Source organism: Bacillus sp. FSL K6-1284 (assembly GCF_038002625.1).
Classification (GTDB): domain Bacteria; phylum Bacillota; class Bacilli; order Bacillales; family Bacillaceae; genus Bacillus; species Bacillus paralicheniformis.
Genome location: NZ_JBBOCW010000001.1, coordinates 631374 through 1549580 on the forward strand (window position 1 = coordinate 631374; position 918207 = coordinate 1549580).

The 918207-nt window shown below is 46.1% G+C and carries 928 protein-coding genes, 22 tRNA genes, 6 rRNA genes, 22 pseudogenes, 10 riboswitches and 3 other annotated features; of the genes and pseudogenes, 710 read left to right on the plus strand and 268 right to left on the minus strand.

Annotation, left to right across the window (positions count from 1 at the left end; genetic code table 11):
- The first annotated feature begins 8 nt into the window (after window positions 1-8).
- The 15 genes from MHB72_RS03170 to tsaD all read left to right on the plus strand — a co-directional run bounded on the left by MHB72_RS03170 (window position 9) and on the right by tsaD (window position 18438).
- Window positions 9-5921: a SpaA isopeptide-forming pilin-related protein gene (locus MHB72_RS03170; protein ID WP_216921783.1), complete on the plus strand. Its 5913-nt coding sequence runs from the start codon at window positions 9-11 to the stop codon at window positions 5919-5921.
- A gap of 98 nt (window positions 5922-6019) precedes the next feature.
- Window positions 6020-6652: a class A sortase gene (locus MHB72_RS03175; RefSeq protein ID WP_216921782.1), complete on the plus strand. Its 633-nt coding sequence runs from the start codon at window positions 6020-6022 to the stop codon at window positions 6650-6652.
- Between the two features lie 569 nt (window positions 6653-7221).
- The gene (locus tag MHB72_RS03180) at window positions 7222-8643 is read left to right on the plus strand and encodes a sugar porter family MFS transporter (RefSeq protein ID WP_020450321.1); all 1422 of its coding nucleotides are present in this window, start codon (window positions 7222-7224) and stop codon (window positions 8641-8643) included.
- A 607-nt stretch (window positions 8644-9250) separates the two neighbouring features.
- A tRNA-Arg gene (locus MHB72_RS03185) sits at window positions 9251-9327 on the plus strand.
- Between the two features lie 12 nt (window positions 9328-9339).
- A tRNA-Gly gene (locus MHB72_RS03190) sits at window positions 9340-9413 on the plus strand.
- Between the two features lie 98 nt (window positions 9414-9511).
- A 16S ribosomal RNA gene (locus tag MHB72_RS03195) occupies window positions 9512-11061 on the plus strand.
- A 174-nt stretch (window positions 11062-11235) separates the two neighbouring features.
- A 23S ribosomal RNA gene (locus tag MHB72_RS03200) occupies window positions 11236-14165 on the plus strand.
- Between the two features lie 134 nt (window positions 14166-14299).
- Window positions 14300-14415: ribosomal RNA gene (gene rrf, locus MHB72_RS03205) — 5S ribosomal RNA — on the plus strand.
- Together the 16S, 23S and 5S rRNA genes with 4 tRNA genes alongside form the textbook arrangement of a ribosomal RNA operon.
- Window positions 14416-14427: 12 nt before the next feature.
- Window positions 14428-14504 (plus strand) — tRNA-Met (locus tag MHB72_RS03210).
- Between the two features lie 36 nt (window positions 14505-14540).
- Window positions 14541-14617, plus strand: a tRNA-Asp gene (locus MHB72_RS03215).
- Window positions 14618-14813: 196 nt separating this feature from the next.
- A complete protein-coding gene (gene thiL, locus MHB72_RS03220) occupies window positions 14814-15788 on the plus strand; it encodes a thiamine-phosphate kinase (protein ID WP_020450322.1) in 975 nt (324 codons plus the stop codon).
- Window positions 15789-15805: 17 nt separating this feature from the next.
- Window positions 15806-16282, plus strand: coding sequence for a tRNA (adenosine(37)-N6)-threonylcarbamoyltransferase complex ATPase subunit type 1 TsaE (gene tsaE, locus MHB72_RS03225; RefSeq protein WP_020450323.1), 477 nt, complete (start codon window positions 15806-15808; stop codon window positions 16280-16282).
- Window positions 16263-16952 (plus strand): tRNA (adenosine(37)-N6)-threonylcarbamoyltransferase complex dimerization subunit type 1 TsaB, encoded by a 690-nt coding sequence (gene tsaB / locus MHB72_RS03230; protein ID WP_216921481.1) that lies wholly within the window; start codon window positions 16263-16265, stop codon window positions 16950-16952. The genes tsaE and tsaB overlap by 20 nt, the downstream gene beginning before the upstream one ends.
- A 12-nt stretch (window positions 16953-16964) precedes the next feature.
- Window positions 16965-17423 carry a ribosomal protein S18-alanine N-acetyltransferase gene (rimI, locus tag MHB72_RS03235; RefSeq protein ID WP_023855532.1) on the plus strand — a complete coding sequence of 153 codons (459 nt, stop codon included), beginning with the start codon at window positions 16965-16967 and terminating at the stop codon, window positions 17421-17423.
- The gene (gene tsaD, locus MHB72_RS03240) at window positions 17413-18438 is read left to right on the plus strand and encodes a tRNA (adenosine(37)-N6)-threonylcarbamoyltransferase complex transferase subunit TsaD (protein WP_145929757.1); all 1026 of its coding nucleotides are present in this window, start codon (window positions 17413-17415) and stop codon (window positions 18436-18438) included. Before rimI ends, tsaD begins: the two co-directional genes overlap by 11 nt.
- 239 nt (window positions 18439-18677) lie before the next feature.
- Here the strand turns inward: tsaD and MHB72_RS03245 are convergent, their stop codons facing one another.
- On the minus strand, window positions 18678-20603 hold the full coding sequence (locus MHB72_RS03245) for an ABC-F family ATP-binding cassette domain-containing protein (RefSeq protein ID WP_216921479.1): 1926 nt from the start codon (window positions 20601-20603) through the stop codon (window positions 18678-18680).
- Window positions 20604-20749: 146 nt separating this feature from the next.
- Here MHB72_RS03245 and moaC point away from each other — a divergent pair, with 146 nt between their 5' ends.
- Genes moaC through tatC form a run of 4 tightly spaced genes read left to right on the plus strand, consistent with a single transcriptional unit; the run spans window position 20750 to window position 22903 of the window.
- Entirely contained in the window at window positions 20750-21256 is a 507-nt protein-coding gene (gene moaC, locus MHB72_RS03250) for a cyclic pyranopterin monophosphate synthase MoaC (protein WP_216921464.1), read from the plus strand.
- A gap of 3 nt (window positions 21257-21259) precedes the next feature.
- Window positions 21260-21904, plus strand: a complete 645-nt coding sequence (locus MHB72_RS03255) for a redox-sensing transcriptional repressor Rex (protein WP_020450329.1) — start codon at window positions 21260-21262, stop codon at window positions 21902-21904.
- Window positions 21905-21946: 42 nt separating this feature from the next.
- The gene (locus tag MHB72_RS03260; protein WP_020450330.1) at window positions 21947-22120 is read left to right on the plus strand and encodes a twin-arginine translocase TatA/TatE family subunit; all 174 of its coding nucleotides are present in this window, start codon (window positions 21947-21949) and stop codon (window positions 22118-22120) included.
- Window positions 22121-22126: 6 nt separating this feature from the next.
- Window positions 22127-22903: a twin-arginine translocase subunit TatC gene (gene tatC / locus MHB72_RS03265; protein WP_095293002.1), complete on the plus strand. Its 777-nt coding sequence runs from the start codon at window positions 22127-22129 to the stop codon at window positions 22901-22903.
- Window positions 22904-22947: 44 nt separating this feature from the next.
- Here tatC and MHB72_RS03270 read toward each other — a convergent pair whose 3' ends face one another.
- Entirely contained in the window at window positions 22948-23139 is a 192-nt protein-coding gene (locus MHB72_RS03270) for a YdiK family protein (protein ID WP_023855536.1), read from the minus strand.
- Complete coding sequence (locus MHB72_RS03275; RefSeq protein ID WP_026578972.1) at window positions 23139-23873, minus strand: CPBP family intramembrane glutamic endopeptidase; 735 nt, start codon at window positions 23871-23873, stop codon at window positions 23139-23141. The genes MHB72_RS03270 and MHB72_RS03275 overlap by 1 nt, the downstream gene beginning before the upstream one ends.
- A 225-nt stretch (window positions 23874-24098) precedes the next feature.
- Here MHB72_RS03275 and groES point away from each other — a divergent pair, with 225 nt between their 5' ends.
- The 5 genes and pseudogenes from groES to MHB72_RS03300 all read left to right on the plus strand — a co-directional run bounded on the left by groES (window position 24099) and on the right by MHB72_RS03300 (window position 27588).
- Window positions 24099-24383 carry a co-chaperone GroES gene (gene groES, locus MHB72_RS03280; RefSeq protein ID WP_003179248.1) on the plus strand — a complete coding sequence of 95 codons (285 nt, stop codon included), beginning with the start codon at window positions 24099-24101 and terminating at the stop codon, window positions 24381-24383.
- A gap of 44 nt (window positions 24384-24427) precedes the next feature.
- On the plus strand, window positions 24428-26065 hold the full coding sequence (gene groL, locus MHB72_RS03285) for a chaperonin GroEL (RefSeq protein ID WP_216921461.1): 1638 nt from the start codon (window positions 24428-24430) through the stop codon (window positions 26063-26065).
- A 79-nt stretch (window positions 26066-26144) separates the two neighbouring features.
- Window positions 26145-26397, plus strand: a pseudogene (locus MHB72_RS03290) (peptidoglycan-binding domain-containing protein); the annotation flags it as partial.
- A 316-nt stretch (window positions 26398-26713) separates the two neighbouring features.
- Complete coding sequence (locus tag MHB72_RS03295) at window positions 26714-27166, plus strand: hypothetical protein (protein ID WP_216921339.1); 453 nt, start codon at window positions 26714-26716, stop codon at window positions 27164-27166.
- A 20-nt stretch (window positions 27167-27186) separates the two neighbouring features.
- Window positions 27187-27588 (plus strand): DUF1878 family protein, encoded by a 402-nt coding sequence (locus MHB72_RS03300; protein ID WP_216921337.1) that lies wholly within the window; start codon window positions 27187-27189, stop codon window positions 27586-27588.
- A 181-nt stretch (window positions 27589-27769) separates the two neighbouring features.
- Here MHB72_RS03300 and MHB72_RS03305 read toward each other — a convergent pair whose 3' ends face one another.
- From MHB72_RS03305 to MHB72_RS03325, 5 genes and pseudogenes are all read right to left on the minus strand, one after another.
- Window positions 27770-28168, minus strand: coding sequence for an Imm50 family immunity protein (locus MHB72_RS03305; protein WP_216921334.1), 399 nt, complete (start codon window positions 28166-28168; stop codon window positions 27770-27772).
- Between the two features lie 14 nt (window positions 28169-28182).
- The gene (locus MHB72_RS03310; RefSeq protein ID WP_268461037.1) at window positions 28183-28293 is read right to left on the minus strand and encodes an HNH/endonuclease VII fold putative polymorphic toxin; all 111 of its coding nucleotides are present in this window, start codon (window positions 28291-28293) and stop codon (window positions 28183-28185) included.
- A 258-nt stretch (window positions 28294-28551) separates the two neighbouring features.
- Window positions 28552-28965 carry a hypothetical protein gene (locus MHB72_RS03315; protein WP_216921316.1) on the minus strand — a complete coding sequence of 138 codons (414 nt, stop codon included), beginning with the start codon at window positions 28963-28965 and terminating at the stop codon, window positions 28552-28554.
- Between the two features lie 436 nt (window positions 28966-29401).
- Window positions 29402-30344: pseudogene (locus MHB72_RS03320) on the minus strand (T7SS effector LXG polymorphic toxin); the annotation flags it as partial.
- A gap of 168 nt (window positions 30345-30512) precedes the next feature.
- Complete coding sequence (locus MHB72_RS03325) at window positions 30513-30695, minus strand: hypothetical protein (protein ID WP_216921313.1); 183 nt, start codon at window positions 30693-30695, stop codon at window positions 30513-30515.
- A gap of 1258 nt (window positions 30696-31953) precedes the next feature.
- On the opposite strand from MHB72_RS03325, the gene MHB72_RS03330 reads away from it, so the two are divergent.
- Both MHB72_RS03330 and MHB72_RS03335 read left to right on the plus strand, forming a co-directional pair.
- The gene (locus tag MHB72_RS03330; protein ID WP_020450369.1) at window positions 31954-32871 is read left to right on the plus strand and encodes a VanW family protein; all 918 of its coding nucleotides are present in this window, start codon (window positions 31954-31956) and stop codon (window positions 32869-32871) included.
- Between the two features lie 116 nt (window positions 32872-32987).
- Window positions 32988-33437, plus strand: coding sequence for a YfmQ family protein (locus MHB72_RS03335; protein WP_020450370.1), 450 nt, complete (start codon window positions 32988-32990; stop codon window positions 33435-33437).
- A 25-nt stretch (window positions 33438-33462) separates the two neighbouring features.
- On the opposite strand, the gene MHB72_RS03340 is transcribed toward MHB72_RS03335, so the two are convergent.
- Entirely contained in the window at window positions 33463-33729 is a 267-nt protein-coding gene (locus MHB72_RS03340; RefSeq protein WP_216921310.1) for a hypothetical protein, read from the minus strand.
- Between the two features lie 97 nt (window positions 33730-33826).
- Here MHB72_RS03340 and MHB72_RS03345 point away from each other — a divergent pair, with 97 nt between their 5' ends.
- Window positions 33827-34288, plus strand: coding sequence for a GNAT family N-acetyltransferase (locus MHB72_RS03345; RefSeq protein ID WP_216921307.1), 462 nt, complete (start codon window positions 33827-33829; stop codon window positions 34286-34288).
- A 68-nt stretch (window positions 34289-34356) separates the two neighbouring features.
- Here MHB72_RS03345 and MHB72_RS03350 read toward each other — a convergent pair whose 3' ends face one another.
- Both MHB72_RS03350 and MHB72_RS03355 read right to left on the minus strand, forming a co-directional pair.
- Window positions 34357-35031 (minus strand): SOS response-associated peptidase, encoded by a 675-nt coding sequence (locus MHB72_RS03350; protein WP_035337105.1) that lies wholly within the window; start codon window positions 35029-35031, stop codon window positions 34357-34359.
- Window positions 35032-35070: 39 nt separating this feature from the next.
- The gene (locus MHB72_RS03355; protein ID WP_216921304.1) at window positions 35071-35301 is read right to left on the minus strand and encodes a hypothetical protein; all 231 of its coding nucleotides are present in this window, start codon (window positions 35299-35301) and stop codon (window positions 35071-35073) included.
- A gap of 160 nt (window positions 35302-35461) precedes the next feature.
- Here MHB72_RS03355 and MHB72_RS03360 point away from each other — a divergent pair, with 160 nt between their 5' ends.
- Together MHB72_RS03360 and ppsA are read left to right on the plus strand one after the other, a co-directional pair.
- Complete coding sequence (locus MHB72_RS03360; protein ID WP_216921302.1) at window positions 35462-36076, plus strand: TetR/AcrR family transcriptional regulator; 615 nt, start codon at window positions 35462-35464, stop codon at window positions 36074-36076.
- Between the two features lie 15 nt (window positions 36077-36091).
- The gene (gene ppsA / locus MHB72_RS03365; protein ID WP_216921299.1) at window positions 36092-38716 is read left to right on the plus strand and encodes a phosphoenolpyruvate synthase; all 2625 of its coding nucleotides are present in this window, start codon (window positions 36092-36094) and stop codon (window positions 38714-38716) included.
- A 26-nt stretch (window positions 38717-38742) separates the two neighbouring features.
- Here ppsA and MHB72_RS03370 read toward each other — a convergent pair whose 3' ends face one another.
- The 3 genes from MHB72_RS03370 to MHB72_RS03380 all read right to left on the minus strand — a co-directional run bounded on the left by MHB72_RS03370 (window position 38743) and on the right by MHB72_RS03380 (window position 40303).
- Entirely contained in the window at window positions 38743-39027 is a 285-nt protein-coding gene (locus tag MHB72_RS03370) for a hypothetical protein (RefSeq protein WP_020450376.1), read from the minus strand.
- 65 nt (window positions 39028-39092) lie between these two features.
- Complete coding sequence (locus tag MHB72_RS03375) at window positions 39093-39455, minus strand: DUF488 domain-containing protein (RefSeq protein WP_035337100.1); 363 nt, start codon at window positions 39453-39455, stop codon at window positions 39093-39095.
- A gap of 83 nt (window positions 39456-39538) precedes the next feature.
- A complete protein-coding gene (locus MHB72_RS03380) occupies window positions 39539-40303 on the minus strand; it encodes an SDR family oxidoreductase (protein WP_020450378.1) in 765 nt (254 codons plus the stop codon).
- 153 nt (window positions 40304-40456) lie between these two features.
- On the opposite strand from MHB72_RS03380, the gene MHB72_RS03385 reads away from it, so the two are divergent.
- Window positions 40457-41932 carry a carboxylesterase/lipase family protein gene (locus MHB72_RS03385; protein ID WP_080131260.1) on the plus strand — a complete coding sequence of 492 codons (1476 nt, stop codon included), beginning with the start codon at window positions 40457-40459 and terminating at the stop codon, window positions 41930-41932.
- Between the two features lie 20 nt (window positions 41933-41952).
- Here the strand turns inward: MHB72_RS03385 and MHB72_RS03390 are convergent, their stop codons facing one another.
- Window positions 41953-43230, minus strand: coding sequence for an MFS transporter (locus tag MHB72_RS03390; protein ID WP_020450380.1), 1278 nt, complete (start codon window positions 43228-43230; stop codon window positions 41953-41955).
- Window positions 43231-43599: 369 nt separating this feature from the next.
- Between MHB72_RS03390 and MHB72_RS03395 the strand changes: the two genes are divergently transcribed.
- The 5 genes from MHB72_RS03395 (at window position 43600) to MHB72_RS03415 (ending at window position 48395) form a co-directional block, all read left to right on the plus strand.
- A complete protein-coding gene (locus tag MHB72_RS03395) occupies window positions 43600-44280 on the plus strand; it encodes a PspA/IM30 family protein (protein ID WP_039073312.1) in 681 nt (226 codons plus the stop codon).
- 35 nt (window positions 44281-44315) lie between these two features.
- Window positions 44316-45341 carry a TFIIB-type zinc ribbon-containing protein gene (locus MHB72_RS03400; protein WP_026578964.1) on the plus strand — a complete coding sequence of 342 codons (1026 nt, stop codon included), beginning with the start codon at window positions 44316-44318 and terminating at the stop codon, window positions 45339-45341.
- Window positions 45341-46108, plus strand: a complete 768-nt coding sequence (locus tag MHB72_RS03405; protein ID WP_216921297.1) for a TPM domain-containing protein — start codon at window positions 45341-45343, stop codon at window positions 46106-46108. The genes MHB72_RS03400 and MHB72_RS03405 overlap by 1 nt, the downstream gene beginning before the upstream one ends.
- A gap of 21 nt (window positions 46109-46129) precedes the next feature.
- The gene (locus tag MHB72_RS03410) at window positions 46130-47104 is read left to right on the plus strand and encodes an SPFH domain-containing protein (protein WP_101561712.1); all 975 of its coding nucleotides are present in this window, start codon (window positions 46130-46132) and stop codon (window positions 47102-47104) included.
- Between the two features lie 235 nt (window positions 47105-47339).
- On the plus strand, window positions 47340-48395 hold the full coding sequence (locus MHB72_RS03415; protein WP_065643585.1) for an LLM class flavin-dependent oxidoreductase: 1056 nt from the start codon (window positions 47340-47342) through the stop codon (window positions 48393-48395).
- Window positions 48396-48430: 35 nt separating this feature from the next.
- Here MHB72_RS03415 and MHB72_RS03420 read toward each other — a convergent pair whose 3' ends face one another.
- Entirely contained in the window at window positions 48431-49258 is an 828-nt protein-coding gene (locus tag MHB72_RS03420) for a TrmB family transcriptional regulator (RefSeq protein ID WP_020450386.1), read from the minus strand.
- 147 nt (window positions 49259-49405) lie between these two features.
- On the opposite strand from MHB72_RS03420, the gene MHB72_RS03425 reads away from it, so the two are divergent.
- From MHB72_RS03425 to ftsW, 4 genes are all read left to right on the plus strand, one after another.
- Complete coding sequence (locus MHB72_RS03425; protein ID WP_020450387.1) at window positions 49406-50038, plus strand: homoserine/threonine efflux transporter; 633 nt, start codon at window positions 49406-49408, stop codon at window positions 50036-50038.
- A gap of 193 nt (window positions 50039-50231) precedes the next feature.
- Window positions 50232-50876: a helix-turn-helix domain-containing protein gene (locus MHB72_RS03430; RefSeq protein WP_020450388.1), complete on the plus strand. Its 645-nt coding sequence runs from the start codon at window positions 50232-50234 to the stop codon at window positions 50874-50876.
- 15 nt (window positions 50877-50891) lie between these two features.
- Entirely contained in the window at window positions 50892-52049 is a 1158-nt protein-coding gene (gene rodA, locus MHB72_RS03435) for a rod shape-determining protein RodA (protein WP_216921285.1), read from the plus strand.
- On the plus strand, window positions 52046-53188 hold the full coding sequence (gene ftsW, locus MHB72_RS03440) for a putative lipid II flippase FtsW (protein WP_216921283.1): 1143 nt from the start codon (window positions 52046-52048) through the stop codon (window positions 53186-53188). The genes rodA and ftsW overlap by 4 nt, the downstream gene beginning before the upstream one ends.
- Before the next feature lie 318 nt (window positions 53189-53506).
- Here the strand turns inward: ftsW and MHB72_RS22795 are convergent, their stop codons facing one another.
- Together MHB72_RS22795 and MHB72_RS03445 are read right to left on the minus strand one after the other, a co-directional pair.
- Window positions 53507-53593 (minus strand): putative holin-like toxin, encoded by an 87-nt coding sequence (locus MHB72_RS22795; RefSeq protein WP_367304836.1) that lies wholly within the window; start codon window positions 53591-53593, stop codon window positions 53507-53509.
- Window positions 53594-53854: 261 nt separating this feature from the next.
- On the minus strand, window positions 53855-54280 hold the full coding sequence (locus MHB72_RS03445; protein ID WP_023855557.1) for a VOC family protein: 426 nt from the start codon (window positions 54278-54280) through the stop codon (window positions 53855-53857).
- Between the two features lie 94 nt (window positions 54281-54374).
- Here MHB72_RS03445 and MHB72_RS03450 point away from each other — a divergent pair, with 94 nt between their 5' ends.
- The 13 genes from MHB72_RS03450 (at window position 54375) to pgmB (ending at window position 71486) form a co-directional block, all read left to right on the plus strand.
- Window positions 54375-55322, plus strand: coding sequence for a helix-turn-helix transcriptional regulator (locus MHB72_RS03450; protein WP_216921281.1), 948 nt, complete (start codon window positions 54375-54377; stop codon window positions 55320-55322).
- 292 nt (window positions 55323-55614) lie between these two features.
- A complete protein-coding gene (locus tag MHB72_RS03455) occupies window positions 55615-56292 on the plus strand; it encodes a DUF3298 and DUF4163 domain-containing protein (RefSeq protein ID WP_020450395.1) in 678 nt (225 codons plus the stop codon).
- Between the two features lie 71 nt (window positions 56293-56363).
- Entirely contained in the window at window positions 56364-57743 is a 1380-nt protein-coding gene (locus MHB72_RS03460; protein ID WP_105979234.1) for a polysaccharide deacetylase family protein, read from the plus strand.
- 130 nt (window positions 57744-57873) lie between these two features.
- Window positions 57874-59412 carry an alpha-amylase gene (amyS, locus tag MHB72_RS03465; RefSeq protein ID WP_216921279.1) on the plus strand — a complete coding sequence of 513 codons (1539 nt, stop codon included), beginning with the start codon at window positions 57874-57876 and terminating at the stop codon, window positions 59410-59412.
- A gap of 167 nt (window positions 59413-59579) precedes the next feature.
- A complete protein-coding gene (locus MHB72_RS03470) occupies window positions 59580-60530 on the plus strand; it encodes a LacI family DNA-binding transcriptional regulator (protein WP_023855561.1) in 951 nt (316 codons plus the stop codon).
- A gap of 115 nt (window positions 60531-60645) precedes the next feature.
- Complete coding sequence (locus MHB72_RS03475; protein ID WP_216921270.1) at window positions 60646-62409, plus strand: glycoside hydrolase family 13 protein; 1764 nt, start codon at window positions 60646-60648, stop codon at window positions 62407-62409.
- A gap of 94 nt (window positions 62410-62503) precedes the next feature.
- The gene (locus MHB72_RS03480; RefSeq protein ID WP_216921267.1) at window positions 62504-63757 is read left to right on the plus strand and encodes an extracellular solute-binding protein; all 1254 of its coding nucleotides are present in this window, start codon (window positions 62504-62506) and stop codon (window positions 63755-63757) included.
- Window positions 63758-63798: 41 nt separating this feature from the next.
- Complete coding sequence (locus tag MHB72_RS03485) at window positions 63799-65106, plus strand: carbohydrate ABC transporter permease (RefSeq protein WP_095292988.1); 1308 nt, start codon at window positions 63799-63801, stop codon at window positions 65104-65106.
- Window positions 65107-65958: a sugar ABC transporter permease gene (locus MHB72_RS03490; protein WP_023855564.1), complete on the plus strand. Its 852-nt coding sequence runs from the start codon at window positions 65107-65109 to the stop codon at window positions 65956-65958.
- Between the two features lie 4 nt (window positions 65959-65962).
- On the plus strand, window positions 65963-66847 hold the full coding sequence (locus MHB72_RS03495; RefSeq protein ID WP_216921263.1) for a DUF1189 domain-containing protein: 885 nt from the start codon (window positions 65963-65965) through the stop codon (window positions 66845-66847).
- Window positions 66825-69161 carry a glycoside hydrolase family 65 protein gene (locus MHB72_RS03500; protein ID WP_212110067.1) on the plus strand — a complete coding sequence of 779 codons (2337 nt, stop codon included), beginning with the start codon at window positions 66825-66827 and terminating at the stop codon, window positions 69159-69161. Before MHB72_RS03495 ends, MHB72_RS03500 begins: the two co-directional genes overlap by 23 nt.
- Window positions 69103-70809 carry a glycoside hydrolase family 13 protein gene (locus tag MHB72_RS03505; RefSeq protein ID WP_216921260.1) on the plus strand — a complete coding sequence of 569 codons (1707 nt, stop codon included), beginning with the start codon at window positions 69103-69105 and terminating at the stop codon, window positions 70807-70809. Before MHB72_RS03500 ends, MHB72_RS03505 begins: the two co-directional genes overlap by 59 nt.
- Window positions 70806-71486, plus strand: a complete 681-nt coding sequence (gene pgmB, locus MHB72_RS03510; protein ID WP_023855567.1) for a beta-phosphoglucomutase — start codon at window positions 70806-70808, stop codon at window positions 71484-71486. The genes MHB72_RS03505 and pgmB overlap by 4 nt, the downstream gene beginning before the upstream one ends.
- A 215-nt stretch (window positions 71487-71701) precedes the next feature.
- Here the strand turns inward: pgmB and tyrS are convergent, their stop codons facing one another.
- The 4 genes from tyrS to MHB72_RS03530 form a co-directional block, all read right to left on the minus strand.
- Window positions 71702-72955 (minus strand): tyrosine--tRNA ligase, encoded by a 1254-nt coding sequence (gene tyrS / locus MHB72_RS03515; RefSeq protein ID WP_216921257.1) that lies wholly within the window; start codon window positions 72953-72955, stop codon window positions 71702-71704.
- A gap of 42 nt (window positions 72956-72997) precedes the next feature.
- Window positions 72998-73215 (minus strand) — a binding site (T-box leader).
- Window positions 73210-73656 (minus strand): MarR family transcriptional regulator, encoded by a 447-nt coding sequence (locus MHB72_RS03520; RefSeq protein WP_223254891.1) that lies wholly within the window; start codon window positions 73654-73656, stop codon window positions 73210-73212. It overlaps the preceding feature by 6 nt.
- 197 nt (window positions 73657-73853) lie before the next feature.
- Window positions 73854-74420 carry a hypothetical protein gene (locus MHB72_RS03525; RefSeq protein ID WP_216921254.1) on the minus strand — a complete coding sequence of 189 codons (567 nt, stop codon included), beginning with the start codon at window positions 74418-74420 and terminating at the stop codon, window positions 73854-73856.
- Window positions 74417-74818 carry a hypothetical protein gene (locus tag MHB72_RS03530; RefSeq protein ID WP_254122253.1) on the minus strand — a complete coding sequence of 134 codons (402 nt, stop codon included), beginning with the start codon at window positions 74816-74818 and terminating at the stop codon, window positions 74417-74419. The genes MHB72_RS03525 and MHB72_RS03530 overlap by 4 nt, the downstream gene beginning before the upstream one ends.
- 192 nt (window positions 74819-75010) lie before the next feature.
- On the opposite strand from MHB72_RS03530, the gene MHB72_RS03535 reads away from it, so the two are divergent.
- Together MHB72_RS03535 and MHB72_RS03540 are read left to right on the plus strand one after the other, a co-directional pair.
- The gene (locus MHB72_RS03535; protein ID WP_020450411.1) at window positions 75011-75391 is read left to right on the plus strand and encodes an RlpA-like double-psi beta-barrel domain-containing protein; all 381 of its coding nucleotides are present in this window, start codon (window positions 75011-75013) and stop codon (window positions 75389-75391) included.
- Window positions 75392-75447: 56 nt separating this feature from the next.
- Entirely contained in the window at window positions 75448-76467 is a 1020-nt protein-coding gene (locus tag MHB72_RS03540) for a hypothetical protein (protein ID WP_216921248.1), read from the plus strand.
- Window positions 76468-76511: 44 nt separating this feature from the next.
- Here MHB72_RS03540 and MHB72_RS03545 read toward each other — a convergent pair whose 3' ends face one another.
- The 3 genes from MHB72_RS03545 to MHB72_RS03555 all read right to left on the minus strand — a co-directional run bounded on the left by MHB72_RS03545 (window position 76512) and on the right by MHB72_RS03555 (window position 78263).
- Complete coding sequence (locus MHB72_RS03545; protein ID WP_023855573.1) at window positions 76512-77504, minus strand: DUF4003 domain-containing protein; 993 nt, start codon at window positions 77502-77504, stop codon at window positions 76512-76514.
- A 94-nt stretch (window positions 77505-77598) separates the two neighbouring features.
- Window positions 77599-77901 carry a small nuclear ribonucleoprotein gene (locus MHB72_RS03550; RefSeq protein WP_023855574.1) on the minus strand — a complete coding sequence of 101 codons (303 nt, stop codon included), beginning with the start codon at window positions 77899-77901 and terminating at the stop codon, window positions 77599-77601.
- A gap of 122 nt (window positions 77902-78023) precedes the next feature.
- Entirely contained in the window at window positions 78024-78263 is a 240-nt protein-coding gene (locus tag MHB72_RS03555) for a hypothetical protein (protein WP_340901671.1), read from the minus strand.
- Between the two features lie 290 nt (window positions 78264-78553).
- Between MHB72_RS03555 and lepB (MHB72_RS03560) the strand changes: the two genes are divergently transcribed.
- The gene (gene lepB, locus MHB72_RS03560; RefSeq protein WP_020450416.1) at window positions 78554-79102 is read left to right on the plus strand and encodes a signal peptidase I; all 549 of its coding nucleotides are present in this window, start codon (window positions 78554-78556) and stop codon (window positions 79100-79102) included.
- Between the two features lie 136 nt (window positions 79103-79238).
- Complete coding sequence (locus tag MHB72_RS03565; protein WP_023855576.1) at window positions 79239-79883, plus strand: SDR family oxidoreductase; 645 nt, start codon at window positions 79239-79241, stop codon at window positions 79881-79883.
- Between the two features lie 43 nt (window positions 79884-79926).
- Here MHB72_RS03565 and MHB72_RS03570 read toward each other — a convergent pair whose 3' ends face one another.
- On the minus strand, window positions 79927-80799 hold the full coding sequence (locus MHB72_RS03570; protein ID WP_254122234.1) for an AraC family transcriptional regulator: 873 nt from the start codon (window positions 80797-80799) through the stop codon (window positions 79927-79929).
- A gap of 108 nt (window positions 80800-80907) precedes the next feature.
- Window positions 80908-82449 carry a multicopper oxidase family protein gene (locus tag MHB72_RS03575; protein WP_035337064.1) on the minus strand — a complete coding sequence of 514 codons (1542 nt, stop codon included), beginning with the start codon at window positions 82447-82449 and terminating at the stop codon, window positions 80908-80910.
- Window positions 82450-82723: 274 nt separating this feature from the next.
- Here MHB72_RS03575 and MHB72_RS03580 point away from each other — a divergent pair, with 274 nt between their 5' ends.
- A complete protein-coding gene (locus MHB72_RS03580) occupies window positions 82724-83731 on the plus strand; it encodes an acyltransferase family protein (RefSeq protein WP_020450421.1) in 1008 nt (335 codons plus the stop codon).
- Window positions 83732-83767: 36 nt separating this feature from the next.
- Here MHB72_RS03580 and MHB72_RS03585 read toward each other — a convergent pair whose 3' ends face one another.
- Entirely contained in the window at window positions 83768-84268 is a 501-nt protein-coding gene (locus MHB72_RS03585; RefSeq protein WP_025810309.1) for a DUF4352 domain-containing protein, read from the minus strand.
- 75 nt (window positions 84269-84343) lie between these two features.
- Window positions 84344-84688: pseudogene (locus tag MHB72_RS03590) on the minus strand (DUF4064 domain-containing protein); the annotation flags it as partial.
- Window positions 84689-85139: 451 nt separating this feature from the next.
- Here MHB72_RS03590 and MHB72_RS03595 point away from each other — a divergent pair.
- From MHB72_RS03595 to purD, 23 genes are all read left to right on the plus strand, one after another.
- Window positions 85140-86012, plus strand: a complete 873-nt coding sequence (locus MHB72_RS03595; RefSeq protein ID WP_020450423.1) for a cation diffusion facilitator family transporter — start codon at window positions 85140-85142, stop codon at window positions 86010-86012.
- Between the two features lie 412 nt (window positions 86013-86424).
- Complete coding sequence (locus MHB72_RS03600; RefSeq protein ID WP_020450424.1) at window positions 86425-87387, plus strand: AAA family ATPase; 963 nt, start codon at window positions 86425-86427, stop codon at window positions 87385-87387.
- Window positions 87387-88598, plus strand: a complete 1212-nt coding sequence (locus MHB72_RS03605; protein WP_216921241.1) for a DUF58 domain-containing protein — start codon at window positions 87387-87389, stop codon at window positions 88596-88598. Before MHB72_RS03600 ends, MHB72_RS03605 begins: the two co-directional genes overlap by 1 nt.
- A 4-nt stretch (window positions 88599-88602) precedes the next feature.
- Window positions 88603-90828, plus strand: a complete 2226-nt coding sequence (locus tag MHB72_RS03610; protein ID WP_340901672.1) for a DUF4129 domain-containing transglutaminase family protein — start codon at window positions 88603-88605, stop codon at window positions 90826-90828.
- A gap of 188 nt (window positions 90829-91016) precedes the next feature.
- Window positions 91017-92558 carry a glutamine-hydrolyzing GMP synthase gene (gene guaA / locus MHB72_RS03615; RefSeq protein ID WP_216921235.1) on the plus strand — a complete coding sequence of 514 codons (1542 nt, stop codon included), beginning with the start codon at window positions 91017-91019 and terminating at the stop codon, window positions 92556-92558.
- A 40-nt stretch (window positions 92559-92598) separates the two neighbouring features.
- Window positions 92599-93150, plus strand: a complete 552-nt coding sequence (locus MHB72_RS03620; protein WP_020450428.1) for a hypothetical protein — start codon at window positions 92599-92601, stop codon at window positions 93148-93150.
- Window positions 93151-93265: 115 nt separating this feature from the next.
- A riboswitch (purine riboswitch) is annotated at window positions 93266-93367 on the plus strand.
- Window positions 93368-93500: 133 nt separating this feature from the next.
- Window positions 93501-94823, plus strand: a complete 1323-nt coding sequence (locus MHB72_RS03625; RefSeq protein WP_035337056.1) for an NCS2 family permease — start codon at window positions 93501-93503, stop codon at window positions 94821-94823.
- A gap of 217 nt (window positions 94824-95040) precedes the next feature.
- A complete protein-coding gene (locus MHB72_RS03630) occupies window positions 95041-95796 on the plus strand; it encodes a hypothetical protein (RefSeq protein WP_020450430.1) in 756 nt (251 codons plus the stop codon).
- A gap of 108 nt (window positions 95797-95904) precedes the next feature.
- Window positions 95905-96093 carry a hypothetical protein gene (locus MHB72_RS03635; protein ID WP_020450431.1) on the plus strand — a complete coding sequence of 63 codons (189 nt, stop codon included), beginning with the start codon at window positions 95905-95907 and terminating at the stop codon, window positions 96091-96093.
- 153 nt (window positions 96094-96246) lie between these two features.
- The gene (locus tag MHB72_RS03640; protein ID WP_370510518.1) at window positions 96247-96834 is read left to right on the plus strand and encodes a DUF2179 domain-containing protein; all 588 of its coding nucleotides are present in this window, start codon (window positions 96247-96249) and stop codon (window positions 96832-96834) included.
- Window positions 96834-97031, plus strand: coding sequence for an NETI motif-containing protein (locus tag MHB72_RS03645; protein WP_020450432.1), 198 nt, complete (start codon window positions 96834-96836; stop codon window positions 97029-97031). The genes MHB72_RS03640 and MHB72_RS03645 overlap by 1 nt, the downstream gene beginning before the upstream one ends.
- 78 nt (window positions 97032-97109) lie before the next feature.
- Window positions 97110-97212: riboswitch (purine riboswitch) on the plus strand.
- A gap of 136 nt (window positions 97213-97348) precedes the next feature.
- On the plus strand, window positions 97349-97837 hold the full coding sequence (purE, locus tag MHB72_RS03650) for a 5-(carboxyamino)imidazole ribonucleotide mutase (protein WP_020450433.1): 489 nt from the start codon (window positions 97349-97351) through the stop codon (window positions 97835-97837).
- Window positions 97830-98972, plus strand: coding sequence for a 5-(carboxyamino)imidazole ribonucleotide synthase (gene purK, locus MHB72_RS03655; protein ID WP_080131558.1), 1143 nt, complete (start codon window positions 97830-97832; stop codon window positions 98970-98972). The genes purE and purK overlap by 8 nt, the downstream gene beginning before the upstream one ends.
- A complete protein-coding gene (gene purB, locus MHB72_RS03660; RefSeq protein ID WP_020450435.1) occupies window positions 98969-100264 on the plus strand; it encodes an adenylosuccinate lyase in 1296 nt (431 codons plus the stop codon). Before purK ends, purB begins: the two co-directional genes overlap by 4 nt.
- Before the next feature lie 74 nt (window positions 100265-100338).
- The gene (gene purC / locus MHB72_RS03665) at window positions 100339-101055 is read left to right on the plus strand and encodes a phosphoribosylaminoimidazolesuccinocarboxamide synthase (protein WP_035337053.1); all 717 of its coding nucleotides are present in this window, start codon (window positions 100339-100341) and stop codon (window positions 101053-101055) included.
- Between the two features lies 1 nt (window position 101056).
- Window positions 101057-101311, plus strand: coding sequence for a phosphoribosylformylglycinamidine synthase subunit PurS (gene purS / locus MHB72_RS03670; protein WP_003179532.1), 255 nt, complete (start codon window positions 101057-101059; stop codon window positions 101309-101311).
- Window positions 101308-101991, plus strand: a complete 684-nt coding sequence (purQ, locus tag MHB72_RS03675; RefSeq protein ID WP_043054147.1) for a phosphoribosylformylglycinamidine synthase subunit PurQ — start codon at window positions 101308-101310, stop codon at window positions 101989-101991. Before purS ends, purQ begins: the two co-directional genes overlap by 4 nt.
- Window positions 101975-104203 (plus strand): phosphoribosylformylglycinamidine synthase subunit PurL, encoded by a 2229-nt coding sequence (purL, locus tag MHB72_RS03680; protein WP_020450438.1) that lies wholly within the window; start codon window positions 101975-101977, stop codon window positions 104201-104203. The genes purQ and purL overlap by 17 nt, the downstream gene beginning before the upstream one ends.
- On the plus strand, window positions 104179-105609 hold the full coding sequence (gene purF, locus MHB72_RS03685; protein WP_023855588.1) for an amidophosphoribosyltransferase: 1431 nt from the start codon (window positions 104179-104181) through the stop codon (window positions 105607-105609). The genes purL and purF overlap by 25 nt, the downstream gene beginning before the upstream one ends.
- A gap of 124 nt (window positions 105610-105733) precedes the next feature.
- Complete coding sequence (gene purM / locus MHB72_RS03690) at window positions 105734-106774, plus strand: phosphoribosylformylglycinamidine cyclo-ligase (protein ID WP_101561728.1); 1041 nt, start codon at window positions 105734-105736, stop codon at window positions 106772-106774.
- Window positions 106771-107358, plus strand: a complete 588-nt coding sequence (purN, locus tag MHB72_RS03695; RefSeq protein ID WP_020450441.1) for a phosphoribosylglycinamide formyltransferase — start codon at window positions 106771-106773, stop codon at window positions 107356-107358. Before purM ends, purN begins: the two co-directional genes overlap by 4 nt.
- Window positions 107355-108893 (plus strand): bifunctional phosphoribosylaminoimidazolecarboxamide formyltransferase/IMP cyclohydrolase, encoded by a 1539-nt coding sequence (purH, locus tag MHB72_RS03700; protein WP_020450442.1) that lies wholly within the window; start codon window positions 107355-107357, stop codon window positions 108891-108893. Before purN ends, purH begins: the two co-directional genes overlap by 4 nt.
- 13 nt (window positions 108894-108906) lie before the next feature.
- On the plus strand, window positions 108907-110175 hold the full coding sequence (gene purD, locus MHB72_RS03705) for a phosphoribosylamine--glycine ligase (RefSeq protein ID WP_216921231.1): 1269 nt from the start codon (window positions 108907-108909) through the stop codon (window positions 110173-110175).
- A gap of 49 nt (window positions 110176-110224) precedes the next feature.
- Here purD and MHB72_RS03710 read toward each other — a convergent pair whose 3' ends face one another.
- A complete protein-coding gene (locus tag MHB72_RS03710) occupies window positions 110225-110803 on the minus strand; it encodes a TetR/AcrR family transcriptional regulator (RefSeq protein ID WP_216921228.1) in 579 nt (192 codons plus the stop codon).
- 137 nt (window positions 110804-110940) lie between these two features.
- On the opposite strand from MHB72_RS03710, the gene MHB72_RS03715 reads away from it, so the two are divergent.
- The 4 genes and pseudogenes from MHB72_RS03715 to MHB72_RS22800 all read left to right on the plus strand — a co-directional run.
- Complete coding sequence (locus MHB72_RS03715) at window positions 110941-112164, plus strand: cytochrome P450 (protein ID WP_216921225.1); 1224 nt, start codon at window positions 110941-110943, stop codon at window positions 112162-112164.
- 777 nt (window positions 112165-112941) lie between these two features.
- Entirely contained in the window at window positions 112942-113388 is a 447-nt protein-coding gene (locus tag MHB72_RS03720; protein WP_020450446.1) for a DUF6376 family protein, read from the plus strand.
- A gap of 102 nt (window positions 113389-113490) precedes the next feature.
- A pseudogene (locus MHB72_RS03725) lies at window positions 113491-113725 on the plus strand (transposase); the annotation flags it as partial.
- Window positions 113705-113825, plus strand: a pseudogene (locus MHB72_RS22800) (transposase); the annotation flags it as partial. The pseudogenes MHB72_RS03725 and MHB72_RS22800, both read left to right, overlap by 21 nt.
- Before the next feature lie 130 nt (window positions 113826-113955).
- Here the strand turns inward: MHB72_RS22800 and MHB72_RS03730 are convergent.
- On the minus strand, window positions 113956-114186 hold the full coding sequence (locus MHB72_RS03730) for a YgaP family membrane protein (protein WP_020450448.1): 231 nt from the start codon (window positions 114184-114186) through the stop codon (window positions 113956-113958).
- Window positions 114187-114311: 125 nt separating this feature from the next.
- On the opposite strand from MHB72_RS03730, the gene MHB72_RS03735 reads away from it, so the two are divergent.
- From MHB72_RS03735 to nagB, 16 genes are all read left to right on the plus strand, one after another.
- Window positions 114312-116051 carry an adenine deaminase C-terminal domain-containing protein gene (locus MHB72_RS03735; protein ID WP_095292965.1) on the plus strand — a complete coding sequence of 580 codons (1740 nt, stop codon included), beginning with the start codon at window positions 114312-114314 and terminating at the stop codon, window positions 116049-116051.
- A 28-nt stretch (window positions 116052-116079) separates the two neighbouring features.
- Window positions 116080-117066 (plus strand): DUF3048 domain-containing protein, encoded by a 987-nt coding sequence (locus MHB72_RS03740; protein ID WP_230631828.1) that lies wholly within the window; start codon window positions 116080-116082, stop codon window positions 117064-117066.
- Window positions 117067-117068: 2 nt separating this feature from the next.
- Window positions 117069-117380 carry a YerC/YecD family TrpR-related protein gene (locus tag MHB72_RS03745; RefSeq protein ID WP_003179568.1) on the plus strand — a complete coding sequence of 104 codons (312 nt, stop codon included), beginning with the start codon at window positions 117069-117071 and terminating at the stop codon, window positions 117378-117380.
- A 150-nt stretch (window positions 117381-117530) separates the two neighbouring features.
- Window positions 117531-118217, plus strand: a complete 687-nt coding sequence (locus tag MHB72_RS03750; RefSeq protein ID WP_105979214.1) for a heptaprenylglyceryl phosphate synthase — start codon at window positions 117531-117533, stop codon at window positions 118215-118217.
- Window positions 118218-118276: 59 nt separating this feature from the next.
- Complete coding sequence (pcrA, locus tag MHB72_RS03755) at window positions 118277-120496, plus strand: DNA helicase PcrA (RefSeq protein ID WP_025810325.1); 2220 nt, start codon at window positions 118277-118279, stop codon at window positions 120494-120496.
- A 34-nt stretch (window positions 120497-120530) separates the two neighbouring features.
- A complete protein-coding gene (ligA, locus tag MHB72_RS03760) occupies window positions 120531-122534 on the plus strand; it encodes an NAD-dependent DNA ligase LigA (protein WP_023855597.1) in 2004 nt (667 codons plus the stop codon).
- A gap of 15 nt (window positions 122535-122549) precedes the next feature.
- On the plus strand, window positions 122550-123740 hold the full coding sequence (locus MHB72_RS03765; protein WP_023855598.1) for a CamS family sex pheromone protein: 1191 nt from the start codon (window positions 122550-122552) through the stop codon (window positions 123738-123740).
- A gap of 193 nt (window positions 123741-123933) precedes the next feature.
- Window positions 123934-124860 carry a GntR family transcriptional regulator YhfZ gene (gene yhfZ, locus MHB72_RS03770; RefSeq protein ID WP_020450455.1) on the plus strand — a complete coding sequence of 309 codons (927 nt, stop codon included), beginning with the start codon at window positions 123934-123936 and terminating at the stop codon, window positions 124858-124860.
- A gap of 95 nt (window positions 124861-124955) precedes the next feature.
- Complete coding sequence (locus MHB72_RS03775) at window positions 124956-125321, plus strand: PRD domain-containing protein (RefSeq protein WP_020450456.1); 366 nt, start codon at window positions 124956-124958, stop codon at window positions 125319-125321.
- A 12-nt stretch (window positions 125322-125333) separates the two neighbouring features.
- Complete coding sequence (locus MHB72_RS03780) at window positions 125334-125693, plus strand: DUF2620 domain-containing protein (RefSeq protein ID WP_020450457.1); 360 nt, start codon at window positions 125334-125336, stop codon at window positions 125691-125693.
- Window positions 125694-125838: 145 nt separating this feature from the next.
- Entirely contained in the window at window positions 125839-127140 is a 1302-nt protein-coding gene (locus MHB72_RS03785) for a YhfT family protein (protein ID WP_025810329.1), read from the plus strand.
- A gap of 26 nt (window positions 127141-127166) precedes the next feature.
- Window positions 127167-128051, plus strand: a complete 885-nt coding sequence (locus tag MHB72_RS03790; protein ID WP_020450459.1) for a phosphotriesterase family protein — start codon at window positions 127167-127169, stop codon at window positions 128049-128051.
- Window positions 128048-129196 carry an aminotransferase class V-fold PLP-dependent enzyme gene (locus MHB72_RS03795; RefSeq protein ID WP_020450460.1) on the plus strand — a complete coding sequence of 383 codons (1149 nt, stop codon included), beginning with the start codon at window positions 128048-128050 and terminating at the stop codon, window positions 129194-129196. Before MHB72_RS03790 ends, MHB72_RS03795 begins: the two co-directional genes overlap by 4 nt.
- Window positions 129189-130415 (plus strand): phosphopentomutase, encoded by a 1227-nt coding sequence (locus MHB72_RS03800; RefSeq protein ID WP_216921222.1) that lies wholly within the window; start codon window positions 129189-129191, stop codon window positions 130413-130415. Before MHB72_RS03795 ends, MHB72_RS03800 begins: the two co-directional genes overlap by 8 nt.
- Window positions 130415-131566, plus strand: a complete 1152-nt coding sequence (locus tag MHB72_RS03805; RefSeq protein ID WP_026578931.1) for a YhfX family PLP-dependent enzyme — start codon at window positions 130415-130417, stop codon at window positions 131564-131566. The genes MHB72_RS03800 and MHB72_RS03805 overlap by 1 nt, the downstream gene beginning before the upstream one ends.
- A gap of 142 nt (window positions 131567-131708) precedes the next feature.
- Window positions 131709-132437: a glucosamine-6-phosphate deaminase gene (gene nagB / locus MHB72_RS03810; RefSeq protein WP_020450463.1), complete on the plus strand. Its 729-nt coding sequence runs from the start codon at window positions 131709-131711 to the stop codon at window positions 132435-132437.
- A 262-nt stretch (window positions 132438-132699) separates the two neighbouring features.
- Here nagB and MHB72_RS03815 read toward each other — a convergent pair whose 3' ends face one another.
- A complete protein-coding gene (locus MHB72_RS03815; protein WP_020450464.1) occupies window positions 132700-133392 on the minus strand; it encodes an MgtC/SapB family protein in 693 nt (230 codons plus the stop codon).
- 219 nt (window positions 133393-133611) lie between these two features.
- Entirely contained in the window at window positions 133612-135093 is a 1482-nt protein-coding gene (gene putP / locus MHB72_RS03820) for a sodium/proline symporter PutP (protein WP_026578929.1), read from the minus strand.
- Between the two features lie 441 nt (window positions 135094-135534).
- On the opposite strand from putP, the gene gatC reads away from it, so the two are divergent.
- The 5 genes from gatC (at window position 135535) to MHB72_RS03845 (ending at window position 139497) form a co-directional block, all read left to right on the plus strand.
- A complete protein-coding gene (gene gatC, locus MHB72_RS03825) occupies window positions 135535-135825 on the plus strand; it encodes an Asp-tRNA(Asn)/Glu-tRNA(Gln) amidotransferase subunit GatC (protein ID WP_003179590.1) in 291 nt (96 codons plus the stop codon).
- 22 nt (window positions 135826-135847) lie between these two features.
- The gene (gene gatA / locus MHB72_RS03830; RefSeq protein ID WP_039073299.1) at window positions 135848-137305 is read left to right on the plus strand and encodes an Asp-tRNA(Asn)/Glu-tRNA(Gln) amidotransferase subunit GatA; all 1458 of its coding nucleotides are present in this window, start codon (window positions 135848-135850) and stop codon (window positions 137303-137305) included.
- 13 nt (window positions 137306-137318) lie between these two features.
- On the plus strand, window positions 137319-138749 hold the full coding sequence (gene gatB, locus MHB72_RS03835) for an Asp-tRNA(Asn)/Glu-tRNA(Gln) amidotransferase subunit GatB (RefSeq protein ID WP_020450467.1): 1431 nt from the start codon (window positions 137319-137321) through the stop codon (window positions 138747-138749).
- A gap of 167 nt (window positions 138750-138916) precedes the next feature.
- Window positions 138917-139219, plus strand: coding sequence for a DUF2089 family protein (locus MHB72_RS03840; protein ID WP_020450468.1), 303 nt, complete (start codon window positions 138917-138919; stop codon window positions 139217-139219).
- The gene (locus MHB72_RS03845) at window positions 139216-139497 is read left to right on the plus strand and encodes a hypothetical protein (protein WP_020450469.1); all 282 of its coding nucleotides are present in this window, start codon (window positions 139216-139218) and stop codon (window positions 139495-139497) included. The genes MHB72_RS03840 and MHB72_RS03845 overlap by 4 nt, the downstream gene beginning before the upstream one ends.
- A 72-nt stretch (window positions 139498-139569) precedes the next feature.
- Here the strand turns inward: MHB72_RS03845 and MHB72_RS03850 are convergent, their stop codons facing one another.
- Both MHB72_RS03850 and MHB72_RS03855 read right to left on the minus strand, forming a co-directional pair.
- Window positions 139570-140652 carry a glycoside hydrolase family 26 protein gene (locus MHB72_RS03850; protein WP_035399612.1) on the minus strand — a complete coding sequence of 361 codons (1083 nt, stop codon included), beginning with the start codon at window positions 140650-140652 and terminating at the stop codon, window positions 139570-139572.
- A gap of 123 nt (window positions 140653-140775) precedes the next feature.
- Window positions 140776-141624, minus strand: a complete 849-nt coding sequence (locus MHB72_RS03855; RefSeq protein ID WP_216921220.1) for a TetR/AcrR family transcriptional regulator — start codon at window positions 141622-141624, stop codon at window positions 140776-140778.
- Between the two features lie 146 nt (window positions 141625-141770).
- Here MHB72_RS03855 and MHB72_RS03860 point away from each other — a divergent pair, with 146 nt between their 5' ends.
- Both MHB72_RS03860 and MHB72_RS03865 read left to right on the plus strand, forming a co-directional pair.
- Window positions 141771-144929 carry an efflux RND transporter permease subunit gene (locus MHB72_RS03860; protein WP_216921218.1) on the plus strand — a complete coding sequence of 1053 codons (3159 nt, stop codon included), beginning with the start codon at window positions 141771-141773 and terminating at the stop codon, window positions 144927-144929.
- Between the two features lie 131 nt (window positions 144930-145060).
- Window positions 145061-145261, plus strand: a complete 201-nt coding sequence (locus MHB72_RS03865) for a hypothetical protein (RefSeq protein ID WP_020450473.1) — start codon at window positions 145061-145063, stop codon at window positions 145259-145261.
- A 97-nt stretch (window positions 145262-145358) separates the two neighbouring features.
- On the opposite strand, the gene MHB72_RS03870 is transcribed toward MHB72_RS03865, so the two are convergent.
- Both MHB72_RS03870 and MHB72_RS03875 read right to left on the minus strand, forming a co-directional pair.
- Entirely contained in the window at window positions 145359-145901 is a 543-nt protein-coding gene (locus MHB72_RS03870; protein WP_216921215.1) for a GNAT family N-acetyltransferase, read from the minus strand.
- A 13-nt stretch (window positions 145902-145914) separates the two neighbouring features.
- The gene (locus MHB72_RS03875; RefSeq protein ID WP_026578925.1) at window positions 145915-146868 is read right to left on the minus strand and encodes a nucleoside hydrolase; all 954 of its coding nucleotides are present in this window, start codon (window positions 146866-146868) and stop codon (window positions 145915-145917) included.
- A 199-nt stretch (window positions 146869-147067) separates the two neighbouring features.
- Between MHB72_RS03875 and MHB72_RS03880 the strand changes: the two genes are divergently transcribed.
- Window positions 147068-147982: a diacylglycerol kinase gene (locus MHB72_RS03880; protein ID WP_023855610.1), complete on the plus strand. Its 915-nt coding sequence runs from the start codon at window positions 147068-147070 to the stop codon at window positions 147980-147982.
- 48 nt (window positions 147983-148030) lie between these two features.
- Window positions 148031-149419, plus strand: a complete 1389-nt coding sequence (gene rlmD, locus MHB72_RS03885) for a 23S rRNA (uracil(1939)-C(5))-methyltransferase RlmD (RefSeq protein WP_216921213.1) — start codon at window positions 148031-148033, stop codon at window positions 149417-149419.
- 353 nt (window positions 149420-149772) lie between these two features.
- Here rlmD (MHB72_RS03885) and MHB72_RS22805 read toward each other — a convergent pair whose 3' ends face one another.
- The 3 genes and pseudogenes from MHB72_RS22805 to MHB72_RS22815 all read right to left on the minus strand — a co-directional run.
- Window positions 149773-150036 carry a recombinase zinc beta ribbon domain-containing protein gene (locus MHB72_RS22805; protein ID WP_367304835.1) on the minus strand — a complete coding sequence of 88 codons (264 nt, stop codon included), beginning with the start codon at window positions 150034-150036 and terminating at the stop codon, window positions 149773-149775.
- 39 nt (window positions 150037-150075) lie between these two features.
- The gene (locus MHB72_RS22810) at window positions 150076-150195 is read right to left on the minus strand and encodes a recombinase family protein (protein WP_216921488.1); all 120 of its coding nucleotides are present in this window, start codon (window positions 150193-150195) and stop codon (window positions 150076-150078) included.
- Window positions 150196-150209: 14 nt separating this feature from the next.
- Window positions 150210-150290: pseudogene (locus tag MHB72_RS22815) on the minus strand (recombinase family protein); the annotation flags it as partial.
- A 382-nt stretch (window positions 150291-150672) separates the two neighbouring features.
- Between MHB72_RS22815 and MHB72_RS03890 the strand changes: the two are divergent.
- From MHB72_RS03890 to MHB72_RS03940, 12 genes and pseudogenes are all read left to right on the plus strand, one after another.
- Window positions 150673-153705 carry an alpha/beta fold hydrolase gene (locus MHB72_RS03890; protein ID WP_216921211.1) on the plus strand — a complete coding sequence of 1011 codons (3033 nt, stop codon included), beginning with the start codon at window positions 150673-150675 and terminating at the stop codon, window positions 153703-153705.
- A 642-nt stretch (window positions 153706-154347) separates the two neighbouring features.
- A pseudogene (locus tag MHB72_RS03895) lies at window positions 154348-155461 on the plus strand (MrcB family domain-containing protein).
- A gap of 256 nt (window positions 155462-155717) precedes the next feature.
- A pseudogene (locus MHB72_RS22820) lies at window positions 155718-155822 on the plus strand (hypothetical protein); the annotation flags it as partial.
- Window positions 155823-156076: 254 nt separating this feature from the next.
- On the plus strand, window positions 156077-157942 hold the full coding sequence (locus tag MHB72_RS03900) for a beta-glucoside-specific PTS transporter subunit IIABC (protein ID WP_216921209.1): 1866 nt from the start codon (window positions 156077-156079) through the stop codon (window positions 157940-157942).
- 5 nt (window positions 157943-157947) lie between these two features.
- Window positions 157948-159414, plus strand: a complete 1467-nt coding sequence (locus MHB72_RS03905; protein WP_145625451.1) for a glycoside hydrolase family 1 protein — start codon at window positions 157948-157950, stop codon at window positions 159412-159414.
- A 29-nt stretch (window positions 159415-159443) separates the two neighbouring features.
- Complete coding sequence (locus tag MHB72_RS03910; protein ID WP_095292935.1) at window positions 159444-160292, plus strand: PRD domain-containing protein; 849 nt, start codon at window positions 159444-159446, stop codon at window positions 160290-160292.
- Window positions 160293-160540: 248 nt separating this feature from the next.
- Window positions 160541-161653, plus strand: a complete 1113-nt coding sequence (locus MHB72_RS03915; RefSeq protein ID WP_216921206.1) for a Rap family tetratricopeptide repeat protein — start codon at window positions 160541-160543, stop codon at window positions 161651-161653.
- On the plus strand, window positions 161650-161772 hold the full coding sequence (locus MHB72_RS03920) for a PhrK family phosphatase-inhibitory pheromone (protein ID WP_011197633.1): 123 nt from the start codon (window positions 161650-161652) through the stop codon (window positions 161770-161772). Before MHB72_RS03915 ends, MHB72_RS03920 begins: the two co-directional genes overlap by 4 nt.
- A 162-nt stretch (window positions 161773-161934) precedes the next feature.
- Window positions 161935-162693, plus strand: coding sequence for a class I SAM-dependent methyltransferase (locus tag MHB72_RS03925; RefSeq protein ID WP_039073293.1), 759 nt, complete (start codon window positions 161935-161937; stop codon window positions 162691-162693).
- Window positions 162694-162870: 177 nt separating this feature from the next.
- Window positions 162871-165744 carry a DEAD/DEAH box helicase family protein gene (locus tag MHB72_RS03930; protein ID WP_216921203.1) on the plus strand — a complete coding sequence of 958 codons (2874 nt, stop codon included), beginning with the start codon at window positions 162871-162873 and terminating at the stop codon, window positions 165742-165744.
- Between the two features lie 20 nt (window positions 165745-165764).
- Window positions 165765-166418: a hypothetical protein gene (locus MHB72_RS03935; protein ID WP_254122232.1), complete on the plus strand. Its 654-nt coding sequence runs from the start codon at window positions 165765-165767 to the stop codon at window positions 166416-166418.
- Window positions 166411-166686, plus strand: a complete 276-nt coding sequence (locus tag MHB72_RS03940; protein ID WP_268461749.1) for a DUF5655 domain-containing protein — start codon at window positions 166411-166413, stop codon at window positions 166684-166686. Before MHB72_RS03935 ends, MHB72_RS03940 begins: the two co-directional genes overlap by 8 nt.
- A 199-nt stretch (window positions 166687-166885) precedes the next feature.
- Here the strand turns inward: MHB72_RS03940 and MHB72_RS03945 are convergent, their stop codons facing one another.
- Window positions 166886-167773 carry a DMT family transporter gene (locus MHB72_RS03945; protein ID WP_145645325.1) on the minus strand — a complete coding sequence of 296 codons (888 nt, stop codon included), beginning with the start codon at window positions 167771-167773 and terminating at the stop codon, window positions 166886-166888.
- 136 nt (window positions 167774-167909) lie between these two features.
- Here MHB72_RS03945 and pdxR (MHB72_RS03950) point away from each other — a divergent pair, with 136 nt between their 5' ends.
- The 7 genes from pdxR (MHB72_RS03950) (at window position 167910) to MHB72_RS22825 (ending at window position 174315) form a co-directional block, all read left to right on the plus strand.
- A complete protein-coding gene (gene pdxR / locus MHB72_RS03950) occupies window positions 167910-169331 on the plus strand; it encodes a MocR-like pyridoxine biosynthesis transcription factor PdxR (protein ID WP_216921201.1) in 1422 nt (473 codons plus the stop codon).
- An 81-nt stretch (window positions 169332-169412) separates the two neighbouring features.
- The gene (locus tag MHB72_RS03955) at window positions 169413-170330 is read left to right on the plus strand and encodes a DMT family transporter (RefSeq protein WP_216921200.1); all 918 of its coding nucleotides are present in this window, start codon (window positions 169413-169415) and stop codon (window positions 170328-170330) included.
- A gap of 119 nt (window positions 170331-170449) precedes the next feature.
- On the plus strand, window positions 170450-171169 hold the full coding sequence (locus MHB72_RS03960; protein ID WP_216921199.1) for a YebC/PmpR family DNA-binding transcriptional regulator: 720 nt from the start codon (window positions 170450-170452) through the stop codon (window positions 171167-171169).
- A 144-nt stretch (window positions 171170-171313) separates the two neighbouring features.
- The gene (locus MHB72_RS03965) at window positions 171314-171523 is read left to right on the plus strand and encodes a helix-turn-helix transcriptional regulator (protein ID WP_020450493.1); all 210 of its coding nucleotides are present in this window, start codon (window positions 171314-171316) and stop codon (window positions 171521-171523) included.
- Window positions 171507-171830: a DUF2178 domain-containing protein gene (locus MHB72_RS03970; protein WP_223254874.1), complete on the plus strand. Its 324-nt coding sequence runs from the start codon at window positions 171507-171509 to the stop codon at window positions 171828-171830. The genes MHB72_RS03965 and MHB72_RS03970 overlap by 17 nt, the downstream gene beginning before the upstream one ends.
- Window positions 171831-171989: 159 nt before the next feature.
- Window positions 171990-173447 carry an aldehyde dehydrogenase family protein gene (locus MHB72_RS03975; RefSeq protein ID WP_216921198.1) on the plus strand — a complete coding sequence of 486 codons (1458 nt, stop codon included), beginning with the start codon at window positions 171990-171992 and terminating at the stop codon, window positions 173445-173447.
- 466 nt (window positions 173448-173913) lie between these two features.
- Entirely contained in the window at window positions 173914-174315 is a 402-nt protein-coding gene (locus MHB72_RS22825) for a methyl-accepting chemotaxis protein (RefSeq protein ID WP_373367318.1), read from the plus strand.
- 157 nt (window positions 174316-174472) lie between these two features.
- Here MHB72_RS22825 and cyoE read toward each other — a convergent pair whose 3' ends face one another.
- A complete protein-coding gene (gene cyoE / locus MHB72_RS03985; protein ID WP_023855785.1) occupies window positions 174473-175390 on the minus strand; it encodes a heme o synthase in 918 nt (305 codons plus the stop codon).
- 127 nt (window positions 175391-175517) lie between these two features.
- On the opposite strand from cyoE, the gene MHB72_RS03990 reads away from it, so the two are divergent.
- The 3 genes from MHB72_RS03990 to MHB72_RS04000 all read left to right on the plus strand — a co-directional run bounded on the left by MHB72_RS03990 (window position 175518) and on the right by MHB72_RS04000 (window position 179669).
- Entirely contained in the window at window positions 175518-176123 is a 606-nt protein-coding gene (locus tag MHB72_RS03990) for a TetR/AcrR family transcriptional regulator (protein WP_216921197.1), read from the plus strand.
- 147 nt (window positions 176124-176270) lie between these two features.
- Window positions 176271-177695 (plus strand): SLC13 family permease, encoded by a 1425-nt coding sequence (locus tag MHB72_RS03995; protein ID WP_216921195.1) that lies wholly within the window; start codon window positions 176271-176273, stop codon window positions 177693-177695.
- A gap of 84 nt (window positions 177696-177779) precedes the next feature.
- Window positions 177780-179669 (plus strand): ABC-F family ATP-binding cassette domain-containing protein, encoded by a 1890-nt coding sequence (locus MHB72_RS04000; protein WP_216921192.1) that lies wholly within the window; start codon window positions 177780-177782, stop codon window positions 179667-179669.
- 29 nt (window positions 179670-179698) lie between these two features.
- Here the strand turns inward: MHB72_RS04000 and MHB72_RS04005 are convergent, their stop codons facing one another.
- The gene (locus MHB72_RS04005; protein WP_216921189.1) at window positions 179699-180613 is read right to left on the minus strand and encodes a LysR family transcriptional regulator; all 915 of its coding nucleotides are present in this window, start codon (window positions 180611-180613) and stop codon (window positions 179699-179701) included.
- A gap of 125 nt (window positions 180614-180738) precedes the next feature.
- Here MHB72_RS04005 and MHB72_RS04010 point away from each other — a divergent pair, with 125 nt between their 5' ends.
- Complete coding sequence (locus MHB72_RS04010; protein WP_023855781.1) at window positions 180739-181404, plus strand: DJ-1/PfpI family protein; 666 nt, start codon at window positions 180739-180741, stop codon at window positions 181402-181404.
- Window positions 181405-181433: 29 nt separating this feature from the next.
- Here MHB72_RS04010 and MHB72_RS04015 read toward each other — a convergent pair whose 3' ends face one another.
- Together MHB72_RS04015 and folE2 are read right to left on the minus strand one after the other, a co-directional pair.
- Window positions 181434-181709 carry an ArsR/SmtB family transcription factor gene (locus tag MHB72_RS04015; protein WP_216921484.1) on the minus strand — a complete coding sequence of 92 codons (276 nt, stop codon included), beginning with the start codon at window positions 181707-181709 and terminating at the stop codon, window positions 181434-181436.
- A 126-nt stretch (window positions 181710-181835) separates the two neighbouring features.
- Entirely contained in the window at window positions 181836-182738 is a 903-nt protein-coding gene (gene folE2, locus MHB72_RS04020; RefSeq protein ID WP_023855779.1) for a GTP cyclohydrolase FolE2, read from the minus strand.
- Window positions 182739-182870: 132 nt separating this feature from the next.
- Between folE2 and MHB72_RS04025 the strand changes: the two genes are divergently transcribed.
- The 9 genes from MHB72_RS04025 to MHB72_RS04065 all read left to right on the plus strand — a co-directional run bounded on the left by MHB72_RS04025 (window position 182871) and on the right by MHB72_RS04065 (window position 193270).
- Window positions 182871-183983, plus strand: a complete 1113-nt coding sequence (locus MHB72_RS04025; protein WP_216921186.1) for an NAD(P)/FAD-dependent oxidoreductase — start codon at window positions 182871-182873, stop codon at window positions 183981-183983.
- Window positions 183977-185650 (plus strand): nucleoside recognition domain-containing protein, encoded by a 1674-nt coding sequence (locus MHB72_RS04030; RefSeq protein WP_065644546.1) that lies wholly within the window; start codon window positions 183977-183979, stop codon window positions 185648-185650. The genes MHB72_RS04025 and MHB72_RS04030 overlap by 7 nt, the downstream gene beginning before the upstream one ends.
- A 65-nt stretch (window positions 185651-185715) precedes the next feature.
- Complete coding sequence (locus tag MHB72_RS04035) at window positions 185716-186918, plus strand: GTP-binding protein (RefSeq protein WP_216921183.1); 1203 nt, start codon at window positions 185716-185718, stop codon at window positions 186916-186918.
- Between the two features lie 181 nt (window positions 186919-187099).
- Window positions 187100-187870 carry a 6-carboxyhexanoate--CoA ligase gene (gene bioW, locus MHB72_RS04040; protein ID WP_216921172.1) on the plus strand — a complete coding sequence of 257 codons (771 nt, stop codon included), beginning with the start codon at window positions 187100-187102 and terminating at the stop codon, window positions 187868-187870.
- On the plus strand, window positions 187867-189213 hold the full coding sequence (bioA, locus tag MHB72_RS04045; RefSeq protein ID WP_216921170.1) for an adenosylmethionine--8-amino-7-oxononanoate transaminase: 1347 nt from the start codon (window positions 187867-187869) through the stop codon (window positions 189211-189213). Before bioW ends, bioA begins: the two co-directional genes overlap by 4 nt.
- Window positions 189203-190354, plus strand: coding sequence for an 8-amino-7-oxononanoate synthase (gene bioF, locus MHB72_RS04050; RefSeq protein WP_216921168.1), 1152 nt, complete (start codon window positions 189203-189205; stop codon window positions 190352-190354). Before bioA ends, bioF begins: the two co-directional genes overlap by 11 nt.
- A complete protein-coding gene (gene bioD / locus MHB72_RS04055; protein ID WP_020450514.1) occupies window positions 190351-191058 on the plus strand; it encodes a dethiobiotin synthase in 708 nt (235 codons plus the stop codon). The genes bioF and bioD overlap by 4 nt, the downstream gene beginning before the upstream one ends.
- Entirely contained in the window at window positions 191055-192056 is a 1002-nt protein-coding gene (gene bioB, locus MHB72_RS04060) for a biotin synthase BioB (protein ID WP_216921166.1), read from the plus strand. The genes bioD and bioB overlap by 4 nt, the downstream gene beginning before the upstream one ends.
- Before the next feature lie 17 nt (window positions 192057-192073).
- Window positions 192074-193270, plus strand: coding sequence for a cytochrome P450 (locus MHB72_RS04065; RefSeq protein WP_216921164.1), 1197 nt, complete (start codon window positions 192074-192076; stop codon window positions 193268-193270).
- A gap of 37 nt (window positions 193271-193307) precedes the next feature.
- On the opposite strand, the gene MHB72_RS04070 is transcribed toward MHB72_RS04065, so the two are convergent.
- Window positions 193308-194138, minus strand: coding sequence for an ion transporter (locus MHB72_RS04070; RefSeq protein WP_020450517.1), 831 nt, complete (start codon window positions 194136-194138; stop codon window positions 193308-193310).
- A 165-nt stretch (window positions 194139-194303) separates the two neighbouring features.
- Here MHB72_RS04070 and MHB72_RS04075 point away from each other — a divergent pair, with 165 nt between their 5' ends.
- Window positions 194304-194726: a MerR family transcriptional regulator gene (locus tag MHB72_RS04075; protein ID WP_216921162.1), complete on the plus strand. Its 423-nt coding sequence runs from the start codon at window positions 194304-194306 to the stop codon at window positions 194724-194726.
- 59 nt (window positions 194727-194785) lie between these two features.
- Window positions 194786-195970: an MFS transporter gene (locus MHB72_RS04080; protein ID WP_020450519.1), complete on the plus strand. Its 1185-nt coding sequence runs from the start codon at window positions 194786-194788 to the stop codon at window positions 195968-195970.
- A 279-nt stretch (window positions 195971-196249) separates the two neighbouring features.
- Here the strand turns inward: MHB72_RS04080 and MHB72_RS04085 are convergent, their stop codons facing one another.
- Window positions 196250-197806: an ABC-F family ATP-binding cassette domain-containing protein gene (locus MHB72_RS04085; protein WP_020450520.1), complete on the minus strand. Its 1557-nt coding sequence runs from the start codon at window positions 197804-197806 to the stop codon at window positions 196250-196252.
- 137 nt (window positions 197807-197943) lie between these two features.
- Here MHB72_RS04085 and MHB72_RS04090 point away from each other — a divergent pair, with 137 nt between their 5' ends.
- Window positions 197944-199074, plus strand: a complete 1131-nt coding sequence (locus tag MHB72_RS04090; protein WP_216921160.1) for a DEAD/DEAH box helicase — start codon at window positions 197944-197946, stop codon at window positions 199072-199074.
- A gap of 43 nt (window positions 199075-199117) precedes the next feature.
- Here the strand turns inward: MHB72_RS04090 and MHB72_RS04095 are convergent, their stop codons facing one another.
- On the minus strand, window positions 199118-200146 hold the full coding sequence (locus tag MHB72_RS04095) for an NADP-dependent oxidoreductase (RefSeq protein ID WP_095292898.1): 1029 nt from the start codon (window positions 200144-200146) through the stop codon (window positions 199118-199120).
- A 50-nt stretch (window positions 200147-200196) separates the two neighbouring features.
- Window positions 200197-200580, minus strand: a complete 384-nt coding sequence (locus tag MHB72_RS04100) for a YfmB family protein (RefSeq protein WP_020450523.1) — start codon at window positions 200578-200580, stop codon at window positions 200197-200199.
- Window positions 200581-200775: 195 nt separating this feature from the next.
- On the opposite strand from MHB72_RS04100, the gene MHB72_RS04105 reads away from it, so the two are divergent.
- The 3 genes from MHB72_RS04105 to MHB72_RS04115 all read left to right on the plus strand — a co-directional run bounded on the left by MHB72_RS04105 (window position 200776) and on the right by MHB72_RS04115 (window position 203396).
- Entirely contained in the window at window positions 200776-201123 is a 348-nt protein-coding gene (locus tag MHB72_RS04105; protein ID WP_020450524.1) for a general stress protein, read from the plus strand.
- A gap of 110 nt (window positions 201124-201233) precedes the next feature.
- Window positions 201234-202670, plus strand: coding sequence for an anion permease (locus tag MHB72_RS04110; RefSeq protein ID WP_039073282.1), 1437 nt, complete (start codon window positions 201234-201236; stop codon window positions 202668-202670).
- 147 nt (window positions 202671-202817) lie between these two features.
- Window positions 202818-203396, plus strand: coding sequence for a VanZ family protein (locus MHB72_RS04115; RefSeq protein WP_216921158.1), 579 nt, complete (start codon window positions 202818-202820; stop codon window positions 203394-203396).
- A gap of 45 nt (window positions 203397-203441) precedes the next feature.
- Here the strand turns inward: MHB72_RS04115 and MHB72_RS04120 are convergent, their stop codons facing one another.
- Window positions 203442-204224: an MBL fold metallo-hydrolase gene (locus tag MHB72_RS04120; protein WP_216921156.1), complete on the minus strand. Its 783-nt coding sequence runs from the start codon at window positions 204222-204224 to the stop codon at window positions 203442-203444.
- Window positions 204225-204328: 104 nt separating this feature from the next.
- Between MHB72_RS04120 and MHB72_RS04125 the strand changes: the two genes are divergently transcribed.
- The 4 genes from MHB72_RS04125 to MHB72_RS04140 all read left to right on the plus strand — a co-directional run bounded on the left by MHB72_RS04125 (window position 204329) and on the right by MHB72_RS04140 (window position 209250).
- Entirely contained in the window at window positions 204329-205123 is a 795-nt protein-coding gene (locus MHB72_RS04125; RefSeq protein ID WP_216921154.1) for an MBL fold metallo-hydrolase, read from the plus strand.
- Between the two features lie 207 nt (window positions 205124-205330).
- On the plus strand, window positions 205331-206974 hold the full coding sequence (locus MHB72_RS04130; protein ID WP_216921152.1) for a M14 family metallopeptidase: 1644 nt from the start codon (window positions 205331-205333) through the stop codon (window positions 206972-206974).
- A gap of 128 nt (window positions 206975-207102) precedes the next feature.
- On the plus strand, window positions 207103-208200 hold the full coding sequence (locus tag MHB72_RS04135; RefSeq protein WP_216921150.1) for a nitric oxide synthase oxygenase: 1098 nt from the start codon (window positions 207103-207105) through the stop codon (window positions 208198-208200).
- 15 nt (window positions 208201-208215) lie between these two features.
- Entirely contained in the window at window positions 208216-209250 is a 1035-nt protein-coding gene (locus tag MHB72_RS04140) for a glycosyl hydrolase family 18 protein (protein WP_216921148.1), read from the plus strand.
- Between the two features lie 40 nt (window positions 209251-209290).
- Here MHB72_RS04140 and MHB72_RS04145 read toward each other — a convergent pair whose 3' ends face one another.
- The 3 genes from MHB72_RS04145 to MHB72_RS04155 form a co-directional block, all read right to left on the minus strand.
- Entirely contained in the window at window positions 209291-209929 is a 639-nt protein-coding gene (locus MHB72_RS04145) for an SdpI family protein (RefSeq protein ID WP_020450535.1), read from the minus strand.
- Window positions 209926-210210 carry an autorepressor SdpR family transcription factor gene (locus MHB72_RS04150; RefSeq protein ID WP_020450536.1) on the minus strand — a complete coding sequence of 95 codons (285 nt, stop codon included), beginning with the start codon at window positions 210208-210210 and terminating at the stop codon, window positions 209926-209928. The genes MHB72_RS04145 and MHB72_RS04150 overlap by 4 nt, the downstream gene beginning before the upstream one ends.
- A 107-nt stretch (window positions 210211-210317) precedes the next feature.
- Window positions 210318-210590, minus strand: coding sequence for an acylphosphatase (locus MHB72_RS04155; RefSeq protein ID WP_020450537.1), 273 nt, complete (start codon window positions 210588-210590; stop codon window positions 210318-210320).
- A 111-nt stretch (window positions 210591-210701) separates the two neighbouring features.
- Here MHB72_RS04155 and MHB72_RS04160 point away from each other — a divergent pair, with 111 nt between their 5' ends.
- Window positions 210702-211352: an MOSC domain-containing protein gene (locus tag MHB72_RS04160; protein WP_035336959.1), complete on the plus strand. Its 651-nt coding sequence runs from the start codon at window positions 210702-210704 to the stop codon at window positions 211350-211352.
- A gap of 40 nt (window positions 211353-211392) precedes the next feature.
- Here the strand turns inward: MHB72_RS04160 and MHB72_RS04165 are convergent, their stop codons facing one another.
- The 4 genes from MHB72_RS04165 to MHB72_RS04180 form a co-directional block, all read right to left on the minus strand.
- Complete coding sequence (locus tag MHB72_RS04165; protein ID WP_003179731.1) at window positions 211393-211524, minus strand: DUF2639 domain-containing protein; 132 nt, start codon at window positions 211522-211524, stop codon at window positions 211393-211395.
- Between the two features lie 130 nt (window positions 211525-211654).
- The gene (locus MHB72_RS04170) at window positions 211655-211810 is read right to left on the minus strand and encodes a hypothetical protein (RefSeq protein WP_020450539.1); all 156 of its coding nucleotides are present in this window, start codon (window positions 211808-211810) and stop codon (window positions 211655-211657) included.
- Between the two features lie 83 nt (window positions 211811-211893).
- The gene (gene map / locus MHB72_RS04175; RefSeq protein ID WP_216921145.1) at window positions 211894-212646 is read right to left on the minus strand and encodes a type I methionyl aminopeptidase; all 753 of its coding nucleotides are present in this window, start codon (window positions 212644-212646) and stop codon (window positions 211894-211896) included.
- A gap of 124 nt (window positions 212647-212770) precedes the next feature.
- A complete protein-coding gene (locus tag MHB72_RS04180; RefSeq protein WP_023855758.1) occupies window positions 212771-214732 on the minus strand; it encodes an LTA synthase family protein in 1962 nt (653 codons plus the stop codon).
- Between the two features lie 262 nt (window positions 214733-214994).
- Between MHB72_RS04180 and MHB72_RS04185 the strand changes: the two genes are divergently transcribed.
- The 7 genes from MHB72_RS04185 (at window position 214995) to MHB72_RS04215 (ending at window position 224483) form a co-directional block, all read left to right on the plus strand.
- On the plus strand, window positions 214995-215372 hold the full coding sequence (locus tag MHB72_RS04185) for a DnaJ family domain-containing protein (protein WP_020450542.1): 378 nt from the start codon (window positions 214995-214997) through the stop codon (window positions 215370-215372).
- 70 nt (window positions 215373-215442) lie between these two features.
- Window positions 215443-216855 (plus strand): alanine/glycine:cation symporter family protein, encoded by a 1413-nt coding sequence (locus MHB72_RS04190; RefSeq protein ID WP_216921143.1) that lies wholly within the window; start codon window positions 215443-215445, stop codon window positions 216853-216855.
- A gap of 185 nt (window positions 216856-217040) precedes the next feature.
- The gene (treP, locus tag MHB72_RS04195; RefSeq protein ID WP_216921141.1) at window positions 217041-218453 is read left to right on the plus strand and encodes a PTS system trehalose-specific EIIBC component; all 1413 of its coding nucleotides are present in this window, start codon (window positions 217041-217043) and stop codon (window positions 218451-218453) included.
- Between the two features lie 72 nt (window positions 218454-218525).
- Window positions 218526-220214, plus strand: coding sequence for an alpha,alpha-phosphotrehalase (treC, locus tag MHB72_RS04200; RefSeq protein ID WP_020450545.1), 1689 nt, complete (start codon window positions 218526-218528; stop codon window positions 220212-220214).
- A gap of 21 nt (window positions 220215-220235) precedes the next feature.
- A complete protein-coding gene (gene treR / locus MHB72_RS04205; RefSeq protein WP_020450546.1) occupies window positions 220236-220952 on the plus strand; it encodes a trehalose operon repressor in 717 nt (238 codons plus the stop codon).
- A 106-nt stretch (window positions 220953-221058) separates the two neighbouring features.
- Window positions 221059-221751, plus strand: a complete 693-nt coding sequence (locus tag MHB72_RS04210) for an N-acetyltransferase (RefSeq protein WP_025810396.1) — start codon at window positions 221059-221061, stop codon at window positions 221749-221751.
- A gap of 482 nt (window positions 221752-222233) precedes the next feature.
- Window positions 222234-224483, plus strand: a complete 2250-nt coding sequence (locus MHB72_RS04215; protein WP_340901723.1) for an NTTRR-F1 domain — start codon at window positions 222234-222236, stop codon at window positions 224481-224483.
- Window positions 224484-224660: 177 nt separating this feature from the next.
- On the opposite strand, the gene MHB72_RS04220 is transcribed toward MHB72_RS04215, so the two are convergent.
- The 5 genes from MHB72_RS04220 to MHB72_RS04240 form a co-directional block, all read right to left on the minus strand.
- On the minus strand, window positions 224661-225752 hold the full coding sequence (locus tag MHB72_RS04220; RefSeq protein WP_026580666.1) for a DegT/DnrJ/EryC1/StrS family aminotransferase: 1092 nt from the start codon (window positions 225750-225752) through the stop codon (window positions 224661-224663).
- Window positions 225749-226291, minus strand: coding sequence for an acyltransferase (locus MHB72_RS04225; protein ID WP_026580665.1), 543 nt, complete (start codon window positions 226289-226291; stop codon window positions 225749-225751). The genes MHB72_RS04220 and MHB72_RS04225 overlap by 4 nt, the downstream gene beginning before the upstream one ends.
- A gap of 17 nt (window positions 226292-226308) precedes the next feature.
- Window positions 226309-227283 carry an NAD-dependent epimerase/dehydratase family protein gene (locus MHB72_RS04230; protein WP_216921133.1) on the minus strand — a complete coding sequence of 325 codons (975 nt, stop codon included), beginning with the start codon at window positions 227281-227283 and terminating at the stop codon, window positions 226309-226311.
- Between the two features lie 66 nt (window positions 227284-227349).
- Window positions 227350-228723: a glycosyltransferase gene (locus MHB72_RS04235; protein ID WP_340901725.1), complete on the minus strand. Its 1374-nt coding sequence runs from the start codon at window positions 228721-228723 to the stop codon at window positions 227350-227352.
- A gap of 152 nt (window positions 228724-228875) precedes the next feature.
- Window positions 228876-231119, minus strand: coding sequence for a glycosyltransferase (locus MHB72_RS04240; RefSeq protein WP_216921129.1), 2244 nt, complete (start codon window positions 231117-231119; stop codon window positions 228876-228878).
- Window positions 231120-231312: 193 nt separating this feature from the next.
- Between MHB72_RS04240 and MHB72_RS04245 the strand changes: the two genes are divergently transcribed.
- The 5 genes from MHB72_RS04245 to MHB72_RS04265 all read left to right on the plus strand — a co-directional run bounded on the left by MHB72_RS04245 (window position 231313) and on the right by MHB72_RS04265 (window position 237059).
- The gene (locus MHB72_RS04245; RefSeq protein ID WP_216921127.1) at window positions 231313-232395 is read left to right on the plus strand and encodes a glycosyltransferase; all 1083 of its coding nucleotides are present in this window, start codon (window positions 231313-231315) and stop codon (window positions 232393-232395) included.
- Between the two features lie 120 nt (window positions 232396-232515).
- Window positions 232516-233625, plus strand: coding sequence for a DegT/DnrJ/EryC1/StrS family aminotransferase (locus tag MHB72_RS04250; protein ID WP_128822940.1), 1110 nt, complete (start codon window positions 232516-232518; stop codon window positions 233623-233625).
- Window positions 233622-234686, plus strand: a complete 1065-nt coding sequence (locus tag MHB72_RS04255; RefSeq protein WP_216921126.1) for a Gfo/Idh/MocA family protein — start codon at window positions 233622-233624, stop codon at window positions 234684-234686. Before MHB72_RS04250 ends, MHB72_RS04255 begins: the two co-directional genes overlap by 4 nt.
- Window positions 234687-234771: 85 nt before the next feature.
- Window positions 234772-236067 (plus strand): nucleotide sugar dehydrogenase, encoded by a 1296-nt coding sequence (locus MHB72_RS04260; protein ID WP_023855862.1) that lies wholly within the window; start codon window positions 234772-234774, stop codon window positions 236065-236067.
- Between the two features lie 101 nt (window positions 236068-236168).
- Window positions 236169-237059 (plus strand): alpha/beta hydrolase, encoded by an 891-nt coding sequence (locus MHB72_RS04265; protein WP_229030035.1) that lies wholly within the window; start codon window positions 236169-236171, stop codon window positions 237057-237059.
- On the opposite strand, the gene MHB72_RS04270 is transcribed toward MHB72_RS04265, so the two are convergent.
- A complete protein-coding gene (locus tag MHB72_RS04270; RefSeq protein WP_020450561.1) occupies window positions 237056-237448 on the minus strand; it encodes a winged helix-turn-helix transcriptional regulator in 393 nt (130 codons plus the stop codon). The two genes, MHB72_RS04265 and MHB72_RS04270, sit on opposite strands and share 4 nt — an antisense overlap.
- A 130-nt stretch (window positions 237449-237578) precedes the next feature.
- Between MHB72_RS04270 and MHB72_RS04275 the strand changes: the two genes are divergently transcribed.
- A complete protein-coding gene (locus MHB72_RS04275) occupies window positions 237579-238262 on the plus strand; it encodes an NAD(P)H-dependent oxidoreductase (RefSeq protein ID WP_020450562.1) in 684 nt (227 codons plus the stop codon).
- Between the two features lie 41 nt (window positions 238263-238303).
- Here MHB72_RS04275 and MHB72_RS04280 read toward each other — a convergent pair whose 3' ends face one another.
- Window positions 238304-242641 carry a multifunctional 2',3'-cyclic-nucleotide 2'-phosphodiesterase/3'-nucleotidase/5'-nucleotidase gene (locus MHB72_RS04280; protein WP_216921122.1) on the minus strand — a complete coding sequence of 1446 codons (4338 nt, stop codon included), beginning with the start codon at window positions 242639-242641 and terminating at the stop codon, window positions 238304-238306.
- 229 nt (window positions 242642-242870) lie between these two features.
- On the opposite strand from MHB72_RS04280, the gene MHB72_RS04285 reads away from it, so the two are divergent.
- The gene (locus MHB72_RS04285; RefSeq protein ID WP_020450564.1) at window positions 242871-243386 is read left to right on the plus strand and encodes a type 1 glutamine amidotransferase domain-containing protein; all 516 of its coding nucleotides are present in this window, start codon (window positions 242871-242873) and stop codon (window positions 243384-243386) included.
- Window positions 243387-243629: 243 nt separating this feature from the next.
- Here MHB72_RS04285 and MHB72_RS04290 read toward each other — a convergent pair whose 3' ends face one another.
- Complete coding sequence (locus MHB72_RS04290) at window positions 243630-243845, minus strand: DUF1128 domain-containing protein (protein WP_020450565.1); 216 nt, start codon at window positions 243843-243845, stop codon at window positions 243630-243632.
- A 91-nt stretch (window positions 243846-243936) separates the two neighbouring features.
- Window positions 243937-245295: an alanine/glycine:cation symporter family protein gene (locus MHB72_RS04295; protein WP_020450566.1), complete on the minus strand. Its 1359-nt coding sequence runs from the start codon at window positions 245293-245295 to the stop codon at window positions 243937-243939.
- 183 nt (window positions 245296-245478) lie between these two features.
- Here MHB72_RS04295 and MHB72_RS04300 point away from each other — a divergent pair, with 183 nt between their 5' ends.
- From MHB72_RS04300 to MHB72_RS04310, 3 genes are read left to right on the plus strand one after another with little or no spacing between them, the layout of a single operon-like run.
- Window positions 245479-245949 (plus strand): low molecular weight protein-tyrosine-phosphatase, encoded by a 471-nt coding sequence (locus MHB72_RS04300; protein ID WP_128822952.1) that lies wholly within the window; start codon window positions 245479-245481, stop codon window positions 245947-245949.
- 23 nt (window positions 245950-245972) lie between these two features.
- Window positions 245973-246323, plus strand: a complete 351-nt coding sequence (locus MHB72_RS04305) for a hypothetical protein (protein WP_020450568.1) — start codon at window positions 245973-245975, stop codon at window positions 246321-246323.
- Window positions 246320-247135 (plus strand): YihY/virulence factor BrkB family protein, encoded by an 816-nt coding sequence (locus tag MHB72_RS04310; RefSeq protein ID WP_020450569.1) that lies wholly within the window; start codon window positions 246320-246322, stop codon window positions 247133-247135. Before MHB72_RS04305 ends, MHB72_RS04310 begins: the two co-directional genes overlap by 4 nt.
- A gap of 211 nt (window positions 247136-247346) precedes the next feature.
- Here the strand turns inward: MHB72_RS04310 and MHB72_RS04315 are convergent, their stop codons facing one another.
- A complete protein-coding gene (locus MHB72_RS04315) occupies window positions 247347-248525 on the minus strand; it encodes an MFS transporter (RefSeq protein WP_023855869.1) in 1179 nt (392 codons plus the stop codon).
- 100 nt (window positions 248526-248625) lie between these two features.
- On the opposite strand from MHB72_RS04315, the gene MHB72_RS04320 reads away from it, so the two are divergent.
- From MHB72_RS04320 to MHB72_RS04330, 3 genes are all read left to right on the plus strand, one after another.
- The gene (locus MHB72_RS04320) at window positions 248626-249006 is read left to right on the plus strand and encodes an OsmC family protein (protein WP_020450571.1); all 381 of its coding nucleotides are present in this window, start codon (window positions 248626-248628) and stop codon (window positions 249004-249006) included.
- Window positions 249007-249110: 104 nt separating this feature from the next.
- Entirely contained in the window at window positions 249111-250166 is a 1056-nt protein-coding gene (gene cax / locus MHB72_RS04325) for a calcium/proton exchanger (protein ID WP_216921120.1), read from the plus strand.
- Window positions 250167-250232: 66 nt separating this feature from the next.
- On the plus strand, window positions 250233-251024 hold the full coding sequence (locus MHB72_RS04330) for a YfkD famly protein (RefSeq protein ID WP_020450573.1): 792 nt from the start codon (window positions 250233-250235) through the stop codon (window positions 251022-251024).
- A 231-nt stretch (window positions 251025-251255) separates the two neighbouring features.
- Here the strand turns inward: MHB72_RS04330 and yfkAB are convergent, their stop codons facing one another.
- The gene (gene yfkAB, locus MHB72_RS04335; RefSeq protein WP_080131283.1) at window positions 251256-252377 is read right to left on the minus strand and encodes a radical SAM/CxCxxxxC motif protein YfkAB; all 1122 of its coding nucleotides are present in this window, start codon (window positions 252375-252377) and stop codon (window positions 251256-251258) included.
- Between the two features lie 143 nt (window positions 252378-252520).
- Between yfkAB and MHB72_RS04340 the strand changes: the two genes are divergently transcribed.
- The 3 genes from MHB72_RS04340 (at window position 252521) to MHB72_RS04350 (ending at window position 254885) form a co-directional block, all read left to right on the plus strand.
- Window positions 252521-252706 (plus strand): SE1561 family protein, encoded by a 186-nt coding sequence (locus MHB72_RS04340; RefSeq protein ID WP_003179806.1) that lies wholly within the window; start codon window positions 252521-252523, stop codon window positions 252704-252706.
- Between the two features lie 109 nt (window positions 252707-252815).
- Window positions 252816-253607 (plus strand): delta-lactam-biosynthetic de-N-acetylase, encoded by a 792-nt coding sequence (pdaA, locus tag MHB72_RS04345; protein WP_031304965.1) that lies wholly within the window; start codon window positions 252816-252818, stop codon window positions 253605-253607.
- Window positions 253608-253781: 174 nt separating this feature from the next.
- Window positions 253782-254885, plus strand: coding sequence for a glycerol dehydrogenase (locus tag MHB72_RS04350; RefSeq protein WP_023855873.1), 1104 nt, complete (start codon window positions 253782-253784; stop codon window positions 254883-254885).
- 178 nt (window positions 254886-255063) lie between these two features.
- On the opposite strand, the gene MHB72_RS04355 is transcribed toward MHB72_RS04350, so the two are convergent.
- Both MHB72_RS04355 and corA read right to left on the minus strand, forming a co-directional pair.
- On the minus strand, window positions 255064-255660 hold the full coding sequence (locus tag MHB72_RS04355) for a hypothetical protein (protein WP_149169176.1): 597 nt from the start codon (window positions 255658-255660) through the stop codon (window positions 255064-255066).
- A gap of 57 nt (window positions 255661-255717) precedes the next feature.
- Window positions 255718-256680, minus strand: a complete 963-nt coding sequence (gene corA, locus MHB72_RS04360; RefSeq protein ID WP_025810238.1) for a magnesium/cobalt transporter CorA — start codon at window positions 256678-256680, stop codon at window positions 255718-255720.
- 134 nt (window positions 256681-256814) lie between these two features.
- On the opposite strand from corA, the gene MHB72_RS04365 reads away from it, so the two are divergent.
- From MHB72_RS04365 to MHB72_RS04390, 6 genes are all read left to right on the plus strand, one after another.
- Window positions 256815-257678 (plus strand): DNA-3-methyladenine glycosylase family protein, encoded by an 864-nt coding sequence (locus MHB72_RS04365; RefSeq protein WP_026580648.1) that lies wholly within the window; start codon window positions 256815-256817, stop codon window positions 257676-257678.
- 2 nt (window positions 257679-257680) lie between these two features.
- A complete protein-coding gene (rlmD, locus tag MHB72_RS04370) occupies window positions 257681-259087 on the plus strand; it encodes a 23S rRNA (uracil(1939)-C(5))-methyltransferase RlmD (protein WP_206761258.1) in 1407 nt (468 codons plus the stop codon).
- A 49-nt stretch (window positions 259088-259136) separates the two neighbouring features.
- Window positions 259137-259607, plus strand: a complete 471-nt coding sequence (locus MHB72_RS04375; RefSeq protein ID WP_254122346.1) for a DUF6884 domain-containing protein — start codon at window positions 259137-259139, stop codon at window positions 259605-259607.
- Between the two features lie 216 nt (window positions 259608-259823).
- Window positions 259824-260318, plus strand: coding sequence for an RNA polymerase sigma factor (locus tag MHB72_RS04380; RefSeq protein WP_216921999.1), 495 nt, complete (start codon window positions 259824-259826; stop codon window positions 260316-260318).
- A complete protein-coding gene (locus MHB72_RS04385) occupies window positions 260308-260871 on the plus strand; it encodes a hypothetical protein (protein ID WP_216922014.1) in 564 nt (187 codons plus the stop codon). The genes MHB72_RS04380 and MHB72_RS04385 overlap by 11 nt, the downstream gene beginning before the upstream one ends.
- A gap of 1 nt (window position 260872) precedes the next feature.
- Window positions 260873-261598, plus strand: coding sequence for a YfjL-like protein (locus MHB72_RS04390; protein WP_025810228.1), 726 nt, complete (start codon window positions 260873-260875; stop codon window positions 261596-261598).
- A gap of 29 nt (window positions 261599-261627) precedes the next feature.
- Here the strand turns inward: MHB72_RS04390 and MHB72_RS04395 are convergent, their stop codons facing one another.
- Entirely contained in the window at window positions 261628-262203 is a 576-nt protein-coding gene (locus MHB72_RS04395) for a TetR/AcrR family transcriptional regulator (RefSeq protein WP_216922017.1), read from the minus strand.
- A 107-nt stretch (window positions 262204-262310) separates the two neighbouring features.
- On the opposite strand from MHB72_RS04395, the gene MHB72_RS04400 reads away from it, so the two are divergent.
- The 6 genes from MHB72_RS04400 (at window position 262311) to MHB72_RS04425 (ending at window position 268544) form a co-directional block, all read left to right on the plus strand.
- Window positions 262311-263504, plus strand: a complete 1194-nt coding sequence (locus tag MHB72_RS04400) for a macrolide family glycosyltransferase (protein ID WP_145929900.1) — start codon at window positions 262311-262313, stop codon at window positions 263502-263504.
- A gap of 101 nt (window positions 263505-263605) precedes the next feature.
- A complete protein-coding gene (locus MHB72_RS04405) occupies window positions 263606-263926 on the plus strand; it encodes a YckD family protein (RefSeq protein WP_023855883.1) in 321 nt (106 codons plus the stop codon).
- 103 nt (window positions 263927-264029) lie between these two features.
- Window positions 264030-265235, plus strand: a complete 1206-nt coding sequence (locus MHB72_RS04410; protein ID WP_026580644.1) for an MFS transporter — start codon at window positions 264030-264032, stop codon at window positions 265233-265235.
- The gene (locus MHB72_RS04415; RefSeq protein WP_020450589.1) at window positions 265228-265968 is read left to right on the plus strand and encodes a YfjL-like protein; all 741 of its coding nucleotides are present in this window, start codon (window positions 265228-265230) and stop codon (window positions 265966-265968) included. The genes MHB72_RS04410 and MHB72_RS04415 overlap by 8 nt, the downstream gene beginning before the upstream one ends.
- Before the next feature lie 314 nt (window positions 265969-266282).
- Window positions 266283-267659: a sucrose-specific PTS transporter subunit IIBC gene (locus tag MHB72_RS04420; RefSeq protein WP_020450590.1), complete on the plus strand. Its 1377-nt coding sequence runs from the start codon at window positions 266283-266285 to the stop codon at window positions 267657-267659.
- Between the two features lie 42 nt (window positions 267660-267701).
- Window positions 267702-268544, plus strand: coding sequence for a PRD domain-containing protein (locus tag MHB72_RS04425; RefSeq protein ID WP_020450591.1), 843 nt, complete (start codon window positions 267702-267704; stop codon window positions 268542-268544).
- A gap of 34 nt (window positions 268545-268578) precedes the next feature.
- Here MHB72_RS04425 and MHB72_RS04430 read toward each other — a convergent pair whose 3' ends face one another.
- From MHB72_RS04430 to MHB72_RS04450, 5 genes are all read right to left on the minus strand, one after another.
- On the minus strand, window positions 268579-269085 hold the full coding sequence (locus MHB72_RS04430) for a carbonic anhydrase (protein ID WP_035339184.1): 507 nt from the start codon (window positions 269083-269085) through the stop codon (window positions 268579-268581).
- Between the two features lie 11 nt (window positions 269086-269096).
- Window positions 269097-271718: a DUF2309 domain-containing protein gene (locus MHB72_RS04435; protein ID WP_216922020.1), complete on the minus strand. Its 2622-nt coding sequence runs from the start codon at window positions 271716-271718 to the stop codon at window positions 269097-269099.
- On the minus strand, window positions 271715-273247 hold the full coding sequence (locus MHB72_RS04440) for an NADH dehydrogenase subunit 5 (RefSeq protein WP_216922023.1): 1533 nt from the start codon (window positions 273245-273247) through the stop codon (window positions 271715-271717). The genes MHB72_RS04435 and MHB72_RS04440 overlap by 4 nt, the downstream gene beginning before the upstream one ends.
- Window positions 273248-273422: 175 nt before the next feature.
- Window positions 273423-273797, minus strand: a complete 375-nt coding sequence (locus MHB72_RS04445; protein WP_016886253.1) for a DUF2294 domain-containing protein — start codon at window positions 273795-273797, stop codon at window positions 273423-273425.
- Between the two features lie 267 nt (window positions 273798-274064).
- A complete protein-coding gene (locus MHB72_RS04450) occupies window positions 274065-274616 on the minus strand; it encodes a DJ-1 family glyoxalase III (protein WP_016886252.1) in 552 nt (183 codons plus the stop codon).
- 210 nt (window positions 274617-274826) lie between these two features.
- On the opposite strand from MHB72_RS04450, the gene MHB72_RS04455 reads away from it, so the two are divergent.
- The 5 genes from MHB72_RS04455 to MHB72_RS04475 all read left to right on the plus strand — a co-directional run bounded on the left by MHB72_RS04455 (window position 274827) and on the right by MHB72_RS04475 (window position 281340).
- Entirely contained in the window at window positions 274827-275801 is a 975-nt protein-coding gene (locus MHB72_RS04455) for a thiamine pyrophosphate-dependent dehydrogenase E1 component subunit alpha (RefSeq protein WP_216922027.1), read from the plus strand.
- A 21-nt stretch (window positions 275802-275822) separates the two neighbouring features.
- Window positions 275823-276857 (plus strand): alpha-ketoacid dehydrogenase subunit beta, encoded by a 1035-nt coding sequence (locus MHB72_RS04460; RefSeq protein ID WP_216922030.1) that lies wholly within the window; start codon window positions 275823-275825, stop codon window positions 276855-276857.
- Window positions 276858-276879: 22 nt separating this feature from the next.
- Window positions 276880-278007 carry a dihydrolipoamide acetyltransferase family protein gene (locus MHB72_RS04465; RefSeq protein WP_079289350.1) on the plus strand — a complete coding sequence of 376 codons (1128 nt, stop codon included), beginning with the start codon at window positions 276880-276882 and terminating at the stop codon, window positions 278005-278007.
- An 18-nt stretch (window positions 278008-278025) separates the two neighbouring features.
- Window positions 278026-279402 carry a dihydrolipoyl dehydrogenase gene (gene lpdA / locus MHB72_RS04470; RefSeq protein ID WP_216922033.1) on the plus strand — a complete coding sequence of 459 codons (1377 nt, stop codon included), beginning with the start codon at window positions 278026-278028 and terminating at the stop codon, window positions 279400-279402.
- A gap of 102 nt (window positions 279403-279504) precedes the next feature.
- Window positions 279505-281340, plus strand: a complete 1836-nt coding sequence (locus tag MHB72_RS04475; RefSeq protein WP_216922036.1) for a sigma-54-dependent Fis family transcriptional regulator — start codon at window positions 279505-279507, stop codon at window positions 281338-281340.
- Here the strand turns inward: MHB72_RS04475 and MHB72_RS04480 are convergent.
- Entirely contained in the window at window positions 281337-281666 is a 330-nt protein-coding gene (locus MHB72_RS04480; RefSeq protein WP_161513128.1) for a YnfA family protein, read from the minus strand. The two genes, MHB72_RS04475 and MHB72_RS04480, sit on opposite strands and share 4 nt — an antisense overlap.
- A 182-nt stretch (window positions 281667-281848) precedes the next feature.
- Here MHB72_RS04480 and glvA point away from each other — a divergent pair, with 182 nt between their 5' ends.
- The 3 genes from glvA to MHB72_RS04495 all read left to right on the plus strand — a co-directional run bounded on the left by glvA (window position 281849) and on the right by MHB72_RS04495 (window position 285684).
- Entirely contained in the window at window positions 281849-283198 is a 1350-nt protein-coding gene (glvA, locus tag MHB72_RS04485; protein ID WP_020450600.1) for a maltose-6'-phosphate glucosidase, read from the plus strand.
- 107 nt (window positions 283199-283305) lie between these two features.
- On the plus strand, window positions 283306-284076 hold the full coding sequence (locus tag MHB72_RS04490) for a MurR/RpiR family transcriptional regulator (protein ID WP_065644606.1): 771 nt from the start codon (window positions 283306-283308) through the stop codon (window positions 284074-284076).
- A 15-nt stretch (window positions 284077-284091) separates the two neighbouring features.
- Window positions 284092-285684: an alpha-glucoside-specific PTS transporter subunit IIBC gene (locus MHB72_RS04495; RefSeq protein ID WP_025810194.1), complete on the plus strand. Its 1593-nt coding sequence runs from the start codon at window positions 284092-284094 to the stop codon at window positions 285682-285684.
- Window positions 285685-285833: 149 nt separating this feature from the next.
- Here MHB72_RS04495 and MHB72_RS04500 read toward each other — a convergent pair whose 3' ends face one another.
- The 3 genes from MHB72_RS04500 to MHB72_RS04510 all read right to left on the minus strand — a co-directional run bounded on the left by MHB72_RS04500 (window position 285834) and on the right by MHB72_RS04510 (window position 287988).
- Entirely contained in the window at window positions 285834-286412 is a 579-nt protein-coding gene (locus MHB72_RS04500; RefSeq protein ID WP_026580631.1) for a class I SAM-dependent methyltransferase, read from the minus strand.
- Between the two features lie 106 nt (window positions 286413-286518).
- Window positions 286519-287496, minus strand: a complete 978-nt coding sequence (locus MHB72_RS04505; RefSeq protein WP_023855896.1) for a glycosyltransferase family protein — start codon at window positions 287494-287496, stop codon at window positions 286519-286521.
- Window positions 287497-287649: 153 nt separating this feature from the next.
- Window positions 287650-287988: a winged helix-turn-helix transcriptional regulator gene (locus MHB72_RS04510; RefSeq protein WP_020450605.1), complete on the minus strand. Its 339-nt coding sequence runs from the start codon at window positions 287986-287988 to the stop codon at window positions 287650-287652.
- Between the two features lie 230 nt (window positions 287989-288218).
- Between MHB72_RS04510 and MHB72_RS04515 the strand changes: the two genes are divergently transcribed.
- The 4 genes from MHB72_RS04515 (at window position 288219) to MHB72_RS04530 (ending at window position 292805) form a co-directional block, all read left to right on the plus strand.
- Window positions 288219-288677, plus strand: a complete 459-nt coding sequence (locus MHB72_RS04515) for a DoxX family protein (RefSeq protein ID WP_048350624.1) — start codon at window positions 288219-288221, stop codon at window positions 288675-288677.
- A complete protein-coding gene (locus MHB72_RS04520) occupies window positions 288649-289509 on the plus strand; it encodes a VOC family protein (protein WP_216922039.1) in 861 nt (286 codons plus the stop codon). Before MHB72_RS04515 ends, MHB72_RS04520 begins: the two co-directional genes overlap by 29 nt.
- 160 nt (window positions 289510-289669) lie before the next feature.
- The gene (locus tag MHB72_RS04525) at window positions 289670-291268 is read left to right on the plus strand and encodes a glycoside hydrolase family 43 protein (RefSeq protein ID WP_216922042.1); all 1599 of its coding nucleotides are present in this window, start codon (window positions 289670-289672) and stop codon (window positions 291266-291268) included.
- Window positions 291258-292805, plus strand: coding sequence for a glycoside hydrolase family 43 protein (locus MHB72_RS04530; RefSeq protein ID WP_340901746.1), 1548 nt, complete (start codon window positions 291258-291260; stop codon window positions 292803-292805). Before MHB72_RS04525 ends, MHB72_RS04530 begins: the two co-directional genes overlap by 11 nt.
- Here the strand turns inward: MHB72_RS04530 and MHB72_RS04535 are convergent.
- A complete protein-coding gene (locus MHB72_RS04535; RefSeq protein WP_020450610.1) occupies window positions 292802-293647 on the minus strand; it encodes a helix-turn-helix transcriptional regulator in 846 nt (281 codons plus the stop codon). The two genes, MHB72_RS04530 and MHB72_RS04535, sit on opposite strands and share 4 nt — an antisense overlap.
- A 50-nt stretch (window positions 293648-293697) precedes the next feature.
- Between MHB72_RS04535 and MHB72_RS04540 the strand changes: the two genes are divergently transcribed.
- The 7 genes from MHB72_RS04540 to MHB72_RS04570 all read left to right on the plus strand — a co-directional run bounded on the left by MHB72_RS04540 (window position 293698) and on the right by MHB72_RS04570 (window position 301467).
- Window positions 293698-295170: an extracellular solute-binding protein gene (locus tag MHB72_RS04540; RefSeq protein ID WP_216922047.1), complete on the plus strand. Its 1473-nt coding sequence runs from the start codon at window positions 293698-293700 to the stop codon at window positions 295168-295170.
- 128 nt (window positions 295171-295298) lie between these two features.
- Window positions 295299-295892 carry an NAD(P)H-dependent oxidoreductase gene (locus tag MHB72_RS04545; RefSeq protein WP_026580626.1) on the plus strand — a complete coding sequence of 198 codons (594 nt, stop codon included), beginning with the start codon at window positions 295299-295301 and terminating at the stop codon, window positions 295890-295892.
- Entirely contained in the window at window positions 295889-296500 is a 612-nt protein-coding gene (locus tag MHB72_RS04550; RefSeq protein WP_216922050.1) for an NUDIX hydrolase, read from the plus strand. The genes MHB72_RS04545 and MHB72_RS04550 overlap by 4 nt, the downstream gene beginning before the upstream one ends.
- Window positions 296501-296514: 14 nt before the next feature.
- A complete protein-coding gene (locus tag MHB72_RS04555; protein WP_216922053.1) occupies window positions 296515-297045 on the plus strand; it encodes a YfiT family bacillithiol transferase in 531 nt (176 codons plus the stop codon).
- A 180-nt stretch (window positions 297046-297225) separates the two neighbouring features.
- Window positions 297226-299778, plus strand: a complete 2553-nt coding sequence (gene mprF, locus MHB72_RS04560) for a bifunctional lysylphosphatidylglycerol flippase/synthetase MprF (protein WP_216922056.1) — start codon at window positions 297226-297228, stop codon at window positions 299776-299778.
- 112 nt (window positions 299779-299890) lie between these two features.
- Complete coding sequence (locus MHB72_RS04565; protein ID WP_035339170.1) at window positions 299891-300787, plus strand: PhzF family phenazine biosynthesis isomerase; 897 nt, start codon at window positions 299891-299893, stop codon at window positions 300785-300787.
- Between the two features lie 101 nt (window positions 300788-300888).
- Window positions 300889-301467 carry a nitroreductase family protein gene (locus MHB72_RS04570; protein WP_020450617.1) on the plus strand — a complete coding sequence of 193 codons (579 nt, stop codon included), beginning with the start codon at window positions 300889-300891 and terminating at the stop codon, window positions 301465-301467.
- A 33-nt stretch (window positions 301468-301500) separates the two neighbouring features.
- Here the strand turns inward: MHB72_RS04570 and MHB72_RS04575 are convergent, their stop codons facing one another.
- From MHB72_RS04575 to MHB72_RS04590, 4 genes are all read right to left on the minus strand, one after another.
- Window positions 301501-301695 carry a YfhD family protein gene (locus MHB72_RS04575; protein ID WP_020450618.1) on the minus strand — a complete coding sequence of 65 codons (195 nt, stop codon included), beginning with the start codon at window positions 301693-301695 and terminating at the stop codon, window positions 301501-301503.
- A 68-nt stretch (window positions 301696-301763) separates the two neighbouring features.
- Complete coding sequence (locus MHB72_RS04580; protein ID WP_023856002.1) at window positions 301764-301877, minus strand: YfhE family protein; 114 nt, start codon at window positions 301875-301877, stop codon at window positions 301764-301766.
- A 67-nt stretch (window positions 301878-301944) separates the two neighbouring features.
- Entirely contained in the window at window positions 301945-302475 is a 531-nt protein-coding gene (locus MHB72_RS04585; RefSeq protein ID WP_216922059.1) for a GNAT family N-acetyltransferase, read from the minus strand.
- Between the two features lie 266 nt (window positions 302476-302741).
- Window positions 302742-303641: a TIGR01777 family oxidoreductase gene (locus MHB72_RS04590; RefSeq protein ID WP_254122348.1), complete on the minus strand. Its 900-nt coding sequence runs from the start codon at window positions 303639-303641 to the stop codon at window positions 302742-302744.
- A 68-nt stretch (window positions 303642-303709) separates the two neighbouring features.
- Here MHB72_RS04590 and recX point away from each other — a divergent pair, with 68 nt between their 5' ends.
- Both recX and MHB72_RS04600 read left to right on the plus strand, forming a co-directional pair.
- Window positions 303710-304501 carry a recombination regulator RecX gene (gene recX / locus MHB72_RS04595; protein ID WP_020450621.1) on the plus strand — a complete coding sequence of 264 codons (792 nt, stop codon included), beginning with the start codon at window positions 303710-303712 and terminating at the stop codon, window positions 304499-304501.
- A gap of 4 nt (window positions 304502-304505) precedes the next feature.
- Entirely contained in the window at window positions 304506-304820 is a 315-nt protein-coding gene (locus MHB72_RS04600) for a YfhH family protein (RefSeq protein WP_025810180.1), read from the plus strand.
- 29 nt (window positions 304821-304849) lie between these two features.
- On the opposite strand, the gene MHB72_RS04605 is transcribed toward MHB72_RS04600, so the two are convergent.
- Both MHB72_RS04605 and MHB72_RS04610 read right to left on the minus strand, forming a co-directional pair.
- Window positions 304850-305020, minus strand: a complete 171-nt coding sequence (locus tag MHB72_RS04605; protein ID WP_003179922.1) for a YpzG family protein — start codon at window positions 305018-305020, stop codon at window positions 304850-304852.
- Window positions 305021-305046: 26 nt separating this feature from the next.
- On the minus strand, window positions 305047-305196 hold the full coding sequence (locus tag MHB72_RS04610; protein WP_003179924.1) for a small, acid-soluble spore protein K: 150 nt from the start codon (window positions 305194-305196) through the stop codon (window positions 305047-305049).
- 130 nt (window positions 305197-305326) lie between these two features.
- Here MHB72_RS04610 and MHB72_RS04615 point away from each other — a divergent pair, with 130 nt between their 5' ends.
- The 4 genes from MHB72_RS04615 to MHB72_RS04630 all read left to right on the plus strand — a co-directional run bounded on the left by MHB72_RS04615 (window position 305327) and on the right by MHB72_RS04630 (window position 310239).
- Window positions 305327-305596, plus strand: a complete 270-nt coding sequence (locus tag MHB72_RS04615; protein WP_020450622.1) for a YfhJ family protein — start codon at window positions 305327-305329, stop codon at window positions 305594-305596.
- Between the two features lie 731 nt (window positions 305597-306327).
- Complete coding sequence (locus MHB72_RS04620) at window positions 306328-307287, plus strand: glycosyltransferase family 2 protein (RefSeq protein ID WP_020450623.1); 960 nt, start codon at window positions 306328-306330, stop codon at window positions 307285-307287.
- Window positions 307256-307657, plus strand: coding sequence for a GtrA family protein (locus MHB72_RS04625; RefSeq protein ID WP_020450624.1), 402 nt, complete (start codon window positions 307256-307258; stop codon window positions 307655-307657). The genes MHB72_RS04620 and MHB72_RS04625 overlap by 32 nt, the downstream gene beginning before the upstream one ends.
- Window positions 307654-310239, plus strand: a complete 2586-nt coding sequence (locus tag MHB72_RS04630) for a YfhO family protein (protein ID WP_216922065.1) — start codon at window positions 307654-307656, stop codon at window positions 310237-310239. The genes MHB72_RS04625 and MHB72_RS04630 overlap by 4 nt, the downstream gene beginning before the upstream one ends.
- Here the strand turns inward: MHB72_RS04630 and MHB72_RS04635 are convergent.
- Entirely contained in the window at window positions 310236-311219 is a 984-nt protein-coding gene (locus MHB72_RS04635) for a metal-dependent hydrolase (RefSeq protein WP_023855996.1), read from the minus strand. The genes MHB72_RS04630 and MHB72_RS04635 overlap by 4 nt on opposite strands.
- 206 nt (window positions 311220-311425) lie before the next feature.
- Here MHB72_RS04635 and mutY point away from each other — a divergent pair, with 206 nt between their 5' ends.
- Window positions 311426-312511 (plus strand): A/G-specific adenine glycosylase, encoded by a 1086-nt coding sequence (gene mutY, locus MHB72_RS04640; RefSeq protein ID WP_144497577.1) that lies wholly within the window; start codon window positions 311426-311428, stop codon window positions 312509-312511.
- A gap of 25 nt (window positions 312512-312536) precedes the next feature.
- Here the strand turns inward: mutY and MHB72_RS04645 are convergent, their stop codons facing one another.
- The gene (locus MHB72_RS04645) at window positions 312537-312761 is read right to left on the minus strand and encodes a hypothetical protein (protein ID WP_020450628.1); all 225 of its coding nucleotides are present in this window, start codon (window positions 312759-312761) and stop codon (window positions 312537-312539) included.
- Window positions 312762-312843: 82 nt separating this feature from the next.
- Between MHB72_RS04645 and fabL the strand changes: the two genes are divergently transcribed.
- The 10 genes and pseudogenes from fabL to MHB72_RS04695 all read left to right on the plus strand — a co-directional run bounded on the left by fabL (window position 312844) and on the right by MHB72_RS04695 (window position 322339).
- The gene (fabL, locus tag MHB72_RS04650; protein WP_020450629.1) at window positions 312844-313596 is read left to right on the plus strand and encodes an enoyl-[acyl-carrier-protein] reductase FabL; all 753 of its coding nucleotides are present in this window, start codon (window positions 312844-312846) and stop codon (window positions 313594-313596) included.
- An 83-nt stretch (window positions 313597-313679) separates the two neighbouring features.
- A pseudogene (locus MHB72_RS04655) lies at window positions 313680-313829 on the plus strand (gamma-type small acid-soluble spore protein); the annotation flags it as partial.
- 175 nt (window positions 313830-314004) lie between these two features.
- A complete protein-coding gene (locus MHB72_RS04660) occupies window positions 314005-314250 on the plus strand; it encodes a YgaB family protein (protein WP_003179940.1) in 246 nt (81 codons plus the stop codon).
- Between the two features lie 163 nt (window positions 314251-314413).
- Window positions 314414-314944, plus strand: a complete 531-nt coding sequence (gene ntdP / locus MHB72_RS04665) for a nucleoside tri-diphosphate phosphatase (protein ID WP_003179942.1) — start codon at window positions 314414-314416, stop codon at window positions 314942-314944.
- A 75-nt stretch (window positions 314945-315019) separates the two neighbouring features.
- A complete protein-coding gene (locus tag MHB72_RS04670) occupies window positions 315020-316762 on the plus strand; it encodes an ABC transporter ATP-binding protein (RefSeq protein ID WP_020450630.1) in 1743 nt (580 codons plus the stop codon).
- Window positions 316763-316892: 130 nt separating this feature from the next.
- Entirely contained in the window at window positions 316893-317873 is a 981-nt protein-coding gene (locus MHB72_RS04675; RefSeq protein ID WP_023855992.1) for an ABC transporter ATP-binding protein, read from the plus strand.
- On the plus strand, window positions 317870-318826 hold the full coding sequence (locus MHB72_RS04680; protein ID WP_216922069.1) for an ABC transporter ATP-binding protein: 957 nt from the start codon (window positions 317870-317872) through the stop codon (window positions 318824-318826). The genes MHB72_RS04675 and MHB72_RS04680 overlap by 4 nt, the downstream gene beginning before the upstream one ends.
- Window positions 318823-320421: an ABC transporter substrate-binding protein gene (locus tag MHB72_RS04685; protein WP_020450633.1), complete on the plus strand. Its 1599-nt coding sequence runs from the start codon at window positions 318823-318825 to the stop codon at window positions 320419-320421. Before MHB72_RS04680 ends, MHB72_RS04685 begins: the two co-directional genes overlap by 4 nt.
- A 13-nt stretch (window positions 320422-320434) precedes the next feature.
- On the plus strand, window positions 320435-321436 hold the full coding sequence (locus tag MHB72_RS04690; protein ID WP_020450634.1) for an ABC transporter permease: 1002 nt from the start codon (window positions 320435-320437) through the stop codon (window positions 321434-321436).
- A gap of 12 nt (window positions 321437-321448) precedes the next feature.
- Window positions 321449-322339 carry an ABC transporter permease gene (locus MHB72_RS04695; RefSeq protein ID WP_020450635.1) on the plus strand — a complete coding sequence of 297 codons (891 nt, stop codon included), beginning with the start codon at window positions 321449-321451 and terminating at the stop codon, window positions 322337-322339.
- 30 nt (window positions 322340-322369) lie between these two features.
- Here MHB72_RS04695 and MHB72_RS04700 read toward each other — a convergent pair whose 3' ends face one another.
- Window positions 322370-323440: an FUSC family protein gene (locus MHB72_RS04700; RefSeq protein ID WP_020450637.1), complete on the minus strand. Its 1071-nt coding sequence runs from the start codon at window positions 323438-323440 to the stop codon at window positions 322370-322372.
- 252 nt (window positions 323441-323692) lie between these two features.
- Window positions 323693-324991, minus strand: a complete 1299-nt coding sequence (locus tag MHB72_RS04705; RefSeq protein ID WP_216922072.1) for a glutamate-1-semialdehyde 2,1-aminomutase — start codon at window positions 324989-324991, stop codon at window positions 323693-323695.
- A 154-nt stretch (window positions 324992-325145) separates the two neighbouring features.
- Here MHB72_RS04705 and bcp point away from each other — a divergent pair, with 154 nt between their 5' ends.
- Together bcp and perR are read left to right on the plus strand one after the other, a co-directional pair.
- On the plus strand, window positions 325146-325619 hold the full coding sequence (bcp, locus tag MHB72_RS04710; RefSeq protein WP_023855987.1) for a thioredoxin-dependent thiol peroxidase: 474 nt from the start codon (window positions 325146-325148) through the stop codon (window positions 325617-325619).
- 212 nt (window positions 325620-325831) lie between these two features.
- A complete protein-coding gene (gene perR, locus MHB72_RS04715; protein WP_003179961.1) occupies window positions 325832-326269 on the plus strand; it encodes a peroxide-responsive transcriptional repressor PerR in 438 nt (145 codons plus the stop codon).
- A 48-nt stretch (window positions 326270-326317) separates the two neighbouring features.
- Here perR and MHB72_RS04720 read toward each other — a convergent pair whose 3' ends face one another.
- Complete coding sequence (locus MHB72_RS04720) at window positions 326318-326665, minus strand: YgzB family protein (RefSeq protein ID WP_020450640.1); 348 nt, start codon at window positions 326663-326665, stop codon at window positions 326318-326320.
- Window positions 326666-326884: 219 nt separating this feature from the next.
- On the opposite strand from MHB72_RS04720, the gene MHB72_RS04725 reads away from it, so the two are divergent.
- From MHB72_RS04725 to MHB72_RS04820, 20 genes are all read left to right on the plus strand, one after another.
- Window positions 326885-327769, plus strand: a complete 885-nt coding sequence (locus tag MHB72_RS04725; RefSeq protein WP_020450641.1) for a nucleotidyltransferase-like protein — start codon at window positions 326885-326887, stop codon at window positions 327767-327769.
- A gap of 228 nt (window positions 327770-327997) precedes the next feature.
- Window positions 327998-329547: ribosomal RNA gene (locus MHB72_RS04730) — 16S ribosomal RNA — on the plus strand.
- Between the two features lie 233 nt (window positions 329548-329780).
- Window positions 329781-332710 (plus strand): 23S ribosomal RNA (locus MHB72_RS04735).
- A 109-nt stretch (window positions 332711-332819) separates the two neighbouring features.
- Window positions 332820-332935 (plus strand): 5S ribosomal RNA (gene rrf, locus MHB72_RS04740).
- A gap of 9 nt (window positions 332936-332944) precedes the next feature.
- Window positions 332945-333019, plus strand: a tRNA-Asn gene (locus MHB72_RS04745).
- Window positions 333020-333025: 6 nt separating this feature from the next.
- Window positions 333026-333117, plus strand: a tRNA-Ser gene (locus MHB72_RS04750).
- A 14-nt stretch (window positions 333118-333131) separates the two neighbouring features.
- Window positions 333132-333206 (plus strand) — tRNA-Glu (locus MHB72_RS04755).
- A 117-nt stretch (window positions 333207-333323) separates the two neighbouring features.
- Window positions 333324-333399: transfer RNA gene (locus tag MHB72_RS04760), tRNA-Val, on the plus strand.
- Window positions 333400-333420: 21 nt separating this feature from the next.
- Window positions 333421-333497, plus strand: a tRNA-Met gene (locus MHB72_RS04765).
- 21 nt (window positions 333498-333518) lie between these two features.
- Window positions 333519-333595 (plus strand) — tRNA-Asp (locus tag MHB72_RS04770).
- A 10-nt stretch (window positions 333596-333605) separates the two neighbouring features.
- Window positions 333606-333681: transfer RNA gene (locus MHB72_RS04775), tRNA-Phe, on the plus strand.
- A 3-nt stretch (window positions 333682-333684) separates the two neighbouring features.
- Window positions 333685-333757, plus strand: a tRNA-Thr gene (locus MHB72_RS04780).
- 7 nt (window positions 333758-333764) lie between these two features.
- Window positions 333765-333849: transfer RNA gene (locus MHB72_RS04785), tRNA-Tyr, on the plus strand.
- Between the two features lie 7 nt (window positions 333850-333856).
- A tRNA-Trp gene (locus MHB72_RS04790) sits at window positions 333857-333930 on the plus strand.
- A gap of 20 nt (window positions 333931-333950) precedes the next feature.
- Window positions 333951-334023, plus strand: a tRNA-His gene (locus tag MHB72_RS04795).
- Between the two features lie 8 nt (window positions 334024-334031).
- A tRNA-Gln gene (locus tag MHB72_RS04800) sits at window positions 334032-334103 on the plus strand.
- A 53-nt stretch (window positions 334104-334156) separates the two neighbouring features.
- Window positions 334157-334231: transfer RNA gene (locus MHB72_RS04805), tRNA-Gly, on the plus strand.
- Window positions 334232-334245: 14 nt separating this feature from the next.
- A tRNA-Cys gene (locus MHB72_RS04810) sits at window positions 334246-334316 on the plus strand.
- Between the two features lie 12 nt (window positions 334317-334328).
- Window positions 334329-334417 (plus strand) — tRNA-Leu (locus MHB72_RS04815).
- Window positions 334418-334431: 14 nt separating this feature from the next.
- Window positions 334432-334513, plus strand: a tRNA-Leu gene (locus MHB72_RS04820).
- Between the two features lie 160 nt (window positions 334514-334673).
- Here the strand turns inward: MHB72_RS04820 and MHB72_RS04825 are convergent.
- Window positions 334674-334850 (minus strand): hypothetical protein, encoded by a 177-nt coding sequence (locus tag MHB72_RS04825; RefSeq protein WP_340901762.1) that lies wholly within the window; start codon window positions 334848-334850, stop codon window positions 334674-334676.
- A 581-nt stretch (window positions 334851-335431) separates the two neighbouring features.
- Here MHB72_RS04825 and MHB72_RS04830 point away from each other — a divergent pair.
- The 14 genes and pseudogenes from MHB72_RS04830 to MHB72_RS04895 form a co-directional block, all read left to right on the plus strand.
- Window positions 335432-336202 carry a hypothetical protein gene (locus MHB72_RS04830; RefSeq protein ID WP_144498083.1) on the plus strand — a complete coding sequence of 257 codons (771 nt, stop codon included), beginning with the start codon at window positions 335432-335434 and terminating at the stop codon, window positions 336200-336202.
- Window positions 336203-336317: 115 nt separating this feature from the next.
- Window positions 336318-336446: a hypothetical protein gene (locus MHB72_RS04835; protein WP_254122197.1), complete on the plus strand. Its 129-nt coding sequence runs from the start codon at window positions 336318-336320 to the stop codon at window positions 336444-336446.
- Window positions 336447-336463: 17 nt separating this feature from the next.
- The gene (locus tag MHB72_RS04840; protein WP_216920857.1) at window positions 336464-336904 is read left to right on the plus strand and encodes an ArpU family phage packaging/lysis transcriptional regulator; all 441 of its coding nucleotides are present in this window, start codon (window positions 336464-336466) and stop codon (window positions 336902-336904) included.
- Complete coding sequence (locus tag MHB72_RS04845; protein WP_216920859.1) at window positions 336904-337446, plus strand: site-specific integrase; 543 nt, start codon at window positions 336904-336906, stop codon at window positions 337444-337446. The genes MHB72_RS04840 and MHB72_RS04845 overlap by 1 nt, the downstream gene beginning before the upstream one ends.
- A 228-nt stretch (window positions 337447-337674) precedes the next feature.
- Window positions 337675-338478, plus strand: coding sequence for a hypothetical protein (locus tag MHB72_RS04850; protein WP_216920860.1), 804 nt, complete (start codon window positions 337675-337677; stop codon window positions 338476-338478).
- Between the two features lie 397 nt (window positions 338479-338875).
- Window positions 338876-339580: a hypothetical protein gene (locus MHB72_RS04855; protein WP_216920862.1), complete on the plus strand. Its 705-nt coding sequence runs from the start codon at window positions 338876-338878 to the stop codon at window positions 339578-339580.
- Between the two features lie 21 nt (window positions 339581-339601).
- Window positions 339602-340351, plus strand: a complete 750-nt coding sequence (locus tag MHB72_RS04860) for a Panacea domain-containing protein (RefSeq protein WP_216920864.1) — start codon at window positions 339602-339604, stop codon at window positions 340349-340351.
- 126 nt (window positions 340352-340477) lie between these two features.
- Entirely contained in the window at window positions 340478-340678 is a 201-nt protein-coding gene (locus MHB72_RS04865) for a hypothetical protein (protein WP_216920866.1), read from the plus strand.
- A gap of 184 nt (window positions 340679-340862) precedes the next feature.
- Window positions 340863-341171: a hypothetical protein gene (locus tag MHB72_RS04870; RefSeq protein WP_216920868.1), complete on the plus strand. Its 309-nt coding sequence runs from the start codon at window positions 340863-340865 to the stop codon at window positions 341169-341171.
- Window positions 341172-341197: 26 nt separating this feature from the next.
- Window positions 341198-341572, plus strand: a pseudogene (locus tag MHB72_RS04875) (HNH endonuclease).
- A 230-nt stretch (window positions 341573-341802) separates the two neighbouring features.
- Window positions 341803-342318 carry a phage terminase small subunit P27 family gene (locus MHB72_RS04880; protein ID WP_043054220.1) on the plus strand — a complete coding sequence of 172 codons (516 nt, stop codon included), beginning with the start codon at window positions 341803-341805 and terminating at the stop codon, window positions 342316-342318.
- Window positions 342315-342945: pseudogene (locus tag MHB72_RS04885) on the plus strand (terminase large subunit domain-containing protein); the annotation flags it as partial. The gene MHB72_RS04880 and the pseudogene MHB72_RS04885, both read left to right, overlap by 4 nt.
- A 133-nt stretch (window positions 342946-343078) precedes the next feature.
- Window positions 343079-343993, plus strand: a complete 915-nt coding sequence (locus tag MHB72_RS04890; RefSeq protein WP_103749096.1) for a GIY-YIG nuclease family protein — start codon at window positions 343079-343081, stop codon at window positions 343991-343993.
- A 182-nt stretch (window positions 343994-344175) separates the two neighbouring features.
- Window positions 344176-344636 (plus strand): annotated as a pseudogene (locus tag MHB72_RS04895) (terminase TerL endonuclease subunit); the annotation flags it as partial.
- 113 nt (window positions 344637-344749) lie between these two features.
- On the opposite strand, the gene MHB72_RS04900 reads toward MHB72_RS04895, so the two are convergent.
- On the minus strand, window positions 344750-345436 hold the full coding sequence (locus MHB72_RS04900) for a hypothetical protein (protein WP_103749095.1): 687 nt from the start codon (window positions 345434-345436) through the stop codon (window positions 344750-344752).
- A gap of 110 nt (window positions 345437-345546) precedes the next feature.
- Here MHB72_RS04900 and MHB72_RS04905 point away from each other — a divergent pair, with 110 nt between their 5' ends.
- Window positions 345547-345738, plus strand: coding sequence for a hypothetical protein (locus MHB72_RS04905; protein ID WP_103749094.1), 192 nt, complete (start codon window positions 345547-345549; stop codon window positions 345736-345738).
- 126 nt (window positions 345739-345864) lie between these two features.
- Here MHB72_RS04905 and MHB72_RS04910 read toward each other — a convergent pair whose 3' ends face one another.
- From MHB72_RS04910 to MHB72_RS04925, 4 genes and pseudogenes are all read right to left on the minus strand, one after another.
- Window positions 345865-346155, minus strand: a complete 291-nt coding sequence (locus tag MHB72_RS04910) for a contact-dependent growth inhibition system immunity protein (RefSeq protein WP_216920870.1) — start codon at window positions 346153-346155, stop codon at window positions 345865-345867.
- A 38-nt stretch (window positions 346156-346193) separates the two neighbouring features.
- Window positions 346194-346329, minus strand: a pseudogene (locus tag MHB72_RS04915) (polymorphic toxin type 50 domain-containing protein); the annotation flags it as partial.
- 144 nt (window positions 346330-346473) lie between these two features.
- Entirely contained in the window at window positions 346474-346854 is a 381-nt protein-coding gene (locus MHB72_RS04920) for a hypothetical protein (RefSeq protein ID WP_103749092.1), read from the minus strand.
- Between the two features lie 16 nt (window positions 346855-346870).
- Window positions 346871-348361, minus strand: coding sequence for a T7SS effector LXG polymorphic toxin (locus tag MHB72_RS04925; RefSeq protein WP_254122199.1), 1491 nt, complete (start codon window positions 348359-348361; stop codon window positions 346871-346873).
- A 323-nt stretch (window positions 348362-348684) separates the two neighbouring features.
- On the opposite strand from MHB72_RS04925, the gene MHB72_RS04930 reads away from it, so the two are divergent.
- The 3 genes from MHB72_RS04930 to MHB72_RS04940 all read left to right on the plus strand — a co-directional run bounded on the left by MHB72_RS04930 (window position 348685) and on the right by MHB72_RS04940 (window position 354922).
- On the plus strand, window positions 348685-349803 hold the full coding sequence (locus MHB72_RS04930; protein ID WP_023856456.1) for a Rap family tetratricopeptide repeat protein: 1119 nt from the start codon (window positions 348685-348687) through the stop codon (window positions 349801-349803).
- A 764-nt stretch (window positions 349804-350567) separates the two neighbouring features.
- Complete coding sequence (locus MHB72_RS04935; RefSeq protein WP_216920872.1) at window positions 350568-351893, plus strand: TGS domain-containing protein; 1326 nt, start codon at window positions 350568-350570, stop codon at window positions 351891-351893.
- Window positions 351894-352114: 221 nt separating this feature from the next.
- The gene (locus MHB72_RS04940) at window positions 352115-354922 is read left to right on the plus strand and encodes a M14 family metallopeptidase (RefSeq protein WP_216920874.1); all 2808 of its coding nucleotides are present in this window, start codon (window positions 352115-352117) and stop codon (window positions 354920-354922) included.
- 224 nt (window positions 354923-355146) lie between these two features.
- Here MHB72_RS04940 and MHB72_RS22830 read toward each other — a convergent pair whose 3' ends face one another.
- Window positions 355147-355494 (minus strand): HXXEE domain-containing protein, encoded by a 348-nt coding sequence (locus MHB72_RS22830; protein WP_445684627.1) that lies wholly within the window; start codon window positions 355492-355494, stop codon window positions 355147-355149.
- Complete coding sequence (locus tag MHB72_RS04945; RefSeq protein ID WP_340901781.1) at window positions 355473-355661, minus strand: HXXEE domain-containing protein; 189 nt, start codon at window positions 355659-355661, stop codon at window positions 355473-355475. The genes MHB72_RS22830 and MHB72_RS04945 overlap by 22 nt, the downstream gene beginning before the upstream one ends.
- Window positions 355662-355770: 109 nt before the next feature.
- Between MHB72_RS04945 and MHB72_RS04950 the strand changes: the two genes are divergently transcribed.
- From MHB72_RS04950 to ssuD, 7 genes are all read left to right on the plus strand, one after another.
- The gene (locus MHB72_RS04950) at window positions 355771-356340 is read left to right on the plus strand and encodes a TetR/AcrR family transcriptional regulator (RefSeq protein WP_216920879.1); all 570 of its coding nucleotides are present in this window, start codon (window positions 355771-355773) and stop codon (window positions 356338-356340) included.
- Between the two features lie 127 nt (window positions 356341-356467).
- Entirely contained in the window at window positions 356468-357235 is a 768-nt protein-coding gene (aroD, locus tag MHB72_RS04955) for a type I 3-dehydroquinate dehydratase (protein WP_216920881.1), read from the plus strand.
- A gap of 91 nt (window positions 357236-357326) precedes the next feature.
- Window positions 357327-357435, plus strand: a riboswitch (TPP riboswitch).
- 148 nt (window positions 357436-357583) lie between these two features.
- Complete coding sequence (gene thiC / locus MHB72_RS04960) at window positions 357584-359359, plus strand: phosphomethylpyrimidine synthase ThiC (protein WP_216920883.1); 1776 nt, start codon at window positions 357584-357586, stop codon at window positions 359357-359359.
- Between the two features lie 201 nt (window positions 359360-359560).
- On the plus strand, window positions 359561-360328 hold the full coding sequence (locus MHB72_RS04965) for an ABC transporter ATP-binding protein (protein WP_025811874.1): 768 nt from the start codon (window positions 359561-359563) through the stop codon (window positions 360326-360328).
- A gap of 41 nt (window positions 360329-360369) precedes the next feature.
- A complete protein-coding gene (locus tag MHB72_RS04970) occupies window positions 360370-361338 on the plus strand; it encodes an aliphatic sulfonate ABC transporter substrate-binding protein (RefSeq protein WP_216921109.1) in 969 nt (322 codons plus the stop codon).
- Window positions 361335-362171, plus strand: a complete 837-nt coding sequence (locus MHB72_RS04975) for an ABC transporter permease (RefSeq protein ID WP_020450657.1) — start codon at window positions 361335-361337, stop codon at window positions 362169-362171. The genes MHB72_RS04970 and MHB72_RS04975 overlap by 4 nt, the downstream gene beginning before the upstream one ends.
- A gap of 13 nt (window positions 362172-362184) precedes the next feature.
- The gene (ssuD, locus tag MHB72_RS04980; RefSeq protein ID WP_020450658.1) at window positions 362185-363315 is read left to right on the plus strand and encodes an FMNH2-dependent alkanesulfonate monooxygenase; all 1131 of its coding nucleotides are present in this window, start codon (window positions 362185-362187) and stop codon (window positions 363313-363315) included.
- A 30-nt stretch (window positions 363316-363345) separates the two neighbouring features.
- Here the strand turns inward: ssuD and MHB72_RS04985 are convergent, their stop codons facing one another.
- Together MHB72_RS04985 and MHB72_RS04990 are read right to left on the minus strand one after the other, a co-directional pair.
- On the minus strand, window positions 363346-363804 hold the full coding sequence (locus tag MHB72_RS04985) for a hypothetical protein (protein WP_025811868.1): 459 nt from the start codon (window positions 363802-363804) through the stop codon (window positions 363346-363348).
- Window positions 363801-364007, minus strand: coding sequence for a helix-turn-helix transcriptional regulator (locus MHB72_RS04990; RefSeq protein ID WP_020450660.1), 207 nt, complete (start codon window positions 364005-364007; stop codon window positions 363801-363803). The genes MHB72_RS04985 and MHB72_RS04990 overlap by 4 nt, the downstream gene beginning before the upstream one ends.
- A gap of 549 nt (window positions 364008-364556) precedes the next feature.
- Between MHB72_RS04990 and MHB72_RS04995 the strand changes: the two genes are divergently transcribed.
- From MHB72_RS04995 to MHB72_RS05025, 7 genes are all read left to right on the plus strand, one after another.
- Window positions 364557-364769: a hypothetical protein gene (locus MHB72_RS04995; RefSeq protein ID WP_020450662.1), complete on the plus strand. Its 213-nt coding sequence runs from the start codon at window positions 364557-364559 to the stop codon at window positions 364767-364769.
- A gap of 106 nt (window positions 364770-364875) precedes the next feature.
- On the plus strand, window positions 364876-365622 hold the full coding sequence (locus tag MHB72_RS05000) for an ABC transporter ATP-binding protein (protein ID WP_020450663.1): 747 nt from the start codon (window positions 364876-364878) through the stop codon (window positions 365620-365622).
- Window positions 365588-367057, plus strand: coding sequence for a hypothetical protein (locus MHB72_RS05005; RefSeq protein ID WP_031305077.1), 1470 nt, complete (start codon window positions 365588-365590; stop codon window positions 367055-367057). Before MHB72_RS05000 ends, MHB72_RS05005 begins: the two co-directional genes overlap by 35 nt.
- A complete protein-coding gene (locus MHB72_RS05010; protein WP_020450665.1) occupies window positions 367047-367955 on the plus strand; it encodes a PqqD family protein in 909 nt (302 codons plus the stop codon). Before MHB72_RS05005 ends, MHB72_RS05010 begins: the two co-directional genes overlap by 11 nt.
- A complete protein-coding gene (locus MHB72_RS05015; RefSeq protein WP_011197680.1) occupies window positions 367952-368236 on the plus strand; it encodes a hypothetical protein in 285 nt (94 codons plus the stop codon). Before MHB72_RS05010 ends, MHB72_RS05015 begins: the two co-directional genes overlap by 4 nt.
- Before the next feature lie 106 nt (window positions 368237-368342).
- Window positions 368343-368612, plus strand: coding sequence for a 30S ribosomal protein S14 (gene rpsN, locus MHB72_RS05020; RefSeq protein ID WP_023856470.1), 270 nt, complete (start codon window positions 368343-368345; stop codon window positions 368610-368612).
- A 143-nt stretch (window positions 368613-368755) separates the two neighbouring features.
- Window positions 368756-368829 (plus strand) — tRNA-Gly (locus tag MHB72_RS05025).
- Window positions 368830-368937: 108 nt separating this feature from the next.
- Here the strand turns inward: MHB72_RS05025 and MHB72_RS05030 are convergent.
- Entirely contained in the window at window positions 368938-369567 is a 630-nt protein-coding gene (locus MHB72_RS05030) for a hypothetical protein (RefSeq protein WP_023856471.1), read from the minus strand.
- A gap of 80 nt (window positions 369568-369647) precedes the next feature.
- Between MHB72_RS05030 and queG the strand changes: the two genes are divergently transcribed.
- From queG to MHB72_RS05115, 17 genes are all read left to right on the plus strand, one after another.
- The gene (gene queG / locus MHB72_RS05035; RefSeq protein WP_026580012.1) at window positions 369648-370796 is read left to right on the plus strand and encodes a tRNA epoxyqueuosine(34) reductase QueG; all 1149 of its coding nucleotides are present in this window, start codon (window positions 369648-369650) and stop codon (window positions 370794-370796) included.
- A 63-nt stretch (window positions 370797-370859) separates the two neighbouring features.
- On the plus strand, window positions 370860-371762 hold the full coding sequence (locus MHB72_RS05040; RefSeq protein ID WP_023856472.1) for an amidase domain-containing protein: 903 nt from the start codon (window positions 370860-370862) through the stop codon (window positions 371760-371762).
- A gap of 47 nt (window positions 371763-371809) precedes the next feature.
- Window positions 371810-372283, plus strand: coding sequence for a tRNA (uridine(34)/cytosine(34)/5-carboxymethylaminomethyluridine(34)-2'-O)-methyltransferase TrmL (gene trmL / locus MHB72_RS05045; RefSeq protein ID WP_020450670.1), 474 nt, complete (start codon window positions 371810-371812; stop codon window positions 372281-372283).
- 99 nt (window positions 372284-372382) lie between these two features.
- Window positions 372383-372997 (plus strand): YhbD family protein, encoded by a 615-nt coding sequence (locus MHB72_RS05050; RefSeq protein WP_023856473.1) that lies wholly within the window; start codon window positions 372383-372385, stop codon window positions 372995-372997.
- 15 nt (window positions 372998-373012) lie between these two features.
- Window positions 373013-373723: a polymer-forming cytoskeletal protein gene (locus tag MHB72_RS05055; protein ID WP_043054248.1), complete on the plus strand. Its 711-nt coding sequence runs from the start codon at window positions 373013-373015 to the stop codon at window positions 373721-373723.
- A 14-nt stretch (window positions 373724-373737) separates the two neighbouring features.
- Window positions 373738-374439, plus strand: a complete 702-nt coding sequence (locus tag MHB72_RS05060) for a hypothetical protein (protein ID WP_020450673.1) — start codon at window positions 373738-373740, stop codon at window positions 374437-374439.
- Between the two features lie 396 nt (window positions 374440-374835).
- Entirely contained in the window at window positions 374836-376731 is a 1896-nt protein-coding gene (prkA, locus tag MHB72_RS05065; protein ID WP_026580010.1) for a serine/threonine protein kinase PrkA, read from the plus strand.
- Window positions 376732-376897: 166 nt separating this feature from the next.
- Window positions 376898-378064: a sporulation protein YhbH gene (yhbH, locus tag MHB72_RS05070; RefSeq protein ID WP_020450675.1), complete on the plus strand. Its 1167-nt coding sequence runs from the start codon at window positions 376898-376900 to the stop codon at window positions 378062-378064.
- A gap of 307 nt (window positions 378065-378371) precedes the next feature.
- Window positions 378372-379004 carry an HlyD family secretion protein gene (locus MHB72_RS05075; RefSeq protein WP_020450676.1) on the plus strand — a complete coding sequence of 211 codons (633 nt, stop codon included), beginning with the start codon at window positions 378372-378374 and terminating at the stop codon, window positions 379002-379004.
- Window positions 379005-379067: 63 nt separating this feature from the next.
- Window positions 379068-380633 (plus strand): DHA2 family efflux MFS transporter permease subunit, encoded by a 1566-nt coding sequence (locus MHB72_RS05080; protein WP_217626294.1) that lies wholly within the window; start codon window positions 379068-379070, stop codon window positions 380631-380633.
- Between the two features lie 17 nt (window positions 380634-380650).
- On the plus strand, window positions 380651-381181 hold the full coding sequence (locus MHB72_RS05085; protein WP_020450678.1) for an NAD(P)H-dependent oxidoreductase: 531 nt from the start codon (window positions 380651-380653) through the stop codon (window positions 381179-381181).
- A gap of 13 nt (window positions 381182-381194) precedes the next feature.
- The gene (locus MHB72_RS05090) at window positions 381195-381527 is read left to right on the plus strand and encodes a hypothetical protein (RefSeq protein ID WP_039072544.1); all 333 of its coding nucleotides are present in this window, start codon (window positions 381195-381197) and stop codon (window positions 381525-381527) included.
- Window positions 381528-381661: 134 nt separating this feature from the next.
- A complete protein-coding gene (locus MHB72_RS05095) occupies window positions 381662-382429 on the plus strand; it encodes a hypothetical protein (protein ID WP_051303785.1) in 768 nt (255 codons plus the stop codon).
- Between the two features lie 4 nt (window positions 382430-382433).
- Window positions 382434-382808, plus strand: coding sequence for a GntR family transcriptional regulator (locus MHB72_RS05100; RefSeq protein WP_023856479.1), 375 nt, complete (start codon window positions 382434-382436; stop codon window positions 382806-382808).
- On the plus strand, window positions 382805-383506 hold the full coding sequence (locus MHB72_RS05105; protein WP_216920887.1) for an ABC transporter ATP-binding protein: 702 nt from the start codon (window positions 382805-382807) through the stop codon (window positions 383504-383506). Before MHB72_RS05100 ends, MHB72_RS05105 begins: the two co-directional genes overlap by 4 nt.
- 19 nt (window positions 383507-383525) lie before the next feature.
- Window positions 383526-384449, plus strand: coding sequence for an ABC transporter ATP-binding protein (locus tag MHB72_RS05110; RefSeq protein WP_023856481.1), 924 nt, complete (start codon window positions 383526-383528; stop codon window positions 384447-384449).
- A complete protein-coding gene (locus MHB72_RS05115) occupies window positions 384442-385383 on the plus strand; it encodes an ABC transporter permease (RefSeq protein ID WP_216920889.1) in 942 nt (313 codons plus the stop codon). Before MHB72_RS05110 ends, MHB72_RS05115 begins: the two co-directional genes overlap by 8 nt.
- 116 nt (window positions 385384-385499) lie before the next feature.
- Here MHB72_RS05115 and cspB read toward each other — a convergent pair whose 3' ends face one another.
- Complete coding sequence (gene cspB / locus MHB72_RS05120; protein ID WP_003155376.1) at window positions 385500-385700, minus strand: cold shock-like protein CspB; 201 nt, start codon at window positions 385698-385700, stop codon at window positions 385500-385502.
- A 303-nt stretch (window positions 385701-386003) separates the two neighbouring features.
- Window positions 386004-386117: riboswitch (SAM riboswitch) on the plus strand.
- Between the two features lie 99 nt (window positions 386118-386216).
- Here cspB and MHB72_RS05125 point away from each other — a divergent pair.
- The 4 genes from MHB72_RS05125 (at window position 386217) to MHB72_RS05140 (ending at window position 390223) form a co-directional block, all read left to right on the plus strand.
- Entirely contained in the window at window positions 386217-387218 is a 1002-nt protein-coding gene (locus tag MHB72_RS05125; protein WP_023856483.1) for a methionine ABC transporter ATP-binding protein, read from the plus strand.
- Window positions 387219-387220: 2 nt separating this feature from the next.
- Complete coding sequence (locus tag MHB72_RS05130; RefSeq protein WP_020450685.1) at window positions 387221-387871, plus strand: methionine ABC transporter permease; 651 nt, start codon at window positions 387221-387223, stop codon at window positions 387869-387871.
- A 21-nt stretch (window positions 387872-387892) separates the two neighbouring features.
- Complete coding sequence (locus MHB72_RS05135; RefSeq protein ID WP_101560630.1) at window positions 387893-388711, plus strand: MetQ/NlpA family ABC transporter substrate-binding protein; 819 nt, start codon at window positions 387893-387895, stop codon at window positions 388709-388711.
- Window positions 388712-388837: 126 nt separating this feature from the next.
- Window positions 388838-390223 carry an L-cystine transporter gene (locus tag MHB72_RS05140; RefSeq protein WP_020450687.1) on the plus strand — a complete coding sequence of 462 codons (1386 nt, stop codon included), beginning with the start codon at window positions 388838-388840 and terminating at the stop codon, window positions 390221-390223.
- A gap of 45 nt (window positions 390224-390268) precedes the next feature.
- Here the strand turns inward: MHB72_RS05140 and MHB72_RS05145 are convergent, their stop codons facing one another.
- Together MHB72_RS05145 and MHB72_RS05150 are read right to left on the minus strand one after the other, a co-directional pair.
- Window positions 390269-390610: a hypothetical protein gene (locus MHB72_RS05145; protein WP_020450688.1), complete on the minus strand. Its 342-nt coding sequence runs from the start codon at window positions 390608-390610 to the stop codon at window positions 390269-390271.
- 47 nt (window positions 390611-390657) lie between these two features.
- Entirely contained in the window at window positions 390658-392454 is a 1797-nt protein-coding gene (locus MHB72_RS05150; RefSeq protein WP_216920892.1) for a S9 family peptidase, read from the minus strand.
- Window positions 392455-392599: 145 nt separating this feature from the next.
- On the opposite strand from MHB72_RS05150, the gene MHB72_RS05155 reads away from it, so the two are divergent.
- Window positions 392600-393160, plus strand: a complete 561-nt coding sequence (locus MHB72_RS05155; RefSeq protein ID WP_023856486.1) for a YhcN/YlaJ family sporulation lipoprotein — start codon at window positions 392600-392602, stop codon at window positions 393158-393160.
- A gap of 116 nt (window positions 393161-393276) precedes the next feature.
- The gene (locus MHB72_RS05160; RefSeq protein ID WP_216920894.1) at window positions 393277-394170 is read left to right on the plus strand and encodes a hypothetical protein; all 894 of its coding nucleotides are present in this window, start codon (window positions 393277-393279) and stop codon (window positions 394168-394170) included.
- Here MHB72_RS05160 and MHB72_RS05165 read toward each other — a convergent pair.
- Window positions 394164-394811, minus strand: coding sequence for a spore coat protein (locus MHB72_RS05165; RefSeq protein WP_020450692.1), 648 nt, complete (start codon window positions 394809-394811; stop codon window positions 394164-394166). The two genes, MHB72_RS05160 and MHB72_RS05165, sit on opposite strands and share 7 nt — an antisense overlap.
- A gap of 690 nt (window positions 394812-395501) precedes the next feature.
- Between MHB72_RS05165 and MHB72_RS05170 the strand changes: the two genes are divergently transcribed.
- The 3 genes from MHB72_RS05170 (at window position 395502) to MHB72_RS05180 (ending at window position 401819) form a co-directional block, all read left to right on the plus strand.
- A complete protein-coding gene (locus MHB72_RS05170) occupies window positions 395502-397523 on the plus strand; it encodes an ATP-binding protein (protein WP_216920896.1) in 2022 nt (673 codons plus the stop codon).
- Window positions 397524-397635: 112 nt separating this feature from the next.
- On the plus strand, window positions 397636-401238 hold the full coding sequence (locus MHB72_RS05175; RefSeq protein WP_216920898.1) for a 5'-nucleotidase C-terminal domain-containing protein: 3603 nt from the start codon (window positions 397636-397638) through the stop codon (window positions 401236-401238).
- On the plus strand, window positions 401235-401819 hold the full coding sequence (locus MHB72_RS05180) for a class D sortase (RefSeq protein WP_023856493.1): 585 nt from the start codon (window positions 401235-401237) through the stop codon (window positions 401817-401819). Before MHB72_RS05175 ends, MHB72_RS05180 begins: the two co-directional genes overlap by 4 nt.
- 31 nt (window positions 401820-401850) lie before the next feature.
- On the opposite strand, the gene MHB72_RS05185 is transcribed toward MHB72_RS05180, so the two are convergent.
- Window positions 401851-402768 carry an RluA family pseudouridine synthase gene (locus MHB72_RS05185; RefSeq protein ID WP_216920905.1) on the minus strand — a complete coding sequence of 306 codons (918 nt, stop codon included), beginning with the start codon at window positions 402766-402768 and terminating at the stop codon, window positions 401851-401853.
- 112 nt (window positions 402769-402880) lie between these two features.
- Between MHB72_RS05185 and MHB72_RS05190 the strand changes: the two genes are divergently transcribed.
- The 8 genes from MHB72_RS05190 (at window position 402881) to MHB72_RS05225 (ending at window position 410835) form a co-directional block, all read left to right on the plus strand.
- Window positions 402881-403249, plus strand: coding sequence for a DUF5365 family protein (locus MHB72_RS05190; protein WP_026579999.1), 369 nt, complete (start codon window positions 402881-402883; stop codon window positions 403247-403249).
- Window positions 403250-403439: 190 nt separating this feature from the next.
- On the plus strand, window positions 403440-403844 hold the full coding sequence (locus MHB72_RS05195) for a CBS domain-containing protein (RefSeq protein ID WP_373367315.1): 405 nt from the start codon (window positions 403440-403442) through the stop codon (window positions 403842-403844).
- Between the two features lie 139 nt (window positions 403845-403983).
- The gene (locus MHB72_RS05200) at window positions 403984-404646 is read left to right on the plus strand and encodes an HAD family hydrolase (protein WP_101560634.1); all 663 of its coding nucleotides are present in this window, start codon (window positions 403984-403986) and stop codon (window positions 404644-404646) included.
- Window positions 404647-404669: 23 nt separating this feature from the next.
- The gene (locus tag MHB72_RS05205; RefSeq protein WP_020450701.1) at window positions 404670-406208 is read left to right on the plus strand and encodes a bifunctional GNAT family N-acetyltransferase/carbon-nitrogen hydrolase family protein; all 1539 of its coding nucleotides are present in this window, start codon (window positions 404670-404672) and stop codon (window positions 406206-406208) included.
- Window positions 406209-406543: 335 nt separating this feature from the next.
- Window positions 406544-408172: a ribosomal protection-like ABC-F family protein gene (gene abc-f, locus MHB72_RS05210; RefSeq protein WP_216920907.1), complete on the plus strand. Its 1629-nt coding sequence runs from the start codon at window positions 406544-406546 to the stop codon at window positions 408170-408172.
- A gap of 243 nt (window positions 408173-408415) precedes the next feature.
- Window positions 408416-409216 carry a formate/nitrite transporter family protein gene (locus MHB72_RS05215; protein WP_050821050.1) on the plus strand — a complete coding sequence of 267 codons (801 nt, stop codon included), beginning with the start codon at window positions 408416-408418 and terminating at the stop codon, window positions 409214-409216.
- A 513-nt stretch (window positions 409217-409729) separates the two neighbouring features.
- The gene (locus MHB72_RS22835; RefSeq protein ID WP_023856501.1) at window positions 409730-409909 is read left to right on the plus strand and encodes a hypothetical protein; all 180 of its coding nucleotides are present in this window, start codon (window positions 409730-409732) and stop codon (window positions 409907-409909) included.
- 14 nt (window positions 409910-409923) lie between these two features.
- Window positions 409924-410835, plus strand: coding sequence for an AEC family transporter (locus MHB72_RS05225; protein WP_020450706.1), 912 nt, complete (start codon window positions 409924-409926; stop codon window positions 410833-410835).
- Between the two features lie 68 nt (window positions 410836-410903).
- On the opposite strand, the gene MHB72_RS05230 is transcribed toward MHB72_RS05225, so the two are convergent.
- On the minus strand, window positions 410904-411896 hold the full coding sequence (locus MHB72_RS05230) for a quinone oxidoreductase family protein (protein ID WP_216920909.1): 993 nt from the start codon (window positions 411894-411896) through the stop codon (window positions 410904-410906).
- 172 nt (window positions 411897-412068) lie between these two features.
- On the opposite strand from MHB72_RS05230, the gene MHB72_RS05235 reads away from it, so the two are divergent.
- From MHB72_RS05235 to MHB72_RS05280, 10 genes are all read left to right on the plus strand, one after another.
- Window positions 412069-412626, plus strand: coding sequence for a glycerol-3-phosphate responsive antiterminator (locus MHB72_RS05235; protein WP_216920911.1), 558 nt, complete (start codon window positions 412069-412071; stop codon window positions 412624-412626).
- Window positions 412627-412854: 228 nt separating this feature from the next.
- Window positions 412855-413670: an MIP/aquaporin family protein gene (locus MHB72_RS05240; RefSeq protein WP_020450709.1), complete on the plus strand. Its 816-nt coding sequence runs from the start codon at window positions 412855-412857 to the stop codon at window positions 413668-413670.
- Window positions 413671-413715: 45 nt separating this feature from the next.
- On the plus strand, window positions 413716-415206 hold the full coding sequence (gene glpK, locus MHB72_RS05245) for a glycerol kinase GlpK (RefSeq protein ID WP_025811824.1): 1491 nt from the start codon (window positions 413716-413718) through the stop codon (window positions 415204-415206).
- A 146-nt stretch (window positions 415207-415352) separates the two neighbouring features.
- Entirely contained in the window at window positions 415353-417020 is a 1668-nt protein-coding gene (glpD, locus tag MHB72_RS05250) for a glycerol-3-phosphate dehydrogenase (RefSeq protein ID WP_020450711.1), read from the plus strand.
- Window positions 417021-417204: 184 nt separating this feature from the next.
- Window positions 417205-418950 (plus strand): phospho-sugar mutase, encoded by a 1746-nt coding sequence (locus MHB72_RS05255; RefSeq protein WP_216920913.1) that lies wholly within the window; start codon window positions 417205-417207, stop codon window positions 418948-418950.
- A gap of 130 nt (window positions 418951-419080) precedes the next feature.
- Complete coding sequence (locus MHB72_RS05260) at window positions 419081-419539, plus strand: DUF6773 family protein (RefSeq protein WP_025811820.1); 459 nt, start codon at window positions 419081-419083, stop codon at window positions 419537-419539.
- Between the two features lie 21 nt (window positions 419540-419560).
- On the plus strand, window positions 419561-419758 hold the full coding sequence (locus MHB72_RS05265; RefSeq protein WP_026579993.1) for a helix-turn-helix transcriptional regulator: 198 nt from the start codon (window positions 419561-419563) through the stop codon (window positions 419756-419758).
- Between the two features lie 118 nt (window positions 419759-419876).
- Complete coding sequence (locus MHB72_RS05270; protein ID WP_101560639.1) at window positions 419877-421025, plus strand: GAF domain-containing sensor histidine kinase; 1149 nt, start codon at window positions 419877-419879, stop codon at window positions 421023-421025.
- Window positions 421013-421663 carry a response regulator gene (locus MHB72_RS05275; protein WP_033155147.1) on the plus strand — a complete coding sequence of 217 codons (651 nt, stop codon included), beginning with the start codon at window positions 421013-421015 and terminating at the stop codon, window positions 421661-421663. The genes MHB72_RS05270 and MHB72_RS05275 overlap by 13 nt, the downstream gene beginning before the upstream one ends.
- A 4-nt stretch (window positions 421664-421667) precedes the next feature.
- Window positions 421668-422186 (plus strand): NADPH-dependent FMN reductase, encoded by a 519-nt coding sequence (locus tag MHB72_RS05280; protein WP_059230658.1) that lies wholly within the window; start codon window positions 421668-421670, stop codon window positions 422184-422186.
- A 30-nt stretch (window positions 422187-422216) separates the two neighbouring features.
- Here the strand turns inward: MHB72_RS05280 and MHB72_RS05285 are convergent, their stop codons facing one another.
- Window positions 422217-422465 carry a YhdB family protein gene (locus tag MHB72_RS05285; protein ID WP_023856510.1) on the minus strand — a complete coding sequence of 83 codons (249 nt, stop codon included), beginning with the start codon at window positions 422463-422465 and terminating at the stop codon, window positions 422217-422219.
- A gap of 198 nt (window positions 422466-422663) precedes the next feature.
- Here MHB72_RS05285 and MHB72_RS05290 point away from each other — a divergent pair, with 198 nt between their 5' ends.
- Window positions 422664-422990, plus strand: coding sequence for a YqzG/YhdC family protein (locus MHB72_RS05290; protein ID WP_306453675.1), 327 nt, complete (start codon window positions 422664-422666; stop codon window positions 422988-422990).
- Window positions 422991-423020: 30 nt separating this feature from the next.
- On the opposite strand, the gene nsrR is transcribed toward MHB72_RS05290, so the two are convergent.
- Window positions 423021-423452 carry a nitric oxide-sensing transcriptional repressor NsrR gene (gene nsrR, locus MHB72_RS05295; RefSeq protein ID WP_023856512.1) on the minus strand — a complete coding sequence of 144 codons (432 nt, stop codon included), beginning with the start codon at window positions 423450-423452 and terminating at the stop codon, window positions 423021-423023.
- A 258-nt stretch (window positions 423453-423710) separates the two neighbouring features.
- Here nsrR and hmpA point away from each other — a divergent pair, with 258 nt between their 5' ends.
- From hmpA to MHB72_RS05310, 3 genes are all read left to right on the plus strand, one after another.
- The gene (hmpA, locus tag MHB72_RS05300; protein ID WP_216920915.1) at window positions 423711-424925 is read left to right on the plus strand and encodes an NO-inducible flavohemoprotein; all 1215 of its coding nucleotides are present in this window, start codon (window positions 423711-423713) and stop codon (window positions 424923-424925) included.
- Window positions 424926-425020: 95 nt separating this feature from the next.
- Window positions 425021-426430 carry a SpoVR family protein gene (locus MHB72_RS05305; protein ID WP_216920917.1) on the plus strand — a complete coding sequence of 470 codons (1410 nt, stop codon included), beginning with the start codon at window positions 425021-425023 and terminating at the stop codon, window positions 426428-426430.
- A 385-nt stretch (window positions 426431-426815) separates the two neighbouring features.
- Entirely contained in the window at window positions 426816-427652 is an 837-nt protein-coding gene (locus MHB72_RS05310; protein ID WP_101560643.1) for a C40 family peptidase, read from the plus strand.
- Window positions 427653-427700: 48 nt separating this feature from the next.
- Here MHB72_RS05310 and MHB72_RS05315 read toward each other — a convergent pair whose 3' ends face one another.
- Entirely contained in the window at window positions 427701-428579 is an 879-nt protein-coding gene (locus tag MHB72_RS05315; protein ID WP_216920919.1) for a LysR family transcriptional regulator, read from the minus strand.
- Window positions 428580-428689: 110 nt separating this feature from the next.
- Between MHB72_RS05315 and MHB72_RS05320 the strand changes: the two genes are divergently transcribed.
- From MHB72_RS05320 to MHB72_RS05340, 5 genes are all read left to right on the plus strand, one after another.
- Window positions 428690-429781: a citrate synthase/methylcitrate synthase gene (locus MHB72_RS05320; protein ID WP_025811804.1), complete on the plus strand. Its 1092-nt coding sequence runs from the start codon at window positions 428690-428692 to the stop codon at window positions 429779-429781.
- A 121-nt stretch (window positions 429782-429902) separates the two neighbouring features.
- The gene (locus MHB72_RS05325; protein WP_216920921.1) at window positions 429903-430967 is read left to right on the plus strand and encodes a PQQ-dependent sugar dehydrogenase; all 1065 of its coding nucleotides are present in this window, start codon (window positions 429903-429905) and stop codon (window positions 430965-430967) included.
- A gap of 82 nt (window positions 430968-431049) precedes the next feature.
- Entirely contained in the window at window positions 431050-431919 is an 870-nt protein-coding gene (locus tag MHB72_RS05330) for an SDR family oxidoreductase (protein WP_216920923.1), read from the plus strand.
- A gap of 138 nt (window positions 431920-432057) precedes the next feature.
- Window positions 432058-433416, plus strand: a complete 1359-nt coding sequence (locus MHB72_RS05335; RefSeq protein WP_039072556.1) for a sodium-dependent transporter — start codon at window positions 432058-432060, stop codon at window positions 433414-433416.
- A 21-nt stretch (window positions 433417-433437) separates the two neighbouring features.
- Window positions 433438-435066 (plus strand): pyridoxal phosphate-dependent decarboxylase family protein, encoded by a 1629-nt coding sequence (locus MHB72_RS05340; RefSeq protein ID WP_216920925.1) that lies wholly within the window; start codon window positions 433438-433440, stop codon window positions 435064-435066.
- A gap of 36 nt (window positions 435067-435102) precedes the next feature.
- Here the strand turns inward: MHB72_RS05340 and MHB72_RS05345 are convergent, their stop codons facing one another.
- Together MHB72_RS05345 and pdxR (MHB72_RS05350) are read right to left on the minus strand one after the other, a co-directional pair.
- On the minus strand, window positions 435103-435990 hold the full coding sequence (locus MHB72_RS05345; protein WP_216920927.1) for an AraC family transcriptional regulator: 888 nt from the start codon (window positions 435988-435990) through the stop codon (window positions 435103-435105).
- 77 nt (window positions 435991-436067) lie between these two features.
- The gene (pdxR, locus tag MHB72_RS05350; protein WP_216920929.1) at window positions 436068-437480 is read right to left on the minus strand and encodes a MocR-like pyridoxine biosynthesis transcription factor PdxR; all 1413 of its coding nucleotides are present in this window, start codon (window positions 437478-437480) and stop codon (window positions 436068-436070) included.
- Window positions 437481-437592: 112 nt separating this feature from the next.
- On the opposite strand from pdxR (MHB72_RS05350), the gene MHB72_RS05355 reads away from it, so the two are divergent.
- Window positions 437593-438027 (plus strand): GNAT family N-acetyltransferase, encoded by a 435-nt coding sequence (locus MHB72_RS05355; RefSeq protein ID WP_025808232.1) that lies wholly within the window; start codon window positions 437593-437595, stop codon window positions 438025-438027.
- A gap of 28 nt (window positions 438028-438055) precedes the next feature.
- On the opposite strand, the gene MHB72_RS05360 is transcribed toward MHB72_RS05355, so the two are convergent.
- From MHB72_RS05360 to MHB72_RS05375, 4 genes are all read right to left on the minus strand, one after another.
- Window positions 438056-438346 (minus strand): hypothetical protein, encoded by a 291-nt coding sequence (locus MHB72_RS05360; protein WP_003180123.1) that lies wholly within the window; start codon window positions 438344-438346, stop codon window positions 438056-438058.
- Window positions 438334-439404, minus strand: a complete 1071-nt coding sequence (locus MHB72_RS05365; RefSeq protein WP_340901821.1) for an anti-sigma factor — start codon at window positions 439402-439404, stop codon at window positions 438334-438336. Before MHB72_RS05365 ends, MHB72_RS05360 begins: the two co-directional genes overlap by 13 nt.
- A complete protein-coding gene (sigM, locus tag MHB72_RS05370; protein WP_011197692.1) occupies window positions 439397-439888 on the minus strand; it encodes an RNA polymerase sigma factor SigM in 492 nt (163 codons plus the stop codon). The genes MHB72_RS05365 and sigM overlap by 8 nt, the downstream gene beginning before the upstream one ends.
- Window positions 439889-440176: 288 nt before the next feature.
- A complete protein-coding gene (locus tag MHB72_RS05375; protein WP_101560649.1) occupies window positions 440177-440719 on the minus strand; it encodes a cupin domain-containing protein in 543 nt (180 codons plus the stop codon).
- A 155-nt stretch (window positions 440720-440874) separates the two neighbouring features.
- On the opposite strand from MHB72_RS05375, the gene MHB72_RS05380 reads away from it, so the two are divergent.
- The 3 genes from MHB72_RS05380 (at window position 440875) to MHB72_RS05390 (ending at window position 443048) form a co-directional block, all read left to right on the plus strand.
- The gene (locus tag MHB72_RS05380) at window positions 440875-441870 is read left to right on the plus strand and encodes an aldo/keto reductase (protein ID WP_106070790.1); all 996 of its coding nucleotides are present in this window, start codon (window positions 440875-440877) and stop codon (window positions 441868-441870) included.
- 124 nt (window positions 441871-441994) lie between these two features.
- Window positions 441995-442594, plus strand: coding sequence for a lysophospholipid acyltransferase family protein (locus MHB72_RS05385; RefSeq protein ID WP_020450740.1), 600 nt, complete (start codon window positions 441995-441997; stop codon window positions 442592-442594).
- Window positions 442595-442682: 88 nt separating this feature from the next.
- Window positions 442683-443048 (plus strand): DUF805 domain-containing protein, encoded by a 366-nt coding sequence (locus MHB72_RS05390; RefSeq protein ID WP_020450741.1) that lies wholly within the window; start codon window positions 442683-442685, stop codon window positions 443046-443048.
- A 29-nt stretch (window positions 443049-443077) separates the two neighbouring features.
- Here the strand turns inward: MHB72_RS05390 and MHB72_RS05395 are convergent, their stop codons facing one another.
- The 4 genes from MHB72_RS05395 to MHB72_RS05410 all read right to left on the minus strand — a co-directional run bounded on the left by MHB72_RS05395 (window position 443078) and on the right by MHB72_RS05410 (window position 446887).
- Window positions 443078-444355, minus strand: a complete 1278-nt coding sequence (locus tag MHB72_RS05395) for an acyl-CoA thioesterase/bile acid-CoA:amino acid N-acyltransferase family protein (protein WP_216920931.1) — start codon at window positions 444353-444355, stop codon at window positions 443078-443080.
- A complete protein-coding gene (locus tag MHB72_RS05400) occupies window positions 444352-444948 on the minus strand; it encodes a TetR/AcrR family transcriptional regulator (RefSeq protein ID WP_020450743.1) in 597 nt (198 codons plus the stop codon). The genes MHB72_RS05395 and MHB72_RS05400 overlap by 4 nt, the downstream gene beginning before the upstream one ends.
- Before the next feature lie 130 nt (window positions 444949-445078).
- On the minus strand, window positions 445079-446401 hold the full coding sequence (locus tag MHB72_RS05405) for a hemolysin family protein (RefSeq protein ID WP_020450744.1): 1323 nt from the start codon (window positions 446399-446401) through the stop codon (window positions 445079-445081).
- A gap of 60 nt (window positions 446402-446461) precedes the next feature.
- On the minus strand, window positions 446462-446887 hold the full coding sequence (locus MHB72_RS05410) for a MerR family transcriptional regulator (protein ID WP_020450745.1): 426 nt from the start codon (window positions 446885-446887) through the stop codon (window positions 446462-446464).
- A 314-nt stretch (window positions 446888-447201) separates the two neighbouring features.
- Between MHB72_RS05410 and MHB72_RS05415 the strand changes: the two genes are divergently transcribed.
- The 4 genes from MHB72_RS05415 (at window position 447202) to MHB72_RS05430 (ending at window position 450202) form a co-directional block, all read left to right on the plus strand.
- The gene (locus MHB72_RS05415) at window positions 447202-448575 is read left to right on the plus strand and encodes a hemolysin family protein (protein ID WP_003180145.1); all 1374 of its coding nucleotides are present in this window, start codon (window positions 447202-447204) and stop codon (window positions 448573-448575) included.
- 97 nt (window positions 448576-448672) lie between these two features.
- A complete protein-coding gene (locus MHB72_RS05420; protein WP_003180147.1) occupies window positions 448673-449074 on the plus strand; it encodes a hypothetical protein in 402 nt (133 codons plus the stop codon).
- Between the two features lie 200 nt (window positions 449075-449274).
- Window positions 449275-449562 carry a hypothetical protein gene (locus tag MHB72_RS05425; RefSeq protein WP_003180149.1) on the plus strand — a complete coding sequence of 96 codons (288 nt, stop codon included), beginning with the start codon at window positions 449275-449277 and terminating at the stop codon, window positions 449560-449562.
- Window positions 449525-450202, plus strand: a complete 678-nt coding sequence (locus MHB72_RS05430) for an N-acetylmuramoyl-L-alanine amidase family protein (RefSeq protein ID WP_009328972.1) — start codon at window positions 449525-449527, stop codon at window positions 450200-450202. Before MHB72_RS05425 ends, MHB72_RS05430 begins: the two co-directional genes overlap by 38 nt.
- Before the next feature lie 206 nt (window positions 450203-450408).
- Here the strand turns inward: MHB72_RS05430 and crcB are convergent, their stop codons facing one another.
- The 3 genes from crcB to MHB72_RS05445 are packed head-to-tail and all read right to left on the minus strand — an operon-like array spanning window position 450409 to window position 451883.
- The gene (gene crcB / locus MHB72_RS05435; protein ID WP_340901827.1) at window positions 450409-450765 is read right to left on the minus strand and encodes a fluoride efflux transporter CrcB; all 357 of its coding nucleotides are present in this window, start codon (window positions 450763-450765) and stop codon (window positions 450409-450411) included.
- On the minus strand, window positions 450762-451163 hold the full coding sequence (locus tag MHB72_RS05440) for a fluoride efflux transporter FluC (RefSeq protein WP_216920936.1): 402 nt from the start codon (window positions 451161-451163) through the stop codon (window positions 450762-450764). Before MHB72_RS05440 ends, crcB begins: the two co-directional genes overlap by 4 nt.
- Window positions 451164-451178: 15 nt before the next feature.
- The gene (locus MHB72_RS05445; RefSeq protein ID WP_254122200.1) at window positions 451179-451883 is read right to left on the minus strand and encodes a glycerophosphodiester phosphodiesterase; all 705 of its coding nucleotides are present in this window, start codon (window positions 451881-451883) and stop codon (window positions 451179-451181) included.
- 191 nt (window positions 451884-452074) lie between these two features.
- On the opposite strand from MHB72_RS05445, the gene MHB72_RS05450 reads away from it, so the two are divergent.
- The 3 genes from MHB72_RS05450 to MHB72_RS05460 all read left to right on the plus strand — a co-directional run bounded on the left by MHB72_RS05450 (window position 452075) and on the right by MHB72_RS05460 (window position 454220).
- Window positions 452075-452182, plus strand: coding sequence for a YhdX family protein (locus MHB72_RS05450; protein ID WP_003180159.1), 108 nt, complete (start codon window positions 452075-452077; stop codon window positions 452180-452182).
- Window positions 452183-452364: 182 nt separating this feature from the next.
- Window positions 452365-453441: a mechanosensitive ion channel family protein gene (locus MHB72_RS05455; protein WP_023856529.1), complete on the plus strand. Its 1077-nt coding sequence runs from the start codon at window positions 452365-452367 to the stop codon at window positions 453439-453441.
- Between the two features lie 29 nt (window positions 453442-453470).
- A complete protein-coding gene (locus tag MHB72_RS05460; protein WP_216920940.1) occupies window positions 453471-454220 on the plus strand; it encodes an NAD-dependent protein deacylase in 750 nt (249 codons plus the stop codon).
- Window positions 454221-454259: 39 nt separating this feature from the next.
- Here the strand turns inward: MHB72_RS05460 and MHB72_RS05465 are convergent, their stop codons facing one another.
- Window positions 454260-454754: a GNAT family N-acetyltransferase gene (locus tag MHB72_RS05465; protein ID WP_025811792.1), complete on the minus strand. Its 495-nt coding sequence runs from the start codon at window positions 454752-454754 to the stop codon at window positions 454260-454262.
- Between the two features lie 135 nt (window positions 454755-454889).
- On the minus strand, window positions 454890-455801 hold the full coding sequence (locus tag MHB72_RS05470; protein WP_023856532.1) for a polysaccharide deacetylase family protein: 912 nt from the start codon (window positions 455799-455801) through the stop codon (window positions 454890-454892).
- Between the two features lie 293 nt (window positions 455802-456094).
- Between MHB72_RS05470 and dat the strand changes: the two genes are divergently transcribed.
- Window positions 456095-456946, plus strand: a complete 852-nt coding sequence (gene dat / locus MHB72_RS05475; protein ID WP_128822871.1) for a D-amino-acid transaminase — start codon at window positions 456095-456097, stop codon at window positions 456944-456946.
- Window positions 456947-456986: 40 nt separating this feature from the next.
- Here dat and nhaC read toward each other — a convergent pair whose 3' ends face one another.
- On the minus strand, window positions 456987-458345 hold the full coding sequence (gene nhaC, locus MHB72_RS05480; protein WP_216920942.1) for a Na+/H+ antiporter NhaC: 1359 nt from the start codon (window positions 458343-458345) through the stop codon (window positions 456987-456989).
- Window positions 458346-458582: 237 nt separating this feature from the next.
- Here nhaC and MHB72_RS05485 point away from each other — a divergent pair, with 237 nt between their 5' ends.
- Window positions 458583-459563, plus strand: a complete 981-nt coding sequence (locus tag MHB72_RS05485) for an aldose 1-epimerase (RefSeq protein WP_043054255.1) — start codon at window positions 458583-458585, stop codon at window positions 459561-459563.
- Window positions 459564-459578: 15 nt separating this feature from the next.
- Here the strand turns inward: MHB72_RS05485 and MHB72_RS05490 are convergent.
- The 5 genes and pseudogenes from MHB72_RS05490 to MHB72_RS05505 form a co-directional block, all read right to left on the minus strand.
- Window positions 459579-460055 (minus strand): annotated as a pseudogene (locus MHB72_RS05490) (DUF4944 domain-containing protein).
- A 77-nt stretch (window positions 460056-460132) separates the two neighbouring features.
- Window positions 460133-462067: a TOMM precursor leader peptide-binding protein gene (locus MHB72_RS05495; protein WP_216920952.1), complete on the minus strand. Its 1935-nt coding sequence runs from the start codon at window positions 462065-462067 to the stop codon at window positions 460133-460135.
- Complete coding sequence (locus MHB72_RS05500) at window positions 462067-463923, minus strand: putative thiazole-containing bacteriocin maturation protein (RefSeq protein WP_216920955.1); 1857 nt, start codon at window positions 463921-463923, stop codon at window positions 462067-462069. Before MHB72_RS05500 ends, MHB72_RS05495 begins: the two co-directional genes overlap by 1 nt.
- 124 nt (window positions 463924-464047) lie before the next feature.
- The gene (locus tag MHB72_RS22840; protein ID WP_080131300.1) at window positions 464048-464362 is read right to left on the minus strand and encodes a heterocycloanthracin/sonorensin family bacteriocin; all 315 of its coding nucleotides are present in this window, start codon (window positions 464360-464362) and stop codon (window positions 464048-464050) included.
- Window positions 464363-465034: 672 nt separating this feature from the next.
- Window positions 465035-465535, minus strand: a complete 501-nt coding sequence (locus MHB72_RS05505; protein ID WP_023856540.1) for a universal stress protein — start codon at window positions 465533-465535, stop codon at window positions 465035-465037.
- Window positions 465536-466056: 521 nt separating this feature from the next.
- Here MHB72_RS05505 and MHB72_RS05510 point away from each other — a divergent pair.
- Both MHB72_RS05510 and MHB72_RS05515 read left to right on the plus strand, forming a co-directional pair.
- A complete protein-coding gene (locus MHB72_RS05510; RefSeq protein ID WP_216920957.1) occupies window positions 466057-467811 on the plus strand; it encodes an ABC transporter ATP-binding protein in 1755 nt (584 codons plus the stop codon).
- Complete coding sequence (locus MHB72_RS05515; protein ID WP_216920959.1) at window positions 467808-469826, plus strand: ABC transporter ATP-binding protein; 2019 nt, start codon at window positions 467808-467810, stop codon at window positions 469824-469826. Before MHB72_RS05510 ends, MHB72_RS05515 begins: the two co-directional genes overlap by 4 nt.
- A 19-nt stretch (window positions 469827-469845) precedes the next feature.
- Here MHB72_RS05515 and MHB72_RS05520 read toward each other — a convergent pair whose 3' ends face one another.
- The 3 genes from MHB72_RS05520 to MHB72_RS05530 all read right to left on the minus strand — a co-directional run bounded on the left by MHB72_RS05520 (window position 469846) and on the right by MHB72_RS05530 (window position 471010).
- Window positions 469846-470469: an NAD(P)-dependent oxidoreductase gene (locus MHB72_RS05520; protein ID WP_436967736.1), complete on the minus strand. Its 624-nt coding sequence runs from the start codon at window positions 470467-470469 to the stop codon at window positions 469846-469848.
- Window positions 470470-470492: 23 nt separating this feature from the next.
- Entirely contained in the window at window positions 470493-470636 is a 144-nt protein-coding gene (locus tag MHB72_RS05525; protein ID WP_023856545.1) for a hypothetical protein, read from the minus strand.
- 170 nt (window positions 470637-470806) lie between these two features.
- Window positions 470807-471010 (minus strand): alpha/beta-type small acid-soluble spore protein, encoded by a 204-nt coding sequence (locus MHB72_RS05530; protein ID WP_020450770.1) that lies wholly within the window; start codon window positions 471008-471010, stop codon window positions 470807-470809.
- A gap of 233 nt (window positions 471011-471243) precedes the next feature.
- Here MHB72_RS05530 and MHB72_RS05535 point away from each other — a divergent pair, with 233 nt between their 5' ends.
- Window positions 471244-471468 (plus strand): hypothetical protein, encoded by a 225-nt coding sequence (locus tag MHB72_RS05535; protein WP_020450771.1) that lies wholly within the window; start codon window positions 471244-471246, stop codon window positions 471466-471468.
- Between the two features lie 50 nt (window positions 471469-471518).
- Here the strand turns inward: MHB72_RS05535 and MHB72_RS05540 are convergent, their stop codons facing one another.
- The 5 genes from MHB72_RS05540 to MHB72_RS05560 form a co-directional block, all read right to left on the minus strand.
- Window positions 471519-472625 carry an ABC transporter ATP-binding protein gene (locus tag MHB72_RS05540; protein WP_023856547.1) on the minus strand — a complete coding sequence of 369 codons (1107 nt, stop codon included), beginning with the start codon at window positions 472623-472625 and terminating at the stop codon, window positions 471519-471521.
- A gap of 115 nt (window positions 472626-472740) precedes the next feature.
- A complete protein-coding gene (locus MHB72_RS05545) occupies window positions 472741-473622 on the minus strand; it encodes a helix-turn-helix domain-containing protein (protein WP_101560659.1) in 882 nt (293 codons plus the stop codon).
- 18 nt (window positions 473623-473640) lie between these two features.
- A complete protein-coding gene (locus tag MHB72_RS05550) occupies window positions 473641-473859 on the minus strand; it encodes a YheE family protein (RefSeq protein WP_171866274.1) in 219 nt (72 codons plus the stop codon).
- A gap of 143 nt (window positions 473860-474002) precedes the next feature.
- Window positions 474003-475361 carry a YheC/YheD family endospore coat-associated protein gene (locus MHB72_RS05555; protein WP_216920963.1) on the minus strand — a complete coding sequence of 453 codons (1359 nt, stop codon included), beginning with the start codon at window positions 475359-475361 and terminating at the stop codon, window positions 474003-474005.
- Window positions 475358-476443, minus strand: coding sequence for a YheC/YheD family endospore coat-associated protein (locus MHB72_RS05560; RefSeq protein ID WP_216920965.1), 1086 nt, complete (start codon window positions 476441-476443; stop codon window positions 475358-475360). Before MHB72_RS05560 ends, MHB72_RS05555 begins: the two co-directional genes overlap by 4 nt.
- A gap of 329 nt (window positions 476444-476772) precedes the next feature.
- Here MHB72_RS05560 and MHB72_RS05565 point away from each other — a divergent pair, with 329 nt between their 5' ends.
- The 8 genes from MHB72_RS05565 to MHB72_RS05600 all read left to right on the plus strand — a co-directional run bounded on the left by MHB72_RS05565 (window position 476773) and on the right by MHB72_RS05600 (window position 483918).
- On the plus strand, window positions 476773-477903 hold the full coding sequence (locus tag MHB72_RS05565) for a DUF445 domain-containing protein (protein WP_216920967.1): 1131 nt from the start codon (window positions 476773-476775) through the stop codon (window positions 477901-477903).
- 122 nt (window positions 477904-478025) lie between these two features.
- A complete protein-coding gene (locus MHB72_RS05570; RefSeq protein WP_016886435.1) occupies window positions 478026-478379 on the plus strand; it encodes a YlbF family regulator in 354 nt (117 codons plus the stop codon).
- A gap of 446 nt (window positions 478380-478825) precedes the next feature.
- Window positions 478826-479689, plus strand: a complete 864-nt coding sequence (locus tag MHB72_RS05575; protein WP_016886434.1) for a Cof-type HAD-IIB family hydrolase — start codon at window positions 478826-478828, stop codon at window positions 479687-479689.
- Window positions 479690-479832: 143 nt separating this feature from the next.
- The gene (locus MHB72_RS05580; RefSeq protein ID WP_103749107.1) at window positions 479833-481350 is read left to right on the plus strand and encodes a coproporphyrinogen III oxidase; all 1518 of its coding nucleotides are present in this window, start codon (window positions 479833-479835) and stop codon (window positions 481348-481350) included.
- A 136-nt stretch (window positions 481351-481486) separates the two neighbouring features.
- Entirely contained in the window at window positions 481487-482263 is a 777-nt protein-coding gene (locus MHB72_RS05585; RefSeq protein WP_216920969.1) for an enoyl-CoA hydratase, read from the plus strand.
- Window positions 482264-482389: 126 nt separating this feature from the next.
- Window positions 482390-483508, plus strand: a complete 1119-nt coding sequence (locus MHB72_RS05590; protein WP_026579963.1) for a Rap family tetratricopeptide repeat protein — start codon at window positions 482390-482392, stop codon at window positions 483506-483508.
- Window positions 483498-483635 carry a hypothetical protein gene (locus MHB72_RS05595; protein ID WP_167564567.1) on the plus strand — a complete coding sequence of 46 codons (138 nt, stop codon included), beginning with the start codon at window positions 483498-483500 and terminating at the stop codon, window positions 483633-483635. Before MHB72_RS05590 ends, MHB72_RS05595 begins: the two co-directional genes overlap by 11 nt.
- A 4-nt stretch (window positions 483636-483639) precedes the next feature.
- Window positions 483640-483918, plus strand: coding sequence for a hypothetical protein (locus tag MHB72_RS05600; RefSeq protein ID WP_105979107.1), 279 nt, complete (start codon window positions 483640-483642; stop codon window positions 483916-483918).
- Window positions 483919-483990: 72 nt separating this feature from the next.
- Here the strand turns inward: MHB72_RS05600 and MHB72_RS05605 are convergent, their stop codons facing one another.
- Window positions 483991-484176, minus strand: coding sequence for a YhzD family protein (locus tag MHB72_RS05605; protein ID WP_020450786.1), 186 nt, complete (start codon window positions 484174-484176; stop codon window positions 483991-483993).
- A 117-nt stretch (window positions 484177-484293) separates the two neighbouring features.
- Here MHB72_RS05605 and MHB72_RS05610 point away from each other — a divergent pair, with 117 nt between their 5' ends.
- The 6 genes from MHB72_RS05610 to MHB72_RS05635 all read left to right on the plus strand — a co-directional run bounded on the left by MHB72_RS05610 (window position 484294) and on the right by MHB72_RS05635 (window position 492067).
- The gene (locus tag MHB72_RS05610; protein ID WP_020450787.1) at window positions 484294-485190 is read left to right on the plus strand and encodes an ABC transporter ATP-binding protein; all 897 of its coding nucleotides are present in this window, start codon (window positions 484294-484296) and stop codon (window positions 485188-485190) included.
- Window positions 485183-486451, plus strand: a complete 1269-nt coding sequence (locus MHB72_RS05615) for an ABC transporter permease (RefSeq protein WP_095289933.1) — start codon at window positions 485183-485185, stop codon at window positions 486449-486451. Before MHB72_RS05610 ends, MHB72_RS05615 begins: the two co-directional genes overlap by 8 nt.
- Window positions 486452-486570: 119 nt before the next feature.
- Window positions 486571-487797, plus strand: coding sequence for a metallophosphoesterase family protein (locus tag MHB72_RS05620; RefSeq protein WP_216920971.1), 1227 nt, complete (start codon window positions 486571-486573; stop codon window positions 487795-487797).
- A 13-nt stretch (window positions 487798-487810) separates the two neighbouring features.
- Window positions 487811-490771, plus strand: coding sequence for an ATP-binding protein (locus MHB72_RS05625; RefSeq protein WP_216920973.1), 2961 nt, complete (start codon window positions 487811-487813; stop codon window positions 490769-490771).
- 49 nt (window positions 490772-490820) lie between these two features.
- Window positions 490821-491765: a 3'-5' exoribonuclease YhaM gene (gene yhaM / locus MHB72_RS05630; protein WP_216920975.1), complete on the plus strand. Its 945-nt coding sequence runs from the start codon at window positions 490821-490823 to the stop codon at window positions 491763-491765.
- A 68-nt stretch (window positions 491766-491833) separates the two neighbouring features.
- Window positions 491834-492067: a sporulation YhaL family protein gene (locus tag MHB72_RS05635; RefSeq protein WP_020450792.1), complete on the plus strand. Its 234-nt coding sequence runs from the start codon at window positions 491834-491836 to the stop codon at window positions 492065-492067.
- A 44-nt stretch (window positions 492068-492111) separates the two neighbouring features.
- Here the strand turns inward: MHB72_RS05635 and MHB72_RS05640 are convergent, their stop codons facing one another.
- Entirely contained in the window at window positions 492112-492972 is an 861-nt protein-coding gene (locus MHB72_RS05640) for a peptidylprolyl isomerase (protein ID WP_020450793.1), read from the minus strand.
- A 163-nt stretch (window positions 492973-493135) separates the two neighbouring features.
- Here MHB72_RS05640 and MHB72_RS05645 point away from each other — a divergent pair, with 163 nt between their 5' ends.
- Both MHB72_RS05645 and MHB72_RS05650 read left to right on the plus strand, forming a co-directional pair.
- Entirely contained in the window at window positions 493136-493222 is an 87-nt protein-coding gene (locus MHB72_RS05645) for a YjcZ family sporulation protein (RefSeq protein ID WP_003180245.1), read from the plus strand.
- 127 nt (window positions 493223-493349) lie between these two features.
- Window positions 493350-493448 carry a YjcZ family sporulation protein gene (locus tag MHB72_RS05650; RefSeq protein WP_020450794.1) on the plus strand — a complete coding sequence of 33 codons (99 nt, stop codon included), beginning with the start codon at window positions 493350-493352 and terminating at the stop codon, window positions 493446-493448.
- Window positions 493449-493499: 51 nt separating this feature from the next.
- On the opposite strand, the gene MHB72_RS05655 is transcribed toward MHB72_RS05650, so the two are convergent.
- The gene (locus tag MHB72_RS05655; protein ID WP_003180249.1) at window positions 493500-493715 is read right to left on the minus strand and encodes a hypothetical protein; all 216 of its coding nucleotides are present in this window, start codon (window positions 493713-493715) and stop codon (window positions 493500-493502) included.
- 78 nt (window positions 493716-493793) lie between these two features.
- The gene (locus MHB72_RS05660) at window positions 493794-494309 is read right to left on the minus strand and encodes a DUF3267 domain-containing protein (RefSeq protein WP_216920978.1); all 516 of its coding nucleotides are present in this window, start codon (window positions 494307-494309) and stop codon (window positions 493794-493796) included.
- 213 nt (window positions 494310-494522) lie between these two features.
- Here MHB72_RS05660 and MHB72_RS05665 point away from each other — a divergent pair, with 213 nt between their 5' ends.
- Window positions 494523-494870 (plus strand): YhaI family protein, encoded by a 348-nt coding sequence (locus tag MHB72_RS05665; protein ID WP_023856555.1) that lies wholly within the window; start codon window positions 494523-494525, stop codon window positions 494868-494870.
- On the opposite strand, the gene MHB72_RS05670 is transcribed toward MHB72_RS05665, so the two are convergent.
- Together MHB72_RS05670 and MHB72_RS05675 are read right to left on the minus strand one after the other, a co-directional pair.
- Window positions 494867-495487, minus strand: coding sequence for an HTH-type transcriptional regulator Hpr (locus MHB72_RS05670; RefSeq protein ID WP_020450797.1), 621 nt, complete (start codon window positions 495485-495487; stop codon window positions 494867-494869). The two genes, MHB72_RS05665 and MHB72_RS05670, sit on opposite strands and share 4 nt — an antisense overlap.
- A 193-nt stretch (window positions 495488-495680) precedes the next feature.
- Window positions 495681-496037 (minus strand): YtxH domain-containing protein, encoded by a 357-nt coding sequence (locus MHB72_RS05675; protein WP_003180256.1) that lies wholly within the window; start codon window positions 496035-496037, stop codon window positions 495681-495683.
- A gap of 161 nt (window positions 496038-496198) precedes the next feature.
- On the opposite strand from MHB72_RS05675, the gene MHB72_RS05680 reads away from it, so the two are divergent.
- Window positions 496199-496390 (plus strand): hypothetical protein, encoded by a 192-nt coding sequence (locus tag MHB72_RS05680; RefSeq protein WP_020450798.1) that lies wholly within the window; start codon window positions 496199-496201, stop codon window positions 496388-496390.
- Window positions 496391-496481: 91 nt separating this feature from the next.
- Here the strand turns inward: MHB72_RS05680 and MHB72_RS05685 are convergent, their stop codons facing one another.
- The 3 genes from MHB72_RS05685 to MHB72_RS05695 all read right to left on the minus strand — a co-directional run bounded on the left by MHB72_RS05685 (window position 496482) and on the right by MHB72_RS05695 (window position 498844).
- Window positions 496482-497009, minus strand: a complete 528-nt coding sequence (locus tag MHB72_RS05685; protein WP_020450799.1) for a tryptophan transporter — start codon at window positions 497007-497009, stop codon at window positions 496482-496484.
- A gap of 143 nt (window positions 497010-497152) precedes the next feature.
- Window positions 497153-498226 (minus strand): 3-phosphoserine/phosphohydroxythreonine transaminase, encoded by a 1074-nt coding sequence (gene serC, locus MHB72_RS05690; RefSeq protein ID WP_020450800.1) that lies wholly within the window; start codon window positions 498224-498226, stop codon window positions 497153-497155.
- 198 nt (window positions 498227-498424) lie between these two features.
- Window positions 498425-498844, minus strand: a complete 420-nt coding sequence (locus MHB72_RS05695; RefSeq protein ID WP_020450801.1) for an HIT family protein — start codon at window positions 498842-498844, stop codon at window positions 498425-498427.
- 524 nt (window positions 498845-499368) lie between these two features.
- Between MHB72_RS05695 and MHB72_RS05700 the strand changes: the two genes are divergently transcribed.
- The 3 genes from MHB72_RS05700 to MHB72_RS05710 are packed head-to-tail and all read left to right on the plus strand — an operon-like array spanning window position 499369 to window position 502087.
- Window positions 499369-500109 carry an ABC transporter ATP-binding protein gene (locus MHB72_RS05700; RefSeq protein ID WP_020450802.1) on the plus strand — a complete coding sequence of 247 codons (741 nt, stop codon included), beginning with the start codon at window positions 499369-499371 and terminating at the stop codon, window positions 500107-500109.
- Complete coding sequence (locus MHB72_RS05705; protein ID WP_216920982.1) at window positions 500102-501328, plus strand: ABC transporter permease; 1227 nt, start codon at window positions 500102-500104, stop codon at window positions 501326-501328. The genes MHB72_RS05700 and MHB72_RS05705 overlap by 8 nt, the downstream gene beginning before the upstream one ends.
- A gap of 48 nt (window positions 501329-501376) precedes the next feature.
- Window positions 501377-502087: an EcsC family protein gene (locus tag MHB72_RS05710; protein WP_023856559.1), complete on the plus strand. Its 711-nt coding sequence runs from the start codon at window positions 501377-501379 to the stop codon at window positions 502085-502087.
- A gap of 30 nt (window positions 502088-502117) precedes the next feature.
- Here MHB72_RS05710 and MHB72_RS05715 read toward each other — a convergent pair whose 3' ends face one another.
- The 4 genes and pseudogenes from MHB72_RS05715 to MHB72_RS05730 all read right to left on the minus strand — a co-directional run bounded on the left by MHB72_RS05715 (window position 502118) and on the right by MHB72_RS05730 (window position 505670).
- Complete coding sequence (locus tag MHB72_RS05715) at window positions 502118-503278, minus strand: M20 family metallopeptidase (RefSeq protein ID WP_216921111.1); 1161 nt, start codon at window positions 503276-503278, stop codon at window positions 502118-502120.
- A 140-nt stretch (window positions 503279-503418) separates the two neighbouring features.
- A pseudogene (locus tag MHB72_RS05720) lies at window positions 503419-503568 on the minus strand (hypothetical protein); the annotation flags it as partial.
- A 10-nt stretch (window positions 503569-503578) separates the two neighbouring features.
- Entirely contained in the window at window positions 503579-505003 is a 1425-nt protein-coding gene (locus tag MHB72_RS05725) for a recombinase family protein (RefSeq protein WP_340901861.1), read from the minus strand.
- A gap of 295 nt (window positions 505004-505298) precedes the next feature.
- Window positions 505299-505670: a helix-turn-helix domain-containing protein gene (locus MHB72_RS05730; RefSeq protein WP_039072590.1), complete on the minus strand. Its 372-nt coding sequence runs from the start codon at window positions 505668-505670 to the stop codon at window positions 505299-505301.
- 164 nt (window positions 505671-505834) lie between these two features.
- Between MHB72_RS05730 and MHB72_RS05735 the strand changes: the two genes are divergently transcribed.
- The 17 genes from MHB72_RS05735 (at window position 505835) to MHB72_RS05815 (ending at window position 514385) form a co-directional block, all read left to right on the plus strand.
- Window positions 505835-505987 (plus strand): hypothetical protein, encoded by a 153-nt coding sequence (locus MHB72_RS05735; RefSeq protein WP_156125023.1) that lies wholly within the window; start codon window positions 505835-505837, stop codon window positions 505985-505987.
- A 3-nt stretch (window positions 505988-505990) separates the two neighbouring features.
- The gene (locus MHB72_RS05740; protein WP_197063012.1) at window positions 505991-506152 is read left to right on the plus strand and encodes a hypothetical protein; all 162 of its coding nucleotides are present in this window, start codon (window positions 505991-505993) and stop codon (window positions 506150-506152) included.
- Window positions 506153-506155: 3 nt separating this feature from the next.
- Window positions 506156-506323 (plus strand): hypothetical protein, encoded by a 168-nt coding sequence (locus tag MHB72_RS05745; protein ID WP_156125026.1) that lies wholly within the window; start codon window positions 506156-506158, stop codon window positions 506321-506323.
- 15 nt (window positions 506324-506338) lie between these two features.
- Entirely contained in the window at window positions 506339-506902 is a 564-nt protein-coding gene (locus MHB72_RS05750) for a hypothetical protein (RefSeq protein WP_340901864.1), read from the plus strand.
- On the plus strand, window positions 506899-507165 hold the full coding sequence (locus MHB72_RS05755; RefSeq protein WP_340901865.1) for a YqaH family protein: 267 nt from the start codon (window positions 506899-506901) through the stop codon (window positions 507163-507165). The genes MHB72_RS05750 and MHB72_RS05755 overlap by 4 nt, the downstream gene beginning before the upstream one ends.
- Window positions 507166-507216: 51 nt before the next feature.
- On the plus strand, window positions 507217-507618 hold the full coding sequence (locus MHB72_RS05760; protein WP_268015819.1) for a hypothetical protein: 402 nt from the start codon (window positions 507217-507219) through the stop codon (window positions 507616-507618).
- Window positions 507619-507632: 14 nt separating this feature from the next.
- Window positions 507633-508046 (plus strand): hypothetical protein, encoded by a 414-nt coding sequence (locus MHB72_RS05765; protein ID WP_340901867.1) that lies wholly within the window; start codon window positions 507633-507635, stop codon window positions 508044-508046.
- Window positions 508043-509221: a DUF2800 domain-containing protein gene (locus tag MHB72_RS05770; protein WP_340901868.1), complete on the plus strand. Its 1179-nt coding sequence runs from the start codon at window positions 508043-508045 to the stop codon at window positions 509219-509221. Before MHB72_RS05765 ends, MHB72_RS05770 begins: the two co-directional genes overlap by 4 nt.
- A 19-nt stretch (window positions 509222-509240) precedes the next feature.
- The gene (locus MHB72_RS05775) at window positions 509241-509567 is read left to right on the plus strand and encodes a hypothetical protein (RefSeq protein ID WP_039072595.1); all 327 of its coding nucleotides are present in this window, start codon (window positions 509241-509243) and stop codon (window positions 509565-509567) included.
- Window positions 509568-509625: 58 nt separating this feature from the next.
- The gene (locus tag MHB72_RS05780; RefSeq protein WP_340901869.1) at window positions 509626-510192 is read left to right on the plus strand and encodes a DUF2815 family protein; all 567 of its coding nucleotides are present in this window, start codon (window positions 509626-509628) and stop codon (window positions 510190-510192) included.
- A gap of 43 nt (window positions 510193-510235) precedes the next feature.
- A complete protein-coding gene (locus tag MHB72_RS05785; RefSeq protein ID WP_340901870.1) occupies window positions 510236-510475 on the plus strand; it encodes a hypothetical protein in 240 nt (79 codons plus the stop codon).
- Window positions 510476-510500: 25 nt separating this feature from the next.
- Window positions 510501-511043, plus strand: coding sequence for a hypothetical protein (locus MHB72_RS05790; RefSeq protein WP_340901871.1), 543 nt, complete (start codon window positions 510501-510503; stop codon window positions 511041-511043).
- Window positions 511040-512986 (plus strand): DNA polymerase, encoded by a 1947-nt coding sequence (locus MHB72_RS05795; RefSeq protein ID WP_340901872.1) that lies wholly within the window; start codon window positions 511040-511042, stop codon window positions 512984-512986. Before MHB72_RS05790 ends, MHB72_RS05795 begins: the two co-directional genes overlap by 4 nt.
- A 290-nt stretch (window positions 512987-513276) precedes the next feature.
- A complete protein-coding gene (locus tag MHB72_RS05800) occupies window positions 513277-513459 on the plus strand; it encodes a hypothetical protein (protein ID WP_340904208.1) in 183 nt (60 codons plus the stop codon).
- Window positions 513456-513893 (plus strand): hypothetical protein, encoded by a 438-nt coding sequence (locus tag MHB72_RS05805; protein ID WP_340901875.1) that lies wholly within the window; start codon window positions 513456-513458, stop codon window positions 513891-513893. The genes MHB72_RS05800 and MHB72_RS05805 overlap by 4 nt, the downstream gene beginning before the upstream one ends.
- Window positions 513894-513913: 20 nt before the next feature.
- Entirely contained in the window at window positions 513914-514102 is a 189-nt protein-coding gene (locus tag MHB72_RS05810; protein WP_340901876.1) for a transmembrane Fragile-X-F protein, read from the plus strand.
- Between the two features lie 52 nt (window positions 514103-514154).
- Window positions 514155-514385 (plus strand): DUF7667 family protein, encoded by a 231-nt coding sequence (locus MHB72_RS05815; protein WP_340901878.1) that lies wholly within the window; start codon window positions 514155-514157, stop codon window positions 514383-514385.
- Window positions 514386-514443: 58 nt separating this feature from the next.
- Here MHB72_RS05815 and MHB72_RS05820 read toward each other — a convergent pair whose 3' ends face one another.
- Window positions 514444-515301: a hypothetical protein gene (locus MHB72_RS05820; RefSeq protein WP_340901879.1), complete on the minus strand. Its 858-nt coding sequence runs from the start codon at window positions 515299-515301 to the stop codon at window positions 514444-514446.
- Window positions 515302-515329: 28 nt separating this feature from the next.
- Here MHB72_RS05820 and MHB72_RS05825 point away from each other — a divergent pair, with 28 nt between their 5' ends.
- From MHB72_RS05825 to MHB72_RS06000, 35 genes and pseudogenes are all read left to right on the plus strand, one after another.
- Entirely contained in the window at window positions 515330-515797 is a 468-nt protein-coding gene (locus MHB72_RS05825) for a hypothetical protein (RefSeq protein ID WP_340901880.1), read from the plus strand.
- Between the two features lie 10 nt (window positions 515798-515807).
- Window positions 515808-516134: a hypothetical protein gene (locus MHB72_RS05830; RefSeq protein WP_340901881.1), complete on the plus strand. Its 327-nt coding sequence runs from the start codon at window positions 515808-515810 to the stop codon at window positions 516132-516134.
- The gene (locus MHB72_RS05835; protein WP_340901882.1) at window positions 516131-516358 is read left to right on the plus strand and encodes a hypothetical protein; all 228 of its coding nucleotides are present in this window, start codon (window positions 516131-516133) and stop codon (window positions 516356-516358) included. Before MHB72_RS05830 ends, MHB72_RS05835 begins: the two co-directional genes overlap by 4 nt.
- Complete coding sequence (locus tag MHB72_RS05840; RefSeq protein WP_340901884.1) at window positions 516359-516652, plus strand: hypothetical protein; 294 nt, start codon at window positions 516359-516361, stop codon at window positions 516650-516652.
- A 64-nt stretch (window positions 516653-516716) separates the two neighbouring features.
- Entirely contained in the window at window positions 516717-516920 is a 204-nt protein-coding gene (locus MHB72_RS05845) for a hypothetical protein (protein WP_340901887.1), read from the plus strand.
- A 3-nt stretch (window positions 516921-516923) separates the two neighbouring features.
- A complete protein-coding gene (locus tag MHB72_RS05850; protein WP_340901889.1) occupies window positions 516924-517202 on the plus strand; it encodes a DUF5052 family protein in 279 nt (92 codons plus the stop codon).
- A gap of 21 nt (window positions 517203-517223) precedes the next feature.
- Window positions 517224-519635 (plus strand): virulence-associated E family protein, encoded by a 2412-nt coding sequence (locus MHB72_RS05855; RefSeq protein ID WP_340901890.1) that lies wholly within the window; start codon window positions 517224-517226, stop codon window positions 519633-519635.
- 367 nt (window positions 519636-520002) lie between these two features.
- Window positions 520003-520233 carry a VRR-NUC domain-containing protein gene (locus MHB72_RS05860; RefSeq protein ID WP_326848571.1) on the plus strand — a complete coding sequence of 77 codons (231 nt, stop codon included), beginning with the start codon at window positions 520003-520005 and terminating at the stop codon, window positions 520231-520233.
- Window positions 520214-521569 (plus strand): DEAD/DEAH box helicase, encoded by a 1356-nt coding sequence (locus MHB72_RS05865; protein WP_340904063.1) that lies wholly within the window; start codon window positions 520214-520216, stop codon window positions 521567-521569. Before MHB72_RS05860 ends, MHB72_RS05865 begins: the two co-directional genes overlap by 20 nt.
- Window positions 521570-521726: 157 nt before the next feature.
- Window positions 521727-521894 carry a hypothetical protein gene (locus MHB72_RS05870; protein ID WP_224145905.1) on the plus strand — a complete coding sequence of 56 codons (168 nt, stop codon included), beginning with the start codon at window positions 521727-521729 and terminating at the stop codon, window positions 521892-521894.
- Window positions 521895-521931: 37 nt separating this feature from the next.
- Complete coding sequence (locus MHB72_RS05875; RefSeq protein ID WP_039072615.1) at window positions 521932-522180, plus strand: hypothetical protein; 249 nt, start codon at window positions 521932-521934, stop codon at window positions 522178-522180.
- Window positions 522181-522346: 166 nt separating this feature from the next.
- Complete coding sequence (locus tag MHB72_RS05880) at window positions 522347-522646, plus strand: HNH endonuclease (RefSeq protein ID WP_340901901.1); 300 nt, start codon at window positions 522347-522349, stop codon at window positions 522644-522646.
- A gap of 5 nt (window positions 522647-522651) precedes the next feature.
- The gene (locus MHB72_RS05885) at window positions 522652-522804 is read left to right on the plus strand and encodes a hypothetical protein (RefSeq protein ID WP_224145908.1); all 153 of its coding nucleotides are present in this window, start codon (window positions 522652-522654) and stop codon (window positions 522802-522804) included.
- Between the two features lie 104 nt (window positions 522805-522908).
- Window positions 522909-523262 carry a P27 family phage terminase small subunit gene (locus MHB72_RS05890; protein WP_340901904.1) on the plus strand — a complete coding sequence of 118 codons (354 nt, stop codon included), beginning with the start codon at window positions 522909-522911 and terminating at the stop codon, window positions 523260-523262.
- A 25-nt stretch (window positions 523263-523287) separates the two neighbouring features.
- Window positions 523288-524991: a terminase large subunit gene (locus MHB72_RS05895; protein ID WP_445684628.1), complete on the plus strand. Its 1704-nt coding sequence runs from the start codon at window positions 523288-523290 to the stop codon at window positions 524989-524991.
- Between the two features lie 13 nt (window positions 524992-525004).
- Entirely contained in the window at window positions 525005-526204 is a 1200-nt protein-coding gene (locus MHB72_RS05900) for a phage portal protein (protein ID WP_340901908.1), read from the plus strand.
- A gap of 13 nt (window positions 526205-526217) precedes the next feature.
- Window positions 526218-526799: an HK97 family phage prohead protease gene (locus MHB72_RS05905; protein WP_340901910.1), complete on the plus strand. Its 582-nt coding sequence runs from the start codon at window positions 526218-526220 to the stop codon at window positions 526797-526799.
- Window positions 526762-528036 carry a phage major capsid protein gene (locus MHB72_RS05910; RefSeq protein WP_340901911.1) on the plus strand — a complete coding sequence of 425 codons (1275 nt, stop codon included), beginning with the start codon at window positions 526762-526764 and terminating at the stop codon, window positions 528034-528036. The genes MHB72_RS05905 and MHB72_RS05910 overlap by 38 nt, the downstream gene beginning before the upstream one ends.
- Entirely contained in the window at window positions 528036-528725 is a 690-nt protein-coding gene (locus tag MHB72_RS22845; RefSeq protein ID WP_445684623.1) for a head fiber protein, read from the plus strand. Before MHB72_RS05910 ends, MHB72_RS22845 begins: the two co-directional genes overlap by 1 nt.
- A 13-nt stretch (window positions 528726-528738) precedes the next feature.
- Window positions 528739-529026: a hypothetical protein gene (locus MHB72_RS05925; protein ID WP_340901912.1), complete on the plus strand. Its 288-nt coding sequence runs from the start codon at window positions 528739-528741 to the stop codon at window positions 529024-529026.
- Window positions 529013-529327: a phage head closure protein gene (locus MHB72_RS05930; protein WP_340901913.1), complete on the plus strand. Its 315-nt coding sequence runs from the start codon at window positions 529013-529015 to the stop codon at window positions 529325-529327. Before MHB72_RS05925 ends, MHB72_RS05930 begins: the two co-directional genes overlap by 14 nt.
- Entirely contained in the window at window positions 529314-529667 is a 354-nt protein-coding gene (locus tag MHB72_RS05935) for an HK97 gp10 family phage protein (RefSeq protein ID WP_340901915.1), read from the plus strand. Before MHB72_RS05930 ends, MHB72_RS05935 begins: the two co-directional genes overlap by 14 nt.
- Window positions 529664-529993 (plus strand): hypothetical protein, encoded by a 330-nt coding sequence (locus MHB72_RS05940; protein ID WP_340901917.1) that lies wholly within the window; start codon window positions 529664-529666, stop codon window positions 529991-529993. The genes MHB72_RS05935 and MHB72_RS05940 overlap by 4 nt, the downstream gene beginning before the upstream one ends.
- 2 nt (window positions 529994-529995) lie before the next feature.
- Window positions 529996-530583: a major tail protein gene (locus MHB72_RS05945; protein ID WP_340901920.1), complete on the plus strand. Its 588-nt coding sequence runs from the start codon at window positions 529996-529998 to the stop codon at window positions 530581-530583.
- Window positions 530583-530939: a hypothetical protein gene (locus tag MHB72_RS05950; protein ID WP_340901921.1), complete on the plus strand. Its 357-nt coding sequence runs from the start codon at window positions 530583-530585 to the stop codon at window positions 530937-530939. The genes MHB72_RS05945 and MHB72_RS05950 overlap by 1 nt, the downstream gene beginning before the upstream one ends.
- A 229-nt stretch (window positions 530940-531168) precedes the next feature.
- Window positions 531169-532383: pseudogene (locus tag MHB72_RS22850) on the plus strand (phage tail tape measure protein); the annotation flags it as partial.
- 1493 nt (window positions 532384-533876) lie between these two features.
- Entirely contained in the window at window positions 533877-535112 is a 1236-nt protein-coding gene (locus tag MHB72_RS05960; protein ID WP_340901924.1) for a distal tail protein Dit, read from the plus strand.
- A 14-nt stretch (window positions 535113-535126) separates the two neighbouring features.
- Window positions 535127-537817 (plus strand): phage tail spike protein, encoded by a 2691-nt coding sequence (locus MHB72_RS05965; protein ID WP_340901925.1) that lies wholly within the window; start codon window positions 535127-535129, stop codon window positions 537815-537817.
- Between the two features lie 14 nt (window positions 537818-537831).
- The gene (locus MHB72_RS05970) at window positions 537832-538329 is read left to right on the plus strand and encodes a hypothetical protein (RefSeq protein ID WP_340901927.1); all 498 of its coding nucleotides are present in this window, start codon (window positions 537832-537834) and stop codon (window positions 538327-538329) included.
- On the plus strand, window positions 538298-538594 hold the full coding sequence (locus MHB72_RS05975) for a hypothetical protein (RefSeq protein ID WP_340901929.1): 297 nt from the start codon (window positions 538298-538300) through the stop codon (window positions 538592-538594). Before MHB72_RS05970 ends, MHB72_RS05975 begins: the two co-directional genes overlap by 32 nt.
- The gene (locus tag MHB72_RS05980) at window positions 538594-538827 is read left to right on the plus strand and encodes a hypothetical protein (RefSeq protein WP_268343732.1); all 234 of its coding nucleotides are present in this window, start codon (window positions 538594-538596) and stop codon (window positions 538825-538827) included. Before MHB72_RS05975 ends, MHB72_RS05980 begins: the two co-directional genes overlap by 1 nt.
- Window positions 538828-538863: 36 nt before the next feature.
- Window positions 538864-539274 carry a phage holin family protein gene (locus MHB72_RS05985; protein WP_340901931.1) on the plus strand — a complete coding sequence of 137 codons (411 nt, stop codon included), beginning with the start codon at window positions 538864-538866 and terminating at the stop codon, window positions 539272-539274.
- Between the two features lie 62 nt (window positions 539275-539336).
- The gene (locus tag MHB72_RS05990; protein ID WP_340901932.1) at window positions 539337-540233 is read left to right on the plus strand and encodes a peptidoglycan-binding protein; all 897 of its coding nucleotides are present in this window, start codon (window positions 539337-539339) and stop codon (window positions 540231-540233) included.
- Between the two features lie 179 nt (window positions 540234-540412).
- On the plus strand, window positions 540413-541510 hold the full coding sequence (locus MHB72_RS05995; RefSeq protein ID WP_340901933.1) for a Rap family tetratricopeptide repeat protein: 1098 nt from the start codon (window positions 540413-540415) through the stop codon (window positions 541508-541510).
- Entirely contained in the window at window positions 541510-541641 is a 132-nt protein-coding gene (locus MHB72_RS06000) for a hypothetical protein (protein WP_340901935.1), read from the plus strand. The genes MHB72_RS05995 and MHB72_RS06000 overlap by 1 nt, the downstream gene beginning before the upstream one ends.
- Window positions 541642-541774: 133 nt before the next feature.
- Here MHB72_RS06000 and MHB72_RS06005 read toward each other — a convergent pair.
- Both MHB72_RS06005 and MHB72_RS06010 read right to left on the minus strand, forming a co-directional pair.
- Window positions 541775-543028: pseudogene (locus MHB72_RS06005) on the minus strand (hypothetical protein); the annotation flags it as partial.
- 107 nt (window positions 543029-543135) lie between these two features.
- Window positions 543136-543639 (minus strand): antibiotic biosynthesis monooxygenase family protein, encoded by a 504-nt coding sequence (locus MHB72_RS06010; RefSeq protein WP_216920984.1) that lies wholly within the window; start codon window positions 543637-543639, stop codon window positions 543136-543138.
- A 132-nt stretch (window positions 543640-543771) separates the two neighbouring features.
- Here MHB72_RS06010 and MHB72_RS06015 point away from each other — a divergent pair, with 132 nt between their 5' ends.
- From MHB72_RS06015 to MHB72_RS06040, 6 genes are all read left to right on the plus strand, one after another.
- Complete coding sequence (locus MHB72_RS06015) at window positions 543772-545910, plus strand: transglycosylase domain-containing protein (protein WP_216920986.1); 2139 nt, start codon at window positions 543772-543774, stop codon at window positions 545908-545910.
- Window positions 545911-546035: 125 nt separating this feature from the next.
- Window positions 546036-547097 (plus strand): uroporphyrinogen decarboxylase, encoded by a 1062-nt coding sequence (gene hemE / locus MHB72_RS06020; protein WP_059231189.1) that lies wholly within the window; start codon window positions 546036-546038, stop codon window positions 547095-547097.
- A 73-nt stretch (window positions 547098-547170) separates the two neighbouring features.
- The gene (gene hemH, locus MHB72_RS06025) at window positions 547171-548109 is read left to right on the plus strand and encodes a ferrochelatase (RefSeq protein ID WP_003180282.1); all 939 of its coding nucleotides are present in this window, start codon (window positions 547171-547173) and stop codon (window positions 548107-548109) included.
- 15 nt (window positions 548110-548124) lie between these two features.
- Entirely contained in the window at window positions 548125-549537 is a 1413-nt protein-coding gene (gene hemY / locus MHB72_RS06030) for a protoporphyrinogen oxidase (protein ID WP_023856566.1), read from the plus strand.
- A gap of 196 nt (window positions 549538-549733) precedes the next feature.
- On the plus strand, window positions 549734-550306 hold the full coding sequence (locus MHB72_RS06035) for a TetR/AcrR family transcriptional regulator (protein WP_003180287.1): 573 nt from the start codon (window positions 549734-549736) through the stop codon (window positions 550304-550306).
- A 71-nt stretch (window positions 550307-550377) separates the two neighbouring features.
- Window positions 550378-552540, plus strand: a complete 2163-nt coding sequence (locus MHB72_RS06040; RefSeq protein ID WP_216920988.1) for a YhgE/Pip domain-containing protein — start codon at window positions 550378-550380, stop codon at window positions 552538-552540.
- 58 nt (window positions 552541-552598) lie between these two features.
- Here MHB72_RS06040 and MHB72_RS06045 read toward each other — a convergent pair whose 3' ends face one another.
- The gene (locus tag MHB72_RS06045; protein ID WP_216920990.1) at window positions 552599-553594 is read right to left on the minus strand and encodes a ketoacyl-ACP synthase III; all 996 of its coding nucleotides are present in this window, start codon (window positions 553592-553594) and stop codon (window positions 552599-552601) included.
- 106 nt (window positions 553595-553700) lie between these two features.
- Here MHB72_RS06045 and MHB72_RS06050 point away from each other — a divergent pair, with 106 nt between their 5' ends.
- Complete coding sequence (locus tag MHB72_RS06050) at window positions 553701-554738, plus strand: M42 family metallopeptidase (RefSeq protein WP_016886430.1); 1038 nt, start codon at window positions 553701-553703, stop codon at window positions 554736-554738.
- Between the two features lie 78 nt (window positions 554739-554816).
- Here MHB72_RS06050 and MHB72_RS06055 read toward each other — a convergent pair whose 3' ends face one another.
- The 3 genes from MHB72_RS06055 to yhfH form a co-directional block, all read right to left on the minus strand.
- Window positions 554817-555014: a hypothetical protein gene (locus tag MHB72_RS06055; RefSeq protein WP_003180298.1), complete on the minus strand. Its 198-nt coding sequence runs from the start codon at window positions 555012-555014 to the stop codon at window positions 554817-554819.
- A 155-nt stretch (window positions 555015-555169) separates the two neighbouring features.
- Window positions 555170-556456 (minus strand): cation:dicarboxylate symporter family transporter, encoded by a 1287-nt coding sequence (locus MHB72_RS06060; protein WP_003180300.1) that lies wholly within the window; start codon window positions 556454-556456, stop codon window positions 555170-555172.
- Between the two features lie 308 nt (window positions 556457-556764).
- Window positions 556765-556899, minus strand: a complete 135-nt coding sequence (gene yhfH, locus MHB72_RS06065) for a protein YhfH (RefSeq protein WP_003180302.1) — start codon at window positions 556897-556899, stop codon at window positions 556765-556767.
- 156 nt (window positions 556900-557055) lie between these two features.
- Here yhfH and MHB72_RS06070 point away from each other — a divergent pair, with 156 nt between their 5' ends.
- From MHB72_RS06070 to MHB72_RS06080, 3 genes are all read left to right on the plus strand, one after another.
- The gene (locus MHB72_RS06070; RefSeq protein ID WP_020450814.1) at window positions 557056-557790 is read left to right on the plus strand and encodes an MBL fold metallo-hydrolase; all 735 of its coding nucleotides are present in this window, start codon (window positions 557056-557058) and stop codon (window positions 557788-557790) included.
- An 18-nt stretch (window positions 557791-557808) separates the two neighbouring features.
- Complete coding sequence (lplJ, locus tag MHB72_RS06075) at window positions 557809-558798, plus strand: lipoate--protein ligase LplJ (protein WP_003180306.1); 990 nt, start codon at window positions 557809-557811, stop codon at window positions 558796-558798.
- Between the two features lie 159 nt (window positions 558799-558957).
- On the plus strand, window positions 558958-560499 hold the full coding sequence (locus MHB72_RS06080; RefSeq protein WP_059231183.1) for a fatty acid--CoA ligase family protein: 1542 nt from the start codon (window positions 558958-558960) through the stop codon (window positions 560497-560499).
- On the opposite strand, the gene MHB72_RS06085 is transcribed toward MHB72_RS06080, so the two are convergent.
- Window positions 560470-560916: a hypothetical protein gene (locus tag MHB72_RS06085; RefSeq protein ID WP_216920992.1), complete on the minus strand. Its 447-nt coding sequence runs from the start codon at window positions 560914-560916 to the stop codon at window positions 560470-560472. The genes MHB72_RS06080 and MHB72_RS06085 overlap by 30 nt on opposite strands.
- 127 nt (window positions 560917-561043) lie before the next feature.
- Between MHB72_RS06085 and MHB72_RS06090 the strand changes: the two genes are divergently transcribed.
- The 4 genes from MHB72_RS06090 (at window position 561044) to MHB72_RS06105 (ending at window position 563956) form a co-directional block, all read left to right on the plus strand.
- Window positions 561044-561595: a helix-turn-helix domain-containing protein gene (locus MHB72_RS06090; RefSeq protein WP_340901946.1), complete on the plus strand. Its 552-nt coding sequence runs from the start codon at window positions 561044-561046 to the stop codon at window positions 561593-561595.
- 12 nt (window positions 561596-561607) lie between these two features.
- Window positions 561608-562324: an AzlC family ABC transporter permease gene (locus MHB72_RS06095; protein WP_003180314.1), complete on the plus strand. Its 717-nt coding sequence runs from the start codon at window positions 561608-561610 to the stop codon at window positions 562322-562324.
- Entirely contained in the window at window positions 562317-562628 is a 312-nt protein-coding gene (locus MHB72_RS06100; protein WP_009328928.1) for an AzlD domain-containing protein, read from the plus strand. Before MHB72_RS06095 ends, MHB72_RS06100 begins: the two co-directional genes overlap by 8 nt.
- 71 nt (window positions 562629-562699) lie before the next feature.
- Window positions 562700-563956: a M48 family metallopeptidase gene (locus MHB72_RS06105; RefSeq protein WP_020450818.1), complete on the plus strand. Its 1257-nt coding sequence runs from the start codon at window positions 562700-562702 to the stop codon at window positions 563954-563956.
- Between the two features lie 57 nt (window positions 563957-564013).
- On the opposite strand, the gene MHB72_RS06110 is transcribed toward MHB72_RS06105, so the two are convergent.
- Window positions 564014-565150: a S8 family peptidase gene (locus tag MHB72_RS06110; protein WP_023856571.1), complete on the minus strand. Its 1137-nt coding sequence runs from the start codon at window positions 565148-565150 to the stop codon at window positions 564014-564016.
- A gap of 384 nt (window positions 565151-565534) precedes the next feature.
- Here MHB72_RS06110 and MHB72_RS06115 point away from each other — a divergent pair, with 384 nt between their 5' ends.
- From MHB72_RS06115 to MHB72_RS06130, 4 genes are all read left to right on the plus strand, one after another.
- Entirely contained in the window at window positions 565535-566464 is a 930-nt protein-coding gene (locus MHB72_RS06115) for a DMT family transporter (RefSeq protein WP_025811750.1), read from the plus strand.
- 109 nt (window positions 566465-566573) lie between these two features.
- Window positions 566574-567551: an ABC transporter substrate-binding protein gene (locus MHB72_RS06120; RefSeq protein WP_026579952.1), complete on the plus strand. Its 978-nt coding sequence runs from the start codon at window positions 566574-566576 to the stop codon at window positions 567549-567551.
- An 82-nt stretch (window positions 567552-567633) separates the two neighbouring features.
- Window positions 567634-568632: a FecCD family ABC transporter permease gene (locus MHB72_RS06125; protein ID WP_023856573.1), complete on the plus strand. Its 999-nt coding sequence runs from the start codon at window positions 567634-567636 to the stop codon at window positions 568630-568632.
- Window positions 568632-569654 carry a FecCD family ABC transporter permease gene (locus MHB72_RS06130; protein WP_216920994.1) on the plus strand — a complete coding sequence of 341 codons (1023 nt, stop codon included), beginning with the start codon at window positions 568632-568634 and terminating at the stop codon, window positions 569652-569654. The genes MHB72_RS06125 and MHB72_RS06130 overlap by 1 nt, the downstream gene beginning before the upstream one ends.
- Before the next feature lie 30 nt (window positions 569655-569684).
- Here MHB72_RS06130 and MHB72_RS06135 read toward each other — a convergent pair whose 3' ends face one another.
- The 4 genes and pseudogenes from MHB72_RS06135 to MHB72_RS06145 form a co-directional block, all read right to left on the minus strand.
- Complete coding sequence (locus MHB72_RS06135; RefSeq protein WP_020450824.1) at window positions 569685-570257, minus strand: histidine phosphatase family protein; 573 nt, start codon at window positions 570255-570257, stop codon at window positions 569685-569687.
- A 291-nt stretch (window positions 570258-570548) separates the two neighbouring features.
- Window positions 570549-571055, minus strand: coding sequence for a methyl-accepting chemotaxis protein (locus MHB72_RS22855; protein ID WP_370510583.1), 507 nt, complete (start codon window positions 571053-571055; stop codon window positions 570549-570551).
- Between the two features lie 252 nt (window positions 571056-571307).
- Window positions 571308-571841, minus strand: a pseudogene (locus MHB72_RS22860) (protoglobin family protein); the annotation flags it as partial.
- Between the two features lie 106 nt (window positions 571842-571947).
- On the minus strand, window positions 571948-573498 hold the full coding sequence (locus MHB72_RS06145; protein WP_445684624.1) for an FAD-dependent oxidoreductase: 1551 nt from the start codon (window positions 573496-573498) through the stop codon (window positions 571948-571950).
- A 120-nt stretch (window positions 573499-573618) separates the two neighbouring features.
- Between MHB72_RS06145 and MHB72_RS06150 the strand changes: the two genes are divergently transcribed.
- The gene (locus MHB72_RS06150; RefSeq protein ID WP_020450827.1) at window positions 573619-574476 is read left to right on the plus strand and encodes an SDR family oxidoreductase; all 858 of its coding nucleotides are present in this window, start codon (window positions 573619-573621) and stop codon (window positions 574474-574476) included.
- A 68-nt stretch (window positions 574477-574544) separates the two neighbouring features.
- Here MHB72_RS06150 and MHB72_RS06155 read toward each other — a convergent pair whose 3' ends face one another.
- Complete coding sequence (locus MHB72_RS06155; protein WP_020450828.1) at window positions 574545-574778, minus strand: IDEAL domain-containing protein; 234 nt, start codon at window positions 574776-574778, stop codon at window positions 574545-574547.
- Window positions 574779-575050: 272 nt separating this feature from the next.
- Here MHB72_RS06155 and MHB72_RS06160 point away from each other — a divergent pair, with 272 nt between their 5' ends.
- Window positions 575051-575629, plus strand: a complete 579-nt coding sequence (locus MHB72_RS06160) for a competence protein ComK (protein ID WP_020450829.1) — start codon at window positions 575051-575053, stop codon at window positions 575627-575629.
- Here the strand turns inward: MHB72_RS06160 and MHB72_RS06165 are convergent.
- Window positions 575623-575988 (minus strand): hypothetical protein, encoded by a 366-nt coding sequence (locus tag MHB72_RS06165; protein WP_020450830.1) that lies wholly within the window; start codon window positions 575986-575988, stop codon window positions 575623-575625. The two genes, MHB72_RS06160 and MHB72_RS06165, sit on opposite strands and share 7 nt — an antisense overlap.
- A gap of 207 nt (window positions 575989-576195) precedes the next feature.
- On the opposite strand from MHB72_RS06165, the gene MHB72_RS06170 reads away from it, so the two are divergent.
- Both MHB72_RS06170 and lepB (MHB72_RS06175) read left to right on the plus strand, forming a co-directional pair.
- Complete coding sequence (locus MHB72_RS06170) at window positions 576196-576807, plus strand: TVP38/TMEM64 family protein (RefSeq protein ID WP_020450831.1); 612 nt, start codon at window positions 576196-576198, stop codon at window positions 576805-576807.
- 12 nt (window positions 576808-576819) lie between these two features.
- Window positions 576820-577338 carry a signal peptidase I gene (gene lepB, locus MHB72_RS06175; RefSeq protein WP_020450832.1) on the plus strand — a complete coding sequence of 173 codons (519 nt, stop codon included), beginning with the start codon at window positions 576820-576822 and terminating at the stop codon, window positions 577336-577338.
- A gap of 131 nt (window positions 577339-577469) precedes the next feature.
- Here lepB (MHB72_RS06175) and MHB72_RS06180 read toward each other — a convergent pair whose 3' ends face one another.
- On the minus strand, window positions 577470-579245 hold the full coding sequence (locus MHB72_RS06180) for a S8 family peptidase (RefSeq protein WP_216921008.1): 1776 nt from the start codon (window positions 579243-579245) through the stop codon (window positions 577470-577472).
- A gap of 423 nt (window positions 579246-579668) precedes the next feature.
- On the opposite strand from MHB72_RS06180, the gene MHB72_RS06185 reads away from it, so the two are divergent.
- Entirely contained in the window at window positions 579669-580910 is a 1242-nt protein-coding gene (locus MHB72_RS06185) for an MFS transporter (protein ID WP_020450834.1), read from the plus strand.
- A 40-nt stretch (window positions 580911-580950) separates the two neighbouring features.
- On the opposite strand, the gene MHB72_RS06190 is transcribed toward MHB72_RS06185, so the two are convergent.
- On the minus strand, window positions 580951-582564 hold the full coding sequence (locus MHB72_RS06190; RefSeq protein WP_020450835.1) for a PucR family transcriptional regulator: 1614 nt from the start codon (window positions 582562-582564) through the stop codon (window positions 580951-580953).
- Window positions 582565-583141: 577 nt separating this feature from the next.
- Here MHB72_RS06190 and allB point away from each other — a divergent pair.
- The 13 genes and pseudogenes from allB to MHB72_RS06260 form a co-directional block, all read left to right on the plus strand.
- A complete protein-coding gene (allB, locus tag MHB72_RS06195) occupies window positions 583142-584506 on the plus strand; it encodes an allantoinase AllB (RefSeq protein WP_216921011.1) in 1365 nt (454 codons plus the stop codon).
- Window positions 584507-585104: 598 nt separating this feature from the next.
- Window positions 585105-586334, plus strand: a complete 1230-nt coding sequence (gene allC / locus MHB72_RS06200; RefSeq protein ID WP_216921013.1) for an allantoate deiminase — start codon at window positions 585105-585107, stop codon at window positions 586332-586334.
- Between the two features lie 17 nt (window positions 586335-586351).
- Window positions 586352-587140, plus strand: coding sequence for a (S)-ureidoglycine aminohydrolase (gene allE, locus MHB72_RS06205; RefSeq protein WP_216921015.1), 789 nt, complete (start codon window positions 586352-586354; stop codon window positions 587138-587140).
- 15 nt (window positions 587141-587155) lie between these two features.
- Window positions 587156-588184: an ureidoglycolate dehydrogenase gene (gene allD / locus MHB72_RS06210; protein WP_216921017.1), complete on the plus strand. Its 1029-nt coding sequence runs from the start codon at window positions 587156-587158 to the stop codon at window positions 588182-588184.
- A 27-nt stretch (window positions 588185-588211) separates the two neighbouring features.
- Complete coding sequence (gene allD / locus MHB72_RS06215; RefSeq protein WP_340901969.1) at window positions 588212-589261, plus strand: ureidoglycolate dehydrogenase; 1050 nt, start codon at window positions 588212-588214, stop codon at window positions 589259-589261.
- A 17-nt stretch (window positions 589262-589278) separates the two neighbouring features.
- Window positions 589279-591036 (plus strand): acyl-CoA synthetase FdrA, encoded by a 1758-nt coding sequence (locus MHB72_RS06220; RefSeq protein WP_216921021.1) that lies wholly within the window; start codon window positions 589279-589281, stop codon window positions 591034-591036.
- On the plus strand, window positions 591036-592301 hold the full coding sequence (locus tag MHB72_RS06225; RefSeq protein ID WP_216921023.1) for a YlbE family protein: 1266 nt from the start codon (window positions 591036-591038) through the stop codon (window positions 592299-592301). The genes MHB72_RS06220 and MHB72_RS06225 overlap by 1 nt, the downstream gene beginning before the upstream one ends.
- Window positions 592298-593068: a DUF2877 domain-containing protein gene (locus MHB72_RS06230; protein WP_216921025.1), complete on the plus strand. Its 771-nt coding sequence runs from the start codon at window positions 592298-592300 to the stop codon at window positions 593066-593068. Before MHB72_RS06225 ends, MHB72_RS06230 begins: the two co-directional genes overlap by 4 nt.
- A gap of 5 nt (window positions 593069-593073) precedes the next feature.
- The gene (gene arcC, locus MHB72_RS06235) at window positions 593074-594006 is read left to right on the plus strand and encodes a carbamate kinase (RefSeq protein WP_020450847.1); all 933 of its coding nucleotides are present in this window, start codon (window positions 593074-593076) and stop codon (window positions 594004-594006) included.
- 165 nt (window positions 594007-594171) lie between these two features.
- Window positions 594172-595425 carry an MFS transporter gene (locus MHB72_RS06240; protein ID WP_216921027.1) on the plus strand — a complete coding sequence of 418 codons (1254 nt, stop codon included), beginning with the start codon at window positions 594172-594174 and terminating at the stop codon, window positions 595423-595425.
- Between the two features lie 618 nt (window positions 595426-596043).
- Window positions 596044-597141 carry a Rap family tetratricopeptide repeat protein gene (locus tag MHB72_RS06245; RefSeq protein WP_025811723.1) on the plus strand — a complete coding sequence of 366 codons (1098 nt, stop codon included), beginning with the start codon at window positions 596044-596046 and terminating at the stop codon, window positions 597139-597141.
- Entirely contained in the window at window positions 597141-597257 is a 117-nt protein-coding gene (locus MHB72_RS06250; protein WP_020450851.1) for a hypothetical protein, read from the plus strand. The genes MHB72_RS06245 and MHB72_RS06250 overlap by 1 nt, the downstream gene beginning before the upstream one ends.
- A gap of 1006 nt (window positions 597258-598263) precedes the next feature.
- Window positions 598264-598374: pseudogene (locus tag MHB72_RS06260) on the plus strand (hypothetical protein); the annotation flags it as partial.
- A 24-nt stretch (window positions 598375-598398) separates the two neighbouring features.
- On the opposite strand, the gene MHB72_RS06265 reads toward MHB72_RS06260, so the two are convergent.
- A complete protein-coding gene (locus tag MHB72_RS06265; RefSeq protein WP_195536155.1) occupies window positions 598399-599553 on the minus strand; it encodes an AbrB family transcriptional regulator in 1155 nt (384 codons plus the stop codon).
- Window positions 599554-599761: 208 nt separating this feature from the next.
- On the opposite strand from MHB72_RS06265, the gene MHB72_RS06270 reads away from it, so the two are divergent.
- From MHB72_RS06270 to MHB72_RS06280, 3 genes are read left to right on the plus strand one after another with little or no spacing between them, the layout of a single operon-like run.
- Window positions 599762-600004, plus strand: coding sequence for a spore coat associated protein CotJA (locus MHB72_RS06270; protein ID WP_216921029.1), 243 nt, complete (start codon window positions 599762-599764; stop codon window positions 600002-600004).
- A complete protein-coding gene (locus MHB72_RS06275) occupies window positions 600001-600264 on the plus strand; it encodes a spore coat protein CotJB (RefSeq protein WP_216921031.1) in 264 nt (87 codons plus the stop codon). Before MHB72_RS06270 ends, MHB72_RS06275 begins: the two co-directional genes overlap by 4 nt.
- 21 nt (window positions 600265-600285) lie before the next feature.
- Window positions 600286-600855, plus strand: coding sequence for a manganese catalase family protein (locus MHB72_RS06280; RefSeq protein WP_003180413.1), 570 nt, complete (start codon window positions 600286-600288; stop codon window positions 600853-600855).
- A 44-nt stretch (window positions 600856-600899) separates the two neighbouring features.
- On the opposite strand, the gene MHB72_RS06285 is transcribed toward MHB72_RS06280, so the two are convergent.
- Window positions 600900-602519 (minus strand): AMP-binding protein, encoded by a 1620-nt coding sequence (locus tag MHB72_RS06285; protein ID WP_020450861.1) that lies wholly within the window; start codon window positions 602517-602519, stop codon window positions 600900-600902.
- A gap of 74 nt (window positions 602520-602593) precedes the next feature.
- On the minus strand, window positions 602594-603796 hold the full coding sequence (locus MHB72_RS06290) for an MDR family MFS transporter (RefSeq protein ID WP_216921033.1): 1203 nt from the start codon (window positions 603794-603796) through the stop codon (window positions 602594-602596).
- A 115-nt stretch (window positions 603797-603911) separates the two neighbouring features.
- Here MHB72_RS06290 and MHB72_RS06295 point away from each other — a divergent pair, with 115 nt between their 5' ends.
- Window positions 603912-605675, plus strand: a complete 1764-nt coding sequence (locus MHB72_RS06295; RefSeq protein ID WP_025808275.1) for an ABC transporter substrate-binding protein — start codon at window positions 603912-603914, stop codon at window positions 605673-605675.
- A 20-nt stretch (window positions 605676-605695) separates the two neighbouring features.
- Here MHB72_RS06295 and MHB72_RS06300 read toward each other — a convergent pair whose 3' ends face one another.
- The 4 genes from MHB72_RS06300 to MHB72_RS06315 all read right to left on the minus strand — a co-directional run bounded on the left by MHB72_RS06300 (window position 605696) and on the right by MHB72_RS06315 (window position 609574).
- Complete coding sequence (locus tag MHB72_RS06300; protein WP_043054266.1) at window positions 605696-606931, minus strand: cell wall-binding repeat-containing protein; 1236 nt, start codon at window positions 606929-606931, stop codon at window positions 605696-605698.
- Between the two features lie 83 nt (window positions 606932-607014).
- Window positions 607015-608382 carry a sensor histidine kinase gene (locus MHB72_RS06305; RefSeq protein WP_216921036.1) on the minus strand — a complete coding sequence of 456 codons (1368 nt, stop codon included), beginning with the start codon at window positions 608380-608382 and terminating at the stop codon, window positions 607015-607017.
- Window positions 608379-609020, minus strand: a complete 642-nt coding sequence (locus tag MHB72_RS06310) for a response regulator transcription factor (RefSeq protein ID WP_254122219.1) — start codon at window positions 609018-609020, stop codon at window positions 608379-608381. Before MHB72_RS06310 ends, MHB72_RS06305 begins: the two co-directional genes overlap by 4 nt.
- 113 nt (window positions 609021-609133) lie before the next feature.
- Window positions 609134-609574 (minus strand): ferritin-like domain-containing protein, encoded by a 441-nt coding sequence (locus MHB72_RS06315; RefSeq protein ID WP_020450867.1) that lies wholly within the window; start codon window positions 609572-609574, stop codon window positions 609134-609136.
- Between the two features lie 238 nt (window positions 609575-609812).
- Here MHB72_RS06315 and modA point away from each other — a divergent pair, with 238 nt between their 5' ends.
- The 6 genes from modA (at window position 609813) to sbcC (ending at window position 623161) form a co-directional block, all read left to right on the plus strand.
- The gene (gene modA / locus MHB72_RS06320) at window positions 609813-610571 is read left to right on the plus strand and encodes a molybdate ABC transporter substrate-binding protein (RefSeq protein WP_445684629.1); all 759 of its coding nucleotides are present in this window, start codon (window positions 609813-609815) and stop codon (window positions 610569-610571) included.
- 8 nt (window positions 610572-610579) lie between these two features.
- A complete protein-coding gene (gene modB / locus MHB72_RS06325) occupies window positions 610580-611236 on the plus strand; it encodes a molybdate ABC transporter permease subunit (RefSeq protein ID WP_025811698.1) in 657 nt (218 codons plus the stop codon).
- Between the two features lie 109 nt (window positions 611237-611345).
- Window positions 611346-614846, plus strand: a complete 3501-nt coding sequence (addB, locus tag MHB72_RS06330; protein ID WP_145685704.1) for a helicase-exonuclease AddAB subunit AddB — start codon at window positions 611346-611348, stop codon at window positions 614844-614846.
- Window positions 614833-618525, plus strand: a complete 3693-nt coding sequence (gene addA / locus MHB72_RS06335; RefSeq protein WP_216921041.1) for a helicase-exonuclease AddAB subunit AddA — start codon at window positions 614833-614835, stop codon at window positions 618523-618525. The genes addB and addA overlap by 14 nt, the downstream gene beginning before the upstream one ends.
- Window positions 618526-618590: 65 nt before the next feature.
- A complete protein-coding gene (sbcD, locus tag MHB72_RS06340) occupies window positions 618591-619772 on the plus strand; it encodes an exonuclease subunit SbcD (protein WP_039072651.1) in 1182 nt (393 codons plus the stop codon).
- A complete protein-coding gene (gene sbcC / locus MHB72_RS06345) occupies window positions 619769-623161 on the plus strand; it encodes an exonuclease subunit SbcC (protein WP_216921044.1) in 3393 nt (1130 codons plus the stop codon). Before sbcD ends, sbcC begins: the two co-directional genes overlap by 4 nt.
- Window positions 623162-623205: 44 nt before the next feature.
- Here the strand turns inward: sbcC and MHB72_RS06350 are convergent, their stop codons facing one another.
- The 6 genes from MHB72_RS06350 to MHB72_RS06375 are packed head-to-tail and all read right to left on the minus strand — an operon-like array spanning window position 623206 to window position 625145.
- On the minus strand, window positions 623206-623424 hold the full coding sequence (locus MHB72_RS06350) for a spore germination protein (RefSeq protein ID WP_016885923.1): 219 nt from the start codon (window positions 623422-623424) through the stop codon (window positions 623206-623208).
- Between the two features lie 55 nt (window positions 623425-623479).
- The gene (locus MHB72_RS06355; protein ID WP_039072653.1) at window positions 623480-623866 is read right to left on the minus strand and encodes a spore germination protein GerPE; all 387 of its coding nucleotides are present in this window, start codon (window positions 623864-623866) and stop codon (window positions 623480-623482) included.
- Window positions 623863-624042, minus strand: a complete 180-nt coding sequence (locus tag MHB72_RS06360) for a spore gernimation protein GerPD (RefSeq protein ID WP_039072654.1) — start codon at window positions 624040-624042, stop codon at window positions 623863-623865. The genes MHB72_RS06355 and MHB72_RS06360 overlap by 4 nt, the downstream gene beginning before the upstream one ends.
- The gene (locus MHB72_RS06365) at window positions 624039-624644 is read right to left on the minus strand and encodes a spore germination protein GerPC (RefSeq protein ID WP_039072655.1); all 606 of its coding nucleotides are present in this window, start codon (window positions 624642-624644) and stop codon (window positions 624039-624041) included. The genes MHB72_RS06360 and MHB72_RS06365 overlap by 4 nt, the downstream gene beginning before the upstream one ends.
- A gap of 21 nt (window positions 624645-624665) precedes the next feature.
- A complete protein-coding gene (locus tag MHB72_RS06370; protein ID WP_039072656.1) occupies window positions 624666-624911 on the minus strand; it encodes a spore germination protein GerPB in 246 nt (81 codons plus the stop codon).
- A 12-nt stretch (window positions 624912-624923) separates the two neighbouring features.
- On the minus strand, window positions 624924-625145 hold the full coding sequence (locus tag MHB72_RS06375; protein ID WP_096747992.1) for a spore germination protein: 222 nt from the start codon (window positions 625143-625145) through the stop codon (window positions 624924-624926).
- 186 nt (window positions 625146-625331) lie between these two features.
- Here MHB72_RS06375 and MHB72_RS06380 point away from each other — a divergent pair, with 186 nt between their 5' ends.
- Window positions 625332-625625, plus strand: coding sequence for a DUF3784 domain-containing protein (locus MHB72_RS06380; protein WP_035339011.1), 294 nt, complete (start codon window positions 625332-625334; stop codon window positions 625623-625625).
- A gap of 82 nt (window positions 625626-625707) precedes the next feature.
- Here MHB72_RS06380 and MHB72_RS06385 read toward each other — a convergent pair whose 3' ends face one another.
- Both MHB72_RS06385 and MHB72_RS06390 read right to left on the minus strand, forming a co-directional pair.
- Window positions 625708-625890 carry an aspartyl-phosphate phosphatase Spo0E family protein gene (locus MHB72_RS06385; protein WP_020450876.1) on the minus strand — a complete coding sequence of 61 codons (183 nt, stop codon included), beginning with the start codon at window positions 625888-625890 and terminating at the stop codon, window positions 625708-625710.
- Between the two features lie 162 nt (window positions 625891-626052).
- On the minus strand, window positions 626053-627138 hold the full coding sequence (locus MHB72_RS06390) for a CotH kinase family protein (protein ID WP_216921046.1): 1086 nt from the start codon (window positions 627136-627138) through the stop codon (window positions 626053-626055).
- A gap of 165 nt (window positions 627139-627303) precedes the next feature.
- Between MHB72_RS06390 and cotG the strand changes: the two genes are divergently transcribed.
- The 5 genes from cotG to MHB72_RS06415 all read left to right on the plus strand — a co-directional run bounded on the left by cotG (window position 627304) and on the right by MHB72_RS06415 (window position 631227).
- On the plus strand, window positions 627304-627846 hold the full coding sequence (cotG, locus tag MHB72_RS06395; RefSeq protein WP_216921048.1) for a spore coat protein CotG: 543 nt from the start codon (window positions 627304-627306) through the stop codon (window positions 627844-627846).
- 152 nt (window positions 627847-627998) lie between these two features.
- Window positions 627999-628904 carry a fumarylacetoacetate hydrolase family protein gene (locus MHB72_RS06400; protein ID WP_035339009.1) on the plus strand — a complete coding sequence of 302 codons (906 nt, stop codon included), beginning with the start codon at window positions 627999-628001 and terminating at the stop codon, window positions 628902-628904.
- 128 nt (window positions 628905-629032) lie between these two features.
- Window positions 629033-629242: a hypothetical protein gene (locus tag MHB72_RS06405; protein WP_216921050.1), complete on the plus strand. Its 210-nt coding sequence runs from the start codon at window positions 629033-629035 to the stop codon at window positions 629240-629242.
- 441 nt (window positions 629243-629683) lie between these two features.
- Window positions 629684-630736: a ribosome small subunit-dependent GTPase A gene (gene rsgA / locus MHB72_RS06410; protein WP_216921052.1), complete on the plus strand. Its 1053-nt coding sequence runs from the start codon at window positions 629684-629686 to the stop codon at window positions 630734-630736.
- A 134-nt stretch (window positions 630737-630870) separates the two neighbouring features.
- Complete coding sequence (locus MHB72_RS06415; protein WP_011197750.1) at window positions 630871-631227, plus strand: YisL family protein; 357 nt, start codon at window positions 630871-630873, stop codon at window positions 631225-631227.
- A 38-nt stretch (window positions 631228-631265) separates the two neighbouring features.
- On the opposite strand, the gene MHB72_RS06420 is transcribed toward MHB72_RS06415, so the two are convergent.
- Window positions 631266-631832 (minus strand): DUF2777 domain-containing protein, encoded by a 567-nt coding sequence (locus MHB72_RS06420; RefSeq protein ID WP_020450883.1) that lies wholly within the window; start codon window positions 631830-631832, stop codon window positions 631266-631268.
- A gap of 164 nt (window positions 631833-631996) precedes the next feature.
- Here MHB72_RS06420 and asnB point away from each other — a divergent pair, with 164 nt between their 5' ends.
- Window positions 631997-633838: an asparagine synthase (glutamine-hydrolyzing) gene (asnB, locus tag MHB72_RS06425; RefSeq protein WP_216921054.1), complete on the plus strand. Its 1842-nt coding sequence runs from the start codon at window positions 631997-631999 to the stop codon at window positions 633836-633838.
- Window positions 633839-633948: 110 nt separating this feature from the next.
- On the opposite strand, the gene MHB72_RS06430 is transcribed toward asnB, so the two are convergent.
- From MHB72_RS06430 to MHB72_RS06440, 3 genes are all read right to left on the minus strand, one after another.
- Window positions 633949-635328 carry an ammonium transporter gene (locus MHB72_RS06430; protein WP_020450885.1) on the minus strand — a complete coding sequence of 460 codons (1380 nt, stop codon included), beginning with the start codon at window positions 635326-635328 and terminating at the stop codon, window positions 633949-633951.
- A gap of 56 nt (window positions 635329-635384) precedes the next feature.
- Complete coding sequence (locus MHB72_RS06435; RefSeq protein ID WP_020450886.1) at window positions 635385-635726, minus strand: P-II family nitrogen regulator; 342 nt, start codon at window positions 635724-635726, stop codon at window positions 635385-635387.
- Window positions 635727-635928: 202 nt separating this feature from the next.
- The gene (locus MHB72_RS06440; protein WP_095289984.1) at window positions 635929-637269 is read right to left on the minus strand and encodes an MATE family efflux transporter; all 1341 of its coding nucleotides are present in this window, start codon (window positions 637267-637269) and stop codon (window positions 635929-635931) included.
- 121 nt (window positions 637270-637390) lie between these two features.
- Here MHB72_RS06440 and MHB72_RS06445 point away from each other — a divergent pair, with 121 nt between their 5' ends.
- From MHB72_RS06445 to MHB72_RS06460, 4 genes are all read left to right on the plus strand, one after another.
- Window positions 637391-638254 carry a helix-turn-helix transcriptional regulator gene (locus MHB72_RS06445; RefSeq protein ID WP_041817179.1) on the plus strand — a complete coding sequence of 288 codons (864 nt, stop codon included), beginning with the start codon at window positions 637391-637393 and terminating at the stop codon, window positions 638252-638254.
- Window positions 638255-638282: 28 nt separating this feature from the next.
- Window positions 638283-638840 (plus strand): GNAT family N-acetyltransferase, encoded by a 558-nt coding sequence (locus MHB72_RS06450; protein ID WP_020450889.1) that lies wholly within the window; start codon window positions 638283-638285, stop codon window positions 638838-638840.
- Between the two features lie 56 nt (window positions 638841-638896).
- Window positions 638897-639940, plus strand: a complete 1044-nt coding sequence (locus MHB72_RS06455; RefSeq protein WP_048350081.1) for a LacI family DNA-binding transcriptional regulator — start codon at window positions 638897-638899, stop codon at window positions 639938-639940.
- 168 nt (window positions 639941-640108) lie between these two features.
- Complete coding sequence (locus MHB72_RS06460; RefSeq protein WP_216921061.1) at window positions 640109-641137, plus strand: Gfo/Idh/MocA family oxidoreductase; 1029 nt, start codon at window positions 640109-640111, stop codon at window positions 641135-641137.
- Window positions 641138-641287: 150 nt separating this feature from the next.
- Here the strand turns inward: MHB72_RS06460 and MHB72_RS06465 are convergent, their stop codons facing one another.
- From MHB72_RS06465 to MHB72_RS06480, 4 genes are all read right to left on the minus strand, one after another.
- A complete protein-coding gene (locus tag MHB72_RS06465; RefSeq protein ID WP_216921063.1) occupies window positions 641288-642376 on the minus strand; it encodes a Ger(x)C family spore germination protein in 1089 nt (362 codons plus the stop codon).
- Window positions 642373-643491: a GerAB/ArcD/ProY family transporter gene (locus MHB72_RS06470; RefSeq protein ID WP_145654189.1), complete on the minus strand. Its 1119-nt coding sequence runs from the start codon at window positions 643489-643491 to the stop codon at window positions 642373-642375. The genes MHB72_RS06465 and MHB72_RS06470 overlap by 4 nt, the downstream gene beginning before the upstream one ends.
- 6 nt (window positions 643492-643497) lie before the next feature.
- Window positions 643498-644967, minus strand: coding sequence for a spore germination protein (locus MHB72_RS06475; protein ID WP_023856625.1), 1470 nt, complete (start codon window positions 644965-644967; stop codon window positions 643498-643500).
- Window positions 644968-645070: 103 nt separating this feature from the next.
- Window positions 645071-645676, minus strand: coding sequence for a LysE/ArgO family amino acid transporter (locus tag MHB72_RS06480; RefSeq protein WP_023856626.1), 606 nt, complete (start codon window positions 645674-645676; stop codon window positions 645071-645073).
- A 132-nt stretch (window positions 645677-645808) separates the two neighbouring features.
- Between MHB72_RS06480 and MHB72_RS06485 the strand changes: the two genes are divergently transcribed.
- From MHB72_RS06485 to MHB72_RS06515, 7 genes are all read left to right on the plus strand, one after another.
- A complete protein-coding gene (locus MHB72_RS06485) occupies window positions 645809-647248 on the plus strand; it encodes an aminotransferase-like domain-containing protein (RefSeq protein WP_216921067.1) in 1440 nt (479 codons plus the stop codon).
- A gap of 285 nt (window positions 647249-647533) precedes the next feature.
- Window positions 647534-648880 carry an aspartate aminotransferase family protein gene (locus MHB72_RS06490; protein ID WP_216921069.1) on the plus strand — a complete coding sequence of 449 codons (1347 nt, stop codon included), beginning with the start codon at window positions 647534-647536 and terminating at the stop codon, window positions 648878-648880.
- A complete protein-coding gene (locus MHB72_RS06495; protein WP_216921071.1) occupies window positions 648864-650375 on the plus strand; it encodes a pyridoxal phosphate-dependent decarboxylase family protein in 1512 nt (503 codons plus the stop codon). The genes MHB72_RS06490 and MHB72_RS06495 overlap by 17 nt, the downstream gene beginning before the upstream one ends.
- Window positions 650372-652138 carry an IucA/IucC family protein gene (locus MHB72_RS06500; protein ID WP_216921073.1) on the plus strand — a complete coding sequence of 589 codons (1767 nt, stop codon included), beginning with the start codon at window positions 650372-650374 and terminating at the stop codon, window positions 652136-652138. Before MHB72_RS06495 ends, MHB72_RS06500 begins: the two co-directional genes overlap by 4 nt.
- Window positions 652135-652689: a GNAT family N-acetyltransferase gene (locus tag MHB72_RS06505; protein WP_216921075.1), complete on the plus strand. Its 555-nt coding sequence runs from the start codon at window positions 652135-652137 to the stop codon at window positions 652687-652689. The genes MHB72_RS06500 and MHB72_RS06505 overlap by 4 nt, the downstream gene beginning before the upstream one ends.
- The gene (locus tag MHB72_RS06510; protein WP_216921077.1) at window positions 652664-654007 is read left to right on the plus strand and encodes a lysine N(6)-hydroxylase/L-ornithine N(5)-oxygenase family protein; all 1344 of its coding nucleotides are present in this window, start codon (window positions 652664-652666) and stop codon (window positions 654005-654007) included. The genes MHB72_RS06505 and MHB72_RS06510 overlap by 26 nt, the downstream gene beginning before the upstream one ends.
- 16 nt (window positions 654008-654023) lie before the next feature.
- Entirely contained in the window at window positions 654024-655838 is a 1815-nt protein-coding gene (locus MHB72_RS06515) for an IucA/IucC family protein (RefSeq protein WP_197407241.1), read from the plus strand.
- 41 nt (window positions 655839-655879) lie between these two features.
- On the opposite strand, the gene MHB72_RS06520 is transcribed toward MHB72_RS06515, so the two are convergent.
- Complete coding sequence (locus MHB72_RS06520; protein WP_197407242.1) at window positions 655880-656320, minus strand: GNAT family N-acetyltransferase; 441 nt, start codon at window positions 656318-656320, stop codon at window positions 655880-655882.
- A gap of 173 nt (window positions 656321-656493) precedes the next feature.
- Entirely contained in the window at window positions 656494-657327 is an 834-nt protein-coding gene (locus tag MHB72_RS06525) for a dehydrogenase/reductase SDR family member 1 (protein WP_025811665.1), read from the minus strand.
- Window positions 657328-657439: 112 nt separating this feature from the next.
- On the opposite strand from MHB72_RS06525, the gene MHB72_RS06530 reads away from it, so the two are divergent.
- A complete protein-coding gene (locus MHB72_RS06530) occupies window positions 657440-658402 on the plus strand; it encodes a helix-turn-helix transcriptional regulator (RefSeq protein ID WP_026579913.1) in 963 nt (320 codons plus the stop codon).
- A 73-nt stretch (window positions 658403-658475) separates the two neighbouring features.
- Here the strand turns inward: MHB72_RS06530 and metH are convergent, their stop codons facing one another.
- The 3 genes from metH to MHB72_RS06545 all read right to left on the minus strand — a co-directional run bounded on the left by metH (window position 658476) and on the right by MHB72_RS06545 (window position 664474).
- Window positions 658476-661892, minus strand: coding sequence for a methionine synthase (gene metH, locus MHB72_RS06535; RefSeq protein ID WP_216921079.1), 3417 nt, complete (start codon window positions 661890-661892; stop codon window positions 658476-658478).
- A complete protein-coding gene (locus MHB72_RS06540; RefSeq protein WP_035338980.1) occupies window positions 661885-663714 on the minus strand; it encodes a bifunctional homocysteine S-methyltransferase/methylenetetrahydrofolate reductase in 1830 nt (609 codons plus the stop codon). Before MHB72_RS06540 ends, metH begins: the two co-directional genes overlap by 8 nt.
- 79 nt (window positions 663715-663793) lie before the next feature.
- A riboswitch (SAM riboswitch) is annotated at window positions 663794-663905 on the minus strand.
- A gap of 77 nt (window positions 663906-663982) precedes the next feature.
- Window positions 663983-664474: a YajQ family cyclic di-GMP-binding protein gene (locus MHB72_RS06545; RefSeq protein WP_003180528.1), complete on the minus strand. Its 492-nt coding sequence runs from the start codon at window positions 664472-664474 to the stop codon at window positions 663983-663985.
- Between the two features lie 140 nt (window positions 664475-664614).
- Here MHB72_RS06545 and MHB72_RS06550 point away from each other — a divergent pair.
- Window positions 664615-665483 (plus strand): annotated as a pseudogene (locus MHB72_RS06550) (CvfB family protein).
- A gap of 37 nt (window positions 665484-665520) precedes the next feature.
- Here the strand turns inward: MHB72_RS06550 and MHB72_RS06555 are convergent.
- Window positions 665521-665643: a DUF3941 domain-containing protein gene (locus MHB72_RS06555; protein WP_023856637.1), complete on the minus strand. Its 123-nt coding sequence runs from the start codon at window positions 665641-665643 to the stop codon at window positions 665521-665523.
- 155 nt (window positions 665644-665798) lie between these two features.
- On the opposite strand from MHB72_RS06555, the gene MHB72_RS06560 reads away from it, so the two are divergent.
- Window positions 665799-666005 (plus strand): spore germination protein, encoded by a 207-nt coding sequence (locus MHB72_RS06560; RefSeq protein WP_026579910.1) that lies wholly within the window; start codon window positions 665799-665801, stop codon window positions 666003-666005.
- A gap of 41 nt (window positions 666006-666046) precedes the next feature.
- Here the strand turns inward: MHB72_RS06560 and MHB72_RS06565 are convergent, their stop codons facing one another.
- Window positions 666047-666907, minus strand: a complete 861-nt coding sequence (locus MHB72_RS06565) for a DegV family protein (protein ID WP_039072668.1) — start codon at window positions 666905-666907, stop codon at window positions 666047-666049.
- A 163-nt stretch (window positions 666908-667070) separates the two neighbouring features.
- On the opposite strand from MHB72_RS06565, the gene MHB72_RS06570 reads away from it, so the two are divergent.
- Both MHB72_RS06570 and MHB72_RS06575 read left to right on the plus strand, forming a co-directional pair.
- Complete coding sequence (locus tag MHB72_RS06570; RefSeq protein ID WP_020450912.1) at window positions 667071-667913, plus strand: YitT family protein; 843 nt, start codon at window positions 667071-667073, stop codon at window positions 667911-667913.
- Between the two features lie 15 nt (window positions 667914-667928).
- Window positions 667929-668381, plus strand: coding sequence for a BsuPI-related putative proteinase inhibitor (locus MHB72_RS06575; RefSeq protein ID WP_020450913.1), 453 nt, complete (start codon window positions 667929-667931; stop codon window positions 668379-668381).
- 89 nt (window positions 668382-668470) lie between these two features.
- Here the strand turns inward: MHB72_RS06575 and guaC are convergent, their stop codons facing one another.
- From guaC to MHB72_RS06595, 4 genes are all read right to left on the minus strand, one after another.
- Window positions 668471-669451, minus strand: coding sequence for a GMP reductase (gene guaC, locus MHB72_RS06580; protein ID WP_020450914.1), 981 nt, complete (start codon window positions 669449-669451; stop codon window positions 668471-668473).
- A gap of 177 nt (window positions 669452-669628) precedes the next feature.
- Window positions 669629-669817: a DUF3813 domain-containing protein gene (locus MHB72_RS06585; protein ID WP_020450915.1), complete on the minus strand. Its 189-nt coding sequence runs from the start codon at window positions 669815-669817 to the stop codon at window positions 669629-669631.
- Between the two features lies 1 nt (window position 669818).
- Complete coding sequence (locus MHB72_RS06590) at window positions 669819-669959, minus strand: hypothetical protein (protein WP_003180548.1); 141 nt, start codon at window positions 669957-669959, stop codon at window positions 669819-669821.
- A 98-nt stretch (window positions 669960-670057) separates the two neighbouring features.
- The gene (locus tag MHB72_RS06595; protein ID WP_020450916.1) at window positions 670058-670870 is read right to left on the minus strand and encodes a Cof-type HAD-IIB family hydrolase; all 813 of its coding nucleotides are present in this window, start codon (window positions 670868-670870) and stop codon (window positions 670058-670060) included.
- Window positions 670871-670992: 122 nt separating this feature from the next.
- On the opposite strand from MHB72_RS06595, the gene MHB72_RS06600 reads away from it, so the two are divergent.
- The 9 genes from MHB72_RS06600 to argF all read left to right on the plus strand — a co-directional run bounded on the left by MHB72_RS06600 (window position 670993) and on the right by argF (window position 681862).
- Window positions 670993-671760 carry a prolyl oligopeptidase family serine peptidase gene (locus MHB72_RS06600; RefSeq protein WP_003180551.1) on the plus strand — a complete coding sequence of 256 codons (768 nt, stop codon included), beginning with the start codon at window positions 670993-670995 and terminating at the stop codon, window positions 671758-671760.
- Between the two features lie 62 nt (window positions 671761-671822).
- A complete protein-coding gene (locus tag MHB72_RS06605; protein WP_003180552.1) occupies window positions 671823-672131 on the plus strand; it encodes a metal-sulfur cluster assembly factor in 309 nt (102 codons plus the stop codon).
- A 356-nt stretch (window positions 672132-672487) separates the two neighbouring features.
- Entirely contained in the window at window positions 672488-673525 is a 1038-nt protein-coding gene (argC, locus tag MHB72_RS06610; RefSeq protein WP_216921081.1) for an N-acetyl-gamma-glutamyl-phosphate reductase, read from the plus strand.
- Between the two features lie 19 nt (window positions 673526-673544).
- The gene (gene argJ / locus MHB72_RS06615; protein ID WP_216921083.1) at window positions 673545-674765 is read left to right on the plus strand and encodes a bifunctional ornithine acetyltransferase/N-acetylglutamate synthase; all 1221 of its coding nucleotides are present in this window, start codon (window positions 673545-673547) and stop codon (window positions 674763-674765) included.
- A gap of 13 nt (window positions 674766-674778) precedes the next feature.
- On the plus strand, window positions 674779-675555 hold the full coding sequence (gene argB / locus MHB72_RS06620) for an acetylglutamate kinase (protein ID WP_020450920.1): 777 nt from the start codon (window positions 674779-674781) through the stop codon (window positions 675553-675555).
- Entirely contained in the window at window positions 675552-676709 is a 1158-nt protein-coding gene (locus MHB72_RS06625; RefSeq protein ID WP_020450921.1) for an acetylornithine transaminase, read from the plus strand. Before argB ends, MHB72_RS06625 begins: the two co-directional genes overlap by 4 nt.
- Window positions 676710-676777: 68 nt before the next feature.
- Window positions 676778-677842, plus strand: coding sequence for a carbamoyl phosphate synthase small subunit (locus MHB72_RS06630; protein WP_216921086.1), 1065 nt, complete (start codon window positions 676778-676780; stop codon window positions 677840-677842).
- Entirely contained in the window at window positions 677835-680924 is a 3090-nt protein-coding gene (locus MHB72_RS06635; protein WP_216921088.1) for a carbamoyl phosphate synthase large subunit, read from the plus strand. The genes MHB72_RS06630 and MHB72_RS06635 overlap by 8 nt, the downstream gene beginning before the upstream one ends.
- Window positions 680912-681862 (plus strand): ornithine carbamoyltransferase, encoded by a 951-nt coding sequence (argF, locus tag MHB72_RS06640; protein WP_216921090.1) that lies wholly within the window; start codon window positions 680912-680914, stop codon window positions 681860-681862. The genes MHB72_RS06635 and argF overlap by 13 nt, the downstream gene beginning before the upstream one ends.
- 37 nt (window positions 681863-681899) lie before the next feature.
- On the opposite strand, the gene MHB72_RS06645 is transcribed toward argF, so the two are convergent.
- Window positions 681900-682712 (minus strand): undecaprenyl-diphosphate phosphatase, encoded by an 813-nt coding sequence (locus MHB72_RS06645; RefSeq protein WP_020450925.1) that lies wholly within the window; start codon window positions 682710-682712, stop codon window positions 681900-681902.
- 181 nt (window positions 682713-682893) lie between these two features.
- Between MHB72_RS06645 and MHB72_RS06650 the strand changes: the two genes are divergently transcribed.
- A complete protein-coding gene (locus tag MHB72_RS06650) occupies window positions 682894-683073 on the plus strand; it encodes a YjzC family protein (protein ID WP_216921092.1) in 180 nt (59 codons plus the stop codon).
- A 63-nt stretch (window positions 683074-683136) separates the two neighbouring features.
- Here the strand turns inward: MHB72_RS06650 and MHB72_RS06655 are convergent, their stop codons facing one another.
- Window positions 683137-683331, minus strand: a complete 195-nt coding sequence (locus tag MHB72_RS06655) for a YjzD family protein (protein WP_009328851.1) — start codon at window positions 683329-683331, stop codon at window positions 683137-683139.
- Between the two features lie 231 nt (window positions 683332-683562).
- Here MHB72_RS06655 and MHB72_RS06660 point away from each other — a divergent pair, with 231 nt between their 5' ends.
- From MHB72_RS06660 to MHB72_RS06675, 4 genes are all read left to right on the plus strand, one after another.
- Window positions 683563-684297, plus strand: coding sequence for a hypothetical protein (locus MHB72_RS06660; protein ID WP_216921113.1), 735 nt, complete (start codon window positions 683563-683565; stop codon window positions 684295-684297).
- A gap of 86 nt (window positions 684298-684383) precedes the next feature.
- On the plus strand, window positions 684384-684959 hold the full coding sequence (locus tag MHB72_RS06665) for a hypothetical protein (protein WP_216921095.1): 576 nt from the start codon (window positions 684384-684386) through the stop codon (window positions 684957-684959).
- A gap of 85 nt (window positions 684960-685044) precedes the next feature.
- Window positions 685045-685998, plus strand: a complete 954-nt coding sequence (locus MHB72_RS06670; RefSeq protein WP_020450927.1) for a BMP family ABC transporter substrate-binding protein — start codon at window positions 685045-685047, stop codon at window positions 685996-685998.
- A gap of 10 nt (window positions 685999-686008) precedes the next feature.
- Complete coding sequence (locus MHB72_RS06675) at window positions 686009-686194, plus strand: ComZ family protein (protein WP_101560716.1); 186 nt, start codon at window positions 686009-686011, stop codon at window positions 686192-686194.
- A 52-nt stretch (window positions 686195-686246) separates the two neighbouring features.
- On the opposite strand, the gene MHB72_RS06680 is transcribed toward MHB72_RS06675, so the two are convergent.
- On the minus strand, window positions 686247-686489 hold the full coding sequence (locus tag MHB72_RS06680) for a hypothetical protein (protein WP_020450928.1): 243 nt from the start codon (window positions 686487-686489) through the stop codon (window positions 686247-686249).
- 168 nt (window positions 686490-686657) lie between these two features.
- On the opposite strand from MHB72_RS06680, the gene MHB72_RS06685 reads away from it, so the two are divergent.
- From MHB72_RS06685 to MHB72_RS06725, 9 genes are all read left to right on the plus strand, one after another.
- On the plus strand, window positions 686658-687596 hold the full coding sequence (locus MHB72_RS06685; protein WP_003180588.1) for a beta-ketoacyl-ACP synthase III: 939 nt from the start codon (window positions 686658-686660) through the stop codon (window positions 687594-687596).
- A gap of 21 nt (window positions 687597-687617) precedes the next feature.
- Window positions 687618-688856: a beta-ketoacyl-ACP synthase II gene (gene fabF / locus MHB72_RS06690; RefSeq protein WP_003180590.1), complete on the plus strand. Its 1239-nt coding sequence runs from the start codon at window positions 687618-687620 to the stop codon at window positions 688854-688856.
- An 85-nt stretch (window positions 688857-688941) separates the two neighbouring features.
- Window positions 688942-689730, plus strand: a complete 789-nt coding sequence (locus MHB72_RS06695; RefSeq protein WP_216921097.1) for a DUF2268 domain-containing protein — start codon at window positions 688942-688944, stop codon at window positions 689728-689730.
- Window positions 689731-689921: 191 nt separating this feature from the next.
- Window positions 689922-690896, plus strand: coding sequence for an ABC transporter ATP-binding protein (locus MHB72_RS06700; RefSeq protein WP_003180594.1), 975 nt, complete (start codon window positions 689922-689924; stop codon window positions 690894-690896).
- A 42-nt stretch (window positions 690897-690938) separates the two neighbouring features.
- The gene (locus MHB72_RS06705; protein WP_195536434.1) at window positions 690939-691922 is read left to right on the plus strand and encodes an ABC transporter ATP-binding protein; all 984 of its coding nucleotides are present in this window, start codon (window positions 690939-690941) and stop codon (window positions 691920-691922) included.
- A gap of 112 nt (window positions 691923-692034) precedes the next feature.
- The gene (locus tag MHB72_RS06710) at window positions 692035-693666 is read left to right on the plus strand and encodes a peptide-binding protein (protein ID WP_023856647.1); all 1632 of its coding nucleotides are present in this window, start codon (window positions 692035-692037) and stop codon (window positions 693664-693666) included.
- Window positions 693667-693741: 75 nt separating this feature from the next.
- Complete coding sequence (locus MHB72_RS06715; RefSeq protein ID WP_023856648.1) at window positions 693742-694692, plus strand: ABC transporter permease; 951 nt, start codon at window positions 693742-693744, stop codon at window positions 694690-694692.
- A gap of 18 nt (window positions 694693-694710) precedes the next feature.
- A complete protein-coding gene (opp4C, locus tag MHB72_RS06720; RefSeq protein WP_023856649.1) occupies window positions 694711-695625 on the plus strand; it encodes an oligopeptide ABC transporter permease in 915 nt (304 codons plus the stop codon).
- 129 nt (window positions 695626-695754) lie between these two features.
- Complete coding sequence (locus MHB72_RS06725) at window positions 695755-696507, plus strand: YjbA family protein (RefSeq protein ID WP_003180605.1); 753 nt, start codon at window positions 695755-695757, stop codon at window positions 696505-696507.
- Between the two features lie 244 nt (window positions 696508-696751).
- On the opposite strand, the gene trpS is transcribed toward MHB72_RS06725, so the two are convergent.
- Entirely contained in the window at window positions 696752-697744 is a 993-nt protein-coding gene (trpS, locus tag MHB72_RS06730) for a tryptophan--tRNA ligase (protein WP_023856651.1), read from the minus strand.
- A 52-nt stretch (window positions 697745-697796) separates the two neighbouring features.
- Window positions 697797-698018 (minus strand) — a binding site (T-box leader).
- A gap of 461 nt (window positions 698019-698479) precedes the next feature.
- Between trpS and MHB72_RS06735 the strand changes: the two genes are divergently transcribed.
- The 7 genes from MHB72_RS06735 to spxA all read left to right on the plus strand — a co-directional run bounded on the left by MHB72_RS06735 (window position 698480) and on the right by spxA (window position 705443).
- Window positions 698480-700105, plus strand: coding sequence for a peptide ABC transporter substrate-binding protein (locus MHB72_RS06735; protein ID WP_020450931.1), 1626 nt, complete (start codon window positions 698480-698482; stop codon window positions 700103-700105).
- 94 nt (window positions 700106-700199) lie between these two features.
- Complete coding sequence (locus MHB72_RS06740) at window positions 700200-701135, plus strand: ABC transporter permease (protein ID WP_020450932.1); 936 nt, start codon at window positions 700200-700202, stop codon at window positions 701133-701135.
- Between the two features lie 4 nt (window positions 701136-701139).
- Window positions 701140-702057 carry an ABC transporter permease gene (locus tag MHB72_RS06745; RefSeq protein ID WP_023856653.1) on the plus strand — a complete coding sequence of 306 codons (918 nt, stop codon included), beginning with the start codon at window positions 701140-701142 and terminating at the stop codon, window positions 702055-702057.
- A gap of 13 nt (window positions 702058-702070) precedes the next feature.
- Window positions 702071-703138 carry an ABC transporter ATP-binding protein gene (locus MHB72_RS06750; RefSeq protein ID WP_025808305.1) on the plus strand — a complete coding sequence of 356 codons (1068 nt, stop codon included), beginning with the start codon at window positions 702071-702073 and terminating at the stop codon, window positions 703136-703138.
- A 1-nt stretch (window position 703139) separates the two neighbouring features.
- The gene (locus tag MHB72_RS06755; protein WP_105980875.1) at window positions 703140-704063 is read left to right on the plus strand and encodes an ABC transporter ATP-binding protein; all 924 of its coding nucleotides are present in this window, start codon (window positions 703140-703142) and stop codon (window positions 704061-704063) included.
- Window positions 704064-704291: 228 nt separating this feature from the next.
- On the plus strand, window positions 704292-704870 hold the full coding sequence (locus MHB72_RS06760) for a GNAT family N-acetyltransferase (RefSeq protein WP_003180619.1): 579 nt from the start codon (window positions 704292-704294) through the stop codon (window positions 704868-704870).
- Window positions 704871-705047: 177 nt separating this feature from the next.
- Window positions 705048-705443, plus strand: a complete 396-nt coding sequence (gene spxA / locus MHB72_RS06765; protein WP_003180621.1) for a transcriptional regulator SpxA — start codon at window positions 705048-705050, stop codon at window positions 705441-705443.
- A 30-nt stretch (window positions 705444-705473) separates the two neighbouring features.
- Here the strand turns inward: spxA and MHB72_RS06770 are convergent, their stop codons facing one another.
- The gene (locus MHB72_RS06770; protein WP_020450936.1) at window positions 705474-706136 is read right to left on the minus strand and encodes a TerC family protein; all 663 of its coding nucleotides are present in this window, start codon (window positions 706134-706136) and stop codon (window positions 705474-705476) included.
- Between the two features lie 178 nt (window positions 706137-706314).
- Between MHB72_RS06770 and MHB72_RS06775 the strand changes: the two are divergent.
- The 6 genes and pseudogenes from MHB72_RS06775 (at window position 706315) to MHB72_RS06800 (ending at window position 711925) form a co-directional block, all read left to right on the plus strand.
- A pseudogene (locus MHB72_RS06775) lies at window positions 706315-706440 on the plus strand (hypothetical protein).
- Window positions 706422-707060, plus strand: coding sequence for an adaptor protein MecA (mecA, locus tag MHB72_RS06780; protein ID WP_003180627.1), 639 nt, complete (start codon window positions 706422-706424; stop codon window positions 707058-707060). The pseudogene MHB72_RS06775 and the gene mecA overlap by 19 nt, the downstream one beginning before the upstream one ends.
- A gap of 237 nt (window positions 707061-707297) precedes the next feature.
- Window positions 707298-708602, plus strand: coding sequence for a glycosyl hydrolase family 8 (locus MHB72_RS06785; RefSeq protein ID WP_216921099.1), 1305 nt, complete (start codon window positions 707298-707300; stop codon window positions 708600-708602).
- Window positions 708603-708824: 222 nt separating this feature from the next.
- Window positions 708825-709841: a tripartite tricarboxylate transporter substrate binding protein gene (locus MHB72_RS06790; RefSeq protein ID WP_254122203.1), complete on the plus strand. Its 1017-nt coding sequence runs from the start codon at window positions 708825-708827 to the stop codon at window positions 709839-709841.
- A gap of 100 nt (window positions 709842-709941) precedes the next feature.
- The gene (locus tag MHB72_RS06795) at window positions 709942-710397 is read left to right on the plus strand and encodes a tripartite tricarboxylate transporter TctB family protein (protein ID WP_025811638.1); all 456 of its coding nucleotides are present in this window, start codon (window positions 709942-709944) and stop codon (window positions 710395-710397) included.
- A gap of 22 nt (window positions 710398-710419) precedes the next feature.
- Window positions 710420-711925, plus strand: a complete 1506-nt coding sequence (locus tag MHB72_RS06800) for a tripartite tricarboxylate transporter permease (protein WP_003180636.1) — start codon at window positions 710420-710422, stop codon at window positions 711923-711925.
- Between the two features lie 19 nt (window positions 711926-711944).
- On the opposite strand, the gene MHB72_RS06805 is transcribed toward MHB72_RS06800, so the two are convergent.
- Window positions 711945-712664 (minus strand): response regulator, encoded by a 720-nt coding sequence (locus tag MHB72_RS06805; protein WP_020450941.1) that lies wholly within the window; start codon window positions 712662-712664, stop codon window positions 711945-711947.
- 3 nt (window positions 712665-712667) lie between these two features.
- Window positions 712668-714230, minus strand: coding sequence for an ATP-binding protein (locus MHB72_RS06810; RefSeq protein WP_216921103.1), 1563 nt, complete (start codon window positions 714228-714230; stop codon window positions 712668-712670).
- Between the two features lie 170 nt (window positions 714231-714400).
- Here MHB72_RS06810 and MHB72_RS06815 point away from each other — a divergent pair, with 170 nt between their 5' ends.
- Window positions 714401-715549 carry a competence protein CoiA family protein gene (locus tag MHB72_RS06815; protein ID WP_216921105.1) on the plus strand — a complete coding sequence of 383 codons (1149 nt, stop codon included), beginning with the start codon at window positions 714401-714403 and terminating at the stop codon, window positions 715547-715549.
- Between the two features lie 212 nt (window positions 715550-715761).
- A complete protein-coding gene (pepF, locus tag MHB72_RS06820) occupies window positions 715762-717591 on the plus strand; it encodes an oligoendopeptidase F (RefSeq protein ID WP_324250906.1) in 1830 nt (609 codons plus the stop codon).
- 57 nt (window positions 717592-717648) lie between these two features.
- On the opposite strand, the gene MHB72_RS06825 is transcribed toward pepF, so the two are convergent.
- The 5 genes from MHB72_RS06825 to MHB72_RS06845 form a co-directional block, all read right to left on the minus strand.
- Complete coding sequence (locus MHB72_RS06825) at window positions 717649-717816, minus strand: hypothetical protein (protein ID WP_023856663.1); 168 nt, start codon at window positions 717814-717816, stop codon at window positions 717649-717651.
- 411 nt (window positions 717817-718227) lie between these two features.
- Window positions 718228-719130: a protease adaptor protein SpxH gene (spxH, locus tag MHB72_RS06830; protein ID WP_003180650.1), complete on the minus strand. Its 903-nt coding sequence runs from the start codon at window positions 719128-719130 to the stop codon at window positions 718228-718230.
- Window positions 719127-719525 carry a globin domain-containing protein gene (locus tag MHB72_RS06835; protein WP_003180652.1) on the minus strand — a complete coding sequence of 133 codons (399 nt, stop codon included), beginning with the start codon at window positions 719523-719525 and terminating at the stop codon, window positions 719127-719129. The genes spxH and MHB72_RS06835 overlap by 4 nt, the downstream gene beginning before the upstream one ends.
- Window positions 719526-720009: 484 nt before the next feature.
- Complete coding sequence (locus MHB72_RS06840) at window positions 720010-720663, minus strand: lytic transglycosylase domain-containing protein (protein WP_216920306.1); 654 nt, start codon at window positions 720661-720663, stop codon at window positions 720010-720012.
- 12 nt (window positions 720664-720675) lie between these two features.
- On the minus strand, window positions 720676-721248 hold the full coding sequence (locus MHB72_RS06845) for a CYTH domain-containing protein (protein WP_216920307.1): 573 nt from the start codon (window positions 721246-721248) through the stop codon (window positions 720676-720678).
- A gap of 130 nt (window positions 721249-721378) precedes the next feature.
- On the opposite strand from MHB72_RS06845, the gene MHB72_RS06850 reads away from it, so the two are divergent.
- Genes MHB72_RS06850 through MHB72_RS06865 form a run of 4 tightly spaced genes read left to right on the plus strand, consistent with a single transcriptional unit; the run spans window position 721379 to window position 724132 of the window.
- Window positions 721379-721744 carry a UPF0738 family protein gene (locus MHB72_RS06850; RefSeq protein WP_003180659.1) on the plus strand — a complete coding sequence of 122 codons (366 nt, stop codon included), beginning with the start codon at window positions 721379-721381 and terminating at the stop codon, window positions 721742-721744.
- A gap of 31 nt (window positions 721745-721775) precedes the next feature.
- On the plus strand, window positions 721776-722411 hold the full coding sequence (locus MHB72_RS06855; RefSeq protein ID WP_003180661.1) for a GTP pyrophosphokinase: 636 nt from the start codon (window positions 721776-721778) through the stop codon (window positions 722409-722411).
- 18 nt (window positions 722412-722429) lie between these two features.
- Window positions 722430-723230: an NAD kinase gene (locus tag MHB72_RS06860; protein WP_023856668.1), complete on the plus strand. Its 801-nt coding sequence runs from the start codon at window positions 722430-722432 to the stop codon at window positions 723228-723230.
- Between the two features lie 26 nt (window positions 723231-723256).
- Window positions 723257-724132 carry an RluA family pseudouridine synthase gene (locus tag MHB72_RS06865; RefSeq protein ID WP_020450950.1) on the plus strand — a complete coding sequence of 292 codons (876 nt, stop codon included), beginning with the start codon at window positions 723257-723259 and terminating at the stop codon, window positions 724130-724132.
- 16 nt (window positions 724133-724148) lie between these two features.
- Here MHB72_RS06865 and prpE read toward each other — a convergent pair whose 3' ends face one another.
- Window positions 724149-724889 carry a bis(5'-nucleosyl)-tetraphosphatase PrpE gene (gene prpE / locus MHB72_RS06870; RefSeq protein ID WP_216920308.1) on the minus strand — a complete coding sequence of 247 codons (741 nt, stop codon included), beginning with the start codon at window positions 724887-724889 and terminating at the stop codon, window positions 724149-724151.
- Between the two features lie 253 nt (window positions 724890-725142).
- On the opposite strand from prpE, the gene MHB72_RS06875 reads away from it, so the two are divergent.
- The 10 genes from MHB72_RS06875 to MHB72_RS06920 all read left to right on the plus strand — a co-directional run bounded on the left by MHB72_RS06875 (window position 725143) and on the right by MHB72_RS06920 (window position 734217).
- Entirely contained in the window at window positions 725143-726987 is a 1845-nt protein-coding gene (locus tag MHB72_RS06875) for a monovalent cation:proton antiporter family protein (protein ID WP_023856670.1), read from the plus strand.
- A 59-nt stretch (window positions 726988-727046) separates the two neighbouring features.
- Window positions 727047-727155: riboswitch (TPP riboswitch) on the plus strand.
- A gap of 83 nt (window positions 727156-727238) precedes the next feature.
- Window positions 727239-727940: a thiaminase II gene (gene tenA / locus MHB72_RS06880; protein WP_020450953.1), complete on the plus strand. Its 702-nt coding sequence runs from the start codon at window positions 727239-727241 to the stop codon at window positions 727938-727940.
- Window positions 727915-728526 carry a thiazole tautomerase TenI gene (gene tenI, locus MHB72_RS06885; protein ID WP_216920309.1) on the plus strand — a complete coding sequence of 204 codons (612 nt, stop codon included), beginning with the start codon at window positions 727915-727917 and terminating at the stop codon, window positions 728524-728526. The genes tenA and tenI overlap by 26 nt, the downstream gene beginning before the upstream one ends.
- On the plus strand, window positions 728510-729619 hold the full coding sequence (gene thiO, locus MHB72_RS06890) for a glycine oxidase ThiO (RefSeq protein WP_216920310.1): 1110 nt from the start codon (window positions 728510-728512) through the stop codon (window positions 729617-729619). Before tenI ends, thiO begins: the two co-directional genes overlap by 17 nt.
- Entirely contained in the window at window positions 729616-729819 is a 204-nt protein-coding gene (thiS, locus tag MHB72_RS06895) for a sulfur carrier protein ThiS (protein WP_020450956.1), read from the plus strand. Before thiO ends, thiS begins: the two co-directional genes overlap by 4 nt.
- A gap of 6 nt (window positions 729820-729825) precedes the next feature.
- On the plus strand, window positions 729826-730593 hold the full coding sequence (locus MHB72_RS06900; RefSeq protein ID WP_020450957.1) for a thiazole synthase: 768 nt from the start codon (window positions 729826-729828) through the stop codon (window positions 730591-730593).
- A complete protein-coding gene (locus tag MHB72_RS06905) occupies window positions 730590-731600 on the plus strand; it encodes a thiazole biosynthesis adenylyltransferase ThiF (RefSeq protein ID WP_020450958.1) in 1011 nt (336 codons plus the stop codon). The genes MHB72_RS06900 and MHB72_RS06905 overlap by 4 nt, the downstream gene beginning before the upstream one ends.
- Window positions 731601-731623: 23 nt before the next feature.
- On the plus strand, window positions 731624-732442 hold the full coding sequence (thiD, locus tag MHB72_RS06910) for a bifunctional hydroxymethylpyrimidine kinase/phosphomethylpyrimidine kinase (protein WP_025811630.1): 819 nt from the start codon (window positions 731624-731626) through the stop codon (window positions 732440-732442).
- 155 nt (window positions 732443-732597) lie between these two features.
- Window positions 732598-733374, plus strand: coding sequence for an enoyl-ACP reductase FabI (gene fabI / locus MHB72_RS06915; RefSeq protein WP_003180687.1), 777 nt, complete (start codon window positions 732598-732600; stop codon window positions 733372-733374).
- Between the two features lie 363 nt (window positions 733375-733737).
- The gene (locus MHB72_RS06920) at window positions 733738-734217 is read left to right on the plus strand and encodes a CotO family spore coat protein (RefSeq protein WP_003180690.1); all 480 of its coding nucleotides are present in this window, start codon (window positions 733738-733740) and stop codon (window positions 734215-734217) included.
- 36 nt (window positions 734218-734253) lie between these two features.
- On the opposite strand, the gene MHB72_RS06925 is transcribed toward MHB72_RS06920, so the two are convergent.
- The 5 genes from MHB72_RS06925 to MHB72_RS06945 all read right to left on the minus strand — a co-directional run bounded on the left by MHB72_RS06925 (window position 734254) and on the right by MHB72_RS06945 (window position 736827).
- On the minus strand, window positions 734254-734703 hold the full coding sequence (locus MHB72_RS06925; protein ID WP_216920312.1) for a CotY/CotZ family spore coat protein: 450 nt from the start codon (window positions 734701-734703) through the stop codon (window positions 734254-734256).
- Between the two features lie 146 nt (window positions 734704-734849).
- Window positions 734850-735332 carry a CotY/CotZ family spore coat protein gene (locus MHB72_RS06930; RefSeq protein WP_216920314.1) on the minus strand — a complete coding sequence of 161 codons (483 nt, stop codon included), beginning with the start codon at window positions 735330-735332 and terminating at the stop codon, window positions 734850-734852.
- 132 nt (window positions 735333-735464) lie between these two features.
- Window positions 735465-735971 carry a spore coat protein gene (locus tag MHB72_RS06935; protein ID WP_003180696.1) on the minus strand — a complete coding sequence of 169 codons (507 nt, stop codon included), beginning with the start codon at window positions 735969-735971 and terminating at the stop codon, window positions 735465-735467.
- A 67-nt stretch (window positions 735972-736038) separates the two neighbouring features.
- Window positions 736039-736392, minus strand: coding sequence for a hypothetical protein (locus MHB72_RS06940; protein ID WP_003180698.1), 354 nt, complete (start codon window positions 736390-736392; stop codon window positions 736039-736041).
- A gap of 48 nt (window positions 736393-736440) precedes the next feature.
- Window positions 736441-736827, minus strand: a complete 387-nt coding sequence (locus tag MHB72_RS06945; RefSeq protein ID WP_003180700.1) for a spore coat protein — start codon at window positions 736825-736827, stop codon at window positions 736441-736443.
- Window positions 736828-736974: 147 nt separating this feature from the next.
- On the opposite strand from MHB72_RS06945, the gene MHB72_RS06950 reads away from it, so the two are divergent.
- The 5 genes from MHB72_RS06950 (at window position 736975) to MHB72_RS06970 (ending at window position 738422) form a co-directional block, all read left to right on the plus strand.
- Entirely contained in the window at window positions 736975-737331 is a 357-nt protein-coding gene (locus MHB72_RS06950) for a DUF1360 domain-containing protein (RefSeq protein ID WP_003180704.1), read from the plus strand.
- A 77-nt stretch (window positions 737332-737408) separates the two neighbouring features.
- Window positions 737409-737534 (plus strand): hypothetical protein, encoded by a 126-nt coding sequence (locus MHB72_RS06955; protein ID WP_254926386.1) that lies wholly within the window; start codon window positions 737409-737411, stop codon window positions 737532-737534.
- Window positions 737535-737617: 83 nt separating this feature from the next.
- Window positions 737618-737827 (plus strand): hypothetical protein, encoded by a 210-nt coding sequence (locus MHB72_RS06960; protein ID WP_020450964.1) that lies wholly within the window; start codon window positions 737618-737620, stop codon window positions 737825-737827.
- A gap of 79 nt (window positions 737828-737906) precedes the next feature.
- On the plus strand, window positions 737907-738038 hold the full coding sequence (locus MHB72_RS06965; RefSeq protein ID WP_020450965.1) for a YjcZ family sporulation protein: 132 nt from the start codon (window positions 737907-737909) through the stop codon (window positions 738036-738038).
- 126 nt (window positions 738039-738164) lie between these two features.
- Window positions 738165-738422, plus strand: coding sequence for a stage VI sporulation protein F (locus tag MHB72_RS06970; RefSeq protein WP_003180710.1), 258 nt, complete (start codon window positions 738165-738167; stop codon window positions 738420-738422).
- A gap of 38 nt (window positions 738423-738460) precedes the next feature.
- On the opposite strand, the gene MHB72_RS06975 is transcribed toward MHB72_RS06970, so the two are convergent.
- Window positions 738461-740740 (minus strand): ATP-dependent helicase, encoded by a 2280-nt coding sequence (locus MHB72_RS06975; RefSeq protein WP_216920316.1) that lies wholly within the window; start codon window positions 740738-740740, stop codon window positions 738461-738463.
- Between the two features lie 121 nt (window positions 740741-740861).
- Between MHB72_RS06975 and MHB72_RS06980 the strand changes: the two genes are divergently transcribed.
- Window positions 740862-741119 (plus strand): hypothetical protein, encoded by a 258-nt coding sequence (locus MHB72_RS06980; protein ID WP_216920317.1) that lies wholly within the window; start codon window positions 740862-740864, stop codon window positions 741117-741119.
- Window positions 741120-741158: 39 nt separating this feature from the next.
- Here MHB72_RS06980 and MHB72_RS06985 read toward each other — a convergent pair whose 3' ends face one another.
- The 10 genes from MHB72_RS06985 to MHB72_RS07030 form a co-directional block, all read right to left on the minus strand.
- The gene (locus tag MHB72_RS06985) at window positions 741159-741746 is read right to left on the minus strand and encodes a DedA family protein (RefSeq protein ID WP_020450968.1); all 588 of its coding nucleotides are present in this window, start codon (window positions 741744-741746) and stop codon (window positions 741159-741161) included.
- A gap of 95 nt (window positions 741747-741841) precedes the next feature.
- A complete protein-coding gene (gene galE / locus MHB72_RS06990; protein ID WP_023856677.1) occupies window positions 741842-742828 on the minus strand; it encodes a UDP-glucose 4-epimerase GalE in 987 nt (328 codons plus the stop codon).
- Entirely contained in the window at window positions 742825-743721 is an 897-nt protein-coding gene (gene galU, locus MHB72_RS06995) for a UTP--glucose-1-phosphate uridylyltransferase GalU (RefSeq protein ID WP_216920816.1), read from the minus strand. The genes galE and galU overlap by 4 nt, the downstream gene beginning before the upstream one ends.
- 16 nt (window positions 743722-743737) lie before the next feature.
- Window positions 743738-744133: a GtrA family protein gene (locus MHB72_RS07000; protein WP_020450971.1), complete on the minus strand. Its 396-nt coding sequence runs from the start codon at window positions 744131-744133 to the stop codon at window positions 743738-743740.
- 165 nt (window positions 744134-744298) lie between these two features.
- A complete protein-coding gene (locus tag MHB72_RS07005; RefSeq protein ID WP_003180726.1) occupies window positions 744299-744718 on the minus strand; it encodes a GNAT family N-acetyltransferase in 420 nt (139 codons plus the stop codon).
- A 9-nt stretch (window positions 744719-744727) separates the two neighbouring features.
- The gene (locus tag MHB72_RS07010) at window positions 744728-745237 is read right to left on the minus strand and encodes a YjcG family protein (protein ID WP_216920318.1); all 510 of its coding nucleotides are present in this window, start codon (window positions 745235-745237) and stop codon (window positions 744728-744730) included.
- Window positions 745238-745301: 64 nt separating this feature from the next.
- Entirely contained in the window at window positions 745302-746024 is a 723-nt protein-coding gene (locus MHB72_RS07015) for an esterase family protein (protein ID WP_003180731.1), read from the minus strand.
- A gap of 111 nt (window positions 746025-746135) precedes the next feature.
- Complete coding sequence (locus MHB72_RS07020; RefSeq protein ID WP_003180732.1) at window positions 746136-746591, minus strand: helix-hairpin-helix domain-containing protein; 456 nt, start codon at window positions 746589-746591, stop codon at window positions 746136-746138.
- 11 nt (window positions 746592-746602) lie between these two features.
- Window positions 746603-747091, minus strand: a complete 489-nt coding sequence (locus MHB72_RS07025) for a DinB family protein (protein WP_023856682.1) — start codon at window positions 747089-747091, stop codon at window positions 746603-746605.
- A gap of 80 nt (window positions 747092-747171) precedes the next feature.
- Window positions 747172-748119 carry a helix-turn-helix transcriptional regulator gene (locus MHB72_RS07030; protein ID WP_216920319.1) on the minus strand — a complete coding sequence of 316 codons (948 nt, stop codon included), beginning with the start codon at window positions 748117-748119 and terminating at the stop codon, window positions 747172-747174.
- Between the two features lie 127 nt (window positions 748120-748246).
- Window positions 748247-748363, plus strand: a riboswitch (SAM riboswitch).
- Window positions 748364-748428: 65 nt separating this feature from the next.
- On the opposite strand from MHB72_RS07030, the gene MHB72_RS07035 reads away from it, so the two are divergent.
- A complete protein-coding gene (locus tag MHB72_RS07035; RefSeq protein ID WP_003180736.1) occupies window positions 748429-749553 on the plus strand; it encodes a methionine biosynthesis PLP-dependent protein in 1125 nt (374 codons plus the stop codon).
- On the plus strand, window positions 749543-750718 hold the full coding sequence (gene metC / locus MHB72_RS07040) for a cystathionine beta-lyase (RefSeq protein ID WP_101560724.1): 1176 nt from the start codon (window positions 749543-749545) through the stop codon (window positions 750716-750718). Before MHB72_RS07035 ends, metC begins: the two co-directional genes overlap by 11 nt.
- Window positions 750719-750762: 44 nt before the next feature.
- Here the strand turns inward: metC and MHB72_RS07045 are convergent, their stop codons facing one another.
- The gene (locus MHB72_RS07045; RefSeq protein WP_195257796.1) at window positions 750763-751953 is read right to left on the minus strand and encodes a DUF819 family protein; all 1191 of its coding nucleotides are present in this window, start codon (window positions 751951-751953) and stop codon (window positions 750763-750765) included.
- 171 nt (window positions 751954-752124) lie between these two features.
- On the opposite strand from MHB72_RS07045, the gene MHB72_RS07050 reads away from it, so the two are divergent.
- From MHB72_RS07050 to MHB72_RS07065, 4 genes are all read left to right on the plus strand, one after another.
- On the plus strand, window positions 752125-752694 hold the full coding sequence (locus MHB72_RS07050) for a MarR family winged helix-turn-helix transcriptional regulator (RefSeq protein WP_195536183.1): 570 nt from the start codon (window positions 752125-752127) through the stop codon (window positions 752692-752694).
- Window positions 752684-752968 carry a hypothetical protein gene (locus MHB72_RS07055; RefSeq protein WP_216920320.1) on the plus strand — a complete coding sequence of 95 codons (285 nt, stop codon included), beginning with the start codon at window positions 752684-752686 and terminating at the stop codon, window positions 752966-752968. Before MHB72_RS07050 ends, MHB72_RS07055 begins: the two co-directional genes overlap by 11 nt.
- A 161-nt stretch (window positions 752969-753129) precedes the next feature.
- On the plus strand, window positions 753130-754503 hold the full coding sequence (locus MHB72_RS07060; RefSeq protein ID WP_216920321.1) for a serine hydrolase: 1374 nt from the start codon (window positions 753130-753132) through the stop codon (window positions 754501-754503).
- Window positions 754504-754597: 94 nt separating this feature from the next.
- Window positions 754598-755032: an SMI1/KNR4 family protein gene (locus MHB72_RS07065; protein ID WP_216920819.1), complete on the plus strand. Its 435-nt coding sequence runs from the start codon at window positions 754598-754600 to the stop codon at window positions 755030-755032.
- A 94-nt stretch (window positions 755033-755126) separates the two neighbouring features.
- On the opposite strand, the gene MHB72_RS07070 is transcribed toward MHB72_RS07065, so the two are convergent.
- From MHB72_RS07070 to MHB72_RS07080, 3 genes are all read right to left on the minus strand, one after another.
- On the minus strand, window positions 755127-756077 hold the full coding sequence (locus MHB72_RS07070) for a glycoside hydrolase family 43 protein (RefSeq protein ID WP_020450979.1): 951 nt from the start codon (window positions 756075-756077) through the stop codon (window positions 755127-755129).
- A gap of 619 nt (window positions 756078-756696) precedes the next feature.
- The gene (locus MHB72_RS07075) at window positions 756697-756780 is read right to left on the minus strand and encodes a putative holin-like toxin (protein WP_033155145.1); all 84 of its coding nucleotides are present in this window, start codon (window positions 756778-756780) and stop codon (window positions 756697-756699) included.
- A gap of 209 nt (window positions 756781-756989) precedes the next feature.
- Window positions 756990-757062 (minus strand) — tRNA-Val (locus MHB72_RS07080).
- A 173-nt stretch (window positions 757063-757235) separates the two neighbouring features.
- Between MHB72_RS07080 and MHB72_RS07085 the strand changes: the two genes are divergently transcribed.
- Together MHB72_RS07085 and MHB72_RS07090 are read left to right on the plus strand one after the other, a co-directional pair.
- Window positions 757236-757415: a hypothetical protein gene (locus MHB72_RS07085; protein WP_011197793.1), complete on the plus strand. Its 180-nt coding sequence runs from the start codon at window positions 757236-757238 to the stop codon at window positions 757413-757415.
- Between the two features lie 37 nt (window positions 757416-757452).
- The gene (locus MHB72_RS07090) at window positions 757453-758031 is read left to right on the plus strand and encodes a maltose acetyltransferase domain-containing protein (RefSeq protein WP_340902056.1); all 579 of its coding nucleotides are present in this window, start codon (window positions 757453-757455) and stop codon (window positions 758029-758031) included.
- 82 nt (window positions 758032-758113) lie between these two features.
- On the opposite strand, the gene MHB72_RS07095 is transcribed toward MHB72_RS07090, so the two are convergent.
- Both MHB72_RS07095 and MHB72_RS07100 read right to left on the minus strand, forming a co-directional pair.
- On the minus strand, window positions 758114-758473 hold the full coding sequence (locus MHB72_RS07095; RefSeq protein ID WP_023856697.1) for a hypothetical protein: 360 nt from the start codon (window positions 758471-758473) through the stop codon (window positions 758114-758116).
- Window positions 758474-758609: 136 nt separating this feature from the next.
- Window positions 758610-759500, minus strand: coding sequence for a LysR family transcriptional regulator (locus MHB72_RS07100; protein WP_216920323.1), 891 nt, complete (start codon window positions 759498-759500; stop codon window positions 758610-758612).
- A gap of 317 nt (window positions 759501-759817) precedes the next feature.
- Between MHB72_RS07100 and MHB72_RS07105 the strand changes: the two genes are divergently transcribed.
- Both MHB72_RS07105 and cysI read left to right on the plus strand, forming a co-directional pair.
- The gene (locus MHB72_RS07105; protein WP_216920325.1) at window positions 759818-761647 is read left to right on the plus strand and encodes an assimilatory sulfite reductase (NADPH) flavoprotein subunit; all 1830 of its coding nucleotides are present in this window, start codon (window positions 759818-759820) and stop codon (window positions 761645-761647) included.
- 27 nt (window positions 761648-761674) lie between these two features.
- Window positions 761675-763393, plus strand: a complete 1719-nt coding sequence (cysI, locus tag MHB72_RS07110) for an assimilatory sulfite reductase (NADPH) hemoprotein subunit (protein WP_020450993.1) — start codon at window positions 761675-761677, stop codon at window positions 763391-763393.
- A gap of 56 nt (window positions 763394-763449) precedes the next feature.
- On the opposite strand, the gene MHB72_RS07115 is transcribed toward cysI, so the two are convergent.
- The gene (locus MHB72_RS07115) at window positions 763450-764337 is read right to left on the minus strand and encodes a LysR family transcriptional regulator (protein WP_195257790.1); all 888 of its coding nucleotides are present in this window, start codon (window positions 764335-764337) and stop codon (window positions 763450-763452) included.
- Between the two features lie 91 nt (window positions 764338-764428).
- Between MHB72_RS07115 and MHB72_RS07120 the strand changes: the two genes are divergently transcribed.
- Together MHB72_RS07120 and MHB72_RS07125 are read left to right on the plus strand one after the other, a co-directional pair.
- A complete protein-coding gene (locus tag MHB72_RS07120; RefSeq protein WP_023856700.1) occupies window positions 764429-765301 on the plus strand; it encodes a DMT family transporter in 873 nt (290 codons plus the stop codon).
- A gap of 48 nt (window positions 765302-765349) precedes the next feature.
- Entirely contained in the window at window positions 765350-765727 is a 378-nt protein-coding gene (locus MHB72_RS07125; protein WP_023856701.1) for a VOC family protein, read from the plus strand.
- 44 nt (window positions 765728-765771) lie between these two features.
- Here the strand turns inward: MHB72_RS07125 and MHB72_RS07130 are convergent, their stop codons facing one another.
- Entirely contained in the window at window positions 765772-766320 is a 549-nt protein-coding gene (locus MHB72_RS07130) for an IseA DL-endopeptidase inhibitor family protein (RefSeq protein ID WP_023856702.1), read from the minus strand.
- 450 nt (window positions 766321-766770) lie between these two features.
- On the opposite strand from MHB72_RS07130, the gene MHB72_RS07135 reads away from it, so the two are divergent.
- Entirely contained in the window at window positions 766771-767511 is a 741-nt protein-coding gene (locus MHB72_RS07135) for a LysM peptidoglycan-binding and 3D domain-containing protein (RefSeq protein WP_216920334.1), read from the plus strand.
- A gap of 57 nt (window positions 767512-767568) precedes the next feature.
- Here MHB72_RS07135 and MHB72_RS07140 read toward each other — a convergent pair whose 3' ends face one another.
- The 4 genes from MHB72_RS07140 to MHB72_RS07155 form a co-directional block, all read right to left on the minus strand.
- Window positions 767569-768993, minus strand: coding sequence for a DHA2 family efflux MFS transporter permease subunit (locus tag MHB72_RS07140; protein WP_216920336.1), 1425 nt, complete (start codon window positions 768991-768993; stop codon window positions 767569-767571).
- A gap of 16 nt (window positions 768994-769009) precedes the next feature.
- Window positions 769010-769588 carry a TetR/AcrR family transcriptional regulator gene (locus tag MHB72_RS07145; RefSeq protein ID WP_195536209.1) on the minus strand — a complete coding sequence of 193 codons (579 nt, stop codon included), beginning with the start codon at window positions 769586-769588 and terminating at the stop codon, window positions 769010-769012.
- A 110-nt stretch (window positions 769589-769698) separates the two neighbouring features.
- Complete coding sequence (locus MHB72_RS07150; RefSeq protein ID WP_020451001.1) at window positions 769699-769935, minus strand: hypothetical protein; 237 nt, start codon at window positions 769933-769935, stop codon at window positions 769699-769701.
- Between the two features lie 28 nt (window positions 769936-769963).
- Window positions 769964-770377 (minus strand): regulatory YrvL family protein, encoded by a 414-nt coding sequence (locus MHB72_RS07155; RefSeq protein WP_216920338.1) that lies wholly within the window; start codon window positions 770375-770377, stop codon window positions 769964-769966.
- A gap of 467 nt (window positions 770378-770844) precedes the next feature.
- On the opposite strand from MHB72_RS07155, the gene MHB72_RS07160 reads away from it, so the two are divergent.
- Complete coding sequence (locus MHB72_RS07160; protein WP_216920340.1) at window positions 770845-771492, plus strand: poly-gamma-glutamate hydrolase family protein; 648 nt, start codon at window positions 770845-770847, stop codon at window positions 771490-771492.
- A 12-nt stretch (window positions 771493-771504) separates the two neighbouring features.
- On the opposite strand, the gene MHB72_RS07165 is transcribed toward MHB72_RS07160, so the two are convergent.
- Entirely contained in the window at window positions 771505-772161 is a 657-nt protein-coding gene (locus tag MHB72_RS07165) for an ImmA/IrrE family metallo-endopeptidase (RefSeq protein WP_020451004.1), read from the minus strand.
- A 188-nt stretch (window positions 772162-772349) separates the two neighbouring features.
- A complete protein-coding gene (gene xre, locus MHB72_RS07170; protein ID WP_020451005.1) occupies window positions 772350-772703 on the minus strand; it encodes an HTH-type transcriptional regulator Xre in 354 nt (117 codons plus the stop codon).
- 172 nt (window positions 772704-772875) lie between these two features.
- Here xre and MHB72_RS07175 point away from each other — a divergent pair, with 172 nt between their 5' ends.
- From MHB72_RS07175 to MHB72_RS07370, 40 genes are all read left to right on the plus strand, one after another.
- Window positions 772876-773136 (plus strand): helix-turn-helix transcriptional regulator, encoded by a 261-nt coding sequence (locus MHB72_RS07175; RefSeq protein WP_026579871.1) that lies wholly within the window; start codon window positions 772876-772878, stop codon window positions 773134-773136.
- Window positions 773126-773422: a hypothetical protein gene (locus MHB72_RS07180; RefSeq protein ID WP_035399943.1), complete on the plus strand. Its 297-nt coding sequence runs from the start codon at window positions 773126-773128 to the stop codon at window positions 773420-773422. Before MHB72_RS07175 ends, MHB72_RS07180 begins: the two co-directional genes overlap by 11 nt.
- Window positions 773423-774247 carry a phage portal protein gene (locus tag MHB72_RS07185; RefSeq protein ID WP_216920342.1) on the plus strand — a complete coding sequence of 275 codons (825 nt, stop codon included), beginning with the start codon at window positions 773423-773425 and terminating at the stop codon, window positions 774245-774247.
- Window positions 774147-774947, plus strand: a complete 801-nt coding sequence (locus tag MHB72_RS07190) for an ATP-binding protein (RefSeq protein WP_212110453.1) — start codon at window positions 774147-774149, stop codon at window positions 774945-774947. The genes MHB72_RS07185 and MHB72_RS07190 overlap by 101 nt, the downstream gene beginning before the upstream one ends.
- Complete coding sequence (locus tag MHB72_RS07195; protein ID WP_165768809.1) at window positions 774947-775117, plus strand: hypothetical protein; 171 nt, start codon at window positions 774947-774949, stop codon at window positions 775115-775117. Before MHB72_RS07190 ends, MHB72_RS07195 begins: the two co-directional genes overlap by 1 nt.
- A 99-nt stretch (window positions 775118-775216) precedes the next feature.
- Entirely contained in the window at window positions 775217-775558 is a 342-nt protein-coding gene (locus tag MHB72_RS07200) for a hypothetical protein (protein ID WP_216920344.1), read from the plus strand.
- Window positions 775555-775758, plus strand: a complete 204-nt coding sequence (locus MHB72_RS07205) for an XtrA/YqaO family protein (RefSeq protein WP_020451011.1) — start codon at window positions 775555-775557, stop codon at window positions 775756-775758. Before MHB72_RS07200 ends, MHB72_RS07205 begins: the two co-directional genes overlap by 4 nt.
- Before the next feature lie 117 nt (window positions 775759-775875).
- Window positions 775876-776379, plus strand: a complete 504-nt coding sequence (locus MHB72_RS07210; RefSeq protein ID WP_216920346.1) for a sigma-70 family RNA polymerase sigma factor — start codon at window positions 775876-775878, stop codon at window positions 776377-776379.
- Between the two features lie 144 nt (window positions 776380-776523).
- Window positions 776524-777324: a terminase small subunit gene (locus tag MHB72_RS07215; RefSeq protein WP_216920348.1), complete on the plus strand. Its 801-nt coding sequence runs from the start codon at window positions 776524-776526 to the stop codon at window positions 777322-777324.
- Window positions 777321-778619 carry a PBSX family phage terminase large subunit gene (locus MHB72_RS07220; RefSeq protein ID WP_216920350.1) on the plus strand — a complete coding sequence of 433 codons (1299 nt, stop codon included), beginning with the start codon at window positions 777321-777323 and terminating at the stop codon, window positions 778617-778619. Before MHB72_RS07215 ends, MHB72_RS07220 begins: the two co-directional genes overlap by 4 nt.
- A gap of 3 nt (window positions 778620-778622) precedes the next feature.
- Window positions 778623-780137: a phage portal protein gene (locus tag MHB72_RS07225; protein WP_195536212.1), complete on the plus strand. Its 1515-nt coding sequence runs from the start codon at window positions 778623-778625 to the stop codon at window positions 780135-780137.
- Between the two features lie 7 nt (window positions 780138-780144).
- The gene (locus MHB72_RS07230; RefSeq protein ID WP_020451016.1) at window positions 780145-780993 is read left to right on the plus strand and encodes an XkdF-like putative serine protease domain-containing protein; all 849 of its coding nucleotides are present in this window, start codon (window positions 780145-780147) and stop codon (window positions 780991-780993) included.
- 17 nt (window positions 780994-781010) lie between these two features.
- A complete protein-coding gene (locus MHB72_RS07235) occupies window positions 781011-781946 on the plus strand; it encodes a phage major capsid family protein (protein WP_020451017.1) in 936 nt (311 codons plus the stop codon).
- A gap of 115 nt (window positions 781947-782061) precedes the next feature.
- Window positions 782062-782436, plus strand: a complete 375-nt coding sequence (gene yqbG / locus MHB72_RS07240; RefSeq protein ID WP_023856716.1) for a protein YqbG — start codon at window positions 782062-782064, stop codon at window positions 782434-782436.
- Window positions 782433-782789 (plus strand): YqbH/XkdH family protein, encoded by a 357-nt coding sequence (locus tag MHB72_RS07245; RefSeq protein ID WP_216920352.1) that lies wholly within the window; start codon window positions 782433-782435, stop codon window positions 782787-782789. Before yqbG (MHB72_RS07240) ends, MHB72_RS07245 begins: the two co-directional genes overlap by 4 nt.
- On the plus strand, window positions 782786-783274 hold the full coding sequence (locus MHB72_RS07250) for an HK97 gp10 family phage protein (RefSeq protein WP_023856717.1): 489 nt from the start codon (window positions 782786-782788) through the stop codon (window positions 783272-783274). The genes MHB72_RS07245 and MHB72_RS07250 overlap by 4 nt, the downstream gene beginning before the upstream one ends.
- Window positions 783275-783286: 12 nt before the next feature.
- The gene (locus MHB72_RS07255) at window positions 783287-783727 is read left to right on the plus strand and encodes a hypothetical protein (RefSeq protein WP_020451021.1); all 441 of its coding nucleotides are present in this window, start codon (window positions 783287-783289) and stop codon (window positions 783725-783727) included.
- Window positions 783728-783952, plus strand: a complete 225-nt coding sequence (locus tag MHB72_RS07260; protein WP_216920354.1) for a hypothetical protein — start codon at window positions 783728-783730, stop codon at window positions 783950-783952.
- The gene (locus MHB72_RS07265) at window positions 783952-785298 is read left to right on the plus strand and encodes a phage tail sheath family protein (RefSeq protein WP_216920357.1); all 1347 of its coding nucleotides are present in this window, start codon (window positions 783952-783954) and stop codon (window positions 785296-785298) included. Before MHB72_RS07260 ends, MHB72_RS07265 begins: the two co-directional genes overlap by 1 nt.
- A gap of 1 nt (window position 785299) precedes the next feature.
- Entirely contained in the window at window positions 785300-785743 is a 444-nt protein-coding gene (locus MHB72_RS07270; RefSeq protein ID WP_003180830.1) for a phage tail tube protein, read from the plus strand.
- A gap of 164 nt (window positions 785744-785907) precedes the next feature.
- On the plus strand, window positions 785908-786357 hold the full coding sequence (locus tag MHB72_RS07275; protein ID WP_023856720.1) for a phage tail assembly chaperone: 450 nt from the start codon (window positions 785908-785910) through the stop codon (window positions 786355-786357).
- A 41-nt stretch (window positions 786358-786398) separates the two neighbouring features.
- Complete coding sequence (locus MHB72_RS07280) at window positions 786399-786536, plus strand: hypothetical protein (protein WP_095290311.1); 138 nt, start codon at window positions 786399-786401, stop codon at window positions 786534-786536.
- Between the two features lie 3 nt (window positions 786537-786539).
- Window positions 786540-790304 carry a transglycosylase SLT domain-containing protein gene (locus tag MHB72_RS07285; RefSeq protein ID WP_216920359.1) on the plus strand — a complete coding sequence of 1255 codons (3765 nt, stop codon included), beginning with the start codon at window positions 786540-786542 and terminating at the stop codon, window positions 790302-790304.
- Window positions 790297-790953 carry a LysM peptidoglycan-binding domain-containing protein gene (locus MHB72_RS07290; protein WP_216920361.1) on the plus strand — a complete coding sequence of 219 codons (657 nt, stop codon included), beginning with the start codon at window positions 790297-790299 and terminating at the stop codon, window positions 790951-790953. Before MHB72_RS07285 ends, MHB72_RS07290 begins: the two co-directional genes overlap by 8 nt.
- A 56-nt stretch (window positions 790954-791009) precedes the next feature.
- The gene (locus MHB72_RS07295) at window positions 791010-791990 is read left to right on the plus strand and encodes an XkdQ/YqbQ family protein (protein WP_216920363.1); all 981 of its coding nucleotides are present in this window, start codon (window positions 791010-791012) and stop codon (window positions 791988-791990) included.
- Window positions 791987-792295, plus strand: coding sequence for a DUF2577 domain-containing protein (locus tag MHB72_RS07300; protein ID WP_023856723.1), 309 nt, complete (start codon window positions 791987-791989; stop codon window positions 792293-792295). Before MHB72_RS07295 ends, MHB72_RS07300 begins: the two co-directional genes overlap by 4 nt.
- Window positions 792296-792313: 18 nt before the next feature.
- Window positions 792314-792739, plus strand: coding sequence for a DUF2634 domain-containing protein (locus tag MHB72_RS07305; RefSeq protein WP_020451031.1), 426 nt, complete (start codon window positions 792314-792316; stop codon window positions 792737-792739).
- On the plus strand, window positions 792732-793775 hold the full coding sequence (locus MHB72_RS07310; RefSeq protein WP_216920365.1) for a baseplate J/gp47 family protein: 1044 nt from the start codon (window positions 792732-792734) through the stop codon (window positions 793773-793775). Before MHB72_RS07305 ends, MHB72_RS07310 begins: the two co-directional genes overlap by 8 nt.
- The gene (locus MHB72_RS22865) at window positions 793762-794682 is read left to right on the plus strand and encodes a putative phage tail protein (protein WP_216920367.1); all 921 of its coding nucleotides are present in this window, start codon (window positions 793762-793764) and stop codon (window positions 794680-794682) included. Before MHB72_RS07310 ends, MHB72_RS22865 begins: the two co-directional genes overlap by 14 nt.
- A gap of 13 nt (window positions 794683-794695) precedes the next feature.
- Window positions 794696-795082, plus strand: coding sequence for a phage tail-collar fiber domain-containing protein (locus MHB72_RS07320; protein ID WP_020451034.1), 387 nt, complete (start codon window positions 794696-794698; stop codon window positions 795080-795082).
- A 147-nt stretch (window positions 795083-795229) separates the two neighbouring features.
- Window positions 795230-796405 carry a hypothetical protein gene (locus MHB72_RS07325; protein WP_216920370.1) on the plus strand — a complete coding sequence of 392 codons (1176 nt, stop codon included), beginning with the start codon at window positions 795230-795232 and terminating at the stop codon, window positions 796403-796405.
- Window positions 796406-796491: 86 nt separating this feature from the next.
- The gene (locus MHB72_RS07330) at window positions 796492-796752 is read left to right on the plus strand and encodes a hemolysin XhlA family protein (RefSeq protein ID WP_214485528.1); all 261 of its coding nucleotides are present in this window, start codon (window positions 796492-796494) and stop codon (window positions 796750-796752) included.
- Window positions 796753-796766: 14 nt separating this feature from the next.
- The gene (locus MHB72_RS07335; RefSeq protein ID WP_026579849.1) at window positions 796767-797030 is read left to right on the plus strand and encodes a phage holin; all 264 of its coding nucleotides are present in this window, start codon (window positions 796767-796769) and stop codon (window positions 797028-797030) included.
- Window positions 797031-797082: 52 nt separating this feature from the next.
- Complete coding sequence (locus MHB72_RS07340; protein WP_216920372.1) at window positions 797083-798147, plus strand: peptidoglycan recognition protein family protein; 1065 nt, start codon at window positions 797083-797085, stop codon at window positions 798145-798147.
- A 97-nt stretch (window positions 798148-798244) separates the two neighbouring features.
- A complete protein-coding gene (locus MHB72_RS07345; RefSeq protein WP_023856728.1) occupies window positions 798245-798931 on the plus strand; it encodes a GntR family transcriptional regulator in 687 nt (228 codons plus the stop codon).
- 12 nt (window positions 798932-798943) lie between these two features.
- Window positions 798944-799960 (plus strand): zinc-binding alcohol dehydrogenase family protein, encoded by a 1017-nt coding sequence (locus tag MHB72_RS07350; protein WP_023856729.1) that lies wholly within the window; start codon window positions 798944-798946, stop codon window positions 799958-799960.
- Between the two features lie 20 nt (window positions 799961-799980).
- Window positions 799981-801078 (plus strand): mannonate dehydratase, encoded by a 1098-nt coding sequence (gene uxuA, locus MHB72_RS07355; RefSeq protein WP_216920374.1) that lies wholly within the window; start codon window positions 799981-799983, stop codon window positions 801076-801078.
- Entirely contained in the window at window positions 801054-801902 is an 849-nt protein-coding gene (locus MHB72_RS07360; protein ID WP_216920376.1) for an SDR family oxidoreductase, read from the plus strand. Before uxuA ends, MHB72_RS07360 begins: the two co-directional genes overlap by 25 nt.
- 26 nt (window positions 801903-801928) lie before the next feature.
- Window positions 801929-802942 (plus strand): zinc-binding alcohol dehydrogenase family protein, encoded by a 1014-nt coding sequence (locus MHB72_RS07365; protein WP_216920379.1) that lies wholly within the window; start codon window positions 801929-801931, stop codon window positions 802940-802942.
- A 51-nt stretch (window positions 802943-802993) separates the two neighbouring features.
- Window positions 802994-804265, plus strand: coding sequence for an MFS transporter (locus MHB72_RS07370; protein ID WP_216920381.1), 1272 nt, complete (start codon window positions 802994-802996; stop codon window positions 804263-804265).
- 66 nt (window positions 804266-804331) lie between these two features.
- Here the strand turns inward: MHB72_RS07370 and MHB72_RS07375 are convergent, their stop codons facing one another.
- The 5 genes from MHB72_RS07375 to MHB72_RS07395 form a co-directional block, all read right to left on the minus strand.
- Window positions 804332-804463, minus strand: coding sequence for a hypothetical protein (locus MHB72_RS07375; RefSeq protein WP_023856733.1), 132 nt, complete (start codon window positions 804461-804463; stop codon window positions 804332-804334).
- Between the two features lie 93 nt (window positions 804464-804556).
- Window positions 804557-804730 (minus strand): type II toxin-antitoxin system SpoIISB family antitoxin, encoded by a 174-nt coding sequence (locus MHB72_RS07380; protein ID WP_023856734.1) that lies wholly within the window; start codon window positions 804728-804730, stop codon window positions 804557-804559.
- Complete coding sequence (locus MHB72_RS07385) at window positions 804730-805476, minus strand: type II toxin-antitoxin system SpoIISA family toxin (protein WP_023856735.1); 747 nt, start codon at window positions 805474-805476, stop codon at window positions 804730-804732. The genes MHB72_RS07380 and MHB72_RS07385 overlap by 1 nt, the downstream gene beginning before the upstream one ends.
- 109 nt (window positions 805477-805585) lie before the next feature.
- On the minus strand, window positions 805586-806584 hold the full coding sequence (locus MHB72_RS07390; protein WP_075212749.1) for an inorganic phosphate transporter: 999 nt from the start codon (window positions 806582-806584) through the stop codon (window positions 805586-805588).
- A 12-nt stretch (window positions 806585-806596) separates the two neighbouring features.
- On the minus strand, window positions 806597-807214 hold the full coding sequence (locus MHB72_RS07395; protein ID WP_023856737.1) for a DUF47 domain-containing protein: 618 nt from the start codon (window positions 807212-807214) through the stop codon (window positions 806597-806599).
- Window positions 807215-807546: 332 nt separating this feature from the next.
- Between MHB72_RS07395 and ggt the strand changes: the two genes are divergently transcribed.
- From ggt to MHB72_RS07505, 22 genes are all read left to right on the plus strand, one after another.
- Window positions 807547-809304 carry a gamma-glutamyltransferase gene (gene ggt, locus MHB72_RS07400; RefSeq protein ID WP_026579843.1) on the plus strand — a complete coding sequence of 586 codons (1758 nt, stop codon included), beginning with the start codon at window positions 807547-807549 and terminating at the stop codon, window positions 809302-809304.
- 134 nt (window positions 809305-809438) lie between these two features.
- Window positions 809439-810083 carry a YesL family protein gene (locus MHB72_RS07405; protein ID WP_003180888.1) on the plus strand — a complete coding sequence of 215 codons (645 nt, stop codon included), beginning with the start codon at window positions 809439-809441 and terminating at the stop codon, window positions 810081-810083.
- A 13-nt stretch (window positions 810084-810096) separates the two neighbouring features.
- Complete coding sequence (locus tag MHB72_RS07410) at window positions 810097-811833, plus strand: sensor histidine kinase (RefSeq protein ID WP_216920383.1); 1737 nt, start codon at window positions 810097-810099, stop codon at window positions 811831-811833.
- Between the two features lie 2 nt (window positions 811834-811835).
- Window positions 811836-813002, plus strand: a complete 1167-nt coding sequence (locus MHB72_RS07415; RefSeq protein ID WP_003180892.1) for a response regulator transcription factor — start codon at window positions 811836-811838, stop codon at window positions 813000-813002.
- Between the two features lie 145 nt (window positions 813003-813147).
- A complete protein-coding gene (locus tag MHB72_RS07420; RefSeq protein WP_026579841.1) occupies window positions 813148-814443 on the plus strand; it encodes an ABC transporter substrate-binding protein in 1296 nt (431 codons plus the stop codon).
- 34 nt (window positions 814444-814477) lie between these two features.
- On the plus strand, window positions 814478-815395 hold the full coding sequence (locus MHB72_RS07425) for a carbohydrate ABC transporter permease (RefSeq protein WP_216920385.1): 918 nt from the start codon (window positions 814478-814480) through the stop codon (window positions 815393-815395).
- An 87-nt stretch (window positions 815396-815482) separates the two neighbouring features.
- The gene (locus MHB72_RS07430) at window positions 815483-816292 is read left to right on the plus strand and encodes a carbohydrate ABC transporter permease (protein ID WP_243941130.1); all 810 of its coding nucleotides are present in this window, start codon (window positions 815483-815485) and stop codon (window positions 816290-816292) included.
- Between the two features lie 18 nt (window positions 816293-816310).
- Window positions 816311-817345, plus strand: coding sequence for a glycoside hydrolase family 88/105 protein (locus tag MHB72_RS07435; protein WP_023856745.1), 1035 nt, complete (start codon window positions 816311-816313; stop codon window positions 817343-817345).
- Window positions 817346-817390: 45 nt separating this feature from the next.
- Window positions 817391-819676: a helix-turn-helix domain-containing protein gene (locus tag MHB72_RS07440; RefSeq protein ID WP_216920386.1), complete on the plus strand. Its 2286-nt coding sequence runs from the start codon at window positions 817391-817393 to the stop codon at window positions 819674-819676.
- A 13-nt stretch (window positions 819677-819689) separates the two neighbouring features.
- Window positions 819690-820406: a rhamnogalacturonan acetylesterase gene (locus tag MHB72_RS07445; RefSeq protein WP_216920388.1), complete on the plus strand. Its 717-nt coding sequence runs from the start codon at window positions 819690-819692 to the stop codon at window positions 820404-820406.
- Complete coding sequence (locus tag MHB72_RS07450; RefSeq protein WP_023856748.1) at window positions 820393-821085, plus strand: YesU family protein; 693 nt, start codon at window positions 820393-820395, stop codon at window positions 821083-821085. Before MHB72_RS07445 ends, MHB72_RS07450 begins: the two co-directional genes overlap by 14 nt.
- Window positions 821086-821099: 14 nt before the next feature.
- Window positions 821100-821711: a YesL family protein gene (locus MHB72_RS07455; RefSeq protein WP_216920390.1), complete on the plus strand. Its 612-nt coding sequence runs from the start codon at window positions 821100-821102 to the stop codon at window positions 821709-821711.
- A gap of 181 nt (window positions 821712-821892) precedes the next feature.
- Complete coding sequence (locus MHB72_RS07460; protein WP_216920392.1) at window positions 821893-823761, plus strand: rhamnogalacturonan lyase; 1869 nt, start codon at window positions 821893-821895, stop codon at window positions 823759-823761.
- 20 nt (window positions 823762-823781) lie between these two features.
- Window positions 823782-825413: a rhamnogalacturonan acetylesterase gene (locus MHB72_RS07465; RefSeq protein ID WP_254122102.1), complete on the plus strand. Its 1632-nt coding sequence runs from the start codon at window positions 823782-823784 to the stop codon at window positions 825411-825413.
- Window positions 825414-825480: 67 nt separating this feature from the next.
- Window positions 825481-827367: a rhamnogalacturonan lyase gene (locus tag MHB72_RS07470; protein ID WP_216920393.1), complete on the plus strand. Its 1887-nt coding sequence runs from the start codon at window positions 825481-825483 to the stop codon at window positions 827365-827367.
- 122 nt (window positions 827368-827489) lie between these two features.
- Entirely contained in the window at window positions 827490-828548 is a 1059-nt protein-coding gene (gene mgrA, locus MHB72_RS07475; RefSeq protein ID WP_216920395.1) for an L-glyceraldehyde 3-phosphate reductase, read from the plus strand.
- Window positions 828499-829143 carry a rhamnogalacturonan acetylesterase gene (locus MHB72_RS07480; protein WP_023856752.1) on the plus strand — a complete coding sequence of 215 codons (645 nt, stop codon included), beginning with the start codon at window positions 828499-828501 and terminating at the stop codon, window positions 829141-829143. The genes mgrA and MHB72_RS07480 overlap by 50 nt, the downstream gene beginning before the upstream one ends.
- On the plus strand, window positions 829140-831137 hold the full coding sequence (locus tag MHB72_RS07485) for a beta-galactosidase (protein ID WP_216920397.1): 1998 nt from the start codon (window positions 829140-829142) through the stop codon (window positions 831135-831137). Before MHB72_RS07480 ends, MHB72_RS07485 begins: the two co-directional genes overlap by 4 nt.
- Before the next feature lie 177 nt (window positions 831138-831314).
- On the plus strand, window positions 831315-833906 hold the full coding sequence (locus MHB72_RS07490; protein WP_216920399.1) for an exo-rhamnogalacturonan lyase family protein: 2592 nt from the start codon (window positions 831315-831317) through the stop codon (window positions 833904-833906).
- A gap of 86 nt (window positions 833907-833992) precedes the next feature.
- Window positions 833993-835516, plus strand: coding sequence for an extracellular solute-binding protein (locus tag MHB72_RS07495; protein WP_436967734.1), 1524 nt, complete (start codon window positions 833993-833995; stop codon window positions 835514-835516).
- 41 nt (window positions 835517-835557) lie between these two features.
- On the plus strand, window positions 835558-836511 hold the full coding sequence (locus tag MHB72_RS07500; protein WP_216920401.1) for an ABC transporter permease: 954 nt from the start codon (window positions 835558-835560) through the stop codon (window positions 836509-836511).
- 18 nt (window positions 836512-836529) lie between these two features.
- Window positions 836530-837414, plus strand: coding sequence for a carbohydrate ABC transporter permease (locus MHB72_RS07505; RefSeq protein WP_020451072.1), 885 nt, complete (start codon window positions 836530-836532; stop codon window positions 837412-837414).
- Window positions 837415-837450: 36 nt separating this feature from the next.
- On the opposite strand, the gene MHB72_RS07510 is transcribed toward MHB72_RS07505, so the two are convergent.
- Window positions 837451-838779, minus strand: a complete 1329-nt coding sequence (locus tag MHB72_RS07510) for an APC family permease (protein ID WP_020451073.1) — start codon at window positions 838777-838779, stop codon at window positions 837451-837453.
- 318 nt (window positions 838780-839097) lie between these two features.
- On the opposite strand from MHB72_RS07510, the gene MHB72_RS07515 reads away from it, so the two are divergent.
- Complete coding sequence (locus MHB72_RS07515) at window positions 839098-840051, plus strand: ring-cleaving dioxygenase (protein WP_216920403.1); 954 nt, start codon at window positions 839098-839100, stop codon at window positions 840049-840051.
- A gap of 82 nt (window positions 840052-840133) precedes the next feature.
- Here the strand turns inward: MHB72_RS07515 and MHB72_RS07520 are convergent, their stop codons facing one another.
- On the minus strand, window positions 840134-841438 hold the full coding sequence (locus tag MHB72_RS07520) for a S1C family serine protease (protein WP_025812040.1): 1305 nt from the start codon (window positions 841436-841438) through the stop codon (window positions 840134-840136).
- Between the two features lie 158 nt (window positions 841439-841596).
- Here MHB72_RS07520 and proG point away from each other — a divergent pair, with 158 nt between their 5' ends.
- From proG to MHB72_RS07570, 10 genes are all read left to right on the plus strand, one after another.
- On the plus strand, window positions 841597-842409 hold the full coding sequence (proG, locus tag MHB72_RS07525; protein WP_020451076.1) for a pyrroline-5-carboxylate reductase ProG: 813 nt from the start codon (window positions 841597-841599) through the stop codon (window positions 842407-842409).
- A 218-nt stretch (window positions 842410-842627) separates the two neighbouring features.
- Window positions 842628-843452, plus strand: a complete 825-nt coding sequence (locus tag MHB72_RS07530; protein WP_003180943.1) for a M55 family metallopeptidase — start codon at window positions 842628-842630, stop codon at window positions 843450-843452.
- Window positions 843453-843467: 15 nt separating this feature from the next.
- Complete coding sequence (locus tag MHB72_RS07535; protein ID WP_023856763.1) at window positions 843468-844394, plus strand: ABC transporter permease; 927 nt, start codon at window positions 843468-843470, stop codon at window positions 844392-844394.
- 4 nt (window positions 844395-844398) lie between these two features.
- Entirely contained in the window at window positions 844399-845358 is a 960-nt protein-coding gene (locus MHB72_RS07540) for an ABC transporter permease (RefSeq protein ID WP_216920406.1), read from the plus strand.
- Between the two features lie 7 nt (window positions 845359-845365).
- Window positions 845366-846364, plus strand: coding sequence for an ABC transporter ATP-binding protein (locus MHB72_RS07545; RefSeq protein ID WP_146874155.1), 999 nt, complete (start codon window positions 845366-845368; stop codon window positions 846362-846364).
- Between the two features lie 31 nt (window positions 846365-846395).
- Window positions 846396-848021, plus strand: coding sequence for a peptide ABC transporter substrate-binding protein (locus MHB72_RS07550; RefSeq protein ID WP_023856766.1), 1626 nt, complete (start codon window positions 846396-846398; stop codon window positions 848019-848021).
- Window positions 848022-848094: 73 nt separating this feature from the next.
- Window positions 848095-849027 (plus strand): S66 peptidase family protein, encoded by a 933-nt coding sequence (locus MHB72_RS07555; RefSeq protein ID WP_229105316.1) that lies wholly within the window; start codon window positions 848095-848097, stop codon window positions 849025-849027.
- A gap of 18 nt (window positions 849028-849045) precedes the next feature.
- Window positions 849046-850125 carry a mandelate racemase/muconate lactonizing enzyme family protein gene (locus tag MHB72_RS07560; RefSeq protein ID WP_216920407.1) on the plus strand — a complete coding sequence of 360 codons (1080 nt, stop codon included), beginning with the start codon at window positions 849046-849048 and terminating at the stop codon, window positions 850123-850125.
- A 14-nt stretch (window positions 850126-850139) separates the two neighbouring features.
- Entirely contained in the window at window positions 850140-851027 is an 888-nt protein-coding gene (locus MHB72_RS07565; RefSeq protein ID WP_216920409.1) for a C40 family peptidase, read from the plus strand.
- Window positions 851028-851046: 19 nt separating this feature from the next.
- The gene (locus tag MHB72_RS07570) at window positions 851047-852060 is read left to right on the plus strand and encodes an ABC transporter ATP-binding protein (protein ID WP_216920411.1); all 1014 of its coding nucleotides are present in this window, start codon (window positions 851047-851049) and stop codon (window positions 852058-852060) included.
- A 92-nt stretch (window positions 852061-852152) separates the two neighbouring features.
- Here MHB72_RS07570 and MHB72_RS07575 read toward each other — a convergent pair whose 3' ends face one another.
- Window positions 852153-853040, minus strand: coding sequence for a dimethylarginine dimethylaminohydrolase family protein (locus MHB72_RS07575; RefSeq protein WP_023856768.1), 888 nt, complete (start codon window positions 853038-853040; stop codon window positions 852153-852155).
- 190 nt (window positions 853041-853230) lie between these two features.
- Between MHB72_RS07575 and MHB72_RS07580 the strand changes: the two genes are divergently transcribed.
- The 13 genes from MHB72_RS07580 to MHB72_RS07640 all read left to right on the plus strand — a co-directional run bounded on the left by MHB72_RS07580 (window position 853231) and on the right by MHB72_RS07640 (window position 863539).
- Entirely contained in the window at window positions 853231-853749 is a 519-nt protein-coding gene (locus MHB72_RS07580; RefSeq protein WP_023856769.1) for an acyl-CoA thioesterase, read from the plus strand.
- A 118-nt stretch (window positions 853750-853867) separates the two neighbouring features.
- On the plus strand, window positions 853868-854602 hold the full coding sequence (locus MHB72_RS07585; protein ID WP_101561225.1) for a DUF421 domain-containing protein: 735 nt from the start codon (window positions 853868-853870) through the stop codon (window positions 854600-854602).
- 209 nt (window positions 854603-854811) lie between these two features.
- The gene (locus MHB72_RS07590) at window positions 854812-856119 is read left to right on the plus strand and encodes a pectate lyase family protein (RefSeq protein ID WP_216920413.1); all 1308 of its coding nucleotides are present in this window, start codon (window positions 854812-854814) and stop codon (window positions 856117-856119) included.
- 119 nt (window positions 856120-856238) lie between these two features.
- Window positions 856239-856571: a PadR family transcriptional regulator gene (locus MHB72_RS07595; protein ID WP_216920415.1), complete on the plus strand. Its 333-nt coding sequence runs from the start codon at window positions 856239-856241 to the stop codon at window positions 856569-856571.
- Window positions 856572-856575: 4 nt separating this feature from the next.
- Window positions 856576-857325 carry a DUF1129 domain-containing protein gene (locus tag MHB72_RS07600; RefSeq protein WP_020451092.1) on the plus strand — a complete coding sequence of 250 codons (750 nt, stop codon included), beginning with the start codon at window positions 856576-856578 and terminating at the stop codon, window positions 857323-857325.
- A gap of 92 nt (window positions 857326-857417) precedes the next feature.
- A complete protein-coding gene (locus MHB72_RS07605) occupies window positions 857418-857918 on the plus strand; it encodes a small multi-drug export protein (protein ID WP_026579828.1) in 501 nt (166 codons plus the stop codon).
- 4 nt (window positions 857919-857922) lie between these two features.
- Window positions 857923-858444, plus strand: coding sequence for a DinB family protein (locus MHB72_RS07610; protein ID WP_020451094.1), 522 nt, complete (start codon window positions 857923-857925; stop codon window positions 858442-858444).
- Between the two features lie 46 nt (window positions 858445-858490).
- Window positions 858491-858593: riboswitch (guanidine-I (ykkC/yxkD leader) on the plus strand.
- Between the two features lie 59 nt (window positions 858594-858652).
- On the plus strand, window positions 858653-858982 hold the full coding sequence (locus MHB72_RS07615) for a DMT family transporter (protein ID WP_020451095.1): 330 nt from the start codon (window positions 858653-858655) through the stop codon (window positions 858980-858982).
- Complete coding sequence (locus tag MHB72_RS07620) at window positions 858982-859296, plus strand: DMT family transporter (RefSeq protein WP_101560776.1); 315 nt, start codon at window positions 858982-858984, stop codon at window positions 859294-859296. Before MHB72_RS07615 ends, MHB72_RS07620 begins: the two co-directional genes overlap by 1 nt.
- Window positions 859297-859409: 113 nt before the next feature.
- Window positions 859410-860312, plus strand: coding sequence for a formyltetrahydrofolate deformylase (purU, locus tag MHB72_RS07625; RefSeq protein WP_216920417.1), 903 nt, complete (start codon window positions 859410-859412; stop codon window positions 860310-860312).
- Between the two features lie 55 nt (window positions 860313-860367).
- Window positions 860368-860586, plus strand: a binding site (T-box leader).
- A gap of 60 nt (window positions 860587-860646) precedes the next feature.
- On the plus strand, window positions 860647-861744 hold the full coding sequence (gene proB / locus MHB72_RS07630; RefSeq protein ID WP_216920426.1) for a glutamate 5-kinase: 1098 nt from the start codon (window positions 860647-860649) through the stop codon (window positions 861742-861744).
- Window positions 861745-861756: 12 nt separating this feature from the next.
- Complete coding sequence (locus tag MHB72_RS07635; RefSeq protein WP_149169424.1) at window positions 861757-863004, plus strand: glutamate-5-semialdehyde dehydrogenase; 1248 nt, start codon at window positions 861757-861759, stop codon at window positions 863002-863004.
- 112 nt (window positions 863005-863116) lie between these two features.
- Window positions 863117-863539 (plus strand): organic hydroperoxide resistance protein, encoded by a 423-nt coding sequence (locus tag MHB72_RS07640; RefSeq protein WP_216920428.1) that lies wholly within the window; start codon window positions 863117-863119, stop codon window positions 863537-863539.
- Between the two features lie 41 nt (window positions 863540-863580).
- Here the strand turns inward: MHB72_RS07640 and MHB72_RS07645 are convergent, their stop codons facing one another.
- Complete coding sequence (locus tag MHB72_RS07645) at window positions 863581-864033, minus strand: MarR family winged helix-turn-helix transcriptional regulator (protein WP_020451102.1); 453 nt, start codon at window positions 864031-864033, stop codon at window positions 863581-863583.
- A gap of 160 nt (window positions 864034-864193) precedes the next feature.
- On the opposite strand from MHB72_RS07645, the gene MHB72_RS07650 reads away from it, so the two are divergent.
- Together MHB72_RS07650 and MHB72_RS07655 are read left to right on the plus strand one after the other, a co-directional pair.
- Window positions 864194-864607 carry an organic hydroperoxide resistance protein gene (locus MHB72_RS07650; protein WP_020451103.1) on the plus strand — a complete coding sequence of 138 codons (414 nt, stop codon included), beginning with the start codon at window positions 864194-864196 and terminating at the stop codon, window positions 864605-864607.
- A gap of 71 nt (window positions 864608-864678) precedes the next feature.
- On the plus strand, window positions 864679-865341 hold the full coding sequence (locus MHB72_RS07655; protein WP_216920430.1) for a hypothetical protein: 663 nt from the start codon (window positions 864679-864681) through the stop codon (window positions 865339-865341).
- A gap of 33 nt (window positions 865342-865374) precedes the next feature.
- Here MHB72_RS07655 and MHB72_RS07660 read toward each other — a convergent pair whose 3' ends face one another.
- Entirely contained in the window at window positions 865375-865845 is a 471-nt protein-coding gene (locus tag MHB72_RS07660) for a nucleoside deaminase (RefSeq protein WP_023856775.1), read from the minus strand.
- A 146-nt stretch (window positions 865846-865991) separates the two neighbouring features.
- On the opposite strand from MHB72_RS07660, the gene MHB72_RS07665 reads away from it, so the two are divergent.
- Window positions 865992-866624 carry a histidine phosphatase family protein gene (locus MHB72_RS07665; RefSeq protein ID WP_216920433.1) on the plus strand — a complete coding sequence of 211 codons (633 nt, stop codon included), beginning with the start codon at window positions 865992-865994 and terminating at the stop codon, window positions 866622-866624.
- A gap of 160 nt (window positions 866625-866784) precedes the next feature.
- Here the strand turns inward: MHB72_RS07665 and MHB72_RS07670 are convergent, their stop codons facing one another.
- The 4 genes from MHB72_RS07670 to MHB72_RS07685 all read right to left on the minus strand — a co-directional run bounded on the left by MHB72_RS07670 (window position 866785) and on the right by MHB72_RS07685 (window position 871726).
- Window positions 866785-867498 carry a hypothetical protein gene (locus MHB72_RS07670; protein ID WP_026579821.1) on the minus strand — a complete coding sequence of 238 codons (714 nt, stop codon included), beginning with the start codon at window positions 867496-867498 and terminating at the stop codon, window positions 866785-866787.
- Complete coding sequence (locus MHB72_RS07675; protein ID WP_020451108.1) at window positions 867495-867809, minus strand: hypothetical protein; 315 nt, start codon at window positions 867807-867809, stop codon at window positions 867495-867497. Before MHB72_RS07675 ends, MHB72_RS07670 begins: the two co-directional genes overlap by 4 nt.
- 207 nt (window positions 867810-868016) lie before the next feature.
- On the minus strand, window positions 868017-870305 hold the full coding sequence (gene metE, locus MHB72_RS07680) for a 5-methyltetrahydropteroyltriglutamate--homocysteine S-methyltransferase (RefSeq protein ID WP_146874151.1): 2289 nt from the start codon (window positions 870303-870305) through the stop codon (window positions 868017-868019).
- 148 nt (window positions 870306-870453) lie between these two features.
- Window positions 870454-870642, minus strand: a riboswitch (cobalamin riboswitch).
- 130 nt (window positions 870643-870772) lie between these two features.
- Window positions 870773-871726, minus strand: a complete 954-nt coding sequence (locus MHB72_RS07685) for a S8 family peptidase (RefSeq protein ID WP_023856779.1) — start codon at window positions 871724-871726, stop codon at window positions 870773-870775.
- A 292-nt stretch (window positions 871727-872018) separates the two neighbouring features.
- Here MHB72_RS07685 and MHB72_RS07690 point away from each other — a divergent pair, with 292 nt between their 5' ends.
- The 3 genes from MHB72_RS07690 to MHB72_RS07700 all read left to right on the plus strand — a co-directional run bounded on the left by MHB72_RS07690 (window position 872019) and on the right by MHB72_RS07700 (window position 874581).
- Window positions 872019-872174: a transcriptional regulator SplA domain-containing protein gene (locus tag MHB72_RS07690; RefSeq protein ID WP_020451111.1), complete on the plus strand. Its 156-nt coding sequence runs from the start codon at window positions 872019-872021 to the stop codon at window positions 872172-872174.
- 139 nt (window positions 872175-872313) lie between these two features.
- A riboswitch (M-box (ykoK) riboswitch) is annotated at window positions 872314-872478 on the plus strand.
- A 248-nt stretch (window positions 872479-872726) separates the two neighbouring features.
- The gene (mgtE, locus tag MHB72_RS07695) at window positions 872727-874082 is read left to right on the plus strand and encodes a magnesium transporter (RefSeq protein ID WP_020451112.1); all 1356 of its coding nucleotides are present in this window, start codon (window positions 872727-872729) and stop codon (window positions 874080-874082) included.
- Between the two features lie 91 nt (window positions 874083-874173).
- Window positions 874174-874581: a hypothetical protein gene (locus MHB72_RS07700; RefSeq protein WP_020451113.1), complete on the plus strand. Its 408-nt coding sequence runs from the start codon at window positions 874174-874176 to the stop codon at window positions 874579-874581.
- Window positions 874582-874751: 170 nt separating this feature from the next.
- On the opposite strand, the gene MHB72_RS07705 is transcribed toward MHB72_RS07700, so the two are convergent.
- The 4 genes from MHB72_RS07705 to MHB72_RS07720 form a co-directional block, all read right to left on the minus strand.
- Window positions 874752-875891 carry a site-specific integrase gene (locus tag MHB72_RS07705; RefSeq protein WP_340902192.1) on the minus strand — a complete coding sequence of 380 codons (1140 nt, stop codon included), beginning with the start codon at window positions 875889-875891 and terminating at the stop codon, window positions 874752-874754.
- 30 nt (window positions 875892-875921) lie between these two features.
- The gene (locus MHB72_RS07710; protein WP_340902195.1) at window positions 875922-876401 is read right to left on the minus strand and encodes an ImmA/IrrE family metallo-endopeptidase; all 480 of its coding nucleotides are present in this window, start codon (window positions 876399-876401) and stop codon (window positions 875922-875924) included.
- Window positions 876402-876487: 86 nt separating this feature from the next.
- Window positions 876488-877153, minus strand: coding sequence for a hypothetical protein (locus MHB72_RS07715; protein WP_016886662.1), 666 nt, complete (start codon window positions 877151-877153; stop codon window positions 876488-876490).
- A 420-nt stretch (window positions 877154-877573) separates the two neighbouring features.
- Window positions 877574-877966 (minus strand): helix-turn-helix domain-containing protein, encoded by a 393-nt coding sequence (locus MHB72_RS07720; protein WP_268339790.1) that lies wholly within the window; start codon window positions 877964-877966, stop codon window positions 877574-877576.
- 132 nt (window positions 877967-878098) lie between these two features.
- Here MHB72_RS07720 and MHB72_RS07725 point away from each other — a divergent pair, with 132 nt between their 5' ends.
- Both MHB72_RS07725 and MHB72_RS07730 read left to right on the plus strand, forming a co-directional pair.
- Window positions 878099-878350 carry a helix-turn-helix transcriptional regulator gene (locus MHB72_RS07725; RefSeq protein ID WP_268339792.1) on the plus strand — a complete coding sequence of 84 codons (252 nt, stop codon included), beginning with the start codon at window positions 878099-878101 and terminating at the stop codon, window positions 878348-878350.
- Window positions 878351-878361: 11 nt separating this feature from the next.
- Window positions 878362-878493 (plus strand): hypothetical protein, encoded by a 132-nt coding sequence (locus tag MHB72_RS07730; RefSeq protein WP_340902202.1) that lies wholly within the window; start codon window positions 878362-878364, stop codon window positions 878491-878493.
- Here the strand turns inward: MHB72_RS07730 and MHB72_RS07735 are convergent.
- Window positions 878490-878654, minus strand: a complete 165-nt coding sequence (locus tag MHB72_RS07735; RefSeq protein ID WP_340902204.1) for a hypothetical protein — start codon at window positions 878652-878654, stop codon at window positions 878490-878492. The two genes, MHB72_RS07730 and MHB72_RS07735, sit on opposite strands and share 4 nt — an antisense overlap.
- A gap of 82 nt (window positions 878655-878736) precedes the next feature.
- Between MHB72_RS07735 and MHB72_RS07740 the strand changes: the two genes are divergently transcribed.
- The 43 genes and pseudogenes from MHB72_RS07740 to MHB72_RS07950 all read left to right on the plus strand — a co-directional run bounded on the left by MHB72_RS07740 (window position 878737) and on the right by MHB72_RS07950 (window position 905923).
- Window positions 878737-879066: a hypothetical protein gene (locus tag MHB72_RS07740; protein ID WP_268339794.1), complete on the plus strand. Its 330-nt coding sequence runs from the start codon at window positions 878737-878739 to the stop codon at window positions 879064-879066.
- Window positions 879063-879750 (plus strand): annotated as a pseudogene (locus MHB72_RS07745) (ORF6C domain-containing protein). The gene MHB72_RS07740 and the pseudogene MHB72_RS07745 overlap by 4 nt, the downstream one beginning before the upstream one ends.
- 64 nt (window positions 879751-879814) lie before the next feature.
- A complete protein-coding gene (locus MHB72_RS07750) occupies window positions 879815-880378 on the plus strand; it encodes a helix-turn-helix domain-containing protein (RefSeq protein WP_016886656.1) in 564 nt (187 codons plus the stop codon).
- A gap of 1 nt (window position 880379) precedes the next feature.
- Window positions 880380-880637 (plus strand): YqaH family protein, encoded by a 258-nt coding sequence (locus MHB72_RS07755; RefSeq protein ID WP_340902207.1) that lies wholly within the window; start codon window positions 880380-880382, stop codon window positions 880635-880637.
- Between the two features lie 200 nt (window positions 880638-880837).
- Window positions 880838-881029 (plus strand): hypothetical protein, encoded by a 192-nt coding sequence (locus tag MHB72_RS07760; protein ID WP_016886653.1) that lies wholly within the window; start codon window positions 880838-880840, stop codon window positions 881027-881029.
- Window positions 881026-881937 (plus strand): hypothetical protein, encoded by a 912-nt coding sequence (locus MHB72_RS07765; RefSeq protein ID WP_340902208.1) that lies wholly within the window; start codon window positions 881026-881028, stop codon window positions 881935-881937. The genes MHB72_RS07760 and MHB72_RS07765 overlap by 4 nt, the downstream gene beginning before the upstream one ends.
- The gene (locus MHB72_RS07770; protein ID WP_016886651.1) at window positions 881897-882694 is read left to right on the plus strand and encodes a PD-(D/E)XK nuclease-like domain-containing protein; all 798 of its coding nucleotides are present in this window, start codon (window positions 881897-881899) and stop codon (window positions 882692-882694) included. Before MHB72_RS07765 ends, MHB72_RS07770 begins: the two co-directional genes overlap by 41 nt.
- A 185-nt stretch (window positions 882695-882879) precedes the next feature.
- Window positions 882880-883590: a DnaD domain-containing protein gene (locus MHB72_RS07775; protein ID WP_340904077.1), complete on the plus strand. Its 711-nt coding sequence runs from the start codon at window positions 882880-882882 to the stop codon at window positions 883588-883590.
- Window positions 883523-884407, plus strand: coding sequence for an ATP-binding protein (locus tag MHB72_RS07780; RefSeq protein WP_340904080.1), 885 nt, complete (start codon window positions 883523-883525; stop codon window positions 884405-884407). Before MHB72_RS07775 ends, MHB72_RS07780 begins: the two co-directional genes overlap by 68 nt.
- A 2-nt stretch (window positions 884408-884409) precedes the next feature.
- Entirely contained in the window at window positions 884410-884550 is a 141-nt protein-coding gene (locus MHB72_RS07785; protein ID WP_179289486.1) for a hypothetical protein, read from the plus strand.
- A 307-nt stretch (window positions 884551-884857) separates the two neighbouring features.
- On the plus strand, window positions 884858-885124 hold the full coding sequence (locus MHB72_RS07790) for a hypothetical protein (RefSeq protein ID WP_096747903.1): 267 nt from the start codon (window positions 884858-884860) through the stop codon (window positions 885122-885124).
- A gap of 12 nt (window positions 885125-885136) precedes the next feature.
- Window positions 885137-885595 (plus strand): DUF1064 domain-containing protein, encoded by a 459-nt coding sequence (locus MHB72_RS07795; RefSeq protein WP_059231574.1) that lies wholly within the window; start codon window positions 885137-885139, stop codon window positions 885593-885595.
- 205 nt (window positions 885596-885800) lie between these two features.
- On the plus strand, window positions 885801-886007 hold the full coding sequence (locus tag MHB72_RS07800) for an XtrA/YqaO family protein (protein ID WP_016886643.1): 207 nt from the start codon (window positions 885801-885803) through the stop codon (window positions 886005-886007).
- A gap of 34 nt (window positions 886008-886041) precedes the next feature.
- Window positions 886042-886506 (plus strand): hypothetical protein, encoded by a 465-nt coding sequence (locus MHB72_RS07805; RefSeq protein WP_016886642.1) that lies wholly within the window; start codon window positions 886042-886044, stop codon window positions 886504-886506.
- A 36-nt stretch (window positions 886507-886542) separates the two neighbouring features.
- A complete protein-coding gene (locus tag MHB72_RS07810; protein ID WP_016886641.1) occupies window positions 886543-886857 on the plus strand; it encodes a hypothetical protein in 315 nt (104 codons plus the stop codon).
- Between the two features lie 84 nt (window positions 886858-886941).
- Entirely contained in the window at window positions 886942-887151 is a 210-nt protein-coding gene (locus MHB72_RS07815) for a hypothetical protein (protein ID WP_016886640.1), read from the plus strand.
- Window positions 887152-887245: 94 nt separating this feature from the next.
- A complete protein-coding gene (locus tag MHB72_RS07820; protein WP_340902215.1) occupies window positions 887246-887467 on the plus strand; it encodes a hypothetical protein in 222 nt (73 codons plus the stop codon).
- Entirely contained in the window at window positions 887467-887880 is a 414-nt protein-coding gene (locus MHB72_RS07825; protein WP_016886636.1) for a hypothetical protein, read from the plus strand. The genes MHB72_RS07820 and MHB72_RS07825 overlap by 1 nt, the downstream gene beginning before the upstream one ends.
- Window positions 887881-887930: 50 nt before the next feature.
- The gene (locus tag MHB72_RS07830; protein ID WP_340902217.1) at window positions 887931-888128 is read left to right on the plus strand and encodes a hypothetical protein; all 198 of its coding nucleotides are present in this window, start codon (window positions 887931-887933) and stop codon (window positions 888126-888128) included.
- Between the two features lie 247 nt (window positions 888129-888375).
- Entirely contained in the window at window positions 888376-888648 is a 273-nt protein-coding gene (locus tag MHB72_RS07835; protein WP_016886634.1) for a DUF5052 family protein, read from the plus strand.
- A gap of 14 nt (window positions 888649-888662) precedes the next feature.
- On the plus strand, window positions 888663-888929 hold the full coding sequence (locus MHB72_RS07840; RefSeq protein ID WP_016886633.1) for a hypothetical protein: 267 nt from the start codon (window positions 888663-888665) through the stop codon (window positions 888927-888929).
- 260 nt (window positions 888930-889189) lie between these two features.
- Window positions 889190-889627, plus strand: coding sequence for a hypothetical protein (locus tag MHB72_RS07845; RefSeq protein ID WP_016886630.1), 438 nt, complete (start codon window positions 889190-889192; stop codon window positions 889625-889627).
- A 536-nt stretch (window positions 889628-890163) separates the two neighbouring features.
- A complete protein-coding gene (locus MHB72_RS07850; RefSeq protein WP_016886628.1) occupies window positions 890164-890529 on the plus strand; it encodes a hypothetical protein in 366 nt (121 codons plus the stop codon).
- 13 nt (window positions 890530-890542) lie between these two features.
- Window positions 890543-891745 (plus strand): DUF6575 domain-containing protein, encoded by a 1203-nt coding sequence (locus MHB72_RS07855; protein WP_016886627.1) that lies wholly within the window; start codon window positions 890543-890545, stop codon window positions 891743-891745.
- A gap of 167 nt (window positions 891746-891912) precedes the next feature.
- Complete coding sequence (locus tag MHB72_RS07860; protein ID WP_340902218.1) at window positions 891913-892062, plus strand: hypothetical protein; 150 nt, start codon at window positions 891913-891915, stop codon at window positions 892060-892062.
- Window positions 892055-892510 (plus strand): sigma factor-like helix-turn-helix DNA-binding protein, encoded by a 456-nt coding sequence (locus tag MHB72_RS07865; protein ID WP_016886625.1) that lies wholly within the window; start codon window positions 892055-892057, stop codon window positions 892508-892510. The genes MHB72_RS07860 and MHB72_RS07865 overlap by 8 nt, the downstream gene beginning before the upstream one ends.
- Before the next feature lie 141 nt (window positions 892511-892651).
- Window positions 892652-892834, plus strand: a complete 183-nt coding sequence (locus MHB72_RS07870; protein WP_016886624.1) for a hypothetical protein — start codon at window positions 892652-892654, stop codon at window positions 892832-892834.
- A 549-nt stretch (window positions 892835-893383) separates the two neighbouring features.
- Complete coding sequence (terS, locus tag MHB72_RS07875; protein ID WP_016886623.1) at window positions 893384-894112, plus strand: phage terminase small subunit; 729 nt, start codon at window positions 893384-893386, stop codon at window positions 894110-894112.
- Complete coding sequence (locus MHB72_RS07880; protein ID WP_146335247.1) at window positions 894112-895404, plus strand: PBSX family phage terminase large subunit; 1293 nt, start codon at window positions 894112-894114, stop codon at window positions 895402-895404. The genes terS and MHB72_RS07880 overlap by 1 nt, the downstream gene beginning before the upstream one ends.
- A gap of 3 nt (window positions 895405-895407) precedes the next feature.
- The gene (locus tag MHB72_RS07885; RefSeq protein WP_016886621.1) at window positions 895408-896946 is read left to right on the plus strand and encodes a phage portal protein; all 1539 of its coding nucleotides are present in this window, start codon (window positions 895408-895410) and stop codon (window positions 896944-896946) included.
- A complete protein-coding gene (locus MHB72_RS07890; protein ID WP_016886620.1) occupies window positions 896939-897862 on the plus strand; it encodes a phage minor head protein in 924 nt (307 codons plus the stop codon). Before MHB72_RS07885 ends, MHB72_RS07890 begins: the two co-directional genes overlap by 8 nt.
- Window positions 897863-897913: 51 nt before the next feature.
- Window positions 897914-898762 carry a hypothetical protein gene (locus MHB72_RS07895; protein ID WP_340902222.1) on the plus strand — a complete coding sequence of 283 codons (849 nt, stop codon included), beginning with the start codon at window positions 897914-897916 and terminating at the stop codon, window positions 898760-898762.
- Between the two features lie 141 nt (window positions 898763-898903).
- Window positions 898904-899551, plus strand: a complete 648-nt coding sequence (locus tag MHB72_RS07900) for a hypothetical protein (RefSeq protein WP_340902223.1) — start codon at window positions 898904-898906, stop codon at window positions 899549-899551.
- A 50-nt stretch (window positions 899552-899601) separates the two neighbouring features.
- The gene (locus tag MHB72_RS07905; protein ID WP_340902226.1) at window positions 899602-900777 is read left to right on the plus strand and encodes an XkdF-like putative serine protease domain-containing protein; all 1176 of its coding nucleotides are present in this window, start codon (window positions 899602-899604) and stop codon (window positions 900775-900777) included.
- A gap of 12 nt (window positions 900778-900789) precedes the next feature.
- Complete coding sequence (locus MHB72_RS07910; protein ID WP_340902228.1) at window positions 900790-901725, plus strand: phage major capsid family protein; 936 nt, start codon at window positions 900790-900792, stop codon at window positions 901723-901725.
- 10 nt (window positions 901726-901735) lie between these two features.
- Window positions 901736-902149 (plus strand): YqbF domain-containing protein, encoded by a 414-nt coding sequence (locus MHB72_RS07915; RefSeq protein ID WP_340902231.1) that lies wholly within the window; start codon window positions 901736-901738, stop codon window positions 902147-902149.
- Between the two features lie 6 nt (window positions 902150-902155).
- The gene (yqbG, locus tag MHB72_RS07920; RefSeq protein ID WP_340902234.1) at window positions 902156-902551 is read left to right on the plus strand and encodes a protein YqbG; all 396 of its coding nucleotides are present in this window, start codon (window positions 902156-902158) and stop codon (window positions 902549-902551) included.
- Window positions 902548-902904, plus strand: a complete 357-nt coding sequence (locus tag MHB72_RS07925; protein WP_340902238.1) for a DUF3599 family protein — start codon at window positions 902548-902550, stop codon at window positions 902902-902904. Before yqbG (MHB72_RS07920) ends, MHB72_RS07925 begins: the two co-directional genes overlap by 4 nt.
- The gene (locus MHB72_RS07930; RefSeq protein WP_340902239.1) at window positions 902901-903398 is read left to right on the plus strand and encodes an HK97 gp10 family phage protein; all 498 of its coding nucleotides are present in this window, start codon (window positions 902901-902903) and stop codon (window positions 903396-903398) included. The genes MHB72_RS07925 and MHB72_RS07930 overlap by 4 nt, the downstream gene beginning before the upstream one ends.
- Window positions 903399-903411: 13 nt before the next feature.
- Window positions 903412-903852, plus strand: coding sequence for a phage tail terminator family protein (locus MHB72_RS07935; RefSeq protein ID WP_340904081.1), 441 nt, complete (start codon window positions 903412-903414; stop codon window positions 903850-903852).
- Complete coding sequence (locus MHB72_RS07940; protein ID WP_085059470.1) at window positions 903853-904077, plus strand: hypothetical protein; 225 nt, start codon at window positions 903853-903855, stop codon at window positions 904075-904077.
- Complete coding sequence (locus MHB72_RS07945; RefSeq protein WP_340902241.1) at window positions 904078-905478, plus strand: phage tail sheath family protein; 1401 nt, start codon at window positions 904078-904080, stop codon at window positions 905476-905478.
- Between the two features lies 1 nt (window position 905479).
- Complete coding sequence (locus MHB72_RS07950; RefSeq protein ID WP_195536527.1) at window positions 905480-905923, plus strand: phage tail tube protein; 444 nt, start codon at window positions 905480-905482, stop codon at window positions 905921-905923.
- Between the two features lie 289 nt (window positions 905924-906212).
- Here the strand turns inward: MHB72_RS07950 and MHB72_RS07955 are convergent, their stop codons facing one another.
- A complete protein-coding gene (locus MHB72_RS07955) occupies window positions 906213-906299 on the minus strand; it encodes a putative holin-like toxin (protein WP_123032257.1) in 87 nt (28 codons plus the stop codon).
- 140 nt (window positions 906300-906439) lie between these two features.
- On the opposite strand from MHB72_RS07955, the gene MHB72_RS07960 reads away from it, so the two are divergent.
- Genes MHB72_RS07960 through MHB72_RS08020 form a run of 13 tightly spaced genes read left to right on the plus strand, consistent with a single transcriptional unit; the run spans window position 906440 to window position 918201 of the window.
- Window positions 906440-906889 (plus strand): phage tail assembly chaperone, encoded by a 450-nt coding sequence (locus MHB72_RS07960; protein WP_016886606.1) that lies wholly within the window; start codon window positions 906440-906442, stop codon window positions 906887-906889.
- Between the two features lie 29 nt (window positions 906890-906918).
- Window positions 906919-907068: a hypothetical protein gene (locus tag MHB72_RS07965; protein WP_085959894.1), complete on the plus strand. Its 150-nt coding sequence runs from the start codon at window positions 906919-906921 to the stop codon at window positions 907066-907068.
- A gap of 3 nt (window positions 907069-907071) precedes the next feature.
- Complete coding sequence (locus MHB72_RS07970; protein ID WP_340902247.1) at window positions 907072-912321, plus strand: transglycosylase SLT domain-containing protein; 5250 nt, start codon at window positions 907072-907074, stop codon at window positions 912319-912321.
- On the plus strand, window positions 912314-912973 hold the full coding sequence (locus tag MHB72_RS07975) for a LysM peptidoglycan-binding domain-containing protein (RefSeq protein ID WP_268309344.1): 660 nt from the start codon (window positions 912314-912316) through the stop codon (window positions 912971-912973). Before MHB72_RS07970 ends, MHB72_RS07975 begins: the two co-directional genes overlap by 8 nt.
- A gap of 21 nt (window positions 912974-912994) precedes the next feature.
- A complete protein-coding gene (locus tag MHB72_RS07980; RefSeq protein WP_268344875.1) occupies window positions 912995-913978 on the plus strand; it encodes an XkdQ/YqbQ family protein in 984 nt (327 codons plus the stop codon).
- Window positions 913975-914283 (plus strand): DUF2577 domain-containing protein, encoded by a 309-nt coding sequence (locus MHB72_RS07985; RefSeq protein WP_043929393.1) that lies wholly within the window; start codon window positions 913975-913977, stop codon window positions 914281-914283. Before MHB72_RS07980 ends, MHB72_RS07985 begins: the two co-directional genes overlap by 4 nt.
- Before the next feature lie 12 nt (window positions 914284-914295).
- Window positions 914296-914721, plus strand: coding sequence for a DUF2634 domain-containing protein (locus MHB72_RS07990; protein ID WP_268344877.1), 426 nt, complete (start codon window positions 914296-914298; stop codon window positions 914719-914721).
- Window positions 914714-915757: a baseplate J/gp47 family protein gene (locus tag MHB72_RS07995; protein ID WP_268344878.1), complete on the plus strand. Its 1044-nt coding sequence runs from the start codon at window positions 914714-914716 to the stop codon at window positions 915755-915757. The genes MHB72_RS07990 and MHB72_RS07995 overlap by 8 nt, the downstream gene beginning before the upstream one ends.
- The gene (locus tag MHB72_RS08000) at window positions 915744-916322 is read left to right on the plus strand and encodes a YmfQ family protein (protein WP_268344879.1); all 579 of its coding nucleotides are present in this window, start codon (window positions 915744-915746) and stop codon (window positions 916320-916322) included. Before MHB72_RS07995 ends, MHB72_RS08000 begins: the two co-directional genes overlap by 14 nt.
- Entirely contained in the window at window positions 916319-916594 is a 276-nt protein-coding gene (locus tag MHB72_RS08005; RefSeq protein ID WP_268346665.1) for a hypothetical protein, read from the plus strand. The genes MHB72_RS08000 and MHB72_RS08005 overlap by 4 nt, the downstream gene beginning before the upstream one ends.
- A complete protein-coding gene (locus MHB72_RS08010; RefSeq protein WP_268344881.1) occupies window positions 916595-917680 on the plus strand; it encodes a hypothetical protein in 1086 nt (361 codons plus the stop codon).
- A gap of 12 nt (window positions 917681-917692) precedes the next feature.
- Window positions 917693-918022 carry an XkdW family protein gene (locus MHB72_RS08015; RefSeq protein WP_268309328.1) on the plus strand — a complete coding sequence of 110 codons (330 nt, stop codon included), beginning with the start codon at window positions 917693-917695 and terminating at the stop codon, window positions 918020-918022.
- Window positions 918019-918201 (plus strand): XkdX family protein, encoded by a 183-nt coding sequence (locus tag MHB72_RS08020; RefSeq protein ID WP_234112114.1) that lies wholly within the window; start codon window positions 918019-918021, stop codon window positions 918199-918201. Before MHB72_RS08015 ends, MHB72_RS08020 begins: the two co-directional genes overlap by 4 nt.
- Window positions 918202-918207: the final 6 nt, after the last annotated feature.

The window sequence follows — 918207 nt, forward strand, 5'->3', positions numbered from 1 at the left end:
ATCACAATTTGAGATCGAAAAAATATTCGTTCAGCCTCAGCAAAAAAAGAGGGCTGAAACCATTTTTGATCACTTGCCTGGCATTGTATTTGATCTTCAGTCAAGTTGTCGGCTTTACGCTGACGGCAGTGGCTGCCGGCACATCAACAGGGAGCAGCGTGTTTTTTGATTCAGTGACAATCAAAAACAGCGAAGATCAAACGGTTGACGGGTCAAAGGGAGACGACCCGGCATTAAAACCGGGTGACAAAGTGACACTCACATACGAGTGGGCGTTAAAAAACGATGAAGAAGCCGGCACCGAAAAAAGCTTCACTGTAGAGGTGCCTAAAAGCTTCGAATTCGCTCAGGATGCCAAGGGAGATGTGAAATCGGCAGATCAGCAGATCATCGGCAGCTATGAGGTGAAAGCGGACAGCAACATTTTGACCGTAACCTTGAACAGCACTGCAGAGGCAAAAGGGTCCATCACTCTGGAAGCAAAGTTTGCCGCTGCTGTGAAAAGCGGTACAAAAACGGTCACCGCTATCTTTCAACTCGGAGCAGGCAAGACGCAGCAAGCAGTCATCCCTGTAAATACAGGCTCCGAATCGGAAACGGCGAAAAACGATTCTCCGTCATCTGAGGACGATCAGGCAGCAGCTGACGATCAATCAAAATCTTCAGGGGAGCAGGACGAAGAGGAAACGAAGACAAAAGCTGCTGACACTGAGAGCAGCGATTCAAAACCGCCAGCATCTTCAAGACTAGCGGCAGCCGGGAGCCTTGCGTCCGGAGGCAATCAAATCACCCAAAATATTTTAACCGGCGTGACGCTGACAGATGAACACGGAAAGCCTTATGACAAAAGCAACCGGGCTGACACGAATTCTCCGGCAAAAATTTCAATCACTTGGGACATCCCGGATGAGCTCGGAAAGACGATAAATGACGGCGATCGCTATGAATTTGATCTGCCTGAAGCTTTCATTATGTACAACGATATTACGAATCAGCCATTAAGCTCAGGCGGTATCACGTACGGCTATTTTTCAATTGATACAAAAGGCCATGTTGTGATGACGTTTAATGGTGAAGTGAAAACAGATTCGAAGGTCAAAGGGACGTTGTTTGTCAATACGCAGTTCAACGCGCAAAAAATAAAAGGATCGACGACTCAAAAGATTCCCTTCCCGGTGAAATCAGACACTCCGGAGGTAACGGTTTATTTTAAACCAAACGTAAGCAAAACCATCGATAAATCAGGAATTTTTGATAAAGGCATCAATCCGGGGCAAGTCACATGGACAGTCGACCTCAACAAAAAATTGGATCAAGTCAAAAATGCCAAGTTGACCGAGAACTTTCCGGAGGGGCTGATCTATCGTTCTGTCAAAGTTTATCAACTCGATGTCAACATAGATGGTTCAGTCAGCCAGGGAGATGAAGTTCTTTCAGGCTACACTGTAGATGCAAATGGGAATGTCACATTTGACGGTGAGATAGATTCGGCTTATCGCCTGATCTATGTGACGGACATCGATGACTCCGCAAAGCCGGATGAAGGCGGAAATGCTGCATTTACGAACAAGGCGACATTCGGCGGAGACAATCTGGAACCTGCTTCTGCAGAGGCCTCTGTCACAGCCAAATACGGGAAAATGATCGAAAAATCGTCGACAGGTTATAAAAGCGATTCACAGACTTTCAGCTGGACGATTTTATATAACTATGGTGAGAAGAAGATTGACGAATCCAAGGCGAGCATAACAGACTCGTTTGGTTCCGCTGATTTGCAGCTTGTTTCAGATTCCTTGAAGGTGATTCCTATTACCTTCAATCAGAACGGAAGTGAACAGGCGGGAACGCCTCTAACGGAAGGCAAAGACTATACGCTCTCCGATAATGGAAGCGGGTTTGAAATCAAATTTAACCAAAATGTTACCGGAGCTTACAAAATCACATATCAAACCGAGGTCAACAGCGGAGTGATCATCGATAAATCGACAACGTATACGAACACAGCAGTGACCGGAACAGGGGAATCAAAGAAAGCTTCCGGTACAGCCATTCAACAGAATTTGATAAAAGGCTATTCAAACATTGATTACAAGAATAAAACGGTCGATTGGACGATCGCAATCAACAAAAACAACTACACGATGAACAATTGGAAGTTGGATGATAATTTCGAAAGCGGCGGGCTCGCGCTCCTCGACGGATCATTCCGTCTTCAGGATGTGACGAATAACAAAACGCTTCAAGAAGGCAAAGACTATACATTGACAATAAAACCGGATCATGAAGGTTTTCTTCTGGAACTCATCGGAGATTATGCAACAACAAACAGCCAATTTAAGATCACTTATACGACGAATATGAATGCCGACTTTTCAAACGAAAATGTCAAAAACACGGCTGAATCAACCTGGACTGATCACAGCAGCACTGAACGCAAAAATAAGGAAACGAGCAGTTTTACACCGAATCGCCAGACATCCCACAACGGTTTCAAAAACGGCTCATATAACGCGGTTTCAAAAGAAATCACGTGGAAAATCGGCATCAACTATAATGGTGAGCCGTCAAAGAATCCTTATGTTAAAGATGCTTTAGCAGATGACCAGCAATTTGTTAAAGGATCAGTGGTCGTCAAGAGCTATGCAGTCAATAAAGACGGTTCCATCACAGAAGGAGACATCCTGCCCGCTTCACAATATGATGTGGAGGAGCCGTCGGCTGACAATAAACAAACGCTGACTGTCCATTTGAAAACGGATGATTCCGTCCCGTATCTTATTGTATTTAAAACTTCGCTTAAAGGGCAGGTCATTAAGCGTGACCCTTACACCAACAAGGCGACGTACTATAATGCCGGATACTCAGAGCGTGAGTTGACGGCATCCGTTTCGGTCGCCGACGGAGGAAGCCTCGTTTTCAAAGGAGGCAAACAAAACGGAGGTTATGTCGATTGGAGTATTAATGTCAATGCGAGCCAGTCGGTATTGGAGGATGTAAAAGTCACCGATACTCCGGATACCAACCAAATTTTAGCTGAAGATTCTTTTAAAGTTTATCAAGCTAAATACGATGAAAAAGGTGCAGTCAAAGACAGCGGAGGAAATCTTGTCCCGGATGATGTTCAGCTTCAAAAAGGCGAAGACTATACACTGGACATCAAGACCGACAATGCAACCGGTGAACAATCATTTGTCCTGAAATTTACAGGTGATTACAAAAAAATCGACCGCGCCTATGTGATTCAATACCAATCATTAATCAATATTGCCGGCACGAGCGGTCATGTTCACAACAAAGTGTCGATTTCGGGAACGAATGTTCAGGAACAAACCCAGGAAAACAACAGCTCGGTCTTTGTTGCCGTTTCAAGCGGCGGCGGTTCAGGCTCAGGTGAAAGAGGCAGCCTGACAATCCTTAAAACGGGGGAAGGCGGCACACCGCTTTCCGGAGCAGATTTTCAATTGCGGACAAAAGATAATGAGCGGCTTCTGCGGACAGGAACGACTGACGACGACGGCAAGCTGACATTCGGTAATATCCGCTACGGGACTTACATTTTAAAAGAAATCAAGCCGCCTGACGGATATACGATCAGCGACGCTTATGCAGACGGGGTCTCCGTTGAGATTAACAGCAGCTCTTCCAGTGCCAGAGCGCTTTACAAAGTCGTGAATGAAAAGAATAAGGTGACGCTTATCAAACAAGACGAACAAAAGAATCCTTTGGAAGGAGCCGTGTTCAAGCTGGAGAAAAAATCCGGCGATGGCACCTTTACAACAATACGTACGAATATTAAGAGCAATGAAAACGGAAAAGTTGAAATCAACGGTTTACCGCCCGGCAATTATCGTTTGCTGGAAACGAAAGCTCCAGAAGGATATCTCTTAAATACAAAAGAAATCAGCTTCTCCGTCAAAACGAATGATAAGAATCAAGTACCTGACGTTGATTTAGGAACATTGATCAACTATAAAGGCAGAGCACATTTAACGAAAGAAGATGCAGAAGGCCGTCAATTAGAGGGGGCTGAATTCAAGCTCATTGATCATGAAGGCAACACCGTTCATGAAAAGCTCACCTCAGATCAAGACGGGAAAATCGCGGTATCTGGTCTTGCGCCTGGCCGCTATGCCTTTGTTGAAACCAAAGCGCCCGAGGGCTTTGTGATAAACAGCAAGGCAATCGAGTTTACCATATCTGAATCGGCAAAAGAAAAACCGGAATCCGTGGACGCAGGCAAAGCCGTCAACTATAAAGGTTCGGTTTATTTGACAAAAGAGGATGCGGAAGGCCGTACGCTGAAGGGCGCTGAATTTAAGATCGTTGATCATGAAGGCAACACCGTTCATGAAAAGCTCACTTCCGATGAAGACGGAAAAATCGCAGTTTCAGGCCTGGCGCCTGGGCGCTATGCTTTCGTGGAAACGAAGGCGCCCGAGGGCTTTATGTTAAACAACGATCAAATAGAATTCACCATCCCGGGCTCAGCTGAAGGGAAACCGGAGCCGGTTGATGCAGGCGCCGCCGTTAATTATAAAGGCTCGGTTCATTTAACAAAAGAAGATGCGGAAGGCCACAAGCTTGAAGGAGCCGTTTTTAAGATCGCAGATCAATACGGGAATACCGTACAGGAGGAACTGGTCTCAGATCAAAATGGAACCGTTACGGCTTCAGGCCTGGCGCCTGGGCGCTATGCTTTCGTAGAAACGAAAGCGCCTGATGGATTTGTATTGAACAGCGGGAAAATAGAGTTTGTCATCCCGGATTCCGCTGAAGGAAAACCTGCGCATGTAGATGCGGGTAAAGCCATCAACTACAAAGGTTCGGTTTATTTGCAGAAAAAAGATGAAGACGGCAATGGATTAGAAGGAGCCGTGTTTAAAATCATTGACAGCGAAGGCAAAACGGTCAAAGACGATTTGATCTCTAAAGAAGACGGCAAAATCGAGGCTGGCGATTTGGCGCCGGGAAGCTATCAATTTGTTGAAAAACATGCGCCTGACGGTTACCTGCTGTCAACAGATCCGATCCCATTTTCCATTACCGGGAAACACGAAGGTGAGCCGAAACAGGTTAAACTGACGGCTCTCAACAAGAAAAACAGCGTTGTGCTCACAAAAGTCGGCCAGGATGACAAGAGCGCCGGACTTCAGGGAGCGCAGTTCGATTTGACAGATGAAACCGGCAAGGTGCTGAAAACCGGTTTGGCAACAGACACAGACGGCCGGATCACAGTGTACGGTCTTAAGCCCGGTAACTACCAATTTGTCGAAACAAAAGCGCCTAAGCATTATCAATTGGATAAGACGCCAATATCGTTCACAGTCAAAAATACTGATACAAAGCCAATTGAAATGACTGCAGAGAATCAATTAACACCGGGCGATGCGAAACTGACGAAAGTGGACCGCAACGATAAAAAAGCTGTGTTGAAAGGAGCAGAATTCAAGCTGCTCGATGCCAATGGAAAGCCTGTTAAAGCCGCAGGTAACGGGAAAAAGCTGCCGGCTGTCTGGACTACAGATCAAAACGGTCAATTTATTGCGGAAGGTTTGGCACCTGGGCGCTATCAATTTGTCGAAACGAAGGCGCCTGACGGTTATAAGTTGGATGAAACGCCGATTCCTTTTGAAATTAAAAAAGGACAGTCAAAACCGGTCGAGATCACAGCGTCCAATGAAAAGCTGAAAACGCCGGCTGTTGACAAAGGCACATCGAACCCGAATTCGGGAGACCCTAAAACAGATAACAAAGGTACACCGGACCGAAATTCGAACGGAGATCCTAAAGGTCATTTGAAAGATACGCTTCCGAAAACCGGTGATAGAGACAGCATCATTCCGATCATGATCGGCATCCTGCTGATTCTGTCTGGAGGAGTCTTCGCTTTCTACACAAGAAAGAAACAAAGAAAGGCGTAAACGAATCATTTATGCACCTGATCATGAAACCGGTCAGGTGCTTTTTTGAAAAACGGCATTCGTTCATTTGACATAAAGGTTAGAAAGGATTGTGGGACATGTATAAAAAAATGATCGTTGCCGTACTTGTCATATCAGGTATACTCTTCGTCTTGTCTCCTTTTATTAAAGAAAGCATCATCATCAATCTCAGTAAGAATAAAAGTTTTGAATTGACTGCTGAACAGGCGGCACAGAACAATACGCAAAAGGCGTCATTTGATTTTGAAGCGATTCAGCCGCCTTCTTTTATGGAAGCAGTAAAAGCCGGCCTCGATCGTGAATCGAAAGCGGTCATCGGCCGGATCACCATAAGCAGCGTCAATATCAAGCTGCCGATATTGAAAGGCACAACCAATCAAAATCTTCTCTACGGAGCGACAACAATGCGTCCCGATCAGAAAATGGGCGAGGGCAACTACCCGTTGGCCGGACATCATATGAAGCGGGAGAACCTCTTATTCGGCCCTCTTATCCACATTAAAAAAGGGGACACCGTTAAAATCACAGACTTTAAAAAAGACTATATATACACTGTGACATCCAAACAATTCATTTCTGAAACGGACACAGATGTGATTCAAGAGACGAAAGAAAAAGAAATTACGCTGATGACATGTGACAAAGCCGTGAGAACCGAAGGGCGCCTTGCGGTTAAAGGAAAGCTGATTCATGTTGCTGTTCACAGATAATTGAAATGTCCGCTGCAGGCAGGAAAAAATACTGAGGGAAAGCCCCTTGGTATTTTTTTATTGGGACTAAAATTCTACACATCACAAAAAAGTGACAAAAAGATCACTATGAAATGACAATAGTGAAAAAATGCTGTTAAATAATAAAAAAAGAAATGGAATTATGTGAGTTGGATGGAATTCCTATCATAACGCCATTGGTAACGCTTTTTAAAATGAAAAAAAGATAAATTTTCTGAAATTTATGTTGACTGAAAGCGCTTTTAAAATTATGATAATATCAGATCTAACAAAAATGTACCAAAAACATAACTATAATCTAACAATGTATTTAAACGGCATACAAATGAAAGCGATTCCAAAATATTCCGTGGTAGGCAATTGGTTGTGCGGAAGCTCCGGCTTCCATCAAAATAAAATTTTCAATTTTCTGTTAAGGGGGTGGTTGGCGAAACTTTCGAAAGTTGGGAATGAGTCTTTTGGGAAAAGAAATGAGCTCCTATTAAGGATGTTTTCGAAAACCTTTGGAAATAAATCAATTTTTAAAAACAAAGGCGGGGGAAATCAATATGAATGAACAGGGCAATCAGAAATCATTTTTGCGTACTATTATTTTAGTCTCGACGTTCGGCGGACTTCTATTCGGATATGACACCGGAGTGATCAACGGAGCCTTGCCTTATATGTCTGAAGGAGATCAGCTGAACCTGACTGCCTTTACAGAAGGGCTGGTCGCAAGCTCGCTTCTCCTGGGAGCGGCATTGGGGGCGGTATTCGGCGGAAGGCTCTCCGATTATATCGGGCGCCGCAAAAACATCATTTTTCTAGCTGTGCTTTTCTTTTTCTCGACGCTCGGATGTACGCTTGCGCCTGATGTGACGATTATGGTCATCTCTCGGTTCCTGCTTGGAGTTGCTGTAGGGGGAGCATCTGTTACGGTACCGACTTACTTGGCTGAAATGTCTCCTTCAGAGAAAAGGGGACGAATGGTTACCCAAAATGAATTAATGATTGTCTCCGGACAGCTCTTGGCATTTACTTTCAATGCCATCCTCGGAACCACAATGGGGGATAGTTCCCATGTTTGGCGTTACATGCTGGCCATTGCCGCAGTCCCGGCTGTATTCTTGTTCTTTGGTATGCTGAGAATGCCCGAAAGTCCGCGCTGGCTTGTCTCTAAAGGGAAAAATGAAGCGGCGCTGGGCGTTCTGAAAAGAATCCGCGAGGAAAAAAGGGCGCATTCGGAAGTTGCTGAAATCGAAGCTGCGGTCATGAAAGAATCTGAAATGAAAAAAGCGAATTATAAGGATCTGGCTGTTCCATGGGTGCGCCGAATCGTATTTCTCGGAATCGGGATCGCTGTCGTTCAGCAGATTACCGGCGTAAATTCTATCATGTATTACGGTACAGAAATACTCAAAAATGCCGGATTTGAAACAAAAGCTGCACTTATCGGAAATATTGCTAACGGTGTCATTTCAGTTTTGGCGACATTCGTGGGGATTTGGCTTTTAGGGAAGGTCGGGCGCAGACCGATGCTGTTGACCGGTTTAATAGGGACGACCTCAGCTTTGCTGCTGATCGGCATCTTCTCAAACGCCCTTCAAGGTTCAGCTGCTCTTCCGTATGTCGTACTTACGCTGACAGTAACCTTTCTTGCATTCCAGCAAGGTGCTATTTCTCCTGTAACATGGCTCATGCTTTCTGAAATATTCCCGCTTCGCGTTCGCGGTCTAGGAATGGGCGTCACCGTGTTTTGTTTGTGGATCGTCAACTTCTTTGTCGGATTTTCATTCCCGATATTGCTTGATGCGATTGGACTGTCATCGACATTCTACATTTTTGTCGGACTTGGACTTCTTTCCATTGCATTCGTGAAAAAATTCCTTCCTGAAACAAAAGGTCTCACACTTGAACAGCTTGAGCATAATTTCCGCAACTACAAATCGGAAAAAGCACCAAGCGACGCGAGCGCTAAAATCAGCGGATGACAATTTTGCCGAGGGACATACAGGTCGAGTCCCCTCGGTGGAGAATATAGATGAAGGATTTGAAGTTTGCAGGCAGAAATCTTCCTATAACAAGATTTCTGCCTGTATTTTTGTATACGGTGCGGAAAAGCAGGCTATTGGAGGCGCCTTTAGGATATCTTAAAAGCCGTTCGTAAAATAAAAGCTTCATTAAATGATCGTGCAAGAGTGATGTCGAAGTTAACGATTTACAGCTTCGGTTCCGTATATAACTTGATGAAGCAGGGAACATTCAATAAAACATCACATAAGATGAAAAGGGCAGGTAAAACGTCATCTATTATGAATGGCTGTAAGCATAATTTTTTTAGAAGTATAAAAAAACGAAAAAAGTGTTGACAGATGAATTGAAGGCATGATATATTATTATTCGTCGCTAAGACAACGAAGTTACAACTTCGAAATGCCGATATAATATTCATCATTTAAAGGGTGTACAAAAACCTTAAAATGTGTATAATGGATAAAGTCGAAACAAAAAAGCTTCATCCTTTCGGTAGAAAAACTTCAAAAAAACTTCTTGACTTTAACTGATATTCATAGTATTATAGTTAAGTCGCCTGATGAAGCGCCCGTAGCTCAATTGGATAGAGCGTTTGACTACGGATCAAAAGGTTAGGGGTTCGACTCCTCTCGGGCGCGCCATATATTCGCAATGCGGGTGTAGTTTAGTGGTAAAACCTCAGCCTTCCAAGCTGATGTCGTGAGTTCGATTCTCATCACCCGCTCCAATTTTAGAATGATCTTTGAAAACTAAACAAGACAAAACGTACCTGTTAATTCATTTTTTATAAATCGCACAGCGATGTGCGTAGTCAGTCAAACTACTTTATCGGAGAGTTTGATCCTGGCTCAGGACGAACGCTGGCGGCGTGCCTAATACATGCAAGTCGAGCGGACAGATGGGAGCTTGCTCCCTGATGTTAGCGGCGGACGGGTGAGTAACACGTGGGTAACCTGCCTGTAAGACTGGGATAACTCCGGGAAACCGGGGCTAATACCGGATGCTTGATTGAACCGCATGGTTCAATTATAAAAGGTGGCTTTTAGCTACCACTTACAGATGGACCCGCGGCGCATTAGCTAGTTGGTGAGGTAACGGCTCACCAAGGCAACGATGCGTAGCCGACCTGAGAGGGTGATCGGCCACACTGGGACTGAGACACGGCCCAGACTCCTACGGGAGGCAGCAGTAGGGAATCTTCCGCAATGGACGAAAGTCTGACGGAGCAACGCCGCGTGAGTGATGAAGGTTTTCGGATCGTAAAACTCTGTTGTTAGGGAAGAACAAGTACCGTTCGAATAGGGCGGTACCTTGACGGTACCTAACCAGAAAGCCACGGCTAACTACGTGCCAGCAGCCGCGGTAATACGTAGGTGGCAAGCGTTGTCCGGAATTATTGGGCGTAAAGCGCGCGCAGGCGGTTTCTTAAGTCTGATGTGAAAGCCCCCGGCTCAACCGGGGAGGGTCATTGGAAACTGGGGAACTTGAGTGCAGAAGAGGAGAGTGGAATTCCACGTGTAGCGGTGAAATGCGTAGAGATGTGGAGGAACACCAGTGGCGAAGGCGACTCTCTGGTCTGTAACTGACGCTGAGGCGCGAAAGCGTGGGGAGCGAACAGGATTAGATACCCTGGTAGTCCACGCCGTAAACGATGAGTGCTAAGTGTTAGAGGGTTTCCGCCCTTTAGTGCTGCAGCAAACGCATTAAGCACTCCGCCTGGGGAGTACGGTCGCAAGACTGAAACTCAAAGGAATTGACGGGGGCCCGCACAAGCGGTGGAGCATGTGGTTTAATTCGAAGCAACGCGAAGAACCTTACCAGGTCTTGACATCCTCTGACAACCCTAGAGATAGGGCTTCCCCTTCGGGGGCAGAGTGACAGGTGGTGCATGGTTGTCGTCAGCTCGTGTCGTGAGATGTTGGGTTAAGTCCCGCAACGAGCGCAACCCTTGATCTTAGTTGCCAGCATTCAGTTGGGCACTCTAAGGTGACTGCCGGTGACAAACCGGAGGAAGGTGGGGATGACGTCAAATCATCATGCCCCTTATGACCTGGGCTACACACGTGCTACAATGGGCAGAACAAAGGGCAGCGAAGCCGCGAGGCTAAGCCAATCCCACAAATCTGTTCTCAGTTCGGATCGCAGTCTGCAACTCGACTGCGTGAAGCTGGAATCGCTAGTAATCGCGGATCAGCATGCCGCGGTGAATACGTTCCCGGGCCTTGTACACACCGCCCGTCACACCACGAGAGTTTGTAACACCCGAAGTCGGTGAGGTAACCTTTTGGAGCCAGCCGCCGAAGGTGGGACAGATGATTGGGGTGAAGTCGTAACAAGGTAGCCGTATCGGAAGGTGCGGCTGGATCACCTCCTTTCTAAGGATATTATACGGAATATAAGACCTTACGGTCTTATAGACAGGTGCGTTTAGATCTTGTTTAGTTTTGAAGGATCATTTGATTCTTCAAACGTGTTCTTTGAAAACTAGATAACAGTAGACATCACATTCAATTAGTAACACAAGATATCACGTAGTGATTCTTTTTAACGGTTAAGTTAGAAAGGGCGCACGGTGGATGCCTTGGCACTAGGAGCCGATGAAGGACGGGACGAACACCGATATGCTTCGGGGAGCTGTAAGCAAGCTTTGATCCGGAGATTTCCGAATGGGGAAACCCACTGCTCGTAATGGAGCAGTATCCATATCTGAATTCATAGGATATGAGAAGGCAGACCCGGGGAACTGAAACATCTAAGTACCCGGAGGAAGAGAAAGCAAATGCGATTCCCTGAGTAGCGGCGAGCGAAACGGGAACAGCCCAAACCAAGAGGCTTGCCTCTTGGGGTTGTAGGACACTCTGTACGGAGTTACAAAAGAACGAGGTAGATGAAGAGGTCTGGAAAGGCCCGCCATAGGAGGTAACAGCCCTGTAGTCAAAACTTCGTTCTCTCCTGAGTGGATCCTGAGTACGGCGGAACACGTGAAATTCCGTCGGAATCCGGGAGGACCATCTCCCAAGGCTAAATACTCCCTAGTGACCGATAGTGAACCAGTACCGTGAGGGAAAGGTGAAAAGCACCCCGGAAGGGGAGTGAAAGAGATCCTGAAACCGTGTGCCTACAAGTAGTCAGAGCCCGTTAACGGGTGATGGCGTGCCTTTTGTAGAATGAACCGGCGAGTTACGATCCCGTGCAAGGTTAAGTTTGAAAAGACGGAGCCGCAGCGAAAGCGAGTCTGAATAGGGCGCATGAGTACGTGGTCGTAGACCCGAAACCAGGTGATCTACCCATGTCCAGGGTGAAGTTCAGGTAACACTGAATGGAGGCCCGAACCCACGCACGTTGAAAAGTGCGGGGATGAGGTGTGGGTAGGGGTGAAATGCCAATCGAACCTGGAGATAGCTGGTTCTCTCCGAAATAGCTTTAGGGCTAGCCTCAAGGTAAGAGTCTTGGAGGTAGAGCACTGATTGGACTAGGGGCCCCTACCGGGTTACCGAATTCAGTCAAACTCCGAATGCCAAAGACTTATCCTTGGGAGTCAGACTGCGAGTGATAAGATCCGTAGTCGAAAGGGAAACAGCCCAGACCGCCAGCTAAGGTCCCAAAGTATACGTTAAGTGGAAAAGGATGTGGAGTTGCTTAGACAACCAGGATGTTGGCTTAGAAGCAGCCACCATTTAAAGAGTGCGTAATAGCTCACTGGTCGAGTGACTCTGCGCCGAAAATGTACCGGGGCTAAACGTATCACCGAAGCTGCGGACTGTTCTTACGAACAGTGGTAGGAGAGCGTTCTAAGGGCTGTGAAGCGAGACCGGAAGGACTCGTGGAGCGCTTAGAAGTGAGAATGCCGGTATGAGTAGCGAAAGAGGGGTGAGAATCCCCTCCACCGAATGCCTAAGGTTTCCTGAGGAAGGCTCGTCCGCTCAGGGTTAGTCGGGACCTAAGCCGAGGCCGAAAGGCGTAGGCGATGGACAACAGGTTGATATTCCTGTACCACCTCCTCACCATTTGAGCAATGGGGGGACGCAGGAGGATAGGGTAAGCGCGGTATTGGATATCCGCGTCCAAGCAGTTAGGCTGGGAAATAGGCAAATCCGTTTCCCATAAGGCTGAGCTGTGATGGCGAGCGAAATATAGTAGCGAAGTTCCTGATTCCACACTGCCAAGAAAAGCCTCTAGCGAGGTGAGAGGTGCCCGTACCGCAAACCGACACAGGTAGGCGAGGAGAGAATCCTAAGGTGATCGAGAGAACTCTCGTTAAGGAACTCGGCAAAATGACCCCGTAACTTCGGGAGAAGGGGTGCTCTGTTAGGGTGCAAGCCCGAGAGAGCCGCAGTGAATAGGCCCAGGCGACTGTTTAGCAAAAACACAGGTCTCTGCGAAGCCGTAAGGCGAAGTATAGGGGCTGACGCCTGCCCGGTGCTGGAAGGTTAAGAGGAGCGCTTAGCGTAAGCGAAGGTGCGAATTGAAGCCCCAGTAAACGGCGGCCGTAACTATAACGGTCCTAAGGTAGCGAAATTCCTTGTCGGGTAAGTTCCGACCCGCACGAAAGGCGCAACGATCTGGGCACTGTCTCAACGAGAGACTCGGTGAAATTATAGTACCTGTGAAGATGCAGGTTACCCGCGACAGGACGGAAAGACCCCGTGGAGCTTTACTGCAGCCTGATATTGAATGTTGGTACAGCTTGTACAGGATAGGTAGGAGCCTTGGAAACCGGAGCGCCAGCTTCGGTGGAGGCATCGGTGGGATACTACCCTGGCTGTATTGACCTTCTAACCCGCTGCCCTTATCGGGCAGGGAGACAGTGTCAGGTGGGCAGTTTGACTGGGGCGGTCGCCTCCTAAAAGGTAACGGAGGCGCCCAAAGGTTCCCTCAGAATGGTTGGAAATCATTCGCAGAGTGTAAAGGCACAAGGGAGCTTGACTGCGAGACCTACAAGTCGAGCAGGGACGAAAGTCGGGCTTAGTGATCCGGTGGTTCCGCATGGAAGGGCCATCGCTCAACGGATAAAAGCTACCCCGGGGATAACAGGCTTATCTCCCCCAAGAGTCCACATCGACGGGGAGGTTTGGCACCTCGATGTCGGCTCATCGCATCCTGGGGCTGTAGTCGGTCCCAAGGGTTGGGCTGTTCGCCCATTAAAGCGGTACGCGAGCTGGGTTCAGAACGTCGTGAGACAGTTCGGTCCCTATCCGTCGCGGGCGCAGGAAATTTGAGAGGAGCTGTCCTTAGTACGAGAGGACCGGGATGGACGCACCGCTGGTGTACCAGTTGTTCTGCCAAGGGCATCGCTGGGTAGCTATGTGCGGACGGGATAAGTGCTGAAAGCATCTAAGCATGAAGCCCCCCTCAAGATGAGATTTCCCATTCCGCAAGGAAGTAAGATCCCTGAAAGATGATCAGGTTGATAGGTCTGAGGTGGAAGTGTGGCGACACATGGAGCTGACAGATACTAATCGATCGAGGACTTAACCTAAATGTTTGTGAATCGTCTGACCGTTATCTAGTTTTGAGAGAACACCTCTCAGAAAGCCAAAGGCAAGGAAACTCGGCTAAAGGCCCTCACATCCTGTGAGGAACGCTCAGTACCTTCGTCCTGAAGGCAAATAGTTTGGTGGCGATAGCGAAGAGGTCACACCCGTTCCCATGCCGAACACGGAAGTTAAGCTCTTCAGCGCCGATGGTAGTTGGGGGATTCCCCCTGTGAGAGTAGGACGCCGCCAAGCTGTTTATATTATCGCGGGGTGGAGCAGTTCGGTAGCTCGTCGGGCTCATAACCCGAAGGTCGCAGGTTCAAATCCTGCCCCCGCAACCAAATCTAATTTCCATACAAAGAAAATAAATAAAAAGTGGTCCGGTAGTTCAGTTGGTTAGAATGCCTGCCTGTCACGCAGGAGGTCGCGGGTTCGAGTCCCGTCCGGACCGCCATGTTGTACACAAACGAAATCTTTGAGGTTTTCGTTTTTTTTTATGTCTTCTTTCAGGTCTATGCTGAAAACTTGGCTTCATCGGCGTTTTTCACAATGTTTGCCGAGTTTCTTTATTTCTTGGATAATTGGTGAGAATTCGATAAACTAATGATAGTGTTTTGATTGGTTGCAACAGCAAAGGAGCAAATGATCTTATGGACGAATTTGAATTGATTCAAAGGATTACGCCCCGTTCGCTTTTTCACCGAGAAATAGAGATCGGTATTGGGGACGATGCCGCTGTTTATCATACAAAGAACGGTTATCAGGAGATTGTTGCGGTCGATACGATGGTCGACGGTATTCATTTTTTATCATCCCATTCATCGCCTGCCGATATCGGATATAAAGCATTGGCTGTGAATATTAGTGATATTGCCGCGATGGGAGGCAGCCCCAAGTATTATCTTGTGTCCATTGCTGTTCCTTCCGGCTGGCACGCGGTGGATATTGAAGCCATGTATGAAGAAATGAATAAACTGGCGACACTATATCAAATGGACTTAATCGGCGGTGACACCGTATCTGCCAACGGGCCGCTCGTTTTGACCGTAACAGTAATCGGCGAGATTGAAAAGGGCAGAACTTGTTTAAGAAGCCATGCCGAACCCGGGGATGTCGTTTTTGTGACGGGAGAACTTGGCTCATCTGCTGCCGGTCTGGCTTTTATATTGGGCCAAGCAGAGATGAAAGACGAGAAGCAGTCTCAATATTTTATAGAGCGGCACAAGAGGCCTTTGCCGAGGGTTGAGGCAGGTTTGCTCTGTTCAGGCTATCATCATGTGGCACTTAATGATATCAGCGACGGGCTTGCCAGCGAATTAAATGAAATTGCCGAAGCGAGCCGTGTTTCCATTGACATATATAAAGAGATGATTCCGGTCCATTCGGATTTACATACACTGCACACAAAATGGGAAGAGTGGGTCCTTTTCGGCGGCGAGGATTTTGAACTCGTCGGTACGATTTCTAATGATCAATGGGAACGTTTTAGTCAGGAATGCTCTGAACGTCATGTGCCGGTTTATCAAATCGGCCGCGTCACACAACAAGGGCAGGCGGACGTGTTTTATCATAATGGACAGGACCGCGTTCTTCTCGAAAAAAAAGGATATAACCATTTTAAATAAGACAGGTGACAAGTAAAGTGAAAACGTTAGAGTGGAAAACGACAGAGCCTGAAGAGACAAAAAACATTGCCAGACTGGCAGCAAAGTATGTTCTGCCCGGTGATGTCATCACATTGGAGGGCGACCTTGGAGCAGGCAAAACGACTTTTACAAAAGGATTTGCCGAAGGGCTCGGAATCAAGCGGGTTGTCAGCAGCCCGACTTTTACCATTATCAAAGAATACCGGGACGGCTCTCTTCCGCTGTTTCATATGGATGTTTACAGAATGGAAGATGAAACGGAAGATCTCGGATTAGATGAATATTTTGAGGGAGACGGCGTCTGCCTTGTGGAATGGGCGCATTTGATTGAGGAGCAGCTTCCGAAAGAGCGCCTAGAGGTGGTCATTAAGCGGCTTGGCGATGATGAACGAAAGCTGACCTTTACCCCTAAAGGCAGCCGCTACGAAAATCTTTGCGAGGAGATCAGCAAACATGACGATACTTGCGATTGATACATCCAATTTAACGCTCGGCGTGGCATTAGTTAAAGACGGAAAAGTGATAGCCGAGCATATATCCCACTTAAAGAAAAACCATTCAGTCAGAGCTATGCCGGCGATCGACGAACTCCTTAAAGAGTGCGGTTTAGAGCCGAATGACCTGACCCAAATTGCAGTTGCCAAAGGTCCGGGTTCATATACAGGCGTGCGGATCGGTGTTACGATTGCAAAAACGCTTGCATGGTCATTAAATATTCCGATTAAAACCGTTTCAAGCCTTGAAGTGCTGGCGGCAAACGGCCGTTTTTTCCAAGGCTTGATTTGTCCGTTGTTTGATGCCAGACGCGGTCAGGTTTATACGGGACTATACCAGTATAGGGACGGTAAACTGCATGGCTTGGAAGAGGACCAAAACATTCTGCTTGAGGATTGGCTTAAAAAACTGAAAGCCATGGATCAGCAAGTCCTTTTCATAGGAAGTGACACAGAGATTCATCAGGAGATGATCGAACAGATTCTCGGTGAACAAGCGGTCATTTCTGGCCCTGCCCTGCAGCTTCCACGACCTTCAGAATTGGCTTTAATCGGAGAACTTAAAGAGCCCGAGCCTGTGCACAGCGTTGTTCCAAACTATATTCGTCTGGCCGAAGCCGAGGCCGTCTGGCTTGAAAAACAAAAGTAAACGGGTGAAGCCATGAACACGCAAATGGTCATACGCGATATGAATCCAAAAGATTTGGACCAGGTTTTTGAAATTGAAAAAAGCTCTTTTTCTTCTCCGTGGAAAAAAGAATCTTTTCATCATGAGCTTTTTCACAATATGTATGCTCATTACCTCGTTCTCGAAGTTGAGGAGCAAGTTGTCGGCTACTGCGGGATTTGGATCGTCATGGATGATGCCCAGATCACCAACATTGCCGTTTCACCTGCATATCGGGGCCGCCGTTTAGGAGAAGCTCTTTTGAAAGCCGCGATGAAGCTTTGCCGGATGAAAAAGGCGGTTCAGCTTTCTTTAGAGGTAAGGGTATCGAATCATATTGCACAAAGCTTATACAAAAAGCTCGGCTTTGAGCCGGGAGGAATTCGTAAAAATTATTATACCGATAATGGGGAAGATGCATTATTAATGTGGGTGAGACTAAATGAATCATAAAAAAGATCTGTATGTATTAGGAATCGAAACAAGCTGTGATGAGACGGCCGCCGCGATTGTCAAAAACGGAACGGATATCATTTCAAATGTCGTAGCGTCGCAAATCGAGAGTCATAAACGGTTTGGCGGCGTTGTTCCCGAGATCGCATCAAGGCATCACGTGGAACAGATGACGATCGTGCTTGAGGAAGCCTTTGCACAAGCGGACATGACATTTGATGACATTGATGCCATCGCAGTAACGGAAGGACCGGGGCTTGTCGGCGCTTTATTGATCGGCGTGAATGCCGCGAAAGCGCTCAGTTTTGCCCGGGGCATACCGCTCGTAGGCGTCCATCACATTGCCGGTCACATCTATGCCAACAGACTTGTTCAGGACATTCAATTTCCGGCGATTGCCCTTGTCGTCTCAGGCGGCCACACCGAACTCGTGTATATGAAAGAGCACGGCTCATTTGAAGTCATCGGAGAGACGCTCGACGATGCGGCAGGCGAAGCCTATGACAAAGTGGCGAGAACGATGGGGCTTCCTTATCCGGGAGGACCTCACATTGACAAACTTGCGCAAAAAGGCGAGGCAAATGTGCCGCTACCGCGCGCATGGCTTGAAGAAGGCTCTTATCATTTCAGCTTCAGCGGATTGAAATCTGCAGTCATCAACACGCTTCACAACGCTTCACAAAAAGGTGAAACGATAGCTCCGGAAGATTTGTCAGCCAGCTTTCAGGAAAGCGTCATTGATGTCCTCGTCACAAAAACGGAACGCGCTGCGAAAGTTTATGGCGTCAAACAGGTGCTGCTTGCCGGAGGAGTTGCTGCAAACAAAGGGCTGAGAGCGGCGCTCGAAAAAACGTTCAGCAGCCATCCGGAGATTGAGCTTTTGATCCCGCCGCTTTCGCTGTGTACGGACAATGCCGCGATGATTGCCGCCGCAGGTACGGTTGCTTTTGAAAAAGGAATCAGAGGAAAATATGATATGAACGGTCAGCCTGGCTTAGATCTGACGTCTTATTAAAACCTCACGCTCTGTGAGGTTTTTTTGCCCGGGAATAGTTATTAACAGGTTATTAACATATATCCACAGTCTTGTGTATAATGTTAAAAACCTTAATTTACAGACCTTTTTTACCTGTTAATAATGTGTATAAATATTATGTTTTTTGTGGATATTGTGGGTAAATCGCTTTCTTTCTTTTAAATAAAGGATTTTAATTGTGGACAAAAAAACCGCTCCGGCTTGGAGCGGTTCATCCTTTATTCATTTGTAGAGAGTGTTTCCCATTCTGTTAACAGTTGTTCAAGCTCCTCATTCAGCCGTTCATTTTCAGAGTGGATTTCCTGGACCTTCTCATGGTCTTGGAAGACGGCGGGGTCACACAGGAGCTCCTCATTTTTTTCGATCTGTTCTTCAATGTCCGTAATTCTTGTTTCGATTTCTTCAATCCTTCGCTGCCGCTGGCGTTCTTTTCTTTTCAGCTCTTTTTCTTCCTCATAGCTCTTTTTTGCGCCAGGTTTTTCGGAAGCGTTTTTCTGATGCTCTTCCGTCTGTTTTTCTAGTTCTTTCAGTTCAAGCTGCTGCGCTTTTTTTTCTGTGTAATAATCGTAGTCGCCTAAATATTCTTCTGCTTTGTCGCGGGAAAGCTCCAGTACTTTTGTCGCGATCCGGTTGATAAAATAGCGGTCATGGGACACAAATAATATCGTTCCCGGGTAATCGATCAAAGCGTTCTCCAAGACTTCCTTGCTGTCCAGGTCGAGATGGTTTGTCGGCTCATCAAGAATAAGGAAGTTCGCTTTTTGGAGCATCAGCTTGGCGAGGGCAAGCCTTGCTTTTTCGCCGCCACTTAACGCGTGTACAGGTTTTAATACGTCTTCTCCCGAAAACAGGAAGTTGCCGAGGCAGGTCCGGATATCCTTTTCATTCATTTCCGGATAATCGTCCCAAAGCTCGTCAAGCACGCGTTTTGACGACGTCAATTCAGCCTGTTCCTGGTCATAGTAGCCGATTGAGACATGGGAGCCTGTCGCGATTGTTCCCGATACCGGCTGCAGCTTTTGAATCAATGCTTTTAAAAGGGTTGACTTGCCGATTCCGTTCGGTCCGACCAGTGCAACGCTTTCCCCGCGGGTGATGTGAAAGTTCAATGAACGGAGAAGCGGGGGCTGCTCCTGATAGCTTACTGTCAAGTCTTCCACCCGCAGTACATCGTTTCCGCTTTGCCTTGTAATTTCAAAGCGGAAAGACGCCGACTTTTCATCTCCGAGCGGTTTGTCCATGATCTCCATCCGTTCAAGCTGCTTTCGTCTGCTCTGCGCCCGTTTCGTCGTCGAAGCTCTAGCCAGATTCCGGTCGACGAACTCCTGCAGCTTGGCGATTTCGTCCTGCTGCTTTTCATAAAGCTTTGTTTCCTTTTCCAGCTGTTCGGCTTTTAATTGGAGATAAGAGCTGTAGTTCCCGGTATATTTTTTGCTTTGGGACCGGCTGATCTCGTAAACTTGGGTAACCACTTTGTCAAGAAAGTACCTGTCATGGGAAACGATTAAAATCGCTCCGCTGTAATTTTGCAAATATTGTTCAAGCCATGTCAGGGTATCGATATCCAAGTGGTTTGTCGGTTCGTCCAAAATGAGGAGGTCGGGTTTTGTCAAAAGCATTTTTCCGAGGGCAAGCCTTGTTTTTTGACCTCCGCTTAAGTCCTGGACGCGGACGGAGTCGTCAAATCCCGCAAAGCCGAGCCCGTGCATGACGGATCTGACCTCTGCCTCATATTGGTAGCCGCCTTTGTCCTTGAACTCCTGCTGAAGCCTGTCATACGTCTTCATCAATGATTCAAGCATGTCCGGTTCGGCCTGCGCCATCTTTTCCTCGATCGCGCGCATTTCTTGTTCCATTTTTTTCAGAAAATCAAATACCGACAGCAATTCCTCTTTGAGCGTCAGCTTGGAATCGAGGCCGGAATGCTGGTCAAGGTAGCCCATCGTCAAATCTTTCGGCTTGATGATGTCCCCCTTTTCATATGAAAGTTTTCCTGCGATAATCTTTAGAAGAGTCGATTTTCCGGCGCCGTTGCGTCCGACGATCGCAATCCGGTCCCGAGATCTGACTTCGAGTTTTATATTAGTTAAAATCGTATCGGCTCCAAACGATTTTGAAAGTTGGTTCACTTGTAAAATCATCATGATCTTTCACCTCTTGTCTGCTATTTTAAGTGTAGCCTATCACTACGCAGTCAGCAAACAATTAAGTGAAGTCTGGAAGATTTTAGCCAAAGAAAAAGACAGAATGAAAAAAATAGTGTATGATCGTTATAAGGAGAGTTCAGAACATGAATGAGTTTACACATTTTAATGAACAAGGCAGAGCCAGGATGGTTGATATAAGCGAAAAGGAAACTTCAGTACGCACAGCTGCGGCTGTTTCAAGCGTGTCTATGAATCGGACAGTACATGAAAAAATCAAAAACCGGGAAATCGGAAAGGGCGATGTATTGGCGGTGGCGCAAGTGGCCGGAATCATGGCCGCAAAACAGACATCCGCCATCATCCCGATGTGCCATCCGATCGCTCTGAAAGGAGTCGACATCGCCTTTCGCTGGGAGGAGAAAGAACAGAAGAGCATCCTGCATATTCAATCTAAAGTGAAGACCAAAGGGAGCACAGGTGTGGAAATGGAAGCGTTAACTTCGGCCTCCGTATGTGCGCTGACCGTATATGACATGTGCAAAGCGGCGGATAAGGGAATGGTGATAGGACCGACCTTTCTTCTCGAAAAGACAGGTGGGAAAAACGGTGACTATAAAAGGGAAAAAGCTGATGTAGACATGGAGGATTAGTTTATGAACATGGATCATTCAAAAATTCCGCAAGCGACAGCGAAACGGTTGCCATTATATTATCGTTTTTTAAAAAACCTTCATGCATCCGGAAAACAGCGTGTATCTTCCGCTGAGCTGAGCGATGCCGTCAAAGTCGATTCTGCGACCATCCGCAGGGACTTTTCGTACTTCGGCGCGCTCGGAAAAAAAGGATACGGCTACAATGTCAATTATTTGCTGTCCTTTTTCAGAAAGACGCTTGATCAGGATGAAATGACGAACGTAACGCTCATTGGCGTGGGGAATTTGGGGACAGCCTTTCTCCATTACAATTTTATCAAAAATAATAATACAAAAATCGCCATGGCGTTTGACATCAATGAGGAAAAAATCGGAACCGAGGTCGGCGGTGTTCCCGTCTATGATCTGAATAGACTTGAAGAGCATATGACGGATGATATCCCCGTCGCCATTTTGACGGTACCGGCTCAAGCCGCACAGTCGATTACAGACAGGCTGGTGGAGCTTGGCATTAAAGGCATTCTTAATTTCACGCCGGCCCGCTTGAATGTGCCGGAACACATTCGCATTCATCATATAGATTTGGCGGTTGAACTTCAGTCGCTGGTGTATTTCATGAAACATTATTCAATGCAGGAAAAGTAAAACGGAAAACGAAAAATAAATAAAGGAAAGGGGGCAGGCTTTATGCCAATCGGTCCTGGAAGCTTTATTTTAATTGTCGTGGTGGCGCTTTTGATATTCGGCCCGAAAAAACTTCCCGAGCTGGGAAGAGCAGCGGGAAACACGCTGAGGGAGTTTAAGAATGCGACAAAAGGTTTGGCTGACGACGATTCCGATAAAAAGAAAGAAGATCAGTAGGATAGGATGACATTTATGAAGGAAAGAGAAATGTCGCTGATAGAACATATCACAGAACTACGCAGACGGCTTGTGATCACTTTTTTCTTTTTTGTTTTATTTGTTGTGGCAGGCTTTTTATTGGCAAAGCCGCTGATTATCTATCTGCAGCAGACGGATGAAGCGAAGCTGCTGACGCTCAACGCGTTCAAGCTGACCGATCCTTTATTTGTGTACGTGCAGTTCGCTTTCATCATCGGCGCCGTCTTGACTTCGCCGCTTGTTTTATACCAGCTGTGGGCTTTCATCAGCCCGGGGCTGTATGAAAAGGAACGAAAAGTGACGCTCAGCTATATTCCGATATCGATCATTCTTTTTTTAGGCGGCATTGCCTTTTCTTACTTTATTTTATTTCCGTTTGTCGTGGACTTTATGACGAGAGTCTCAGATGATCTGAATGTCAACCAGGTCATCGGAATACACGAATATTTTCAGTTTCTGCTTCAGTTGACGCTTCCTTTTGGCTTATTGTTTCAGATGCCTGTGGTCATCATGTTTATCACAAGGCTCGGCCTCGTGACGCCGATGTTTTTGGCGAAAATCAGAAAATACGCATATTTTGTGTTGTTCGTCATCGCGGCCCTCATTACACCGCCTGAGCTTTTGTCGCATTTAATGGTCTCAGTGCCATTGCTCATTCTTTATGAAATCAGTATTGTGATTTCAAGAATATCCTACAGGCAGGCGCAAAAAACAATGATTCAAGAGGAAAATCAAGCGTTTTTGAACGACCACACAAAATAAGAGCCATTCTTTTTCAGAATGGCTCTTTTCCTTCACAAAAAAGGCTATTGATCTTTTCGTTTCATCTTGCCGGCCAGGGCGAACATTTTAAAGGAAATGCTGATATTATAGGCTGCGAAAAGCATCAGCAGGATCGTGTAAAAAGACCACATGCTTCCGGGCGAGGTTGCCGCCAGATATGTAAACAGCACACCCGTTAATAAATAAATCGCTCCCCAGAATTTAGGGCTTCTCATCATAGAAATCCTCCAATAATCATTTGCATTTTCTCGGCGTGTTTCAAATATTCTTCAATAGGCTCCCGGAACGTCTGCAGTAAGACGACGAGCGTATTCATGGCGACATGGGCGAAAATAGGCACGATAATCCGGTTGGTTCTGACATATAAAAAGGCGAATGTGAATCCCATTGCTGTATAAATGAGCAGATGGCTGAAATCCAAATGGACGACCGAGAAGAGCACCGAACTGAACAAAGCGGCAATAAAAAAATTCGTTTTCTCATAGATTGCACCGAAAATAATCTTTCTGAAAATGATTTCTTCAAGAATCGGACCAAATACAGAAGAGACAAACACCATCAGCGGCAATGCGGTGATGATTTCCATGATCCGCTGCGTATTTTCCGATTCCGGGGTGACCCCGAACAAGTACATTTCGATCGAAGCGGCAATTGACTGCGAAAACAAAGCGAGAAAAACGCCGGCTACCGCCCATCCGATTGATGCTCCAACCGATGCTTTCGGCCGGTTGCGAAGCGTCGTCTTCGGCACCGTCCGCAAAATCAGCAGCACGATAACGAGACAGAGGGTAAACGCGATGACAGACCAGACGCCTGTCAATGTAAGCTGGGCTTCAGCCTTTGGCTGTCCTTTGCCCACTCCCAAAAAGTAAAGAAGAGGCAAGCCGACAGCGGCCGACAATTGCATGAGAACGTATGCCAATATAATAAACCAGTATTGTTTTCTCAAGCTTTATGTACTCCTTTTCTAAAAATCTAATTCAGACTATGTTTATTGTAACACACTCTTTTTAAATTATAGGATGATAAGGACATGCGGAGAAATGTAAGCGCAAAAAAATTTGACCTTATCACTTGAAATTGCCTGGGAGATTCTTTATTATAAGAATTGTGTTAGCACTCACCGAGTGCGAGTGCTAAAATTACATATGAAAATATTGAGGAGGTTGTTTCATTGTTAAAGCCATTAGGTGATCGCGTTGTCATTGAGCTCGTTGAGTCTGAAGAAAAAACTGCCAGCGGAATCGTACTTCCTGACTCCGCAAAAGAAAAACCACAAGAGGGTAAAGTGGTTGCAGCCGGTTCAGGCCGTGTGTTAGAGAGCGGAGAGCGCGTTGCATTAGAAGTTAAAACAGGCGACCGCATCATCTTCTCAAAATATGCAGGTACCGAAGTGAAATATGAAGGTACTGACTACTTAATCTTGCGTGAAAGCGACATTTTAGCTGTTATCGGCTAAGTCATAAATAAAAACGAGACAATTATATAGGAGGTTCGAATAACATGGCAAAAGATATTAAGTTTAGCGAAGAAGCCCGCCGTTCAATGCTGCGCGGTGTAGATGCATTGGCCGATGCTGTAAAGGTAACTTTGGGACCTAAAGGACGCAACGTCGTTCTTGAGAAAAAATTCGGTTCTCCATTAATCACAAACGACGGTGTTACCATCGCGAAAGAAATCGAGCTTGAAGACGCGTTCGAAAACATGGGCGCAAAGCTTGTTGCTGAAGTTGCGAGCAAAACAAACGATGTTGCCGGTGACGGTACAACAACAGCGACAGTTCTAGCTCAAGCGATGATTCGCGAAGGTCTTAAAAACGTAACTGCCGGCGCTAACCCTGTAGGCGTGCGCAAAGGTATCGAGCAGGCTGTGGCTGTAGCGGTTGAAAGCCTGAAAGAAATCTCCAAACCAATCGAAGGCAAAGAATCAATCGCACAAGTTGCTTCAATCTCCGCGGCTGACGAAGAAGTCGGAAGCCTGATCGCTGAAGCGATGGAGCGCGTCGGCAACGACGGTGTCATCACGATCGAAGAATCAAAAGGATTCACAACAGAGCTTGAAGTGGTTGAAGGTATGCAGTTCGACCGCGGATATGCGTCTCCTTACATGGTGACAGATTCCGATAAGATGGAAGCGGTTCTTGAGAACCCGTACATCTTAGTAACAGACAAAAAAATCACAAACATTCAAGAAATCCTGCCGGTGCTTGAGCAAGTTGTTCAGCAAGGCAAACCGTTGCTTCTGATTGCTGAAGACGTTGAAGGTGAAGCTCTTGCAACATTGGTTGTCAACAAGCTTCGCGGAACATTCAACGCAGTGGCTGTTAAAGCGCCTGGATTCGGAGACCGCCGCAAAGCGATGCTCGAAGACATCTCTATCCTGACAGGTGCCGAAGTGATCACAGAAGATTTAGGTCTTGACCTTAAATCAACTCAAATCAACCAATTGGGACGCGCTTCTAAAGTTGTTGTGACAAAAGAAAACACAACAATCGTTGAAGGTGCGGGAGATACAGAGCAAATCGCGGCACGCGTCAACCAAATCCGCGCTCAAGTTGAAGAAACAACTTCTGAGTTCGATAAAGAAAAATTACAAGAGCGCCTAGCTAAGCTTGCAGGCGGCGTAGCTGTCATCAAAGTCGGCGCTGCGACTGAAACAGAATTGAAAGAACGCAAGCTTCGCATCGAAGACGCCCTGAACTCTACTCGCGCTGCGGTAGAAGAAGGAATCGTATCCGGCGGTGGTACAGCTCTTGTCAATGTTTACAATAAAGTAGCTGCCCTTGAAGCTGAAGGCGACGAACTGACTGGTATCAACATCGTTCTTCGCGCTCTTGAAGAACCAATCCGTCAAATCGCGCACAATGCGGGTCTTGAAGGATCTGTCATCGTTGAGCGCCTGAAAGGCGAAGCTATTGGTGTAGGCTACAACGCTGCAACAGGCGAATGGGTGAACATGATCGACAAAGGTATCGTTGACCCTACAAAAGTAACACGCTCAGCTCTGCAAAACGCAGCATCTGTAGCGGCTATGTTCCTGACAACTGAAGCAGTTGTTGCCGACAAGCCTGAAGAAAAAGGTGCTGCAGGTGCCGGAATGCCTGATATGGGCGGAATGGGTGGAATGGGCGGCATGATGTAAAGCCCAGCGTCCGCAAAAAACCTCTTGAGAAATCAAGGGGTTTTCTTTTTTTACAAAAAAAGCTCCTGTTTAAGCGGAAAAAACATCCTCCTACAAGCTACCGTCCGGCATCTATAAAGTGAAAAGCCCGATGATGAAAGGAACGGCTGTCCGGCAGATTCAGTTAGCGCTGGCGAGTCTTTATTTAAGGGGCTAAGAATAACGGCATTGATGGCTATTACGGGCTGAAGACAGCTGATGCAGTCAGACGATTCCAATTGATGAATGGGCTGACTCCTGACGGTATATATGGACCTAAGACTAAGATGAAAATTGAAGCATTATTAAAGTAGGCTCTCTTTTTTTTGATAAGGACTATTTCAGGAAAAATTAAAAGTGTTGAGGGCGAGTTTTTTTCACTTTTCGCCTATATTACGCAGAACGATAGTGAGAGTGGGAATGTCTAAAAATTGGTTATTATGGAGTGATATGGAGATGTTTGTTTTGAATGAAAGAGCAAAAACTATTAATTTAGTTTAATTTTTCGAATGAACTTATAACCATTTTTATTTAAAAATACAAAAATATGTATTTTTGATAAAAAAGTGGTGTTATACTTTATTTAGGCCTAAAAACACTTGCGGATGCATCTGCTGATGGGAGAAAATTATGTTGAAGAAAAAAGTTATAGCAAGTTCTTTAGTATTTACAATGTTGCTCTCAACTGCCCCTATTGCCTCTTTTGCAGCAGAAAAAGAATCGAGTAAGCGACAAGATGTGTCAATTGTCCAAGTTCAAAAAACTGTACTGCAAACTATGTCTGAAACTAAGAATCAAACTGCTGTAAAAACAAGCGGTGAATACACCACTCAGGGTTTGAAAAAGGATGCACTTGTTTGGGCGCTTAGGCACGGGGGCAACCTTGTAGGAGATCTTTTGAGTAATTTGAGCAAGAAAAATGCAAATTACGTCAAAAAGTATTCTAAGCAAATTGCTGATTTTCTTGACAGTGTTTCCAACAGTATTGAAGCAAGATTAATTGATTTCATGATCTTTGAGTTAGGAATACCAGCATCTTCTGCCCGTACGATTGCATGGGCAATTATGTTGATTATTGGTTAAATGATTAAAGGAGTGACTCGATGAATTCAGAAAAAGAAATAGAACTTCTCAAGTATCAAATTTATCTGCTCAAGACAATTATCGATGGGGACGATCATCCATTTTTCATGTTTGCATTGGATCATAACCTAAACGAGAAGCAAGTGAATGCAGTTCTTGAAATTTTAGGTGTATTCTCTAATCGTTTGAGTGGAGAAAAAGAGTCTCTCGAAATTAGGAAAAGCTCTGCAAACAAAAAATTAGAAGAATTCGGGATTGCTGCTGAAGAAGTCTTGAAAGATGAAAAACCAACAAGGAAAGAGTTTGAAAATTATAAGAATAAAATTTTGTCTTCAGAGATTGAAACTAAATACTTATTAATGAGTCTTCAAAGGCAGCATATTCAACCAACTGTTTGTGAATATTTACTGAAAGATATTTAAACTTTGAATCCCCCTTCATTTAATTGAGGGGGATTTTTTTATGATAATTTAATGAAATGGGTGTCTCCTTTCAAATCTACTACATGGCATTTACGGGCCGAAGACAAAGGCGAAAATTGAAGCTTTATTGAAGTAATCAAAAAGGCCCTTTCTTGTGTAAAGGGCCACATACTTTTTTTGCTTATTCCTTTTCCAAAGCTCCATTAATATAACCATTAATTGATTGAATGAGTCCTGCATCTGCTTTTATTTTTGCAGTAATCTCTCCTGTGATATTGATTTCGATTAAACCTTGGTCATCCTTATTTATTTCAATGTTTCCTCTATATGTATCTGATAATGTCTTCATTTCTAAAGAATGGATATTGAAAATATCCACTTCAAGAGCAATTGAATTATATCCTAAGTTAGCCCACTTTTTCAGTGGCTTTTCCGCATAAAACGGCATATCAAAATGCAGAGTTACTTTTCTACCTTCTTCTTTAATATAAATGCCTTCGATACGTATATTTTCTAATTTAGGAATCTCATTATATAGACTTTTTAAAAAATAATTTTCCTCTAAATTTTCGTACCACATAATATCACCTCAAATTATTTTTTGAATGGATAATGATCTTTTGTCCCTGGGACTTTTCCTGTTCGAGGATTATCAAATGGCCTTACATTAAAATGAGGCCCTTGTCTACCTTTTTCATGACCCACGCTATGATCTTATATTATAATTTTTCTGACCCTTGTTATTTGTATAGATATACTCTTTGGTCCAAGTAATTTTACCATTTTCGTCTTTTATTACACGGCCACGTTCATGGGGAGCGGTTCGCATCTCTACACGACGAACTGATTCGGGGTGTTGAAATCTAGTAATGCCCGCATCCTTTTTCGCTTCATTAAGGGTACCGTTTCTGCATTGAATAAAAGAAGGCGCCAGATGTGGCACCCTCTAAAAAATATTTATATTTATTCTAATCCTGAATATGGATTTTCAACGTTTCCTTCTAATTCCTCAATAGTTTCCTCTATAAGCTCTCTAACTTCTACACTAGGGTTTTCTTTAATCATTTCCTGTAATGCTTTAAAGCTTTCTGGAAGTCCCAAATAAGCTATTATTGATGTGGCATTGTCAATTAGATCATAAGAATTTGCATCTAAGATATTTTTTATTAACATATCTATTTTATGTTTAATTTTGTCGTCCAGAATTTTATAAGTATGCCATTGTCTTTCTGAAAGTTGGTATATTGCTTCTGATAATTCAATATAACTGACACTATCCTTTGCACTTTCATAAATATCAACAATCTGATTGAAATACTTCTCTAATGTATCTTCAGGTAAAGAATCTGGTAATTCATCAAACTTAGAAAAATCCATGTTCGTTTCACTCTCCTACAACTGGAATGTGTGTTATGTTACTAGGTTTTTTATGGAGTTTACCATCTTGTCCTAGAAGTTTTTTTTGTATTTTTATTTGGGCAGTCCACATATTTCCGGAATTACTGTCCGGAAATTTCTCTTTTGCGTTTAAATCCGGTGAATGCCACTTTACTTCTACTTTTTTCCATCAATTCAAAGTTGTATTTGTATCCTTTTTTTATAGTTTCACTTGCTTTAAAATTGTTTGGTGTACCCTTTGGTATCATGGATTCTAAATCATTAGCGGTAATTTTTCCATTCTTGAGCTTGCTAGTCGCAAAACTCAGATCAAAATCTTTAACTTTGTCTTTTCCCTCAGAAGATTTTTTGGGCGTTTCCTTTGCTGGTTTAGAAGGATTTTGCTCAACTTTTCCAACATCCTTAGCTGCTTTTGTGCTTTTATCTACCTTCGCAACTTTCTTTCCCGCTTCTTCACCCTTAAATAACTTGAAGCCGCGTTGTCCGTACTTAAATGCCTTTCCGAAAGGTGTGACACTCAATCCGGCGATCAAACGGTCCCCACTATCTTTAACGATTTTGCCTGTCGCAAGGTCATATCCAAACGCTGCTCTTACTGCATCATACACACCTGTAAATTCCATCGCTGTATCGAAATATTTAGCAAAGTCGCTTTTTTCCACATTCTCTGGAAGGGTGTAGGCGGGTTCTATCTTGACGATTGTATCACCATCTATGTATGCCCGGTAAAGCGTATCGTTAAATACTCTATAATCTTTTTTAAGTTTATTCAATTCCTCTTGAGTGTACTCTTTGGTGGAAACCTTTTGCGTAGCCAATTTTTTTAATCGATCTGGGTCGGCGAGAGTGTTAATTTCGGCATCTTCTTTGTCTCCGACTTTTTTCAACATGGTACCCATCGCTGTTTCTTGATTTCCACTCAGGTTATCCATCTCATCCGGCTTTAAAATCGCACCTTTTTGATAACTGGTGATTTCAATTTTGGGGCCGGTATACATCTTTTCGAGCCGCGCCATGTATCTCTGCATCGTCTCAAGATCGTTTTCAGCTGTTTTGAGGGCGTTTGTTTGCTCGCGGTCAAACGCATGCAGCTTTTCAAGAGTCGTGCTGATTTCCTTTAACGCTTTCTGATTCTGTTCATGAAAACCGCTGTCATTCAAATCCGGTAAATCTACGATATGGCTGACTTTTGCGATTGTGGCGTTGGTCTTGGAAACCAAATGTTTCGTTGTTCGATCAGCCGCATTTAAGCCATTCTCCAGTTCGTGTTCGAGAAAGGATTGTGAAATAAATCCGTTGTGGTTAGGTTCCAAGGAATTCAGCGCGCTTTTCATTTTCTTCAGCGCGGTACTGTGTTTTAGTTATTTCCACTGTCAACTTGACAGGGGACAGTTCATAATGAGAAGGGCTTTTCTCTTTAAATTCTTCGTGAATATGTATCACGCCGGATGAGCTTGTATAAATTGTATTTTTTTCGAGATTTGTTTTCATCTTACGTGTGATAAATTTCTTGATTTCTGCTTTTCTCACAGTCTTTCATGATTTGAAACACTTCCGTGTTGTCCTTTTGAATGAGTCTGAAGAATAAACATAGTATCTGTACCCCGAATCATATACACTTTTATGTCGCTTTCATCATTTGGATTTTGTGCCATTTTCATTTTTGCTACAACTTCTAGATGGTCAAGAGTAACGTCTATAAATTTCAAGTTATCGCCTCCTCTGTAAATCAATCATAAGGAGCATGTGTTCTCTTATCGATTCTAAAAAGACCCACCAAATGGCGGGCTACTTGAATAGTTTACCTAATAATTTTCCAGTCGTTTTCCCGGCAGCACGTCGGGCTAACGCTTTCCGATAGTTCCGTTTTTCACCGCGTTAACATCCCCAAAATCTTTGCCGATTTGTATAAAGTTGATCTGATTTTGTTGATACTCATTTATCTGGTCCCTTTTCGTATTAATGGTTTTATTATAACAAGGAAAAAGTGAAAGGCTTGTTTACTTTTTCAGTATATTGCCCACCATTTGCCCACAATGGGTAAAATTTTCGCATATTTTTGCTTGTTTTTAAAAGGGCAAAGACGGGCAATGAAAACACCCGAAACCCCTTGTACTGTAAGGGCTATACGGGGTTAGCAAGGTATTGAAGGGCAACAATAACAGAAATGGGCGGCATGATGTAGCCCAGCGTCCAAACGCTTATATATCAAGGAAAAGAGGCTCTTTTTAGAGGACGTATAAAAACCCTTTTATCCATGGAATGATTTCCTTTTGGGGGATTATGGTATAATTAGATTCTGAGCTTTTTATAGAAAGGCTAAACAATTGATGTCGCACAACAAACTAATGTTTTTGCTTTTATCATTTTCATCTATTATACATCTGCTCGGTACAATTTCTGACCCTGCGTCCAGCTGGAAGTCCTGGTTGGTGAACATTGCTTTCATTTTATTGGCCCTTCTCTTTTTAAATCTCACTTTAAAAGAAAAGAAAGAAAATCAACAGAACAAGTAACGGTACGCTCTTCTCAAAGAGAAGGGCATATATTTTATAAAGAATGAGCAGTCGGCCAGTGCCTCAGAAGTCATTGTTCTTTTCGGGAGGTTTTAAAAAAATGGTCAAAAAAATTGTAAATCGATTGAATTCATTTTCCCTGCTGGGGACAATCTTTTTTATCGGCAGTTATTTGACGTACAAATTTAATGGCATAGAGCTAGTTGGGTTCCTGTACTCAGGCATCACTTTTTTGATAATCCTGATAGCCACCACCATAATGTTAGTCAGGCTAAAAAGAAAAGGAATCAATGAAAATAAACAGGCTTAATGCATGCTTTTTCTTATTTTAGCTTCTCTCCATTAGTGTACCTTTTCAATCCGAAAATATAGATCATCATGAAAGCATCACACGTCCAGTACATCAAATGTCATCTCCTGTTCATACTAATAGCGGGAGGTACATCGACTTATGCTGAAAATTTGGATGACTGGACTTTTATTATTAGCGCAGCCTGCAGGGCATTCTGACAGCTTAACGATCACCCAGCAAGGGAAGAAAGTGGCCGTTGTGAACCGTGAAGATTTTACAATGCCGCTTCCCGGGACACCGTTGATTGATGATAAAAAATACGCCGAGTTCGTTGACAGGCTTGAGCGGAAAGTACACAAGGATCCCGTCAACGCCGTGATCAATGATCAGGGAAGGATCGTTCCCGGCAAGGTTGGCTACAGCCTTTCCAGGAAGGGGGTTAGAGAGCAGTTTTATGCGTATTTTTATGGGGATGGCCCGTCCACGATAGAAGTGCCTGAATTGAACATTTACCCGAAAGTGGACAGCGAACTGCTTTCCCATATCCGGACACAGCGGATCGGTCAGTATGTGACGTATTTTAATTCCGGGAATAAAAGCAGGACGCACAACATTTCACTCGCGGCAAAAGCGATCGACAATCATGTTGTGTTTCCTAATGAGACGTTTTCATTTAACAAAGTTGTCGGTATGAGGACGCCGGACAAGGGGTATATGAAGGCTCCGGTGATCGTGAGAGGCGAATTGTCTGAAGGGGTTGGCGGAGGCATTTGCCAGGTTTCGTCAACATTGTTTAATGCGGTTGACCGGGCAGGACTGGAAATCGTCCAGCGCTATTCCCACAGCCGGCGTGTCCCTTATGTTCCGCCGGGGCGCGACGCGACGGTCAGCTGGGGCGGGCCTGATTTGCGCTTTCAAAATAAATATAACCAACCGGTCTTGATCAGGGCGAAACGGCATGGAGGAACGATGATTGTTACACTTTATTCCTCTGATGTGGTCAATCATCAGCTGCGGAAAGTTCCGAAGGCTCCTTCTGAAATCCCAAAAGAAGAGCATCAGGGCGGGGATCACTGAAGGCGAATGTTCATCTGGGCTGCACTTGTTCACACAATGTACAATAAAATCCTTTAGTCTGTATGATAGGATGAGACAAGGACATCTTTAAATTTCAGACAAGAGGAGATGATCGAGTGACATGGCTTTTTGTAACCTTTTTGGTTATCTTCAGTCTTTTTAAAATATTGGTCACTTGCCTTCCGAGCGGTGTCGTAGAGTGGCTGACCGGCAAATTTCAAGTTCATGTTAAGCTTGAGGAAGCGAATGTTACAGTGACGTTCGGAGGAGAGCGTTTAGAGGGATCTGACAAGAGTCAATTTATTCAAAACTTTAATGAGGCCGTATTTATGGAGCGGTATTACATCTATCCGGGAGACGAGCCGCTTTTTGTAAATCCGAAAAACGCCGGGACACCGTTTGTTATCGAAACAAAAAGAGGAAAAAACGCTGTGAAGCTGTTGGTGTACAGATACGATGATCATATAGACGTTGTTAAACAATATAAGAAAAAGACGGCCGCTTATTGTCTGCGTTCTGACGGTCTGCAAAAATGCAGGGGGCTCAAAACGGCGGATTTGGTTTAAAAAGCAGGGAAAACCTGCTTTTTTATTATGATATGAAATAAAGCCTGACAGCGCTGTAACCGATCAAAAATAAACAAGCAGCGATCGTAAAGATAAATTCTCCTTTTTTATTCTTCTTCAAAAGAACGAATGAACGCACACCGAGGTTCAGTCCAAACAGGGTGAATCCCACATTCAAATAAACGGGATTGAACCCGGATGGAATGATGAGAAGAAATATCCCGGCAAGCGTGATATAATGGAACGCTTTGACAAGCGGCGGTTCTTTTTCCCGCGCTGTACGGCTGTCCATTTCACCATCACCTTTCTTTGGCGATAAAATCCTTGTATTGCATATTATTCTAATTTAAAATGTGGTTGATGAAAAGTCTTGCACAGGGAGAAACGCCATGACCATACATATTCAACAGCTTGATGCCCCTCTGAAGCCTGAGTTTGTTGCTGAACTGATTAATTTGTGGAATGATAATGCATTGGAAACGGCTGATTGCACATTGGATGATCAAGATAGAGAAATGATACAGCAGCAGCTGAAACAATATGTTCAATCTGCATACGGAGCGGTTTTTGCCGTCGTGAATGAGAGGCAAGAAGCGGTCGGATACGGGCTGGCCTCTATTAAGAAAGATTTGGTCAGCGATTGTCTGAGCGGGCACATCGATGAAGTGTACATAGCCCCGGTCTATCGAAGAAACAAGCTGGGAAAGCTTGTTGCAGATCGTATGATGGATTGGTTTGAAAGGCATCAAGTGTCTCACGTTCAAGTATCGGTTGATATCGATAATCAATCGGCGCTGCGTTTTTGGGAAGGCATCGGCTTCAGCAGTGAATTTTACCTTTTGACACAATAAATATTTTTAGAATCATGGAGGCGGTGCCCTCATCATTATGACCCGGCCGCCTCGCTAAAAAGCCCCTTTTAAGGGGCTTTTTTGATGAGCTCAGGAGAATTATGATGTGGTGAATTGACGAGAGGCGCGACTTCATACGCTTCCATCTCTTTTGACGCATATGGTTTTAAAAGGCTTTCTAAGTATGCAAGGTCTTGATTTTTCGGATTCAGCCATTCTTTTTCAGCTTGACGATCAAGAATGACGGGCATGCGATCATGAATATCTTTCATTAAATCGTTGGGCATTGTCGTAATGATTGTGCATGTATAGACGGGCTTGCCGCCGGCAGGCTGCCACTTCTCCCAAAGCCCCGCAAACGAAAACAGTCCATTTGTTTTGAGCTTGATCCTCATCGGCCGCTTTGTCTTTGCATCGGTCCGCTTCCACTCATAAAAACTGTCTGCCGGAATGAGACACCTTTGTCTGATCAGCGGCTTTCGAAAGCTCGGCTTCTCAGCCAAAGTCTCAGCGCGCGCATTGATCATTTTATAACCGATTTTCTCATCCTTTGACCACGGCGGAATCAATCCCCACCGCAGCCGCCCTAACCGGTTATGGGAACCGTCGCTGATGACGGCGAGAATGCGCTGGGAAGGCGCGATGTTATAACTGGGGCTGTAATCTTCAACCGTCATTTGATCAATCTCGAAACGGTCAATAATCTCATCAAATTCAGAAAAGAGCGTAAACCTGCCGCACATCTTAGTCACCCTTGTTTGTTTATTGAAAGTTTGAGGCTTTTATATATAAATGGCCAACAAGGCCGCTGAAACAGCCATGATAAAGCAGTCATCGCCCGTCATGGCCACACCGTTTTTGATGAATACGCTGCAGGTCCAGTTGAGCGCCGATCCTTCTGCGGTCCGGTCAATCAGCTTTTTACCCGCTGTGTAAACACATGCTTTAAATAAAGAAAACGAAATGGAACATAAAATAAAGAGCAAAATAAACTTTACCACCAACATCAGCATTGGCTTTTCACCCCGGAATATTTTGTAAGCTCCACCTTCATTTTACCAATAAATTCATATGTTAAAACCATATTCTTGTTTTATTTTATTGACCGACTGGTCAGCAAGCGCTACAATTTATACTAACCGATTGGTCAATAACGAAAAGGAATGATGATCAATGCCTTTACAGCTTTATGAAAAAGAACAAATACTCGATGCCTGTTTGGAGATTTTTGCCCGGCACGGCTATGCAAAGACTTCGACCGGAATGCTGGCGGAAGCGGCCGGTATTTCAAAGGCGCTGATTTTTCATCACTTTAAAAGCAAAAAAATTCTGTACTTAACTGTGCTCGATTATTGTATTGAAAAGGTAAAGTCGCGCCTTTCCCTTGATGACCTGTCGTCTTATCATGATTTTTTTGAAGCGAAAGAAAAAATAAGTCTGGCTAAGCTTGAGTTTTTCGCGGATTATCCAAATGTATATAAGCTCACGAAAGAAGCCTTTTTTTCGCCGCCTTCCGAATTAAAAGAAGAAATCGCCGCAAAGTATGGGGAGCAATTTGTCGTTAGAAATCGTATTCTAAAACAGCTTTTCGCAAAAGTTCCGTTGAGGAAAGGAGTCGATCGTGAAGAGGCGTTCGAACTCATCATGGTCATGATGGGGCATTTTGAACAAAAGTTTCTAGCGAAAGTAACGGCTGAGAACGATTATGATCCAGCCTGGAGCAGACGTCTTCTTGAAGAACGAAAACGGTTTTTGGATATGATTCGTTTCGGTATTGAAGGCGAATAAAAAGGGGGATTTCTGATGGGACGCTATGTATTGGGCTTTCATGAGGTCGATCGAGCCGATTTGCCGCTTGTCGGGGGGAAAGGGATGAACTTGGGCGAATTGTCCAAAATGGGCGGCATTCAAGTGCCTCACGGCTTTTGTGTAACCACAAAGGCATATGAAAGGATGATTGGCGAAAACGGCAGAGTCAGTGAACTGATTGATCAGCTGTCACTTTTGAAAGTAATCGATCGAGAGCAGATTAACGAACTCGCCCTCCAGATCCGCAATGGTATTGAAAGGGCCGAAATCGCCGAAGAGATCAAAGAAGCGGTTAAAAGCGCTCACTCAAGTGCTGGCGGCGGTGCATATGCCGTCCGATCAAGCGCTACGGCGGAAGATTTGCCTCATGCCTCTTTCGCCGGGCAGCAAGATACGTATTTAAATATAAAAGGAATAGAGGCGATCTTGAAGCATATCAGCAAATGCTGGGCTTCATTGTTTACAGAGCGGGCCGTGATCTACCGGATTCAAAACGGTTTTGACCACCGTAAAGTTCAATTATCGGTCGTCATCCAGCAGATGGTGTTTCCGGATGCGTCCGGCATTTTGTTTACGGCAGATCCCTTTACATCCAACCGGAAGGTCACCTCGATTGATGCGAGCTTTGCTTTGGGGGAGGCGCTTGTATCTGGTACGGTTTCGGCAGACAACTACAAGGTTCGCGAAGGAGAGATCGTTCAAAAAACGATTTCCGAGAAAAAGACGGCAGTCTATTCTTTGGAAAGCGGCGGCACTGAGGCGCGTGAAGTCGAAGCGGGACGCCGGAAAAAGCAAACATTAACAGATGAACAGATCATACAGCTTGAAGCACTGGGAAGGAGAATCGAAGCTCATTTCGGTTTTCCGCAGGATATTGAATGGTGTCTGGCTGATGGCGAATTTTTCTTTGTCCAGAGCAGGCCTGTAACGACATTGTTTCCTCTTCCGAAACAGAGCGATGACAAGCTGCGCGTCTATATGTCTGTCGGGCATCAGCAAATGATGACAGAGCCGATCAATCCGCTTGGGATATCGTTTTTCGGGTTGATCTCGGATTATGAGCTGACTTGTGCCGGCGGAAGGCTTTTTATTGATTTATCACACGATTTGGCATCTTTTGCTGGTCGGAAAGTCGTCCTCAGCACGGCGGGGAAAAATGATCCTTTCATGCATAGCGCTCTTGTGAATTTTTTGAAAAGAAAGGAGCTTGTCAAAACCCTGCCGAAAGGGAAGCGGATGTTTAGATTAGGGGCTGAGGGGCTGTCATGGTCGCTGCCTGGTCATGCGCTGAAGATTTACCGGAAAAACGACACAGGTGTAGTCAAACGGCTCATGTCCAAAGCGGAAGCATCCATTCATGAGGCTGAACAGCGATTGAAAAATGCATCGGGTGAAACGTTATTTGCACAGATAGAAGAGGATCAAAAAAACTTGAAAAAAGTTCTCTATGATTCAGAGAGCATGGCTGTGATTATGGTTGGTTTATATGCGGTATACTGGCTCAATCGAAAAATGGAGAAATGGCTTGGCGAAAAAAATGTCGCCGATACCCTTTCTCAATCGGTATTGCACAATGTCACATCTGAAATGGGATTGGCGCTTTTGGATGTTTCCGATGCTGCCAGAGGATACCCCGAGGTTCAGAAATATTTAGCGCATGCCAATGATGAAACCTTTTTCGAAGATCTCAAACAGCTTGACGGCGGTCCCGCTTTTATCAGCGCATTGCGGGCATTCCTTGAGAAATACGGCATGCGCTGCACCGGTGAGATCGATATGACCAAGACGCGCTGGAGCGAACGCCCTTCCATTCTTGCTCCAGTGATTTTGAGCAACATCAAAAACTTTGAACCCGATGCGCGAACGGTCAAGTTTGAACAGGGGCGATTGGAAGCGGAGCAAAAGGAGAGGGATCTGTTAAGCCGTCTGCAACAACTAAAGGGAGGCAGACAAAAGGCAAAAAAGACAAAGAAGATGATCAGCGTTTTGCGGAATTTTATCGGTTATCGGGAATATCCCAAATATGCTCTGATCAAACGCTATTTTATATATAAGGAAGCGTTGATGAAAGAAGCCGCCGTTTTGCAGCGAAAGAAGCTGATTCAAGCGAAGGAGGATATTTATTATCTGTCTTTTGATGAATTGAGAGAGGCCGTTTGCGCTAATCGTCTCGATGTGAAGAAGATCGAGGAAAGAAAAGCAGAATATCAGCATTATGAAAAATTAACGCCTCCGCGAATGATGACTTCAGAAGGCGAGGTCATCACGGGAGAAGTTTTGGGAGACCACATTCCGGCGGGAGCATTGGCGGGCGTTCCTGTTTCATCGGGAGTCATCGAAGGTAGGGCAAGAGTGATTCTGAAATTGGAAGAAGCCGATATCGAAGAGGGGGATATCCTTGTCACGCCTTTTACAGATCCGAGCTGGACACCGCTGTTTGTCTCAATCAAAGGTTTGGTGACGGAAGTGGGCGGCCTCATGACACATGGCGCCGTCATTGCGCGGGAATACGGGCTTCCGGCGGTGGTGGGGGTTGAGCATGCGACGAAAGAAATTAAAGACGGACAGAAGATCAGGATTAACGGATCGGAAGGCTATGTTGAAATACTCGAATCATAAAAGTGAGCGCAGCTTCAAGCTGCGCTTTACTGTTTATAAAGGTCGGCGGACAACATCCAATCCATCAAATGCTGATACGGATAATAGGTTGTGCCATTTAATTCAATTTTAGGTATGTCAGGATATTTACTCAGCATTTCTTTCGTTTCTACTTTACTTAAACCTAAATAATAATGTAAATCGCCTTCTTTAACTAAATAGGGATAGCCTGAATAACTCCCTTTTGGGTTTTTAAAGTTTTTCAAGCCGTCACCGATAAAATAGCCTAAAGCCGCTAAACCAAGCCCGATCCAAAACAGGTTCATTTCCATGTTTACCATCCTTTTCGCATATTGCTTTATCTGTCATACGAAAAGCGTTGAAAAAAGTTTCAAGGTCAAAGGCTTTGCCGGTTCAGCATCTCATAAAGAACAACGGCATGGTTATGGCGCTCATCCTTTGCACCGTAAAGCAGAATAACGGTTTCGTCCGCAGCCATTTCTTTTAATTCCTTGAAGCTTCTCTGTTTTTCAGGCTGTTGTTTGATTTCATTTTGATAGGCTTCTTTAAACGATTCGAATTTTTTCGGGTCATGACCGAACCATTTTCTTAAATCAGGACTTGGAGCGATTTCTTTCATCCAGCAGTCAAGGTTCGCTTTTTCTTTTGAAATGCCGCGCGGCCACACACGGTCGATTAAAATGCGGCGTCCTTCTGCTTGCTGGTTTTCTTGATAAATGCGCTGGAGAATAAACGGCATTTGGATCACTCCTTCTCATTTTATGATAAAACGGCCGTCTGGAAGGAACAACCTCTATTGAAATGACAATGCCAACATTCCTTTTATTCGATGGAATGTTTTAAAGAACTGTACATTTGGCTGACGCTTTCATCGATTTCATCTCTTGACATCCGCAAGGCTTTTTCCGATCTGGCATAGCCGATTTCTAATCGGCCTTCTTCCAGCCCTTTAAAAATCGCATCGGCAAATTCATCCAAAGGAGCTCCGGAATCATGCAGTCCGACACCGCCCAGATCTGTATTGACCGCGGGAGGAGCGACCTCTATGACCTCAACGCCGGCCTCGGAAAGCTGATGTCTTAAACTCATCGTAAAAGAATGGAGAGCGGCTTTTGTCGATGAGTAGATCGGTGCGATCGCCATCGGTGTAAACGCCAGGCCTGATGTCACATTGATGATCGCTGTTTTCCCCGGTTTTTTGGCAAAGTATTGGCTAAAGAGCATGGCCAGGTGGATCGGCGCCTCCATGTTGACGGTGATTTCTTTTTTGTAGTCAGCCCAATTGTCTATGACATCTGCTTTTAAAATGTGGTAGCGCTGCTGTATACCCGCATTATTCACAAGTACATTTACGCCAGGGTGACGTTCTTTGACCCATTCAAATAATGCCAGTCGTTCCGTTTCATCGGTTACATCGCATACACGCGTGATCAGCTCCGGATATTTTTCCTTTGCTTCTTTCAGCTTGCTTTCCCTTCTCCCGCAGACGATGACCGTATTTCCCGATTTCATAAATCGTTCGGCAAAAGCAAAGCCGATTCCTGATGCGCCGCCTGTGATCAGTATTGTGTGTCCCGACAGTTTCATTGAAACCCCTCTTTTCCGTCAAATTTTTAAACAATAGGTTGAACATCTCTTCTGATCCTATACTAGACCCTTCATTTTCCAAAATGCAAGTATTCCGATTAGACGGTATCGTCCGATTCCATTATCATTGAAAAGTGAAAGGGGTGGAATAAAATGTATGAAACGACTGTCGAAACGTGCTTTGGAAAGCTGAAAGGCAGAACGGAAAACGGTGTCCGTATCTTTAAAGGCGTACCTTTCGCAAAACCTCCCGTCGGCAAGTTAAGGTTTCGGGAACCGCAGCGAATGGAAGCCTGGGAAGGTGAGCGGGAGGCCTTTCAATTTGGTCCGGTTTGTCCGCAGCCTGACAGGGGGTTGCCTGGTGAGTCAACGGGGGTTGAAAAGTCTGAGGATTGCCTTTATTTAAATGTGTACGCACCTGAAGAGGCGGATGGGGATCTGCCTGTTATGGTGTGGATTCATGGGGGCGCTTTTTATCTCGGAGCCGGCAGTGAACCGTTCTATGACGGGACTCAGCTCGCAAAGCAGGGAAAGGTGATCGTGGTCACCATCAATTATCGCCTCGGTCCGTTCGGTTTTTTGCATCTTTCTGCAATTGATGATTCCTACACAAGCAACCTTGGCCTCTTGGATCAAATCGCGGCCCTTGAGTGGGTGAAAGAAAATATCGCTTTCTTTGGCGGAGACCGTCATCATATTACGGTATTTGGAGAATCGGCGGGATCGATGAGCATCGCTTCGCTCTTGGCTATGCCGAAAGCAAAGGGGCTTTTTCAACAGGCCATTATGGAAAGCGGGGCGTCCGCAACATTGTCTGAAAAGCTTGCGAAAGCCGCAGCAGAAAGATTCTTAACGATTCTCGATATTGATCATCATCATCTGGAGCGCCTTTGCGATGTATCTGATCAAGAACTTCTTCAAGCCGCCGATCAGCTGCGTACTTTAATGGGAGAAAATATTTTTGAATTGATCTTTCAGCCTGCACTTGACGAAAAAACCCTCCCGCTGAAGCCGGAGGCCGCCGTCGCGAAGGGTGCGGCAAAAGGAATCGGTCTATTAATCGGAACAAACTGCGATGAAGGCGCTTTGTTTTTTGCCTCTGATTCGGAACTTTTGCCTGAGAGGAAGATTAATGAGATTTTAGAAGAATACATGGGAAAAGAGGCCGCTGAAGCCGCCGCGCCTCTGTATCCGAGATCATTGAAAGGCCATGTTGATATGATGACAGATCTAGTCTTTTGGCATCCGTCCGTTGTGTTCGCTTCGGCTCAATCACGACATGCATCTGTCTTTATGTACCGGTTTGACTGGCATGCCGATTCGGAGCATCCGCCGTTCAACAAAGCGGTGCACGGCTTAGAGATTCCGTTTGTATTTGGCAATATGGACAGTTTGGAACAGCTGACAGGTACGAAGGCTGGGGAGGAAGCGCATCTGCTTGCTAAACAGATCCAGGCTGCCTGGGTGTCTTTTGCCCGCTCCGGAAATCCGAGCACCGATGATGTCAGCTGGCCTGATTATGATGAAGACTCACGGAAAACGCTGATTTTTGATCAAGAGATCGCGATTGAAAACGACCCGTATTCAGAGAAGAGGAAGCTGTTGACAGCCTCAAACCTGCAGGTTTAGAACAAGCGGCTGACCACAGGTCAGCCGCTTTGGTGGTAGCGTTCGCTTTGAATGGCTTCAAGCGATTTGCCGCGCGTTTCCGGCGCCATACGGAGCCCGATGATCATATGAATGACGAGAAATGCAATCATGACGGCGCCGGCTGTTTTAAAGCCCAATCCCGTAATCATCGCAGGAACGATCAATGAGATGAGCCCGACGCCGATGCGGACGATGAAGAACATAAAGCCTTGGGCGAGCGCCCTGTATTTCGTATGAAAAAGTTCTGCCGCCCACAGCCCGTAAAACGCCTGCGCTCCAAATCCCGCAGAAATGCCCCACAGGCATACGAATAATAAAAGCTCCGTGATGTTCATCGTACCGAAGGTGAGGATGACCCATGCGGCGGTTGCCATGGCTGCTCCTATCCCAAAAAGCGTTTTCCGATTGACTTTATCGCCGAGACGGATAAAGACGAAGTATGTGGACGCCACTGTCAAAATCCATAAAAATGCCTGCAGCAGGTTGGCTTGCGCCGCTGTTAAACCGCCGACCGTCTCATAAATATACGGCATGAAATATCCCATTGTTCCGGCAACAAGGTTCCAAAACGCGTAAATTCCGATAAGGAGAATCATGGCGTGGAGGTTCGCTTTGTTGGTCAACAGCTCTTTGATCGATGCCTTTTCTGCAACTCCTTTTGCTTTGTCTTCAGCTTCTTTTCGCTTTTGCTCCTCCCAGATGGACGATTCGTGAATCTGCTGCTGCAAAATCCACGTGATGACCGCGACAACGAATAATTGCGCAAAAATCAACCGGCTTCCCAGCAAACCGAGCGGTGCCAAGGCAACCGATAGCAGCAGCGTAAGCGCCGGTCCGACCGACCATGCCAGCTGCCCCCAGCCGACGCGTCCGGCGCGTTCGTGATCAGGCGCCTCCTCGGCAATATAAGTCCAAGCAGCCGGAATCGCTGCGCCCACCGCAATTCCCGTCACGATGTAACCGGTTAAAAGCATCGGAAAATTAAACGACACGGCAATCAGCAAAACGCCAAGCATATAGACTAATAAATCGTACTTGTATATGAATTTTCTCCCGTAACGGTCGACTAAAAAACCGCCGAGAAAAGCGCCGATCGCCGCGCCGAAACCATTTGCGCTTAAGGCGCCGAGAAGCCCGACCCGGGCGTCGTCCAACCCTAAATATTCAACCCATAACGAAAGCCCGCCGGCCCCTGCGACGATTGATCCCGCCTCCAAATAGTTGGACATGGCAACCGTGATCGTCGACTTCAAACTGCCTTTTTTTCTCCCTGGCATGATTCGCTCCCCTTTCAAATCAGAATTCTTTTCTGACAGAAGCCGGATTGATGCGTTGAATGCTGGATTTTTCTTTCGTGAGTCACGCGAATATGTAAGCGCTGTCATTTTCTGGTGATACCGACCCTGCATCCGTTCCAGCTTGCATGCTGTTCCGAATGTTTTTCATATAGTATTACTTTATTCCGAAATCAAAAATAAATCAACATATAAATCAGAATATTACGTCTGAATATTTTTGTTTTTGTTTGAAAATTTTCCTCGAAAAACTGCCATTATATCAATTTTTTATTAAAAAACCGAAACTTTTCCTCTGGAAAAATAGTATATTTAAACTAAGTATATTTTACTATAAGGAGGAGTTTTTAGATGAGTATATTAAGCAGGTTCAAAGACATTATGGCCAGCAATATTAACGCTTTGCTTGATAAAGCAGAGGACCCGGAAAAAATGGTGGATCAGTACGTCAGGAACTTAAACAGCGACTTAAACAAAGTAAAGGCGGAAACGGCGTCTGTCATGGCGGCCGAGCAAAGGGCAAAAAGAGAACTGGCGGATTGCCGGGCGGAAATCGACAAGCTTGAGCGCTATGCAATGAAGGCATTGGAAGCCGGCAGCGAGGCGGATGCCCGAACATTTTTAGAAAAGAAAGCGGTGCTGGAAACGAAGGGGTCCGAATTAGAAACTGCATTACAAACGGCGTCATCCAATGCGCTTCAAATGAAAAAAATGCACGATAAGCTTGTTTCTGATATCGGAGAGCTTGAAGCGCGTCGGGCCGCGATCAAAGCGAAATGGACAGCGGCGAAAACACAGGAAAGAATGAATAAACTCGGTGCATCTGCAGCGAATGCCAACCATTCAATGTCCGCTTTTGGCAGAATGGAAGAAAAGGCCAACCGGGCGCTTGATGAAGCGAATGCGATGGCTGAACTGAACGCCGCTCCTCAAGATGACGTAGAAGACCTGAAAGCTAAATATGACAGCCCCTCTGGTGTGGATGATGCGCTTGCCGCACTGAAAGCAAAAATGGCGGGTCAAAAGTCATAACAATTTGAAATGAATAAAGTGAGAGGTTAAGAGACATGGTGATTTCTTATAAATGTCCGGGCTGCGGGGATGACATGGCCTTTGACGCTGAATCCGGCACGCTGGCCTGCCGGAGCTGCGGGAGACAGGACAAGATTGAAAACATTCCGGAAGAATTAAAAACAGCGAGATTTACTGAAGACGAAGCAACAGAATATCATTGCCAAAACTGCGGCGCTATTTTGATCACTGAAAAAGAAACGACGGCTACCTCCTGCAGCTTTTGCGGGGGAGCGGCAGTGATCGCCGACCGCCTGTCCGGAAACCTTGCCCCGGCAAAGGTCATTCCTTTTACGATCAGCAAAGAGGAAGCGGCAGACGCGTTTCGCAAGTGGTGCAGAAAAGGGCTGTTAACACCAAAGGGCTTTATGTCGGCGGACCGGATTAAAAGCATCACAGGCATGTACGTTCCTTTCTGGATGTACGATTTAAACAGCAAAGTGCAGGTCAGCGCCCGCTGCACAAAGGTACATAGGTATACACAGGGCGACTACATCTATACGAAGACCGAACATTATGATGCGTTTCGCGATATCAATCTCGACTACATCAAAGTCCCGGTGGATGCATCAGAAAAGATGAACGATGAATTGATGGACAAATTGGAGCCTTATCCGTATGATCAGCTGAAAGATTTTAAAACGGCCTATTTGGCAGGCTACATCGCTGAAAAATATAATTACGATGATGAAGAGCTTTTTCCGCGGGCGAAAAGCAAAATCAGCGGCTACATCGAGTCATATATCGATTCCACCTTATCCGGATACAGCTCCGTCGATGTGAAAACGAAACACGTCGATACGCAAAAAATGAAAAGCTTTTATGTGCTTTTGCCCGTCTGGATGGTCAATTACAACTACAAACAAAAGGATTACATTTTTGCGATGAACGGACAAACGGGAAAAGTCGTCGGCAAGCCGCCGATCAGCTCATTTAAAGAAAAGATGTGGTTTAGCGGACTGGCTGTCTCCATATTTGCGGTCTGGAAAATCATCGCTGCTGTGATGGGAGGCGGGGCATGATGAGAAATTTATTGAGAAGCGCAATGATCCTATGTATGATTTTCCTTGTCTTCATCCCTATAGCCTCCGGTGCGGCAGCCTCTGAACAGAAGCGGTATGTTTATGATGAAGCCGGGCTTCTGACCAAACAGGAAATCGAGAAGCTGGAGACGCTGGCAGCCAAATTGGGGGCCGAACGGGAAACCGACTTTATCATTGTGACGACCGATGATACGAATGACCGCGATGTAAAGAAATATGCGGAGGACTTCTATGACGAAAAAGCGCCCGGCTATCAGAAGAAGCATGGAAATGCAGCCGTGTTAACGGTTGATATGGAGCATAGAGAAGTCTATCTTGCCGGCTTTAAAAAGGCTGAAGAATATTTGAATGACGCCAGACTGGACAAAATTAGAGAAAAAATCACGCCGGATATATCTGACAATCATTATGAGGCCGCATTCGAAATGTTTATGAAGGCGGCGTATGATGATATGGAGAAGAAACCATGGGCGGACAGCATCTTTTTTAAGACATGGTTTCAATTGCTTGTGTCAGCAGTCATCGCGGGAATTGCCGTCGCGATTATGAAATACAATTCAGGCGGCAGAGTGACCGTAAGTGCAAACACGTATATGAACGGTGATACTTCCGGAGTGATCAGAAAGAATGACGAGTACATCAGAACGACCGTCACAAAACAAAGAAAACCGTCCAATAATAAAAGCTCAGGCGGCGGAACGACGAGCGGAGGACATTCGCACAGCGGCAGCCGGGGAAGCTTTTAGAAAGGGAAAGGAAGAGCTCAAATGGTGTTTTTTAAAAATCAATTTGCAAATGTAGTAGAATGGGATGAATTTCGCGATGATATGATTTTCTACAAATGGAACAACCGCGAAATCAAAAAGGGGAGCCGGCTGATCATTCGTCCCGGTCAGGATGCCGTCTTTTTAAACAATGGAAAAATCGAAGGCATATTCCAAGATGAAGGCGACTATGATATCGAATCTGAAATTATTCCTTTTTTATCTACTTTAAAAGGTTTTAAATTTGGCTTTAACAGCGGGATGCGCGCCGAAGTCCTGTTTGTCAATACGAAGGAGTTTACCGTCAAATGGGGGACGAAGAATGCCATCAATATCCCGGCTGCAGGACTACCGGGCGGCATGCCGATCAGAGCGAACGGCACATTTAATTTTAAGGTGAATGATTATGTCGCATTAATCGATAAAATTGCCGGTGTGAAAGATCAGTATGTTGTGGAAGATATCAAAATACGGATCACATCTATCCTTGATCAGCTTTTGATGAAGTGGATCACAAAAGAAGGAAAAGATATGTTCAACCTTCAAGCCAACGCCTTTGATATCGCAAAAGGGATCAAGGAAGACCTTGATATGGAGATTGTCAGCGACGGCATGACGATTACAGGCTTTAACATCATGAGTTTCAATTATCCGAAAGAAATCCAGGACATGATCACGAAGAACGCTTCCCACGGCATGGTCGGCGATCTGAACAGATATCAGCAGATCTCCATGACAGACGGCATGGCGTCAGGAAAGATGACAGGCGGCAGTGCCGCATCCGATATGGCCGGCATGATGATGGGAATGAACGTAGCGAACCAAATGATGAATCAGATGAACCAAAATCAGCAGGCACAGACACCAACGCCCCAAAGCACGCCGCAGGCAGGGGCAAAGCCGAACTTCTGTCCAAACTGCGGAACGAAAACGGGTGAAGCCAACTTCTGTCCGAACTGCGGGCAGAAGCTAGTGTAAGCTGGTATCTTCTTTGTGAATGCATGAATACCAGACCGGCATGATTGCGGCAGACCAAGCTGGAAAACAAATGGAGCAGAAGCTGATCCTGATTCACAAGTCGGATCAATTGCATGATCAGAACGCCCGCCGTATTCTATATATAATAATGTGAGTGCCGGGTGAAAAGAATACGGCATACATCAATCAATGATGTACAGAATAATTAAAGGAAACAATGTGGAGGAAAAGCGACATGGAATTAGGCATCAGCACCTTTGTAGAAACGACCCCTGATATCAAAACCGGAAAAGCCATTAGCCATGCGGAGCGGCTGCGCGAAGTAGTGGAGGAGATCGTCCTTGCCGATCAGGTGGGCTTGGATGTATTCGGAGTTGGAGAGCATCATCGTCAAGATTACGCAGCTTCTTCTCCTGCCGTCGTCCTGGCCGCAGCGGCTGCACAGACGAAGCACATCAGATTAACGAGCGCGGTCACCGTGCTGTCGTCGGCTGATCCCGTCCGTGTTTTTCAGGATTTTGCGACACTCGACGGGATTTCAAACGGCAGGGCGGAAATCATGGCGGGCCGAGGGTCTTTCATCGAATCCTTTCCGCTGTTTGGATATGATTTAGATGATTATAATGAGCTCTTTGAAGAAAAGCTTGATCTGCTGCTCGAGCTGCAAAAGTCGGAAAGGGTCACATGGAGCGGCAAACATCGTCCGGCTATTCAAAATACAGGCGTGTACCCGCGCCCTGTGCAGAATCCGCTGCCCGTATGGATCGGAAGCGGCGGAAACCAGGAATCCGTCGTGCGCGCCGGCCTGCTCGGCCTGCCGCTGGTTCTCGCGATTATCGGGGGGAGTCCGCAGCATTTCGCCCCGCTTGTTGAGCTTTATTACAAAGCGGCGGAACATGCAGGGCATGATGCCTCAAAGCTGACAGTCGCTTCCCATTCCCACGGCTTTATTGCGGAGGATACCGAGACGGCCGCCGATCGGTTTTTCCCTTCCACCCAGCAGGCTATGAATACACTTGCGAGGGAGCGGGGCTGGGGGCCGTACAGCCGGTCGAGCTTCGATGCAGCCAGAAGCTTTGAAGGGGCGCTCTATGTAGGCGATCCCGAGACGGTGGCGGAAAAAATTATTCACCTGCGCAAGAATGTCGGGATCACCCGCTTTTTGCTTCACGTTCCGGTCGGTTCGATGCCGCACGAAGATGTCATGAAGGCGATTGAACTTTTTGGAACAAAAACGGCGCCGCTCGTCAGGGAAGAAGTATCCCGCTGGGAGGCAACCGAAAGATCATAATTATAAAAGGCCCGCGCTTTCTTTGCGCGGGCCTTTTATTTCATATAATGCTTTTTGAAATCCGGATGAATCGAAAATTTTCGGCGCAAATGGATCAGGTTTTCGCCGAAACTTTCCTCCAATACCTCTCTGTGCTTCTTCATGATTTCCATCAGATACAGATCATGAATCATCACTTCGGTAATCGGCATCACCAAGCCTACATGCATCGTCCAGGCTGCGCGGCTGTCTTTCCCGTGCGAGACAATGCCGGCCACGACTTCCGAATCGTCGACGCTGAATACAAGCCAGCGTCCGTCGTACTCTTCTGTAATTTGCGTGCTGCTGTCATGGAGATAGACATTGGCGAAATCAGCTTCAATGTCGCCGTACGCAATGATGGTGACGATGACGCCTTTTTTTGCGGCCTGCTTGAGTTCCGGCTCCAATTCAGGAAAATCCTCTTTCCAAATTTCGAGGAGAATCCTTTTTCCGGCTGATGATATACAAGCCTTTACTTTATCGATAATCTCGCTTCGTCCGGTGATGTTCCAAATATTTTCCCGGTCATTTGCAGTGCGCTCAAACTTCTCGAAATATTTTTCTGCCTGTTCAAAAGTCTCTTCCGCTTTCAGCCGCCGGTTTTTAATCAGTTCCTTGGCGGGAACGGGGATGTACTGCGGTGTGCCGCCGTAGCTGACAAAGATATCGCCGCGGATCACGAGGCTCTCCAGCACTTCGTATATTTTCGACCGGGGAACACCCGATTTTTTTGCCACCGCATAGCCTGTCAGCGGCGATTCTTCCAAAAGCGCCAAGTATGCTTTCGACTCATACTCGGTGAAATTCAGGTTTTTCAGTACGTCTAATATGTTTTCCTTCATAAGCCCTCCAGCTTCAACAAGAGTCGCTACCTTTGTCACTCATATTTTGCTGGATGTATTGATTTATTTCAAGTCCGCTGATACACTTTTTAATAAGTGGTTACTAAAGTAGTCACTATATAAAACCAGTATGGGGGGAGACATCTGATGGATAGCCTGCTGTCATACATATCGATTGCCGCCATGATGGTGGTGATACCAGGAGCCGATACGATGCTTGTGGTGAAAAACACGCTTCGCTACGGGCCGAACGCCGGGCGCTGCAATGTTCTCGGTTTGGCGACAGGGCTTTCTTTCTGGACGCTGATTGCCGTTCTCGGCTTAGCGGTGGTGATTGCGAAATCGGTGATTCTGTTCAATACGATCAAATACTTGGGGGCGGCCTATTTAATATATTTAGGCATTAAAAGCTTTTTCGCGAAAAAAATGTTTTCTTTGGAGGACATACAAGCCGAGAAGAACAAAACCGAAAACGCATCAAGCCGGCATTATAAGGATTCGTTTATGCAAGGATTGTTCAGCAACGTTCTCAATCCGAAAACTGTTTTGGTTTATATCACGATTATGCCTCAATTTATTAATTTAAGAGAAAGCGTCAACCAGCAGTTGATCATCCTCGCTTTAATCCTTACCTTTCTTGCTGTGTTTTGGTTCCTCATACTCGTATATTTGATCGATTTCGCAAAAAAATGGCTGAGAAGCGTGAAATTCCAGAAGGTCTTTCAAAAAGCCGCGGGGCTGGTGCTTGTCGGGTTTGGCGTTAAAACGGGTTTGGATTGATATCGGTGAAGGAGTGAGTTTTGACTCGCTCTTTTTTTGTTTATTTGTCAACGATTATAGGGTGGAATAAGTGAGATAAAACAGAGGTCTATGGTTATTCGTTGACATTTTGACAACGGTTCTATATATTTATACCGACTTGGCCTTTTGGCTGATAGATTGATACATTTTTAGTGTGAGAGGAGAAAGGCTCGTGGATGAACAAAAGAAAAATCAGCTGGGGGCGCTGCTGAAAGAGCATTTGCGAAAAAGATCATTATCTTTAAGAGAATTGAGCGAACGCACTCAAATCGATAAAGCGACCATCTCAAGAATCATCAATGGCAAAAGAAAAGCAAACCTGAACCATTTGCAAAGGTTTTCAGAAAGTCTCGGCGTTTCTTTTGATGAGATGATGACAGCGGCCGGCTATGCGATCGAGAAGACGAGGGAAAGCGAACGTCAGGATATTCACTCGTCAGTTGCCGAAATTGAAGATGTTTTGCAAACCTCAAATGTCTATGATCGGTCCTTTACCACGGAAGAACTGAAAAACAAATTGAATGAGTACGAACAATATTCCCAGACGGAAGAAGGAAAGCGTACCATTCTGGCTGAGTTTGAATCCAAAGTCGAGAAAGTCGCCGGCATTGGTCCTTTTCTGACCCGTTTGCACGACATGTACAGCCGATTTACCTCAGGGCGGGGGACGCCGCGTGAATTGCTGTTGATGGGCGGCGCTTTGCTGTATTTCATCGTTTCTGTTGATGTCATACCGGATTATATTTTTCCAATCGGCTATATTGATGATGCCGCAGCGGTTCAATTCGTTTTCAACCAGCTGTCACATAAATCATGATGGAGCATGTTACAGATGAAAAGAAAGCCTATCAACCTTGACATCAGCCTTCTGCTCATTCTATTTTGTTTGTTTATCATCAGTCTGCTGGCCGTTTACAGCGGGTCCGGCCAGTATGAAACACAGGACCCTTTTTATTTTGCGAAACGGCAGGTTTTTTGGTATCTTGTCGGGTTTGGCGTCATGGCGGGAACGGCCTACATCGACTATGAGCTGCTAGAACGATTGGCGCTTCGTTTATTTGCGGGAGCCGTTTTTCTTCTGATTCTCGTTCATTTTTTTGGAACTTATAAAAATGGTTCACAAAGGTGGATTAGCTTCGGAGTCATCGAAATCCAGCCTTCAGAATTTATGAAGATCATTTTGATTCTTCTGTTGGCTTCGATACTCAACCAATTTCAGCATAAAAGGTTCTCCTTCACGGAGAGCATCATACCGACGGGGAAAATCATGGTGTACACGGTGATTCCGTTTTTCTTCATATTGGTACAGCCTGATTTAGGGTCCGCATTGGTGATTTTGTCGATCGCATTCACGTTGATGCTTGTCTCGGGGATTTCGGGGAGAATGATCATGTCCCTGTCGCTTGGATTCATGGGATTGGTCGCCTTTTTGACGTATTTGCACAATCATTACTTTGAGATTTTTTCAAAGATAATTAAGCCTCACCAGCTTGACCGGATATACGGCTGGCTCAGTCCTCATGAACATGCTTCTACATATGGATACCAGCTGACGCAGGCGTTATTGGGGATCGGATCGGGCCAGATGTCAGGAAGCGGCTTTACTCATGGAACCCAAGTGCAGGGAGGGAAGATTCCGGAGGCTCATACCGATTTTATTTTCGCCGTGATTGGTGAAGAATTCGGCTTTTTGGGTGCCGTCACATTAGTCTGTCTCTATTTTCTGATGATCTACAGAATCATCAGGATCGCGATCTCGTCCAACAGTCTGTTCGGTCTTTATATATGTGCGGGGGTTGCGGGGTTGATTGTATTCCAAGTGTTCCAAAATATCGGGATGACGATCGGGTTAATGCCGATCACAGGGCTCGCTCTTCCGTTTATCAGCTATGGCGGCAGCGCGCTGCTGACCAACATGATCGCCTTAGGTCTCGTTTTCAGTGTGAATATCAGATCTAAACATTACATGTTTGGGAATGACTGGGGATGAAGGTGCACAAAATGATTCTTTCCCATCTAAAGAAACTGGATTATGTATTGATTGCTTCGGTTCTGTTTTTATCCTCGTTTGGCTTGCTGATGGTATACAGTGCCGGCTACCCCCTCGGATATATGAAGTATCATGATGGCAGCTATTTTTTTATGAAGCAGCTGCAGTGGCTGCTCATCGGTTTGACCTTTTTTTCGGCTGCCGTCTTTTTCCCTTACAAAGCTTACAGCAAACTCATCCGTTTTTTGGTGAAGCTTTCTTTTTTGCTGCTGATTCTCGTTTTGCTGCCGGGAATCGGGATGGAGAAAAACAATTCTAAAAGGTGGATTCAACTCGGTTCGCTCATGATCCAGCCGTCCGAGGCTGTGAAGCTTGTGATGGTTATTTATTTCGCCTATGTGTATGCAAAAAAGCAGAGATACATCGCCGATTTTGGAAAGGGCGTCATGCCGCCGCTGATCATTTTGGCCGCTGTGTTTTTTTTGATTTTAAAACAGCCCGACTTGGGCACCGCTGTTTCGATCCTGTTAAGCTGCGGAGCGGTTCTGTTGTGCGCCGGTCTCAGAATACGGCACTTGCTGCTTCTCGGAACAATGGCAGGGGCGGGCATCGCATATTTTGCTATGACAGCGTCGTACCGGTTAAAAAGGCTGACATCGTTCAGCGATCCTTTTCAAAATGAAAACGGAGACGGCTACCAGTTGATCAATTCCTACCTTGCCATTGATTCGGGCGGGGTATGGGGGAATGGATTGGGGAACAGCGTTCAAAAGCTGGGGTTTCTTCCTGAAGCCCATACAGACTTTATCATGGCGGTCATCAGTGAAGAACTCGGCGGTGTCGGGCTGTTGATGATCATCGGGGCCTACCTGTTGATCATGTTCAGAGGTGTTAAGATCGCTGCGCAAATCGATGATCCGTTTGGAAAGCTGCTGGCGGTCGGCATTACATTTCAGATCATGATTCAGGCATTATTTAACCTGGGCGCTGTTTTCGGCCTTCTTCCCATTACCGGAATTCCTCTTCCGTTTGTCAGCTACGGAGGTTCTTCGTTAATGTTCATGCTGACGTCAGCCGGGATATTGGTCAACCTCTCCTCACATGTGCAGCGGGGAGTAAAAAAAGAGGGGCCTTTCTGATGTAGAAAGGCCTTTTCCTGATTTTGAAGTTACGATTGACCAGATGATCCTGTCATCAGGAATTTATCTTCTCATATCGCATTTGACCGTGACTCCATTTTTATATAAACGCATCCATATTGATAAATAAAGGAAATCGTGATATATTCAAGGTGTGAAACAGAATAATCTTTAGATGAATGCGTAAACTGAAAAAAACCGGAAGATGCGGCAACATCTCCCGGAAGCAACAGAGAGGCTCCGTAAAAAGGAGTCGGCTCTATTTTTAGATCCCAATTAAAAAGTAAGATCGTCTTGGTGTGGGAATCAAGGGCGATCTTACTTTTTTTTGTCGTTCGATGACAGAATTGCCACGACAAGAAAGCCGAAAGAGACCATGAGTTGCAACGCCTCTGATACTGTCACATGCTCACCCCCTTTCTCTCCAAGAGATGGAGGGGGAGCCGACCGCCCTTATATAGAACCGAACTGTTGCTACCCCTTATTATACCAAAAAGAAGAGGCGTTTCCATAAATGCCCTTTGTCAAGTGAATTTGAAAAAACGCAGTTTTTTAAATTTTTGCGGTCAAATACCGCTTTTTAGCCAAAAAACCCTGAAAATTTTTCCGTGCAAAAAAGGCCGGTTCATGAAACCCGGCCTTTTTTGATCTGTCTCATTTGTTCATTTATGCGGGACGCGCGGCAAAAATTTGAAAGGTAACGCCGAACGGATCGGTGACAATGCCGTAAGCGGGACTGAAATAAGTCTCCTTCAGCTCAAGCTTGACCTCGCCCCGCTCGCTCAGCTTGCCAAACAGCCGCTTGGCCGAAGAAACGTCAGCTGCCGTTACGCAAATGGACAATTGGTTTCCACTTTGGAAAGGCAGTTCAGGAATGATGTCGGCGATCATCATGACGGCGTCGCCGATTGTCAAAACGGCGTGTGCGATGAAATCCAATTCGTCATCCTTAAAATTCGCCGCCTCATCTGCGGGGCCTTCGCCAATCGTCTGACTGAACTTTACTTCAGCCTCGAGTACATCACGATAATAATCAATCGCTTCCTTTGCTCTTCCATTCATCAGGATGTAAGGTGTAAATTGCGTTTTCATAGAGCGAACATCTCCTTTTTTTGTTGATCTAAGAAGATTGTATATTATAATGGTGACAACTTATGTCATGGTTAAAAAATGATTGGAGGTTTTCATGTCTAAAGCGAAACGATTGAATGAAATGATCATGATGGTAAACCGGAAAAAACGATTTACGGTCGGGGAGCTGGCGCAGGAATTCGGCGTTTCCAAGAGAACGGTTTTAAGGGATTTGCAAGAGCTCAGCGAAATGGGGGTGCCCCTCTATTCTGAAACCGGCCCCCACGGAGGGTATCAAGTGTTAAATGAAAGGATTCTTCCTCCCATCGCCTTCAGCGAGAACGAAGCGATCGCCATCTTCTTTGCGATCGATGCGCTGAAGCATTATATATCCCTGCCGTTTGACGCTCAGTACGACTCCATCAAAAAGAAATTTTATTTGAACCTTACAGGAGACATCCGGGATGCGATTGACAGTATGAAGGATCGCATTGCTTTTTATACGCCTTATGAGCAAAAAGACGACATTCCGGTCTTAAAGGTGCTGCTTGAAGCGGCAGTTCAGCAAAAGGTGTTGATCATCGAATATGAAGCAAACGGTGCAGCAAGCAAGAGAAACATTCAGCCGATCGGAATCTATGCCAATCAAGGGAAGTGGTATTGCCCGGCTTACTGTTTTTTAAGACAAGACTACCGCATCTTCAGGTGTGACCGGATTAAGCGGGTCGAGCTTGATGAACATACGGCCCCGCTTGATTTGACCGATCTTAATTTAAAGAACCGTTTTTCAGCTGTGTCCCGGCCAAGGGAGACATTGGAATTATCAGCGGAGCTGACAAAAAAAGGAGTAGAACGGCACGGTTCACTCAAATGGCCACACCTTGAGCTGGATGTAAAAGAAGACGGGTCCGGCGTGCTGAAAGGAGAAATCGCGCCGAAGGATATTGATTTTTTTGCGGATTATTTCATTTCATTCGGCCGGGAAGCAATTATTCAGAAGCCTTCCGAATTAATCGAAAGGATGAAGCGGACATTATCCGACATGCTGAAACAATACGGCTAAAATGAAGACTCCGGTCAGACTGATCACGAAGACCCCAGCCTGCGTTTTTCCTGCATTGACAGCCCCTCAAAAAAAGCGTGAAGACGCACGTCTCATTCATCATTCCGTTAACGACACTCTCAGGAATTGAGAGTGTCTTATTTTTGCCGTCAGAAGAAATTTTTACCCAAAAAAGTTGACGGGGGATTTAAAAGTGGGTATCATTACAAATATGAAATAAATATTACATTTGTGTTACAAAAGAAAATGATATGTTACGAGTTTAAAAGAAGATTGACAAAGGAGCATGCTTATGAAAAAAGCGATGGCTATTTTAGGATTCCTTGTACTCACAGCATCGCTGCTATTCATCATCAATAAAGGAACATCTCAAATAAACGCTTCACAAAATAGAAAAGCCGCGATTCACACGGAATATTACAAAGACATCAGTTCGCTTTCTTTTCCGGTATTCAGCGATTTGAAGGAAGAAGATGCCCAGCTGGCCAACGAAGCGGTAAAACTTCATTTAAAAAACTCTTATAAAGAATTTCAAAAAATCGTTAAAGATGCCGAAAAGAAGGATAAGGACGAGGAGAACGTCTATGAAACGTCCTACAAAGTCAAATACAACGAGGAAGGCAAACTGAGCTTTTTAATCTATGACTATCAGTTCTCCGGCGGCGCGCACGGCATGTACACCGCTACATCCTACAACTTTGACTTTGACAAGCGCAAACAAGTCGTGCTGACTGACGTATTAAACAATCAGGCAAAAATCGAAAAAGCAAAAAACTATATTTTCAGCTATATCAACGAACATCCGGAACAGTTTTATTCTGATCTTAAAAAGAGCGATATCCGCTTGGATGAACACACGGCTTTCTATTATACAAGCAGCGGAATTTCAATTGTATTTCAGCAGTATGATATCGCCCCGTATGCGGCCGGAAATCAGGAAATAAAGCTTCCGTCGACGCTTTTATATTAGTCCCGGTATGAGAAACAATATTTGTAATAGAAACAGAGAAAGCAAGTCATGAAACAGGAGAGTGAGCAGCGATGTCTGGCAAACCATCATTTCGATGGGTTAAAATGTTGATTTTTTTAACGATATTAATAGGTTTGGCGGGGTACTCTTACAATAAGGTGTCAAGCAACAGTCAAGAGCCCCCTCAACCAAAAAAAGACGGCGGACAATCCGGCCTCGGCGTCGAATCCATGGTCAGCGACAGCAAACAAGAGCGGTATGCCATCCACTATCCGGTATTTCGCATAAAAGAAATCGATGAACAAATAAAAGATTATGTGAATCAAGAATTGGCCAGTTTTAAAGAGGATAATGCAAAGGCCCAGGCTCAGCATGAAGACGGGCCTTTTGAACTGAACATCAAATATAAGGTTGTCTATTACACAAAAGATGCAGCCAGTGTGGTGCTGAATCAATACATAGAGGCCGGGGGCGTTTCGGGTACAACGTCTGTCAAGACGTTTAACGCCGATTTAAAACAGAAAAAGCTGCTGTCCCTTCAAGACCTGTTCGAAGAAAATTCAGATTTTCTGAACAGGATTTCAAGCATTGCCTATCAGGAATTGAAAAATCGGAATCCGTCTGCCGACACGGCTTTATTAAAAGAAGGGACAAGCCCTCAGGAAGAGCATTTCAGCCGCTTCGCGCTCCTGGAAAACGAAGTCGAATTTTATTTTGAGAAAAAACAAACCGGTCTTGAGCAGTCTGTAAAAATAAAAAAAGAATGGGTAAAAGATATTTTAAAAGACCAATATCAGGATATGAAAAAGAGCCGTCTTCAGGCCAAACGAGAGCAGGAGCCTGTCCCCCTTCCGAAACAGGCGAAAATAAATCCTGATGAAAAAGTGATTGCTCTCACATTTGATGACGGCCCGAATCCCGCTACAACGAATAAAATATTGAATGCTTTACAAAAGCATGAAGGGCATGCGACCTTCTTCGTGCTTGGAAGCAGAGCCCAATATTATCCCGAAACGATAAAACGGATGCTGAAGGAAGGAAACGAAGTCGGCAACCATTCCTGGGACCATCCGTTATTGACAAGGCTGTCAAATGAAAAAGCGTATCAGGAAATTAACGACACGCAAGAAATGATCGAAAAAATCAGCGGACACCAGCCGGCACACTTGCGCCCTCCATATGGCGGAATCAATGATTCCGTCCGCTCGCTTTCCAATCTGAAGGTCTCGTTGTGGGATGTTGATCCGGAAGATTGGAAGTACAGAAATAAACAAAAGATTGTCAATCATGTCATGAGTCATGCGGGAGACGGAAAAATCGTCTTAATGCACGATATTTATGCAACGTCCGCAGAAGCGGCGGAAGAGATTATTAAAAAGCTGAAAGCAAAGGGCTATCAATTGGTAACTGTATCTCAGCTTGAAGAAGTGAAGAAGCAGAGAGGATATTGAATAAATGAGAAGAAAGCGCCATATCGGCGCTTTTCTGTTGCAAGAAAATATAGGGAAAACGATATTTGTTAAAAATTCCAAATATTTATACAATAGCATGTGTTTCACTTTGAAAGGGGAGAGGAAAATCATGAAACAACACAAACGGCTTTATGCCCGATTGCTGCCGCTGTTATTTGCGCTCATCTTCTTGCTGCCTCACTCTGCAGCAGCGGCGGCAAGTCTTAATGGGACGCTGATGCAGTATTTTGAGTGGTACATGCCAAATGACGGACAACATTGGAAACGCTTACAAAATGACTCGGCATATTTGGCTGAACACGGTATTACTGCCGTCTGGATTCCCCCGGCATATAAGGGAACGAGTCAAGACGATGTAGGCTACGGCGCTTACGATCTGTATGATTTAGGGGAGTTTCATCAAAAAGGGACGGTTCGGACAAAGTACGGCACAAAGGGAGAACTGCAATCTGCGATCAACAGTCTTCATTCCCGGGACATCAACGTTTACGGCGATGTAGTCATCAACCACAAAGGCGGCGCTGATGCGACCGAAGATGTAACGGCTGTTGAAGTCGATCCCGCTGACCGCAACCGCGTAACATCAGGAGAACAGCGAATCAAAGCGTGGACACATTTTCAATTCCCGGGGCGCGGCAGCACATACAGCGATTTCAAATGGCATTGGTACCATTTTGACGGAACCGATTGGGACGAGTCCCGAAAGCTGAACCGCATCTATAAGTTTCAAGGAAAGGCATGGGATTGGGAAGTTTCCAATGAAAACGGCAACTATGATTACTTGATGTATGCCGACATCGATTATGATCATCCTGATGTCACGGCAGAAATAAAGAGATGGGGAACGTGGTATGCCAATGAGCTGCAATTGGACGGATTCCGCCTTGATGCAGTCAAACACATTAAATTTTCTTTTTTGCGGGATTGGGTCAATCATGTCAGGGAAAAAACAGGGAAGGAAATGTTTACGGTAGCTGAATATTGGCAGAATGACTTAGGTGCGCTGGAAAACTATTTGAACAAAACAAACTTTAATCATTCAGTGTTTGACGTGCCGCTTCATTACCAGTTCCATGCTGCATCGACACAGGGAGGCGGCTATGATATGAGGAAATTGCTGAACGGAACAGTCGTTTCCAAGCATCCTGTTAAAGCGGTTACGTTTGTTGATAACCATGATACACAGCCGGGGCAATCGCTTGAGTCGACTGTCCAAACATGGTTTAAGCCGCTGGCTTACGCTTTTATTTTGACAAGAGAAGCAGGCTACCCGCAAATTTTCTACGGGGATATGTACGGGACGAAAGGAGCCTCGCAGCGCGAAATTCCTGCCCTGAAACACAAAATCGAACCGATCTTAAAAGCGAGAAAACAATATGCGTACGGAGCACAGCATGATTATTTCGATCATCATAACATTGTCGGCTGGACGAGGGAAGGCGACAGCTCGGTTGCAAATTCCGGTTTGGCGGCGTTAATAACAGACGGACCCGGCGGGACAAAGCGAATGTATGTCGGCCGGCAAAACGCCGGTGAGACATGGCATGACATCACCGGAAACCGTTCCGATTCTGTTGTCATCAATGCAGAAGGCTGGGGAGAGTTTCACGTAAACGGCGGATCGGTTTCGATCTATGTTCAAAGATAGAAGAAAAGAGTGATAGGACGGATTTCCTAAAGGAAATCCGTTTTTTTATTTTCTCCTTCTTATAAAATTTCTTTGATTCCATCTTATAATTAATTTTAACAAGGTGTCATCAGCCCTCAGAAAGGACTAGCTGACAGTTTGAATCGTATAGGTAAGGCGGGGATGAAATGGCAACGTTATCTGATGTAGCAAAGAAAGCAAATGTATCGAAAATGACGGTATCGCGGGTGATCAATCATCCTGAGACTGTGACGGATGAATTGAAAAAGCTTGTTCATTCCGCAATGAAGGAGCTCAATTATATACCGAACTATGCAGCAAGAGCGCTCGTTCAAAACAGAACACAGGTCGTCAAGCTGCTCATACTGGAAGAAATGGATACGACTGAACCTTATTATATGAACCTGTTAACGGGAATCAGCCGCGAGCTGGACCGTCACCATTATGCTTTGCAGCTTGTCACAAGGAAATCTCTCAATATCGGCCAGTGTGACGGCATTATAGCGACGGGGTTGAGAAAAGCCGATTTTGAAGGGCTGATTAAAGTATTTGAAAAGCCTGTCGTTGTATTTGGCCAAAATGAAATGGGCTATGATTTTATTGATGTTAATAATGAAAAAGGTACCTATATGGCAACACGCCACGTCATTGGGCTGGGCGTCCGCAATGTCGTCTTTTTTGGAATCGATTTGGATGAACCCTTTGAACGGTCAAGGGAAAAAGGCTACCTTCAGGCGATGGAAGGCAGTCTGAAAAAAGCGGCGATTTTCCGGATGGAAAACAGTTCGAAAAAAAGTGAAGCACGCGCACTGGAAGTGCTGGCATCCCTTGATGCACCGGCAGCCGTGGTTTGCGCTTCCGACCGCATCGCGATCGGGGTCATCCGCGCGGCGCAATCGCTCGGCAAAAAAATTCCGGAAGATGTCGCGGTTACCGGCTATGACGGGGTGTTTCTCGACCGGATCGCTTCGCCTCGCCTGACGACGATCAGACAGCCTGTTGTTGAAATGGGAGAGGCTTGCGCCAGAATCCTGCTGAAAAAAATCAATGAAGACGGAGCGTCGCAAGGCAATCAATTTTTTGAGCCGGAACTTATTGTCCGGGAATCGACTTTGTAAGGGTCTCATTCTGTTACCGGTAACAAGCTGAAAATGATTGTTCCTGTTATGCCGTCATGATAATTTCAGAATAAAAGCCGGTTTATCACAGCCGGACAACCAAAAAGGGGGAAACATGATGGAATATGCAGCGATTCATCATCAGCCTTTCAGCTCTGATGCCTATTCTTACGATGGAAGGACATTGCACATCAAAATCCGTACAAAAAAGAATGATGCCGAACACGTCTGCTTGATTTGGGGAGATCCTTACGAATACACCGGCGGCACATGGAAAGCGAACGACCTTGCGATGGCGAAAATTGCCGCGACAAGCACGCATGATTACTGGTTTGCCGAAGTGGCGCCTCCATTCAGGCGTCTGCAATACGGGTTTATCCTTACAGGCGCTGATGGTCAAGACACTTTTTACGGAAGCAGTGGTGCCTGTCCGTTTGCCGGAAAAGCGGCAGATATGGCCAAGTACTGTTTTAAATTTCCGTTTGTTCATGAGGCAGATGCGTTTAATGCACCCGACTGGGTCAAATCAACCGTCTGGTATCAAATTTTTCCAGAGCGCTTTGCCAGCGGCCGAGAGGATTTGTCTCCGGAAAACGCTTTGCCGTGGGGAAGCAAGGACCCCGAGGTGGACGATTTTTTCGGAGGGGATTTGCAGGGGATCATAGACAAAATGGACTATCTGGAAGACTTGGGGGTAGGCGGCATTTATTTGACGCCGATCTTTGCCGCGCCTTCCAACCATAAATACGATACATTGGACTATTGCTCGATCGATCCGCATTTTGGCGATGAGGAACTCTTTCGCACGCTGGTCAGCCGGCTTCACGAGCGGGGAATGAAGATCATGCTTGACGCTGTTTTTAATCACATCGGCAGCGCTTCGCGAGAGTGGCAGGATGTCGTCAAAAACGGTGAAAAGTCCCGTTATAAAGACTGGTTTCATGTTCATTCTTTTCCTGTTAAAGAAGGCGGCTACGATACATTTGCGTTTACGTCCGAGATGCCGAAGCTCAATACCGCCAACCCGGAAGTTCAGGCTTATTTACTTGATATCGCGCTGTACTGGATACGCGAATTTGATATCGACGGCTGGCGTTTGGATGTGGCGAATGAAGTCGATCATGCGTTTTGGAAGAAGTTCCGTCAAGCCGTTACGGCAGAAAAGCCCGACATTTTTATATTGGGCGAAATCTGGCATCAGGCTGATCCGTGGCTTAGAGGAGACGAATTTCATTCGGTTATGAACTACCCGTTCACAGAACCGATGATTGACTATTTTGCAGACGGATCGATTTCAGCTTCGCAAATGGCGAGCCGCATCAATTCGCATCTCATGAGCGGGATGAAGCAGGTCAATGAGGTGATGTTTAATTTGCTGGACAGCCATGACACGAAGCGGATTTTGACAAGATGCGGAGGAGATGAGAAAAAAGTACGCTCTCTTTTGGCATTTATGTTTGCTCAGACAGGCTCGCCGTGCATTTATTACGGAACCGAAATCGGGCTGGACGGCGGGGATGACCCATTGTGCCGGAAGTGCATGGTTTGGGAAGAAGAGAAACAGAATCAAGAGATGCTCACATTTATGAAACGGCTGATCGCTTTGCGAAAACAAGAAAATGATGTATTGACATATGGAACGCTCGAGTGGAGGCTGGTTGACGACGAAAACGATTTTGTCAGTTTTTCCCGAACGGATGAAGGAAAAGAGCTGATCTACTTCTTCCACCAGGGCAGCGAGGTGCGCCGTGTCAGATTGCGGGATTTGAAGATTGCAAGCGACAAAAGAATATATGATGCGTGGTCGGAAGAAGCGCTCCATCATGATGATGCGGTCGACATACAGCCAGGCGGGTTTTTCATTTTGGGGGCGGTTTAAATTCTGTTACCGGTAACAGAATTTAAACTATTGTAACCGCTTTCTATCGAGGATTACAATTGTCTCAGATTCTAAGATAGAAGGGGGAAAAAAGATGAAACATTTAAAAAAAGGATTTTTAGCGATGCTGGCGACAGTTCTGCTGTTCGGTCTTGCCGCCTGTTCAAGTTCAAAGGAAACGGGAGGCAACGGCGGGAAAAAAGTGCTGACCGTGTCTGTAGAAGAGGTCTATAAACCTTACGTTGAAAGCATAAAGGAACGTTTTGAAAAAGAGAATGATGTGACAGTCAAAATTGTTGAAAAGCCAATGTTCGATCAGCTTGAAGCGCTTCCTCTTGACGGCCCGGCAGGCAATGCGCCCGATGTCATGCTTGCGGCATACGACCGTATCGGCGGCTTAGGACAGCAAGGGCATTTGCTGGAAGTCAAACCGTCTGAGACTAAAAGCTTCGGCGACAAAGAAATGCAGCAAGTAACAGTTGACGGAAAAGTCTACGGAATCCCGCTTGTTATTGAAACTCTCGTACTCTATTACAACAAAGACCTGTTAAAAGCGCCGCCAAAAACCTTTAACGAGCTTGAGGATTTAACAAAAGACAAGAGGTTCGCTTTTTCTTCGGAAAAAGGAAAATCGACCGCTTTTCTCGCAAAGTGGACGGACTTTTACATGTCATACGGTTTAATGGCGGGATACGGGGGATATGTATTCGGAGCTGACGGCACGGATTCCGGAGACATCGGTCTGAACAACAAGGGGGCCGTGGAAGCGGTGGAATACGCCGAGAAATGGTTCAGTGAATATTGGCCGAAAGGCATGCAGGACAATACGAGCGCTGACGATTTTATCCAGCAGACCTTTATGGACGGAAAAGCAGCTGTTGTTATCGGAGGTCCATGGTCGGCTTCCAATTATAAAGAAGCCGGTTTGAACTACGGTGCCGCGAAAATCCCGACATTGCCAAACGGAAAAGAATATGCCCCGTTTGCAGGCGGAAAAGGCTGGGTCGCCTCTAAATATACGAAAGAGGCAGAGCTTGCTGAAAAGTGGCTGCAATATGCCGCAAATGACGAAAATGCTTACCGTTTTTATGAAGATACGAGCGAAGTTCCGGCCAACCTCGCCGCACGAAAAAAAGCAGGGGAGCAAAAAAGCGAGCTGACGTCGGCGGTCATCACACAATACGAAACGGCGACTCCGACTCCGAACATTCCGGAGATGGCCGAGGTGTGGACAGGTGCAGAAAGCCTGATATTTGACGCGGCAGCAGGGAAAAAATCGGCACAGCAATCAGCGGATGATGCCGTCCGTGTAATTAAAGAAAACATTAAAGAAAAGTATGTGAAATAAAACGGCGGTTTTAGCGTCCGGAAGAATAGAGGGCGAAAAAAATGAACAAAGACCAAACACTTGCAAAACGGAGCCGGAAGGCAGCGCTGTTATCGATTATTCCCGGTGCTGGCCAGATTGCAAACCGGCAGTTTTCAAAGGGGATCCTTTTTCTTGTCATCACAGGCTTGTTTATTTGTGAGTTAGCGGTTTTCGGTTATCAGGCGCTGATCGGCCTCGCGACGCTGGGGACTGTCCCGGGAGAAGATCACTCGCTGTTTCTGTTGATAGAGGGCACGCTGCAATTGATATTGACGCTCGTTTTTCTGATGTTTTACATCTTTAATCTGTATGATGCCCGGAAGACCGCCGCGATGAAAGCGGCGGGTTTGAAAATCAGCGAGACGGCCGGGGACATGATCAGAAATGCAGGTGACAAAGGGTTTCCGTATTTATTTACGCTGCCGGCATACCTCATGATGGTGTTTGTGATTATTTTTCCGGTGCTGGTGACTCTGTTTATCGCGTTTACAAACTACGATTTTTATCATATTCCGCCTAACAGTCTCATCGACTGGGTCGGCTTTAAAAATTTCATGAATATCTTTTTCCTTGGCTCGTATCGGCAAACATTCGCCGATGTACTGGGCTGGACGATCATCTGGACGATCTGTGCGACAACGCTGCAAATTGTTCTCGGCATCGTGACAGCGTTGGTCGTCAATCAAAACTTTATTAAAGGCAAGCGGATGTTCCGGATCATTTTCCTGCTTCCGTGGGCCGTTCCGGCATTTATTACGATTATGAGCTTTGCCAACATTTTTAATGACTCGGCGGGCGCGATGAACGTCCAAGTGATCCCGCTTTTGAACCAGCTCCCGTTCGTCGATATCCCGGCTGTCGCATGGAAGACCGATCCGTTCTGGACGAAGACGGCTTTGATTATGATTCAGACGTGGCTGGGTTTTCCATACATTTATGTCATGGTGACAGGGGTGCTTCAGGCGATTCCCGGAGAGCTTTATGAAGCGGCAAAAATTGACGGCGCGACATTTATTCAGCGCTTTAAACACATTACGCTGCCGATGATTTTATTTGCGACCGCACCGGTGATGATTACCCAGTATACGTTTAATTTCAATAACTTCTCGATCATCTATTTATTTAATGAGGGCGGTCCGGGGAGTGTGGGGGCCGGAGCCGGGTCAACCGACATCTTAATATCCTGGATCTATAAGCTGACGACGGGAACGTCGCCGCAGTATTCCGTGGCGGCTGCTGTCACACTGCTCATTTCTTTCATTGTCATCGGGGTTTCCCTGATTGCTTTTAAGAAATCGAATGCCTTTGGCAATGAGGAGGTCATGTAGATGAGAGGGATTTTCAAAAATACGCGGTTCACCGGGATGCTGAACAAGGTTTTGACCTATATATTTTTAACGTTTTTAAGCATCGTGATTATTTATCCGCTTTTGATTACGGCATCATCCGCATTTCGGGTCGGGAATGTAGCGGCTTTTACACTCGATTTTTCGGGCCAATGGACATTGGACCACTTTAAGCGGCTGTTTGAAGAGACGCTTTACCTCAACTGGTACGGGAATACGCTTGTGATCGCGCTGTCTGTCATGGTGTTCCAGGTGACGATTGTGACGCTTGCCGGCTATACGTACAGCCGCTACCGGTTTGCGGGCCGAAAAAAGAGTCTCATTTTCTTTTTGATCATTCAAATGGTGCCGACGATGGCGGCGCTGACCGCTTTTTACGTCCTGGCCATGCTGATCGGAGCTTTGGACCAATATTGGTTTTTAACTGCAATCTATATCGGCGGCGGAATTCCGATGAACACATGGCTGATGAAGGGCTACTTTGATACAGTGCCTAGAGAAATCGATGAAGCGGCGCGGATTGACGGAGCGGGGCACCTGCGGATCTTTGCTTCGGTCGTTCTGCCGCTTGTGAAACCGATGCTTGCTGTCCAGGCGCTGTGGGCGTTTATGGGGCCGTTCGGCGACTATCTGCTGGCGAAATTTCTGCTTCGCTCGCCGGAAAGCCTGACCATCGCCGTCGGTTTGCAGACATTCATCTCCAATCCGCAGCAGCAAAAAGTCGCGCTGTTTGCAGCGGGCGCGATTCTTGCGGCTCTGCCGATTTGCATCTTGTTCTTCTTTCTCCAAAAGAACTTTGTGTCCGGTTTGACATCCGGCGGAACGAAGGGATAAACCGATGAACGACATGAGACACGAAAAGCTGATCGTCCGCTTTCTTAAAGCAGCGGCATCACCGGCGGGCGTCATGCGCTGCAAACATACATTCAGCTGGCTCGAAATTTCTTTTCTGTTTATGTTTTTGACAGCTTGCTTAACGGCGCCCGTGTCGATTGCGTTGATGAAAATGGACCGCTTCAACGCCGGGAATTTGCTCCCAAACGTTGTTCAAAAGGCTGACGCGGCATTCATCAAACAATTAAAAGGTTACCAATTGACAAACGGGAGATTGACAGGCGGAGACGAGCTGTACCGTGTGGAGAAAGAGAAAACCTTGCTGGCGGTCGATTTGAAGCATGAATTGAAAACAAGCGGTGAGAACGGCCGGATAAAGGCGGAAGGCGGCTATCAAAACGCGCTCATCTTTCAGTCAGATCATCTGATCATCAGCGATCAAAGCGGAGCGGGGTTTTCTGTCCGCTATCCGGCAAAGGCTGGGCTGAATGATCTGGATGCCGATCATGTAGGGGATTTTATCGGTGCCATGTGGTTTGCCCAATATAAGCCGCTTATCATCATGCTGGCCTGTTCCGCGGTTTGCATCATTTCGCTTTTTGTAACGGCCGTTCTGACGGGAGGCATCTGGATCTCCAAAAAATCCAACATGACCGGGATAAGGTCGTTTAAGGAAGCGGCCGCAGCGGCGGTGTGCGGATCAGCGCTTCCGGCAGCGGCTGCAATGGCTTTTGGTATGATCCGCTTTGACTTCATCATGATGCTGCTCATCCATTCGTGCGGAAGCGCTTTGATGGTCTCTTTCATCTTCAGGCATATATTCAAAACCCGCCATCACAACGAAAATCTTCAGTCAGGAGGAAATCATGGTAAATCAGCGGCTATTTGAGATCGACCAGTGGAAAATCAAAACAAACCAATTTGAAAAAGAACATAAGCGGCTTCAGGAAAGTCTGACATCCTTGGCGAACGGCTATATGGGGATCAGGGGGAATTTTGAAGAAAGCTATTCAGGCGAAAGTCTCAAAGGCACATATATCGCAGGGGTTTGGTTCCCGGACAAAACGCGTGTCGGCTGGTGGAAAAACGGCTATCCCGAATATTTCGGGAAAGTGATCAATGCGATGAATTTCATCGGAATTGATGTATATGTAGACGACGAAAAAGTCGACCTCAATCAAAACGGCATCGAATCGTTTGAATTGGAGCTCAATATGAAGGAAGGCATCCTGCGGAGAAGCGCTGTCGTTCGTGTGAATCAAAAGGCTGTCAAAATTTCGTCGGAGCGCTTTCTTAGTCTTGATGTCCAGCAGCTGTGCGCGATTCATTATGAAGCGGAATGCCTGACCGATGAAGCTGTTATTACACTTGTCCCTTATCTTGATGGCCATGTCGCAAATGAGGATGCCAATTTCGAAGAGCGGTTTTGGCAGGAAGAAGCGAAAGGCGCCGAATCTCATCGCGGTCATCTTGTGACGAAAACGATTGAGAATCCGTTTGGAACGCCGCGTTTTACGGTGGCTGCTTCAATGTGCAATGTGACAGAAGGATATGTCAGCGAGCATTTTCAAACGGATGCGATGTACGCGGAAAACCGCTTCTGTTACGAAGTGAAGCCGGGAACAAAGGCTTCTTTAAAAAAATTGATCATTGTCACAACGTCCCGGGACTTTGAAGAAGCAGAGCTTTTAGTAAAGGGCAGGGCGCTTTTGGCTGATGTTCTTCAGCAGGGATATGAAGAAGCGAAGCGGAGGCATACCGAACATTGGATGGAAAGGTGGGCAAAGGCTGACATTGAAATTAAAGGGGATGATGAGCTTCAGCAGGGCATCCGGTACAACCTCTTTCAGCTTTTCTCGACATACTACGGAACCGATTCGCGCTTAAACATCGGGCCGAAAGGATTCACGGGCGAGAAATACGGAGGAGCCGCCTACTGGGATACTGAGGCGTACGCCGTTCCTGTGTATTTGGCGACGGCCGAGCCGGAGGTGACAAAGAATCTGCTTTTATACCGATATCATCATTTGGAGGCAGCTAAACGGAATGCGGCCAAACTGGGGCTGAGGGGAGCCCTTTATCCGATGGTGACCTTCACAGGCGATGAATGCCACAATGAATGGGAGATCACCTTCGAAGAAATTCACCGCAATGGCGCAATCTGTTATGCGATCTACAATTATGTCAATTACACAGGCGACCGAGACTATATGAAAGAATACGGGATAGACGTTCTCGTGGAAATCAGTAGATTTTGGGCTGACCGTGTCCACTTCTCAAAACGTAACAACAAATATATGATCCACGGCGTTACAGGGCCGAATGAATATGAAAACAATGTCAACAACAACTGGTATACGAATTTGATTGCGTCGTGGACGCTTGAGTACACGCTCGAAAACCTCGCTGTCCTCCCGGAGGAAAAACGCCGCCGGCTTGATATACGGGAAGCCGAAATCGAGAGGTGGAAGGATATCATTGCGAAAATGTACTATCCATACAGTGAGGAATTAAATGTTTTTATTCAGCATGATACATTCCTAGATAAAGAGCTTCAGGCAGCGGATGAGCTTGAACCGGATGACCGCCCGCTCTATCAGAATTGGTCATGGGACAAAATTCTCCGCTCCAGTTTTATTAAGCAGGCGGATGTTCTGCAAGGCATTTATTTCTTTAATCATCGATTTACGACGGAAGAAAAACGGCGCAACTTTGAATTTTATGAACCGATGACGGTTCATGAATCGAGCCTTTCGCCGTCTGTCCATGCGGTGCTGGCGGCTGAACTCAAAATGGAAAAGAAAGCGCTTGAACTGTATAAGCGTACAGCGAGGCTTGACCTGGATAATTACAATCATGACACAGAGGAAGGGCTTCATATTACATCGATGACTGGAAGCTGGCTCGCGATCGTGCAAGGATTTGCCGGCATGCGGACCCAAGATGAGACGCTGTCGTTTGCTCCGTTTTTGCCGAAGGAATGGGACGGTTATTCGTTCAACATCAATTATCGGAACCGGCTAATCAATGTGCAGGTAGAGGAAAACAGCGTCGCCTTCAACCTTGTAAAAGGAGAACCGCTTTCCATGACAGTTTATGGAGAGCAAATCGCACTGAACGGACGGTATGAAAGGAGGATGCCCGATGAGCCAATGGTGGAAAGAGGCAGTCGTGTATCAAATTTACCCGCGGAGTTTTTATGATTTCAACGGAGACGGATTCGGTGATTTGCAGGGCGTGATTCAAAAGCTCGATTACATTAAAAGCCTCGGAGCCGATGTTATCTGGCTGTGTCCTGTGTTTGATTCCCCGCAAGATGACAACGGCTACGACATCAGCGACTACAGAAGCATATACGAAAAGTTCGGGACGAACGATGATATGTTTCAATTGATTGATGAAGTGCATAAACGCGGAATGAAAATCATCATGGATCTTGTCGTGAACCACACGTCTGATGAACATGCCTGGTTTGCCGAAAGCCGCAAGTCAAAGGACAATCCTTACCGTGATTATTATTTTTGGAAAGATCCAAAGGCGGACGGTTCAGAACCGAACAATTGGGGATCGATCTTTTCAGGATCGGCGTGGACATTCGATGAGCGGACAGGGCAGTATTATCTTCACTACTTTTCGAAAAAGCAGCCTGACTTAAACTGGGAGAATGAAGCGGTTCGCCGGGAAGTATACGATTTGATGACGTTTTGGATGGACAGAGGCGTGGACGGCTGGCGGATGGATGTGATCGGTTCCATTTCCAAATATGTCGACTTTCCCGATTATGAAACAGATGACAGCAGTCCTTATGTCGTCGGCCGCTATCATTCAAACGGCCCCCGTCTGCACGAATTTATACAAGAGATGAACCGGGAAGTGCTGTCCCGTTACGACTGCATGACGGTCGGCGAAGCAAACGGCTCAGATGTTGAAGAAGCGATAAAATACACGGATCCAAGCAGACATGAGCTGAACATGATTTTTACATTTGAACATATGGACATCGATACAAAACAACATTCGCCGAATGGGAAATGGCAGATGAAGCCGTTTGATCCGATCGCTTTAAAAAAGATGATGACGAGGTGGCAGGCCGCTTTAATGAATGTCGGCTGGAACACGCTCTATTTCGAAAATCATGATCAACCGAGGGTCATATCCCGCTGGGGCAATGACCGCGAACTGCGCAAACAATGCGCCAAAGCATTTGCAACGGTCTTGCACGGGATGAAGGGAACCCCGTTCATTTATCAGGGAGAAGAAATCGGCATGACAAACAGTGAAATGCCGCTCGAGATGTATGATGATCTCGAAATCAAAAACGCATACCGCGAACTTGTCCTCGAAAATCAAACGATGACAGAGGAAGACTTTCGAAAAGCCGTGGCGAAAAAAGGGCGGGATCACGCGAGAACGCCGATGCAATGGGATGACGGAAAACACGCGGGCTTCACAGATGGAGAGCCTTGGCTGGCGGTAAATCCCCGCTATCAAGAAATCAATGTGAAGGAATCGCTCTCAGATGAAGATTCGATTTTCTATTATTATCAGAAGCTAGTCGGGCTGCGCAAACAACATAAAGTTATCGTACATGGAGATTACCAGCTGCTGCTTGAGGATGATCCGCAAATCTTTGCGTATATCCGTGAATACCGGGGCGAAAAGCTGTTAGTCGCCGTGAATTTGTCAGAAGAAAAGGCGCTGTTTCATGCTCCGCCGGAATTGCTTGAAGACAAGTGGGATGTGCTGTTATCCAATTACGCCCGCGAGCGGCTTGATATAAGCGGCAGCATGGACATGGAACCCTATGAAGCTTTTATGATGATCAGCCGGGCAAAGGGTTCGACATTATGAAAGCGGTCATTTTTGACTTGGACGGCGTGATCACGGATACGGCCGAGCATCATTATCTCGCTTGGAAACATACTGCCGAACAAATCGGCATTGAGATTGACCGGAGCTTTAATGAACGGCTGAAAGGCATCGACAGAGAGCAGTCGCTTAACACGATTTTGATTCACGGCGGTGCGGCCGGAACGTATCGGGAGGCGGAGAAACAAGAGATCATGCGCCGGAAAAATCAATACTACCAACAGCTGATCCAAAACTTGACACCGCATGACCTGTTGCCGGGAATCGCCGGGCTATTTGCAGAATTGAAAAGGGAAAATGTAAGCATCGCGTTAGCTTCGTCAAGCCGAAACGCGCCCGCTATTTTGCAACGGCTCGGGCTCATGGACGAATTTCATGCTGTCGTTGACCCGGCTGCGCTTGCTCGCGGAAAGCCCGACCCCGAAATCTTTTTGACGGCCGCAGCGCTGCTCGGTGTGCCTCCGTCTCAGTGTGCAGCAATCGAAGACGCTGAAGCCGGGATCGCCGCGATCAAATCCGCAGGGATGTTTGCGGTGGGAGTCGGTGATGAGACATCGCTGAGCGGGGCTGATTTGATCGTGCACAACACAAACGAGCTGACATTTGAGCTGCTGAAGGAAGGATGGCAGCGCTGTTGCTGCATAAGAGAAGACAAATGAATCGTAAAATGGCAGGCCGCCGCTGGCGGCCTTATTTGCAATCAGAGAGGAGAAGGCAAAAATAAGATCAAGGTGTTCGGGAGGCCGTTCGGATATGCTTTTCAAATCGAAACCATCAGGCGATTGAATACCGACCTGTTGCAAATTCTAACGCCTGCGCTTTTCATGAAAAACAGCCTAATCGATCCTTTTAAAAGGATGATTAGGCTGAATGTTTATTGAGGCATTTGCAATTTGACAAACTTCCGTTTGCCGACTTGGATAATCATACCGTGTTCGACCGCCACATCCGCATGAATCGATTCTGCTTTGATGCCGTTGATTTTAACGCCGCCGTTTTGGATCATTCGGCGGGCTTCGCTTTTGGAAGGGAGGAGTCCGAGCGTCACCAATAAATCGGTGACAGGCACCGTTCCGTCACCTTGCCAGTGTACAGACATTATATTGTCCGGCGCGCTGTTTTGCTGAAAAACCTTTTTAAACTGCTGTTCGGCCGCTTCGGCTGCCTCGCTTCCATGATACATGTTGACGATGGTTTTCCCGAGAAGCATTTTCGCATCTCGCGGATGAACGGCCCCCGTTTCCAAATCTTTGACAAGTCGTTTTTTATCTTCCGCCTCCAGGTTGGTCGCAAGATGGATATATTTTTTCATCAAACTGTCCGGAAGCGACATCGTTTTTCCGAACATTTCATGAGGGTCTTCATCAATGCCGATGTAATTGTTCTTTGATTTCGACATTTTTTCAACCCCGTCAAGTCCTTCAAGCAGCGGCATGAGAATGACGACCTGTTTTTCTTTTCCATACTTTTCCTGAAAGTGTCTGCCCATGAGCACGTTAAAATGCTGATCCGTTCCGCCCAGTTCGATATCGCTGTCGAGAACGACCGAATCATATCCCTGCATCAACGGGTAAAAGAATTCATGAAGCGAAATCGGCTTTTGCATGGCAATTCTTTCTTCAAAATCATCGCGTTCCATTAAACGGGCGACGGTAATTTTGCCCGCGAGCGCAATGACGTCTTCCAAGGTTAATCGTTTCAGCCATTTTGAGTTGTAGTGAAGCTCGACTTTGTTCTGATCAAGCACTTTTCCAAACTGTTGAAAGTATGTTTCGGCATTGCGGCGGACTTCTTCGTCCGTCAGCTGTTTCCTTGCGGCGGATTTTCCTGTCGGATCGCCGATTTTTCCTGTGAAATCTCCGATCAGGAGCTGGACGATATGCCCATTTTCCTGAAATTGGCGCAGCTTATTCAAGACGACAGTGTGGCCTAAATGAACGTCAGGCGCCGACGGATCGAGACCAAGCTTAATTTTCAGCGGTTCGCCGGTCAAAATCGATTTTGCCAGCTTTGCCCGCAGTTCTTCCGGGGGAATGACCTCCTCCGCTCCGTTCATATATAAGTGAAGCTGCCTTTCGACTTCCCGCTTCTCGGCAGTTGTCAGTTGATCAAATTGTTGTTGCTGCATGATAACTCCTCCTTTTTTGTATAAAAAAAGAGCCTCATCCCGATAAGGGACGTGGCTCAAATGCACGCGGTACCACCCTGGTTGAAGACCTCCGTCTTCCGCTCTATTTCAGATAACGGTTTCCCGTTCTTTGCTACTTGAAGGTTCACAAAGAAAGCTCAGGGAGGTAATTCGCGTCTGCCTTTGTACCGGCTCGCACCAGCCGCCGGCTCTCTGGAACAGGGAGACAGACCGCTACTTGTTCCCGTCGTTGCTTATGGTTTATGAAGATTGTCGTTCACTTTTCGAAGGAGCTCGATCAATGTATTCTGCTCCTCTTTTGTCATGCCTTTGATCAGCATTGTTTCCCCTTTGTGGAACGCCGGATAGAGCTCTTCAATAGCGGCTTTTCCTTCAGGGGTGATCTCGGCGTATACGTGTCTGCGGTCTCGCGGATCCGTGCTTTTTCCGCAAAAGTTCTTTTTTTCAAGCGTTTTAATGACATTGCTCGCAGTGGCTGTTGAAATGCCTGACAGTTCAGCGAGTTTTCTCGTTTCAAGCCTGCCCCATACCCATAGATCGTAAAGAATCGAAAAAGCCGTCCATGACAATTGATATGAGGAAAGGATCTCGGTCTCCATTTTGACGCGGAGCTTTTGCGCTGACCGGTAAAGGTTGGTGGCAACCGAAATGGCTTCAAGATTCAAGGACTCGATCGGCATGCGTTTCAGCTTGATGAGTGTGTCGTGTTCTTCCTGTCGAAGATGGGGGGATCTATCCAAATCGTGACGCCTGCCTTTTTATTTTCAGAATCATTAGCTATGAAACGAATTTTAACAGATGGTTTTCATCCATGCAAGCCCTTTTTTGATATGACGAGAAAAGCCGGCATCATGATGATGACCGGCACTTGTTTCAGCTATTTTTTGGTGATCTGTTTGCGGCGCACTTCAACCCGATCCCCTTTTTGAATGTTGTCATACTGTTTTTTCGAGACGAGGACGGCATGTTCTTTTCCGTTTTGATCTTCAATCAACAGCCAATATCTTTTTTCTTTTCGTTCAGAGAGCGCTTTTTCTTTGATTCCGGCGGTGCGGAGCATGCTTTTTTGTTCTGCTGTATATCCGCCCGCGTGGAAGATCATCCAGTATGGAAAGTAGTAATTCAAAAAGGCTGATCCAGCAGGATTTTGATTGAGTGTTTGCTTGATGCTCCCTTTGTACAGGGTATTGGACGGCAATGTCCGCTGGATGGCGTTGAACTGACTGCTCTTGTTTAAATATTGTCGGCTCGCAGACTGATTCATATAACTGCGCATTCTCTGGTTGACTGAACCCGGACGTGTTTTTAAAGAGCTGTTATTAGCCGAGGAACTCGCAGCCTTGGTTCCGGATGTTCCATTGCTGCCTGTTGCCTCTGCTTGAGCAAAAGGCAGCAAGAGAGACAGCGCCATGATCAAAATAAGAGGAGCGCTTTTTTTCTTCATTGTTCATCACTGCTTTTTTGTTCCATTTTATCTTTGACGACGCCCTCAAGCGGCTCCTGGTCATATTTGATGTATGGGGGACGGTAGATGAAGGCTTCATGATCGCGGATTTTAATATAAGGCTGTTCGACATTTTCCACATTTTCTACATATTTTTTGAAAGTCTCCGTCTTTTCTTTCCCATTTTTCACGTATGATGCTTTCAGTAAAGGTGCTTTGTCGGATTCGCTGTCATTCACGTAATCAAACCATACGAGATCGTATTTTTGAATGGAATGGTCTTCTGAGACCTCCTGTGAACGGTCTGAAGCGGATGATGAACATCCAGATAGGGGAACGGCGAAAAGCATCGCAGCCGCGGATAACGAGATCAGTTTCGATTTTTTCACTGTGATCATCCTATTCATTTTGGTTTCTCTTTTATATACGAACGATCCTGGCAAAGGTGTCATCTGTTCTTGATAGTTTGGTAGAAAACTGGGCGTAATAATTGCATTTTAAACGTAAACAAACTGTAAAATACCATTTCTATGAAAAAAGGTATAATTTGAATGTCAGAAAAAAATCCCATTCACGGAGGATATTTTTATATGAAGAAGATACTTTTTTCTGTTTTTGTTTTGGCAGGCAGCTTGCTATTGGCATTCAATTTTGCCGGTGAGGCGAGTGCTAAAACGAAAAAAGTCAGCGGCTACATCACTTGGTACAACGGCGTGGGCAAAGTCGGCGCTGACGGCAAAAGGCTCGGCCATTGGGACTGCGCCACAAAGATGGGCTTCGATGTTCCGAGAAAAGGCACAAAAATAAGAGCCTATTCTAAAGCAAAACCAAAGAAAGTCATAACAGTCTATAAATATGATGTCGGCAGAATGCCGGGCGCTGTGTTGGATGTAAGCCCGAAAGCTTTTAGAGCTTTGGGATTTCCGACAAGCAAAGGAAAGGTAGCCGGACATTATACATATAAAAAATAGGAGAAAAGAAGCAAGGAAAATCGTTTTCTTGCTTCTTTCAATTGGCGGGGGCGAATATGAAAAAAGTCTTTGTGTTTTTGTTGGCGGCCGTCATTTTAGCCGCAGGCGCATTTGCGGCCTTCCGCTATTTCGTCCCGGAAAAAGCGGAGCCGGCAAAGGGCAGCGGTTCGGACCTGCTCGTATCGATTACCGATCAGAAGCTGATGACCGCTTACTATGAAAATCAAAATAAGCTGTATGAAGAAAAGATGACGGATTACCCGGCTGCGGCATTAGACCGGAAAAAACGCATTCTTTATTATACGAACACCGATAACAGCAATATGAAGCATTTGATCAGGCTGGATTTGCAGTCGGGCGAAAAAACAACCCTATATTCAGGGGATGAATATGTCGACGGACTCAGTTTATCGGCGGACGGTTCGAAGCTGTTCATGCGATACAACCTTGCGGAGGAGAGAAATTTTCACCTCGCTTCCTTTGATTTAAAACAAAAGGCGTTTCACGTCATTTATCCATCGTTAAACAACAAGGACGAGAGCGTCAGCTACTATCAGTACAACAAAGCGAACAATCAATTCGTTATGCTGCATTATTCATTGAAAGAAGACTATCAAAAAACAGATGAGGCCAACAGCAAAGGAGTGCCGCCCAAACCGACGAATATGAACATTTCCCTGGCGGATGAGAAAGATCAGCACCAGGTGAAAACGATCGCAAAATTTATCAATGACACGGCAATTTCGCCGGATGGCAAAACGATCGTCTTTACAGAATCGGCTGATGATCAGAAGTCGATTTATGCGATGGATGCCGAAACGAAAAAATATAAAGCGATCATTTCAGATCAGCGGGCATTTTCATTAGTCGACTCAGCACAGCCGCAATTCTCGAAAGACGGGAAAAAACTTTACTTTCTCGCTGAAGCAAAAGATGCGAAGCTGCTTGAAGATGAAACGGGGAGCGAAGCAAGGGTGAGAACGATTTATTCGTATGATATGGATACGAAAAAAGTGAGCAAAGCCTGGGAAAAAACAAACGGAATTATCAACACCTTTTCCGTTATTGACGAATAATGAGCATCAGCCGGCACAAACAGTCTGTGCCGGCTGATGTTTTATCATGAGCCGTTTGCCTGAGACGCCGCAGCCGAGCTCGTCATAATGGCGATTGCTGCCGTCTGTTGTGCTTGAATAACGGCTTCAAGCGTTTGATAAAGTCCTGTTTCCAGAAGCGTCGGATCTTCCGTTTTTTCGCTCATGTACAAATTGACAGCCGTTTTCAGATTCATGTCTTTCTGCCACCTGAACAGTTTATCGCTGTTCAATGCGCCTGCCATGATTGTGATGGCATCTATGTCTTTTTCACCGTTCTCAAGCAATGCAAGCAGTCCGATTTCCGGGTAATGGACAGGCTTCGGTCTTCTATGCTTTTTTGTCAATTCATCGTATATCCGAAGGGAGCGGGCGACAAGCTGATCGGCATCCCGCTCCGGCAAAAGCGAGAGGATGTGGCTGAGAAACTGCAAATCGTTCCCTTTGCGAAAACCCGCTTGGTTCAGCTTTTGGTAAAACGCTTCGATATAGTCGATCAGTTCACCTGTTTCCATGTCTGAACCGGCCAAAAGCACGGCGAGCGGGTAATCGCCGGCCGATGTTAAAAAGACGTGCTTGTCCTTCATTCCTTTGTAAATAGACAAAGCCCGATTGATTTTGTCTTCATGATCATGCTCATCAGGATATTTTGTCAAAAGGATAAGTGCGGACAAGTAGGTGAAAATGCTTTTTTTGAATCCGTTGCCGGTCAGTTTTTCGTAAATAATGAAAAAAGGTCTGATATGCGTTTCAGGTTCTTCAAAGCGCACGTCAAACATAGCGGCGAATGTATAGCGATGGGCCGACTTTAACGGCGAAAATGTCCCGGCGGCCTGTTTGACGGCCTCACTAAGCGTTAAAAACCGTTCTTTATTAAAAGGCCGCTTGTTGACGACATACATGGAAGCAATCATCATCAATGTCCGCTGATCTGTGACTTTCCATTTTAAATCGCTTTTTAACTCAGAGTAAATTGCTTTATATTGATCCAATCGCTGCTGCAGTTTAGCAGATGCCATTTTATCTGTCTCCTTCCTCTGTTTGCGTCGTTTTTGTATATACGAAGCAAAGGAAAATAAGTTTCATGGATTTGGCATCATACCGGGCTTTTGCTTAATAATATGGAAAAGGATACAGCGCGGCAATAATAACAAACGGGAAGATCCTGCTCCTGAACCGTCGGAATCGCCGGCGCGGATATCCGTATCCGCCGTAAAACTGCCTTTCATCTGTCACGTCTTCGGGAATGAGGAGAGATGCTTCCTGACGGTTCACCCCTTCAAGGATCCCGTGAACGGAACGGCCGTCCTTCATTTTCAGCACGACGTGATAGTGCATGTATTTGCGGCATAAATCGTGCAAAGACCTTTGATGATCATGGGGCATTGAGCAAACGGCATCTTTCGGAACACTCATATTCATTTCCATCTCCTTTTAGATTTATGGTATTCATCTAATGGATGAATGTTCCGGCTTGGAACGGTGAAGCCGTGGTATATGTAAAAAAGCCGATATGAATCGGCTTTAAAGATCAATGGTCAGCACTTCTTTCTGCGGCACTTGAAACGGTCGTCGTCATCATCAGAAAAACACTTTCTTTTTCTGCATTTGAACCGGTCATCGTCAGAGCTGCGGGTTTTATCCGTATTATTTGTTTTATCCGTTTTATCCGTTTTATCGGTATCCGCCGAACGCAGCGCTTTCCTTGACTGTCTTTCTTTTTCCCGCTCAGGGCTGTATGGATCGTAATTGTCATAGTACTCTTCGTAGCTGCTCATTTTGAGGCAATCACCGCCTTTGGGTCATGATATGATAATGTATTATAAAGAGGGGCGTTTTGCCTGTGCATATGTAATGGTTTGTTGTGCCGTAAATAAGCTGATCAACTGACAAAATTCAACATTGAATAAAAGGATTTTTCGTTTCAACCGCTAATATTATTATGTATCAACTATTTTTTTACGGCTGCGCCTGCCGATGCTTGCGAGAAAGCATTCAGGCGGACAGTCTGATAGGATAGAAGGAGCGGAATGCCGATGAAACGATCCGAAAGTGAAGGAGAGTACTTATGAAAAATAGTAGAAAAAAAGAAATCTTATCGTGGGTGAAAACACTTGTCATAGCCGCCGCGCTTGTCATGGTTTGCCGCTATTTTCTGTTTACGCCGTCAACTGTTTTGGGAGATTCAATGTATCCGACTTTAGAGGACGGCAACATGGTCATGGTTAGTAAAATCAGCGATATTCAGCGCTTTGATAAAATTATTTTTCACGCGCCTGATTCAGATGAAAACTATGTGAAAAGGGTGATCGGCCTCCCGGGGGATACGATCGAAATGAAGGACGATGTCCTTTATATTAACGGAAAAGTATATGATGAGCCTTATTTAAAGAAAAACAAACAAAAGCTGACGCTTCATGAACATTTAACAGATAATTTCACACTGGAGAAATTAACCGGCAAACAAAAGGTGCCGGAAGACCACTTGTTCGTGATGGGTGATAACCGTCAAAACAGCAAGGACAGCCGCTTTTTCGGATTTATTACAATGGACTCCGTTGTCGGCAAAGTTGAGTTCCGTTATTTTCCTTTCAATGAGATCGGCGGAATAGAATAGAAACGAAAAAGGCTTCCCATGATACGAATGGGGAGCCTTTTTAGCATTCGCACATTTTGGAGAGCGGGCGGTTTGAAACATTGTCTGTACAGTGAAATAATGAAAAAAGAAACTGGACAACAAGGAGGATGAGCAGATGAAAGTGTTTGTAGTGGGGGCGAACGGACAAATCGGGCGCCGTTTGACGAAAAGCTTGAATGAGAGCGATGAACATCAAGTCAGAGCAATGGTGAGAAACGAAGAGCAGGCGCAGGCTTTGAAACAATCGGGAATAGAAACCGCGCTCGCTAATTTAGAAGGCACTGTGGAAAGCATCGCAGAAGCGGCGAAAGGCTGCGACGCGATTGTCTTTACCGCCGGCTCAGGCGGCAAAACGGGCGCTGATAAAACGCTTTTGGTGGATTTGGATGGGGCGGTTAAAACGATCGAAGCTGCCGAAAAAGCGGGCATCCGCCGTTTTATTATGGTCAGCACATTGCAGGCACACCGCCGTGAAAATTGGAGTGAAGCGTTAAAGCCGTATTATGTCGCCAAACATTATGCGGATCGGATTCTTGAAGGCAGCGGATTAAACTACACGATTATCCGTCCGGGAGGCCTGTTAAACGAACCGGGTACAGGCCGGGTGAAAGCGGCGGAAAACCTTGAGCGCAGAACGATTCCGCGAGAAGATGTGGCTGATACCATCTTGGCGGCGCTCGCTGAAGAGCATACATTCCGGCGTTCATTCGATTTGGTTTCGGGTGATCAAACGCCCGCCGAGGCGCTTAAATCGATATGAAAGTGAATCGGGGAACCTGTGGTCAGAAGGTTCCCCGGCGTTTTTACAGAAGCGGAATATAGATGGTCATCTTCATCTCGTTGGGCGGCACCGAACGGCACACATCAGTCACTTCAAAGTCCGGTCCTTCTGTTCTCTCGTAATTGGTATTCATCAGCCATGATCCATAGATGTATCTTCTTGTGTTCTGCACGGATTCGGTCGATCCGTGCACATGAAATACGGCGTATTTGCCGCCGGGAATTTTCATATACATAAGCGGCTCCGGCACTTCTCCGGCTGCTGTTTCGCGAACGGCTTCCCCGATGATAAATGAGAAACCTCCGTCATCCTGGAAGCGGCATGACAGCCCGTAACACATATTCGGATCTGTTTTTTGAGGGATTTGCATAAAGTATCCATTTCTGCCGAAATCGTTGTAGAATTTCGGGATATCTTCGAAATACTTTTCCTCGTTTAAATTTGTCCGGTACTCATATCCGATAATATGTATATCGTTTAAATGAGTGATGTGCGGCTTTGGGATGTTCATATCTCCAGTCATCCTTTCTTTATATTCGAGAAAATTCATTTTGGTTTGAAAATCAAGCTTGACCTTTGCTTTGCGGTACTTGGCCGGAGTGATGCCGAAATACTGTGAGAATGCCCTGCCGAAAGCTTCCTGTGAGCTATAGCCGAAATCAATTGCGATATCGAGAATGGAACGGTCCGTTTTCTCAAGCAGAAGCGCAGCTTCAGACAGACGCCGGTTGCGAATGTACTGATAAACGGAAAAACCGGAGATCGCCTGAAAAAGCCTTTGAAAATGAAACGGGGAGAAACATGATTTAGCCGCAATATCCGTAATGTTTAAATCGTTTTGAAGGTGTTCTTCGATAAAATGAACCGCGTTTTGAATTCTTTCGTAATCATCCATATTCATCCACAGCCTTTACGATTTGATGATCCTATTGTACAGGATCAAGCGATGGTTTTTTTGATGATTTGTGCTTTTTTAAAAGCCTCCAAATGCGGAGGCTTTTTCTTATTGATGACGAATATCCGTTACTTCAAGAGGGCGCATCATATCGTAATCTTCGTGCTCCAGAATGTGGCAGTGCCAAACATATCTGCCGCTGTACGGTGCGAAGGTTGCGATAATCCGCGTCACCGAGCCAGGAGGTACTTTGACGGTGTCTTTCAGCCCCTTTTCATTCTGTGCCGGTGGAGCTGCCGGACCTGTAAAGACTAGTTCTCCGTTTTCCTGATACCGTTCGATATCAAACGGCCGGTGGTCGAGAATCAAAAATTGGACAAGATGTAAATGGATCGGATGGATCGCTCTTCCGGCATTGATGATCGACCAGATCTCAGTGCTGCCGAGGGCGGGAGTTTCAGTTACCGGTTCATGCCATTTTGTGTTGTTTAAAAGCAGAACAGGTCTTCCATATTGGTCAAGGGACGCGCCCAACGACAGATTTCTAAGGGTATTGATCTTGTGTCTCCGGTAAAATGGGCGTTTTCTCAATATTCTCGGCAATGAACTTGTATCTTTTTGCTTCAATGGTTTTGAGATGCGGAATTGCATGATGTCGGCATCTGTATCGGGATCCGCGTCTTGTCCGCCGCAGCCGATCCGGTTTTTCAATGTCACGGTTTTTCCTTCAGCTCGTGAAAAATCAACGATGATATCGCATCTTTCAGCCGGTGCGATCACCAGTTCATTGACTTTAACCGGATGCTGCAGAAGACCACCGTCAGTGCCGATTTGGTGAAATGTGATGTCATGATCGAAATACAGCTCAAAGATTCTCGTATTGGAGGCGTTCAGTATCCGAAAACGGTATTTTCGAGGTTCCAGTTCATCATAAGGCCATACCTTGCCGTTGACTAAAATGGTATCACCGCAAAAAGCCGGAACAATCGACGGGTCGGGAAGATCCGGCGAAGGGTTGTCAGGCTGCCGCGGATAAAACAATGAACCATCTTCATGAAAGGACTTATCCTGAATCAAGAGCGGAATTTCATATTCTCCCTTCGGCAAGTTCAATGACCGCTCTTCCCTGTCGCGGATAAAATATAAACCGACAAGCCCCGCATATACATTCAGCCTTGTGATGGCCATTGCATGATCGTGATACCAGAGAGCCGTAGCATCCTGCTCATTCGGATATTCATACACCTCCCTTTCAAAAAAAGGGCCTTTGACTTGAAAATCTTTAGTGTACCAGGCTTCCGGGTAACCGTCGCTATCAGGCGGTGTCCGGCCTCCATGCAAATGAACGACCGTTTTGACTTCATGTTCATGATGGCCGTCGTCATGAATTGTATGGTCGACGGGGAGAAAATGATGATCCGGAAGCTTATTCAACCATTTGACCGCGACTTTTTCGTGTTTTTGCACTTCAAAGGTGGGGCCGGGATAGACCCCGTTATATCCAAACAGCCGGGTCGGCGGCAGATCGCGGTGGAGCTGCTGCTGAAATTCTTTCATCGTGACTTCATAATAGGTCATTTCCTTGCTTTTGCTGTGGGGTTTAAGCACTTTCGGAATGGGGAGTTTGTCAACGAATTTTTCAAGTTTCATGTTTCACCTGTCCTCTTTTGTTCTAATGAAAAGATCATTACATTATAAGACGGGTTGCATGGTCTGGTTCCTCATGATGAGAATAAGAAATGTAATTTGTGATGAGAATGTTAAAAAAAAGAATCGATCATGACAAGAAGATGAACAGAATATTTCCTAACGATTAAAAATCGCCTTAAGGCATGCTTCGCGGAGGAAGAAAGGCGGGGATGATGATACATTATGTGTAAACCCTTTCTTATGGGGCGAAGCGGTCTGAAAGGAGATACCCGTATTGCAGAAAAGAATAGAGTGGATTGATGTTTCGAAGGGCGTGGGAATTATATTGGTCGTGTTGGGCCATACACCGACGCCGGATTGGCTGAAAACGTTCATTTTCGCATTTCATATGCCGCTGTTTTTCTTTCTGTCCGGCCTCGTTTACCATGATGGGAAGATGACTTTTACATCATTTCTTTTTAAAAAAATAAAGACGCTTCTTTTGCCTTACTTCATTTTTTCCGTTCTTGCCTATTTATTCTGGGTTCTCGTTGAGAGGCATTTTACGTTTACGGGGAGTTCGGATGTCGATCCGGTTGTACCGTTTAAAGGCATTTTTTATTCGATGCCTGATGACTACATGCTGACACACAACCCGGCGCTCTGGTTTTTAACATGCTTATTCCTCGTTGAGATGCTTTTTTTTATCGTGAAGAGATGGGGGAAAGGAAGGCTGTTTATCGTCATTGCCGTAATGGTGTCGGCCGCCTTGGGCTATTTGAATGATCAATTTGTGGGCATCAAGCTGCCGTGGAATATTGAAGTGGCCTTGACCGCCATCGTATTTTATTCGGCCGGTTTTCTGTCGAGAAATAGCCTGAGGGAGATGAGAGACAGAAGAACGCTGCTGCCAGCGCTTCTCTTATTCATCGCGGTCGGCTTTTTACAGACCCTGAACGTCAGAGTGGATATGAGGGCCAATGAGTATGGAAACATGGCGGTCTTTTATCTGACCTCATTTCTGGGAACGGCAGGCGTCATTTTCAGCAGTTTTAAACTCGAAAAAATGAAGCTACTCCAATTCCTCGGCAAAAACTCGCTGATCATTCTCGTACTGCACTACCCGGTCATCAGGATGCTGAAAGCCGTCGTCTACTACTTTACCCAGGTTTCCCTTGATGAGACATACGGTTCCCTGTTATGGAGCGCGCTTTACACCGGTATGACATTGCTTGTTATGGTGCCTTGCATCTTTTTATTGAACCGGTATCCGATCGTGCTTGGGCGGAAGAAATGCAATTAAAAAACTTGCAAAGGAGACTTTGCAAGTTTTTTTGAATTATTGAAGGTTAAAAGTGATTTTTTCATCATTCCAAAAATTAGAAGTGAAAATAACTTTATATGTTTTGCTCTTTTTTGTCTGAAAAGCGATAGTTCCAGAAACCTTACCGTCTTTTGTCAGATTTCCAGATGATAATTGGTTATCATCTGAAAGTGCATAAGTATTATGCGTAATTTGTCCATCTTCGTTTTGAATTTGAAAATCAAGCGGGTTGTAAGAAATATCTTTATCGCTTTTATTTTCTATGTTAACTGTTACAATCACATATTCATTACCTTTTTTTGGTTTGATAAATTTATTGCCCATCGATTTTTTAACGTTGGTCACTGTGATTTGGGTGCCATCCAGATCAGCTGTTTCATTTAAACCAAATTCAGTTTTTTCTTCTTTGGCATCGTCATTGCTTTTTTCTTCGCTAGTTTTTGCGGCTGTCGTCTTTGCACTGCTACCGGACGATTTGCTTTCTTGAGAAGAAGAGCCGCTTGAAGCGAATATCATGACGAATACGATGGATCCAATAATCGTGACATAGAACCACCATTTTTTAAAGACAAGGCCTTTATTCTCGCCGCTGAACAATGCTTTACATCCGCCGATTAATAGCAGAATAAGCGGAACGATATATGCCAGGCTGACGCCGACAGTTCCTCCTATTGCAGCCGCGATATAAAAAGTACCCGCTAATTTAGTATGTTTTTTTACGATACATGCACCGACGATGGCCAGTGCAGACAGCAAAATAACCGCCCAGGATGATCCGATAACTTCTCCGGCGCCATCCGCTTCTAAAGCGGCGCCTAATCCTCCGAATAATAAACCTGAAAATCCTGCAAAAATCCCGAAAATACCGCCTAGTAACCCCAGTACAAATTCTGCTGTACGTTTGACAGGGGCTTGAAAATTCGTTTGTTCTGACATGTAATGTCCCCCTTATAAGCTATGTCATAATGTCTAAAACATATTAATCCAAAAAAGGAAAAAAGTCCATATATTTTTAGTGACTATTTTACTATTATTTTATATTGTCAGAGTTTTAAGGACTATTTTCGACTTTTTTTAATATCGTTTAAATTTTGGGTTTGTTTAATGTTTTTTAGAAGAATCATGCAGGGGAACTAAAGAAAAAATATTCAGAAAGAAGATACCGACCTTTTAATCCTATGCAGCGTGAATAAATTGAGGTTTTCGCAAAATCCTTATACAGAGCGGGTTTTACCGGTTTTGACCCAACTGAAATTTGTTTCCTTAAATAAAAAAAGTTCTACTCTGACTATATTTCTGCAAGAAGTGAATCATGTTTCTATAGACTCACTCAAGTTTTGCTTTGTATGATTAAAAGCGAAAACACGGATGGGAAAGGAAGCTTTTTATGGAACGGTATGATGAATTAAAAAAAGGTGAAACCGGGGCATGGGTCAGCATCATCGCTTACATTGTACTGTCGGCTGTTAAATTGGCCGTCGGGCTTCTATTTCACTCCGAAGCCCTCAGAGCCGACGGACTGAACAATACAACAGATATTATTGCCTCAGTAGCGGTGCTGATCGGCCTCAGGATTTCTCAGAAGCCGCCTGATGAAGACCATCCGTACGGACATTTCCGCGCTGAGACGATCGCCTCGATGATCGCTTCATTTATCATGATGGTGGTCGGTCTTGAAGTGCTGTACAGCTCGGGTGAAATGCTGTTTAATCCGAAAGAAACGACACCGGACATGATTGCGGCTTGGACGGCGGCAGGCAGTGCCGTCGTGATGTTTTTGGTTTTCCTCTACAATAAAAGGCTGGCAAAAAAGGTAAACAGCCATGCCCTCTATGCAGCCGCCGCCGATAATAAATCGGATGCCTATGTCAGCATCGGAACGTTCGCAGGCATCTTTGCTTCGCAATTTAACCTTGCCTGGGTCGATACGGCAGCCGCATTTATCATCGGATTGATCATCTGCAAAACGGCTTGGGGGATTTTTAAAGAGGCGGCCCATTCTTTGACGGACGGATTCGATATTAAACATATTTCAACGTATAAAGAAACGATTCGGAAAGTTCCCGGCGTCGGCAAAATCAAAGATGTTAAAGCGCGTTATTTGGGCAGCACCATCCACGTGGAAATCATCGTGGAAGTGAGATCCGACCTCAACATTGCAGAAAGCCATGATATCGCCGATGAAATTGAGAGAAGAATGCAGGAGGAACACTCGATCGTTCATTCCCATGTTCACATCGAGCCATCTGGAGAAAAATAAGAAGCGGTCACTGACCGCTTTCAGCGTGTAGACAAACCCTCGCATTCGTTGTCAGGCCTGCGCGTCGGTGCTCACGAATAGGAGAAGGATCGGCGGCTAACCGCTCAGGCGTCCTGCCTGAACGCCGCCGTCATCACATCCTGTGAAAGTCAGCTTCCGATGCTCGGCCTTCCTAGACTGCAAGGGTTTTCAATCATGCTGAAAGGATGACAAAATCCCAAAACTAAATGCCGTTTTGGGATTTTGTCAACAATCTGGAAGCGGTCACTGACCGCTTTTTTTGTTTTTCACTCTGAAATTCGAAATAAAAAAAGACAAAACTCTATTTTCCTCCAGTTAGTTGTTTTCTGAGAGTACATCGTTTATGGTAAAGTTAAATAAATTCGATTCGTCAGCAATGAGGAGGAAGAGGATGGCATACGAAGAAACGCTGCATCCCGTTTTGGGAAAAGTAGCTGATAATATTGACAAAGTAATGGTAGGAAAGAAAGATATTGCCGTTTTAAGCCTGACTGCCATTCTTGCAAACGGACATGTCCTGCTGGAAGACGTTCCAGGCGTCGGAAAGACGATGATGGTTCGCGCCCTGGCAAAGTCAACCGGCGCTGAATTTAAGAGAATCCAGTTTACGCCAGATTTACTGCCTTCAGATGTAACAGGCGTTTCCATATATAATCCGAAAACACTGGAATTTGAATACCGTTCAGGCCCGATTATGGGAGATATCATTCTCGCAGATGAAATCAACAGAACGTCGCCGAAAACGCAGTCGGCGCTTCTGGAAGCGATGGAAGAAGGAAGTGTGACAGTAGACGGCGTGACAATGCCGCTTTCAAAACCTTTTTTTGTAATGGCCACACAAAACCCCGTCGAGTATGAAGGGACATATCCGCTGCCGGAAGCTCAGCTTGACCGCTTTTTATTCAAGCTGAGAATGGGATATCCGACAGTGCGCGAAGAGCTTCAAGTGCTCGATCTTCAGGAAAACCGCAGCCCGATTGAGGAAGTTGAGCCTGTCATAGAGAAAGAAGAGCTTGCTGCATTTCAAAAAGAGGCTGAAAAGGTGTATGTAGATGCTGCGATTAAAGAATACATTGTTGAGATCGCCCAAAAAACGAGGAGTCATTCCGCCGTTTATCTCGGCGTGAGTCCGCGCGGCTCAATCGCCTTGATGAAGGCTGCTCAGGCGTTTGCATTTTTATATAACCGTGATTATGTCATTCCTGATGATATTCAGTATTTGGCACCTTTTACCCTTGCACACAGAATGATTTTACGGTCAGAGGCGAAATTTGAAGGAAAGCGGCCTGAAGCTGTTCTTCAGGACATTATGTCAAAAACGGAAGTTCCGGTCAGAAGACCGATGAGCAACTGATGAGAGAGCGCATCGGTCTTGTGAAGTACGGATGGAAGCTGTGTATCGTGTTTCTTCTGTTTGCTTCAACGTTTTGCTATGCGATGTTTCAAGGGGGATTTGTCAGCTGGTTTTTGTTCTACTCATTTCTTCCCTTTGTGCTTTATGCTTTCATGCTTGCCTTTTATCCGCTGAAGAACATGACAGCGGAGCGGAGGCTGAGCCGCGGGCAGTATAAAGCCGGTGATCAATTGGAGGCTTTTGTCGTGCTAAAGAGAAAATGGCCCTTTCCGATCATGTTTATGATCGTGGAAGACTGTCTGCCTGATTCGCTGGGGAGAAACGGGCGTTCGGCAGAAGCCAAACAGTTTCTCTTTCCTTGGTTTAAAAAAGAAATTAAGATGACGTACACGATCAATTCGGTCCCGAGAGGAGACCACCGTTTAGCAAAAATCAGGGTCCGCACAGGTGATCCGCTCGGACTGCTGGAAAGAGAATGCGAGATTCAATTGGAAGACTCCTTTCTCGTTCTGCCTTCCTATCAAGAGATTACTTTCCGCGCCAGCGGAAGCTCTTATGATGAACATGCAGGCCGCGTTTCAGAGCTTCGCCGAAAGGACAGCACACTGGCATCAGGTATCAGGGAATACCAGCCGGGCGACCGGTTTGCATGGGTCGACTGGAAGACGTCAGCACGGCGCAGCCAGCTGATGACGAAGGAATTTGAGCAGACGAAAGGGGATGACCTGCTCGTCTTCATGGATCAGTCTCCCTCTGATGCTTTTGAAGAGATCGTCGCGTTTACCGCTTCTATCATTCGTTCTGCCATGAGGAGCGGGACGAATGCAGGGCTTGTTTCCACAGGAAAAGAGCGGAATGTCTTCCCGGTTCGGCAAGGGGAGGAGCATCTGAGAAAGCTGTTTTACTACTTGGCGCTTGCCGATTGCGATGCGGTCCAGCCGTTTCACAGTCTGCTGGAGGGGGAATTTGGCCATCCCGATATGAGAAAAGCCGTTAAATATATTGTGACAAGCCGCATCACCAACGAATTGGTGCAGGTTTTGAAGAAACCGCTCTCCGGCGGACTGCCCGTCATTTGTTTGGTGAAGAAAAAAGGCGGAGCTCTCTCAAGTGAGGAAAGCGCCGCTGTCCAACAATTAAAAGCGTGGGGGATTGAAGTGAACGTCATTTACGGGGAACATTTTTCCCGGGGTTTTGCTGAAGCGAGGTGAGAAAATGTTGTCCGGGGGAAAAAGAAACAGTTTCGGTTTATTGCTTTTTTATGTCCTAACCTTTTTGCTGCTGTGGGAATGGCTGCGTCCTTTGCAGTATTTTACCGATACGGGGCACACCGTCTTTTTTATTTTGTTTATTGCCTTAGTATTCTTGCTTACATTTTTTAAGGTCCCTTGGTTTATCAGATTTCCGGTCAGCCTTGGCTTCGTTCTGTTTGCGCTGCACACGATTTTTTACGAAGGATCGGTGTTTTCACCTTCATGGATTGCCCTGCTTTTTCAGGATTTAAATCAAAATTTCTCCTATATTTTCTCCGGCATGTGGCGGGATATGTCGCCGTTGTTTCGGACGCTGCTCTTTTACGTCCTTCTTTGGCTGCTTGTATACTTGCTGCATTACTGGGTGATCTATCAGCGCAGAATTTTATTCTTTTTTATCATGACCGTTGTTTATATCGCCGTGATCGATACATTTACGCCGTTTGACGCATCATATGCGATCGTCCGGATCGTGCTGATCGGCTTTTTGCTTCTCGGCCTGCTGTATTTGGAACGGATCAGGGAATCAGAAGCGTTAAAATCCTCAAGATCGCGGTTTGCCAAATGGTTTACACCGCTCTTATTGATGACTGTCGCCGCCGTTTGCATCGGCGCGGTCTCGCCGAAAGCCGATCCCGTCTGGCCTGATCCGGTGCCGTTTCTGCAGACGGCTGCGACAGGCGATTTTGCTTCCTCAGGCAAAAGCAAAGTCGGCTATGGAACGAATGATGAGGCATTGGGCGGGCCATTTTCAAAAGACGATACATGGGTATTTACGTGGCAGGGAAATGAACGAAGCTATTTCAGGGTGGAAACGAAAAGCCGCTATACAGGTAAAGGCTGGATTGAAGACGAAAAAACGGGCGCGTCCATCCAGCTTGACAAGGGTGAGCTGGATTACCAGTGGTACGACGAAGGCGTGAAGACCGAAACGCGCAAAGCGATCGTTGATATCGATCCGGCTTATCGGTACGATCACGTCCTGTATCCGATTGGGACGACTGAAATCAAGCTCAACAATTTCTTTGTACCGCTCCGCATGAACTTAAACACAGAGAAAATAAAACCGGCCGGCAAGACAGGCGCGGACATTCAGAACCTGGAAAGCTATTCGGCCACCTATAAATCACCCGTCTTTGATGTTGATCAGCTGAGGAAGGTCAGCTTTGAGTCGGAGGGAAAATGGAGCAGAAGCCATGAGAAGTATCTGCAGCTTCCCACTTCCCTTCCCGACCGCGTGAAAACATTGGCGCACGATTTAACGAAAGACGAAGATAATATATATGACAAAGCGAAAGCGATTGAGAAGTATCTCGGTTCTTCCGAGTTTTCTTATGAAACGGAAGATGTGGCTGTTCCTAAAGGAGAGCAGGATTATGTCGATCAGTTCTTATTTGAGACGAAAATCGGCTACTGCGACAATTTTTCCACAGCTATGATCGTGCTGCTGCGGTCGGCCGGAATACCGGCCCGCTGGGTGAAAGGCTATACATCCGGTGAATATGCAGGAACGACGGCAGACCGGAAACGGACGATTTACGAGGTGACAAACAACAATGCCCATTCCTGGGTTGAAGTGTACTTTGAAGGACAAGGCTGGGTTACGTTTGAACCGACGAAAGGCTTTTTAAATCCGGAGCAGCTCGTTGAAGAGTCCAGCGGCCGGCAATCTGGCGCGGCTTCTGATAAAAAAGAAGATGATAAGAAAAACGACGGAGGTCAGCGTCCGCAGGATGTAAAAGAACAAGACAACAAAGAGAAGCCCGAACCTCAGACAAAGCGTGATGCCAATGGCGGTTCTCATGCCGGCAGCGGGGATGCAGACCGTACCCTTTTGACTGGTGCGGCTGTACTCGGTCTGTTGCTGGCGTTGACAGCGGTGCTTTACTTTACAAGGGCAAAATGGATGCCGCACATCATCATCAACAGGCTGAAAAAACGGCGTGATGGCGCGGTTTTCTTCAAAGCTTACGAAGAGCTGCTCCGCCAGCTGAAGCGCCAAGGCATGCAAAAAGAAGAAGGACAGACGCTGCGCGAGTTTGCGAAGACGGTTGATGAACGCTTTCAAAACGGTGAAATGACAGCTTTGACCCGGCAATATGAACGGGCTTTGTATCGAAAGGAAGACGCCGCAAAGCTGTGGAATGATTCGGCGGAGTTATGGGAAAATTTAATTAAAAAGAGATAGTCTTGACCGCTTTCAGTCGTATTGTTAGAATAAGTGAATATTAAAAACCCTTATATATTCTTGCTGGCAGGCTCGGCGGCTTATCTATCGGACAAGCCGGGCCTTGTCCCGTGAATGGGGGCAGGACGGCCGTGTGTCTGCCGCCATTTTTTCTGTGCAAAAAGACAATTTGATAAAGAGGTGACACCATGACGAAGTTAGTAAATGAAATGATTCTTGTGTTGGATTTTGGAAGTCAGTACAACCAGCTGATTACCCGCCGCATTCGTGAGTTTGGTGTATACAGTGAATTGCATCCTCATACATTGACGGCAGAGGAAATTAAAGAAATGAATCCGAAAGGAATTATTTTGTCCGGCGGTCCGAACAGCGTTTATGACGAAGGATCTTTCCGCTGCGACGAAAAGATTTTCGAACTGGATATCCCTGTTCTTGGCATTTGCTACGGCATGCAGCTGATGACGCATTACCTTGGCGGAAAAGTAGAAGCTGCGAGCCAGCGCGAATACGGAAAAGCGAACATTCATATCGAGGGTGAACCGGATCTGTTTAAAGATCTTCCAAACGAACAGGTCGTCTGGATGAGTCATGGTGATCTAGTTGTTGAAGTTCCAGAAGGCTTTACCGTTGATGCGACAAGCCATCATTGCCCGAATTCAGCAATGAGCAAGAAGGATAAGAAATGGTACGGCGTACAATTCCATCCGGAAGTCCGCCATTCAGAATACGGAAACGACCTTTTGAAAAACTTCGTTTTCGGTGTTTGTGAATGTGCCGGCGAATGGTCAATGGAAAACTTTATTGAGATTGAAATGCAGAAAATCCGCGAAACAGTCGGCGATAAGCAAGTGCTGTGCGCCTTGAGCGGAGGGGTTGACTCCTCTGTCGTTGCGGTCTTGATCCATAAAGCGATCGGCGACCAGCTCACTTGTATTTTCGTAGACCACGGGCTCCTTCGAAAAGGCGAAGCGGAAGGCGTGATGAAGACGTTCAGTGAAGGCTTCAACATGAACGTGATCAAAGTTGATGCGAAAGACCGCTTCCTGAACAAGCTTAAAGGCGTCTCAGACCCTGAGCAAAAACGTAAAATCATCGGTAATGAGTTTATCTACGTGTTTGACGATGAAGCGGAAAAACTGAAAGGTATTGACTTCCTTGCACAGGGAACGCTTTACACCGACATTATCGAGAGCGGAACAGCGACAGCTCAGACGATCAAATCGCATCACAATGTCGGCGGACTTCCGGAAGACATGCAGTTTGAACTGATCGAACCGCTGAATACGCTCTTCAAAGACGAAGTGCGTGCGCTCGGTACCGAGCTCGGCATCCCCGACGAAATCGTTTGGCGCCAGCCGTTCCCGGGGCCAGGCCTCGGCATCCGCGTTCTTGGAGAAGTGACGGATGAAAAGCTTGAAATCGTCCGCGAATCAGATGCGATTCTCCACGAAGAAATCGCCAAAGCTGATCTTGAAAAAGATATTTGGCAATACTTCACTGTTCTTCCTGATATCCGCAGCGTCGGCGTCATGGGAGACGCAAGAACTTATGACTATACGATCGGCATTCGCGCCGTGACATCGATTGACGGCATGACATCCGACTGGGCGAGAATTCCTTGGGATGTCCTTGAGACAATCTCGACACGGATCGTCAATGAAGTGAAGCACATTAACCGTGTGGTTTACGACATTACGAGCAAGCCGCCTGCAACAATCGAGTGGGAATAAGACAAATGCCCCAGCCTTTATGAGGCTGGGGCGTTTTTTATTGGGAGAGGAATCAGTTATATTCATTGCTTTCATCACCGCAACAGCTCTGTTTCTGCTCAAGAAAAAAATAATTTCCCGAATGGCCTTATCAGGCGTCCTCTGTCTGTTCGCCGTACTTGCGTTCATTTTTTATTTTGCTGCAACGGTGAACTTTACATCCGTCAGTCTGGAAAACGAGAGTATTGCAGGCTTAAAAATCGGCGACAGCGTTAAAAATGACCATCGATTTGTAAAAAGTGGAACAGGGGTTGTGGAATATAAAGCCAAAAATATGTCAGGCGTAAAAGCAGAAATAGATAAACAGGAGAAAATTGTGCTATTGTTCAATATTTCTTCCGCTCAAACCGTGACTATTGCAAAAGGCATCAAAATCAACGATACACTTCAAACAGTGGTCGAAGTATATGGAAAAGAATATAAAGAGCTTTGGTTTGTCGAAGGGTATGAAACCGGAATACAATATCAGGATAAAAAAAGAGACGTGGTGCTTGAATTTTATTTCAATGATCACAAGGTGCACTTGATTGAATTGAAGAAAACAGGGAATTAACCCGCTGCAGACTACGGTCAGAATCTGGAAAAAACAACGAACGAAGCGAACATTAAAATCATTAATGTTCGTTTTTTTGTATTGTGTTCAGCGTTAGATATTGCTACAATAGTATAGTAATTCAAAAAAGACTTGTCGTATAATCATGGGGATATGGCCCATAAGTTTCTACCAAGCTACCGTAAATAGCTTGACTACGCTTGTATACAATATTTTGTCCGTGAAAAAAACATTTTTTCAGTATGAAATATGCCGTAGTCAAGCGTCCCGCCAATTGGGGCGTTTTTTGTTTAAAAGCAAAGGTTTTTGAAACAATAAAAGCGACAGACAAACGAGAGGAGTATACCATTTTGAAGCGTTACTTTCAGTTTGAAGAATTGGGTACAAACTACCGGAGAGAAATGATCGGCGGACTTACCACATTTTTGTCCATGGCATATATTTTGATCGTCAACCCGCTAACCCTTTCTCTGGCGTCGGTGGAAAATTTCCCGGATGCATTGAGAATGGATCAAAGCGCGGTCTTTACGGCAACAGCGGTTTCAGCAGCTGTTGGCTGTTTTATCATGGGGCTGCTTGCGAAGTATCCGATCGCCCTTGCGCCCGGAATGGGGCTTAACGCATTCTTTGCATTCTCTGTTATTCTGAACATGCAGATTCCATGGCAGACGGCCCTTTCCGGCGTTATGGTTTCCGGACTAATTTTTATCGCTCTTTCGCTGTCCGGTTTGAGGGAAAAAATTATCAATTCGATTCCTTATGAGCTGAAAATGGCTGTCGGTGCGGGAATTGGTCTGTTTATCGCTTTCGTCGGTTTGCAGGGCTCCAAAATTGTCGTATCCAACCCGGATACCATTGTGTCGTTTGGAAATATTCATTCAGGTCCCGTTCTTTTGACTGTTTTCGGACTGATCATTACTGTCATTTTAATGGTATTGCGCGTGAACGGCGGCATTTTTTTCGGTATGCTGCTCACGGCGATTGTCGGCATGATCTTCGGTCAGATTGATGTTCCTGACAAAATTGTCGGTGCTGTTCCCAGCCTTGCACCGACATTTGGACAAGCCTTTATCCACCTTCACGATATCTTTTCGGTGCAGATGCTTGTCGTTATTTTAACGTTTTTATTCGTCGACTTTTTTGATACGGCCGGTACATTGGTGGGGGTTGCATCACAAGCCGGTTTGATGAAGGATAACAAACTGCCGCGCGCTGGCAGGGCTTTGCTTGCCGATTCTTCCGCAACTGTTGCCGGAGCGATCCTTGGTACATCGACTACGACCGCTTATGTTGAGTCAAGTGCCGGGGTAGCGGCCGGAGCGAGAAGCGGTTTTGCGGCGATCGTAACAGGCGTTTTGTTCTTGCTGTCGCTGTTCTTCTCGCCTGTCCTCAGCGTTATCACTTCGCAAGTGACGGCGCCTGCTTTAATCATCGTCGGCGTGCTGATGGTGGCGAATCTCAACAAAATCGACTGGACGAAGTTTGAGATTGCGGTGCCAGCATTCTTCACGATGATCGCGATGCCGCTGACATACAGCATCGCCACCGGAATCGCGATCGGATTTATTTTCTACCCGATCACGATGATCTTTAAAGGCAAAGCAAAAGAGATCCATCCGATTATGTACGGATTGGCTGTTGTATTCATTCTTTATTTCATTTTCTTGAAATAAGGTGTGCTGTGCGAAAAAGGCTTGTTCATTTGGACAAGCCTTTTTTATTTTCAAATCATTAAAAACGGAACCTTCCGCCTTCGTTTTTCGTCATATATAAGGGCTGCCGCATCTATGATAAAAAGAGGTTTGTCTTGACTGTTTCACACAGCTTATGTAATTTATAAAAGTGCTTTTCATTTATGTAAAGCTTTTGAATAGAATAGGAGTTGCTTATATGATTGAAGAACATCACAAACGAAATGAAGATGATATAGAAGAACCTGCTTCGAGGATGTCGAGGAATTCCCGGAAAAAAGCGAAGAAAAGCAAGGAGACGAATCCGTCTGCGGCGAAAGTCAAATCGGTGATGGAGAGCGTGATTGCCGCTTTGTTCCGCTATTTCAGCTTTGTGCTCGATATTTTAAAATCCCCGGTGCGCAGCGCACTTGATTTTGACCGGTCTTATTTTAAGTATTCCGTTATTTCAATGACGCTTTTAGCCGTTTTCTTTTCGCTCGGCAACTTTTATCAGCTGCTTGCGGGCAGGGGGAGAATTCTCGGGTTCGGCGTGTCAGTGCCGTTCCTGGAAGTGTTTTTGGTTGTGTTTATCTATTGCATGGCTTTCATGTTTTGGATGGCAGCATCGAGCTGGGTTGTATCGAATTTTATGCTCAGGTATAAAGTTTCATTTTTCGATATCACGGCAAAGTACGGTTCTCTATTGGTTCCGTTTATCGTCCCCGCCGCTTTGTGGATGATATTCGCGATTATCAACTTCACGGCCGCGACGGTGATTCTCTCGATCGTCATCTTTATGGGATTGACATTCGGGACTTTTACGCTGATTCAATCGATTTATGAAAAAAGCGAAAAAGCGCGGTTTGACCTGATGTACTGTGTGTTTACCGTCTTTTTGCTTGAATTGGTATTCGTTGCGGCAACATGGAAGCTGGTAGGCGGATACTTGTTGTCGTCGCTTATTCCTGTTTAAGGAGATATTGCCGGTTCTTCTTGAAGAACCGGTTTTTTCTCCGCATTAATTCTGAGTTGACTCATAAGAATAATATATATTTTAACCAATAAGATGGGGGAGTGATCGATGGCTAACTTTCTTCGAAAAGCTGTAAAACAAAAAAAGGAGTATTTAATCAGGCAGCTTGCAAAATCAGGGCGGCTGGACAATTTGAAAGACCTCTCGTCATATACGCTGAGCGATTTGGAAAAGGAGCACCGCAAACTGAGCGAATCCGTTGGAGATCGTCAGCGGGATCATAAGCACCAGCTCTGAAAGACGTTCATTTGAACGTCTTTTTTAATTGCGTTTCAATGCTTTGAAACCGGTAGAAAAAGGGTAAACTGATGGGAGTGAGCAATGTCGAAAAATTTTGTGGTGAAGCAGGGCCATTACAGGATTGTGTATGGAGAATTTCTCTAGTAGAATATGATTGCTTTGCATCTAAAGGAGGGATTTCAATTGCTTCACTCAGCACTATTGAATGGTGTGATCATGGTTGGAATTATTCTGGTTATCAATATTATATACGTAACGTTTTTAACCCTTCGAATGATACTGACTCTTAAAGGCCAGCGGTATCTCGCCGCTTTTATCGGGACAATCGAAATGCTTGTCTACGTCGTCGGGCTGGGGCTCGTTCTAGATAATTTAAATCAAATCCAAAACGTGATTGCTTACGCGGTCGGATTTGGAATCGGAATCATCGTCGGCACGAAAATTGAAGAAAAGCTCGCTTTGGGCTATATTACCGTTAACGCCATTACGAAAGAGCTTGATTTGGATTTGCCGAAACAGCTCAGGGAAAAAGGCTACGGCGTCACCCACTGGGTCGTCGGCGGACTTGAGGGAGACAGAACGGCGATGCAGATTTTGACGCCGAGAAAATACGAACTGCAGCTGTACGAAACGATTAAATCAATCGATTCAAAAGCATTTATCATTTCCTATGAACCGAAGACGATACACGGCGGATTCTGGGTGAAAGCCGTAAAGAAAAGGAGAATTAAAGAATAATGACAAAGCCGAAAAAAAAGCGCTTTGAAGTAACGGAAGGCGAAACGATCGAATCCGTGTTGACGAAGATGCAGGAAGAAGGCTATACACCGGTGCGTCGAATGGAGGAGCCGGTCTTCAAAGAAACAAAGGAAAATGGAACGATTCAGGTTGTTCCGTGCGGAAGAAAAATTATATTCGAAGGTAAATTACTCTAAACCCGAACATTAGAACAACAAAATATACTATCGTTCGATAATGTCGTTGACATTATCACAGTCCGTTGTTAAGATAAACATGACATGAAAACACATCCTCATATAATCTTGGGAATATGGCCCATAAGTCTCTACCCGATGACCGTAAATCATCGGACTATGCAGGAAAGTGGACAATAAACTGACATGGAGATCGCGAGAAGCGGACTAACTGACGATACACGCGCCATGCCCGGTTTGTGTTGCTTCCTACAAATGCAATACATGCCGGGCTTTTTATATGCGAAGAATAACAGCTAAAGGTGGGACAAAAAGATATGCAGCCTCTTCTTGGTGTTATCATGGGAAGCACATCTGACTGGGAAACGATGAAACATGCCTGCGGCATCCTCGATGAACTGGGAATTCCGTACGAAAAAAAGGTCGTCTCCGCACATCGGACGCCTGATTTAATGTTCGAATATGCCGAAACGGCGCGGGAAAGAGGCTTGAAAGTCATCATTGCCGGAGCGGGCGGAGCCGCTCACCTGCCGGGAATGGTCGCAGCCAAAACGACGCTGCCCGTCATCGGTGTGCCGGTTCAGTCAAAAGCGCTGAACGGTCTCGATTCGTTGCTTTCAATCGTTCAAATGCCGGGCGGTGTACCCGTTGCGACCGTTGCCATCGGCAAAGCGGGAGCGGTCAACGCCGGACTGCTTGCGGCGCAGATTTTGTCAGCTTTTGACGAAAAGCTTGCCGGAAGATTGGATGAACGAAGGGAAAGCATCAGAAAAACCGTGTTGGAAAGCAGTGATCAGCTTGTATAAACAAACGATTTTTCCGGGAGCGACAATCGGCATTATCGGAGGCGGACAGCTTGGCAAAATGATGGCGGTCGCGGCCAAACAAATGGGCTATAAAATCGCTGTTGTTGACCCTGTCCCTTCATCACCGTGCGGACAGGTCGCAGACCTTGAAATTACGGCTGCTTATAATGATCGCGAAGCGATACGGAAGCTTGCCGAAGCGAGCGATGTGATTACTTATGAATTCGAAAACATCGATTATGATGCGCTGAACTGGCTGAAAGAGCACGCTTACCTTCCGCAAGGGAGCGAGCTGTTGCTCCTTACGCAAAACAGGGAAACCGAGAAAAAAGCGATTGAATCAGCGGGCTGCAAAGTCGCCCCGTACCGAATCATTCACGACCGGACGGAACTGGAAGCATCCGTAGCGGAGCTCGGTCTTCCGGCGGTGCTGAAAACTTGCCGCGGCGGGTATGACGGAAAAGGGCAGTACGTCCTGAAACAACAAGCACAAATCGGGGAAGCCGCAGCACTTTTACAGCACGGCACATGCATTTTGGAAAGCTGGGTTCCTTTCAAAATGGAATTGTCCGTGATCGTGACGAGATCGGTTCACGGAGAGACAACCGTTTTTCCGGCGGCAGAGAACATCCATAAACAAAATATTTTATTCCAGAGCATCGTCCCGGCACGGGCCGATGAAGCGGTTCAGGAACAAGCGGCAGCACTTGCCCTCAGGCTTGCCGAAAAACTTCAGCTTGTCGGAACACTGGCCGTTGAGCTTTTCCTGAAAGAAGACGGCGAACTTCTCGTCAATGAGCTAGCGCCGCGGCCGCATAATTCTGGCCATTACACCCTTGATCTTTGCGAAACGAGCCAGTTTGAACAGCATATCCGTGCTGTCTGCGGACTGCCGCTCGGCAAAACGGACCTTCTGAAGGAAGGAATGATGGTAAACCTTCTCGGAGATGAAGTGTACATGGCTGAAGAAGATCCCGAACTATTAAAAGAAGCGAAGCTTTATATATACGGAAAGCATGAAGTCAAACCGGGCCGCAAAATGGGGCATATCACATTTTTAAGAACACCCGACAATGAATGGATCGGGAAGATGACAGAAAAGTGGATTGAAAGAGATGGAGGACGAAAACAATGATCGAACGTTATTCAAGACCGGAAATGGCTGCGATTTGGACGGATGAAAACAGATTCCAAGCATGGCTGGAGGTTGAAATACTGGCTTGTGAAGCTTGGGCTGAGCTCGGCGTCATTCCGAAAGAAGATGTGAAGGTTTTGCGGGAAAAAGCGTCGTTTGACATCAACCGCATCTTTGAAATCGAGCAGGACACGCGCCACGATGTCGTCGCATTTACCCGCGCCGTATCGGAAACGCTTGGCGAAGAGAAAAAATGGGTGCACTACGGACTGACATCAACAGATGTGGTCGATACCGCTCTTTCCTATCTATTAAAACAGGCGAACGATATTTTGCTCAAGGACATTGAGAGATTTGTTGACATCTTGAAAGAAAAAGCAAAGGAACATAAATATACGGTCATGATGGGACGCACACACGGCGTGCATGCAGAACCGACGACATTCGGCTTGAAGCTCGCCCTTTGGTATGAAGAAATGAAGCGCAACCTGGAACGCTTCAAGCAGGCGAAAGAAGGCATCGAAGTCGGTAAAATTTCAGGCGCCGTCGGAACGTACGCGAACATCGATCCATTCGTCGAGCAGTACGTATGTGAGAAGCTCGGCTTAAAACCGGCGCCGATTTCAACACAGACGCTGCAGCGCGACCGCCACGCCGATTATATGGCTGCACTGGCGCTAGTTGCGACAAGCATCGAGAAATTCGCCGTTGAGATCCGCGGCCTCCAAAAAAGCGAAACCCGCGAAGTCGAAGAATTTTTCGCAAAAGGCCAAAAAGGTTCTTCTGCCATGCCGCATAAACGCAATCCGATCGGTTCGGAAAACATGACGGGAATGGCGCGCGTCATCCGCGGCTACATGCTGACCGCCTATGAAAATGTACCGCTTTGGCATGAACGCGACATTTCGCATTCATCAGCAGAGCGCATCATTCTGCCTGATGCGACGATCGCGCTGAACTACATGCTGAACCGCTTTGGCAACATTGTGAAAAACTTGACCGTGTTCCCTGAAAACATGAAGCGCAACATGGACCGTACACTCGGATTGATCTACTCTCAGCGCGTTCTTCTCGCTCTCATTGATACAGGCATGGCGCGTGAAGAAGCGTATGACACCGTTCAGCCGAAAGCGATGGAAGCATGGGAGAAACAAGTGCCGTTCCGCCAGCTTGTCGAGGCTGAGGAAAAAATTACGTCCCGACTGTCTCCGGAACAAATTAACGACTGCTTTGATTACAATTACCACTTGAAAAACGTCGACTACATTTTTGAACGTTTAGGCTTAGCGTAGAATCGACCGCCCGCTTTAACAGGCGGGGGTCTAAAAGATGAAATATTTCCAACATTCGGGTTAGGAGGCCTTCTGTGAATATTGTGAAAAATGAACTTTTATATGAAGGAAAAGCGAAAAAGATATACCTGACGGATGATGACAACACGTTGTTTGTCGAATACAAAGACTCGGCGACGGCTTTTAACGGAGAAAAAAAAGCCGAGATTGATGGAAAAGGCCGTTTAAATAACGAAATTTCCAGCCTGATTTTCACAAGGCTTCACGAGAAGGGAATCAACAACCACTTTGTTGAACGAATTTCAGAAACGGAGCAGCTCATTAAAAAAGTGACGATCATCCCGCTTGAAGTCGTTGTCCGCAATGTCGTTGCGGGAAGCATGTCCAAACGGCTCGGCATTTCGGAAGGCACGGAGCTGGAGCAGCCGATTATCGAGTTTTACTACAAGGATGACGCGCTCGGCGATCCACTGATCACAGAAGACCATATCCGGATTTTAAACGCGGCTGAGCCTGAACAGGTGGAGAAAATCAAATCGATTACGAGACAGGTAAACGAAGAGCTGCAGACGATTTTCGCGGCTTGCGGTGTCAGATTGATAGATTTCAAGCTTGAGTTCGGGCGCGATAAAGACGGCGAGGTCCTGCTGGCCGATGAGATTTCCCCGGATACGTGCCGGCTGTGGGATAAAGAAACGAATGAAAAGCTTGATAAAGATGTGTTCAGAAGAAACCTGGGCGGATTGACGGATGCATACGAAGAAATATTCAAAAGACTTGGAGGCATGTAATATGTACAAAGTGAAAGTGTATGTCAGCTTAAAAGAGAGTGTTTTAGATCCTCAGGGGAGCGCCGTTCAGCATGCTTTGCACAGCATGTCCTACAAAGAAGTTCAGGACGTCCGCATCGGCAAATACATGGAGCTCACCATCGAAAAATCGGACCGAGACCTTGACGTTCTCGTCAAAGAAATGTGCGAAAAACTTTTGGCCAACACGGTGATTGAAGATTACAGATACGAAGTCGAGGAGGTTGTCGCACAGTGAAATTTGCGGTGATTGTGCTGCCGGGCTCAAACTGCGATATCGATATGTTCCACGCGATCAAGGATGAGCTTGGCGAAGAAGCTGAATACGTCTGGCATACAGAAACAAGTCTTGATGAATATGACGGCATCCTCATTCCGGGGGGATTCTCATATGGGGATTATTTAAGATGCGGCGCGATCGCTCGCTTCGCAAACATTATGCCGGCCGTCAAAAAAGCGGCTAAAGAAGGAAAGCCGGTGCTCGGCGTCTGCAACGGCTTTCAAATTTTGCAGGAGCTCGGTCTTTTGCCGGGCGCGATGAGACGCAACAAAGATTTGAAATTTATTTGCCGTCCGGTTGAACTTGTCGTCCAAAACAATGAAACGATTTTTACATCTTCCTACAGCAAAGGCGAATCCATCACGATTCCGGTCGCGCACGGCGAAGGAAACTTCTACTGTGATGAAGAAACGCTTGCCGGATTACAAGAAAATAACCAAATCGCTTTCACATACGGAACGGATATCAACGGAAGCGTCGCCGGCATTGCAGGCGTCGTCAATGAAAAAGGCAATGTATTAGGCATGATGCCTCACCCTGAACGCGCAGTCGATTCTCTGCTCGGAAGCGCCGACGGTCTTAAACTGTTTCAATCTATCGTGAAAAATTGGAGGGAAACTCATGTCGCTACTGCTTGAACCAAGTCAAGAACAAATTAAGGAAGAGAAGCTCTATCAGCAAATGGGTGTCAGCGATGACGAGTTTGCCATGATTGAATCGATTCTCGGAAGGCTTCCAAACTATACGGAAATCGGGATTTTTTCGGTCATGTGGTCAGAGCACTGCAGCTACAAAAATTCCAAGCCGATCCTGAAAAAGTTCCCGACAAAAGGCGAACGCGTCCTGCAAGGGCCGGGGGAAGGCGCAGGAATCGTCGATATCGGCGACAATCAGGCGGTTGTCTTCAAAATCGAATCGCATAACCATCCGTCAGCGATTGAGCCTTATCAGGGAGCTGCAACAGGTGTGGGCGGCATCATCCGCGACGTCTTTTCAATGGGCGCGCGTCCGATCGCTGTTTTGAACTCTCTCCGGTTTGGTGAACTCACTTCACCGCGTGTGAAGTACTTGTTTGAAGAAGTAGTCGCGGGCATTGCCGGATACGGAAACTGCATCGGCATTCCGACCGTAGGCGGTGAAGTTCAGTTTGACAGCTGCTATGAAGGCAATCCGCTTGTCAACGCGATGTGTGTCGGTTTGATCAACCATGAAGATATTAAAAAAGGGCAGGCGAAAGGCGTCGGCAATACGGTCATGTACGTCGGTGCGAAAACGGGGCGCGACGGCATCCACGGCGCCACGTTCGCCTCAGAGGAAATGTCTGACCAATCAGAAGAAAAACGCTCGGCTGTGCAAGTCGGCGATCCATTCATGGAAAAGCTGCTTCTTGAAGCGTGTCTGGAAGTCATCAAATCAGACGCCTTGGTCGGTATTCAGGACATGGGTGCGGCAGGACTGACAAGTTCAAGCGCGGAAATGGCATCCAAAGCCGGATCGGGCATCGAGATGAACCTTGACTTGATCCCGCAGCGCGAAACAGGGATGACGCCGTACGAAATGATGCTTTCCGAATCTCAGGAGCGCATGCTTTTAGTCATCGAACGCGGTCGCGAACAAGAGATCATCGATATTTTTGACAAGTATGATCTTGAAGCTGTGGCTGTCGGTCACGTGACAGACGACAAGATGCTGCGCCTTTTCCACAACGGGGAAATGGTTGCCGATCTTCCGGTTGATGCGCTTGCAGAGGAAGCGCCGGTTTACCATAAGCCGTCAAAAGTTCCGGCTTATTATAAAGAGTTCCTTGAAACAGACGTTCCTGCACCAAAAGTCGAAGATGCGAAAGAAACGCTTCTCGAGCTGTTAAAGCAGCCGACTATTGCGAGCAAAGAATGGGTTTATGACCAATATGACTACATGGTCAGGACGAACACAGTTGTCGCACCGGGCTCTGATGCAGCCGTCCTGCGGATTCGCGGCACGAAAAAGGCGCTTGCCATGACAACGGACTGCAATGCCCGCTACTTGTACCTCGATCCGGAAAAAGGCGGGAAAATCGCTGTCGCTGAAGCGGCCCGCAATATCGTCTGCTCCGGAGCAGAACCGCTTGCCGTTACGGATAACCTCAACTTTGGGAATCCGGAAAAGCCGGAGATTTTCTGGCAGATCGAAAAAGCGGCAGACGGGATCAGCGAGGCGTGCAACGTGCTCAGCACACCGGTCATCGGTGGAAACGTCTCTCTTTACAACGAATCAAACGGAAGCGCGATCTACCCGACGCCTGTCATCGGAATGGTCGGACTGATCGAAGATACAGACCATATTACGACCCAGCACTTTAAAGCAGCGGGCGATTTGATTTATGTCATCGGCGAAACATTCCCTGAGTTCGCCGGAAGCGAGCTGCAAAAACTGTCCGAAGGAAAGATTTACGGCAAAGCGCCTGCCATCGACTTGGAAGTCGAACAAGCGCGTCAAAAAGCGCTTCTGAAAGCGATCCGCACAGGGCTCGTGCAGTCCGCGCATGACGTCTCAGAAGGCGGCATCGGCGTGGCGCTGGCGGAAAGCGTCATATCTTCTCAAGGACTCGGCGCCAATGTAACGCTTGCAGGCGAATCTGCATTGTTATTCAGCGAAACACAATCACGGTTTATCGTCTCTGTGAAAAAAGAGCATCAAGAAGCGTTCGAAAAGCTTGTCAAAGACGCCGAGCTCATCGGCGAAGTAACGTCAGACAGCGCGCTGTCTGTTCAAAGCCAGGAAGGACAACAATGGATTCATGCGCAGATAGAAGAGCTCGAAAGCGCATGGAAAGGAGCTATCCCATGCTTGCTGAAATCAAAGGCTTAAATGAAGAATGCGGCGTATTTGGGATTTGGGGGCATGAAGAAGCACCGCAAATTACGTACTACGGCCTTCACAGCCTTCAGCACAGAGGCCAGGAGGGTGCCGGCATCGTGGCGACAGACGGCGAAAAAATGTCCGCCCACAAAGGCCAGGGGCTGATTACTGAAGTTTTTCAAAACGGCGAGCTCAAAAAGGTGACAGGAAAAGGAGCGATCGGCCATGTCCGCTATGCAACGGCGGGCGGCGGCGGCTTCGAAAACGTCCAGCCGTTCCTTTTCCATTCGCAAAACAACGGCAGCCTTGCGCTTGCGCACAATGGAAACTTAGTGAATGCCACTCAGCTGAAACAGCAGCTTGAAAACCAGGGCAGCATTTTTCAAACGTCTTCTGATACGGAAGTGCTCGCCCATTTAATTAAAAGAAGCGGCCACTTCGAGCTGAAAGATCAGATCAAAAACGCTCTTTCCATGCTGAAAGGCGCTTATGCTTTCCTGATCATGACGGAAAAGGAAATGATCGTGGCGCTTGATCCGAACGGACTCAGACCGCTATCTGTCGCAATGCTCGGCGACGCGTACGTCGTCGCTTCTGAAACGTGCGCGTTTGATGTGGTCGGCGCGACATATTTGCGAGATGTAGAACCGGGCGAGATGCTGATCATCAATGATGAAGGCATGAAGTCTGAGCGGTTCTCCATCAACATCAACCGTTCGATCTGCAGCATGGAGTACATTTATTTCTCAAGGCCTGACAGTAATATTAACGGCATTAATGTCCACAGCGCGAGAAAAAATCTCGGTAAAAAGCTTGCTGAAGAATCAGGCATTGAAGCAGATGTGGTGACAGGGGTTCCGGATTCAAGCATTTCAGCGGCCATCGGCTATGCCGAAGCGACGGGAATTCCTTACGAACTCGGACTGATTAAAAACCGCTATGTCGGCAGAACGTTCATTCAGCCGTCACAGTCGCTCAGGGAGCAGGGCGTGAGAATGAAGCTGTCAGCCGTCCGCGGGGTCGTTGAAGGCAAGCGCGTCGTCATGGTGGACGATTCCATCGTGAGAGGCACGACAAGCCGCAGAATTGTGACGATGCTGCGCGAAGCCGGAGCGACGGAAGTGCACGTCAGAATCAGTTCCCCGCCTATTGCCCATCCGTGCTTTTACGGAATTGACACATCAACGCATGAAGAACTGATCGCGTCCTCCCATTCAGTGGAAGAAATCCGTCAGGAAATCGGCGCCGATACATTGTCATTCTTGAGCATTGAAGGACTCCTTTCCGGGATCGGAAGACAGTATGAAGACGAAAACTGCGGGCAGTGCATGGCCTGCTTTACAGGAAAATACCCGACCGAGATTTATCAGGATACGGTTCTTCCTCACGTGAAAGAAGCCGTTTTGACAAAATAAACCGGCCGGCGCTCTTGAAGCGCCGCGCCTCCTGAAATGAATAAAGGGCAGCAGAAGCGATGCGGCTGCTCTTTTGATTTTGAATATTACGAATGGACAAGCGCGGAATAAGGAGTGGATTGTGTTGTCTGAAAGCTATAAAAACGCCGGGGTTGATATTGAAGCCGGATATGAAGCCGTAAAACGAATGAAAAAACATGTGGAAAGAACGAAGCGAATCGGCGCAATGGGCGGTCTTGGCGGATTTGGCGGCATGTTTGACCTGTCAGAACTGCCGTACAAAAAGCCGGTTCTGATTTCGGGAACGGACGGTGTCGGCACAAAGCTGAAGCTCGCTTTTGCGATGGACAAGCATGACACGATCGGCATCGATGCCGTCGCTATGTGTGTCAACGATGTGCTCGCTCAAGGAGCGGAGCCGCTGTTCTTCCTCGATTACCTTGCGGTCGGAAAAGCCGACCCCGTTAAAATTGAAGAAATTGTAAAAGGCGTCGCAGAAGGCTGTGTACAGTCAGGATCAGCGCTAGTCGGCGGAGAAACGGCGGAAATGCCGGGTCTTTATACAGAGGATGAATACGATATTGCCGGGTTCTCGGTCGGAGCCGCTGAAAAAGATGGCATCGTCACGGGCGAAAACATCAGCGAAGGGCACCTTTTAATCGGACTTTCTTCAAGCGGACTTCACAGCAACGGCTTCTCTCTCGTTCGTAAAGTTCTTCTTGAAGATGCCGGTCTGAACCTTGATGAGACGTATACACCTTTTGAACGGCCTCTTGGCGAAGAGCTTTTAGAGCCGACGAAAATTTATGTCAAGCCTGTCCTTGAAGCGGTGAAATCAGGTAAAATCGCAGGCATGGCGCACGTGACCGGCGGCGGTTTTATTGAAAACCTGCCGCGCATGATGCCTGATGGTCTCGGTGTTGAAATCGACATCGGCTCCTGGCCCGTCCCTCCTGTCTTTCCGTTCATTCAGGAGAAAGGCGGCCTGAAGTCCGAGGAAATGTTCAATGTTTTCAATATGGGAATCGGGTTTGTCCTTGCGGTGAAAGAAGAGGATATGACAGACGTGATTCAAACGCTCGAAAACAACGGTGAAAAAGCCTATCTCATCGGCAGAGTGAAAGCCGGAAGCGGCGTTGAGTTTGGCGGTGCCGGTCTTTCATGAGAAAATTCGCGGTATTTGCATCAGGAAGCGGAACGAACTTTGAAGCGATCGCAAGAAGAATGAGAGAAGAGAACTGGGATGCCGAAATCGTCCTTGTCGTCTGTGACAAGCCCGATGCGAAAGTGCTTGAAAGAGCGGAAAAAGCCGGAATTCCATCGTTCGCATTCCAGCCGAAATCGTTCGAAAATAAAGCAGCTTTTGAACAAGTGATCGTTGAACAGCTCCGCCTCCACGGAGCAGAATGGATTGTCCTGGCGGGGTACATGAGACTGATCGGCGATACGCTTCTGTCGGCTTACCGGAATAAAATCATCAACATCCATCCGTCGCTCCTGCCGGCGTTTCCCGGCATCGACGCGATCGGACAGGCGTACAGAGCGGGTGTGAAAGTGGCGGGCATCACGGTTCACTATGTTGACGAAGGCATGGACACCGGTCCGATTATCGCCCAGCGCGCCGTTGAGCTTGAAAAAAGCGAAACACTCGCGTCTCTTGAAGAAAAGATACACAAATTGGAGCATGAGCTTTATCCCGAAGTAATCAAAGAGCTTCTTGAACTAAATGGCAGAGGTGAAAAGGAATGACGATCAAACGCGCATTAATCAGCGTATCAGATAAAACGAACATTGTCCCTTTTGTAAAAGAATTGACAGAGCTTGGCGTAGAAGTGATTTCAACAGGCGGCACAAGCAAACTTCTTCAGGAAAACGGCGTTGACGTCATCGGCATTTCTGAAGTGACGGGCTTTCCCGAAATCATGGACGGCCGTCTGAAAACCCTTCATCCGAATATTCACGGCGGGCTTCTTGCCGTCCGCGGCAACGAAAAACACATGGCGCAGCTCAATGAACAGGGAATTCAGCCGATCGACCTTGTCGTTGTTAATTTATATCCGTTTAAAGAAACGGTTTCTAAAGAAGACGTCACATTCGAAGAAGCGATTGAGAATATCGACATCGGCGGTCCAGGCATGCTTCGCGCAGCAGCGAAAAACCACCAGGACGTGGCGGTCATCGTCGATCCCCGCGACTACAGCCCTGTACTGAACGACTTGAAAGAAAACGGCAGCGTCTCTCTTGAGAAAAAACGCGAGTTGGCAGCGAAGGTGTTCCGCCACACGGCAGCGTATGACGCGTTGATCGCTGACTATTTAACAAAGGTAACCGGCGAAAAAGAGCCTGAACAGTTCACCGTCACTTTTGAGAAAAAGCAATCGCTCCGCTACGGCGAAAATCCGCATCAGGAAGCAGTCTTTTATCAAAGTGCGCTCCCTGTCAAAGGGTCAATCGCTTCAGCTGAACAGCTGCACGGAAAAGAGCTCTCTTACAACAATATCAAAGACGCGGATGCAGCACTTCAAATCGTCCGCGAGTTCACGGAGCCGGCTGCGGTTGCCGTCAAGCATATGAACCCTTGCGGCGTCGGGACGGGCAACACGATCGAAGAGGCGTTTAACAAAGCATACGCCGCTGACGAAACGTCAATTTTCGGCGGCATCATCGCTTTGAACCGGGAAGTGGATAAAGCGACGGCTGAAACGCTTCACAAAATCTTTTTGGAAATCATCATCGCGCCAGCATTCAGCCAAGAAGCGCTTGATATTTTAACATCCAAGAAAAACCTTCGCCTCTTGACCCTTGATGTCAATCAGCCTGTGAAAAACGAAAAGCAGCTGACATCTGTTCAAGGCGGGCTTTTGATTCAGGATCTGGATATGCACGGTTTTGACGACGCCGACATCACAATTCCGACGAAAAGAGAGCCGACCGAACAGGAATGGGCTGACTTGAAGCTCGCTTGGAAAGTTGTGAAGCATGTCAAATCGAATGCGATTGTCCTGGCAAAAGACGATATGACGATCGGCGTCGGCGCTGGACAAATGAACCGAGTCGGCTCCGCGAAAATCGCAATTGAGCAAGCCGGCGGGAAAGCGAAAGGAAGCGCGCTCGGATCAGATGCGTTCTTCCCGATGCCTGATACGGTCGAAGAAGCGGCTAAAGCCGGTGTGACGGCGATCATTCAGCCGGGCGGATCGGTTCGTGATGAAGATTCGATTCAAAAAGCGGATGAATACGGGATCGCGATGGTGTTCACCGGAATCCGCCATTTCAAACATTAAGGGAGTGACCAGCGTGAACGTATTGATTATCGGCAGAGGCGGCAGGGAGCACACGCTCGCCTGGAAAGCGGCGCAAAGCCCTCTTGTCGGAACTGTATATGCGGCGCCCGGCAATGACGGAATGGCCGGGACCGCCGTACTCGTTGATCTTGACGAAGGCAATCACGAAGGGCTTCTCGCTTTCGCAAAAGAAAACAATATCGGACTGACGATTGTCGGTCCTGAGGTCCCTCTAATCGAAGGGCTTGTGGATGCATTTGAAGAAGCGGGCCTTCCGGTGTTCGGTCCGTCGAAAAAAGCAGCGGTGATTGAAGGAAGCAAGCAGTTTGCCAAAGCTCTGATGAAAAAATATCAAATACCGACAGCAGAATACGAAACGTTTACATCTTTTGAAAAAGCAAAGGCGTATGTTGAGGAAAAAGGCGCTCCGATCGTCATCAAAGCTGACGGGCTTGCCGCTGGAAAAGGCGTCACAGTCGCGATGACAGCCGAAGATGCGGTTCAGTGTCTGCATGACTTTTTAGAAGATGAAAAGTTCGGCAATGCAAGCGCCTCTGTCGTTATCGAGGAATTTTTGAGCGGTGAAGAATTTTCGCTGATGGCTTTTGTCAAAGGTGAAAAAGTGTATCCGATGGTGATCGCGCAAGATCACAAGCGGGCATTTGACGGAGACAAAGGCCCGAATACAGGGGGAATGGGCGCATATTCCCCGGTGCCGCAGATTTCGGATGCGGTCGTTGAAGACGCCGTTAAAACGATTTTGGAGCCGGCGGCCGAAGCGATGGTTAAAGAAGGCCGTTCGTTTACGGGAGTCTTGTATGCGGGCTTAATGCTAACCGAAAAAGGAACAAAAGTGATCGAATTCAACGCGAGATTCGGAGATCCGGAAACCCAGGTCGTACTGCCGCGTCTTGAATCAGACCTTGTACAAGTCTTGCTTGACCTCCTCGCCGACAAAGAAGTGGAGCTGAAGTGGAAGGATACGGCGGCAGTCACCGTTGTTCTAGCATCTGACGGCTATCCGGAAAGCTATGAAAAAGGCACGCCGATCGGCACGCTTGAGCCTGATATGGAACAGACCGTCGTCTTTCACGCAGGCACGAAAAAAAGTGGCGGTCAGTTTGTGACAAACGGCGGCCGCGTCGCCAATGTCACGGCGTTTGCCGAGACGTTTGAAGCGGCCAGGGAAGCAGCCTATCAAGCGGTGGAACGAGTAAGAAAACCGGGGCTGTTTTACCGGACGGATATCGGCGCGCGTGCGCTCAAGGCAGCGCAGAAATAACCGGTGAAGAGACAGAGCGGGAGCACCCGTTTTGTCTCTTTTTTTGCCGTCAATTTTTTTGGATCATTTTAATCAACGATTCAGCCATCAATTCGGGCGGATAAGGCATGTCGTTTTCAAGCCACCATGCGGCTGTGCCCGCAAAGGCGGAAATCACAAATCGCCGCTGGATATCAAGAGGCACTGAGCGGTTAGTATCGGCAGCTGCCGTTTTTTTGATTCCCGTCAAAAAGCTGTCATTCCAAAAGTCATTGAGCAGCTCCTTAATGTTCAGCTCATATCTTCTGTTGATGATAATCGCAAAATCATCGCAGTTCTGTTGTAAATGCTGATAAAAGCGCAGCACATACCAGTACGCTTCAGGCTTTTCCCCGCTGCAATCTATATCAAGCGGCGAAAAAATATCCTCTTTCATCGCTTCAAACATGTCTCTCATATTTTGATGAAGCAAATCGTATTTATCTTGATAATGCTGATAAAATGTCGTTCGATTCAAGTTTGCCCGTTGCGTAATATCCTGTACAGAGATTTTTCCCCATTCTTTTTCAGCCAGCAGTTCAAACAAGGCTTTTTTTAAACTTGTTTTCGATTTTGTAATCCGCTTGTCCCCGCGGTAGCTGTCAGCCACTTCAGCCGCCTCCTCAAACACTTTTTCGACACTTCTTTTCCACTTGTTGGTTGAATGATCCGGTGGGTTCTTTTAATTTTAAACTAACATATTGAACTTCATGAATCAGCTGACAAGAACCGAAGGAGTGAAAGCGAATGAGTCAAACAAAACAGCAGAACCCTATTCAGAAAGCGCTGCTTAACGGAAAGAACAGACAAGACCCGTATGATCCGTTTCCATGGTATGAAAAAATGCGCACCGAATCACCGATTCACTATGATGAAGACAGCAAGGTGTGGAGTGTGTTCCGTTATGACGATGTCAAAAGAGTGATCAGCGACAAAGACTTTTTTTCAAATCAGTTCCATCAGCTTGGAACCGGTAATACGTTTGCAAAAACGTTGATCAGCATGGATCCGCCGAAACACACGAGAATCAGATCGATCGTCAACAAGGCTTTTACTCCGCGTGTCATGAAAGAGTGGGAGCCGCGCATTCGCGAACTGACGAATGAACTGCTCGTTCAAATCCGCGGCAGGGAAGAGATCGACCTTGTACAGAATTTTTCATATCCGTTGCCCGTCATCGTTATTTCGGAATTACTCGGCGTTCCTTCAGTGTATAAGCACCATTTCAAAGAATGGTCCGACGTGTTGGTCAGCCTGCCGAAGAGCGACCGGCAAGAAGATGTGAACGAGTGGAAAAACATCAGGGATCAAGGCGAAGAAGAGCTGACCGCGTTTTTTGAAAAGATGATCGAAGAGAAAAGACAAAACCTCGGCAATGACTTGATTTCGCTCTTGATCAAAGCCGAACAAGAAGGGGACAAGCTTTCCCCTGATGAATTGGTTCCGTTTTGCAACCTGCTCTTGATGGCGGGGAATGAAACGACGACCAATTTGATTTCAAATGCGGTCTACAGCATTCTCGAAACACCGGGTGCGTATGACGAGCTCGCCAGGCATCCTGAACTGATTCCGCAGGCCGTCGAGGAAGCCGTCCGTTTCCGGGCGCCTGCGCCGATGATCGTGCGCTTCGTTAAACAGGATACCGAGATCAGAGGAGTAAGTTTGAAAAAAGGAGAAGGCGTCGTCGCTTTTCTTGCTTCTGCCAACCGTGATGAAGCGAAATTTGAGAGGGCGCACGAATTTGATATTCACCGTCATCCGAACCCGCATATCGGATTTGGCCACGGCATCCATTTCTGCTTAGGCGCTCCGCTCGCGAGGCTGGAAGCGGCGATCGCTCTTGAGGCGCTCCTCAAGCAGTATTCTTCGATGGAAAAGCTTGCGATCGCGCCGATGGCGGACAGCAGCATGTACGGCTTGAAACAATTCCGTCTGCGGGTGAAATCAGCGGGGGAAACGGCGCCTAACTAATTAAAAAAGCACCCGTGAAAGGTGCTTTTTTGTTATCGATAGAAAAATCGTACAACCAATTTTATTTAGACAGTGATAGGAAAGGAGATAACATATGAGTCATGTAACCTGCAAAAGGTGTAAAAAACAAATATCAAAAGACGAGACATTTTATTACATAGACAAGCCCGTCGGATTATCAGGAATCACCCATGTCAAAAGGTTTCTGGAGAGCAACGGCTTGATTTTATGTGAAGATTGTATAAGAGAGCATTTGCAAAAATGACATCATTCAATATAAAAAAAGCCCCTATAAAAGATGACGAAATCCTAAAACTTTAAACCGTTTTAGATTTCGTCAACAATCTGCCACTTTCATTCCCAAGAAGGTGTTTTTTTACGGACAGGGCATTTCTTTCATAAGCCGGCCAGCAGGAATTTGACTGGATAAGCCTTGTGCCTTAAAATGAAAGTAATAAAAATGAATACTCCAAAGGGGAGTAGCTGTCACAGTAAAGTCGTCATTACGGGATGTCCTAGATCCTCGGCTTTGCTGGCAATCTAATTGTTAGCGAGACCTTTGCCAAATCTGATTTGGTGAAGGTCTTTTTGTTTATCCACTTCACCAAATCGGTGGAGTTTTTTCATTTTTATCAAAAGGGAAAGGAGACTGACCGTGTCTAAGCTCGGGAAATGGCTGAAGCGTGAATTGGTGAAGAAAGGTCTGCCTTTGGCCAAAGAAAAATTAATTCCGATTTTGAAAGAAAAAATGAAAAAGAAACGATAAGGAGGCAAACAATGAAAAGAATTCTTATAGTTCTTGCCGGAATGGGCCTTTTAGGTGCAGGCGGATGCGGAATGCTTGATCAGGTGAATGACGGATTGAACTATACAAATGAAGCGGCCGGCTATATCCAAGAAGTGAAGACATTTGCGGAGGAGGCGCCTTCCTTGGCTGAACAGGCTGTAAACGACACGGGTGCAAAAGAAAAGCTGGAAACTCAGCTTGAGTCTATCCAGCAGGCTGCAGCCGATTTTAATGAATTAACCCCTCCCGATGCCGCAGCCGAGATTCATAACACCATCGAGAAGCATAATGAAACACTGCAAAAAAGCGCTGAGGATGTTTTGAAAAGTGTTGAGGAAGGAAAATTAACAGTCGAGAAGCTGGAGCAGTCAGAATTGGTGCAAAGCGCTCAGCAGATCAGCGATGTGATGGGCCAGATTGAAAAATTGACCGAATAGAAAAAAGCATCCCGGTTTGGGATGCTTTCAGCTTGTCGACAAAGCATAAAAAGTGTCTTCATCGACAAGCTTTTTTAAAAAAATGTGAGTGGAATCTAGGTTATGTTGTCCAAGCACTCAAAAGATCAACGTGAACAGCTTGAAGTCGTTGCCTTAAGCGAACTTGTCCCTGAAGATCATCTGGTCAGGAAGATGGAAGAAGCCATGGATTTTTCAGGTCGCCCTTCTTTATTCTTCAAAAGGACGTCCAAGCATTGATCCCGTTGTATTGATCAAAATGGTTCTGATTCAATACGTGTTTGGGCATCGCTCCATGCGCGAAACCATCGAACGGGTTTTTTGCAGATTTAAAACACAAGCATGGCCTGCGCTGGACAACCCTGTGGGGAAAGAAAAAATTGTCCATGCAGGCGATGCTTGTTTTCGCTGAGATGAATGGACATGGAAAGGCCCTAACCGCCGTCCTTTTCATCGAAAAAACAAAATAAACTGGACAAAAAATAGGTAGGACCTTAGAAATCCGACCTATTTTGTCAACGGTCTGAAATCACCTATAAAAGGTGCTTTTTACGATTGTTCGCCAGCTTCTCCCTGCTGCTTCATATAAGTTTGGCAAACATATGTCATGGGACAAAATCGCAAGATGCCGGAAGCGGCCTTCATCGCCCCCATAAACATGCAGAAAAGCGTCATTCTGCACCACGGTTTTCTCGTAAACTTTGCCGCTGCCGCCGACAGGATCGTCAGTCCGCAGGCAATGCGAAAAACGGCGTCAAACAGTCCGATGTTTTGCTTCATGCTTCATTCCTCCTATTTAAATAATTAAATAAAGTGTTTTTTCGAAAAATTGTAACGGATTGGTAATGCGTGACGATAGTAAATGTGTTAACATAGGATCATTACATGTAAAGGAGAGTATGTGAATGTCCGAACGCACCTTAATTTGGAAAAACAAACACATCAGATCGCAAGTTGATGTTGTAAGTTCAAGGCTGCAGCCAACGCTCCTTTTACGAAATGCCTCTGTACTGAACCCGTATGTAAAGCAATGGATTCTGGCAAACGTATGGATTCATCATGACAGAATCGTTTACGTCGGCCGTGACTTGCCGAAGACGGCTGTTAAAACTACAATAGATTGTGAAGGAAAATACATTGTACCCGGGTATATTGAGCCGCATGTCCATCCTTTTCAAATTTATAATCCCCAAACTTTGGCTGAATATGTGTCACAGTTTGGAACGACGACATTCGTAAATGACAACTTGTTTCTGCTTTTGCATTGCGGAAAAAAGAAAGCGTTTTCTATATTGGAAGAACTGAAAAAACAGCCTGTCCACTACTATTGGTGGTCAAGGTATGATTTGCAGACTGAAGTGTTGAATGAAGATCAAATTTTATCGATCGATTACCGAAAACGTTGGGGAGAACACCCGGACGTCATCCAGGGAGGAGAAATGACAGGCTGGCCGCGCCTCTTGGACGGCGATGATCTGCTCCTTCATTGCATGCAGTGCACGAAAAGAAGGAGAAAGCGGATCGAGGGTCATTTTCCGGGGGCATCGGAAAAAACGCTCACGAAGATGAAGCTTTTCGGCGCTGACGCAGATCATGAAGCCATGACTGGAAAGGAAGTGCTGAAGCGGCTTGAACTTGGATACCATGTCGGCTTGAGGCAGTCTTCCATCCGTCCTGATTTGCGAAAGATTTTGCGCGAGCTGCACGAAGACGGCTTTCACCATTATGACCATATGTTTTATACAACGGACGGTGCAACGCCGAACTTTTATAAAGAAGGCATGACAAACAAGCTGATTGAAATTGCCATCGAAGAGGGCGTGCCGCTGATCGATGCCTATAATATGGCTTCGTTTAATATCGCTAAGTATTATCATATGGAGGATATCCTCGGTGTGGTGGCACCGGGCAGATACGCAACGCTCAACATTTTGAATAGCCCTGATGAACCGAATCCGGAGACAGTTTTGGCAAAAGGGCGGCTGATCAAATCAGGCGGCGTAAATATGAATGCGTTTACAGTTCCGGATTGGCAAAAAGGGGGTCTTGTCCCTCTGAACCTTTCATATGATCTAACGATGGATGACTTGCAGTTTTCCATGCCGCTCGGCTTAAAAATGAGGAATTCCGTGATTATGGAGCCTTATACGATTGAGATTGACAACTCTGTCAACCAGCTTTCTTTTGACCATGATGAAAGCTATCTCTCGCTGTTCGACAAATATGGAAAATGGCGTGTCAATACGATGCTGAAAGGCTTTGCAACCCGCGTCCAAGGGTTCGTCAGCTCCTATTCGACAACTGGAGATATTATCGCGGTCGGCAAAAACAAGGAAGACATGCTTTTGGCCTTCAAGCGGATGAAAGAAATCGGGGGAGGTATCGTATTAGCGGAAAACGGAAAAATCCTGCACGAAATTCCTCTTCATTTAAGCGGCGGCGCATCAAATGAGATGTATGAAAAGGTGCTTGAAAGGGAAAAGACGTTAAAAGAGCTTTTGTTTGAAAGAGGCTATACGTTTGACGACCCGATCTACACCCTGCTCTTTTTGCAAAGCACTCATCTGCCTTATATCAGGGTGACGCCGAAAGGGATCTTTGATGTGATGAAAAAAACTGTACTCTTTCCATCGATAATGCGTTAAAATATAAAAGAGCGGGAGCTAATCTATGGTGAATCGATATGTAAGAGTACTGCTTTGTTTTGCTTCTCTTTTACTGCTTGCATCGTGCCAGTCGCAGGAACAGCAGGAAAAGGAAAAGAACATTCATCCGCTGACAGGATTGAAGGCGGACGGAGATATTCGGCAGCGGCCCATTGCCGTTGTGGTGAACAATCATTCAAAAGCACGGCCGCAGTCGGGATTAAGCAAGGCTGACATTGTCATTGAAGCTCTCAGTGAAGGACCGATCACACGATTGTTGGCGATCTATCAAAGCGACATGCCTGAAGCGGTTGGCCCAGTCCGCAGCGCCCGGGAGTATTTCATTGATTTGGCTCTCGGTTTTGACAGCCTCTTGGTGCATCACGGCTGGAGTCCGGGTGCAAAAAGCCGCCTGTTGAACGGCGACGCCGATCATATCAATGGGATGGATTACGACGGCAGCCTGTTTTGGAGGGCCGATTTTCGGGAAGCGCCGCATAATTCGTACACGTCATATAAAAATGTAAAGCAAGCAGCAGATGACAAAGGATATGCCATCGAAACCCGCACAGAACCGCTCACTTTTAAAGCAAGCCCTGACAAACCTTCGGATGCGCTTTATTCTATACGGTTAGATTACGGAACAAAATCCGTTACAAACCGTGTCGAATATGGTTATGATAAAAAGGTTGAAGGCTATGTGAGAAAGTCAGACGGTATTTTGACAACAGACCTTGAAACAGAAGAACCGGTTGTTCTTCAAAACATTCTAATAGCGGAAGCCGAACATCATATGAAAGATGCGTACGGGAGAAGGGATATTGACCTTCGTTCAGGCGGAAAAGGACTCCTTTTGCAAAACGGGGAAGTCCATCGGATCAGCTGGAAGAACGAAAACGGCCGGATCATACCGAAGACGGACGGCAAGACCGTTCCGTTTGTGCCGGGAAAAACGTGGATCAATATCGTTCCCGATCTCAGCAAGGTTTCTATTAGCAAAGGAGAAGGTGTGTAAAGATGCAGATCGATAAATTGCGCGGGAGAGAGCTGGACCAGCTTTTTCAATCCATACTATCACTAAAAGATCTCGAAGAATGCTATCGTTTTTTCGATGATTTATGCACAATAAATGAAATTCAGTCATTGGCTCAGCGGCTCGAAGTAGCCAGAATGCTGCGCGACGGTAACACGTATCACAAAATTGAGACGGAAACCGGAGCGAGCACCGCGACCATTTCCAGGGTGAAACGCTGCCTGAACTACGGAAATGACGCTTATATCATGGCGCTGGACCGCGTCAAAGCAAATCAATCTGAATCATCTTCATGATGTCATGAAACCGCCTGGCTCAGGGTACTGAGCATCGGCGGTTTTTTTGTGCTTTCTGCACGTTTATCGTTTATTCGTTATCCGTTTTTCGAAAGGGGCTGAATTTGTTATAATATTTAAATGGTAAGAACGAATGGAGGAGCTTTTTTCATGTACGATATTACCGAGTGGAAGCATGTCTTTAAACTCGATCCGAATAAAGATATTACGGATGATCAGCTTGAACAGCTGTGCGAATCTGGAACAGACGCGGTTTTGATCGGCGGAAGCGATCATGTCACAGAAGATGATGTCCTTCGGCTGATGTCAAAAGTGCGCCGCTTTTTAGTGCCGTGCGTCCTGGAAGTGTCGACGATTGACGCGATCGTCCCGGGATTTGATCTCTATTTTATTCCGACTGTGCTCAACAGCAGAGATACCGACTGGATTGCCGGCTTACATAAAAAGGCGATGAAAGAATACGGCGAGCTGATGTCACCTGATGAGATTGTTGTTGAAGGGTACTGTATTTTGAATCAGGACTGCAAGGCTGCCGCTTTAACAAACGCAGATACCGAGCTTGACATTGAGGATATTAAAGCATACGCCCGCGTGGCAGAACATCTTTTCCGCCTTCCGGTCTTTTATCTTGAATACAGCGGCATGCTGGGGGATTCGGAGATCGTTAAGGAAACAAAAGCGGTGCTTCAGGAAACGACGCTGTTTTACGGCGGCGGCATCAAAGATGCGGAGACGGCGGTAAAAATGGCTGAGCACGCCGATGTGATCGTCGTCGGAAACGCGATTTATGAGAATTTCGAAGATGCGCTGCAAACGGTAAAGGCCGTAAAAGGATGAGCACAACGAACCGGATTGGTTTATAATAGAACATATGTTTGAATAGGCGGTGAACGGAATTGAATTACATTAGCGACCAATTATTAAGCGGATTAAACAAGATGCAGCAGGAAGCGGTCAAAACGACGGACGGTCCGCTTTTGATCATGGCCGGAGCAGGAAGCGGAAAGACGCGGGTATTGACGCACCGCATTGCGTATTTAATGGCGGAGAAGCGCGTTGCCCCGTGGAACATTTTGGCGATTACATTTACGAACAAAGCGGCCAGAGAAATGAAAGAACGTGTGGAACGCATTCTCGGACCGGGAGCGGACGACATCTGGATTTCGACGTTCCACAGCATGTGTGTGAGAATTTTGCGGAGAGACATCGACAGAATCGGCATCAACCGGAATTTCTCGATTCTTGATACGTCAGATCAGCTTTCCGTCATTAAAGGAATCTTAAAGGAAAGAAACATCGATCCGAAAAAATTCGATCCCAGAAGCATACTCGGATCGATCAGCAGTGCGAAAAACGAATTGATCGACCCGGAAGAGTACGAGAAAACAGCCGGCGGTTTTTTTGAACAAGTCGTCAGCGATGTCTACAAAGATTATCAGAAAAAACTGCGGAAAAACCAGTCGCTCGATTTTGACGATCTGATCATGACGACGATCATCCTGTTTGACCGGGTGCCGGAAGTGCTCGAATACTACCAGCGGAAATTCCAATACATTCATGTCGATGAGTATCAGGATACGAACAGGGCGCAGTATTTGCTCGTCAAAAAAATGGCGCAGCGCTTCGAAAACATCTGCGTCGTCGGGGACTCCGACCAGTCGATCTACAGATGGCGCGGCGCGGACATTGCCAACATTCTGTCGTTTGAAAAAGACTATCCGAATGCAAGCGTCATTCTACTCGAACAAAACTACAGGTCGACAAAGCGGATATTGAACGCGGCCAATGAAGTGATTCAGAACAACTCCAACAGAAAGCCGAAAAACCTCTGGACCGAAAATGACGAAGGAGCGAAAATCTCCTACTTCAGAGGCGACAACGAATTTGGCGAAGGCCAATTTGTCGCGGGCAAAATCAGGGAGCTCGTCGGCTCGGGAAAACGATCTTTCTCTGATATCGCGATTTTGTACCGGACGAACGCTCAATCGCGTGTCATCGAGGAAACGCTGATGAAAGCGAACATCAACTACAACATTGTCGGCGGCACGAAGTTCTATGACAGGAAAGAGATCAAAGACATCCTTGCGTATTTGCGCCTCGTCGCAAATCCTGACGACGATATCAGCTTTGCGCGGATCGTAAACGTGCCGAAGCGCGGCGTTGGTGCGACTTCAGTCGATAAAATTGCGGCTTATGCCGATATGAACGGAATGTCTTTATTTGAAGCGCTCGGACAGGTTGACTTTATCGGCCTCAGCGCAAGAGCGGCGAACGCGCTTGACGAGTTCAGACAGACGATCGAAAACCTGACGAACATGCAGGAATACTTATCTGTCACAGAGCTTACGGAAGAAATTCTTGAAAAAACCGAATACCGCGAAATGCTGAAAGCGGAAAAATCCCTGGAAGCGCAGAGCCGTCTTGAAAATATCGACGAGTTTCTCTCCGTAACGAAAAACTTTGAACAGCAAAGCGAAGATAAATCGCTCGTCGCCTTTTTGACGGATTTGGCCCTTATCGCCGATATCGATCAGCTTGATCAGAAGGAAGAAGAGACCGGAAATCAAGACGCGGTCATCTTGATGACGCTTCATGCCGCAAAAGGACTCGAATTCCCGGTCGTGTTCCTGATGGGGCTTGAAGAAGGGGTATTCCCGCACAGCCGCTCCCTGATGGAGGAAGCGGAGATGGAAGAAGAACGGAGACTCGCATACGTCGGCATCACGAGGGCTGAGGAAGAGCTTTATTTAACTAACGCGCGGATGCGGACATTGTTCGGGAGAACGAATATGAACCCGGAATCAAGGTTCATTGCGGAAATACCGGAAGAATTATTGGACAATCTAAACGAGAAGAAAAAAGATCTGAAAACGCCGTTTGGAAGAAAGCCGGAGCGGAGAGGCCCGGTTACCCGGCCGGCTGCATCGTACAGCAAAACCGGCGGCGACGGTGTCAATTGGGCAGTCGGCGACAAAGCCTCCCATAAAAAGTGGGGCGTCGGAACCGTTGTCAGCGTCAAAGGATCCGGCGAATCGACTGAGCTTGACATCGCCTTCCCGAGCCCGACCGGAGTGAAGCGTCTTCTCGCGGCCTTTGCGCCTATTGAAAAGCAATAAATGGCAAAAGACCTGAAATGAAAGGACGAAACCAATGGAAAAAGAAGCAGCTAAACGCCGTGTGGAACAACTGCATGCATTGATTAACAAATACAACTACGAATATCACACCCTTGACGACCCAAGCGTGCCTGATTCCGAATATGACAAGCTGATGAAGGAACTTATTGCTCTTGAAGAAGAGCACCCCGACCTGAAAACGCCGGACTCTCCTTCTCAGCGCGTCGGCGGAGCCGTTTTGGACGCCTTTCAAAAAGTGCAGCATAAAACGCCGATGCTGAGCCTCGGCAACGCGTTTAATGAAGAAGATCTGCGCGACTTTGACCGCCGCGTCCGCCAGGCGGTCGGAGATGTTGAGTACAACGTCGAATTTAAAATAGACGGTCTTGCTGTTTCACTGCGCTATGAAAACGGCGTATTTGTCAGAGGTGCGACAAGAGGCGACGGAACAACGGGCGAGGATATTACGGAAAATTTGAAGACCATCAGAAACATTCCCCTCCGAATGAAGCGCGATCTTTCAATTGAAGTACGCGGCGAGGCTTTTATGCCGAAGCGCTCCTTTGAATTGCTGAACAAAACGCGGCTCGAACGGGATGAAGAGCCGTTCGCCAACCCGCGGAACGCCGCTGCCGGCTCATTAAGGCAGCTCGATCCGAAAATCGCCGCGAAACGAAATCTCGATATCTTCGTCTACAGTATAGCGGAGCTTGACGAAATGGGCGTTGAAACGCAAAGCCAGGGACTTGATTTCCTCGACGAACTCGGCTTTAAAACCAATCATGAAAGAAAAAAATGCAGCACGATCGAAGAAGTCATTGAGATCGTCGAAGAGCTCAAGACAAAACGCGCCGACCTCCCGTATGAAATCGACGGGATCGTCATTAAAGTCAACTCCCTTGATCAGCAGGAAGAACTCGGCTTTACGGCAAAAAGCCCGCGCTGGGCAATCGCCTACAAGTTTCCTGCCGAAGAGGTTGTCACAACGCTTTTGGACATTGAATTAAGCGTCGGCCGGACGGGTGCAGTAACCCCGACTGCGATTCTCGAACCTGTAAAAGTGGCGGGAACGACCGTCCAAAGAGCCTCTCTCCACAACGAAGATTTGATTAAAGAGAAGGATATCAGACTGCTGGACAAAGTCGTTATTAAAAAAGCAGGAGACATCATTCCCGAGGTTGTCAACGTGCTCGTCGAACAGAGGACGGGAGAAGAGAAAGAATTCAACATGCCGAAGGAATGCCCGGAATGCGGAAGCGAGCTTGTCAGAATTGAAGGAGAAGTCGCGCTTCGCTGCATCAATCCGGAGTGCCCGGCTCAGATCAGGGAAGGCCTGATCCATTTCGTTTCCCGGAACGCGATGAATATAGACGGTCTTGGCGAGCGCGTCATCACCCAGCTGTTCCGCGAAGACCTCGTCCACAATGTCGCCGATCTGTATAAGCTGACGCGCGAGCAGCTGATCAATCTCGAGCGGATGGGGGAAAAATCGACCGACAACTTATTGAAGTCGATTGAAAAATCGAAGGAGAATTCATTGGAACGGCTTCTCTTCGGACTCGGCATCCGCTTCATCGGCGCCAAAGCGGCCAAGACACTGGCGATGCATTTTGAAACGCTTGACAGACTCAAAAAAGCGACAAAAGAAGAATTGGTCGAAGTCGATGAAATCGGCGAGAAGATGGCGGACGCCCTCGTCACTTATTTTGAAAAAGAAGAGATTTTAAAGCTGTTGGACGAGCTTGAAGAACTCGGGGTGAACACCGAGTATAAAGGCCCGAAAAAAGCGGCCGCTGAAGCGAGCGATTCGTATTTTGCGGGAAAAACGATCGTCCTGACCGGGAAGCTCAACGAAATGTCGCGGAACGACGCGAAAGCGGAAATCGAAGCGCTCGGCGGAAAAATCACAGGCAGTGTAAGCAAAAAAACCGATCTCGTCATTGCCGGCGAAGCGGCAGGCAGCAAACTGGCGAAAGCTGAAGAGCTGAACATCGAAGTATGGGATGAAGCAAGACTGATCAGTGAGCTAAAGAAATAAGAGGAGTGTTTTCTATTGAAAAAGATATTATGTTTGGCGGCTGCTGCGGGTATGCTCATGCTCTCAGCCTGTGCGCCGAATTTTGGGGGAGAAGAAGAGCAGGAGATGGTGCAGAAAACGGATAAGTCGAAAGAAAAAGCCATCATTCCGAAATACAACATCTCCGATTCTTATTATAAAATGGTTCTTCCTTTCAAGGCGGGGAAAGCCCGCGGCTTGACGACCGAACGCCTGAATACGCGGCTGGATATCGATGAATTTGAGACAGGCATGATGCGCCTTGCGCAAGATTCATTTTCTACTGACGATTACCTTTTTCAAGAAGGACAATACCTGGATGAGGATACAGTTACGAGCTGGCTCGCCCGCAAAAAAACGGGAGACGACCTGAAAAAAGCGGAGAAAGACGATAAAAACTTCAAAAACCTCGGACTGAACCCCGCCCTTTCCGGGAGCGGGTCAACAGAGAAGCAAAACGAAGAAAGCCCGGTATACCTCGCCCATATGCTTGAGCATGACTACCTCGTCCGCAAAGACAAGGATACGATTGAGCTCGGCGGCGTCGTGATCGGCCTTGCGCTGAACTCTGTCTACTACTACCGCGAAAATGTCGGCGACCCGCAAAAAGAAGTGACCATCAGCGACAAAAAGCTGAGGCAGGAAGGCGAAAAAATCGCCGAGGAAGTGGCGAAACGGATCAGAAACATGGATGATTTGAAAAACATTCCGCTGACCATCATGCTCTACAAGCAGGCGCCTAAGTCATCGATCGTCCCTGGAAACTTTATCGCCAAAACCGATGTGAAATCAGGGACAAGCGAGCTCGGCGGCTGGGATAAAATCAATGAAGAGTACACGTTCTTCCCTTCAACAGAAGGTTCAGAGAAACATCCGGATGACGCGGAGCTCTTCAAACGCTTTAAAAACAAAGTCGATACGTATTTTCCAAACTACACAGGGGTTGTCGGCACGGCTCTCTATAAAGACGACCAAATGCAGGACATGAAAATCAACATCCCGATGCAGTTTTACGGCAAAAGCGAAGTCATCGCCTTTACCCAGTTCTTGACCGGTGAAGTAATGGATTACTACGGCAAAAGCGGACTGAACGTTGAGATCAACATTAATTCGTCAGCCGGGCAGGAAGCCGTTATCCTGAAAAAGCCGGGAGACAAGGAACCGACTGTTCATATTTATGATTCATAAAAAAGAAGCAGCCTTCTCGGCTGCTTCTTTTTGTCACGCGGAAACAGGAATAAGGAGACCTATCATTCATTCACGGTGCGCCAACAAAATATTTTTTTATAGTATTCTGAATAAAATACTATTGCAAAATTAGGATACAACTCTTATAATTGATTATACAGAATATAGTATATTGTTTTGAGGAAGATGAATGATGTGGGAAAAATTTTACTCTAAAAATGGTTTGGCTGCTAAAAATATTGCTAAAGAATTGATGAATATCAAAGCAGGTGAAAAAATTCCCCGCATCTCAGACTACTGTCATAAGTTATCCATCGGCAGGGGGACTGTCCAAAGTGCGCTGAATTTATTGGTTGATATGAAAGCGATTCATTTGGAGGCTAGAGGCCATTTAGGAACGTTTTTGGTAAGTAAGGATAACAATTTATTACTTGAGATTGCAGGTATTGCACCATTAATCGGCTCAATGCCACTTCCGTATTCAAGGAAATATGAAGGGCTGGCAACAGGGATTGTGGAAGGGTTTGAATCAACCGGAAAAACAGTTAACTTGATCTATATGCGTGGCGGAGTGAATCGAATTGAAGCAGTCCGAACAAAAAGAAGTGATTTTGCAATTGTTTCTAAGATGACGGCAGATCATATCATAGCAGAATATCCAAATTTGAAAATTTTTAAGAAATTCGGGGAAAGCAGTTATGTATCTTCCCATAAAATCTTCTTAGCTCATCCAGATGAGGAAATAGGTAAGGATGTCGTAAGAGTAGGTGTTGATTTGGAGTCCCTGGATCAGAAACAATTAACATTGGCTGAATTTGAAAATAAAAATGCAGAGTTTGTCAATGTGAATTATATGCAGCTTTTCGATATGCTTCTTTCAAAACAAATTGATGCAGCAGTTTGGAATGCCGATGACAAAAGAATGATTCAAACGTTTAAAGCAATCGATTTTTTTTCACCGAAAGCCAAGAAAATTTCCAAGGATACAACTGAAGCCGTTATTGTTATTGAAGGAGACAGAGAAAAAGAAATAGCAGAAAAGTGGCATTTGGTTAATGAGAAACAAATATTAGACACTCAAAAAAGTGTAGAAAAAGGAGAGAAAATACCGCGCTACTAAAATGCCGGCCCATCCGACTTGTCATTCAATACATGAGGCGATGGGTCAGCATTTGAAATTTAAAATACTAAATACAGTATATTGGAGGGACTGTCGTGAACCAAATACAGCTGGAAGAAAAGTTGTCTATTTTACTAACGAGTCGAGTGATTACAAAAAATGCTTTCAACACAACTTTGAACACATTTGTTTTCTTATCAAAAAAGCTGAAAAAGGAGGTGATCAAAGACTCTGAAATGTTTTGGACGCACATGGCGATGGCTTTAACTAGAATTGAGAGGGGAGAAAGCGAAGAAAGTCCTGCAATTGCCATCATCAATGAAGTGTACGAAACACCATATAAAAATGCTATAGAAGAAGTGATAGATTTTATACATTCATTGGCAGGTTTAGAACTTCCAGAAGGTGAGCGTGTCTATTTTTATCTTCATCTTCATAAAGTCATAGAATCTAATGAATAGGAGGGTTTTATTATGGTGAGAATCGTAATAGGCGGACAGTTGAAAAAACAAGCGATTGAAAAACTTGTTAAAGAAATTGGGGGAAGCAATGTAGAAGTTTTGGTTAAAGGTGATTTGGACGCTGTTATGGCTGTGAAAAACAATAAGGTAGATTATTATATTGGCGCCTGTGAAACAGGATCCGGTGGTGCGCTTGCAATGGCAATCGCATTATTAGGTAAAGATAAATGCGTCACCTTGGCTTCGCCAAGTACCATAAAAAACAAGGAAGAGATCGAGAAGGAAGTAGAAAGCGGCAAAATTGCCTTTGGTTTTACAGCTTCGTCTTCACAAAATATATTAAACATTTTAATTCCTTATTTATTAAAATAAATGAACTTTTTTCTTTATATTTTGTTACACCGGCTTCAACTGTATACATTTTTTTCAATTAAAGAAAGCGCTTTCCTGGATGATTTAAGAAGCACGGATGACATGATGTACAGAAGATGAGAAAAATCATAGAGGTGAATAATGAATGGACCTTTCTTTAATTCAATGTCTTGTCATAGCGGCTGTTGGTGCATTAGGTTCTATACTAGTAAATCGCGGAGTAGCAGTGTTTAATGATGGTTTGCGACCGATTATGCCTGAATACCTTGAGGGGAGAATGACAAGAGGGGAGCTTGCTGCAACAAGTTTTGCATTAAGTTTTGGCTTAATCATAGGGTTTGGTATTCCGCTTTCAATAGGAGCAACAATCATTATTGGACACAGCATTTTATTGGCGTGTGACATTATTGGCATTTGGACTCCGGAAAACAAAATAGGCATGGTAACTGCAGGGGTTATTGGAGCCGTTTATAGTATTGGAATCGTTTTAGGACTGCAATTTGTAGTAGATTTATTTGGCATGTTTCCCGTAAATTTTATAGATTCTTTAAGTCTTATTGGTCAGCCTATTATTATTGCATTTACAGTATTTCCAGCTGTAGCGGTTGGATATCAGCACGGTTTAAAAAAAGCCGCCGTCACTGCAATCGTCACTTTGGCTTCTTATCTCTTATTCGAGAAGTTTGGAACATTTCAAGCTGCAGGATATAAAATTTCGCTCAGTCCTGAAGGAATGGCTTTATTAGCAGGAATGTTAATGATGATTTATTATGCTGCGAGAATTAGAGGCGGAGATGAATCTACTAATGCAAATTTAGTGAATATATTTAATGAGCGTGTAAATCGAATTAAAAAAAACCGCTGGTTATTAGCTCTTATGGGAGGACTTGTTTCTTTAACATCATCCATGCTGATTTTAGCAGTGGATGCAATGCCTCAAGCATTGATTAATAAAGAGCTTTACACAGAGGCGGCAATCGCTACATTTGCACGTGGAATTGGCTTCATCCCTTTAGTTTTTTCAACTGCGATCGTAACAGGAGTTTATGGTTTAGCTGGTACCACTTTGGTATTTGCAATCGGTCTTATTTTCAGGGATATACCGATTTTAGCATTTCTGTTGGGCTTTTTAGTCATGTATTTAGAGGTCGTATCATTATCCGCAGTATCAAAAAGTATGGACAAACTGCCTGGTGTAAGGGAGATGGGGGAGCATATTCGCACTTCGCTGTCAGATGTTCTAGGAATGGCTATATTAATTGGCAGTGCGATGGCAGGGGAAAAAATTGCTCCCGGTATTGGCTTCTTCTGGGTGATTGGATTTTATTTAATAAACCGAATTGCATCAAAACCACTTGTTGAATTGGCTGTCGGCCCTATTGCAGTTATATTGTTGGGGATTGTTGCCAATCTTCTCTATGCAGTCGGTTTATGGCAGGTTGGCTAAATCATCGAAAGAGGGGAAGTTTCCGAATGTTGAAAGACGGAATGACCTATATGCATGAACATACAACGATAGACCTTTCCGAAGTAAAAAACAATGAGGATTGTAAGTTGGATGTATTTTCTGAAACCGTTAGAGAATTTAAAAGTTTATACGAAAAGGGCGTACGCAATATTGTGGATGTCACGAATATTGGAATGGGGAGAAATATTACATACGTTCAAAAAGTAGCAGAAGAAACAGGCATTAATATTGTCTTTTCAACTGGTTTCTACCAAGATACTTTTTACCCGATCCATGTGTTTCGCGAACCAAAAGAAAAGTTGGCAGAAAGAATGGTAATGGAGATTGTTGAAGGAATTAGAGGAACAGATGCTAAAGCCGAGCTGATCGGTGAAATTGGAACAAGTTACAATAAATGGACGGAAACCGAACAAAAAGTATTTGAAGCGGTTGTTGTGGCGCATAAGCAAACAAAAAAACCAATATCAACCCATACTTCCATAGGAACATTAGGGCATGAACAAGTAGAATTTTTCAAAAAACATGAAGTTGATTTAAACCGAGTGGTGATAGGGCATGTTGATTTATCAGGAGATGCCGATTATATATTGAAAATGCTGAGAGAAGGTGTGTATGTAGAATTCGATACAATAGGTAAAGAAAATTATATGCCTGATCGTGTTCGGGCAGAAATGTTGAAAAAGATACAGGCTAAAGGGTATATAGACAAGGTTCTGCTGTCTATGGACATCACCAGAAAATCACATTTGGTATATAAAGGCGGGGTGGGCTATTCATATTTGATAGACACGTTTATCCCTCTCTTGCAAACCTATGGAATAACTGATGAATCAATTGATAAGATGTTGATTAAAAATCCTCGCGCTTTTATGAAAGGGGAGAGTGAATGAGCATGGAAACTTATCCTCTATATAGTCTATCTATTGAAGAAGCCATGCATAGACAATTTAAGTTGGTTGATGTCATCACAAGACATTTTCGAGGAGAGGAATTGCTTTCACTTGGCGATTTAGGCGTTGTAAAAGGAATGAATAAACCGCGGTTCACAAAAAAAATAGAAGAGACACTAGCCGATTTCTTTGGCACAGAGAAAGCAATGTTAGTTCGTGGTGCAGGAACAGGGGCATTGAGATTTGGTTTTATGAGTTTTTTAAAGCCAGGTGACGAGATCCTTGTCCATGATGCACCTATATATCCAACAAGTAAAACAACGTTAGAGTCGATGGGGGTCTTGCCAATATACGCGGATTTTCACGATTCTGAACAAATAAAAAAAGCCATCCTCAAACACCCGAAGTTAAAAGGTGTATTGATTCAGCATACGAGGCAAAAAATAGATGACCATTATGATTTGGCTGAAACGATAAAAAAAATTCGTTCCATTCATTCTAGTCTAGTCATTATTACGGATGACAACTATGCTGCGATGAAAGCGGAAAAGGTTGGAGCGCAAGTCAAAGCCGATTTGTCCACCTTTTCATTGTTCAAGCTACTAGGTCCGGAAGGTATTGGAGTCATTTTAGGCAAAAATGATTTAATACAAAGAATAGAAAATTTAAACTATTCAGGCGGAAGCCAAGTTCAAGGTTATGAAGCTTTAGAAGCTTTAAGGGGCCTGGTATATGCGCCAGTTATGCTGGCAATTCAAGCAAGTGTCAATGATCAGTTAGTTCACTCGCTTAATAATGGAGCCATTAAAGGTGTTAAAAAGGCTTATTTGGCAAATGCACAATCAAAAGTCTTACTTGTAGAGTTTGTTAAACCAATTGCCGAAAAAGTGCTCCATCATGCTAATGAATTGGGAGCGGCACCCCATCCGGTAGGTGCTGAATCAAAATACGAGTTTGCACCAATGTTTTATAGAGTGTCTGGCACTTTTTTATCTGCAGATCCATCACTGGCCAAAAAAATGATCCGCATTAATCCATTAAGAAGCGGTCCTGAGACCATTTTAAGAATTCTAAACATATCCGTTCACCGAGCAACAGAAAATCTTAGTGTAAATCCTTCAATAGGGGATGATATAAATGAATAAAAGAGTCATTATCATAATATTAGACAGCTTAGGTGTCGGTTATATGGCAGATGCAAGCGATTATCACCCTTTAGACGTTGGCGCTAATACTTTCTATCACATACTTGATACGGTGCCTTCTTTAAACATTCCAAATCTCGAAAAATTGGGTATAAACAAAATCTTGCACCATCCTAAATTGAAAAATGTAGACCATATTGCCAGCTATGGTGTTTTGAACCTGATGCATCAAGGAGCAGACAGTTTTGAAGGGCATAATGAAATCATGGGGACAAAGCCAAAAAAGACATATTTAGCTCCTTTTGCAGAACATATCAATCATGTTAAACTCGCTTTGGAAGATCAGGGTTATAAAGTTAACATACCAAATTCAGATTTGCCGTATCTATTAGTAAACGATTTAGTAGTCGTGGCCGATAATATCGAAACAGATTACGGGCAAATTTATAATGTAAGCGCTCCGCTGGATTATATTCCGTTTGATGAAGTGTTGAAAATAGGAAGATGTGTCCGTCATCATGTTAAAGTAAATCGTGTGATTGTTCTTGGAGGAGAAAATGTAACACCCGAACACTTGCAGAGGTCAGTTGAAAGAAGAGAAGACGGATTAGTAGGAGTGAATTCGCCTAAATCTAATGTATACAAGCAAGGGTATCAAGTCCGTCACTTAGGTTTTGGTATCTCTCCCGAGAAGCAGTTGCCAACATTGGCGAAAAATGGGGGAATGGAAGTTTCTCTTATCGGAAAAATGCAGGACATCATTTATTGTAAAGGTGCAAATAGGTTTCCGGGTGTAGATACGGAACAAGTTATGAAGGATATTATACAGGAGATGGACCGTGTCAAAAAAGGAGTGATTGCTGCCACAGTACAAGAAACCGATTTAGCCGGACATGCACAGAATCCTGTGCGTTATGCGAATCGGATTGAAATGGTAGATCAATATTTGCCGGAAATTCTCCGGAAAATGACAGATCAGGATCTGCTGATGATTAGTGCAGATCACGGGAATGACCCTACGATCGGCCATAACCAACACACACGGGAAAAAACGTATTTGCTGGCTTATCACAAAAAGTTATCCCCCGCAAATATCGGGGAAAGAAAAACGCTATCCGACATTGCTGCAACTTCTGCTGATTATCTAGGGCTTCGCAATACTGAAAACGGCAGTTCATTCCTTCATTTAATGCAAAAAGGAAAAGAGGAGACAGACTGATGTTTTTGGAATCTACATTAAAATATAATAAAAAATTAATAGAAGCTGCATTGGATTTTCATCAGCGGGGAATCATTTCACCTAACACTTATGTATTAGATTTGGACACTGTCAAGAAAAATACAAAAGTTTTAAGCGAAAAAGCCAGAAAACAGGATATTGAACTATTTTTTATGACAAAGCAATTTGGCCGTAATCCGTTGGTAGCACAAGCTATCGCCGAAAGCGGAATTGACAAAGCGGTTGCTGTAGACCCGTGGGAGGCAATCACACTCAGCCAAAATGGAATCAAGATTGGGCATGTCGGACATCTTGTTCAAATACCTATTCATATGATTCCGGCTATATTAAAGCTTCATCCTGACTATGTTACGGTTTTCAGTCTTGCAAATGCTCGAAACATTAGTAGAGCAGCTAAGGAAATGGGAAGAAAACAAAAAGTGTTTTTACGTATCGCAAACAAAGAGGATTATATATATAAAGGTCAAGAGGGAGGGTTCACTTTTGAACAAATCGTTAAGGATATCGAATCGATTGAACAGTTAGAAGGAATTGAAATTGCAGGTTTAACAAGCTTTCCTTGTATATTGATTAAAGACGGCCTTCCAACAGTTACTCCGAATGTAACATCCATGCAAACCGTAAAATCTTTTTTAATGGAAAGAGGGTATAAAAGGCTTGAGATGAATATGCCAAGTGCAACATCTTGTGGAACAATCAAATTGTTGAAGGAAAATGGTGCAACTCAAGGCGAACCCGGTCATGCTTTAATTGGAACGACGCCCATTCATGCAACGAAAAAACTCGCAGAAAGACCTGCAATGGTATATGTAACTGAAGTATCCCACATATCTAATCATCATGCTTATGTTTTCGGCGGTGGATTCTATCCGCGTTCACATATGAAAGCGGCGCTGGTTGGAACAAACAAAAATCATCTTAAGAAGGTTCAAGCTATTGAAATGACACCTGATCATATTGATTATTATGGCGCATTAAACACAGTTGAAGCAAAAGTCGGCGATACGGCAATATTTGCTTTTCGTACACAAGTCTTTGTCACGAATGCGCATATTGCAATCTTAAAAAACGTTTCTGAAGATCCTGAACTTATCGGTGTATTTGATTCTAAAGGAAATGTAATCGAGTAAATGATCGTTATCAGCGGAATATCGGAGTTCTTGAATAATGGATTGTCTTACTGAGGTGTAGCGAAGATGCCTTGTCTTTTTGAAGTGCAGTTTAATACAGTAGTCCGTCTTGGACATGTTATTTTGCGGAAAGGAGAACGACGTGAAAATTATTCATGTATCAGGTTATGAAGAAATGAGTGAAAAATCAGCTGATTTAATGACTGAGCTCATTAACAATTCAAAAAATCCTGTTATCGGTTTTGCAACAGGTTCGACACCGCTAGGTTTGTATAAATGCCTGATCAAAAAGTATCGGCAAAAGGAAATATCATTTAAGAATGTTACTGCTTTTAATTTAGACGAGTACGTTGGACTGGCTAAAGAAAATAAAAACAGCTACCATTATTATATGAATGAAATATTATTCAAACATCTGGATATTAGGCAAAGGAATATCAATATTCCAAATGGGATGGCGGAAGATTTGGAACAAGAATGCATCAGTTACGACAGACTTGTTTCCGAAAAAGCAATTGACATACAAATATTAGGGATGGGATTGAATGGTCATATCGGTTTTAATGAACCGGGGACAAGCTTTAAAAGCAGAACCCATATCGTTGATTTGGATAAATCAACCCGGCAGGCAAATTCCCGGTTCTTTCGTTCCTTGGACGAAGTACCGACAAAGGCATTGACCATGGGAATTGAAACAATAATGGAAAGTAAGCGGATCCTTCTGCTCGTGTCTGGAAATGAAAAATCTGAAGCATTGGCACGGCTGCTGAACAGCACCCGTGTCTCCCAAGAGTTCCCTGCTTCAATTTTAAGGAAACATAATGATGTGATTGTGATGGCAGATGATGCGGCCTTAAATAAAATTCAATAACAGACATCGGCTGATGACATTAAAAAAATTTCAAGAGATCTCCTAGCGATCAATCAGTAAAAAACGACTGAATATAGCAAATTTCCACCCTGCTGGTAAGGAATTACATATACGCTTGTCCTCATATTATTTATTCGAACAGTTGAAAAGGGGAGAATAGAGGAAATTGAATAAATCCTCTAGGCGAGAGAAAGCTCCATCCTATAGAACCGACTGTCCATATTTATGATCCACAAAAAAAGCAGCCAAAGGGCTGCTTTTTTTAAAGCGTATCGCATTTTACGCCGACGACGCCGTCGATCGCTTTGATATCGTAATAGACATCGGTGACATACCGTTTCTTATGAACCATGATTTTCGTTTCCATGACCGGAAATTCATTATCGCGCATATCATCGATCCGGACGGAATGAATCCGGATTTTTTTCGCTTTCATTTCCTTGAGGATATCCGTCAGTTTATCCTTGTCATTCAGAGACATGCGGACGCGGATTTCTTTTTCCTGCAAGCGGTTCGGGCCGATTTTGCCGACGATCCATGGCAAAAACTCGACGCTGATTAAAATGAAAATGAGACTGACAAAAGCTTCTTTATAAAAGCCCGCTCCGATGGCGACGCCGAGGCCGGCTGCTCCCCAGATCATCGCTGAAGTGGTCAGGCCGGAAATGACGTCGTTGCTTTTGCGTAAGATCACGCCCGCTCCGATGAAGCCGATCCCCGATATGATTTGTGCGGGAAGCCGCAAAGGGTCCATCATAATTCTGTTCGACTTTGGAAAATGGTATGCCGCATCAATGCTGATCATTGTCAGAACACAGGAACTGATCGCAATCACGATGCACGTTTTTAAGCCGAGCGGCTTGTTTTTTAGCTCCCTTTCGAGACCGATGACCATTCCGATTAATGTTGCGATGCCAAGCTTCAACAGTGTTTCTGTTTCAATATGCCAATCCATGCCCATGATCTCCTTTCCGACAATATCTTATATGATTGATATGATTTTCTCACAGACGCTATGGATCGACAACTGTTTTTGAAGGGGATGTCGCGGAACCATTCATCAGCAAGAAAGCCCAATACTCCTACCATTATATTGCCGGTGTGGCATCAAAAGAATTCCGTCTGAGCAAAAAAGCCGCCGGATATCGCCCGGCGGCTTTCATTGCCTGATCATTTAAGAATGTTCTTCCTCATGCGTCTGTTCCATTTCTTCAAACATATCTCTTGCTTCTTTTGCCGGCTTGTTCGTGATCATGCTGACAGCGTAAACGACAATCAAGCTCAGGAAGAAACCAGGGATCATTTCATAGATTCCCGTCTTCTCCTGCAGACCGGTCAGAATGCAAATCAGCACGGTCACGGCTCCTGTGATCATACCGGCCAATGCGCCCCACTGGTTCATCCGCTTCCAGTACAAGCTGAGAAGGATGGCGGGTCCGAATGCGGAACCAAACCCGGCCCACGCATAGCCGACCAAATCAAGGATCGTGTTGTTCGGTGTCAGAGACAGAAGGATCGCGATGACGGCGACAAGCAGAACGCTCAGACGTCCGACAAGAACGAGTTCCTTATCCGTTGCTTTGCGCCGGAAAAACGTCCGGTAAAAATCTTCCGTCATGGCGCTTGATGTGACAAGCAGCTGGGAAGACACCGTACTCATAATCGCCGCGAGCAAAGCGGAAAGCAAAAATCCGGTAATCAGCGGATGGAATAATACTTTTGAGAACACGATAAAAATCGTTTCCGGATCTTTAAGCGCTGTACCTGTTTCATGGACATACGCTACACCGATCAGTCCGACAAGCAGTGCGCCGATTACGGAGATGATCATCCAGCCCATTGCGATGCGGCGCGCAGGCTTCAGCTCTTTTACGGATGAAATCGCCATAAAGCGGACGATAATATGCGGCTGACCGAAATAGCCCAGTCCCCAGGCGAGAAATGAAATAATGCTAATGACGGTCGTTCCTTTGAAGAAATCGAGCAAGCTTGGATTGATTTCTTCGATCACATTGAAAGTCGGCGTAATTCCGCCTAATTGAGTAAAGGCAACGATCGGCACGAGCACTAAAGCGATAAACATAATCAAACCTTGCACAAAGTCAGTGAGACTGACGGCCAAAAACCCTCCGAACAGCGTATAAGCAATCACGACTGCTGCCGTTAAGAAAAGACCCATTTTATAATCGAGGCCGAACGCCGTTTCAAACAGTCTTCCTCCGGACACCATACCCGCCGACGTGTACAGTGTGAAAAACACCATGATGACGATGGCTGATGCCAGGCGCAAGATTCTCGTCGTATCATTAAACCGATTTTCGAAAAAATCCGGAATTGTAATCGCATCGTTTGCTACTTCTGTATATGTGCGCAGCCGGGGAGCGACAACCAAGTAGTTCACATAAGCTCCGATTGTTAAACCGACGGCAAGCCAGGCGCTCGAAAGTCCTGTCACATACATGGCTCCGGGCAGTCCCATCAGCATCCATCCGCTCATGTCCGACGCGCCGGCCGATAAAGCCGTAACAGCAGGCCCAAGACCTCTGCCGCCGAGCATGTAGTCATTCAAATTGGATGTCTTTCTGTAGGAATACCAGCCGATTAAGAGCATCGCGGCAAAATAAATCCCTAACGAAATAAATATTTCAACACTCACGTTTCATATCTCTCCTCTTTAAAAATAATGTGGCATCACCTCTTTAAAATTTTCGACAATACTGACTTGCGGTACGAAGAAAATTGCAGGGCCCCCTCTTTGAAAAATCAAGTATTGGAATTAAGGCGCTGCCGATTAGATCGTACTTAGTTACCTAACCTATCAAACTATTCCCCATCAATCAACCGTGAAAAACATCCGATTTTATTGAAAAAGAGCGCGATGGTTCTGATAAGCATCATAATGAAAACGCTTACAAATATTATATAAAGTAAAAATATTCTGAATATTAGTGCGGGCTATTTTACTGAATTTTTCATGTGCGATAAAATAAAAGCCGCCTAATGGGGCGAAGATCGTGGTTTTGTTGATTTAGAAGGCTAAAATTTGATATGATCAGTATTATGACTAAGCGAGAATAACCTTGGAGGTGTTTTTAGTATGTCGCGTATTTCTATAGAAGAAGTAAAGCATGTCGCCCATCTTGCCAGACTGGCGATTACGGACGAAGAAGCGGCGATGTTTACCGAACAGCTTGACAGCATTATTTCATTTGCAGAAGAGCTGAACGAAGTCGATACAGAGAATGTTAAACCAACAACGCACGTATTGCAAATGAAGAATATCATGAGGGAAGATGTCCCTGATAAAGGCCTTCCGGTTGAAGACGTCGTCAAAAACGCGCCTGATCATAAAGACGGCTACATCCGCGTGCCGTCAATCTTGGACTGAATAAAGGAGGGAGCGAGAAAACATGTCACTGTTTGACCATAAAATATCTGAATTAAAACGTCTCATACATAATAAAGAGATCAGCATATCAGATTTAGTCGATGAATCTTACAAACGGATTCACGAAGTTGACGGAAAGGTACAAGCCTTTTTGCAGCTTGATGAAGAAAAAGCCCGCGCATACGCCAAAGAATTGGACGAAGCGCTAGATACCCGTGATGAGCACGGCCTTCTTTTCGGGATGCCGATCGGTATTAAGGACAATATCGTAACAAAGGATCTGCGGACAACGTGCGCAAGCAAAATTCTCGAGAACTTTGATCCGATCTATGATGCAACCGTTGTTGAGCGTCTTCACGAAGCTGAAGCCGTCACCATCGGAAAGCTGAACATGGATGAATTCGCGATGGGCTCTTCAACAGAAAACTCAGGCTTTAAAAAGACAAAAAACCCGTGGAATCTCGAAACTGTTCCGGGTGGATCAAGCGGAGGCTCTGCGGCTGCGGTTGCGGCCGGGGAAGTGCCGTTTTCACTTGGATCTGACACGGGCGGATCGATTCGCCAGCCGGCATCTTTCTGCGGCGTCGTCGGCTTAAAGCCTACATATGGACGCGTTTCCAGATACGGTCTTGTCGCATTTGCTTCTTCATTGGATCAAATCGGCCCGATCACAAGATCTGTCGAAGACAACGCCTACCTTCTTCAGGCGATTTCAGGCGTCGACAAAATGGATTCGACGAGCGCCAGCGTGGACGTGCCCGACTATCTGTCAGCGTTAACAGGCGACATTAAAGGACTTAAAATCGCCGTGCCGAAAGAATACCTCGGCGAAGGAGTGGGAGAAGAAGCGAGAAATTCCGTGCTTGAAGCGCTGAAAGTGCTCGAAAGCCTTGGCGCGACATGGGAAGAAGTATCGCTTCCGCACAGCAAATACGCGCTGGCGACTTACTACCTGCTTTCTTCATCTGAAGCGTCGGCAAACCTGGCGCGCTTCGACGGCATCCGCTACGGCTACCGCACGGACAATGCCGACAACCTGATCGACCTGTACAAACAAACGCGTTCCGAAGGATTCGGAAACGAAGTGAAACGCCGCATCATGCTCGGCACGTTCGCGCTCAGCTCAGGCTACTATGATGCGTACTATAAAAAAGCGCAAAAAGTCAGAACGCTGATCAAAAAGGACTTTGAAGACGTATTTGCAAACTATGACGTTATCATCGGACCGACAACGCCGACGCCGGCATTTAAAATCGGCGAAAAAACGAGCGATCCGCTGACCATGTACGCCAATGACATTCTGACGATTCCTGTCAACCTTGCGGGCGTACCGGGAATCAGCGTACCGTGCGGCTTGGCGAACGGCTTGCCGCTCGGCCTGCAAATCATCGGCAAACACTTTGACGAAAGCACAGTATACCGCGTCGCCCATGCATTCGAACAGGCGACAGACCACCATAAAGCAAAACCTGAACTGTAAGGGGTGAAAAAACATGAACTTTGAAACGGTAATCGGACTTGAAGTCCACGTGGAGCTCAAAACAAAATCGAAAATTTTCTCCAGTTCTCCAACGCCATTCGGCGCGGCGGCCAACACGCAGACAAGCGTTATCGACTTAGGCTATCCGGGTGTACTACCTGTGTTGAACAAAGAAGCCGTTAATTTCGCGATGAAAGCCGCGATGGCGCTCAACTGCGAAATTGCGACAGAAACGAAATTCGACCGGAAAAACTATTTCTACCCCGACAACCCGAAAGCTTATCAAATTTCTCAATTTGATAAACCGATCGGCGAAAACGGCTGGATCGAAATCGAAGTCGGCGGAAAAACGAAGCGCATCGGCATCACCCGCCTTCATTTGGAAGAGGATGCGGGAAAACTGACGCATACAGGCGACGGCTACTCCCTTGTCGACTATAACCGCCAGGGAACACCGCTCGTTGAAATCGTCTCCGAGCCCGATATCAGAACGCCTGAAGAAGCTTACGCCTACCTTGAAAAACTGAAATCAATCATTCAGTATACAGGCGTTTCCGATTGTAAGATGGAAGAGGGCTCGCTCCGCTGCGACGCCAACATCTCCCTCCGTCCGATCGGACAAGAGGAGTTCGGCACAAAGACAGAGCTGAAAAACCTGAACTCATTTGCCTTTGTTCAAAAAGGCCTTGAGCACGAAGAAAAACGCCAGGCGCAAGTTCTTTTGTCAGGCGGTGTCATTCAGCAGGAGACGCGCCGCTATGATGAAGCGTCCAAAACGACGATTTTGATGAGGGTCAAAGAGGGATCTGACGACTACCGCTACTTCCCTGAGCCTGATCTTGTCGAGCTTTACATTGACGATGAGTGGAAACAGCGCGTGAAAGACAGCATCCCTGAGCTTCCGGACGAGCGCCGCAAGCGCTACATCGAAGAGCTTGGCCTGCCTGCCTATGACGCGAAAGTGCTCACTTTGACAAAAGAAATGTCCGACTTCTTCGAAGCAGCCGTCGAAAAAGGCGCAGACGCGAAGCTGGCGTCGAACTGGCTGATGGGTGAAGTGTCGGCTTACTTGAACGCTCAGCAACAAGAGCTTGCGGATGTTGCGCTCACGCCTGAAGGCCTTGCAGGATTGGTCAAGCTGATCGAAAAAGGCACGATTTCATCGAAAATCGCGAAAAAGGTCTTCAAAGAATTGATCGAAAAAGGCGGAGACGCAGAAAAAATCGTCAAAGAAAAAGGCCTTGTGCAAATTTCTGACGAAGCGACGCTCAGAAAGCTTGTCACAGAAGCGCTCGACAACAATCCGCAATCGATCGAAGACTTTAAAAACGGAAAAGACCGTGCGATCGGCTTCCTTGTCGGCCAAATCATGAAAGCCTCAAAAGGACAAGCGAACCCGCCGATGGTCAACAAGCTTCTTCTTGAAGAGATTAATAAACGATAAAAAAACAGACTTATGCTACTTAAATGGAGGTCCTCATATTGGGGACCTTTTTTTATTTGTGTAAAGATGTAAATAAATAAAATTAAAATTTATTTGAACTTTATTTAGAGATATATTATCATTAATTTAAGTTTTGTTTTTAAATTTATTGATAAGAGGGGCTGTCTATGGAAAGAAAAGATGTACCCGAATGGATATTGGCTTTAGAAGAAGAGGATGTAGAATTTATTAAAAACTTTACGCTGAAATCTGGTTCGTTAAAAGAAATTGCAAAGAGTTATCAAGTATCCTATCCAACAGTTAGGGTTAGGTTGGATCGATTAATACAAAAAATTCAACTCATTGATGAATTGGAAAATGAGACTTTTGTTCATTTTATTAAACAGTTAGCTATCGATGATCAGATAAGTCTGGAAAATGCAAAGTTAATCATTGAGAAATATAAAAAAGAGCGGGGTGTTCATAAATGAATACTATATATATACTACTGATCGGATTTGCAATACTGGGAATTCAATATTTTTTATCGACCAGAAATCGTACTTTTTGGGGAGCTATACTGCCAACAGCTTATATCATTTTTCTCGTTGCATTATCCATTCATGAAGGAAAATCTTTCGCATCATTCTATCTTCCTCTTATTGGCGGACTGGCTTTATTGCTGGGGGAATGGATTAAAGGCAGAGAAGCTTTGAAAAAAAAGCAGGAAAGAGAAATGAGAGTTATGAAAGCCATGGATATTAAATAACAGGATCAGCCTCAAAAGGACAGAACAAGCTGCTTAAAAACCTTGAAGAATAAATTCTCCAAGGTTTTTTCATTATTCCACGACAGGCGTCAAAGAACCGCCGTCCCAGATGTCTCCCTTATTCAGCGTCCATGGATGAAGATAGAGGGCGCCCGCTCCCTTATTCACAGCAGGGCCCCACTCATCGTTCCACGCCAGGAAGTACGTCGTATTCGGGTATTTCTCTTTGATTGCATGGATAAACCGCGCGTAATCCAGCCCGCCGTTTGTCGTCTGTGGCCCGACCTCTGTAAAGGCAAACGGCTTGTTCAGAGATGTGAGCTGATCGTAGCCATCAATGGCGTACGGGTCATCAAAATAAGCGTCAAGCCCGACGATGTCAACATATGATGCGCCCGGATAAAAGTCTGTTTTAAAGTCTCTGTTGGCGTCAGGCGCATACACCCACAACAGATGATCCAAGCCTCTTGTCTTTGTCATATAGTCATAGATTTTCACATAGAGCCGTTTGTATAAGGAGATTCTCGCGCTGTCTTTTTGATTATATTGCGTCAGCCCCCACCAGAACCATTCGCCGTTCATTTCATGAAGGGGTCTGAACAGAACGGGCACGCCTTCATTTTCAAGCTCCTGGAGGCCATCGGCGATTTTGCTCAGCATCGTCTCAAGCCGTTTTCCTTCGGGTGTGGAAGAATCTAAAATTCTCTCATACTGGCTGTTTGAAATCTGAGTTTTATAATGACCCGAAGTAAACGCGGGGTTTGCGAGGTGCAGGCTGATTTGCGGAATGCCTCCGCTTTTCCAGTATGCGATCAAATCGCTGTTGCAGCTGTATTCAATCGTATCGGCGATCTCCTTCGGCTCCAGCCATCCTCTTGCATAATCGCAGCCGTATACGGCTGGCAGCTGTCCTGTTGCTTGTTTGATCCGGTCGGCTTCAGCCAGCGAAAATGTGTCAAGGCTGTATCCTCCGAATGCCCCGGACATCACTCGGTTTTCCGTCCGATTGGGCAGGTGGGCAAGCCAGTTCATCACCGCTTTCGTCGTCGGCTGGGCATTCGGATTCACCGGAGAAACGGTGTGTGCGTAGCTCGGCTGCGAAACGGCAAAAGCAAGGAGCAGCGCGAAGATGGAGCAAACGATGCTTTTTTTCACTAAGGTAAAACCCCCTAAAAATCTAGATTGTCTTAAGCGATCTTATTATACATGCTGTTTCCAAAATATTCATGGTCAGATCGTCGTATTGTAGGGAAATAAAAAAACAGCCATCAGGCTGTTTTATGAATGAAGGAAACGGGTGATCATTCCATATAGATGCTGGACATTGTCCTGATGCTCCAAATTTGTCAGCATGCCCTGGAGCACGGGGACGCGGGGCGAATCTTTTCTCAGCTCTTCCTCGATCACATCCAGTGTAATGAGAATGTCTTCCGGCAGCGCCGGCTGACGTTTGGCATCTTCAAGCTCCCGCAAAATCGTATGTTTATCGGCCGTACTGCCGGCGTTCCGGTAATAGCTGTACGTCCGTCCGGCCAGGATCGGCTGCTCCCCGTTTTGAACCATGCCATCAATCATGTCATCGATTCTTCTCATAATAAAATCCGCAAGTTCGTAAAAATCGATATCCAGTTCATTAAAGATAAACAAATTTTGATAAGACTGCACGATGCCTTGAACGATCACGGACAAGTCTGACAGATAGGGCTTCACAATGTCCCCGTAGGCTGCTGACAGCGCGTTTTTATACATCTCGTGGAATTTTTGGCTGACATTTTTAAAATATTCTTCGATCTTGCTGTTTTCCGGGATGCTGTGTTCGCTGATCATCACGAGAATAAAGTCGCGGTGCTCCTTGCTCTCACTGAATTGATAAGCAATCTGCTCCTTGAACGTTTCCTTCGGAGGAAAATTCTTTTGCTGAATGATCTTCATATTTTCCATCGTTCGATCGATATAATACTTAATGATCGCAAGCAAAAGCGCTTCTTTCGACTTGAAATGCAGGTAGAAAGCTCCTTTTGAGATGTTGCATTCATTGGCGATGTCCTGAATCGTTGTGGAAGCAAACCCGTTTTTCGCGAACAGGTGCAGGCCTGCTTTAATGATTTTTTCTTCTTTTTCTGTCATGAATGTACCCCTTTAACACTTCTTTAAAATTGAATAAATTTTAACATATATAAGTTGACGCTGTTTACTTTTGAAGTTTATTATTGTATAGAATGACCAGTCAGTCAATCTGTATTCTGAAAATGATATACACAATGGAGGTCGTAATGAATTCTATCATTAATTTTGTACTAAAGAACAAGTTCGCTGTGTGGCTGATGACGATTATTGTTACGGTTGCCGGCATTTATGCGGGTTTAAATATGAAGCAGGAATCAATTCCTGATGTAAACATGCCTTATTTGACCGTCAGCACGACATACCCCGGAGCCACTCCGAGCCAGGTAGCTGATGAAGTCACAAAGCCTGTTGAACAAGCCGTGCAAAACCTGGACGGCGTCAGCGTTGTGACGTCCACTTCGTATGAAAACGCATCATCGGTGATGATTGAATACGATTATGAAAAGGATATGGACAAAGCGAAGACGGAAGCCGCTGAAGCATTGGCGAATCTCGATCTGCCGGACAATGCGAAAGAGCCGAGCATTTCGCGCTACAGCATGAATTCCTTCCCGATCCTCGCGCTCAGCGTGTCCAGTGATAAAGACGATCTTCAAAGCTTGACGAAAAAAGTGGAAGACAGCCTCCTGACGAAGCTTGAAGGCCTTGAAGGCGTAGCTTCCGTTCAGCTTTCCGGACAGCAGGTTGAAGAAGTCGAATTTTCATTTAAAAAAGACAAATTGAAGCAATATGGGCTTGACGAGGATACAGTCAAGCAAGTGATTCAAGGATCTGATGTGACGACTCCGCTTGGGTTGTACACATTCGGCAAAGAAGAAAAATCGGTCGTCGTGAGCGGCGATATCGAAACAATTAAAGACTTGAAAAATATGAGAATTCCAGCGGCGTCTGCCGGAGGCGCAAGCGCGCAAGCCGGAGCGCAAAGTGCGCAAGCGGCCCAGGGCGCGCAGGCTCAAGCCGGAGCACAGAGCACCGGACAAGCTCAGCAAAGCGCGGGAATCCCGACGGTTAAGCTGTCTGACATCGCAACGATTAAAGATGTCAAAAAAGCCGAATCCATTTCACGAACCAATGGTAAAGACAGCATCGGCATCAGCGTCATTAAAGCAAACGACGCCAATACCGTCGAGGTAGCCGACAACGTAAAAGCTGAACTCGAACAATTCAAAAAAGACCACAAAGGTTTCAAATACAGCTCGACATACGATCAAGCCGAACCGATCACCGAGTCGGTCGAGACGATGCTGAGCAAAGCGATTTTCGGAGCGATCTTTGCGGTTGTGATCATTCTCTTATTCCTAAGGGATATTAAATCAACATTAATCTCGGTCATTTCGATTCCATTGTCATTGTTAATCGCACTGCTCGTCTTGAACCAGCTTGATATCACGCTCAATATCATGACGCTCGGCGCCATGACGGTCGCCATCGGACGGGTTGTCGACGACTCGATCGTCGTCATTGAAAACATTTACCGCCGCATGAGGCTGAAAGATGAGCCGCTGCGCGGAAAAGCGCTCGTGCGCGAAGCGACGAAGGAAATGTTCATGCCGATCATGTCATCAACGATCGTGACGATCGCGGTATTCCTGCCGCTCGCACTCGTCGGCGGTCAAATCGGCGAATTGTTCCTGCCGTTTGCCTTAACGATTGTATTCGCGCTTGCCGCATCCCTGCTGATCGCGATCACGCTCGTGCCGATGCTTGCGCACACCCTCTTCAAAAAGTCGTTGACAGGTGCGCCGGTGAAGGCGAAAGAACACAAGCCTGGGGTACTGGCCAACTTCTACAAAAAAGTGTTGAATTGGTCGCTCAGCCATAAATGGATCACTTCGATCATCGCGGTTCTAATGCTGGTCGGAAGCTTGTTCCTCGTGCCGCTAATCGGAGCGAGCTACTTGCCTGCTACAAAAGATAAAATGGTGCAAATCACATACACTCCTGAACCGGGAGAAACGAAAAAAGAAGCGGAAAAAGAAGCGCAAAAAGCTGAAAAAGTCCTATTGGACCGCAAACACGTCGATACGGTTCAATATACGTTAGGAGCGGGAAATCCGCTGATGGGCGGAAGCTCAAACGGCGCGTTGTTCTATATCAAATATGAGGAAGACACACCTGATTTTGATAGAGAAAAAGACAACGTCCTAAAAGACATTCAGAAGCAATCCAAACGCGGAGAATGGAAAACCCAGGATTTCAGCTCTTCAGGCAATAACAATCAGTTAACCTATTATGTGTACGGAGATTCAGAAAAAGAGATTAAAGGCACTGTAAAAGAGATCGAAAAGATTATGAAAGACCAAAAAGACCTGAAGAACGTAAACTCAGGCCTGTCCAGCACATATGACGAATTTACTTTTGTCGCTGACCAGGAGAAATTAAGCAAACTCGGGTTAACGGCATCACAGATTTCTCAGGCGCTCATGAAAGAAACATCGCAGGCGCCGCTTACAACCGTGAAAAAAGACGGAAAAGATCTTGATGTCACGATTAAAACAGAAGAAGAAACATATAAAAGCGTCAAAGATTTAGAAAACAAGAAAATCACAACTCCGACCGGCCAGGAAGTAAAAATCGGTGATGTCGCGAAAGTGAAAGAAGGCACGACATCTGACACGATTTCAAAACGCGACGGCAAAATCTATGCCGATGTCACGGCGGAAGTCACATCGGACAACGTCACAGCCGTATCAGTCGACGTACAGAAAAACATCGACAAGATCGAGCTGCCTGACAACGTCACAATCGATACAGGCGGCGTATCCGCTGATATCGAAGATTCCTTTACAAAACTCGGACTCGCGATGCTTGCGGCGGTCGCGATCGTCTACCTTGTGCTTGTGATTACATTCGGCGGAGCACTGGCGCCATTTGCGATCCTGTTCTCGCTGCCGTTTACGATTATCGGCGCCTTGGTGGGACTATACGTATCAGGAGAAACGATCAGCCTGAACGCAATGATCGGAATGCTGATGCTGATCGGAATCGTCGTCACAAACGCAATTGTCTTAATCGACCGCGTCATCCATAAGGAAGCGGAAGGGCTCTCAACGAGAGAAGCGCTCCTTGAAGCCGGCTCTACAAGGCTCCGTCCGATCCTGATGACGGCCATCGCCACAATCGGCGCCCTGATTCCATTGGCGCTCGGATTTGAAGGCGGCAGCCAGGTCATTTCAAAAGGACTCGGCGTCACCGTTATCGGCGGTTTGATCAGTTCGACGCTCCTTACCCTGCTGATCGTACCGATCGTATACGAAGTGCTGGCGAAATTCCGCCGGAAAAAACCGGGTATGAAAGAAGAGTAAGTCGATAAAACATGAACCCCTTGGAATGCTCCTTTCCAAGGGGTTTTTTCTTTGATGAGACGATCGTCGGTGTTTAACAAATATATCCTGTGTTATGCTTTGTTTAGAAAAGGCAACAGAGGAGGCACTGAATGGAATCGAAAGGAAACAACGAACCAAGCCCCAAAGCCGTAAAGCGGCTTACCTGGATCATACCGATCGTGTTGATCGGAGTCATTTTTCTCTTGAAAAATATAAGAAACCCTGTGACTGATGTTTTATTTTATATTGTATGTGCAGGTGTTATCGCCTTAGTCATTTTCAGCATCATGAAAGAGACAAAAAGCAGATGAAAGCATGTTATGAGCTTGTCGATAAAGGTTGAAATGTCTTCATCGACAAGCTTTTTTAATGCTGCTGATTTCGTTCTCCAGCCCCGCAAAGAAGCGGTTAATCATGCGGATTGATTACCGCCAGCAGCTGATGGTCTTCCCATTTTCCGTTGATCTTAACGTTTTTCCGGGCGATGCCTTCTTTGTGAAAGCCCGCCTTCTCCAGCACCCGGATTGAGGCAAGATTACGGGGCATGACGCCGGCTTCGATGCGATGGAGCTTGAGATCGTGAAATGCGAACTCGACCATCAGCCTGACGGCTTCTGTCGTGTAGCCTTTGCCGTTGTGCTTCTGATCCAAAAAATAGCCGATGAAGGCGCTTTGCAAGGAACCGCGCAGCACTTGGAAAAGGTTGATCGTTCCGATCAGCGCATCGTTTGCAGAATCAAAGATGCCAAAATAGTAATCTTCGTCATTCTGCATATTTTCATATAATCTTTGAAGCCTCTTCTGTTGTCCTTCGATTGTATAAAACTCTTCGTTCCGCTCCATTGAAAACTGTTCAAAAAACGGGCGGTTTGCGTTCTGCAATTCGAGGCAAGCCTCGGCGTCTTCAGCCGTGAGCGGCCTGATGTAAATGTTTGTCCCTTTTTTGATCATGGAAAGTCTCCTTTTATAAAGATGGAATGCGATCGGCTTTTTTCATCAATGCTTCAAAATACGCAAAAAACTGATCCCTATCGACTTGATCGACGACTTTGACCATTCTGCCGCAAGGATGCTCTTCTGTCGTTCCTTGGCGCGGGCTTTCCGTATGGACAACCGCCTTGACGCTGCGCGAGCGTGTCATATCGACTGTGCCGAGCGTCAGTGTTGTCAGCACATCCCAAAGGTAGTATGTCGAATTCGTCTCGTTATGGACAAGCGGCGGACACATCGCATAGCACTGGCCGATAAAATCGATCCCGACATGCTTTCTGAGGCTCGCCCAATGGGAGCGGATATCATTTGTCAATGGCACTTGGTTCGTGCTTTCAAGCGCGACCATTTCGATCTGAATATCGCGTTCGAACACCGTCTTGACGCTGTAAGGGTCCCAAAAGGCGTTCCATTCCGCCGTCCCGTCGTGCTCAGGCTCTTCCACATTTCCTTTCTCAAGGAAAGTGCCGCCCATCCAGACAAGTTTGGCAATGTGCTTGATGATCGCCGGTTCTTCCTCAAGCGCCCTCGCCAAGTCTGTCAGCGGGCCGGTGAACAGCAGCGTCACCGGTTCGGGGCTCTGTTTGACGCATTCAATGAGATGAAGGTGGGCGGGCAGGTCTGACACCGGGGTCCGGACTTCGCCTTTTTCATTTAAAAGCGGCAGGGCGTCGACATAAAAAGCGTGCATGCGCCACTCCTTCGGGAACGGATGCACCCCTCTCGAATCGGATGCCGCAGTCTCGACCTGGTACGAACCGAAGCGGTCAATGATTTTTCGGCTGGCACTGAGAGCCGGCTCCAAATAGCAATCCGCCGGTATGACGGATGTTCCGATCAATTTGACATCTTCCATCTGCAATAGCAGAAATAAAGAGACGAGATCATCGACGCCTCCGTCATGGTTAAAATAAACGGGCTTTTTCACAGCAACATCTCCTTTTTTCTTAATATTAATTATTTTACATCAATTAGATCCCGAAGTCTTTTTTACCATGAATTAGGGCATTTTATCTAAAATTAAACAAATAATAAAACCCATTTTGTTGCGATTTTTTCAACAACTAGTATAATTAAAGGTTGTTGGTAAAGAAATGATACGGATACTCTAATAGGATGATGAAAACATGAAACGTGCACGAATCATATACAATCCGACTTCCGGACGCGAAATTTTCAAAAAAAACCTTGCCCAAGTTCTGCAGAAATTCGAGCAGGCAGGCTATGAAACGTCTTGCCATGCGACAACAGGGGAAGGGGATGCCGTACAGGCCGCCAGAAACGCCGCTGAGCGGGAATTTGACTTGATTGTTGCGGCCGGAGGAGACGGCACATTAAATGAAGTCATCAACGGACTGGCGCCGTTGGAACACCGTCCCAAGCTCGGAGTCATTCCGGTCGGAACGACGAATGACTTTGCGAGAGCGCTCGGCATTCCGCGCGAGGATATTTTAAAGGCGGTAAACACAATACTAGAGGGAGAAGCCCGTCCGATTGACATCGGCCGCGTCAACGGCCAATATTTCATTAATATTGCCGGCGGCGGACGCCTCACCGAACTGACATATGACGTACCAAGCAAATTGAAGACGATGCTCGGCCACCTTGCCTATTATTTGAAAGGAATGGAAATGCTCCTTCCTTCGCTAAGGCCGACCGAGGTTGAAATCGAATACGACGGCAAGCTGTTTGAAGGAGAAGTGATGCTGTTTCTCGTTATGCTGACGAACTCCGTCGGCGGCTTTGAGAAGCTCGCTCCAGACTCAAGCTTGAACGATGGCATGTTTGACCTCGTTATTTTAAAACGGGCAAACCTCGCCGAATTCATCAGACTTGTCGGACTTGCCCTCCGCGGCGAACATATCAATGACGAGCATATCATCTACACGAAAGCGAACCGCGTCAAAGTAACGGTCAAAGACAAAATGCTCCTCAACCTTGACGGCGAATACGGCGGCGAACTGCCGGGCGAATTCGAAAACCTCTACCGCCATATCGATGTCGTCATGTCAAAAGAAAAAGCGAGAAAATTGGATGATTGAACTTGGTCTAAAGAGCTGGCCAAGTTTTTCTTATAGCAGGTGAAAAAGATGAAACAAAAAGCCCCCGTTCAAAAAAATGAATATTACAATGTCGTATTTGAAGATTTAACACACGAAGGAGCCGGCGTCGCCAAAGTCGACGGCTTCCCGATTTTCGTGCCGAACGCGCTCCCTGACGAAAAGGCGCAGATCAAAGTGACCCGGGTTAAAAAAGGCTTCGCCTTCGGCCGTCTCATCGATTTGAAAGAAGAAAGCCGCTTTCGCACGGACGCACCGTGCCCGATCTATAAGCAGTGCGGCGGCTGCCAGCTTCAGCACATCAACTACGAAGGCCAGCTTCTCTACAAGCAGAAGCAAGTCAAAGACGTGCTTGAGCGAATCGGCAAGCTCGATTTAAGCCGGATCACCGTCCACCCGACCCTCGGCATGGAAGACCCGTGGAACTACCGAAACAAAGCGCAGGTCCCTGTCGGCGAAAGAGAAGGCGGTCTGATCGCAGGCTTCTACCAGCAGCGCAGCCATGAAATCATCGACATGAACGAATGCCTGATCCAGCAGTCGGAAAACGACCGCGTCGTTCAGGCGATTAAAGAGATCTGCGGCAAATACGGCATCAAAGCGTACAACGAAGAACGCCACAAAGGCTGGCTCAGACACATCATGGTCAGATACGGCGCCGTCACAGGCGAAATGATGGTCGTCTTCATCACAAGGACAAACGACTTCCCGCACAAAGCGAAAATCGTCGAGGAGATCACCGCGGCATTCCCGCACGTCAAATCGATCGTCCAAAACATCAACCCGAAAAAAACAAACGTCATCTTCGGCGACGAAACAACCGTCATCTGGGGAGAAGAATACATTTACGACACCATCGGCGGCATCAAATTCGCCATCTCCGCCAGATCGTTCTACCAAGTCAACCCCCAGCAAACGAAAGTGCTCTACGACAAAGCGCTTGAATACGCCGAATTGAACGGCGAAGAAACAGTCATTGACGCCTACTGCGGCATCGGCACGATCTCGCTGTTTCTGGCGAAGCAGGCGAAAAAAGTATACGGCGTCGAAATTGTACCGGAAGCGATTGAGGACGCGAAGCGGAATGCCGAGTTGAACGGTATTGAGAACGCTGAGTTTGAAGTTGGCGAAGCTGAGGTCGTGATTCCGAAGTGGTATAAGGAAGGTATCAAGGCTGATACGCTTGTGGTTGACCCGCCGCGCAAAGGCTGCGATGAGGCATTGCTGCGGACGATTTTGGAGATGAAGCCGAAGCGTGTGGTTTATGTGTCTTGCAACCCGGGAACCTTGGCGCGCGATTTGCGGGTGCTTGAGGATGGCGGGTATGAGACGCTTGAAGTGCAGCCTGTTGATATGTTTCCGCATACTAGCCATGTGGAAGTGGTAGTGAAACTGGTTTTTAAAGGTACAGCTAGTTAAACTGTCCTAATAGTTGAATTTTTACAGAGCAAGATTGTGGTGGATGACAATCTCGCTTTCATCAGAGACTTTGATCTTGTCAATCATTCTCTGAAGAGTTTGTTTCATGTCTTGTTGATTTTTCTCATCAAGTTCTAAGAAGTTGTCAACAATTATTTTGAAAGCCAGGATATTCTTTTCCTGGTTCTTTTTTGCTCTATCTGAGATTTTAATTCCATTTTGCGATTTGCTAATGCAGCTGTGTTCTGAGATAGACTGACTTTTTACCTTGAATTGCTTGTTTGTAATGATACCTTCTGCATGCAGCGACATTAGACTATTAAATTGATTACTGAGCTTCTCTGCCTGGTTCTCTATGCTTTTAATCTTTTTAAGAATACAGACTGCTTCAATAATGCTTTTTCCCCTGCAATACCGTACAATTCGTCTATGTTGTTTGCACTTTTCATTAAACTTTGTATGTCATTCTTGACTAATTTTAATAGCTTCTTTTTTTCGATAATATGAGATGAATAGAAAGTGCTCGAATATTTGACATAAGTACCACATACATATGCGCCGTTTCTTCTGTCAGATTTAAAATGCATTCCAGAGCCACAGTCAGCGCAAACAGCAATATTCGCAAATAGACTTTCTCTACCGTTTGATTTTGCTTTTCACTTAGCTTTCATCAGAGCTTGGACCGCTTCAAAGTCTTCTCGAAAAATAATAGCTGGGTGAGCATTCTTTACGACAATATATCTTTCTGGATCTTTTTCGTACTTTATAAGTTTCAGACTTACCTAGGCACTTAGTCGCTTCTACATTGGACTAATTCTCCCGTATAGTTTGGATTCGTCAGAATTCGTTTAATTGTCTGTTGATGCCAACGTGTGCCTGCATTTTTACAGTTAGTGCTGCTCTAGGTGTTGGTACTTGTTGTCTCATAAAATGATTGACCTTTATTATAAAGATTGTTAAAAAATCATGTGTTGATATGTTTGATATGCAGGATTTTTCTTGTTCTACAATCGGGCAAGATTGTAGAATAACATCGAATGACTATTGATTAAATGAGATATATGTTAAGAGAATCTCAAATCGATCAGGGATGATTAATTAAAGGGTAAAGGAATTTATTCAGAAGCTGTCGAATTAAGTAAAATGAGCAAGCATAAGTCAACAGTTATTTTTAAAAAAATAATAGTAAAACTTTGTAAAAAATATCAAGCAGAAAATTTTGTGTTTAAAAGTCGATAAATGAGGGATTGAAATTGGCATTAAATTTATTGTTACATACAAAAAACGAAACGCATAGTGAAAATTTAGTTATTTTAATACATGGACTTGGTGCATCTGAGAGTACGTGGATTCAAAATGGGGTTTCTTGGATAGAGCTTTTACTAACAGATGATAAGTTTAATGACCAAGATGTAGCGGAAATAACTTATGATACTTCCCACTTAGCAAATGGTTTATTAGCTCTAATGGGAATCAAAAAACTTAAACTAGGTTGGTTTAAAAGTTTTACTGTTGGAAAAGGTCCCTTTACCACTATAGAAATTTTGGCTAGAGAGTTAAAAAGAGAAATCGACTCTAAAAAGATTAAGCAATATAAAAATGTATTGTTAATAGGTCATAGTATGGGTGGATTAGTAGCTATTAGATATATTCTTGAGGAAATTGAGAACAATCAAACTCATAATGTAAAAGGAATGATTAGTTTAGCTACACCGTATAATGGTTCATCGTTTGCTTTATATAGTCAATTAATAAAAAACATAAATAAGCATGCTCAAATTCCATCTTTAGAACCTAACAGCAGTTTTTTAGATGAAACGATAAGATTATGGCAAAAGCATTTAGAGACAATGAATTTAGATTTTAAATTTTTCTTTGGAACAGAGGATACTATTGTGCCAGAAAACAGCGCTATTCCACATATTGTTAGTTCAAAATGGACAGGAGGAATTCCTCTTCCAGGAGATCATAGTGGGATCCTGAAAGTAGAAAATCATAGTTCTATAAGTTACAGACATGTTAGTGAAGCAGTAAAAGAGATTTTTGAAAAAGATATTGTATTAAAAAAAAAGACAATAGATGAGCAAAGGAAGCTAACTTTGGCAAAATCTATTGCACGACTTAAGGCAAATGGTTTGGATAGAGATCAAGCTGTATATTTATTAGAAAATAAACAATATGATTTTGAATATTTGAAGCCAACTGACGAAAAGCGATTAGTAGTAATAGAAGGTGAGTTTGGACTAGGTAAATCTTTTGCTATTGATAAGATTTTTTTAGATTTGTTATTAAGAGCAGAGAATGAATTTGAATTTCCTATTCCTATAAGTATAAATGCTGCACAATTAGACATTGATGTTCAAAGGTTTCTAGAAAAAATAGTTCTTGATAAATCAAAAAGATACTGGATTATAGTAGATGGAATGGATGAGGTATCAGTATCAATAGCCTCAAATATATTGGAAAATATGCGTATAGCTAATGAAAGATGGGAAAACCTTCGCATAATCCTTACAAGCAGACCATTAAGTATTTTTGCTAATATCCCTGAAAAAGTAAGAATGAAAGGTTTGAGTGAAGAAGAAGCATTAGAGGTGGTAAATTTTATTAACAATCAAGAAAAGCTTTATCATTTTTACAATCTATCTAAAGACATAAAAGTAGTAATTCAACGTCCTCTTTTCGCGATTTTATTAGGATTATATTTAAGAAAGAAAAATAATTTAATCCCAACTACCAGTGGTGAACTATTATCATATTTAATAGAAAATGCATTAGGGAAAGTAGAAATAAATGAATCAAATACAAATCAGTTACTAATGAATTTGGCTATGCTAAGTACTAGCAGAGGCAATGTGCCTGTTAAAAAGTCTGAAATAGGTGATATTGTCGAAGTTAGGAATCTCTTAAACAGCGGTTTGATTATTGAAGAAAATGGTTACATATCATTTGTTCTTCCAATATTAAATCAATGGTTTGCTGCTAAGGCGTTATCTGGAAATATGATAAATATTAATCAAATAATTGTAAAGGGTATTTTAGATTACTGGAAATATCCTCTTATTATTTTAATCACAATATTTAAGGAAAATGCTATTGACAATATTATACACGAAATTGTAAAAAAGGAACCGGGGTTTGCTTCAGTACTAATAGAGGAAAGTATAAAAAAATGGGGAATTCATAATAATATAACCTCTTTATCAGCACAAGAATGTGGAGAAAAAATTAGAATGACTATGAGTGCTTGGGTAAAATCTTTAGACATCCTAGCTAATATTATCGCACCTGTTGATATACATTTAAATATTCTACCTATTGGAGTAATGAAAGTTGATGAATGGTTATATACATCTTGGTATAGGGGAAGAAAAAAACTGCCTGATATCAATATCCTAGATCGAACTAAGAATGAGTTTGACTGGCCAAGTTATAGAGGTGCTAGACCTGGTGATAGATCGAGTTGGTATTGGAAATGGACATTTGAGGAATTAAGGGATAATTTAACTAAAATAATAAAAAATAAGGCATTGCCCATTTGTACAGAAATAATATATAAAGAATTAATGTGGAGCACTACCTTAAAAATATTAAGGAAAGGCTCTTTATACACAAAGAGTATTTGTTTAAATGATATAAAATCTAGATTAGAAAAAGAATATCAAAATAAATCGGATATAAATGTAGATAAAAAACAAGTCCCAATGTCAATGTATAAGAACTACATTGCTGATTTAGAAAGAGAAGGTATCAAAGTTGTAGAATGTCCAATACCCGGAGGGGATATTGAAAATCCTAAAGACAATTGGGTATGGAGTGTCTACTCCGATGAACAGCTTTATTTAAGAACTTTGAAAATTTACCATGAAGTTATTATTGGATATAAAGAGATAGTTGAAACATTCTTCCCAGTTTTAAAAAATAGGTTAAGGAAATATGTACTTTATCCTTTTACTCTAAAAGGAGATTTTGAAGCACCTAAAGAAACAAAGGGATACTCTGGGGGACCAGGTTTAAATTGGCATTTAGAGCCTTTGCCGTTAGATCATACAGATTTTATTTTGGATATCCAAATGACAACAAAAGATTCAGATGATTTTTTTCTTGATGATAATAATCTCTATGAGATTGGCAAAAAAATTAAAGAATATCGCCCAGATGATTGTATGTGGTTAGGTGTAACTCGTACTGAACAAGTATTGGATATATTTAGAGACACACCTATAACTGACATAATATATAAATGGCTTGAAAGTGATTTAAAAAAGATAAATTGGATTAGTTAAAAGAATCCTACCTTGAATTTATTGAAGATTATTGTGCTGATAATGATGTACAATATATTATTAGTTTAATAGATCCAGATGTGTCTTTAGATAAATTGAATAAACAAGATATTGTATGTAACTTGAACAAAATGATGATGGATCAGGATCTTTGTTCGTATTTAAGTATTAATAATGAATGGCTTTATAAAAAAATCACCTTAATATATAATAATGTGAAGGGTATAGGTACTGGTAATATCTCTAGCCTAGCAGTTGCCGATGAAGAGCGGTCACTGAATATGCTACGGCCATTGGGGTAATTACTTTTTTATCTCACCATCATGATCACAATAGAAATAAACCACCTTTAAGCATAAGCTAAATCTGGTGGTTTATTTTATTTATGTATAATAAAAAATAATGGCAAGTGCTACTCCAAGTTTTATTGTTTTGTATTCACTGTCAACTCAACACATGTGGAGTGTGTGGCTGTACTCGTCAAAAAAGATAAATAAAAATTTAAAAACATAAGCCTCTCCAACCTAGGAGAGGCTTATAATGTTATATGAATGTTCCATTTCTTGCATAAAGTCCTACTGAATAAAGAGGTGTATCAAAATAGAACATAAAATCTTGAACCAACTAACGATTAATGAACAAATGAAGCGCGTTTTATCAACATATCAACAAGCAAAAAATGAGGAGTTTAAGAGGCACCCTTTGTCACGCCTTATTTGTCATGAAATAAAGGATAATCTTTTTAAAGTTGTTGACTTAGATCCTAATATATATCATGTAGCAGTTTCTGTTGGAATTGGCCGTTGGGCTGAGATTCCTTGGGTTTCAATTTTTATAAAGAACTTAACGACTTCGGCGACAAGGGGCTACTATATTGTTTACTTATTTAGTGCAGATGGAAGCGGTGTTTATGTTAGTTTGAATCAAGGATGGACCTACTTTAAAGAAAAGCATGGAACAAAAATAGGTAGGGACAAAATCCAAAAAACAGCTTTTATTATTAGAGAAATACTAAATACCATACCTCAAAATATGAATCTTTCAAATATCGATTTAAAGGGTGAAGGTGATCTTGCGAGGGGATATGAGTTAGGACATGTATGTGGTCGTTTTTATGATGTAAGGAATTTTCCGAGTTCAGAAGACATTATAAGCGATTTACAAGCCTTATTAGTTACATACAAAGAAATAGAAGGTCTTATTGGACATCGATCGATAGAACAGTTTAATGATTTTATTCTGTTGCAGGAAGACGGCCAATTTTTAGAAGACCGGGTTAACGAAGAGGAATATCAGATAGCGGCTCAAACCTTCATCATATCTGAGAATTCGAATATCGGATATGAAATCAATCAAAAGAGAACGTCCGCAACCTATCATTAGTCAAGGTGGTCAAAGGCAATGGACAAGAAATGCAAGTCTTGCCTCAAAAGCTATGAGGCTTTCAAACTATACATGTGAAATTGATTATTCCCACAAAACTTTTATCTCTAAATCTACCAACAAGCACTATGTTGAATGTCATCATCTTGTCCCTATCGCCAAGCAAGAGGGATTCAAATATGACTTAGATCAACTGGCAAACTTGGTAAGCCTATGTCCACACTGTCATCGTCTTATTCATTATGGTCAAGATGAGGAGAAGGAAAAACTGTTGAAAAAATTGTATGATCAGCGTAAGGATCACTTAAAAAAGGTAGGAATTGAAATTACTTTTTCAGAACTTAAACGAATATATGAAATATCGAATATTTAGATTAAAGCTTTGGTCAAGCGTACCAAGGATTTTTGCTGTTTAACCTAATTGACAAAAGGCTATTACAGATCATTTTAATAATAGATTAACAGGGGTTAGGCATGAGCAAGGTCGCTTTAGAGGTGTTGCGGGGGGTTGAACGAATTCCATTTGGCAATTAAAAAGCATATATATTGAACAGACGAAGTTAATGTTTTTCGAGAAGAAAGAAAATTAGAATGTGCTCGTTACTTCTCGTGCTTGATGAACTGTGTCGGATAATGCTTTGCTGCGAACGATGATTGAGATAAAGCCGAAGCGTGCAGATTATGTGTCTTGTAACCCTGTAACCTTGGCGCGCAATTTGCGGGTGCTTAAAGATCTTCATGATCGCTATTAGAAATAAATCGTAGGCCATTCGACCAAGAAATTTCCTTCTTACCAAAAAACCAAAATAAATGTTGACGCTTTCATAAAACCGATATATACTTTAATCAAATCCAATATTGATAAATTAGACATGTGACTGGTCATGCAGGCAGGATCTAAAACCGATAAATTTTTTAATTTGTCGGTTTAGGTCCTTTTTTTATTGCCTAAATATAGGTCTCATGTTTCAGAAAAGGGGGAGAAACAATGAATTACACACAAACAGCAAGCGACGTATTGCAGCATGTAGGCGGTAAAGAGAATATTGCCCACTTGGAGCATTGTTCGACACGACTCCGTTTTACGCTGATTGATCAAAACAAGGCGGATGTACCGGCACTTGAGAAAATACCAGGTGTCATCGCTGTCCGTATGTCGGGCCAATGCCAGGTTGTAATTGGAAACGATGTCATTGAAGTCTATGAGAAATTGACCGGCCTTCTCGGCGGGGCGCTTTCTGGACAAAATGGGTCTTCCCATCAGCCGAAGGAAAAGCGAAAAGCGGGGACTGTACTATTAGACTTCATTGTTGGTGTTTTTCAACCGCTTGTTCCCGCCATTGCGGGTGGAGGGATTTTAAAATCGTTTCTCCTCCTCTTCTCGTTATTCGGATTAATGGATGCCAAAGGGCAAACGTATCAAATTTTAAATATGGTTGGTGATGCGCCGCTTTACTTCCTGCCATTGCTGGTAGCCGTGACGACAGCCAATAAATTAAAAGTGAATCCGCTTGTTGCATTATCGGCAGTCGGCGCTCTTATTCTGCCAAACATGGCGGCTATGCTGACAGAAGGCGCTCAATTATTTTCATTTGATGTGAAAAATATTGCGTATGCCTATCAGGTGTTTCCGGCGATTTTATCTGTCCTGTTGTATGCACAGGTGGAAAAATGGTTTACTCGTATTTCGCCAAAACCCATTCGTATCTTCTTCGTACCGATGATGTCTTTGGTTATGACAGTTCCGATCACTCTCCTGTTGCTGGGACCAATCGGTTTTACAGCAGGGCAAGGCTTCACAGCACTCATCCTTGCTATGTTTGACAAAGTGGGCTGGGTTGCGGTTGCGATCTTGGCAGCAGTCCTTCCATTTATGGTCGCATCAGGGATGCACAAAGCGATGGTGCCGTACGCTGTAACAACAATGGGCAATCTCGGAAAAGAAGCACTCTACTTGCCTGCGTCACTTGCACACAATCTCGCTGAAAGCGGAGCGTGTTTCGCAATTGCCCTTCGCACAAAAGATAAAGTGCTTCGTTCAACTGCCATTTCTGCAGGGATTTCCGCATTCTTTGGCATTACCGAACCAGCATTATACGGGGTGACACTGCAAAATAAACGTGTGCTTAGCAGTGTCATGATCGGTTCTTTCATCGGCGGAATCTTCATTGGACTTGTCGGACTTCAAGCGTTTGTTCTTGTTGGACCTGGTCTTGCAAGTATGTCGATGTTTATATCTGACGAGCTTCCACGCAACTTCATGTTTGCAGTTATCGGTTTTGCCATCTCATTTGTTGTTGCTTTTGCTGCCGCCTTTATTTTAGGAAAAGATCGAAAGACAGAAGAAACGGAAAAAGAAGCAGAGCAAGGTGTTTTCGCTGAAAAACTTGGCGCAGATGAGACATTCAAAAGTCCAGTCATCGGTCAAATGATTTCACTATCTGATGTAGAAGATGACATATTTTCTTCAAAGGTAATGGGAGAAGGAATTGCCATTATTCCTTCAAAGGGTGAACTATATGCACCGGTAGATGGCGAGATTTCACTTCTCTTTGAAACAAATCATGCGCTCGGCATGAAAACAGCAAACGGAGTTGAGGTTCTTTTCCATATTGGGATTGACACCGTTCAGCTAGAGGGCAAGTTCTTTAAACCATTGGTGCAAGCAGGAGACAAAGTCAAAGCAGGTGATCTGCTCATTCAATTTGACCTAGAAAAAATTAAAGAAGCAGGTTATGATCCAGTTACACTAGCAGTTATTACGAATACGGATCAATATGATATAAAAGTAACGCAATTAAAAGAGGTCAATCGTCAAGATACGTTGATGGTTGTTACACAATTAGGAGGGTAATCATGATGACAAAGACAAAAGGATTTCCAAAAGGTTTTTTATGGGGCGGTGCGATTGCCGCAAACCAAGCAGAAGGAGCTTGGAATGTTGATGGAAAAGGACCGTCTGTTGCAGATATTGCCATGTACCGTTCGAATTTGAGTGTAGAAGATTACGAAGGACACCTTGCTGTTACTTCTGAAAACATTGAACGCGCAATGAAAGACCCGGACGTAAAAAAATATCCGAAGCGCAGAGGCATTGACTTTTATCATCACTATAAAGAAGATTTGGCTCTTTTTGCAGAAATGGGTTTTAAAACATTGCGTATATCGATTGCATGGAGCCGAATTTTCCCGACAGGGGAAGAAGCTGAGCCGAACGAGAAAGGTCTTCAGTTTTATGACCGTCTGTTTCAAGAAATGAAAAAACATAACATTGAACCGATCGTGACTCTGTCACATTATGAAATGCCATTAGCACTTAGTGTGAAATACAACGGATGGGTTGAAAGAAAAGTGATCGACCTCTTTGTGAAGTTCGCCAATGTGTGTTTTGAACGCTATAAAGATGTTGTGAAATATTGGCTTACCTTTAATGAAATTGACAGTATACATCGCCATTCTTTCATTACAGCGGGAATCATTCCTGACCGCTGTCCAGAGGGGAAGGTAGAAGAAACCGTTTATCAAGCATTGCACCATCAATTTGTGGCATCCGCTCTTGTGACTGCAGATTGTCATCGCATCATTCCCGGAAGTCAAGTGGGATGTATGCTAACGAAACTTACGACTTACCCGCACACTTGTCATCCGAATGATGTCGAACGCGCACTGAAGCAAAACCTTGATAACTATTTCTATGCAGATGTTCAAGTGTTTGGCGAATATCCGCCATTGATCAAACGCATGCTGGAACGAAAAAATATCAATATTAAGATGGAAGCGGACGATCTTGCCATTTTGAAAGAACATACGGTAGACTTCGTTTCATTTAGCTACTATATGTCCCTGACAGAATCTGCACAAGAAGGGCTGGAAAAAACAGATGGCAATACGATTCGCGGTGTGAAAAACCCTTATTTGCCTTCAACAGATTGGGGTTGGCAAATCGATCCGGTCGGTTTAAAAATTTCGCTCATTGAATTGTATGATCGCTATCAAAAACCTCTCATTATTGTGGAGAACGGCATGGGTGCGAAAGATGTTGTTGAAAGCGATGGATCGATCCATGATGATTATCGTATTAACTATTTCAGAGAACATTTCCGTCAGATGAAAGAAGCCATTGAAGAAGGTGTAGATCTCTTCGGATATACCAGCTGGGGATCCATTGACATTATTAGTGCGGGAACATCTCAAATGTCCAAACGATATGGATTTATCCATGTTGATCAAGATGACGATGGCAACGGGACATTGAAGCGCTCACGTAAAGATTCATTCTACTGGTATAAGAAAGTGATCGAGTCAAATGGAGAAGTATTAGACTAAAAAACCGCATTCATGAAAAGGTGATGGCGATGTTTAAAATAAAAAAGGTTTTAAACTCGAGTGTGGTACTGGCTGAAGATCAGAACCGACAGGAGATGGTTTTATGCGGCAGAGGCATCGGTTACGGACGAAAACCTGGGCATATGATTGAAGAAAAACAAGCTGATCAAGTGTTTATGCCAGTAGACAATATGAAGGCAAAAGAATTTCTTCAACTGTTGGATTCAATACCGCAAGAATTTATTGAATTGACACAGCAAATTGTTCATTATGCAGAAGAAAAATTAAAAACAAAGCTAAATTCCGGCGTTTACTTCACATTAATGGATCACTTAAATTTTGCAGTAGAGCGTTATAAAAAGAACATCAATATTACGAATCGCGTCTACTGGGAAATTAAAAACTACTATACAGAAGAGTTTGAGGCAGGGAATTATGCACTGCAGCTCATCAATGAAAAACTAGGGATCCAATTACCGAAAGAGGAAGCGGCAAATATTGCGTTCCACTTAATTAATGCATTAGGTGAAGAAACAGAATCAAAAAATGGAATGAAGTATGCAAAAATGATCGGGAGCATTGTCAATCTTGTCCGGTACACATTAAATATGAAATGGGATCAAGAAAATATCCATTACAGCCGATTTATCACACACGTTAAATTTTTTGTTGAAAGATTTTACGCTGATAAATTGCTGGCAGATCAGGAGAATGAATTGTTTGAGCAAATTGCAAATTTATATCCGCAAGCAATGGATGTAGCTTTCAAAATCAAAGATTATATCAAACAGGTACACGGAATCGTCATTCCGAACGATGAACTAACATACTTGGGAGTCCATATTCATCGCTTGATTTCTTATCAGCAATTAAAATAAATGAAGAACCACTTGCCTTTGTGGAAGGCGAGTGGTTTCTTGTTTTTGAAAAAGAAGGAGCATTTCTGTTTATAGGCCAGATGAGTTGATTGATCTATACCAACAGTTAAAATTGACAACAAAAGGCTTTTTCAATTGTTGACAAAAACATATCACTAATTGACAAAAGGTCATTACAAAAATTTACACATGTGATAAGATCATTTTACAGATAGAGAACAATCTTAAAGAGAAAGAGGGGGTTCGGCATGAGCAAGGTCGCTTCAGAAGTGGTTGCGGGGGTGTTGAACGAATTCCATTTGGCAATTAAAAAGCATGATATTGAGCAGGCAAAGCATCTTTTTGAAGAGGCGAAGTCGATGTTTTCCGAGATGGAAGAGGATCAGAATGTGCTGGCTTATTTTTCGCTTCTTGAGGAGCGGTATCGGATGATGCTTTATGATGCGAGGGGAGAGCGGCTGCCGCGGGAGTCTTACTTTAATGATTCGCAAATCGAGTGCATCGAGCAGACGGATCATATGATCGATTACTATTTCTACTTTTTTGAGGCGATGCATGAAGCGTACAACAAGAATGTTGAGCGGGCGATCAGCCTGTACAAGGTTGCCGAAAAAAAACTGGCGAAGGTGCCCGATCAGATGGAAGCGGCCGAGTTTTATTTTAAAGTGTCATGGCTGTATATGTCTCTCCGGCAAAATGCGGTTTCTCTCAATTATGCGAGAGACGCGATGAATATTTACAAAATGCATGACGGGTACGAAAAAAAGCTGGCGATATCCCAGGTTGTGATGGGGACAAATTACATGCAGATGCAGCGCTTTAAAGATGCGGAGAAGTATTTCGAAGAATCGATTGAAATTTCCAAAAAGATCGACGATTCGTTTTTAGAGGCGATGCTTCATCACAATATCAGCATTCTGTATTCCAATTCCGGCCGGTCTCAGGAATGCATTCTCGCCGTCCAGCATGCGTTGAGCAACCCCGAATGGTGCGAGTCAAGCTACTATATCAACTCGCTTTACATGCTGATCAGAGAGTTTTTCAAAATCGGCGAAACAGAAGCGGCCCTGTTCTATTATAAAAAAGGACAGGAGGAATTAAAGAAAAACGGGAATAAGCATTATGAAAAGAAAATAAATATTATGTATGAGCTTTATTGCCATGAAAACGTTAAAAGCATCAAAGACGACATCGATTCCTTGGACGCGATGAATGATTTAGACGGTGTCTGTGACCTTTCATTGCTCATCTCAAGCTATTTTGAGAAAAAAGGAGATTTCAAGGAAGCGCTGGAATTTGTTAAAATATTCATGAAAGCCGAAAACAAAATGAGATCATTAGGGAGTGAGGTATTGTCATGAAAAAATTGATTCTTTGCTTATCGTTAACTGCTATGGTCTTAGGCGGAGCTGCTTTATCCCAAAGCCACAATCAGGCGTCAGGCGGCGTTCAAACAGCTGAGCTGCCGGTTGGAGGTTAATATTTGCTGAAGTCCTTTTACAGGCTTCTTTTTTAAAGCCATGAAATGGGGTGCGATTACAGTGAATCTACAAGAGCATGAAATATAAAAACCTTCCAAATTCGCGAGAGGCCCTCCAATCGTTTAAAACATATTTAAACATTAAAATTGGAGGGGGATACTATGAATGACAAAACATTTCTTTCATATTTAAAACACGCAGATAAGCCTTTCAGCGGCTGGGATTTTTCTTTCATTGACGATACGGGAAGAATGAAAAGCGACCTGCTTTCATGGTCATACGGAAGCATGGCTCTGTCTCTTATTCAAGATTCCAAATCCATGCTCGATATGGGGACAGGCGGCGGAGAGTTTTTATCGAAATTGGGGCCGTTTCCTTCGTCAGCATACGCTACTGAATGCTATTTGCCCAATGTGCCAGTTGCAAAGGAACGATTGACGCCTTTAGGGGTTCAGGTCGTCCAAATTGATGATGATGAAGATCTTCCATTTGAATCCGGCCAATTTGACCTGGTCATCAATAAACACGAGTCATATTCAGCACAAGAGGTGAGGAGAATCCTTTCAAAAGGAGGACTGTTTCTCACTCAGCAAGTCGGCGGGCATGATTGCGAAGAAATCAATGAAAAACTTGGTGTGCCGCTAAATGAAGAATTTAAGGACTGGAACTTGGAAAAAGCGTTAAAAGAAATAGAAAAACATGATTTTAAGGTTTTGAAAAGCAGGGAAGAGTGTCCGACTCAAAGGTTTTATGATATTGGGGCTCTGGTCTATTACTTAAAAGCCATTCCCTGGCAGGCGCCCGGTTTTGAAGTGGATCAATACACGGATGAATTGTACGCGATTCATAAAATGATTGAAGAAAAGGGTTATTTTGATGTCACACAGTACCGGTTTATCATTTTAGCGGAAGCGATTTAGAGTTTGATCAAAGATTTGCCTAAGAAGGGTGTCTCATATTATATGATGACATCCTTTTTTATTTTCCTATATTTTTGTAAAGCCAGTTATTTATCCATATATTCATTTAGGATATAATTGTTACTACTTAATGTTATTACCAGTATCATGTTTTTTTACACATCAGGAGGAAAAGCGATGGCATCCCAAACTGTAACCAAGTATTTTCGCGATAGTGTCGCTGCGAAACTAAAAATCAACTTTAAAAACAGTCGTTTTATGATTTCAGATTTGAATAGCCTTATACAAGGAAAGATAGACAGTAAGTACTACGCGGTACTTTCAGACCACAAAAATGTCTCCGGTAAACTCGATGTTATCGTTGTGGCAAAGACGATCAAGACGAAATTCGACGTGCAGCAAAGGGTTGAGACAAATATTGAAGATATGACCGGCATTCTTTATATCCCGGCAGTTTTGACTGCCAATGGTATGTTGTTGCCTTCAGAAGACAAATATCCATGGATTCCGAGAGAGCATCTTCATCCAATCATTGACGAAGAGCTTGCGATCGGCTATGTCAATGACTTTGATGAATATATGAGCAACAATTATCAGAGGTTGGAAAGCAACCTCACTTGGAAAAGCTATTTTGAGTTTGCAAAAGATATGTATGAGTCAGTTACAGAAACCGAAATAACTTCAAATACAGTTAAAGAAATAGAATTAGAGAAAAATGTTTATATCTTTAAGGATGATTCCATCAATGCAACCAGAAATATATTAAAGTTATATGATCACCTTTTATCCAGCCAGCCGAATCATCTGCAGCTTTATCAAAATTTTATCAACCAAAAATTCACTTCTTTATCGCCGCTTATTCCAAACCGGATGTCAGAAATGCAGAAGCATGTCGGACAAATGGGCGGGGAATATCCTTTGTCGCCATCGCAAAGGGAGTGCCTGAACCATTTCAACAATATGGAAGATGGAGAAATTCTTGCAGTCAACGGTCCGCCGGGTACGGGGAAAACGACGTTATTGCAGTCGCTCGTTGCCAATCTTTATGTCGAACGAGCATTAAAAAAGGAAGATCCTCCTGTCATTGTCGCTTCATCAACAAACAATCAGGCAGTAACCAATATTATTGAATCATTCGGAAAGATTAAACCAAAATGGGAAAACAATCATTTAGAGCAGCGATGGATCGAAGGAGTCGACAGCTTTGCTGTTTATTTTCCGTCCGGCAGCAAGGAGAAAGAGGCGCAAGAAAAAGGATTTCAATATACGAACCCTCGGGGAGAAAACTTTTTTGACGAAGTTGAAAGCAACGAGAACATTGAGCGATCAACCGAAAAGATGCTCAAAGAATGCAGTCGATATTTTGAAACAAACCATACTGATATTAAGCAATGTGAGCAAACGATTTCAAATCGGTTAACAGCGCTTGAAGAAATCAGACAAAAAGTTTTATCCTTATTCTCCGAATATGATCAAATAGCTCCCAAAGGCGTTTCTTTAGATACATACATGACGCAATTGACCGAGGAAAAAACCGAGTGGGAAAGCACGTTTCAATCGATACAACAAAGAATAAAAGAGTGGCAGACGCACTTTTCAAACTTGCCGTTCTTTGTTCGCTTATTCAAGTTTCTGCCGTTCTTCAAGAGCAAATTAGTCAGTCGTGTCAGATATTTTATTCAGCCGGATGAAGAATTTATTGATGAGTCAATGAATCTCGATAAAATTCTCTCTCTGTATAGCGAAAAAGCAAAAGAGACGAGAGAAAAAATAAAGCAGATCGATGCGACATACCAACAAGTCAGCAAATTGAACACAAAATATAAACAATTAATGGTGGAACTTATATCACTGAACATTCTTGAGAAATATCCTGGTTCATTTTCTTCTTTAGATAAGGCGAATGAATTTTTAGATACAACCATAAAATACGCCTCTTTTTGGCTAGCAGTTCATTACTATGAGTGCAGATGGCTTTTAGAGAAAAGACTGTCGGAAAAACAAAGAGGCACAAATTTCGATAATGTGTTAAATCAGTTTTATACAAATTTAAGTATGTTGACCCCTTGTTTTGTGATGACTTTTTATCAGCTTCCGCGAATGCTGCTGGCCTATAACAATGGGAAGGAGCATTTTCTCTACAATTATATTGATTTACTAATCGTAGATGAAGCAGGACAGGTGACTCCTGAGATTGCGGCATGTTCATTTTCGCTTGCGAAACGGGCAGTTGTTGTCGGAGATGTTTATCAGATTGAACCGGTGTGGAATATCAACGAAACATTGGATATTTCATTAGCTCTTTCAAATGATGTTATTACTTCGATCGAACAGTTTGAGAAGCTTCGCGAACTCGGCTTGAATACGTCAGAATCTAGTGTGATGAGGGTAGCGTGCAAAAGCTGTAAATACGAAAAACATCAGCAACGCGGTTTGTTTTTGAGCGAACATAGGCGCTGTTATGATGAAATTATTGAATACTGCAACAATCTGGTGTATAGAGGAAAACTTGAGCCAATGAGAGGTAAAGCGGCAGAGGATAAGAAAAATCCGCTTGTTCAATTATCGATTCCACCTCTTGGTCATATACAGGTTGACTCATACCAGTCAAGCAAAAAAGCGGGCAGCCGATATAATGAAATAGAGGCAAGGGCCATCGCCACATGGATCAATGAGCAATTCTACAACATCCGAAATGCATATCATGAAGATGATCCAAAAAGTCTCATTGGCATTATCACCCCTTTTAAAATGCAAGTCGGCATCATCAAGCGTGCGCTATCACCCGATGTTAAACCGTTTATCGACGTAGGAACGGTCCATACCTTTCAAGGCGGCGAAAGAAAGGTCATCATCATGTCGACGGTGTACGGGAAAAATGACGGCTGCTTTTTTATAGACGCCAATAAAAGCCTTCTAAACGTCGCGGTTTCAAGGGCAAAGGACAGCTTCCTTGTCATGGGTGATATGAATTGTTTATCAGACAGCGCGAATAAACCGAGCGGATTGTTGAAGAGGATGCTTTTAGAAAATGACGTTGTTCATTCTTAATGAAGGTAAGGAGCGCAGCCATGAATCTCTTTCAATTACACCATCAAGATATGAAAGAAATCCGGGAAATACCGTTTGAGAAAGAAAAAGACATACAGCACCTATGTGAAAAAAATTTAAAGCAATTATTAGGCCTCAAGTTCATTGCCTCTGAGTTTCGAGTCGCCGGATTTCGGATTGATACGCTAGCATTTGATGACCAGACACAATCGTTTGTTATTATTGAATATAAAAACAAGAAATATTCAAGTGTAATAGATCAAGGCTATGCTTATCTGTCCATCATGCTTAATAATAAAGCTGACTTTATTCTTGAATATAATGAAAATCAAGAGAAGCTTTTAAAAAGGAACAGTGTCGATTGGTCGCAATCAAGGGTCATCTTTATTTCGCCTGAGTTTACTACACACCAAAAGGAATCCATTAATTTTAGAGATTTGCCGATGGAATTGTGGGAAATCAAAAGGTATGAAAATGACCTGCTACAAATGAATCCTATCAGACCAAATGGGGCATCAGGGTCGATAAACACAATTTCGAATCAAAGTGAAGCAATTGAACAAGTGAGCAGGGAAATCAAAGTTTTCACAGAAGAAGATCATCTAGTCCGTAAGCCTGATGAGGTGATTGATCTATACCAGCAGTTAAAAAGAAGAGATTTTAAATGTGGGTGACAACATATCTGTCAAAGCAACAAAGCTGTATATCACATTTACTGTTCATAAGCGTAACATGGTAGACGTTCTTCTCTTAAAAAAGGGCTTAAAAATTTGGATAAATGCCAAAAGAGGCGAGTTAGATGATCCCATGGATTTATTTAGGGATGTCGCAAACACCGGCCACTGGGGGAACGGTGATTATGAAATTCAAATCGATGATGAAAAACATATCGAATATATCGTTGATTTGGTTAAACAAGTTTATGAGAAAAATAAAGTTTAAGAGCCTTTTCCATATAAAAAGGCTTTTTTCTAATGTGAAACCATTCTTTGCCTGACAACTGATCGATTAAAAGATGAAACGAGCGTGCAGCATCCATTAGAAAATTTTCGTTTTCGTAAGCAACGCCCATTCCATTGAAAAAAGATGCCCCCGGGTCCGGACATCCTTTCCGGTTTTTTGGGAGATAAGCAGATTTAAATTATTCGAGTTTGCAAATGGTATTTTTCGTTTTTCTGTATGTAAACAGTACGCCGCCTATCGTTATGATTCCCCCGGCAAGTGATAGGAAAGCGGGAATTTCGCCTATCCATACCCATGATATGAAAAGTGTTGCGGCTGGCGTTAAATAAAGCGAAATCGCGGCCTCTGAAGATCCTCTGTACGAGGTGATATAAGCAAGCGCAAAATATGGGACAACTGTAGGGAGCAATCCTAAATAAACAACACTTGCAGTAGATTGAATGGAAGCATGAGAAAGCTCTTCGAATAGCCCGGGCAAAAAGAACAGCATGGGGATGGTTCCTCCCCAAATCGCGTATGAAACAAAAGGGATAAAACCGTATTTTTGAATGTAGCGCTCTTGAAAAACGAAATAGATGCTTTCACATATCGCGGCCAGTAAAATGAACAACACCCCAGCCGCCGTGTTTTCAAAGTTTCCGACGCCGAGTGATATAAGCATGACGCCTAAAAAGCTGATCCCTGATCCGAGCCATTTCGCTGCACCAAATCGTTCTGCGAAAAACAGCCTCGCTAACAATGCTGAAAAAATAGGCGTTGTCGTGACCAGGAGGCTTGCCATTCCGGCGCTGACCGTTTCCTCGCCTTGATTGAGCAATGTGTGGTAAGCGGAAAATCCTAAAAAACCGAGCAGCAAAATGATGGGGATGTCCTTTGCTTCCGGCAGGCGCATCCGGACGGCAGCAGCCAGCAATATTAGAGCCGAAGAACCTGACAGCAGCCGAAGCAATGTGAGGTGCTGAGGCGTATAATCCTCCAGCCCGACTCGAATCCCCGGAAAAGCCGAAGCCCAAAAGCCGATCATCAGGCAGTATGACAACATGATGTACATCCTCTGTTTCTTCATCATTTTTCAATCTCCTTTTTAAAAAAACCAACCGGTTTAAATGTGTGTATCCATCTTAATGGACGTTTGGTAAAATGGCTTCAACCAGTTTTGAGAATATAAACCCAACCACTTATCGATAAAAGGAGATCCATTTATGCCCCGCGCGCCAAAATACAAACAAATCATTCAATTTATAAAAGAGAAGATTGCAAATGGAGAATGGCCGATCGGCACCAAAATTCCGAGTCAGCGTTCATTGGCCAAACATTTCGCTGTGAACAGAAGCACGGTGATTACAGCTTTGGAAGAATTAATAGCCGATGGATTAATAGAAGGCAGAATGGGGAAAGGCACGATCGTTATAAACAATACATGGACATTGTTGGCCAAACATTCGACCCCTGATTGGGATAAATACGTGGCAGCCGGATTCCAGCAGCCCAGCCGGAAAACGGTTCAGGAGATTAATCAATCTGAATCGAATTCAACATTGATACAGCTCAGCAAAGGCGAACTTTCAAATGAATTGTTTCCGCTGGACATTATGAAGGAGATGATGGAGAAGGTTGCTCATAACATGGATGCCTTTGGGTATGAGGAGCCAAAAGGTTATCTTCCTTTAAGAGAGGCGTTGAGCAGCTATTTACAAACGGTCGGCATCCATGCTTCCCCGTCTTCCATCTTAATCGTTTCTGGCGCGCTGCAAGCATTGCAGTTAATCGCAATGGGGCTTTTGCAAAGCGGATCAACCGTTTTTCTTGATCAGCCGTCTTACCTTTATTCGCTGCATGTCTTTCAATCTGCGGGAATGAGGATGGCCGGATTGCAAATGGATGAAGAAGGCCTCATGCCAGAAAGCATCAAGATGACGCCAAACATGCGGACGAGAGCCATTTTGTACACCAACCCTTGTTTTCAAAATCCGACCGGAGTGTTAATGTCCAAAAAGCGGAGGGAAGAGATTCTGGCTTTCAGCGAACAACAGCACCTGCCTATCATTGAAGATGATATATACCGCGAATTATGGATTGATGCACCGCCGCCTGCTCCAATGAAAGCGATGGACAAAAACGGCCGCGTCTTATACATTGGCAGTTTTTCGAAAACGTTGAGCCCGGGATTAAGAATCGGCTGGATCGTCGGCCCGGAGCCGGTCATTGAACGTTTATCAGATATTAAAATGCAGACGGACTACGGCTCGAGTTCACTGTCTCAGAGAGTCGCAGCCGAATGGCTGACATCTGGGCTTTACCAGAAACATTTGGAAAACGTGAGAGAACAACTAAAAATAAGAAGAAGCTTTGTGTTGCATGTGTTAGAAACAGAGTTGGAAGGACTCGCGGAATGGAGCGTTCCAGCAGGCGGCTTCTTTATTTGGCTGAAGATATTGCCGCCGGTATCGATGAAAACTCTTTATGCCAAAGCACTTTCAAAAGGAATTCTCTTTAATTCTGGGGCCATATACGGGCAGGGAAGGGGCGATTACATGAGGCTGTCATATGCATTTGCTTCCTGTGAAGACCTGAAGAAAGGGATTACGCAATTAAGCGGACTGATTAAAATGCTGTCTGGTTGATGTGCAAGAGTTGAAAATATTTATTCTTATTTTTGTTAAACTTAAAAAGGATTTTAAATACATTATGACAGGAGAAAACTCATGCGGAACCAAATGTCGGTTTATTTTTCTCTGGCTCTCGCCATGGCGATCGTCGGGAGTTCGGTTGTTGTCGGCAAGCTGATGGTGAAGACGATTCCGGTGTTTTTGTCGTCTGGCATTCGTTTTTTTATCGCGGCTGCCGTTTTAATGATCTTGCTTTTTTGGATTGAGAAAGGCATTCCCGCTCTATCGAAAAAAGATGTCTTTGTTCTTTTGCTGCAGTCTTTTACGGGTGTCTTTCTGTTCAGCATCTGCATGCTTTACGGGGTTAAGCTGACGACGGGGATGGAGAGCGGCATTATTACGAGCACGACGCCGATGGCTGTCGGTGTTTTGGCTTTCTTTTTATTAAAAGAAAAAATAGAAAAAAGAATGGCTGCCGGCATCGTACTTGCGGTTATCGGCGTGATGGCGATCAATCTGTTCGGGGCCGGCGGCGAAGCGGGGAGCCCTTATACCTTGATGGGAAATCTGTTAATCGCGGCCGCGGTGATCGGTGAAGCGATGTTTACGCTAATGGCAAAATTATTGTCGCCTCATATTTCCGCATTGGCGATTTCGGCGTTTGTTTCGTTGTTCGGTTTTTTGTTTTTTCTGCCGTTTGCGGTCATTGAGGCTGTCTCGTTTGATTTTAGCGGGCCCGGGCTTCTTGATTGGTCATATGTCCTTTATTACGCGCTGATTGTTACGGTGCTTGCTTTTTACTTATGGTACAACGGCGTGACGAAAGTGCCGGCGAGCGTTTCCGGGATTTTCACTTCGGTTCTCCCCGTATCGGCCGTTGTGCTCTCAGGCGTCATTTTGAAGGAACAATTCACACTGGTTCATTTGACTGGAATCGTGTTTGTAATTGCAGGAATTTTCATTACTGTTTTGAAAAAAGAGCAGAAGAAAGACAGCGGAAAACTCGCATCTTAAGACGGATTTCCAAAAAAATGTCGTAAATTCGATGCATCAATTTGATGAAATCGCCCTGCCCTGCGGTATAATAGATTTTGTGAATGAAAGATTCAATGTTGAAAGAGAGTGGTTACATCATGGGCCGTAAATGGAACAATATAAAAGAGAAGAAAGCGTCCAAGGATGCGAATACGAGCCGAATCTACGCCAAGTTCGGCCGCGAAATCTATGTGGCGGCAAAGCAGGGAGAGCCCGACCCCGAACTGAATCAGAACCTGAAATTCGTGCTAGAGCGCGCCAAAACATACAATGTCCCGAAAGCGATTATTGAGCGGGCGATTGAAAAAGCGAAGGGCGGTTCTGAAGAAAATTATGACGAACTGCGCTATGAAGGCTTCGGGCCGAACGGAGCGATGGTGATCGTTGACGCGTTGACAAACAACGTCAACCGCACGGCTGCCGATGTGCGCTCCACATTTGGCAAAAACGGCGGAAACATGGGTGTGAGCGGATCTGTCGCTTACATGTTTGATCCGACGGCCGTCATCGGCTTTGAAGGCAAAACGGCTGATGAGACGCTCGAATTATTGATGGAAGCGGATATTGATGTCCGTGATATTTTAGAAGAAGACGATGCGGTGATCGTCTATGCCGAGCCCGATCAGTTCCACGCCGTACAGGAGGCGCTGCAAACCGCCGGCATCACAGAGTTCACGGTGGCCGAGCTGACCATGCTCGCGCAAAATGACGTCGCCCTTCCTGAGGATACGCGCGCGCAGTTTGAAAAACTGATTGACGCGCTGGAAGATTTGGAAGACGTTCAGCAAGTTTACCATAATGTCGATTTAGGGGCGTAAAAAGAAATCGTGAAGTAAAAAGATAGATGAACAGGCGAAAGTCTGTTTTGTCTATCTTTTTTTATTTGTAAAGTTAACTTGACACCTGATTTTTTGTTAAGTATACTTTACGTATAGTAAACTTTACATTCCGATGGAGGAAAGATGAAAACGTTAATAAAGGAAAAGCGCACTTCGCTGAACATGACACAAGAAGAACTGGCTAAAAGGCTCGATGTGTCAAGGCAAACGGTGATTTCCCTTGAAAAGGGGAAGTATAAACCTTCACTTGTTCTGGCGCATAAACTGGCTCAAATTTTTGAATGTCTGATTGAAGATTTATTTATTTTTGAGGGGGATGAAAATATTGACTGAAACGATGACAAACACACTGATCGCTTTAGCAGGTTTAGGAATAGGCGTGCTCGGGATCGTAATTATATACAGTGTGAACAAACGGATTGGAAAAAAAGAGAGGCTGTTCGATGAACGCCAGCAGAAAATTAATTATCAGGCTAAGGCGCTCTCCTGGAACATTACAATGGCGGCTATTTTAATGGCCTGGACATTGGCAATTATTTTCCAAGGGATTTCCTTTTCATTTTTCTTAATAACAGGTTTATATATCCTGCAATGTTTATCAATGCTGATCACAACCGTTTACCTTGCGCAGAAAAACTAAGATGGTGCTGTTCCCCTTTGTATCCGGATTTTACCGATTTATCGGTAAAATCTTTTTTTATATCCAAAAGACTCATGAGATTGAATTTTCTTGAAAGACTGCCGATACATAAGATGTAGTCTAACTTTTCCCAAAACTGTTTGATAGGAGATGGACTGAATGATTCAAATGACTGACCTCAACCGTCAATACATAGGAGGGGAATGGAGAGACGGCCAAAGTGAAAGCGTCTTGGCCGATCTGAATCCTTTTACCCATAAAACGATTACCTCTTTTCGGAAAGCGACGCGGGAGGATGTCGATGCGGCGTACAAAGCTGCGCTTGAGGCGAAAAAGAAATGGGATAACGTCAATCCCTATGAAAAAAGAGCGATTTTAGAAAAAGCCGCGGCTTATATTGAAGACAATAAAGAAGCGATCGTGTACCTCATTATGGAGGAACTTGGCGGAACACGGCTGAAAGCGGCTTTTGAAATCGATCTTGTCGTCAATATGATCAAAGAAGCGGCAGGTTTCCCGCTCAAAATGGAAGGTAAAATTCTCCCTTCACCGGTTGATGGGAAAGAAAATCGGATATACCGCATTCCGGCGGGAGTGGTCGGTGTCATCAGTCCGTTCAACTTTCCGTTCTTTTTATCTGTAAAATCGGTTGCACCTGCGCTTGGCGCAGGGAACGGCGTTGTCTTAAAGCCGCATGAAGAAACACCGATTTGCGGCGGCACGCTGATTGCAAAGATTTTTGAAGAAGCCGGTCTTCCGGAGGGACTTCTGAATGTTGTCGTCACGGATATCGGGGAAATCGGCGACAGCTTCGTTGAGCACCCGATTCCGAGAATCATCTCGTTTACCGGATCAACGAAGGTCGGCAGCTATATCGGACAGCTGGCGATCAAACATTTTAAAAAACCGTTGCTTGAACTCGGCGGAAACAGCGCATTGATTGTTCTTGAGGATGCCGATTTGGAATACGCCGTCAATGCCGCGGCTTTCAGCCGCTTCACACATCAGGGGCAAATCTGCATGTCGGCCAACCGGATTCTCGTTCAAAAAGAAGTGTATCCGGAATTTTTAAAGCGGTTCAGCCAAAAAATCTCCGGGTTTAAAACGGGTGATCCGCTGGATCCTGAAACTGTGATCGGCCCTGTCATTAATGAACGCCAAGCTGAACATTTAAGAAAATCGATTGAGAAAGGCATCGAAGAAGGCGCTACACCGTTTCTAAAAGGCGATATTAAAGGCAATCTCGTCGAGCCGACGATTCTTGCGGATGTCACGTCTGACATGTCTGTCGCCAAGGAAGAGCTGTTCGGCCCGGTTGTGTGCGTCATGCCGTTTGAGACCGAAGCAGAAGTGGTTGAGATCGCGAATGACACTTCGTTCGGACTGAGCGGAGCCGTACACACGGGAAATGTGGAGCGCGGCGTTGCCATCGCGAAGCAAATCGAGACGGGCATGATCCATGTCAATGACACAACGATCAACGACGAGCCACATGTCGCTTTCGGCGGTGAAAAGCAATCTGGAATCGGCAGGCTGAACGGTGAGTGGAGCCTTGACGAATTTACAACGTTAAAATGGATTTCCGTCCAGCACCAGAAAAGGATTTTTCCATATTAAAAGGAGGATTTGATACATGAATGAAGCAGTAAAAACGGACATCCACCCGCTGCTGGATGCTTTTGTGAAAGTGGCGCCGTTTCTGAATCAGCTGATTCAGGACGATGTGACAGTGGGGATTTACGATACTGAAAAGCTGATCGTCAACATTCCGGGAAAGACATTTTCCCTTGATGTCAAAGCGGGTGATCCTTTGCAGGAAGGCGATATTATTACAGACGCCATCCGCCAAAACAAAAAGAAAGTGAGCATGGTGCCTAAGGAACTGTTCGGCTTCCCTCTTGCGGCGAGAGCGATCCCGCTCCATGACGAGAACGGAAGGGTTATCGGCGGAGTCGGACTCGGTACGAGTCTTGAAAAATCGGATCAGCTTCACCGCGTCGCGGAAAGCCTGTCGGTCATCGTCGAGCAGACGGCCTCAGCCATTCAGGATATCGCCGAATCTGTCAGCGGGTTTTCCGGACAAATGTCCGACATTTCCAAGCAGGCGAAAGAAGTCAGTGAAAGCGCCGGAGAAATTGAGAAAATTTCAGTTACCGTAAAAGGCATTTCAGATCAAAGCAACCTGCTCGGACTGAACGCGGCGATTGAAGCGGCGAGAGCCGGAGAGTCAGGAAAAGGGTTTTCCGTCGTCGCCGACGAAATCCGCAAGCTCGCCACACACTCAAAAGAAAACGTCGGGCAGATTGACCAAATCACGAAGAAAATCCACGCGTTATTGAAAGACCTTGAGCATTCGATCGAAGTCATCAATGAACATACGAGCGGCCAGGCCGCCGGCGTTGAACAAATTTCCGCCACCATGCAGGAGATCAGCAGCAACGCGCATAACCTCGCCAAGATGGCGGAACATCATTTTGAAGACTAGATATAGAAAAAAACTGCCTGACAATGTGTCGGCAGTTTTTTTACTAACACTACTACACTAGCGATTGAAATGACTGCCGTAAATATGGCTCATGAGTATGCTCTTTCCCGTCACACTGCAATTCCTTCAAACGTGTAAAAGAGACGAAATCAAATAACTATATATTGAAAATAACTCCGATAAGAGAATAGATAATGACAGTCGAAAAAAGAATTGTCATATGAATCAGAGAGTAAATAAACATGGATTTTGCCCATTTCTCTGAATCCATTTTTTTGTAACCATACACACTAAGAACCAACCATATGACACCTAATATAAGGGAAACAAGCATAATGCCGAGGCTCAAAGAAATAAAAAGGAGACTTGTCCCGATAAGGATGATTAAATAAATATTAGTTTGTATATATGTTCTTTTAACTCCTTTGATAACAGGGAGCATTGGAACTTTCGCAGCCTTATACTCATCATTTTTTCGAATGGCTATAGCATAGAAATGAGGCATTTGCCATATCACAGATGTCACAAAAAGACCGAGAACAGCAGGATGTGTGATGTCCGGATAGACAGCTGACCATCCAATAAGAGGCGGCATAGCTCCGCCGATACTCCCGACCTCTGTATTGTAAACTGTTCTTCTCTTACTCCACATGGTATACGGGACAATATAAAAAAACAATCCTAGAAACCCTAGGAGTGCTGCCAGAGAGGTGGTGAAACCAAGGATTATTACACCAAAAATCATCATAAAGATACCGAGCCATAGAACTGTTTTAGGCTTTATTTCTCCTGTAACGGTTGGTCTGTTTTTGGTTCTCTCCATAATAGAATCTATATCCCGGTCATATAAGTTGTTAAAAGCTCCTGCCGCTCCCATTACTAAAATAGACCCAATTAATGCAAAAAATATTTCTGGTAATTTCTCAGAAAGGCTGATTTTATAAGTATATAAAGATAATGTTAATCCAGAAAACATCGGAATAAGGTTAGATTTAATAATTCCTGTTTTAATGGTTTTTGACAATATGATGGACACAGGTCGTTTATCCGTTTTGATATTATTTTCAATTTGCATGATTCTTCTCCTCTTTTTATGGCCACACGTTGATTTAGTGAAGTGCTAGTGATACCTTTTAGAATATACATACTATATGGTATGTTAATTCTGAACAGTATGATTGTCAATAAGAGGAGGAAGAAGAATGCTTAGAAGAAGGCTAACCCAAAAAGAGCGAAAAGAGGAAACACGTCAATTGTTGTTAGAATCGGCTGTTGAGATTTTTTCGGAGCTTGGCTTTCATGGGGCTTCTGTTGAAAAAATTGCTGAACATGCCGGATTTAGCAAAGGAGCGGTTTACTCCAATTTTAAATCTAAGGAAGAGCTCTTTCTGGCCTTATTGGAACAACAAATGAATTTACAAGTGAATAACATCGATCAAATCATAAATAATCAGCATTCACTTTCATATTTTATTGAAACAATGAATGATCATTTTGTCTCAGTGGTGAAAGAAAATCAAAAGTGGATGATTTTAAATATGGAATTTCTTCTTTATGTGATGCGTAATGAGTCAGTGCGCTACAAATGGTCTTGCATGATCAGGGAGTCTGTGGACCGGATCTCCAAGTCTGTCGCGAAACTAATGTTGAAAGAGAATCATGAGGTTACGCTATCTTCGGAAGAAATCGCTTGGACTATTTTTTCACTCGAAAATGGTCTTGCGATATTCAATTTTATTAATGGAGAAAGCGTCCCGATGAATTTATATGGAAAAGTGCTAAAAAATTTGCTTTCAGCCTCTGAGTGACTTTTTAATAGAAAAGTTGTACTTTTCAATTTCTAGGCTCAGTGTCATACATTAATTTAAATTTTATTTTAAATTTTTTAGAGGAATTTTCCCCGGGCGAAGCGAAAGTGATGAATGGGAAATCGCTTTCAAAGGGGGAAGGGGTAAATGAGAGTATATACACCGACTAAACTGACCGGATTGTTATTGGGGCCGATCAGTTTTTTGCTGATTCTCGGCTTGATACCGGAAGCTGAGCTGGCTTACGCGCCGCGGATCGTTCTTGCGGTTACAGCTTGGACGGCCGTCTGGTGGATTACGGAAGCCGTGCCGATTCCGGCGGCATCGCTCTTGCCAGTCATTTTGCTGCCGACATTGGGCGGTTTAGATATGGAAACGACGGCCAAAGCATACGGCGATCCGATTGTGTTTATGTATATGGGGGGATTTATCATTGCGATCGCCATCGAAAAATGGAATCTTCATAAACGGATGGCCTTGCATATTTTAAAGCGGATCGGGGCTGAAAGCCATCGAATCGTGCTCGGCGTGATGGCGGCGACGGCGTTTTTATCGATGTGGATTTCGAATGCAGCCACCGCTTTGATGATGCTTCCCGTAGCACTTGCAGTTATTAAAGAAGTGCAGGAAAAAGAAATTTTAAAAGGCGAATCGCTGCAGAAGTTCAGCAAAAGCATTTTGCTGGCTGTCGCGTATGCGGCTTCGATCGGCGGACTTGCCACATTGGTCGGTTCCGTGCCGAATGCGGTCTTTGCCGCGATGTCAAAACAGATGCTCAATCACGAAATTATGTTTTTTGAGTGGTTTTTATTCGGGTTCCCGGTTTCCATTCTGTTTCTTGCCATTTTATATGTTTATTTAACGAAAATAAAATTTAAAGTGAGCGCCTTTCAAGGAAAAAAGCCTGATTTTATCGATCATGATTTAAAGGCGCTTGGCGCAATGACGAGGGAGGAAAAATCGGTTTTTGCCGTTTTTTTGTTGACCGCATGTTTGTGGATGTTCAAATTCATCCTGCCGTTTCAAATTTCAGATACGTCGATTGCGATTTTCGGAGCGGTTTTGCTATTTTTAATTCCGAGTACAAAGGATGAACGGATTTTGGAATGGAAGGATATGCAGACGCTGCCATGGGGGCTGCTTCTGTTGTTTGGAGGCGGCTTGTCGCTTGCGGCCGGTTTTTCGGCGACCAATCTGACGGCGTGGATCGGCGGCAAGCTCAAGCTGTTGGAAGGCCATCCTTACTTATTTGTACTGATCATTTTGACGGCTGCGATTTTATTTATGACCGAAATCATGTCTAATACGGCTGTCGCCAATATGGTGATTCCGATGACGATCGGTCTTGGCGCCGCGCTTCAGGTCGAGCCGTACGGGCTGATGGCGGCAGCTGCGCTTGCTTCATCATGCGCCTTTATGCTCCCGATCTCCACCCCGCCGAATGCGGCCGTTTTCAGCTCCAATCTGCTGACGATGAAGGACATGGTCAGGGCGGGCTTTTGGCTCAATATCGCAGGTGTCGTCTTGATCGTGATCAGCGTATATTTCTGGCTTCCGGCCGTCTTCCTGTAATGTCCGTGAAAAAGCTCTCACTAGTTTTCTTGCATCATCTGCATTAAAATAAGGTTATGACATTACGTTAGGATTGGTAGACAGATGAGCATTTTTAAAGCGGAAGGTTTATATAAAACTTACGGAGATAAAACATTATTTGACCATATATCGTTTCATATCGAAGAAAACGAACGGATCGGCTTGATCGGACCGAACGGAACGGGAAAAAGCAGTTTGCTGAAAGTGATCGCCGGCCATGAATCGACCGAAAAAGGAGACATCACCAAGCCTGGCAGCCTCCATATCGAGTACTTGGATCAGGATCCTGATTTGGACGGTCCGGAAACCGTACTTGAGCACATTTATTCGGGAGATTCCGTGATGATGCGGACGATGAGGGCGTATGAGCAGGCGCTTCAGGAGCTGAATGCTTCGCCTGATGATCCGAAGAAGCAGGAAAACCTGCTGGCGGCACAGGGGAAAATGGACGAACACGGCGCCTGGGACGCGAATACGGCGGCAAAAACGATTTTAACGAAGCTTGGCGTCGCGGATGTGGCAAAAGAAGTAACCTCGCTATCAGGAGGGCAAAAAAAGCGGGTTGCGATTGCGAAAACATTGATTCAGCCTGCTGACCTCCTCATTTTGGATGAGCCGACAAACCACCTTGACAATGAAACGATCGAATGGCTTGAAGGCTATTTGAGCGGGTATCCGGGCTCCGTCGTCCTCGTCACCCATGACCGCTACTTTTTAAACCGGGTGACAAACAGGATCTATGAACTGGATCGCGGCCGCCTATACACATACAAAGGGAACTACGAAGTGTTTTTGGAAAAGCGGGCCGAAAGAGAAGCGCTCGCCGAACAAAGCGAAACGAAGCGGCAAAACCTTCTCCGCAGGGAGCTTGCCTGGCTGAGAAGGGGAGCCAAAGCCCGTTCGACAAAACAAAAAGCAAGAATCCAGCGGGTGGAGGAACTAAAGGAACAAGATGCGCCTGAAACCGGCTCTTCCCTTGATTTCGCCATCGGCTCCCACCGTCTCGGCAAGCAGGTGATTGAAGCGGAAGGTGTTGACATCAGCCGCGGCGGCAATCAGCTTGTCCGTTCATTCGATGAACTGATTGTGCCGGGGGACCGGATCGGCATCATCGGACCGAACGGGATCGGCAAAACAACGCTTTTAAACGCGCTTGCCGGCCGCGTCAAGCCTGATGGAGGGCAGATCACGATCGGCCAGACTGTAAGAATCGGATACTATACACAGGATCACAGCGAAATGAACGATGCGCTGCAGGTCGTCGAATACATTAAGGAGACGGCTGAGGTCGTCAAAACGGCCGACGGACAAGTGGTCACAGCTGAGCAGATGCTGGAAAGGTTCCTTTTTCCGCGGAGCATGCAGCGCAACTTGATTCGCAAGCTGTCAGGCGGAGAAAAGAGGCGCCTTTATCTTTTGAAAGTGCTGATGGAAGAGCCGAACGTCCTGTTCCTTGATGAGCCGACAAACGACCTTGATACCGAGACGCTCGGAGTGCTGGAAGATTATTTGGAACAGTTTCCCGGCGTTGTCGTGACCGTTTCCCATGACCGCTATTTCCTTGACCGTGTCGTCGACAGGCTGCTTGTATTTGAAGGCAGCGGAAACGTTTCGCGTTTTCAAGGTTCATACAGCGAATATATGGAGAAGCAAAAGGAGACCAGTCGTCAAAAGCCGGCGCCTGAAGCCGCAGAACCTGTCAAACCTGAGAAAAAGAAAAGAAAGAAGCTGTCTTATAAAGATCAGCTGGAATGGGACGGCATCGAAGACAGAATCGCTGCGCTGGAAGAAAAGCATAAACGGCTTGAAGAGGAAATCGCCGCCGCCGGCAGCGACTTCGCCAAGATTCAGACATTGATGGAAGAGCAGGCGCAAACAGCCGCAGAACTCGATGCGGCAATGGAGCGCTGGACAGAGCTGTCGCTGATGATCGAGGAGCTGGAACAATCGTAATGGAAGCTGCCGGGAAATCCCGGCAGTTTTTAATTTGTCGGGCTTTTTTCAGCATCGTTACAAAAATAGCCGATTACTTTTTCCTTTAATAAAGACGCCGCCAGACTCAGCTCTCTGTCTTGATGGACGATGAGCCCGTGAGTGGAGACAATCGGGGCAGTCACAGGCAGCAGTTTGAATTGCTTGGCTTCAAGTTCTTGTTTGACGGCGATTTCAGGAATGAAGGCAAAGCCGATGCCGCATTTTACCGCCTCTTTGATCATGGCGATGCTTGGGTACTCCAGGGCGCTGTTTCCTTCAATCCCGGCATCTTGCAATAATCTGCCCGCTTTTGTGTGGTAGACGCAGCTTGTACCGAAGCTGATGAATGTTTCACGACTAAGAGCGCCAAAGCTCTCAGATTCAACCTTTTCAGCGAGATCATTGGAAGCGATGAACACCAGCTTTTCTTCGAGCAAAGGGGTAAAAAGGATGTCGGGCCTATTCGGATTTTGCGGTACGATTCCGAAATCGACGGCATGGTTTTGCACCTGCTGAACGATATCGTGCTGAAACCCGTTTTCCAATTGCAATCTGATCTTTGGATATTCTTTAATAAAATCCCGGATCAGGAGAGACGTGCGCGTCAGAAAAAACGATTCCTGCATACGGATGTGGACGGTTCCTTGCGGCTGATCCAGTTCATTCATCGCTTCTTCCAAGGTGCTGCCTAAATGAATAAATTGATAGGCATATTTGCTTAGCTTCAAACCGGCCGGTGTCGGCTTCACACCTCTTGACAGCCGGTGAAACAAACGCTGTCCGCAAGCCTGCTCCAAAAGCTGAATATGGCTGGTGACTGTCGACTGTACATACCCCAGCCGATCAGCGGCGCGGCTGAAGTTTTTTTCTTCCATGACGGCGATGAAGGTTTTAAAAAATTTACCCTCTAAAAGCTCAATCATAGCTTGTCATCTCCTTGATATCGGAAATCAAAATGATTTCTATCGTAATCATTCATAAGTAAAATGTCTCTCCCCATGATATCGTAGGTTTTGCAAGAATAAAAGAAAAATTGAGGAGGAAAACAATGAAAAGAACGAGAGGATTCAGACTTGGCGTGTACATTTTCAAGGATGCTGAAATCATCGACTATGCCGCCCCATACGGAGTGTTTTCAGTGGCGAGGAGGCTCGATCCTGAACTGGACGCCTTTCTTGTGGCGGATGCGATGAAACCGGTTCAGACGCAAGCCGGGCTTACCGTTCATCCGAATTACAGCTTCAATGACCAGCCGGATATGGATGCTTTCTTAATTCCGGGCGGTTTCGGTACACGACAGGAGACCAACAACAAACGGCTGCATCAGTTCATCCGTTCCCTGCCTGAGTCGACGCTTTTGGTGAGCGTATGTACAGGTTCATGGATTTACGGGCGCATGGGGCTCTTAGACGGGCTTTCCGCCACAAGCCGGAAAGAGCCGGATCGGCTTGAGGCGTCAGAGATGGGGCAAGTACCGATCGACCGCTTGGCGGACATCGCGCCGGCCTGCCGCGTCAGCCGGGCGAGAATCGTCGACAGCGGACGGATCATCACCGCCGGGGGAATTGCTTCAGGCATGGAAATGGGCTTTCACTTATTGAGAAGAGCGGGCTATGATGAAAGCTTCATAGAAGAAACGGCGCGTGTTATGGAGTATCAAGAGGGGTACAGCCAGTATCGGGATGATATTGAATACGTGCGGAAAGAGAAATAAGTCGAAGCTGCCGGGGAGAACCCGGCAGTTTACAACGGTTCGTCTGCCTGTAAAATGATTTGAAGCAACCCCGGAAAACGGCTGTCCAAGTCCTCTTGGCGAAGCGAAATAAACCGTTGTGTTCCTTCTATTCTTGTATGAATGACTCCCGATTCCCTAAGGACTTTAAAGTGATGAGACAAGGTTGATTTTGGAATGGGAACGTTAACAGCGCTGCACGATTGTTCGCCGGCTTCTGCAAGATTTTTTATGATTTGAAGTCTGATTTGATCACTTAGGGCGTAAAGAACAGCGGATAAACTGATGTCAGGGCGGTTTGTCTGTTTTTATATATTTTTTCAATGCTCCTGTTTAAAAACAGCCGGGCGCTGAATCAATCAAAAACTGCATAAGGATCGAGTCTGCCGGAAAAACCGGCAGCTCTTTTTAATTTATATTTTGGAAAACGACAGCCGCGCCACCGCATCATGCATGTGAATCGATTCTTCGTTCCGGCATTCGATCTCAAAGGCGGAGATCCAGTTCATTTCGTATAAGTCGGCAGCCGTTAAGCGGATGACGTCTTCTACAAATCTTGGATTTTCATAAGCCTGTTCAGTCACTCTTTTTTCGTCGGGCCTTTTTAAGACGGGATGGAGCTTTGCGCTTGCGTTCGTTTCCGCTGCGGCAAGAAGCTCGGTTTTGAAATCGTCCGGCATCTCCGCCTGCTCATTGATATGTGCGGTGATCTTGATTATGCCGCGCTGGTTATGGGCGCTGTATTCGCTGATTTCTTTTGAACACGGGCAGAGCGTCGTCACATGGGCCGTGATGCCGACGGTTTGTGAAAAGCCTTTGTTTTCATGATAAGAGACTGTCATATGGATATCGGCGTGCATCAATCCTGACAGTTTGGTTTCCGGGCTGAGGCGTTCGAAATACCATGGAAAACTGACAGAGACGGATGCGCTTTGCTGTTCCATATTGTCGGCTAAATCCTTTGCAAAATCTTTCAGTGTATGGACATCAATCGTCCAGTTTGCTTCGTGATAGCGCTGCAGCTGTTCTGTCAGGCGGCTCATATTGATTCCTTTGCGGCCGCGCGCAAGGCTCGTCGTAAAGGAAAAAGCGCCGATCGTCGTTTGTGTAAACGGCTTGAGCGAGGATGCAATCAAAATCGGATGCGAAACGTTTGAGACACCGACATGGTCAATGTCAAAAAAATAGTCGTTCGGTGTATTTTGAATATCCTTCATCTGTTCTTTATCGGTCGGTTTTATTCCTTTCACGGCTTCGACAGATCCGAAGCGGCGGTGGCGTTCGGGTTTTGCGGGCAAATGCAGGATACGTTCCATTGATGAGACCCCTTTCTGTAGTAAATCGAAATAGTTCCTATTTATTTTGAGGGAATGCTGTGATAAAATCAAGTGGTCATGTCTAAAGCATGCAAATTAAATCGAAATGATTTCGTTTAGGGAGTGGTTGTTTTGCAGCATAGCGAAATCGTCATTGTTGGAGCGGGGCCCGCAGGTATTGGAATGGGAATCGTTCTGAAAAAACTCGGTTTTCAATCGTTTACGATTTTGGAAAAAGACCGTGCAGGAGCTTCATTTCGAAGCTGGCCTGAAGAAATGAAACTGATAACACCGTCCTTTACCGGGCAGGGATTCGGGGCTTTGGATTTAAATGCTGTTGCTCCGGGAACATCCCCTGCCTTTACTTTTCACCGCGAGCACTTGAGCGGGCAGGAGTATGGAGATTATTTGGCGCTTTTGGCCGATCATTTTCAGCTTCCAATTCAAGAAGGCACATCGGTTCGCAGCGTTCATAAAGACGACGGCGGTTTTTCAGTTGAAACTAATAAAGGCATGATGACGGCCAAAGACGTTATTTGGGGAGCCGGTGAATTCCAATTTCCGAAATATTCGTTTCATGGTGCAGAGATTGGCATCCACAACAGCAAGGTCGCCAGATGGAGCCAATTTGAAAAAGCCCATTATTACGTGGTAGGCGGCTATGAAAGCGCAATGGATGCGGCGGTTACACTGGCGTCCTATGGCAGCGATGTGACGGTTGTGATGCCGAATTCGCTCAGCGAAAACGCTGAAGCCGATCCAAGCCGGTCGCTTTCACCTTATACATGGGAACGTCTTGAAGATGCGTATGAAAAAGGGAAGGTTCAGTTTTTGGAAAAAGCCCTGGTAGAAAAACTGGCGAAAAATGGACCAGCCTATGATTTATATTTGTCAGACGGGAGGAAAATACGCTCGGAAACACGGCCGATTATCGCGACAGGCTTTCATTCCGGGGCAAAACAAATCGAGCATTTGTTTGAATGGGGAGAGAACGGCAAACCGCTTTTAACGAATGAAGATATGTCGACCGTGACGGACGGTCTTTATTTAATCGGGCCGAGCGTTCAGCACCAAAACGCCGTCTTTTGTTTCATTTATAAATTCAGGCAGCGATTCGCCGTCATCGCCGAGCATTTGTTGGAAAAACGAAAGTTTTCGATTGATGAAAAGGTGCTGACAGAATACAGGGAAAATCAAATGTTTCTCACGGATTTGAGCTGCTGTGAGGTGCAGTGTGAATGCTGAAAGAGCCAACGCGGCGGCAGCGCATGCTCTTTATCGGACTCGAATCGGTCGGAAAAACAACGCTTTTTTCCGCGATCACAGATCAGAGAGCAGGCGAAGCAGCCAATGTGAAAGGATCGACGATATTTGCGGCTGAACGGGAGATCAAAAGCCTTCCGGGCTGGCAAGCCATTGATACACCGGGCATTCGGGAGGATGACAGCGTGTCGAAAAGAGCGCTGAAAAAAGAGATCGAAAAGGCCGATGAGGTGGTTGCCGTCTTGCGCGGCACCCATTTTTCAGAAGAGCTGAACGCGGTCTTGGACCTGATTCCGCCGGATGCCAGGCGCGTCTGCTTTATCGTTACGTTTCAGGATAAAATGACGGACGCCATGCGCCGGACGCTTTCTGAGCAAGTGGCTAAGCACAGTCTCCCGGTCCTGTTGGTTGATACGAGAACTGTGACAGACGATAAAAAAGAGCATATCATCGCTTTTTTAAGAAAAGAGGCTGAATTTCATCCGCTGAAACGGAAACGGATGAAACAGATTGAACTTGAAAGTGTGGCTGTTCAGCAGTTTGTGTTTCATCGTCCCGTAGTTGGGCCTGTTGTGAGTACTGCACTTTTATGTTTGTTATTTATGGCGCCGATCATATTGGCTTATCATACATCAGAGTGGATGCAGCAATACGCGGACGAATGGGCGGTTGAACCTCTCCAAAATGCGGTCGGAGGCTTGCCGTCATGGCTGAGCGCGGCATTGGCGGGGAATTATGGCCTGTTATCCCTTGGCATTTACTCGTTTGTTTGGGCGTTTCCTGTCGTTTTGTTTATGTCTATAGCAAATGCGGCAGCAGATGATTCGGGTTTAAAGGACCGGATCGTCGATTCACTGGACCCGCTGATGCGGAAGATCGGTCTGAACGGCCGCGATTTAGTTCCGCTTTTGACCGGATTTGGCTGCAATGTCGTTGCCGTTCAGCAGACGCGGTCGTGCAGCATGTGTACGAGAAAGCGTTGTGTATCATTTATTTCTTTCGGATCAGCGTGCAGCTACCAAATCGGCGCGACGCTGTCGATTTTTCATGCTGCGGGAAGGGAGTGGCTGTTTATCCCTTACCTCGCTGTTCTTGTTGCCGCAGCAGCCGCTCATAACCGGATATGGTATCGCATCGATCAGAAATGGGCCGCTTACTTCGAGCGCCGGCAAACGTTTTTACAGATGCCGTCCTGGAAAGGGATCGTCTTTCGAGTAAAAGAAGTGCTCCAGCAATTTATCTTTCAGGCGATGCCGATCTTTCTCATCATTTGCCTGGCGGCGACAGTATTGAATGAACTCGGTGTCATCCGTCTTGTGACATTGCTTGTCTCGCCTGTTTTAAGCCTGTTCGGTGCTCCGGAAGATGCGGCGCCGGGCCTTGTTTTTTCTCTGATCAGGAAAGACGGTATTCTCTTGTTCAATGAAGGGAATGGAGCGCTTCTTGATGTGCTGCCGGGGGCAACGCTCTTTCTGCTCATTTACTTGGCATCAACCTTTACTCCATGCATGGTGACGGTTTGGACAATTGCCAAGGAACTGGGGATGAAAACGGCGGCAGCCATTATGGGAAAACAGATGGCCACTTCAGTCGTGTCAGTTTTGATCATCATGATCATCTGGAAGCTGACACTTTGCATTTTTAAATAAATTGTGGTGAAATAAAATATAAATCGTAATAATTACGATTTGATAAGAGGAAGGAGAATGAAAAAATGAGTAAAAAGATTCCTGTAACAGTGTTAAGCGGATACCTGGGGGCGGGTAAAACGACGCTGCTGAATCACATATTGCAAAACCGCCAAGGGCTGAAAGTCGCCGTTATCGTTAATGACATGAGCGAAGTCAACATTGATGCCGGGCTTGTCAAGCAAGGCGGTGGCCTGTCGAGGACGGATGAAAAGCTGGTCGAAATGTCAAACGGCTGCATTTGCTGCACACTCAGAGAGGACTTGCTGGTTGAAGTCGAAAAACTGGCGAAGCAAGGAAATATCGATTATATCGTGATCGAATCGACCGGTATCAGCGAACCGATCCCGGTCGCTCAGACGTTCTCTTACATCGACGAAGAATTGGGTATTGATTTGACGCGGTTCTGCCGTTTGGACACAATGGTCACGGTGGTCGACGCCAATCGTTTTTGGCACGATTTTCAGTCGGGTGACAGCCTGCTGGACCGGAAAGAGGCTGTCGGTGAAGAGGATGAACGTGATATCGCCGATCTGCTCATCGATCAAATCGAGTTTTGCGATGTGCTGATTTTGAATAAATGCGACCTTGTCTCCGAGGAAGATCTGGAAAAGCTTGAGAAAGTGCTGAAAACGTTGCAGCCTAAAGCAAACATCATCAGAGCGGTCAAAGGAGAGGTCGATCCGAAGGTCATCTTAAACACCGGTCTTTTCAATTTTGACGAAGCAAGCGGCTCAGCAGGCTGGATCAGGGAATTAAACGAAGGACACCACCAGCATACGCCTGAGACTGAAGAATACGGAATATCTTCGTTTGTATACGAAGCGCGCCGTCCTTTTCATACCGAGCGGTTTTATAACTGGATTCATTCACTGCCGGAAAACGTCGTCAGGGCGAAAGGAATCGCCTGGTGTGCGACGCGCAACAGCCTTGCCCTTTTGATGTCGCAGGCAGGGCCATCCGTGTCGCTGGAACCGATCTCTTATTGGGTGGCCGCGCTGTCCAAGCCGGAACAGGAGCAAATCCTCAGACAGAATCCAGAGCTATTAAAAGAATGGAATGAAGAATTCGGAGACCGCCACACAAAGCTCGTCTTTATCGGATTGGATCTGTCCCCGTCAGAAATTACCGCCGAAGCGGATCGTTGCCTTTTGACAGATTCGGAGATGGCGGACGACTGGTCGCTTTTATCTGACCCGTTCGATTGGCAGATTGAAAGAGCTAGATAAATGAATTTCCACATTAAGACAAAAGAGATAGCTCTTTTGTCTTTTTTTATTTCAAACAAACCGGTGTTTTGTACACCATGTTGACATATCAGGAAAGGAATACTAATATTTTATTGTAATGTTAACTTAAATTATTTATAGGTTAACATATGAGTGCGGTGTTTAGAGGGGGGATGAAAGCATGAAGGGAGAAGCGTATTACAGTGTGAGAATGAGAGCCTCCGAGAACGGTCCCCATGAAGAGGGGGGGAAACACATATCCGGAGGAGAGCGGCTTGCGCCTTTCATCGGTGTAAAGGATGCCGTCAGCGATTTATTGGAAAAAGCATTGTCTCATTCGCGTGGCAAGCCGGACTTTATGCAAATTCGCTTCGATCTTGTAAACGAACCGATAAAGTTTGTCCAGCCTCTGCGCATTGAAACGAATGAAACAAAATCAGCGGAAGAAGGACAAGCGCTTGCCCGTGAGCTGATCAGCCGCGCCGGCGTACCGAAAAACGCGGTAGACAAAGCGTTTCAAGGCATTGCCGAATACTCGGACGTAAGGGGCGCCGTTTTGTTTGACATTCATTCAGGCCGGAGGATTGACGGAAGAAAACAAAAAGGAGTGCGCGTCTCACGGCTCGATTGGCCGGAAGCCGATTTTCAAATGTGGGCGGCTTTGTGCGGAATGCCGCCGAATCCGCGGTTGAAAGAGGCGCTTGCCATCGCTTCTAAGGTATGTGAGCATCCGGCTGTCGTCGCCGAATTATGCTGGTCAGATGACCCTGATTACATAACGGGCTATGTTGCCGCTAAAAAGCTGGGTTATCAGCGGATAACAAGGATGAAAGAGCATGGAGACGAGAGCGGCTGCCGGATTTTTTTTGTTGATGGATTAGCAAATATCAAGAGCTGTATAGACGGCTTGGAAAAACAGCCTGTATTCATTCGGTCGGGAGGTAAAACATGAATCAATCACTCGTTGAAAAAAGCAAAAAATATCTTTGGCTGCCTTTTACCCAAATGAAAGACTATGACGAAAACCCGCTGATCATCGAAAGCGGGGAGGGCATCAAACTGAGGGATATCGACGGCAGGGAGTACTATGACGGATTTTCTTCAGTATGGCTCAATGTCCACGGCCATCGCAAGAAGGAACTGGATGAAGCCATCAAAAAACAGCTCGGCAAAATCGCTCATTCGACATTGCTGGGGATGACAAATGTTCCGGCGACAGAGCTTGCCGAGGTGTTAATCAAGATCACGCCGGAAAAGCTGACGCGTGTTTTTTATTCGGACAGCGGCGCTGCAGCAATGGAAATCGCGCTGAAAATGGCCTTTCAATATTGGAAAAACATCGGCAAGCCGGAGAAACAAAAATTCATTTCGATGAAAAACGGCTATCACGGCGATACGATCGGCGCTGTCAGCGTCGGTGCGATCGAGCTCTTCCACCATGTATATGGGCCGCTTATGTTTGAAAGCTTTAAGGTGAACGTTCCTTACGTGTACCGCTCGAAAAGCGGCAACCCGGACGAGTGCCGCGATGAATGCCTCGCAGAACTCGAACAACTCCTGAGCGAGCGGCACGATGAGATCGCCGCGCTGTCGGTCGAATCGATGGTCCAAGGGGCATCGGGGATGATCGTGATGCCTGAAGGATATTTGGCAGGGGTCCGGGAGCTTTGCACGAAATATGACGTTTTAATGATTGTCGATGAAGTGGCAACAGGATTCGGCCGAACCGGGAAAATGTTTGCCTGTGAGCATGAACGTGTTCAGCCTGACTTGATGGCGGCTGGAAAGGCCATTACCGGAGGCTATTTGCCGATCGCCGTCACGTTTGCGACAGAGGAAATTTATCAGGCATTTTATGATGACTATGACAAACTGAAAACGTTTTTCCACGGCCATTCGTACACGGGGAACCAGCTTGGATGTGCCGTTGCGCTGGAAAATTTGCGCCTGTTCGAATCGGAAAAAATCGTCACTCAAGTTGCGGAAAAGTCGAAAATAGTGGAATCGCTTTTTCATGATCTTGCAGCGCTCCCTCATGTCGGCGACATCCGCCAGCTCGGTTTAATGAGCGGGATCGAACTCGTTCAGTCGAAAGAAACGAGGCAGCCTTATCCGCCTGAAGAGCGAATCGGATACCGGGTGTCTTTGAAAATGAGGGAGCTTGGCATGCTGACGAGGCCGCTCGGGGATGTTATCGCATTTCTTCCTCCGCTCGCCAGCACCGCCGATGACCTGAGCACCATGGTGTCCATTATGAAAGAAGCGATTCAAGAGGTTACAGGCCGTGCCCATTGACGAATGGCTCAGCAGTCGGCTCGCCAGGACGAAGGCAGCCGGGCTTTACCGCTCGCTTAAACCGCCTCAAGCTGTCGCGGAAGCGAAACGTACGAATTGGGCGTCAAACGATTATTTGAGCCTGGCGAACGACAAACGGCTGATTCACGCCGCAGAAACGGCGCTTCGCCGCTTTGGAGCCGGGAGCACAGGGTCAAGGCTGACGTCCGGCAATACCGAATGGCATGAAAAACTTGAGCGGAAAATCGCCGGTTTTAAGCAGACAGAAGCCGCTCTCTTGTTTTCAAGCGGATATTTGGCCAATATCGGCGTGCTTTCGTCTTTGCCTGAAAAAGGAGACGTCATATTAAGCGATCAATTGAACCATGCGAGCATCATCGACGGCTGCCGCCTTTCAAAAGCTGATACGGTTGTTTACCGCCACACGGATATGAATGATCTTGAAGAAAAACTCCGCACCGCACAGAGCCGTGCTCGCCGTTTTATTGTGACAGACGGCGTGTTCAGCATGGACGGCACAATTGCACCGCTTGACGAAATCATGCTCCTTGCCAAGCGGTACCGGGCCTTTGTCATCGTTGATGATGCCCACGCAACAGGGGTTTTGGGAGATGCCGGCAGGGGAACGGGCGAGTATTTCGGCGTCTCCCCAGATGTTGTGATCGGCACGTTAAGTAAAGCTGTAGGCGCGGAAGGCGGCTTCGTCGCGGGCTCTAAAGCATTGATCGATTTTTTGCTGAATCATGCGAGAACGTTTATCTTTCAAACGGCTGTCCCGCCCGCAAGCTGTGCGGCGGCATGCAGAGCTTTAGACATCATTAAAGACAGCCGGGATAAACGCCGGCTTTTGCAATCATCGGTGACCACGATCAAACGGGGTCTCGAGGATATCGGGTTTACGGTCAAGGGAGAAGATACGCCGATCATACCCGTTATGATCGGAGACCCTCAAAAAGCCGTTCGATTTGCAAACGGCCTCAAGGAGAAAGGGATTGAGGCCCCGGCCATCCGCCCGCCGACTGTTGCGGAAGGAGAGAGCCGAATCAGGCTGACCGTCACCGCAGATCGCAAGTTAAGAGATATTGAAGCTCTATTAGAGGGGTTTAAATTAGTGGGAAGAGAGTTGAACTTGGTGAAATGAAGGGTTTTTTTGTAACGGGAACTGATACGGGAGTAGGGAAGACGTTTATCGCTTGCGGCCTTGCCGCTTTGTTGAAAGAGCAGCATGTTGATGTCGGCGTGTTCAAGCCGTTTTTGAGTGGAGAGCTTAGCAGCGATCCGCAGAGTGATACAGCACTTTTGAAGAACAGCTCTGAAACATCTCTCGCTGATGAGGAGATCACACCTTTCGTGTTTAAAGAGCCGCTTGCACCTTACACAGCAGGGAAGCTCGAAGGGAGGACCGTCGGGCTGGAAGATGCCGTGAACCATTGGAAAAAGATTAAGGATCGGCACGATTGCTTCATTGTTGAAGGGGCAGGCGGGATTGCGGTGCCGCTCGGAGAGGATTATTTCGTCAGCGACTTGATCAAAGCGCTCGATTTGCCGGCTGTCATTGTGGCTCGTCCCAATCTTGGAACGATCAACCATACGTATTTAACCGTCCAATACGCGAAACAAATGGGGATACGCGTGATCGGCATCGTGATCAACGGCATCAGCAGCCGGCCCGGACTTGATGAACAGACGAATCCGGACATGATTGAAAGATTTTGCGGTGTGCCGCTCCTCGGCGTTACGCCGAAGCTTGAAGACGTTTCACCAACACAAATTCACCACATGATCAAGGAGCATGTCGATGTTTCCTTGATTATGAATCAAATGCAAATGGGGGCAGAAACATGAATCAGTGGATGGAACTTGCAGAACGGGTGCTGGATGGCGGAGAAGTAACTGAAAAAGAGGCGCTTTCCATCTTGGAATGCTCGGATGACGACGTTCTCCTGCTTATGCATGCTGCATTTCAAATCAGAAAACGCTACTTTGGAAAAAAAGTAAAGCTCAATATGATTATGAATGCAAAATCTGGACTTTGTCCGGAAAACTGCGGCTACTGCTCGCAGTCTTCGATATCAAAAGCGCCGATCGACAGCTACAGGATGGTCGACAAAACGACCCTGCTTGAAGGTGCAAAGCGTGCGCACGATTTAAATATCGGAACGTATTGCATCGTGGCGAGCGGCAGAGGCCCGTCCAACAGAGATGTCGATCAAGTGGTCGGCGCCGTTAAAGAAATTAAAGAAACGTACGGCTTAAAAGTCTGTGCATGCCTCGGACTGCTAAAGCCCGAACAGGCCGAGCGGCTGAAGGAAGCCGGAGTGGACCGGTACAATCACAACATCAATACATCAAAAAGCAATCATTCAAACATTACAACGTCCCACACGTATGATGACAGAGTAAACACTGTGGAAACAGCCAAAAAATCCGGCATGTCCCCATGCTCGGGCGTCATTGTCGGGATGAAAGAGACGAAGCAGGATGTCGTCGATATGGCGAATAGCTTAAAGGCGCTTGATGCAGACTCAATTCCGGTTAATTTTTTACATGCGATCGACGGAACTCCGCTGGAAGGGATCAATGAATTAAATCCGCTTTATTGTTTAAAGGTTTTGGCTTTGTTCCGCTTTATCAACCCGACAAAGGAAATCCGTATTTCAGGGGGGCGCGAAGTCAACCTCCGCTCCTTGCAGCCGCTGGGGCTGTATGCCGCCAATTCGATCTTCGTCGGAGACTATTTAACAACGGCAGGGCAGAATGAAACAGAGGACCATAAGATGCTCCATGATTTAGGATTTGAAGTCGAATCGGTGGAAGAAATGAAAGCCAGTTTACAGCGGTAACACGGGGGAGATATAACATGACGACAGAACTGCACGAGGCAGGGCCGCGTCTGAAATCGGATTCGGATTTTTGGAGAGATCCATATCTGTTTTACGATAAACTGCGGTCCGTTCATCCTGTATATAAAGGAACCGTTTTAAAGCATCCGGGATGGTATGTCACCGGATATGAAGAAGCGGCGGCGATTTTGAGGGACGCGGTATTTAAAAACCGCGTTCCTCTCCCTGAAGCCTCTACAAAATATGAACAACTTCACGAATTGCAGCGGAATATGATGCTGTTTCAAAATGAGTCTGGCCATAAGCGGATGCGGACGATTGTCGGCAAAGAATTCATGCCGCAGAAGACGGCATCTTTCCGTCCTGTTATAGAAGAAATCGTCCATGAATTGCTCGATCAGCTTGAAAACAAGAAGATGGCGGACATGGTATCCGAATTCGCCTTTCCTTTGGCAAGCCTTATCATTGCCGACATGCTCGGCGTCCCCGCAGAGGAGAGATATCAATTCAGGCAATGGACGGCGGATCTCATTCAAACGATCGATTTGACCCGCACACGAAAGGTGCTGGCAAAAGGCGGGGATACCGTTGCCAAGCTGACGGCGTATTTTAAAGATTTGATTGAAAAGCGAAAAGCTCATCCTTCTCAAGACCTGATCAGCACATTCGCCGGTCATGAGCAGCTCGCCGAAGATGAAGTTCTTGCGACGTGCATTCTGCTTGTGATTGCCGGGCACGAGACGACGGTCAACCTTTTGACGAACGGATTGTTTTTGCTCATGAACCATCCCGGCCAGCTCAGCGCGCTGAAAGAAAATCCGCTGCTGATTGAGTCAGCCGTTGAAGAATGCCTGCGCTATGAAAGTCCGACACAGCTGACAGCGCGCACCGCGTCAGAGGACTGTGAAATCAACGGGAAGATCATCAAAAAAGGAGAGCACGTATACATCCTTTTAGGCGCCGCCAACCGCGATCCGAAGAAATTTCAAAATCCGCATGTATTTGACATCACGAGAAAACCGAATCCGCACCTTGCCTTTGGAGCCGGTGCACACGTATGTTTAGGCTCGGCATTGGCGCGGCTCGAAGCGCAAATTGCCATTCCCGTATTGTTGGAGCGGCTGCCTAAGTTGAAGCTTGCTTCAACAGACGTTCCATTTCGCAGGTTAATCGGCTTTAGATCGCTGGCCGAGCTGCCTGTCATCCTCAATTAAAGACAAAAAAGGGCTGGCTTACAGGTGCCGGCCCTTTTTAATCTTTCTTTTCATTTTGCGTGATATAGGTTTCCAGAAGCGCTTTTAATTCTTTAACCTCCGCGCGCAGTTCTTTGATTTCTTTTGTATCCTCTTTCAGCTCGCCTGTCTCATCTTCTATTTCCTGAGAAATTTTTTGTGCATTATTCACGATTTCCCCGACGATCAAGTTGATCATAATGAAAGTCGCAATGATGATAAATGAAACGAAATAGAGCCATGACCAGCCGCTCTCGGCAAAAATCGGCCTGAATATGCCGCTTGCCCACGATTCGAGCGTAAAGGTTTGGAACAGTGTCAGAAGGCTGAGCTGCAGGTTGCCGAAGTATTCCGGCGCGATAGCAGAAAAGAACATCGTACCGATGACGGCGTACACATAAAAAATGATGCTCATCAGAATAATGACGCTGCTGATAGTCGGAATCGCCATAAACAGCGCATTGACGATCCTTCTTAATGAGGGAACGGAAGTGATCGTCCGCAGCACCCGCAGCACCCGGAAGATACGGAGAACGCTGACGAAATTCGTATTGTAAAGAATCAAACTGCCGGCGACGATTACGAAGTCAAAAACGTTCCAGTTGTTTTTAAAAAAGTGCTGTTTTTGAACGAATAGTTTAAGAGATAGTTCGATGACAAATATCGTTAAAAACAAACAATCCACAATAAAAAATACTTTTTGATAAGGTTTAAAGAAAGCGTAAGTTTCCAAACCGATCGAGATGGCATTCAACACAATGACCGTCGTTATGAATGACTGAAACAGCCGGCTTTCAATCAATGCCGAAACTTTACTTTGAACTGAAAATCGATTTTGATGAGTGTTCACTCTGATTATTTGTCCTCCTGTTTAGTTGTCCATTTCTATGATACGTTACAGCAGCAGGATGATGTCAAGTCAGTTCTTTTTTTTGTATCGAAAAAACTTAACGTTTACGTAAAAGTATAATAGTAGTATAATAGAAAAGAAGAAAAATCTCGGGGGGATATGGACGTGGAGTGGATGAAGATTGATCAAATGGCCAAGCGAAGCGGCCTGACGAAAAGAACGATCCGCTTTTACGAAGAAATCGGTCTGCTTTCTTCACCGAAGCGGACGGAAGGCGGTGTCCGTCTTTACTCTGAAGACGATCTTGAAGAGCTTGAAAGAGTGATCAGCGCGAAGGAAGTGCTGGGATTCTCGCTGCAGGAGCTCCAGCAGTTCATGGAAACGGGCAAGCACTTGGAGATGAATAAAGAAGGATACCTTTTATCGCTGGACAAACGGGAACGAAAAGACAAGCTCGAAGACATTCAGAGGATGCTGAATGAACAGATGAGAATGATTGATGAAAAAATTGAGAAATTTCAATCATTCAAGAAGCGCTTGGAGGCTATGCAGGCAAAAGCCGAGAATGCGCTTGAATTAATTGATTAAACAAGAAAAACGCTATTTTTATAGCGTTTCTTTATTTGCAAAGAAAGGTTTGATAGATCATGAATGAACAACCACCTGAGAACTCAAGTATGTTTAAACAGCCAAAAGCGGTCTGGGCCGTGGCCTTTGCCTGCGTGATCTCGTTTATGGGGATCGGGCTTGTCGATCCGATTCTGCCGGCGATTGCGCGGCAGCTGCATGCTTCCCCCAGCCAAGTTTCGCTTTTATTTACAAGCTATCTGCTAGTCACAGGTTTCGCCATGCTTTTATCAGGCGCCGTATCGAGCCGGATTGGGGCAAAGCTGACGTTAATCAGCGGCTTGATCCTGATCATCGTTTTTGCAGGCTTGGGCGGGCTTTCGCATTCCATTTCTCAGCTCGTCGGCTTTCGCGGCGGCTGGGGACTCGGAAACGCCATGTTTATCTCAACTGCGCTTGCCGTCATTGTCAGCGTGGCATCTGGCGGGAGCGCAAAAGCCATTATTTTGTATGAGGCGGCTTTGGGATTGGGCATTTCGGTTGGACCGCTTGCCGGTGGAGAGCTTGGCACAATATCGTGGAGAGCGCCGTTTTTCGGCGTATCGGTTTTAATGGCGGCCGCTCTTTTGGCCATCTTTTTTCTTTTGCCGCCTGTCCAAAAGCCGCGGAAGAAAATTTCCGTCAGCGCGCCGATCAAAGCGCTTCGTTATAAAGGGCTATTGACGCTTTCAGGCGCCGCATTCTTATATAACTTCGGTTTCTTCACCCTGCTTGCATATTCGCCGTTTGTTCTTGACTTAAATGAACGGGGCCTCGGCTACGTCTTTTTCGGCTGGGGGCTGTTTCTTGCGATCACTTCCGTTTTCATCGCTCCGGCCGTACAGCGGATCTTTGGAACCGTCCGCTCGCTGATCTTTCTGTTTATGCTGTTTGCAGCTGATTTGCTCGCGATCGGGATTTGGACGGAGCACATGGCGCTCGTCATCGGGGCGATCATCATAGCCGGAGGGATTCTGGGCATGATCAATACAATTTTGACAACAGCGGTGATGGAAGCTGCGCCTGTCGAACGGTCTGTCGCTTCATCTGCCTACAGCTCCATCCGGTTCATCGGCGGGGCCATTGCGCCTTGGATCGCCGGTGTGTTAGCCGATCATTTTACTGCGCATACTCCCTATTTTGCAGGATGCATCGCCGTGCTTGCCGGCATGGCTGTTTTGACTGGAGGCCGCCGTTATTTGGCAGGCATCAAAGCCGGTCATTAATGAAAACAGCGTGTCGAGAAACCCTCGCATTCGTTGTCAGGCCTGCGCGTCGGTGCTCACGAATAGAGGAAGGATCGGCGACTAACCGCCCAGGCGTCCTGCCTGAACGTCGCCGTCATCACCTCCTGTGAAAGTCCGCTCCGATGCTCGGCCTTCCTAGACTGCAAAGGTTTTCAATCACGCAGAAAGGATGACAAAATCCCAAAACAAAAAGCCGTTTTGGGATTTTGTCAACAATCTGAAAGCTTGTTTCCCTAAAAGGAAACAAGCTTTTTTTGTTTATAAAACTTTCGTTGTCCATGACTCGCAATTCCATGTTTCTGTCGCGATGTCCATATAGAATTCAGGTTCGTGAGAGATGAGCAGGACGGAGCCTTTGTATTCTTTCAAAGCTCTTTTTAATTCTTCTTTTGCTTCAACATCAAGGTGGTTTGTCGGTTCATCGAGTACAAGCAGGTTCGTTTCCGAATTGATAAGCTTGCATAGTCTGACTTTTGCTTTTTCCCCGCCGCTTAATACGGATACCCTGCTTTCGATATGCTTTGTCGTCAGTCCGCACTTCGCCAGAGCCGCGCGGATTTCGTACTGTGTAAAGGACGGAAAGTCGTTCCACACTTCTTCTATGCATGTGTTGTTGTTGGTCTCTTTGACTTCCTGCTCGAAATAGCCGATATGAAGGTGTTCGCCGCGTTCGACTTCTCCCGACAGTGGTGAAATTTCACCCAGAAGGCTTTTCAGCAATGTCGTTTTTCCGATGCCGTTGGCTCCGTACAGAGCGATCTTTTGGCCCCGCTCCATTCTCAAGTTCAGCGGACGGGACAGCGGCTCATCATAGCCGATGACGAGCTCTTTCGTTTCAAAAATCAGCTTTCCGGATGTTCTTGCTTGTTTAAAATGAAATTCAGGCTTCGGTTTTTCCGAAGGGAGCTCGATCATATCCATTTTATCGAGCTTTTTTTGCCGGGACATCGCCATATTTCTTGTGCTGACGCGCGCTTTGTTGCGGGCGACGAAATCTTTCAGCTCCGAAATCTCCTGCTGCTGTTTCTTGTAGGCTGCTTCAAGCTGCTGTTTTTTCACTTCGTATACTTCGCGGAATTGGTTGTAGTCGCCGACATAGCGGGTCAGCTCCTGGTTTTCCACATGGTAGATCAAATTGATGACGCTGTTTAAAAACGGAATGTCGTGAGAAATCAAAATAAAGGCGTTCTCGTACTCCTGCAAATAGCGTTTCAGCCATTCGATATGCTGTTCGTCCAGATAGTTTGTCGGCTCATCGAGCAGCAGGATGTCGGGCTTTTCCAAGAGCAGTTTGGCAAGCAGCACCTTTGTCCGCTGGCCGCCGCTCAAATCCGCGACATCCCTGTCAAGGCCGAGATCGTTAAGCCCGAGGCCGCGGGCGATTTCTTCAACTTTTGCGTCAATCGCGTAAAAGTCGTTGTTGGTCAGGGCGTCCTGGATCGTTCCGACTTCTTCGAGAAGCTTTTCAAGCTCATCGGGGTCAGCCTCGCCCATTTTTGTGTAGATGGCATTCATTTCTTCTTCCATCGCAAATAAATAATGGAAAGCGTTTCTGAGCACGTCGCGGATTGTTTGTCCGCGCTCAAGTGATGTATGCTGGTCAAGATAGCCGACCCGGACCTTTTTGGACCATTCCACTTTTCCTTCGTCAGGCTCAAGTTTGCCTGTAATGATATTCATGAAGGTCGATTTTCCCTCGCCGTTTGCTCCGATGAGACCGACATGTTCCCCTTTCAGCAAGCGAAAGGATATATCATGAAAGATCGCCCGGTCCCCAAAACCGTGGCTCAGCTTTGTGACTGTAAGTAAACTCATGTTTTGCACCTCAAAAAATATAATCTGTATTCTATAAGATTATATCGAACTCAGAGGGAACAATAAAAGAAAAATTGCGCAGCCGCTTTTGTTTTGAGATACTAGGAGCAGAATCAACCTGATAAAAGGAGAAAAACATGACAGAAAGATGGCCATTTTTAAATAAAGCAAAACCGTTTATTCAAGAAAACTGGAAGGCATCGGGCTTTCAAGAGCCGACGAGTGTCCAAAAAAATGCAGTCGATCTGATTTTGGACGGGCGTGACGTGATCGCCGAGTCGCCGACTGGAACAGGCAAAACGCTCGCTTACGTCCTGCCGATTCTGGAAAAGCTGGAGGCGGATCAAAAGAACGTGCAAGCTGTGATTTTGGCTCCGTCCCGCGAGCTTGTCATGCAGATTTTTGATGTGATCGTCGAATGGAAAAAAGGATCGGATATCAGAGCCGCTTCCCTGATCGGCGGCGCCAATGTTAAAAAGCAGCTGGAAAAGCTGAAAAAACACCCGCACATCATTGCGGGCACACCTGGACGCGTATTTGAGCTGATTAAAATGAAAAAACTGAAAATGCATGAAGTGAAGACGATCGTCCTTGACGAAACCGATCATCTGCTTACGCCGGAGCATCGCGGGACGATACAAAGCATCATCAAATCGACGCTCCGCGACAGGCAGCTCCTCTGTTTTTCGGCGACTTTAAAAGACGACGCCGAACGCGAGCTCCGCGGTATGACGACAGAAGCGGAAGTTCTCAGGATCAAGAGGTCGAAAGAAGAATCTGCAAAAATCAAACACCAATTTCTCGTATGCGACCAGCGGGATAAGGTGAAGATCCTGCAAAAATTCTCGCGGCTTCCAGGTATGCAGGCGCTCGTCTTTGTCAAAGACATCGGCAACTTAAACGTGTATGCCGAAAAGCTCAAATTTCATCATGTCGACATCGGCGTCCTTCACAGCGAGGCAAAAAAAATCGAGCGCGCCAAAATATTGCAGGCATTTGAAGCAGGTGAATTCACACTGCTTCTCGCGACCGATATCGCAGCGCGCGGAATCGACATCGAAGATCTCCCTTATGTCATCCACGCCGATTTGCCAAACATTGAAGGCTATATCCACCGGTCGGGAAGGACGGGAAGAGCGGGGAATGAAGGAACCGTGATCAGCCTTGTCAACCGCATTGAAGAGGAAAGGCTGAAAAAGCTGGCGAAGAAGCTTGAAATCCCGCTTCAGCGGATCGTGTATGAAAGAGGACGGATTATTGAAAGATAAGAAAGAGGCCTGCTGCCGGCAGGCCTCTTTTTTATATGAATGCTCAGGCATTGTCGGAATCGGCGACTTTGATCAGCTGTTTGCCGAGGTTTTTTCCTTCAAACAAGCCTAAAAATGCCTCAGGTATCCGCTCGAAACCTTCTGTTATCGTTTCCTCATATTGAAGCTGCCCGCTTTTGACCCATTCGGCGAGCTGTTTGGTTCCTTCAGGAAAGCGGTCCCTGTAATCGTTGACGACAAATCCTTTCATCAGGGCGCTTGTTTTAATTAAGGCCGTTTGTACACGCGGCCCCATATCATCTTCTGCGCTTTTGACGTTATAAGAAGAAATCGCCCCACAAACCGGAATTCGTGCAAACTTATTGAGCAGGGGGAAGACAGCATCTGAAATCGTGCCTCCGACGTTGTCAAAGTAAACATCGACACCGTCCGGACAAGCTTGTTCAAGCGCGGAGGCCATATTTTCCGTTGTTTTATAATTGATTGCTTCATCAAAACCGAGCTTTTCTTTTAAGTATGCCGTTTTTTCGTCAGAGCCTGCAATACCGACGACTCTCGCCCCTTTAATTTTGGCAATTTGTCCGACGGCGGAGCCGACTGCTCCGGCGGCCCCGGAGACAACAACCGTTTCACCGGCTTTTGGCTGTCCGATGTCCAAAAGTCCGAAATAAGCCGTCAAACCGGTCATGCCGAGAATCCCAAGAAAAGCGGTAACAGGCGCGAGGGACGGATCGATTTTCTGCAGATTGTCTTCGCGAACCGCTGAATACTCCTGCCAGCCCAAGCGGCCCAAAACAATGTCCCCTTTTTTGAGCTTGTCTCCTTTTGCAGATATCACTTCGCCGATCACGCCTCCGGTGATTACTTTATCAAGCGGAAATGGCTCGACATAGGATTTCGTGTCCTGCATTCTTCCCCTCATATAAGGGTCCACTGAGACATAAAGCGTTTTTACAAGCACTTCACCGTTTTTTGCTTCCGGAATTTCCGTTTCTTTTATGCGAAAATCGTCCATAACAGGTATGCCCTGCGGACGTCTTGCGAGTTCAATTTGTTTTTGCGACATAATGATTCCTCCTTTTACTTATAACTTACCACGTAAAAAAGAGGTTTAGCAAAAGATCAGCGGGTTGCATGAAAGGTTTTTTTCAGCACAGAATCGGGCAGAAAAAGATGAAAAACATCAGCATTTCTTTCATTTAAAAGATATTGATTGGCATTTTCTCTCGAAAATTGAAACATGTCTTTTGTGATAAAAGGAAGCAATGACAGGAGATATGAAGAGAGGAGGTCTTCGGTGCTGCTTGCCGTTCTCCTTTCTTCCGGATCGCCGATGTTCATGATGATTGAAAAGACGTAATCGATATTAATGCCGAATCGTCTGGCGGCAAAAGATTCAAATCGATGAGTATCAACTTCTTGATGACCTTCCCTTGAAAAAATCTGCTTGACCAAATCGCTAATGATCCATGCGTTATATTGCTGTTCCGGTGAAAAATAATACACGCTTCAATCACCCCATCTCAAAGCCTTGTCTATTTGTAATGTACCTGAATTGGCAATCCTTTCAAACGTTTTATCTGAAAATTTATAACAATTGTAACATTGAAATGAAAATGTCATGACAGAGCATTCATCCGTTTAGCCGCGCAAACAAAGGGTAAGTGTTAAATACAACATGAAAAAAGGGAGGAGATTCATATGAAACCAGTAGTAAGACAATATACTAATGATGAAAAACTGATGAAGGATGTTGAGGAACTCAGGGAAATCGGAGTTGCAAGAGAAGATATTTACGTTCTGTCACATGATGACGACCGTACTGAAAGACTTGCGGACAACGCGGATGCCAATACGATCGGAGCCGAAGAGACAGGCCTTAAAAATGCCGTGGGCAATATCTTCAACAAAAAAGGGGACGAACTTCGCAATAAAATTCATGAGATCGGCTTTTCAAAACAGGAAGCAGAACAATTCGAGAAGCAGCTTGATGAAGGAAAAGTCCTCCTCTTTGTCACGGATCATGAAAGAGTGAAATCCTGGGTATAAATTGAAACTGCCGACAAGGTCGGCAGTTTTTTTAATAAAATAAAATTTGAATGATAGCACGAAAGGAGTAGAATAATAAACAAAAGCGATATGAATAGGAGGAAAAGGTTTTGGCTAAAGAAAAAGATGCAGAACAAAAATCGGCATTGAACATCATTCCTCTTGCGGTCACGATTTTAGTCGGAGCGGTGATTTGGTTTATTCCGTCGCCCGCCGGATTGGACCCGAAAGCATGGCACTTATTTGCAATCTTTGTGGCAACGATTATCGGCTTTATTTCAAAACCGCTGCCGATGGGGGCAATCGCCGTATTCGCATTGGCGGTCACGGCGCTGACCGGAACGCTGTCGATTGAAGAAACGCTCAGCGGTTTTGGAAACAAGACGATTTGGCTGATCGTCATTGCCTTTTTTATTTCACGGGGATTCATTAAAACCGGTTTAGGTGCGCGAATCGCCTATTTATTTGTGCGGATGTTTGGCAAAAAAACACTCGGACTCTCGTATTCACTTCTTGTCAGCGATTTGATTTTGTCGCCGGCGATCCCGAGTAATACCGCACGGGCCGGGGGAATTATTTTTCCGATTATCCGTTCGTTATCCGAAACTTTTCAGTCAACGCCCAAGGACGGCACGGAACGGCGCATTGGCGCTTTCTTGCTGAAGGTGGGCTTTCAGGGGAACTTGATCACTTCAGCGATGTTCTTAACGGCTATGGCGGCAAACCCGCTGATTGCCAAACTTGCCCATGATGTGGCAGGTGTGAATCTGACCTGGACAAGCTGGGCTGTGGCGGCCATCGTCCCGGGACTTGTCAGCTTGATCATCACCCCGCTTGTCATTTATAAACTGTATCCGCCTGAGGTGAAAGAAACACCTGATGCGGCGAAAATCGCAACAGAGAAGCTGAAAGAAATGGGCCCGTTCAAAAAATCGGAACTCTCGATGGTCGCGGTCTTTTTGCTCGTCCTTTTTTTATGGATTTTCGGCGGAAACCTGAAAATTGACGCAACGACAACGGCATTGATCGGTTTAGCCGTCCTGCTTTTGACACAGGTTCTGACGTGGGACGATATTAAGAAAGAGCAAGGCGCATGGGATACGCTGACATGGTTTGCCGCGCTCGTCATGCTGGCGAGCTTCTTGAATGAACTCGGCATGGTCGGCTGGTTCAGCGATGCGATGAAATCGTATGTTTCAGGATTCTCCTGGGTCAGCGCATTTCTCATTTTAATTGCGGTTTACTATTATTCGCATTATTTCTTTGCGAGTGCAACCGCTCATATCAGCGCGATGTACTCGGCCTTTCTCGCCGTGATTATCGCTGCAGGCGCTCCGCCGCTCCTCGCAGCATTAAGCCTTGCGTTTTTCAGCAACCTTTTTGCTTCGACGACACACTACGGAGCTGGAGCGGCACCCGTCTTTTTCGGGGCCGGCTATATCCCGCAAAGCAAATGGTGGTCAATCGGCTTTATCCTGTCGATTGTTCATATTGTGACATGGCTTGTTGTCGGAGGGCTATGGTGGAAATTGTTGGGTATATGGTAAAATGAAGGGCAGGAGAGATCCTGTCCTTTTTTATGTTTATTTTGAAGCAGTTGATTTGAAATTCCACAATTTATGGTCGAAAAAGTGTGCATTTCAGTCAGTTATAACTGGTATGCACTGAACGATGGTGACGTAAGGGGGATATTAATGTTTTGGTCAGTTAATTTAATGCTACTCGGTTTCATGTGCGCAATCGTCTACTTTTTGTACGACATTGTGAAGAATCGAGAAAAAACAAGTTTTTTTAGAAAAATGGTGTTTGCCAGTTTTATTGTTTATTTGAGCATCGTTTATCACTATACGATAGGCGGAATCAACATTCCGCCGCAGCCGGCATACGCTCAAATGAACATTCAGCTCATTCCGTTTTATTTTGTCGCTGAATGGGTGCAAATGCATCAGCAGAGCGGGTTTGATTGGTTTTTTTGGAATTCTGTCAAGCTTACATTTTTTAATGTTTTATTGCTCATTCCTTTAGGTGTGTATCTTTCCGTTCTATGGAGGAAAATTCCGCTGAAAAAAGCGGCGGTTTTTGTTTTTTTGACAAGCTTTTTGATTGAGAGTCTCCAGCTTGTGCTATCTGTGACTGGATTCATAATGGCGAGAACCTTTAATGTGGATGATTTAATTTTAAATACGGCCGGCGGTGTAATCGGTTTCTGCCTGACGTCTTTCATGTTCAGAGCTAAAGGATCAGGTTCCCGCCGAAAAGATCTGCATTTTTGAAGAAGTGCGAAAGATGGTTCCCGCCAGGGCAATCATCTTTTTTAGTTAAAATTGAAAGCTCAGGTTCTTGAATCGGTGCATGCCTGTGCCGTGTTTTGCCAGCCCGTGTTTCTTTAAGTGCAGTGCCGCATGCCCGGCTTCCTGCAAAATGTCAGGGTTAAGACCGAGCTGATGATGCCCGCCGAAAACCTTTTTCACGCGCCCGATAGCCGAGATTTTTTCAAGTGACTGAATCAATTGGACCGGATCAGTCGTCGGGTAGAATGCATAGATGGGGGCTCCGGTATACAGCAGGTCGCCGGTAAACAAGTAGCCTGACGCCGGATCAAAGATACAGATATGCCCCGGGGAGTGTCCGGGCGTATGATAAATAACGAGCGGCCTTGAATCGCAGCCGACTGTGTCGCCGTCTTGCAGCGTTACCGACGGTTCACCTCTGAACGGGGTGTATGTTTCAGCGGAAAAGCCGGCCGGTACAGGTTTAGTGATATCTCGAGAGACATCGCGGCGAATGTGCTCGATCGGAAGCCCTTTGATTCCATCCGTCAGCCAGTCTTTCTCGGCTTCATGAACGTAAATGCGCTGATATTCACCGTGGCTTCCGATGTGATCCCAATGGACATGGGTTGTGATGACGCTGACCGGCAGATCGGTCAGACTATCCGTTACCGTCTTCATGCTGCCGATACCAAGACCTGTATCAATTAAAACGGCTTCCTTCGCCCCAATCAGCAAGTAAGAGTGCACATTTTCCCAATGCCCGTATTCGCTGATCGCATATGTGGATTCATCAAGCTCTGTTACAGTAAACCATTGACCATCTCCCATTGGTTTGTCCCTCCTTCATTTTTTCAAAGGTGCTTATCCATGCATATCCTCAAGTCAAATGTGCAAAGTAATAAAATATATGATAAGTGAGTGTGGTGAACATAATGAGTGATCCTTACATGCCTTTGACATCCATCAACAGCGGGGTCCTGGAAGAGTATGCCGAAGGCGTATTCGGTTTGACGGTGCAAATCGTCAATGTGTATTTTATTTTCGATCCCGATTCGCGGGAAGCCGTTTTAATCGATGCCGGAATGCCCAAGTCCGCTCCATTTATTTTAAGAGAGGCAAAGGAGCGGTTCGGCGATTTTAGCCTAAAAGCAATCGTTTTGACGCACGGACATTTCGACCATGTCGGCGCTTTGGAAGGTCTTCTCGAAACATGGCCGGTTCCGGTTTACGCCCATGAGAAAGAAATGCCTTATTTAACGGGAAAAGCCGATTATCCGCCTGCCAAACCGCAAGTAAAAAGCGGGCTGGTTGCAAAGATGTCTCCGTTGTTTCCGAGGCACTCAATCAACATTTCGTCCCATGTAAAGCAGCTTTCTGAAGATGGTTCGCTTCCGTTTCTTAAAGGGTGGAAATGGATTGAGACGCCGGGACATACACCGGGTCATGTTTCGCTTTTCCGGCAGTCGGACAGAACTTTGATCGCAGGAGACGCCGTTACAACTGTTGAGCAGGAGTCTCTATTTGAAGTGGCGATTCAAAAGCAGGAGCTGAACGGACCGCCGGCTTATTTCACAATGGACTGGACAAAAGCGGCAGAATCGGTTCGGAAGCTGGCAGGATTAAAACCGGCTGCATTGTTGACAGGACACGGTGTACCGATGAAAGGAAGCGATTTTTCTGAAGAGCTCCTTGATCTGTCAGACCGCTTGCCCGCTTCTGATTCGTAAAATGCCATATGCTGCCCTTAAAACATTCAGCCAGGCTGAATGTTTTTTTATAGGGAAAAACTAACTATTTACATGTGATGATGGCCATCCATCGTTCTATATTCCGGATGTTGATGTGTACCAAAGGAATCATTTTCTGAAATTTTAGACAAAAAAGGCTGATATTTCATTTATAATGCAGGTATGCCTGAAAGGAGCTGAGAAAAGATGAAAATTCAAAAAAGGGTCCAAGCTTTGCTGGCAGCTTCGGCAATGTTTGCAGGACTGATGCTGTCCGATGCGGTACACGCTGCGGAAACCCCTTACTATGGAAAGAACTATACTCAGCCAGAGCAAGTGTCATCATTATATCCGGAGCCGGAAGAACCATTCTCAACCCCTGCTTTTGTGAAAGAAGGGGAAGCCTTTACGACACAAGAAGAAATGATGAAGTTTATAACCAGTCTGACAAAGAAAAGCCCGAATGTCAAAATCGGGAATATCGGTTTTTCAATTGAAAAAAGAAATATTCCCGTGCTCTACTTCACAAAGGACAAGCAGATACGTTCCATATCAAAAAAACCGACCGTCTGGCTGCAAGGACAGATACACGGAAATGAGCCGGCAGCGGGAGAATCGGCCCTGGCGATGGCTGAAAAACTGGCTGGACCGTATGGCGACAAAGTGTTGGACAAGATCAATGTTATCGTCGTTCCGCGGGTCAATCCTGACGGCTCGTATCAGTTTAACAGACGGCTGGCGAGCGGAATCGACGGAAACAGGGATCATGTCAAGCTCGAATCTCCAGAAGTCCGCGCCATTCATCAAGAATTCAACAAGTATTCGCCTGAAGTCGTTATCGATGCCCATGAATACGGTGTCGGCCAAAACGAATTTCAAAGCATAGGCGAAAAAGGGTCATTAAAATACCATGATATTTTAATTTTATCAGGAAAAAATTTAAATATTCCCGAATCGATCAGGCATGCGTCTGACAGCCTTTATGTGAACGGTGTCAGAGCTAAACTTGATGAAAAAGGATTTTCTAATGATGCGTATTATACGTCAGGAAAAAGCAAGGACGGAAAAATCGAAATCTATGAAGGCGGTACAGAAGCGAGAATCGGGCGTAATGCATTCGCCCTCCAGCCTGCTCTTTCCTTCCTAGTGGAAAGCAGGGGGATAGACATCGGACGCGAAAATTTTGCAAGAAGAGTCGCGGCTCAGGTTGCTACGCATGAGACGATCATCGACACGACAGTGAAGCATGCAGCCGAGATCAAGCGCCTTGTCGCCAAAGAAAAATTAAAGCTGATAAAAAATGGTGCAAAAGTGAGCGATAAAGACCAAGTGGTCATCAACAGTGAGTTTGCAGGGCCGTATAAAGAAACGCTGAAAGTCGCTGATATCGCTTCAGGACAAGCAGTTGACGTTCCTGTCCAATATTACAGCGCTTCGGAAGCCGTCCCTGTGCTGTCAAGAACACGTCCGACCGCTTACCTTGTCCTTCCGGGCCATCAAGATATTGAGCAGAAGCTGAAGGATCAGGGATTAAAAAGCGTGACACTTCCTTTCAAACAAAAGCTCACCGCTGAAGCGTATGAGGTTTTATCGAAAGAAACATCGGGAGAATCTGAGGGCCGGCCTGTGATCAAGGTGGAAACGAAGCTTAAAAAACAGAAAAAAGAGTTTCCAAAAGGAACAAAAATCTATTTTACAGCACAGCCGCAAAGCAATTTGCTGTCGATTGCGCTTGAGCCGGAATCGGTTGACAGTTATGTAAGCACGGGTTACATCCCTTCTCAAACAGGCAAACAGCTGCCGGTTTACCGCTTCATGCTGAACACCAAAACGCTTAACATTAAGGAATAATCATCAGGCATCCGTCTTTGACGGATGCTTTTTAGCGGTTTTTTGTCTTTTCATACATAATGGTTTTAAACTGAGATTGAAACCTATACAATAAATATCAGTCTGAAATCTGGAAGGAGAGAATCCGGTTGGAATCATATGAAGAATTATGGAGGGAAGCCAAGACCTTCATCAAGCTCTGCTACGGGGAACTGTCGAAGTCCGAAGAAGAAACAAGGATGCGCTTACATAAAATAGACGAAGAAATCAGAGAAACCGGAAGCTATACACATACATTAGAAGAAATCGAACATGGCGCGAAAATGGCGTGGAGAAACAGCAGCCGCTGCATCGGCCGGCTGTTTTGGCACTCTCTTACTGTCATCGATCAAAGAGGCGTTCAAACCGAGGCAGAGGTGCGGGATGCGCTTTTTCGCCATATTCAGCTTGCGACAAACGAAGGGAAAATCAGGCCGTTCATTACGGTTTTCCCCCCGGAACAAAACGGACAAAAAAAAGTGTCCATTTGGAACCATCAGCTCATCAGGTATGCAGGGTATGAAACTGAGCAAGGTGTCATCGGCGATCCGGCGTCATTGGAACTGACAAAAGCGTGTGAAGCGCTCGGCTGGAAAGGCGAAGGTACGCCTTTTGACGTTTTGCCGCTTGTATTTCAAATAGATGGCTGTCCCCCTGTGTGGTATGAGCTGCCTCGTGAAATCGTCAAAGAGGTCCGGATTGAACATCCGGAGATCGAGGGCTTCAAAAGTTTGAGGCTGAAGTGGTACGGTGTGCCGATTATAGCCGATATGAAGCTCGAGGTCGGAGGGATTCATTATAATGCCGCCCCGTTTAACGGCTGGTATATGGGAACAGAAATCGGAGCACGCAACCTCGCGGATACAGACCGCTATAATGTGCTCGGAAAAGTGGCAACCATTATGGGACTTGACACGGAGCGGAATACTTCGCTGTGGAAAGACAAGGCGCTTGTTGAATTAAATACTGCGGTGCTTCACTCCTATAAAAAAGCCGGCGTCAGCATTGTTGACCACCATACTGCCGCAAGCCAATTCAAGCGGTTCGAGGAGCAGGAGGCTGAAGCGGGAAGGGAGCTTTCAGCAAGCTGGACGTGGCTGATTCCGCCGTTATCGCCAGCAGCGACCCATATCTTTCACAGCTATTATGAAAATAAAACGCTTAAACCGAATTACTTTTATCAGGAAAAGCCTTATTCGAACGATTGAGAGGACGAATAGACAATGAGAAAAATCTACTTGCTATGCAGCGTATTCGCTGTATGTTTAACGATGCTTACATATACAGAAACAGAAGCAAAAGCGGCCAAAATCGTACTCGGCTATACAACAGGGGAAGCAGCTTCCTATCAATCGCTGACGGCATACCATCACTATATCAATGCCGCAGCTCTCGACACCTACGCGTTTAATCAAAAAGGAGATATCATCGGAGACACTCCGAAAAAACAATTATCGTTTGCAAAGAAGAAACGCCTCAAGACGTGGGCGGTCATTTCAAACTACAACGAATCCATTCACGATTTTGACGGGAATCTGGCATCAACGGTCATGTCCGACAAAACGGCGCGGCAGCACTTTACAGAACAGCTTATTACGCTTGCGAAGAAGCAGTCGTTTACCGGAATTAATATTGATTTTGAAGCTGTAAAGCCGAACGAGAGAACTAAATACTCAAGCTTCATCCGTCATGTCGCAGCCGCTTTGAAAAAACACAAGATCAAAACGATGGTTTCGGTACCGGCGAAGAGTGCAGATGACCGAAAAGATGGATGGAGCTTGCCGTATGATTATGCGGAAATCGGAAAATCAGCTGACTATGTTCAAGTCATGACCTACGATGAACACGGGATCTGGAGCGAGCCGGGCTCTGTTGCCGGAATGAACTGGGTCAAAAGCTCATTAGCATATGCGGTGAAAACGATCAAAGCCGAAAAAGTCATTATGGGCATCCCCTCATACGGGAATGATTGGGATTTAACATCCCGAAAGAACAGCAAATTGAAGCAGTGGAACGACGTGAAGGCGCTTAAGAAAAAAGTGAAGGCTAAGCCTGTATATGATAAAAGATCGGGGTCGATGAGATTTTCTTATACAGATCAACACAAACACCGCCATGTCGTTTGGTATGAAGATGAAAAAACGATTGCGGCGAAAAGCCGCCTGGCCATGCGATATAAAATCGCAGGAGTTTCCGTCTACTCGATGGGACATGAATCGGCCTCTTTTTGGCAGGCGGTGCGGAAGGGAATAAAATAAAGGCTCCAATTCGGAGCCTTCTTTTTCATTTATTCTCATGTCAGCTTTTCATATTGATTTCTTTCCGGTACAGGACATAAGAATAAATATAGGGCGCGAAAACCGTTGCCAAAATAACCGGAAGCATGATTTCTGGGCTGATAGATAACAATCCGTCCGCGATGATCAGCAGTCCTGCTAAAGTAAATACTTTCGCCGCAAATCTGTGGGTTTTTTTCCAGATTGAATCGCTGCTCAATGTCCAAGGGTTTTTGATCCCGAAAAAAAAGTTTGAGCGGATTCTCGGGAGGTAATTGCCTATGACAATGAGTAGAGCGCCTACTAGAACCGGTACAATGCTGCCAGCGGGCAGATCATACCCGAGCCCTGTCATGATTACAAGCACGTTGATCAGGGAAAATAGAATCAGCATGGCATTGATGAGAAGGTAATAAGTCTTTGAAAAAAGCTGATAGTTTTTTCTGCGCGGATCGATTTTTGGCGTTAAGAACATCAACACATACACAAAAACGAGCAGCCCGGTCATGATAAGCATTGCTTCCATTTTTGAAGCATAACTGTCGACTTCTCCCGAAAATGACCAATGAATTGGAACTTGATCGGAAATGTGCGGATAAGCGATGGCCCACATGATTAGATTTATGGCGATTATAGCGAGTGAAAAGATGTGTTTTCTCATTTGGCATCCCCTTTATCTTTGCCGGCTTGCTCAGTAAAACTGAAAGCCCAGCCGATGATTTCTTGAAATATTGTGGTGTTCAGCGAGTAAATGATGTATTGGCCTTTTTTTTCATCTTGAATTAATTCAGCCTGTTTTAAAATTTTTAAATGCTGAGATATACTTGGTTTAGACATTTGAAACTGGTCAGATATTTCACCGGCGGTCATATCCCGATCCTTCAGCAGATTTAAAATTTTTCTTCTCGTCGGGTCAGCTAGAGCCTTAAAGGTTTGGTTCATATTCAGCATCCTTGGAATTAAGTATTTAGCTATTTAACTAAATACTAAAATAAAAGAGGAATTTAGTCAAGATTCGTTTGAAAAATCCGCCATCTCCGGCGGATTTTTCAATAGCTGATATTAAACTTGTGGAATCCGTCAATCTCTTTTGTTTCTTCGACATTCACGTCCGTTACTTTTGAGAAGGGACTTCCTTTTTGAATCGCTTTTAAAAATGGCTTCAGGCTTTCCTCGGGACCTTCGGCGCGGATTTCAACTGTGCCGTTGTCGCGGTTCCGGACCCAGCCGGTCAATTTGTGCTTATCTGCTTCCATTTGAACAAAATAGCGAAATCCCACGCCCTGAACGCGTCCGTCTACAATGATTCTGTATTGAAGCATCGAGAACACTCCTTTTCTTTTATGCTACCATATTTCTCATTTTGAGATCATGGGATAGACATGTTTCGGATAAATCGTTAAAATATGAAAATAAAGGAAGGGCGTGAGGTTTTGGAGCATCAGGAGTATGAAATTTTATCTATTCATGTAGGCCGTCCGCACACATACGAATTCGACGGAAAACAGGTGGAAACGGCAATCGTGAAGGAGCCTGTCGGCGGACCCGTATATTTGAGCCGTACGAATTTTGAAGGGGACGGGCAGGCGGATCTGATTCACCACGGAGGAGTGGATAAAGCGGTTTGCGTCTATCCGGCGGACCACTACATGTATTGGGAAAGCGTCTTGAAGCGGAAGCTGCCGGAGGCGGCATTTGGAGAAAACGTGACGGTTAAAGGGCTCACCGAAAAAGATGTGTGCATCGGTGATATCTTCAAGCTGGGGGAGGCTCTTGTTCAAGTCAGCCAGCCGCGCCAGCCTTGTTTCAAGCTTGCCAAACGGCTGAATCAAAAAGATATGGTGTTACAGGTGAGGGACACCGGGTTCAGCGGATTTTATTTCAGGGTTCTCGAAGAAGGAATCGTTGCGCCCGATTCCGGGCTGCAGCTCGTTTCAAGAGATGCGCATGAAGCCACAGTTTCGTACGCCAACCATTTGATGTACCATGACAGGGGCAATCACCCCGCCATTCGGAAGATCCTTGAGGTTGAAGCGCTGTCGGAAAGCTGGAGAAGCTCATTTTTAAAGGAGCTGAGCGCATAAAAACAAGCCGTGTCCGAAAAGGAGCACGGCTTTAACATGTTTATTTTTTGACGCTTTCAAGCAGGTTGGCCAAAAAGTGTTTTTTATAGCTTTGAAGTTTTCTTCCTTCATACTTTGTCATTCCCAGCTTTTTCAGTTCTTCTACATACCAGCCTTTGCTTCCGTAATGCATGGCAGAAAACTCCCTTCTATAATTCGATGCAATTGGAATTCTAACATCTATAGAAAAACGCTGAAAAGGGATAGGCGGCAATTTTTAAAAACTGAGTCTTTCGTCGTAGTTTGGAAGTTTGAGGAAGGCTTCAGCCGTGTGTCAAACTGGTGACGATCATCACAATGATCGAGATGCTGAGGACGATTCCGATATATTTTAAGAAGCCGTTCTTTTTTTTATGAGCATATACGATTAACAGGATGCTCTCGATGAAAAAGATCAGCCCGATGATGGCAAACAGCATGCGGTAAAGCTCCTTTCGGCACAGTTTGTCTTTTATTTTAGCATAAAAGCCCGGACTTCTATGAGCCGGGCTTTTTCACGTAATCAGTCAAGCTGTGTTAAAATGATCGGTTCGTTTTTCGTAATGACGATTGTATGCTCGATCTGTGCCACAAAGCTGCCGTCAGGCGTTTTGAATGTCCAGCCGTCTCCGGCTTCGATGGTATGCTCGGCTTTTGTGGAAACAAACGGCTCAAGGGCGATGACGGTTCCGTTTTTAAAGAGCGCATTATCAAACGGGTCATAGTAATTTAAGATATGGTTGGGCGCTTCATGGAGGTTCTTTCCAATCCCGTGTCCCGTCAGGTTTTTAATGATGGTAAATCCGTTTGCTTTTGCTTCATTGTATACGGCTCTGCCGATTTGGTTTTGTTTCTTGCCGGCGCGCGCCTGCAAAAGTCCCTTTTGAAATGCGCTTTCCGCGCTTTGGCAAAGCTTGTGCAGCGTTTCATCGCCTTTTCCGAGTACAAATGAAATGCCAGTATCAGAATAGTAGCCGCCAAATTCAGCGGAGATGTCGATGTTGATCAAATCCCCTTCTTTTAAAATCGTGGATTCGCTTGGGATGCCGTGGGCGACTTCATCGTTCACACTGATGCACGTCGTTCCTGGGAAATCGTATTCTTTTTCCGGAGCCGATGCGGCGCCATGAGCCTCAAGCACTTCTTTACCGATGAGGTCCAGCTCTTTTGTGCTCATGCCGGGTGCTGCTTTTGCCTTCATTTCCTCCCTGGCTAAAGCGACGATTCTGCCTATTTTCTTGAGCCCTTCCAGCTCTTGGTCATTTGTTACAATCACAATTCATTCCCGCTTTCTTTTTTTATATTCTATTTCAAGCTTACCATATCTGCTTGCGAAAAAGGAACAGCGCGGCTTCAAGACCAAAAAAGCACCCGCTTTTAATGAAGCGGGTGCTTTTTGTTTATTGTCCGGAATCTGATTTCGTAGTTTGCGCCGCATCAGATTCTGATGTTTTCGGATTGTGGTTGGTGTAGTCGTAGTCGCTCGGGTTGATCGCTTTAAAGCCTTTCGGTTTATAAAAGCGCAGCAAATCTCCGTCGACGATTTTATCCGACATTTCGAGTTCTTTTTTCACGGACTCATCGATGTTCGGATCGATGTCTTTTTCGTTCAGAAGCTCTCCTGTTTTCGTGTCGTAGTAGTTTCCGTTCGTTTTCGTATATTCCGGAGAAACGAAATCGCCGTTGCGGAACGGAATAATTTCACGGTGTTCCGGTGACAGAAGGTCTGAACCGCTCATCAGGTAATCTTTCGTATTCACGCCCATCAAATGAAGCAGGGTAGGGGCTACATCGACTTCGCCGCCGTATTTATTGGATTTGATTCCCTTGACCCCAGGCGCGTGGATGAACAGCGGAACCCTTTGCAATTGGGCATTTTCATACGGTGTGATGTCTTTGCCCAATACTTTGGCCATCGCTTTGTTGTGATTTTCCGAAATACCGTAGTGGTCTCCGTACATGACGACAATCGTATTATCATACAGTCCGGATTTTTTCAGATCGTTGAAAAATTGTTCAATGGCCTGATCCATGTAGTTGGCCGACTGGAAATAATGGTCAACGACGCTGTCGCCGGTATCGCCGGCAGGGAAGTCTGTATCGCCTTCATCCATCTCGAACGGAAAATGGTTCGAAAGGGTGATAAACTTCGTATAGAACGGTTGTTTCAGGCTTTTCAACAGCGGCATTGATTCTTCAAAGAACGGTTTATCTTTCAATCCGTAGTTTTTCGTTTTATCTTCGCTCATATCGTAATACGTAGCGTCAAAGAATTTGTCATAACCGATGGCTTTATACATTTCATTGCGGTTCCAGAACGTTTTGTAGTTGCCGTGGAATGCCGCTGATGTATAGCCTTGAGACTTCAAAATGGCCGGAGCCGACTGCAGTGTGTTTTGCGCTTTATTAATGAACACTGACCCTTGTGATAAAGGATACAGCGAGTTGTCCATCATAAATTCCGCGTCAGACGTTTTACCTTGTCCTGTTTGGTGGAAAAAGTTATCAAAATAAAACGTTTCATTGTCATGCGCCAGTGAATTTAAGAACGGCGTGACTTCCTTGCCGTCGATCTTATAGTCGATCGCGAACGTCTGAAGTGATTCCAGTGAAATGTAAACCACGTTCATGCCTTTCGCTTTTCCGAAGTATTCGGCATTCGGCTTATCATGATTGGCTTTAATATAGTTCTCTACTTCCGTCACGTCGCTGGAGCTTGCCAGTGCGCGCTGGCTGTTTGACTTGATATTCTGCACCGCATCATAGATTGTGAAGTTGTAGGTCCCCAAATATTTCACAAGGTAGTTGCGGTCAAAAGAACGGGTCAGAAGCTCCGGACGATCAATCTCGGCAACGGCCAGGTTGACGAGGAAGACAAGGATGCTTGTTCCCATCACAATTTTAAACGGGCGCTTCGTTGTTGTTTCAGAAGGTCTGTTATAGAAAACAGCCAGCCCGATTAAAATAAAGGTATCGATGAAATACAAAACATCAAGCGGGTGCATGAGCGAGAAGATGCTGTCCCCGAGCTGCCCCCCGTTTGTTTTTGCCTGCATGATCGTAGGCAGCGTGATAAAGTCGCTGAAAAATCTGTAGTATACGACGTTTGCATATAGCAAAAAAGACATTAAAAAATGAATCACTATAATCGCTGTCTGCTGTATTTTTTTCTTGAACAAGAGTCCTAATCCAAGAAAGAACAAGCTTGAGCTAATCGGATTCACAAAAAGCAAAATCTGTTGTACTGTGTTGGTTATTCCTAAATTAAATTCAATTACATACGCAGCATAAGTTTTCAGCCATAGCAATATGGCGGCTATCAGGAAGAAGGCAAGACCTCTTTCCTTAATAAATCTTTTCAATTGTTACACTCCTTTTTTCCGGATCAGTAAAAAACCATCGGAACGAAAGAAAAAAACGAATGTATAAAATATACCATGAAATACCGATTTAGAAAAGCGGAAATCAACCTTGTGAAAAGAAGCGCAAAACCCCTGGTAAATCAGGGTTTTACAGTTTTCTGAAAAACATTTGGGAATATTTTACGCTTGTCTTGCATTGGCGGGAACGCATCTTTATGGCAGACTGTTGTTAGTATATGAACGAAAGGGGAGGATGTAGACCATGGATTTTTCGAGCATTGTTTCAGAAGATAAGATTAAGCGGGCCATTAAGGACGGCGAATTCGAAGGGCTTCCGGGAATGGGGAAACCTTTGAAAAAAGACGATGCCGCCCATGTTCCAGAGCATCTCCGCATGGCTTACCGGGTGATGAAAAACGCCGGAATGACGGGGGATGAAGGGGCTTTGAAGAAAGAGCTGATGACAATTGACGACTTAATCGCAAAGTGCGCGGATGAAGACGAGCGCGATCGTTTAATTGAGAGAAAAACAGAAACGCGGCTCAGGCTCGACAGGCTCGCCGATAAAAAAGGCATGTTTTCCAAACCTGCCTCAGCGTTTTATAAAGAAAAAGTGTACCGAAGGCTCAGCGGGAAATAAAAAAGCGCTGAGCAGGTTTATTTCTGTCCTATAGTGGTATTGACCCATAAACGAATAAAAGGGTGATAGGATGGAACGATTGTTGAACTGGGTTGAATACATATCAGATTGGCTTTGGGGGCCGCCGCTCATCATACTGCTGACAGGGACGGGAGTCTATTTAACGATCCTGCTGAAATTTTTTCAATTTCGCTATCCTCTCTATATCTTTAAGCAGACGATCGGAAGCGTCGGCAAAAAGCCGAAAGGAGAAGGGACGGTTACACCGTTGCAAGCTTTGACATCGGCTCTCAGCTCAACAGTCGGCGCCGCCAATATCGTCGGTGTGCCTGCGGCGATCATGTTCGGCGGTCCGGGAGCCGTGTTTTGGATGTGGCTGGTCGCTCTGTTTGCCATGGCGATCAAGTTTTCGGAAAGCGTCCTCGCCGTCCACTACAGAGAAAAAAACGAAGAAGGTGAATATGTCGGGGGGCCGATGTATTACATTACAAAAGGACTCTCTATGAAATGGCTCGGCGTCTTTTTTTCGGTCGCGCTGATGATCGAGCTCGTTCCGAGCATCATGGTGCAGGGAAATTCGGTTTCCGCATCATTAGCTGAGTCGTTTTCATTCAATCGTTTATACACCGGAATCGGGATTGCTTTTTTGATCGGTTTAGTGGTGATCGGAGGGATTAAACGGATTGGAAAAGTGACAGAGCTTGCGGTTCCGCTTATGGCAGGGGCGTACATCGGGGCCGGTTTCCTGATTGTCGTCATGAACCTTTCTTCTGTACCCGCATTTTTCTCTCTCATCTTTTCGAATGCGTTTACATCTTCTTCGGCACTCGGCGGCTTTGCAGGTGCGGCGGTTGCTGAAACCGTTCGCTGGGGATTTGCACGTGGACTTTATTCCAACGAAGCCGGGATGGGGACGGCGCCGATCGCCCACGCGGCGGCGATGACCGACCACCCTGTGAGACAGGGATTCTGGGCGGTGATCGGCATTGTGGTCGATACGCTGCTGATATGCACGACCACAGCCTTCGTCGTGCTCGCATCAGGCGTCTGGACCGGTGAAAATGCGGCGAGCAATCCGGGAGCACTGGCGGCAGCCGCATTCCGCAGCTATTTCGGCCCTGTGGGCGGATACTTCGTCTCCGTCTCGCTCGTTTTCTTTGTCTTATCAACGATCACAGTGGTCATTTTTTACGGAGTAAAACAAGCTGAATTTCTGTTCGGACGGCTCGCGGGGCATATGATTAAATTCGTCTATCTGGGCGCCGTCATCATCGGGGCTGCCGGAGGAGCAAAGGCAATATGGGGATTCCTTGATCTTGCGCTCGTTTTCATTCTTATTCCGAATATTTTGGCGGTGCTGCTCTTGAGCAAAAAAGTAAGGTCTTTATATGATGAGTTTTTTACATCAGAAAAGTATTATTTGAAAGACATCGGTCAGCAGGACTGCGCTGATGAACGTGATGAAAAAGTGAACAATTTATGATCTCAGCCGGTTGTTCCCTTCATAAATCGGAGGAAGCCTTGCTGTCCTTCGTTTTATGAAGGGAACGGCCGGGCTTTTTTTATTTTGAAAGCGCTATAAAAATATGTTGACTGCTTGTATATACAAGAATACAATATAGGTATAACATGTATATACAAGTTATAAGAGGAGAAGGAGGGTTTGGAATGACTGATTTAAGTCAATCAGCGCGACGGATTGTCGATGCTGTGGGCGGTGCGGACAACATTGCAGCGGTAACCCATTGTGTGACGCGTCTGCGATTTGCACTGCTCGATGAAAGCAAAGTCAATCAAGAGGTGCTGGAGCAAATAGATGTTGTCAAAGGATCGTTTTCAACGAACGGCCAATTCCAAGTGGTGATCGGCCAAGGAACGGTCAACAATGTATACGCGGAGCTGGTGAAGGCCACAGGAATCGGCGAATCGTCAAAAGATGACGTCAAGAAAGCCTCAGAGAAAAATATGAATCCTCTACAGCGTGCTGTGAAAACGCTTGCAGATATTTTTATTCCAATATTGCCGGCGATTGTCACCGCTGGACTGTTGATGGGAATCAACAATATTCTGACGGCTCAAGACATTTTCTTCAGTGGAAAATCGATCGTTGAAGTCTATCCGCAATGGGCGGATCTCGCCAATATGATTAACTTGATTGCGGGAACGGCTTTCGCATTTCTCCCGGCATTAATCGGCTGGTCGGCCGTCAAGCGGTTTGGCGGAAATCCGCTGCTCGGCATCGTGCTGGGCGTCATGCTTGTGCATCCTGATTTGTTAAACGCTTGGGGATACGGGGCTGCCGAGCAAAGCGGAGAGATTCCTGTCTGGAATTTATTCGGTCTGGAAGTGCAGAAGGTCGGCTATCAGGGGCAGGTGCTTCCCATTTTGCTCGCATCTTATTTGCTTGCAAAAATTGAGCGCTTTTTGACAAAGCGGACGCCTGAGAGCATTCAGCTCCTTGTCGTGGCGCCGATTACGCTGCTTGTCACAGGTTTTGCTTCATTTATTGTCATTGGACCGATTACATTTGCCATCGGAAATGTCTTAACATCAGGCCTTATTGCTGTCTTTGAACAATTTGCCGTACTGGGCGGACTGTTATACGGCGGACTTTACGCCGCTCTCGTCATTACCGGAATGCATCATACATTCCTTGCCGTTGACCTTCAACTGATCGGATCAAAGCTCGGCGGAACATTTTTATGGCCGATGCTGGCGCTGTCCAATATCGCACAAGGTTCAGCCGCGCTTGCGATGATGTTTATTGTCAAAGATGAGAAGCAGAAAGGTCTGTCCTTGACATCCGGCATTTCAGCTTATCTTGGAATTACCGAACCGGCGCTGTTCGGGGTGAATCTCAGATACAGATTTCCGTTCGTGATCGCGATGATCAGCTCGGGGATTGCCGGAATGTTCATTTCCTCGCAAGGGGTTTTGGCAAGCTCTGTCGGCGTCGGCGGTGTACCCGGAATTTTCTCTATCATGAGCCAATACTGGGGAGCGTTTGCAATCGGGATGGCGATTGTGCTGATCGCGCCGTTCGCCGGAACATACCTCTATGCAAAATTAAAAATGAAATAAGAGAGGGAGAGGGGCGCGCATATTTGTCAGCCCTTTTCCCATTTCATAAAGAAGAAAACGGTGGTGTTGAAAATGGAAACGAAAGAAAATCCATGGTGGAAAAAAGCAGTCGTCTATCAGATTTATCCGAAAAGCTTTAAAGATACAACAGGAAACGGTGTCGGCGACATTCGCGGCATCATCGAAAAGCTCGACTATATCAAGGAGCTCGCCTGTGATGTCATTTGGCTGACGCCGATTTATCAATCGCCGCAAAACGACAACGGCTATGACATCAGCGACTATTACAACATTCATGAAGAATATGGAACAATGGCCGACTTTGAAGAGCTTCTAGAAGAGGCTCACAAACGCGGCATAAAGGTGATCATGGATCTTGTCGTCAACCATACATCAACAGAGCACAAATGGTTTAAAGAAGCAGCGTCCGGAAAAGAAAATCCGTATCGCGACTTTTATATTTGGAAGGACATGAAGCCGGACGGTGCCCCGCCGACAAACTGGGAATCGAAGTTCGGCGGTTCGGCGTGGGAGTTTCATGAAGAGACCGGACAGTATTATCTCCATCTCTATGATGTTACACAGGCGGATTTGAATTGGGAGAACGATGAAGTCAGAAAAAAAGTGTACGAGATGATGCATTTCTGGTTTGAAAAAGGAATCGACGGCTTCAGACTTGATGTCATCAATGTCATCTCAAAAGACCAGCGTTTCCCTGATGATGACGAGGGGGACGGGCGCAGATTTTATACGGACGGGCCGAGGGTTCACGAGTTTTTGAATGAAATGAACAGGGAGGTCTTTTCAAAATACGACAGCATGACGGTCGGGGAAATGTCATCGACGACAATCGCAGATTGCATCCGGTATACAAACCCTGAAAGCCGGGAGCTCGATATGGTGTTTAACTTTCACCATTTAAAGGCCGACTATCCAAACGGGGAAAAATGGGCGCTGGCGGATTTTGATTTTCTAAAGCTGAAGAAGATTCTTTCTGAATGGCAGACTGAAATGCATAAAGGAGGCGGGTGGAACGCATTGTTCTGGTGCAACCACGACCAGCCGCGGATCGTCTCACGCTACGGAGACGACGGAAAATACCGCATAAAATCTGCGAAAATGCTGGCAACCGCAATTCATATGCTTCAGGGAACGCCATACATTTACCAGGGAGAAGAGCTCGGGATGACCAACCCGAAATTCGATGACATCTCTCTTTATCGGGATGTCGAATCTCTCAATATGTACCGTCTGCTGAAAGAAGCAGGAAAGCCGGAAGCCGAAATCATCGAAATCCTGAAAGCGAAGTCCCGTGATAATTCAAGGACGCCGGTGCAGTGGAACGGAGAAAAAAATGCCGGGTTTACGACGGGGACACCGTGGATTTCGGTGCCTGCCAACTACAAAGAAATCAACGCAGAAAAAGCGCTCAGCGATCCTGACTCGATTTTCTACCATTATAAAAAGCTGAATAAGCTCCGCAAGGAATTCGATATCATCACAACCGGAGATTATCAGCTGATTCTGGAAGACGATCAAGCACTTTATGCGTATTTGAGAAACGGAGCGGATGAAAAACTGCTGGTGATCAATAATTTTTACGGGAAAGAGACCGAGTTTCAGCTCCCTGATGATATTGATATTGACGGCTATGATGCCAAGGTTCTCATTTCCAATGACACCGATCTTCCCGAGTCATTTACACGCTTTAAAGTGAAACCGTATCAATCGATTGTTTATCATCTCGCCAAACCATGCTAAACTAAGCGTGGTGGTAAAAAAATGAAGATCAACAAGTATATGATGATTTACAAACAAATTGCAGAACAAATCGATCAAAGCATACTGAATGCCGGAGATATCCTGCCGTCTGAAAACGACCTTGCCGAACAGCACGACACCTCGAGGGAAACGGTTCGGAAAGCGCTGAATGTGCTTGCCCAGAACGGATATATTCAAAAGATCAAAGGAAAAGGGTCAGTCGTGCTGCACAGGGAGAAAATGCAGTTCCCGGTTTCCGGTTTGGTCAGCTTTAAGGAACTTTCAGAAACGCTTGGCAAAGAGACAAGCACGACGGTCCACGAGTTCGGCTTGACGCATCCGGATGCATATATTCAAAAGCAGCTTCGCACTTCTGGAGATGAAGAGGTATGGCGGGTCGTCAGATCGCGGAATATTAACGGAGAGCGCATCATCCTGGATAAAGACTATTTTATCCGCAAGCATGTGCCGCTCTTGACGAAAGAAATATGCGAGGACTCGATCTACCAATACCTTGAAGGTGAATGCGGGCTCGTCATCAGCTATGCCCATAAGGAAATTGTGGTCGAGCCATGTACGGCTGAGGATCAAGAATATTTGGATTTGAACGGATACGAACACATTGTGGTTGTGAAGAATTTTGTTTTCCTTGATGATACAACCTTGTTTCAATATACGGAAAGCAGACACCGCTTGGATAAATTCCGTTTTGTCGATTTTGCAAGAAGAGAAAAGTAGCACGGTGCGCCTGACGGCGGCCGTGTTTTTTTATGCAGCCGTTTCTCATCACGTCCGCATTGAATATGCTACAGCAGGTGTAAATGAGAAATGGAGGATGTAATCAATGATTCATGAAACCGTAAAGATCGGAAAGAACGTAGTATTGGGAGAGCACGCTGTCATTGAAGAAAATGTGGTCATCGGGGACAACGTAACAATCGGTCATCATGCCATTATTAAAAAGGATACTCAGATCGGCAGCGGGGTGAAAATCGGAGATTTGGCCGTCCTTGGCAAAGCGGCTTCTTCAAATAAAAAAATGGCCCGCCAGCCGAAGCAGGCGGGAGCGCCTTTGCGGATAGAAGATGATGCCGTAGTCGGTGCGAGTGCTGTTATATACCGGGACGTGCTGTTGGAAAAAGGCGTTTTTGTGGGAGACATGGCGAGCATTCGCGAAAATGTTGCGATCGGAAGAGAAAGCATTATAGGACGCAACGCGATGGTTGAAAACAATACTAAAATTGGAAAGAGAGTGACGATTCAAACGGGCTGTTATATCACCGCTGATATGACGATCGAAGATGAAGTGTTTATCGGTCCTTGCTGTTCCACATCAAATGATAAATATATGGGAATGGGAAACTACCCGTATCAAGGTCCAACTATTAAAAGAGGAGCGAAAATTGGAAACAACGCAACATTGCTGCCAGCGGTCGTCATCGGGGAGCATGCGGTCATCGGAGCGGGCGCCGTCATCACAAAAGATGTTCCCGCAGGCAAAACGGCTGTGGGCAATCCAGGCCGGTTGCTGAAATGACGGTTTTTCAATCTTAGCCGTGTTAAATAATGTGACTGATGGCGGAACAGCCACTTCATATATTGCTCAATTTGTTCCGGCAAGAGGGGGTGAAGGGAAAGAGTTTATAGAAACGGAACTTTATTTCAAATCAGAATATTCAATAGAAGTCTCGCAGCGGATGGTACACAAAGATTTCCATTGGCTAGTAAAATTGTTGATACAGCTCCGCAGCAGCATTAATAGAGATTTAAATCTATTCGGTTCCCTTTAAGGGAAGGGGAAAGCTAAATGGAGCTTTCCCCTTAAGTTTCATATTAAGTAAAAGGACGTTGTTGTTAAAATTAATATATTTTGCTTCTCTCAGATTTAGCTGCTATAAATGTGTTTTAATCATATGGAAAATAACGTGACCGAGCTTAGCAAGGAGACATAGTATATGTTAGCTTCATTCTCGAAAAGGGAATTGAAGCTAATCTAATGAAAGGGAGGTAAAATCCTAGATGTCGATCCAAAATTTGGTTGTAAACGGCAGCTTTGAAAACGGGGCACTTCCACCCTGGGTAGGCCAAAATGCAACCGTCACAACTCAATTTTCCCATTCAGGTTTTTGGTCGGCAAGATTACTGGGCGGGGCTGTTACTTCTTTTATTGCACAATTTGTTCCAGTAGATGCAGGAGAAGGTTTGGAATTTTTAGTTTCTCTAGCTAAAGAAGGTTTTCCTGCTCCATCGCCTCAGGTGCAAATTCAAGTGTCTTATTTTGATAGTTCATTTAATTTTCTAGGCCAAGGTCTCTTTTTAAATATCCCGTTCAACAGACTACCAATTGTTGAGAATAATACATGGCTTGAAGTCTATCAAACGACGACCCCAGCTCCAGCTGGCTCTACTATGGCTTTCATTTTGATTAATACTTTGCCGCAGGCAGGTACAGCGAATGTCATTGTAGATGATGTAGCACTATTAGATGTAGAAGGCGGAGGAACAGGTCCAACCGGCCCGACAGGTCCAACAGGTCCAACCGGCCCGACCGGAGCAACCGGCCCAACAGGAGCAACCGGCCCGACCGGAGCAACCGGCCCAACAGGAGCAACCGGCCCGACCGGAGCAACCGGCCCAACAGGAGCAACCGGCCCAACAGGAGCAACCGGCCCAACAGGAGCAACCGGCCCGACCGGAGCAACCGGCCCAACAGGAGCAACCGGTCCGACGGGAGCAACCGGCCCAACAGGAGCAACCGGTCCGACGGGAGCAACCGGTCCGACGGGAGCAACCGGCCCAACAGGTCCAACAGGCGCAACCGGAGCAACAGGCGCAACGGGAGCGACAGGAGCAACAGGTCCGACGGGAGCAACGGGAGCGACAGGCGCAACCGGAGCAACCGGAGCAACCGGCCCGACGGGAGCAACCGGCCCAACAGGAGCAACCGGAGCAACCGGCCCGACGGGAGCAACCGGAGCGACCGGAGCGACAGGCGCAACAGGTCCGACAGGAGCAACCGGCCCGACAGGAGCAACCGGCCCGACGGGAGCGACAGGAGCAACAGGTCCGACGGGAGCAACCGGAGCGACAGGCGCAACAGGTCCGACGGGAGCAACCGGAGCGACAGGCGCAACAGGTCCGACAGGAGCAACCGGAGCGACAGGAGCAACCGGAGCGACAGGCGCAACAGGTCCGACGGGAGCAACGGGAGCGACAGGAGCAACCGGCCCGACAGGAGCAACCGGCCCGACAGGCGCAACGGGAGCAACCGGTCCGACGGGAGCAACCGGCGCAACGGGAGCAACCGGCCCGACAGGTCCAACGGGAGCGACAGGCGCAACGGGAGCAACCGGAGCGACAGGCGCAACAGGTCCAACCGGAGCAACCGGCCCAACGGGAGCAACCGGAGCGACAGGCCCAACAGGCCCAACAGGCCCAACGGGAGCAACCGGCCCGACGGGAGCAACGGGAGCGACAGGCGCAACAGGTCCGACGGGAGCAACGGGAGCGACAGGCGCAACGGGAGCGACAGGCCCAACAGGTCCGACGGGAGCAACGGGAGCGACAGGCGCAACCGGAGCGACAGGCCCAACAGGTCCGACGGGAGCAACGGGAGCGACAGGAGCAACCGGCCCAACGGGAGCAACGGGAGCGACAGGAGCAACCGGTCCGACGGGAGCAACCGGCCCGACAGGAGCAACGGGAGCGACAGGAGCAACGGGAGCGACAGGAGCAACCGGCCCGACAGGAGCAACAGGTCCAACAGGAGCAACCGGAGCGACAGGCCCAACAGGTCCGACGGGAGCAACTGGCCCGACAGGAGCAACCGGGGCAACCGGAGCAACCGGTCCGACAGGAGCAACCGGTCCGACAGGCCCAACCGGAGCAACGGGAGCGACAGGAGCAACAGGTCCGACGGGAGCAACCGGTCCGACGGGAGCAACCGGAGCAACGGGAGCAACCGGCCCGACGGGAGCAACCGGTCCAACCGGAGCAACTGGAGCGACAGGAGCAACCGGTCCAACCGGAGCGACAGGTCCAACCGGCCCAACAGGTCCGACGGGAGCAACAGGTCCGACGGGAGCAACCGGCCCAACGGGAGCAACCGGTCCAACCGGCGCAACGGGAGCGACAGGTCCAACCGGCCCAACAGGTCCGACGGGAGCAACCGGTCCAACCGGAGCAACCGGTCCAACCGGCGCAACGGGAGCGACAGGTCCAACTGGCCCGACAGGTCCAACTGGCCCAACCGGTCCAACCGGCGCTTAATATTTAACGACTATTAGCAAATATTTTCCGTTTGTTTTTCTGGAACTTCGCTGCAATGCTATGCGAATGATTCAGGGGGCAGTAAACCTATGGTTTACTGCCTTTTTTCTATTGCTTATTTCTAAGAATAAAAAAACATCCCTGTCACTATTTTGTGAAAGGGATGTTTTTGATTGATTAGACTTTACGTTGGCTAAATGATTGAATGGCTGAGACTACCTGCTCCACATTGACTTGGTCATGACAGGGGAGGGTGATCGTATTTTGTTCAAGAAAAATGGAATTGGGTTTAATCTGTCTGTATTTGCGGCGGTAATAGGTAGTGCCGCTTAAGCAATAGGTGCCGAAAGTCGACTCTATATGGCAGTCGCTCAAATATTGAATCAATTCGTCGCGAACGATGTTTTTTGGAATTTTGAAAACGGCGGATTGTGTATTGTGTACAACGTCAGGTCCGATTTTTTGACTTTGGAATCCGAGGGGTTCAAGCTGTTCACTATATGCTTTCTGCTGAAGGTTTCTGCGATGAATGATGTCATCTAGTTTTTGGAGCTGTTTGATTCCAAGAGCGGCTTGGATATCAGATAATCTGTAGTTGTAGCCGAAATCCATAAAATCCAATTGGCCGTCAGAGATAGCGGCGCCATGGTTTAACTTGACTGAAAACCAATCTTTCAACTCTTCCCGGTCGGTTGTAATTGCTCCGCCTTCGCCTGTCGTAAGCAGCTTTCTGGGGTGAAAGCTGAAACAGGTGAGATCGGCAATTTTTCCAGATTTACAACCGTATTCACTGCTGCCGATCGCACACGCGGCATCATCCACGAGTGGTAAGCTATACTCTTTACATATGTGTTTAATGTTGGTGATGCCTGTCGGGTTTCCAAGAGCATCTACAAAAAGAACGGCTTTTGTCCGGGACGTGATTTGACTTTCCAGCTCTTCTGGAAGCATGTTAAATGTTTCAAGATCAACATCGGCAAAAATCGGCTTAGCACCTAAATCTTCTATTACATTGACAGTGGCGGGAAACGAAAAGTCTGAGACGATCACTTCGTCTCCGGGTTGGACGTTAAGGCTTTTAAGGCACATCGATAAAGCCGTTGTAGCCGATGTTGTTAAAAAAGCATGCTTTGCACTTACATACTGTTTAATATGATCAGCAAATGTTCTGACATAAGGGCCTTTTGTCAGCATGCCGGAGGAAAATATTTCTTTTAATTCTGCTTCCACTTCTTCAAACGTAATATACGGCTCAATCAACCTGATCATGAGCGCTCCTCATCTTTCATCCTTCGGTTTTTGATCACCTTTGCCGGCACGCCTACCGCTATGCTGTACGGGGGAATATGACGATTGACGACGGCATTTGCTCCGATTTTGGAGTGGGCGCCTATCGTAACGCCTGCTAAAATAGACGCACCGATCCCGATGTTGCAGTTTTCTTCAATATGAATGGGAGCAAATGTAAGCGGCGAAAACAAAATGGTACTATCGGGTATATCAGGATCGGTATGGTAGGCGGCGTGTATCCGGACATTCGGACCAATTCCCGCAAATTTTCCGATTGTAACCCCGCCGGCACCGTGTATAAAACATTGCTGACCGATCCAGCTGTTTGAGCCGATGATCAGGTCATGCTTATAATAGCCTTTTAAAATCGTGTCATGGCCGATATAAACGTTATCTCCGATATAGATATTTTCCGGATGAAAAATGCGGACCCCGTCTTCAATAACGACATTTTCGCCGCACCCTCCAAGCTGGGAAAGGGTAAATTCACCTTTTCCTTCGCTTTTCCATTGTTTCAACAAAAGCGCCTCCTTTCTTATTGATCCAAATTTTTTTGAATGCTTTCAGCTGTTCTTGTGATCCCTTCTTCCAGATCTACTTTTGCGCTGAAACCGAGTATTTCTTTTGCTTTATTGACCTGAGGGATGCGAAGTTCAATATCGGCTTCTTTTTTCTCTCCAAAGATGATTTGCGATTTTGATCCAAGAACTCTGATAATCGTGCTTGCCAATCCGTATACAGTGATCACAGTCCGTTCATTGCCGATGTTGAAAGACTCTCCGATGGCTTCTTTCATCGTCAAACAGCGCAATATTCCGTCGATCATGTCATCTACATAACACCAGGCCCGGATTTGCGTTCCGTCGCCGTGAATATAAATCGGCTCATCTAACAGAGCTCTGTGAACCATCGTTTTGATGGCGCCTTCCCCGACTTGTTCCGGTCCATAAACATTAAAAGGGCGGACGGTGACGGTCGGGAGCCCCAATTCTTTAAAATAGGCATATGCCATATGTTCCTCGGCGAGTTTGCTGACAGCATATGTCCAGCGAGCTTCTCCCACCGCTCCTAAAACAGTATGACTGGTCTCTCGCGCCCTGAAAGCGATTTGGCCGAACACTTCACTCGTACTGAAACAGACGACCCTTTTGCATTCGGTTAAACCTGCAGCCGCTTCAAGCAGATTGGCTGAACCGATCATGTTGACCTGCATCGTTTTAACGGGATTTTGAATGACCGTGTCAATCCCTGCGATGCCGGCGGCGTGGACAATGTGGCTGGCCCCTTGGATCGCCTTTTTAAGCGTGTTCACATCCAAAATGTCTCCCTGCACCACTTTCAAGTGAGGATGGTCCCGGTAAGGTTTATACCGGAGGGAGTCTCTTGAAAAATTGTCGTATACGGTGACGCTGTTGCGCTCTATCAGCTTTCCTATTAAAGAGGATCCGATAAAGCCTGCTCCGCCAGTTATGAAAATATGCTGGCCGGATAACTCTGTCATATCGCTCATCAATTGTTCACCTGCTTGTTTCGTTTTTTTGAATTACAAATCCCGCGACGCGAAAGGTGTTCAACATCATCCCGAAAGTAGCGCCTGATAAACAGCCAGCGTTTTTTTGCTGTTTTTCACCATATCATGATGAACTTCTGCATACTTTCTTCCTTTCTGGCCGATTTCCGGTAGCATATCCCGGTTTTTCAGCACATTTTCAATCACTTCTGTAATGTTATCGGGATTTGCTCTTATGAGAGGCAGTTCGGAAGGATAGTTCTCCTTCATAAAATCACTGACCCAACAGATAACGGGTTTCCCCATTGCCATCGATTCGACGGCAAATAATCCATAGCTGCCGATATGAAGCTGATCAATGATCAAATCCGCCTTTTGATAGATTTTCTTTGCCTGTTCATGAGAAACCCCTCGTACTAGGTGAAAATGAAAATCGTATTTTTCTTTTAAAGACTCCACCGCCTTAAGGATGTGGCGGGTTCCTTTTATTCCTGGAGAGGTGGGGGCATGAACGATGAGCGGCTTTTCATTTGATCGGTAGTCGGGAATATAGCGGTCAAGCTGGATCATGGTTGGAATCATGTGGATATGCTCATAATAGTCTTTTACATACTCGTATAGTTCCATATCGGCGACGATGCAGTGCTGGACATATTGTGAAATTCGTTTGAGGTGATATCGAATTCGCGCTTCGTTTTTCGTTTTGACAACGGCGTATGGATTTGTTTTAGCCAATGTTGAATAAAGCCTCACATCGCTGCCCCAATGATGCATGATCATTGGTTTACCCGCCTGTTTTAAAATGGGATAATCCGACATGTCCAGCGTAAAGCTTGTGCCAAAATGAAAATGGAACAAATCATAGGATGGCAAGAGATCACTGGCAAGCCTTCTCAGCTTCGCATTCATGGCGGGCGTATTGCGTTCTTTCAGCAATGACCAGGTGTAGTCGGCAGCGTAATTTAAATAATAAGGATAGTAATTTAAGGTGTGGGCAAGCGCGCCATGCTGTAAGAGCCCTTTAGCCAAGGTGTTCATTTGGTTGGCGATTTCCATTGTGCCTTGCAAAACGCGAATTTGCCCAGCCGGAGGCTCGGTTTTTTCATGAACAGGAAGATCAAGCTTTGGCCCGCTTTCGGTTTCTGCTCCATCTCCTTTTTGAAGATAGGCCGCGCTCTCTTGTTCCCTTCCGGTGCGCAGGCACACTTTTCCCATCAGCAGATTTAAAGATCTGTTATCAGGAAAAAGGTAAAGCCCCCTCCAGAGCCATAGCCAGGCGTTATGGTCATGGCCGAGATAGACAGAAAGAGAGGCTTGAAGAAAATAAAAATCGGGCTCGTTATGCGAGCCGTCGGCTTCCCACTCTTTTAAGCGCTTCATGGCTTTGTTCCAATCTTTTTGTTCCAGACAATGAATGATGTCTGACTTGAAATCTTTCATGATGACCTCCCATCGATCACGCTGCTTTCAATTTCTCCTTTTAATGCAGAATAAAAACGCTTTGTGCGCTCTATCATACGTATAAATGAATCTATATGACTGTGTATTTGTGCGAGAGTATAAGAGAAAAACCTTCCACAGAGCGGAAGGCCTTATATCAGCTGGATTTTTTTTATATTTTTCATATATCGTTCATACTGATTGTCTGAAGCGAGGCTTAATTGGAAGTATTCATCCATTTTATCCAGAAGCGGCTGAATGCATTCTTTTTTGGCGTCTTGATCTAAATGCCGGGTATATCCGTTTTGTGCGTATCTCCGGGCCATTCTCCAAAAGGTTTTTCCGATGCTGAAATATTTCAAGGACTGTCTTTGATTTTTCTCAAGCTCCTTCCATTTGATATGGGGAAAATAGACGCTTTCGTCAAATTCTTTCACAATATAGTCGATGACGTACACAAGCGATTGAATCCTTTTATGCAATTGGTAGGAAATATTGTTTTGATGGCGGCGGTAGCACAATACAGGTTTTCTTAAATAGCGGCGCTTCCAGCCGCGCTTCGTGTTGGCCAAACAATTCAGCACATCCCCTGCAAGCGGCTTTTGCGGATCAACCAGCCAAGTAAAGCCTTTTTGCTTATAATAAGATGCTTTAAACATGCCCACCATCGGGACAATGCCTGAGCCGCCCCTTTGAAAAATAGTCCTCACCAGCTCCTCATCGCCATACTCTTGATACGTCCACAGCCCCGCATTTTTTCCGTGTTGATCAACAAGCAAAAGGTCCCCGTACACATAATCTAATCCCTCTTCTTCAAAAAAGCACTGCATAAAGTCATGGAGCACCAAATTGTGCGGAAGGAAATCATCTGCACTTAAAAGCAAAACATATTCGCCTTTTGCCTCCTGGAAGATTTCCTTAAAAGCGAGATCAGGAAGTTTTGTATTTTCGCTGTGGCATATCGTTCGAATGTGCGGATGCGTTTTTTGATAGCTGCTGATTTTTTTCATGGAATCGTCAGTTGAATGGTCATCAATGATCAGAATGTCGATATTAGGGTAGAGTTGATTTAAAACGGATTGAAGGCATTCATCAATGAAATGGCTGTAATTATAGTTGATGATGCCTACCGTAATCAGCGGCGGATTTGGCATAACCGTCAACTCTGACTGCTTTGCAAAGCTTGAAATCATCTCTTCAATTTTGCGCATGCTCACGTCATATGAATAATGCTCTTCAATAAATGACCGATATTGGAGAGGTGTATAATCACCGTTTGTCATCATGGACACGAATTCATCTATCGTATTCCAAACAACCGACTCATCGTATATCGTCTTTGCTCCGTAAAAGTTGTGGATCAGCGGTTTAATGCCTTTAGCCATCGCTTCCATTGCCGACATATGCTGACTTTCAAGAAGGCTTGTGCAAATCAGGTAATGCTTATCTTCCAAGTATTGATTCATGTCATCCTGCCATCCGTCAAATTGGACGCTGTCAGTCAGCCGGAGTTCATCAATCATTTGCTTGAAGTACAACTGATAGCGGGCGTCCTGAAACGTCCCGGCGATGAACAGTTTGTATCTTGGGTCTTTGTCAATCAGTGCCTTGAAAGCCTGCAGCAAAAGCATCGGACCTTTTTTATAGTTGATATAGCCGACATATGCGATATGAAAGCCTTTTTGCCTTTGCTGAAAGGTGTATTCGTCTAACTTGATTCCATTTGGAACGACGGCCGTTTTCTCTTTTTTCAACGATTTAACTTGATCTAATACATATTCCCGCATGTGTTCCCCGTCAAAGATCACTTGATCCACCGCTTGCCAATATACCTTTTTAATATAAAAAGTAAATGCTTCATAGCTGTGGAGCCTGCATATTAATGTTTTGGCCGCTGCAGAAGGGACTTTGCTCCCGTGGATCAATAAATCATCGCACCATTCAAACCAGCAAATATCCGCCCAGTGCATGCCAGTGTCGATTTGATTCAAATCATGAACCGCGATTTTTCTGGTCCGGTAAGTTCCGGAAAGGCGCTCAACGACAGCATTCAAAAACCGGTCTAAATCCGGTTTAACGAAAAAAATGATCTTTGGACGCCTGACCATTTTTTTGAAAAGGTCTTCTTTCTCCTTCATGAGGCGATGTTGATGTTCGCGCCTGACAAACAGTAGGGCATCATCATATAATTCAGACGCTCTCTGAACCTGCTGCTTTTTTTCATAAACAAAAGCAGCGCTTATCAGCAAGCCGGGATCGAAGGGAGCGGTTTCCAGCCTCTCTTCCAGCTTCTGCGCAGCATCGTGCCATTTGTGTTGAAATATCAGTTGGGATATTTCGGTTTCTCTCCAGCTAAACCCAACAGAGTCTAGCAAATATTCCAATTCATTATCCATCTGAAACCTCCTGGTTAAACACATTTTCGCTAGTAGTATCTATATTCAAGCGAGAATAGAAAGTTCTATGAAAAATACTTCGGAAATGGCACAGCCTGAAAAGCTAAAACAGTGACAGCGGCACAAACGCGATCAGCTGCTGGTTCATATTTTATGGGTAGATTTTAAAAAAGAGTCTCAGGGAGTGAAGGCTTTGGTTACAATCAGTCTATGTATGATTGTCAAAAATGAAGAAGAAGTATTGGCGAGATGCCTTGATACAGTGAAAGACATTGTAGATGAAATTAACATTGTGGATACGGGATCGACAGATCAAACCGTAGAGATTGCGAAGTGCTACACAGACCGCGTCTTTTTCTTTGAATGGATCGGCGATTTTGCGGCTGCCCGCAATGAATCGTTTAAACACGCCACAAAGGATTATATTCTCTATCTGGATGCGGACGATGTGTTGCTTGAGGAAGATCAGAAAAAATTAAAAGAGTTGAAGGAAACGCTTGATCCTTCCGTTGATTCCGTGTCCATGTACTATGATGCGGGAACTGACGAATTCGGAAATGTGACATTAAGATACCGCCGCAACCGCCTGGTAAAAAGGGAGAAAAACTTTAAATGGAAAGGCGACTGCCATCAATATTTGGAGGTATTCGGGAACATCATCAATGCCGATATCTCGGTGACGCATAAAAAAATCCGCCACTCTGTCGGACGAAACCTCAATATTTACCAAAAGAAGATCGATCGCGGCGACACGTTTACCCCGCGCGACTATTTTTACTACGGAAATGAATTAAGAGAAAACAGACACTACGAAAAAGCAATTGAAAGCTACAATAAAAACATTGAAATGAAAGAAGGATGGATTGAAGACAAAGTATACGCCTGCATCAACAAAGCCGACTGCCACCGCTTTCTCGGCGACTTGGATAATGAGCTGAGATCGCTCTTCCAGTCATTTGAATTTTCCAAAACGCCTCGTGCCGAAACATGCTCAAGAATCGGCTATAACTTTCAGCGGCGGCGGGAATACAATGCCGCTATCTACTGGTATGAGCTGGCGACAACACTGGTGCCTGATTCGAATAAATGGAGCTTCACCTATCCGGCATATTACACTTGGTACCCTCACTTGCAAATGTGCGTGTGCTACTACAATTTAGGAGACTTTGAAAAGTCGTATCAGCACAATGAAGAGGCGAGAAAATACCGTCCCGATGACAAATCCGTCCTTCATAACAAACAGCTGCTGGAAGGGAAATTAGGCATTAACAAATAGCATGGTCAAGACTTACTGAACAAGTAGGTCTTTTTTTATGAAAAAAATCAAGCCGTGCCAAATTACCGGCAGGCATCATAACTTATTTTGGAACTTTTTGATTTTAGAGGAGGAACAGAGATGATCCCGTTAATCAATTTAAAACGCCAGTTTCAAACGGTAAAACAAGATATTTTACAAGAGTTTGAGCATGTGTTGGACAGCGGCCAATATATATTGGGGCCGAAGGTTGAAGAGCTGGAGAAAAGAATAGCCGAAAAGCTTGGTGTAAAAGAAGCGGTCGCGGTCGCCAACGGAACGGATGCATTAGTGCTGACGCTCGAAGCTTTCGGTATCGGCAAAGGGGATGAGGTCATTACGACGCCGTTCACTTTTTTTGCGACCGCTGAAGCTGTCTCAAGGGTGGGGGCTAAGCCGGTGTTTGCTGATGTTGATCGTGAAACCTGCAACCTTGATCCGGAAAAAATAGAAGAAAAGATCACCCCTGCTACTAAAGCGATCATTCCCGTCCACATTTTCGGACAGCCGGCTGATATGGACGAGATCATGGCGATTGCCAAAAAACACGGACTGCTTGTGATTGAGGATGCCTGCCAAGCGTTCGGCGCTTCATATAAAGGGCGTCCTGTCGGCAGCATCGGGGATGCCGCCTGTTTTTCATTTTTCCCGACAAAAAACTTGGGAACGTTGGGAGACGGGGGAATGGTGACGATTTCAGATCCGGATGCGGCCCGGCAATTAAGAACACTCAGAACCCATGGCACTAGCAAAAAATACTTCCATGACAAAATCGGTTTCAACAGCCGTCTTGATGAATTACATGCCGCTGCTTTGCTCATTCTTCTTGAGAAAATCGACGGCTGGAATGAACAAAGAAGAAAAGTTGCCAGCCGCTACAGGGAAGGTTTGAAAACGGCGGAGCATCTCACACTGCCGGCTGAGAAAGAAGACCGCACACATATCTATCATCTCTATTGTATCGGCGCAAAAGACCGCGACGAATTCATTCAATCGCTGAAAGAGCAGAACATTCATTCTGGCGTGTATTATCCTTGCTGCCTTCATTTGCAAACGGTCTATTCTTCATTGCAGTACAAAAAAGGCGATTTCCCTATAGCCGAGTCCTTGTCCGAAACCCTTTTCGCGATTCCGATGGATCCTTTTCTAGCCGCTGAGGAACAAGAGCAAATTATTTCCGCGCTGCTGAAAAAAGGAGGAGGGGGAAAGTGACGGTTCATTTCGGTTTAATCGGCTGCGGCTATATGTCAAGAAAACATCTTCAAGCACTGGCCGGGTGCGGTGATGCAAAGTTGTCGGCCGTCAGTGATTTGCAGGAAGAACGGATGAAGGAGGCGGAACAATACTATGCTTCCTTCGCCGGGGATGAAAGCCGAATGACCCATTATCAGCAGTATCAAGCGCTGCTTTCAGATTCTAAAATAGAAGCGGTCATTATTGCGGCGGTTTCGGGACTGCACGCCGAAATGGCCAAAGCTGCGCTGCAGGCAAGCAAGCACGTCATCGTCGAAAAACCGATGACCTTGTCATTACAGGATGCCGATGAGCTTATAGAACTGGCGGAACAGAACGGGCTGAAGCTCATGGTCTGCCACCAGATGCGCCACCGGCCGATCATGAAAAAACTGAAGGAAACGATTGAGAGAGGAAAACTGGGAAGGATCTACTTAGGCACAGTATCGCTTCGCTTAAACAGGTCACCCGCTTATTATGAAGCGGCAACCTGGCGGGGAAGCTGGGAAAAAGACGGCGGGATGCTGGTCAATCAAGGGATACATCTGATCGATCTGCTGCAATGGTTTTTAGGTAATGTAAAAGGCGTTTACGGAGATATACTGGGCGGTTCCGGAGCAAAAGAAACGGAAGATGTTGCTATTGGTGTTCTGACGTTTGCCAGTCAGGCGAAAGGAGTAATAGAAGCGAATATCGTCACACAGCCAAACAATATCGGAAGCTCTCTCTCGATTTTTGGAGAACATGGAACGATCTCATTGGAAGGCCCGACCTTAAACCGGATCAGCCGCTGGTATATCCACGGGGAGAAGGATGCTGCTGAAGAAGCGGCGCAGCTGATTGATCTCAGCGGCGAACAAACCGCTATGTATCAAAACTTTATAAGCGCCGTCAAGCGCCAAGACACACTATTGGTTGACGGCTATGAAGGGAAAAAGGCGATTGAAACGATTTTTGGAATCTACCAGTCTGTGCTGCAGAAGCAGCCGGTGCAGCTGCCTCTTTCTTCGTTTCAAACATCTGATATGAAAAATAAATAGGTTTTGATTTGGTAGATCGTCCCTTTCAAAAAAAGATTTAAAACATAGTTTATTAAAGGAATGTACAGAAGGGGCGATTTGATAAATGAGCAAACAGGAAATGCATAACGAAACGATAGCGGTCATCGGCTTGGGGTTTGTCGGTCTGCCCTTGGCCATGTTGTTGATATCAAAAGGAATTCGGGTTATCGGTGTTGATTTGGATAAAAAGAAAGTCGAGGCATTACGGAAAGGGAACAGCTATATTTCAGATATCAACGATCAAGCGGTGCAGGACGGAATAGGCACCGGTTTCTTTCGTCCTGTTTCGGACTACGGTTTAATCGGCGAAGCGGATGCCGTCATCATCTGCGTACCGACGCCGCTGAATGATGATGCGGGTCCTGATTTGACTTATGTGAAAAGAGCGGCGCAATCGATTGGAGGGCACTTGAAAAAAGGGCAGCTCGTTGTGTTGGAAAGCTCGACATATCCGGGTACGACAAGGGACATCGTCAAACCGATCCTCGAAGAAAGCGGCCTTGTATGCGGAAAGGATTTTTATTTGGCTTATTCTCCAGAACGCGTTGATCCGGGCAATCAATTTCCGATTGAAGTCGTGCCGAAGGTAGTGGGAGGCGCGACGGAGGCATGCCTTGAAAAGGTGCATCAATTATACAGCGGCATTTATGAAGAGGTTGTGCCTGTCACATCGCCTGAAACAGCGGAGCTGACAAAGCTGCTGGAAAATACGTACCGGTTTATTAATATTTCATTCATTAATGAATTCGCGATGATATGCGACAAGCTCGGGGTGAATGTATGGGAAGTCATCGAGGCGGCAAGCACGAAGCCGTACGGCTTTGCGGCGTTTTATCCAGGTCCCGGCATCGGCGGCCATTGCATCCCCGTCGATCCGCTGTATTTGCAGTTTGTCATGAAACAAAGCGGTTTATCGAGCGACTTTATCGAGCTGTCGGAAGCGACAAATGATAGAATCGTCCGCTATATCGCAGAGCGTTCCTTGCAACTGGCAGGGAAAGATAAGGCGACAGACGCCCGCATTTTAATCTATGGCGTCACCTATAAACGTAATATAGCGGATGTCCGCGAATCAAAATCGCTTGATATTATAGAGAAGCTGATCGGCATGGGGGCTGATGTTTCCTACCATGATCCGCACGTTCCGGAACTCGACCTCAGCGGCAAAAAAATGGCAAGCATGCCGATAGATTCAGAGATGCTGAAAGCGTACGACTGTGTTGTCGTTTTGACCGATCATGACGCACTTCCGAAAGAGCTGTTACTAAACCATGCAACCGTGATATTTGATACAAGAGGCGTGTTGAGAGAAGCAGCAGGAAAAGCGAAAGTCATCCAGCTCGGAAACGGGTGCTCTTGACGCCAATTTTTTTCCGCGACTCACGCCCAGACCCGTTCGGAATACAATAAGTTAAAACAAGAACGTAAAGGGTGAGGGCCGTGTGGATCGGAGTTTTGTTGATGGTCTTTGGAATTGGGATCAGTATTTTTGCCGTCAGTCTGATTGTCAGCTATTTGTTTGTTATGCCGAACAGGAGCACATATGAAGAAACCTTTTTCAGCGGACTCAAACACGGCGAGATCATCGATGATGTGTTTGAGTCACACGACAAAGAAGAGCTGTTTTTGACGGCGGGGGATGGATGCCGGCTGCATGCGCTGCTTTTTCCCGTTCAAAAGAGCAGGAAAGTCGTCATCGTTTCCCACGGCATCAAGTGGTCGCTGTTTGGAGGGTATAAATACGTCGAGCTGTTCCAGTCCATCGGCTACAATGTTCTGCTTTGCGACAGCAGGTGCCACGGATTGAGCGGCGGTTCACACGTTTCTTACGGATTTTACGAAAAGGACGATTTGGCGAGGTGGGCTGACGAGCTTGAGAACAGGTTCGGCAAAGACCTTTGGATCGGAGTGCTTGGCGAATCGCTAGGAGCCGCGGCTGCCATCGAGCTGATGAAACAGGACAGGAGAATCAAGTTTTGTATTGCCGATTCCTGCTTCAGCGATTTAACAGAGCTATGCCGCTTTCAGCTGAAAGCCGCCGTCAAATTGTCCGTGCCGTTTCTCATCCCGTTGGCAAGCGGGCTGATCAAACGGCGCCATGGCTGGAGCCTTGCCGACATATCGCCGGTCAGCAATCTTGAGCAGTCAGACACGCCGCTGTTTATCATCCACGGCACAAATGATCAGCTTGTTCCGCCGGAAATGGCCAAAAGCCTGTATGACCGGAAAAAAGGGATAAAGAAACTGTATTTGATTGAAGGCGCGGGACATGTCGGCGGATTCCGCCACGATCCTGAAGAATACTTAAGCAGAATCAAAGACTTTCTCTTGAAAATCGAGCCGGCCAATTAGCCTTGCGATTCCAGCATTTCAGCGGCAGCCGATCGTTGGCGCGCTTCCTTGATTTTGCCGGCATAGGAAGCTCCCCAATTCATCATTTGACTGATGATCGGAATCAGCGTCTTGCCGAACTCAGTTAAACTGTACTCGACTTTCGGGGGAACCTGCTTATAAATCGTGCGGCAGACGATGCCGTCGCGCTCAAGTTCGCGAAGCTGGAGGGTCAGCATCCGCTGTGTCACGGCGGGAATTAAACGACGCAGCTCATTAAAGCGTTTTTTATCATCGATCAAATGATACAGAATGACGCTTTTCCATTTGCCGCCGATGATATCGATCGTTGCTTCCACCGGGCATGAATAACCGTCCGGTGTTTCGCATGCCTTCGGATTCTTGTTCATTTTCCTCTCTCCTTAGTATAAAAAATGATACTATGCCACAAAAATGTGCGTACTTTCTTATTGCTATTATAATGATTAGAATGAAATTAAGAAAGGAATATAAACTATAGACAAAAGGAGAGAACAGAACATGACACAGCAATCCAAGAAGCAGGAGATTCTTGACGCATTCCAATTTAGACACGCGACAAAAGAGTTTGATCCGGACAGAAAGATATCAGACGAGGATTTTCAGTTCATTTTAGAAGCGGGCAGACTGTCGCCAAGCTCTGTCGGCCTCGAGCCGTGGAAGTTCGTCGTCGTCCAAAATAAAGAGCTGCGTGAAAAACTGCGCCAGGTCTCATGGGGCGCACAGGGACAGCTGCCGACAGCCAGCCATTTCGTTTTGCTGCTCGGACGCACGGCTAAGGAAATGCGGCATGATTCCGGGTATGTTGCAGATCAGTTAAAGCATGTGAAAAAAATGCCGGAGGACATCATTGAAAATATGCTGAAAGAAGACGGCGTTCTGAAAAGTTTCCAAGACGGCGATTTTCATTTGTACGAAAGCGACAGAGCGATGTTTGACTGGGTATCAAAGCAAACGTACATCGCGCTAGCCAACATGATGACGGCGGCCGCCTTGATCGGTATTGACTCCTGCCCGATTGAAGGCTTTAACTACGACAAAGTCCACGACATCCTTGAAAAAGAAGGATTGTTGGAGGACGGACGCTTTGACATCTCGGTCATGGCCGCTTTCGGTTACCGCGTGAAAGAACCGCGTCCGAAGACGAGACGGGCGCTTGATCAAATCGTGAAATGGGTTGAATAAAAAAAGTGCGGTTCTGCCTTTAGCAGACCGCACTTTTTTATTTAGATTTGGAGTTTGCGCCGCTTCCTTTGGTAAAGGTACAGACCGCTTCCGGATATAAGCAGCAGCAGGCCGAGCATCAGCCAATGATAGGCGTTTGAAGCGGTGTCAGGCAAAAACCCGCCGTTTGAACCATCTGAAGGTTCATTTCCGTCATCTGACCCGCCGCTGCCATGACCGCCTGATCCGTCTCCGCCGCTTCCGGCGCCGGGCGAAGCAGGGGGTTCACCGCCGCTGCCGCCATCCGGACCGTCATCATCGCCTGAACCCGGCGGAAGTGAAGGAGACCCGGCATCTTTGTCATTCATCACGGTATACTCGCTGAAATGGTCGACATAGCCTGCAACGGTACGGCCTTTCGTATAGCCGTTTGTCACTTTTGTGAAGCTGTTGTTTTTGCGGTCGACATAATAGACGCTCAAATGTTTGTCAGGAGCCTCGACTTGGAAAAACAGTCCGACAGGTTCTTTAAATGTGCTGACCGTTTTTCCATTCTGCTGAATGTTGAAATCATATACCTTTGTGACCGCCTGTTTGATATTCTTGGCGATTTTGATGCTGATTTTAGTCTTTTCGCTTGCCAGATTAACGGCTGGAAGCTGCATCGCAATGCGATCGTTTTTCAGGGTGATACTTGGATCATCAGTTCTTTCTTTGACAAGATCAGTCTGTGCTTTTGTCATATTCAGCTTGATGTGGTCTTTTTCTGTGTCAGGGAAATAAGCAATCACCTGATTTGCGTTTTTCGCGTATGTTTCGAACGGTTTATCCGCAAGCGTCCAAGTGCCGTCTGTCTGACGGTCAGGAAGGAACACTTCTGTGATTCTGTTTTCGATGTTCGGTGAAACAGAATCGTACAAGGCAAGCTGCTCTGTAAAAATGTCGTAATCGGTAAAACCGAGATCGACACCGTTTTTCGCTTCTTTAAAAACGGAATAGCCGTCTCCGCCGCCGCCCATGAAGTTATTTGTAGCCACACGGTAGGTTTTGTCCAAATCGAGCGGAACAGCATCCCCTTTGTCATTGACAAGGTTCACATCAAGGATGCGCTCACCTTTTGGCTTGCTCAGTGTAAATGTGAAGGATAAACCCGCGACATGCGGAAACGCGCCTCCGCCTTCTTCGACTTGGCTCACCCCGTGCTCAAGCGCTTCTTTGATTTGCGCACCCGTCAAATCAGCGGCATAAAGGGTGTTGCCGAACGGCATGACCGTCAGCACATCGCCGAGTGTGATGTCGCCTTTGGCAATACCGCTTCTGATTCCGCCGCCGTTTGTGATGGCGATGTCAGCCCCGCCGGCTTGTTTTGCTTTCTTCAGCATGCCGTCCGCGATAAAATTGCCGAGGTTGGTTTCTTTTGAGCGGACATGCTCGCGTTTTCCGTCAAGCGGGACATCGGAATAGCCTACTTTTTTCTTCTTCAGTTCGTCAATATCTTCTTTAAAGCCGTCAAGCACTTCTTTCGCTGGAGGATCTTCGTCCACTTTGCCGTCAATCGCGATCAAATTGAACCTTGATTGATCCGTTTGAACGACGCCTTTCTCATCAAACACAACATCGACCCGTCCTAAAAACTGCCCGTAGTCTTTCACTTGGGCGACGATTGTCGGTTCTTCGCTCTCCACCACTTTTAAATGATCGACGAGTGTATGCGTATGCCCGCCGATAATCAAATCGATGCCCTTCACTTTTTTGGCCAGCTCCAGATCCCGGTTGTAGCCGAGGTGGGTGAGGGCGATGATTTTGTTGACCTTTTCTTTTTCTTTCAGTTCCTTGACCGTTTTCTCCGCTGACAGATAAGCGTCATGGAACGCAATGTTCGGTCCGGGGCTTGACGTATATGACGTATCTTCCGTCGTCAGGCCGAATACGCCGACTTGCTCGCCATTTACATTAAGCAGAATATAAGGATAGATGCCGCTTTCTTTCTTTTCTCCCGCTGTTAAGAGTGCAGGCTCTTTTTGAAAGCTTCGCAGCTGAGGCTCCTTTGATACATCGACATTGGAGCTGACGATTGGAAAATCGGGCTTTTCCAGCTGGTGTCTGTTTAACGGATCGACGGCCGCATTGTTTCCGCTCAGAAAGTCTGCGAGCACTTTCGGCCCTTTATCAAATTCATGGTTGCCGAAGGTCATGGCGTCATAGCCCATCATGTTCATCAGCTTCAAATCGGCGAGTCCGTTCCATTTTGTAAAATACAAGTCACCGGAAAAGACATCGCCGGCATCGAGCAGCACATTGTTTTCTGCTTCACTGCGGATTTCTTTCACTTTGGCAGCGCGCCTTGCCGCTTCATCAAGGTGGGCGTGCGTGTCGTTCGTGTGCATGACTGTTAACGTCCAGTTTCCATTATCAACCGGAGGCTCTGTACCTTCAAAGTTCAGCTTATAGACGCCATATCCGCTGTTTTCGGATTCTCTGACAAAATCGATGTCCTTCGCTTTTTCAGCAAACGGTTTGGCGAGGAGAGAAGATTCGAATGTCACATCGGCTCCTTTAATCGGAGCGATCGACCAGTTGTTATCGGCGGCAGGATTGACCGTTTTCTTTTCCATGATGTAGTTCATGAGCACCTGCCTGTTTTCATCAGCCGCCGCATAAACGACTTTGTCCTGCGTCAGATGCGGGAATCCGCCGCCCCCGGACGCGCGGTAATTATTTGTGACCACAAGGAATTCCTGATCGTCGCGGACGGCTTTTCCGTTGTAAGACAACTGTTTGACGCGGTTGGCCTGCGGATTTTTCACCCCGCCTGACGCATTGTATTTTGCCGGTTGTGTGACATCGACCTGGTAGGTCACACCGTCAATGACATCGAAATTATACGACCTGAAATCGGGGTTGAGGAGCGCCTGTTCACCCGATTTTGAAGGGTCGATCTGGTTGAACTGCCCGGCCGACATTTCGATCCAGTCCTTCACTTCGCTTCCCGTCAGCTTGACGATATAGAGCGTATTGTCGTACAAATACAAATCGCCGATGTTTTTGATCGCAAGGTTTCCTGCTTTAATGTTTGTATAATAATCAGCACCGTTACGCCCTCCTGCTTTAAATGGCGCGCCCGCTGATAAAATCGGCAGGTTTTCGTATTCCGTTCCCTTCATGACATCTTCCGCATACCATTTTTGTGCGTCTGTGACAATCTGAATCGAAGGATCGTCTTTTACTTGTGCGAAAAAGCTGTTAATATCAGCTTCCGTTTGGCCAACCGGCGCCCGGACGTATTCAAGCGTTTTTTCGTGTGTGTCTTTAATCGTGGAAACGACGGTTTCGTGTCGTGACGTCACATATCCGGCAATCGCTTCCGTTTTTGCGCTGGCATCTTTCACTGTCCATTTGCTGCCGTCCTGTTCAAGCTGCATATTGATGATTCCTAAATGGCTGCCCCAGTTTTTCGGCATGACGACAGGGATGCCGTTGATCGTTCCTTTTTGATTGTCGATCACGCCATTTCCTGGATAGTCGGTACCGGGGAACAGACCGTGCTGGTGTCCGGAGATGATCGCATCTATTCCTTCCGTCTTGAGAGCCAGGTCATATACGGCGTTTTCTGCTCCCGCCGCCTGTCCGCCATTTTCAATTCCGGAGTGGGCGATCGCAATGATCACGTCGGCGCCTTCTTGCTTCATTTTCGGAATCGTTTGTTTCGCTGATTCGGTGATGTCCTGCACCGTGATTTTGCCGTCCAGATGCTTTTTATCCCATGTTAAAATCTGCGGCGGAACGAAGCCGATGTAGCCGACTTTAAGCTGGTGCTTTTGGCCGCTTTCATCCGTCAGCGTCCGCTCTTCAATATGATATGGCGTATATTTGTTCTTTCCGTCCGATGTTTTTATATTGGCATTGACAATGGGAAATTCGGCGCCTTTTATCGTGCCGTCAAGGAATTCAAGGCCATAGTTGAATTCGTGGTTTCCGAGCGTGCCGGCGTCATAGTGCAGTTTGTTCATGACATCAATGATCGGGTGTGTTTTCGTTCCGGAGATAATTGCTTCACGTTCATGTTTGAAGATATATTCCCCTAGAGGGTTCCCTTGAATTAAGTCGCCGTTGTCGACAAGAATCGTGTTCGGATTCCGGCTCCGGTGCTTTTCGATCAGCTGAGCCGTGCGGACCAGTCCGAATTCTGCCGTCTCTTTGTCGGCATAGTAGTCATAGTCCATGATATGGGCGTGGATATCTGTCGTACCCAGGATGCTGAGGTTGATCAGCGGGTGTTCATTTGGTTCTTCTGCATATGTCTGGGTGTTTGGAATGAGTAAACTGAGTATCATCACTGAGGTTAGCAGAATACGGAGAATGTTTTTCCTTGAAAACCGTCTTTTCTGTATTCCCACCATTTCTCCACCTTTCAGATTAGAGTAACAATTTCTATTGTAAGAACTTTTTGTAAAGTTTTGTAGAACTTTCGTTGCGAATATTGTAAACACTCAGAAAATGATTCCAAAGTCTGTCCCTGTCTGCCGGGTGACTTAGGTACTTTGTCGCGAGGAACGTGTGGATGTTTTATTTAGTGTGGCAGGGGGAAATGGATTTATGTAGACAGAAGCTTTTGGGAGGGTGATCAATATGAGCAAAAACATTGCAGTTGTTCTGACAGATTACTTTGAGGATTCGGAGTATACCGAGCCTGCGAAAGCGTTCAAAGACGCCGGGCACCAGCTTACGGTTATTGAAAAAGAGAAAGGCAAAACGCTGAAAGGCAAGCAAGGCGAGGCGCAAGTGGAAACAGATGCGTCCATTGATGAAGTCAGCCCGGCCGATTTTGACGCGCTGTTGATTCCGGGCGGATTTTCGCCGGATATTCTCAGAGCCGACCAGCGTTTCGTATCGTTTGCGAAATCCTTTATGGATGACAAAAAACCGGTGTTTGCGATCTGCCACGGCCCGCAGCTTTTAATCACCGCCAAGGCTCTGGACGGACGCAGTGCAACAGGCTACACATCGATTCAAGTCGATTTGGAAAACGCCGGGGTTCAATTTAAGGATGAGGAAGTTGTCGTCTGCCAGAACCAGCTTGTCACAAGCCGGACGCCTGACGACATCCCTGCGTTTACACGCGAATCTTTGAAGCTGCTCGGCTAATGAAAAAGACCGGAATAGATTTCCGGTCTTTCAGCGTGTCGACAAACCCTCGCATTCGTTGTCAGGCCTGCGCGTCGGTGCTCACGAATTACAACATTCGCTCCGCTCCGGTGCTCGGCCTTCCTAGACTGCAAGGGTTTTCAATCACGCTGAAAGGATGACAAAATCCCAAAACTAAGAGCCGTTTTGGGATTTTGTCAACAATCTGAAAAGACCGGAATAGATTTCCGGTCTTTTTTATGTTTATTTTCGGAGTGCAGCCAGTTCCTCTGCGATTGCCTGCATTTCGCTCGGACTGAAAGATTTCTTTTTCATCACCATTTTGTGCAGGTATTCAAGATCTTCAAGCTTTTCATTGCTGAAGGCTTCAGCTTTGATGACGCCGATGTTCAGCATGTTTAGTTTTTGCGAGATCTCTTCGATCATTTTGTTCAACTCGGCTGTTTTCTGCTCTGACAAGAAGGCACATCCTTTCTCACTGATTTTGTAGTCTTTATTGTAACAGAATTAAGCGAGAAGAAAAGGACGGCTGTCAAAAAGCATCTCCGGTTTAAACGGATACGCTGTTTTGCTTTTCCGCTTTTTCGGCTTTGATTTTGGCAAGGATCTGTTTGGACTCATAGATGACAATCCCTGTCAAACCGAGCAGGCCAATCAGGTTCGGTATCGCCATCAGACCGTTCAGCATATCGGCGAGCGCCCAGACAAAGTCATTTTTAAAGACCGCTCCGAAAAAGACGGCGATCACAAAGATGACACGATAGACGATCGCATATTTTTCATTCAGCAGGTAGGTGAAGCATTTCTCTCCGTAGTACGACCAGCCCAAAATCGTCGAATAAGCGAACAGCAGCAGTCCGATCGCAACGATTGTCGATCCCGCAGGGCCGAGAAAATGTGCGAATGTCATCGATGTCAGCGCATCGTTTTTTTCTGTCAGATACATGTTTCCCATGACAATCGATATCCCCGTAATCGAGCAGACAATCAATGTGTCGATGAAAACCTGGGTCATAGAGACAAGCGCTTGGCGAGCCGGCATATCAGTTTTTGCCGCGGCTGCCGCGATCGGCGCCGAGCCGAGCCCTGCTTCATTTGAAAATACGCCCCGCGCCACGCCCCAGCGGATCACGGTTCCGATCGCGCCTCCTGCCACGGCCTGGCCGGTAAACGCGTCAGAAAAAATTAAACCAACCGCGCCTGGGACAAGTTCAAAGTTTGTGACAAGAATGATCAACCCGGCGATGACATAAAATAAAGCCATGATCGGCACGAACAGCGAGGTGACTTTGCCGATGCTTTTAATCCCACCGAGAATAACAAGTGCTGTAAAAATCGTGACAATGATGCCGGTTACCCAGGCAGGCACAGAAAATGTGGAGCTCATGACTCCGGATACAGAATTTGACTGAACCATATTGCCTATTCCGAAAGCGGCAAGCGCCCCGAATATGGCAAATAACACACCAAGCCACTTTTGCTTGAGGCCGTGTTCCAAATAATACATCGGGCCGCCTGACATTTCGCCGTTTTTGTCTTTCACGCGGAATCTGACGGCAAGCACCGCTTCGGCATATTTCGTCGCCATTCCGAAAAAGGCGGCGAGCCACATCCAAAACACGGCACCAGGCCCTCCGGCAATGACCGCTGAGGCGACACCGACGATATTCCCGGTACCGACCGTAGCGGCAAGGGCAGTCATCAACGCCTGAAAGTGGGAAATATCGCCTTCGGAGGATTTATCCTGATGTCTTGAAAAGGCAAGCTTTAATGAGTAAGGCAAAAGTCTGATCTGCAAAAAAGCCAGCCTGAAAGTCAAATAAATACCTGTTCCAACAATGAGGATCAAAAGCGGAGGTCCCCATAAAAAACCGTTCATTGTATCTACAATATGTGAAATAAAATCCATAGGCGAAATATCCCCCTTTAATTTTGTGTCTAACTAGAATATTCTGAAAGTTTGTTAGATTTGTCAATAGCATTGTCATCTTTTCTTCCCAAAGTTGAAAAAAACAAAAAAATCTTTAGTATAAAAGCAAAAGTGTTTTTTCTTTCTGAAATGTGGGGAAAGAATAGAGGAGGCTCTTGTTTGATGATCAAAGTGCTATTTGTCTGCCTCGGCAATATTTGCCGCTCTCCGATGGCAGAAGCTGTATTTAACGACATGCTCAAAAAAAGCGGCCTGGAGGACCGAATTGAAGCCGATTCGGCGGGGACAGGGAACTGGCATGTCGGAAAACCGCCTCATGAAGGCACACGGTCGCTGCTATCTGCAAAAAAGATCAACTGCGAAGGCCTTTACGCGAGGCAGATTACCGACAAAGACCCGGAAGCGTTCGATTATATCATCGCGATGGATGCCGAAAACGCTGGCCATGTGAGAAGCCTTGCCGGCTACGGGAGCAAAGCCGTCATCCGGAGGCTGCTCGACTATGTCGAGGACTGTGAGACGGCAGATGTTCCTGATCCATACTACACCGGGAACTTTGATGAGGTGTACGAACTCGTCGCGAAAGGATGCAGCGAATTGCTAAAGGACATTCGAAAAGAACACAAATTATAAAAAAACGAAGGGAGAGATTTTTTATGAAAAACGACCGCGTTTTCATCAGAAATATCCTCCTCGGCGCTTCGGTCGGGGCGGTTATGTCACTGCTGCACAAACCGACCAGAGAAGCGTGCGGCGCAAAGCTTGACGCGTGCAAAAACAAAGTCCGCCTTTACCGCGCAAATCCCGGAATGTTCACCGAATGCGTGAAAGAAAAAATGGACGAAGCCAAAAAACTGACCGCTTCCATATCGGACGATTTAAGCTTCTTAAATCAACAGATGAAAGAACTGAAAGAGACGACGCCAAAAGTGATCGGTCTGATCGAGGAAACGAGGGATCACTTCACAGCTAAATCCAAAGGGCGTACGGAGCCGGAAAAAGAATGAGCTTTTTGAAAGAGCTGGCTTGGCGTTTTTTCCTTCATGAAGGGCCGAGCAAATCGGCGGAACTTGCCTACTTTTTCCTGCTGTCCCTGTTTCCGTTTATGATTTTCCTATTGACTTTGATCGGCTACCTGCCTGTCAAAACGGGCGATGTCATCGGGCTGATTGAACAGTATGCTCCAGAAGACACGATGTCCGTTATTGAAGAGACGCTCAATACAGGAAACAGGGGCCTGCTTTCTTTCGGGATCATCGCGGCGCTCTGGTCTGCGTCAAACGGATTGAACGCGATTGTCAGGGCTTTTAATCATGCTTATGAAGTGGAGGAAAACCGCTCATTCATCATGGTTCGGCTGACATCACTCCTCCTGACCGCCGCGATGGTTTTCACCATATTGGTCGCGCTTCTTCTTCCGGTATTCGGGAGGGCCATCGGCCATTTCATCGCCAATCTGGACGGTACGCCGGAAATGTTTCTAGCGGCATGGTCAGCGCTCCGCTGGGGAATCAGCCCGCTTGTGCTGCTGATCGTCTTTACGGCTTTATACTTTTTTGCCCCGAATAAGCGGCTGTCATTTAAATTCGTGCTTCCGGGAGCCGTTGCAGCGACAGCCGGCTGGATCCTCGTCAGCATGCTGTTTTCATACTACGTCAGTGAATTTGCAAACTACAGCGCAACATACGGAAGCCTCGGCGGCATCATCGTCCTGATGATCTGGTTTTATTTAAGCGGAATGATGATTATTCTTGGAGGGGAGATCAATGCCCTTTTACATAAACGTAAAATCATTCCTGAAGAAAATCCGCGGAAATGAGCAATCTATAAAAGAACGTTTCATGAGTTCAAAAGCGGAGGGATCATCATGACAAAACACACGAAAAAAGGCGGCAGCCATAATAAACAAAATTCAAAGCAAAGTTCGAAAAACAAAACGAGCGGAAGCGCCAACGGACAAAACGGATATCATTAAAACTGCCTGACGTTTTCGAAAAGGCCGGCTGCCTATAGTAAGCAGCCGGCCTTTTTTACATTGGCGCCGCCTCAGATTGTTCGAGAGCGCCGTTTTTCTTCGTTCTGCCAAAGAGCACCCCGATCCAGATCAACACCATCACGATTGTAATCAAATAAAACAGATTGCTGTTATGAAATGTCTGCATATACCAGCCGCCGGCAACCGGGCCGAAAATGCTTCCGAAGCTGAAGGTGATTCCGCACATCAAGTTTCCGGCCGGGAGAAGGCGTTTTGGAAGCAGGTCGGCCATAAAGCTGATGCCGAGTGAAAAAGTTGATCCAACAGCCATTCCGGCTATGAAAAAACATGCCGCAAGCAAGGGGACGGAATCGGAAAAGCCCGCCGCAAAGAAGCAGCCTGCCCCGACAGCCAATATAACAAGGAGCACATTTCGTCTTCCATACTTGTCGCTCAACACGCCGAGCGGATACTGAAAGACGATGCTTCCGATCGCAAAAGCCGGAAGAATAATTGATAGGCCTTCGACGGAAATGCCCGAGCGGAGCGCGTAGACGGGAAAATTGCCGTTCAGGGCGGTTTCCAAAAAGCCGTAGCCGAATGTTGGCAAAAACGCGACCCATCCTAGCAGAAAGGCTTGGACGAAGCGCTTCAAGCTGTTATCGCTGCGGCTTTCAGAGCCGCTTTTCTCAGGAAAATCGTTTTGAAGGCAAAAAATAAACAGCCACGCCAGCAGGCTGAATGCACCTGAGACGATAAACGGCAATGACGGGGCAATGTTGACAAGCGGCGTTAAAAAAGGACCGGCAGCAAATCCCAAACCAAACGAAAGGCCGTACAAAGAGATATTGCGGCCGCGGTTTTTTTCAGACGATAATGTGGTCACCCAAGTTTGCGTTGAAAAGTGCAGCATATGATCCCCGATTCCAATCAAGAGCCGTAAAAAGAACCAGACGATAAACGACTGAATAAAAACAAAGGCGAACAAACTCGCGCACACCATCACCCCGCCGATGACGATCAGCGGTTTAAAACCGAGCCTGCGAAGCGGTGCTTCCATAAACGGCGAAGCGATCAGGACGCCGATGTAGAGGCCTGTCGCATGAAGACCGTTCAGCGCAGCCGAATGGCCTTCCTGTTCGAAAATAACAGAGATGACCGGAAGGAGCATCCCTTGCGAAAAACCTGATATACTGACAATCAAAACGAGAATGAAAAAGTGAAATCTAGTCATCGGCCGATTCTCCTTATCCGTAATCCTTCTTTGATCGTACAACTTTCACAAGTTTTTAGGCAAGGCGATTTTTCTTTTTCTGTCAAAAGAGGTGTGAATCATGGAAATCGTGTGGAATCAGAACGGCTTTGAGGCCGATCTGGAATATGGAAAGCTTAAGATATCAGGCAATGAAGAAGCAGGATTCAGGCCTTATCAATTGCTGGCCGCTTCGATTGCGGCATGCAGCGGAACCGTTCTTCATAACATATTGGAAAAGAAAAGGATACAGCTGAAAGATATGACCATCGAGACAAAAGAAGAACGCATTTCCGAAGAGGCGGGCCGCATCAAAAGCATTCATCTTCACTTCATATTGAAGGGAGAAAACCTCGGTGCAGAACAAATTCAAAAGGCGCTGAAAGTAGCGATGAAAAATTGTGCCATGGTGAGGTCTGTTGAAAACAGCATCAAGATCATCGAAACATTTCAGATTCGCTGATGTTTAAAAACCTGCGTTAATGCGGAATAGATCAGTATGCTGTATATAAACTGAAAAGTTCGCACAAAAATAACCTACACCAAAAAAGAAAAGAGGAATGAAAAATGGGCCGTTTTTTCTTTTGGATGATGGCTGCGGGAGTTCCCCTTTCTGTCGCAGGGAGCATGTTGCATTGGCCGCAGGTTTTATTGTTCATCATATACTGCCTGACGATTATCGCGCTTGCAAGCTATATGGGAAGAGCCACCGAAAGCCTTGCGATTATTGCGGGTCCGAGGATCGGGGGCCTTTTAAATGCGACGTTCGGAAACGCCGTTGAGCTGATCATTTCGATCTTCGCGTTGCGGGAAGGACTGATCGGCATTGTGCTCGCATCGCTGACAGGATCTGTCCTCGGCAACCTTCTCCTGGTCGCCGGCCTGTCGTTTTTCATCGGGGGCCTGAAATATAAGCGCCAGGAATTCAACGTGTATGATGCGAGACACAATTCAGGTTTGCTCATGTTCGCGGTGATTGTCGCTTTCGTCATCCCTGAAGTATTTTCAGCCGAAATGACAGAGCCGAGGAAGTTGTCGATGAGCGTCGGCATCAGCACCATCATGATTTTGCTTTACCTGGCCGCGCTTTATTTCAAGCTTGTCAGCCACCGCGGGGTTTACCAGACGAATCAAAATGAGCGGGAAGAATCGCATGAAGAGCCGGAATGGTCGGGAAAGAGGGCAACATTGATTTTATTTTTGGCGACCATTGCCGTTGCCTACATTTCCGAGCACCTCGTCCACACATTTGATACGGTGGCCGAACAATTCGGCTGGTCGGAGCTTTTCATCGGGGTCATCATTGTCGCGATCGTCGGAAACGCGGCAGAGCATGCTTCCGCCGTCATTATGGCCTATAAGGACAAAATGGATGTCGCAGTTGAAATTGCGATCGGATCAACGCTGCAGATCGCGATGTTTGTCGCACCCGTTCTTGTGATCAGCTCTTTGTTTTTTCCAGTGAGCATGCCGCTCGTCTTTACCTTGCCGGAACTCGTCGCCATGGCTTCCGCCGTCCTTTTGATGATCGTCATTTCAAACGACGGGGATACGAACTGGTTTGAGGGCGCGACATTGCTGGCTGCTTATATCATCATGGGAATCGGTTTTTTCCTTCTTTAAAAAAATGGGGATAAACGGAGAGCATCCGGAAAACAATAAGAGAAAAGAAACAGAAAGAGTGATAGTATGAAAAAGCTTTTGTGTTTTACGCTAACTGCGTTTTTATCCTTTAGTTTTTTCGCTGTACAGGAAGCTGATGCAGCCAAGCCGATCAAGATTCCAAGCTCTGTCACGAATATTTCCAAAGAGAACACATACCCTAACGCCTCCCAGGATCAGCCGAGGCTGCAGCCGAGCGAACTGGCCGAAGAGCTGCTGAAAACAACCGATATCGCGATTGAAAATCCGCATCTCATCAAAATGCTGAATGAGTCAAGCATTTCCGGCACACCGCTGGCAATCGGCTACAGAGCGACGATCTATTTGGGCAGATGGGCGCTCGGGTATACCTCGAATGAAACCGTTGCGAACTGGGAATACCGCAAAATCAACACAAACCGCTTTGACAACCGGGGCGGGAAAGCACCTGCCGAACTCACGTATTCCCAGGAACAGACGAGCAAAATCAAAGGCGGCTTAACAGCGAAAGTCCCGAAAGCGGACGATGTCAAAAACATGATGATGCTTGAAGCCATGGAAAAAACAAAGCTGCCGCTCGCCTTTGAAACAGTCGTCGGCGCCGGCACAAAACGCGATCAGATTTATAAAGTGCAGCCGAAAAAGCTGGGGAATTTACACGCCTATGCACCTGCCGTCAATGAAAAAGGGAAGGTCACCTACGGTGAAGTGTACATTGTATTAAAAGGCAACAAAAGAAAGCTGGTCGTCAAAAATATCACCTCGCAAGGAATCGGCGCCTGGATTCCTGTACAGGATCACCTCACATTCGGCTTTCAGCTCAGCCATCAGCCGAAATAAAAAAGCAAGCCTTTTGCGGCTTGCTTTCAGCGTGTCGAGAAACCCTCGCATTCGTTGTCAGGCCTGCGCGTCGGTGCTCACGAATTCCAACATTCGCTCCGCTCCGATGCTCGGCCTTCCTAGACTGTAAGGGTTTTCAATCACGCTGAAAGGATGACAAAATCCCAAAACAAAAAGTCGTTTTGGGATCTTGTCAACAATCTGAAAGCAAGCCTTTTGCGGCTTGCTTTTTCATACTCTTGCTGTTCTGGAAGTAAAATCAACATCTTGATAATAGCTGTTTTTGACGAGCACATTCGGCCCGAGGCATCGGACGTGCGGGCAGTGGCAGTTGAGCTCCTTGGCAAGCTCTGTTTTTCTCCACTTCGCATAGGCGCTTGGCAGGCTGTCGGTTTGAATGTTGCCGAGCGGCGGAGTATCTCCGAAATCGGTCACGATGATATTGCCGTCAAAAATATTGACGTTCAGGCGCGATCTGCCGTCAGGGTCGTTTCTGACCGTGACATTTTTCGCTTCGCGCAGCCGCTGTAAAAGAGCGTGGTCTTCAGGATCAGGGCTGCACGCGTAAAACGGCAGGGTGCCGAACAGCATCCACGTATTTTCGTCGCGAATGTCAAGAAGGCGGTGGATCGCTTTCCTCATGTCTTGTAAGCTTAAAGATTCAAGCGCGCTTGCAAAATCGCTCGGATACATCGGGTGAACCTCATGGCGCTGGCATTTCATGTCTTCGACAATTTGCCGGTGAATATGCTCGATGTGAGGAAGCGTCCGTTTGTTGAGCATCGTCTCGGCGGATACCATAACCCCTTCATCAACAAGCGTCCGGCTGTTTTCGATCATTTTTTCGAAATAGCGCGCCCGCTGGGCATACGTCGGCTTTTTATCCATCATGGCGAAGCCGATTTCTGCAAAGTCTTCGACTGTTCCCCAGTTGTGGGAAATATGAAGCACATCAAGGTAGGGGATGATCAGCTCGTAGCGCCCGATATCGAGCGTCAAGTTTGAGTTGATCTGCGTCCGCACGCCGCGTTCATGAGCGTATTTTAATAAAGGAACGACATATTCCTTTACGGATTTTAATGAAAGCATCGGCTCGCCGCCCGTAATGCTTAAAGAACGAAGGCGGGGAATCTCATCAAGCCGTTTCAACAGAAGGCTGACGGGCAGCGCGTCCGGGTCCTTCGTCTGGAGCGTATACCCGACGGCGCAGTGCTCGCAGCGCATATTGCAAAGAGTCGTCGTCGTAAATTCAACGTTCGTCAGTTGTATATCTCCATATTGGTCAACGTCCATGTAGGCTTCCCACGGATCATATTCCGGGGTAATCGGACGAACCTGCGTTTTTTCTGTCATGACATATCTAACTCCTTTATGATAGGACATACTAATATAGCCCAACTATTCATTTTAGACCTGATCCTTGAGGCGTGCAAGTCATGGATGATTGAAAAAATGCCGTTTATAGGCTACGATAAAGGAACAAAAGGAGGAGAATCATGGGTAACGCAGTACATGACAAAGAACAGCAAGTCAATTATTTAAAAAACAGATTGGATATGTTTATGTCAGTCATCGATTCTTTAGACCCGGAATCGACCGACCTTGAAGATATTGACAGACTGATCAGCATGCTCGACGACTTGGAAGCCAAATACGAGCGCTTTAAAAAAGACTGGAAATAAAACCGCCGCATTCTTTGCCGCGGTTTTTTTGTTTTCCAAGTGTTGCTTGGTATGAAAAGCTCAGCCCTTCTGCACAATAAGAAAAAATAAAACTGGGAGCGAGAAGATGATGAAACGATTCTATGCCTTATGCTGCGGATTCCTGCTGATGCTGGCCTTCAGCGGCAATGCTGAAGCGATTTCCAACAAGGCGATCCATTGGGGCTTTTCAAAAAGCAAAAACCATCAGCCGGCAGATGCGGGACAAGAGCTGAACAGCCTTTTGCAGCAGTACGACGCCTTTTATTTGGGCAACACAAAGGAAAAAACGATCTATCTGACCTTTGATAACGGCTATGAAAATGGCTACACCCCTAAGGTGCTAGATGTTCTGAAAAAACAAAACGTCAAAGCTGCCTTTTTTGTGACGGGCCATTTTGTCAAAGATCAGCCGGAGCTGATCAAGCGAATGGCCGAGGAAGGACATATCATCGGGAATCATTCCTATCACCATCCGGATCTCACGACGAAAACAAGCCGCGTGATACAAGAGGAATTGGAATCGGTCGATGAGGAGGTTTACAAAATCACAGGCGAAAAAAACAATCTCTACCTGAGGCCGCCTCGGGGCGTTTTCAGCGAGCGGGTGCTTGAAGAAACGAAAAAGCTCGGTTATCAAACGGTATTCTGGTCTGTTGCTTTTGTCGATTGGAAAATCAATGCCCAAAAAGGGTGGCGCTATGCGTACGACAATATGATGAAACAGGCCCATCCCGGCGCCGTCTATTTGCTTCACACCGTCTCGAAAGACAATGCCGAAGCGCTTGATCAGGCGATCACCGACTTAAAAAAAGAAGGCTATACATTTAAAAGCCTTGATGACCTGATGTTTGAAAAATCTATGATGCTAAAGCCCTTTTGAAAGAAATGCCCCGGACGCTGAGACGGGGTTTTTGCTTTGAGCGGAAAAGTTGATGGTTCAGGCTCTTTTATTTCCCCTAGTCAATTCCATAGAATAAAAATCCATTCTATATACATATATTACTAGATTTAAAAAGAAAATAGGTATATCATTGATAGTGAAGGGGGAATTACCATGTCAAAATTAGTAAAATCAGTCACATCGCCTAAAAAATTTATTACAGGAAAACGACTCCTTGAGAACTTGAACGATTACATTGAAGATTATGGTGATCACGCATATATCATTTGCGATGAATTCATTTTGGAACGCGCTCAAAAAGAAGCGGGGAATTCGATTCAGAAAGCCGGCAATCAAGCTGTTTTTGAAAAATTCAATTACGAATGCACACAGGAAGAAATCGATCGTAACCGGGAGCTTGCACGCAATGCAGGCGCTAATATCATCGTTGGGATCGGCGGGGGAAAAACGCTTGATACAGCAAAGGCCACCGCTTATTACGAGAAGCTGCCGGTTGTGATTTTCCCGACAATTGCTTCAACAGATGCTCCATGTACGGCCCTTGCTGTCATTTATAAACATGACGGATCGTTTGATCGATATCTGTTTTTGCCGACGAACCCAGATGTCGTTCTCGCGGATTCTGACATTTTGGCATCCGCGCCGCCGCGCTTTTTCGCAGCCGGTATCGGAGACGCCTTGGCGACGTATTTTGAAGCGCGCGCCTGCTTTAAAGCAAACGGCGACAACCTCGTGCTGATGAAGCCTTCAACAACTGGATTGGGACTTGCCCGCCTGTGCTATGATACGCTATTGGAAAACGGCGTAAAAGCGATGCAGGCGATCAAGCATGGCGTTTCTACACGCGCCGTTGAAGACACAATTGAAGCGACCATCTATTTAAGCGGCGTCGGCGCCGAATCAGGCGGTCTTGCCGCCGCACATGCGATCCACAATGGAATGACAGCCGTTCCTTCTCTGCACAGAGCTCAGCACGGCGAAAAAGTCACGTTCGGCCTTTTGGCACAGCTCGTTCTTGAAAACGCGCCGGCCGAAGAGCTGGAGACCGTCATTGACTTTATCAAAGGCGTCGGTCTGCCGTTGACATTAAAAGACCTCGGAGTCGACGAATTTATCGAAGAAGAATGGCGCCAAGTCGCTCAAAGCGCTTGCGCAGAAGGCGACACAATGGGCAACATGCCGTTCCCAGTCACCCCTGACGATGTCTACAATGCGATCGTCGCCGCCAACGCGATTGCAGAATCTTATCGCGATTAATAGACGAAAAGCCGCTTCCGTGAAGGAGCGGCTTTTTTCTTTGAGGTTTGTCTATTAGTTTGTGAAGCGGCTGTTTGCAGTTCGTTTTTTCTGTATACCTTTTACTTCTAAACCTTCTCTTCCATGTAATATTTTTAAAAGTTTCCAAAAGCGTGCTGCTTGACTCGAGTGAAGTCGCTCATTTCACCACTTCAACCTTCATCCTCGGCTCTTCTTCTATCCCTGATTCATACACATCCTCATTTCCCGGAGCCTTAAAGGTGACGCTGTACGTCTCTTGTGAATGCGGAGACAGTTCCAGCTCTTCCGGCTGAAAGTCAAATTCGCTCGTTATATCAGGGATGAGCTGGATGCGTTCGGTCTTTTTTCCGTAATTGTTCACTTTCACCTCACAGTCCATGTTTCCTTCCTCCATATCGCTCTGATAGCTGCAAGTGCTTCTCTTTTTCATATATTCCACGGCATCATCGCCTTGTGCATTCCATTTTTGAAAGAGCATCAGCTGTTCTGTGACCAGCGGGTAAAATACTGAAATGCCGATAATAAACAAAAACAGCTTAAAGCGGATCCACGGTACTTCATAATAATGGCGCCACGCCATAATGAAGCCGATGATGAGCATCAACATGCAGATCAGAACCACTAAATTGCGGACAGGCAGTCTGAAAAAGTCCGAAAGCGCGTCTGCAGCAGACACGCTTTGATGATTTTCGGCGCTAATCAACAAGCCGAGAACGATCAAGAAGATGCCAACAAGCCCTGTATGTACCTTCATTTCTTTCCCCCCTCAGTTATAGAAATAGTCGAACAGAGAGGAAAAAGGTTTCCGGTTTTACTTGAAAATGTCAAACCATCCTTTATGCCGGAACCAGAAGATCATGCCGGCGACAACGGCTCCCATCATGACGAGGATGAAAAAATAGCCGTAGCGCCAATGCAGTTCAGGCATGTTGTCAAAGTTCATGCCGTACACTCCGGCAATAAAGGTGAGCGGAATAAAAATCGTTGAGACGATCGTCAGCGTCATCATAATGGCGTTCATCCGGTTGGAGTTGAGCGTCTGGTAGCTGTCCCTTAAATCGGCGGTCATGTCGCGGTTGTTTTCGACGATTTCGGTCAGCTTCAAGAGGTGGTCGTAAATGTCGCTGTAATACGCTTTTCGTTCGCGGTTTTCTTTTGAAATTTCAATGTTTAAAATCCGGTAAAGCAAATCCCGCATCGGAATGATTGTTTTCCTAAGCTTTAGAAGGTCGCTCCGGATATCAAACACTTCATTCATCAGCGTTCCATACGTTTTTCTGCTGTCGCTTTCAGCAATTTCATTGAGGCGGTCTTCTATTTTGTAAAGAATCGGGAAATATTCGTCCACAAGCTGATCCATGACCATATAGGCGATATGGCTCGGTCCTTTTTTCCACAACTCGCTGTTTTCCGAAAGCTGTCTTCTTACTTTTTCAATACCGTCTGAACGATGAAAGTGAAATGTGACGATAAAATCTTTTCCAACGAATAAGTCAACTTCTTCAGACGCCAGCGTCCTTTGATTCAACGCGTGTATGACGAAAAAAAGATATTCTTCGTATTGATCAAGCTTCGGACGCTGCAAATGATGAACGCAGTCCTCAACTGCTAAAGGGTGAAAGTGAAAATGGCTTTTGAGTAAAGAGACTTCTTCATCCGAAGGCTGATCGAAGTCCGTCCAGTACCACTCAATATCTTGATCTGTCAGCCTTTCTGCTTTGATGTCGGTAGATAAAAGTTTTCCGTCCTTTGTCATCGCAAAATGTTTAATCATCGGCACCCCTCCGCTTCCATAGGATGCTGCGATGCCCTGTGATTCATTCGGTGAAAAAATAAAATGTTGTTCTTTTTTAAGAGAATTTGAAACATGGTATACTGTGGACAAAGAAGAAAAAGGGATGGGAAGCGATGTGGAAGGAAACTGTAAGCGTATCACCGCCGTATCATTTTGACCGCGTCTTGGACAGGCTTTCGCTTGATCCGCTCAATGCGGTCAACCTCGACAAAAGGGAGGTCAAGCTGCCGCTCCGCAATCAAAACAAAGAGCCCCGGATTGTCGCTGTGCAGGCGACGGGAACTGTCGAAGCCCCGGCGTTTGCCGTCAGCGGTACAGACGATCGAGACGCCATGATGAAAGAAGTGAAACGGATCTTCAGATGGGAGGAAAGTCTTCAGCCTGTACTGGATCACTTTTCACAATCAAGCTTGTCATCAATTTTCGCAGAGCATGCCGGAACGCCGCTGGTGCTCGATTTTCATTTGTATCATTGCTTGATGAAATGCATGATCCACCAGCAGCTTAATCTGTCTTTTGCTTATACGCTCACAGAGCGGTTCGTTCACACTTTTGGAGAGCAAAAGGACGGGGTCTGGTTTTATCCGCTTCCCGAAACGATTGCACAGCTCGACTATAACGACTTGCGCGAACTTCAGTTCAGCATGCGGAAGGCCGAATACGTCATCGATACATCAAGAATGATCGCAGACGGCCGTTTAAATCTTGATGAGCTTGATCAATTATCAGATGAAGATATTATGGAAAAGCTGGTGAAAATAAGAGGCATCGGCCCGTGGACCGTCCAAAACGTTCTGCTGTTCGGACTCGGCCGTCCCAATCTGTTTCCGGCCGCCGATATCGGCATCCAAAATGCCATCAAACGCCATTTTGGCTTAAACGATAAACCGACAAAAGAACAAATGCTTGAAATGAGCAAAGAATGGCACCCTTATTTAAGCTATGCTTCCTTGTATTTATGGAGGAGCATTGAGTAGAAATGGAGAGAACATCAGTGAAACGTGACAAAAAAGGATCATCAGCAGAATTAAAAGTCGGACAGCAATTTCCGCTGACGATCAAGCGCCTCGGCATCAATGGCGAAGGCGTCGGCTACTTCAAGAAAAAAGTCGTCTTCGTCCCCGGCGCACTGCCGGGTGAAGAAGTCGTTGTCGAGGCGACAAAGGTTCATCCGAAATTTTCCGAAGGGCGGGTCAAAAAGGTGCGCAAGCGTTCAGAGCACCGCGTCAAGCCGCCCTGCATCATCTATGAGCAATGCGGGGGCTGCCAGCTCCAGCATCTGGCTTATGAAGAGCAGCTGAAAGGAAAACGGGACATCGTCATTCAATCGCTCGAACGGCACACCCGTTTTGACATCGGCAAAATGGACATCAGGCCGACGATCGGCATGGAAAACCCGTGGCACTACCGGAATAAAAGCCAGTTTCAACTCGGGCTTTCGAAAAATGGAAAGATGGTAGCAGGGCTGTACGGCCTTGACTCACACCGGCTTGTCCCGATTACGGAATGCATCGTTCAGCATCCGGCGACGAACAAAACGACACAAACCGTCAAGCAGATTCTTGAAGACTTCGGCATTTCCGTCTACAACGAACGGAAGCGAACGGGCGACGTCCGCACGATCGTGACGAGGGTCGGCTTTGAGACGGGGGAAGTGCAGGTTGTCATTGTCACGTCAAAAGAAGACCTGCCGCGCAAGGAGCTCATTGCAGAAGAAATCAAAAAGCGTCTGCCTGAAGTGACATCCGTAATTCAAAACGTCAACAAAGCCAAGACATCGGTTATCTTCGGCGATGATACAAGGCTCCTAGCCGGCAATATGGTCATTCAGGAATTTCTCGGCGAGGTTACGTTTGAGCTGAGCGCCCGCGCTTTTTTTCAGCTTAATCCGATCCAGACGGTCAAGCTGTATGACGAAGTGAAAAAAGCGGCGAAACTGAGCGGGCGCGAAAAAGTCGTCGATGCCTACTGCGGCGTCGGCACAATCGGAATGTGGATCGCCGACGGAGCAAAAGAAATCCGCGGCATGGACGTTATCAAAGAATCGATCGATGACGCCAACCAAAATGCCAAAAAGCACGGAATTGATAATGCGCGTTATGTCACAGGAACGGCGGAGCACTGGCTGCCGAAATGGACTAAAGAAGGCTTCAGGCCTGACGTCGTCATCGTCGATCCGCCAAGAACAGGCTGTGACCGCACCTTCCTTGATACGATCAGGCAGGTTAAGCCGAAGCGGTTCGTTTATGTCTCATGCAATCCGTCAACACTTGCGAAAGATTTGCAGTACTTGGCGAAGGATTACCATGTAGAATACATTCAGCCTGTCGATATGTTTCCGCAGACGGCGCACGTCGAATCGGTCGTATCGCTGAAGCTGAAATAAAACGCCTTTTTAAAGGCGTTTTTTAGCGGAAACAAAAGGGGGATACATGATGAAAAGACTCTGCATCATCCCGTGCGGGGCGAAGAAAATCTGGGATGTCGATCCGGGCGTCGGCCCGTCCGCCGCAAAGGATGTCTATCTGAGTCCGTTTCATCGGGCGTGCCGCGCATATGCGCAGACGTTTTTTGCGGATTGGGTGATTCTTTCAGCAAAACACGGTTTTTTAAAACCGGAAGATATCGTTCCTGAAAACTATGATGTCACATTCGGGATGGACCACCCGGAGATTATGGCGGATGATGAGCTGAAGGCGCAAGGTGAACGGAAAAACTTGATGGATTATGACGAAATCGTTATGCTCGGCGGGAAAAAATACAGGCCTGTTTTGAGGAACGTGTTTGGCAGCCGCCAGCAGATCACTTACCCGCTGGCGGGCTATCGGGGAATCGGCTATATGCTCCAGGCGCTGAAGCGGGCTGTCGATGAAGGCCGGGAGCTTAGTGAACCTGAAAACAACTGAAGAGAAAGTGAGTTTTTTAAAATCGCTGGCGGGTTTGCCTGAATAAGGGCAGGGCATGATCTGGAAGGCATTTGTTTGGTGGCTGGGATATCCGGAGGCAAAATGAAATATTCATTTTTGCCTCTTTTTTTATGCGATTTTTTGTAACAAAAAGAGGTTCAGCGGTACTAATAAGTGAATGGAAAAATAGCGGCAGCCCAGCCGGGGAGGGGCTTTATGAAGCTTGAGGAAGTCTACAAGAGTATTCAGCCTTCCGTTTATGCCTTTTTCTACGTTAAGACATTTCATAAAGAAACAGCGGAAGATTTAACACAGGAAGTATTTTATCAGGCTGTGAAAGGCTATCATACATTTTCGGGAAAGTCGACAATCAAAACATGGGTGTTTGCGATTGCTAAAAATGTGTTGAAAAAACACTTTCGTTCAGGAGCGTCAAAAGCCGGGACAAACACGATATTTCAGCATGAGGAAGCGGCTTGCTTATCTCCTGAAGAACACCTTCTGAAAACCGAGAGAGAGCGGCGGCTTCTCGAGGAAATCAACCGGCTTGATGAGGCTTCAAAGGAAATTGTCACCCTCCGTATCTACGGAGAATTATCATTTAAAGAAATCGGCATGCTCACAGGCAAAACCGAAAACTATGCCAGGGTCGGGTTTCACAGAGCAAAGCTCAAGCTACAGCAAGAAATGGAGGGCTATGATGAAGGATAAGGAACGCAGTGTATTCAAAGATTTGCTTCCTTTATACCATGAGGGGCTGTTAAGCAAAGAGTCGGCTGAATGGATTGAGGAAGCGGCCGAAAACGATGAAGAGCTTCAAAAGCTTTTGAAGATGACGCAGGCCGAGCTTCCGAAGGAACATATCGAATCGACTGTTCATGAAAGTCAAATGTTTAAAAAAATCAATCGGAAGCTCTCCTTGTACCAATTGATGTTTACAGCCATTTCGTTTTTTCTCGCGATTCACACATCCCTGTTAAATGAGAGCTTCGGCTTTATTTTGTGGTACGCCGTGCTTGGGCTTGCGGTGTACTTGTTTTACCGGGATATGAAACTTGTGATTCTCCTCTCCTTTGCGCCGATTTTCATTTGGGGGATGGGGGATATTCTGGCCGGCTGGGATGCAGCCGACGGTACAGGGGTTGTGGAGCACCTGCTGTATTCTGTCTTTGGCGCTTTCATGCTTGCTGTTATTCACTGTTTTTTCGCCGCGGCCGGGATGATGATCGGATGGCTGTTCTTAAAGCTGAAAGAAAGTAGTTGATATGATGAAAAAGAAAATCTTGTATAGCGTATTGATCGTGCTGCTCGTTTCTTTTGTGCTTGCCGCATATAACGCCTTCAACGGAAATCCCGTAAGCAAGAAGCTGTCTCAAACGGCGCTTGAGCATTATTTGACTGACCGCTATCCTGAAAAAGACTTGCGGATCGACAGCGGGCTTTATAATTTCAAGTTCTCCGAATATGTATTTGAAGTCACGGATACCGGCGATCAAAAGCGCAAAGATCCCTATCTGTTTTCTTTGAGAGGGTTTGTTCAACCAGAAGTACACACGGACGGTATCTATGAAGAGAACCTCAACGAACCGCTGATGGAGCGGCTTGGAGAAGAAGCCGGAAAAGAAATCAAAACGTTTTTATCGAAAAACATAAACCATCTGAAAGACGTTGACGTGCATGTGGAAGTATTAAAAGGAAAGCTGAAAGAGGACGCAAAATGGGAGAAAAGCCTCCGCTTAGAGCGGCCGATGGAGATTCATATTTTACTTGATGCCGCAAATGCCGACCGAAAAGACGTATACAAAACGGCGCAAAAGATTCAGCGCCTGTTGAATGAAGAAAGATACGACTATGAAAGCGTGACGATTAATGCCAACATTTTTGAGGGGGAAGATATCAAAGACGACGAGACCGGCTATGTCAAATACAGCACCTTCTTTGAAAAAAATACGGATACCAGGCTGAAGGATGTTGAGGAGCTAAATGAGTAGCGATCCATCCTTCAGTCTGAAAGGTTAGATCAGATGTGCAAACCGCCGCAGAAAGCGGCGGTTATCTGTTTAATATAAGTGTCTTTAGCGACTTTTTGAAACCGGCCGTCAGCCAATGCGCCAGAAGAGAAGTATCCGTATAAAGATGACAGAAAAGCGAAGGCCTGTGAATCCGCATCTCCCTTTTTCATCAGGCTTTTGTCCTGCATCGTTTGAAAGTAGTCTGTTAAATAACGAAGGAGTTCTTCCATATGCTTTAACAGAGAACCGAAAAGATCAGTCATCCTTCCGCCGTCTTGAACAGCGATAAGGTAGAGGGGCTTGTTTTTTTCCATATGAAGCAAATACGATTCTGCAATCAATGTTAAGTCATTCTCCAGGTTCCAAGTGATATCATTTTCAAATACGCGCTGAAAGGCTGGTATATAAGAAAATTGCTGAACGGCCGCTTCCAAAAGTCCGAGCTTTGTGTTGAAGTGGCGATAGACCGTCATCTCGCTGAGGCCTGAATGGAGCGCGATATCCTTTACCGTCACCGACTTGAAACCGTATTTTTGCATTAAGTCTAAAGCAGCAGATATGATCCGTTCGTTCGTCTCTTGCAAAGGTGTTTACCCCCATTTTATGATAGTTAGTAGTAACTAACACCAGTCTAATCAGGCGCTGAATTGATGTCAACCCGTTTCAAAAAGGATAAAAAGGAGTTTTAATCATGAAAAATATTTTAATCGTCAATTTTCCGGCGGAAGGGCATGTCAATCCTACATTAGGGATCACCAAAGCATTTGCTGACAGAGGCGACAATGTGCACTATCTTTCAACAGAAAAGTATAAAGACAGGCTGGAGGGCGTCGGGGCTACCGTCCATTTATACGAAGATCTGGTGAGAAACGCGCATATTGATCCGAATTCACCGTCCGGCCTTCTTGAATTTTTAAAAATTCATCTCAAAACCTCGCTGTATATTTTAGACATTGTAAAAGAGCTGTCCAAAAGCATTTCGTTCGATGCCGTGTATTATGACACATTCGGTGCGGGTGAATTGGTCAGGGATTATTTGAACATTCCGGGAATCGCTTCGTCGGCTTCATTTCTCTTCGGACAAGAACATATGAAGATTCTGCCGCTGCATCCGGATTCAGGTGCGGAGCTGCAATTGGATAAAGAATGTGAAGACATGCTTAGTGAACTGAAAGAAAAGTACGGCGTCTCACCTAGGCATACAGGACAGTTTATGAGCAATCAGGCGGAGCTGACGGTTGTGTATACAAGCCGGTATTTTCAGCCTGACAGCGACCGTTTTGGGGATGATGTGCTGTTTATCGGTCCACGTTTTCCGAAGCGTCTGGACAAGACCGATTTTCCGATAGAATCGTTAAAGAATGAGAAAGTCATTTATATTTCAATGGGAACCGTACTTGGTAAAACTGAGGATTTTTTCAATATGTGCATCGATGCATTCCGTGATTTCGACGGCAAGGTTGTCATCGCCGCCGGCGAAAAGTCAAACTACGCGGATATAAAAGAAGTGCCGGAGCATTTTATCATTGCACCGTATGTGCCGCAATTAGAAGTGCTTAAAGAAGCCGATGTGTTCATCACCCACGGCGGCATGAACAGCGTCAATGAAGGCATTCATTACCGTGTCCCGATGGTCGTGCTCCCGCATGATAAAGATCAGCCGATGATCGCCCAGCGCCTGAAAGAACTGAATGCTGGATATCCGCTGTTTACAGAAGAGGTCAATGCTGAAAGATTAAGGGATGCAGCAGAACAAGTACTCACTGACGAAAAATATCAGGAAGGTATTCAAAAAATTGATGAAAGCTTCAGCAACTGCATGGACATGAAAGACGCATTAGCGCGCATTGATGAATATACTGCGCGGAAATCGCTGCAGCCTTAATAGAAAGCCCAGCCGCTTTACCAAGCGGCTTTTTTTTATGCATAAACTCCGCAAAACAGATAAAAATAGAATGAATCATAGATCAGAAAGGATGTTGCATGATGCGCAAACTGTGCGTTTGCCTGCTTCTCGTCATACCGCTGTCATGTACGGCTGTCATGTCTTCTGCCTACGGGGAAACACGCGTTTATCAAGAGTTGACCGACAAGCAAAAAAATGAACTGGCTTCTTTGCAAAAGGACATTGTGGAAAAGAAAAAACAGCTGATCAATAAGTATGTGGAGTACGGAATTCTTGATCAGGAGAGGGGTAAAGAAATCAAATCTCATATTGAGAAGCGCTATGAAAAAGAGCGGGAAAACGGGTTTCTGCCAAAGTTGAGGCACCAAGAAGAAAAGTTTCACAAGCATCATATTCATTAAACTGAAATAGACGGCGCCTCATTTTCTTCGTGACAAAAGTGTAAAGACAGGTGTAAACTAATACTCATGTAAACTGCTAAGAGAGTAAAGAGGTGTAGTGAGTATGAAGAAGAACCGTCCTGTTTCAGAGCGCAGACTGCTTGGCATCGCCGGTCTCGGCTGGCTTTTTGATGCTATGGACGTTGGCATATTATCGTTTATTATCGCCGCTTTGCACGTGGAATGGAAGTTGACGCCGCAGGAGATGAGCTGGATCGGCAGCGTCAACTCAATCGGCATGGCAGTCGGGGCGTTTGTCTTTGGCCTTTTGGCTGACCGTGTCGGAAGAAAATACGTTTTTATGATTACGCTGCTGTTTTTCTCGATCGGCAGCGGGTTATCCGCTTTGACGACGACATTGTGGGCATTTTTAGTCCTGCGCTTTTTCGTCGGTATGGGGCTTGGCGGAGAGCTTCCAGTCGCATCTACGCTCGTATCCGAAACGGTTGCGCCGGAGCGGAGGGGAAGAGTCGTCGTCCTGCTCGAAAGTTTCTGGGCATTCGGCTGGCTGGCCGCAGCGCTCATTTCGTATTTTATTATTCCGGCCTACGGCTGGCAGGTTGCTTTATTAATAACCGCGATACCGGCTATTTACGCCTTATATTTGCGGATCGCCCTGCCGGATTCTCCGAAATATGAGAAGCTTTCGCAGGAAAGGAAGCCGACCGTCGTGGAAAATGTGAAAAACGTCTGGTCCCGCAAATATGCCCGGCCTACGGCCATGCTGTGGATTGTCTGGTTTTGCGTTGTCTTTTCCTACTACGGCATGTTTCTTTGGCTGCCGAGCGTCATGGTGATGAAAGGATTCAGCATGATCCAGAGCTTTGAGTACGTCTTGATCATGACGCTGGCTCAACTGCCCGGCTATTTCTCCGCGGCATGGCTGATTGAAAAAGCCGGCCGGAAAATGGTGCTTACCGTCTACTTGTTAGGGACGGCTGTCAGCGCCTACTTCTTCGGGTCGGCTGAATCGCTGGCGCTTCTGCTTGCGTCAGGTATGTTTTTATCGTTTTTCAACCTTGGTGCCTGGGGCGCGCTTTATGCTTATACGCCTGAACAATACCCGACATCAATCAGGGGGACCGGCGCAGGAATGGCAGCCGGCTTTGGCCGAATCGGCGGCATCCTGGGCCCGCTTCTTGTCGGCTATCTCGTCGCCCGGGGAACAGAGATTTCAATGATCTTTTTGATCTTCTGCGTCGCCGTTATTGCGGCTGTCGCGGCGATCTTCTTTTTGGGGACGGAGACGAAGCAGAAAGAGCTTGCCTAATGTCCGAATTCTCCTTCATAATGGACGGGACGCGAGAATTTGGAAAGAGTTGATTGAATTGAAAAAGAAAGCCATCATTACTGGTCTCTCGTTGTTGATTCTTGTGACAGGCTGTTATGTGTATAACGCCTTTTACGGAAATCCGTTCAGCCGCGCGCTGGCTGAACAAAAGCTATCGGCATACTTGCAGGAAGCACACGCCGGTGAAACCTTAAATATGAAAGGGAGCTCCTATAATTTCAAGTTTGCTGAATACCTTTTTCGTGTGTCAGATGAGCGGAATGATGAGTACATTTTCAGCGTGAAAGGCGGATTGCACCCGGCTGTCACAAACGATGGCATCAAAGAAGCCAGACAGGAAAAGACGAGAGCCAGAATAAGCAAAGAAGCCTCAAATGAGATCAAGAGAGAGCTTGAAAAAAAGCTGAAAAACGTAATTGACGTCCAAGTTTCTCTATCAGGAAGCTATGATGTCAATACAAATTGGAAAAAACTGAAGCAAACAGAACCGATCGCTGTTACAGTTACCTTGAATTCAGGCCGGGACGGCCGGAGGCAGGTCTATGACCAGGCAAAAGTGGTGAAAAAGTTATTGAGCGGCTACCATTATGAAAACATTGAGATTGACAGTATGGGCTTAGACGGGGAAGACCGGCCAGGCTATGTGAAGTACAGTGTGCATGTTTTAAAGGACCGTGCGATAGCCATTGAAGATGTAGAGAAGACGCTTTAACGCCTTCTCTTTTTTTATACGGGGGATATATAGGCGGTTTGCACTATTGATGTCCAAGGCCGAAGCGAATAGAATCATATTAAGAACAAATATTGACGGGATTGTTACTGGTAAGGCAGGCAAGACCTAAAATGTGCTAAAGGAACTACAGACCTTAGTGTGCTTTTTTTGCGCCTATCGGCTGATGCTTTCGCATGTTTTAGGTCTTTTTTTATTCCTTTCGCCGGAGGTCTTTGGATGTGATGGCACATTTTTCATTTTGATCGTCTTCTGTTGATTTGATAGGATAGAAAAATTGGAGGAGGTAGATCCGGGTGCTGCATAAAGAGATTGCAAGAGTTCTCTTGCCCCTCATTGGAGGCGCGGAGAATATCATCAGCATCAGCCATTGTACGACAAGGCTGCGCTTCAATGTCAGAGATGAAGAAAAAATCGATATAGCTGCTATTGAAAAGATGGAGTCTGTGCAGGGGACTTTTTTCAGATACGGTTTGTTTCAGATCATTTTCGGTACAGGTGTAGTCAATAAGATTTATAAGGAAATGATTCAATACAGCGATCCGGCTCCTCTTGAAGAAGCCCGGCGGGAGGCGCCGCCAAACATGAACGTATTGACGCGATTTGCCAAAACGCTGTCAGACATCTTTGTGCCGATCATTCCGGCAATCGTTGCGAGCGGATTGCTCATGGGTCTCATCAGTGTGCTTAAAGAATTCAGCCTCGGCGCTTATGGCGGCCCGCTGATGAAAATGCTCGATATTTTTTCAAGCTCAGCGTTTGTCATTTTGCCTGTGCTGATCGGGTTCAGTGCGGCTAAACAGTTTGGAGCGAATCCGTTTTTAGGCGCTGTCATCGGCGGAATTCTGACCCATCCCGATTTACTCGATCCTTCATTGCTCGGCAGCCAAAAGCCGGAATCCGTCGAAGTATTCGGCCTTGAAGTCCCTTTGATCGGATACCAGGGGACGGTCATACCGATTCTCTTATCCGTCTACATAATGAGCAAAATCGAAAAATTCTTAAAAAGAATCGTCCCCCGTTCTTTAGATTTGCTTGTCGCACCGTTTATTACAGTCATGGCTTCCGGATTTGCCGCGCTGTTTATCATGGGGCCGCTCTCACTGATCATCGCTCATTTCGTAAGCGACTGTCTCGGGTTTGTTTATCATTTTGCGGGGGCCTGCGCCGGATTTTTATTTGGCGGGCTTTACTCCTTACTCGTTTTGAGCGGCCTGCACCATAGTTTTTATGTGATTGAAGCGTCGCTGCTTGCAGATCCCGAATATGGGGTCAATTTTCTGCTTCCAATATGGTCGATGGCCAATGTCGCGCAGGGAGGAGCGGGGCTCGCCGTATTTTTGAAAACAAAGAATGCCGCTATCAGAAAGATTGCGATTCCGGCTTCTCTCACCGCTTTTTTGGGAATCGTCGAACCTGTCATGTTTGGCGTCAATCTGAAGCTCGCGAGACCGTTTATCGGCGCATCGATCGGAGGCGCCATCGGAGGGGCATACGCCGTCTTCACACACGTTGCGGCAAACTCTTACGGACTGTCCGGCATCCCGATGATTTCAATCATTCTCCCTCTTGGCACCGCCAATCTCATTCATTATTTAATCGCTTTTGCGATTGCGGTGATTTCAGCATTCATTGCGACTTTGTGTCTTGGCTTTAAAGATGAAAAAGAATAATTCCGTTTTCATTCATTAAAACAGGATGAAAGGAAGGCAGCTATGAAAGTAAAAAAAATCTTAAATAACAATGCGCTCGTCGTCAAGGATGGCGGCGAGGAAAAGATCGTATTAGGTTCCGGAATCGCATTTCAAAAAAAGAAGAATGATATTGTCGATAGATCTAAAATTGAAAAAATATTTGTGATGAAAGATTCAACAGAATACCGCCAATTCGAGGAGATCTTAAAAACGTTGCCGGAAGATCATATTCAGGTGGCGGAGGACATTATTTCTCATGCGGAAAAAGAGCTCGGGATCAAAATCAATGAGCGAATCCATGTCGCTTTTTCAGATCATTTATCATTCGCGATAGAACGGTTAAGCAAGGGAATGGTCATTAAAAATCCGCTGCTTCAGGAAGTTAAAGTCCTCTATACGAAAGAATTTCAAATCGGCCGCTGGGCAAAGGCCCTCATTAAAGATAAGCTGAAGATCGATATTCCGGAGGATGAAGTCGCCAATATTGCGCTTCATATTCATACAGCGAAAACAAACGCGGGAGATATGACAAAAACGCTCGATCTCACAACGATGATCAAGGATATTATCGAGATTATCGAAGATAAACTCAACATTAAAATAAAGGATGAGACGATTTCGTATGAGCGGCTTGTCAACCATCTCCGTTTCGCCATTCAGCATATTGAATCGGGAGAGACATTTTACGAAATGGATGGTGAAATGATCAGCCTCATTAAAAAGAAGTTTGGACAAGCGTTTATGTGCGCAGAAGAAATCGGGGCATTTGTGAAGCGGGAGTATGGCTTTGAATTTCCGGAAAAAGAGCTGTGCTATATTACCATGCATATTCAGAGATTTTATCAGCGGTCTGCTGTTGTGTAAAGAATGCCTGTGTTTAAGACAAAACGGAGCCCTGTTATCGGGCTCCGTTTTTGTTTAAGGTTTCAATTTCCGTTAAAACCGAATTTTCGATTAGAAATCCTTTTACATTGACGTGCGAAGGGATTAACGGGTGCTGTCGGATGGCGGCGACGCTTTTTTGGACGCCTTCGGCCGCATTTTCGCTCGGTGACAGCCATTCATCGATGCTGCCGTACGGAAATTCCGGACTGCAGTTTTGGAAAAGGTACTCTAAAGTTTGCATTCTATCGCTTAAATCTTTGTTTCTATTTAAAAGGTCAGAAATATCTTTATCTGCCGTTTGCTCGTATTTATCGCGTACAATCCAAATTTCTTCCGCTTTGTTCCGGTGGACAAGGGTAATGATATCCCTCATCATATCACCGTAGGGCTGTGAAATATCAGGGAAGACGCTTTTTAAAACAAGGGCGTTCTCAGGCTGAATATTCCCTGCCCGGCAGATGGTCTGTTCAAGCTGTTTCTCCATTCCGATAATCATCAGTATTTTTTTGTTTTCTTCCATGACATTTCACCTCATTCATTTATCGTGTTTGTCCAGTTCTTCCATTTTCCCTCCGGGTTAATAGATGCCAGGTGGATCCATCCGTTCTCCGCCTTTTGCCGGAAGCTGTGATCGCGGTCAAGGAGACGTTCGATAGCATCATCCGGTGCTTCGATCACGATCAGGAGTCTGAGAGGCGCATGATATATTTCGTCATCCGACCGCATGACGGACTGCCACGGGAGACCGGCCAAAAGATCGCTTGCATTTCCTTGCATGACGCCGAGGCCTGAAGTGACGGTTTGAGTTGCCTTATTTCCGCTTCCATAATAATGCGGTGCGACGGTTGACGCGTAATATTGCAGATTGATCCATTGGGCTACTGTTCCAGGCCCTGAAATGATGCCGCTGAGGATGGAGCCGTCCTCGTCATTCCGCCAGTCATAGCTGTGCAGAAAAGCTCTTCCTTCAAGATCAGCTTCGCGTGTAAGCCGGCGTGTGCCGATGATGAATGAAGCATTTCGTGCCAGCCCCCATTCTGGACGGACTTCGCTCCAATCTTCGGCAAAGCGCTCAACTTCATTCCGCGGATTTTGGTAGCCGAGCTGCGGCAGCTCTTCCAAGCGTTCGGCTCCGACAGTGCGGCTCACATCGGGAAGCACCGAGTTGATGCGGTCGAACGCTTGTTGAGCTTTAGCCGGAAGCTCAGGTACATAGAGCCACTGCAGTTCATCCAATGTTGTAATGTGCTCTGCGGCGGCGAATACCGTATCATCCGGAATAAAAATGCCGTCGGAGCGGAGCCTCTGTCTGACGCTCGGAAGGTTGCATAAAGCGGCTAGGACGCGTGCGTTAAAAGCGCCTGATGCGCCTCCGCAGGCGCCGCAGTCCAATGCCGATGCATAAGGGTTATTCGTGCTTCTGCTGGCGTGCCCGCAAATGACAACCAGCGGAGCGAACCGGTCGGTGATCCCCATCATCTTTAATGCCTGTCTGGCATAGGCGGCTTTTTCTTCATCCGTAAATCCGACCGGAATACCGGCATCAGATGTTTCCATACGATCAAGCGAGAGCTTTGCCTGAGGCTTTTTCAGCCATGTTTTCCGCGCATTCCGGAAAGTTTGCCCGGCTGTGCGGGGGACCAGGCTGCGCGCGGCCATTTGCAGGCTCAGCCATGGCCCGCTCACTTCGGGAAGGAGCATACCCGCCAATAGATTCTGTTTCATCTTTTTAAAGGCGGAGCTCAGCGAAGCTGCTGCTTTTTTATGTTCTTGATACGATTTAAAGCTTGATTCATCGGCCGTTTCATTTACTCGATGCTGAGGTTTAAGGATGACCGGCAGAGAGCTGTGAGTGTGCTTAGTGCCAAGTTCACACGTTTCGATTGCCAGATTGAAAAAGCCCGCTGTTCCATACGTTTCAAAAGGGCCTGACTTTTCCAATGCCCGTCGGAACGGCTCTGAACGGACATCAATACAAAATGCAAGCTGGGCCAGCGCCGCTTCACTTTTGGCGGCAGCGGCAGGTTTGTTTGCCGTGATGAGGTTCCTTACCTCAGCAGCGTATGATTGTTCCCATGCTTCCAGCCAGATGCGCCTGCGCGTTAGATCATCAAAGCGGCGGGCGAGTGTTAATCTCGCTTTTTGCTCTGCTGCTGAAAGTTTGAGCCATTCGTCAGGCGTCAGGCCGCCCCAATGCAGCCAGGCCGCAATCAAAGGAACGACCTGCATCTCTTTTTCAGGTTTTGGCTTAGACAGCGGCAAATAAGGTTCAATAAGCATCCATTCCATTGAAAGCCGGATGGCCAAATACTCGAGAAGCAGCCCTTGTTCGTCCTGCGATTGCTGGGAACGCCAAAGCATCATCCCGGCCCATCCCGGAAGAGAGAGCAAATGAGCTTCAAGGTATGCCTGAACGTCTCCATCAGAAATATCAAGCGCTCGGAGTGCTCTTTTCATCGCGTCCCGAGGCTCCTCCGGCCACCCTTTCAGTCGTTGGCGTTCCGCTCGCGCCAGGGCGGGATCATGTTCAACAAGCTGCCGCCAAGCGCTGTAAAACCCTTTCTCGCGATGTGGAAGCCGCCATGCCGATTGTGATTCATCGAGAAACAGCTTGCACCATTTAATCACATGATGATCAAGAAGGTGAGCGGTTTTTTGTCCGGCAAAAACGCTGAGCGGTTTGATCAAGCGTGTTTTTTGATCATCGATTGTCCCGCGCGCCGCTTGTTTGGCAAGCTTTTCGACTTGCGGGGATCTCAAGAGCTGTTCAGGGATTTCATCCAGCTTGAGCGTGGCTTTGCAAAACGCTTCCGCTGTTTCCCTCTGCATGCCGGGCTGATGTGAATCGAGCCAATGCGTCAGCTTTTTTTCAAGAATGGCCTCATCGATTTCTCCCCTTTGTTTTGCGGAGCGGAAAATGGAGGACTTTGGGTATATATCAACCTGAAGCTGCTGTTTAAGCTGCCGGGCCGTCTGTTCAAATGTCTGTTCTTCAAGACCCATCCACGGATGGCGCGCGGCAAAGGTTTCAATCGGCCAAAGCGGCGCAATGACTCGTGCTGCTGATTGAACCGATTCATCAATATTAAAGTCCGCTGTCTGATGTTCATATTTGAAGATCAATTGTTTAGACAATGTGGGTGCTGCTTTCATGATTGACGACCTCCTTGAGTAAGATATTGGTCAAGATAATTCGGCCGTTCTTCGACCGATTCAAAATGAGGCTCACCCGTTTTTACAAGACGCAGATAAAGTGCGCCGGACCATGCAAACCGCTGCCGAACGATCAAGGCGCCGGCCGCAGTGCCAGCTAACAAAACGACTACCGTTAAAACGGCCGCCATGACGGGCGGTTGCGCCCCCTGTACAACAGCTTCCTTCAGGAGCCCGTGTAAACCGGAATGAATGATGGCAAACGCGAGTGAAGCCCCCGTTAAAATGAAAAGCCCGGCCATTCGTGTGACGCGACCGTCATTGGCTGTGACAAGCTGTCTCCAAGCAATAAACAATGCCCAGCCTAAAACAAGGGCGCTGATCAATTGATAGCCATCGTCCGCAGCTGAGACCCAGATTCCGATGACGACAGTAAGAGCAAAGGCGCCGCCTATCATGTCCCAGAAAAGAGCCGGTCTGCCCCGTTTAGAGGCGAACGATTCATAACGGCGCACCGCTGATCCGGCTTGCAGGAAAAGGGCGGCTTTGAACAGGCCGTGCAAAATGAGGTGAATAACAGCCGCAATATAGGCTCCTAATGCGCATTGGACGAGCATAAAACCCATCTGCGCGACCGTTGAAGCTGCGAGCTGCCGCTTGTAGTCCGTCTGGACGGTCATCATGCCCGTTCCGAGCAAGACGGAAAAGACGGCGGGAACAAGCAGAATAAGCTGCAGACCATCACCGCTGAACATCGGTGCGAAACGGGTCAGCATGACGCCGCCTACATTTACGAGTCCGGCGTGCATGACCGCGGAAACGGGAGTCGGAGCGATTGCCGAATCGAGCAGCCAGCGATGAAACGGCCACTGTGCCGCAGGAATCATCACCGTTAAAATGATAAGGAGGCCAATCCCGGTTTTCTCCCATGAACTGAGCTGTACAAGGCTTTCCTCCGCTATGGCGGATGATAGCTGCCAGTGTCCTGTCGCGAGAGACAGCCAAAGAGCGGCTGCTGCTATCGCCAGCCAGCTGAGTGCAAAGATTCGGCCCGCATACAAAGCGGCATTTTTGGCCGCTTGCCACGCGCTGTTTAAGCCGATTAGCGCGGTCAAGCCGAAAAGTGTGATACCCCAGCATAAGAGGAGCCAGCGAAGATCATCGTTCAGCCAGGCGCATGAAGCGCCTCCTGTTGTAAGCGTCAGCAGCACAAAAAATTTACGGTAGGAGCGGTCGCCGAACAAATACCGGACAGAGTAGCGCTGGACGATGAAGCCGATTGTCAAGACAAACAAGGCGATCAGCCAAGCCAGCGAATCCAAGCGCCAAGGAGCTTCAGCTTGCCCGGGATTTGCCGTTATCAATGCTGCCAGCGCGGCAAGCGGCGGCAGGGCGATGATCTTGGCGTGAATCCGTACATATGCCAATGGAACCTTTCGATTCAGGACGAGCAGTGCGCTTAACAAACAAAGCGCAAGCGACGCGAAAAATATTTTCAGCCAAAATAAAGAATCTAGCAGATCAAACATCCGGCATCCCTCCGTCGGGATGATGGAAAAGAACATACTGTTTCATGTCTTGCCTTCCTTTCTGAAAACGTAAAAAAAGCCGGTATATTCAGGATCGGCCCATTTCAGCCAATCTTTCTGAATAATACCGGCTTATCTTTAACTCATGTTCATGCTTTAAAGATCTTCCGTTTTTCTATGCCAATTTTTTTTGCAGGTCGTTTGCCAATTTAAATACCATGATCCGCTCGCCAGTGCGGGTGCTGATATCCGTGTGAAAGCTGATCGTCTCTTCACCGGTCAGCTCCTTCATTATGCGGCTCAGTTGTTCTATACCCGATTCCACCAAACCGGAGCGGGTTCTTTTAATTGACAGCAGGCCTTCTTTTGTACTGCAAAGTTCGTATTCGGCGGGTGTCAAAATACCGTTCAGGGAAATGATGACCATATTTCTGAGAATGTCTGTTTTAACAGACACGGAGCCGCGGCCCAAATAGTCTTTTTCCCATTGGGTTAAGGTTTTGCTGATCTCCGCCTCCAGAGACCCCTTTGTCACTTTCTGTTTTTTCAATGTTATATCCTCCTGAAAAACGGTATATTTCTTTTCCTTATACATGAGTATAGGGAAAATGAAATATACCGTCCTATCAAAATGTTAATGTCATACATGGTAAAGGGTGCTTTTTCACGCGACCATAGGGATTATAGCCGAATGCTAAAGCTCTTTTGCATGAGATTACAATTATTGATTTTACGGAATTACTTTTTAAATATCATATCTTTTAAGATTTATGATGTCAATACCGTTCTTTTATGGATAAAAAAGAGGAATGCCGTCTTAGCAGACGAGCATTCCCTTGGCAACTGCATCGGCTTTTTCTTTGCCGTTCAGCAATTCGGCAAGCTTGAGGGCAAATGGAATCGTGGTCGCCGGGCCTCTGGAAGTAATGATGTTTCCATCTACGACAACATTTTCATTTGCAGTGACATCCGCTCCTGTTAAATGTTCTTCAACCCCGGGATAGCAGGTCGCTTTTTTCCCGCTGACAAGCCCCGTTTTTCCGAGCGTCATCGTTGCGGCGCAGATAGCGGCGACATATTTTCCTGCATCCGCCGCTTCTGTCAGCGTCTTGTGCAAAGCTTGGTGTTCCAGCATTTTTTTGCTGCCTACATTTCCGCCCGGAAGAATCAGCATATCCGCTTTTTGAAAATCAGCATCCTCAAACATGACGTCTGCCTCGACGACAATGTCATGCCCGCCTTTCACGCTGCGCGATGGATCAAGCGAGACGGTGACGGTCTCGACTTCAGCCCTCCGTAAAATATCAATCGTTGCTATCGCTTCGATTTCTTCAAATCCGCCGATTAAAAAAACATACGCTTTCTTCATGAAAAAACCTCCTTCGTCTCTACCGTTCATTCTAACTGCGGCAAAGACATTTCCGCAACTGATGAAGTAGACAAATTGAGACACCCGTCTCGTTTTGTCTCTTGTTTTGGAAGGATGTCCGTCTGAAAAGAGCTTCATGTTCGCGTCGGAGAGCTGGCACGATTTTTGCATCATAACGTGTGAGTAAAAAAAGACAGGAGGTTTTTTCATATGGAAGAGGCACTGACAAAGGAAAAGGCGGTATGGATGTATCAAAAAATGCTGGAAATCCGCTATTTCGAAGATCGGGTTCATCAGCTGTTTGCTAAAGGGATACTGCCGGGTTTTGTCCATCTTTACGCCGGGGAAGAAGCGGTCGCTGCGGGCGTCTGCGCCCATCTGAATGATGAAGACACCATCACGAGCACACATCGCGGCCATGGGCACTGCATTGCAAAAGGGTGCGACTTGAAAGGGATGATGGCCGAGATATACGGGAAATCTGCAGGACTTTGCAAAGGAAAAGGCGGATCGATGCATATCGCAGACTTTGACAAAGGGATGCTAGGCGCAAACGGAATCGTCGGCGGGGGATTTCCCTTGGCCTGCGGAGCTGCCCTCACTGCAAAGTATAAAAAGACTAAAAATGTAAGCGTTTGCTTTTTTGGCGACGGCGCCAACAACCAGGGGACGTTTCACGAAGGGATCAACCTTGCCGCCATCTGGAAGCTCCCTGTCATATTTGTCGCCGAAAACAACGGGTATGGCGAAGCGACGCCGTTTTCCTATGCGTCAAGCTGCGAGTCGATCGCAGATCGTGCGGCCGCCTACGGGATTCCGGGCATTCGCGTGGATGGAAAAGATGCAGCCGCGGTTTTCCAGGCTGCGGGCCGGGCGATAGAGCGTGCCAAAAACGGTGAAGGACCGACGCTTATTGAGTGTATGACATACCGGAACTACGGCCATTTTGAAGGAGATGCCCAGCGCTACAAAACAAATGACGAAAAAGCGGTGCATCAGGAAGAGAAAGATGCCATTGCCGTGTTCAAAAGCGAATTGCTGGCAAAAGGGCTGATGAGTGAAGAAGAGCAGTTACGGATTGAAAAAGAAGTTGAAGAAGTGGTCGAGGAAGCGGTTGCATTCAGCGAAAAAAGCGCTTATCCGGAAGAAACCGAACTGCTGACAGATGTATATGTATCCTATTAATTCATGAAGGGGGAAGGAAACATGACGAGGGAAATCAGCATGTCAGCCGCATTGAATGAAGCGATCAAACTTGCGATGAGAAAGGACGATCACGTCATTTTAATGGGGGAAGATGTCGCAGGAGGAGCGAATGTCGATCATCTGCAGGATGATGAAGCATGGGGCGGTGTGCTTGGCGTCACGAAAGGGATTGTTCAGGAATTTGGACGGGAGCGCGTCCTTGATACGCCGATCAGTGAAGCGGGGTACATCGGCGCAGCCATGGCGGCGGCTTCAACAGGTTTAAGGCCGATCGCGGAATTGATGTTTAACGATTTTATCGGCACGTGTCTGGACCAGGTGCTGAACCAGGGAGCGAAGTTCCGCTACATGTTTGGCGGAAAAGCGGAAGTTCCGATTACGATCCGGACGACCCACGGAGCCGGCTTTAGGGCAGCCGCCCAGCATTCGCAAAGCTTGTATGCCCTATTTACAAGCATTCCCGGCTTGAAAGTGATTGTGCCGTCGACCCCGTACGATGCGAAAGGCTTATTGCTCGCTGCGATTGAGGATCAGGACCCGGTTATCTTTTTTGAAGACAAAACGCTGTACAACATGACAGGCGATGTGCCGGAAGAATATTACACGCTTCCGATCGGAAAAGCCGATATCAAGCGGGAAGGCGCTGATGTAACGATTGTCGCAGTCGGTAAACAGGTTCATACGGCGCTTCAAGCGGCGGAACAGCTCTCACTGCGGGGAATCGAAGCCGAAGTCCTTGATCCGAGGAGTCTTTCACCGCTTGATGAGGAGGCCGTCCTTGCATCTGTTGAAAAAACAAACAGACTTGTGATCGTCGATGAAGCCAATCCGAGATGCAGCATCGCCGCGGATATCGCATCATTGGCGGCAGATAAAGGATTTGATTCGCTTGATGCACCGGTTAAAAAGGTAACGGCTCCACATACGCCGGTTCCATTTTCACCGCCTCTTGAAGACCTGTATTTGCCGACGCCGGAAAAAGTGGTGAACACCGTGCTGGAGATGCTCGGAGAAATCTCAACACATACGGTATAAAGATTGGAAAGGAGAGGAGAACATGGCTGTCGAGGTTGTCATGCCGAAATTGGGAATGGCGATGAAAGAAGGTACGGTTTCCGTCTGGAATAAAAAAGTCGGTGAAGCCGTTGAAAAAGGAGAAAGCATTGCCAGCATCAATTCCGAAAAAATCGAAATGGAAATCGAATCTCCGGCAAACGGAACCGTGTTGGACATCAAAGTGTCCGAAGGAGAGGGAGTGCCGCCGGGAACGGTCATCTGCCAGATCGGGAATGAAAACGAACAAACGCCGGAAAGTCAAACAAAACAGCCGGATTCCCCGAAAGAACGGATTAAAATTTCTCCGGCTGCACGCAAAATCGCGCAAAGCGCAAATATAGACATCAAAACGCTGAAAGGCACGGGGCCCGGAGGGAGAATTACGAAAGCGGATGTGCTGCAGGCGCTTCCCGACAGGCCGAACAAGCAGGCGGATAAGGCTGAAGATCGCCCGCCGGCAAGCCCGATGAGGAAAACGATTGCCGCAAGAATGACGGAAAGCCTGCAAAACAGCGCCCAGCTGACGATTACGATGAAGGCGGACATCACGAAATTAACAGCCCTGCAAAAACAGCTTAATGAAACAGCTCAATCCAGGTATGATACAAAGCTGACGATCACTGATTTTGCCGCCAGGGCAGCTGTTTTTTCGCTTTTGGATCATCCGGCTATGAACAGCGTTTATCAAGACGGAAGGCTTGCGACCTTTGAGCATGTTCATTTAGGAGTGGCGGCCGCTTTGGACGAAGGCCTGGCCGTTCCCGTCATCCGTCATGCCGAGCGGCTTCCGCTGATCGAACTGGCCAAGAAAATCAAATGGTACGCCAAAAAAGCGCGGGAAGGTAGGCTTCTGCACGACGAAATAGAAGGATCGACATTTACGATTACAAATCTCGGCGCATATGGTGTCGAGCACTTTACACCGATCTTAAATCCGCCAGAAACCGGGATACTTGGAATCGGCCAAATGTATTCGGCCCCCGTCTATCAAGACGGAGAACTGACAAAGGGCGCCATTCTGCCGCTCAGTCTGACTTTTGATCACCGCGCGCTTGATGGTGCGCCTGCTGCAGCATTCCTTTCAGATGTAAAAAAATATTTGGAAGATCCTGCATCGATTCTTTTATAGAGAGAAGGTGGATAGACTGTGACACTCGCGATTATAGGAGGGGGACCTGCGGGTTACGTGGCGGCGATAACAGCCGCCAAGAATAGCAGAGAAGTCATCCTGATTGAAGATGGCCCCCTCGGAGGGACGTGTTTAAATGAAGGGTGCATACCGACAAAAGCGCTTCTTGAGAGCGCCGATATGTTCGAGAAAGTAAAGTCCGCCGGCGCATTCGGCATCGGGCTGGCAGGCGAAAGCCCGACGGTTCAGTGGGAGGCCGTCCAAAGCCGTAAAAGAGAGATCATTCAGCGGCTCGCCGGGGGTATTAAATATTTGATGAATAAAAACAAAATCAAGGTGCTGCAAGGAAAAGCATCGTTCTTGTCGGAACACGACATACTTGTTGAAAAGGACGGAAAACAGGAGGTCATCAATGCCGGGCATGTGATTATAGCGGCAGGAGCGGAACCTGCCGCACTGCCTTTTGCGTCTTTTGACGGGAGCTGGATCATCGACAGCGGAGATGCCATGTCATTGCCATCCATTCCTGAAACAATTTTTATTATCGGCGGAGGAATCATCGGTTGTGAATTTGCCAGTATATACAGCAGGTTGGGAGCGAACGTAGTGATAGCCGAGCAAGCGGAACAGATTTTGCCTGAGGAAGATCCGGATATTGCCGCCTTTCTGCACACAAGTCTCGAAGAGTCCGGCGTCCGTGTTTTCACATCTGTACAAGTGGAGCGTCTTGATCCTGCGCGGCAGCGCGTCTTTCTGAAAAATGGCGATGACAGCTTTAATATTCAAGCGGATCGATGTCTGGTCGCCGTCGGCCGAAAACCGAGAACTGCTGATTTGAAGCTTGAGCATATCGGAGTCCGATATGACAGGAAAGGGATTCAAGTCAACCAGCATATGCAGACAAACATTCCGCATATTTATGCGTGCGGGGATATCACAGGCGGAGTTCAGCTAGCGCATGCCGCCTTTCACGAAGGAATCGTCGCCGCATCCCATGCCTCGGGCAAAGACATGAAGGTCAACAGTGAAATCATTCCGCGCTGCATCTATACCTCGCCTGAGATCGCAAGCGTCGGCTTAAATGAAAAAAAGGCGAGGGAGCGCTACGGGGATGTTCGTATCGGTGAGTTTCCGTTTTCTTCAAACGGAAAAGCACTTATTTTAAATGAGGCTGCCGGAAAGGTCAAAATCATCACAGAGCCGGAGTATCAGGAAATTGTCGGGGTTTCGATCGTGGGTCCGGGAGCAACCGAACTGATCGGCCAGGCAGCCGTGATGATGCACGCTGAGCTGACGGCAGACGCAATGGAGCACTTCATCGCGGCCCATCCGACTCTTTCGGAAACGATTCACGAAGCTTTGCTGCAAGTCGCAGGCCAGGCGGTTCATTGCTGAATAATGGAAAACTTCGCACAGCAGGTAAGTGCGGAGTTTTTTTTATCGATATTGAAAGCGCTTTTATAATATAATGAGGAAAAAGCATTAGGAGAGGATGGAATGAATCCGACGCCCTGCTATTTAAATACGTGGAAACGTTTTGTTCAGGAGGGGCTCCTTGACCAGGCCCGCTTGAACAAAAGAGTCATGGAATCATGGTACCGCTGCAAAAGCCGAAATGTAAATCCGTATTTAGATAAAGGACAGTCAATTTTAAAAAAGGATTTATTCAACGCTCAAAAAAAGAAACATTCGTTATTCCTCGATATCGCCCTGCCTTATTTACACAATATCAGCCGTGAATTAAAAGAGTCGGAAATGATGGCGCTCTTGATCGATGCCGACGGGTACGTATTGAGTTTGGCCGGATGCCTGAGGACGCTTGAAGAGGCGAAAAAAATCAATTTTGTTGAGGGGGTGCGCTGGACGGAAACAGAAGTCGGCACGAACGCCATCGGAACCGCACTTGAAATCGGCGAAGCTGTCACCATTCACGGGACCGAGCATTTTTCGGTGGCATCCCATCATTGGAGCTGTTCTGCTGCACCGATTCGCGATGATGACGGCACCGTTATGGGTTTGATTGATATTTCCTGTCTCACGGATAGAAGGCATCCCTTTATGCTTGGGATGGCTGCTACTGCCGCACACGCCATCGAGCGCGAGGTCAGCGTACACAAGAAAAAAAACGAAGCCGAGCTCATCAGCCATTGTCTTGAAAAAATCGATTCGGATCAGCCGTTTATCGTCTGCAATGAAAAAGACAAAATCGTAGCTGCGAGCAGATCGGTGCGGGAACGTTTTTCCGACTGGAGGAAAATGGATGTCAATGATCTGTATGAGCGCGGGTTTGCCGGCGTGCACAAGCAGCCGATTTTCTCCGCAAAAGACGGGAGGCCCCTCGGAAAGTCGATGGCACTGGCTGAAGTCTCCCGCAAAAAAACAGCTCCATCACTCGCATCCCGTTTCATCTATCCAGGAGAAACAGGAACAAGCCGGGCGTTTCAGCAGGCGCTTAACGACATGAGGCTTGCGGCTCAGACGGATGCGAATGTATACATATGGGGGGAGACAGGCTCCGGAAAGGAACTTGCCGCAAGGGCCATTCATCAGGCAAGCGCCCGGAGAAACGGGCCTTTTATCGCCGTCAACTGCGGCGCCATTCCTGAAAGCCTGATGGAGAGCGAATTGTTCGGCTATGCCGAAGGTGCATTTACAGGAGCAAAGCGCCGCGGTTCAAAAGGGAAGTTTGAACAGGCTCACCGCGGTACGATTTTTCTCGATGAAATCGGTGAGATCCCTTATCAGATGCAAGTGGCGCTCTTAAGGATCATCGAAGAGCGGAAGGTCACTCCGATCGGCGGAACCCGTGAAGTTCCCCTCGACATCAGAATCATCACAGCAACACACCGTGATCTGAAAGATCTTCTCCAAAAAGGAAAGATACGTGAAGATCTGTATTACCGCCTTCATGTTTATCCGGTAAAAGTACCGCCGCTCAGAGAGCGCAAAGAGGACATACCTGATTTGTTCCGCCACTATCAGCAGCAACACGGGTGGAAGGCCGATTTTCCGCCGATTTTTTTCAATCGGCTTCAAGAATATCACTGGCCGGGAAACGTCCGTGAGCTCTTTAATACGTTTGAAAGGCTCAGGGTTTTATTTCCGGACGGCGGGCTGATCGCCCCGTTCCAATACAGCGCGGTGCTGGACGGACTCCATTGGAAAAGCGGCGCTGCTTCTGAAGAAGACCGGCTCACATTCAGAGAACGTGTTCAAAAACAAACGATGATGGAAGCTTTGCAAAAAACGAAAGGAAATGTGTCCGAAGCGGCTAAGCAGGCCGGAATTCCAAGAAGCACATTTTACAAGCGGCTTCGAAAGTATAACCTTTAACCTCTCGGCGCCCAAAGCATGACGCTGACACCGGCTAAACAGATCACGGCCCCGGCCCAATCATAGAGGTCGGGGGTTTTTTTGTCCACCAGCCAACCCCAAAGCACAGCCAGAATAATAAATACGCCCCCGTACGCGGCATAGACGCGCCCGAACGATGGAAACGCCTGAAAAGCCGGGATTATGCCGTAAATGATTAAAGTCAGCCCTCCGGCTACCCCGTACCACAGCGGTTTGGCTTCCCTCAGCCACAGCCATACGAGATAGCCCCCGCCGATTTCAGCCAAGCCCGCCAGCAAAAATAAACCGATTGCGATCAGCATCAACAACACACTCCAATTCAGTGAATTGCCTTTATTCTACACGACATAAAACGGCCGGGAAAGTTCCCGTTTTTCGGGAAAATAAACAGAACGCGAGTATAGGAACTGTCTTTCCCGAACCTGTTGGAACGGCTCCTTCAGCATGATATAAGTAAATTGTAAACGCTTATAAGGGGGCTTTAAAAATGGATAAAACGTATTCGATTGTCATTGCAGGCGGAGGAAGCACATTTACCCCGGGGATTGTATTGATGCTCTTGGACAATTTGGATGATTTCCCGATCCGACAGCTGAAATTGTATGACAATGATGGGGAGCGGCAAGACAAGATAGCCGGCGCCTGTGAAGTGTTGGTTCGAGAAAGGGCTCCGCACATTCAATTTTTAGCGACAACCGATCCGGAAGAGGCGTTTTCCGATGTTGATTTTGTCATGGCTCATATCAGAGTGGGCAAATATGCGATGCGCGAGCTCGATGAAAAGATCCCTCTGAAATACGGAGTCGTCGGCCAGGAGACGTGCGGACCCGGAGGGATTGCGTACGGAATGAGGTCGATTGGCGGCGTCCTTGAGCTCATTGATTATATGGAAACTTATTCACCTGATGCGTGGATGCTGAACTATTCAAACCCGGCTGCAATCGTTGCCGAAGCGACGAGAAGGCTGCGGCCGACATCAAAAGTGCTGAACATTTGCGATATGCCGATCGGTATCGAAGACAGGATGGCTCAAATTCTCGGGCTGTCATCACGAAAAGAGATGGTCGTCCGTTATTACGGTCTTAATCATTTTGGCTGGTGGACGTCAATTTGTGATAAAAACGGCAATGATCTGATGCCGGCGATTAAGGAGCACGTCGGGAAGTTCGGCTATATTCCTGAACACGAACATGAAAAGGCTGAGGCCAGCTGGAACGACACGTTCAAAAAAGCGAGGGAAGTATATGAACTCGATCCTGAGACGCTTCCAAATACGTATTTGCAATATTATTTTTATCCCGATGACATGGTGAAAAAATCAAACCCTGAATTCACGCGGGCGAACGAAGTAATGGAAGGGCGGGAAAAATTCATTTTCGGCGAGTGTGAAAAAATCGCAAAAGCCCAATCCAGCGCCGGCAGCAAAATCAAAATTGATGATCATGCTTCATATATTGTCGACCTTGCGCGCGCCCTTGCTTTTAATACCGGTGAACGGATGCTGTTAATTGTTGAAAATAACGGAGCGATCCAAAACTTCGATTCATCGGCGATGGTTGAGGTGCCTTGCATTGTCGGCAAAAACGGTCCGGAGCCGATCACAATCGGCAAGATACCGCAGTTCCAAAAAGGGCTGATGGAACAGCAGGTGTCTGTTGAAAAGCTTGTCGTTGAAGCCTGGATTGAAAAATCGTATCAAAAGCTTTGGCAGGCTCTGATTTTGTCGCGCACCGTGCCGAATGCAAGAACAGCTAAACTGATTCTCGATGATCTGATTGAAGCGAACAAAGCATATTGGCCGGAGCTCTCCGCGGAACATCTTCAGCCGTCGCTTTAAGGATGAAAGCGCCTGGGCTCCTGAGCCATACCGGCCAGCCCAGGCATATCTCCCATTTATTCTCGTATTTTATATAATAGAGACAGAGAATAAATGGGGTGAAAATGATGCAGTTGGAAGAATTAATGAACAAGCATTATAAAAAATTGAACGAAAACGACTTTCATGTTTTGAAATATATTTTGAACCATCAAGACACTTGCTACAAGCTGGGCATCAACGAATTAGCAAAGAAATGCAACGTATCCCGCACATCGATTTTAAGGCTTTCTCAAAAATTGGATTTCAGCGGGTACAGCGAGTTCAGGGTGTTTCTGAAATGGGAGGCCGAGAAACGGGAAGAAGAGCGGGAAGATTGCCGTTCCTTTGAAAGCCTCATGAGGGATATGGAAGCAAGCATGAAGTATTTGAAAAATACGGATTTGCGCAAGATGTGTCAGCTCATTGACGAAGCAGACCGCATTTTTGTCTATGGTTCAGGTACGGCTCAGACCACGTGCGCTTATGAGCTGCAGCGAATGTTTGTTTCTCAGCACCGTTATTTGACGGTGATCAAAGATCAAATCGATTTCGACCTCATGTTTCCTGATTTTAGCCCGGCCGATCTGATCATCATCATTTCGCTGTCAGGAGAAACCCCGTCGCTGATTCCGCAGGCACAGTCTCTGTCGGCAAAAGGCATTCCTTTTATCTCTTTGACTAATTTGAAAAATAATCTGCTCGCCCAGCTCACGCCTTACAATCTCTATGCGCCGAGCCAGACGGTGACGGTTTATCCAAAAACGGAGCTGACAGCTTTTGCGCCCTTTTTTCTCGTTGGGGAAGCGCTGTTTCGCAGCTATGTCGACTATGCTGAAGAAAAGAAAAATCAGGAATAACAGGGGGGATTCGCATTGATGCAAAAAGTACAGCGATTCGGAAGCGCCATGTTTGTGCCGGTTTTGCTATTTGCCTTTGCCGGGATCGTCGTGGGCCTCAGCACATTATTTAAAAATGAGCAGCTGATGGGAGCGCTTGCCCGTCAGGACACCTTTTGGTATCAATTCTGGTATATCCTTGAAGAAGGCGGCTGGACTGTCTTCAGGCAAATGCCGCTGCTGTTTGCGGTCGGAATTCCGATCGCACTGGCGAAAAAAGCGCAGGCGAGGGCATGTTTGGAAGCGCTTACTACCTATCTGACCTTCAATTATTTTGTCAGCGCCATTTTGACAGTATGGGGCGATTTTTTCGGTGTTGATATGACACAGGAAGCCGGAGGAACAAGCGGACTTGCGGAAATCGCCGGCATCAAAACCCTTGATACGAACATTATCGGGGCGATTCTGATTTCATCGATTGTCGTTTATATCCACAATCGCTACTTTGATAAGAAGCTGCCCGATTTTTTAGGAATATTTCAAGGCTCTTCATTTGTCGTTATCATTTCATTTGCGATCATGCTTCCGGTAGCGCTTGCGACCGCGTGGATTTGGCCGATGGTGCAGGGCGGCATTGCGTCGCTGCAAAGCTTCCTTGTCGCCTCAGGAGCATTCGGTGTATGGGTTTACACATTTTTGGAAAGAATTTTGATCCCTACAGGCCTGCATCACTTCATCTACACGCCATTTGTTTTCGGCCCGGCCGTAGTTGAAGGCGGAATTGTCACCTATTGGGCGCAGCATCTCAGCGAGTTCTCGGCAAGCTCTGAGCCGTTGAAAGAGCTCTTTCCTCAAGGCGGATTCGCGCTCCACGGAAACTCTAAAATCTTCGGAATTCTGGGGATCGCGCTCGCGATCTATGTAACAGCCAAAAAAGAAAAGAAGAAAATCGTTGCCGGTCTGCTGATTCCGATCACGCTGACAGCGGTGATTGCGGGGATCACGGAGCCGATCGAATTTACGTTTTTGTTCATTTCGCCGCTGCTGTTTTTCGTACACAGTCTCTTGGCCGCGACGATGGCAACCTTGATGTATGCTGCAGGGGTTGTCGGAAATATGGGCGGCGGTTTAATCGAGATTTTAACGCTCAACTGGATCCCTCTGTTTCATCAGCATGGCAGCACTTATATTTTTCAAATTTTGATCGGCTTGTCTTTCACCGCCATTTACTTCTTCGTATTCAGGTTCTTGATTGTAAAATTGGATATCGCCACACCGGGGCGTGAAAAAGACCAGCAGCAGGAGACCAAATTTTATTCGAAAAAAGAATACAAGGCGAAAAAAGAGTCCGAAAAAGAGGTTTCTGCTGCGCAGGAAATGGATGAAACCGATCAGGCGGTTCTTTGCATCAAAGCGCTCGGCGGAAAAGAAAACATAGCTGAAGTGACGAATTGTGCGACAAGACTGAGAGTCAGCGTGTATGATGAATCGAAAGTGGAGCCGGACAGTACGTTTAAGTCATTTGGCGTTCACGGTGTCGTCAGAAACGGAAAAGCCTTGCAAATTATCATCGGTCTTTCGGTTCCGCAAGTCCGTGAAAGGGTTGAGAAGCTGCTGGATCAATCATAATTGTGCCGGGGAAAATAGCATCTCCTGAAACGACAAATGCAAGTTGCGGAGACTTGCATGTACGATTGGGGGATGCTCTTTTGATGCAGAGACAAGCTAACGCTTCACAGGTTATCCGCATTAGCTCGCTGCATGCCAATTCCCGTTTATTATCTTTTTTTGCAGTTCAGCACGTAAATTTCATTCTTCAGCTGTTCAGATGTTTTAATGACGACTTTTTCGCTGCCCTGAAAATCCAATATGCCGTCGTATCTTTCGATGACTTCGTCAATATGTTTGAAGTGGCGGACATGGGCGCGAGAATCATAGTTAGGCACAGAAATCACCATATCGCTCCCTTGAGGAAGACTTGATAAAAACGCCTTGTCTTTCTCGATATGCTCTAATACTTCCAGCAAAACAAAAACATTGTATTTTTGCAGCATCCGGACGATCGCCTCGTCATATACATTCCCTTCGATGAAAGTAAACGAGGGATTATACCTTTTGGCTTCTTCAAGCATTCCTTTGGAAAAATCGATGCCTAAATATTTTCTGTATCCTTTGTCATATAAAAGCTTTGCGAATCTCCCTGTGCCGCAGCCAATATCAACAATCGTTTCATCTTTGGACTCCGGCAATAGACGTGCAGCTTCTTCATACACCTTTTTCCAAGGGCTTTTTTCAAGCGGAATCAGATGTCGGTCAATAAATTGATCATAAAACTCAGCGGGCATTTCCGTTCCCATGTTTTTCACCTCGAAATCTTTTAAATCATCAGTAATAGAAATATATGTCCGAAAAGAAAATGCGTGCGGGAACAATCCCGCCGGATAAGAAAAATGGATCCATTCATCACCGTTTCCGCTGCTCCAAAAAATCTATTATCGCGTCTGCTATTTCTTGTGCGCGCGCATGATAGGTATGCCGCGAATGAACGAGACGGTAGCCGTTGTCTGTGATACGCTGCCTTTCTTTTTCGTTTTGAAGATAGTATTTTGCTTTATCATAAAAGTCTTCAACTTCACAAGCAATGAAATGGGTGCCGTCTTTAAAACCAAGATCGTAAATATCTTGATTTGGTTCCGCCAGCAACAACGTTCTGCAGGCAGGAGCTTCAAAAAATTTCAACAACGGATAGCGAAGGGTGCTTCCGCACGTGAAAAATATCTTGGCCCTGTTCAGTTCCTGGGCATACTTTTCATTCAAAAAAGCCTGCTTGATTTCTTCTTCATCAGTTATGACATTGCCGGGATGGGGGTGGTGAACAAACCCTTCTTCATGCTTCATGGTCTGCAGTACAGCTTCCCTAAAAAGGTATTTTCCTTTTGGGGGGTATCTTTTGTTTCCTTCATGCACGAGCCCCATGAGCAAATAGTCTATCGTTTTTTTCAACTTCCAGTCCTTGAATATTTCTGGATCAACTGCCCATGGAACCCATCTGAATTTTTCTTCATACTGGGGATATTCATTTAAAAAATGCTCTTTTGTCACTGAAAAAATTAAATCAATTTGGTTTTCTTCGAAATAGCTGCTTCTGATCTGTTGATTAAAATGAGAATCGATCACAAACGCGCCGGTGGGGATGTTTGTATCCTTGAGCCCCCTTATGTTTGGGGATAATGAGAAGCCGTAGGCAATGTCGTAGTGGAAAATGAAATCAGGGCGAAATTGGATTTTGTCCAAAATATCCGGAAGATAGCCGTCTGTATGCCAGTACATGACTTCGGCAAACTCCTCCAGAGATTTCATCATTTTATACTTTACTTCATGTTTGGGCATGGTCTTCCAAAACGTTTTAATCAGAACTAATATTTTCAAGCATCTCCGCATTTCTTTCTCCTCTCAGGAAGTAATCTTTCCCTATTTAATATATGAGGATTAAAAATTGATGTTCAGGCAAGCATGAAAAAGGCGGGGATCTGAAAAATATGCGGAATAAAACGGCAAAACAAAAAGGCGATGCACCTGAGATGCACGCCTTTTTTAATGATTTTCCCGTTCATTGGCGCCGTCCGGATCGATCCATTCCTGCGACCATTTTTCCATTCCTTTAAGGACCGATTCGAGCGCCTGTCCTTTTTCAGTCAGGGAGTATTCGATCCGCACCGGAGTTTCTGGATACACGTGCCGATGGATGATGCCTTCGTGTTCGAGTTCTTTTAATCTTTCGGATAACAGCCTTCCGCTGATGGGAAGGGAAGATTCTATATGGCAAAACCGCTGCGGGCCGTTAAGAAGCTGGTGAATGATGAATCCATTCCAGCGCTGACTTATCATTTTCATTCCTTTTTCGAATTTCGGACATAAAGATGATAGGCTCATATTTCTCACCTCTCTAGGTCTATTATAACGGTATATCAATGAATGAGCAAAGCTCATAAAATGTCTTGACGTAAGTTTCTTATTTATATATACTAACTTACACAAAGTAAGTAACGAACGAAAAAAGGAGGACACTGCAGACTTCTTATGCGGATGATATGTTGATAGATGGATAAAGTTGGTGTACGTCATTGGTCTTTCAAATAAAAAATAAACTAGAGGAGAAAATAATGAACAACAAATACGAATTAGGTGCATTTATTTTACGTTTGGTTACAGGTCTTACATTTTTGCTTCACGGTCTTTCAAAATTTCAAGGCGGGATTGAAAATACTGTAGGATTTTTCAGCAGTGTCGGAATTCCGGGCTTTCTCGCCTATATCGTAGCGATTATCGAATTGGCCGGAGGGGCTTTAATGATTCTCGGACTCGGTACGCGTGTGATTGGCCTTTTATTTGCGATTGTCATGCTGGGGGCCATTTTCACTGTTAAGCTATCCGCCGGATTCATGGGAACGGATGGAGGCGCAGGCTATGAATTTGATGTAGCGCTTCTTGCAATGTCTATATACTTGGGCTTGAGCGGAAGCCGCATGCTGTCTCTTGATGGTTTATTCCGTTCCAAAGGGCAGGAGAAACCAAGGAAAGAAGGAAAAACAGATGACGCAGCAAATCCACCCGGGCACTGAGCTCGGATATGTGAAGCTGAAGGTGAGCCGTCTTGAAAGATCGGTTTCTTTTTACAGGGATGTGATCGGTTTTCAAGTATTAAAACGTGACGGAAAAACGGCGGAGTTCACAGTTGACGGGAAAAATCCGCTTCTGATTATTGAGGAAATTCCAAATGCTGTTGTGCTGCCTGAAAGATCGGCAGCAGGCCTTTATCATTTTGCCATTTTGCTTCCAAATCGCAAGCAGCTCGGCATGGCTGTGAAGCATTTGCTCCGCTCCGGCATTGAACTCGGCCAGGGAGATCACCTTGTCAGCGAGGCGCTTTACTTGTCAGATCCTGATCAAAACGGAATTGAAATCTACCGGGACCGCCCGCGCGAGGGCTGGAAGCGTGATGAACAGGGGAACTACGTAATGGGTACGGAGCCGGTTGATGTCCAAGGTCTTCTTGAAGAAGCCGATGGTCAAGAATGGCAAGGTCTTCCCCCTGAAACAAAAATCGGACACGTCCATTTTCATGTCAAGGATTTAAAGCTGGCGAAAGAATTTTACCACTCTGTGCTGGGATTTGATATTACAGGAGATTATCAACACATGTCAGCGCTTTTCGTCTCTGCCGGAGGCTACCATCACCATATCGGCTTAAACATCTGGGCCGGACAACATGCGCCATTTGCTCCACTTAATGCGGCAGGCATGGCATATTACACGGTTCTTCTCTCGAGTCAGGCGGAACTGGACCGCATCGTGAAAAATCTGAAAAGCTCAGGTTATGCCGTTGAGCATCAAGAAAACGCATGGTTTGTTAAAGACCCGGCTTCAGGCATTGATATCAGGTTGACTGCTTGAAAAGGCGAAACTTTAGTTTCGCCTTTTTTTTATGCCATTCAATCAAAGGACAACAATAGCAAAGAATGAGAATAAACAGACATTAATAACAAAGATTCAGGGGCGGCAGCTGTGCTAACATGAATTTAAAAAATTGAAAATGAAACAGGGGTGAAGGTTGATGGCAAAAAGCCTGACTGGCAAGGCGAAACATCCGCCTGTCTGGAATCCGAATGTTGACGGCGGGCGGTTTTGCAATCCCGTTCTTTTCATGGACTACTCAGATCCCGATGTCGTTCGGAAAGGCAGCGACTTTTTTATGGCGGCCTCGAGTTTTTCCTGTTTTCCCGGAATTCCCGTTTTGCACTCGACAGATTTGGTGAATTGGTCTTTGATCAGCCATGTGTTTGACGAGCTCCCCTTCGGCGAATACGAGGCCCCTGCTCACGGCAAAGGAGCATGGGCGCCGAGCATTCGGTACCATAACGGGGAATTCCTGGTGTATTTCGCTACGCCTGATGAGGGAATCTTTATGAGCAAAACATCAGATCCGTTTAAAGGATGGGAGCCTCTCATACACGTCAAAAAGACAAAGGGCTGGATTGATCCTTGTCCATTTTGGGATGACGACGGAAATGCCTATTTGATCCACGCCTATGCCAACAGCAGAATCGGAATCAAGAGCAAGCTGAATCTCTGCCGAATGAAAAAAGACGGAACGGCATTGGAAGACGATGGCGAGATCGTCTTTGACGGTACGCTGAACCACCCTACCATTGAAGGGCCGAAACTGTATAAAAAAGACGGCTATTATTATATCTTTGCCCCGGCCGGAGGGGTGAAGACAGGCTGGCAGACGGTTTTGCGGAGCAAGCAGATTTACGGTCCCTATAAAGATAAGGTTGTCCTCCACCAAGGAAATACAGCGATTAACGGTCCGCACCAGGGAGGCTGGATTGAGCTTGATTCCGAAGAATCATGGTTTATCCACTTTCAAGATCGCGGAGCATTCGGCAGAGTAGTGCACCTTCAACCTGTCCGCTGGATCGACGGCTGGCCGTTGATGGGCGAAGACATAGACGGCGACGGGATCGGCGAACCGGTTTTGCAATGGGAAAAGCCGAAGACAAACGCCAAAGAAGTGAAACAGCCCTTTGACCATGCCAATGATGATTTTTCTTCAGATCGCCTTGCGCTTCATTGGCAATGGGAAGCGAATCCGAAGCAAGACTGGTACTCTCTCAGCGCCAGTCCCGGCCGGCTTCGCTTGTACAGCCGCGGCATCCCGCATCCGTTCAAACTGAGCCGTCTGCCGAACCTTCTGATGCAGAAATTTTCGGGCCCAAGCTTTACAGCAACGGTCAAATTGTCGCTAAACGCCTTCTCGGACACTATGCTGGCCGGCTTGGCTGTAATGGGAGGGGAATACGCCTATCTCGGCTTTTCGAAATCGGAAAACGGCTATCGGCTTTCTGTATACAAAGGCCGTATGGAAGGTGAACAGAAAGATGTCAAAACAGAAGAGTACGGTGTACAGGCGGAAACGGTCTATTTGCGCGTGACTGTTGATGAACAGGCGGTGTGCCGTTTCAGCTACAGCATGGATCAGCGTCATTTCACACAGATTGGGGATTCGTTTCAGGCTGTTCCCGGGCGATGGACGGGTGCCAAGGCAGGTGTATATTGCACGGATACCGGAGAAGCAGACGGACAGGATGGCTGGTGCGATATCGATTGGTTCAGGGTCGAACCGGCAGGAGGCGAATGTCATGAATGGTGAACACACATATACGAACCCGGTGTTGACCGGTTTTCACCCAGATCCTTCAATTATCAGAGTCGGGGAAGATTTTTACATGGTGAACTCAACATTTCAGTATTTCCCGGCAATCGTTATTTCCCACTCTAAAGATTTAGTCCATTGGAAGATCATCGGCCACGGAATTACGGAGAATGACGGATTGGGTCTGTCTGATATCAATGATTCACACGGCATTTGGGCGCCCGATATCTCGTATCATGACGGAACCTTCTACATTTTCGCGACACACAGGCTGAACGGACCGACCGTCATCAACGGACGAGAGCTGATCCGCAGGCAGATCATGATCAAGTCCAGCCGTCCTGAAGGCCCTTATTCAAAGCCCGTTTTCATTGATGAAGGAAGCGGCATCGATCCGTCTCACTTTGTTGATGACGACGGGAAACACTATATGCTGCTCAGTCCTGCTTGCACGCTCTTTCCTTTAAATGACGAGTGCACAGAAGTTTCCGGCGAGCCGGTTCAGATTTGGGAAGGGACCGGCAGAAGGGCGCCTGAAGGGCCGCATGTGCTGAAAAAAGACGGGTATTACTATGCGATATTGGCGGAAGGAGGCACCGGATATTCCCACTCGATCACGACAGCCCGCTCGACGCATTTGTACGGTCCTTATGAGCCCTGCCCGTATAACCCGATATTAACGCAGACAGACCCGGATGCTCCGATTCAAAGAGCGGGGCACGGCAAGCTCGTTGAAACCCAGAATGGAGAATGGTGGGCGGTGTATCTATGCGGGCGGCCCAATGAGGGAAACTATACAACGGTTGGCAGAGAGACCGCTTTGGATCCCGTCGAATGGAAGGATGACGGCTGGTTTGTCATCAACGGCTTGAACGGCCCGAGTCTGATCCAGCGCGCTCCCAACCTTCCTCCGGTCAAATGGGATGAAAAGACTTTCGACGATTTTGACGATGATACGCTCGGTCTTGACTGGCAGTTTGTCAGAAATCCCGACCATTCAGGCTGGTCTTTGACCGAAAGACCGGGATATCTCAGGCTATGGACAGGTGATTGGGATTTACACGACATCCGCGCAAAAAATACGGTCGTCAGAAGGGAAAAGCACCACCAATACAGCGCCGGCGTGAAACTCGACTTTTCACCTGCGGCGTCCGGCGAGCAAGCGGGGATCGTCTGCTACTACAGCACGCATAATTATTTGAAATGCTGTCTGACCTATCAAGAAGGATTAAAGATCAAGGTCATGGAAAATCGCTCCGGCTTCCAAAAAACGCTTGGGGAAAAACATGCCGAAGCCGGCCCGCTGTATTTAAAAGCCGTCATCAATAAGCAAAAGAGGGATTTTTACTACAGTTATGAAGGGAAGCATTGGCATCACGCAGGCGGTACTTATGATGCCCGTTTCTTAAGCGATGAGGGGTCGCGTGACGCAAAAGGACATACGGGAACGATGGTGGGGGTATTCGCCAATAATGGCGGAAGCGGCAGAAAGGCCGTCGCTGATTTTGACTGGTTCCGTTATGCCGCATATTAAATGTCTCTGCTTTTTTTCCTGTATTGAAGCGGCGGGATGCCGACGATTTCTTTAAATACTTTATTAAAGTGGCTGATATGCTTAAAACCGGTATCCGCGGCGATGTCCAATATTTTCTCGTCTGTATCACGAAGCCGTTTTTTCGCTTCTCGGATTCTGATATGCCGGATATACTCCTGAAGATGAAAGCCGGTCACTTTTTTAAACACTCTGCTTAAATATGATGGGCTGATATAAAATTGTCCGGCCAGCCCGTTTAATGTCATCGTTTCTTGAAAGCTGCCATTGATATATGAAGCGATTTCCGAGATTTTTTCATCCATCGGGTGAAGCGGCCGTGTTTGATTGCGTCCGCCGCCCGCAAGGCTCCGGTAAATGGTAAAAAGCAGCTGAAACAGCAGCGCCCTCACGACATCTTCGTGTCCTTCTTTTTTCAGCTTGCACTCCTTCTTCATCTCCATCAACAGATGTTCGACTGCCGCCTGTTCGCGGAGGGAAAATGCGATGAAATTTTGATGTTCCGGAAACGGAAGCAGCCGATAATGGCTGCACTCAAGCAATGGTTCAATGAAATTGTGCGAGAAATTAATCAGGATGCGTTCGAACTCTTGAACTTCCGTGCTTGACGTTCGGTGGAGGTCGTGGGGGTTGATGATGATCATCGAGCCTTTTTCCGCGGTATAGACGCTTTGGTTAATAAAATACGTGCGTTCTCCGCTGAGCAGATAATACAGTTCATAGCCTTCATGAACATGCGGCGCGTTCATCTCGGTAAATCCTTTTCTCTGCATATATTGAATCGAAAAAGAATGCTCGGCTATGAAATATTTAGGATGGAGCATGTCGGGCATTCCTCCTTGAAAACGTTTTCTTATCAAGCGGGAGGGATCATATGAAAAAGTTATGTTGCCTGATCTTGATCTTGGTTTTTTCAGCGGGCTGCACGCAGCAAAAGGCGTCAACGGAAGAGGGCGGGGCGCTTGAAATCGATTGGCTCGTACCGCTCCACACGCCGCAGCCTCCGAAGGAGAAGGCGCTTGATATCATTGAAGACAAAACGAATACAAAGCTGAAGCTCATTTGGGTTCAGGATTCAACAAAAGAAGAGCGGATCAATACAACGCTTGCTGGCGGAAGCATGCCTAAAGTGATGACATTGCCTGATCTTGAAGATTCAGCGGTTGTCAGCGCGCTGCGTTCGGGAATGTTCTGGGAAATCGGTCCGTATTTAAAAGACTATCCGAATTTAAGAACGCTTGATAAAACCATTTTAAAAAATATCTCGGTTGATGGCAAAGTTTACGGGATTTATAGAGAAAGGCCGATGGCCAGACAGGGAGTCGTGATTCGGAAAGATTGGCTCGACAATCTCGGCTTGGAAATGCCGGAAACCGTTGATGACCTTTATAAAATAGCAAAAGCGTTCACAGAACAGGACCCCGATCAAAACGGAAAAGACGATACGATCGGTCTTGCCGACCGCACTGATCTCACCTTCGGAGCGTTTAAAACCTTGGCTTCGTACTTTGGCGCACCGAATGAATGGGGGACCGACAAAGACGAAAATCTGTTTCCTTATTTTAAGCATGAGGCCTATAAAGACACAATGGCATATATGAAAAAGTTTTATGAAGAAGGCCTGATGAACCGGGACTTCGCGGTGACAAGCAAAACGCAGCAGCAGGATTTAGTGATTCAGGGAAAAGCGGGAATCTACATCGGCGCAATGAGCGATGCCATGAACTTGCGTGATCAGGGACTCGCTTTGAATCCCGAATTTCAGCTTGAGATCGCAAACCGGATCAAAGGCCCCGACGGCAAGGAGCGCACATGGGCGCTCGGCGGTCATGGCGGGATGTTCGCCATTTCGAAATCAAGCGTCAAGACTGAAGAAGAGGTCAAAAAAATTCTCGCATTTTTTGACAGAATCGCTGAAGAAGACCTCAACAATTTAATGCTGTATGGAATAGAAGGCGTACACTATGAAAAGAAAGGCGACAGCGGCTATTTTCGAAAACAGGAATACTACCATCTGTGGGAAGCGGAAATTCAGCCGTTAAACCAGCTGATCGGCATCAATAAACAAGCTTTAAAAAGCGCTGAAGATCCACTGCGCGCCAAAAATGAAAAGCTTGAGGAGGACAACCGGGCAATCGCAGTCCAGAATCCGGCCGAACCGCTGTATTCCGCCGCACAGATGGACAGGGGAACAGAATTGAAGAAAATCATCGATGACGCCACATTCAAATTTATTCTCGGGGAAATCAATGAAAAAAGCTTTGACAAGGCAATCGTAAAATGGGAGAAGCATGGCGGCGGAACGATTATGAAAGAGCTGAATGAAGATCTGAAAAAGGCAAACTAAACAGAAAAACCCTTTCCGTTTTTTCAAAAGGAAAGGGTTTTTCATCATATTTGCTCCAAGTTCATTTTCTTTAAATTCTGCAAAATAAACAATATAATTCCATCAAAGGACGAAAAGGAGGAAGCGATATGCAGACTGCCGTTATATATGCACACCCAAATCCAAACAGTTTCAACGGAGCCATTTTAAATCAAGTCATAAAGGCGCTTGAGGACGGTAAGCATTCTTATGACGTCATTGATTTGTATAGAGACCGGTTTGATCCCGTTCTATTATTTGATGAAAAGAAAAGGCGTTCTGATATGAAGCGCGACCCGGAAACCGCCGAATATCGAAGAATTGTCAAAAACGCCGACCATCTGATTTTCATTTATCCGCTTTGGTGGGGCGGGATGCCGGCGATCATGAAAGGATTTATTGACCGCGTTTTTGTAGCCGGAGAAGCTTATACATATCAAGGAAAGCTGCCAAAAGGCCTGCTGAAGGCGCCTACGGCTTCGGTTTACTACACGGCTGACGCCCCATCATGGTATTTGCGGTTTTGGCGGCGGGATGCCGACTGGGTGACGGTTAAAGATGTGATGTTGAAGTTTTGCGGCGTACGGCGGGTAAGGCGACTGCTGTTTGCCGGTGTGAAAGACAGCTCCGACGGAAAACGAACGCAATGGCTTGACCGTGTCTACCGGTCTATAGCTCCTGCAGATCGGGGGATCAGCGAATGAAAAAGAATCTGAAATGGCTGGATTGGGCAAAGGAAATTCAAGCCATCGCCCAGGCGGGGCTTGCCTATACAAAAGATGACTTTGATCGTGAACGTTTTGAGCGGCTTCGCGAGTTGAGCTGTGAAATTATCGCCGATTATGCGGAAACCGATTTCTCAAAAGTGAAAGAGCTTTTTGCCGGAGAATCAGGCTATCAAACACCTAAAGTCGATGTGAGAGCCGTGATTTTTAAAGATCATAAGCTCCTCCTTGTCCAGGAAAAAGCAGACGGTAAATGGGCGCTGCCAGGCGGATGGGCAGACATCGGCTTTACGCCGAAAGAAATTGCGGTTAAAGAAACGCTTGAAGAGACAGGTTTGAAAGTCAAGGCGCACAAACTTTTGGCGGTCATGGATAAAAAGCGCCACAACCACCCTCCTTCCGCCTTCCACATCTATAAGCTGTTTATTGCCTGTCAAATTGTCGGAGGCAAGGCGGAAGCGGGGATGGAAACGCAAAACCTTGGTTTTTTCCCATTGGAGAATCTGCCTGAATTATCTGAAGCAAGGAATACGTATGAACAGATCGAATACCTTTTTGGAAAGCATGATGCAGTGTATTGCGACTAGGGGAGGAACAGACAATGGATCAGTTGAAATATCCGATCGGCACTTTTTCAAAACCGCTTGAAGCGGAAGAAAGGGAACGGAAAAAATGGATCGGGGATCTGAAGCAAGCGCCGCATCTCCTGAGTAGCGCGGTGGCGGGACTAAATGAAGAACAGCTTGATACGCCGTACCGGACCGGAGGCTGGACTGTCCGGCAAGTCGTTCACCATCTTGCCGACAGCCATATGAACGGCTATATTCGAAGCAAATTGGCACTGACTGAGGAGGCGCCTTTGATCCGCACGTTTGACGAACAGAATTGGGCCGGACTTACCGATGCCAGAACGCTCGATCCGGCTTTGTCGCTGGCGCTTTTGAACACGCTGCATCTGCGCTGGACCGCTTTTTTTGAATTTTTAACAGAAGCGGATTTTGAAAAAGCGTACATTTATCCTGACATAGGAGAGGAAATGAAGCTGTATCAAGCGCTCGCTCTCTATGTGTGGCACTCACACCACCATATTGCCCATATTACAGAGCTTCGAAAAAGAATGGGTTGGAACTGAAAAAACGCGCCGCTGCGCGTTTTTTGTTTACCGTTTGTTTTCAGGGGGGATGGTTAACACTAACATAACAGCAGAATCGTTGGTTTTTGCTTTTTCTAGCCGGTAAATTAAGGTAAGATATATGAGTTATCACTCAAAACGTGATGGATTTATCCTGTGATTAGAGAGAAGTGGTTTTTCATGAAAAAAAATGCGCTGGCGATTTTAAGGATTGTAATTCCGGCGGCTGTTCTTTTGTTTGTCTTTTTTCAAGCGAAAAAAGAACTGGCCGGGCTGTCTTTTAAAGCAACATTTTTGATTATCGATCAAATTAATCGGGTTGACCTGTTTATCCTTGTTTTTCTCGGACTTGCCGCCATTTTGGCGATGACATTATACGATTTTGTTCTGGTTCGCTCACTCGGAATGAAGGTTTCGAAATGGAAGACGATCAAGGTGTCCTGGATCGCCAACTCGCTTAACAATGTTCTCGGGTTCGGTGGATTGTCCGGTGCAGGATTGAGAACGATCCTTTACAAAGAGCATATTGATGATGTGAAGAAGCTGATCAGGGGGATCGCATGGCTTGCGTCTTCGATTCTTCTCGGGCTGTCTGTCCTCTGCCTTCTCGTCCTTGCCGGGATTCTGCCTGCCGGAGATCTGTTTACAGAAAAAGCGTGGGTGCTGCTGGCTGTTACCGGTACGGCGATAATCGCTCCCGGTACGGCCATCATTTTAATGATCAAAAAGAGGAGAAGCGCAGGAGCCGAAAAAGGCATGCGGCTTTCGGTCTTCTTTTCTTATTTGGGTGCATCTGTGATCGAGTGGTTTGCCGCTGCAGCGGTTATGTATTATTCCCTTGTAACGATGGGGGTCGATTTAGATGCGAAAACCGTTCTCGGCGTTTTTACAATTGCATCTGTAGCCGGAATGATCAGTCTCGTTCCCGGCGGATTCGGTTCGTTCGACCTGCTTTTTTTGGTGGGGATGAGCAAGCTTGGGGTTGATCAGGAAATCACTCTGACGGCGATTGTGCTTTACAGGCTTGCCTATTCGTTTATCCCTTTTGTATTCGGCCTTATTTTTGTAGCAGCCGATTTGACTGGGAATACAATGAAGAAGCTCGAAGAAAAGCCGATTATTGCCCCGGCAATAGAAACGACCAATATTCTGTTGATTTTACACAGAGCGCTGTTATTCAGACTGCTGAACGGTTCGCTTTCAGTCATCGCGTTTTGCAGCGGAGCGATTGTGATCGCATCCGTGGCGCTGCCGATTGACAGGATTACATTGATACCGAATATTCCGAAGTACATGCTGGTGTTTTTTAACGGCTTGTCCCTCAGTTTCGGCTTGATTTTGCTGATCCTGCCGCTGGAGCTTTATCGGAGGACAAAGAGATCTTATTATATGACGCTGACCGCTTTGGTTCTTGCCTTTCTGTTCACGCTTTTTAAAGGTTTTAATATTAGCGCGGTCTTCATGATTCCTGTGGTATTTGTCCTGTTTGTTCTGCTGAGGGGGCAGTTTACAAGGGAGCGGGCTGTCTACACATTCGGGCAAATCGCATGGGGAGCTTTTATCTTTCTCTTTACTTTGCTGAATTACAATATTATCGCTTCAAACATTTGGGAGGCGCTCGGCCATATTCTCGTAAAAGATTATTTCATTCACAGTGAACGCCATGTCGACTTCGCGACGTTTTTTGCATTATTTTTCGTTCCGCTGTATTTCGTTGTTTTCATCTGGACGTTTAACAGGAAAACGAAAGAGGTCGGTGAAGCTCCTGATCCGGAGAAACTGGAGGCATTCTTAAAAGAAAAAGGCGGAAACGCTTTGAGTCATTTGGGCTTTTTAGGTGACAAGCGGTTTTTTTATTCAAGCGACGGGAATGCGCTGATTCAATTCGCCAAAGTCGGCCAGCGTCTCGTTGTGCTCGGCGACCCGTCCGGCCTGGAAGGCTCGTTTCCGCTCGTGATCAAAGAATTTCTTCATACGGCTGACCAAAAAGGGTATCTTGTCATTTTCTATCAGATCGAACGAGAAGACATGGGGCTCTATCATGATTTCGGATACCGTTTTTTCAAGCTTGGAGAAGAGGCGATTGTCGACCTTGACACCTTTACAATCACCGGAAAAAAGCGGGCCGGGTTAAGGGCGATTCACAACCGCTTTGAACGGGAAGGGTATACATTTCATGTCGAACAGCCGCCGTTTTCGGCAGAATTCCTCAACGAGTTGAGGCAGGTATCTGATGAATGGCTCGGCCGAAAAAAAGAAAAAGGCTTTTCGCTCGGGTTTTTTCATGAAGATTATTTGCAGAAAGCGCCGATTGCCGTTTTAAAAAGCGAAGAAGGCGAGATCGTCGCGTTTATGAATATCATGCCGATGTACCGCGAAGGGGAAATATCCATCGATCTGATGCGCTATTCGAAGAAAGCGCCGAAAGGAATCATGGATGCGCTGTTCATCTATTTATTTCAATGGGGAAAAGAACAGGGCTACACGGCCTTCAATATGGGAATGGCCCCTTTATCGAATGTAGGGACATCGTTTCAGTCATTCTGGACGGAGCGATTAGCCGCTGTGATTTTCAACAATGTCAGCTACATGTACAGTTTTAGCGGACTGCGGTCTTTTAAAGAAAAATATAAACCGGTTTGGCGGGGAAAATATTTAGCCTACCGGAAAAACCGATCTCTCCCGGTGACGATGATCCTTGTGACGAGGCTGATCGGAAGGAGAACGAAGTGAGGCCGTTTTTTAAAACGGTCTTTTTTAGATTGCCATTGTAAGAAGCAATGAAAGGCGGTATACTGCACATGATTGGAAGGAAAGGATCGAACTCGACAAATGGGGGATCAAAATGAAGCAAATTGAAGTATTAAGATATGATGCATTTTCAAAGACGGCGGGTCTGGGAAACCCGGCGGGCATCGTGCTTGAAGCAGACGGATTGACCGATCGTGAAATGCAGAAGATCGCTGAACAGGCAGGCTATAACGAAACGTCTTTCCTGCTGCCGAGCGAGTCGGCCGACATAAGGATCCGCTACTTTACGCCGGGCCATGAAATGAATCTATGCGGACATGCGACTGTTGCTTCACTTTATGCGCTTCTGGAAAAAGGAGCGATCGAAGCCGGGGCGGAGTTGAAGGTCGAAACAAAAGCGGGTGTTCTTTCCGTGTATACCGCCTCTGACGGCAATCAGCGGTTTTTGGTGACGTTGGAGCAGGCGCCACCGAGTTTTCAGTCATTCACAGGAAGCAGAAGCCAACTGGCGGAAACGCTGGGAATCAGCGAAGCGGACTTTCATGAAGCATTGCCCGTTGTTTACGGCAGCACAGGGATATGGACATTGCTTGTGCCGGTGAGAGATTTGGCCGCAATCCGCAGGATGAAGCCCGTTCAAGCTGAATTCCCCAACATTTTAACCGAAATGCCGCGGGCGTCAGTCCACCCGTTTTGCCTGGAGACGATTCATCGGGATTGCCAGCTTCACGGCAGGCATTTTTCATCGCCTTATTCCGGAACGAGTGAAGATCCTGTCACAGGAACAGCATCAGGAGTGATGGGCGCTTATATGAAAACGTACGGAAAGGAATTCTGTGAAGAGGGCCGGACTGATTTTCTAATCGAACAGGGCCAGGAAATGGGAAAAGACGGAAAAGTGAAAATCGAAGTTGCGGAACAAAACGGCATCATGAAAGTGCGGATGACAGGAACCGCTGTATTTGCTGAAAAGCAGAGCTTCGAGGTATAAAACAGATACCGCCTTTTTTAACGAGTGATGATCATTGCAAACGCCAGCGGTAAACATTATAATCAACAATGATAATCATTTTCATTTGAGGGGGCGGCCACATGAACGACACGCTGGAAATTCAAAGTATTCGCGATTGTGTCAGAAATAGAAGAACGATTCGAAAGTTTAAACAGGATCCGGTGCCGAAAGAAGTGGTGCTGGAACTCTTGGAAGATGCGGTTTATGCGCCGAACCACAAGTTAACAGAACCGTGGCGGTTCATTTATATCGGGACGGAAAGCGGGAAAAAGAAGCATGCCGACAATTTAAAAGCGGCGTTTAAAGAGCTCAAGCCGAATATGCAGGAAGAACAAATCAATAAGTTCAGAGAGCATATTCTCAGCGTTCCGGCTTTTCTCTTCGTTATTATGAAAGAAGACGAAAACGAACGGGTCAGAAGAGATGATTTTGCAGCCGTCAGCTGTTTGATCCAGAATCTTCAGCTTCTCGCTTGGGAAAAAGGCATCGGCATGGTATGGAAGAGCGGGGAAGTTCTTTCTCATGAAACATTGCACAGGTTAATGGGGCTGAAGCGCGATGAGCGGGTAGCAGCTCTCTTGCAGATCGGATATCCTGCGGAAATTCCTGAAGCGAAGCATAGGACCCCGGCAGCACAGCTACTGACCGAATTAACTTAAAGAGTGAGGCCCGGGAATCCCGGGCCTCGATTATTATTTTGACTGCCGCTTTTCCGCGCGCTTATCAGCCGCCTGCATGCGGGCTTGTGCTTCGCGGTCATCCTGATCGGCGAGTTCAGCAGAATATTCCTCGTATACTCCGTCAGCTTCTCTCTTATACTGATCAGGAACTTGAGGGAGCTTTTGCTTGTTTTTGTCACGGTTTTTGTGGATTGCATTTCTGCCCATATGATCACTCCTCATCAATAATCGGCCGGTCAAGCTTTATTGTTCGCTGATCAGGCTCCCGCTATGCATTATGATTTTTCCCTTGCGGCGCGCTCAGCCCTTTTAAATTCGCGCGAATATCTGACTTCCTGCGTCTTGTTCAGAGAGGATTTAAAATGCTCCCGTTTTTTCTTGTCAGCCATCTTTTCAAGCCTCCTCAAAACCTCAGTTATTCACAGGCTGTCCGTTTCAACGGCATTTATACAAGTTTTAAGCTTCTTTTAACCGGCGGTTTTCCTCTTCAAATGTTCTCATGCTGTACAGTGTGTACATATCTTTCGGAATTTCATACAGGTGAAATGTATCGCTGCCGGCCCAGTCAAGATCAGTCTTGACGGCATAGGGGAGCTTTTCCGCCGCTTTGAGGGAGCGCATATTTGTTTTTCTGATTTTCATAAAAACGGCTTCGATTTGCTTTTCATAAAAAAGCTCGCAAAAAAACGCGTCTTTCGCCCGTTGATTCAAGCCTTTTCCATGATAAGGTTTGCCGAGCCATGTGCCAAGGAAGCCTTTTTGATCTTCGATTTCATACAAGCTGATGCAGCCGACCGGGTTTTCCCATTCATCAAGTATCGTTCGCGATATCAGCTTTCCCTGTTCTTCCTCTTCGATCATGTTTTTGACATGAAACATATACTCTTCAATCGTCTCCGCTTTATTTCTGACAAAAGGGAAGACATCCGGATTAATCATCAGTTCAAAAAGTGCATAGCAGTCGGTCAGTTCCCGTTTCTTCAGCATGGCAGCCCCTCCTTAGTTTGAGGGCGGCTTTTACAGCAGAACGGGACGCATAAATCCACCCTCGGAATTTTTTAATTTGCGGAAACAGTTGTCCGCGTATCTTGCACATCCATTAAAAAATTCGGGGTGGGAATCGAACCCACTAAAACCAGAGACCTGGTGGCGCACCATTTGCCTTCCCTGTATTGTATGCTGCTAAAAAGATACTTACATTTTACGCAGCTGGGAAAGGAAAAGCTACAAGGCTTTTGTTGGGAAAACAGCTTTTATGTCAAAAGGTGTTGCAGGGCATCTTCCAGTTCGGGATATATGAAATGATAGCCATTCTGAAGCGCTTTTTTCGGGAGGACGCGCTGCCCTTTCAGCACGAGCATGCTCATTTCTCCGAGGATGCCTTTTATTACAAATTCGGGAACCGGAAGCCAGTGGGGGCGCTTTTCTACTTTCGCGACGGTTTGTCCGAAGGTTTCCATCTGAACGGGATTCGGTGCCGTGACATTGACAGGGCCGGACAGCCGAGGCTGCTCAATCGCTGATAATATCATGCCGACGACGTCTTCGATATGAATCCACGGCACCCATTGCTGCCCTGAGCCGACGCGTCCGCCTGCAAACAATTGATAGGGGAACACCATTTTTGGGAGCGCCCCTCCGTCTTTTCCAAGCACCATGCCAAAACGCATCCAGACGGTGCGGATGCCAAGCGTTTCAATTGGTTCGGCTGCTTTTTCCCACGAAGCTGTCGTTCTGCTTAAAAAATCCTCAGCTGAGACGGGAGATTCCTCTGTGAATGTCTGTTCAAGACTCGTTCCGTAAATGCCGACTGCGCTCGCCTGAATGAAGGTGTTCGGCTTCTTCCGAAGACTTTGTATTATGCGGGCCGACTCCTGCACGGAGCGGAGGCGGCTTGCCGCGATTTCCGCCTTCGTTTTTTCATTCCAACGGCCGAAAAGTGATTTTCCGGCTAAATTGATCCAAACATCGATATCGGTCAGCTCTGTTTCAGGGCGGGTGCCGTTTTTTTGCCAGAGAACGTAAGAAGTGTTTTTTTGTTCGGTTTCAGCAGGTTTTCTTGTTAAAATATAGACGTGATGTCCCCGGGCGGTTAAGGCGTTTGTCAAATGCCTGCCGATAAAACCCGTCCCGCCGGAAATCGCAATCTTCATCATGATTCCTCCCTTTCATGATCATTAACCTTATTGTAAAAGAAGAAAACAAAAGAAGGGAGTTATTTATGCCATATATTACAAAGATTTCTGCCCAGAAAAACAATGAAGAGCGGGTCAATATTTTTCTGGATGAAAAGTATGCGTTCAGCGTCGACCTGGACGTGCTCGTCAAGTTTGACCTGCGAAAAGGCAAAGAGCTTGATGAGCTTGATATCATTGAGATTCAGTACGGAGACGACGTAAAAAAAGGGTTCAAAAAAGCGCTCGATTATTTGTCATACCGGATGCGCTCGACAAAGGAAGTCAAAGACCATCTCAAGAAAAAAGACGTCGCAGACTCCGCGATCACAGAAATCCTGCATATGCTTAAAGGTTATAAATATTTGGACGACCGCGAATTTGCGGCTGCATATGTCAGCACCCACAGAAAAACGAGCGGCAAAGGCCCCGATGTCCTATTCAGAGAGCTTAAATTGAAAGGGATCGATGATGAACTGATTCAGGAAGCGCTCAGTTCGTTTTCGTTTTCCGATCAGGTCGAGGCCGCGGTCAAGCATGCGGAAAAAGTGCTGAAAAAAGAAAAAAAGCTGTCCTCCAAAGAGACGAAACAGGCCATCGAACAGCACCTTGTCAGAAAGGGGTTCTCCTTCGATGTCATCTCGGCCGCGCTTCAGGAAACGGATTACGAAAACGACGACAGCGCTGAAAGGGAAGCGCTTGAGAAGCAAGGGGAAAAAGCGATGAAGAGGTGCGGTTATGACGGATCATACGAAACGAAAATGAAGGTCAAACAGCATCTGTTCAGAAAAGGCTTTTCAATCGACATGATTGATCAATTTTTAGATGAAAAGGGATGAGAATATGGAGAAAAGATACAGTGAAATGACTGCACACGAACTGCACCAGGAAATCGCGGGTCTGACCGAAAAGGCAAGAAAAGCGGAACAAATGGGGATTGTGAATGAACTGGCCGTCCACGAACGAAAAATCGCGATGGCGAAAGCTTACCTTCTTGATCCGGCCGATTTTAAAGCCGGCAACGTATACGAAATCGAAGATGGGGGCGATGATTTCCATATCCGCTATATAAACGGCGTGTTCGCCTGGGGATACCGTCTTTCGTCACCTGATCATGAAGAGGCTCTGCCGATTTCTTTATTAAAAGAAAAGGGCTAAGCCAAAAGCTTAAACCCTTTTCGCAAATGTTATCTTGTCCGGATGCGCGTGTTGCGCTGGAGAATGATGAGGTCCTGGGTCTGCTGCGTTTCTCCGTTTACCTGCGCGCGTGCATGCTTTGTGTTTGCCCATGGCTGCGGATAGTTTTGCGTTTTCATCTGGTTAAAATCGTTTGTATACGGTTTGCGATTTGCACACAAAAGAAATCACTCCATCCCAGAAAAGTTTAGCGTTTGCCGGAAGCCCTCATTCTTTCTTGCGGATGAGTATTTGTGCTTCCGTCAGGGCGCTTTGAAGCAAAATCATCTTTGGCCCGGGGCTCGCCTTCAAATTTATTGTTGTTCATGTTCGGAAAGCCTCTTGATTTATTTCGCATCTCTTTTAGGCTCCTCCAATCAAGTCCATAATGTTTGCGTCTTCGGTTCGGAAGACGTAAGGTTAGTATATGAAAAGGACGACGTTTTCAAAAAGAAAGTTTTTTCCTTAGGGAAAGGGGGAAAAGCCAAGTGGAAGAGTACTTTGAAAAGCTGACAAATGCGCTTCTTGAAAAAAATCATATGCTGAGTTACGCACAAGCCAGAACATGGGTTGAACTGCTGTGGGGGGATTTCGAGGCGACATTTGCAAAGGCCGGCCACCCGTACAGAGGAAAAGAGCTGACAGAGCGTGTCGTCAAAGAGTGGATTGAGCACTATGGCAGCAAGTTGCATTTATTTCAAAATGATAAGCCTTCTTACAAGGATCTGTTCTCCGGAGGCCGCGGGCTGCTTCATTAAGCATTTCTTTCGAAAAGAATGATTGGCGTGAAAGCGATTGTCATTGGTTCCGGATTGCCGGTGCCAGCGCCGCATATCAAAAGGAGCCCGGATGGCGTGAAGGCAAGGCGAGGCCGGAGCGGGAGCCGTCTGTCCGTTGAAGCGAAGACTGGTGTAAGCTTGCCTGATCAATGACCATTACATTGTGTCATTCGCCGATTCCCGGGTTGTCGGGAGGAGCCGCAAGAGGAGCGGGGGCGCGGTTTCGACTGCAGCATAACGGCGTGAAGTCATGAAAAAAGCTCTGTCTGCAGCGTTCGGTCTTCCATCATGGAACAGTCGGAGAAATCAAATCCGGTTTTCACCCGATGACAAAGGGCATATTAAGGGGACGGATTTGATTGCGGCGGCGGGCTTTGACCTCCGGTTTGACAATCGGTCCTTACGAGGTTTTCCCTGCGGCTTCTTTTGCTTTTGGTGAAGAGCAGGGGTTTAATTTGGAAAAATATGATTCAATGCGAAAAATGTCGTAAAATGGGAAAAACATTAGGCTATCGTGTTTGATTCTAAAGCAATATCATTTTTTTACCACTTGTTCATAGATGTCTGATATAATGACAAAATAATCTTGTAGAAAATAGTACAGCGTGCCCACAGTTTTCCTTTTGTTGTGTGGGAAGCGGCTAGATGCAAGTATCCTGCCAAACGGATGCCGGATGCAATTTTATTATGTCCAAAAGAGGTGCCTTTAAGTGAAGAGAGGATTCGTTTCAATCATTATTCCTTCATACAATGAAGCAAGCAATATTAAATTGATTTATGAATCGTTGAGGAACGAATTTCAATCCATTGATTATGATTATGAAATTTATTACATAAATGATGGAAGCACTGATCAAACATTGGAGGAAATTAAAAAGCTAGCCGAAAAAAGCGAGCGTGTGAAATATATTTCGTTTTCACGGAATTTCGGCAAGGAGGCAGCCATCCTTGCCGGTTTTCAGCATGCCCGCGGCGATGCAGTTGTGGTGATGGATGCGGATTTGCAGCACCCGACATACCTCCTGCACGATTTTATTAAAGGGTATGAGGAAGGCTATGATCAAGTGGTCGCCCAGCGCAACAGAAAGGGAGACAACCCTGTGCGCTCCTACTTGTCGTCCCTTTATTACCGCTTTATCAATAATGCCGTGGAAGTCGATTTAAGGGACGGCGTCGGCGATTTTCGTCTTTTAAGCAGAAAAGCCGTCAATGCGATGCTGAAGCTGAGCGAAGGCAACAGGTTCTCAAAAGGGCTGTTTTGCTGGATCGGTTTTGACCAAAAGATTGTTTATTACGAGAACGTCGAAAGGAAAAACGGAAAGTCCAAGTGGTCGTTCCGCCACTTGTTGAACTATGGAATCGACGGGGTTGTGTCGTTCAACAACAGACCGCTGAGAATTTGTTTTTACGCCGGTATTTTTATCCTTTTTCTATCGCTTATTTATATCGCTGCGACATTCATCAGAATCTTAAAATACGGTGTGATCGTTCCCGGCTATTTTACGATTATTTCCGCCGTCCTGTTTCTCGGCGGCATCCAGCTTCTCAGCCTCGGAATCATCGGCGAATACATCGGGCGCATTTATTATGAGACGAAAAAGCGGCCTCATTACTTAATACAGGAGGCAAACATCGCTCATGGAGAAACTCATGAAAATCGTGAATCCTGAATTTATTCGCTTCGCCGTCGTCGGTGCAGTGAATACTTTGAATTACTATGCGGTGTATTTGCTGCTGCATGTTTTGCTTCAGTTGAATTATATGGTTTCTCATATTGCCGCTTTTTTCGTCAGTCTTGTGATTTCTTTTTTCTTGAACTGCTATTTTACATTTAAAATCAAGCCGACGCTGGCAAAGTTTTTGCAATTTCCGCTGACACAGCTGTTTAATTTGACGGTATCTTCTTTGTTCGTCTACACGTTTGTGAATTTTTTCAAGATGAACAGTGAGGCAGCTCCGCTTGCCTCCATGTTTTTAACCGTCCCTCTGACATTTTTAGTGACAGGGAAGATTTTGAAAAAAGACAGGGGAAGAGTATGAAGAAAACAGTTTTTTTATTTGTGATCGCAAGCGTTGCAGTTTCCTTGGCCGCCCATTCCTTTTTTCTGTATGAATGGGCGCATGACCGCTACATGACTGGGAACGGCGACGGACTTGCACAAATGATTATTTTTAAGTCGTTTCTTTTTGAACAATACAAACAAGGGAACTTCTTTTATTCGTATTCTTTCGGTCTCGGAGGCGGGATCTACAGCCAGCTTGGCTATTATTTCACGACGTCTTTTGTCTTCATCGCTTCATCCGCAGCCATTTTTCTGATGCAGCTTTTGCATTTGGCCGGGGATGCGGACCCTTTGTTTTGGGCGCAGGCCTCTGTATTCATCAGTGTCATCAAGCTCAGCCTGATCATTTTAGCGTCAGCGTATGCGTTAAACGGCATGGTGAAAAACAAGCTTGCCGCCTTTACGGGTGCGGTCTTGTACGGTACGTCGGTTATCTATTTCAGGCACACGGTGTTCTGGGAATTTTTCAGCGACGCCATGCTGTGGCTGCCGCTGCTTGTTGCCGGAGCCGAGAAAATTATCAGGGAAAAGCGGACAGGACTGTTTATTACGGCTTGTTCTTTAACGCTGATCAATAACTTTTATTTTGCCTATATCAACTTGATTTTCATTGCGATCTATATCATCTTCCGCTGGCTGATCCGGCTAGACCCGGAAAAGGAAGCGCCGAGGTGGAAACAATTCGGGATGTTCGCCGCTTCATGCCTGATTTCTTTCGGAATCAGCGCGGTTTCCTTTGTGCCTGCAGTTTACGGATTTTTAAACAATTTACGGCCGCCGTATGAACAGGCTGTCGCTGTATACGATCTGACGGACAACATTCTGTTTTCCAGCCGCATTGTCTTGCTGCCGGCTGTCTTTATGCTGTTCTTGTTCGCGTTTTCGTTCTATAAAAATAAAACGTTCAGGCTGTTTGCCTCAATCAGTGTGCTGCTTGTGCTTTTGCACTACAGCCCGCTTGCGGCAAGCGCGTTCAACGGTTTCTCCGCTCCGCAGAACCGCTTTGAATACCTGCTCGCTTTTACGATCGGGGGAGCGGCGGCCGCAGGAATGACCGAACTGAAAAACATCAGGCGGAAAGAGATGATATGGTCCATCCTGCTCGCCCTTCTGGTTTATATCGCGGTCATTTGGCGAAAAGACGTGGATTTATCACTGATGCAAAATTGGAGCATGCTTGTGCTTCTGTTCCTGACAATCGCCATCTTTACGGCGGCGGGGTTTCAATATAAGAAATCGCAGCTTTTTTTGCAAGCCTGCATTTTATTATCGTCCGTTCTCGTGGCGAACACGTATCAGAAATATGTTCTGTCTGAGTCAAGCGGCATTAAAGACGTCACAAAAAGCTATTTGACCAGCAATGAGTACAATGGCGAAGAACAGCGCCGCCTCTTAAACAACATTCGAAAAGACGATGATGGTGACCCGTATACAAGAATCGACTGGATGAACGGCGTGCGCAACAATACTCCGCTGATGCAGGATTTTAACGGCTTCAGCGCCTACTCAAGCATTCTCAATCGCGATCTTCTCCTGTTTTATTGGGAAGACCTGCAAATCGATATGGGAAGGGAAAGCGTCAGCCGCTACGCATCGATGGGCGACCGGGCCAATTTGTACAGCTTGCTGTACGGCAAGTATTACATGACGGAAAAAGAGAATGCCGCCAATGTTCCGTACGGGTTTATCAAAACGGATGAATCAGAGCACTACGTGGTCTATAAAAACAAATACACCTTGCCGTTTATCCGGACCGCGCGGACAGTATTTACGGAAAAAGATTTAGCGGATGCGCCTGTTTTAGCGCGGGAGCATGCGATGCTTGAAGGAATCGTGCTTGAGAATGGCGATGATGGAAAAGTGCAGTCGCCGGACGTTCCTGATTTGATGAAGCAGACGAAGCTGAAAACCGAAGGGGCGAGCTATCATAACGGCGTCCTCGACGTCACCGCCGAAAATGGCGGCATCGATCTCATTCCCGAAGGCGGGCTCCTGAAAGAAGGCGACTATTATGTCGGATTTTATTTGAAAAGCCTTGCAAAAGACCAATTCTTTAACTTGCGGGTCAATGATTATGTAACATCAAGAAAATCGAACGAGTCGATTTACAAAACAGGTGTTTACGATTTAACGATCAGGGTCCCGAAAACAGATAAAATTTCAATCAGGCTGCCAAAAGGGAAATATCAATTGGACCATTTGAGCCTGCACCAGGAAGACTATCAATTGCTGAAAAAAGCGGCCGCTCAAAAAGCGCCGGCCGCCGACTTGGACTGGCGGAACAATCAAGTGTCCATCAGCTTTGACAATCAAAATGGAGATCGCTACATGGTCCTGCCGGTTCCGTATGAAAAAGGCTGGGAAGTCACTGTAAACGGAAAACCGCAAACCGTCCATAAGGCAAATTACGCGTTTATCGGATTTTCAATAGAAAAAGGGAAAAACGACATCCGGCTCGTTTATTACCCGCCGTACTTCAAAGCTGCCTTAGCCGTAACAGTCATCAGCCTCATCATCGGAATCTGGTACGGCAGAAGGAGAAAAAAGCTTGGCTCTTAAACAGAGCCAAGCTTTAATTTTTTCTGAAGTTTTTCCTCGCTGAAAATCCATCCCGTATAGGAGGTGATTAATTCGAGCGTGTCTCTGTCGATGTGCGCGATCGCCACGAAAGGGTAGTGTCCTTTGCTGCGGTATCGCAGATCGATAAAGCGGACTTCGTAGTGATCCTTATACGTATCGATCTCCCATTTGTAAACCGGTGAGAATGAAAGAAACGCCGAAATGTTCTTATCCTGTTTCGCCGCTTTCATCACGTTCGTATCCGGCACAGGCACCCTGTTGAAGGTGTCGACGATGACGACGTTTCCGTCCATGCTTCGTCCGACGTAAAAAGCCGATTTTGCTTTGACGGCAATTCGCCACTGCCTGAATTTCATCGTAGGCGAAATAATGATTTCTTCAATATCTTCGATTTTTTCACGGAGCTCATGCTTGATGTTCCTCTGCATGAAATACCTCACCAGATAATAACCGGCCAAGACGATGTAAAGAGCCAAAAATGTATAGCCCTGATGAGCGCCTGCCAGCCAAAAGGCGATGGCTATGAGATGGCTGACGAAAATAAACGGATCAAATGTATTAATCAAGCCGAGCGCTACCCATTTCCTTGAAAAAGGTCTGATCGCCTGTGTTCCGTATGCATTAAAAATATCCACGAACACATGAAGCGCGACCGCGGCAAAGGTCCAAAGCCACAGGTGAAGCAGATTGGCTTCGGGATAAAAGAGCATGAGAATGCCCGGAATCATCAGCGACCAGGCGAGAACAGCGGGGATGGAATGGGTGAATCCCCTGTGGTGCCTAATATAAACAGCGTTGTTTTTCAATTTCAAAACGGTATCGATATCCGGAGCCTGAGATCCGGCGATTGTCGCAATCATCACGGCTTGAGCCATTGATGGGTCCATTCCGACAACTGGATCAAGCGTCGCAATGCCTCCGAGTGCAACGCCCATGACAACATGTGTGCCAGTATCCATTGGTGACCTCCCCTAATGGTGCTAGAAAATCATTTTATTTTCCAAAAACAGAACGAACGACGGACCTTGCCTGAAATATTTAACGCTTTTGCTTTCTTCACTTTTAATGTAACATGTTATCGTATATGCATATAGTTTACAACAAAAAGCCGAAGGAACAAAAGATCGGTATGCAAATGTGACGTGCACAGGCAAGGAGAAGTTTCATGATGGATCTGCAAAAGAAATTAGAGCAAAAAAACATCAAACAATTTCAAGAAGATTTAATTTCTTGGTATGAGCAAGAAAAACGGGATCTGCCATGGCGCTCAGACAGCGACCCTTATAAGGTATGGGTGTCAGAAGTGATGCTTCAGCAGACGAGAGTGGACACGGTGATTCCTTACTTCAACAACTTTATCGAAAAATTCCCGACCGTTGAAGCGCTCGCTGAAGCCGACGAAGAAAAAGTGCTTAAAGCCTGGGAAGGACTGGGATACTATTCAAGAGTTCGGAACTTGCAGAGCGCTGTCAGGGAAGTCCACGAACGATACGGAGGAGTGGTTCCGCCTTCAAAAGAGGAATTCGGCAGCTTAAAAGGTGTCGGCCCTTATACAAGAGGCGCGGTGCTGAGCATCGCCTACAATCAGCCGGTACCCGCGGTGGACGGAAATGTCATGCGGGTCATGTCACGGATTCTTTCCGTATGGGATGATATCGCAAAGCCTAAAACCAAAACCCTGTTTGAAAAAATTGTCGAAGCGTTTATTTCTGAAGAAAAACCGTCCGAATTTAACCAGGGGCTGATGGAGCTTGGCGCTGTCATCTGTACGCCGAAATCGCCATCCTGCCTTCTCTGTCCCGTCCGAGAACACTGTTCCGCTTTTGCAGAAGGCTGTGAAAAAGAGCTTCCGGTTAAAAGCAAAAAGAAAAAACCCTCGGTAAAAACTCTTGCAGCCGTTGTCCTGACTGATGAAGAAGGATACATCTATATCCATAAAAGACCGGCATCAGGCCTTTTGGCAAACCTTTGGGAATTCCCAAACACAGAAACGCAGAAAGGGCTGAAGCACGAGCGCGAGCAGCTTGCGGCTTTTTTGAAAGAAGCAGCTGGAGTAGAGGCCGAAATCGGTCCGCTTGAAGGAATCGTAGAACACGTGTTTACACACCTTGTCTGGAACATTTCTGTCTTTTTCGGGAAAACGCTCGATCAACCGGATGATTCATACTTTAAAAAGGTCACGAAAGAAGAGCTCGCTGAATATGCCTTCCCGGTTTCGCATCAGAAAATATGGAATATGTATATGAAATAGGCAGCTTGACTGTGCATGCTGCCCGTTAGTCGTACTGGATGGTGGTGCCGTGCGTATAATCGGCTTCCTGGCGGCGCAGTCCGCCTCTTGCTTGAATTTCTTTCACAACCTCCAGGTATTCGGCATGCCCTTCTTCATTAAGGAATGGCATGATTTGCTGGAAGGCGCGGTGAAAATAGAGAAGCTCCGCATCTTTCCACTCGTTTTTCGGCGTGTGGTCGAGCTCGCTCATATCGCGTCCTACGTACATAAGGCGAATGCCTCCTTTTTGATCGTGTTATGAGCTATTTTTTATCAGATTTTTAATCACTATACTAGGAGATGAATGACAAATGGAACAAAGAAAATGTGCCCTTATTACAGGAAGCAGCCGCGGCGTCGGCAAAGCAGCCGCCCTGAGGCTTGCCGAAAACGGCTACAATATCGTCATCAACTATGCAAGAAGCAAAAAAGCGGCCCTTGAGACGGCTGAAGAAATCGAAAAGCTCGGTGTCAAAGCATTGGTCGTCAAGGCGAATGTCGGGCAGCCGGCGAAAATAAAAGATATGTTTCAGCAAATCGAGGAAGCCTTCGGCAGACTGGACGTGTTCGTCAACAATGCTGCATCCGGCGTATTACGCCCCGTCATGGAGCTTGAGGAAAGCCATTGGGACTGGACGATGAACATCAATGCGAAAGCTCTGCTATTCTGCGCGCAGGAAGCGGCAAAGCTGATGGAGAAAACGGGAGGCGGCCACATTGTGAGCATCAGTTCGCTCGGTTCGATCCGTTATTTGGAAAACTATACGACAGTCGGCGTTTCAAAAGCTGCGCTTGAATCATTGACAAGATATCTCGCTGTTGAGCTTGCGGCGAAAAACATCATCGTCAATGCGGTTTCCGGAGGCGCGATCGATACAGACGCCCTGAAGCACTTCCCGAACCGCGAAGAACTTTTGGAAGATGCCCGGCAAAATACGCCTGCCGGCCGCATGGTTGAGATTAGCGACATGGTCGATGCGGTGGAATTTTTAACGTCAGGGAAAGCGGATATGATCCGCGGACAGACGATCATTATTGACGGCGGCCGTTCACTGCTCGTGTAAATTTTTCGCGTTCAATGAATAGGATATCATCCTCCTGCACAATCTAATGGTCGTGGAGGTGATATACAATGGCTAACCAACAATCCAAAACAAACGCACAAAAAGTAAGACAACAAAACCAAGCTTCTGCACAAGGTGGTCAGTTCGGCACTGAATTTGCCAGCGAAACTGACGCGCAGCAAGTAAGACAAAATAACCAACAAGCTGAGCAAAAAAAACAGCAAAACAGCTAATCACTGAAACAGGAAAAAGCACTTCACCATCGGATGAGGTGCTTTTTTCTTTTCGTTTTTTTGATCCGACAAAACATCCGAATCTTAGCCAGAATCAGTCAAAGGACATCCGGCATGTATAGAGAAATGTTAGTTAGGCAATAAATGGAGTAGAGCATAGAATGGAGGATCCCGAATGCCGGAATTTGAAAACTTGGTTCAGGGGCAGATGGAGATTATGGATAAGCTGCTGTATCTGCAAGCGGAGATTGAAAGATGCCAGAAAATTGAAAAAGAATTGGCTGCCCTTGAAAAGAAAGCCCAGCTTTTATCGATCCGGGAAGATATATCCCAGAAGCGGAAAGATCTTGCTCAAATTCAGGATTTATTCCAAAAGCAGACGGAGCAGGTGATTCAGGCTTATCAAAGAATCGAAGCATGAGCCTCTCTTTATTGTTTTTAGAAAAGAGCCATTCCTGTTCGGGAGTGGCTGTTTTATTTTCATTTTTTATTTTCAAACGTTATAATAAATAAAAGAACTGTCGGACAGGCGATGTGACACACTGACTTGTAAGGCTTTTGCAAAGAAAGTAGGGGAGAAAAACATGGGCTTTCCCAAGGAAGGAGAAACCATTCAAATTCATAGCTATAAGCACAATGGACAGATTCATCGGATTTGGAATGAAACAACGATTTTAAAAGCAACGGAATTGTGCATCATCGGCGCCAATGACCGGACAATGGTCACAGAATCTGACGGCCGGACATGGGTGACGCGAGAGCCCGCAATTTGTTATTTCCATGCAAAGCAGTGGTTTAACGTCATCGGCATGCTTCGCGAAGACGGGATTTATTACTATTGCAACATCAGCTCGCCGTTTGCTTTGGACGATGAAGCCATCAAATACATCGACTATGATTTAGACGTGAAAGTCTTTCCGGATATGACGTATCATATTCTTGATGAAGATGAGTACGCGGATCATAAAAAGGCGATGAATTATCCGAAGGAAATCGACGGCATTTTAAGGTACCACTTAAATACGTTGCTGCATTGGATACACCAAAGAAAAGGCCCGTTTGCATCTGAATTTATTGATATTTGGTATGAACGGTATTTGCATTATACAAAATAAACCTGAAAAACCTGTTGAGACCAACAGGTTTTTTGCGGTGTACTCACACATCAAGATATAGAGGGGGGAAGACGTGTGGGGGTAATCAGAAGGTACATGGAATTTGTAAAGCCGTATAAATGGAAAATCGTTTTGACGGTTTTAATCGGTATTATTAAATTTTCTATTCCGCTGGTCATCCCGCTTCTGCTGAAATACGTCGTTGACGACATCATCCAGGGGAGCGGAACCACTGAAGAAAAAACATCCACATTATTCATGGTAATGGCGGTTATGTTCGCCATTTTTTTGGTGCTTCGGCCGCCTGTCGAATACTATCGGCAATATTTCGCACAGTGGACGGCAAGCAAGGTGCTTTATGATATCAGGGACAAGCTGTTTGCACACATTCAAAAGCTGAGCCTCAGGTATTATGCAAACACCCGCGCAGGAGAAATCATTTCAAGGGTCATCAACGATGTCGAGCAGACAAAGGAATTTGTCATCATCGGGTTGATGAACGTATGGCTTGACGTGATGACGATTTTTATCGCCATCGCCATCATGCTGACGATGGATGTGAAGCTGACGCTTATTTCGATCGTGCTGTTTCCGCTTTACGGACTGTCTGTTAAATTCTTCTACGGCAGGCTCAGAAAGCTGACGAGAGAACGTTCCCAGGCGCTGGCCGAGGTGCAGGGCCACCTTCATGAAAGGGTTCAGGGGATGCCTGTCATCAGGAGTTTTGCGATCGAGGATTATGAACAGAAGCAATTTGATCACGAGAACGCGAATTTTCTCGGCAAAGCAATCCGCCATACGGCCTGGAATGCCAAAACGTTTGCCGTCGTCAATACGGTTACAGACCTCGCTCCGCTGATCATCATTACGGTTGCGGGTTACCATGTGATTCACGGGTCCCTTACTGTAGGAACGATGGTGGCGTTTTTCGGATATATTGAACGCCTCTACAACCCGCTGCGCCGCCTGATCAATTCATCGACAACATTGACGCAGTCGATCGCATCGATGGACAGGCTGTTTGAATTTATTGATGAACCGTATGAATTAAAAGATAAACCCAATGCTGTAAAAGCAGAGCGGTTAAAAGGAATTGTTGAATTCAAAAATGTTTCCTTCCAATACGAAAAGTCGGAAGAAATGATTCTGCAGAATCTTTCTCTGAAAGCCGAACGGGGCGAAACGGTCGCACTCGTCGGGATGAGCGGAGGCGGAAAATCAACGCTCGTCAGCCTCATTCCGAGATTCTACGATGTCTCAGCCGGAAGCCTGGAGATCGACGGCATCGATGTGCGCGATTACCAGGCGCAGAGCCTTAGAAACCAAATCGGCATGGTGCTTCAGGATACATTTTTATTCAGCGAATCGGTACGTGAAAACATATCGATCGGAAATCCCGAAGCTTCGATGGAAGACATCATTGAAGCGGCAAAAGCCGCGAATGCCCATGATTTTATTATGGAACTGCCGCAAGGCTATGATACAAAGGTCGGAGAAAGGGGCGTCAAGCTGTCCGGAGGCCAAAAACAGCGGATATCAATCGCCAGGGTGTTCCTGAAGAATCCGCCTCTCTTAATTTTGGATGAAGCGACATCAGCGCTTGACCTTGAAAGCGAGCACTATATTCAGGAAGCGATGGAAAAGCTCGCGAAAGACCGGACGACCTTTATCGTTGCCCACAGATTGTCGACGATTACCCACGCTGACAAAATCGTCGTCATCGAAAACGGACGTGTCGCGGAAGTCGGCACACATGACGAATTAATGAGCCGCGACGGCCACTATAAGCATTTATTTACCATTCAAAAATTAAACTAAAACCGCCAAAAGCCTGACTTTCGTTTGAAGCCGAACGATTGTCAGGCTTTTTCTTTCCATGCAAATTTCGTACATATTTCCTATCCCGTCTAAATACAATTTAAAAAATACAAGCTCCGGAGGTGTATAAGTGACAAAAGAAAAATTGCTTGAAGTATCGGATTTGTCGATTTCGTTTCACCAGAAAAAGTCTGAAACCCCGATTGTGCAAGGCATTTCTTTCGATCTCCATCCCGGAGAAATCATGGGAGTCGTCGGAGAGTCCGGCTGCGGCAAGAGCGTCACCTCTTTGGCTTTAATGGGGCTGAACGCAAACACCCGGACGACGGGCCGGATCAAGTTTCAAAACAAAGATCTTCTCATGCAGTCTGAAAAAGAATGGAGACAGATGCGCGGCAATGACATCGCAATGGTTTTTCAAGAGCCGATGACCTCCCTCAACCCCCTTTTCACAATTGGCGATCAATTAACAGAAGCACTCTCCAGCCATACCAATATTCATAAAAAAGAAGCAAGAAGAAAAGCCGTTCAAATGCTGGAAACCGTCGGCCTGCCGAGGGCGGACCAGCTGATGAAGCAGTATCCCCACGAACTGTCGGGAGGCATGAGGCAGCGGGTCATGATCGCAATGGCATTAATTTGCGAACCGAAGCTGCTGATCGCCGATGAACCGACAACAGCTCTCGACGTCACCATCCAGGCCCAGATTCTGTCCCTGCTGAAAAAGCTCAATGCCGAATTTAACACAGCCATTCTCCTCATTACCCACGACCTTGGCGTCGTTCACAATACATGTGAACGCGTGATGATCATGTATGCCGGCCGGATCGTTGAAGAGGGCGGTGTCACCGCTGTTTTTGACAGTCCGAAACACCCTTATACAAAAGGCTTGTTCGCCTCTATTCCGGCATTCACAGACAAATCCGAGCGGCTGTCTTCGATTGAGGGGCAGGTGCCGAAGCCGGGATCGATTAAAAAAGGCTGTATGTTTGCGCCGCGATGCCCCCATAAACATGAACGCTGCATTGAAGAAGCGCCTGGATTGAACAAGCTGAAGGATGATCATGCTGTAAGCTGCTTTCTCTATGAAGAGGAAGGTGTTTTCACATGAATCGCGAACTGCTGAGCGTTCAAGAGCTGAAAACGTATTACCGCGTGTCCCGTAAGAAAATCGTGAAAGCGGTCGATGATGTTACACTGTCAGTTGAAAAAGGCGAAATCTTAGGGGTTGTCGGGGAATCCGGCTGCGGAAAATCGACCTTAGGAAAATCGATATTGCGGCTGACCGAACCGACTTCGGGAAAGGTGACTTTTCTCGGGCAGGAGATGACAGGCCTTGATGCAAAAGATCTTCGCAATATGAGAAGGCATATACAAATGATTTTTCAAGACCCGTACGCTTCGTTAAATCCGCGCATGAAAATAAAGGATATTTTGGAAGAACCGCTGATCGTTCATCAACTCGGAAAGAAGGCGGAAAGGAGAGAGGTCGTGCGCTCGATGCTTGAAATTGTCGGCCTTGATGCTTCATACGGCGACCGGTACGCACACCAATTCAGCGGCGGTCAGAGGCAAAGGATCGGCATTGCAAAAGCGCTGATCACTAAGCCAAAACTAATCATTGCCGATGAACCTGTCTCCGCGCTTGATGTATCCGTTCAGGCGCAGATCTTAAATCTGCTGAATGATTTGCAGGAGGCATTCGATTTAACGTTTCTGTTTATTTCTCATGATCTCGCAGTCGTTCGCTATATCAGCGACAGGGTGGCCGTGATGTATTTCGGAAAGATCGTCGAGATGGCGGACGCCGAATCGTTATTTAGAGAGCCGAAACACCCGTATACAGAAACGCTGTTAGCGGCAGTACCGGTCATCGGCAAAGGCGAAGCGGTTCATACGGCACCGGATATTGCCGCGCCCCGCATGAGTGAAAAGGGCTGTCCTTTTTACAGCAGATGCATGAAGCGGGCAGCGGTTTGTCTAGAAGCGGAGCCGCCTCTTGAAGAGACTGCGAACGGGCATTATGTCGCATGCCATTTTACCAATAAGGAGGCAGTACGATGAAAAAGAAAAGCTGGCTGATCTGTTTGGGAATGATTCTGTCTGTTTCCGCTTTTTTAATGGGATGCTCCGGTAACGAAAGCGGAAAAAACGACGGAGGGACGAACGGGGGAAAAGATACGCTGATCATCGGCAGAGGCGGTGATTCAACATCGCTTGATCCGATCACAACGACAGAAGGCGAAGCGTTTAAAGTGACGATCAATATGTTTGAGACCTTGCTGAATTACGGAGAACAAGACACTACGCTGAAGGAAGGCCTCGCGGTCAAATGGGACGCTTCAGATGACGGTTTGACCTACACACTGGAGCTGAGGCAAGGCGTGAAATTCCATGACGGAACGGATTTTAATGCAGAAGCCGTCAAATACAATTTTGAGCGGTGGATGAACGGGGATGAAGAAAAATTTCCTTACTACGGCATGTTCGGAGGCTATAAGAAAGATGAGGGGCATGTCATCAAAGATATAAAAGTGCTCGACGACCATAAGATTCAGTTCATTTTAAAACGCCCGCAAGCGCCGTTTTTAAAGAATCTTGCCATGACTTCATTCGGGATTGCGAGTCCTGCCGCCATCGAAAAATACGGCGAAAAATTCAGGGAGCACCCCGTCGGCACGGGCCCTTACAAATTTGTCGAATGGAAGCCGAACGACCGGATCGTTCTTGAAAAAAATGAAGACTATTGGGATCAAGGCAAACCGAAATTGCAGAAGATCATTTTCAGAGCCATTCCTGAAAACTCAGCCCGCTTAAATGCGTTGAAGACGGGCGAAATCGACCTAATGGACGGCGTCAATCCGTCTGATATCGAAAGCATCAAAGCAGACGCCAATCTGAAAACATTTGAAAGGCCTTCAATGAACGTCGGGTATCTCGGAATGACGACGACAAGAAAACCATTTGACAATAAGCTGGTCCGCCAGGCGCTGAATCATGCTGTTGATAAACAGGCGATTATCGATTCCTTCTACGGAGGCCTCGCCGAATCTGCCAAAAACCCGCTCCCTCCTTCACTTGAAGGATACAACGATCAGATAAAGGAATATCCGTATGATTTAAAAAAGGCAAAAGAACTCTTAAAAGAAGCCGGATTCCCGGACGGGTTTAAAATGAAGCTTTGGGCAATGCCTGTCCCGCGGCCATATATGCCGGACGGTATGAAAATAGCCGAAGTGATTCAATCAAGCTTCGAAAAAATCGGCGTCAAAGCGGAAATCGTCACTTACGACTGGGCGACGTATTTGGATAAGGTGAGCAAAGGGGAAGCTGACGCGTTTTTGATGGGCTGGACCGGAGACAATGGAGATCCGGACAACTTCATTTATACCCTGCTTGATAAAGATAATATCGGCGGTAACAACTATACGTACTTCAGCAATGACGAGCTTCATGACATCTTAATCGAAGCGCAGTCAGACCCTGACCAAAAGAAGAGAAATAAACTGTATCAAGATGCGCAGGAGCTCCTCCATGAAGAATCGCCTTGGATTCCGCTTGTCCATTCCACGCCGATTTTGGCCGGTTCAAAAGATATCGAAGGATATGCTCCGCATCCGACAGGGAGTGAAGTATTGTCCGGCGTAGAGTTTAAATAGGTGGTGACAGCCATTGCTTGCGTACTGTTTAAAACGGACGGGGATGCTGATCCCCGTTCTCATTGGCATGACACTGGTCGTTTTTTCGATCATCCGCTTTATTCCCGGCAACCCCGCCCAGGTTATTCTCGGTCAGAGGGCGACAAAGGAAGCGGTGCAGCAGCTGACCATCCAGCTCGGCCTTGATCAGCCGTGGTATGTGCAATACGCCAGATATATCGGGGATTTGCTGAAAGGGGATCTCGGGACATCAATCCGCACGGGAGCGGCGATTACGCAAGAAATAAAGCCGTATTTGTTCGCCACTCTCGAGCTTGCTTTTTTCGCGATGCTGATCGCAGTGTTTGTCGGCGTGAATGCCGGAATCATCAGCGCGTGGTTTAAGAATTCGGTATTCGACTATATCGCGATGCTGGTTGCTTTAATTGGCGTGTCGATGCCGATTTTTTGGCTTGGTCTGATGGGCCAGTGGTTCTTTTCGATCGAGCTCGGCTGGCTGCCGACAACGGGAAGGGAGAATGTCAGAAATCCGGTCGAAGCCTTTACTTACATTCATACACTGGACACCCTTTTGCACGGAAGATTTGATCAGTTTGCAGAAACTATCCGCCATTTAATTCTGCCGGGAACCGCTCTTGCCACCATTCCCGCCGCGATCATTGCGAGAATTACAAGGGCCAGCATGATAGAGGTGCTGCAGTCCGATTATATCCGCACGGCAAAAGCAAAAGGCGTGCATATGTTTTTCGTTATCTATAAGCACGGTTTAAAAAATGCGTTCATTCCGGTGTTGACCGTCATCGGCCTGCAAACCGGACTTTTACTGGGCGGCGCGATTTTAACGGAGACGATTTTTGCCTGGCCCGGCATCGGCCGGTACATTTATGATGCGATCAGCTACCGCGACTACCCGGTTATCCAATCGGGCATTCTCGTGATCGCCTTCATCTTCGTCATGATTAACTTCATTGTTGATCTGCTGTACGCCGTCATCGATCCGAGAATTAAATATTAGGAGGCGGGAAATGTGGTTGTGCTTCAAAATGAACAGCAGAGGGAGGACGTGAAGGTGCGTTCGCCTTTGGCGGAACATATTCGGCGGTTCTTTGAGCATAAACTGGCTGCCGCCGGCACGATTTTAGTCGCGCTGTTTATCCTGCTGGCCATCTTCGCGCCGCTCATCGCACCCTATGGAATAAACGACCAGTCACTGTCAGACAGGCTTGCCGCTCCGTCTGCTGAACACCTTTTTGGAACGGACGATTTTGGCAGGGATATTTTTTCAAGGGTGCTGTACGGCGCGAGGCTGTCTTTATGGGTCGGCTTTTTCTCCTGTCTGGCATCGGCCTTGGCGGGGACGCTGTTAGGGCTGATCGCCGGTTTTTACGGCAGATGGGCTGATGCGTTGATTTCGCGGCTGTTTGATATCATGCTCGCGTTTCCCAGCATTCTGCTGGCGATCGCCATTGTGGCGATTCTCGGGCCTTCCCTTGAAAATGCCCTGATTGCCATCGCCATCATCAACGTTCCGACGTTTGGTAGGCTCGTTCGTTCAAAAGTGCTCAGCATCAGGCAGGAGGAATATGTCTTATCTGCGCGTGCTGTCGGGATGTCCAATATGAGGATGATGTTTAAACACATTCTTCCCAACAGTATGGCCCCGGTTATCGTTCAAGCGACACTGAATATTGGAACGGCGATTATAGAAGCGGCCGCGCTCGGATTTTTAGGGTTGGGGGCGCAGGCGCCGAACCCGGAGTGGGGAAAAATGCTTGCAGATGCCCGGCCTTATTTGGCGCAGGCCCCGTGGACATTATTTTTTCCGGGATTTGCGATCATGCTGACCGTGCTCGGCTTTAATCTGATGGGAGACGGCCTGCGCGACACCCTTGATCCGAAAATGAAGGAAGGAAAATAAAAAAACCGGTTAACGTATTCGTTAACCGGTTTACTCTTCCTCAACTTCAAGCTCACTGTCTTTTTTGTGGTACGTCTGAAAGCTTGTGAGCAAGGTTTCCAAATGTTCAAGCTGTTCTCGGTATTCTACGGTGCTCGCCATAATGGTCAGCATATTGTAGTCCAACAGTTCTTCTTTCAATTTGTCCTGGTTTTTCAGGAATGATTCGGTCAAGTGCTGTTTGTACACGTCTCCTTCTTCGTGAAGGTCGACGTGATCCTGCGTTTTAATCCTGCCGACGAATCTCATTAAAATTCGCTCGTGCCAATGGAGAAGATAATCAAGCTCTTCGACCAGCGTTTCTTGAAATTCTTCAGGCATATGACAAAACTCGTTTTCAAGCCGGTGCAGTTTTTTCAAAGCATCAAGCGCGCGGTTTGATGCAATGATCGCCTGTCTGAACAGCACGAGCTTTCGCTGTTTTACATATGTGGAACGTTTTAAATAGCTTCTTTCTTCTTTGTAAAGCAAGTAAAGGTGATCGACCTTCATCATTTTTTCTTTCAGCTTTTCAATGTCTTCTTTCAGCATGGAGTGTTCCGTTGTCTTCCGCGTCAACAATCTGATCCATTTAATGACTTCATCTGTATTTTCAACAACATGGCTGACGAGCTTCGTTTCATATTTAGGCGGCAGAAAAATCAGGTTGACCAGGAACGCAGACAATACGCCCAAAATAACCGTTCCGGTTCTCACCAAGGCAAACCATAAAAAGTTGTCGCCGGAGCTCTCCAATATGGCAATAACGGTGACGAGAGCGATCGAAATTGTATTCTCGATCTTCAGCTTCAGGTTGATCGTAATGACGATTACCGCCGTCAATCCGATGATGATCGGACTGGGTTCAAAAATAAGTCCAAAAATAATGGCTGTGGCAGCTCCGATTATGTTCGCCTGCACTTGATCGACAATCGTCAAAAATGAACGATAGATCGAAGGCTGTATCGCGAAGATAGCCGCGATTCCCGCGAAGACAGGAGTCGGAAGGCCGAGCCAAGACGCGAGGTAAAGCGCAAGCGTAATGGCAATGCCTGTTTTGAAAATACGGGCACCAAGTTTCATTAGGCTGTACTTGCATCCCTTTCTATAATAAAATTCGTTCTTTACAGAAAATGAATTGTATTGAACATTCCCTCTCTGTTAATTTGCCAAACAATAAAGTAATATACAGCGATCTTCCGAAATATTCAACCCATTTTTAAGAAAAAACAAATCATTGACAAAAAAGAAAAACAAGCCGGCGGAAAGTGCCTGTTCACCGCGTTCTCAAAGTGCTCCGCATTTGATAAAAAAGAGAGCGGACCCGCTCTCTTTTTATATGCGTTGTTTCAATTGTTTAAATGAGTCATCCACGGCTTTAAGCGTCGCTTTAATGTCCTCTTCCGTGTGCGCGGTGGTGATAAACCATGCTTCATATTTTGAAGGCGCAAGATTGATTCCGCGCTCAAGCATCAGTTTGAAAAAGGCAGCGAACATTTCTCCGTCCGTATTTTCGGCTTGCTCATAGTTTTCGACTTTTTCGTTCGTGAAGTATACGGTGAGCGCGCCTTTTAGACGATTGACAGTGATATTGATGCCATGGGTCTCGGCATGTCCCAGGATACCTTCTTCAAGCATAGCGCCGAGGCGGTCAAGTTTTTCGTATGTGCCTTTTTCTTTCAGCACTTCAAGGCAGGCGATACCTGAGAGGATAGAAGCCGGATTACCCGCCATCGTGCCCGCTTGATAAGCAGGTCCGAGCGGTGCGACTTGTTCCATAATCTCTTTTTTGCCTCCGTATGCGCCGATTGGCAGGCCGCCGCCGATGATTTTGCCAAGCGCCGTTAAATCAGGTTTGACGCCAAGCAGATCCTGGGCGCCGCCGTACATAAAGCGGAAAGCGGTGATAACTTCATCATAGATGACGAGCGCCCCTGCGTTATGCGTCAGTTCATTGACCTGTTCGAGGAATCCACTCTTCGGTTCAACGATCCCGAAGTTTCCGACAATCGGTTCAACGAGAACTGCCGCAATATCGTCCCCCCATTTATCGAGCGCTTCCTTATAGCTGTCGATATCATTGAAAGGAACGGTAATCACCTCGTTTGCGATGCTTTTTGGAACCCCGGCGGAATCAGGCGTGCCGAGCGTTGACGGACCTGAACCGGCCGCCACCAGCACAAGATCGGAATGGCCGTGGTAGCAGCCGGCGAACTTGATGATTTTCGTTCTGCCTGTATAGGCCCGGGCGACGCGAATCGTCGTCATCACGGCTTCCGTTCCTGAATTGACGAATCTCACTTTATCCAAGGCAGGAATCGCTTCTTTAAGCATCTTGGCAAATGTCACTTCATGCTTTGTCGGCGTGCCGTAAAGCACCCCGTTCTCAGCAGCTGTTTGAATCGCTTTTGTGATATGCGGGTGAGCGTGACCCGTAATAATCGGTCCGTAGGCGGCAAGGTAGTCTATGTATTTGTTGCCGTCCACATCCCAAAAATAAGCGCCGCTTCCCCTCTCCATCGCGACGGGAGAACCTCCGCCGACCGCTTTATAAGACCTAGAGGGGCTGTTGACGCCTCCGACTATATGTTGAAGAGCTTCTTCATGAAGCTTTTCAGATTGAGTATGCTGCATAATATCCTCCTCATTTCTGCACCTTTTATCTATTTCTATATTGTAACACGAGGCGGACAGAGCGCAAAAAGAAGCCGCCGAACATTTGAACAAGACGGCGCTGTTTTTTATAATGGGGGAAAGCAAGCGATTAAACATAACAGGAGGCAAAACAATGACTGTTGAAATTGGACAAAAGGTGCCTGATATTGAACTGCTGGGCGATCACGGAGAAAAAGTAAAGCTGTCGGATTTTGAAGGAAAGTATGTCGTGCTCTATTTTTACCCGAAAGATATGACGCCGGGATGCACAACGGAAGCGTGCGATTTCAGAGACCGACATGAAAGCTTTGCTGAACTTGATGCCGTCATCATCGGAGTCAGCCCTGACGACCAGACAAGACATGAAAAATTCAAGCAGAAACACGATCTGCCGTTTCTGCTGCTCGTCGATGATGAACACAAGCTCGCTGAAAGCTTTGACGTATGGAAGCTGAAGAAGAATTTCGGCAAGGAATACATGGGTGTCGAAAGGTCGACATTCCTGATTGATAAAGAAGGCCGCCTTGTGAAAGAGTGGCGGAAAGTAAAGGTAAAAGACCATGTCGCAGAAGCGCTTCAAGCAGTAAAAGAAATCGCGGAAGCGTAAAGCTCTTGCGGGAGGCCGGACTGTATTTTAGTTTGGTCTCTTTTTACGCTCATATTCGTCTGTCTGACCGGACATGCTGATCATATCGGCCTTTTTCGCCTTAAAAATAGCTTTTTCACAGGGATTGGAATTGACAAAGATTCTGATCAGGAGTTACACTAATTATAAACATTATAATGTAAGAATTTTTTTTAGAAGAGAGGTGCATGACGATGGCTGAACATAACCTGAAAGAAGCGTTGGAAGCGTTGAAGGAAACCGGGGTTCGAATTACTCCTCAACGTCATGCCATTCTGGAATTTCTCGTGAATTCTATGTCTCATCCAACTGCAGATGATATATATAAAGCTCTGGAAGGGAAATTTCCAAACATGAGCGTAGCAACGGTTTACAACAATTTGCGGGTTTTTAAGGAATCAGGGCTCGTTAAGGAATTAACGTACGGAGATTCCTCCAGCCGGTTTGACTTCGTGACATCCGAGCATTATCACGCAATTTGCGAACGCTGCGGGAAAATCGTCGACTTTCATTATCCCGGCCTCGACGAAGTGGAGCAGCTGGCTTCACATGTGACAGGATTCAAAGTCAGTCACCATAGACTGGAGATATACGGTTTATGTCAGGAATGCGACAAAAAAGAAAGCCATTAAAAAGAGCTGGCCGCTTTTTTAACGGTCAGCTTATTTTTATTGCAGTATCTACTGAGACTTTCGATTATACGATTCGTTAAACTCTTTTCCTTCGAGGTTTTTATCCAGTGTCAGAGGCTCCCTGCAATGCATGCACATATCGACCCGGCCTAAAATCTTGGTCGGTTTTTCACAGTTTGGACAGACGACTTGAACCGCTTTCGTTGAAAGCATGCCGATCCAAAAATAAACCGCTGTGCTCAACAAGATAGACAATACCCCCAAGATCATAAACACCGACATCAAGAGGATCGAGGACCTAAAGAAGATCCCGACATACATAATAATGAAGCCTATAAATACAAGGCTTAACGCAAACGTTCTGATTTTGTTGATTTTGCTAGAGTATTTTGCCATATCCATCCCCCTGTCTCTAATATAGCATAGAAAAGATGTGTTATTCTTTAATTAAAACGAATCAATTGGAAAATTTCTATAGAGAGTTTTGGGGAAATTGATTATAATAATTCAATGTGTTTTCAAAATAAAGGAGTTTTTATTGGCTCGTAGAAATAGGTAGAAACAAAGAGAGAAGCTTTTAGAGCAACGCATTTACATCGTATTGGAGGAATGGTGATGGAAAATCTTCTCCGTCCGATTTACCAAGAAAGAGCAAGCCGCCCTGACACACTCGCTGTCATGCTGATTGAGAGGAGAAATCAAACCTCATCTGCGACAGATAATTTTGATGCGGCATTGTTGATTATCGTTAATAAGGCTGAAGACCCTGTATTCGTGAAGCATTATGAGTTCGACGGAAAAACGGCTTCTCTTCATATTATTTCTGTTGAACAGCTTCAGGAATGGATTTTGCTCGGAACAAATAGAAGAATCATAGACTGGGTCCTCAATGGAAAGGTGCTTTTCGACCGAAACGAATTTATCGCCAAGCTGATTGAGCAGCTTAATACATTTCCGTTTTCAGAAAGAAAACTAAAAATCGGACTTGAATATGGGAAATTAATCAGAAGATATATAGAAGGGAAATCGTTTTTTGAGGACGGTCAATTTTTGGACGCCTACAATTCCATCGTACACGCCCTCCATCATTTGGCCAGAATCGAAGTGATCGATAAAGGTTTTCACCCAGAAGTTACGGTATGGAACCAAGTCCGCCACATGGAGCCTCAGGTTTATAAATTGTATAAGGAATTAATTGAGAGCAATGAAAGCTTGCAAAAACGGCTGGAGTTATTATTCCTCGCAAGCGATTTTCTCATTCATTCAAAAGCCGAAATCGGGGCCGCACATATTCTCAATGTCATGGATGAAAAAGAGGTTTGGCAATTTGCCGATCTTCTCAAGCATCCGGATCTCAAGTATTTCACGGCAGACCTGGGAGTCATACTGGAGTTCTTGGCTGAAAAGGACTTAGTTGGAGTCAAGCCGATTGAGACAAAGGGCCAAAAGATTTTTCACCGAGGATATTTTATCAAAAAAAGTGTTGACACTAATTTATAACGGTGATATATTATTAAGCGTCGCTGTTAGCGGAACGGTTTTTGAACTGAAAGCAGCAGCGACGAAAAAACAAAAAAACATTTGACACTCCTTGTTGAAAATGTTATACTAATAAAGTCGCTTCGGGCAGGAGCGGAAATGATCTTTGAAAACTAAACAAGACAAAACGTACCTGTTAATTCATTTTTTATAAATCGCACAGCGATGTGCGTAGTCAGTCAAACTACTTTATCGGAGAGTTTGATCCTGGCTCAGGACGAACGCTGGCGGCGTGCCTAATACATGCAAGTCGAGCGGACAGATGGGAGCTTGCTCCCTGATGTTAGCGGCGGACGGGTGAGTAACACGTGGGTAACCTGCCTGTAAGACTGGGATAACTCCGGGAAACCGGGGCTAATACCGGATGCTTGATTGAACCGCATGGTTCAATTATAAAAGGTGGCTTTTAGCTACCACTTACAGATGGACCCGCGGCGCATTAGCTAGTTGGTGAGGTAACGGCTCACCAAGGCGACGATGCGTAGCCGACCTGAGAGGGTGATCGGCCACACTGGGACTGAGACACGGCCCAGACTCCTACGGGAGGCAGCAGTAGGGAATCTTCCGCAATGGACGAAAGTCTGACGGAGCAACGCCGCGTGAGTGATGAAGGTTTTCGGATCGTAAAACTCTGTTGTTAGGGAAGAACAAGTACCGTTCGAATAGGGCGGTACCTTGACGGTACCTAACCAGAAAGCCACGGCTAACTACGTGCCAGCAGCCGCGGTAATACGTAGGTGGCAAGCGTTGTCCGGAATTATTGGGCGTAAAGCGCGCGCAGGCGGTTTCTTAAGTCTGATGTGAAAGCCCCCGGCTCAACCGGGGAGGGTCATTGGAAACTGGGGAACTTGAGTGCAGAAGAGGAGAGTGGAATTCCACGTGTAGCGGTGAAATGCGTAGAGATGTGGAGGAACACCAGTGGCGAAGGCGACTCTCTGGTCTGTAACTGACGCTGAGGCGCGAAAGCGTGGGGAGCGAACAGGATTAGATACCCTGGTAGTCCACGCCGTAAACGATGAGTGCTAAGTGTTAGAGGGTTTCCGCCCTTTAGTGCTGCAGCAAACGCATTAAGCACTCCGCCTGGGGAGTACGGTCGCAAGACTGAAACTCAAAGGAATTGACGGGGGCCCGCACAAGCGGTGGAGCATGTGGTTTAATTCGAAGCAACGCGAAGAACCTTACCAGGTCTTGACATCCTCTGACAACCCTAGAGATAGGGCTTCCCCTTCGGGGGCAGAGTGACAGGTGGTGCATGGTTGTCGTCAGCTCGTGTCGTGAGATGTTGGGTTAAGTCCCGCAACGAGCGCAACCCTTGATCTTAGTTGCCAGCATTCAGTTGGGCACTCTAAGGTGACTGCCGGTGACAAACCGGAGGAAGGTGGGGATGACGTCAAATCATCATGCCCCTTATGACCTGGGCTACACACGTGCTACAATGGGCAGAACAAAGGGCAGCGAAGCCGCGAGGCTAAGCCAATCCCACAAATCTGTTCTCAGTTCGGATCGCAGTCTGCAACTCGACTGCGTGAAGCTGGAATCGCTAGTAATCGCGGATCAGCATGCCGCGGTGAATACGTTCCCGGGCCTTGTACACACCGCCCGTCACACCACGAGAGTTTGTAACACCCGAAGTCGGTGAGGTAACCTTTTGGAGCCAGCCGCCGAAGGTGGGACAGATGATTGGGGTGAAGTCGTAACAAGGTAGCCGTATCGGAAGGTGCGGCTGGATCACCTCCTTTCTAAGGATATTATACGGAATATAAGACCTCGCGGTCTTATAGACAGGTGCGTTTAGATCTTGTTTAGTTTTGAAGGATCATTCCTTCAGACATAGGAGCACCTGCTAAATGCGCCACATCCTGTGGCAACGCATGTGTTAGCACCTCCTGTGCGTTGTTCTTTGAAAACTAGATAACAGTAGACATCACATTCAATTCGTAATGCAAGATATCACGTAGTGATTCTTTTTAACGGTTAAGTTAGAAAGGGCGCACGGTGGATGCCTTGGCACTAGGAGCCGATGAAGGACGGGACGAACACCGATATGCTTCGGGGAGCTGTAAGCAAGCTTTGATCCGGAGATTTCCGAATGGGGAAACCCACTGCTCGTAATGGAGCAGTATCCATATCTGAATTCATAGGATATGAGAAGGCAGACCCGGGGAACTGAAACATCTAAGTACCCGGAGGAAGAGAAAGCAAATGCGATTCCCTGAGTAGCGGCGAGCGAAACGGGAACAGCCCAAACCAAGAGGCTTGCCTCTTGGGGTTGTAGGACACTCTGTACGGAGTTACAAAGGAACGAGGTAGATGAAGAGGTCTGGAAAGGCCCGCCATAGGAGGTAACAGCCCTGTAGTCAAAACTTCGTTCTCTCCTGAGTGGATCCTGAGTACGGCGGAACACGTGAAATTCCGTCGGAATCCGGGAGGACCATCTCCCAAGGCTAAATACTCCCTAGTGACCGATAGTGAACCAGTACCGTGAGGGAAAGGTGAAAAGCACCCCGGAAGGGGAGTGAAAGAGATCCTGAAACCGTGTGCCTACAAGTAGTCAGAGCCCGTTAACGGGTGATGGCGTGCCTTTTGTAGAATGAACCGGCGAGTTACGATCCCGTGCAAGGTTAAGTTTGAAAAGACGGAGCCGCAGCGAAAGCGAGTCTGAATAGGGCGCATGAGTACGTGGTCGTAGACCCGAAACCAGGTGATCTACCCATGTCCAGGGTGAAGTTCAGGTAACACTGAATGGAGGCCCGAACCCACGCACGTTGAAAAGTGCGGGGATGAGGTGTGGGTAGGGGTGAAATGCCAATCGAACCTGGAGATAGCTGGTTCTCTCCGAAATAGCTTTAGGGCTAGCCTCAAGGTAAGAGTCTTGGAGGTAGAGCACTGATTGGACTAGGGGCCCCTACCGGGTTACCGAATTCAGTCAAACTCCGAATGCCAAAGACTTATCCTTGGGAGTCAGACTGCGAGTGATAAGATCCGTAGTCGAAAGGGAAACAGCCCAGACCGCCAGCTAAGGTCCCAAAGTATACGTTAAGTGGAAAAGGATGTGGAGTTGCTTAGACAACCAGGATGTTGGCTTAGAAGCAGCCACCATTTAAAGAGTGCGTAATAGCTCACTGGTCGAGTGACTCTGCGCCGAAAATGTACCGGGGCTAAACGTATCACCGAAGCTGCGGACTGTTCTTACGAACAGTGGTAGGAGAGCGTTCTAAGGGCTGTGAAGCGAGACCGGAAGGACTCGTGGAGCGCTTAGAAGTGAGAATGCCGGTATGAGTAGCGAAAGAGGGGTGAGAATCCCCTCCACCGAATGCCTAAGGTTTCCTGAGGAAGGCTCGTCCGCTCAGGGTTAGTCGGGACCTAAGCCGAGGCCGAAAGGCGTAGGCGATGGACAACAGGTTGATATTCCTGTACCACCTCCTCACCATTTGAGCAATGGGGGGACGCAGGAGGATAGGGTAAGCGCGGTATTGGATATCCGCGTCCAAGCAGTTAGGCTGGGAAATAGGCAAATCCGTTTCCCATAAGGCTGAGCTGTGATGGCGAGCGAAATATAGTAGCGAAGTTCCTGATTCCACACTGCCAAGAAAAGCCTCTAGCGAGGTGAGAGGTGCCCGTACCGCAAACCGACACAGGTAGGCGAGGAGAGAATCCTAAGGTGATCGAGAGAACTCTCGTTAAGGAACTCGGCAAAATGACCCCGTAACTTCGGGAGAAGGGGTGCTCTGTTAGGGTGCAAGCCCGAGAGAGCCGCAGTGAATAGGCCCAGGCGACTGTTTAGCAAAAACACAGGTCTCTGCGAAGCCGTAAGGCGAAGTATAGGGGCTGACGCCTGCCCGGTGCTGGAAGGTTAAGAGGAGCGCTTAGCGTAAGCGAAGGTGCGAATTGAAGCCCCAGTAAACGGCGGCCGTAACTATAACGGTCCTAAGGTAGCGAAATTCCTTGTCGGGTAAGTTCCGACCCGCACGAAAGGCGCAACGATCTGGGCACTGTCTCAACGAGAGACTCGGTGAAATTATAGTACCTGTGAAGATGCAGGTTACCCGCGACAGGACGGAAAGACCCCGTGGAGCTTTACTGCAGCCTGATATTGAATGTTGGTACAGCTTGTACAGGATAGGTAGGAGCCTTGGAAACCGGAGCGCCAGCTTCGGTGGAGGCATCGGTGGGATACTACCCTGGCTGTATTGACCTTCTAACCCGCCGCCCTTATCGGGCGGGGAGACAGTGTCAGGTGGGCAGTTTGACTGGGGCGGTCGCCTCCTAAAAGGTAACGGAGGCGCCCAAAGGTTCCCTCAGAATGGTTGGAAATCATTCGCAGAGTGTAAAGGCACAAGGGAGCTTGACTGCGAGACCTACAAGTCGAGCAGGGACGAAAGTCGGGCTTAGTGATCCGGTGGTTCCGCATGGAAGGGCCATCGCTCAACGGATAAAAGCTACCCCGGGGATAACAGGCTTATCTCCCCCAAGAGTCCACATCGACGGGGAGGTTTGGCACCTCGATGTCGGCTCATCGCATCCTGGGGCTGTAGTCGGTCCCAAGGGTTGGGCTGTTCGCCCATTAAAGCGGTACGCGAGCTGGGTTCAGAACGTCGTGAGACAGTTCGGTCCCTATCCGTCGCGGGCGCAGGAAATTTGAGAGGAGCTGTCCTTAGTACGAGAGGACCGGGATGGACGCACCGCTGGTGTACCAGTTGTTCTGCCAAGGGCATCGCTGGGTAGCTATGTGCGGACGGGATAAGTGCTGAAAGCATCTAAGCATGAAGCCCCCCTCAAGATGAGATTTCCCATTCCGCAAGGAAGTAAGATCCCTGAAAGATGATCAGGTTGATAGGTCTGAGGTGGAAGTGTGGCGACACATGGAGCTGACAGATACTAATCGATCGAGGACTTAACCTAAATGTTTGTGAATCGTCTGACCGTTATCTAGTTTTGAGAGAATAATTTCTCGAAAAATGCACTTGCATTTTTTCAAATACATAGTATAATGATCTTTGTCACTAAATTGTCTGGTGATGATGGCGAAGAGGTCACACCCGTTCCCATGCCGAACACGGAAGTTAAGCTCTTCAGCGCCGATGGTAGTTGGGGGATTCCCCCTGCGAGAGTAGGACATCGCCAGGCAGGCATTATTCCGCAGTAGCTCAGTGGTAGAGCTATCGGCTGTTAACCGATCGGTCGCAGGTTCGAATCCTGCCTGCGGAGCCATTTATTGGAGAGCTGTCCGAGTGGTCGAAGGAGCACGATTGGAAATCGTGTAGGCGGCCAACGCCGTCTCAAGGGTTCGAATCCCTTGCTCTCCGCCACTTTAAATACATCTGGCCCGTTGGTCAAGTGGTTAAGACACCGCCCTTTCACGGCGGTAACACGGGTTCGAATCCCGTACGGGTCACCATTCTTTTTTGGACAGCACGCTAAAAAGCATCAGGTTTACACCGAAGCTTTTTAAAGGAAGGCATGCTAAGATCGCAACGTCCTGTTGCAACGCATGCACTTGTACGTCCTGTACTTCGGAGGATTAGCTCAGCTGGGAGAGCATCTGCCTTACAAGCAGAGGGTCGGCGGTTCGATCCCGTCATCCTCCACCATTTCTATGAAAATCATATTATCGCGGGGTGGAGCAGTTCGGTAGCTCGTCGGGCTCATAACCCGAAGGTCGCAGGTTCAAATCCTGCCCCCGCAACCAAATTAAATTCATTGCCAAAATGGTCCGGTAGTTCAGTTGGTTAGAATGCCTGCCTGTCACGCAGGAGGTCGCGGGTTCGAGTCCCGTCCGGACCGCCATTTAAATAAAGGCTCGGTAGCTCAGTTGGTAGAGCAACGGACTGAAAATCCGTGTGTCGGCGGTTCGATTCCGTCCCGAGCCACCATTTGCCGGTCTAGCTCAATTGGTAGAGCAACTGACTTGTAATCAGTAGGTTGGGGGTTCAAGTCCTCTGGCCGGCACTGTTTTGGAGGGGTAGCGAAGTGGCTAAACGCGGCGGACTGTAAATCCGCTCCCTCAGGGTTCGGCGGTTCGAATCCGTCCCCCTCCACCATGTTTTTAGGGGCATAGTTTAACGGTAGAACAGAGGTCTCCAAAACCTCCAGTGTGGGTTCGATTCCTACTGCCCCTGCCAATTTTAATTCACAATTTATGGCGGTTGTGGCGAAGTGGTTAACGCACCAGATTGTGGCTCTGGCACTCGTGGGTTCGATTCCCATCAATCGCCCTTCATATTGGGCTATAGCCAAGCGGTAAGGCAACGGACTTTGACTCCGTCATGCGCTGGTTCGAATCCAGCTAGCCCAGTTTTCATCTTTCTTTATCATCCTGCATATGATAAGATGAATATTAGTTAAAATGCGGAAGTAGTTCAGTGGTAGAACACCACCTTGCCAAGGTGGGGGTCGCGGGTTCGAATCCCGTCTTCCGCTCCAATTCTTAAAATGATGGCGGCATAGCCAAGTGGTAAGGCAGAGGTCTGCAAAACCTTTATCCCCGGTTCGAATCCGGGTGTCGCCTTATTTGCCTCGTGCCGGGGTGGTGGAATTGGCAGACACACAGGACTTAAAATCCTGCGGTAGGTGACTACCGTGCCGGTTCAAGTCCGGCCCTCGGCACCATTGATCACACACATGCCGGTGTGGCGGAATTGGCAGACGCGCACGACTCAAAATCGTGTTCCTTCGGGAGTGTCGGTTCGACCCCGACCACCGGTATCCTTAGCTCTTTTTAAGAGCCGATAAGATTTTTCGAAACGCTCATAAATGTTGATATATCAACGTTTATGAGCGTTTTGTATTTTATAAGAACTGGATAGAAAACGGTACGTTTTGAAACTTTTTTGCACAAATTTTGCACAAGCACCTCCTCAATTTCCTATGCAATTTCAGCTTCCTCAATAGCCATTTCCTCAAAAATGTTTACAGTCTCATTTTCATCTCTTTCCCGAAGCTCGTTAATTAAGTGAGCATATGTGCTTGAGGTGGTTTCTATGTCAGCGTGTCCTAACCTTGCACTTACATAATAAATTGACACCTTTCTACAAAGCAGCACGCTTGCATGGGGATGCCTTAATCCGTGGATGTTGTCTGGTGCTTTTTTTGAATAAATGGTGAAAATCTGTCATTGTACGCTTGCTAATTTTTATTATTCGGTGCGGAGTGACACTCACTACTCCATACAATCAAGGCGCATCTGGATAACATGATAACCATTGACGAGCTGCCGAGAAGTATGAACTACATCCGGAATACGTAAGATCAATCGTTGAACGAACAGGCTGTCGATTAAGAGAAATGTCGTATATGCTCCGAAACAGTCTTTACTACTACCTTTACTCGAAATTGCTGGGTTGTTCTTCGCCATCGTGATCCTGCCGCAGCTGATCGGGGGGATCCGGAGAAAGAATGAACTATCTTTAATATGCTTGAATGACCATTACGAGCAAATACACTAGAAAGTTCGATTAAGGAGTAGGTGTCTGTGATCGAATACAGTTGTTGTGAGTGTGATTACCCTATAAATAAAAAGGTCAATGGTTCTTTTACTTTATAATTGGTTAATCATTAACTACCTAATTAAGTGAATCCTTTTAATTATTCTTTTCGTAAGAATGAACAGAGGTGATATACATTTTGATTGATGTTGAAAATGAACTATTCATGCTTTATAAGGAAGTGAGTAGGGTTAAGAAATTTAAATACTTTTTTATTGATTCACCTTTTTTAGAAGAAGAGAAAGCACGAGAAAAGAACAGGGTTTATGTGGTGCTAATATTTAAATTAGTATTTTGTTTAATTGCAGTAATATTGTGTGGTTTTTTATTATATCATTATCTTCATGGGGAAATATTCAAAATTGGAATCGTAGTTGCTTCCTTCTTTTCTTTAATTATTGCTCTAACAAGTATAAGTAAGGCCTTAACTAAGTTTGCAAAGTTATCTGGCTATAGTGAAGTCTATCTTTTAAGAAGAGCAATTATTTATGATGCTTTTAAAAAACATTTAGAAACTCGTAGATTCACTGTAAACCAAATAGAAAAGTATCTTTTACCCTATTTGAAATCAAATAATGAAGATAGACAAGCTGGTTCTATAACGACTTTTTTAAAGATTATCGTTCCCACTATTTTTGTTTCAGTGATTACCAGTTGTTTTACACTTATCATTAATAGTGCTGTTGAAGAGACAAACTTAAAACAAGAAGATTTTAATCAAGCCATGTATTTATGGCTTGCATTAGGTTTGAGTACAATAGCATTGGGAGCTATGGTTTATACAACAATACATTTATTTCAGAACAAATCAAGTTATAATAAAAATTACAAATTGATGGAAACACTTTTTTATAATTATCTGCTAGAAAAGGGTAAACGATCTATAAATAAACCAAAAAGAAAGTCTTAATATTCAAGTCCAAGGCGGAAAGCCTGCGGACACTGAACTTACAGCTTTTACGCTGTTTGTTTGGTGTCCGTTTTTTATTTGTACCGGCTGCGGTCTAGCGAAAGGAGCAGTAGACATGAGACCCACCAAAAGAAAACGCCCTGAAAAAGTGCAGGAGCGCTGTGAGCGTTTTTGGCGAGAGATTATGGGGCAAAACAAGCAGATTCTTAAAAGAGGCAAAGGTGGCGCTTATAAGCGTAAATAAAAGGGAGGAATCAATCAATGTTATTTCAATTACCCGAAATCGATAGAGAAGCAACAAAAAAGAAGGTTGAAGCCATACTTGATAATTACAGGGTGGTTCTTCTGCAAGTGCCAGATGATCTGCTGCCAAAGGTCACGGCAGGATTTAACCTCGTCCCGCCGTCAAATACAAACGCGTTTCATTCATCTACCGAAGATACGGCCATTAAAAGGACCGAAATGGAAGAGAAACGAAATGCCTTTCTCGCAAAAGTACAAAAGGCCGTAAATCGTTTGCCTGTCAATGAACGGCAAATCATCATCATGCGATATATGTCCCAAGATAACCGTTTTGATTATGAGGTTTACAACGAAATTGGGTTAAGCCCGCGCACATACTTCAGAATTAAGTCGCGCGCTTTTTACAACCTGGCTTTTGCATTGAAAGAAGAAGTGTATGTGAAGGGAAGTGCTTCATAATGAATTTTGTGCAGCCTATCCGGGATATGGACCAGATTTATTATATAAAGAAATTCCTGAGAGAACGGAGTGAAAGAAACTATCTGCTTTTCGTTACCGGCATAAACTCAGGCTTGCGTATATCCGATTTACTTCGTTTAAGAGTCCGCGACGCCAAACGAATGTACATCGATTTACGCGAGAAGAAAACCGGTAAGCAGAAACGAATCAAAATAAATAAGGCCCTAAAAAAGGCCCTGGCTGATTACATTAAAGAAAAGGATGACCAGGAATTTTTGTTTAAGAGCCGAGAAGGGCTTAACAAACCAATCAGCAGAAGCACGGCATACAACATATTGAAAGAGGCGGCGGAATACGTCGGGCTTGATGGTATCGGTACCCACACCATGAGGAAAACGTTTGGTTACTGGCACTATAAAAAATTCAAGGACGTTGCTCTGCTGCAAGAGATATTCAACCATTCCAGCCCGGACGTCACGCTTCGATATATCGGGATTACTCAAGACACAATGGACCAGACAATGGACTCATTCAGCTTGTAAGCTCATCTGTCTTCAAAACGGATGAGTTTTTTTCTGCCTATTTTAACGAACTAACCATAATGAGAAAGTGTCCAACTCATTTTGACAAAATGGCTTGAAAATATGCAGGGCAAAGGGTTCAGCGTTTTTGTGAATTGGACACAATATAAGATATGGTTAATTCGTGGATAATGTGGATAAGTGAAACGGACTTTTGAGTTATAATAAGTCTGAATAGGAGTGATGCAGGTGGAACTTGAGATATTTTCAGCAGTTGCGACAATAATTTCTGCCATAGCAACTGTAGTTGCTGCCATAGCAACGGCAAGGGCTGCAATGGCGTCCCGTGCAGCTGTAGATGAAGCAAAAAAAAGCAACGAAATTTCAATAAAAGAAATAAATAAAAGGGAGAGACCAGTCTTAGATTTACCAACAAAACATATTAGTGCAAAGCTTGAATCTAATTTTTTTTCACAATGGGAAGATGGGGATCCTAATCATAAAATAATCGACGCTTCTGATTTCTATCTGGATTTGTATAATATATCGGATACTACTGCGCGTGATGTTGTAATGACTTTTGATGCAAATCACACTAATGAGGAGCTTAAAAAGCTCTTTGGTAGCGAGGAATGGTATTTCAAAGAGGGGCATAACGTACGGTATCTAAATTCAGGGGATAGTTCAGAATTGGAATTTTGGGATGAAGACAATAACAAAGTCATCAAATTAACTATTGATAATATATCGGAAACTTTAGGGAGTATTTATCCTATTAAATACAACTCTGAATCTACGCATGTACATTTACCCTTATACTTTACATATCTAATAAGCTTTATTTCTAACGATGTAAAAATAAATAAAAACGAGAAAAAAATCAGTTTATTATTAACATTGAGTTATAGTAATCCTTCTAATACTAAGCGGTATATCCAAAAAATACGTTTAAAACCTAGAATTATACAGTCAGTAACTGATTCCGAAGTTTCTTTTACTGGGCGTTTAGTAAGTGAAGAGGTTTCTAAAGAGGAATTAAGAATGGCAGAATAATGGCACAATGCTGGCACTTTGTTTTGTTTTAAAACTGTTAATATGGTATTAGGTCAAAATTAAAAAAGGCGCTTTCCCAATAGTGAAGGCGTTTTTTATTTGGGTAGCTACAGACCGCGGAGGGCGTCCGGGTGGACACGGATAGCCGGATGAAAGCAAGTGTTTTTAGGGGAACAACTTTATGTTTTTATGTTCTCTTTAAACCGGGTCAGATAACAAGCAATCATGCTTTCTCACCTTTAAAAACTTTTCTTCGCTAAATTTCATTTGTCGGTATTTGTCGTATAAAATAATAACAAAGTCCCTTCACGTTACGATATAATAAATGAAAAGGGAGGAAGAATATGATGAACAAAAAAAATGTGACTATGTTTTTTAAGGGATAATGCTGTAATTTATGAATTTTAATCAAAAAACCATAAAAACATTGAATTCACAAGAAAACAGTTCTTCCCTTGTTTTAAACAATTATATTAAGGTGTTTCAAATTATAAACGATTTGCATATTAAACATAACTCTTTATGGTTAAGTGAAATTGAGAATTTGGGTTTTAACCATCTAAATTTAAAAAGGTTACAGGTGGAAACGGTTTGTTCTATAGAGGATGGAATTTTAGACGACTTCTATCTTTATATAACTCATTACAAAAATTCCCTTACTAAATTGTATAAGGACCTTTTTTTAATGATTAAACGTGAATGTTTTCCCAATGTACATGGAAGAATAAAAAATGATGAATCAATACTACTGAAACTCCATAAAAAAAGAACGGAACAAAACGGGAAATTTTCTATAAATAAGGTATTAAATGATCTTTTAGGGTTTAGAATAATTGAAGAGGATTTTTCCTTAGATGAAAATTTACCAGATATTAAAAAATTTTTAGAGCAAAAAAAAACTTCTGGAGAGTGGAGAGTTATTCATAAACAGAGGGAAAACGGAGATTATAAAGGATACCATGTATATTTTATGGGACAGAATACAAGCTGTTTTCCGCTTGAACTTCAAATCTGGCATAAAAGAAATGAGAGACGAAATTTAAATTCACATGAGCTATACAAAAAAGAATACACTTTATGGCCAGAGGTTTATAATGAATGATGAAGAGAGGAAGTGATTTTAATGTTTGAACATTTCATCATTCTTTTCAGTGATTACAGAGAAGGAAGAAGAATAGGCTTTCATAAAAGTAGTCCGGACTCATCTGAAATATTTGAGTTTATGGACATTCTAGATGATTTGAAAAGAGAATTCGGTAATTTATCATTTGGTGTTCATACTGTACAGACGATGGATGCTTCCTGGGAATCGGTTGTCGAATATGACAAATTCTTTTCAGATGTTCTTGAAGTTAAAAGCTTAGATCTATTCAAAAAATATATTAGGGAAGACAACAAAATAACTGCATTGGATGTTGCTAATCTTTTTATTTCAAAGAAAGCATGTACACACCTTAAATTGCAGAAGTTGATTTATTTTTTCTACTGTAAATTTGTAAAGAAATATGGAAGTAGACCATTTGATGAACAGTTTATTGCCTGGCAATATGGACCGGTTGTAAGGGAAGTATATGATAAGTATAAGGAATACGGAAGACAGGAAATTACGCTGAATAAAGAAGATGACTCTGAAGATATTCTAAAAGGTGATCCATTTAAAATGTCTGTGCATTCTAAATTTAAAAAAACAGACTTTCACAAAAAAATTGAAGATGTAGTTACTGAAACCCTTGAAGAATTTGGTCATTTATATGCTTCTCAGTTGGTTGATATTACACATGTAAAAAATGGACCATGGGACAAAGTGTACAATGGAATAGGTGCAGGTCAAATAATTCCGGAAGATCTAATTTATTCCGATGTTTTAAGATAACCCCCTTTTTGAAGGGGGTTTTTGTCTTACGGTTCAATATATGAATGATGCTTTTCTTCGACAAATTTTGCAAGGGGGGTTCCATTTAAAATTCTGTTATCCGATAATTGGATAGGGGGTGAATTTATGGACATAGTTATAACAATGAGCAATAAAGATTATTTTACATTAATAGATTACAAAGATATGCAAGCAGTGGAAGAGTTCGTAGATTATTTGCATTATGAATTAGATGGTAAACAAGTTTTGAAAAATCAATTGATTCAATTTAACGAATCAGTTCTCTTTAATCCATCACAAATTACATCTATTGAGATCAAAAAATAAAAAACATAAAAAAAGAGCCATTAAACGATATGGCTCTTTTTTTATGTTCTCCGGGTTCAGTGAATCTCAGAATAAACGATCGGCGGCCAATGAGGGCCTCTGAGTGTGGGCCCGGTTTAGAAAGAATATATCCAAGCGCTTTCCCAAACGGGAGGGTGTTTTTAATTTTAGGGAGATGATCTGGATGGAATCGAAATGCGAGCATTGCGGCGAGGTTCATGGGGTTTTATTGCGGGAGGAGAAAAGGGAGAATGGCGTTGAAATTGGGTATATTCAATGCCCCGCCTGCCAGCGCAGGGCTGTGTTTTCTGTGACTACCCCACAAATTAGAGTCCTCCAAAAGCGTATTAGAGGTGTAAAGAACCAATATGTGAAAACAAAGAGGCTAAAGAAAGCCGAGCGCCTTTTGACAGAGTATTTAAATTTAAAGGAGCGTATTGGCCTACTTATGCAGCCTTTAGTCGAGCAAGCAAATGAAGAGCTGAACCAATAAGTGTTTGACACTGAAGGAGGATTACAATGCCACCTAAGCCGTTAAGGGAGTGTAAGGCCTATGGGTGTAAGGCCCTTACCAGGGAGGGCTACTGCCCTGACCATAAGCACGTCCAGCAGGAGGAAACGAAACATTACAACAAACATTCAAGAAACAAAACAATAACAAGTTTTTATAAATCAACTGAATGGAAACGAACAAGAGAACTTGTTTTGCTTTGAGACAATCGTCTTTGTCAGCGATGCTTAAGAGAACACCGTTTCACGCCTGCTGACATGGTTCATCATATTGTGGAGATAAAGCAGGACTGGTCCAAGCGTTTAGACCTTTCAAATCTTGAAAGTCTCTGTAATGCTTGCCATAACAAGGTTCACGGCGACCGAAGCAAGCCGATCGAGTAGGGATACCCCCCTATAAAAATCCTTGGGAAACCACCGTCTCGGGAACGGCGCCCCCTCTTCTGCAAACAAACACCGCTTTTCAAAGTTCCCGAAAACAAAAAGAACCCTCCCGGCAAATTCGCCGAGAGGGCTTGATATGACTGGTTTTGTTGTTGCTTTCATCATAGCATGAGACTGAGAAAAAACAAGCACAAAATTGCAATTTTTTTAAAGAAATGAGGTGAGAAAACATGCCGAGACCTGCAAAATCCGCAGCCCTTCAATTAATACAGGGCAATCCAAATAAAAAGAATACGAAAGAGCTTGCAGCCAGGGCCAAACATGAAAAAAAGTTGAAAATGCGCTCTGAAAATATCAAACCGCCTACCTGGCTGGATAAGGTGGCTAAAAAAGAATTTAAGCGGATTGCTGCTTTATTATCTGAGGTGGAAATTATGACGGAGGCGGATATCAGCATGTTAGCCGCCTATTGTAACGCCTATTCTCAGTACATCTCTATTACCAAAATTATTGAAGAAGACGGCATCATGATTCATACAGAGGGTCAAGGTGAAAACGGGGAGCCGGTCAAGTTGATTGGAGAAGAACATCCCCTCCTGAAACGGCAGAAAAACTTCTATGATCAAATGAAATCGGCTGCTAATGATTTCGGACTCACACCGTCTGCACGTGCCAAGCTCGCGATTACCAAGACCCAAGAAGAACGCGAAAAAACAGCAGCGGAAAAGGAGTTCAATAATGTATGAATACAATTAAACAGTTTATGATTGACTACTCACGCGATGTGGTATCGGGCGAGATTGTTGCGTGTCAAAAACATATTTGGGCTTGTGAGCGATTTTTAAAAGACATCAAAAGGGAAGGGACAAGAGAATTTCCCTACGTATTCGATGACGAGAAGGCTCGGCGTTTTCTCTTCTGGATGACTCAATTTAAACATACCAAGGGGCCGTTACAAGGACAAAATATTGTACCTGAACCAATACAGATTTTTATTTTCGGTAATGTTTACGGATGGGTTCACAAAGATACGGGATTCCGCCGTTTCAGAAAAGTGTATTGGCAGGTTGGTCGCAAAAATGCAAAAACTCAGAGTTTGGCCTGTGTCGCTTCATATGAGGCTATGGCAAGCGGTGAAAACATGTCAGAGGTATACATTGGAGCCACAAAAACTGAGCAGGCTCAAATATGTTGGAAGGAGATAAAAGCCCAGATAGAAGGGTGCGAACTTCTAAACAAACCGGAGCAAAAATACAGGATTGCATACAGTACCATTGAGCACCCAAAAACAAATTCAATTATCAAAGCTTTATCTAAGGATGCCGGTAAAACAGGGGGGGGGATTCAATCCACAGTGTGGTATTATCGATGAATGATTTTGTCGCCTAACTTAGAAATAAGTTAGTAAAAATCAACCAAATACGGTAAAGTCTAAAAACCATATTATTTATTTATTGATACATTAACGATAAAGTGAAGGTATTATAGTAACTGGAGAGATACCTTATGAAATCGGGAATTTATTCAATAACAAATATTCGTAACAGTAAAATTTATATCGGACAATCAGTTAATGCGAAAAGAAGATTAAATGACCATAAATACCTATTAAGAAAAGGTAAACACCACAATACTTATTTGCAACGAGAGTTTAACAAATTTGGAGAAGATAATTTTGTTTTCGCTATTGAAGTTTTCTGTCCAATAGAAGAATTAGACTTACAAGAACGGAAATACATTAATAATAGAGATTCTATGAACCGAAAAAGAGGTTATAATCTTGAGAGTGGTGGAAATGCCAATAAGAAATTTTCCGAAGAATTAAAAGAAACTCGTCGAGGAAAAGGAAATCCTATGTTTGGTAGAAAGCACTCAAAGGATTTCGTTGAGAAAATCACGCTATCTAACAGAGGGGCGAGTGATTTGTTCAGCGAAAAAGACATAGAGAAAATGAAATTATTGTTTTTAGAGGGCAAAAAACAAAGCGAAATAGCAAAGATATTCAGAGTGGAATTATCGACCATAAACAAAATTATTAAAGGTGTTAATTGGTATTGGGTAAGAGAAGATCTTCAAATCATAATTGAACAAAAAATTAAAACTGATAAAGATATAAAAATGAAAACAAAACGCGATGAAAGAAAACGGATTGACAATTACAAAAAATTTATACAACAGAGAAAAGAAAATGTACGAAAAGATTTTTTGGAGGGTTTAACAAAAGACAAGATAATGAAAAAACATAGTATCTCAAAATCGACTTATGTTAGGATGACATCCGACCTTTATAACAAGCGAAAACAAAGGATTAAAGATAAAGTTTTCGAATTGAAAAATAAAGGATTAATGAATAAGGAGATCGCGGAAAAGTTAGGTCTACACAGGACTACTGTTACAGAGTATTTAAAGAATGGTTCATGATAATACCGTGGTAAGCAATAACATCACTCGCCACCGTAACGCATAGGGGCTAAGCGCTAAGAGAGGAAAAACGCCCACGCGAGTGGTTGACACCTTACTATTTTATTAAAGGTGAAAATGTATGCTGACCTTACAGGAAACTGTAAGAAGTAAAGGATAAAAAGCTTTACGATAACAATGTGGAATATCACGCACATAAAACATCCAAAATTTATGAGTCCTTGTCTCCGGGATGGGAGCAAGAAACCAACCTTTGATGATTATTATTACGACTGCCGGCTTTGAATTAAATAATCCCGCCTATCGTGTTGAATATGATTATGTGTCACGCATTTTGGATCCAAATAAGGTAGAAACAAATGAGCAATATTTTGTAATGGTTAATGAATTGGACAAAGGTGATGACATTAAGGATGAGCGGAACTGGATAAAAGCGAATCCTATTGTAGCAGCAAATGCACACGGGCTCGAATATTTGCGTGGCGAGCTCGAAGTTGCTCTTGCGGTTCCTGAAAAAATGCGTAATTTCCTCACTAAAAATATTAATATCTGGGTCAATATGCGCGAAACCGGCTATATGGATATGCAGGCCTGGAAAGATTGCGGGTCTGATCAATTCCCTAATCTAACCGGCCGCGAGTGTTATGAATGTACAAGCTGAAATTTGGTTTGTACATAATACATAGAAGTAAAGAAAGCTAACTAGACAAAGCTTTTTGAATAATAAAAAGCAGGCCATTTCCGGCCTGCTCTTCTTTAACGGTGTCGCTTTTGATAACTCACAGATGTAGGTCCTATCTTCTTTTTACGTTTCTTGTCTTTATAAAACTTCACTGTTCTCTTGTTGTGTATATACTTTCCAGAATAACATTGAGCATCATTTATTGAATAATAGAGATCGGAGATAGCGCCAACAGCAACACTCGCAACGGCTAATGCTCCACTCCAAGGTGCTGGTGTAATGGTAGATAGATATGCTGCAAACGCAGCAACACCGATTCTAGGCACCCAAGTACTACCATAATGAGTCCCTAAACTCTTATATTTACATGGAGCTTTAGCTAATCTAATAGATGAACTATCAATTTTTTCACCTACAAGATCAAAACTAGAAACAAAGTAACTATTACTGAGTTGTTCCGATGCTGACTCAGAAAGAGCATTAAGCTCCTCTTGTTCTTCTTTGGTCAAATCTACTCCATTAATCTCTACTTTATTAGTTTCTTTATTTATCTTTATTTCAGTGACAAGATTTCCTTCCAAATCTCTTACAGTGGAAGTTATAAAATTATTATCCTCAACTTTTTTAAACACCAGATTATTGCTTATCCCATTGACGACTGAACCACTTTGGTTGCCTGACTTTTCAACCGCAAGCACACCCGAAAACGTTGAGAAAATGAAAATAACCGCGACAAATAGGCTTATCGTTTTTTTGATCAAAACAAACTTCCTCCTTTATGTATTTATTTCCATTGATTTTTTATATTACCATGATTTACACTATTTGCATACCTTGGAAATCTGAATATTATAAAAAAGGATGGGCTTCTATGGCAAACTATCTTAAATCTAGAGTTAAGTCTTATCTCTTCATTCTTTTAGGACTTAGTGTTGGAGTTTTAATTTGTGAGATGTCAATGGAAAATCCAGACTACCTCACAGGGGGGATTCTCTTTTTAATAGGTTTTGGATTTGGAGAATATTCAATGATTAGAAGATGGATGAAAGGAAAAAACAAATAAACCAGCGGTCAAGAATGGTCTGGATGATGACAACATTTACGGGCAGAAGACAAAGGTAAAACTTGAATCCTTACTTGAAGTAATAAAAAAGGCCCTCTCGTAAAAAAAGTGGGCCTTTCAAGTCTTTTAAATAGCTTCTTTTATTTGCTCTATTACACTTTTTAACCATTGTATAGGAGTTAATCCGATAGCAGGAAAATAAATTTCGCAGTGCGATTTTATATAGTCTTCTTTCTCTTGATCAGATATGTCACTATTTAAAAACTCTTGACAAAATTGTATTGTGAAAGCCAAGCATTCTTTGCTGGATTCACTAATAAACTCATTCAGTGCTTGTTCTGGGGACCCCATATCCTGATGAAATGTGCCATCCAAAAAATCGCTTAACTCTTCAAAAATATCATAATTATCTTGCATATTGAAACTCCTTTATTTTATGAGTATCAATCCTTTTGTTATGGTTCTGATGGTTTTGCAGGAACTATATGAGCACCGTCTTTTGAATAATGTATTGTTCCCCTAGTAGTTTCAATATATTTACCAGTTTTCATGTCATCCATATGCTTTACCTATTTTTTGGCCGAAGTCAACAACTGCCCATTCTCTCCACAGATATTACGCTAAATTTTTCCCATTCGCGTATTTATTAGCCAAATTATGAAATATCAATTCTGTATCATTTGTTGATAATTCATTGCTACTTTATTCTTAAATGGTTTCTTGTCAATCTGGTCATTAGTTATTATCAAGAAACTCAACTGCTATTCTGTCGACTAATAACTCTACAGGTTTACCTATCAAATATTTATAATCATTAAAGTATCCGTCGTCATCATAGATTTTTATCCCTGCATCAATATAATTTTCATGTAGTATCCCGCGTATATAATATCTATAACTATCTTCAATTCGTGCTAATTCTTTATTTTCTTCATCTAACTCTAGAAGGTCTAACTGATCTAAAACGGTGAAGCTAATAAAAACAGGATATTCTTTCCCTTCTTCAATGACATAGGGACAGATAGTTGAAAATCCAGTAAATTCAAATCCGTTTATTTCAAGAGTAACCTCTTCCTCTATATGTGGGTGTAACTTTTTTAGTTTTGCATTATACATTACTATCAACCGCCTTTTATTTATCGACTGGATTTATTATAGGAACATTCTTATTATTAATGGTTTTCCAAAATTTCTTTCCGCTTTGAGTATGGTAAGTCGTTATTTGTCCGTCGTGATTTGTGCCAACAAATTCAAATTTGGCATCACCTCTTCGGCTGTTTCCCATAAATCTGACATAACCAGTTCTAATTCCATCTTTATATTTATATTCAACCTTAATACCATTTTTTACTACGTCTCTAGCTCCGTTTAAGTATTCATCAGCATTTCTATACAGACCTTGAAATTCATTTCCGTGCTTATTAAAATGACTCACTAATTTCTCTTTGTCTGCAAAGTTATTAGGGAGTTTTCCAACCTTGGCAACCTTCTTTGCCGCCTCTTCACCTTTAAATAACTTGAAGCCGCGCTTTCCGTACTTAAATGCCTTTCCGATAGGGGTGACACTCAATCCGGCCATCAAACGATCACCATTATCTTTAACGATTTCGCCTGTCGCAAGGTCGTATCCAAACGCTGCTCTTACTGCATCATACACACCTGTAAATTCCATCGCCGTATCGAAATATTTAGCAAAGTCGCTTTGTTCCACATTCTCTGGAAGGGTGTAGGCGGGTTCTATCTTGACGATTGTATCACCATCTATGTATGCCCGGTAAAGCGTATCGTTAAATACTCTATAATCTTTTTTCAGTTCATTCAATTCCTCTTGGGTGTACTCTTTCTTGGCAACCTTTTGTGTCGCCAATTTTTTTAATCGATCTGGATCGGCGAGAGTGTTAATGTCCGCATCTTCTTTGTCTCCGACTTTTTTCAGCATGGCACCCATCGCTGTTTCTTGATTTCCACTTAAGGTATCCATCTCATCCGGCTTTAAAATCGTGCCTTTTTGATAACTGGTGATTTCTATTTTGGGGCCGGTATACATCTTTTCGAGCCGCGCGATGTATTTTTGCATCGTCTCAAGATCGTTTTCAGCCGTTTTGAGGGCGTTGGTTTGCTCACGGTCAAACGCATGCAGCTTTTCAAGAGTCGTACTGATTTCCTTTAATGCTTTCTGATTCTGTTCATGAAAACCGCTGTCATTTAAATCCGGTAAATCAACGATATGGCTGACTTTTGCGATCGTCGCGTTGGTCTTGGAAACCAAATGTTTTGTTGTTCGATCAGCCGCATTTAAGCCATTCTCAAGTTCATGTTCGAGAAAGGACTGTGAAATAAATCCGTTATGGTTTGGTTCCAGGGAATTCAACGCGCTTTTCATTTTCTTCAGCGTGGAACTGTATTCCTCTATAAAAGTATCATAGAACTGTAGAAAAGGGGTGTGACATTCCTCGTAAAAGGCGCGGATCGCGTCGCCGCCTTTTCCTTTTAAAGCATCATCAAGTGATGTGATTCCTTCAACGGCCTTTTTGACCTTGGCGAATTCGTCTGATTGTTGTTTTAATTGTTCGAGCGTTTGATCAATTGCATTGTGCAGCGCTTGAACATCCAGCGTCTTCATGGCATTCTCCTCTAATCCTTTTCGTTACAATCAGTATATAGTTTACCACTTTATAGAAAGGACTTGGTGAATATATCCTGTTCAACCATGAAAATGAATCATTGGACTTAGGTCATTACTTCTATTAATTCATTTCGATTACCGTAAACAAGTTTGTTATAGCATTCTTTAGGCTCTGTGACTAAACCAAAAGCCATTTGTTTTAAATCTGTCTTTCGGTATCACGAAAATCTCATTTTTTGGGATGATAGAAGTTTTACAATTATGAATTGTATGTTAATCTTTACATAAAAAGGATGTTAGCTGGAAGGGAATGATGGCAGTTGGAGACTATCCCGTCTTCTGAAGTTGGAATCAAAATAAACCGCTGGTACAACGAAATTCAAAAATTAAACGTAATAGAAGCAGAACAATTAAAGGCGGAAGTTCACTTAGCTATAGAAAGAATGGAAGAAGATCAAGACTTGCTTTCCTATTATCAGCTTATGAATTTTAGACATGAGTTAATGTTGGAATATCTTTTCCCGGCAGAAAAAAAGCTGAGCAAATCGGATTATCTTAGGGAAATTGAGGGACAGGGAAGAAAATTGTCAGGCTTGCTCGAATACTATTTTTCCTTTTTCACCGGAATGTATCATTTTTCACGAGGAAAATACATAAAGGCAATTAAGGGTTATAGAGCAGCGGAAAAAAAGTTGACGAAAGTTTCAGATAAAATAGAAAAAGCAGAATTCTATTATAAGATGGCTGAAGTGTTTTATCATATGAAACAAACTCATATGTCAATGTATTATGTGTCTCTCGCTTATGATATTTATAAATCCTATGATGCATATGTGATTCGAAGAATCAATTGTCTATTCGTTGTTGCTGGGAATTACATTGATTTATCAACGCATGATCAAGCTTTACCGCATCTTTTAAGCGCTAAGGAATCCGCGGAAGACATTCAAAACAAGGCGATCGTTGCAAAGGCTCTTTTAAATGTCGCATATTGTTATAATGCAATGGAGAGACCAACAAAAGCTATTGAATACTTTCATAAGGCGATTGATGTAGCAAAGGAAATAAAGGCAAAGGAACTGACTCAGGCTTATTATGATTTGGCTTTAATTCACTTTCGAAATAACGAAAATATTGAAGGACGAAAATTTTATGAAAAGGCGCTTGAAAGTGCGCGGGTATTTGAAGATGAATTATTCCTGTGTCTGTTGGACGTTTTAGAAGTACTGTATATAAAATCAGCTAATAAGTCAGAGGTACTAGAAACAATGAAACCATTACGGGATAGTCGTGGTTACCCCTATCTTGAGGAACTGGCATTAGAAGCAGCTCTATTCTATACTAGGAATGAGCGGCCAAATGATTCCATATTTTTTTATGATCAGATGGTGCAGGCTCAGAAACAAATCAAAAGGGGCGACTTTCTGTATGAAATCTAAGCTGTTTCTTTCGCTGACCCTTGCATTGGGCTTGTTGGTCGTGTCGGACGCTTCCATTCACACATCTGTTGAACAACAACATGCAGAATTTTCTGTGGCATCTAGGCTCGCAACATAATTGTGTTTGGGCAGGTCATTTGTTGGCCTGCCTTTTTGGTGAAAGAATTATTTTAGTTTGAAAACGAACCTATGCCAAAATCTTGGACGACTTGTATAAAGCAGAACGAGAACGATTGTGTTGATACTCATTTTTCTTCGCCCCTTGTGTTGGAATTTTCATCATATCAATCTTTGAATATGTACGGTCCGCATTATTAGCAATTTAAAATTTTTCGCGCAAATTTTGTACAAAGGCAGACAAAAACCTTGATATATCAATGGTTCTCTGGGTATATTCACCCTGACCACTGATATCGCTGGAAACCGTATTGCCAAACGACGAAAGAGCGTTCCATATAAAAGGAACGCTCTTTTTGTTTATTCCTCATCAAAAAGGAGAGCCGCCAACATAAACGCAATGACCAATTGTTGTCCGCACTCTTCATTCATCGCACCGTGAAATAAGGCACCTTGTCATCAGCAAGGTGCTTTTCTCTATGCAATGATATGTTCCGATCCTCCGATCGCCTTTTTACGTTTTGTTTACAAGTTGATCAAACTTTAGCGACATCTGCCCGCTATATTGAATACACCAGATCTCATCCAGATATAGACAAAGGAACAAAGAAACACGTAAAGGATTAATTTTTTGAGGAGGAATACAGTTGTCAATTCGCATTAAATTGCCTGACGGGTCCGTCAGAGAATTTGAGGAGGAAGCAAGCATTGAAGATGTCGCTGCTTCTATTAGCTGTGGCCTGGAAAATGCGGTTGCAGGTAAATTAAACGGAAAGCTTGTAGATTTATCAACTCCGCTTCAGGACGGTGCGCTCGTTGAAATTGTCACCCGGGACTCGGCTGAAGGTCAGAAGTTCAAGCGTGAAAAAGCGCGGGGGACAGGGCGTATTGTGGCACTTGATGCAGCTCGGGGGCTGGCGGTCATCGGGATGTATTTGCAGCACTTCGCCTTGAACGAAACGAACGGTTCAATCGTTTCCGGGAATACGACGCTTCTATTTGTGCTTTGCGGCGGCATCTCCTATTCGATCATGGCCGGGCGCATGTTGGATCGAGGAATGGAGCCGGCCGCATTTCGGACGCGGATGCTTGCCCGTGCGGTATTTATCGATATTATAGGATACCTTCTCATCATGCTGAATACTCCGTTCGGGGTGATTTTGCCAGCTTATGCGGCACTGTTTGTGCTGGCGTTGGTGCTGATTCGTCGTTCGACACGTGTGTTAGTTACAACAGCAGTTGTTTTGCTTGCAGTGAGCCCGCCGCTGATGATTCTCGGAGGCAGCGTCCTGTCGAAAGCATACTTACTTGGTGATATGGCAGGCGGCCCGATGTCGGCGCTCGCACTTGCACCCGCTTTTGTCGCCGGTATGGCAATCGGGCGCTTCGATTTGACCAGGATGCGGACCGCACTCTCGCTAGTGGGCAGCGGCACAATCATGGTTATCGTCTCTAAAGTTTTGGGCACTTTCGTTCTTCCGGGGCTGAGCCGTTCATTCGAAGAGTGGCTCGTAAGTGTTCAAGGCACCGCCGGCGCTGAGCCGGATCAGTATGCAATCTGGCCGCACAACGTGGCACCGCCGTTGTGGCACAATCTTCTTTCGATCGCTCCGCACAGTGCGTCAACTTTCCAGACGATGCTGGGGCTTGGGGTTGCCTTTCTGGTGCTTGGATTGGTATGTCTCGTGCCGCAGAAAAACTCTGCCGTGTTAAAGCCGTTCGCGGGAGTCGGACGTGTGGCGTTGACGATGTATGCAGCTCAGTTTGTTGTTATATGGACTCTTGAAATCTCGGGGGCCAAGTATGATATCGGGGCCATTCCATTCAGTGATCTGTTCGTCGCGGCCATGGTGACGGTGACAGGGTGGCTGATTGCACGGCTTCCTGCCGGTCCGCTTGAGACAGCGATGCGCCGCTTTGACCGGGCCTTCAGCACCTTGGGACCCGTCACGGGAACGACGACATCCAGGTAGGCGGTCTTTAACATTTTACCAGAAGAAACCGTCTAAGGAGGCAGTTCCTTCAGGCTGTTAGCCTGTCGGGAGCTCCGGAAGATATCGGAGGAGGAGGGCATGCTGAATCAGAGTGTGAGGCAGGCAAATGAAATGCAGCCAGAACTCCTCACTCTTGTAATGGTTTTCTCTTATCAAGTTTGCAATTTGAAAATATCACGAAATGGGGATGGCATTTTTCTATGTTTAAGAAATCGTTCACAAAGTGTTATCTGATCTTGGTTTTGTCGCTTATGATGCTGCTTGGAGCGATAACCCCCGGTGTTGCTATGGCGCAGACTGGCAAGGGGACGGCGTCCGGTCAGCAGACAAAAGTAAAGACTAAAAAATCTCAGAAGCTAAAACTGGACAACAATGTTGCTTCGATGACAGAGAAACGAACGCTTCATGCTGCGTTTAAGCTTCCGCAAGGTGTTGATGTGAAGAGCTTAAGCTGGACGTATGACGGCAAACCGCTGTCTCAATGGAAAAAATATAAGGTCCGTGATTACAGCGGTGCACCTTTCATTACTGTTAGCCATGTAAAAGTGACCAACGGCAAGGTTCATGCTAACATCAATTTCGATCTTCCATACGATACAGACAACCTGTCAGAGCCGCGATTGCAACGTCCGCTATACGCATCGCTGATGGGCACATATGATTTGGCGGCAACAGTGAACGGACGAGTGGTTGCCCATGCTCCCGTAAAATTGACGCCATATGACAGCTTCCGCACTTACGATGAGCTGAAACCGGAGATCGATGCCGTTACAGCAAAAGCTGCGCAAAAAAACAACAGATATATCAAAACGACTTCTATTGGAAAATCGGTCGAAGGCCGTGATATCTATTTGACAGTGCTTGCCAAAGATAAAGCCGCTGTCGATAAGTATCAGAAGGTGACTCACCCTGCCATGCTCAATGACCCGAAGAAATTGCAGGCCGACATTAAATCCGGCGCATTTGGCGACTATCAGGTGCCGATCTGGTTGAACAATATTCATCCGAATGAAGCGCCTGGCGTCGATGCGATCATGAATTACTTTAAGTCAATGGCATTGGATAAGAGCATGACGTACGATACAGTCCTGCCGAATGGCAAGAAAAGCAAGACAACGTTGAATATAGACGATGCATTGGAACATGTTTTTTTCCTGTTCGTTTATACGGACAACCCGGATGGCCGGGTTCATACAACACGTTCCAATGCTGAGGATTTCGATTTGAACCGGGATAATTCTTATCAAACCCAGCCTGAAACGCGCAGCGTAACGGAACAAATCGCGAAGTGGTCGCCGCTGTCTTTTCTGGATATGCACGGGTTCGATGCCAATTTCCTGATTGAGCCTTCTACTCCGCCTCATAACCCGAATGTTGAGTATGACCTTTTGATTGACCACATGGTGGAACAGGCAAAGGCTATGGGTGAGGCCGGGATTGCTAATACGAAGTATGACTACTATCATATTCCTTATGAAGAACATCGGAAAACTGCGAAAGATCCAAATTATGTGTCAAAAGGCACGGCTTCGGGATGGGATGATGCATCTGCAGCATATACCGCTGCATTCGCCATGTATCACGGTGCGATGGGTCATACGCTGGAAACGCCCGAGTCGAATGAAGAGTCTACCAAAGCTCTGTATTACAGTTCTGCGGCAGCCACAAAATATGTAGCGGAAAAAAAAGAAGAACTGTTTCTGAACCAATTAAAAATATTCGAGCGCGGCGTGGACAATATCGATGATCGCGCTGTCGATCATTACTTGGTCAACGCCAAAAACGAAGAGATCGGCCGTCCGCGGCAGGGCAATCAAAACTTCTTCCCGGAATATTACGTACTGCCGGTCGATAAAAATATTCAAAAGAATGTGTTGGAAACCTATAAGATGGTTGAGTACTTCCTTCGCAACGGCGTAAAGATTGAACGATCAACAAAAGCGGTAACCGTTGACGGAAAAACATATCCGGCAGGATCATTTATTGTAAACATGCACCAGGCAAACCGCGGCCTCGCGAACTTGGTCTTGTATGATGGAATAGATGTATCTGATTATGAAATGATAGCCGGTGAGATGATTCAAAATTTCCATGATATGCGAGGTTTTGACCGTTATGTCATTCGCGATGCCGGGGTGTTCAAAGGCAAGACTTCTGCCATCACCTCCGTGTCGTTTCCGGGGACTAAAATGCCAAAACGCTCAGCTTATGTGCTGATCCAGAACACAAGCAATGATGCGATAAAGGCAGTCAACGAGTTACTGGCAGCCGGCAAGACCGTTACAATGCTCACCAAGAGCGGATCAGGCTATCAAGCGGGCGACTTCGCGGTTGCCTACAAGGACCTGGCCCCATTGGCTTCCAAGTACTATCTCGACGTGAGCGCATCCGGCCATAAGAAACCAAGCGGCAAAGTCCTCAGGGCTTCTACTGTAGGAGCACTGGGTGAAGCGGCATATGTACTGAAAAATCTGGGCTTTAACGTCACCCCAGAACAGGCGGGCGCAGATGTGCTTGTCAATACGTTCGACTCTTCTAAATATGTTAATAAAGGAAAGCCTTACATTGCATTTGGAAACATGGGGATGACGATTGTTCAGAAGTGGATCACCGGATTTTCTTTTAAAGGACCTGAATGGGAGAGATACGAAGGCGTCTTCTTGGCAAATGTCATGCAAGATCATGCTATTACAGCTCCTTACAATAAACAGGAATATTTCTACACAGTCACTGGTTCTTATATTACCGCTGTTCCTAAAACGGCAAAAGTGCTTGCGGTGATTGCTGATGAAGATCACTTCTTCAAGGCAGGCTGGTGGCCTGGACATGATGCTGCCAAAGGAAAGATTATGGCTTTCACGTATAAAGATAACAACAAGAACTTAACTGTTTTCGCTAACGATCTAACCAATGACGATCATCCGCAGCATCAATATCGGTTGCTGGCGAATTCGATTTTCAATGCCGGTCCCGGAAAAACCGAAAATGCTCCATCATCAAAACGATGAGAGGCTGGACAGCTGAAGTGCAAGCGGCTCCCGCAGTGGAGGTGTCTCGTCTAAACAGCTGGATAGACAAGCTTTGGAACGAACATTGAACCATCGTTAGCAGTGCCATGATTTTAGATCATGCTGCCTTTCTTTTGAAGGGCAGTTTTTTCGTGTCTGACGGGTCTTCATCGTTTGCTTTGCTTCTAGTCAAAGGGCCGGAAGCTTCCGTAAGTGCCTGCTTTTCATATGCGGCCATATGCTTCCAGCCTTTCTTGAATCCTCCCCATTTTTTTATGCAGAAACTTAAGGTTAAAAAAGACGATAAGTGTTCCGGATAGGGCTGATAAGATCATTGCAGGAAAACTGAATTTTTCTATCTCTGCGGCAGCGGTCAGCAGATAGCAACAAAATGGCAGCATAAAGATCGACGTTAATATGCCGGGTACATAATGTTTAAATGTGAACCATAGGACGATATGAACAAGGAAATGAACAGTAAAAGCAAAAAAGAAACCAAACCAGATAATATATTGATTAAAATAAATACTGAGAACAGTTACACCAACAGCTAGTATAAATTCTTCGAGCACAGCGCAAACAAAAGAAGCGGTTTTGGCATGTCCAAATGGAGCTTTTTCAGTTGTTTCAGTTTGCTTCGATATCTTTTGCCCCATGCCTCGACCATCACCATCTCTTCAAAATCATGCAGTATAAATAATATCGGCAGCATCCAAGCCATAAATTGCATGTTTTCCATTTACATTCCCCCTCTTATGTGCCACAATTGTGACATTTCATAGAGAACAAAGTCAATGAGCCAACGAAAAGTGCTACATTGCCATAAAAAGTGCGACAGGAGAGAGAATATGAAGCAAGTGCCCTCAAAAACAGCTCAGCAATCTAAAAGCTGGCTGACGCTATCATTGTTGGAGCTTATGAAGGAAAAAAGCTTTTCAGACATCACCATTACAGAGATAGCGGAAAAAGCGCAGCTTGACAGAAGAACATTTTATCGGCATTTCCATTCAAAAAAAGATATATTAGACCGCTATTTTGAGCAGCTTTGCAGTGAGTATTCCAATTACATTGTTCAGGAAAAACATATTGACTTATCCGGTCTTGGACATGCATACTTCAACTTTTGGAGCCGACATGCCGATTTTTTACAAGCCCTTTATCAGAACCATTTGTTTTATTTGATTGTTGAGAAATATAATGAACTTCTACCGGATCTTCATAAAAAATTTAAAGAAGAAACCTTTCATTTTAAAAGCAAAATCGACTTGGAGTACGGGCTTTCATTCAGCGCAGGGGGCTTTTGGAACATCCTTTCAAAATGGTTTGAGAGAGGCCGGAAGGAAACTCCTGAAGAAATGAGTCATATTCTGCAAGGAATAGTAGATTCATTTTTAAACAAGCAAGCTATCGAAAGGTGATCTCATGTTGGTATATAAGTGCTTTAAGTGTTTAGCCTTCTTTCTTAATTTCTGCTTGTGCTTACGGCCAATCTTCGGTACCGTTAATGCAAAGACCCTTGTAATATAGAGAACAGGAGTGAGGCCGTTGTTGAATACGGTGAAGATCAGAGGGGTGGCCATCGGAGAAGGAGCCCCGAAAATTTGCGTGCCGCTCATCGGAAAAACGCATGAACAATTGAAAGAAGAAGCTGCTTTTCTTCTATCGATTAATCCGGATCTTGCCGAATGGCGGGCGGATTTTTTTGAGGATGTCGAAGACGTTGACAAAGTGAAAAAGGTATTGGCTGACATCCGGGAGATCTTAAAGGATATCCCGTTGATATTTACATTTCGCAGCGCGGAGGAAGGCGGCGAAAAAGAAGTCAGTAAGGAATTTTACTTTTCCTTGAATCATGCCGTAGTCAAAACAGGGCTGGCAGATGTGATTGATGTCGAGCTGTTCAATGAAGAGCATCATGTGGAAAAACTGGTTCAAGCGGCTCATATGCAGCATGTCTTTGTCATTATATCCAACCACGATTTCGGGAAGACGCCGAGAGCGGAAGAGATCGTTTCCCGTCTCCGAAAAGCCCAGGATCTTGGCGCCGATTTCCCTAAGATCGCGGTGATGCCTGAAACACCGGCAGATGTGCTGGTGTTGCTTGAGGCGACTCATATGATGCATGAGCGGTATGCGAAGCGGCCGATTATCACGATGTCGATGGCCGGAAAAGGCTTGATCAGCCGGCTCGCCGGAGAGGTATTTGGCTCGGCCGTGACGTTCGGCGCAGCGAAAAAAGCATCCGCACCTGGCCAAATTGAGGCGACGGATTTGAAACATTTACTTGATGTGCTTCATCGCAATTTACAATAATTGGGTGTGCTGCTATAGTGAAAAAGATTCATATATTTTTCCATCCTTTTCACTTGCCAAATCGGTGTGTTACGATAAAAAATGAATTGAATAGCTTTACTAGGGGTGCCCGACTGCGGGCTGAGAGAGAAACATGTGTTTCTTAACCCTTTGGACCTGATCTGGTTCGTACCAGCGTGGGGAAGTAAAAAGGATTCGGGAGAAGATGGGGAAAGGGTATGGTCCGTCTGTCTTCCAGTGATTTTACTGACTGTAAAACCAGGTTCATCATATGATCCTGGTTTTTTTGTGCTGGTGCTGTTCCGGAGTTTCGTCCTGATCAATTTTTTAGAGGGGAAGGATTTTTACATGAAACAGGAGTCAGTACAGCAAAAAAACATCTCGATTATGTCAAGTTTTTCAGGGAGCCGCAAAGTGTATGTCGAAGGGGCGCGACCTGACATTCAAGTGCCGATGAGAGAAATTTCGCTAAGTCCGACGACGGGTTCATTTGGCGCCGAAGAAAATCAGCCTGTCCGCGTCTACGACACGAGCGGTCCCTATACGGACGCGAATGCAGTGGTTGATATTCTTAAGGGGCTGAAACCTTTGCGGGCGACCTGGATCAGGGAGCGCGGCGATACCGAAGAATATGAAGGCAGAGAAATCAGACCGGAGGATAACGGCTATAAAAGCAAAGAGAAAGCGAGCAACAGCTATCCAGGGTTGAAACGAAAACCGCTGCGCGCGAAAAAAAGTCAAAATGTCACCCAGCTGCATTACGCAAGAAAGGGGATCATTACGCCCGAGATGGAATTTATCGCGATCCGAGAGCATGTATCTCCCGAATTTGTTCGTGATGAAGTGGCAAGCGGACGAGCGATTATTCCGTCAAATATCAACCATCCGGAAAGCGAACCGATGATTATCGGCCGCAACTTCCACGTGAAAATCAATGCCAACATCGGCAATTCCGCTGTCACCTCTTCGATTGAAGAAGAAGTAGAAAAAATGACATGGGCCATCCGCTGGGGCGCCGATACGATGATGGACTTGTCCACAGGTAAAGATATTCATACAACGAGGGAGTGGATCATCCGCAATTGTCCAGTTCCTGTAGGGACTGTGCCAATTTATCAGGCGCTTGAAAAAGTAAACGGCGTCGCGGAAGATCTCACTTGGGAGATTTACCGCGATACATTAATCGAGCAGGCTGAGCAAGGCGTTGATTATTTTACGATTCATGCCGGCGTCCTTCTTCGGTATGTGCCGCTGACGGCAAAGCGCGTCACTGGAGTCGTATCCCGCGGCGGGGCAATTATGGCGCAATGGTGTTTGGCTCATCATGAGGAAAGCTTTCTGTACACTCATTTTGAAGAGATTTGCGAGATTATGAAAACATACGATATCGCATTTTCGCTCGGGGACGGCCTTCGGCCCGGCTCGATTGCGGATGCGAATGATGAGGCCCAATTTGCCGAATTGGAGACGCTCGGCGAGCTGACGGAAATCGCCTGGAAGCATGATGTTCAAGTGATGATCGAAGGACCGGGACACGTGCCGATGCATAAAATTAAAGAGAATGTCGACAAGCAGATGGAAATTTGCAAAGAGGCGCCGTTTTACACGCTCGGCCCGCTGACGACCGATATTGCACCGGGCTACGATCATATTACATCGGCAATCGGAGCGGCGATGATCGGCTGGTACGGCACGGCCATGCTTTGCTATGTGACGCCGAAGGAGCATTTGGGACTGCCGAACAAAGACGATGTCCGCGAAGGCGTCATAACATACAAAATCGCGGCCCATGCGGCTGACCTTGCCAAAGGGCACCCCGGCGCGCAAATCCGCGATGACGCGCTTTCCAAGGCGCGCTTTGAATTCCGCTGGCGGGACCAGTTCAATTTGTCGCTCGATCCGGAAAGAGCGCTTGAATACCATGATGAAACCCTTCCGGCGGAAGGCGCCAAAACGGCACACTTTTGTTCAATGTGCGGGCCTAAATTTTGCAGTATGAGAATTTCCCAGGATATTCGCGACTATGCCAAGGAAAACGACCTTGATGAACAAAAGGCTATTCAAAAAGGATTGGAAGAGAAGGCGAAGGAATTTAAAAAAGCAGGCGGCAGCATTTACAGTTAAAAACGGGCAATACTGCAGATGAAAGGGGAACCTTTCATCTGTTTTTTTATAATATGGGGTTGACAGGTCGGAATAATATGAATTAGTATGTTGTTTAATATTTCGGAAAATTCCATCAGCGCTGATCGGTCAACCGAAGGCTCTTATCTCAATTGGGATAAGAGTTTTTTATTTTCAGTTTAGAAAAGAAAGGGGAACAAGATGTCTTTATCAATTCGTGTAAAAGAAAAAGCATTTGGAAACGGCAGCCTTAAAACAAGCGTGCTTCAAGACGTGAAACTGACGGTCGAAAACGGCGAATTTCTGACTGTCATCGGTCCAAGCGGATGCGGGAAAAGCACGCTCTTAAAAATCGCTGCCGGTCTTGACGGGAATTATGAAGGGCGAATCAGCATGAACGGAAGAGAAATCAAGGGCCCGGGGATTCAGCAAGGTTTCATCTTTCAGGAGCATCGGCTTTTTCCATGGCTGACGGTCGAGCAAAATATCGCCGCAGATTTAAGCCTGAAAGAACCGGCGGTGCGAAAAAAAGTCGATGAATTGATTGAAACGGTGCGGCTGAAAGGCGCGGAGAAACAGTATCCACGCGAGCTGTCCGGAGGTATGTCGCAGCGGGTCGCGATTGCCAGGGCTTTGCTCAGGGAGCCTGAGATTTTGCTGCTTGATGAACCCTTCGGCGCCTTGGACGCCTTTACGAGAAAGCATCTCCAGGATGTTCTGACAGACATTTGGCGAGAAAAGAAGATGACGATGATCCTCGTGACGCACGATATTGACGAATCGGTTTATTTAGCCAACCGGGTCGCGATTCTTACCGCAAAGCCGGGGAGAATCCACAAGCTGATTCCGGTCGATCTGCCATTTCCGCGCAGCAGAACATCGCCCGTTTTTCAATCAATCAGACAAAAAGTGCTGAAAGAATTCGAGACAACGGAAACATTCAGCTTTCAGGAAGGTTCAGGGATTTGAGCAGAAAGGAGCGGAAAAACGTGAAAAAATGGCCGTTGTATATGCTGGGCTGCCTGATGCTTCTTGCGGGCTGTTCAGCAGCCCAATCAAGCGGAGGGGGCGGAGATTTAAAAGAGATCAACATCGGAGTGCAGCAAAGCTTAAGCCCGTTGCTCCTTGCAAAAGAAAAAGGCTGGTTTGAAAAAGAGTTCGCAAAAGAAGGGATTCAAGTGAAATGGACAGAGTTTCAAAGCGGTCCGCCGCAGTTTGAAGGTCTTGCCGCAGGTAAACTTGATTTTTCCCAGGTTGGAAATTCACCGGTGATCGCAGGGCAGGCGGCTGGCATTGATTTTAAAGAAATCGGTCTTTCGCAAGACGGTTTAAAGGCGAACGGCATTCTTGTGAAAAAAGGGAGCGGCATCGATGACATAAAAGATTTGAAAGGAAAGAAGGTGGCGGTGGCAAAAGGCAGCAGCGGGTTCGATTTTCTGTATAAAGTGATCGATAAAGCAGGTCTGGAGCCAACAGACGTCAACATCATTCAGCTTCAGCCTGACGAAGCCATGCCGGCATTTGACAGCGGCGCGATTGATGCATGGTCGATTTGGGAGCCGTTTTTGTCCCTTAAAACGATCAAAAGTGACGCGGCAATATTGGTTGACGGGGAACAAATCGACAAGTATTCCCCTGGTTTTACGCTTGTACGAAGCGAATTTGCCGAGAAGTATCCTGATGAGGTGATCCGTTTTCTGAAGGTGTATGACAAGGCCGTGAAATGGCATAAAAACCATAAGAAAGAAGCAGTTGAAGCGTATGCGAAAATTAAAAATCTCGACAAAAAGGTCGTTGAAAACGTGCTGAATAACACCGAACCGTTAAATGAGCCGATCACAGACCGCATTATTGAAACGCAGCAGGAGACTGCCGATTTTCAATTCGAATTAAAAGCGATTAACAAAGAGATTGATGTAAAAGAAGTGGTTGACAATTCATTTATTAAAAAAGCGCTGAAAGGAGGAGATGACAAATGAGGGCTGTTTCATCAAGCACCCCCTCGATCCAGCCGAAAGCAGGCGCAAAACTGAGACCGGCCGCTTTTCGGCTGGCATGGGGGAAGGGAATTGTATTACCCGTGATATTGATTTTATTATGGCAGCTTGTCGGGTCATTTGAGCTCATATCAAAAACCGTGCTTCCGGCTCCTTTAGATATATTGCTTACATTTCGGGATCTCATCGTATCAGGAGAGCTTTTCACTCATTTAGGCATCAGCATTCAGCGCGCCGCGCTCGGCTTTTTCCTGGGAGCCGGACTCGGGCTCCTGCTGGGGCTTGTAATCGGCTTTTCAAAAATCGCCGAGGATTATCTCGATCCCTCTCTGCAAATGCTGAGAACCGTTCCGCATCTCGCCGTCACGCCGCTGTTTATCTTATGGTTCGGTTTCGACGAACTGTCAAAGGTGCTCTTGATCGCGCTCGGCGCCTTCTTCCCGGTATATATCAACACATTTTCAGGAATCAGGGGCGTCGATTCGAAACTGTTCGATGTGGCGAGAGTATTGGAGTTCCATTGGCTGAAGCAGGTGACTAAGCTGATTCTTCCCGCATCGCTTCCGAACATCCTCTTAGGCATCCGCCTGTCGCTCGGTGTTTCGTGGCTGGGCCTTGTTGTTGCCGAACTGATGGGATCAAGCGCGGGAGTCGGCTATATGATTATGGATGCCAGACAGTTTTCACAAACCGATAAGGTGTTTGTCGGAATTTTGATTTTCGCAGCCGTCGGCAAGCTGACGGATTCATTCGTCAGAATTCTGGAGAAAAAGTGCCTTGGCTGGAGAAACAGCTATCAAGGTAATCAAAAGTAAAGGGGAGATCTTTTTGGACATTTTATGGTTTATTCCTACTCATGGGGACGGACGTTATCTCGGCACAGACACGGGAGGCAGAGCCGCAGATCACACCTATTTTCAGCAGGTAGCGCAAGCGGCTGACCGGCTTGGGTATACAGGGGTTCTTTTGCCGACGGGAAGATCGTGCGAAGATCCGTGGATTACCGCCGCCGCTCTGGCGTCAGTCACGAAAAATCTGAAGTTTTTAGTCGCTGTAAGACCCGGTTTGATGCAGCCGTCGGTTGCGGCGCGGATGGCTTCCACATTCGACCGGCTTGCAGAGGGCAGACTCCTCATCAATGTGGTCGCCGGCGGTGATCCGTATGAATTAGCCGGCGACGGCCTGTTTATCAGCCATGATGAACGGTATGAAGCGACAAATGAGTTTCTCGACATATGGCGGTCGCTTTTAAAAGGCGAGACTGTCAGCTATTCGGGGAAACACTTGAAGACCGAAAACGGCCGCTTACTCTTTCCGCCCGCCCAACACCCTCATCCGCCGATCTATTTTGGGGGCTCGTCAAAGGCCGGGCAGGAGACTGCCGCCAAACACGCGGATGTCTATTTAACATGGGGAGAGCCGCCCCATCTCGTTAAAGAAAAAATCCAATCTGTCAAAAGACAGGCTGAAAAAGAAGGGAGGAACGTCCGTTTTGGAATTAGACTGCACGTAATCGTCAGAGAAACGGAACAAGAGGCGTGGCAGGCGGCAAATAGACTGATCAGCCACTTGGATGATGAAACGATTGCCGCAGCCCAAAACGCGATGAAACGGACGGATTCATCAGGGCAAAAGAGGATGGTTCAGCTTCATCAGGGAAACAGAACCAATCTTGAGATCAGCCCGAATCTTTGGGCGGGCATCGGACTGGTCAGAGGCGGAGCGGGGACAGCGCTCGTCGGTGATCCGGAAACGGTGGCCTGCCGGATAAAAGAATATGCTGATCTCGGCATCGAATCCTTTATCTTCTCAGGTTATCCTCATCTTGAAGAAGCGTACCATTTTGCCGAAAAGGTCTTTCCGCTCCTTCCGTTTCGCCCGAAACTTCAAAGAAAAGCGTCTGGCGAAGTCATCGGAAATGACCATTTTCCGACGAGGCAAAAGGAAAAAACGATTTAAATAAAAAAACTCCAGACATTCTGGAGTTTTTTATCTGTTTTTATAAAATGAAAACATATACGAAAGATGCTGAATAATGATCAGCACAAAGATGACGATGATCGGGAAATACGGGATCCTGGCTTGGAAAAACGGGTAAAAGATCAATAGAAGCGCTGCGACTGGCATCGCCACATACAGCACGATATAAGATGTTCTGCATGCTTTTGCGGTAATCATCTGTTCTCTTTCATCCTGTTCTTTAAATTCGTCAGGAACGAGCATAAAGCGCTGCTTGCGTGAACCGCTTTTTTTCTCCAAGTATGTGTAAATCGAAAGCGCGAGCCCAAAGAGAAGGATGGGAATCAGGTTAAAAACAAAATGGAGCTCTGAAGCGTTTGTTTTCAAGCTTTTGGCGATTTGTTCCGATGTGTGAAAAAAGGTTATAAACGTCCAGCATGCGAGTCCGAACAGAAGGATGTGAAAGAAAGTCCGTGTGATCATATTCATTCGTGTTTGCCTCCCTCTAACCAAAATACGTCTTCCATTTTTAATTGAAATTCCTCGCAAATTTTCAAAGCCAAAAGAAGCGACGGGATGTAATTGCCTTTTTCAATGGCCGCAACTGTCTGCCTTGTAACTCCGATCGCGTTTGCAAGGGCTTCCTGTGAATACCCGTACCTTGCTCTCAATTCTCTAACCCTGTTGTTCATCCTACCACCTGCAATTCTTCGTTTATATAGTATATTTGACATATTGTTAAATGGGTTTGACATAATGTTAACTTGATTTTACAATGTAATCAACATCTTTTGATCTAGGATCGGCAGGTTATTAACTGTAACATTTAAATTTATACATAAAATTAACAGAAATGGAATAGAGAAAATAGAATTATCTCACTTTTTGAAAAAAGGGACTTTGGGGGTATTTTGGGGTTCGGATTTCAGGAGAAGGAGGGTCTTATTAGCTGGTTCTTTTTCCTTGACATCCTTGAAAGACACGAGATTTATAAAAAGAAAAAATGAGAGAGAAAGAAGGAGGAGAAATAAGACAAAAAGATTATAAAGACATCATAAAGTGGAAACGGGGCTTTCATCTTCTCTTCCAAGCCGAAAAGCGTGGGCCATTAGATTGAAAAACCGCGAGATCCTTAAATAAATAGTTGGAACGTAGTGTTTATGAAATAGGAAATTTCATAGATTTCAGTATGATTTTGGATATGTTACTCTTTGGTTACTTGATAGAAAGGAGGGGGAAAAATGACATACGCAGCACCTCAGGTTGACTATTCTGTCAATCCGTCGATCGAAGATCAGGCTTGGTTCTTGGTGTTTGTTGCAGTGCTTTTGGCACTTGGCGCAACTGTTGTTCTTGGCGCCGCTGTATGGTGTGTAGTTAACGGAAACGGCAGCTTCACAGGATCCGTCCAATGGGTCAGCGGTTTGAAAGTCAACATTGAATGTAGGAAATAGCCATACTTAACGTATCTGTTCACAACAAGAGACATATTTGATGAGGCTTAACCGTCTGTGGGGGGCGGTTAAGTCTTCCTGACATTAATCATACCCTGGAGGCATTATGTTTATTATAGATAACCTATCTAAAACATATAAAAACAATGTGACTGCCGTTAGCGGGTTTCATATAAAGATTGAAAAAAACCAGATTGTCGCGATAGCGGGTCCGAACGGTTCAGGAAAGACGTCGATTATTAATTCCATTTTAGGAATCATTACGCCTAGTGAAGGAACCATTCTTTTGGATGACCTGCAGAACACGACGGCGGAATTCAAGCAAAAGCTGGCGTATGTTCCCGATGAACTGCTTTTGCCGGATGCCCTTTCAGCTGCCGAATATTTGGATTTTGTTTCTTCTATGTATAATTGTACATCAAATGAAAAGCGGAGACAATTAATTGAGCTTTTCGATATGAAAGAGGCTTTGCAGGAGCCGATTGAAACGTACTCACACGGAATGAAAAAAAAGACGCAGCTGATCGCTGCTTTTATGCTGGAGAGCGAATTTGTCATCATGGATGAGCCGTTTCGCGGGCTTGATATTGAAGCGGTCATCAATACGAAAAAGCTGATGAAGCGCTATGCGGCCACACAAGGATCGATACTGCTTGCGACTCATGACATGCTTTCTGCGGAAGAATTGTGCGATAAGATTGCGATTATTTCAAAAGGCGTCAAGATGGATGAAGGAAAAGTCAAAGAATTAAAGGTTAAATACAGCTGTAATTCGCTTGAAGAAGTGTTCTTGAAAGCTTCGATGCTGAGTGATAGGGGTGCGCATTTTGATCAAATCATTCGAAATTTCTAAAATGATGCTGAAAATGTGGCAGAAGGAAATGGGCAAGCTCTTAAATACCGGCACCAAAAAAATGATCGCCGCCCTTTTTTTAATTTTGGCGGTTGCGATGGGGAGCATCATTGGCTACAGCTTTACGGGGATGTTTTTAAGCGCTTTTCTGAATGGAGAAATTCGCTCACTCGGGTTGTTCGTGATTTCAATGTTCATGAACGTCTCGATTTTTACGTTTGTTTTCTTCATTTTATTTAAAGTAAGGACGCCTGAACAGAACAGCTTCTCCATGCAGCTGAGCTGGTTCCCGCTGACGGCTTTCGAGAGGAGTCTCGGATATTTTATTCCGTTTGCCGGCGCGGTTTCATTCCTTGTCCTGTTTATCATGTCTATTCTGCTGATTCCGAATTTTGTCGCCAGCGGTGTAGGCTTTTGGTTTGCTTTTACGTTTTTTGCCCTGCTTTTTGTGCAGATCATTTTTTTCTTTTCGCTTCTCAACCTTGTTTATAACCTGGTGTATATGGTGATCTTGAAATTCGGTTTTCCGCTGCAAAAATTTTTCTCAATGTTTGTTCTTGTCGTATTAGCTGTTATTTACGGATTCACCTCTTTTGATCTGGGGAAGATTCAGAACGCTTATTCAACCTTTGATTATAATCTGACATATTTTGCAGCGCCGCTGTTTCTCGTGCTGAACGGTCAGTCGGCAGGCGCCGGAATTATACTGGTGGTGCTGATCTTGGCAGCCGCAGTAACTGCTTCGTTTATGTCGCTGAATGTTGTGCCGATCCTCACTGAAAAAAAATCATCCAAACTGTTTTCATTTATTAAAATCCCGTCGTCAAAACCGCTGTCTTTGGCGGTGAAAGAAATAAAATCACAGGCCAGAAATGAAGAAAATATTTTAAACTTCATTTTTTTACTTTTGGCTCTATGCTTTTTAAAATACAAATTTCAGTTCGGATTTACCGGGGAGAGCTATTTGGTGCTTGGAGGCGTGACGGGCATCATCGCCTTCAATTCATATGGGAATGATCTGCGGATGATGCAGGTGTACAAGGCGATGCACTTGAAAATAACAACGGTTTTGTGGTCAAAGTATCTCGGGCTGTGTGTGCTTGGCCTCATTCAACTCTGCTTGTTTTCCGTGTTGACGTGGACTTTTCCTGAGAGCTTTGCGGTCTTTGTAAAGACGATTGCCGTGCTATTAAACGCAATTGCGATGTTCTATTTAGCGGGCATTATTTTTCCGCTTGACCGCAACAACCCTTATATGGGGATCTTCTCTTTCGGAATGCTCCTCATCTTTATGATTCCGCTGTTTTTCATCGTGAATTATGCGGTCGATAAAGTCACGGGCGAAGCGCTGCTGTTTCTCATACCGTGTCTCGAATTACTGCTGATCCTGCTGTTATACGGAGGGTTTAAATGGAGGTACCATTATGATCATTAGGATGTTGAAAGCACTGGTCGGAATCAAAAAAATTCCCTATTTTCCAGAGCATGTGAAGCTGGATCGGAAGCATATTTCAGATCGTGATCTCGATGCGGATTTTCCCATCAACCCGACAGCCTATCAAATGCTGAAAGAAGTCGACGGAAAAAAAGACGAACTGGAGATAGCCGGGGATCTGGCCGGCGTCTTTCGCGTCAGTGAAGAGGTGTTGCTAAAGGATTTGCACCAATTGCTGACAGGGCTCAACCGCAACTATTTAATCAATTGGAAGTACGGTGAACGCCCGTCTTTCCTCGGTTTTCTCTATCAGTTTTTCGGCCAGTACCATATTCGCTACAAGGAAAGGTTTTCAAGCGATTCTGATTCATTTCTGTTTTTGTACATGAAATTTCTTCATGTGATTTCTAAGAAAATTATTGTTTTCTGGCTCGTCTTTTTGATGCTGTCGCTTTCGGCTTACATTTTCGTTCCGGACGGTTCAATCATCAGCATTGCCGCTTATTTTTCCGTCATCTATTTCGGGTTGATCACCGGCACAGCACTTCATGAAGTGGTGCACGGCATCGCGCACCGGAAATTTGTCGGAAAAAACGGGCCTCAAGGGTTTTTAGCGGCTGATATGATGTCCGTCAAATTTATCAGGCCTGTCATATCGCCGTATGATAAAAAGTCGATTTGGATTACGGCGTTGGGGCCGCTTATACCAGGGGCGCTCGGAATAGCCGGCGTGCTGTTTACGATCTTTTTTCTTCAGGAAAACGCGGTCTCGGTCGGCATGCTTCTGTTCTTTTCCACTTATGCTCTGCATATGATGTATCTGCTTCCGTTTATGGGTGACGGAAAGTCGATTATGAAACAGCTGATGATCAGAGGAATTGGAGGTAAATCATCATGAATACAAACTCTTTAAAGCAGGGACTAATCTTTGCCAGTTTCTCAAGCTTTCTCGCATTTCCGATGCTTGCGGCTGCGCTTTTGTTTTATCATCTTTTTTCAAATCAAACGAGCAACGATATCCTGTTTAACAGTTTGTCGTTTGTCATGGAGAGCGAATCGGCTTTTTCATTCCAGGTGAAGCCCAACTTTTTCTTCATTATGATCGGGCTGTTTATCGGCATTTTTATTATAACGGCCGCGATTTCATCAATTTATCAGAAAAAAAAGGGTGAATCTTAAAAGAGCTTGCTACTTGAGGCAGGCTTTTTTTATTTGCATCGGAAGACGGGTTGTGATAAATTTAAATCGTAATCATTACGCTTTATTGAGAAGGAGGATACTCAGAGTGGCCAAGAAATCAAAAATTGCTAAAGAAAAAAAGCGCCAAAAGCTTGTTGAACAATATGCGGAACTCAGAAAAGAACTAAAAGAAAAAGGCGATTACAGAGCTTTGAGCAAGCTTCCGCGCGACTCGGCGCCATCAAGGCTGCATAACCGCTGCGAAGTGACCGGAAGGCCGAGAGGATATATGAGAAAGTTTAAAATGTCGCGGATCGCGTTCAGAGAGTTAGCATATAAAGGCCAGGTACCAGGTGTGAAGAAATCCAGCTGGTAATCTGTCAATGTCCGGAAAAAAGCTGCCGATGTTCATATCGGCGGCTTTTTTTCGACAAATTTTTAATATACCCTTGACGAAATTTTAATAAACGTGTAACATAATAAAAGTCAAAACGATGATGTTGTTTTTAGAGATCATATGCGGGTGTAGTTTAGTGGTAAAACCTCAGCCTTCCAAGCTGATGTCGTGGGTTCGATTCCCATCACCCGCTCCATACATACTGTTTATAACGCAGTGTTTCGTTTCTCAGATTAAACGAAGCATTGCGTTTTTTCATGTATGAAATCATCGTAAAAAACCTGCTCTCTTTAAGAACAGGTTTTTAAGGAAAGACGGTTGAGATATGTTCGCCGCCGTGAATTTGTTCGAACATTTTTGTTAAAGACTCGAGCAGGCGGCGGGATTCTTCTATAGATAATGAGGGCCTGAAAAAGACGAGCTGCAAGGCATCTTTTGTATCCGTTCCTGCATGATGAAGGCTGAGGTTTCCGGTGATCGTGCCGAATGCTCCAGCATCATCGGAGAACGTGATGATCTCGCCAGGACTGCCGGGTTCGATTTTGATCGGACCGTTTAATTTCCGGGCATCATATATATGAACCGGTATCAAATATTTGAGGGAGAAAAAACGGCTCAAATCAATCGCTGAATTTTCCGGCTCAACAAAGCGTTGTTCTTTGATATCTTTCAGCATCCGTTCGAGTCCGCTTTCCCGTCCTGAATAAGACGGGTTCAGCTCACGGAAGGCATCATGCCATTCTTTAACGGCCGATTCATCTTCGGGACTGCGATCGGCATAGTCAAAAAACAGCGATTCCTGAAAAAGGCGGAGCCGGCCTTTGAGCATTTGCGGGGAGCCGGTGATCTCAATATCTTGATATAACACAGCGCCAACCTTAAATGAAGGAATGCGGTTTAAAATAGCAGGCGCGATTTGCAAACGAAGTTCCAATTTAAATTCATCTCCCGTGTCATGGTACACTCTATTATACAGAGAGCGAAAACGAAAACAAAGAAAGGAGGCTCTGCACGATGGATGTGAAAAAACTGAAACAGGATGTTATCGAATTCGCACAGGAAATCGGCATCGATAAAATCCGGTTCGCCAGTGCAGATACTTTTGAAACATTAAAAGAACGATTGATTGAGAACCGGACCCTCGGCTATGAATCAGGCTTTGAAGAACCCGATCTTGAAAAGCGGACGAACCCGGATCTGCTTTTGCCGAAGGCGAAATCGATCATCGCCATCGCCCTTGCTTACCCTTCAAAAATGAAAGATGCGCCGAGAAGCAAGAAAGGCGAACGGAGGGGCATCTTTTGCAGAGCTTCCTGGGGAAAGGATTATCATCATGTTCTGCGGGAAAAGCTTGATCAGTTGGAAGAATTTTTGAAAGCGCAGCGCAGCGATGTCAGAACGAAATCGATGGTTGACACCGGTGAGCTGTCGGACAGAGCTGTCGCAGAGCGCGCGGGCATCGGCTGGAGCGGAAAGAACTGCATGATCATTACGCCTGAATTCGGGTCTTACGTTTACTTGGCGGAAATGATTACGAATATTCCGTTCGAGCCTGATGAGAGAATCGAAGATCAATGCGGCTCATGCAACAAATGTATCGAGGCATGCCCGACCGGTGCGCTCGTCAACCCCGGGCAGCTCAACTCCCAGCGCTGCATCGCTTTTCAGACGCAGACAAAAGGTTTTCTGCCCGACGAGTTCCGTACGAAAATCGGGAATAGGATCTACGGCTGTGATACGTGCCAGATGGTATGCCCGAAAAATAAAGGGGTCGATTTTCATCTGCATCCTGAAATGGAGCCGGACCCTGAGATTGCCAAGCCGCTTTTAAAACCGCTTCTGACGATGTCGAATCGCGAATTTAAAGAAAAGTTCGGCCACGTGGCCGGCTCATGGAGAGGCAAAAAGCCGATTCAGAGAAATGCGATTATCGCACTTGCCCATTTTAAAGAAACGGACGCTCTCCCTGAACTGATTGAGCTGATGCACAAAGATCCGCGGCCGGTCATCAGGGGAACCGCCGCATGGGCGGTCGGAAAGATCGGCGGAGCGGATGTGATGGGTGAATTGGAGCGCGCGCTCGCGCACGAGCAGGATGAAGAAGCAAAAGTTGAAATCCAAAAAGGCATCGGCCTTTTAAAAGAAACGAGTGCGACTAATTAAGGGCTGTCCTGACATATGTTTAATGATGAGAAATGAATTAACAAACATATGGTGGTGTAGCCCTTGAAACAGATCATCGAGCAGCTCCTGAAAGCCAGACTTCATTACTTAATCAACGGCAATGATGAAACAAACTGGCAGGATGCCGGGGGTTTTGAAGTCATTGAACGGAAGCGGAGGCTTTTTCAAAACCGCGGCGTGCAGATCGTGAAGGCCAATATGAAAGCAGCTGTAAAAGAGCACTGGCTTGATGAAGACGGCGCGTCGCATGTGAACTATCAAACCCATACCGCATACTTGTGCAAAGACGGGGATGATATGTATATGGAAGAACATATTGAAGACAGAAGCGCCATTTTGTATGATCAGATGGTCATCAAAGACTCCAAGGCCCCGCGTCCGGCCGCACAGTCTTATCCTGACCCTGAAAGCGGCGATGATGAGATGCGCGAATTGCTGGGAAGGGCGTTCCGCTATGACCGGCTGGCCGCGGTGCGCTATGCAGAAACGTATTGGAATAAACGAAATCCCGCTTACAAAAACTTTGAAGACAATTGCACAAACTTTATTTCCCAGTGCATAAGGGCGGGAGATGCGCCGATGCGCGGCTATCCGAACAGAGGAAAAGGCTGGTGGATGCAAAACCATTCCTGGAGTTACAGCTGGACTGTCGCTCATTCGCTCAGAACCTTTTTGAAGCAGTCAAAAGCCGGCCTCCGAGCGGTTCAAAAGCGGGCCGCGAAAGAGCTGATCGAAGGCGATGTCATCTGCTATGATTTTAACGGAGACGGAAGATTTGACCACGTGGCTCTTGTGACGGCAAAGGATAAAAGCAATATGCCGCTGGTGAACGCGCAAACGCACGACTGCCGGATGAGGTACTGGTCTTACGAGGATTCGCCTGCTTATACTTCATCGATTCGATATGCGTTTTTTCATATATCAGATGATACGACAAAATCGTAATGAGTGGTATAATAAACAGCGGATCAGAAAAACAGAGGTGAATACTTTTGGCATTGCATGTCGTACTATATCAACCAGAAATTCCTGCAAACACAGGAAATATCGCACGGACTTGTGCAGCAACAGATACAACGCTTCATTTAATCAGACCGCTCGGTTTTTCAACCGACGATAAAATGCTCAAGCGGGCAGGTCTTGATTATTGGGAATTCGTCAATGTCGTCTACCACGACTCATTGGACGAATTGTTTAATGCCCATCCTGACGGCCGTTTTTTCTTCATTACAAAATTCGGTCAAAAACCGCACACTTCATTTGATTATTCAGATCAAAACGAAGATCACTTCTTTGTCTTCGGAAGAGAGACGAACGGCTTGCCGAAAGAGCTGATCGAACAAAACATGGATCGCTGTCTGCGCCTGCCGATGACAGAGCATGTCAGATCACTGAACTTATCAAATACTGCAGCAATCCTCGTGTACGAGGCGCTTCGCCAGCAGAATTACAGAGATTTGACTTAAGCTTTATCAGGAAAAGAGCCCTTTTTAACAGAGGGTTCTTTTTTTTACTTTCTAATGTAACAGTGTTATGTTACAATGTGTGTAAAGGAGCTGAAACAGATGGTTCAGGATGATTTAATTTCAAAAAAAGAGCTGCTGGATTTGACTTCGATCTCATACGGGCAGCTCTATAGATGGAAACGGAAAAATTTAATACCGGAAGAGTGGTTTATCCGGAAATCGACGTTCACCGGACAAGAAACGTTTTTTCCGAAGGAAGACATTTTAAAAAGAATCGAAACCATTCAAAGCATGAAAGAAAATCTTTCCCTTGATGAAATGGCGGAAATGTTTACACCCGGTCTGTCCGAACTTAGCGCGAGCCGCGGGGAACTGCTTGAAAAAGGCATCGTTTCACAAGCGGTCATGACGTTTTTTGAAGAATGCACCGGAAAGCGCGATGATCCATTTCATCTGACAGAAGCGCTTGCGGCTTATGTGCTGGAAGGCCTGCTCCAATCCGGCGACATCAGCCTGGATGAAGGAAAAATGGTGCTGGATGTCATCATGTCACATGAGGCGGAGAACAAAGGGAGGCTGATTGTGCTTCGGAAGCTCGGCATTGCAACATGTCTGATCACCGAGGGCAGCATCGTGTTGGAAAAAGGAGTCAAGGTCGCCGCTGACATCAATCTGGCAGCGAGCAGCGAAGAATTGAAAACAAAATTCATGTAAATGGAGGATCAAAAGATGGAGAATTTATTGATAAACGGATTTGGCAGTTCAGGCGGAGGCACGTATCAAACGGTTGAATTAAACGGCAAAGGAACGATTAACGGCGATATTGACTGCGAAAGGTTCAGCTGTAGCGGCACCGGGACTGTAAACGGAGACGTGAAAGCGGGTGAGCTGAGAATCAGCGGCCACGCCAAACTAAACGGCGCAATCGCAGCTTCCAAGGTCAGAATCGACGGTTCTGCAAAGGTGGATGGCGATGTCGAAGCAGAACAGCTTAAAGTCTTAGGCTATGCCGGCATTAGCGGACATGTGAAAGGCGACGAAGCAATCGTTCGCGGAAAAACGTCAATCGGCAAAGACTGCGAAGTGGAACATTTTACTGCGGAAGGCTATTTTACAATCGACGGGCTTTTAAACGCGGAACAAATTGAGATTAAGGTTCACGGCGGTGAAAGTAAAGTGAAAGAAATCGGGTGCCGGCGGATCGTCTGCACTGCACATCAATCGAAGCTGTTCTCGTTTTTAACGCCGCTTATTTCTCCTCCGAGACTGTCTGCCGAGCTGATTGAAGGGGATCAAATTGAACTCGCCAATACGGCCGCGAAAGTTGTCCGGGGCAATTCGGTTATCATCGGCGAAAATTGCGACATCGGCCTGATTGAGTATAAGGAAGATATCCGGGTGGCGGAAACGGCAAAAGTCGGAGAGAAAAGGAAAATATAGCGGAGGGATAGGACATGAAGAAACACGACTTGAAAATACACGGCTCCGGAAATGCCGGAGGCGGGTCATTCCATCATGTTCTCATCAGAGGTGAAGGAACGATCACAGGAAACATTGAATGTGAAAAATTCAGTACACACGGCACAAGCGAATTGTCAGGCGATGCGACAATCAAAAGCTTTAGTGTACACGGGGAAACAGAGATCCGGGGGAGGCTGAAAGCTGACAAAGCCAGAGTGTACGGGACGGCGGATGTTTCTGAGGACGCCGACATCAGCGATGCAGCCGTAAAAGGCATTATCAATATCGGGGGTAATATGGCGGCTGAAACGTGCGATGTCAAAGGCGCACTGAACGTAAGAGGCGATTGTGAGGCAGAGGATTTTACACTGACGGGCAGCTTGGACGTAAAGGGTCTGCTGAACGCCGGCGCGATTGACATCGGCTTAAAGTTCGGAAACAGTTCGATTGGCGATATCGGCGGCACGCATATTAAGATTGTCAAAAAACGCGGGCTCTTGTTTAATAGAAACGGAGGTTTTCTCTCAGCAGGGACAATCGAAGGAGATGATATTTACCTGGAAAACACGGAGGCCCGCATGGTCAGGGGAAACCGCGTGCATATAGGGCCCGGATGCAAGATTGAGAAAGTTGAATACAAAAGCAGCTGCCGGGTATCTCCTAAGTCTGAAGTAAATGAAGATCAACAGGAATAAAACAGTGTTATGTTACGAAAAAAGGATGGCTTCAAAAGTGAGCCATCCTTTTTCCTTTGAATTTTATTTGCCGGGTTTACTTTCGTATCCGGCAGTAAAAATGGATACGAGGAACGCGAGGATGACCCCCATCATGATCAACGTTCTCATTAAAATCCCTCCTCATCCTTATTCCCTTGTTGTCATCTGCACCGATGCCATCAGCCGTACCGCAGGAGCACTTGCGGACGGAACTTTTCTGCTCTTATTATGAATGGTTTGCTCCATCCTTGTCAATTCGAGGAAAGTACATTTCATTTTTTATATGAAAAGCATCTAAAGGGACATCTCCGCATAGATTGAATGTAACAGTGATTCACTTGGCACCTTGCATTTATCATCATATAGGAGGTTCTTATGGATATATTAAAAAAGATTGAACAGTATAGAGAGGAAGAGCAGCGTCTGAAATGGGAAGGAACCTTCGCTGAATATTTAGAAATCGTAAAGGAAAATCCGACTGTCGCGCAATCTGCTCATTCCCGCGTTTACAATATGATTAAAGACAGCGGCATTGAAGAGAAAGACGGGAAAAAAGTATACAGCTTCTTTGACAAAGAGCTGTTTGGTCTTGAAGAGCCTTTGGAACGCCTAGTTGAAGAATACTTTCATCCGGCCGCGAAGCGCCTTGATGTCAGAAAAAGAATCCTGCTTTTGATGGGGCCTGTTAGCGGGGGAAAGTCGACTTTGGTCACCATGCTGAAAAGGGGGCTTGAAGCATACTCTCTTACAGATGAAGGGGCTGTCTACGCCATTCAGGGCTGTCCAATGCACGAAGATCCGCTTCATCTAATTCCTCAGCATCTGCGGGACGATTTTTACAATGAATACGGCATTCGTATTCAAGGCAACCTGTCCCCGTTGAACATGATGAGGCTGGAACAGGAATACGGCGGAAGAATAGAAGACGTGAAGGTTGAAAGAATCTTTTTTTCAGAGGATAAACGGACGGGGATCGGTACGTTCAGTCCGTCGGACCCTAAATCGCAGGATATCGCTGATCTGACGGGAAGCATTGATTTTTCGACGATTGCCGAATACGGATCGGAATCCGATCCGCGCGCATACCGGTTCGACGGAGAATTAAACAAAGCGAACAGAGGAATGATGGAATTTCAAGAGATGCTGAAATGCGATGAAAAATTCCTCTGGCATCTTTTATCGCTTACACAGGAAGGGAATTTCAAAGCGGGCCGGTTCGCGCTCATCTCAGCGGATGAATTGATCGTAGCCCACACGAATGAAACCGAATACCGTTCATTTATATCCAATAAGAAAAACGAAGCGCTCCATTCGCGGATTATCGTCATGCCGATTCCATATAATTTAAAAGTATCAGAAGAAGAAAGAATTTATGAAAAAATGGTCGCTGAAAGCGATGTGTCTGATGTTCATATTGCGCCGCACACGCTAAAAGTGGCTGCGATGTTTTCGATTTTGACGAGGCTGAAAGAGCCGAAGCGGTCAGACATTGATCTTGTCAAAAAAATGAGGCTGTATGACGGAGAGAGTGTTGAAGGCTACAATTCTGTCGATGTCGAGGATTTGAAAAAAGAATACACTGACGAAGGAATGAGCGGAATCGATCCGCGCTATGTCATCAACCGGATCTCGTCGACGATCATCCGCAAAAACATGGAATCGATCAATGCGCTTGATGTCCTCCGTTCTTTAAAAGAAGGGCTTAGCCAGCATCCATCGATTTCGGCAGAAGACCGCGAGCGTTATTTGAACTTTATTTCCGCCGCCAGAAAAGAATACGACGAAATGGCGAAGAAAGAAGTCCAAAAAGCGTTTGTGTACTCTTATGAGGAATCTGCGAAAACGCTGATGGACAATTATCTTGATAATGTCGAAGCGTACTGCAATAAAATTAAGCTTCGCGATCCGCTGACGGGAGAAGAAATGAATCCGGATGAAAAGCTGATGAGGTCAATAGAAGAACAAATCGGCATTTCCGAAAATGCGAAAAAGGCATTCCGCGAAGAAATTCTCATTCGCATTTCTGCCTATGCAAGAAAAGGGAAACGGTTTGACTATAATTCGCATGAGCGGCTCAGAGAAGCCATTCAGAAAAAGCTGTTCGCAGACTTGAAAGATGTCGTCAAAATCACGACATCGACAAAAACGCCGGACGAACAGCAGCTCAAGAAAATCAACGAGGTCGTCGCCCGTCTCATTGATGAGCACGGCTACAACTCGACTAGCGCAAACGAACTCTTAAAATATGTAGGAAGCTTATTAAACCGGTAACTTGAAGACCCGTCCGGAGAAGGGCGGGTCCTTTTGTCCCATTTTCAAAATTGTTTGTCAAAAGTTATTTGCACCTGCATAAGATAACAATAAACATTTTAGACTTGCATCCGCAGGGCTATAAACCGAAGCCATTTAAGGGGATTATCAATAAGGAGGGGAATTCATGTCCCATAAAGACAATGGCCATTTTATTATTTCTCAGGAAGACTGGTCCCTCCACCGAAAAGGGTATGATGACCAACAGCGTCACCAGAAAAAGGTGCAGGACGCGATCAAAAACAATCTGCCTGACCTGATTACAGAAGAAAGCATTATTATGTCCAACGGCAAAGATGTTGTCAAAATTCCGATTCGATCGTTAGATGAGTATAAAATCCGCTATAACTATGATAAAAATAAACATGCCGGCCAAGGAGACGGCGACAGCGAGGTAGGAGATATCGTCGCAAGGGACGGTTCGGATAAACGGGGCGCCGGCAAAGGCCAGGGAGCGGGCGACCAGGCCGGTGAAGATTATTATGAAGCTGAAGTTTCGTTAATCGATTTGGAAGAGGCGCTCTTCAGCGAAATGGAACTGCCGAATTTAGAACAAAAAGAACGGGATGATATCGTTGTCGAAGATATTGAGTTCAACGATATCCGCAAAACGGGTTTGACCGGTAATATCGATAAGAAAAGAACGATGCTCAGCGCTTTTAAGCGAAATGCAATGACGGGAAAACCTTCATTTTATCCGATCTACCCCGAAGACTTAAAATTTAAAACGTGGAATGACTCCGTAAAGCCGGAATCAAAAGCCGTTGTGCTCGCAATGATGGATACGAGCGGATCGATGGGCGTTTGGGAAAAATATATGGCGCGAAGCTTTTTCTTTTGGATGACACGTTTTTTACGGACAAAGTATGAAACGGTCGATATTGAGTTTATCGCCCATCACACTGAAGCCAAAGTGGTATCAGAAGAAGATTTCTTTTCGAAAGGGGAAAGCGGGGGCACGATTTGTTCATCTGTATACCGCAAATCCCTCGAACTGATTGAAGACAAATACCATCCGACACGCTATAACATTTATCCGTTTCATTTTTCGGACGGCGATAATTTGACATCCGACAATGCGCGTTGCGTTAAGCTTGTCGGAGAGATTATGGAGAAAGCGAATATCTTTTGCTATGGCGAAGTCAACCAGTACAACAGACATTCAACGTTAATGTCAGCCTACAAAAATATTAAAAACGAAAAATTCAAGTATTATGTGCTGAAACAGAAAGCCGATGTTTTTCAGGCTCTGAAGAGCTTCTTCAGCAATGAAGAACGGCATCAATATACATGAAAAAACGCGATTGAAACCTCCGGCAGCGGAGGTTTTTTGTTTGGAAAATATTTAAATCAAAATTTTAAGTGCAAGGTTATTGACATTCTTTATTACTTTAACTAATATTTAATCTTGTTAACTATTTATTTTGTTGTGCAGAGGTAAAAACAAATTTACCGCTTCCGATCTTTCTTGCTCAGTTTTGAACAACTTTTTCAGTACACGTCCCGCAAGTTGCTGGGCAGGAAATAGGAAAACGCAAAACCGCGGAAGCCGATCAAACCGGCTTCATCCAAAATATAAGGATATGAAAGGAGAAATAAACATGAGCAAAGGACGTTTAATTGCGACGAACATTATCGGACTCATCATCGTGCTTGCCATCTTAGCAGGAGGTGCGTATTTCTATTATGACAGCATCAGCTATGTGAAAACCGACGAAGCACACGTGACAGGCGAGATGGCCGACATTACGGCGCCTGCATCAGGGAAGCTCTCAGATTGGGATTTGAAAGAAGGATCAAAAGTTTCAAAAGACGAAAAAGCAGCGAAAATCAAAGGGGAACAAACGGTTGACGTGAAGTCGATCATGGACGGAACGATTGTCAAAAACGAAGCGAAAGAAGGCCAGATCGTACAAGCCGGTCAAACGCTTGCGAAAACCATTGACATGGATCATCTGTACATTACAGCTAACATTGAAGAAAACGACCTGAAAGACATCGAAAAAGGGGACAAAGTCGATATCGTCGTTGACGGTGATTCAGGCACTACATTTGAAGGAAATGTCGAAGAAATCGGCTATGCGACAAACTCAACATTTGACTTGCTTTCTCAAAGCAATTCAAGCGGAAACTACACGAAAGTGACGCAGAAAGTACCTGTGAAAATTTCAATTAAAAACCCGTCTGACAAAGTGCTGCCGGGAATGAACGCATCCGTGAAAATTTCAAAATAACCGGGGGAAATAAAAACGAGCGAAAGGAGGATGTCATAAGTGGCTTCTCAGAAAAAAGGAAATATGTCACTGCTCATCATTTTAATGGGCGGCTTGTTTCTGGCCATTTTAAACCAAACGCTACTGAATGTGGCGATGCCTCATCTCATGACAGAGTTCAATGTGAGCGCCACAACGATTCAATGGCTGACAACCGGATATATGCTTGTCAACGGCGTTTTGATTCCTTTATCAGCCTTCCTGATTATGCGGTTCGGCGGACGGAGCTTGTTTTTAACGGCGATGCTGCTGTTTACGGTCGGAACGCTGATATGCGGAATTGCGCCTAACTTCTCGACGATGTTAACCGGACGCCTCATTCAGGCAGTCGGCGGAGGCATACTTCAGCCTTTGGTCATGACCACGATTCTCTTTATCTTTCCTCCGGAAAGCCGCGGGAAAGGAATGGGAATCTTCGGGCTTGCGATGATGTTTGCTCCTGCTGTCGGTCCGACGCTATCCGGCTGGGTCATTGAAAACTACAGCTGGCGGATCATGTTTTACGGCCTTGTGCCGGTTGGTTTGATCGTCATCATTTTCGGTTTTTTCCTATTTAAAAATATGACGGAACCTAAAAAAATCAAATTGGACACAGCGGGCGCGATTCTTTCAATTGTCGGATTTGCGGCGTTGCTGTATGGTGTGAGCGAAGCCGGCTCAGACGGCTGGGATGATCCGCTCGTACTTTCTACAGTTGTGATCGGTGTGATCGGCATTGCCGCTTTTATCATCCAGCAGTTGAAATCGAAAGAGCCGATGCTTGACTTCAGAGTGTTCAAATACGATATGTTTTCACTGTCAAGCGTGATCAACGCCATCATTACAGTTGCTTTGTATGCAGGAATGTTCCTGATTCCGATTTACTTGCAAAACCTGGTCGGTTTTACAGCGCTTCAATCGGGGCTTTTGATGCTGCCGGGCGCACTTGTCATGCTTGTGATGTCGCCGATCTCAGGAATTTTATTTGATAAAGTCGGCCCAAGGCCGCTAGCGATTGTCGGATTATTGATCACTGTTGTGACGACCTACGAATTTACGACGCTTACGATCGATACACCGTATATGCACATCGTGTTGATCTATGCGATTCGGGCGTTTGGGATGTCCATGTTGATGATGCCGATCATGACTGCCGGCATGAACCAGCTTCCGCAGCATTTAAACAGCCACGGAACGGCGATGTCGAATACGCTTCGCCAAATCAGCGGTTCGATCGGAACGAGCTTGATCACGACGATTTATACAAATCGCACGACATTCCACTATGCATCAATGGCCGATCAGACAAATACGGCTGATCCGTCATTTATGAGCACACTGCAGTCAACCATTCAGTCAACAGCGCAATCGATGCATATATCTCTTGAACAAGCACAACAATATGTCGTGAAATATTTGACCGGACAGGCTCAGCTCAACTCGAATGTCATGGGCATCAATGACGCATTTATGTGGGCGGCCGGGTTCTGTGTCATCGGCCTCGTTCTCAGCCTGTTTTTGAGGGATGTCAGAAAAGACAAGCTGCGCAGGAAGAACAAGGCGGAGGAGCTGACATTGCTTCCGGCTCCTAAAGAAGCGAAAGAATCTTAAAATGAGGAGGTTCTGACATGAAAATTTATGTTGTTTACGACAGTGAAGGCGAGCATACGAAAAAGCTGGCTGAAGCCATTGCGGAAGGCGCAGGGGAACATGAGGCTGCAGACGTGCTGATCGATCATGTCAGCCAGGCGGATATTAGAAAGCTCGAAGAAATGGATGCTATCATCTGGGGCTGCCCAGGTCATTTCGGTACAATCAGCTCCGGATTAAAAACTTGGATCGACAGGCTGGGCTACCTTTGGGCGGAAGGGAAGCTGATCAATAAGATCGGCGCAGTCTTCTGCACAACAGCGACAACTCACGGCGGTCTTGAGGCGACAATGCTCAACTTAATAACACCGATGCTTCATCAAGGCATGATGGTCGTCGGCTTGCCTGGAAATGTACCTGAAAATGCTTTATACGGGTCTTATTACGGTGCAGGTATCACGTGTCCTGTCGACAGTGACGAACTGATCGGCGAAGAAGGCCTGGAGCTGGGCCGGGCTTTAGGCAGACGCGTCGCCCAAGTGACAGACCGCTTTACAGCAGGACAGTGAGGAGCGATTTGACATGACCATTATATTGACCATCATCGCTGCTGTCCTCGTCATTATCGGTCTGGTGGTATTTAATGTGCGGTCGGCGTCTTCACAGGATAAACCCGAACATGAGGATAACGCGGCAGCTGAAGCTGGCATTCCTCATGTTCAGGAAGAAGAAGTCGCTGAGCAAGTTGAAGCCGATCAGCAAGATCCGTTCGAAATGAATGATCAAACCTATCGGGCGATTCTGCAAAAACTTCAACATCCAAAAGAGGAAAAAAACCATTCCGAGAAAACGGAAATGGACGATATGGATTACCGAAAAGCATTAAAATCCATGAAAAAGCGGGAACAGGATTAAAGGCAAATTCGCTGGGAACCAGCGGGTTTGCTTTTTTTTTTTTGCATTTTTTTGTAATATTTGATTGCGATTTTCACTGTATCGGTGTACTATTGACGTAGTACACTGATACAGTGACTAGAGGAGGATATGTTTTGCGGTCTTTCAGCGGTTTATTTAAAAAAGATTTTCTCATGGCAAGGTTTTGGTTTTTGGTTTGGATGCTGTGCATGATTTGTGCGATTATTGCAAGCTTTTGGTTTGCTCATTATACAGGCGAATCAATGGCTCTTTTTGGGGCGCTAGTGACCATTTTATTATTTCATAGTCTGTTTTGTCCTTTAATGATCCTAGCTCAGCTCCGTCTGGAAGGGAAGACGCAGCTTTGGTTATATAATCCGAACAACAGTGCGTTATTGCTGGTGTCAAAGCTTGCTTCAGCTGCCGTATACCAATTGATTTCCCACGCTGTTTTATTCATTTTCGGGCTGGTTGTCAGAAGCGTTCTGCTCTCCAGCAGCGCCGGTCTGTTTTCCGTGTCAGATTTGCTTCTCGTCAATATCGCTGTCTTTTTAGGCTCCATCAGTTTTTCCACATGGGTGATGTTTCTGTGGACGGTATATGAAGCGCTCAGAAAATATCCGGCTATCAAAAAAATCCGCTGGATCATTCCCTTGCTAATCTACAGTGCTTACGGATTAATCGAGGCGCTGTTCATCGAGAGCGGCTTATTCCAGGAATTGCAGAAATTGTGGAGCATTTCTTTAAAGGCTGAATTCAAACTTCATTACGAACATTCAGGATGGACTGTTACATTTTCTCAAGTTGATTTGCCGGGTGTTCTCCTGGTGTATTACACAGTCTTAGGCGTCTGTCTCTTCTATCTCTCCTGCAAATTACTGAACAGAAGAGTTGAGGTGTAAAAGAATGGCAAATGAATTTTCTGCTTCAAAGCCGATCTATAGGCAAATAGCCGAACAGCTCTTTAAAAAAATGATCCGCGGAGAGATCAAACCGGGAGAAAAATTGCCTTCGGTCCGTGAGCTGGCTGTTCAGACACAGGTAAATCCGAATACGATTCAAAGAACCTACAATGAAATGGAAAGGATGGGCGTGGTGGAGACCAGAAGGGGACAGGGCACCTTTGTTGTTGAACATACGGAAGTCATCGATGATTTAAAGCGGGAGATGAGGTCGGAAGTTATCGGGCAATTTGTCCAGAGCATGGAAGAGCTTGGCTTGTCTAAACAAGACATGTTGTTGGAACTTGACCGTTTTCTTCAGAAAGGAGATCCCAAATGAAGATTGAGCTGAAAAATGTCACGAAGAAGTTTGGCAAAGAGTATGCGCTCAAAGAGGCCGATCTGTCACTTTCTCCCGGGAAAATTTACGGGTTGACAGGACCGAACGGCAGCGGCAAATCTACGATCTTGAAGCTGATCACAGGGCTCTCGTTTCCGGATTCGGGCTCGGTGCTGATCGGAGGGCGGCCGGCAGCCAGAAAGGAGACGAAGAACATCGCCTATTTAACAGAGCTCGATATGTTCTACGATCCATTTCGGGTCAAGGATATGATTCACTTTTATGAAACCCAGTTTTCCGATTTCCGTATAAATAAAGCGTGGGACCTGTTAAAGGACATGAAAATCAACGGGGATAAAAAAATCGGCAAGCTTTCCAAAGGCAACCGGGGCAGGCTGAAGCTCGCGCTCACATTGGCGCGCGATGCAGCAGTCGTGCTGCTTGATGAGCCGTTTTCCGGTCTTGATCCGATGGTGAGAGAATCGATCGTCAAAAGCCTTCTTACATATTTGGAGCTTGATAAGCAGACAATCGTCATCGCCACCCATGAGATTCATGAAATTGAACAAATTTTGGATGAGGTCGTCGTCGTCTTAAATGGCCGAATTGAAGAAAAAAAGGATGTCGAACAGCTGCGCGAGGAATCCGGAATGTCGCTTTTGGAATGGCTGAAACGGTTTATTGAAGAAAAAAATTGAAAAGGCTGGAGGAGAAACAGTGGAAACACTTTTGGAATTAAAAAATGTATCAAAAACGATCAGGGGGAAAAAGATTATCGACGGCTTGAGCTTTGACGTGCGGGCAGGCGAAATATTCGGCTTCCTAGGTCCGAACGGCGCCGGAAAAACGACGACGATCCGGATGATTGTCGGGCATATGAACATCACCGCCGGTGAAATCGCCGTGTGCGGCGTCAGCGTAAAAGAAAATTTTGAAAAGGCCGCGCGGCATATCGGAGCGATCGTTGAAAATCCGGAACTGTATAAATTTTTAACGGGCTATCAAAACCTTCAGCAATACGCGCGCATGACGAAAGGCGTGACGAAACAGAAAATTGACGAAATCGTCGAGCTTGTCGGATTGAAAAACAGGATCAACGATAAGGTCAAAACGTATTCTTTAGGAATGAGACAAAGGCTTGGCCTGGCCCAAAGCCTTTTGCACGATCCGAAGCTCTTGATTCTCGATGAGCCGACGAACGGGCTTGATCCGGCCGGTATCCGGGAAATTCGCGATCATTTAAGAAAGCTGACGAGAGAAAGAGGTATGGCGGTCATCGTTTCAAGCCACCTGCTTTCAGAAATGGAGCTGATGTGCGACAGGATCGCCATTATCCAGAACGGAAAGCTCCGGGATATTCAGCATGTGCACGGACCCGCTCGGGATGAAAAGAAGCGCTATTATATTCAAGCGGATGACAATCAGGCTCTGATGCGGGAAGCGGCTGCCTTCAAAAAGATGAAGGTTGACGAAGCGGAAGGCGGGATAGAGCTCAGCCTTCAAAAGGATGAAGTGCCTGATTTGATCAAACACTTGTCAGACAACGGTGTCCGCCTATATGAAGTGAAGGCTGTGAACAAATCGCTGGAAGACCGGTTCCTGGAAATCACCGCAGAGAAGGAGGAAGCTCAGCATGTTTAATCTCATCGTAAATGAATGGATCAAAATTTTTAATCGAAAAGGCACATATGTCATGATTGCGATTTTGCTGTTATCTGCCATCGGGCTGGGCGTTCTCACAAAGATGATCGGAGAGACAGACCAAAACCCGGACTGGAAAAAAGAATTGATGCAGGAAAATAAAGATATGAAAGAACAACTTAAAGGGGTCAATAATCCGGCACTTGAAAAAAGCTATGAACGGTCGACCGCCATTAATGAGTATCGAATCAAGCACGATTTGCCGGAAGACGGGGACTATTCGGCCCTGTCGTTCATCAGCGACGCGAGCGGCACCATTCCTCTCCTCGGTCTGTTTGTGATCACGGTGGCTGCGGGAATCGTTGCGAATGAATTCAACTGGGGAACGGTGAAGCTGCTTGTCATCAGGCCGATCAGCCGCTTTAAAATTTTGCTGGCAAAATATTTTACAGTTCTGCTTTTTGCATTGGCTTTGCTTTTCATTCTGTTCGCAAGCGCGGGTATCACAGGCCTTGCTTTATTCGGGGCAGGCGACGGCAGCCAGGTTCACTTGGCGTACGCCGATGGAACCGTTGAAGAAAAAAGCCTGCTGCTGCACTTGGCCGGCAGCTATTTGCTGAATTCAATATCGCTTTTGATGATGGCGACAATGGCCTTTATGATTTCAGCTGTTTTCAGAAACAGCTCGCTTGCCGTAGGTATTTCAATTTTCCTTTTGGCAATGGGCGGAACGGTGACAAACTTGCTCGCAACGAAATTTGATTGGGTGAAATACATCTTATTTGCCAACACTGATCTCACTCAATACTTTGACGGATCTCCGCTTGTTTCAGACATGACGCTGGGATTCTCGATTGTGGTGCTGGCTGTCTATTTTATCGTTTTTCATGTGCTCGCCTTTGGTGCATTCACAAAAAGAGACATCGCTTCATAAGCGGTTTTCGCAAAAAAAGCCTGACGCCGGTTTTCCGGGCGTCAGGCTTTTTTTAAATATAAAAAGACTGCTGACATTCGGTCAGCAGTCCTGTATGAAGATCAGCGGTTCACAGCTTACGCTTTTGTTACGTTAGCAGCTTGTGGTCCGCGGTTTCCTTCAACGATTTCGAAAGATACAGATTGGCCTTCTTCCAAAGTTTTGAAGCCTTCGCCTTGAATAGCAGAGAAATGAACGAATACATCGTCTTGTCCTTCAACTTCGATGAATCCGAAACCTTTTTCAGAGTTAAACCATTTTACTTTACCTTCTAGCATGAAATTTCCTCCTAAAGCGATAACGCTTAAATTCACTATTCTTGCTCTAAAACAAACTTCCAAGACGAAAACTCTTACAAAACTTTCTTCTTAAAGATAGTTCGAACAAAAATAATTACCTTTACTTTACCAGTGTTTAAGCGAAATTACAACTGCTAAACACAATTTTTTTAAAAAAAGTGAAATTTAATAATCAGGGCGAAAAATAAAGCATTAAAAAGCGGGTTTTTGAAATTTTCACAATTCTGATTGACAACATTTCAAAGAAGCTGTAAAGTTAGGTAAAACTTCATGCATCAACACTTCTTATTCAGAGAGGCGGAGGGAATTGGCCCTATGAAGCCTCGGCAGCGGGTTCTGCATACAGCAGAATACTGTGCCACATCCAACAAGCCGTACGGGCTTGGAAGATAAGAAGAGAGCGGACCACTCTATTTACTTCGTGTCGTCTAAGGCTTCTTCTTATTTTTTAAGAGGAAGCCTTTTTTGTTAGCCAAAAAGAGGAGGAAGATCATCATGATTACATTTGAAGGCGTTGAAAAGGTCTATGAAAGCGGCGGACAGAAGGTTCATGCGCTCAATGGAATCGACCTTCATGTAGATAAAGGGGAAATATACGGCGTCATCGGATTCAGCGGCGCAGGGAAAAGCACGCTGATCCGCTGTGTGAACTTCCTTGAAAAACCGACGGCCGGAAAGGTATTCGTCGGCGGAAGAGACTTGATGTCTCTGTCGAAAGCTGAGATTCGAGCTGTTAAAAGGAAGATCGGCATGGTATTTCAGCATTTTAACCTGTTAAATTCAAAGACGATTTTCGCTAATGTCGCTGAGCCGCTCGCGCTTGTCAAAACACCGAAAGCCGAAATCAAGCAAAAAGTGACGGAACTGCTCCATTTTGTCGGACTTGAGGATAAAGCCCGCGATTATCCGGATCAGCTGTCGGGCGGCCAAAAGCAGCGCGTCGGCATTGCCCGGGCGCTGGCGACAAATCCGGAGGTTCTGCTCTGTGATGAAGCGACATCCGCGCTTGACCCGCAGACGACCGGCGATATTTTGAAGCTGCTGAAGCGCGTCAACGAACAATATAACATCACGATTTTGTTGATCACTCATGAAATGAATGTGGCAAAAGAAATCTGCGACAAAGTCGCGGTCATTGAAAAAGGAAGGATCATTGAATCAGGCAGCGTGTTTGACGTGTTTTCCGCGCCGGAAACCGAAACGGCCAAAAGCTTTGTCAAATCAGCCATCGACCACGAGATACCTGAATCGATTCAAAAATTAAATGTGAAGCATCTCTACCAGCTTCAATTTGTCGGCGAATCTTCCGGGAAGCCATTTCTTTCGCAAGTGGCAAAGCGGTTTGACGTAGAAGTCAACATTCTGCACGGAACGATTACAGAGCTTCAGGGAATTCCGTTTGGCAGTATGACGGTTGAACTGCAGGGGGAAGACGGTGAAATCGGGCGGGCGCTCGAATATATCCGCAGAGAAAACATTCGCATCAGGGAGGTATAAGCATGCTTGTTACATATGACCAAATCATTGACGCACTGGTTCAGACGATTCAAATGACGGTTTTCTCGCTTTTATTTTCAAGCGTGATCGGCATTCCGCTCGGCATTTTGCTGGTTGTCACAAGGAAGGGGCATCTGCTTGAAAATCCGGCAGTTTTTACGGTTGTCAATATGATCATTAACATTTTCCGTTCCGTTCCGTTTATCATCTTGATGGTTGCTTTAATTCCGGTGACAAGGCTGATTGTGGGGACGTCCATCGGCACATCGGCAGCGATTGTTCCCCTGACTTTTTATGCGGGGCCTTACATCGCAAGGCTCGTCGAGAACTCTCTGCTTGAAGTCGATCCGGGAGTCATTGAAGCCGCTGAAGCAATGGGAGCGACTCCGCGGCAGATCATCTTCCGGTTTCTGATTCCGGAAGCGCTCGGTTCGCTTGTGCTGAGTTTTACGGTGGCAACGGTCGGATTGGTCGGAGCGTCGGCGATGGCTGGTGCGATAGGCGCCGGCGGTCTTGGGGATTTGGCGATCACATACGGCTACCAAAGGTTTGACACGCTGACGATGATCATCACGGTTGCAATTCTCGTCATCGTTGTGCAGGGATTGCAGACATCCGGAAACGTTCTGTCCAAAAAATTGAGAAGAAGATAAACAGAGAGGGAGACAGCTATGATGAAAAAGTTCACATTTGTTATCATTTTACTGCTGCTTGCGGGAGTGATCGCGGGGTGTGCGGCAGACTCTGATGCGAAAACCATTAAAATCGGCATCAGCGGAACGGATACAAGAATCTGGGACTTTGTGAAGAAAAAAGCCGAGAAAGAAGGCTTAAAGCTTGAAATCGTCAAATATTCTGATTATGTTCAGCCGAACCAGGCTTTGGCGGGCGGTGACATTGACGCCAATGCATTTCAGACGATATCTTACTTTAATGCATTCAAAAAGGAACGCAATCTTGAACTATCGCCGATCGGCACAACGATCATCGCTCCGATGGGCATTTATTCCGAGAAGTATGATTCGCCTGACGATATACCAAACGGCGCGGAAATCGCTGTTCCGAGCGAAGCGACGAACATGGGCAGAGCCTTGCTCCTGTTGGAGTCCGCCGGCCTGCTTCAATTAAAGGACGGATTTGACGGAAACGGAACGCTTGATGCGATTAAAGAAAATCCTAAAAAACTCAAAATCACAACGGTGGCCGCAGAGCAAACGCCGCGCGTGCTTCCCGACGTCGCTGCATCTGTTATCAACAACGGCATAGCGGTTGACGCCGGCTTCCATCCTGTCAAAGATTCGATTAAACTGGAAGACGAAACAGCGACACCGTACATCAACATTATTGCGGCCAGAACAGAAGACCGGGACCGTGAAGATTTGAAAAAGATCGTTGAGCTGTACCAATCAGACGATACCGCTGAATTGATCAAAAAAGAGTTTGACGGTGCACAGCTGCCGACTTTTGTTCCACTGAAAGACATCGGCGAATAAAATGTCAGTCGCGCAATTGATTCCCGGGTCATATATTGAAATACATCGATAATTCCTACTTGACCAATCAGGTTTGTTGTACTATAGTTTTTAAATGTAAAAAATTCTGGGGGTGCTTTTGTTACCATGACATTATTTGTTGTTATTAATATTATCGTCATGCTCGGCCTGATGGCGCTCCTTTATATGATGCAAAAAAAACATGTTTCGTTTTCTAAGCGGGTATTTACCGCTCTGGGAATCGGCATTGTTTTTGGATTCGCTTTGCATTTTATATATGGTTCGTCTTCAGAAACGATTACGCAGACATCTGATTGGTTTAATATTGCAGGCGGCGGCTATGTGAAGCTTTTGCAGATGATCGTTATGCCGCTTGTATTCATCTCGATTTTGGGTGCTTTTACAAAGCTTAAACTGACGCACAATATCGGAAAAATCAGCGGATTGATCATCGGCCTCTTGATCGCGACGACAGCTGTCGCTGCTGCGGTGGGAATCGCGTCCGCACTTGCTTTCGACCTGCAGGCTGTCCATGTGGATCAAGGCCAGGCAGAGTCAATGAGAGGGGCGGAACTCGAACAGAAATCGCAGGACATGGAAGCCAAAACACTTCCACAGCAAATTGTCGAGCTTCTTCCGGGGAATCCGTTTTTAGATTTTACGGGAGCAAGACCGACATCAACGATCGCCGTTGTTATTTTTGCGGCTTTCCTTGGAATCGCGTATCTCGGGGTCAATCGAAAACAGCCTGAACAAGCTGAGCTTTTCAAAAAGATGGTTGATGCCGTGTATGCGATCATTATGCGTGTAGTGACGTTGATTCTGAGGCTGACGCCTTACGGTGTATTGGCGATCATGACAAAAACGATTGCAACGAGCGATCTCGACAGCATTGCCAAGCTCGGCAAATTTGTCATCGCTTCATATGTGGCGCTGATCGTCATGTTCATCATTCACCTGCTGCTCATTACATTCAGCGGTTTAAATCCTGTCACATATTTGAAAAAGGCGTTTCCGGTCCTTGTATTCGCGTTTACATCTAGATCAAGCGCAGGCGCTTTGCCGCTGAACATTAAAACGCAGCGCAGCCTCGGTGTTCCCGAAGGCATTGCAAACTTTGCCGGTTCCTTCGGACTGTCCATCGGACAAAACGGATGTGCCGGAATTTACCCTGCAATGCTCGCGATCATGATTGCGCCGACGGTCGGACAAAATCCGCTTGAGCCGTCATTTTTGTTCACGGTTATCGCTGTTGTTGCGATCAGCTCTTTCGGAGTGGCAGGCGTCGGCGGAGGTGCGACATTTGCAGCGCTTCTCGTCCTTTCGGCGTTAAATATGCCCGTAGCGCTTGCTGGACTGCTGATTTCGGTTGAGCCGCTCATCGACATGGGGCGTACGGCTCTTAATGTCAGCGGCAGCATGACGTCAGGACTTGTCACAAGCAAAGCAACAAATGAACTTGAAAAAGACACGTACCAAGACCGTACTAATATCATTGAAGCAGAAGTGTAAAAGAAGAACGGCCCGCACAGCTTGATTGCTCGTGCGGGCCGTTTTTTATGAATAGTTTTGGTCGTTATCGAACATCGTCTGGTTTGCAGTCTGATCGTTCATGACATTAACCGGGGCAGTCATATGGCTTGATTGATGCTGGTCGTTTGCCGTATGGCCTGACTGGCGATGTTCCTGTGACTGTCCTCCGGAATTGAAAGCCTGTTTGATCATGTCAGCCGGATTCATCATCATCTGGTTTCGGCCGTTACCTTGCTGTCGACCTCCCATGCCCTTCGCGAACATGCCTGTCAATCTTTTGCGGATTTCGGGAGAAAAAGCCGCGGTCAATGCAGCTGATCCTAAAACCAATACAGCGGGATGGATGCCTGATCTTCTTCTAAACAAAGGGTCAACCTCCTTTTTACGTATACCATCCCCAGTCCTGATCGGTTTTATTCTTCAAGCTGTGCCGCGAGATATAAGCGGTTACTTTCGAAAAATTCAAAAATTTTATGGTAGACTTTTATTTTATTTTCTGTTTTAGAAAAACCGTGCCCTTCATTTTCCAAAACAAGATACTCAATATTCCGCCCCATGGCTTTTAACCGATCGACGACCTGATCGGACTCTTCCTTTACGACGCGGGGATCGTTTGCGCCTTGGATGATCAGCATCGGCTGAGTCATATTCTCCAGGTATGTAACAGGAGAATCGGCTTTCAGTTTTTCATAATCCCGCTCAGGGTTGCCGACCCATTTTTCCATCATCGGCTGCCAGAAATCCGGTACGGATTCGACAAACGAAAACAGATTGCTGACTCCGCATATATCGACGACGGCGCGGAAATACTCTGGATGCCTTCCGTGAAGCAATAGCGACATATACCCTCCGTAGCTGCCCCCCATTAAAAAAAGTTTTTCGCGGTCCGCAAGCTTTTGATCGATAAGCCAGTCGATGCCTGCAGTCATATCGAGGCGCGGTCCGTCTCCCCAATCTTGTTCAACCATTTTAAAGAAGGAATAGCCGTAATTCGCTGATCCCCTGAAATTAGGGGCGAATAACTGGTAGCCCATTTTCGCAGCGAGTTGAAAGAGATCATAGAACATAAAGGTTTCTGCATCTTGCGGTCCGCCGTGCGGCCAAATAATCGTCCAGCCGTTCGCTTCTTCCGGGTCCGGCTTAAACAGCAGCCCTTCTATAGCGAGACCGTCAAAAGAAGGATATGTCACAACCTCCGGATATGACAGCTCCTGTTCGGAGAAACCTGGAACCGAATGTTTCGTTAATTGCCGCCATTTCGTCTGTCCTTTCGTTAATACATAGAGATTAGCCGGCCTGGTCGGCGTTGAGCCGAGAATGTACAGCGTGCCCGAAGAGGCGCAGTGTATTTTCGAAATGGATGTGCAAGGGCAGTCCACCTGCCGGCTTCCTCCTGTTGCTGTGTTGTACTCATACATCACCTCTTTGACGCCTTTTTTTCCAATCAGATAAAGGAAAGTTCCACTCGGATCAGCGTGGATGGCTGTTAAATCAGTTTTGTCAATCGAAAGCACCGGCGCAAAAATACCGGATGAAACGTTGTACAAGGCAAGGTATGAAAACTCGGCTTCGTAGTTTGTCGTGACGAATAACCGATCATCAGATGCAAAGCGGGAAGAATAAACCATATGAGGCAGCGTCTCATCGGGGACGATTCCTGTCGTCACACCTTCAGCGGTATGGATCATGCAGACATTGTGGCTGTTGACATAGTAGACATGGATGCTGACGGCTTTCTCGCCCGGGCTTACATCAGCCAGTATTGAAGTTCCGTCTTTTCCTTTAAAAATAAGCTCTTCTTTTTCAGCGAGACAATCGTATCTGTATGTATTTAAAAATGTCGGATTGTCCTTTGTGGAGGAGTAGTAAACGGCGTTTTGGACAGGGATGGGCTCGAAGTGGCGGTCCGTTTGATTTCCGTTTAATGAATGGAACGACCCGTTTTTTGACGAAAGCTTGTACAGTCCGCTTTGTTCGTTTCCGTCATGGTCAAAACCGGCATAGAGAATAGAGCCGTCGGGATTGTAGGCGATTCCTTTTGCATCCTGATTCAAGAATGACAGCTGGTACGGGTATGCATCGGGAAGATCCATCGCCCACAGGTTTGATGTTCCGTTGAGATTTGTATCAAAAACAAGTTGCGTCTCATCGGGATGTACCGCAAAGTCTTTAATTCGCAGCACATGCAAAATGCTTTTTGCTTTTTCCATTTTATATACACCTCCGGATTTATTTGGGTATTTTTACATTCAATAAGATCATAACAAAAGTCGCGTATAAAAAATATGCTTTAGACAAATAAATAACACGAAAAAGAAAAAACCTATACGTCAATCATTAAAGGAGGCAATTTTAATGTTCAGTATGAAAAAAAGCGCGATTGTTGCTTTGCTCCTTCCGTTTTTGTTCACAGCCGGATGCGGCATGGCAAACCAGGGGGCGGATAACAACCGTCGCAACCAGGACAATGCGCTTCAAAATGTAACAAACAGAGATAACGACCGCACGAATGTCAATGACGGCAGAAACGTCAACGACCAAATGAATGTGACAGACAACCGCGATGCCAACCGGGATAATAATAATATGGAAGTGGCGGATAAAGCCGCAGACAAAGTGACGGAACTGAAAGAAGTCAGAAGTGCAAACGTCATTACGACAAACCGCAACGCTTATGTAGCGGTCGTTTTGAAAGGCAATCCGAAAGGCGACGTAACGAATGAGCTGAAAGGGAAAATCTCGAAAAAGGTTAAAGAAGCAGACAATAACATCAACAATGTATTCGTTTCGGCAAATCCTGATTTTGTTGACCGGATGAGAAATTATGGCGACAGAATCCAAAATGGCGAACCGATCGAGGGCATGTTTGAAGAATTCGGTGAAACGATCAACAGAATTTTCCCGAATCAAAGATAATGAAAAGCCGCAATGAGCGGCTTTTTTTGTTGGCTGCTTTTCATACAGGCCACTTCCTGAACCTTCCCGCATAGTGTGTAGTACAGTGAAGCACATTGCGGATGGAGGGATGACATGTGACGGGAGAGATGAAAGCAGCCTTTATTTTAATTATGGCGGGCACTCTATCCGCTTTGTTATTGGCCGTTTTTGTCGTGTTCAGCCAAGAGAGCCCTGAGGCAGCTGTTCTTTCTGGGAAAAAAGAAAAACTGAAAGAATCGCTGAAAATGCTTAAATATGATAGTGTCAGCATTTATTACGCTGAAGAAGATAGGACGATCCTGGAGCTGACAAAGGAGACGCTTCGGGATGCAGCTGACATGAATCGGGAACTGTTTGCGAGTCCTCTTCAAGACAGCGTTGATTTGATCTTTTTTTCAAACCGCGATGATATGGAGTCATTTTCAAAATTAAAGGATATCACCGGATTTTACTCAAATGATATGCGGATGATCGGGCTGTTGCTCGAGGAGAAAAAGCATCTGAATAGCGGCGAGGGATTCGCCGTCTTCCTGTACAAACGGGTGCTGATACATGAGTATACCCATTATGCTTTTCACGTCAAGCTGAGAGAACTGAATGCCGACCCGGCAGCTTATCCGCTTTGGTTTCACGAGGGAGTGGCGGAATGGGTTTCTGCGCATGACGCCGTAGAAATCCGGACTTTGCCGTCAGCCGTTCCGTTGAGCAAGCTGAAGACCGACAGGCAATGGCAAAAAGCACGCATTGGATATGAAACCGATATTTATTTGCAAAGTTATTATTTGATCGAAGAGCTCGCGGAGAAAAAAGGAAGGGGTATCATCCTCGACATTATCGAGGAAACGGCTGCTCGGGGAAGTTTTGAAGACGGATTTAAGGCTGCCGTCGGTCAGTCTTTACCGGGCTTTGAAAAAGAATTCAAACGGAAATATGAAGCGAAAAAAACGGCACGGAACGTTTCTCTTCCGTGCCGTTTTCATTATCAATGAATAGGTCTCTGCTGCCCGTTCGGAGGCATTTGCGGCTGACCTTGCACCGGAGCGAATGCTGAAGTCATCTTCTGCATGTCTTGCGGTGCAAGCTGAGGAACTTGATAGTACCCGTGTTTGTTCTGATAAAGGAAAATTTCATAAGCCATTTCGATATAGTGAGGAATCTGGTCTGCGAGAACCCTTCTGCAGACAGGGTTTGTCACTTCGGGAGCCGCCATGGCCAATGCCGAACAATTGGTTTTCATCAAGCCGAGCATAAAGCTGCTGATACAGGCGTCATCAATCGCCTGCACGGATTGCTTCGGCTGTTTCGGCTGGGCATCTTTTAACCCGTAGACAAATTGACGATCCTCTTTCATCATATATGTTGCCGTTTCCTGGCTCGGCTTTTGCCCCGTTCTGAAACATTCTGTTGTGATGTTGTACTGAGACGAAATAAACCGGTGCTGCCTGTCCAAAATATCGAGCAGCTCCGGATCTTTGACATGCTCTCTGAACATCATATATTGCTCAAGAACGCCGATCATACCGGACAACACTTCATGCATGTCAAACACTTCGTGGCCCCCGTGATTCATATGCTGCATTCCTTCATTGCCTTGATTGATTTGCATTTGCGGCTGGTTTTGCTGTTCCACTCTAACGTATCCTCCTTAAATGTAATTCAACTATTATATTTCGTTTTTGCCGTCATGTTTATTCAAAAAAGGAATAATCGATAAACTGGATTTAAAGGGATTTTATTCTAACCGTCGAATAGTTTAGTTCAGAGAAAATATTATGGGGGTCTTGTGTTCAAAGACAATATATCATCTCATTGGTCGAAAGTGGAAATGAGGTCATTTTAGCGTCAAACTGAAAAAAACTGAGGATCAGGAGAGGAAATTCTGGCCGGTTTTGAGATCCCTCGTACCTTTGTAAACGGAGCACATATCTGCCGGGCGATGATGAAATGTTCATGCATGCTTCCGGCAGTTAAAGGAATTCGGTGAGTGGATGGATGTTTGATATCCAAAAAACAAATGAGCCGAAACAGGTCGGATTCAAATAAAGGCTGCCGGAAGAAGAATAAAAGACGGATGTCGGTCTTGTGTTCATGCACTTTTGTTTAAATATGGACTGAAAAACAATCGATTTGCAATGCCCGGGTGGATATCGGCATGAAGAACTTTGGCATTTAAAGAAGGTGCCTGCAAACTTTTTATTGCCCCTGCGCGATCTGTAAAGGATTCTCCCTCCGTAAATGATTTCAGCTGCCAATCATCATGAAAATGCAAAAAAGGTGTTTTCCTTTTTGATTTTGCACTTAGAAAAGGAGGAGTTTTGTAATGCTGGGCTCAAGTGAGACGGTTGGAAAAATGTCAGGTTTATTTGGTAATGATTCTGTGTATCCGAAGGTGCAAACAGAAGTATATAAAAAAATCAATGAACTGAGTGGTTTTCATAGGCTGGATGATATTTATCTTTCCTTGATCGACCAGTATATGTTTCCTTGTCTGATCCTGAATGACCGGGGAGAAATTGTCGCGTCCTCAGAAAGTGCCGATCAATATTTGAAAAGTTCAAAAGGCAACATTCATCAAGCTTTTCCCGCGAGCTTATCCGTGCAGGTCAATGCCGCTTTACAACGGGCAAAAAAAGAGAAAAAAGTGTCGTTTAAAAACGTTCCGATTTATTTAAGCGGAGAACTATCCTTTGTTCATTTGACATTAAAAAGTTTCTTCCGCCAGTATCACAAGCTTTATGTGCTGTTTATCGAAAAAGCAAAAGAAGAGGCTGCCCGCGCGCCGGTATCCGGCGGAGAGGACGGCCAGCTTCATCTCCAACATCTGTACCGGACGGTAAAAGAGCTCGAAGCGTCCAACGACGCTTTGGTGTCCGCAAATCAAAAGCTTCAGGAAGAAAACAAAAAATTAACAGCGCTAAACAGGGCGTTTGAAAAGAAAGTGAATGAGCTGAACACCCTTAAAAATGATCTGAACAATCTGCTGACGAGCACGAACATCGCCGCCGTTTTTTTGGATCAGGAATTGAAATTGAAATTATTTACGCCAGAAGCCGCCAATATGTTCGACCTGAAAAAGGAGGACCTTTCAAGGCCTGCCGATAAGCTGACAGAGAGGTTCAACTATGAGGAGTATACCGATGACTTAAAGCGGACGCTTTATGAAAACAAGACGGTCGTAAAAGAGTTCGAAATGCCAAACGGCGGCTGGTATGCCGTGAAAATGATGCCTTATTATGCTTCGGGGAAAAAGATTGAAGGCATTGTTGTCACGTTCACGAATGTCACTGAACTGAAAAAGACAAACGAGGCCCTGCACATCAGCTCACAGGCTATTGATCAAAGTCCGGCCAACATATTGCTCACTTCGGTCGACGGTTCGGTTACTTATGCAAACAAACGCTTCTGCCGGATGCTCAGAAAACAACAAGATGACATCATCGGCAGGGATGTATTTGACATTTACCGCAAGCATTTTCACTGTGATGATCTCCATCGCTACTGGAAGCACGTCCTTGATAAGAAACCATGGTCAGGGGATCTTCATTACCAGGATGGGGAGCAGCAGGACAGGTGGGAGCAAACCTCCCTTGTTCCTGTGGAGGACAGCGCAGGGAACGTGCATCAGGTGATGCTGATATCCGAGGACATTACAAACCAAAAGCGGTCTGAAAAAATGCTTATGAAATCGGAAATGCTGTCAGCGGTCGGGCAGCTCGCTGCCGGGATCGCTCATGAAATACGGAATCCCCTCACATCTCTGAAAGGGTTCCTCCAGCTGATGATCCAGTCTAAGAAATATCAAAAAGACTATGCGGAAGTGATGATGTCCGAATTCATCAGGCTTGAAGCGATTATCAACGAATTTCTCGTATTGGCCAAAACAAAATCGACTACATTTGATCCGGTTCAGGTCAACTCGATTGTTGAAGATGTCTGCATGGTATTGGAGTCGCAGGCCGTGCTGAACAATGTGCGGATCGAGAAACAGCTGAGCGGAGATCTCCCTGAGATTCTTGCTGTATCAAATGAACTGAAACAGGTTTTCCTCAACATATTAAAAAATGCGATCGAGGCGATGGAGGATGCTGAAGGCTTTATCACAATACGTTCCTACTTTGAAAAAGACAGCGTATTCATCACCTTTGAAGATCAGGGAAAGGGCATCTCAAAAGATGTGCTTGAAAAGCTTGGGGAGCCATTTTATACAACGAAGGAAAAAGGAACCGGGCTCGGATTAATGGTTACATTTAAAATTATTGAAAATCACGGCGGAAGCATTCATTTTGAAAGCGAGGAAGGAAAAGGAACGACCGTAAAATTGAAGCTTCCGATTAAAGAATGAGAATGCGGTCATCCCTGTTCTCATTCTTTTTTGAAAATTTTACAAAAAAATTATATGTTCTTTATCATCATCAGATAAACTTGACAGGAAGCAAAAAACGGGAGGCGAATATATGGTCAATGTTCTAAAGTGTCGTTTTTTAGCTGGTTTGACGATCACCCTTATGATGATTGCGTCTTTTTTAGCGCCGTTTGCGGACGTATCGCGCGCTTCAGAAACGATTACCGTAGAAGAAGCGATTAAGCACAACGAAGGGCATGCAGCCGTTGAAGGGTATGTCGTCGGGCATACTGTGTCGAGCGGCCATTATCGTTTCAGCGGAAATTTCGCCAACGATTATAACATCGCAATCGCAGATAAAAAAGAGGAAACATCACCTGAGAACATACTCCCCGTGCAGATACCCGCATCTTTCAGAGACCAGTTCGGTTTAAAGACAAACCCTCATCTCATCGGAAAAAAACTCATCATTGAAGGCGAACGCTCTACATATTTTAATTCCCCCGGTTTGAAATCCGTTCAATCCATCACATTTTCCGGAGGCGATGCGCCGCCAGTCCAGCCGGAGATCAAAACGATAGCCGAGGCGCGCAAGCTTTTAAATGAAACGGTCAAAATCAAAGGAATCGTCACTGCGGATCAAGCAGCTGTCGGAGGAGGAAAACTGTCCACATTTATTCAGGACGACACGGCGGGAATCAATATTTATTCCGCTGTACAAGGCGATTTTCCGGAGCTGAAAGAGGGGATGTCTGTCTCGGTCACAGGGAAGATCACGACATTCAAAGGTTTGACAGAAATTGTTCCTGTACCGTCAGGCATTGAAGTAACCGGAGAAGGAGCGGCACTGCCTGACCCTGTTCCGCTGACCATTAAAGATGTGCTCGATCACGGAACGGCAGCTGAATACGAAGGCCGGCTTGTGAAGATGAAAGGCTTTATTGAAACAAAGCCGGATGCGCCGGCAGGCGGCGGCTATAATATCACGATGATCGATGAAAACTATCATCCGCTCACACTAAGGGTGATGGAACAAACGAACGCCGCCGAATCGATAGAACAAGGACAATGGTACGAAATTACCGGCGTGTTAAGCCGTTATGATACGGTGCAGCTTCTGCCGAGAAAGCAGGACGACCTTCAGATATTAGACGGCGTCGCGCATCCTCCCCCCGCTGCTGAAGGGGAATACGAAAGTGTTGTCGAACGAGTTGTTGACGGGGATACGATCCACTTAAAAGAGCCGGTTCTCGGATCTACAAAAGTCCGCTATGTCAACATAGATACAGCCGAAACTTATCATACGCCGAAAAATGAATTAGATGAAAACCAGCTGAAGCATGGAAACAAGGCGAAGGAATATTTGCAGTCTATATTGGCTCCGGGAGACAAAGTCACTGTGAAGGTGGGCAAAGAAGCAAAAGACAGCTACGGCCGCCTGCTTGCCCAAGTCATCACTGAAGACGGCGTCAATACGAATTTGCAGCTTGTCCAAAAGGGGATGGCTGTCACCTATTTCATTTGGCCGATTGGAAGCGATGAAGACTATCAATTGTTTCAAAGCGCCGTCAAAAAGGCAAAAGACGAGAAAATCGGCATTTGGAATCCCGCTGATCCCCTCCTCGAAATGCCGTTTGAATTTCGTGCCAGGGAGCAAGGCAAAGGGCTGACGCGGCACGTCGGAGACTCTGCGGAAAAAACGTATGTTGCGCCTGAAAAGTGGCGAGAGATTCCGGTGGAAAGACGAATTTTCTTTGCGACGGCTGAAGAAGCGGAAGCTGCAGCCTATTCGAAAAAAGAGCAAAGCGGCAATATTCCGCTGCGTCTGTTAAGCATGAATGATCTGCATGGAAAGATCGATCAGCAATATGAGCTCGATCTAAACGGCGATGGCCGGACGGATGGAACATTCGGCAGGATGGATTATGCAGCAGCATTAATCAAAGAAAAAAAATCCGAACGTGAAAATACGCTGATCGTCCATGCAGGCGATATGATCGGAGGAAGCTCGCCGGTTTCTTCCCTGCTTCAAGACGAACCGACAGTTGAAGTCATGGAGGAAATCGGATTTGATGTAGGAACCGTCGGGAACCACGAGTTTGATGAAGGGACCGAAGAGCTGCTGCGCATGTTGAACGGCGGCGAACACCCTGAAGGGAAAGGGACAAGTGGTTATGACGGACAGAATTTCCCGCTTGTCTGCGCCAATTGCAAGTTGAAAACAAGCGGGGACAGCTTTCTTCCTCCATATGAAATCATTGAAGTTGAAGGAGTGCCTGTCGCTTTTATCGGCGTCGTGACACAGGCGGCTGCCAATATGGTCATGCCCGAAGGGATTCGCTCAATTGAATTTACAGATGAAACAAAGGCCGTCAACCAGGCTGCAAAAGAATTGAAAGCGAAAGGGGTCCGGGCGATAGCGGTGCTCGCCCATATGACAGCTTCCCAGGACGGCGGAGTTGTGACCGGTGAATCAGCCGAACTTGCCAAAAAAGCAGATCCCGAGATCGATGTTATCTTTGCCGGCCACAATCATGAAGTGGTCAACGGCCAAGTCAATGATATTTTAATCGTTCAAGCATACGAATACGGGAAGGCAATCGGTGTCGTCGATCTTGAAATCGACCGGGAAACGAAAGACATCGTACACAAGAAAGCGGAAATCGAATATGTGAATCAGGAAAAGCTCAAGCCTGATCCGGCGGTCGGTCAGATACTGGATAAATATGAGCAGATGGTTGCGCCGATCATCGGTGAGAAAGTCGGTGAAGCAGCGCGCGATATGGCAGGAGGCTATTCAAATGACGGAGACACCCCTCTCGGAAATCTGATTGCTGACGGCATGCGGCACGCGATGAATTCAGATTTCGCATTGATGAACGGGGGCGGGATCCGCCAAGATTTAAAAAAAGGAACGATTACATGGGGAGACTTGTTCAATATCCAGCCTTTCGGCAATGTACTCGTCAGGCTTGAAATTAAAGGAAGGGATTTATACGATATTATAGACGCGCAAATATCCCCATCATACGGTCCGGATTACTCGATCAGCGGCTTTACCTACACATGGGACCCGAAAACAAATAAAACCGCGGATATCTTTCTTGAGGACGGAACGCCAATTGATTTAGACCGGACATATACGCTGACCGTAAACAACTTTATGGCATCTGCTTCGGGCAGCAAGTATTCGCCGATTTCCCGGCTTGGAAAAAATTCGGTCACAGGGCCGGAGGATATCGAAGCCACAGTAGAATTTGTCAAAAGCTTTAAAGAACCGATCGCTTATGCTGCCGAAGGACGAATCAAAAAATTAGCAGAAGATGATTCGCGTCCGGGAGAAGAGCCAGCTGATCCTGATGATGAAGAAAAACCCGGAAGCGGAGGCGCTGATCCGAATGACGAAGAAAAACCGGCTGGAGATAAGGGCGATGGAGAAAAGCCCGGCAATGACAGCGGAGAAAAGCCGGTTCATGGCGATACGTCAAAGAGCGGAGCTGCTCCTGTTGCAGGCGTGACGATCGGTGAAGGGGCGGATGCGCCGGAGGAGAAGATGGACGGTCTGTCAAATGATGCGTTTCTGTCAGATTCGCGTGAAGAGCACAAGCTGCCCGATACGGCGGCCTTTTACGGCGGTTTCCTTTTGTACGGCTTCCTGACATTTATGTTTGGAGCGATTCTTTATATGCGGAAAAGGGGTATTGCAAAACTATGAAAGTCAAGATGTTATCGTTTCTGCTTATGACGGCGGGGCTTGCCATTTTTGCATACGGCGGCTGGAAAATATTCGATATGAACAGACAGACCGATATTTCTTTAACTGCAGCAAAAGAAGCCATTGCATCGAGTCAATCCGTCCGTTCAGCAAAGCATCCCTCAGCGCCCGCATCGTTTAAACCCGACAACGGCGAAGCGGCAGGCATCCTCCATATTCCCAGACTGGACGCTGAGCTTCCCATCGTTGAAGGAACCAGTCCCGATGATTTGAAAAAAGGTGTCGGTCATTATAAAGACAGCTATTATCCAAAACAAAACGGGCAAATTGTTCTTTCGGGGCACAGGGATACGGTTTTTCGCAGAACAGGAGAGCTTGAAATCGGAGATAAGCTGAAAATCGAGCTTCCATACGGAAGCTTCGAATATGAAATCACACACACGAAAATTGTTGATCAAGATGATACATCCATCATCACGCTGCAGCACGAAAAAGAAGAACTGCTGTTAACGACATGCTATCCGTTTTCTTATGTCGGAAATGCGCCTGAGCGCTATATTATGTATGCAAAACCGCTTTAAGGCTGTCCTTAATGGACAGCCTTTTTTATGTTTAATCAATCGTGCCGAACAGTCGTCCGATTTCGTCTTTCAAGTCATCCGGCAGTGGTGCTGTGACAGTGACGGGTTCTTTTGTGATCGGATGGGTCACATTGATTTCGATCGCGTGAAGAGCCTGCCTCGGAAAAAGCCCCTCTGAACCGCCGTATAAAGTGTCGCCTGACAAAGGATGACCGATGCTTGCAAGGTGAACACGTATTTGGTGGGTTCGGCCTGTCTCCAGCTGCAGCCTGCATAGTGTAACATCGTGCCGGCTGTCATACTCTTTCGATTCAAAATGGGTCACGGCGGGCTGTCCGGAATCGGACACCCTTCTTCTGACGGGGTGGTACCTGTCTCTGCCGATCGGCGCCGAAATGGTTCCTGTTCTTTTTCTGAATTTCCCTTCCGTTACAGCTAGATATGTACGCGACAGTTCTTTTCTTTGCAGCTGTTCGTCTAAAAGGGCGTGGGCGAGGCGGTGCTTTGCAAAAACGACAGCGCCGCTCGTATCCTTATCAAGACGGTGGACGTGCCGGACTTTCCGCTCCTCGCCGTTCATTTGAAAATAAAACGCCACAAGGTTGCTCAGCGTACCGGTCTGGCCAGCTTCATTCGGATGTGTCGCCATTCCCGCCGGCTTATTGACAATGAGCATATGATCATCTTCAAACAGAACGGGAAGTTCCCCGTATTCAGGGACGATTCCGCTTTCTTCCTCCTCCCTGAGATCGATCATCACGCTGTCTCCGCTCTCCAGCCGAACGTTATGATCTACGGGTTTATGATTCACTTTAATTTTCTCGTTTGCGACCCAGTATTGAATGACAGGCTTCGATGCTTTCGCTTCTCTTTTTAGAAATGCAAATAAATGTTCGCCGTCATGCCGGCTGCCTGCACTAAAGATTAAGCCGTGGTTTTTTTGGTTCATTTTTACTGCTCCTTTCTGTAAAAAGCGTTCAGCCATTAGGAAACACTTACCTTCACAGCCCATTGTTTATGTATGATATTCTGATTGAAGAGATTTGAACAAGGGATGAAGGGTGATCAATTTGCGAATTGTAAAGGCAGCAACTGAAGAACAAGAAATTTATATAGAAGAGCTTGTATCAGAGCTGTATCAAATATTTCCATTGTACTTGAATAAACAAAAAATAAAAGAACTTAAAAAGCAGGGCATGCTTGAATTGAAAGAGGATGAATACAAAGGAACGCTCGATGAGGCGTTTCAGATTATGACAAGCCTGCAATTGATCCATGCCTTATTAACTAAGGCGAAGCGCCGGTGGATGCTGAAAGACCGTGATTTGTTCGATAAAAACTGCCGCAAGCTGAATGACTGCGGTTTGTACTTCCCTCTGACATCCGCCGACTTTCATATCGTGAATACCGAGAATAAAATGCTGATGTAAAATCGGCTTTTGCCTGAATTGAAAGAGCTTGTTCCGTTTTCGGAAAAGCTCTTCTTTTTATGAAAAGATGATATAAGAAATAAGCGGAAAACACAATGAAATGGTGCCAACTTCCTTTTTAGCATGTGCGCGACCTGTACATACTAACAATCGAAAGGGGTGCAGTCTATTGACGACAATCAGCAATGCAATGTCTAAGCAAGTGGCGACAATTTCTTCCAATCAAACGGTTCAAGAAGCGGCTGAGTTGATGAGCCGTCATAATATAGGGGCGATCCCGGTCGTAGATCAAGGCGTGTTAAAAGGAATGATCACAGACCGTGATATCACACTCAGAACGACAGCGGAAGGCCAGGATGGACAGACGCCTGTTTCAAACGTGATGACAACAAATGTTGTTTCAGGGAATCCGAACATGAGCCTTGAAGAAGCATCACAGCTGATGGCTCAAAGTCAAATCCGCCGTCTGCCGATCGTCGATAACAACCATTTAGTCGGGATTTTGGCGCTCGGGGATCTGGCGGTAAACGAAATGTCCAACGAATCTGCCGGACAGGCGCTTACGAACATCTCCACTCCGGCACGGACTCAGTAAGAACCGGAAGAGCTTGCCTCTTACAGCAGGCTCTTCTTCATTTATACATACCGGTTTTTAGTGTCTTCTCTTTTCAAGGGGCGGCAAGAAGGATACAATGAATGGTGCAAACAGTCAAAAGGAGTTGGGCTAAAGCGCGATGATTAAAGCAGTGATTTTTGATTTTGACGGTCTTATTTTAGATACAGAAACGCATGAATATGAAGTGCTCCAGGAAATTTTTGAAGAACACGGCTCAGAGCTGCCTATGTCGGTTTGGGGAAATGTCATCGGCACGGCCGCCGGATTCCAGCCGTTTTCTTATCTGGAGGAACAGCTGCAAAAAAAGCTGGACCATGAGCAATTGACGAAATTGAGGCAAGAGCGTTTTACGAAAAGAATGGAAAGCGAAAAAGCGCGTCCCGGTGTGGAAGCTTATTTGTCCGCGGCGAAAGAGCTCGGTTTAAAAATCGGCTTGGCGTCAAGCTCGGATTATAAATGGGTGTCTCAGCATTTGAAACAAATCGGCCTGTACGATGATTTCGAGTGCATCAGAACGGCCGATGATGTTGAGGAAGTCAAACCGAACCCGGAACTCTATTTAAAAGCGGCGGAGTGTCTCGGTGTGAATCCTGAGGAGTGCATTGCATTTGAAGATTCTGTCAACGGATCAGTCGCCGCGAAAAGAGCCGGAATGAAATGTGTGATTGTACCGAATAAAGTAACGAAAAGCCTGCTGTTCGAGCATTATGACCACCGTTTGGAATCAATGGCGGAAATGGAGCTTGAGCAGCTGATCGAAATAATTTCCAATCCATCATAAAGAAGGCAGAGGAGGAATGGGACGTGTCTGAAAAACTGGATCTTTCCCGCTTTGAAAAAAAGATTGTCATCCGCAATATTGAAGAAAAAGATATCGACAGCATCATCGGGCTTCAAGAGCTATGTTTTCCGGGAATGATCCCATGGAAACGGGAACATCTGGAAAGCCATTTGGAACACTTCCCGGAAGGCCAGTTTTGCGCAGAGCTTGACGGAGAAGTCATCGGTTCCTGTTCAAGCCTGTTGATCAACTTTGATGAATATGATGACAGACACACATGGCAAGATATTACAGACGACGGGTATATTACGAATCACAATCCCGACGGTTTAAACATGTACGGGATCGAGGTCATGGTTCATCCTGAATACAGACGGATGAAGATCGGCCACCGTCTCTATGAAGCGCGTAAAGATCTGGCAAGGCGCTTGAATTTAAAGAGCATTATCATCGGCGGCAGGATTCCGAACTATCATAAGTACGCTTCCGAGATGACGCCGAGGGAGTATGTCGAACAAGTCATCCACCACCAGATCTATGATCCGGTTCTTTCGTTTCAACTGTTGAACGGATTTACGATGATGAGGATCAATCCGAACTATCTCCCGGATGACAGAGCATCAAGCAAATATGCGACATTGATGGAGTGGAATAATGTCGACTACTTGCCGCAGACGAAGCGCTATTACAAATCAGCTTTTCCGGTGAGAATCTGTGTGATTCAATATGAGATGAAGCAGATTCATTCCTTCGAGGAGTTTGCCAACCAAGTCGAATACTATGCAGACGTGGCTTCAGACGCGGGAGCGGATTTTGCCGTCTATCCCGAAATCTTTACGACGCAGCTGATGTCGTTTCTTGAAGAGCGTTCACCGAGCCTGGCTGTTCAGCGGATCACCGAATATACAGAAGACTATATCAGCCTGTTCACAGATCTTGCCGTTAAATACAATGTCAACATTATCGGCGGTTCCCACTTCGTTGAAGAAGAAGGGAAGATCTACAATATCGCTTACTTGTTCAGAAGGGACGGAACTATCGAAAAGCAATATAAGCTTCATATTACCCCGAATGAACGAAAATGGTGGGGCATCAGCAGGGGGGACGAGGTGCGCGTCTTTGACACAGACTGCGGCAAAATCGCGATCCAGATCTGCTATGACATCGAGTTCCCGGAGCTCGGCAGAATCGCAACCGAAAAAGGGGCCAAGATTATTTTCACCCCTTTCTGCACGGAAGACCGCCAAGGCTATTTGCGAGTCAGATACTGTGCTCAAGCAAGAGCGGTTGAAAATCAGGTGTACACGGTTATTTCCGGTACGGTCGGCAATCTGCCGCAAACCGAAAATATGGATATCCAATATGCACAATCCGCGATTTTTGCTCCTTCAGATTTTGAATTCGCAAGGGATGGAATCGTCGGAGAATGCAATCCGAACATTGAAATGGTGGTCATCGGCGATGTCGACCTGGAAATTCTCAGAAGGCAGCGGCAGGACGGAACCGTCCGGCAGCTCAAGGACAGACGCCATGACATCTACCGGATTCATTATCAAAAATAGCAGATTCGTGTGCCGGCCGTTTTAGGCCGGCTTTTTCATGTTGACTTTTATCTTTATTTTTCATATATTGTAACTATTAAAAGGAGGTGGAAAAGATGAATCAAACTGGTAAGCGTATGACGGATATGCAAGCTCATCTGTATATTTGTCGCGCGATTTTTTCCGGGGAATGCGTATTACGGGATCAGTCTGCCCTTTTTTACACATTCAATTGGAAAAAATACCAGTGAGAGACATCTGCCCACAATCGGATTTTTGATGCTGACGGCGGGGTGTAAGCTCTGCCGTCTTTTTTTATGCTCGGTGTCTCTTTACGGAGTGCGGAGGAAAAATAGATGATGATATGCAGTTTGCAACATGTCGGGCAAACATACGGAGGACATACGATTTTCAGCGGGCTGTCATGGGACCTGCACCAAGGGGAGCGAATCGGTCTGATCGGACGAAATGGGGAAGGGAAAACGACGTTGTTGAAGCTGATCGGCGGCCAAACGAAACCTGATGAAGGCCTTGTGACTTGGAAAAAAGGATTATCAACGGGGCTCTTGGAGCAGAATCCCGCATGGGACGGCAGCCAAACGGTAAAAGAGCTGCTGTATGATGTTTTTTCGTCATTATGGGACACACAGCAGAAGCTTTCCCGGATTGAACGGCAATTGGCCGTTGAAAAGGACGAGGAAAAACTCAGTCTTCTTTTGGAAAAGTACGGGGCTTTACAAGATGAATTTCAACGGAAAGGCGGCTACGGCATCAGTGCGCAAATCGAACGGGTAGCGCACGGCTTGAATATCGAGCGGCTACTCGATGCCGAGTGGCGGGAGTTAAGCGGAGGAGAACGGACGAAAGCGGGTCTTGCCAGGCTTCTCTTGGCAGCTCCGGATCTGCTTTTGCTGGATGAACCGACAAACCATTTGGATTTGACAGCGATCGAATGGCTGACGTCTTTTTTAAAGCAGTACAAAGGCACAGCAGTCATTGTATCGCATGATCGCTATTTCCTGGATGAAGCGGTCACCTCAATTCTTGAAATCGACCAGGGAGAGCTTCACTTTTCCAAAGGCAGCTATACACATTATGCCGATGAACGGGAAGAGCGCCTCATGAGAGAATTTCATGACTATCAGGATCAGCAGAAGAAAATCAAAAAAATGAAGGAAACGATCAAGCGGCTGAAGGAATGGGCGAATCGCGCCAATCCTCCGAATGATGGCCTGCACCGGCGAGCCAAAAGCATGGAAAAAGCTTTGGAGCGCATGGAGAAGGTGAAGAAACCCGTACTGGAACGCAAAAAGATCGATTTAGCTTTCAGCATGGATGAACGAAGCGGAAAAGATGTCGTCAGGCTTGAGGATGTCTGCAAAAGCTTCGGTGAGCGGTTGCTTTTTGACAATCTCAGTATGCATGTCCGTTTTCAGGAGCGCGCCGCCATCGTCGGAGAGAACGGCAGCGGCAAAACGACGCTGCTCAACATCATTAGCGGAAAGGAAACACCGGACAGCGGTGACGTGCAGCTTGGCAGCAATTTATCGGCCGCATATCTGACGCAGCATGTCGGCGAAATGGAGGAAGAGCGCACGGTTTTAGCCGAATTCCGTGAACATGTTTCTGCATCAGAAGGCGAAGCCAGAATGTTGCTTGCAAAGTTTTTGTTTTTCGGCCAATCCGTCTTTCAAAAAGTGAAAAATTTAAGCGGAGGCGAACGGATGCGGCTTCGCTTGGCCCAGCTCGTTCACCAAAACCATAATGTGCTGATCCTCGATGAGCCGACAAACCATTTGGACATCGAATCGAAGGAGATGCTTGAAGAAGCATTAAGCCAATTTCAAGGGACGATTATCGCAGTTTCGCACGACAGATACTTTCTTGACCGGCTTTTCAATGTCACCTGGTGGCTTGACGGCAGAAAACTCGTCAAGTATGAAGGGAACTATACATTCGCAAGAGAGAAGCGGCGGCAGGGTTGACACATTTTTATCACATTTGATAGGATATTGCTACAGTTATAGAAGGCAAAAGCAATGGAATGTATGCACGGACTGTATATATTCTCTTTCGATATCTTAATTCTGCTTGATTTTGTTGTATGGGTATGCATACAAGTTAGGCAGCATTCAAACGCCTGGTTGACACAGGTTATTTGAGTGCTGCCTTTTTTATTGTCTTTCTGCCATAACTGTGAGAAAAGAAGAAATAATGGAGGTTTTAGTATGGCTTTTCGAAAACCGGATGAAATAGCGGATGCGGCAATTGAAGCAGGAATGAAAAAAATACAGCTCCCGCTGCCGTCTCTGCTTGTATTGGGGTTTTTAGGCGGCGCATTTATCGCGCTTGGGTACTTGCTTGATATCAGGGTAATCGGCGACCTGCCGAAAGAATGGGGAAGCCTGTCCAGCCTGATCGGAGCTGCCGTATTTCCTGTCGGTCTGATCCTTGTGGTGCTCGCTGGCGCTGAATTGATCACAGGGAATATGATGTCCGTTGCGATGGCTTTATTTTCAAGAAAAATATCACTGAAACAATTGGCGGTTAACTGGGGAATCGTTACGATTATGAACTTAATCGGGGCACTGTTTGTTGCTTACTTTTTCGGACATTTGGTTGGATTGACTGAAACAGGTCCTTATTTAGAAAAAACGATCGCCGTTGCACAAGGGAAACTCGATATGAGCTTCGGCAAGGTTCTCATTTCCGGCATCGGCTGTAACTGGCTTGTATGTCTTGCTGTATGGCTTTCTTTCGGCGCACAAGACGGAGCAGGAAAAATCCTTGGCATCTGGTTCCCAATTATGGCTTTTGTGGCAATCGGATTTCAGCACGTTGTCGCCAACATGTTTGTGATTCCCGCAGCCATTTTTGCAGGCTCGTTCACATGGGGGCAGTTTATCGGAAACATCATTCCGGCTTTTATCGGCAATGTCATTGGCGGATCCGTGTTCGTCGGTCTCATTTATTTTATTGGATACTACAAGAAAGACCGCTCCAGAAAAGAAATGAAGCGGGTATCATAAACAAAGGGCAAACATACAAATGCCGTCCGTTTTTGGAAAAAGATGATGATGAAATGGGATTAGGCGGGTGTACTTCAAAGTAAGAAAAAAGCAACGGAGGCTGAGCAGCATGACAATGAGACAGCAGAATGTGATACACAAGGAAAAGCTCATGGCTCATTCAGCCTGTGGAAGAATTCGTGTCCTTCCTTAACCAATGCTTATCGCACCTATTAAAATCGGAATAGACGGACATCCGCAACTCCCCGCAGGCAGTAGAGACAATGTATGTCTTCTTTTGTCTGCGGTTTTTATTTGCCCGCGGCAGAAAAAATGATGCCCTTTGAAAGGACAGTGAAAAAGACAGTTGCATTCGCCTAAACCAGCAAGACCGAAAGGCTGCCGGTCATATAAAAATCCTGAAACATGCCCATTGCTTGAGCACTGCCAAGATCAAAGAACCGCCAGAAAGTCATCATCCGACATGTACGGGAGGCCCGCAAAATCGTTTGTCTGTTTCAGGGGAAACGGAATGTGAGTGAACAAGTTCTCCTTACAGCCGCATCCCAGTACATGAAGAAGATTGCCGCATACCTAGCCAAGCAGGGCCGGGTATGCGGGATCTCTTTTACTGCAAACGGGCTGGAAACACCGTTGAAAACAAACGGAATTTTCTATATGATTGATAGTATTAATGAGAACGGTTATACATAAAAAGAAGGTGCATCATGGAGTTTGTGCTTGTTTTACTGCCGGTTTTCGGGATATTTGCGATCGGGTTCATCGGACAAAAGCTGCTTCATTTTGATATTCAGAACCTATCTAAAATGTCCCTGTATTTAATGTCTCCGTTTTTAGCGTTTGATACGTTTTATGAGAACAAGCTGACGATGGATTATATCTATATGTCTGTCTATTGTCTCGGCCTCTGTTTCATTTTGATTCTATTTGTCTACCTCATTTCATATGTTCACGGGTATTCCAATCAGGAGCGGTGCGCTCTCGTTTTATCATCCGCTTTCATGAATAACGGAAACTACGGCACTCCCGTCGTCCTGCTTGTCTACGGCACGGCCGGGCTTGATATCGCCGTTGTGCTGATGGTGCTTCAGCAGCTTGTCATGAGCACGATCGGCATATATTATGCAGCGAAAGGAAGCCCTGAAGCGGGCGGATTTAAAATTGTGATGACAAGGGTTATCCGGATGCCGGTCGCATACGGTGCCCTGCTCGGCATATGCTTTCAGCTGGGGCATATTTCGATTCCCGAACAGTTAATGACGGGAATTAAATTGGTGGGGGACGCCGCGATTCCGACGATTATGATTATTCTCGGCATGCAGCTTGCGGTGATTTCCTTTCAACATATCGAATATCGGAAAATTTCTTACTCGCTTTTGCTGAAACTATTCGTGTCTCCGCTCATTGCCTTGGGGTTTGCGCTGATCCTCCCCGTCGACGGGTTGGTTAAACAGATCATGGTGTTGGCGGCGGCCATGCCGACAGCGGCGAATACGACTTTGATGGCGGTTCAGTTTGAAACAAAGCCGGAAATCGTTTCAAGCGCGACTTTTATCAGTACAATGCTCAGCATCGTCACCCTTCCGGTCGTGCTGTGGCTGCTTTCATTATGGGGCTGACCTCGTTTTTCGGTCAAAACCAAAAAACGGCGGCTGATGACATGGCAAGCCGCCGTTCCCCCTGAGTTTTACCCGCCTATTTGCAATGCGATATTTCCAAACTGCTCCCCGTCTTTCATCCGTTTAAAGGCTGCAACCGCTTCTGATAAAGGAAACACTTGATCAAGCACCGGCTTAAGGGAATGGCGTTCGATAAAATCAATCATTTGCCGAAATTCTTCGAGGCTGCCCATCGAAGTGCCGATGATGCTGATCTGCGGGAAAAAGAGCGAGCGCAGCGGAAGCTGGATGCTGTCTCCCGAGCTGGCGCCGAAATTGATGATCCTTCCGTTCGGCTTGATGACATCGAAATAATTCGCAAAAGTTGCCGGACCGATGCTGTCGAGGATTAAATCAACCCGTTCCCCGCCCAAGCTTTCTTTCCACAGACCGCAGCTTTCAATTGCGAGATCCGCCCCATAGCGGAGCGCTTCTTTTCTTTTTTCTTCGCTTCGGGAGGTTACAGTCACCCGCGCGCCTGCTGCCTTTGCCATGAGCACTGCGTTTGTGGCGACGCCTCCGCCGACTCCCGGTATTAAGATGTGTTCGCCTTTTTTTAAATGTCCTTTCGTAAATAAAGCCCTGTAAGCGGTCAGAGCGGATAAAGGCAGGACGCCTGCTTCCTCCCAGGAAAGGTGCGCCGGTTTTTTCAACACGTGCTTCGCCGGGACGATGACATGCTCTGCGAAGGTTCCGTCAGATGGGCCGCCGAGAATGTCGGGTACTTGCGGAACAGAATCCGTATATTCCCAGCCGATGCTCGGATTGATGATCACCTCTGTATGAACGGCGAGGCCCTGAACGCCTTCGCCTGTCTCTTCGATCGTGCCAGCTCCGTCGGAGCCGGGTATAAATGGGGCATCACCCGCCTCCCTGGATTGAAAGAGGAACAAGTCACGGTGGTTCAGCCCGGCCGCTTTCAGTCTGATTTTGACTTCACCCGGACCGGGCGTTTTGTCGGAAACGTCTGTATATTTCAGTCCTGAAAGGCCCTTGATTCCTTCATGGATGATCGCTTTCATAAAAAATTCCCCCATTCGAGTTGGTTGTGTTAAATTATGGACATGACTGAAGGTAAATGTAAAATGATTTGCCCGGGGACCGTGAGAGGCTTCTGTTTATAAAGGATTGCAATGAGGCGGAAATTCCATTAGTGTAATACAGAAGCAAGATAGCAAGTGAAGGAGATGGAACATGAGTTTTCACAATCAAAAAATTTTACCTGCGGTACGTAATATGAAGCAGTTTGATACATTCCTGGACAGCCCGTTTTCATACGGGGTCCTGCTTGACATCCACCTTGGACAGCTGGGAGGCGTCATCAGCGCGGCCAGATCCCATGGGAAAAAAATGTTTGTGCACGTCGATCTGATCCAAGGAATTAAGCATGATGAATACGGTGCGGAATTCATTTGCCAGGAAATGAAGCCGGCGGGCATTCTCTCTACAAGATCAAGCGTTATCGCAAAAGCAAAGCAGAAGAAAGTATATGCGATCCAGCGCATGTTTTTAATAGACACAAGCGCCATGAAGAAGAGTATTGAATTGGTGAAAAAGCACAGACCCGACTATATAGAAGTGCTTCCCGGAGTGGTGCCGGAACTGATCAAGGAAGTCAAAGAAATAACCGGCATTCCGATCTTTGCGGGCGGGTTTATCCGTACTGAAAAAGACGTCGAGCAGGCGCTTGCAGCAGGGGCATCCGCAGTCACCACCTCAGACACTGATCTATGGAAAAAATACTGGAAGTAAAAATTTAAAATGTGAAAAATTATTGACAACGCTTTCACTATACGGTACGATCTTACTAAGTTAATACATTGTGACGGAGACCCGGAGACCACAGCAGTTCTTTACTCAGTATGATGTAAAGAAAGTTTGCTGTGTTTTTTTATGGTCTTATAGACACAGTGGAAAAGGTGAGCCCATGGTGTTCATCTTTAAAATAACACTTCATAATAGATTTTAGGAGGGATAGCCTTGACAGCATTTTGGGGGGAAGTTATCGGAACGATGCTGCTCATCGTCTTTGGAGCTGGAGTTTGTGCAGGAGTTAATTTGAAAAAATCGCTGTCCCATCAATCCGGATGGATTGTGATTGTCTTCGGCTGGGGGCTCGGCGTGGCCATGGCGGTATATGCCGTCGGCGGCATCAGCGGAGCGCATTTAAATCCCGCCGTTACATTGGGACTGGCATTTGTCGGAGATTTTCCTTGGAAAGAAGTGCCTTCCTATATTTTAGGACAGATGATCGGCGCATTTTTAGGAGCGGTGCTCGTTTTTCTTCACTACTTGCCGCACTGGAAAGAAACCGAAGATCAAGGCGCGAAGCTGGGAGTATTTTCGACAGGGCCGGCGATTCCAAATACATTTGCAAACCTGTTCAGTGAAACATTGGGGACTTTTGTTCTCGTTCTCGGACTTTTAGCGATCGGTGCAAACAAGTTTACTGACGGACTGAATCCGCTCGTTGTCGGATTTCTGATCGTGGCGATCGGGCTCTCGCTCGGCGGAACAACAGGCTATGCGATTAACCCTGCCCGCGATTTGGGGCCGAGAATCGCCCACTTTGTCCTTCCGATTGCAGGAAAAGGAAGTTCAAATTGGAAGTACGCGTGGATTCCTGTTTTAGGACCGGCGCTCGGCGGTTCATTTGCAGGCGTTTTTTACAACGCCGCATTCAAAGGGCACATCACCAACACATTTTGGATTGTAAGCGTTATACTAGTTGTGATATTGTTAGGTTTCTATATTCATATGAAAAAACAATCGGTTGATCAATCGGTCAACATTTAAAAAAAACGCAAATCTTAACAGACATATAAGGGGGAGTTTCCAAAAATGGAAAAATACATTTTGTCTCTTGATCAAGGCACCACAAGCACAAGGGCGATTGTTTTCAACAAAGCAGGCGAAATCGTCCATATTGCGCAAAAAGAATTTCAGCAATATTTTCCAAACCCCGGCTGGGTTGAACACAATGCAAATGAAATCTGGGGCTCCGTTCTGTCGGTGATCGCTTCTGCGCTTTCAGAATCGGGAATCGAAGCCGCGCAAATTGCCGGAATCGGGATCACCAACCAGCGGGAAACGACCGTTGTTTGGGATAAACATACCGGTAAACCGGTCTACAATGCGATTGTGTGGCAGTCCCGCCAATCGGCGGAAATATGTCAGGAATTGAGAGAACAAGGCTATGAAGAAACGATCAGAGAAAAAACAGGCCTTTTAATCGATCCTTATTTTTCAGGCACGAAGGTGAAATGGATTTTGGATCATGTGGAAGGGGCACGGGAGAAAGCGGAAAACGGCGACCTTCTCTTCGGTACGATCGATTCTTGGCTGATCTGGAAAATGTCCGGCGGAAAAGCGCATGTGACAGATTATTCAAACGCCTCAAGAACACTGATGTTCAACATCTATGACCTCAAATGGGATGATGAACTTCTCGATATTCTCGGCGTACCGAAATCGATGCTTCCTGAAGTCAAGCCTTCATCGCATGTATACGCTGAAACGGTCGATTATCATTTCTTCGGCAAAAACATTCCGATTGCAGGTGCAGCCGGCGACCAGCAGGCAGCATTGTTCGGGCAGGCTTGCTTTGAAGAGGGAATGGTTAAGAACACGTATGGAACAGGCTGCTTTATGCTGATGAACACCGGCGAGAAAGCGATCAAATCAGAGCACGGCCTGCTGACGACAATCGCTTGGGGCATTGACGGAAAGGTGGAATATGCGCTGGAAGGCAGCGTCTTCGTCGCTGGTTCCGCTATTCAATGGCTCCGTGATGGGCTGAGAATGTTTAAGGACGCCAAAGAAAGTGAAAAATACGCTGTAAGAGCAGAATCTGCCGATGGTGTTTATGTGGTTCCTGCATTTGTAGGTTTAGGCACGCCTTATTGGGACAGCGATGTCCGCGGCGCTGTATTCGGACTGACCCGGGGTACGACGAAAGAGCATTTTGTTAGAGCAACGCTTGAAGCGCTTGCCTATCAAACGAAAGACGTTCTTGACGCAATGATGGAAGACTCCGGGATCTCGGTGAAAACGCTGAGAGTCGACGGCGGAGCTGTCAAAAACAACTTCCTGATGGATTTTCAGGGAGACATTTTGGATGTCCCTGTAGAACGTCCTGAAATCAATGAAACAACCGCGCTCGGTTCAGCCTATTTAGCGGGTCTTGCTGTCGGCTTCTGGAGTGATCGTTCCGAGATCAAAGACCAGTGGCAGCTTGACAAACGTTTTGAACCGAAAATGGAAGAAAAAGAGCGTGAGAGTCTGTACAGCGGGTGGAAGAAAGCTGTAAATGCAGCTAGGGCTTTTAAATAAGCCGCATGTATGTTACAATCTAATTAAGTTAATAGAAACGGTTGGAGAAGAGGAGAGACCGCAGGCACCAAAGCAGTATCAGCGCTTTGGATGTTTGTGGTCTCTTTTTCTATTTTTTTACCGTGACAACAAGGGAGGACATGAACATGGAATCATTATTTTCAAGCCGCAAACGGGACGATATTTTACAGAATATGACGAAGCAGAAGTATGACGTGTTTATTATCGGCGGAGGTATTACAGGCGCAGGGACGGCATTGGACGCCGCATCTCGCGGAATGAAAACGGCGCTTTGCGAAATGCAGGACTTTGCGGCCGGAACGTCAAGCCGCTCCACGAAACTCGTACACGGCGGACTTCGCTATTTAAAGCAATTTGAAGTGAAAATGGTAGCCGAGGTCGGCAAAGAGCGGGCGATCGTCTATGAAAACGGTCCGCACGTGACAACGCCTGAATGGATGCTGCTTCCGATGCATAAGGGAGGCACTTTCGGCAAATTCAGCACTTCAATCGGACTGCGAGTGTACGACTTTTTAGCAGGCGTCAAAAAAGCTGAGCGGAGGAGCATGCTGAATGCCGAGGAAACGCTTCAAAAAGAGCCGCTTGTGAAAAAGAACGGCCTGAAAGGCGGCGGCTATTATGTCGAATACCGGACGGATGACGCCAGGTTGACGATCGAAGTCATGAAAGAAGCGGTTAAATTCGGAGCCGAGGCCGTCAATTATGCGAAAGTAAGCGATTTTATTTATGAAAACGGCAAGGTCACCGGCGTGGTCATTGAAGACGTCTTCACGAAAAAAACGTACCGCGTCCACGCGAAAAAAATCGTGAATGCCGCGGGTCCGTGGGTTGACCGTCTGCGGGAAAAAGACCATTCAAAAGAAGGCAAACACCTTCAGCATACAAAAGGCGTGCATCTTGTTTTTGATCAATCGGTCTTTCCTTTAAAACAAGCCGTTTATTTTGATACGCCCGACGGCCGCATGGTGTTCGCGATTCCGAGAGACGGAAAGGCATATGTCGGCACAACGGACACCGTCTACAACGAGGATCTGGAACATCCTCGAATGACGACTGCAGACAGGGATTATGTCATTAATGCAATCAACTATATGTTCCCTGAACTGGGAATCAAGGCCGAAGATGTCGAATCAAGCTGGGCGGGGCTCAGACCGCTGATTCATGAAGAAGGAAAAGACCCGTCCGAGATTTCCCGGAAAGATGAGATCTGGACTTCTGAATCTGGACTGATCACGATTGCCGGCGGAAAGCTGACCGGCTACAGAAAAATGGCTGAGCATATCGTCGATCTTGTCAGAGACCGATTAAAAGAAGAGGGCGGCAGAGACTTCGGTCCTTGCAGAACAAAAACGATGCCGATCTCAGGCGGCCATATCGGCGGCTCCAAAAATCTGGAGGATTTTATTCAAGTGAAAGCAGCCGAAGGGATCAAAGCTGGACTGTCCGAAGAGACGGCAAAACAGATCGCCGCACGATACGGTTCAAACGCAGACCGCCTGTTTGATCGTGTCCCATCCCTGAAAGATGAAGCAGCAGACCGCCGCATTCCTGTCCATGTACTGGCAGAAATGGATTACGGGATCGAGGAAGAAATGGCTGCCGTCCCGGCAGACTTCTTCGTCCGCAGAACGGGTGCGCTGTTCTTTGATATCAATTGGGTCCGCACTTACAAAGACAGCCTTACCGACTACATGAGCGAGAAGCTGAACTGGGATGGCGAAACGAAGGCCCGGCATGTCCAAGCATTGGAAGGACTTCTTCACGACGCTGTTGTCCCGCTGGAAAGCAGATGATGTATCGGGTCAAATGCCCTTGATGGAATTTCTTTAAAAATCAACCGAATGGCCTAACGTGAGGCTGTCTTGATCAGGCAGCCTCATTTTTTTCGTTCGGCATGCTAAATTTGGACAAAGCGGCTGTTTGTCGATATGATAAAAGAAAAGCTGCAATTACTTAGCTAGAACATTGGAGGTAATCATGAGCTGGAGAACGAGCTATGAACGCTGGAAAAACAAAGAAAACTTAGATTCCGAATTAAAATCGCTTTTTTTGGAAGCTGAAGGAAATGAAAAAGAACTAGAGGATTGCTTTTATAAAAAACTTGAGTTTGGTACAGCCGGCATGCGCGGAGAGATCGGACCCGGTCCGAATCGCATGAACGTTTATACGGTTCGCAAAGCATCGGCGGGCCTTGCCGCATACATAGGAGCGAACGGCAAAGAAGCAAAAAAGCGCGGCGTTGTGATCGCGTACGATTCCCGCCACAAGTCGCCTGAATTTGCAATGGAAGCTGCTAAAACGCTCGCGGAAAACGGCGTTCAAACGTACGTGTTTGACGAACTGCGCCCGACACCTGAACTTTCCTTTGCGGTAAGAGAACTGAATGCGTTTGCAGGTATTGTCATCACGGCGAGCCATAACCCGCCTGAATACAACGGCTATAAAGTCTACGGAGGGGACGGCGCGCAGCTTCCGCCTGCTGATGCCGACAAACTCATCGGCTATGTCAATGCGATTGAAAATGAATTGGAAATCGAAGCAGGCGATGAAGCTGCCTTAACCGAAAAAGGGTTGATCAAAATAATCGGCGAGGAAATCGATCAAGCGTATCTCGATAAACTGACATCGATTTCTGTCAATCCTGATCTGGCAAAGGAAACTGAAGTCAAAGTCATTTTCACCCCGCTGCACGGCACGGCAAATAAATCCGTGAGACGCGGCTTGAAAGCTCTCGGGTATGAGCATGTCACAGTCGTTCCGGAACAGGAGCTGCCTGATCCTGACTTTTCGACCGTGTCTTCTCCTAATCCGGAAGAGCACGCCGCTTTTGAATATGCGATCAGGCTCGGAGAAGAAAAAGGAGCCGATATTCTGATCGGAACCGATCCCGACGCGGACCGCCTCGGCGTTGCTGTAAAGGATCAAGAAGGCCGTTACACGGTGCTGACAGGAAATCAAACCGGCGCGCTGCTTTTGCATTATCTGCTATCGCAAAAACAGCAGAAAGGCACGCTGCCTGATAACGGAGTCGTTCTAAAAACGATTGTGACGAGCGAAATGGGGCGCGACATTGCCGCTTCTTTCGGACTTGACACGATCAACACGCTGACCGGCTTTAAATTCATCGGAGAAAAAATCAAACAATTTGAAGCATCGGGCGAATATGCTTTCCAATTCGGTTATGAGGAGAGCTACGGTTACTTGATCGGCGATTTCGCAAGAGACAAGGATGCCGTCCAGGCAGCACTGCTTGCGGTTGAGGTATGCGCCTTCTATAAAAAGCAGGGAAAATCGCTGTATGATGGGCTCCTCGAATTGTATCAAACGTTCGGCTTCTATAGAGAAGGCTTGAAGTCCCTGACCTTAAAAGGAAAAGAGGGAGCGGAGCAAATCGCAGCCATCCTCAGCACATTCAGAGAACAGCCGCCTCTTTCCATCGCCGGAAAAGACGTTGTATCCGCAGAAGACTATTTGACAGGGAAGCGGACGCTGCTGAAGGAAAACAAAACAGAAACGATCGATCTTCCGACATCCAATGTTTTGAAATATTTCCTTGAAGACGGCTCATGGTTCTGCCTCCGTCCATCTGGCACAGAGCCTAAAGTGAAATTTTATTTCGCGGTCAAAGGCCCAACCAATGAAGACAGTGAAGCGCTTCTCCATCAATTGACAGATGAAGTGATGAAAAAAATCGATGATATTGTAAAAGCGATTTCAAATTGATAATCGCTGAAAACCCGCCTTGCTACACGGCGGGTTTTCAATTTTTATTGATAAGCGGCCATAAATGATGTAATATATATTTAACAATAAGTTAGATATAAATTGCATATGAAAGGGGAAAATGGCTGACATGAAATGGATCAAAACCGGGGATGAATACGTAGAAAAGAAAATGACGCAATTTTTTAGCGAAGCCGGTACGATTGTCGCTGCTATCTTATTTTTGGATATGATCATCCGGGGCCTCATTTTAGGGCGACCGGCATCCGAATACATCGTCAGTGCCATCGGTTTTGCAGTCTATGCAGGCTGGATATTGTTCCGCTATCTTTTGTCGGGGTTTGAATATCCGGAGATTGCAGGTCAAGCGGCGTACAGGAAAAAAAGAAAAGAGATCACGGCTCTCAGCCTCGCTTCCGGCATCATATTTGCCATTTTAGTGCTTATTTTTACCGGCATACCAAAACACCCCGGCAGTTGGTTTGACTTTATTATGATGGTGATGTTGTTTGTATTTTTTCATTTTCTGATCAACTTTATCTCGTTGCGCAAATCCTTTCGGAAAAATCAAGATCTATTAGATGATTAAATGAAAATGGCGGGTGAGCATATGGTTAACCGGGTCAAACTCGCCCGGGTCGAAAAGTCTTTGACACAAGCCCAGCTTGCCGAGCGGGTCAATGTGACAAGACAGACGATCGGGCTGATCGAAAAAAATAAATACAATCCGACATTGCACCTTTGCCTCGCGATCGCAAAGGCGCTGGACAAAACGCTTGATGATTTGTTTTGGGAGGAAGAAGCTTAACGATTCGCTTTGTCCCTTCTCGGTCAAAAGTCTTAGAAAAGTTCATCTCATGAGGTGGCCTTTTTTTTATCAAATATCGATATAATAAAAGAAACTCCGGGTTAAGGGGATGAATTTTTTGCGGGAAGACACGCAGTTTGAAAAATTGAAAACGCTCAAAGAAATAGCGGAAGCTTTAAACGAAGGGAACCATCTAAAAGAAACGCTACATGCTGTTTTAAAAAAGCTGCTCAGCTTAACGGGACTCAAAACGGCGTGGCTTTTTCTGATCGATGAAAAGGGGAGCTTTGAACTGGCCGCTTCGGTCCGCCTGCCTCAGGCGCTTTCTTACCGGCACAACCGTTTATTATGCGAAGGAAGCTGCTACTGTCTTGAACAATATAGGGACGGAAAGCTGGACAGGGCGAAAAATATCATTCATTGCCGGCGAATTACGACGGCCATGAGACAGAAGACCGGAGATCCGGAAGGCATCACACATCATGCAACCGTCCCTCTCAGCGATCAGAAGAAACGGTTCGGTTTGCTGAACGTTGCGGCTCCGGACAAAATTCATTTCAGCCGCGGGGAACTGGCGCTCCTCGAAGCTGTTGCTTTGCAAATCGGGATGGCGATCAAACGGATGCGGCTTGCTGAACAACAGCAAAAACACATGCTGCTGACCGAAAGAAACAGATTGGCTCAGGACTTGCATGATTCCGTCAATCAAATGCTTTTTTCGCTCAGCTTGACCGCTAAAGCGGCGGGGGAAATGACAGACCAGCCTGAGATCAGGGAAATGCTCGAGTTTATGCAACATCTTTCTCATGAAGCACTGCTTGAGATGCGGGCGTTAATATGGCAGCTGAGGCCCCAAGGCCTTGAAGAAGGGTTGGCGGCGGCTCTTGAAAAATATGCGGAAGTGCTCGGCCTTCAGGTGATCTTCACGCTCAGCGGTGTGCTCCGGCTGCCGCCTCCTGCTGAGGAATTGATGTGGCGGCTGAGCCAGGAAGCTCTCAACAATTGCAAAAAGCATGCCAGTGCTAGCCGCATACAAGTGAAAATCGATGTATTCCAATCGTCTGCCGTCTTGGAGATCGAAGATGACGGCAAAGGGTTTCAGTACGATCCTGACGCGGGGCTTCCGACGCTTGGGCTGAAAGGAATGAAGGAGCGGACGGAAAAAGCGGGCGGCACGTTTTTGATCGACTCCGCAATCGGTAAGGGGACGAAAATCCGGGCGGTTTTGCCTTTGAATGAGAAGGGGGAGGCAGGATGGAAAAGGTGAAAATCATCATTGCCGATGATCATCATATTGTCAGAAAAGGCCTCTTATTTTTTTTCAAAACAAAAAGCGATTTTGACGTTGTCGGAGAGGCATCAACAGGAATTGAGGCGCTCGATGTCTTGCGAAGACGGGAGGCAGACATCGTATTAATGGATTTATCAATGCCTGAAATGGACGGAATTGAGGCGACAAAGCGAATAAAAAAGGAATATCCGTCTGTCAAAATCATAGCGCTGACAAGCTATGCGGATGAAAGCTATGTGATTCCCGCCATCCAGGCTGGAGCCTCTGCCTATCAGCTCAAAGACGCCGAACCTGATGAACTTGTCGAGACGATACGTGCTGTTTATGGAGGGAGATATTCCTTGGATCCAAGCATCATGTCCCACGTCTTTCACCATATGTCACAGGCTGATGAGAAAGAAAAAATACATCAATTGACAAAAAGAGAAAAAGATGTTTTATTGGAAATTACAAAAGGGAAAAGCAACAAGGAAATCGCCGCTTCTTTATTTATCAGCGAAAAAACAGTGAAAACTCATGTATCCAATCTGCTGTCAAAGCTTGGCTTATCCGATCGCACGCAAGCCGCGCTCTTTGCAGTTAAACACGGACTACAACAAAATGACGGGAGATGATCAAATGAAAATAACCGTAGTCAGCGGAACCGCAAGAAAACAGGGCAGAACGCGGATCGCCGCTTCCTATATCGCCCGCACGTATCAGGCCGAGCTTATCGATCTAAGCGAGTTCATCCTACCGATTTTCAACGGAGAAGAAGAGCAGAGCTCGCTGGAGAATGTTCAAAAACTGAAAACTTCGGTCAAAGAAGCAGACGCTGTCGTTTTATTATCTCCCGAATACCACAGCGGTATGAGCGGCGCTTTGAAAAATGCGCTCGATTTTTTAAGCAATGAACAGTTCTCGGGCAAACCGGTGGCGCTTTTTGCTTGTGCAGGAGGCGGCAAAGGCGGGATGAACGCGCTCGCCAATATGCGTATTGTCGCGCGCGGAGTTTATGCGAACGTCATCACAAAGCAGCTTGTGCTCGATCCGATTCATATTGATGAGGAACACCATACGGTTACTGAAGCAGCCAAAGCCAATATCAAAAATGTAATGGAAGAGCTTCTGCTCTTTGCCGAATTTCAAAAAGCCTGACGCCGATTAGAGCGCCAGGCTTATTTTATTTTACGTAAAAACGAGCACGCCGTTTTCGTGTTCTTGTCCCGAAAATGAGGCGTGATCAATGTATTGCAGCAGATCATAAAGCCTTTTTTCGACAATGGCGTCATCTCTTTCAAAATTGTAGGCGTGCAAAAAATGCTCGATCCGCTTTGATAATAAATCGTCTTCTGTCCGCACCATCAGGATCAGCAGGTTGTCCCACTGCGAGCGGTGCGTATAATACAAAGCTTTGTCATAGTCAGCGTAATTCAATTTCGCCACTCTCCCTTCTTTCTGAGGAGTCATGATTATTTTATGTGGCGGGGTGTTTTTTTCTCCGGGCAAAACTTGGTCTCCCTTGTTTGACGGCCTAGAAATATGAGGATGGTATACGCTATACCGCGAAAAAATGTCTGCATGACATTCTCCGTTTCCGGTCAAGCTAACGTATGTACAATACATGCGGAGCGAATGGAAATGAAAAAACGATATTGCACGTACTTTTTTTGCATATTAACGCTTTTGTCATTCCCGGCGAAAAGCCACTTTCAAGCAGGTGTTTCCGATGCGCCAGAACGGTGGGAGAGAATCGCCTGGAGCGCCCTTGAAGAAAAATACGAAGGCGCAAAGCTTGAGGATTATGAATATTTAGGGCGCACTCAAGTCAATGATGAAGAGACAAAAGATGTCTTCAGGGTAACCGTCAATCAGGAAGGCAAATCATTTTCGGCGCACGCCGAGGTGTATTTTCACCCGGTGACCAATGCGATCATCAACGTGAATATTTTTACTCTATAACAAAAAAAACGAAGGAAGCAGCTTCCTTCGTTAACTCAATAATTTACGTATATGGTCCTGATTAACGATAATATCCTGCAGAGTGTATTGATCCAATACGTCCAAATAGGCGGAAAGGGCTTTGTTTAAAACATGCTTTAATCCGCAGATCGGAGAAAGTATACAATGGTTTTTTTCTCCGTTAAAACACTCGACAAGGTTAAAATCATCTTCTGTATTTCTTATGACTTCACCGATATTAATCAGTTCAGGCGCTTTTCCGAGACGAATCCCGCCGTTGCGGCCCCGAATCGTTTCAACGTAGCCAAGCTTGCCAAGCTCGTAAATCACCTTCATAAGGTGGTTTTTTGAAATGGAATAAGATTCGGCGATGTCTTTTATATTGACAAGCTCGTTTGAGTTTTTGGTTGCTAGAAAAATCAGTACTCTCAATGAGTAATCCGTATAATTTGTTAATTTCATCGCATTACCTCAATCAAACAAGTTTCCATTATCTTATCACATTTGCCTTCGGTTATGAGGGTGAAGCGGAAATTGTTACAAAAATATAAAACATTCATTGAAAATATTGCTTTAATTCCATTAAAAGTCTAGTATAAAGATGTATTCAAAATACATCTTTAATCAAAAGTAACAGTCCCATTTAAAAAAAGATCTTATTGCACCTTTAAAGATGTATTTGAAATACATCTTTAAAGTGACTGGAGAGGAGAAAGCGTTATGCTATCTGAAAAAACCATGCAAATTGTCAAATCGACCGCCCCTGTTTTAAAAGAAAAGGGAACAGAGATCACCACTTGTTTTTACAAGCGGATGTTTAATGCGCACCCTGAATTGAAAAATATCTTCAACATGTCCCGCCAGCAAACCGGCGGACAGCCGAAAGCTTTGGCTTTTACTGTTTTGCAGGCGGCTGAGAACATCGACCGGCTCGGAGACCTGCTGCCGGTTGTCAAACAAATCGGACATAAACACAAAAGTTTGCATGTGAAACCAGAGCACTATCCTATTGTCGGTCAGCACCTTTTGGAAGCCATTGAAATCGTGCTCGGCGAAGCTGCGACAGAGGACATTCTCCAGGCATGGGCAGAAGCCTATGAAGAGATCGCCCGCGTATTTATTGAAGTCGAAAAACAAATGTATGAAGAAGACAAAAAGCAGGATGGAAACTGGGAAGGATTTAAACCGTTTGTCACCATGGATAAGCGGGTCGAATCCGCTACGATTACTTCCTTTTACTTGAAGCCTGCCGATGGAACGGATTTGCCCGCTTTCAGTCCCGGACAGTACGTATCTGTCCGCATTAAAATTCCCGGCGAACCATATTTCTTAACAAGGCAGTACAGCTTGTCAGATGCCTGGAATAAAGACTACTACCGCATTTCAGTCAAACTGGAAGCGGAGGAAGGGCAACCGGTCGGAAGGGTATCAAGCTATCTGCATGAGAACATGGAGATCGGGGGCAGCTTGGAAGTGAGCGCTCCGGCCGGAGATTTTACCCTTTCCGAAGGAACGGATCGTCCGGTTTACTTCATCAGCGCCGGATCAGGCATCACGCCTGTCATGAGCATGGTGCAAACATTGGCTCAAAAAGAAAGCAGCCGCGAGATCACATTCGTGCACGCTGCGAAATCTGAACAGCACCACGCTTTCAAGGAAGAAACGGAGAAGCTGCTCGTCGCCAATCCGGCGAACCGTCTCCTGTTTGTCTACAGCAGGGATGCTGAAGCGACGGAAGATCATATTGTAAAAGGCCGGGTGAATGAAGAGCTTTTGAAATCGATCGTGAAAGATCCAAATGGCGAATTTTATGTATGCGGTCCGCTTTCATTTATGAAAAGCGTGATTGAAGGATTGCAAAATCTTGGCGTTCAGATGGAAAACATCCGCTATGAGAGCTTTGCTTCATCCCTTGACATGCAAATAGCGAACTAACCAAAGAGGCAGCTGTCAAACCGACAGCTGCCTTTCATCTTTTCAAATCCCGGCTCATACAATAAAGATAAGTCCAACCGGGGGGGATTTGAGTATTGAGCATACGGGAGCAAAAAGAGCTGCAGCGGGCGATAGCAGAAATTACGGAGATCGCGGAAGGATTCGGCCTGGATTTTTATCCGATGAGATATGAAATTTGTCCGGCTGAAATCATTTATACATTCGGCGCATACGGGATGCCGACAAGATACAGCCATTGGAGTTTCGGCAAGCAATTTCACAAAATGAAGCTTCACTATGACTTTGGCTTGAGCAAAATATATGAGCTTGTCATTAATTCAAATCCGTGTTACACGTTTTTGCTGGACAGCAATTCATTGATTCAAAATAAGCTGATTGTCGCACACGTCCTTGCTCATTGTGATTTCTTTAAAAATAACTGCCGTTTTCAAAATACGAAGCGCGATATGGTTGAAAGCATGTCGGCGACAGCAGAGCGGATTAAACATTATGAGACGGTCCACGGCTCAAAAGAAGTCGAGGCATTTCTCGATGCGGTGCTGGCGATTGAAGAACACATTGACCCTTCGCTCGTGAGGCCGAAGCTGTCGTGGAGCATAGATGACGAAGAGGAAGAAGAAACAGACGCGTCGCCCACTCCTTATGACGACCTCTGGGAACTGGATCACAAAGGGTCGAAAGAGAAGAAGAAAAGGACGAAAAAAAAGTTTCCGCCGAAGCCGGAAAAAGACATTCTGCTGTTCATTGAAGAACATTCGCGGGAGCTGGAGCCTTGGCAGCGCGACATCTTAACGATGATGAGAGAGGAAATGCTGTATTTCTGGCCGCAGCTTGAAACGAAAATCATGAATGAAGGATGGGCGTCCTATTGGCATCAGCGAATCATCCGCGAGCTTGATCTGACATCAAGTGAAGCGATCGAATTCGCCAAGCTCAACGCGGGAGTGGTTCAGCCGTCCAAAACGGGCATCAATCCTTATTATCTCGGATTGAAAATATTTGAGGACATAGAGGAGCGCTACAACAACCCGACAGAAGATATGAAGAAGATGGGTGTAAAGCCGGACTCGGGGAGAGAAAAAATATTTGAAGTCAGGGAGATCGAATCAGACATTTCATTTATCAGAAACTATTTAACGAAAGATCTCGTGATGAGGGAAGATCTCTACTTGTTTCAAAAACAGGGAAGGGATTATAAAATCATCGACAAGGATTGGAAGGCTGTGCGCGATCAGCTCGTCAGCATGAGAGTCAACGGAGGATTTCCTTATTTGACAGTTGAGGATGGAGATTACTTAAAGAACAATGAATTATACATTAAGCATTGGTATGAAGGGATCGAACTCGATTTAAAGTATCTTGAAAAAGTTCTGCCTTACCTTCACCAGCTATGGGGTAGAAGCGTGCATGTCGAAACCGTGCTCGAAGATAAGCCCGTCATGTTTTCCTATGATGGAAAGGCTGTCCATCGCAGATATTTATAAAAAGTTTCAGGCTGCATTCGGGCAGCCTTTTTTTATTTTAAAGCGCAGCGACGTCCGTCACTATGCAGTTTTACGAGTTAATAATAAAAATGTAAAATAAAGTATTTAACACGATTTCTAGTATTGTAATTTTGGCTACAGGAAAGTGCGAAAATGTAGTATTTAAGTTACCTTTGAAATGTAAATGAAATATTATCGACCCTTAAAAACTTTTTTTAAAAACGAATAATTAAGGAATTTGACTTAGTAAGTCAAGACTATACCTGATGGAAACCCCTCCTTATAATAGAAGCAGAGGAAGGCTGAAGCAGCCGTTCTCAAAAATCATGAAACTGCTAATTTTTGCCTTTGAAAATATAAAGAATTCTGCTAGTGGGAGGACAACATGAAAAAACAAGTAATAACAGCAGCATCAGCGGTTGTTTTAGGATCGACTTTATTTGCGGGAGCGGCTTCCGCGCAAACCATAACGGTGAAAAAAGGAGATACGTTATGGGGATTTTCGAAGAAGTACGGTACAAGTATCAGCAAGATTAAACAGGAAAACAAGCTGAAATCCGATATCATTTACATAGGGCAGAGGTTGTCGATCAATGGAAGCAGCTCATCGTCTGCAAAAGCGTCGCAAGCTTCATCAGCTACGCATAAAGTGGTCAAAGGAGACAGCCTTTGGAAAATTTCTCGGACATACGGCATGACCGTCAATGAACTGAAGTCTCTGAATGGTTTAAAAACAGATTTAATCCGGATCGGACAAGTATTAAAAGTTAAAGGGACGAAAAGCGTAAAAGCTGCATCAACGACAAAGCCTTCTTCTTCAAGCGGGACAAGCAAAACAAGTAAGGCACCTGCGCAAACCTCTTCAGCGCTGAATACGTCAAAGCTTGTTTCAGATGCAAAAGCCCTTATCGGAACGCCTTATAAATGGGGCGGAACATCTACATCAGGATTTGACTGCAGCGGATTTGTCTGGTACATCCTCAATAAACAGACAAATGTGGCGAGAACGAACACAGCCGGTTACTGGAATTCGATGAAGAGCGTATCAAGCCCTGCAGTAGGTGATTTCGTATTCTTCACGACATATCAGCCGGGACCTTCGCATATGGGGGTTTACATCGGAAACAATCAATTCGTTCATGCCGGTTCTGACGGCGTAACGATCAGCGATATGACAAACAGCTATTGGAAGCCCCGCTATCTTGGAGCAAAACGCTTCTAATGTTGCAGGGACAAGCCCGTTCATCATGATGAACGGGTTTTTTTTCGTTTAGAAACGGAACTCGGCTAAAAACGCTAAAAAGTGTTCGACCTTCTCATTATCTTTCAGACTAATTGCATATCCCCCTGCAACAGGAAGCTTCATGAAATCGCACGGCACCTCTATTAATCTTCCTTCCATCAGCTCGCGGCGCACAGTCGACAGCGGCAAAAATGATATACCGAGTCCTTCTGAAATAAATCGTTTCGTAATATGCGTTTGGCTTACGAGCATTGTTCTGACAAACGGAAATTTGATCCTCAGCTGCCTGACGAGGTCGTCCCAGTATTCGGGGTGATTATGGGTCAACAGCAAATATTCTTCAAGCAAATCTTCGACATCGAGCGGCGGCGCTTGTTCTGAATCGCGGCCGTCATGAGGGGCAACCAAAATCACGGGATCGCTGTACATGGAATAGCAGTTCAGGTTTGACGATTGCACGTTTAAGCAGCTTAATCCGATATCTGCATGGCCGGCTGAAATCAGGGGAGCGATTTCAGCTGATTCGGCGATCTTTACTTTGATCTCCGAATTCGGATGCAGCGCTGTGTATTTTTTTAATACAAATGGGAGAATCGTATCGGCGATAAGCGGTGAAACCGCTAGATTCAATGTCTGCGAATAGCCCTGTCTGATTCTGTGAAGCTCTGTCATGCTCGATTCATAGTCTTCCAGCAGGCGAAGGGCGAAAGGAAGGTAAGCGCGGCCTTCTTTCGTTAAATGAATGCTTCTTCCTTTGCGGGTGAACAGCTGGCACCCGAGTTCTTCTTCAAGCAGTTTAATTTGAACGGTGACGGTCGGCTGAGAAATAAATAAGGTTTCCGCCGTCTTTCTGAAATTTTCGTATTTTGCGGCAGTAACAAAGGTATGAAGCCATTTAAAATCCATTGCAGTCCTCCTGATTAATTTTGTTAATCAAAGACATCAATATAATTCAATATTTTTTAAATATTATATCAACTATAATGATATTTACAAAGGAAAAAGGAGGAATTGATATGGTTTATCATGGATTAAAAGGGATTACTTGTGTTGAAACAGCCATCAGCCGCATTGACGGTGAAGAGGGAAAGCTGATCTACAGAGGGTACAATGCTGATGAACTGGCGCTTACATCCACATTTGAAGAAGTCGCTTATCTGATACTCAACGGGTCATTTCCGACGGAAGCGGAACTCAGCCAATTCAATGAGATGCTCGCTTCATTCCGTGTGCTGCCAGAAGCATGCGAGCGATTGATCCGCAGCCTTCCTGCCGAATTAGACGATATGGCGGTTCTTCGCACGGCCGTTTCTTCATTCGGGGATAAATCGTTTGCGTTCAAGCCAACAATGGAGCAGGCTCTCAGACTGATAGCAGCCGCCCCGTCGATTATCGCCTTCAGAAAAAGGCTGACTGATGGAAAAGAGCCTGTTCAGCCGCTGGATGAGCTTGGCTTTGTGGAACATTATTTTTACATGCTGAAAGGAAAGCGCCCGACAGAAGCTCAGAAAAAAGCGCTCGAAACGTACATGATTCTTGCGATGGAACACGGCATGAACGCTTCAACCTTTTCGGCAAGGGTTACGGTGTCTACGGAATCCGATCTTGTTTCTGCCGTCACATCTGCACTTGGCACAATGAAAGGACCTTTGCACGGCGGAGCGCCGTCAGCGGTTACCGATATGCTGGAAGGCATCGGGGAAAAACAGCACGCAGAAAGCTATATAAGAGAGAAGCTTGAAAAAGGCGAGAGACTGATGGGATTTGGACACCGCGTCTATAAAACGCATGATCCGAGAGCGAAGGCTTTAAGGGTGAAAGCTGAGGAAATTGCCGGGGGCGATCGGGATATCGACCTTGCTCTTCATGTTGAAAATACGGCGATCCGCCTTTTGGAAGAATACAAACCGGGGCGCAAGCTTTATACGAATGTCGAATTTTACGCAGCGGCTGTCATGAAGGCGATCGATTTTGATGCCGCATTGTTTACCCCTACTTTTTCGGCAGCGAGAATGGTCGGCTGGTGCGCCCATGTGCTGGAGCAGGCTGATAACAACATGATTTTCAGGCCGTCGGCTAAATATATCGGGGAATTGGTTTCTCAGTAATGCGGACACACGCCTTCTCAGCGAAGGGCGTGTTTTTTAATAGATTTTTGTATGTTTAAGTAGGGAATTATGCCGGTGTTCTTGAATGTATTCATCAAGAAAATCCTTTAAGGGGGAGACGATGAAAAAAGGATTCCTGATGTTGATCATGCTGTTTTTTCTGAGTGCATGCTCGGAAGGCCGGGATTTTGATGCTGAAAATGAAGCGGCGGCGACAAAAGAAGGCGGAAGCGGTGCCGAGGTCATCGCAGAGCGCTTGGATGTACCTTGGACGATCGCTCACACTGGCGGGATTTTTTTCATTACCGAAAGAAACGGGGGAATCGTATCCATTGCCGAAGGCAAAAAGGAGCGCATGCAGCTTCAGCTGAAAAAGCCCGTTCATCAAGAAGGGGAAGGCGGGCTGCTCGGATTTGTGCTCCATCCTGATTTTAAAAACAATCAGGAGGCATACGTTTACCATACATACAAAGACGGGAGCCGTCTGAAAAACCGGATCGTAAAATTGACGCTTGACCGCCTTACTTGGACGGAAACGGAGGAGCTGCTTGCCGATTTGCCAGGAGGCGTGATTCATAACGGCGGCCGGATGGCGATCGGGCCCGATCAAAAGCTGTACATCACGACAGGTGATGCGGGGGAAAGGGAATGGGCCCAGCAGCCTGAAAAGCTGGCGGGGGTGATTTTAAGGATGGAGCTTGATGGTGCGGTCCCTGCTGATCAGCCTTTTCGCTCGTCTTATGTATACAGCTTTGGACACCGCAATCCGCAAGGCCTCGCATGGATCGGCCGGCAGCTTTACAGCTCCGAACACGGGCAGTCTGGACATGATGAAGTGAACAAAATTGAACCCGGAGCCAATTATGGCTGGCCGGTGATTGAAGGAAGCGATGAGAAGCGGGGAATGAAAGCGCCGCTCATCCATTCGGGAGAAAAAACGTGGGCCCCATCCGGTTTAGCGCAGAAAGGGGATGTCCTCTATATGGCCGGGCTGCGGGGAGAGGGGGTTTTCCGGGTCGATCCTGCGGAAGCCAAAGCGGTCAAGTGGCTTGGCGGATACGGCAGAATCAGAGATGTAAAAGTAATCGGAGATGATCTGTATTTCATTACGAACAATGGCGACGGAAGAGGCGAAAAAAAACAGACAGATGACCGGCTCATCCGCGTGCCTCTGTCTGACCAGTAAACATGTCTCGCTGAGTTCTTGCGTTTAAGGATGCCGGAATCGTGGTAACTGTGCACTAAACAATGGTGAAGAGGTGAGACGAATGAATCCGGCAAACAGACAGACGGATGGACAGAAAGCGCAAAAACAAGAAAAACAACCCGGGGCTGAGCACAAGATGGTGCCCCTTCCGCTCTCGGAAGATCGCGACTACAAAGGAAGCGGCAAATTAAAAGGTAAAACCGCCATTATTACCGGAGGAGACAGCGGAATCGGCAGAGCGGCCGCCATTGCATACGCCAAAGAAGGTGCCGGCATTGCCGTCATGTACTTGGACGAACACAAGGATGCCGAGGAAACGAAAGAACGAATCGAACAGGAAGGCGCAAAATGCCTGTTGATTCCCGGAGATGTCGGGGATGAAGCACATTGCAAAACATCTGTCGAAAAAGCGGTGAATCACTTTGGCGGACTCGACATTCTTGTCAACAACGCTGCCGAACAGCATCCGCAAAAAGGGATCGAAGATATTTCGACCGAACAGCTTGAACAAACGTTCAGAACGAATATTTTCTCCATGTTTCACATGACAAAAGCCGCGCTCCCGCATTTAGGGGAAGGAAGCGCGATTATCAATACCGCATCGATCACAGCTTATGAGGGCAGTCCGGCGCTGATTGACTATTCGAGCACAAAGGGTGCGATTGTCGCGTTTACCCGTTCGATGGCTGCATCCCTTGTCAAAAAAGGAGTACGCGTCAACGCGGTAGCGCCGGGGCCCATTTGGACGCCGCTCATTCCGGCTACTTTTTCGCCGGAAAAAACGGAAAAACACGGTACAAATACGCCGATGGGAAGGCCCGGACAGCCTTCTGAACACGCTGCGGTGTATGTTCTGCTCGCTTCAGACGATTCTTCTTATATGACAGGACAGACGATCCACATCAACGGCGGAAGATATGTGACGACATAACCTTTCAACCGGCTGCTATTGTAAGGCAGTCGGTTTTTTCTGTTTATTTTTTCGGAAAAATAAGAATTTGAAAGATCACTTTCAAAAGAGCTGCCCCGTAAGAGATAATAGAAACAGAAAGAGAAAGGATGTGTATGAATGAGCGATCGCAGAATGACAGCAAAATGGGCATCCAAACTTGGTTTTGTTCTCGCTGCAGGGGGATCCGCCATCGGCCTGGGGGCGATTTGGAAGTTTCCCTATGTGGCTGGAACGAGCGGAGGAGGCGCATTTTTCCTTGTATTTGTCCTATTTACGATCCTGCTGGGATACCCCTTGCTTTTGGGGGAATTTATATTAGGCCGAAAAAGCCAATCGGATGCTATCGGCACCTATCAAAAAATAGCGCCGGGGACGCCTTGGGTGATCACAGGCTGGATCGGAATCGCCGCCTGCTTCCTTGTTCTGTCGTTTTACAGTGTGATCGGCGGCTGGATTTTGCTTTATATCATCAAAGCAGTAACCGGTTCATTGTCGGGTCTCACGCAGGCCGGATACGGGGAGCTCTTCGGTTCGATCATTCAAGATCCGCTGCAGACACTGGCAGCGCAGCTTGCGTTTATCATCATGACGATCCTCGTCGTGGCGAAGGGTGTGCAAAAAGGAATCGAGCGCGTCAGTTCGATTATGATGCCGCTATTATTTATTTTATTTATTGCGCTCGTTTTAAGGGCTCTGACGCTTGAGCATGCGATCGACGGCGTGCGTTTTCTGCTTGTGCCCGATTTTGGCAGCCTGACGCCGCAGGCGATTCTTTTTGCGCTCGGACAAGCTTTCTTTACGTTGACGCTTGGCGTATCTGTGATGGTAACGTACAGCTCCTATTTGTCAAAGTCACAAAACCTTCCGAAGTCGGCGGTCTCGATCGTGATCATGAACCTTGCCGTCACGCTGCTTGCCGGTTTGGCGATTTTTCCGGCCGTCTTTTCATTTGGGCTTCAGCCCGATCAGGGTCCGACTTTATTATTTACGGTTCTGCCGGCAGTTTTTGACCGGCTTCCATTCGGGATGCTGTTTTTTATCGGATTTTTGACGGCCTTTTTATTTGCTGCGCTGACTTCGGCTTTTTCGATGATTGAGATCATTGTTGCCGCTATTACAAAAGGCGATCAAACAAAAAGGGGAAAATGGACGTGGGCGATCGGCCTTTTGATTTTTGCCGTCGGCATTCCTTCCTGCTTGTCTTACGGAGTGCTCGATGAGCCGTTCATTTTTAAGAAGACGTTTTTTGATGCGGCGGATTATGTCGTCAGCAATATTTTGCTGCCGCTTGGCGCGCTTTTTATTTCGATTTTTATTCCGCTGAAATTGTCCAAACACGATCTATATGAAGAAATGAAAAGCGGATCAAAAGCGGGGAAAGGCTTTTTTATCGTGTGGTTTTATCTTCTCCGTTTCCTTGTGCCGCTTGCAATTGTACTTGTCTTTTTAAATTTAATCGGAGTGTTTTCATTTTAAAAGATCAGGAGATGGGTGAATATGGTGTTAGACTTTCAACAGATGTTTCCGAGCGAGGATGGCAATCACGAGGCGCGGTATCAGCTGCTGGCATTGCTTGAAGCGGTATTGGCCGGAATGGACAGGCTGAAGGATCCCGCCCGGATGACGCTTGGCCGCGAGTCTGAAGTTTCCTCTGACTTCTATCAAAGCGTCATTGAGGAGGCCGCCTTGCCGGAAAAAGGCTTCGGGGCGGAAAAAAGCGTTGAAGAGCTATTGAAATTGCTTGACGGCCACCGTTTTTTAAACAGGCATTATGTGGCCAACGCGACACCTTTGCCGAACACCGCCAGCATCGCCGGGAATCTTTTAATGGTTCTTTTAAACGGAAACAATTTATGGGATGTCGACGGCACGGCTGCAGCCAAGGCGGAAGTGCAGATCACGGCGATGCTTTCGGACATTGTCGGCTATGACAGGCACAAGAGCGGCGGTTTTACCACATGGGGCGGGCAGGGAGCTGTTTTTCAGTCGCTCAGGCTGGCGATCGCAAGCGCGTACCCTGAAGCGAATCAGCAAGGAACGCCGCATCACCTGTACGCGTTCTGTTCAGAGCTTTCGCATTTCAGCCTATACAAATCGATGGAAGCGTCCGGAATCGGGACGGACCATTTGATCAAGGTCAAGACGAATCGCGATCATTCGATGGATCTGGCCGATTTGCGGGAAAAAATGCAAGCCGTGATTGAAAAAGGCGGACATCCGATTTATGTATTGGCAACGCTTGGCACAACTGACTCATTTGGCATCGATGATTTGGCCGGTATCAAAAAAGTGACTGAGGAAATAGAGGCCGCCTACGGTTTGCCTCCTGTCTATATTCATGCCGATACGGCGATGGGTGGGATGTACGGTTTTTTTAACGGATACGATTTCATCGGAAACCCGCTTCATCTTGAAGATGAGGTGCTTGAGACGCTTGCCCGCTACAAAAAACATTTTCAGCATTTGCACCTGGCGGACAGCTTGGTCTTTGATTTTCATAAACTTGGACAAACGCCGTATATCACAAGCCTTTTCTTGGTGAAAAACCGTGAGGCACTGAAAGTCGTTGATTTGGATCCGGATGAGACGCCTTATGTCGGTAACAGAGGGTTTGGCAGCTATCATACGAGCTATACGCTAGAGTGTTCGCGAATGGGAAGCAGCATACCGATTTATGCTTCTCTGCTCGCATTCGGAATCGAAGGCTACCAGGAGATCTTGGCCAATTACATCAGAGTTAACCTGGCATTTCGAAAAAAACTCCTGCAGGCTTTTCCGAATGCAGCCGTCACCAATGATGTATCACCTGTAACGACATTCCGCTTCTATCCGGGAAATGTCCGCTATCACGAAGAAATCAGCGGCGCCATCACGGAGGAAGAAGTGCGGAATATTAACAAATTCAATGAAAAAATCGCCGAAACATTGGGAAGGTACCGCAGTCACACCTATTTTGGCAGCACGAAAAAGCAAACATACGTTTATCCTGCTGACAGCCGTTTGCCCGTGCCGCTTTATGTCCAGAAATTCTACAGTGTCTCGCCTTACACGACGGTTGATACAATTGACCATTATATCGCCTTTTTAAAAGCGCATGTTGAACCGTCCGATGTAGCAGCCGGATAAAATTTAAACGGGAGGGTTAAACCTCCCGTTCTTTCTTTAGTCTTTATATGCGGTTCTTTTTTGAACCGGTATCCATATTTCGCTTTTAAACGTTGGGGAGCTGATATCCTGATCCTGATTCCAGAGGATTTCCGGCCCTTTCGTTTGCTCGTAATGTGAAGCCGGGAACCATTCAGCATAAATGCGTCCCCAGACATTTTGAAGGGTGTCCGGAAACGGACCGGCCGCTTCAAAGACAGCCCATGTCGAGGCGGGAACTTCAAGCTGTTCATATCGGTCCGGGCATTCCTTCGTTGTCGCTGCACCGATATAATGGTCAAGTTCTCCCTGCTCTTCCATCCGGCCTTCGGAAAAGTTCCCTGATGCTTGAATCAGTCCAAGCGGCTCGACATTTGACAGCTCTTTTAATTCAGCGATGTTTTCACTGCTTAAAGCTTTCCACATCGAGGCGATTTCCGGATTGATTCCGTGAAAGACGACAGGGACCCTTTTTTTGATTCCGACGATCCGAAATGCCTTCTTTTCTACAATACGGTAGTTCATTTCGTTTCCTCCTCTAATTGTTAACTGGAAGGTCATCGGAGGATATGCTTTCAGTGTGCTGATATCGTGCCTGGCCTCTGTCGGCGTGATGCCGTGCAGCTTTTGAAATGCGCGCGTAAAAGCATCCGGCGAGTGATAGCCGTATTTCACAGCGATATCAATTACTTTTTGATTTGTGTTTTTCAATTCAAACGCTGCAAGGGTAAGCCGCCTGCGGCGAATGTATTCGGACAGCGAAACCCCGGCAAGAAAAGAAAACATCCTTTTAAAATGATATTCAGAGCAGTAAGAAAGCTTCGCAAGCGTTTGAAAGTCGATACTGTCCGCCAAGTGTTCTTCAATATACGCCATGGCTTGATTCATGTTCTTCAGCACATCCATTTGATGACCTCCTCTGTTTACAAAAATAGCAGAATCAGAATCCCGGGATCCGACTTTCCGTGCCCGATTGTGCAGGATCATTCCCGAGACTGTCCGCCGCTCAACCATGCTGTCTTCAGCTTTTTGATGCCGTCTGCGATGCTTTTTTCAGAAAGTCCGCCAAACCCGAGGAGCACCGCGTGGGTTTCAGGAGGAGTCACATACGAGACAGAGGCTGGATATACTTTGACCCCTTTTTCCAGCGCTTTTTGGGTCAGCCACTCTTCACTCGGAGCGCTTTTCACCTCAAGGATGATGTGAAGACCGGCGTTCTCTCCTCTGACTGCGGCATGAGCGCCAAATTCACGCTTGATGGCATCAAGGAGCGTTTTTCGCTTTTTTCGGTAGAGTGTTCTCATTCGGTTCAAGTGTTTTTGATAATCCCCGTTTTTCATAAAAAGAGCAATGGCTTGCTGCACATGGCGGGAAACCGTTTGTTTAAATAAGGATGCCATGTTGAGCCCTTCTTGGACGAGCGGAAAGGGGAGAACCATATAGCTGATCCTGAGGGAGGGAATCAGCGATTTTGAAAAGGTTCCTAAATAGATGACCCGGTGGTTCCGGTCAAGTCCCTGAAGGGAAGGAATCGGCTGTCCTGCATAGCGGAATTCCCCGTCATAATCGTCTTCGATGATATAAGCTCCGGTCGATGTTGCCCAGTCAAGCAATTGCAGCCTGCGGCCGACCGGCATGATCATTCCGAGCGGAAACTGATGGGACGGGGTGGTGTATGCGAGCTGCGGCTGATATTGTTCAAGATCTTGCACGGAAATCCCGCTCTCGTCGACTGCTATAGGCATCACATTGAAGCCGCCGGTTTTCAGGACCGTTTTCGAGCGATGAAATCCGGGATCTTCAAAACCGACGGTTGTGCCTTTAGGAAACAGATGGCACAGCAACTGCAGCAAAACCGGTGTGCCGGCTCCGATGATGATTTGCTCGGGTGAACAGACCACGCCGCGAGACTCTCTGAGATAAACCGCAATCATTTTCCGCAGTGGAATGTCTCCGGCCGGCGGGCCGCTTTGAAAAAGGTCGTACCCTGATTCACCAACAGTTTTGGCGAGCGTTTTTTTCCATTGGGAAACAGGAAATGACGCGAGGTCTACGTGGCCGTGGTGAAAATCGATCATGTTAGCCGCCGTCTCATGTTCTTCCGGTTCTTTTTCGGCAGGGGGAGGAGGCGCAGTCTGTGCAAAGTCTCCTTCCACTTCAGCCGCAAACCAGCCTTTTCTAGGCTTGCTGAGCAAATATCCTTCTGCAGCCAGCTGTTCATACGCGTGTTCTACAGTTGTCAGGCTGACATTTAAGTGTTTGGAAAGCATTCGTTTGGAGGGAAGCTTTGTTCCAGGCTTTATGTGTCTCGAATGAATGCTGCGTTTGAAAAACGTGTACAGCTGCTGATAAAGCGGCTCGCTGCCGCTGCGGTTTAAAAAAGGGGTTATATCCATTCGATCAGCCCTTTCAATTCATCTGGTATGTTTTATTTTATCAAAACTGGTCATTTTAAAAAGGTCAGTTTTCGGGTTAAAGTAGTTTCATAACCAACAGAAGGGAATGACGATGTTGCTTGATTATAGGGAATTGCATTGTGAAACAGAGCTCAAGGAAGTCTATCCGATCATGAAACAGCTCCGGCCCCATTTGGATGAAACGTCTTTTTTGGAGCTCGTCAAAGAAGCTCGGGAGGCTGAAAGCTACACGTTATTTGCGCTGTACGACGGTGATATTCCGGTGGCTTTGGCCGGCTTTTTGCCGAGGGTTTCTTTGAACCAAGGCCGTCATGTTTGGGTAGCGGACCTGGTGACGTGTGAAAAACACCGTTCAAAAGGCTATGGAAAGAAGCTTTTAGGCGCTGTTGAAGAGTGGGCCAAAGGGAACGGATTGGCTTCAATCGCTTTATCATCAGGCTTACAGAGGGCAGACGCTCACCGTTTTTACGAAGAGAAAATGGGGTATGAAAAAGCGAGCTACCTATTTCGCAAGGCTCTGAAATGAAAAACTCCCCGGTATAACCGGGGAGTTATTAAAAGCCGAGCTGCAGATTCGTATCGATGGAGACGATGGTCCATACGCAAACGAGAATGAAAATGTTCAGGACGACGCCGAGAAATCCTAGACCGGTCCGTCCTTTTTTTATGAACAGCTCGATAATTCCGAGCGGAACGGCGGCCATCGCAAAAGGAAGCATCTTATACGAATATGCGATCGTGTCGCTTAAAATGGCCAAGTTTAAGACGAACAGGGACAGAATGGCCGTGCCGACAGACACCCATCCAAATACGTTGTGCTCCTTAAAGATTCTTACCAGTTCCATAATTCCACCTCACCTACTTTAGCTGCTTTGACAGGCCCTTTTTTGATCAGCCGTTCAACCTCTTTTGACGGTCCGGTAATGACGGCTCCATACACGTTCACACCATTCTGTTCCACATAGTCAAGCCGTTTGGAAAGCTTCAGGTCTTTCCTGCCTGAAATGGTTTCAGCCCATTTCTTGTTCTTGATCATGTAGGAAAGCGCCGCTTTAAACTGTTCGTCATCGTTTTCGGCAGGTTGCTGAATTTCAAAAATCCGGTTTGAATCTTTTCCGGGAAATCCGATCGGCTCTGCGTATGGATGATCTTTTAAATCGCCCTCTGTTTCAATCGCATTCCACAGAACGCGAACATCATAGCCTTTTAATTTTTCATACAGCTCCTTTGTCGGGTATGCTTTTTCAAAGGAAAGGAAAGCTTCGGTTACGGTTCCGTCAGGCAGCTGTTTTAAAATCGACTCGGCTTTGGACACTGATTTTTCTTTGATGCCGTCAGGGTAGACAAAATGACGTTCTTCTTTTGAAAGCTCCTGATTGTATTGATGAATCTGCGGAGACTTCAGCTGATCGAAGAACATTTCCACTTCTTCATTTCCAACTACTTTTGTGACGTTTCCGATTTGCTTCTTTAACGGGAACTGTGTTTCGATTCCAAAGAGTTTTACTTTGTTGACAAGGGCTTCAGTATCGACTTGAATATTCGGGTTTGTGACGGCAACTGTCATTGAAGCGGTTTGCACCAGTTCATTCCCTTTGCTTTCATGCCCGCCCAACCCGTAGTATAGATAGCTGCCGAGTGTGCAGATCGGCAGAATAATAAGCGTAGAAATAACAGCAAGGGTGGAAATCCGCATATATGATTTATTTTTTCCGTATCTTAAAATCGCTTTTTGCTTTTCAGGACTGATCGCCAAATCCCAGTCTTCGTCTTTCATTTCCTGTTCCAGCATGTCCTGGTATTCTTCAAGCTGTTCAAGCTCTTCTTCGACCAGGAGCATTTCCGATTCGGAAAGTTCGCCGTTTTTATATTTTTCCCAACGTTTTTTAAAATCTTCATTCATCGTTAACACCTCTGTTGTAAAGTGCTTTCAGCCGCTGTCTGGCACGAAATAAAACACTTTTAAAATTAGCCTCTGAGATATTCATCAAGCTTGACGCTTCCTTGTAGTTCAATTCTTTTAAATAGTACAGCGTAAGCGCTTCCCGGTAGTTATCGGGGAGCTGGTTCATATATAAGGTTAACACTTCCTTGATTTCGACCTGGTGAGCAGGGCTTTGCACCGCGTTTTGAAACAGGTTTCCGATCATGTCGTCAGAAATCGTCACTTCCTTTTTATGCTTTCTGACATAGTCGATAAACGCATTGCGTGCCACTTGAAAAAGCCATGGCTTCACTTTGCTGTGGTCGTAAGAATGGATGTGTATGTAAGCTCTCATAAAGGTTTCCTGAAGCAAATCCTCTGCTAGATGTTTATCTTTCGTCATGGAGAGCAGGAACCTGTAAACATCATTCATATACATTTGGTAAATTTCGTCGATAGTCACTGCCTTTTCTCCCCTCTATGTTATAAACGCATAAGAAAGGTTTGAAGTTGCACTAAATATGCCCACGGCTCATTTTTCCTCCAATTTCTTACCTTTAAAATCATCTACCCTATATAATAACTGAACACGTTCAAAAAAACTAATCTTCATGGCGATTTTAACGACTGAACGGCCGAAATATAAAGCACAGCAGCAAAATAAGCCTTTAAGCATATCAGATCTTTATTATATGCTAAAAGGCTATTTGATTAGAGGATATCCTTCATTATCAGCTGTTTTTATCGTCTGTCAAAAATATTGGCCGTGACCGCGGCGGCCTTCTGCGGCCAGCGCATCGGCTTTCGTTCGATGGACGGTGCCGAATGGGTGGTTGGGCGGAGCATAGATTGAATAGAGTTTCAGCGGAGTATTGCCTGTATTGGTGAGATTGTGCCATGTTCCGGCAGGGACGACGATAGCGGTGTCATCGTAAACATTTCTTTTAAATTGCAAATGATGTTTGCTCGGCCCCATTTGCACGATTCCCCTGCCTTGTTCAATACGAAGGAACTGGTCAACGTGAGGGTGCATTTCCAATCCGATGTCTTCGCCGGGGTTGAGGCTCATCAGGGTAACTTGTAAATGCCTTCCTGTCCATAAAGCGGTCCGAAACGTTTTGTTCTGTTTTGCCGCTTCGTTGATGTTCGCGGCAAACGGCTTTTGTCCATAATCTCTTAATACGATGCGTTCTTCGCTGCCGGGTGTTCGAAAAGCGCCTGCATAGTCTGATTCGTGAAACCAAACCGGGTTATAAGAAAAAGGAATATAATATGGGTATTGATTTGGATGCATTTGTTCTAGGTCCCTTCATTAGCTTTATTGGGATCATCGTATGCAATAGGCATATGAAGTGTCCCGCTGTAAGATGGTTTTTAGTCAAAACACGTTTTTTTAAAAAAGCTTCCGGGAAAATATGATATCAGACTCACAACAGGAGGGAGAGGAGCATGGAATACATCAACATATCCGGTACATCGATCGAATCGTCGCGCATCGGTCTCGGAACATGGGCCATCGGAGGTTTTATGTGGGGCGGAAGCGATGAAAAAGAAGCGATTCAGACGATTCATGCTGCGCTTGATGAAGGAATCAACCTGATTGATACCGCTCCGGCATACGGTTTCGGGCAGTCGGAAGAAATCGTCGGTAAAGCCGTACAGCAATACGGAGAGCGCGACAGAGTCATTCTCGCGACAAAATCAGGACTTGATTGGAAGCAGGAACAGCTGTATCGCGACGGATCGAGGGAGCGGATCATCAAGGAAGTTGACGATTCGCTGAAAAGGCTCAATACGGATTACATCGACCTGTATCAAGTGCATTGGCCCGATCCGCTCGTCCTGATCGAAGAAACGGCGGAAGCGATGAAAGACTTGTATGATGCGGGGAAAATCAGAGCGGTCGGCGTCAGCAATTTTTCCCCGGAGCAGATGGACACATTCAGAGCTGCGGCGCCGCTTCATACCATACAGCCGCCGTACAACATGTTTGAAAGGGAAATCGAGCAAGACATTCTTCCGTATGCGCAAGATCAAGGGCTGACAACGCTATTATACGGAAGCTTGTGCAGGGGGCTCCTGTCAGGAAAAATGAATGAGGACTACACGTTCAAAGGGGACGACCTTCGAAAGCGGGACCCTAAGTTTCAAAAGCCGCGCTTTAAAGAATACCTTGAGGCCGTCAGGAAACTTGATGAGTTTGCAAACGAGCGGTTCGGCAAATCGGTTCTCCATCTGGCAGCAAGATGGGTGCTTGATCAGCCTGGCGCAAGCATTGCTTTATGGGGGGCAAGACGCCCTGATCAAATCCGTCCCGTCAGCGAAATCACCGGCTGGAGTTTAACGGAAAGTGATCAAAAAGCAATTGACGACATATTGGACAATACGATTTCAGAACAGATCGGGCCTGAATTCATGGCGCCGCCGACAAAAGAAAAAGTCTGAAAACCGGGGAGAAAATTCCTCGGTTTTTTTGTGAAAAATCATTTTTTAGTACCAGGTAATAAAAAAAATTGTTATAATAATAAAGGGAAACCTCATACGACTACATCAATAAAGGAAGTGCCATATGTATAAATTTACTGGTTATGCTGCAAAAGCGATTCTTTCTTTGCGCGGCGGAATTAAAGTATACAATAAAGAAAATCTTCCTAAAGACACAGGTTTCGTTATTGCGTGCACACATGCAGGATGGGTGGATGTCGTCGCACTGGGTGTCGGCATTTTGCCTATGGAAATTCATTACATGGCGAAAAAAGAGCTTTTTGAAAATAAATTAAGCGGTTCTTTTCTTTCAAGCATCAACGCATTTCCCGTCGACAGGGAAAATCCCGGGCCAAGCAGCATCAAAACCCCGATCAAGCTGTTGAAAGAAGGAAAAATCGTCGGCATTTTCCCAAGCGGAACGAGATCATCTGAAGATGTTCCATTGAAAAGAGGGGCTGTCACGATCGCCCAGATGGGAAGAGCGCCGCTTGTGCCGGCCGCATACAGCGGTCCTTCCAACGAAAAAGAGCTTTTCAAGAGAGGCAAAATGAAACTGGTCATCGGCGAACCGCTCAATCAGGAAGATTTCGCTCAATATTCGTCAAAAGAAAAGCTGGTCAAGATGACGGAGGCTTTGAATGACAGTATTAAAGCTTTAGAGAAAAAGCTGGAGCAGCTATAATTCAAACATACGCAAGGAAAAACAGCTTCTCACGCACAGAAGCTGTTTTTTAATTTTTTGGGCAGTATTTTAGGTGAGGAGCTTATATATGAAATGGTATTTGAAAGCAATAAAAAACTATGCAGGATTTACAGGAAGGGCGAGACGAAAGGAATTTTGGCTGTTTTGCTTTTTCTCATACATGATTTTGGTCCTCTACGGTTTTTTTAAAGCCATTCTGCATCTTCCGGAATATGAAATAGAGACATTTTTAGGGATGGTTTATTTGCTTGCCATTCTTGTGCCGGGCTTGGCTGTCACGATCCGCAGATTGCATGATACGGGTAAAAGCGGCTGCTGGATCTGCATCGGTCTGATCCCTCTCATTGGGCAATTTATTTTGCTGATCATGCTTTGTCAAAACAGTGTAAAAGAGGAAAATCAATACGGGCCGAACCCGAAGGGAGCTATCTAAGCGAAAACCGCCTGTCCCCAGGCGGTTTTTTAGTTGTTTGGGGCAGTTGCTTTTTCTAAAAACAAAAGCAGTTCCCACCAAAATGTTTGAGCTGCAATGGCATCGGCTTCAGTTTTTCCCCCATAGGCTATTTTTCGGCTTTTCCGCCCGGATGTCGGAAAGTATGGAGGCCTGATATTATGGCCGGCATCTTCGAAATATAGATGTTTAACAGAATAGGGAAATCTCTTCTTTTTCAGTCGTTCAACGATTTTCTCGTTCATAGAGGCGGAGGGCCATACCAAATCATCCGTACCTGAAGTTAACAGAATAGGCCCATTAATATGTTCCGCTTTTATAATTGCTGGATGATCCTCTTTCACTTTCCGCAAAGCTTTTTTGTAAAGATCAGTAAAAGCATGAGGCTGTCTTGTGAGCTTATGTTTCACCATATTCCACAGCTGAGAAAGCGAAAACAATGGCAGCGGGGCAAAGGCGAGCGGTGCGCCGTCCAGACTCCAGGAAGATGTCTGCCGAAATTTTTTTAATCCAACGCCTTGAAAGACGACCCCGCCGCCTACATGAGAAACCGCAAAACGGATTTCAGGAAAATGGGAACCTATCAGCAGCGCCAGTTCGCCGCCTTTTGACCTTCCGCATATTCCGATCTGACGATGATGAAGTCCTTCTTGGCGTCCGAGCCAATCGATCGCTTTCCGGAAATATTCAAGCGGGATTTCAACCAGTTTTTTAGGAAGCTGTTTGTATTGAAAATAAGGGATTGCAAATGTTGCATATCCGTAATTTGCTAACATGCCTGCCATTGTTTCATCAAGACCGCCGTCAGATCCCCCTAATACGATGACTGCGGGAGGCCGGTTGACAGCAAGCGGACGAAAAAATGTGCCGGACAACCCATTTTCGCTTACTTCCTGTCTCTCTACTGTTTCAGAAAGCAGCACTCGTTTTATTTCTTTACTCAGGATCGTGCGTTCTTTTTGCTTCACCTCAATCCTGTAAACGGAGGAATTAACCGATTTTTTATGGAACGAGCAGGAGGATTCAACCGCCTGCATTGACCAAAAAAGCCCCATTTGATCTTTAGACTGGTAGGTTCCTTTTATTGGGGCTGCTGCTGCAGGGTCGACTTCTCCCAATCGATTCGCTTGAAAAACAGCATGTGATCTCCACTCTGCGTCAGCTTCATCTTTCACAGTCAAGATGATTTCAATGATGTCAAACGGTCGGAGTCCGCTTATCTTCAGGTTTATTTTTTCATCCCATTTGGAAACTGCAGGTATGTGCAAAACCGGTTGCAGAGTAATCAAGACGGCACTTCCTTTTCAAGTTTTGTATAAAATAAATCGACGCACTCCTCAACATAGTCATCAATACGATCATCGAACGACTCCTTGAATGCGGGCAAATGTTGAAACATAATGTATTGATTCAGCAAACCGAAAAACATTTGGCTTAAAATTTGAAAATTGCCGCCTGAAATTTTTTTTTCGGCATAGAGGTTCGCAAAATAAGTCTCTAAAAAGCGATTGAGACGGCGGGGAATATCCATGATTAATTCGCAAACTTCCTTATCCTGTACTGCATCATTAAAGTAAAGTAAAAAAACAGTACCTTTTTCCAGGTTTTCTTTTAGATATGCTTTCGCAATGAATGAGAGGTCTTGTCGTAAATCGCCGCTCAGTATTCCTTCAAGTTCTCCAATAAAATCTCCCGATGACACATGTTGAATAACACTTTCCCGAAATAAATTCTGTTTATTTCCGAAGTGTCTAAAAAGGGTCAAATGATTGACGCCTGCTTTTTGGGCAATTTCTCTGGTGGATGCGGCTTGATATCCTTTTTCTTTGAAAAGGGCAAGCGCCGCTTCGATTAATCGATCCCTTGTAGATTGTGCTGACATAAGTCCCTCCTGAAATGTAATCACTTGATTACATGATAATTGAATTTTGCTCTGTAATCAAGTGGTTACATATTTTGAATGCAAAAAAAGAGGATACAAATTCATTGTATCCCCCGGTTTGTTCACAATGTTATTCCGCTTCCTCAAGCAGCGGCGTTTCCGCAGCTTTTTTCACCTCAACGTATGAAACGTGGTGGCCGTCGATTTCGTTGATCGTGAATTCAAATCCCTGATCGGTGATCATGTCGCCTTTTTGGACGTCATATTTTTGCGTCAGGAACCATCCGCCGATCGTGTCAATTTCCTCATTGTCGAGCTGAATGCCGAGCAGATCGTTGACTTGGTTGACGAGCACTTTACCGTCGAGAATGTAATGGTTTTCGCCAATCTTGCGGATTTCATTAATTTCATCGATATCGAATTCGTCACGGATTTCGCCGACGATTTCTTCAATGATGTCTTCGACCGTCACGAGTCCGGCCGTTCCGCCGTATTCATCAGAAAGGATCGCCATATGAACGCGTTCTTTCTGCATTTTCAGAAGCAGATCGTGGATCGGAACAGTCTCGATCACATGAATGATCGGATTGATAAACTGTTCAATCGTGTCTTCTTTGGAGCATTCTCCGCTGATGCAGGCCGTTAGTATTTCCTTGACATTGATGACGCCGACGATGTTGTCCTTATCTCCGTCTTCGACGGGATAGCGGGTATAGCCTTCGACCTTCGTGATGTCGATCATCTCGGCGATTTTCATATCATTTGGAAAGCTGACGACTTCTGTTCTCGGGATCATGATTTCCTTGGCAAGACGGTCATCGAATTCAAAAATTTTGTTGACATATTTGAACTCAGATTGATTGATTTCGCCGCTTTTGTAGCTTTCTGACAGAATAATTCGCAGCTCTTCCTCTGAGTGCGCCATTTCATTTTCAGAAACCGCTTCAAGGCCAAACGCTTTCGTCAGCAGCCTTGCCGATCCGTTCAGCGCCCAGATGAATGGGAACATGATGCGGTAGAACCAGATCAACGGTTTTGCAAAAAGGAAGGAAACGGCTTCCGCTTTTTGGATCGCAAGCGTCTTCGGAGCGAGCTCGCCGACAACCACATGCAAAAACGTAATCAAGCTGAAGGCAATCACGACTGAAACGATGTGTGATACAGAGCTCGGAATGTTCCACTTCACAAATAGCGGTTCAAGCAGCCGGGCAACTGTCGGCTCCCCGAGCCAACCGAGACCGAGAGCCGTCAAAGTGATGCCGAGCTGACAGGCCGATAAATATTCGTCTAAATGCGTAATGACTTTTTTCACCGAAACCGCTGTTTTGTTTCCTTCAGCAATCAATTGATCAACCCGCGAGCTTCTGATTCTGATAATCGCAAACTCAGACGCTACGAAAAATGCTGTTAAAGCAATTAATACAGCAACAAAAACCAAATTAACTATTTCCAATTAGGACCTTCACTCTAGCGTGAGAATGAAGGTAACACCTCCTGTTTAGTAAAAGATTAACTAAAGCAGCAGTAAAAAGGACTGGATGACCGTCATTTTTTCAGGAGAAAGCCGGCTTTTCAGAATCTTCCGTTCATCGGGATTCAGCCGTTTCAATCTGTTTATGAGCACGGAAATATTGTCATTGACATGATCAATTTCCGTTGTCAGGCTTCCAATTTCATCATCATTCACAGTTGAAGAGGGAAACTGGTTTTCCAGCCTTACTTTAATGTCGGACAGGGCCAATCTCTGCTGCTTGCAGTCCATAATAAACTTCAGCCGTTTGAGAGCGGCTTCATCGTAATAACGGTAGTTTGAACATGATCTGTCAGGCGTTAACAGCCCGAGATTCGTATAATAATCGACAGTCCGTTTTGTTACGCCTGCAGCAGCTGCTAATTCGCCAATGCGATATTTCTCTGCCCCATCTGCATCCCTCCTCAACCATCACGTTATAGTTATAAAACATTTTAATATATTAGAAGCTGTTTATACAAGTTAATTGATCAAAAAAAGGCGTAAAATTGATGCGAAAACCTTTATTTATCTAAATATTCGAGAAAATATTGTTAGATTTAAAGTTTAGACATTTGACTGACTCTTTTTTAATAAAGTAAGATAATAGTATATATTTGGCTTGGAGGTGGTTAGATGGGGCCCTCTGCATAGTCATTTTTACAGAACGCACATCAGCCTTATTAAGGGAATTTGAATTCATCAGGAGGTGACTCCTTGTCCTTTGTGAAGGATAAGGTTAAATGGACGATATTGTTAGTCTGATAATCATCGGGATTCTGATTGCATTAACCGCTTTTTTCGTGGCATCGGAATTTGCGATTGTCAGAGTCAGAAGCTCCCGCATTGATCAGCTGATTGCTGAAGGAAACAAAAAGGCGGTTCGCGCAAAACAAGTGGTGTCGGATTTGGATGAATACCTTTCAGCTTGCCAGCTCGGCATTACGATTACAGCACTCGGACTCGGCTGGATGGGGGAGCCGACGGTTAAAAAGGTGCTGCATCCGGTCTTTGAAAGCTTGCATGTTTCTGGCGCTGTATCGCACGCTCTTTCAGTTGCCATTGCATTTTTAGTGATTACATTCCTGAACGTCGTGGTTGGAGAACTTGCCCCAAAAACCATCGCGATTCAAAAAGCCGAACAGATGACACTGTGGCTGGCGGGACCTCTGCACTTTTTCAATGTTGTGATGTTCCCGTTCATTTGGACGCTGAATGCCTCAGCCAGAGTGCTGACCGGGTTATTCGGTTTGAAGCCTGCTTCGGAAAAGGATGAATCCCATTCGGAGGAAGAGCTGCGAATCCTGTTATCAGAAAGCTACAAAAGCGGAGAAATTAATCCGTCTGAATATAGATACGTTAATAAAATCTTTGAATTCGACAATCGGATCGCCAAAGAAATTATGGTGCCGCGCACTGAAATCGCCTCCGTCCCGGTGGATATGCCGATCGATGAGGCCATTTCGGTCATGCTGCAGGAAAAGTATACGCGCTGGCCTGTCTATAAAGGCGATAAGGATCATGTCATCGGCATGATCAATACGAAACAGCTGTTTACGGATATGCTCATGATGTCAGAGGCTGAGAAAAAGCGATTGTCCCTTGAAGCCTATGTCCGTCCGGTTATTGAAGTCATTGAAACCGTGCCTGTTCAAAAGCTGCTGATCAAAATGCAGCGGGAGCGGATTCACATGGCGATCTTAACGGATGAGTACGGCGGGACATCTGGTCTTGTGACGGCCGAGGATATTCTTGAAGAAATCGTCGGGGAAATCAGGGACGAATTCGATGAAGACGAAAAACCGCTTATCGAAAAAGTCTCCGATCATGAATACATCATGGACGGCAAAGTGAGAATCGATCAGGTCAATGAGCTGTTTGAAGACGATCTCGAGGAAGAGGAAGTCGAAACAGTCGGCGGACTTGTGCTGAAAGAAAACATAGATATTGCGGAAGGCCAGGCGGTGCATATCGGCTCTTACACGATAACGGTTCTCGAAATGGAAGGGCGTCTGATTAAGCACGTCGAAGTTAAGCGGGAACAAACAACAGAACATGTAGAGCTGGCACCGGCAAATCCGGTCGTCGTTAACGAAGTCACCTTGAGCGAAAAATAGCTCAAGGTGATTTTTGATTTTAAGAAAAAAGTCATTTGAACAGGAACTTTCGTTCGTATATAATGGGAACAAACGTTCTGTTTGAGAGGTGATTGATTTGCTGTGGTACGAAATCATTTCGGAGGAAGAGAGGAAAACGTATATTAAGCGGATCGAATTTCATTTGCGGAATTGGAAAAATTACAAAGCCGCCGTGCTCAATTTAGAAAGGAGGATGGAGAAGGAGCAAAAGAACGGGCTCACCGTCAAAGAAAGAAACGCTGAATATCAGATCGACGCAGAAAAAAGGCTCTATCAATTTTTGCTTGATTCGATGGAAACGGCTGTCTCCGAATTGGATGAGCTCGAGCGGAAGTTGGTGGAATGCCGGTATATTCATAATTGGAGCATGGGAAAATGCGCGATGGAAATCGGCTACAGCGAAAAAACGCTGTTTTTAATGAAGAAATCGCTGCTGGACAAGCTGCTTGTCAGCTTGGCGGCGATCACGAATATTTAACGGATGCGAGGGCTTGTCTCAAACAAGCCCTTCTTTTCTGCGCCGCTTCAGTTTTTTTTCAGGTTCTTGACGCGATGATGACACGGGAGAGGGCAGCTTTTCTTTTATGATAAAGACAAGCTTTAAACAGCGGGGAGGTTTGACACATGTAATGCCGGTCATTTTTTGAGACAAACGCTTCAGGAAAGGAGAGGAAGAACATGGATTTTTCTGAAATTGCGCTCGTTCCGCTGATTACGGGATTGGTGCATACGGTAAAGCTTGTCGGCATTCAGAAACGATTTCTCCCCATCTGTGCAATTGTCTTCGGCATCTCGATTTCTCTCTTGTTTACCGCAGGGGACTGGAAGGAAGATATGATGATCGGAACATGGCTTGGCTTGTCATCAGTTGGATTTTACTCCGGCTCAAAAAACGTCTTGAAACCATTATCAAAGGAGGAGATTGAACATGAAGATTTATTTGGATCCGGGACACGGCGGAAGTGATCCAGGAGCATCGGGAAACGGTTTGCAAGAAAAGGACGTGACGCTTGCGATTGCTCTCAAAATGAATGACATTCTATTAAAAGAGTATGATAACGCAGAGACGAGGCTGAGCAGAACAACAGACAAAACGGTCACACTTCAGGAGCGCACAGATGATGCCAATTCGTGGGGGGCCGATTTATTTGTCTCCATTCATACAAACGCTTTTGACGGTACGGCGTACGGGTATGAAGATTATATCTACAGCGGCTTGACCGATGAATCAGTTACTGCTCTTTATCAACGGATCATTCACGGCGAAGTGATTAAACAGAACGGACTCAGGGACAGGGGAATGAAGAAGGCGAACTTTCATGTTCTCCGGGAAACAGCGATGCACGCCATATTGACGGAGAACGGCTTTATCGATCATCCCGAAGATTCGGCAAAAATGAAAAGCGCCGCTTGGATCGAACAGACGGCGCGGGGACATGCAGCCGGCATCGCACTCTGCCTCGGTCTGACACACAATGAGTTTCCCCTGTATAAAGTGACGATGGACGGGGGACAAATTGGAGCTTACCAAGAAAAAGACGATGTTTTGAACGTTATTTCTGCGAATTGGGACAGCTTTCAAACAGCGGCCATTGAAAAAGGATAAAAAGGGAAGAATCCATTTTGAAGCATTCAAAATGGATTCTTTAATGTGTTTGTATTTTTTTTAGTTGTCCGTGGTGTTCCTTTCTGAACAATGCCATCCAAATCAGGGCACAGCTTTTGCGACGGCGGGCGCAAGAAAAATGACAACCGGAAGTACATGTGCAAGCACCTGTTCATAGCCGAACAAGCATCATTGTTTCATCATCTTCACAAAATCAGCATGCTGCCGGCCCAGAACCCCCCGAGTGAGCATGCCATTGTAAGCAGCATGTAAACCGCTGAATCCTTTACACGTTTTGTAGCCAAAAGCTGAACCGCTTCGACACTGAATGTGGAAAATGTTGTGAACCCTCCGAAAAATCCAGTTCCGACCACGATAGAGACCGTTTGATTGTCAATGCCGAGGCTGACGAATATGCCGAGGGCGAATGAGCCGACAATATTGACCACCATCACGCTGACAGGAAAGCGCGGGCGCGGAAACATCGCCATGAGCATATTGCCGAGCCAAAATCTTAAAACGGAGCCGAATCCTCCGGCGATCATAAATCCAACTGCCATCATGATTGATACCGCTCCTTTTCTTTCCCTGACGCTCCGCTCATCCTTTTGCCGATCATGATGCCCAACAATGCGAAGCACACCCCACAGGCAAGCGACACGATCAAGTACAGAACCCCGATGTGCGGAGCGGCCGATTGCAGCAAAAATACGGTCTCTTTAGAAAAAGCGGACATTGTCGTATATCCTCCGCAAACCCCCGTTCCTAAACATAACTGGACGAGCGGCTTTTTTGCCCGAGCCGCAAAAAAACCTGTCAAAAGGCCGAGGAGAAGGCTTCCAGACGCATTTTCAATAAAAGTCGGCCAAGGAAAACCGGCGGTGCCGCCATGCAGATTGACGAAGTAGCGCAGCAGCGAGCCGAGGGCTCCTCCGATAAAAACGGCAACAGATGATTTCATACTCTTCCTTCTTTCTCAAAAATAATCCGGGTAGTCGGTAATGATCCCGTCGATTTTCCAGCTTTTCAGGCGGCGTCCCGTTTTCTCCCCGTTGACCGTCCAGGCCAGCGCCTTCAAATCACAGCTGTGAATCGATTTGATCAGAAAAGGGCTGACCATCGTAGCTTTCAGGCTGACGTACCGGGCAAACTCCGCGATTTGCCGCAGCCGGGCGCGCGGCAGCATTCCGAATCGCGGCCTGATCAAAACAGCGGTCGGAATCGAAGGATACATGTGATGAAGCGCCCTCATGGCGCCTGCGTCAAACGACTGGACAATCGCGTTCATCGAATGGCCGAACCGGCTGATCAGTTGTCCGGCCGCTTTTTCGATTCCGGGCTGGGTTTTGGACGACTTGATTTCGATGAGAAGGCCCGTCTTGTTGTGATATTTCCCTAGAACAGCTTCAAGTGAAGGGATTTTTTCGCCCTGAAATTCCGGGCTGAACCAGCTTCCCGCATCAAGCTTTTCGAGCTCATTCATCGTATACTCGCGAACGAACCCGGTACCGTTTGTCGTTCTGTCAACTTTGTCATCGTGGATGACGGCAAGTCTGCCGTCTCTTGTCAGCTGTACATCGAGTTCGATAAAATCAGCCCCGAGCTCCACCGCTTTTTCAAAAGCGGCAAACGTATTTTCAGGGGCGTAAGCCGAGGCTCCGCGATGTGCGATAATATGCAAGCATGTCAGCTCCTCTTGATAAAATCTTTCCATCACAAGGATACCCGATTTTGACGATGCAAGTAAATCATTTGACTGAAGCGGACAAAGGGCAGGGAGAAGAGACAAGCGACAAATTTCGGCAAAATGGTACAAAAGGATCATTTACTAAAGATTCTGATATTTTATAATGGACAAAAGGAGGCGAGATGATGGGTAAAGGGAGAATTAAAGTGGAAGAACGGATTAAGATCGAAACCGATGCTGAAATGTTTAAAGCGACTCTCCTTGATCAAACACAGTCTCAGAAGAAGAAATAGCGGTGTTGGCCCGAATCACGTTGTCTCTGGAACAATAAAATATGATGATCATCAGGCTGCCGAAGTGTTCGGCAGCCTTTTATGCGTGTCGACGGTTATTTTTGGTGCACAATAAAGTGAGAAATTTTTTTCTCGTTTTAGTATAATTAAAGCTTGATGAGTGAAATAAGGGAGAGAAAGCAATGTTCGAAAAGTATATGACAATGGATTTCGCTGTCGATATCGGAATCAGCATCGGTATCCTTCTTTTATTTTTCGCGTTTCGAAAAATATTTACGAAGTACTTGTTCAACTTAATACTGAAATTGACGAATAAGACGAAAACAGACTTTTTCAATCAGGTGGTGCTGGCGTTTGAAAAGCCGGCCCGGTGGTTTTTTGCGATACTCGGTATTTATCTGGCCATCATATATTCCCCGTTTTTTGATGGGCATATGGCGATCGTTCATAAACTGTACAGAGTGTCCGTGATTTTGGTTATTGTAAGCGGCCTATACAACTTAACGGCGGCTTCGTCGGTTTTATTCGATAAAATCAATAAGCGGCTTGAGCTTGATATGGATGATATTCTTGCGCCTTTTTTGTCCAAGATTCTCCGCTTTATCATTGTAGCGCTCGGAATCAGCGTCATCGCCGGAGAGTTCAATTATGATGTCAACGGATTTGTTGCCGGACTCGGGCTCGGCGGCTTCGCTTTTGCTCTTGCGGCAAAAGACACTGTCGGCAACTTTTTCGGCGGAATTGTCATTATTATGGAGAAGCCCTTTACAATCGGCGATTGGATTGAAACAAATATCGTCACCGGATCTGTTGAAGATATATCGTTCAGAAGCACGAAAGTCCGCACAGCCGGAGAAGCTCTCGTGACCGTCCCCAACTCGGTGCTGGCTAACGAAGCGATCATGAACTGGACGAAAATGCGAAAGCGTCAGGTCACCTTTACGCTCGAAATCGATCCATCCACCCCGCGCGAGAAAGTCGAACGATGTGTGGAGCGTTTCAAAGAAATGCTCAAGTCGCACGAAGGGGTCAACCCGGATGTCATTATGGTCAATTTTGACGTCCTGAAGGATACGCATTTAAGCATCTTCTTCAACTACTATACCAATACGACGGTCTGGGCCGAAAACTTGGACGTCAGACAGGATGTCAACTACCGCATTCTTGATATTATGAAAGAGGAGCAGGTTGATTTTGTTTCTCCGGGTCACAGCCTCTTTGAGTTGAAGAAAATGAAAGATCAGCAAGGAGATGCTTAGGTAACGCTTTTGGAAGGGAGACAAGCCAAATGGAGGAAAAAGCCCTGAGATTTGTGGAGATGATCGAAAATGCCGAGCGCATTACCGTTTTGACAGGCGCCGGTATGAGCACGGAATCAGGTATTCCCGATTTTCGTTCAGCCGGCGGCATATGGACGGAAGATCTGTCGAGAATGGAAGCGATGAGTCGTGATTATTACGAACGATATCCAAAATTGTTTTGGCCGAAGTTTAAAGAGCTTTTTCAAATGAAAATGACCGGAACTTATCAGCCGAATGACGGGCACCTTTATTTAGCCGATCTCGAGAAAAGCGGTAAGGATGTCAAGGTATTCACGCAAAATATCGACGGACTGCATTTTAAAGCGGGAAGCCGGCATGTATATGAACTGCACGGTTCGATCCAAACAGCCGCATGCCCAAAATGCGGGGCGCGCTATGGTCTTGACCACATTCTTCAAGAAGAAGTGCCAAGATGCCATCGCGTCAATGGCAAGGGGAGAGAATGCGGATTCATATTAAAAACGGATGTCGTGCTGTTCGGCGATGCCGTTCAGCATTTTGACACGCTTTTTGAAGTCCTCAACGAATCCGACCTGCTTTTGGTGATCGGCACTTCACTTGAAGTGGCGCCTGTCAGGTTTGTTCCTGAAGAAGCGCACTTGATCCCAGGCTTGAAGAAAGCGATGATCAATCTCGATAAGACACCTTACGATCATTTATTTGATATTGTCATCCATCAAAAAATCGCCGAGTTTGTTCGGAAGCTTAACTGTTAAAAAGGCGCTCCAGACCGGAGCGCCTTTTTCTGAGCTTCATCACAATTTTTTATAATAAAAAACGGATGTATCGAAGCTGCCGTCTGCAGATTCCGCGTATGCGGGAATGCGGCCGGCTTCGGCAAAGCCGAGCGAAGCGTAAAGAAGGTTGGACGGGTCTTTTTCCCTTGTATCTAGCACGAGAAGAGATCTGCCTTCCTGTTTCGCCCTGTCGATCGCTTTTTCCATTAATGATCTGGCGACGCCCTGCCGCCTGAAGGCGGGATCTGTCATTAACTTGCAGATTTCCGCTCTGTGGCGGCCGTTTTGTTTTGTGCATAAGTGCAATTGAACACTTCCTGCGATCCGGCCGTTTTGTTTGGCAATCCATAACACCGAATCCGGTGTGACGGCTGTTTTCCAATAAGCCTCCGCCAGCTGCTCATCAAGCGGGGGCAGAAAGCCGATCGATGCCCCGTCATCGACGACCCGGATGAGAAGCTCGGCCAATTGATTGGTATATTCGGCAGTCGAATGCAGCTCTTCAATTTTCATTTATTCACCCCATGATATAAAGATAACTGCATCATAATCAGAAAACGGTTTGTTTGGCAACAAGTGTGTCAGATAATCACACTTGCGGGAGGAAATAAAAAAAATCCCCTTCAGCAGGGGATCAGGCATGGGGTGTTATTCATGAACGGGTGTCATCGATTCATCAAGCGTTGCAAATGAATACCCCATGTTTTTTAAATTTGTCAGCAATAACGGCAACGATTGAACCGTTGAAGGAATATCGTGCATCAGGATCACGATCGGCTGTTTTGTCTGCCGCTTTTCCAGCGTATTCAGCTGGTTCATGACTTCCGGAACGAATTTTTGGCTTCTGTATTTCCAGTCCATGCTGTCAATATTCCAGTCCCAATAAACAAATCCGTTCTTTTTCAGCACTTTTTTCTGCGCTTCGGTCAGCGAAGGTTTGCTCCCGTAAGGCGTTCTGATTAAATGGGTTTCAACCCCGGTGATAGACTTCAGCGTTTTTTGAGCCTGCTTCATTTCCAGCTGAGGAGAATTGGCGCCTTTATAAAATTGCTTTTGGTCATGGGTCACTCCGTGAAGTCCAAGTGCATGGCCCTGCTGCTTCATATTGAGAACGGCTTTTTTGTGAAGCTTCATGTTCGGTTCGAGCATGAAGAACGTCGCTTTAGCGTCATGTTCGGATAAAATTTGCAGCAGCCTTTGGCTTACGGCTGAAGGCCCATCGTCAAACGTCAAATAAACCGTTTTTTCCTTCAATTTTTCTTGCTTTTTTTCCGCGGCAGCTTTTTGCTTCTCTTTTTCCTGCTTGCGCTTTTCGATCTGCTGTTTTGTGCTCAAGTGATCGAGAAGTTCGCCTTGCGTTGCTTTTTTGAGCGGAACGCTGTCTCCTTCATGCCTCATTTGGCTGTTTTCCGACACCGTAAGCTCTTTTTTCTCAGCGGCGGCAGAGGACTGTGAAAGGTCCCATACGTACAGGAGAATCAGACACAAAACAAAAAAGCACGCTGCTTTCGTCAACAGATAAGCTACAGATGGGGCAGTTTTTTTTGATACTTGGCGCATGTCACTCTCTCCGTATCATTTTTCTCGTTCCAATGCCATTATAGAATGCTAGTCTCATAAAATAATGGATCACAATGTTTAAGTATACAGGATTGGAAAGAAGATGAATACAGGATGAAGGGAAAAATATATCAAATTTTAATAGAAAATGCTGAACGATGGGGAATGCTGTTTTTTTGATCATGAAGGCGGAGAAAAGTTTTTGGAAATATTGCACTATTTTGAAGGGCAGGGTCGTGTTAGAATGGAATGGAGAAAATTCAGAAGTCAACAAAAAACAAGGGGATGGAGAAATGAAAGTTCTTTTTAACGGCCGGCTGATGGAACGGAGCGAGTGTGCGGTTGATATTGAAGACAGAGGCTACCAATTTGGAGACGGCGTCTATGAAGTCATCCGCATTTACAATGGAATCTTGTTCACGCTTGATGAACACATTGCCCGCTTATATAAAAGCGCAGCCGAAATCGGAATCGACTTGTCTTTTTCAGAAGCCGAGCTGAAAAGCCAGCTGAAAGAGCTCGTCGACATCAATCAAATGCGGGACGGCGGGCTGTATCTTCAAGTGACAAGGGGAAAAGCCCCGAGAAAGCACCAATACGGGGCAGGGCTTACGCCTCAGGTGACGGCTTATACATTTCCTATTCAAAAGCCTGAAAAAGAACAGCAAAACGGCGTTTCAGCTATTACTGCGGACGACATGCGCTGGCTGAGATGCGACATTAAGAGTTTAAATCTGTTGTACAATGTAATGATCAAGCAAAAAGCGCATGAAGCTTCTTCATTCGAAGCGATCTTAATTCGCGACGGGTTGGTGACGGAAGGGACGTCCTCAAATGTTTACGTCGTCAAGAAAAACGTTATCTACACCCATCCTGTGACAACGCTCATCTTAAACGGCATCACGCGGATGAAAGTGCTTCAGCTGTGTGAGCAACACGGCTTGAACTATGAAGAAAAAGCGGTGACAAAGGATGAATTGCTGAATGCGGATGAAGTGTTCATCACGTCAACGACAGCCGAAGTCATTCCGGTCACATCGATTGACGGGCAAACAATCGGCTCCGGAGCGCCCGGACCGCTCACCAAAAATGTGCAGACCGCTTTGCAAAACAGCATTTTGTCCGAGACCGCCAAACCGGTTTAACAAAAGAAAAACGCCGCTTCCAAGGGGAAACGGCGTTTTTTTACTTGCGGAAACCGAACAAAATTGAAAAGAGCGGCGATAAATATAGGAAAAACACAAACGGCAAATATTCAATAACGGGAACGCCGAGCGCGCTGGACATGAACGCGCCGCTGACTCCCCAAGGAATCATCGGATTGATCAATGTCCCTCCGTCTTCAAGCGATCTCGACAAATGTTTCCGGTCGATTCCGAGCTTGTCATACAGCTTTTTAAAGGACTGTCCGGGAATCAAGATCGATAAATACTGTTCGCCTGTCGCCAGGTTCATGCCGATGCTTGATGAAACGGTTGAGAACACAAGCCGGCCTTTCGTATGAATGCCCTTGATCACACCTTCAAGCAGGCTTGTAATCAGGCCGATCTTTTCCATGAGACCGCCGAGCGCGAATGCGATGATAATCAGGGAAACAGAGCCCATCATCGATTGAAGGCCGCCGCGGTTTAAAATTTTCTCAACGGCTTCAGTGTCGGCTGAGAAAACAGGACCATTCTGCATCGCTGACAAAAACGATGAAATGCTGGCGTCAGGCTGTATCAACGCGGCAAGAATTCCGGCGGAAACGATCCCCGCTGCAAGCGACGGAATGACGGGCGTTCGTCTGACAGCAAGTACAATCACAAGAAGAGGCGACAGAAGCGCCCAGACGCTAATGTTGACTGAACCTTCTATTCCGTTTATGATCGCTTGAATGTTTTCGGTAGAAGCTGGTGCCGCCGTTAAAGAACGGCCCATGAAAAAGAAAAGCAAAATCGTGATCAAAAGAGCGGGGATCGTCGTTCCCGCCATATGTCTAATATGCTTGAAAATGGGAAGCTCTCCGACTCCTGCGGCAAAATTAGTCGTGTCAGACATCGGAGACATTTTGTCACCGAAACAGGCGCCGCAAATCACAGCTCCCGCCGCCCATGTCAGTGGAACGCCGGCCGCCGCGGCCACGCCGATGAGGGCGACGCCGATCGTGCTGACCGTCGTAAAGCTGGAGCCGACCAATGAACTGATCACAAGACAGCTGAAAAGTGCGGTGAGCAGCAGGTGCTGCGGTTCAATCAGATTCAACGCGTAAACCGTTACCGTCGGAATCGCGCCGCTGTACTCCCAGACTCCGATTAAGATGCCGATTAAACAAAGGACGATAATCGGCTGAACACCATTCCGGATGCCTGAGACAATGCCGCTTTCAAGGTCTTTCCAGGAATGGCCTTTCACCGCGCCGACCGCAGCTAAAAAACCAACGCAAATCAACAGCGGTATGTGCGCTTCTGCTTTAAATATGAATAAGCAGGTGAAAATAATGAACAATATGGCTAAAAACAATAGAGCCGATATGGAAAACGATAGACGTTTTTCGTTTGACAAGTCACACACCTCATTAGAAGAAATATCTCTCTTTAATACTTTGATGCTTTTGTGCATAAACGTATTATAACAGAAAAATAGATTATATACTTAAATTAAAATATTTCAAACATTTTTCAAAGGTTCGCCCATTCTCTTTTGAAAGCGCTGACTTTTTTAAGATATAATAGATTGGAGATAGGCATGTACTTGATACACGTTTCACTGATCCTTTAGCCAAAATAGGGGGAAATGCGAATGTCTTACACTGTTCAGAAAAGCCGGTTTTTAGATGAGGAAGCGATCTGGTTGGAAAATGATGATTTAGAGGCTGTACTTGTGCCCGGGTGGGGAAGCAATTTAATTTCACTGAAGTGGAAGCCGAGCGGTTTGAAATTGTTGAAAACGCCTGAAACAAAGGAAGAATATAACGCGAATCCGTTTTTATTCGGAATTCCTGTTCTTTTTCCTCCCAACCGGATCGACCACGGAAGATTTACATATGCGGGAAGAACGTACGAGCTGCCGATCAATGAAAAGCCGCTCGAAAACCACCTGCACGGATTTCTTTACGATAAAAAATGGACGGTCGAAAAAGTGGAGGCAACAGAAGAGAGGATCATCGTGCAGACGAAGCTGGACTCTGATGATCATCCCGATATTAAAGCGATCTTTCCGCACTCGTTTTCCATCACCATCACTTACACGTTAGAAGGACAGCATCTGAAAATCGATGCATCGGCTGTCAACCGCGGTCAAGACCCGATGCCGATCGGATTGGGGTACCACACATCTTTCCGCTATCCTTTAAACGAAGCAGGAGATAAAGAAAGGTGTCTGTTTACTCTTCCTGCCTCAAAGCGATGGACGCTGACAGACCGCATGCTGCCGACAGGCGAGTATCGGGTGACAGAGGAGTTCAAAGCGGGAAAAATGGCAGCGGGAGAAAGGCTTGACGATATATTGGCAGCTGAACAAGACCAGGAAGGAAACAGCGCGGCCGTCATTGCGGACAGCCTCGCCGGCATTCGCGTCCGCTACCAATGCGACGGTCATTTTAAGCACTGGGTTGTGTTTAACGGTACATCTGATCAGGATGACCTGCTTTGTATAGAGCCATATACTTGGATGACGAATGCACCGAACCTCAACCTTCCGAAGGATGTGACCGGATTTCGGGATTTGGGGCCGCAGGAAGAGCTGACGATGCGAAGCAAAATTGAGGTGGGCGGAATATAATCGATATTCCGCCTTTTACCATGAGCTTTTATCAAGCGTAAATGCTGTATGGGACGCTTGTTTGCCCTCTCTCCAATCCAATTGAACCGTGATCTTGCGGCCGGCGAATTCGGCTTCTTCAAGCTCTTCCAAAAAAGAAACGGATTGTTCTTTTGACCCTCCGCCGGGGAATTCGCCTCCCGCGTAATCTTTCATCGGCGTTTCGATTTAGGAGTTCAAAACGATTTCATCACCAAACTTTACGACCAATTTTTCCAAATATGTATCGTCCAGCCGCTCCCGGTTACCTGTCCAATACAGGTTCCCGCTGAATTCGCGGCCTTCATCGCCTTTTTTAATCACGGCCTCCCAATTTCCGTCAGCGCTTTGTCCGTTCCATTTCGGGTATTCCGTCATATAGAAGCTTATCAGTCTGCCGCCGAGATAAACGGCGCAAAAGGCCATGAAGAGGGAGGAGATGAATAGAACCGGCCGCTTGTATTCCTGTTTCATATTAACCACCGCCTAAAAAGTTCTGCTTTATGATCATAAAGCAGAACAATCGGAAAAAAAAGCCGCTCTCTTAAATTTTAAGGGAACGGGTGCGGGTGCAGGTTCAGCTGTTCTGGTGTTAACGGCTCTTCTGCAAAGCCGAGCTCCTTCGGCACCGTGAAAATTCTCTCAAGTCCTTCCAGGCGGATGAAGCGCTGTCCGAATGTCATCGGAATCAGGCCCGGGATAAGCACTTTCACACAGTAAAGTCCGTTCCGTTTGATAACAGGGGAAGTCTGGTCAACGACAATCACTTCAAGATTGAGACTCCGGAAAGCTTCAAGCAGGTCGCAGAGATCTTCGGTTAAATCAAGGTGTTTCTTTCTTTTTTTAAAGGCATCGTCGAATGTTTGTAGAGGCCGGCTTTGATTCAGCAAAAACCGGAGTCGCTCTTCAGCTTCAGGCAGTCCGTACATGAAGCTGTGATCCTCCATTTCCTGCACTAAAGCAGGATTGCGGAGCATCTGGTGATATTTGCTCCTTTCAGATTCAAATTTGCGGTCGTGCTTCAACATCATGCCTGCCAGCTCATGAAGGGCGCTTTTCACCGCTTTTACGGGATCGGGGTGGGCCCCTGCGGAACAAATCAGATTCAATCCTTCCCGTTTTCTGTTTTTGGCGATCGCCCAAACGCTTGGAATGCCGTATTCCATCGTTGAATTAAAGACATGCAGATCATATCCCGCCACACTTCGCACCCTCTCTGTCATGAGGCGTAATTCCGGATCTTCTGAAGAGCCGAGATCCAGCTGCCGAAGTGGGAGCCTGGCGTACCAGGCAAGCAAAAATGAATCGCGCTCAGCGGCTTCTAGTATGGCATGGAAAATCGCTTCCTCCAAACTCCCTCCAAGTGCACAGCCGTTCGATGTTTCATAGACGAAGCTGTCTTCGCGCCCCAGGCTGTAATAGGCGAGCGATTCAGGAATGAGAATCGGCCGTTTCTGCAAAAATGAATAGCCCCATACCCAGTGAAGAGGACGGGCCGGGTGAAATGGCTGAAAAGGAAAATCGGGATGCATGTATTGTTCCGCTTGATGGAGCCCGACTTTTGCCGGGTTGAGCGCACGATCCTTTACATTTTCATAGGTGTCATGTACGACCGTCCGTTTGCCGCGCGGTTCAATTCCGGAATAACGTTCCAAACCCTCTAAAATGGCGGTCAATTCGCTGTCTTCATACGAATGGCTCCGCCCTCCGACACCTTCATTTCCCGTCCATAAAGGCATATTGACGATCATATCGGCGAACGGCAGAATCGCGTCATAAATTTTGGTGTTGAATATCCCCGTTCTATGATCCAGATAGTCTTTGGCGAGCGTTTGTTTTAAATCGTCCGTGTTTCGCACGCGAAAGCTGTCCGGGTTCGTTTTCAGACTGGGCCGAAGCGATATCCGTGCGGATTCCGCTCCGTCTTCAGGCAGACTGCCGCATATAGGGCATGTCGGTTCCGGGATGAAAGCGTGGAGCGAACTTTCTAACGTTTTCAAATTGACGATGTATAGGTTTTTTTTCAACCGGCCGCACCCGCCGTTCATGATGTTGTCGACTTCTGTGCAGATCAGGCTGACAATTTGGCGGCAGCCGGTCTTTGAAACCCACGGATCGCGGCTTATGCCATTGCTTTTTTGTTCCAGTTCAAGGGTCTCTCTGCTGTCGGGGCCGGAGATATACCGCCTCATATCGGCGCATTGGGAACATCCTGACGCTGACGGAATAACGAGCGGTCCGATGACCCCTTCGCCAAAAGATGCAAACCCGCGAAGCCACGGAATCCCTGCTGCCCTTAGCACCTTTTCCGCCTCGCGGTATAATAAAGGCCGCCAAGCATCGTGCAGCACAAGAGCGAACGCAGTCTCCTCCGGTATGCTGTTCTCAAAATCAGACCTTCGGATAATGTTATATTCAGCAGATAATTGTTGTGATGCGTCTTCTGCCATCAATCCTTCGCCAATGACCAAAATGCAGCGGTTCATCAAGATTCCTCCTTTCGCAACTGCACGCAGTAAATGCCTGCCAGTTTTTCTTTGAAAAATGGTTCAGCAGGCAGCTCATAGACATAAAGCTGCAAGTCGCAGTTGTTTTTCAAGGCGGAAAGCAGTGTTTGCTGCAAATCAGCGGAAACGGGGGTAGCAAGCTTCAGGTCACTAGACTCCAGCAAAACATCCGCGCCTTTCACAGGGTCTTTGTCTGTCAGCGCCCGTTCGAGCGCTTTTCTGAGAGCGAATGTGATGTTGAGTCCAGAACTTCCGTACCAGCGGCCGCGAATTCCCGCCCATGCGACAGGGAAGCCTTGTATGTTTTTTCCTAAACCGATTTCCGGTTTGCCGTACAAGACTGTCAGCGTTTTTAAATAAAATGCGGTATGCCGGTCTTCCATTCCGCCTAGCTGAACGAGGGAAATCGTTTCTTTTCCGCTTTTGATCCGTTCTCGCAACCGGTGTTCCAAGCATTTCTCCAATCCCCTTAATACGCCTTCAGCCAGCGTTTCCCCGGCGGCGATCGCGAACAACTCCCCGTTATTCGGATAAGAACGGTTCAACCTTGATGCATACATTTCAATACCCGTCAGCCCGGCTTCCCGCCGCGCCTCTTGATGGGTCAAACCGACCGACACCGTCTCGGGCAAAAGCTCCGCAGGTCCGGAAGAGAGCGGGTCTGCTGTCTGAACAAAGCATTGTGCTAAAGGAAGCTGCCGCAAATGTTTCTCTTCCCACAGATGAAAAATGCCCGTTACAGGTGAGGTCAGTTCACTGAAACATTGAAATAACCTGCTTTCTGCTTCTCTTCCGGGGCGCTCCGAAAGTTTCGCTTCAAGGTCGCAGATGAGTTCAGGCGAATCCTTGCCGCAAGCGAAGTCCGGATGCGGAAGAAACATATGCCAGCCGCCTTCGAGCGTTGCCAAATCAATCAGATACACTTGATTCTTCTTAGATAATTGTGCAATCTCAGCAGTTGCTTTCATCAATTCGAACACAATAACGTTTGCCAGCATGTCTTTCCCTGCCGAAGGAAAAGTTCGAAGAGCCCGTTCTTCATGGAGCGCAGGCCGATGGAGGCGCCTCCAGGCATCCTTCAGGCAACCGTCTCCTTGTTGATGAAAGACAGGGCCTGCCAGTCCGACTTGTTTCAGGCAGATCCCGGGTATGAAGCCTTTGTTCTCTTCGAGGCAAAACGTTTGAAGATCGCGGAGCTCATCTGTGAAGCCGCGGTCAGAGACATACAGAACCCAATCGGCAGATCGCACCGCTTCCCGCCAGTGTTGCGTTTCGGCGCAGCCAATCTCCAGTCCGCTTTCGGTTTGCCCTGATATTTCTGCCAGTTCGTCTAAAGCGCGCCCGGATGCATCCGTCACGATCGCACGGATTCTTGAAAAACCGGAATCGATCAGCGACCGGACCAATTTTGTGAGAAAGGAGCCGGCCCCTATAGCCAATATTTTGGTTTGACGCGACAGCTGAAAGCGGTAAGCGCCGGAATCGGCAAAGCTCTCAATAAATTCGATTTGGGCTTCAAACGTTTGAAGCACTGAGCTTTCCAGTTTGTGCGGGTGATCCCGGCTTACGTCGCGAACGAACCCGTTTTTATAAAGCATTTCTCCGATTTCATATACTCTCTTTTGGTACGGAGCCTGCAGCCCTTTTGTCAAGTCTTCAAGCGAATGTTCCCCGTTGAACATCGGCAGAAGTTTTTCGATCCATTGAGCAATCGAAGATCCTTTTATGCGAAACGACCCGGAATTATTTCTAAAATATGCGCCGCCGTTCGGATCAGGAAGAAACCATGTATCCTGGTTTACTTTCAGGCGAGCGGAAGCAGTCAGGTGTGTCATGCTCTTCCTCCTTCAATGTTTTAAAAACAAGGCATACCATTATATGTAATTTTGTTTGTCCTTTATGCAATAGAAGACCCCTGCGGCAAAAGAGGCAGGGGAAGTCTTCTTTTTTATAAAAAAACTACATGCCTCCGCGCCAACAGCTCCAACAGCAATGGCCCGCGCAGCTCCAACAACTGTGGCCCATGCAGCTCCAACAGCTGTGGCCCATACAGCTCCAGCAGCTGTGGCCCGCACAGCTCCAACAGCTGTGACCCGCGCAGCTCCAACAGCTGTGACCCATGCAGCTCCAACAGCTGGCACAGCTTCCGCAGCTCCAGCAGCTTGCGCAGTGTTTAACATTGGCGTGATGACGGTCCGCATCCCAATGCGTCATATCTTCTGCCTGGAATTGATCCATCTCCAACGACTGCAGTTCATCATGGAATGGTTGCATTTAATATCCCCCTCATCGATAAAATTTTTTGACCAAAACACAATAAAAAAAGAATGAAACATAAGCAAAGTCAGATTAAGTCAAATACCCCGGGTACTCACAAGATCAAATTATGAGGTCTGTTAGGTGGTTGTTACTAATTTGAACGCCTATTTTTCCTGTTATTGGATTTCGCTGGAGAGGGGCTTTTATTTTGCGGCAGTTTATTGATATAAAGATCGTTGGGACTGAAGAGAGGGGGGATACTAAGTAAAACCAAGAATGCGGGGCAAGGCGGAGAAAGAAATCAATTGTAAGTCATGTGGAGTGAAAGTCAAATTTCAAGGGAAACGTCTAAAGTGAAGAAAGCCTAGAGGATAAAGGTAACCATTCGGCTTAGCAGGAAAAATCAATTGGCGTTGTATATAGCAGTAGAGGATCATTCGCGGGAACAGTGCCCTTGCAGTTTTATACTGATGCAAATGCTTATGTATGACTGCAAAAACAGGTTCTTTCTACAAGTATGTTTTCATAGAGAAGGAGAGATTGCTTTGATCAATTTTTCAATAATAAATGCGGTCATAGTATTAGGAGTCTTCCTATCCATTGTGTGGGGCATGATCTATATTATGAACAGGAGAAGATCGTAACATGATGAGAGGCCGGACATTTGACCGGCCTCTTTTAAAATCGTTATTTTACAATTAGCACAGGGATCTCCGATTTTGTCGATATCTTGTCACTGACACTGCCAAACAGGAGCTTTTTCAGGCGGTTTTGGTCGCGCGTACCCGTGATGACAAGGTCAGCGCCGATATTTTCCGCATGTTGTAGAACTGCGTTGGCCGGGTCGCCTTCCAACACCTCTATTTCCGCGTCGTACTGGTTTTCGCTCAATATGATTTTCGCTGCCGCAATCGCTTCTTCCGCGCTGTCCTCATAGATCATGGGTTCACCGGCCAAGTCTGAATCGTGGGGGACCCGGGGCGCGGCCGGGAAGCCGCTGTAAAGGTATGGCGCGCCGGCAGCGGGTCTTTCAGTCGCAGCCTCTGTTCTCACTTGCCTCGGTTCATGGACATGGGCGACGGTCAATTGCGAGCCGAGCCTTTTCGAGAGGTCGATCGCTTTTTTCAGCGCTTTTTTGCTTTCCTCTTTTCCGTCAAACGCGACAATGATCCGGTCAGCTTTAAACAAATTGATCATTCCTTTCAGAATGGATTTACTTTTATATTACCCGTTTTCCCAACAAATCTAACGAAATATGAGAATATGAATCAAAAGCCCGCCATTCGCCAAAAAAACAAATTGACAAATAAAGGGCCGTGCTATAAGATGGAAAATATTAATAAGATTGGAGGGTATCGTCATGTTTAGAAATATCAAAGCATCAGTTCAACAACAAAAGCACCTTAACGTGACATTTTTATACCTTCCTTACGATCAGGGCTCTGTTTCACTTTAACAATTTTCAAAAGGAAGGCGCATGTCGCGTGAACAAGCGTACATGCGCCTTTTTATATGAAAAAAGGCATGCTGGTACACAGTGTGCCTTTTTTTTCTGAGAAAAAACATTCTGTTCCCGATGCGGAGCAGCATGTTTTTCTAATAAATAAACCGCACATAAGGAGGAATTTTTTATGCCGAGTATCAGAAAAAACGAAATCAAAGATTGTAAGGAAAAACTTGAAGGCGGCTAAAAAAGGAGAGGATATTAGATGTTTTCTGTTTTATGGAAGCTGGGCTGGTTTTTTAAAGCCTCTTGGCGGCGCTACACGATAGCAGTCGTCCTATTGATTATTGTAAACGTATTGGAAATGTTTCCGCCGAAGCTGCTTGGCAACGCGATTGACGACATGCAGGCAGGCACTTTTTCAAAGGCCGGCATGCTCGGCTATATCGGTTTATTTCTCGCGCTTGGCGCAGTTGTTTATATCTTGTCCTATTATTGGATGTATCAGCTGTTTGGGGGAGCGAACCTGGTCGAAAAAATCCTCAGATCCAAGCTGATGGGCCATTTGCTGAAAATGACCCCGTCTTTTTACGAGAAAAACCGTACAGGGGATTTGATGGCGAGGGCGACAAATGATTTAAAAGCGATTTCCATGACGGCGGGCTTCGGCATTTTGACCTTGGTCGATTCGACGATGTATATGCTGACGATTCTTTTGACGATGGGTCTTTTGATCAGCTGGAAGCTGACGCTTGCTTCGATCATTCCCCTTCCGCTGATGGCGGCTGCCATCAGCATCTACGGGAAAAAAATTCATGAGCGTTTCACGGAAGCGCAGGATGCGTTTGGCGCTTTAAATGATCGAGTGCTCGAGTCCGTGTCAGGGGTAAGGGTGATCCGGGCCTATGTACAGGAGAAAAATGATGTCAGCCGGTTCAACAGCATGACGGCTGATGTGTACAAGAAAAATATGAAAGTCGCTTTGATCGATTCGCTGTTCGAACCGACGGTGAAGTTTTTGGTCGGGATCAGCTATTTAATCGGTCTTGGCTACGGCGCCTATCTTGTTTTCCGCAGCCAGCTGACATTGGGTGAACTCGTCTCTTTCAACGTGTACCTCGGCATGCTGATCTGGCCGATGTTTGCGATCGGAGAACTGATCAATGTCATGCAGAGGGGAAATGCTTCGCTTGACAGAGTAAATGAAACATTGGCATATGAGCCTGATGTGAGAGAGCCCGCCGAACCTGAAGCAGCGGAACCGGGCGATATTGTGTTTGACGGGGTCGCTTTTACGTACCCGAGCTCCGCGTCGGAAAACCTGGCCGATATTTCATTTACCGTATTAGAAGGACAGACGGTCGGAGTCGTCGGAAAGACGGGAAGCGGCAAAACGACGTTAGTCAAGCAGCTGCTGAGGCAGTACCCGAAAGGAAAAGGAACGATCACCATTTCGGGCGTGCCGATTGACCGCCTGCCGCTTGATCAGCTTCGCAGCTGGATCGGGTATGTGCCTCAGGACCACGTGTTGTTTTCAAAATCGGTGAAAGACAATATTTTGTTCGGCGGACGACTCGCCGAGGAACGCGATTTATACGATGTCATCTCTGCAGCACATCTGAAAAAGGATATTGAGATGCTTTCAGACGGCTTGGAGACAATGGTCGGAGAGAAGGGCGTCGCTTTATCCGGGGGGCAGAAACAAAGGATTTCAATTGCGAGAGCGATGATTGCGGAGCCCCATATTTTGATCTTGGATGATTCGCTGTCCGCCGTCGATGCGAAAACGGAAGCGGCGATTATTGAAAACATCCGCAGCAGGCGGAAAGGCAAAACGACCTTTATTACATCACATCGGATGTCGGCCGTCGAACACGCCGATTTCATTCTCGTCATGGAAAATGGAAGGATCGTTGAAAGAGGGACGCATCAGGAACTGATCGGCCGGAAAGGCTGGTATTTTGAACAATACGAAGCACAGCAGCTTCCTTCGGGAGAAGAAGGGGGGACTGTAGCATGACAACAGGAAAAAGGCTTTTCCAATATGCGCTTCTTTACAAAAAAATTCTCATCTGGGCGCTCGTCATGCTGACGATTGCCGTCACAGCCGAGCTGACGGGACCGATGATCGCCAAAAAGATGATCGACGATCATATTCTCGGAATTGAAAAAACGTGGTATGAAACGACAGAGAAGACGAAATATACCGTTTCCTATAAAGGAAAGGAATATATCAGGGAGGACAGGACAGACTCTTCAGCTGAAAAGCTGCAGGAAGTTCACATCTTTCAAGTCGGCATGAACTACTACTTTGTGGAGGAACCGGTTTCCTTTGACGGAGAGCGGACGGTATCCGGAGAAGAGCTGAGAATGACAAGCGGAGACCGGACGGAAACCTACAAGGCCGATCGCCTGTCTTTGTCAGAAGTGTATGCTTTTTACGAGCCTGAAATAGGAGGGCTGATTTCACTCGTTTCTATTTATTTCGGCCTTCTCGTCTTCTCGATCTTTTTCCATTACGGCCAATTCTACCTCTTGCAGATGAGCGCAAACCGCATCATTCAAAAGATGAGGCAGGATGTATTCGCCAACATTCAAAGGCTACCTATCCGCTATTTTGATAATTTGCCGGCAGGAAAAATCGTTGCAAGGGTGACGAATGATACCGAAGCGATCCGCGACCTGTATGTGACCGTTCTTTCGACGTTTGTCACAAATATCATTTATATGGCCGGAATATTCGCCGCGCTGTTTTTCCTTGATGTCAGGCTGGCCGGCGTCTGTCTGTTGATTTTGCCCCTGATTGTCATTTGGGCGGCCGTTTATCGAAAATTCGCTTCTGGCTACAATCATAAACTCAGGTCAATCAACAGCGAGATCAACGCCAAAATGAATGAATCGATTCAAGGCATGCCGATTATTCAGGCATTCCGTCGCGGACAGGACACAAAAGAAGAATTTGAACAGCTGAACGAGAGCCACTTTCATTACCAAAATAAAATGCTGAAATTGAATTCGCTTATGTCCCACAACTTGGTCAACATTCTCAGAAATGTGATGTTCACCGCTTTAATCTGGTATTTCGGGGGAGCTGCCCTGAACGCGGAAGGAATGATTTCAATCGGCGTCCTTTATGCATTCGTTGATTACTTGAATCGTTTATTTCAGCCGATTACGGGCATTGTCAACCAGTTTGCCAAGCTTGAATTGGCTCGCGTATCATCGGAGCGGGTTTTCCGCCTGCTGGATGAGCCAGGCGTCGACGTCAAAGAGCCGGGCAGCGAAAGAGCGCGGGGGCGAGTCGTATTTGAAGATGTATCTTTTCGCTATCATGACGGTGAAGATGTGCTGAAAAACATCTCATTTGAAGCGCAGCAAGGGGAGACCGTTGCATTGGTCGGCCATACAGGCTCAGGAAAAAGCTCCATTTTAAATGTACTTTTCCGCTTTTACGATATTGAAAAGGGCGATGTCAAAATCGACGGCAGAAGCATATACGATATGTCAAGGCAGGAAATCAGAAAGCAGATGGGCATCGTTCTCCAGGATCCTTACTTATTTTCCGGCACGATTGCTTCAAATGTCAGCCTTGACAATGCTGATTTGACCAGAGATCAAATAGAAGCCGCCTTGAAACAGGTTGGGGCACTTGAAATGCTCGCCCGCCTGCCGAAAGGTCTTGACGAGCCGGTCATCGAAAAAGGAAGCACCCTTTCGTCAGGGGAAAGACAGCTGATCTCGTTTGCGCGTGCGCTGGCATATGATCCGGCTATTCTTATTTTAGACGAGGCAACGGCCCATATCGATACGGAAACAGAAGCGGTCATTCAAAAAGCGCTTGATGTTGTTAAACAAGGGCGCACGACCTTTATCATCGCCCACAGGCTGTCAACGATCAAAAACGCCGACCAGATTCTCGTTCTTGAAAAAGGCCGGATTATCGAAAGGGGAAATCATGAAGAGCTGATGAAGCAAAAAGGACAATACTATCAAATGTATGAACTGCAAAAGGGAAAAGGAACCCTGACAGGGTAAGCCGGATCTTCACCCGGCTTTAATAAGCAAGCCCCACCCTTGCCTTGACAAACTGGTCTGATTCAAGCTGTTTGAAAAGAAAATGGGCGGTGTCGCCGGTCGATATTTCTTTTCCGCCGTCCGGCAGAACATCCTGTTCAAAACGGTATGTCTTCAATGCCGGCCCGTCGGGGAGATATGTCGGGCAGACGATCGTCCAATCCAATTCAGACTCGCGGAGACGTTCGTACACACGGGCATGTTCTTGCGCTGCGCGCGCCGAGCGCCGTTTTGATTCGTTTGTTTCAAAGCGGTAAAGGTCCGGGTTCTGCCTCGCGTTTAAAATACCGGCCGTTCCGATGGTAATCAGCCGTTTAATCCGATGTGCGTTCATGGCATTTATCATATGTTCGATGGAGACGGTCAATGTATCGTCTCCATCTGTGTTTAAACAGCTGACAACGATATCCGAATCTTTTATTAAAGACTCGACGTCATGCTGGTTCCTGGCGTTCCCTGTAAGCGCTTGGCAGCATTTATCCGTAATGCGGGCGCCTTCCGTCCTCCTAACAAGTGCGTAAACGGAATAACGCCCATCCTCTTCAACAAAATTGAGAAAGGCCTGTCCGACACGGCCTGTACCTCCAAAAAGCGCAATTTTCAACATAATCACTCCCATCGGATCTATCATACGTCAGATCGTCCGGAAGAAAAAGCCCCGCGAAAGCAAAAAGTTCCATGATAAGGGTGGACATTTGAGACATACTCATTCAATAGAGAAATCCCGACAAATTGAATCAATTCCCAATTGATGCTCAACATCAGCTGCATGCCGACTCCTCCTTTATATCAGCATATGAAAAAAGGAGAAGCGGGTGCGGGCTTTCATAAGATATGCCAGAGGTGCGGGCCGCCGCCCCGGCAATGAATGTGAAAGTTTGTCGACACGCTAAAGAAGGTGCAGGATATGCACCTTCTGTTATCCATGAATATGAAGTTGTTTAAAATTGTTGACCGCCCATAGATGCTTGAGCTTGGGAAACTAAACGTTTTGTAATTTCTCCGCCGACAGAACCGTTTGCACGGGAAGTCGTGTCAGCGCCGAGGTTTACGCCGAATTCAGAAGCAATTTCGAATTTCATTTGTTCGATCGCTTGAGCTGCTCCTGGGACAACCAGTTGATTTGAAGAATTTTGATTAGCCATTTGTATCAAACTCCTTTATAAAAATGGTATGGTTGGGCTGACTGGAGTTGCACCAGCTGCCGGCTTTCACCAAAAGAAAACCGCTGCCTTCTCGGCTAAAGCCCAATGTTGGTTTGTAATACGTATTATGGTGGATTCGATAAAATAAATGCGTGCTTCAATCTGGTAAATGTTGAAAGGCGAAAAGGCCGGGAATGGGGCAAGCTAAGGAAAAAAGCAGGAGGATGAAGCAGATGATGTGTCCAGTGTGCAATGGGATTCTCGTCCAGACAAGGCATTGTCCGAAGTGCGGCGGGGAAATGGCGGACGCGGGGAGAGCAACCGATTTTTTCGGTCCGTACAGTCCGTATATGGAGTTTGATTCATTTAAACAAACGCAAACCGTATGCGTTCATTTATATACTTGCCAGGACTGTACTTATGAAGAAACCGTTGAAATTGAAACGACCGAAGCATAGCAGCACGGAGGGCCGCAGCATGCTTCGGTCATGGAGAGTGTTTAAATCCGCTATTCTTCAGAACGGATGCGAAGCTCCGTTTCTTTATCAAAGAAGTGGGCTTTATTCATGTCAAGCGCAAGAGGGAGCGTATCGCCGGCCTGGACGTCGGTTCTTGAATCGACTCTGGCGATGAACGGCTGCGTGCCGGCTTGCGAATAAAGCATCGTTTCGGCGCCCATCAGCTCAGCTACCTCAATTTTCGCATCGATTTTTGAGTCTTTTGACGCTTCAATGAAAACAGGCTCGTCATGGATATCCTCAGGTCTGATTCCCATGATGATTTCCTTGCCGGCATAGCCCTGGCTGCGCAGAACTTTCATTTTTCCTTCCGGCACGCGAACCGAAACGCCGTCAAATGTAAACAAGTCTTCTTTTAGAGTGCCGGTGAAAAAGTTCATTGCGGGAGAACCGATAAAGCCGCCGACAAACACGTTTTCCGGATTTTCATAGACTTCCTTCGGCGCGCCGACCTGCTGGATGATTCCGTCTTTCATGACGACGAGCCGCGTAGCCATCGTCATCGCTTCAGTCTGGTCGTGGGTGACATAGATGGTCGTCGTCTGCAGGCGCTGATGAAGCTTTGTGATTTCGGCGCGCATTTGTACGCGCAATTTGGCATCAAGGTTTGATAACGGTTCATCCATCAGAAACACCTTTGCGTCCCGAACGATTGCCCGGCCTAAGGCAACGCGCTGGCGCTGTCCGCCGGAAAGCGCTTTTGGCTTTCTGTCCAAATATTGTTCAAGGCCCAGAATTTTGGCCGCTTCATGGACGCGCCGTTTGATTTCATCCTTCGGAAACTTCCTCAGCTTTAAGCCGAAAGCCATATTGTCATAGACGTTCATGTGCGGATAAAGGGCATAGTTTTGGAATACCATCGCAATGTCGCGGTCCTTGGGAGCGACATCATTCATCCGTTTCCCGTCGATTGTGAATTCGCCATCCGTAATTTCCTCAAGTCCTGCGATCATTCTGAGCGTTGTCGACTTGCCGCAGCCTGACGGTCCGACAAAGACGATAAATTCCTTATCATCGATATGAAGATTAAAATTATCCACAGCCGTGACTTTGTTGTCATACACTTTGTATATCCGATCGAGCACGAGTTCCGCCATTTTTTCTCCCCCTCTTTTATGTAAGCGCTTTATCTGGTCTTAGTTTATAAAAAACGGCAGGTCGGTGTAAATGGACATGGTGCACAATTTCTTTTCGTGCAAGTTGCTAAAGCCGCTAAAGGAGATACATCATCAAATAAACAGCGGCTGCTTCTTCAAACTGTCTGATGTCAATCCCGGTCCGTTCGATGAATTTATCAATTCTGTACTGCAGGCTGTTTCGGTGGATAAACAAACGTTTTGCTGTAAGAGAGGCATTCAGGTTGCATCTCATATACGTTTTGATGGTCAGGGATGTCTCGGGATCAGACAGCGCCTCTCTTACGGCGTCCGAAAACGAAGAAGCATGAACCCGCTCGGGTTTTGCCGTCAAAAAAGACGGGAGACACTGGCAAAACGTGGCGACGTTTCCGATGTCACCCGCTTCCAGCATATAATGAAACATTTGTTTTTCAAAGCGGATTTTGCCTTGAAGCGATCCGTTGACTGGATGAAGCTGGCCGCTGAAAAACACAGGGTTTGCCATGAAATCGCTTGTCAGTGCATGCGCAAGCTCGGACAGCTCTTTTTTGGCGAGAAACGGCGAAGGATTTTCGTGGACGATGACAGCTTCGTGCCGGTCGTACCATACCACAAGCGGGTCTTTAAAAAAGCCGCTGACCGCTTCTTTGATCGCCTGTCTTTCTTCAGGTACATGCTCCATTTTAAAAAAATGTCCTTGCATCAGCTGAATGTTCCCCGGGTTTGGAAGGGGGGCATTGCGAAAAAAATATTGATGCCATTCTTTCTCCCGCTTTGACAGCTGCTGTTCGGGACGCGGTTCTGAGAAAGGCCGGAACAGGCAATGGAGCAGCTCTTTTTCCCGGTCGGTGACCGCGTTTTTCAAAACGCCGAAGGTCTCGCCTTCGTCCGTTTGAAACCATAATGCATCGTGTTTTGAAACAGCCTCAGATACAATCATCCGTTCACCGTAAAGCGTCTTTAATTTCTCCAGCATACGACAACGTCCTTTTCTTTATTCGTAAATATGGAAGAGCATTAATTCATGAATTTCGCTTTTCAGGGAAGGCTCGTCATCGTGCGGGGGATAGGTGCTGCCCCACTCGATTTCCCCTGATTTATGATAGATTCCTTCATAGTGAATCCCTTTATGATAAAACGATATTTTCCAGCCGGGAAGCCTTTCTTTTTTAAACAGCGGCTTCCATTGAAAATGAGAAATCATAAACGCCACGCTCCTTCATTGATTTCAGGTGGGTCAAATCCAGCGAGCTGTCTACACGTTGATTTGTTATCATTGTATCTCATTCACAGAAAAGATCATAGATTCTTTTCAAGTGGAGCTTTTCAAAAAAATACCGTGAAGAAGCAGGTTCTTCACGGCTTGAGGTCATGCCACATGTCCTCCGGATTAAGGATGGACTGTTCAGTTAAATAAGAAGCATATTCGAAGCTTCTTTTCTTCGTTAAGCGGCTGACAGATGCCAGACGGGGATGGGAGAAGATCCCCCTGCCGGGCCGGGAATTGGCTTCAAACAGCCACACTTTTCCCGAACGGTCCAATCCGAGGTCAAAGCCGATTTCCCCGATGAAACCGTCAAGCTTTTCGTCAAGGACCCGGCTGAGGAGGAGCGCCGCTTTTGTCAGTTTTTGCAGAGTGTGAAGCCTTTCCTGAGGATCATCATATAGCTCTGCAAGCGTTTTGACGGCACCGCCGCTCGACATGTGGGTTGTAATTCCGTCTTTTCCAGCGATTTTGACCGCGATGGCTGTGACGGTCCATTGGCCTTTTCCGTTTTTGTTTGTATGAACCCTGAAGTCTGCCGGATGATGATCCACTTCGATCCGTTCGATGCCCTGCTGGGCGAGATAAGAAGTATGTTTGTGCAGTCTCTGCCATTCATCTAAACATTCAGCAGCGGACGAATAAGATGTGACGCCTTCGGCATGTCTGGCGAGAATTCCGTTTTCTTCCCGTTTTGAAAGCTGGAGTATGCCTTTGCCCAAACTGCCGCCGGCGGGCTTTACATAAATGAAGCCGTATTGACCGATCATGTCTTCGATTTTACCGGCATCGGGCTCCAATGCCGAAAATGGAAGCAATTCCGCTGTCCTCTCGTCTTGCTGCAGACATTTATAGATCTCCCATTTGTTAAAGAAGCCCGGGTTGAACCACGGAATCCGGTATTCATCCATAAGGCGGGTTTTTGTTTCCCGCAGAGCGGCGGATTCTTCCGCTTTGCGGTTCGGCAGTCTGTCGTAAACGACGTTGGGAAGGGGGACTGTGGCCTCCTCCCAGCCATTTTCCCTGAAAATGAGAGCCTGCACTGTACCTTCTTCCCAATCTATCTGGTGCGCTCCGAACAGATAGCTGTAGCCTCCTGCCGGGAGATCCATTGTCAAAAGCTTCGAAAAAAATAAAGACCTCCCTCTGACAGGGTCCAGCTGCGATTTTGTAAAACCGGCCGTGAAAATCCCGATTAAAGGTCCGATATAGACGGTATTGTCGCGGAAAATCAGGGAGGCTTTGCCGCGGTACGGAATCCGCAGGTTTTTGTACAGATTTTCAGATAATAAAACGGTGCGCTTCAAATGGCTGTCAAATGAGACGTGGCAACGTTCAACACTTGTACCGAAAGCCGCGAATAACAAACCGTCCTGTTTAAAAGAAGCGGGCAGGAGCATCGTGTTTTCGCTCGTCTGGTGGATGCCGACGGTCAGCGGTTGACCGGTCATCTTTTCTCAGCCCCTTTCGCGCCGGCTGAAGCCGTTAAGAATGAGCAGTACTCCAAAGGACCTTTATACAAAAGCTCCCTTTTTTCAGGAGAGTGCTTAATAAAAGCGTGCTTTCCGGGCTTTGAATTGACATCCAGAAGCCAGACTTTTCCGTCTTTCGTCAGGCAGATATCAAGGCCGAGCTCGAATAATGGTCCGTGATTTGATTCAAGCACCAGGGGTACGGCCTGCGCCATTGTCTCTAAATCATCGAGAAGGACGGCCTGGCGCTTTTTCGGCACGGATAAAAGCCAGCTGTCAAAGCTCACCGCCTCTGAGCCCCCGGCCAGGTTTGCAAGCAGTCCGTGCTGATAGCTCCGCCTTACCGTTTTGCCGGCTGTTTCCCATTCTCCACTGCCGTTTTTCTGAAGCAGCAGCCTGATATCGCACGGAAAACCGTCTTTGTCTTGAATATCGAGGAACGATTGCAGCAAATAGCGGTGCTGAAGAACTTTCTGACACCACGTTTCAAATGAAGCCTGTTTCGAAAATGACTTCAGCTGTTTGTGTTTTCCGGTTTGGTAGGCGGCCTTGACCGTTTTTCCCGTAAGCTCGAGGTGAATGATGCCGCGGCCTCCTGATCCGGATGCAGGCTTCAAGATGCACGCTTTTTCTTTTGCAAGCTTGCGCAGGATATCCTGGGCGTTTTCTGCAATCGATGTGGCAGGAAGGTAGGACTTGATGACGGGATCGGCATTCAATGCTTTGAAAACCGTCCATTTGTCAGGAAGTCCGAGTCCTAAAAATGTTGTTTTAGGATACTTTTTGAGCCATTCGACAATCGGTTTTGCTTTTTTCGATTGCTGATCTCTGCCGTAAAAGCAGCGGTCATAGATCCATTCCGGGATTTCTCTTTCAATTTCATTCCACTGTCCTGACTTCGGGTGAAAGGAGAGCCCTTTCACAAGCAGGGAACCGGGGGAAATATCCAGGGGCGTGAAACGGATAAACCGGATTCCATAGTCCGAAGCCATTTTGGCCAGTTCTTCGGCATAGGCTTTTTCATGTTCGTGCGACAGCGACATAAATCCAAGCGTCATCATGATTATACCTCCTTCATGAAAAACAAGGCTTAACAGGCTGAGACTGTCAAACTTCGGGCAAACTTTAATATATAGACTTCTGTTTCATGATACGCTTGAGATTGCAGAAATAGGCTTTTGTAAATTGGAAATGATTAAAAATTTTAGAGCGCCCTTCATACAATTGCCATCTGACCCATTGTATTTTGAAGCGGCTTGCTCCATTCCGTTATTTGCCCGTCTTTTATTCAGCTACTATAATAACGTTAGGCAAGACGGTGAGGATCGACCATAAGGCCCACGCTGTGCAGCTAAGATGTCAGGTAAAAAGGAAGGCAGTTGAAAAGAACATGTATGTATTTGGGGTTTTTGCCGTTATGATTGCAGTCGGTGCACTTATCGGCGCTGTAACGAACCATTTTGCGATTAAAATGCTTTTTCGCCCATATAAAGCCGTCTACATATTTGGAAAGAGGGTTCCTTTTACACCCGGATTAATTCCGAAAAGGCGCGATGAATTGGCGAGACAGATGGGACAGATGGTCACAGGCCATCTGCTGACAACAGAAGGGATCAAAAAAAGGCTTGCATCCGATGCGGTTAAAAGCCAGGCGGTGCAGGTTGGGGAGCGGATCTTGGCGCACCTCTCGCAATCAACGGCCACCGTTGAAGAAGCATTGGAAAGCATCGGAATTTCAAATCCCGCCCAAAAAGCGGATCGGGCGGTATCCAGATGGACGGATGAGAAGCTGTCCGCATTGTTAGAGGCACATGAAAATGAACCGCTCAAAGAGCTTATCCCTCTTGAGGCCCAGAAAAAGCTGAAAGAGAAAATTCCGATGGTGTCCGGCTATATTTTAAGCCGGGCTGTCACCTACTTTGAAAGCGGCGAAGGAAAGGAACGCCTCGGACATATGATTGACGATTTTTTGAAAGAACGGGGCATGCTCGGCAGCATGGTGCAGATGTTTTTAGGCAACAGCAGTCTGGTTGACCGCGTTCAGCCGGAGATTGTGAAGTTTTTAAAGAACGGCGAGACCGCGCGTCTTTTAACGGATCTGCTTGAAAACGAATGGGACAAGCTGAAAGAATATACGTTCAAGGAAGCGGATGACAAATGGAATCTCAAATCTCTCATTTTCTATTTGAAGGAAAAGCTTTTGAAACGATTCTCGTTTCAGCCGTTTTTCGAAAAAACGATTGGCTCCTCTATTGCCAGTGTTGAGCGGGAGATCGCTTTGCGCCTGCCGCAGATTGCCGACCGGCTTCTCGAAGAGGCGGGCCGCCGCCTGGATCAAGTGCTCAAGCAGCTGGAGCTCGAGCAAATCGTCAAGGAACAGGTGGACAACTTCCCTGTTGAACGTCTTGAAGAAATGGTGCTGTCCATTTCCAAGCGGGAGTTCAAAATGATCACGTATTTAGGCGGTCTGCTTGGCGGAATTATCGGAGCCGTGCAAGCCATCTTTGTAATTTTGATCTGAGGCTGAAGACGGCCTGTTCAAACGGAATTATCGTATAACTGTGAAAAACGCTCCATAGTTTGTTATAGTGGAGTGGTGCCGATTCCATAAGAAGAATACAGGCAGGAAAGGAGCGGATTAGGATGACGGTCAATTTACATGACTCGGCTTATGACTTGGGGCAAGCCTTGCGACAAAGCGATGAATATTCCCGATTGAAAAATCTTTATGATGAGGTGAATGGCGACCCATCTGCTAAAAAGATGTTTGATAACTTTCGCGATATTCAAATGAACCTTCAGCAAAAACAGATGAACGGCGAAGACATCACACAGGAAGAAGTCGAACAAGCGCAAAAATCCGTGGCGCTCGTCCAGCAGCATGATAAAATCTCGCAGCTGATGGAAGCGGAACAGCGGATGAGCATGCTGATTGCTGAATTAAACAAAATCATCATGAAGCCTTTGGAAGAGCTTTACGGAAACCCAGAGAGCTGATAAAAAATCCCCCCTTGTCAAGGCAAGAGGGGATTTTTTCACTAAGTGAACAAATAACGTTCATAAAGATTTAAAAAAAGACTTGTCAATTCATGAAATAGTTGCGATAATACTAAATGTAAGTGCTTTCATTTTTTGCCGGGATACGATCATGAAAAACGGACTGGCGGCAAAATGATAAGGGGTATAGAGGAAATTAACAGACTGAAAGCACGTCTGCTGGTCAAATAAAGGGGTTATCAATATACGGTGAATTGAACGAAAGGGGCGTTGAATTCACTGTTTTGAATATGAGGGAGAATCATGATCGTATCCACAAGATGCGAAGTAAAAAGTCTGTGAAAACAGGCTTTTTTAGTATGTGCATCAAGAGGGCTGTTCTAAAAAAAGAGATCGGGACATATCCTCTATAACAGATTCAGTCATCAAAGAAGGGGGACCTCCTGGTGTCAAAACAAATGCTTGCGCTGAATATAGACGGAACGCTGCTTCGGACAAACGGACGGCTTCATCCCGCAACGAAGGAAGCGATCGAATATGCAAAGAAGAAAGGTGTATATGTTACGCTTGTGACGAATAGACATTTTCGCTCCGCTCAAAAAATCGCCAAATCTTTAAAGCTGGATACGAAGCTGATTACGCACAGCGGAGCCATCATAGCGGACAAAATCGACGATCCTTTATTAGAAAAAAGGATTTCCGAAGAACAGACATTTAACCTTGTTCAAATACTGGAAAGCTATGATTGCAATATCAGAATCCTCCATGAAAAATATTCGATTGGAAACCGGAAAAAAACGAATTCAAACCTGCTGGGGAAAACGATGATTCACCCGTCTGACCCGATTTTTTATCCCGTCCAGTTTGTCGATTCGCTGAGCGACATGCTGATGGATGAACCGGTCAGCGCACCGGTGATCGAGGTTTATTGCTCAACAGGACAGTCCGAAGAAATCAGGCAGACGATCACAAATGCATTTCCTCTCGTCGACATCATTGGAGCGGGGGAAAAAATGCTGATTGTCCATAAAGGGGTTTCCAAAGAAGCAGGCTTGACGATGCTCGCCGCCGACCTCGGTCTAAAAATGGAAGATGTCGTTGCGATCGGCCATGAAATCGACGACCTCCCGATGATCGAGCTTGCCGGACTCGGAGTCGCAATGGGCAATGCTCCTCAGAAAGTCAAACAAAAAGCGGATTGGGTGACGCGCTCCAATGATGAACAGGGCGTCGCTTATATGATTAAAGAATACTTCAGAATGCAGCAAAGCAAAGGGTTTCTTAAAAAATTCCATATTAAAAAAGTCTGATTCTGATAGAATCCCCGCTTTCAACTCGAATGCGGGGATTATTCATTCATCGCTGCCACGTAGGAATGTTTGTTTCCCGGATTGATTTTGGCCATTTATTTTTGTACACTAAAGAAAGTTTTGAAACGAAAAAGGTGATGACATTGCGCATTTATATAGAAGGGCTCCAAGATGAAAGGTTCCAGAGACCGCTTGAGCATATAGCCAACTTATTCTTTGAAGAAAGCGAAGTCGCTTTTGGCGAAGAAGCGCCGGCAGACCTTGCGATCGTTCTCGGCTACGACCGGGAAGAGAATGGCGTCAAGGCTTCGGGTATGATAAAAGATACGGACATTAGAGCGGAATATGCAAAAAACATTGACCCCAAACTGACGGAAAAGGAAGCGTTTAAGCAGGTGAAAAATACCGTTTCCTACGTTTTTTTGAGCATGCTTCAGGAGCATACCGGAATCATTCAGAAATGGGGGATTCTCACCGGTGTTCGTCCGACAAAGCTGCTTCATAAAAAGCTGGAGAGCGGCATGCCAAAGGAAGAGGCACATGCCGAGCTGAAACGGGATTATTTAATTCACGACGAAAAAATCGAACTGATGCAAAACATCATTGACCGTCAGCTGAAAGCGGTACCCGATTTGTATGAGCTGAGTCAAGAGGTCAGCATTTACATCGGCATCCCGTTTTGTCCGACGAAGTGCGCCTACTGTACGTTTCCGGCGTATGCGATCAGAGGACAAGCCGGACGGGTCGGCTCATTTTTGTGGGGGCTTCACTATGAGATGCAAAAAATCGGCGAATGGCTCAAGGAGAACGATGTCAGAATAACGACCGTGTATTTCGGCGGCGGAACGCCGACAAGCATTACCGCTGAAGAAATGGATCTATTGTATGAAGAAATGTACCGTTCATTTCCCGATGTAAAAAACATCCGCGAGGTCACAGTTGAGGCTGGACGGCCCGATACGATCACAGAGGAAAAGCTCGCAGTCTTAAAAAAATGGAACATCGACCGAATCAGCATTAATCCCCAGTCTTACGAGAATGAAACGCTGAAAGCGATCGGACGCCACCATACGGTCGAAGAAACGATCGAAAAGTATCATCTGTCGCGAAATGCCGGCATGTCGAACATCAATATGGATTTAATCATCGGCCTTCCGGGCGAAGGGGTAAAAGAATTCAGAAACTCTCTTTCCGAAACCGAAAAATTAATGCCCGAATCATTGACCGTCCATACGCTGTCATTTAAGCGCGCGTCTGAAATGACGAAAAACAAACATAAGTATAAGGTGGCTGACCGCGAGGAGATTGTCGCGATGATGGATGACGCTGTCTCGTGGACGAAACAGCACGGCTACCATCCCTACTATTTGTACAGGCAGAAAAACATTCTCGGCAACCTGGAGAATATAGGCTATTCCCTTCCCGGCCAGGAAAGCATCTATAACATCATGATCATGGAGGAAAAACAGACGATTATCGGGATCGGCTGCGGAGCTGCGAGCAAATTCGTCGATCCGGAAACGGGAAAGATCACACACTTCTCCAACCCGAAAGACCCGAAAACGTACAATGACAGATTTGAACACTATACAAACGAAAAAATCCGCTACTTGTCTGAGCTTTTTCAGAAGGAGGCAAAAAGCGGTTCTCAACAGGAATAGAAGCTGCTGCCGGTATCGCCGGCAGCTTTTTTATTGCGGAATCAAAACCGGAATCGGCAGCAAAAAAAGGTTTTAAAGGGCGAAGGTGGAATAGTTTAAACAGTATCAATTGTAAACGTATTCACGGAGGTGCAAGATGGAGTATATCAAATGGAAAGACGAAGACGGGATTTTTGAAATTGTACTAAATCGCTCTGACGCGTACAATGCCTTGAATGAAAAAATGCTTGAAGAACTGAATGAAGCTTTGCGTATTGCAGAGGAAAGCGAATCGCTGCTTCTCCTTGTAAGAGGCAGCGGCAAAGGATTTTCGGCAGGCGGAGACATTAAGATGATGCTGTCTTCCGGAGATCAAGACAGCTCCGCCCGCGTCATTGACACAATTTCTGAAATTGCGGTGAAGCTTTACAGCATGCCGAAGATGACGACAGCGGCTGTCCACGGGGCGGCCGCAGGTCTGGGATTGAGCCTCGCGCTCAGCTGCGACCATGTGCTGGTCGAAAAAGAGGCGAAGCTGGCGATGAATTTTATCGGCATCGGGCTTGTTCCCGACGGAGGCGGACACTTCTTTTTAGAGCGGAGAATCGGTGAAGCTGCGGCCAAAGAATTGATTTGGAGCGGGAAACAATTGACGGGGGCCGAAGCGCACGAACTTCGGATCGCAGACGCCGTGTTCAGCGGGGACTCCGGCCGTTTTGCGCGCATCTATCTTGAAAAGCTTCTGCACGCTCCGCTGGCAGCGATGATTGAGACAAAAAAGATCTATCAGGCGCTGAATGGCGGGCGGCTGCAAAAAACGCTCGAACTCGAGAAAGTGGCCCAGATGAAAATGCGGCTGACGAGTGACCATCAGGAAGGAATCCGCGCATTTTTAGAAAAGCGCCAGCCGCAATTTAACCGTCAGCAAGTATAACAAGAGGGCCCGACAGGAAATTGACCTTGGGAAATGATGTGCAGAAGCAATTGTAAAAAAATTTAAGTTTCTATAAAATGATTCATAAGGACACAGGTCTGTACGAAGTCTTGGGAGGCGGGGAAATTGAAACAGAAGATTCCATCTGAATACGTTGCTAGTAAGCTGAATGATTGGTACAACGCCATTCGGAAAAATCAGATCGCCGCCAGTGAATCATTGAAAGCGGAAATTTTAAATGATTTTCAAGACATGGAAGAAAATCAGGACGTCCTGCTCTACTATTCGCTGCTCGAATTCAGGCATAAGCTGATGCTCAGCTATTTGAAACCACAAAAGACTGAAAATATTGAAAAAAACCTCCGCGACTTAGAAGAGAAAAAGGACCAAATGACAGGTTTACTAAACTATTATTACTGGTTTTTTAAAGGGATGTATGAGTTCAAACAAAAGCGGTTTGTCAAAGCAATCGGCTGCTATAAAACGGCTGAACAAAAAGTCAGCGCCTTGGAAGACGAGGTTGAAAAAGCGGAATTTTATTATAAGCTGGCGGAAATCTACTATTATATCAGTCAGAGATATTTATCGATCAACTATGCGACGCTCGCTTCCGACATTTTTAACCGGTATGAGACGCTAAAAGAAAAAAAGATTTTCTGCGATTTTATCATTGCCGGCAATTGGGTTGAATCGATGACATACGGACCAGCGCTGAAAAGCCTGGCCAACGCGCTTGAAGACGCCGCGAAAATCAAAAACAGCCATTTGACGGCAGCCGCTCATTTTAATTTGGGAAATTGCTATTTCCATCAAGAATCGTACCGGGAAGCCTCAGATCATATGGAGAGCGCCCTTTCCATTTTTGAACAGGAAAGTTCATCATATATTCCAAAAGTGCTGTACAACTTAATGTACGTCCGTCTAAAACAGGGAAATCATGTCGGAGCGGCCGACTGTTATGAAAAAGGCATCCGAAGTGCGGCATCGCTCGGAGATGAAGAACACGCGGCCAAGCTTAACATTCTATCCGGGTTGTATTTGGACGGCGGGGATCGGAAAGCCGTGGAAATCGGATTTGATTATTTGGAGTCAAACCATTTATATGCCGCTGTTGAAGAGCTGGCTTTAGACGCAGCCCAGTACTATAATCAAATGGAGCGGCTTGAAGATGCCATTTTTTACTATGAGAAGTGCGCTCAGGCAAGACGAAAAATCAAAAGGGGAGATGCGTTGTATGAAAGCTAAACTGTTGTTCGTCGCGGTGTCGCTGGCTGTTGTGTTAACGTCTTCAGGCTTTTTGGCAGATGCGGGAAAAGCTCCTTCCTTGTACGCGGACAAAATGATCACGACTGACAAGGAGGCCCGAGTTTAAGAACATGATTTCATCTGAGAATGAGCGGGCTGACGCAGCGAAAGAATGGACGATGTATATTACAGTTTCTTGCCTTTTCATCCTGATCGTCTCTGTGATTTGTTTATTCGCTCCGGCCTACAGCTTGCAGGATCTGCTGTTTCGACTGTTTGATGCCGTCATCATCTGTGTGCTGGCGGTCAATGGCCTTTATTTTCTGCGAAAAAATAAAGGCGTCGCTTGCTTATCGTTTTTACTCTGTTTCATCAACATGGGACTGCTCATTGTTATGATGATCCACTAGTGTTTGGCGGATTAAAGGGCAGGCGGCAGCGGGAGACCTTCCCCAAAAGAGCCGCCTTGCCCCGTATTTTAGTCAGCTCCGGAAAACAATGATTTTACCGGACGAATGTACTACCCGGTGTGTATGCTCCAAAAATTGCTTTTCCTTCAGCATTCCTCTTCCTTTCTCTTTCGCTTCTTCATCATCGGCCGCTTCAAATCGCTCATTCAAAAGCGTTTCTCCACCAGTATCGAAAACGGTTACATAATAACTTTCCATTTCTCTTCCCCTTTCTCAAAATATGATCTATTTGTTTAAAATTATATAAAAATCAAAAAAATCCTTTTTAAAATGGTATGACTAACGTATGATTGTAAATTGGAAGGAGGAGTTATTATGCTCAAAATCGATCACGTCACGAAAAAGTTCGGTTCATTTACAGCTGTAAACGATCTGACGCTGGAGATTCCAGACAAGCAAATGTTCGGTCTGCTCGGCGCCAACGGAGCAGGGAAAACGACGACATTCCGAATGATATTAGGCCTTTTGAATGCGACAGAGGGTACTGTCACATGGAAAGGACAGCCGATTAACTACGGTATCACAAACAGCATCGGCTACTTGCCCGAAGAGCGCGGACTGTATCCGAAGCTGAAGGTGAAAGATCAGCTCGTATACCTTGGCCGCCTGAAAGGCATGACAAAGCAAAATGCGCTCAAGGAAATGGAGAAGTGGCTCGAACGGTTCCATATTACGGAATACGCCGACAAAAAGGTTGAGGAGCTCTCCAAAGGGAACCAGCAAAAAATTCAATTCATCACGGCCGTGCTGCACAAGCCGGAGCTTTTGATTCTTGACGAGCCGTTCAGCGGTCTCGATCCGGTGAATGTCGAGCTATTAAAAGACGCGGTCATTTCTTTGAAAGACGACGGCACTTCGATTGTATTTTCAAGCCACAGAATGGAGCATGTCGAAGAGCTGTGCGAACACGTCTGCATTTTGCAGCGCGGGACGCCTGTCGTTCAAGGGAAATTAAAAGAAATCAAACGTTCTTTTGGCAGAAAGAATGTCACGATTCACGCAGACGGTGACTTGAGCTTCTTGAAAGAGGCGGACGGTATCGTCAAATGGCGCGATCATTCCGAAGGAGTCCGCCTGCAGGTCGAAAATGAAGAAGTCTCTCAAGAGCTGTTTACAATGCTTCAAGGACGCGGGTTTATCAGAAAATTTGAACTTGAAGAGCCTTCTTTGCATGATATTTTCGTCGAAAAGGTAGGTGCCCGTTATGAATAAGTTTTGGATTGTTCTTTTTCATACATATCTCAGCAAGCTGAAAACAAAGTCGTTCATTATTTCAACGGTGATCACGCTTGCGCTTGTCGTGCTCGTCACAAATCTGGGATCGATTATTTCCATGTTTGATGACGGCGGAGAGGGTGATAAAATCGCCGTCATTGACCGTTCAAATCAGCTGTACGACACGTTTGCCCAGCAAGTGAAAGCACTCGACACTGATGAAGCGCTGGAAGTCGAAAAAGCAGATAAACCGGAAAAAGAGCTTGAAAAAGACGTCAGAGACGAAAAGCTCGAAGGCATTTTAATCCTGGACAGAGATAAAAAAGGCGTGCTGAAGGGAACGTATAAAGCGCTCGAAATCGCTGATTCCACAGCTGTCTCCACGATTGAACAGGCGCTCTCACAAGCAAAGATTGCCGTTGGAACGGCTGAATTGAACGTACCACAGGAAAAGCTGAGTGAACTGTTTACACCGGTAAAAGTCAACAGTGTCGCCTTGAAAGAAGGCGCGAAAACCGAGGAAGAGCTTCAAAAGGCGACAGGGCTTGTATATGTTGTGCTGTTTGTCATCTATTTTTCGGTTTTGACGTACGCGTCAATGATCGCGACAGAAGTTGCGACGGAAAAGTCTTCCCGCGTGATGGAAATTTTAATTTCCAGCGTGCCGCCTGTCCAGCAAATGTTCGCCAAACTGTTCGGCGTCGCTCTGTTGGGATTGACACAGATTGCCGCGCTGTTTCTTGTCGGCTATCTTTCGCTCCAGTCCAGCCAGGAAAAGGGAGGGGATGCAGCCGATATGATTAAAGGATTTCTTGACATTTCCGGCGTACCTACTGCAACGCTTGTGTACGCGGCCATTTTCTTGATGCTCGGCTACTTCCTCTACGCAACTCTTGCGGCATTTCTCGGAAGCGTCGTCAGCCGGATTGAAGATGTTCAGCAGATGATTTCGCCGATGATTCTGCTGGTCGTCGCAGGATTCGTAATTGCCATGGTCGGGCTAAGCACACCGGATTCAACGTTCATTACCGTTACTTCATTCATTCCGTTCTTTGCGCCGATGATCATGTTTCTCAGAGTCGGCGTGCTTGATATTCCGTTTTGGGAAGCGGCACTCGGCATCGGCATTACCGCTCTCACCATTGTGATTCTCGCCGTCATCGGGGCGAGGGTGTATAAAGGCGGCGTGCTCATGTACACGAGCGGCGGCGGATTGAAAAATATCAAACAGGCGCTTCGTCTGTCAAAAGATCGATAATGAAAGAGAAAAGCAGCTTGAAAGAAAAGCTGCTTTTTTCGTGCAAAGAGTAGAACGTGCATTCGCTTTCAACCCGTGATAGAATGGGAGCAGAATATTTTATGAAAAGGAGCAGAAGATTGACAAACATCACTTTCATTCATGCGGCCGATCTGCACCTGGACAGTCCGTTTCACGGCATCAGCCGGCTACCTGAAGAGGTTTACCGGCGGATCAAAAACAGCACATTTAAAAGCGCTGAAAATGTGTTTAAGCTTGCGATTGATGAAGAGGCCGACTTCATTTTGCTTGCCGGCGATCTTTTCGACGAAGCAAACCGCAGTTTAAAAGCACAGATGTTTTTGAGAAAGCAATTTTTAAAGCTGAAAGAGAACAACATCCAAGTCTATGTGATTTTTGGCAATCACGATCATCTGGGCGGCGATTGGACGCCGATTGAATGGCCGGACAACGTCCACATTTTCTCGTCGGAAGACATTGAAGAAAAATCGTTTTACAAAGATGGCCGGCTCGCCGCAAGCATCTACGGCTACAGCTATCCCGAGCGCTCTGTTTATTCCAATAAGGCTGCTGAAATCAAAAAAACGACCGACGCGCCCTTGCATATCGGCATGATTCATGGGACGCTTTCCGGGGAGAGCGGCCATGATCCGTACTGTCCTTTTTCCCTTCAAGATTTAAAAAACGGCCGGATGGATTACTGGGCGCTTGGTCATATACATAAAAGACAGGTCATTTCAGCCTCCGAACCGGCGGTGATTTATCCGGGAAACACACAATCGCGGCACATGAAGGAAACGGGAGAGAAAGGCTGCTATCTCGTCAATGTTTGCGGCGGAGAACTGTCCTTCGAATTTAAAGCCTTATCGGATGTTCTGTGGGAAACGGCCAGCATCGATATCTCAGAGACAAAGCAGATGACAGAGCTGATCAGCCTGATGCAGGATGCCCTTCAATCTTTCAGAAACAGAGGCAAGCCGGCATGCGTCAAGATGGTATTGACAGGAGAAACACCCTCTTATTTGGCGGAAGGACAGGCCGGCATCGTGGACGAGATCCTTGACATCTTCCATGAAGAAGAGCGGGAGGAAGACGCGTTCATCTGGCTTACCGCGATCGAAGATCAAACAGATGCCGCCTTGTCTGGAATTGAGCGGGACGCTTTTTTTCAGGAGCTATTGCAAGAAATGCAGGAATTTCAGGATTTCAGCCTGATTTTTGACGATTTGGAGCGGCATCCGGTCTTTAGAAGGCACGGAGAGCGGTTTCATGAAGAAGGCTTCCGGGACATTCGCGCGCAGGCGGAAAAACTGCTGCTTCATGAACTGAAGACATTGAAAAGATAAGGGAGGGTGCAGGGTGAATATACATGCGATACATATATACGGATACGGTAAATTTGCCAATCAGACATTTCGCCTGTCTCCTTCAAATCTGCATTTGGTCTACGGGCTCAATGAAGCCGGGAAAACGACGCTCATGTCGTTTATTGAAAGCGTGCTGTTCGGTTTTCCGAAGACGAAACGGTATGAGCCGAAAACGGGCGTCATTTACGGGGGGATGCTTGAGGTCGGGCACCCTGATTTGGGGCAGATCCGGATCGAACGAACGGCCGGAAAGCCTGAGCGGGTCACCGTTTATCTGGAAGACGGCAGCACGAAGCCGGAAGGTTTTTTAAATGAGCTGCTGTCAGGCGTCGACAGACAGCTGTATAAAGCGATCTATTCATTTGACGTGTTCGGCCTTCAGGAAATTCATAAATTCAACCGCGACAAAATCGGCCGTTTTCTGCTGTTTTCGAGTCTGTTCGGCTCTGATGCGATTTCAAAGATGGATGCCGGCCTCGTGAAAAAGCAGGAAGAGCTGTTTAAACCGAACGGCCGGAAACCTGAACTGAATCAGGAGCTCGACCGGTTAAAAAAGCTTTCCGAAGATTTGAAAAAAGCGAAAGCGCGGGAAGGCGACTACCACCGCCTGTTAAACGAAAAAAAAGGCGCTGAGGCCTCAATAAAGGACAGCGGACAACTGCTAAAAGATCTTGAGCACCTCGTCTCACAAATCGAGCAGGCGATTGAGATTCTGCCGGCGGCCGCGGAAAAACGCCAGCTGGAAGAGCAGCTCGCATCTTTCGGCGGCTCAGGAGAAAGCCGTTTCCCCGAAGGCGGACTTTTTGAGCTCGAAAAGCTCGAATCCCACCTGCATCCAAAAGCGGCCCAGCTGAAGGCGCTGGAAGAGAAAAAGCGCCGTTTGGAACAGCGCGCCGCCGCTTTTGCACCGGCTGAAGACTTTCTCGAGCACGAAGCGGAAGAGCTTTTAAAAGCATATCCGTTTTACCAGTCGTATTCCGAAAAAATCGCGTCTTTGACTGATCAGCTTCACCAGATTAACGGACGGGTTCAAGCGGGGCTTGGGCGCCTGAAAATCGAGGAATGCGATATCCTCAATGCGGACACCGCGTATGAATATGAGTGGAAGCTGCAGGAAACCGCTCAGGCATACATCGAGCTGCGTGAACTGAAACGGTCGCTTGACGAACGCTTTGAGCAGGCGAGAGCTGATCTGGAGGAAGCTGAACAGGCCCACGCCGCTCTCAGCAATGAAGTGATGCCGGAAGATGTCCGCAAGCAAAAGGAGGAAACCCTCAGCCGGCTTGCGTCCGCCGGCGGCCATGCCGGAAGGCGGGAAGAGCTGCTCCTTCAGCTGTCCTATCTGAAGCAAGAACAAAAGGTTCGGATGAAAAGAAGAAAGACCGCTTTTGTAGTAGCGCTTTGTGCTGCTTTCGCGGCAGCTTGTGCGGCGCTCTTTTTCAAGGAGTGGTTCCCGGGCGCTTTACTCGTGCCGATCTTGCTCATATTTGCCGCTGTTGTTCTAAAAAAGCCCGAGCCTTCCGCGGCAGCGGCTTTTATTCAAAAACAGCTGGACGACATTGATCGCAGCGGTACAAAAAGCGGAGTGAGTGACAACGCTTTGAGGGAAGAGCTGTGGAAGGACGACCAATCCCGGCAGCTCCTTATCGCAAAACAAGCAGAGCTCAGACAGAGAGAAGCGGAATATGAAAGAGCGATTCAGAAGTTCGAAGCGTGGGAAAAGGATATCCGTCCGTATCAGGAGAAGACCGAACGCTATTTGAGAGAGCTGAACCTGTCAATCGACCCGTCATTTTTAGCCGATGCGTACGCTTTGATCAAGGAACTCCGAGAGGAAATGTTGAAAAAGCGGGATATCGAGCAAGAGCTGAGCCGCCTTCAGGCTAAAAAAGCATCCTTTGAATCGGAATTGAGAAAGCTTGTCTCATCTCTCGGCCGCGCTGGCGAAAGCGTCCAAGAGCAGGTGTTTCTACTGAAAAGCGCGCTTGGTTCCCAAAAAGAAAAACTTCGGCAAAAACAGGAAGCGGACGTGTCTTTAAAGCATACCGCCGAACAAATCAAAGAGCTGACAAAAGAGACGGAATACTTCCAATCCCAAATTGGCGAACTCTTTCAAAAAGCAGGGGCGGACGGCCGTGAGATGTTCATCGGTCTGGCGAAGCGCGACCAGGCCAAAAAAGAATTAACGGCAAGGCTCGGGCAGCTCAAAAGAGAGCTCGGCAGGCAGGACGAGAAGGCCGTCATGCTTGCATCAGAACACTCTCTTGCAGAACTGAAAGGAAAGCTGGCCGAGGCGCAGGAAAAAAGAGCCCGTATAGAAAATAAGCTTGCAGAAGAAAGACAAAAGGCGGCGAATGTCCATGCGGAACTGGTCAGACTTGAGGAATCGGGAGCGGTATCCGAGCTCGCCTATCAGACCGGAATGCAAAAAGAGCGGGTCGCCGAACTGGTCAAAAAGTGGGCAGCCGTCAAGCTGATCCGGCAGGCGGTCAAAAACAAGATCGATGAACATAAGAAGGTTCGGCTTCCGAAGCTGTTACAAACGGCTGAAACATTACTGAACCCATTGACTGCCGGGCAATACGAAAAAATTTATTTTTCTGAAACAGATGAATCCATGATGGTCATGAGGAAAGATGGGGCTGTTTTTTACGCCCACGAACTGTCCCAGGCAACTTGTGAACAGCTCTATTTAGCGATCCGATTCGCTCTGGCCCTCTCCCATCAAAAGGAAGTCAAATTGCCGTTCCAGCTGGATGACAGCTTTGTCCACTTTGACCGGGAGAGGTTTAAACAAGTGTTGAACATCTTAAAAAAGCTTTCAGGCGAAGATCAGCAAATCTTGTATTTTACGTGTCATGAACATGTAAGAGAAGCTTTTCACGACGAAGATGTGATTCTGCTGCCTTCCGTCATGAAAAAGGTGGAAGTAAAGGGTATAACTAACAAATAAAAGTGTGTGCTATAATGATTTTATGTAGGAAAACGGAGGGAGCTTTATCATGGCAAAAGGTATCATGCTGCACGAAGTTGGCGAGCAGGTTGATTTGTATTTGCTCATTAAATCGTCAACGAAAGGAATCGCGAGCAATGGGAAACCATTTTTAACGCTGATGCTCCAGGATCAGTCCGGAGATATAGAAGCGAAGCTTTGGGACGCCAAACAGCAGGACGAAGTGACCTACGGCCCGCAGACGATCGTGAAAGTGGTCGGTGACATTCATCATTACCGCGGGCGGAATCAGCTGAAGCTGAGAAACATCAGACCTGCGGGCGACAATGACAATGTCAAAATCGATGACTTTCTTGAGACTGCACCGATTCCCAAAAACGAAATGATGGATGCGGTCACTCAATATATTTTTGAAATAAAAAACCCGAGTATTCAGCGAATCACGAGGCACCTCGTCAAAAAATACGGCAAGGAATTCATTGATTATCCAGCTGCGACGAAAAATCACCACGAGTTCGTATCAGGTCTCGCATACCATGTTGTCTCCATGCTGAACCTGGCCAAATCGGTCGCAGACCTGTATCCGTCGCTCGATCGCGACCTATTGTACGCAGGTGTTATTTTGCATGACCTTGGAAAAGTAAAAGAACTATCCGGACCGGTGTCCACGACCTATACTGTCGAAGGGAATCTGCTGGGGCACATTTCGATTATGGTGACAGAAATTGCAAAAGCAGCCGAAGAGCTTCAAATTGATTCAGAAGAAGTGCTGATTCTCCAGCATTTGATTTTAAGCCATCACGGCAAACCCGAATGGGGCAGTCCAAAGCCGCCGATGGTCAAGGAAGCGGAAATTCTTCACTATATCGACAACCTTGACGCGAAGATCAATATGATGGACAGAGCGCTCGAACGGGTCAAGCCGGGAGAGTATACCGAACGCGTCTTTGCATTGGATAATCGTTCCTTTTACAAGCCTGTTTTTCACAAATAAGCGTCATAACTTGTCTCCCTTTTGCATAATGTCTGATATACAGTTTATTCAAAAAAGGGGGAAAAGCCGTGCTGCTGTTTCCGTGGTGGGTGTACCTTTGCATCGTCGGCATTATTTTCAGCGCCTATAAGCTGATGACGACGGCAAAGGAAGAGGAAAAGATCGATCAGGCTTTTATCGAAAAAGAAGGCCGCATTTATATCGAACGGATGGAAAAAGAAAAAGCACAGCGCATGAAGCGTTCATTGGATGAAGATCAAGAACAGCATGAAAAATCGGCTGACAGTCATTCCATCGCATAAAAAAAGCTGTCCGGCCCCGCGAGGGGAGGACAGCTTTTTTGGCGTCAGCTGCTGCTGCTTGTCTGAGCTTGGCGCTGGTCGACTTGTTTTTTCAACTCTTTGTCTTTTACTTTTAGATCAGCATCTTTGACAAGTTTGTCAATGACAGATTGCAGTTCAGTTTGATCGTTTTGTTTTTGTTCTTGGACCTCTTTTTTGAGATCTTTTTTCATGTCTTCATATTTGCCGCGCTCTTCGTCTTTCTTAATGATGTGATAGCCGAATTGCGATTTCACAGGGCCGCTGATTTCGCCGGTTTTCAAAGCAAACGCAGCTTTGACGAAATCCTTGTCCATGTTATCTTCCTTGCCGACCCATCCGAGGTCGCCGCCTTTTTCGGCTGTTCCGTCAGTTGAATACTCTTTTGCAAGGTCTTCGAATTTTTCGCCTTTTTTCAGCTTTTTCTCAACTTCTTCAGCCGTTTTCTTTTCCTTCACAAGAATGTGGCTCAAGTGGATTTTGCCTTTCAGGCCGTCATAATATTCTTTTACGTCATCATCGGTTACTTTTATGTTATCCTTTGCGGCTTTTTTCATGAGAAGTTCGTATTTGATCTGTTCTTTGACGAAGTCTTCGCCTTTCTGCTCAATGAGCTGGTTGAGCTGGTCACCCATCGACTTTTTGTACTCGTTCAGCTTTTTGTCGATTTCTTTGTCGGAGACATTGTATTTATCATCGAGTACTTTTTGCTGAACGAGCATGTTCAGTGCGTCCGCTCCGGCATTGTCTTTTAATGTTTGATAAAGGTCTTCTTTTGTAATATTTCCAGCTTTTGTTTCTGCAACAACCTCAGAGTCTCCTCCGCTGCATGCGCTGAGAGCCAGCACACTTGTCGCTGTAATCGCCGCAATTGCAATCTTCTTCATAAATGCAAACACTCCTAATCATAACAGTTTAAACTTTCCTTTGAATTGTATCATATCATATTCTGACATGCTGTAAAAAGATTTTCAACAGAGGGGCATCCGTCTAGTCAAATTTTCTTTCCGCTCATACAAATATATTGATCAAGAAAAGGAGGTCAATAACATGAGCGGAGGATACTCAAGCGGTTTTGCTTTATTGGTCGTGTTGTTCATTTTATTAATCATCGTTGGTGCAGCTTATCTGTACTAAAACCTTAGAAAATGAGAAAAGAACCGTCATTTTTTCAGGCGGTTCTTTTCTTTTGGACGATAGCCTAATCGTTTCATGACATTCGTGCATACACTAATGTAACGACTGGGGCAGAGGAGGTGTCAATATGGGCGACGGTTATACAGGAGGTTTCGCTGGCGGCTTTGCGCTGCTTGTGGTACTGTTCATCTTATTAATTATTATTGGTGCTTCTTGGATATGCTAATCAACAAAAGGATAGCTGCCGGATCAATACGATCGGCAGCTATCCTTTTTTTTACACCGTAAAGGAAATCTCAATGAATGATGAGATCAATAAAATTAAGATCAGCACATTAATCATTCTAAACACCTTATCCTGCCGTTCTTCAGGAATCTCTCTGACAAGGCATAAAGAGTTTGTAAGCTTGTTTATGTTGAAGACAGTAAAAACCGCAAACAAGATGAAATAAAAAAGGATGATAGGAGATCCCCCTCTCTGTTTCTGCTCCATACTACATTACCAAATATTTATTAAAAAAGATAGAAAATAGACTGAAAAAAAGGATTTTCCAAGTGCCGAGCGGCTGGATTATTTTTGTATTAAAATATCAAAATCGTCGGCTTCCTGATCGACATAGCAGTTTTTAGGCGCTTTGATCAGTTTCCAGGCAAACAGAAAATCAGGCAGACAATAGCCGAAATGAATGCTTGAAATGATGCAGAAATAATGAGCAAAGCTCGGCATCACAGCCCCCGCGTAAAATAAAGCAGGCGTGATGACGAAAAAAGGGCAGAGAAGAGAGACAAGCATCGTGTTTTTTGGAACTTCTCTCCATGTTCTCATTCTCAACCAATAAATCTTTTTTTCTAATTTTTTCTTGCTGATCAACGGCAAGATATGAAGAATTTTATGGGCAATTATAGCCGCAACCAATAGTCCTGCAAACAAAAGGGCATGATCGCCTCTCTGAACAGTTTGCGGATGAATCAACTGCATCGCTAAATATTCGGGAATAAAAAATAAAATCATTAAACTGACGGCAGTAAGCACGATGCGCATGCCTCCATAATCTTTAACGAGATTGATGGTTTTCCAGCAACTCATAAATGACATCCTTCCGTTTCAACAAACTGTTATATGAAATCCTCAGAATAATTTACTCCTCTGGATGAGAAAAATCAATCCCTTTTTCGAAAAAAATTTCGTCATTTTCCAAAGAATTTAGAAGGGTGTAAAAGGAACAGAAATCTCCCGTGTTGAACTTTCATCAGAAGGGAATATCGGCTAAAATAAGAGAAAGGGAGAGAAGGGACAAATATGAACTCTATGGAGCAACGCCTTGAGCGGCTGGAATATTACATCAAACTGTTATTGAACAATGCGGATATGGAAGAGTATCCGTATTATAAAATGTTGATCGAAAAGGGCTTATCAGAGGAAGAAGCAAAGGAAACGGAAAAGCTGTGCGAAGAGCTCTCAAAGGAGCTTGAAGCACAAAAAGCGCAAGGATATGTGATGTTCGATCATCTCCTCACGCTTTTTGCGGGACAGTTAAATGAAAAACTTGAAGTGCACGAAACGATTTTCGCCCTTCACAGACAAGGTCTGTACAAACCGCTGATGAGCGAATTCATCAGCATTATCAGGCAATACGATCTGGCTTAGTTTTTAAGAGGCTCAAGCGGTTTGTCCATCTCTATCGATTCCCCGGCTTCTTTTGCTTCTTGTTTTTTCTTCATTTTGCCCTCTTCGCTCGTAAATTCACTTTCGATGTTTGAAAACGATTTTTCGAAAATTTCCATGAAATCATCGCCGTAAATATGGCGGATGATCGACATCATCTCGACGATTTCTGGAAACTTCCCGTACAGCTGATGAAGGGGCTGAGCGCCTTTTAAGACGGCATTCCGGGTCGGATCGTAAGACTCGAGGATTTTAAGGAAAACGTCTTCACCTTTCGGAGTCAGCTGAATGTAAGTGTTTCGTTTGTCATTCAACTTTTTGGAAAACTCCAGGTAACCTCTTTCCTCAAGTTTTTTTGAAAAATTAAACGCTGTGGATACGTGCATGACGCCGAACTTGGCGATTTCCGAAATGGATGCACCGTTCAGCTGGTAGGCGATCCACAAAATATGATGCTCGTTAATGTTCAGATCATAAGGTTTAATCCACTGCTGCCAATCCTTTTCTATTGACTTCCAAAGCGCCTTGCTAAGCTGTGCCATTCTTTGACTGAATAAAAGGGCTTCTTTCACCGTATAGGGCTCTTCCGCTCGATTCATTCACTTCACCTGCTTCTCTTTATCTTATAATTTCTATTATGCCAATAAAATAAAGATTAATAAAGATGTAAATTTACGAAATTTTTAAAAAATCCAGCTTTACGGTGTGAAATCAGGATTTTACCCAAAAAAAGAGCGTGAAAATTTTCCATTCACACCCCTTTTTTAAGGTTCATTTTTTTCGCTGAGTATATTAGTTTTGTAAGGTTTTCTCCAGCTGTTTTATCTTTTCTTCAATCTCAGCGATTTCCTTTTTTAAGTCCTGCTGGTGAGGTTTGATTTCCTCGCGCCATTCCTGGATGGACGTTTGCAGTTCGCTGCCGACGTCTTTGATGATTTCCGCGCCTTCTATGGCGGTTTTGACGAATTGCTCTTTTAATGCGATTCCGTCGTTTTTCAGCCTTTTGACGGTGTCTTCCCATTTACCGCAGTTGGCTTTTAGCTGTCCTCTCAAGTTTTTTCCTGAAGTCGGCGCGGTCAGCAATGCTGCAACACCGCCAATAACACCGCCTACAATCAGTCCAGCTGCTAAAGATCGGCCTTTTGACATGTACATCACCCCGGTTATATTTTTAAAGATCAGGCTTGGCAGGCACCCGTCTTCTCATGATTAGATACTGGCGTTCGAGCCGGGCCATCCGTTTCTCTTCTTAGAAACTTCTGCATAGCTTGCTTTATTTTAGCATACTTTTAAAAAAAGGAGGGAGAGGGTTGTCTGTCATTATCATTGTTTTGACAATTTTAAGCGCTGTGTTTACCGCCGGCTCCTTTTATTATTTAAGGCTTCTCGGATATTCTGCATCTTACCCGCCGAAACGCATTCTTAAACAAAAAGCGCTTTTTTGCACGGGAAGCGCAGGATTGGCGCTCCTGCTCCTTTTTTTTATTCAGCTTCTTATATAAAATATCGGGCGGATTCCCCTTTTTTTGACCATCAAAATGAAAAAAACCTCTTCAAAAAAAGGATAACCCTTTTCAAGAAGAGGTTCTGGTTTTATTTGACTTGTTCAATCAGCCTTGAGCGCTTCATGATCGACTGCACGATCGGGAAGATGACCGCCATGGCGATCGTGTTGATCAAGGCAGCAGGTAAAACGACAACAGAAAACAGGGTAATGAACCCCTGGTTTCCAGGCAGGCCGACGATGAACAGCGCAGCCGTAAGGAAAATGGTTCCGGAAAGAACCGTTCCTGCAGCAGTTAATCCGGCGGCGGCAAGCGTTTTGCTGTTCAGCTTTTTCACAAGCAGAAATACGCCGAAAAACATCAAGGCTGTTAGCGGTTTGTCGATGATGTTGGGCAGCTGTCCTCCCGGAAAAGCCGTTGTCAACGCGGAAATAACGCCTGTCACGATTCCGATGACAAGAACATTTTGCAATCTAGGGAACAAAAGGATTCCCATAAACATCATGATCAGCATCATATCCGGCTTCATTCCGTAGAAAAAAGGCGGAATCACAGCGTGAAGCGCCGCTCCAATGGCGACAAACAGGGCCATAGCCACTAATTCTTTTGTTTTCATGTCTATTCTCTCCTCATCTAGGCTCTTTTTACGCTTTCCAATAATATGCTCGTCATTTATTGCGAAAGCTTTCTAGTAGTATATCAAACTTTCGAAGGAATGGGGAAGCCTTTTTCGCCATCTTCCATCATCAGGATAAACCATCAGTTTTCTTCGCGGAATTTCTTCATAAAGGCCGCCAGCTTTTCGCAGTCTTCAACAGATACGGCATTGTAAATCGAAGCGCGGCAGCCTCCGACCGAACGGTGTCCGCCAAGCCCTGACATTTTTTCTTCCTTTGCCTTTGCGATGAATGATGCTGTCAGCTCATCATTTTTGAGCGTAAAGGTGACGTTCATGTTTGAGCGGCTGTCTTCTCTCGCATGGCCGCGGTAGAATCCGCCGCTTTCGTCGATCGCGTTGTACAAAATACCGGCCTTTTCTCGATTGCGTTTCTCAATGGCATCGAGGCCGCCTTTTTCCTTGAGCCACTCCAGCACGAGAGACAGCATATAAATCGCAAAAGTCGGAGGGGTATTGTAGAGAGAATCCGCTTTGGCATGTGTTGAGTACTTCAGGATTTTGGCAACTTGCTCGTTTTCTTTGCCGAGCCAGTCTTTTTTCATGATGACAACGGTCACCCCTGACGGTCCGAGGTTTTTCTGAGCGCCGGCATAGATGATGTCAAATTGGGAAACATCGATTTTTCTGCTTAAAATATCGCTGGACATATCAGCGACAACCGGAATCGGAGCGTCAGGGAACTTTTGCCACTGCGTTCCGAAGATCGTGTTGTTGGAAGTCAGGTGGAGGTAAGCACCGTCTAGCGGAATCTCCGGTACTTCGGGAATATAGCTGTACGTATCTTCTTTACTGGACGCGATGATCGATGTGTTTCCGAAGAGCTTCGCTTCGGCGAGCGCTTTTTCAGACCAGGCGCCTGTCATTATGAAGTGCGCCGTTTTGTCTTTGGAGAGGAAGTTCATCGGAATCATTGAGAACTGAAGGCTTGCTCCGCCTTGCAGAAACATGACTTCATAATCATCAGGTATGTCCATCAGTTCCTTTAACAGAGCTTTCGCTTTTTGATGAACGGCGTCATACTCTTTGCTGCGGTGGGACAGCTCCATCACGGACATCCCCGCACCGTTGAAATCAAGAAATTCGTCTTTCGCCTTTTGCAGTACTTCTAAAGGCAGTGCTGCCGGTCCTGCGTTAAAGTTCGTTGTACGTATCATCACAATCGCTCCCTGTTCATGTATAAAAATATAAAACCATCCTATCATAAAAGGTTCCGGTTATACATAAAAAATTTGAATTGTGTGAAATATAGAACAAAGTCTATTTAGTCGTGCCGGGCGATCTGATAAATGTGGAGTTTTTTTGAACGGAAAAAAGACGCCGGCAGCTGCCGGCGCCCTTGGACAATGTCTCGATTACAGGTGCTTGTTGATGGAAGCTGCAATGTTCTGCAAGTCTTCCGGTGAATAGTCGTCCGCATGTGTTTTCCAGACGGCTCCGAATCCGTCTCCTTTGCCGTAGCGGGGGATGATGTGCATGTGATAGTGGAAGACGGACTGCCCCGCTTTTTCGCCATTGTTATTCAGAAGGTTTAAGCCGATCGGCTCGTATTCGTCTTTGATAGCTTGGGCGATTTTCGGAACCGCTTCAAAAAATTCCCTTGAAACATCAGGTGTCATTTCGTAAATATTGGTTTTATGAACTTTTGGAATCACAAGCGTATGCCCTTTTGTGACTTGGCTGATGTCGAGAAAAGCCAGTACATGTTCATTTTCAAATACCTTTGCACAAGGGATTTCTCCGTTTATGATTTTGCAGAAAATACAGTCGCTCATACTTTTCCTCCTTTTTCCATCAGGGAAAGGTTATGTATAAGCAACATATTACCACAATTTGCGCGAAAACACGAAAAACAGGATGAACGGCTCCAACGTTCACCCTGCCTGAAGAAGGTACGCTTTAATGAAGAAACGTTAACTGCCTTTTGCAAGCACCCCATTTTCGTCAAAATGAAAGCTTGTAACGCCTATACATTTCCTGCGACAAACACCTCATTTGATCGTCACACCTTTTTTATATGACGGAGATGTCAAATAAAGCAGGTGCTTTCTCAATTCAGTGGATGAAAGAAATTTCTAAGCTTGACATGTTTCATACTCAGGAACTCTTGCCGATTTTGTCTTTGACAAACACCTCATTCGCCAGAGTTGATAAGCTTTCCCTTCTTCAAGAATTAGAATGTCCTGATGCGCATTCGATTATTCGTTTTATTTTAAGGCCGAAAAGCGAGAGGGAAAACGTTTCAAATACATTCTTGTTTTTGGTACTATTAAGAAAAATGCAGGAAAGGAACGAACGTATGTCACTACTGACTGTTAATGAGTTAACTGGAGGGTATACAAGAAACCCGGTGCTGCGCGATGTTTCATTTGCGATTGAACGGGAGCAGATCGTCGGGCTGATCGGTTTGAACGGAGCGGGGAAAAGCACGACGATCCGGCATATCATCGGCTTAATGGAACCGCACAAAGGATCGGTTGAATTGAACGGCAAAACGTTCATGGACGATCCGGAAAGCTATCGTTCCCAATTTACGTTTATTCCGGAAACGCCGATTTTATATGAAGAGCTGACATTGAAGGAGCATTTGGAGCTGACGGCGATGGCGTATGGCCTTTCGAAGGAAACGTTCGAGAAAAGGCTTCCGCCGCTTTTGAAAGAATTCAGAATGGAGAAGCGCCTGAAATGGTTCCCTGCCCATTTTTCAAAAGGTATGAAGCAGAAGGTTATGATCATGTGCGCTTTCCTTGTCGAACCCGACCTGTACATTATAGACGAACCGTTTCTCGGTCTTGATCCGCTGGCGATCAATGCCCTTCTCGAGCGGATGAACGAAGCGAAGAAAAACGGAGCGGCGGTTTTGATGTCGACGCATATTTTGGCAACGGCAGAGCGGTATTGCGACTCCTTCATTATTCTCCATAACGGCGAAGTGCGGGCGAAAGGAACGCTTGATGAGCTCAGAGAACAGTTTTCGATGGAAGAAGCGAGCCTCGACGACCTGTATCTTGAACTGACGAAGGAAGAGAGCTATGAATAGCATTCTGGGGATTTGGAAGACAAGAATTGAGGAGTATGTCAAAGAAACAAGATCATATTTGAAATACATGCTGAATGACCACCTTGTCATCGTCATGATTTTTTTCCTTGCAGGAGCTGCGAGCTGGTACAGCAAATGGCTGAAAGAGATGCCCGAAGGTTTTCCCGCCTATTGGGTGATGGCCGTCATCTTTTCGTTCATTTTGACAGGCTCATACGTCCGCACGCTAATTAAAGAAGCGGATCTCGTCTTTTTGCTGCCGCTCGAAGCAAAGATGCAGCCGTATTTTCAGCAGGCTTTCCGATTCAGTTTGTTGACGCAGCTTTTTCCGCTGGCCGCCGCGGCCCTCGCTTTGGCACCGCTCTATTTTGAAGCGAGCGGCCAGGCATTTTCCGCGTACTTCATCTTGCTGATTCAGCTGCTCGTCTTAAAAGGATGGAACACAGCGATGCAATGGCGGATGACGTTTTTCGGCGAAAAAAACATGAGGGTCACCGACTGGATTGTCAGACTGCTTCTCAACACGATCGCGATCTATTTCGCTTTAGCGTCTTCATACGGATTTGCAGCAGCTGTCTACCTGATCATGGCCGCTCTGTATGTGTATTTTAAAATGATCGATAAGAAAAAATCGTTTAAATGGGAGCTGCATATTGAAGACGAAATCAGAAGAAAGCAGCGGTTCTACAGAATTGCGAACCTATTCACAGACGTTCCCCATCTTAGAAAGCAGGCGAAAAGAAGAGCATATCTCGATTGGATGCTCCGGTTTATTCCGTATGAACAGCGCCGGACATTTACATATATGTACGGAAGGGCCTTTATCAGATCAAACGACTATTTCGGTATCGTCGTCAGGCTGACCGCAATTTTTGGTATCATCATCGCTTATTTTTCGACATATGAGTGGGTTTCTGCGGCGCTCATCGTCTTTACCGTATTCATTACAGGAATTCAGCTGACACCGCTGTTTGATCATTTTTCACACTTGTCCTTGCAGGAGCTTTATCCCGTCAAAGCTGCAGAAAAGCGGAAGAGCTTTTTCGGTCTGCTTCACATTGTTCTGAGCGTCCAGGCGCTTGTTTTATCTGCCGTTGCCGGAGCCATGATGCAGTGGACCGGGATGCTCGCCGGACTGGCCGGCTCCGCATTGCTTATATTTGTAATTTTGAAGCCTTATTTCAACAGCAGATTGAAGAAAAATGCCAAGAGATCATGAATCCTTTTCTTTTTAAGCAAGTATGATGAAAGAAGAGGTGAGAGGCGCATGAATGAAAACCAGCTTTATTTGGAGGAAGCGATCCGCTGGAAAATGAAGTTTCTCAGAAAGCCGTCGATGGCTGAGCGGATGTCGAAAGGCGTGCAGTCGAAAATCAACGCCCGCATTCCCGCCAAAGTTCATAAAGCGATAACAGAAAGCATTAAAAAGATGGTCGAGGCCACTTTGCTCGGCTCGAATTTGACGACTTTTGACAAGAAAACAGGCACGCTTTCACTAAGGGAAAAAGATGAGCTGGCTCAGAAGACGATCGCCCAGTATCAAAAGGCGGCTGCCGTTGAAGGGATCGGAACAGGCGCAGGCGGGATTTTTCTCGGACTGGCGGACTTTCCGCTTTTGCTCGGCATCAAAATGAAATGCCTGTTTGAATTGGCGTCGATTTACGGATATGATATCAAGGAAAAAGAAGAGCGGATGTTTCTTCTGTATATTTTTCAGCTCGCCTTCTCAGGGGAAGCTCACCGAAAAGAAATTTTCCGTATGATTGAACATTGGGAAACCGAAAAGCGCGAAATCGATTGGCTGGCATTTCAGCAGGAATACCGGGACTATCTCGATCTTGTAAAGCTGTTTCAGCTTGTGCCGGGCTTCGGCGCGGTCATAGGCGGAACGGCTAACTATAAGCTGCTTGGGCATCTTGGGGAAACAGCGAGACACGTTTTCCATATGAGGTTGATACATGAGACAGCCGGATATTGATGATCCGGCTGTTTTTTGCTTTTTCGGTTGTTACATTGCAGGCGTTTCGCGGAGCGACTGCTCTTTCTCCTGATAGGAGACAGCGGCATTTGCCAGCACCTTGGCTGCGATCAGCAGCGCTTTTTCATCAAGATCAAATTTCGGATGGTGGTGGGGAAACACCGCGTCCGGATTTTCAGGACGGGCGCCTGTAAAGAAAAATGTCCCTTTGACGCGCTCTAGGTAGTAAGCGAAATCTTCCCCGCCCATTTGCATGCTGCTTTCCTCAACGTTTTCGACGCCTTCTGTCTGTTTGGCGATTTTTGCGAGAAAAGCCGTTTCTTCCGGATGATTGCAGACAGGCGGATAGCCCCTTTCAAAGGAATAGTCACAGTCAGCACCATGCATGCCGCATATACCTTTTGCAATCTGTTCAATTTCGTTTTCAATCAAGGTGCGGATTTCATCATTGAAGGAACGCGCCGTCCCGATTAAAACGGCTTTATCAGCGATTACATTAAAGGAGTTTTCGGCAACAAATGAACCTATCGAAACGACTGCCGGCTGAGTCGGATCGAGCCTGCGGCTGACAATCTGCTGGAGTGAAGCGACGATCTGCGATCCGATCAACACGGCGTCTTTTGTTTTATGAGGCTGTGCGCCATGCCCGCCTTTGCCTTTAATCGTAATCGTAAAACGGTCCGCAGCGGCCATGATCGGTCCTGTTCGATATTGAACGGTTCCCGTCGGCTCAGTAGCCCACAAATGGGTTCCGAAAATCACGTCAACACCGTCAAGACAGCCGTCTTCAATCATCGGCCTGGCTCCGCCCGGGGAATATTCCTCGGCGTGCTGATGGATGAGGACGATCTTTCCTTTTAAACGGTCGGCATGTTCGTTCAAAATTTTCGCGAGGACGAGCAGGGTGGCCGTGTGCCCGTCGTGTCCGCAGGCATGCATCACTCCCGGCACCGTCGACCGGTAAGGCACATCTTTTTCATCATGAATGGGCAGCGCGTCAAAATCGGCTCGAAGCGCAATGACGGGGCCGGGCGATCCGCCTTCGATGTGCGCGAGAACTCCGCCCCCGCCGACATTGGTGCGGATAGGAATACCGAGCGCTTCATAGTAAGAAGCGATAAATGCGGCTGTTTTCTTTTCTTGAAAAGAAAGCTCCGGGTGCTGATGAAAATGACGCCTCAATTTGACCATTTCATCGTAGTGTGCATCAAGCTGCTCATTAATTTGTCGGATGAATGCGGATGCGCTCAAAAAAATTCCTCCTTTTAGGAATGACAAGTTTTTATAATTTTATGACAACTGAAGCCGCTGTTCAACCTTGCTGTCACGTTTTATAGAAGAAAAATGGCGGCAATCGTTGTGACAGTTAATCCGGCTGCTACAGGAATAAAGTTTTTTCTGGCAAGATCGAACGGGTCCACTTTACAAATCGCTGCTACCGGAATGAGCGCCCATGGCACAAGCGTACTAATACCCATGAAAGACATATCGTTATTTCACGGACAGAATCAGGATCTCCCTCGGCTTTCCCGTACCTCTTTTGTATTCATCTTTTGTATCAATAACCATTTGAGAGAACACGGTTGTCATCATTTGTTTTCGTTCATAATCATTGGCGATATCCCACAGAGAGCTAATGTTTTCCGAAATGTAAGTTATGTCTTCGGACTGATCGGCACTTTTTCTGTAAGCTCTCAATTGTGAAGTGATTTCTTTCTCTTCTTCCCTAAGTTTTTCTGTTTTTGCTACTAATTCATCTATATCAATGATATCTCTTTCATACATATTTTTTTGTTTTTCTAACTTCTTTTCGATGTTCGCCAAGTTATTTTCCAACTCTTTGATTTTTTCCTCTGATGGATTTGTCGCAACGTCTGCCTGCGGGCTTAGTTCGGAAATTAGGTCATCGAAAGACTCGAAAACTTTTTGTACTAAATATTTCTCAAGGATGATATGGCTAGTGCAAGATTTTCCTGCTTTTTTGCCTGAGCATCTATAGGTTTTTCCTGCCGGTGTTTTATGACCAGACATTGAGCTCCCACAGCGGCCGCATTTCAAGATTGATGAAAAATAGTAATCACTTGTCTCTCGTTTTCCGCCGGTGCCCCGCCTTTTATCTAAAATCTCTTGTAGCTGCCAAAATTCATCTCTTGGAACTATTCTTTCGTGCCCGCCTTCATATAAAGACTGTTCCTTTGGCGGTTTTTTAGCTGCTTTGGGGTTATCATTATTTGTAAGGTATCCGGCATATACGGGGTTATTAGCAATCCCTCTAACAGTGTCCACATGCCATTGGCCGCCATTTTTAGTGCTATACCCTGTTTCTGTAAGCCTTTTTGCAATAGTGTAGAAACCGAGGGTCTTTGCCATGTTGAATATTAATTTGACCACTTTGGCTTCCTCTGGATTTATTATGAGCTCATCGTTTTTATAGACATACCCATATGGAGGAAGCCCACCAGGCCATTTACCAAATTTCACTTTTTTCTCAATCCCCATTTTTACACGTTCGGCCAGATTTTCTCTTTCCCATTGAGCTATGGCCGCAATGAGGGTAATAAACAGCCTCCCCATTGCGTTTGTTGTGTCGTAAACTTCTGTGGCACTCTTGAATTTACAGCCATTTTCATCGAGCATTTTTAATATTTCGTACAGATCAATTACAGATCTTGTTAAGCGGTCTAAGCGATAGACAAGCAAGACGTCTATCGTTCCCTTCTTAATAGCGTCTTTCATTAAGTTGAACTTTGGCCGATTTAAATCTTTTGCCGAATATCCATCGTCTATGTAGGTTTCATAGTTTTCCCATCCTTGGGATTTACAAAAAGCCTCAAGTTTTTCTTTCTGAGCATCAAGCGAGTAGCCATGCTTAGCTTGTTCATCCGTACTCACTCTTATATATAGCGCGATTCGCATAATTTATGGGCTCCTTTGTATTTCTGATAAAATCGGAATAGAACATATGTTCTAATTGTGGTAATATAAAGAATATCAAAAGGTATTCGTTTCTTCATCTGCTAAATGGTTTCAAAAGCTTCAAATTTTTTTTCAAGATCAAGGAGGCAGTAAATTGAAAAATGACATGGGGTCTTTAAAAAAAGAATTGCACTTATTAATTGACAAGACCGACTCTGCGGAGCCTTTAAAATTAATACTTGTCTTTGTCAAAAGGATTTTATTAAATGCCTCTTAAAAAAAAGCAGCCTTTTTGCTAGGTTGCTTTTTTGTTTACCAATATTTCCACCATGTCTTTTACAACTTCAAACTCCTTCCCCTCTAATTGAAACAAAGCCATAACCAAATCACGAACTTCTTTTTTATCATCCTTGAGTAAGTCCGCAAGCTTCTCAACAAATAACTCTTCCTCAGTTGTGGAACTATACATTTCTCCTGTGCCGTCCCTCAGCCATTCTTCATTAACATGGAACTGTTTGCAAATTGACTTAATGTAAACATCTCTTGGAGCAACTCTGTTAAGCTCAATGTTTTCTATCACGCCTCTGCTTACTCCGATACGTGCTGCAAATTTTTCGCGGGATAAATTTTCATTCTCCCTGATGTTTCTAATCCTTTCAGCTATCACTTTTTTAACCCTCCTTCACAAAGATTACAAATAACACAAGACAAGTATACATTAGTTGAATTACGTTGACAACGTAAAAAAATAAAAAACTACGTTGACAACGTAAATCAAGGGTGCTAAACTTACGTTGTGAACGTAATTCGAACCGTGAGGGGGTGAAACGTATGGGAAAAGAGCTGACTGAAGTCGATCTGACATTAATTGACAAAATTCGAGAACTAAACGATGTCGAGCTTGGTTATTTGAAGGGCTGGGTCTATGCCAAATTGGACAGCGGGCAACGGCAAAGTCGCCCTACAGAAAAGGAGGTCTCATAAAAAATGACAGTAGGAAAGATTGAGATTACGGAAGAAAAGGTTCGTAAATTGAAGCCTATTTTTGAAAGTATAGTCTCTCGTAAGTATGGAAGGGATATCAGATTCACGACATTAACAATGGGCGGCATTACCATAGAGGCGCCGCCTCCTGGAAAGCGGGTGTAAATGATGAAAATTGTACCTAGGCAATGGCTGGCTTTAAGCCCGGCAGCCAAAGCAAACCTGATCATCGCAGAATTCCGAGAAAATTGCAGGCATGAAAATAGTGAAACAATTCCTATTTCAGGATCATATGAGGCATACACCGTCTGCCATGATTGCGGAGCTGAAATCTAGGAGGGTTGAAGGTAAATGTACAATCCATACGACTACTACATTTCACCGGAAGAGTTTGCAAAAGCCGAAGCCAACGGAATAAGTAAGGATACCGTTGTGGGGAGAATCCGCCGGCAAGGGTGGGATAAACAGCGCGCCCTATCTGAACCAGTTAGATTTGCCGACCGGTCTAGATTCGCCGCAGATTGGGCTATTTATGGGAAGGTTGCTGAAAGAAACGGGGTATCGAGGGCGGCTTTCCGTGTGAGGGTGTATCGAGGATGGAGCGCAGAAAAAGCGGCCTCAACTCCAAAAGTAGAGAAAAAGGAACAAATAAAGCGAATGACTGAACGATCACCAAGAACGAAATATCGTAAATTCCCGGAAGAGATTGTGAAACTGGCTGAGTTAAACGGCATCCGTTACGGGACTTTAAAGAGTCGTGCAGTTCGTAGCGGATGGGATATGTACACCGCCGCGACAACGCCCGTCATGACATGCCGGGAGGCCCAACAGAAAGCCGTCCAAGCACTCAAACGTAAATACGGAGATAACCCGAATGGGATGTTATTCCCGAAAAGTAAGGGGGTGCAGGTATGATACTAGACAAATTTTTAAAGGTTGATCGCGAAAAGGCGCAGGATCTTATAGAAGCCACACATTATCTCGTCACTGAAAGCCTACCCGCTGCCTGGTCGGACGACGATCTTATCAAATGCGTAGCAAAGGCCGTATTAATTATTTCACATTGCCAGGATCTTAAACGTATGGAAACCTGCAAAGCGCTACAAGAGACATTAGATGCTCTTTCAGAAAAAGAAATAAGCCGCCTTGGCAGAGGCGACCTAAAGCAAAACAAATAACGCCGTAATTATACCATGCGGCTAAAACTTACGAAACAGGAGGTTTTACCAATGACAGGGATCATGACGGTATCGCAAGCGAACGCGTATTTTCAGGAACTAAACCAAGCAAAGAAAGACCGTACGGCACTAAGCTCAAATATTAGTACCCGGACTGCAGCCCTTATTGCTTTTCTTAGACAGAGCGGCCCAATTCTTGTCTATCGAGAAGACAAAGCGACCATTATTGAAGCTGTGAAAAAGGTTTCAGTTAAATTTGATAAAGCTCAGCTGGGCGCAGCTGTAGGGCTTCCGGCTTCTGCATTAAACCCTATCAAGATCGCAGAGCTTGTGGAAGCAGGGAGGCTTTCAGCAGCACAAGTTGAAGCCTGCCGGTACGAGGAAGAAGACTACAAGCTGAAAACACGTAAAGCAAAAAAGAAAGAGATTGCGGCATTCCGCAATAAAAAATAGGAGGTTATTAATCTATGGATATTAAGGTGAAAATCGAAGTGCCAGGACTGCCTGACGCTATCCACGCATTAGCCCAGGCCTTATCCGGAACTCAAGTTAGCACAATTAAAGAACCAGCGGTAAGGGCAACAAAGGTTGAACCCGGGTCAACTGTTACGGCGGAAAAAATTGGGCCCCTTCCAGACAAAGCACCAACATCGACAAAGAGTGAAAAGGCAGATGCGGAGCCGGAGAAAACAGAGCCTGCAAAGGTAGATACATCCCAGGAAATTGATATCAAGGTAGTTCGTGAGAAGCTGGCCGCAAAAACGCAAGAAGGCAAACAGGCTGAGATCAAAAAACTGTTTGCGAAGTTTGGTGTCAAGAAGCTATCCGAAGTCCCGAAAGAAAAATATGCGGAATTGCTTGAGTTGGCGGAAGAGCTATGACAAAAGCACACGCTGATAGATCTCATGCCCTACTGTCGGCGTCGGGCTCAAAACGTTGGTTAACTTGCACGCCTAGTGCACGACTAGAGGAGCAATTTGAAGAAGAAACAAGCGCGTATGCAGAAGAAGGAACGCTGGCCCACGAGATATCAGAAGTTTTGCTTGAGTATCACACTGGGCAGATTGCAAAAGCAACCAGGACGCGCCGGCTAAACAAACTGAAAAAGAACGATCTGTATTCTGATGCCATGCTGGAATACGTCACAAATTATGCAGATATTGTGATTGAAAAGTTTAATGAGCTTGCAGCGGAAAAAGGAGAGGCAACGATCCTGCTTGAACAGCGCCTGGATTACAGTAAATGGGTACCTGAAGGTTTCGGGACGGGTGACGCTCTGATCATAGCAGATGGGGTTATAGAAGTAATTGATTTGAAATATGGCAAGGGCGTCCCGGTGGAAGCAGAAGAAAATACGCAAATGATGTTGTACGCATTAGGCGCTATTAATCAATTTGAAATGCTTTATGACATTGAACAAATTCGTATGTCAATTGTTCAGCCGCGCCTAGATAGCGTGTCGTCTTATGAGCTTTCTATTGAAGAGCTTATGACGTGGGCTGATGAATACGTCAAGCAGCGGGCAGAAATGGCCTGGAAAGGCAAGGGAGCGTTTAAAGCCGGTGAACATTGCCGGTTCTGCCGAGCCAAGGCGACATGCGCTGCAAGGGCAGAAAAGAACCTTGAACTGGCAAGATACGACTTCCAAAAGCCGGAGCTCCTTTCTAAAGAAGATCTGGGACAGATACTCCTAGCGGCTGAAGAACTGAAGCGATGGGCCAAGGATGTTCAAGATTATGCCCTAGCCCAAGCGGAACACCACGGGGAGAAAATACCAGGCTGGAAGCTTGTTGAGGGTCGAAGCAACCGGAAATATGCGGACAGAGAATCTGTAAGAAACACCCTTTTGGCTGAAGGTTTTGAGCCAGACCAGATCCTTACACCAAGGGAAGTCTTAGGGGTATCGGCTCTTGAAAAGAGCATAGGCAAAAAAGCTTTCAATGAAATATTGCAAGATCTCATCATTAAGCCGGCGGGGAAACCGACGCTAGTCCCTGAATCGGATAAGCGTCCGGAATTAAATTCAACGGAATCGGCAATTGCTGACTTTCAATAAAAAGACGGAGGGTTAAAACATGTTCACATTAAATATTGAGCGGCGCCCTAAGCTCCGTAAAACAGAATCGACATTAAACGCAGATTTTTGGATGAACGCTGACGGCGAAATCCTTCCGCTTGATGGATTAGAAAAAGACTACTTACGAAACATCTTGCACTTCTTATACAGAAAGCGGGATTGGTATTGGCTTAATTGCAAAGATACAGATCTTATGGAAAAGTTTCGAGACGGTGATGAATTTTTTCAGCATGTTATCAGGAAAAGCAGATTGTGGTCATCTATTATTAATCAATTAAAAGTGCCAGACGATAGTTTCAATTTCAACTTCAGTACACCTGAATAATTCTGATGTCGATCAAAATTGATCTCAATAAAAAACAAAAACAAAGGAGACGTGCAAAATGGCAGTTAACACAAACACAAGCACAAAGGTAGTTACAGGAAAGGTTCGTTTCTCTTATCTTCACGCTTTCGAGCCGCACGCAATTGAGGAAGGCCAGGAGCCAAAATACAGCACATCAATTTTAATTCCTAAAACAGATAAAGAGACTTTGAGAAAAATTAAAGCCGCAGTAGAGGCGGCAAAGCAAGCAGGGGCCAGCAAGTGGGGCGGCAAAATCCCAGCCAATCTTAAAACACCGCTGCGGGACGGCGACGAGGAAAGACCGGATCAGGAAGAATATGCAGGGTGCTACTTCTTGAATGCCTCCAGCAAAACAAAACCAGGCGTTGTTGATAAGCAACTCAACAAAATCATTGACTCAGAGGAACTTTACAGCGGATGTTATGGCCGCGTCTCAATCAACTTCTATCCGTTTAACACGGCCGGAAATAAAGGGATTGCCTGCGGATTGAATAATATCCAAAAGCTTGAGGATGGGGATTATCTCGGCGGACGTTCCCGCGCTGAAGATGACTTTGACGCTGTGGACGACTATGAAGAGGAAGAAGAAAGCTTTTTAGACTAAGAGGGGCTTTGCCCCCTCACTTAATAGAATAGGAGGTTCTAAGATGCGGAAAGTTTGGCTAGTAGAAACTAGATGTAACGATGATTTCGAAGAGAAAGAAGTTTTAGCAACTTTCACTGAGGAAGAAGAGGGAGGGTTACTTCACTATTTAAGTGGACTACTTATAGATAATGACCGTTTCCTTAAAAAGTTATTTGAAATTGACATGCTGAAAGGTGAGCTGTTTGAAATGGAGCCGAAAATCTCCAATGGAAAGTTAAAAATCGAATACGTGGATCAATAAACGGTTTAGCGGGGGAGGCCAATATATGTTTAATCCTTTGGACTGGTATATCACACCTAAAGAATACGAACGTGCAGCACAGAACGGTGTGAGCAAGGAACTGCTTGAGCGGAGGATAAGGCGATCAGGCTGGGATAAAAAGCGGGCTATCACTACGCCAGCATTAAAGCGGATGCCATTATCTGAATGGGCCGATGTAGCAGAATCAAATGGGATATCAAGAAAACGCTTCTCTTGTCGGATCAACAATTTAGGCTGGGATGAAGAAAAGGCCGCAACTGTTCCCGTGGCCGAAACTAAAGAGAATATGAGAAGAGCACAGAAAAAATCTCCGCGAAACCAATACCGAACCTTATCCCGTGAGTTAGTTGAACTTGCTCAGGAGAATGGAATCAAATATGACACTCTGCTTTATAGGGTGAGAAAAAGAGGTATGAACCCGCATGAGGCAGCAACGATGCCGGCCAGACCAAGTGCAGAAGTTGCTCGGATTGCCCTCTCAGCCTATCTCGAAAAATACGGAAATACAAACTCTTTATTTTTCCAAAAAAGGCGGCAAGCGAATTGAACACATTATCAATTGACATAGAAACGTATTCAAGTGTCGATCTATTAAAATCAGGCGTCTACGCCTATACAGAAGCACCGGATTTCGAAATTTTACTGTTTGCCTATGCTTGGGATGATGAGCCTACAAAAATTGTAGATCTGGCCCAGGGTGAAAACCTACCGTATGAAGTCATGACGGCCCTGGTCAGTTCCAAACTGATTAAAAAGGCTTTTAACGCAAATTTCGAAAGGGTTTGTATCGCGAAACACTTCAATTTGTTGCTGCCAATTAATCAATGGCGTTGTACGGCTGTGCATGCGACTACATTAGGGCTACCAGGTAATTTGGACGGGGTTGCTAAAGTGTTAAAACTTGAAGCTCAAAAGGATACATCCGGTAAATCATTGATCCGTTACTTTTCCGTTCCGTGTAAACCGACAAAGACGAACGGCGGACGGACTCGAAACCTTCCTGAACACGATCCGGAAAAGTGGGAGAAGTTTAAAGCGTACTGCGTCCAGGACGTTGAGGTGGAAAGGGCAATAGGTAAGAAGCTTTCAAAGTTTCAGCCTATGGAGTCTGAGCAGCGCCTTTGGGTGCTAGATCAAGAGATAAATGATAGGGGCGTCCGGGTAGACGTTGATCTTGTAAAACATGCAATAGCCTGTGACGCCGCTTATCAAGAAAAGCTCATGACAGAAGCAAAGGAGCTTACCGGTCTTCTCAACCCGAACAGCGCAGCTCAATTGAAACAGTGGCTGGAAGATCAAGGGCTTACTGTCACAAGCTTAGCCAAAGACAAGATCCCGGAACTGATTGAAAGTACGGAAGATGAAGACGTCAAGCGAGTTTTGCAGCTTAGGCAAGAAATGTCTAAAACGTCTGTAAAAAAATATCAGGCGATGGAAAAGGCACTTTGCCCTGACGGGCGCATTCGTGGCCTTCTTCAATTTTACGGTGCAAGCCGTACAGGTAGATGGGCCGGCCGATTGGTGCAGGTTCAAAACCTACCACAAAACAAAATCGCTGACCTGGATACAGCAAGAGAGCTTTTAAAAGGCGGCTATTATGAAGCGATTGAACTTTTATACGGCCAGGTTCCTTTTGTGCTGTCTCAGCTTGTCAGAACAGCCTTTATACCATCGGAAGGCAATGAGTTTTATGTTTCTGACTTTTCCGCCATTGAGGCGCGTGTGATCGCCTGGCTTGCCGGTGAAAAATGGCGCCTGGATGTATTCAACACACATGGGAAGATATACGAGGCATCAGCGGCCCAAATGTTCAAGATCCCGATTGAATCAATTACAAAAGGCAGCCCGGAAAGACAGAAAGGTAAAGTTGCTGAATTGGCGTTGGGCTATCAGGGCGGCAAAGGGGCATTAATTCAGATGGGTGCCCTAGATATGGGGCTTTCAGAAGATGAGCTTCCGGATCTGGTTGAAACCTGGCGGGCAGCAAATAAAAAAATCGTGAAGTTTTGGTATGACGTTGAGGCGGCAGCAATAAGGGCAGTCAACGACAAAACGATTGTAAAGCTTCAGCATGGTCTGTGTTTCTCTTACGAATCCGGCATTTTGTTTATACAGTTGCCATCCGGCAGACGGTTAGCTTACGCAAAACCAAAACTAGAAATTGATAAGAGGTTCGGAAAAAAAGCTCTCACTTACGAAGGAAAAACAACTACAGGGAAATGGGGCCGCCTGAACACATACGGTGGCAAGCTTGTCGAGAACATTGTCCAGGGAGCGGCCAGGGATTGTCTAGCGGTCGCGCTCATGCGATTGGATGAAGCGGGCCATAAAACAGTTATGCATGTACATGACGAAGCTGTCCTGGATGTCCCAAAAGGCAGAAATGAACTTGAACAAGTGGAAACGATCATGGGCCGACCTATTTCCTGGGCGAAAGGGCTCCCGCTTACCGCTGACGGCTTTGTCACTGACTACTATAAAAAAGATTAATAGGGGGCATCAGCATGCAAAAGATAAAAAGGCTCATTTGCCGGATGCGGGGGCACAACTACGGTCTTTTTAATATCTGCGAGACATGCGGGAAGCTGAAAGAAAAGCAATGGTAGAGAGATTGCGGATGACTCGGCGCGTCGTGCAATGGTCGGCTATAGATTCTGATCGGGCGCGTCTACAGGTTATCACCATTTTTGAGGAAGGGTTAAACAAACAGGACGTAAAACGGGAAGTACCATTTAGCAGATGGCACAGCGTGCTATACAGGACGGAAAGGGGTAAACGCTATGAATCCAAATAGAGATGCTATGATGTCGGATAAAAATTCAAGGTTTGATAGTGAAGTAGTTACCTGGAAGATGACGGAGGAAGAGCGGCTGGCCTACATCAAAAAACACCCAATCATTCCGGAAGAACAGCCATCACCTACTTACGAATGGAAAACAAAAGAAGGGAAGTTACTGCCATGAAAAAACTATTAAAAACCATTGTTACACTGTCACTCTTGCTTTCTGGAACGCTTTTATTCTCACAATCCGCGGCGGCTGTTTGGTCGCCGTGGCAAAAGGAAGCATTCGGCCATACAGCGAGGATTTTTACTGATGATTCCTATTACTATTCGGGAGCGAAAACAGTTGACTGGCGGGCGGAAAAGAAAGGTTCTGGATCGCTTTACTACACGGCGGGCGTCTATAAAAAACGTTCTGGCGGCGGCTTAACTGATACAAACCTTGTACAGCGGGGATACTTCAAGCACTCAACGCCGTTAAAGTCTTTCAGTGTCAGCGAGATTCGAAAACGTACCGGTAAAGGGTCATATGTCATTCAGCTTGATTGTTACACGGATGCGAAGAAAAACACCTATGTAGGGACATTTGAATCCAAGACGTTTTATATCAAATAACTTTAAAGGAGCTGTTAATAATGGGCTTTTTGGAACTGTTGACATTAATATTTATTCTTTTGAAGGTGTTTGGGCAAATTGATTGGAGTTGGTGGTTGGTGTTCCTGCCTACCATCGTTTCCTTCTCTTTCTATAGCATTTGGGTCTTGTTTGCGGCCGTCGCCTACAGAAAAGTTAAAAAGCAAATCAATGAAGAGTTTGGAGAGTGAAATTATTGCGGCCGTCGCTCTGGCGGCCTCTAATTGAAAGGGGAAACGTTCAATGTGGGGCGTGCACCAAAGACTTGCGGAGCTGTGGAGCCTTAGCAAACAACGGAGGCTGACAGCCGAGGAAATGAGTGAATTTAGGATCTGCCTGGATGCAAACCTGAACAAGTGTTGGAAGGTGGCCGCCTTAAAAAATCAGTCCTTGATTGCACACATGACAAAGGATGACGATTGGCAGCATGATGTGTGCAGCCAACTTGAAGAAGTGTATGTGGATTTCCATTGATGGGCCACAGCAGAGAAGGGGCAAGAAAATAAGCCATCCTGAAAAGATGGCTTAGTCTCTAGCTCTTCAGTCTGTCAATAGTAGCTGACACAAATTTCTGTACTGAAGATATCTTTTTCTGTTTCTCTTGTTGATGAATTTTTTCATCGAGGATTAATTCAATCGCAAGTTGCACATTGGGGAATAGATCAAGGCATTCTTTTTCAGTTAGCTCATGTATACCTTTACTTAAAATTGCATACAGCTGTCTATTTTGAACAAGAAATTCAGGTAAATAGTTTTTAAGTTGTTTAATTTTCTCATCCATTTTTAGACGATCAAAAATGCTGTTGTCCCATTGGGGCTCTTGCGCTGCCGCAGTTTGTCTGGTTTCTTCAATTAGGTTTTCAAAGATTCTGCGAAGGTACACAAATGAACCGGCACCAATTTCTTGGGAATTCAGTCGTATTGCCTTTGAAAAATCCCGATAGTCGTCACTTAAAATTTTTCGGTATCTATCAATTTTATGTAATTGAAGGTCAGCAAGGGATGGATATTGCCCGATCTTGGTCACTTTATTACCGCGAATAAGTAGCGAAAAATAGAATAAATGAGATCCATCCCTTTGGCATTGAAATAATAAGGTTATGGGAGAGTCAGATTTTATCCTATCTAAAAAATTTGTTGGGCGGTACTCAGGTGGATATGCCGGAATACCCCCTCTTTGTGTAAGAAATTTAAATGTAGACTCTTTTTTGCACTCAATGCAGTAGGAATCAAATTGAAGCTTTTTAGGGGCCTTCATATAAGCTTCAATTTGATCAACGTTTTCTTCATTGATGATGAAAGGTTGATATAAACCTAATTGTAATGCTAAATAATCTGACGTTATCTCATTACACAAACCAAAACAACTCCATTCTATTTTTTTTATCATAATTTTACCACGAAAGTAGGTGATTGGTATGGGCGTTATTGATGATATGGGGTTCACGCCCGCGCAGTATCGGGAATTGAAAGAGACAATGACAGATATGGAAATCGCAGAAGATCATCTTTATTGCTCAATCTATACATTGAAGGCCTGGAAAAGGAGGCATGGGCTGGGCCCTCAATACAACAAATTGGCCAAGAAATTCACGGTTGAGGAATGGAAAGAGATGAAGAAGCATGGCATGACAGAAAAGGAAATTATGAAGGGGTTCGGCTATAGGACATTAAAGCATTATATAAATCATAAACGAAAGATCGGCATTCCTTCTTTGAAAAAGAAGATCGAGCGGACTCCAGAGCTGCTCGACGAAATTAAGGGCTATCTGGACGAAGGCATGACAATTAAAGCATTAACGCCAAAACTCAGTGTGCAAATGACATCAAGTACAGCCGCAAACATTATCAAGGAGGCCGGGCTCATAGAAACCGGGAAAGGGTGAGAAAATTCAAGTGAGGGAGCGAGAAATTGAGTTTTACAATAGGCTATGCGAGAGAATCCGAGAAACCGAAAGAAAGATAGCAGAAACCGATAAGGCTGATCCCTGCACCCCTTACCATCATGGTGCGTTACGCGCCTTTAAATGGAGTGCCGAGCTCTATATCTTGATGTTTCTCGATGGAAAACGGCGCAGACTGACCAAAAAAGCATCAGCTTTTCACGTCCCTGGACACGGGCCGAACTTTGAGAATATGACAGATGGTCAGATCGAGCAGCATATCAACAAGATCGAAGAAACCCTTAAACTAGCTTTTTATGAAAAGGAGAATAGGAAATGAAGGCACGGTGTATGGACTGCGGAAACGAAAGGTTCTTTTATCAGGAAGTATCAGTGCCAGCAAGACGATTGATTGATGCAAACGGCGGCGCAAGAAACGGCAAGATTTTTGCAGCTAGCCGCGACATAATAGATCGCATTTTTAGCGACGGATACATTTGCGACAGCTGCCATTCCGACAATGTTCAAGTACAAGGGGCGAGCCCTGCCGGGAAGGTTGAGTAAATGGACAACAAAAAACGTTTGGAAAAAATAAAAGAATCTTACTCAGATTGCGTTGATATAGCTTTGTCTGCTGGTGAAACATTACCATATTACGATATAGAAGTAGCCGATCTGAATTTTCTTATTGAACAGGCTGAAAAGGGGATGACAGAAAATCCCGCGATTATGCGCGCTTTACATGAATGCATAACACGTATGCAGCTAATTAAATTCATATGCCAAAGGGCAAAGCGCCATCACATCGAGAAAAAGGACATCGATGACATTTTGAAACTGCTTGAAGGGAAAGTATAAGCGGCGGGAGCGTAATTAATCAAAACCCAACATTGGGGGCTGGCCAGTGGAAGGAGTATGAGAAATGCGAAAGAATCACATCAAAACTCTTTATTTCGTATCAGGGGAGGCTGCAGTGGAAGCTGTCCAGGAAGCTTGGAGCTTGGAGTTTGGGGCAGACATCGAGAACGTCCGTCCGGGCCCTGGAGAAGTTGAGCTGTTTGGCGTGCCAGATGAAGAAAAAAGCTTTCGAGTGCATATATTCGAGTTTGTCGAGAAGGAGAAATGAAACATGAAAAAAGCTATCGCAACAATTGCAGTTTTGCTGCTAGTCGCAGTTATAGCCGGCTGCCAGTCAGAGTCATGGGACAGAACAGCAAAGGACATTGAGTCATCCCATAACGGGCTGAATCGAACAGCGACCGTATATGACCAGAAAGGAAATAAGATCAAAACCTACAAAGGGAAATTTGATGTTGAAGTTAACGAGTATGGGAACAAAGTGAAATTTGACCTGGATGGAAAGCGAATCTTAATTAACAACGCCGTTGTGATCGTTGAAGAAAATTGAGGAAGATTGGGGGTGCCGGTGATGGAAACAGCTTTAAATCATAAAGTGCAGCACGACGGGTCTATCACCATAGCAACAGGGCGCAACCGATGGGATAAGGCTTGGAAAAATAAAGATCTGCTATGGTCTGACTTGCTGAAAATGCTATCAACACCAAACTATACCAACGAAACTTACGCAGAGTATAAAAAGATGTCAAAGGCGCAGCAAGATCAGATCAAAGATGTTGGCGGTTTCGTTGGCGGATCTTTAAAAGGTGGGCGGCGGAAAACAGATTCCGTCGCCTGGCGCCAAGTCATCACACTGGACGCTGACTTTATTAAAGGCGACCTTTGGGCCGCTGTTGAAATGATGTATGACTTTGCATGTGCTGCCTATTCAACGCACAAGCACAGCAATAAGACGCCGCGGCTACGCCTAGTGATTCCGCTTAAACGGCCTATTACGCCGGATGAGTACCAGGCTGTATCCCGGCGTTTAGCCGCTGATATAGGAATTGACTTTTTCGATGATACGACCTATCAGGCTCACCGTTTGATGTATTGGCCGTCAACTTCTTCAGATGGTGAGTTTGTTTTTAAGCTACAGGACGCGCCCTGGCTTGATCCTGATGACATACTGGCAAGCTATGAAGATTGGACAGATCCCGTTAATTGGCCTGAATCGTCCAGGATTCAAAAAAGCCGCCAAAAGCTTGCGGACAAACAAGGTGATCCACACGAAAAAAGTGGTATGGTTGGGGCCTTCTGCCGCACATATTCGATCCCGGAAGCCATTGATACCTTTCTGACTGATGTATACGAAGAGGCCGGGCCCGGGCGCTATACGTATAAAGAGGGTTCGACAACCGGCGGTCTAATTCTCTATGATAACGAGAAGTTTGCCTATTCCCATCATGGTACAGATCCGATAGGCGGGCAACTAGTCAATGCTTTTGATTTAGTCCGAATCCATAAATTCGGGATGCGCGATGAGGACGCAGCACCAGGGACGCCGGTTGTCCGGCTCCCTTCTTTTACAGCTATGTCTGATTTTGCGATGGATGACAAAAACGTTAAACGTACAATTGGACAGGAAAAGCTGAACCAAGCCGCTGACGAATTTGGGGCGGTTGTAGACGAAGACATGAACTGGCTTGAGCAGTTAGACGTCAAGAAAAACGGTGATGTCCTTTCTACGGCCAAGAATATTATATTGATACTCAAAAATGATCCGCGGCTTGCCGGGAAGATTGCCTGGAACGACTTTGCACATCGTGCAGCGGTCTTAGGTGATTTACCTTGGCGCAAGCTGTCAGAGGGGGATTATTGGACAGACAGGGACGATGCTTCATTGCGTAACTACCTGGAAACCGTTTATAACATCTCAGGCCAAGGCAAAGTCCATGACGCGCTTATGGAGGTTCAAGGGAAGAACAAATTCCATCCGGTGCAGGATTACCTGAACAGCCTGGAATGGGATGGACTACCGCGTCTTGACACGCTTTTCATTGAGTATCTAGGAGCCGAAGATTCTGAATATGTCCGGGCCGTTACCCGTAAGATTTTCACGGCAGCAGTCGGCCGTGTACTCAAGCCAGGGGTAAAATTTGATAACGTCCTTGTCATGGTTGGGCCGCAGGGTGTCGGGAAAAGCTACATCATCAAAAAGCTTGGAATGGATTGGCACTCTGACTCCATCACAACCGTTCAGGGGAAAGAAGCCTATGAACAATTACAAGGCGCCTGGCTCATTGAGCTGGCCGAGCTGTCCGCAACTCGGAAAGCTGAGGCGGAAGCTGTTAAGCATTTCATATCTAAACAAGAGGACAGCTATCGGGTGGCATACGGCCGGCAAATTTCTGTTTTTCCGCGTCAGTGCGTCTTTTTTGGTTCAACAAATGATGTGACGTTTCTGAAAGACCGAACAGGAAACCGACGTTTTTGGCCCGTTGTTGTAGCAACGCAAGAACGGACTAAAAGCATATGGAAAGACTTGAATCAACATGAAGTTGATCAGATATGGGCTGAGGCGGTTAATTGCTGGATTGAAAACGAGCCGCTTTACCTGTCAGGGGAGCTTGAGGCCGCGGCCAGGGAAGCCCAAGAGGCACACACGGAAGAAAGCGCAAAAGCCGGCTTAATTGAGGAGTATTTAAACACACTATTGCCTGAAGATTGGATGGCTAAAGACATTAGTGAAAGACGCCGCTTCATACACGGCAGCGATTTTGGGGATGCAGAAAAAGGCACCGTTAAGCGTGACAAGGTTTGTGCTATGGAGGTATGGGTTGAATTGTTTGAAGGCGATCCAAAGCAAATGAACCCGATGCAGGCCAGAGAAATCAATGATATTTTGAGACGCATCCCGGGGTGGAAGGCGTACTCAAAAAGTCGAGGGCGGCTGTATTTTGGGAAGAGCTACGGGAACCAAAGAGCGTTTATAAGGGTCTGAAATTCATATGTCCATGACCTGAATCATATGTCCATGTAAAATGTGGAAAATTTAAAAGCGTATGTCCATGTGTCCATGGTTTATGTCCATGTTTTCAGACCATGGACATATCGTAAAGCCAGGCATACCAAGGGGCTATCTATATATATGTCCATGATGTCCATGAATTCTATATAAAAGATATATTAAAGAATATAGCGTATATACGTATGAAAATCTCTATAATCTCTTTATTTCAATAGTCTATATAGGGGCATGGTCATATGGACATCATGGACATAAGCATAAAAGGAGTGAGGCCGTTTTGCAGGAAAGTCAAATAGAGCGATTCTTTAAAAGGGAGGTTGAAAAGCAGGGAGGCAAAGCGATGAAATTCGAATCACCCGGATTATCAGGTGTGCCGGATCGCCTTGTCCTGTTACCGGGAGGAAGAGCCGTCTTTGCCGAAATGAAGGCGCCAGGTGAGCAGCTGCGACCATTACAGGAAAAGAGAAAACGGGATTTAGAGGCTTTGGGCTTTGAGGTTCATGTTTTAGATTCGCATGAATCCGTAAAAGCCTTTGTGGGGAGGTTTTTCAGTGAGATTCACACCGCATAAATATCAAGAACACGCCATCCAGCACATTATTGACAGTGAAGCTGCCGGGCTTTTCCTTGATATGGGTATGGGGAAAACGGTAAGCACATTAACCGCCGTGCAAGATCTACTTTATGATTATTTTGATGTATCAAAGGTTCTTGTCGTAGCACCTTTGAGAGTGGCGGAAGACACATGGGGCCGAGAGACAGAAAAATGGGATCATACGGCAAATTTGAAAGTCTCAAAAGTTTTAGGCCCTGAATCTTCACGGATTATGGCCCTGCATGAGAAAGCCGACATATACGTTATTAATCGGGAAAATGTCGAATGGCTTGTAAACTTCTACGGCAAGAAATGGCCTTTTGACATGGTTGTGATAGATGAGCTTTCGAGTTTTAAATCTTCTAAGGCTAAAAGATTCAGAGCCTTAAAGAAAGTCCGGCCTTTCATCAAGAGAATTGTCGGGCTAACGGGTACGCCGGCACCAAACAGCTTAATTGATCTATGGCCGCAAATGTATTTATTGGATCAAGGTGCGCGCCTGGGTAAAACGGTCACAAAATACAGGGAAACCTATTTCCAGCCCGATAAACGAAACCGAACCATTATTTATAGCTGGAAATTAAGAGAAGGCGCCGAACAGGCTATACATGAAAAGATTTCAGATATCTGTATCAGTATGCAAGCTAAAGACTGGCTGGATCTGCCTGAAAGGATCAACAATATTGTAAAAGTGAAAATGCCGGAAAAAATAAAAGCAAAATATAAGCAGCTAGAAAAGGATTTACTTCTCCCGTTTTTAGATGGTGATATCGTGGCCGACACAGCTGCCGTTCTATCAAATAAACTGCTTCAGCTAGCAAATGGCGCTGTCTACGATGAAAACGGAGAAATTCGAAGGTTGCATGATGAGAAATTGAATGCGCTTGAAGACATAGTGGAAGCAGCAAACGGGAAACCCATCCTAGTTTTCTATAACTATAAGCATGACAAAGACCGCATCCAGCAAAAGTTTAAAAAGGCCAAAACCTTAGAAGATGGCAGCGACATCGAAGCCTGGAACAAAGGGAGAATTGAAATGCTATTAGCCCATCCAGCATCAACGGGTCACGGGCTCAATCTTCAAGATGGAGGGCATATCATCGTCTGGTTCGGCATGACGTGGAGCCTGGAACTGTACCAACAGGCAAATGCGAGATTAGACCGGCAAGGCCAAAAACACAGTGTTATTGTTCATCATCTTGTGACTGAAGGGACAGTGGACGAAGACGCCATGAATGCTTTGGAAGGGAAAGCAGTTGGGCAAAACGCACTGATGGAGGCAGTTAAAGCGAGATTGGAGAAGATCAATTGAATAAGAAAAATTGTGGGCCCCCAATAAAATTGGGGGCCTTTCTTAATTGGAGCTTAAAAGCATATCTGTTGATAAGTTTTACTTATGTTGAATTTACGGGAGAAGCGCCTTTCCCTTATCAAAGGCGAATCCGGATGCGGAACAAAGGTGATGAGGAATGAAGCCGAACGAGAGGAACATTCTGAGCCTGGATAGCAGCCAGTCTGCGGCAGCCGCATCGGGGGATAGTATTTTCGTTTTACCAAGCGATCTTACTATATTTGGCTACCTCTCGGAATATATGAAGATTGCAACAAATAATTTAGTGCAGGAATTAAACCCTTAAATGTTGAAGTGTAGATACAAAAAGGGGGTTTATAGATATGGGAATGTTTAGCCCGAAAGGTAAAAGCTTAACGAGTGAGGAATACATTGAGAGATATGATTTATCTGGCTTGAGTCAGCAAGATGTAGTTCAGAAGATAGCTAACGATCTTACAGCTAGTGGATTAACTAAGGGGAGCTTATCTAAAGCAAATGTTAATTTAGAGGCACAAGTTTTATATCTGGAAACGATAGTAGAACAAAACTGGTTAATCTTGAAACAGCTCGAAAAGCTTAATAGTAAATAAAGCACCCAGTAAAGGGTGCTTTTTATATTGTCTGCAAACTGGCTCCAGTGAATCTCAGACAAGACTATTGGCGGCCGAATGCCTCTGAGTGTGGGGCCAGTTTAGAGACAATAAACTCAGGCGCTTTCCCAATCGGGGAGGCGCTTTTAATTGTGAGGTGGGGGATATGAAACAGACTAACCCATTCTATAAATCAAAGCGGTGGGAGGATAAGAGGAAGAACATCTTGCGCCGTGATCATTATGAATGCAGACAGTGCAGGCGGTATGGGAAGGCCACAGCTGCCACGATGGTTCACCACATCTACCCGCTGGAGCAACACCCTGAATATAGATTATCATCTGTTAATCTGATCAGCTTGTGCAGCAAGTGTCATGAGAAGATGCACACAAGAACCAACAATGAGCTGACTGAACTTGGAAGGCAATGGATTGAAAGAGTAAAAGATAAACTTGAAGGAGGATGAAAGGGATGGAGCCTGTCGATCTGTTTAAAAAATTAAGAGATGTTAGCGATGATATTGTTAAGGTGCTTGAAGGTGAAGGTGCAGATGATGAAAAAGAACTTGAAAGAGTACTTGGGAGATTTTTTATTTTAATGATGGAGATTGAAGGACTCAAGTAACCCCCCACCCTCAAGCTGAAAAAATTTTCGTCTTGGGGACCGAGAGGGGGAACTTTTTCCAAGGGAGCGGCTCTCCAAAAACTTTTTTTGGGAGGTGAAGACGAGTGTCAAAAGTACCGACGAAAGAAACAATCAAAAGGCGCACAATTGCAGACATGAAATCTTTGGGAGTCCACAAAAGCGCGTATAATCGCTTAATTGACATATATTCTGATGCTGTCCATCAGTATTTATTGGCGCAAAAAGAGTTTGAAGAAGGTGGTTACCAATATGAGACGGAAACAGCCGCAGGAGGCACCAAAAAATCTGCAATTGTAGCAACTATAGAAAATCTCAGGAAAGACATTCTGGCATACTCCGACCGTCTTTGCCTAAACCCTAAATCTACCCAGACAGGGAATGGCAGCCCCGGGGAGAAAAAATCAAAATTAGCAAATGTGTTACGCAGACGTGAATGACGAATACAAAAACTATACCGCGGTTATGGAGTATGCTAAAAGCGTTGTATCTGGGGAGAAAATAGCGGGCCGTGAAATTATCCAGGCTTGTGAGAGGTTTTTAAGCGATTTAGAAAATGATAAATATGATTTTAAGCCTGATGATGCTGAATATGTCATCGAGATTATCGAAAATACATTCGTTCATGATAAAGGAGAGCGCTTAGACGGCACGCCATTAAGGGGCGAGCCTTTTTTATTGGAGTCTTGGCAAAAATTCATCATATATAACTTATTAGGGTTCTTTTATAAGGACTCAAGGATTAGGCGCTATAAAGAGGCGTTTATTTTTATACCACGAAAAAACGGAAAGACAAGATTTGTGGCCGCTTTATCCTGGGCGCTTGCACTACTTGAGATGAAATCAGGATCGACCATCTATATTGTAGGTGCTGCATTGCGTCAAGCGCTTCAAAGCTTTGATTTTATCAATTTTAATTTGGCGCAGATGGGTGAGAAAGGTACCTTTCGGGTGCGAGACAATAACCAAGAGCATAGTATAAGTGGCGAGCTGGAGGGCGGGTCATTGCATATTGAAGCGCTGGCCGCTAATCCGGATACACAAGATTCTTTGAACAGTAATATTGCGATTGCGGACGAGCTTCACGCCTACAAAACGCCGAAGCAGTACAACATTATCAAAGAATCGATGAAGGCGTACACGAATAAGCTCATGATTGGCATTACAACCGCCGGAGATGACATGACAAGCTTTTGTTTTCAGCGGCTTCAGTATTGCAAAAAGATATTGGATAAGACGATCACGGCGGAACATTACTTCATATTCATTGCAAAGGCTGATGAAGGGGAGCGCGGTGAAGTTGATTACACAAACCCGATACAACATGAAAAAGCAAACCCAAATTACGGGGTAACAATTAGGCCGCAGGACATTTTAGACGATGCCCTGGAGGCGCAAAACGATCCGCAGCAGCGAAAAGATTTCTTGGCCAAGTCTGTAAATATTTTCACCTCAGCCATGAGAGCTTATTTCAATATCGATGAGTTTAAAGCGTCTGATCAGCAATACAAATGGACGCTGAAGGATTTAGCGAAACTTAAAATTGATTGGTATGGCGGGGCCGACTTATCGAAAATGCACGATTTAACCGCGGCCGCATTGTACGGGACATATAACCATAAGGGAAAAGAGATCGATATTGCTATCACGCATGCCTGGTTCCCCGTAGTTACGGCACACCAAAAGGCTGAAGATGACGGCATACCATTGTTTGGCTGGAAAGATGACGGCTGGCTAACCATGTGTAATACGCCGACCGTAAATCATGACGATGTTATTAAATGGTTTCTAGAAATGAAAAAACGAGGGTTTCGGATTAAACAGGTCGGCTTTGATAGAAAATTCGGTGCTGAGTTTTATCTAGGCATGAAGCAAAAGGGTTTCAAGATTGTGGATCAACCGCAGTATTTTCATAGGAAGTCTCAAGGCTTCCGCAGGATCGAAAAGAAAGTAAAGGATGGGCTTTTCTACTATCTGCATTCCCAGGCCTTTGAATATTGTGTTCAAAACGTACATGCGATAGAAAAGACAGATGACATGATCCAATATGAAAAGGTTATGCCTGAACAACGGATTGACATTTTTGATGCGGCGGTTTTTGGAGCCGTTCGAAAAATAGAAAACATGGAAAGGGCCACGTCTGCTTCTGATTGGCTCGGGAAAGGTTAAAGGAGGTGAGACAGTGAAATGGTTTAAACGGACTTTTGGGAGAATACGGACAAGATCTGAGCCAAGCAGCGTCATGAGCTGGTTTTTAACACAGGATGCCAATGACACGCTATGCGTGCCAGGATATACAAGGCTTTCAGACAATCCAGAGGTAAGAATTGCGGTTGATAAAATCGCAGATCTTATTTCTTCTATGACAATTCAGTTAATGCAAAATACAGATGATGGTGATGTAAGAGTAAAAAACGCACTATCAAAGAAGATCGACATAAACCCATACAGTCTCATGACTCGTAAAGCTTGGGTTTACAATATCGTTAATACGATGCTATTAGAAGGTGATGGGAACTGTGTTGTTTTCCCGAAAATGAAAAGTGGCTTGATAGATGAGCTTGTACCTTTGGCTCCCTCTAAAGTCAGTTTTACGGATACAGACACCGCCTATAAAGTGTTGTATCAAGGCAAGCCTTATAACTATGATGAGGTGCTGCATTTCACCATAAATCCCGATCCGGAAAAGCCCTATATGGGAAAAGGGTATCGAGTGGTGTTAAGAGATATTATTGATAATCTAAAGCAAGCCACAAAGACAAAGAAAGGATTCATGTCTGACAAATGGAAACCAAGCATTATTGTTTCCGTAGACGCCATGACAGAAGAGCTTGCAAGCGAAGAAGGCCGTGAGGAGATACTCCGGAAATATATTTCGGAAACCGGCGGTGGGAAACCTTGGGTTATCCCTGCGGATCTTGTGAAAGTTGATCAGGTAAAGCCTTTGTCATTAAAAGATTTGGCGATTAATGAAGCGGTTGAATTGGATAAAAAAACAGTTGCAGGCATCCTCGGGGTTCCTGCTTATTTTCTTGGCGTTGGCGAGTACAAAAAGGAAGAATACAACAACTTTATTAATTCCCGGATTCTCCCGATCGCTCAGGGAATGGAACAGGAGTTAACTCGCAAGCTGCTAATTAGTCCTGATATGTATTTTAAATTCAATCCGCGGAGCTTATATGCTTATGACTTAAAAGAATTGGCCGATGTAGGATCATCTCTTTACGACAAGGGTCTGATGTGGGGTAACGAGGTTCGGGATTGGATCGGCCTTTCACCAAAAGAAGGTTTGAATGAATTAGTCATCCTAGAAAATTACATCCCAGCTACACAGATTGGGGATCAAAACAAACTGAAAGGCGGTGATGACAATAGCGAATAGAGAGGAAAGGCAAATGCGAAGCATAGCCGCAGATCTCAAGACAAGGGCTGAAGAAGATGAAATGACCATCGACGGATATTTTGCCGTATTTAATTCAGTCACAGAATTGTTTCCAGGAGCTTTTGAAGAAATTGCGCCTGGGGCCTTTGATAAAACTTTAAGTAATGATATCCGAGCTTTAATTAACCATGATACGGCTCTTGTTTTGGGGAGAAATAAAGCGGGGACGCTTGATCTAAAAGTAGATAGCCGCGGCCTTTGGGGCAGCATTCGAATAAATCCGAATGATACTGATGCAGTCAACCTCTATGAGCGTGTTAAACGTGGAGACGTTGATCAGTGTTCATTCGGATTTAACATTTTACAGGAAGAAACAGACTTTCGAGAAGATGGGACGGTTAAATGGATTCTCAAAGATATTGACCTCCATGAAGTGTCTGTGGTCACTTTCCCCGCTTATGACGCTACCGGCGTACAAGCCAGAAAAAAAGAAGTGCAGCAGCATGAAGCCCGCAAAATGGAGCAGCGAAAAAATCAGTTAAAGGAGCGATTAAAAAATGGCGTTAAAGCAGCTAATGATCCAGAAAAAGATTGATCAGAGGAAATCTTTGCTGGATGACTTGAAGAAACAAGAAGAAGAATTTGCAACCCGTTCGGCCGAATTAGAGAAATCCATTAATGAGGCTGAAACGGATGAAGAAGTTAATGCAGTTGAGGAAGAAATCAATAAACTCGAAGCTGAAAAAGAAGATGTAGGCAGCAAGAAAGCAGGACTTGAGGAAGAAATTTCAGAGCTTGAAGGGGAGCTGGAGAGCCTGAATGAAGCTGCACCAACAAATCAAAATGCTGAAGAGAGGGGATCAAAGAGCATGTCAAAAGAGAAAAGAACATTAAATGGCGAATATTTCACTAGAGAGGTGCAGGATTTTTATAGCGAATTGCGTTCACGCTTAGAAGCGCGCGCAAACGGTCAAGTGCTTCCTCCAGGTGAATCCGGGGCCGAGTTAGTCATTCCAGATACTGTTGTAAACCGTATCCGTGAACGTATTGGGGACTTTACAACGCTTTACCCACTGGTTGATAAAGTCAAAGCTGGTGGCCGAGTAAAATTAATTCTTGATGTTGATGCGGGGGAAGCTACTTGGCTAGAGATGCGCGGGCCGCTGCCAGAAGAGGATGATTCAAAACTTACAGCTGTTGAGTTTGATGGGTTCAAAGTTGGCCGTGTGGTTTATATCGACAATTCATTGCTTGAAGATTCAATTATTAACCTGGATGAATACTTAACGAAACGTATCGCGCGATCCATTGCGAAAGCAGTAGATAAGGCGATTGCAATTGGTGAAGGGGCTTCAGCAAAACAGCCAGAAGGGATTATTCCAGCCATTCCAAAGGCTAACAAAGTAACTGCACCACCAACCTACGCTGATATCGTTCCACATCTTGGGAAAATTGATACGGGAGAGGATGCAAGCGGGGAAATTATAGCTGCCATGCACCGCCAAACTTATTATGCTAAGGTTGCCGCGCTCACGCTTCATGTAAATTCAGAAGGCCAAGACGTAGTGCAGCTGCCTAATTTGGCACAGCCCAATTTTCTAGGATTAAAAGTAGTTTTTAACAACTATATTCCAAAAGATAAAATCATTTTTGGGGATTACGAGTATTACACACTGGTTGAACGGGAGAGCACACGTGTTGATATGTCAGGACATTATAAATTTAGAGAAGATCAAACAGCGATTCGCGGCGTTGGCCGTTACGATGGGAAACCTGTTATGCCAAAAGCATTTGTGGAAGTCACTTTACAAGACGGAGGTGTGGAAGGCTAATGGCTACATTTAAAGCAATCGTTACAGAAGATATCCCAGCAAATAGGCTTTTGAATAAAACCAGTGGAGAAGATGGCATTGAAATTGCTGTCGCTAAGGATGGCGACACTCCGGAATTTAGATCTACTGGAGAGTTAACAGCTGGTCAAGAAGTTACAGTGAATGTCTTGGACAGTCCGATCTGGAAAGTGGAAGCCGGAGCCGACATTAAAGCCGGTGAACAGGTAAAGGTTGGCACCAATGGCACGGTTGTCCCTGCGGCAGAAGACACAGGCCTTGGCTATGCAACTGCTGCCGTAAGCAAAGGGGATCTTGCTAGCATTGTATGGGGTGCTGGCGGGTCAGGAGGAAGCGTCGGCCCTGGTACCGTCGGAACCGATGACCTTGAAGATGAGGCAGTCACTCACCAGAAATTAGGAGTTAATGCCGTGCTCAATAAAAATATTGGCGATGGCTCTGTCCAAAACAGAAATATCGGAACGGGAAGCGTGCAAGAAAATAACATCGGTGCCAAGGCTGTGCCTTTAGAAAAGCTGGGGGATGACGTGACAGCCCTTTTAGACAAAAAGCTTACAGCCTCCCAAGCAGCTGCACAAGATGACAGCACGGCGACCGATGTTGAAGGCCTTGTGGCTGATCTCAATGCCTTGCTGGCAAAACTCAAGACGGCAAAGATCATGGCATCATAAAGGATGCGTTTAAATGGACAAGGATCAAGTTTTACAGCTCGTCAAAGCACGCTTGGGCATTAGTACAGCGGTTAGGGATACGTACCTAACCGCTATTATTAATGGCGTTATAACAGAGCTGACAGGTGAAAAGGGCGTCAACCTTCAAGCTGAAAACGCCAATCATCTCATGTTTGTTGTTGATTATTCCACATGGAGGTACCAAAACAAAGACAATACCGCAGGTCTGCCGCGGCACCTCCAGTTCAGGTTGCACAATCTATTTATTCATAACGGTGGTGGCGCTGATGGCGACGTATGATCATGAATTAACGCTAATCCAGCAGGATTTTGATAACGATGAAATCGGTAATCAGATCCCAACTGAAACTAGAACTACCGTTCTATGCAGTAAAAAGTCTGTCACCCGAACTGAGTTTTATAATGCTGCTAACAGCGGGGCGAAACCGGTTTTAGTGTTTACGGTTCACAGCTACGAATACAACGATCAGCAAAAGGTTGAATTTGAGGGCCGGCCATATTCCGTTATTCGAACATACGAGAATGACTTTGAAGAGATTGAATTGACTTGCGAAAGGGTGATCGGGAATGGCAAGAAATGATTTTGCGCGGGAGATTTCGCAAGCCTTGAAAGGATTCACTACGGAAGTTGAAGAGGGTTTGGAGCGGGAGAAAGAAAAAGTGGCAAAAGAAGGAGCCGGAATTTTAAAAAGAACTAGCCCGAAGGATACAGGGAAATATGCCAGGGGCTGGCGGGCAAAAAAATATGGCCGTGCCTGGGTAGTTCATAACGCAACGAAGCCGCAGCTTACGCACCTTTTAGAAAAAGGTCATGCAAAACGGAATGGCGGAAGGGTTGCTGGAAAAGAGCACATCCGTCCAGTTGAGCAGAAAATGATAGAAGAGTTTGAGGCAGCAACAGAAAGGCTGATCAGGGGATGACATTAGCAGAATTAAAGAAATTGCTTGAGGCCACGGGATATCCTGTGGCCTATTCCCATTTCAATGAATCGGCTTCAAAATCGCCGCCTGATCCGCCTTTTATTACGTATTCAGCTCCCGACACATCAAATTTCATGGCTGATAACAAGGTTTATAAAAAGATTACAAACGCTCAGATTGAGCTGTACACAAATATCAAGGATCTGGAAGCGGAAGCAAAACTGGAACAGCTGCTAGACGAGAGCAACATCCCTTATGAAGCGGACGAGACGTGGATTGAATCTGAACAACTGTTTCAAAGAATATATGACTTAGGAGTGATTTAATAATGCCAGAAAATAAGGTTAATTATGGCTTACAAGATGTGCATTATGCACCTTTTACTGTAGAAGATGGCATAGTCACGTATGATAAGCCAATCCCTATCCCGGGAGCGGTTGAACTATCACTAGAGCCACGCGGCGACATGATCGAATTTTATGCAGATAACATGCTTTATTACTCTGCAAGTAATAACCAAGGTTATGAGGGTACGCTCTCTATTGCGAATATCCCTGAACAGTTTGCAATTGATGCCCTGGGCGAAGAAAAAGATCCTGATGATGGGGTCATTAATGAGCTAGCAAACGCAAAACAAAAACCATTCGCGCTGCTATTTCAGTTTGAAGGAGATGTGAAAGCGACAAGGCACGTCATTTATAACTGCACAGCTAACAGGCCAACCGTCTCCTCAGCAACAAAAACGGATTCTGTAGAGCCTACACCAAACGAACTGACATTTGTTTCGGCCCCGCGCCCGACAGATTCAGCAGTTAAAACCAAGACCACGCTATCTACTCCGGCGGAGATTTATGATGCTTGGTACGAAAAAGTTTATCAAAAAGCCGGTACTGGCGGCGGGGGAGTTGAAGGTTAATGGAAAAAACACTGACAATTGATGGCCGTCAGGTTCGATTTAAATCAACGGCGGCTACCGTACTAAGATATAAAGCACAATTTGGCAGGGATTTCTTTGCTGATTTACTCAAAATGGCTCCGTTGACGAAGCTACAGGAACAGGGCGTTACCACTGAAAATATGAATCTTGAAGTTATGAACTTTATTGATTTTGAAGTGCTTTACAATATTGCCTGGGTTTTGGCGAAGACAGCAGATAAAACAATAGCTGAACCGGTTGAATGGCTCGATACATTTGATGAATTCCCTTTAATGGATATTCTCCCGGAACTGCAAGAATTAATTGAAAAAGCTTTAGGCACTAAAAAAAAGTAGAAGATGGAGAATCGGACGGTGAACCTCTCACCACCGATTCTTTTTTGTTTATGTGCAAAAGAGTCGATCTGACTTTACCGGAAATGGAACTGATGACAATAGGCATGTGCCTTGACTATATGGATGAGTTTATTAAACAAAGCAACCCAGACAAAAAACCAAAAGCGCGAAAAACAAGAAAAGCCACCCAAGCAGATTATGACAGCTTCTAAACATAGGGGGTGAGGTGATGGCAAAGCGGATAAAAGGCATCACAATTGAAATTGATGGAGAAACAAGAGGATTAGACAGAGCGCTTCAAGACGTAAATAAACGCTCTCAAGATGTTAACAAGGAATTGCGCGAAGTTGATAGGCTATTAAAATTCAATCCCGGAAATACAGAACTCATCGCCCAAAAACAAAAATTGCTTGGTGATCAAGTGGCTGCAACCAGGGATAAATTAAATCGGCTAAAAGATGCACAAGCGCAAGTACAACGCCAGTTTGAAAATGGTGATATTGGTGCTGAACAGTACCGGGCCTTTCGGCGAGAAATCGTAAAAACAGAAAGTCAGCTTGAAAAATTTCAAAGAGAACTGGCTTCCGTGGATGACGGCCGGGATCTTGAGAATCTACAGCAGGACATGCGAGGTGTTGAAAAGGAGACAGACCAGGCAAAATCAGCAATCGGAGATCTAGGAACCGCTTTAGCCGGTGCTGCTGCTGCTGGTGTTGGCGCAGCGACTGCAATAGATAAAGCCCTGGACTTTTCCACCTTGGATACTCAAATAGATATATCGTTTAACGTTCCGGAGGAATCAAAAAAGTCGGTCAAACAAGCTGTGAAAGATGTATCTGCTTATGGCGTAGACGCAGAAGAAGCGCTGGAGGGTATTCGCAGGCAGTGGGCTTTGAACGCAAAGGCAAGTGACGAATCAAATGCAAAGGTCGTTAAAGGTGCGGCCGCTATTGCGAAAGCCTATGCCGGTATTGATTTCACAGAACTCATTCAAGAGACAAATGAAATATCAAAAGCCTTGAAAATCTCAGATAGTGATGCTTTGGGGCTCACTAATTCCCTGTTAAAGATCGGATTCCCGCCAGAACAGCTTGACATTATTTCTGAATACGGAACACAACTGAAAAATGCCGGTTACGATGCCGAAGAAATCCAAGCTATTATGGCCGCCGGTGTCGAGACTGGAACGTGGAATATTGATAACTTACTTGACGGTTTAAAAGAGGGCCGTATCCGGGTTTCTGAATTTGGGCAAGAAGTGCCGAAAGCCGTTAAGGGGCTTCTTGAAGGAACAAACATATCAGCTAAACAATTGCAGAAATGGGGCCAGGAAGTTGCGAAGGGCGGCGAAGGCGGAGCACAAGCCATGCAAGAAATCGCAAAAGCACTTAATGGCGTAGATAATGAAACGCAAAAAAATCTATTGGGCGTACAGATTTTTGGAACGATGTATGAAGACCAAGGGCAGAACATTATTGATACGCTTTTAAATGCGGAAAATCAAACGGTCAGCCTTAAAGAAAATACAGACGGTTTAAACTCCTCTGTGCAGTCATTAGATTCTTCACCCGCTGTTTTAATGCAGCAAGCCTTTAATGACATTCAAACGGCGCTTGGCCCATTGCTAGAAAAGATTGCGGGTTTTGTTGCAAATGTTGCAAGTTGGGCATCCAAAAATCCGGAACTCACAGCCACCATTGTTGCGGTTGTATCAGCAATTGGAATCTTGCTGGGAGCATTAACGGCAATCACTCCAATCATAACCGCCTTGGCGTCTTTGGCGGGTGTTCTTGGGGTGAGTATTGGAGCAATTTCGGCCCCCGTCCTAATCGTAATCGGAGTCATCACAGCGTTAGTGGCTATATTTGCTACACTTTGGGCGAATTGGGATTCGATAAGTAAATTTTTGGTTAATAGCTGGAATTGGATCGCGCAGCAATCCAGCCAAATTTTTGGCTCCATCGCTAGCTGGTTCAGTTCGATTTGGTCAAGCATAGGCCAAACTTTTAATAATGCTGTCAGCAAAATTAAAGAATGGGTAATTGGTAAATTCCGCGATATCGTTAGAGGGATGCAAGAAAAAATGAACTCGGCCAAAAGTGCGATATCTAGTATTTGGAATGCTATAAAATCCTTCTTTTCCAACACGGTTGGTCAAATTTGGAGCAATACGGTTTCAAAGTTTACAAGTCTTGTATCTTCAATAGGCTCAAAAATGTCCGCAGCAAAAAGTAAAATATCTAGTATTTGGAACTCGATAAAGGGGTTCTTTTCTAGAATCGTCGGAAATATCTGGTCAGTCGTGAGCAGTAACTTTGGAAGAGTTGTCAGCACCATAGGATCAAAAATGGGGAGTGCCTATTCAACTGTAAAGACCATTTTGGGTAATATCAAAAGCTTTTTTAGTGGCATCAACTTATACAAAAGCGGAAAAGCGATCATCCAGAGTGCCATAGACGGCCTTATGGCTATGAAAGACAAGATACTCAGGAAAGTTAACGACATTGTCGGCGCCGTTCGTGATTTCTGGCCCTTCTCTCCTGCAAAAAGAGGCCCGTTAAGTGATATTGACAAAATGGATTTTGCTGGGCCCATTGAGACTTCACTAAAAAAAGCAGAAAGTCCATTAATCAGATCGACAGACAAGCTGGCAAATGATGTTCTTCAGTCCCTTTCTAACATGAACGCTCCCGTCGGAATCAACGGCGAATTGGGCACCGGTTTAGCCGAAGTCAATGCCGCCGGCGACATGTCCGCAGTTGTCCAAGCCATTCAACAGTTGTCAAAAGCTGTTTTAAATCAGCCTGTTGAGGTGGCCGTCCAAAGTGTCCAGGCCAGTTTGGATGTTAATGGACAAAGGCTTGCTCAGACAATCGAAAAAGACGTGACGAAGGCGCAACAGCGGCGAAATTTCAGGGATCTACGGAGGTATAAATAATGTTTACCTTCAATGGAGTAAGTAAACCTTTTGTACGCATGATGTATGACGGAAATCAGCGCCCGATGTGGGCAGAAGTAGACCGGGATTTAATAGAAATTCCAGGCCGTCCAGGAGCCTTCCTGAGACAAACAAAAACCAAGGTGCGAGAACTCTCAATACCCATAATGATTGATGGCGTTTCTGATCTTCAGAAAGCAAAAGAAGAGGTAGCGGAGTGGTTGGTCACAGATAAGCCAGAGGCGTTGATTTTTCCGGATGAACCGGACAGAACATACTACGCCATGGTTAACGGGACGGCAGAGCTGGACGAAATATTTAAATTTGGAAAAGGATCAGTTACTTTTATATGCTCTGATCCATACAAATATGGTGCGGAACAATCATTCACTATTGGCGCGCCTTTAGATCCAGATACAAACCAGATCAAAAACGGTGATTTCAGAGAGGGAAAAGATCATTGGTATTCTACCAACAATATAGGCGAGGCCGTCCCTGTTTCTTCTGATCAGATTGAATTTAAACACGCTTTTGAAATCAAACAACCCGACATTTATCTAATATATTTCTTTGACGATCCGATGTGGTGGGCAGGCAAGCAAGGGTATGCATCATGTTGGGCAAATGTGCAAAATTCTGCTTTTGATACAGGAAACGGCGCCGTTTTGTATTTCAGAGCAAGAAAAAAGTCTGATCAATCCTATATTTATTTTCAAAGTGATCAAAGGCTTAATGGCGACACTAACGGATGGATACAAATTTCTTTTCCTTTCGATTTCTCAACCATCACAGAAGAAATTGACCAGCTGTATTTTGCCATTAGCACGGCCGGAGGATTTACAGTCGTAGAAGCGCAATTTACCGGGTTCATGGTGACTTTCACTGACGAATTAACACCATGGATACCGGATGGGACTGGACATGTCAAGAGTAATGGAACGGCTCCGACTCATCCAATAGTTGAATGTACATTTACAGAAGCGGCTGAAGGGTATGACGTGCAGCTCTTAAATAGCGATACAAGCCTAAATAAAGGGGTGTCCCTGGCTTTTGATTTCATAGAAGGGGACAAACTTGTTATCGACTTTTCAAAGCGCCTGGCGACACTAAACGGTGAAAAGAAAAACACCGCTTTTCTTATAAAATCCGATTTCTATCAGATTCCGCCAAAGAAAGATACGTTAATACGAGCGACGCAGCCAAGCACCATAAAATTTAAAGACAGATACTTATAAAGGCAGGTGATCTCATGGCGGATTTATGGATTTTAGGCAAAAATGATAAAACGCTGGCCGTCTTATCTAGCGAAGCCGAAGGCGCCTGTACTTTTTGGGGAGCTCCGTTTAGAGAAGAATTAAACCAGGGATCAACCTTTAAGTTTACATGTGATCGAACGCATTCTGATAGTAGATATGTTGCGCAAATGAACCAAGTCGTCTTTAAAGATGAGGACGGCTTTTTTCGTCTCTTTAAAATCCGTGAGATTGACCGGGATAGTGGGGCGAACGGGAAAGAGAAGACAGCCCATTGCGAGCCGGCAGAAATGGAATTACTTGAAAAAATTATTGATGATGTGCGGCCGCAGAATACAACACAGCAGGATGCACTTGATCGTGCGTTAGTGGGCACAAGGTGGAAAGGAAATGTAACAGCGGACTTTGGCCTTAACTCAACAAACTTCTATCACATAAGCGTGTATGAGGCTATAACAGAGATCATTAAAGTTTGGGGCGGCGAATTAAGGTTCACTATCAAATTTGATGAAAAATCTAATACTATTACGGAGCGTGTCGTAAACATCGTACCGCGCCGCGGCGAAGATGCGGGCGACCGTTTTGAGGTCGGATACAACATCGACAGAATTCATGAAACGGTCATGTCTTACCCGGTAACTGCTTTATATGGCTGGGGTGCGAGTGAGGAAACGGAAAACGGCGGGCATACTCGATATCTTAACTTTGCTGATGTCGAGTGGAAGGTTTCAAATGGAGATCCAGTTGATAAGCCGAAAGGCCAAAAATGGGTTGAATACCCGCCGGCTAAAGAGGAATACGGAATAGAAGAAGACGGCAGCATTTTAAATTTGGAAGGTCAATGGCAAGATGAAAACATAAAAGATGCTGAGGAACTTCTTCAAAAAACTTATGAACAGCTAGTTAATGCAGCATCAAAAATACAATCAAATTATGAACTAGAAGTCGTTTTGCAACATGAGTCTGTATCATTAGGCGACACGCGTCTTGCACTCGATCGCACCTCTCCTGATCCGATTGAATTTACTGGCCGCGTAATCGCTTTAGAATACGATGTCTCAGATCTGTCCGTGCCGGCCAAGGCTGAAATGGGGCAATTTTTGGACGTTTATGGGCCGGATAAACGCATTGATGAAATTGAAGACCAAATAAAGAATATTGACCGTGACGTGACGGTGACGGATGAAAATTTTCCGAATACAAAGCCACAAACACCTACCAATGTAACGGCCGAAGGACGTTTTGCAAAAGTTTCGCTTTCATGGGATTTTGAACCCTATTCATATATTGCGAAATACGAGGTTTACGGCTCCCAAGTAAAGGATTTCACGCCGGATACCACGAATAAAACCAACCTATTATGGGCCGGTAAAGAGGGCGGATGGGTTCATGAAGCTGATGTAAATCAAGTTTGGTACTATCGTATCCGTGCCGTTAATACTCACGGAACAGCGAGTGATTTTACCGCTCAGTATTCGGCTGCCACAGTACGGATCGGAACGAAACATATTGAATATCAGTCGATTACAAATGCATTAATGGGTGTTGCGGCCATAGATACCGCAAATATAGCTGACGCAGCTATCACTAATGCGAAAATTGATAGTCTGATAGCTGACAAGATCAAAGGTGGCATCTTGTCCGGTGTTATCGTTCGAAGTGATAATGACCAGGGCGACACAATCGAATTAAAGGACGGAACGCTCACATCTAAAATAAACAGCCGAGATATGATAAAAATGGCTAACTTTAACCTTTATTTTTACGATTCTGGCGAGCAAGCACCTTCACCTGATTATAGGGAAGTTGGGAGATTAGCGAACGTTTGGGATACCTCCGACCCCTCAACGCGTGGCTTCGCAGTTAATGGGAGAAAAGATTATTTGAGTCTCGGAAGGCAAACAGCAGAGAGCACTTCTCAACCTGCTTATCGCTTAGATTTTAACGACAGATCTACTATTTTAGCCGGTGCTATTAAAGAAGACGGCAAATGGAATGGAAGGTTATCGCTCCGCTCAACCTATCTTGCTGATTGGGGCAAAATCGGAAAAAATTTATATGTTCCTCAAGTGGCAATAAGCAATTACAATGAAGGCTCAACAAAATGGGGCGGCGTGTACGTTTACACTGGTCGATCTTCTGATGCCCCCGGCGGTTCAAATAAACGTTTTGGTTTTGAGGTTTGGCAATATCAAGGGACAGGGTCTGCTGCGGAGCAACTCTTTAAAATTGATAGGTCGAGCACTGGCCAAGGGAATTTCATGGCATTTTATGGGGATACCGCCTATCTGCCCTATAATGTTCGTTTAGAATCTGGGGATTCGTCAAAAAATGGTGTTCAGGGAATGGGCCTTTCTTTGAGCAATACAACTGCAGATGTGAGGGGGGATCTTACATCCAATGCAACTATGCGTATTTATTATTGGGATGGTTTAACGCTCAATAATGGTAGTGGTTCCACCGCATGGGCGGAGGCAAAGCTTGATATAGGAAGCAACGTTGAAAAGATATATTTTGCTACCGTTATCCCATACGGAAACCTTAATGACGGAATTGTGTGCGGGATCCAAGGGATGTCAGCCGGGAACCATTTTATAAATGCAAGAGTGCGCGGAACTGGCGCGTATAATGTAAAAGGGTATACGGTGACACGTTTGATGTTTCTTTATATTTATGAGCCGAAATAGAAAGAGGGATAGAATTGCTTCATATTATTAATTTGTTTGGCCGAGATCTAAAAACGTCCGGGTTAGAAGTTGAAAGTACAAATGAGACCGTTGTTTTCCATGATTATGCCATAACGCTGAATGGGAAAAGTCAGCAGATGGAGGCTATTGGCTTTAATCTTGAAGGAAGTACAGATAGACGCATTCTATATAAACTGTATTTAATTAAAAAAGATGATGAGCCTTTAAACTACCATTTGACAAGAGTTGAATTAGATTCGGACGGATTTAGCACAATTGATGATCCACCAGATGTCATCTATCTACTGGCTGAAATCTATATTGAACGAGACGGAACAGTGGCCGGCGTCGTCTATAATTCTACAGATGAAGTCCCATATTCCAAAAATGCAGATCTTATGAAGCTGCCGACTCAATTTAACATTAGGGTTGACGAAAGTATTTTTGATCAAAATGATCCAGGACAGGAGCGTGATGAAGATGTTCCGGAAATTAGAACCGGAGAACATTAAAGCAACTGAACCTAGGGAAACAACTAGCGAAAAGTTGATACGGCAAAACATCACATTACAAAGGGTGATGATCAGCCAGCTATTGAATGACGGAAACCCACTTCCTGCTTATGAGTTATTTTGTGATTGTTGGGAGAACGGCACAATAACCACGGCTCAGTTAAATAAAGCTTTGTCTAACGGCCTGATCACCCAAAGCGATTATAACCAAATTACAGCATCCCCGCGCGGCGATGCAATTCCAGATGAAACGGGGCAATTATAATGAGTCAAAACAAACCAACTTATGAGCAATTAGAAGAAAGGGCAAGATTTGTTGAATATAAATGTTTATCCTTACAAGAAGAATTGTCAAAGGCTTACGATTTAATAACGAATGTACAAGCCTTATATAAAATGGAGCACGAGACAGTCGAAAAACTTCAGCAGGAATTAAAACGGATGGAAGATGAACTGATGAAAATTAAACAAAAGTCTAAACCAAAAGCGGCGAAATAAGCGGCTTTTTTATTTTGCCTAAAAGGAGGAAGTAAATTGGATCAATTTTATAAAGGTGTCATTGCTGTTGCGGGTGGAATTGCCGGATTTCTTTTTGGAGGTTGGAGCGTGCTGCTTACTATTTTGTCTGTACTTGTGATCATTGATTATGCAAGCGGTCTGGTGGCTGCCGGAATAAATGGAGAAATGAAAAGTAAAGTCGGGTATATCGGCATTACTCGTAAAGTATTTGTTTTTGCTATCGTTGGGGTTGCTCATATGATTGATTTGCTACTTATTGAAAATGGGATTGAAATGGGCTTTCTTGTCATGACGGTAACAATCGTATTCTACTGTGTCAATGAACTGATTTCCATTACTGAAAATGCGGGTAAAATGGGCGTTTATGTACCGGAGCCGATTACTAAGGCGATTGAAGTTTTAAAACAACAAAATAAATCAAAATAAGGTTGCCCGTGCGGCAGCCTTTTTTATTTAAGAGAATAGGAGTGGTTCAAATGGCAGTTTCCTTGGGAAAATTGATTGATCGTTCTGTCCGTAACATGGGGGCAGGAATCCATCCTGTTGTGAAAGAGACCGCAATTGAAGTGATCAAGCGCGCTTACAAAGAAAAAATTTACGTTCAGATTACATCCGGCTATCGCTCTTTTGAAGAACAAAATAGATTGTACGCCCAGGGCCGGACAGCTCCAGGAAAAATTGTTACTAAAGCCAGAGCTGGGCAATCCAATCATAACTACGGTTTAGCGGTTGATTACGTTCTGCTTTCCTCTGACGGGAAAAAAGCACTCTGGACAGTGAACAGCAAATGGAGGAGGGTTGCTCAGATTGCAAAAGCCCTAGGCTTTGCATGGGGCGGAGATTGGAAAAGCTTTAAGGACTACCCGCATTTAGAAATGATGGGCGGTTTGACTTTGGCACAGTTGCAAGCTGGAAAGCGTCCGAATTTAAAATCAAAGGTAAGCAATCCTACACCGGCAAAGGAACCGAAAAAGAAATCACCTTCCAGCGGCGGGCGGGAAAACGTCAAAACCATCCAGTCCACTTTAAACAAACGATACGGATTAAAAATTAAGGTGGACGGTTACCCAGGGCCGGAAACACGAAAAGCCTTGCTGAAGGGGTTCCAAACCGAATTAAACAAACAATTTAATGCCGGTCTTGTCGTTGACGGACTTTGGGGGCCGAAAACTCGTGCAGCTACCATTAATGTACGTAAAGGGGCGAGAGGAAACCTTACCTGGATTTTGCAGGCGCTCTTGATCTGCAAAGGGTATGACGTGAACGGCCTTGATTCTATCTTTGGTAGCGGACTTCAGAAAGCCGTCAAAGCCTTTCAGAAAGCAAGCGGACTTTCCGCTGATGGTGTTCCTGGAAAGGCAACCTGGACAAAACTATTCAATTAATTGGGCTCTCTGATAGAGGGCCCTTATTTTTTTATGCTCTTTTCTCCCTCCTCTCTTTTAGTAAAATATGGTTGTCAAAAAATGATTCTTTTTGTAAAATAATTACCATGATATCAAGAGGATGTAAAATATTTTAACTTATCTGAAAAATTAAAATCTTGCGAGAGAGGGGAAGAAGGGTGGAAAAAATAGCTTATGAAAAGATGGGGCAAAGGATTAATGATTGGTACAAGATAATTAAACAAAACGACATCCCCAAAGCTACTGAAATGAGGGGGGAAATCAAAAGAAATTTGCCTCGCATGGAAGAGAACCAAGATGTATTAATCTATTTTAATTTGATTGATTCCCGCTATAAGCTTTTAATAGAAAAATATCATGAATCGGGGGAGTTGTTAGCAGAAATCAACCCGGAATCCTTAGAAGCTAAGACCGATCACATGATTCAATATTATTTTTATTTTTTCTCAGGGATGTACGAGTATTACAAAAAGAACTTCACAAAGGCAATCAACTTTTACAGAATTGCTGAAAACAGACTAATTAAAATAGATGATGAAATTGAAAAGGCAGAGTTTCACTATCAAATGGCAATTGCATATTATGAGATAAGACAAAATTTCTTTTCATTAAACCATGCAGAAAAAGCGTTAGAATCATACCAAGCCCATGAATCTTATACAAACAGAGTCCTTAAATGCAAAATGATAATTGCCGCCAATCAGGTTGATTTGGAGCGATTTGAAGAAGCTGAGAAACTTTATAAGGTTGTGTTGTCGGCATCTTCTTCTTCCGGTGATCTCCTGACAGAAAGTTTTGCGTGCTTTAATTTAGGGGTTTGTTATGAGCGCAGAAACTTATTGTCAGAGGCTAAAAGGTACTTTGAGCAAGCAGCGGACATTCATGAACGTGAAAACTCAGTTTTTGGTATCCGCAGCATGTACATGTTGAGTCGGGTTAATTACAAGCTGAATTTAGCTAAGGAAGCCCGAAAATGGTACAGCAAGAGTCTCGAAAGGGCTATTGAAGAAGACGACAATGTTTATAAAGCCAAGCTCAAAATCATACACTCTTTATATGATCAGCATGATTTGCTTTCCATTGAAACTGCATTGGAGCAGTTGAAAAATAAAAAGCTATGGTCAGATGTTGCTGATCTCACGTTTAACATTGCAATTTATTACAAAAAGCAGGGGGATAGCGATATTGCGGCGAAATACTTTGAGGAAGCATGTCATGCTAAGGATCAAATTCTTAAACTAACGGAGGAGTTATGATGAAAAAAGTAAAAGCGTTGATTGCTATTGCTATTCTTGGAAGTGTTGTAGTCTTTGGTCTTTCAAACACCTCAACCCTTACTGACGAGCAGGCAACAATGAAGGTTGCTGAAAATGCAATCTTTGGTTAGATTATAATTAAGTCCCTTCTCAAATTGGGAAGGGACTTTTTCTTTTTTTAAAAAAAACGGCCTTAATGAATGAGAGGGGGAGTTGTGCCCCTTCTCTTATTTAATGTGTTTTTTAAATACATATGTCTATTATCGGTGAAGATGTACCGCCGCCGACCCAAATGGCTGAGATTTGGCCGAGTGCGGTCAGAACAGCCGGGTTGCCGTCAACAGCCGCAGCAAACATCGAAGCAGCTGATCCGGCTAGAGATATTCCTGAAAAACCGGAGCCGTCAAGACCGGTCACCGCTCCCGTGACAGTGAGCGCCACTGCGGCGAGTTCTGGAGAGAGCGGGACGCTGTGGGCAAAAGCTGAACCGAGGTCCTGCACGATCCTATTAGAAAAACCGGGTATCTCGGCTGTCAGTACTTTTTCGAAACCCGCGTCGCCCAAGTAAAAAAAGGCGGCGATCGGAATGACGGGGGCAAACACTTTAAAGCCGAACTGAAATCCGCGAATGAAATAACCGGTGATTTTCTCAAGACGACGGTGTTTGTGGACGATAAAATGAATGAGAATCATCACGAAGACAGCTGTTCCTCCGACAAGCGCCGTCGCTTCGTCTCCTTGCAATTCCAGGATCAGCATCGCGGCGATATCCCCTAAAAAAATGACCGGAATCATCAGTGCGAGCCATTTTCTTGGGGCTGGGGGAAGAAGCCATTCAGGCTCGCTTTGCCGCCGCTCACTGTTTGCGGCTGCTTGATTGTCTTTCTCTTTCCTGAGCATAAAAAAGGCTGCCGCCGTTGTCGAAAAGCCCATGATCAGGACGAGCGGAACGCTTGCAGACATCACTTCTGCAACGGACAGTCCGGCTGCATCTCCGGTCAATTTAGGCGCCGCCTGGATGATGTAATCGCCTGATAGAGCGAAACCGTGGCCGAATAAATTCATGGCGCACGCTACCGCTATCGGGGAGAGGCCGGCTTTTAGCGCGGCAGGCAGGAGGACGGCGCCGATCAATGCGACAGCCGGGGAGGGCCAAAAAAATGAAGAAATGATAAACATTAAAGCTCCGGTGATCCAATAGGCCAAGGCAGGACCTTTCATCCATTTGGCGATCGGAGTGACCATTGCTTCATTAACGCCGGTCTTTGCCAGCAGTTCGCTCATCGAAACGGTAAAGCAGATGATGAAAATGGTCGGGAGAAGTTCTCCGGCGGCGTAGATTAAGCTGTTGAACAGGCCCATCACAGAGGCAATGGCAGAATGGGTCGCCGCTAATGAAATGAAAAAAACCCCGGCAAGCGATATAAAGGTGGTATCAAGACGAAGAAGCATAAATGCAAGAATTGCAGCGATAAAGCCCAAATATATAAAGTGAACGGACGTTAATTCAATTTCCATTTCCCGATCCCCCCGTTAACATAGCCTCATACAGCTTATTCCTGGGCTGTCAGAGTGTGAAGGAAGGGCTCATTTCCTCGGAAATAAAAAACTGCCTTAAAAGGCAGTTATTCGACAGAATGATACGAAGAAATATAGGATGGGCGGGAAAAAATCGTTCCGCCTTGGTTGATTCCAGCTGAAGATTCCTTCTTTTGATGGGCTTCGCCGAACGATTTGGAGCTTTTCCAGTCCTGAAACGACTGTTCTGTGTCCCACAGCGTCAGTACGATATACGTATCGCTGTCTGTCGGCCTCAGCACCCTGAGGGCTTTAAAGCCAGGCTGATTTTCGATTTTTCCGGCTCTGTTTTTAAAACGGGTTTCGAAAAGCGGTCTTCCTTCCGGTGTGACAGGGATGTTGTTGAGGACGGCGAATCCGGAATGTTCCAAAGTTCCCGACTGATCGATGATTTCGTAGCGGTGAGGAGAATGAAAGACGCTTTCTCCGTCGGTTTCGTGAAAGAGAATGGCGGAATCGTGGCTTTTCATAAATAACATGTTTTCAAGACCGTGCTGTTTGGCGAGCTTTTTTAAAAACTCGACAGTTCCGTATGTAATGTAAAAATTCAATTTTATCACCCCTTTTTTGATAGTATAACAAAAGGACGATTTAAAATTCTATCTATTACCCGCTATAAATGCTGCAACATAATTTGAAGAAAAAATTCCCATACTAGCTATAGAAAGGAATGAGGTGACCATATGAGAAAGAGATTTTTCATTCCAATCATCATTACAGCGGCGATATTCCTTTTATCGTTAATCGGATATATTACGATTTTGTTTCTGGGGGATTATGTGATTGATGAAAAGAAACTGATTTTCCATGCTTCTTCTAAAATCGTCGACCAAAATGGAGAAGAAGTCACAAGCCTCTATACTGAAAACAGAAGACCTATTTCAATTGCCGAGGTGCCGGACGGCGTAAAAAATGCCTTTATCGCGGTTGAAGACAAGCGCTTTTATGAGCACCACGGCATCGATTTTAAATCCGTGAGCCGTGCGGTCTATAAAGATATATTAGCGGGAGGAAAAGTGGAAGGTGGAAGTACGATCACCCAGCAGCTCGCAAAAAACACTTTTTTGACACACGACAAAACGTTTTTAAGAAAAACGAAAGAAGTCATAATCGCGATCAACTTGGAGCGGGACTACAGCAAAAACAAGCTTTTGGAAATGTATTTGAACCAGCTTTATTTCGGGCACGGCGTCTATGGAATCCAGGCGGCTGCAAACTACTTTTTTAGCAAAGATGTGAAAGACTTGACGGTCAGTGAGGGAGCGGTGCTGGCTTCCATTCCTAAAGCGCCGTCCACGTATTCGCCCATTCTCAATCCAGAAAAAAGCCGTGAGCGACGCAATGTCATTCTCGGCATGATGAACGAGCAGGGATATATCAGCTCAAAGGAAACCGTCAGAGCCCAAGGCAGTACATTGGGCCTCCACGTGAAAGAAAAATCAAAAAATCCGTGGCTTGACAGCTATATTGATCTGGTCATGAAAGAAGCGGAAGACAAATATTCGATTTCGAGTGAACAGCTTCTTCAAGGCGGATACACAATCAGTGTTCCGCTCGACGTTTCGATACAAAAAGCAGCTTACACGCTGATGAAGCAGGACGGCTATTTTCCAGGAACAGACAATAAAGCTGAAGGGAGCGCCGTTTTTATCGATAACCGGACAGGCGGCGTAGTGGCCGCTCTCGGAGGTCGGGAATACGCTCCGAAAGGCTACAACAGGGCAACAGCCCCGCGTCAGCCAGGTTCGACTTTTAAACCGCTTGCCGTTTACGGCCCCGCTCTTGAAGAAAAGCGGTTTAAGCCGTACTCCATGCTTGAAGATAAACAGCTGTCATACGGCGGCTACTCGCCGAAAAATTATGACGGCCAGTACGAGGGCAAGGTCTCTATGGTGGATGCGCTGACCTACAGCAAAAACGCGCCTGCCGTATGGACGCTAAATGAGATCGGAATCGAAACGGTGAAGCCTTATCTCAGCCGCTTGGGCATGAACGTGCCGGATGAGGGCCTGGCATTGGGGCTGGGCGGCTTAGAGAAAGGAGTGTCGCCGCTTGAGATTGCCGGGGCATACCGGACCTTTGCAAATTCAGGACAATACACCGAGCCATTCTTTATTAAAAAAATCACGGACGAAAACGGGGATGTCATATTCCGCCGCGAGGAAAAATCAGAAAAGGTATTCAGCAAACAAACCGCTTGGAACATGACGCGAATGCTAGAGGAGGTCGTGAAAAGCGGAACGGGAAAAGCCGGTGATTTTTCCGGAGAGATTGCAGGAAAAACGGGCTCGACCACGTATACCGGAAAAGAGGGCGGAACAAAAGATGCCTGGTTTGCGGGGTATACGCCCGAAGTGACGGGAGCTGTCTGGATGGGCTACGATAAAACGGATGAATCCCATTATTTAAAAGGCGGCAGCGCTTATCCGACAAGGCTGTTTAAAGACATTTTAAAACGCTCCAACCATAAGCCTGAACGATTTAAGGCGCCTGAAGGTGTAAAAGATCTGGACAGGCCGATCCGCCTCGAAGATTTGGAAAGTGTTAAAGCAGACTATTCCTTTACGCCGATGGGGCTGATTACGGTGTCATTAAAATGGCATGAACAAGAGGATAAAAGGGTTGAATACCGAATATATGAAAGGAAAAACGGAAAAGAAACGCTCATTGATACGGTTAAGGGGAAAGGAAGCTATTCAATCCCTTATGCAAACATCTTTTCCAATGCTTCCTATAAAATTGTTCCGTACAATCCGCAGACGAAAACAGAGGGGAAAGGGACTGATTATATCGAACCGAAAGTGTTTCCTTCGGGTCATTAGGTACCCGAAATTCATCAATTTCTTGAACAATAAGTCTCATGAGTATACCGTTCAATAAAAAAACGGTATATTGGAAGGAGTAATTTTGCGAACGTATGGTTGCAGCTTGAAAGGTGGATATCATGATGAAAAACGACAAGGCTTTTAATGACACATTCTTAAAAGCGTGCCGAGGAGAAAAAGCCGCCCATGTACCGGTATGGTACATGAGGCAGGCTGGAAGATCACAGCCTGAGTACAGAGCGCTCAAGGAAAAATACGGACTGTTCGAAATTACGCATCAGCCCGAACTGTGCGCTTACGTGACAAGGCTCCCCGTTGAACAGTACGGTGTCGATGCGGCAATACTTTATAAAGACATAATGACACCGCTTCCAGGTATTGGCGTTGACGTCGAAATTAAAAACGGCATTGGTCCTGTTATCGATCAGCCGATCACATCTCTCACAGATGTTGAAAAACTTGGCGAACTCGAGCCGGAGGAGCATATACCATATGTGCTGGAGACGATCAGGCTCTTGACAGAAGAACAGCTGAACGTTCCGCTGATCGGTTTTACTGGGGCGCCGTTTACACTGGCCAGCTATATGATCGAAGGCGGCCCGTCCAAAAACTACAATAAAACAAAAGCGTTTATGTACAGCCAGCCTGCTGCATGGGACCTCTTGATGAAAAAGCTCGGGAAGATGGCGGCTGTATACGTCAAAGCCCAAATCCGCGCCGGCGCCAAAGCCATTCAAGTGTTCGATTCCTGGGTCGGCGCGCTGAATATCGGTGATTACTGCCGCTATATCAAGCCGACGATGGACATTCTTTTCAAAGAGCTGAAAAAAGAAGGCGTGCCGCTGATTATGTTCGGGGTCGGCGCAAGCCACCTCGCGACTGAATGGCACGATCTTGACCTTGACGTCGTCGGGTTGGACTGGCGGATGAGCGTGCAGGAAGCCAGGGATAAAGGGCTGACAAAAACGCTTCAGGGGAATTTGGATCCTTCGATCCTCCTCGCCCCGTGGGAAGTCATTGAAGAGAGGACGAAAGCCATTCTCGATCAGGGCATGCAGACGGACCGGTTTATTTTCAACCTCGGTCACGGGATTTTTCCCGAAGTGAGTCCTGACACACTGAAAAAATTGACGGCATTTGTTCATGAGTATTCCGCCTCAAAAAAATCGAGCCTGATGACATGAGCATTTCAGTTGGTCTTTTCAATATAAACTGTCAAAATACGTATAGATCATGATCTTTAAAGAGGTGTTCACGTTGGGTAAAAAGAAAATGGGGCTTCTTGTTATGGCGTATGGGACGCCGTACAAAGAGGAAGACATTGAACGTTATTATACACACATCAGAAGAGGCAGGAAGCCTGAGCCTGACATGCTTCAGGACTTAAAAGACCGCTATAAGGCGATCGGCGGAATTTCTCCGCTTGCAAAGATCACGCAAGAGCAGACGAAGCAGCTGGAAAAACGCTTAAACGAGCTTCAGGATGATGTGGTATTCAAGTCATATATCGGTCTCAAACATATCGAACCTTTCATCGAGGATGCCGTTCAGGAGATGCATAAAGACGGGATTACAGAAGCCGTCAGCATCGTGCTTGCGCCCCATTTCTCCACCTTCAGCGTACAGTCGTACAACAAGCGGGCGAAAGACGAGGCTGAAAAGCTCGGCGGATTGTCGATCACATCGATCAACAGCTGGTATGATGAGCCGAAATTCATCGCATATTGGGCGGATCAAGTGAGAAAAATCTATGACGAAATGCCTTCGGAAGAAAGGGAAAACGCCGTCTTGATTGTATCGGCGCACAGCCTTCCCGAAAAGATCGTCGAAATGGGTGATCCATATCCTGAACAGCTTAAAGAATCAGCGAAGCTGATTGCCGAAGCGGCGGGTGTAAAAGATTACGCCGTCGGCTGGCAAAGCGAAGGAAACACCCCTGATCCGTGGCTTGGGCCGGATGTTCAGGATTTGACCCGTGACTTGTCAGAGCAAAAAGGGTACAGCGCTTTTGTTTATGCTCCCGTCGGCTTCGTAGCTGACCATTTGGAAGTTCTTTATGACAACGATTATGAATGCAAAGTCGTCACAGACGATATCGGAGCAAGCTATTACAGACCTGAAATGCCTAACGCAAAACATGAGTTTATCGATGCTTTAGCAGATGTTGTATTAAAACAATTGGAGAAAGAACAGTAAAGAAGGCGATTGTAAATGAGTGGAGAACGCAGGCAGATTGTCATCATCGGCGGCGGTATTACCGGATTGGCCGCCGCCTTCTACTTGGAGAAGGAAATCAAAAAGAACGATCTCCCGGCCGAAGTCACGCTTGTTGAAGCAAGTCCGAGACTGGGCGGAAAGATACAGACGGTACACAAAGACGGCTATGTGATTGAACGGGGGCCGGATTCATTTTTGGAACGGAAGCAAAGCGCACCTCAGCTCGTGAAGGATCTCGGGCTGGAGCACTTGCTCGTGAACAACGCGACAGGCCAGTCTTATGTTCTTGTCAGCGAAACGCTCTATCCGATTCCGGAAGGAGCTGTGATGGGGGTGCCGACAAAAATCGGACCTTTTCTGACAACCGGCTTGTTTTCCTTGCCGGGGAAGTTGAGAGCCGGAATGGATTTGCTGCTTCCAGCGAGCAAGCCGCAGGAAGACCAGTCGCTCGGAGAATTTTTCAGAAGGCGCGTCGGCGGTGAAGTGGTGGAGAACCTGATCGAACCGCTTTTGTCAGGCATTTATGCCGGGGACATTGACCGCCTCAGTCTGATGTCAACTTTCCCGCAATTCTACCAGACAGAACAGAAGTACAGAAGCTTGATCATCGGGATGAAAAAATCGCGCGGCGCCCAGAGCGCCAAAAAGCCTGCGAACAAAAAGAAAGGCCAGTTCCAGACGGTGAAAACCGGCCTGCAGACGATTGTTGAAGAACTGGAAAAGCAGCTCGATATCACAAAGGTTTATAAAGGCACAAAGGTCGTCAGCATTGAGCGCGCGGGCTCGGGCTACAGCATGAAGCTTGACAACGGCAAGGTGCTTCACGCTGATTCGGCCGTGGTCACGGCTCCCCATAAAGCAGCTGCCGCGATGTTTCCAAAAGCGGATTGGCTGAAGGGTTTAGAAGATATGGTGTCAACATCTGTCGCCAATGTGGCGCTCGGATTTCCGGAAGAAGCCGTCCAAATGGAGCATCAAGGAACAGGCTTTGTCATTTCAAGGAACAGCGACTTTTCGATTACGGCGTGTACTTGGACAAACAAAAAATGGCCGAGCACAACGCCTGAAGGAAAAGTTCTGTTAAGAGCTTATGTGGGGAAAGCCGGCGATGAGTCCGTTGTCGAACAGTCAGATAACGAAATGGTGAAAATCGTCCTCGACGATTTAAGACGGATTATGAAGATCGACGGCGAGCCGGAAATGACCTGCATCACAAGATGGCATGAAGCGATGCCGCAATACCATGTCGGCCATAAGAAAAGAATGAAAGAGATCAGGGAAGGGTTACAGGCGTCATATCCGGGCGTTTTCATGACGGGGGCCTCTTTTGAAGGGGTCGGCATTCCGGATTGCATCGACCAAGGCAAGCAGGCCGTAGCCGATGTACTCTCACACCTTTTCGAATAAAGAAGAGCAAATAAAGCTGTCCGAATCCATTCGGCGGCTTTTTTTATTTCACTCTTTTTACAGCTTTCATCATTTTAAAGTTTGTTTATGGAAAAGATAACATTTAAATTATTGCATTTTATATTCAGGTGTGTTACATTACTTTTTGTACTTACTGACCAAAATGTTCAAATAGTCAATTTCGGGGTGAGAAACCGTGAGCAAAGATCGAAAAGCACTGATTTTAGAAGCGGCGACAAAATCGTTTACACAATTCGGCTACAAAGCGACGACGATGGATCTGGTGGCGAAGCTTGCCAATGTCGGCAAAGGTACGATTTATACTTTTTTCAAGAATAAAGAGGAACTGTTCGACGACATTTTTTCTTCGCTTCTGATTGAGATGAAGCAAACGGCTGATCAAGCGATTGATCCTGATCTGCCTTTTCACGAAAATGCCCATCGCGCGATGATGGCGATATTGGAGTACAGAAAGAAGCACCAGCTGACCATTAAGATCTTTCAGGAAGGTGCGGAGCTCGGCACACCGGCGGCCCGCGAAGTGATTGAAAAGCTGGAACGCATGGTCATCAGCTATATTAAGAGAAAGATTAAAGAAGCGATTAAAAATGACGATATTAGACCGTGTGACCCCGAGCTGAACGCGTTTGTCATCTTCAAGCTTTACATCGCGCTCATCTTTGACTGGGAAAAAAACCATGAACCGCTGAAAGATGAAGAGTTGGCAGAGATGCTGAAAATGTATATTTTAAAAGGATTATCTCGTTAGATTATCCTTTCTTTGTTTAAAGGGGTGCTTATCCGCATAGAGAGCGGCTACTAACTAGGAGGCGTATCAACATGAATGTTTTCAAAAACCAGTGGAGAGAACTGATAACCAATAAAAAACTACTGATATCCGTGATCGGGGTTCTCTTTATACCGCTGATTTACAGCAGCATATTTTTGGCGGCGTACTGGGACCCATACGGAAACGTCGATCAGCTCCCCGTAGCGGTTGTGAATTCCGACAAGGGAACGACATATGAAGGAAAAGACCTTCAAATCGGCGACGACCTTGTCAAAGAACTGAAAAAAAACGATAAATTCGACTGGCATTTTACGACGAAGGAAAAAGCGCTGAGAGGCTTGCAAAATGAGGAATACTACATGGTTGTAGAAATTCCTGAAAACTTTTCGAAGGATGCCAGCACGGTGATGGATAAACATCCGAAAAAGCTGAATCTGATTTATCATACAAACGCAGGACGAAACTATGTCGGCGCCCAGATCAGCGATAAAGCGATTGAACAGCTTCAGCATTCAGTCGGTTCTGAAATCACGCAGCAATATGCCGAAGTCATCTTTGACAATTTCGGCAAAATCGCAAAAGGTCTCGGTGAAGCCAGCGAAGGTGCCGGAAAACTGGATAAAGGACTGAAAGATGCGAAAGAAGGAAGCGAAAAGCTGAAAAAGAACCTTGAAAAGCTTGCGAAAAGCCAAATTCAGTTCAACAAAGACGGAATGGAGAAGTTCGGCGCGGCATTCAATACGCTGAACGACAAAATTCATGAACTTGATTCAGGGCTTGCGCAATTTTTGGAAAAAAGCGGCCAGCTGCACAGCGGTGCTCAACAGCTCCAACAAGGCATGCCTCAGATTGTGGCGGGATTGGAGCAGATGAATGAAAAAGCGCAGATGATAAGCAAACTCGAAGAAGCCATTTCAAATGAAAAGATTCAGCAGCTTGAAACGGCACTTTCAAACGCCGAAAAGGCGAAAAAAGAAATCAGTCAGATTTCAAAAAATATTGATGAGCTTGAAGCGGCATTGAAAAACCAGCACAGTGAAGTCAAACAAATTATTGAATCCAGCAACATGCTGACACAAGAACAGAAAGCCGCGCTTATGAAACAAGTCGATGAAAAAATGGGAACGGTGAAGCTGCCTGAGTTTGACAAGTTGAAAGCGCAAATTCCCGATGTAAGCGAACTTCCCGATTTATCCGGGCTGAAACAGAAGCTTGAGGAATTGAAGCAAGTTCCTTCAAATGTGAATAAGCTCTATAAAGGATCGCAAAAGATTCAGCAAGGGCTCGATGCGCTGACAAACGGTTTGGGTGCTTACAACGAAAAATTCGCGGAGGCGAAAAGCGGATCATCCAAAATCGCCGAAGGCAGCCAGACGTTAGTCGGGAAGTTCGGCGATCTGCAAAGCGCGGCTGATAAACTGAAGGACGGTTCTTCCAAGCTTGCAGAAGGGGCTAAATCTCTTGATGAAGGTCTTGGCAAGCTGTCTGACGGAAGCGGGGAGCTGTTTGACAAGCTGTCTGACGCTGCTGATCAGACCGGCGATATTCAAGCGGGAGACGAAAACTACAATATGTTCTCAGATCCCGTCGATGTGAAAGGCGATAAAATCGATCCGGTTTCCAACTACGGAACAGGATTAACCCCGTATATTTTGTCGCTCGGCTTATTTGTCGGTGCATTAATGATTACCGTCGTCTTTGATGTGAAAGAGCCGGCTGTCCGGCCTGAATCAGCTTTCGGCTGGTTTATGAGCAAATTCAGCGTACTTTTTGCAGTGGGGATTCTTCAAGCGGCGATCGCCTGCACGATCATTCTCTCTGGCATCGGGCTTGAAGTGCAAAGCGTCTGGAGATTTTATGTGTTCAGTATGATCATGAGCATTACATGTCTTGCGATCATTCAATTTTTGGCTGCGACCATGGGAAATCCGGGACGTTTCATTGCCGTCATTCTGCTCGTGCTTCAGCTTGGAGGAAGCGGAGGAACATTCCCTCTTGCACTTGTTCCTAAGTTCTTCCAAGTCATCCATTCCGCACTGCCGATGACCTACAGCATTGCGGGATACAGAGCGGTGATTTCAAGCGGAGACTACGCGTATATGTGGGAGCAGGCTGCCGTGCTCGGCGGTGTTGCGATCGTCATGATGGCCTTGACGCTGATTTATTTTAAAGTGCTGCTGAGAAAAGGAAAAGTTGCAGAGCAGCACGCATAAAAGAAAAAACATCTTTTCAAGCCCGGCAAGGGCAAGAAAAGATGTTTTTTTTTTGAAATCAGGAAGCTGGCGCGCCCCATTTTACAATCAGTCCCGTATATGTAAGACCCCCGCCGAAACCGAACAGAATCAAGGTATTGCCCTCTTTCAACTTTCCGTTTTTGACGGCTTCATCAAGGGCGAGAACGATTGATACGGATGAGGTGTTGCCAAACCATTCGACGCTCGTCAGCGCTTTTTCGAGTGAAATTCCGGTTTTTTCGCAAATTGATTCGACCATTCGCAAATTCGCGCTGTGCGGGACGAACCAATCGATATCCTTCAGCTCCATTTCAGCTTGGCTAAGCAGCTTTTTGACGCCTTCGGGAATGGACCTGACCGCCCATTTATACACTTCGCGGCCGTTTTGAACCATTTTTCCTTCACCTGAGAGCGGCTCCCCTTTAAGGTCGCTGCGCAAGCCGGTTCTGTATAAATGGCGGGCTCCGTCACCTTTCGTATCCTGGGCAAAAGTAATGAAGCTTGGGGAATTGTCGTCCCGTTCGACAAGCAGGGCGCCCGCGCCGTCGCCGAACAAAATGCAAGACGCGCGGTCTGTGTAGTCGGTTGTTTTGGATAAGGTTTCACCGCTGATCACAAGAATTTTTTTGTGCAGTCCGGAAGTGATCAGGCCGTTGGCGATATGCAATCCGTATGTTAATCCCGCGCAAGTCGCATTTACATCCACCGCGCCGACTTCTTTCCATCCGAAGTGCTCCTGAACCTGGCATGCCGTGCTTGGAAAAGCATAGTCCGCCGATGTGGTAGAGACGATGATCATGTCAATATCGTCCAGCGTGCCGTTGTATCTGCTTTGTAGATTTTCAACGGCCTTTATGCAAAGATCTGATGTGAATTCGTGACTTCCTGCGATTCGCCTTTCTTTCATTCCTGTCCGCTGAACGATCCATTCATCAGAAGTATCGACGATTTTTTCAAAGTCTTTGTTTGTCATGCGCTTTTCGGGAACATAGGTGCCGATGGCGGAAATTCGCGCTTTTGATAAAGTTTTCATGAAGTTCACTCTCCTTTTTTTTATTATAACACCTAGTATTAGTATCTGGTACTAAAATATTGATCTGATGTATACTATAAACATCACAAGTTGGGAGGAATGAACAATGTCAGGACAGAAAACGCTGGAGCTCATCAAGGAGCTCGTCTCCATCCCGAGCCCTACCGGAAATACGTATGACATCATAGACTATATCAATCGCCTATTACAGGAAGAAGGAGTCGAAACAAAGTTTAACCGTAAGGGCGGCCTGATCGCGACGATACCGGGCCGCGACAAAGCCCGGCACCGGATGCTCACCGCTCATGTCGATACCCTCGGAGCGATGGTGAAAGAGATTAAACCGAACGGAAGGCTGAAAATTGACTTAATCGGGGGGTTCAATTACAACTCGATTGAAGGCGAGTATTGCAAAATTGAAACAGCATCAGGGAAAACTTACACCGGCACGATCTTAATGCATCAGACATCAGTGCATGTTTACAAAGACGCCGGAAAAGCCGAGCGGAACCAGAAGAATATGGAGGTCCGCATTGACGAACCGGTCCGCAGTGAAGAAGAAACCCGGGCACTCGGCATCAATGTCGGTGATTTTATCTCCTTCGACCCGCGCGTTGAGATCACACCGAGCGGGTTTATCAAATCGCGTCATCTTGATGATAAAGCAAGCGTCGCCCTCCTTATTGAGCTGATCAGAACGATCAACACAGAAGGGATGACACTGCCTTACACAACACATTTTTTAATTTCCAACAATGAAGAAATCGGTTATGGCGGCAACTCCAATATCCCGCCTGAAACGGTGGAATATTTGGCTGTTGATATGGGAGCGATCGGCGATGGGCAGTCAACCGACGAATATACGGTATCCATTTGTGTGAAGGATGCCAGCGGGCCATATCACTACGGGCTTCGCAAGCGTCTGACCGCTCTTTGTGAAACATACGGAATCGAGTATAAGCTTGATATTTACCCGTACTACGGCTCAGATGCTTCAGCAGCCATCAGAGCGGGCCATGATATCGTCCACGGGCTGATCGGCCCGGGAATTGACGCATCCCACGCGTTTGAAAGGACGCATCAGTCGTCCTTGGAGCAGACGGCAAAGCTGCTGTATCATTATGTCCTGTCTGACATGGCATAAAAAAGCTCCCAAAGGACCCCGGTCCCTTGGGAGTAAAAAAAGAGTGGAAGTCATCCATCCGTAGAGGATGGCGTTTACTTACCAGTAATCATAGTGTTTTTTCTTTTTGCAGTGATCAAAGTGGTCAAACTTCTTGTAGTCATAGTCATAATCATACTTCTTATAGCATGGATAATAGTAGTAATAATAGTAGTAGTAGTATTTCTTGCAGTCGTGGTCTTTCTTGTGGTAGTCAAAGTCATAATCTTTCTTGCAATGGTCATGGTAAAAATACATTAAACTTCCCTCCAGTTTTCTTTTCTAATTTAACTACAGTACATCGTATGTAAACGAAAGGAAGTTGTTTGGACAGGTTTCTTGAGCAAAATGCATATTTTTAAAAAAACGTATGTTTCTCCAAAAGCGGGAAACATACGTTTTTTTGCGGGCTGTCAGCCGGACATTTTCATATCTGCCGGCTCCCTTTGATTTAAGACGGTCTGTCCTTTAACGGCGTCATATTCACCTTCCCATTTTGACATGACCACAGCGGCAAGAGCGTTTCCGGTCAGGTTGACGACCGTTCTCGCCATATCCATAATCCGGTCGACTCCGGCAATGAAGGCCAGCCCTTCAGCAGGAACGCCGATCGTGCCCAGAGTCGCGAGAAGAACGACGAATGATGTGCCGGGAACGGCAGCCATTCCTTTAGAAGTGACCATCAGGACAAGGATGAGCGTGAGCTGCTGCCCAATGGACAGATCGATGCCGTAGACCTGCGCCAGAAACAGCGCCGCGATTGCCTGATACAGGACAGAGCCGTCAAGGTTAAATGTGTAGCCGATCGGAATGACAAACGACACAATGCCTTTCGGACAGCCGATTTTCTCCATTTTTTCCATGACGCGCGGAAGCACAGTTTCAGAGCTTGATGTACTGTATGCAAGAAGAAGCTCATCTTTCATATAGGCCAAAAATTTAAATATATTGATACCGCACAGCTTGCCGACGATCCCAAAAATGACAATCAGGAAGAAAGCAAGAGCAAGATAGACAAGCAAAACGAGCTTTCCCAATGATAAAAGCGAAGAAAAACCAAATTTTGAAACCGTTACACCAATTAAAGCAAAAACGCCGAACGGCGCGAATTTCATGACGATGTTCACGACGTGGAACATGGCTTGAGACGTTGCCTCAAAAAAGGAAAGCACAGGCTTGCCTTTTTCGCCTATGGCTGACACTCCGAGTGCGAACAGAACAGTGAAGCAAATGATCGCAAGCAGATCGCCTTCAGCGAGCGATTGGAAAAAGTTTGTCGGCACAATGTGCAGGAACGTGTCTGCGACAGATTTGGTGCTTGCCTCTTTTTCTGTTTCTACATATTGGCTGATATCCTGTTTTTCAGCACCAGAAAAGTTTACGCCGTGTCCAGGCTGAATGATATTTCCAAGGAGCAGTCCGAGCACGATCGCAAAAGTCGTAATGATTTCAAAGTACAGAATCGTCCGAAAACCGAGCCTGCCGACCTTTTTTCCGCTGCCGGCCCCTGCAACCCCGACAATCAAGCTTGAAACGACAATAGGAATCACAATCATTTTGATTAATCTTAAGAACAAATCACCGACGGGCTGCAGATACGTTGCGACCGCAGGGTTTCCGAACCAAATCGCTCCTGCTGCAACACCTAAAATCAGCCCGAGGAAAATTTGTGTGGCTAATCCGAATTTAAGTCTTTTCATAGATGCCCTCCCAACGCATGCTTAATTTATACTAGAATATTAAACTTGAGATCGTAAATTAAGTATAGCGAAAGAAAATACAGCTCGTCCATTAAAAAAATAACGTCTGAATATATTGAAAATTCAAATATGAGATGATCATCCCAGCTTAAATTCAAATCGGGACGTTCATCGGTGTATATTTCCCTAAGTGAAATAGTAAAATGTTATTAAAATAATGAATTTTGACAAGAATCTCTCTCTTTATAACTAACTTTATGACAAAAAAACGCCCCGGGGAGATCCGCCGGGGCATTTTTTAATGACGTCTATATATCTTTTACATTTAAGCATTTAGAGCAAGTGTTTCCGTAGCATTCGTGCTGCTCATCAATATCGTGGCCGCATTTTGAACATTTTTTGGAAGGCAAATTTCTGAAGAACTCGGTGATTTTAGCGAGCATGTTGATTCCCCCAATTCGTTTGTTGTCATCATTGTATTATAACAGTATCCAGGAAATCAATGTCTGTTTTATGACAAAATATAAAACATGCAATTTTTAAGAAAAATGGGTATATTGAATAGGGGGACGATAGACACAAAAAAGAGGTGTGTATATATGAAGATGACAGTCATCGGCTGCTGCGGAGGATTTCCGGCTGCAAATGAAGCGACTTCAGGCTATCTCTTTCAATCCGGGGATTATTCCGTTTTAATCGACTGCGGCAGTGCCGTTTTATCGAAGCTTCAGCTGTTTCTGCCCGTTGAGGAGCTTGATGCCGTTATATTATCCCATTATCATCACGACCATATTGCGGATGTCGGCCCTTTGCAATTTGCCAAACTGGTCGGCTCATTCCTCGGCAAGGGAGCGAATGCCCTTCCGATATATGGACATCCTTTTGATGAAGAGCAGTTTTCAAAGCTTACATATAAAACGCATACCGCTGGATTGGCCTATGATCCGAAAGAGTCTTTGGCAATCGGACCGTTTACGTTCACGTTTTTAAAGACGGTTCATCCTGTTGACTGCTTTGCTATGAGGGTGACGGACGGTGTTCATTCTGTCGTTTATACAGCCGATTCGAGCTTTCAGGAAGCTTTCATCCCGTTCAGTGCAGGAGCCGATCTGTTGATCTCGGAGTGCAATTTTTATGCGGATCAGGATGGGAGAAGCGCCGGTCATATGAACAGCCTCGAAGCGGGACGCATCGCTGCAGAAGCGGGTGCGGGACATCTGCTCTTGACACACCTCCCGCATTTCGGGGAACATCAAAAACTAGCAGAAGAGGCCAAAACCGTTTATAAAGGCGCGGTTGATCTGGCGCACACCGGTTATGTGTGGGGAGAATAGAAGGAGGAACTGACAAACATGCTGTTTATCGATAATCAAAATATTACAGATCCGAGGATCAACTTGGCGATTGAGGAGTACTGCTTAAAGCACCTCGATCCTGAAGAGACGTATCTGCTGTTTTATATCAACCAGCCGTCGATCATCATTGGCAAAAACCAAAATACGATTGAGGAAATCAACACAAAGTATGTGGATGAAAACGGGATCATTGTCGTTCGCAGGCTGTCAGGCGGCGGAGCTGTCTACCATGACCTCGGGAACTTGAACTTCAGCTTTATTACGAAAGACGACGGCAACAGCTTCCATAATTTTAAGAAGTTTACGGAGCCCGTTGTGGCCGCTTTAAAGCGGCTTGGCGTCGATGCGGAGCTGAGCGGCCGAAACGACTTGATGGCAAACGGCCGGAAAATTTCGGGAAACGCCCAGTTCTCAACGAAAGGGAGAATGTTCAGCCATGGCACGCTGTTGTTCGATTCTGAGATAGAACATGTCGTATCGGCTTTAAAAGTAAAAAAAGATAAAATCGAATCAAAAGGCATCAAATCGATCAGGAGCCGGGTAGCCAATATCAGCGAATTTCTCGATCAGAAGATGACGACAGTGGAATTCCGAAGCATGCTTCTCCGCTATATTTTTGATACCGAAGGGGAAATACCGGAGTATAAGCTGACTGAAAAAGACTGGAAAATCATCAATCAAATTTCAAAGGAACGCTATCAAAACTGGGATTGGAACTATGGGAAGTCTCCGAAATTCAATCTTCAGCATTCAAAACGATTTCAAGCGGGATCGGTCGACATCCGCCTGGAAGTGCAAAAAGGCGTGATCCGCGAGTGCAAAATATTCGGTGACTTTTTCGGAGTCGGCGATGTCAGCGATATTGAAGAGAAGCTGACAGGCGTACAGTATGAAAGAAAAGCGATTGAAGAAGCCCTTCAAGGCGTCGACATCAAGCATTACTTCGGCAATATTCAAAAAGAAGAATTTTTGGATCTTGTCTACTAAAAGAGAGGCTGCGGTTTCCGCGGCCCCTTTTTAACTTGAGAGGAATGGAAGATATTTCCCAACAGCCCTTGAGTGTTTTCTGTTCATTTACTATAATGGGAATAGATTTTGATTATCACAAAATGAATGGTCATTCATTCATTTTTAAGGGGTGGGAGAATGAATTTAGTTTCAAAATTAGGGGAAACAGCTCAATCAAAGCCTGACAGAACCGCTTATATTTTTGGGGAACAGACGGAAACATACGGGGGATTACAGCAGAAAATTGATTGCTTTGCAGAAGGTCTGCGCGAAATCGGGGTGGAAAAGGGAGATCATGTTGCTTTGCTTCTCGGCAATACCCCGCATTTTGTGATTGCGTTTTACGGTGTGCTGAAGGCCGGAGCCGTTGTCATACCGATCAATCCGGCCTATACGCCGACTGAGATCGGCTATATGCTGACAAATGGCGACGCAAAAGTGATCGTGGCTCTGGGACAGCTGCTTCCGCTTTACGAAAAGGTGCATGAATCCCTTCCGAAAGTCAGCTGCGTCGTACTTTGCGAAACGGGAGAGCCGCTTCGCGAACCGGAAAGCACCGAGGTTAAGATGAAATTGAAATCGTTTACAAACATTATGAAACCTCCTGTCCGGCCGTTTCCTGAAATCGACGCCGAAGATACGGCCGCCATCCTTTATACGTCAGGAACTACGGGAAGACCAAAAGGGGCGATGCTCACACATCAAAATCTATTTTCGAATGCAAATGATACAGCCCGCTATCTAACAATGAATGAATCTGACCTTGTCGTCGCCGCCCTGCCGATGTTCCACGTTTTTTGTTTAACGGTCTGCATGAATGCGCCGCTCATGAACGGCGCAGCGATTTTGATCGTGCCGAAATTCAGTCCCGCCGAGGTTTTCAAGCTGATTAAAAAGCATCAGGCGACGATCTTCTCAGGCGTGCCGACAATGTACAATTACCTGTACCAGTATGAAGGGGCGGATGAAACCGGTTTTCGATCCATCAGGATTTGCATCTCAGGCGGAGCGGCCATGCCTGTCGCTCTCCTGAAAAGCTTTGAAGAAAGATTCGGCGTTCTCGTTTTAGAAGGCTACGGTTTGTCGGAGGCTTCTCCTGTTACATGCTTTAACCCGTTCAGCACCGGCCGCAAGCCAGGATCGATCGGCACGAACATTCTCAATGTGAAAAACAAAGTCGTCAATGAAATCGGGGAAGAGCTGCCTGCCGGTCAAGTCGGGGAGTTGATCGTTAAAGGGCCGAATGTTATGAAAGGGTACTACAACATGCCGGAAGAAACGGCCCATACGATTAAAGACGGATGGCTGTATACAGGTGATTTGGCAAAACGGGATGAAGACGGTTATTTTTATATCGTCGACAGAAAAAAAGACATGATTATCGTCGGCGGCTATAATGTCTATCCGAGGGAGATCGAAGAAGTGCTCTACCTTCATCCGGAAATCGCAGAAGCGGTGGTGATCGGAGTGCCCGACCCGAATACGGGAGAAGCCGTCCAGTGCTATGTCGTTCCGAAGAATAAAACGCTGACAGAGGATGATGTCTTGTCGCATTGCAAAAAGCATCTTGCCAAATACAAGCGCCCGGCGGCGATCGTCTTCATGGATGAAATACCGAAAAATTCGACCGGCAAAATTTTAAGGCGCGCTTTAAAAGACATTTTGACAAATCAATCTTGACACGTTAAAAGGGACGCCTGCCGCGTCCCTTTTCTGCAGTTCTCTGAGAAGAGCGTCTTTTTCCTTTTGTCGGAGAACAAAATATGTGCCCTCCTCTTCTTTCAGGATGACGGCTTCATCTTTCTTCAGCCAGACGGTGAAGTGAACGCGATGTGTGTCGGTCATGCTGATGTATCCGTGATACGCCGGAGAAGGCAGGCTATGCGCCGACTTTTCTTTCATTCTTTTCCCTTTGTTAAATGTATCAAGCAGAACGCCTATGTTGTGCCTATCTTTGATGCTGACCGTTTTTTCGCTGTCATTTGCCTGCTTCAAGATGATTTTTTCGGCATTTCTTGAGTCGAAAGGCTCCGCCATCAAGTGGAATACATAAAAGACAGTGATAGATAAAATACCGAAAAAAAGTATGATCCCCATTATTTTTTTCAGAATGATCACCTCAGGCTATTTATTTTCTCCGTTTAATGGCTTTTCATCCTAAAAAATTATGCTATAATGTTCAATAAATTATACAAATGTTCAATTTATTGAGAGGAGGCAGAAGATGAATTCGATTGAAAAACAAGTCGCAGAAAACATAAAGAGGCTGCGAAAAGTCCGCAATTACAGTCTTGATCAATTGTCATCGATGACTGGCGTCAGCAAAGGCATGCTCGCGCAAATTGAAAAAGGCTCTTCAAGTCCGACGATCACAACTTTGTGGAAGATCGCAAACGGGCTGCAAGTATCATTTACTTCCTTGGCAGAAAAGCCCGCGGGGGAGCCGACGGTCGTCAGAAAGCATGAGAAAACGCCCGTTTTGGCCGGAGAAGAAAAATACGCGGCATTTCCGCATTTTCCCTTCGACCAGAAAAAGAAGTTTGAAATCTTTTATATTGAACTTGCGCCCGGCTGTGTACACGAATCAGAGCCTCACCACGGAGGGATTGAAGAGTATGTGCTCGTCTCTAGAGGAGCGATCGCGGTGACGACGTGTGATTACACCTGCAGCCTGAACGAAGGCGATGCGATGCATTTCACCGCAAACACCGTGCATACGTACGAAAACAACACGGAACAAACGGCATCATGTTATACACTCATTTATTATCCGTAAAGAGGTGTCAAGATGGAAAAGCACGATTCACTCAATTTTCTAGACGGGCTTCGTTCAGGGGTTTCCCTTGCCGTCGGCTACATTCCGGTCGCTTTGACATTCGGGCTTTTGGCGAAAACAACGGGGCTGTCGCTTTTTGAAACGTTTTTGATGAGCGCCCTTGTTTTCGGAGGAGCGTCCCAGTATATGTCTTTAAGCATGCTCGCCGTTCAGACGGGAATCATCGAAATCGTTATGACGACGTTCATTGTGAATATCAGACATTTTTTATTTTCGGCGACTTTGAATCAATTGGTAGAAAAAGATTCGCCTTGGAAAAAAGCGTTTTACTCATTTTTCGCGGTGACAGATGAATCGTTTGCCGTCGCTGCTCTAAGAAAGGAAAAGCTGACGACCGGGTATATGATCGGCCTCGGTTCGATCGGATATGTAAGCTGGGTTTTTTGGAGTGCGGCCGGGCATTTTGCAGGGGCCGCCATGCCGGCTGTTCTCCAGGAAAGCATGAGCATCGCCCTTTATGCCATGTTTATCGGATTGTTGGTACCGCCTTTGAAAAAACAGCGAAAAGTCCTGCTGCTGGCGGGGGCGGCTGCACTATTCAATACCGTTTTCCAAATGAACGGAATATTGTCGGCAGGATGGTCGATCGTCTGCGCTACGCTTTTATCCGCCGTCCTGATTGAATGGCTGTACCAATTTAGAACAGAGGGGAAGAGAAACTATGTTTAGCCCGATCATCTGGATGATTATCGGCATGGCTGCCGTTACATATGTGCCGCGGATGGTGCCGCTCATTGCTTTTGAAAGCCTGAAGCTTCCCGGATTTTTGGAGCGCGTGCTGAAAAATGTGCCGTACGCCGTCTTAGGGGCTCTCATTTTTCCGGGAGTTTTTTTGGTGCAAAGCGGTATGCTCTACGGACTTGCCGGCGCTCTTATCGCATTTTTATTTTCCTATTTTGGAGCAAGCGTCATAGTCGTCGTGATGGGGACGATTTTGACGCTCGCAGGCGCCGGCCTCTTGCTCTCATTGTAAGGCTTGGTTCTAACTTTCGCATGAAAAGCTTACAATAGAAGTAACTGCTATGTGAGAGGAAGTGATTCGCCATGCGGAAATGGATCGCGGGAGCCGGTCTCCTGTATGTGCTGTACGGCCTTTTTTTCTATTGGTATCTCTTTATGGCCGGTGAACCCTCCGTTCCTGAGGCGCTGAAAGGGACAAGCGCAGACCCGGCGGCATTTATGAACGAAAGAGAACTCATGCTGACGGAAGAGTACTCGAAAATAAAGGACTTTATGTTTTTTATCCGGATTCCGTTTGAATGGTTTTTATTTTTTATATTGTTGATTGCCGGTTTATCCAGGAAAATGAAAAATTGGGCGGAGCAGACCTCGAAGAGGAGAAGCATTCAAATCACGGCATATGTTTTTGCTTTGTTTCTGATCGTCACGATCGTTTCTTTGCCGCTTGACTGGATCAGCTATCAATATTCGCTTGACTACGGCATATCAACCCAGACAACCGCGAGCTGGATCAAAGACCAGGTGATCGACTTCTGGATCAGTTTTCCGATAACGGCTGCGGCGGTGATCGTCTTTTACTATTTGATCAAAAAGCATGAAAAACGCTGGTGGTTTTATGCCTGGTGTCTGACGGTTCCGGTTACGCTGTTTTTATTTTTTCTCCAGCCGGTTGTCATTGATCCTTTATACAATGACTTTTATCCGCTGAAAAATAAAGATCTTGAACAAAGCATTCTGAAGCTGGCCGATCAGGCGGATATTCCTGCGAATCACGTCTATGAAGTGAACATGTCTGAAAAAACGAATGCGTTAAATGCCTATGTAACAGGAATCGGCGCCAATAAAAGGATTGTGCTCTGGGATACCACGCTGAACAAGCTGGATGAGCCGGAAATTTTATTCATCATGGCGCACGAAATGGGACATTATGTGATGAAGCATGTTTACATAGGACTCGGCGGGTATCTGCTTTTATCCCTTGCTGTCTTTTATGTGATCGACAAGCTGTACAAGCGGATCATCGGCCGCTATGGAAGAAGCCTTCATATTGCGGGAAAATCCGATCTAGCCGCACTTCCGCTTCTTCTGATGCTGATGGGGGTTATCTCTTTCGCGTCGTCTCCATTTACGAACGCAGTTTCGAGGCATCAGGAAAAAGCTGCTGACCAGTATGCGATTGAACTGACGCAAAACAGCGATGCAGCGGTTTCGACGTTTCAAGAGCTCTCAAAAGCCGGGCTGAGCGAGGCAAACCCGCCGTTTCTCGTCAAGATTTTTAAATACGGCCATCCGACGATCATGGAACGGATTCAAAATATTGAACAACCCTCATCAGAATGAAGAAAAAGCTAGTGCTAAAAACACTAGCTTTTTCTATATGCTATTTGTTAGAATATGTTATTGAGCGGCAGCTTCGACATTGATCAGACCTTTCCCATAGTAGAAGGAGCTTCCCAAATAAGTCGCCGTGCTGGAGAGACGGTTGCGGACTTGTGAAGCTGAAAGGTTCGGATGTTTTGACAAGATCAAAGCTGCTGCTCCCGCTACATGAGGAGAAGCCATTGACGTTCCGTTCAATGTTGCATAAGTGTTCGTTGGGTAAGTGCTGTATACGCCTGCGCCAGGAGCCATGACTTCAAGCTCTGCTCCCACACTGGAAAATGAAGCTCTGTTGCTGTTAGAGTCTACCGCACCAACAGCGATGACAGAATCGTATTTCGCAGGATAGCCAATTGTATTCGTGTTTCCTGAAGATCCGCTGTTCCCTGCTGCAGCTACAACGACAACCCCTCTTGCATATGCATTGTCGACTGCCTGTTTCATCGCTGTCGAGCCTGATGCTCCCCCAAGGCTCATATTGATAACATCCATGCCGTTTGTTGTCGCCCACTCGATACCGCTTACAATGCCGCTGTATGATCCGCTTCCGCTTGAATTCAGTACTTTAACCGCGTACAAGGATACGCTTGGCGCAACGCCTAATACACCCGTTGTATTGTCAAGCGCAGCTACTGTACCGGCAACATGTGTGCCGTGTCCGTTGCCGTCGGTGTTATAAGCTTCGCCAGCCACAAAGCTTGCTCCGCCGACTACGTTCAAGTCCGGATGAGAAGCTTGGATTCCTGTATCCAGGACGGCTACTTTTACATTCGCTCCCTTAAAGCCTTGAGCCTGCACTTTGTCCGCTTTAATGAGAGGAATGCCGTAAGGAACGGTTTGCGCCAAGGCATGGGCCACATGATCCTCTTCCACATAAGCGACATCCGGATCATTTTTGACTTCCTTAAGCGCTTCTTTGTCTAGCTTCGCTTTTGCCGCGTTGATGATTCTAAACTGCTTGTCCACTTTTCCGCCGCTCTCTTTGATGATGTCCTTTTTGACAGATGCGGTTTTCACTCCTGACTTAAATCCGACAATATAATCCTTTTCAACATTTTTCGCCGGTTGAGCAGCAGAAGCGGAATCGCTGAATGCCATCGTGAACACGAGCATGAAGGCCGTCAGCATCCCAAGCCAAAAACTCTTTTTCCTCATCATTACTCACTCTCCTCCTCTTTATTCAGAATAATTGAAATAGAAGGATAATATAATCTATTCCAATTATTCTGTTAATTTATTATAGAAAAAAAATGAATTATATGGTAGGCCTATTTTTTTGGAGGACCAATTTAAAATTTTTTGGTTATTAATAACTGTTTTAGAAAAATGTTCAGTTCGAAAGTATGAATAGACCGCTTCAGCCTGGCAGGGAAAGAGGTCCCGAGGGCCGCGAATGACAGGAGATTGCTCCATCTGATTCATTTTATGAAAATACTATTCATTTATTTTATGAGATCATTTTTTGCCGAAGGAGGTTGCGGCCTTGTCGATCATCTATTAAAATATGCAATATATCGCATACAGAAACGGGTGAAAGATATGAAATCAGCTCATGTGAAAGGTGTATTGATGGTGCTTGCAGGGGCTTCATTGTGGGGATTATCGGGAAGCGCTGCACAGTACATATTTGAAAGGGGAGCGGTTGAAGCCGGCTCGCTTGTCTCTGTCAGGCTTCTGGCATCGGGAGTCATTCTCTTGTTATATGTTTCAATGAAAAACGGTTTTCAACATGTGTGTCAGATATGGAAGAAAAAAACAGATATTTGTTCGATTTTAGTATTTTCAATTTTTGGAATGCTTGCTGTTCAATATACGTTTTTTGCTTCAATCGAAAAGGGTAATGCCGCGGCTGCTGCAATTCTTCAATACTTGGCGCCTTTTTTCGTATTGTTTTACCTATATGTTAAAAAAGAACTTCCGCCTAAGTGGAAAGATGCCGTACTTACTTTATTGGCGCTTTTCGGCGTGTTTCTTCTTTTGACAGGCGGAAGGCCGGACAGTTTGTATATTCCGGCCGAGGCCGCCGTTTGGGGCATTTTGTCCGGTGGAGCGCTTGCTTTCTATACGGTTTTTGCAGGAGGATTAATTCAATCGTTCGGTGCTTTGACGGTTACGGGATGGGGTATGCTCGTCGGAGGGGCCGGAATTTCTTTTTTGTTTCCGCCGTTTCGGTTTGACCTTTCGCACATTGGGGCAGGGGAGGCGGCAGCCATTCTGTTTGTTGTATTGTGCGGCACAGCTTTGGCGTTTGCCCTATACATCGGCAGCCTTTCTTATCTTTCCGCAAAAGAAACGAGCTGCCTGAGCTGCGCCGAACCGCTAGCGGCTGTTTTGTCGTCGGCGGTCTGGCTGGGTGTGCCGTTCAATGCCTTTCAAGGTGCCGGTACGGTAATGGTGATCATCACGGTCATCATTCTTTCCCTCAGCAGAGAAAGCAAAGCGGGGGATTCCGTGAATGAACGGGTGTAGAAAGGAGAAGGAGGCTCCTTTCTTTTTTTATAATGATAATGATTATCGTTGTCATTGGTATGAAGTGTTGCTATAATAATTTCGTCTACTACCAGAAAAGGAGATACATATGAAGCACAAGTATTTTGCTATTTTATTCCTATTGATGATATCAGTGTTGACAGCCTGCTCGGGGGGAAGCGAAAGTACGAAAACCTCCAGTCAGGATTCCGTGACAGTTAAGCACGACTTAGGAGAAACGAAAGTAAAGAACAATCCGAAAAAAGTTGTGGTTCTTGAATTGGGTTTTATTGATGCGCTCCTTGATGCGGGCATTAAGCCTGTCGGGATTGCGGACGACGGCAAACCTAAGTTTATTAACGAGAAGGTCAGAGAAAAAATCAAAGGGTATACTTCAGTCGGTTCGCGCGCCCAGCCAAGTTTTGAAAAAATTGCTTCTTTAAAGCCCGATTTAATAATTGCCGATTCGAGCAGGCACAGCGGTGTCTATGATAAACTGGCGAAAATTGCGCCGACAATCGCGCTGAAAAACTTGAATGCAGATTATCAGGACACGCTTGACGCGTCTCTTACGATTGCGAAAGCCGTCGGCAAAGAAAGCGCAATGGAGAAAAAGTTGGCTGAACATAAACAAAAGCTGAATGAATTGAAACAGAAATTCGGGAGCCGGAAACAGAGCATTCTTCTGCTCGGAAACACAAATGAAGCAATCACTGTGCGCGACGAAAACTTTTTCACGTCTCAGCTTCTGACGAAAATCGGCTATACATACGGTGTCAGAGACAGCAGCAAAGGCGATGGCGAAAACGGTGAATCCGTCAATATTAAAATGACGCTTGAGCAGCTGCTTGAGAAAGACCCTGACACCATTGTCCTGATGACGGGAGAAAAAGATAAAGTCGATGAAGACGGGAAAAGACCCATTGAAAAAGACCCTCTTTGGAAAAAGCTCAGCGCTGTCAAAAACGGCAAGGTTTATGAAGCCGACAGATTCGCCTGGTCGCTCCGCCGCAGTATTGACGGAGCAGATGCGCTGATAGATGAAATCGGTCAGCATCTTCTGTCTGAGGATCAAAAGAAATCTTAAGAGCCTGCCGGCTTGCTGAACGGGATGACGCATGCTTTTTACAAAAGCATGCGCTTGTTTTTTTCTAAAGGAGTGACCTGTTTTGATATATATGAAACGTTTTGCACCGCTCATTTTTGTTTTTCTTTTGCTCGCGGGTTTTGCGCTTTCTGTTTCAATCGGTTCGTCAACGATTGCGCTGCCCGACATTTGGGCAGCTGTGTTTATGTACGACGGTTCAAAATTGCACGCGATTATTCAGTCCATCCGAATTCCGCGCGCCTTGGCCGCCGCATTCATCGGCGCGAATCTAGGGGCCGCGGGCGCACTGATGCAGGCGGTGACAAGAAATGCGCTGGCATCTCCGAGCATCTTCGGAATCAATGCAGGGGCCTCTCTTGCTGTCGTATGTTTGACGGTGATGTTTCCTGCGCTTGCCGCTCCCCAGACAGCGATGGGAGCCGCTTTTGCCGGCGGTGCCGCGGCCGCGCTGGTCGTGTACGCGGTTGCCTCAGTATTCAGCGAACACGACAGGGATATCAGCTTTGCCTTGATCGGTGTCGTCATTCAGGCGATCATTGCTTCGATGACGCAAATGCTGCTCATTTTTCATGAAGAGTCGACGGAAACGCTATTGTTTTGGCTCTCCGGTTCTTTAGCGGGGAGCTCGTGGGATAAGCTTCATTTGTTGATTCCGGTGAGCATTGCAGGTTTGTTGACGGCTTTGGCCTTAGGGAGGGCGGCTTCCGTCATGAGTCTCGGAGATGATGTTTCACATGGGCTGGGACAAAATGTATGGCTCAGCAGATTGTTCATCGCTTTCACTGTTGTCGCGTTGGCAGGAGCATCGGTGTCCGCTGCCGGACCGATTGGTTTCATCGGTTTGATGGTTCCTCATATGATCCGGTATCTGATGGGGGCTGACTATCGGTTCGTGATTCCGTATTCGGCATTGCTAGGAGCCGTTCTTTTGCTGTTTGCTGATATTCTGTCCCGCTTTGTCTATTTTCCGTACCAAACGCCGGTCGGAGTTGTCACGGCAATGATCGGGACGCCGTTTTTCATCTATTTGGCGAGAAGACGGAAAAAGGGGGCGGCATGATGAACAATGCGGCAAGAAAAATGAAAAGACGGCGCGGGCAATCGGCGCTTGTCCTCTCTGCGTTATGCGCCTGTTTGTTGATGCTCATTGTGCTCAATTTGGCGATCGGCGATGAAAACATTGGACTGTGGGACGTAATGAAATCACTGGCAGGGCAAGGGGATGCAGGAGTTCGCTTCTTGGTGATGGAATTTCGAATGCCGCGCATCCTTCTCGCCGTGCTTGCCGGAGGGGCGCTTTCAATCGCAGGTGTAGTCGCACAATCGCTGATGAAAAATCCGCTGGCCGCCCCTGACACGCTTGGCATTACAGGAGGAGCGGGATTGGGCGCTGTGATCGTTACGGTCTTGTTTTCACAGCAAAGTCCGCTTCTGCTGACAGGCGCCGCCTTTTCAGGAAGCGTTTTGGCTGCGGCTCTCGTCTATTTATTGGCTTATCGAAACGGGATTTCTCCTGTGCGGCTGGCGCTTGTCGGGATCGCGGTCAATGCTTTTTGCCATTCGGGTATTCAGCTACTCATTTCAAGGGGGAGCCCGAATGTCAACAACGCATTAATTTGGCTGAATGGAAGTCTGTGGGGGAGAGACTGGGATGATGTACTGTCTCTTTTCATATGGTGTTGTCTGGTCATTCCTCCGTTATGGTTTGCGGCAAAACCGCTCGATATCATCAAATCAGGGGACGGGATTGCCGTCGGCCTTGGCATCCGGCTCGAAAGAACGCGATTTCTGCTGCTTGCCGGTGCGGTCCTGCTGACAGCTGCGGCTGTGACCGCCGTGGGAACAATCGGTTTTATCGGGCTGATGGCGCCCCATATCGCAAGAAAGCTGGCAGGGGCTGAAACGAGGATCTTGATTCCCGTTTCAGCTCTCGTCGGCGGCATCGTTCTTTTGATAGCCGATGCCGCCGGAAGAGGCCTTGTTCCGCCGCTTGAAATACCGGCTGGATTGATCGCAGCCATTATCGGCGGTCCGTATTTTATCTATTTACTGCGCCGCGAAGCGAGGCAGGGGAGAGCATAAAAAAGACGGCATCAACCTTGCCGTCTTTTTTTAATTTGACAAATGGTGTGAAAGATTGTAATCCTTCACATGCCATTTATTTTCATGGAATTTGATGTTGCTTAGGCACGCATTGACGAGCTTCGTATTTTCCAGGTTGATGTCGCCGTTTGAGATTTTTGACAGAAGGGCGTGTATCGCGGCTCCGTGTGCGACGATCAGCACTTTTTTGTCCGGATACCGCTCGCTGACCTTTTGAACGCCGGCCATCAGCCGTTCGGCAAGCGCTTCTTTTGATTCCTGATTCGGATATTCTTTATCGGGGTAGAGCCTCGTTCTTTCTTCGAATGGCATCCCTTCTGCATCTCCGTAATTCCTTTCGATGAAATCTTCCATTTCGATGATTTCAAGTCCCAGGTATTGATTGATGATTTCAGCGGTTTCTTTCGCTCTTCTTAAAGGGCTTGTAATGATGACGTCCCAGTCGGACCCTTTCAAAAACGCCCCGGTTTCTTTTGCCTGTTTTTGACCGGTTTCATTTAAAGGGATATCGGTTCTTCCCTGCAGTTTTCCTAAAGCATTCCAGTCTGTCTCGCCATGCCGGATCAAACAAATCGCAGTCATTCTGAAAAATCTCCTTTCGATGTCGGCTTTCGCGTTTTTCGGTGATATGGCTATTATACTAAATTTAAAAAACAGAACCACGAAATATGACTGGCACAGAACAACATTTACACGATTTTTTCAAACAGGAGCGTAGCGCCGATTCTGCGGATTTGAAAACATCACTGAGCGTTGCCATTATGGCTGTGAATATATCTTTGACTTGCATAGCAGACTTTCAAATAACGTAATAGAATCAGGTTGCAAAAGCAAAATACACAGGTCATGAATTGACCTGTGTACGGTAGCGGCTTATTTTTTTGTCAGCTCTACGAGAGAATCGACTGAAACCGCGACTTGTGACACGGCGGCATTCACATCTTGAAGGCCGCTTAAAAATGCCTGCAGATCGCCTTCGATTCGGCCGCTTTGCTCTTTGCTCGTTTTCATATTGGAGACGATATCATCGAATAGATGATTGATCTCCGACATCTTGTCTTTGCTTTCGTTCACGAGCTGGTTTACATCTGTAATATGCTTCGTGACGATCGAGATTTGCGCGTTTGTGTTATTGACGAGCTCAGATACGGTGGAGACGGTTTTTTTCGTATCATCGGACAGCTTTCTGACTTCGTTTGCGACGACTGCGAACCCTTTGCCGTGCTCTCCCGCCCTTGCAGATTCGATCGAGGCGTTGAGCGAAAGCAAATTCGTCTGCTCGGCAATGCCTGTTACGATTCCGAAAATCTTTTCGATCTGCAGCGCGATTTCTTCCAGCTTTTTAATTTCCTGCTCGATTTGCGTCATACTGCTTCCCATTTGATTCAGCTGCTGTTCCTGCTCCTCAAGCTCCTTTTTTCCGCCGATCGATTTTTGTTCGACAGAAACAGCTGTCTTCGTTCCGGCTCTTGACGTTTCGGCGATTTCGGACGATTTGTCGACCAATTCTTGTACAGCGCCCGTTGTTTCGGCAAATAAAGCGGCCAAAGAACCGGAAGTATCTTTGATTTGCCGGTGAAGGTCATTTTTGCTCTCTTCATCAAGTCTTCGGAGCCTTGCATGCTCGTCTTCAAAGGCCTCGAGGACGATCTGCTGTTCGATGTTGAGAATTTTGGTAACGGCTTTGACTGACCGCCTGTATTCTTCATCGGATAATGCGTTTTCAAAGATTGTCAGCATGGAAAGAAGGAGATCTTGAAATGCCCCTAGATACCACTTTGGCAAGAGCCCAATCCGAAGATGAACGTGGGCGATCCGGATTCTTTTTTCTAAAAAGGCTTCGTCGATGACACCTGAAAACATTTCCTGGATGTGGATCGTCAATGTCTTTTTGAGACGGTCAACTGAGCTGTGGTCATGGATGATCTCCATCAAAGAGTTTTCATGCTCAAGGTTTTGGTAAAACCGGGTGACGATGGTTTCGATATGTTCAGTGACTAAAGGCTTCAGCCTGCACAGCACCCAAAGATCCTCATCCGTCAAATCGACCATTGCCAGCTGTTTTTTAAATTCTGCGTGCTGATTGAGCCTGATTCTTTTTGTTTGGTCAGGGCCTTCTTCAGCAAAGAATGATCGTTCTGTCTTTCTATCCTTTTTGAATAACACGATCGTATCCCCCTGTAATCGTTAATGATAAAACTGCCGTATTTATGAAATTTCCAGCATTTATCTTTTTATCGGCAATTTTTCATTACTTTTTAACTTGTACACCTCAGCTTTCCGGATCTTTCAGAGGTTCTACGGCAGGACCCTCGATGACATCGCCGTCGACCGAAAACCTTGAGCCGTGGCACGGACAGTCCCACGTCTTTTCTCCGTCATTCCACTCGACTTCGCAGCCCATATGGGTGCATGTTGTGTCAACCAGATGAAGCTCGCCTTTTTCATCGCGATAAGCACCCGCACGTTTCCCGGCATGTGATACGACCGCACCTTCTCCGTTGACAAGGTCTTCCGGCTTCCTGATCGGCTGTTCGAGTTTTCCTTCGGCAAAGTGTTTTGCAACATCCGCGTTATAGGAAATGACTTTTTTGATGCTTGGATCCGGGTGGAAACGGGCCGGCTGAAAGACGGCTTGAAAAGGATTGTCTTCGCCTGCGATATGGTCTGTCATCAGCTGCGCGGCGAGGGTGCTTGTTGTCATGCCCCATTTTCGAAAGCCGGTGGCGACGAGAATGCGCTTTTCTTTCGGATAGATCGGCCCGATATACGGAATTTTGTCAAGTGTGATTAAATCTTGCGCTGACCAGCGGTAAGGGATCGATTCAATGCCGAACACGCCTTCTGCAAATGATTCAAGCGCCTGATAATGCCTGATTGTATCCTCTCCCTGGCCGGTTTTGTGGCTTTCACCGCCGACAAGCACCATTTCTTCTCCGTCAATCGTCACCGAACGGAGCGAGCGTGAAGGCTGATCTATACTTAAATACATGCCGCCTGGATACGGCGTTTTCGGCTTGACGGCGAGCACGTATGACCGGCTCGGCTCAAGCCTTGCAAAATAGAAGCCTTTTTTATCATGAAACGGAAAGTGCGTGCAGCACGCGATATAATCGCTGAAGATTTGATGCCCGTTTCTTGTCAGCACTTTTGGCCGGTCGCCTTCTTTGATTTCTTTAGCAGCCGTGTTTTCGTAAATTTTTCCGCCGGCTTCCAGGACGGCCTCTGCAAGGTGTTTCAAATAGTGGAGTGGATGAAACTGGGCCTGGTTTTTCATAACAAGTCCTGCTTTCATATCGATTGGAACGGGGAGATCTTTGATGAATTCCCTGTCAATCCCGAGCTTTTGGTATGCCTCATATTCCTTTCTGATTTTTTGTACCGATTGTTCTTCAGTTGTGTAAATGCATGCGTCCTGTTCTTCAAAATCGCACGGGATCTTTTGCTCAAGCACGAGGTTTTTGATAAAGGACAGCGCCTTGAGGTTTGCTTCATAATACAGTCTCGCATTCGGCATTCCGATGTGCCCGATCAGCTCATCATAGATCAGATCATGCTGTGCGGTGATTTTGGCTGTCGTATAGCCGGTTGTTCCGTCGAGTATCCGCCCGGATTCGATCAAGACGACGCTGTAGCCTTTTTTCGTCAGTAAATAAGCAGTCGTCAGTCCGGTCATGCCGCCGCCGATGACGGCGACATCTGTTTTGACATCTTCAGACAGTTCTTCGAATTTAGGAAGATCTGTACTGTTTCTCCAATACGATTCAGGCGAGTCCGGCAGTTTTTGTTCTTGATTGCTCACAAGGTTCCCTCCATCATCCATCTGTTTTGTTCTTAAATTTTCCCAATTGAGAAATATTCATGCATGTGAAACGGCTTGTCATAAAAAAGGGGCGTTTTCATAAAATAGTAAGGTTGAATCGATGTGAAGGAGGGAATCGTTTTGAGCAAACAGCCGAAGAAAGTACTGCCTCCCCAGCACCAAACACAGCGTCCGGGATTGGAGTATTTGATGGATCCCCGGCCCGTTTTCGACCGGCCGAAACGAGAGCGGAAACTGGCCGGGAAAACCGCGATTATTACGGGAGGAGACAGCGGAATCGGCCGTGCCGTATCCGTTTTGTTTGCGAAAGAAGGCGCGAACATTGTCATTGTCTACTTAAATGAACACCGCGATGCAGAAGAAACAAAGGGGTATGTGGAAAAAGAAGGGGTCGGATGCAAGCTGATCGCAGGAGACATCGGAGACGAGGCTTTTTGCAACGATATTGTGCGCCAGGCAAAGGAAGCATTCCCAACGATCGATATACTCGTCAATAATGCGGCTGAACAGCATCCGCAAAAGGGAATCGAAAAAATTACAAGCCATCAGCTGATCCGAACGTTTCAGACGAATATTTTTTCAATGTTTTATTTGACAAAAGCTGTGCTGCCGCATTTGAAAAAAGGCAGCTCAATCATCAATACCACTTCGATTACGGCTTATGCCGGCAATGAAAGGCTGATCGATTATTCTTCGACGAAAGGAGCGATTACATCATTTACGCGTTCGCTCGCTTTGTCGCTCGTCGATCAGGGCATCCGTGTGAACGGGGTGGCACCGGGTCCGATTTGGACGCCGCTGATCCCGTCGACGTTTACGGAGAGAGAGGTCGAAATATTCGGTTCAACAACGCCGATGGAACGGCCCGGACAGCCTGCTGAAGTGGCGCCGAGCTATTTGTTTCTAGCCAGCGACGATTCTTCCTACATGACGGGCCAAGTGCTCCATGTCAACGGCGGAACGATTATTAACGGATAAAAAGGCCGGGACTATTTCATAAGCCGGCTTTTTCCGCGTAAAAAAGCCAATCCGGGAGGGATTGGCCGTTATGCGTGCTTTTTCAGCGCTGTATATTCTCTTGAAAGCTCAAGGAAAGATTGCTTATCTCCTTTGTCTAATGCTTCATTAATCTTCTTGTTCAGCGTGTGCAAACGCCGTTTAAAAAGCGATTCATCAAGGACCATTTGAATGTAGATATCCGTGATGGTTACATCAAGCTCTTTCACCTTTTGGGTATTGCGGGACTTCATGAGCTCAGCGTACGACTTTTTCTCTTTCATAAAGATTCCCCCTGATGCCTTTTTTATAGTATATGGATTACGCAACAAAAAATCAATAAGTATTTATAATTTTTAGATAATTATTCGAAGATGCGTGTTTATGAGAATAAAAGTTTGTATATTTGGACAAAGAAACACGGATTTAATCGAACAAAATATAAAAATTGCATTTTAAAAACATATTTTCAAATTAATTGGAAAAAATCCTGTCGTTTTGTAAAGGATAATGTTAGATTAATAGTATAAATTTACTAACGATTAGGAGGATCAAGATGAGCACAGAGGATATGACAAAAGATACGTATGAAGTAAACAGTTCGACAATGGCTGTCCTGCCTCTGGGAGAGGGGGAGAAACCCGCCTCAAAAATACTCGAGACCGACAGGACTTTCCTCGTCAATATGAAGCCGTTTCAGATCATCGAAAGAAGCTGCCGCTATTTCGGGTCGAGCTATGCGGGGAGAAAAGCGGGCACATATGAGGTCATTAAAGTTTCCCATAAACCGCCGATCATGGTGGATCACTCAAACAATATTTTTCTTTTTCCCACATTTTCCTCAACTCGTCCTCAGTGCGGGTGGCTTTCCCATGCGCATGTTCACGAGTTTTGCGCGGCAAAGTATGACAACACGTTTGTCACGTTTGTCAACGGGGAAACGCTGGAGCTGCCCGTATCCATCACATCTTTTGAAAACCAGGTTTACCGAACGGCATGGCTGAGAACAAAATTTATCGACCGGATTGAAGGAAACGCCATGCAGAAGAAACAGGAATTTATGCTCTATCCGAAGGAAGACAGGAATCAGCTGATATACGAATTCATCCTCAGGGAGCTGAAAAAGCGCTATTGATCGGGAGCGGCTTTGAATAAATAGTGCTCAAGAAGCGCGGATACCTGATTGCGGATGCGGGGATTAAAATAGTTATGCTCTTCTTCGTATCCTTCATATATAAAGGAGTACATCGTAAAGGCTTCGTCCCGTGACACTTCGTGCACCTTGATTTTTCGCCGGCGCAGTTCATTTTTCACGTCGTACAGATCGCGCTGGGCAAGCTTTAACGCCTGTTCGATCAGACGCTGATAGGGGTCTTTCAGCTTGAATGGCCCCTGCTGGATGATTTTCATGTCCCGGTTTAATATGCTGACGGTCATCGGGAGGTAAATCGCCTTTTCAATCATATCCCTGGCTTCAGCGGGAATTCTTGTCATGGCTTTTCTCCTCATTTCTTTTGTTGATAAGGAACGTTTGTTCTGTTTTTATTTTACACGAAAGACGGCCTTTTAATCAAGAACGGGAAAAAATGACTAAAATGATCAAGTTGTTTCAGACTAATACAGAAAACACCGAGACGGATGATTTAAAGTTTTTGATTTAAAGTGTAGAATAGAAGTAGACAACCGCCCTGAGGAGAATCAATGTTGGAGCAATTATTCAGCTATTTTACAGAAGAGAATTTAACAGAGTTTTTTCAGAGCTACAGGGCTTTTGGTCCTTTTGTAGCCGTTCTGCTGCCGTTTATTGAAGCGCTGCTCCCGTTTTTACCCCTGCTCGTGTTTGTTGTCGCCAATGTAAATTCGTTCGGTTTATGGCAGGGGTTCTTGTTGACGTGGATCGGGGCATCTTTAGGCTCTATAGCAGTTTTTCTTTTTATCCGCCATTTCGGCCAGCAAAGAGCACTCGGTTTTATCCGCAGGCATCCATCCGTAAAAAAACTGATGATCTGGGTGGAAAAACGGGGCTTCGGTCCGCTGTTTCTCCTGCTTTGCTTTCCATTCACGCCTTCGGCAGCGGTAAATGTTGTGGCAGGACTTTCGAGAGTCAGCCTGCTGCCTTTTTCACTGGCGGTGCTTTGCGGCAAGTTCGTGATGATTTTTATGGTGAGCTTTGTCGGCCATGATCTGAAGGCGCTTTTTACCCAGCCTTTGCGGACAGCTGCCGTGATCATCGTCATGCTGATCTTATGGTACGCGGGAAAACGGGTTGAACATCGTCTGAACGTGAGATTCAGCCAGAGAGAGAAAGACTAGGGGGACACAGAATTGAAAAAGCGTTTTTTGGTCATAGCCGGGGTGCTGCTTGTCATCGTCGTCGGAATTCAGGTCAAAAATGCCGTTTTCATTGAATATAAAGTAGAAGGCGTCAGCATGAATCCGACCTTTCAGGAGGGCAACGAACTTTTGATCAACAGGTTCGCCCACCACTTTAAAACAATCAGCCGATTTGACATCGTGCTGTTTAAAGGACCTGACAAAGATATATTCATTAAAAGGGTGATCGGGCTTCCGGGCGAAACCCTCCGGTATGAAGATGATCAGCTGTATATCAACGAAGAAAAGATCAAAGAGCCTTATCTGGACGATTTAAAGGCCGTCACTGCCGGAGGGGACTTGACAGGGGATTTTACGCTGAAGGAAGTGACCGGAGAGGAAAAGGTGCCTGAAAATGAGTACTTCGTCCTCGGGGACAACCGGATCCACAGCTTTGACAGCCGCCATTTCGGCTTTGTTTCAGACCGGGACATCGTCGGGATTGTGACGGAAAGAATTGATAAAAAGTGATTGGAGAATGCGGCGGAAAGCAAGCGCCCGGCCGAAAGGAATACGATGTCGCAATTGTCGTGTCCGAGCAGAACAGCATCAAAAAAGACGTATTCGCAAGAAAAGCCCGGGATTCCGGGCTTTTTTTCTTGCTATTTCAGTTTGATCGCATTGATTCGTTTTTGCAGCTTCGTTTTTTCGGCGGATGCTCTCAGCTTGCTGACCGCTGATTGCGCTGCCGATTTTGTTTTTTTCGTTCTCTTTTGTTCGGCCGTTTTAACTTTGGCTTTCGCCGCTGCCACTTTTTTGTTATAGGCTGACGCGGCTTGCTTTTTCGCGGTGTTCAGCTTTTTTTGCAGATTTGATTTGTCTTTTCCGGCAGGCAGCTCATTAATCGCTTTTTGCGCTTTGCCGAGGTTTGAGTCTGTGGCCGCTTTTTCAGCTTTGGCAACGGCCTGCTTTGCGGTGTTCAAGAGGCTTGAGCGGACCGCATTGATCCGTTTTTGCAAATTCGTTTTGAAAGTGCCGCTGTCGAGTTCATTGACCGCTTTTTGGGCTGCGTCGGCATTGGTTTTCTTTTTTTGCTTCTCTGCGAGTTTTACTTTGCTTTCGGCTGTCTTTTTAAGCTGCTCTTTAACAGCATCGAGCCTCTTTTTCAAAGCGGTTTTATCGGCGTTTGCAGGCAGCGGTTCGATCGCTTTTTGCGCGGTTTGAATGTCCGCTTTTTTCTTTGTCTTTTCCGCTTGTCCGACTGCTTTTTGCGCTTTCTCCAACGGCTGTGTGATCTCTTTGAAGCGGATTAATCCGTAGCCGAACAAATGATCACGGCCGGGAGCGCCCAAGTCGCTTGTATAAATCTGCATTTTCTTGCGCAGCTCAGCATTTGAAGCGGTTGGGTACAGCTGTTTCAAAAGAGCAAACATTCCGGCTACGTGCGGCGTTGCCTGTGAAGTGCCGCTTCCGATTGCATAGCCGCGGTCGGAAGATGTACTGATAATCGATGTGCCGGGAGCGGCAAACTCGACGGCGCTGCCGGTGTTGGAAAATGAGGCGATCTGATTTTTTTCATTGGTGGCCGAGACGGCAATGACGCTGCTGTAGGCGGCCGGGTAATAAACGGATTTTCCGTTTCCGGCATTACCGCTCGCACCGACTAGGATCATTCCCCGTTTGTATGCTCTATCTACTGCATCGTGGAGAACTTGACTGTCGCCTGAAACGACGAGGCTCATATTGATGATATCGATTCCGTGCTGGATCGACCAATCGATGCCTTGTAAGATGCCTTTCAGATCCCCCGAACCATTCCGGTCCAGCGCTTTTACGGCATACAGTTGCGCGCCGGGCGCGATGCCGTCGATCCCCCGTCCGTTATGCTTCGCTCCGATGATTCCGGCAACATGTGTTCCGTGGCCGTTATCATCACGGTATGAAGCGGTATAGCCGACCATCGATGCACCGCCTGCGATTGACAGCTCTTCATGGGGGGAAATCCCGCTGTCAATAACCGCAATTTTCACCTGTTTCCCGGTCAAACCTTTATTCCAAGCCAGTGCGGCTTGAATCGGCTTGATGTTCCACTGTGAAAACGCGGAGGCGGTTTGCGCTGTGCTGCTGGAGACAGCTTTTAGAACGGTGCTGTCGGCAGCAGCTACCGGGAGGTTGTCTTCGACATACAGGACGTCGGGATCTTGTTCAAGTTCCCGCACTGTTTTGTCGTCCGCAGTAACAGCAGCTGCGGGAATGTGCCGGTAAACGTGTTCTACCGTGTCTGCTTGTTCGATGACGTTTTCTTTTCCGCTGGCATTTTTATATACGACAATGACTTCGTTTTCCTGCTTATTGCTTTCCGCTTGAATGCGGGGTGAATTTGCGGAAAAACCGACGAACATTGCAGCGGACACCGCGATTTTCCATAACTTTCTCATCCGGCTCTCCTCCTTATTTAGCGGCATTCGCTATATATATCGGAGAATTTTTGGATTTTCAAAGAGAAAGAAAGCCGATCTTAAGGGCGCTCGTCGTGCAACTCAGTTCTTGAAATGTTAAGAACGCTGCTATATCAACGTTTGGGGAGCCTTCCTGTTTATTTGGGAAGTGCTTTTTTTAATAAATTGTAGGTTTGTTTAAAAAAGAGCCATCTTTTTTACCTGATTGCTTTTATAGAAATGAGAGAGCTGGGAAAAATAGGACTAGTTTCTATCGATGAATCTTTCATCGATATTTTTAAGCAGATGCCTTTTGTCTAAAATGTATAATGTTACTTTTGTTTTTGTTGAAAGTGAACAATGTTATTGACTGGCTTATAACCTACAATTTAATTAAATAATAAAAAGGGAGCGTGTCATACCGTGGAAAAAACAAAGAAACATGACCCCGATTATTACAAAAAGATCATTATTGCATTGTGTTTAGGGTGGGTAGCTATTTGGATTTATCGTACAATCCTTACGCCAATATATCCACAGATTCAAGAATCATTAGGACATATTAGTGATACACAAATGGGGTTGGTTGCTTCTATTTATTTCTTTGCCTATACGGGTATGCAAATTCCGTCAGGAGCACTTGTCGATAAATTTGGACAGAAAAAGGTGTTAATTCCTGCATTTATCGTCTTTGCGCTGGCTGCATTTGTAATTGGCACAAGTTCAACTATCATGCAAGTATACATTGGTTCGTTATTGGCTGGTATTTCGACTGGTTCATATTACGGTGCAGCCTTTTCCTTATCAGCCAAACATACGCCAAAAGATAAAAAAAGCTTTTCCAATGCGATAATAAATAGCGGTTCAGCATTAGGAATGGTAATTGGACTAATCGGATCATCGGTTTTAGTAGGCGGTTTTGAAATTCAATGGAATTATATGCTTTTTATAACAGCTATCGTTATCGTAGCTGTAACATTTGTGTTTGTGTTGTTTATTAAACAAGATAAAACATCAGACAAGGAAGTGGCTGAAGAGAAGAAAGACGCCGTACAAAGCACAGAGATTCTAAATGAAAGCTTATTTTCTCCAAGACAATTAGTTGTATATTTTGTGTATTTTGCAACATGCTATGGCTATTATATGATTGTCACTTGGCTGCCATCCTTCCTTGTAGCAGAAAAAGGATTTGCTCAAGGCTCAGTAGGATATGTAGCTGCACTAGTTGCAGTCACTGCAGTGCCTGGTGCTTTGATATTTACTAAATACATAGACAAACATGCACATTTGCGTCTGCGTTTAATTTTATTTCTATTAATTGCTGCAGCAATCACAATTAGTTTGACAGTATTTGCACCAAATCCTGCAGTGCTGTATATTGCATTAATTTTATATGGCTTATTAGGTAAACTTGCGATTGATCCAGTTTTAATAACCTATGTATCTGATTCCGTATCAGGAGATAGAGTGGCCAGAGCATTAACTCTCTTTAACTTCTTTGGAATGAGCTCATCTGTTATTGCACCAACACTTACTGGTTATATTGGTGATGTAACCGGCTCGCAAGTATTAGCATTCTATATTGCAACCATCCTTCTCGCAGCAGCAGCGTTGCTATTTTTCCTTGTGGTTATGTTAAGACAGAATAAAACAGTAGCTAACTAAATAAATAGAAAAGAAAACTTCCGGTGGTTCTACTTTTGATTTACAACGATATTTTCTCTGAAGCAAATAATGCCAATCGAATGCTCAGGGATGTATCAGGAGATTCTACAGATTGACCTAATATTTCTTCGCATTTTTTAATACGATATTTCACAGTATTACGGTGAATGAAAATATCCTCTGAGGTCTTTGTAAGATCACATTGGTTTGCCATATAGACATTTAACGTAAACCTTAGTTCTTTTTCCTTCGTTGTTTGGGGATAAGCTAATGGACCGAGTGTATAAATGATAAATGGTTTTAATTTATTCGTTGGAATGAGTTGTAATAATTCTTCTACGCTTTTAGATTTATAGGGCTCTACAAATTCTATTTCGCCTTGTTCATATTTATTATCATAAGCCTCATTCGCTTCGAAAAAAGACAGTGGTAATTGTGAAAGCTCGGAGACCTCATTACCAATGCCAAATGAAAGGGAGCTATTAAAAAATAGCTGATACTCTTTTTGGATATATCTGCAGTATTCCAAATAATAATGATGTCTTCTTTGTAAAAGTATCGTAAATCTGCGTTCACCCTGAGACATATATATACTAATGGAAGGGTCAATCCCAGTAAACTTATGCGTTAACCACTCAAAAGTCATCTGATATCGCTCATTTAAGTAGGCGCTATTTTCTACATTCTTTTCTTTGTCTATCCCGCAAATCATCACTTGGTAGAATTTAGAGGGTTGAATGTGATATTTTTTTAAAAGGTCGGTGTGTTGTGTTAGTGAAACAAGGTTATCAGGATGTTCGGACATCAGAGATGTAAAAAAATGGTTCGTATCCTGCTGCTCTGCTTCTTTGATTTTACTATTTTTATAAATTGCGAGACTAAGTGTGTTAACTGCTTGTTCTATTGTTAATAAACTAAACGGATAGTTGAGCAAATTAACATTTGAAATCATTAGATAATACGGAAAATATTTAAATGCAGGAACCTTAAATATAGCATATTCTTCCTGGAAAACACCATTGTGATTTGGTTCGATTTGCTCTGAATTTAAATATCTTCGGAAATAATTGAGGTTTTTTTGAACATGTTCTGAGTGTTGATGAAAGTGATGACTCGCTGACTCAACTTGATGAAAAGAATTTAGCAGCATGACAGGAACCTTTATAAGTCTACTTAAACGTTCAATCATCATGTTCAGGCTTAACCCTTGCATAAGCATAGCATTTAACTCTTGTTGGATATCTAATGCGAAGTGTAATTTTTCTGTTTCTTCATCCAGGATAAATGACGATATATGATGAGTAATGGATCCTAAATTCCAACTTTCCGGAATTTCAATAATTGGGAATTTTAATTTGTTTGCAAATGCAATAACCTCATCATCTAATTTTTTTAAAAATCGGGATAGCTTGATACCTAGACCAGCAACTTGTATATCATTTAACTCACTAATAAGACTGATTAGTCCGGATTGATCATCCTGATAGCTCATTCCTGTTGTGACGATAAGTGAGTGCGGCGTTGTAAAATTTTTAATATCAGGCGTTTCTGTAATATCAACCATTTCTACCACTCGTTCCAAATCGCCCTGCTCATTTAGCAATGTTAAATCTGAAAATTGTAGTACAGATAATATTTCTTTTAATGTTGTCATAAAGGCTGCCTCCTTATCTTTGTTAGAAAAAGATAAAATAAAAATGAAATATGTCAGATGTTACAAGGATAACTTTTCAATCTGATCGTACACTGTTTTTGAAGGTAATTATACGTATAATCCTTTAGTTAAAAATATTAAAGGAGAATCATTAATGCTTGAACATGATTCTTCGTTTTTTGAAAAGTGTGATTATAACAAAGATATCATGCCGAAGATCACTTGAACAAAGAATTTCATCCTCATTTACTTTTTTTAACGTTGGGGGTGGGACTAGTGCATAATATTCCGGATTATATAGCTGTTGGTGATGTTTTATATCACCGTTTCAAGCAACGATATCACTTGTCAGATAGCCTTATGACTTGTTGCAAACGGATACACAGGTTCAATTTTCATTGATAGTGGGGCGGGGCTACCATGATCATTAACTTTGCTATCGTGAAACATTAAATAAGTGCTATCTTAAATCTAGTGATTTGCATTTTTTGGTATTTTGGCTATCCGGGGGATTCATGCTGGCGGTTGCGAAAGGCAGTATTTTATATCCAACCATTAAAAGAGGAGGATGATTTTAATGAATTTTGATTCAATTATCAAAAATGGATTAGTCATTCTGGAAAATGGTGAACAAGAAGTCGAAGTAGGGATTAAAGATGGCAAAATCGCAGCAATCGGTCAGGATTTGGGTACAAGTGCAAAAATTATCGATGCAAAAGGATTGATTGTATCTCCGGGTATGGTTGATGCACATGTTCATATCACAGAGCCGGGCGGCGGCTATCGTGATGAATGGGAAGGCTATGACACAGGAACACGTGCCTCTGCAAAAGGCGGTGTCACAACGATCATCGAAATGCCATTAAATCAAGTGCCAGCAACGGTAGATGAGGAATCTATTCAAGAAAAATTTAAAGCTGGAAAAGGAAAATTATCTGTAGACGTTGCGAGTTACGGAGGTTTAGTACCATTTAACTTGGATGGGGGTATTCAAGAGTTAGATAACAATGGTGTTGTTGCATATAAATGTTTTTTAGCAACATGTGGTGACCGTTCTATAGAAGGAGATTTCATGAATGTGGACGACTATTCCCTTTACGAAGGTATGAAACAAATTGCGAAGACAGGCAAAATATTATCTATACACGCTGAAAATGCTGCAATTACGGACAAGTTAGGGGAAATAGCATCTAAAAATGGTGAAACCTCATTACGTGCTTATGTAGATTCTCGACCCGTATTTACTGAAGTAGAACCGATTAGAAAAATAATTCTATTTGCGAAAGAAACGGGATGTCGTGTACACATCGTTCATATAGCTTGTGAAGAGGGCGTAGATGAAATTGTCAAAGCACAACAGGAAGGGGTCGATATTACATGCGAAACATGTACACACTATTTATATTTCTATAAAGAAGAACTAGATCATATCGGACCAGTTGCAAAATGTTCTCCGCCAATTCGTGAACAATCACGCTTAGAAGGCATGTGGAATCGGGTATTAAACGGAGATATTTCATTCGTAACATCAGACCATTCACCATGTACCCCAGACTTAAAAGCTACGGATAATGCATTTGAAGCTTGGGGGGGTATCGCAGGTATACAAAATAATGTTGACATATTATTTGATGAGGGGGTGCAAAAACGTAATATGTCATTATCCAAATTTGCAGACATTATTGCTACAAACCCTGCGAAACGTTTTAATCTATCATCAAAAGGCAGTATTGCAGTAGGGAAAGATGCGGATTTCGTATTTATTAAGAAAGATGCACCTTATGAATTAAAGGCTGAGGACTTAGCATATCGACACAAAATTAGTCCGTATATTGGCCGCAAAATTGGTGCTCAGGTAGTGAAAACAATCCTTCGCGGTGTCGAAATCTATGATAAAGAAAAAGGGATTTTAAATGAAAAAGTAGGAAGATTTATTCCTTGAGTGACGGACTAGCTATCCCGTCAGGAATTTGAGGCATAGGAAGGTGTGAAGGCGACCTGAGATTGTCTTACACTCGCAAATTCAGTGTGTCATCAGCATTTCTTATGGCAGCTAATACAGCTGAAGTGAGCATGGCAAAGTTGACTTCATCACAATCTTTCGCTATTACAGCAGCAGTTGTTAATCAATATGTATCCTGACTCTTGGCATATCATTTATGATGTAATGAAACAGATAAATGACCCTATAAATCAATGTTTTTTATTGATTTATAGGGTCATTTTTTTATTTGCACCTTATTTATTTGATTGGTAAAAGAGAAGTTTCGCTCTTTTGAAGCGAGCAATCTGTGATTTTCTTTAGGAGAAATTCAATGCAAATTTAATTTGTTATAAAGCGTATTTTTTTATGTAATCGAAAGCCAACAGTTTCTTTTTATATCTGGCATTAGCCCATTATTTAGATACCGTAAATTGATTAAAAGGTGTCTTTGTTAAAAGTGCATAAAATGTTTTTCCATTATTGTTGGTTATGTCAATGAATGGTTGTAAATAGGGTTCTATGATGAAAGTAAATAAAAGAAAGGGGGAGAAAAAGAATGGATATTCAATCAACCTTTGAAACGTTGGATAAGAAATTCACAAGTTTTGGCGGTTTAGAAAAAGGGGGAATTACGCGGCTGTTATACTCTCCTGAATGGATTGATGCAGTTCGCGAACTGGAAGCAACATTCAAGGAAGAAGGTTTAGAAGTAAGCTTTGATGATGTTGGGAACTTATCTGGTCGTCTTGTTGGAAGTAAATATTCTGAAGAAACTATTTTAACAGGATCACATATCGACACAGTTGTTGAAGGCGGTCATCTAGATGGACAATTCGGTATCTTATCTGCACTGGTTGCTGTGAAATATTTAAAAGAAAAATATGGTCAACCATTACGAACAATAGAAGTATTATCACTCGCAGAAGAAGAAGGAAGCCGATTTCCATATACATTTTGGGGAAGTAAAAACTTCTTTAACCTAGCCAAAAAAGAGGATGTTGACACAATAGAAGATGCTGAAGGAATTAAATTCGAAGATGCTATGCACGAATCGGGTTTTGATTACCGTAAGACAGATGATGTTCGTGACGATATTAAAGCATTTATTGAAGTACATATTGAACAAGGGAAAGTATTAGAGACGGAAAATAAAGCGATTGGTGTTGTAACTGGGATTGTCGGTCAAAAACGTTACTCAGTTAACTTGAAAGGTGAAGCAAATCACGCTGGCACAACACCGATGTCATTACGAAGAGATACAGTTGTTGCATATAGTGAGATTGTAACAGACTTAACGAAACGAGCTAGAGAAATTGGGGAGCCTCTTGTATTAACATTTGGACATGTCACTCCTGTTCCAAACACGGTAAATGTCGTCCCTGGAGAAATTACTTTTTCGATAGACTGTCGTCATATTGATCAACAACTATTAAATGATTTTGCGAGAGAAATTGAAGATAAAGTTAAAGCGGTGGCAGAAGCAAACAGCATGGCTTATGACATTAATTTATGGATGGATGAAGCACCGTCATTGATGGATAAAGAAATCATCCAAATAATAGAACAAGCAGCTAAGGATAATGTGGGAGACTGCTATAAATTGATGCCATCTGGTGCAGGTCATGATGCACAAATTTTTGCGGATTTTGTCCCTACTGCAATGTTGTTTGTACCTTCTATTGGCGGAATCAGCCACAATACCAATGAAGAAACGAAGATAGAAGACCTTGTGAAGGGGATTGAAGTATTGAAAGATGTATTGTTTGAACTAGCTTATAAAGAATGAAAAGGAGCCAGATACTCATGAGTTACTTAAATCATAATCAAGGATACAGAGAAGGTTTATTAGAAACACGTTCAGTAATAAAAAAGGATAATTATGCGGTAATCACACCTGATGGCTTGGTTAATAATGTTGTACCTGGCTTTGAAGATTGTGATGTAACCATTTTAGGATCCCCGCGTTTAGGTGCAAGGTTTGTAGATTATTTGGTAACAGTTAAAAACAAGGGCGGAAACAAAACCGGTTTTGCCGGTGATGGTATCCAATCATTTGTGTACGTTGAATATGGTAAAATCAACGCTTTTGCGGATGGTAAAAAATACGAATTGGCAAAAGGCGGATTCTTATATGTACCTCCACACTTACAATTGACGTTTGATAATAATAATAATGGTGAGGACAGCCGTTTGTTTTTATACAAAAAGCGTTATCAGCCGCTTAAAGGACATACGCCAGAAATTGTTACAGGTAATGTGAATAACATCAAACAAGAACCCTATGAAGGGATGAAAGAAGTATTAATTCAAGATTTACTGCCAAAAGAAATCGCATATGACATGAACATTCATATTCTTTCATTTAAGCCGGGTGCTTCGCATGGTTACATTGAAACGCACGTTCAAGAACATGGTGCTTATATATTAAGTGGACGAGGTGTTTACAACTTAGACAACGAGTGGATGCCAGTTGACAAAGGTGACTATATTTTTATGGGAGCTTATACGCCGCAAGCAACCTATGCAATTGGTTTAGATGAACCATTCTCGTATATTTATTCAAAGGATGCGAATAGAGATATTAATCTATAAAGAGGGGCAATTTTAATGAGTGAACCATTAGTGTATGTAGAAAGTAATCGTCTCCGGCAGCTAATGAAAGATAAATTATTGAAAGCAGGCTTACCTGAAGAACAAGCGGATAAAACAGCTGACTTACTCATCTTTGCAGATGAACGAGGTGTTCACTCACATGGTGCAGTGAGAATGCAATACTACTCCGAACGTACATTGAAGGGTGGATATAACCTGAACCCCGACTTAAGCTTCGTAAAAACGGGTCCAGTATCAGGGATTTACCATGGAGATAATGCGTTAGGACATTATGTGAGTTATCAAGCAATGAAAAAGGCAATCGAATTGGCAAAAACATCAGGTATCGGTGTTGTCGGTGTAAAAGAAATGGGACACAGTGGTGCGATTGGTTATTATGCACGTCAAGCAGCATTAGAAGGTATGGTGGCATTAACAGTATGTCAATCTGATCCCATGGTTGTGCCATTTGGCGGTACCGAACCGTACTTTGGCACCAACCCAATTGCTTTTAGTGCGCCTCGAAAAGATGGCAGTCCAATACTGTTTGATATGGCAACAACGGTACAAGCCTGGGGGAAAATCTTAGATGCAAGAAGTAAAAACAAATCTATCCCAGACTCATGGGCAGTGGATAAAAATGGAGCACCAACAACAGACCCGTTTAAGGTAAATGCATTATTACCAATGGCTGGGCCTAAAGGATACGGGTTAATGATGCTGGTGGATATTTTATCGGGGAGTTTACTCGGCTTGCCATTTGGCAAGCATGTCACTTCCATGTATAAAGATTTATCAGAGTACCGTCGCTTAGGGCAGCTTCATCTCGTGATCAATCCTGAATACTTTGGCGGGAAGGAGCAATTCCTGGAAAAAATATCTCAAATGGTTGAAGAATTACATGATAACCCGCCTGCTGAAGGATTTGACAAAGTGTATTATCCTGGTGAAATTCAAATAGATGTGATGAAACAGTATAAAAAAACAGGTATCCCAGTTACAAAGGAAATTTTAGATTATTTAGAGTCAGACAAAATTTACTAATCATGTAATGGAAGGGGGGAGGATCAGATGCGAGTATCTAAGCAGGAGCTGTTTCATTTAATCAAACAGAAGCTAATCAAAGCTGGATTAAATGAAGGAGCCGCACACGATGTTTCAGATGTATTGACATTCGCCGATCATAGAGGGATCCATTCCCATGGAGCAGTACGTGTGGAATACTATGCCGAACGAATCGCAAAAGGCGGTATTACAGCAAGCCCAAACTACACATTTGAACAAACAGGACCTGCATCCGCTGTCTTTAGCGGAGATAATGGTCCAGGTCACCAAGCAGCAAAACAAGCGATGGAAAAAGCAATCGAAATGGCAAAAAATTCAGGTGTGGCTGTTGTAGGCATGAAGAATATTTCGCATAGTGGTGCATTGGGTTACTTTGTTGAAATGGCAGCAGAACAGGACATGGTTGCTTTAAGTATGTGCCAATCAGATCCAATGGTCGTACCGTTTGGAGGAACAGAACCATACTTTGGCACCAATCCGATTGCTTATAGTGTACCATCGGCTGATGAACGCATAATCACATTTGATATGGCGACAACTGTTCAGGCATGGGGAAAAGTATTGGATGCCAGAAGTAAAAATGAATCGATCCCGGAAACATGGGCAGTAGATGCAGCCGGTGCACCAACAACGAATGCAAGAGATGTTCATGCACTTGTGCCAATTGCTGGTCCAAAAGGTTATGGATTGATGATGATGGTGGATATTTTATCGGGCAGTCTTCTTGGAGTACCTCATGGCGTACATGTATCCTCCATGTATCAAGATCTGACAAAAGGCCGCGATTTAGGGCAAATTCATATTGTTATCAATCCCGCATACTTCACAGATTTAACTGCTTTTAAACAACAGATTTCGACGATGCTCGATGAATTAAAAGCACAACCGGCAGCTGAAGGCTATGGAGAAATTTATTATCCGGGTGAGCGCGGTAAATTAAGAAGTGCCAAATATGATAAAGAAGGAATTGAAATTGTAGACGATATTTATAACTACCTCGTTTCAGGCGATGTTCATTACAATCGCTATCATGGAAAGAATAGATTTGCAGAATAACAAAATGGAGGATCATTATGTTATACACAATTATAAAAGAAAACACCTATCAAGATTCTATCGTGTTAATGCTTTTATCAAACAAGTTATCTGCAATAGATGGTGTAAACAAAGTATCGATCATGATGGGAACACCAGCTAACAAAGATATTTTTAAATCTTCGGGTTTAGGCACAGATGAATTGGAAAAAGCAAATCCAAATGACATTGTTATCGTTATAGATACAAATCAAGAAGAAAAAGTAGCGGCAGTGAAAGAAGAAGTAGAAGCAGCTTTAAAAGGTGATGCCGCTTCACAAGACACATCTAAAGGCCAAGAAGCACATAACTGGAAGCGCGCAATGGAACTTGCGAACAACCCTAATTTGGCATTGATCTCCATTCCTGGTCAGTATGCAGCAATGGAAGCGGAAAATGCATTGAATGAAGGGTTACATGTATTTGTATTCAGCGACAATGTATCTAAAGAAGATGAGGTTAAGTTGAAACAAAAGGCGCATGAAAAAGGATTATTAGTAATGGGACCAGACTGCGGGACCGGAATTATCCATGGCGTGCCACTTGCATTTACAAATATCGTGAATGAAGGAGATATTGGCGTTGTGGGTGCATCAGGTACAGGGATTCAGGAAGTGACAAGCATCATTGACCGTTATGGTAAAGGTGTAACAAACGCAATTGGTACAGGTGGTCGGGATTTATCGACAGAGGTTGGTGCTATCACGGTTTTAGATAGTATCAAAGCATTGAACCAAGATCCAAAAGTAAAAGTGATTACAGTCATTTCTAAACCGCCTGCAGAGGAAGTGCAGCAAAAAGTATTAAACGTATTAAGAAATATTGAAAAACCGGTTGTTACGTTATTTTTAGGAGATCAACCAACTTATCAGGAAGAAAATATTTATCATGCGTATACACTTGAAGAAGCAGCGGTTGTATCTGTTCAATTATCCAATGGTGACAAACCGAATTTTAAACCGACATTGGCTGAAGATGTAAATGTGTCGTTAAAAGATTCACAAGTTGGTATTAAAGGTTATTACTCAGGTGGTACTTTGGCATCTGAAGCAGCTATGTTATTGAAAGAGGCATTCAAAGAGGAAGTACTTGAAGAGAAGAAAGAAGCCTATATCCTAAAAACAAAACATCATGAAATTATTGACTTAGGCGATGATATTTATACCCAAGGGAAGCCGCACCCGATGATTGATCCTGAAAAGCGTGTCGAAATGCTTGAAACATCGGGAAACGACCCTGAAACAGCAGTCATCATGATTGATAACGTTATTGGCTATGGCAGTCATGATGATATGGCAAGTGAATTAGCACCAGCCATTAAACGTATTTTAGCCAATGCACATCAGGGAGGCCGCGAACTTGCAGTGCTTGTAACAGTTGTAGGTACAGCGAAAGATCCTCAAGGTTATGAAAAGCAAATTGAAACCTTAAAAGAAAGTGGTGCAATCATTTGTGAGACAAACGACCAAATGGTTCGTACAGCGATTAAACTTGCAGGAGGAAAAGTGGAACAGCCAGTCCTTGATATACAAAAATTTGAACATACCCAAGAAGACTTAACAGTAGACGAAAAAATTGTTTCCTTAATTAATAAGAAGCCAAGTGTCATCAATATTGGGCTGAAAAGTTTTACAGCAGCTGTTCAGAACAGCGGATCAGAGTGTGTTCAATTTAACTGGCGTCCAATTGCTGGCGGTGATGAAAAGTTAATGAAAGTACTTCAATTTCTAAACTACTATGAAGGAGAGACAATCTAATGGGGTACAAAACAATAAATGAAGCGAACGAAGCTGTTATCCAGAAAATCATAGCAGCTCAACCATTCTTGACCGATGTTGTACCTGCCAAGTCTGTGATTCCTGAATTGGAAGATTACGTGTTATTACATGCCGGGCCTCCAATTAAATATGAAAATATGACAGATCCTATGCAAGGCTCTTGTGTTGGAGCGATTCTTTTTGAAGGATGGGCAGAAGATGAAGAGGGAGCGCGTGAACTGCTTGAAAACAATAAGATTACATTTATTCCATGTCATCATGTGAATGCAGTTGGACCAATGGGAGGCATTACATCACCTAATATGCCGGTTCTTGTTGTGGTGAACAAAGAGAGCGGCAACGAGGCGTACTGTCAAATGAACGAAGGCATCGGTGCAGTATTACGCTTCGGTGCTTATCATGAGCAGGTAATCAATCGCCTGCACTGGATGAAAGATGTGTTGGGTCCGGTGTTAAGTAAGGCATTAAGAAAAATTGATGGGGGCTTAAACGTTAATGTATTGATGGCTAAAGCTATAGCAATGGGGGATGAATTTCACCAGCGCAATATTGCAGCGTCATTGGTGTTTTTAAAAGAAGTTGCTCCATTAATTGTAGCATTAGATGATGTTGAAAACGAACAAAGTACAGAAGTGATCCAATTTTTAGCTGATACAGACCAATTTTTCTTAAACATTGCTATGGCGACAGGAAAAGCAATGATGGATGCAGCGCGTACAATCAAACATGGTACAGTCGTTACCGCAATGTGCCGAAACGGTGAAAACTTTGGCATCCGTATTGCAGGTATGGGAGATGAGTGGTTTACAGCACCTGTTCATACACCACAAGGGTTATATTTTACCGGCTACTCAGCGGAAGATGCAAACACAGATATCGGAGATTCAGCGATTACAGAAACAATCGGTGTTGGCGGTGTAGCAATGATTGCTGCCCCTGCAGTAACACGTTTTGTTGGAACAGGCGGATTTAATGATGCGCTTGAAACAAGCAATCAAATGGCTGAGATCTGTGTTGGAGAAAATCCGAACTTTGTGATTCCGACGTGGGACTTCAAAGGTGCGTGTTTAGGTATTGATGCACGTAAAGTTGTTGAAACAGGCATCACGCCGGTAATCAACACAGGCATTGCACATAAAATTGCCGGATATGGGCAAATTGGTGCTGGTACAGTTCATCCTCCAATCGAATGTTTTGAGAAAGCAATCACAGCATATGCTGAAAAACTAGGTTTTCAAGGATGATTTTACAGGCAAGTGCGATTGGTTCAATCGCACTTCAGCTATTAATTGAGGGAAAAACATTTACTGTGCACAGCATTTTTGAAAAAGGTATAAATATTGTTGATCAGAATGATGAATTGATATTTATCGGCACAAATGAAAATGGGACCTTTCCATTTGGAATTTTGCTTGGTTCACAAACGAAGCAAACATTAAAAGCAGGTCTTGAGGTGGGAGATTCATTACACGTTCGCAATAACCATCTTTCCCACAACTGCTTTAAACTCAATTTTAATGCGAAAATACTTCCGTTATATACGGATTTTAAACATGCAAACATCAATAAATTAAAAGAAAACGTGAAACAGATTTCATTTAAATCGTATGAATCTACTGATTTTGAATCAGTTCATGTGTCGGACTTGATAAATAAATTACACGATCCAACTGAAAATTTGGAAGAGGAGTTTCGTTACTTTATCGGACGAGGCCAAGGTTTAACGCCAACAGGTGACGATATACTGGTCGGTATATTATATGGACATTTCATCAACTCTTTTATCGCACAAAACCACCTCGAAACATTGGGGAATCTCATCAGAAAACCCTTAACAACCCTTGTTAGCACGCGCTTTTTAACTTGTGCTATAGAAGGTTTATTTAGTTCGAAAATTACAAGATTACAACATGATCCATCTTTGAAAAGTATGAAAAACCTTATAAAAGTAGGTTCTTCTTCTGGGATGGATACTTTATACGGAATTTATATGGCTTTAACAAAGGAGTGAAAGAAATGGGGAAAAGAGTAGTACTGGCACTAGGAGGTAATGCAATTTTACAGCCAAAACAAGAAGCAACTTATGCCAATCAACTCAAAAATGTAATCTCTGCAACACGTCATATGATTGAAATCAAAGAAGCAGGACATAAAATTGTGATTACACATGGCAATGGTCCGCAAGTGGGGAATATTATTGCTCAAAACGAAGCTGCCAAAAATGTCGTTGAACCACTGCCAATCTATGCTTGTAATGCAGAATCACAGGGATTCATTGGTTATATGCTGGAAAAAGCTTTGAAAAACCATATGAAAGAACGGGGCATTGCTGCGAATGTAGCTACATTTCTAACCATGGTCGAAGTGGACAAGGATGACAAAGCATTTGAAAAACCAACGAAACCAATAGGAGTATTTTATTCAGAGGAAGAGGCGAAGCAATTAGAAGAGAAAGGGTTTACGATGTCAGAAGATGCAGGGCGAGGCTACAGACGAGTTGTGCCTTCCCCGGAACCGAAAGTGATCCATGGAATAGAAGAGATTCGGCGTTTAATTGATGAAACGATTGTTATCTCCTCTGGCGGCGGCGGTATACCTGTATATCGTGATGAGAGCGGTCTATTACACGGTCTTGAAGCAGTTATAGACAAAGATCGTTCAGGATTAAAGCTTGCACAACAAGTAAATGCTGACGTTTTCATGATGTTGACAGACGTACCAAATGTATTTATCAATTTTGGCAAAGAAAATGAGCAAAAACTAAGCCGAATTACAGTAGAAGAAGCTGAACAATATGTGGCAGAAGGGCAATTTCCTGCTGGCAGTATGCTGCCAAAGATCCAAGCGGCTATAGAATTTGCAAAGTCAGGTAAAGAGGCAATGATCTGTTCATTGGATCAAGCGGTAGCTGCGCTAGATGGAAAAGCGGGGACACGCATAACAAAATAAGACAATCCGTGTTGTTCATAAGGAGGATAAAAAGCCAAAATTCCTCCTTTTTTCAGATATGACCACAGACAGATTTCGAAAAGATACAATCTATGAAGTCTAAATCGAAAGTCAAAGGAAGAGTAGAAAATAATGGATCATTTAAAAGTTGAAGGAGGAAGTTGGATGACAAAAGAGACGGGATCAGTTGAAGGTAAAGGAAAACAACCACTGATTCCCTATTGGGTTAAAGTTGTTATCGTATTTTTCTTCGGTTGGGTAGCTCTTTATGCAACGCGAACAATATTAAACCCGATTATGGGGGATATTGAATCAGCGTTTTCATTAAGCAAGGCACAACTTGGCTTAATTATGAGTATATTTTTCATCGGTTATGCAAGTATGAACGTTCCTGCAGGAATATTAGGAGATAAAATTGGAAAAAAACGAGTGTTGGTTCCGGGTGTTATTCTATTTGGGTCGCTAGCAGCAGTTACAGGTATGATGCCTACATTTTTTCTATTTATCTCTGCATGGCTTATGGTTGGTATGGCTCAGGGGGTATATTATGGGCCGCAATATGGAATATCATCCGAAATGATCCCGAAGAACCGTTTAACATTAGGTAGTGCTGTAATTAATGCAGGGATGGCTTTCGGTACTTCAATTGGCTATTATATCTCCAGTTATGTTGTAGGAGAATGGGGATTCGAATGGAGAATTCCATTTTTTATCATCGGAGTGCCGGTTGTACTTATTGGTATTGCAATGGCAATTGTAATTAAAGACAAGCCCAAAAATGATAAAGAGGTTAAAGGCACCGCTGAACCGTTTAAGTTTTCATCTTTATTTAATAGAAACTTAATTTTGGCTTATATTATTATTTTCTGCTCTATTTACGGATTCTTTATGATTATTACTTGGTTGCCATACTATTTAGAAACAGCACGCGGTTTAACCGGAGGAAATATCGCCTTTGTTGCATCACTTGTTCCGTGGGCCGCGATTCCAGGTTCATTATTTTTTAGTTGGCTGTCAGATAAGCTAGGCCGGCGTAAACCAGTATTGCTTATGATGTTACCGTTTGGTATTTTATCAACAGCTGCAATTGTTTACTTTGATAGCTTACCAATTCTGTATATGACACTAATTGTGTATGGAATTGTAGGGAAAATTAGCGTTAATCCCGTTTTAATTGCGGTTGTAGCTAATAATGCACCAAAGCAATCATTAAGTACAGCATTTGGATTCTACAACTTTGTTGGAATGTTAGGTTCCATTTTAGCTCCGTATATTACGGGCTGGCTTACAGACGCTACAGGAAGTATGAATATAGGATTTTATTTTGCAGCAGCTCTGTTAGTCATCGCATTGATTGCAACATATTTAATAGATGAAAGTAATTTGCCCTTTGTTGATAAAGCAGCTAAAAATCATTAGTCAGTAAAAGCTTATGACTTCTTCACTGTAATTGTGATTCAAGCAGCATAACAAAGGCGACAGCCAGACTGATAGATGCAAATAATAAACAATTCGGGATCGCGGTATTAAAATTCGGCTGCGTCTGCAAAACAGCATGGGCTAAAATGACGCGACAAAGCAGCGCGCTCAGCTTGGAGGCAAATGCATATGTGAAAAGAAACAAGGCGGGAAAGAACTAAGCCGGCAGCTCAGCTGGAGGAAACGGAAAAGTGCTCCCGGGTCAGACATTCTGTTATAAACCAATGGTTTATGTTCTCGATCCGTGTTCTTCATATGCGATGAGGAAATATTATCATTCATCAAGCGAAACCCTCGCTTATGCCTAGATAAGTTCGTATTTATATTAAAGCAATGAAAGCACCCTTTCAGCAAGGGTGCTTTTTGCTGTCTGATCAGTCCCGGTTTCTTATCTCTTGAAGAGTCATTTGACCTAATGAAGGAGCGGAAATAGCGGAGGATTCAAAAAAACTGTGCAAAATGAACTATTACTATTAATTTATATAAGGGGAAAAATATAGTATGATAAGAAATGAATAAAATACAAAAAAATTGAATATCGGCAGAAAGGAGCTCCATATGAACAAAATCGCCGCGGAAGAAGTCGCCAACATGCTCAATACATGGTACCGCGCCATTAGAAGAAGCGATGCTGAACAGTCGATCAGGCTGTTTGAACAAATCAAACCACTGCTGGCAGACATGGAGGAAGATCAGGAAGTTTTGATCTATTATTCCCTGCTGGAACTGCGGCATAAAATTATGCTCTACGATTCGAGAGGCAAAAAGATAGAGCAGCACGACGTATCGGCCGGCGACAGTGCTGCATCACATATGACATCCTATTACTACTACCTGTTTTCAGGAGCTTATGAAGTGTATAAAAAAAATTATGAGCAGGCAATCAGCTTCTATAAAATTGCCGAGAAGAAGCTTGCTCATGTACATGATGAAATTGAAGTTGCCCAATTTCACGATAAAGTCGGAAAGCTCTACTATTACTTGGGCCAGAATATCGTCTCTTTAAACCATACCCGGCAGGCGATGGAAATTTTCAAAGGACATGGCGACCATGACATGAACCTTGTCTCAACTTATATTACAATGGCCGGAAATTATACCGAGATGGGGAAATATACAGAGGCGGAAGAATATTTAACAGAAGCAATCCATACTGTCAGAAAAGCCGGCGACCATTTTAAAGAAATGCAGCTCCTTCATAATTTTGCCTTGCTTTATGCGGCGATGGACAAATCGGACAAGAGCATTCAATTTTTGGACATCGTTTTGAATGATCATGCATATGCTGCATCGGATTATTATTTCAATGTCGTGTTTTTAATGATCAAAGAGCTGTTTAAAACCGGAGACTATGAACGCGCCGCAGCCTTTTACAAAGAAGGGAAGGAAAGGTCGCAATCTGCGGCGAATGAAATATTTGACGCTAAAATCGATCTTTTATATGCGGCTTATGCTGGATGTGGTGAACAGGCGGTTAAAGACTGCAAAGACAACATAGAAATCCTCTTTCAAGCAAAGCAATACGACAGTGCCAGAGAACTATCTCTCTTAACGGCCAATGTTTACAGATCAAAGTCTCTTTATAAAGAGGCCGCACATTTCTTTTTGGAAGCGATTAAAGCGGAAGAAAAAATGAAAAAAGTGGAGGGAATGTGATGAAAAAACTGTTCATTGTTGCTGCGATTGCTGCCGTCGTATGTTCGGGATGGTTTGCGGCAGAAACTCATTCGCCATCCGGCGACATGCAGATTGCTGAAAAGATGGTCGGTTAAAACGAATACTCGGAACAAATATTGAATATCCGCTCCTCCAGCAACGGGGCGGATTTTTCTTCGGATAAAGGTAAAGGATTGGAGGATATGAACAACACATAAGCTCTAAAATATTTAAAATTATGGCATGATAAACGTGGCTATGGCCTTGAATACCTCTTCACCACTACTTATGGTGATTGAACTTGGGTCAAATTTTATAACAAAATTGTATATTTAAATTACAACAAAAAGAGAGGAATAGTCATAAATGGGTGAAAAAAATAAAGGAAAAAACTACTCTATTGAGGATCATATTTTTTCAATTTTGGTTGTTCTTCTTATGTGTGTATTTCTTATTTCTTCCCCTTTTCTGATATTCTTCGGAGTCTTTAAATTGGTGGCTTTGGCACCAGATGTGTCAATCAATACAAAAGGTACTTTTGATTCTGTGATCGTTTTATTCAAGTTTTTTGTTCTCACTGTGGTAGTCGTAGGGATTGTAGACGTAGTGTTTTCTCAGATTTTATTGAAAAAAAGGAGATTTCTCAATTTTATTATTGAAGCTTTGTTGATGTTTTGTGTTTTTTATCTATATGTATTGATTTATTCAATGAATTCTCAGGAGATTGTTATACGGAATCATGGTGTATTCTTAGTATCTTTATTTTTGTTTATTTTGTATTTGCTAATAAATGTAGCATATATCGTTTCACGACGGCTATATAAGGCAACTATGAAAAACATACAGAAAAAAACAACTAATAGAGCAGGCTACTGTCTGCTCTATTAAAATTTCAATTGCCAATAGTTCCATGTCTTATTTTGAATCCATAAATTGAATAGACTATTAATCCAATTAATAATTTTTTCCTTTGGGTTTGGTGGGTTTGAGGCTATGTCAAGGATGTTAGAATCTAAGTTAATCTATGTGTTCAACCTCTGATGTTTTGGGAAGTAATGTCTGATGAGGCAAGGATTCAGATAAGCAGCTTCAGGAACAGCAGCCGCATCTAGAGAAGTCCTAGCTGCATTGCTTGATCCGCATACAGCTGCGGAGTTATCGATGGATGATATTGTAAGCATGTGCGATGAATTGATCGAAGCACACGGCGACTGGCTGCCGGAATTTGAATAAAAAAATAAAGCCCGAGCGAAGGGATCAGCCTTCAGCTCGGACTTTTTTCATGCGGGGGTGTGAATATTTTTCCGACTTTTGCTGAAGCAATCGGAAGAATGGAGGAAGCATCGCGATCACGAGCACCACCCGCAACACTTGGACGGCGACGACGAACGTAGAGTCGGCGTGAAGCGTGACAGATGTTGTCGCCATTTCCGCGATTCCCCCCGGAGCAAACGCCAATATGGCCGTTGTCAGGGAAATGCCTGCCGCTTTAGCGGTGACGGCGGCGCTTAAAATCATCGCAATGATCAGTCCGACAGAGCTGGCAAGTGCGACGATCAGCGTTTTTCTGACGCCGATAAACATTTCTTTGCTGATTTTTGAACCGATCGTCGCGCCGAGACAAATTTGCGACAGCACTGAAAAGCCGTGGGGCCACCAGGCTGTTGCGCTGAGCCCGGTCATTGAAGCGCCTGCGATTTGCAGAACGGCCGCACCGGTCATGCTTCCGAGCAGCCATGGCGCCGGAAACCGCAATGCTTTCATCGCTTTGCATACCCCGAATCCGCCCAGCATGATCAGCGCAGTCCATGCGATATGAGGCGCTTCAAAAGCCGATGTTCCCGCGGCGATCACTTGGCTGCCGGCAGTATGGGCGTCAGGCTGCTTCGCATTTATGAAAAAAACGAAAAAAGGAATGGTCATGACGACCAGAAGCACACGTATCATCTGCACGAGACTGACGATTGCCGTGTTCGCTCCCACTTCCTGAGCGATGCCCGGCATCGCGGAAAGCCCGCCGGGGGCCGTTCCCACAAAACTCGTCAGCATATCGGTCTTGCTGAACCTCCATAAGACAAAGCCCGACAGCATGGCGAACACGACGGAAAGGAGGAGCATGACGCCGACAATCAGCCAATTTTCCTTAAAAATCGAAATCACGGACATGTTGATTTTCTGGCCGAGCTCAATTCCCAATAGCATTTGGCCGAACTGAAGCCATCCATGATGGATGCCGTTTTGTCTGACAGCAGCCTTTAACGGTGACGGGCGAAACAGCGACAGACAAGCGGCTGCTGTCATTGTGCCGACCATCCAGCCGATCGTCATGCCGGTCAAAGAGAGAAGAAATCCCCCAAAACTGCTGATTAATATCAATAATATATCCCGAAGGAAATCTCTTTTTTCCCTCAAATGAAAAACCTTCTTCCTGATTACTGCAATCATTTTGTTCACTAAGTAAAGTATTTCTATATATCACTATATAATAATTTTAGTGATTGGTAAAATACGAATTTATTTAAAAGATTAATAAGAAAAACTGATCGTTCATTTTTGAACATAACAGATGGAACATATGAATACATTAAATTAGATTCGATCACAAATAGAGGTGAACCATGTGAAGCACACCAAGGAAACATTCACCACAGTTAAATCGTATCGTCCGTTTCACAGCGCTTTTGATCCGTGTCCCCCGATCGGCAAAAGATACTACAGAACCCCTCCAAATCTATATCTAGGATTTCAGCCCCGCGGCCTTCCGCAGTTTTCCCCGATGGAGGCGCTGCAAAAAGGGACGCTTTGGCCCGTGTTTTACGATCCTTATGAAAATCCGTATGAGATCGGAGGTAAGGGGGGATGACACACACTTTGCCGCAAGACTACTATCAAAGGCTTCATGAGATTCAGGCGGTCGATTTTGTCCTGATCGAGCTGATGCTGTACCTTGACACACATCCCGATGATACCGATGCCATCAAACAATACAACCAGTATGCCGGATATTCAAGAAAACTGAAAGCGAAGTTTGAATCAAAATACGGCCCTTTGACGCAAGGGAGCCCGGATCAGACGGAATCCTATTGGAGCTGGAAAAAAAGTCCCTGGCCGTGGCAAGTTTAATAGAGGAAGGGAGTCAGGTTCATGTGGCTTTATGAGAAAAAACTGCAGTATCCTGTGAGGGTGAGAGAATGCAATCCGAGACTTGCCAAATTTTTGATTGAGCAATACGGCGGAGCGGACGGCGAATTGGCTGCGGCGCTTCGCTATTTGAACCAGCGCTACAGCATACCTGACAAAGTCGTCGGACTGCTGACGGACATCGGTACGGAAGAGTTTGCTCACCTTGAAATGATTGCGACGATGGTATATAAATTAACAAAAGACGCGACACCCGAACAGATGAAGGAAGCCGGGCTCGGCGATCATTACGCAGACCATGACAAAGCCCTGTTTTACCATAACGCTGCCGGCGTCCCGTTCACCGCTACATACATCCAGGCAAAAGGCGATCCGATTGCCGATTTATATGAAGATATAGCGGCTGAGGAAAAAGCGAGGGCTACGTATCAATGGCTGATTGACATGTCGGATGATCCGGATTTAAATGACGGGCTGGCGTTTTTACGGGAAAGGGAAATCGTTCATTCACAGCGCTTTCGCGAAGCTGTCGAAATTTTGAAGGAAGAGCGCGACCGTAAAAAAGTATTTTAAACAGCAAAAAGCCGAAAATACGTTTGGTATTTTCGGCTTTTTGTTTACTGCACAGGGCTTGCAAGCAGCTCTTCTGCGCGGTCGCGAAGCACATACTTTTGGACTTTTCCGGAAGCGGTCAGCGGGTATTCGTCGATCAGAAATACGTACTCCGGAATTTTGTAATATGAAAGCTGTCCTTTGCAAAAATCTCTGACATCTTCAAGCGTCAGCTTTTTGCCCGGTTTGCATTTAATAAAGGCCGCCGTTTTTTCCCCGTATTTTTCATCAGGAACGCCGACAACCTGTACATCGACAATATCCTCATGTTCATAAAGGAATTCCTCTATTTCACGCGGGTATATGTTTTCACCGCCGCGGACGATCATATCTTTTAAGCGGCCGGTAATCCTCACGTATCCGTCCCGGTCCATTTCGGCCAAATCGCCGGTATGGAGCCAGCCGTCTTCATCAATGACCTTTTTGGTGGCTTCGTCCATTTTATAGTATCCCTTCATGACGAGGTATCCTCTTGTGCACAGTTCACCTTGCTCGTCCGGGCCGAGCGTTTCCCCCGTGTCAGGATCCACAATTTTCATTTCTACATGCGGATGCACTTTACCGACGGTTTCAACGCGGCGTTCGATCGTGTCGGTGACCGTTGTCTGCGTAATCACGGGTGAAGACTCCGTTTGTCCGTATGCGATTGTGATATCCGTCATATTCATTTGCTTCATCACTTTTTTCATCACTTCTTTAGGACACGGGGAGCCTGCCATGATCCCGGTCCGCAATGAAGATAGGTCATAGTTTGCAAAATCGGGGTGGGTGAGCTCGGCGATAAACATTGTCGGCACACCCTGCAGTCCTGTACATCGCTCTTTTTCGACCGTTTGCAGGACGATGTCCGGTTTGAATTCGATGATCGGCAGCATGGCCGCGCCTGACGCGACACAGGCAAGCGTGCTTAGCACACAGCCGAAGCAGTGAAACAGAGGAACCGGAATGCACAGCCTGTCTTCGCTCGTCAGCCCCATTCTGTCGGCAACGATCGCCGCATTATTGACGATATTGTAGTGAGTCAGCATCACACCTTTTGGAAAGCCTGTTGTTCCCGACGTATACTGCATATTGATCACATCATCGTGTGTGAGTGATTGCTCTCTTTCGAAAAGGTCGGCATCAGAGACCGTTTCGCCCAGTTTGGCGATGTCGGCAAAAGCCGTCATATGTTCAGGGACTTTATTCTTGCCAAGGTAGACGAGATTTTTCAGCTTCGGCAGCTTTTCCGGATTTTTCATGATCTCGTCGACCATATCGATATAGGATGTCCCTTTGTAGCCGTCCATTAGAAAGAGGGTGGTGGAATCGGAATGTTCCAATAAGTACTCAAGTTCTCTCGCCTGATAGCTTGTATTGACGGTGACGAGCACAGCGCCGATTCTTGCCGTCGCAAACTGGAGCAGAATCCATTCCGGTATATTGGATGCCCAGATGGCGACATGCTCTCCTTTTTGAATGCCGAGCGCGAGCAGCCCTTTTGCAATTTTAGAGGTTTCTTCAACAAGCTCCTGATACGAATATCTTAAATCGAGCTCAGAATATACAACCGCTTCATGATTCGGAAACCGGCCGGCGGTTGATTTTAAAAGCCCGCCGATCGTTTGTTTTTTTAATGTAATCATAATGCCTCCTTGCCTCCCGAATAAAAACTGTTTCTATTATAGCACTTTGTTCTAGTACCAGGTACTATAAAGAATTAGTTTTTTCTTAGCCAGGAAGATAATGTTAATACTGTTCGGTATTGTGCAATTCCGCCGGCAGCCACGATTCCTGCAATAGCAAGAAATAGCGCTGCCCCGCCGAACTTGATGAACATCATCCCGCCTAAAAAAGGACCGATTGTCCGGGAAATATCCCAATGCAGGCCGAAAAATGCAAAATATCTGCCCCGCATATGATCGGGAGCAAGGCGCGAGACAAAGGTTTGCATGTGATTCAGCAGCATGCTTTCTGCCGCCGTAAATAAAACGGCAGTCGAGAGCAGCCAAAAGATCGATGATGAAAAAGCGAAACCAATCGCTGCCACAGCGTAGCATACATATGATATGGAAACGACCGTTTGGATGTTCAGTCCTTCCGTCCATTTGACAAGCGGAATTTGCATCGTAATGCTAAGAAGGGCGCGGCACACTGTATAAACAGTCAAGATGAATAGGAAATCTTCAAAAAGAGTTTCGAGATAAAGGCGGTAGTTTGACTCCAGTTGAGCATAGAACAGGCTGACGGGGACCGACAAGAACATCAAGGACAGAACCGGACGGTGCTGAAAAAATACCTTTTTTGCGGAAAGAAGTTTTTCCCTCTCCAAAATCTCCTTTTGCCTTTTTGACCGCCATACCTCGGGCATTTTAAAATAAACAGCAAGCCAATAGAGAAAAAACGCACATGCCTGAAAGCCGAACATCAGGCTTGGCTGATAGGAATAGACTGCAAGTCCGGCGGCCGGACCGACCGCTGCGCCCAACCCTTCAATGGCATGAAGGACAGCGAACGCTTCAGAGCGACGCCCGCTTTCGGTGCTGTCCGTTATTTGGGCCCGCTGCGCAGGGATGTACAAAGCTCCCCCAATGCCGTTCAGCACATAAAAAAGAGCGAACAGCCAAATGTGATCTGCCATCATAAAACCGGCGGCAGAGACGGTCTGAAAGGCGAGCGCCGCCAGGATCACCTTCCGTCTTCCGATCCGATCCGTCAGTCCACCTGCGGCAAGCGTCACCGCGACCTCGGTCAGCGGTCTTGCTCCGATGACGAGCATCACCGGCAATATGCCAGTTCCAAGCACATCATACAGATAAAAAAGGAGGAAAGGGGCCAGCATGGCTCCCGTTATTCCGGTCAGGAACTCTCCGAAGAAGCAAATCAGCACGGGAGAACCGTACCTTTGTTTTAAACGGTTCATTTCATATCCTCCTTCAACATAGCAGTGCAATTAGTGTAAAATGGAAAATCATCAGTAAAAAGGACAGAAAACCAGGGGAGAAATTTCCCCTTTTATAAAGCGGGGGATAACGGAGATGAAATCGATCGAACATTACATGGAACTTACCGCGGGAATTAAATGCGAAAGCGAAGGGGAGGCAGAAGAGATTTCAGTCAGTGAAATCGCGGATATTCTGTATTGTACACCGAGGAACGCAAAACTGATTTTAGCGAAACTTGAAGGTTTGCAGTGGATTGCTTGGAAAAGGGGAAGGGGGAGAGGAAACAAATCAGAAATCCGCTTTTTAAAAGAACCTTGTGAACTGCTGCTTGAAACGGCGAAAAATGATACGAAAGAAGGTAAAATCGACCGGGCGAGACACCTTCTCGAAGCATATCAGCATTCGTGCCCGGACGCTTTGCCGTCATATAAAGAGTGGCTTGAGCGCGTTTTCGGCTTTCAGACCGAATCGGAGGGCAGCAAGCAAAAAGATGTGCTGAGGCTCATGACCGCGATGGAGCCAGAGCATTTTAAGCGTCTTGATCCGTGCCGTATTTATCTGCGTTCAGAGAGCCATGTCGTTAAGCAGGTATGTGATACATTGATCCGTTTTAATGAAAAGGAAGGAGGTTTTATGCCGCATCTTGCCCACCACTGGGAATGTGACGCCGACCAAAAAACGTGGACGTTCTATTTGAGGAAAGGGATCTATTTCCATGATGGCACAACATTGACAGCTGAGGATGTTAAATACTCGTTTGAGCGTTTTATGCTGGATGATGAAAATAAATGCAAATGGCTCGCAGAGGATATCGGAAATGTTGCGGTCAGGGATGAATATAGTTTTGATATTTGTTTAAAGGCAAAAAATTCGCTGTTTTTGCATCATCTTTGCGATGAAAGGCTGTCTATTTTAAACCGCCATCAGAATGACGGACTGTTGATCGGGACGGGTCCTTTCAGACTTGTCCGCCGGGATGACCGGATTCTCGCGCTTGAAGCGCATGAGCGATATTTTCAAGGGCGGGCTTTTTTAGACCGGATCGAACTATGGTATATGGATGGCAATTTTTCTCTTGTCGACTACGGTTTTTATATGGAAAAAGAAGAACAAAGTCGGGTTTTCGATGAATGGCACGAGGAAAGGAATGTTCAGTACATCTCGGTGAATGCAAACAAATCGGGGCCTCTCAAGCATAAGGCGTTCAGGAAGGCTTTGCGGCAAATCATTTCCCCTTCACATATGGTCAGTGAATTAGCCGGACAACGGACGGCTCCGGCGGGAGGCTTTCTAAACCGGGATCTTCCGCCTGAATCCGGGGACGACGACATCGGCAAGCTGCTTATGGAAGGCCATTACAAAGGCGATCCGCTTCGGCTTTATACGTTTTCCGAACCGGATCACCGGGAGGATGCGTCATGGATCCAAAAGAGGTGCAGGCGGTACGGCATCGCACTAGAGGTTTGTTATATGAAAGCGGATGAGCTCATGAAGGAAGAAGTGATCGCAAAAGCCGATTTGATTCACGACAGTGCGACATTCGGACGTTCGGAAGAAATGAGCTGGCTACACCTCCTTTTAACGGAAAACAGCTTTTTACACGTCCATATGCCGGGGGAATGGCAGAGGAAGTCCGCCTTGATGAGGGATCAGCTTCGTTTCATTGATGAACATTCCAAGCGGATCAGCCTTCTGTGTGAGGCGGACCGCGCCTTGGCAGAAGAGGTTTACACGATTCCGCTATATCAAAACAATATTCGCGTTAAAGCGGGGGAAGCCATTCAAGGCATTGTGCTTAACGAAGAAGGATGGATTGATTTTTACGGCATCTGGTACAAAAAAGAGGCTCTTCTGTAAGAGCCCCTCCATTGTGTTTCTTAATGACCGGAATGTCCTCCATCCGCTGACTTAATTTCCAATATGTCATCAAGAACGCCTTGCGTTCGAAATGAAATCTCATTTTCTGATCCGAGAATGAATGCATGGTTATAAGGGCCGTCCTGCGGTCTGTCCCGAAAAGAAGGCTCGATCTCGGATAAATAGCTGTACATCGTACTGTCTGCCTGTCCATTTTTGAGTAAAAGCAGAGGAGCGTGTTTTCCCAAATGGGAAAATGGCGCTCCGGCAAGCGCCAGCTCGGGCGCGGCCGTTGATGCGAAGGACAGTCCGTGTCCCGGATCTGTGATTCCCCACCCAAAACCGGTGTTTTTATCGCTGAATTTCGCAAACGCAATCGAATTTGCGACAGGAGTATCTCCGGAAATTCTTTTGACTGTTCCATATTCCTTTAATGCATCCTCCGTTTTTTCTGAAACGGCTTTTTTAGGGCCGAGAATATAGATGTTTGCTTTGCCGTCCCTTTTCTTTAATGCTGCGGCCGTCTCTTCGGGAATGCCTTTTTTGTTCACGTACAGGATCGGCTCAGGCATGTGGGCGATCCAGTTTACAGCGGGGAGCGAATAAAGTTCCGCATCTTCCTCGGATGATCCGATGATAACGCTTTTCGGATACTCATCGGCTGCATCCGCGTATTCTTTGTCAATCTCTTTTGCCAGATCAGCCTCGTTCTTCCCTTTCAGCTCTTTTATTTTAAAAGAGTTCAAAGCTTGAAGTGAATCGAATTCTCCGACAGCCATGATTTGCGTTCCGTCTGAAGTGCCCGTCGGGTTCAAGCGCTTGATTTCATTCTGAATCTGCCCGGAGATTTTCCCTTTTTCCGCGATTAAAACAGGTCCGTTATTCGGGTGATGGATCAGATCAGCTGATGCAAGAGCTGCCTGCCATGATCCGCCCGAAACTAAAATCACTGCGCCCGGCCTGTTTTGTTTATGAGTGGCCGGCCATATCGTTTGAGAGGTTTTGATGCTCATTTCTTCCGGTGTATTCGCGTCAAGTCTTGTCGTGTTCTTTGTGTTTTTCACCAGAAGCCCTTCTTCCGCTCGCTTATTGAAATCATTCGGAAGAGAAACGGCGTCTTTTTCTTTCATCTCCGAATGATTCTTCGTATGATGCTCCTTATGTCCGTCCGTCTTTCCCGAGCCGGAATTTTGGCATGCTGCGAGCGGAAGCGCGAAAACAAGCATGACAAAAAGTAAACCGGATTTCAATTTCATGGTGTTTTCCTCCTTTTTGGTCCAGATTACTGAGTAGTATACCCGGGAAATGTGCAAAACTGGTGCAGACATCTCGACATTTGTTACATATTAGAAGGCAGCGTGATGATAAATTCGCTTCCTTTCGGGGTTCTGTTTTTTACTGCAATCTGACCGCCGTGAAGCTCGACGATTTCTTTCGCGATGGCCAGGCCCAGCCCGGTACCGCCGGTTTGTCTCGATCTCGACTTATCGACCCGGTAAAAGCGCTCAAAAATATAATCCAGTTCTTCTTCCGGAATGCCGCAGCCTTCGTCCGCTATCGTAATCTTGACCTGATCCTCTGCTTTTGTTGCGGTGACGGACGCTGTTGAATCAGGATCGGAGTATTGGCGGGCGTTGTTCAGCAAATTTGAGATCACTTGTGAAAAACGGACTTCATCGACTGAGACATAAAGATCCGCCGGGATGTCGAACGAAAGGCTGATTCGTTTTTCCGAAAAAGCGACCGCCGCTTTCTGAACTTCTTTTTTTATGAATGTGTGCAGGTGAACCTGTTTCTTACTGATTTGAAATCCAGGCTGTTTCAGTTTTGTCAGCAAAAATAAATCGTCAACAAGGGTGTTTAAATTGTCCGCTTCCTCTTTGATGATCGACAAGTACTGATTTCTGGCTTGTGGATCGAGTTTATCTCTCATCGCGACATCTGTGTAGCCTTTTATATATGTGATCGGAGTCCGCAGCTCATGAGCGACGCTTGACAGAAAATCGTTTCGTTCTTTTTGAAGCCTGCTGAGATTTGAAGAAAGGCTTTCGATTGATGCGGCGAGCTCGCCGAGTTCATCGTTCCGTTTGATATCAAGCGGAATCGAAGCTTGACCGTTTTTGATACTTTCGGTTGCTTCCTTCAGTTTAATAATCGGCTTCGCTAATACACGGCTGAACCAAAGAATAGCTGCGGCAGTTAAGACGCCGGTTAAGCCAAAGCTGAGGAAAAACCGCTTCGTAATGCTTGCCACCAAGGCTTTTATCGAGGAGGTCTCCAAATACATGAAGACGTAGCCGGCCGTTTCCCGTCCGTTCATGATCGGACTGATCGTACAAATATACTTTGATGTATTCCAATGGGACGATAAAACGATCCCTTTCCTCGGGATGTGTTTTTCTTCGAAATGAAGGTGTTCCGTCATGTCTCCCCGGGCAGACTGCGCCAATACGCGTCTATTTTGGTCCGTTATGATTACGTTTGTCCGGGCTTCGGTTTCCATCAGGGTGACGTGGTCTATCGTCCTTTTGTCAAAATGTTTTTCGAGGACGTCTCTGTGGCTGTTGCCCCTTAGTTGGAGCGCGCGGATTTCTTCGTTTATTCTTGTGTTGATAATCGTTGTATACAGCGCCGCAAAAAGGATGGTTTCGATGAAAAGGATTAAAATGAAAAATGAACCTGCGAGCTTAAATGAAATCTTTTTCATGCTCCGGTTCCTTTGCTTGTCCATTTGTAGCCGACGCCGTAGACGGTCCGGAGATGATCTTCAACCGGAAAGCCAGCTTTTTTCAATCGGTTTCGCAAATTTCTCATGTGTGAATCGATGGTGCGGGGCTCGATATCAGAGTTGAACCCCCAGATGTTCTCAATCAATTGGTCTCTCGAAAGCGCTTGATCCGTGTGGTTTAAGAGCGTCCCGAGCAGATCGAATTCACTTGGCGTAATGCCGATTTCCCGTTGATTGACATGCAGGGTATGATGCTGTTTATTCCAGATTAAACCGCGGAACCGGATTTCATGAAACCGACGGGTCCTGCGCAGGACAGTTTCTATTCTGGCAAGCAGCACTTTTTCGCTGAACGGTTTTGTTAAATAATCGTCTGCGCCGCAATTCAATCCGCGCACAATGTCATCCTGCCCGTTTTTGGCGGTGAGCATGATAATCGGAACGTTTGTCAATCTGTGGATCTCTTGGCACACCATCCATCCGTCCATCTCAGGCATCATAATATCGAGAATAACAAGATCAAAATTGTTCATTTTTATTAAATCCAGGGCTTCTTTTCCGGTGGCGGCTTTTGTGCACGAATAATGTTCTAAATAAAGCTCCAGCAGATCGAGCATCCGGATTTCATCATCGACAAGCAGCACGTTCAATGTTTTAGCACCTCTTTAGTCAAAATAAAAGTCCGCTATTTTAAAAATATACCCTATAAGGGTATATTGATCAAGGCGGATCATCTCTTTGTTAAGAAGTATAAAAACCAGACTGCATGGTTTTGTTCGTCAGCTGCCGCCCGCTTGAACGCCTCCCGTATCGCCCGGTCTTTCACATAGTCTGCGATGTCCAAATAAAAATCAACCGTTTCCTGTTCGTCTTTAAATGCGAACTCCAGCGCGTTTCGATACTGTTCCGGACAAGGCTCAGTTATGGAAATGTCAGGCTTTCGGCCGGTAAGAGACGTATAAAATGTTAGGAACGCATTAAAGTGGCGAATTTCATCTTGTCTGATTTCTAAAATCCGCTTTTTTGTTTCGGAATCCGGCGCCTTTTGGGCGATTTTTTGATAGCAGACGACCGCGCTGTGCTCTCCGTTTACCGCTTTTTCAAGATCCTTGATCAGCTTGTCGTTTTGCCTGGCGGGATAGGCGGGAAGATACGGCTGAACATACCACATCTTTTTCACCTCAACACTTTATATTTGACGTCCTGTCATTATATGTATGTGCTTGCATGCATGTGCCTATGGAAGGTTGAGCCTCGAACATGTGTCAAAATGATGTGCGGTGAGCACAATCTATTTTAAAAAAATGAAGTTTGACGTAAAATGGTTGTTAGTGCCGAATTAATGACATACATATCAAAATGGAGTGAGACTATTGAAAAAGGTAATATTGACGGCCGTGGCTTTATTGATGTCGGTTGTTTTGTTCGCCGGCTGCCAGGCGGAAAAAGGGGGATCAGCCAAGGGGAAGTCTGAAAAAGTTCAAATTACGGTTTCCGCGGCTGCGAGTCTCAAAGATGTATTAGCGGAACTTTCCTCCGTATATGAGAAAGATCATCCGAATGTCTCCATAAAGTTTAATTTTGGTTCATCGGGTGCATTGCAGCAGCAGATCGAACAGGGCGCTCCGGCTGAATTGTTTTTTTCTGCCGCCGAGGACAAATTTAATAGAGTAGTTAATCAGGGGTTAATTGACAAAAAAGACTCTGTCAAGCTGGTCGAAAACAGTCTGGTGCTGATCGTTCCGAAAGGGAAAAATCAGCATGTCAACAGCTTCAAAGATTTGGCGGAGGGCAAAATCGAAAAACTTGCGGTCGGCAAACCCGAATCAGTGCCAGCCGGAAAATACGCAAAAGAAACGTTGACGAACCTTGACGTATGGTCTAAAGTGCAATCTAAAATCGTCTACTGCAAAGATGTAAGGCAGGTCCTTTCTTATATCGAAACAGGCAACGCGGATGCCGGAATCGTTTACCGGACGGACGCCCTTTCATCAGATCAGGTCGAGACTGTCGAGACGGCGAAAAGCGATCTGCATACACCGATTGTCTACCCGCTCGGAATTGTAAAAAATACAAAGCACAGGGAACAGTCTGAGGAATTTTATCAATTCCTGCAAAGCGACCAAGCCGTTAAGGCAATGGAAAAGTACGGATTTAAGAAGGGCTGACCGCCGTTATGCTTGAGGAATTCTTTTCCCCGATTGAAATTTCAATTCAAGTATCAGTCGCAGCGGGCATCATCGCAGTTTTGCTTGGAACTGCTGCGGCGAGGCTCCTGGCGAACAGAAACTTTAAAGGCAAGTCCGTTATCGAGACGGTAATGATGCTGCCGCTCGTTCTGCCGCCGACCGTTGTCGGATTCTTTTTAATCGTGATCTTCGGAAGGCAGAGCGTGATCGGACGCTTGATAGAAAACGTATTTCAAGCACCGGTTATTTTTACCTGGTGGGCAGCCGTGATCGCTGCTGCGGTTGTCGCGTTCCCGTTAATGTATCAGTCAGCAAAATCAGGATTTTCGGGTGTCGACCGCGATATCGAGGATGCCGCGAGGGTTGATGGAGCAAGCGAGTGGAGGGTGTTCCTCTTTGTCACCGTTCCCCTCGCATCAAATGGAATCATGACGGGGATTGTGCTCAGCTTTGCGAGGGCGCTTGGCGAGTTTGGCGCAACGCTGATGTTTGCGGGTATCATCCCGGGGGTGACGCAGACGGTGCCTACGGCGATATACTTGGCGATCGATTCGGGAAATATGACGCTGGCATGGATGTGGGTCGCCTCTATCGCGATCATCTCGTTTTTGATGCTGTTTTTTGTGCAGTTCAAGCAAAAATAGCCGTATGGGGTGCAAGTGCCCATACGGTTTTTTCCCAGTTTTGGAGAATGGTTATTTTGTAGATGTTTAGATAGAATAAAGAGTAAGAAACAGAAAGGAGACGAGCTTAGTGGGAGCAGTATTTTTATCAGGCAGATCCGGGAGTGGGAAAACGACCTTTATCCTGAATGAAATCAGAGAAAAACTTCGCGATGAACCGCTCGGAAAACCGATCATTTTTCTAGTCCCGGATCAAATGACGTTTTTAATGGAATACGAGCTTAGCAAAACACCCGATTTGGGCGGAACTATCCGCGCCCAAGTGTACAGTTTTTCAAGGCTTGCCTGGCGAGTGCTCCAGCATACCGGAGGCATGAATCGGCCGTTTTTGACGGGGACGGGCATTCAGATGCTGCTGCGGAGACTGATTGAAGAGCATAAGGGCGAGTTTAAAGTCTATCAAAACGCAAGCGATAAAAGCGGATTTACGGAGCAGGTGGAACGGATGCTGACCGAATTTAAACGGCATTGTCTGCAGCCTGAAAGCATCCGGGACATGATAGAGGGGACGGGCAAATCGGAATACGAAGATGAACGGATTCTTTCCGATAAATTGCACGACTTATATATTTTATACAGCAAGCTTGAGGAAAATCTGGAGAATCAATATGTTCAATCTGAGGATTATTTGACGCTTTTGGCCGAGCAGATTCCGTATGCGGATGAGATTAGAAACGCTGCCGTTTACGTGGACGGATTTCACCAATTTACGCCACAGGAGATGAACGTGCTGGAACAGCTGATGGTACATGCGGAGGAGATCACTTTTTCGCTGACGGCGGATCAGCCGTTTACGGCCAACAGCCCGAATGAGCTCCATCTGTTCAGAATGACCGGGAAGGCGTACTATGACCTTTACCAGAAGGCGAAGGAACTTGGCCTTGATCCGTCAGAAGTGCGGCTGGAAGAAACGAAACGGCACCAGCAACATTCGGAGCTCCGGCACCTTGAACGCTATTTTGACGAGCGTCCTGCAAAACCGTATCGCGGACGGACGGAATCGCTCCGCATCATGCAGGCGTCGAACAGAAGAACCGAGATTGAAGGAATTGCGCGCGAGATTCATTCTTTAATTCGCCAGGGCCGCTTCAGGCTTAGGGATATCGCCGTTATCGCCCGCAATGTTGAAGATTATAAAGATACGATAAAAGAAGTTTTTAAAGACTGCGAACTTCCTTTTTTCATAGACGGCAAGGAATCGATGCAAAATCATCCGCTCATTGAGCTGATCCGTTCGACGCTTGATATCATTAAAGGAAACTGGCGGTATGAAGCGGTGTTCCGCTGTGTCAAAACGGAACTTTTATTCCCGGAAGGACAGCCGAAGGAACGGCTGCGCGAACAGATTGACCAGCTTGAAAACTACTGTATTGCGTATGGCATTAAAGGAGACAGATGGACAAGCAAAGATCCGTTTGTTTACAGAAGGTACGCTTCACTGGATGAGGATTTTGCCAAGACAGACAAAGAGATTGAAACGGAAAATATGCTCAATGAACTAAAGGGCTGGATCGTTCCGCCGATCCACAGGCTGCAGAAGCGCTTGAAAAAAGCTGAAACCGTCAGGGAAATGGCCGAAGCCGTTTACCTTTATCTTGAAGAAGCCGATGTTCCGATGAAGCTTGAACAGGAAAGACGGCTGGCCGAAGAAAGCGGTAGGATTGCAGAGTCGCGCCAGCATGAGCAAGTATGGGATGCCGTTATTCAACTGTTGGACGAGTTTGTTGAAATGATGGGCACAGAGCGGATATCGTTTGCTTTATTTCAGCAAATGATTGAAACCGGCTTGGAGTCTTTGAAATTCGCGCTGATTCCGCCCGCTCTTGATCAAGTGTTTATCGGCAATATGGACCTTTCAAGGATGTACGGCACGAAATGCACATTTCTCATCGGTGTAAACGACGGTATACTTCCGGCGAGGCCTGCGGACGACGGCGTGCTTTCAGACGATGACCGGGAGTGGCTGAAACGAAACGGCGCACAGCTGGCTGCGACGGGTCGAGAGCAGCTCTTGGATGAGAATTTTCTGATCTACATGACGCTTTCCAGCCCGTCTGAAAAGCTCTATGTCTCCTATCCGATCGCAGATTCGGAAGGGAAGACGCTGCTTCCTTCAACAGTAGTGAAACGGCTGAATGAGCTGTTCCCGGACGGCGAAGAGAAGATGCTGATTCATGAACCCGAGCAGCTGGACGACGAAGCCCAGCTTGAATTTCTCGTGAATAAAGGCGCCGCCTTGAGCCATTTGGCAGGACAGCTCGGCATTTGGACGAGGCAGTATGCGATCAGCGATGTATGGTGGAGTACATACAACTTTTTAATGAATGAGCCTGACCGCATCTTTTCTCAAAATATCCTGTCCAGCCTGTTTTTCAGAAACAAGGTCGAAAACTTGAACCGGCATGTGAGTCGCGATTTATATGGGGAGCACATTCAGGGAAGCGTGTCGCGGATGGAGACGTTCAAAGCCTGTCCGTTTTCCCATTTTGCTTCGCACGGTTTAAAGCTGAAGGAACGTCAATTTTTCAAGCTTGAAGCTCCGGATATCGGTCAGCTGTTCCACTCGGCGCTGAAGCTGATTTCAGATCGGCTGCACGAGCTTAAACTGGATTGGCGCGACTTAACGAAAGCCCAATGCGAGACTTTGTCAAGCGATGCAGTTGAACGGCTCGCGCCAAAGCTGCAAAAAGAGATTTTGCTCAGTTCGAACCGTCATCATTACGTGAAGCAGAAGCTGCAAAAAATCATTGCCAGGGTATCGGGCATTTTAAGCGAGCATGCAAAAGCAAGCGGGTTTGCCCCCGTCGGCATCGAGCTCGGATTCGGGGGGAAAGGTCCGCTTCCTCCAATGCGTTTTACCTTGAAGAACGGCTGCACAATGGAGCTTGTCGGCCGGATCGACAGAGTGGATAAAGCGGAGAGCTCAAAAGGGCTGCTGCTTAGGATTGTTGACTATAAATCAAGCGATAAAGGCCTCGATTTGGCCGAGGTGTATTACGGCCTCGCCCTGCAAATGCTGACATATCTCGATTTGTCGATCACACATTCAACCGATTGGCTCGGCATGAAGGCATCCCCTGCAGGCGTGCTTTATTTTCATGTGCACGATCCGATGATCCAGGCTTCGGTGCCGCTCGGCCTTGATGAAATAGAAAAAGAGATTTTCAAAAAGTTCAAGATGAAAGGGCTGCTCTTGGGAGACCAGGAAGCGGTCAAGCTGATGGATACCACGCTGGAACAAGGCAGGTCGAACATGATCAGCGCAGGCTTGAAAAAAGACGGCTCGCTCCGTTCGGATTCTGACGTTATTGCAGAAGAGGATTTTCATGTATTAAGGCGCCATATCCGCCGGACATTTCAGAAGGCCGGTGAGGAGATCACAGACGGTAAAGTGTCGATCGAGCCTTACAAGCTAAAAGACCGGACACCGTGCACATATTGTTCGTACCGGTCATTCTGCCAGTTTGACGAATCGCTTGAGGAAAACGAATACCGGATATTAAAACCCGAAAAAGACAACGTGATTTTGGAGCGGCTGAAAAAGGAGGATGAGACAGATGGAGATTTCTAAACCGAAGGGCAGCAATTGGACTGATGACCAATGGAAGGCGATTGTCTCATCCGGCCGGGACATTTTAGTTGCGGCAGCGGCCGGCTCCGGAAAAACGGCCGTGCTGGTTGAGCGGATCATTCGGAAAATAACGGATCAGGAACATCCCGTAGATGTCGACAGGCTGCTCGTCGTCACCTTTACGAATGCATCTGCGGCTGAAATGAAGCACAGGATCGGTGAAGCGCTCGAAAAAGAGCTTGCCGAAAATCCGGGATCGCTTCATTTGCGCAGACAGCTTGCTTTATTAAACAAAGCGAGCATATCAACATTGCACTCATTCTGTCTTCAAGTCATCCGCAAATACTATTATTTGATCGATGTTGATCCGGCTTTCCGGATCGCCGATCAGACGGAAGGCGAGCTGCTTGGCGATGAGGTGCTGGACGAGCTGTTTGAAGAAGAATACAAAAAGCAAGATCCGGCCTTTTTTGAACTTGTGGACAGATATACGACAGACCGTCATGACCTCGATTTGCAGCATCTCGTCAAGCGGGTCTACGAGTTTTCCCGTTCGCATCCCGATCCTGAGGGCTGGCTTCACACATTTGTTGATCTGTATGACGCGGCTTCAGATACGAAAGTTGAGGCTCTGCCGTTTTATTCTTACATTAAAGAAGACATCGCACTCGTTCTGGAGGGGATGCGGCAAAAGCTGACGCGTGCGCTTGATTTGACAAAGCAGCCAGGGGGGCCTGCGCCGCGCGCCGAAAATTTCCTCGATGATTTAGCGCAGATTGACAGGCTGATTCAGCAGCAGAATGATTTTTCGGCTCTGTACGAGCTTGTACCGGCCGTTTCGTTTCAAAGATTGAAGCCGTGCAAAGGAGATGCGTACGATCCTCGATTGGTTGATGAGGCCGCAGATCTCCGCAACAGCGCGAAAAAGCAACTTGAAAAGCTGAAAAGCGATTATTTTACGCGAACTCCCGAGCAGCACCTTGAGAGCTTGAGGGAAATGAAGCCGGTCATTCAGACGCTCGTCCAGCTCGTGTTGGAGTATGGCAAGCGGTTTGCGGACGCGAAAAAGGAAAAAGCGATCGTCGATTTCTCAGACCTTGAACACGACTGCCTTGCGATTTTATCCGGGAAAAACCAAGCCGGCGAAGCCGTGCCGAGCGAAGCGGCGAAGTTTTACCGCCATCAGTTCCATGAAGTGCTTGTTGATGAATATCAGGATACGAACTTGGTCCAGGAAGCGATTTTAAAGCTCGTCGCCAAAGAAGAGCATGAGGGGAACCTGTTTATGGTGGGCGATGTCAAGCAGTCGATTTACCGGTTCCGCCTGGCAGAACCGCTTTTGTTCCTCTCGAAATATAAACGCTTTACAGACGATGGCTCGGGTTCCGGCCAAAAAATCGATTTAAATAAAAACTTCAGAAGCCGTTCAGATATTTTGGACAGCACGAACTTTTTATTCAAGCAGCTCATGGGAGAAAAGGTCGGGGAAGTCGAATATGACGAACAAGCAGAATTGAAGCTTGGCGCTTCTTACCCGCCGAATGAAGCGACAAAAACAGAGCTTCTGCTCATCGAAAACCAGAGCGGCGCGCAGGATGAAGAGGCTGAAGAGCTTGAGGCGGTCCAGCTTGAAGCAAGAGCGATGGCCGGACAAATCCGCAGGCTGATAACAGAAAAATTTCAAGTATATGATGCCAAAGCGAAAGCGTCACGGAACATCCAGTACCGTGATATCGTGGTGCTTTTGCGGTCGATGCCTTGGGCGCCGCAAATTATGGACGAGTTTAAACAGCAGGGGATTCCGGTATACGCGAACCTCTCAACGGGTTATTTTGAAGCGACAGAAGTATCGGTCACACTGTCTTTATTAAAAATCATCGATAATGCTTATCAGGACATCCCGCTTGCGTCCGTTCTCAGATCGCCTGTTGTAGGTCTTGACGAAAATGAGCTTTCCTTGATCAGAATCAAGGATAAAAAAGCGCCGTTTTACGAAGCGATGAAAGCATACCTTGCTGCAGCAGATGGCGATGAGAGGCTCAGCGAAAAGCTTCGCCGCTTTGACGCCCTGCTCAAAAAGTGGAGAGCGTATGCGAAAAACCACTCTGTGGCAGAGCTGATCTGGGAAATCTACCGGGATACGAAGTATTTGGATTATGTCGGCGGAATGCCGGGCGGAAAACAGCGACAGGCCAATTTGCGCGCGCTTTACGACAGGGCAAGATCCTATGAAGCGACATCGTTCCGCGGTTTGTTCCGCTTTTTAAGGTTTATTGAGCGGATGCAGGAGCGGGGTGATGATCTCGGAACGGCAAGAGCTCTGAGCGAACAGGAAGACGTTGTTCGGCTGATGACGATCCACTCAAGCAAAGGGCTTGAATTTCCTGTCGTATTTACCGCCGGTCTCGGACGGAATTTTAATATGATGGACTTGAACAAGTCTTATCTGCTGGATAAAGAACTCGGTTTCGGAACGAAGTTTATTCATCCGAAGTGGCGGATCAGCTATCCGACGATGCCGCTGATCGCGATGAAGAAAAAGCTCCGCCGCGAGCTTTTATCAGAGGAGCTGCGCGTCTTGTATGTCGCTCTTACCCGGGCCAAGGAAAAGCTGTACCTGGTCGGGACGGCTAAGGATAAAGAAAAGCTGCTTGCCGACTGGCGGTCACAAGCGGCAGGGTCTGAGTGGCTGCTTCCGGATTATGAACGGTTTCAGGCGAAATCTTACCTGGATTTCATCGGACCTGCTTTGATGAGACACAGAGATATGGATGAATCCGGCGCGCCGCTGGTGATTGATGAGATCCGTGAACATCCGGCGCGCTTTCAGGTCAGCTGGCTGTCGGCCGCGGATCTTCAAGCAGAAGATATTGATCAGGCCGGTGAAGAAAGACACGGCCGGCTCTCCCAAATTCAAATGGGGCTTCCGATCGATGGTTCGTTTGAGTATGAGCAACAAGTCAGAGAAAGGCTGACATGGTCATATCCATACAAAGACGCCGCCAAAGTCCGAACAAAACAGTCTGTCTCAGAAATGAAAAGGCAGAAGGAGTATGAGGATGAGTACGGCGACCGCTCGCTGATTCGCCCAACTAAGGATGCTCTCTTGTTTAAACGGCCGTCCTTTATGATGGCAAAAGGCCTGACCGCGGCCGAACGGGGAACGGCGATGCACACCGTCATGCAGCATATTCCGCTGACCCGTGCGCTTGAAATGAATGAGCTCAGCCGCCTCCTAGACAGGCTTGTTGAGAAAGAGCTATTAACAGAAGACCAGCGGGCAGCGATTGAGGAAGACGATATTCTCGCATTCTTTGATACGGAAATCGGACAAAAGCTTCTCGGCGCCCGCCGCGTCGAACGGGAAGTTCCCTTTAACATGACGCTGTCCGCCAAAGAGGTTTATCCTGATCTTGAGTCAGCCGACGAACCTGTATTGATACAGGGAATTATCGATTGTTTATTCGAGACGGAGGACGGTTTTTACCTTCTTGATTACAAAACCGACCGGATACACGGGAAGTACCGAAACGGATTCGAAGGGGCCGAACCGATTTTAAGGAAGCGTTACGAAACACAAATTCAGCTTTATGCACGAGCCGTTGAAACGATGATTAAAATGCCGCTCAAAGGGCGTGCACTGTACTTTTTTGACGGAGGACATGTGCTCTTATTTTAATATGAAACCGGCGTCCCCCTGACGATTTCGGGGGGAGCTTTAATGAAAAGAGAGGTGAGGCACACATGCGAATTTTACATACAGCGGACTGGCATTTGGGAAAAACGCTTGAAGGGAGAAGCCGCCTGAAAGAACAGGCGGACTTTCTTGAAGAGCTCACAAGGATCGTAAAAGATGAAAAGATCGACGCCGTTATCATGGCCGGAGACGCATTTGACACAGTGAATCCGCCTGCACTGGCTGAACAGCTTTTTTATGAAAGCCTCTCCGCCTTGTCTGACAAAGGAAACCGTCCGGTCGTCGTGATTGCCGGCAACCATGATAATCCGGACCGCCTTTCCGCGGCCTCTCCGTTAACGACAGACCATGGCATCCACTTGATCGGGTACCCGAAGACTGAGCCAGTTGATATAGAAGTCGCTTCTAGTGGGGAGATCCTGTCAGTCGCAGCGCTCGCCTATCCTTCCGAGTCCAGACTGAATGAAGTGCTGTCGGAAACATTTGACGAAAAACTGCTGCGCGACCAGTATGATGAGAAAATCAAGCAGACCTTTCAGCGTATGTGCGGCAAGGCGAGAAAGGATGCGGTGCAGATTGCAGCAAGCCATATTTATGTGGCGGGCGGCAGCCAGACGGATTCTGAGCGGCCGATCGAAGTCGGAGGCGCATATACGGTGGCTGCGGAAAGCCTGCCGGAAAACGCCGCCTATGTGGCGCTCGGGCATCTTCATCGCCCGCAGACGATCAAACGGGCCCGCACGCTTGCCAGATATTCAGGTTCACCGCTTGCCTACAGCTTTTCTGAAGCGGGATACGCAAAATCGGTCACCATTGTCGAAGCCGCACCCGGTCAAACGGCATCATGGGAAGAGGTCCATTTGACGAGTGGAAAACCGCTCGTTAAATGGAAGGCGGAAAAAGGGATGTCCCAAGTATACAGCTGGCTGGAGGAAGAGCGGGACAAAAACGCGTGGATCGACCTTGAAATCCATCTGACAGACCAGCTGTCGATTGAAGAAATTCACCGTTTGAGAAAAGCGCATCAAGGCATCATCCATATTCGTCCGGTTTTTGAGGAAGCCGCCTCGGATGAAGAGAAGATCCGGTCCAGAAACGTTCCGATTGAAGAACGGTTTATAGCGTTTTATGAAAGACAAACGGGTGGAGCGGTTCCCGATGAGGAAACCGTCAAACTGTTTCTGGAGCTCGCCGCAGGATCGGAACAGGAAGAGGGTGATGAAACATGAAGCCGATTTCTTTGTCTATTAAGGGGCTGCACAGTTTCAGGCAGGAGCAGGTGATCGATTTTGAGCGCCTGTGCGATGCCGGTGTATTCGGCATCTTCGGGCCGACCGGAAGCGGCAAGTCGTCGATTCTTGACGCGATGACTCTCGCTTTGTATGGGAAGGTGGAGCGGGCCGCCAATAATACGCACGGTATTTTGAATCATGCCGAAGATGAGCTTGCCGTATCGTTTACGTTTAAGCTGCAGACAGGCCATGAGACGGCTTATAAAGTGGAACGGGTCTTTAAGCGGACAGATGCCGTCAAGGTCAAAACATCGATCTGCCGCTTCATTGAAATGAAAGAGGAACAAATCGTTCTGGCCGATAAAGCGAATGAAGTAAACCGGAAAATCGAAGAGCTGTTGGGCTTGACGATCGACGATTTTACAAGGGCAGTCGTCCTGCCGCAAGGTAAATTCGCTGAATTTCTTTCCTTAAAAGGAGCGGAGCGGCGGCAGATGCTTCAGCGCCTGTTCAACCTCGAACAATACGGGGACAGGCTCGTCAAAAAACTGAAGAAACAGGCGCAAACAGCGCAGGCTAGAAAAAATGAGATGCTTGCCGAGCAGGCTGGATTGGGCGATGCGGGGGAAGAGGCGCTGAAACAGGCGGAACAGCATCTCGAAGAAGCTGAAAGCCTTTTGCAAAGCAAGAAGCGCGAACGAGACGCAGAAGCGCAGCGCTTTGCGGAGTATCAGGAGATTTGGAATCTGCAGCAGGAAAAAGAAAGCTATCTAAAAAAAGAGGCGGAGCTTTTAAAGAAACAGGAACAGATTCGGGAAAAAGAAAGCCGCCTGCACCTCGCCGAAACGGCAAATACGCTCAAGCCTTATGCAGACGCCTTGCTGGCAGCGCGGGAAGATGCCGAACGCGCACACCGGGAAGAAAAACAAGCGCGGGAACAATTAGAACAATATGAAGAGCTTCATAAAAAAACAGAGCGCGAGTACGAGGATTTCAGGCGTCTTAAAAATGAAAAGGAACCGGAGCTTCTCAAGCAAGAAGAACAGCTCACCGCTTTGAAGGAAATTGAAAACAAGCGGCTAGCCGCACAGGCCGAGGCCGAGAAGAAGCAGCGCGAACAGCGTTTGAAAGAAGAGGAAATCAAGCATGCGGCAGACGAGCTGGCCAAGGTGAAAAGTCTGCTTGAACGCGGGACAGCCAAGCAGAATCAGCTGAAAGCGGAGCTGAAATCTGTCCAGGTATCTAGCGAAGAGCGTAAAAACTGCCGAAATGCCAATCAGCTTGCTTTTCACATTCAACAGCTTAACAACGATGCCGCTTTAGAAAAGGAACGGCTTGGTCAGCAGGAGACGCTGATTAAAGAGCTCCAGCAAGAACAGCAAGCGGTGGATCAAAAGGTAAAAGCTGAAACCGAACGCATCGAGGCATTGTTTGCCGCTGTCGAACGAGCGTACGCGCTCGTTTGCGAAACAGACAGATCGCTCTCTGAGACCATCCGTGTGGCATCTCAAAAAAAAGAAGAGATTGCGGCAAAACGGGAACAGGCAAACCGTGATCAGCTGGCAATCGAACTGGCAAAGCAGCTCAAAGACGGAGAGCCTTGTCCGGTCTGCGGATCTGTACATCATGAAATGCCCGCCCGCGTCGGCATAGAAAGCCTGTCCTTTAAAGAGGCGGATTCCGAACTGGAGAAAACGGAAGCCATCATCGCTGAAGCCGGTGCGCTGGCTCAGGAGTTTTTCTCGGCCAAAGTGGCACTCGAACAGCAATCCGACCACCTGGTGAGCGAATGCCCGTTTTTAGTCAAGAGCAAACATGAACTGCCTGAAACCGCTGCATCGATAGAAGAAGGCACCATTCCCGAACGGTACAACCGCATCAGCTTTGAATGGAAAGGAATCAGACAGGATCTCGCAGAGACAAAAAGCAGGATGTCCAAGCTCCTTCACACATATAAAGAGCTCTGCAAGAAACGCGACCAAATCAGCGAGCGACTCAGCCATGAAGAAAAGGAGCGTAACAGGCTTCAAAACCGCGTCCGCGAATTAAATGACCAGTTAAATGAACGCCGAAAAAGCTTCGGCGAACAATTCGACGGCCTCTCTTATGAACAGGCTGAAAAATGGCAAAAAACGATTGAAGAAAAAGATCTGGCCGCAGAGGAATTCGAAAAGCGTATCGAAATGAGCGTTGGCTTTCTCACAAAACATGAACAGCAAAAAGAGAAGCTCACCGAGCGCTTGTTTGCGCTTGATAAAGAAAAGCTCGACCTCCGCTATGCAGTCGAAAGCCTTAATAAAGAAATAAACGATTATCAAAAAGAGCTGATGGGCTATCCCGATACAGCTGCGATCGACAAAAAGCTTCAAGACGTGAAAACGGAATTGGCCAAGCTGCATGAGCAGGAACAGACGCTTTACGGACGGCTCAAAGAGACCGAATCCGAAGTCAGCCGTTTAAGAGGACAGACAAAAGGGTGTGAGCTCGCTTTGCGTGAAGCGGAAGCAAGGCTTGCGAAAGCGGCGGACATCTGGCAGGAAAAATCCGGAGGTACACCGTTTGAAAAGGCCTCTGAAGTGAAAGCGAGCATTTTAGACCGCGATGATCTTGCCCGGCTGAAAGAAGACATTCAAATGCATTGGGATCAGACAAAACAGTGCGAGTCCAATATCAAGCGGATTACGGAAAAGCTTGATGGGAGATCGGTTTCTGAGGAGAGTTGGGAAAAAGCCGCCGTCACGAAGGACAAAGCTGAGGAGGCATTCAGCAAAGCCTTGGAAGAAAGGGGCGCGGCCGGCAAAGCTCTCGCCGTCATCCGCGAGAACCATAAAAGGTTTAAGGAACTTGAAGCATCATTGGCTGAATGGCAGACATACATCGACCGTCTTGATAAACTCCAAGCCGTCTTTAAAGGAAACAGCTTTGTTGAATACTTGGCAGAAGAGCAGCTTGAAAGCGTCACAAGAGACGCATCTGCAAGACTCGGCGAACTGACAAGACAGAGGTATGCGATTGAAGTCGACTCAGAAGGCGGTTTTGTGATGAGGGACGATGCCAACGGCGGAGTCAAGCGCCCTGTTACGAGTCTGTCAGGTGGGGAGACGTTTCTGACTTCACTGGCGCTTGCGCTTGCACTTTCGGCACAGATCCAGCTTCGCGGAGAGTATCCGCTCCAATTCTTCTTTTTGGACGAAGGGTTTGGCACGCTTGATCAGGATTTGCTGGATACGGTCGTGACCGCATTGGAGAAGCTTCAGTCTGACAATCTGTCGGTCGGTGTGATCAGCCACGTTCAGGAACTTCGGGCCAGGCTGCCGAAGAAGCTGATTGTCCATCCGGCTGAACCGAGCGGCAAAGGCACAGCTGTATCGCTTGAAATGATTTAACCTGGTAACCAAAAAGCAGCCTTCTTCTAGTGGAAGAGGCTGCTTTATGCATTTCCGACAACATTCTGGTCGCTTACATCCGGGTCTATATAATTTGTCGCGTTTATACCATTGTTGACGATAAGGAAATCTCCAGTATTACCAGCACCAGAACCGAGTGCAGACTTTGAAGAGCTTTTTGGAGATAGATAAAAAGAATCGCCGAAATTCACTACTCCTCCTGAGATTTCATTGATTTTAATGGGTCCGACAATGGCTGGCATGATTGATCGACATCCTTTATAGAAGTCTCTGAACCAGTATATGTCGGCCGGGCGGTTATTGTGAGTTCCTTGCAGGAGGAAGCTTTCTGATATGTTTGACTCTTGAATCGGCATTGATTCGGTGCGTTGAGCCAATCTGAGCAACGGAGGAGGATGATACACCGTTAATTTTAATCGCCCTTACGCGGATGAAGGGGATCTCATGGAAAAAAGCCGAGCAGACGCCGGTTTCGGGAAGAAGTTGCGGGATCGGCTGCCTGAAAAGCTGAAAATCATCCTGTTTAAATGACCCTTCATTTCCGTAAAAAAGAGAAAGGTATCTTTGAACAGCGAGAACTTTTGTTTTGAGGAACTGCTCTTCCGTGTCTCCGATTTGCAACGCGCTGCTTATTCCGACAGAGTGTACTTTTAAAAACTTCACTTTGGACGTTCTAAGAATCATGATTCCGGCGCCAGCGGGACAAACGGCCCGACAATGAGAGATTCAGGCGGTGTATCAAAAATCGATGACAGAGAAATGCAATCCGTATCACCGACCAGGAAAACAGAAGAAGTGGACACACCGGTGATCACAATATTACCCACATCCAAACAGCGGTTCACAACGGTAAAATTCATGTGTTTTCATTTCCTTTCATTTCGTCAGGAATCGATTTGAGAAAGTGTTCGATTGCCCGTGCGATATCACGTTTCACATAATCGGCCAGCCGTTCTGCATGCTCGCGGGGCTGGATGTTTTCGTCAGGCTGCACATGTTTGACGTAATAGCGGATGCGGCTGTCGATTTGCTTTCTGATGTCTTCGATGATATGGTGGCGGTTTGTATCGTCCAGTTTACTGTCATACCGGTCTTCCAGCTGTTCCAGCAAACGAGGGGTTTCTTCGTTTAAGTAGGCATCGACGAGCTGTCTCGTTTGCTGCATCAGCTGGCCGTCGAGTTCCTGCTGCAGCATTCCGATACCTGGCGGCTGCTGGCTGATTTCAAAGTTCTCCACCTGGTCAGGATCTGTCGGATTAAGCCCGATGTTGAGCGTTCCGTCCAAGCGTTCAATTTTTAATTGATCAAATTTGTATTCGATCCGGTCAATCCGGGTACCGGGATTTTCTTTCAGCTGGTTCAATTCCGACTGCAATGCGGCAATCTGCCTTTCGAGGCGCTGGATTTGCGCATCCTGCTGCTGCAAATACCCATACCAGTTCTGTGGATTGCTTTGTTTCATGAGATTACACCCCCGTGTATCCTATGGTACTGTAACAGAAGGAGCATGAAGAGGAACGAGAGTTGGTTGAGTCCCGTCTTCAAAAGCGTCGTCAAAAACTTCGCCGCCGGCGACAGGCGGGGCTGCTTCCGTGTAGCTCCCTGTATTATAAAGGTTAGAAAGTGTTTTAATGGAGCCCGCGCTCCCGATCTGCAAGACGGAAGAGTTGCTGATGCCTTCGACTCTTAAATAGTTGATTTGAATCGATTGGTTGATATAAAAATTCATGCCCCCACCTCCTTACAGGTTGCCTGCGAGCGGCTGATCAATCATATCGTTGTCATATGTGTTGGTGATGCTGTTCTGGTTATAAACGCTGAGTCCGTCTCCGGTATTGAAACTGCCGGCGCCTGCGAATGTTTTAACTTCTGCATAAGGAGAAATCGTAATGCAGTCTCCGACATGAACAACGCCGCTCGTACCGACGGCATTTACTTTAAAAGCTCCGACAATAGCTGGCATGATGGCACACCCTTTAAGTAATCACACGTTTTTTATGGGCTATACACCATATCCTATGTTGATTAGGCGCTTTTGTGATAAAAAAAGAGGTTTTGCCGTGAGTGCTGATCACATGCGGGTGAAACTTATCAGATTGGAAAACGTATGAATAAGAAAAACGGTGCGATAAGGGAAGGGGGAGGAGACATGTATTTTCAATTGAATGCGGTGTCAATCGCTGCAGCCCTGCTGTTCTTTTCAGCAGCCTATGCAGTCGGAATAAAAAAACAAACTTGGATATTGCGGGGATTTCGCCGGGAAAGAGTAAGGGATCAGGATAAGCTGGCCAAAATCGCAGGGTATTTCTTTTTGAACAGCGGATTTTTGTTATTCTTGAACGGGTTTGTTTATATCCCGTATCAAGAGTCCTTTACGCCTTCAGTCATTCTTGCCTACGGTGTGTGCACGGTGATTTATGTTCAAAAAACAATGGCCGAATAGCCAAAGCTGCGACCTGAAATCATTGGATGTGGAAACGGAGGAGAGGGAAGGCCGGGCATCAGGCGCAGCTTGCAGTCGGAGGTCATGACGTATGGCGGCCTTTTCTTTCTTCCGCATGTATCACGCAGTTCTCATCCTTTTGCATTCGTTGGTTCAGCAAGTTGTCCAATTCCTGACTGCATTGAATGGCCTCTTTGGAGTTGATGCCGAATTTTTCGGCAGCTTCAAATAAGGCCAGTCTTTTTGCTTCAATTTTATTGTTCATCATGGCAGTCTCCAACTTTCGATTTGTATTTTGAGTCGGTGATTTCAGGTATTCAGCAATGATGTTCCTTGATATTGCTAGTATACCTTATTTTGTGTTAAAGGGATTTTTTTCGCCAATATGACAAAAAATGTGACATTTTTTTTGAAGGAGAGCGCCCGTTTATAATCGGGAAAGCTCGAAAAGCAGAAACCGCTTCCTCTGTTCGATAAAATGGAAAATTTGTTTTTGCTCATCTTCGAGTCGGCTGTATGTGACGGTTGTATAAGGATCATATTCAAGAAAAGGCGCGATTGTCTCATGCCAGTCTCCCGCAAACCGCGAAAGCCGGCTGATTGTAAATTGGCGGTGCAAGACGTTTTTCATTAAATTGAAGTATTGGGACTGAAAAGCCGGGATGTCGAGCAGTCTCGCAGACAGTGTATTATAGCCTTTCGCCGGAATCCTGTTATGTTCCATTTCTTCCCCGTGAATATTCCGTCCCCATGTCGCGTCATAATCCCATGGAATAATTTGAAACGTTTTTGTGCGATCGTTTAAATAAAGCGCATAGTTATGGACGAAGCCGTCGAAGTTTTGGGTGCAGACGGCGCCGATGAGCCATAGCAAATATTGTTTGACATCGAGATAGCGTTTGATTTCCTTTTCAAATATGTCGTCTTTGGCGGTATTAATAAAGTAGATAAATTCCTGGAGGTAATCATCGTGGCGGCTTGACCCCGTTTTTCTTTCATATCCCTGCATGAGATTTTGCTTAGCCTTTTTATCGAAGGAGCTCAGCAGAGAAAAATTAGCATCGTCATCAACGGCATAATAAATGGCCCCCCTTTCTAAATTTCTCCTCTTTAAGAAATGATCGTCAACAGATTCGATTTTTAAATAGATGCCTTCTTTTTTTTCGTTGATATAAAGGAAAACGTGCGATGCTGCCGGCGCAAGAACGCCGATTTGTTCAAAAAAATGAAAGGATAGCCTGTTTCTGATGAAAGACGGGTCGTGATATTCGGCGTTCAAATGAAACGCAGCTTCTTCAGCCTTTTCTTTTCTGTCCGGATATTGAATGAAATAGGACTTCTTTGTCAGTTTGCGGGTATGGGCCCCTCTGTATGACACTGCGACAGGCGTCTTTGCTGAACCGGTCAAGAGCATGCCCGGAACGGCTTCATCACTCCAGACGTCTTTTTTCAACTCAAGCAGATGCTTCGGATGAATGTGCAGCCTGAAGGCCGGCAAGGCAGTGGCACTCATCATCATTTCCTCCTTTTTCAGCTGACATATCATATGTGAAAACAGCCAGTCCCGGAAGCGGACCGCCTAAGTTTGAACAAAAACAGTCATTTGCCTCAGTACACTTGTCTTTACGGTGCGTATGATAAATCAGGACATAAAAAAGGAAGAACAGGAGGTTACAAGATGAGTGGTGTCCATGATCATGACATTAAAGAGGCGGTAGATCAGCTGAAGAGCGAAGGCAGAGACCATTATTTAGACCGGGAACCCGAAGAATCCGCCGGCTCGGGAAAAGAGCGGCGTCCGCATAACATTTGGGATCTTTGGTGGGGGATCAAGCCGGACAGAAGCAAAAAACATCATAAAAGCAAGAAGCATGACGACCATGAAAAACCGGATAAAAGCAAGAAACCCGACAAAAGCAAGAAACCTGATGACTGCAAGAAACCCGACAAAAGCAAGAAACCTGATGACTGCAAGAAACCCGACAAAAGCAAGAAACCTGACGACTGCAAAAAGCCTGACAAAAGCAAGAAACCTGACGGCTGTAAAAAACCGGATAAAAGCAAAAAGCCTCACGATTGCAAAAAACGGGATAAATGCAGAAGTAAACGCCCCGATCATCATCGCTGCAAGAAGACTCACCATCATAAACGAGGCGGCTATGAAACCATTACAAAATGGTCTGACGGAAATCTGACCGAAGTCATCTACCGAAAAAAATAAGAGAAGCGGCTTACTGCATGGTGAGCCGCCATTTTCTTTTCCGGGAAGGAACGCCCGGGACTTTCGAAGCTGTTTGCTGAAAGCGAAAAGGAATTTTCGTTTTTTTAGAGAATATGTAGAATAGTTTTAAATCATACTGCGGGGGAATATTTATGAAGTTTGCGACAGCAAAGCTACACAGCCGTACATTTGTAGGGCTTGTCATGGATGAGAAGATAATGGATTTGCAAAAGGCGGAAAAAAAGCTGTTTGAGCTTGAAACGATACCTGAAACGCTTATCGAATGCGTATGCGAGGGAGAGAAGTTTGTCCGCCATGTCGAACAGCTAGTGGAATGGTCAAAAAAGAAAAACAGCGAAGAGAGCGGTTCGTATATTTATCCGCTGTCAGACGTTGATTTGCTTGCGCCGATTCCCGAACCGCGGAAAAACGTGATCTGCATCGGAAAAAATTATCGGGATCATGCGATTGAAATGGGAAGTGAAGCAGATATTCCCGAACATATCATGGTGTTTACAAAAGCGCCGACTTCGGTTATCGGCCACATGGAAGGGATTGATGCCCACGAAGGCGTGACAGAGGCGCTCGATTATGAAGGCGAGCTCGCGGTTGTCATCGGCAAAACGGGAAAGAACATCCCGAAAGCTGAAGCCCTCGACTATGTGTTCGGCTATACGATCATCAATGATGTGACGGCGCGCGATCTGCAAAAGAGGCACAAGCAGTTTTTTATCGGCAAAAGCCTTGATACGACTTGCCCGATGGGGCCGTTTCTTGTACATAAATCAATGATTGAAGACGCAGGCGACTTGAGGGTGGAGACGAGAGTGAACGGCGAACTCCGCCAGTCGGGCAGCACAGAGGACATGATTTTTCCGATTGCGGACATGATCGAAACGCTGTCTAAAGGAATGACGCTTGAAGCGGGGGATATTATCGCAACCGGTACGCCGTCAGGAGTCGGCAAAGGCTTTAATCCGCCAAAGTTCCTCCGAAAAGGCGATCAAGTCGACATTACGATCGAACCGATCGGAACGCTTTCCAATCCAGTGAAATAATGAAAATATGCGAGATTGCCAGGGGCTATTTTTCGAATCAACGGCAAGTACACAGCCTGTTTTCGACATGTGTTATGGCTGCTCGCAGATTGTTTATCAATAATGATTGATGTTTGGGAGGAAAGAAATTGTTCTTTAGAAAAATGACGGAAAAGGAAAAGAAAAGTACTGAAAAAGCGACAAAAGTAGGATTTGTTTTTTATATGATTGCTTTATCGGTAAGTTCCGCATATTCATTTTTTATAGAATCAGGATTTAATATTTCATTTTTGATTTTAATGGTTGGTTTAATTGTATTTTTTACCAGTTATTTCATATTCAATAAAATCACTGGCTAAAATGAAAGGGAAGACAGACAATCCGCTCAGCCGATCTGTAAAATGATTGCAAAGGACGGCATGTTTGAGACACTGGGTGAAATGTTATCCCTGCCTGATAAAGGAGGATCTCGAAGGAAGGTTCAGGCAGAGTTTTGGCTGAAACGCTTTCCAATCCAGTGAAATAAAGGATTGTCAAAAGATTGGCTTTAGCATATAATGAAGCTGTCAAACTTTTTAGAAATGAGGGATGTGTGATGAGAATGGATATTGTCTTTTTTGCCCAACAAACGATCATTGCACAGCCCATGTAATATTTCGACTGGTATTCTTCAAATGGATCTGGTGATATTTCCATGGGCTGTCGAAGCGGCTCATGGAGTGTTTATATGTTGAGAGAGCCGTGTATTTGCGGCTCTTTTTTTGTTTGAAAAATCATCAGATCTTTAGGAGGAAACCACATTGAATTTATCTGCATTAGGCATCAAATATATCATGGAAGCTTTAAAGGACGAGGAAGGTCTGATTTTAGGAAGGATCGCCCTTGAGCATAAAAGGTTGTACCGGGTATGGACGGAAGAGGGAGAATGGCTGGCCGAAATCTCAGGCAGGCTGCGGTTTGAAGCGGAGAGCCGCGGAGACTACCCTGCTGTCGGCGATTGGGTGTATATGCGTCCACGCGATGGCGAAAAGAAGGGAATGATCACGGAGGTCGTTCCCCGATTCAGCAAATTTTCGCGCAAAGCGGCGGGGGAGCCTGCGGAGGAACAGATCACCGCAGCAAACGTCAACACGATCTTTCTCGTCAATGCGCTCGGTCTGGATTTTAATGTGAGAAGAATCGAACGCTATTTGCTGCTGGCTTGGGAAAGCGGAGCCAATCCCGTCATTGTCTTGAGCAAAGCCGACATCGCTGACCGGATTGAAGAAAAGGTGCGCCAGGCGGAATCCGTGGCATTCGGGGTGCCGATTCATGTCATCAGCGCTCATGAAGGCAATGGGATGGATGAGTTGAAAGCGTATGTGAAACAAGGAGAAACCGTCGCCCTTTTAGGGTCGTCAGGCGTTGGCAAATCAACGATCATCAACTTTTTTCTGAACGAAGACAGGCAGGCGGTCCAGTCCGTCCGTGAAGATGACGACAAAGGGCGGCATACGACGACACACAGGGAAATGTTCTTGCTGCCTGAAGGCGGACTTTTAATCGATACGCCGGGGATGCGAGCATTGGAGCTTTGGGAATCGGAAGAAGGATTCAGACAGAGCTTCAGCGATATTGACCAGCTTGCAAAAAACTGCCGATTTTCAGACTGCATGCATCAGACAGAACCCGGCTGCTCCGTGCAGGAGGCGCTGGCTGACGGCAGACTCGATGCCGGCCGGTTCCAAAGCTACCTGAAATTAAAAAAAGAGCTCGAATACCTCGAAAGAAAAACGGATAAACGGGCGGCGCAGCAGGAAAAAAAGCGGTGGAAACAGATAACGAAAAGCATGAAAAAGAACAAACGCAAATAAATGAAAAAGGCGCTGATGAATGATCTCAGCGTCTTTTTTGCTGCGGAAATGACAGCGTTCACATTGTTTTGTTTAATGGACCGGTTCATGATAAGATAAGAACGATACCTGATTTGATAGGGGGAAAAATGAATATGACGCATATGCATATCACGTCTTGGGTGATCGCGCTCATTTTAGTGTTCGTTGCTTACGGACTTTACTCATCTGGAAACAGCAAAGGCGCAAAAATTACACATATGATTCTCCGCTTATTCTATATTATCGTTATCATTACCGGGGCGCAGCTCTTTTTAAAGTTCACGGCATGGAACGGAGAATACATAGCGAAGGCCTTGCTCGGCCTCATCACCATCGGATTCATGGAAATGCTTTTAATTCGCAGGAAAAACGGAAAAGCGGCCACCGGGATCTGGATCGGCTTTATTGTCGTTCTGCTCTTGACGGTTGTGCTTGGGCTCCGTCTTCCACTCGGCTTTAAAGTGTTTTAATTAAAAGACATCGGTTCTTTATGAGAACTGGTGTCTTTTTATGTCGGCGGCTTGAAGGTTGAAATCATCACGATTCGTTCCCCGTCTGAAGCGGTCCATTCGAATCTGTCCTTCCATTCCTCTTTTCGTTCGTAATGATGCTGCAGGGCGCATTGTTTCATATCATGAGAAAATTGATAAAACGAAACGCCCTTCACATCCTTTTTCCCGGGCCAAAAGCTCAAGCCGTTATAGGCGAAGACGCAGTCAAAGACGGAAAAGCCGAGGCTGTTCAGCTGATCCAAAAAAGAATAGAACTGTCCGTCTTCCAGATCGTTCAAAAATTCGAGAAATGCCTGTTTTACCGTTTTCAGATAACGGATCGATTCTCCGCCTGTCAGCTTCACGGTCTCCGGCTTTTCCGTGACGGCAAATTGATCAAACAGTTCGGCTTTTTGCCATTCTCCGTCTATGCTGATGAAAACTCCGGGACTGTTCAGGCTTTCAACCAAAAATAAATCTCCTTCTTCGTTTTCAATCAGGCAAATCCCGTCTTCCATTAAAATTTTGCCGTAAATCCATTTGCGCTTTTCGGCGTAAATTCGTTTTTGGCGTTCGGTGTCCATGGGCGGTCTCCTTTCTTATTTCGTTTTTTCCAAAACGGGCTTGTCTCATACAAGACTCTGTTGGACAATTCAACTATTATTTTAAGGTGCATAAAATAGGTAAAGTGACAAAGGAAGTGAAGCCTAAAGCAGAGGAAGAACATTAGAATTGGAGCTGATCGACAATGTGTGGAATAACGGGGTGGGTCGATTTTAAGAAGCCGCTTGTTCAGGAGCAGTCTGTCATGGAGAAAATGACTGATACGCTTTCGAACAGAGGACCTGATGATACGAATATTTGGGGAAAGCGCCATGTTTTATTCGGACATAAACGCTTGGCAGTTGTGGATCTGGAAGGCGGCAGACAGCCGATGACCCGCACACACCAAGGAGACGATTATACGATTTGCTATAACGGCGAACTCTATAATACGGAGGATTTGCGGAAAGAGCTTAGGCAGCGAGGGCATCAATTCAAGAGCCACTCAGATACAGAGGTTTTGCTTCATTCATACATGGAATGGAAAGAGGAATGCATCGACAGGCTGAACGGAATTTTTGCATTTACGGTATGGGATGAAAAGCGCGATCTTCTTTTTGCGGCACGCGACAGGCTCGGCGTTAAACCGTTTTTTTACACCGAACAGGGCTCGTCATTTCTGTTCGGATCTGAAATCAAAGCGATTCTCGCTCACCCTGAAGTGAAAGCAAAGGTCGACCGTTCAGGGCTGGCCGAAATTTTCGGCCTCGGGCCGTCGCGATCGCCGGGGAGCGGTGTTTTTAAAGGAATAAAAGAGATCCGCCCGGGGCATGCGATGATTTTCTCAAAAGACGGTTTAACGGTTTGGCGCTACTGGAATGTAAAAAGCGAGAAGCATACGGACAGCTTTGACGAAACGGTGGAAAATGTGCGGTCGCTGTTTCAGGACGCCGTCACAAGGCAGCTTGTGTCTGATGTGCCGGTTTGCACGTTTTTATCAGGAGGGGTTGATTCGAGCGCCATTACCGCAACGGCTGCCAAGCATTTTGAGGAAGAAGGGAAGGGGCCACTTCATACGTTTTCGATCGATTATGAAGACAATGAGCAATATTTTACGTCAAGTTCATTTCAGCCAAACGCCGACGGCCCGTGGATTAAAAAAATGTCCGATGCATTCGCAACGGTTCACCACAACTGCGTGATTTCCCAGGAGGAGCTGGCCGCTTATTTGGAAGAAGCTGTACTGGTCCGTGATTTGCCGGGGATGGCTGATGTCGATTCTTCTTTGCTGTGGTTTTGCCGCGAGATTAAAAAGGACTTTGTCGTGAGTCTTTCCGGGGAATGCGCGGACGAAATTTTCGGCGGCTATCCTTGGTTCCATTCGGCAGAAGATGTGAAAGGTTTCCCATGGATGAGATCAATGGAAGAACGGATCGCACTTCTGCAGGACGGCTGGCAGAAAAAACTGAACCTCGGCGAATATGTGAAGGCGAAATACGAGGAAACGGTTAAAGAAACACCGCTGCTTGAAGGAGAAACGGGTGCGGAGAAACGAAGGAGAGAGCTGTTTTACTTAAATATGCTCTGGTTTATGACAACGCTCTTGGATCGAAAAGACAGAATGAGCATGGGGGCGAGCCTCGAAGTCAGGGTTCCGTTTGCGGATCACAGGCTTGTCGAGTATGTCTGGAATATCCCGTGGGATGTCAAAATGCATGGCAGCCGTGAAAAAGGCATTTTCCGCAAGGCTCTTGAAGGCATTTTGCCTGATGAAGTGCTGTATCGAAAAAAAAGTCCATATCCGAAAACGCACCACCCGGCTTATACGAAAGCCGTCATTCGTTGGCTGGAGTCATTGCTGGAGCAAAAAGACTCGGCGCTTTATGTTTTCTTAGACAAGAAAAAACTGGAGCGGCTGATTGAGACGGAGGGCGCATCATTTCAAGTTCCCTGGTACGGACAATTGATGAAGGGACCGCAGTTGATCGCACACCTTGCCCAAATCCATACTTGGTTTGAGAATTATCGAATTGATATCGAGGAATAACATAAAACACCCGGCATAAGCCGGGTGTTCTGCGTTTTGGCAAAAGAAACGGCGGCGTTATTTGAACACCGCCGCTGATTTCAATGATCGGCAGACTGGATGGATGAGAGTCAAACCTGTTCTGTTTTGGAAGACGGTCCCGGCTTTAAATTGTTGAGCCGTGAGACAAGATCGGTTCCGAAAGCGGAGCTGACGTCAACATCGCCCTGTTCGATGTAGCTTTCTTTATACTCGTACGCCGAAGAACCGTGTTCGGCATAATCGAGTCCGGATATTTCCTCTTCTTTTGATACCCGGATCGGAGTGAAAGCTTTCATTACTGCAGTGACAGCCGATGTAGCAGCGAGGGTCCAGGCTGCGATCGCCAAAATGCCGACGGCTTGAATGCCGAGCTGTGCGGCTCCTCCTCCGTAAAAGAGACCGCTCGATGTATTGAAAAGCCCGACTGCAAGCGTCCCCCAAACACCGCAAACACCGTGAACGGCAATGGCGCCGACGGGATCGTCAAGTTTCAGCACCTGATCGATAAACTGAACGCCGACAACTAAAATGACACCTGCGATGCATCCGATTAATATCGCGCCTGTAAATGAAACGCCGTCCGCGCCCGCGGTAATTCCGACAAGGCCGCCAAGCGCGCCGTTCAGCGTCAGGGAAGGGTCGATCCTGCCGTAGCGGAAATAAGTGAACAGCGCCGAGCTGACGACTCCGCCCGACGCGGCTAAAAGGGTTGTGGTGATGACATGCGGGACGGCGGCGGGATCAGCCGCAAGCGTGCTTCCGCCGTTGAACCCAAACCAGCCGAACCACAGGATAAAGACGCCGAGTGCGCCCAGCGGAATGCTGTGTCCTGGAATGGCATTGACCTTTCCGTTTGCATATTTTCCAATCCGCGGCCCGAGAAAGATGACAGCCGCAACCGCGCCCGCAGCACCTGTCATGTGAACGATCGCAGATCCGGCAAAATCAACAAATCCGAGGTCATACAGCCAGCCTTCCCCCCAAGTCCAATGGCCGACAACCGGGTAGATGAGACCGGTCATAAACAGCGTCAAAATCATATAGCTGCCAAGCTTCATCCGTTCAGCGACAGCGCCGGAAATAATGGTCGCGCACGTAGCGGCAAACACGGCCTGAAAGACGAAAAATCCGACATCCTGATCACCTGCTAAAGCAAAACCGCTTGTGCCGATGAACCCGCCGGCGCTGTCCCCGAACATCAACGCGTATCCGGCGAAGAAATAAAGGATGGAGCCGATAGAGACCGTCAGAAAGTTTTTCATTAAAATGTTTAACGTGTTTTTAGCTCTCGTAAAGCCAGATTCAACCATCGCGAAACCGGCGTGCATAAAAAAGACGAGCAGAGTGCCGATGGCCACCCATGTCATGTTGACCGAATCATTGACCGATTGCGCCGTCGGTTCGGCGGCCAGAGCTGATGCTGCGAGGAAAAAACTGAGGAACAGGACGAAAGATACCTTGGTTTTCATAAGAATCATCCTTTCTTAAAGTATCGGCAAAAAGAGGCGGGATGGAGCCGGTCGTTTTACACAATCGCTTCTTTTCCGGATTCCCCTGTCCGGATTCGAACCGCATTTTCAATCGGGAGCACAAAGATTTTTCCGTCGCCAACCGTATTTGTCGAACATGTGCTTTCGATGATTTGGATAATTTCATCAACGCTCTCCGATTCAATCACCATTTCGACTTTCACTTTAGGCAGCAGCTTGATTTCGTAGGAGGTGCCGCGAAACAAAGCCTGTTTCCCGCGCTGTTGCCCGCAGCCGGCAACCTCTGAGACCGTTAATCCGTTTATGCCAACCTCTTCAAGCTTTTTGCGGAGGCGGGGAAACTGTTCAGGGCGTATAATCGTTTCGATTTTTTTCACAATGTAAATCCTCCTTTTGGTGTAAGGTTTTATTACGTGTATTGTTATGTTTATTATCATACGTAATATCAAATTGAAAATCAATACGAATTTTCAAAAAAATTAATCTATTAGACCTATTATCAGAGAGATCTGTATTCACAGAATGAAATTCTTGTGATGTTTAATGACATTAAAAAACCTGCTTTCAGTTGAAAGCAGGTTATGCCGCAAAGCCTTTTTGTAGCCACATTTTAGATCTCCATCTTCTGTACATCAAAATTCCCCTGACCCACTCGTCGGCGATGAAGGAAAACCATATTCCTGCCAGGCCGAATCCGAGCTGAATGCCGAAAATATAAGCGATCGGAAGGCCGATTCCCCACATTGAGACAATCGCCATATAAACCGGATATTTCGCGTCTCCAGCAGCTCTGAGAGAATTAATGATGACCACGTTAAACGAGCGGCCCGGCTCCAGGATAATCGTCAAAAGGATCAGTATACTGGCCGTTGCGATAATATCGGGATTGCTGCTGAAAATGCCGATCAGCTGTTTGGAAAACACAGCGAAGAGAACGGAAGTAAATGTTGTAATGGCCAGAGCCCACCAGAGGCTCTTCAGACAGCGGCTGTACGCTTCATCAAATTGTTTCGCGCCGATATGGCGTCCGATTAAGATTTGCGTTCCCTGGCTGATCGCTGTGCCGAAAAGCATGATGAACATCATCAAATTTTGGGTATAGACCTTTGTTGTCAGCGCCTGCGCGCCCATCAGCGTGATAAAATAGGTGACAATCATCTGTGACGCGTTATACGAAAGCTGCTCCCCTGCTGAAGGTATCCCGATTTTCAGCAGTTTTTTCAGATGGCTTTTCTTTAAGACAAACAGCCGTTTGGACAACAATGGCATGCCGACGCGCTTTTTGACGAGCAGAGCGATCGCGAACAGGCCGATGATGCGCGCGATGGAAGTGGACATTGCTACGCCGGCCACGCCTAAAACCGGAAAGCCGAACGGCCCGAATATGACAAGATAGTTGCCGGCGATGTTCAGGATATTCATGCCGATGGTTACCACCATTGTGTCCTTTGTATGCCCGTAGCTTTTCAAAATGGCGCTGAAGGTCATAATGAGCGCTTGAATAAAGGACAGTCCGCCGACGATCTGTAGAAAGATGCCGGCCTCGGCCAGCAGGTTGGCGGACAGGCCCATCATCAATAAAAGCGGTTTGGCAAATATATAAATCACTGCGCTGATGAATAGACTGATGATAAAATTGGCGCTGATGGAAACATAGCCGACTTCCATCGCTTCGGCTTTTTGCCGCGCTCCTAAAAATTGAGAAATAATAACGGTTGTTCCTGTGGCGATAAAACCGAACATCACAATGATCAAGTTCAGCATTTGGTTGCTGACGCCGACGGCTGCCACGCTCTCATCGGAATATTGGCTGAGCATCAGGGTATCTGCGTTGCCCATTAACATATATAATGAAACCTCGATAAATATAGGCCAGGTCAATGCGAATAAAGAGAGGTTTTGAGGTGCTGTTTTTTTCATGGCGTTTGACCCCTTTCTTTTAAAAAATCCGTTTTATAGTGTAACGCCATTTTCTTATAATAAGAAGAGACGAAACCGATACTTCTTGGAGAAATACGACTTGATGAAAAGGGGAGAGAACATGGAACATATCATCTTTACAATTCCGCCGCTCCCTGTGTTGATTACCGGCGGAGAAGGACTGTTCAAAAAAGGGGAAAAGCATGTGAGGCGTGAATATTCCGTGTTTGATCTCTTATATGTAATACAGGGGGAACTATTTTTGACTGAGGACGGCGACCCCCATCAGATCCGGGAAGGGGAATATATCATCCTTGTACCGGGGCTTGAGCATTATGGACACCAAGGCTGTCAAGACGATACCCGCTATTTTTGGCTGCACTTTCAGGAGCCGTCTTATGGCTTTGCACAGCAGGGAGGTGAGAACTGGACCGAGCTCAAGCTGAAGAAGGGGACGTTTGAAACGCCGACATTATATCATTTAAAGATTCCGAGAAAGGGAAAGATCGACCAAAAAGCGTTTATTGAACAGCAGTTTAGACGTTTGATTGACGATTCTGCCCAAAATTCCGACCTGCCTCTTCGGAAGCAGCTCTTGTTCGAAGAGCTGCTGATTCACCTGCAGAAGGAGGCGTTCCACATTCCTTCGGCGAGTGAGCGTGTGGCATCTGAAGTGCAGCATTACATCGACCGCCACTATAAGGAGAAGCTCAGCATGGAGCAGCTCTCGGCTGCCCTTCACTATCACCAGGACTACATTACCCGCTGCATGCAAAAGGCGTTCGGCATCACACCGGGCCAATACGCCAATAAGGCGAAGGTTTTTGAAGCGAAGCGGCTCCTTTCTTCGACAAACGACAAAATGTCATCGATTGCCGAACAAGTCGGAATCGATGATCCGACTTATTTCTCAAAGCTGTTTAAACAAATAGAAGGGATTTCGCCTGTTGAATACAGAAAGATGATGAAGAGAAATATTGAGTGATATTTTCAAAGCATAGGAGGAGAAAAGTTTGGCATCCATCAATGGTGAAAAAGTAAAGCTGCGCACGATCACAATGGATGACCTGCCCGGATTATGGAGAATGATTTACGGAACCCGAAACCCTGAATGGAAAAAATGGGATGCCCCTTATTTTCCGCTTCAGCCCGAACCGTTTCAATATTTTCTCGACTCTTTTGTGCCGGCTTTAAAAGAAAAACCGCCGCGCTATTTGGCGATTGAGATCGAAGGAGAGCTGAAAGGAACCGTTTCTTACTATTGGGAGTGCCGGCCGACACGCTGGCTGGAATGCGGGATCGGCATCTATGATCCGCGGTTCTGGAACGGAGGTTACGGCACGGAAGCCGTAGAATTATGGGTCGGCTTCCTATTTGAAAACGTCGATGTGCCGAGAATCGGAATGACGACGTGGTCCGGCAACAGGCGGATGATGAGGTGCGCCGAAAAAGCGGGGTTTAAGATGGAAGGCCGGATTCGCAAAGTCAGATATTATGACGGAGTCTATTATGATTCAATCAGATACGGAATATTGCGGGAGGAGTGGGAGCTGATTTGCGGCGGTAGCTGACACGCTCTATAATGTAATATTAGATATCTTTCATCAGCGGACTAGAGGGGACCAAAATGAAAAAAACCATTTATGATGTAGCGGAAGCGGCAGGCGTTTCGATTTCCACGGTTTCCCGGGTGATCAACAATACCGGGAGAATCAGCAGGTCGACAAGGCAAAGAGTGCATGCCGTCATGAAAGAACTCGATTATCAGCCGAATGTTCACGCTTCTGCGCTTACCGGAAAGCGCACGAACATTATCGGCCTGTTGACGCCCGATATTGCAAACCCTTTTTTCGGAGAGCTTGCCAAAAGCGTTGAAGAGCGGGCGGGCGAGCTTGGATTCAGCATGATGATATGCAGTACCGACCGCGATCCGAAAAAGGAGGCAACGTATTTCTCGGTGCTCAAGCAAAAAAGCGTCGACGGCATCATTTTTGCGACCGGCATCGAAAATCAGGAGAGCATGGATGCGCTCGAGGATATTGCAAAAGAGGGCATACCGCTCGTGATGATTTCTCAGGACCGCGCCCTTGTTCCGCTGGATGTCGTGGTCATCGACGATTTTATGGGCGGATACTTAGCGACGCGGCATTTAATTTCGCTCGGCCATAAGACAATCGCCTGCATCGCCGGCGACGGATCGACAACCGGAGAAAAAGACAGGCTGAAAGGCTTCCAAAAAGCGATGGATGAAGCCGGCATCAAAGTGAATGAATCGCTCATCGCCGGTACCGGTTTTTCCCTGGAATGCGGCAAAAAAGCAGCCGCTCAGATTTTCGAAAGCAACATTCCGACCGCCGTTTTCGCCATGAATGATGTGCTTGCGTGCGGAGTCATTCAGACTGCAAGGGAATGGGGGCTCCAAGTTCCAACGGATTTATCTGTCATCGGCTTTGATAATACGTTTTTAGCCGAAATGACCGATCCGCCGCTTACGACAGTGTCGCAGCCGATTGAAGAAATGGGCCGCCGTGCGGCCGAGCTGCTGGCCGAAGAAATCAGCGGCGAGAAAAGTTCGAAAAACAAAATCATTCTCATGCCTGAACTTGTCGTCAGACAGTCGACGGCACCTCCATTTAAAAAAGATGCACATGCTGAAAAGAGCGGGTTTTGATAGAAAAAAACGCTCTTTTTTTTAAAAATAAGAGCAAGCGCTTGCTCTCATTAAATCCTAAAAAGGATTGCGGATAAAATAAATACAGGGTAAAATCAGAATTGAAATGAGCAAGCGCTTTCTCTTATTAATAAAGCGCTTTCAATATGTGAGAAGGGAGAGAAGAAAATGACAGAACGAGTGAGATGCGCCGTATTAGGACTCGGAAGGCTCGGCTATTACCATGCGAAAAACCTCAAAACCGAGGTGCCCGGGGTCCTGCTCGCCGCTGTGGCCGATCCGGCAGAGGGGAGGGCGAGGGAGATTGCCGCTGAACTGGGTGTTGAAAAGTGGTTTGAAGATCCGTTTGAATGTCTCCACGATCCAGAGATTGATGCCGTCGTCATCGTTACACCGACATCTACCCATGCCGAAGTGATCAAACAGGCGGCCGAATGCGGCAAACAGATTTTCGTCGAGAAGCCGTTGACATTAAATCTTGAAGAATCGATTGAAGTCATTGCTAAAGTCAAAGAAACGGGCGTGATTTGCCAGGTGGGGTTTATGAGGCGGTTTGATCCTGCTTATGCGGATGCCAAAAGGAGGATCGATGCCGGAGAGATCGGCAAACCGATCTATTATAAAGGGTTTACGCGCGATTTTGGCTCTCCTCCGGCCGAATTCATAAAAAAAAGCGGCGGTATTTTCGTCGATTGTTCGATTCACGATTATGATATCGCGCGTTATTTAATGGGGGCTGAAATTACTGCTGTTTCCGGCCACGGAAGGGTTTTGAAGCACGCGTTCATGCCGGGATGCCATGATGTCGATCAAGCGCTCACCTATATGGAGTTTGATTCGGGGGCGGCGGGTGATGCGGAAGCAAGCCGCAATTCGTCTTACGGCCACGATATACGCGCCGAAATTATCGGGACGGACGGCAGCATCTTCATCGGGACGCTGCGGAACCCGGCGGTTACCGTGCGGACCGGGCAGGGGAGCAGCTATAATATCATTCCGGATTTCCAGGCGAGGTTCCATGAAGCGTACTGCTTAGAGATGCAGCACTTTGCCAAGTGTGTTCGCAACAAAACGAAACCGATTGTGACTGAAGTGGATGCGGCAGTCAATCTGGAAATCGCGCTTGCGGCCACAGAATCCTGGTCAACAGGCAAGAGCGTCAAGATTCAGTATCAGACGAAACAGCTTACGGTATGAAACGGGGCTCATAAACGGGCTGTGATAAAGACAAAGTATGCCGGAGATCATCCTGCGGTCAATAGGATCAACAGAAAGAAGGGCGGAAGAAAGCATTTCTCCGCCCGATGCCGCCCTTTCTCTCAGCGTTTTCAATCAACTGCAAGCCCCTTATTGCACATTCAGATTCGGTCTCAGATTCACCTGATAGTCCACCTCGACATCCATCTTCTCCCAACGATGCAGCCACGCTTTGTCGCTCATCGGCTTCGTAAACGGAAAAAGCGCTTCACCGCCGACTTCAAGCGGATCAACCCGAATGTTTTGCATGTCCTTTATCATGTCCGCTGTTTTCTTTTCCAATTCGGATTCCACATCATGGACAAGTGCGCTGAACTCGCTTTGATCCTGCAGGTTTTTGTCGCCTGTGTATTCTTCAATGCCCGCGTTTATGCTGACTTTCATTGATAAAGCTGTATTGTTTTGATTTAAGTCAAATGTGACGGTTGAGCGGGCTTGGCCGATTATGATTGACAAGTTGGGAATCGTGAGGAACTTCAGATACCTGTTATTGTTGAGCAGCTGAAAAATTTGATCGTCTATGCCGGTCAGTGTCTTCACGAATTTGTCGTTTCGGAAAAGTCCTGTTCCTTCATATGTGAACTGGTTACCATCGGTTCTGAAAACAGGCACGTAAGGATCTGAATAGTGGGTGTACAGCTGGTTTTTGAATTGATGCAGGTTAACGATGCTCATTTCACCCTGGTTGGCTCTTTCAAAATGCCTTAACGTCTGATAAAGATAAAAGTCAAAATTCTCGCTTTGCTTCAATTCGTTCAGTATATATTTGTCAAAATCGCCGTTGACGACGATGAGATAAAGGCGAGGGCCGATTTTCGGGTCTGACAGAAGCGTGTTGATAATCGGAAGTATGCCTTTGTCAGCGAGATTTTCTTCGATCATCACCATTCTCAGCTGCCCGTTTTTCAGCTCGTTGTAATAATTTAAATTAAATCGCTTGCCGACTTGTTTGATCATATCGACTTCGGTGCTGAACAGCCGCTTCTTTTCAAGGCCCACCGGAGGGACGGTGGTGCTCATTGAGATCTTTCCTTTTTTTCCTTCTTTGATATACCAAAAGGTAACCGGTGAGATTTCTTCAATCTCATTGTTTTCAACAAATGGAGAGCAGCCCTCAATCGTCATGAAAATCACAAGTGCGATACAGCCGTTTAATATGAGGCGTTTCCCGCTGATCATTGCATGCGCCCCTTTCGTTTTCCGGCAATGACAAGAATAGCCGGAATCAATGCGTAAGTGACGGCTCCGATGGATACTTCGATCAAAAACCACATATCTTGCTGCTTTCCGGATTGCCAAAACCAGGTGCTTAACACGAGCGAACATCCCATGAGCAATAGGAAGCTGAACAGAAATCCTCTTCGCGTCACAGGCTTGGCCATTCTTTTAAACAAAATGCGGAGGCCTCCGTAAAAGCAGAGTAAAAAAATCGCGATTACAAACGCAAAATGAAACATATGGGCAGACAGTAGAAACGTATCGATCCGCTCCAAAATCGGCGACTGCAAATAGCGGAGCATGTTTATCACCGGAAAAATGGTTTCCAGCAAATAAGAGGAGCCGTAGAAAAATAATGCACCGATAAACAAAAACAAATATTCGAAGAGTGAAATCGCATTACCGACCGATAAACATTTCAGCACATTAGCTTCCTTGCTGAACCATGGAGCCAGACAAATCAAATACTCGGGACTGGAAAAAGAAGACCACATGACGAGCAGCGCCTTCCAAGAATGTTCAGTCCAGTCAAAAGGAATCAACGGATATAAATCGGTCAAGGAAGCGATCGGGGGGATATAAAACCTGATAAAAATGAACACGATCCAAAATGATGACATAAAGGCAATGATGACAAATCGCATCGTATTTTCCATGCCGCGGGAGGCCGCATATCCGCTGATCACCAGAATCAAGATCACAAGCCAGTTGATATTGATGGCGGGAAAGATGAAGTGTCTCACCGTTTCGGCGTAGCTTGTGATCATGATCGCGATCTTTAACGCGAGCTGAATTAAGCCGATCAGGATAAAAAAGCGCAGCTTGCGTTCGCCGAAGAGAGCGGCAAAGCCTTCATAGCCTTTTGCGGCCGCTGGAGAAGACAGCCATTTGGACAACAGGTACAAGTTGAACTGTGACAGCATTCCGACAGCGAGCATAACGAACATCATGTAAGGGTGAACCAGATACATCGGCAGAACCAAGATGAAAAAAAGAACTTGCATACGGTTGGCGATGAGGGCGATGTAAATTCCGCCGAGAGGCCGTGTCTTGTGAAATAATTGAAAAGAACTCAAGCCGCTTCATCTCCTTTTAACGTACCGCCATTTTTGCAAGGTATGCAGATATTCGGGGCGCTTTTTCAGCCAGATCAAAGGACTTCGTATAAAAAGATCGAGCCAATCGCGCCAATATAACGGAGTAATCGGCGCAAAATAAGGCTGCTTGAGAGAAGTAAGCCCGTTCAAATGAACAAACAGTCCGATCATTCCGAAGATCAATCCGAAAAAACCGAGGCAGGCGGAGAACACGAGCATCGTAAAATGAATCAAAGTGTGCCCTTTAGCTACGATGTAGTTAGGCACCAAAAATGACGCGACCGTTGAGATGCCGACCAAAACGATTAGCACTTTGCTGACAAAGCCCGCCTGCACCGCCGCTTCTCCAATCACAATCCCCGAGATAACCCCCAATGTTGAACTTGATTTTGTCGGCATCCGCACGCTGGCTTCCTTAATAATTTCAATGACGAGCAGCATAAGAACCGCTTCCCAAAACGGGGTGAACGGCACTTTGCTCCTTGATTCGATCAGCACATAAAGGATCTGGAGCGGAAACATATGATAATGATGAGTCGACAAAGCCACATAAAAAGGGATGAGCAAAATAGACAGAAAAAAACTGGCGTAGCGCAGCATTCTAAAAAAGCTGGCAACCGGCCAGCGCGTCGTATAATCTTCAGCGGAGTGAAAAAGGTGAAAAAACGTGATCGGTGCATGTAATACAAACGGCGTCTGATCGACCAAAATGGCGACTTTGCCAATGCTTAAATTGTAGGCGGAAATGTCGGGACGCTCGGTCTGCTGGAACTGCGGAAAAATCGAATGATGATGATCTTCAATCAATTCAGTGAGCTGTGCGGAATCGAAGATCATGTCAAAATCGGTTTCCGCGATTTTTTTTCTGGCTTCCTCAATCAATTCCGGATTGGTTAATCCGGCAATATAAACGATAACAACAGATGTTTTGCTGAGCGAACAGACCGTCAGCCTTTCCGCTTTTAAATTGGTTAAAGGCAGCCTGCGCCGCAGTAAAGAAAGATTGACGTCGAGCTGCTCGGTAAAACTGTCTTTCGGACCGTACATCACCGTTTCGGTTTGAGACGGTTCGATCTGCCGGCCGACCCGATTTTCAATGGGAATGGCAAACCACTGCTGCCTGTCCGGATCATGGATGATGATCGAACCGGACATCAGCCACTCCTTTGCGGTTTCTAAAGATACGATCGGTTCAACGTGCAAAACAAAGGTTTTTAAACAGCGATATATTGACTCTTCTTCGGCGCTCATGATCAGAGGCCTGATGATCGACTGTTGCAGCATGACCCGATCAATGATGGTATGTAAATAGTAAAACACTGCTTTTTGTCCGCCTTTTGTTTCATGCTCTTCGATCACCGCATCAGCCATACCGGCGGTGGCGTCAAGAAGGGCATCTTTCGTAATGGGAGCGCTCCGCAATCCGGCTCCCTTTCTTTTATATTTTCGAAACATGGACATCCCTCATCAGCGATTGATCATTGCCGGGTTACCGGATGTCCTTATTGTGCTCGCTGCTTCTCAGGTTTATGCGGACAGAAGCCGCGTTCCCGCAGGATCAGGTAAACAGCGAGGCGCCGAGGTAGGCGGCAAGCCCCCACATGACAGCCGCAGATCCTTTATTGAACAAGGTCATGACGATCCCCTGTGAATCGAGCTGTTTGAGAAGTCTTCCCGCTGCGGCAAGTCCAAGGAACCATAGCCACGAAACGATCATACATGCACAGGTGAACAGCCAAAGATCCGCACCTTCATACGCTAAAGAGTTGGTGCCGATCACGCCGACGATATCGAGCAAGGCGTGCGGATTTAAGAGCGATACGGCTGCAGCAAAAGCGATTTGCTTTTTGGGCGGCATAGCTTCGGACGCGTTTCCTACCGCCGGTTTGCTCCTCCATGTGATCCATCCCATATAAATGAGAAACAAAAATCCTCCGGTCAAAAGGACAAATTTAACTTCAGGAAGGCCGGCGACAGCCGCGGAAATACCTGTGACTGCCAGTATAATCAGGAGGGAATCGCACAACGATGCGGAGATCACAAGCGGCAAGACACGCCAAATGCTCGATGATGCGGCCCCTTGCTGAAAAATCAGGACATTTTGCGCGCCGAGCGGCAAGATCAGTCCAAAAGCGAGAATCATTCCGTGAATAACTGCGTTCATGACTGTAAAAACCCCTTTCATTCAAAACATCCGTTTTATTGTAGAGCAAGAAGCAGGGAATGTCTCCGGCCATTTGGCTGGTCTAATTGCCCAGCCAAATGCTATCTTTTTAAAAAAGGAGCTGAACATGAAGTGCACAGACAGCTGAACAGACATTCAGACATTCCGCTATACCAGCAAATCGAACAGATCATAAAAGAGAAGATTTTACAGGGGGAATGGCCGGCCGGGACGAAAATCCCTTCACAACGCAAGCTGGCCTCCATCTTTCAAGTGAATAGAAGCACGGTTACCGCGGCTCTGGACGAGCTGACAGCCCAAGGATTTCTTGAAGGCAACCGGGGAGGAGGCACAAAGGTGGCCAATCAAACATGGTCACAATTGACGGCGGGGCCGCCGCTTGACTGGACGAGTTATGTACGTTCGGGAATTCACCGTCCCAATTCAATGACGGTTCAGGAAATCAACAGGCAGGAGTTTACAGAAGGGATCATCAGGCTCGGCACAGGTGAATTGGCGCCTGAACTGCTGCCTTATCAACAGATGGAAGAGATTCTTCGCCGCGCACCGTCTGATAGGCTGATGCTCGGGTATGAAGAACCGAAAGGAAGCCGCTATACAAGAGAGGTGCTGGCGGAGCATCTGGGCCGGAAGGGTGTGCGTGTATCGGCCGACTCGATTCTGATTGTCTCCGGAGCGCTCCAAGCGCTGCAGCTCATATCGATCGGTCTTTTGAAGCGGGGAGCCGTCGTGTTGACGGAAAAGCCGTCATACCTATACTCGCTGCACGTTTTTCAATCGATGGACATGCGGCTTTGCGGGCTTCCAATGGATGGCGGGGGATTAGACCCGTCCGTCATTCCGGCGGTAAAAAAACGGCATGGCGCCGATTTACTGTACACGATTCCGTCATTTCACAATCCGACGGGCAAACTGATGTCGGAAAACCGGAAGCGCGAGCTGATTCAAATGAGCAAGCGGCTGTCGCTCCCGGTTATTGAAGATGACGCATACGGCGACTTGCGGCTTGACGGTCCGCCGTCATCGCCGCTGAAGGCCATGGACAGAGAAGGCAGCATTCTTTATGTCAGTACACTATCGAAAACCGTCAGCCCCGGCCTTCGCATCGGCTGGATCGCAGGCCCGGAGCCCGTCATCGAGAGGCTGGCCGATATTAAAATGCAGACTGACTACGGCTCAAGTTCATTGTCGCAATGGGCGGCTGCAAAGTGGCTTTCAAGCGGACTTTATGATGAAAATCTCAGCCGGATCAAAGGCGAACTGAGAGGAAGGCGGGATGAGGCGCTCCGGTGTCTTGAGACCTATTGCAGAGGAATCGCCCGCTGGGAAAAGCCTTCAGGCGGGTTTTACATTTGGGTCACATTTCTAAAGCCGCTCTCGCTCAGCGCTTTGTTCGAACAAGCATTACAGAAAAACATCCTCATCAATCCCGGCACCCTCTACGATAAAGAAGCCAAATACAGCATCAGATTGTCCTATTCGTACGCCTCTTTGCCAGAGCTTCGCTACGGCATTCTAACGATCGCAGAACTCGCCGGGAAGCTCATGTGAGTCCCGACTGTACCGGCTGCTGAAAAATCGACGTTCAGCAGCCGCTCCTTTTTATTTCAGGCCTCGGGTTATTTAAAAGTAGTCCAAAAAATTCCATTAACATATCATTCAAGGAACTATTGATTCATATTAGCAGCTGGATTTGCAGTAGAGGAACTCTTTATGTTGCATCATTGTGAGAAACGTCCTATTTTTCTGAATCTTATTGACATGCCGGTGTCACAAAATATACACTTTTTTTGTCATTGAAAATGATAATCTTTATCAATTGGAGGAATGCTTTCTATGCCTGTACAAACGAGTTCTAAAAATCAAGTGTTTTTGGAGCAGCAAAATAGAAGAGAATCTAATGCGCGTTCATATCCGAGAAGATTTCCGCTCGCCATGCAGACAGCGGAAGGCGTCTTGGTGACTGATGCGGATGGAAAGCAATATTATGACTGTCTGGCAGGAGCGGGGACGCTTGCGCTTGGTCATAATCATCCAGTTGTGATTGAAGCGATTCAAAAAATGATTGAGGAAAAACGCCCGCTGCACACCCTTGATATTACTTCGGAAATCAAAGAAGAGTTTGTCAGCGAAGTATTTGCAAGCCTTCCTGAGGCGTTTGCCAAACGGGCGAAGATCCAGTTTTGCGGTCCGACCGGCGGCGATGCGATCGAAGCCGCTCTCAAGCTTGTCAAAACGGCGACTGGGAAAAGAACCATCCTATCGTTTCACGGCGCCTACCATGGAGCAACTCACGGAACGATGGCGCTGAGCGGGAATTTATCTCCTAAGGAAAACGTCCAGGGTCTCATGCCTGATGTGCATTTCCTGCCATATCCGTATGAATACCGCTGCCCGTTTGGAAGAGGAGGAGAGGCGAGCCACAAGCTGTCGAGCGCATATATCGAAAATATGCTGGATGATCCGGAAAGCGGAGTTTTACAGCCTGCAGGGATGATCTTTGAAGCCGTACAAGGAGAAGGAGGCTCAGTTCCGGCCCGGGCTGAATGGATAAGAGAAATGAGAAGGATTACAAAAGAACGCGGAATCCCTCTGATCATTGACGAGGTGCAGACCGGCATCGGCAGAACCGGCAAAATGTTTGCGTTCGAGCACGCCGGCATTATACCGGATGTCATCGTCCTTTCAAAAGCGATCGGCGGAAGCCTTCCTCTGTCTGTCGTCATCTATGATCAAGACCTTGATCAGTGGGGACCCGGCGCGCACATCGGCACATTCAGAGGGAACCAGATGGCGATGGCGGCCGGAAGTGCAACTTTAAAATATATAAAAGAGCACGATGTGCTATCACATGTAGAAAAGGTCGGAGCGAAGCTCATGCGGGAATTGCAAGACATTCAGGAGCACGTTCCCGAAATCGGCGATGTCCGGGGACGAGGGCTGATGATCGGCGCCGAAATTGTCGCACCGCATAAAAAGCAAAACGCAAACGGCAGCTATCCGGCTGATGCGGAGCTCGCAAGCGTGATTCAAAGAAAATGCTTTGAAAAAGGACTGATCGTTGAAACGGGAGGCCGCCATGGAAGCGTGATCCGCTTCTTGCCGCCGCTCATCGTAACAGAGGCGCAAATCGACGATATCATCACGATCTTCAGAGAGGCCGTCTATGAAGCAGTCAAGTAAACAGAAAAACTTTGATTCCCTGTTTATGCACAATGGCGAACAGGGGATCAAAGCATACCGTGACGCAGCCGAGGCCGCTGTAGAGACGCTGTGGGCCGATTGGAAGAATAAATCGAAGCCCTACAGCGGGAAGATGCCGAATGAATTAAAGCACGAAATTAAAAACTTGTTTTCGTTTAAGGAAGCGGGAGAACCGCTTGCGGATGTTCTCGCCGATCTAAAAGAAGCCTATTTGCCGCACAGGATTCATGTTGAAGATCCAAAATGCGCCGCACACCTGCACTGTCCGCCGCTTATCCCGGCGCTCGCTGCAGAGATGCTGATCAGTGTGCTGAATCAGTCGATGGATTCGTTTGATCAAAGCGGAGCGGCTTCATTGATCGAGGAAGAAATGGTGCAGTGGCTTTGCCGAAAGTTCGAGTACGGAAAGGATGCTGACGGAACATTTACGAGCGGAGGCACACAGTCTAATTACATGGGGATTCTGTTGGCACGCGATGCTTTCTGTGAAAAGCAGTGGAACTGGAACGTACAGAAGGACGGACTGCCGCCAGAAGCGGACAGGCTGCGGATCCTCTGTTCAAAGGATGCTCATTTTACCGTGAAAAAGTCGGCTTCCCAGCTCGGACTCGGAGAGCGCGCCGTCGTGCTTGTCGATACCGATGCTGAAAAGCGGATGAGCCTTTACGATTTAAAGCAAAAAACCGCTATGCTGAAGGAATCGGGCTTACATCCATTTGCGATTGTCGCAACATGCGGAACGACGGACTTCGGAAGCATCGATCCGCTTTCCGAGCTTGCGGATGCCGCGCATGCCGGCGGGCTTTGGCTCCACGTTGATGCCGCATATGGCGGGGCGTTGATTTTGAGCAGAACCCGCCGCTATCAATTGGCCGGTATCGACAGGGCCGACTCCATCAGCGTCGACTTCCACAAGCAGTTTTATCAGCCGGTCAGCTGCGGCGCTTTTCTTGTCAAAGACAGAAGGCATTTCCGCTTGATTGGTTATCATGCCGATTATTTAAATCCTGAAGAGGATGAAGCGGAGGGAATCGTTCATCTCGTCAATAAATCGATTCAGACGACGCGGCGCTTTGACGCTTTAAAGATGTTTGTCTCGCTGCGTGTGCTTGGAGAAGATACATTCGCCGAGATGATTGACTGGACATTCGCATTGGCTGAAGCGGCAGCGGAAAAAATCTCAGCAAGCGATCGGTTCGAACTGCTGAATCCACACCCTGAACTGAATGCTGTCGTCTTCCGCTGCCTCGCCTCAGAAGACGACGCGGAGAACGACCGTTTGAATAAATGTATCCACAGAGAATTGTTCAGAACGGGACAGGCGGTGATCGCAAAGACGGCAGCAGCTGGGAAAACATATTTAAAATTCACGCTGCTGAATCCGCGGACGACGCTTTCGGATCTTGACGACATTCTCGGCAGGATTCAAGAGCTTGCAAGTCTTTATACGAATAGCAGGAGGGTAACAAGATGATTTCATTTAAAGAAATAGCAGAAAACGCTACGATTCAAAGTTTTTTAAATTGCTATTTGCGTGAAACCGGCATCGAAACCCGTGAGATCGCGGACGGCTCTCAAAAAACGCTGATTGTCCCCCTAGAGCGCCAGCAAATCGAGCTGATCGTTCCGATCAAGTACTGGTCGAAGACGGGACGGCACCTTTTCTCATTTCCGCTTTACTATCAAACAGCCCAAAACGGAAAGCCGCTTCCGCTCGACTATGTCACGCTCGTCTCCCTCGCTTCAAAAGAATTGCTTCTTCAGCAAAACCGCGGGGGTGCCGAGGATGAATTCATGCTCAGAGTCATTTTGAGCTGCCGCAATATCAGCCGTTATGTGGAAGAACGGGCCGGTGATCAAAATGAGCTTAGCCGCGCTGATTTTACGTTTATCGAAACGGAGCAGTCGCTCTTGCTCGGCCATCTGATGCATCCGACGCCAAAAAGCAGGCAGGGGATGAAGCCTGAAGAGGAAAACATTTTCTCACCTGAATTGAAAGGGGAGTTTCAGCTTCATTATTTTAAGGCGCATGCCTCGCTCGTTCTGCACGATTCAAGTACAGGAACAAAAGCGCCGCTAGTCATACAAGAGGAATTGAGAAACGACCCGATGATTGATAATGCGTGGCTAGACGAGCAAACGGCCGATCCGGATTTTGCGCTTCTTCCCGCACACCCGCTCCAGGCGAGAGCTTTGCTGGAGGAGCCGTATGTTCAAAAATTGATCGATCAAGGTCTCCTTACATATCTCGGTGCAAAGGGCCGGACGTTCACGGCGACATCCTCCGTCCGTACGGTTTACAGCAGGCACTCGCGCTATATGTACAAATTCTCGGTCCCGATCAAAATCACGAATTCGCTTCGTGTGAACAAGCAGAAAGAATTGGACAGAGGTGTTGAAATGGCCCGGCTGCTTCAGACAGAACTCGGTCAAAGGTTAAAACAGGAGTTTTCGGGCTTTCGCGTCATCACAGATCCTGCCTACATCTCGATTCGGGGTGAGAACGGGGAGTCCGGCTTTGAAGTCGTGATCAGGGAGAATCCGTTTTATGAAGACGACCGTTCTGCATGTCTGGTCGCCGGGCTTTGCCAAGATCACGCCTACGGGAAAGAGTCGCGGCTGTCCTCTGTTATCTGCGGGCTGGCGTTAAAAGAAGGGCGGACGACGGAAGAAGTGAGTATCGATTGGTTTGACAAATACTTATCGATTTCGCTTGAGCCTGTTTTATGGCTGTTTGAAACATACGGACTGGCGATTGAAGCGCACCAGCAAAACGCCGTTATCCGCTTAAAAAACGGCTATCCGGAGACGTTTTACTACAGGGATAACCAAGGCTATTATTACAGTGAATCAAAAGTCAGTATTCTTTCCAAGCTGATCGAAGGCTTAAGCGAAAGGAGCGAGACGATCTGCTCGGACAGTGTGGCTGTTGAGAGACTGCGCTACTATTTCTTTTTTAACCATTTGTTTGGGCTGGTGAACGGCTTTGGCTGCGAAGGGCTGATCCGGGAAGAAACGCTCTTGTCCATGATCAGAGAGCGGCTTGAAAAAGCGGAACAAATTTACGGCATCACTGAGTTGACGGACAGCCTGCTTCGGTTTGCGGAGCTTCCGTGCAAGGCCAATCTGCTGACGAGATTTTACGACATGGATGAGCTGACGGGCTCGCTTGAAACCCAGTCTCGCTATACGTCTGTCGGCAATCCGCTGTTAAAGGAGGCGGCGGCCGTCCAATGAACGACCGGATCACATTTCAAAAAGCGGACTATGCAAGAGACGTATCGCTCGTCTATCGCTGGATGCAGGAGGAGCACGTCATCCCGTTTTGGCATTTAAACATGCCGTTTGCAAAATTTGAAGACCATTTTCACAAGGCCATCACAGACCCCCACCAAACGCTGTACATCGGCTCTATCGACGGTGTGCCCATGAGCTACTGGGAGTCGTACTGGGTCAAGGGGGACGTCATTGAACACCACTATGACAATGAACCTTTTGACCAGGGCATCCACCTGTTGATCGGAGAAAAAGAGTACTTGGGAAAAGGGCTGGCCCTTCCGCTTTTAAAAGCGATGGTCTGTATGCAATTTGCCGAGCCTAACACAAAAAAGGTCATCGCAGAGCCGGATATCCGCAACAAAAAAATGATTCATGTTTTTGAAAAATGCGGGTTTCGCCCGATTAAACCTGTGAATCTCCCTGATAAAACCGGATTATTGATGTTTTGCGAACGAGAACATTTTTTTGAAAAGGGGAAAAAAGATGAACTCTACAAAGAGAGCCACTGATGTATATGATGTCATCGGCGTCGGCATCGGGCCGTTTAACCTCGGTCTTGCCGCATTAGCCGATTCCGTGCCTGAGATTAATGCGCTGTTTTTTGAACGAAATGAAAGTTTTAACTGGCATCCCGGCATGCTGATTGAAGGGACGACACTGCAGGTGCCGTTTTTGGCCGACTTGGTGAGCATGGCCGATGTGACAAGCGAATACAGCTTTTTAAACTATCTCCAGCAGCATAACCGTCTGTATTCTTTTTATTTTCTGGAAGACTTTCATATTCCGAGAAAGGAATACAACCACTACTGCCGCTGGGTGGCAGAACAGCTTGACTCGTGCCGCTTCGGGATGAATGTTGAAAGCATATCGCTCATTGAATCGAATCCGGAGGCGCTTTTTAAAGTGCGGGTCGTGAATCGGGAAAACGGCGGGGAAGCCGTTTATTACACGAGGCATGTGGCGCTTGGCATTGGGACGGGCCCGCACGTTCCCGAAACGCTCTCAGACGCTTTGGGAGGCTCGGTGTTCCATTCAGCTGAGTATTTAATGAGAAAGCCCGACGGATTTAAAGGGAAAAGGGTGGCCGTCGTCGGCTCCGGTCAAAGCGCAGCCGAGGTGTTTTATGACCTCGTCGGTGAAGATGAAGCGGAGCATGTCAGCTGGCTCACCCGCTCAAAAGGCTTCTTCCCGATGGAATATTCGAACCTCGGGCTCGAATATTTTTCGCCTGACTATATCGATTTTTTCTATCAGCTTCCGCAGTGGAAAAAAGATGAATTGCTAACGCAGCAGGATCTGCTTTATAAAGGAATCAGCGCGAAAACGATAAGCGATATTTATCATCTTCTGTATGAGCGGACCTGCGGAGGGCGGGAAGCGGCTTTTGATCTTCAGTCCATGACAGAAGTCAAGCAGATCGAACAGCATGGAGAAACGCTGATTCTGCACTGCGCAAACCGGGTGAGTGAAGAACGGTTTGAGCGGCAGGCAGATGCGGTCGTCCTGGCGACGGGCTATAAAGAGAGGCTGCCGGAGTGTCTGGCACCTGTTGACAGCCTGATTGAAAAGGACGCGGGCGGCCGCTATGTCATTACGCGCGACTATAGACTGGTGACAGCTGCAACATCAAAAAACCATATTTTCGTTCAAAACGGAGAGCTGCACACGCACGGCGTCGGAGCGCCTGACCTGGGACTCGGCGCTTACCGGAACTCGGTGATCATCAATCAGCTAGCCGGGAGAGAAGTATACAACGTCAGCCACAAAACGGTTTTCCAGACATTCGGAACAGGAATCACCGAAAAAACCGCGGTGCCAAACGGCTAATAAAGGAGGCATTTTCATGTTGTTTCAAGATGAATTAAAGAGGGTCCTCAATCCGGACAGGTGGACAGAAGTCAATCGGCGATTACTGGCGAAGATGCTTTCTGAGTATATGTATGAGGATATCATCAAGCCCGATTTCATTGAAACTGAAGACGGCATCAACCGGTATGAGCTGAGAACGGCGGAGGATAAGGTGTACCGGTTTGCCGCCAAACCCCGCATGTTTGACAGTTTTGACGCGATGCCGGAGACGATTGAAGTCTTCAAGAGCGGACAATGGACAAAACAAGTGAGCGCGATTGAATTTCTCCTCGATATCCAGCCGCATATCCCGATGAGTCCGGAAACAGCGGGGCATTTGATCAAAGAGTTCAACCATACGATGCTGGCGGATGCTCATCTTTTGGCAAAGGATGCGCTTACGGCTGACGAGCTGACCGAAGCCGATTATGCCGTCATTGAAGGCGAGATGACAGGCCATCCGTGGATCGTCTACAACAAAGGAAGAATCGGTTTTGGCTATGATGACTACCTCCGGTTTGCACCGGAAAATCAGAGAGCCGAACGGCTGCTGTGGATCGCTGTACACAAAGAGACCGCGTCATTCCACTCAGTTGAAGGACTCGATTATGAAACGCTGATTCATAAAGAGCTTGATGAGCTGACTTTAAGGCAGTTCGCTAAAGTGATAGAAAAGCAGGACGCAGCCAGTGAAGACTATTATTATCTGCCCGTCCACAAATGGCAGTGGACAAATACGATCATTCAGCAGTTTCCGGAAGAAATTGCTTCAAAAGCGATCATTCCTTTAGGGGAAGGCGGAGACGAGTACCTGCCGCAGCAGTCGATCAGGACCTTTACAAACATCACAAACAAACACAAGCATCATATTAAACTGCCGATGAGCATTTTAAATACGCTTGTATACAGAGGACTGCCGTCGGAGCGGACGGTGATCGCGCCGAGAATTACTGAGCATATTAAAGGGATCGCCGAAAACGACGCATTTCTAAAAGATGAATGCAGGGTGATCCTGCCAGGCGAAAATGCCAGTCTGAACGTTGATCACCAATACTATCATGCTCTTGAAAAAGCCCCGTATCAATATTTGGAAATGCTCGGCGCTATTTTCAGAGAAAGCATTTATACGTATTTGGAAGATGGAGAGCAGCCTGTTACGCTCGCTTCTTTAACATACATTGATCAAGGCGGCGTGCCGTTTATCAGGCGCCTGATCGAAAAGTCGGAGCTGTCAGCGGAGGAGTGGATCGGAAAGCTGTTTAACACCGTGATGCCGCCGCTTCTGCATTTCATGTACTGCTACGGAACCGTATTTTCGCCGCACGGACAAAATACGATTCTCGTCTTAAAAGATTATCAGCCGCACAGGCTGGCGATTAAAGATTTTGTAGATGACGTCAATATCAGCGACCAGCCGCTGCCTGAACTGAGCGGTTTGACAGAAGATTTAAAAGTCGTTCTCAGAAGCGAGCCGCCGGAAGGGCTTGTGCAGTTTATCTTTACAGGGCTTTTCATTTGCCATTTGCGCTATGTGGCCAACATTTTGGAAAATGACGGTCTGCTTCCTGAAAAGCGCCTGTGGAAAGCTTTGGCTGATGCGATTTTGGAATATCAGCAGAGATTCCCTGAACTGCATGAGCGCTTCGAATTGTTCGACTTATTCAAGCCGGAATTGACGAAGCTCTGCCTCAACAGAAACCGGATGGTCGACTACGGCTATAAGGACGGAGATGACCGCCCGCACGCCTCCGAATTCGGAAAAGTGACAAACGCGCTTGCGCAATTTAAAAAAGAGGCCGCAAAGCTGTAATGCTCATGCGGCAGAGAATGCCCCGCTTCCGGCGGGGTTTTTTATGTCAATTTCTTATACATCAAAATATGAGGTCCGATCGGCGGTATATCGTAGACCCCGCCTTGTTCGCTGAAGCCGAGCTTTTTATAGTACCCGCTCACAGATGTCCTGGCGTTGCACCATAAAAGGTCTGCGCCTTTTTTCCGAAGACGCTCTTCGGCATGGCGGATAAGCGTACTGCCCGCTTTTTGCTCGCGGTACCCTTCAAGTGTCGCCATCCCTCTCAGCTGATACTGTTTTTGGCCTTCAAGCTCTGAATGTTCGGCTTTATGAAAGGAGGCGATGCTGATCAGCCTGTCCCGATAATATCCGCCGAGGTGAAACGTGCCCCCGAGCAAATCGGTTTCATACTTGCATGCTTCCAGCGGCTGATTCGGCCGGAGAATGCGGTGCCTGATCTCATACGTATCTTCCGCGTTTATAGGTTTGACTTCAATCATATGATTCCTCCTTCAGTTGCAGTTCAGATTGGGCGAACGAAATTCCGCGTGCTGTTAAAATCATGACTGTCATTCCATTATATAACGCTGGCGGAAACGATCAAAGCAGGATAAACGCCTTCACCTGATCTGCCTTTAAAGAATCATTTCCCCCGAGAGGCGATCCCTAATCCCTATATCGTAAATGGCGGAATATACCGTCCGTCCACATCTGTAAACTGATATTCTTTGGCTAAATCACCAACTCTTAACGCACGTCCGCTTTTCTCCATCACATCCGGATCTTTGGCCAATGCTGTGATTCCGCGTCCGACATAATAAGGCGTTTCGGTTTTCCTTAAATCTTCTGACTCCTGCCAATCCGCCTCATCTGATTCATGGTACTTCAGCACAAGTTCGGTTCTCATAAATCCCGGCGAAACGGCAAGAACGGCAATGTTGTCCCGTTTTAATTCCAATGAAAGACCGTACGCCATCCGGACGATGGCGTTCTTGGCCAAATCGTAATAAAACTGTCCGGTGTATTTGTTCTCATCCCAAAAGGTCGTATGAATGATAAGAGCTTGTTTATTTTCGCGAAGGAGCGGCACGGCGAAGTGGTTCGTCGCCAGCTGGGCGCGCACCCCTGCGGTGAACATCGTATCCCAATTTTTTAATGACAATTCCCAAAAAGGCTTTGCCTCGACACCCAGATCGTGCGCACCCCATACATTGTTGATCAAGATATCCAGTTTTCCTTGTTCTTCGCGAATTTTAGCGATGACAGCCTCTGTTTCTGAATCGTTCGTATGATCACATCTTACAGCAATACCCTTTCCGCCGGAAGCTTCAATTTGTGACACGGTGTCATCAATTGTACCGGGCCATTGATTCGTGGAAGCCCCCCTGATGCTGCGGCCTGTCATATACACGGTTGCACCGGCTTTTCCAAGTTCGACAGCGATGGCGCGGCCGGCGCCTCTGCTTCCGCCTGTTACGAGAGCGATTTTTCCTTTCAGCGGTTTCATTCATCCCATTCCTTTCATTATAAAAGATATGCTCATTATAAAAGCTGAATCTTGACAACCATTGTCATATTTTATTAAATAAGTTCATCCATTGATAAAAAAAGGTGGTCATATGAGAGGAGATCGACTGATATCTATTCTTTTAATGCTTCAGGCGCAGGGACAAATGACGGCGAAAGAATTAGCGGAAAGGCTGGAAGTCTCGGAGCGGACGATTTACAGAGATATGGAAGCGTTAAGCGGAGCTGGAATTCCCGTTGTGGCCGAGCGCGGGATTAACGGAGGCTGGTCATTACTTGATGATTACCAAACCACTTTAACCGGTTTAAAAGAATCTGAAATACGCGCATTATTTGTCCCGCTTTCTGAACAATTGCTGGACGATCTCGGATTAACCCGCATATCCGAAGAAGCCCGAAATAAACTGATAGCCTCGCTTCCTTCGGTATATCGTCAAAACGCAAAAGACGTGTGGAACCGAATATATATTGATACCCGTGCATGGCGCCATAAGAAAGAAAAAGCAGCATCCTTTGAAGTGCTGAAAGATGCCATATGGAAAGATCAAAAATTAAAAATCGTTTATCAGCGGGCAGATGGACAAACAGCTGATCGAATTGTAGCACCGCTTGGACTGGTAGCTAAAGGGTCAAACTGGTATCTGATTGCATCTAAAGAAAATGGGGAGATTCGAAATTACAGGGCTTCACGGATTCATTCTGCCACTCCTGTCCGCGAAACATTTGAAAGGCCCGAAAACTTTGATATTGCTCACGTATGGCAGTCTTCAACAAAGGAATTTATCGAAAGGCTGCCGACGTATGAAGTGCGGGTGAAGGCGGCGCAGGACATCTTGCCGAGGCTGTCGTTTACCAATTATTTTGTGCGGATCATCGAAACAAATGAGGTCGATCAGGAGGGGTGGATCCCCGTTACATTATCTTTTGATACGGAAGAAGAAGCGAAAAGGTATATACTCGGGTTCGCAGAGCACATAAGGATTATTGAACCTAAAGAACTGCACGGGAAGATACTCAACATGGCTGAATCCATTGTTGCTCATTATAAATCCTGAAGTATTCGCGGCATATGTTACGTCCATACAAAATGAACCCTGCAGGCCGCAAACGGCAAGCAGGGTCTTCGGGTTAATGAACATTGAAATATCTGGCTTCCGGATGGGAGACAACGATCGCTGATACGGAAGCTTCGGGCTCCATCATAAAGCCATCTGTTAAATGAACGCCGATTCCTTCGGGCTGGATGAGTCTGAAGAGTTTTTCCTGATCTTCGAGATTCGGACAGGCCGGATATCCGAAGGAGTAGCGCTGTCCCTGGTATTTCGCCTGAAAACGCTGTTCCATCGTGAAGTCTGGTGCATCAGGGAAGCCCCAGCGGTCGCGGATAACTTGGTGCGTCCGTTCGGCGAGTCCTTCGGCCAGCTCAAGAGCAAGCGCTTGTACCGCATGACTTTTCAAGTAGTCGCCTTCCTCCTTAAAGCGGTTGGCGGCTGCTCTTACATGTCTGCCCGCTGTCACGGCAAAGAACGAGACATAATCAAGCTCTCCTTTCGGTCGGACATAATCGGAAATACAGCGGTACGGAAGCTTTTCCTGCCTAGGAAAAACAAACGTTTCAAGGATGCTGTCTTTGTTCCCGGGGTCTAAAATATGGAGCGAATCCCCGTCGCTGTACGCGGGGAAAAATTGATAGACGACCGCGGGGTCGAACCAGCCGTGCTCTTTCCCGTCTATCAGCAACTCGTCAATCAGCTCTTTCAGCTCCAGTGCTTTCGGATGCTGTTCAGCCAGGAGTTTTTTGACTTTTCCTTTCAAGCCGAGGTGATGGCCGAGCAGCATTTGTTCATTGACATACGGCACGATATAGGAAAGGTCGATATTTTTCAAATAGTGCCGCTTCAAGTCTTCCGGCTGAAAGACCGGCGCCTGCGGAACGTGCGCCCGTTTTTCAAGCATTTCAATCACGGCTTTCGTCTGCTTTTTTTCTGCGACGGCGGCGGGTGCAGCGGCTTCTTTTTTCTCGAGAAACTGCGACGGGTCCGTCCGCAGCTGATTGGCGAGCGATAAGCCGTCCATGGCGTCCTTCGCGTATAAAACCGGCCCTTTATATTCAGGCGAAATTTTCATGTTTGTGAACTTTCTTGAAAGAGCGGCTCCGCCGACCATAATCGGGATGGAAATATCCGCTTTGTCGAGGTCCTGCGCTGTAACGACCATTTGCTGCGCCGATTTGACGAGCAGGCCGGACAGACCGATGATATCGGGATTCTCTTTACGGACCGCTTCAATTAATTCCTGCGGTGTCACTTTAATCCCAAGATCGACAACCTTGTAGCCGTTGTTGCTTAAAATAATGTCGACTAAGTTTTTGCCGATATCATGGACATCGCCTTTAACGGTTGCCAAAACGATCTTTCCTTTGCCGCTGTCGTCTTTCTTTTCCATATACTGTTCGAGAAAGGAAACGGCAGCTTTCATGACTTCTGCCGACTGCAGCACTTCAGCGACAATCAGCTCATTGTTGTTAAACAGCCGTCCGACCTCCGCCATGCCATCCATAAGCGGACCGTTGATCACGTCGAGCGGGGCGGCAAATTTTTTCAACGCTTGTTCGAGATCGGGAATCAAGCCTTCTTTTGTACCCTCGATGACGTACTCAGACAAGCGCTCTTCCAGGGAAAGAGATGTTTTCGGCTGTTTGTCCGTTTTTTTCTTTCCGCGGTAGAAGTCAGTGAAGGATGCGAGCGTTTTGTCATCAGTGTGAAACAGAAGTTTTTCAGCCATTTCGACTTCTTCTTTAGGAATGGAAGCGAACCGCTCAAGCTTTTCCGTGTTGACGATCGCGTAATCAAGCCCGGCCTGTGTTGCGTGGTACAAGAATACAGCATTTAAGATTTCCCGGCCGACGGGCGGAAGACCGAATGAGACGTTGCTGACGCCGAGAATCGTTAAACATTCAGGGAGCCGCTCTTTGATGAGGCGGATGCCTTCGATCGTTTCTTTAGCTGAGCCGATGTATTGTTCATCACCTGTTCCGACAGGGAAGACGAGCGGATCGAAGATGATATCGCTGGCCGGTATTCCGTACTTTTCGGTGAGCAGCTGATGCGACCTGACGGCGACGGCCAGCTTCTTTTCCGCGGTGACCGCCATTCCCTCTTCATCGATCGTGCCGACGACGAGTGCCCCTCCGAACTGTTTGACGAGCGGAAGGATGTCAGCGAACCTTTCTTCGCCGTCTTCAAGGTTGATTGAATTGATGATCGCTTTTCCCTGTGAGTATTTCAGCGCCTTTTCAATCACCGTTTTGTCCGTCGAGTCGATGACAAACGGGGCTTTTACTTTTTTCATCGCTTCTTTTAAGAAGCCTTCCATATCTTCCGCTTCATCGCGGTCCGGGTCTGCAAGGCAGATGTCGATGACATGGGCGCCGTTTTTCACTTGGGCTCTCGCGATTTCGGATGCTTCCTCAAATTTCTGTTCGGCGATCAGCCGCTTGAATTTTCTCGATCCGATGACATTTGTCCGCTCCCCGACAAAAAGGGGACGCATCGGTTCTTCATAAATTAGTCCGTCGATCCCTGAGACGGTGTGCGGCTTTTTTTCCGAAGGGACCGTCCGCGGCGGCAGCGAGGCTACTTCATCGGCCAGCGCTTCAATATGGGCGGGCGTCGTTCCGCAGCAGCCGCCGACAATGTTCAGCCAGCCTTCTTCTGCAAACGCCTTGATTTTTTTCGCGAGCGATTGCGGTGATTCATGGTATTGTCCCTCCTCATCGGGGAGGCCGGCATTCGGATAGCAGCTGACGGCCGTCCTCGCAAGGGAAGAAAGGGTTCTGATGTGATCTGTCATAAATTCCGGGCCCGTCGCGCAATTTAAACCGACGCTGACCGGCTTCATATGCTCGAGTGAGATATAGAACGATTCGATATCCTGGCCGGCCAGTGTCGTGCCCATCGGTTCGATCGTGCCTGATACCATGAGGGGAAGGGTTTTGCCGGTTTTTTCGAAGGCTTGCCTGATGCCGATAAAGCCCGCTTTAACGTTCAGCATATCCTGGCTCGTTTCGAGCAGCAAGAGGTCGGCTCCCCCTGTGATCAGCGCTCTTGCCTGTTCCTCGTAATTATCGATCAGCTCGTCAAAGGTCGTGCCGCCGGTGACGGAAAGGGTTTTTGTCGTCGGACCCATCGCGCCGGCGACAAACCTTGGCCATTCAGGTGTGGAAAACTTTTCGGCGGCCGCTTTGGCGAGTTTGACTGAAGCGAGGTTGACTTCATAGGCGCGCTGCCCGAGGTCGTACTCGTCCAGAACGAGCCGTGTGGCTCCGAATGTATTGGTTTCGATGATATCGGCTTTAGCGGCCAGATAGGCTTCGTGGATGCCCTGAATGATATGAGGTGCCGTGATGCTTAGAAATTCATTGCACCCTTCATAGGCCTCGCCGCCGAAGTCAGCGGCGGACAAACCGGCATTCTGGATCATCGTTCCCATCGCACCGTCAAGGACGAGGATTTTTTTCTTCAGCTGGTCATTGATGTTAGACATTTGTTTTCTCCTTTTCTTTCTGGTGGATATATGCCGTCAGTTCGGCGGTTAAATCAGACCGCAAAAACGGTGTGATCAGATAAATGCCGTTGAACAGGTCGCACGCCGCATCAAGCAGGGAGCGGGCGATCGCGAGCCCTTCCTCGGCCTGTTTTTGTTTGTCATTTCCCGCCAGCGCCATCTTTTCGCGGATTGAATCGGACAGTTTGATGCCGGGGATTTCGTTGTGGATGAATTCCGCGTTGCGGCTGCTGGTCAGCGGCATGACGCCGATATAGATCGGTGTTTCAAGATGCTTTGTTTCTTCGTGGATTTTGATGAGCTGCTCCTCTGAATAGACAGGCTGGGAAATGAAATAGTCTGCGCCGCAGGCGATTTTTTTCTCAAGCCGTTTCACCGCTTTGTCAATGTGTCTGACATTCGGATTGAAGGCGGCCGCCACTGAGAAATTTGTTTTCTTGCCGAGCGGTTTACCCGAATATGACAAGCCTTCGTTAAACTGTTTGATCAGGCTGATCAAATCGAACGATGTCAGATCATAGACGGAAGTCGCTCCCGGAAAGTCGCCGATTTTCGACGGATCGCCGGTAATCGCCAGCACGTCTGACAGCCCCAGTGTATCGAGCCCCATTAGATGGGACTGCAGGCCGATCAGGTTGCGGTCTCTGCATGTAATATGGATCAGCGACCTCATATCGAGGCGCTGTTTTAAGAGCGCGCCGCAGGCGACATTGCTGATCCTCGGTGTGGCAAGCGAGTTGTCCGCCAATGTCAGTGCATCGATTCCGGCTGATTGAAGCTCTTTAGCGGCGTGCAAAAATTTCTCAAAGTTTAATTGTTTTGGAGGATCGAGTTCGACGATAATGGACCGTTTTTGCTTGGCCAGATCGTCGAGAACGGGCTCTGTCCTTTCGTTTTGAACAGCAAGCGCCGCTTTCTTTCTGATTTTCACGTGCTTTTCGGTGACTGGAGGAAGCCCTTTGACTGCCTCAGCCATCGCCCTGATGTGGTTCGGCGTGGTTCCGCAGCAGCCGCCGATGATCCGTGCGCCTTGATTGCGGAATTCCTCCGCGCTTTCCCTGAAATATTCATCATCTGTCTCATAAACAAGCCTGCCTTCGACAAGGGACGGGAGGCTGCTGTTCGGATAGACGGAAAGATAGGCGTCTTCTAAAAGCGGGACTTCTTCAAGCGCTCTGATCATATGATAAGGGCCGAGGCGGCAGTTGATGCCAACGACGTCTGCGCCGAGGGATGCCAGCTGCTTCAGGCCGTCCGCAAGCGGGGTTCCGTCCTGAAGAACGCCCTCTTCGTGCATTGAGACATTCAAAATGATCGGCAGCTCTGTTTCCTTTCTGGCAATCTTTAAAACTTCGCGCGCTTCTTCTAAATCATAATAGGTTTCGAGCAGAAGTCCGTCCGGCTGCTCATTTAACAGAAGATAGAGCTGTTCGCGGAAGCTTCTTTTAATGTCCTCGAGAGAATACGAGTTTTTGTTGAACGTCCGGATTCCGCCGAGCGTACCGAGAACATAAGCAGAACCGGCGGCGGAGCGGGCGAGACGGACCGCTTTTTCGTTGATTTGTTTTGTTTCGTCTTCGAGCCCGTATCTGGACAGCTTGATGAAGTTTGCGCCGTACGTGTTCGTTTGAATAATATCGGCGCCGGCCTGTACATACGCTTCGTGGACGCGTCTCACTTCTTCGGGCTTGGAGATGTTCAGTTCCTCAAAACACCTGTCGATCCCGTAGGAATACAGAAGTGTGCCCATTGCGCCGTCCGCGATTAACGTTTTGCTTTTTATATCCTCCAAAAAACCCATCGTTTTCCCCCTTAAGCATTTTTGATAAACAAAAAAGTCTTCTGTGAAGCAGAAGACTTTTCATCGACATTTGTCCGTCTTCTTATCTTCCAAGCAGACTGCTTGCTGGATTTAGCACCTTGGTCATGAATATTCATTCACCGGTTGCTGAGGCTTCATCGGGCCAGTCCCTCTGCCTCTCTTGATAAGAACAGCTATTTAGTTTCTATTGATTACTTTTACTCAATTTACCGAAAATCGGGAGAATAATCAACAGTAAATTAAGAATTTATCGAAAATTTATAAATTGGACATCAATCGGCAGGTCGGCTTCCCTTACCATCGCGATGATTTGCTGAAGGTCGTCTTTATTTTTTCCGGTTACGCGGACTTGATCATCCTGCACTTGCGATTTAACTTTCAGACCCGATTTTTTTATCAGGTTATTGATTTTTTTCGCGTTTTCTTTGTCGATGCCCTGAACTAGTTTTCCGCGCTGTCTGACCGTGCCGCCTGAAGCGTTCTCAAGCTTTGAGTATTCGATGTTTTTCGTCGGGACGTTCCGCTTGATCAGTTTGCCGACAAGCACGTCTTTCAGCTGGTTCATTTTAAATTCGTCGTCCGATACGAGAACGAGCTCGTCTCCTTCGAGTGTGATGCTGCTTTTTGACCCTTTGAAATCATAGCGTGTGCCGATTTCCTTGAGAGCGGTCTGAATTGCGTTTTGAACTTCAGGCAGTTCAACCTTTGAGACGATATCAAATGAGCTTTCTTTCGCCATGTGAAAACCTCCATCCATTTTACTTATGAGTCAATTATAGTAGAATAAGGTGAAACTTCCAATATCGAGCGGTTTGCCTGGCCGCGATCCGGCAATAATTTTAACATTGGAGGAATAATAAGAAAAAGAAAAACAGGCGGATAAGAAAGGAAGAAACAGTATGAAACCAGGACAGCAGCTAACATTGAAAATAGATCATAAAGCCGATTACGGTTACTTTTTGACGGACGGCGAAACGGCGGTCCTTCTGCATCAGAGCGAGATCACGGAGGATATTGAAGACAGAGAAGAGGTCGATGTCTTTTTATATGTCGATCATGAAGATCGCTTGGCGGCTACGATGAGAAAGCCGATGATCAGCGCTGAACAGTACGGCTGGGTGGAAGTCGTTGATGCCGTCAGCGGCATGGGGGTTTTCGTCGATGTCGGGCTCTCGAAGGACGCCCTCGTTGCGACAGAGCATCTCCCGCCGTATGAATCAGTATGGCCGCAAAAAGGGGACAGGCTGTACTGTATGCTGAAAATCACGGGGCACGGAAGGATGTTTGCCAAACCGGCGCCGGAGGATAAGATCAGCGAGCTGTTTAGTGAAGCTTCACCCGGTCTGATGAATAAAGAGCTCACCGGAACGATCTACCGCTTGATCGCATCAGGCTCTTTTATGATTTCCGAAACCGGCATCAGAGGCTTTATCCATTCTTCTGAGCGAAAGGAAGAGCCGAGGCTTGGGGAAAAGCTGACCGCAAGGGTGATCAAAGTAAAAGAAGACGGTTCTGTTAATCTGTCGCTTCTGCCAAGAAAGCAGGATGCCTTATCGGTTGATGCAGAACAAATTTTGACTTATATGAGAACGAGAAACGGCGCGATGCCGTTCTGGGATAAAAGCGACCCTGAGGATATCAAAGAGCGCTTCAACATGAGCAAAGCAGCATTTAAAAGGGCGCTCGGCCATCTGATGAAACAGGATAAAATCTATCAGGAAGAGGGCTGGACATACGAGAAAAAATAAATATGAGGCGGCGTCCGATGAGGACGCCGCCGGTTTTTTACAAGTGATCAGGCTTCTTTGATTCCTGGTGTTTACCGGCTTGTCTGTTCTTTTCAGCGAGCCGGTTTTTCTGCTGGTTGACGGCGTTGTTGTCAACTGGCTTTTTATCATCATCTTTCATGAGGAAGCACCTCCTGTCAAAATGTCGCTTTTAGCTTGCACACTGCCGGCGAAACTATGTACTCTCCCAACCGCGATGTTTTTTGCCGGGAAGTTTATGCCTCCTTGTACCGCCAGCATACACATATCATAAGACCCAAAAAAAGGAGACTTGGTATGAAACATTGCTGCTCAGTTTACATTCAAAGTGTTTCGGCAGGAGGAGTCGTCAATTTTGGCGGTGCGTTCAAAATTTGTCCGATCACAATGGAAAAAGTGGTCGAGGGGTCTGGAGGTCCTGATGTCGCGACAGCGGCTGCCGGTTTTCTTGATGGAGCGCTTACACCGGTCGCCGCTGAAGGAACAGTCACCGAAGACAGCTGACGAAGAAGGCCTGCTTTTATCAAGCAGGCCTCTGTTTTACCTTATCTTTTGTCTTTCCCCGGAAAAAAGACCGCCAATGTTCCGGGGCCGGAATGGGCGCCGACCGCTGAACCGACCATGTTGACGACGATTTCCCCAGGCTGAAATTCGGCTTCGATCATCCGTTTGACCTCTTCGGCCGTCTCTTCGTCATCTCCGTGGCTGATGCCGACCGTCTGTCCGCTCAAATCGACGCTTCTTTCTTTCATCAATTCGATCATCCGTTTGAGCAGCTTCTTTTTGCCGCGGATTTTTTCCAAGGGGACAAGCTTGCCGTCTTCAACATGCAGGAGCGGTTTAATATTCAGCAACCCGCCGACAAAAGCCGATGCTTTGCTGATTCTTCCGCCTCTTGCCAAATAAGTCAGGTCATCTACGGTAAAAATATGTTCAAGATGTTCGCAAAAGTCCTTTACAGACGATTCAATTTCTTGTATTGTATTGCCGTTAGTTGCGAGTTTAAGGGCGTGCTTAACCGCGAGCCCATAGCCTAATGAAGCGCATTTTGAGTCGATGATCCGCAGATCGAAATCAGGGAACTCTTCCTTGACTTCGTTTGCTGCCATCACAGCCGTCTGGTATGTTCCGGAAAGCTCTGAAGAAAAGGCAATATAGAGAGCGGGTTTGTTTTCGCCGGCCAGCTCGCTGAATGCATTCTTGAACCGCATCATGGACGGCTGGGACGTTTTCGGCGCTTTGCCTTCGCGCATCGCTTCATAAACGTCCAGAGGCTGAATCGTCAGAAGGTCATCGTACTCTTTTTCATCAAGCAGCACCTTTAACGGAATAAATGAGATGTGATGTTCATCATAAAAAGATTTCGGCAAATCTGCCGCACTGTCTGCTAAAAGGTGAACGTTCATTTGAACCCCTTCTTTCTAAAAAATGGTGGAAAAGGACGCCAAACTGTCCTTCGGTATATTTCGTTTTTTAGGTCAACTATATCATATATTTTTACATTGACGTTTTCAAAATATTGTTTTAAGGGTAAACCAAATATATACGAAAGTAGCGGAGGAACTAAATATGGTCATAGCTGAAGCAAAAAAATTGTTCATTGTCATCATCGGCGCCTTGTTAAATGCCATCGGATTGAATCTGTTTCTGATTCCCGCCGATGTTTACGCCAGCGGCTTTACGGGGGTGGCGCAGCTTTTATCGAGTGCGCTTGACCAGTACAGCCCGATTTACTTTTCAACGGGGACGCTATTGTTTATTTTAAACATTCCCGTCGGGATTCTGGGCTGGCTGAAGGTCGGGCGCTCATTTACGGTTTACAGCATTTTGAGCGTAGCCTTGACGACGGTCTTTTTAGGAATGCTCCCTGAGGCGAGCCTGTCAAACGATATTTTGCTGAACGCCGTGTTCGGCGGGGTGATCGCCGCGGTCGGAATCGGCCTGACCCTTAAATACGGGGCTTCAACGGGCGGTTTGGATATTATCGCGATGATCCTGGCGAAGTGGAAAGACAAACCGGTCGGCACCTATTTCTTTATTTTAAACGGTGCGATCATTTTAACAGCAGGATTATTGAACGGGTGGGAGAAAGCATTATATACGCTCGTTACACTATATGTGACAACCAGGGTGATCGATGCCATCCACACCCGCCACGCCAAGCTCACCGTTATGATTGTCACAAAGAAAGCGGAGGAGATCAAAGAAGCGATTTACGGAAAGATGGTCCGCGGCATTACAACCGTTCCGGCGAAAGGCGCCTTTACGAATGAACAGAAAGAAATGATGATCATTGTGATTACAAGATACGAATTATACGACTTGGAAAAAATCATTAATGAAGTGGATCCAAATGCTTTCACAAACGTCGTGCAGACAACGCAGGTTTTAGGGTTTTTCCGCAAAGATTAATGAAAGGGTGAATGAATGCGGCTGATTTCCATGATTGTAATGTTGCTGTTTGTCGGTGGATGCGGGCAAAACGGGGATCAAGTCCCCGATAAGGAGGTATCAGGGGAAGTGAATAACGGGAGTGTAACATTAACGGTTGAACCCGTTCAGAAGCAGGGAGAAATCGAATTTCGGATGTCGGTTGTCAACCATACGGATGATGTGGCAGAGTTTGAATTCAGCAGCGGACAGAAATTTGAACTGATCGTCAGCGACAAAGAAGGGAATGAAAGGTACCGCTATTCGAAAGGAAAAATGTTTACGCAGGCGTTCCAGACGATGACGCTCAAACCGAAAGAGTCTTACGATTTTACTGATGTATGGAAAGAGGTGCCTGAACCCGGCACATATGAAGTAAACGTGACATTTTTGGGAAGATCGGAACAGTTTGCAACTTTGAGGGCCGGCAAATCGTTTGAAGTGAAATAGCCGTCAAAAAAGGCATCCCGGGAAGGATGCCTTTTTGTATGCTGTCAGGCAGAAGGGAAGGCGGCTGCCTGAACACCGCCCTGTGACCGTTAATATTGATCCCCATTGAAAATAGAATTTTTAACGATAACGTAGTCTACGTTGCGGATCGCATCGAGCTTGTTTCCTCCCGCGTAAGAAATGGATGACTGCAGATCCTGTTCCATTTCTGTCAGCGTATCCATGATCGCGCCTTTATGCTCCACGTACATTTTTTTGCCTTCGACATTTTTCTTTTCACCTTTTTGGTACTCAGAAGCCGAACCGAAATATTCTTTGTAAAGCTTGCCGTCTTTTTCGATCGTTGCCCCCGGCGATTCTTCGTGTCCGGCAAACAGCGAACCGATCATGACCATTGTCGCCCCGAATCTGACCGATTTGGCGATGTCCCCGTGAGTGCGGATGCCGCCGTCTGCAATGATCGGCTTGCTCGCCGCTTTTGCACACCAGCGCAGCGCAGCCAGCTGCCAGCCGCCCGTTCCAAAACCGGTTTTAATTTTTGTAATGCAGACTTTTCCGGGACCGATGCCGACTTTTGTAGCGTCGGCGCCGGCGTTTTCAAGTTCTCTCACAGCTTCGGGCGTTCCAACATTTCCTGCGATCACGAAGCTGTCCGGAAGATGTTTTTTAATGTGCTGAATCATATTGATGACGGCGTTCGAGTGACCGTGAGCGATATCGATCGTGATGTAATCAGGCGTGAGATTCTCTTTCACCAGCTCTTCGATAAACGCGTATTCGTCATCTTTGACTCCGACGCTGATTGAAGAAAACAAACCGCGCGCCTTCATGTCTTTTACAAAATCGATCCGTGTTTCCGGCTCAAAGCGGTGCATCACATAAAAGTAACCGTTTTCCGCTAATGAAACAGCCAGCTTTTCATCTATAATGGTCTGCATATTGGCGGGCACCACAGGCAGTTTAAATGTTCTTCCGCCGAACTGCACGGACGGATCACATTCAGAGCGGCTCTTGACGATGCACTTTGCAGGAATTAGTTGAATATCCTCGTAATCAAACACGTTTTCCAATATAAAAACCCCCAAAAAACGAATATTTATTTATTTGTTATATAAAATGTTCGCCTTTTATAATGTACTTCCTTTTGCTTCCGATGTCAAATTTTTATGTTTTGAAATTTGAACATAAAAAAGGAGCCGTGCCGATGGCACAGACTCCTCTCCGGCTGTCAAAAAGCCGGCGTGTTGTTATGATCGTTGATCTAGCTGCTCCTGAAGATCGTGAAGCTGGCGCCGTTCGGCATCAGTTGAATTGGCGTATGCCGAGGAAAGGGCGTTTTTGGCTCTTGCAACGGCTTTCGCCTTTTCGCCTGAATCCGTCGAAGCTTCAGCTTCATGAACGGCTGCTTTGGCCATTTGAAACAGTTCGTTTCTCATGTTACAGCCCTCCGCATTCCGTCGGGCCGCTCTTTTGTTCAGCCTCTTCTAATGTGGAGCGGTAAGGGAACCTGGCGGCATGCTGTTTAAGCGAATCCTTGCCTTGCTGAATAAACCGTTTTGATTTGCTGCGTTTACCCATCTTGAAATTCCCCCTTAACACGAGTGACGGTCCGGTGCGGCCGTCTTCTCATAGTATTGCCGTTTTGAAAAGCCGTTTATGAATGGCAAATTATAATATTATAAAGCGAAGTAGTCCTTCAAAAAGACTGCGATTCCGTCTTCTTCGTTTGATTTTGTAACCTTGTTTGCAACGCTTTTTACCCCTTCGATGCCGTTGCCCATCGCCACGCCGCAGCCCGCGAACTCAAGCATTTCAAGGTCGTTGTCTTCATCGCCGAAGGCAATGACCCGCTCAGGCGGTATCCCGTAATAGTCCGTGATTTTCTCTAAGCCGACCGCTTTATTGATGCCGCTTTTAATCAGTTCGATCACATGCCACGGAGCCGCCCATCTTCTATGATCGACCATCTCCGCGTGAACGTCTGACAGGTAGGAGCGGATCGCCGGAACATCCTCTTCTTTTGCGTGGATCAGTACGCTTGTCACATCTTGGCCGAGGTTTGTCCTTAAATCTCCGACCGTAATATTCGGGCTGCCCATCGTAAAGACATCAATCAGTTTTTCGTCATGATAATGAAAATAAACATCATCGACAATTTCAGCAAGGATATTATGTACGTTGTATGTCTCGCTGACTTCAATGATCTGTTTGACCACCTCGAGATCAAGAGATGTATGGAAGCGTCCCCAGCTTTGATCTTTAGGATGATGGACAAACGCCCCGTTGAAATTGACGATCGGCGTATCGAGCTGGAGCTGATCATAATACACGGAGCTTGCTCGGAACGGTCTTCCCGTAGAAATGCACACGTAATGTCCATCTTCCCGCAGCTTGCGGATGACGTCGCTGGAGCTTTCCGAGATGGTCTTGTCGTCTTTTAATAATGTACCGTCTAAGTCCAATGCAATTAAATATGGTTTTGTCTCCATAAATGCTCCTTTGTTGTGAATTTGAAAGTTCTGACTTACCTATAGTGTATCTTTTTACCTTCTTTATTGTCTACATGTTAAACTTATGATGATGGACATCCTAAAAGGAGGAAGAAACAGTCGTGATCATAATCGAGAAGCAACATATTTCAAACATTCCTCTTTTGCATATTGTAAAAGAGGAGAAAAAAGAGAAAGCTCTTCCTCTTGTTTTCTTCATACATGGTTTTACAAGCGCAAAAGAGCATAACCTTCACTTCGCATATCTGCTTGCCGAAAAAGGAATGCGCGTGGTCCTGCCTGAGGCTCTTTATCACGGGGAGAGGGAAGAACAGCTCACTCAGGAAGAGCTCGCCCCGAGGTTTTGGGAGATCGTCACGAATGAAATCAAAGAGCTCGAAGTGCTGAAAAACCACTTTGAACAGGAAAACCTGATTGAAAAGGGCCGTATCGGCGCCGCCGGAACTTCGATGGGCGGTATTGTCACGCTTGGCGCTTTGACACAATACGAATGGATTACAACTGCCGTCAGTTTAATGGGCAGTCCCGCCTATGTAGAATTTTTTGATCAACAGCTCGCTTTTATGCGTGAAAAGAAAATTGAACTTCCTTTCACAGAAGGACAAATCGAACAGCAGCGCGATAAACTGAAGCGTTTTGACTTGAGTCTGCAGCCGGACAAATTGAAGATGAGGCCGCTTTTATTTTGGCACGGCAAACAGGATGGCACCGTTCCGTTTGCTTTGGCGCGCCGCTTCTATGAATCGACGATTCCGCTGTATGAAACTCGGCCTGATTTGCTGCATTTTATCGAAGATGAGCGGGCTGGGCATAAAGTATCAAGGGAAGGCCTTTTGAAAACAGTCGAATGGTTTGATGCGCACCTTTAAGTGCTATCGGTTTAGAAAATGAAAGAAGTGCGTTATACTGATGAAAAAAGGAGTGAGGAAGAGTGGATGAAGCATTAAAAGAGAACATCATGGGCGCCCTTGAACAGGTCGTTGACCCTGAACTGGGCGTCGATATCGTCAATCTCGGCCTTGTATATGACGTGGATATGGATGAAAACGGCAAAACTGACGTGACTATGACTTTGACTTCAATGGGCTGTCCACTGGCGCCGATCATTGTGGATGAAGTCAAAAAAGCGCTCGCAGATATTCCCGAAGTCAAGGAAGTTGACGTTCATATCGTCTGGAATCCGCCTTGGACACGGGACAAAATGTCGCGATATGCGAAAATCGCACTTGGCATCCAATAACGTTTCCAGAGCCTGCTCAACCGTTGACAGGCTCTTTCTGTTTTGAAAAGGGAGCCGCCGTAATAGATAACACGGGCGTATCCAGGCAGATCGCTACTCCCGTTATAAAAAGAACGCTTGTACAAGCGTTCTTTTTTTATTGCAAAAACGCCAGCCGGCACATTCTCCGGTTTGAAAAGCGGAGAATCCGGGAAGATGGGAACGGAGCACGACCAAGCCGCTGAAAAAGGACCGCCGGCGGGAGGAAAGAACCAATATGAAAGATGAACAAAAAATATTAAATATACAATTGAATTAATTTTTATTCATGTTATAATGTTAAATAATTTCACAAAGACCAAGAAGGTGAACTTGTTTTGAAAATAGGTATTATAGGTGCTACTGGCTATGGAGGGGCAGAGATTATGAGGATTATGAAGTTGCACCCTTATGCAGATGAATGCATATTGTATTCATCGAGTGATGAGGGAGCCCGCTATGATGCCGCATACCCGCACCATATGAAACTGACAGATCAACACCTGCAACCGATCGAAGTAAAGAAAATTGCGAACGAAATCGATTTTTTATTTATGGCTGCGCCTCCGGGGGTATCCAGCCGGCTGACGCCACAGTTTGATGCATATGACATACCGATCATTGACCTGTCCGGCGATCTCAGGCTGCAGAACCCGAGCGTCTATGAAAAGTGGTATAAAAGGGAAGCCGCGCCTGAACACGTGCTTCAAAAAGCGGTATACGGACTGTCTGAGCTGAATCGGGAAGACATTAAAACGGCGCAGTACATAGCCAATCCAGGTTGTTTCCCGACAGCGGTTCTTCTCGGCTTGGCGCCGCTCGTCAAAAGCGGCAGCATCAACGAATCTTTTGTCATCATCGATGCGAAAACAGGGGTATCGGGAGCAGGCAGAAAGGCGTCGATGGGCACTCACTTTCCAGAGATCAATGACAATTTCAAAATATATAAGGTAAACGAACACCAGCATACGCCTGAAATCGAGCAGATTGTTAAACAATGGGACTCCGCATTTAAACCGATCACATTCAGCACGCATTTAGTTCCGATGACAAGGGGCATTATGGCGACCATCTACACAGAACTGAAAGACAGCATGGATGCCGAACAGCTCCAACTTATTTTTTCAAAATTTTATAAAGATTCATACTTTGTCAGAGTGAGAGAACCCGGTTCGTTCCCTGCAACTAAAGAGGTGTACGGCAGCAATTTTTGCGATATCGGCGTTACCGTTGATGAACGGACGAACAGAGTGACAATTGTGTCAGTGATCGATAACTTGATGAAGGGAGCCGCGGGTCAGGCTGTTCAAAACTTCAACATTATGAACGGCTGGAGCGAAACCGCCGGGCTTGAAATTACGCCAATTTATCCATAAGACGGGAGAGAACAAACTTATGATTCAGGTGAGTCAAGACAGCATAAAAAAAACAGACGGAAATGTCGCTTCGCCTAAAGGCTATTTGGCAAAAGGGGTTCACTGCGGCCTCCGCTATTCAAAAAAGGATCTTGGAATTATCATCAGCTCAAGACCGGCGGTGAGCGCCGCCGTTTATACGCAAAGCCACTTTCAGGCTGCGCCGATCAAGGTGACGCAGGAAAGTCTCAAAAAAAGCGCGCATCTGCAAGCCGTCATCGTCAACAGCGCAAATGCCAACGCATGTACGGGAGAGCAGGGCTTAAAAGATGCATATGAGATGCGCCGCCAAAGCGCTGATATGCTTGGGATCGAGCCGGAACTGGTGGCCGTGTCCTCAACCGGCGTCATCGGCGAATACCTCAATATGGAGAGCATTACAAAAGGCATCAGCCTTCTCGCCGAGACTGAGCCTGCCGAAGGCGATTTCGAAGAAGCGATCTTAACGACAGACACGGTGACCAAACAAACGTGCTATGAACTGACGATCGGCGGTCAAAGAGTGACGATTGGCGGAGCAGCCAAAGGGTCGGGGATGATTCACCCGAATATGGCGACGATGCTCGGCTTTGTCACAACAGATGCATGCATCGAAGAAAGCGCGCTGCAAAGGGCATTAAGGGAAATTACGGACGTTTCATTCAACCAGATCACAGTCGACGGCGACACATCGACTAACGATATGGTGCTCGTCATGGCGAACGGATGCGCCGGAAATGAGCGCCTCCATGAAGAACACGAAGATTGGCCGGTTTTCAAAAAAGGCCTGCAGCTTGCCTGCACAGACCTCGCCAAACAAATCGCGAGAGACGGGGAAGGGGCGACAAAGCTGATCGAGGTTGAAGTGAACGGTGCGAAAAGCAATCTTGAAGCGCAAATCATCGCCAAAAAAATCGTCGGCTCAAACCTTGTAAAAACCGCGGTTTACGGAACGGATGCGAACTGGGGCAGAATCATTGTCGCGATCGGAGACAGCATGGCTGCTGTGACACCGGAGAAGGTAGAAATCTACCTGGGCGGCCAATGCCTTTTTAAAAATAACGAACCGCAGCCGTTTTCAGAAGAGCTGGCCAAAACATATTTAGAAAACAGCGAAGTGAAAATCGAGGTTCGCTTGCAGGAAGGCGACGGAAAGGGTATGGCTTGGGGCTGCGATTTAACTTATGAATACGTCAAAATCAATGCGAGCTATCGGACGTAAAAAGGGGATCACAATGGATAAAACAATCGTTTTTAAATGCGGCGGAAGCGTCATCCGCGAACTATCGGACGAATTTTTTCAAAATCTGAAAGAGCTGACCGAAAGCGGCTGGAAAATCGCACTCGTCCACGGGGGCGGACCCGATATTACAAAGATGCTGAAGAAACTCAATATTCGAAGCGAATTCGTCAACGGACAGCGTAAGACGACAAAAGCGGTTCTTGAAGTCGCTGAAATGGTCTTATCCGGTTCGATCAACAAATTTTTCGTTGCCGAGCTGACAAAGCACGGCCTTCCGGCTGTCGGAGTATCAGGAAAAGACGGGGGACTGCTCCTTGCCGACTATTTAAATGAAAAAGAATACGGTCAGGTCGGGCGCATTAAAAAAGTAAACGGCCGAATGGCCGAAGCGCTCATGGAAAAAGGCTTTATTCCGGTTATCGCCCCCCTCTCGATGACGGATGGCTGTGAGACTTTGAATGTGAACGCCGATTTGGCGGCGTCGGCTGTTGCGGCAGCCTTGCACGCTGACAAATTAATGTTTGTGACAGACGTTAAAGGGATTATGAAAAACGAAGAAATGCTGAAAGAGCTGACGCCGGCAGACATCGAAAGCCTGATTGCTGAAGGCGTGATCTCGGGAGGCATGATACCAAAAGTGCATTCTGCAAAAGAAGCCCTCACAGATGAAGTGGATGAAGTGATGATCGTGAGCGGAAAAGGATCTTTCCTCACGAAAGACGATTTCATCGGCACGAAAATCATTAAACAAAAGGAGGCCGTATCGTGAGTCATTTATTTCAGACGTACAGCCGCTGGAATATCAATATTAAAAAAGCGAAAGGCACGATCGTTCAGGATGAGAAGGGGAACGCTTATCTTGATTTCGTCCAGGGAATCGCGGTCTGCAATCTCGGGCATTGCCCCGATTCAGTGACAGCTGCTGTCAAAAAACAGCTTGATGATGTCTGGCATGTTTCCAATCTGTTTCAAAATGAGCTTCAAGAAAAGGTTGCACAGCTTCTTGCCAAAAACAGTGCAGGCGATCTCGTCTTCTTTTGCAACAGCGGGGCAGAAGCGAATGAAGGGGCGGTGAAGCTCGCACGAAAACATACGCAAAAAACAAAAATCATAACGTTTCAGCAATCGTTCCACGGACGCACGTATGCGGGAATGGCCGCAACCGGACAGGAAAAGATCAAGCTCGGATTCGGACCGATGCTTGAAGGATTCCACTACTTACCTTACAACGAGCCGAAAGCATTTGCTGAATTGCAGGATGAAAAAGATATCGCGGCAGTGATGCTCGAGCCGATTCAAGGCGAAGGCGGCGTCATCCCTGCGAGCAGGGAATTTCTGCAGAGCGTTCAAGATTTTTGCCGCGATAAGCAGGCTCTCCTTATCGTCGACGAAGTTCAAACAGGAATTGGACGCACCGGTAAAGCTTTCGGATATGAATACGAAGGGCTGTCACCTGATATCATCACCGTCGCGAAAGGACTGGGCAGCGGTTTTCCGGTCGGAGCCGTGATCGGGAAAAAAGAGCTTTCAGAAGCGTTCTCTCCGGGTTCCCACGGCTCGACATTCGGAGGGAACATGCTGGCGATGGCTGCGGCAAACGCCACGTTGGAGACCATTTTTGAAAGCAGCTTTCTTGAAGAAGTGAGCGCCAAAGGAGCATTTTTGCATCAACAGCTGAAAGAAAAGCTTCAATTTCCGCTTGTAAAAGATATCCGCGGGAAAGGGCTGATCGCCGGAATCGAGTGCAAGGAACCTGTACAGCCGCTGATCGAAGCGCTTCAAAAGGAAGGTTTGCTCGTTCTTCCCGCGGGTCCGAACGTCATCAGACTTCTGCCGCCATTGACGGTTGCGAAAAGTGAAATCAAAGCGGCCGTGGAAAAACTGAAAGCTGTCATGGCAGATCATTCAGCTGTAAAACAGTAATTTTTTTTCGATATGTAAGTATAAAAATTCATGAATATCATTATTTATTCATCAAAGGTGGGCATAAGATGGAAGGATATTTAGTTCTTGAAGATGGTACATCCTTCAGCGGTGAACTGGACGGTCTTGACGGCTGCACCGGTGAAGTCGTCTTTTTTACGGGCATGACCGGCTATCAGGAGGTTTTGACAGACCCTTCTTATAAAGGCCAGATTATTGTCTTTACGTACCCGCTGATTGGCAACTACGGAATAAACGAAAGCGATGATGAAAGCAAACGGCCTCAGGTGAAAGGGGTTGTCGTCTATGAAGCGTGCGACAGGTTTTCCCATCATCAGGCGACAGAAAGCCTTCGGGAATACTTGGCGAAGTGGGATGTTCCGCTTTTATCGCACGTGGACACAAGAGCGGTTGTTCAGCATATCAGGGCAAAGGGGACGCTGAATGCCAGACTGACGAAACAAAAGGACGGCATTCCGGCTCCGCGCCAGCTGGAAAACTATGCGGCACAGGTTGCCGGACAAAACGAAAACGGCGCCTTTAGGGAAGGCAATACGCATATTGCGGTGATCGATTTCGGCTATAAAAAGTCGATCGCTTCATCGCTTGCAAACCGGGGCTGCAAAGTAACGGTCGTTCCCTATCAAGAGATGGACGGCATTTCAAAGCTGAATCCGGACGGGATCGTCCTTTCAAACGGGCCGGGCGATCCGAAAGCGATCCTTCCATATATGGATTCACTCCGGGATATCATCTCTTCCTATCCGACTCTCGGCATCTGTCTCGGGCACCAGCTGATCGCGCTCGCATTCGGAAGCGACACGTATAAGCTTCCGTTCGGCCACAGGGGAGCCAATCATCCGGTCATGGACAAAGAGACCGGACGCGTGTTCATGACAAGCCAAAACCACAGCTATGTCGTCGATCGGGACACCATCAGCGAAAATGAATTTTCCGTCAGGTTTTATCATGTCAACGACGGTTCAGTAGAAGGACTGATGCATAAAACACTGCCTGTCATATCCGTTCAGTTTCATCCGGAAGCCCATCCGGGACCGGCTGAAAGCGAGTGGATATTCGGCGAATATTTGCAGAAATTGAACGAAGCAAGGAGAGAGATCGCCCATGCCTAAAGATCAAACCATCAAAAGCATTCTCGTTATCGGGTCGGGGCCGATTATCATCGGGCAGGCCGCTGAATTCGACTACTCCGGAACCCAGGGCTGCATGGCGCTGAAAAGCGAAGGCTACCGGGTGATTCTTGTCAACAGCAACCCGGCGACCATCATGACCGATGAATCTTTTGCAGATGAAATCTATTTTGAGCCCTTGACAGTGGAAAGCCTCACACAAATCATCAAGCGCGAAAAACCGGACGGACTGCTCGCCAATCTGGGCGGACAGACAGCGCTGAATTTGGCCGTCGAGCTCGAAAAGGCCGGCATTCTTAAAACATACGGGGTAAAGCTGCTTGGAACATCTGTTGATACGATCGAAAAGGGCGAAGACAGGGAAAAGTTCCGCGCCTTGATGAAGGAGCTGAACGAACCTGTGCCGGATTCAGAAATTGTTGACAATCAAGATGATGCGCTTCGTTTTGCGCTCTCAATCGGTTTTCCGATTATCGTGCGGCCGGCCTATACATTGGGCGGAAAAGGAGGCGGCATCGCGGCGACGAAAGAGGAGTTCCTGCCTTTAATCGAAAGCGCCCTCCTCGCAAGCCCGATTCACCAATGTCTTGTCGAAAAAAGCATTGCCGGTTTTAAAGAAATCGAATACGAAGTCATGCGTGACAGAAACAATACATGCATTACCGTCTGCAATATGGAAAACATCGATCCGGTCGGCGTCCATACGGGGGATTCGATCGTTGTCGCCCCGTCGCAGACATTAACGGATGCGGATTATCAAATGCTTCGTTCTGCCAGCTTAAAGATCATTTCCGCGCTCGATGTCGTCGGCGGCTGCAACATTCAATTCGCCCTGGACCCGGAAAGCAAAAATTATTATGTCATCGAGGTGAATCCGAGAGTAAGCCGTTCATCGGCGCTCGCCTCAAAAGCGACCGGCTATCCGATCGCAAAAATGGCGGCTAAACTGGCTGTCGGCTACACGCTTGCCGAGCTGAAAAATCCGCTCACAGATTCGACATACGCCAGCTTCGAGCCTGCTCTTGACTATGTCGTCGTCAAATTTCCGCGCTGGCCGTTCGACAAATTCAAACAAGCCGACCGTAAGCTCGGCACGAAAATGAAAGCGACGGGAGAAGTCATGGCGATTGACCGCAATCTTGAAGCGGCCCTGCAAAAAGCGGTCGCATCCCTTGAGCTGAAAACGTCAGGAACCCATTTGCCCGAACTTGGCGGCGCATCTTCAGAAGTGTTGTGGAAGCTGCTTGAGACTCCTGATGACCGCCGTTTCTTTGCGGTCATGGAGCTGCTGAGCAGGGGGGCTTCCATCAGCGAGATACACGAGAAAACGAAAATCGATAACTATTTCCTTCATGTGTTTTCTAACATCATTCAGCTGGAAAACATATTGATGGAACAGGGAGACGCGCTGTCCGTCAGCCTTTTGAAAAAGGTAAAAGAAAAGGGATTTACCGACTTTACGATCGCTTCCCTCACCGGAAAGACGGAAGAAGAAGTGCGCGCGCTCCGCAAGAAAATGGGCATAGCCGCATCCTTTAAAATCGTCGATACATGCGCAGCTGAATTTGATGCGAAGACAAACTATTTTTACTCGACGTATTTTGGGAAAAGCGACGGAGACATCTCTCAAAAAACGAAAAAGCGCGCCCTGATCATCGGTTCCGGCCCGATACGGATCGGCCAGGGAGTCGAGTTTGACTACAGCGCCGTGCACGGCGTCATGACGCTGAAAAACCTCGGGTTTGAAACGATCATGCTGAACAACAACCCGGAAACCGTCAGCACGGATTATGAAATGGCAGACCGCCTGTACTTTGAACCGATTACACCCGAGCATATTCTCAATGTCGCTGAAGCGGAAGATATCGATTTTGCGATTGTTCAATTCGGCGGCCAATCCGCCATCAATGTGGCTGAAGCGATTGAAAAAGCGGGCATCACCCTGCTTGGGACATCATCGGAAACCCTTGACATACTTGAAGACCGTGATCAATTTTATCAGCTTCTTGACGAGCTCGGCATTTCTCATGCTAAAGGAGAAACGGCTTCATCAAAAGCGGAAGCGGTGCAGAAAGCAAACGAAATCGGCTATCCTGTGCTGATCAGGCCGTCATATGTGATCGGCGGCATGGGCATGATGATCGTTCACTCCGAAGCAGAGCTCAGAGAGCTGCTGGGCGGAGCGTCGCAAATGCCTTACCCGATTCTGATCGATCAATACGTATCGGGAAAAGAGTTTGAAATCGACCTTGTCAGCGATGGCGACGATCTCTACATCCCGACTTATATCGAGCATATTGAAAAAGCGGGCGTGCATTCAGGTGACAGCTACGCGATTTTGCCGGGGCCTTCGGTCACTCCGGAGATGAAAAGCGCCGCGCGGGATGCTGCCGCAAAAATCGTCCGCAAGCTCGGATTTAAAGGTATTATGAACATTCAATTTATAGCGGACGCGGATGAACTGCTCATCCTTGAAGTCAATCCGAGGGCGAGCCGGACGGTTCCGGTTGTCAGCAAGGTGATGGGGGTTCCGATGATCCCGCTTGCGGCGCAGCTGTTGGCCGGTTCGTCACTCAAAGAGTTGAAGCCCGCCGCCAAAAACTCACGCGGCGTTGCCGTGAAGTTTCCGGTCTTTTCATCGCACGCTATCCAGGATGTCGATTTGAAGCTTGGACCGGAAATGAAATCGACCGGAGAAGGCATGTATGTCGGCTTCAATCCGGAAAGCGCCCTGAAGAAAATCTTTGCGGGAATCTGGCAAACGAAAGGCTGCATTTACATTGAAGGGGCCGGCGAGCTTCGTTCTCTCGCGGAACAGGCGGGTTTCACCGTACAGTCGGACGATTTTCCAGGCTGGATCAAACGGAAAGACAAAGCGCTGCACATCCATTTAGCCGAATCAAAAGAGGCGAGCAAGCAGCGAATGGAAGCCGTCACCCACGGTGTGGCGGTGATGACAGAGGAAGAGACGGTGCGGGCATTTTTGACGAGTGGGCATGGAACGACTAAAGCCGTGTCGCTTAAAGATTTATATAAAAAGGAAGTGGAGACATGTCTACTGTAAACATCGGGGCGACCCGGGAAATCAATCTGACGGGTAAGGATTTTTTAAGCCTGAAAGACTTTTCAAAAGAAGAGATCGTTTATTTGCTGAAAGAGGCAGCAGCGATGAAGCAAAATAAAATTCAAGACATCTTTAAAGGAAAAACATTGGCGATGATCTTTGAAAAGTCGTCGACGAGAACGCGCGTATCGTTTGAAGCCGGAATGGCGCAGCTCAGCGGAAACGCCCTGTTTTTAAGCAGTAAAGACTTGCAGCTGGGCAGAGGGGAAACGATCGCAGATACCGCGAAAGTGCTTTCGGGTTATGTCGACGCGATTATGATCCGCACATTCGAACACGAAAAAGTCGAAGAGCTTGCCAAGCACGCCGAGATTCCCGTGATCAACGGATTGACCGATCTTTTCCATCCGTGTCAGGCGCTTAGTGACCTCTTGACGATTCAAGAGACGAAAGGAACATTAAAAGGGCTGAAAGCCGTTTATGTTGGAGACGGAAACAATGTCGCGCATTCGCTGTTAATCGGCTGTGCGAAAGTGGGATGCGACATTACGGTCGCTTCGCCTGAAGGGTATGAGCCGAATCAGGAAGTGGTAAGACTGGCCGAGGGATTCGCCGAAGAGTCCGGAGCGGCCGTCACAATCACAAATGACCCCGTGTCAGCCGTTCAACAAGCGGATGTCATCTATTCTGATGTGTTTACAAGCATGGGCCAAGAGAAAGAAGCCGAAGAACGGATGAATATCTTTGCTCCTTACCAGGTCAACAGAGCGCTTGTCTCCCATGCCAAACCGGATTACGTCTTTCTGCACTGCCTTCCTGCCCACAGGGAAGAAGAGGTCACCGCAGAGATCATCGACGGCCCGAATTCAGCGGTATTCCAGCAGGCTGAAAACCGCCTGCACGTCCAAAAAGCTTTATTAAAAGCACTGTTATCTTAAATAAAAAACAGCTGATCACAATTGATCAGCTGTTTTTTTAGGCGAATATCAAAACGGCGATGCCGATGACAAAGCAGTAAATCGAGAAATAAACCAAGTTTCCTTTCGCCATAATATTCATGAACCAGCGCAATGAAAAGTATGTAGCGATAATCGATGCGATGAACGCAAACAAATAAGGAAGGAAAAGCTCCCCTAAACGCGGATCATGAAAAATATCGGTAATGCTTAAAATGGTCCCGCCAAGACTGACCGGTATGTACAGTAAAAATGAAAACCTGAGCGCGGTTTCAGATTTGAGGCCGAGCGCCATCGCAGGGACGATCGTCGCTCCCGAACGGCTGATGCCGGGAACAAGTGCAACCATTTGCGACAAGCCGATGATCACGGCGTCTCTCAGTCTGATTTCGCCGTCGTTTTTGCGGCCGCGCAAATTGCGAATGAGAAACAATGCCAGACCCGTGATCAGCAAAGTAACCGCGGTGATCCGGACGCCGTCTTTAAAGAAAGCCGAAATCTCATCATCAAATAAAACACCGATGACACCGGCAGGAATCGTGGCGATGATCAGATAGATGATAAACCTGAAGTCCGCTTTTCCTTTTTCATTTTTTGATGTGACATAAGACAGTCCGTTTACCGCCAGCCTGAAAATATCGTTTTTATAAACGAGCAATACGGCAATTAAAGAACCGGCATTCATTAAAAGCTCAAAACTGAAGCCTTCAATGTTCAAGCCTAAAAAGTGCTGTGCCAGCACCAAGTGGCCGCTTGAAGAAACAGGAATCGGCTCTGTGAGTCCCTGAAGCAACCCTAAAAGGATATACTTGATCAACATTAAAAAATCCATGATACTCCTCCGTTTCCCACAAGTTGTGACGCCCTTTTAAAAGACGGAATGAACGGGCGGTTCGTTTTAATTTTCGGAACACTTTTCTCATTAAACTATACAAAGCAAACAGATGTAAAGATAAAATCGACATGTTTTTTGGGAGAGTGGGGCAATCTAATAATAAAAGGGAGTGAAGCAAATGGGACAGCAGCGTCAATTCCGGCCGGGCCAAAAAGCGCCCAATAATGGAGTGTATGTGGAGATCGGCGAAACAGGAAGCATGGTTCAGAACCCTCAACAAATCAGATTGAGCGCCGGCGAGTTCTTCCCTGAAACCTCCAACCATAACCGGCTCTGGACATATAAAAGAAAGCCTTAAAAAAACAGCCGTCGGACGGCTGTCTGTCTAAAGCAAAAAACCCCGCTTTCAAAAGCCGGGGTTTTAATGTTGACTTGCATCCTGTTTAACAGGCATAATTTCTCCAAGAACAATAACGGCTGCGGTGATGATAAAGCCCATAATGACACTGGTTTGAAGGTCATACCCAGCACCGTTCATGGCGCCGACAATATAGCAGGCCATCTGCGTCAAAAGAAATGTCCAGAAAAAAGCGACCACAAATCGCACGTTTCCCACCTCGTCCTTCTCATTCAATTCTAAAACTTATCATACCATATACATAGCCAGCTGGAAAAGACATTTTAGTGAACAAGACAGGGCTTTCAACTCTGTTTTCAGAAATATCAGAAAGGGTATTTCATTAAAGTTTACTTTTCATCATGAAGACTGGGACTTTTCCTTATTCGTTTGCTGCACGTACGACATAAAATAATGAGCAGATTACGGCAGGAAGGAGGCAGGCAAGTGATGAAAATAACCGAACGTTTTTTTCAAATGGATTCAGAATGGAACGTGGTTCATCTTCCGTACAGGCCGAACGGTTTTCTGGTGTTCATTTTCGGCGACCGGAACCATTTTGTCGGGGAAGATTCGAGCTTCTGGCTTCAGCATTACGGAAGAAATCAGCTTCTAACGAGCCTGAGAAACAAAGGCTATACCCTGGTAAACAGCAATTTGTTCGGCAGGCACTGGGGCTCCGAAAAAGCGGTTGCATACGCCAAACAGCTGATTCATTACGTGTTCAAACAAGAGATTTTAAATGAAAAAATTCATCTATTGGCGGAAGGCACAGGGGCCCTCATTGCAGATGAGCTCCTTCGCTCGATCCCGAACCAAATACGTTCTGCAGCGATGGTTAATCCTTGCCTCGATCTTCAGGCTCATCATAAACGAGAAAAAGAAAACAAGTTTTTCTACAAACAGTTTATTAAAGAAATTGCCGAAAGCTACGGAATTACGGAGCGGGAGGCAGCCGATTATCCGTTCAAAAGCATATCCCCTTACCACAATCTCGTACCCGTTCATATTTGGCAAAGACTGAACGGCTCACAGTATCCGTATATGATCCATGCCAAAACGTTTGAGGAGCGCCAGCTTAAAGGCCGTCACAGCGTGGGGCTTACCCTGCACCTGTCCGAACATCCTCAGCGCATTCATTCAGCAATCGCGAACTTTTTCAAAACGCATGAAAAAGTCTTATAGAGAATAGAATAATAGCAGCCCGAAAATGATGAAAAGGGCTGTTTTTTGCTTGGTTAAAAAAGCTGAAACGAAAGGTGGTCCATCGAATGAAGCCGGCACTTGTATATGGAGCAGATGAGTTCTTCGGCCTTTCATTTTGTGAACATCTACTTGAAGAGGGTGTTGACATAGATGTAAAGCTGGAACAGACAAGCGACGAAAAAAAGCTGATGTACCTCGAAGAGCGGCTGATGTGGCTGGGAAGAAACGAGCATTTCCGTCTCATCGAAAAAGAGCTTGAAGCCCCGTACGAACAAGTCTTCATCCAATACACAGGCTCAGTGCCGGAAGAAGCGCTGGCTGCAGGCGTTGAAAACAAGCCTGTTATTCTGTTTGTCTACCAGGAACAATTCGCAGAGGATTTACGCGCCGGCATGGAGGAAAAGGGTGTTGAACTGATCGTGCTTCCGGATCTGTTCGGTCCGTGGGACGTCAGGGCAGAGGATAAACAAAACAGGGACGGAGCGCTTTTTGTGAACGACGCGGCCGCACAAGCCGCTGCCTGTGCTGTTGAAAAAGATTTTTCAGATTTGCAGTTTGTACAGAAGACGCCATACGATAAAGCCGATGAGATCATTGAAGAATGGAGCAGACAAATGTCTACAATTTTCGACAAAAAATAAGAAAGATCTTCCTAATTTACACTTGAAAGGATACAATAAAGATAGATTTGAATTGCTGTTTTTTCGAAAGGGAGTTGAACATGGCATGGTGTACAGGCTTGTCGCGATTTTTTTCATTCTCCTGGCGCTAAGCGGCTGCGGACAATCGCCGCTGAAAGGGAAAATTGAAAAAGTCGGTTTGCTTGTCCCTGATACGATAAATGACCAAGTATGGGGAACCAAAGGATATAAAGGATTATTAAGAATACAATCCGTCTACAATGTCGACGTCTATTATAAAGAGGGAATCGATAATGACGCTGCCATTAAAATGGCTGTAGAAGATTTTCACAAAAAAGGCGTCAACCTCATCTACGGGCACGGAAGCGAATATGAAAAAGCCTTTAATGAGATATGCAAAGATTATCCTGATATTCATTTTGTTTTAATGAACTCGAAAGCCGATCACCCAAATGTGACAAGCATATCGCTTGAAGGAGAAGCGATGGGGTTCTTCGGCGGAATGACGGCGGCCCATCAGTCAAAAACAAAGAAAATCGGCGTGCTCGCAACGTATAAATGGCAGCCTGAAGTAGAAGGATTTTCCGAAGGGGCTAAATACCTCGATCCGGACATTGAGGTGATGACAGAATATGTCGGCCAGTGGGACGACAGCGAAAATGCCGTCAAACTGTATGAAAAAATGAAGAAGGCAGGCGCGGATGTTGTGTATCCGGCCGGAGACGGGTATAATGTCCCTGTCATTGAACAAATCAAAAAGGACGGGCTGTACGCTATCGGCTATGTAAGCGACCAGTCGGAATTGGGTGAGAATGTCGTTTTGACAAGCACTATACAGCATGTAGATGACGCTTATGAACTCACCGCCGACGAGTTTAATAAAGGAACGCTTAAAGGCGGCAAGCGCTCATTTGACATTCAAGACGGCGTCATCGAAATGGGAGAATTCAGCCCTGTTGTCGATCAGTCATTTCAAGAAAAGATGAATCGGCTGATTGACGAATACAAAAAAACAAACAAACTGCCAAACGAACATTGAGGTGATCAAGATGCACGAAAAATCAATGGAATTTTTGCAAATTGCCATGAAGTACGTTCCGGAAGCGAAAGCAGAGATGGAGAAAGCGGGAATCGAACTTTCCCCGGAAATGCTTGAGCCATTCATGAACTTGTTTACGAAAGTGATGACCGAGGCTTACGAGCTCGGTAAAGCGGAAGCCGGTTCAGACGCCTGACTTAAACGCCCGCAAACGCTTAAAAAGCCACTTTTCAGAAGAAGTGGCTTTTTTATATGGAAATCTTATTTTTCAAAGCGCTGACCATTGAGCCGATTTCTTTAAACACAGGCTTCAGCTCATCGAGCGAATCCATAATTTCTCCAACCTGATTCAACACGTGCATATAATCGGCTTCCTGGGATACTTCAGCGTCTTCGACGGTTTCCGCTTCCGCATCCGTCTCCGTCTCTTCATGCCTGCCGGGTGCGTTTGCGCCAAACATCATTTTTGTGAAAAAATCGTCGTTCGCCACTCTTCATCCCTCCTTTTTCATATATATCACTACTATATGAATGTTTTGGTCTGCTAGATTAGACGAATATATTGCCAACTAAAAAAAAATAGGTTAGGATTAGTACCAGATACTAATAATAACTCATAACATTAGTTGGAAAAAATCATGAATAAAGGAGTCTTTCCTATGAAAGCTGGAATTATTGGAATCGGCCGGTACATCCCTGAAAAGGTGCTGACCAATTTCGACTTGGAAAAAATGGTTGAAACTTCTGACGAGTGGATTCGTACAAGAACAGGCATAGAAGAAAGAAGAATCGCAGCTGAAGATGAGAAAACATCCGACATGGCTGTGGCCGCCGCTAGAAGAGCGATGGAAGACGCAAACATCGAGGCGGAAGATCTTGATATGATTCTCGTCGCCACCGTTACTCCTGACCAGGCATTCCCGACAGTGTCCTGCATGATTCAAGAAAAGCTCGGTGCATTCAATGCCTGTGCAATGGATATCAGCGCAGCGTGCGCCGGTTTTATGTACGGTTTAGTCACTGGAAAACAGTTTATCGAAGCCGGGACGTATAAGCATGTGCTTGTCATCGGAGTTGAAAAGCTTTCAGGCATTACGGACTGGGATGACCGCAATACCGCTGTTCTGTTCGGAGACGGAGCGGGCGCCGCAGTTGTCGGGCCTGTCAGCGACGATAAAGGGATTTTGTCTTTTGAGCTCGGTGCAGACGGCAGAGGCGGAAAGCACTTGTACTTGGATGAAAAAGATCATACAATCATGAATGGCAGAGAAGTGTTCAAGTTTGCCGTCCGCCAAATGGGTGAATCCAGTGTGAATGTCATTGAAAAAGCCGGATTATCCAAAGAGGATGTCGACTTTTTGGTGCCGCATCAAGCCAACATCCGGATCATGGAAGCGGCGCGCGAACGTTTGGAGCTTCCAGTCGAAAAAATGTCTAAAACGGTTCATAAATACGGAAACACATCAGCTGCTTCTATTCCGATTTCTCTTGTGGAAGAGCTTGAAGCTGGTAAAATAAAAGACGGTGACGTCATTGTGATGGTCGGCTTCGGCGGAGGTTTGACATGGGGAGCCATCGCCATGCGCTGGGGCCGATAAAAGAAAGGTGAGGTGCAACTTATGAATAGTAAAAGAGTAGTCATTACCGGATTAGGAGCTTTATCACCTCTTGGTAATGACGTCAAAACGAGCTGGAACAACGCGGTTAACGGGGTTTCCGGAATCGGCCCGATTACAAGGGTGAACGCGGACGAGTATCCAGCTAAAGTAGCCGCGGAACTGAAAGATTTTAAGATAGAAGATTACATGGATAAAAAAGACGCGAGAAAAATGGACCGCTTCACACAATATGCCGTTGTGTCGGCGAAAATGGCCGTGGAAGACGCGGGGCTCGACATTAACGAGAGCAACGCAGACCGGGTCGGCGTCTGGGTCGGTTCTGGGATCGGCGGCCTTGAAACGCTTGAACAGCAGTTCGAAACATTTTTAACAAAAGGACCGCGGCGCGTCAGCCCGTTCTTTGTACCGATGATGATTCCTGACATGGCGACCGGCCAGATTTCGATTTCTCTCGGTGCAAAAGGGGTCAACTCTTGTACGGTGACGGCTTGCGCGACGGGTACGAACTCAATCGGCGACGCCTTTAAAGTCATTCAGCGCGGCGATGCAGATGTCATGATCTCCGGCGGAACGGAAGCCCCGCTTACAAGAATGTCGTTTGCCGGCTTTTCCGCCAATAAAGCGCTCTCCACTAATCCGGATCCGAAAACGGCAAGCCGCCCGTTTGACAAAAACCGCGACGGCTTCGTCATGGGAGAAGGAGCGGGAATCGTCGTTCTTGAGGAGCTTGAGCACGCGTTAAACCGCGGAGCGACAATCTACGCGGAAGTGGTCGGCTACGGATCAACGGGAGACGCCTATCATATCACGGCTCCTGCGCCAAATGGGGAAGGCGGCGTCAGAGCCATGAAAGAAGCGATCAAAGATGCGGGTCTGTCTCCTGATAGCATTGATTATATCAATGCGCACGGAACAAGCACGCCGTACAATGATAAATTTGAAACGATCGCCATTAAAGAAGTGTTCGGAGAGCATGCCTACAAGCTTGCCGTCAGCTCGACAAAATCGATGACAGGGCACTTGCTCGGGGCTGCCGGAGGCATCGAAGCGATTTTCTCCGTCCTTGCCATTAAGGAAGGCATCATTCCTCCGACAATCAATATCGAAACGCCTGATGAAGATTGCGATCTGGACTATGTACCGGATCAAGCCCGCCGCCAGGACGTAAATGTTGTGCTCAGCAACTCGCTCGGTTTCGGCGGACACAACGCAACGCTGATTTTCAAAAAATATGAATAACCGCAATATAAACGGCTGCCATTTTAGATGGTGGCCGTTTTTTTTAGCGTGCATACCATACAGATGAAAAAGGAGTGTGATCTAAATGAGTATAGCAAGCACGTATGAATGGCTTGAACAGGCTTCATCCGTGCGGGAATTGTCAAGCTTTCTCCTGCCGTATTTTAAAGGCGCTTCAAAAGCGGATGCGGCGGCGATTGTCAGCCACCTGCAGACCCACGGCATGTTCCGTTCGTGGACGGACGGCGAGCGTACGATGAAGCAGCTTAAGAAAAACAGCGTATTTCAGCATGTCAGACGGGAAGAACAGCTGCTCTGCAAAAGATGGAATGGGCCGGATGTTCCGATTTTCATCCTGCCGGTCGATGAAAGAAACCGCAAAATCCGCGTCGAATTCGGCTCGAAATCAGGCCTTGCGTTCAGCGACAAATTATTTTTGTTTTTATCGGCCGATCTTCCCCGGTCATCGATTTCTGCGATCATGACGCACGAATATAATCACGTTTGCCGGTTAGAAAATATGCCGAAAGAAGAAAAAAAGATGACGCTGCTTGATACAATCATTCTCGAAGGCATCGCAGAATATGCCGTTTTCGAATGGTTGGGGGAAGCCGAAACAGCTGCATGGACGTCATATTACTCCGAAAAACAGCTTTGTCATTTCCAGGACCGGTTCGTAAAGCCTCATTTCGAGCTGCGCCGACATGATAACCGACTATTTTCCAATATTTTATTTGGAAAAGGTCCTTACCCCGACATGGTCGGATATGCTGTCGGTTACAGTATTGTAAAAAAATATTTATCGGCTCGAAATTTGAAGGTTGCCGACGTTTTATCCTTCCCGTCAGAAGACTTTATAAAGCTATCGCTTTAAAATACTAAAATTATGGGATTAAATTAATATTATTACAAAAAATCAAAAAACTCCTTGCTTTTGTAATGATTATGTAATAATATACAACTATAAAATTTTAAGATAATTCAGTCATATTAAGAAAATTCTAAAAAAGTAATATATTAGTTTTTCGTAATATTTAACTTCTGGTCTATGGAAGGGGAATCTGGATGAGCGCATTGCTGGAAGTCAATGATTTAAAAACTTATTTTTTCAGAAAAAAACAGCCGATACCCGCAGTGGACGGCGTCGATTTTTCAATCAAAAAAGGAGAAACCGTGGCGCTGGTCGGTGAATCGGGATCCGGTAAAAGCATCACGTCTCTGTCTATCATGGGACTCGTCGAGGGCTCGGGCGGAAAGATCATGAACGGTTCCATCAAGCTCGAAGGACGGGATCTCGTTACATACAAAGAACAAGATTTATGCAAGATCCGCGGAAATGAAATCTCGATGATTTTTCAGGAGCCGATGACCTCGCTCAATCCGGTTTTGACGATCGGCGAACAAATCACAGAGGTGCTGATCTATCATAAAAAGCTATCGAAAAAAGAAGCCGCCAAAAAAGCGGTAGAATTATTAAAGCTTGTCGGATTTTCGAGGGCAGGCGAGCTGATGAAAGAATATCCGCACCGCCTGTCGGGCGGCATGAGGCAGAGGGTGATGATCGCCATTGCCTTAAGCTGCAATCCGAAGCTGCTCATCGCGGATGAACCGACTACAGCGCTTGACGTCACCATTCAAGCGCAAGTGCTGGAACTGATGAAAGACCTATGCGACAAATTCGATACCTCCATACTTCTCATTACCCACGATCTCGGCGTTGTGTCCGAAATTGCGGACCGCGTGATCGTCATGTATTGCGGACAAGTTGTTGAAAATGCCACAGTAGATGAACTATTCGATGAACCCCTGCATCCCTACACAAAAGGACTGTTAAACTCCATCCCTGTTATTGAAGGCTCCATTGAAAAATTAACAGCCATTAAAGGAAATGTGCCGACGCCTGACAACCTTCCGGCCGGCTGCCGGTTTGCTCCGAGGTGTCCGAGTGCGGGCGACAAATGCTGGGGCGCGCAGCCGGACTTGAAGACGCGTCCGGACGGCCGGTCTGTCAGATGTTTTTTATATGAGGAGGGAGAATAAGGGATGACTTCATCAGCTGAACGATTACAGCCCGGAGAGGAAATGAACCCGCAAGAATCCCTTCTGGAGCTGAAAGATGTCAAAAAGTACTTTCCGATCCGCTCAGGGATATTTCAGAAAAAAATCGGCGACGTCAAAGCGGTGGACGGCATTAGCTTTTCGCTTAAACGCGGCGAAACACTCGGCATTGTCGGTGAATCGGGCTGCGGAAAGTCGACCGCCGGACGGACGATGATCCGCCTTTATAAACCGACGGCAGGACAGATCTTTTACAAAGGTCGCGACATTTCAAGTTTGTCGGAAGAAGCGTTGAGAAAGAGCGTCCGCAAAAACATCCAGATGGTTTTCCAAGATCCGTTTGCCTCACTGAACCCGAGAAAAACGCTGCGTTCCATCATCAAAGAACCCTTCAACACGCATCATATGTACAATTTCAAAGAGCGCAACGAAAAAGCCGAAGAGCTTTTGGCTAAGGTCGGGCTGCACCCGTCGTTTGCGAACCGCTATCCCCACGAATTTTCCGGAGGGCAGCGCCAGCGGATCGGAATCGCGCGGGCGCTGGCTTTAAATCCAGAGCTTATTATCGCCGATGAACCGGTATCCGCATTGGACGTGTCAATCCAGGCTCAAGTGATCAACCTGATGGAAGAGCTTCAGGAAGAATTCAATCTGACATATTTGTTCATTTCCCATGACTTGAGCGTCGTCCGCCATATCAGCGACAGGGTCGGCGTCATGTATCTCGGCAAAATGATGGAACTGACAGACAAGCATGAGCTGTACAACAACCCGCTTCATCCATACACGCAGGCGCTTCTGTCCGCCGTTCCCGTCACCAGGAAGAAAGGCGGAACAAAGCGGGAGCGAATCGTTTTAAAAGGCGAGCTGCCGAGCCCCGCCAACCCTCCGAAAGGCTGTGTCTTTCATACGAGATGTCCGGCCGCAAAAGCGATTTGCGCGGAAGCCGAACCTGCTTTCAAGGAAGTGAAAACAAACCATTTCGTGGCATGTCACCTTTACGAATAAAGGGGAAGGCCGTCACATATTAAATCCTTGAGAGGGGGAATGTCTTCTTTAAAAAACGGGGGTCAATCGGGTGGAAAGAAGGACAACAGTTTAATAAGGGGGAATTCATAAAATGAATAAACGCAAAACAGGATTTTCAATTTTAAGCTTGCTGCTGATCTTATCGATTTTTCTAACGGCCTGCAACAGCGGCGAAGTCGGAGGGGATGAAAAAGAAGGCAAATCTGACGGGAAGCCGCAAAAGGGCGGTGACTTGGTCATCGGTTCTACAGGGGAGCCTACGATGTTCAACGCTTTATATTCAACCGATGTGTCAAGCTCTGATATTGAAGGGTTTATTTTTGACGGACTTGTCGGCTCTGACACCGATTTGAATCCGACGATGAAGCTTGCTGAAAAAATAGATCAGTCGGAAGACGGCATAACGTATAACGTGACTTTGAAAAAAGGCGTAAAATGGCATGACGGCGAGGAGTTTACGGCCGATGACGTCGTGTTTACGTATAACATCCCATTAAGCAAAGACTATGCCGGTGAGCGCGGCTCCAATTTTGGAATGATTGATAAAGTGACGAAAAAAGGAGACTACGAGGTTGAATTCAAGCTCAAGCATCCGGACCCTTCATTTTTGCCTGTCTCTTTAAGCTACGGAATCCTCCCTGAGCATATTTTAGGGGACGTGCCGATTAAAGACCTTGGCGAACACGAATTTAACAGGAAAAAACCGATCGGAACGGGACCGTTTAAATTCGTAGAGTGGAAACAGGGGCAATACGTTAAAGTGGAAGCATTTGAGGATTACTACGGTGAAGGGCCATACCTTGACACGCTGACATACAAAGTGATTCCGGATGCCAATGCAGCGATCGCCCAGCTTCAGGCGGGAGACATTAATTATTTCGTCGTCCCGGGCACGGATGTGAAGACGGTCGAAAAATTCGATCATGTCAAGCTTGAGTCTGATCTAGGCCTGAACTATTCATACCTCGGCTGGAACGAAAAAAATGAGCTGTTTAAAGATAAAAAAGTCCGCCAGGCCTTAACCCATGCGATTGACCGCGAATCGATCGTTCAAAATGTGCTGGACGGCGATGGGGAAGTCGCGAATATTCCGGAAAGCCCTTTATCATGGAACTATCCGAAAGACATTGATATTCCGGTCTTTGAATACGATCCGGCAAAAGCGAAGAAAATGCTCAAAGAAGCGGGTTGGGAAGATACAGACGGTGACGGCATTTTAGACAAAGACGGTAAAAAGTTCTCCTTTACCATTAAAACGAACCAGGGAAATAAAGTACGCGAAGATGCCGCGGTTGTCATCCAGCAGCAGCTGAAAGAAGTCGGAATCGAAGCGAAGCCGCAAATCGTCGAGTTCAGCGCTTTAATTGAACAAACGAGCGCGCCAAACTGGAATTATGACGCACTCCTGCTCGGTTGGAGCTTGGCGACCTTCCCTGATCAATATGATATCTTCCACTCCAGCCAGTCGAAAGCGGGCTTAAATAACATATGGTACAAAAACGAAGAAGTCGATAAGCTTCTCGTCGACGCGAAAAAACTGAAGGATCGGAAAGAATATTCGAAAGCTTACGAGAAAATTTACAAAATGATTGCCGAAGATCAGCCGTATACATTCCTGTTCTATTATAACTACCACCGGGCGATCCCTAAAAACCTGAAAGGCTTCGAATTTCATCCGAAAAACGATTTCTATGAAGTGAACAAATGGTGGCTGAAAAAATAATCTAATATTCTCTAAAGGGAGAGGGGATGTTCCTCTCCCTGGTTTTTAAAATCCATGATAAAAGGGGAATAGAAGATGGTTACATACATTATTCGGAGAACGCTGATGTCTATTCCGATCCTGTTTGGGATTACCATTCTTTCTTTCGCGATCATGAAAGCGGCTCCCGGTGATCCGGTGTCACTGATGGTCGATCCGTCCATTAAACAGGCTGACCGCGAGAAGTTCATCGAAAAATACGGACTGAATGAGCCCGAACATATTCAATATTTGAAATGGCTCGGCAATATGATGCAAGGGGACTTTGGCACTTCGATCGTCAGGAAAGGAACGCCTGTTATCGATTTGATTCTTGCCAGGCTTCCGAATACGCTTTTATTAATGCTTGTATCAACGATTCTGGCGCTTCTGATTTCGATCCCGCTCGGCGTGCTCTCGGCGAGGCGGCCCTATTCAAAGCTTGATTACGGTATTACGTTTACGTCTTTTATCGGACTTGCTGTTCCAAACTTTTGGTTCGGTTTAATTTTAATTATGGTGTTATCCGTGAATTTAGGCTGGTTTCCGACCGGGGGCGTTATGACGCTGAATTCGGGTTTTAGCTTGTGGGATCGGATTCATCATTTAATTTTGCCTGCTTTCGTACTCGCCACCGCAGATATGGCCGGGCTTACGAGATATACAAGGTCAAGCATGCTGGATGTGCTGCGCCAGGATTTTATCCGGACGGCAAGAGCGAAAGGCTTTAAAGAAAATCGGGTCGTGTACAAGCATGGACTGCGGAACGGGCTGCTCCCGGTTGTGACGATTTTCGGACTGATGATTCCTTCCTTTATCGGCGGTGCGGTGGTGACCGAACAGATCTTTAGCTGGCCTGGACTCGGGAAGCTGTTTATTGATTCCGCGTTTCAAAGAGACTATCCCGTGATTATGGCGATGACCGTCATATCCGCTGTACTGGTTGTCATCGGCAATCTAATAGCGGACATTCTGTATGCGATCATCGACCCGCGGATTGAGTATTAAGAAAGAGGGGAGTAAATCATGACACAGCCAAATCCACAAGTGCCTTCAGCGGAGATCGGGCTTCAAGAAAACGTTTCGCAAAAACCGGAAACGATGACAAAAATCTTTTTCGAGAAGTTTTTCAAAAACAAGCTCGCTGTCATCGGCGGAATTCTCTTGCTTATCATTGTACTGTCGGCCTTGTTTGCACCGCTGATTGCTCCATACCCGCCGGAACAGCAAAATCTGATGAACAAATTAAAAGCGCCGAGCGCGGAGCATTTGATGGGAACGGATAAATTCGGCCGGGATATTTTCAGCCGCCTGTTGTACGGCGCACAAATCTCGCTGCTCGTCGGTTTTGCGTCTGTCCTCGGGTCGATCACCATCGGAACCGTTGTCGGAGCGATCGCCGGCTATTTCGGCGGAATCATTGATGCCATTTTAATGAGAATTGTTGATATTATCTTATCCATACCCGACATCTTTCTGTTAATCACGCTGGTCACCATCTTCCAGCCGGGCATAGATAAACTGATTTTAATATTCGCCTTGACGAGATGGACGACGACAGCGCGCCTTGTCCGGAGCGAGTTTTTGTCCTTGAGGTCGAGGGAGTTCGTCTTGGCGGCGAAAACGATCGGTACAAGAAATTACAAAATCATTTTTTCTCATATCCTTCCGAATGCGATGGGGCCGATTATCGTTGCCGCGACGCTTTCCGTCGGTACCGTAATCCTTGCGGAATCGGCATTAAGCTATCTTGGATTCGGGGTTCAGCCGCCGATGGCAAGCTGGGGAAACATGCTTCAGGATGCACAGAACTTTACGATCATGATCCAGGCGTGGTGGTATCCGCTATTCCCGGGCCTGATGATCCTGCTCACTGTGCTGTGCTTTAACTTCTTAGGCGACGGACTCCGAGATGCGCTTGATCCGAAGAATATTAAATAAAAAGCTGAGGGATGTAAGCCCTTGGCTTTTTTTGATAGCGATTGCCATAATCTCATCCGCTTGGAATAAATTCCTGCCCCCTTGCCTATACTGTGGACAACAGTTTTTATTAAAAGTGAGGGGTTAGAAATGTTGTTTCTTCATGATGTGTGGGTGAATTGGTTTGAGGGAGAAGAAAATGGCTACAACGTCTGCCACTTTCATGAATGGCGGAAGGAAGACAGTGTTGAATTGCTTGACCAGGTGCCTTTGTTAAGGGTGTCGTCCGTTTTGTTTCACTACATAGAAAATGATTTGTCAGAGCTTCCGGCCGAATTATTGAACGAGGTTCATCAAAAAGCGTATATTCGTAAAAATCATGAGCGGACACAGCTTGATCATTGTTTCGTCGTAACGGACGGCATTGGTATTCTCGCGGTCGATACGGCCGGTTACACAATACCGGTAAGAAAAAGCCGCCTCATTCCGAGACAGGAGCAGCTCGTTTATGAAATGGTGAAGGACGTTGAAGCGGAAACTTACGAGTTTGCACCAGAGAAGCTGCAATCTTCCAAAGAATACCACATTTTATCTTTATCACCGGAGCATGTCAGAGGATTAACGAGAAAAGAACGCCAGCTCAAACAGCTGCTGTTCATGGCGCTCGATCAGCTCAAAGGGCTCCAAAACCGGGCCGAGATCGCTTATTGGTACACCGAATGGAATCCGTATATGTATGAACAGATCAAGCGCATGACATTTGAAGAAATCTGGGACATGCTTTTCAATGAGACGATCGACGGATGGTCAGACAAACACAGGGACTTTTGTGAAAATTTGATTAAAGGACAGCCGTTTTTTGAAAAGCTTTGGGAAATTGAGAATGAGTCTAAAGTCAACTAAATTAAGAATCAAGACTGCCGGAAGTGCGGCGGTCTTTTTATTTGTAAAAGCGAAAATTCTATATTGAAAAATAAAAAATATGAGCTGTCTTTCTGACAAAGCGGTCAATGAAGGACTGGAGACATGTGTTTTGAATCATTTATTATAGAAATATCGTGATCCGGAGGCAAGTAAATGCGGAGCTGCGGCTGTTCTCTATGAAAAACACCTTCCGATTATCGTACAATCGGAAGGTGTTTTTGGATCAGCGTCTTTTTCGGCCGAGTCCCATCGCGTTTTCCATTTTTTTCAGCATCTTGTTTGCTGTTTGATTTGCGCGTTCGGCGCCTTCGTCCAAAATCCGGTCCAGCTCTTCAGATTCGATCAATTCGTGGTAACGGTCTTGAATCGGTTTCAGCGCGCCGATGACGACTTCGGCAAGGTCTGATTTAAATTCGCCGTAGCCTTTGCCTTCGTATTTTGCTTCAAGCTCTTCGATTGAGACTTGTCCGAGAATCGAATAGATCGTCAGAAGGTTGGATACACCGGGTTTGTTTTCTTTATCATATTTGACGATTCCGTCGGAATCCGTGACAGCGCTTTTGATTTTTTTCTCAAGCTGTTTTGGTTCGTCGAGCAGGGTGATGAACGCTTTTTGGTTCGGATCGGATTTGCTCATTTTTTTGAGCGGGTCGGCAAGCGACATAATGCGGGCGCCGACCTTCGGTATTTTAACCTCCGGAACCGTAAAAATGTCATTATATTTCTTATTGAAACGCTCCGCCAAGTTCCGGGTTAATTCAAGATGCTGCTTCTGATCTTCTCCGACAGGGACGACGTCTGTTCCATAAAGCAGAATGTCCGCCGCCATTAATGGAGGATATGTCAAAAGCCCGGAGACGACGGCTTCCTTTCCGGCTGATTTATCTTTGTACTGCGTCATGCGCTCAAGCTCGCCGATGTAGGCGACACACTGGAGCATCCATCCCGCCTGGGCGTGTGCAGGCACTTCCGATTGGATAAACAGCGTCGCTTTTTTCGGATCGAGGCCGATCGCCAAATACAGCGCGGCAAGGTTCCGGATGTTCTTTCTCAGCGCGAGCCGGTCCTGCGGGACTGTGATCGCGTGCTGATCGACGATGCAGAAGTAACAGTTGTAGTCATCCTGCAAGTCGACAAACTGCTTCATCGCTCCGATATAGTTGCCGAGGGTGACAGAGCCGCTCGGCTGGATACCGGAAAAAATCGTTTTTTTCATGTGAATCCCTCTTTCCATTTCAAAATAAAAAGGCCCATTCTTCCCTTAAAAGAAAAGGGACGAATGAACCGTGGTGCCACCCTGATTATTTCATTATGGTCAAAATGAAATCGCTCTAGACGTTTGTAACGGAGTCTTCTCCGGCTGAGCCTACTTATCCGTGTTCGGTCAGCTGCTCCGAAGCCCATTCCACATTCTCCATTATCCGCTCCCAGCACCGCGGACTCTCTTTAAATGGGAAGAAATGTGTACTCTTCTTCTTCATCGCATGTTATTCATAATTTTATTATATATAAATTTTAAATGAAAGTCGACAGCCTTGGGGAAAAGAAAACGAATACCGGGCTGAATAAAGTTGGCGCGGCGACATCTGGTTCGATATAAAGAATGGTTAATGTTATATGTGTAAAACGTTTTAACCTGTAAAACATAAACTTTCCTTTTAATGTGGTTACGCTTTAAAACAGAGAAGTGTATTTGTACATTTGGCAGAAAACCTGACAATCATAAATAGTTTGAATAAAAAAATAATTGAAAATTAATATTGCAATAAATTATTCTATTAATTATAATGAATTTGTTCACCTCGGTGTTACAGGTTTCTTACATAACAAATATTCAGAAAAGACGAAACAGAGGAAAAAGTATGGCAAGTGGGCCTATTACTTTTTTATGATAAATCTGAATGTTCAGGAGTAAGGAACTAAAAAAACAAGAAATTGGGGGGGTTTCTCTTTGAAGAAGCGTTTGTCATTTATCAGTTTAATGCTCATTTTCACACTCGTCCTCAGCGCCTGCGGCTTCGGCTCAAGCTCCGGTGACGGCGGTAAAAAAGACAGCAAAGGGAAAGACACATTAAATGTCAACATTAAAACAGAACCGTTTTCACTACATCCGGGACTCGCAAACGATTCGGTGTCTGCAAACGTGCTTCGTCAGACTTTTGAAGGATTGACGACAATCGGTAAAGATGGAAAGCCGGTTGAAGCGGCAGCCGAAAAAATCGAAGTCAGCGACGACCAAAAAACATACACATTCACGCTCCGCGACGCGAAATGGTCAAATGGAGATCCTGTAACAGCAGAGGATTTTGAATACGCATGGAAATGGGCGCTCGACCCTAAAAACGAATCGCAATATGCGTATCAGCTTTACTACTTAAAAGGCGGAGAAGCAGCGAACACCGGCAAAGGGAAAATTGAAGATGTCGGCGTTAAAGCTGTTAATGATAAGACTTTAAAAGTCGAGCTTGAAAAACCGACACCGTATTTTACTGAACTGACAGCATTCTACACATATATGCCAGTCAATAAAAAGGTAGCAGAGAAGAATGCGAAATGGTACACAAACGCAGATGAGAACTACGTATCTAACGGACCTTTCAAAATGGCGAAATGGAAGCACAGCGGAAACATCGTACTGGAGAAAAACGACCAGTACTGGGATAAAGACGCTGTTAAGCTGAAGAAAATCAATATGGCGATGGTCAACGATCCGAACACTGGTCTGAACATGTACAAAAAAGGCGAGCTAGACTTTGTAGGACAGCCGCTTGACCAGATTTCAACGGATGCGATTCCAAGCCTGAAAAAAGAAGGCCTGAACATTGATCCGTTCGCATCGGTTTACCTGTACAAATTCAACACTGAAGCGGCTCCGCTGAACAATGTCAACATCCGTAAGGCGCTGACATACGCGATCAACCGCGAAGCGATCGTCAAAAACATCACGCAAGCGGAACAGCTGCCTGCGATGGGATTAGTGCCGCCGGCAGTCCACGGCTTTGAGTCAAATAAAGGCTATTTCAAAGACCATGATGTTGATAAGGCGAAAGAATACTTGGAAAAAGGTTTGAAAGAGCTCGGTTTGAAAAAAGCGTCAGACCTTCCGAAAATCACGCTTTCCTTCAACACGGATGAAGCACACCAAAAAATCGCTCAAGCCGTTCAGGAAATGTGGAACAAGGAACTGGGCTTAGATGTCGAATTAGGCAATGAAGAATGGAACGTATACATCGATAAGCTCCATGCAGGAAACTATCAAATCGGCCGTTTAGGCTGGACCGCCGACTTTAACGACGGAATGAACTTCCTTGAAACATACCGCGACAAAGAAGGCGGAAACAATGATACGAACTGGGAAAACGCAAAGTATAAAGAGCTGCTGAATAAAGCATCGAGAGAAACTGATTCAGCGAAACGCATCGAGCTGATGAAAGAAGCAGAAAGCATCATCATGGATGAGCTGCCGGTTGCACCGATCTACTTCTACACAATGCCGTATCTTCATGATGAAAGCTTAAAAGACTTTGTTCTAACTGGTACTGGTGAGATCTATTTCAAAACCGCGCATTTTGAATAAAATTGCATGAAAGTATATGGGGTTTAGACTTCCCCCCATATACTTTTATTTATGAAAAGAAGTTAATAGACTGAATATTCGGAGGTGTGTAAAATTGATTAAATTTTTAGGCCGTCGTCTTGTTTATATGTTAATTTCTCTCTGGGTTATCGTCACAGCTACCTTCTTCCTGATGAGAGCGATACCGGGCGGACCCTTTTCAGGCGAGAGGAAACTTCCCCCTGCAATTGAAGCCAGTCTCAATTCCTACTATGGTTTAGACCAGCCTCTTTTTAAACAATATCTCGATTATTTAGTATCGGTAGCAAAGTGGGATTTCGGGCCGTCATTTAAATATAAGGGACAAACTGTGAACGACTTGATCAGCTCAGGTTTTCCGATTTCTTTTACACTTGGATTGGAAGCGATTTGCCTTGCGCTCGCTTTCGGCGTATTGTTCGGCGTGATCGCCGCGCTGAAGCGAAACAAGTGGCAGGACTACACAGCGATGATCATTGCGGTTGTCGGGATCTCTGTTCCGAACTTCATCATGGCTGCACTTCTTCAATACGTGCTGGCAATGAAGCTGGGCATGTTCCCTGTCGCACAATGGGAGTCATGGGGACATACTGTGCTTCCTGCCATCGCAGTCGCCTCGATGCCGATGGCGTTTATCGCCCGTTTGACGCGTTCGAGCATGCTTGAAGTGTTGAGCAGCGACTATATCCGCACGGCACGTGCAAAAGGTTTGAGCACACCGGCCGTTACGTTTAAGCATGCGATACGAAATGCCATCATGCCGGTTGTTACATATATGGGGCCAATGGCGGCGTCCATTTTGACAGGAACATTTGTCGTCGAAAAAGTATTCGGTATACCGGGACTCGGCATGCACTTTGTCACCAGCATTACGAACCGAGACTACACGGTGATCATGGGTGTTACCGTCTTCTTCGGGGCAATCTTGCTGCTTTGCGTCTTGATTGTCGATCTTTTATACGGCTTAATTGATCCGCGCATTAAACTGTTTGGCGCTAAGAAAGGGGAGTAAGAGGATGCAGCAAATACCAAAAGACATGTTTGAACCTGCAGCTGTTGACCATAGCGAAGCCGAAAAGATCTCAAAGAAAAACCTTTCATTTTGGACAGACGTATTCTTGAGATTTAAAGAAAACAAGCTGGCGCTGTTTGGACTGGTGGTTCTGATCCTGATCGCTCTGATGGCTATTTTCGCGCCGGTATTCTCAAGCTTTCAATATGAAGAAACGGATTTAACGAATGCGAACCAGCCGCCGAGCGGCGAGCACTGGTTTGGAACAGATGACCTTGGAAGGGACGTATTCGTCCGTACATGGGTCGGTGCACGCATCTCGCTGACAATCGGACTGGCTGCCGCGCTGATCGACGTTTTGATCGGTGTGATATGGGGTGCGATATCAGGCATCAGAGGCGGACGTACTGACGAAATTATGATGAGAATTGCAGATGTTTTATGGGCGATTCCTTCCTTATTAATGACGATCCTGCTGCTCGTAGTGATGGGAAAAGGCTTGGTCACGATGATCGTCGCGATGGTTATTACGGGATGGATCAACATGGCGAGAATCGTCCGTGGACAAGTACTCCAGCTCAAAAATCAGGAGTTTGTGCTCGCCTCAAGAACTTTGGGAGCGAAAAACTCGCGCATCATCAGAAAGCACTTGCTGCCCAACATCATGAGCCCGATCTTGGTCACCATGACATTAACCGTGCCTACGGCTATTTTCTATGAAGCGTTTTTAAGCTACCTCGGCCTCGGGGTTCCGCAGCCGCTTGCAAGCTGGGGAACGATGGCTACAGACGGTGTGCAGGGATTGGAATATTACCCATGGCGCCTGTTCTTCCCGGCTACTTTTATCTGTCTGACCATGTTTGCATTCAACGTTATCGGCGACGGACTGCGCGACGCTTTAGATCCGAAGCTGCGTAAATAAAGGAGTGAGAAAGATGAAACACTTACTTGAAGTGAAAGATTTAGCCATTTCTTTTAAAACATACGCCGGAGAAGTACAGGCGATCCGCGGCGTCAACTTTCATGTTGACAAAGGAGAGACGCTTGCGATCGTCGGAGAATCCGGATCAGGCAAAAGCGTCACTTCGCAGGCGATTATGAAACTGATTCCGATGCCGCCGGGCTATTTTAAAAACGGACAAATTTTATTTGACGGACAAGATCTGGTTCCGAAAACGGAAAAACAAATGCAGTCAATCAGGGGAAAAGAGATCGGCATGATCTTTCAGGATCCGATGACTTCTTTGAACCCGACGATGAAAGTCGGCCGTCAAATCACAGAAGTGCTGTTTAAGCATGAAAAGATCTCAAAAGAAGAGGCCAATAAGCGGGCGGTAGAGCTTCTCAGCCTGGTCGGAATTCCGATGCCTGAACGCCGCGTCAACCAGTATCCGCACGAATTCAGCGGCGGGATGCGGCAGCGCGTCGTCATCGCGATGGCGCTTGCGGCCAATCCAAAGCTTTTAATCGCGGACGAACCGACGACAGCTCTTGATGTGACGATTCAGGCGCAGATTTTAGAGCTGATGAAAGAATTGCAGAAAAAGATCGAGACATCCATCATTTTTATTACGCACGATCTCGGCGTTGTCGCGAATGTCGCAGACAGAGTCGCCGTCATGTACGCGGGACAAATTGTGGAGATCGGTACGGTCGACGAGATTTTCTACAACCCGAAGCATCCGTATACATGGGGGCTGTTGGCATCAATGCCGAGCCTTGACAACGACGGTGATGAAGAATTAATGGCGATACCGGGGTCTCCGCCTGATTTGACCAATCCGCCGAAGGGCGATGCTTTTGCATTAAGAAGCCCTTACGCAATGAAAATCGATTTTGAACAAGAACCGCCGATGTTTAAAATATCTGATACACACTATGTGAAGTCATGGCTTTTGCACCCGGACGCTCCAAAAGTCGAGCCGCCGGCGGCTGTCAAAAGCAAGATGAAGGAGTTTAGAAATCAGTATGAAAAACCGGTTGAAGTGAAAGAAGGTGAATGATGTGGCAGAAAAACTGCTCGAAATCAAGAATTTAAAACAGCACTTTTCAACGCCGAAAGGGATTGTGAAAGCTGTTGACGGAATCTCTTTTGACATTTACAAAGGAGAAACGCTCGGTCTTGTCGGTGAATCCGGCTGCGGAAAGTCGACGACCGGCCGTTCGATCATTCGTTTGTATCAAGCGACTTCCGGAGAAGTCTTGTTTAAGGGAAAGAATGTCCACGACAAAAAGTCTGCCAAGGACCTTCTCGAATTCAACCGGAAGATGCAGATGATTTTTCAGGACCCGTATGCTTCCTTGAACCCGCGGATGACGGTTGCCGACATCATCGCAGAAGGAATTGACATCCACGGTTTGGCCAAAACGAAAAAAGAGCGGCTTGAGCGCGTTCATGAACTCCTCAAACTCGTCGGCTTAAATAAAGAGCACGCGAACCGCTATCCGCACGAATTCTCCGGCGGACAGCGCCAGCGGATCGGAATCGCAAGGGCGCTTGCGGTCGAGCCGGAATTCATCATTGCCGATGAACCGATCTCCGCTCTGGACGTGTCCATTCAGGCGCAAGTCGTCAATTTAATGAAGGATTTGCAAAAGGAAAGAGGGCTTACATACCTTTTCATCGCTCACGATCTGTCGATGGTCAAATATATCAGCGACAGGATCGGCGTCATGTATTTTGGGAAGCTTGTTGAATTGGCGCCGGCAGATGAACTGTATGAAAATCCGCTTCATCCGTATACGAAATCATTGCTTTCCGCCATTCCGCTCCCTGATCCGGATTATGAGCGCACGCGCGTGCGGAAGACGTATGATCCAAGCGTCCACCAGCTGAAAGGCGACGAACAGATGGAGCTTCGCGAAGTAAAGCCCGGCCATTTCGTCATGTGTACAGAGGAAGAATTTAAAGCCTATCAAACCAAATAAACGAAGCAGGAAGACAGCCGTCACAAGGCTGTCTTTTTTTTATGCCGAACAACCGCCGTCAATTTTTTGAGAAAAAATTTGAAACCTTCGCGGGAGACAACCGTCTTAGTATATGTAGGTAACATGCTCAGCTTCACTGAAGCTCCTTTCTAAAAGATTTTGTTTAAACTAAAAAGAAAGCGGGTATATCTAAAGTGTGAAATTAGAACATCCATAAGGAGCAAATCAATGAACTGGTATGAGAAGCTTAGCGAGTATTTCCCAATTGAAGAAATGAAATCAAAAGAGCACATGGAAGCATTGTTAAAGGAACAAAACGATATTTACCATAAAGAAGAAGGCCGTCATCATGTGTTGATGTACGCCGAATTCGACTCTTTTATTTTCATCGACTATTTATTCGTTTCTAAAGACGCGCGAGGACAGGGACTTGGTTCCAAGCTGATTGAGAAGCTGAAAAAGAAAAACAAACCGATCCTCCTCGAAGTCGAGCCCGTGGATGAAGATGATGCCGATACGGCGAAACGTCTTAAATTTTATCAAAAGGAAAACTTTAAACACGCTGAGTCGATTGGTTACCGTCGCCGGTCACTCGCAACCGGCAAAGTGAACAAAATGGAGATTTTGTATTGGTCTCCAAAATCAAACACAGAGAAAGAAGTATTTGACGCGATGAAAGAAACGTACGAAAAAATCCATACATACAAAGATGAGAAGTGGTATGGAGAATCTTATGAAGATGTGGATGACGTCCTTACGATTGTTGACGATCATAAACAAAAAAACATTTTCGATGAATTGAGCTAAATGAGAATAACAGATGGCATAAAAAAGCAAAAGTCGCTGGATTGTCAAAAAATTTCTGTTACAGACTGTTCACACTTACTTTTTTATAGTATAATACTCAATAAAGATTACTTTTTTAGATTTATTTCAATTTAAGAATACGCTAATTTCATTCTACTTTTTAAGGAGTGAAGCAATATGGTTACATTATATACATCCCCAAGCTGCACGTCTTGCAGAAAGGCGCGCGCATGGTTAGAAGAACATGATATTCCGTATACGGAAAGAAATATTTTTTCAGAGCCTTTATCAATTGATGAAATAAAAGAGATTTTACGAATGACGGAAGATGGAACAGACGAAATTATTTCAACCCGTTCCAAAGTGTTCCAAAAACTGAACGTCAACCTTGAAACAATGCCGCTTCAAGAGCTGTACCAGCTCATCAATGAACATCCGGGCCTTTTGCGCCGTCCGATCATCATTGACGAAAAGCGCCTGCAGGTTGGATACAACGAAGACGAAATCCGCCGCTTCCTGCCGCGCAAAGTGCGCACATTCCAGCTTCGTGAAGCGCAGCGTCTCGCAAACTAAAAGAAGGCTGAATTTTTCAGCCTTCTTTTTTTAATGCTTTTCACTCGTCTGTTCATAATAAATACTGGCTAAAATCACAAAAATCACCGTCAGGACGGGCAGCAGCATTTCGAGGGTGCTATGCTGCGCCATAAAGGAAGACAACTCCTGCTCCCTGACGATCATTTCGCCGCCGGTATAAGCGAGCAGTCCGCTTCCCGCGTATATGAAGAGCGGAAACTTTGCAAGGGCCGCTTGAATCAGCCTGCTGCCCCAAATGATGACCGGGACGGAGACCATCAAGCCGACAACGACTAGCATCAGGCGTCCGTGAGAAGCTCCAGCGACCGCAATCACATTATCGAGCGACATGAACAAATCGGCAATCACGATGATACGGATCGCCTTAAATAAAGATGTCCCGCCTTTGACATGCTGGGCATCTTTTTTCTCAATCAAAAGCTGATATCCTAAGTACAACAGGAAGATTCCTCCGATAAATTGCAGATAAGGAACCGCGAGCAGGTACACTGCTGCCATTGTTAGCGCGATTCTCATCATGATGGCGATCAATGTGCCGATGATGATCGCTTTTTGTCTTTGCCGTGGAGGCAAATGACGGCTTGCCATTGCAATCACAACAGCGTTGTCGCCGCCAAGTATGAGATCGATTCCGATGATCACAAGGAACGACATCAGTACATCGTGTTCCATCAACTGGCACCTCGCTTTGCCTTTGCATCGGGACTTGCCTAAAAGGCACCCGCATCTACAGCTGCTGCTTGTACAACTAATATATGAAGCAGGCCGGAAAATATGTTAGCTTGGCTTTGGAGGCGTTTTTATTTCTTTTCCGCCTTTTTTATCATAAAATAGAAAATAAAGATTGATTATGGATAAGGTTAAGAAGTGGACGTAATGGGTAAAGTGTAGTAAAGTACAATTAATTGGGAGCTTAGTTATCCCTTCAACATCTTACAAAGAAGGGAAGGTTGGCAAATGGAAATCGAAAGAATAAACGAACATACGGTTAAGTTTTATATTTCCTACGGTGATATCGAAGACCGCGGGTTTGACAGAGAAGAAATTTGGTACAATCGAGAACGCAGTGAAGAGCTTTTTTGGGAAATGATGGACGAAGTGCACGAAGAAGAAGAGTTTGCCGTTGAAGGCCCCCTTTGGATTCAAGTGCAGGCCCTTGATAAGGGATTGGAAATCATTGTGACAAGAGCTCAGCTGTCCAAAGACGGACAAAAGCTGGAACTGCCGATTCCTGAAGATAAAAAACAGCATGTAGCAGAAGAAAGCCTTGATGCTTTGCTTGACGACTTTCAAAAAGAAGAGCAGGCAGAAGAGCAGAAACTGCAGTTTGTTTTAAAGTTTGACGATTTTGAGGATTTAATCTCACTGTCAAAAATGTCTATCAGCGGCTGCCAAACGACATTGTACTCTCACGAGAACCGCTATTATTTATTCGTGGATTTCAGTGAACTGCCTGATGAAGAGGTGGAAAACCAGCTGAGCATTCTGCTGGAGTATGCCTCAGAATCAAAGACGACGATTCATATGCTGAAAGAGTATGGAACACTGATTGCAGCGGATCATGCTCTTCATACAATAAAAAAGCACTTCGCATAAAAAAGCCGGTTTCTTTTGAAGCCGGCTTTAACTTTCTGGAACAAATATAACAAAGAGCTTCAATTCTCCACAACTTCCCTCCTCCCGTTCTACATCTTTCAAACGGCTCACCACTTTCAAAAGAAAACGATCATTTCGGACCAAACCGAATAGGGTCAATCTGATCTATACACTTCCAGTTTCATTGATTAAGATGGATTGGTGTTATGACAAATTTTGAAAGGTGAGATTGATTTGATGCGAAAAAGTTTAAAATGGATCATGGCTGTCTTTATTGGTTTAACATGTTTTTGTGCCGCTTATTCTCAAACAGCCATGGCAGCCGTACATTCCAAGACTCCGGATATTCTCGGAACAACGGGTAAAAACAATTTGAATCAGGCCTATAAAAAATACTTTGATACAAAAGGCAATGGTAAAGGCGGATCGCTGTTTCATTATATGAAGGACGGTTCAGCTTACATCGCTTCGACGACGGACGATAACCTGGGAAATGGATACTACAGTGTCAAAACAGAGGGTATGAGTTACGGGATGATGATTACGCTGCAAATGAATGATGAGTATAAGTTCCAAAAGCTGTGGGATTTCGTCCGTAAATATATGCGCCATTCCGACAGAAACGACAGTTTGTACGGCTACCATAGCTGGCATATGAAAACGAACGGCTCAGACGTGCAAACCATTGATCAGAATGTTGCATCTGACGGCGAGGTCTGGTTTGCGGCAGCGCTCATGATGGCATCTGGCCGCTGGGGAGATAAAAAATACCCGTATGATTACAAAGCGCGGGCTCAAGACATGCTTGACGCTTTGGCCGGTGATGGAGAATACGCCAACACCGGTAAGGAATCGCGAGTGTTTATTAAAAACAGCAAGGATCAGCGCTATGCGATGGTTCGATTCGGCCCTTATGTCAATTGGACGGACCCATCCTACCACGTTCCTGCTTTTTTCGAGTTGTTCGCTAAAAGCGCCAGAAGCAGCCAGCAGTATTTTTGGAAAGATGCAGCAAACAAATCTCGAACATACTTGTCAGAAACAACGTTTAAAAGCGTGTTAAATAACGGATCAACCGTCACCAATGCGGCCACAGGGCTGTTTCCCGATGAAGCCGGCTTTGACGGCGTAAGCGATGCGGCTCATTCCTCAACGGAAACAGACCGAAATTTCAGCTATGATGCTTGGCGGACGGTGTCTCATATCGCTATGGATCATACACTTTGGTCCTCGGCAGATAATGCATATCGCGCCAGCGAGCAAAAAGCGGTTAACAAGTTCTTGACGTTTATGAAACGGGAAAACTACGGGAGAACGGCCCATGAATATACGCTGAATGGGACGGCCGTCAAAAAAGGAAGCCCGGTTGGCCTGATCGCCGCCAATGCGGGCGGCGCGACTGCAGCAAGCGATGCATCATTAAGGACGGGATTTGCCAATGCGTTTAACAGCACATATATTCCAGAAGATTATTACGGATCATGCCTTTACATGCTGAACAGCCTTGTGGCAAACGGCAAATTTGCAATGTACCTTCCTTAAAAAATGTAATATCAAATTGAAAGACTGACCCTTCTCTGCGGAGAGGGGTTTTTAATTGGCCAGAAGTTGATCCCGTAATTATCCTTTAACAAAAATTACATCTCTATTTGAGGAAGATTTTTTGTGAACTTTATGAACAAAAAGAATATTATGCAGTTAAACTGTGCACGAAAAGTCAGGAAAGCTATAATGAAAGCGATTACAATTAAGGGGGAGCACAACATGACAAAGAGGGGTAGATGTTACGGCTTTACAATTTTGCTTGTGTTTGCGCTGATTTTGGGAGGATGCGGCGGAAACACGGCTTCAAATAAAGCTGCGAACGAAAAAGACTTTAAACCTTCGAAAGCAATTGAGGTCGTTGCGCCTGCCGGAGCCGGCGGGGGATGGGATACAACGGCCAGAACGATCTCGAAAATTATGGGTGAAGAAAAATTGATTGAAAAGATGGCTGTCGTCAATAAACCGGGCGGCGGGGGAGCGTCGGGATGGTCGTATGTCCACCGCAAAAAAGGTGATAACCATACGTTGTTTGTTACATCTCCGCCGATTTTGTTCGTGCCTTTAAACGGACAATCCCAGTACGGTCACAATGATTTTACGCCGATCGCAAGCGTGATTGCCGACTACGGAGCGTTTGTCGTTCATAAAGATTCGCCTTATCAGTCGATGACAGATCTTGTGGATGCGCTGAAAAAAGATCCGAAAAAAGCCTCTATTGTAGGGACGTCTTCTCCGGGAAGCATGGACCACATGCAATTTGTCAGCGCTGTTCAAAAGGCTGGCGTTGATGCGAAAGAGCTGAAATACATTACGGCTCAAGACGGCGCCGGGATGAGCATGCTGCTCGGTAAAAAAGCCGACGTCTATTCGACGGGTGTCGGTGAAGCGGCCGAACAGGCGCGAGCCGGAAAAGTCAGAGTGCTGGCCATCACCGCTCCCGAGCGCATGAAAGGAGATACGGTCAAAGATTTTCCGACCTTAAAAGAGCAGGGAATCGATGATGAATTTACGGTCTGGAGAGGATTTATGGGACCTCCGGGGATGAGCGAGTCCGCCGTAAAATATTATGAAGAAAAAATCAAAGAGATGATGGAAAAAGACAGCTGGAAATCGATTCGGGACAGGTATGGATGGACGGATAAGTTTATGGGCTATCAAGAATTCAAAGACTATCTTGACGCTCAATATAAAGAAATGGAAGCGCTCCTTGATGATATCGGATTGGGTGGCAAATAAAATGGTCTCCGCGCGGTTGCCGGCACGGGAAAGCCTTAAAAGCTTTGCCCAGTACAGCCGGCGACCGGCAAGCTGAAATCGAGAAAGGCTGGTGTAAACCATGAGAATCACAAACCGGGCCGTTTCTGTCATCATTTTGGCTGTGGCAGCCATTTACCTGGCGTTCAGCTTTAATTTAGACAGCTATCCGTACGCGGTGATCGATGCGGACGTGCTGCCGAAAAGTTTAGGCATATTGCTTCTCATTTTGGGTGTATTTCTGTTTTTTGAAAAAGATCAAAAAGATACAACGGTGAAAAAGCTGTTTCAGCTGAAGAAAAAAGACGTCAAGGTCATGATGCTCTGTGTCGCTTCTCTGTTGATCTACATTTCGATTTTGGAATTCATCGGATTTTTGCTTTCTACGGTAATGCTGCTGATCGTTTTGCCCGCGGTGTTGGGATATCGAAATTGGACAACGGCTGCGCTCGTTTCACTGATTTTCAGCGGCACAATTTATTTTTCATTCAACTATGTGCTCAACATCATGCTTCCGCAGGGGGTTATGCCTTTTTAATCGAACATAAGGAGGAAAGTGCATGTTAGATAGTATATTATACGGATTTCAGGTGGCGCTGACTCCGCAGAATATCATGTTCGCTTTTATCGGGGTGCTGATCGGGACGGTTATCGGGATGCTGCCTGGGCTCGGGCCGATCACCGCGATTGCCATTATGATCCCGTTAAGTTACGGAATGGACCCGGCCTCCGCGTTAATTTTGATGGCGGGTGTCTATTACGGAGCGGTCTTTGGCGGTTCGACGTCATCGATTCTGTTAAATGCCCCCGGAGTAGCCGGCACTGTCGCAACATCGTTTGACGGCTATCCGATGGCAAAGCAGGGGAAAGCGGGAAAAGCCCTTGCCATCGCTGCAATCTGCTCTTTCGCAGGCGGAACGATCACCGTAGTTGCGCTGATGCTCGTCGCACCGACAATGGCAAACATTGCGGTGACATTTGGGCCGACAGAATATTTTGCATTGATGATGCTCGGCTTGGTGGCAATTTCAAGCCTTTCCGAAGGATCGACAGTCAAGGCGCTGATTTCTGCGACATTGGGCTTTATGACCGCTACCATCGGGATTGATCCGCAGACGGGGACCGAACGGTTTACATTCGGTGCGGCAAGCCTTCTGGAAGGCATCGATTTTCTGATCGTGGCTCTCGGTTTGTTTGCACTTGCTGAAGTTGCGTTCTTGATCAAGACGCGGAACAAGCCGATGACGGAAGGAGCGTCTCAAGTCGGCAGCCTGAAGGTGACGAAAAGCGAAATGAAAGAGATTTCGGGACCGATCGCAAGGCATTCGGTCATCGGATTTTTGCTCGGCATCCTGCCCGGTGCAGGGGCGACAATTGCATCATTTATTTCTTATATTACAGAGAAGAGAATCTCAAAACATCCTGAAACGTTTGGCAAGGGAAATATTAAAGGGGTCGCAGCACCTGAGACTTCGAACAATGCGGCAACGAGCGGCGCATTCGTACCCCTTCTGACACTCGGGATTCCCGGATCAGGAACAACGGCCGTCCTGCTCGGCGCCCTTTTGGTCGTCGGCGTTCAGCCGGGACCGCTCATGCTGACGGATCATCCCGACGTGTTCTGGGGCGTGATCGCAAGCATGTATATCGGCAATTTATTTCTGCTGATTTTAAATTTGCCGTTAATTCCTTTCTTGTCAAAAATTCTTCTGATTCCGAAGCAGCTTTTAATTTCGCTCATATTTGTTTTCTGCCTGATCGGCGTCTATGCTGTGACATTTAATGTCGTACATCTTTATATTCTGGTGTTCTTCGGAATCCTCGGGTATTTTATGAGAGTGCTGTCTTTTCCGGCGGCTCCGTTTATTTTAGCTTTTATTCTCGGAAGTTTGATGGAAGAATCGTTTAGACAAGCGATGACGCTGTCATCAGGAAGCCTGTCCGTGTTTTTTGAAAGTCCCGTCACAATCGGTTTATTGATTACGGCTCTTTTGTCGCTCATCGTACCACCGATTTCCCGGGCAATGAAGAACAAAAATAAAAAGTCGATCGATTTGGAAGGCTGAGCTTTTGATGTCCGGAACGCTACGTTTCCGGACTTTCATTTTTCACAGGCTTGTAGCGGCGTTCGGGACGTCCGACGGTTCCATAGAAAAGTTCTGTTTTTACATGCTTTTCCGCAGCTAAAAATTCTAAATAGCGCCTTGCGGTCGTCCGGCTGACACCGATGGTGCGCCCGAGATTTTCAGCGGTGATGCCATCGCTGTTTTCGCTTTTGTTTAAAACGCCGGCTACTTTTTTCAGCGTCAGGCCGTCGATTCCTTTCGGATAATCGGCTTCAGCGGTTTGTTTTTCTTTCATGATGCTTCGCCTTTTTGCCATCAAGCTGTCAACGTCTGTCTGATCGATTGAAGACATTTCATTTACCTTGAGCCGGTAGGACCGATAGTTTAACAGCGTTTCTTTCAACCTGGAAAACATAATCGGCTTGATCAAATAATCGACGGCTCCCGCGCGAATCGCCTGTTCGACATACTCAACTTCTTTCGCCGCCGTAATCATCATGACGTCTGTATGTCTGAGCTTTTGTCTGATCAGCCAGAGAAGCTCCATGCCTGAGCCGTCCGGCAGAAAAATGTCGAGCAGGACAAGATCGGGCTTCACGTCCGGAAGCAAATCCTTTGCATCTTGAAAATTTTCTGCGATTCCAATAACAGAAAATCCTTCAATTTTGCTGATCAGTTTTTGATGTATGTCAGCGTTCCTGATGTCATCCTCCACGATAAACACTTGTAATGCTTTCATAGGTCAGTCCCCCAGCGTTTCTCTATTTGGTATCACGACAGTAAACAATGCTCCGCCAAGGTCGCTTTTATCCGCTTTGATTTGTCCGTTTAACGCATTGACGGCTTCTTTGACTAAAAAGAGGCCGAGACCGCGGTGATTAGCCGCTTTTGTCGAATAAAACTTTTGAAAGATCCGCTCCTGTTCCCCCTCGGGAATACCGTCTCCCGAGTCTTCGACTTCAATTAAGATGTGATCTCCCCCGTCTGACAAGAAGACAAGGATGCTGCGGTCTTTTTTGTGGGAAACGGCGTCAAAAGCATTCTCAATCAAATTTCCTAAAATCGTAATGAATTTGCCTTTGTCCATTTCGTCCGGCAAAGCGTCCAATTTTGAGCTTTCATCGATTTCCAGGTTGATGTGCAGCTCTTTTGCACGGTTGACCTTTCCCAGCAGCAACCCGGAAAGAAGCGGATCAGGAATCGAATGGATGAGAAATCGCAGCATTTCCTGATGGCTTTTGTTCTCTTTTTGGATCAATTCGAGCGCTTCAGAATAGCTTTCCAGCTGGATCAGTCCCGCGATTGTGTTCAGCTTGTTTGAATATTCGTGGGTCTGGGCTCTCAGACCTTCCGCGTATTGCGAAGTTTGCGCCAGCTTTTTGGAGAGTTCGTCAATGTCCGTCTTTCTCCTGAAGCTTGCAACGGCCCCGCGGATTTTTTCGTTTTCGAAAATCGGCACTCGGTTGACGATTAATTCTTCATTTCCGATCGTTAATTCCTGATCTTTTTGCGCCGTTTTCGTTTTCATCACTTCGGGGAGCAGCGTATCTGGAAGAAGCTCGGAAATCGGTTTGCCGAGCCACTGATCTTCGCTTTCGACGCGAAGGAGCTCACAGGCTTTTCTATTCAAGAGCGTGATTTCTTCATGTTTGTTGATGGCGATCAAGGCCTCGTGCACAGATTCTGTAATCGCCTGTTTTTCAGTATATAATTGATTAATTTCATAAGGTTCAAGACCGAAAATGGACTTTTTGACATTGCGGGAAATATAGATGGCTCCCAAAACCCCCATCAGCACGACAAATCCTAATAAAAATATGAATTTTGACTGATATTGATAGACGATATCCTGAATATTTTCTTTTAAAAAACCGACTGAGATGATTCCGACGATTTTGCCGTTTTCATTAAGGATCGGGGCTTTGCCCCTGATGGCCGGGCCAAGCGTGCCGACGGCTTCCGAAATATATGCTTCCCCTTTTTCAAGAGCGCGCTGATTGTCTCCGCCGACCATCGGTTTGCCGATTTTTCCCGGGTGCGGATGAGCATAGCGAATCGCATCCGCCGAGCCGATCACAATGTATTGCGCACCGGACTGCTTTCTCGCGTTTTCTGCAATTGGCTGAAGGATTCGGGACGGATCGTCCGTTTCAAAGGCTTCCTGGACGGAAGGCATCTGGGCGAGCGTTTTCGCCATATCGAGCGCTCTGGCTTGAATTTGTGTTTTTAACGAATTTTCTAAAATGATTAAATAGAGGCCGCTCATAACAGAAAGCAAGATGAATAGCAGGGTGAGAATCAGCAATGTAAGCTTGGTGGTCAGCTTCCGTTTGATGTCAAAAACTCCTTTTCTAAAAATTTCGAGTTCTATAATACTACTTTATATAAAATCGGCCTAATTTTGAAGCGTTTTCAAAAAAAGGAAAGCTTCCGCGCATGTTGAATACTTGATCAAACAGGAAGGAGAGAGACAATATGTTCAGTGCAATGATCGATCAAGAAGAGATCATCTGTCTTGCCGACGGATACAAAACCGAAGATCTCAAGCGGTTGAGAAAAAGACATGCATTTTACTGTCCGGTTTGCCGGTGTGAACTCGACCTGAAAGTCGGTGCCGTCAAGCTCCCGCACTTCGCTCATAAGCCGGGTGCAGCATGTCCGGTGCAACATGAACCGGAGAGCTCCTATCACCTGAAAGGAAAACGGCTGTTGTACGAATGGCTCGGCAGACAAGGCTTCCGCCCGGTGCTTGAACCGTATTTGCAAGAGATCAGACAAAGGCCCGATTTGCTTCTGGAATACGGAACCCGCCAGGTTGCAGTTGAATTTCAATGTGCGAATCTCGATGCGGCAGCGTACCGAAAAAGAACGGACGGCTTTCTCAAACTGGGAATCGAGCCGTTGTGGATTCTGGGAGGTAACCGGATAAGACGCTTGACGAGGAGTTTTTTTCAGCTTTCAGGGTTTCACTGGCAGTTCGCTCAGAAAAGGGATAAGCCTCCTAAGCTCCTGTTTTTTTGCCCCGAACAAAAGGCTTTCATCATCCTCGAACACTTGATTCCCTTTCAAACAAACAAAACATCCGCATCCTTGCGTTTTCTCCCACTTGCTGAAGCAGGCTGGCATGATTTAACCGCATGGGAAAACTGTTCGCCTCTCCAGCTTAAAGGTTGGAAAGAAAACATCCGCAGCTTTCGAATGTCGACCGTGCGTTTTTTATCAAAAGAAGCGAAGCAGATGGCCGCGCTCTTTTATGAAAAGTTCCGGCTCCCGCTCCCGTTTTTCCCCTCAGAAGTCTTTCTCCCGGTGCCGTCAGGCTATATTTTTGCCCACCCGGTTTATGTGTGGCAAGGGCACCTTTTCTTATTTATAACGAAGCATGATACGTTTCGCCTGCAGTCTGCGGTTCATTATATGGACTGGCTCGTCAAGGGCAAAAGGCTGAAGCTGAGATGGAGCGGGCAGCAAACGGCTACTGATGCCGTTTGTGAATACATTTGTTTTTTGCATAAAAAAGGATTTTTAGAGAGGAAAGAGGAATTTTATTATTCCGCGGGTCCTGTTGCTCCGGAGCCGCGGCTGGAGACGCTGTTAAAAAGGGATGAACATTATTTTTCCGAATGATTATCAAGCCTTTCGTTCAACCTAAAGAAAGGAAGGTGGTGTCCGGGCTGTTTCAGATCAAAAGATATGTATTTTATTTTTTAACGGCGGGATTTTGCGTCTTTTTTTTCGCATATGATTTGACAAAAGACGGTGAAAAAACAGAAGATAAACACAATACAAGTTTATTGGACAACAATGGACTTGGAGTAAAGAAAGCGAGGGGATTGACAGTGGCTGAAGAAAAAAAATCGAAGAAACTGCCTTCAAGAGAAGAGGTGAAGCAAGAAGACACGTGGAGACTTGAGGATATCTTCCCGTCAGATGATGCTTGGAGCGAGGAATTTCAAGCCGTTAAAGAACTGCTGCCCAAGCTTTCCGAATTCAAGGGCAGGCTCGGCCATTCCGCCGATGATCTATATGAAGCGCTGACTTATCAGGATAAGGTGATGGAGCGTCTCGGGAAGCTGTATACTTACGCTCACATGCGCTATGATCAGGATACTGGAAATTCTTTTTACCAAGGTCTCAATGATAAAGCGGCCAACCTCTATACCCAGGCAGCGAGCGCAACGGCCTACATGGTGCCGGAAATACTATCGATTCAGGAAGAAAAGCTTCAGCAGTTCCTTCTGGAAAAAGAGGAGTTAAAGCTTTACTCGCATGCTCTCGAAGAAATCAATAAAGAGCGTCCTCACGTACTGAGCGAGGAGGAGGAAGGGATTTTGGCCGAAGCGTCTGATGTTCTTTCATCTTCTTCCAACACGTTCGGCATGCTGAATAACGCTGATATGGAATTTCCGGAGATCACCGATGAAAATGGAGAAAAGGTACAGCTCACACACGGCAATTATGTCACCTTTTTGGAAAGCGAGAACCGCGATGTCCGCCGCGCGGCATTCAAGGCGGTTTACGAAACATACGGCCGCTTTAAAAACACGCTCGCTTCCACGCTCAGCGGAGCTGTGAAAAAAGACAACTTTTATGCGAAGGTTAAACATTATAAATCGGCGCGGGAAGCTGCTTTGTCGCGAAACAGCATTCCTGAAGAAGTCTATGACAATCTTGTCAGCACGATCAACAAGCATCTCCCGCTTCTTCACCGCTATGTTGAGCTTAGAAAAAAAGTGCTTGAGCTTGATGAGGTACACATGTATGACCTGTATACTCCGCTGGTAAAGGACTCTGGAATGAAAGTTACCTACGAGCAGGCAAAGGACTATATGCTAAAAGGTTTGACGCCTTTAGGGGAAGAATATTCATCCATCCTGAAAGAAGGCTTGAACAACCGCTGGGTCGATGTGTATGAAAACAAAGGAAAACGAAGCGGCGCTTATTCTTCAGGAACTTACGGAACAAATCCGTATATTTTGATGAACTGGCAGGACAACGTCAATAATTTGTTTACGCTCGTCCATGAATTCGGCCATTCCGTGCACAGCTACTATACGAGAAAATATCAGCCTTACCCGTACGGAAACTACAGCATTTTCGTAGCCGAAGTAGCTTCTACGACGAATGAAGCACTTTTGGGAGAATACTTGCTGAATACAATCGACGATGAAAAACAGCGGCTCTACATTTTGAATCATATGCTTGAAGGCTTCAAAGGAACGGTTTTCAGACAGACGATGTTTGCCGAATTTGAACATGAGATCCATATCAAAGCCCAGGAAGGGGAACCGCTGACACCTGAGCTGTTAACGAGCATCTACTATGATTTGAATAAGAAATATTTCGGTGACAATATTGAGATTGATAAGGAAATCGGTCTTGAGTGGTCAAGAATACCGCATTTCTATTACAATTATTATGTGTATCAGTATGCGACAGGCTTCAGTGCAGCTCAGGCACTCAGTCAGCAGATTTTAAAAGAAGGCAAATCGGCTGTTGACCGCTATATTGAGTTCTTGAAAGCGGGTAGCTCGGATTATCCGATTGAAGTGCTGAAAAAAGCCGGTGTTGATATGACCTCTTCGGAGCCGATCGAAGCTGCGTGCAAAAAGTTTGAAGAGCAGCTGAACGAAATGGAAGAACTTTTGCAAAAAGTCAATCATTCATAATAGGCGAGTATATAGAAGAGGCTGCCGGTCATACCGGCAGCCTTGTTTTCGATGAGGTCAAAAACCTTTAAATGTTTTACGGTGGTTGAGGCGGCTGAGCGTGAAAAGGATTGATATAAATAAGAGAGGGGACGTAATATAAAGGGGAAACATATTCATCAAACCTAAAATATTCAAGACGAAAAAAAATAATATTGATGCAAGTCCTAAAATGATCTGAAGCATAAAAACCCTCCTAAGGACTGATAAAATTTCACAGGGGGAGACGAGGCGCAAAAAGGCAGCAAAACCGGGCGCCAGTTCGCATAAATCGCGGTATGGCAACGTGCGGCGGGCTCGTTTTCTTTGTTACTTTGATCATATGATGGACATCTATTTTTTATGTTTTTGTGACAAAAATGTGAAAACTAATGAAATCAGTTGTCAAAACTCGACATGATTTGATATTATAAAGATGTGAAATTGATCACAAACAAACATTTACCCCTTTGTTTGACCGTGAAAAATTTCTCCCATCCCCTTTGTTGTCGTTAAGACATAATTAGAAACCGCGCTTATCCCGGCGCGGTTTCTTACTGCTTCAAAAAGGAACGTGCGTTCGTTTTAGCGCGAAAAAAAACACGGGAGAAACCCGTGCTATTTTTCGCATTGATAAAGCGGTCCGGCATCATGATGTCCGTTTATATAGCGCCAGAACATGCCGTGTTTCGCTTCCACTCTTTCGACTTTGCGGGCGAACGCGAGCTTTTTCATTTCCCGTTCCACCTCTTCCAGCGTCCAGTCGTAAACGACGGCAATTTCTTTGTCGGCTACAAATTGAAAGTATTCGATAAAAAGTTCGAGCGGAGGTGTTTGTGAAGGCTTCGGCTCATCACCGAGCATCTCAAACAATACTTCTTCGTAAATCTCGTATGAATAATTTCCGGTTACTTTTAAGCCTTCTCCTTCGCGGAGACTGTTAAAAAACGTAAGAGTCGGGACAGATGCCACTTCCATTTCGGCAGCGATTTTCAAATCGCATTGCAGGGCTTTCACGGCGCTCTGCGAATGAAGATCCCTTTTAAATTCCTCCAGATCGAGCTGTGTATGCTCTGCGATCGCCAGCAGCACCTGTTCTTCGGTGATATCCTGCCGATTGAGAAACAGGCTTTCCTGCATGCATCTCAAAAACTGCAGCCCTGCTTTTCTGCCTTGCAGTTCCGCCGCTTTCAAAGCGAGTGAAGCGAGGTATGGTGCGGAGAGCGCTTTGTCATGCAGGAGCGTCCCGTCACAAGACATGCCTGATCTGCATGCGATCTTTTCCCATGCCTCTGCGAGGCGGTGCTTTTTACGTTTCTGAACGTTCAGCGCTGTGATGCTGCATGCGGCGATGATCCGTAGTGTGAAAAAACGGCCGTAGCGGATTTTCAACTTTTTGATCGCCGGCTCCAAAGCCCAGCATTCGGGAGACAAAGGGTCGACAAACATATAAATTTCCATCGGTTTTTGCGGATGTCCATGGCAATGGGAGAAAAATTGGTCACGCTGATTTAGTGTCAATGTGAACCATCCTCCATTTTAGGCTGATTTACCATATGTCTGGCTGTCAATGTCAGCCTTTCAAAAAGAAATTCCCTTATTTCGCCCTTTAAACCGACATGATCCATTGCCTCTTTCATACACGAAAGCCATGCGTCCGCCCGTTCCGGTGTGATTGGAAACGGCAGGTGCCGCGCCCTCAGCATCGGGTGTCCGTGTTCTTCTGTATAAAGCGGCGGACCGCCTAAATATTGCGTTAAAAATTGCTTCTGTTTTCTTGCCGTTTCCGTTAAGTCGTCCGGAAAAATCGGGTAGAGCAGCGGGTGCCGCTTTACACGCTCATAAAAAGTATCAACAAGTTGCGATAGAAGCTCTTCTCCAATCGCTTCATAAGGTGCGTTAAACGATTGTCCCATGTTGACTACTCCTTTTAATATGGCTAATAGGAAAATATACCGATTCCTATTGCAAAAAAATATTTATCTTGTGCATCATTTATTATTTCACGATTGTATATACTTATTTTAGCAACCTCGTTCCATTTCTACAAACAAACCGACTTCTGCCTGCGGGCGAAAATCGCTGATTTTGTTTCAAATATCATATCATATTCGCTTCTTAAATGTGTATTTTTAATACCGGGAGGATCAAAGAGGAAGTAAATGAGGACAAAAAAAGCCGGAAAGCGTCCTTTCCGGCTCAGCGTGTCGACAAACCCTCGCATTCGTTGTCAGGCCTGCGCGTCGGTGCTCACGAATTCCAACATTCGCTCCGCTCCGATGCTCGGCCTTCCTAGACTGCAAGGGTTTTCAATCACGCTGAAAGGATGACAAAATCCCAAAACAAAAAGTCGTTTTGGGATTTTGTCAACAATCTGAGCCGGAAAGCATCCTTTCCGGCTTAAGCATAATAATTTGAGGTGATTCTTTTTACATAATTTTGCGTTTCTTTAAAAGGGGGAATGCCTCCGTATTTTTGGACATTTCCCGGTCCGGCATTGTAGGCCGCTAATGCGAGGTTCACATTCCCGCTGTATTTATCGAGCATCTGCTTTAAGTATTTTGTTCCGCCTTCTATATTTTGTACGGGGTCAAAAGCGTTATTCACGCCGAGCGCTTTCGCCGTTGACGGCATCAGCTGCATCAGGCCCATGGCGCCGGCCGGGCTGACCGCTTTTTCCTGGTAGCGCGATTCTTGCTTGACGACGGCATGAATCAGCTTCTCATCGACTCCGTATTTTTCTGCGGCGTTTTTGATGATCTGGTCAATGCTCTGATTTTGGCCGCCGAAAGAGACGGGTTTCGCTGCGGCAGATGGGACGGCCGCAATTGCCGCAGGCTTTTCGGCTGTCAGCGGCGCCTGGAGCTGAGACGCTGTCGACACGGCCGGAACAACCGCGGGCTGTGAAGACTCCAAACCGCCGACATTGCTTAAATATTGGTTTAAAATCGAGCTGAAATCAAAACCAGCATCTTCGGAACCGCTGTCTGAAGCCGAATAAAACGACCGTATCGCCTGTAGTTCCAAAAGGGCGGCCAAATGGTTAACGTTCATTGTTTTCCCACCTTATTGATCTTTAAGTTTTTGTTCATAAAATCGGACGATTTTATTTTTGGTTTCACGCTCAGGGATGCCGAACGATTTCAGCAGTTCAGAGAAATCCCGTTTTCCGCGTTCATAGTCTGTCACTTCGAATTCAACTTCAAAGTCTTCTACCATTAAGTATCGGCTGTGATCCAAAACAATTAAGCCCTGCGGCAATTTTTTTTCTGCACGGCTTGTTGCAAGCGTTCCGAAAAGGATGAGCTCGTCCGGTTGAATGCCGAGGCGCTTCAGGCGATCGTATACCGGTCCATGCGGAATCGTGAACGTTTCAAATTCGGGATTCCCGGTCAGCTCCTGGTGGGTTTCCATCAGACCTATAGGTGCCGGCTCTTTTAATGTCAGTACATATCGCTGCTGTTTTTCGCGAATTCTTAAAGCCGCTCCTTTTTCTTTTAAAGAAAAGGAGGACGTATCGTAATAATGGTTTTTTTGTATAACAAATTGCTCGGAAGTAAATTGATAATATGATTTGATTTTCTCAAATTCTTTTTTTGTCAGCATATTTTTAAATTCGATTTCAAGTTCCTGGCTCATTCTTTAATTTTTTCATCCTCTCAGCTGGTAAAATTGCATTTTCCTTATTATCTCTTGAGAAGGAACGTTTATCAATATTGAAGCTGATATGATAAAATGAATCTGTACTTTTATTGTAAAGGAGAGCATTATGCAGAACAGAATTGAGATTACAGAAGCCAATCTGCGAAACGACCGGCTGGTGTTGACCAGCGAAATCAATGACGGAGCGGAGCGGAAACCGGCCGGACGCATGCTGACAGACTCCGATCATTTTGCATTTGTATACATACTTGAACAGGACGATTCCTTTGAATACGTCATTTTAAACGAAGGCATCTGGTCCGATCTTAAAGCGGCCCTCGACGCCAATCTTCCTGTGTTTTTACATATCGGAAACACGGAGCTGGAGCTTAATGGGTTCCATGATGAGCTCGGATATTTAATAGAGAATATTAAAGATAATGCAAATTATGGCGAAGAAATGGAAGAGAGAGTGAAACGGATATTCCTCTAGAAAAAAAGGCGATGAAATTGGGGGAAGGTTTATGGACGAAAAACAATGGGAGCAATTTTTAGCGCCGTACCGGCAGGCTGTTGAAGAGCTGAAAGTGAAGCTGAAAGGGATCCGGACCCTTTACGAATACGAGGAGGAACATTCGCCGATCGAATTCGTGACAGGGCGGGTGAAGCCTGTTCCGAGTATTCTTGAGAAGGCCAAGCGGAAAAACATTCCTCTGCACAACATTGAAAGCATGCAAGATATTGCGGGGCTCAGAATCATGTGCCAATTTTTTGAGGATATTCGCATTGTCGTCGATATGCTTCTGGCGAGAAAGGACTTCACGGTCGTGGATAAGCGCGACTATATCGCGGAACATAAAGAGAGCGGCTACCGCTCCTACCACCTCGTCGTGCTGTACCCTTTGCAGACAATCAACGGGGAAAAACAGATTTTGGTTGAAATTCAAATCCGGACGCTGGCGATGAATTTTTGGGCGACAATTGAACATTCTTTAAATTATAAATACAGCGGCAACATTCCGGAAAAAGTAAAATTAAGGCTTCAAAGAGCTTCTGAAGCAGCATCAAGGCTCGATATGGAAATGTCCGAGATCAGGGGCGAGATTCAGGAGGCTCACGTGGCATTTTCACGCAAGAAAAAGGATGAGGATGACGGTTAGGGGAAAGGAGATGGAATGATGAAGTTTGCGGTATCGTCCAAAGGAAATGATGTTTCCGATTCATTAAAAAGCAAAATTCAAACATATCTGCTCGACTTCGGTCTTGAATGCGATGAAGAAGAGCCGGATATCGTCATTTCCGTCGGCGGTGACGGAACGCTTTTATACGCATTTCACAAATACAGCGGCCGCCTCGACAAAACGGCTTTTGTCGGGGTTCATACAGGACATCTCGGCTTTTATGCCGACTGGGTGCCGACCGAGATTGAAAAACTCGTGATCGCGATTGCGAAAACGCCGTATCAAATTGTTGAATATCCGGTTTTGGAAGTTATCGTCCGCTACAATGACGGCAGCGATGAAGCGAGATATTTGGCGCTGAACGAATGTACGATCAAGAGCATCGAAGGGACGCTTGTGACAGATGTCGAAATTAAAGGGGAACTTTTCGAAACGTTCCGCGGCGACGGCCTTTGCTTATCGACCCCATCGGGAAGCACAGCATATAACAAGGCGCTCGGCGGTGCGATTATTCATCCGTCCATCAGAGCGGTCCAGCTGGCTGAAATGGCGTCGATCAACAACCGGGTGTTTCGGACGGTCGGATCGCCGCTCATTCTGCCTGAGCACCACACTTGTTTAATTAAACCGATTAATGATGTGACGTTTCAAGTCGCGATTGACCATTTGACATTGCTGCATAAAGACGTCAAGTCAATTCAATGCCGCGTCGCAAACGAAAATATCAGGTTTGCCCGCTTTCGGCCGTTTCCGTTTTGGAAAAGGGTCCAGGATTCCTTTATCGGAAAAGGAGAATAGGAAGGTTTGCTGTGAGCGATTTTTTGATGAAACAGATCATAACAGAAGAGGACAGCGGGGTTCTTTTGAAAGAATACGTCCAGCGGCTGGGCATTTCAAAAAGGATGCTGACGGACATCAAATTCGGCGGCGGGGATCTTTTGGTAAACGGCGGGCATGTAACGGTCAGATACGTTCTTCAAAAAGGGGACGAGCTCGTCATACAGTTCCCTCCGGAAAAAATGAGCGAATCTTTGCGCCCGGAAGAAATCCCGCTTGATATTTTGTTCGAAGATGACCATGTCCTCGTATTAAATAAACAGCCATGCCTGTCGTCGATTCCCTCGCGCGAGCATCCATCAGGCAGCTTGGCGAACGGTCTGATTCATTATTACCAGCGGACGGGCGTCCGCGCGACCGTTCACCTGGTGAGCAGGCTTGACCGCGACACATCGGGTGTCATGCTTGTAGCCAAGCACCGCTTCGCCCACTCGCTTTTATCGGGACTGCAAAAAAAGGGAGCCGTCAAACGGCAATATCGGGCGGTCGTCCACGGTTTGATCGCAGAAGAGCAGGGAACGATCGATGCGCCAATCGGCAGAAAATCATCGAGCATCATCGAGCGTGCGGTGATCCCCGACGGGCAAAAAGCGGTGACGCATTTTTGGGTGAACAGGCGCTTCAGCGGTATGACGGATGTCTCCATCCGTCTGGAAACCGGGAGAACCCATCAGATCCGAGTTCACATGAGTCATATCGGATATCCTTTGTGCGGTGATACGCTGTACGGAGGAACCCGCGGCTTCATCAATCGGCAGGCGCTCCACAGTGAGACGCTGACGTTTTTTCATCCCTTCACAATGGAAGAGCTGACGTTTCAAGCGCCGGTTCCGCATGATATGAGTCAGTTGATAGAGAGCTGAATTAAGCTCTCTTTTTTTATGGCTCCATACGGAATCTTGACTCATCATAAGGCAATGAAGAGGGGACAGATTCGGTTGTCAGTTCGGGGTATCTGAAAGCGGTCAGCCTGTTGCCGAATACACAACCGGTATCGATATTGATCGTATGATGTATCATTCGCGGACGTTTGACAGGAGTGTGGCCGTATACCACCCACGGATCGCCTTTGTAATGAGCGGCCCAGTCCCGCCTGACCGGCCGTCCGTCAGGCAGCGTTTCTCCTGTAATATCTCCGTATAGCACAAACTGTTTTACTTTTCCGACAGGCTTTTTGCCGATGTCTTCCGCTTTGATGCCGGCATGTGCGACGACAAGTTCGCCGTTATGGAGGATCTCATAAAGCGAGGCGTTTTCATAAAGGCGCATGAAAAGGTCTCTGATATCCTTCTGTTTATGTTTCGGAAGGTTTCTGTATTCGGCCGCCGTCGTCTCCAGCCCGTGCTGCAGCTTCACCGGATTGCCTTTGAAAAAACGGTACAGCTTATTGCAGTGATTGCCGGGCACATATCGCACAGCTCCTTCTTCAACGGCCCGTCCTACAAAATCAACGACCTCCAGCGATTTTGGCCCTCTGTCTGTTAAATCCCCGAGAAAGACAAGTGTTCTGTTTTCCGGATGAACGGGAAACCTCGATGACAGCGAGTAACCGAGCTTTTCAATCAGCGCAATCATTTCGTCATAGCACCCGTGAATATCGCCAATTACATCATATTTCATGCGTTTTCTGCCTCCTGTCTGCGTATGTATATACATTGCCCAGATAAAGCTTCAGCGACTTTCGTCGGAGAAAATCAGGCAAATTACTTTTTTTTCTGAGCGAGCATTGTTAAAATCGATTTTTACACCTGTGAGAAAAGAGTTCAGACGGTTCTTTTCCCACATGAAAATGTCTAAAAAGATGTCCCTTTTATTTTTAAAAAAGGGAACGCTAATCATACCCGGAAACCGGTTTTAGAGGAGGTACCAGTTTATGGAGCACACATCTGTCTCATCTTTAGTTGTCGTACTGATTATCGCATTTTTAACGCCCATCCTGCTGCACCGTTTCAGGTTAAGCATACCGGTGGTTGTCGCTGAAATTATCATGGGTCTTATTATCGGAAAAAGCGGGTTCGATCTGGTCGCCCAGCACGATACATGGCTCGAAACTTTATCGATGCTCGGATTTATCTTTTTAATGTTTTTAAGCGGGCTTGAAATCGATTTTTCCGCATTTGAAAAAGGAAAGAAAAAGCAGCTGCTTCCAAGCGGAAAGGAAGCGCCGAATACATTTAAAACGGCTTCGGTCATCTTTATTGCCGTCTTTATTTTATCGCTCGGCCTTTCTTACAGCTTTGTCATGGCAGGATTTATTGACAACGCCTTTTTAATGACGCTGATCATTTCGACAATTTCGCTCGGGGTTGTCGTTCCGACGCTGAAAGAAGAGCGTCTCATGAAGACGAATATCGGCCAGATTATTTTGCTTGTCGCCGTCATTGCCGATCTTGTCACGATGATTCTGCTTGCAGTGTTCGCCTCAATCTACGGGGACGAAAACAGCAATATGTGGCTGCTGATGATCTTATTTGCCGCCGGCGTCGTTTTATACCTGTTCGGAAGGGTATTTAAAAAGCGGCCTTTTGTCGAAGTGCTGTCAAAAGGAACGATCCAGATCGGCACAAGGGCGATATTTACGCTGATCATCGTACTTGTGGCGCTGTCCGAGTCGCTCGGTGCAGAAAACATACTTGGCGCGTTTTTGGCCGGGGTGCTTGTTTCGCTGCTTTCGCCGAACAAGGAGCTCGTTCAGCAGCTCGATTCATTCGGATACGGATTCCTCATCCCGATCTTCTTTGTGATGACAGGCGTCAAATTGGACATTTGGTCGCTGTTTGGCAATCCGAAAATTTTAGTGATGATCCCGCTTCTGTTTGTGGCTCTGTTAATCAGCAAAGTCGTTCCGGTGCTGTTTTTGAAAAAGTGGTATGACATGAAAACCGTGCTGGCTTCCGGTTTTCTCCTGACTTCCACGCTTTCTTTGGTGATCGCGGCGACAACGATCGGCGAGCGCATCGGCGTCATTGACGCGCAGATGTCCGGCGCGCTGATTCTGGTCGCTGTCATTACATGCATCATCACACCGACCGGCTTTAAAAAATTAATGCCGAAAACGGAAAGCGAAAAAGAGAAAAAGACGATCACCTTTATCGGCGCAAATCAAATGACGCTGCCAGTCACGCTCGAACTTTCTCCGGAAGATTATCACGTCAGAATCCTGCATGTCCGGCAGGAAAAAAAGGAAGAAAATCTGGCGGACCCGGTGTTTGATGTTGAAGTTTTGCCTGATTATGAATACGAGACGCTTCAATCATTCGGCGTTTTCCAAACGGATATACTCGTCGTGGCCACTGGCAGCGAAGAGCGCAATACAGGGATCGCGCTTTTTGCGAAGGAGCAGAAAGTCGCGAGAATTATCGCAAGCGCAGATTCTCCAGACGCCGAATCCAGACTGAAAGATAACGGAATTGATACATTCTCCATTCTGCTTTCTACAAAAACGCTGCTGCGCGCGCTTATCGAGGCGCCTGGCGTTATGAAACTCCTGACGAACCAGGATGCGTCGCTGTATCAGATCAATATGAGCAATGAGCGATTTGACGGTGTTCTGTTAAGGGAGTTTCCGTTTACGGGAGATGTTATCTTCGTCCGAATTTTCCGCGGGGTGGACAGCATCGTGCCCCACGGGGATACAAGGCTGCAATTGGGTGACAGGCTGATCGCCACCGGTTCGCGCGAATATATTGCGGAATTGAGAAAAACGCTTGGAGACTGATGCTTGACCATTTTGCAATTCGTGATAAGATAAAAGTATAAACTGAATGAACAAGAAATGTTTTCCACTAGGGGAGTCCTTGATAAGGGCTGAGATAAAAGTGTGACTTTTAGACCCTCATAACCTGAACAGGTTCAAACCTGCGTAGGGAAGTGGCACGGTATTTGAGTATGTATTTATGCAAATTCCAAACCACTTTCCTTGCGGGAAAGTGGTTTTTTTATGTTCAGAATCGAAGGAGGAGCCTCGAAATGAAGTTTTCAGAAGAATGCCGAAACAGCGCTGCAAAATGGTGGGAAGGCAGTTTTGTCCATCCGTTTATTCAAGGGATTGGAGACGGTACACTTCCGGTTGATCGATTTAAATACTATGTCATGCAGGATTCCTACTATTTGACCCACTTTGCCAAAGTCCAATCCTTTGGTGCGGCATATGCTCGCGATTTATATACGACAAGCCGGATGGCTGAACACGCGAAAGGCACATATGAAGCCGAGATGTCGCTCCATAGGAAATTCACCGATCTATTGGGAATCACAAAGGAAGAACTGGAGTCGTTTCAGCCGTCGCCGACAGCGTATGCGTACACATCGCATATGTACCGTTCTGTCGTGAGCGGCAGTTTTGCGGAAATACTGGCCGCTTTGCTTCCTTGCTATTGGCTCTATTATGACGTCGGTGAGACGTTAAAAACGTGCAGGCCTGACAGCGCGATTTATCAGGAATGGATAGCGACATACGGAGGCGACTGGTTTAAAGAACTTGTGACAGAACAGATCAACCGCTTCGATGAGCTGGCTGAAAACGCCGATGAGAAAACGCGCGCGAAGATGAAGGAGAACTTCGTCATCTCCAGCTTCTACGAATACAGCTTCTGGGATATGGCCTACCAAAAAGAAAGCTGGTCAAAAAGCGGGGTGGATCAGCTTGCATCTGCACGCGATCACCGATGACAAGCACTCTGTGGAAGAGCTTGCTGCAAAAATCATCTCGATTCAAAATGCCGTTGACTTTATCCATATCAGGGAAAGATCAAAAAAAGTAAGTGAAATATCAAGTTTAATCAACCACCTTGCCGAAGAAGGGGTTGATAAGCGGAAACTGATCATCAACGACAGGGTGGATATCGCTTTGTTTCATCACATTCACCGGGTTCAACTGCCTTCACACGGCTTTTCCGTCAAAAGTGTGAGGAGCCGTTTTCCGCATTTGAAAATCGGAAAGTCCGTCCATTCGCCAGAAGAAGCGGTTCAGGCTGAAACTGAAGGTGCAGATTACGTGCTGTTCGGCCACATTTTTGAAACGGACTGTAAAAAGGGCCGGAAAGGAAGAGGGGCTCTCAGTCTGGCTGAAGTGAAGGCGGCTGTCCGCATTCCGGTCATTGCGATCGGGGGTATTACCGAACAACGACTGGCGGAAGTCAAAATGGCAGACGGCATCGCCGTGATGTCGGGGATCTTTTCCCATGACAGACCGGATGAGGCGGCCGCGCGGCTTGCCTGTCTCGCGAAGGGAGATTCATATGAGAAAGCGCTATGATACGATCGTGATCGGCGGAGGCATCATCGGGACATCCATCGCTTACCATCTTGCGAAAGCGGGGAAAAAAACGGCCGTGTTTGAAAGCGGAGAAGTCGGCAAAAAAGCGACGAGCGCGGCGGCGGGCATGCTCGGCGCCCATGCGGAATGCGATAAACCCGGTACCTTTTTCGAATTTGCCAGAGCCAGCCAAAAAGCCTATCAGCGGCTGACGGGCGAATTGAAAGACATAAGCGGCATCGATATCAGAAAGCATGACGGAGGGATATTAAAGCTGGCATTTTCAGAAAGCGACCGCGAACACCTGATGCAAATGGCTGCACTGGATTCAGTGGAATGGCTTGAAGCCGCTGAAGTATATGAGCTGGAACCGCATGCCGGAAAAGGGATTCTCGGCGCTAATTTCATTCGGGACGACATCCATGTCGAACCGGCCGCAGTGTGCAGGGCATTTGCCAGGGGGGCCCGGATTCTCGGTGCAGATGTCTTCGAGTTTACCCCCGTTTTATCGATCGAATCTGAAGCGGGGGCTGTCCGCGTCACTGCTGCTTCATGCACCGCGGAGGCGGAGCACGTTGTCATTGCAAGCGGTGTGTGGAGCGGTGCTTTCTTTAAACAGATCGGCATAGACAAAAGCTTTTATCCTGTCAAAGGGGAGTGCCTGTCTGTGTGGAATGACGGCATCCCTTTGACGAGGACGCTTTACCATGATCATTGCTACATCGTTCCGCGCCATAGCGGAAAGCTTGTCGTCGGCGCGACAATGAAGCCCGGGGATTGGAATGAACAGCCGGAACTTGGCGGAATCGAGGAGTTGATCCGAAAGGCCAAGTCGATGCTCCCTGACATTGAATCCATGAACATCGACCAATGCTGGGCCGGATTGCGCCCGGAAACAGGGGATGGCAATCCATATATCGGCAGACACCCTGAAAATGACCGGATATTGTTTGCTGCCGGACATTTCAGAAACGGCATCCTCCTGGCACCTGCAACCGGTGAGATGATAGCTGACATGATCCTCGGCAATCCGGTCAAAACAGAGTGGGCCGAGGCGTTTAAAGCGGAGCGAAAGGAGGCTGTGCACAGGTGAACATTCAGCTCAACGGCCGGAAAATAGAGTGGAGAGATGACGGCGGCACGATTTACGATTTGCTCGCATCCTACAGTTTGGAAAATCGTGTTGTCGTTGTTGAAAGAAACAGGCAGATTATCGGAAAAGACCAATATCAAACAGTCAAACTGGAAGAACACGATGTCATCGAAATCGTTCATTTTGTCGGAGGGGGATAAACCGTTATGTTAAAAATCGCAGATCGTCAATTCTCATCGAGATTATTGCTCGGCACAGGGAAGTATCCGTCATTTGAAATTCAAAAAGAGGCTGTCAGTGCATCTGAATCGGAGATCCTGACCTTTGCCGTCAGACGGATGAATATTTTTGAAGAGTCTCAGCCTAATTTTTTGGAGCAGCTTGATTTAAGCCGTTATACGCTTTTGCCGAATACGGCCGGAGCAAAAACGGCTGAGGAAGCCGTCCGGATCGCCAAGCTTGCTAAAGCGAGCGGTCTTTGCGACATGATCAAAGTCGAAGTGATCGGATGTGACCGTTCGCTTCTGCCTGACCCGGTAGAAACGCTGAAGGCGTCAGAAGCCTTGCTTGAAGAAGGCTTCATTGTGCTGCCGTATACATCGGACGATGTCGTCCTTGCGAGAAAGCTTGAAGAGCTCGGCGTACACGCCATTATGCCCGGGGCCTCTCCAATCGGTTCGGGACAGGGAATCGTCAATCCGCTTAACCTGTCGTTCATCATTGAACAGGCTAAGGTTCCCGTAATCGTGGATGCCGGAATCGGTTCTCCGAAAGATGCGGCATACGCAATGGAACTCGGCGCTGACGGAGTGCTTTTGAACACGGCAGTGAGCGGGGCGAAAGATCCGGTCCAAATGGCGAAGGCTATGAAGCTCGCCGTTGAAGCGGGCAGACTCGGATACCTTGCCGGACGAATTCCGGAAAAGAACTACGGCATCGCCAGCAGTCCTGAAGAAGGGAAGTTGACGATTTGACCGGCAGGTATTCAAGACAGGAGCTTTTTCACCCGATCGGACCGGACGGCCAGGAAAAATTAAGTCGCGCCCGTGTCCTGGTGATCGGTGCGGGGGCATTGGGTGCGGCCAGCGCAGAAATGCTGGTGAGGGCCGGAGTCGGTTCGCTGACGATTGCCGACAGGGATTATGTGGAATGGAGCAATCTCCAGCGCCAGCAGCTCTATACGGAACAGGATGTGGTTGATCATATGCCAAAGGCAGCCGCTGCCGAAAAAAGGCTGCGCCTGATCAACAGCTCTGTTCAAGTGACCGGCATTGTAGCAGATGTTACCGCGGAAAAAGCGCTCGAGCTTGCGGAGAAAGCGTCCCTGATCGTCGATGCGACCGATAATTTTGAAACGCGGCTGATCATGAACGATGCGGCGGTCAAGTTAGGCATCCCTTTTCTGTACGGCGCGTGTGTCGCAAGCTATGGCATCACATATACCGTCATTCCGGGGAAAACGCCGTGCCTTCACTGTCTTTTGGGGCATTTGCCCGCGAATACCATGACGTGCGACACAGCAGGGGTGATCGGTCCGGTTGTTCAGCAGGTTGCCGCTTACCAGGTAACAGATGCCCTGAAGCTGCTGACCGGGCATGAACCGTCAGGAATGCTTCGCTCATTTGATATTTGGACAAATGAGCGCTCTGAAGTCCGGGCTGACGCGCTTAAACATGGCTCGTGTCCGACGTGCGGAAAAGGCGAGTTTCCGTTTCTTTCAGCTGAAAACGAAACAAAAGCAGCCGTTCTTTGCGGCAGACAAACGGTTCAGATCAGGCCGGCCGCGGAACAGCCGCCGGAGCTGGAGCCGCTTGCCGCCAGATTAAAAAAAGCCGGTTTGGATGTGACGGGAAATCCTTATTTATTATCTTGCCGTACGGAGGATTTTAAGTTCGTGATTTTTCGGGACGGACGCGCTTTGATTCACGGAACGAACGATATCAATCGCGCGAAAACGATATATCACAGGTGGATTGGCTAAAGGCCGAAGGGAGTGCAAACATCATGAGCATATACAAAGCATTAACAATCGCCGGGTCGGATTCAGGAGGCGGCGCCGGCATTCAAGCCGACATTAAAACATTTCAGGAGCTTGGCGTCTTCGGCATGACGGCTTTGACAGCGGTCACTGCGCAAAATACAACAGGGGTTCACGGCGTCTACCCGCTATCTCCGGAAGCACTCGGCACGCAGATTGATGCAGTGGCGGAAGATTTAAAACCTGACGCCGTGAAAACAGGGATGCTGTGGAGCGCGGAGATGATTGAGGTCATTGCTGAAAAAATTGCAACATACGAGCTTAAACGTGTGATTGTCGATCCTGTCATGATCGCCAAAGGCGGCGCTTCACTATTGAATGAGGAAGCAGTTGAAACATTGAAACGGCGCTTGCTTCCGCTTGCTTATGCGGTAACGCCGAACATACCCGAAGCCGAAGTGCTGACAGGGAGAAGCATTCAAACAATGGAAGACCGCAAAAAAGCGGCTCGTGAATTGCATGAAATGGGCGTCCGCAACATTATCATCAAGGGAGGGCATCAGCCCGAGGATGGCAAAGTAACCGATCTCCTCTTCGATGGAGAGGTGTTCACGGAAAAAACGAACACCTATATTAAGACGAAAAATACCCATGGAACAGGCTGCACATTTGCCGCCGCTCTTACCGCGCAAACAGCGAAAGGAAACGGCATTCAAGGAGCTTTCCGCATCGCTGAGGCTTTCGTCCACGAAGCGGTTGCACACAGCCTTGATTTCGGAGCCGGCCACGGACCGACCAACCATTTTGCATATCAAAAGATATCCAATGCAGGGTTGGAACTGTAGTTCCGCAATAAAAATGAATTAATATCGCGGCAGACATCAAAAACGGTCTCTGCCGCTTTTTATATTCTGAAATTGTCAGCCTGCTATTAATTGTGATACTATATATTATGATCAGGTACTAATAAAATGTTAATCATTAGGAGGATTTCATACATATGAATTTATCACTGGAAGGCCGGAATATCGTCGTCATGGGTGTAGCAAATAAACGAAGCATCGCTTGGGGAATCGCCCGCTCGCTTCACAATGCAGGCGCAAGACTGATTTTTACGTATGCGGGTGAGCGGCTTGAAAAATCGGTCAAGGAGCTGGCCGATTCTTTGGAGCGGAACGATTCAATCGTACTTCCTTGTGATGTCACAAATGACCAGGAAATTGAAGCGTGCTTCGCCGACATCAAAAAAGAAGTCGGGGTCATCCACGGCATTGCACACTGCATCGCTTTCGCAAACAAAGAAGACTTGGCTGGAGAATACTTAAATACCACCCGCGACGGTTTTCTGCTCGCACACAATATCAGCTCTTACTCACTGACAGCGGTCGCTAAAGCGGCGCGCGGCATTATGACTGAAGGCGGAAGCATCGTCACGCTGACATACCTTGGCGGCGAGCGCGTTGTTTCCAATTACAATGTCATGGGTGTTGCGAAAGCATCGCTTGATGCCAGCGTCAAATACTTGGCGAGCGATCTCGGAAAAGACGGAATCCGCGTCAACAGCATTTCCGCAGGGCCGATCCGGACATTGTCCGCAAAAGGAATCAGCGACTTCAACTCGATTTTAAAAGAAATCGAAGAACGCGCACCGCTTCGCCGCACGACGACTCCGGAAGAAGTCGGCGACACGGCTGCTTTCCTGTTCAGCGACCTTTCCCGCGGCATGACCGGCGAAAATCTGCATGTTGATTCAGGCTATCATATCATCGCGCGATAAAATAACGCTAAAAAGCAATCCGTTAAAGGATTGCTTACAGATTGTTGACAAAATCCCAAAACGACTTTTTGTTTTGGGATTTTGTCATCCCTTCAGCGTGATTGAAAACCTTTGCAGTCTAGGAAGGCCGAGCATCGGAGCGGACTTTCACAGGAGGTGATGACGGCGGCGTTCAGGCAGGACGCCTGGGCGATTAGCGGCCGATCCTTCTCCTATTCGTGAGCACCGACGCGCAGGCCTGACAACGAATGCGAGGGTTTGTCGACACGCTGAAAGCAATCCGCTAAAGGATTGCTTTTTCTTTTCTTCTGATTTCTCCTTTTTTGCATATAGATATACCATGAACAGATCGGAGGGATCAAGATGTCTAGCAGAAAAAACGATGCGGAGCAAAAGCCGCTCATGTATATTGTGCAGCCGGACTATGATAAGGCAGAGGCGAATATGCAGGATATTCTGATTAAAAGAAAGAAGAAAGCAAAGCCCGACGCTTCCGAACAAAAAGCCCGGCGAAAGGAACAGCAGGATGAAGCCGTCCGGCCAGACGAAAAAGACGGCGCCGAAGCGGTGCTTAGCGATGAGGCGAATCGGTCCGAAAAAGGAGTCAAACCGATTAAAAAGCCGCTCAGCAAGATGACCATCGCCGAGAAAATCGACTTTTTGGCAAGCCTTCCCGGCAATATGCCGAAAACCCTTTGTCTCATTGAAGCAGACGGGAAGACATACAGAGGAACGATCGCCGGAAAGAAAGGCGGTTCCGTATTTGTCAAAACGTCGAGCAAAGGGGCTCCGGCGGAACTGCAGATCGAGAGTATTACTTCCTTGCACCCGCTTGGCTTTTAAACTACACAATAAAAAAAGTCCCGATTCAGGGACTTTTTAATTTGAACGATTGATCAGTTGCGGATTTAAGCATTCGATCGCACAGAAGCATTCCAGATCCACTTCAATGCAGAAATTTGTTTTTTCCAAGCGGAACACATCGCAAATTTTGTCTTTATCTTCTGTGAAATCGAGAACGCGGCGATTTTCATCAAAGGCAATCAACAGTCTCAATGTAGCGCAGCAGTCGTCAATCTTTTCAACTCTGAAAAACACGGTGCTGAAGCAAGGGCCTGCCTGAAGCTCTCCGACATTTCCAAACGCTACGAACGGCTTAGACTTTGAAGTGTATATAATAAACGGAATGGTGTCGCCTAAGTGTCTCGAAGGGGAAAGCAGGTTGCTGAAACAGCTTGTCGGGCAGCCTTCTTCCTCAATGGCGTTCTGCAGGTCGTGAATGTTTTCAACGGCTTCGCACACGCAATTTTCGGCTGAACATTTCGTCATGTTATGATCCCTCCTAGTTCAGGATTTAAAATTTCGTTTTTCGGCCTGGCTTTTCTATTGGTAAAAGGAGCTGCCGAAAGCCGGCAGCTTTCGTGAAAAGACTGGCATCAAGCCGATCATATTGGCTTGATGCAGCCCGACACCTTTTAACCGTGGTGCTGATTGTGTTTTTTGTCTGCTGCGCGATCAACTAGTTCAGGTGACAGACATTGAATCGCGCAGAAACAAGTCAAGTCAACCTCGATGCAAAAGTCCGTTTTTTCAAGCCCGAAAAAGTCAGGGTCACAAGGATGGCAGACGCTTAATGTGTCGCCGTTTATGTCCACAGGCCTCAGGATTGAAAGCGTTGCACAGCAATCTTTTAGATTTTCTGCCCGGAAGAAAATCGATTCAAAGCACTGCATATCATCTGAAAATCCGCCGACATTTCCAAATGTTGAAAACAAACCGCCTTTTTTGTCGTATATAAGGAACGGAATGGTGTCTTTACCGGAAATCGTCGGATTCAGCAGATTGCCGAAGCAGCTCGTCGGACATGTTTCTTCAACTGCATCCTGTTCTTTTATAATCTGTTCTACTGCATCGCATACACAATTTTCATGCCGGCCATGATGTTTTCCGCAGCTCATGGATTTCAGCTCCTTTTTATAGGGATATTTGACTTTAGTCTTTAACAACATATGTACCCGTGCCCTTGTTGGTGTGGGTAATCGTCTATAAAAATGAAGAAAAGCAGAGCTTGATGGCTCTGCTTTTTTGTATTAAAGGAGTCCGACGATAAGTGTTGCGATAACAACGGTAAGCGTTTGGACAGCTGTAGAGACCAAGACGGCGACATCGGTATCTTCTGTTGTAACTGTGACATCGCGTGAATTGTCGATAATTAATTTTTGACGGTTTGTTTGCTTGTTTGCTGTTACCTGCAGCAAGTCTTGTGATACAAGCTCGGCAAGATCAGCATCGTCAATGATTGCCAGAACGATTGTAACAATTGCCGTCTGCACCGCAGTCATAACAGATGCGACAACTTGAGTATCCTCTGTAGAGACTCGGATATCGCAAGAATCCTTGATGATGATTGTCTCATCTGACAGCTGTTTGTTCAGGTTGAGCTGGTCGAGCTCCTGATTGATAAATGCATCGTGTTTACCGCACTTGCAGTTGTAATCGTCACAAACGTGTTTCTTAGGGTGTCTCGGATAATACTCAGTTCCCGGATGCTCGCATTCTGGATCTAGCGCAACCCAAGAATATGGTCTAGTTTCCATTTGTTTTCCTCCTTCCATTTACTATTATTAAATGTTTGAAGGCTCGAACTTGTATATGGCAGATACCCTACTCCAAATCCCCATTTTTTTCTTCGGTTTGGGCGGTGTTCTCCTGCTGCCTTCTTTGTCTCAGCTTTTCTCTTAATTTATTTTTACCTGAACGTTCTCTTCTTCGTCTCGGGCGTTCTTCGGATTGTGATGATGATTCATTGTTCGCTTCTTTCTTCTTTTCCTGCTGCCGCTGGATGAGAGCCTCGGACTGCGCCTTTAAATCTTCGAGTATTTTTAAGATGTTTTCTTTTTCTTCCTCAGACAGCGTTCGCACATTGTCTTTTGAAACGCCGTGTTTTCTAAGGATATTTTGCACAAGCGTATTTGTCAGCGGATTTACTTCCGCTTTAAGCTTTTCGCGATCTGCCAATTGTTTTTCACCTCAATTTCTCAAAAAATATTAGAAAGAAAGGAAGGCTTAAAGTATGTCAAGCTCTGTGATAAGCGCGATCAGCACTTCGGTTAAAACTTGGACGGAAAGCAGGATCTCCAGCGAGGAAAGCGTAATGGTGACATTGCGGCTGCCGATGACTTTGATGATGACTCTTCTCCTACTTTGCAGCCTGTGTACGGCTAAAACATGTTCTGTTACGATGTCTGCTGTATCCTCGTCTTCGATCGCAAGCTGAGCCGATAAAATCGTCAAAGAGATCACAGTGGCTTGTAAAGAGAGAGCTGCTGTTATGTTTGCCGTGTTTACAGTGACATGTTCGGAATCAATCACTTCAATGAGCTGGTCATATTCCCGGTATAATTCGTCAAATGTTTCTGCGTACAGCGCTTCGGCTTTTTCATGAAACGACATAACTTTCACTCCTTTCTTATCCACACTTTATTAAATGCAGACCGGTAACTTAGCGGAATGAGGAAAACATACATTTCAGCACCCAAATTTGCTGTTTTAGGCAAGGCGGTTCCGGCATATATTTGGAAGCAGGAAAGGGGGAGCCCTGTGATACAAAGCTGGCTTTTATATATTCTATTTTCTATCGCGGTATTTCGGCTGACACGGCTGGTCGTGTTTGATACGATCATGGCGCCGTTTAGAAGCCTGTTTCACGAAGAGGTTGAAGAAAAAAACGAAAAAACGGGAGAGACCGAGACGTATCTTGTCATGAAAGGAAAAGGCGTGAGAGCGTGGATCGGCGAGCTGTTGAGCTGTTATTGGTGCACGGGTGTGTGGTGTACCGCGTTTTTGCTTGTTCTTTACGCATTTGTTCCGACCATTGCCGAATGGCTGATTCTTCTGCTTGCCATAGCAGGCCTTGCTGGGGTACTGGAAACGATCGTGTCCAAATGGCTCGATTGAATGGGGATTTATCATTGGCAACTTATGAAAAGAAGACTCATATAATGGCGTATAAGCATGAGAAAGGAAGGAATGCAATGAGACAAGTGAAAAGAAGGCAGCAAGGCCGATTAACGAACGCTTCCAGCAATCATCAGTCCACTTTCTCAAAAAAAGTGAAGAAAAAAGGCTGCGGATGCGGCAAAAAAAAGAGAACCTATTAATATCAAAAAAAGCCGGATACAGTCCGGTTTTTTTGTTGCCAATTTTTCTTCTGATGCATACACCATCATAAGGGGGAAAAGCGATGAATGTATTTGAACAGCTGGTTGAATCAATATGCCGCAAGCACGATCAAACGCAAGCCGGCCATGACCGGGTGATCTTTGAGCAGCAGAAGGAACTGGAGACATTTGACCGTTCTGCCGAACAGTTCGGCAGGCAGGTCGAAGCGTTTGCAGAAAATGCTGAAAAATGGCTGGGAGAGGACGTGAGTCTGCCGGGCATCTATAAATAATCCACGGAAGCCCTATGCATCAATCCAAGCGAATCCTATCAACTGTCATATCGTGTAGGGAGAAAAGGAGGTGCTTTAGATGGGCTTTTGTGGCGGAGGCTACGGCGGCGGCTACAGCGGAGGCTATGGCGGCGGCTATGGTTCAACGTTTGTATTGATCGTTGTCTTGTTTATTCTTCTCATTATTGTCGGCGCTTCTTTTAAATATTAGTTTTTGAGTTGAAGCGAAGAGGGCGGCGGCATGTGTGCCGGGCCCTCTTCTTTTTGAACGGGAAAAGCACAAGGCTTTTCAAAGATGCATAAGATAGCGTATCACTCCCAAAAAGGAGGCATAGGTATGGACAATCAATTTTTCAAAAACATCGAAAAGAAAACGGGCGTCAGCATGAATGACGTCATGCAGCTCGCAAATTCGCTGCAAAATGCCAACTTCAAGGATGAAAAAACGGTCCGCAGCGTGATTAAGCGCGTCGCTAAATTGGCGAACAAACGGGTTCCGCAGGAAATGGAAGATAAGATTGTTGAATCCATTGTAAGCGGCAAGGAAAAAATGGATTTCAACACGATCGCGAAAATGATGAACAGCAAAAAATAAACACCGCGCCTTCCGATAAAAGGAGGGCACGGTGTCTTTTATTGCAGCTGGACCTGGGGATTCGGGCGTAAAACAGGCTGCAAAAACCTTGAGCGGTATGCCGTTCTGCCCCTTCTGACGGAAGGGACGCTGATATACAGGCGGTCCTCGGCCCGGGTCATGGCGACATACAGCAGCCTCCGCTCTTCTTCAAGAGCGGTTTCATCGCCTTTTCTCGCTGTCTCAAGGGCAAAGTCATGCGGAATCGAGCCGTCCTGCACCCCCAGGATATAGACCGTTTTGAATTCAAGCCCTTTCGCACGGTGGATTGTTAAAAGCTGAACACCGTATCCGTCAGCTTTTTGCTTTTCCGCTGCTCTCATATGATCGACATGCTCAAGAAATTCGGGGATCGTTTTGAATTTTTTTGCCGCTGTTTTGAGATCCCGCAGATCGTCAGACCCTTTTTCGAGCTTGTTTCCTTCGTTACCGCGCTTTTTCAGGTAATCGGAAAAGCCCATTTTTTCCTCTGCGAAAGAGATCGCTTCAACCGGTTTCATCGTTTTTAAGCCTGTGAAAAAAGGAACGATTTTCTTTATTTTATCAAGTTGAAACGGTTTGATGTCGGTTAGTTTTTCAAGCGCGTGAACCATCGTGCAATCTTCGGTAATCGAGAGCGCTTTAAGCGTATTTAATGCGGACTGCTTGAGAAAGAGGGCGGGTAAAATCTGTTTGACGGCTTCCGCGTCATCCTGATTTTGGCTTAAGTAGAGATAAGCCAGCATCTGCCGGACGATTCTCCTGCTGTAAAACGACCGGACGCCTTGTTCAGCCGTGTACGGAATAGCCGACTGGTGCAGACGTTCAAAGATTGCGCGCCCGCTGCTGTTTGTTCGGTATAGGATGGCGAAGTCATCAGGCTTAGCGCCCATTTCAATTTTTTCTTGGATATCAGAGACGATCATAATCGCTTCTTCCTCTTCATCATAAGGATAAAATATAAGCGGTTTTTGGCGGTCATCTCTCGCGGCACTTAATGTTTTCGGAAAACGCTTTTTATTTTTCCTCACGACCATATCGGCGCTTGCCACAATCGGATGGCTCGATCTGTAATTCGTCGTGAGGCGGACCGTTTTCGCCTTCGGATAATCTTTTTCAAAATCGAGTATAAAAGAAGGGCTGCTGCCTCTGAACGCGTAGATTGACTGGTCATCATCCCCGACACAGGTCAGGTTGTTTTCCGGGCTCGCCAACAGCTTGATGATGGCATACTGAACAGGGTTAATGTCCTGAAATTCGTCGATCAAAATCGCGTGAAAGCGCGTCTGATATCGTTTTAAAATGTCTGGCTGTTCTTGAAACAGCTGCCAGCATGCAGATGCCATATCGTCGAAATCGAATTGGCGCCGCGCAGCTTTTTGTTCTTCATATTGACGGTACAGCCGGTGAACCCGCTTTTCCCATTCGTCTTCCAGCGGAATCTGTTCGCCCGGAAGATAAGCGTTCTTCCAGTAGCCGATCTGCTGGATCGCCTGATCAACCGGAAAATCTTTTTCATCAAGCCCTTCTTCGGCAAGGGCCATTTTGATGTATTGTTCTTTTTGCCATTCCCATTTCAGCAGGTGCTCGCCATTCCATCTTGCCGGATCATGGTGATAAAGAATTTTGTAGAAAAAGCTGTGGAAGGTGCCTGTCACGAGGCGGTTCACAGTCTGCATCGGCAATCCGTATTGCGAGGCCATCCGCTCTTTCATTTCTTTCACGGCTTTTGTCGTGAATGTGACGAGCAAAATGGCGGAAGGCGGGATATCGAGCCGGGATATCATATAAGCCGCTCGCGCGGTTAATACCCGTGTTTTTCCGCTTCCCGCGCCGGCCAGAACGAGAAGGGGTTCTTCGGGGGCCGTCACGGCGGCAAGCTGTTTCTCATTCAGCGGCACATTCGGAAAGACCGGTTCCGGGGCCGTTTCTTCCGCTGGGGAGAAAGGAGAATGGAGGGAAGCTTCGCGAGGCGGCGTCCAGAAGTTCGCATCCGTCTTCTTTTCCTCTCCGATCGCTTTGCCTTTCGGGAGACGGAACACGCCGCTTTCTGTATAGTCGTTCTGTCTGGTTTGCTCTGTCTTCTCGTTTAAGCAAGCTGCTTCACATTGAGAAAAATCCCCGTTTTCCCGGTGGAAAAAATGTGGTTCTTCATGAATCGACAATTTCAGTCTGAGAGGCAAGCCGCAATGTTTACACGTGATTCTGTCTTTTCTTGCTTCATCAAAGAGGAATTGCAGGTGTTCTCTCGAATATGTATGTATATGAATGTCTCGGTTATTGAATCGGGCGCATTTCAAAAAGAGGTCCTCCAATTAATGGGTAATCGTCTAGTGTTATGAGACAACGTCTATCATATCAAATGAAAACCGTTTAAAACAGTAGATTTTTGGGAATTAAAGCTGATGAGGAGGAGATCGAATGGGATATTTGCCGCCTGTCCATCATGATCAATATACACAGTACGCCAATCGCAGCATCAGCCAAAAATCGAACTATGCGCATATACAAAAAACCGCCAATATCCCAAGCGAGCGCGCCTACCGCGAAGTCGAAAAAAGAGAGGAAAACCAGACTGCGGCTTTTAGGCGGGTCTTGGAAAAGAAGCGAAAAACAACGCTGAACCGCCGTGTTGCGGAAAAGGCGGAAAGCGGACGCTACGTTAACGAGTCCGTTTGAAAGATGAAACAAACCCCGGCTTTTATACCGGGGTTTTCGTTATTTTTTGCGCAGTTTTTTGAGTCCGAAATACAGAATAATCATAGCGGCCGCTCCGATCATAATCGGAGTCGTGTACGTTCTCGCCACATTTTCAACATGGTCCCACCGGCTGCCGAGCTGTATGCCGAGGTAGACGAATAATATCGACCACGGTATGATGGCCAGCACGGTCAGACCTGTGAATTTTAAAATCGGCATTTTCGCAATTCCTGCCGGAATGGAGATGGCGTGCCTGACCACGGGAATGAAGCGGGCGGAAAAGACAACGCCTCCGCCGTATTTCTCAAACCATTTTTCGGCCGTTTGAATGTGATGCTTTTGGATCAATAAGTACTTTCCGTATTTGTATAAAAACGGCCTTCCGCCGTAATAGCCGATCCAGTATAAAAACAATTGAGCAATCGTTCCCCCGATGACGCCGGCGATCACGGCCCCTGTCATCGTAATAGAGCCGCTTGACACCAAGTATCCGCCGTAGGCCAGTACGATTTCACTCGGGATGATTTCGATCATTAAACCGATTGCAATGCCGAAATAGCCAAGATCGGTCAGCCACATTAAAATATCATTCACTATGCTTCCCATTTTCGTTTTTTCTCCCTGCTTTTGATTTCATCAGCCGAACGTTGGAGCAGCCGCCGGGATGTTTCCCTGCCGCCCGCGCGGGAAACAAGCGAATCTCAAAAACCGTCCGGATGCGCCCTGTGCCATTGCCACGCGCTTTGAATGATGGTTTGTAAATCGCTGTATTGCGGCTTCCATCCGGTATCTTCCATCAGTGTCCGGCTGTCCGCCACAAGCACTGGCGGATCCCCCGCTCTGCGCTCGTCCGTTTTTGCTGCAATGCTTCGCTCTGTCATGTTTTCCGCGGTTTCAATGATTTCTTTTACGGAATGTCCGGCTCCTGTCCCTACATTATAAACATTTTGCTTCAGTCTGTCTTCATATAACCTGTCAAGAGCCGCCAGGTGGGCGGAAGCCAGATCGAGGACGTGAATATAATCCCTGATGCATGTTCCGTCCGGCGTCGGGTAATCATCTCCGAAAATGGACAGCTGCTTTCGCTGTCCCAAAGCCGTCTGCAGGACGAGGGGAATGAGATGGCTTTCAGGATCGTGATCCTCGCCGATCGCTCCGTTTAAAGCGGCGCCGGCCGCGTTGAAGTAGCGGAGGGCTGCCCATTTGACACCGTGCGTTTTCCCGACCCAGTGCAAGTATTTTTCGATCATCAGCTTCGATTCCCCGTAAGGATTGACAGGGGAGAGGGGGGCTGTCTCTTTGATCGGGACGTTCTCCGGGATGCCATATACGGCGGCGGTCGACGAAAAGACGATGTTTTTGACGCCTTCCTTGATGACCGTTTCGAAGAATGCACAAGACTTGAGCGTGTTTTCCCTAAAGTAGAGCTCAGGCTTTTCGATCGATTCGGACACAAGGCTTTTGGCGGCGAAATGGATGACAGCATCGACATCATGATGTTTGATGATGGCTTTGACAAGTGCCGCATCACCGATGTCGCCTTCGTAAAAGCTGATCCCGCTGACGGCTTCCCTGTGTCCGGTAGATAAATTGTCAAGCACGACGACGGAGCGGTTTTGCTTTGTTAATTCGAGTACGGTGTGGCTGCCGATGTATCCGGCTCCTCCTGTAACGAGTACGGATGTCATTGCCATGCTCCTTTCTGCGCTTCTTTTTTTAGGACGCTTTCCAGGTAGGCGAGCAGTTTTGGCCGCATCTCGTCCCGCATAAGAGCGATTTCCGTACTCGCTTTAAAACTGCCCAGCTTGTCGCCGATATCAAAGCGGCTTCCTTCCAATTTGCGCGCATACATGCTTTGTTCCCGGCAGATTTCCCTTAGTGCGTCAGTCAGCTGAATTTCATTTCCCGCACCGCGCTTCGTTTGTTCGAGCACAGGGAAAATCGAAGGCCTCAGCACATAGCGGCCCATAACCGCGATATTTGAAGGGGCTTCTTTGACAGACGGCTTTTCCACAAGATCGTCAATTTGATATATTTTGTTCTTTTGCGCGGACGTCTGAATAATGCCGTATTTGCTCACGTCCGCCGGATCGACTGGCTGAACGCCGATTACTTCTGTCTGATATTCTTCAAATACTTCGAGCAGCTGCCGAAGCGCCGGCGTTTCTGACACCATGATGTCGTCGCCGAGAAGGACGGCAAACGGCTCATCACCGATGAAATGCTTGGCCGATAACACCGCATGTCCGAGACCGAGGGGCTCCTTTTGCCGGATATAATGAATATTCGCCATATCGGCGATGTCGCGTATCTCTTTTAACACATCATTTTTTCCTTTGGCGAACAGGTTTTGCTCCAGTTCGATAGAGCGGTCAAAATGGTCTTCAATCGAACGCTTATTTCTTCCTGTAATGATAAGGATGTCTTCTATTCCTGATTGAACAGCTTCTTCCACGATATATTGTATAGCCGGTTTATCGACAATCGGCAGCATTTCTTTCGGCTGCGCTTTTGTTGCCGGCAAAAACCTTGTACCCAAACCGGCTGCTGGGATGACTGCTTTTTTTACTTTCATGGTTATTCACTCCTGGTCTTTTTTATGAATCTGTTCCGGGTTTTTGAAACACCCAAAGCCTGTTTCCGATAAAGTTGATCGCCATTCCTGCGACTGTTGCGGACATTTTGCTGACAAAAAGGGAAAGGCCGGCTTTTTGAAAAATATACAGAAGGACAAATGTAGCGCCCGCTGCTGCAAGATTGATTATGATAAACCGGACGATTTCCGCGCCATGTGCTTTTTCCTTTACTTGAAACGTCCATGTCCGATTCCAGATATAGCTGTTTGCTACGCCTGCCGAATAGGAAAACAGCTGTGCGGCCAGATAGGGTACGCGGAGGGACGTAAGGATGAAAAACACGGCGAAATCAACGAGTGTGTTTCCGGCTCCGACTATCCCGAAACGGGCGAGTGTGGTGATGTTTTTTTTGTTCATAACGGCATTCGGCTGTTTACCTCCCGTCTATTTTGTGTAGGGCTTCGTAAAAGCTTAGAAACAACTTTAATAGACAATGTTGAATAAACGATAAACAAAAGATGAACAAACTATGAAATGTTTTCTGAGGAAAAGAAAAACCGTTCCGCTTAAAAAGCGGAACGGTTACTTTTTGACCATTTTGACATGGGGGATATTCGCATCTAAAAATTCTTCAGACACGACTTTATAGCCGTGTTTTTCGTAAAAGGGAACAGCCTGTGTCTGCGCGTTCAGCATGAATTGAACCGCGCCTTGCTTGGCGGCTTCCTCTTCAAGCGCCTGAATGATCAGGTTGCCGATGCCGAGGGAGCGGTGGCTTTTCAGTACACAGATTCGTTCAAGTTTGCCATAGCCGTCGACAAGCCGTAGCCGGCCAGCGCCGATCGGCTCTTTTCCGTCATAGATGACGAGATGTGAAGATTCCTGATCGAGATGATCCATTTCTTCTTCCGGTGATACGTGCTGCTCCTTGATAAAGACTTCCTTTCTAACAAAGAAGGCGTCTTCAAGCTGTTGTTGATTCTTCACAATGACGGCTTCCACTGGCTTTCTTCACGCTCCTAAAATAAAAGTTTCATAGACGGTCCAAGATCCGTTGTCCAATTGGTAAAGCAGGTGAAAGCGGTCGATGACTTCTTCGTGCGACGTGTCTCTCATTTTCAGCGTGCCGAGGACGTCGGAATGCTCATCATCTGACAGCTTTTGTGCGACTGTGACATGGGGAACAAACGCATATTCGGGTTTGTCTTCCAAAACGCCGCTGTACATTTTTTCATGAAGCTGCGTCAATTCTTCTGTCGGTTCGGCTTTCATGTAGATGACATTATTGACAGGGGCAAAGGAACTGAATTTTGTAATCTTCAGCGTGACCGGTTTCAGCTCTTTTGAAAGTTCCCTCAGGTGTCCTACGACGCTCGCGATCTCGTCTTCGGACACTTCAAAAGGTGTTCTTAATGTAAGGTGGGGCGGAATTAAAGCGTAATTCGGGTCATAGCGTTTTCGGTAGGAATTTGCAATGTCCTGAAGTTTTTTTGATGGAAATAGCACAATACCGTATTTCATTTTGTTCCCTCCTTAAACAATTGATATGGTTTAGTATATCAAAGATGGGCCGATATACAGAGAGCTACAGCATTTTTTTTAAAGCGGGGGTGATGAGCGGCTGCCAGTATGTCCACTTGTGATCCCCGTCGAAAGCTTTGAAATCGTAGTTTGTCTGCTTTTCTTCAAGCAATTCTTTTAATTGCTCATTTGGACCGGTGAAATCCAAAATTTGATCATCAGTCGTTTTGACGGCGGTTTCTTTCTCTCCGATTTGGTGGCAAATTGAAATAAGCTGCAGGGAATCGGACTGTTTCACTTTATCGAGAACATGGCGGTCGACATAAGGTGACTGCATAATGACGTTTCCGAACATATTCGGATAGTCAAGCGCCGTCATGAGGGAAACCGTTCCTCCGAGCGAGTCTCCGATCAGCGTCCTGCCTGATCCGACTTGGTATGTCGGGTACTCACTGTCGGCGAAAGGGACGAGTTCATTTGCCAAAAAACGTTTATACGCTTCGAATTTTGACCCTTCCGGATGGTATGTAAGCCTTCTTTCCTGTACGTTTTTGTACGGAATGCCGATGATGATGCTTCTTTCGATTTCGCCGTTCGCCAGCAGTTCTTCCACCTGTCTGCTGATGCGCCCGAGGCGGAAATAGTCATGTCCATCCTGTGCGATGATCACATGATATTTGTAAAGCGGCGAGAAGGATGACGGCAAATAGACGAGAAGCTCCATTTCCTCGCCGAGCTCTTCCGAAAAAAGCTTCTTCTCCTGAATGACTCCTGTTTTCATAGCCAAGATGAATTCCTCCAGAAATAATGTTTGTGAACGTTTCCATTCATTTTAACACGAAATTCTCTTGTGAAAGAAGCGAAAAGGGCTGCCGAACTGTTCGGCAGCCGTGATTTTTTATGTCCGTTTTTTTTCGTACCAGGGCGTTGACGGTCTATCCGGAGGGTATCCGCAGCGTTCGCGGTACATTTTTCTTTCCTCTGTGAAATCCCACCAGCTTTTAGCGCTTTCGGGATCGTTGGCGTAATGGACGATGCATCGCAGCGCATCTTCTGCACAAGGATCTTCCCAGTAGCCTTTCAGTTTTTCGAGGCGGATGATCAAATCCGCACCTGATTCATGCTTGATGTCGCCAAGGGAATAGTAGCCCAGGTCAACGGCGCACTGCGCCATTTTCGGCCCGATTGAAGGAGCGGTTTGAAACTGGGCGAGCGCCTTGATGTATGCGGCGCGCTCCAAAGACGAACCGAGCGTATGTGCAAGGACGGACAGATCCATATATGCCGTGTTTTTTATTTTTACCTTGGCTGTCCTTAAGTTTGACCGTTCTTTTTTTGTCAGAGGCAGCTTCATATGAACACCTTTTAAAGATACAGATCGAACATGTTGACGTCATAGCCGAGCTGTTTTAAATAATTAAACAGCTGGGCCCTGTGATGGAAGAAGTGGGTGAGCGTTTCCGTCAGCCAGCGGCTTTGGGTCATCCCTTCATCAAGGTAAAACGGCTTTGTTTTTTTCGTCAAAAATTCCTCGTCGGAGAGGGAAGTCATATACGTTTGAAAAGCGGCGAATCCTTTCTGCATAGCTTCAGCCATTTGGTCAGCCGACTGCAATGCACTATACTTCTTTTCAATTCGGGAGATGGCGGCCTCTTCCTTTTCCTGCATGATAGCCATGTCGGCTTCTGGGATGGCCGTCAGATGGCTTGCCAGTTCTTTCAGGCTTCGCATGCGGTCGGCGGGCCGGTAAGACCAGTCAGATTCCTTCACTTTTTTCAGAAGATGACACGTGGAGCGGATGCCCGTCTCCATCTCGTGGAACAAATCGCTCCGCAGGGCTTGAACTTGCTTCATTTGCTTCATCCTTTCCATTTTGCTTTATTCTAAAAGTATCACCTAATCCTGACAGGCTTTGTCACGATTCTAAAAAAAAGTCAGTCGTACCTTGCTAAAATGTCAGCAGCCTTCCGTTTCAGCTGAAGCTTGATTTCTGCGGGTTCTTTGACAGTTGCCTCAGTGCCGAGGTTCCACAAAAGTTCCCCGAAATACTCAAGTTCTGGTCTGGGGAGGTTTGCATCGATCGCCCCCGTCCCGTCATCCCGCATGGTGAGGATCTTGAATAAGTCCACATCAGCCGCAGCCCGCCTGGCTCCTCTGCGTGTCAGTTCCGCTCGCAGCCGCACCGGTTCAGAGCACTCGCTCTCCGAATGTTTGATCCAGCTGAGAACCGATGGATAGGGAAGCTGGCGGGCCAGCGGGCTGGCCGCTTTTTCCGCCCGAAGGATGCGGTCGGCGCGAAACAGTCTGAACGCCTGCCTTTTAAAGCAATAGGCCGGACAGTACCAGAAGCCGTTCCAGCTGAACAAGCCGATGGGCTGGATGGATCTCTCCACGCAATCGTCTGTTCCGTCATAAACGACCGTCAAAACGGATTGATTGATGGCTGCGTCAAGAAGCGTTTCTAAATGTTCGGCGGCTTTTGGACGATGCGGATTCCAGAACACGATTCTGTCTTTCATCGCATCAATCCGCTCCTGTGTTTCCGCGGGAAGGTGGCGGTAGAACTTTTTTAAAACCATCCGCGTTTCCGCATCAAAGGGAAGCGATCCGAAAAACTGCAGAGATTGATACGCGAAAAACATAGCCGCCGCCTCTGATTGTGTAAAAAAGAGCGGCGGAAGCACAGGTTCATTCAGCAAATAATAGCCTCCGTTCGCGCCTGTTTCAGAATAGATCGGGACGCCGAGCGCGCTCAGCTCGTCCAGATCGCGGAGAATCGTGCGGTAGGAAACCCCGAATTCTGCTGCGAGCTCCCCGGCCGTAAATTTTCGTTTTGTATGAACGGTCATCATCAATTCGATTAATCGCTCTGTTTTTGGCATCTGATTCCTCCGGTTCCGTCGTTTGGTTTCATCATACCATGTTCAATATGAGGAAAGATTTAAAAATGACCCTTGAAAAATGTCTTGACTTAGGTTAAAGTAAAGAACAATCAGAAAATTGAAGAGATTCTTATCACGAGAGGTGGAGGGACTGGCCCTTTGAAACCTCAGCAACCGGTCTGCACTGACGATGTCAGTGTACCAAGGTGCTAAATCCAGCAAGCAGATGCTTGGAAGATAAGAAGAAGCGCATAATCCCCCTTCTTCTTATGAAGAAGGGGTTTTTTATTTTTAAAAGGATGGTGTCATATGACTGAACATGTACAAACAACGCTGGCGCAAATCGGCAACCGCAGTGATGAAATAACGGGAACTGTCAATCCTCCCGTTTATTTCTCTTCTGCGTACAGGCACAAAGGGATCGGGGAATCCACAGGGTTTGATTACATTCGCACAAAAAATCCGACAAGACAGCTTGTTGAAGATGCAATCGCGAAACTCGAAGGGGGAACGCGCGGCTTTGCGTTCAGTTCCGGTATGGCTGCCATTCAGACGATCATGGCTCTGTTTCAAAGCGGGGATGAGCTCATCGTTTCGTCCGATTTATATGGGGGAACGTACCGCCTTTTTGAAAACGAATGGAAGAAATACGGACTTCGTTTTTTCTACGACGATTTTTCAGACGAAGACTGTATCAAGTCGAAAATCACGAACAATACAAAGGCACTGTTTGTAGAAACGCCGACAAATCCGCTCATGCAGGAAGCTGATATTCAAAAAATCGCGCAAATCGCTAAAGAGCACGACTTGCTGCTCATTGTCGACAATACGTTCTATACACCGGTTCTGCAAAAGCCGATTGAGCTCGGCGCTGATCTTGTCATTCACAGCGCGACGAAGTATTTGGGCGGTCATAACGATCTTTTGGCGGGGCTTGTCGTTGCAAAAGGCGAAGAGCTGTCCGAGGAAATGTTCCAGCACCAAAACGCCATCGGCGCGGTTTTATCGCCGTTCGATTCATGGCTCTTAATGAGAGGGATGAAGACGCTCGCTCTCAGGATGAGACAGCATCAGGAAAACGCGCGGGAACTTGCGGCCTTTTTGGAAGAGCAGGAGGAAATTGCAGATGTTCTTTATCCGGGAAAAGGCGGCATGCTGTCATTCCGCGTTCAAAAAGAAGAATGGGTTAATCCGTTGCTGAAAAATCTCAAGACGATCTGTTTCGCCGAAAGCCTCGGCGGAGTCGAAAGCTTCATCACCTATCCGGCGACACAGACCCATATGGATATCCCGGAAGACATCCGAATTGCAAACGGCGTCTGCAACAGACTTCTGCGCTTTTCAGTCGGAATCGAACACGTCTCCGATTTAAAGCAGGATCTAAAAGCTGCGCTGGAAAAAGTAAAAGGGGAGGCGGTTCCGCATGAGTCATGAAAACTGGACGCTTGAAACAAGGCTTGTTCATAACCAAAATAAAACGGACGGAGCAACCGGAGCCGTCAGCGTGCCGATCCAGCACGCCTCAACCTTTCATCAAGGTTCTTTTGACAAATTCGGCGAATATGACTACAGCCGGTCAGGAACACCGACAAGAACGGCGCTTGAAGACACGATAGCCGAGCTTGAGGGAGGGACGAGGGGATTTGCTTTTTCATCCGGAATGGCCGCGATTTCCACCTCCTTTCTGCTTTTGTCAAAGGGCGATCACGTGCTTGTCACAAAAGATGTGTACGGCGGCACTTACCGGATGATTACGGAAGTGCTGAGCCGCTTCGGGATTGAACATACTTTCGTCGATATGACGGATTTAAATGAAATTGCTTTAAACATAAAGGAAAATACAAAAGTCATCTACCTTGAAACACCGTCAAATCCGACGCTCGGCATTACGGATATCAGAGGCGTCGTCAAGCTTGCCAAGGCGCACGGCTGTCTGACGTTTCTTGACAACACGTTTATGACCCCGGCGCTGCAGCGGCCGCTCGAGCTCGGCGTCGATGTTGTGCTACACAGCGCGACGAAGTTTTTAAGCGGACACAGCGACGTATTATCAGGACTTGCCGTTGTGAAAGACAAAAAACTCGGGGAAGAACTTTATAAGCTGCAAAATTCGTTCGGCGCTGTTCTCGGCGTCCAAGACTGCTGGCTTGTGCTGAGAGGGCTGAAAACACTGCAGGTCCGGCTTGAAAAAGCATCTCGAACAGCTCAGCAGCTCGCTGAATTTTTTGAAAAGCATCCGGCCGTCAAACAAGTGTATTATCCGGGGCTGTCTTCGCATCCGGGTGCGTCAGTTCACAGGCACCAGTCGTATGGCGCCGGCGCCGTCCTTTCGTTCGAGCTGGAGAATGCAGAAGCCGTGAAAAAGATTGTGGAACGCGTTTCTCTTCCGGTCTTTGCCGTCAGTCTCGGCGCTGTGGAGTCGATCCTTTCCTATCCGGCAAAAATGTCACACGCCGCTATGCCGAAAGAAGAGCGGGAAAAACGGGGGATTACCGACGGCCTTCTGCGGCTGAGCGTCGGTGTGGAACATGCCGATGATTTGCAGGCCGATTTTGCCCGTGCATTGGAAGCCGTATCCGGAGCGTTCGCCCGATCATAAAAGAAACCGCAGACTCTTCAGGGAATCTGCGGCTTTTTTTGCGTTTAAACCAGGGTAGAAAACCATGTGCCCAAGAGGGTGCCGACATAATTGCCGATCAGATATCCGAACGTCCCGACCAGCATAGCCGGAGCGACGAGGCTCTGCCAGCCTTTGGCGATCGCCATCGCCGCCGCTGTTGTCGGACCGCCGACAGATGCGTTGCAGGCCAAGAGAATTTCCTCGAGCCGAAAACGCAACAGCTTTCCTGCGGCAAGCGTTACGAGCAGGTTGGACATGGCAACCACAAACACAAATGCCAAAAGGAGCGGTGCGTTCATGAGAATGATCCGCAAGTCTGCCGGAATGCCGATCACCACAAAGAATAAGTAAATCAAATAAGTCCCGATTTCCTGTGTGCCGCGCAGCCGTTCAAAATAGCGGGGAAAGGCGATCGTCAGCAAAATTGTCAGCGTCGTCAGCAGCAGGAACTGGTCACCCAAGATAAAGGCAAGAAACTGAAACCCGCCGTCAGAAGAAAAACGCTCTTTGAAAAAGGCCGCTGTTTTTACAGACACAGCAACGATCGCGAAGGCGGTTCCGCTGTTTAAAGCAATGTCCTGCAAGGACATCTCTTTTCTTTTCCAATAGGCTTCCGCCTGATTTTTGCTGCCGGCCGTCTCTTCAGGAACGCCAAAGCGCTTTTGAAACCATTTAAGCGCCGGTATCCCCATTAAAATGAAAAAAAGAAGAGCCATCATAAAATTATCCGCAACCACCGTCGATGATACATATTCACCGGGAGTTGAGAACTTCGCGGCCATCGCCGCAAAATTCACGCCTCCGCCGATATAAGAGGCACTGATCATCCCGCCGATTTGGTCAAGGTGCGGAATCTGCTGCTTAAACAGAAAAAAAGCAATCACGCTTCCGGCAGCAGTGCCCAGGGCGCTGATGCAAAAGATCATCAAAAGCCTGCCGCTTTCTTTCAGGATCTTCCGCACATTGATTTGAAAAAGTAGCAAAGGTATCGCAAGCGGAACAACATAGGACCACACCGCATCATAGACGGGCGACTCGGCCGGTAGAATCCCCGCATTCGTAAACAGCATCGATCCGCCCAGCGCCAGTACAGCCCCCGATACTGCCGCAGCCCAGCGATACCGCTGCTCCAAATAAATACTCACCGCCGCCCACACCGCAATAAACCCCCAAAGCATCCATGCATCATCCGCTGAAATGAGTGAAGAATTCATTATATTCCCCCTATTCTCATCCTATATTTTTAATTATCAGATAATTAAATAGTGTAAAACGGAATGTCCAATTGATCAATCACGAAAAAATAGTCACCATGTTGACAAAATTAACGAGAAAGAGTATTTTATATTCGTCAGCATATTGACTATATTCAAAGGAGAGAACAAATGGATACCAACAGCTTAATCAACGAATTACATTTGATGCAGCAAAGCTATGCGACATTGTTTTCAGTTGTCAATAAGGTGCAAACCCGAGGTGACGAATACATGGAAATAGTAACTTCAAGGCAACACATGGCACTCATCGCCATCGCGCATTTGCCGACTGAAACTGCCACGCTTACGAATATCTCCAAAAAGCTTGGCACAACCAAACAGACCGCCAACAAGCTGATGACAGGTCTGATCAAAAAAGGCTATGTTAAATCAGTGCCAAATCAAAAAGACAAACGCTCTATTAATATTGAAATGACCGCTGAAGGAAAGAAAGCGCTGGTGGATTGTTCCGAAAGGTCCGTCTATTTCTTGGCCGACTTGTTTCAGCAGTTTACAGCCGAAGAGGTTGCGACATTTTGGCGGCTGCTGCAAAAGCTTTACCGTTTTGACGGTGAAGAACAAGACGGTTTTGAGGAGAATGCAAACATTCAGCTTGGCGTAGGAAATTCATTAGATACAGAAAAGATTCTCGGAGAATTTGAGAAACGCCGCTACGGAGGAGAAAATGATGAAAAATAATCTTTATGTAAAAGCAACAACTTTTAAAATCAAAGGAAAGGAGAAGCTCTATCATGCAAAAGATAAATTCCTGAAGACAAAGGAAACCATTCGCCGCGGCACAAAATTAGACAGGACAGGACCCTTTTTCTCAAGCTGCATTGCTCTGATCATCATTGGATATTCCTGGGGGACAAAGGCGGAATGGCTCGTCTGGTTAGGGGCGGCAAGTCTTTTGAGCAACGTTTTATTGCTGTTTGCAACATTTTTTCGCCGATATCAAAAATCGATTTGACATTCATTTGCGCAGGATCTAGTGGCTCGCATCGTAGATCAATGAATGACTTGAAAAGGATGTTCAGAAACTTATTAGAATTGTAGAAAGGTGCCATTCTTGTCTTTTTTTTGTTGAAACCTCTTATTTCCATATGCGTATAAAGAAAGGGAGGTGGAAAAGTGAAACAGAAAAAAAGAGAACAACTTGTTAACCTGTTTAGTGTGTTAAATGAAAAAAAGCAGATCAACGCGGCGGTATTAGTCGCTGAAGACGGAGACATTCTTTTTCAAGGCGCCTTCGGTTATGCAAACTTGGCAGATAAGCGTTTATTGCAGGAGGATTCCTTATTTGAATTAGCATCGCTATCCAAGCCGTTCACTGCTTTGGGCATCCTTCAATTAGCACAGCGAGGGGTATTGAATATTGAGGATCCCGTAGAACGGTGGATAACCGGATTTCCTTATCAGGGCATAACGATTCACGATTTGTTGACACATACGTCGGGTCTGCCCGATTATATGGAGTGGTTTTTACAACATTGGGATTATAACAAGATTGCTGTTAATCAAGATATCGTTGATATGCTGATGAATCATCAGCCGCAACGCTATTTTGCCCCGGGTGAATATTGGATGTACAGCAATACGGGATATGTGCTGCTTGCAGTTATTATTGAAAAGGCATCCGGTCTGAGTTTTGCCGAATATATGAAAAAAAGTATTTTTGAACCGGTGGAAATGCGGAACTCAAGGGTGTATAACAGAAGGCTTCAACCTGAAACCATTGAGAACTATGCGTATGGATATGTGTATGACGTGCATACAGAACAGTACGTTCTGCCTGATGATGTTGAAGAAACAAAATATGTCTCCTATCTTGACGGGATTCAGGGGGACGGAACCGTAAACTCAACCATTCATGACTTATATTTGTTTGACCAGGCCTTATATACAGATTGTTTGATCAATCAAGTCTCAAAAGAGCTTGCTTTTACTCCCGCGTCTCTGAAAAACGGAGAGTCTGTAGATTACGGGTGTGGATGGGTGCTTCGGGACAGTCCTGAAACAGGGCGAATTGTCGGTCACAGCGGCGGCTGGCCAGGCTATTCAACCGTAATGATCCGATATATCGATCAACGAAAAACCTTCATTTATTTGAGCAATGTGGAACAGGATGATGAATATGAACAGGCCATCTTTGAAGCCGTTGAAAATATCCTGTTTGACAAGGCCTACAAAATCCCTGATCGCCCTGCCGATAAAAAGAAAAAAGAGATCGATCCGGCCATTTACAAAAGATATGTCGGAAGTTATTCACTTCAGGATGGCACCGCCGCTGATGTGACAGTTGATAAAGAACGGCTTTATATGCAAATCACCGGACAGATCCGTTTTGAATTATTTCCAGCCTCGGAAACGCGCTTTTTCCTCAGGTCATTGTCTGTTGAAGTGGAATTTATTTTGGAGGATGGTGTGGTCACCCGCTTGATTATTTATCAAAATGGCGCAGAGGAAGAAGCGGTGCGGATAGTGGAATCAAGCAGCAAGGTATGAACGTTGTTTGTCATGAAGAAAATTAATCGTTCGAAGTTGTGGGGATATCAGCCTGGCTGAATTTCCGATGCCATCTATAAGGAGGTTCATGAGGCTGAACAAATTTAATTTTATAAAAAATAGTCATCATGAGTTTTATGAGTTAAAAGAAAACGATCTAATAAAAGCGGAAGATAGACTTGGTTTCCGATTTCCTAAAGAACTCAGAGAATTTTATTTAGAAATTGGGTACGGGTTTATAAGAGGGAATAAAAGTGCAATAAACAGATTTTTAGATCCCGCTACTATCGCAGATATCACTTTAAGGGAAGATATTTACGAATTTGACCCTGATTTAGATGATATATATGAAGATGAAGACAGGCTTGTTTTTTATGAGGTAAATGAAGGTGTATATTTAACGCTTGATTTAAATGATACCGATAAGTCATCGGTATTCTTTTTTGATAAAAAAATAGCTGACTCTATAGAGGGATTTATCAAAAAAGTTGATCAAAATGATCGGTACTTTGAAGATATGGCGGATTAAATTTTTTTTGCTTTTTTGGATGGAGTTCTTGCAAAACTGGACTGCTAAAACAACAGAAAAAACCGAGCAGAAAAATATCTGCTCGGTTTAAAAACTAATACCTCGGCCATCCTTTGGAATCCCAGTATAAATCATTAATCAGCAGCTTAGGCGCTCCATTGTCAAGCGCATCATAACCATGTCTGACGATGATGTTGCCGTTCACGATATCTGCACCGCCCGGGCCCTTCCATTGGTCGTTTCCGGAGTCGAGGATTGTGCCTCCGCCTTCCGTCATTTTCTTGCCGCTTTTGTCATAGTAAGGTCCCGTGATTTTTGTCGAGCGGCCGTAAGCGATTTTATACGTGCTGTTCACACCTTGACAGCATTTATCGAACGAAACGAATAAATAATAGTAGCCGTTTTTATATGTGATAGACGGCGCTTCAACCGCTCCGCCATGGCTCGGCCTTGATGCGATCGAATAAACCTTCCCTGTAGGTTTCATCGTTTTTTTATCAAGCTTTGTCAGCTTGATGCCGCTCCAAAACGAGCCGAAGGACAGCCACGGATTTCCTTCTTTATCAATGACTAACTCAGGGTCGATCGCATTATAATTGTTCGAGGTCGTCGTCCGGGTGACAAGCCCGTCGTCGCGCCAATTTCCGGAAGAGATCCGGTCTGTTGAAGCCAGTCCGATCGCCGAAGTATTGGAGCCGAACGCGGATACCGCATAATAAAGCCAATAGCGACCATTGTAATAGCTGATATCAGGCGCCCATTGGTTTTTTTCATGGTTTGGCACGAACTTTTTCCACCATGATAATGGAGTTGTAAAAATACTTGGCGCTGGGCTCCACGTTTTTCCGTCCGTCGATTTGATGACGCGGATTCCATTGCCGATACCCGTGCCGAATGTATACCATGTATTTCCTTCTTTAATCATGGAAGGATCATGAATAACGTTGTCTCCTTTTGTATCCCAAAAAGCCGCTGATGTTGGCTCAGCTCCCGAAAAAATAAGCAGAAAAAATAAAATAAAACCAGAAATAATCGTCTTAGCCACAGTTGTTCTCCTTTCAAATCTCGATGTCCTTTAACAATCGGTCCTCCCTTTGAGAAATATTTCCCAACAACACGCACTTTATTTTAGCAGGGGTTCGGTCTCTCTCAATCAGACAAAGGACTTGTTTTGTAGTCCTGAAATAAAGTGTAAAACCTAGAAAATATCCATATTTAAAAAACAATCAAACAAAAGTCATTTTTTCGTCTGAATGTTAACGAGTTGGAGGTGATTAATCCGACTTACTTTGGATTATTTTGGATATTGTGAATTATGAAAAAATAATGTGGTTGTTCAAAAGCATTGGAAGAAGAAGCACGGTTTACCCTCGAATATTTTCATTTATCCCGAGAGGTGAATGACACTATTAGTTGATTTAGTGGGTTGAAATTGGTAATATGAATTTGAAGATAGACTGTCAAAATCATAAAAAGACCACAGGTGCGTTATCAACGTATCGCTCAAACGTTCAGGTGTATTTTTTAAAAAGAAATGCATAAAATAAAAAAGACCCGACTGCGCCAACAGTCGAGTCGAGTGTACAAAGCGGCCCAACAAGGGCTTGGCTCAGTCATTTTAAATATAGACTTCCCTTTGAACTTTACCAGGGCTCAAGGGAAGTCTATTTTTCTTTCTTCGACAACACGGCAATTAACATGCCGAAAGCAATCATTAACGAGATTGTTTCGTATGCTGTCATAAGCATCACCCCCTTTCATAGGGGATGAGCCAACTTCCCTTGAGTGAGCCCGAACTTTGTACAAAGAATATTTTACCATAACTCTTTCGATCAGCGACTGTTTTTTGTTGAATGAAGACATACAGAGTATGAGAGGTAAGAATGGAAAAAATCAAACGCAAAAACGGCAGGAACTCCGTTGAAAATCAACGTTTTCCTGCCGTTTCGATTCGGTATGATTCCGACTGGGCTCGAACCAGCGACCTCTACCCTGTCAAGGTAGCGCTCTCCCAGCTGAGCTACGGAATCATGATATGTAACACTGGGTATTTGTTTTGCTGACAAGTTCTATTATATGCAGATTAGATGGGTTCGTCAACAGTTTTTCGATTTTTTTTTGAGAACTGGGAAAGAGTCTTGCAGTACGCCGCGCGTTATGAAAATATTGTCTTATATAGAAGTCAAAAGGGAGCAGGAATTGGATGGATCTGATACTTAAAAGTGTTGATAGTATTTTAATCGTATTTTTAGCAATCTTTTTTATGTGGAAATTCGTTTATGAAATTAAACATGAGAAGCGGAAGGCTGTTATCTTGCTTTTGCTGCTCATCAATGTCTACTTTATTGTAAAAGTGTTCAATCTCGTGTTGCAATTGATGTAGCCAATATCAAAATGCAGTTAAGGAGACTAAAAAACCAATGAAAACAGAAAAGCAAAAAATGCTGGACGGAGAGCTTTATCTTGCTTCTGATCCGGTGCTGTGCCATGACAGACTCAAGGCGCGCAACATTACGAATGAATTCAACCATTCGAACGAAATCGACGACAATAAAAGGACCAAGCTGATCAAAGAGCTGTTTGGTTCAACAGGGGAAACGCTCCACATCGAACCGGTGTTTCGCTGTGATTACGGTTTTAATATACATGTCGGGGAAAATTTCTTCGCCAATTTTGACTGTGTTTTCCTCGATGTATGCGAAATCCGGATAGGCGATCATTGTATGCTCGGACCGGGCGTTCATATTTATACGGCGACCCATCCGCATGATCCGTTCGAAAGGATAAGCGGTGCGGAGTACGGGATACCTGTCATCATCGGACGGAACGTCTGGATTGGCGGCAGAGCGGTCATCAATCCCGGCGTCAAGGTCGGCGAAAATGCAGTGATAGCTTCCGGAGCCGTCGTGACAAAAGATGTCCCGGACAATGCCATCGTCGGCGGAAATCCGGCAAAGATCATCAAATACGTTGATAGCAAAAACACCAATTCTATGTAATTGGTGTTTTTATATAGACGCGGTGAATGTTGGAGCTGATCAAACATCCGCGGGAAGCAGATTTCTCCCGCGGATTTAAGTGTTATCGGGTGACCGTAATATTGTTGATGACCAGCTGTCCCAATGAATTGAGATACGAAAATGTCGCTTTGCCTGGGCTGACGGCTTTTACGTACACGCGGTCCGAGGTGACGCTGACGGTAATGGCGCTGCCGCTGTAGGACACGTTTGAAATGCCGACGTATTGATCTTCCTGTCCGACTTTCATCGGCCTGTTGATGACGATCGCCTGAGGGGCGAAGATTCCTTGTGCAGATGCGTGAGAAGAGAGACTTTCAGTTTTAGAGAGTTCCTGGGCTTGTACATGCATGGGACTTCCCGAAACAGCAAGCATACCTGCCAGTAATGATGAAGCAACTAAACTTTTACTTAACCACTTCATAACCATCATCTCTTTTCCTGTGTGATAGTTCCAGGATATGGCATCTCCAGCCGGCAGTCAATCGTTTCCAGTGATGATTCACACATTGGACAAACGAAAACAAACATTTCGTGAAGCGGGCAGGAAGAACGGATCATCATTCCGAAGCTGTTCTTTGGTTCAAAGCGTTAATAAAGGTTTTTACATTTTTTTTGTCTTGCATGACGGGTGAATATATATATGAAAGCGTCCTGGTAAAGGTTTGATTTTTCAGCCGGAGCACGGAAAGGTTTCCATGCTGCACGTCTCTTTCAATGACGCTTTCAGACAGGAGTGACAGTCCGATGCCTGTCATGAGCGTTTCTTTGATCCCCTGGTTGCTGCTGATCGTCAGAAACGACTTGACTTTCAAACCGTTTGAACGGATGACATGGTTTAAGTATTCGCGTGTACCTGAGCCGACTTCGCGTGTTACCCATGTTTGATTTTGCAGATCGGCCATTGTCACGTCCTGTTTGGCGGCAAGCGGGTGATTACTTGAAGCGGTGATAAACAATTCGTCCTGCATAAAGGCGTGGACAGAAAGCTCTTTTTCATTTGTCTGGCCTTCGATCAAGCCGATGTCCACTTTGTACAGGCGGACGGACTGCACGATTTCTTCCGTGTTTCCAATGACGGCCTTGAGTTCGAGCTCAGGATATTCTTTTTGAAGGTCGAACAAGAGCGATGGCAAAATGTATTCGCCGATTGTGAAGCTTGCACCGATTTTCAGCTCGCCTTTGATCGAGTTGTGGTGATCGAGAATGTCCTGCCGCGTTTGTTCATATATGGTGATCATTTGTTTGGCGCGGTCGTATAAAATTTCACCGGTCGGCGTGATTTTCAAATATTTCGGAGAGCGTTCAAATAATTTCGTCTGGAACTCTTTTTCAAGATTTTTAATGTGCATGCTCACGCTCGGCTGTGACATGAGAAGAAGCTCGGCCGTTTTTGTGAAATTTTTGACTTCTGCAAGGGTAACGAATGTCTTCAGCGCATCATAATGCACACGAATCTCTCCTTTATTAAAAATTTTAATAGCTGTGATAATTAATATATATTTTACTAATGTTGAGTATTCCAGTAAACTTTAAATTAGAATCTTTTTTAGGAATGTTTGGTTTGAAGCAGGCTGACGCCGAGCGGCAAAGGGGATGTGGTGAGTGAGCGCTTACAATATTTCTTTGCAGCAAAGCCGTGATCGACAGATGTTTTGCGTCAATAAAACCGATTTGATTTATAGGAATAGTGGATATATGATGAATGTAATCCTTTTCCGTTTCAAACAAGTCATAATTTTTTTATTCCTTAGTGAGGTGGATATCGTTGCAACTTCAGGTAATGAACAGTCCTTTTAACCAGGAGCAGGCAGAGCTCCTCAACCGCCTTCTGCCAACTTTGACGGCATCACAAAAAGCCTGGCTGAGCGGTTATCTGGCGGCTGTGCAAACCGCCGATGACGCGGCGGCGCTTGAAACATTGCCGGCGGAAGCTCCGGCTGCAAGTCCGGCCCAGCCTGTTTCCAAAGAAGTGACCATTTTATTCGGGTCGCAGACAGGAAATGCACAGGGACTTGCTGAAAACGCGGCTAAGACGCTTACAGAACGGGGCTTTCAAGTCACCGTCTCTGCAATGAGCGATTTTAAGCCGAACCAATTGAAAAAATTAAAAAACCTTCTCATCGTCGTCAGCACGCACGGAGAAGGGGATCCGCCGGACAACGCGCTGTCATTCCATGAATTTCTCCATGGCAGACGGGCTCCGAAGCTCGATGATTTCCGTTATTCTGTGCTGGCTCTTGGCGACACGTCGTATGAATTTTTCTGCCAGACCGGAAAAGAGTTTGATCAGCGGCTTGGTGAGCTGGGGGGCACAAGGCTCCATCCGCGCGTCGATTGCGATCTCGATTATGATGAACCGGCTGCAGCATGGCTTGAGGGTGTCATCTCAAGCTTAAACGAAGGACAGGAACAGGGCGCAAGCTCAGCACCTGCTCAAACGGCAGCACCGCAAGCAGCAGGAGGAGAAACGGTATATTCGAGAAAAAATCCGTTCAGAGCGGAAGTGCTGGAAAATTTGAATTTAAACGGCCGCGGATCAAATAAAGAAACGCGCCACCTTGAATTATCGCTCGAAGGCTCAGGCCTGACTTATGAACCTGGCGATGCGCTCGGCATTTTTCCGGAAAATGACCCGGAACTCGTCGACATGCTGCTGGCCGAGCTGAAATGGGATCCGAATGCTACCGTCACGGTTGATCAAGGGGAAAACCTTTCCCTGAAAGAAGCGTTGACTTCTTACTATGAAATTACGGTGCTGACAAAAAAATTTATTCAGCAGGCGGCAGAACTCATTGCAAATGAAAAGCTACGCGAGCTTGTCGCTCAGGAAAACGCGGATCAATTAAAAGCATATATCGCAGGCCGCGACCTGATTGATTTCGTTCAGGATTTCGGTCCGATCGCAGTAGCTCCGCAGGATTTTGTTTCGATTCTTCGAAAAATTCCGCCGCGTCTTTATTCGATCGCATCAAGCTTCGCTGCAAATCCGGATGAGGTGCATTTGACGATCGGCGCTGTCCGCTACAATACGCACGGCAGAGACCGAAAAGGGGTCTGCTCGGTTTTATGTGCTGAACGCCTTCAGCCTGGCGACACGCTGCCTGTTTTTATTCAGCCGAATAAAAACTTTAAGCTGCCGGAAAATCCGGAGGCTCCGATTATCATGGTCGGTCCGGGCACAGGTGTTGCGCCGTTTAGGTCATTTATGCAGGAGCGCGAAGAAACCGGAGCACCGGGGAAATCGTGGATGTTCTTCGGCGATCAGCATTTCGTCACCGATTTCTTATATCAGACAGAATGGCAAAAGTGGCTGAGTGACGGCGTGCTGACAAAAATGGATGTCGCGTTCTCGCGGGATACGGAAGAAAAAGTATATGTACAGCACCGCATGCTTGAGCACAGCAAAGAACTGTTTGAGTGGCTTGAAGAAGGAGCGGCTTTCTACGTTTGCGGCGACAAGAACAACATGGCCAAAGATGTTCAGAACGCATTGCTTGAAATTATCGAAAAAGAAGGCGGCAAAAGCCGCGAGGAAGCTGAAGCCTATCTGGCAGAAATGAAAAAGCAAAAACGTTATCAGCGCGATGTATACTGATTTTGATTGAAAGGGGACTTTTTCAACATGGGGAACGAAATATTAAAAGCGCCTGAAGGCCCGCCGAGTGATGTAGAACGCATTAAGAAAGAAAGCAACTATTTGCGCGGCACCCTGAAGGAATCGATGCTTGAGCCGCTTTCAGCCGGAATTTCCGATGACGACAACCGTCTGATGAAGCATCATGGCAGCTATTTGCAGGATGACCGCGATCTCCGCAATGAGCGTCAAAAGCAAAAGCTTGAGCCGGCGTATCAGTTCATGCTGCGCGTCCGGATGCCGGGCGGTGTCGCAACGCCTGAGCAGTGGCTTGTCATGGATGAGCTTGCCCGGAAATACGGAAATGGCACATTGAAGCTGACAACCCGGGAAACCTTCCAGATGCACGGCATTTTAAAATGGAACATGAAAAAAACGATTCAATCGATCCATTCAGCCATGCTGGATACGATTGCAGCATGCGGGGATGTTAACCGGAACGTCATGTGCGCTTCCAATCCGTATCAATCAGAAATCCACAGAGAAGTGTATGAATGGTCGAAAAAGCTGAGTGATGACCTCCTGCCGCGCACACGTGCGTATCATGAAATCTGGCTTGATGAAGAAAAAGTGGCCGGCACGCCTGATGCGGAAGAAGTCGAACCGATGTACGGACCGCTGTATCTGCCGCGGAAATTCAAAATCGGCATCGCCGTTCCGCCGTCAAATGATATCGACGTATTTTCCCAGGATCTTGGGTTTATCGCGATTGTGGAGGATGACAAACTCATCGGCTTCAACGTCGCGATCGGCGGCGGTATGGGCATGACCCATGGAGACAAAGCAACGTATCCGCAGCTTGCCAAAGTCATTGGCTTCTGTAAGCCTGATCAGTTATATGATGTCGCCGAAAAAACGATTACGATTCAGCGGGACTACGGAAACCGCTCGGTTCGCAAAAATGCCCGCTTCAAGTACACAATTGACCGCCTCGGCTTGGAAACGGTCAAAAACGAGCTGGAAAACCGCCTCGGCTGGAGCCTCGCTGAAGCAAAGCCGTATCATTTCGAGCATAACGGCGACCGCTACGGCTGGGTAAAGGGTGTAAACGGAAGATGGCACTTTACAATGTTTGTTGAGGGCGGCCGCGTCACTGATTATGATGATTACAAGCTGATGACCGGCTTAAGGGAGATCGCCAAAGTTCATACCGGCGATATCCGCCTCACAGCCAATCAAAACTTGATCATTGCCAATGTCACAAGCCAAAAGAAGAAAAAGATCAGCGAACTGATCGAACAGTTTGGTTTGACTGACGGCAGGCATTATACAGCGCTCCGCCGCAGCTCGATCGCATGCGTCGCACTGCCGACGTGCGGATTGGCGATGGCCGAAGCGGAACGATATTTGCCAAAGCTGATTGACAAAATTGATGAAATCATTGAAGAAAACGGCTTGAAGAATGAAGAGATTACCATCCGCATGACGGGATGCCCGAACGGCTGCGCCCGCCATGCGCTCGGCGAAATCGGCTTCATCGGAAAAGCCCCTGGCAAGTACAACATGTACCTCGGCGCCGCTTTTGACGGCAGCCGTCTAAGTAAAATGTACCGGGAAAACATCGGTGAAGAAGAAATTTTAAAAGAACTTCGCGACATTCTTCCGCGCTATGCGAAAGAACGCAATGAAGGAGAACATTTCGGAGATTTCGTCATCCGCGCCGGAATTGTTAAAGAAACGACGGACGGAACGAATTTCCATGATTGATGAGCATTTTTTAAAAAACGCCTCAGCCCTTTGATCGGTGCTGAGGCGTTTTCTGTTTACGAAAATGATCGAACCGTTTCCGACTCGATGATCATTTTCATAAACTCGGCAGCCGCCGGTGTTGCTTCTTCAAATGAGGGTGTAATCATGCCGACCTCGCGGATAATTTGAGGAGAGATGTCTTTTTTGATCAACCGATGGGATACGGAGGAAAGCGAAAAGTTAGAAATCAAGCCGATCCCCAAGTTGTTATTGACCATATTGACCAATGTTTCCGCGTTTTGCACAGTCAGATTTTCTTTTAATTCGAGGCGGTGTTTTTGAAAGATTTGAGATACCGCGACTTCGTGCCCGCCCTTGCAAAAGATCAATTCATTTTGATGTTTTTTCAGATCAATGAAAGGTGCGTCTTTTAAGTGATGATATTGCTCAGGGATGACGGCCGCCATCCGGTCTTGAAACAATACTTGACTTTCGAAACCGTCAAAGGGAGAGGCGACGATGCCTAAATCAACCAGGCGTGTTTCGACCCATTGCTTGATTTGGTCGGAGGTTCCTTCGACCAGCTCGATTTGTACGAGCGGATACTTTGACTTGAAGGAGGCGATAGTCTGCGGCAAAATATTCGCTGAGACGGCGGGGAACGAGCCAACTTTGACTTTCCCCCTGAGCAGATGATTTTCTTGATCGGCCACTTGGTATATTTTGTTTTCAATCACAATCATCTGTCTGGCCAGTACGACGATTTCCTTTCCCGCGTCAGTAAGCTTTAACTTGTTCTGTTTATCCCGAATCAACAATTTGACCCCGAGCGACGTTTCCATGGTTTTTATGGCTTTGCTCACGGCCGGCTGTGAAATATACAGCTCGTTGGCGGCTTCTGTCATATTTAGTGTCTCCGCGACTTTCACAAAGATGTGAAGGCTGTTCATGTTCATAACCAAATGGTTATACCTCCGATAATAAAAATGTATTTCAGTTATCATCCAATATAGCATATGCTGTACATGAAACAAAGAAGAAAGGTGACGGTTTATGTTTAAAGTACTGTTGGGGATCATCTCTGTAACGCTTATTTGGGGGTATACCTGGGTGACGATGAAAATCGCAATCACTGACATTCCCCCTGTTTTATTTTCGGCACTGCGGCTGTTCATTGGAGCCGTTCCTTTGTTTGTAATTCTCTTGATCAAAGGAAGGAAGCGTTCAATAGGAAAGGAGAATATCAAGCATTATCTGGTGATGAGTTTATTGATGGGTTTAGGTTATATGGGGGTGTTAACTTACGGCATGCAGTTTGTCGATTCGGGAAAAACGTCTGTATTGGTGTATACCATGCCGATTTTTGTCACTGTCATCAGTCATTTTAAATTAAACGAGAAAATCAATGTGTATAAAATGCTCGGTTTATTTTCCGGGTTGATCGGTCTTTTGTTTATATTAGGAGGAGGGATTCTGCATGTTGATCAAAATGTCATATTTGGAGAGCTTTGTGTTTTAATCGCAGCGCTCAGCTGGGGCATCGCCAATGTATACAGCAAACTGAAATTTAAAGATACAGATATGATTCATATGAATGCATGGCAGCTTCTAACAGGGGCGGTGATGTTACTGATCTTCTCTTTTATACTGGAACCGTCCCGGCCGATTCACTGGTCAAATGAAGCGATCTTATCTCTTTTATTTAACGGTTTATTCTCTACGGCTTTGACGTTCGTCATTTGGTTTTGGATCCTGAATCAAATCGAAGCGTCAAAAGCATCGATGGCTTTAATGTTTGTTCCCGTATTAGGCCTTTTATTCGGCTGGCTGCAGCTGCATGAACCGGTCACAATCAGCATCCTGATCGGCGCCTTCATGATCTGCATCGGGATTTTTATGAATACTTATCAATTTAAAAAGGTGTAAAAAAAGGCAGAGGGTCTATATGGTATGATGAAATGGGAGGGAGATTTTATGAAAATCGAACACATCGCTATATGGACGAACAATTTAGAGGAAATGAAAGACTTTTATACCCGGTTTTTTCACGGAAAGGCGAATGAAAAATACGTCAATCCGAAAAAGCATTTCGAATCCTATTTCATTCAGTTTGAATCGGGAACACGGCTTGAGCTGATGAGACGTCCCGACCTTGCAAAAGGAGAGGAAAACGCTTCCGGCTATGCACATATGGCGTTTTCCTTAGGGTCGCGGCAAGAGGTTGACGAGATGACGAGCCGCTTTGAAAAGGAAGGATACCAGGTTGCCGGAAAGCCGCGCGTCACGGGTGACGGGTATTATGAAAGCGTCATCCTGGATCCTGACGGCAACATCGTTGAGCTGACCGTTTGACGGAAAAAAGCTAATGTCCGTTTTTAGACATTAGCTTTTTTCGTTTAGATGGCAGCATCGAGCTGATTGATTTTCCATTTGTTGTCTTCTTTCACAAACGTGATCTTTCTTTTCGCAGTCACTGATCCATCCAATGCCGGTACGGAAAATTCATAGGTGCGGGTATTGTTTTTTTGAGAAATCAGTTTGATTGTTGCTTTGTCCCATCCTAAGAGGTTGTCCCCATCGCCGACAGGAACGGCCATTTTTCCTTTATAAGACATAATGTTGTATTTTTCAAATCCTTTTTTAATGGCGTCTTTTGTGAAAACCGGTGCCAAGTAATCTGTTAACTTTGCTTTTGTGCTGAATTCACTGCACATATACGTATATGGAAGACCGCGGTATTCAAATGTTTTGGTTTGGCAAGTTGAGTTTTTCGCTTTTGGATTGTGGCCGCTCATCGTATTCCAAAAGTGCTCCCGTGCCTGCAAAGTCATTTGCATGACTTGTTTATTTGTTAAATTCCCTGATGTTTGGTTTTTCGCTGCGAGAGATGCTCCGGCAGGTAAGATGAGTAAAACAGCTAATAAACAAACGATTAACTTTTTCATGTTCCTCTCTCCTTAAATATATCTCTTATGTTACAAATGTTACAATAATTACAGATGGATTACAAGAGATTTGCGAGAAAAATTTTCCTCCGCTGTTTTCTAATATATAACGACATAAAAGCGACTGGGGTTATATGTTTAGGAAAATAATTTACGTCTATTGATTCGTTTCCCCGAATTTCTCTTCTCATAAACACAAAACCTTCATGTTGAAAAAACATCTTATACTGAAAAATAATTCCAGCTTGAACCAGCGTCAAGAGCAGGAAAGAGGACGTCTGAAACATAAAGGAATCATGTTGTTAAAAATCAGAATTTTACATAAAATCAAACTTTATCAGTAAAAAAACTGTAACGAAATTCGCATCAATCTGTCATAGCGGTGACATTTTGCTGTGTTACGATTTTCCCTGTTAGTTTCAAAAGGGCTAACAAGGGAGGATTTAACTTATGAAGAAGACAATCATGTCCTTGGCTGCAGCCGCAGCTATGTCGGCGACTGCATTCGGAGCGACTGCCTCAGCAAAAGAAATCGAAGTTCAAAAAGGAGATACGCTCTGGGGGATTTCTCAAAACTACGGAATGAACCTCAAGGACTTAAAAAAATGGAATCAGCTTTCATCAGATCTGATTTTACCGGGTCAAAAGCTGAACATTTCTTCTCAAGAAGAAAAATCTGAAGAAAAGCAGTACACCGTTCAGCCAGGGGACACGCTCTCAAAAATCGCAAAAGAGTTCGGTGTAACTGTAAGCGATCTTCAAAAACGGAACAATCTGAAGTCGGACCTGATTATTGCAGGGCAAACGATTGCGATAAATGGAGAAGCAGAAGAGGCTGTTGCTGCAGCGCCTGTGAAACAAGAGTCCGCGCAAAAACAAAACGATCAGCCTGTCAACGTGCAAAAGGAAATCACAGTGACAGCAACTGCGTATACGGCAAATGACGGGGGCATTTCAGGCATCACAAAAACGGGAGTCGACCTGAATGCGAACCGTGATGCAAAAGTCATCGCGGTTGATCCAAGCGTGATTCCGCTCGGTACGAAAGTATATGTGGAAGGCTACGGCGAAGCGACGGCTGAAGACACCGGAGGCGCCATTAAAGGCCATAAAATAGACGTATTTATTCCAGATAAAAAAGACGCTTTCAATTGGGGCGTCAAAACCGTAAAGGTCAAAATTTTAAACTAATATCAAAAAATGCAGGAGGCGCTTCATGCCTCCTGCATTTTTTTGATGGATCGATGTTTATGCTGGATGATGTTCCCCGCGACTGCTTTTCACAAAAACTGAAATCACAAGAGCAGCTGCTGCAAAGACGATGGCTACGAAATAAACCATATGAACGCCTTCTGTCATACCTTGCATGTGCAGCTCCTGACGGCTGGCTCCTGAAGAATGCGCGATAAAGCGATTCGAAACGGTCGTCAGAATTGTCGTGTACAATGCCGGACCGATGGCCCCTGACACTTGATTGACCGTATTCATAATCGCCGAGCCATGCGGGTACAGCGGTTTGGGCACCTGGTTTAAACCGAGCGTCATGATCGGAGCCATCGTTAACCCGACGCCGAGTGTGAAGCCGGCGTACAGCATCATTCCCGCCGCCATCGGCGTATCGCTTGAAATATTCGTAAACAGCGAAAGGACGGCAATCACAATGATCAACCCGGTGATCAACAGCGGTTTAAAGCCAAGCTTATCAAACAGGCGTCCTGCAACAAGAGATGTCATCGCCAGGACAAGGCCGCCCGGCAGCATAAGAATGCCTGTATAAAGCGGTGACAGCTCAAGCGCCATCTGGAAGTAAAGCGGCAAAATCAGCATCATCGAAAACTGCAGCATCATCACGATCCACATCAGGATAACCGAGACGGAAAATATTTTTGACTGAAACGGCCTCATATCAAGCATCGGCGCTTTCAATTTGAGCTGGCGCATGACGAACAATATTAATCCGATGACACCGGCTGCCAGTCCGATGATCACTTTCGGACTGCTCCAGCCCGCAGCTTCCCCGGCGTTGCTGAAGCCGAAAACGATTCCGCCAAACCCGACAGTCGATAAAAGAATAGATAATATGTCAATTTTCGGATACGTCAGTTCGGTTACATTTTTCAGGCGGAACGCCGCATAAAAAATCATGAAAACCGATACTGGAAGCATCATGAAGAAAACAACGCGCCATGAATAATGCTCGACAATATAGCCTGAGATGACCGGACCGATCGCCGGAGCAAATAAAATAACGAGCGTGAGGATTCCGGTCATCGTTCCGCGTTTTTGCGGCGGAATCAAAGTCAATATCACATTCATCACAAGCGGCAGTATCAAACCTGTACCTGAGCCTTGGATGATCCGTCCGGCGAGAACGAGCGGGAAGACCGGAGCGATTCCGGCCAGAAAGGTTCCCGCTGTAAACAATGTCATCGCAGACAGAAACAACTGCCTTGTCGTAAAGCGCTGCATTAAAAACGCAGTAATCGGCACGGCGATGCCGATCATGAGCATATATCCGGTTGACAGCCACTGGGCCGTATTCGCTGAAATGCCGAAATCGTCGATGATCTTCGGCAAAGCCACATTCATGACCGTCTCATTAATCAGAGCGAGAAAATTTCCGACGATTAAAATGGCGATAATCATGAAGGAGCCTTTTTTAGCATGTTCCATTTGCATTTCCCACCCTTTATGATCGTTTTAGTAAAAAAGGAATTTGTTCGGCGGCTGCACTGAGGGGCCGACCGTTTTTTTTCGTCACTGAGAGCACATACGCACCCTCAATCATCGCCTGTATCGCGATGCTCAGCGTCTCGGCCGTTTCCGGCGCGTAGCCTGACTGGAGCAGTTTATCCTGATAGACAAGCTGCCAGTCTTGATAAACCTGTTCACAAGTTTGGCGGAGCCTTTCGCTGAACGACCACGTTTCTGCGGCGACGGATACGATCGGAATATCATCGTTTTCTTCCATGATGTATTCCTCGATTCCGTCAGCCATCATCTGGATATAAGATTGAAACGCCTTGACAGGATCAGCTTCTCGGCTGATCGCTGACAATATATACGCTTTGATTCTTTTCCCGGTTAATTGAATCGCCTCTTGCGCCAGTTCTTCTTTGCCGCCGGGAAAATAATAATAAAGCGATCCCCGCGGCGCTCCGCTTTCGGCTGTGATTTGGCTCAGACCTGTGGCATGGTAGCCTTGTTTGCGGAACAATCGTGAAGCTGCCCGCAATATTTTGTCGCGGCTGCTCATTTTTTCTGCCATCCTATCATTCCCTTATGATTTTATACTGATCGGTCTATATAATTTTAACGAAAAAAAAGACCTTTTTTGAAGGCCTATTTTAGAAAAAGGACGATTTGTCCATATTCGGTTCACCGGGAATCCGCTGAAGGCTTCAGAAAGCCGGCAAGCAGCGGCGCCACAGCGATCACTGCCAAGATCGACAAAAGGCTGTCAGATATGAGGTGAACAAAAGTGGAATTGATGGTATAGAGTGCGAGCACCGTTAAATAAACGGCCAAAAAAACGTAGCCGAAGATTTTCTTGCGGAACGGTTTTTTGAGTTGAATAAAAAGAAACAATCCGGCCATTAAAATGATAAACGTCACAGTTCTATTCTCCCTTCGCGAATGTTTCTCAATCCTCGTATGTCCGGTTTCTTTCTTTGTTGTCTTCAAATGCCAGCTGAATGACGAATAAAAACAGACAGGCGATGATTTCCACATCCAGCGGGATGGTGATGCTGTCCATCAATTCATCAGCGAGATGGATGGCAAGCCACGTAAAAAAACATTCGATCATAAAGGTCACAGCTTTATGACCGATCATAAAGCTCAAAATCTTTTCCGGGATTTCAAACAGCGCGCCGAGGCCAAAGGATAAAAGGATATACCAGAAGAGCGACCAGGGCGATTCGTATGTCACGCCGAAAATCGCGAAAAAACCGGCGACGCCGAAATAATAAGACCCGAATAAGAGCGTAAACACAGTGAGGATCAACAGAAAGATCAAAGTCACTGCGAACATGGTACCGAGAGTTTTTTTAATCATTAAACATTCATTCCTAATCATGCAGTGTATATTCATGATATCAGAAAAATATCCGGTTGTGAGTTATTAATGAGATTTTGGGGTTAAAGTTTGTGTGGAAGGGGGGAGTGGAGAGAGCGTTCTGAAAAATTCCTAAGGTGTTTTTCGAGACCTAATTAATCGCCATATATCATATTTGGAGCGTTTTCATAAGGGCTGCAAAGAGGATAGGATCCCAAATGAAAAAGGCTGTCAGCCGGCAACCTTACTTTGTTAATCATATTTCGTATTTGCTTGTTCTAAAACCGACGTGTTTACTAGAAGAATTATTTTCGTGCCTTAGGTGATTTTCGATTTTGGTTCAATTGCTTTAATCTTTTAAATCTCATAAAGAGATTTTCATTTTCCTAGAGGCAACATATTTACAACCGCCGCGACTCCCGGTACACTACATAAAAACAGGACAGGCAGGTGCAAAAAATCAAGAGATGAAGCAGGCTTTAACTGACCAATACGGCAGCTTTACAGAGATGGCAGAAAATGAAATAGAAGGAACCGATTATTCGGTGGCTGCGCGGGATGCAGGGAGCGCACTGCTTGTGATGGCTCCCCACGGGGGCGGGATTGAACCGGGCATCAGTGAAATTGTCAGGGCTTTTGCAGCGGGTTCTTCGGTTTATTTATTGGAAGGATTGAAAAGGCGCGGCAATAAGAGTCTTCATGTGACAAGCGCCCATTTTGACTGCCCGCTTGCCGTGCGAATGGCTGCAGGACATCGATACATACTGGCGTTCCACGGATATGACGAGCCTTTCCGCCGGCATACGCTCATCGGGGGGACAGATCGAAGGCGCGCCTTGTGGTTTGCGGAGACATTGGAGAAGCACGGATTTTCTGCGGAGCTGGCGGCTGAAAGGGGATATCTTTCAGGTACAAACCCTGCAAGCATCAACAATCGCTGCCAAACAGGGTTAAGCGTGCAATTTGAAATCAGCACTGCCCAGCGGAAGGCGATGTTTGAGCAATTCACATTAAAGGGCAGGCGAACGTCTCAAAATGAGGTGTTTTCCCGCTATGTCAAAGCTTTGAAGGCAGGAGCCCGCATCGCATATGGGCCGAGTGCAGCCGGGAGCTGAGCCGGCTGTTTTTTATTTTCTCAGCATATACGCCGGCCGGCTTTCTGCCGCGACCATTTTGCCGACGCCGTTTGCCGTTGTGTACGGGCGGCGGGTTTCCCGGCGGTAGCGTGCAAGTTCGTCTTCTTCTTTAAGGCGAGCAGCATTCGCTGATTCGCTCTCTTGGGAAAGGCTCGCCATCCATGCCTCATGAAACTGGATCCCGGCTTGCCGTTTTTCAAAGAGCTCGATCCGTTTGACAGCGAACGATTCCGTGACTTTAAAGAGGTCGGCGATCATTTTAGCGGCTTGGCATCGCAGCTGGGGAAAATCCATTTTTAAAAGCATAAAAGTAGGGACGCAAAAATGGTACATAAATTGATTGGCCTGGAATTCCTGCAGCTCCCTGAACATCTGATTCATATAAAGCTGGTTTCCCGCGTGCTTTAATACGTGGCATAACTCATGGGCAAAATCCTCCCACTGCTTTTCCTTTGAAAGGCTGCTGTTGAGAATGATGCTGTACATGCCGTCATGCTTAATCATCATGCTGTTGACATTTTCATAGTGAATCCAAATGTTAAAATGAGCGGCTATGCGATTCATATCAATGTGGTGGGGTTCAAAAAAACCAAACTTTTGATACATATTTTTGACGTATTCTTCTAGGTGAGATAAGTAAAACTTCAATACGAGACACCCTTTCGAACAAATGTTCTGTTTTTAGCGGGAAAGAAAAGCCCGTCAAAGGGGCTGTCATGTTTTCATGCAGATCTATCATATACGATGAGCAGCCTCTTTAGCAAATCTTTCCCTTTTTTATCGTCTTAACTATTAAATCGGCGCTCATCAGGTAATGTTTAATAAAAATTCCTTTTTTATCCGTTTTGTTTATCTCCGGGCTTTCGTTTTTTCTCTTTTTCTTTTAAGTATTGAATGAACTCGATGGCCTGCTGTCTGCTTTCGGGGGAAAATTCCTGCATGTCTCGGTATGCAATTTGCAGATCCGGATCTGCGATTTCGTCTTCAATCGTTTTTTTCTTTTCCGTTCCTGTCAACAGATAGTCAATCGTCACTTTATAGTAATCGGCGAGTTTTTTTAATGTTTCATAGTCCGGCTCGCTTCTTCCGTTTTCGTAATGGGAGTAGCGGGCCCGCGATACACCGATCTGCTTTGCAACTTCTTCCTGTGTCCGTTTTCCTCTCAGGCTCTTCAGTCTGCCGCCTAACATAGAATGACCTCTCTTCCTCAATTCGGCATGTTTATCTCTATTATAGATACAAAATGTATCGAAATAAACATATGATAAAAAAAGTATCAAAAAAGTATTGATGATAAGAAGTGTATCATATATAATCAAATCATCAGATACGTATCGTATCAAAAACAGGGAGTGAGAACATGTGCGAAAACGGTTGATCGAAGAGCGTTGTAAGAGGGGATGGACCCAAAAGCAAGTGTCGGAAAGGCTTGGACTCTCCGAGGTTTATGTTCGCAAAATCGAAAGGGGAACACGCAATCCCGGCAGAGAAACGATGCTGAAATTCGAAACGCTTTACTCAGTGCCTGATCGATTGCTGTTTCCCGATCTTTTTCAGGTCTGTTTGGATACATATTGTATCAATGGAACTCTGTATGAAAGAAGGCGATGTCATGAATCTTGAACATCCGATGGTCACACACATTCGAACGCACGGCTATCCAAAGGAAGCCGACAGAGAGCAAATGCGAAGACATGGCGGACCCGCCGGATATCCACAAGGAGGCAGCATGGGTAAAATTGTGATTTCCTACAGCTCAGACCGTTTTGATCAATGGCGGCTCGGCGAAGCCGGGGGATTCATCGCTTTTACGAAAGACGGAAAGCCTGTATTCCAATTCGATCGTAAAGGCCAATACGAACGGTATCTCAGACTGAACCGCAGAAGGCACAAGGAAGGGGGAAGATGAATGTCCCGTCCGCTCGATCAAAGCTATCCCTTTTCCGTTTACTCAGGGATTTTAACACCTGTGCACTACGAGAAAATAGGCAATGCCATTTGGCTGTTTTTATGGTGCATCAGTTCAACAACTAAGGAAATCGAACGCGATGGGATGACATGGGGCATCGTGCTCGGCAACAAACCGCTGAAAGCCGCAGAATTGGCTCTTCAATTCGGCGTCAACGAAAAAACGGTTAGAAGATGGCTCGCTCTTCTCGAACGAAACGGCTACATTGCAGTCACAAGAGCGCCTTACGGAATGATTTTGTCAGTCAGACATTCAAAGAAATTTGCCTATGCCAGCCATGTCCGGTCAGGCAGTTCTGTTCGGACAGAAGAGACTGGCCGTGCGGACATCCTTGTCCAATCCAATAAAGATATCACACAAATCAACACAAAACATAATATGACTTCCATAAAAACAATAGCAGACCGATTTGCCGCCCTTAGGTCTTTGCAGGAAGGAAAGCCTGTCCATCCCTCGTCAAAAGACTACCAGGCCGTCGCCCGGATTGTCGCCCGCGGAGTGTCTATTCCGCAAACAATCAAATGGCTTGAACAATGCTTTGAAGAGTATGAGGCGCGGCGCCGAAGCCGCAATGAAACGATCAAGGTCTTCAGCTACTGTGAAAAATATATAATCGGCCGGCTGGCTGAAGCGGAAGAGAAAACAACTGTCAGGAGGGAGAACAATGTCCAAAAGAACAATCGAAGAGATCATGGACGAACTGAGAAACAGGAGCTGTCTATCACAGGGGGACAAACCGGAAGAATCCGCCGCAAAACGGTATGACTGTCCGAAATGCAAAGATGAACTCGGATTTATCGAACGGCGCGGAACGATGGAAGTATGGGTATCATGCGCCTGCCGCGAATGGCGGAAAGCGCAAAAGCTGTTGAAATCGAGCGAAATCACCGAACAATTTAAAAACTTAAATTTTGCTCAGTTCAAGACGAAAGGAAAACACCAATCTGTAAAAGAGGCGTATGAATGCGCCGTTGAATATGTACAAGCTTACCGGGACATCCGGGAAAGCCGCAAAAACAGCATCGCGCTCTTGGGACGACCCGGTTCAGGGAAGACGCATTTGCTGACGGCCGCCGCCAATGAGCTGATGAGGAAGCATTTCGTACCCGTCCTTTATTTTCCTTTTGTCGAAGGATTCAACGATTTAAAACAGGATTTCTCATTGCTTGAGGATAAGCTGAACCGGATGAAGCGAGTCGAGGTGCTGTTTCTCGATGACCTGTTTAAACCGGTGGGAGGCAGGCCGCGGGCGACGGAATGGCAGATCGAACAGACATATGCTGTCGTCAATTACAGGTATTTGAACCATAAGCCGATCATGCTGTCCAGCGAGCTAAGCGTTGAAGAAATTGTCAGCATAGACGAAGCGCTCGGAACGAGGCTGGTTGAAATGTGCCAGGACTTTCTCGTCGTCCTGAACGGGAGCTCTTTCGGCATCAATCATAGACTGGAGGGGATGGTTTGATGTGCCCGCTATGTAACGGGAGAAAATCAGTCCACCAGGACGCAAGGATCGGAACGATGTTCTGCGCTTGTCCAAACTGCCGCTCTGAAAGCGGCGATTTGACGGATGTGATCAAACATCTGGAAGCGCTGATTGCAAAAATGAAAACAAGGGTGAAACAAGGTGCTTAAATGTTTAAAAGCGATGATTCTCATCATCTGGACAGCGGCAAAAAGAGACGCACAAATGAAACGATGGCACGAAGAAGACGGAAAGTGAGGAAGACAAACGTGAAGAACGAAAGTGCGACGTACAGCCCGTCACCATGGCGCGTTGTCAGAACAAATAGCGACCTGTACATTTATTCAGCTTACAGTAAAGCCGAAAAGAAACGGTTTCCTTATTCCAGCGGGCGGGTGATTGCCAAAGTCGCCGACTACAGCGCATATTCCAAGGGAAAAAATGCCTGCTTAATCGCCGCGGCTCCCGAACTTTTGACCGCAGCGAAGCTCATGCTTGCCTATTTGAAGCGAAAACGGCCCGCTCGCTCTAATTCAGTTGAGAATCAATTGATAAATATTTTAGAAAAAGTCGTCACAAACGCGGAATTTGAAGAGGAGGAAAATAGATGAACCATCCGGCAAAGATACAAGATATCCACGATACGACGGTTGCAAGCCGCCTTAAAAAAGGAAAGGTGACAGTGATCGTTCTTGATGGAATGAACGGCACAGCTTGGCAGGCCGAGGCGCCTGAACACGGTAAAACCGTCATTGAAACGAGAAAGGGAGACCTCGCAAGGGTTGAATTTGAAATCGGCTATAAGCTATAGTTCTACAACTTGCATATTTGTCCAAGACGGAAAGCCTGCGGACGCTGATCAGATGCACATCTTACTGTGCGGCTGATTGGTGTCCTTTTTTATTTCAAAAAAACGGAGGTACACAAAATGGAAGATTTGCTTTTCGAATATAAAAGAGCGCTGAAAAACACGAAAAAACTGTATCGGGCCTATCAGGATGAACAAGGGCTGACTGCTGAACAATTGAAAGATAAAAAACTGATCAGAAACATGATGACCGATTTGGAATATGTGATCGACTGGCTTGAAAACGGAAGGGAGCCGGGAATCAGAAGGGCGATTGACAGGCGAGACGCTTATAAACGGATGCTACTGAAAGATCCGCTGATCATCGACACGTTCTCAGAACAGATTTCATTTGAACCAGCTCAAGAAGTGTCAGCGTACGATAAAGCCCGGATTGAAACCGCGCTGTCTGCCCTTACGGCACGCGAAAAAGAAATCTTCATTTTACATAAGGTCGAACAGTTTTCCTATGAGCGGATTGCCGCCATGCTCGGCATCAAAAAGCCTACTGTTCAAACCAATGTGAAACGGGCACAGCTGAAAATCGCGAAACAAATCGAAAAGCCTCTCGATTGTATGGCATAACGATATATCTGTCTTTTGTCATACGTTTGCCACCTATAAGTGAAAAGAGAAAAAATATAATAAAACATACTGTTCTTAAATGGAAGATTCATATAGCGATGAAATATTACTGTTTCCGGGAATGAGAGGCGGTGAAGATGAACAATGCCAAGGAAAAGGGATCCAAAAAGGGATGAAGCTTTTCGTCTCTATCAACAATACGGGGGAAACATTACGAATCTCGCAATCGCAAGCGAACTCGGCGTTTCAAATCAAAAAGTCAGCGTTTGGAAAACCCGTGACCGCTGGAAAGAGGCTGTAAACGGGGAGGATACGAGCAGAGGAAAAGCAGACATCCGCAATGAAGGACTGAATGAACGGCAGCGTCTGTTTTGCATCTATTATGTGAAAAGCTTCAATGCCACCCAAGCAGCGATAAAAGCAGGCTACTCCCCTGCCAGCGCTCATGTGACAGGCTGCCGGCTTCTGAAAAATGAAAAGGTGGCCGATGAGATCAGGCGGATCAAAAAAGAGATGGTAGGGGAGATATTCGTTGAGGCGATGGATGTTCTCCAAGTCTATGTGAAAATCGCATTTGCCGATATGACCGACTATGTAACTTTCGGCAAAAAAGAGGTACAGGCTGTCGGAAAGTCAGGACCGCTGTTTGATGAAGAAAACAATCCGGTTATGAAAGAGATCAGCTTTGTCGATGTGAAACATTCCGACCTCGTCGATGGTACCGTCATCACAGAAGCGAAACTCGGGAAAGAAGGAATCGCAATCAAGCTGGCCGATAAAATGAAGGCGCTCGAGAAGCTCTCACAGTATTTCGATCTTTTCCCTGATTCATTTAAGCGGAAAATTGAAAATGAGAAGCTGAAGCTCGCCAAACAAAAAGCCGACAAAGATGCGGAATCAGGACCCGTTGAAGTGGTCATCACCAGAAAAGGTGATTCGGCTTGATTATAAAAGAAGTCAATCCGCATTTTGAAGATTATTTGTTTAACTGGGATCAGACGTTTCAATTTCTTGTCGGCGGATACGGTTCGTCAAAAAGCTATCATACTGCTTTAAAAGTTGTATTAAAGCTGCTGCAGGAAAAGCGCACCGCTCTTGTTGTAAGGGAAGTGTTTGAAACACACAGGGATTCGACTTTTTCTTTATTCGCAACCATTATCGATGAGCTGGGTGTTCAAACGGCGGCAGAGGCCGTTTCTTCTCCGATGCACATCAGGTTTGCAAACGGCAGCCGGATTATTTTTAAAGGGATGGACAACCCGGCGAAATTGAAATCCGTCAACAACATCTCACTGATTTGGATCGAAGAATGTTCGGAAGTGAAGTATGAAGGCTTCAAGGAACTGATCGGCCGGCTGAGGCATCCTGATCACAGGCTGTATATGATATTGACGACAAACCCCGTCAGCCAGTCAAACTGGACGTACAGACACTTTTTCAAGGATGAGCGGAACAAGCGGTTTATTTTGGATGATGAGGTTTTGTATGAAAAGCGGGTCGCTGTCGTCGGTGATACGTTTTACCACCATTCCACAGCTGATGACAACCTGTTTTTGCCGAAAAGCTACCTCAAACAGCTTGATGATATGAAAGCATATGATCCCGATCTGTACCGGATTGCCAGAAAAGGACGGTTCGGGGTAAACGGCATTAGGGTTTTGCCGCAATTTGAAGTGATGGAGCATGAGGAGGTCATGAGACAGATCTCCGCCATTTCCAACCCGCTGAAGAGAACCGGAATGGATTTCGGATTTGAAGCATCATACAATGCCGTCGTCCGGGCGGCCGTCGATCCCGACAAAAAATATCTCTATATTTATTGGGAGTACTACAAAAATAAAATGACAGACGACAAGACGGCCGAGGAGCTTAACGAATTCGCGGTTACGAAGGAGCTGATCAAAGCCGATCCGGCCGAACCGAAAAGCATCCAGTTTTTCAGGCAGAACGGTTTCAACATGACCGCAGCCCGCAAGTTCCAAGGCTCGCGCCTGCAATATACGAAAAAAATCAAGCGGTTTAAAAAAATATTGTGTTCTGACCGATGTGCCAATACGATCTACGAATTGCAGCCGCTGACCTATGCGACGGATAAAGACGGCAATCTGAAAGAGGATCAGTTTACAATTGATCCGCACACACTTTCCGCGCTATGGTACGCGCTTGATGATTATGAAGTCACCGATTTGAAGGCTGAGCCGGAAGTGAGAAAACGGCCGAACAGGAAAAGGGGGAGATAGTGTATGTCCACTCAGCAAACGGTAAGAGCAAAAGTCATGAAATCCCGTTTTCACGAGCCTGTAACAAAACAAATATATGAAGATCAATTTTCGGAGATCTACGGAGATGAGATTATCGTACCGCCGTACAATTTGAAAGAACTGAAAGCCATTGCCGAATATTCTTCAATTCTCCAGCAATGCATTGACGCCTATAAAACGAATATTGCAGGGTTCGGGCTTGATGTCGAGTACGCTTTTGATTTTAATGGTGCGGATGTGACGCCCGATAAGAAAAAGGCTGCTGAGACCGATTGGACAAGGCTTGAAGATTTTTGCCGCCATCTTCATTTCGATGAATCGGCTGAAACGATTTTAAGCCATATGATAGAGGACCGCGAAAAAACGGGGAACGGGTTTTTGGAGGTGCTCAGAAACGGCACGGGGCAGCCGGCCGGAATTGAATATCTCGATGTCAAAAATATGCGCGTATGCGGATTGACAGAACCGATCGAAGTGGAATTTGCCTACATAGAAAACGGATCGCTAAAAAACATCAAAAGGGAAAAAAGGTTCCGCAAATACGTTCAGATGATTGACGGCAGGAAGGTGTACTTTAAAGAGTACGGCGATCCGCGCGTCATGGATATGACCACCGGAGCGTTTGACAGACAGACTCCGCCTGAACGAAGTGCGAATGAAGCGATCCATTTTAAAATCGGCAGCGGCGTCTACGGCGTTCCGCGCTGGATCGGAAATATCGTCAACCTGTACGGAGCGCGGAAAGCAGAAGAGCTGAATTATATGTATTTCAGACAAGGCCGGCACGTCCCGGCCGTTATTACGGTTGAAAACGGCATGCTCTCAGAGGCTTCTTACAGAGAGCTGCAGGAATACATGAACGACTTGGAAGGCGTTGAAAATGCCCACAAATTTTTGCTGATCGAAGCGGAGGGGATCGCCCAGGAAAAAGACATTCACGGCAGCCAGGACATTACGCCGGTGAAAGTGGACATCAAATCACTCGCCGAAATTTTGCAGGAAGATGCGCTGTTTCTTGAATATGACGAGAAAACCCGGAATAAAATCCGCTCTTCCTTCAGGCTTCCGCCGCTCTACACCGGTGATGCCCATGAATATAACAGGGCGACAGCAGATACCGCCCGCAAAATCACCGAAGAACAGGTTTTTGAACCGGAGCGGAAAATATTGATCGGCAAGCTGAATACGCTGTTTCTCCGTGATTTAAACATTTTCCATGCGAGGCTCCAATTGAAAGGACCGGACTTTCGCGATCCACTTGAGATTGCAAAAGTGCTCGGTCCTTTTATTCAAGCGGGAGCGGTATCTGCAAATGATCTGCGCGACCTGGCCGGCAGAGTGCTCGGCAAGACGCTTGATGAATGGCCGGAGGAAGAATTCAGCAGGCCGCTCGGTTACCAGCAAAGCGCAAAGCGTGCTGAAGCGGAAGCCGGAGCGCTGCTGCCCGAACTGCAGGAAGTCGTCGAGACATTGAAACAGATCACTGAAAGGAGGTGAACACTTCGTGCCGAGAGAGCTTAAAAATGCCAAGATCAATTTCGTCAGTTATGTCGACAAAGCGGCGAACAAAAAGAAATTCTTTATGACGAAATCGAGTGAATCGCCGACATTTGAAAAGGAAGTCAAGCTGATTGCGAAAGCCGAGGATGAAAAGAAGCTCGTCTACGGCGTGGTCTACGAGCCGGACATTCAGGATGCCCACGGCGATTTTATGTCGGCTGACGAAATCCAAAAAGCCGCCCACGGTTTTCTGAAAAATGCCCGGAAGATCGACAAAGATCACAATTTCCAGGGAGGCGTCGGAGAAGTCGTGGAGTCCTATGTTGCGCCGGCTGATTTTGAAGTGAACGGCGAAACGATTGTGAAAGGCTCTTGGGTGCTGGTGACAAAAGCCGGCGATGAGATCTGGGAACAGATTAAAAAAGGAAGCATCACCGGCTACAGCATGGCGGGCACTGCCGAAACGGTCGAACACCCGCCCCGCGCCGGCTCTAAAACCGATGAGACCGGCAGTTTCTTTCAGCTGTTTAAGCAGTTTTTTGCCGGCGACAAACAAAAAACGGGAGAGGAAGAAAAAAAGATGAAACGATCAGAAGTTCAAGGAACGATTGAAGCCGTCTTGGCTCCGCTTCTCAAACGTCTTGACGATTTGGAAGGGGATAAAGCGGCGGACGAAAAAGAGCAGCAGACAGACCAGGATGCACATGTGAAGGAAATCGTCGAGGACATGCTCGCCCCTCTGATTGCGCGCATCGAAGCACTCGAAAAGATGAGAGGTGCCTCAAAGCAGGCAGCGGCTGAAAAAGAAGGAGAAGAAGAAGTTAAAAAATCGATTTGGAGCGGATTGCTTTAATTTGGAGGAGGAAGAACATGAGAAATCAAGAGATTATTCGTAAAGCCGAGATGTCGCTTGCGACGTTGAAAAGCGGAGGATTAATGAATCCGGCGCAGGCTTCTGCATTTATTCGCATGGTGCAAAACACGCCGACAATTTTCAGCGAATCACGTGTGATTCAAATGGAAAACGACTCGCAAAAATTTGAAAAAATCGGTTTTGGCCAGCGGATTTTAAGAGCGGCTGATGAAGGTAAAGCATTGGCGAAGGACCAATTAACCGCACCGGTGACCAGCACGGTTGAACTGAATGCGAAAGAAGTCATTGCCGAAGTCAACATTACTTATGACACGCTCGAAAATAACATTGAAAAAGACGGCCTTCAACAGACGCTGATGCAAATGCTGGCGGAACGGGCCGCTGTGGATATTGAAGAACTGATCGTCAACGGTGATGTTGCGTCTTCAGATCCATACCTTGCTCAACTTGACGGGATCCGGAAGCAGTCCGTCTCTCACATCGTCGATGCAGGCGGGGAGCAAATCAGCCGACAGCTTTTCAAACAGGGGCTGAAAGCTGTTCCGGCAAAATATATGCGCGTTCCGCAGGAATTCAGATTCTATACATCGCTCGGTCAGGAGATCGAATGGAAAGACCGCGTCGCAGACCGTCAAACCACTCTCGGGGATGCGGCCGTACAGGGCGGGCTTTCAACCGCTTTTGGCGTGCCTGTTAAAGGGGTCTCAAATATTCAGCCGTATGCGTACGGAGAAGGAGATGCAGCCGCCGAAGCATCAGACATTATTTTGACGCATCCGAAAAATATTATTCTCGGTTTCTCGCGCAATATCAGAATTGAAGTCGATAAAGACATTCGCGCGCGCAAATTTATCATTGTCCTGACGGCAAAACTGGACAGCAAATTCGAAGAAGAAGACGCGGTTGCAAAAATCGTCAATGTAAAAGAGTAATGCCTGAGTCCGAACGTTTTCACTGAAAGCATCGCCGATCGGCGGGGAACGAGTCCGGACAAAAGCGAAAGCGCCCCGGACAAACAGCTAAAAGCTCTGGAAGGATGTGATGAACATGCTGATCACGCCCGACGATATCATTCAATATTCTGTTATTGAAGCCGTGAAAAACCGGCCGCAGGAATTGCTGCGGCAGGATATCCTTGAAGCCGAAGCGGAAGCCGAGCAGATCACGGGGCATCGTTTTACAGATGAAAAATATGATCCGCTGCCGGAAAAGGCAAGGCTCGCTTTGCTGCAGCTGGCACAGTACTTTGCATTGAAAAACGGTGATGAATCGCTTTTGAAAGGCTACAAATCTGAGAAATTGGGTGACTACTCCTATACGCTCTCAAGAAGCGGTGGCCTGGCGAAGCCCGACGTCTATAAACTGCTCGAAGAATTTATTCTTGATTATGAATCTGTCCGATTCAAGGTGCGGCCGCTATGAGCTACAAAAGTCTATTAAGCGACCGTTGCGATATCTATCATTTAAAGGAAGATCATGCAGAGGAAGCAAGGTACGGCATTCCCGCGCCAAACCTGCAGCCGATTCGCACATACGGGGAAACACCCGATCTTCAAAACGTTCCCTGCTATTTTACGGAAAAAAAACAGTCGATCGTCCAGCAAGATCCCGAACAGGTCATCTATCATTCATATTTGGCCCATTTTCCGGCGGATGCAGATGTGCGCCTTCACGATCAGGCCGTCTGGAACGGTGTCAGCTACACGCTCCAGCAGCCGCGCAACATCAAAGGCCATCACCTGGAAGTCTTAGCGGTCAGGGATGAAAAACTATGAAAATTAAAGGATTGAAACAGCTATCGCGGACGCTGGAAAAAGCGGGGCAGAGCGGCTTTCGAACTGAAGCTGCCAAGTGGCTTGAACAGACGGGAACCGATTTTTTAGATCTGGTCCGCGACGAAATTGTACGCGCCGGATCGATTGATACCGGCAGCCTTTTGCGCTCTTTCAAGCGAGGGGCTGAAGGGAACATATGGGAAATCGAAAAAGGCGGACTCACGCTTGAAGTCGGGACGGAGTTAGAGTACGCCTCATTCGTAAATGACGGCCATTGGACAGGCGGAAAAGAGGAAGTCAGGTGGATTCCGGGACAATGGCACAGCGGCCGATTTCAATACGATCCCGGTTCTTCGTCCGGCATGGTTTTAAAACGGCAATGGGTAAAGGGAACAGGCTATTGGGAGCATGCGTTTTACATATTTGAGCGTTTATTTGAAAAACGCCTGAATGAAAGGCTGCAAACATGGCTGAATTCCCTTTAAGGAGGTGAAGCTTTGAACGACGAAACGGGATCTGTTATGAATTTCTTTTATCAAGTCTTTCCTGTCGTCTGTTATGAAAAGGAAATACCCGACCATTTTCAAATACCGTCGCTATATTTTCCTCCCCCTTCTGTTTTTGATGAAAATGATACGGTTTCAACATTTAAAAAAGTCTTCACCCTGAATGTGAAACTGTTTCACCATGATTCACAGCAGGCCCACGATCATGCCGAGCGCATTGCAGACGCCGTAAGGGAAGCGCGGCACATCATCCCGCTCATTGACCGGTCGGGTAAAGACACGGGAGACAGCTTGAGGATCAGCCGGATCGAGACGAGGATAGGGGATTCCGGCACCGCGTCCATTATTATTCAATGGAACAGCCGCTACTGGTACAAACGGGAAAACGAACTTTCTCTGGAAACAATCGATTTTACAAACGGGGTGAAATAATTGACAGTCAGCAAAAAAACAAAGACAGAAGCAGAAAAGGCGCCTCTTGAGGAACGAGAAGCGCTGTTCTACATCGAGGATCTGAGGGAGCACGCGAAAGAGCTTTTCGGCATTAAACCGGAAGTTCTCGACGGTGCTCTTTTTCATGTGAAAGAAGAGCAGATTTCAAAGCTTGAGGCAAGTCAGCTTATTCAAACATTTTTAGCCAAGGAGGTCATGAATTAATGAACGGCGGAACATTTACACCAGGCAAAGAAAAAGATCGTGCCGGCATTTATTTTAATTTTAAAACGACAGCAGAGGAGCGGGTTTCCGTCGGGGACCGCGGCACAGTTGCCCTTCCTGTCGTCATGAGCTGGGGGGAGCCGAAATCATTCGTATCGATTTCCAGCATTGAAGATTTAAATAAAAAAGTGGGATTGAACATCGATGATCCGTCTCTTCTGCTTTTCCGCGAAGCGAAGAAAAACGCACAGACCGTTTTGCTGTACCGTCTGAACACGGGAGCGCCGGCGAAAGCCCAAATCGGCGAAACGCTGAGTGTAACGGCAAAATACGGAGGCGAGAAAGGGAACGACATTTCAATCCGCATTTCCGAAAATGTGCTCGATTCTAAAAAGCTTGATGTCACAACCTTTGTCGGAACAGACGAAGCTGACCGGCAAACCGTCAAAACGGCAGAAGAGCTTACCGCAAATGCGTACGTCACGTTTCAAGGGGAAGGCGCGCTTGAGCTGACAGCGGGCACAAAGCTTTCAGGCGGTGAAAACGGAACGGCAAGTGTTGCCGATTACACCGCGTTTTTAGATGCTGCCGAAACGGAATACTTCAATACGATCGCACTTCCGGTTGCAGACAATGAACAGCTGAAAGCCACTTTTGCCGCTTTCATCAAACGCCTTCGCGACAAGCAGGGTCAGAAAGTCCAAGGCGTAGTCGCCGATTATGCCGGAGACGATGAAGGCATCATTAATGTAACGGGAGGCGTTGTGCTGGAAGACGGCACAGAAATCACGCCTGAAAAAGCGACAGCATGGGTCGCCGGAGCAAGCGCAGGCGCGACTTTTAACCAGTCACTGACATTTGTCGAATACGAAGGAGCTGTTGATGTTCTGAACCGTCTGGATGAAGATCAGGTCATCGAACGTCTGAAAAAAGGCGAGTTTTTATTTACGTTTGATGCACGCGATCAATCGGTCAGTGTCGAAAAAGACATCAACTCTTTAACGAGTTTCACTGCCGACAAAAACAAAAAATTCTCGAAAAATAAAATCATCCGCGTCCTTGACGGAGTTAACAATGATTTGACCCGCGAATTAAAGGCTTTAATCAAAGCGCGAAAAGCAAGCGACAGCGACATTCCTGCGTCCGACGATGGTTTGCAGTACGTCAAAACGCTGATCATTCAGTATATGACGGCGCTTCAGGAAGCCGGCGGCATTACCGGTTTTGATTCTGAAAGCGATATTGCCATCACACTGAATGAAGACCGCGACGGGTTTTTAATCGATTTGGCCGTTCAGCCGGTTGATGCAGCAGAAAAATTCTACTTTAATGTGGAGGTAAAATAATATGGCATTAAAAGCGCAAAACACGATTTCCGGAAAAGAAGGCCGTCTTTTTCTCGACGGACAAGAGATGGCTCATATCAAAACATTTGAGGCAAACGTCGAAAAGAATAAAGCCGAAGTCAATATTATGGGCCGCCGCATGACGGGCCACAAGACAACAGGTGCAAACGGCACGGGAACGGCGACATTTTATAAAGTCACGTCTCAATTTGTCACATTAATGATGAACTATGTAAAAAAAGGCGATGATCCGTATTTCACGCTCCAGGCCGTCCTTGACGACCAGTCATCAGGCCGCGGAACGGAACGTGTCACACTGTATGATGTGAATTTTGACTCGGCCAAAATCGCCGGCCTTGACGTCGATTCAGAAGCGCTGGAAGAAGAAGTGCCGTTCACATTTGAAGATTTTGACGTTCCTGAAAAACTGAAAGATACGTTTTAAAAAAGAGCCCCGTATCCCGCTTTTCAAACTTAGATCGCAAAGGCTGGTCTTAAAGAAGGAAGCCGATTTAGTAGTCAGGACATATAACACCAAGCACTCTCGCCAAGCCGAGGGTGCTTTTTCATTGCTAACTTAAAAATTGAATGTTAAAGGAGCAAGCAGACATGAGCGAAAAACAAGAAGAAAAAGTATATGATTTATCCTTTTTTATGCCGGGACAAACCGTTGAAGCCGAGGAAATCAAAGTGCCGATCTCAAAGCGGTTCGTCGATAAAAAGGGCAATGTCATTCCGTTTGTGTTTAAGCCGATTACAACCGAGCGCATTGACGAGCTTGAAAAAGAAAATACGACTTATAAAAACATCAAAGGCAGGGGCCGCGTCAAGGATCTCGACACCCAGCGCTTTTACGCCCGAATCGCCATTGAATCGACGATCTATCCTGATTTCCGTTCAAAGGAATTAAGAGAAGCCTATCAAACGGCCGACCCGGTCGAAGTAGCCAAACGCGTTCTGTCAGTCGGAGGGGAATATGCGAACTGGCTCAACAAAGCGATTGAAATCAACGGCTTTGAAGACGATCTTGAAGATCTGGAAGAAGAAGCAAAAAACTAATCAAGGATGGGAATAAAGAAGCGGTGCATCTCTATTTTGCGATGCACGAACTTCACTATTCTCCATCCCAGCTCCGGGAGCTGTACGAAGCCCCAAAACCGTTTAAGGCGTTTTTATACGGACTCATCAGCTACAAACTTCAAATCTTGGAAAAAGAAGCGCGGAAAGGAGGTACATAATCCATGGCAAAACTGACGGCACGTTTTGAACTTGAAGACCGGGTATCTAAGAAGCTGCGAAGGATTCAGAAGGGGTTTAAAGACCTGGAAAAAAGACAAAAAAAGCTTAGCCGCCCGTTCACAATGAAAATAAAAACAAAAAAAGCAGAGAAAACATTGAAAAAACTAAATGTTTTCTTAAAAGCCAACCTGAAATCATGGCAGCTAGAAATTTCAGCAGTTGATAAAGCCGGCAAAACGATTGACAATATTTCAAATCAGCTTAAGCAAAAGCTGCCTGGCAATTATCAATTTTCAATTGTAATAAATGATCAGGCAACACCGGGCATTCAAAAGATCAGAAGCATCATGTCTGATTTGTCATCAGCCGAATACTTCTTAACTGCAGCCGTTAACGACCGAGTCACCCCGGCTGTTCAAAAAATTTCCGGCTACATGAAGGGTGTATTGCAAAAAGGATACTCTGCAACGCTCTATGTCATTGATAAAGTCACCCAGACAGCCAGCAGGATTTCCTCCTATTTGAAAAATCATTTAGCAAGGGAATATCAAGCCACCCTTACGATTAACGACCAGGCCACCGCGAAATTGAATGCCTTGCAAAAAAAGCTTAACAGCATCGAGGCCAAACGTATCCTTAAAATTGACGCAATTGTAAAAACGGAACAAAAAGAAGACAGCAAAGATTCGGATGGGAAAGCTGAGGCCGTATGGACTAAAATTCTAAAGTGGGGTAAAGAAAAATTTGGTAAATGGGTGGATGAGCTTCCAAAAAATATTTTGGACAAATCATTTGATGCCATCCTCGGTAAGCTGTTTAAAGGTGAAGAAAGTGGAGGCGGTTGTTGCTGCTGTGGGGGAGGCGGAGGTTCTATAATCAATGAACCTGCAACAAGCAGCAGGCCAGGAAGTGAAGAAACCTCCACTAATGGAGAAACAAGATCGGGAAGAAACAGATCCGGCGGCAAGTTTATGAAAGGTCTCCGAAAAGTGGGGAAAGTTGGAGGCAAAGCCCTCCCATATGCTGGAGCGCTTTTATCAGCAACTGAGTTAATGGATATGAACAAAGAAAACGCAGGCGAAAAAGTCGGTTCGGCAGGCGGAGGAATTGGCGGCGGTTTAGCTGGTGCAGCAGCAGGTGCGGCAATTGGCACAGCGATTCTCCCAGTGGGGGGGACGGCAATCGGCGGTGCCATTGGAGGTATGGTCGGAAGCATGGGCGGCTCAAGCATCGGTGAATATTTCGGGAAGATGTTCGATGACAATGGCGGTGTCGAGAAAGCATGGAATACGATAAAAGATAAATCGGCTGAGGCACTCGGAGCCGTTCAAGAAAACTGGTCGATGATAGCGGGATGGTTTACAGATAACGTTTGGAATCCTGTTGTCGGCAAGGTGGTCGAAGTAGCGACAGGGATCTGGAATCAGCTGACAACAGCCTGGACGATGATTCAGGAAACATTCATGACAGTGGCGGGCTGGTTTGCGGAAAATGTCTGGAATCCTGTTGTCGGCAAGGTGATCGAAGTAGCGACAGGGATCTGGAATCAGCTGACAACAGCCTGGACGATGATTCAGGAAACATTCATGGTTGTCGCCAGCTGGTTCGCAGAAAATGTCTGGGATCCGGTTGTCGGCAAAGTCATTGAAGTAGCGACAGGGATTTGGAATCAGCTGACAACGGCCTGGACGATGATACAAGAGACATTCACGGCGGTCGCCGGCTGGTTTGCGGAAAACGTTTGGAATCCCGTAGTTTCAAAAGTCATTGAAGTGGCAACTGGAATTTGGAATCGTTTTCAATTTACATGGAACATGATCAAAAGAGTTTGGGGCGCGGTTTCCACATGGTTTATGAATACGGTTTGGAATCCGTTAAAAAATACGTTTTCAACCGTAAAAGAAGCCATTGGAGAAAAATTTCAAGCGGCCAAAAAAACGGTAACAGACATTTGGAAAGGCGTCGCCGGCTGGTTTGAGAAAAATATTCAAAAGCCAATTGTAAAGATTGCCGGATTGATCAGCGACGGTTTTGAGAAAGCATTTGGATGGGTAGGCAAAATATGGGATAAGGTTGGCGGTGGAATTGATGCCGTCATCAACTTCATGACAGGAGATAATCCTGATAAAAATGCAACAGGCGGCTACATCACAAAACCGACCATCTCCTGGATCGGTGAAGCCGGAAACGAATTTGTCATCCCGACGGAAAACAACCGGGGACGCGGGAAGATGCTGCTTGCCCAGGCCGCGACTAAGCTCGGCATGCGCGTTGTTGACGACATGGGGGCCGCGGCGGGAGACGGGGGAGCTTCTTCTCCGGTTTCAAGCACCGCTTCATATTCGGCTTCTGTGTCGCCTGCTGTCGGCGTCGGGAATATAACGGCAGAGGCGCAGGCTTTCGGCCGGGAATTCACCGGCGGCTTTGACAAAGGGATCGGCTCAAACGCTCCTTCCCTTGATCAATGGAAGCAAAAAAACATCAGCAAGCCGTTTAGCAGCCTGCCGGCAGAATCGTCTAATTACGGAAAACAGGCGGTCACCGGGTTTGCTTCCGGGCAAAATGCTACCGCGACCGGAACGGGCGGTTTTCTTCAAGCAAAAGTAAATACGCCTTATCAAACAACGGTGAAGACGTCATCTTCCTGGGGCGCAAATACAGTCAAAAACTTCGCTTCCGGGCAAAATGCAACACCGACCGGGACATCGCAGTATGTTGATAAAAATATCAACAAGCCGTTCCTTGATTCAAAACAGTCGGCTACAGGCTGGGGATCAGGCATGGTCGGACACTTTATCAGCGGCATGAATGGAAAAGGCAGCGAAGTTTCTCAAGCTGCAAAAAACTTAGCGAAAAAAGTGGAAAAAGCGTTCCGCGAAGAGCTGGATATTCATTCTCCGTCCCGGGTAATGATGAATCTCGGGCGTTTTGCGTCGGTCGGGATTGTCAAAGGTTTAAGTTCTGTCGATGTCAAAAGTTTTGCGGAAAAACAAGCGGGCTCACTGGCAGCTGCGTTTTCCGGAATCGGAGCCGTCGGTGGAAATGTAAAGTCGTGGCTAATGCAGGCGATCATGGCTACCGGTTCACCGGCGTCGTGGCTGCAGCCGCTTTCTGTCATTGCTCAAAAGGAATCCGGCGGAAATCCGCGCGCCTCTAACGGCTGGGACATTAACGCCAAGCGGGGAGACCCGAGCAGAGGTTTGATGCAGACGATCGGCCAAACGTTTAATGCGTACAAAGGAAAAGGAATGAATGATATTTTCAATCCTGTTCACAACGCGGTAGCGGCCATCAATTACATCAAATCACGATACGGGTCGCCATTTAACACGCCGGGGATTAAAAGCATGGCAAGAGGCGGAGCTTATAAAGGCTATGCCAACGGCGGCCTGATCACTAGCGAGCAGATCGCCCGCGTGGGTGAAGGCGGCAAGCGCGAATGGATCATTCCCGAAGAACGCGGCATCCGCGGCAGATATTTGCTTCAACGGGCTGCAGGCGCGCTCGGAATGGAAGTGCATAACCCCGCTGAAGGATCCGGTTCCATTTCAAGCGGTCAGGCGGCTGCAGCCACCGCAGGCGGGGCCCGATCCCGGCAGCCGGCTGGAAACGGCGCCAAAAAAGTCAACATCTATATTACCGGTGACAATCATTATCACAGTGAGCGCGACCAGGAAACATTGATTGCGAAAATCAAGCGCGCTCTTGTCGATGAGCTTGAACGGGATATCCATATTGGGACGAAAGGAAGCGTAGCTTATGACTAAATCCGTGTACGAATTTTGGCTGACGCAAGGAAAGGAAAAGCTGCGCCTCCCTGTGCTTCCCGAGCAGCTTGACGTCAGCAATAATCTTGCGAACGAGTCTGTAAAGGTGTCAAAGTTCGGCGAGGTTACATTTATCAATGAACCGGGAGCAAAGACGATTTCATTTTCGTCTCATTTTCCGAAAAAGCATTCTCCGCTTGCGGAATATAAAGGGTTTCTTTCACCGGAGAACGCGATTCTCAAAATCGAGAAGTGGATAAAAGCAAAAAAACCGGTTCAATTTCTCGTCACGGGCACGAAGATCAATTTCACATGCAGCATCGAAAACTTTTCGCATCGTGAGGGTGAAAAGGATATCGGTGACCGGGATTTTGATCTCACATTAAAAGAGTATCAAACAGCATCACCTCGGAAGATCAAGCAAAAAAAGAAAACGAAGAAAAAACGGCCGTCCAAACCGGCTCCAAAAATGTACACCGTCAAAAAAGGCGATACGCTCTGGCACATCGCAGGCCGTTTTTACGGAAACAGCCAGGAATGGCGGAAAATTTGGAACGCGAACAAACAGGCGATGATCAAACGAAGCAAGCGAAACATCAAACAGCCGGGGCACTGGATTTTTCCGGGGCAAAAGCTGAAAATACCATAAAACGATGCGCCGGGTGAACCGGCGTTTTTCTGTTAAATCAAAAGCAGGGGATAGCGATGATCGAATTATTTGTCATAAAAGAAAGCGAATGGTATGAACTTGTCACCGAAAGCGTCACATTGGAAGGAGAAAGGTACCAGGCGCCTCGTTCGATCGAAGCGTCGATTGTGATCAAGCAGGGAAGCCATAAATATTACAGCGTGCAGGAAGGCGCTACCGTTTTATTTAAATGGAAAGGAAAAGAACTGTTTCGCGGAATTGTGTTCAGCAGGGTGCCGAAAGAATATACGCTTACGTTTAAAGCGTACGACATGCTTCAGTACTTGGTGAAAAACCAGGATGTCTATGTATTCTCGAACAAAACGGCCGCTGACATTGTCAAACGAATTGCGAACGATTTTCAAATTCCCAAAGGCGCGATCGCAAGCACCGGACATACGATTAAATCACTCGTCTTTAAAGACAATACGAGCCTGTATGACATCATCTTAAAAGCGCTGAGGGAAACAAAAAAGCAAACCGGAAAAAACTATCAGCTGTATGCCGAAAAGGGAAAGCTGTGTTTAAGAGCATGGCCCGAACAGGAGAATATCTGGGTTTTGGAAACAGGTGTGAACATTACCGATTACGCTTACAGTACGTCAATTGATGAAACAGCAACCCGGGTGAAACTGAGAAAGCAGAAAGATAACAAAACCTATACCGCATCAGCCAGCGATGAAGCCGGTATGAAAAGATTCGGCGTTCTCCAGTACACAGAAACGGTTTCGGATGATATTAACGAGGCGCAGCTGCGCGACCGGGCGAAGAAGATACAGGCTGAAAAGAAAGGCGTCAAAAAAGAGCTGAAGAGCATACAGGCGCTCGGCATACCGGAAGTCCAAAGCGGACTGCCGGTTTATATATCGATTCCGGAAGCGGGCATTAAAGAAACCTATTGGGTTGATAAAGATAAACACGATTTTGCAGGGACAAAGCATGTGATGACGATTGATGTCGTCGCGAAAAATACAATACCTGAAGGAGCGACTTCATGAAATTAAGCGATGCGATAAAAGAGCTGGCTCTTGGAGCCGTAAACGCTGAATCGCCTGTTGATGTCATGCCGGCTGAAGTCGTGTCCGCTTCTCCGCTCAAGCTGAAGCTCCGCAATCATGATAAATTGGTGATCCCCTCCGACTTACTGGTGGTGGCCAGGCATTTGACAGAACATACGGAACAGATCCGGATTGACGGAGAAGACAAAACGATTCGCTTTTACAGCCAATTGCATGCCGGCGACCACGTGATGATTGCCGCCATGCCTGGAGGGCAGTCGTTTTTCGTGATAGACAGAGTGTAGGAGTAGGAGGTGGCTCGGATGGCTCTTTCACCGGAAGTATCTTTTGAAGATATCGAGGATGACAGCGAAGTGATTGAGACTTCAAAAACGTACAAAATTGATTTTGAAACGGGCAGGATGACGGGTGATATGATTTCAGGACTCGAAGCGGTCGAACAAATGGTTTACATGGCGCTGAGAACTGAGCGTTACACATATGCCGTTTACAGCCATAATATCGGAAATGAACTGCAGGAGGTTCTTTCAGATCATGAAACGACCGACGCTTATAAAGAAATGGAGATACCGAGACTGATTGAGGAAGCCCTCATATATGACGACCGAATTTCTGCGGTAACTGATTTCGAGATTGAGCGTCAAGGCGATGCCTTCCATGTGTCTTTTTCGGTTGAAACCGATGAAGGGACATTGGAAATCGAGGAGGTGATAGGGGAAGATGTTTGAAAACCAGACATTTGAAGAGATCATGGAACGCATGCTTGAGCGGATTTCAGATGAAATTGACAAGCGTGAAAACAGCGTCATTTGGAATGCGCTTGCCCCGGCAGCTGCCGAGCTGGCGCTTTCTTATATTTGGCTTGATCAAGTGCTGAATTTGGTTTATGCGGATACGGCTGAGGGCGAATATTTGGACAGAAGGGCGGCTGAGGCCGGTCTTGAGCGCTATCAAGCGTCCAAAGCCATTTGGTCAGCAGCCTTTACGGATGGCGTATCGGTTCCCCCCGGAACCCGCTTCTTTCTGGAAGACTTATATTTTACCATGCTCGAAGACGGCAAGCTTGAATGTGAAACGGCCGGGACAAAAGGAAACGCCAATCTGTCGGGGCGGCCTTTACTTCCGCTCGATACCATTCCAGGGCTTGAAAAGGCGGTTATGGGAAGTCTTGAAATTCCCGGCCGTGATGAGGAGACGGATGAATCGCTGTATGAAAGGTATTTGATCCGCGTCCGCCGCGAAGCGGTCAGCGCGAATCAGATGCATTACAAACAATGGGCCGAAGAAGTGGACGGCGTGGGTAAAGCGAAGGTCTTTCCGCTGTGGAATGGCGAGGGAACCGTAAAGGTTGTCATTACAAACGCGAAAATGGAACCTGCCTCTGATGCATTAATCGAAAGAGTCAAGCAATATATCGATCCCGATCCGGGAAAAGGGGAAGGTATGGCGCCGATCGGAGCTTATACTGCGGTTGAAAGTGCGGTCTGGAAAGACGTCAGCATATCTGCAAAAATCATTCCTGAATCAGGCCGGACGATCGATGAAGCTAAACAGGAAATTGTAGAAAAAATCACAGCGTTGTTTAAAGAAATGGCCTTTAAAGAAAGCGTCATCCGTCTCTCGCAGATCAACAACATGATCTATGAATCGTCCTCTGTCAGTGACTATTCGGAAGTCTTCATCAACGGGGAAGCGAAAAATCTGCAGTTGATAGAAACGGAAATTCCAAAGCTGGGGCAGGTGACCATCATTGAGCAAGATTGATGAAATGGCTTTTCATCTGCCGCCATACTTGACGGAAATCTGGGAGATCCAAGACATTTTAGCGGCCGAGGCGCCAGAATTTGAGAAGCAAAATCAAGAGATTTTCGATATAACAGACCAGCTTTTCGTCACGACGGCCACATGGGGGCTGGACAGGTGGGAAAAGATTTTGAATGTCAGACGCGAGGCTTCAGACGGCGTTGATATTCGAAGGGCACGACTGTTAACCAAGATGTCCAATATTCCGCCGATTACTGCGCGCTCGATCGAGCGCGCAGTCAATGCCTTTTTAAAACAGCCGTCCGCATCCGTCAGACTGACGGCTGGACGGTATCATTTTTTGCTGAGCGTAAACGGTGAAGATCTGCAGTTTATACCTTCGATCATTCAAACCGTCAATCATATGAAGCCCGCCCATTTGGCTTATACATTCCGGGGCGGGTTTCATTATGAATATCGGCCGCCGAAAAGCATTCATAACAGACTCGTTTTAAGAAGCAAAAACGGATTTTTCGGTACGATACCGGTTTATTTGGACGGACAGTATCTGCTTGATGATTCATTCTACTTGAACGGTTTTCGAGAAATCGACGGTCTGCCCCGCAGGTTTAAACAGCAGCTCACACTGCGCCACAAGAAGCGGCAATATATCCGGTCCGCCTTGAGCTTGACGATAAAGGCGGCCGCTGAAAACCGGCGGAAACAGCAAACAAAAGCAGGCATGAAAACCGGCATTACCAATCAAAACAAACACATCCAGTCCTTCAAAATCAGCTGCAAATGCGAGCATGAATTTAAGCAAGCAGGCGCGCTAGAAATGAGGGAGAAGTGCTGGACGTTAAACGGCGCATTTTTGCTCGACGGAACGAAGCAGCTGGCAGCAGCGGCGCAAAAAATCGCATTGTAAAGGAGAAATCAAAATGGCACAACAATTAACAGTGACAACGCTTTATGCGAGACAGCAAATGGCAAAAGCACGGGCTGAGGGGGGCAAGCTCACCAAAATCACAAAAATGGCTTTCGGAAACGGAGGTACAAACGATAAAGGTGAACCCGTTGCTTTACAGGGCAACGAACAGGCGCTGAAAAACGAACTCTTGCAAAAGGAAATCGACGGCTTTGTCTTCATGGAACCGGCGAAAGTCCGCTATACATGCACTTTGGGAGAAAGCGAACTGGCAGGAGAGACGATCAACGAGCTTGCCCTTGTCGATGAAGCCGGAAAATTCACAGCGGTCAGAACGATGACAGACAAGCAAAAAGACGGCGACATCGAGTTCGTCTTCGAAATCGACGACATTTATTAAAGGAGCTGAAACAAGGTGGACATCCAAAAACCGAGACGCCAGGTTCCTGTTTTTTTATCCTAAATAAGAAGCAAATACACCAGAGTGGTTCCAAACCTAAAAAAATACAGCAATAGTCATCACAATTGAATGAGAGGCGAAGACAGGATGGATATAAAAAAACCAATGAGTTTTAAAACAACAGATCGTGCCCATGCTGATCTTTTTAATAAAGTTGTCGATCAGCTCAATGAAAATGATCAACTGATTGTAAACTATATTGATGAGATCGATCAAAAAACAGCAACAAAAAAAGAGCTGGATTCACATGTGAAAGACGGCACACTGCATATTACAGAACATGATCGACACAGGTGGAATGAAAGTCAACTGTTTAATATTACTCAGGAAGATGGGCAAGGGAAAATTAATATTCATGAAAATGAAGATTTTCATGTTGTCCTCCCTCAGCATACAGGACTTATTCACTTTACGGCGGAGTCAGGGGCACTAAACGGACCTGGTCCTTCTATCAGGGGAATTTGGACATGTAATTCTGAGGGAAATGAAGGACAAATCATCGCTTTTGACAGAGCAAATAAAACCTATCGAAAATCAATTTTCGGGGGTAAATGGACGGAATGGACGGAATTGGAAACAACAGTAGGGTCTCAAACAAAAGTGGATGCTCATGCGGACAACCCCGACCTTCATATTTCCGAACAAGAACGTAAAAAATGGAGTAGCGGACAATTATACAAGTTAACGAATGATCAAGGTTCAAGGACAAGATTGCAAAGTGGAGCAGATATTTTAAAACTGCCGACCGGATTTTATGTTGCATTAGGGAATGAGGTACAAAATAACCCGGTTCAAGATAGTTCCTGGTTTACCTATGATGTCATTGAGGCTGATGCAGAACGAAAAACAATATATGCATGGCGGACTTATGATAATACATTATGGCATGGATCTGTTCATACTGATGGAATTTTTAAGGGATGGAAGCGAATTATAACAGCTGCTGATTTAGAGCCTGCCTGGACCGAAGTTCCCCTTAAGAACGGAGCTTCCCATGGTGATCGAAAGGTGCGTTGTGGTTTAATAGGCGGACTTCTAATATTAGAGGGGGAAATTGTGACAAAAAGGGGTGTTGTTTTTGGGACACTTCCGGAAGCCTATCGGCCGTCAAAATTTCGAAGCAGAATTGTTCCGATTTTCGGTACCACAGGGATGACTAAGTTATATATTGAACCTGATGGAAATATGAGATTGGAAGGCCAGATTGCAGATAAACTTGAGAACATTACATCTTATGGTTTAGATGAAGTGATTCCCCTTTAAAAAGTAAGGGGTTATACATTTTGATATCATACTTTTTTGTCGGCATAATGAATGTCGAGTACATGTGTAAAGGGGGATAAGAGACGGTGCAATCAAACGATATTTTTCAGAAAGAGATTACAGAATTAAAGTCCGGGCAAAAAATACTCGAAAAACGCGTCAGCACACTCGAACGAACATCAGACCGCCACGATCAGCAAATCATCTCGATTAACGAAAAGCTGAACAAAATCGAAGAGAATACAACTTGGATCAAGCGCAGCATCACAGGCGCGATCATTACAGCGGTCAGCACCGGCATCATCGGCGGAGCGATCGCTGTTTTTTATAATTTATTGCAGAGATAAGGGAGGACAAGATGATGAAACATATCGACAAAGGCACGGTCGTCAGGACGGTGCTTCTTTTTATTGCGCTGGTCAATCAGACGTTGATCATGTTTGGAAAGCCGGTTTTACCGGTCGCCGAAGATCAGATTCATACATTGGCGGATGCCCTGTATTCGGCAGGGTCTGCGGCTTTTACGATCGTTGCATCACTGGTTGCCTGGTATAAGAACAACTATGTGACGAGCAAAGGGAAAATGCAACAAGAGGTTTTACAGAAAAAAGGTTTAACGAAATGAAGCCGTCTTTGAGGCGGCTTTCTGAATTGAATGTGAAAAGGAATGATGAAGTTTGGTCAAAGTCATCAAGAACTTTGTAAAAGTCAATCAATACACCCGTCCCGGGCTGAAGCTTGCGGCAGTCAATGGAATTGTCATGCATTGGACGGCGACGCCCGGGGCTTCCGCTTTAAATGAGCGCAATTATTTCAATGGCACTTGCATTATTGACAAGCGTTATGCCTCGGCTCACTATTTTGTCGACCGCCATGAGGCACAGCATATTATTCCCGATCAGGAAGTCGCTTATCATGCGCATGATCAAAACCGCTGCTATGTCAGCTTCCTGAAGCCGAATGCCAATACCATGGCGCTCGGAGTCGAAATGTGCGTGGAAAAAGACGGTACCATCCATGAAAAGACGATTCGCAATGCGGCAGAGCTTGTAGCTGATTTGTGCAAGACATACGGTTTGTCCACAGATCGGATTGTCCGCCATTACGATGTCACCAACAAAAGCTGTCCAACCCCGTGGGTGAAAGATGCCGGCCAATTGTCAGCTTTCCGTAAAAGAGTAGACGCCCTTTTGGGAACGAAAACCGTATCCGTGTCGGCTGCCTCCACCAGCAAAACAAGCTCATCGTCGGGCATTATACTCAAAAAAGGAATGTCAGGCGCTCATGTGAAAAAGCTGCAAACGCGCTTGATCGCGGCCGGTTTTTCGCTGCCCAAATACGGGGCGGACGGAAGCTACGGAAACGAGACGGTGCAAGCGGTTGCTTCTTTACAAAAGAAAGCGGGAATTAAAGCCGATGGCATTTACGGCCCGGCAACTGAAAAAGCCCTCACAGCCGCTGAAGCGTCAGCGGGCGGTAAGAGCAAGACATGGACTCTTCCCGCCGGCATTTATAAGGTGAAAAGCCCGCTGATGAAAGGAACGGCCGTCACACAAATTCAGACAGCCCTTGCGGCTCTTTATTATTACCCTGATAAAGGGGCCAAAAACCACGGGATCGACGGATACTACGGAGTGAAGACGGCAAACGCGGTGAAACGTTTTCAGTTGATGTACGGTTTGGGGGCGGACGGAATATACGGACCGAAGACAAAAGCGAAAATCCTTGCTCTCTTGAAATAAAGGAACTTTTAAAGTTCCTTTATATTTTTAAAATTTTCAAAAATATATATTCACAACCATACTTGTATGGTAGTATGGCAGAGAGGAGGTGAGAGTCATGACAATGAAACAGTTAAACCCGCGGTCTGTCAGAGACCAAATCTATCAGATGCTGAAGGAAGAAATCATGAAGTTTCGGCTTGTGCCGGGTGAGCTGATATCGGAAAAAGAGATTTCAGAACGGTATGAAGTCAGCCGCACTCCGGTCAGAGAGGCTTTTTTGCAGCTGTCGAGAGAAGGGCTTCTCGAAGTCTATCCGCAGAAAGGAACCCGCGTATCGCTAATTGATCTTGATCTGGTGGAGGAAGCGAGGTTTATGCGGGAAAACCTGGAAAAGGCTGTAGCTGAACTGGCGTGTGAAGACTTTCCGGAGGAAGCTATGTTTAAGTTGGAGCAGAATGTGAAGATGCAGGAATTATCGATTGCACAGAAAAACTATGAAAGTTTGTTTGAATTGGATGAAGCTTTTCATCAGGCGATTTTTGAAGGCTGCGGAAAAGCGAATGTTTGGGCTGCGATTCAGCAGATGAACGTTCCCTTCCAAAGAATCCGTTTATTAAGGCTTGCCGCCGATTTTAACTGGAATACCATTCATCAGCAGCACGGGGCATTAACAGAAGCGATTCGAACAAAACAGAAGGCGAAAGCTAAGAAAATTGCCGAGGAGCATTTGCAGCTGGTCATCGTTGATAAACAGATGCTCATTAATGAGTTTCCCGGTTATTTCAAAAGTAAGCGCTTTTAAAGGAGTGGTGATGTGAAAGCTGCGGTGATGACGAAGCCATTTTCAATTGAATTTCGCGACGTTCCGCGTCCCGAACCGGCCAGCGGCGAAGTCCTTGTCAAGGTAAAGGCCGCCGGGATTTGCGGCAGTGATGTGCATTTTTACGACGGTTCAAATCCATATGCACAGTACCCTCAGATTTTTGGTCATGAGCTCGCAGGCATCATTGAAAAAACGGGGGCCGGGGTGAGGGAGCGATCCGCGGGCGAAAGGGTCGTAATTGAACCGGCTATTCCGTGCGGAGGCTGTTACCCTTGTCGGAAAGGGAGGACAAACGCCTGTGTGAACATCGATATGATCGGATCGGTTCGCAGAGGAGGCTTCGCTGATTTTATCATTGTCCCGGAAACGCATGTCCATCCGATTCCTGAGCAAATGGATTTTGCAGCCGCAGCGTTGTGCGAGCCGTTTTCCATCGGAGCGCAGGCGGTTCGGCGGGCAGCTATTCAAACAGGCGAAACGATTGTCATATTGGGAATGGGTCCGATCGGGTTAACGATTTTGGCACAGCTTAAAAAGCGCTTTGACTCCCGTGTAATCGCTGTCGATCCCGTACGGGAAAGGCTTGAGCTTGCCGAAGCATTCGGTGCGGATGCCGTTATACAGCCTGGTGAAGAGGATGCCGAGCAAATGATTCTGAAGCTGACAGACGGAGAAGGAGCGGGGATTGTGTTCGAAGCGGCCGGGATTCCCGCGACGATTGAGCAATCCGTCCATTTGGCAGCTGCCGCCGGGCGCATTGTCATTGTCGGCTTAACGGGGGAAAATGTGACGATTCCGGGTCTTCTTCTCACAAAGAAAGATATTGAAATTTATGGAACAAAACACAGTGTCAATCAATTTCCCGACGTCATTCAATTTTTGAATGAAAACCCCGAAATAGCCCGATCTTTTGTCACTGAGATCATGCCTTTTACAGAAATAGAAGAGGCGTTGAAAAAAGCGAAAAACTGTCCCCATCAGGTCACAAAGATCATTTTATCTTATTGAATCGGTGAGGAGGAAGTGTGATGAAAATGGTTTTCAGATGGTATGGAGAAGGAAACGACTCCGTCACCCTTGAGCAGATCAGGCAAATTCCCGGTGTAGAGGGGATCGTTTGGGCGCTTCATCATCAGCCGCCAGGTGAAGAGTGGCCATTGGAAGAAATGTTAGAAGTGAAGCGGCAGTGTGAACAGCACGGTTTTCACATTGAAGTTGTTGAAAGCGTTAACATTCATGAGGATATTAAGCTCGGGCTGCCGACGAGAGATCTGTATATTGAAAAATACAAGCGAACGATTGAAAATTTGGCCAAAGCCGGCGTAAAAGTGATCTGCTACAATTTTATGCCTGTATTTGACTGGCTGCGGACCGATTTATACAAAAAGGCTCCAGACGGTTCCACCGCTCTGTTTTATGAGCACGCAAAGGTGCACACAATCGATCCTTTTGCGCTTGTCGATCAAATCGCCAAGCATCCCGAATTCACGATGCCGGGCTGGGAACCGGAGCGACTGGAGCATCTGACAAGGCTGTTTGAAGCCTATCAAAATGTGACGGAGGAGGATCTGTGGAGCCATCTTCACTATTTTCTTGAACACATCATTCCAACCGCCGCACGCTGCGGAATCACAATGGCGATCCATCCCGATGATCCGCCGTGGCCGGTTTTCGGACTCCCGCGCATCATGACCTCAGGAGAAAGCATCGGGCGGCTGCTACAGCTTGTCGATCATCCGGCGAATGGTGTGACACTGTGCAGCGGTTCATTGGGCGCAAATCCCGAAAATGATCTTACCGCCATGATCCATGCGTATGCCGACCGGATTCCATTTGCCCATATCCGCAACGTCAAAGTCTACGAAAACGGCGATTTTATCGAAACATCGCACAGAACAAAAGATGGCACAGTTGACATTTGCGGGATTGTCAAAGCCTATCATGAAACAGGTTTTTCAGGCTATGTGCGTCCGGATCACGGCCGCCACATTTGGGATGAAAAGTGCAGGCCCGGCTACGGACTGTATGACAGGGCGCTCGGTATCATGTATTTATGGGGCATATGGGATTCGCTTAATAGAGAAGAACAGGGGGCTTCACAATGCTTGAAATCCATGAAAATTTAGCGGGAAAAACTGCGGTCATCACAGGTGGCAGCGGGGTGCTTTGCGGCGCGATGGCGAGAGAGCTCGGCCGGCAGGGTATGAATGTTGCCATTCTTAATCGAACCGTTGAAAAAGGAGAACTCGTGGCCGAAGCTATTCGAAAAGCCGGCGGCGCAGCGATTGCCGTTGAGTGTGATGTCATCAATCAACGAAGCGTTGAACGGGCGAAGCGCGTTGTGGCCGACCGATTCGGCGGCTGTGATCTATTGGTGAACGGGGCCGGCGGCAATCACCCCAATGGCACGACATCAGATGAAACATTCAACTCCGAGCACCTCTTCCAGGACAACATCAAGACATTATTTGATCTGAACTGCGATGATGTCGGTTCTGTTCTCAATTTAAACTTCCTCGGTTCTTTCATTCCAACACAGCAATTTGCAAAAATGATGCTGAATCAAAAAGGGGCATCCGTGATCAATATTTCTTCAATGAGCGCCCAAACCCCGATGACGAAAGTGCCTGCATACAGCGCGGCGAAAGCGGGCATCGACAATTTTACGAAATGGCTGGCCGTCTATCTGGCCGAAACGGGAATCAGGGTCAACGCCATTGCCCCGGGATTTTTCCTAACCAATCAAAATGAACGGCTTCTTCTTGATCAAAACGGCGAATTTACCGACAGAGCAAAGAAGATCATCTCTCACACCCCGATGAAGCGTTTCGGCAAACCGGAAGATTTGCTGGGGACGCTGCTTTGGCTGGCGGATGAGAATATGTCAGGGTTTGTTACCGGCATAACAGTGCCGGTAGATGGCGGATTTACTGCTTATGCCGGTGTCTAAAAACGCGATAAAGGGGAGGCCGATACATGAAGCAGATTGTGTGTGAAAAGCCTTATCATTTTAAAATGACGGATGTGAAAATGCCGGAACTAAAGGATGGAGAAGCATTGGTCCGCATCAAACGGATCGGAATTTGCGGGACGGATTTTCACGCTTATTGCGGAAGACAGCCGTTTTTCTCTTATCCAAGAGTGCTCGGACACGAACTGTCCGGTGAAATTGTCAGCATCAATGATACCGGCGGAACGTTCAAGCCGGGCGATCAAGTGTCAATTATTCCTTATTTGGAATGCGGGACATGCATCGCCTGCCGGAACGGCCGGCCCAACTGCTGCGTGAATCTGAACGTCCTCGGTGTCCATACAGATGGGGGAATGCGGGAATACATAAACATCCCGGCAGACCACCTGTTAAAAACAGAAGGATTGACGCTCAGCGAAGCTGCTGTCATTGAATGTTTGAGCATCGGCGCCCACGCTGCAGAAAGGGCAAATATCAAAAAAGGGGAAGCAGTGCTTGTCGTTGGAGCGGGTCCTATCGGGCTCAGCGTGATGAGATTCGCAAAATTGAAGGGGGCGAAAGTCATCGCGATGGATGTTAGAACAGAGCGCCTCACATTTAGCCGTGAATGGGCTGAAGCCGATGAAGTTGTATTAGCGGGAGAACATGCGGCGGATGAGATCAAACGGTTGACGAACGGCGACTATCCGGCGGCTGTCTTTGACGCGACAGGGCACCTTGGATCGATGAACAGCGCTTATCAGTACGCCGCACACGGGGGCCGGCTGATCTATGTTGGGCTGGTTCACGGCCATCTGGTCATGCCCGATCCTGAAATCCACAAGCGGGAGCTGACCATTTTATCCAGCCGCAACGCATTAAGAAGCGATTTTGAGACGGTGATAAAAGCCATCAGGGATGGCGGAGCGGATGCGAACCGGTTTGTTACCGGACAGATTGCGTTCCGCGATGTTGTTGACGGATTTCAATCAGCACTTGCTCCGGAAACCAATCCTGTGAAAGTGTTGATCCATCTGTAATACCACATAAAATGAAAGCGTTTTCTAAATTCCGGAAAGAGGGGGTTGCCCATGTTTTCAAACGGCCGCGGGTTTGTCATCGTGATGCTTTTTCTGGCGGGAGTGATTAATTATTTGGATCGTTCAGCATTGTCTGTCGCCGCTCCTTTTATTCAGGAAGATTTGAACATACGTCCGGCGCAGATGGGCATGCTGTTCAGCAGTTTTTTCATCGGATATGCCATCTTTAATTTTATCGGCGGCTGGGCATCAGATAAGTATGGAGCGAAACATACGCTGTCGGCTGCAATGGTCGTATGGTCGGTTTTCAGCGGGGCCATTGCACTGACATATAATTTCGTCTCACTGTTTATCATCCGCGTCATTTTCGGCATGGGGGAAGGTCCGCTGTCAGCTGCAACGAGCAAGTCGGTCAACAATTGGTTTCCGCAAAAAGAAAGAGCAAGGGCGCTTGGCATGACGATGTGCGGAACGCCGCTCGGCGGAGCCATTTCAGGACCGATCGTCGGATTGATCGCGATCCATTGGGGGTGGAAGGCTTCCTTTGTGTTGATCATGATCATCGGGCTTATCTGGACTTGGTTCTGGATGAAATTCATGAAAGATAAGCCGGACGACTCCCGCAGTTTGTCCCCTGAAAAAGAAGCGCGTCAGAAAAAGGATACCGGCATCCCGCTGTCTTTTTATTTGAAGCAGCCGACCGTGCTGTTTACGGCGTTCGCATTCTTTTCTTACAACTATATTTTATTCTTTTTCTTAACGTGGTTTCCGAGCTATTTAACGTCAGCCCGGGGGCTGAGCATACACGATATGAGCGTTGCAACGATGATACCGTGGGTTGTCGGATTTCTCGGTCTCGCGCTTGGGGGATTTATATCGGATTATCTGTTCAAGCTGACGGGCAAACAGATGTTTTCGAGAAAAGCCGTGCTTGTGTGCTGCCTTTTGGCTGCGGCGGTATGCATTGGATTTGCCGGGCTTGTCACGACTGCGTTTGGAGCTGTTGCCCTTGTCGCACTATCGGTTTTCTTTTTGTATTTGACCGGCATCACATACTGGGCGATTATACAGGATATCGTTCATCCGGACAGGGTCGGGGGTGTGAGCGGATTCATGCACTTTCTTGCCAATACGTCCGGTATTATCGGTCCAACCGTTACAGGGTACATCGTCGAGTATACCGGGGCTTTCACAAGCGCTTTTTTGCTTGCGGGAGGGCTGGCGGTGGCAGGTTCTATTTGCGTCGCTTTGTTTGTGAAACCGATACGTTCTGAGAAGCTGCCTCAATCTGTTGCAGAAGGCGGACAGGGGCATCCTTTATGATGCACATACTGCTGAAGGCATAAAAAACCCCCTTCTCAGCAGGGAAGGAGGTTGAAAGTTCAGGCTTCACGGTTTGTTTTTTCTTTTGTTCAGCGTTTTAATGATTTTCTCGCTTCTTCTTCTGAGAAGAGAGGTATAGTCTGACAGGCCAAATTTTGCGAAATCGACGTGTTTGACTTGTTTTTTCAGTTTTTTCACAGCATCACCTAATTCAGCGCTTTTAGTTGATTGGTTTATTGTATGTATGAAACGGGAAAACGGAATAAGGACGGGAGAATTTTCCCGTCCTCGTTAAGCTTTTTTTCTTTTATACTCGCCGATCAGCCGTTCGTTTTGCCGGAAAATCCGTTCGGTATGGGGGCTGACTTCGTATTTCGCGATATTGGTTTTGGATTGCTTTTTAAACATTTTAAAGGCGAGGCGCTTTTTTGCGCTTTCATGGTCTTGCTGAAAAGCAGGCTCCATCAGTCGTCACCGTCCTCTTCGTTTGGTAGCAGAAGATCATAGATGCTTGTTAAAGAAGTAAACAGGAGGTAGTCAAATTCTGTGACAAGGTCTTCTGAGGTTAACTTCATGACATAGTCAAAATCGTGGATGGAAAAAGGAATGAGGACCATTTTTCCGTTTTCTTCATAATAAACGTCTTTGCGCTCAAGCTTTTCTTGAACATCGAAGCGGTTTTCCATATGCTCAAGCAAATGATCCTTGCTTTCTTCTGAATTATATTCGCAAAGTGCAGCGGATATATTCATTTTTTCGGCAAACCGTTTGATGAGCTTTTCGATCCCTTCTGCATATGCTTCTATATTTCCATAATAGATGTGGATCGGTTCGTTTTTCAATAGGTATTGAAACGTTTTCAGCCTGTTTTGATATGTGTGGAGGAGGTCGTTGTTTTCTTCGAGAAGCATTCTTGTGTCTGTCGCGAGTTCGGAGCTGCCGAGCTTTTTAAAGTAAGCGTTTAAGAAAATAAAAGCGTCTGTCAGCGTGAAAAAAACGGCAACGATCAAGTAATGAAGCGGGTTTGTGAAAATCGACTGCGGATCGTGCGTCCAATAAATCACGGCGCCGATAACATAAAGCAGGTACCACGTTTTTCGGATCGCGACCGTTTTTTCGGTGAGCTTTTTTTCAAAACGCCACACGGCAGCCACATACAGAGCCAGCGCCAATACAATGAGCCAAACAAGGAATTGATAAAATAGCAGCATAACTGGTTTCCCTCTTCCCGAGAAATAGTGCAGTTCCTATTCTATTGTTATGCCGGCTTTCTTTTAAACATGAAAACTCCCGTCCTGGATTCGGACGGGAGTGTGCTGATTAAAAGAATAAATCTAGTATGAAATAGGCAAATGCACCGATGGTTGCCGAAATGGGAAGGGTAATGACCCATGTGATCAACATCCGCTTTGCGGTGCCCCAGTTTACGCCTTTCACCCGGTGGGAAGCGCCTACGCCTAAAATGGATGAAGAAATGACGTGTGTCGTGCTGACAGGCAAATGGACGATCGTCGCACCAAAGATGATGAGGGCTCCCGTCAAATCTGCAGAGACACCGTTGACGGGACGGATCTTCATGATTTTTCCGCCGACGGTTTTGATGATTTTCCAGCCGCCGACAGATGTTCCGAGTCCCATGGCTGTGGCGCATGCAAGCTGCACCCAGAACGGGATGTCAGTTGTACTGTGCAAGTTACCCGCAATTAAAGCCATCGTAATGATACCCATCGCTTTCTGTGCATCGTTCGTGCCGTGTGTATAGGACTGTATGGCAGCTGTCGCGATTTGAACGCGCCGGAACCGCTTATTCGTTTTGGCCAGATTGCTGTTCTTAAAAATGACTTTGACGATGCTGTAGATCAAATATCCTAAAACAAACGCCAAAATGGGCGATAATATAAGTGCTTCGATAATTTTAATAAATCCGTGGTATTTAATCGCGGCGAATCCTTCCGATGCGATGACAGCTCCGGCAATCGCTCCGATGATCGCGTGGGATGAGCTGCTGGGAATGCCGAAATACCAAGTCACCAGGTTCCATGTAATGCCTGCGATAAGAGCTGCAAGGATCACGACCGATCCGTTTTCCAGTTTGAAAGGGTCGGCGATGTCGCTCGTAATGGTTTTCGCTACGCCTGTGAACGTCATGGCGCCGGCGAAGTTCATAACTGCCGCCATTATAATGGCGTGCCTTGGTTTTAACGCTTTTGTCGATACCGAGGTGGCGATCGCATTTGCCGTATCATGAAAACCGTTGATAAAGTCAAATGCCAAAGCAAAGATGACAATCAGTATGGTTAATACAAATAAAAGATCCATTATAATCCCTCGTTACGCATTTTTCATTATGATGGTTTCTAAATTGTTTGCTACACTTTGGCATGAATCTGCGATTTCTTCTAGCGTCTCATAGATTTCCCTGTACTGGATCACTTTAATCGGATCGGTCTCTTTCCCGAAAAGATTCTTCAGCGATTTGCGGTGCAGGTTATCGCAGTTATGTTCGTATTCTTTAATTTTAATGGCGTGCGGCTGAATTTCTGTCAGGCGATTTTCCGCCAGCAATTCAATTGTCAACAGAATTTCTTTTGCGCATTCTCTGATATAGCCGCTGAATTTATCAATATGCTCATCTGAAGATGTGATCGAGAAGATTTCCATCATGGCTGAAAAGTGTTCGATACCGTCGAGTACATCATCGAGGCTGTTTGTAAGCTGAAGGATGTCTTCGCGTTCGATCGGCGTGATAAATGCTTTGTTCAGCTCCTTAATCATCGTATGTACATAATTATCTCCTTTTGTCTCATACTCTTTTAAGGTATCCGCGAATTCTTTAAGGGTTGTCTGATTCGTCACTTTATAGTTAACAAAATACTCAGCTGTTTCGTCTAAATTTTTTGCAATTTCCGTCAAAAGCACGGAAAACTTGTCTTTTTTTCTTTTCAACATTTGTAACCCTCCATTGTTTAAATGAGACAATGCACACATCAAAATATTATATAACTTTTTGTCGAAAAAAAACAGGTGCAGTCGAAAAAAACCATTTAATTTTTAGATATTCACATCTTTTAGGTGGGCGCAAGCACCAGCTGCCATCCGGGATTTTATGATGATAATAGGCGTTTTCTCCTTTCAGCTAATTGTGTCAAAAGAACGAATGACAGGATTTTTTTTAGGAATTTGGGAGTTTGGGTTCAAAAAAATAGAAAATTGGGAGTTTTCCTTATTTTCAGTTCACTTTCCTGTTATAGTAGTAATAAACTGGAAAGGAAGGTGATCTGATGAGACGGTTAGCTTTCTTAGTTGTTGCGATTTGCTTGGCGGTTGGTTGCTTTTTCAGTCCGGTGTCAAAAGCAGAAGGGGTTATGAGCGGCGGAGATGGTGATAAAGTCGCCGTCGGGAAAGACGGTATGGTGGCTACGGCCCATCCGCTTGCATCAAAAATCGGAGCCGAAGTGTTGAAAAAGGGCGGGAATGCCATTGATGCAGCAATTGCGATTCAGTATGCTCTGAATGTAACGGAGCCGATGATGTCGGGAATCGGCGGCGGTGGATTCATGATGGTCTACGATGGCGAGACGAAGGAAACGTCGATCGTCAACAGCAGGGAGCGTGCTCCACAGGGTGCCGAACCTGACATGTTTTTGGATGAAGACGGAAAGGTGATTCCTTTTTCAGAAAGGTCGAGACACGGAAATGCGGTCGGTGTGCCGGGAACGCTGAAAGGGCTCGAAGCAGCGCATAAAAAGTGGGGAACGAAGAAAATGGAAGACTTGATATCGCCTTCCGTTAAGCTTGCAGAAGAAGGGTTCCCGATCGATTCGGTTTTGGCCGATGCGATAAAGGACCATCAGGACAAGCTCAGCAAAACGGCCGCAAAGGATATTTTCCTTCCCGACGGTGAACCTTTGAAAGAAGGCGATATCCTCGTACAAAAGGATTTGGCCAAGACGTTTAAATTAATACGGAAAGAAGGGTCAAAAGCCTTTTATGATGGAGAAATCGGCCGGGCGATTGCAGATGTCGTGCAAGATTTCGGGGGTTCGATGACACCTGATGACCTGTCCCGCTATGAGGTCACAACAGATAAGCCGATCTGGGGCGAGTACCACGGCTATGATATCGCAAGCATGCCTCCTCCAAGTTCAGGCGGAGTGTTCATGCTGCAGATGCTGAAATTGATTGATGATTTTCATTTATCGCAATACGATCCAAAATCATTTGAAAAATATCATCTGCTCGCGGAAACGATGCACCTCGCCTATGCGGACAGGGCGGCATATGCGGGCGATCCGGAATTTGTCGATGTTCCGCTCTCAGGGCTGCTCGATCCCGATTATATTAAGGAGCGGCAGCAGCTGATCAGCCTTGATTCGATGAACCGCGATGTGAAAGCAGGCGATCCGTGGAAATACGAGGCGGGAGAGCCGAATTATGAGATCGTGCCTCAGCCTGAAGATAAGACGATCGGGGAGACGACGCATTTTACCGTCACGGACCAGTGGGGCAATGTTGTCTCTTATACGACTACGATTGAACAGCTTTTTGGAACGGGGATTTTAGTGCCCGGGTACGGACTGTTTTTAAACAATGAACTGACCGATTTTGATGCGGTTCCAGGCGGAGCGAACGAAGTTCAGCCGAATAAAAGGCCGCTTTCAAGCATGACGCCGACGATCGTTTTTAAAGACGAAAAACCGGTGCTGACTGTCGGTTCCCCGGGAGGAACGACGATCATTGCTTCCGTTTTCCAGACGATCTTGAATTATTTTGAGTACGGCATGAGCCTTCAGGATGCGATTGAAGAGCCGAGAATCTATACGAACAGCCTGACTTCTTACCGCTATGAATCGGGAATGCCGGAGGATGTCAGACTGAAGCTCAATGACTTCGGCCACAGATTCGGTGCGAATCCGGTTGATATCGGCAATGTCCAAAGCATTTTCATTGACCGGGAGAACAGAACGTTTATGGGGGTTGCCGATTCAAGCAGAAACGGGACGGCGGTCGGCGTCAACATTAAGACATCGGCTAAATAGCGGAAGCAAGGGCTTGGTCTAAGGCTTTTAGATCAAGCCTTCTTCCGTCTGTCAGCGGGGAAAAGAGGATTTTTTTCGAAAGAAGAGAAATATATTTTTTGAAAGCGTTTACTAAGTTGCGAAGGAGGGAGACCATGATTCACACGTTGGCAAATGGATTTTACCGCTTTTGCGAGTGGGTGATGCGGCTCGCCTATTTGAATCTGCTGTGGATCGGCTTCACGCTGGCGGGAGCGGTCATCTTCGGTTTAGCGCCGGCGACTGCCGCGATGTTCGCTGTGACAAGACAGTGGGCGCTGGGAAAGATGGATATCCCGGTGTTTCAGACGTTTTATCAGGCGTTTAAAAAGAAATGGGCCAAAGCAAGCGTTCTCGGTTTGATATTGGGTCTGGTCGGTTTATTGCTGATTGTTGATTTTCAAATTGCGGCCGTCTATTTTCACGATCAGCCGGTTGTCTTAAGTCTGTTCATCAGTTTGTTTATCATTTACGCCATCATCCTCTTTTACGCTTTTCCAATTGATGTCCACTACGATTTAAAACGGATTGCAGTGCTGAAATACAGCTTTATCATCGGCTTTTCCCGTCCGCTCACCTCGTTTTTCATGCTGATCAGCGCGTTTGGCATGATTCTGCTCGCTTTATTTCATGTCACATTTCTTCTATTCTTCAGCGGCAGCGCTTTAAGCTTCATTTTGACGAAGCTCTCGTTTCAGGCGTTCCGCGCAATAGACGGGCGCCGGACAGATAAACAGGCTGCCGTCACACGCTTGAAATGAAGGTGTTCGTTCGGTGAACCGGTATCAGCATTTAAAAATTAAAGATCAATTGTTTATCTTGATTTCATTGATCATGGCTGTTTCGCTCATCTTGATCTTGAGTGGCGTTCAATACGCGTTCCGTGTCTATGACCAGCAGATTTACAGGAAGTCGTCACAGGTGCTGATGTTATCATCAAAAAGCATTGAAGATGAATTGAAAAAGATTGAGGATGTGTCATATCAACTGACCACTGACGCCGCCATCCAAGCGAACCTTCTGAAAGCCGGCCGCGGCCAAAACAAATACGTGACCTACCGGATGAAAAGCAAAATCTGGGATAAGCTTGCCGAATATACCGGCTCTAAGCGGTACATTAAATCGATTCATTTGTTTGATGCTTCCGGCACCGAGTATTCCGCAGGGGCGAATTTATCCGAAGCATTGCGGGAGCAAAAAAATGCGCTGATCGAAAAAGCGTCGCGCCAAAAAGGCGGCAACACGTGGGAGCCCATGCCGGGTGAAACCGGCGAGCTGCTATCCGTCCGGGAAATCCGCTCCTATGAGCGTTTAAACCTTGACCACCTGGGAACAGTGGTGATTGTCGCCGATTTAAAACGGGTCATCGGCGACCTTCCGAAAGACTGGGGGGAAGGCGCGGGAAAGATTGCGATGTCGGACGGACGGGAGCTGTTTTTTTCTGAAATGCCTTTCAGCCAAACCGATGGACTACGTTTATCTTCTCACGCAGAAAACGGATATGACATTGTGGAGGAAAACGGCCAGCGCTTTTTCGTTTCATATGTCAAATCAGCCTATAAGAATTGGACGTATTGGAGCCTGATCCCTTTTGACGCGATGTTTTCGAAAATCTCTGCGATGAAGACGATCCTGATTTCCCTTTTTATTCTCTTCTTTCTGATTGCGGTTCTCTTTGGAAGGAAAATGGCCAGGGGCATTACGAGTCCGATTGAGAAGCTGGTGGCAGCCATGAAAAATGTCCAAACCGGCGATTTTAAACTGGCGCCGCTCACTCGTGCTCCTTCAGACCGGCAGGATGAAGTCAGCGTCTTAAACCGCAACTTTTTTACAATGGTTGAACGGATCAATGAACTGATTGCCGAGAACTACGAGAAGCAGCTGATGCTGAAAGAGACGGAATTCAGAGCGCTCCAAGCGCAAATCAACCCCCACTTTTTATACAACACGCTCGAGTCGATCAACTGGCTGGCAAAAACGAACCGTCAGCCGCAAATTTCAAAGATGACGGAATCCCTCGGGTTTTTGCTCAGGAATGCCATCAATATGAAAAACGACGTGGTGACGATCGAGGAAGAAGCTGAAATTGTGCTCCACTATTTTACCATTCAGCGTTTTCGCTTTGAGGAGCGGCTCGTTTTTGAACTCGACATTGAGCCGGTGGTGAAAAAATGCCGCGTGCCAAAGCTTGTCCTCCAGCCTTTGGCTGAAAATGCGATTACATACTGTCTCGAGCCCTTCATTGAACCTTGCCATATTCACATTAAAGCATATAAAAAAGGCGGGTTTGTATATTTAACGGTTACCGACAACGGACCGGGCATGGATGAAGACTTTTTGGAAAAAGCGAGAAAAGAGCTTGTCCGGACAAGAGGCAGAGGAATCGGACTGCAAAATATCGATGAGCGCATTCAGCTGATGTTTGGCAAAGGGTACGGCTTGACGATTTCAAGCGAAAAGAACAAGGGAACCGAAATGTTAATTAAAATACCATTTCAAAGCGGGGTGTGATGATGTATAAAGTGCTGTTGGCGGACGATGAACGGATTATTCTCGACGGCATCTCCAGCATGATCGAGTGGAGTTCGTTCGAAACGTCTTTGATCGGAGCCGCACAAAACGGGATTGACGCTTACCGCCTGATTATGGAAGAGCGGCCGGACATTGTGATCAGCGATATTAAAATGCCCGGGATGGGAGGACTCGAACTGATCGAGAAAGTGTCCCGCGACTACCCGTCAATCCGGTTTATTTTGCTGACGGGCTTCGGCCAGTTTGAATATGCAAAAAAAGCGATGTCATACGGAGTCAGACATTATTTGCTCAAACCCTGCAATGAAAACCACATTACAGATTCGCTTCAAAGCGTGATCGGCGAGCTGAAAAAAGAGGAATCGGCGCAAAAAGTAAAAAATGATCTGGAGATGATGAAGCCGCATCTTATGAAGCAAATGTTAAAAGAGCTGGTCACGGGCAGCCGCATCGAGGATGAAACGTGCCTGCGCTTTTTTTCAGAGCAAAAGGTCATCAGACTGATCCTGTTTTCCGTCCGGGACGGGGATGACAAAGACTATGCCCAAGGTGTTGAGTCCATTGCGGATGAGGTGCTGAACGGTTCTGTCATCACTTCGGCCTGCGTTCAACAAGTGCTTGTTTGTGCAGTTGACGGAAAAGTCGCTCCTGCCGTACTTGAGGAAAAAATGAAAAGCGTCCAAGAACTTTCACGCCATCTGCTTCAATTTGAACCTGAAGCATCACTCAGCGAAAGCGGCAGTATCAGCGAAGCCTCCGCTATGTACGAAAAGGCATACGCACAGATCGTCCAACATGAAGGAGAGACATCGGTTTTAATCGGGAGGATGCTCGATCTCATCGAAAAGGAGGCCTCAAATCCGAAGCTTTCGCTGAAATGGGCAGCCCGCAACATGCTGTACATGAATCCGGATTATCTCGGCAAGCTGTTTAAACAGGAAACCGGTGAAAGGTTTTCAAGCTATGTTGCAAAGGTGCGCATCGAAAAAGCGATCGCGAAGATGAAGAAGTCTAAAAACACGGCCATCGGCGCACTGGCAGAGGAGCTGGGGTTTGGCCACAATCCGAAATACTTCAGCCTTGTTTTTAAAAAATACACAGGACTCACCCCGTCAGAATTTCGAAAAAAAGAAGAAAACACGTTTTAATGCCGCCGGTATATTCGGCGGTTTTTTGCGTATTGACGGAATCTCTGTTTTTTTAACATTCTTCTCTGTTTTTTGAGTTTCTGGGACAAAAAGTTGAATTTAAAATGAAATGTAAGCACTTACAAAATAAGGAGGGGGAATGTTGATGAGAAGATTTGTGTTTTTCTCATTTTGCGTTTTGCTGACGCTCGGCCTGTTCGGATGCAGTTCAAACACTGAAGAGGCGGCCGGTGCGGACGGCAAAAAGAAGGTTACCTTGAGGGTCGCGTGGTGGGGCGGACAGCCTCGGCATGATTATACATCAAAGATTATCGAGCTGTATGAAAAGGAACACCCGCATGTCAAAATCGAAGCGGAGTTTGCGAATTGGGACGATTATTGGAAAAAGCTTGCCCCGATGTCTGCGGCGGGTCAGCTGCCAGATGTGATTCAGATGGATATGGCGTATTTATCCCAATACGGCAAGAAAGGCCAGCTTGAAGACCTGACTCCGTACGTCAAGGACGGGACCATCAATACCGAATCGATTGATGAAAAGACGATCAAAGGCGGCAAAATCGGTGATCAGTTATACGGCTTCCCGCTCGGTGTGAATGTGCTGTCGGTGATTACAAATGATGACATGCTAAAAGAAGCGGGCGTTGAAATTGACGACGGCAGCTGGACGTGGACCGATTTTGAAAACCTGGCGCTAGAGGTCGAGGAGAAGACGGGGCAATACGGTTCAAACGGCATGCATCCGCCTGATGTCTTTTTCCCTTATTACTTGAGGACGAAGGGCGAGCGCTTTTATAAAGAGGACGGCACAGGCCTTGCTTATTCAGACGACAAGCTGTTTGTCGATTACTTCAAGCGTCAGGTGAAGCTCGTTGATGAAAAAGCATCGCCGACACCTGATGAAAGCGCGCAAGTGAAGGGAATGGAGGACGATTTTATCGTTAAAGGCCGAACGGCTGCAACATGGAATTATTCAAATCAGTTTTCGGCGTTCGCACAGCTGACCGATGCACCTCTGTCATTAAAACTGCCTCCTGAACAGGCGAAAGAAAAGGCGCTGTTTTTAAGGCCGAGCATGCTGTTTTCAATCCCGAAAAGCTCCGAGCAAAAAAAAGAAGCGGCTGCATTCATCGACTTCTTTATTAACAATGAAAAAGCCAATGCCCTGATCAAAGGAGAAAGAGGCGTGCCGGTTTCCTCCAAAATTGCGGAAACGGTGAAGAAAGAACTGAGTGAAGAGGAGAAAAAGATTTTCGAATATGTCGAACGGGCTTCGGAGTCCGCGGGGGAAGCGGAACCGCCTGAACCGATCGGCAGTGCCGAAGTTATCAAACTGCTAAAAGATACATCAGACCAGATTTTGTTTAAAAAGATCACGCCTGAAGAAGGAGCCGCGAAGTTCAGAAAAGAAGCGGACGCGATACTGAAAAGAAATCAACAATGATAAGCGGGACAAGTGGAGGAAGGCCGCTCATCAAATGCAGGAGGAAGTGAACGTGAAGCGAAAAAATAGAATTGACAATTTGGCGGGTTACGCCTTTATTTCCCCGTTTATTATCGGATTTTTATGCTTTACCGTCATTCCGATGGGAGCCTCGCTGTTTCTGTCTTTTACAAGCTACGATCTGTTCACCCCGCCCAAATGGGTCGGCCTTGACAACTATAAGGCGATGCTGACAGATGATGAAAAGTACTGGGGCTCGCTGAAAGTGACGTTTTATTACGTGCTCGCGGGTGTTCCGCTGCGCCTCGCGTTTGCGCTTTTCATTGCGGTGATTTTGAACAGAGCCGAAAAAGGTGTCGGCATTTACCGGACGCTCTTTTATCTCCCGTCCATTATCGGCGGCAGCGTGGCGGTCGCGATTATGTGGCGAAATGTATTCGGCAATGACGGTGTTATCAATGCGCTTTTGTTCTTCCTCGGATTTGACCAGAAGATTCTTTGGTATCAGGATCCGACAAGCGCATTGTGGACCTTGATTCTTTTGTCGGTGTGGCAGTTCGGCTCTTCCATGCTGATCTTTCTTGCCGGATTGAAAAATATCCCGCCGATGTATCAGGAAGCGGCAAGCGTCGACGGTGCAAACAGATTTCAGCGTTTTTTTTTCATTACGCTCCCGCTTCTCAGTCCGATCATCTTTTTTAACCTGGTGATGCAGACCATTTCAGCCTTCATGACCTTTACGCCGGCCTACATTATTTCAAAAGGGGAAGGCGGTCCGCTTGACGGGACGCTTCTATATTCTCTCTATTTGTTCCAGCGGGCCTTCAACTTTTTCCAAATGGGCTACGCATCGGCGATGGCATGGGTGATGCTCATCCTGATCGGCCTTGTCACATTCATATTGTTCAAAACTTCATCCTTATGGGTGCATTACGAATCGAAGGAGGGGTAGCTGGTGGAGCCGGTAAAAGACATTTCGGGGCGGGCGGCGCCTGCCCCGCTTCCCGCAGGAACGGGAAAGAAAAGAGCCGGGCAGCTCGTGTTCCATATCGCGACTGCCGGTCTTGCGATCATCCTTTTGTATCCCGTTATCTGGCTGATCGCAAGCTCGTTTAAAGAAAGTGCGAGCATATTCGCCACATCCCATTCGCTCATCCCGGATCCTTTGATCCTGTCCAATTACACGGAGGGCTGGAAAGGGATCGCCGGACAGCCGTTCATCACATTTATTAAAAATTCGCTTATCATCGTCGGCCTTTCGACGGTCGGTGCGGTTTTGTCCTCAGCGTTCATCGCTTACGGATTCGCACGGATTCCATTTAAAGGGAAGGCATTTTGGTTTAGCTGCATGATGGTGACGATGATGCTGCCGCACGAGGTGCTGATGATTCCGCAATACATCATTTTTGCAAAACTGGATTGGCTGAATTCATTCAAGCCGATCGTTGTTCCACAATTTTTCGGGCACGCGTTTTTTATCTTTTTGATGATTCAGTTCATCAGGACGATCCCGGTAGAACTCGATGAAGCGGCAAAAATTGATGGCTGCAGCCGTCTCGGCATCTTTTTCAGAATCATTTTGCCATTGATCGCACCGGCGCTCGCGACGTCCGCCATCTTCTCGTTTTACTGGAAGTGGGAGGAGCTGATTAATCCGCTTCTTTACTTGAACAAGCCGGAGCTTTACCCGGTTTCTCTGGCACTAAAGCTGTTTTTAGATACGGAAACGGCGTCTAACTGGGGGGCGATGTTTGCGATGTCAGTCGTCTCACTCGTCCCGGTGATCCTCGTGTTTTTCGTCTTTCAAAAATCGATCGTCCAAGGAATCAGCATGAGCGGATTAAAATAAAAAGGGAGAGAAGAGTGCATGACAAAGCTTGTTTTTGATGAAGAAAAACTGAATGAAGTGATCGACAGAATCGTCAAGCGGACATTTCAGATGGATTTCGAATGGGATTGGCCGGGCGGTGTCGCGTTTTACGGCGTCGCTGAGGCGTATGAAGCAACCGAAAATGACGAATACCTCGAACTTTTGAAAAACTGGACGGATGAAAAGCTTGAAGACGGCTTGCCTAAGCTGTCGATCAACGGGGTATCCATCGGCCATACCCTTCTGTCGCTCTACCAGGCGACAGGAGATGACCGTTATCTTGACACCGCCCGGCAAATGGCGGACTATGTGCTCCGCGAAGCGCCCCGGTTCGCAGATGGGATTTTGCAGCACACCGTCAACTCAGAGAAACATGTATTCCCTGAACAGGCATGGGTCGATACGATGATGATGGCGGGCTTGTTCCTTCTCCGAATCGGCAAAACTGTCGGCAGCGAGGCATATTTTGAAGACGGGCTGCGCCAGTATCACGGCCATGAGGAATTTTTGCAGGACATGGAGACCAATCTCTATTATCACGGATGGGACCATGTGGCCAAAAACAATCTGTCAGGCATATTTTGGGGAAGGGGAAACGGATGGGCCGCTTTGACAATGGCTAAAGCGCTCCCTTTGATCGATGTTACGCATCCTTCATACATGATCATTGACGGTTCACTTCGAGACTTGTTGAGCGCGCTTGTCAGGCTTCAGCATCCTTCTGGTTTATGGCACACCGTACTGACGGATCCTGATTCATATCTTGAAGTGTCGGGATCTGCGGGGATTGCTTCCGGCCTGCTGTCCAGAGGCTCGCTATACCACAAATCCGTTCAGAAGGCGCTCACAGCCATAACAGATGCGGTCGCGCCTGACGGAAGGGTGGAACGCGTTTCAGCGGGCACAGCAGTGATGCGGGATGCACAGGGATACAAAGACGTTCCGTATAAACGGATTCAAGGCTGGGGACAGGGGCTTGCCCTGACGTTTTTGGCAGACGTCGTCCGCTCCAAGTCGCGCGCGTTCCAATAGAAATTGAAAAAGAAACATTCTTTTCATTGCAGTGGGGGGAGAGGGATGAAAAAGCTGCATCAAAGATATGTTTCACGGCGAAAAGGAAGTTTTTTTAAAAAAAGCTTTGTGCTGATTCTGCTGATTGCGTGTATTCCTGGCTTATTGACGGGTGCAGGAATCTATTTGTTTTCCGCTGCAAAAATTGAAAAAGAGCTCCAACAAATGCACGAGAACCAGGTGAAACGCCAAATCAGCCAAATCGATGACAAGCTGGAAGGGCTTGAGATCATGCTCTCCCAGCTTGCATATGATCCGCGCCTGATGAACGGTCTGGCCGATGCCGATCTGCAAACGGATTTTCAAACGACGTACAGGCTCTCAAAATCGCTGTTTGTGCTTCAGGATCAAAATCCGCTCATTCACAAGGTTGAACTGTTTATTCAAGGGAAAGAGCCGATTCTTTTAAATCCGGAATACAGCGGAATGACCGACCGGAACATCTTAAAGGCCTATCATTCGTTGCTTGAAGGCGGTCAAAACGTTTATTGGAAAGACATGAGCGCCGCTCCTTACGGAATGGCGCTTGTCCACAAAATTCCGGGAGGCATCTCAGAGCCGTTCGGCGCGCTGATTTTAATGCTTGACGAAAAAGAAATGGGGCATTTGCTAGAAAGCCTTTCACCGTATTCAAAGGGAACAGCGCTTCTTTTTCATCATAATCAAAAGCCTGTTTTTTCCGGGAGCAAACGCGGCAAAGCCAATTTTGAAAGCGTTTTAAAAGGGATGCTTGAGAAACAAAAGAATCAACAGGGCTCCTTTGTGATGGATTGGGGCGGAGGGGCGTATTCCGTTTCATATGGACGAATGGACAGATTAAACCAGGAATGGACCTATGTCTCGGCTTCACCGATGTCGGCGATTACGTCTCCGGTGTTGTTTTTATCGAAGCTCGTCGCGTCGGTCAGCATCGCCGGGATCGTTCTTTCTTTCATTCTGTCATGGTATGCGTCACACAAAATTTATTCACCGATCGCAAGGCTGATCAAGCTCTGCTCAGGAGAGGGTAAGGCCGCTCATTTTCCGGATGAATTTCATTGGCTCGAGAAGCGCTGGGAAGACCTGACTGAGGAAAGCAGCAGACTGAAAAAGGAAATGCCCCAGGCTGCAAACGTTTTTTTTCAGCGCCTTCTCGGCGGATACTTTGCAGATGAATCAGAGAGGAATTTGAGAGATCGTCTGAAAAGGTGGGGCTGGGAAGCGAAAGACAATGTGTTTACCATCATCGATATCCAGCTGACGGGACTTTACGAAGGGAACGGAGCTTTTACAAAAAAGGATGAGAGTCTGACGGGTTTTTTGCTGGGCAACATTACGCGCGAACTGGCTGGTAGGACTTTCAAACATATTTATATGACCGATGTCCGTTCGTTATCACTCGCTGTGCTGCTGATGAGCGGCCGGAAAACAGCCTTCAAGGAAGAAACCGCCCAATTTGTCCGTGAGCTGACGGATGTGATCTGCGGCATATCAAGACTCCACGTCACAGTGACGGTATCAAAAACCGCTCACATGTTAAAAGACATTCCCGGCATGTATGAAGAGGTGAAAGAAGGCAGGCATTACAGACAGTTCGAAAACGCCAGCCAGGTGATCGATTTAAGCCGGAAGGAAGACATGCCTCCCGTTGAATCATACTATCCGTTCACCCTTGAAAAAGAGGTCGTCAGGGCGTTACGGCTTGAAGAAAGGGATGAAGTCGAAAGGCGGATCAGGCTGTTCATCCGGGAGCTGTCCGAAAAAGGAAAGACGGAAATCCGCATCCAGCCGGGCATGATGCAGCTGTTGGCAAAGATCCAGGAAGAGATCTTTCATTCCGGCCTTCACCCTTATGAATTGTTCAGCCGAAAAAATCTGCTGCAGGAGCTTTCAGAGCTGAGGGAGCCGGAAAGGGCCGTCGGCTGGATGATGGAGCGTGTCGTAAGCCCGTATCTTAAAGAAATGGAAGGCAGGAAAAACAGACAGCAAAAACGGCTTGTCGAACAGGTGCTTGAGATGATTCATCAGCATTATATGAACGATATCTCGCTTGAAAGCTGCGCTGATCAAGCCGGGACGAATTCGTATACGCTGAGCAAAGCTTTCAAACAAGTAACCGGCATCAATTTTATCGACTATGTTACCCGTCTCAGAATCGAAAAAGCGAAAGAGCTTCTTCTTGAAACGAATAAAAAAATCCATGACGTTTCTGAAGAAGTCGGCTACAGACACAGCTATTTCAACCGGATTTTCAAGAAGCAGGTCGGCATTCCGCCGAGCCGCTACAGGCAGATTCATCAGGAATCTTCGTGAAAGGGAGAGTGTTATGAAACGAACAGACGAAAAGCCAAAAGTGTCAGTATATTTGGCCGGGGATTCGACCGTCGCAGACTGTCCTCCGCATGAAGCGCCGATGGCCGGCTGGGGACAGATGCTTCCGCTGTTTTTCTCAGATGAGGCTGCGGTCGTGAATATGGCAAAAGGCGGGGCCAGTTCGAACAGCTTCATTGATGAAGGCCGGCTCGATGACATTACGGAGCGGCTTGGGCCTGGTGATTATGTGTTGACCCAGTTCGGCCACAACGATCAAAAACCGTACGGAACAGACCCGTATACAACCTATCAGGAGCATCTTGTCCGCTATGTTGAAGCGGTTCGCGAAAAACAGGCGACTCCGGTTTTGATCACTTCCGCAGAGCGCAGACGCTTTGATCAAAACGGAAAGCCTGCCGACACACTCGGAGATTTTCCGAAAGCGATGAAGGCGCTCGCTGACCGCTTCGAAGTTCCGCTCATCGATTTATGGTCCAAAACAAAAGCGCTCTATGAATCTCTCGGAACGGAAGGCTCAAAACGGCTGTTCGTCCACTTTCAGCCGCATGAACATCCTCATTATCCAAATGGAATTAAAGACAATACTCATTTTTCCGAGGCGGGGGCCCGTCAAGTCGCCTGGCTGGTAACAGAAGGAATCAGAGAGCTCGGCCTGCCTCTAGCGGCTTATCTTCATTGTGAAAGGAGCGACTTCCGTGCCGAAGTGTAATGCAAGAGAAGGAAGCCTGATTTATCAAAACCCTTTATCGTCTCCTGAAGATCTCCGCGGCTGGGTGATGGAAGGGAAAGGAATCGTTCGTTTTCCGAACGGCCGCCTGCATATGGAGAATGAACTCGATGCTGAGCAATATGGAGACGATGCCCATTTTGTTTACTGGTGTCCAGAGACATTCCCTGATGGAATAGTTGTGAAGTGGGATTTCTATCCTGTGCGGGAGCCCGGCTTATGCATGATATTTTTTGCAGCCACCGGGATCAATGGGGAAGATTTATTTGACGGGCGGCTGGCGGAGAGAACAGGGAAATATCCGCAATATCATTCAGGGGACATCAACACATTGCACCTGTCGTATTTCAGACATAAGCATGCTGATGAAAGAGCATTCCGAACATGCAACCTCAGGAAAAGCCGCGGTTTTCACCTCGTCTGTGAGGGAGCCGACCCGCTTCCGCCCGCTAATGACGCTTTGCCTCCCTACCGAATGAAGCTCATAAAAGACGGGGTATCCGTTCATTTTTCAATCAACGGGCTGCCCATTTTGGAATGGGAGGATGACGGCAGGCGTTTCGGCCCGGTTTACGGAGGAGGAAAAATCGGTTTCAGGCAAATGGCTCCGCTGAAAGCAGCCTACGCCAACTTTGAAGTGCGCAGGCTGCTTTGCGACTGAAAGGAGGATCGGACATGCGGGAAAAAGGCATGATGGCGATGATGTACGGCGCTTGTGAAGCGATCATGAAAATCGCCTGGCTGAACGCGCTCTGGGTTCTATTCACGCTGGGAGGAGGCGTTGTTTTCGGCTGGGCTCCGAGCACGGCCGCGATGTTCACGGTCGTGCGCAAGTGGCTGCTCGGCCGGACGGACGCACCGGTATTCAAAACGTTTTATCAAACGTATAAAAAAGAGTTTTTCAAAACAAACGGACTTGGCCTCATCCTCCTCGCCGCCGGCACAATTTTATTAGTAAACTATCAATTTTTCCGCCTCCGTGAGGATTTATTTTCAATCATCATCAGCTATGCCACACTGATGGCCGGACTCATGTATGTCGTAGTTTTCGTGTATATTTTTCCGCTTTACGTTCACGTTCAGTTGCCGTTTGCCCGCTATTTTTCACAGGCTGCACTGATCGGTCTCGTTCGTCCTTTGACGACGGCCGGAATGGCTGCTGCTGGAGGCTTTGTCGTTTATGTGCTGTTGACGGTTCCGGGACTGATCCCATTTTATGGTGTCAGTTTGTTTGCTCTTGTATTAATGTTCATCGCACATCGCTGTTTTTTGCGCCTGGAAGGCTAGCTGAACCGTGCAAAAATGAGAAAAGTGAGCAAAAAAGTATCAATTGAAAAAGGAGAACCGCTTTAAATCGGACTTGAACACAGCTTTTCCCTTCGGCAAAAAAGTGCAATTGAATAAAAATGGAAGCCGTAATAGAATCCCTTTTAAGTAAGCGCTTACAAAAAGGCGAAGGGAGAAGATGATGAAAAAAGGAAAGAAAAGGTGGAAGAAACTGTTGGCTGCGTCATCTCTTTTATTCATTACGCTTGTGACCGGCTTCTCGGAACAAGCGGAAGCAGACGGGCGGACGGCTGTGCAGGCAAGGCAAATGGAGTCGCTGAACCGGGGGCTTGTCGCTGTTAAAACGGGGAACGGTGTCTTTGTGAGCTGGCGGCTGCTCGGAACCGAGTCCGCTTCTGTTTCATTTAATGTGTATCGAAACGGAAAGAAGCTGAACGGTTCCCCGATTACATCGAGTACAAATTATCAGGATGCAGGCGGGGATTCGAATGCCGTTTACCAGGTGCGCGCCGTTTTGAACGGCGTGGAGCAGGCTCCTTCTGAAACCGCCGGAGTTTGGAATAAACCATACAAATCTGTTCCGCTGCAAAAACCGGCCGGGGGAAAAACGCCTGATGGGGTGTCATTCACATACAGCGCCAATGATGCGAGCATCGGCGATCTTGATGGAGACGGCGAATATGAAATCATTCTCAAGTGGGATCCTTCCAATTCAAAGGATAATTCACAGGACGGATACACGGGAGACGTGCTGATTGACGCATACAAGCTTGACGGGACCATGATGTGGAGAATCAACCTTGGCAAAAACATTCGCGCCGGCGCCCATTATACACAGTTTCTCGTCTATGACTTTGACGGCGACGGAAAAGCGGAAATCGCCATGAAGACAGCCGACGGGACGAAAGACGGCAAGGGAAAGGTGATCGGAAATGCAAACGCCGATTATCGCAATGCCCAAGGCCGAATTTTGTCAGGGCCTGAGTATTTGACGGTTTTTAAAGGCGATACAGGCGCTGAGCTTACAACGGTCAACTACGAACCTGCCCGGGGAAATGTAGCCGATTGGGGAGACAGCTACGGCAACAGGGTTGACCGCTTTCTGGCCGGTGTCGCATACCTTGACGGGGAGCGGCCGAGTTTTGTCATGGCACGCGGTTATTACACGAGAACAGTGCTTGTCGCTTACAACTTTAGAGGCGGAAAGCTGACCAAACTGTGGACGTTCGATTCGGACGCTCCCGGAAATGGCGCCTATGCCGGTCAAGGTAACCACAGTTTGAGCGTCGCTGATGTTGACGGAGATGGAAAGGACGAAATCATATACGGAGCGATGGCTGTCGATCATGACGGTAAAGGCCTTTATTCAACCGGATGGGGACATGGGGATGCCATGCATACAGGAAACCTGGACCCCTCAAGACCGGGACTCGAAGTCTTTCAAGTGCATGAAAACAGCAATTCTCCCTATGGATTGTCTTTCCGGGACGCGAAAACGGGAAAGATCATCTGGGGAGTGCACGCAGGCAAGGATGTCGGACGCGGGATGGCTGCTGATATCGATCCGCGCTACGAAGGAGCGGAAGTATGGGCGAACGGCGGTCTTTATACGGCAAAAGGCGTAAAAATCGGGAGCACATTGCCTTCATCAACGAACTTCGGCATCTGGTGGGACGGCGATCTCCAAAGAGAGCTTCTGGACAGCAACAGAATTGATAAATGGGATTATCGAAATTCGCGAACCGTTAACTTGCTGACAGCATCTGGAGCTTCGGCAAATAACGGAACAAAAGCGACGCCGTCCCTGCAGGCTGACATTCTCGGAGACTGGCGCGAAGAAGTGATCTGGCGAGCAGATGACAGCAGCGAACTGCGCATCTACACGACGACAGATATGACGGAACACCGCTTGTATACGCTGATGCATGATGCCGTCTATCGCCTCGGAATCGCCTGGCAGAATGTCGGCTACAACCAGCCGCCGCACACCGGCTTTTATTTAGGCGAAGGCATGCAGACACCTGAGAAGCCGAACATTTATACACGCTGATGGAAAAGGGGAGCTGCATAATGAAGCGATATGTTCGTTGCGTATGGGCCATCCTTCTCCTTTTCTTCTTCAGCACGGGGATTGAGGGACCTGCGCAGCCGAAAGCCGCTGCCGCACATCACAGTCAGGATCTTTTTCTGTTCGATTTTGGAAAAGGTCCCGCTGAGAAGGATTATGTGAAAGTGAACGAGGCCTCCGCGTATCAAAATGGTAAAGGCTACGGGTTTTCACGGGCAGGGAACGCTGTGTGCAAAAAGACGCAAAAAAAAGAAGCGCTCAAGAAAGACTATTGTGTCGTGAACCGGACGGCTTTTCTGGCGGTTCTTTCTCCTGGCGAATACCGCGTAACCGTATTTGCCTCATCCCGCGGTGAATTGAAGCTTTATGCCGAAGGAGAGGAAATGGGAACGATCCCGGCCGGAGCAAAGGGAAGTTCAGCCGAAAAAGCGTTCACCGTTACGGTGGAAGACGGGCGTCTCGATTTGGAGTGGAAAGGACCTCAGCCAAAAGTGTATGCTGTCGAAATTTCGAAGGTGTATCGGTTTGATTTCGGTGACGGGCCTCTTGCTTCGGGCTTTATTCCGATAGACGCGCAATCGGCTTATACCCCTTTAAAAGGCTACGGATTTGACGACACAACAAAGGTGACTTGTACGGACCGCGGTATCGCCGATCCGCTTCGTTCAGACTTTTGCATACCGGATGGAACGGCGTTTACGGTCGATTTGCCTGACGGTCAATATCATGTCCGGCTGATAACCGGAGATGCCCGAGCAAAAACGAACATGGACGTACGGGCAAATGGCATGCTTCAGCTCTATTCATTTGGAGCGGAAGCGGGCGGATACCACGAAAAAACGTTTCCGATTCATATTTCCGGCGGCCGCCTTTCCATTCAAGCCTTAGCAGCGAGAACAGCGCCGCGCCTCAATGCGCTGGTCTTGACGAAGACGGCTTATCATGTAACGGATGACAAGACGACGGTTTTTCTGGCGGGAGATTCCACGGTTTCCGATTATGAACCAGGTTATGCACCGATGGCAGGCTGGGGGCAATTTTTAGGCGGCTATTTCTCGGATGAAATCGTCATCGACAACCAGGCGAAACGCGCGAGAAGCGCGAAAAGTTTTGTGGATGAACGGTCGCTGGATACGATTTTAAACCGGATGAAACGGGGCGATTATTTGTTGATTCAGTTCGGCATCAATGACGCCGGGCAAGATCCGGCCCGTCATACAGATCCGTATACGACATTTCAGGAATACTTGAGAACCTACATTAACAAAGCCCGCGAAAAAGGAGGACGGCCTGTGCTCGTCACTTCTCAAAGTAAACGAACCTATGATGAAAAGGGCGTTTTTTACAACAGCATCGGAGAATATCCGAACGCAATGAGACAGCTCGGACGGGAAATGAACGTTCCGGTGCTCGATTTAAATAAAAAGAGCATTGATTATTACAACGAGATCGGCGTTGAAGCGACTAAAAACGTATTTATGTTTTTAGAGCCGGGAGAAAGCCCGAATTATCCAGACGGAATCCAGGACAGGGTGCATGTTCACGAGTTCGGCGCCAACCAATTGGCAAGGCTCGTGACAGAAGAAATCGCCGATATGAACATGTATCCGCTGAAACATTCGCTCAAGAAATAAGGTGTCGGGAGAGCCGGTCTCCGGTTCTCCCGTTCGCCATTCCAAACCGTAAAGGGGAGAGAGGACGATGGGAGAAAAAGACGTACATGCAGCAGCTGAACGCGTTCGGCCGGTGAAATCGACGGCAAAACCGAGGCAAATGGAACGCTTGAACCGCGGACTTGTGGCCGTAAAAACAAAAAAAGGGGTTTTTCTCAGCTGGCGGCTCTTAGGAACAGATCCGGAAGAAACGGCTTTCAACCTATATCGCAACGGTCACAGAATCAACTCAACACCCGTTTCATCATCGACCAACTTTCTTGATAAACACGGAAACGGAGAATCTGTTTATTATGTGACAAAGGTTCTCGGAGATCAGGAAGTCGAGCAGTCGCACAAAACAGCTGTCTGGCAGAAGCCGTACTTGGATGTTCCGTTAAACAAGCCTGACGGCGGGACAACTCCTGACGGCGTACAGTATACGTACAGCGCCAATGACGCGAGCATCGGAGATCTCGACGGCGACGGAGAATACGAAATTGTGCTCAAATGGGACCCGTCCAATTCGAAAGATAATGCACACAACGGCTATACCGGAGAAGTCATCATCGATGCATATAAGCTTGATGGGACATTCATGTGGAGGATTCATCTCGGGAAAAACATCCGCGCGGGCGCCCATTATACGCAATTGATGGTCTATGATCTTGACGGCGACGGGAAAGCGGAAATCGCCATGAAGACAGCTGACGGAACGGTTGACGGAACCGGTCGGGTGATTGGCGATCCTGCTGCCGATTACAGAAATGAAAATGGACGAATTTTGGACGGGCCTGAATATTTGTCGATTTTTCACGGGGAAACGGGAAGGGAATTGGCAACCGTGAATTACGATCCGCCGCGGGGCAGGCTTGAGGATTGGGGAGACGGATACGGCAACCGCATGGATCGATTTTTGGCAGGCATCGCCTATTTGGACGGTGAAAGGCCGAGTCTTGTTATGGCGCGCGGCTATTACACAAGAACGGTGCTTGCCGCTTACAACTTCCGGGACGGCAAGCTGACCAAGCTATGGACATTTGACAGCGACAAGCCCGGAAACGAAGGCTATGCAGGGCAGGGAAACCATAGTCTGAGCGTCGCGGATGTCGACGATGACGGGAAAGATGAGATCGTCTACGGTGCGATGGCCGTGGATCATGATGGAACAGGGCTTTATACGACAGGGCTTGGGCACGGTGACGCCATGCATGTGAGCGATCTTGACCCGGATCGGCCCGGGCTGGAAGTCTTCCAAGTGCATGAAGACCCGCGCCTTCCGTACGGTCTCTCATTTCGCGATGCGGGTACAGGGGAAATCCTCTGGGGAGTGCCGGCCGATACAGATGTTGGGCGGGGAATGGCCGCGCATATCGATCCCCGTTATAAAGGCTCGCTTGTCTGGGCGATCGATCCCCCGGGTAATGAAGGGAAATCATACGGCCTCTATACGAGTAAGGGAGAAAAGCTCAGCGACGCCGCTCCGGCTTCGGCCAATTTTGGGATTTGGTGGGACGGCGATCTTCTCCGCGAGCTGCTTGACCACGATTGGAAAGAACCCGCCGGCATCCCGAAAATTGATAAATGGGACTATCACAGCGGCAGGCTGGTCAATCTGCTCACTGCTGACGGAACGCTGTCTAACAATTGGACGAAAGGGACGCCCGTGCTTCAGGCCAATCTATTCGGCGATTGGCGCGAAGATGTCGTATTCCGCACCGCGCGAAGCGATGCTCTGCGAATATACACAACGACCGAGCTGACTGAACATCGTTTCTATACGTTCATGCACGATCCCGTCTACCGCTTGGGGGTAGCCTGGCAAAATGTCGCTTACAATCAGCCGCCTCACCCCGGATTTTATTTGGGAACCGGAATGGACAAGCCGCCCCGGCCGAATATTTATACCGCTCCCTGTAAGAAACATGAAGAGTGACAGAGATCGCCGGTTCATTCAGGTTTATTCAATATACAAAAAAGTATGATTGTAATCTCACAGCCTGTTCCCATAAAATGAATGGTAAGCGATTTCATTTCAAAATGAAAAGAGGGATTCATATGGAGTATCAGGCGAGTGATACACGCTATGAAAATATGAAATACAACCGCTGCGGGCATTCAGGTTTAAAACTGCCTGCTTTGTCTTTAGGGCTTTGGCATCATTTCGGAGAAGCCAATTCGTTTCAAAATGCCAAAGCACTGTTAAGAAAAGCATTCGATCTGGGAATCACCCACTTTGACTTGGCGAATAATTACGGTCCGCCCCCCGGTTCTGCCGAAGAAACATTCGGAAAAGCGCTGAAAACCGATTTTGCCCGCTACCGTGATGAAATGGTCATCAGCACGAAAGCCGGCTATACGATGTGGCCCGGACCATACGGCGATTGGGGGTCAAAAAAGTACCTCGTCGCAAGCCTTGATCAAAGTTTAATACGAATGGGCATAGATTATGTCGATATATTTTATTCGCACCGCCCTGATCCCCATACACCGCTGGAAGAGACGATGGGAGCGCTCGCCCATATCATCAGGCAAGGAAAAGCTTTATATGTCGGTCTGTCGAACTACAGCGCCGAACAGACCGAAAAAGCGGCCGATATTTTGCAAGAATACGGGGTTCCGCTCCTCATCCATCAGCCCAAATATTCAATGTTCCACAGAGAACCGGAAAATGGCCTGCTGCAAGTGCTGCAGAAAAAAGGAGCCGGGGCGATCGCGTTTACACCTCTTGCTCAAGGGCTTTTATCAACGAAATATTTGAATGGGATTCCCGCCGGGTCAAGAGCCGCAGATGTGAACAGTCCGTTTTTGCAGGCCGAGAGCATCACAGAAGACGTGCTCGGCAAAGTCCGCAAGCTGAATCAAGTGGCAGTCGAACGCGGCCAATCCCTGCCGCAAATGGCGATAGCCTGGCTTTTAAAAAATCCGCGCGTCACCTCGGTGCTGATCGGTGCAAGCAAAACCGAACAGATCGAAGAAAATGCCGCTGCTCTTAAGTCCGCTCGATTCTCAGCTGAAGAGCTCGACACAATTGATAAAATTCTTTCATATAAAAGGAGTGGTCGTGATGACAATCAGCATCTATCTGGCCGGCGATTCGACCGTCCAAAATTATAAGGCGGATTCGCCTCAAGGAGGCTGGGGCGAATTTCTCCAGTCTTATGTATCCGGAAATGTACAGGTGATCAACCGGGCCATCGGGGGCCGAAGTTCAAAAACGTTCGTTGAAGAAGGAAGGCTTGCATCGATTTTAGATGTAATCAAACAGAACGATTGGCTGTTCGTTCAGATGGGGCACAATGACGCGTCGAAAGACAAACCAGAACGCTATACTGAGCCGTATACAACGTATAAACAATACTTGAAAATGTACGTCGACGGCGCGCGTCAAAAAGGAGCTTCGCCGCTTCTCATCACGCCTGTCGCAAGGCTCCATTACAAGGACGGCGTCTTTTTGAACGATTTCCCGGACTACTGCATCGCGATGAAGCAGGTGGCAAGTGAAGAAAACGTCCGCTTGATCGATTTAATGGACAAAAGCCTGCAGCATTTTGCGGAAAAAGGATACAGCGAGGTATTTAAATATTTTATGATCTCGGAAAATGTCAACGACTACACACATTTTACGAAAAAAGGGGCCCGGGAAATGGCGAAGCTTGTCTCTATCGGCATTCGAGAGCTCGGTCTGCCGTTTGTTAAAGAGACGGTATGAAGATGAACGGAAAACTGTACCACGGCGCTTGCTTTTATCCCGAATTATGGGATGAGGACGTGCTGGATGAAGATATCTGGATGATGAAGCGAGCAGGGATTAATGTCGTCAGAATCGGGGAGTTTGCCTGGTCAAGGATGGAGCCGGAAGAAGGAAGGATCGATGTCGGATTTTTTGCCGGCGTCATCCGAAAGCTCCACGACAACAAAATTGAAACGGTCATGTGCACACCGACTGCGACACCGCCGATCTGGCTGACCCACGGGCATCCGGAAAGAATGCATGTGAATGAAAAAGGAGAGACGATGGGACACGGTTCGAGGCAGCATGCCTGCACAAACCATCCGTATTTTAGAGAGCGGGCCCGCCTGATCATCAAACATATCGCCAAAGAGCTCGGAGAACTGCCGGGATTGATCGGGTGGCAGCTTGACAATGAATTCAAATGCCATGTCGCAGAATGCATGTGTGAAACGTGCAACACATTATGGCACAAATGGCTGGAAGACCGCTATCAGACGATTGACCGTCTGAATGAGGCTTGGGGTACAGGCGTATGGAGCGAAACGTATCAGCGCTTCGAGCAAGTTCCGCAGCCCGGACCGACCCCGTTTTTGCACAATTCTTCTTTAAGGACGATGTATCAGCTGTTTTCGATGGACAAGATTTCTGAATTTGCGCGTGAGCAGGCTGAGGTGATCAGAACATATTCCAACGCCCCGATCACCCATAACAGCAGCGTCATGTTCGGCGTTGATCATGAAGATCTTTTCAAGAGCCTTGATTTCGCCTCGTTTGATACGTACGCCAGCCAGGAAAACAGTGCCGCCTTTTTGTTTAATTGTGATTTATGGAGAAACATTAAAAAAGGACGGCCGTTCTGGATAATGGAAACGAGCCCTTCCTACAGCGCTTCGCTTGAAAGCTATGCCGTGCCTCATCAAAACGGCTATTTGAAGGCTGAAGCGGTCTCTTCTTATGCTCTTGGCGGAGCCGCGTTCTGCTATTGGCTGTGGCGTCAGCAGAGAGCCGGATCTGAACAGCCGCATGGATCAGTGATCAGCGCATGGGGGGAGCCTGATGTGGGATATGATCATGTGCTCGAAGTCGAGCAGGCGAGACGGGAGGTTGAGCACATCATGCTGGCGGCGGACCCTTTGCAGGCTGAAACAGCCGTCGTCTATTCGGATCGTGCAAAGGTGTTTTTGAAAACGGAGCCACATCGGGGTCTTCACTACAGAACACTGATCACCGAGTTTTATAACCGATTGTTAAAGATGGGCATTCACAGAGATGTCATTCTTGAAGGGAGCTCGCTTGACGGCTATAAACTGCTGTTTACGCCGTTTATTCACTATCTTCCGCCTGCGTTTATCAAAAAAGCCGAAGCCTTTGCACAAAGTGGCGGCATTTGGATTGCGGGTCCGCTGACGGGCGGAAGAACAGAAAATCATACGGTTCACACTGATTGCGGATTAGGGGAGTTGGAAAAAAGTTCCGGAGTCAAAACGCTTTATACATTTCCGATGGATGAGCGGAAATCGAGTGGAACGGCGTTTGGCGTAAAGGCGCCGCTGAGTCTGTGGAGCGCTGTTTTTGAAGCCGGCGGCACCGAGGCTGTCGGGATAATTGAAAAAGGCCCGGCGTCAGGAAAAGCGTTCATCACAGAGCATAAATGCGGAAAAGGAAAAATCGTCATGCTCGGATCGATGCCGGCAGGCGAAGCGGGTGACATCATGATGAAAAAGCTGATCAGTCATTACGCAGAAGAAGCGGGTGTTACACAGAAAACCGATGCCACTCCCGGAACAGTCGTCGCGCCCCGGAAAGGAGCAGACGGTCTTGTCTGGGTCGTGATCAATATGGACGGCAAAGGAGGCGCAGTGACACTTGACGGAAACGGAACCGATTTATTGTCCGACAGGCCCGTATCCGGACGTGTGACACTCGGCCCGCACGAATACCGCGTGGTTTTGTTTTCAGAGAATAAATGAATCGCCGCAGGCGCTTGCCCGCGGCTTTTTAGTTTCGTTTTGCTAAAAAAGGGATGATTCCTGCAAAAAAGGAGCAGACACCTCTCCAATATAAGCAAAAAAGGAATATTGACGGTCAAAAGGCTAAACAGGAAAATATTCACTGACCAATCGGTTAAACAGAAAGGAGGAACACTTATGAAAGCACAGACTGAACTAAAATGGCTGAATAGGGCGCCTGCCGCGTTCGGCGGGGTGACCTGGGGAGTTCCTTGGGCAAAAGGAGTGCTGCAAAAAGGAGAGACGGTCGCCATTGCTTCGAAAAACGCCCCGTGTTTGCAAACATGGCCGCTCGCGTATTGGCCTGACGGCTCGCTTAAATGGACGGGGCATGCCGCAGTCTTCCCTAAAGAAAGCGGCAGCCGATTTACATTGAAAAAAGGGGGGGCATGCGTCCCTAAAACCGTCATGAATGTCAGTGAGCAGAAAGATGAAATCACGGTGAATACGGGCGCGATAGTCTGCAGGCTTGGAAAATCGGGGACGGAACTCATCCGTTCGATTTCCATTTCCGGGGAAATGATGGCGAAAGAAGGGCGGCTCATCGCTTTAAAAGAAAAAAGAAGCGGCTCAGATTCACAATGCATGTATCATATTGAACGGTTTGAGAGCATGATCAAACGTACGGCAATCGAACAAAACGGTCCGGTTAAGACAGTCGTCAAGATTGAAGGCGTCCACCGCGGCGGAGGCATCGATGTTTGGCTCCCTTTTACCGTCAGGCTGTCTTTCTATGCCGGTGATCCGTCCATCCGGATCGTGCACACGATCTTCATCGACTGTGAAGCAGAAACAGAATGGATCAAAGGACTCGGTTTCGAGATGAGCGCGGTTTTGAGCGGAGCGCCGAGAAACAGGCATATCCGCTATGCGGCCGACGGAGGGATTTACGGAGAGGCTTCTCAGCTGCTTGTGACGAGAAGATTCAATGAAACAAACGGACTCTATGAACGACAGATTGCGGGACAGCCTGTACCGGAAAAGTCGGCAGTCGTGCGCGATGCCGAGAGAAACGCCGTCTGGAACGATTTCAAGCTCATCCAGGATTCCCCTGTTCACTGGCGCTTAAAAAAGCGAACCGGCAAAGGCTGCGCCTGGGTGGACGCGATTCATGGGGAGAGAGCGAAAGGGCTGATGTATGCAGGCGGGGAAAACGGCGGCATCGCACTCGGGCTCAGGAACTTCTTTGAAAAATATCCGTCATCGCTTGAAGCGAAAGGTCTTGCCGGCGGGGAACCGAAATTGGCGGTATGGTTTTGGCCTCCTGAAGCTGAAGCGATGGATTTCCGTCATTATTCAAAAGACACTCATGTTGAAAGCGCATATGAAGGGTTTGCCGAAATGAGGTCAACGGCCGTCGGCATTGCCAATACGAACGAAGTCAGCCTCGCCTGTTTTGCAAATCCGCCGAGCGATGAAGAGCTGAATAGAGCGGCGGACGAATGGCAAAATCCCCCGCTGCTTATTTGTGAGCCTGACTATTATTATCACACCCGCGCGCTGGGCGTTTGGAGCCTGAAAGATAAACGGCACCCGCTCTCGGCTGTGCTTGAAGATCAGCTTGACGAGGCTCTCAAGTTTTACATGAACGAAGTCGATCAGCGGAGCTGGTACGGCTATTGGCATTACGGTGATGTGATGCATACGTACGATGCCGTCCGGCATGTATGGCGGTACGACCTTGGCGGCTATGCATGGCAAAATACGGAACTCGTTCCGAACCTCTGGCTTTGGCAGTCTTTTTTCAGATCCGGTACGGAAGACATCTTCAGAATGGCGGAAGCGATGACCCGTCACACTAGCGAAGTCGACTGCTATCATTTCGGGGAGTATAAAGGCCTCGGTTCAAGGCACAATGTCCTCCATTGGGGCTGCGGGTGCAAGGAAGCGAGAATCAGCATGGCCGGCCTTCATAAGCCTTATTACTTTTTGACGGCGGACGAGAGAACGGGAGACGTGTTATCTGAAGTAAAAGATGCCGATCGAGCGCTTGAGACGCTTGATCCGATGAGAGCTTATTATCCGGAAAAAGAGTTTCCCGCCCACGCAAGAGTAGGCCCCGACTGGGCGGCGTTCTGTTCCAACTGGCTGACGGAATGGGAGCGGACAGGCGATGAAGCGTACCTTGATAAAATCAAACGGGGGATCGGCCGGCTTAAAGCGCTGCCGCTTCGTCTGTTGTCCGGACCGACTTTCGGATACGATCCTGAAGCTTCAGATCTGCTTCATATGGGGGACGGGAATCATGGCGGCTATCATATGGTCATCGCCTTCGGCGCTCCGCAAACATGGATGGAGCTTGCAGAACTGCTTGAGGATGTTGAATGGAAGGAGATGCTAGGGGAATTCGGCGCATTTTATTTGCTGACTGATGAAGAAAAGCGCAAAAGGAGCGGCGGGAAGCTTCACGATGATTTATTTCACTGGCCGATGTTCTCCGCTGCCATGGCCGCTTACGCTGCCTGGCTCCACCAAGACCGGAAGCTCGCCGAACAAGTGTGGCGCCTGTTGCTCGATGAAAAACAAAGCCATACACCGCTGCCGATCACTCCAAAACAAATCCATGCCTGGAAAACGATCACGGAAATTCCCTGGGTTACAACAAACTGCGTCTCACAATGGTGCCTAAACTTGATAGCCGTGCTCGAGCTGCTTAAAGATATGCCGCCCGATCTGGACATGCAAGAAAAGATCATCAAGGCAATGAAAGAACATCCCGCTCGCACATGAAGGCAAAAAATGAAGGTTGCCGGAAAAATGTAAGCGCTTTAAATTTAAGTGGAACAATTGAGACGATCAAAAGGGGGAATTGTACAATGGCAAGACTGAAGCTGAAGGGAAACAAATGGCTCGCTGCACCCGCTGTTTTTTTGCTCTTGATGGGGTGCAGCGCAAATGAGACGGCCAATCAAGACGGGAAAGGAAAAGAAAAGGATGCCATTCATATTATGGCTCCGCTCCTGTCGCCGGAAAGTCCGGGAGAAAACAGCCCGTCTTTAAAAGCGCTCGAAACATACACGAAAAAACAAATCAAAGTGACATGGGTTCCGAACTCTTCCTATAATGATAAATTCAACATCGTCATGGCCTCGGGAGATTTGCCGCAAGCCATCGTCGTCACGGACAAGTCCCCGGGGTTTATCAAGTCTGTCAAATCAGGTGCGTTTTGGGAGCTTTCACCTTATTTAAAAGACTACCCGAACCTCGGAAAGGCCGATAAAAAAGTGATGAAGAACAGTTCCATCAACGGCGAGATTTACGGTATTTACAGGGCGAGGGACCTGATCCGCGCTTCGATCATCATCAGAACGGACTGGCTCGAAAATGTCGGTCTGGAGATGCCGAAAACAATCGACGAATTTTACGATGTGCTGAAAACGTTTAAAGAAAAAGACCCCGACGGAAACGGGAAAGACGATACGTACGGCATGGTGGTGCCGAAATGGATGGGGCTTGGAAACGGGAGCCCGTGGGATATTATGCAGACGTGGTTCGGCGCACCAAACCGTTACGGAATAGATGAAAAAGGTGAACTCATTCCGGACTTCACGACAGAAGAGTATATGGAAGCGCTGCGGTTTTTCAAAAAGCTGTATGATGAGGGGCTGATCAATAAAGACTTCGCCGTCATGGATTCAGCGAAGTGGAACGATCCAATCGTCAAAGGAAAAGCGGGTGTGATCGTCGATACCGGTTCGCGGGCCTCACAAATTCAAAGCGCAATGGAAGAAGCAGATCCCGCTAACAAGGATGTGATCGACGTCACCGGAACAGTCAAAGGCCCGAAAGGAACGTATACATTCCCGACATCAGGATACGCCGGAATGATTGCCATCCCGAAAGCGAGCGTCAAAACGGAAAAAGAATTGAAAGAAGTGCTTGGCTTCCTAGACAAAATGAACGATCAAGAGGCACAGATCATTGCCAACAACGGCATAAAAGGGCGCAACTATAAGCTTGAGAACGGAACGTACACGTCCCTTGAAAAAAATAATAAAAAACTGCTTTATGAGCACGAAGGTCTTGCGCAGTTCAGCATGGGCATTCCCGAACAAAGATACCATGTGGAAAAACAAGAATCAAAGCTGTTCAAACACCGTGAACAGATTCTCAAAGAAGGGGAAAAAATCGCCGTATTCAATCCGGCTGAATCGCTCGTTTCAGATGTATACACCCAAAAAGGGGCACAGCTTGACAACATCATTCTCGATGCCAAAACGCAGTTTATCATCGGTGACATCGATGAAAAAGGCTTTCAAGATGCCGTGCAGCTTTGGTATAAAAGCGGCGGCGAAGATTTGATGAAAGAACTGAACAAACGCTACAAGGAGACGAAATAGCTCAGATCTTCACCAGTATACCGAAAGGGGGGATGCAGCACGTGGAAATCACCGCTAAAACAGGGAAGACCGCTGTGAAGACAGAAAAGAAACCGACTGGGCTAGAGGCCGTAAAACGGGATAAATGGCTTTATCTTCTGCTTGTTCCCGGTGTTTTATATTTTCTCATATTTAAATATTGGCCGATGTGGGGCGTGTTCATTGCTTTTAAAGATTATTCGCCTTATCTCGGATTTTGGCAGAGCGAATGGGTCGGGTTCGAGTATTTTAAAGATTTCTTTATGAACCCTGACTTTTTCCGCCTGCTCCGCAACACGCTCATGCTCGCCGCTCTCGATTTGATTTTTGCATTTCCGGCTCCGCTGATTGTCGCACTCATGCTGAATGAACTACGACATGCCATCTATAAACGGTGCATTCAGACGTTTATATATGTTCCGCATTTCGTCTCATGGACGATCGTCGTCAGCATGACATTTGTCTTTTTTACAGTTGATACGGGCGTGATGAATAAAATGCTGCAAAGCATAACGGGCAAAGAGATTGCATTTCTCTCGGATCCCGAATGGTTCAGGCCGATTATTGTGCTGCAAAGCATATGGAAGGAGACGGGCTGGGGAACGATCCTGTTTCTGGCGGCGCTCGCTTCGGTTGACCAGGAGCAGTATGAAGCGGCAGTGATGGACGGGGCAGGCAGATTAAGGAGAATGTGGCACATTACCCTTCCGGCCATCAGAAGCACGATCGTCGTGCTTCTCATCTTAAGAATCGGCAGTTTTTTAAACATCGGCTTTGAACAGATTTTTTTAATGACCAACTCTTTAAACCGGAGCGTGGCTGAAATTTTTGACACGTATGTCTATGTTGTCGGAATTACGCAAGGCGCATACAGCTATAGTACGGCAGTCGGGCTTTTTAAATCGGTTGTCGGAATCATTCTGATATTCGGCGCCAATTATATCGCGAAAAAGTTTGACCAGGACGGTCTGTTTTAATGAATGGAGGTGAAAAGGATGTCCGGTGCGGAAACGATCCATAACACAAAAGCGGGGCGGGTATTCGATTGGTTTAATGTACTCTTTCTCGGCTGCTGCGGGCTGATAACCGTCTTGCCTTTTCTGTATATTATCGCGGGATCTTTTGCAACGGAGGCCGAGCTGGCGGAAAAGAGCTTCTTTATCTTTCCTGAGACATTCTCGCTTGACGCGTACCGCTATATTTTTTCAACGCCGACATTTATCAGGAGCATGGGGGTGTCTGTGTTCATTACGGTTGTGGGAACGATTGTCCAGCTCTTTTTTACATTTACGATGGCCTATCCTCTTGCGAAACGGCACATTAAGGGAAGAAACCTGCTTTTGAATCTCGTTATTTTTGCGATGCTTTTCAGCGGAGGAATGATTCCGACGTATATTGTCGTCAAATCACTGGGACTGCTCGATTCGTACTGGGCGCTAATATTGCCGATGGCGATTAATCCGTTCAATCTTATTATTATTAAAAACTTTTTTCAGCAGCTTCCGAAAGAACTTGAGGAGTCGGCAAAGATTGACGGCTGTTCAGAAATCGGCGTGTTCTTAAGGATCGCGCTGCCGCTGTCAAAGCCGATTATTGCAACTTTTGCGCTGTTTTATGCGGTCGGCATTTGGAACGACTTTTTCCATGCTTTGCTGTACATCAATGACAGCGCGAAATGGCCGCTGCAAATGGTGCTGCGCCAAGTGACGATTCTTTCGGATCTGACAGGGACGACGAATGATATGATGGAAACGGTGCCGCCTGAACAATCGATTAAACTGGCTGTTATCGTCATTGCGACGCTGCCGATTTTAGCCGTGTACCCGTTTTTGCAGAAGCATTTTGCCAAAGGCATTCTGATCGGGTCTGTGAAGGGATAAAAAAACCGCCTGGCTCATGAGCCGGCGGCTTACGGCTCAGGCGGCTGAGCCGTTTTTATTTCTTTTTTTCATCCAAAAATAAACCGGGAGACCGACGAGGCCGATCAAAATTGACCACAGGCAGCTGTAAAAGTCAGTGATAAGCGTGCTGATAAGAACAAACAATGACCCGAGAATAGCCGCAACAGGCAGGTAAGGGTAGAGCGGCACGCTGTAAGCTCTCCCTTGGCCGTTCTTCCGTCTCCGCAAAATAAATACCGCGAAAAACGCCATGACATAGAAGATGTAAATCATAAAAATCGAAACCTCTGACAGCTTTTCCGGATTGCTGATGATCATTAAGATGACAGCGAACATCATCTGGACGATGACCGCGATCCAAGGCGTATGGAATGCCGGATGAACATGCGAGATCCAGCGGGAGAACGGAAGCTGTTTTTTCTCAGCCATCGCAAAGATCACGCGCGGAAAAGACAGAACTTTTCCGTTTAAGCAGCCGAAGATGCTGACGATAATTCCGATGGAGATCAGCTTACCGCCGATCGGCCCGAACAGCATTGTCGCGGCTGTGCTTGTCGCATTTTCGCCAAGCTTGACAATCTGATCGGCAGGAAGAATGTGAAGCAGCGCCAAGTTAATGAACAGGTAGCAGGCTGTGACGATCAGTATCCCGCCTGTCATCGCTTTCGGGAGCACTTTTTCCGGGTTCTTCATTTCTCCGCCGAGTGCCGCAAGAAGGATCCAGCCGTCATACGCGAAGAGCGTCGCCAATACCGCCGCTCCGAAGTTTTGGCTGGCGATGCTCTCCGTAACTGTACTGAAAATATGTTCATCGCCATGCCATAGACCGAACACAATGATACATACAATGGGAATCAGCTTTCCGATCGTTGTGACCGTCTGTACCGCTCCGCCGTATTTTGTTCCGACAATGTTGACGATGCATAAAAAGGCGACGGTGATAATGCCGATGAGTGCAGTCCATGATTTATCCCAGGAAAACAAGTTGGCCACTAGCGAGCCGAAATATAATCCGAGTGCGCCGATGATGGCCGGTCCGTAGATGATAATCTGCACCCAGCCGCATAAGAACCCCCAGAACTCGCCGTAAATTTCTTCAAGATATGTGTAAAGCCCGCCCGTTTTCGGAATTTGAGCGCCCAGTTCGGCGATTGTCAGCCCGCCTGCTAGCGTCAAGATTCCGCCAAGGATCCAGGCAAAAAGAGCAATTTGTGCGTTTCCGGAATAGGAAAGCACGCTGCCGGGCTTCATAAACACGCCGGAACCGATGATCGTTCCAATCACAAGAGATAGCGCAAATAACAAGCCTATCTCTTTTTTTAGTCCGTTTGCTTCTGCATTCATTGCGATGCCTCCCATTGATGTAATCTCTTTTATAGAAAACTATTTTTATATTGTAATACCTTTTTTAAAAAAGAAAAATTAAATAAATTTTCAGATTTTCGCATTTTTTGTGTATGTTAAACATTTTAAGGTCGTAAAACCCGAAGGGGGCAGGAATAACCGAACCTTTTTAAGTCATTTCGGAGTTATTGTTAGTTTTTTAGGGGCAACAGGAAAGAAGGTCCTGTAAGACGGTTTGGTTGACTTTTCAAATCAAATCGCCTATTTTTGAGAAAGAAGAAATCTCGAATTCGAGATATTTAATGAGGAGATGATAGAATGAACGTAAATGGCATCCACCACGTATCCGCTTTAACTGCCAACGCTCAACATAATCTGGATTTCTATGTCAAAGGGCTTGGCATGAAACTGATAAAAAAATCGGTCAATCAGGATGAGCCGACGATGTATCATTTGTTTTACGGTGATGAAGTCGCGTCTCCGGGTTCAGATTTGACATTTTTCGAAATTCCGATGCTTGCCAGGAGACGGGAAGGGACGAACTGCATTTCGTCCGTATCACTTCGGGTTCCCGGCGAACAAGCACTCGAATTTTGGAAGAAGCGGCTTCATGAGCTCGGCGCAGAGACTTACGACATCGAGACGCGTGCGGGGCGGAGCGTTCTCCGCTTTTTAGACCATGAAGGACAGAACATGATGCTTGTGGCTGATGAAAAGGGAAAAAATCATGGAGTGCCTGTGAAAAACGGCGTCATTCCTGAGGAGGTCGCGATCAGGGGGCTCGGCCCGGTCGAATTGACTGTCAAGGACGCCGGTCCGACAGCTGCGGTGCTGACCGATATTCTCGGCTTTCATAAAATCGGTGAGGAACAGGCTGATGAAACCGGCCGTACGCTTCACATTTTTGAATCGGGTGAAGGAGGAGCAGGCGCGGAGGTGTATGTGAAAGAGTCAGATGACGGCAGAAGAGAGCGTCCCGGGAGAGGAAGCGTCCATCATGTCGCATTCCGTGTCAAAGATGAAGAAGAACTTAAACAGTGGCATGAGAAAATCAACGAGAACGGCTTTACGAATTCGGGGATTGTGGAGCGCTATTATTTTAAGGCGCTGTATTTCAGAGAACCGAACGGCATACTTTTTGAGCTGTCGACTGACGGGCCGGGCTTTGCCGTTGATGAATCTATCGATGAGCTCGGCCGAAGCCTTGCGCTGCCGCCGTACCTGGAACATCGGCGGAAAGAGATTGAAGCGCGGCTGAAACCGATTCAATAGAAAACGAGGTCCCGAAAAGGACCTCGTTTTTTTATATAAAAGGCATCCGGCGCAGCCGACAGCCTAAAAGGGGGGCATGCTGTTAAGATGATGCGGATTCTTTTTGGTCAAGCGTCATTTGTTTTGTCATTGTTTTGCCATTTCGAATGAGGGTAACCTTTACCGTATCCCCGATTTTTGCATCGTTGTAAAGAAGGTTGCGCAGCGCGCTTCCCGTATCGGTTTCTTTTCCGTTAAAGCTGATGATGACATCGTTCTCTTTAAGGCCCGCTTTATCAGCAGGGGAGCCTGAAGCGACCTGGCGGATGTAGACGCCTTTGTTTAACTGGCTGCCGCTTAATCCGAGGGTGCCTGTTTGATAGTTTTCCGGCACCTGCTCAAGATCCATCATGCCGATTCCGATAAACGGACGCTCAATTTTTCCTTTAGACATCAGCTCTTCTGCAATCGGTTTGACATCATTGCTTGGAATCGCAAATCCGATGCCTTCCACTCCGCTTTCACTGATTTTCATACTGTTGATGCCGATCACTTCTCCCTTTGTATTCAAAAGGGCGCCTCCGCTGTTGCCGGGATTGATGGCCGCGTCTGTTTGAATGACGTTCATCTCGGTTTGGCCTGCGGACGTATCAACGGAAACGGTCCGATCAACACCGCTGATGATGCCTTGCGTCACCGTTCGGGACAGATCTTTGCCGAGCGGATTTCCGATTGCAATGACCGATTCACCCGCTTTCAAGCTTGAAGAATCGCCGAAAGATGCGACTTTTTCGACGTGTTCAGCGGAAATTTCAACAACGGCAAGGTCTGTCAAGGAATCGCTGCCCAGCAATTTTCCTTCCACTTCTTTGCCGTTTGACAGGGAAACCGTCAATTTAGATGCGCCTTCGACAACGTGGTTATTTGTAATAATGTATGCTTTGCCGTTTGCTTTTTTATAAATGACACCTGAGCCTGTGCCTGTTTCTTGTTCGCTTGAACTGCTGTTGTTGCTGTTGCTTTCAAACCCAAACATACCGCTCTCCGTTTGTTTTTGATAGTTTGAAATACCGACGATGGCGGGAGATACATTTTCCACCATTGTTGAAATGTCAGACGAATTAGTGCTGGACAATTTTTCGGTATTCGCTTTATTGGAAGAAGCCGATGAGTTCGCAGTCTCATTAGTTTGTGTTTGGACAGATGTATTGGCCGTTTCGTCTTTGCTATGCTGGTATGTCGTGACACCGAGAACGAGGCTTCCCCCGATGATGCCGCTGAGGATCGGCGTCATCCATGAGAGTCTCCGCTTTTGCTGTTCTGCTTTTTTTATCGCCTGGTCGGGCTTTTGATCGGAGACGATGAGTTCGTTTTTCGTTTCAAGCTGATCTTCTCTATTATATTCCATCATTTTCACGCTCCTATTGTTATCATATCCTTTGATGCCTCAATCATAATCAAAGACTGTGGGATAAACATGAAAACATTGTGGGAAATTGTCAAAGAAAAAGGATAGAATAAATAGGGTGCTATTTATAATATGACATGTCAGAGGTGTTCTAAACGTTGAAAAAGATTGGATTTATCGGATACGGAAGCATGGCGCAGATGATTGCGGTGAAACTGCTTGATCAGGAGAAAATCAGCGATGACATGGTGGTCGTCAGCTCAAGGAATGACGGGAAAACAGGGGAGCTGAGAAAACTTTACCCGAATGTCGCCTGTCAATCAGCCGAAGAGCTCGCCGAACAGTGCGGCCTGATCTTCATCTGTGTACCGCCGATGGCGGTAAAGGAAACGCTTGAGAACATACAGCCGTTTCTTCAGAAGGATGTCCACATTGTTTCGATTGCCGCGGGGGTCGAGCTTGACCGGCTTCACGACTGGACAAGCGGACAGGTGACGAGATACATTCCGACCCTCACATCTGAAGCCGGGATCGGTGTTTCGCTTGTTGTCCACGGCGAGCGGGTTGCTGAGGCGGACAAAAGCCGGCTGGAAGAATATCTTTCCGTTTTCAGCACAGTCAAACAGATACATGAGAGAGATATTGACGCTGCAAGCAATTTAACAAGCTCTTCACCAGGGTTCATCGCTTCGATCTTTGAAGAATTTGCTCAAGCTGCCGTCAGAAACAGCAGCCTCACGAAAGAAGACGCGTTTCAATTTCTGATTCATTCATTGCTGGGAACGGGCAAGCTGTTAATGGAAAAAGACATGACGTTTGCACAAACGCTTGATCGGGTGGCGACAAAAGGCGGCATAACCGGAGAAGGGGCGGAGGTCATTCAAAATGCCATGCCGGAAGTCTTTGACGAGCTGTTTGCCAGAACGATGAAGAAGTATGAAGACATTAAAGACGCTGTCCGCCGGCAGTGAGCTGCGGCATTTATCGACATATCCGGACATCCCAAAGCTGCCTTATCAGGCAGCTTTTTTATTTGCATTCGACAACATTCATCAAAATTCCAATTTTCTATTAAATTTCTAAAATTACCAATGGTTATTGCATTTCTATTAAAATTCTAATATAATTTGTTAGAATATTCCCAAAATAATAAAAAATTTGAGACGTTTTTCATAAGGGGTGGTTTTTTGTGAAGCTGTATATGTCTGTTGATATGGAGGGGATTTCCGGACTTCCGGATGATACGTTCGTCGATTCAAGCAAGCTGAACTATGAGAGAGGCCGGAAGATCATGACGGACGAGGCCAATCATGTGATTGACGAAGCGTTCAAAAGCGGATGCAGAGAGGTGCTTGTCAATGACAGCCACTCTAAAATGAACAATCTGTTAATTGAGCGGCTCCATCCTGAAGCGCTGCTCATTTCGGGAGATGTCAAACCGTTTTCGATGGTCCAGGGACTTGACGATACATGCGATGGTGCCGTGTTCGTCGGCTACCATGCGAGAGCATCGATGAGAGGCGTGATGTCTCACAGCATGATTTTCGGCGTCAGACATTTTTACATAAACGATCAGGCGTTGGGCGAGCTGGGGTTCAACGCTTATGTTGCCGGTTATTACGGCGTCCCGGTTATCATGGTTGCCGGTGACAGCGAGGCGGCAGCTGAGGCGGAGGAACTGATTCCGAACGTAACGACAGCGGCCGTCAAGGAAACGATATCCCGTTCGGCGGTCAAATGCCTGACGCCGGAGAAAGCGGGGCAGCTATTAAGAGAGCGGACGGCATATGCGATTCAAAACCGCGATCAAGTCAAGCCGCTCACGCCTCCGGACAGGCCGGTGCTGCGGATTGAGTTTGCCAATTACGGGCAAGCCGAGTGGGCGAGTCTGATGCCGGGTGCTGAAATCGAACCGCAAACGACGACTGTCCGCTATCAAGCGAAAGACATTCTTGAAGCCTATCAAGCGATGCTTGTCATGACCGAGCTTGCGATGAGAACAACATTCTCCTAGGAAGGTGGGATGAAAATGGCGGGTTACATCATGAAGCGGCTTCTGTCGATGCTGGCGACCATTTTGGTGATCACGACATTGACCTTTGTGATGATGAAAGTGATTCCGGGCTCTCCCTTCAATGAAGAAAGAAACACGAATGAAGCGGTTCAGCGCAACCTTGAGGCTTACTATCAGCTTGATGAGCCTCTCTTTGTTCAATATTTGTATTATGTCAAGTCGATCGTTACCTTTGATTTCGGGCCATCGATCAAGCAGCCTTCACAAAGCGTGAACGATTTGCTGTCAAGAGGGTTCCCTGTTTCATTTGAGCTGGGGATGACGGCGCTGATTATGGCGGTCATTTCCGGGATCGTACTCGGAATCTTTGCCGCGCTGCGGCAAAACGGCGTCATCGACTATATAGCAATGACCATTGCCGTTCTCGGCATTTCGGTTCCCAACTTTATTATGGCGACCTTGCTGATACAGCAATTCGCCGTCAATTGGAATATATTCCCTCCATCGACATGGACGAGCCCGCTTCATATGGTGCTTCCGACTGCGGCTTTGGCAATGGGGCCGCTGGCGATTATCGCCAGGCTGACCCGTTCCAGCATGATTGAAGTGCTGACACAGGATTATATCCGAACGGCCCGGGCTAAAGGGCTTTCCCCTTTTAAAATTGTCATGAAGCACGCCCTGAAAAACGCCCTTATGCCAGTCGTAACGATTCTCGGGACGCTTACCGCTTCGATTTTAACGGGAAGCTTCGTCATCGAAAAAATCTTTGCGATTCCGGGCATGGGAAAATATTTTGTTGAAAGCATCAACTCCCGCGATTACCCCGTGATTATGGGTACCACCGTTTTTTACAGCATCATCCTCATCATCATGTTGTTTCTTGTCGACATGGCCTACGGAATCCTGGATCCGCGTATTAAACTGCATAAGAAAGGGTGAGCATATGAGCCTTCCAGTCCGCACAGAAAACGAAGCGTCTTCAGCCAGTGATATCCCTGTTGAATGGTTTGCCCCGCTGAAACAAAAGCAGGATGAGCGTGAATCCGTTGCAAGGCCGAGCCTGTCATACTGGCAGAACGCCTGGCGGATTTTAAGGAAAAACAAGCTGGCGATGGCGGGATTCGGCGTGTTAATCTTCCTGTTCATCATGGCTGTTCTCGGACCGGTTCTTTCTCCGCACAGCGTCACCCAGCAGACGCTTTCCGAGCAAAACCTGCCTCCGTCGATGGAGCATTGGTTCGGAACCGATGAGCTCGGCCGCGATGTGTTTACAAGAACGTGGTATGGAGCGAGGATTTCACTGTTTGTCGGCGTGATGGCGGCTTTAATCGATTTTGCAATCGGCGTCATCTATGGCGGTATCTCCGGCTATAAGGGCGGCAAAACAGACCATGTCATGATGCGGGTCATCGAAGTGCTGCATGGACTGCCTTATTTATTGGTCGTCATTCTTCTCATGGTCATGATGGGGCCTGGACTCGGGACGATCATCGTTGCGCTGACTGTCACCGGCTGGGTCGGCATGGCGCGGATCGTCAGGGGTCAGGTTTTGAAGGTGAAGCATGATGAGCATGTTCTCGCATCCAAAACCTTCGGAGCGAAAACGGTAAGGATCATCAGGCGGAATCTCCTTCCGAACATGATGGGAGCGATCATCGTCCAGATGACCTTGACGGTGCCGTCGGCCATTTTTGCCGAAGCGTTTCTCAGCTTCCTCGGTTTGGGCATTCAAGCCCCGTTTGCGAGCTGGGGTGTCATGGCGAACGACGGCCTTCCGGTGATCTTATCGGGACACTGGTGGCGGCTGTTTTTTCCTGCTTTCTTTATTTCATTAACAATGTTCGCTTTTAATGTCGTTGGAGACGGACTGCAGGATGCGTTAGATCCGAAGCTGAGGAGGTAATGTGTTTTTGCGGAAAAAAGTATTGGAAGTCGAGAATCTGCATGTTTCATTTACGACATACGGCGGCACGGTCAAAGCCGTCCGCGGCGTGAGCTTTGAGTTATATGAGGGGGAGACGTTTGCGATTGTCGGTGAGTCGGGATGCGGAAAAAGCGTGACATCGCAAAGCATCATGCAGCTTTTGCCGAAGTTTTCGGCAACGATCACAGACGGTGCGGTCCGCTTTAAGGGAAAAGACTTGCGCCATCTGTCCGAAAAAGAGATGAGAAAGATCAGAGGGGCCGAAATCTCAATGATCTTCCAGGATCCGATGACAGCCCTGAATCCGACCTTGACCGTCGGAGACCAGTTGACAGAAGCGCTTTTGGAACATCGGCCCGTGTCTAAAACAGACGCTCGAAAAGCGGTCATTTCGATGCTTGAGCTCGTCGGGATTCCGAATCCGAAAGAGCGTTTGAGGCAGTATCCGCATCAATTCAGCGGCGGGATGAGGCAGCGGATCGTGATCGCCATGGCGCTCATCTGTGAACCGGAGATTCTGATTGCGGATGAACCGACGACCGCGCTCGATGTTACCATTCAGGCGCAAATTCTTGAGCTGTTTAAAGACATTCAGCGGAAAACCGGTGTATCCATCATTTTAATCACCCATGATTTAGGCGTAGTCGCACAGACGGCGGACAGAATCGCCGTGATGTACGCCGGGAAAATAGCGGAAACGGGAGCGAGGAGGGATATTTTTTACCGTCCGCAGCATCCGTATACAAAAGGCTTGCTGCATTCCGTTCCGAGGCTTGACCTTGAAGGTGGAGACCTCGTTCCGATTGACGGGACGCCGCCAGATTTGTTTTCTCCGCCTGAAGGGTGTCCGTTTACGGCGCGCTGTTCCCATGCAATGGAAGTATGCGGCAAGGTTTATCCTGCCGTTGCAGAAGTCTCGGCGGGGCATCGTGTGTGCTGCTGGCTTCAGGATGAAAGGGCGAAACGGGCTCTGCTGACAACATAATCATGAAATCGATTTTCAATGGGGGGATTTGATGAAAAGGCTAGCGAGCGTATTGGCTGCCGCAGTTGCGGTCATTCTGCTGTTCGGATGTACGGCAAATGAACAGGCTGGGCAGGAAACGAAGAAGAAAGCGAAAGAAACGGCTGGAGAACAAGTCCTGAGGCTGAACAATGAAAATGAACCGACATCTTTCGATCCGCCGATCGGCTTTAATAATGTCTCATGGCAGGCGCTGAACAATCTGATGGAAGGTTTGACTAGGCTTGGCGCAGACCATGAACCGGAAGCGGCGTCCGCCGAAAAGTGGAACATTTCCGACGATGGGAAGACATATACTTTTACAATCCGTGATGATGCCAAATGGTCGAACGGAGACCCTTTAACCGCTGGGGATTTTGAATATGCGTGGAAGCGTCTGCTCGATCCGAAAACGGGCTCTTCCGCCGCGTTTTTAGGCTACTTTATCGAAGGCGGCGAGGCCTTTAACAGCGGAAAAGGGGCGAAGGATGATGTCAAAGTCAAAGCGGAGGATGAAAAAACGCTTAAGGTGACACTCGAAAGTCCGCAGCAGTCGTTTTTAAGCATTGTAGCCAATCCGGCTTTTTTCCCGGTTCCTCAGAAAATCGCCGAAAAAAATCCGAAATGGCATGAAGAAGCTGCTACATTTGTCGGCAACGGTCCGTTTAAACTGACAGAATGGAAGCATGATGAAAGCTTTACGATGGTAAAGAGCGATACGTATTGGGACCGGGATACTGTGAAGCTTGATAAAGTGACATGGGCGATGGTCGATGACAGAAATACCGACTACCAAATGTTCGAGTCGAATGAGCTCGATACGGCTTATGTCCCGGCTGAAATGAGCGAGAAGCTGATAGGTTCTGACGAGGTGAAGGTGTTCGATCAGGCAGGTCTTTACTATTACAGATTCAATGTCAATAAAGAACCGTTCCAGAATGAAAAGATCAGAAAAGCGTTTGCGATGGCCGTCGATCAGCAGGAAATCGTCGATTATGTCACAAAAAACGGTGAAAAACCGGCCCGCGGGTTTGTGTCTTCGGGAATCAAAGGGCCGAACGGCAAGGATTTTCGCGAGGAAGGCGGCGATTTGCTCAAATATGACGCCGATGAAGCGAAACAGCTGCTCGAAAAAGGCATGAAGGAAGAAAACTACGAAAAGCTGCCCGCCGTTACGCTGACATACAGCACAAAACCGGAGCATAAAAAAATGGCGGAAGCGATTCAGCAAAAGCTGAAAAGTACGCTCGGCGTCGATGTGAAGCTCGCCAATATGGAATGGAACACATTCCTTGAAGAACAGAAGGCGCTCAAATTTCAATTTTCCCAAAGCTCTTTTCTGGCTGATTATGCGGACCCGATCAACTTCCTGGAAAGCTTTCAAACGGGTAACGCAATGAACAGAACCGGCTGGAGCAATTCAGAGTATGACGAACTGATCAAGGCGGCGAAAAATGAAGCTGATGAAGAAAAACGCACAGAGCTGCTGCATCAGGCTGAAGAACTGCTGTTTGAAGGGATGCCGATCATACCGATCCACTTCTATAATCAAGTCCATTTGGAAAAGGAGAATGTGAAAGGCATCGTCCGTCATCCGGTCGGCTACATTGAACTGAAATGGGCCGAAAAAACGTCATGATCAAACTTGTCCGTCTGCCACTTTCTTTGTGCACGCCACCGCACAGAGGCGGGCGGACTTTTCATAAAGGGGGATGTCTCAGTTGAATATTGCGCCTCAAAGATTAATGCAGGGAGATACAGTCGGTGTGATTGCGCCGGCCAGTCCGCCCGTCCCCGAAAAGCTTGACCGCGCCGTCCGGTTTTTAAAAGAACTCGGGCTTGAAGTCAAAGTGGGACGTTCAGCCATTGAAAGACACGGCTATTTGGCGGGGAACGATGAAGAGCGCTTGGAGGATCTGCACGACATGTTTGAAGACCGTTCGGTCAAAGCTGTCATCTGTGCCTGCGGAGGTTACGGCACGGCGAGGATTGCCGAGAACATTGACTACCGACTCATCAAAAGCCGCCCGAAAATTTTTTGGGGCTATTCAGACATCACTTTTTTACATACAGCGATCAGGCAAAACACCGGACTTATTACATTTCACGGTCCGATGCTCAGTTCGGACATCGGCAAAGAAGACGTGCATCCGCTCACCCGGCGCTCCTTCCGGCAGCTGTTTCAAAAAATGACGCTCACCTATACAGAGGAGCTGTCGCCTTTGGAAACGCTCGGAAACGGTGCGGCGAAAGGGGAGCTTGTCGGCGGAAACCTCGCTCTTCTGGTGACGACGCTCGGTACGCCTTATGAAATTGATACGAAAGGAAAGCTTTTGTTTATCGAGGATGTCGATGAAGAGCCTTACCGAATTGACCGGATGCTGAATCAATTGAAAATGGCCGGGAAATTATCGGACGCCGTCGGCATCCTGCTGTGCGATTTTCATAACTGCTCCCCGAAAAAACGCGGTGAGTCACTTACATTAAAAGAAGTTTTCCAAGATTATATCGCCGCTGCAGGAAAACCGGCGCTATCAGGCTTTAACATCGGCCATTGTTCACCAAATATCGCCGTTCCGGTGGGGGCGCAAGCCGTCCTTGACGCCGACAAAAAACAGCTTACGATCGATCCGGGAATTTCTTGATGGAAAAAGGAGGCTGCTATGAAGATTGCCGAAATGACGACAAACCGTATCGCCGTGCCGCTGAAAAAACCGTTTAAAACAGCGCTTCGAACCGTCCGCACAGCGGAAGCCGTCATTGTCAAATTAACGGCTGAAAACGGGATGACAGGCTGGGGCGAAGCGCCTCCGACTGCCGTCATTACCGGTGAGACGCTTGACAGTATTGAGGGGGCAGTCAACACGATATTCGCACCGGCGCTCTCCGGGCGCAACTTGCGAATGGCGGAGGCGATATTTCATGACATCGACAAGCTGATTGTTGGAAATACAAGCGCAAAGGCCGCTGTAGAAACAGCCGTCTACGATTGCTTGGCGCAGCTTTGCGGTCTTCCCCTGTATCAATTGCTGGGCGGATACAGGCGGGAGATCGAGACGGATTTTACTGTCAGCGTCAATGACCCGGAAGAAATGGGGAAAGACGCGGCCTGTTATGTAAAAGATGGGTTTCGTACGCTCAAAATTAAAGTAGGAAAAAACGATATGGCAACAGACCTCGAACGGATCAGGGAAATCCGCAAACAAGCGGGGGCCGCTGTCCGGATCCGTGTGGACGCCAATCAAGGCTGGACGGCGAAACAGGCTGTCAAAGCCATTCGGAAAATGGAGGATGAGGGGCTTTCGATCGAGCTTGTCGAACAGCCGGTCCACCGGTGCGATCTCGAAGGCTTGAAACAGGTGACAGATGCTGTCGATACGCCGATTATGGCGGACGAAAGCGTGTTTACCCCAAGGGATGCTTTTCACGTGCTGAAAACGAGAAGCGCCGATCTCATCAATATTAAACTGATGAAAGCGGGCGGCATCCGCCAGGCGTTGAAAATCAACGCCATGGCAGAAGCGTGCGGAGTGGAATGCATGGCCGGAAGCATGATCGAAACAAGGGTCGGCATCACAGCAGCCGTCCACTTCGCAGCAAGCCAGAAAAATGTGACAAAATTCGATTTTGATGCGCCGCTCATGCTGAAGAAGGATATTGTTGAAGGCGGCATCCGCTATCATGGAGGAACGATCACGATACCGGATGCTCCCGGACTCGGTATCACGAAAGTCAACCATTGAGAGGGGGAAGACGAATGAGCCTTTATACGACAACCGTCTCGGTCGCCAACGTCTGGACCAGTCCGGAAGCACCGCGCCGCATTGACCAGTTGATGCTGGCAAATCCCGTACATGTAAGAAGCTGGCTTGACGCAATGTCCTTCGATGAGCGTCTTGAGCTGTGTACGGCAAACCTTGTTCAAACACAGGTGCTTTTCGGAGAAGATGTGCAGCTTATAAAAGAGCGGGAAGGCTGGGCTTTCGTCATCATTCCCGGGCAGCCGTCTGCAAAAGATGAACGCGGCTACCCGGGCTGGATACCAAAGGAATGCCTGGCCGAAAAAAGCCCGGCGAAGTCTGAGACAAGCGCCGTCATTCAAAAACCGACGGCTTTTCTATATGATGACAAGAAAATGAAAGTTCTTGAACTGAGCTTTCTCACTAAGCTGCCCGTTTTGTCTTCAGACGGCATTTGGTTTGAGGTTGATACACCGCTCGGACGCAGATGGCTGAAAAAAGAAGATGCGGATATCGAAACACCTGTAAAAGGCAGTGGAGACGACATCGTTCAAACCGGTGAGGCGTTTTTGAACCTGCCCTATCTTTGGGGAGGAATGAGCGGTTTTGGCTACGATTGCTCAGGATTTGTCTTCAATATGCTGAAGGCGAACGGCTGCTCAGCGCCGCGCGATGCCGGCGATCAGGCGAACAGCGGAAAAGAGGTGTCCTTCAGCAGCCCGAAGCGGGGCGATCTACTGTTTTTCGCATATGAAGAAGGCAAAGGGCGGGTTCACCATGTCGGCATTTACTGCGGAAACGGAGAGATGCTGCACTCTCCAAAAACGGGAAAATCGATTGAGGTCATACCTCTTAAAGGCACAATTTATGAAAAAGAGCTGTGTGCCATCAGGCGCTATTTTTAATTAAAACGGGGGGATTGGCATGCAAACCGGCGCTTTATTGAAAGTCAGCCGTCTCAAAATGCACTTTGACGCCGGAAGGGGCAAAACGGTCAAAGCGGTCGACGGCATTTCATTTGATATTAAAGAAGGAGAGACGTTCGGACTCGTCGGAGAATCGGGCTGCGGCAAGTCGACTTCCGGAAGGGTGCTGATGCGCCTTTATCAGCCGACAGAGGGCGAGGTTACATATCGGGGAAAAAACATCCACAATTTGAGCGATGATGAATCATTCCAGTACAACCGCAAAATTCAAATGATTTTTCAAGACCCCTATGCTTCGCTAAATCCGAGGCTAACGGTCAGGGAGATTATGACAGAGCCCATGGAAATCCACGGCCTGTACGGAGGGAAAAAGGCGCGTCTTGAAAAAGCGGACGAGCTTCTGGAAGCAGTCGGCCTGCACAAAAGCTTTGCCAATCGCTATCCCCATGAGTTCAGCGGCGGACAGAGGCAAAGAATCGGCATCGCCAGGGCGCTTGCGCTTGAGCCTGAATTTATCGTCGCTGATGAGCCGATATCCGCACTTGATGTCTCCGTCCAGGCGCAAGTCGTCAACCTTTTGAAAAAGCTGCAAAAGGAAAAAGGGCTCACGTTTTTATTTATCGCCCACGATCTTTCCATGGTGAAGCACATCAGCGACCGGATCGGCGTCATGTATCTCGGGCACATGGTCGAGATCACCGACAGCGTCCGGCTTTATCAAGAACCGCTGCATCCTTATACTCAGGCGCTTTTATCGGCTATCCCGATTCCCGATCCGGATGTGGAAGATAAGCGGAAACGAATCATACTGAAAGGCGAGCTGCCAAGTCCGATCGATCCGCCGAGCGGCTGCGTTTTCAGAACGAGATGTCCCGCCGCGACGGACATTTGCACCGCCAAAAAACCGCTCTTAAAAGAAGCCGATGACGGTCATTTTGTCGCCTGCCATCTGTATGACGGCGACGCGAGAAAAGAGGAGGACGGCATGAAGGTGACGCTGCAGGCGAGGTGAATATAGAAAGAAGGAGCCCTTGTTACAGGGCTCCTCAGTTTGCCGGCGACTTTTCAGAATCGCTCAGCCGCTCATGCCAAATGAAACAAGGATCAGGCGCCGCCTTGGTGACATCCGGTAGAAGTACGCTCAATCGGCAATGTACAGCATCTGAAAGACCCGCCGGATTTTATGATCTCGGATAAGTCGATTTCGATGACCGTATAGCCCCTTTTTCTGAGCTCCTGATTCACGTGGCGGTTAACAGGCAGGCTGATCACGGTTTTATTGCCGATGGACAGAACGTTTGTACCGAGTTGGAACTGTTCATCATCCGTAATTTCGATCATCTCATAGCGTTTTTTCAAGACGTCGTATTCTCTTTCTCCTAAGGCTTTTGGATAGACAAGCGCTTCTGTCGGCGAAAGAATGTTGAAGACGCAATCCAGATGAAGGAACGTTTCTTCAAACGGAACCGGTATGACTTCATAAGAGGGAAGCCTGCGCTTCAGCTCTTGGACGGCCGAGAACGTCGTTCTGTGGCTGATGCCGGCATATATGGTATTTTGGTCGACGAGGATGTCGCCGCCTTCGATTTGATAGCCTTCATTAAATGCGGCCCAGGAGATCTGTTCTTTTGCCAGCCATTCCTGCAGGACGTTTTCTTCGCCCTGGCGGATGTCGGCTGATAGCTGTGCGGAAAACACAGTGTCTCCGATCGTAAACCCGATATCGCGCGTGAAAACCTGTTCCGGAAATTGGCTTAAAGCAGGCAGAATCACGACTTCAATACCCCGGCTCTCCAATTCTTTTATCAATGTATGATGCTGGCGGACGGCCAGCGTTTTATCGATATTATCTTTTTGAAAATACTTTTGTGTTTCATTGATCACTTCTGCAATCTCCATATATTCCGGTCTGCATAACACCACTTTTTTTAAGACGTCGTATTCGCTTGTACAGCCCGCCCCGCGGTTTTTTTTCGATAATGCTGAGTCCATTTTGATTCCCCCGTCCTCTCTTTAGTCATTTCATTATTCCCTTCCCGCAGCGAGAAATAAACCTTTTAGCCAGAAAATCTGACAGTCAGCCGGATAAAAAAGTTTAGACAAATGAATTCTAATAGTGTTTAATATAGAAAAAATCCACTTTACAAACGCATCTTAGTAGACATCAAAGGAGTAATGGATGATGAATGGACCTGAAAAGAGATACTGCAAAGAATCAAAAGTTGTCAAAACAAGCAGGGTATTTCCGCTTGATACGAACAATCACAACACCTTGTTCGGCGGCAAGCTGATGAGCTATATCGACGATATCGCTTCGATTTCGGCAGCGAGACACTCGAGGTGTGAAACCGTGACAGCTTCCATGGATTCCGTCGATTTTCTCGAACCGATCCGCCAGGAGGATTCCGTCTGCCTTGAATCTTATGTGACATGGGTCGGCAGAACGTCAATGGAGGTATTCGTCAAAGTCATTAAAGAGCATTTGCTGACAGGCGAACGAAAGCTTGCGGCGACATCCTTTTTAACCTTCGTGGCGCTTGATCAGGACGGCAATCCTCAGGCCGTTCCCCAAGTTGTACCGCAGTCTGAAGAAGAAATCATGCTGCACCAGACCGCCCGGCAGCGCGCCGAAGAACGGAAAAACCATCGCAAACACAGCAAAGCGCTGGCCCAGGCGCTGGCTGTTGACAAACCTTGGTAAACATACGAACAAAACCCCGGCTCAGGTATCAGTTGCCGGGGTTTTGCTGTGTCATGAATACACAAACCAATATTTGTTCAAAATAAATGACAAAAAACGGAAAGAAGTTTTGGGTGAAATGCTTGAATTTGTATGGACTTTTTTAGCCAAGCCTGCTTTAGTGTTCTCTATAGCTTATATTCTTTTCCGAATCGCAGGGAAGAAAGCCGTTTCGCAAATGACGAACTTCGACCTTTTGCTGACATTTGCGATTGGAACGATCATCAGCGAACCGATTCTTACTTCTAAAATTTCAATGTCCATTTATTACGCACTTACCTTTCTGATCTTCTATTTGTTGATTGAAAAGCTGTCATTACACAATAAATGGCGCTGGTTTCTTGTCGTCAGTCCGACCGTGCTGATCCGAAACGGCAATATTGATGAAGGGGGATTAAAAAGAGAGCGGCTGACCGTCAATGAACTGCTCGGCAAATTGCGCGAAAAAGGCTATGCCGATCCGAAAGATATCGACATCGCCCTGATTGAAGAATCGGGCCAGATCAGCGTGATTCCCAAATCGGAAGCGAGGCCTGTACAGCCGCGGGACCTCAACTTGGAGACGAAGCGGAATTTCGTGCCGATTCCGCTCATTTTAGACGGCGAAATTATCGAACACAATTTAAAATACTTGAAAAGAACGAAAGAATGGCTGTTTCAAAAATTAGAGGATAAAGGGATTGAGCAAGCGATGCTGCCAACCATTACGCTCGGCACCTTGAACGAAAAAAATGAAATTATGATTGATAGGGAAGATCCCGGCAGCCCGTTAACTGATGATCCATATCTTTATAAACCGGGGCAAGACCATTAATTTTCGCCGAATAGGCGATTTTTTTATTTTGTACTATTTCAGAAAAATATTAAGAGTCTGTTCTTTTCTTCATCCGTAAAATGAAACAGGGCATTTGTCACGAAAGTTGAAAATGGTGTCACAAAAAATAGGAGGAAAATATGTTGTTTTCTGTATTTTTATAGCATATATTAGTTTTTGTGAAAAAATTTTGATGGTAGGTGCAATTGATGAAAAGGTTTTTTAGTGTAATGATTTTGGGTGCCCTGCTGCTGCTCGGCACTTCTGTGCCAATCGAAGCGGCAGACTACGGACGCGACGTTCTCGGCTCAAAAGATGGCTGGGGCGCTTACGGAAAAGGAACGACCGGAGGTGCTGACGCTTCTTCTGATCAGGCATATACGGTCAAAAACCGCAAGCAGCTTGTTGAGGCATTAGGGGGAGACAATAAAAAGAACAGCGAAAATGATACGCCGAAGATCATCTATGTGAAGGGAACAATCAATCTTAGTGTTGATGATGACAACAATCCTTTAGGCTATGAAGATTATAAAGACCCTGAATATTCGATCGAAGCGTATCTCAAAGCTTATGATCCGAAGAAATGGGGGAAAAAGGAGCCGTCAGGAAAGCTTGAAGAGGCAAGGCTCCGCTCCAAAGACAATCAGAGGGAGCGTGTCTTGATCAGAGTCGGTTCAAACACGACGATAATCGGGCTCGGAGATGATGCGAAAATCGTCGGCGGAGGCCTTTATGTCAAAAACGCGGAAAACATCATTATCCGCAATATCGAATTCGAAAACGCGTACGATTTCTTCCCTGGCTGGGATCCGACGGATGGGAGCAGCGGAAACTGGAATTCAGAATATGACAACCTGCTGATTGAAATGTCCAAAAATATTTGGATCGACCACTGCTCATTCAATGACGGAGATCAGCCTGATGAGCTGACCGAAACGTATTTCGGGCGTGAATTCCAGCATCACGACGGACTGCTGGATATCAAAAAGCAGTCGGATTTTATTACGGTATCCTACAGCATATTTTCAGGACATTCTAAAAACACGATTATCGGATCAAGCGACAGCTACAAAGCAGACAACGGTCATTTAAGGGTGACATTCCACCACAATCTCTACGAAAATATAAAAGAGCGGGCACCGCGCGTCCGCTACGGAAAAGTGCACATTTACAACAACTATTTTAAAAGCACGAAAGACAGCTACAATTATTCATGGGGTGTAGGCTATTCTTCAAAAATTTATGCTGAGGACAACTACTTCGACCTGCCGGAAGGAACGAAGCCTCAAAAATTGATGAAGGTCTTTAAAGGTGACGCTTTATATGAAAAAGATACGGTCGTAAACAACCAAAAAAGCGTCGCAAAAATCGATGTTGTCAGCACATACAACAAAGCAAACCATGCGTCTGTCAAAAAATCGGCCGGCTGGAAGCCGACGCTGTTTGAAAAAATCGACGATGCAGAAGATGTGCCGGCAATCGTTGAAGCGCACGCAGGCGCAGGAAAACTGAAGTAATCAAGCAAAGCGGACATGCAGATGATGTCCGCTTTTTTGTTTAGGTATCTTGCAATACAAAATAGCGCATGTTATGATTTATGTATCTTGTATTGCAAGATACATAAAAGAGGTGGCTTATGAGTTCAACGCAAATGCTGAAAGGGATTTTAGAAGGATGTCTGCTTGCTGTCATATCCGAGGGGGAGATATACGGCTATGAAATGACAAAGGTGCTTGCGGGATACGGTTTTTCAGATATCAGCGAAGGAAGCATCTATCCGATTCTCCTCCGCATGCAAAAGGAAAAATGGGTGGAGACCGAACTAAAACGGTCGGCGAGCGGCCCGAAGAGAAAATATTACAGACTGACGCCCCTTGGCGAAGCGGAGCTTCAATCGTTCATCGGCCGTTGGAAAGCATTATCCGGGAACGTTAATGCGCTGCTCGAAAAAAAACTGAAGGAGATGTGAAATCGTGCTATCAAAAGACATGCAAAACGTATTGGACGACATGAGATTGTATTTAATGTCTGTAGGAAAAAGCGACAAAGAAATCGAAGGGATCATGAATGAGCTGACCGTTCATGCCTTGGAAGGGGAAAAGGAAGGAAAAACCGTCCGGCAAATTTTTGGGGATTCTCCCAAGTCATATGTTCAAGCGCTGTCAAAAGAGCTTTCATCAAGGCCGGGGGAGATCGCCAAGTTGTTCTTTGCCATTTTGATCGGCGCGATATCCTATTTTATATTCAGTGACGCCGTGAACGACAGCCTCAATTATTCGGTCTATGTACTGGCAGGCTATCCGCTTTATATTTTGCTGGCAGCGGCTATGTTACCGCTGTTGGGCCGCGTTTCAGCGTTTAAAGGGAAGAAAACGGCCTTCATGTATACGGTGATGTACACCGCTTTGACGTTTTTTCCGATTTTGGCGATTATTTTTATTGATCGGCAATTCGGGACACCTATTCTTTCGTTTGACGGGGGAAGCCGCTGGCTGATTATGGCTCTGTCGTTTCTCGTGATCGTACTTTTGTCTTTCAGGTTGAAAGCTGCAGCCTTGTCCATATTGCCGCTGCTTTTAGCCGGAACGCATTTTTTGTTTCAGTATATGAAGTGGGATTCAGCCGGAGCCATGCTGGCAGAAACTTATATTCCCTATATCGGGCTGCTGCTCGTCATGTTCATTGAGACAAAGCGTGCCAAAAATACGGCTCAATATGAATGAAATACGGAAGAGCATGATATTTTTTAAGGTAAAGACTCTTGCCTTTTGGCGATCACAATGTTTATGATCAGAGCATGAAAGGTGGCCGATATATGGATATGATGTGGGGCTATGTACTCGTCTTTATTTTGGCTGCGATTCCGTGGTTTGAAGTGATCGGTGTCGTGCCGCTAGCGATCGTTGCCGGGCTTAAACCGGTTCCGTCCGCTATTATCGCACTATTCGGAAATCTGTTAACTGTACTGCTGCTTATTTTTTTAATTGACAAAGTGAAGGCGTGGCTTGAAAGAAAACGCGGGGAGCGGGGAACGGAGACCGATAAGCTCTCAAAAAGGAAAAGCAGAGCGAAAAAAATATGGCTGACCTACGGCATCCCTGGCCTTTCTTTCGTCGGACCTTTCTTTATCGGCTCCCACTTAACCGCGTTTATGTGCATGGGCTTCGGGGCCAAGCGAAGGCAAACGGCGCTCTGGATGACGGGGAGTCTCACGGTATGGACAGCGGTGTCGGCTGTCGCTGCCTACTACGGTTTCAGTTTCCTCGCTCCTGAAAATGAAGGGCTGCTGAAAAATATCTTTAAACAAGAGGAGTGAAGTTATGCCGTTTTTAAAGGATTTATCTCCAGTTGAAGAGATGGCGCCGACAGTCGGGGTGCTTTTTTCGGCGGTCAATGAAAACATCGAACGGCTGAAATCAATCGTCTCCGGCATCAGCCGGGAGGAGCTGGAATATAAGGGGGAGCATGGCGACAAAAACAGCATCGCCCAGCTGATCTATCATTTAATCAATGTCGATATTCGCTGGGTATACAGGCTGAAGGGAAGCGAATTTCCCAGAGAGCTGGAAGAGAAATACGGGCCGATGACAGATGAAAACGGACGTTTGCCTGAGGTAAAAGGCTTACCCTTATCCGTGTTAATCGAGTGGTATGACGAGGTGCTGGAGATGTTGAAACGCACCGTTAAAGGCTTCTCGGAAACAGACTTGTTGAAGAAGGTTCCGTATGAGGGAGGGTTTTCGACCATCCGCTGGGGAATCTGGCATATGTCTGATCATAACCGCTATCACCAAGCGCATATCCAGGCCTGCTTAGGGGAGTACCGCAAGCAAAACAGTTGATTTTTTCGAATGATTTGGTATGATGCTAATTAGCAAACTTCATAGCGTTAAAGTTTTCTAGGGTTCCGCACATTCGGATGTGGTCTGGTCCGAGAGAAAACACATATGATTTGTTCATATGCACACGGAGGGATAAAAGCCCGGGAGTATCGTTTTCATCGATAACCCGGGTTTTTTCTTTTGCTGAAAATGAATTGGAGGGATTTTGATGAGATGGGGCAGTGTCATACTTGCAGCCTTGTTTGAAATTGGCTGGGTCATGGGGCTGAAACACGCTGATTCGGCTCTTGAATGGATCGGCACGGCGGCGGCCGTCGCGATGAGCTTTTATATACTGGTGAAGGCGGGAGAGAAGCTGCCGGTCGGAACCGTGTATGCCGTATTTACCGGTCTCGGCACAGCGGGAACGGTCGTCTGCGAAATCGTCTTGTTTCATGAGCCGGCAAATATCGCCAAGCTTGCTCTGATCGGTGTTTTGCTATGCGGCGTGATCGGCTTGAAGCTTGTAACAAATGAAGAGAAAGGGGAGGCGTCATAATGGAATGGATCTGCCTCATCGCCGCCGGTATACTGGAAATGCTCGGCGTGACGATGATGAACCAGTTTCATAAAGACAAGCGGCTGAGATGGATCTTATTGTTGATCATCGGTTTTGTCGCTTCGTTTTTCTTGCTATCCCTTGCGATGGAGACGCTGCCGATGGGAACGGCGTATGCAGTTTGGACAGGGATTGGCACGGTTGGAGGTGCGCTTGTCGGCATCCTGTTTTACGGAGAGCCGAAAGACGGAAAACGCATCTTTTTCATCGCGCTCATTTTGGGATCAGCCGTCGGACTGAAACTGATAAGCTAGAGTCCGGCCCGTGCACTTTATGGCAAATGGGCGTCCGTAAATTGATTTTTCAATAAACTCCAGTATAATGAAAAGATAGTTTACGAATTACAAGCAAAGAGGGTTTTACGAAAATGAATGCATATATGAAACAGCAGTTATCGCAATATCAGGAAATCAATAACGATAAGGCCCGCCTTCTGGTCAGCTGTCCGGATCAGCCTGGAATCGTCGCCGCCGTTTCTTCCTTTTTATTTGAAAATGGCGCGAATATTATTGAATCGAGCCAGTATACGACAGACCCTGAAGGAGGCCGGTTCTTTCTGCGGATTGAGTTTGAAGCCGAAGGCATCCGCAAAAAGATCGAACAGATGAAAGCGACATTCGCCACTGTGGCGGAGTCCTTCCAAATGACGTGGAGCATGAATTTGGCGAGCGAGCTGAAACGCGTCGCTATCTTCGTTTCAAAAGATCTTCACTGCTTGCATGAACTGCTGTGGGAGTGGCAGAGCGGCAATTTGATGGCGGAAATTGCAGCGGTTATCAGCAATCATGAAGATGCAAGAGAAACCGTTGAATCGCTGAATATTCCGTTCCTTTACATGAAAGCGAACAAAGACATCCGTGAAGAAGTGGAAAAACAGCAGCTGAAATGGCTTGAAGAGTACCGTGCGGATGTCATCGTTCTCGCCCGCTACATGCAGATTTTAACGCCTGATTTTGTCTCGGCTCATCCAAACAAAATCATTAATATTCACCACTCATTCCTGCCGGCTTTTATCGGAGCGAATCCGTATAAACGGGCATATGAAAGAGGCGTTAAACTGATCGGAGCAACATCGCATTATGTGACAAACGAATTGGATGAAGGACCGATCATCGAACAGGATATCGAACGGGTCGACCACAGAGACAATGTGGAAGCATTGAAAAACATCGGCCGCACGATTGAGAGAAGCGTTTTGGCAAGAGCGGTCAAATGGCACTTGGAAGACCGGATTATCGTGTATGGAAACAAGACGATCGTCTTTAATTAAATTGTTTGATCTCCCTCTTGACAGAGGCGTTTTTCCTAGGCATAATAATAAAAAATCACGAGCGTTGAAGAGGGCCAGTAAGCAGTTCTTTCTGTGAAAGAGAGTGAAATGGCATGCTGAAACATTTCACCACATGAAACCTGCTGAACCTGCCTCGGAGTCTCAGGGGGAAAACCTGGGCGCATACCCTGGCGTTAAAGGGGAAAGAGGAGTGCGCTTTTTTCTCGCGCATTCAATGAAGGTGGTACCGCGGAAAGCTCTTTTCGTCCTTTTTATTTGGACGAAAAGGGCTTTTTTTGTTGGCTTCTGCCAGATCATCTCGGAGGGGAAAAACGTGAAAAAACAACGGATTGTCATTAAAATCGGAAGCAGTTCATTAACCAATTCGAAAGGCAGCATCGATGAGGCGAAGATCAATGACCATGTTCGGGCGATAGCTGCTCTGAAAAAAGAAGGCCATGAAGTCATCTTCATTTCGTCGGGGGCTGTCGCTGCGGGATTTTTACAGCTCGGCTATCCCGCGAGGCCTGTCACGCTAAAGGGGAAACAGGCTGCAGCGGCCGTCGGCCAGAGCTTGTTAATGCAGACATACATCAAGCATTTTGCAGACCGCGATATCAAGCCTGCGCAAATTTTATTGACAAGAAACGATTTTGCCAAACGGGAACGGTATCGAAATGCATATGCGACCATTATGGAACTGATTGAACGGGGGCTTGTCCCGATTATTAATGAAAATGATTCGGTATCTGTTGAAGAATTGACGTTTGGGGACAATGACATGCTATCCGCCCTGGTGAGCGGACTGATTCATGCCGACAAACTCATCATTTTAACGGATATTAACGGCCTCTATGATTCGAATCCGAATGAACATCCTGATGCCCGCCGTTTTGATTACATTCCCGAAATTACGGACGAACTTTTGGGCTGCGCCGCATCCGCCGGTTCAAAAGTCGGGACGGGCGGAATGAAGTCGAAGCTTTTGGCGGCAAAAACCGCTCTTTCACTCGGCGTCAATGTTTTCATAGGCGCCGGAGAGGGAGATGATAAGCTGATTCAGATTTTAAAAGGAAACGGGGACGGTACCTATATCGGCCAATCCGACCTGTCTTCCGTCAACAATCATAGACAGTGGATCGCTTTTCACTCTCCTGTCTCAGGGAAGATTACCGTTGATGAGGGGGCTGAGCTGGCGATTATCGAAAATGGCGGCAGCTTGCTGCCGGCCGGCGTAACAGCAATATCCGGGGATTTTCCGAAAGGGGCGGTTGTCGAAGTTTACGGACCGAACGGCTTGGCCGGAAAAGGCCAAACGCTGTACTCCGCAGCAGAACTTGAAGAGGTGAAAGGGAAACGAAGCGATGAGTTCCATCATGAAGAAGGGATAGAAGTCATCCATCGAAATGATTGGGTAAGTATTAAAGAATAAGGGGATGAAAGAATGAGCGAAGTGATTGAAAAAGCAAAAAAGGCTAAAGTCGCAAAAGAAGAACTGGTTCATCAGCCGACTGCAAAGAAAAATGAGGCGCTTTCCTTCATCGCCGAGGCGCTCCGCTTTAAGCAAGATGAGATATTGGCAGAAAACGAGAAAGATATCGTTCGCGGCAAAGAAAAAGGCTTTTCACCTGCGCTGCTTGACCGACTTGCCTTAACGCCGGAGAGACTGAATGATATGGCAGACGCCGTCATGCTGCTCATCAAGCTTGAAGATCCTGTGGGGGAAACGCTTGAAACGATCCGCAAAGACAACGGGCTTTTCATTGAAAATGTCAGGGTTCCGCTCGGAGTCGTCGGCATGATCTACGAGGCCCGGCCGAATGTAACGGTCGACGCCGCGACCCTCTGTTTGAAAACGGGAAATGCCGTCATCCTGCGGGGCAGTTCATCAGCCATCAACAGCAATCAAGCGCTCGTCCGCGTGATCAGAGAAGCGCTCGAACAATCTGCGCTTCCGGAGGATGCCGTTCAGCTCATTGAAGATACAAGCAGGGAAGCGGCAAAACAGCTGTTCACTTTAAACGACGGCTTGGATGTCCTGATTCCGCGAGGAGGGAAAGACCTCATTGATATGGTGGTGCGGGAATCCACAGTGCCTGTCCTTGAAACAGGCGCGGGAAACTGTCACATATTCATTGATGAATCGGCTCGGTCCGACATGGCCGAGCAGGTTGTAATCAATGCCAAAACGCAGCGTCCTTCTGTCTGCAATGCGATTGAAACGGTGCTTATCCATAAAGACTGGGCGAAGAAGCATACGACAGCGCTGCTTCAAAAGCTTGAAGAAGCAGGCGTTGAAATCAGGGGAGACGAAGCTGTATGTGCGCTGCTGCCATCTGCGGTTCCTGCTCGCGAGACCGACTGGGAAACCGAGTTTCTTGCGCCGGTTGTCAGCATCAAAATTGTCGCCGGAATCGATGAAGCCATCCGGCACATCAGGCAGTACGGCACGCGTCATTCGGAAGCGATTCTGACTGAAAATCAGGAAAACGCCCGGTTTTTCTTAACGTCTGTTGACGCTGCAGCGGTTTACCACAATGCTTCCACGCGTTTTACGGACGGCTTTGAATTCGGCTATGGCGCCGAAATCGGCATCAGCACGCAAAAGCTTCATGCAAGGGGGCCGATGGGCCTTAAAGCGCTGACTTCTTCTAAATATATCATTAAAGGAAACGGGCAAATCCGGATATGAAAGTGAAACATCCTGTCTTGACATGCAGACAGGATGTTTTTTTGTTGCGTTTTCGTATTTAATTTTATAAAATTTAATTGTGCACAATATAAATTAAAGGAGACGATAAATCATGAAACCTATATTTACCTCGCAAGCTACTGCCAAAGGCGGCAGAGACGGACAAGTCACCTCATCTGACCGCGTCCTTGAACTGGAGCTGGCCATGCCGGGAACGCCAAAAGCCAAGAAGAACGAAAATGCCACCAATCCGGAGCAGCTGTTTGCTGCCGGATATGCGGCATGCTTTGACAGTGCATTGCAATTGACCGCCCAAAAAGCGCGTCTTCGAATGGAGACAGAGGTGACGGCAAACGTCAGCCTTCTGAAAGATGAAGCAGATGGAGGCTATAAGCTCAGTGTCACGCTGCAAGTAAAAGGAACCGGCGTTGAACAGCCGGAGCTCGAAAAACTCGTTCATCAAGCTCATACCGTTTGTCCTTATTCAAAAGCGATTTCCGGAAATGTTGATGTCAGCCTTGAAGTCATTTCTTAAAAAAAAGGCGCCTTCATATCGAAGGCGCCTTTTTGCTGTCTTTACAGCGCATCTGTTTTTTTCGTCAATGAAGCCAGAAGGGATTCAAGCGTTTGTTTCAAGTTCTTCAGTTCGCCAGCCGACAGATCGGTCTGGGCGATCATGTGTTGCGGAATGCTGCTCGCTTTTTCCTGAAGTGCCTGGCCGCCTGCTGTCAGTCTGACGACCACAGACCGTTCATCTTCAGGTGACCGCTCCCTTGTTAAAAGCCCGTGCTGCTCCATCCTCTTCAGCATCGGCGTCAGTGTGCCGGAATCGAGATAAAGGAGCTTGCCCATTGTTTTGACGTTTAATTCCCCGTGCTCCCATAATAAAAGGAGTGCGAGGTACTGCGGATACGTAATATTGAGTTTATCAAGCAGCGGCTTGTAAAGCTTCGTCATTTCACGCGAACTGGCATAAAGGAGAAAACAAAGCTGTCTGTCAAGCCTCATATGTTCAAATTCGTTTGTCATCGTTTCACCAACTCTTTTTTATGTTCCTTTTTATTGTATAAGATTTTTCGTTTTTTTCCCATTGTTCTGCAGAAAACCCGAAAAAACAAAAACGGATGTTTAAAAAACTCATTTTGTGAAATATAAAGAGTAGAGGAAAAAAACGTAAGGAGGAATCAGGATGACTGCATTATTTACAGCAAAAGTCACGGCAAAAGGCGGAAGATCAGGACATGTCACATCAGATGACGGGGTTTTGGATCACAACATTGTCATGCCAAATGAAAAAAAAGAAGGCGAATCAGGGACAAATCCTGAACAGCTCTTTGCGGCGGGATACGCGGCGTGCTTCGGCGGCGCATTGGAGCATGTCGCAAAACAAAAAGGCATTAACATCGATTCTGAGGTTGAGGGCCATGTGAGCTTGCTGAAGGATGAGAGTGACGGCGGTTTTAAAATCGGCGTCAAGCTGATCGTCACCTCAGGCGGGGTAGACAAAGAAAAAGCGAAAGAGCTGGTCGAAGCCGCTCATGACTTTTGCCCTTATTCAAAAGCGACGAGAGGAAATATCGACGTCAGCCTTGAAGTAAAATAAACAAACGGGAAAGATGAAAACGAGAAAGCAAACAAAGCTTGTTTGCTTTCTTTTTTAGAAAGGAGCAGCAAATGGCATATCTTAAAAAAGCGCTTGTATTCGCCGTGCTCTCTGCCGCCTTCGTCCTTGCAGGATGCGGAACCGGAGCGAAGGAGAACAACGGAAATCAACCCTCGGCTGATACGGCCAAACAGAAAGCGCCTGATTTGAAAACATATTCTCTTGACAAAAATATCCGGTCTGAAGAAGATTTTGATTTGATAGGCAAGTATGTTCATGCCGAAGACGACCAAATCACGCTCGAAATAAAGGATAAGGAACTGATTGTCCCGAAAAGCAGCCGTTTTCACAGCGAAGAAGACCATGATGACTTAATCGGGAAGCTTGTGAAGGTAGAGGTGGACGGAAAAACGCAAGAAGCCGAAGAAGCTGAGCTCATGCCGCAGTCAAAAGTCGACCAAAACGGCGTATATGAACAGGAGAATGACGGCAGCCGAAAAATCATTGCCGCGTTTGTCAGCGAATCGGAACAAAACATTACAATCAAAACAAAAGCTGGGGAAAAAACTTATCAGAAAACAGCCGATTTTGAGAGGGATGTCGCCGAAGCACCTGAAAAACTGAAAGGGAAAATCGTCAGGCTTGAAATTGAAAAGGATGGAAAGGCGGAAAGCCTTGATTTGGAATCTGAAGATCAAAAGCTTGAATGGTATGAGCCGTCAGCTTCAAAATGAAAAAGCTTCCTTCATCAGGAAGCTTTCTTTATTTTAATATTCCACTTTTTGATCGGTCGTTTCCCACGTGAGAAAGGGTTCAAGCTTTGCTTGAAGGTCCATTTTATAAAAAGGAATTGTCCGTTCGCTTTGCGTTTTTGTGATTTCTTCATAAATAAAAGAATCGTCAAAACCGGCCGATGCGGCATCTGAATGCTGAGCGGCGAAGTAAACTTCCTTCGGTCTCGCCCAGTAGATGGCTCCCAGGCACATTGGGCACGGTTCACAGCTTGTATAAAGAATGCAGTCGTTCAGCTGATAATCGCCAAGTGCTTCACAGGCGAGCCGAATAGCCGTTACCTCAGCATGCGCGGTCGGATCATTGCTTGTTGTGACATTGTTTTTTCCCTCGGCAATAATTTGGCCGTCTTTGACAATCACAGCGCCAAAAGGTCCGCCCGTGCCGCTTTTCACGCTCTCCACTGCAAGGTCGATTGCGCGCTGCAAAAATGCTTCATGATTCATTTCTGTATCCTCCTTGGTTGTCCTGCCTTCTTATTATAGCTGATGAATCTTGTAAAATAAACGCGCATCAGAATATTCAGTATGTTTGATTTCGAACGGACCATCGCATACAATGAATGCTAGAATGATGAACGGAGGATGATGTTTTGCTTACATTGTATATTGCAAGACACGGTCAGACGGAATGGAATATTGAAAAAAGAATGCAAGGCTGGGAAGACTCCAATTTAACGGCTTTGGGGCTGGCAAATGCAAACGCCCTCGGCGAACGGCTGAAAGATGTTCAATTCCAAGCCGCATATTCCAGTCCAAGCGGCCGGGCTGTTGATTCTGCGCGGGCTATGCTGCAGAACCGCAGTGTTCCCTTTATAACAGACGACAGATTAAAAGAAATATCGATCGGCCGCTGGGAAGGAAAAACGTATGATGAGATCAAACAAAGCGATCCTGACTTGCTGGAAGCGTATTTTAATGCGCCTGAAACATACATGCCTGATGAAGGGGAGAGCTTTTACGATTTTGAAAGACGGGTCAGCCGGGTGTATGAATTCATTCTCCACCGCCATCGGGAAGGCAATGTCCTCATTGTCAGCCATTCCGTGTTTATTTTGATGCTTTTGAATCTGTTAAAAAAGAGGCCGGTCAGTGAACTATGGAACTCCAGCTATGTTCATGACACAGCTCTTGCAGTTGTAGCAGTTTCTGATGATGGAAGGGTCACAATCGAAAGAGAAGGAGACGGGGAACATAGAGTAGAAGCAAAGAATGCCACCTGGTAGGCATGCCAAAAAGCCTGATTTCAACAATCAGGCTTTTAGCGTGTCGACAAACCCTTGCAGGCCTGCAAAGGCGGTGCTCACAGGATCGGCGGCAGACCATCCAGGCGTCCTGCCTGAACGCCGCTGTCATCATATCCTGTGAAAGTCCGCTCCGAGCCTCTTAGCCGGAATACATTTTGGCACTGAAGCTGTGGAGCGTGGCAGCGGAAATCGTTTTGTTTTTTGAAAGACAAACGGTTTTGACATCTGCCGCATCTGCTTCCGCTTTTTTTCCGAAAAGGAAGACCGTAAGAGAAAGAGGGCCTTTTGCGATTTGCTGATACGCCAGAAGGCAAAGGTTGTCGGCGATTGTGCGGCTGATCATGCGGCGTGCTGACCACAGCTGCTGCTGTCCTTCTTCATCTAACTGAATATATGCTGCGGCTCGTTTTTTCGTAAAGAGTCCTGACAGGCCGTTTTGTTTGATCTGCTTCATGAGAGCGAGCGGTTCAGACAGCGGCGGCGCGGTCAGTCTGTAACTGTCAGGGGAACATTTGGCCGCGGCCAAAAAAGACATGATCGGCAGGTAGCCTGCCAGACGCCCGCCGCTCTGGAAGAGCTTCTCTGCAAGCATTTGATCGGTCTTTTTCATGCGGATTTCTGTAAAGTGCAGAAGATGCTGCAAATCATCGAGCGTGTGTAAAAATCCATTGAGTTCATGTTCCATTTCGGATTGCGCCTGATCGATCCCGTATGTCCTTGCTGTTTTCACGCTGGAGAAAAGAACATGAAAATGGCGGTTCAAAAGGTTTATTAAATCGCTGATTCGCTGGTGGGAATAGCGAAATTGGCGGGCGAGCGCGTGCAGATCATTGATGTTCAGCCGGATCGTCATGTCAGCTCCTCGGCTTTCAGCTGAAGCCGCTCAATTTCTTCGGACGCCTGCTCCTTAATGGCCCTCAGCCTGTCATACACGCGCGATTCCGCCCGGTCAAGATCGTCCAAAAGTGCGTCATACATTTCGCGCGCCTGTCCGCGCCATCCGTTGATATACATTTGGTGTGCTTTTAAAATAGAAGAACTTTCCTGCCTCAGCTCGTCAATGGCGGCAGTCACTTCTTTTACGTATAGCTGAAGAGAGTGAATGTCTTCCTGATATATTTTTCGTTTGATTTTTCGTTCTAACGCTATTCCATCGTCAATCACTACATATTTTCCTTCCCTTCCATCATCTACTACAAATATGTTAAAAGAAAAGGATACGGAAGGAAATCGTACGAATGAATCAAAAGTCTTAATGATTTTTGGGCGGACGTACCTTATATAACGGTTCTTTCGGCCTAAAAAGGGCTGAGGACATGAAAAGAGCCGCCCGTGTGAACAGGCGGCGTTTGTGTTGGATTTATTGTGGAATTAAACAGTCTGAGCGAGTTTGCCTCTTGCTTGTTTGGCTGCTTCAACCATATGTTTAAGCGCTGCGATCGTTTCCTCAGGCTGTCTCGTTTTTAAACCGCAGTCAGGGTTTACCCAGAAGCGGTCAGCCGGGCAGACTTTCAGCGCATCTTCTATAATCGTGAGCATTTCATCGCTGGAAGGGACGCGGGGACTGTGAATATCATAGACGCCAAGCCCGAGTCCTTTCAGGTAAGGATGCTGTTCCAGATAATCAAGGAATCCGCCGTGGCTTCTGCTGTGCTCGATCGTAATGACGTCTGCGTCAAGATCTTCGATCGTGTCTACAATATCTTCAAAGTTGCTGTAGCACATATGCGTATGGATTTGCGTCGTATCTTCTACTGATGAAGTGGACAGTCTGAACGCTTCGGCAGCCCATTTAAGGTACTCGTCCCAATCCCGTTCTTTAAGCGGCAGGCCTTCTCTCAAGGCGGGTTCATCGACCTGGATGATTTGAATGCCTGCTTTTTCGAGCGCTTCAACCTCTTTGCGGAGAGCTTGGGCGATTTGGAAGGCAATCTCTTTTCTCGGCAGATCATAGCGGGCAAAGGACCAGTTTAAAATCGTAACAGGACCTGTCAGCATGCCCTTGACTTTCTTCGAGGTCAAGGATTGGGCGTAAACTGTTTCTTTTACCGTCATCGGCTCTTTAAACTCGACATCTCCGTAGATGACCGGCGGACGGACGCAGCGGGAACCGTATGACTGAACCCAGGCGTATTTGGTAAAGGCGAATCCTCCGAGCTTTTCACCGAAATATTCAACCATGTCTGTCCGTTCGAATTCTCCGTGAACGAGAACGTCAAGTCCGAGGTCTTCCTGAATGTCAATCCATTTCTTTGTTTCTTTCTGAATAAATACTTCATACTGCTCGTCAGACCATTCTTTTTTCCGCCATTTTTGCCGCGCGCTCCGCACTTCCGCTGTCTGCGGGAAGCTGCCGATCGTCGTTGTCGGCAATAGAGGAAGTCCGAGAGATTCATTTTGGATCCGCAGTCTTTCTTCAAAAGCTGTCGGGCGTTTAAAGTCTTCCTCGGTCAGCTTGTCTATTTCTTCGGCAAAGGCCGAATTTGTCGCTGCACCGTATTGTTTGAGAGATTGAAGGTGCCCGTGCGCTTCATCGATTTCCGTTTGGATGGCCGCTTTTCCGGAAACAAGTCCGTTCTTCAGCAGTGTAAGCTCCAGAAGCTTTTCTTTTGCAAAAGATAAACCGTTCAAGAGATCATCGGCAAGCTGCTCGTCCGGGTGTTTTGCGACAGGGACGTGAAGCAGGCTGTTTGAAGGCTGAATCCAGACTTCGTCAACACCCGCACTCTGGATCAGCTCAAGCGTCAGATCCAGGCGTTCTTCGAGATTGGCTTTCCAAATGTTGCGCCCGTCTAAAATACCGGCGGCAAGGACTTTGCCTTTAGGAAAACCGTGCGCTTTTAAATGCTCGAAGTTTTTCCCTTTATCATGAACAAAATCAAGACCAATCCCGGCGACAGGAAACGATATCAGCTCTTCATAAGCGTCAACCGAATCAAAGTAGGTTTGCAGAAGGATATTCACTCCAGGGACTTCCTCTGTAATCGTCTGATAGATTTCTTTGACTGCAGCCGCTTCTTCATGTGAAGCCGTCACTAGAGCAGGCTCGTCGATTTGCACCCATTTGCCGCCTTCCTGCTCAAGCTCTTTCAGAACTTGGATGTAAAGAGGCGTCATTTGGCTATAAATATCTTTGATATCTTGTTGTTCATAGCCTTTTGCAAGGGCTACGAAAGTGTAAAGGCCGAGTATGACGGGCTTCGTTTCTGTTCCCAATGCTGCTTTTGCTCTTTTATAATCTTCAAGCGGTTTGTTTCTCGTCACGCGGTATTGTGCGCCTTTTTCAAATTCAGGCACAATATAATGGTAGTTTGTGTTAAACCATTTTGTCATTTCACACGATACAGCATCTTTCGTGCCTCTCGCCATTGCGAAATAAGTATCTAACGGATCATGTACATCCTTGAATCTTTTTGGAATCCAGTTGAACATCACCGCCGTGTCAAGAACGTGGTCGTACAGGGTAAAGTCGGAAACCGGTATGATATCGATTTGCTGATCAAGCTGGGTCTGGAGGGCTGCTAAAAATTGTTCGTCCATTTCTTTTAAAAAGGTCTCACGGTCTGTGTTTCCTTTCCAATAAGCCTCAAGCGATTTTTTCCATTCTCTGTTCAAGCCGATTCTTGGAAATCCCAAGCTACTCGTTTTTACATTTGTCATTCTGGTCTCCTCCTTTAGTGTTCAATAAAAAAAGACACTCACACTTCGGACAATGAGAAGGTGAGTGCCTGAAAACAGCATTTTGCGAACGAGAAATAAACGTAGCGATTGTTACGTCAACTCGAACACCTCCTATCGACCGTAGGTTGATGGTGCGTCAGAACAGGCAGGTCTCCTGGCTCATGAATCGACGGTTATTTCCCCCTTCCCGTATAGAAACAGTGGGTTTTATGAAATAACCTCCTCATTCACAGTGGCGGGACCGCGTCGGATTTTCACCAAACTTCCCTTTTAAAATCTAACCTCGTTAGATTACCATGTTCCCGGCGATGAAATTGTTTAGTAGATTATATACCGTCACGATCTTTTAGTCAAAATAATTTTTGAATTCTTGCAATTAAAAAGATTCAGCCTTATCAATAGCCATGAAAAAGGCCGCCGACATTGTCGGCAGCCTCCTTAGGCTGTTAAAGGGAAAGAAGTTTTGCTTCGCCGGCTTTTTCCGCCAGTACCTCCGGCGCCGACAAATATAAGAATCCGTTGCCGATCAGCGCTTTTGAGTAATCAAGAGGAAGCGTGCGGCGGATTAACTGAGCATACAGTTCCGGTTCTGTCAGCTTCCGTTTAAACGCCTCTTCTTCAGCTGACTTGATGAGAGCGAGCGCGCCGCTGACGTGCGGTGTGGCCATCGATGTTCCCGTCAGCTTTCCATATTGATGATCGGGCAATGTAGAGAGGATTTCTTCTCCTGGTGCAACGAGGTCAATTTCTTTGTTCGCATTTGAGAATTCGGAAGACTCCCGCGTCAATGACACAGACCCGACAGCGATGACTTCGTTGTATGCAGCAGGGTATGAGTACTCCTCTGTACGGTCATTGCCGTCGCCTTCGTTTCCGGCGGCGCAGACGACGAGCACTCCGTTTTTCACGGCGTTTGTCACCGCTTCTTTCAATTCCGGAACGTCGGCAGGTCCGCCGAGCGACATTGAAATGATATCGGCTTTTTGTTCGACGGCGTAGTTGATCCCGTTGATGATCCATTCATAATCGCCGCTGCCGTCTTCACCGCCGAGCACCTTGACGATTAATAGGTTCGCTTCAGGTGCCACGCCGGAGATGCCGCCGTTTTGATCGTTTGCGGCAATCGTACCCGCCACATGGGTGCCATGTCCATTATAATCATGAAATTGATCTTCTTTTCCATTGTCATCATCAGTAAAGTTTCTGCCTCCGATGATTCGGTCTGCCAAATCGGGATGGGTTGCGTCACAGCCTGTATCAAGCACTGCGACAGTGATATCTTTTCCTTTAAAACCTTGTGACCACAGCTCCGGTGCCTTAATCGCATCGATTCCTTCCGGCAATTCGTTCACGTCCATCAGCTTTGTGTCAGTGACATAAGGAATTAATCGCATTTGCATTTCAAAGCCCTCCCTGTTATATGCTGCTTTAGATGGGTTACAAGGTGCGTGATTTTATTGTAAAACATTCACTTTGTTAAAAAAAGGTTCATTTGTATGAATTTTATGAAAAGTTAAAAAATATAGATAATAGAGGAGAAAAGTCGAATAACTGCGAACAATGCTGGAATTGTAAGCGAAAAGACCTGTGAAATCGACGAAAGGGCGAGAGAATCACTATATATATGAGATTTCGCTTCATCATATTATCCCGGCAAAAGGATATCCTATTAAAAAAGGGAGTTGATACAGGGTGAAAGAACAAGAAAACGAAAAAAGAGACGAATTGTCAATCGAGCAGGCGGAGTTTGTGCCGCATCCAAAATATGAAGGAGAATACGCGCTTTTGCTGCACGAAAACTATCACCTGCTGTCAAAGGACGACCTTGAACAGGATAGCGAAAAGTAAGAACGGAGCTCGGCATCTCGGCGAAAGAGCTGGTTTAATTTTGACGAAAAAGGGAATCAACCATAATAGAGAGCATTAAGTTTGCTTTTCTTATTGACAGTTATCCTTTTTTTCTGTAATCTCATTGTGTCCGGTAAATACAGCTCTTCGTTAGGTGAGGCTCCTGTATGGAGATACGCTGCTGCCCAAAAATGTCCAAAGACGCCAATGGGTCAACAGAAATCATCGATCTAAGGTGATTTTTAATGCAGCTGGCATGCTGCCTATGCCATACAGTGCTAAAGCTCTACGATGGAAGGCGTTAGGGTTTTATTTTGTATGGCTTTTAACACCTTCATTTCAATGAAATAGGTGTTTTTTTATTTTTTGAGGAAAGTGAACTTTCCGTATTAAACAAGGAGGTGGAAGTATGGATTCTCCCCATTCGAGGCGGTTTAATCATACGAGAAATATTTTACAGCATCACACATTGATTGATGAGGAGATCCTTATACTTCACCCCTTTTGCTATGGTGATATAAGGATCTCCTGAAAAGGGAGGTACAGATTGCCATGGTAAAAAACATGACATATGATGAACTGATTTTACGCATTATTATTTTACTGAGAGACGGAAAACGAAAAGAGTTTCAAAACGTTTTAGAGGAACTGCAGCCTTATGATATGGCGATTCTGTTTAAGGAAATGCCCGAAAAGCACCGCGGCCGGTATCTGTCTTTTTTAACGGTTGAAGACATTACCGATCTCATGGGCGAACTGGACAGAGAAGAGCAGCTTGTCGTTCTGAACAAGGTCGGCAAGGAAAAGGCGATCCATGTGATGAATAAAATGGACAACGACGACCTTGCCGCGCTCTTCGAGGAAATGGACTCAGAGCTGAAAGACCAGCTTCTTTCCAGTATGGAAGCGGAAGAATCTGAAGCGGTCCGCGTTCTGATGAACTACCCGCCTGAAACAGCGGGAAGAATCATGACAAACCGCTATGTCTGGATTCCGCAGCATTACACGGTAAAAGAAGCGGTTGTCAAGCTGAAAAGCTTTGCGGAAATCGCGGAGTCGATCAACTATTTATACGTTATCAATGAACAAAAGCAGCTTGTCGGGGTTATCTCATACCGGGATCTCATTTTGGCAGAACCCGATGAGAAGGTTCAGGAATTAATGTTTACAAGGGTCATCTCGGCGGACGCTCTTCAAGATCAGGAAGAAGTCGCAAGGCTCATTGAGCGGTACGACTTTCTGGCGATTCCCGTTGTAGAAAAAAACCATGAGCTTGTCGGGATCGTAACGGTCGATGACATTATTGACATCGTCATCCAAGAAGCGAATGAAGACTACGAAAAATTTGCTGCATCAGGTAAAGCAATCACGTTTGATACAAAATCGTATGTCGCTGCATATCGACGTCTGCCGTGGCTGATCTTGCTTCTGTTCATCGGTTTGATCTCAGGCAGCATCATGAGCTATTTTGAAGACACACTGCAGCAGGTTGTCGCATTGGCCTTTTTTATGCCGATGATCGCAGGAATGACGGGTAACACCGGGACGCAGTCTCTCGCTGTCGTCATCAGAGGGCTGTCAAAAGAAGAACTCAATAAAAAAACGATTTTCCGCTTGATTTTCCGGGAGCTCAAGGCCGGCATTATTATCGGCGTTGTTTGTGCGGTCGTGATTACAGGAATCGCGATTGTATGGCAGGGGAATCTGCTGCTCGGATTTGTGGTAGGGACTTCGCTCTTTGCCACACTGATCATCGGAACGATGGCGGGAACGATCGTCCCGATCATCCTTCACAAGTGCAACGTCGACCCTGCGATTGCATCGGGTCCGCTGATCACAACTTTAAATGACATTTTGTCACTGCTGATCTACTTCGGTATTGCAACTGCATTCATTCATTCACTGTAAGACAGCAGCCCTCCTTTTTTAGGGAGGGTTTTTTGCTTGCCAGAATCCGTAAAAGCCTATATATTTTAGGCAGAGATCAGGGGGGATTGGTATGAGAAGATTTGCAGCTGTGCTGATTTGTTTAGCCGTTGCAATGGTTGCTGCCGGCTGTCAGAATGAAGATGAAGGAAAAGACAGGCGGCTCGTCGCAGTCGAGGGTATGCTTGAGGCGATATTGAACGATGATGTGTCAAAGATGAAGCGGTTGTACGTGGAGGGCGCAACCCCCTCTCCGGAAACAATCCTGGAAAACAAACAGAAATGGGGAATTTCCGGGCTTCGTGCTGATGATTTTCAAATTTCTGAAGCGAGCATCCATGTGTTTCATGCCGCTTACAAGATGGAAAATACCGGTCAGCCCGGAACGATCGCGTTTCGGATACGCAATGATCCAGATAAAGGCGTTATGATTGATTTCATCGGATACATAAAGGAAACGAAACAGCAGGAAAACAGGTGACGAATCATCCGGAGGGAAAAATACGGTCTTAAAGGCGCATGTCGTGCACCTCAGCTCTCAAAACGTTAATATACCAACCTTCAAGCCCTCTTCCGAGCGACCGGATGAGGGCTTGTTTTTTGTTTAAAATTGATTTTTGACCACATTTTGACCACGTTTAAATGAATTTCTCATAATTCCATGTACTTTTTAAATGTTTCGGCCGTTTTTTCTTTTGCGGTTTTCGTGACATGTGTATAGATGTTCATAGTCGTTTGAATTTCTTTGTGACCTAAACGGGCTTGTACTTCTTTTATGGATGCGCCTGCTTCAAAAAGGATTGATGCGTGAGAATGTCTAAAACCGTGAATCGTGATTCTGTGAAGCTTATTTTTAGCGATCATACGGTTTAAAAGGTCGTTTGGATATGCAAGCCTTAGAGGGCGCATATCGCTCCGTATAAGGACGTATTTAGCTTCTGAGGTGATTCCATTAGACAAGAGCATTTCTTTTTGTTGTGTGCGCCATTTTTTAAGTATTTGGGCTGTTTGATCATCAATTGTGATAATTCGCTTGGAATGATATTTTTTCGTTGTTTGGATGACTTCTTTTCCGTTTTCAAAAAACATTGTTTGTTTGATGTTTATTGTTTTCTCTTTTAAATCAACGTCCTTCCATTCCAAGGCAAGAAGTTCCCCTTTGCGCATACCGGTGAAAATAAGAGCATAAAACATGACATAATCTTGTGGGGCGAGTTGAGAATGCGCTTTTTCGAGAAAGGTTTTGGTTTCGTCCTTTTCCCAAAAGTTCCGTTTCTCTTCTTCCTGCGATAAAAAATTCTCTTCTTTTTTGGGGATCACAACGAATTCCATTGGATTTTTTGTGATGTATTCCATTCTTAGAGCATATTTAAATACAAGGTTAGCTTGAATTTTTACATTTTGAACAGAATCAATATCCTGAGCTATCAGATTTATCACCTTTTGACAATATGCTCTTGTGATGTCTTTTATTTTTAATTTCCCGAAGTGTGGCAGGATATGCTTTTTGAAATTCGATAGCTTTCTATATCTGGTGCTGCGCTTTATCGTTTTGGAATGAACATCCCACCATTCTTTAAAGGCATCCTCAAAAGTAATGTCATTTCGGATAAGAGCATTATTATCAATTTCCTTCTGGAATTCCGCAGCGGCTGCGACAGCTTCTTTTTTAGTCTTAAATCCCCGACGTGTTGTTGTTTTTCTATTGCCTGTTTTAGGGTCAATGCCAACTCCAATTTTAAAGAGCCATTTATAGCCCTTTTTGGTTTTGTACTGTTGAAATGAAGCCATATTATCCCCCAATCCTATTTAAAGTTTCTTTTAACTAACAATAAGATGAATTTTGTTAAAGTACATATTAATGCGTACCTTCGCAAATTGTTCAGTGACTTTAAATGTTTTGGCGATGAGGTGCGCGTCAAAAAAATAGTCTTGTAGCATTTTCATTCCATGAAGCATAAAAGTAGGGATGCAAAAGTGATATGAGAAGTAATTTGCTTGTCTTTCCTGATAATCTGACCAAAATCTCGGCATTATTTTTTTATCTCCTTCATGTCTGTAAAGATGGCATAGTTCGTGAGCAAAGTCGCCCCACTGTTCGCAGCGGGTTTTCCGGCTATCTAATAAAATTGTATACACGTCATTATACTTGAAAGAACAACTCGGGATAGGCTTGAAATAAACTCTTATGCCTAACATCTCGGCTATACGCTCGAAATTAATTTGATCAGGTGTAATGATGTTAATGCTTCTGTACAAGCTTTCAATCCAATCTTCCAAATGACTGTTTGTGTACATCAAGATGAGGTTCCTCCTTAAAAACTACTCTATACGGAACGAATGTTCGTCTTTTTGATTAAAAGAAAAGCCCTAAAAAGGGCACTTTTTTAATTATTAACTTTTATGGTATGCTTGACGTCCTTTCCGATAGAATCGAAATTGCTATCCTGTGGAGCTTCAATGCGTATTTCGATTGTTTTTAAATCCTTAAGAGAGGACTTTTTCAAAATATATGTACTGTATCCCTCGCTCTTTACTTTGCCTAAGTATTCAGCTTCAACGGCATCAGACGATAACGTTTCAGGTTCCAATTGCTCTTTGGTATTTGTGATTATCTTAGACATTCCCAAAAAGAAATCAACATCTTTTTCTGATGTGTTTTCGGCTGACATTTTAATTATTATTGTGTTGACTTTTTCGCCAACCTTAGCGTTAAAGAAAGAAGCGGACTTTTCATTTTTCGGTTCTACTTCTGCTAAGTCAATGCCGTTAATCTCATATTTCATAGGGCCAGTAGTCCCTTTTATATTTAATTTTTCATCGCTGAAGATATTTTTTACTCTCATGTTCTCATCGTCTTTAATGATTTCATTTCCTTGAGTATTTTCGTTTTTCTGGACATCTTCGTTCTCTGTTTTACTGTTAGAATCTTTGTCTTCATTTGTACTTGTTTTATTACTATCTTCTTTATCTTTTGCAGTTTCAGATGAACTACAAGCCCCTAAAATAATCCCTAAACATAGAGTAAGGGATAGAATTATAAATTTCTTCAATTAAAACCCTCCAGTTCATAAGTATACACATTAATTTATGGTAGGAAAAAATGCGTAATAATTCAAGAGGATTTTACCAGTTTTGACAAATGTCTCATTTTGCTGATAATAGACTTTCTCACTCATGCTTTAATAATTTCCTCTTGGGTGGGGTATTTTTTTCGGAAGAGAATCCCGATCCAATCCGGAAGAGAATCCGGATGAGAGCAAGCGCATAAACCCTTGATACGTAAGGATTTATGCGCTTGTGAAATTTTACTTTCCGGAAGAGAATCCCGATCCAATCCAGAAGATAATTCGGATCTTATTAGTAAACAGAATTTAAACATAATAAACAATAGATATAGATATATACGTGACCGCCACTGCAAAACTTTTGCTTAGCGGTATTTCTTTATTTCAGAATTGCAATACTTTTGTTTAATCAGATTTCTTTTTCCCGCCTTCTTTCAGTTGCTCCGTAATGATTTCAAGGGCAGCATCTAAAATCTCCTGTGTAATTTCTCCATCACGAGCCGCGATGAAGGTTTTAGGGTCATTTAGAATCCTCTTAGCTTCATCCTTAAAAAATTTATCTTGAACTTTCGAGTCTACTCCACGAAGCAAATAATCAGTGGAAACTTCAAAGAAATCTGCAATTTTTATTAATAAATCATAGTCAGGGTTTCTGGAGCCTAACTCATATTGAGATAAAGCGGAACGAGTGATATTTAATTTTTTTGCTAACTCCTCTTGTGTATATCCGGCATTCTTCCTCAATGAGGTTATTCTTTTACCAAGCACGAAATCACCTACTTTCACCAGCGGTACCATTACATTATACGCCACATTATGTAGCAAAAAAATATTTGCAACAAAATGAGCCAAAAATTGTTGACAGCCACAAATCGTTGCATTAGAATGAAGTCAAGATGTTACGATATGTGGCAAATGGAGGTGTGAAACTTGAATAAAACAAATAGTCGTCAGCATCTAACATCTTTGAGAAAAAGAGAAGGCTCTCAAGAGTTAGTAGCTAAGAAGCTAGGAATCTCTCGGCAGTACCTTTCCGCAATGGAGACAGGAGAGAGAAACCCAGGTGTTAAGCTGATGGTTAAAATGTCAAAACACTTCAATGAAAAGTCTGAAAAGTTGTTTCCAGATCTTTTTTTTGAAGATGATTGCCACGATATGAGGCAAAAATCGAATACAGCATAGGAGGTGGAACCATGGAAATCCAAAAGAAAATTGAAATCGCACCAGAAATTATGAATTTGGCTAAAGAGAAAGGATGGAGCGAAGAAGAGCTCGCCAAAGCACTTTATCTTCTTCACTCAAACATCGAATCATCCTGTTATTAATCTAGTTTTTTCAAAGTTTCATGTGTGTCGGCAAGCATTCTCAATACAGACTCGTACTTGAATAAAGGTTTAGATACACCTGTTTGTTGAGTCTGTTGAGCCCAAGATTCTATATAGGAAATTACCAAATCAACAGCCAACTCTTTATCCGTTTTTCCCAAAGTAAACACCACCTTTCTCAGAAGATTTTACCACAAGAGAAAGGTTGGCAGATTACAAACCACAGCATAGGAGGCGAACATTTTGGCTAATCTCGGTATCTCACTTGATAACTTACCGAACGAAACGGTTTTCGAAATTGTTAAATCGCTTTGCGAAAAAGCTTATCAGCAAGGCGTGGAGGACGGCGCAAAAAAATATACGTATCCTCCAATATTAAAAAACACTCATTTGCAAGAGATTTTCCAAATCAAATCGGCAGCGGTGACAAGACTAACCGGAATCGATTCCTTTCCGAAATTGAAAACAATTCAAGCTAGATACCCGCGCGATCTCGTTTTTGAATGGATCAAACAAAACTCAACATGGGTTGAAGAGAACACGAATTACTTCAAAAAGGAGGCATCAGCGTGAATCAATTACAAACATTCAAAAATGAACTCTTTGAAGTATCCGCAAAAATTGAAAATGATCAAATCTTATTCGATGTCGAGCATGTTGCAAAAAGTCTAGGCTTCAAACAAATCAAAAATAACAAAGAGTACATCAGGTGGGGAACAGTAAACAGATATTTAAGCAAATATCTTTCCCAAGATGTTGGGAAAGGATTTTATCCCCGAACCACTGGTTTACAAGCTGGCTTTCAAAGCCTCGAACGAAGTCGCTGAACAGTTTCAGGACTGGTTGGCAATCGATGTCATCCCAACAATCAGAAAAACAGGTCAGTATGTTCCCAAGATGTTAACCGAGAGAGAGCAGCGTATCGAATCTCTCAAACTCTTATTAGAAACCTCACAGCGTCAGGACGAAATGCAAAAAGCCCTGAGCAAACATGAAAATAAGTTGCTCGAACTTAGCGAAAAAGTGGACGAACAGATCACGCTTGATCACGGAGAACAGCACCGGCTTCAAAAGGGCGTAGCTCGTCGGGTCTATCAATTCACGGATGACAAGAAAGAAGCCGCAAGGCTTTTCAAGGAATTATACCGTGAAATCAAAGATCGATTTGGGGTCACAAGCTATAAAGATGTGAAGCGTAAGGAGCTGTTAACCGCGATCAACTATATTGAAAATTGGGTTCCTCGAAAGGTTTCATAGCCTAACGATCACCCTCTTTAATAAATTTTACCAAACGAAACACCGTAAAACAGGAGGCGAACATATGGAGAACAACCCGTATAATCTGGATAATTTACCCGCAATTATGCGTGAAGTTCGAAAAAGATACGGACTAAATCAATTTCAGTTAGGAAGGTTACTTGGGGGAAAGGAGCAACAGTATATTTCAGATGTTGAAAACGGATTAATCAAGTTGACACCACAGTTTTGCATTAAGTGGTTTGAGGCATGTGGAGCCTATGAACATATTGACCTTATACATTACCTTTTCCACCTACACCCGACAGCGGCGGCTCCGATCGATCCAGCTTTGAACGAAAGCACCAGTACAGCAGTAATAAACATGACTCATCAGCTGGAAGAAGCGCTTCAAGCAATAAAACAACTTGCAAAATGGATAGCACGGGACCGGCCAGGTCGATCGGCAGAATTACCAATGAATGAGATTAAGCAAATTTTCGACCTTATCCCTGCAAATAAAACACTGATTTATTCATTGTCCCGGAATCACGGCTTGAATATTAAAGAACTGGCCGATAGATGGACGCGGAAGGCGTTAGTGGATCATGTGGCAATGGCCAGAAAAGAAGAAAGGCAGGCGGTATGAAATGAAGATCAATCAATTTCTCAAAACAGATATTGAGGCGGCAAAAAGAAAAATGGAATCAGTGGAAGATTTGTCGGACATGCTTTCAGAAGCATTACAAGATGATGATTTTGATGAGGCCATTAGTATGGCGGGAACCATCAAGGTTTTAGCTGAGGATTTAAGCAGAATGGCAAACAAAGCACGATTGTATGAAGCAGCTTTAAAAATGCAACAGCGCAAAGTTAGCGTAACTGTAACAGGGAGGGCATTTCATTGAATATCGAACACCCAATGATCACGGAAATTAATCGTTACGGATATCCAAAAGAGTATTTGCGGCATGAGGACGAGGAAGAGCAGGAAGATGATGAGGAATAAAAAAGAGCCCACTTGGCAGAGTGGACTCCTAACGATTAGTAAAGAATCATTTATCTAATTGTACCAAATCACCCCATAAAAAACAATGGAGGTTTAAATATGCCAAAAGCAATTACAGCACCATTCAGTAACAGACGTGAAGATCAGCAGAGACTTTATAAGGTCGGCGGGTCTATTGTAATCGATAAACAGGGCAGGACGGTTTTCAGTTTCCCTTCAATGGACAAGTATCGAGAGTGGCAGCGGCTCGGGACAGAAGAATATAAAAGAAAGGTGGCGGCAGCACAATGAATGGACTGTCTAAAGTAGATTATTCAGATTACATGCCAGAAAGTCAGCAGACAATGAACGTTACCACGGAGGCAATGGTAAGCCGGCAGGCTCAGGAAGTACAAGCGGCTATGGTTATTGCAAAGAAATTCCCCCGTGATGTTTACGCGTCTTTCGAACGTATCAAAAAAGCCTGTGAAAGAAGATTACTAGCTGAAAATGCGGTTTATGAATATCCACGCGGCGGAACAAAAGTATCTGGGCCTTCTATTCGACTCGCTGAGGCTTTGGCCCAGAACTGGGGAAATATCGATTATGGAATTATGGAACTTGAGCAAAAGGCTGGGGAGTCCTCTGTAATGGCTTATGCCTGGGATCTTGAAACAAATACCCGCCAAACAAAGATTTTCACTGTTAAACATGAGCGAAAGGCAAAGGGGAAGATTACAAAGCTAGATGATCGGCGGGATATTTATGAATTAGTGGCCAATCAGGGAGCGCGGCGTTTACGTGCCTGCATTCTTGGTGTAATACCAGGTGACATTGTGGATGCTGCTGTAGACATGTGCCAGCAAACATTAATCAATGGCCATAAAGAACCTTTGGAAGATCGCCTACGACATGCTTTGATGCTCTTTAAGAAAGAATTCGGTGTGACAAAAGAAATGATACAAGAATGCATCGGCAGTAATTTAGATGCCTTCACTGAACAAGACTATTTGAAAATAGGCAGGATTTATACAGCTCTACGTGATGGAATGGCAAAAAAAGAGGACTATTTCAATATCAAAGTGACAAGCGCCACAAAATCAAAAGCGGAGGAAGATTTTAAAAAACAGCAAGAGAAAAAGGTTTCAGAAAGTAAGGAAAGGGCGGGTGACCCTGCTGATGAGAATACCAAAGCTGAACAAGGAGAACTATTACTCTAACGAAATAGACAAACATTATATGTCAAATTCTCAGTATAAAAAATTTCTCATATGCGAGGCTGCGACGATGGCTGAGATAAATGGAGAATGGATGCCCTCCACGTCCGAGGCCCTTCTCTTTGGCCAATATGTTCACGCCTGGTTAGAAGGGGAACAGGCTTTTAATGAATTTAAGAAGAACACCCCATCCTTGTTTACTCAAAAAGGCCACTTGTACAAACAGTATCAATTAGCCGACCTAATGATTGAATCAATTCAGAATGACGATCTATGTATGTTCGCTTTGCAAGGTGAAAAGGAGGTTATCATAACGGCCGAATTATTCGGCGTCCCGTGGAAAGGGAAACTGGACGTTTACAACCCAGCTGCAGGCCGTTTCGCAGACCTGAAAACAGCCCGATCCTTGCGTGAAAAGGTTTGGGATCCGGAAATAGGTTACTGCTCTTTTGTTGAAGCATACGGTTATATTGCACAGATGGCACTATATGCCGAGATAGAAAAGCGGATGACCGGACGAAATGAATGGCTGGAACCCCTAATCGTAGGGATATCAAAGGAAGATCCACCTGATAAAGCGGTAATCAATATTGATCAAGTCCGCATGGAAATTGAGCTTGAAGATATTGAAAAAAAGATGGATCGAATTATCCAAGTGAAGTACGGCGGGGAAAAACCAGAACGGTGCGGAAAATGCAGGTATTGCCGGGCTACAAAGCAATTAAACGGCATCATTCATTTTTCGGAATTGGTCAGCTGATGGAAAGAGAACTGATTAAGGTTCCGATCCCCTTCTGCTACAAGTGGATGTCAGAAGGGGCACCGAATCGCGCAAAGCTGTTCCGTGCTTATGTTGAAAGCTATTTGAAGACAAGCGAACCAGGTTTACGCCTAGTCCACATCAGTGGAATGACAGCACTTTGTAAAAGGAAGTAGGTGAGCAGGATCGATATGCAAGGTTTGGGGTATGTAATCCTGCCCCGGCTACCCTTTAAAGATGGACGCGATGAAACAATTTACGATTATTTGTTCAAAAAGGCGGAGTATCGGCTCGATAGAGAGTTAGATCCCGGCCAGACGATTATCAAGCTGGTCGATCTTGCCAAACGTTTCAATTGGTCATCGGATCAGATCAAATATTCCTTGGATCGAATGGTTAAACAGGGATATATAAAGTTGGATCGGTTGCCCCAGAAACGTGGTTTTATTGTAACGGTGGTCAATTACGCCGATCTCATACAGCTTGGCAATTACAACAAGAAAAAAGTCTCGGCGCCAGCGCCAACAGATGAAAAGGGGGACGACAAAGACATGGAGACAAACCCATTTCAATTTTTTGAGGATGAAGGGTTCGGCTTACTTTCTTCATTTTTAGCGGACATGCTTAAAGGCTTGATAGACGATTACGGCGAGGAAAAGGTGCTTGATGCAATGAAAGAGGCTGTTAAGCGAAACGCCCTTAATATGGCCTATGTCCAGCGCATCCTACAGTCAAATGAAATTAAGAGCAAGGAGTGGGGAAATGGCTATCCAGCAGCAAAAAAAGCAGGAAACCAAGGCGGTCAGTATAGACACGGCATTCCAAAAAATGATGCAGAGTCTTCGGGAAAAGTCAGCCCAATTTTCGGCCCCGGACGTATCGGGAGAAAAGGCTGAGTACGAATGTGAAACCTGTAAAGATCATGGCATTGTGTTTTATCGGGTTCACAAAGACACGAAATGGAATTATGACGAACGGTTAAAGCAACTTGTGCCGGAGGAAATGGTGCCGGAAGATGATTTCCTTTCTGGCAAGGTTTGTCCACCCGACAAGGCTCGGGAATGGAAAGATACCTATTCCAAACAATGCGACTGTGTGCGTCGAAAGAAATTAGCCCGGCTCATGGCAGCCAGCGGCATCACAGAAGAATTTGAAAAGCTTGTTTTCGGCAATTTTACAACAGAGGGAAGACCGGATCTGATCAAGGAAGCCTACGATTGTGCAATGGAATACTTTAAGGACTTTGAAAAGATCCGTGGGGAGCGTTCAAATAGCATCGCTCTACTTGGTCAGCCTGGAAGCGGAAAAACACATCTGCTCATAGCCATCATGAACAACCTCATTAAAAAGAAATTCGTAAACTGCTTGTATTTTCCCTACGTAGAGGGCACAGGCGATTTGAGAAAGGATTTTGACCAACTAGAAACCAAGCTCGACGCAATGCGGAAAGTCGATATTCTTTTCATTGATGACTTGTTTAAGCCGGCTCAAGGAAAGCCGCGTGCAACTGAATGGCAGATCGAACAAATTCAATCAGTCGTGAATTATCGTTATCTGAATCATCTGCCTTTGCTTGTCTCTTCAGAGCTGACAACGGACGAACTGTTGGACATTGATGAGGCTCTCGGTTCCCGAATCCATCAAATGTGCCGTGAATATACGGTAATCATCAAGGGCGACAGGATGAAATTAAACTATAGATTGGGAGACTAGTAATGAAAAAAGTTCAAATCAATCAATTAATGCCGGGAGTGTTTGAGGTAACGCGGCAGCAGGGAAACGGGCAGGACTTAACCCCGGTTATCCGAGTGTTGGAAGACAAAATCAAACAAATGGAGTTGATTCAGAGTGCTTAAAGCACTGCTGGTGCTGTTGTCGATCCTGCTGCTCGCCGGATACAGAGAAAAACAAATTATACAATGGATCGAAAATGACGGGAGGTAGAGGAATGAAAGTATGGCATTGTACGTCATCTGATAGTAGACCATGTGTCATGTGTAATCGAAAGACAGGAACCTATAAAACGTATGAGCAAGCAAACATGAATATAAAAATCCCGTTGTGCGATACGGAGGAACGGGATTGTTACCGGAAAGTGGACGTCAAAAAAATTGCAAATGAAGCTCTACGTTCTACCAAAAAATCCATTCAGGAGGTAGAGGAATGACAATCAATTTAAAAGTGATACAGGAGAAGCCGAAAGGGCTTTCTGTAGATGATATACAGGATGGGTACTTTCTTGTTAAAGGTAATGCGGTGTGGGTGATTAAAAAACATGCTTGTGATTTTACTTTAATCGAATTAGGTACTTTTCAACTATACCTTAGATCAAAAGCTGATTTAGAGGATTTAATTAATAGCCAGAGCGACATGAAAATTTTAAGCTCAAAACAAGTTAATTTAAATATCGGTTTCCAGTGGAGAGATTAACGGGAGGTTACGATGCGAGCTAATAAATTTAACGCCAAGAAAACACAGATTGATGGTATCAAATTCGACAGCAAAGCCGAAGCTCAATACTACTTACAGCTTAAATGGCTCAAGCAGGCAAGGCAGATCAAAGACTTTAAGCTCCAGCCCCGGTTTCTGCTGCAAGAAGCATTTAAAAAGAACGGAAAAACTATTCGGAAGATTGAGTATGTCGCAGATTTTGAGGTCCATAACTTGGACGGCAGCACCGAGATTATCGACATCAAAGGCGTTGAGACAGAGGGCTTCAAAATTAAGCGCAAGCTATATGAACGACGATATGACACGCCTCTAAAAGTCTTAGCCCATGATGATTCGTTTGGCTTTATAGAAATAGACAAGCTGAAAAAAATCAAAGGAAAGGCGGAGAAAACCACTGCAAAACGTAATTATCGCCGACGATCGGCCGTTGTGGGTTCGAGAGGAAGATAGAATCATGGTTTGCATGAGGCGTTGTTCCAAGTTTAAGAGGTGCGCCAGCCGCTTGGGAGCGGATTGTAAGATGCTCGGCGGCTCTGAAATACCGAAAATCAACGGAAAATAGCAACCTGAACAGTATGAAAAAAGCACCGAAGCGCGCGGCCTCAGTGCCCTGATATGAACTGGTACTTCTATCATAGCACAAGGGGGCTGCCAAATGTACAAACCAGAGCGAATAAATTTGAACAATGATTTAAGCTTCACAAAATCTATTGAGTCGGGGAAAGTCCGCGTCATCGTGTTAGATGGGAAAAACGGCACGGCGCACATCATGGATGCCCCGGAGCATGGTAAATCTATTATTCAAACGATAGACGGTAGTTTTAAGCGTGTAGATCATGAATTAGGCTTTAAAGCTGAATAGATGCAGGGGCTTTCCCTGCAAGGGAGGATCGACCTTGACATTAAAAGGAACCTGTCTCACCTCTGAATTTTCAACGCTTGTGGAGGGGGAGAATTACTTCCTGTTCCCTTTGGGTGAGACTCATTACTATGTATCAATTTTTGATTCTATCAATTCACATAGGGGAGCCTATCAAAAAGAACATTTCAGAGTGCTTTCAGAAGAGTATCCGCCGGAACCACCAAAAGGTGATTATGCACATTTGGATAGATCGAAAGTTTACCAGGCTGAATTGATTTGGAGAACAAAGGGGTATGCTTCGTCCGCCCCGTTAGGGACATATTTTATTGAACCTAGACGTACCCACTGCGCCTTTTTTAAAGACATAGAGTTAAAACAGTGTGAGGGCATTTTCCCATTGCATTGGTTTGTAAATTTTAAAGAGGTAGAGCGGAAATCAACATCTCAAGAAATCACAGAATTACCACAGGAGCAGTGGGAGCAGTTGAGTTTATTTTAAATAAATAGCAGGGTATCCCTGCGGGGGAGGAACATAATGAAAACAATTCCAGCAATAGCATTTAAAGCAAAGAATAAGCGGAACAGGTATTTGTGTGATGGGCCAGATTGTGGCGATTGGTCAGATGAAAACTTGGACGTTACAAACATAGAGGACGCCTTGTGCTTAGTGAGAAAAGACAAAGAAAGGCTGACAGATGATGACGTCGATAGCTTTTTTCATAAGCTTCAGTTTTTGGATTGGGTAGATGCTATGGGCATCAAAGAACATTATGACCCTGATCATATCGATCTGACAGAAGCGCAATTCAACGTCATTAAAAAGCGGAATGATTGGGGGACTGATGACTAATGAAAAATATCAAAAGACTCATCGTCCGGCTAATCGGGCGGAAAAAGAAGGAACAGAAAAAAGTTTTGAGTGGTGGAAGCTGATATGAGAATCATCAAAAAAGAAGTCAATTCACAGTACGGCGGACTATTCAAAAAGGTGTTTATTCAAGAAAAGGTTAAGGAAAACGACCGCGAATTGATCCAAGAAACAAACACGACTTATATCGCGGGTATCCCGGTTAGATCGGTGACAGAAACACGGCCGTGGGGTGTAAAAGATGCAATTTTGCAGGCGTGGGGATCGGCGAAATGAAGGAAGTCAAAGCGCTGCTGTCCATCCTGCTGCTGGCCGGATACAGGGAAAAACAGATCGAACAATGGTTACAAGATGACGGGAGGTAAGGGGAATGAAACAAGTTAGGTTTAAATTCGGGGACATCATCGAAAATGGTTGGGCCGGTGAGAAAAACCCGACGAAAAAAGGGATATTTGTAAGGCATAAACGGGGAACAATCGAATTAACCGACGGTAAAGGGAAGTTTTGGGAGGTTCGCCACAAAGCAGACCATAGAAACACCCGGATCGGAAGCATTTATGAAAATCCTGATCTATTGGAGGCGACGGAATAATGCCAAGTACAGAGCAAATAAAACGAATGAATGATATTAATGATTTGATAAAGTTTATCGCAAGCATTGATAGACGTATTTTCTATTGTAAGTCAAAGGATCGGATAGCGCATTTCAGATTTAGAACAAAGCTGTTTTTCGTGGATGGAAACACGGGGGACGATGTTTACCCGTATCAATTAGGCTATGAAGCAAAAGGTTTTTCGTATGGCGGCAATATGTGGGAGCTGATCAATAGTTTTAGGTGCTTCATTATTACCGGAAAGCCAGGCGATTTAAGGGATTATAAAGAAATATGGGCCTACAGTAAGGAAGGCTGTATGAAAATTCGTCAAAAGGCAAAAGAAATAGGATTTATTGCAACAACTGATTATCCTTATAGTTTGCGAGAATGGATGGAGGCGGCGGAATGACACTTTTACAATCTTCATTACTCCATACAATCAAGGCTCAGCGGGATAACATGATGACCATTGACGAGCTGGCCAATATGTACGTACTTCACCCGGATTATGTGAAATCGATCATTGAACGAACGGACGGGCTGGCGATTAAGGGTAATGTGGTTTATGCTCCGAAACAATCCTTCCTGCTACCGGCGATAGGGGCTGTCGGGTTGTTCGTTACTGTGGCAGTTCTCCCTCAGTTAATAGCGGGATGAAAGGATTGTTAAGGAAGTATGAATCTCCCTAATATGATTAATTGACAATATGATCAAATAGTAAGAAAGATCAATTAAGGAGGCGGTGTCTGTGATCGAATACAGCTGCAGTGAATGTGATTACACCGAGTTAGATATAGAAATCCGCCCGAATGCCTGTTGCCCCGTCTGTGGGCAGCCGATGAGTGCAGAAGAGGAATTTTGTGAGCAATAAAAAAGCGGCCGCAGGCCGGGAGGGGGAACCAATATGAAAAAATTCATTGCAACTATCGTCATTTTACTACTTGTCGCAATTATTGCTGGCTGTGAGTCCTGGGACAGAATGGTGAAAGATATTGATTCATCACATAACGGTTTGGAGCGGACAGCAACCGTCTACGATCAGAGCGGGAATAAGATCAAAACTTATAAAGGGAAGTTTGATGTCGAGATCAACAACTATGGAAATAAAGTCAAATTCGATCTGAACGGCAAGCGAATCATGATCAATAATGCTGTTGTGATTGTGGAAGAAAACTAAAGGGGGAGAAATCAATGAAATACTACGAAATCCATGAACCATATTATGCATTGCTTGCGGCAGAGGACGAAAAGAAAGCGGCTGAGGTGTATGTCAAGTGGGTTGCTGCTGATGATGGGACATTGAAATACAACATCAAAGAAGTTAGTCGGCAATATGCGCTTGGGCTTGTTGGGGATTCGGTTTTTCAATCTAAGCCTGAATTGAGTGTCGCGGAGTTTGTGAGGGACTTTGACGATAGAGAAAACACTTATTTATTGTTCAGTAGAGGTCTGGCATGATATTAGATTTTTTTGCTTGGTTCGGAATGGGGTGTGTCATCGGGCGCATACTTGCTTGGATCTTAAATAGGATGAGTAAGGCATGATCACAGCATTCAAAATCATCTTGTTAATGATCATAATGATATCATTTTTGTCTGCGATTGCTGAGGAAGAACAAGCAAAACGAGATAATATGACGGCTATCTGCATAGCCTCCATGTTTAGTCTTGTTGTCGCGTTTATTGTGCTTTGATAAATAACATTAGGAGGAAAAATCGATGAAAAACCTATTTAAAATTATTGTTACGCTGTCACTTTTGATTTCTGGAACGCTTTTATTCTCACAATCTGCGGCGGCTGTCTGGTCGCCGTGGCAAAAGGAAGCATTCGGCCATACTGCGAGGATTTTCACAGACGACACGAATTACTATTCGGGAGCAAAAACAGTTGACTGGCGAGCCGAAAAGAAAGGATCAAGCACACTTTACTACACAGCAGGCGTCTATAAAAAACGTTCTGGCGGCGGCTTAACTGATACAAATCTGGTGCAGCGGGGATACTTCAAGCACTCAACGCCGTTAAAGTCTTTCAGTGTCAGCGAGATTCGAAAGCGCACCGGTAAAGGGTCATATGTCATTCAGCTTGATTGTTACACGGACCCAGCCAAAAACAAATACATCGGCACTTTCGAATCCAAACAGATTTATATTAAATGAATTGTAATGGTGTAAGTTACAGATGCGGAGTGATGGAAATTAAAGGTCTGAACATTATAAAAGGGGTTTTGATTTTACTCGGTGGCGCCTTTGGATCAGTTACTTGTGGACTTACCGACCGATGTTTGGGGAAACGGTGACAATCGTCGTTTTCACCCTGGGATTAGTGTTTGCGACGGAGATTAGGAACTTGTTTTTCGGATTACTCTTCGTGCTTATCAGCGGCTTTGCTCTCGGCCTTTATGGATATATGTATCTGGATAGCTTCAAACAATTGCTTGTAATGCTGTTAGTCTCTTTGCCAATGGTATCAGCAATGTTCCTGCATGTGGCGGAGCAAGAGTCAAAATAAACAGGGGGATGCGTTTGAAAGACTCCGATAAAAAAATTTTGGACTAGAAATGTAGATCATTGTCTTTATTTGTCGAATATGTACTCAAATTTAAAATCACTGCTATAGTTGATTTAGATCTAATTACACAAATAATTATTGAATTTGGGTATTAACTGAACAAATAAGGAAAGGATAGAGTAGAATGGTCTTCAAAGAAAAAAATTTGCCGCCACAATGTCCACCTGCAGATGCAGTTCAAAGGGATGTTGAACCAGTATACAGATTCATTGAAAATGATACTCTACAAGAGATTGACTTTCTCAGTCACAGAGAAAGAAAATTACCTTATAAACACCCAGAGAAAGAATGCGAAGCAGCTGCTATCTCATTTTATACTACCGAACAAGCTGCTGAAGGGTTGCGTAAAAAGTTCAAAAATTTCAAGAAGAAAGTTTTAATTAAAGGAAAAATAACCGAAGAATGTGGAATACATAAAACAGAAAATTATCATCTTAATTTATGGCTATTCCAAGATGTTAATATGTTGAATGTTTTCCCGGTGGAATGAGAGGAGGTTTAAAATGAAAATACAAATGTATTCGGACTTCAAAGACCTGAAAATCATCCATATTTTCGAATACTATGATTTTCCTTTATTTTTCATTTCGAAATCTCCTTCTAATGAATATTATCTAAATTATTATATCGAAGAAACTGAAGATAATATAGATAAATGGCTATTTTGCAGAATTTCTGTTATTGAGTGCAAAAGTTTATTGGAACAAAGAATTTCGGTTTTAGAATTATTAAACAAACTGTACCAAAAAAGGCGTTTACATCATCTTTTTATAGATCCCTCTATAACTGAACCTAATACAGAACTAAATATTGAAGTTGTTGACGCAAATAATTTTGATTCTGAAAGTTTTCCAGAAGAAGATTTTTATGTAGAGTATGATTATGTTACAAATCAGAAATTAACAAAAGTTCAAGAAGAAATTATAGACAGCAAATTTAAACTGGTTCTTAAGGATTTTCAAAATAGCCATGACATAGGTTTGGATTTTCTCTTGGATATTTTCGGGAACTTCAAAAAAACAATGAATGATATTGCAAAAGATGTTGGAAAGAAGTTAGTAGGCGAAGGCTTTTCTGAAGAGATTAAACTTAGAGTTGACTCATTACAACCGTCATCATTTGGAGTTTGGATAAAAATGGAGTCTGATGACATATTCGAGGTTCCAGAAAAATCGTTAAGCCATCTTTTTGAAATTATACAGGATATTACAACAAAAAGTAAAAAAGAAATCGAAGAACAGATTTTTCTTGATGAGTCTTATTCATTTGAAAGCATAAAGAGTTTAAAAAATATGCTTGCAAAGGTATCTGAAAATAAATACACGTTTAAGTTGGAAGGGAATACAAAATCTAATGGTGAATCTAAAGTAGTTACTTTTGGAGAAAATTCATATGAAAAATTAGATATTTTAATGAATATTCTTAAAGAGAATAGTGAAATTACTTATGAGGATATTGAAGTGGAAGGTGAACTAACAAGTGTAAACACTGCTTATAATCAGTTCAGAGTTTCCACAACCTCAATTGGTGACATTAAAGGGAAAATAGCACCAGAATTATTTGCGGACTTGAAAAATAGAAACATACAATTCCGAGTACCAAGTGTTATAAAAGCGACAGTTAGAAAAGAAATAATAAAAGACTTAGTAGAGGATACAACGAAAATAAAGTACGAATTAACTGATTATAAACAGCCGGAGGAGTAGGATGGATTTTAAAAATATCACTCTATAATCGAATATAGTCCAAGACGGAAAGCCTGCGGACACTGAACTTACAGCATTTACGCTGTTTGTTTGGTGTCCGTTTTTTATTATCGCAACTTTTCAGTCACACCCCGCGATCACTAGGGTATCAAAAGGAGGCTGAAAATATGAAAAAGTTAAAAAAGAACACACAAAGAAAGCCGGAGAAATTCACTGAACGGGGATTTAAGGAACCTGATGGATACAAACAAGCCTATCTACAAAAGAGCCAAAGGCGGGGCATTCAGACAACGATAAGGGGGATTGATCATGAATAAGAAAGAGATCGAAAAGTTGATTAGTAGCTATCATTGGATGGCAAAAGAGGTCCGGAGGTTGCAAAGGGTGCTTTACGGTTCTGATATCCCTATGCGGAGCTGGGGCGTTGCTCAATACGGTTTGGAGGCAGCTATGCCAAAGGGAAGCCCTGGCAAGAGTCAGGCAGAGCTGAGGGATATGGATTTGAGAGAAGAACGGCTTTTTAAACGCCTTGAATACTTTGAGGACCGCGTATATGCGATAGAAGTGGCAGCCTCGAAAATCGCAGGAGAACAGCACAAAGTGATTTATGATTGCATGATGGAAGGAATGAGCTATCGAGCCATTGGTCTCCATCTAGGTATTTCGCGCGAAACTGTACGGAGAATGAAAGATGAAATAATCAACCAATTGTGCCAAGATTGCCGCTTTGTGCAGTTGTTGAATCCTGAAAAATCCGTTGTGTAAAATGGAAGGCAGGACGGGGAGGCAGGTTCCCCTGGTTAACCACAATACAAAATATTGAGGGAATGTGTTTTCGTTCGACAAATTTTGCAAAGTGTTTATTTTTCCATCTCTTTTCCGATATCAAGGCGGGAGGTGAATGAAATGAAGTTACAAGTAGTGCTTAAATTTAAGGACGGTATGATTTTTAAATCAGAGATTGATGGTACTGAAGGGGATTTTATAAAAACGATTCTTAACGGAAAAAAGAATAATGCAACTATTACACTAAATGAGAGTATAGTTAGAAAATATGATGAACTGTACTCTGTCGAGTTTGTTTTGTAAATTTAAAGCATCCTGCGGGGTGCTTTTTTATGTTCTCTGTAAACCGTGTCCAGTGAATCTCAGGATAGACAATCGGCGGCTAAAGAAGGCCCCTGAGTGTGGGCGCGGTTTAGAGAGAATAAAAAACACTCCAAAGAGTGCTTCATTTATTACCTTTCCAGTCTTTATCAAAGACAAAATTTATTGAAAGAACAGATGCTTTTTGGGAAATTTTTCGATTGCAGTTAGGGCAAGTGGTGTTAAATCTTTCAGCGAATGGATATTCACCTTCATACTCCATTGTGTACGGTTGCCCGCATAAACATTTATTCTCATATTTACGTATCAACAATTTCATCACCTCTTATTTATTTCCGGCATCACAATATTTTTTTACAGGAAGGAATTGTGTTGCCTATTTGCAGACCTAAATTAATTATAGATGAGGTTAGACGGAGAGAACAACTCCAAAAAGAGTTGTTCAAGGAATTGAGAATCAACCCAGCAAGTTTAGCTCTTGGATAATTACAAAACAAACACAACCGAGAAGGGGGCGGCGGGTGAATGTAGATGGCCGAAAAGCACATTCAAGCACAGAAAGATTACGTCAAAGGAATGAAATACAAGGACCTCGCCGAAAAGTACGGGGTGTCAGTGAACACCATTAAGTCATGGAAAAGGCGGCACGGTTGGGAAAGAAAAAAGGGTGCACCCTCTGAAAAAAGTGTGCACACAAAAAAGGTAGGTGCGCCACCCGGCAATATGAATGCTTTGGGGAACAAAGGTGGCGCAGCACCAAAGGGAAATCAGAATGCTGTGACTCATGGCTTTTTCTCCAAGTTTCTTCCGGAGGAAACGCTTGAGATCATGGAAGAGATTCAGGAACGCAGCCCTGCCGATATGATATGGGATCAAATCCAGATCCAATACGCGGCCATTATCCGGGCGCAACGGATCATGTTTGTAAAGGATAAGGATGACACAGCCAAGGAGCTGTCAAAAGTGAAAGGTCTGATCGTCGGCGACGACATCAAGTACGCCGAAGAAAAGCAGTACGAAGTACAATTCGCTTGGGACCGTCACGCAACCTTCCTGAATGCTCAATCGCGGGCTATGGGTGAGCTACGGAGCTTGATAAAGCAATTTGATCAGCTAGCGCATGAAGAAGATGAGCGGCGGCTTAAACTTGATCAAATGCGTTTGAACATCGAGAAAACGAAAGCCGAAGTCGAGCGACTGAACGACAATGAAAATGACTCAACATTTGAAATTATCATCAAGGATAAAGGTGAGCGATGATGGAAAAAGAAGTGAACCCCCGTTTCAGGGACTTTCTTTTTGATTGGTCGCAGAAATTTTATTTTCTCGTCGGTGGTTACGGATCATCCAAAAGCTATCATGTAGCCCTGAAATTGATTTTGAAGCTACTGCAGGAAAAGCGGACAGCCTTAGTCGTCCGGGAAGTTTATGATACGCACAGGGATTCGACTTTTTCCCTGATTGAAGAGATCATCACAGACTTAGGGCTTGAAAACAAAATCCGGTGCGTCAGCTCACCGATGCAAATACGATTCCCAAATGGCAGCAAGATCATTTTTAAAGGGATGGATAAGCCAGCAAAGCTGAAATCGATCAATAACGTATCAATTGTATGGGTTGAAGAGTGTTCAGAAGTTAAATATGACGGATTTAAAGAGCTGTTGGGGCGTTTGCGGCACCCGAATTTAAAGCTTCATATGATCCTATCAACAAACCCTGTAAGCAAAGGGAACTGGTCGTATAAACACTTTTTCAAAGATGACGTAAATCAGTTCTTTGTCTTGGATGACGAAGAGCTGTACAAAAAGAAAACAATCATAAAAAATAACACCTATTATCATCACTCGACAGCCGATGATAATTTATTTCTGCCTAAAAGCTATATCGAGCAGCTGGAAGACTTGAAAACTCACGATCCAGACCTATACCGCATCGCCCGGAAAGGTCATTTTGGCGTGAATGGGGTTCGGGTTTTTCCTCAGTTTGAGGAGTGGCCACACGATGAAGTTATGCAGGCCATCTCGAACATTGACCGTCCCATCAAGCGGGTAGGCATGGACTTTGGTTTTGAAGAATCCTATAACGCTGTAGTCCGGCTTGCGGTGGACCATAAGAAAAAATATCTCTATGTCTACTGGGAGTATTACAAGCGAGGAATGACGGATGACCGAACTGCAGAGGAACTCCAAGAATTCAAGAAAACCCAGGAGCTTATCAAAGCTGATTCAGCAGAACCTAAAACGATTCAGTATTTCCGGCAGCAGGGTTTCAATATGGCGGGAGCACATAAGTTCCAAGGTTCGCGCCTGCAGTATACGAAAAAGATCAAGCGGTTCAAAAAAATCATTTGTTCCGATCAGTGTAAAAACACTATTTTTGAACTTAAGCCGCTGACCTATAAAAAGGACAAGCTGGGTAACATCATTGAAGATGAATTCAAGATTGATCCTCACACTCTTTCAGCCATCTGGTACGCCCTAGATGATTACGAGGTCACCGATCTGAAGGAGAAACCAAAAATCCGGCCGCGGCCAAATAGAGAGAGGAGGTAAAGCATGGCTCAACAATCTGTGAAAGCCACCGTGTTCAAAGCGAATGCGTCGAGCGAAACGACTAAACAGATTTATGAAGATCAGTTCACCTATCAAGAAAATGACATCATTGCGCCGCCTTACAATTTGAAGGAACTGAAAAGTATCGCAGAATATTCGACGATTCTGCAGCAATGCATTCATGCCTATAAGACAAATATTCTCGGCTTTGGCTTTGATGTGGAATACACCTTTGATATCAATGGGGATGATGTACAGTCTGAAAAAAAGCAGGCTGCGGAAAATGACTGGACACGGCTTGAGGAATTTATCCGCTACCTTCATTTTGACGAATCGGCCGAAATTATTGTCGGGTATGCTATAGAAGACCGGGAGAAAACCGGAAACGGATTTCTAGAAGTCCTCCGCAACGGGGCCGGGAAACCAGCGGGAGTTGAATACCTGGACGTTAAAAGCATGAGGGTGTGTCACTATACGGAGCCGATCGAAGTAGAATTCACATTTCGGGAGCACAATGAAATCAAAACGATGAAGCGGAAGAAAAGATTCCGGAAGTACGTTCAGATGGTAGATGGAAAACAGGTCTTCTTCAAGGAATACGGGGATCCGCGAATTATGAATTTGCGGACTGGCAAATATGAAGCCAACACTCCAGAGGAGCTTCAAGCTAACGAAGTCATTCACTTCAAGCTCGGCAGCGGTGCTTATGGCGTTCCCCGTTGGATTGGACATATTGTAAATCTATACGGGGCCAGAAAAGCGGAAGAACTGAATTACATGTATTTTAAGCAAGGGCGCCATATCCCGGCAGCCATCACAGTCGAAAACGGGATGCTTTCTGAATCCTCTTATCAACAGCTTCAGGAGTACATGAATGACCTTGAAGGCACAGAAAACGCTCATAAATTCCTCCTGCTTGAAGTAGAGGGAATACCAACTGAAAAGGGCATTACCGGCGAAGAGGATGTGTCCTCCGTCAAAGTTGATATTAAGTCCCTGGGCGAAATTCTGCAGCAAGATGCCCTATTCCTTGAATATGACGAGAAAAGCAGAAGCAAGCTGCGTTCTGCCTTCCGCTTGCCACCGCTTTATACAGGGGAAGCACACGAGTATAACAAGGCGACGGCGGATACCGCTCGAAAAATCACAGAAGAACAAGTCTTTCAGCCAGAAAGGAAGATCATAACCGGCAAACTGAATAATTTGTTTCTGTCTGATTTGAATATTTATCATGCTCAGCTTACTTTAAAAGGTCCAGACTTCCGTGATCCGATGGAGATTGCCAAAGTGTTAGGGCCTTTTATTAATGCCGGCGCTGTATCTCCCAACGATCTACGGGATCTGGCTGGCCGCGTGCTTGGGAAAACACTTGAAGAATGGCCGGAGGATGAATACAGCCGGCCGCTTGGTAAAGCTCAAAACAATTCTTCTGATCCGCTGCAGGCTCTTTTTCAAAAATCAAAAGACAATCGTTCAGAGGATTTGATCATGTTGCTGAAAGATATGAGGGATGTCCTCGAGGAGCTGAAGCAAAATGAATAAGACCGATCAGCTTTTAAACATTCTGAACGTCTTTATTCGAAAGGCCGAGGAAGATGATGAAAAATCACTCGTGGAGGTTATACCTGATTTCCCCGGCCTTTCTAAAATACCCGGTTATGTTCAGGAATATGAAAAAAAGGTCGCCAGATTGCTCAGGCGCCAGCGTAAGAAGTTTTTAAGTGGTCTGAATGATTTTGTAAGCAAAGACTCAAAAGAGACGTTAGAAGCCATTCTGGTGTATTTTACGCAGAATCTATTTGCAGGGGACGACTTCGAGGAGCAATTTCAAGAGCTGACAGAAGGTTTCCTTCAGCAGACCATTGAGGAGCTGGCTTCTGTCATCATGGATTCATTGGATCCGGAAGTCCCGTTTAAAATTCTTTCGAGTCGTTCAACTAATTGGATCAAAGGCTGGTCTGAAGAGCTGGCCGAGATTATGAAATTAAATACCCATGAGGCGGTAGAAAATGTGCTGACAGAAGCCATTGAGAACGGTTCTTCTATTCAGGACATTGAATTGACTCTCCGGGACTTGCCGCAGTTTGATAGACCTCGAGCGCGGACAACAGCCATAACTGAAGTGCTTGCCGCTTCCTCTGCAGCGCAGCAGGAGGCTTATTCTCAATCGCCGGCTGTCATCGGGAAAAAGTGGAGGCACAGCGGAGGAAAGAAAAACAATCCTCGTGAAAATCATATGGCACTCGATGGAACTGTTGTTGGTGTAGACGAAGAATTCACGATCCCGGGCAGCGGTGAGACTTGCATGCATCCGAGGGATTCAAAACTCTCAGCTGCAGAGCGGGTTCATTGTCATTGCGTTCTAACACCTGTGGTTGATCACAAAATTTTAGGGTTGTCAGCTGAGGAAAAAGAGGCTATTCGATCAAATACTTCAGTAGAGTATAAAACTTTTTAAACTTCTTTTATAATATCCAGTAGAGATATGGAATATAAAAGGAGTTTTTTTATGCTTGCCCAATTTTTCAAAGATTTTGCTCCGCTTATTGGAGCAATAGCTTCAGCATTATTGATAAGTTATTTTGGAAGGTTGAATAAAAAATCTGAACAAGTTCAGGAGCAATTAAATGTAAGTTTAAATGAAGTATGTGAGCCTTTGCATACAGAATTGGAAAAGGTTTTTAAAACCTTAGACTATAAAGAGAGGGAAGAAAGATTAAATAATTTTTTCACGAAAATAACAAACGGAGAATTCTCTCTTGTTAAATTAGCTAATAGAGCTATTATTGAACGTATTTTCAGAGTCGAGAAGTATTATTACAAATACAAGAAAACTGGAAAAGCAAAAGATTGGAGTGATTTTTGGGAACAGTTTTTGATATTAAGGTTGGAGATTCATAATGAATATTGGGAGAATTTCCATGCTCTATATAAGGACACTATGTGGCATAGATTTATTAAGAGGATTAAAAATCCTTTATTAAGTGTTATACTTCAAATCCTTAGATTATCTCATCAGCTTTTAATTGTCTTGATAATTCTGGGGACTGTAGCTTTATATCTAATTCTTTATGATGCTTTCTTTAGTGATAAGCAGTTAAAAGAGTATCTTCGTGTAGTTGTTTACTTTCTTTATTGGTGTATTGTTTTATTCATGCTTAATTACTTATGTTTATTTAGTTACCATCACTTACTAACTCAAGAGGAAAATAAAATTTCTAAGTTTTTAAGAGGGAAATTTCCAAGAATATGGGGGTTCTTAAATGATGAAGAAAGACTTAAAAGAAGAAAAGTGAAAAAGAAGACAGATAAAATGAAAAAAGATCACTTTAAGAATAAAAAACAAGATAGTTTCTAAAGAAAAGAGGTGAACAATAGTGCCCCGAGAATTAAATTTTAGAGTTGTCTGCAAAAAAGGAAGAGATTCGAAGAGAAGCCTTAGCAAATATGGAATAAAGTAGTATAATATCCTCATAACTTTTTGGGAATGAGGGGAAGTATGAATCAATTAGAGTTTTGGTCATCTGTTATTAAATCTATTACCTGGCCGATTGTTGTTTTGACAACAATGTTGATATTCAAAAAGCCTGTGACTGAGTTAATCGAAAAAGTAGCTAACTTTAGTCTTAAATTTAGAGGTTTTGAAGCTACTTCTAATTTTAGTCAAGGACTCCAAAAAGCTGCATTAGAGTTGGAGGGTCCTGATACGGATCAATCTGAGTCAGATGCTTCTCAAACAAATGAAAAGCAATCGCCAAAAAGTTCAAATGCTGATTTGAATGGTTCTTTAGTAATAAATAATGATGGTTCAAATGCTAACTTTTATAACATAGCCAGTGAAGCTCCCTATCTAGCAATCATTATGTCCTTTCAGTTACTTGAACAAGAATTAAACTCTGTCATAAAAAAATTAAATATAGATTCAAAAAACGTAAAATATCACGCTGTTGGTATAATGAAACAACTTGTTAATAAAGGTTATTTGGACCAAAATTATTATGAGGGTTTTAGAGAATTAAATAGCTTAAGGAACTATGCGGTACATAATCCTGTTGAAGCCCAAAAACTAAGTTATACGGATGCTATTAAGTACAATAGGTTAACTAAAAAATTAATTAAGAGACTCCAAAATATACATGTTAATTAAAAGATCTTCAAACATGAAGGTCTTTTTATTTTGAAAGGAGGTGAACAACATTGCCACGAGAATTGGTAAACGCTAAAATCACACATGTTTCCTACGTAGACAAGGCTGCTAATCAAAAGCAGTTCTTTTTTATGAAGTCAGAAAAACAGCCTGATTTTCAGAAAGAAATCAAAGTCCTGACAAAAGCGGAGGATGAAAAAAAGCTTGTATACGGCATCGTATATGAACCAGATACGCCCGACGCACACGGTGACTTCATGACCGCTGTCGAAATCGAGAAAGCAGCCCATGGATTCCTGAAGGATGCCAGGGAGATTGATAATCAGCATGATTTTCAAGGCGGCGTTGGTGAAGTGGTCGAATCCTATGTCGCGCCGGCGGATTTTGAGGTCAATGGTGAAACCATTAAAAAAGGATCGTGGGTGCTTGTCACAAAAGCTTCGGATGAGGTCTGGGAACAGATCAAAAAAGGTGAGATCACCGGGTATTCAATGGCTGGAACCGCCGAGACAATCGAGAAACAAAAAGAGAAGCCTTTTTCTCCTTCTGCCAATGAAGAGAAAGGGCTTTTTAATTTGCTGAAAAACTTCTTTTCAAAGGGAGAAGTTCAGGATCGATTTAATTACGGACGGAGCGGCCGCGAATTTTGGGCAGCTCAAGATGCGTTGAACTCAGTTCTGTTTAATTGGCGTTCTCCTAATGAGGAGATGGAAACTGATCCTGAAAAAATCAGAGAAGCCCTAAAAGACTTTGTGAATATTGCTCAGGAGATATTGATTGCTGATGATATTCAGAAGGCGATCGGGCCAAAACCGGAAGAACTCCAAAAGGCTGGGCGTAAATTCTCGGCTGCTAACCTACAGGAAATTAAAAGTGCTCATGCTGCACTTGGCAATTTGCTGAGTCAGGCAGAAGCAGAAAAGGAGGAAGACGAGTTGAAAAAAGAAGATATTGAGAAATTGCTTGATGACAAATTAAACCCGATCACCAAGCGACTTGATGAAATAGAAAAGGAAGCTGAGCCTGCAGAGGGCGACGGAGAGGATGAAAAACAAGAAGAGTCCGTCATCAAACAAATGGATGAGCTGCTTGAACAAAAGCTCTCACCTATTCAAGAACGGCTGGAAGCTGTTGAAAAGAGCCGTGGAATTTCAAAACAAGCCGGATCTGATCAGGAGTCAGACCACGAAAAAATCAAAAAGTCCGTTTGGGACGGCTTACTTTAAAGGAGGAGTACGATGAGAAACCAGGAGATTATCAACAAGGCAGAAATGACGCTCGCTTCACTGAAAAGTGGCGGGATGATGAATCCTACTCAAGCATCAACGTTTATCCGTATGGTGCAAGATACGCCAACAATTTTAAATGATGCCCGCATCATTCCGATGGACCACGATGCACAGAAATTTGAGAAGATCGGTTTTGGCCAGCGAATTCTGAGGGCAGCAGAGGAAGGAAAGTCACTTTCTTCTGATGAAAGAGCTGTTCCAACTACAAGTACGATCGGTCTGAACGCAAAAGAAGTCATTGCAGAAGTCCACATCACGTATGACACTCTCGAAAACAACATCGAAAAAGATGGCCTGCAAAACACCATCATGCAGATGCTGGCTGAGCGCGCAGCAGTGGATATCGAGGAATTAATCATAAACGGTGATTCAAAATCAGATGATTCATTCCTTGCACAAATTGATGGAATCCGTAAGCAAGCCCAATCTCACATTGTGGATGCTGCGGGGGGAGAGTTGTCACGGCAAATTTTCAAACGGGGTTATAAGGCTGTACCGCCTAAATATTTGCGCGTGCCGCAGGAATTCCGTTTCTATACTTCACCAGGTATCGAAGTTGAATGGAAGGATAAGGTGGCCGATCGTCAAACCAACTTAGGGGATGCTGCTGTTCAAGGCGGGCTTTCTTCTGCTTTTGGTGTGCCGATCAAGGGAATTGCAAACATGCAGCCATATTCCACCGGCGAAGGAGAAAAAGCGATCGACGTATCAGATGTCATTTTGACTCATCCGAAAAACATCGTGCTCGGCTTCTCCCGTAATATCCGAATTGAAGTCGATAAAGATATCCGCCGCCGCAAGTTCATTATTGTCTTGACGGCAAAACTGGACAGCGTGTTTGAGGAAGAGGATGCGGTAGCCAAAATCATCAAGGTCAAAGAGTAGGTGAAGACGTATGGCAGATACCTATAAAGCGCAACTGATCAAAGGGAAAACTTACGATGTTATGGATCATGTTTTTACCCTGGGTGCAGAGCGAGACGTCAAGGAATCGGTGTATCTCTATCTTAAAGACAATGAACAGTTTGATTGCGAATTGATCAAAGAAAAAGAAGAGAAAGAAGACCCTAAGACTGACGGCAAGTCCAAGGATGATGGTGCAGAAGACAGCGGTGAAACGAAGGAAGAGGAAACGGCCGCTAAAACATCAGCGGCGTCCTCTGCTTCAAAAACATACACAGAATCAGAATTGCGAGGCATGACGAAGGCAGGACAAGAGGACATTATCTCTGAGCTTGGCGGCGATCCTGCAGCGTTCAAAAACGCAGATGAAAGGATTGCCTTTATCCTGCAGAAACAAGGGGAGTGATGCGGGATGCTGATCACTCCTGACGAAGTGATTGCCTATTCTGTTTTCGATACGGTAAAGGCTCGGCCTGAGGATCTGCTTCAGCATGACATTTTGGAGGCAGAAACCGAAATTCAAAGCATCGTCGGTCATGATTTCTCTGGTGAGAAATATCAGCCGCTGCCAAAAAAGGTCAAGCTGGCCTTATTAAAGCTGGCGCAATATTTCGCTTTGATTAATTCTGATGAATCTATCGTCAAGGGCTATAAATCTGAAAAAATCGGAGACTATTCCTATACGCTTGGAGATGGTCAGACCATTCAAAAGCCAGATATCGCAAATCTATTAAAAGATTTTGTTGAGGATCCAAATGTCCCACCTGATGGTAAAGGATCTGTTCTCCTTAGGGTGAGGGCATTATGAGCTACAGCCGGCTCTTAACACACCGCTGTGACATATACCATCTAAAAGAGCAACAGCCAGCGGAATCCCGGTATGGTGTTCCGGTTCAGGATGGCCAGCCAGAATTCTCTTATCTCGATGAACCGGATATTTTAGATCAAGCTTGTTACTTTACGGAGAAAAATCAATCTGTTGTGCAACAAGAGCCAAATACATTGATCGTTCAATCTTTTCTGGTTCATTTCCCAGCCTCGGCGGATATTCGACTGAATGACAAAGTGATTTGGGAAGGAACTTCTTATAAGCTGCAGAAGCCAAGAAAAATTAAAAATCATCACATTGAAGTGACAGCAGTCAGGAGTGACGATCTATGAGAATTGACGGCTTGGGTGAATTTATTCAGGCCCTCGATGAAGCAATTGACGGAGGGCTTCAAAGTAAATATGAACTCTGGCTTGAGGCGATGGGTTATGAGTTTTTGGATATTGTGCAAGATGAAATTATGAAAACTGAAACCGTCGAAACGCGCCGCCTTTTAAACTCTTTTGAGAAGGGTGACGCAGACAATATTTTCTCTACGACCGCTGGCAATCTGACATTGGATGTAGGGACCAATTTGGAATACGCTTCTTTTGTAAACGACGGGCACTTTACAATTGATCCATCAAAGAATCTCGACCGCCGGTGGGTTCCTGGGCGTTGGAAAGGTGACCGCTTTGAATATGATCCCGCTGCGGAAACCGGAATGCTGTTGAAGTTTCAATGGGTTGACGGATCCGGGTTCTGGGACAATGCCCTGGCGATCTTTGAGCGAATGTTTGAAAAAAGCTTAGACCGCAAGCTTCAGGAATGGCTGGATGAATTCTAAAGGTGGTGATGGCTTGAACGATGAAGTCGGGTCCATTATGAACTTCTTTTATCGGGTGTTTCCCGTCCAAATATATGACCGGGAGATTCCTATTCAAATTAAAACCCCGTCTCTCTATTTCCCGCCGCCTTCCGTAGCGGATGGGAATGACACCGTATCAACGTATATGAAAACGTATAGCCTCAATGTGAAGCTATTTCATAAGGATTCACAACAGGCCCACGATGAAGCTGAGAAGATCGCGGAAGCTGTAAGGGAGAGGCGCAGCACGATTCCTCTTGTTGATACTGAAGGAACGGAGACGGGGGAATCTTTGCGAATCAATCGGATAGAATCACGAATATCTGATAAAGGGGTCGCTGTGTTGATTATTCAATGGAACAGCCGGTATTGGTACAAAAGAGATGAAAAACCAGCTCTTCAAAATTTTGATTTTACAAGCGGGGTGAAATAAGTGGATACAAAGAAAGCAAAAAATGAAGAGGTTGAGGGACTGACTGCCACGCGCCGCCCTGAATCTCTTTTCCATATTCAAGACTTACGGGAGCACAGTAAAGAGCTGTTTGGGGTTAAACCTGAAGTTCTGGACGGTGCTCTTTTTGGTTTAGATCAGAAGCAAGTAACAAAAACAGAAGCGAAGAAACGCATACGCGAATTTCTTCGGAAGGAGGCTAACTAAATGAATGGCGGAACATTTACGCCCGGCAAGGAAAAGGAACGTGCCGGCATTTATTTTAATTTCAAAACGACAGCCCAGGAACGCGTTTCTCTTGGTGAGCGTGGGATTGCGGCTATTCCTGTTAAAACAAGCTGGGGAGAAGCGAAAAAGTTCATTTCAATTTCAAGCATTGAGGACTTGAATAAGAAAGTCGGTTTGCCAATTGATGATCCAACCCTCCTACTTTTCAGAGAGGCTAAGAAAAAAGCACAGACGGTTCTCCTGTATCGCTTGAATGAAGGAAACCGGGCTACAGGTGATATTGGTGAAGGTGTAAAAGCTACAGCCAATTATGGCGGCACAAAGGGCAATGACATTATTATTCAAGTCAGCGAGAATGTCCTTGATTCTTCAAAATTTGACGTCACTACATTCTTTAATCAGTCTGAAGTCGATAAACAGACGGTTTCTAAGGCAGAGGAACTCAAGTCAAACCAATATGTCACCTTCACTGGAAAAGGAGAACTGACCATTACAATTCCGCTTTCAGGGGCTGAAGGTGACAAGGAAGAAGGAAAATTAAACACTTCTGCCGGAGTCCGGTTGTCTGGCGGCACAGACAAAAGTGTATCGAATGAAGACTATATGGACTTCTTGGAGGCAGCCGAAACAGAATACTTCGATACCATCGCATTACCGGTGAAAAACAGTGAGCAGCTGAAAGCCACATTCGTATCCTTTATTCAACGTTTACGCGATAAGCAGGGGCGCAAGGTTCAAGGTGTCCTTTCCGGCTATAAAGGGGATTATGAAGGTATTATCAATGTAACAGAAGGCGTGCTGTTGGAAGACGGTACAGAGATTGCGCCGCATCAGGCTACAGCATGGGTAGCCGGGGCCAGCGCGGGAGCTTCTTTCAATCAATCCTTGACCTTTGTTGAATACGAAGGTGCGGTGGATGTCCTGAACCGCCTTGATGATGACACAGTCATTGAAAAGCTGAACAACGGGGAGTTCTTATTCACGTTTGACGCTCGCGATAAATCTGTCAGCGTTGAAAAGGATATTAATTCTCTCACGACCTTTACGGCCGAGAAAAATAAGAAGTTCTCAAAAAACAAAATCATCCGGGTTCTGGATGCGATCAACAACGATCTTACGCGGGAACTTAAAGCGCTCATTAAATCTAGAAAAGGAACCGGCAGTGACATCCCGGCTTCTGATGATGGCCTGCAGTATGTCAAAACGCTCATCATTCAATACCTGACGACACTGGAAGACGGAGACGGGATTATAGGCTTTGATTCAGAAAACGATCTGACTATCAAGCTGAATGAGGACCGTGACGGATTCTTGATTGACCTGGCCGTTCAGCCGGTTGACGCAGCTGAAAAATTCTACTTTAATGTGGAGGTAAAATAATATGGCATTAAAAGCGCAAAACACGATTTCCGGAAAAGAAGGCCGTCTTTTTCTCGACGGACAAGAGATGGCTCACATCAAAACATTTGAGGCGAATGTAGAGAAAAATAAAGCAGAAGTCAATATTATGGGCCGCCGCATGACGGGCCACAAGACAACAGGTGCAAACGGCACAGGAACGGCGACATTCTATAAAGTTACATCTCAATTTGTCACATTAATGATGAACTATGTGAAAAAAGGCGAAGATCCGTATTTCACGCTCCAGGCCGTCCTTGACGACCAGTCATCAGGCCGCGGAACGGAACGCGTCACACTGTTCGATGTGAACTTCGACTCCGCCAAAATTGCGGGGCTCGATGTAGACTCAGAGGCGCTCGAAGAAGAAGTGCCGTTCACATTTGAAGATTTCGATGTTCCTGAAAAACTGAATGACTCTTTCTAAAGTGTTTTACCATCAATTAAAAGTATTGAGGATACAATTTTTATTGCATTATTAATTAGTTTTGTAGATAATGAATGTATATCAAAGTCTTCTGATGTCACCTAAAATCAATATATTATCGTTGAAGGACATCAGATGGTTTACATTCATCACATCTTGCATATACTAAAAAAGACCCGACTGCGGGCAACAGTCGAGTCAGGTGTACAAAGCGGCCCTCAAGGGGCTGGCTCAAAGTGTCTTTTAGTAAATAGACTTTCCCTTTGCTTTTGCAGGGCTCAAGGGAAGTCTATTTTTCTTTTTGCGACAACAACACGGCAATTAACATGCCAAAAGCAATCATTAATGAGATTGTTTCGTATGTTGTCATAAGCATCACCCCCTTCCATAGGGGATGAGCCAACTTCCCTTGAGTGAGCCGAAAACTTTGTACAAAGAATATTTTACCATAACACTCTCAAACACCGAGAGTGTTTTTTTATTGCCTAAAGACAAAATGAAAAGGAGCTAATAAACATGAGCGAAAAACAAAACGAAAAAGTGTATGATCTTTCCTTCTTTATGCCAGGACAAACAGAGGAAGCAGAAGAAGTAAAGGTGCCTATCTCAAAGCGTTTTAAAGATAAAGAGGGGAACGTCATTCCTTTTGTGTTCAAAGCCATCACGACAGAGCGCATCGATGAGTTAGAAAAAGAGAACACAACTTATAAAAATGTGAAAGGCCGGGGTCGCGTGAAAGACCTGGACACTCAACGTTTCTATGCCCGAATTGCGGTTGAGTCTACTGTTTACCCGGATTTCCGTTCAAAAGAGTTGCGAGAGGCATATAAAACACCTGATCCAGTAGAAGTCGCCAAGCGCGTGCTGTCTGTCGGCGGTGAATATGCGAACTGGCTCAACAAAGCAATCGAAATCAACGGCTTTGAAGACGATCCAGAAGATTTAGAAGCTGCTGTAAAAAACTAATCAAGGATGGGAACAAGGAAGCCGTGTATTTGTATTACTGCATGCATGAGCTTCATTATTCTCCATCCCAACTATTAGAAGTCTATGAAGCGCCGCGACATTTTAAGGCGTTTTTATTTGGACTTATCGGTCACAAGCTTGAAGTTTTAGAGAAAGAGGCAAAGAAGGGAGGTAAATAGATTATGGCCAAATTAACTGCACGCTTTGATCTGCAGGATCGCATGACCTCCCGTCTACGTGCAATTCGGGGTGAGATGGTTCGTATTGATAGACTCAGACAAAGGACTGAACAGCGTCCTTTTGTCATTCGGGTAAGAGATAGGGCTAGCCAAACATTGAGAAGAATTCATATGTTCATCCTTCGGGATATCGGCAAGTCTCATCAGCTTGTCCTGTCTGTGAAAGATTTGGCGACCCGATCCATGCAAAAAATGAATCGGTTTATCGCGCGGCGGATGCCGCGTACCCATGAAATCATGATGAAAGTGGTAGACCGGGCAACACCGCAGATTCTGCGACTGAAGCGATATTTAGATCGTCACTTATCTGGTCCTCGCAGAATCCTTATTGAGGCAAAGGATCGGGCGACGGCCGTCATTCGCCGTATTTCCAGGTATGCCAAAGATCAGCTAGGAAGAGGCTACAATGTTACAGTTCGGGCAGTAGACATGGTGACGAAAACCGTGAATCGTATCGTCTCAAGTGCCAGGCGTGAAATACCGGAATACTACAGATCAAGCATTCAAGCGATTGATCGTTTTACCGCGCCTGCCCGTCGGGTTACGTCATTTGCGAACCAACACTTGAATCGTACATGGACCGCCACTGTCAAAGTGTTAGACCTTGCAACTAAGCCTTTGAAGGCGATCGCTTCCGCGGCAACTTCAACACTCGGAATTCTCGGTGTAGGAGCCGGGGCGACCGGGGGAATTGTCGTTCCTTTAAAGATGGTTGCCGACCGTCAAAATATGACCACTGCATTTGAAACACTACTCGGAAGCCGGGCTAAAGCTGATCAAAGACTGGACGAATTAACAACGTTCGCTGGTCAAACTCCATTTACCCGGGATGAAATTTTTGAATCAAGCCGGGTGCTGCAGGTCTTTACAGGAAACGCCCTTTCTACTGCTGAAGGGATGAAACTTGTCGGGGACGTGGCTGCAGGTGTGCAGCGACCATTCTCGGAAGTCGCTCTTTGGATGGGACGCCTCTATGACGGGATCAAGTCTGGCCGTCCGATTGGGGATGCAACGGCAGCCCTGCAAGAAATGGGGGCGATCTCGGGTGAGGCCCGCGGCAAACTTGAGAAATTAGCGGAGAGTGGACAGGACATTTCTAAAACTTGGCCGCAGGTCACAAAGGAATTTGGAAAATACAATGACATGATGGTCAAGATGTCTGACAACCTCGCAAACTTATTTTTAGGGGTTAAGTCATTTATCAATAACTCCATTCTCATGCCATGGGGAAAAGGGCTGGCAGAGGCATTTCAGCCGGCTCTTGAAGCGTTTAGAGAATGGCGCGGTGAATACTCTTTTGTACTGACAGATCTTACAAATAAAGCTCAGAAGGCAGGAAAGGCCTTTGCGGAAAGTTTCTTGAATCCGACGAAAAATGTGTTTGGTTTCATCGGTGAACAGTTTAAAATACTTTTTCCTGGAGAGCTCACGAAGAAACAAAAGAAAGAGCTGGAGCTTAAATTTAAAGAAGATCCTAAGCTGAAAAAACGGTTTGATCAGCTGCAAAAATACAGGGATATGGATTTTAAAACCCGTTGGCAGATCGTGCTGGATAACACGAAGGATGTCTTCGGAGAATGGTGGAAAAAGACGGGGGAACCCGGCTTAATTAAAATGGCTGGTAATCTCGGCAGCACTTACGGCGGCATCATTAATGGGGTTATCAATGGTTTGCTTGGAATTGATGATAAGTCATCCGAAAATGGATTCGTCAATGCCGGAACAAAAGCCGGCCGGACATTTGTTGTCAGCTTTGTGGATGCTTTGGATCCGGTTGAGCTGTCGATGCGTATTGCGAAAAAGCTCGCTAAATTAAATTGGGATGCGGTTACCGGTCAAGGTTCTGTTGGTGGTGCCCTTCTTGCTGATGCGTTCGCTTTAGCCTTTATCGGTAAGGTGGGACGTCTTCTCAAGCCTGTTGGGAAGCTTGTTTCTGGTGTTTTCGCAGGCTATAAGTGGCTAAAAAACAGGCCGGGTTCCGGTGGAAGAACAGGTGGCCCTCTCACCCCAGGTAAGAACAAAAGAGCTGGCGGAGGCCGTCGAGGACCGGAATACCGGAACCCTTGGTTTGGTCAAGGAGAAAGGGTTTCTCCATCAAATCCAAACCAAACGAGAGGCGGCGGGTTCTGGAGCAAAGCAGGAAAAGGGGCCAAGTCAGTCGGTAAACGCATTCCAATCTTAGGAACCGCGCTTGCTGCAACCGAACTCATTGGCATGAATAAAGACAATGCTGGTGAAAAATTAGGCGGTTTTGGTGGCGGCTTGGCAGGATCAGCTGGAGGAGCAAGTGCAGGGGCTGCCGTCGGAACCTTAATTGCGCCAGGAGTCGGGACCGCAATCGGTGGTGTTATTGGTGGTGTCGCTGGCGGCATTGGCGGTTCAGACTTTGGACAATCCATTGGAAAGTGGATTGATGATGGCGGCATCATGAAAACATGGGATACTATTGTGAAAAAATCGTCAGAAGCTTGGACCAACATTCAAAAGACATGGGAAAAGGTATCTGATTGGTTTCAGGAAAATGTATCCGATCCTGTCTCTAAAACGTTTGATGATGCGCTCACCTGGATTAAGAATACTTGGTCAACCGTCACAACTTGGTTCGAAGAAAATGTTTGGAATCCTTTTCTGAAACCTGTCGTCGATTTTGCCATTCAAGTGTGGGGTTGGTTCAAACAAGCGTGGGCATGGATACAGGATACATGGAAAACCGTAAAGACATGGTTTCAAGATAACGTTTGGACGCCTATATACAATATTGGAGTAAGAGTTATAAACAATGTCGTAGGCTTCTTTGCGGTAGCCTGGTATACCATTCAGTTGGTATGGGGAATTGCTTCATCATGGTTCATGGAATATGTTTGGGACCCAATATTGTCCCATGTTGTTCAATTCGCAATAGACGTGTGGAACTGGCTTGTTCAGGCTTGGAACTGGATTTCTGAAACATGGGAAACCGTCTCGACCTGGTTTGTCGAAAATGTCTGGGATCCAATATTGTCCCACGTTGTCCAATTTGCGTTAGATGTGTGGGATTGGTTCGTTAAAGCATGGAACTGGATTTCCGAAACATGGGAGACTGTTTCAACTTGGTTTGTTGAAAATGTCTGGGATCCAATTTTGGAGCCTGCGATTCAGACCGCAACAGATATCTGGAATGGGCTTGTCCAAGCATGGAATTGGATCAAGGAAACGTGGGACACTGTTTCGACATGGTTCACTGAGAACGTCTGGGATCCGATCATTAAAAATCTTATTATAGCAGCTATCCAAATTTACGGTCACTTTATGATGGCAAAAAATAAAGTGATCAAATACTGGACCAATATTTCTGATTGGTTTGATGAACATGTAAAAGATCCAATTGTTGGGGTCGCAAATGATATTTCTGAAGCGTTTGAAAAAGCGTTTGGCTGGGTCGGAAAAGTCTGGGATAAGGCAAAGGATTTTGGTGGCGGTATAAAACAAGGCTGGGACGATCTATGGCAGGGTAAAAATAAAACAACCTTTGAAAAAATCGGTGAAGAGAAAACTGGTTTGAAGCCGAAAGAGAAAAATGCCACAGGCGGATACATCACCAAACCAACTATTTCATGGATTGGAGAAGCCGGTAATGAATTTGTTATCCCAACTCAAAACAACCGGGGCCGCGGAAAGATGCTGCTCTCACAAGCGGCAACTCAACTCGGTATGCGGGTTGTTGATGATATCGGCTCTATTTCTACGGATACCGGAACTGTCGCACCAATTTCGAGCGCGTTTTCCTATTCTGCTTCTGCATCGCCATCAATGAATGCGGGAAACATGACGAATCAAGCATCGTCTTTTGGTCAGCAATTTACAGAAGGCTTTGACGAAGGACTCAATTCAAACGTTGTCTCTATAGAAGACTGGAAGAAGAAAAACATTCAAACGCCTTTTAATAACCTGGTGACAAGCTCCCCGTCCTTCGGGAAAAATGTTGTAGCCGGATATACTTCAGGTCAGAATGCAACAGCTACCGGCACAGATGGATTCCTGCAGTCAAAAGTGAAGACGCCATTTCAAAACACAGTAAATACGGCTTCTTCCTGGGGTGTGAATACGGTCAGAGGGTTTGCGGCTGGTCAGAATGCTACGCCTACAGGTACAAACCAATATGTCAGCACCCATATCAATAAGCCGTTTCTTGATTCGAAACAGTCATCAAGAGACTGGGGATCTGGCATGATTAGTAATTTTGTATCCGGCATGAATTCAAAAGAGAATGAAGTAAAAGAAGCTGCCAAGGAATTGGCCAAGAAAGTGGAACAAGCTTTCCGCGATGAGTTAGATATTCACTCCCCATCCCGAGTCATGATGAGTCTCGGGCGTTTTGCGTCTGTTGGTATCGTGAAAGGTTTAAGCTCAGTCGATGTGAAGAGCTTCGCTGAAAAACAAGCCGGCTCTCTTGCTGGAGCTTTTGCAGGAATGGGGGCAGTCGGCGGCAACATAAAAGACTGGCTGCAGAAGGCTCTTATGATCACAGGCACGTCGATGAATTGGCTTGGACCTCTATCTCAAATGGCCATGCATGAATCAGGCGGGAACCCGCGGGCCATTAACCTGTGGGATAGCAACGCGAAACGCGGCACGCCATCAAAAGGGTTAATGCAAACCATTGATCCAACCTTTAATGCCTATAAGATGAAAGGGTTAAATGATATTTGGAACCCGATTCATAATGCGGTGGCTGCTATCAATTACATCAAAGCTCGGTACGGTTCTGTTTTTAATACACCTGGAATGAGAAGTAAGCGAAATGGCGGCGGCTATAAGGGTTATGCGAACGGCGGGTTAATCACAAATGAACAAATTGCTCGCATCGGTGAAGGGGGAAAACGGGAATGGATTATTCCAGAAGAGCGCGGTATCCGCGGTCGTTATCTCCTTTCTCAGGCAGCGCAGGCACTTGGTCTTGATGTGGTCGATCCATCGTCTCAACAATCTGGCATGTCATCTGATCAAGTGGATATTGCCACATCTGGCCAAACTGGTGCTGCCACGGTCGTCCCGTCTGGAACCAAAGAGATCAACATCCATTTTAATGGCGATCAGCATTTTCACAATGATCAAGATGTGGAACGCTTAATTGATAAAATCAAACAGGCCTTAGTTGATGAGTTAGAAGAGGACATCAACATTGGAACGAAGGGAAGTGTAGCTTTTGACTAAATCTGTGTATGAATTTTGGCTATCTCAGGGGAAGGAAAAGCTTCGCTTCCCCGTGCTTCCTGAAAAAATAGACGTAACCAACAACATGGCAAATGAAACCGTTCAAGTGGCCAAATTTGGCGAGCTCACATTCATCAACGATCCGAATGCCAAAACCATTTCGTTTTCCTCTTATTTTCCGAAGAAGTATTCCCCTTTGGCTGAATATAAGGGATTCCCTTCGCCGGAAAATGCAATTGCCACGATCGAACGGTGGATGAAAAATAAAAAGCCGGTTCGTTTTCTCGTTACCGGAACAAAGATCAATTTAAACTGCAGCATCGATGCCTTTACTCACCATGAAGGCCAAAAAGACATTGGGGATCGTGATTTCGATATCACCTTAAAGGAGTATAAAACAGCGTCTCCGCGAAAGATCAAACAAAAAAAGAAGACGAAAAAGAAACGGCCGTCAAAGGCGGCACCGAAAGTATACACCGTAAAAAAGGGGGATACCCTCTGGCATATTGCTGGCCGATTTTATGGAAACAGTCTGCAGTGGCGAAAAATCTGGAATGCGAATAAAACAGCGATGATCAAGCGGAGTAAACGAAACATCAGGCAGCCTGGTCATTGGATTTTTCCCGGCCAGAAACTAAAGATACCTCAATGAAAACAAGTGGGGTGAACGAATATGATTGAACTATTCGTAGTAAAAGAAACGGAATGGCGAGAGCTGGTGACAGAAAGTGTTTCCCTTGAAGGACAGCGGTACCAGGCTCCCCGCTCTATTCAAGCGACGATCGTGGTCAAACAAGGTGATCAAAAATATTATAGTGTCCAGGAAGGTGACACGGTTTTATTCAAGTGGAAAGGTAAAGAGCTGTTCCGCGGCATTGTGTTTTCCAGGATACCCGATGAACATACGTTAGTCTTCACGGCTTATGATATGCTGCAGTATCTTGTGAAAAATAAAGATGTCTATGTTTTTTCAAACAAGCGGGCGGATCAAATTGTCCACCGGATCGCCAACGATTTTCAAATCCCAAAGACTTCGATCGCCAACACAGGGTATACAATTAAATCCCTAGTTATTAAAGACGATACATCGCTCTATGACATCATTTTGAAGGCCTTAAAAGAGACCAAAAAGCAAACGGGGAAAAACTTTCAGCTCTATTCATCCAAAGGAAAGCTCGGTTTGCGGGCATGGCCAGACCCATCGGAAATTTGGGTATTAGAAACCGGAGTCAATATTATGGACTATCAGTACAGTACATCCATAAATGATACAGCGACGCGCGTTAAAATGCGCCGACAGAAAGACAACAAAACTTATACAGCTACTGCAAGCGATAGTACCGGCATAAAAAAATACGGTGTTTTGCAGTATGTGGAAACGGTATCGGATAACATTAACCAGGCACAGCTCCAAGAGCGAGCCAAAGTTAGACAGTCACAGAAAAAGGGTGTCAAAAAGGAGCTGAAAAGCATTCAGGCGCTTGGGATTCCGGATCTTCAAAGCGGCATGCCGGTGTACATCTCGATACCGGACGTCGGCATTAACCAAAAGTATTGGGTCGATACAGACAAGCATGAATTCAAGGGCTCCAAACACACGATGACGATCGATGTCGTCCCTAAAAACCATATGCCAAGTGGAGCTTCGGCATCATGAGATTAAGTGATGCCATAAAAGAATTGGCTCTCGGAGCCGTAAATGCAGAATCTCCTGTCGATGTGATGCCCGCGGAAATCGTATCAGCCTCACCTCTTAGCATTAAAATTCGAGACAATGACAAATTGGTGATTCCCTCTGATTTGCTGGTTGTGGCTGAACATTTAAGGGAACATACAAGGGAAATAGAGCTTGACGGTGAGAAAAAAACCATCCGTTTATACAATCAATTGAATACAGGCGACCACGTAATGATTGCAGCCATGCCGGGCGGGCAATCTTTTTTTGTGATCGATAAGATATAGGAGGTGTCCGACATGGCGCTGTCCCCAGAGGTGGAATTTGAAGATATCGAGGATGACAGTGATGTCATTGAGACTTCAAAAACATACAAAATTGATTTTGATTCCGGCCGAATAACGAATGAAATCATATCAGGGGTTGATGCCATTAAACAAATGGTCTATATGGCCCTTCGAACAGAACGTTATGGTTATCCGATCTATAGTCATGATATCGGAAATGAACTGCAGGAGGTTCTTTCTGACAATGAAACGACCGATGCTTATAAGGAAATGGAGATCCCGCGACTGATCGAGGAGGCTCTGATTTTTGATGAAAGAATCACGGCCGTCAAAGATTTTGAAATTCATAAAATAGAGGACGGCTTTCATGTATCATTTACGGTTGAAACAGATGAAGGAACCTTGGAGATTGAGGAGGCGATTGGCGAAGATGTTTGAAGATCAGACGTTTGATGAGATTATGGAGCGCATGCTTGATCGTGTCCCAACTGATATTGATAAACGGGAAAACAGTGTGATTTGGAATGCGCTGGCGCCAGCGGCTGCAGAACTCGCTCAATCCTATATCTGGCTGGACACGGTGTTGGAATTGGTCTTCGCCGACACTGCCCAAGGTGAATTTTTAGACAGGCGGGCCGCTGAAGCCGGTTTGGAAAGGCAGCCAGCAACAAAAGCGGTCAGGGCCGCAAAATTTACAAAAGGCGTTAACATTCCCGTAGGCTCCCGCTTCTTTATTGACAATCTGTATTTCAAATATACGAGAGATGGATATTTGGAATGTGAAACCGCCGGAGAAGCCGGAAACGCAAATTTAGACGGGCGTCCTCTCCTTTCTCTCGATACAATTCCAGGACTTGATTCAGCTGTCATGGGGAAACTCCTGGTTCCAGGCAAAGAAGAGGAAACGGACGAAGGATTGTATGAGCGGTATTCCGTCCGGGTCCGGCGGGAAGCCGTAAGCGCAAATAAAATGCATTATAAGCAATGGGCGGAAGAGGTAGACGGAGTTGGTCGGGCGAAGGTATTTCCTCTTTGGGATGGAGACGGAACGGTTAAAATCGTGATTACGAATGCCAAAATGGAACCTGCATCAGAAACCTTGGTCCATAAGGTAAAAGACTATATTGATCCTGAACCAGGCAAAGGGGAGGGACAGGCCCCTATTGGGGCGACGGTTACCGTAGAAAGCGCGGTATATAAAAAAGTTGATATTGAAGTCACCGTTGTTCCCGAACCTGATTACTCAATTGAAGATGCTCAAAAAGAAATTGAAGAAAAAGTGAAAAGCTTTTTTAAAGAAATTGCATTTACAGAAAGCATTGTCCGACTTTCCAAAATCAATAATATTGTGTTTAACGCAGACTCTGTCAGCGATTATGCTGATGTGAAAATCAACGGGGATACGAAAAACTTGGAGCTGAAGGATGAAGACATACCGAAACTTGGGACGGTGACGATCCATGAACAAGATTGAAGAAATGGAGAACTATTTGCCGCCGTTCCTCACAAAAGTCAGAGAAATGAGCGAGATTCTACAAGCGGAGGCTCCTGAGTTTGAGCAGCAGAACAATGATATTTTTGATTTGACAGATCAGCTGTTCATTACAACAGCGACATGGGGACTTGATCGGTGGGAAGCCCTATTAAATGTGGCCAGAGAATCTGGAGATTCTATAGAGATAAGGCGATTACGGCTGATTTCAAAGACATCAAATATTCCGCCGGCTACTTATCAGGCTATCGAACAAGCTTTAAACCGATTTTTAAAGAATCCTTCGGCTCAAGTTCGGCTGCTTCCGAAAGAGTATCGCTTTAATGTAGATATCGACATTGATGATCTGCAGAATGTCAGAGAGCTCATTGAAACACTTGAAAATATAAAGCCGGCTCATCTCGCATATACATTTCGGCCGGGCTTTAATGAACTGCTGAAGATTGAGGATACGTTCATCATGAATCATCGAAGGTATCGAAAAATAAAGGAACTCCGGGTCGGTTACTCTGTCACACTTGATAATAATGAGGTGGTTTTAACATGATTACAAAAAAATACAGGGCGCGCGTGGCTGCCGATCTGAAAAGCAGGATCCAAAAGGTTTTGTTGAATGGGAAAGAAACTGAGATTGCCGACATCACGATTAACGGCACGACTGTCACGGTACTGACCAAACGTGAGGAAGATGTCAGTCACATTGAAAGTGTCCAAATCATTGATGATCAAGACCACGTGATTACAGAACGAAATCCCGACCTGGATGTCAGTACCAACCGCACGCTCGATTTTCGCTTTACATTTGAGGTGGTGAAATAAATGGCATACAAAGCAAAGACGGATTGGCTCCCGGATGATCTGATAAATGAAGATGACGTGAATCGTTGGGAAAAAGGCATAAAAGATGCACACCAAGGTTTAGCTACTCATAAAAATGACCTGAATAATCCACATGGCACGACAAAAGCTCAAATTGGGCTTGGGAATGTAGAGAATGTCAGACAAGCATCTAAAAAAGAATTTCAGCAACATGCTGGCGATACAACGATTCATATTTCAAAAAAGGAGAGGACAGAATGGGATGCCAAGGAAACACCTGATGGCGCACAAAAAAAAGCAAATCGTGCTGAAGAAAATGCCAAGACATATGCAGATCAGACGTTCACAAACAAAAACTTAATCGTTTTGTCGGAGTCAGACTCAATCCTAGATGCCCGAGCAGCCGGAGATGAATACCCTATTGGGATTACGATAATGGATATTGGTCAGGAAAATAAAACTGGTTATCCACTTGATTACGGATTTGTCAAAAATGAAAATCATTCAACTTATCGGTTCACTCAGTACTTTTATGGCATTGGTAATGGATACAAAAACATGGGCGTTTGGGTGCGGCATTGGTATATTTCATATGGCTGGACATCCTGGTTTAAAATTTCAGGATTTTCGTATGCAAAAGCTACGATAAGTCTCAAACAAAAATTAGATAAAGGCACATATAACAAAATAAAATTCAATCGTAAGATTACCGACAGCCATAATGCTTTTGACGCAAGCAAAAACCGTTTTGTAGCGCCAAATGACGGGATGTTCTTAGTTGAATCCGGTTTATACATTGACAGTTTCCAAACTTATTCAAATTTTGAATTGACGATTTATTTGAATGGCAAACAGTATAAAAATATTGCCCATTATAGGCATAAACCTGAAGGTCCAACAACTTCTAAGGAGTTTGGAGTTGGCGTGTATGGCACAGGGAGGGTCCCGATGAAAAAAGGTGACTACCTTGAAATGTATATGTATGTTGGTTACGACGATGTGACAAGACATATATCTAACCGAAATCAAGCCTACAACTATTTTGAAATTTTCGAGACAGGTGGCATAGATCTATCACTGTTTTAGGGGGAGGTTTTCTTGATTTTATATGACGCGATTATGTGGGCGTATCCTGATGCTACACCCAATAAAGACTTTGTGCTAAGAAACGATGGGAATGGTCCATATATTGAAGAATGGAATTTGAGAGCGCCTATTCCGACGGAAGAGGAGCTGCAGTTGTGGTGGGAAGAATCAAAAAAGAGTCAACTTTATCCGCCGCCGAGCTTAATAGAATCCCTCGGACGGCAGCTGACAGAGGAGAGGCTGGCGCGAAAAGCTCTTGAGGAGTCATACAAGCTTATGGGGCAGGAATTGGCAAAACTTAAGATTCAATCGCTTCAATTGAAAGGGGAGGAGCAGCAATGAACTTTTGGGTGTTGGCGCTTTACTATAATTGGGCCACAACAGACATGGTGAAACAAGCACTCTATTATAAGGACTGTACTCCAGAAGACTTCAAAGATGGGGTAGATAAAAGGCTTGTGTCTCCTGAGCAATACAAAGAAATCTTTAATGAAGAATATCCGCCGGAAGCCGTCATATAGGCTTTT

What these genes read in the sequence shown, in the direction of transcription:
- abc-f (WP_216920907.1), top strand. Translation starts at nt 406,544, where the DNA reads ATGATGATATGCAGTTTGCAACATGTCGGGCAAACATACGGAGGACAT.
- treP (WP_216921141.1), top strand. Translation starts at nt 217,041, where the DNA reads ATGACTGATTTAAGTCAATCAGCGCGACGGATTGTCGATGCTGTGGGC.
- MHB72_RS07250 (WP_023856717.1), top strand. Translation starts at nt 782,786, where the DNA reads ATGAAAATTAAAGGATTGAAACAGCTATCGCGGACGCTGGAAAAAGCG.
- MHB72_RS03370 (WP_020450376.1), bottom strand. Translation starts at nt 39,027, where the DNA reads ATGGAAATGAACCTGTTTTGGATCGGGCTTGGTTTAGCGGCTTTAGGC.
- MHB72_RS04310 (WP_020450569.1), top strand. Translation starts at nt 246,320, where the DNA reads ATGAGCTTTTTGAAAGAGCTGGCTTGGCGTTTTTTCCTTCATGAAGGG.
- MHB72_RS05845 (WP_340901887.1), top strand. Translation starts at nt 516,717, where the DNA reads ATGCGAAAGAATCACATCAAAACTCTTTATTTCGTATCAGGGGAGGCT.
- MHB72_RS07095 (WP_023856697.1), bottom strand. Translation starts at nt 758,473, where the DNA reads ATGAAGTGGTTAAGTAAAAGTTTAGTTGCTTCATCATTACTGGCAGGT.
- MHB72_RS05560 (WP_216920965.1), bottom strand. Translation starts at nt 476,443, where the DNA reads ATGATGACGCTTGGATTTATGTCGCTGTCGCACGAACATGAAAAAGCC.
- MHB72_RS05750 (WP_340901864.1), top strand. Translation starts at nt 506,339, where the DNA reads ATGTACAATCCATACGACTACTACATTTCACCGGAAGAGTTTGCAAAA.
- MHB72_RS06285 (WP_020450861.1), bottom strand. Translation starts at nt 602,519, where the DNA reads ATGATTACATTAAAAAAACAAACGATCGGCGGGCTTTTAAAATCAACC.
- arcC (WP_020450847.1), top strand. Translation starts at nt 593,074, where the DNA reads ATGGGGAAAAGAGTAGTACTGGCACTAGGAGGTAATGCAATTTTACAG.
- MHB72_RS03910 (WP_095292935.1), top strand. Translation starts at nt 159,444, where the DNA reads ATGTTTAAAATAAAAAAGGTTTTAAACTCGAGTGTGGTACTGGCTGAA.
- MHB72_RS03960 (WP_216921199.1), top strand. Translation starts at nt 170,450, where the DNA reads ATGGGCCGTAAATGGAACAATATAAAAGAGAAGAAAGCGTCCAAGGAT.
- MHB72_RS06840 (WP_216920306.1), bottom strand. Translation starts at nt 720,663, where the DNA reads ATGAACGTTAACCATTTGGCCGCCCTTTTGGAACTACAGGCGATACGG.
- MHB72_RS04435 (WP_216922020.1), bottom strand. Translation starts at nt 271,718, where the DNA reads ATGAAAGCAGCACCCACATTGTCTAAACAATTGATCTTCAAATATGAA.
- MHB72_RS06875 (WP_023856670.1), top strand. Translation starts at nt 725,143, where the DNA reads ATGGAGCACACATCTGTCTCATCTTTAGTTGTCGTACTGATTATCGCA.
- MHB72_RS04430 (WP_035339184.1), bottom strand. Translation starts at nt 269,085, where the DNA reads ATGGAAGAAAACAAAAAAATACTGATGATTATCGGAATGGAGAAACAG.
- thiD (WP_025811630.1), top strand. Translation starts at nt 731,624, where the DNA reads ATGAGCATATACAAAGCATTAACAATCGCCGGGTCGGATTCAGGAGGC.
- mgtE (WP_020451112.1), top strand. Translation starts at nt 872,727, where the DNA reads ATGGTAAAAAACATGACATATGATGAACTGATTTTACGCATTATTATT.
- pgmB (WP_023855567.1), top strand. Translation starts at nt 70,806, where the DNA reads ATGAAAGCGGTCATTTTTGACTTGGACGGCGTGATCACGGATACGGCC.
- MHB72_RS04525 (WP_216922042.1), top strand. Translation starts at nt 289,670, where the DNA reads ATGGCAAAAAGCCTGACTGGCAAGGCGAAACATCCGCCTGTCTGGAAT.
- yhaM (WP_216920975.1), top strand. Translation starts at nt 490,821, where the DNA reads ATGGCAAAAGGTATCATGCTGCACGAAGTTGGCGAGCAGGTTGATTTG.
- MHB72_RS04510 (WP_020450605.1), bottom strand. Translation starts at nt 287,988, where the DNA reads ATGAGCCTATCATCTTTATGTCCGAAATTCGAAAAAGGAATGAAAATG.
- MHB72_RS06305 (WP_216921036.1), bottom strand. Translation starts at nt 608,382, where the DNA reads ATGAAAAAGATTTCATTTAAGCTCGCAGGTTCATTTTTCATTTTAATC.
- MHB72_RS06570 (WP_020450912.1), top strand. Translation starts at nt 667,071, where the DNA reads ATGGTCATAGCTGAAGCAAAAAAATTGTTCATTGTCATCATCGGCGCC.
- MHB72_RS07760 (WP_016886653.1), top strand. Translation starts at nt 880,838, where the DNA reads ATGCCAAAAGCAATTACAGCACCATTCAGTAACAGACGTGAAGATCAG.
- MHB72_RS04320 (WP_020450571.1), top strand. Translation starts at nt 248,626, where the DNA reads ATGGAAATCGTGTGGAATCAGAACGGCTTTGAGGCCGATCTGGAATAT.
- MHB72_RS05685 (WP_020450799.1), bottom strand. Translation starts at nt 497,009, where the DNA reads ATGAAAACAAAAGAATTAGTGGCTATGGCCCTGTTTGTCGCCATTGGA.
- MHB72_RS03900 (WP_216921209.1), top strand. Translation starts at nt 156,077, where the DNA reads ATGAATTACACACAAACAGCAAGCGACGTATTGCAGCATGTAGGCGGT.
- MHB72_RS04300 (WP_128822952.1), top strand. Translation starts at nt 245,479, where the DNA reads ATGATCAAAGTGCTATTTGTCTGCCTCGGCAATATTTGCCGCTCTCCG.
- MHB72_RS03955 (WP_216921200.1), top strand. Translation starts at nt 169,413, where the DNA reads ATGCGGAACCAAATGTCGGTTTATTTTTCTCTGGCTCTCGCCATGGCG.
- MHB72_RS07535 (WP_023856763.1), top strand. Translation starts at nt 843,468, where the DNA reads ATGGCGGGTTACATCATGAAGCGGCTTCTGTCGATGCTGGCGACCATT.
- MHB72_RS07090 (WP_340902056.1), top strand. Translation starts at nt 757,453, where the DNA reads ATGAAAACAGAAAAGCAAAAAATGCTGGACGGAGAGCTTTATCTTGCT.
- MHB72_RS03525 (WP_216921254.1), bottom strand. Translation starts at nt 74,420, where the DNA reads ATGAAGAAAAAAAGCGCTCCTCTTATTTTGATCATGGCGCTGTCTCTC.
- MHB72_RS05115 (WP_216920889.1), top strand. Translation starts at nt 384,442, where the DNA reads ATGTTTAATCTCATCGTAAATGAATGGATCAAAATTTTTAATCGAAAA.
- MHB72_RS05075 (WP_020450676.1), top strand. Translation starts at nt 378,372, where the DNA reads ATGAGCAAAGGACGTTTAATTGCGACGAACATTATCGGACTCATCATC.
- MHB72_RS06545 (WP_003180528.1), bottom strand. Translation starts at nt 664,474, where the DNA reads ATGGCGAAAGAAAGCTCATTTGATATCGTCTCAAAGGTTGAACTGCCT.
- MHB72_RS05390 (WP_020450741.1), top strand. Translation starts at nt 442,683, where the DNA reads ATGAAATGGTATTTGAAAGCAATAAAAAACTATGCAGGATTTACAGGA.
- lplJ (WP_003180306.1), top strand. Translation starts at nt 557,809, where the DNA reads ATGCTGTTTATCGATAATCAAAATATTACAGATCCGAGGATCAACTTG.
- MHB72_RS06060 (WP_003180300.1), bottom strand. Translation starts at nt 556,456, where the DNA reads ATGAAAAGACTTAAATTCGGATTAGCCACACAAATTTTCCTCGGGCTG.
- MHB72_RS07990 (WP_268344877.1), top strand. Translation starts at nt 914,296, where the DNA reads ATGGCGCTGTCCCCAGAGGTGGAATTTGAAGATATCGAGGATGACAGT.
- opp4C (WP_023856649.1), top strand. Translation starts at nt 694,711, where the DNA reads ATGACACAGCCAAATCCACAAGTGCCTTCAGCGGAGATCGGGCTTCAA.
- cyoE (WP_023855785.1), bottom strand. Translation starts at nt 175,390, where the DNA reads ATGCAAATTGAAAATAATATCAAAACGGATAAACGACCTGTGTCCATC.
- MHB72_RS05655 (WP_003180249.1), bottom strand. Translation starts at nt 493,715, where the DNA reads ATGGAGCAGAAACAGAGAGGGGGATCTCCTATCATCCTTTTTTATTTC.
- MHB72_RS05260 (WP_025811820.1), top strand. Translation starts at nt 419,081, where the DNA reads ATGAAATGGATCAAAACCGGGGATGAATACGTAGAAAAGAAAATGACG.
- MHB72_RS07420 (WP_026579841.1), top strand. Translation starts at nt 813,148, where the DNA reads ATGAGAAGATTTGTGTTTTTCTCATTTTGCGTTTTGCTGACGCTCGGC.
- MHB72_RS05380 (WP_106070790.1), top strand. Translation starts at nt 440,875, where the DNA reads ATGGAATACATCAACATATCCGGTACATCGATCGAATCGTCGCGCATC.
- MHB72_RS07835 (WP_016886634.1), top strand. Translation starts at nt 888,376, where the DNA reads ATGAAAAAATTCATTGCAACTATCGTCATTTTACTACTTGTCGCAATT.
- MHB72_RS06970 (WP_003180710.1), top strand. Translation starts at nt 738,165, where the DNA reads ATGGACAATCAATTTTTCAAAAACATCGAAAAGAAAACGGGCGTCAGC.
- MHB72_RS03630 (WP_020450430.1), top strand. Translation starts at nt 95,041, where the DNA reads ATGATTGAAGAACATCACAAACGAAATGAAGATGATATAGAAGAACCT.
- ppsA (WP_216921299.1), top strand. Translation starts at nt 36,092, where the DNA reads ATGGGACGCTATGTATTGGGCTTTCATGAGGTCGATCGAGCCGATTTG.
- MHB72_RS05605 (WP_020450786.1), bottom strand. Translation starts at nt 484,176, where the DNA reads ATGGAAAGTTATTATGTAACCGTTTTCGATACTGGTGGAGAAACGCTT.
- ntdP (WP_003179942.1), top strand. Translation starts at nt 314,414, where the DNA reads ATGGGCTTTCCCAAGGAAGGAGAAACCATTCAAATTCATAGCTATAAG.
- MHB72_RS06920 (WP_003180690.1), top strand. Translation starts at nt 733,738, where the DNA reads ATGTCTAGCAGAAAAAACGATGCGGAGCAAAAGCCGCTCATGTATATT.
- perR (WP_003179961.1), top strand. Translation starts at nt 325,832, where the DNA reads ATGGCTGAACATAACCTGAAAGAAGCGTTGGAAGCGTTGAAGGAAACC.
- MHB72_RS06515 (WP_197407241.1), top strand. Translation starts at nt 654,024, where the DNA reads ATGTTGTTTCAAGATGAATTAAAGAGGGTCCTCAATCCGGACAGGTGG.
- MHB72_RS05335 (WP_039072556.1), top strand. Translation starts at nt 432,058, where the DNA reads ATGAGCGATCGCAGAATGACAGCAAAATGGGCATCCAAACTTGGTTTT.
- purF (WP_023855588.1), top strand. Translation starts at nt 104,179, where the DNA reads ATGCTTGCTGAAATCAAAGGCTTAAATGAAGAATGCGGCGTATTTGGG.
- MHB72_RS06145 (WP_445684624.1), bottom strand. Translation starts at nt 573,498, where the DNA reads ATGGATGATGGAGGGAACCTTGTGAGCAATCAAGAACAAAAACTGCCG.
- MHB72_RS03445 (WP_023855557.1), bottom strand. Translation starts at nt 54,280, where the DNA reads ATGAAAACGCAATTTACACCTTACATCCTGATGAATGGAAGAGCAAAG.
- MHB72_RS07515 (WP_216920403.1), top strand. Translation starts at nt 839,098, where the DNA reads ATGAACGTAAATGGCATCCACCACGTATCCGCTTTAACTGCCAACGCT.
- MHB72_RS05150 (WP_216920892.1), bottom strand. Translation starts at nt 392,454, where the DNA reads ATGGAAAAAGCAAAAAGCATTTTGCATGTGCTGCGAATTAAAGACTTT.
- MHB72_RS04840 (WP_216920857.1), top strand. Translation starts at nt 336,464, where the DNA reads ATGTTATTTCAATTACCCGAAATCGATAGAGAAGCAACAAAAAAGAAG.
- MHB72_RS04150 (WP_020450536.1), bottom strand. Translation starts at nt 210,210, where the DNA reads ATGAACCAAACCTTTAAGGCTCTAGCTGACCCGACGAGAAGAAAAATT.
- MHB72_RS05485 (WP_043054255.1), top strand. Translation starts at nt 458,583, where the DNA reads ATGTCTTACACTGTTCAGAAAAGCCGGTTTTTAGATGAGGAAGCGATC.
- MHB72_RS04005 (WP_216921189.1), bottom strand. Translation starts at nt 180,613, where the DNA reads ATGATTGAGCTTTTAGAGGGTAAATTTTTTAAAACCTTCATCGCCGTC.
- MHB72_RS05265 (WP_026579993.1), top strand. Translation starts at nt 419,561, where the DNA reads ATGGTTAACCGGGTCAAACTCGCCCGGGTCGAAAAGTCTTTGACACAA.
- MHB72_RS07640 (WP_216920428.1), top strand. Translation starts at nt 863,117, where the DNA reads ATGAAACCTATATTTACCTCGCAAGCTACTGCCAAAGGCGGCAGAGAC.
- MHB72_RS07570 (WP_216920411.1), top strand. Translation starts at nt 851,047, where the DNA reads ATGCAAACCGGCGCTTTATTGAAAGTCAGCCGTCTCAAAATGCACTTT.
- fabF (WP_003180590.1), top strand. Translation starts at nt 687,618, where the DNA reads ATGAATAGTAAAAGAGTAGTCATTACCGGATTAGGAGCTTTATCACCT.
- thiL (WP_020450322.1), top strand. Translation starts at nt 14,814, where the DNA reads ATGGACGAATTTGAATTGATTCAAAGGATTACGCCCCGTTCGCTTTTT.
- amyS (WP_216921279.1), top strand. Translation starts at nt 57,874, where the DNA reads ATGAAACAACACAAACGGCTTTATGCCCGATTGCTGCCGCTGTTATTT.
- MHB72_RS06945 (WP_003180700.1), bottom strand. Translation starts at nt 736,827, where the DNA reads ATGTCGTTTCATGAAAAAGCCGAAGCGCTGTACGCAGAAACATTTGAC.
- MHB72_RS04130 (WP_216921152.1), top strand. Translation starts at nt 205,331, where the DNA reads ATGAAAATTCAAAAAAGGGTCCAAGCTTTGCTGGCAGCTTCGGCAATG.
- MHB72_RS04390 (WP_025810228.1), top strand. Translation starts at nt 260,873, where the DNA reads ATGATGAAAAAGAAAATCTTGTATAGCGTATTGATCGTGCTGCTCGTT.
- MHB72_RS07540 (WP_216920406.1), top strand. Translation starts at nt 844,399, where the DNA reads ATGAGCCTTCCAGTCCGCACAGAAAACGAAGCGTCTTCAGCCAGTGAT.
- treR (WP_020450546.1), top strand. Translation starts at nt 220,236, where the DNA reads ATGAAGATCAACAAGTATATGATGATTTACAAACAAATTGCAGAACAA.
- MHB72_RS07850 (WP_016886628.1), top strand. Translation starts at nt 890,164, where the DNA reads ATGGTCTTCAAAGAAAAAAATTTGCCGCCACAATGTCCACCTGCAGAT.
- MHB72_RS06375 (WP_096747992.1), bottom strand. Translation starts at nt 625,145, where the DNA reads ATGCCAGCTATTGTCGGAGCTTTTAAAGTAAATGCCGTCGGTACGAGC.
- MHB72_RS04505 (WP_023855896.1), bottom strand. Translation starts at nt 287,496, where the DNA reads ATGCGGAGATGCTTGAAAATATTAGTTCTGATTAAAACGTTTTGGAAG.
- argJ (WP_216921083.1), top strand. Translation starts at nt 673,545, where the DNA reads ATGATTCAGGTGAGTCAAGACAGCATAAAAAAAACAGACGGAAATGTC.
- MHB72_RS07705 (WP_340902192.1), bottom strand. Translation starts at nt 875,891, where the DNA reads ATGGCTTCATTTCAACAGTACAAAACCAAAAAGGGCTATAAATGGCTC.
- MHB72_RS06925 (WP_216920312.1), bottom strand. Translation starts at nt 734,703, where the DNA reads ATGACGAAATGTTCAGCCGAAAATTGCGTGTGCGAAGCCGTTGAAAAC.
- MHB72_RS07560 (WP_216920407.1), top strand. Translation starts at nt 849,046, where the DNA reads ATGAAGATTGCCGAAATGACGACAAACCGTATCGCCGTGCCGCTGAAA.
- MHB72_RS04835 (WP_254122197.1), top strand. Translation starts at nt 336,318, where the DNA reads ATGAGACCCACCAAAAGAAAACGCCCTGAAAAAGTGCAGGAGCGCTGT.
- MHB72_RS04085 (WP_020450520.1), bottom strand. Translation starts at nt 197,806, where the DNA reads ATGAGTTTACTTACAGTCACAAAGCTGAGCCACGGTTTTGGGGACCGG.
- MHB72_RS06560 (WP_026579910.1), top strand. Translation starts at nt 665,799, where the DNA reads ATGAAACATTGCTGCTCAGTTTACATTCAAAGTGTTTCGGCAGGAGGA.
- MHB72_RS05450 (WP_003180159.1), top strand. Translation starts at nt 452,075, where the DNA reads ATGGGTAAAGGGAGAATTAAAGTGGAAGAACGGATTAAGATCGAAACC.
- MHB72_RS06300 (WP_043054266.1), bottom strand. Translation starts at nt 606,931, where the DNA reads ATGAAATTGAAATCCGGTTTACTTTTTGTCATGCTTGTTTTCGCGCTT.
- MHB72_RS05085 (WP_020450678.1), top strand. Translation starts at nt 380,651, where the DNA reads ATGAAAATTTATGTTGTTTACGACAGTGAAGGCGAGCATACGAAAAAG.
- MHB72_RS07575 (WP_023856768.1), bottom strand. Translation starts at nt 853,040, where the DNA reads ATGGACTCAGCATTATCGAAAAAAAACCGCGGGGCGGGCTGTACAAGC.
- MHB72_RS05875 (WP_039072615.1), top strand. Translation starts at nt 521,932, where the DNA reads ATGGGAATGTTTAGCCCGAAAGGTAAAAGCTTAACGAGTGAGGAATAC.
- MHB72_RS05090 (WP_039072544.1), top strand. Translation starts at nt 381,195, where the DNA reads ATGACCATTATATTGACCATCATCGCTGCTGTCCTCGTCATTATCGGT.
- MHB72_RS05180 (WP_023856493.1), top strand. Translation starts at nt 401,235, where the DNA reads ATGAAAGTCAAGATGTTATCGTTTCTGCTTATGACGGCGGGGCTTGCC.
- MHB72_RS07585 (WP_101561225.1), top strand. Translation starts at nt 853,868, where the DNA reads ATGCTTGAATTTGTATGGACTTTTTTAGCCAAGCCTGCTTTAGTGTTC.
- MHB72_RS05130 (WP_020450685.1), top strand. Translation starts at nt 387,221, where the DNA reads ATGCTTGTTACATATGACCAAATCATTGACGCACTGGTTCAGACGATT.
- MHB72_RS06420 (WP_020450883.1), bottom strand. Translation starts at nt 631,832, where the DNA reads ATGGACACCGAACGCCAAAAACGAATTTACGCCGAAAAGCGCAAATGG.
- MHB72_RS04465 (WP_079289350.1), top strand. Translation starts at nt 276,880, where the DNA reads ATGGCTGTCGAGGTTGTCATGCCGAAATTGGGAATGGCGATGAAAGAA.
- MHB72_RS05675 (WP_003180256.1), bottom strand. Translation starts at nt 496,037, where the DNA reads ATGTCAAAAGGCCGATCTTTAGCAGCTGGACTGATTGTAGGCGGTGTT.
- MHB72_RS04120 (WP_216921156.1), bottom strand. Translation starts at nt 204,224, where the DNA reads ATGGGAGATGGTCAATGGTTTACTGTAACAGAGCTTGATGAATCCACA.
- MHB72_RS07000 (WP_020450971.1), bottom strand. Translation starts at nt 744,133, where the DNA reads ATGAACAAAAAAAACATCACCACACTCGCCCGTTTCGGGATAGTCGGA.
- MHB72_RS03585 (WP_025810309.1), bottom strand. Translation starts at nt 84,268, where the DNA reads ATGATATTCGCTTCAAGCGGCTCTTCTTCTCAAGAAAGCAAATCGTCC.
- MHB72_RS06900 (WP_020450957.1), top strand. Translation starts at nt 729,826, where the DNA reads ATGTTAAAAATCGCAGATCGTCAATTCTCATCGAGATTATTGCTCGGC.
- MHB72_RS06700 (WP_003180594.1), top strand. Translation starts at nt 689,922, where the DNA reads ATGAGCGCATTGCTGGAAGTCAATGATTTAAAAACTTATTTTTTCAGA.
- MHB72_RS04090 (WP_216921160.1), top strand. Translation starts at nt 197,944, where the DNA reads ATGACAGAAAGATGGCCATTTTTAAATAAAGCAAAACCGTTTATTCAA.
- MHB72_RS04925 (WP_254122199.1), bottom strand. Translation starts at nt 348,361, where the DNA reads ATGAAGACGCTGGATGTTCAAGCGCTGCACAATGCAATTGATCAAACG.
- MHB72_RS03385 (WP_080131260.1), top strand. Translation starts at nt 40,457, where the DNA reads ATGTATGAAACGACTGTCGAAACGTGCTTTGGAAAGCTGAAAGGCAGA.
- MHB72_RS06705 (WP_195536434.1), top strand. Translation starts at nt 690,939, where the DNA reads ATGAACCCGCAAGAATCCCTTCTGGAGCTGAAAGATGTCAAAAAGTAC.
- MHB72_RS05355 (WP_025808232.1), top strand. Translation starts at nt 437,593, where the DNA reads ATGTTGCTTGATTATAGGGAATTGCATTGTGAAACAGAGCTCAAGGAA.
- MHB72_RS03800 (WP_216921222.1), top strand. Translation starts at nt 129,189, where the DNA reads ATGAATAAAAGAGTCATTATCATAATATTAGACAGCTTAGGTGTCGGT.
- MHB72_RS05510 (WP_216920957.1), top strand. Translation starts at nt 466,057, where the DNA reads ATGTTTTCTGTTTTATGGAAGCTGGGCTGGTTTTTTAAAGCCTCTTGG.
- MHB72_RS05740 (WP_197063012.1), top strand. Translation starts at nt 505,991, where the DNA reads ATGACAGTAGGAAAGATTGAGATTACGGAAGAAAAGGTTCGTAAATTG.
- MHB72_RS04630 (WP_216922065.1), top strand. Translation starts at nt 307,654, where the DNA reads ATGAAGAAAACAGTTTTTTTATTTGTGATCGCAAGCGTTGCAGTTTCC.
- MHB72_RS03535 (WP_020450411.1), top strand. Translation starts at nt 75,011, where the DNA reads ATGAAGAAGATACTTTTTTCTGTTTTTGTTTTGGCAGGCAGCTTGCTA.
- MHB72_RS05325 (WP_216920921.1), top strand. Translation starts at nt 429,903, where the DNA reads ATGAAAAAAGGATTCCTGATGTTGATCATGCTGTTTTTTCTGAGTGCA.
- MHB72_RS05925 (WP_340901912.1), top strand. Translation starts at nt 528,739, where the DNA reads ATGGACAAGGATCAAGTTTTACAGCTCGTCAAAGCACGCTTGGGCATT.
- MHB72_RS07720 (WP_268339790.1), bottom strand. Translation starts at nt 877,966, where the DNA reads ATGGTACCGCTGGTGAAAGTAGGTGATTTCGTGCTTGGTAAAAGAATA.
- gatA (WP_039073299.1), top strand. Translation starts at nt 135,848, where the DNA reads ATGTCACTGTTTGACCATAAAATATCTGAATTAAAACGTCTCATACAT.
- spxA (WP_003180621.1), top strand. Translation starts at nt 705,048, where the DNA reads ATGGTTACATTATATACATCCCCAAGCTGCACGTCTTGCAGAAAGGCG.
- MHB72_RS04400 (WP_145929900.1), top strand. Translation starts at nt 262,311, where the DNA reads ATGAAAAATATTTTAATCGTCAATTTTCCGGCGGAAGGGCATGTCAAT.
- MHB72_RS07225 (WP_195536212.1), top strand. Translation starts at nt 778,623, where the DNA reads ATGTCCACTCAGCAAACGGTAAGAGCAAAAGTCATGAAATCCCGTTTT.
- prkA (WP_026580010.1), top strand. Translation starts at nt 374,836, where the DNA reads ATGGATATATTAAAAAAGATTGAACAGTATAGAGAGGAAGAGCAGCGT.
- MHB72_RS03930 (WP_216921203.1), top strand. Translation starts at nt 162,871, where the DNA reads ATGGCATCCCAAACTGTAACCAAGTATTTTCGCGATAGTGTCGCTGCG.
- MHB72_RS07790 (WP_096747903.1), top strand. Translation starts at nt 884,858, where the DNA reads ATGACAATCAATTTAAAAGTGATACAGGAGAAGCCGAAAGGGCTTTCT.
- MHB72_RS05330 (WP_216920923.1), top strand. Translation starts at nt 431,050, where the DNA reads ATGAATCCGGCAAACAGACAGACGGATGGACAGAAAGCGCAAAAACAA.
- MHB72_RS07885 (WP_016886621.1), top strand. Translation starts at nt 895,408, where the DNA reads ATGGCTCAACAATCTGTGAAAGCCACCGTGTTCAAAGCGAATGCGTCG.
- sbcC (WP_216921044.1), top strand. Translation starts at nt 619,769, where the DNA reads ATGAAGCCGATTTCTTTGTCTATTAAGGGGCTGCACAGTTTCAGGCAG.
- MHB72_RS07855 (WP_016886627.1), top strand. Translation starts at nt 890,543, where the DNA reads ATGAAAATACAAATGTATTCGGACTTCAAAGACCTGAAAATCATCCAT.
- MHB72_RS05905 (WP_340901910.1), top strand. Translation starts at nt 526,218, where the DNA reads ATGCGAAGCATAGCCGCAGATCTCAAGACAAGGGCTGAAGAAGATGAA.
- MHB72_RS06790 (WP_254122203.1), top strand. Translation starts at nt 708,825, where the DNA reads ATGACAAAGAGGGGTAGATGTTACGGCTTTACAATTTTGCTTGTGTTT.
- MHB72_RS08010 (WP_268344881.1), top strand. Translation starts at nt 916,595, where the DNA reads ATGGCATACAAAGCAAAGACGGATTGGCTCCCGGATGATCTGATAAAT.
- rlmD (WP_206761258.1), top strand. Translation starts at nt 257,681, where the DNA reads ATGGAGAGAACATCAGTGAAACGTGACAAAAAAGGATCATCAGCAGAA.
- MHB72_RS06105 (WP_020450818.1), top strand. Translation starts at nt 562,700, where the DNA reads ATGCGGAAATGGATCGCGGGAGCCGGTCTCCTGTATGTGCTGTACGGC.
- MHB72_RS03570 (WP_254122234.1), bottom strand. Translation starts at nt 80,799, where the DNA reads ATGGATGATTACGAAAGAATTCAAAACGCGGTTCATTTTATCGAAGAA.
- MHB72_RS04030 (WP_065644546.1), top strand. Translation starts at nt 183,977, where the DNA reads ATGCTGAAAGAGCCAACGCGGCGGCAGCGCATGCTCTTTATCGGACTC.
- MHB72_RS07265 (WP_216920357.1), top strand. Translation starts at nt 783,952, where the DNA reads ATGAACGGCGGAACATTTACACCAGGCAAAGAAAAAGATCGTGCCGGC.
- MHB72_RS06815 (WP_216921105.1), top strand. Translation starts at nt 714,401, where the DNA reads ATGTTCAGTGCAATGATCGATCAAGAAGAGATCATCTGTCTTGCCGAC.
- MHB72_RS04500 (WP_026580631.1), bottom strand. Translation starts at nt 286,412, where the DNA reads ATGGGAACGGAAATGCCCGCTGAGTTTTATGATCAATTTATTGACCGA.
- allD (WP_340901969.1), top strand. Translation starts at nt 588,212, where the DNA reads ATGCGAGTATCTAAGCAGGAGCTGTTTCATTTAATCAAACAGAAGCTA.
- MHB72_RS03880 (WP_023855610.1), top strand. Translation starts at nt 147,068, where the DNA reads ATGAAACGTGCACGAATCATATACAATCCGACTTCCGGACGCGAAATT.
- MHB72_RS06495 (WP_216921071.1), top strand. Translation starts at nt 648,864, where the DNA reads ATGAAGCAGTCAAGTAAACAGAAAAACTTTGATTCCCTGTTTATGCAC.
- MHB72_RS07075 (WP_033155145.1), bottom strand. Translation starts at nt 756,780, where the DNA reads ATGCTTATGACAGCATACGAAACAATCTCGTTAATGATTGCTTTCGGC.
- MHB72_RS06000 (WP_340901935.1), top strand. Translation starts at nt 541,510, where the DNA reads ATGAAAAAAGTAAAAGCGTTGATTGCTATTGCTATTCTTGGAAGTGTT.
- modB (WP_025811698.1), top strand. Translation starts at nt 610,580, where the DNA reads ATGCTTGAGGAATTCTTTTCCCCGATTGAAATTTCAATTCAAGTATCA.
- MHB72_RS04905 (WP_103749094.1), top strand. Translation starts at nt 345,547, where the DNA reads ATGGCAAACTATCTTAAATCTAGAGTTAAGTCTTATCTCTTCATTCTT.
- MHB72_RS04350 (WP_023855873.1), top strand. Translation starts at nt 253,782, where the DNA reads ATGTCAAAATTAGTAAAATCAGTCACATCGCCTAAAAAATTTATTACA.
- MHB72_RS07550 (WP_023856766.1), top strand. Translation starts at nt 846,396, where the DNA reads ATGAAAAGGCTAGCGAGCGTATTGGCTGCCGCAGTTGCGGTCATTCTG.
- MHB72_RS05715 (WP_216921111.1), bottom strand. Translation starts at nt 503,278, where the DNA reads ATGGTCAAATTGAGGCGTCATTTTCATCAGCACCCGGAGCTTTCTTTT.
- dat (WP_128822871.1), top strand. Translation starts at nt 456,095, where the DNA reads ATGAAAGTTCTTTTTAACGGCCGGCTGATGGAACGGAGCGAGTGTGCG.
- MHB72_RS04240 (WP_216921129.1), bottom strand. Translation starts at nt 231,119, where the DNA reads ATGGATAATGAATTGGAATATTTGCTAGACTCTGTTGGGTTTAGCTGG.
- MHB72_RS06455 (WP_048350081.1), top strand. Translation starts at nt 638,897, where the DNA reads ATGAAAAAAACCATTTATGATGTAGCGGAAGCGGCAGGCGTTTCGATT.
- MHB72_RS05500 (WP_216920955.1), bottom strand. Translation starts at nt 463,923, where the DNA reads ATGACACACCTGACTGCTTCCGCTCGCCTGAAAGTAAACCAGGATACA.
- MHB72_RS06860 (WP_023856668.1), top strand. Translation starts at nt 722,430, where the DNA reads ATGAAGTTTGCGGTATCGTCCAAAGGAAATGATGTTTCCGATTCATTA.
- MHB72_RS07380 (WP_023856734.1), bottom strand. Translation starts at nt 804,730, where the DNA reads ATGGAGCCTGCTTTTCAGCAAGACCATGAAAGCGCAAAAAAGCGCCTC.
- sbcD (WP_039072651.1), top strand. Translation starts at nt 618,591, where the DNA reads ATGCGAATTTTACATACAGCGGACTGGCATTTGGGAAAAACGCTTGAA.
- MHB72_RS03855 (WP_216921220.1), bottom strand. Translation starts at nt 141,624, where the DNA reads ATGACAGAAAAAGAAGAAAAAATCATTAAAGCAGGCCTGCACCTGTTC.
- MHB72_RS05515 (WP_216920959.1), top strand. Translation starts at nt 467,808, where the DNA reads ATGACAACAGGAAAAAGGCTTTTCCAATATGCGCTTCTTTACAAAAAA.
- MHB72_RS07955 (WP_123032257.1), bottom strand. Translation starts at nt 906,299, where the DNA reads ATGCTTATGACAACATACGAAACAATCTCATTAATGATTGCTTTTGGC.
- MHB72_RS07810 (WP_016886641.1), top strand. Translation starts at nt 886,543, where the DNA reads ATGAAAACAATTCCAGCAATAGCATTTAAAGCAAAGAATAAGCGGAAC.
- MHB72_RS06965 (WP_020450965.1), top strand. Translation starts at nt 737,907, where the DNA reads ATGGGCTTTTGTGGCGGAGGCTACGGCGGCGGCTACAGCGGAGGCTAT.
- MHB72_RS06785 (WP_216921099.1), top strand. Translation starts at nt 707,298, where the DNA reads ATGCGAAAAAGTTTAAAATGGATCATGGCTGTCTTTATTGGTTTAACA.
- MHB72_RS06475 (WP_023856625.1), bottom strand. Translation starts at nt 644,967, where the DNA reads ATGTTTCGAAAATATAAAAGAAAGGGAGCCGGATTGCGGAGCGCTCCC.
- MHB72_RS07020 (WP_003180732.1), bottom strand. Translation starts at nt 746,591, where the DNA reads ATGAAGCTGCCTCTGACAAAAAAAGAACGGTCAAACTTAAGGACAGCC.
- MHB72_RS07190 (WP_212110453.1), top strand. Translation starts at nt 774,147, where the DNA reads ATGTCCAAAAGAACAATCGAAGAGATCATGGACGAACTGAGAAACAGG.
- MHB72_RS05310 (WP_101560643.1), top strand. Translation starts at nt 426,816, where the DNA reads ATGAAAAAACAAGTAATAACAGCAGCATCAGCGGTTGTTTTAGGATCG.
- MHB72_RS06480 (WP_023856626.1), bottom strand. Translation starts at nt 645,676, where the DNA reads ATGAACGCAGTTATTCACGGAATGATTCTCGCTTTTGGACTGATCTTG.
- bcp (WP_023855987.1), top strand. Translation starts at nt 325,146, where the DNA reads ATGACTGTTGAAATTGGACAAAAGGTGCCTGATATTGAACTGCTGGGC.
- MHB72_RS04920 (WP_103749092.1), bottom strand. Translation starts at nt 346,854, where the DNA reads ATGTATAATGCAAAACTAAAAAAGTTACACCCACATATAGAGGAAGAG.
- MHB72_RS05835 (WP_340901882.1), top strand. Translation starts at nt 516,131, where the DNA reads ATGAAGGCACGGTGTATGGACTGCGGAAACGAAAGGTTCTTTTATCAG.
- MHB72_RS03925 (WP_039073293.1), top strand. Translation starts at nt 161,935, where the DNA reads ATGAATGACAAAACATTTCTTTCATATTTAAAACACGCAGATAAGCCT.
- MHB72_RS05805 (WP_340901875.1), top strand. Translation starts at nt 513,456, where the DNA reads ATGAAAAAACTATTAAAAACCATTGTTACACTGTCACTCTTGCTTTCT.
- MHB72_RS22855 (WP_370510583.1), bottom strand. Translation starts at nt 571,055, where the DNA reads ATGGGAAGCAGTATGACGCAAATCGAGCAGGAAATTAAAAAGCTGGAA.
- prpE (WP_216920308.1), bottom strand. Translation starts at nt 724,889, where the DNA reads ATGAAATATGATGTAATTGGCGATATTCACGGGTGCTATGACGAAATG.
- MHB72_RS07900 (WP_340902223.1), top strand. Translation starts at nt 898,904, where the DNA reads ATGAATCAATTAGAGTTTTGGTCATCTGTTATTAAATCTATTACCTGG.
- MHB72_RS07460 (WP_216920392.1), top strand. Translation starts at nt 821,893, where the DNA reads ATGAAAAAAGGAAAGAAAAGGTGGAAGAAACTGTTGGCTGCGTCATCT.
- MHB72_RS07510 (WP_020451073.1), bottom strand. Translation starts at nt 838,779, where the DNA reads ATGAATGCAGAAGCAAACGGACTAAAAAAAGAGATAGGCTTGTTATTT.
- MHB72_RS07635 (WP_149169424.1), top strand. Translation starts at nt 861,757, where the DNA reads ATGAGCGAAGTGATTGAAAAAGCAAAAAAGGCTAAAGTCGCAAAAGAA.
- MHB72_RS05400 (WP_020450743.1), bottom strand. Translation starts at nt 444,948, where the DNA reads ATGTCAGCACAATCTACAAGGGATCGATTAATCGAAGCGGCGCTTGCC.
- fabL (WP_020450629.1), top strand. Translation starts at nt 312,844, where the DNA reads ATGGAACAAAGAAAATGTGCCCTTATTACAGGAAGCAGCCGCGGCGTC.
- MHB72_RS03245 (WP_216921479.1), bottom strand. Translation starts at nt 20,603, where the DNA reads ATGATGATTTTACAAGTGAACCAACTTTCAAAATCGTTTGGAGCCGAT.
- MHB72_RS07980 (WP_268344875.1), top strand. Translation starts at nt 912,995, where the DNA reads ATGATTGAACTATTCGTAGTAAAAGAAACGGAATGGCGAGAGCTGGTG.
- MHB72_RS04270 (WP_020450561.1), bottom strand. Translation starts at nt 237,448, where the DNA reads ATGAACAAGAATCCGAAGGCATGCGAAACACCGGACGGTTATTCATGC.
- MHB72_RS07425 (WP_216920385.1), top strand. Translation starts at nt 814,478, where the DNA reads ATGCAGGAGGAAGTGAACGTGAAGCGAAAAAATAGAATTGACAATTTG.
- MHB72_RS05965 (WP_340901925.1), top strand. Translation starts at nt 535,127, where the DNA reads ATGGCGGATTTATGGATTTTAGGCAAAAATGATAAAACGCTGGCCGTC.
- mprF (WP_216922056.1), top strand. Translation starts at nt 297,226, where the DNA reads ATGAAAAAAAATGCGCTGGCGATTTTAAGGATTGTAATTCCGGCGGCT.
- queG (WP_026580012.1), top strand. Translation starts at nt 369,648, where the DNA reads ATGGATGTGAAAAAACTGAAACAGGATGTTATCGAATTCGCACAGGAA.
- MHB72_RS07275 (WP_023856720.1), top strand. Translation starts at nt 785,908, where the DNA reads ATGAGCGAAAAACAAGAAGAAAAAGTATATGATTTATCCTTTTTTATG.
- MHB72_RS05555 (WP_216920963.1), bottom strand. Translation starts at nt 475,361, where the DNA reads ATGACCGGTCAACCGCTGACCGTCGGCATCCACCAGACGAGCGAAAAC.
- MHB72_RS04405 (WP_023855883.1), top strand. Translation starts at nt 263,606, where the DNA reads ATGCGCAAACTGTGCGTTTGCCTGCTTCTCGTCATACCGCTGTCATGT.
- MHB72_RS06585 (WP_020450915.1), bottom strand. Translation starts at nt 669,817, where the DNA reads ATGAGAAACGAACTGTTTCAAATGGCCAAAGCAGCCGTTCATGAAGCT.
- MHB72_RS04990 (WP_020450660.1), bottom strand. Translation starts at nt 364,007, where the DNA reads ATGAACAACAGGGTTAGAGAATTGAGAGCAAGGTACGGGTATTCACAG.
- MHB72_RS06745 (WP_023856653.1), top strand. Translation starts at nt 701,140, where the DNA reads ATGCAGCAAATACCAAAAGACATGTTTGAACCTGCAGCTGTTGACCAT.
- MHB72_RS04610 (WP_003179924.1), bottom strand. Translation starts at nt 305,196, where the DNA reads ATGCGAAATAAATCAAGAGGCTTTCCGAACATGAACAACAATAAATTT.
- MHB72_RS06845 (WP_216920307.1), bottom strand. Translation starts at nt 721,248, where the DNA reads ATGAGCCAGGAACTTGAAATCGAATTTAAAAATATGCTGACAAAAAAA.
- MHB72_RS04165 (WP_003179731.1), bottom strand. Translation starts at nt 211,524, where the DNA reads ATGCATTACGGAAGCAAAGGCTGGTATGTAGAAGAACTGAAAAAGCTG.
- MHB72_RS04235 (WP_340901725.1), bottom strand. Translation starts at nt 228,723, where the DNA reads ATGAAAGATTTCAAGTCAGACATCATTCATTGTCTGGAACAAAAAGAT.
- MHB72_RS05705 (WP_216920982.1), top strand. Translation starts at nt 500,102, where the DNA reads ATGAATAGCATTCTGGGGATTTGGAAGACAAGAATTGAGGAGTATGTC.
- pdxR (WP_216921201.1), top strand. Translation starts at nt 167,910, where the DNA reads ATGCCCCGCGCGCCAAAATACAAACAAATCATTCAATTTATAAAAGAG.
- MHB72_RS07770 (WP_016886651.1), top strand. Translation starts at nt 881,897, where the DNA reads ATGAGAATACCAAAGCTGAACAAGGAGAACTATTACTCTAACGAAATA.
- MHB72_RS07815 (WP_016886640.1), top strand. Translation starts at nt 886,942, where the DNA reads ATGAGAATCATCAAAAAAGAAGTCAATTCACAGTACGGCGGACTATTC.
- MHB72_RS05155 (WP_023856486.1), top strand. Translation starts at nt 392,600, where the DNA reads ATGTTCAGTATGAAAAAAAGCGCGATTGTTGCTTTGCTCCTTCCGTTT.
- MHB72_RS06490 (WP_216921069.1), top strand. Translation starts at nt 647,534, where the DNA reads ATGCCTGTACAAACGAGTTCTAAAAATCAAGTGTTTTTGGAGCAGCAA.
- MHB72_RS04385 (WP_216922014.1), top strand. Translation starts at nt 260,308, where the DNA reads ATGAAGGATAAGGAACGCAGTGTATTCAAAGATTTGCTTCCTTTATAC.
- MHB72_RS07925 (WP_340902238.1), top strand. Translation starts at nt 902,548, where the DNA reads ATGAGCTACAGCCGGCTCTTAACACACCGCTGTGACATATACCATCTA.
- MHB72_RS07045 (WP_195257796.1), bottom strand. Translation starts at nt 751,953, where the DNA reads ATGAATTCTTCACTCATTTCAGCGGATGATGCATGGATGCTTTGGGGG.
- MHB72_RS04260 (WP_023855862.1), top strand. Translation starts at nt 234,772, where the DNA reads ATGAGCAAACAGGAAATGCATAACGAAACGATAGCGGTCATCGGCTTG.
- MHB72_RS07365 (WP_216920379.1), top strand. Translation starts at nt 801,929, where the DNA reads ATGAAGCAGATTGTGTGTGAAAAGCCTTATCATTTTAAAATGACGGAT.
- rodA (WP_216921285.1), top strand. Translation starts at nt 50,892, where the DNA reads ATGAAAAGAAAGCCTATCAACCTTGACATCAGCCTTCTGCTCATTCTA.
- MHB72_RS04515 (WP_048350624.1), top strand. Translation starts at nt 288,219, where the DNA reads ATGAACAACAAATACGAATTAGGTGCATTTATTTTACGTTTGGTTACA.
- MHB72_RS03300 (WP_216921337.1), top strand. Translation starts at nt 27,187, where the DNA reads ATGAATTCAGAAAAAGAAATAGAACTTCTCAAGTATCAAATTTATCTG.
- MHB72_RS03305 (WP_216921334.1), bottom strand. Translation starts at nt 28,168, where the DNA reads ATGTGGTACGAAAATTTAGAGGAAAATTATTTTTTAAAAAGTCTATAT.
- MHB72_RS07235 (WP_020451017.1), top strand. Translation starts at nt 781,011, where the DNA reads ATGAGAAATCAAGAGATTATTCGTAAAGCCGAGATGTCGCTTGCGACG.
- MHB72_RS06695 (WP_216921097.1), top strand. Translation starts at nt 688,942, where the DNA reads ATGAGTATAGCAAGCACGTATGAATGGCTTGAACAGGCTTCATCCGTG.
- xre (WP_020451005.1), bottom strand. Translation starts at nt 772,703, where the DNA reads ATGTTAGGCGGCAGACTGAAGAGCCTGAGAGGAAAACGGACACAGGAA.
- MHB72_RS07135 (WP_216920334.1), top strand. Translation starts at nt 766,771, where the DNA reads ATGAAGAAGACAATCATGTCCTTGGCTGCAGCCGCAGCTATGTCGGCG.
- MHB72_RS06385 (WP_020450876.1), bottom strand. Translation starts at nt 625,890, where the DNA reads ATGAACAATAAAATTGAAGCAAAAAGACTGGCCTTATTTGAAGCTGCC.
- MHB72_RS05135 (WP_101560630.1), top strand. Translation starts at nt 387,893, where the DNA reads ATGAAAAAGTTCACATTTGTTATCATTTTACTGCTGCTTGCGGGAGTG.
- MHB72_RS05535 (WP_020450771.1), top strand. Translation starts at nt 471,244, where the DNA reads ATGATGTGTCCAGTGTGCAATGGGATTCTCGTCCAGACAAGGCATTGT.
- MHB72_RS05780 (WP_340901869.1), top strand. Translation starts at nt 509,626, where the DNA reads ATGGCAGTTAACACAAACACAAGCACAAAGGTAGTTACAGGAAAGGTT.
- MHB72_RS06085 (WP_216920992.1), bottom strand. Translation starts at nt 560,916, where the DNA reads ATGGGGATCATACTTTTTTTCGGTATTTTATCTATCACTGTCTTTTAT.
- MHB72_RS04975 (WP_020450657.1), top strand. Translation starts at nt 361,335, where the DNA reads ATGAGGGCTGTTTCATCAAGCACCCCCTCGATCCAGCCGAAAGCAGGC.
- MHB72_RS06675 (WP_101560716.1), top strand. Translation starts at nt 686,009, where the DNA reads ATGCACGAAAAATCAATGGAATTTTTGCAAATTGCCATGAAGTACGTT.
- metE (WP_146874151.1), bottom strand. Translation starts at nt 870,305, where the DNA reads ATGACAAATGTAAAAACGAGTAGCTTGGGATTTCCAAGAATCGGCTTG.
- MHB72_RS04865 (WP_216920866.1), top strand. Translation starts at nt 340,478, where the DNA reads ATGGACATAGTTATAACAATGAGCAATAAAGATTATTTTACATTAATA.
- MHB72_RS05050 (WP_023856473.1), top strand. Translation starts at nt 372,383, where the DNA reads ATGGTTCAGGATGATTTAATTTCAAAAAAAGAGCTGCTGGATTTGACT.
- MHB72_RS05060 (WP_020450673.1), top strand. Translation starts at nt 373,738, where the DNA reads ATGAAGAAACACGACTTGAAAATACACGGCTCCGGAAATGCCGGAGGC.
- MHB72_RS05290 (WP_306453675.1), top strand. Translation starts at nt 422,664, where the DNA reads ATGGAAATGAAAAAACGATATTGCACGTACTTTTTTTGCATATTAACG.
- MHB72_RS07685 (WP_023856779.1), bottom strand. Translation starts at nt 871,726, where the DNA reads ATGCAAATGCGATTAATTCCTTATGTCACTGACACAAAGCTGATGGAC.
- MHB72_RS06960 (WP_020450964.1), top strand. Translation starts at nt 737,618, where the DNA reads ATGAATGTATTTGAACAGCTGGTTGAATCAATATGCCGCAAGCACGAT.
- MHB72_RS03175 (WP_216921782.1), top strand. Translation starts at nt 6,020, where the DNA reads ATGTATAAAAAAATGATCGTTGCCGTACTTGTCATATCAGGTATACTC.
- MHB72_RS04080 (WP_020450519.1), top strand. Translation starts at nt 194,786, where the DNA reads ATGAATGAACAACCACCTGAGAACTCAAGTATGTTTAAACAGCCAAAA.
- MHB72_RS05000 (WP_020450663.1), top strand. Translation starts at nt 364,876, where the DNA reads ATGTTTATTATAGATAACCTATCTAAAACATATAAAAACAATGTGACT.
- MHB72_RS03400 (WP_026578964.1), top strand. Translation starts at nt 44,316, where the DNA reads ATGGTGATTTCTTATAAATGTCCGGGCTGCGGGGATGACATGGCCTTT.
- MHB72_RS03915 (WP_216921206.1), top strand. Translation starts at nt 160,541, where the DNA reads ATGAGCAAGGTCGCTTCAGAAGTGGTTGCGGGGGTGTTGAACGAATTC.
- MHB72_RS07995 (WP_268344878.1), top strand. Translation starts at nt 914,714, where the DNA reads ATGTTTGAAGATCAGACGTTTGATGAGATTATGGAGCGCATGCTTGAT.
- MHB72_RS05215 (WP_050821050.1), top strand. Translation starts at nt 408,416, where the DNA reads ATGGCTTTTCGAAAACCGGATGAAATAGCGGATGCGGCAATTGAAGCA.
- galE (WP_023856677.1), bottom strand. Translation starts at nt 742,828, where the DNA reads ATGACATCCGTACTCGTTACAGGAGGAGCCGGATACATCGGCAGCCAC.
- MHB72_RS04450 (WP_016886252.1), bottom strand. Translation starts at nt 274,616, where the DNA reads ATGAAGAAAGCGTATGTTTTTTTAATCGGCGGATTTGAAGAAATCGAA.
- MHB72_RS04965 (WP_025811874.1), top strand. Translation starts at nt 359,561, where the DNA reads ATGTCTTTATCAATTCGTGTAAAAGAAAAAGCATTTGGAAACGGCAGC.
- MHB72_RS06315 (WP_020450867.1), bottom strand. Translation starts at nt 609,574, where the DNA reads ATGTGGTATGTTCAGCCGTATCTTCCCGCCTATCCCGCCAGGCAAAAC.
- MHB72_RS05315 (WP_216920919.1), bottom strand. Translation starts at nt 428,579, where the DNA reads ATGGATTTTAAATGGCTTCATACCTTTGTTACTGCCGCAAAATACGAA.
- MHB72_RS07840 (WP_016886633.1), top strand. Translation starts at nt 888,663, where the DNA reads ATGAAATACTACGAAATCCATGAACCATATTATGCATTGCTTGCGGCA.
- MHB72_RS06565 (WP_039072668.1), bottom strand. Translation starts at nt 666,907, where the DNA reads ATGAACGTTCACCTTTTAGCAGACAGTGCGGCAGATTTGCCGAAATCT.
- MHB72_RS05525 (WP_023856545.1), bottom strand. Translation starts at nt 470,636, where the DNA reads ATGCAGCTGATGTTGAGCATCAATTGGGAATTGATTCAATTTGTCGGG.
- MHB72_RS03315 (WP_216921316.1), bottom strand. Translation starts at nt 28,965, where the DNA reads ATGGATTTTTCTAAGTTTGATGAATTACCAGATTCTTTACCTGAAGAT.
- MHB72_RS04685 (WP_020450633.1), top strand. Translation starts at nt 318,823, where the DNA reads ATGAAAAAGAAAAGCTGGCTGATCTGTTTGGGAATGATTCTGTCTGTT.
- MHB72_RS04455 (WP_216922027.1), top strand. Translation starts at nt 274,827, where the DNA reads ATGGAAGAGGCACTGACAAAGGAAAAGGCGGTATGGATGTATCAAAAA.
- MHB72_RS07055 (WP_216920320.1), top strand. Translation starts at nt 752,684, where the DNA reads ATGAAAAATAATCTTTATGTAAAAGCAACAACTTTTAAAATCAAAGGA.
- MHB72_RS06510 (WP_216921077.1), top strand. Translation starts at nt 652,664, where the DNA reads ATGAACTCTACAAAGAGAGCCACTGATGTATATGATGTCATCGGCGTC.
- MHB72_RS07645 (WP_020451102.1), bottom strand. Translation starts at nt 864,033, where the DNA reads ATGACAAACGAATTTGAACATATGAGGCTTGACAGACAGCTTTGTTTT.
- MHB72_RS05530 (WP_020450770.1), bottom strand. Translation starts at nt 471,010, where the DNA reads ATGGCTAATCAAAATTCTTCAAATCAACTGGTTGTCCCAGGAGCAGCT.
- MHB72_RS06865 (WP_020450950.1), top strand. Translation starts at nt 723,257, where the DNA reads ATGAAACAGATCATAACAGAAGAGGACAGCGGGGTTCTTTTGAAAGAA.
- MHB72_RS07085 (WP_011197793.1), top strand. Translation starts at nt 757,236, where the DNA reads ATGGATCTGATACTTAAAAGTGTTGATAGTATTTTAATCGTATTTTTA.
- allC (WP_216921013.1), top strand. Translation starts at nt 585,105, where the DNA reads ATGGATATTCAATCAACCTTTGAAACGTTGGATAAGAAATTCACAAGT.
- MHB72_RS05570 (WP_016886435.1), top strand. Translation starts at nt 478,026, where the DNA reads ATGACGGTCAATTTACATGACTCGGCTTATGACTTGGGGCAAGCCTTG.
- MHB72_RS07730 (WP_340902202.1), top strand. Translation starts at nt 878,362, where the DNA reads ATGGAAATCCAAAAGAAAATTGAAATCGCACCAGAAATTATGAATTTG.
- MHB72_RS07490 (WP_216920399.1), top strand. Translation starts at nt 831,315, where the DNA reads ATGAAAGCACAGACTGAACTAAAATGGCTGAATAGGGCGCCTGCCGCG.
- mgrA (WP_216920395.1), top strand. Translation starts at nt 827,490, where the DNA reads ATGGAGTATCAGGCGAGTGATACACGCTATGAAAATATGAAATACAAC.
- MHB72_RS06225 (WP_216921023.1), top strand. Translation starts at nt 591,036, where the DNA reads ATGGGGTACAAAACAATAAATGAAGCGAACGAAGCTGTTATCCAGAAA.
- MHB72_RS07025 (WP_023856682.1), bottom strand. Translation starts at nt 747,091, where the DNA reads ATGAAGCAAGTTCAAGCCCTGCGGAGCGATTTGTTCCACGAGATGGAG.
- MHB72_RS05910 (WP_340901911.1), top strand. Translation starts at nt 526,762, where the DNA reads ATGGCGTTAAAGCAGCTAATGATCCAGAAAAAGATTGATCAGAGGAAA.
- groL (WP_216921461.1), top strand. Translation starts at nt 24,428, where the DNA reads ATGGCAAAAGATATTAAGTTTAGCGAAGAAGCCCGCCGTTCAATGCTG.
- MHB72_RS03555 (WP_340901671.1), bottom strand. Translation starts at nt 78,263, where the DNA reads ATGAGCAGCTACGAAGAGTACTATGACAATTACGATCCATACAGCCCT.
- MHB72_RS03790 (WP_020450459.1), top strand. Translation starts at nt 127,167, where the DNA reads ATGTTGAAAGACGGAATGACCTATATGCATGAACATACAACGATAGAC.
- MHB72_RS05010 (WP_020450665.1), top strand. Translation starts at nt 367,047, where the DNA reads ATGATCATTAGGATGTTGAAAGCACTGGTCGGAATCAAAAAAATTCCC.
- MHB72_RS03530 (WP_254122253.1), bottom strand. Translation starts at nt 74,818, where the DNA reads ATGATCACAGTGAAAAAATCGAAACTGATCTCGTTATCCGCGGCTGCG.
- MHB72_RS03550 (WP_023855574.1), bottom strand. Translation starts at nt 77,901, where the DNA reads ATGAGTGTTCCGAAAGATGCCGTTTGCTCAATGCCCCATGATCATCAA.
- MHB72_RS04540 (WP_216922047.1), top strand. Translation starts at nt 293,698, where the DNA reads ATGAAAAAGTTATGTTGCCTGATCTTGATCTTGGTTTTTTCAGCGGGC.
- yhfZ (WP_020450455.1), top strand. Translation starts at nt 123,934, where the DNA reads ATGTGGGAAAAATTTTACTCTAAAAATGGTTTGGCTGCTAAAAATATT.
- MHB72_RS03540 (WP_216921248.1), top strand. Translation starts at nt 75,448, where the DNA reads ATGAAAAAAGTCTTTGTGTTTTTGTTGGCGGCCGTCATTTTAGCCGCA.
- MHB72_RS05895 (WP_445684628.1), top strand. Translation starts at nt 523,288, where the DNA reads ATGGAGTATGCTAAAAGCGTTGTATCTGGGGAGAAAATAGCGGGCCGT.
- MHB72_RS07880 (WP_146335247.1), top strand. Translation starts at nt 894,112, where the DNA reads ATGGAAAAAGAAGTGAACCCCCGTTTCAGGGACTTTCTTTTTGATTGG.
- MHB72_RS06365 (WP_039072655.1), bottom strand. Translation starts at nt 624,644, where the DNA reads ATGAAACAAAGCAATCCACAGAACTGGTATGGGTATTTGCAGCAGCAG.
- MHB72_RS07050 (WP_195536183.1), top strand. Translation starts at nt 752,125, where the DNA reads ATGGATACCAACAGCTTAATCAACGAATTACATTTGATGCAGCAAAGC.
- MHB72_RS04375 (WP_254122346.1), top strand. Translation starts at nt 259,137, where the DNA reads ATGAAAAGACTCTGCATCATCCCGTGCGGGGCGAAGAAAATCTGGGAT.
- MHB72_RS08005 (WP_268346665.1), top strand. Translation starts at nt 916,319, where the DNA reads ATGATTACAAAAAAATACAGGGCGCGCGTGGCTGCCGATCTGAAAAGC.
- MHB72_RS03545 (WP_023855573.1), bottom strand. Translation starts at nt 77,504, where the DNA reads ATGGCATCTGCTAAACTGCAGCAGCGATTGGATCAATATAAAGCAATT.
- MHB72_RS04230 (WP_216921133.1), bottom strand. Translation starts at nt 227,283, where the DNA reads ATGAGCGATATGACAGAGTTATCCGGCCAGCATATTTTCATAACTGGC.
- MHB72_RS03345 (WP_216921307.1), top strand. Translation starts at nt 33,827, where the DNA reads ATGACCATACATATTCAACAGCTTGATGCCCCTCTGAAGCCTGAGTTT.
- pdxR (WP_216920929.1), bottom strand. Translation starts at nt 437,480, where the DNA reads ATGGATATAACCCCTTTTTTAAACCGCAGCGGCAGCGAGCCGCTTTAT.
- MHB72_RS05140 (WP_020450687.1), top strand. Translation starts at nt 388,838, where the DNA reads ATGACATTATTTGTTGTTATTAATATTATCGTCATGCTCGGCCTGATG.
- MHB72_RS04845 (WP_216920859.1), top strand. Translation starts at nt 336,904, where the DNA reads ATGAATTTTGTGCAGCCTATCCGGGATATGGACCAGATTTATTATATA.
- MHB72_RS07180 (WP_035399943.1), top strand. Translation starts at nt 773,126, where the DNA reads ATGAATCTTGAACATCCGATGGTCACACACATTCGAACGCACGGCTAT.
- MHB72_RS05790 (WP_340901871.1), top strand. Translation starts at nt 510,501, where the DNA reads ATGTTTAATCCTTTGGACTGGTATATCACACCTAAAGAATACGAACGT.
- MHB72_RS05760 (WP_268015819.1), top strand. Translation starts at nt 507,217, where the DNA reads ATGACAGGGATCATGACGGTATCGCAAGCGAACGCGTATTTTCAGGAA.
- hemE (WP_059231189.1), top strand. Translation starts at nt 546,036, where the DNA reads ATGAAAAACGACAAGGCTTTTAATGACACATTCTTAAAAGCGTGCCGA.
- MHB72_RS03720 (WP_020450446.1), top strand. Translation starts at nt 112,942, where the DNA reads ATGAAAAGAATTCTTATAGTTCTTGCCGGAATGGGCCTTTTAGGTGCA.
- MHB72_RS04995 (WP_020450662.1), top strand. Translation starts at nt 364,557, where the DNA reads ATGACATACGCAGCACCTCAGGTTGACTATTCTGTCAATCCGTCGATC.
- MHB72_RS05975 (WP_340901929.1), top strand. Translation starts at nt 538,298, where the DNA reads ATGTTCCGGAAATTAGAACCGGAGAACATTAAAGCAACTGAACCTAGG.
- MHB72_RS06350 (WP_016885923.1), bottom strand. Translation starts at nt 623,424, where the DNA reads ATGCCAGCCATTGTCGGACCCATTAAAATCAATGAAATCTCAGGAGGA.
- MHB72_RS04625 (WP_020450624.1), top strand. Translation starts at nt 307,256, where the DNA reads ATGGAGAAACTCATGAAAATCGTGAATCCTGAATTTATTCGCTTCGCC.
- MHB72_RS03520 (WP_223254891.1), bottom strand. Translation starts at nt 73,656, where the DNA reads ATGCCGATCGAGTCCTTGAATCTTGAAGCCATTTCGGTTGCCACCAAC.
- MHB72_RS03935 (WP_254122232.1), top strand. Translation starts at nt 165,765, where the DNA reads ATGAATCTCTTTCAATTACACCATCAAGATATGAAAGAAATCCGGGAA.
- MHB72_RS04645 (WP_020450628.1), bottom strand. Translation starts at nt 312,761, where the DNA reads ATGTACGTAGGACGCGATATGAGCGAGCTCGACCACACGCCGAAAAAC.
- MHB72_RS05840 (WP_340901884.1), top strand. Translation starts at nt 516,359, where the DNA reads ATGGACAACAAAAAACGTTTGGAAAAAATAAAAGAATCTTACTCAGAT.
- MHB72_RS07435 (WP_023856745.1), top strand. Translation starts at nt 816,311, where the DNA reads ATGACAAAGCTTGTTTTTGATGAAGAAAAACTGAATGAAGTGATCGAC.
- MHB72_RS03945 (WP_145645325.1), bottom strand. Translation starts at nt 167,773, where the DNA reads ATGAAGAAACAGAGGATGTACATCATGTTGTCATACTGCCTGATGATC.
- corA (WP_025810238.1), bottom strand. Translation starts at nt 256,680, where the DNA reads ATGATTAAACATTTTGCGATGACAAAGGACGGAAAACTTTTATCTACC.
- MHB72_RS06460 (WP_216921061.1), top strand. Translation starts at nt 640,109, where the DNA reads ATGACAGAACGAGTGAGATGCGCCGTATTAGGACTCGGAAGGCTCGGC.
- MHB72_RS03595 (WP_020450423.1), top strand. Translation starts at nt 85,140, where the DNA reads ATGGAACGGTATGATGAATTAAAAAAAGGTGAAACCGGGGCATGGGTC.
- MHB72_RS03750 (WP_105979214.1), top strand. Translation starts at nt 117,531, where the DNA reads ATGTACGATATTACCGAGTGGAAGCATGTCTTTAAACTCGATCCGAAT.
- MHB72_RS07335 (WP_026579849.1), top strand. Translation starts at nt 796,767, where the DNA reads ATGAAACATATCGACAAAGGCACGGTCGTCAGGACGGTGCTTCTTTTT.
- MHB72_RS07455 (WP_216920390.1), top strand. Translation starts at nt 821,100, where the DNA reads ATGCGGGAAAAAGGCATGATGGCGATGATGTACGGCGCTTGTGAAGCG.
- mecA (WP_003180627.1), top strand. Translation starts at nt 706,422, where the DNA reads ATGGAAATCGAAAGAATAAACGAACATACGGTTAAGTTTTATATTTCC.
- MHB72_RS05935 (WP_340901915.1), top strand. Translation starts at nt 529,314, where the DNA reads ATGGCAAGAAATGATTTTGCGCGGGAGATTTCGCAAGCCTTGAAAGGA.
- MHB72_RS05710 (WP_023856559.1), top strand. Translation starts at nt 501,377, where the DNA reads ATGAATGAAAACCAGCTTTATTTGGAGGAAGCGATCCGCTGGAAAATG.
- MHB72_RS03840 (WP_020450468.1), top strand. Translation starts at nt 138,917, where the DNA reads ATGGAAAGAAAAGATGTACCCGAATGGATATTGGCTTTAGAAGAAGAG.
- nsrR (WP_023856512.1), bottom strand. Translation starts at nt 423,452, where the DNA reads ATGAAATTAACAAATTATACGGATTACTCATTGAGAGTACTGATTTTT.
- folE2 (WP_023855779.1), bottom strand. Translation starts at nt 182,738, where the DNA reads ATGGAACGTATCCTGCATTTGCCCGCAAAACCCGAACGCCACCGCCGC.
- MHB72_RS04280 (WP_216921122.1), bottom strand. Translation starts at nt 242,641, where the DNA reads ATGGTGGGAATACAGAAAAGACGGTTTTCAAGGAAAAACATTCTCCGT.
- MHB72_RS04170 (WP_020450539.1), bottom strand. Translation starts at nt 211,810, where the DNA reads ATGCTGTTTGCCATCATCGGGCTGATCTTTTTCATCGAGAGCATCCTG.
- cotG (WP_216921048.1), top strand. Translation starts at nt 627,304, where the DNA reads ATGAGTGGTGTCCATGATCATGACATTAAAGAGGCGGTAGATCAGCTG.
- MHB72_RS03785 (WP_025810329.1), top strand. Translation starts at nt 125,839, where the DNA reads ATGGACCTTTCTTTAATTCAATGTCTTGTCATAGCGGCTGTTGGTGCA.
- cspB (WP_003155376.1), bottom strand. Translation starts at nt 385,700, where the DNA reads ATGCTAGAAGGTAAAGTAAAATGGTTTAACTCTGAAAAAGGTTTCGGA.
- MHB72_RS07280 (WP_095290311.1), top strand. Translation starts at nt 786,399, where the DNA reads ATGCACGAACTTCACTATTCTCCATCCCAGCTCCGGGAGCTGTACGAA.
- MHB72_RS05735 (WP_156125023.1), top strand. Translation starts at nt 505,835, where the DNA reads ATGGGAAAAGAGCTGACTGAAGTCGATCTGACATTAATTGACAAAATT.
- MHB72_RS06500 (WP_216921073.1), top strand. Translation starts at nt 650,372, where the DNA reads ATGATTTCATTTAAAGAAATAGCAGAAAACGCTACGATTCAAAGTTTT.
- MHB72_RS07495 (WP_436967734.1), top strand. Translation starts at nt 833,993, where the DNA reads ATGGCAAGACTGAAGCTGAAGGGAAACAAATGGCTCGCTGCACCCGCT.
- MHB72_RS05460 (WP_216920940.1), top strand. Translation starts at nt 453,471, where the DNA reads ATGGAGGAAAAAGCCCTGAGATTTGTGGAGATGATCGAAAATGCCGAG.
- MHB72_RS03845 (WP_020450469.1), top strand. Translation starts at nt 139,216, where the DNA reads ATGAATACTATATATATACTACTGATCGGATTTGCAATACTGGGAATT.
- MHB72_RS07120 (WP_023856700.1), top strand. Translation starts at nt 764,429, where the DNA reads ATGTTTAAAGTACTGTTGGGGATCATCTCTGTAACGCTTATTTGGGGG.
- MHB72_RS04890 (WP_103749096.1), top strand. Translation starts at nt 343,079, where the DNA reads ATGAAATCGGGAATTTATTCAATAACAAATATTCGTAACAGTAAAATT.
- MHB72_RS06445 (WP_041817179.1), top strand. Translation starts at nt 637,391, where the DNA reads ATGGAACATATCATCTTTACAATTCCGCCGCTCCCTGTGTTGATTACC.
- MHB72_RS05185 (WP_216920905.1), bottom strand. Translation starts at nt 402,768, where the DNA reads ATGAACCAAAAAAACCACGGCTTAATCTTTAGTGCAGGCAGCCGGCAT.
- MHB72_RS07950 (WP_195536527.1), top strand. Translation starts at nt 905,480, where the DNA reads ATGGCATTAAAAGCGCAAAACACGATTTCCGGAAAAGAAGGCCGTCTT.
- MHB72_RS04115 (WP_216921158.1), top strand. Translation starts at nt 202,818, where the DNA reads ATGTTTTGGTCAGTTAATTTAATGCTACTCGGTTTCATGTGCGCAATC.
- MHB72_RS03920 (WP_011197633.1), top strand. Translation starts at nt 161,650, where the DNA reads ATGAAAAAATTGATTCTTTGCTTATCGTTAACTGCTATGGTCTTAGGC.
- MHB72_RS04520 (WP_216922039.1), top strand. Translation starts at nt 288,649, where the DNA reads ATGACGCAGCAAATCCACCCGGGCACTGAGCTCGGATATGTGAAGCTG.
- MHB72_RS06855 (WP_003180661.1), top strand. Translation starts at nt 721,776, where the DNA reads ATGGACGAAAAACAATGGGAGCAATTTTTAGCGCCGTACCGGCAGGCT.
- MHB72_RS04460 (WP_216922030.1), top strand. Translation starts at nt 275,823, where the DNA reads ATGACGAGGGAAATCAGCATGTCAGCCGCATTGAATGAAGCGATCAAA.
- MHB72_RS06240 (WP_216921027.1), top strand. Translation starts at nt 594,172, where the DNA reads ATGACAAAAGAGACGGGATCAGTTGAAGGTAAAGGAAAACAACCACTG.
- MHB72_RS07860 (WP_340902218.1), top strand. Translation starts at nt 891,913, where the DNA reads ATGAAAAAGTTAAAAAAGAACACACAAAGAAAGCCGGAGAAATTCACT.
- MHB72_RS04705 (WP_216922072.1), bottom strand. Translation starts at nt 324,991, where the DNA reads ATGCAGCATACTCAATCTGAAAAGCTTCATGAAGAAGCTCTTCAACAT.
- MHB72_RS05345 (WP_216920927.1), bottom strand. Translation starts at nt 435,990, where the DNA reads ATGGATGTGCTGAAGAACATGAATCAAGCCATGGCGTATATTGAAGAA.
- MHB72_RS04380 (WP_216921999.1), top strand. Translation starts at nt 259,824, where the DNA reads ATGAAGCTTGAGGAAGTCTACAAGAGTATTCAGCCTTCCGTTTATGCC.
- MHB72_RS07845 (WP_016886630.1), top strand. Translation starts at nt 889,190, where the DNA reads ATGAAAAACCTATTTAAAATTATTGTTACGCTGTCACTTTTGATTTCT.
- MHB72_RS04855 (WP_216920862.1), top strand. Translation starts at nt 338,876, where the DNA reads ATGAATTTTAATCAAAAAACCATAAAAACATTGAATTCACAAGAAAAC.
- serC (WP_020450800.1), bottom strand. Translation starts at nt 498,226, where the DNA reads ATGATACGTACAACGAACTTTAACGCAGGACCGGCAGCACTGCCTTTA.
- MHB72_RS04475 (WP_216922036.1), top strand. Translation starts at nt 279,505, where the DNA reads ATGAATCCGACGCCCTGCTATTTAAATACGTGGAAACGTTTTGTTCAG.
- MHB72_RS07140 (WP_216920336.1), bottom strand. Translation starts at nt 768,993, where the DNA reads ATGGAACATGCTAAAAAAGGCTCCTTCATGATTATCGCCATTTTAATC.
- MHB72_RS06530 (WP_026579913.1), top strand. Translation starts at nt 657,440, where the DNA reads ATGAGAGGAGATCGACTGATATCTATTCTTTTAATGCTTCAGGCGCAG.
- MHB72_RS07580 (WP_023856769.1), top strand. Translation starts at nt 853,231, where the DNA reads ATGAATGGACCTGAAAAGAGATACTGCAAAGAATCAAAAGTTGTCAAA.
- MHB72_RS05770 (WP_340901868.1), top strand. Translation starts at nt 508,043, where the DNA reads ATGACAAAAGCACACGCTGATAGATCTCATGCCCTACTGTCGGCGTCG.
- MHB72_RS04210 (WP_025810396.1), top strand. Translation starts at nt 221,059, where the DNA reads ATGATTCATGAAACCGTAAAGATCGGAAAGAACGTAGTATTGGGAGAG.
- MHB72_RS07870 (WP_016886624.1), top strand. Translation starts at nt 892,652, where the DNA reads ATGAAGTTACAAGTAGTGCTTAAATTTAAGGACGGTATGATTTTTAAA.
- crcB (WP_340901827.1), bottom strand. Translation starts at nt 450,765, where the DNA reads ATGATGGCAGTTGGATTTATGATCGCCGGAGGATTCGGCTCCGTTTTA.
- MHB72_RS07780 (WP_340904080.1), top strand. Translation starts at nt 883,523, where the DNA reads ATGATGCAGAGTCTTCGGGAAAAGTCAGCCCAATTTTCGGCCCCGGAC.
- MHB72_RS05595 (WP_167564567.1), top strand. Translation starts at nt 483,498, where the DNA reads ATGAAAGCTAAACTGTTGTTCGTCGCGGTGTCGCTGGCTGTTGTGTTA.
- MHB72_RS05600 (WP_105979107.1), top strand. Translation starts at nt 483,640, where the DNA reads ATGATTTCATCTGAGAATGAGCGGGCTGACGCAGCGAAAGAATGGACG.
- MHB72_RS07480 (WP_023856752.1), top strand. Translation starts at nt 828,499, where the DNA reads ATGACAATCAGCATCTATCTGGCCGGCGATTCGACCGTCCAAAATTAT.
- MHB72_RS06080 (WP_059231183.1), top strand. Translation starts at nt 558,958, where the DNA reads ATGAATTTAGTTTCAAAATTAGGGGAAACAGCTCAATCAAAGCCTGAC.
- MHB72_RS04155 (WP_020450537.1), bottom strand. Translation starts at nt 210,590, where the DNA reads ATGCTTCAATACAGAATCATTGTAGACGGACGCGTTCAGGGCGTGGGA.
- MHB72_RS05175 (WP_216920898.1), top strand. Translation starts at nt 397,636, where the DNA reads ATGGTCAATGTTCTAAAGTGTCGTTTTTTAGCTGGTTTGACGATCACC.
- MHB72_RS06440 (WP_095289984.1), bottom strand. Translation starts at nt 637,269, where the DNA reads ATGAAAAAAACAGCACCTCAAAACCTCTCTTTATTCGCATTGACCTGG.
- MHB72_RS05415 (WP_003180145.1), top strand. Translation starts at nt 447,202, where the DNA reads ATGGACGATATTGTTAGTCTGATAATCATCGGGATTCTGATTGCATTA.
- recX (WP_020450621.1), top strand. Translation starts at nt 303,710, where the DNA reads ATGCCATATATTACAAAGATTTCTGCCCAGAAAAACAATGAAGAGCGG.
- MHB72_RS07370 (WP_216920381.1), top strand. Translation starts at nt 802,994, where the DNA reads ATGTTTTCAAACGGCCGCGGGTTTGTCATCGTGATGCTTTTTCTGGCG.
- MHB72_RS04275 (WP_020450562.1), top strand. Translation starts at nt 237,579, where the DNA reads ATGACACAGCAATCCAAGAAGCAGGAGATTCTTGACGCATTCCAATTT.
- MHB72_RS07605 (WP_026579828.1), top strand. Translation starts at nt 857,418, where the DNA reads ATGGATATGATGTGGGGCTATGTACTCGTCTTTATTTTGGCTGCGATT.
- MHB72_RS04065 (WP_216921164.1), top strand. Translation starts at nt 192,074, where the DNA reads ATGACGACAGAACTGCACGAGGCAGGGCCGCGTCTGAAATCGGATTCG.
- bioA (WP_216921170.1), top strand. Translation starts at nt 187,867, where the DNA reads ATGAATCAATCACTCGTTGAAAAAAGCAAAAAATATCTTTGGCTGCCT.
- MHB72_RS04265 (WP_229030035.1), top strand. Translation starts at nt 236,169, where the DNA reads ATGGTCTTTGGAATTGGGATCAGTATTTTTGCCGTCAGTCTGATTGTC.
- MHB72_RS04600 (WP_025810180.1), top strand. Translation starts at nt 304,506, where the DNA reads ATGGAGAAAAGATACAGTGAAATGACTGCACACGAACTGCACCAGGAA.
- MHB72_RS04010 (WP_023855781.1), top strand. Translation starts at nt 180,739, where the DNA reads ATGAAAAGAACGAGAGGATTCAGACTTGGCGTGTACATTTTCAAGGAT.
- MHB72_RS06955 (WP_254926386.1), top strand. Translation starts at nt 737,409, where the DNA reads ATGAGACAAGTGAAAAGAAGGCAGCAAGGCCGATTAACGAACGCTTCC.
- MHB72_RS03470 (WP_023855561.1), top strand. Translation starts at nt 59,580, where the DNA reads ATGGCAACGTTATCTGATGTAGCAAAGAAAGCAAATGTATCGAAAATG.
- MHB72_RS07470 (WP_216920393.1), top strand. Translation starts at nt 825,481, where the DNA reads ATGGGAGAAAAAGACGTACATGCAGCAGCTGAACGCGTTCGGCCGGTG.
- MHB72_RS07670 (WP_026579821.1), bottom strand. Translation starts at nt 867,498, where the DNA reads ATGACGATCCGGCTGAACATCAATGATCTGCACGCGCTCGCCCGCCAA.
- MHB72_RS06070 (WP_020450814.1), top strand. Translation starts at nt 557,056, where the DNA reads ATGAAGATGACAGTCATCGGCTGCTGCGGAGGATTTCCGGCTGCAAAT.
- MHB72_RS07795 (WP_059231574.1), top strand. Translation starts at nt 885,137, where the DNA reads ATGCGAGCTAATAAATTTAACGCCAAGAAAACACAGATTGATGGTATC.
- MHB72_RS05540 (WP_023856547.1), bottom strand. Translation starts at nt 472,625, where the DNA reads ATGGCGGAACTCGTGCTCGATCGGATATACAAAGTGTATGACAACAAA.
- MHB72_RS06400 (WP_035339009.1), top strand. Translation starts at nt 627,999, where the DNA reads ATGAAGTTTGCGACAGCAAAGCTACACAGCCGTACATTTGTAGGGCTT.
- allE (WP_216921015.1), top strand. Translation starts at nt 586,352, where the DNA reads ATGAGTTACTTAAATCATAATCAAGGATACAGAGAAGGTTTATTAGAA.
- MHB72_RS03295 (WP_216921339.1), top strand. Translation starts at nt 26,714, where the DNA reads ATGTTGAAGAAAAAAGTTATAGCAAGTTCTTTAGTATTTACAATGTTG.
- MHB72_RS07820 (WP_340902215.1), top strand. Translation starts at nt 887,246, where the DNA reads ATGAAACAAGTTAGGTTTAAATTCGGGGACATCATCGAAAATGGTTGG.
- MHB72_RS03180 (WP_020450321.1), top strand. Translation starts at nt 7,222, where the DNA reads ATGAATGAACAGGGCAATCAGAAATCATTTTTGCGTACTATTATTTTA.
- purN (WP_020450441.1), top strand. Translation starts at nt 106,771, where the DNA reads ATGAGAAAATTCGCGGTATTTGCATCAGGAAGCGGAACGAACTTTGAA.
- MHB72_RS07565 (WP_216920409.1), top strand. Translation starts at nt 850,140, where the DNA reads ATGAGCCTTTATACGACAACCGTCTCGGTCGCCAACGTCTGGACCAGT.
- MHB72_RS07555 (WP_229105316.1), top strand. Translation starts at nt 848,095, where the DNA reads ATGTCTCAGTTGAATATTGCGCCTCAAAGATTAATGCAGGGAGATACA.
- MHB72_RS04970 (WP_216921109.1), top strand. Translation starts at nt 360,370, where the DNA reads ATGCTGGGCTGCCTGATGCTTCTTGCGGGCTGTTCAGCAGCCCAATCA.
- MHB72_RS03805 (WP_026578931.1), top strand. Translation starts at nt 130,415, where the DNA reads ATGTTTTTGGAATCTACATTAAAATATAATAAAAAATTAATAGAAGCT.
- MHB72_RS04410 (WP_026580644.1), top strand. Translation starts at nt 264,030, where the DNA reads ATGAAGAAGAACCGTCCTGTTTCAGAGCGCAGACTGCTTGGCATCGCC.
- MHB72_RS07465 (WP_254122102.1), top strand. Translation starts at nt 823,782, where the DNA reads ATGAAGCGATATGTTCGTTGCGTATGGGCCATCCTTCTCCTTTTCTTC.
- trpS (WP_023856651.1), bottom strand. Translation starts at nt 697,744, where the DNA reads ATGAAAAAAACGATTTTTTCCGGTATCCAGCCGAGCGGCTCTGTCACC.
- MHB72_RS06520 (WP_197407242.1), bottom strand. Translation starts at nt 656,320, where the DNA reads ATGATTGAAGTCAAACCTATAAACGCGGAAGATACGTATGAGATCAGG.
- MHB72_RS06295 (WP_025808275.1), top strand. Translation starts at nt 603,912, where the DNA reads ATGAAATCGATCGAACATTACATGGAACTTACCGCGGGAATTAAATGC.
- MHB72_RS03860 (WP_216921218.1), top strand. Translation starts at nt 141,771, where the DNA reads ATGAATTCTATCATTAATTTTGTACTAAAGAACAAGTTCGCTGTGTGG.
- MHB72_RS04355 (WP_149169176.1), bottom strand. Translation starts at nt 255,660, where the DNA reads ATGAAGGTACATACAGGGCTTGTTGGCATCTTCTTGATCGTTCTCGGC.
- MHB72_RS03565 (WP_023855576.1), top strand. Translation starts at nt 79,239, where the DNA reads ATGAAAGTGTTTGTAGTGGGGGCGAACGGACAAATCGGGCGCCGTTTG.
- MHB72_RS04145 (WP_020450535.1), bottom strand. Translation starts at nt 209,929, where the DNA reads ATGAGAAAACACATCTTTTCACTCGCTATAATCGCCATAAATCTAATC.
- MHB72_RS05360 (WP_003180123.1), bottom strand. Translation starts at nt 438,346, where the DNA reads ATGGAACTGGTAAGAATCTTTAAGGAGCACAACGTATTTGGATGGGTG.
- MHB72_RS04635 (WP_023855996.1), bottom strand. Translation starts at nt 311,219, where the DNA reads ATGGATACTGGCACACATGTTGTCATGGGCGTTGCACTCGGAGGCATT.
- MHB72_RS05885 (WP_224145908.1), top strand. Translation starts at nt 522,652, where the DNA reads ATGGAGCCTGTCGATCTGTTTAAAAAATTAAGAGATGTTAGCGATGAT.
- MHB72_RS06360 (WP_039072654.1), bottom strand. Translation starts at nt 624,042, where the DNA reads ATGAATTTTACCGTTGTGAACCGCTGTTTGGATGTGGGTAATATTGTG.
- MHB72_RS07785 (WP_179289486.1), top strand. Translation starts at nt 884,410, where the DNA reads ATGAAAAAAGTTCAAATCAATCAATTAATGCCGGGAGTGTTTGAGGTA.
- yqbG (WP_023856716.1), top strand. Translation starts at nt 782,062, where the DNA reads ATGCTGATCACGCCCGACGATATCATTCAATATTCTGTTATTGAAGCC.
- cax (WP_216921120.1), top strand. Translation starts at nt 249,111, where the DNA reads ATGGGCCGTTTTTTCTTTTGGATGATGGCTGCGGGAGTTCCCCTTTCT.
- tenA (WP_020450953.1), top strand. Translation starts at nt 727,239, where the DNA reads ATGAAGTTTTCAGAAGAATGCCGAAACAGCGCTGCAAAATGGTGGGAA.
- MHB72_RS05195 (WP_373367315.1), top strand. Translation starts at nt 403,440, where the DNA reads ATGTCTAAGCAAGTGGCGACAATTTCTTCCAATCAAACGGTTCAAGAA.
- MHB72_RS07010 (WP_216920318.1), bottom strand. Translation starts at nt 745,237, where the DNA reads ATGAAATACGGTATTGTGCTATTTCCATCAAAAAAACTTCAGGACATT.
- MHB72_RS07945 (WP_340902241.1), top strand. Translation starts at nt 904,078, where the DNA reads ATGAATGGCGGAACATTTACGCCCGGCAAGGAAAAGGAACGTGCCGGC.
- MHB72_RS04550 (WP_216922050.1), top strand. Translation starts at nt 295,889, where the DNA reads ATGAAAAAGAATCTGAAATGGCTGGATTGGGCAAAGGAAATTCAAGCC.
- MHB72_RS05670 (WP_020450797.1), bottom strand. Translation starts at nt 495,487, where the DNA reads ATGAATCGAGCGGAAGAGCCCTATACGGTGAAAGAAGCCCTTTTATTC.
- MHB72_RS05700 (WP_020450802.1), top strand. Translation starts at nt 499,369, where the DNA reads ATGTCACTACTGACTGTTAATGAGTTAACTGGAGGGTATACAAGAAAC.
- MHB72_RS06130 (WP_216920994.1), top strand. Translation starts at nt 568,632, where the DNA reads ATGAACAATGCGGCAAGAAAAATGAAAAGACGGCGCGGGCAATCGGCG.
- yhbH (WP_020450675.1), top strand. Translation starts at nt 376,898, where the DNA reads ATGTCCCATAAAGACAATGGCCATTTTATTATTTCTCAGGAAGACTGG.
- MHB72_RS07245 (WP_216920352.1), top strand. Translation starts at nt 782,433, where the DNA reads ATGAGCTACAAAAGTCTATTAAGCGACCGTTGCGATATCTATCATTTA.
- MHB72_RS08020 (WP_234112114.1), top strand. Translation starts at nt 918,019, where the DNA reads ATGAACTTTTGGGTGTTGGCGCTTTACTATAATTGGGCCACAACAGAC.
- MHB72_RS07270 (WP_003180830.1), top strand. Translation starts at nt 785,300, where the DNA reads ATGGCATTAAAAGCGCAAAACACGATTTCCGGAAAAGAAGGCCGTCTT.
- MHB72_RS04945 (WP_340901781.1), bottom strand. Translation starts at nt 355,661, where the DNA reads ATGGAAAACATGCAATTTATGGCTTGGATGCTGCCGATATTATTTATA.
- MHB72_RS05365 (WP_340901821.1), bottom strand. Translation starts at nt 439,404, where the DNA reads ATGAATGAAGATTTTAAAAAACGTTGGGAAAAATATAAAAACGGCGAA.
- tyrS (WP_216921257.1), bottom strand. Translation starts at nt 72,955, where the DNA reads ATGCAGCAACAACAATTTGATCAACTGACAACTGCCGAGAAGCGGGAA.
- MHB72_RS07155 (WP_216920338.1), bottom strand. Translation starts at nt 770,377, where the DNA reads ATGATTAAAAAAACTCTCGGTACCATGTTCGCAGTGACTTTGATCTTT.
- MHB72_RS07320 (WP_020451034.1), top strand. Translation starts at nt 794,696, where the DNA reads ATGGCACAACAATTAACAGTGACAACGCTTTATGCGAGACAGCAAATG.
- MHB72_RS06290 (WP_216921033.1), bottom strand. Translation starts at nt 603,796, where the DNA reads ATGAACCGTTTAAAACAAAGGTACGGTTCTCCCGTGCTGATTTGCTTC.
- MHB72_RS04910 (WP_216920870.1), bottom strand. Translation starts at nt 346,155, where the DNA reads ATGCAAGATAATTATGATATTTTTGAAGAGTTAAGCGATTTTTTGGAT.
- addA (WP_216921041.1), top strand. Translation starts at nt 614,833, where the DNA reads ATGGAGATTTCTAAACCGAAGGGCAGCAATTGGACTGATGACCAATGG.
- MHB72_RS06100 (WP_009328928.1), top strand. Translation starts at nt 562,317, where the DNA reads ATGTTTAGCCCGATCATCTGGATGATTATCGGCATGGCTGCCGTTACA.
- MHB72_RS07385 (WP_023856735.1), bottom strand. Translation starts at nt 805,476, where the DNA reads ATGCTGCTATTTTATCAATTCCTTGTTTGGCTCATTGTATTGGCGCTG.
- MHB72_RS07145 (WP_195536209.1), bottom strand. Translation starts at nt 769,588, where the DNA reads ATGGCAGAAAAAATGAGCAGCCGCGACAAAATATTGCGGGCAGCTTCA.
- MHB72_RS03905 (WP_145625451.1), top strand. Translation starts at nt 157,948, where the DNA reads ATGACAAAGACAAAAGGATTTCCAAAAGGTTTTTTATGGGGCGGTGCG.
- MHB72_RS05880 (WP_340901901.1), top strand. Translation starts at nt 522,347, where the DNA reads ATGAAACAGACTAACCCATTCTATAAATCAAAGCGGTGGGAGGATAAG.
- MHB72_RS07485 (WP_216920397.1), top strand. Translation starts at nt 829,140, where the DNA reads ATGAAGATGAACGGAAAACTGTACCACGGCGCTTGCTTTTATCCCGAA.
- MHB72_RS04340 (WP_003179806.1), top strand. Translation starts at nt 252,521, where the DNA reads ATGGGTAACGCAGTACATGACAAAGAACAGCAAGTCAATTATTTAAAA.
- gatB (WP_020450467.1), top strand. Translation starts at nt 137,319, where the DNA reads ATGAACTTTGAAACGGTAATCGGACTTGAAGTCCACGTGGAGCTCAAA.
- MHB72_RS06825 (WP_023856663.1), bottom strand. Translation starts at nt 717,816, where the DNA reads ATGCTTCAGATCATTTTAGGACTTGCATCAATATTATTTTTTTTCGTC.
- MHB72_RS05860 (WP_326848571.1), top strand. Translation starts at nt 520,003, where the DNA reads ATGAAATTCGAATCACCCGGATTATCAGGTGTGCCGGATCGCCTTGTC.
- MHB72_RS06525 (WP_025811665.1), bottom strand. Translation starts at nt 657,327, where the DNA reads ATGAAACCGCTGAAAGGAAAAATCGCTCTCGTAACAGGCGGAAGCAGA.
- purL (WP_020450438.1), top strand. Translation starts at nt 101,975, where the DNA reads ATGTCGCTACTGCTTGAACCAAGTCAAGAACAAATTAAGGAAGAGAAG.
- MHB72_RS05545 (WP_101560659.1), bottom strand. Translation starts at nt 473,622, where the DNA reads ATGCTGGAGAAATTAAAGACGCTTTACGGTGAACGGATGATTGTATCT.
- MHB72_RS05455 (WP_023856529.1), top strand. Translation starts at nt 452,365, where the DNA reads ATGTTCGAAAAGTATATGACAATGGATTTCGCTGTCGATATCGGAATC.
- MHB72_RS04305 (WP_020450568.1), top strand. Translation starts at nt 245,973, where the DNA reads ATGAAAAACGACCGCGTTTTCATCAGAAATATCCTCCTCGGCGCTTCG.
- MHB72_RS07655 (WP_216920430.1), top strand. Translation starts at nt 864,679, where the DNA reads ATGGCATATCTTAAAAAAGCGCTTGTATTCGCCGTGCTCTCTGCCGCC.
- MHB72_RS06250 (WP_020450851.1), top strand. Translation starts at nt 597,141, where the DNA reads ATGAAAAAACTGTTCATTGTTGCTGCGATTGCTGCCGTCGTATGTTCG.
- MHB72_RS07520 (WP_025812040.1), bottom strand. Translation starts at nt 841,438, where the DNA reads ATGGAATATAATAGAGAAGATCAGCTTGAAACGAAAAACGAACTCATC.
- ggt (WP_026579843.1), top strand. Translation starts at nt 807,547, where the DNA reads ATGAGACGGTTAGCTTTCTTAGTTGTTGCGATTTGCTTGGCGGTTGGT.
- MHB72_RS03495 (WP_216921263.1), top strand. Translation starts at nt 65,963, where the DNA reads ATGAACGACATGAGACACGAAAAGCTGATCGTCCGCTTTCTTAAAGCA.
- MHB72_RS03995 (WP_216921195.1), top strand. Translation starts at nt 176,271, where the DNA reads ATGAGAGTATATACACCGACTAAACTGACCGGATTGTTATTGGGGCCG.
- MHB72_RS03505 (WP_216921260.1), top strand. Translation starts at nt 69,103, where the DNA reads ATGAGCCAATGGTGGAAAGAGGCAGTCGTGTATCAAATTTACCCGCGG.
- glpK (WP_025811824.1), top strand. Translation starts at nt 413,716, where the DNA reads ATGGAAAAATACATTTTGTCTCTTGATCAAGGCACCACAAGCACAAGG.
- MHB72_RS03260 (WP_020450330.1), top strand. Translation starts at nt 21,947, where the DNA reads ATGCCAATCGGTCCTGGAAGCTTTATTTTAATTGTCGTGGTGGCGCTT.
- MHB72_RS05650 (WP_020450794.1), top strand. Translation starts at nt 493,350, where the DNA reads ATGGGCGACGGTTATACAGGAGGTTTCGCTGGCGGCTTTGCGCTGCTT.
- treC (WP_020450545.1), top strand. Translation starts at nt 218,526, where the DNA reads ATGGAAACGAAAGAAAATCCATGGTGGAAAAAAGCAGTCGTCTATCAG.
- MHB72_RS04000 (WP_216921192.1), top strand. Translation starts at nt 177,780, where the DNA reads ATGAGCATTTTTAAAGCGGAAGGTTTATATAAAACTTACGGAGATAAA.
- MHB72_RS05225 (WP_020450706.1), top strand. Translation starts at nt 409,924, where the DNA reads ATGGAGTTTGTGCTTGTTTTACTGCCGGTTTTCGGGATATTTGCGATC.
- terS (WP_016886623.1), top strand. Translation starts at nt 893,384, where the DNA reads ATGGCCGAAAAGCACATTCAAGCACAGAAAGATTACGTCAAAGGAATG.
- MHB72_RS05950 (WP_340901921.1), top strand. Translation starts at nt 530,583, where the DNA reads ATGGAAAAAACACTGACAATTGATGGCCGTCAGGTTCGATTTAAATCA.
- MHB72_RS06045 (WP_216920990.1), bottom strand. Translation starts at nt 553,594, where the DNA reads ATGAAAACTTTATCAAAAGCGCGAATTTCCGCCATCGGCACCTATGTT.
- MHB72_RS04250 (WP_128822940.1), top strand. Translation starts at nt 232,516, where the DNA reads ATGATCCCGTTAATCAATTTAAAACGCCAGTTTCAAACGGTAAAACAA.
- MHB72_RS03390 (WP_020450380.1), bottom strand. Translation starts at nt 43,230, where the DNA reads ATGCCAGGGAGAAAAAAAGGCAGTTTGAAGTCGACGATCACGGTTGCC.
- MHB72_RS06665 (WP_216921095.1), top strand. Translation starts at nt 684,384, where the DNA reads ATGAAGCCGGCACTTGTATATGGAGCAGATGAGTTCTTCGGCCTTTCA.
- MHB72_RS04105 (WP_020450524.1), top strand. Translation starts at nt 200,776, where the DNA reads ATGAAACCAGTAGTAAGACAATATACTAATGATGAAAAACTGATGAAG.
- bioW (WP_216921172.1), top strand. Translation starts at nt 187,100, where the DNA reads ATGAAGGGAGAAGCGTATTACAGTGTGAGAATGAGAGCCTCCGAGAAC.
- MHB72_RS05125 (WP_023856483.1), top strand. Translation starts at nt 386,217, where the DNA reads ATGATTACATTTGAAGGCGTTGAAAAGGTCTATGAAAGCGGCGGACAG.
- MHB72_RS07395 (WP_023856737.1), bottom strand. Translation starts at nt 807,214, where the DNA reads ATGTTGAAAAGAAAAAAAGACAAGTTTTCCGTGCTTTTGACGGAAATT.
- MHB72_RS05930 (WP_340901913.1), top strand. Translation starts at nt 529,013, where the DNA reads ATGGCGACGTATGATCATGAATTAACGCTAATCCAGCAGGATTTTGAT.
- MHB72_RS03500 (WP_212110067.1), top strand. Translation starts at nt 66,825, where the DNA reads ATGGTAAATCAGCGGCTATTTGAGATCGACCAGTGGAAAATCAAAACA.
- MHB72_RS06155 (WP_020450828.1), bottom strand. Translation starts at nt 574,778, where the DNA reads ATGAAAGAGAAAAAGTCGTACGCTGAGCTCATGAAGTCCCGCAATACC.
- MHB72_RS06805 (WP_020450941.1), bottom strand. Translation starts at nt 712,664, where the DNA reads ATGAAAGCATTACAAGTGTTTATCGTGGAGGATGACATCAGGAACGCT.
- MHB72_RS06930 (WP_216920314.1), bottom strand. Translation starts at nt 735,332, where the DNA reads ATGAGCTGCGGAAAACATCATGGCCGGCATGAAAATTGTGTATGCGAT.
- MHB72_RS03270 (WP_023855536.1), bottom strand. Translation starts at nt 23,139, where the DNA reads ATGAGAAGCCCTAAATTCTGGGGAGCGATTTATTTATTAACGGGTGTG.
- MHB72_RS06980 (WP_216920317.1), top strand. Translation starts at nt 740,862, where the DNA reads ATGGGATATTTGCCGCCTGTCCATCATGATCAATATACACAGTACGCC.
- MHB72_RS07970 (WP_340902247.1), top strand. Translation starts at nt 907,072, where the DNA reads ATGGCCAAATTAACTGCACGCTTTGATCTGCAGGATCGCATGACCTCC.
- yqbG (WP_340902234.1), top strand. Translation starts at nt 902,156, where the DNA reads ATGCTGATCACTCCTGACGAAGTGATTGCCTATTCTGTTTTCGATACG.
- MHB72_RS07890 (WP_016886620.1), top strand. Translation starts at nt 896,939, where the DNA reads ATGAATAAGACCGATCAGCTTTTAAACATTCTGAACGTCTTTATTCGA.
- MHB72_RS03450 (WP_216921281.1), top strand. Translation starts at nt 54,375, where the DNA reads ATGTCTAAAGCGAAACGATTGAATGAAATGATCATGATGGTAAACCGG.
- MHB72_RS07440 (WP_216920386.1), top strand. Translation starts at nt 817,391, where the DNA reads ATGAAAAAGCTGCATCAAAGATATGTTTCACGGCGAAAAGGAAGTTTT.
- argF (WP_216921090.1), top strand. Translation starts at nt 680,912, where the DNA reads ATGTCTACTGTAAACATCGGGGCGACCCGGGAAATCAATCTGACGGGT.
- modA (WP_445684629.1), top strand. Translation starts at nt 609,813, where the DNA reads ATGTCGGTTGTTTTGTTCGCCGGCTGCCAGGCGGAAAAAGGGGGATCA.
- MHB72_RS03255 (WP_020450329.1), top strand. Translation starts at nt 21,260, where the DNA reads ATGAACATGGATCATTCAAAAATTCCGCAAGCGACAGCGAAACGGTTG.
- MHB72_RS06540 (WP_035338980.1), bottom strand. Translation starts at nt 663,714, where the DNA reads ATGGGTTTTTTGGAGGATATAAAAAGCAAAACGTTAATCGCGGACGGC.
- MHB72_RS05660 (WP_216920978.1), bottom strand. Translation starts at nt 494,309, where the DNA reads ATGAGTTGCTGGAAAACCATCAATCTCGTTAAAGATTATGGAGGCATG.
- MHB72_RS07360 (WP_216920376.1), top strand. Translation starts at nt 801,054, where the DNA reads ATGCTTGAAATCCATGAAAATTTAGCGGGAAAAACTGCGGTCATCACA.
- MHB72_RS06770 (WP_020450936.1), bottom strand. Translation starts at nt 706,136, where the DNA reads ATGGAACACGATGTACTGATGTCGTTCCTTGTGATCATCGGAATCGAT.
- MHB72_RS06355 (WP_039072653.1), bottom strand. Translation starts at nt 623,866, where the DNA reads ATGATTCTTAGAACGTCCAAAGTGAAGTTTTTAAAAGTACACTCTGTC.
- MHB72_RS05255 (WP_216920913.1), top strand. Translation starts at nt 417,205, where the DNA reads ATGAGCTGGAGAACGAGCTATGAACGCTGGAAAAACAAAGAAAACTTA.
- MHB72_RS05765 (WP_340901867.1), top strand. Translation starts at nt 507,633, where the DNA reads ATGGATATTAAGGTGAAAATCGAAGTGCCAGGACTGCCTGACGCTATC.
- MHB72_RS07755 (WP_340902207.1), top strand. Translation starts at nt 880,380, where the DNA reads ATGAAGATCAATCAATTTCTCAAAACAGATATTGAGGCGGCAAAAAGA.
- MHB72_RS03600 (WP_020450424.1), top strand. Translation starts at nt 86,425, where the DNA reads ATGGCATACGAAGAAACGCTGCATCCCGTTTTGGGAAAAGTAGCTGAT.
- MHB72_RS07825 (WP_016886636.1), top strand. Translation starts at nt 887,467, where the DNA reads ATGCCAAGTACAGAGCAAATAAAACGAATGAATGATATTAATGATTTG.
- MHB72_RS07930 (WP_340902239.1), top strand. Translation starts at nt 902,901, where the DNA reads ATGAGAATTGACGGCTTGGGTGAATTTATTCAGGCCCTCGATGAAGCA.
- MHB72_RS06230 (WP_216921025.1), top strand. Translation starts at nt 592,298, where the DNA reads ATGATTTTACAGGCAAGTGCGATTGGTTCAATCGCACTTCAGCTATTA.
- MHB72_RS06650 (WP_216921092.1), top strand. Translation starts at nt 682,894, where the DNA reads ATGGGACAGCAGCGTCAATTCCGGCCGGGCCAAAAAGCGCCCAATAAT.
- lepB (WP_020450416.1), top strand. Translation starts at nt 78,554, where the DNA reads ATGAAAAATAGTAGAAAAAAAGAAATCTTATCGTGGGTGAAAACACTT.
- MHB72_RS04720 (WP_020450640.1), bottom strand. Translation starts at nt 326,665, where the DNA reads ATGGCAAAATACTCTAGCAAAATCAACAAAATCAGAACGTTTGCGTTA.
- MHB72_RS04575 (WP_020450618.1), bottom strand. Translation starts at nt 301,695, where the DNA reads ATGGGCAGAAATGCAATCCACAAAAACCGTGACAAAAACAAGCAAAAG.
- MHB72_RS07415 (WP_003180892.1), top strand. Translation starts at nt 811,836, where the DNA reads ATGTATAAAGTGCTGTTGGCGGACGATGAACGGATTATTCTCGACGGC.
- MHB72_RS05775 (WP_039072595.1), top strand. Translation starts at nt 509,241, where the DNA reads ATGTTCACATTAAATATTGAGCGGCGCCCTAAGCTCCGTAAAACAGAA.
- MHB72_RS03610 (WP_340901672.1), top strand. Translation starts at nt 88,603, where the DNA reads ATGTTGTCCGGGGGAAAAAGAAACAGTTTCGGTTTATTGCTTTTTTAT.
- MHB72_RS06715 (WP_023856648.1), top strand. Translation starts at nt 693,742, where the DNA reads ATGGTTACATACATTATTCGGAGAACGCTGATGTCTATTCCGATCCTG.
- MHB72_RS04725 (WP_020450641.1), top strand. Translation starts at nt 326,885, where the DNA reads ATGGAAAATCTTCTCCGTCCGATTTACCAAGAAAGAGCAAGCCGCCCT.
- MHB72_RS07595 (WP_216920415.1), top strand. Translation starts at nt 856,239, where the DNA reads ATGAGTTCAACGCAAATGCTGAAAGGGATTTTAGAAGGATGTCTGCTT.
- MHB72_RS06630 (WP_216921086.1), top strand. Translation starts at nt 676,778, where the DNA reads ATGGAAGGATATTTAGTTCTTGAAGATGGTACATCCTTCAGCGGTGAA.
- MHB72_RS03635 (WP_020450431.1), top strand. Translation starts at nt 95,905, where the DNA reads ATGGCTAACTTTCTTCGAAAAGCTGTAAAACAAAAAAAGGAGTATTTA.
- MHB72_RS07210 (WP_216920346.1), top strand. Translation starts at nt 775,876, where the DNA reads ATGGAAGATTTGCTTTTCGAATATAAAAGAGCGCTGAAAAACACGAAA.
- MHB72_RS05425 (WP_003180149.1), top strand. Translation starts at nt 449,275, where the DNA reads ATGGATTTTTCTGAAATTGCGCTCGTTCCGCTGATTACGGGATTGGTG.
- MHB72_RS05725 (WP_340901861.1), bottom strand. Translation starts at nt 505,003, where the DNA reads ATGCGAATCGCGCTATATATAAGAGTGAGTACGGATGAACAAGCTAAG.
- ftsW (WP_216921283.1), top strand. Translation starts at nt 52,046, where the DNA reads ATGAAGGTGCACAAAATGATTCTTTCCCATCTAAAGAAACTGGATTAT.
- MHB72_RS05275 (WP_033155147.1), top strand. Translation starts at nt 421,013, where the DNA reads ATGGAAAAGGTGAAAATCATCATTGCCGATGATCATCATATTGTCAGA.
- thiO (WP_216920310.1), top strand. Translation starts at nt 728,510, where the DNA reads ATGAGAAAGCGCTATGATACGATCGTGATCGGCGGAGGCATCATCGGG.
- MHB72_RS05755 (WP_340901865.1), top strand. Translation starts at nt 506,899, where the DNA reads ATGATACTAGACAAATTTTTAAAGGTTGATCGCGAAAAGGCGCAGGAT.
- MHB72_RS03795 (WP_020450460.1), top strand. Translation starts at nt 128,048, where the DNA reads ATGAGCATGGAAACTTATCCTCTATATAGTCTATCTATTGAAGAAGCC.
- MHB72_RS06465 (WP_216921063.1), bottom strand. Translation starts at nt 642,376, where the DNA reads ATGATCAGCGGGAAACGCCTCATATTAAACGGCTGTATCGCACTTGTG.
- MHB72_RS05470 (WP_023856532.1), bottom strand. Translation starts at nt 455,801, where the DNA reads ATGCGCCAAGTATCAAAAAAAACTGCCCCATCTGTAGCTTATCTGTTG.
- MHB72_RS07160 (WP_216920340.1), top strand. Translation starts at nt 770,845, where the DNA reads ATGAAGCAGGCTTTAACTGACCAATACGGCAGCTTTACAGAGATGGCA.
- MHB72_RS03735 (WP_095292965.1), top strand. Translation starts at nt 114,312, where the DNA reads ATGTCCGAACGCACCTTAATTTGGAAAAACAAACACATCAGATCGCAA.
- MHB72_RS07295 (WP_216920363.1), top strand. Translation starts at nt 791,010, where the DNA reads ATGATCGAATTATTTGTCATAAAAGAAAGCGAATGGTATGAACTTGTC.
- rimI (WP_023855532.1), top strand. Translation starts at nt 16,965, where the DNA reads ATGAACACGCAAATGGTCATACGCGATATGAATCCAAAAGATTTGGAC.
- MHB72_RS04530 (WP_340901746.1), top strand. Translation starts at nt 291,258, where the DNA reads ATGAATGGTGAACACACATATACGAACCCGGTGTTGACCGGTTTTCAC.
- MHB72_RS07305 (WP_020451031.1), top strand. Translation starts at nt 792,314, where the DNA reads ATGGCTCTTTCACCGGAAGTATCTTTTGAAGATATCGAGGATGACAGC.
- MHB72_RS05200 (WP_101560634.1), top strand. Translation starts at nt 403,984, where the DNA reads ATGATTAAAGCAGTGATTTTTGATTTTGACGGTCTTATTTTAGATACA.
- MHB72_RS03965 (WP_020450493.1), top strand. Translation starts at nt 171,314, where the DNA reads ATGAAAACGTTAATAAAGGAAAAGCGCACTTCGCTGAACATGACACAA.
- MHB72_RS03745 (WP_003179568.1), top strand. Translation starts at nt 117,069, where the DNA reads ATGCAGATCGATAAATTGCGCGGGAGAGAGCTGGACCAGCTTTTTCAA.
- MHB72_RS06985 (WP_020450968.1), bottom strand. Translation starts at nt 741,746, where the DNA reads ATGGGAAGCATAGTGAATGATATTTTAATGTGGCTGACCGATCTTGGC.
- MHB72_RS06015 (WP_216920986.1), top strand. Translation starts at nt 543,772, where the DNA reads ATGAGAAAGAGATTTTTCATTCCAATCATCATTACAGCGGCGATATTC.
- tatC (WP_095293002.1), top strand. Translation starts at nt 22,127, where the DNA reads ATGACATTTATGAAGGAAAGAGAAATGTCGCTGATAGAACATATCACA.
- moaC (WP_216921464.1), top strand. Translation starts at nt 20,750, where the DNA reads ATGAATGAGTTTACACATTTTAATGAACAAGGCAGAGCCAGGATGGTT.
- MHB72_RS06040 (WP_216920988.1), top strand. Translation starts at nt 550,378, where the DNA reads ATGAATGTTTTCAAAAACCAGTGGAGAGAACTGATAACCAATAAAAAA.
- MHB72_RS05320 (WP_025811804.1), top strand. Translation starts at nt 428,690, where the DNA reads ATGGTTTATCATGGATTAAAAGGGATTACTTGTGTTGAAACAGCCATC.
- MHB72_RS04870 (WP_216920868.1), top strand. Translation starts at nt 340,863, where the DNA reads ATGGAATCGAAATGCGAGCATTGCGGCGAGGTTCATGGGGTTTTATTG.
- MHB72_RS07310 (WP_216920365.1), top strand. Translation starts at nt 792,732, where the DNA reads ATGTTTGAAAACCAGACATTTGAAGAGATCATGGAACGCATGCTTGAG.
- MHB72_RS06095 (WP_003180314.1), top strand. Translation starts at nt 561,608, where the DNA reads ATGGAAAAGCACGATTCACTCAATTTTCTAGACGGGCTTCGTTCAGGG.
- MHB72_RS06170 (WP_020450831.1), top strand. Translation starts at nt 576,196, where the DNA reads ATGTTGGAGCAATTATTCAGCTATTTTACAGAAGAGAATTTAACAGAG.
- MHB72_RS04580 (WP_023856002.1), bottom strand. Translation starts at nt 301,877, where the DNA reads ATGGCTGACAAGAAAAAACGGGAGCATTTTAAATCCTCTCTGAACAAG.
- MHB72_RS04425 (WP_020450591.1), top strand. Translation starts at nt 267,702, where the DNA reads ATGAAAGTAAAAAAAATCTTAAATAACAATGCGCTCGTCGTCAAGGAT.
- MHB72_RS07660 (WP_023856775.1), bottom strand. Translation starts at nt 865,845, where the DNA reads ATGAATCATGAAGCATTTTTGCAGCGCGCAATCGACCTTGCAGTGGAG.
- fabI (WP_003180687.1), top strand. Translation starts at nt 732,598, where the DNA reads ATGAATTTATCACTGGAAGGCCGGAATATCGTCGTCATGGGTGTAGCA.
- MHB72_RS07285 (WP_216920359.1), top strand. Translation starts at nt 786,540, where the DNA reads ATGGCAAAACTGACGGCACGTTTTGAACTTGAAGACCGGGTATCTAAG.
- MHB72_RS06090 (WP_340901946.1), top strand. Translation starts at nt 561,044, where the DNA reads ATGAATTCGATTGAAAAACAAGTCGCAGAAAACATAAAGAGGCTGCGA.
- MHB72_RS07125 (WP_023856701.1), top strand. Translation starts at nt 765,350, where the DNA reads ATGAAAATCGAACACATCGCTATATGGACGAACAATTTAGAGGAAATG.
- MHB72_RS07800 (WP_016886643.1), top strand. Translation starts at nt 885,801, where the DNA reads ATGTACAAACCAGAGCGAATAAATTTGAACAATGATTTAAGCTTCACA.
- MHB72_RS06670 (WP_020450927.1), top strand. Translation starts at nt 685,045, where the DNA reads ATGGTGTACAGGCTTGTCGCGATTTTTTTCATTCTCCTGGCGCTAAGC.
- MHB72_RS05945 (WP_340901920.1), top strand. Translation starts at nt 529,996, where the DNA reads ATGCCAGAAAATAAGGTTAATTATGGCTTACAAGATGTGCATTATGCA.
- MHB72_RS05375 (WP_101560649.1), bottom strand. Translation starts at nt 440,719, where the DNA reads ATGCATCCAAATCAATACCCATATTATATTCCTTTTTCTTATAACCCG.
- MHB72_RS03360 (WP_216921302.1), top strand. Translation starts at nt 35,462, where the DNA reads ATGCCTTTACAGCTTTATGAAAAAGAACAAATACTCGATGCCTGTTTG.
- MHB72_RS04440 (WP_216922023.1), bottom strand. Translation starts at nt 273,247, where the DNA reads ATGTTTGATCTGCTAGATTCTTTATTTTGGCTGAAAATATTTTTCGCG.
- MHB72_RS03575 (WP_035337064.1), bottom strand. Translation starts at nt 82,449, where the DNA reads ATGAAACTTGAAAAATTCGTTGACAAACTCCCCATTCCGAAAGTGCTT.
- MHB72_RS03780 (WP_020450457.1), top strand. Translation starts at nt 125,334, where the DNA reads ATGGTGAGAATCGTAATAGGCGGACAGTTGAAAAAACAAGCGATTGAA.
- MHB72_RS06590 (WP_003180548.1), bottom strand. Translation starts at nt 669,959, where the DNA reads ATGGGTAAACGCAGCAAATCAAAACGGTTTATTCAGCAAGGCAAGGAT.
- MHB72_RS04330 (WP_020450573.1), top strand. Translation starts at nt 250,233, where the DNA reads ATGAAAAAGCTTTTGTGTTTTACGCTAACTGCGTTTTTATCCTTTAGT.
- MHB72_RS06135 (WP_020450824.1), bottom strand. Translation starts at nt 570,257, where the DNA reads ATGACTGCGATTTGTTTGATCCGGCATGGCGAGACAGACTGGAATGCT.
- MHB72_RS04940 (WP_216920874.1), top strand. Translation starts at nt 352,115, where the DNA reads ATGTTTAAGAAATCGTTCACAAAGTGTTATCTGATCTTGGTTTTGTCG.
- MHB72_RS03395 (WP_039073312.1), top strand. Translation starts at nt 43,600, where the DNA reads ATGAGTATATTAAGCAGGTTCAAAGACATTATGGCCAGCAATATTAAC.
- MHB72_RS05440 (WP_216920936.1), bottom strand. Translation starts at nt 451,163, where the DNA reads ATGAAATCATCTGTTGCCGTTTTTATCGGAGGAGCCCTCGGCTCGCTG.
- MHB72_RS07195 (WP_165768809.1), top strand. Translation starts at nt 774,947, where the DNA reads ATGTGCCCGCTATGTAACGGGAGAAAATCAGTCCACCAGGACGCAAGG.
- MHB72_RS03475 (WP_216921270.1), top strand. Translation starts at nt 60,646, where the DNA reads ATGATGGAATATGCAGCGATTCATCATCAGCCTTTCAGCTCTGATGCC.
- yhfH (WP_003180302.1), bottom strand. Translation starts at nt 556,899, where the DNA reads ATGCTCGCTAAAATCACCGAGTTCTTCAGAAATTTGCCTTCCAAAAAA.
- MHB72_RS05280 (WP_059230658.1), top strand. Translation starts at nt 421,668, where the DNA reads ATGAAAATAACCGTAGTCAGCGGAACCGCAAGAAAACAGGGCAGAACG.
- MHB72_RS03380 (WP_020450378.1), bottom strand. Translation starts at nt 40,303, where the DNA reads ATGAAACTGTCGGGACACACAATACTGATCACAGGCGGCGCATCAGGA.
- MHB72_RS06555 (WP_023856637.1), bottom strand. Translation starts at nt 665,643, where the DNA reads ATGAAAGATGATGATAAAAAGCCAGTTGACAACAACGCCGTCAACCAG.
- MHB72_RS06390 (WP_216921046.1), bottom strand. Translation starts at nt 627,138, where the DNA reads ATGAGTGCCACTGCCTTGCCGGCCTTCAGGCTGCACATTCATCCGAAG.
- MHB72_RS07915 (WP_340902231.1), top strand. Translation starts at nt 901,736, where the DNA reads ATGGCAGATACCTATAAAGCGCAACTGATCAAAGGGAAAACTTACGAT.
- MHB72_RS05080 (WP_217626294.1), top strand. Translation starts at nt 379,068, where the DNA reads ATGTCACTGCTCATCATTTTAATGGGCGGCTTGTTTCTGGCCATTTTA.
- MHB72_RS05695 (WP_020450801.1), bottom strand. Translation starts at nt 498,844, where the DNA reads ATGAGCGACTGTATTTTCTGCAAAATCATAAACGGAGAAATCCCTTGT.
- bioD (WP_020450514.1), top strand. Translation starts at nt 190,351, where the DNA reads ATGAAGGGTTTTTTTGTAACGGGAACTGATACGGGAGTAGGGAAGACG.
- MHB72_RS07895 (WP_340902222.1), top strand. Translation starts at nt 897,914, where the DNA reads ATGCTTGCCCAATTTTTCAAAGATTTTGCTCCGCTTATTGGAGCAATA.
- MHB72_RS07830 (WP_340902217.1), top strand. Translation starts at nt 887,931, where the DNA reads ATGATGACCATTGACGAGCTGGCCAATATGTACGTACTTCACCCGGAT.
- MHB72_RS07405 (WP_003180888.1), top strand. Translation starts at nt 809,439, where the DNA reads ATGATTCACACGTTGGCAAATGGATTTTACCGCTTTTGCGAGTGGGTG.
- MHB72_RS06760 (WP_003180619.1), top strand. Translation starts at nt 704,292, where the DNA reads ATGAACTGGTATGAGAAGCTTAGCGAGTATTTCCCAATTGAAGAAATG.
- glpD (WP_020450711.1), top strand. Translation starts at nt 415,353, where the DNA reads ATGGAATCATTATTTTCAAGCCGCAAACGGGACGATATTTTACAGAAT.
- MHB72_RS05960 (WP_340901924.1), top strand. Translation starts at nt 533,877, where the DNA reads ATGTTTACCTTCAATGGAGTAAGTAAACCTTTTGTACGCATGATGTAT.
- MHB72_RS05340 (WP_216920925.1), top strand. Translation starts at nt 433,438, where the DNA reads ATGGTGTTAGACTTTCAACAGATGTTTCCGAGCGAGGATGGCAATCAC.
- MHB72_RS04215 (WP_340901723.1), top strand. Translation starts at nt 222,234, where the DNA reads ATGTCGATCCAAAATTTGGTTGTAAACGGCAGCTTTGAAAACGGGGCA.
- MHB72_RS03865 (WP_020450473.1), top strand. Translation starts at nt 145,061, where the DNA reads ATGGAATCGAAAGGAAACAACGAACCAAGCCCCAAAGCCGTAAAGCGG.
- MHB72_RS03490 (WP_023855564.1), top strand. Translation starts at nt 65,107, where the DNA reads ATGAGAGGGATTTTCAAAAATACGCGGTTCACCGGGATGCTGAACAAG.
- MHB72_RS05645 (WP_003180245.1), top strand. Translation starts at nt 493,136, where the DNA reads ATGAGCGGAGGATACTCAAGCGGTTTTGCTTTATTGGTCGTGTTGTTC.
- MHB72_RS04035 (WP_216921183.1), top strand. Translation starts at nt 185,716, where the DNA reads ATGAGTAAAAAGATTCCTGTAACAGTGTTAAGCGGATACCTGGGGGCG.
- bioB (WP_216921166.1), top strand. Translation starts at nt 191,055, where the DNA reads ATGAATCAGTGGATGGAACTTGCAGAACGGGTGCTGGATGGCGGAGAA.
- MHB72_RS04545 (WP_026580626.1), top strand. Translation starts at nt 295,299, where the DNA reads ATGCAGACTGCCGTTATATATGCACACCCAAATCCAAACAGTTTCAAC.
- gatC (WP_003179590.1), top strand. Translation starts at nt 135,535, where the DNA reads ATGTCGCGTATTTCTATAGAAGAAGTAAAGCATGTCGCCCATCTTGCC.
- purH (WP_020450442.1), top strand. Translation starts at nt 107,355, where the DNA reads ATGACGATCAAACGCGCATTAATCAGCGTATCAGATAAAACGAACATT.
- MHB72_RS07300 (WP_023856723.1), top strand. Translation starts at nt 791,987, where the DNA reads ATGAAATTAAGCGATGCGATAAAAGAGCTGGCTCTTGGAGCCGTAAAC.
- MHB72_RS04490 (WP_065644606.1), top strand. Translation starts at nt 283,306, where the DNA reads ATGCAGTTGGAAGAATTAATGAACAAGCATTATAAAAAATTGAACGAA.
- MHB72_RS03455 (WP_020450395.1), top strand. Translation starts at nt 55,615, where the DNA reads ATGAAAAAAGCGATGGCTATTTTAGGATTCCTTGTACTCACAGCATCG.
- MHB72_RS04700 (WP_020450637.1), bottom strand. Translation starts at nt 323,440, where the DNA reads ATGAAACTTGGTGCCCGTATTTTCAAAACAGGCATTGCCATTACGCTT.
- glvA (WP_020450600.1), top strand. Translation starts at nt 281,849, where the DNA reads ATGGATAAAACGTATTCGATTGTCATTGCAGGCGGAGGAAGCACATTT.
- MHB72_RS06120 (WP_026579952.1), top strand. Translation starts at nt 566,574, where the DNA reads ATGAAGCACAAGTATTTTGCTATTTTATTCCTATTGATGATATCAGTG.
- MHB72_RS06660 (WP_216921113.1), top strand. Translation starts at nt 683,563, where the DNA reads ATGAAAATAACCGAACGTTTTTTTCAAATGGATTCAGAATGGAACGTG.
- MHB72_RS05105 (WP_216920887.1), top strand. Translation starts at nt 382,805, where the DNA reads ATGAAGATTGAGCTGAAAAATGTCACGAAGAAGTTTGGCAAAGAGTAT.
- MHB72_RS07960 (WP_016886606.1), top strand. Translation starts at nt 906,440, where the DNA reads ATGAGCGAAAAACAAAACGAAAAAGTGTATGATCTTTCCTTCTTTATG.
- MHB72_RS06645 (WP_020450925.1), bottom strand. Translation starts at nt 682,712, where the DNA reads ATGGATTTTTTAATGTTGATCAAGTATATCCTTTTAGGGTTGCTTCAG.
- MHB72_RS08000 (WP_268344879.1), top strand. Translation starts at nt 915,744, where the DNA reads ATGAACAAGATTGAAGAAATGGAGAACTATTTGCCGCCGTTCCTCACA.
- MHB72_RS06050 (WP_016886430.1), top strand. Translation starts at nt 553,701, where the DNA reads ATGTCAGGACAGAAAACGCTGGAGCTCATCAAGGAGCTCGTCTCCATC.
- MHB72_RS03870 (WP_216921215.1), bottom strand. Translation starts at nt 145,901, where the DNA reads ATGATCAAAAAAGGGACAAACATTTACATCAGGCCGCTCACGGCTGAA.
- MHB72_RS03375 (WP_035337100.1), bottom strand. Translation starts at nt 39,455, where the DNA reads ATGCCGTTTATTCTCCAGCGCATTTATCAAGAAAACCAGCAAGCAGAA.
- MHB72_RS05495 (WP_216920952.1), bottom strand. Translation starts at nt 462,067, where the DNA reads ATGAACCGCTGCATTTTGGTCATTGGCGAAGGATTGATGGCAGAAGAC.
- MHB72_RS07590 (WP_216920413.1), top strand. Translation starts at nt 854,812, where the DNA reads ATGAAAAGGTTTTTTAGTGTAATGATTTTGGGTGCCCTGCTGCTGCTC.
- MHB72_RS03350 (WP_035337105.1), bottom strand. Translation starts at nt 35,031, where the DNA reads ATGTGCGGCAGGTTTACGCTCTTTTCTGAATTTGATGAGATTATTGAC.
- MHB72_RS07325 (WP_216920370.1), top strand. Translation starts at nt 795,230, where the DNA reads ATGGATATAAAAAAACCAATGAGTTTTAAAACAACAGATCGTGCCCAT.
- mutY (WP_144497577.1), top strand. Translation starts at nt 311,426, where the DNA reads ATGATGGATCTGCAAAAGAAATTAGAGCAAAAAAACATCAAACAATTT.
- MHB72_RS03990 (WP_216921197.1), top strand. Translation starts at nt 175,518, where the DNA reads ATGCTTAGAAGAAGGCTAACCCAAAAAGAGCGAAAAGAGGAAACACGT.
- MHB72_RS04535 (WP_020450610.1), bottom strand. Translation starts at nt 293,647, where the DNA reads ATGCTCCATCCTAAATATTTCATAGCCGAGCATTCTTTTTCGATTCAA.
- MHB72_RS22825 (WP_373367318.1), top strand. Translation starts at nt 173,914, where the DNA reads ATGTCCGACATTTCCAAGCAGGCGAAAGAAGTCAGTGAAAGCGCCGGA.
- MHB72_RS06190 (WP_020450835.1), bottom strand. Translation starts at nt 582,564, where the DNA reads ATGACAACATTAAAAGAAATATTATCTGTACTACAATTTTCAGATTTA.
- MHB72_RS05230 (WP_216920909.1), bottom strand. Translation starts at nt 411,896, where the DNA reads ATGAAAGCGATCATCCATGAAGGAATCAAGGGCCTTTCAGGACTGAAA.
- MHB72_RS04285 (WP_020450564.1), top strand. Translation starts at nt 242,871, where the DNA reads ATGAGCAAAAACATTGCAGTTGTTCTGACAGATTACTTTGAGGATTCG.
- MHB72_RS07615 (WP_020451095.1), top strand. Translation starts at nt 858,653, where the DNA reads ATGAGATGGGGCAGTGTCATACTTGCAGCCTTGTTTGAAATTGGCTGG.
- MHB72_RS04140 (WP_216921148.1), top strand. Translation starts at nt 208,216, where the DNA reads ATGAGAAAAATCTACTTGCTATGCAGCGTATTCGCTGTATGTTTAACG.
- metC (WP_101560724.1), top strand. Translation starts at nt 749,543, where the DNA reads ATGAGTCATGAAAACTGGACGCTTGAAACAAGGCTTGTTCATAACCAA.
- MHB72_RS03480 (WP_216921267.1), top strand. Translation starts at nt 62,504, where the DNA reads ATGAAACATTTAAAAAAAGGATTTTTAGCGATGCTGGCGACAGTTCTG.
- MHB72_RS04950 (WP_216920879.1), top strand. Translation starts at nt 355,771, where the DNA reads ATGAAGCAAGTGCCCTCAAAAACAGCTCAGCAATCTAAAAGCTGGCTG.
- MHB72_RS05855 (WP_340901890.1), top strand. Translation starts at nt 517,224, where the DNA reads ATGGAAACAGCTTTAAATCATAAAGTGCAGCACGACGGGTCTATCACC.
- MHB72_RS03405 (WP_216921297.1), top strand. Translation starts at nt 45,341, where the DNA reads ATGAGAAATTTATTGAGAAGCGCAATGATCCTATGTATGATTTTCCTT.
- MHB72_RS03605 (WP_216921241.1), top strand. Translation starts at nt 87,387, where the DNA reads ATGAGAGAGCGCATCGGTCTTGTGAAGTACGGATGGAAGCTGTGTATC.
- MHB72_RS07910 (WP_340902228.1), top strand. Translation starts at nt 900,790, where the DNA reads ATGAGAAACCAGGAGATTATCAACAAGGCAGAAATGACGCTCGCTTCA.
- MHB72_RS05170 (WP_216920896.1), top strand. Translation starts at nt 395,502, where the DNA reads ATGCTGGGCTCAAGTGAGACGGTTGGAAAAATGTCAGGTTTATTTGGT.
- MHB72_RS05940 (WP_340901917.1), top strand. Translation starts at nt 529,664, where the DNA reads ATGACATTAGCAGAATTAAAGAAATTGCTTGAGGCCACGGGATATCCT.
- MHB72_RS05615 (WP_095289933.1), top strand. Translation starts at nt 485,183, where the DNA reads ATGAATAAGTTTTGGATTGTTCTTTTTCATACATATCTCAGCAAGCTG.
- MHB72_RS06110 (WP_023856571.1), bottom strand. Translation starts at nt 565,150, where the DNA reads ATGAGGAAAAAGAGTTTTTGGCTTGGGATGCTGACGGCCTTCATGCTC.
- MHB72_RS03410 (WP_101561712.1), top strand. Translation starts at nt 46,130, where the DNA reads ATGGTGTTTTTTAAAAATCAATTTGCAAATGTAGTAGAATGGGATGAA.
- MHB72_RS04315 (WP_023855869.1), bottom strand. Translation starts at nt 248,525, where the DNA reads ATGACTAGATTTCACTTTTTCATTCTCGTTTTGATTGTCAGTATATCA.
- MHB72_RS03340 (WP_216921310.1), bottom strand. Translation starts at nt 33,729, where the DNA reads ATGGACAGCCGTACAGCGCGGGAAAAAGAACCGCCGCTTGTCAAAGCG.
- purB (WP_020450435.1), top strand. Translation starts at nt 98,969, where the DNA reads ATGATCGAACGTTATTCAAGACCGGAAATGGCTGCGATTTGGACGGAT.
- asnB (WP_216921054.1), top strand. Translation starts at nt 631,997, where the DNA reads ATGTGTGGAATAACGGGGTGGGTCGATTTTAAGAAGCCGCTTGTTCAG.
- MHB72_RS07445 (WP_216920388.1), top strand. Translation starts at nt 819,690, where the DNA reads ATGAAACGAACAGACGAAAAGCCAAAAGTGTCAGTATATTTGGCCGGG.
- MHB72_RS05785 (WP_340901870.1), top strand. Translation starts at nt 510,236, where the DNA reads ATGCGGAAAGTTTGGCTAGTAGAAACTAGATGTAACGATGATTTCGAA.
- MHB72_RS06575 (WP_020450913.1), top strand. Translation starts at nt 667,929, where the DNA reads ATGCGGCTGATTTCCATGATTGTAATGTTGCTGTTTGTCGGTGGATGC.
- ligA (WP_023855597.1), top strand. Translation starts at nt 120,531, where the DNA reads ATGGAAAAAGAAGCAGCTAAACGCCGTGTGGAACAACTGCATGCATTG.
- MHB72_RS04185 (WP_020450542.1), top strand. Translation starts at nt 214,995, where the DNA reads ATGGATTTTTCGAGCATTGTTTCAGAAGATAAGATTAAGCGGGCCATT.
- MHB72_RS04680 (WP_216922069.1), top strand. Translation starts at nt 317,870, where the DNA reads ATGAATCGCGAACTGCTGAGCGTTCAAGAGCTGAAAACGTATTACCGC.
- MHB72_RS06710 (WP_023856647.1), top strand. Translation starts at nt 692,035, where the DNA reads ATGAATAAACGCAAAACAGGATTTTCAATTTTAAGCTTGCTGCTGATC.
- MHB72_RS06935 (WP_003180696.1), bottom strand. Translation starts at nt 735,971, where the DNA reads ATGGAAACTAGACCATATTCTTGGGTTGCGCTAGATCCAGAATGCGAG.
- MHB72_RS05800 (WP_340904208.1), top strand. Translation starts at nt 513,277, where the DNA reads ATGAATCCAAATAGAGATGCTATGATGTCGGATAAAAATTCAAGGTTT.
- MHB72_RS06800 (WP_003180636.1), top strand. Translation starts at nt 710,420, where the DNA reads ATGTTAGATAGTATATTATACGGATTTCAGGTGGCGCTGACTCCGCAG.
- MHB72_RS06245 (WP_025811723.1), top strand. Translation starts at nt 596,044, where the DNA reads ATGAACAAAATCGCCGCGGAAGAAGTCGCCAACATGCTCAATACATGG.
- MHB72_RS07130 (WP_023856702.1), bottom strand. Translation starts at nt 766,320, where the DNA reads ATGAAAAAGTTAATCGTTTGTTTATTAGCTGTTTTACTCATCTTACCT.
- tsaD (WP_145929757.1), top strand. Translation starts at nt 17,413, where the DNA reads ATGAATCATAAAAAAGATCTGTATGTATTAGGAATCGAAACAAGCTGT.
- MHB72_RS07650 (WP_020451103.1), top strand. Translation starts at nt 864,194, where the DNA reads ATGACTGCATTATTTACAGCAAAAGTCACGGCAAAAGGCGGAAGATCA.
- purS (WP_003179532.1), top strand. Translation starts at nt 101,057, where the DNA reads ATGTACAAAGTGAAAGTGTATGTCAGCTTAAAAGAGAGTGTTTTAGAT.
- purE (WP_020450433.1), top strand. Translation starts at nt 97,349, where the DNA reads ATGCAGCCTCTTCTTGGTGTTATCATGGGAAGCACATCTGACTGGGAA.
- MHB72_RS06835 (WP_003180652.1), bottom strand. Translation starts at nt 719,525, where the DNA reads ATGGGACAATCGTTTAACGCACCTTATGAAGCGATTGGAGAAGAGCTT.
- MHB72_RS06505 (WP_216921075.1), top strand. Translation starts at nt 652,135, where the DNA reads ATGAACGACCGGATCACATTTCAAAAAGCGGACTATGCAAGAGACGTA.
- MHB72_RS04220 (WP_026580666.1), bottom strand. Translation starts at nt 225,752, where the DNA reads ATGATCAGGTTGATTGAGCCGTATATTACGTTTGAAGAAGTGGAAGCA.
- MHB72_RS03460 (WP_105979234.1), top strand. Translation starts at nt 56,364, where the DNA reads ATGTCTGGCAAACCATCATTTCGATGGGTTAAAATGTTGATTTTTTTA.
- MHB72_RS06635 (WP_216921088.1), top strand. Translation starts at nt 677,835, where the DNA reads ATGCCTAAAGATCAAACCATCAAAAGCATTCTCGTTATCGGGTCGGGG.
- MHB72_RS05385 (WP_020450740.1), top strand. Translation starts at nt 441,995, where the DNA reads ATGTATAAATTTACTGGTTATGCTGCAAAAGCGATTCTTTCTTTGCGC.
- rlmD (WP_216921213.1), top strand. Translation starts at nt 148,031, where the DNA reads ATGAAACAAAAAGCCCCCGTTCAAAAAAATGAATATTACAATGTCGTA.
- MHB72_RS05430 (WP_009328972.1), top strand. Translation starts at nt 449,525, where the DNA reads ATGAAGATTTATTTGGATCCGGGACACGGCGGAAGTGATCCAGGAGCA.
- metH (WP_216921079.1), bottom strand. Translation starts at nt 661,892, where the DNA reads ATGTCTAACATCAATGACCAGCTGAAGAAAAAAATCCTCGTCCTTGAC.
- MHB72_RS05610 (WP_020450787.1), top strand. Translation starts at nt 484,294, where the DNA reads ATGCTCAAAATCGATCACGTCACGAAAAAGTTCGGTTCATTTACAGCT.
- thiC (WP_216920883.1), top strand. Translation starts at nt 357,584, where the DNA reads ATGAAACAGGAGTCAGTACAGCAAAAAAACATCTCGATTATGTCAAGT.
- MHB72_RS03970 (WP_223254874.1), top strand. Translation starts at nt 171,507, where the DNA reads ATGAAAATATTGACTGAAACGATGACAAACACACTGATCGCTTTAGCA.
- MHB72_RS06380 (WP_035339011.1), top strand. Translation starts at nt 625,332, where the DNA reads ATGTATTTTCAATTGAATGCGGTGTCAATCGCTGCAGCCCTGCTGTTC.
- argB (WP_020450920.1), top strand. Translation starts at nt 674,779, where the DNA reads ATGGATAAAACAATCGTTTTTAAATGCGGCGGAAGCGTCATCCGCGAA.
- MHB72_RS03485 (WP_095292988.1), top strand. Translation starts at nt 63,799, where the DNA reads ATGAACAAAGACCAAACACTTGCAAAACGGAGCCGGAAGGCAGCGCTG.
- MHB72_RS03420 (WP_020450386.1), bottom strand. Translation starts at nt 49,258, where the DNA reads ATGAAGGAAAACATATTAGACGTACTGAAAAACCTGAATTTCACCGAG.
- MHB72_RS05565 (WP_216920967.1), top strand. Translation starts at nt 476,773, where the DNA reads ATGTATGTATTTGGGGTTTTTGCCGTTATGATTGCAGTCGGTGCACTT.
- MHB72_RS05055 (WP_043054248.1), top strand. Translation starts at nt 373,013, where the DNA reads ATGGAGAATTTATTGATAAACGGATTTGGCAGTTCAGGCGGAGGCACG.
- MHB72_RS05745 (WP_156125026.1), top strand. Translation starts at nt 506,156, where the DNA reads ATGAAAATTGTACCTAGGCAATGGCTGGCTTTAAGCCCGGCAGCCAAA.
- MHB72_RS07765 (WP_340902208.1), top strand. Translation starts at nt 881,026, where the DNA reads ATGAATGGACTGTCTAAAGTAGATTATTCAGATTACATGCCAGAAAGT.
- allD (WP_216921017.1), top strand. Translation starts at nt 587,156, where the DNA reads ATGAGTGAACCATTAGTGTATGTAGAAAGTAATCGTCTCCGGCAGCTA.
- MHB72_RS05820 (WP_340901879.1), bottom strand. Translation starts at nt 515,301, where the DNA reads ATGATAAAAAAAATAGAATGGAGTTGTTTTGGTTTGTGTAATGAGATA.
- MHB72_RS07185 (WP_216920342.1), top strand. Translation starts at nt 773,423, where the DNA reads ATGTCCCGTCCGCTCGATCAAAGCTATCCCTTTTCCGTTTACTCAGGG.
- MHB72_RS03425 (WP_020450387.1), top strand. Translation starts at nt 49,406, where the DNA reads ATGGATAGCCTGCTGTCATACATATCGATTGCCGCCATGATGGTGGTG.
- MHB72_RS04985 (WP_025811868.1), bottom strand. Translation starts at nt 363,804, where the DNA reads ATGAATATGATCACACGGACTTTCTTTCACATCCTTCTGTTCGGACTC.
- yfkAB (WP_080131283.1), bottom strand. Translation starts at nt 252,377, where the DNA reads ATGACAGAAAAAACGCAGGTTCGTCCGATTACCCCGGAATATGATCCG.
- MHB72_RS07205 (WP_020451011.1), top strand. Translation starts at nt 775,555, where the DNA reads ATGAACCATCCGGCAAAGATACAAGATATCCACGATACGACGGTTGCA.
- MHB72_RS04190 (WP_216921143.1), top strand. Translation starts at nt 215,443, where the DNA reads ATGGAACGATTGTTGAACTGGGTTGAATACATATCAGATTGGCTTTGG.
- MHB72_RS05100 (WP_023856479.1), top strand. Translation starts at nt 382,434, where the DNA reads ATGGCAAATGAATTTTCTGCTTCAAAGCCGATCTATAGGCAAATAGCC.
- MHB72_RS07505 (WP_020451072.1), top strand. Translation starts at nt 836,530, where the DNA reads ATGTCCGGTGCGGAAACGATCCATAACACAAAAGCGGGGCGGGTATTC.
- MHB72_RS03640 (WP_370510518.1), top strand. Translation starts at nt 96,247, where the DNA reads ATGATTGCTTTGCATCTAAAGGAGGGATTTCAATTGCTTCACTCAGCA.
- MHB72_RS06750 (WP_025808305.1), top strand. Translation starts at nt 702,071, where the DNA reads ATGAAACACTTACTTGAAGTGAAAGATTTAGCCATTTCTTTTAAAACA.
- MHB72_RS05465 (WP_025811792.1), bottom strand. Translation starts at nt 454,754, where the DNA reads ATGAAAATTGAAGAGCTGCATTCGACTGCCGAATATACCAATCAATTG.
- uxuA (WP_216920374.1), top strand. Translation starts at nt 799,981, where the DNA reads ATGAAAATGGTTTTCAGATGGTATGGAGAAGGAAACGACTCCGTCACC.
- MHB72_RS06725 (WP_003180605.1), top strand. Translation starts at nt 695,755, where the DNA reads ATGTTGTTTCTTCATGATGTGTGGGTGAATTGGTTTGAGGGAGAAGAA.
- MHB72_RS04565 (WP_035339170.1), top strand. Translation starts at nt 299,891, where the DNA reads ATGAAGCAAATTGAAGTATTAAGATATGATGCATTTTCAAAGACGGCG.
- MHB72_RS06795 (WP_025811638.1), top strand. Translation starts at nt 709,942, where the DNA reads ATGAGAATCACAAACCGGGCCGTTTCTGTCATCATTTTGGCTGTGGCA.
- MHB72_RS07610 (WP_020451094.1), top strand. Translation starts at nt 857,923, where the DNA reads ATGCCGTTTTTAAAGGATTTATCTCCAGTTGAAGAGATGGCGCCGACA.
- MHB72_RS05585 (WP_216920969.1), top strand. Translation starts at nt 481,487, where the DNA reads ATGGAGTATATCAAATGGAAAGACGAAGACGGGATTTTTGAAATTGTA.
- MHB72_RS03355 (WP_216921304.1), bottom strand. Translation starts at nt 35,301, where the DNA reads ATGCTGATGTTGGTGGTAAAGTTTATTTTGCTCTTTATTTTATGTTCC.
- guaA (WP_216921235.1), top strand. Translation starts at nt 91,017, where the DNA reads ATGACGAAGTTAGTAAATGAAATGATTCTTGTGTTGGATTTTGGAAGT.
- MHB72_RS03815 (WP_020450464.1), bottom strand. Translation starts at nt 133,392, where the DNA reads ATGGATTGGCATATTGAAACAGAAACACTGTTGAAGCTTGGCATCGCA.
- MHB72_RS06370 (WP_039072656.1), bottom strand. Translation starts at nt 624,911, where the DNA reads ATGAATTTTTATATCAACCAATCGATTCAAATCAACTATTTAAGAGTC.
- MHB72_RS05015 (WP_011197680.1), top strand. Translation starts at nt 367,952, where the DNA reads ATGAATACAAACTCTTTAAAGCAGGGACTAATCTTTGCCAGTTTCTCA.
- MHB72_RS07345 (WP_023856728.1), top strand. Translation starts at nt 798,245, where the DNA reads ATGACAATGAAACAGTTAAACCCGCGGTCTGTCAGAGACCAAATCTAT.
- MHB72_RS04570 (WP_020450617.1), top strand. Translation starts at nt 300,889, where the DNA reads ATGAACGACACGCTGGAAATTCAAAGTATTCGCGATTGTGTCAGAAAT.
- MHB72_RS06180 (WP_216921008.1), bottom strand. Translation starts at nt 579,245, where the DNA reads ATGAGAAAGTTATGGAAAATCGCGGTGTCCGCTGCAATGTTCGTCGGT.
- MHB72_RS05640 (WP_020450793.1), bottom strand. Translation starts at nt 492,972, where the DNA reads ATGAAGAAGATTGCAATTGCGGCGATTACAGCGACAAGTGTGCTGGCT.
- MHB72_RS07215 (WP_216920348.1), top strand. Translation starts at nt 776,524, where the DNA reads ATGCCAAGGAAAAGGGATCCAAAAAGGGATGAAGCTTTTCGTCTCTAT.
- MHB72_RS05850 (WP_340901889.1), top strand. Translation starts at nt 516,924, where the DNA reads ATGAAAAAAGCTATCGCAACAATTGCAGTTTTGCTGCTAGTCGCAGTT.
- MHB72_RS03715 (WP_216921225.1), top strand. Translation starts at nt 110,941, where the DNA reads ATGAGTCAAACAAAACAGCAGAACCCTATTCAGAAAGCGCTGCTTAAC.
- MHB72_RS03975 (WP_216921198.1), top strand. Translation starts at nt 171,990, where the DNA reads ATGATTCAAATGACTGACCTCAACCGTCAATACATAGGAGGGGAATGG.
- MHB72_RS03645 (WP_020450432.1), top strand. Translation starts at nt 96,834, where the DNA reads ATGACAAAGCCGAAAAAAAAGCGCTTTGAAGTAACGGAAGGCGAAACG.
- MHB72_RS06850 (WP_003180659.1), top strand. Translation starts at nt 721,379, where the DNA reads ATGCAGAACAGAATTGAGATTACAGAAGCCAATCTGCGAAACGACCGG.
- MHB72_RS07390 (WP_075212749.1), bottom strand. Translation starts at nt 806,584, where the DNA reads ATGGATCTTTTATTTGTATTAACCATACTGATTGTCATCTTTGCTTTG.
- MHB72_RS03330 (WP_020450369.1), top strand. Translation starts at nt 31,954, where the DNA reads ATGCTGAAAATTTGGATGACTGGACTTTTATTATTAGCGCAGCCTGCA.
- tsaB (WP_216921481.1), top strand. Translation starts at nt 16,263, where the DNA reads ATGACGATACTTGCGATTGATACATCCAATTTAACGCTCGGCGTGGCA.
- MHB72_RS07030 (WP_216920319.1), bottom strand. Translation starts at nt 748,119, where the DNA reads ATGCCAAAAACAGAGCGATTAATCGAATTGATGATGACCGTTCATACA.
- MHB72_RS04880 (WP_043054220.1), top strand. Translation starts at nt 341,803, where the DNA reads ATGCCGAGACCTGCAAAATCCGCAGCCCTTCAATTAATACAGGGCAAT.
- MHB72_RS03415 (WP_065643585.1), top strand. Translation starts at nt 47,340, where the DNA reads ATGGAATTAGGCATCAGCACCTTTGTAGAAACGACCCCTGATATCAAA.
- MHB72_RS07035 (WP_003180736.1), top strand. Translation starts at nt 748,429, where the DNA reads ATGACTGAACATGTACAAACAACGCTGGCGCAAATCGGCAACCGCAGT.
- MHB72_RS06220 (WP_216921021.1), top strand. Translation starts at nt 589,279, where the DNA reads ATGTTATACACAATTATAAAAGAAAACACCTATCAAGATTCTATCGTG.
- MHB72_RS07865 (WP_016886625.1), top strand. Translation starts at nt 892,055, where the DNA reads ATGAATAAGAAAGAGATCGAAAAGTTGATTAGTAGCTATCATTGGATG.
- MHB72_RS04125 (WP_216921154.1), top strand. Translation starts at nt 204,329, where the DNA reads ATGAGTGATCCTTACATGCCTTTGACATCCATCAACAGCGGGGTCCTG.
- pdaA (WP_031304965.1), top strand. Translation starts at nt 252,816, where the DNA reads ATGAAACGATTCTATGCCTTATGCTGCGGATTCCTGCTGATGCTGGCC.
- MHB72_RS06430 (WP_020450885.1), bottom strand. Translation starts at nt 635,328, where the DNA reads ATGAAAACCAAGGTATCTTTCGTCCTGTTCCTCAGTTTTTTCCTCGCA.
- MHB72_RS06685 (WP_003180588.1), top strand. Translation starts at nt 686,658, where the DNA reads ATGAAAGCTGGAATTATTGGAATCGGCCGGTACATCCCTGAAAAGGTG.
- MHB72_RS06115 (WP_025811750.1), top strand. Translation starts at nt 565,535, where the DNA reads ATGAAATCAGCTCATGTGAAAGGTGTATTGATGGTGCTTGCAGGGGCT.
- MHB72_RS04860 (WP_216920864.1), top strand. Translation starts at nt 339,602, where the DNA reads ATGTTTGAACATTTCATCATTCTTTTCAGTGATTACAGAGAAGGAAGA.
- MHB72_RS05825 (WP_340901880.1), top strand. Translation starts at nt 515,330, where the DNA reads ATGGGCGTTATTGATGATATGGGGTTCACGCCCGCGCAGTATCGGGAA.
- MHB72_RS06275 (WP_216921031.1), top strand. Translation starts at nt 600,001, where the DNA reads ATGACACACACTTTGCCGCAAGACTACTATCAAAGGCTTCATGAGATT.
- allB (WP_216921011.1), top strand. Translation starts at nt 583,142, where the DNA reads ATGAATTTTGATTCAATTATCAAAAATGGATTAGTCATTCTGGAAAAT.
- MHB72_RS07290 (WP_216920361.1), top strand. Translation starts at nt 790,297, where the DNA reads ATGACTAAATCCGTGTACGAATTTTGGCTGACGCAAGGAAAGGAAAAG.
- MHB72_RS05810 (WP_340901876.1), top strand. Translation starts at nt 513,914, where the DNA reads ATGGGCTTTTTGGAACTGTTGACATTAATATTTATTCTTTTGAAGGTG.
- MHB72_RS06310 (WP_254122219.1), bottom strand. Translation starts at nt 609,020, where the DNA reads ATGCTCGATCTGCTGGAGCTTTATTTAGAACATTATTCGTGCACAAAA.
- hmpA (WP_216920915.1), top strand. Translation starts at nt 423,711, where the DNA reads ATGCTATCTGAAAAAACCATGCAAATTGTCAAATCGACCGCCCCTGTT.
- MHB72_RS07700 (WP_020451113.1), top strand. Translation starts at nt 874,174, where the DNA reads ATGAGAAGATTTGCAGCTGTGCTGATTTGTTTAGCCGTTGCAATGGTT.
- MHB72_RS05870 (WP_224145905.1), top strand. Translation starts at nt 521,727, where the DNA reads ATGAAGCCGAACGAGAGGAACATTCTGAGCCTGGATAGCAGCCAGTCT.
- MHB72_RS06165 (WP_020450830.1), bottom strand. Translation starts at nt 575,988, where the DNA reads ATGACAAGAATTCCCGCTGAAGCCAGGGATATGATTGAAAAGGCGATT.
- MHB72_RS06280 (WP_003180413.1), top strand. Translation starts at nt 600,286, where the DNA reads ATGTGGCTTTATGAGAAAAAACTGCAGTATCCTGTGAGGGTGAGAGAA.
- MHB72_RS04555 (WP_216922053.1), top strand. Translation starts at nt 296,515, where the DNA reads ATGGATCAGTTGAAATATCCGATCGGCACTTTTTCAAAACCGCTTGAA.
- MHB72_RS05665 (WP_023856555.1), top strand. Translation starts at nt 494,523, where the DNA reads ATGAACTCTATGGAGCAACGCCTTGAGCGGCTGGAATATTACATCAAA.
- purU (WP_216920417.1), top strand. Translation starts at nt 859,410, where the DNA reads ATGAATGCATATATGAAACAGCAGTTATCGCAATATCAGGAAATCAAT.
- MHB72_RS05815 (WP_340901878.1), top strand. Translation starts at nt 514,155, where the DNA reads ATGTGGGGCGTGCACCAAAGACTTGCGGAGCTGTGGAGCCTTAGCAAA.
- MHB72_RS04660 (WP_003179940.1), top strand. Translation starts at nt 314,005, where the DNA reads ATGCCGGAATTTGAAAACTTGGTTCAGGGGCAGATGGAGATTATGGAT.
- cysI (WP_020450993.1), top strand. Translation starts at nt 761,675, where the DNA reads ATGGGGAACGAAATATTAAAAGCGCCTGAAGGCCCGCCGAGTGATGTA.
- MHB72_RS04585 (WP_216922059.1), bottom strand. Translation starts at nt 302,475, where the DNA reads ATGCTGAAGAAACGGGAACTGACCGACTGCTATGCACTTTTTGAACTG.
- MHB72_RS04295 (WP_020450566.1), bottom strand. Translation starts at nt 245,295, where the DNA reads ATGGATTTTATTTCACATATTGTAGATACAATGAACGGTTTTTTATGG.
- MHB72_RS04590 (WP_254122348.1), bottom strand. Translation starts at nt 303,641, where the DNA reads ATGAAGATTGCGATTTCCGGCGGGACGGGTTTTATCGGCAGGCATTTG.
- hemY (WP_023856566.1), top strand. Translation starts at nt 548,125, where the DNA reads ATGAGTGGAGAACGCAGGCAGATTGTCATCATCGGCGGCGGTATTACC.
- MHB72_RS06055 (WP_003180298.1), bottom strand. Translation starts at nt 555,014, where the DNA reads ATGTATTTTTACCATGACCATTGCAAGAAAGATTATGACTTTGACTAC.
- MHB72_RS07985 (WP_043929393.1), top strand. Translation starts at nt 913,975, where the DNA reads ATGAGATTAAGTGATGCCATAAAAGAATTGGCTCTCGGAGCCGTAAAT.
- MHB72_RS05235 (WP_216920911.1), top strand. Translation starts at nt 412,069, where the DNA reads ATGAGTTTTCACAATCAAAAAATTTTACCTGCGGTACGTAATATGAAG.
- MHB72_RS04365 (WP_026580648.1), top strand. Translation starts at nt 256,815, where the DNA reads ATGTGGAAGGAAACTGTAAGCGTATCACCGCCGTATCATTTTGACCGC.
- MHB72_RS06595 (WP_020450916.1), bottom strand. Translation starts at nt 670,870, where the DNA reads ATGGAGACAAAACCATATTTAATTGCATTGGACTTAGACGGTACATTA.
- MHB72_RS07620 (WP_101560776.1), top strand. Translation starts at nt 858,982, where the DNA reads ATGGAATGGATCTGCCTCATCGCCGCCGGTATACTGGAAATGCTCGGC.
- MHB72_RS22845 (WP_445684623.1), top strand. Translation starts at nt 528,036, where the DNA reads ATGGCTACATTTAAAGCAATCGTTACAGAAGATATCCCAGCAAATAGG.
- MHB72_RS06415 (WP_011197750.1), top strand. Translation starts at nt 630,871, where the DNA reads ATGACGCATATGCATATCACGTCTTGGGTGATCGCGCTCATTTTAGTG.
- MHB72_RS03730 (WP_020450448.1), bottom strand. Translation starts at nt 114,186, where the DNA reads ATGAAGCAAAACATCGGACTGTTTGACGCCGTTTTTCGCATTGCCTGC.
- MHB72_RS05980 (WP_268343732.1), top strand. Translation starts at nt 538,594, where the DNA reads ATGAGTCAAAACAAACCAACTTATGAGCAATTAGAAGAAAGGGCAAGA.
- MHB72_RS07750 (WP_016886656.1), top strand. Translation starts at nt 879,815, where the DNA reads ATGGAGAACAACCCGTATAATCTGGATAATTTACCCGCAATTATGCGT.
- MHB72_RS06160 (WP_020450829.1), top strand. Translation starts at nt 575,051, where the DNA reads ATGAGCACAGAGGATATGACAAAAGATACGTATGAAGTAAACAGTTCG.
- MHB72_RS22840 (WP_080131300.1), bottom strand. Translation starts at nt 464,362, where the DNA reads ATGCAACCATTCCATGATGAACTGCAGTCGTTGGAGATGGATCAATTC.